Raw genomic sequence first — 903918 nt, forward strand, 5'->3', positions numbered from 1 at the left:
CAGCGCCGCCTACCACCCCACCGCCAACCCGGTCGGCGGCGGCAGCACCGACGTGACCCTGACCGTGCACAACACCGGCAACGTGCGGCTCAACCTGAGCCCCGAGGTCGCCGTGAAGGGCCTGTTCTGGCTGAAGGTCGCCGGCGTCACCGCGGCCACGCTGCCCAACCTGCTGCCGGGCGCCAGGGTGCAGTTCACCGTCCACCTCGACGGCGTCTTCCCGCTCGGCCCGATGACCGTGAAGGTCCGCGCGGTGCCGAGCCAGATCACCGCGCTCGGGCTGCCCAAGGCGCCGAACGAGCCGCAGGCGGTCGAGGCCGAGGCGTTCATGTGGGCCACGCCGTGGACCGTGCTCGCGATCCTGATCCTGCTCGTCGGCGGCTTCTTCGCGGTCCGCCAGATCCGCCGGATGCGCCGCGGCCGCCAGAGCCGCACGCTCGCCGACGCGGTGGCCAAGGCGCGCCAGGAGACGGTCGAGGAGCTGCGCCGCAAGGCGCTGGCGGCGAAGTCGGCGGAGGCGGCGGCCAAGGAGACGGCCGACACCGGGGCGTCCGGATGACCGCGACCGACGTGCTGCCGGCCCCCGGGCCGGCCGTCCCGCCGCCGCCCGCGTTCGGCCCGGTCGCGCCGCCGCCACCGCGCCCCAAGCGGGTGGCCCCGCCGGTCGTGCAGGTCCTCACGACCATGGTCACGATCCTGTCCCTGACGCTGCTCGGCTTCGGCCTCTACGCCGGCTTCATCTCGAAGCTGCACCACGACCGCGCCCAGCTGACCGAGTTCGCGAACTTCCGCACCGAGCTGGCCTTCGCCACCGCGCCGACCAGCCAGTGGCGGCCCGAGGAGGACTCGAAGCTGCTGCAGCTGGGCCGGCCGGTCGCCGTGCTCGAGATCCCCAAGCTGCACCTCAAGGAGGTCGTCTTCGAGGGGACGACCGGCGGCGTGCTGCAGAAGGGCCCGGGGCACCGGCGCGACACGCCGCTGCCGGGCCAGGCCGGGGTCAGCGTGATCATGGGCAAGGCGACCACGTACGGCGGGCCGTTCGGCAGCCTCGCCACGCTCGTGCCCGGGGACACCTTCGCCATCACGACCGGCCAGGGGCGCAACGAGTTCAAGGTGCTCGACGTGCGCCACGGCGGGATGCCGCAGCCGCCGCGGGTGGCCACGGGCGCCGGGCGGGTCACGCTGACCACGGCGTACGGCGGGATGTTCGTGCCCACGGACGCGCTGCGCGTGGACGCCGACCTGACCTCCAAGGTGCAGGAGACCCCGCAGCTCGTGCTGCGCAGCTCGCAGCTGCAGCCGGCCGAGCAGGTCATGGCCATCGACACCACGGTGTGGTTCCCGCTGGTCTTCATCGGCGAGGCGCTGCTGATCGCGGTCGTGCTGCTCTCCGCCGCGCGCGTGTACTGGGGCGTCTGGCAGACCTGGCTGGTGGGGGTGCCGGTCATCGCGTTCCTCGGCATGGCCACGGCCGACCAGGTCGCGAAGCTGCTGCCGAACCTGATCTGAACTTCGACGGACGTAGGGAACTCACGGTGACTCCAGCGAAAGACAACACCGCGGCCATGCCGACGCTCACCGACGCGGCCTGGGTCAGCTCGCAGGAGGCGCTCGTCGCCTACGACGACTACCTCGGCGTGCACCGGGACCTGCCCTCGCTGGCCGGCCTCGACGCGCGGGAGATCAGCGCGTGGTTCGGCGAGCGCCAGGTGCTCGACCGGGTCACGCTGTCCATGAAGGCCGGCAAGGTGACCGCGCTGATCGGCCCCTCGGGCTGCGGCAAGTCGACCTTCCTGCGGATCCTCAACCGGATGCACGAGCTGGTGCCCGGGGCCACGCTGGCCGGCGAGGTGATGCTGGACGGCCTGGACATCTACGACGCGTCCCGGCGCCTGACCGACGCCCGCCGGCAGGTCGGGATGGTGTTCCAGAAGCCCAACCCGTTCCCGGCGATGTCCATCTACGACAACGTCGTCGCCGGGCTGAAGCTCACCGGCCGGCGGCTGGCCCGCAGCGACAAGGACCGGCTGGTCGAGGAGTGCCTGACCAAGGCCGGCCTGTGGCGCGAGGTGGCCGACCGGCTGCGCCAGCCCGGCGGAGCGCTCTCCGGCGGGCAGCAGCAGCGGCTGTGCATCGCGCGGTCGCTGGCGGTGCGGCCCCGGGTCCTGCTCATGGACGAGCCCTGCTCGGCCCTGGACCCGACCTCGACCCGGGTCATCGAGGAGACCATCAAGGAACTGGTCGCCGAGGTGACGATCGTGATCGTCACGCACAACATGCAACAGGCCCAGCGGGTCAGCGACCACTGCGCGTTCTTCCTGGCCGAGCAGGGCCAGCCGGGGTACATCGTCGAGCACGGCCCGACCGAGGCGATGTTCCAGACCCCGCAGGACCCGCGCACCTCCGACTACGTCAACGGCCGATTCGGCTGAGCTCTGCTCAGCGCTCTCGACTCTTGCAGAAAGGTCCCCTCCCTCATGAAGAGCACGCGCTCGAAGCGGCTGGGTCTCGCCCTCGCGGCGGCCCTCGGAGCGATCGGGGTGAGCATGCTCATCCCGGCCATCGCCTCGCCCGCGGTGCCCGACCCGCTGCCCGACGGCATCGTCATGGGCGGCCTCCACCTGAACCCGACCTTCGGCACCGGCGAGACCACGCCGGACTGGTCGACGACCACGAAATGCGCGGCCGGCACCAACCTGGCCAACGTCAACACGATCGACCTGCTGCACGTCGAGCAGACCATCTCCGACAACGTGACCGCGCCGCTCATCCAGACGGCGGGCTTCGGCGGCCACTTCATCCAGGACATGGCCACGGTCCAGGTGATCGCCGGCAACGGCGGCGCGGAGTCGTTCCTGTTCATGGTCGACTGCCGCACCGGCGCCGGGACCGGCACCTACGTCGACGCCGTCCAGGTGGACTTCGCGGCCGACGGCAGCTGGGTGGTGCACGGCACCACGCCGGGCACGCCGACGCCCACGAACACGGTCACCCCGACGGCCACGGTGACGCCCACGGCCACCGCGACCCCCACGGCGACGGCCACCCCCACCGCGACGGCCACGCCGACGCCGACCGAGACCGGCACGCCCACGCCGGACGCGACGGACACGATCTCCCCGACGCCCGCGGCCAACGGGGGCAACCTGCCGGTCACCGGCACCGACATCGTCGCCCTGGCGGGCGGCGCGGTCGCGATGATCGCGATCGGGGTCGGGCTGCGCTACGGCGCGCGCAAACGCTCGCAATCCGGCTCCTGAGCCGTCGTGTATTGAAGCGGTCGTTCGCACTGTCAGGGTGCGGACGATCGCTTTCAGTGCGTTCACAGCGGGCATTCAGCCTCAAATCCGGCGCACAGACTCTCCTAAGGCACGCTAAAGGCAACCGTGGCTATCACCTGATCGGTCAGGTGTTACTGCTGAATGGTTTTTTCCTCGTTTCTTGATGTTCATCTCGTGCATGTCCGGCGTGTGGGCAGGAACGCGGAGCGCGTCATCGCCGATATCGAGGGTCAGCACGGTGGCCTGCGCGCCGTCAACGCTACGAGCGTTTCCGGAGCGCCGGTAACGAACATTCGGGGAGGAATGTCCACATGCTGCCGCCGAGGTTCATTTTCCTGGCGATCATCACACCCGACGATGACGAATCCGTTGTCGACCGGCAACAACGGACCGCATGGATGCTGTGCTCGCCCAACAATCGCATACTCGGCCGCGGGGAACGCCCCTTCGACACCGACGCGCAGTGCCGCGAGGCCGTTCTCGGCGTGGTGCACGCGGCCGACCGGCTCAACGCCGTGTCCACCGCCCTCGGCACCAGCGGCCACTGGGTCTGGCGGGTCGAGCTGGACGGGGTGCCGGTCGCCGTCTCGCACCGCTCCTACCTGCGGGCCCGCGAGTGCCAGTACAACGTCGGCCGGTTCCTGGCGGCGCTGCCCGACGCCCTGCTGACCGAGGGCCGGCGCCTGCTGCGGGAGGCCCCGCGCGCGGTCGACCGGCTGACCCGCGGCACCCAGGAGACCCCGGCGGGCCCGCGCCGCGACCGCGGGGATGCGGCCTGGCGCATCAAGACCGCATGAGGTTCTTCGACGGGCCCGGGAAATGCCGTCCCCGATTTGCACATGACGCCGGAACGGACCATTCATGAAATCAGCCGTGTTTCATCCGTACCTCCGCCTTGCCCTGCTTTTCGCGGCCGTGTGCACAATGCTCTCGGTAAGCGCCCCGGCGCGCGCCGAAGCGCCGGTCCGCGGTGACGGCGACGGCGGAATGCCCATCGTCGTCGTGGTGAGCGGAACGCCCGAGGAAACCCCCACCCCGACCCCCGGCGGCGGTAACGGCGGCAATGGCGGAAACGGCAACAACGGCGGCGGCGACGACCTCGCCAAGACCGGCCTGAACATCCTGCTGATCGCGGGCATCGGCGTCGGCCTGGTCGCGCTGGGCGCGGCCGTTCTCGTGGCCGCCCGCCGCCGCTCGGCGAGCCGCGCTTCCTGATCTTCTGCTTTTCTCGACCGTCGTCTATTCCACAACCGGGGCGGTGACGCGCCCGCGGTGCTGGCGGCGGTCGAGGACCAGCAGCAGCCCGGCCGCTCCCACGGCGGCCGCGGCCAGGATCGGCCACAGCGAGACCCCGCCCGCGACCACGAGCACCGCGATCGGCGGCCCGGCCGTGTTGCCGGCCTGGAACACCGCCCACGCCGCCCCGCTCGCCCGGCCCAGCGCGCCCGGCGGGGCGAGCCGCTCGACGAGCGTGTAGAAGGCCGGGCTGTACGCGCACTCGCCGAGCGCGAACCCCACGACGACGACCACGAGCAGCGCCGGCCGGGCCCGCTCGCCGGCGGCGCTCGCGACCAGCCCGAGCAGCCAGGCGCCCGCCCACGCCAGCGCCATCCCGGCCAGCGCGCGCGTCTTGTGCACCCGCTCCACCCAGCGCGCGACCGGCAGCTGCGCGACGAGCACGACGGCGGTGCCGAGCGCGAACAGCAGTCCCACCAGCCGCGTGGAGCCGTGCAGCTGCTCGCGGACGGCGAGCGGCACCCCGGACTCGACCTGCGCCAGCCCGAACGTCACGAGCAGCAGCTCGGCCGCGAACAGCAGCGCGAGGTCGAACCCGGGCCGGAACCGCGCGGGCACCTCGCCCGCCCCGCGCGCGGGTGCGGGGCCGACGGGCACGAGCAGCAGGACGATCGCGGCGTAGGCCAGGCAGCTCGCCCCGTTCGCGGCGAAGAGCCGGTGGTAGACGCCCGGGCCGGCCCCGTCGAGCAGCAGCCCGCCGATCGCACCGCCGGCGCCGAGGCCGAGGTTGAGCAGGAGGTACCGCAGCGACATGGTCCTGGCCCGGACCGCCTCGGACGGGCTCAGGGCGGCCACGACCGGCACGACGGCGGGCAGGAACAGGCCCGTCCCGGCGCCGATGACGACGAGCGCGGCCGCCTGCGCGACCGGGTGCGGGGCGGCGCCGAGGAGCAGCCAGCCCGCGGCCTGCGCCACCAGCGCGGCGAGCGCGACGGAGCGCGGGGAGCGGCGGTCGGCGAGGCCGCCGCCGTAGAGCGAGGCCGGCACCGCGACGCCGGCCAGGAGCAGCAGGAGGGCGGCGCTCGCGGTGGCCGGGAGGCCGCGGACGTCGTGCAGGTAGAGCGCGAGGTAGGGGTAGCACAGCCCGGTACCGACGGCCGAGATGCCGTAGCCGGCCACGAACCAGCGGGCGGGGCGGCTCAGCCGCCGTTCGTCGCGCACGCGGTGATGGTATTGGGCACCGGCCGTACCATGGGCGCGTGAATCCCGAGTCCCACCTGGACCTGGAGCTCGTCGCGGCGCGGTTGCGGCAGGGCGCCGACGATCTGTCGCTGTTCGGCGGGATGCTCATCGCCGTGCTGTCCGCCGCGCTCCCCGCGCACCTGGTCGAGGTGCGGCGGGAGGGGCGGCTCAAGGCGCGGCTCGGCGGCCGTGAGCCGGCCGTGCTCGCGGTGCACGTGGACCTGGACGGGCGGCGGTTCGAGATCGAGCGGGACGGCGTGGGCGCGCGGCCCGTCACCGTGATCCGGCACGTCTCGCGCGGGGTGGTGCTGTCCACCGAGGCGTGCAGCGCCGACGCGTGGTGCCGGGAGCTCACCGGCGAGCTGGTGCGCGTCGCCGGCGCCGACTCCGCCGCGGTCGAGGCCCTGCAGCGGCTCACGTCAACGGCATGACCATGGTCGGGTTCTCGGGCTGGGCGTCCGGGTGCAGGCGCGCCACCGCGGTACCCATGGCGAAGAACTCGATCGCGTGCTGCCCCCACTCCCAGGCGGACTCCTCCACGCTCACCCCCACGATGCCGTCGGCCTGCAGCAGCTGCCCCTCGTACTGCATCCGGTCCATCGCGATCTCGCGCGCGTCGTAGGCGGCCTGGGAGAAGTTCGTCAGCTCGACGTTCTGGCCCACGTTGGACAGCATCTGGCGGAACGTCATGTGCGCGATGTGATAGACGCACGTGCCCAGCACCAGGCCGCGCGGGAGCCAGCCGTGCCGGTGCAGGGTCCAGAAGTCCTGGCCGCTCAGGTGCGAGGTGAACGGGCGGCCCGCCGGGGTGCGGTAGGACTGGCCGCCGGTGGACTTGACCGCGGTGCCGACGGCGACGAACTCCAGCACGTCCGAGGCGAACGCGTAGTTGAGCGACCGGATGCGCACCCCGATCACGCCGTCGGCCCCGAGGGCGTCCGCCTCGCTCTCCATGCGGGCCATGGCCAGCTCGCGGCACTGGTACATCGCCTGGCTCAGCACCTGCAGCTCCTGGCTCACGCTCCAGCGCGAGGCCTGCAGCCCGACGTGGTAGATGCAGGTGCCCATCACCAGCCCGAGCGGCTGGAACCCGGTCTGCGTGGTCAGGACGAACTCGTTGACGGACAGGTCGGAGGTGAAGAACGGCTTGCCCTGCTGGGTCCGCCCCAGGCGCGCGCGGGCGCTCTCGGGGAGCTGCTGGGGCTGCTGGGATACCGGTTCGCTCATGTCTTCGCACGATAGGGCCGGTGGGGGCGGCAGAACTGTGTCGTTTGTCAGGGGTGCCCGCTGCTACGGTGACGCCCGTGAGTGGCCGCCTGCGGGAGATCGCGCGTCAGACCGTGGCGATCGCCGAGCGGGGCGACTACCTGAACGCCCGCGGGGCGACCGTCGACGTCGGCGCGTCCGTGCGCGCCGCGATGGCCGGCACCCGCCTGGTCGAGCCGGACGAGCCGGTCGCGGCGGGCACCCCGGCGGCCGCCGTCGCGATCGAGGTGACGCACGAGTCGACGCTGGTCGCCGCGCGCCGGGTGGGTGCCGGGGCGGCGACCCTGGTCTTCGCCTCGGCCAAGAACCCGGGCGGCGGCTTCCTCGGCGGCGCGGTCGCGCAGGAGGAGAGCCTGGCCCGCGCCTCGGCCCTCTACGCCTGCCAGCGCACCGCTCCGGCGTTCTACGAGTTCCACCGCCACCAGCGCGATCTGCGGTACAGCGACCGCGTCATCTACTCCCCGCGCGTCCCGTGCTTCCGGGACGACAAGGGCAACGTGCTGGACGAGCCCTTCGAGACCAGCTTCCTCACGGCCGCCGCCCCGAACCTGGGCGCGGTGCTGCGCAACCAGCGCGCGGACGCCGACGACGTGCCCGAGGTCCTGCGCCGCCGGGCCACCCGGGTGCTGGCGGTCGCGGCGGCGCACGGGCACCGGACACTCGTGCTCGGCGCCTGGGGCTGCGGCGTCTTCCGCAACGTCCCGGCCGAGGTGGCCCGGGCCTTCGCGGTGGCGCTGGAGCGGGTGCCGTGCTTCGACCGCGTCGTCTTCGCGATCTACGACCGCCTGCCGCGGACCCCGGTGCACGAGGCGTTCGCCGACGCGTTCCCGGGCCGCGCCGTCAGCGGGTGAACTTGGCGACGTTCGCCTGCTCGCGGGCCTGCATGATCTCGGCGGACTTGAGCATCGCGCCCTTGATCCCGTTGAGCAGCAGGTGCAGGTCCTGAGCGGCGGTGTCCCACTCGGCCTTGCGCTGCGCGAACGCCTGTTGCGCGTCGCTCTGCCAGCTCGCGGTCATCGGCGCCACCTGCTGGTTCACGGCGTCCAGCTCCGCCTGCATCGACGCCAGCGCGGCGCTGATGTCGGCCGCGGCCTGGTTCAGTGCGGCGAACTCGACGACGATCTCGTCCCCGGCCATGGTGATCCTCCCCGTTCCAGCTTCAGTTGATCATCAGGGCGCGGGTGATCTCGCCGGCGCCCGCTCCGGCCTGCTGCATCTCCGCGCGCATCTCGTCGTCGCTCAGGGTGTAGTCGCGCCCGGCGGTCGACACCGCCTGCGCGATGCTGCGCAGCGCGATGTTCAGCCCGGCCACGTCCGCGTCGAAGCGGTCCTTGACGCCCTGGAACGACGAGCCGGCCGCGCCGACCCAGGCCGACTGCAGCGGGGTGAGCTCGTGCATCAGCTTGCTGAACATGCTGGTGAGCCGGTCCGCGGCCCCGTCGATCTCCTGTGCCGTCCGCGCCATGACCGCGGCGTTGGTGGTCACGCCCTTGCCAGCCATCGTCAGACCCCCCTCCGTTCGGTACTGATGAATCTCACGGTATCGAAGTTTGCCCACATAGCGTAGTGGCAAGGTGTCAGCCAGTCAGTGGCCGCTGGGCCGCGCGCGGGTCGAGACCCGGTCCGGCGGGCACCCGGGCGACCACGAACGACGGCAGTTCGACCGGCTTGACCCCGCCGTATCCGAACCAGGCCAGCTGGGCCGGGCTCATCAGGGCGTACCGGCGGCCCTGGTCGGTGACGAGGAAGATCTGGCCCGCGTCGGCCCCGGTGGACTGGGCCGAGCGCACCACCGCCCCGCCGCCCGAGGGCACCACGACCCGCGTGGCGACCTGGTCGGCCGCGGTGCCGCCGGACGCGATGCCCGCCCCTTCCGGCCGCCGGTCGGCGTCGATCACGAACGTCGGGCCGCCCTGCCCGCCGGCCCACGTCGTGCACAGCGTCGCCGCCGGGTCGACGGCCGCCATCGAGGGCACCTGGGCGGGGGGATCGAGGTCGGAGCGCGCCCGGCTCGCCTTGGTCACGTTGGCCACGTCCGACGCCTGGATCGCCCGGGCCTGCGGACTTGCGCCGGGGTACGCCACTGAAGTGCCCGGATCCGCCAGGATCAGCGCCTGCTCGACCTGGGTCACCGGCAGGATGTCCCTGTCCCGCACCAGGTAGCCGGTGGTGGCGCCGCCGACCGTCACCGTGAGGACCTGCCCGATGAGGTTGTTCTTCATCGCGCTGGACGCCTTGCCGCGGTTGTCCACCTGCGGCTGCGCGATCGGCAGGCCCTGCGGCACGGTGCCGAGCCACGCCTCGTCGACGAGGACCCGCGGCTGGGCGTCGATGCCCATGGCGGCGAGGGTGCGCTGGGCCTCCACGCGGTACCGGTGCGCGTTCCAGATCAGGAAGGACGGCCCGCCGGCCGCCCGGACCAGGATCGCCGCGTCCCCGAGGCCCCGCCCGCCGGTCGGCGCGGTGCCGACCAGGATCTGGCTGGAGACGGTCGCGCCGCCGCTGGAGTCGCGCCCCGCGACCGCGCACATGGACCACGGCGCGCCGCTCATCCGGCCCGCCGGCGGCAGCGCGTCGGGCGCCCCCGCGATGCCGATCAGCGGCCCGCGGGTCGCGCCGGTCAGCGACTCCCGCGACACCGAGACGGTCGTAGCCGGCTGCCCGATCGCCAGCACCGCCGACGCGTAGTTGGCGACCGGGTAGAGCACGCCGTCGCGGTACACGTAGCGGGTCCCGGTCTCCTTCTCGATCACCACCGCGTTGCCGGCCTGCCAGCTGGTGTTGCCGCCGTGCCGGACCAGCCCGATCACCCCGACGACGGCGAGCACCAGCAGGGCGATCATGACGCTGGCGTACCCGGCCCCGGCCAGCCGCCGCGTCGGCGACTGCGCGGGATCGGCCTCCCCGGCCACGAACGCGTTCACGACGCGCCGCATCAGGTACTGGTACGACTGGATCTGTTCGCGTCGCGACGGCATGTCCGCTTGATCCCTCCCCGCTTCGCGCGGTGCCCGGCTGCATACGATAGGCCAGCAACCACGGAGGTGCGCATTGGTGACGCCTGATGAAGCCACCCGGATCGCCCGCCCCTGGGCCCTGGCCAGCCTCCCGGTCAGCGGCGGCGACGTGGGCCTCTACGAGTTCGAGCTCGGCTATGTCGCCTGGGCCAAGGTCCCGCCCTCCGACCCCGACCGCCCGCCGGCCGTCATCGGCGCCCCGCTGGCCGTGATCGACAAGCAGTCGGGCGAGCTGACCACCTGGCCCTCCCTCTCCCCGCGGGGCGTCGCGGAGCTCTACGAGCTGGAAATGTCCGCCCGGCGGCGTTTTCCGGATGATGTACGGCACGTGCTCACCGCCGCCGGCTGGCGCTCCGACCGCAACGTCGCCGCGTGGGTCTCGACCTGGCTCTCGGGCCTGGACGGCCGCCTCCCGATCTTCCCCGTCGCCCGCCGCCTGCTGGACGAGTTCGGCGGCCTGACCTTCCGCCAGCTCAAGCGGCCGGGCGTGGCGACGGGCGGCTTCGACGTGGAGTTCTGGCCGTCCGAGGGCCGCGTCATGGTCGACCTGTTCGTCGAGTTCGCCGGCGACCTCGGGCAGGCGGTGTTCCCGCTGGCCTGGTACGAGGACGGCCCGAGCGACCTCGTGGCGGCGGCGGACGGCCGGATCTTCCTGCTGCACGAGGCGGGCGAGTTCCTGGTCGGCGCGACCCCGGACGAGGCGCTGACCCGCCTGGTCCGCGGCGAGCCGTTCACCCCGGTCGACGACAGCGGCGAGGTCGTCGAGGCCTAGGGTCCTTGTTCTGAAAGCCCTAGCCGGCGAGGCCGCGGACCCAGGCGTAGGCGCCCAGGACCTGGCCGACGATCGGGATCGTGGCCAGCACCAGCAGCACGTCCAGCAGGTCCGCCGCCCGGCCCAGGTAGACCGACGGCGGCCGCGCGCTGTACCGCATCCCCGCGGCCACGGCCAGCGCCGCGACCAGCAGCAGCGCCACCACCGCGCCCAGCTGCACCGCCACGCCGGCGTCCGCCAGCCGGGCCAGCAGCAGGGCCACGCCGCCGAGGCCGGTCAGCAGCAGCGGGAGCCGGTGCCGCACGGTCGAGAAGAGCCGGGCCCGCAGCAGGCTCGCCGCGGCCACCACGCCGACCAGCAGAGCGGTCACGACGCCGGGGGACCGGCTGATCAGCCAGAACGAGACGACGTTGAGCACCGCGAAGGCCAGCAGCAGGCCCGTGAAGATCTCGTCCGCCCGCGCCACCGTCGCGTACGTCGCGGCGGCCGGTGCGGGCGGGTCCTGGTTGAGCAGGTCGTCGGAGGTGCGGGGGAGCTGCGGCAGCGGCACCCGGCCCAGCCGCACGGAAGCGAGGGGCAGGGCGGGCGCGAGCAGTACCAGCGAACCGACCAGGGCCGCCGCGCACTCCGGGGCGCCCAGGGAACTCAGCCCCAGCAGGCCCGCGAGGACGCCCAGGGCGCCGATGGCGATGCCGGCCACGAAGAGGCGGACGGCGGCGCCGATGGCGAGGTAGCCGATCACCGCCGCGACCAGCAGCGCGCCCGCGCCCGTGAGCAGGTGCGGGGCGCCGAGGCGGAGCAGCGGTTCGTCGCCGGCGAGCACGAGCAGGCCGCCGGTGAAGGCGTAGAGCAGGCCGACCGAGCCGAGCGTGGCGCCCGCGGTCGCGTCGGGCAGCGTGCGGGACACGGCGAAGCCCGCGGCCAGCAGGAAGGCGGCGACGACCAGGGCGGCGACGCCGAGGCGTTCCCCCAGGAGCAGCGCGAGGGTGCCCAGGAGCAGCAGCACCGCCGTCGCCAGGCCGGTGACGCGCGTCGCGGCCGGGGTCCACGGGGTGCCGTAGCGGCGGGCGCCGGCGGCGATGGCGTCGACCACGTCGTCGTACTCGAGCTCGGGCCACTCCTCGTAGCGCGGCGCGAGGTGCAGGATCTCGCCGTCGTGGACGTGCTGGGCGGCCAGGGTGCGGGCCATGTCCAGGGTGCTGCCGTCGGTGCGGCGCAGGACCCAGCCGCCGTGGTCGAGGCCGTCGTCGGCCAGGCCCTCACCGGCCCGGGGCAGGACCCCGGGCATGAGCATGGCCAGCGGGATCTGCACCGGCAGGGCGAGGTCGAGGCGGCGCTTCGGCGCGGCGAGGACGACCCGGGCCAGCCCGGCACCAACGTTCTCGGCCATCGATCCCCGTGCTCCCTGCGTCCGCCGCTCGATCGAAGGTGCCCAACGTAGCAGCCCGCCGTTTAGCATGGCTCGCGTGAGCACTGTCGTGCGCCGGCGACCCGCGCGGCGGGCCGAGCCCGAGTACCCGTCGGGGGAGGTGCTCCTGGAGCCGCCGCCCGAGGTGCCGGCGCCGACCGGGCGCGGCTGGGCGCAGCTGCTCATGGTGATCCCGATGCTGGCCGGCTCGGGCGCGATGGCGCTGATGTTCGCCGGGCAGCGCGGCGGGCCGCTGGCCTACCTGACCGGGGCGATGTTCGGGCTGTCGGCGATCGGGATGCTGGCCTCGCAGTTCGGCCAGAGCGCGGGGCCCGGCCGGCAGCAGATGCTGCTCGCCCGGCGCGACTACCTGCGCCACCTCGCGCAGCGGCGGCGCCAGGTGCGGCGGGCCGGGCAGAAGCAGAGGGCGACGCTGCTGTACCGCTACCCCGACCCCGATGCGCTCTGGTCCATTCCGGCCAGCCAGCGCCTGTGGGAGCGCCGGCCCGGGGACGCCGACTTCGGCATGGTGCGGATCGCGCGCGGGCCGCAGGAGCTCGCGACGCCGCTGGTGCCGCCGGCCAGCCGGCCGCTGGAGGACCTCGACCCGATGTGCGCGGTCGCGCTGCGCCGGTTCATGACCACGTACGCGACCGTCGACGACCTGCCGATCGTGATGGCCCTCGACGGGTTCGCGCGGGTGCACCTGCAGGGCGAGCCGGACCGCGTCCGCGCGCTGGCCCGCGCGATGCTCGCCCAGGCGGTCGCCTTCCACGCCCCGGACGACCTGCTCGTCGCCGTGTGCGCCGGGCCGGCCGGAGCGGCGCACTGGGAGTGGGCCAAGTGGCTGCCGCACGCGCTGCACCCCGGCCGCAACGACGCGCTGGGCCGGCTCCGGCTGATCTCGGGCAGCGTGCGGGGGCTGGAGGCGATGCTCGACGACGTGCTCGGCGCGCGGCCGCGGTTCAACCCGGTCAGCGGGGCCGAGCGGGTCGGCGGGCCGCACGTGATCGTCGTGCTCGACGGCGGCGACCCGCTCGGCTCCGACCATCTCATGACCGAGGGCGGGGTCGAGGGCGTCACGGTCCTCGACCTGTCCACCGCACCGCCGCGGCTGCTCGACCAGACCGCCCTGGTGCTGGGGATCGAGCCGGACGGGGCGCTGTCGAGCAGCACCTTCGAGGGCCGGGCCGAGGTCGGCCGGGCGGACGGGCTCAGCGCGGCCGAGATGGAGGGCCTGGCCCTGCAGCTGGCGCCGCTGCGGCTGGCCGCGTCCTCGCGCACCGAGCCGCGCACCGGCGGCACCGTCGACCTCGCCGAGCTGCTGGAGCTCGGCCCGCCCGACGACTGGGACCCGGCCCGGCACTGGGTCCCGCGGCCGCAGCGGGACCGGCTGCGCGTGCCGATCGGCTGGTCGCCCGACGGCATCGTGGTCGAGCTGGACCTCAAGGAGTCGGCCCAGGACGGCATGGGCCCGCACGGCCTGCTGATCGGGGCGACCGGCTCCGGCAAGTCGGAGCTGCTGCGCACGCTGGTGCTCGCGCTCGCGGTCACGCACAGCCCCGAGGTGCTCAACTTCGTGCTGGTCGACTTCAAGGGCGGCGCCACCTTCACGAAGCTCGACGTGCTCCCGCACACCAGCGCGGTGATCACCAACCTCGCGGACGAGCTGCCCCTCGTCGACCGGATGACCGACGCCATCAACGGCGAGCTGCTGCGCCGCCAGGAGCTGCTGCGCAAGGCCGGCAACTACGCGTCCCAGCGCGACTACGAGAAGGCCCGCACCGCCGGCGTGCCGCTCGCCCCGCTGCCCAGCCTGCTCATCATCTGCGACGAGTTCAGCGAGCTGCTCACTGCCAAGCCGGACTTCATCGACATGTTCGTGCAGATCGGCCGGGTCGGGCGATCCCTCGGCGCGCACCTGCTGCTCGCCTCGCAGCGGCTGGAGGAGGGGCGCCTCAGGGGCCTGGACACGCATCTCTCGTACCGCATGGGCCTGCGCACCTTCTCGGCCGTCGAGAGCCGCATCGTGCTGGGCGACGTGGCCGCGTTCGAGCTGCCCCGCTCGCCGGGCCACGGGTACCTGCGCTTCGGCACCGAGCCGCTGCGGCGCTTCCGCGCGGCGTACGTCTCCGGGGTGTACCGCCGCGACAGCGCCGTCGCCCTGGCCGCGGCGGGGCACGGGCCGGTGGTGCGGGACTACGTCGGCGGGTACGTCGCGCCGCCCGTCACCGAGGAGCCCGCCGACGGTTCCGAGGAGGAGGGCGCGGTCGGCGAGAGCCTGCTCGACCTCCTCGTCGAGCGGATGCGGGGCCAGGGCACACCGGCGCACCAGGTGTGGCTGCCGCCGTTCGACGAGTCGCCGACCCTCGACGCCCTGCTGCCCGAGCGCGTCGTGGATGACGAGCGAGGCTTGACGGTACAGGCGACGGCTCTTCGGGGTGGTTTGCGGGCGGTGCTCGGGATCGTCGACCGGCCGCTGGACCAGCGCCGCGACCCGCTGTGGTGGGAGCTCGCGGGGTCGGCCGGGCACGCGGTCGTCGTCGGCGGCCCGGGCAGCGGCAAGAGCACGGTCCTGCGCAGCCTGATCCTCAGCCTGGCCCTCGCGCACACCCCGCGCGAGGTGCAGCTCTACTGCCTCGACTTCGGCGGCGGGGCGCTCGGGGCGCTCCGCGAGCTGCCGCACGTCGGCGGGGTGGCCACCCGGCTCGACCCGGGCGCGGTGCGGCGCACGGTCGCGGAGCTCAACGTGCTGCTGGCCGAGCGCGAGCGGCGCTTCGCCGCGGCCGCGGTGGACTCGATGGCCGCCTACCGCCGGGCCCGCCGCGCCGGGCAGCACGCCGACGACCCGTTCGGCGACGTGTTCCTGGTGGTCGACGGGTGGTCGACGATCCGGTCCGACTTCGAGGACCTCGAGGGGACGATCAACGACCTGACCAACCGCGGCCTCACGTACGGCGTGCACGTCATCGCCGCCGCGACCCGCTGGAACGACGTCCGGCCGGCCATCCGGGACCTCTTCGGCAGCCGCCTGGAGCTGCGCCTCGGCGACCCCGGCGACTCCCAGCTCGACCGGCGCGCGGCGCAGAACGTGCCCGACCGCGCGCCCGGCCGCGGCGTGGTCCCCGGCGGCCTGCAGTTCCTCGGCGCGCTCCCGCGCGTGGACGGGCAGGCAAGCGCCGAGGACCTGGCCGACGGCGTGGAGAAGCTGGTCGGCGAGATCCGCCAGGCCTGGCCGGCCGCGGGGGCGCCGCCGGTGCGGCTGCTGCCGGCGATGCTGCCGTACGAGAGCCTGCCCGTCACGGATCGCGAGCGCGCCGGCATCCCGATCGGGATCGCCGAGGCCGACCTGAACCCGGTCTGGGTCGACTTCGACCAGGACCCGCACTTCCTGCTGTTCGGTGACTCGGCGGCGGGCAAGACCGCGTTCCTGCGGGCGTTCGGGCAGTCGATCATCGACCGGTACGAGCTGACCGAGGCCCGGATGATCGTGATCGACTACCGCCGGAGCCTGCTCGGCGCGTTCGACAGCCCGCACCTCATCGGCACCGGCACCTCCGCGCCGACCGCCCAGACGATCATGGCCGAGGTCACGGCGGTGCTCAAGGCGCGGCTGCCGGGCCCGGACGTGACGCTCGAGCAGCTGCGCACCCGCAGCTGGTGGAAGGGCCCGGAGCTGTACGTCCTGGTCGACGACTACGACCTGGTGGCCGGGGCGACCACCAACCCGATCACGCACCTGCTGGACTACCTCAGCCAGGCCCGCGACCTGGGACTGCACCTGATCATGACCCGGCGGACCGGCGGCGCCAGCCGCGCGCTGTACGAGCCGGTGCTCATGCGCCTGCGGGAGCTCGGCTCGCCCGGGGTGCTGCTGTCCGGCGAGCGGGACGAGGGCGCCCTGCTCGGCAACGTGCGCTCGGCCCACCAGCCGCCCGGGCGCGGGTACTACGTGACCCGCAAGGAGGGCGGCCGGCTGGTCCAGCTGGCGTGGCGACCGCCTCCGGCCTGAACGATGGTCACCGATCGTGCGTGGACCGGTATGATTGAGTGAGGTCGATCGGCTGGCGGGGAGGGGCGACATGGCCACGGACGAGTACGGGCCGAAACCGGGACACGACGCCTGGGCGCCGGTCGATCATTCGCCGATCAAGGTCAACGTGGCCAGCCTCGCCGACTACGTGCAGCTGGTCGGCAAGGAGATCGACGACTTCAACACCAACCTGCGCGACGGCGTGCTGCCGATGACGAAGGTGCAGTCGACGTTCGCCGGGTTCGGGGAAGCCAAGTTGTACCGCGGGGTGCACGCCAACGCGCTCGCGGCGACGGGCGAGATGCTGCAGGACGTCTCGTACAGCCTGCAGGCGATCGCGCAGGCGGCTCTGGGGATCTACTACGAGTACGTCGGCGGGGACGACGTCGGGCGGGCCAATGTCGACGACGTCTACGACGTGTTCTGGCCCGGCGACGGGCGCTCGACGGTGCAGTCCGCCACCTCCTCCAATTCCTCTTCGCCGGCACCGGTGGCCGGCTCGTACTTCAACTCGTGGGACGAGGGCTTCACGGTCGGCGAGGGCGGCAACGCGTACTCCGTGCCCGGCAACGAGAACGACATGATGGGCGCCCCCGAAGACCCGCTGCGGCAGCGCTGAGACGGGGGAATCCGATGGCCGACCAGTACTACGGGTACGTGCGCTACACGCTGCCCCCGAGCGTGTCGCACTACGACAACTACGACCCGTCGAAGCAGATCGTCGACTACACGCCGACCCCGTGGGACGCCGAGACGACGACCATCGAGCTGATGTGGCCGTGGATCCAGATCGACTCGGACGCGCGGGCGACGGCCCTGGCCGACATGTGGCGGCGGGTGCACACCCTGCTGGACAACACGGGCCGCAACCTGCGCCGGTACACCGACGAGCTGGCCGCGACCTGGAGCTCCGACGCGTCCCAGGTCTTCCTGCGGGAGATCGGCGCCTCGCTGTCCTCGATCGACGAGTGGAAAGAGGTCGCCCACACCAACGCCACGGGCTTGGACGTGCTGGCGAGCACGATCAAGTACAACCAGCGCCGGGCCCTCGCGGTCTGGAACGAGTACGTGGCGGCGATCAAGAACCCGGGCAGCGTGGCCGGCTCGGAGCAGAACCAGTCGAACGTCACGACGGGCAAGGCGGGCGGCTACTCGATCGTGGAGAGCGAGGAGGCGCGCAAGCAGCGGCTGGTGCAGCACTACACGGAGCAGATCAAGCCGTACGTGAAGGACCTCGCCGACACGTACCTCAACGTGTACTTCAACTTCCTGACGCACGGGTCGCGGTACAAGGGTCCGACGAACGCCGCTGTGGCGGTGCCGCCGTCGTTGTCGGGCGGTGGGGGGCCGGCCGGACACATTCCGCCGCCGCCGCTGTTGCGGCCGCCTTCGCTCGGCACGCCGCCGGGGGTTGTTCCTGGTGCGCCCGGCTTCCCGGATGATCACCTGATCTTGGCCGGGGGTGTGGTTGCTCCGCCGGTTCCGCCGGTCGTTCCTCCGATTGTTCCTCCGCCGGTGGCCGGTCCTGTCGTGCCGCCGGTGTTTGGCGTGCCGGTCGTGCCGGTCGTGCCGGTGTTTCCTGGCTCTCCCGGCGCTCCTGGTTCTCCTGGCGCTCCTGGCTCGCCTGGTTCTCCCGGGACTGGTACGCAGCGGCTTGGTCCTGGGGGTCTGCGCCCGAATCTCGCTGGCCTGCGGCCGGCGCCGCCCGAACCGGGTGCGCCGCGGCCGCCGATGCCGCCGGTGGGTGGGAACCCGAACCTGCGCGGCTCGAAGGGCCGGCGGCCGGGGGCGGTGCACGGTCCGAATGTCGCGGAGGAGATGCCGCGGCCCGGGGTACAGCGGACGCCACCGGCGCCTCGTCCTCCGGCGCCGCCGCGGCTGAGCGGCCGGCGGGGTTCCTCTGGCCCTGCTGGTCACGTCGGTCCTGAGGGCGAGCGGATGGGTGGGCGGGGGAATGGGCTGCCGCCCGGGGAGCGGCTCGCCGGGCGGCGGGCTGGTGGGTCGCCTTGGGGCGGTTCGGGGGCCCGTCCCGCTGTGCCGTTGCGGCGGCGGGATGAGGAGGACGAGGAGTTGTGGGCGGTGGAGCGGCCTCGCGGGGTGATTGATGCGCCGTCGGTGCCTGAGGGTGGGCGTGTTCCTCGGGTTTAGGCGAAATGTCGGCCGGCTCGTGGCCGAGCCAACCGACATTTCGGACTTATCGCCCGGCAGGGTATTTACGCAGATTGCATGGTATTCGCGCAGATTGGCGGCATCTGAAGCGGTCTTTTGGTGCGCTGGCGCGCATTGGCCGCGCGGCTGTCAGTCGTGGCGGTTCGGTAGGGCGTAGAAGACGTGCTCCGGCTCGATTTCCGGGTCTCGCTTTGTGTCTTGGTTGACTCTTGCCGCGCCTGGCCGCCAGTTGCGCGCCCGGCCTCGCCTTGCCGCCGCGCGCATGGTGCCGACGAGGAGTGCGGCGATCAGCAGCCCCAGTCCTGTCGCGGCGGCGATGCGGCCCGTGGCCTGCCAGCGATCGCTCCGGGCCGCGCCGGCCGGGTCCCGCAGCGCGGGTGGGATCGGCGCCGGGGTATCGGCCGTCTGGGGGCGCGGCGGGTGTTCGGCGAGGGCGCGGTAGGGGTCGATCAGGCCGTACCCGAACTCGGGGCTGCGGGCCGATCCCGCCATCCGGTCCGCGGTCGCCTCCAGCCGCCACGCCACGTCGGTGTTCGACAGGCCGGGCTCCGCGGACCACACCAGCGCCGCGGCCGCGCTGACGAGCGGGGCGGCGAAGCTGGTGCCTTTCCAGTACTGGTGGCCGCGCTGGCGTGTCGCCCCCAGCACGACATTGCCGGGCGCGGCAAGGTCGACATAGGTGCCGACCTGTGACTCGTCCAGCCGCGTGCCGTCCTGGTTGATGCCGCCGACGCCGAGGACGTCGGGGTAGTTCGCGGGGTACGACGGCGCATCGTCCACCGTCGCGGCGCGCCCCTCGCCGATCGGCGGAGGCGTCGCGCCCGCGTGGTGATTACCGACCGCGGCGACGACGAGCGCACCCTTGCCGTGGACGGCGTAGTCGACCGCGGCGGCCACGGCGGGATAATCCCGATCGAGGCTCAGCGAGAGGTTGATGATCCGCGCATCGTGATCCGCCGCGTACCGGATGGCCTTGGCAAACACCTCCGGACTGGCCGCCTCGCCGTCCGTGCCCTCCTCCCGGTCGGACACGCGGATCGGGAGGATCTTCGCGCCGGGGGCCAGCCCCGCGAAGCCGACGCCGGGGGTGGGCCGGGCGGCTATGAGGCTGGCTACGGCGGTACCGTGGGAAGTGCAGTCAAAATCCGCGCCGGCCGAGTCGCGCAGAAAGTCGAACCCGGCGAGGACCTGGCCGGCGAGCTGCGGATGGGCGCCGTCGACCCCGGAATCGACGACCGCGACCGTGATGCCCCTGCCGTCGCCGGCCGGCCCGATCCGGTCGGTCCCGAAGGTCCTTTGTGGCCAGGGCGTCTCCTTGACCACCTCGCCCGGCTCGGCCGGACGATCGCACACCCCGGCCGGCGGCGGCCCGGCAACCGCGGGTTGCGGCACGACGACCAGCACGCCGGCCGCCACAACCGCGGCGAGGGCACCCCAGCGCGGCACTCGGCGCCCCCTCACGACATCGATGAACACTGGTGGCGTGTCATCCGTGTCGTTTATCGTACGGTTGGACAGGCAGTGACGGGGAGGGCACTTTGGATAACCGTGCGCTCCGGGCCCGCGCCGACGAACTGCTCGGCGAGCTCGAGCGAATGCGCGGCGGCATGGGCGCGCTGCAGCAGCGGCTCCAGGCCATCACCGCGACCGCCACCTCGGACGACGGCCTGATCACCGCCGTCGTCGGCCCGCGCGGCCAGCTCATCAGCCTCGATATCGACCCGCGCGTCTACCGCCGCCCGGACTCCCGCCGGCTCGCCCAGTCGATCACCAGCACCGTCCAGGCGGCCGCCGCCGACGCCATGGCGCAGGTCAGCGCCGCGTGCCGCCCGTTCCTGGCCGAGTCCGACGTGCAGGCCCACCTTGCCTTCGACCTGCAGGGCATGACCCACCGGCTGGACACCGAGCTGGGGCCGCTCGCCGAGCACGAGGAGAAGCCATGAGCCTCCACGGTACCGCGGTCAGCCCCTCCCAGGCCCTCACCGCCGCCTCGCAGCTGACCACCATGGGCGAGGCGATGCTCGACCGGTGGCGCGCGGTACGAGGCCGAATCGAGCAGCTCAACGCCGCACGACCGTGGGGCGACGACGATCCGGGCCGCAACTTCAACGAGAACTACGCGGCGGGCGAGCACCCGCCCTGCACGAGCGTGCTCGAGGCCGGCGAAAGCATGGTGCTCGCCCTGGCGCGGCTGGGCGAACAGGTCCGCGAGGGCGTCCAGGGCGTGGTCGACCTGGACGACCTGACCGCCACCTGGTTCAAACCATGACCGCGTCCGGTTCGTTGGAACCAAGCGGGTGCCGCGTTGGCCATTGAGAAGCCGGACCTGCACCCCCTCGACTGGCTGTGGGACGCCGTCTGCATCATCGGGGGCGGTTCCGCCTGGCCGGACGGCAACGAGGACGAGTTGCGCGAGCTGGCCCAGGCCTGGCAGGACCTCGGCACCGACCTCAATGCCCTGCTGAACAACGCCGACACCGTGGCCATGCAGGTCACCCAGGCCTGGGGCGGCGACGCGGGGGCGGCCTTCAACGCGTACTGGTCCGCGCTGGCCGTCGGCCCCCAGCACGGCCTCCCGCAGATCGCCGACATAGCGCTGAACTACGCGACGGCGGCCGAGAACGCCGCCATGGAGATCGAGTACGCCAAGCTCGTCCTCGTCATCACGCTCGTCCTCACCGTCATCACGGTCCTGATCTGCCAGCTCCTGGCCCCGTTCACGCTGGGCGGCTCGGAGGCGGCAGCGGGCGCCGCGGTGGCCACGGCCCGCACCATCGCCGGGCGAGTGCTGCAGCGCCTGATCGCCGTCCTGGGCAAGGAGATCGTCCGCAAGCTGTTCGTACGGTTCGTCGTGCACGAGGTACAACAGATAGCGTTCTCGGTCGGAACAGACTGGCTGGCCCAGGAAATCCAGATCGCCGACGGCCGCCGCACGGACCTCGACACCCACTCCCTGCTGACCAGCCTGGTCTCGGGCGCCGTCACGGGCGCGCTGACCTTCCCCCTGAACTTCGTCGGCCTGCCCATCACCGGCCGCCTGCCTCGCATAGCCGCCAACGCGGGCGTGCACGGTGCCTCGAACGCCCTGATCATGCCCGCCTCGATGATGCTGACGACGGGCTTCACGACGGGGGACTGGAGCTGGAAGAACACCACCCGGGGCGTCACCTGGGAGACGTTCCTTTCAGGCGCCGCAATGGGCGGCGGCATGGGCGGAATCGGCGCCCTGCGCAGCCCGAAAGGCCACTCCGCCGAGCCCGGCGCCCTGGCTCACGATCAAGCCGGGGAAAGTGTCGTAGGGGCGGATTATGCTGCGGGGGACGGTCAACCGATCGTTCGGAGTACCTCGGAAAACCGGGCCGGTGGCTCGGGTACCGGCCTCGCGGACTCGAATCCCGGCACGGGTCCATGGGGGAACGGTGACCTGGTCACGACCCGGGCCGCCAACGCGACCGCTGACGGCGGCGGCGACCCGATGGCGCAACACGGCGTGGCGACGGGCAGCCACGTCAGCGAGGGCGCTGGCACCCACGTCGGAGACGGCCTGGGCAGCCGAACTGGCGGCGACCCGGGAACCCACCGCGGCGTGGCTTCGGTCGACCACGTCGGAGACCGTGTCGGCGGCCATGTCGGCCGCGATGTCGGCCGCGATGTCGGCCGCGATGTCGGCCGCGATGTCGGCCGCGATGTCGGCCGCGATGTCGGCCGCGATGTCGGCCGCGATGTCGGCCGCGATGTCGGCCGCGATGTCGGCCGCGATGTCGGCCGCGATGTCGGCCGCGATGTCGGCCGCGATGTCGGCCGCGATGTCGGCCGCGATGTCGGCCGCGATGTCGGCCGCGATGTCGGCCGCGATGTCGGCCGCGATGTCGGCCGCGATGTCGGCCGCGATGTCGGCCGCGATGTCGACGGGAGTTCGCGCACCCGCAGTGGCTGGGACCCGACCGCGCAACGGCACGGTGAATCCGAGATCAGCGCGGGTGGTGCCGAGGCGGGTTCAGACACTCTGAATCCCGCCGTCGGCCGGCACGCGGTCGCGGACTTGGGCGGCGCGGCCATCGGCCGACAGGGGCTGGCGGACACCGGCGCCTACCGGTCGAGCACTCACGCGGCGGACGTCGACGCCCGCACCACGGACGGTGGCGCGCACAGCTTGGACGGCGGCGCGCACTTTATCGACGGTGGCGCGCACGGCATGGACGGCGCCCGCACCATCGACGGTGGCCCGCACAGCTTGGACGACGCCCGCACCATCGACGGCAGCGCGCACGGCTTGGACGGCGCCCGCACCATCGACGGCGGTGCGCACTCTATCGACGGCGGTGCGCATGGCATGGACGGCGGTGGTCGCGGCGCTGAGGTTGGCCTGCGCGGCGCTGACGACGGGGCGCGTGGGGGCGAGGCCGGAGCTTGGACGACCGATGGTTCGCGGGCGGGCCATGGTGGGGAGCACTCGCGCACGATCGGACATGCGTCTGTGCACGAAGGCTCATCGCAGCACAGTGAAGGCGGGCGGCATCGGACGGTCGACGACATCGCGGCCGCGGGCGCTGCTGTCGCTGTTGGCCGGTTTGACGATGCGCCGGTTCGCGTCGGTGGAAGCGACAGCTCGGCGTCGCCAGTTCACGAGCGGGCTCGGACCTTTGAGGGGCCGTCGCGGCGGTTCGAGGGGGAGGCGGGCAGTTCCGAGGGGCGCGCTGCCGCCGATCGGTCCGCTCGCGATCTGGCCGATGTGGCCCGGGCGCGGATGGACGGTGAAGGGGCCGGCAGCAAGGGGCGGGTTCGGGTCGCCGGGGCGTTGTTGACGCCGGATGAGCAGGCCATCCGGAGTCATACGAGCATCCCGTCGGCGGGCGAGCACCGCATGCATCCGGAAGCGCGGCGGGTCCTCGACGAGATTCGGTCGGCGGCCGAGCGGGACCCGGGACGGCGGATCGGGCTGCATCACGGGCAGTGCGCCGAGGTGGTGCTCGTATCCGACAAGTTGTACGCGCTTGAGCGGCAGTGGGACGCGGATGGGCGGCCTGGGGAGTTTTCGGCCTACGCCCGTGCACAGCTTCGCGACGGGGTTGTGGCCACGCACTGGATCGGGGATGGGGCTCGGCAGGAGCACGGGGAGTTCGCGCCAGCCTGCTCCTCGTGCGAGCCGTTCGTGCGCGAGTTCGGTATTCGGTCGATCGATCCGTCGCACGCGGCCCATGAAAACGCTGCACCCGCGCACGCGCCGCACGATTCTGCGGCACCCGCGCACGCGCCGCACGATTCTGCGGCACCCGTGCACGCGCCGCACGATTCTGCGGCACCCGTGCACGCGCCGCACGATTCTGCGGCACCCGTGCACGCGCCGCACGATTCTGCGGCACCCGTGCACGCGCCGCACGATTCTGCGGCAGCGTTGCACCGGCCGGCGCACGAAACGTCGGCAGTGAACCGGCTGACGCACGAGACCTCGGCGCTGCACCGGTCGGCGGGCGAACCGGTGGCACCGCTGGATCGGCTGGCGCACGGCGCGGCGGCGCGAGGGCAGCAGGTGGCGCATGACGCGGCGGCGCGAGGGCAGCAGGTGGCGCATGACGCGGGGGCGCGGGTGCGGCAGGTGGGGCACGAAGCGGGCGCGGGGCAGCGCGTGGTGCGCGAAGCGGGGGAGCGGCCGCCGGAACTGGTGGGGCGGGTTGGGGAGCGCACGGTTGGGGAGACTCGGTCTGGCGAGGATATGTGGCAGCCCAGTGCGCGGGATGTGTTGGCGTTGGAGGAGCGGTTTCCTCGGGATGGCGAGGGGCGGCCGGTTATGCAGCCCGACGTTCGGGACGGGGAGTGGGCGCAGAAGGTCAACGATGGCGGGCATCGGGAGCCTGGGCGGAACAACAACTGTCCCGATGTGGCCATGGCCGTTCTTGCCAATCACTATGGCGAGCCGACCGTTGCCGGGGCCATGCGCGATCCGATTGTCGCGGGGGAGCATCGGGGGGCTGAGCGGATTGCTGAGTGGACCGGTGGGCAGTGGGAGATGCATGCGTTCGACCACTCCGGGTTTGAGCAGGTCGATCGGCAGCTGCGGGTGGCTGGGGCCGGGTCCGGGGCGATTGTGGTGCTCAAGTGGGGGGACACCGGGGAGGGGCACGCGTTCAATGCGCTGAATATTCGGGGGGACATCGTCTGGGCCGATCTGCAGCGGGGGATCGTGTCGGACCGCGGGCCGATGTATCGCGAGAACGTCACCGGCGTCTGGTCGATCACGCTCGATCCGCGTGGGGAGCCGCTCCATCCGTTGCCTGTCGAGCACCACGATGCTGCGACTGCTGAGCGTCACGTTGCGGCGGACACCGAGCAGCCAGTTGAGCGTCACGTTGCGGCGGACACCGAGCAGCCTGTTGAGCGCTACGCCGCGGCGCCGGTTGAGCAGCGTGCCGCGGCGCCGGTTGAGCAGCGTGCCGCGTCGCCGGTTGAGCAGCGTGCCGCGGCGCCGGTTGAGCAGCGTGCCGCGTCGCCGGTTGAGCAGCGTGCCGCGTCGCCGGTTGAGCAGCGTGCCGCGTCGCCGGTTGAGCAGCGTGCCGCGTCGCCGGTTGAGCAGCGTGCCGCGTCGCCGGTTGAGCAGCGTGCTGCGTCGCCGGTTGAGCAGCGTGCTGCGTCGCCGGTTGAGCAGCGTGCTGCGTCGCCGGTTGAGCAGCGTGCTGCGGCTTCGGGTGAGCACAACAGCGCGAGAGCCGAGTCGGGGCTGCGCATTTGGGACGTTGCCAGTCCGCTGCGTGAGGCCGCATTGGACGCGCGGGTGCAGCGGCACTTGGACGAGATGGCTCGGGGGGACGTGCTCGCGGCGTACGGCGGGGATCTGGAGCGGTTCCGGGCTGAGCATCCTGGTCAGGGGCCGCTGTATGAGGCGATTCCCGACTGGGTCAACACCGTCATTGTGGACGGGGTCGAGCACAGTCGGCTGGTGCGGTATGTCGACGAGGTCAACGCCGGGGATCCCGCGCGCGATGTGGGGCCGCATCCGAGTTTGGATGAGGTGAGGCTGGTGCGGGAGTACGCGGATCGGCTCGCGGGGGAGGTACGGGCTGAGGTTGATCGGACCGTGCGCGATGTCGTCGATCCGGTCAGGTACAGCAGCCGGGTCAAGGGTGCTGACGTGCTGCTCGATGAGGTTGCGCGGGGGGATGGGGCCAGGCGGGTCGGGGATGTCGTCGACGCTGTCGAGGCTCGGGTTGTCATGTCCGATACCGGGAGTTTGTTGCGCGCTTTGCATGACTGTGTTCGCGCGTTCGGGATTGGGGACGGGGGGCGGATTGTGGGGGTGGACAACATGTACGCCTCGCGGTCCGCGTTGGTTCCTGAGGTGCCGCTTCGCGTCGGGATTGAGGTCGGGGGGCATCGGTATGTGTTTGAGCTGCGGCTGAGTACCCTTCGCGCGGCTATCGCGGTCGACCTTGGGCGGTATCAGGCCGGTCTCGCCGCTGCTGATGCGCAGGCTGTTCGGGCGGGCGTTGATGGAGCCACTGATGTGCAGGAGGTCGGGGCGGCGCTCAACGCGGCAACCAACCACGCCGCGCTCAACGCGGCAACCAACCATTCCGCGCTCAACGCTGCAACCAACCATTCCGCGCTCAACGCTGCAACCAACCATTCCGCGCTCAACGCTGCAACCAACCACGCCGCGCTCAACGCGGCAACCAACCATGCGGCGCTCAACGCGGCAACCGAGAGCGCCGCGCTCAACGCGGCAACCGACAATGCGGCGCCGAGAGCGGCATCCGCGTATGCGGGGCTCAATGCGGCATCCGACGCGCAAGCTGTGCGTGCGGCGATCAATGAAGCCGCTGCGCTCGAGCAGCTCGAGGCGCGGCAGCTGTGACAAATCGGCAAGGAGGCGGCAAGAGTGCTGCGCACATTTGATGGATCCGTTGGCTGGGCGGCGCTTCGTGCGCGCTTCGCCGATCGGCTCGACGACGCCACGCTCGAACGGCTCGACGAAGCCGTGGCGTTCGCTGTTGAGCGGCATGGCGAGCAGCGGCGGCCCGCTGGGGAGCCCTATGTGGAGCATCTGCTCGAGGCGCTCGAAGTGCTCGTCGACGCCGTCGGGGTGCGCGATGTGGACACGTTGGTCGCGGCGGTTCTGCACGATGTCGTCGAGGACACCGCCACCACGATCGGGGAGGTGCGGGCGCGGTTCGGCGAGCGCGTCGCGGACCTCGTCGGGTGGGTCACCAAGAGCGAAGACCGGCAGCTGTACCTCCAGAGCCTCCGCAACGCGCCCGAAGCCGCTCTGGCCGTGAAGCTGGCCGATCGGCTCAGCAATGTGCAGCGGTTGCGCACGCACCCGCGGGCCGAGAAGCGGGGCTCGTACTACCGGGAGACCGTCGCCACCATTGTGCCGCTCGCGGCCGGGCGCGGGTGGTTCGAGGAGTGGTACCGCGACTGGCAGCGCGAGCACGCCGACCTCGACCCGAGCGGCGACAGGTAAACAGCCCGACAGGCAAACCTCAGTGCGGCAGCAGATCGGGGCGGTACCGGCGGAACCAGTCGCCGATGCGGTCCCTCGGCCAGCTCCGGTCGATCATCGCCAGGCTCATGTTCACTTTTTGCGGCTCGGCCAGCGGTACCCAGGCCGGGCCGTGCCGGCGTTGGGCCTCCACCTGGCGGTGGTCGAGGACCTCGCCGATGCCGGTGATGCCGGGGCCGCTGTTGGCGTCGGCGAACATGTCCACGCCGGACTGGGCGGCGGCTCGGCCTACGCCGTAGGGGGCGATGACGGTACCGGAGCGGCGGTTCATGACGACCACGCCCTGGATGTCCGGCCAGCGCATGCGCACGATCACGCCGTCGCGGCGGAGGAACTCGACGCCGGTGTCGGACAGGCGCAGGCCGTGGCCTCGGCTGGCCATGCGCTGGAAGAGGGTGATGGCGCCGACGCCGATGATGGGCGCGAGGACCATGCCGGCGTAGCCGCCGATCATCCAGCCGATCACGAACAGCAGGAGGGCCAGCAGGATGTTGGCGGCGAGGAACGGTTTGGCGTACGCGTGCCAGGTCTGGTTCCAGGTCGCGCGGAACTCCTCGGGCTCGTGCACGATGCCCCTTCCCCCGTGTCGACGTCGGACAGGTGCCGGTCGCCAGCTGCTCGCAGTACAAACGCGGCGGTTGGCATTATCGCAGGCAGCTCGTCGATGCGATGTCCCTCGATGGGTCGGCGACGGAGCCGGGGGCGGTTAGGCTGGGCGGCATGACCACCTGGCGGCCGTCGACCGAGGCCGAGGAGGCGATGGCGGCGGCGGTGGCGGCCGGGGATCGGGCGGGTTATCTGCGGGCGCTGTCCGCGGAGGCGCTGTATCTGCCGGTGACGGTGCGCGCGGCCGCGGGGCGGGAGCCGGTCAGCCTGGCCACGTCGACCCTGGACGGATTGACGTATGTGCCTGCCTGGACCTCCGGAACCGCGCTTCCGGCCGGGGTCGAGGCGGTGCGGCGGTGGCCGCTGTTCGAGCTCGTGGGCGCGATCGCGGGGCTCGGGTGGGGCATCGCCGTCGATCCGGGGCTGCCGGTGCAGGCGTACCTCACGCCCGACGCGGTGCGCACCCTGCCGCCGTGGGAGGCGGAGTGGTGGCCGCTGGACGACGCGCTGCGGCGGGCGGTGGCGGCAGGGGACCGCGAGGCGTACACAACGGCGCTGCTCGATGCCAGCCTGCTCCTGCCGCTGCCGGGGGACGTCGCGGCGCCCGGCGAGTATTGGACCGCGGTGCGCACGGACGTGTCCCGCGACGTCACCGACCCGGCGTTCGCGTGGTGGCGCACGCAGCGCGCGGACGGGCAGCCGATCGTGCTCGCCTTCACGTCGCCGGCGCACCTGCAGGCCGAGCTGGGCGATCGGGACTGGATCGCGGTGCCGTTCGTCGACATCGCCGTCGCGTGGCCGCGCGACGGGGCGGGGCTGCGGGTCAATCCGGGCAGCGGCAACGGGATCGAGGTTCCTGCCGAAATGCTCTCCCAATTGTACCGCCTGATCCTCGCCGCCCTCCACGAGCGCAACCGGGCCGCGTCCTAGCGTTGGGGCGGGCCGTGGAACTGCTGCTCGATGGGGGTCGGGGCGAGCCAGACGTACCGGTTGGCGCCACCGCCCAGCAGGGCCAGCATCTCCGGGGTCATCTCCTGCAGCCGGCTCGCGTCGCGCGGGCTGAGTTTCAGGGGAATGCCGGCCGCGGTCTGCGCGATGGTCGCCTCCGCGGCGGTGAGGCGCTGCAGCATCACGAGATCGGCGCCGAGGAGCGTGGGTGCGCGCTCCTGGGTCAGCTCGTGCACCACCGTGATCCGGGTCTGCCACGGGCCTAGCTCCGGTTGCGCGGCATCGGTGACGACGAGCAGCGGTTCGCGGGGGCCGGATGTCGCGGGCGGCCGGTGGTTGGGGGGCTTTTGGTCGGGGCCGAGCGGCTTTGGGTCGGGGCCGACCTGGACCCGGTCGGCGCGGCCGGGCGGCTGGGGGTCGGGGCCGAGCAGCTTTTGGTTGGCGCCGACCAGCACCCGGTCGGCTCGGCCGGTGGCCCATTCGCCGAGGCCCTGCCACGGGCGCTGGTCGGCCATGGTGACGAGCACGCGGGCGCCCAGCGCGAGGGCGCGGAACACCAGGATGCGCAGCGCCCAGACCCCGCCGACCAGGGTCACGCGGGTCGGTTCGGGGCGGAACAGCCGGATCGGCACCGGCTCGCGCTGGTAGTCCACGCCGAGCAGCAGCCCGGCCGGGCCCGTGCCGCCGCGGATCTGCCGCAGGGCTTCGGCGCTCACGTCGTGCCAGCCCACGTGCAGCGGGGTCATGTCGCGCCGCCGCCGGTCGGGGCGCACGCGTACATCGCGGGGCCGTGTTCGCCGTCGAGGGGTACCAGCTCCGCATGCGCGGCCGCGGCCGCCTCCGTGACCGTTCGCGCGGCCGCCTCCAGCGCCGGGGCGGGCGCCGACACCCGGATCAGTCCGCGCAGGCCGAGCCCGGCGCCGTCCCGGGTCAGGATCAGCGCCGAGGCCGTCGCCGCGGACGGCAGCGAGAGCAGGTGTTCCAGCAGCGCCGACGTGTGTTCCAGCCGGGGCCAGGACCGCATCCACAGTACGGCGTGGGCGAGCTTCCCCGACCGCCACGCCGTCCAGTCCTCCTGCGGCGCGGGCACCTCCAGTTCGCACGCGCGCGTCAGCGCCTGGGTGAGCTCGCTGCCGGTGAGGATGCGGTGCTCCAGGCCGGCGTCGCGGAGCAGGCGGCCGGCCTTGCGGATGAGCGAGCCGACGAGCGCGGGGGCGTGCTGCGCGTCGTACGCCGCGGCCATCCCCGCCTCCGCGCGGGCGCGCGCCCCGAGGCGGACCGCGACCCAGGTGGTGCGCTCGGCGGGCAGACCGGGGCGGAGGTGTTGCAGCTCGCGGTACGAGCGGGCGGCGATCTGGCCGGGGTCGAGCTGCGGGGCGGGGACGCTCAGGGTCGTGAGCTGGACGACGGCGCCGGGATGCCCGTCGTCGTCGAGGATGCGGGCGAGAAGATCCAGCGGTACACCCGGATCCGCATCGCCGCGCAGGGACGTCGCGTCGCCGAGGACGGCCGCGGCGTACCACCCGGCGGCGTCACATCCGATCCCGATGCGCGGGCCGTCCGCCATCGCCCCGGGCACCTCCTGGATCACCAGGCCGGGCGCGAGGGCGTGGAGCGCAGCCAGCGACGGCGCGGCGTGCGAAGGCGGCGTGTCGTGTGGCGGCGCGGCGTGCGGCGGTGGCGCGGCGTGTGGCGGTGGTGGCGCGGCGTGCGGTGGTGGCGCGGCGTGCGGTGGTGCGGCGTGCGGTGGTGCGGCGTGCGGTGGTGCGGCGTGTGGTGATGGCGGCGCGGCGTGCGGTGGTGGTGGCGCGGTGTGTGGCGGCGTGGCGTGCGGTGGTGCGGCGTTGGGTGACGGCGGCGCGGCGTGTGGCGGCGTGGCGTGCGGTGGTGGTGGCGCGGCGTGGGGTGGCGCGGCGGTCAGCGACGACGCGGTTCGGCGTCGGCGGTGGTGCTCTCGGGTCAGGGCTCGTTGCTCCAGCCACCAGCGGCCGCGGCTGCGCAGGACGGCGGCGAGCAGGACGGCGGCCCCGGCGGCGACGGCGATCCCCGTCGCGACCGGGCCGTGCGGGACCAGCGCGGCGATCGCGAGTACGACCGCCTCGGCCAGCACCAGGCGCCCGAGCGGGACGCCGCCGACGTGTCCGGGCCGGCGCCGCGGCTGTGGGCGGTCCGCCGCCTGTGTCATCGGGCCCCCGTCCCCGCCTCGGTCTCAGCACGCTCCGGCATCGCAGCTTACCGATCCCGTCACGACATCATCCCCCGCGCACGGCCGATCTGATCACCGGCGGACGACGCGGTGCACGATGCGCCAGCCGACCTCCAGCCGTTCGATCCTGTCGTCGTACGTCACGCTGCCCACGCCCCCGTCCCGCAGCACGCCGAGCCCCTTCGACCGCGCGCGCACCCGCCCGTCGCCGAGCTCGGTGAGCACGATGTTGGTGACGTGGTGCGCGACCGGCGCGGCGTCACCCATCGCCGCGGCGGCCGCGAGGCCCTCGGCCAGGCCGTGCAGCACGCCGCCGCCGAGCGCGGTCACGTCGTACGGCACGTCCTCCACGAACACCGCCCGCAACCCCTCGAGATCGCCGGCGTCGACCAGGTGCCCGTGCAGGTTGATGAGGTCCGTGATGGCGAACCGGTCCTCGGCACTGAGACTCATGCGCCCTCCTCGTCGACGGTGTACGGCCCCGCCCTCGCAGCGGCGCCGAGCGTAAGTGGGGAGCTCCCCGTTTCTGCCTCGGCTAGCATAACCGGGGATGTCCCCGGTTCGCCCGCGCGCGGACGCGTCCCGCAACGCCGCCCGCCTCCTGCAAGCCGCCCGCGCACTGATCGCGGAGGGCGGCAACGACGTCGCCCTCGACGAGGTCGCCCGGCGCGCCGGTGTCGGCAACGCGACCCTGTACCGCCACTTCCCGACCCGCGGCGACCTGCTCGTAGCCGTCTACGCCGACGAGGTCGCGGCCCTGTGCGAACGCGGCGAGCACCTGCTGACGGCCGCCGACCCGCTCGCGGCGCTGTTCGACTGGCTCGACGCGTTCGTGGAGCACGTCGCCACGAAGCGGCCGCTCGCCCTGGCCGCGACCGAGGGCCCCACCGGCCGCAGGACCGCCCGCTTCGACGAGTGGCACGCGGCGATCAACGCAACCGCGTCCGCCCTGGTCAAACGCGCGACGCCCCGGCTGCGGCCCGGCGTCACCGCATCGGACCTGCTCACCCTGGTCTCGGGCACCGCCATCACGACCGGCGACGCCGCGCGGGCGCGCCGCCTGACCCGCCTCATCCGAGACGGCGTCACCGCCCCGGGCTGACCGCCAACATCCGCGCCCGCGCAGGGCAGACGAGCCACGCCGCGGACGCGTGGTCGACGGGCCGCACCGGCCGCGTGGTCGCGTCCGCGCGGGGGAGAGCTGCCGCAGGGCGGGCGGCTGGTCAACGGCCGCGAACGGCCGCGTCCGCGCGGTGCGGAGGTGCCACGGCGCGGGACCGGGGTGCCACGGCACGGGCGGCTGGTCAACGGCCGCGAACGGCCGCGTCCGCGCGATGCGGAGGTGCCACGGCGCGGGACCGGGATGCCACGGCACGGGCGGCTGGTCAACGGCCGCAAACGGCCGCGTCCGCGCGGGGTAGGAGTGCCACGGCGCGGGTGGGTGGTCAACGGCGCGAACGGCGGCGTCCGCGCGAGAGCGGCGGAGTCACCGCGCCGGGCGGCGGCAAACCCGCGCCCGCGCGGGACGGCGCCCGCGCGGGACGGCGCCCGCGCGGGACGGCGGAGGTGCGGGACGGCGGAGGTGCGGGACGGCGGAGGTGCGGGACGGCGGAGGTGCGGGACGGCGGAGGTGCGGGACGGCGGAGGTGCGGGACGGCGGAGGTGCGGGACGGCGGAGGTGCGGGACGGCGGAGGTGCAGGACGGCGGTGGCACGGCACGGCGGTGGCACGGCACGGCGGTGGCACGGCACGGCGGTGGCACGGCACGGCGGTGGTACGGCACGGCGGTGGCACGGGACCGCGGTGGCAAGGAAAGCGATGGAGTCACCGCGCCGGGTGAGGGTTGAATCGCGCCGTTCGGGCACAGGGCGCGTCATGCCAGCCACCAAGAAGAAAGCCAGCCACACCTCCAGCCAGCCCTGGCTCCACCAGCAGGGGCACGAGATCCAGCGGTTCGGCCAGATGCGCCAGTTCCCGGTCGCGCTGTCGTTCGATGCGCGCCGGTACTCCTGTGAGCGGCTCAACCAGGTGCTCGCGGACAGTCAGATTCTCTACTCGCTGTACAAGAAGCATCACTGGCTCATGCGTGGGCCGACGTTCTATCAGCTGCACCTGCTGCTGGACAAGCACGCGGGGGAGCAGCTCGAAATGATCGACACCGTGGCCGAGCGGGTGCAGACGCTGGGGGGCATCGCGGTGGGGGACCCGCGGCACGTCGCCGAGCTGACGCGCGTGCCGCGGCCGCCGGACGGGGCCGAGGAGGTGCCGGCCATGCTGTCGCGGATGCTCGAGGCGCACGAGATGATCCTCACCGAGGCGCACGACGCGGCGGCCAAGGTCATGGAGATGGGCGACGACGGCACCAACGACCTGCTGGTCTCCGACATCATCCGGACCAACGAGCTGCAGGCCTGGTTCCTGGCCGAGCACCTGGTCGACACCCCGCTGGTGCGCACCGAGGAGGAGGCGAGGGCAGCCGCGAACGGACGGCGTTGAGCGGAGGCGCTACCGTGTCGGCGTGACGAGGCATATCGAGTCGCAGCTGGGCGTCGACCTGGGCACCACCCACACCGTCGCCGCACTGACCGCCGCCGACGGTCGTAGCCAGCCGCTGCTGTTCGACGCCAGCTTCCTGCTGCCGTCGTCGGTGTACGCCGAGGTCGACGGGCACCTGCTCGTCGGCAGGGACGCCGAGCGCAGTGCCCGGCTCGATCCGTCCCGTTTCGAGCCCAATCCGAAGCGTCGGATTGACGACGGTACGGTGCTGCTGGGCCAGCGCGAGTTCAACGTGTCGGACCTGCTCGCGGCCCTGCTGCGGCGCACCGCCGACGAGGCGTCCCGGGTGCTGGGGATCATGCCGGTGCGCACCGTGCTGACCTACCCGGCGAACTGGGCGACCCACCGCCGCTCGGTGCTGGCCGACGCGGCGGCCCGGGCCGGCATGCCGTCGCCGATCCTGGTGCCGGAGCCGATCGCGGCCGCCGCGTACTTCACCACCGTGCTGGGCCGCAACATCGCGCCCGGCGGCGTGCTCGTGGTCTACGACTTCGGCGGCGGTACGTTCGACACGACGATCCTGCGCCGCCGCCCCGACGGCGGCTGGGACGTGCTGGCCAGCGACGGCCTGCCCGACGTCGGCGGCGTCGACCTGGACGCGGCGATCATCGGCCACCTGGGCCAGACGATCACGGCGACCGACCCGGACCGCTGGCGGCAGCTGGTCGAGCCGTCCGACGACGCCGGTCGCCGCCGCACCCACCTGCTGCGCGAGGACGTGCGCTCGGCCAAGGAGCAGCTCTCCCGGTCCTCCACGGCGAGCATCCACCTGCCGCTGTTCGAGACCGACATCCATCTGACGCGCACCGAGTTCGAGCAGTTGTCGCGCTCGTACCTCCAGCGCACCGTCGACCTCACCGCCGGCACCTTGCAGCGGGCGGGTGTGCGTACCGATCAGATCGGCGGTTTGTTCCTGGTCGGCGGCTCCAGCCGGATCCCGATGGTCAGCACCCTGCTGCACCAGCGGCTCGGCGTCGCGCCCACGCTGATCGAGCAGCCCGAGCTGGTGGTGGCGCTCGGGAGCGTGCTGGCCGCGATGCCCGCCCGTCCGGCGCCGTTCCCGCAGGGCCCGCCGGCGCCTCCGGGCCCGCGCCCGCCGTCGATCGGCAACCGGGGCCCGATGGCGCCGGTCCCGATCCCGGTGCCGCCGAACGCGCCGGTGTCCAGCCCGGGCCCGACGATGCCGGTCTCGGGCGTGCCCGGGGTGCCCTCGTCCGGCCCGCCGGCCCCGGTCTCGGCCATGGCCTTCCAGTCGGCCTCGACGCCCCAGTCGCCGCCGACGAGCGCGCCGCCCAACCAGACCGCCGTGTTCGGGGCGGCCCCTCCGATGGCGCCGCAGGGCCCGGTCGCGCCGCCGTTCCGCCCGGTCCAGCCGCCGCCGCGGTCCGGCTCGGGGCTCAACGTCGGCGTCCTGGTCGGCATCATCGTCGCCGCCGTGCTGCTGCTCGGCGTGGGCGGCGTGGTCGCCTGGAACGCGGTCGGCAACGACAAGCCCGACACCACCAACACGGCCGGCAGCGGCAGCCGCGGCGGCACGGGCATCACCGGCAACGGGGGCGGCGGCAACGGCGGCGCGAACAGCACCGGCAACGCCAAGCCGGGCCCGGCCACCCAGACCGTCGACGTGAACAAGTCCGTCTGGCTCGGCCAGTTCAAGATCACCGTCGGCAAGGTCTCGTACGACGCCAAGGACGAGAACAAGCTGAAGCTGTGGACCGAGGTCGTGATCGAGAACCTCGGCACCGACAACGACCGCCCGTACCTCAGCGCGGTGCTGAACATCGGCGGCCAGCAGTACACGGGCCAGGTCCGCGAGAGCACCACGGTCGCCGGCGGCCAGAAGAGCAACTACAACCTGGACTTCAGCCTGTACGACCCGCTGAACGCCCCGCTCAACACCGGCGAGCTGATCTTCGGCGACGCCGACCGCGAGCAGCCCACGATCCCCCTGGGCGGCGGCGCGGTCACGTCCTACGAGCCGGTGAACCTGATCAAGGACAAGTCGGTGACCGTCCACGACCTCGTCGTCACGTTCACGACGTGCGACCTGCGCGGCGGCTTCTTCGACTACAACGGCCAGGCGAAGAAGGGCTACCGGGTCGTGTACTGCAAGGTCGACATCCAGTACAAGGGCAACTCGAGCGAGTACGTCGGCCAGGAGCACTTCCGCCTCGGCCAGCCCGACAGCTCCGAGCTCGGCCCCGACACCGCGCCCAACGAGGCCCTCAGCAGCGGCCAGAAGGCCGTCGGCACCGACCTCGCCTTCCAGGTCAAGAAGGACGCGACGGGCACGTTCAAGCTGCGGGTGGTCGACCTCGGCAACCACAAGGAGCGGCAGGCCGGCGATGTCGCCGAGGTCGACCTGGTGCTGAAGTGACGCGGTTCTAGCGGGCGCCGCCGTTGACGTAGAGGGTCTGGCCGGAGACGTAGGAGGCTTCGTCGCTGGCCAGGAACGCGATGACGGCGGCGACCTCCTCCGGCTGCCCCACCCGGCGCAGCGGCGTGCGGTCGGCCACGGCGGCCTGGTGCTCCTCCGCCGTGCTGCCGACCCGCTCGGCGGTGGCCGCGGTCATGGGCGTCGCGATATAGCCGGGCGCGACCGCGTTCACGGTGATGTTGTACGGCCCGAGCTCGATCGCCAGCGTCGCTGTGAGCCCCTGCACGCCCGCCTTGGCCGCGGCGTAGTTGGCCTGGCCCCGGTTGCCCAGCGCGGAGCGGCTGCTGAGGTTCACGATCCGGCCGTACTTCGCCGGGACCATCGCCTTCTGGGCCGCCTGGCAGCACAGGAACATGCTCGTCAGGTTGGTGTCGAGCACCGCCGACCACTCGTCGTACGGCATCTTGAACAGCAGGTTGTCCCGGGTGATGCCGGCGTTGTTGACCAGGATGTCGATCCGGCCGATGCCCGCGAACACCTCGTCCACGGCCGCCTTGTCGGTCACGTCGCAGGCCACGACGCCGTCGGCCGCCTTCAGGTCCAGCACGATCACCTCGGCGCCCTGGTCGCGCAGCAGCGCGGCGGTGGCCGCTCCGATGCCCTGGGCGCCACCCGTGACGACCGCCTTCTTGCCCTGGAAGCGCATGCTCAGTCCCTTTCCACCAGTACAGCCGAGCCTTGACCGACACCCACGCACATGGTCGCGAGGCCGCGGGAGTCGCCCGTGCGCCGCATGCGATGCAGCAACGTCGTGAGGATGCGCGCGCCCGAGCAGCCGAGCGGGTGCCCGATCGCGATCGCCCCGCCGTCCGGGTTGATCATCTCCGGGTCGAGCCCGAGCTGGTCCGCGCACGCGAGCACCTGCGCGGCGAACGCCTCGTTGAGCTCGGCCTGCCGCACGTCGCCGATCGCCCACCCGGCCCGGGCGAGCGCCTTGCGGGTGGCCGGCACCGGCCCGATGCCCATGACGTCGGGGTGCACGCCGGCGGAGGCCCCGGCCACGTACCGGCCCAGCGGCTCCAGCCCGAACTCGCGCAGCGCCGACTCGCTCACCAGCAGCAGCCCGGCGGCGCCGTCGTTGAGCGGCGAGGAGTTGCCCGCGGTCACCGTGCCGCCCTCGCGGAACACCGGCTTGAGCTTGGCCAGCTTCTCGAGGCTGGTGTCGGCCCGGATCCCCTCGTCGGCGCCCACCCCGTCGATCGGCAGCAGCTCGCCGGCGAAGTGCCCGTTCTTGGTCGCCTCCCCGGCCCGCTGGTGGCTGCGCAGCGCGAACGCGTCCTGCCGCGCGCGCGAGACGCCGAACCGCGCGGCGACCTCCTCGGCCGTCTCGCCCATGCTCAGCAGCCCGTGCAGCTCGCGCATCCGCGGGTTGATCAGCCGCCACCCGAGCCGCGTGTCGGCCACGGCCATGGTCTGCGGCAGCGCGTCGTCGGGCCGCGGCAGCACGAACGGCGCCCGGCTCATCGACTCCGACCCGCCGGCCACGACGACGTCCGCCTCGCCGGACGCGATGGCCCGCGCCCCGACGGTGACGGCCTCCATGCCCGAGGCGCACAGCCGGTTCACGGTCGCGCCGGGCACACTCTCGGGAAGCCCGGCCAGCAGCACGGCCATCCGCGCCACGTTCCGGTTGTCCTCGCCGGCCTGGTTGGCCGCGCCCCAGTAGACCTCGTCCACGCGCGCCGGGTCGATCCCCGACACCAGCTCCCTGACCACGGCCGCCGCGAGATCATCGGGCCGCACGTGGGAGATCGCCCCCCGCAGCTTCCCGATCGGCGTACGCCGAGCAGCGGCAAAGTATACGGTTCGCATAGCCCTAAAACTAACACTGTTAGTCAGCCCCGGGAACCGCAAGGCCCCCCGCCGCGTCCAACCGCCATGACCCTGTCCCGCCTGATCATGGCGACCGCGACCGCCGCCCTGCTCCTGACCGGCTGCGGCGCCGAAGTGGCCGGCAAGCCCCCGGCCACCTCCGCCCCGGACGACCTGATGCTGCAGGTCCGCACCTCCGGCGGCATGATCCCGGTGGACCTGGTCGCCACCGCGGTCCCAGAGCTCAGCGTGTACGGCGACGGCCGGGTCATCACCGCCGGCCCGGTCCGCGAGATCTACCCCGGCCCGGCCCTGCCGAACGTCCAGGTCCGCCACATCTCCGCGGACCGCCTGCGCGATCTGGTCGAGGACGCCCTGGAGGCCGGCGTGGGCAACGGCGAGGACCTGGGCGTCCCCCAGGTCATGGACGCGGGCTCGACGCGCATCACGGTCCGCACCGCGGCGGGCCTGGTCGCCTCGGACGCCCCGGCCCTGGGCATCGAGGACGGCACCCTGACCCAGTCCCAGCAAAGGGCACGAGGGCGGCTCGCGGACTTCGTGCAGAAGCTGCGCGACCTGGACCTGGGCGAACCCGCCGCGTACGAGCCGAGGACGATGGCCGCGGTGGCGCATCCCTGGGCGGACCGGCAGGACGGGCTGCCCTCGCCGCCACCGGCTGTTGCGTGGCCGGGCGCGACACCGCTCCCGGGCGACCCGATGCAGCACCTGTCGGGCGTGAACTGCCTGACGACGGAAGCGGCTCCGGTACTGGCGGCGGCCGCGAACGCCAACGCGCGCACCCCCTGGACGTCCGGGGATGCGCGCTGGGAGGTCGGCTTCCGGCCCCTGCTGCCGGACGAGGAGACGTGCGACGACCTGGTGCTCAGGTAGGTTCCGAGCCCTGGACGGCGCGCCAGAGCCACGCGCCCGAGCCGCGGCGGGACAGCAGGCCCGTGATGCGGTACGGGAATGGTTCGACGCCCTCGGCGGTGTGTTCGGTGCCGTCGGCCTCGGCGATGACGAAGGCGCCGCCCGGCAGGCTGTGGACGGTGACCGACGTTGCCTGCCAGGTGTACGCCGCGGGCCGTGCGAAGAGCCCCGCCAGGAGCTCTCGCACGGCGTCGCGGCCGGTGGCGCACTCGCCGGCCTCGGAGCCGACGTACGTGATGTCGTCGTCGGGGACGAAGCAGGCCAGGGCGCCCTCCACGTCGCGGGACAGGAAGGCCCGGCCCAGGCGGTCCACCACTTCCACTACGTCGTTCATGCCGCGAGCTCCAGTTGCTTGGGCGAGCGCATGCCCGGGAGGTAGAGGAAGGAGAGGGTCACCGCGGCCCCGAGGACACCCGCGCCGATGAGGGTGTTCTGGATGCCGATCGCGTTGGCGACGGGCGCGGCCATGGCGTAGCTGAGCGGTACCAGAGCGATGGAGATGAACCAGTCGACGGACGAGACGCGACCCATCAGCTCCTCCGGGACGAGCCGCTGCTTTGCGGTCGCCCAGGCGATCGTGCCGGCCGCCTCCAGGCCGTTGACCAGGGCGCAGGCGATGGCCAGGTGCCACGACGCGGTGGCCATTCCGTAGCCGGCCACGGCCAGGGTGGCCAGGGTCCAGGTGATGTAGATGAAGCGCATGTACTGCTGCGGCACCCCGCGCTGCCCCACGATCAGAGCGGCCGCGATGGCGCCGATGCCGCCGCTGGCCAGGACCAGGCCCAGGTCGCCCGCGGTGCCGTGCAGCTGCTGCTTGACCACGAGCGGCAGGAGGACCTCGGTGGGGCCGATGAACAGCAGGTACGCGAACGTGGCGGCGACGAAGGTGCCCCACAGCCAGACGTTCCCGCGCACGTAGTTCAGGCCGGCCTTGAACTCCTCCCACACCGAGGGCTCATCCGCGGCCGCGGCCACCGCCGACGCGGCCGGCCGGGAGCGCATGAGCAGCAGGCACGCCGCCGAGACCGCGAACGTCACGGCGTCGATGGCGAAGGCCAGCCCGCTCCCCGCGACGGCGATGAGGACGCCGCCGAGCGAGGGGCCGGCCATCTGCAGGGCCGCCGGGCGGACGAACTGGTCCAGGGCGTTCGCCTGCACCAGTTCCTCCTCGTCCACCAGGGTCGGCACCAGCCCGTCGAACGCCGGGCCGAAGAAGCCCGACGCCGCCCCGTACACCGCCACCAGCGCCACGATGTGCCACACCTGGATCGCGCCGGTGAGGCTGAGCACCGCGAGCACCGTCAGCACCGCGCCCCGCACCACGTCGGTGGCGAGCATGATCTTCCGCCGGTCGAACCGGTCGCTGACCACGCCGCCGAAGAGCAGCGTGGCGACCTGGGGCAGGGTCAGCGCGAACCCGACGACGGACATCGCCGCGGGGGCGTCCGACAGGGAGTACACCTGCCAGGCCATGGCGACGAGCAGGATCCCGTCGCCGATCAGCGAGCCGCTCATGCCCGTCCACAGCAGCCGGAAGTCCCGGTTGCGCAGCGGGATCAGCAGGCCCGGCAGCTGCCGCCGGGCCCGGTGCCTGGGCACAAATGCGTGGTTCAAGCCGCGTTCCCGAGACCGAATGCCTCCCGCCGCAGCTTGCCGGCCTGGGCCAGGGTCGTGAGCACGCCGTTGAGCTGGTCGATCTCGGCGTCGGTGTTGGCCGCGGTGACCTGGATGCGGAAGCCGACCTGGTCGCGCGGGACCAGCGGGTAGGCGGCCAGCGTCACGTAGGTCTCGTTGTCCCACAGGTACTGCCCGACCTTCGCGATGTCCTCGCCCGGGGCCAGCGGCAGCTCGATGATCGGCGTGGTGCCCGTGTTCGGGGTCCACACGCCGAGCGCGCGCACGTGGTCGAGGACGCGCATCGTCTTGCGGTACAGGTCGGCGCGGATCTCGTCGCCGCGCTTCTCGTTGACCTCCAGGCCGGCCATGACCGTCGCGAGCGAGGCGGTCGGGGACGGGCCGGAGTACAGGTACGGCGGGGCGGCGACCTTGAGGTGGTTCTTGAGCCAGGTGGGCAGGGCCAGGAAGGCCATGAGCGAGGAGTACGACTTCGAGAAGCCGCCGACGAGCACGATGTTGTCGTACGTCTCGCCCGCGTACTTCACGATCGCGTTGCCCCGCGAGCCGTACGGCGAGGTCTCGTCCGGCCGCCGCTCGCCGATGACGCCGAAGCCGTGCGCCTCGTCGACGTAGAGCAGCGCGTCGTACTGGCGGGCCACCTCGGCGAAGCGGGCCAGGTCGGGCGCGAGGCCGGTCATGCTGTTGACGCCGTCCATCGCGATGAGCTTGGCCTTGCCGGGCGGGGCCTGGGCGAGCAGCTCGGCCAGGTGCTCGGGGTCGCCCGCGCGGAAGCGCTGGACGGTGGCGCCGAGGCCCTTGGCGTACATGCAGCCGTCGTAGATGGTCTTGTGCGACTGCGAGTCGAGGAAGATCGTGCCGTCGCCGGCCAGGATCGGGATCACCGACATGTGGATGTGGGTGATCGTCGGCAGCAGCAGGGTGTCCGGGGCGCCGAGCAGCTCGGTGAGGCGCTCCTCGATGTCGATGTACGGCCGGGAGTTGCCCAGCAGCCGCGACCAGCTGGGGTGGGTGCCCCAGGTGCGCACGTACGGGTCGATGGCGTCCATGATCTCCGGCTCGAGGTCGAAGCCGAGGTAGTTGCACGAGGCCCAGTCGGTCAGCCAGTGGTTGCCCACGCGGATGCGGCGGCCGTCGAGCTCCTCGATCACGGCGTCGTACATCGGGCTGGTGTTGCGCAGGCGCTCGAGGTCGTCCCAGCGGCCGTCGCGGCGGACGTACGTGCCCTGGGTGCCCTGGGTGCTGTGCAGCGGGTGGACAGTCATGTGCGAACTACCTTCCATGGTTGAGAACAACATTCCGTTCACGCCATCGCGGCGAATGGCGCGGTCTTCGGGATGAGCGCGAATGCCTCCGGCTCGGAGAGGGGCCGGGCGAAGAGGTAGCCCTGGCCGTAGGGGCAGCCGATCTGGTGCAGCGCCTCGCGCTGGCCGGCCTCCTCCACGCCCTCGGCGACGACCGAGAGGTTGAAGGTCTGGGCCAGCTGCACGATCGCGGTGACGACCGCGCGCTGCTGGGTGGAGGACAACATGTCGTCGATGAACGACTTGTCGATCTTCAGTACGTCGATCGGCATGTGCTGCAGGTAGGACAGCGACGAGTAGCCGGTGCCGAAGTCGTCGATGGCGAGGCGGATGCCCATCGCCCGCAGCGCGTCGAGGTCGGCGCGCACGGTGTCGTCGTTGCGCAGCAGCAGGCTCTCGGTGATCTCCAGCAGCAGCGTGCCGGGCTCGACCCCCGAGGCGAGCAGCATCTGGCGCACTTCCTCGACGAAGCCGGGCGTGCGGAACTGGCGCGCGGAGACGTTGACGCTGATGTACCGCAGCGCGCCCGGCGCCGTGGAGCGCTGCCAGCGGCCGGCGGTGTTCAGCGCCTGCTGCAGCACCATCCGCCCCATGGGCACGATGAGCCCGCTCTCCTCGGCCACCTCGATGAAATGGCCGGGCGCGATCATGCCGCGGGTCGGGTGGTTCCAGCGGACGAGGGCCTCGAAGCCCAGCGGCACGCCGGATTCCAGATCCACGATCGGCTGGTACTGCAGGACGAACTGACTCTCCTTGACCGCCTGGTCGAGCGCGGCGCGCAGCTCCAGGCGCTCCAGCACGGCCGTGTGCAGGTCGGACTGGTACCGCCGCCACTGCCCCTTGCCGGCCCCCTTGGCCACGTACAGCGCCAGGTCGGCCTGGCGCAGCAGCTCCTCGGCCGAGCTCGCGTCGATCGTGGTGGACAGGCCGATGCTGCTGATGCCGTTGACCGACTCGCCGGCCACCGAGAAGGGCTCGGCGAGCGCGAGGTTGATGCGCTCGGCGGCGAGCTCGAGGTCGGCGATGGAGTCGGCCTCGATGAGCGCGGCGAACTCGTCGCCGCCGAGGCGGGCCACGGTGTCGGTCGGGCGCAGCTCGCCGGTGATCCGCTTGCCCACGGCCTGCAGCAGCTCGTCGCCGACGGCGTGGCCGAGCGTGTCGTTGACGATCTTGAAGTCGTCGAGGTCGATGAAGAGGACGCCGACCAGCGAGCCGTCGCGCTGGCCGCGGAAGACGGCCTGCTCGACGCGGTCGCCGAAGAGCACCCGGTTGGCCAGGCCCGTCAGCGAGTCGTGGAACGCCTGGCGGATGAGCTGCTCCTCCAGGCGGCGGCGCTCGGTCACGTCCCGCACGGTCAGCACCAGGCCGCCGACGGTGGTGTCGTCGCGCAGGTCGCGGCAGTCGACCTCGACCAGCAGGGCCGAGCCGTCGACGCGCTCGGCGCGCACGTCCAGCACGTCGTGGTCGTGCAGGCCGGAGCGGACCTGCCCGAGGCGCTCGGCGGTGCGGGCGCGCTCGTCGCCGGCCACGAACTCCCACAGCTCGTACCCGGCCAGGCGCTCGTCGCCGAAGACCGCGCCGGCCGAGGGGCTGGCGTACTGGATGACGTCGTTGTCGTCGACGATCAGGATCACGTCGGACGTGTTGTGGATCAGGGTGCGGAAGTACGCCTCGCTGTTGCGCCGGTTGACCTCGGCGGTCAGCGTGATCCGCTCCAGGGCCATGGTGGCCTGGGCGGCGAGCACCTCGAACGTCGGCTGGAGCAGCTGCAGCACCTCGGTCGGGGCGGCCAGGTACAGCACGTCGGCGGTCGCGCCGAGCGGGTGGCGCAGCGCCGAGCTGAACTCGCGCAGCGCGGCGCGCACGTCCGGGGCGAGCCCGGCCACGCGCACCAGGCCCGGGGCCGGCAGCTCCTCCTCGGCGCCGACGCGGACCAGCTTGACCACGTGCGGGGCGTCGGCGGGCAGCAGCCGCTCGAGCGTGCTCTGGACGGCGGCGAGCGCCTCGGCACTGTCGGCAGCGGCGACCAGGGTGGTGGTCGCCTCGCGCAGCTCCCGCTCGCGGGCCAGGGACTGGCGGTGGTTGCCCATCACGCCGGCCAGGCGGACCAGCACCAGGCCGAACATGACGCCGGAGCTGGCCGCGATGACGGCGGCGTCGCGGACGGTGCCGACGCTCGCCTCCACCAGCAGCACGCCGGGGGCGATCAGCGAGGCGGTGCCCAGCAGCGCGATGCGGCGCATGCCGAGGTCGGCGGCGCTCGAGCGGGTCGGCTCGGTCATCTGCTTCATCGAGGGGTGCAGTGCCGCCGCGGCCCACGCCGAGTAGCACAGGACCCAGCCGAGGTCGGTCGGGCCGCCGACGTGCCAGGAGCCGTTGAGCTGGATGAGGCCGTAGACCACGTCGGCCGCCAGCAGGCCGGCGGTGCCCAGGCCGAGCAGGTTGATCGAGCCGTTGGGGCGCACGCCGCCGGTGAGCAGGCGGGCGAAGACGGCCAGGGTCAGCACGTCGCCGAGCGGGTAGCCGATCGACACCAGCTTCTGCAGCAGCGTGAGCTCGGTGCTGCGCACGTACGGGTCGATCAGGAAGATCCAGGACAGCAGGGCCAGGCCGATGGTGAAGGTGGCCGCGTCGATCAGGCTGTCGCGGTTGTTGCGCCCGGTGCGGGAGCGGATGAAGCCGAGCAGGCCGCCGGCGAGCAGGGGGTACATCGCCAGGTACAGCACGTCGCTCGCCGACGGGAACGGGTTCTCGATGTGGAACACGTCGGTGAGCAGGTTGTAGAGGAAGTCGCCGGCGCCGAAGCAGGCGAGCGCGACGGCGAGCAGCAGCCACGGCCAGCGGCGGCTGGGCCTGTGCACGACGACCCCGACGACCACGCCGGCCACGCTGGACAGGCCGATCAGGCCCCACCAGAGCATGTGCTGGTCCGGCCAGCGGTAGAACGCCACGGTGAGCAGCGCCATCCAGACTGCGAACCAGGCGCTGAGCTTGTTCTTCAGCACGTTGTTTCGCCTCCTCACCTGCTCACCGACCGGGCGCTTGCGAAATCCCTGATCGGTCAGGCGGAGGGAGTCTGAACGAGAACCGGGGTGCGGCCTGGGTCGGCCGAGTTGCCGGTCGGGTCCCCCGAACGGGGGACCTTACGTGTTCAGGCGACTACAGAAAGTGTTACTGGCGAGTTCAGCGAGCGGGCCGGCGGGGGGCGCTGAAGGCCAGCCCCGGGGCCGAGGGCTCGCACTCCTCGGCGGTCTGGTGGTGGTGCTGCGGCTCGGCGTAGAAGCTCAGGCCGATCACGGCCGACAGGGTCACCACGAACCCCACCGCCACCAGCCACTCCCGGCCCGGCCAGACGCCGTCGCCGAGCACCAGCAGCCCGACCAGGGCGGCCGGCACCGCGCCCGCCGCGTCCATGGCGGCCACGGCGGCGGTCGTCGAGCCCCGCTGCATCGCCAGCCCCAGGAGCAACTGGCCGACCAGGGAATGGGCGATCAGGAGGTACGACAGCGGATCCGTGACGAACTGCCCGAACGAGTCGGCCGAGGCCAGCGGGCGGGATGCCACCGCCGCCGCGCCGAAGGCCACGCCGGACAGGGCGCCCAGCACCACGGAGCCGGGCGCGCCGTGCAGGCGGCCGGCGAAGAACCCGAGCACCGCCAGCAGCGCGAGCACCAGGATCAGGCCGATCACGCCGCCGGCGCCGAGCTGGCGGGAGGGCGCGGGCTTGGCCGCGAGGACCAGCGCCGCGATGCCCACGGTCAGGGCCAACAACAGCGCGATTTCGGTACGGGGCAGCTTCCACTTCAGGATCAGCACGCCCAGCAGGGTCGTGACGCCCAAGCCGGCCGCCATGGCCGACTGCACGAGGAAGAGCGGCAGGTCACGGCGGGCGAAGAAGGCCAGCGCGAACCCGGCGCACTGGCAGGCCACGCCGACCAGATAGGACTTGTGGCGGCCCAGGCGCAGCAGCAGCATCGGCTGGAAGCCCTGGTGCAGATCGGTGCGCGCGGCGGCGACGGACTGCAGCAGGTTGGCGACGCCATAGGCGGCGATCATCGCGCCGAGGAACAGCCAACTCCAAGATGCCACCCGGGCAGGATAGACCCCGCGCGGGTACTGAGCATACGGACCTTTCGGTTCAGCCGGACAAACCGGACAACCGGGTGTGGCCCAAACGGGTGAGCACGTCCTCGTGGAGCGGCCCGTTGGTGGCCACCGCGCTGCCGCCGCCCGGCCCGGAGTTGCCCTGCAGGTCGGTGAACGTGCCGCCGGCCTCGGTCACGATCGGCACCAGCGCGGCCAGGTCCCACAGCGAGAGCTCCGGCTCGATCATGATGTCCACGGCGCCCTCGGCCAGCAGCATGTACCCGTAGAAGTCCCCATAGGCCCGCTGCCGCCAGGTCCGCCGGCTGATGTCGAGGATCGCGCCCAGCCGCCCGGCCTCCTCCCAGCCGCCGAGCGACGAGTAGCAGAACGACGCGTCGGCCAGCCGCGACACCGACGAGACGCGGATCGGCGTGGCGGCGGCCGTGTGGCGTCCGGCGTACGCCCCGTGGCCGAGCGCGGCCCACCAGCGCCGCCCGAGCGCGGGCGCCGACACGAGGCCGACGACCGGCTGGTCGCCCTCCATCAGCGCGATGAGCGTGGCCCAGATCGGCACCCCGCGCACGAAGTTCTTGGTCCCGTCGATCGGGTCGATGACCCACTGCCGGCTGCCCGGGCCGGCGGCGGCCTCGGTCGCGCCGTACTCCTCGCCGAGCACCCCGTCGCGCGGGCGCGCCCGGCCCAGCGTGGCCCGCAGCGCCTTCTCCACCGCGGTGTCGGCGTCGGTGACGGGGGTCAGGTCCGGCTTCTCGGACACGTGCAGATCCTGGGCGCGGAAGCGCGGCACGGCGATCGCGTCCGCGGTGTCGGCGAGCATATGAGCGAGGGCCAGATCGTCCGCGTAGCGAGCCATGGGCGGAAACTTAGCCGACGATCGCCACCTTCTGGCAGTACTGTCGCCGTTTGTGACTCCCACAGCCCTGTGCGGCCTGCTCGCCGAGTCCGATCGTCTCCAGGTGTTCGCGGCGGTCGTCCTGGGCGCGCGCAGCCTTAGCGCCGTCGAGTCGGCCACCGGGCTGCCGGCCCGGGTCGTCGAGCCCGCCATCCGCCGCCTGCAGCAGGGCGGGCTGCTCGCGGTGGCCGAGGGCGAGCTGGCCACGTCGGCCGAGCTGTTCAAGGACGCGGTGCGCGCGGCCGCGACCCAGGCCGAGCCGCAGCCGCAGCTGGACCCGGACCGGCAGCGCGACCTCATCCTGCGCACGTTCATCACGGACGGCCGGCTGACCCAGATCCCGGCCGCGAACGCCAAGCGGATGGTGGTGCTGGAGCACATCGCGTCGTCGTTCGAGCCGGGCGTGCGCTATCCCGAGCGCGAGGTGAACGCGATCCTGCGGGCGTGGCACGACGACCACGCGGCGCTGCGGCGCTATCTCGTGGACGCGGACCTGTTGTCCCGGGACACCAACGAGTACTGGAGATCAGGCGGTCCCGTCGTCCTCTGACGGGAGCGCTCAGGCGGTCGCGTCCTCCTCGGTGGCGGTGCCTTCCTTGGAGGCCAGCAGGCGGCGGAACGAGGCCAGCCGGCGCGGGTCGGCGCCGCCCTCGGCCACCAGCTTGTCCAGGCCGCACTCGCCGCCCGCGCCCGTGTGGTCGCAGTTCGGTGGGCAGCGCGTCGAGGCCTCCACCAGGTCCGGGAAGCCGTGCAGCAGGCTGTCGGCCGACACGTGGGCCAGCCCGAACGAGCGGATGCCGGGCGTGTCGACGATCCAGCCGAGGTCCCCGGGCAGCTGCAGGGCGAGCGCGCTGGTCGAGGTGTGCCGGCCCTTGCCGACTGCGCTGACCGCGCCCACGGCCCGGTCGGTGCCGGGGACGAGCCGGTTGACGAGCGTGGACTTGCCGACGCCGGAGTGCCCGATCATGACCGAGACCCGGCCCCGCAGCTCGGCGAGCAGGTCGTCGAGGGGCCGGTCCGGGCGGCAGAGCACGTAGGGCAGGTCGAGCTCGGCGTAGTAGTCCAGCACCGCCTCCGGCCCGGCCAGGTCGCCCTTGGTCAGGCACAGCAGCGGGTCGATCTCGGCGTCGTACGCCGCGACCAGGCACCGGTCGATGAACCCGGTCCGCGGCGGCGGGTCCTGCAGCGAGTTGACGATGACCAGCTGCTCGGCGTTGGCCACCACGACCCGCTCGAAGCGGCCCTCGGTGCCGCCCTCCTCGTCGTCGGCGGTGCGCATGAGCACCGACGAGCGTTCGTCGATCCGCACGATCCGGGCCAGGGTGTCGGGCTTGCCGCTGACGTCGCCGACGATCTGCACGTGGTCGCCGACCACGACGCCGTGCCGGCCCAGCTCGCGGGCGCGCATGGCGGTGACGGTCGCGCCGGTGTCGGCGACGTGGCAGGTGTACCGGCCCCGGTCCACCGCGATCACCAGGCCCTCGACGGCGTCGCTGTGCTTGGGGCGGGTGCGCGTGCGCGGTCGCGAGGACCGGCCGGGGCGCACCCGCACGTCATCCTCGTCGTACTCACGCTTCCGAACCAGTCGAATCTCCCTATTGCCCGGACACCATGGTTGACCATAGCCGGGGGAAGTCGGGCAGTGTCTTCGCGGTGCATGCCACGTCGTCGAGGCGCAGGCCGGGCACGGCGAGCCCGAGCACCGCGCCGGCGTGGGCCAGCCGCCGGTCGCCGTGCGTGTGCAGGGTGCCGCCGCGCAACGGGCGCGGGCGGATCCGCAGGCCGTCGGGCTCCTGGGTGACGCCCGCGCCCAGTTCGGTGAGGGCCGAGGCCAGCCGCGCCAGGCGGTCGGGCGGCTCGGGGCCGCGCAGGTGCGAGGGGGAGTCGGCCAGCGCGAGCACGGCGGCCAGCACCGCCCACACGTCGGCCAGGCTGGACAGGTCGGCGGTGATGCCGCGGATCATCCCGGAGCCGCGCACCACGAGCCCGCGGGGCGTGAGGGCGGCCTCCCCGCCCATCTGGCGCAGCACGTCCAGCAGCCGCCGGGTCGGCTGGCTGCTCACGACCGGCCAGCCCTGCACGTTCACCGTGCCGCCGGCGACCAGCGCGGCGGCCAGGAACGGCACCGCGCTGGCCAGGTCGGGCTCGATGTCCCAGGCCCGTCCCTTGAGCCGGCCGGGCTCGACCGACCAGGTGTCGGGCCGGCTGTCGTCGACGCCCGCGCCGGCCGCGCGCAGCATCTGCACCGTCAGGTCCAGGTGCGGCTTGGGGACGGGGGCGCCGACGTGGCGTACGACCACCCCGCGCTCGTAGCCCGCCGCCGAGAGCAGCAGCCCGGAGACGAGCTGGCTGGAGGCGGAGGCGTCCATGGTCACCGCGCCGCCGGCGATGCGCCCGCGGCCGTGCACGGTGAACGGCAGGCCGTTGTCGGTGTCGATGCGGGCGCCCAGCGACCGCAGCGCGCCGATCAGCGGGGCCATCGGGCGGCGCCGGGCCGCGGGCAGGCCGTCGAAGGAGACGGCGCCGGTGGACATCGTCGCGACCGGCGGCAGGAAGCGCATCACGGTGCCGGCCAGCCCGACGTCGACCCGGGCGGGGCCCTCCAGCGGCCGCGAGCGCAGCAGCCACAGGTTGTCGTCGGCGGTCGACACGTGGCAGCCCATCGCCCGCAGCCCGGCCGCCATCAGCTCGGTGTCCCGGGCCCGCAGCGGGGCCCGCAGGGTGCTGGCGCCCTGGGACACGGCGCCGAGCACGAGCGCGCGGGCCGTCATCGACTTCGAGCCCGGCAGCCGCACCGAGGCGTCGAGCGGGCCGGCGGCGGTCGGAGCCGGCCACGGTAAGTGCGTATCCACGCGCTCAGTGTGCGGTCAGTTTCGATATGTAGCGACTGCTGGCCGCGAATGGCACGGGACGCGGCTACCGTGGCGGGCATGTGTGGCAGGTACGCGACCTCGCGCAGCAACGTCGACCTCAGCACGCTGTTCGAGGCGTCCGACGAGACCGACGGCCTCGAACCGGACTACAACGTGGCGCCCACCGACCCGGTGCCGGTGGTGCGGGTCTCCAAGTCGGCGGGCGGCCGCGTGCTGTCCACCGCCCGCTGGGGACTTGTCCCGGGCTGGGCCAAGGACCCGAAGGTCGGGGCCCGCATGATCAACGCCCGGGTCGAGACGGTGGAATCGTCGAACGCGTTCGCGCAATCGTTCGCGCGGCGCCGCTGCCTGGTGCCCGCCGACGGCTGGTACGAGTGGGTCCGGGGCGACGGAAAAGCCAAGCAGCCGTACTTCATGACGCTCGGCGACGCCGAACCGTGCGTATTCGCGGGGCTGTGGACCGTGTGGGGCAAAGGCGACGACCGGCTCCTCACGTGCAGCATCATCACCACGCCGGCCGTCGATGACTTGGCGCTCATCCACGACCGCATGCCGTTACTGTTGCCGGCGGAGCGATGGGCCGATTGGCTGACGGCGGAAGCGGATGCGAGCCTCCTGTTGCCCACGCCGTCGTCGCACGTCGCACGTCTCGAATTACGCCCCGTAGGCGCGCGGGTCGGCGATGTCCGCAACGACGGGCCCGATCTGGTGGCGAAAGTTCCGGCTCCGGCGCTGCGGCCGAGCGATGTCGAACCGATCGATCTGACCCTTTTTTAGGCTGTAAGTCCAGATAAAAATCCAGCCGATTTTGCAAATCGGCCGATGAACTCTTGTATTTGCACTCGTTAGTGCGATACAACACAGCGCCGGTGGGTCTATGTCGGATGGGGGCATCCCGACGTCTATCCACTTTGCGTTCGTTTGACCCACGGGGGAGGTGGGTGTATGACCCGGGCGAGGATGCCACGCCCTCATGAAGTCGCAGCCGCGCGGCGAGACCCGCGACTGCTCAGAGCCGTCAAGGAACAGCAGGGCGACGGAGCCTGGCGAATCCGCGGCGCATGTCAGGCCGTCGACCCAGAGACGTTCTTCCCGGCTCCGACGGAGCCGGCCGACGCCGCAGTGGCGCTGTGCCGCACCTGCGACGTGCAGGGAGCGTGTCTGGCGTGGGCGCTGGACGTCGGGGACTGCCACGGCGTCTGGGGAGCCACAACACCTCGCGAACGGCGTGCGATGCTCGTCGCATGGCGCAGCGAGGGGCAGCGGCCGGGGCTTCCCGGCCAATCCGATCCACGGTTCGGAGCGGTGGCGTGCCTGCCGATCCTGCCGTTGCAGCGAGCGAGCCGAAGCAGCGAGAAGCCCGACCCGGTCGGGGCGGGCGCGCCGCAGTAACAGCGCCCTCGACACCCACGAAACCCGCCGCCCGGTCCAGGCCGGGCGGCGGGCGGTCGGTGGCCACCCCCTTCGGGCCCGCGCGGTACCGCCTCGACGTGCCCGAGGACTTCGGCGGGACGCTGCTCGTGCTCGGCCACGGGGCGGGCGGCGACGTGGACGCGGCCGACCTGGTCGCGGTGCACGACGCGGCGCTCGCGCGCGGCGTGGCGGTGGCCCTGGTGACCCAGCCCTACCGGGTCGCCGGCCGGCGGGCCCCCGCGCCCGCCGCCCAGCTCGACGCCGCCTGGCTGGCGGTCATCGCGCGGCTGCGCAAGAACGTGGACTTCGCGACCCTCGTGGTCGGCGGGCGCTCCAGCGGGGCGCGGGTCGCGTGCCGCACCGCTGTGCGGGCCGGGGCGCAGCGCATCCTGGCGCTGGCGTTCCCGTTGCACCCGCCGGGCAAGCCGGACAAGTCCCGGGCCGACGAGCTGCTGACCGGTGTGCCGACGCTGGTCCTCAACGGCGACCGGGACGCCTTCGGCGTGCCGTCGCAGGCACCGGCGGTACACGTGACGGTTCTTCGGGGTGAAACCCACGCCCTGTCGCGCGATCCGGCGGCCGTGGCGGCCGCGGCCGTGGCCTTCGTCACCGGGAGCTAGGCCGGCTCGTTGGAGGCGATGTGGCCGGTGCGCACCGGTCACGCTGCCACAACTCCCAGGCCCTTCCTGCTCCCGGCGGTCGGTCCGGTCCCGATGCGACCGGCCGCCGGGGCAGGTAACGGCCGTCACGCGGAATGCCGGGACGGGTGCCGGCGTTACACGCTTCGTGCGGTGCTGCCGACGGCGCCGTCAGCGGAGGGAACCAGAGCGTGGCAACACTCGAGCGTGATGACCTGCGGATCCGCGAGCTGCTGTTCAGCCCGGCGTGGCCCGGGTCGACCGACGCGGAGCCGAACCCGTCGTGGCAGCCGATCGCCCGCGAGCGATTGACGGGCGCCACAAACACAGAACGCGCACAGGAACTCGGCGTATCCTCGACCGGACGTGTCTCGCGCGGTGCGCGGGAGCGCTCGAGGGTGGGGGTCGCACGAGTGGTGAGCAGCGAGAGCGCGGAGCAGCAGCGGGTCCGGTTCGAGCACGACGCGCTGCCCTTCATCGACCAGCTCTACGCCGCCGCGCTGCGGATGACGCGCAACCCGTCGGACGCCGAGGACCTGGTCCAGGAGACGTTCCTGAAGGCCTACGCGGCGTTCCACCAGTTCGAGACGGGCACGAACCTCAAGGCCTGGCTGTACCGCATCCTGACGAACACGTACATCAACTCGTACCGGCGCCGGCAGCGTCAGCCCGTCCAGGCGCCGACCGAGGAGATCACCGACTGGCAGCTGGCCGAGGCGGAGTCGCACACGTCCAGCGGGCTGCGCTCGGCCGAGACCGAGGCGCTGGACCGGCTGCCGGACTCCGACGTCAAGGAGGCCCTGCAGTCGCTGCCCGAGGAGTTCCGCCTCGCGGTCTACCTGGCCGACGTCGAGGGCTTCTCGTACAAGGAGATCGCGGACATCATGAACACGCCGATCGGCACCGTGATGTCCCGCCTGCACCGCGGACGGCGGAACCTGCGCCGGCAGCTGGAGAACTATGCTGCCGATCGTGGGTTCACCCGCAACCCGTCCGCTGAGCCGAGCGAGGTCTGAGATCCGATGAGCTGTGGAGACCCGCACGAGACCGACTGCAGTGACGTCCTCGCCGAGGTGTACCTCTACCTCGACCTGGAGTGCGCCGACGACCGGCGCACGCTGATCCGCGAGCACCTCGACGAGTGCTCGCCGTGCCTGCGGGAGTTCGGCATCGAGCAGGAGGTCAAGGCGCTCGTGGCCCGCTGCTGCGGGTCCGAGCTGGCCCCGGCCGAGCTCAAGGCGCGGCTGCGGGCGAAGCTCTCCGAGTTCGTGGTGAACGCCGACTCGCGCGAGTTGCGCCCCGAGTAGCTTTTGCACGTCGCACGCCCGGCCCACGCGGCCGGGCGTTTCGCGTTTCGATGGCTTGACGCCCGCGCGGCGGGCGTTGCGCGTTTCGGCCCGCGCGCGGCGGGCGTTGCGCGTTTCGGCCCGCGCGCGGCGGGCGTTGCGCGTTTCGGCCCGCGCGCGGCGGGCGTTGCGCGTTTCGGCCCGCGCGCGGGGGGCGTTGCGCGTTTCGGCCCGCGCGCGGCGGGCGTTGCGCGTTTCGGCCCGCGCGAGGCGGGCGGTTTCGTGTTCTTGGGCCCGCGCGGCGGAGGTGCGCCCCGATATGCTGCGAGGCGCACACGATGCAGCCGCGAGGGAGACCGGGATGTCCGACGAGATCCGTGCCGAGATGGTCGCCAACGTCTGGAAGATCACGACCGAGGTGGGCGCCGAGGTGGCCGAGGGCGACACCCTGGTCATCCTCGAGTCGATGAAGATGGAGATCCCGGTGGTCGCCGAGGCCGACGGCACCGTGAGCCAGATCGCCGTGCACGAGGGCGACGTGGTGCAGGAGGGCGACCTCATCGCCGTGATCGGGTGAGCCTCCTGGTCCGGCTGAGCACGCCGGCCGACCACGACGACGTGTCCCGGCTGACCGTCGAGGCCTACCGGGCCGACGGGCAGCTGGAGGCCTCCCCGGCGTACGCCACCGTCCTGGCCGACGTGGCCGCCCGCGCCGCGGGCGCCGACATCCTGGTCGCCGAGCTCGACGGCGCCGTGCGCGGCGCGGTGACGTTCACCCTGTCCGGCGGGCCGTTCGCCGAGGTGTCCCGGGACGGCGAGGCCGAGTTCCGCACCCTGGCCGTCGACCCGGCGGCGCAGCGCCGCGGGGTGGCCCGGGCCCTGGTGCGGGCCTGCCTCGACCGGGCCGCCGAGCTCGGCTGCACGGCCGTGGTCATCTGCGTGCGCGACGACAATCCGGCCGCCTTCGCGCTGTACCAGAGCTTCGGCTTCGAGCGCGACCCGTCCCTGGACTGGTCGCCCGTGCCGCGGATCAACCTGCTGGGTCTGCGTCTTCCCCTGCCGGCGCATCGGCCGACCTCAGCAGTTCACTAGCCACCTCGAGGGCCGCCGCCCGGCGCTCCTCCGGCGTGCCCGGGCGCTCGCGCAGCAGGAACCAGCTCGCGTGGATCGAGAACAGGGCGAGCGCCCGGCGCAGCTGCTGGGTCAGCGAGTCCGACGGGTCGGTCAGCAGGGCGAACACGCGCATCATCTGCTCGCGCATCCGCTTGCCCGCCGGCAGCGTGTTGATCAGCGTCTGGTTGCGCTCGAAGAAGCGGATCACGTTCTCGTGCACGAACTCGTCGTGCAGCACGGCGTAGCGCTCCAGGAACTCCCGCCGCGTGGCCGAGTCGCGCGGCTGCGCCTCGGCCCAGTCCAGCAGGGCGTCGACGGCCGCGATGCGCTGCTCGATCAGGCTGGAGACGATGTCGTCCTTGGTCGGGAAGTGGTAGTACAGCGCGGCCTTGGTGACCCCGAGCTTCTCGGCGATCTCCCGCAGCGAGGTCTTGTCGTAGCCGTCCTCGGTGAACATGTCGAGCGCCACGCGCTGGATGTGCGCCCGCGTGTCGGCGCCGTCGGTCTCGTCGGTGCGGATGCGGTTGCGGCCGCGGACGACCCGCGCCGCGCTGCTCTCCTCGTTCGGCCCCATCGCCACCAATCCTACTTGACGCTCGGCTAGTAACCAGCTTACCGTACGGCTAGTAAGTCAACTAGCCGGTCGACAAGTAAGTTCGGGGGTGCAGGTTCAGATGCCGGAGAAAAACGTGAAGGTCGTCCTTCCCGGCCTGCTGATGGCCATCATGCTGGCCATGCTCGACAACGTGATCGTGGGAACCGCGATGCCGCGCATCGTCGGCGACCTCGGCGGCGTCGACCACCTCTCGTGGGTGGTCACCGCGTACGTGCTCGGCACGACGGTCTCCACCCCGCTCTGGGGCAAGCTCGGCGACCTCTACGGCCGCAAGACCGTGTTCATGACCTCGATCGCGCTGTTCCTGCTCGGCTCGGCCCTGTGCGGGTTCGCGCAGAGCATGCCCGAGCTGATCGGCTTCCGCGCGTTCCAGGGCCTCGGGGCCGGCGGGCTCATGGTCGGGGCGATGTCCGTGCTCGGCGACCTGGTGTCGCCGCGGGAGCGCGGGAAGTACCAGGGCCAGTTCGCCGCGGTCATGGCCGTGGCCATGGTCGGCGGCCCGCTCGTCGGCGGCTTCATCACCGACCACGCCAACTGGCGCTGGGCGTTCTTCGTCAACCTGCCGCTGGGCGGGGCGGCCCTGATCCTGCTCGCGCTGACCCTGCACCTGCCCAAGCGGCGCACCGAGCACCGGATCGACTGGCTGGGCGCCCTGCTGCTGTCCGTCGGCGTCACCGCGCTCGTGCTCATCACCACGTGGGGCGGCTCGCAGTACGCCTGGGGCTCGGCCGAGATCCGCGGGCTCGGCGTCCTGGCGGTGCTCGCGCTCGTCGCGTTCGTGCTGGTCGAGCGGCGCCACCCGGAGCCGATCGTGCCGCTGTCGGTGTTCGCCAACCGCAACTTCACGCTGGTCGCGCTGCTCGGGTTCCTGGTCGGCTTCGCGATGTTCGGCGCGATCACGTTCCTGCCGCTGTACCAGCAGATCGTCCAGGGCGCCTCGGCCACCAACTCGGGCCTGCTCCTGCTGCCGATGATGGCCGGCATGCTGCTGACGTCGCTGGTGGTCGGGCGGGCGATCACCAAGACGGGGCGGTACCGGATCTTCCCGATCGCCGGCGGCGTGATCATGATCGGTGCGATGCTGCTGCTGGCCCAGCTCGGGCCGCACACCTCGAAGGTCACGTCGAGCCTGTACATGGCGGCGCTCGGGCTGGCCCTGGGCTTCCTGATGCAGACCACGATGCTCATCGCGCAGAACAGCGTCGAGGTCAAGGACCTCGGCGTGGCCAGCAGTACCGCCACGTTCGCCCGGTCCATCGGCGGGGCGTTCGGGGTGGCCGCCTTCGGCGCGATCTTCAACCACCGGCTGCACGCGATCCTCGGCGAGCGGCTCGGCACCGGGGCCGCGGATCAGCTGGCCAGCGGCGGCGGGGGCGCGCGGATCGACCCGCACACGCTCGCCCAGCTGCCGGCCCCGGTCCGCACCGCGGTGGTCGACGCGATCGCCGGCGCCACGTCGAGCGTGTTCCTGTGGTCGACCGCGGCGGCGGTGCTCGTGCCGGTGCTCGCCTTCTTCATCCGCGAGGTCGCGCTGCGCGGCGGGCCGGCCGAAGAGGGGGCGGAGCGCACGCTGATTGCGCAGGAAGGGTAGTTTCGAGCACGAGCTGCGCGAATATGCCCCTTGAACTAGCGATTGGTGCGCGAAACTGCCAGACTATGAGCAGTATCGCGCACCAATCGCTTGAAGGGACGCACCGTGACCGAACAGCCCGGCGCCGGGATGAAGGCCGACATCGCCGAACAGCCGGAGGTGTTCGCGCGCCTGATCGACGAGCGCGCCGGCCAGATCGCCGAGATCGCCACGAAGATCGCCGAGTGGAAGCCGCGCAGCGTGGTGTTCACCGCGCGCGGCACGTCCGACCACGCCGCCCTCTACGCCGCCTACCTGACCGAGATCCGCCTCGGCATCCCGGCCGGGCTGGCGAGTCCGTCGGCGATGACGCTCTACGGTGCGCGCCCGGACATGCGGGACACGCTCGTCGTCGGGGTCAGCCAGAGCGGCGGCTCGCCCGACCTGCGCGAGGTCCTGCGGATCGCGCGCGAGCAGGGCGCGCACACCCTGGCCGTGACCAACAACGCCGAGTCGCCGCTGGCTCAGGCGGCCGAGCTGCACGTCGACGTGGTCGCCGGGCACGAGGTCGCGGTGGCGGCCACCAAGACCTACACCGCCGAGCTGCTCGCCCTGCTCATGCTCGTGGAGAGCGTGCGCGACGGCGGCGCCCTGCCGGCCGAGGAGCTCGCCGCGCTGCGCGAGCTGCCCGGGCACGCGGCGGCGCTGCTGGCCGACGACACCGCGGTCGACCTCGCCGCGCGGTACCGCTTCGCCGGGCGCCTGGTCACGACCGGCCGCGGGTACGCCTACCCGACCGCCCGCGAGACCGCGCTCAAGCTCATGGAGACCTGCTACCTGGCGGGCCTCTCGTTCTCCGGCGCCGACCTGCTGCACGGGCCGCTGGCCATGACCGACCCCGACGTGCCGGTGCTGGCCGTCGTCGGCAACGGCCCGGCCGGGCAGTCGATGCGCGACGTGGTCACCCGCCTCGGCGAGCGGCGCGCGGACACGGTCGTGTTCGGCCCCGCCGCGGTCGAGGGCGCCTCCGGCTGGGTGCGCACCCCGGACGTCGACGAGCGCTACGCGCCGCTGCTGGACATCCTGCCGCTGCAGCGCCTGGCCCTGTCGCTGGCCCTGCTGCGCGGCGAGAACCCGGACGCGCCGCGCGGCCTCAAGAAGGTGACGTCGACGCTGTAGCGGCGGCGAGGATGCCCGCGGGCCGGCCTTCGGCCAGCGCGCGGGCTCAAGAAGGTGACGTCGACGCTGTAGCGGCGGCGAGGATGCCCGCGGGCCGGCCTTCGGCCAGCGCGCGGGCTCAAGAAGGTGACGTCGACGCTGTAGCGGCTGCGGCGGCCGTGGCCGCCGTGACCGGGATCACCGCGGGCCGGCCCTCGGCCAGGTCCTTGGTCTGGAACGTCAACGCCGGGCGGTCGCCCACCGAGAGCTGGTAGGCCGCCCGGCTGCCCGACACGTTGCGCTGCTCGAACGCGAAGTTGCAGTCGAAGCTCGTCCCGTCGGGCGCGAGCACCCCGGCACTGAGCTGGGCCGCGGCGATCGCATGCCCGCTGCCGTCCGCGATCCGCACGGTGCCGCCCTGGTACACGTCCGGCACCGTCGACGGCGCCAGGCACGCGCTGCCCGTGACCCCGGCGGCGGCGCCGGCGACGCTGACGTACCCCTGCAACAGGAAGCCGTCGGGCTTGGACTTCTCGTCGTGGCGACCGGCCCAGCCGCAGCCACCGAGGGAAAAGCCCAGCGAGAGCACCAACAGCAGGGGAACCAGCAAACGCCGCACCCGGCAACCTTAGTCTTGTTCTCGTGTCCACCCTGCGCGACCTCGTCGAGGAGCACACGAGCCTCGAGCCCGACGACATCGAGCACCTGCACCGGCTGGCCGGTGACTGGCAGATCGTGTCCGACCTCAGCTTCGCCGACCTGCTCATGTGGGTGCCGATCGAGGTGCGCGGCGAGTTCATCTGCGTCGCCCAGGTGCGCCCCACCACCGCGGGCACGGCCTACCAGGACGACCAGGTCGGCCGGATCGCCGGCGGCCCCGAGGTCGCGCACCTGGCCATCGTGCGCCAGCAGGGGCGCATCTGGCGGGAGGGCGACCCCGTCTGGTACGGCGACATGCCCGCCCGCCACGAGGCGATCCCCGTGCGCCGGCGCGGCCACCAGAAGGTCATCGCCGTGCTCGGGCGGGACACCAACCTGAGCACCGCGCGCACCCCGGCCCAGCTGGAGCTCAACTACCTGACCACGGCCGACGACCTGGCCCAGATGATCGCCGACGGCAGCTGGCCGCCGCCGCGGCACCCGGGGGAGACCACGAGCGCGCCGCGCATCGGCGACGGGCTGGTGCGCCTGGACGCGACCGGCAAGGTCACCTACGCCAGCCCGAACGCGCAGTCCGCGTACCGGCGGCTGGGACTCGCCGCCCACCTGGTGGGCGAGAGCCTGGCCGAGACGACCGGCCGGCTGGTCGACGACCCGCTGGAGGGCGCCGACGCGACCGACCGCATCCACCAGGCCCTGCACGGGGAGGCCCCGGCCCGCAAGGAGCTCGAGGCCCGCGGCGCCACCGTGCTCATGCGCGCGCTGCCGCTCATGCCGGCCGGGGTGCCGATCGGGGCGCTCGTGCTGGTCCGGGACATCACCGAGGTCCGGCGCCGGGACCGGCAGCTGATGACCAAGGACGCGACGATCCGGGAGATCCACCACCGGGTCAAGAACAACCTGCAGACCGTCGCCGCGCTGCTGCGCCTGCAGGCCCGGCGGGTGGGCGTCCCGGCCGCGCGGCACGCATTGGAGGAGTCGGTACGCCGGGTCGCCTCCATCGCCCTGGTGCACGAGACGCTGTCGATGTCGCCGGAATCCTCGGACGAGGCGGTCGAGTTCGACGGGATCGTGGACCGGGTGGCGGCGGCCGCGGTGGAGGTCGGCGCGACCGGGTTCAACGTGGCGGTACGCCGGGAGGGCGACTTCGGGGTGCTGCAGGCCGAGATCGCCACGCCGCTGGTCATGGTCCTCAACGAGCTGCTGCAGAACGCCGTCGAGCACGCCTTCGAGCCGGTCGCCCCGGACGCGCCCGAGGTGGTGGTCTCGGTGCACCGGTTCCGCAAGCAGCTGCACGTGACCGTGGCCGACAACGGCAAGGGGCTGCCCGAGGGCTTCGACCTGGACTCCAGCGAGCGGCTCGGGCTGCAGATCGTGCGCACCCTGGCGACGGGGGAGTTGCGCGGCACGATCGAGCTGCGGCGGCGGGCCGAGGGCGGCACCGAGGCGGTCATGGTGGTACCGCTGGCCAAGCGGTGAATCCAACCGCACTGTGGGACAGGCCGCGGGGCGCCGCGGCCGGACCGCAGTATGTTGACCCTCAATTCCTATCGGCTGAGTCTTATTCCGGTTACCCGCATGTCAAATCGCGTTGAGAGAACCCTCACGTGGGCGTGGCGTAAGGACCGCTCTCCGTGGAAGACTGCACCCTATGCACGCTGCTTCTCTGCGGCTCGTCAGCCGCCGACACGTTGACTACGGTCGCGTGCGCAGCGCCATCTGTCCGGCTTGCTGAACGCCGCCCGCAGAATTTTTCCCGGGTGCGCGACTTCGCGCCGGAATCGCAATGACATCGACGTCATTCGTTCCCCGTCTGTATGGGAACGGTCGGCGCTTGGTCGCGTGCTCTCAATCCTGAGAGGACGCCGACATGTCGGTGAACACTGTCCGCGGTCGTGGTGCGGCCGGAGGCCGTCCCCGCGGTGAGGGGCAGTGGGCCCTGGGGCACCGCGAGCCGCTCAATCCGAACGAGCGCAGCAAGAAGGACGACAACCCGCTCAACGTGCGGGCCCGCATCGAGAACATCTACGCGCACCGCGGCTTCGACTCGATCGACCCCGCCGACCTGCGCGGCCGGTTCCGCTGGTACGGGCTCTACACCCAGCGCCGACCCGGGATCGACGGCGGGCGCACCGCCGTGCTGGAGCCCGAGGAGCTCGACGACCGCTACTTCATGCTGCGCATCCGCAGCGACGGCGGCCAGCTCTCGCTCGCCCAGCTGCGCGCGATCGCCTCGATCTCGCAGCGCTTCGCCCGCGACACCGCCGACGTCACCGACCGGCAGAACATCCAGCTGCACTGGATCGAGATCGAGAACGTGCCGACCATCTGGCAGGAGCTCGAGGCGGTCGGCCTGTCCACCATGGAGGCCTGCGGCGACAGCCCGCGGGTGATCCTGGGCAGCCCCATCGCCGGCGTGGCCGAGGCCGAGGTGCTCGACCCGACCGAGGCGATCGCCGAGATCAACCGGCGCTTCATCGGCGACCCGGAGCTGTCCAACCTGCCGCGCAAGTTCAAGTCCTCGATCTCGTGGCTGCCCGACACCCCGTACGAGGCCAACGACATCTCGTTCGTGGGCGTGATCCACCCGGAGCACGGCCCCGGCTTCGACCTCTGGGTCGGCGGCGGGCTGTCCACCAACCCGATGCTCGCGGTGCGCCTCGGCGTGTGGGTGCCGCTGCACGAGCTGGCCGACGTCTGGCACGGCGTGATCAAGATCTTCCGCGACTACGGCTACCGCCGGCTGCGCAGCCGCGCCCGGCTGAAGTTCCTGGTGGCGGACTGGGGCGCGGACCAGTTCCGGCAGATCCTGGAGAACGAGTACCTCGGCCGCCGCCTGATCGACGGGCCGGCGCCCGACCTGCCGGAGAAGCCGGTCGACCACGTCGGCGTGCACAAGCAGTGGGACGGCAAGTTCTACGTCGGCGCCGCCCCGATCGCCGGGCGCAGTTCCGGCACCCAGTTGGCCGAGGTGGCCGGCCTGGCCGAGCAGCACGGCTCGGATCGGGTGCGGCTCACGCCGTACCAGAAGATCCTGGTCCTGGACATCGCCGAGGGCGACACCGACTCGCTGGTCGAGGGCCTGGCCAAGGTCGGCCTGGAGGCCCGCCCGTCGCCGTGGCGGCGCAGCACGATGGCCTGCACCGGCATCGAGTTCTGCAAGCTCGCGATCGTCGAGACCAAGGCCCGCGCGGCGGAGCTCATCGAGCACCTCGAGCACAAGGTCGCGGAGCTCGACGCCGACATCTCCATTCACCTCAACGGCTGCCCGAACGCGTGCGCCCGCACCCAGGTCGCCGACATCGGGCTCAAGGGCATGCTCGTCCGCGACGACAACGGCGACATGGTCGAGGGCTTCCAGATCCACCTCGGCGGCGGGCTGGGCATGGCGGCGGGGCAGACGGCCGGCTTCGGCCGGAAGCTGCGCGGCCTCAAGACCACCGCCGCCGGCCTGCCCGAGTACGTCGAGCGGGTCGCCAACCACTACCTGGCCGGGCGCGAGTCCGGCGAGTCCTTCGCCCGCTGGGTGATGCGCGCTCCGGAAGAGGAACTGCGATGAGCGAGCGCATGGCCCCGCTGCACTGCCCGTACTGCGGCGAAGAGGATCTCCGACCCCACGAGGACGCGCATGGCGCATGGGAGTGCCGCAGCTGCGCGCGCGTCTTCTCACTGAAGTTCCTGGGACTGGCGGCGAACGCTTTGGAGGCGAAGCGATGAGCAGCACGACCGTGGCCCGCACCGCGCAGGAGTCCATCGAGCTGGCGACCAGCGCGTCCGCGCAGCTGGAGGGCCAGACCGCCGAGAAGATCGTCGAGTGGGCGGCCGGCCAGTTCGGCGAGCGGTTCTGTGTGACCAGCTCGTTCGCCGACGCCGTGCTCGCGCACGTGGTGTCGAAGGTGGTGCCCGGCGTGCCGGTCATCTTCCTCGACACGGGCCTGCACTTCGCCGAGACGCTGCGGGTACGCGAGATCGTCCAGCGCACCCTGCCGGTGACCGTGCGCTCGATCCGGCCCCGCCAGACCGTCGCCGAGCAGGACGCCGAGTTCGGGCCGCGGCTCTACGCCCGCGACCCCGACGAGTGCTGCTTCCTGCGCAAGGTCGAGCCGCTGGAGCGGGCCCTGGAGGACTACGACGCGTGGGCCGCCGGCCTGCGCCGCGACGAGTCGCCGAGCCGCGCCAACACGCCGATCGTGAGCTTCGAGCGGGCCCGCGGCAAGTTCAAGGTCGCCCCGCTGGCGCTGTGGACGCAGGCCGACGTGGACCAGTACATCTCCCGCTACAACGTGCCCGTGAACGCGCTCATGCGGCAGGGGTACGCCTCGGTCGGCTGCTGGCCGTGCACGCGCCGCACGCCTCCGGGTGGCGACCCGCGCAGCGGGCGCTGGGCGGCGTTCGACAAGACCGAGTGCGGGCTGCACACCTCCGGATGACCGCTGTCCTGCTCGTGGCCCACGGGTCCGCGGACCCACGGGCGGCCGCGGCCACTCGCGCTCTGACGCGGGCGGTCGCGGCCCAACGGCCCGGCCTGGACGTGCGCTGCGCGTTCCTCGACCACGCCGGTCCGCGCCCCGGCGAGCAGCTGGCGGCGTTCGCGGCGCTCGGCCACCGGGCCGCCGCCGTCGTGCCGCTGCTGCTCACCAACGCCTTCCACGGCCGCTTCGACCTGCCCGCGGTGCTGGACCGGGCCCGGGCCGAGGGCCTGGACCTCGACGTCACCACGACCGACGTGCTCGGCGCCGGCGCGCCCGCGCTGCTGCTCTCGGCCCTGCGCCGGCTGCTGCCCCCGGTCCGCTTCGACGGCGTCGTGCTCGCCGCCGCCGGCACCCGCGACGACCTGGCCCGCCACTCCGTCGACCAGGCGGCCGCGGCCCTGGGGGCGGCGCTGGGCGTGCCGTGCACGCCCGCCTATGCCTCGGCCTCGCCGATCACCGGCGCCGTCGCGGTGGAGACCCTGCGCGCCCGCGGCTGCACGCGGATCGCCGTCTCCTCGTACTTCCTCGCCCCCGGCAAGCTGCACGAGCTCGTGGTCGCCTCGGCGGCCGGGGCCGGCGCGCTGGAGCCGGTCGCGCCGCCGCTGTGCGCGCACGTGGACGTCGCCCGTCTCGTGGTGTCCCGGATCGGGGATTTCGCGCTCGTACGGGCCGCCTAGACCGTCCAGTGGCGCGTTGCGGTTACCGTTGACGGATGATGACTTGCCCCAAGTGCCGTGGCGAGATGCGCCAGTTCGAGCGCAGCGGTGTCACCGTCGACCAATGCCTGGAGTGCCGGGGGATCTTCCTGGACCGCGGTGAGCTGGAGCGTCTCGTCGACGCCGAGCAGGCCTGGCAGGGCCGCCACCAGCCGCAGGCGTCGCACGGCGGCTATCCGCAGCAGCCCTATCAGCAGCAGCCTTATCAGCAGCAGCCGTACCCGCCGGCCCACGGCGGCTATGGGCATTACGGCCATCACAAGAAGCACCGCCGCCATCACCGTGAGAGTTTCTTCGGCGAGCTGTTCGACTGACGCATCGCTTTCGGCGGAATGCAACAACGCCCCGGCCGAATCGGCCGGGGCGTTCGCTGTCTAGGTGCGTATTGGGATTGAGGCTCAGGCAGAGTGAGCGCGGACCCGCAGGCCGCCGCGACGCTTCATCAGGCGACGCTCGTCTTCGCTCATTCCGCCCCAGACACCTGCGTCCTGACCGGAGTCGAGGGCCCACTGGAGGCACTCGGAGGTCACGGAGCAGCGCTGGCAGACCGCCTTCGCCTGCTCAACCTGCAGCAGCGCCGGACCGGAAGTCCCAATGGGGAAGAACAGCTCCGGGTCCTCGTCGCGGCAGAGGGCATGGTGGCGCCAGTCCGACATGGCGGCAACACTCCTTGTTTTTTTCGCGGATCGTTGTTGGTGATTCCCGTTATGCATCTCATGTAACGGTTCGGCTAGGCGGAGCCTGAAGATCCGTTGCATGTGTGCGGGCAACGCTCAGTGGTCGTTTCGCTTGTGAATGCTTTCACGAACTACCGCGATGTCAAGGGGTCCAAACCAAAAAAATCCAAGTCGGTGAGCAAGCTCACGCACTGTTTGTCCGATTTTATGGCGACTGGTAACCCTGGATCGCAACAGTCAGTGACCAATGTAGTACGGTTTGGTCAACGACCGGAGGGCTTTCGGAGATGCGGCCGCGGTGTCTCTGTCGCGACTCTCTGCAACTTTCTCCCCCTTCGGTGGTCGATCGCCGGGGGTGACTCAACACACTACGCGCAAGGCCCCCGGCACCGACGCGAAATCCAACTTGTCGACCTCGCCGAGGTACTCCCCGTCCACCTGATAGGCGATGGGTTTGGCGGCGGTCAGGGTGAAGCCCGGCAAATCGTGCAGCCGGAGCACCTGCTTGCCCTTCGGCACCCGGTTCTCCGACACCAGCTGCGCCACGGTGCGCGCGGTGCTGGCCACCTGGAGCTCCCGGAGGCCCAGCACGTCCAGCCCAGTGTCGAACGAGGCGCGCGGATTGGGACTGACGCGCCGCTCACCGATGAAGGTCCACGGTGCCGTGTTCTGCACCAGCATCCACGTTAGCCCGCTTGTGGCCGGTTCGCCCGGTAACTGCATCGTGAGGAGCGGCACGCGGCGATTCGTGGCCGCGAATTGCGCCATGAACGCGCGGAAATACAGCAGCGGCGTGGACGTCGAGCCCTTGTGCCGGGCCTGGTCGACGCGGCGGACGACCTCGGCGTCGATGCCGAGCCCGGCGCAGAAGGTGAAATAGCGGTCGTCGGCCCGGCCCAGCCCGATCAGCCGCTCGCGCCGGTCGCGCAGCGCCTCCAGGATCGCGCCGGTGCCCTCGGCCCAGTCGCTGGGCAGCCCGAGCGCGCGGGCGAAGACGTTGGTGGAGCCGCCGGGCACGACCGCGAGCGCCGGGCGGTCCTGGGCGCGGTTCGCGGCGGCGCCGCCGTCGAAGGTCATCAGGCCGTTGACGGCCTCGTTGACGGTGCCGTCGCCGCCGAGCGTGACGACGAGGTCCATCCCGTCCCGGGCCGCGTCGCGGGCGAGATCGACGGCGTGCCCCCGGCGGCGCGTGTAGGCCACATCGAGGTCGACCTGGCTGCGCAGGGCCCGCACCAGGATGTCCCGGCCGCGCTGGGTGGTGGTCGTCGCATTCGGGTTGACCACCAGGAGGGCTCGCACGGGTCGCACTGTACCCGCTTCCGTGCACGATAAGGTTGGGCCCGTGAGGATGTCGTGAGCAGGAGGGACACGCAGGTGAGCGGGGCCGAGACAGTTCCCGATCGAACCCCGGCGACGTTGCGCTGGGCGGTGCGGCTCCTGCTCGTCGAGGGGGCCGGCCTGCTGCTCGTGACGCTCTGGCTGGTGTATCTCGACCTCACCGCCGACGCCGCCTCGGCCCCCGGCGCGGTGGCGGTGACCGTGTATCTCGCCCTGATGACCGTGTGCTTCCTCGGCTTCGGCTACGCCCTGCACCGCCGCCGGCGCTGGGCCCGCGGCCCCGGGATCGTGGTCACGATGCTGCAGATGCCGCTCGGGCTGACGATGGCGCAGAGCGGGTTGCCGTACATCGGCGTGCCGCTCTTCGTGCTCGGGCTGACCGGCGCCGTGCTGCTGTTCGCGCCCGCCACGCGGATCGCTCTGGGTGTTCGTTAGATCAATTGCTGTGCGGCAAGCGCTCGTTCTCCGGACGCCTGATTCGTCTGGCGGACAGAAATTTGTATCGCACAGGTGGTCCGATATCTCAGAGTGACCGATCCGCAAACGGTTTCAGTGCTCTACGCTCGGTTGTCGTGACGGTCGCTCCCGCCTATCAGGTCCTTGCCGAGCGCATCCGCGACGACATCATGTCCGGGCAGCTGCGCCCTGGGGAGCGCCTGCCCACCGAGCCGCAGCTGTGTGAGAAGTCCGGACTGTCGCGCTCGACGGTGCGCGAGGCCCTGCGCCTGCTGAGCAGCCAGCACCTGATCGTGACCATGCGCGGGGTCAACGGCGGCAGCTTCGTGGCCGAGCCCGACGCGTCCGCCCTGGGCGAGACCCTCTCCGACGGGGTCGGCCTGCTGCTGGCCAGCGGGGCCGTGACCGGGGAGGACTTCCTCGAGGTACGCCGGATGCTCGAGGTCCCGGCCGCCGGCCTGGCCGCCGCCCGGCGCGAGCCGCACCACCTCGCCGAGCTCGAGCGCGCGATGTTCGACCCGGAGCACGACGACCTGGCCCGGCGCATCGAGGCGCACGCCGCCTTCCACCTCGCCGTCGCCGCCGCGACCGGAAACTCCCTGCTCGGGCTGGTCGTGCGGCCGTTGTACAGCCTGGCCAACCGCGAGGCGGTGGAGCGGGTGTCGCCGCCGCCGTTCTGGCGGGCGGTGGATCGCGATCACCGGGAGCTGCTGGAGGCGATCCGCGCCCAGGACGTGGCCCGCGCGATGGAGCTGGCCCGCGCGCACATCGACAACATCCGCCCGGCCGAGCACCTGGCCGACGTGGTCGCGCTCTAGGACGGGCTTCAGGTCGGGCGGCGCTTGGTCAGGCGGATGCCGGCCTGGTGCGCGTCGACCGTGGCCGAGACCTCGTCGGCCAGGGCGCTGAGCACCTGCCACGCGAAGGACTCGCCGCCGGGGAGGTGCTCGTCGGGCGAGCCCAGCGGCACGGTCGTGTACACCGTGAGCGCGTCACTCGTGACGGTGAAGCGGCAGGAGAGCTCGACGGTGTCGCCCAGCTGCGGGGTGTCGGCGGCGACCGCCAGCAGCATCGCGCAGGCCTCGTCGACCGCGATGCGCAGGTCCTCGATCTCGTCCAGGGTGAACTGCAGGCGCGCGGCCAGCCCGGCCGTCGCCGTGCGCAGGACGCCGAGGTATGCGGGCGATGCCGGCACGGCCAGCAGCACCACATCGTCGCCGTCGGCGCCGGACCTTTTACGAACGACCTGCGTCACGCTTGACCCCCTCGCCCGCGACTCTACGACGTCGGCGCACCCGCCGACGCGGCGAGTGCTTCCAGCGGCGCGCCGGACAGACGGTACGGCACCCATTCGGACTTCGGCTCGGCCCCGAGGTGCTCGTAGAACTGCCGCGCCGGGTTCCAGTCCAGCACGCCCCACTCCAGGCGGCGGTACCCGTGCGCGACGCAGACCGCGGCCAGGGCGGCCAGCAGGGCCTTCCCCGTTCCGCCGCCCCGCGCGGCCGGCCGCACGTAGAGGTCCTCGAGGTACACGCCGTGCACGCCCTCCCACGTGGAGTACGTGAGGAACCACAGCGCCATCCCGGCCGGTGCGCCGTCGACCACCGCGACGTGACAGAACACCGCGGGTGAAGGGCCGAAGAGCGCGGCCTGCAGTTGTACCTCGCTGAGGTGGCACAGGTCGCGCGCGCGCTCGAAGTCGGCGAGCTCGTACACCATCTCCACGAGCGCCGGAACGTCGGCCGGTTCGGCGGGGCGGATCATTCGTCTCCTTGAAAGCACGACCCCCACCCCGCGGGCGCGGGATGGGGGAGGGCCGATGGGTTGGGCTCAGGCCTGCTTGGTCTCCCAGAAGATCTTCGCGATCTCGTCGATCTTCCCGAGCAGCTGCTCGGCGACGGCCGGGTCGGTCTTGCCCTTGGCGCCGGAGGCGCCCGCGAGCTTCGTGGCCTCGTTGAACAGGCCGTGCAGCTGCGGGTACTTCTCGAAGTGGTTGGGCTTGAAGTAGTCGGTCCACAGCACCCACAGGTGGTGCTTCACGAGCTCGGCCCGCTGCTCCTTGATGATGAGGGCCCGGGTGCGGAACTCGGGGTCCTCGTTGGCCTGGTACTTCTCGGAGATTGCCTTGACGGACTCGGCCTCGATTCGGGCCTGCGCCGGGTCGTAGACACCACACGGCAGGTCGCAGTGGGCGCTCACCACAGTGCGCGGGGTGAAAAGCCGCGACAGTCGCATCGAACCCTCCAGGGTGATTTGCGATGATCCTCAGTAGCTGACCCTACTCCTATCCACGTTCGGGGATTTCATGCGCCTGCCGTGGTTTGCGGCACTCGTATCCGGCCCCTCGATGGTGCCGACGCTGCGCTCCGGGGACCGGATTCTGGTGCGGCGCACGGGATCCGCGCGCCCCGGCGACGTGGTGGTCGCGGCGTTCCGCAGCCGGCCCGGCCTGCTGGTGGTCAAGCGCGTGGAACGGGCCGACGGCGACGGGTGGTGGGTGGTCGGCGACAACCCGTTCGGCAGCGATGATTCCGCGCGGTACGGCCGCGCCGACATCGTCGGCCGTGTGACATTTCGCTGGTGGCCACAACCGGTGCGCCTGCGACGCGTCCCACGCTAAGGTGAGGCGGATACGGGCGACCCCCGGCCGCACAGCCGCACATTCTTTCGCGCTTTCACCCGCGCCGCGCGTCCTTCCTGTATCAAAGCCGTGGCAAAGGAGCCCCCGTGCTTACATCCGTGTCCAATTCCGTCTCAGATCCCGTCTTCGAGCTGCATACCGGCGGCAAGCTCGCGGTGCAGTCGACGGTCCCGCTGGCCACTCGCGAGGACCTCTCCCTGGCCTACACCCCCGGCGTGGCCCGCGTCTGCGAGGCGATCGCCGCGGACGAGTCGCTCGTGCACTCCCTCACCTGGGTCGGCAAGGCCGTGGCCGTCGTGACCGACGGCTCCGCGGTGCTCGGCCTGGGCAACATCGGCCCGCGCGCGGCGATGCCGGTGATGGAGGGCAAGGCGGTGCTGTTCAAGCAGTTCGGCGGCGTGGACGCGGTGCCGATCTGCCTCGACACCCAGGACCCGGACGAGATCGTGCGGATCGTGACCGCGCTGGCGCCGTCCTTCGGGGGGATCAACCTCGAGGACATCTCGGCGCCGCGCTGCTTCGACATCGAGCGGCGGCTGGAGGAGACGCTGCCGATCCCGGTCTTCCACGACGACCAGCACGGCACCGCGATCGTGGTGCTGGCCGCCCTGCGCAACGCGTGCAAGGTGCTCGGCCGCGGCCTGGGCGACCTGCGCATCGTGGTCAGCGGCGCGGGCGCGGCGGGCGTCGCGGTGACCCGCATGCTGATCAGCGGCGGCGCGGACGCGGGCGAGATCGTGGTGCTGGACTCGCGCGGCTGCCTGCACGGCGGGCGCGGCGACCTCAACCCGGCCAAGGCCGCGCTGGCCGCCGAGACCAACGCCGGCGGCGTGACCGGCGACATCGCCTCCGCCCTGCGCGGCGCCGACGTGCTCATCGGCGTCTCCGGCGGCACCATCGGCGAGGCCGCGCTGGCCGGGATGGCGCCCGACGGCGCGATCTTCGCCCTGGCCAACCCGACGCCCGAGGTGCACCCGGAGATCGCCGCGCGCTACGCCGGCGTGGTCGCCACCGGCCGCAGCGACTTCCCCAACCAGATCAACAACGTGCTGGCCTTCCCGGGCATCTTCCGCGGCGCGCTGGAGGCCGGCGCGACCCGGATCAGCGACGGCATGAAGGTGGCCGCGGCCGAGGCCATCGCGGCCGTGCTCAGCCCCGGCGAGCTCGCGCCCGACACCATCGTGCCGAGCGCCCTGGACCCGCGGGTGGCCCCGGCCGTGGCGGCCGCGGTCGCCGACGCCGCCCGCCGCGACGGCGTGCTCCGTTAACGATTATTAAGGTCGAGGAATAGGGTCACGGATATGCGTGCCGCATTCGCAACAGCGTTCAACGATGCCGACCCGCTCTCCGTGCTCGAGGTCGGCGATGCTCCGGAGCCGGCGCCCCAGGACGGCTGGGCCGTGGTGGAGGTGCGCGCGAGCGCCCTCAACCACCACGACCTCTGGTCGCTGCGCGGCGTCGGCCTCCGCGAGGAGCAGCTGCCGATGATCCTCGGCTGCGACGCCGCGGGCATCGGCCCGGACGGCTCCGAGGTCGTCGTGTACCCCGTGGTGTACACCGAGAAGGGCGACTTCACGATCCTGTCCGAGCACTTCCAGGGCACGGTCGCGGAGCGGGTCACGGTCCCGGCGTACAACCTGGTCCCGAAGCCCGCCGAGCTGACCTTCGCCGAGGCGGCCTGCCTGCCCACGGCCTGGCTGACCGCCTACCGCATGCTCACCACCAGGGGCCGCCTGGAGGCCGGCGGCGCGGTGCTGGTGCAGGGGGCGGGCGGGGGCGTGGCCACGGCGGCGGTGCTGCTCGGCCAGGCTCTGGGCGCCCGGGTGTACGCCACGAGCCGCGACGCCGCCAAGCGCGAGCGGATCGAGGCGCTGGGGGCCAAGGCGTTCGAGCCCGGCGCCCGCCTGCCGGAGCGCGTGGACGTGGTCGTCGAGACGGTCGGCGAGGCCACGTTCGACCACTCGATGAAGTCCGCCAAGATGGGCGGCCGGATCGTGGTCTCCGGCGCCACCAGCGGTCACCTGCCGCAGGTGAACCTGCGCCGGGTGTTCGCCCTGCAGCTGGAGATCCTGGGCACCAGCATGGGCACGCCGGAGGAGCTGGCCGACCTGATGGCCCTGCTCGCCCGCACCGGCATCCGCCCGGTCATCGACTCGGTGGTGCCGTTCTCGGAGGCGCGCAAGGCCTTCGAGCTGCTGCACTCCGGCGACGTCTTCGGCAAGGTCGTGCTCGACCACACCAGCTGAGCGCTCAGACCCCGGCCGTGTCCTGCACAGCCGGGGTCTCGGCGGTGGCGCGCCGGGTCAGCACCCGCCGCAGCGCCACCCCCAGGCCGATGAGGGCCAGGCCGAGCAGGAAGAACGCCACCGTGAACCCGAGCGACGTCTCGGTGACGCCGAGCGCGCCCAGCTTGTTGACGTCGATGAACGGGTACGGGTACTCGTGCACGAAGGCCCCGCGGACCATCGCGAAGACCAGGTAGGCCAGCGGGTACCCGAGCCACGCGGCCGCGTACCACCAGCGCACCCGCTCCCGCTCGACCAGCAGCCAGGTGACCGCGGCCAGGATCGGCACCGCCGAGTGCAGCAGCAGGTTGTGCACCGTGTGCGCGCCGTCGTCCTCCTGGAAGAACGGGCTGGACGGGTTGGCCAGCAGCGTGTGGTACACGATCCCGGTGATGCAGCTGTAGAGCGTCGCCGCGCCGCGAATCCACGCCGGGACTCCCCGGAACACCGCCACCGCCGACACCGCGGCGATGATGACGGCGCTCTGCACGGTGAAGTACACGAAGGACGAGGGGTCGCCGCCGTTCCACACGAGCAGCGCCACGATCCCGCCCACCGCGCACACGGCGGTCAGCGCCCGGAACACGACTGTCATGCGCGGAAGGTAGCCGGAATTCGCCCTTCTTGGAAGCGGTCGTTCGCGAGCTCCGCTCGTACCGTTGGTGCCATGCGCCCGCGCAAGCTCGCCGCCGCCGTGCTCGCCGCCGCCCTCGTGGCCGGCTGCACGACGGACCAGGCCCCGGCCCGCCGCGTCGCCGCCTCCCCCTCGGCGGCGCCGACGATGCAGGGCGCCCTGGCCGCGGTACAGCTGCCGCCGCCCTTGGCCCTTCCGCCCGCAGGGCTGGCGGTGTCGTCGCAGCAGGTGACGTACACCCGCCAAGGACGCACGATCCGGACGGTCGTCTGGGCCCCCGACCGGGCCGGCCGCTACCCCGCGGTCCTGTTCAGCCACGGCCTCAACGGCACGCCCGAGTCCTTCGCCCCGCTGCTGCAGACCTGGGCGGCGGCCGGCTTCGTGGTGATCGCCCCGGCGTACCCGAACACGACCAAGGGCGCCCCCAGCTTCGACGTGTACGACGTGCTGAACCAGCCCGACGACGCGAAGTACGTGCTCGGCCAGGTCCTGGCGGGCGCGCTGGGCAAGCGCATCGACGCCACCCGCCTGGCCGCGGCGGGCCACTCGGCCGGCGCGATCACGACGGTCGGCCTGTTCACGGCGGCCCGCGACCCCCGCCTGCGCGCCGGGGTGATCCTGGCCGGCAGCGGTTTGGGCGTCGGTACCGACTTCCAGGGCACCCCGGCCGCCCTGTTCTTCGTCCACGGCTCCGCGGACCCGCTGGTCACCTACGAGAGCGGCAAGGCCACGTACGACCAGGTCCCGTGGGCCAAGGCGATGCTGACCATCCCGGGCGGCAACCACAACGACCCGTACCTGCGCCCGTCGAGCGCCGCCTACCAGACGGTCGCGACGAGCACGCTGCAGTTCCTGCGCCTGGAGCTGTACGGCGACGCCAAGGCCCGCTCGTCGCTCGCCCCCACCACAGACCTGGACTCGCACCTGTAGCGAGCGGGCGAGCCGCTGGGCGCCCAACGGCGCGCCGAGGCCGTGCCGCGCGAGCCGCGGCGTGGGATGGGCGGGCCCATTGAACGGCTCGCGGCGATGCGGTCACGCGCCGGTGGCAGCGGCCGCCATGTGCAGGACGCCGGGCCGCGATGGCGTGCCGCGCGCCGAGGCCGCGCCCGTTGACGTTCGGTGCCTCGTCGGGGTGGGGTGGTTTTGAGGGGGTGTGGGTGGAGCTTGCTCCCCCACCGCTTTGGAGACACGGCCTAACCCGACCGGGGGAGAGTGCCCACGATCCGACACTCGACGGGCGCTGCTGGTCAGGGCGGCGTCGGTAATGTGTCCGCCATGCCCGATGAGCGCATTGACCCCAGTCAGAACACGCAGGCGTTTCAGGCCTGGGTGGACAACAACAATCAGCGCGCGCCCGAGCCGGCCAGGTCCAGGACCCCGCTCTGGGTCGGGCTCGGCGTGGCCGTTGCCGTGGTCGTCGTGGTGGTGCTGTTCGTCGCGCTGGGCTGAGCCCCGGTGTCGATGCCCGACGACTCGAAGTGGGTGTAGCCCGCCAGCGTGGCGTCGCTCGTGAGGCGCAGGCGGGAGACGTCGTCGCCGTTGAGGGCGAAGTCGAGGAAGTCCAGCAGCGTGGCCAGCACCTGCACGTGGCCGCGCTCGGGGTCGTTGGTGCCGGCGCCGTGTTCGCCGCCCTCGATGGTCAGGAAGGCCTTGGGCCACGGGTCCTTGCCGTACGACTCGCGGCCCTGGCTGTAGGCGACCACCGGGTCCTTGTCCCCGTGCACGAACAGCATCGGCACCGGTGAGCCCTTGTAGGCCGCGGTCGGCCGGCCCGCGAAGATGACGCCGACCTTGAGCCGCGGGTCGCGCTTGCCGGTGAAGAGCCAGTTCGTGGTGGTACCGCCGCCCGAGTGCCCGATCGCGCCGAGCCGGTCCGCGTCGATGCTGCCGGCCAGCGGGTTGCCCGCCTTCATCAGCTCGGTGATCACGTACGAGGCGTCGACGGCCTGGTTGGGCACGTCGGTCTTGTCGAACTTGGGCCCGTCCTTCTTGGTGAACGGGTAGGCCGGGGCGGCGACGATGTACCCGGACTCGGCCAGGAACTTCGTCATGCCCTCCTGCATCTCCGGGTTGCTGTAGAAGCCGTGGCTCCACAGGATCAGCGGAAACTCGCCCGGCAACGGCGTCGCGTCGACCTGCACGCGGCCGCGGGTCTGGCGGGCCGAGCCGCGCACCGGGTACCAGACCGTCGTCGGCAGCGGCCGGTTCTTGCCGCGGGCGAACGAGAAGTGCCGGACGCCGACGGCGTGCGGGGTCTTGGCGCTGGTGTCGACGGCGGCGGCGCCGGCCGGGGTGGTGAAGGGCGTCCCGCCGTCGTCACTGCCGGACGCGGCAAAAGCGCCGCCCAGGATCAGCAGGGCGGCGGTCAGGAGCGACACGGTTGCGGTTCGGGTGCGACGCGGGGGCACGGGAAAAATGTAAGGGCGAAGTGTGGTACCCCCATATCGCCCGACTGGGGACATTCGATTGGCTTGCCGGACTACACCAGGATGTCATTGGATGACCCATTTGGACGACATCGCTACCCTCACCTGCCCGAAGCCGGGGAATAGGTGAGGAGAAATGCGTAAATAGTCCGAAATACGGCTATTCGTCGTCACCCTCGTCGTCGAGCCGGGCCAGGTAGACGGCCAGCCGCTCGATCGGGGTCTCGAACTCCGGGTTGAGGTCGACGAAGTCGCGCAGGCGCTCGGCCAGCCACTCGATCGAGACCTCTTCCTCGCCGCGGCGCTGGGCGAGCTCCTCGATGCCGCGATCGGTGAAGTACATGGGGGACAGCCTCCAGGAAAGAGAGAACGGGGGCACGGCGGCGAACCGTCGTGCCCCCGCGAGGTACCAGAGCGATCTAGTGCTTCGGCAGCGCCGCCTCGATCAGCGCCTGCTGCTCGGCGTCGTGCAGCTTCGTCGAGCCGACGGCGGGGGCCGCGGCGGCCGGGCGGGAGATCCGGCGCAGGCCGACGCCCTGCAGCTGCTCGAGCAGGTTGAGCGCGATGAACGACCAGGCGCCCTGGTTGGCCGGCTCCTCCTGGACCCAGGCGAAGTCCTCGGCGTTGGGGTACTGCTCCAGTGCCGCCGTGAGCTCCTCGATCGGCATCGGGTAGAGCTGCTCGACGCGCAGGATCGCGGTGTCGGTGATGCCGCGGTCGGCGCGCGCCTGGAGCAGGTCGTAGAAGACCTTGCCCGAGCAGAGCAGGACCCGCTTGATGCCGGCCGGGTCGAGCGCGGTGCCCTTCACGCCCGGGTCGCCCAGGACCGTCTCGAACGTGCCGGTGGTGAAGTCCTCGACGCTCGACACGCACAGCCGGTGCCGCAGCAGCGACTTGGGCGTGAAGACCACGAGCGGCTTCTTCTTCGGCGAGAGGGCCTGGCGGCGCAGCAGGTGGAAGTGGTTGGCCGGGGTGGTCGGCACCGCCACGCGCATGTTGTCCTCGGCGCACAGCTGCAGGTAGCGCTCCAGGCGCCCGGACGTGTGGTCAGGCCCCTGGCCCTCGTGCGAGTGCGGCAGCAGCAGCGTGACCGAGGCCAGCTGGCCCCACTTGACCTCGCCGGAGGAGATGAACTCGTCCACGATCGACTGGGCGCCGTTGACGAAGTCGCCGAACTGCGCCTCCCACATGACCAGCGCGTCGGGGTTCTCCACGGAGTACCCGTATTCGAAGCCCATCGCCGCGAACTCCGACAGCAGCGAGTCGTAGACGAAGAGCTTCGCGTTGTCCTTCATCAGCGAGGACACCGGCAGGTAGTCGGTGCCGGTCTCGGCGTCGACGATCGCCGCGTGGCGCTGCACGAACGTGCCGCGCCGCGAGTCCTGGCCGGAGAGGCGGACCGTGACGCCGTCGTGGACCAGCGAGCCGAACGCGATGATCTCGCTGAAGCCCCAGTCGATGTCGCCCTCGGCGGCCATCTTGGCGCGCCGGTCGAGCAGCTGCTGGACGCGCTTGTGCGGGGTGAAGCCGTCGGGCAGCTTCACGTGCGCCTCGCCGATCGCGCGCAGCACCGACTCGTCGATCTTGGTCTCGACCACCGGCTCCGGCTCCGGCTCGCGCAGCCGGGTCAGCCGCGCCGCGGGCGAGGAGGACGCGTCGCGGGTCGCCTTGAACACCGTCTCGAGCTGCTCGTGGTAGTCCTTGAGCAGGGCCTCGGCCTCGGTGATCGGGATGTCGCCGCGGCCGATGAGCTCCTCGGTGTAGATCTTCCGGACCGAGCGCTTCTGGTCGATGATCGCGTACATCAGCGGGTTGGTCATCGAGGGGTCGTCGCCCTCGTTGTGGCCGCGCCGGCGGTAGCAGACCAGGTCGATCACGACGTCCTTGTTGAACGCCTGGCGGTACTCGAACGCGAGCCGCGCCACCCGCACGACGGCCTCGGGGTCGTCGCCGTTCACGTGGAAGATCGGCGCCTGGATCATGCGCGCCACGTCGGTCGAGTAGAGCGAGGAGCGCGAGTACTCCGGGGCGGTGGTGAAGCCGACCTGGTTGTTGACCACGACGTGGACCGTGCCGCCGGTGCGGTAGCCGCGCAGCTGCGAGAGGTTCAGCGTCTCGGCCACCACGCCCTGGCCCGCGAAGGCCGCGTCGCCGTGGATGAGCAGCGGCAGGACCGTGTAGCCCTCGAGCTTGAGGTCGATCTTGTCCTGCTTGGCCCGCACGATGCCCTCGAGGACCGGGTTCACGGCCTCCAGGTGCGACGGGTTCGCGACGACCGAGACGGTGGTCGCGTGCTCGCCGTCCGGGTGCGTGTACTTGCCGGTCATGCCCAGGTGGTACTTCACGTCGCCCGAGCCGTGCGCCGACTTGAGGTCCAGGTGCCCCTCGAACTCGGAGAAGATCTTCTCGTACGGCTTGCCGACGATGTTGGCCAGCACGTTGAGCCGGCCGCGGTGGGCCATGCCGATGACGACCTCGTCGAGCTCGCCCTCGGCGGAGTTCTGCAGGATCTCGTCGAGCAGCGGGATCAGCGACTCGCCGCCCTCCAGCGAGAACCGGCGCTGGCCGACGTACTTGGTCTGCAGGAAGGTCTCGAACGCCTCGGCCGCGTTGAGCCGGTTGAGGATGTGCTTCTGCTCCTCGGTGGTCGGCTTCTCGTACGGCTTCTCGACCCGCTCGGCGATCCAGCGCCGCTCCTCCGGGTCCATGATGTGCATGTACTCCACGCCGACCCGGCGGCAGTACGAGTCGCGCAGGACGCCGAGCACGGCCCGCAGCTTCATCTTCTGCTTGCCGGAGAACCCGCCGACCGGGAACATGCGGTCGAGGTCCCACAGGGTCAGCCCGTGCTCGAGGACGTCGAGGTCCGGGTGGCGGCGGATGCGGAACTCGAGCGGGTCGGTGTCGGCCATGAGGTGGCCGCGCACCCGGTAGGCGTGGATGAGCTCGACGACCCGGGCCGCCTTGTCGATCTGGCCCTCGGAGGTGCGGGCCACGTCGCGGACCCAGCGCACCGGCTCGTAGGGGATGCGCAGCGCGGTGAAGATCTGGTCGTAGAAGCCGTGCTCGCCGAGCAGCAGCTCGTGCATGACCTTCAGGAACTCGCCGGACTGCGCGCCCTGGATGATCCGGTGGTCGTAGGTGCTGGTCAGCGTGATGATCTTGCTGATGCCCAGCTCGGCGAGGGTCTCGTCGGACATGCCGGCGTACGGCGCGGGGTACTCCATCGCGCCCACGCCGACGATCGCGCCCTGGCCGGTCATCAGCCGCGGCATCGAGTGCACGGTGCCGATGCCGCCCGGGTTGGTCAGCGAGACCGTGGTGCCGGCGTAGTCGTCCATGGTCAGCTCGTTGCGCCGGGCGCGGCGCACGATGTCCTCGTAGGCGGACCAGAACTGCCGGAAGTCCATCGCCTCGGCGCCCTTGATGCTGGGCACCACCAGCGAGCGGGACCCGTCCGGCTTGGCCAGGTCGATCGCGATGCCGAGGTTGACGTGCTCGGGCTCGACGAGGGTCGGCTTGTTCTCGACCTCGGCGAAGCTGTTGTTCATCTCCGGGTGCGCGGCCAGCGCCCGGACCAGCGCGTATCCGATCAGGTGGGTGAACGACACCTTCCCGCCGCGGCCGCGGGCGAGGTGGTTGTTGATCACGATCCGGTTGTCGGAGAGCAGCTTGGCCGGGACGGCGCGCACGCTCGTGGCGGTCGGCACCTCCAGCGAGGCGTCCATGTTCTGCACGATGCGCGCGGCGACACCACGCAGCGTGACGTGCTTCGCGCCGCCGGCGGGGGCGGGGGTCTCCTTGGTCGGCGCGGGCTTGCTGGCCGGTACGGCCTTCTTCTCGACCTTCTCGACCGGCTTGGCCGCGGGCTTCGCGGCCGGCTTCTCCGCGGGCTTGGCCGGCGCGGCCTTCGCGGGCGCGGCGGCGGCCGGGGTGGTGGCCGCGGCGGCGGGGGCAGCGGTCTCGTCAGGCGCCGGCTTGTAGTCCGCGAAGAAGTCGTGCCACGCGGAGTCCACGCTGGCCGGGTCGGCGAGGTAGCGCTGGTACATGTCCTCGACGATCCACTCGTTCGGGCCAAATCCCGCCAGCGGATTCTCCTGCGAGTTGGTCGCTTGGGTCGACACGGCTCTTGATCGCCTCTTCCAAACGCGAGTTGCTAGGGGTTACGGATGTCCGGTCCTTTAGGCTACGCGCTGCCTAACGCTCGTTCGTCGCCGACGCCGCCGGAGTGACCATGTAGACGAGCGGTCCGGCTTCTCACCCTTACAACTGTGGCCGCCCGGAGGCGGCCACAGTTGTCCAAGATCTTGCAGTTGTGAACTTGCCGAACTCTTGAGCGAGTCCGGTGACGGTCCGGTTACGCGATGTCGCGCTTGCGGGTGATCAAGGTGCCGATGGTGCCGAGGACGACCGCCCAGCCGACGAGCACCACCACGCCGACCCAGCGGCCGGGCAGGTGGGTGTCGCCCATCTGGTCCTGCAGCGAGCCCACCACGTGCTCGGAGGCGAGCGGCGGGATGTACACCGCCGCCTGCAGGACCCAGTCCTCCTTGATCAGGTACTCGCGGACCAGCGCCAGCACGATCAGGGCCGCGTACGTACCGATGGTGTACACCACCGCGGCGGTGATGGTCGCGCCGATCTGGCTGCGCAGGAGCACCCCGATGCCGATGCCGAAGACCGCCCACAGCATGTACACGAGCAGGTTGAGCAGGATCGCCTGTTGCGCGTCCCAGTTGCCCAGGCTGTTGCCGACGCCCTCGCTCGAGAAGAAGATCGCGCCCACGATCAGGTTGATCGCGGTGGCGAGCAGCCAGAAGGCGAACGCCATGGCGGCGCCGGTGATCAGCTTGGCCACGATCACCTTGGTCCGCTTCGGCGTCGCCAGGAACGTCGCCGTCGCGGTCTGGTGGTAGAACTCGTTCGTGATCAGCAGGATCGCCAGCAGCATGACCATCATCAGGCCGAAGAACTGGCCCGACGTGTAGATGTTGGCCGCGATGCGGGCCAGGCCGGCCCCCGTGTGCGCGGCCGCGATCCGGTCCTTCTCGGCCTGGTTCTGGGCCAGGAAGTCGGCCTTCTGCTCGTCCGTCATGCCCGGCGGCGGGTCCTGGTTGAGGTAGTCCGGCGTGTGCAGCTGGGAGTCGGCCTGGGCGGCGTTGATCAGCAGCGCGAGCCCGACGAACACCAGCGAGCAGACCAGGAAGATCCACCACATGTTCGTGGTGCGCAGCTTGATCAGCTCGCTGCGGATGAGCCGGATCATCGGATGGCCGCCCTTCCCTGCGTGAGTTCGAGGAACACGTGCTCCAGGTCGGGGCGCTCGGCCATGAGCTCGTGCAGCTCGACGCCGGCCTGCAGGGCGAGCTTGCCCACCGCCGGGGCGTCGAGCCCGGTGACGAGGTGCGCGCCGTTGCCGTTGGGGTTGATCGCGCCGCCGGCCTCGCGCACCGCGGTGACCAGCTCCTGGATGTTGGGCGTGCGCACCCGGACGGCGCCCTGGGTCGAGCCCTGGCCGATGATCTTGTCGACCGGGCCCTGGGTGACCAGCTTGCCGGCGGCGATGATGACCACGTCGTCGGCGAGGATCTCCATCTCCGACAGCAGGTGGCTGGAGACGAGCACGGTGCGCCCCTGCTGGGCCAGGCCCTGCAGCAGCCCGCGCATCCAGCGGATGCCCTCGGGGTCCAGGCCGTTGGCCGGCTCGTCGAGGATCAGCACCTTCGGGTCGCCCAGCAGGGCTTGGGCGATGCCGAGGCGCTGCTTCATGCCCAGCGAGTAGCCGCGGAACTTGCGCTTGGCCGCGGTGGTGAGCCCGACCAGCTCCAGCACCTCGTCGACCCGCGACGTCGGGAAGCCGCCGGCCGCGGCCACGCAGCGCAGGTGGTTGCGCGCGGTGCGGCCCTTGTGGGCGGCCGAGGCCTCCAGGATCGCGCCGACCAGCTGCAGCGGCTCGGCTACGTCGGCGTAGCGGTGCCCGCTGATCGTCGCCGATCCCGCGGTCGGCGAGACGAGGTTGAGCACCATGCGCAGCGTTGTGGTCTTGCCGGCGCCGTTCGGGCCGAGGAACCCGGTCACGCGCCCCGGCTCGACCACGAACGACAAATTGTCGACGGCTCTGACGTTGCGGTACTGCTTCGTCAGGCCGGAGACGACGATCTGTCCGTCGGACAAGGCGCCGCTCCCTCCGTGAGAACAGGTGAAGGCGTCAATATGGCATGTCTGGACAAGTCCGCGCGATCTAGGGCCGCTCTGACACGCGGATGACATGCTTGAGCCCCGACCAGGTTTGGTCGATCGCGCACACCTTAACGTCGACTCGGCCGTTGGCCAGCGCATATTCGCGCACGACGTGCTCGTCGAGATCGGTCGGCAGGCCGGAGGCGCGCTTCGGCCAGGCCACCCAGAGCGCTCCGGCGGGCGGGGTGAGCCGGTGCAGAACCCGCCATCTGCGGCGCAACCGGGCCAGGTCGGGACAGAACACCACGATCACGTCGTACAGGCCGGGGGCGGGGCGGCGGTGCAGTACGACATCGGCCGGCAGTTCATCGAGGGTGAAGCCCGGCGGGGCGCCATCCAGCAGGATGCGATGCCCCGCATGGACGCCCAGCTTCTTGGGTAACGGTGTGCCTGAATATCCCGCCATGGCTGATCACGGTAACCACAGTTCACCCGCCCGCCATCAGGGAAACCTGTGAAGGTCAGCCATCCGCAGGGGTCGACGCTTACACCGAACGCATGACGATTCTCGCCGTCGCCACCGGCCCGCAAGAGCTGGGCGACTTGCAGCGTTACACCCTGCTGGTGGCCACGGACGGCGCCCAGGTCCGGGCCGCACAACGGCTCCGCCACGAGGTCTTCGCCGGTGAGCTGGGCGCCACCCTGCACAGCACCGAGTCGGGCCTCGACGTCGACCCGTTCGACGAGCACTGCGACCACCTGATCATCCGCGAGGAGCTCACGGGCCAGGTCGTGGGCACCTACCGGATGCTCCCGCCCGATAAGGCGGCGGCCGCCGGCGGCCTCTACGCCGACACCGAGTTCGACCTGTCCGGCCTCGCCCCGCTGCGCGGCGACCTGGTCGAGACCGGCCGCTCCTGCGTGCACCCCGACCACCGCAGCGGCGCCGTCATCAACCTGATGTGGGCCGGCATCGCGCGGTACATGCACCTGCACGGCCACCGCTGGCTCGGCGGCTGCGCGTCGGTCCCGCTGGCCGACGGCGGCGAGACGGCGGCGGGCGTCTGGGACCTCGCCCAGCGCAAGCACATGGTGCCCAGCGCCTGGCGGGTGCGCCCGCGCAACCCGTGGACCACGACGGCCGAGACGCCGGCCAAGGTCGCGGTGCCGCCGCTGCTCAAGGGCTACCTGCGGCTGGGCGCCTGGATCGCCGGCGCGCCGGCCCACGACCCGGACTTCGACTGCGCCGACTTCTACGTGCTGCTGTCGCTGGACCGGATCAACCCGCGGTACATGCGCCACTTCCTCGGACAGGAGTGACGGCCATGGCAGTCATGGACAGCCTCTGGCTGCCCCGTTCCACCTGCGGCGCGGACTGCCTCGCCGACCACCCGTCCCGGCACGTGTCCCACCTGGTCATGGCCAAGCGGGCGCTGGTCACGGGCTCGGTGCTGGTCTTCGCCGCGCTCTGCGTGCCGGTGCTGGCCCTGCTGCCCCAGCGGCAGCTGATCAAGGCCCAGCGGCGGCTGGCCCGCGCCGTGCTGGGCGGCCTCGGCATCCGGCACTCCTCGACGGGGAAGATCCCCCAGTCGAGCGCGCTGCTGGTGGCCAACCACGTGAGCTGGCTCGACGTGATCGTGATCCTCGCCCACGCGCCGGCCCGCCTGCTGGCCAAGCGCGAGGTCCGGTACTGGCCCCTGATCGGCCGCCTCGCCGCCACGCTGGGCACCGTGTTCGTGGACCGGTCCCGCCCGAAGAGCCTGCCGGCCACGGTCGCCGAGGTGAGCCGCAACCTCGCCGCGGGCGGCGTGGTGGCGGTCTTCCCCGAGGGCACGACCTGGTGCGGGCGCATGGGCGGCACCTTCCGCCCGGCGATGTTCCAGTCCGCGGTCGACGCCGGCGTGCCGGTGGTCCCGGTCCGCCTCACGTTCGCCCAGAACGGGGTGGTCACGACGGTGGCCGCGTTCATCGGCGACGAGTCGCTGGCCGCCTCGCTGAAGCGGGTGATCGCGGCCCGCGACCTGACCATCAGCCTGCGGGCGCACCCGAAGATCCACCCGGCCCCCTGCGAGCGGGACACCCACCCCCGCCGGGTGCTGGCCAAGGCGGCCGCCTCGGTGGTGGGCCCCGCCTGAGCTCCGTGCGGAAATTGGCCCGGTCGCGACCGGGCCAATTTTTATGTCGTGTCACACAGTCGCGATGTATCGCGTTTGCCGCTACGCTGAAGCCATGACCGAGTGGAAGATCAGCGAGCCGGAGCGGCTCGCGCTCGACGGGGAGGTCGTCGACCTCAACGTGTCGCTCGTCGCCGGGCGGCTCAACGTCGTCGGCTCCGACGAGGGCCCGGCCCGGGTCGAGGTGGCCGAGATCGCCGACCGGGCCGTGAACGTCTCGGTCGCGGGCGGGCGCCTCGACGTGTCCCAGGACTTCCCCAAGGGCTGGCCCGGGTTCCTGTGGTGGCTGTTCGGCTCCCGGTTCAAGGTCGACGTCTCCGTCGTCGTGCCGACCGGGGCCACCGTCAAGCTGCACGTCGCGTCGGGCACGGTCATCGCGTCCTCGCTGCGCAACGGCGCCGAGGTCGACGTGACCAGCGGCCGGATCACGCTGCTCGGCATCGACGGGCCGGTCAAGGGCCGGATCGTGTCCGGCTCCATCGAGGGCCTGACGCTCGGCGGCGAGGTCGCCCTGGAGACGGTGTCCGGCGAGATCGTGGTGGCCGACTCGACCGCGGCCAAGGTCAGCGCCCGTACCATCTCCGGCTCCGTCACCTGCGACCTGGACAACCCGCCGGACGGCACCGAGGTCCACCTGGACACCGTGTCGGGCGAGATCACGGCCCGGGTGCGGGAGGACAGCGACCTGCGGGTCAGCCTGCACGCCGTCTCCGGGCACGTCCTCAACGCGTTTCCCGAGCTCGACCAGCACGGCCGCAACAGCGTGACCGGGCGGCTCGGCAGCGGCACGGGCGGGCATCTGGCCGCCAGCGCGACGTCTGGCAGCATCTCGTTGTTGAGACGGCCGGTCGACGACGAGGAAGAGACGACAGCATGAGCGCGGTGTTCAGCCACGGAAGGCTGCGGCTGTACCTGCTGAAGCTGCTCAACGAGGGCCCGCGCCACGGCTACGAGCTGATCCGGCTCCTCGAGAACCGCTTCCACGGCCTCTACGCCCCGTCGGCCGGCACCATCTACCCCCGGCTGCAGCGCATGGAGGCGGACGGCCTCATCACGCACACGGCCGAGGGCGGGCGGAAGGTCTACGAGATCACGGACGCCGGCCGGGCCGAGCTGGAGCGCCGGGCCGCCGAGATCGAGGCGCTGGAGGCCGACATCAACGCCTCGCTCGCCGACCTCTCGAGCCTGGCCGACGAGGTCGAGCAGGGCGTGCGCGGCTCGGTCCGCGACCTCAAGCGCGAGCTCAAGGAGGCCAGCCGCCAGGTGCGCAACGCGCCGGGCGGGCCGACCTCGTTCGGGTGGGGGTACCCGCCGCGGCCGGGCTCGGCGAGCACCCGCCCGGCCGCTCCGCCGCCGTCCGACGTGGTGGCCGAGCTGGAGGACAAGGCCGCGCTGCTGCTGGCCGAGGTGCGCCGCCTCGCGCGGGCCGGGCGGGCCAGCCAGGAGACCATGCGGGCCACCCTCGTGGTGTTGGACGGCGCGATCGACCAGGTGAGACGCTTGCTGCGGTAGGTGGGACGGGTGCCCAGGAATTTCCCAGGCAACCACCAGCCCTACTTCAGCGGAGGGCGGAAAGATATGCGCATGGGGGTACGAGGCGGCGTCGCACAATCCGGGGGTGCATCGTCGCCAGGCGTGGCGCAGGCTGAGGCGAGGCTGCTCGTGGTCGAGGACGACCCGAATATCCGCGAGCTCCTCTCCGCCAGCCTGCGTTTCGCCGGTTTTGCGGTTGACGCCGTGACCACCGGCAGTGAGGCGGTCACGGCGGCCCGCGACTCCAAGCCCGATCTCGTCGTGCTCGACGTGATGCTCCCCGACCTCGACGGCTTCGAGGTCATCCGGCGCCTGCGCGAGGGCGGCGTCCGGCTTCCGGTCGTCTTCCTGACCGCCCGCGACGGCACCGAGGACAAGGTCCGCGGCCTCACGCTCGGCGGCGACGACTACGTGACCAAGCCGTTCAGCCTGGAGGAGCTCACCGCCCGCATCCGGGCCGTGCTGCGCCGCACCGCCGGCGACCCCGGGCCCAACCGGCTGGTCTTCCACGACCTGGAGCTGGACGAGGAGACGCACGAGGTGAGCCGGGCGGGGCAGACCATCGCGCTGTCCCCGACCGAGTTCAAGCTGCTGCGGTACCTCATGCTCAACGCCGGCCGGGTCCTGTCCAAGGCGCAGATCCTCGACTTCGTGTGGAACTACGACTTCCGCGGCGACGACAGCATCGTGGAGTCGTACATCTCGTACCTGCGCCGCAAGGTCGACATCACCGAGCCGCGGCTGATCCACACGCTGCGGGGCGTGGGCTACGTCCTGCGCCTGCCTGTCTGAGCCGCGCGCCGGTGCGCTTCATCGCGGACGTGCCGCTGCGGGTCAAGCTCGTCGCGGCCGTCCTGACCCTCGTCACCATGGCCCTGCTGGTCATCGGCGTCGCGAGCGCCCTGGTGATGCGCAGCTCCATGATCGACAAGGTCGACGGCCAGCTGCGCCAGCTGGCCGGTGCGGTGGACCTCAACCGGCTCCGCCCCGGCACCGAGACGCCGGTCGTGCAGAGCAACTACTTCTTCTTCTGGCTCGCCCGGGACGCCAACGACGACCTCGGCCTGGCCACCGCCGGCGGGCCCGACAAGGCCGACCGGCCGCCGCTGCCGACGTCCAGCGAAGACCTGGTCGATCACCTCGGCGAGCCCTACACGGTGACCGCCGAGAAGACCCACGAGCGCTGGCGGGTCCTGATCATCCAGCGGGCCGGCAACTCGTACGGCGTGAACGTCCTCGGCGTCGCCGAGAACCTCTCGATGATCGACAACGCGGTCGACGAGCTGGTCGCGGCCGAGCTGTTCATCGGCGCGGGCGTGCTCGTGGTCATCGCCGCGGTCGGGGTCACGATCGTGCGGACCAGCCTGCAGCCCCTGCGCGAGATCGAGCGCACCGCGGCCGCGATCGCCGCCGGCGACCTGACGAAACGCGTGCCCGAGAGCCCGCCCGAGACGGAGATGGGCCATCTCGCCGGCGCGCTGAACACGATGCTCGGCCAGATCGAGGGCGCCTTCCGCGTCCGCGCGGCCTCCGAGGAGCGCATGCGGCAGTTCATCGCCGACGCCTCCCACGAGCTGCGCACGCCGCTGACCACGATCCGGGGCTTCGCCGAGCTGTACCGCCAGGGCGCCGCCCGCGAGCCCGAGCAGACCGAGGGCCTGCTGCGGCGCATCGAGGACGAGGCGGCCCGGATGGGGCTCCTGGTCGAGGACCTCCTGCTGCTGGCCCGCCTGGACGAGGAGCGCCCGCTCAGCCTGGCCGACATGGACCTGCGCGTGATCGCCGGGGACGCGGTCGCGGCCGCCTCCGCCGTCGCCCCGGACCGCGAGATCAAGCTGGATTTCGAGGTCGACGAGCCGGTCGAGGTCAACGGGGACGAGGCCCGCCTGCGCCAGGTGGTCGGCAACCTCATGACGAACGCGCTGACCCACACCCCGCCCGGGTCGCCGGTCGAGCTCGCGCTGCGCCGCGACGGCGGCGACGCGCTGATCGAGATCGTGGACCACGGGCCGGGCCTGACCGACGAGCAGGCGGCCCGGGTGTTCGAGCGCTTCTACCGCGTCGACAAGGCGCGCACCCGCCAGCAGGCCGGCGGCTCGCACAGCGGCAGCGGGCTGGGGCTGGCGATCGTGGCCGCGCTCGTCGCCGTACACCAGGGAACGGTCTCGGTCTTCGTCACTCCGGGTGGTGGGGCCACCTTCCAGGTTCGCCTGCCGCTCACAGTCGCTTCCCAGGTCGCTCCCGGGGGTCAGTAAGCAATCCCGGCCAAGCTCAATGTATGAGCGAACAGCAGGGATGGGCACAGCAGCCGGCCTCCGAAGCACAGCAGCACATGCCGACCAACACGGTGCCGGCGCACGTCCCGCACATGCAGCACCCGCCGCAGTGGTACCCGCCACAGTCACCCTATGTGACGCCCGCCACGGCGGTTCCGGCGCCTCTGCAGCGCCGCCGGCTGGGCAAGGGCGTCGTCGCGGTGGTCGCCGCGGTCGCGCTCTCCATCACCGCGGCCTTCGGCGGCGGGGTGGCCGCCCTGGAGCTGCGCCCGGCGAGCACGACGAGCACCGTGATCAGCGCGCAGAACTCCAGCACCTCGTCGACGGGCACGTCCAGCCTGTCCGACGTGGCCGCCGCGGTCCTGCCGAGCGTGGTGTCGATCAACACCGGCTCCGCGATCGGCTCCGGCGTCATCATCACCACTGACGGCGCCATCCTCACCAACAACCACGTCGTCGCGACCGCCCGCGGCAACACGGTGCAGATCACCTTCTCCGACGGCAAGACCGGCACCGCGCAGATCGTCGGCACCGAGCCGGACAGCGACCTGGCCGTCGTCAAGATCACGGGCGGCGGCACCTACACGCCGCTGGCCTTCGCCGACAGCTCCTCCGTCAAGGTCGGCGACACGGTCCTGGCCATCGGCAGCCCGCTGGGCCTGGAGGCCACGGTGACCTCCGGCATCGTCAGCGCGCTCAACCGCACCATCGACGAGAGCGCCGAGTCGGGCCAGGGCAGCCGCGGCCAGCAGCAGACCTCGGGCGGCGCGAGCATCCCGGGCGCGATCCAGACCGACGCCGCGATCAACCCCGGCAACTCGGGCGGCGCGCTGGTGAACCTGTCGGGCCAGCTGATCGGGATCAACACCGCGATCGCCTCGACGAGCGAGACGGCCGGCAGCATCGGCGTCGGCTTCGCGATCTCCAGCAACACCGCCAAGACCGTCGCTCAGCAGCTCCTCGCGTAGAGCTGCACCACAGGCTGGTTTCCCCTCCAGAAAGGAAGAAGCGGCGCACTTGGTGGAGTGCGCCGCTTCTTTCTGGTCTTCGGTCAATCGGCCCAGCCGAACGAGCGCTCGACCGCCCGCAGCCACAGCGCATGGCCGCGGTCCCGCTGCTCGGCCGCCATCGACGGCTCCCAGCGCTTGTCGACGTGCCACTTCTCGCGCAGCGCGTCGGTGTCCGGCCAGAAGCCGACCGCCAGCCCGGCCGCGTAGGCAGCGCCCAGGGCCGTGGTCTCGGCGACCGTCGGGCGCACCACGGGCACGTCCAGCACATCGGCCTGGAAGCCCATCAGCAGGTCGCTCGCGGTCATGCCGCCGTCGACCTTGAGGGTTTCCAGCGGTACCGCGGATTCGGCCATCATCGCGTCCACGACGTCCTTCACCTGCCAGGCCGTCGCCTCCAGGGCCGCGCGGGCGAGGTGGCCCTTGGTGACGTAGCCGGTGAGCCCGGTGATGACGCCCCGCGCGTCCGGGCGCCAGTGCGGCGCGAACAGGCCCGCGAAGGCCGGGACGATGTAGCAGCCGCCGTTGTCGGAGACGGTCGCGGCCAGGTCGTTGATCTCCGGGGCGGAGGCGATCAGGCCGATGTTGTCGCGCAGCCACTGCACCAGCGAGCCGGTGATGGCGATCGAGCCCTCGAGGGCGTAGACGGGGTCGGCGTCGCCGATGCGGTACCCGACCGTCGTCACCAGCCCGCGCTCGCTCGCCACCGGCCGGGTGCCGGTGTTGAGCAGCAGGAACGAGCCGGTGCCGTAGGTGCACTTGGCCTCGCCGGGGGCGAAGCACGCCTGCCCGAACAGGGCCGCCTGCTGGTCCCCGAGCGCGCTGGCGACCGGCACGCCGTGCAGGAGCGTCTTGGCCTCGCCGTACACGTAGGACGAGGAGCCGATCTCCGGCAGCATGACCCGCGGGATGCCGAACGCCGCGAGCAGCTCCTCGTCCCAGTCCAGCGTGGTCAGGTTCATGAGCATGGTCCGGCTGGCGTTGGTCACGTCGGTGACGTGCCGGCCGGTCAGCTTCTCGATGAGCCAGGTGTCCACGGTGCCGAAGCGGATCTCGCCCGCCTCGGCCCGTTTCCGCAGGCCCGGGACGTTGTCGAGGAGCCAGACCACCTTCGGGGCGGCGAAGTAGGTGGCCAGCGGCAGGCCGCAGCGCTCGCGGAACCGGTCCGGCCCGGCGTCCCCGGCGAGCGTGCGGATCAGGGCGTCGGTGCGGGTGTCCTGCCAGACGATGGCGGGGTGCACCGGCTCGCCGGTGCGGGCGTCCCACAGGATCGTGGTCTCGCGCTGGTTGGTGATGCCGATGGCGGCGACATCGGCGCGGCTGAGCCCGGCCTGGTCCAGGGCGCGGGTCGACACCGCCTGGACGTTGTGCCAGATCTCGACCGGGTCGTGTTCGACCCAGCCGGGGCGGGGGAAGCTCTGACGGTGTTCGCGCTGGTCAAGCGCCACGATGGCGCCGTCGGCGTCGAACACGATCGCACGGGTGGAGGTCGTGCCCTGGTCGATGGCGAGGATGTACACAGTGCCATCTTCGCCGAAGGTCTGTCACGTTCGGGACGGAACCTTTGCCGCCTTCTCCCGCACGCCTAGAGTCCGTGCCCGGAACTGTGTCCGAACAGGAGATTCCGTGTCGGTCATCGAGACGCGCATCAGTGTCTGGGAGGCGCTCGCGGGGCGCGCCCCGGGGGTCCCGCTCGGCCCGTCCGACGTCGGCTTGTGGCACGCGGTCTCGGACCGGCTCAACCCGGCCCGGGCCCGGCCGGTGCTGCGCCCCGACGTCGAGGCGGTCGCGCTGACGTCCGCGCGCGGCGTCGAGTACGTCATGCTGCGCTCGCCCGACCACGGCGAGTCGAGCTATCTGCGGTTGACGCCGGAGGAGTACCGGCTGGCGCAGCAGATGGACGGCAGCAAGACCGTCGCCCGGCTGGTCGCCGAGTTCGCGCGCATCTCCGGCCGGCTCGCGCCCGAGCAGGTGACCCGGATCGTGGCCGACCTGGCCGGCAACCGGATGCTCGACGAGCTGCCCGTCGACGCGTTCAGCAAGCTGCAGCGGGTGCACCGGCGGCCGTGGCCGATCCGGCTGGGCAAGGGGCTGCTGGCCACCGCCCAGGGGCGCCGGGTCGTGCTCGCGCGCGTCGATCCGATCGTGACCTTCCTGTACAAGGCGGGCGGCCGGATCTTCTTCACCCGGATCATGGCCACGCTCTGCGGGCTCGTCGCGCTGGCCGGCCTGGCCGTGTTCGTGTGGAACTGGTTCCGGGCCGACCAGTCGGTGTTCCTCACCAACGACTCCTACTTCGCCGGCGCCCTGGTCCTGCTCGGCCTCAACGTGCTCGCGCTGGCCTGTCACGAGCTCGGGCACGCGCTGGGCGCCAAGCACGCCGGAAGACGGGTGCCGGTCGCGGGCTTCCTCGTGTACTTCGGGATCCCCTCGGTCTTCGTCGACACCACCGACGTGTGGATGGCCGGCCGCCGCGCGCGGCTCGTCACGACCATCGCCGGCCCGGCCACCGGCCTGGTGCTCGCCGGCGCCTGCCAGCTCGTCGGGGTGTTCTTCCCGGAGCTGCAGCCCTGGACGTTCAAGCTGGCCTTCGCGTGGTACCTCAACGCGCTGTTCAACCTCAACCCGTTCATGGCCCTCGACGGCTACTACCTGCTCATGGACTGGCTCGAGGTGCCCAACCTGCGGGCCCGCGGCCTGGCCTGGGTGATCGCCCGCCTGCGCCGCCGCCCCCCGCGCTTCGGCGACCTCGACCGCGAGGGGCGCCTCGTCGCGCTGTACGGCATGCTCGCCGTCATCTGGATCGCCATCGCGATCAACATCGTCTACCGCGTGTACACCGACCGCGTGGCCGGCGTCGTGACCGGCCTGTGGAACGCCGGCTGGCTCGCCCGCGCCCTGCTCGCCGTGATCGTGGTGGGGCTGCTCGCGCCGGTCGTGTACCTGTTCTTCGGGTGGCTGCGCCGCCGCGGCCGCCGCCTGCGGGACCGGCTGGGGGAGCGCAAGCTCGGCCGCGACGAGCCCCGCCGGTTCGCCGCGCTGAGCACCTCGGCGCTGTCCAACCTGCCGCCGGAGGCCCTGGCCCGGCTGGCCGCCGACGCCCGCTGGGTCCACCCGCGCACCGGCGACCAACTCGTCTTCGCCGGCGCCGCCCAGCCGTCGGTCTACGTCGTCGTCGACGGTGCCCTGGAGGCGCGCCGTCCGGGCGATCCCACCGGTACCGTCCGCGAGCGCGTCGGCCGCGGCGGCGTCGTCGGCCTGGCCAACGCCCTGACCGGCGCCCCGGCCGCGCTGGGCTGGATGACCGCGGGGACCACGCTGCTGGCCATCCCGTCCTCGACGGTCTCCTCGGCCGTCGGCCCGCTGCCCGGCCCGCCGCCGGTCGAGTGGGCCGAGCTGGAGCAGCTCATCGGCGAGACGCCGGCCCTGTCCGCGCTCGGCCCGGAGGACCGGCTCGGCCTGCTGACCCGCGCCCGGCCCATGCAGCTCGGCCCCGGCCAGCCGGTCGTCCTGCGCACCGGCAACGACGCCCTCGTCATCGAGTCGGGCTCGCTGCAGCTGCCGGAGGGGGTGGAGCTGCACCGGGGATCGATGATCGGGCCGTACGGCGACGGCTCGCCCGGCCAGGTCGCCACCGCCCGCACACCGGCCCGCGCCTGGCTGCTGCCCGCCGTGGCCGGCCTGCCGCTGCTGCTCGGCCGCACCGCCGACACCACCCCGTCGGGCGGCCGCCGTCCGACCGCCGGCGCGCACCCGCTGATCGGGTACCCGCCGCTGGCCGCCCCGCCCGGCCCGCCCGCCCCCGCCGACGACAGCGTGGACCGCCGCCTCGAGCGCCGCCTGTGGTGGCTGCTCGTGCTGCTCCTCCTGCTCGCTGTTTTCCTGACCGGCGCCAACCTCTTCACCGGCCCGGTCTGGGCCGAGATGCCCACCGACAGCGCCCTGGTCACGGTGACCCGCGGCGAGGCCACGGTCCGCGTCAACGGCACGGATCGCGTGCTGACCCGCAACGCCAAGGTGTACGTCCAGCAGAGCGACTCGGTCCGCGTGAACCCCAAGTCGACGGCGTCCCTGACCTTCCGCGGCGGCAGCGCCACGGTCCTCTGCGCCGGCGTCGACGTGCGGGTGGGCACGCTGGTCAGCGGCCAGCAGACGCCGATCGAGCCGACGGCCGCGCTGACCCTGAACGCGGGGCGCGTGCTCGTCGACACGACCAGCACGACGACGGCGTTCAAGCCCTTGCGTCTCACCGTGGGGCCTGTGACGAATGAGGGGTCGGCGCGGTTCGCCCTGACCGCCTCCGGCTCGCCTGAGGTGGGCCGCGGGGTGGTGACGTCGTCCGGGACCGTCGTGCCGCCGTCGTCCTCGGCCGATCTGACCTGCGGGGACGGGGTGGCGCTGCCGAAGCCCGGCGGGACGCCTACGGTGGTGCCGTCCGCTTCGGACACGCCGTCGGAGCTGCCGTCGCCGAGCGAGTCGCCGTCGGCTTCGGCGTCGGCCTCGGACACCCCGACTCCGACCGCGACCCCGACCCGCACGACCGCCGGTCCGACCCGCACGACCGCCGGTCCGACCCGCACCACCGCCGGGCCGCCGCCGACCACGGCCGGCCCGACGACCTCGCCGCCGCCGCCCTACCGGCCGCCGGTCGTGGTGACCATCAACCAGTCGACCGGCTCGATCGACCAGACCATGGCGACCGGCGGGACCTGCAACGGCGGCTCGATGACGTTCTCGATCAACGCCGCGGTGCAGGCCGGCGAGGCCCCGATCCGAGGCGTCACGGTGTCGTGGAGCGGGTTCGCGTCCGGCTCCCGCGCCATGTCCCGCGACGGCAACTACTACGGCACCATCGGACCGATCAACTACCCGGGCAAGCCCAACGCGGGCGGCACCCTCAGCATCACGGTCACCGCCATCGACACCAACGGCAAGACCGGTTCCAAGTCCGGGTCGCAGATCGGTGTTCTGAAGTGCTCCCCGCCAGTTATCTCATGAGGAGAAAGCGTGCTGTGTTGGTTCTGCGCGAAGGCGGCGCGGGGGTCGTGCCGGTTCTGCGGTCGTGGACTGTGTGAGGACCACGCGAAGTTCGGCCCCTACCTGCTGGAGGTGCACCGTTCGCAAAGCCGCGGGCGGGCCGAGGGGCTCGTGGTGGAGGACGCTGTGCAGTGCGGGACCTGCCGGCCGCGTCCGCAGCCGATACCGATGCCGGAGCTCGACTGAGCTTTGGCGGTACACGAAAACTGGGGGAAAGCGATGTCCGACTTCGATGAGGTGCTGGAGCGCCTGCTCGGCGACCCGGCGTTCAAGGCGCAGCTCGCGGCCGATCCGGCGGGGACGCTGGCCGGCTATCGGCTGAGCCCCGACGAGCTGGACATCCTGCAGTCCCAGGTCGGCGAGGCGGGCGGGCAGGCCCACGTGGAGCAGCGCACGAGCAAGGCGAGCATGTTCGGCGTGTTCTCGTCGATCGGCTCCGGGCTGGGCGACGTCCTGCACCACGGCGGCGGGATCAGCGGGCACGGGCTGGGCTCGAGCGGCGCCGACATGGGGCAGCGCATGCACGACGTGGTCGAGCAGCAGTCCGGGGGGCGGCACGCCGCGATCGAGCCGGCCGACCAGGGCGGCGGGTCCACCATCGGGCACGCCGTGCAGGACGCCGGTGCGGGGCGGCACTCCGTGGGGACGTCGCACCTGGAGTACCACTCGGAGACGCACTACTCGGAGTCGCACTCGTCGGGCACGGTGTACCACGCCAGCACCTACAGCGGGGCGACCGGCGGCACGCCGCACGAGCCCGACGGGGGTGCGGCGGGTGCGGCGGCGGGGCTGGCCGGATATCAGCCGGGGGACCAGGCCGGCGGCGGGATCGGGGCCGGGCTGTCGGACATCGGTCAGCACGCCGGGCCCACGGGCGGCGGCGGGGTCGGCGGCGGGCTGGCCGGGGTGGCGCAGCAGGCGGGGCACGCGCAGGTGCCCGGGCAGGCGCCCACCGACGGCTACCACACCCGGGTGGACTGGGACGGCGACGGGCGCTGGGACCAGCACACGTACGTCAACCGGGCCGACGGCGGGGTGGACATCGTGGTCGACAGCGACGGCGACGGGCGGCCCGAGTTCGTCGGGCACGACACCGACCGGGACGGCCTGATCAACTCCTCCGAGGTGGACACCAACCGCGACGGGGTCATGGACGCGCGCTACGAGGACCTCAACGGCGACGGGTGGCTGGACCGCCGCACGCGGTGAGTGGCACGTTTCCGGGAGCCGCCCGTTCCGCTCGCTCTCTACCGTTCTAGAGGTACCGCAGCAGCGGTACCAAAGGATTCCGGGAGCGGTTATGAGCGACTTTGACCTCGACTGGGGCATGGAGCACGAACTCCACGTCGACCACGACGGCGGAGTCGATCACGTTTCCGGCTTCAGCGACGACCACGGGCACGACACCTACAGCCACGACCACGAGCACGACCTGAGCTCCGACGGCGACCTCGACGGCGTGACCGACGCGCCGCACGACGAGCCGCTGAGCCTGGACGAACCGGACCTCGACCTGCCGGACTGGCAGCTGGACACCGACTTCCTGGACGGGCACTACGACCTGGTGGGCGCGGACCCGCACGAAAACGACATGTGGTCGCAGTTCATGACCGACATGCACGAAGAGGTCAATCCGTACGCCGCCAACTGATCCCCGGCCGGTGCGCTCCGGAGTGCACCGGCCGGCTCCAAACGCGCTTACAGCTTGATCGCGCTCGCCGGCCCGGAGCTGGCGTAGTACCAGCCCTGGGCTGTGTCGCAGCCCAGGTCGCGCAGCCGGGTCGCCTGCTCGGCCGTCTCGACACCCTCCGCCGTGACGCTCAGCTTCAGCGTGTGGGCCAGGCCGATGACCGCCGCCACGATCTCCTGGTCGACCGGGTCGGGCCCCTCCGGCGGGCGCAGGCCGGCCACGAAGGACCCCGCCAGCTTGAGGCTGTGCACGGGCAGGTTGCGCAGGTAGGCGAAGTTCGAGTACCCGGTGCCGAAGTCGTCGATCGCGATCCGCGGGCCGAGCGCGGCCAGCGCGTTGAGCGCCTCGATCGGATCGCCGCCGGTGCCCATGACCGCGCTCTCGGTCAGCTCCAGCTGCAGCCCCGCCGGCGGCAGGCCGGTCTGCTCCAGGATCGCGCGCACGTCGCGGACGATCGTGCGGTCCCGCATCTGGCGCACGGCCAGGTTGACGCTCATGATCGGCGCCCGGTCGCCGACCGCCTTGTGCCACTCCGCGGCCTGGCGGCAGGCCTCGTGCAGGACCCATCGCCCGAGCGGGACGATGAGCCCGGTCTCCTCGGCCATCCCGATGAACGCGTCCGGCCCCAGCACCCCGAAGCGGGGGTGCCGCCAGCGCACCAACGCCTCGACGCCGATGGTCACCCCGTCACTGAGACGGACCAGCGGCTGGTACTCCACGAAGAACTCGCGCCGCTCCAGCGCCGCCGGCATCGAGGCCGACAGCTCGTACCGCTTCACCTCGCGCGTGTGCCGCTCGGCGTCGAAGAGCGCGAGCCGGTTGCGCCCGTCGGCCTTGGCCCAGTACAGCGTGGTGTCGGCGGCCTTCATGAGCTCGCCGGTGCTCGTCCCGCGCAGCGGCTGCTCGACCACCCCGATGCTCGCCGAGATGCTGATCTCGTGGCCGCCGACGTGGACCGGTGCCCGTACCGTATCCAGGGCTTTTTCGGCCACCGCGACGACATCCTCGATGCCGCCGCACTGTTCGACCAGCACCACGAACTCGTCGCCGCCCATCCGGGCCACGAGCTGGTGCTCGCCGTTGATCGAGCGGGCCAGCCGGCGGGCCACGGTCTGCAGCAGCTGGTCGCCGACGTCGTGGCCGAGGGTGTCGTTGATGACCTTGAAGCCGTCGACGTCGAGGTAGCACACGCCGATGCGGGCCTCGTCGTCCTCGCCCTCGGCCTCCAGCAGGGCGCCCAGCCGCTCGAAGAACAGCGTGCGGTTGGGCAGCTGGGTGAGCGGGTCGTGCAGGGCCTGGTGGCGGAGGCGGACCTGCAGGAGGTACCGCTCGGTGATGTCCTCGAACATCGCCACCAGCCACCGCGGGCGGCCGTCCTCGTCGCGGATGATCGAGGCGACCAGGTCGGTCCAGACGCGGTGCCCGTCCTTGTGCACGTACGGCTTCTCGATGCGGAACTGGTCCCGCCCGCCGGAGAGCACCTCGTCGAACATCGCGCCGGCGGTCGGCGGGTCCTCGGGCAGCACGAAGTCGTCGAAGGACATCGCCCGGAGCTCCTCGGCGGTGTACCCGAGCATGTCGCACAGCGCCTGGTTGACCTCGATCACCTGGCCGTCGATGGTGCTCACGCTCATGCCGATGGCCGCCCCGGCGAAGATCGCCTGGAACCGGGCCTCGCTGACCCGCCGGCCCTCCTCGGCGCGGGCCCGGGCCCACAGCGCCGCGGTGCGGATCTCCTCCTGCTCGTCGAGCACCCGGTCGCGCAGCGCGAGCGCGTAGCCCGACGCGAGCGCGCCCTGGATCTGCGCGACCCGCTTCACCGGCGCGTTGCCGAACTGCTCGGCGAGCACCGCGAGGCTGCGCTCCAGCGTCGTCGGCTCGGTGAAGTGCGCGGCGACCAGCGTCGAGCCGACCTCGCGCATGTCGGTCGGGTCGAAGGTCTCGGCCGTGAGCGCGTGGATGATCCGCGTCGCGAGGCTGGTCAGGAAGTCCTGGACCTCGAGGCCGTTCATCGACACGTAGCTGGTCCCGGCGATGGCCAGCGACCAGGCGCGCGCCATCCGTTCGGCGGCGCGATGGGGGCGGTCCCACGAAGTCGGCGTGGGGCTGATGGCGGTCATGATCGGCGGCGTTAGTCCTTGCGTGCGACGGCCACGCAGCCGATCGCGTTGCCTTCGGGCGGGGGCTCCTCGTCGCCGGCCGGGCGCCACGCGTGCGGCGCGACGACCCCCGGCGGGAGCGCGGTCAGGTCCCCGAGGAGCGCCTCGACCTGCGTGTTGGTGCGCAGGATGAGCGGGGTGGGCGAGCGGCGGTACATCTCCCAGGCCTCTTCCTCGGCCGGCGTGAGCGGCCGGTCGAGCCCGGCGTGGGAGAGCACCACGTGGCTGCCGGGCACGCCGGCGGCGGCGTAGCCGGCCACGATGTCGGCCGGGCGCTGCTCGTCCGGGACGAAGTGCAGCACCGCGACGAGCAGGAAGGCGACCGGCTGGGTGAAGTCGATCAGGCCCTGCACCTGCGGCTGGGCCAGCACCTCGGCCGGGGAGCGCAGGTCGCCGGCGACGACCGCGGTGCCCGGCACGCCGGCCAGGATGGCCCGGCTGTGCGCGACCGCGACGGGGTCGTGGTCGACGTAGACGACCCGCCCGTCCGTCACGCCCGCGTCGGCGAGCACCTCGTGGACGTTGCCGACGGTCGGGATGCCGGAGCCGAGGTCGAGGTACTGCCGCACGCCCTGCGCGGCGAGCGCCCGCACCGCGCGGCGCAGGAAGGCCCGGTTGCTGCGGGCCAGCCCGGCGACGGCCGGCATGACCTTGAGGACCTGCTCGGCGAAGGCGCGGTCGGCGGCGAAGTTGTGCGATCCGCCGAGGTAGTAGTCGTAGACCCGGGCCACGCTCGGCCGGTCGAGATCGACGTCGGCCGGGGCCCAGCTGGGACGATCCACAGATCAACACTCCTCGACCTTGGTCGTTGTGCGCCGAGCATACGTGTGGGCGGGCGGCGAGAAAACCCGCCGCCCGCCCGGACGAGTATTGATCAGGCTCTTCGCTAGGCGATGAGGGTGTAGCGGTTGGCCGGGCCGGGAGCGATGGGTCCGGTGCCCAGGTAGGACGTGAGGGCGTCGACGTCGAAGCCGGGCGCGGTGACGCGGCCGGTGCCCTTCGCGAGGTTCAGGAACCCGTCGCCGCCGTTGGCCAGGAAGTCGTTCGTGGTCACCTTGTAGGTGGCCGCCGGGTCGATCGCCACGCCGTTGAGCTGGATGTTGCTGATCTTCGAACCAGCAGGAGCCGAAGCGCTGATCTGGTACGTGAAGCCGGCCGACACCTGCAGCATGCGCTGGACGGACTGGCCCTGGAAGCCGACGAACTGCTGCTCGAGGACGTCCTTGAGCTGCGCGCCGGTGAAGGACTGGGTGACGACCAGGTTGTTGAACGGCTGGACGGTGAACGCCTCGCCGTACGTGACCTGGCCGGGCGCCTCGCCGCCGGGGGAGTTGGCGTAGGTGAGCGAGGCCCGGATGCCGCCCGGGTTCATGAACGCGATCTGGGCGCCCGCCGAGGCCTTGGTGTAGGCCAGCTGGGCGTCGGCGATGACGTCGCCGAGCGGCGTCTCACCGGAGGGCACCTGGGTGGTGGTGATGTCGGCGGTGATGCTGCCGACGACCTTGTTCGCGAGCGGGGCGACCGCCGTGCGGTACTTGTCGGCGATCTTCTTGACCTTCGGGTCCACCATCGCCGGGTTGCGGACGAAGTTGCCGGCCGCGTCCTTCTGGTACGTCCCGTCGGCGTTCTTGACGCCGTTGTCCACGATCACGTTGGTGGCCGACGCGTCGACGAACTTGCGCGTCTTCTTGTCCAGCGTGATGCGGATGTCGCTGACCAGCACGCCGAACGAGCCCGCGCTCGTCACCAGCGAGTTCTGGCCCGAGGAGTTCGGCAGCTCGCAGCTGTAGAAGCGGTGGGTGTGGCCGGAGACGACGACGCCGTAGGCCGGGTTGAGGCCCTTGGTGATGTCGGTGATCGGGCCGGCGAAGTTGGCGCAGCCGGACGGGTCCAGCGGGGCCGGCGGGCTGCTCTGCAGACCGCCCTCGTGCACCACCAGGACCATCGACTTGATGCCGAGCCAGCCCAGGATGGTGGCGTACTTGTTCGCCGTCTCGACCTCGTCGTGGAAGTCGACGTTCTTGATGCCGGCCGGGTTGACGATGCCGGGGGTGCCCTCGAGCGTCATGCCGACGAACGCGACCGGCACGCCGTCGTAGAAGCGGATGGTGAACGGCAGCAGGATCGGCAGGCCGTTCGACTTCTGGGTGACGTTGGCGGCGAGGTACGGGAACTTGGCCCCCGCGAACCCGTCGCCGTCCTGGCAGCCGTCGGTCGGGTGGCAACCGCCGAACTGCATCCGGTAGAGCTCGGTGACGCCCTCGTCGAACTCGTGGTTGCCCACGGACGCGAAGTCGACGCCCATCGCGTTGAGGACCTCGATCGCCGGCTCGTCGTGGAACGCGGCGCTCACCAGCGGCGAGGCGCCGATGTTGTCACCGGCGACGACCGTGTCGCTGTTCTTGACGCCGGCCTTCTTGGCGTCGTTGCGCAGCTTGGTCAGGTAGGTGCTGAGGTACTCGGAGCCACCGGCGGGGACGCCGTTGACGAGCCCGCCACTGCCGGTCGGCGGGTCGATGTTGCCGTGGAAGTCGTTGAAGCCGAGCAGCTGCGCGGTCGTCGTCGGCCCGGTCTTCTGGGTGAACGAGACTTTGGCCGGGGTCAGTGGCGTCCACTGGTCCGCTGCCTGCGAGCCGCCCGTCTTGGCCAGGGGCAGCAGTGCGACGACCGCTAAGGCGAGTGCGGGCACCGCGAGGTGCTGCGCGATCCGCCAGCCGCGGGCGCTTGGCTGGGCCATGATCTCTCCTTGGAGAAGGGAAACATGCGTCGATCGACATCCTTGTCGAACGCATCGATCGGGCGCGAGCGGGACTTGCCGTCGGGTAAATGTCCTACGGGTAAAGGCGAGGGTTCGCCGGAACGGGCTGTCCGAACGGGCAATACACACTGCGCGACCGTGCGGTACCCGTAGGTATCTAGTACGTTCGGGCCCGGAAGGTACACCGCGCGTACGGAGGCGGTCACCATGATGAGGCGGTTCTCGGCCGTTCTGGTCGTCGTCGCATCGGCCGCGCTCGGTGGGTTGATCTTCCCCGAACGGGTGAACGCGGCCGATCCCGTCGGCTGGCGCCGGATCTTCTCCAACTCCTTCGACGACCCCGGCCGGCTGCCCACCGGCTGCTCGGCCTACGACGGCGCCCCGGAGGGTGCGCAGGCGAGCTACTTCCGCCCCGAGGCCGTCACGGTCGCCGACGGGCACCTGAGCCTGGCCCTGCACCGCCGCACGTACGGCGGCAAGCCCTTCGTCACCGGCGAGCTGCGCTGCGTCGGCTCCGCCCAGCAGTTCGGCCGCTACGAGTTCAAGGCGCGCGTCCCGGTCGGGGCGGGCATCGACTCGATGGCCCTGCTGCGCCCGGTGGACCGCGCGGCGGGCAAGCACGACTCCCAGCTGGAGATCATGGCCAAGCCGGGCGCGGAGCAGGCCGTGGTCACCAACGCCGACGGGACGTCCTCGAAGTCCGAGGTGCTCAAGGGTTCGTACCGCGACTGGCACACGTACCTCATCGAGTGGGACCCGTCCGGCTTCAGGCTCGCCGTCGACGGCGCGCCGGTCTGGCAGGACGCGGCCGCGTCGACCGAGCCGCGCTGGTTCGGCTTCGCGGTGACGACGGGGGACCGGGCGGGGACGCCGAGCTCGTCGACGCCACTGCCCGCCGAGTTCCAGATCGACTTCCTGCGGATCTGGGCCTTCGAACCGGTCGACGGGGCGTCGCCGGCGCCGGTCGAGCAGCCGTCCACAGTGGATGGTGCGATGCCCGCGGCGCCGCCTTCGGACCGGCACTGGTCGCTGTGGCTGGCGGTGGCCGCGGTGGTGACGGCGGCTTGCGCGCTCTTCGCGTTCGTGATTCACAAGACCCGGCCGCATCGACCGCCGTCTTCGCATCGCGCCTGAATCGCCGCCCTTCTGGGGATTTTCTGCCGTTCCGACTGAAACGCGCAGTTCTCCACACCGCCCACTGCCCGGTTCCCGGCATATCGCCTGTCGGGGTATAAGTCCGAAATGTCGGGCAAGCGAAGCGCCCGACATTTCGTCTCACAGCGGATCCGCCATCGGCGAAACGGGGTCGTCCACACCGCCGGAGCAGCGAATCATCGGCGGATGAGAATTCTCGTACTGGGTGGGACCGTGTTCCTCGGCCGGGCCGTGGCCCGGCAGGCGCTCGAAGCCGGCCACGACGTCGTCTGCGCCGCCCGTGGGGAGTCCGGAGAGCCCGTCGACGGCGTCGAGTTCGTCAAGGTCGATCGGGACCGGGCCGGGGGGCTGCACGGGCTTCAGGGGAGCTTTGACGCCGTTGTTGACGTGGCCCGGCATCCGCGGCACGTGCGGCACGCCGTCGACGAGCTGGCCGGGCGGGTCGGGCACTACACGCTCGTCTCCAGCTGCTCCGCCTATGCCGACGCGGTGACCCCGGGACAGACCCCGGCCACGGCGCCGTTGCTGCCGGCCGACTTCGAGGCGGACCCGTGGTCCGATGCCGAGGCGTACGGGCGGTGCAAGGTGGCGTGTGAGGAGCTGGCCGCCGCCGGGTTCGGCGCCGATCGGACGTTCCTGCTGCGGGCGGGCATGATCGTCGGGCCGGAGGACCCCACGTACCGGTTCGAGTACTGGGTGCGGCGCGCGGAGCGGGGTGGCGAGGTGCTGGCGCCCGGCGGGCCGGACGAGGCGGTGCAGCTGGTGGACGTGCGCGACCTGGCCGGCTGGATCATCGCCGCGGCGGGGAACGGGCTGGCCGGGGCGTACGACGGGATCGGGGCGCCGATGACGCGGGCCGAGTTCCACGCCGGGTTCGCCGAGGGGGTCGGGGTGCCGCAGGAACTCACCTGGGTCGCGCAGGATTTTCTGCTCGAGCACGGGGTAGCGCCGTGGAGCGGGCCGCGGTCGCTGCCGTTCTGGCTGCCGCTGCCGGAGTACGCCGGCCATATGAGCCGGGACGTGGGCCCTTCGGTGGAGGCGGGGCTCGCGACCAGGCCCCTCGCGGCGACCGTCCGGGCGACCCTGGAAGCAATTCGTGACGCATCCCACATCGATCCGAAGAACGGACTGGGTATCGACGAGGAAGCTCAGTTGTTGCGGGAATGGCATGAGCGGTGAGCATCACCCCCGCTCGCTTCCCGGAAAGCCTGTCGCACCGCCGACAGTTGCCGATGAACAACCGTGCCCAAGCGGCACCGAACGTCCCCGGCGCGGGCGTTCCCAGGGAACTCACAGCGAATTCAGGCGTCTGACGGGCAGGTAGAGCACGTATCACTTGTTGCAACCGAAGCGAACCGGAGCAGTCTCCCGAGCGTCTAGGTAAGTGGTGCAACTCTCAGGGGTCGTCACCGAATCGCCCCCGCGGGCGGAATTCGGAAGGCGCTTTGACTGTTGTGTAGGGGGCATACCCGGGGGGCACCCGTTTTAGCAGGGTGAAACGGGGAAGGCGAAGGATGGAGCGGGGAGGGGCCCGAAGGTGGAGAACGTGAAAGTGGAGATGCGACCCGACACAGGCGCCGAGGAGCGTGACCTGGTCGGCGTGTACCTGCATGAGATCTCCCGCACGCCGCTGCTCGACGCCGCTTCAGAGGTCGAGCTGTCCAAGGCGGTCGAGGCGGGGCTCTATGCGGAGCACCTGCTCGACAGCGACGAGATTCCCGATGGCGTGACGGCCGATGAGCTGCACCGGCTGGTGGCCGACGGCGAGCGGGCGAAGGACCGGTTCATCCGGGCCAACCTGCGGCTGGTCGTGTCGATCGCGCGGCGCTACGTGCGGTCCGGCATGCCGATGCTCGACCTCATCCAGGAGGGCAACACCGGCCTCGTGCGGGCGGTCGAGAAGTTCGACTACGTGCGTGGCTACAAGTTCTCGACGTACGCGACGTGGTGGATCCGCCAGGCGATCAGCCGGGCGATCGCGCAGCAGGAGCGCACGGTCCGGCTCCCGGTGCACCTCGTCGAGGACGTCAACCGCATGCGCAACGTCGCGCGGCAGCTCACCCGTGAGCTGGGCAACGAGCCGGAGCCGGAGCAGCTGGCCACGGCGCTCGGGGTGCCCGTCGAGCGGGTGCACGAGCTCATGCGCTGGTCGCAGGACACCGTGTCGCTCGACACCCCCGTGGGTGACGACGGCGACACCAACCTCGGCGACCTGGTCGCGGACTCCGACGCCCCGTCGCCGGAGGACGTGGTCCTGGCCGCGCTGGAGCGTCAGCGCATCGAGGGCCTGCTCAACCACCTCGACGACCGTTCGGCCGGCATCATGCGGGCCCGCTACGGCCTCGAGGACGGCCGCGAGCACTCGCTGACCGAGGTGGCGACCCGGTTCTCGCTCTCCCGCGAGCGCATCCGCCAGCTCGAGATCCAGGCGCTCGGCCGGCTCCGCGAGCTGGCCCGCGCGGAGGGCCTCCAGGCCGCATAACCAACCCCCACAACGACAAGAAGCCCCGGGTCGATGCCGACCCGGGGCTTTCGCATGCACCTGAAGCGTGGCCTAGTACGGGTCGCCGCACACCTTCCACGCGCCGCCTTCCTTCAGCATCTCGAAGGAGTGCTTGGCCTTGCCGCTCTTGAAGGTGACCTCGGCCGAGATCGATGCGGTCTCGGTACCGTTCTGGTTGCTGTAGGAGCCGCCCCAGCTGAAGTCGTGCGCGCTCGGCGGGTTCCGCTGCACATAGGCCTCGAACGTCTCCGGGCCGTACTGCGCCTGCGTGTCGCCGCAGAGCAGGTCGTACGCCGTCTGGGTCTTCCCGCCCTCCAGTGCGGTCAGGAAGTCACCGGCCGCGGCCTTGGGCGCCTTGGTGGACTTGTCGACGATGAAGAACAGCCCGGCCGCGCCGCCGCCGCAACAGAGGACGAGGACGCCGATCGCGCTGAAAAGAATGATCTTCCAGGTTTTGCTCACACGCGCCAGCCTAGGAATCGCGATCAAGCCGCGGTGTACACCACCCGACGCGGATCATGCCCGATGTGCGACCACGAACAGGCGCGGGAAGGGCAGGAGCGTGCCGAACGGCTCACGGGGGTACCGCTGCCGCAGTTCGCTCCTGACGTCGGCGGTGAACTCCTCGAGGTCGCTCCCGGACAGCGCGTCGAGGTAGGGCCGCAGGCCGGTGCCCTTGAACCACTCGAAGACCGGATCGTCGCCCGGCAGCACGTGGAAGTAGGTCGTCTGCCACGCGTCGACGGTGAGTCCGGCTGCGGAGAGTAACCGCACGTACTCCGCCCCGTCGAGCACCGGGCTGGCCGCCCGCGGCCCGGTCGAGCCCGCCGCGCCGGCCAGCAGCGGCGCCCACCGCTCCCGCGCGGCCACGCCGGCCAGGCCCGGGTCGAACGAGGGGACCGGCACCTGGAAGGCGAGCGTCCCGCCGTCGTCGAGGGCGGCCGCCCAGCGCGGCAGGAGCGTCTCGTGGTCGTCGACCCACTGCAGCGAGGCGTTGGCCACGATGACGTCCAGGGAGCCGCGCTGGGGGCGCCACTGGGCCGCGTCGGCGAGCTGGAAGGTGACCTGGGCGGTCCGGTGCTCGTTCGCCGCCGCGATCATCGACGGCGAGGAGTCCAGGCCCAGGACCGCCGCGTCGGGCCAGCGCTCGGCGAGCGTGGCGGTCATCGTGCCGGGGCCGCAGCCCAGGTCGACGACGGCGACCGCGGACGTGGTGGGGATGCGGGCGACGAGCTCGCGGAACGGCCGGGCGCGCTCCTCGGCGAAGCGCTCGTACTGCTGCGGGTCCCAGGAGGCCATGCCCCCAATGATGAAGGCCCGCGGATCGGTCTCGATCCGCGGGCCCTCGGGACGTGCCTGGGGGTCAGCCCTTGACGCGGCCGTACCCGTAGATGCTGTCGACGCTGACCGACGCGTACCGCACCACATCACCGGTGTGCGGCGCATGGATGATCGTGTCGTTGCCGACGTAGATGCCGACGTGGCCGAGGCCGTTGTAGAAGACGAGGTCGCCCGGCGCCAGCGAACTGCGCGGAATGTGGGCCACCTTGCTCCATTGGCTCGCGGCGTTGTGCGGCAGGCTCACGCCCGCGGCCGCCCATGCCGCCATCGTCAGGCCCGAGCAGTCGAACGAGTTGGGACCGCCGGCGCCGTACACGTAGGGCTTGCCGAGCTTGCTCTTGGCGTAGTTCACCGCGGCGCCGGCATTGCCCGAGACGGCGGGCAGGGTGCCCGGGTTGTAGTTCGCGCCGGTGACCTTGGTGCTCCCGGCGTTCTTGGCCTTCTTCTGCAGATCTTCGAGCTTCTTGACGTCGCCCTCGATCTTCTTGCGCTGGTTCTCGAAGTCGGCCTTCTGCGTGTTCTGGGCCGCGATCGTCTGGTCCAGCTGCGTCTTGGCGTTCTTGTAGTCGCTGATGCTCTTCTGCTGCGCCCGCGTGACCTGCTGCAGCATCGTCATCTGGTCCATCAGCGAGCCCGACGACGTGGCGGACAGCATGATGTTGATGTTGCGCATGCTGCCGTTGGTCTTGAAGGCCTCGATGGCGATCTGGGAGACGCCTTCGTTGGCCGCGGTTAGGTTCTTCTCGAGGTCGGCCGCCTTCGCCTGCGAGTCGGCCATGTCGATGTTGAGCTTGTTCCAGTTCTCGATCGTGGCCTCGAGGTCCTTGTTCTGCTTGTCGAGCTGGGCCTCGATCTCGGACAGCGACGGGTCGGCGTGTGCGACCGTGGCGGGTGCGAGCACCGCGAGCGAGATGAACCCGATCGCCAGAGTCCGCAGCACCGACCGGCGGGCACGATGTCCAGTGGACAAGGGAAGACCCTTCTGCACCTACCGCCTACCGGGTTAGCTGACGGGTTCGGGCGGGAAGAGATAGCGCCCTACCGCGGCGTCGCGGATTCACCCCAACGAAGTGGGTCCCCGGTTCGATGTGCGCGCCCGAGGGGTGGGCTCGCACGGCGTCGATTCGGCGGCGCTTGCCCGGCGCCATCCGGGGTGGACGGCGGACTGCCGAGCAGGCCAGCGCCTAACTTAACGTGATCACCGGCCGGGCGGAAGGCGCGCGCCCCGCTCGATATCTAATGTTCCGAATGTCCGGATTACTGCCGGTTGGAGCCTCGTGCCAATCCGTGACTTTGGTGCCGGACGGTTACGAATTCGGGACTTGATTTTGTACAGAGGCACGGTTAAATACACGTAACTTCATACACCGACGGTGCAAATAGTTCCGGGGGTCCGCACGTGCTACGGGTCCAGAACCTCGAAGTGGTCTACGACGATGTGATGCTGGTCTTACGGGGCGTCAGCCTCGCCGTCCCGGAAGGTCGGATCGTCGCCCTGCTCGGGGCGAACGGCGCCGGGAAGACCACCCTGCTGCGGGCGCTGTCCGGGCTGCTCGGCGTGCACGACGGCGCCGTCACCCGGGGTTCGGTGACCCTCGGCGACCGCCCGATCCACCGGCTGCGGCCCGCCGCCGTGGTCCGCCGCGGGATCAGCCAGGTCATGGAGGGCCGGCGCACGTTCGCCGAGCTGACCGTGGAGGAGAACCTGCGCCTCGGCGCGCACACCCGCCGCCGCGGGGTGGCCGAGGCCATGGAGCGCATGTACACGCTGTTCCCGGTGCTCAAGGAGCGGCGCGGCTCGATCGCGGGGTACCTGTCGGGGGGCGAGCAGCAGATGCTCGCGATGGGCCGGGCGCTCATGTCCGACCCGTCCTACCTGCTGCTCGACGAGCCGAGCCTGGGCCTGGCCCCGCGCCTGGTCGAGCAGGTGCGCGACCTGATCGTCGAGATCAACAAGGCCGGGACGGCGGTACTGCTGGTCGAGCAGAACGCGACCATGGCGCTGTCGGTGGCGGAGCACGGGTACGTGCTGGAGAACGGCAAGGTCGTGCTGGACAAGCCGGCCGCCGAGCTGCTCGCCGACGACGACATCCGCGAGTTCTACCTCGGCTCGCACGCCGCCCACTCCTTCCGCGACGTGAAGCACTACAAGCGCCGGAAGCGGTGGCTCTCATGAGCGATGTGCTGCGGTTCTCCGACGTGAAACTCAGCTTCGCGGGCGTCAAGGCGATCGACGGGGTCGACTTCACGGTCGGGGCCGACGAGCTGTTCGCGGTGATCGGGCCCAACGGCGCCGGCAAGACGTCCATCTTCAACGTCATTTCCGGGGTGTACCGCCCGCAGCAGGGCCGCGTCCTGCTCGACGACGTCGACATCACCGGGCTGCGGCCGGACAAGGTGGCCCGGCTGGGCGTCGCGCGGACCTTCCAGAACGTCGAGCTGTTCCGGCAGCTCACCGTCGTCGAGAACCTCATGCTCGGCCGGCACCACCACATGCGCTACGGCACGCTCGCCGCCATCGCCTGGCTCGGCCGGGCCCGGCGCGAGGAGCTTCAGAACCGGGCCCGGGTCGAGGAGATCGTCGACTTCCTCGAGCTGGCCCAGTGGCGCCGGATGCCGGTCGGGCTGCTGCCCTACGGCGTGCAGAAGCGGGTCGAGCTCGGCCGCGCCCTGGCCATGGAGCCGCGGCTGCTGCTGCTCGACGAGCCGGTGGCCGGGATGAACCTCGAGGAGACCGAGGACATGGCGCGGTACATCCTCGACATCCGCGAGGAGCTGGGCATCCCGATGATCCTCGTCGAGCACGACATGGGCCTGGTGATGGACCTCGCCGACCGGGTGCTGGTGGTCGACTTCGGCGTGCCGGTCGCCTGCGGCACGCCCGGCGAGGTCCAGCAGAACCCGGACGTGATCCGCGCCTACCTGGGCGAGACAGGCGTCGCCGAGGGGATGACCGCATGACCATCGCCACGCTGGTGCGCGACCGGGCGCACGACAACCCCGACGCCGTCGCGATGCGGGAGAAGCACCGCGGCATCTGGCGGGAGATCACCTGGCGGCAGTACTGGGACACCGCCCAGTCCGTCGCGCACGCCCTGCGCGGCCTCGGCGTCGGCCCCGGCGACCGGGTCGCGATCCTCTCCGAGAACCGGCCCGAGTGGCTGTTCGCCGACGTCGCCACGGTGGCGCTGCGGGCCGCGACCGTCGGGCTCTACCCGACCAGCCCGGCCGGCGACATCGGCTACCTGCTCGCGCACTCCGGCGCCAAGGTGCTCATCGCCGAGGACCAGGAGCAGGTGGACAAGGCCCTGGCGGTGCTGGGGGACTGCCCGCAGCTCCGGCGGATCGTGTACCTGGATCCCAAGGGCATTCGCAACCGGTACCAACACGAGGCTCTGCTGTCCTTCGACGAGATGCTCGTGGAGGCCAACCACGGCGACCGGCCCGAGCTGGAGCTCGCCGACGAGCCGGAGGACCTGGCGGCGCTCGTCTACACCTCCGGCACGACCGGGCGGCCCAAGGGCGCGATGCTGACGGTGTCCAATGTGGACTTCGCCATCGGCGTGCTGCGCGGCGACGGCGCGCTCACCGACCCGCCGCCGGGCCCGCGCGACTCGGCGCTGTCGTACCTGCCGCTGTGCCACGTGGCCGAGCGCGTGTTCACCGTCTGGCTGGGCGCGGCCAGCGGCGTGGTCGTGCACTTCGGCGAGTCGATCGCCACGGTGCAGGCCGATCTGCGCGAGGTACAGCCGACGATCCTGTTCGGCGTCCCGCGGATCTGGGAGAAGATGCTGGCCGGCGTCACCACGCGGATCGCCGGCGCGTCGCGGCTCAAGCGCGCCAACGGCCGCCTGTGGCTGCGGGTCGCCGACGGCATCGGGGCGACCCTCGCGGCCAACGGCGGGCGGCACACCCTCGGCAGCCGGCTGCGCTACGCCCTGGGCTGGCTGTGCTGCTACCGCGCGCTGCGGGAGCGGATCGGGCTGCGGCACGTGCGCTACGCGGCCAGCGGGGCGGCCCCGGTCGCGCCCGAGGTGCTGCGGTTCTTCATGGGCATCGGGGTGCCGATGCACGAGGTGTACGGCATGACGGAGAACGCCGCCATCGCCACCGGCAACCGGCCGGGGCGCATCCGGCTCGGCACCGTCGGCGAGGCCCAGCCCGGCGTCGAGGTGCGGGTGGCCGACGACGGCGAGATCCAGACCAGGCACGCGGGGACCTTCGCCGGGTATTTCCAGGACCCCGCGGCCACCGCCGAGGCGCTCACCGCCGACGGCTGGCTGCGCACCGGCGACGTCGGCGTGCTGGAGGGCACGTACCTGCGCATCACCGACCGCGCCAAGGACATCATCATCACCGCGGGCGGCAAGAACATCGCGCCCAGCGAGCTGGAGAACGCGCTCAAGGCCTCGCCGTACATCAAGGAGGCGGTGGTCGTCGGCGACCGCCGGGCGTACCTCACCGCGCTGGTCGGCATCGAGCTGGAGACCGTCGGCGACTGGGCCCAGCGCCGCGGCCTGGCCTACACCACCTACCGCGACCTGTCCGGCAAGGCGGAGGTGGTGGCCCTCGTGCGCGGCATCGTCGACGAGGTCAACGCCGGCCGCGCGCCGGTGGAGCAGCTCAAGACGTTCCGGATGCTGCCCAAGGAGCTCGACCACGAGACCGGAGAACTGACCGCCACGCAGAAGGTCCGCCGCGCCGCGGTCGCCGACGCCTTCCGCGCCGAGGTCGACGAGATGTACCGGAGTCCCGCGTGAAGGATCTGCTCGAGAGCGTGCTGCGGGGCATCGGCACCGGGAGCGTGTACGCGCTGCTGGGCCTCGGCTTCGTGATCATCTACAAGGCGACCCGGGTGATCTCCTTCGCCCAGCCGTCGTTCATGCTGGCCGGGGCGGTCCTGGTGACCTACCTCGTCGGCCCGCTCGGCTTCTTCCTCGCCCTCATCGTGGCGGCCGCGGCCACCGGCGGCCTGGCGCTGGGCGTCGAGCGGCTGGCGGTCCGCCCGATGATCGGCCGGCCGGTGTTCACCGTCGCCATCATCACGCTCGGCATCGACGTCGCCGTGCGGGTCGCCGACAACGCCTTCATCGGCCTCGACGTCCGCCACGTCGGCGACCCGTGGGGCCTGAAGGTGTTCAAGCTGCCCGGCGGGATCATCGTCGAGCAGCGGCACGTGGCCATGGTGCTCACCACCGCCGTGCTCATCGCGGGCCTGTTCGCGTTCTTCCGGTACACCCGCACGGGCCTGGCGATGCGGGCCGCCGCCTACGACCAGGAGGCGGCGCTCGCCCAGGGCGTCAGCGTCGGCTCGGTCTTCGCGATGTCGTGGGCCCTGGCCGGGGCCCTCGCGGCGGTGGCCGGCACGTTCGCGGCGGTCGGCGGCAGCGTGAGCGAGTCGCTGTGGCTGGTCGCGCTGACGGCCCTGCCGGTGATCATCCTCGGCGGGCTGGACTCACTGCCCGGCGCGGTCATCGGCGGGATCGTGGTCGGCGTGGTGCAGGAGGTCACCGCGACCTACCAGGGCCACCTCACCTGGCTCGGCGGCAACTTCTCGATCGTGACGCCGTACGTCGTCATGCTGCTCGTCCTGCTGGTGCGCCCCTATGGCCTGTTCGGGACCCGGGAGGTCACGCGCGTATGAGGAACCGTCCGCTGCTGCACACCGCCTACGGGCAGGATGTCGCGCTTTTTGGCAGTACCGTGCAGCGTTCCTTCGTCCTTCTGGGTCTGCTCGTGGCCCTCGCCATGCCGTTCCTGGTCCAGGACGACATCCTGCAGCTGCTCGCCCTGGCCTGCGTGACGGCGCTCGGCGCGCTCGGCCTCAACATCGTCACCGGCCTGGCCGGGCAGGTCTCGCTCGGCCACGCGTTCTTCCTGGCCATCGGGGCCTACACGGCGGCCGCGCTGGCCGGCGACCCGGACGGGCGCACGATCGGCTTCGGGATCACCGAGATCCTGGTCTGGCTGCCCGCCGCCGGCCTGGTCGCCGCGCTCGCCGGGATGCTGGTGGCGCCGCTGGCCACCCGGCTGCGCGGGCTCTACCTGGCCGTGGTCACGCTCGGGCTGGTCTTCATCGGCGGGCACATCATCAACGGCTGGTCCGAGCTGACCGGCGGGCCCGGCGTCGGCCGGCAGCCCCCGGCGCCCTCGCTGCTGGGCTACGACCTCAACACCTCGGACGCCTTTTTGACGAGGGACCAGAAGTTGTACCTCCTGATGCTGGTCCTGCTGCTGCTCGGCGCGCTGGCCGCCCGCAACCTGGCCCGCTCGCGGGTCGGCCGGGCGCTCACCGCCATCCGGGACCGCGACATCGCGGCCGGCGTGATCGGGGTGAACCTCGCCCGGTACAAGACGGTGGCCTTCGGGGTGTCGTCGTTCTACGCCGGCTGTGCCGGTGCGCTGCTCTACGTCGGGGCCGGCTACTTCGACCCGACCTCGTTCGACCTGCTGCTGTCGGTCCAGTACATCGCCATGATCCTCATCGGCGGCGCCGGCACCGTCAGCGGCGCGGTCCTGGGCGCCTTCCTGATCACGCTGCTGCCGCGGCTGACCCGGGAGCTCCCGTCGTTCCTGCCGTTCATCAGCTCGTCCCCGTCGGAGTCGCCGAACGCCTATCAACTCGAGACCGTGCTCTACGGCGTACTGATCATCGTCTTCCTGATCTTCGAGCCGCGAGGGTTGTTCGGCATTTGGATACGCCTTCGCAACTACTGGAAAGCCTGGCCGTTCTCGTATTAAGGAGCTTGCATGAAAAGGTTGGGTGCCCTCACCCTGGCCGCGGTGCTCGCGGTCGGGCTCACAGCCTGTCGCGGCGAGGACAACAGCGACGCCCAGAACGCCGGCGCCGGTGGGGTCAAGACCGACACCGGCATCACCAAGGAGCCGTGCCCGAAGTCCGAGCACAAGGACCGCGGCTGCATCTACCTCGGCATCATCTCCGACCTGACCGTCGGGCCGTTCCACGCGCTCGCCGTGCCGATCACCGAGTCCCAGAAGGCGTTCTGGAAGCGGGTCAACACGCAGGGCGGCATCGGCGGCTACGACGTGGACGCCGAGACCTACGTGCGGGACAACAAGTACAACCCGCAGACCCACAACGAGGTGTACCAGGAGATCAAGGGCAAGATCCTGGCCCTCGCGCAGTCGCTGGGCTCGCCGACCACGGCCGCCATCCTGCCCGACATGAAGCAGAACAACGTCCTGGCCGCACCGGCCGCGTGGACGTCGGCGTACGCGTTCGAGGACAACATCCTCGAGTCCGGCGCGAACTACTGCTTCGAGTCGATGAACGCCGTCGACTACGCCAAGGACGCCTTCAAGCCCAAGACCGTCATGGCCGTGCACCTGGCGGGTGACTACGGCGACGACGCCGCCGCCGGCGCCAAGATCGCCGCCGAGAAGAACGGCATGACGTTCATCGACGTGAAGACCGACTCCGGCACCGACAAGCAGGCCGGCGCGGTCACCGCGATCGTCACCCAGAAGCCCGACCTGGTCATCATCACCACCGGGCCGGCCGACACCGCCGCGGTCGTCGGCGGCGCCGCCCAGCGCGGCTTCACCGGCAAGTTCATCGGCACCAGCCCGTCGTGGAACCCGGGCCTGCTGCAGAGCCCGGCCGCCCCGGCGCTCAAGGCGCTGTACCTGCAGACCGGGCCGTGGAAGACGTTCTCCAGCGACACGCCCGGCCACAAGGCCATGCGTGAGGCGCTGGGCTCGTCGGTCACGCCGAACGACGGCTACACGTCCGGCTGGGTCTGGTCCTACCCGCTGCTCGCCGCGCTCAAGAAGGCGCAGGCCGACGGCGACCTCACCCGCGCCGGCCTGGTCAAGGCGGCCAAGTCCCTGACCAAGGTCGACTACGAGGGCATGCTGCCCGACGGCGCCGGCAACTACGCCGCCGGCGTCGACGGACAGTTCCGCCAGTCGCTGGTCTACAGCCCCGCCACCGGGAACGGCACCACCGATGTCCCGCTGGTCAAGGACTACTTCGTCGGGCCGACGGCCAAGGACTACAAGCTCGACAAGCCCTGCTACGAGAAGCTCTGACCGCTAGCCCGTCTTGAGTTCGTTGGCGATCTGTCGCAGGAGGTCGATCGTGGCCTCCTGCGACAGGGCGCGCTGGAGCAGGTGGTCGAACACGCCGCGATACGCCGAAATCAGCTCCGGCTCCTCCCACAGCAGGTGCTGGCGGTACAGCACCCCGTCGTCGGCCCCGAACTCCAGCAGCGTGAAGTCCCCGTCCCAGCCGGCGTGGTAGCCGGCACTCAGCGGGACCACCCGGATGTCGGCGTACGGGCGCTGCGCCACCTCGATCGTGTGCTCGAGCTGGTCGACCAGCAGCGCCTCGTCCCCCGGCACCGGCCCGCGGCGCAGCACCGACTCGTCCAGCAGCATCTGCAGCCGCGGCGGCTCGCTGCGGGCGAACAGCTCCTCCTGCCGGCGCAGGTGGAACTCGACCCGCCGCTCCGCGGCCGGGGACTCCGCATCGGTGGTGGCGTGCGCGTACCGCCGCGTCTGCAGCAGCGTCGGGAACATGATCGGTGCCCACTCACCGACCCGGGCCGCCTCCGCCTCGAAGCCCACGTAGGTGACCAGCTGTGCGGAGAGCGTCGGGCGGTACTCGTCCCACCACATCCGCCGCTTGGCCGCGCGGGCCAGCTCCAGCAGCTCGTCGACCGTCCGCGGGTCGTGGACCCGGTAGTAGGCCAGCAGGCTGCGCAGGTCGCTCACGGAGATGGCGACCGTGCCGTTCTCGATGCGGATGAGCTTGGACAGCGACCACTCCATCTCGGCGGCCACCAGGTCCTGGGTCAGCTCCCGCTCGCGCCGCAGCCGTCGCAGCTCGGCACGGAGGCGGCGCTTGCCCACGATAGGCCCGCTCATGGCCATCACCCCAATCGCAAACAGATGGCATCGCCCCGGTCGAGGGCTCCGCGTGTCTACCCGGATTGCGGCAGATGCACCTATCTGGGCGCGTGTGCTGCGAGAAAGATTTTGGCCATGGCGCTGGCCAGGTCCCCGGGGTCGTTGGAGGCCACCGCCTGACCCCCGGTGAGCTGCGCCATCTCCCGCAGCACGACCATGTCGGCGTCGCCGCCGTAGCCGATCGCGAACACCACCACCGGCTTGCCGGGGTCGCGCAGCCCGGTGAGCCGGGTCAGGAACTGGTCCTTGGGCATGGAGAACTTCGAGTCCTGGTCGCGGCCGTCGGTGAGCACCACGACGAGGGTGACCGCGTCGGAGGTGGACCGGTCCCGCATGTCGCCCACGCCCCGCAGCACGGTCTCGAACAGGGGCGTGCCCGCCTTGGGAAACGCCGTGTACTGCGCGGCGACCTGGCGCATCGCCTCCCGCCGCGGCACGCTGCCGACCTTCTCGTCCATCGGGCCGAACGGCAGCGCCACGGTGAAGGGCGGCGCCTCGGCACCCGGCGAGGCGAACATCCACACCCCGAGACTGGTCTCGTCGCCGAAGAGCTGGGCCGCTTGTACCCCGGCCGAGCGCAACAATCCCGCCTTCGTGGTCACGTTGCCGGAGCGGTCCCGGACCTCGTCGTTCATCGAGGCGCTGGCGTCGACGAGCAGCAGCGTGTGGTACGCCAGCCGCTTGTACTGCGCCCACGTGGCGGCCCACTCCGCGGCGTTGTCCGGCAGCCCGATCGGCGCCTGGTACTTGGCCACCAGCCCGTCCCCGCTCGGCGCCGCGTCGCCCACCGGCCGCAGCCCGCGGCTGGTCAGCTGCTCGGCGAACGCCTTGTCGTGCATCCGCGCGGCGAGCTTGGCCGCCAGCGCCTGCAGCTCCCCGTCGCCGGCCGCCTTGGGCGTCAGCAGCAGCGGAAAGTCCGCCTCGGCGATGGCGTCGGCCGGGTACAGCGCGGCCATCGCGACCGGGTGCCGCGTCTGCTGGTACTTCCAGAAGTCCTGCTCGGTGACGGTGAACAGCCCGACGTCGCGCAGCGCCTTGGCCGCGTCGGTCTGCTGGGCCATCCGCTCGAACAGCTTGGCCGGCTCCGCCTCCGCATCGGCCAGGCGCGCCCGCACCGACAGCGCGCGCATCTGGGCGATCCCGGGATCGGTCGTGGTCCGGGCCATCGCGCTCTGGATCTCCATGGTGCCGAGCAGCCCGGCGGTGTCGCGCAGCGGGCTGCCCATGCTGAACTTCGGGCCCTGGCCGTTGTTGAGGGCGGCCCCGAGCGCGGCCCAGGTGGGCTGCTTGTCGGGCCAGCCGTTGGCCTCGGCGTACGCCTTGGTCGCGGCGATCACGACCGGCGTGCGGGCCAGTGACACCGGCTCGGGCGCGTAGTCGAACTTGGCCAGCCGGGCCCAGGCCGCCGTGGTGGGAATCCAGGCCTCGCCGCCGGCGTAGGTGTCGGTCGCCGTGACGGCGATCAGCTGGCAGCCGCCCTGCTGGTTGGCGCCGATGTCGGCCGCGGCCCGCTCGACGACCGGGGCGAGCTCGGGGGTGACGGCGGTCCGCAGCACCCCGCGCCCGCCGCAGCTCGTGCCCGCGGCGCCGGCCTTGTTGTCGTCCTTGCTCTCACCGCTGCGCGAGGCCAGGTTGAGCCCGACCGCGACCCCGGCCGCCACGGCCAGCGCGACGATGACCACGCCCACCCCGACCCACCACTTCGTGCCCGACCCGCTCCTGGGTGCCGGCGGGGGAGGAGGGATCCGGGTCGGCGGCGGCGGTGGGGGCGCCGGCGGCGGCGCGATCCGGTCGCGGCGCTCGGGCGGCCACTCCTGCGGATACAGCGGCGGGAGCCAGTCTTCCTGTTTCGGGGCGGTCGCCGCGGTGTGGGACGCGACCGTATGCGCCGGCGGGGGCGGGGGGACGTCCTCCGCCGGCGCATACGGCTCTTCCTCTTCGTACTCCGCGGGGTGGTCGTCGGAGTACTCGTCGGCGTCGCCCGGCGCCCAGGGGGAGGAGCGCGCGGCTCGCGCCGACGATCGTGCATCGCTGGGGGGCTGCTCGGCATGCCCGCGACGGTTGCGTTCCGGTGGCGGCGCCGGTGGTGGGGGCGCCGTCGGGGGCCCGCCCGGTGCCGCGGGAGCCCACGGGGAGGGGGCGGCGGCGGGCGGTTCGGAGCGGGGCCGGGGCACCTCGCGCGGGGGCGGGACGTAGATCCCGTCGGCCGTGAGGTCGTCGTCGTCACGACGCCTGTGATGCCGGCCCTCCGTCATGGCATCCCTTTCTCTCTTCTGCGAGCCCGCTACGTTGCGCGAGGGTGAGGAAGCGCGATGCGGCCAACCTAGCACCGGTGGGCATCGATGTGTGACCACCTGACTACGTAGTGATCATGACTTGCCTTGCGGCATGTGAACCTTCGGGTCTTTCGCCGCCGAACCGGCAAAACGTGGCGATCGCCTCATCCCGGGCACTCAGGTGCGCACGATTCCCGCCGATTTGTTGCCAGGTGACATACGACGTTGTCGCCTAGGTGGCTCGCGGCGGGAGGGATCGACGGCGATGGCGCTCGACGTGCGGCTGCTGCGCTGGACGGCGGGCCTGACCGTGCTCAGCGTCGCCTGGGTGCTGGCCCAGTGGTCCGGCCCGATCGTGCACCCCGCCCTCGGCTGGCTCCCGGTCCCGGTCTGCCTGGTCCTGGGCACGATCGTCATGCTGCGCACCGCCCACGCCGCCCCCGACCGCCGCAGCGGCCGCTTCTGGCGCCACCTGGCCCTGATCCTGACCCTGATCATGGCCGCGATCATCAGCAGCGCCTACGACTCCCTGCTCGGCCCCGACGCCCCGACCCAGCGCTCCAGCCCGCTCACCATGGTGTTGTACCTCTCGGCGGTCGTCGTCCTGGTCTACGCCCTCCTGCGCCTGCCGATGGGCCGGCGCAGCAGCCGCGCCCTGCTCACCTTCGGCCTGGACATGGCGGTGGTGCTGGCCGCCGCCATGCTCGTGGCCTGGTACTTCGCCGCCCGCGCCTCGGTCAGCCTGGCCACCGTCACCGGCACCAACTGGACCCTCTTCGGCGTCCTGCTCATGCTCTTCGCCAGCATGTTCGCCCTGGCCAAGGTCGCCCTGGCCGGCATGGGCACCCTGGACCGCCGAGCACTCTGGATCATGGGTGGCACCCTGCTGGTGGCCGCCCTGGCCGGGGCCGCCGCGCCGTTGCTCCTGTCCCGCCAGTACCTCAACGACTGCCAGCTCTCGGTCCCCCCGAGCTGCGTGGGCCTGATCCTGGCCGCCCTCCGCCAGCACCGCGCCTTCACGGAGCCCGCGGTCACCAAGGCCAAGCGCCGAGCCCGCCCCTTCAGCCTGATCCCGTACGCCGCCATCGTCGCCGCCGACGCCTTCGTCCTGGCCGGCGTCGGCGACCGCCCACGGGACACCCGCATCCTGGTCGGCGGCTCGGTCCTGCTCACCCTCCTGGTCGTGGCCAGGCAGCTGGTCTCCCTGTACGACAACGGCCACCTGCTGGCCCGCGTGGACGCCAGCATGCTGGAACTCCGCCGCCACGAGCGCCGCTTCCGCTCCCTGGTCCAACACGCCTCGGACATGTTCGCCATCTGCGACGCGAGCTACCACGTCACCTTCGCCAGCCCCAGCCTCCTGCGCTTCACCGGCGAGCGCTCGGCGTCGGCCATCGACCTGCGCGGCATGGTCCACCCGGACGACCTGGAGCAGCTCCGCGAGGCCACCATGCGCCTCGCCACCCCCGGCAGCAACACCACCCTCCAGGTCCGCCTCCGCCACCCGGACACCACCTGGCGCTGGTTCGAGGTGGTGACCACGAACCTGTTGCATGACCCAAGCGTCCGAGGCGTGGTGGCCAACGCCAGAGACATCACCGAGTCCCGCCGCTACCAGGACCAGCTGACCTACCAGGCCTCCCACGACGGCCTGACCGGCCTGGCCAACCGGGCCCTCTTCAACGCCAAGACCGCCGAAGCCGTCTACAGCACGAACGACCTGGCCCTGGCCTTGATCGACCTGGACGACTTCAAGGCCATCAACGACCGCCTGGGCCACGCGGTGGGCGACGCCCTGCTGGTCGAGGTAGGCGAACGCCTGCGCAGCACGGTAGGCCCGGGCGACGTGGTGGCAAGACTGGGCGGCGACGAGTTCGCCGTCCTGCTCCCGGACGCCGACCGCAACAGAAGCGCCGCCATCGCCGAGGCCTTCATCGACGCCCTGTCCGCCCCGGTACGAGCCGCCGGCTACGAACTCCTGGTCCAGGCCAGCATCGGCGTAGCCAGACTGACTCCGGACTGCGACGCCAGCGACCTCCTGCGCCGAGCCGACATGGCCATGTACGCCGCGAAGGAGCTGGGCAAGAGCCGCTGGGTGGAGTACGGCCCCGAGCTCGACGCCCACCAGGTGGAGCACGCCCAACTGGCGGCCGAGCTGAGCCAGGCCCTGGACCGGGACGAACTGACGGTCGTCTACCAACCGATAGTCGGCCTACCAACAGGCGAAATCCGGGGCGTAGAGGCCTTGGTCCGCTGGAACCACCCGACCCGAGGCACGGTCTCCCCGGCGGTGTTCATCCCGGTAGCGGAGCGAACCGGCCTGATCGTCCAGATCGGCGCCTGGGTACTGCGCCAGGCCTGCCGCCAGGCAGCCGCCTGGACGGCGGAGCTGGGCGACGCTGCGCCGTGGAAAATCAGCGTCAACGCCTCGGCCCGCCAGTTGCTGGAACCGACGTTCGTGAACACGGTGGAATCAGTCCTACGCGAGACAAGCCTCCCGCCGGAACGCCTGAACATCGAAATCACCGAGACGGCAGTCTTCGGCGGCGGCCGAGCTTTGGACACGGTGAAAGCGCTCCACACTTTGGGCGTCAAAATCGCCCTGGACGACTTCGGAACGGGCCACTCTTCGCTCGGGCTGCTGCGGACCTGCCCGGTCGACGTCCTGAAGGTCGACAAGTCCTTCGTGGATGGCGTAACGGGCACGGTGGAGCAGGAAGCGATCGCCACGTCAATCAGCGAGATCGCCCAGGCCCTGCGGTTGGAGGCAGTGGCCGAGGGCGTAGAGACCCCAGCGCAGGCCGCACGCCTGCTGGAACTGGGCTACCACCTGGCCCAGGGCTTCCACTTCTCCAGGCCACTCCCTCCCGGCGAGATCGCCGGACTTTGCGGAAGCGGGCACGGCCACCGGGGGGTAGGCAAGCCGCGCCCGCTTCCGCTCCTTACGGGGGGCGAATAAAGCTTTGAGTTTTCACAGGCTCAGCACACGACGGCCTGGACCAGGAAGCGAGGTGTGTTGACATACCCCCGGCCCCCCCGGCCCCCCTGCTCTTAGTACGTCAAGCCACCCACATAGCCGAAAACGCCGCAGCCTCCCCAGCCAACCACCGCTCCACCTCATCCACCTTCACGCTTCCAGAAGCCCGCAACACATCCCCCCGCCGCAGATCCACCAGAACCGGAACCGCCTGAGGCAACACCAGATCCATATGCCGACCCATCAAGTGCAGAGTCGCCACCGCCGCCTCCGCCAGCGGCGCCTCCTCATCGAAGTGCAGCCGCACCGCCTCCCCCCGCCCATCCGGGAACCGGAGACCGAAGTGCGGGTTGATCTTCACCGGCAGCGTCCCGATCATGCACAGCGCGTCCCGGGTCGGCGTGACCTCCACCGGCGTCGGGATCGACTCCAGGTAACGGAGCGCCCCCGGCACCACCGCCTCGTACAGCGGCTTCCACCGCGGGTTGACCTGCTCGACGACGGCGTTCAGATACGTCCCGCCGGTCCGGAACTGAATGTCCGCTTTCAGGGCCTTGACGAGCTGCCCGTGCGGGTTGAAGCCATGCCCCGACTCGCGCTGCCGGCGCAGCCCGCCGACGAAGCTCGCCTTCCGCGGCCCGGTTCGGCCGACGTAGCGAGTGAAGCTGAGCAGGGTGGCATAGGGCACTGATCCGGTGGTGGTTACGGGCGCGGTCACGGGCGCTCTCCTCCCAGGTCAAGAGCGTCTTTCGTACATACATTCTAATGGATCCGCGCAAGGATGCCCACCCCGATTGGACGGTGGGACAGTGATCAGTGACGCTATGTGAGATCGACCGCTATCAGCCGATGAGGTCCTCGACCGGGCCGAGCATCAGGCGCACGCCGAAGGCCAGGCAGCCCAGCACCACGAGGACGAAGAACGCGATGTACACGAGCGCCGGCACGCGGGTCAGGCGCGCGATCTGGTCGGCGTCGGAGTTGGGGGCCTGCCGGCGGAAGCGCGACTGCTGCAGCTCGAAGACCGCCCGCACGCCGCCCAGCAGCATGAACCAGGCGAACGCGTAGGCGAACGCGCCCTGGATCTTGGGGTCGGCGAACCACGAGACGGCGAAGATGATCGCGCCGGCGACGACCACCGACACCACGCCGTAGAAGTTACGGATCATGATGAGCATGAGCACGAGCAGTACCAGCAGAAGCCACAACAGGATCGTGATGCGGCCGAACCCGAGCAGCGCCGCCGCGGCCAGGCCGAGCAGCGAGGGCGTGATGTAGCCGGCGAGCCCGGTGATCACCATGCCGGGGCCGGTGGGGCGGCCGCGCGAGAGGGTGAGGCCCGACGTGTCCGAGTGCAGGCGGATGCCCGACAGCCGGCGGCCGCTGAGCACCGCCGCCAGCGCGTGACCGCCCTCGTGCGCGATGGTCACGAAGTTGCGCATGACCTTCCACAGCGGGCGGATCAGCACCGCCAGCAGGGCGGCCGCGCAGGTCGCGATGACCACCTCGCGCGGCGGGGACGGCTGGCGGCTGAAGGCGTCCTGCAACACGTCGAACACGAATGCAGAGCCTGCCATCTCGCGTGTTGAATGAACAGCGTGGAGATCAGGCGCTTTGCGGACACCGACTGGCCGGGTGTGTGGGACGTGTGGCACGAGGTCGTGGCGGCCGGCGAGAGCTACGACAACGCCCCGGACTCGAGCGAGGCCGACGCGCGGGAGCACTGGCTGCTGGCGCCGCCCTGGGAGCAGTGGGTCGCGGTCGAGGGCGGCGAGGTGCTCGGCATGTACAAGGTGGGGCCGAACAAGAACCGGCTCGGCGCGCACGTGGCCAACGCGAGCTTCATGGTCTCGTCCCGGGCCCGCGGCCGCGGCCTCGGGCGAACCCTGGGGGAGCACTGCCTCGACCGGGCCCGCGACCTCGGCTACGCGGCCATGCAGTTCAACGCCGTCGTGTCAACGAACACGGTGGCCGTGCGGCTCTGGCGCTCGCTCGGCTTCATCATCGTCGGCACGATCCCGGACGGCTTCCAGAGCACGAAACACGGGTTGGTCGACTTCCATATCATGCATCGGTACCTGTGATGGTGTGCAACGGCGTGTGGGTCCCTCTTGGGGGGCGTAGTTCCTGGTACAGCTTGTGACCTTCATCTTGCATTCTGTACCAATAGCGCGATGCGTACTCCGCCCGAAGCGCGCTACGACACCGACGCCCACCACAGCGGTGACCTGACCGGTTACCGGATCGGTGACGCGTACGAGTTGGTCGAGCCGATCGGCGGCGGCGGCACTGGCACCGTGTGGCGGGCCCGCGCGCTGGCCGGTGACGAACAGGTCGCGGTGAAGCTGCTGCGCGAGGACCTCATGTCCGAGCCCAAGGCGGTCAACCGGTTCGTGCAGGAGCGCGCGATCCTGCTCATGCTGCGCCACCCGCACATCGTCCGGGTCCGCGACCTGGTCACCGTCGGCACCTCGCTGGGCCTGGTGATGGACCTGGTCGAGGGCGGCAGCCTGCGCGACTACCTGCACGAGCGCGGCACGGTGGCCCCGGCCGAGGCCGCCACCCTGCTGGCCCAGGTCGCCGAGGCCCTCTCCGCCGCCCACCGCCGCGGCGTCGTGCACCGCGACCTCAAGCCGGACAACATCCTGCTGGACCGCGTCGACGGCGGGCTGCACTGCCGGCTCACGGACTTCGGCATCGCCCGGGTCCTCGACACGCCGAGCATGACGACGCCGGGCGCGCTCGTGGGCACCGCGAACTACGTCGCCCCCGAGGCCGTGTACGGCGGCCGCCCCGCCCCCGCCGCCGACATCTACGCCCTGGGCGTCGTGCTGTTCGAGCTGACGACGGGCCGCCCGACCTACGCCGGCGGCCCGGCCTGGGCCATCCTGCGCCGCCACGTCGACGAGTCCCCCCGCCGCGTCCCCGGCATGCCCGACGCCGTGTGGCAGGTCGTGCTGGAGTGCATGGACAAGCGCCCCAGCCGCCGCCCCACCGCCCGCGAGCTCGCGATCTCCCTGCGCGCCGTGGCCCGCCGCACCGCCGACGAGCCCGCGCTCCCGCCGCAGTCGGTCGAGGAGCGGCTGACCACCATCCAGCCGCCGCTGCCCCAGCCGCGCACGTCCGCCGTGAGCTCCCGGACCGCGTTCCTGGCCGTGGTCGTGGCGGTGCTGATCCTGATCGCGGTGCCGGCCTGGCAGTACCTGCACCGCGGCGGCTCCAACGGCACCACCGAGGGCGCCCAGACCGCTCCGGCGCACGCCGCACCTCCGGCCGCCGCGCCCTCGCGCACGGCGGGCGCCCAGGCCGGCCCGAGCCGCAGCCCCGGCGCGCCGCGATCCGGCGACAAGGGCGCCGCCGCCCCGTCGCAGCAGCCCGGGCCGCAGGTCGAGGGCTCGGACGCGTACGGCCCGGAGATCTGCCCCGACCAGTACTCCTGGGACATCGGCCACCCCGCCCTGGCCCGCCCGTGCCACTTCATCGGCACCGACCGGGTCCGCTTCATCGGCCACATGCAGAGCATCCCGGCGGTCCAGGCCGACATCAGCATGTCCATCCTGGACGCGGAGACCCTCACGCCGGTGGAGGGCCCGCACACGTGCACCGGCCTCATGTTCACCGACTTCGCCCCGGACCACGACTGCGGCCCGTTCGAGGCCAGGCTGCCGCGCGGGCACCGCTACGTGGTGCAGGAGAAGTGGGTGTACACCAACCGCGCCCTCCTGCCCGGCGGCGAGGTCCGCGGCGTCGAGTTCGACTGGTAGCTGTTCCTCGTCCCGGTGGTCGGGAAATCGGGCCCGAAAATGTCGTACCTGTGTGGTGGGGTGTGGGCATGGCGGGGGAGGATTTGGACGAGTTGCTGGAAGAACACTGTGCGAGCATCGGCGCGCTGACCCGGCACCTGCGCGAGGTGATCCTGGCGGCGCGGCCGGAGTTGACGGAGCGGGTCTACCGGGGGTGGCACGGGCTGGGCTTCCACCACCCGTCGCGGGGGTACATCGCGGCGGTGTTTCCCGGGGCGGACTGTGTATCGGTCGGGTTCGAGCACGGGGCCGACCTGCCCGATCCGCACGGGCTGCTGGAGGGGACCGGGCGGCGGCTGCGCTATCTGCGGTTCAAGCCCGACGAGAGCGCTCCGACGCACGAGCATCTGATCGAATACCTGGATCTCGCGGTCGCCTGACCGAGTTCTCCGCTAGCTGGAGTCGGGCGAAATGTCGGGCGTCGTGCCTCCGCCCCGACATTTCGGATTTATACCCCGACAGGGGATTTGTCGGATTCCGGCTGTGTTGATCAAGCGAGCTTCGGGGGCACGACCGGGAGGCCGTCCGAGCGCAGCGCCCGCCCGTCCTCGGTGATGACCGCGCTCTCGTGGCCGGGCAGTGCGGCGAGCCAGTCGATGCCGGCCAGCCCCATGGCGAGCGCGGCGGTCGCGTACGCGTCGGCGGTACCGAGCTCGGGCCCCACCACCGTGACCGACCGCAGCTCGTCCACGGCCGCGCCGGTGAACGGGTTGAGGACGTGCAGGCCCCGCTCGTACGTGCCGGACGTCGCCACCGCGGTGTCGGTCACCTCCAGCACCCAGGCCACGGCCATCGCCTCCCACGGGTGGCGCACCCCGACCCGCCAGCGCTCCCGCCCGCGCGGTGCCCCGCGCACGAAGATGTCGCCGCCGGCGTTGAGGCAGTGGTTGGCCGACCCCTCCGCGAGCAGGCTGTCGCAGGCGCGCTGGACGGACCAGCCCTTCACGTACCCGGACGGGTCGAGCACCCCGCCGGCGTTGATGTCGAAGTACCCGCCGGTCTCGTCCCAGAGCTCCGCGCACCGGTCGAGCACCTCCCCGACGAGCGGCGAGCACTCCTCGCGGCGCAGCTCCCCGCGGGCGAGGCGGCTGATCTCGCTCTCCGGCTGGTACGTGCTGAAGATCCGGTCCACCACGCGCAGCCAGTCGAACACCCCGTCGGCGAGCCGCTCGAGCTCGTCCACCGGCAGGTCGTCGTCGAGGTCGAGGCTCACGGCCATGCCCATGACGTGCTCGACCCGCACGAGGCTGTGCGTCATCGCCGGGATCCTGCCGCCATGACCTCTTGATACCCCGGCGCCGGCCGGATCAGGCCTGGAACGCGCGGTCGATGGCGGACTGGAGCGAGAGTTTGTACCCGCTGCTGGTGTACGTCGCGCCCGAGACCGAGTCGATGTCGGCGCTCTGGGCGGAAAGGGCCTCGGAGCGCAGTTTCGGCAGCGCGGAGTTGTTGATCTGGACCGACCGCGAGTGCTCGCTCGGCGCGTCGAGGACCTTGACGTCGGTCATCTTGCCGCCGGAGACGACGATCGACAGCTCGACGTTGCCGTACTCCACGTAGATCGGATTCCCGTTGAAGGTCCCGTCCTTCATCGTGGTGCGCGGCGCCTTGGGGGCCGTCGTGGTCGGCTTCGAGGCCGGGGCGGTGGTCTTCGTGGTGCCCGCCGGGGCCGTCGTCGTCTTGGTGCCGGGGGCCGGCGTGTTGCCCGGGGCCGGCACGCCCGACGGGTTGGCGGCCGGCGGCGCGGCGGCGTCCGCCGGGGCCGGGGACGCGCCGGGGATCGGGCTCTCCGCCGCCCGTGGCTGCGGCGCGGCGTCGCTCGCCGGGCTGCTGAACCCCGCCTTGGTGCCGACGAGCAGCACGGTGCCCGCCGCGGTACCCATGAGGGCCATCAGGGCGCGTCGCATCTTGGGTCCTGCTCCTTGAACGTGGTGGCGAGGGAGGGTCAGAGCTCGAACGGGTCCAGGTGCACCTGGCGCCGGGGGACGCGCAGGCGGTTCAGCACGTGCAGGGACTGCTGGATCAGGCCGTCGGGGCCGCAGAGGTACACGTCGCGCTCGGAAATGTCCGGCACGAGCTCCCGCATGCCGCTCGGCGTGAACAGGCGCCGCGGGCCGGGGGCGCGCCGGTCGCCGACCACGAACCAGAGCTGGGCGTGCCGGAGCTCGGCCAGGTGCTCGAGCTCGTGGCGCAGGTGCAGGTCGTGCACGGCGCTCGCGCGGTAGATGACGATGGCGCCCGGCGGCAGCTCCTCCAGCAGGGCGCGGATCGGGCCGATGCCGCTGCCCGCCGCGATGAGCAGGGCGCGCTGCTTGACGCGGCGGCTCGCGGTGAAGTCGCCCCACGGGCCCTCGACGAAGATCCGGGTGCCCGGGCGCATGTCGCGCAGCTGCTGGGTGTGGTCGCCCACCGTCTTGACCGTCAGGCGCAGCCAGCGGCCGTTCGGGGCGGCCGAGAGGGAGAACGGGTGGGCCTGCCACCACAGGCCGCGGCCCAGGAAGCGCCAGCGGAAGAACTGGCCGGCCTGGGCGTCGAGGTCGTGCAGGCGGGCGCCGGTGATGTAGATCGAGACCATGTCCGGGCCCTCGGTCACCACGTCGGCGACGCGCAGGCGGTGGCGCAGGTTGAGCCAGAGCGGCCCGACGATCCGGCCCAGCACGACCCCGGCGATGGTGACGACGTAGAACCCGATCCACACCGTGCGGCCGAGGCCGGGGCGGAACAGCTCGGCGCCGTTGGAGAACTGGTGGGCGAAGCCGAGCAGCAGCGCGAGGTACGCGGTGAGATGCAGGAAGTACCACAGCTCGTAGGGCAGGGCGCGGCGCAGGGCCCGGATGCTCAGCAGCCCGATGCACACCAGCATGCCGGCGGCGATGAACGCCGTGACCATGTCGGAGTACTCGGTCAGCAGCGTCCCGAGCTCGCTGGTGAACGACACGTTGTCCGCGTACGAGTAGCCGATCGTGATCAGCGCCGCGTGCCCGAGGATCGTGATCAGGACCGAGCCGCCCAGCTCGCGGTGCCAGAGCCCGAGGTGGCGGGCGCCGATCCAGCGCTCCAGGAACCCCAGCCGGCTCATGAGGATGACCTGCATCAGCAGCAGGTAGCCCGCGACCAGCCCGGTCACCCGCCCGGCGGCCTGGAACAGCTCGGCCGTGGTGTCGATCGAGCCGGTCTTCGTGCCGAGCCACCAGGGCAGCACCGCGAGCGCGAGGCCGCCCCAGAAGAGGGTGCGAAGGAGGAACCGTCCGGCGTTGTTGTGCTCGACGGGCCGGGCCTGTGGTGCGGCGAGCTGCCCGGCCGGGCGCTGTCTCGGGACGGTCATCGTTGTCTCTGCGTACGGTGCATGGGGTTCCACTGCCATCGGTGATACCAGGGCCCTCGGCCAGCAGGCCACGGGCTTAATCGGGACTTCAGGTTGCCCACAAGCTGCGCGAGCGGTGCTCATGTTCGCACGCCGGTGTGACATTTTCGGGACCCGTAGACTGCTGCGATGCAGCGGCTCTGGCGAATTGTCCTGATCTCGGCGGCGGTGCTCGCCTCCGTCGCGGCCACCGGCTTCGGCATGGCCTACTCGCTGGGCGCGTTCGCCGAGGCCGGCCGCTTCAGCGCGGTGCCCGGCTGCGGGGTGCTCGAACCGGCCACGTTCGCCCCGGTCCTGGCGGCGGCCAAGGTCGACAGCGACGGCGACAGCTGCAGTGCGACGGACGGGCAGGTGCAGGTCAACGTGGGGTACACCCTCGTGACCAAGCGGGGAACCGTGGGCGGTCCGGAGCTGGCGTCCCGCTATCTGACCGCCGTCGGCGGCGGGGACACGGAGACCCTCAAGGGGGTCGGGGACCAGGCGATCCGGCAGCGCACCAAGGCGATCGGCGCGCCCCAGATCATCAGCATGCGCGTGAGCAACCTCATTGTCGTGCTGTCGGTGGTGAACCTGGCCGGCGGAGACCTGCCGGGCGGGGCCGAGGACGGGCTCGTCAAGGTCGCGACGGCGGTGGGAAACCGCCTGGCCGGCTGACCCGAAAAAAGCTCCGCTCGCACGAACTCACGTAACGGACAAAAGCCCCGTCAGGGGAGGCGCCGCTGGAACCGCCCAGCCGCGTCCGTGCGGTCCTGGTAGCCCAGCGCCCGGTAGAAGGCGTGCGCGCCCTCGCGCGTGCGCAGGCTGGTCGCCTCGACGCTGGCGCACCCGCGCAGCAGCCCGAACGTCTCCGCCGCCGCGACCAGGCTCGTGCCGATCCCGCGCCCGCGCGCCGACTCGGCCACCGCCAGCGCGACGATGCGCAGCCACGCCCCGTCGACCTCGAACGAGGGGATCACGTGCGCGGCGATGACACCCAGCAGGTGGCCGCGCTCGTCCCACACGAACGCGGCCCCGTCGGGGTGCTCGCACCAGCGCTGCAGCCGCTCCGCGACGTTCGTCTCGGCCTGCGGGTGGCCGTCGCTCTCCAGCAGCGCGGCGACCTGCTCGGTGTCGTCAGGCGAGAGCCTGCGCACCCCACGGGCGACCTGCATCCGGTAGCTGTGCAGAACATCAGCGGTCATGAGTGCAGCGTAGAACCGGAGGGCCGAAGCGTGCCTGCCGGAAACTAGTCATTCACATTCATGGCTGCGTACGCACAACTTGACGATTCGCCCGCGGGGCCTAAGATTGCGCGCCTCAGACGGCGCAGGAGTCGTCCGTGCACGCACCCGACGCGGCGTCGGCGGCCGGCGCCTTCAGCAGCGTCAGCGAGGACTGCGCCAGGGCCTGCTGGAACACCTCGAGCGGCTGCGCGCCGGAGACCCCGAGCCGCTGGTTGAAGACGAAGAACGGAACCCCGCTGATGCCGTACTCCCGAGCCTGCGCGATGTCCGCCTGCACCTCGTCCGCGTAGGACCCGTCGGCGAGCGCCTGCTTGGCCGCCACCTCATCGAGCCCGGCCGAAGCGGCGAGCGAGGCCAGCACGGTGTGGTCCCCGACGTCGGCCCCCTCGGTGAAGTACGCGTGCATGAGCCGCTCCTTCACCTCGCCCTGCCGCCCGTGCGCCTTGGCGAAGTGCAGCAGCCGATGCGCGTCGAGCGTGTTGGCGGTGCGGGCGCGATCGAAGTCGTACGCCAGCCCCTCCTCGGCGGCGATCCCCGTCACGTGCGCGAACATCCCCTTGACCTGGCTCATCGACATGCCCTTGCGCGCGGCGAGCGACTCGCCGACGGTACGCGAGTCCCCGGTCGGGGTCGACGGGTCGAGCTGGAAGCTGCGCCACTCCACGGACACCTCATCGCCCTTGAAGTTCGCCAGCGCCCGCTCCAGGCGCCGCTTCCCGATGTAGCACCACGGGCAGACGATGTCCGACCAGACCTCGACCTGGATCATGTGCACGCACTCCCTCTACCGAGCTCATTGACGCTTCAACAATACCCCTCCCATGGGATCACGTAATATCGTGAAATGTCCGGAATGTCGGGCTGGCGAAGCGCCCGACATTCCGTGACCCGACCGCAGCGCGCCGAGGACGACCAGAACCCCGGCGAACACGCCGCGCGCCGCCGAGTTGAGGCCCGAGCCGAGGCCGGCCTGCGCCGGAGGAAGGCCGCGCAGCGCGCCCGTGGTCAGAGCCGGCGCACACAGGCCCATGCCCGCGGCTGGTGCGGTCGGGGCGGCGGATGGTCCCACGCTGGACCGGACGTTCACGATGCTCGCCCGCGACGTCGCGGCGTCCGTGGCGGCGCCGATCATCGATCGCATCGCCGCGAAGGCGCCGAACGTGCGGCTGCGGTTTCTGAGCGAGACGTCGCGGCGGGGCAAGCTCACCGGGCCGATCGGCGAGATCCTGGCCGCCCACGGCGCCGAGCGGTTCAGGGCGGGCCACCGCGGCCCGCCGTGAACCTGGTTCCGCTGCGCGTGCCGGGCCTGGACCTGCCCGCGATCGAGCCGGCCCAGGCCCGGTAGGCCCGGTTCGACGCCGGCGGGGCAGCGCCGCCGGCGTCGAACCCGCAAAGGCCTACCAGTCGGCGTTGATGCCGCCCCAGGCCAGGAGCACCTGGTCGAACGTGTTGCCGTCGTTGTCGTCCGTGTACGCGACCGTGAACGCGCCCCAGTTGTCCACCGCGACCGCCGTCTGCTCCTGGCGTCCCGTCGTGGTCTGGGTGAGCACCTGGGTGGCCAGGCGGCCGGCGGTCGTGCCGTCCGGGTTGAAGCCGCGGCCGTACTGCTCCGTCGCCGACCAGGTGACGAAGGCGTTGGCCTGGCCGTCGATGCCGATGGCCGGGTTGCTGCCGCCGTTCGCCACCAGCACCTCGGTGGAGCGTGCCACCGCGCCCGGGGCGAACGAACGGGTCCACACGCCCGCCGTGCCGGTGTGGTCGGACTCCCACGCGACCGTGAAGTCGCCGGTGAAGTTCTCGGCGATCGCGGCGTGGCGCTGCTGGCCGTCGCCGAGGCTGTTGGCCGTACGGCGGGACAGGTTGACCGCGCCGTTGGACTTGGCCAGGCCGACCAGCCCGATGTTGTAGTAGCCGTTGGCGTCGGCGTCCTCGTCCCACACGACCAGCGCGTCGCCCGACGCCGAGACCGCGACGTCCGGGCGGTGGTGCTGGCCGGTCTGCTGCGACGCGAAGACCTCGTAGGCCTTCGTGGCCGGGCCGGTGTAGCCGGCCGCCTTCACCGTGTAGGTGCTGCCCTGGATGTCCTCCCAGGCCACCGTGAACGCGACCGCGCCGCTGGTCGGGGCGCCGTCCGGGTCGACCGCGACCTTGGGCAGGATCTGGTCGCCGGCGGTGTCGGCGTTGGCCCGCCCGGACGCGGTGACGGTGCCGGTCGGGGAGAGCACGCGGTACTGGATGTTGAACACCCCGTTCCCGTCGCCGTCCTCGGCCCAGACCACGACCGCATTGCCCTTGTCGTCGAGGCCGACGTCGGGCGACAGGTGGGTCCAGTTCGAGCTGCCGCCGGCGGACAGCTTGACCTCGTACTTGGACGCACCGTTGGTGAACATCCGGACCCAGATGTCGGAGTGGCTGTTGTTCTCCGGGGCCGTGCTGTCCCGGTCGTCCTCCCACACCACGGCGACCTGGCCGTTGCGGTTGGCCGCGATGGCCGAGGTGTCCTGATCGCCGGTGGCGGTGCTGTTCGCCGTCGTCCACGTCAACGACGCGGCGGCAAGAGCCAAAGCAACAAGAGCCTGCATCTGTACCCCTAGATCGCTTGCAGGCCGGGACGGCCGTCGAGGATGGCGAAGGACTTGAGCGTGCTGGCGGCCGCACCGTGCTCGGTCACCGTGGTCACGCCGCGGAAGTCGGCCGTCACCTGGGCCTGCGTGATCTTCGTGCGCACGTAGCCGCGCCGGTTGGAGTAGAACTTCAGGTGCGGGTTGGTGCCGGCGTTGGGGATGGCCGTGTCGGCCGTACCGTTGCCGCCCGACGTGATCGAGGTGCAGACCAGTTCGGTGCCGATGGTCGCCGAGTTCGCGTTCGCGTAGTCGGCCTTGAGGTTGTTCGCCCACGACGCGTGCACGTCGCCGGTGAGCACGAGCGGGTTGCGCACGGCGCGGTCGACCCAGCCCTGCTGGATGCGCGCCCGCGACGCGCGGTAGCCGTCCCAGGCGTCCATGTTGCTCGCGCCGGACGCGTCGAACTGGCGGGCGAAGAACACCTGCTGGCCGATGATGTCCCACTGGGCCAGGTGCTGGCCGAGGCCGTCGAGCAGCCACGACTCCTGCGCGGTGCCGGGCAGGCTGCGGCTGGCCAGGTCGGCGTCCGCGCACACCTTCCAGCCGTCGCCGCAGGCCTGGTCGTTGCGGAACTGCCGGGTGTCGAGCATGTGGAACACGGCGAGCTGGCCCCAGCGCACGCGGCGGTACAGCGCGATGCTGTTGCCGCTGTTGACGTTCGCCGGGCGCAGCGGCATGTTCTCGTAGTACGCCTGGTACGCGGCCGTGCGCCGGGCCGTCCACTGCGCCGTGGTCAGCGCCGGGCTGCTGTCCGCGCGCACCATGTTGGCGTAGTTGTTCTCGACCTCGTGGTCGTCCGGCACGACCAGCCACGGCGCGATGGCGTGCGCGGCCTGCAGATCGGGGTCGGACTTGTACTGCGCGTACCGCCGCCGGTAGTCCGCCAGCGTCACGATCTCGCTGCCGGCGTGCTGGCGCAGCGAGCCGGCGGTGGCGGCGTCCTCGTAGATGTAGTCGCCCAGGTGCAGGATCAGGTCCGGGCGGTCGTCGGCCATGCGGCGGTAGGCCGTGTAGTACCCGGACTCGTAGTGCGCGCACGAGGCGAACGCCATCACGAAGTCGCGGCCGACCGTGCTCAGCGCGGGCGCGGTGCGGGTCCGGCCGACCGGCGAGATGTGGCCCTGCGCGCGGAAGCGGTAGTAGTACTCCGCGTCGGGCTGCAGGCCGCCGGCGACGACGTGCACGGAGTGGGCCGCGGCGTACTTGGCGGTCACCGTGCCCGACGCCACGAGCGAGGCGAAGCTGCTGGTGGTCGAGACCTGCCAGTCGACGGCGACGTCGGCGTTGGCCATCCCGCCCTGCCCGTCGGCGTTGAGCGGGGAGGGGGCGAGTCGGGTCCACAGCACGACGCTGCTCGCGTCCGGATCGCCGGAGGCGACACCGAGCTGGAACGGGAACGGAACGGCGGCGCTGGCGCTCTGCAGGGGTGCTACCACGGCCCCGGCGACGGCAGCACCGCCGAGGACGAACGTGCGGCGGCTGAGCCTATTCATGGGGCACACGATCGAGTCCGCGCGTGAACGCCACGTGACCGCATGCTTGATAGACAGCTACGAATATGTACGCACCTGTTGCGGCGTCCGCCCGAACGCGCGGCGGAACGCGCGGTGGAAGCTCGCCACGTTCACGAAGCCCGCCTCGGTCGCGATGTCGATGACGCGCAGGTGCGCCAGGGACGGATCGCGCAGGTCCCGGGACGCCTTCTCCAGGCGCAATGTTCGCACGGTCGCGGCGTACGACTCGGGCTTCTGCGCGAACAGCCCATGCACGAACCGCACGGAGACACCGAGGCGCCGGGCCGTCGTGGCGGGACAAAGGTCGTCGTCGCCCAGATGCTCCTCGATGTCGGCGAGCGCGGCGGCGTGGGTGCGCGGGGACCGTACCGGCGGAAGAGTCTCCGGATCGAGGGCCACCGCGAGCAGCCCGGCCGCGTGCACCGCCAGCCGCTCCGGGCGCGCCACGCTCGGCACCGACTCGAGCGCCAGCCGCACCGCCGCGCCCACGCCCCCGCGCGTCGGCACCGCGGCCGCGGTCGGCACCGGGCCCGGCAGCAGCGTGGTGGGCACGAAGAAGGACAGCTGCTCGAAGTCCGCGCCGAACTCGAACCGGAACGGCCGGTCCGTGCCGACCAGTCCGAGCTCGCCCGGGCGCAGCAGCGTCACGCGGTCGTCCTGGGCCATCAGGCTCGTGCCGCGCACCTGGAGGTTGGCGTAGAAGCCGTGCACCGGCGAGCGGGCGATGTCGTCCTCGGTGCGGCGCACCGTCTGCCGCTGCGACGCGATCCGCGCCAGCGCGAGCCCGCCGAGCGGCCACTGCGTCACCTCGCCGGCGAACCCGCCGCGCAGGTCCGACTCCGGCGTCAGGGCGAGGAAGGCGGAGCAGATGAGCTCGCGCCAGTACGCGAACTGCTCGCCCACCGCCCGGTCCCCCGTCGACCAGCGCATGTCTTCCTCCTGTCGGGTAGGCGTCCCTGCACGCAATGCAACGTCCGCCTGCGCTGGAGGCAACATGGTTTCGACGGTCTTCCGACACGGTGATGGCATGAGAACTCGTTTCACCGAAGCGTTCGGCCTGACCACGCCGATCGCGCAGGCCGGCATGGCGTTCGTGGGCATGACGCCCGACCTCGCCGTGGCCGTGTGCAACGCCGGCGCGCTCGGCTCGCTCGGCGTGGGCCTGATGCCCGCGGACGCGCTGGCCCAGACGATCGAGGGCACCCGCGCCGGCACCTCCGGCCCGTTCAACGTCAACTTCATCACCGTGTTCACCACCGACGAGCAGATCGACGCGGTCTGCGCGGCCCGGGTCGCCGTCGCCTCCTTCCACTGGGGTCACCCCAAGCAGGACTGGATCGACCGGCTGCACGCGGCCGGCGTCCAGGTCTTCGAGCAGGTCGGCTCGGTCGCGGCCGCGCGGGCGGCGGTCGACGGCGGCGCGGACGCGGTGATCGCCCAGGGCGAGGAGGCGGGCGGCCACAACGCGTCCACGCTGCCGCTGTTCGCGCTCGTGCCGCTGGTCGCGGACGCGGTGGGGGAGCGGGCCCTGGTGCTCGCCGCGGGCGGCATCGCCGACGGCCGGGGCCTGGCCGCCGCGCTCATGCTCGGGGCGGACGGCGCCTGGGTCGGCACGCGGCTCGTGGCCACGGCGGAATCGGGGGCGCACGAGGGGTACAAGCGAAGGCTCCTGGAAGCTTCCGCCGAGGACACCGTGCGCACTTCGCTGTTCGGCCCGGAGACGCCGCAGTTCAACCCGATGCGCGTGTTGCGCAACCGCGTGGTGCGCGAATGGGCGGACCGCATCGGCGACATCCCCGACTCCCCGCTGCCGGTGATCGGCGAGACGGTGCTGGCCGGGCAGCGCATGCCGATGCACCGGTTCTCCAGCCTGGTGCCGATGCGCGAATGGACGACCGGCGACCTGGAGGAGATGGCGCTGCTGTCCGGGCAGGGCGTGGGCCTGGTGACCGAGATTTTGCCCGCCGCGGAGGTGATCGCGGCGATGACCAAGGAGGCGGAGAACCTGCTCGATCGTGCGCGATGACGCCGTTCACGCAGTTGTCAGATGCCCGTGGTCGCGCATCGCCGGGGAATCGACCAGAGTGCCATCCCTGTGGGCACCCGCCGCGTTTGGTTGATCGGCCTGCTGGCGTACTTCGCGATCGGCGCCGCGTGGGCGTTCGCGACCCCGTACAACGGCGCCTACGACGAGCATGACCACGTCGTGCGGGCGGCCGGAGTCGTGCGCGGGCAGCTGCTCGTCTCGCCGGCCCGGGGCGTGAACGACGGCGGCTTCCCGGTCGTCCCGCGCAGCCTCGTGCCGCCCGGCGTGACGTGCATGATGACCGCGAACCCGCCGGCCGCGACGTGCCTGGGCGCGGCGCCGGACGACCGGACCGCGGAACCGGTGCACAGCCGGGCCTCGCGCTACGACCCGGCCTACTACGCGCTGGTCGGGTGGCCCCTGCTGCCGTGGCCGAACATGGCCGGGGTGATCGGCGCGCGGCTGGTCAGCGCGCTGCTCTGCGCGGCGCTGCTGGCCACCGCGGCCGCCCTCGCCCTGCCCCTGCGCCGCCGCCGGTTCCTGCCGCTCGCGGTGCTGTTCGGGGCCTCGCCGATGCTGCTCGCGCTCAACGGCCTGGTCAATCCGAGCGGCCTGACCATCGACGCCGCCGTGCTGCTGTGGGTCGTGTTGCTGCGGCGGTACGGCGACGAGGCCGAGCCGGACGCGAGCGCGAAACGCCGCTTGGCTGTCCTCGGTTCGCTGGCTGCGGTCGCGGTCGTCCTGGCGCGGCCGGAGGGGTTCGTCCTCGTCGCCGGCATCGTCCTCGTCGTGCATGTGGCCCTGGGTGTACGGCCGAAGCTCCGTCCCCCGCGCGCCGCGCTGGTCGTGGCCGGGGCGACCGTCGCGGCGCTCGCGTGGGCGCTCCTCTCGCGGGTCGCGGAGTTCGGGGCGGCGCCGACGCCGGTGAGCAAGCCGTTCCTGGCGGTGTTGCGGGCGATCGTGCAGTACAACATCGATTATTGGCTCCGGCAGACGATCGGGCTGTTCGGCTACGGCAGCATCGGCATGCCGCAGTGGGCCTACCTGGCGTGGACCGCGGTCGCCGGCGGGCTGCTCGTGGCCGGTTTCGCGCGCGCGGGCCGGCGCACCGCCGCGGTCATCGTCGCCGTTCCGCTGCTGTGCGTGGCGGCCGGGATCGCGGCCGACCTCGTGATGTCCCGCATCGTCGGGTACTGGATGCAGGGCCGCTACTTCCTGCCCCTGTGGGTGGGCGCGTTCCTGCTGGCCGCCTGGGCGATCGGCGAGGTGGGCGACGCGCGCCTGGTGCGCCGCGCGTACCTGGCCGGCCTCGGCGTCTGGGCGCTGATCCAGACGGTGGCGCTCGGGGTCGCGCTGATCGGGTACTCGACCGGCAAGCAGGCCCACCCGCCGGGCTCGCCGATCTGGATTCCACCGGGCGGCTTCGTGCTGCCGTTCGTCCTGCTGGTGGTCGGGCTGGTCGCGGCGACATTCTTCCACCGGCAGGAGGCGCGCCTTGTCGCCCCTTGAGCCGCCGCGGCGGCGCTTCTGGGAGTACCTGACCGCGTTCTTCCTCGTCATCGCCGGCTGGGCGCTGGCCATGCCCGCCAACGGGACGTACGACGAGAAGGACCACATCGTCCGCGCGTACGCCGTCGTCACCGGCCAGTGGACGCCCGCGCACACCGTCGTCGACCGCCGCGACGACACCAAGCCCGCCTTCCTGGTCCCGGCCACCCTGCTGCCGCCCAACAGCAACGTCGACTGCGCCTGGTCGCCCCGCCCGGCCCGCTCGGCCGCGTGCCAGCGCTGGGTCGCGGACCCGGAGCGCCGGCTCACCCCGAGCGGCGCCGCGCGCTACAGCCCCGTGTACTACCTGATCGTCGGCGCGCCGCTGGCCGTGGCCCCGAACCTCACCGGCATCGTGCTGGCCCGGCTGCTCTCCGCCCTGGCCGCGGCCGCGCTGCTGGCCGGCGCGCTGAACGCGGCCCGGCGCCTGCGCGGCCGCCTGCTCCCGCTCGCCGTCGTGCTCACCGCGACCCCGACGGCCGCGAACCTGGCCGGCTCCATCAACCCCAACGGCCTGGAGATCGCGGCGGGCGCGGCCGCGTGCTGCGCGCTGCTCGCGTTGCTGCGCCTGCCGTGCGAGGAACTGGACGCGGTGGCGGTGCGGCGGTTGCTGTGGCTGCTCGGTACGGCGTCGTTCGTGCTGCTCACCGTGCGCCAGCTCGGGCCGCTGCTGTTGCTGTTGGTCCTGGCCGCGTGCGCCGCTCTGGCCCGCAAGGGCCGGCTGTCCACGCTGGCTCGCCGCCGCCCCGTCTGGGCGCTGCTGGGCTCGTGGCTGGCCGGGCTGGCGGTGTCGGTTTCCTGGATGGCCTATTCGCGCATCGCCGACGTCGCCACGGTCGCGCGCGACGCGCGGCATTTCTCGCTTTCGGTTCTGCTCAGGGAACTGCTCGCGCACCGCCTGCCGTTCTACGTCAACCAGTTCGTCGCGCAGTTCGGCTACGGCGAGACGCGCGCACCGGCATTCGTCATCGTCATCTGGTACCTCCTGCTGGCCGTCGTCGTCGCCGGCTGCCTGACCCGCGCGCCCCGGCGAACCGTGCTCGTCTGCGCCGGTCTCGGGGTCGCGTGCCTCGGCCTGCTGGTCGCGCTGGAGGTGCACTACCTGCCGCTGGTGGGCTGGTTCGCGCAGGGCCGCTACGCGATGCCGGCCGCGGTGGGCGTGGTGCTGTGCGCGGCGAGCGAGCCCGCGTTCGGCCAGTTCCTCTCCGCGCGCAGGCGGCTGCGCGTGTTCTGCGCGACTTCGGCGACGGTCGCGGCGGCGCTGCACCTGTACGCGCTCGCGTTCGTGATGACCCGCTTCCAGGGTTCTCTGGACCCCTTCAACGCGGCCTGGCACCCCTGGGCCGGATCGTTGCTGCCGCTGGTCTCGGCGGCGTGCGGGCTGACGCTGCTGACCGTGCTGGTCACCGGGATGGCGCCCGCGCGCATCGTGCTGTTCCGGAGCATCGTCGTGCTCAGACGCGCCGCTTGAGCTTCTCCACATCGGCCATGATGCTGTCCAGCGACTGCCGGAAGCCGGCCTCGATCTGCGCGATCTGCTCCTCCGCCGAGCGCCGCAGCTCGCCGGCGTCGGTGCTCGGCATGGCGTCGCCGAGCGCCTCGCGCATGACCTCCTCGATCTGCGCGCGCAGGTCGGCGTTGGCGGCGGCGACGGCCGCGATGACGTGCTCGGCGAGGGCCTCCGAGCCCTGCCGCAGCGCCCGCGGGTCGATCACCAGGCCGCTCAGGCCGCTCGCGCTGTCGACCCGGGCCCGGATCTGCCCGTCGGCCGCCGCACCGCTGCCGGCCAGCTCGCTGAGCCGCGACTCCAGCCCGTGCAGCTGCCGGATCCGCTCCTCGTTGAGGCTGCTGAGCCGCTCGAGATCGTCCACTTCTCCTACTCCTCTTTTTAGTGCTCGACCCTTCGGCCCGACCACGCTTCGAGCATTCGCAATGCCTCGTCGCGCGGCACGCTCGCGTGGGTGACGTCGCCCAGCCACACGGGATTCTTCTGCTTGAGTGGCCACGCGGCCACCAGCTCTCGGTTCTTGACGCCCGCGTGCCGGCTGAGCCGCGCGATGTCGCTCCAGGGCAGTGTCCGCCGGAACAGCTTGACGCCATCGGGCCCGGCCGACCGCCCGCTCGCCTCCATGGCCACCGCGGCCGCCCCGACCACCGCGAAGATTGTGCCGACCACGATCAGGCTCCACGACATCACGCGCCAGAACCGATCGGGCTCACCGACGGCCAGATACCCGCCGAACCCGAACACGACCAGGATGAACGGCGCGCACAGGAGCACGAATCGGGTCAGCAGCCGAGCCTCACCAGACGGCCCGAACCGCACCTCGCTCACGGCGTCACCGGCCCCGGCAGCTCCCGCTTCGGAATTACCCGGATCGCCGGCGCCGTGTAGTCGATCGTGATCTGCTCCAGATCCTCACGCCCGGTGGCGCCGCCGGTCGGCTCGGGCACCCCGAACCCCGCGAACCCGGCCGCCGCGCTGGTGAGCGCCAGCCCGCTGAGCGACGACAACAGCGCCGCGGACGCCTTGACCATGTAGTCGATGGCCCGAGCGGCGGTCGTCCCGATCCCCTCGGCGGCGGCCCGCGCGAACGGCCCGACGTACGGCACGAAGAACAGCGCGAACAACATGAGCAGAATCGACAACAGGGCCACGCTCATGGCGGTCAGGCTCGTCCACAGCACCTTGTACACGTCGTGCACCTTGTCCACCGCCTGCCCGGCGTTGGACATGTACGTCTTGAGATCGTCCAGCTCGGTCGTGTACCGGTCGACGGCGTGCAGGAAGGCCTCGCGGTCGTCCGCGATCCACCCTTCCTTCGCGTTGGCGACCGCGTTGCCGACGTCCTTCTTGACGAGCTCGACCTGATTGGCCAGCTCCTGCCACTTGGTGGCCGCATCGCGCATGCCCTCGACGTTCGCGACGCCGGCGGACGCGGAGATGATGGCCAGCGCGAGCGTGCGAGCGATGGCGGACGCCGCCGTGAGGTTTCCGAGCGCCAGCATGATGAGCAGCCGGACGGGTACGAACTCAGCCATCGCGGCTCACCGCACCTGAACCGTGTTGGCGCTCTCGGCCTGCTCCCACCCCTGGGCCACCTCATTGAGCTTGTCGGCGAACACGTCGAGCCGCTTGCCCGCCGCGTCGAGATAGTCCATGGCGTAGTCCTGCACCCGCTCGTGCGCGACCTGAAACCCGATCCCGATCAGCCCGAACGACGGGAAGGGCACCGCGGTGTCCGGCACCTCGTCCCGGATGCGTTGGAGGTCGGGCTTGGCGATGCTGACGAGCGCGGTGCCGGTGGCGCGAATCGCCTTCGAGGTCACATGCACGTCCTGTGCCACAGGTTCCCCTCCATCAGCACTTTTTCGGCTCGACGCAGCGGCATCCTAACTGACGACCGTCGACGTCATGTGCCCCTGAACAGCCCCGCCGCACACCCGGAGCCGAAGAGGGTGGCGGGTAGCTGACGCGGCAACTATCATGGGGAGCGAGACCGGCATCTTCCCCCGTGGATGCCGGTCTCCTTTTTAGTTCGACAGGGTGCCGGCGATGTCGGTGATGCGGCCCAGGTCGTCGTAGGCGATGGTCAGGACCGTGTTCGAGCCCGGGTCCCTGGCCTCCAGAGCATCCGGGGACTCCGTGAGCTGCCAGCCCTGCTGGGTGAAGAACGAGCTCGCCGTCACGCGGTGGTCCACCGGGAAGGCCGAGATGACCTGCTGCAGGACCGTCAGGGCGCGCTCCGGGCGGACCGGGGCCGTGACCTCCGGGGGCGTGTTCTCCAGGTGGAAGAAGACGGCGCCGCCGTCGTAAGGGCCTCGATAGTACGGGCGGCCGGTCAGGCTCGAAGCCACCAGCGCCAGTTTGTGGCCGTCGGCGACCGACAGGGGGAAGCTGGGCTCGGTGAAGGTGTCGACCCGATCCTCGGCGCCGTACTCGCGCAGCCACGTCGTCAGGTGCAGCAGGGCCGGCGGGATGTTGCTCGCCTCGTTCGCCCAGGCCCAGAGCCAGGTTTGGGCGGCCTCGCTCTCGGTGCCGAGGAGCTGGACGCCGAACGTGAGATCAGTGCCGAACGTGGCCTGGCCCGTGGTCAGGTCCAGCTGCCAGTCGCGGTCGCCCAGGAGGTCGGCCAGGGCCAGCTGGCGGGCCATCCCGGTGGCCACGTGCTGGGCGAAGAGCTGCTCGAAGGTGGGCATTCGGCCAGTCTGCCAGCACTTCGGCCCGGCTGCCGGGTTCGGGGACGGGCGGGGGAAGGGCGGGCACAGGGGGTACAACCGCGGCGTTTTTTGCTTCTGTTGGCAAACCGGGCGCCGATAGGGCGGGCATGGACGCGCTGCGGCGGACGCGAGTCGTCACGCGACTGGTGGTCGGGTTCCTCGTGGTTTCGCTGTGTGTGGTCGGCATCTGGGTGTCGGCGATCGCGGCCGCCGGCGGGACGCGGGACACGGCGGATCGGCTGTCGGCGTCGCAGGCGCAGGTCGACGCCGCGCAGCAGCTGAAGTTCCGCATCACCGACGTGTCGGGGTGGCAGGTCGGGTACGCGTTCGACATCGTGCGCGGCGTGGCCGGTGCGGCCGATGACACCGCCGAGACCCGGGCCGCGTATCTGCAGGCCATGCGGGACTTCAGTGCCGAGATCGACGCGATGGGGAAGCTGCCGCTGTCGGCGGGCGACCGGGCGTCGGTGGAGGCCATTCGCGCGGCGTACGCGCAGTACGTGGCCATGGACGACCGCGTGATCGCCGACTATCGCGCGGGTTCGGCCGCGCAGACGGACGCCGCGAACGATCTGATCACGGGTGCGGCGCTCGACGTGTACGCGCAGATGGCCGATCGGATCGATGCGCTCCTGGCCTCGGCGCAGCAGGCCGCGGCGGCCGCGCACCGGTCGGCCGGCTCGACCGCGAACGGCACCCGGCGGCTGGCGAACATCGTCGGTGCGATCGCGCTCGGGCTTTCGGTGCTGCTCGCGGTGGCGCTTTCGGTGTCCATTCTCCGGCCCTTGCGCGCGCTGCACGATCGGCTCGCGGACATCGCCGAGGGCGACGGGGACCTGACCAAGCGGCTCGTGGTCAGCGGGCACGACGAGTTCTCGGCCGTCAGCCGCGAGTTCAACACGTTTGTGGACAAGATCGCTTCGACGGTACGGGCGATCAGCGGTTCCGCCTCCACAGTCGCCGTCGCCAGTGAGCGGTTGACCGACACGTCCAAACGCATCATGGCGAGCGCGCAGGAGACGTCCGCGCAGTCCGGGCTGATCGTCGCGTCGGCCGACGAGGTGTCCGGCAATGTGCACACCGTCGCGAGCGGCGCCGAGCAGATGAGCGCCTCGATTCAGCAGATCGCCGGTACCGCGGCCGAGGCGGCCCGGGTCGGCGGGCAGACGACCGAGCTCACGCAGTCGGCGTTCGACCTGATCGGGCGGCTTTCCGGCTCCAGCCGGCAGATCGGCGACGTGGTCAAGGTGATCACCGACATCGCCGAGCAGACGAACCTGCTCGCGCTCAACGCGACCATCGAGGCGGCGCGCGCGGGCGAGGCGGGCAAGGGGTTCGCGGTGGTCGCCAACGAGGTCAAGGAGCTGGCCCAGGAGACCGGGCGGGCCACCGGGGACATCGCGGCCAAGGTGGCGAGCATCCAGAACGACACGAGCGCGGCGACGGACGCCATCAACCGGATCGTCGAGGTCACCGGCCGGCTCGGGGACTACCAGACCACGATCGCGGCGGCGGTGGAGGAGCAGACCGCGACGACCAACGAGATGACCCGCAACATCACGCAGGCGGCCGCCGGTTCGGCCGACATCGCGGCGAACATCTCCAGCATTTCCGCGAACGCCCGGGTCACGACCGACGGCGTGGAGGACACCCGCACCGCCGCCGAGGAGCTCTCCGCCATGAGCCGCGAGCTGCGCGGACTCGTCGGACAGTTCCGCGTCTGAGCCGGGGCGTTTAACAGATCGTCCATCGGTACGCCACCCCGTCCACAGGCACCCCGTTGTCCACAGATCCGGCGTCCGCGCCGAGCGGACGAACGGCCGTGGCGCGCAAGCTCTCTCCCGACACCGCAAGGACATCGTGGAGGGAGATCGACCGTGTTCGAGACCATGGTCACCATCACCGGGAACGTGCTCACGGCGCCGGAGAGCCGGCGGGTCGTGGACGGCCAGACGCTCGTCACCCACTTCAAGGTGGCGTCGACGTCGCGCCGCTTCGACCGGGCCGACACCCGGTGGGTGGACGGCGACAGCCTTCGGCTGCGGGTGAACTGCTGGCGGCAGCTCGCCGACAACGTGGCCCGCAGCGTGCAGCTGGGCGATCCGGTCATCGTGATCGGCCGGCTGTACAGCCGGGACTGGGAGACCGAGGACCACGTCCGGCGGGTGAGCTACGAGATCGACGCGCAGTCGGTCGGCCACGACCTCTCCCGCGGGCGGGCGAAGTTCGCCCGGGTCAGGGCGCTGACCGCGACCGACGCGCTCGACGACGACCTCAACGACGCGCGCCACGACGACCCGCGGACCGAGCCGGCCGACGAGCTCAACGGCCTGCCGCGGCGCAAGGCGTACGACCCGGACCTGGGCGGCGTGGTCACGCTCGTCGAGGACGGCGACCCGTTCGCCGAGGAGATCCTGGCCTCGCTGGCGTCGGATGGCGACCTGGCGTCGGTCTTCGAGACGCCGGTCTCCGCCTCGGTCCCGGGCTCCGTCCCGGGCTCCGCTTCGGGCTCCGTCGCGGCCTCCGTCGCGGCCTCCGTCGCGGCCTCCGTCGCGGCCTCCGTCTCGGCCTCCGCTTCGGCTGAGATCACCGAGGAGTCGGCGGACGAGGAGGTGGAGCCCGAGGAGGACGAGGTGGAGCCGGAGACTGGTCCCGGCCGCCCGAAGGCACGGCGGCAGCGTTCCCGCGTGCCGGCGGGCGTCTGAGGACCGGCGACGGGCCGGGTCACGGCTTCCCCGTCCGCGGTGCCCGGCCCGTCGCCAACCTGGTTGCCCCGAAGCGACGTGCATGCTGTTCTTAGGCAGGTCTTGAGCACGCTCCCGCGAAGTGGCGGTAGCCTGTGCGACGACATGCGCTCGTAGCTCAGTGGATAGAGCAGGGGACTTCTAATCCCAAGGTCGTAGGTTCGAGTCCTACCGGGCGCACCAAAGTCAGCGTCACGATCGATCCCGCAGCTGGCATCGCAATTGCATTGACAGCCCTTTTCCGAACCATCCGCGCCAGGCCGGCTCGAGCCGCCCCAGCAGGCCGTTCGCGCTCGGCAGTTTTCGCTGTGCGAAATCGGCGGGGTGTAAGCGTATCGATGCCCGTGCCACTTGCCGCACTCGTCATGCTGGGGGAATGTGCCCACGGGGGCGGGAACGGGCTGAGTCATGGGCGACTTTTCGCAGGTGTCGTTGGTCGCGGCGGCCGGGGTGGACCCTTGGAAGCTGCGCGACCAGTTCACCGCCGGCGATCCGGAGGAGAACTACGCCAGGGCGCACTACGGCAACGAGACGCGGTGGACGCGCCACGAGCCGGCGATGCGGCAAGGCAAGTATGCGGAGGCGCAGGTGCCGGACGGCAAGGGCAAGACCGAGACCCTGGCCCCCGTGGTCCCGGCCGCCGGATGAGTCCCTGCCGCCGAAGCCCGGCGAGGCACGCACCCGCCTCAACCCGCCGGGCGGCGCCGGCGGCTTCGCGATCGGCGCGGCGGGCCCGAGCTCGCCGTTGTAGGCCTCGACCGGCCGCGGCCCCGCCCTTGACCGGCGCGCCGGTTTTTAGCGAGGTCAGAGGCCGTGCCGGCGGTTCCAGCCGGAGATGTACCAGGCGTAGGCCAGGTTCCCCAGGCCGGCCGTGCACAGCAGCAGCACCACGTGCACGCCGAAGGACTGGCGGCGCCGGCGGGGTGCGCCGACGATCGCCGTCGCGCTGACCGTGTTGTTGATGAAGACCTGCGCCGCGGGCGGCAGGGGCGGGTACGGGTGACCCGGGGCCGGTGCGCTGAGCGGGATGGCCACCGGCGCCTGGTACGGCGCGGGCACGAACCCCGGCTGCGGCGGAGGAACGGTCATGGGTGTCTCCTATGGTGCGCAGCGTCGATCGGCGACGCCGCCGTCGTTCAGTTGATCACGGTGGCGGCACTCTATCGGCTTTATCTGCATCGATTTAGGGCGACCGCCGCGCACAGGCGGTGGATCAGTGCCCAGCGGTTCGGGGGCAGGCCCGGCCGGTGCACCACCGTCAAGGGACCGAAGCGGGTCGAGCGCGGGAAGCCGATCGGCAGCGGGCCGTCCAGGACGACGCCGTGCAGGTGGGGCCAGTCGGCGAGGACGCGGGACAGGCCGGTCGCCGCCGCGAGGTCCAGGCCCTCGAAGGCGCCGTCGTCCGTGAGCCAGACCCATGCCGCGGGGGCCGTTCGGGTCTGCTTCGCCTTCAGCTCGATCGCGCGGACCAGGCGACGTGAAGTACCACCGGAAGCCCTGTTGAGACCACGCAACTCCAGCAGCACGTCGTCCAGCACGAGGTCGCCCACCGGCGGCTCGAGGATGGGGCGGATGCCCAGGGACACGGCAACGGCGGCGAGGCGGGCTTGGAGCAGGCCGTGGCGGAGTTCGTCGCGGCTCGGGTTGCGGGACAGGTTGGCGCGCAGCTTGGCGATGCCCTGGACGTGGTGGTCGGCCAGCAGGGTCAGGGCGGCCAGGAGGGCGGGCGCGGACGTGGGGCGGCCGGCGCGGTCGTACCAGCCGGCGCCCAGGAGAGCGTCAAGGTCATCCATGAAAGGTTCGTCGCGATCGCGTTGACAAATGCCGACAAGACGGGCGCGTGCTTGCCCGGTGGGGCGGGGTGGACGGAGCTTCCGGGTCGAAGCGTTTCACACCCCGAGTGAGAGGTCCGCCGCCATGCCCCAGAGTTCAGTGCGCCGCGCCGCCGGTGCGCTCGCACTGTTCGTCGCGGCCGGTGCCCTGGGCGGCTTGCCGCTGTCCAGCGCGTATGCCGATCCCGCACCCGTCAACGTCACCGTCAACACGAAGCTGGGCCTGGCCACCGTGGCCGACACGGCGCTCGGCGCCAATCACGCGATCTGGGACAAGGAGCTCGGCACGCCCGCCGTGTCCGATCTGCTGGGCGCGGCCGGGGTCGGGATGCTGCGGTACCCCGGCGGCTCCTACGCCGACATCTACCACTGGCAGACGCACACCGCGCCCGGCGGGTACGTCGCGCCGAACACCGACTTCGACACGTTCATGGCCGGCGCGCAGCGGGTCGGGGCGCAGCCGATGATCATCGCGAACTACGGCACCGGGACCGCGCAGGAGGCGGCGGACTGGGTGCGGTACGCGAACATCACCAAGGGCTACCACGCCAACTGGTGGACGATCGGCAACGAGAACTACGGAAACGGCCACTACGGCACCGCGTGGGAGGCCGACGACCATGCCGACAAGAGCCCGAAGCAGTACGCCGAGGAGGTCGTGGCGTACTCGCAGGCGATGAAGGCGGTCGACCCGAACATCAAGGTCGGCGCGGTGCTCACCACGCCGGCCAACTGGCCCGACGGGCTGGTCGGGGCGGGCGACGCCGGCACATGGAACCAGGTCGTGCTGTCCATCGCCGGGCCGTCCATCGACTTCGTCGACCTGCACTGGTACCCGGGCGGCAACGGCGAGGCCGACTCGCTCACCAAGCCCGCACAGATCGACGACATCATGTACGTGGCGCGCGATCAGATCGCGCGTTTCGCCGGGCCGAACGCCGGCCGGATCGGGATCAGCCTCACCGAGACGAACGTCGGCGTCGGCCAGAACACGCAGCCCGGCGCGCTGTTCCTCGCCCAGACCTACAGCGGCATGCTCGAGAACGGCGTCTTCACCGTCGACTGGTGGGACGTGCACAACGGCATCGGCACCGTCTCGACCGTCGGCGGCCAGACCGACTACGGCGACTTCGGCATGCTGTCCAGCGGCAACTGCAACGCCGACGGTGTCTGCCAGCCGCCCCTGAACACGCCGTTCGCGCCCTACCACGCGCTCAAGCTCATGCACTCCTTCGTGCACCCGGGCGACCAGCTGATCCGCGCCGGTACCGACAACGCGCTCGTCGCCGCGCACGCCGCCCGCCGGTCCAACGGCGACCTCACGGTGCTGCTGGTGAACATGGACCCGGCGAACAGCCACGCGGTGAAGATCGCGTACGACGGCTACACCCCTTCGTCCGCCGCCCCCACCGTCGAGTCCTTCCTCAACGGCGCGAGCGGCATCACCAGCGCGCAGTCGGGCACGGCGGCGGCCCAGAACCTGGCGCCGTACTCGCTGACCGTGCTCACCTTGCACCCGGCGACGTCGCAGGCCGGCGCCCCGAAGGCTCCCGCGCGCCCGGTGGCGAGCGCGATCACCGACCGCACGGCCACGCTGACCTGGCCGGCCGTGCAGGCGGGGGTGAAGTACGAGGTGTACCGCCAGGTCGGTGCGCGCTCCGAGCAGCTCGGCGAGACGACCGGAACATCGTTCACCGCGCGCAATCTGACGGCCGGCACGCGGTACACCGTGAATGTCGTGGCTCGTGACGGCTCGGGCCGGGCGAGCTGGTCGTCGCCGCCGCTGACGTTCACGACCGGAGCCCCGGCCACGAGCACCTGCGGCATCCGCTTCACCGACGCGAACGACTGGGGCAACGGGTACGTCGGGAACATCGACATCACGAACACCGGTACCGCGGCCATCAACAACTGGACGCTCACGTTCACGTGGCCGACCGGCTACCAGAGCGTGGGCAGCGGCTGGAACGGCACCTGGACCCAGACGGGCGCGACCGTGCGCGTGACGCCGGCCGACTTCAACACCAACCTCGCCCCGGGCGCGACCACGAGCGTCGGGTTCGTGGCGTCGTACAACGGACCGAACATCCTGCCGATCGCGTTCACCTTGAACGGCAACCTCTGCTCGGTGAGCTGAACGAACACTGAGCGCCGCGGACCGGTCATGGTCCGCGGCGCTCGGTTGTGCTCAGCCCAGGAAGTGCAGGATTCGGACCTCGTCGCCGACCTGCACGCGCAGCGAGCGGCCGTCGCCCTCCTCGATGAGATCCAGCAGGGTCTCGTACGCCATGACTGCGCGGTTGAGGATGTCCGTGCGCGAATCGCCGGTCTTCTCGGCGACCCGGTCGAGGGCCGCCATGCCCCGCGGCGTGAAATTGGCGGTGACGCGCGTCAATGACCCACCGGTGTGCGCGGAATTCCGTTCCGGTGGCTGCGGCGGTTGCCCCGAGCGGCGCCGAGGAGTGTCAGGATCCCGACCGTTCGCATCGATCTGTGTTTGTTCCGACACGTTGTGCAGCACACTCATGATGTCTTGTCCTCGGCTTGATCGACGGACTGGACGAGAGCGGCGTCTCGGGCAGCGAGCGCCGCTCTCTTGCGTCACCGTGGGTGCTTCCCCCCTCACCTGAGGTAGAGCCTGCCATACCGGACACCCCCCAGCGACCGGTACGTCACGCCCAACCCGGTGGTTCAACCCAGATGCGCGTATTAGTCGCACCCCACGTGCGTCATGTGCGGGTAACGTTAGCCGTACGGGCGTCCTGCGTCCACGCCCGCCGGGCCTGGTTGTGCTTCCGAACAGCCAATTCACCCTCGCGATCGCCCTGACGGCCGCGCGTTGCCTCGCACTCTGCGTATATCGCGCACTACCAACTGGTGTCACCGTGCGTGGCGCAAGTTTGTGAATGGATCTCACCTGCGCACGCCTAGTCACGTCGTGGTCATGGACCGTGAGGTGCAGTTTTGTGACACCAAAACACATATTGAGATGTGCGCGAACATGTATGCATCATGATGCCGAGGGGCTAAGCTCTCCTCGCGAAATGTCACGCAGCGCGACGGCGAGGCCGTGCTGGATTGGCGTGTGCCAAATCCTGCGAATGGTCGTCGACCCGAGCCGCTCGATGAGGAGGGGCGCGAACGGTGACGACTTCCAGTGAGGGTGGCCAGCCGCAGCCGGAGGCTGACGATCAGCTGGATCTGTCGGCGGAAAGGCCGACCTGGAAAGGCCACGAGCCGCCGCTGCAGGGCCAGGACGAACTGCGCGGCGAGGCCGTGCTGACGCCGGGGAAGCTCGGCGTCTCGTGGGTGGCCAGGGTCCGGGGTGACCTCGGGCCGGTGGTGACGTACGCGATCATCGTCGGCCTCGCGCTGCTGGCCTTTCTCGCCGTCGCCATGCTCGGCCGCGGCGCCGGCGGTCCGAGCCTGCTCGTGCTCCTGATCGCCGTGGCCGTCGGGGCCGGCGTGCTCATCGCCGGCATCACGTCCTGCAAGCCGTCAACCAGTGGAAAGCGAGGATGAACCCATGCGCTGGACGCTCATCATCCGCCGGCATCCCGTCGACGTGCATTACGACAACGTGCCCGAGCACCTGCTCATGGGCCTGATCCAGGGGCACGTCCTGGAGGGCCGCGTCGTCGCCGTCGAGGCGGTCCCCGAGGTCGACGGCGCGGCCCGGCCGGACGGCGGACCGGAGCTCCCGCTCGCCGCGTGACCGTCCACACTGGACTCGGCGCGGGGCGAACGACGCGAGCGCAGCGCCTGACCGTCCGCGCTGGACCCGGCTCATTGCCGAGCTGCCGCCTCCCGGGTGAGCTCCTGCAGCCTGGTCCACGCGGGCGAGTTCAGCCCGGCGGTGTCCGCGACCAGCCGGGCCAGCGCCGGGTCCTGGGTCGTCTCCGGCTGTTCGCGGCCGGCCAGCCACGCGGCCGTGCGCGCGGCGAGGCCGGCCAGGCGCGGGTCGGCGGGTGTCCATTCGAACGCCGCGTCGTGCTCGCGGTAGATCGCCCGGAACTCCGGATCCGCGACCGACGCGACCTTGTCGGCCAGCCAGATCCGCGCCTCCTGCGGGGAGACGGACTGCAGGAGGATCCACACATCCCGCTCCATGTGTACCGTCCGTTCGCTCACCCCCAGCGCCCGCAGCGCCGCGAGGAAGTCCGCCGCGTCGTCCGAAACGAACAGCTGGTCACCGGCGCCGAGGCGGGCGATGCGCGCCCGCGCGCGCAGGAGCTCCTCGGCGCGCTCGCGCAGGCCGCGGTCGATCTCCGCGACGGCCGCCGCGAACTCCGCCGGGCCCGCGGCCAGCAGTTCTTTGATGCGCGCGAGCGGTACACCCGCCTCGGCCAGGGTCTTGATCTTCACCAGCTCGATCGCGTGCTCCGCGCCGTAGCGGCGGTAGCCGGAGGAGTCGCGCTCGGGCTCCTCCAGCAGGCCCCGCTCGTGGTAGTGGCGCACGGCCTTGATCGTCACGCCCGCGTACGCCGCGAGCTGCCCGATGGTGATCACGTGCCAGTTCTAGCGCTTCGTGGCCCTGCCATCCAGCCACAGGGTGTCCGACTCGTCGCGGTGGGCGCCCGTGGTGCCGACGTGCTTGCCCGGGATCGCCGGCCCGTTCTTGATCACGTGGACCAGCGCCATCGCGTGCCCGCGCCCCACGCCGTAGTCCTCCTTCAGCCACTCGATCACCGCGCCCGCCCTGACCTGCGGGCCCTCGAACCCACGGCTCGCGGCCACGGTGAGCAGCGCCCGCGGGGTCATCCCGGTCTTGGTCTCCAGCGCGTCGATGTAGGCCTGAAACGACATGTCCGTCTCCTTCGTCAGCGGGTGCCTTCACCCCTGCGTCGAACTCGCCTCGCGCTTTTCGACAAACCCTTCGCCCGTACTGTTGGTGCATGGATGCGCGCCGCGTGGACGACACCCGAAACGCCATCGGCGTGCTCACCCTGCTCTTTCAGGCGCCCCAGGACGCGGAGACGCGCAGCGGCTACCTGCAGCAGATGATCGGCGACGAGGACGCGGTGGCCGACATCGGGCGCGCGTTCACCGGCATGACCAACCTCGCCGCGCTGATCCTGCTCGACCACACGCGCCTGACCGGGGAGTCCGCGTCCGAGGTGCTGCGCAGGATCGCGCTAGTGCTGGACGCTTAGTCCTGCTCGAATCGCCATCACGGCCAGTTGCGCACGGTCGCGCGCGTTCACCTTGAGCATCGCGCGCCCGACGTGCGTGCGGACGGTGGCCGGGCTGACGTCCAGCTCGGCGGCGATCTCGTCGTTGGACCGCCCGGTGGCGACCCAGGCCGCGACCTCGCGCTCGCGTTCGGTGAGCCGGTCCAGGTCGACCGGCGGCCCGCTGTCCCGCCCGAACCGCGCGATCACCCGCCGGGTGACCGAGGGCGAGAGCAGCGCCTCGCCGCTCGCCACCACGCGGATGGCCCGGATGAGCTCGGCGGGCTCGGCGTCCTTGAGAATGAACCCGGCCGCGCCCGCCTGCAGCGCCGCGAACACGTTCTCGTCCGTCTCGAACGTGGTGACAACCACGACCCGCGGGCCGCTTCGGATTTCGTCGGCGCCGCCTTGGATCTCGCCGGCGCTGCTTTGGGTTTCCTTGGCGCCGTTTCGGGTTTCGCCGCCGCTGCTTCGGGTTTCGTTGGCGCTGCTTCGGGTTTCGTTCGCGTCGCTTCGGATCTTGTTGAGCACTGCTAGCCCGTCCAGGCCCGGCATGCGCAGGTCGAGCAGCACCACGTCGGGCCGGGTGGCCTCGATGACGCTGATCGCAGCCGCCCCGTCGCCCGCCTCGCCGACGAGTTCCAGGTCCGGTTCGCGCCCGATGAGCAGCCGCAGCCCACCGCGGATGAGCGCCTCGTCGTCCACCACGACCACGCGAATGTGCTCGATCATTGCGGAATCTTCGCTCGTACCGTGAATGCCTCGCCGCCCCGCACCTCGAACACCCCGCCGGCCGCCTCCACCCGCTCGCGCATGCCGCCGATCCCACGGTTCCCGACCGCGACCGCCACCTCGCCGTCGTGCATCTGCACCGTGACCGCGGCGCCACGTTCGGGTGCGTGCTTGACGACGTTCGTGAGCGATTCGCGCACCACTTCATATGCGATGCGGCGCTGCTGCTCACTTGCCCCGGGCAGCCCGTCGTACTCGAGCGCCACTGCGACACCGCCGGCCCGTACGCGCTCGACCAGCACCTCGATGTCCGCGGGCGAGTCGATGTTCTCGATCACCGCCCGAAGCTCGTCGAGCGCCTTGCGGCTGGTGTCACGGATGGCCCGCAGCGCCTCCCGGGCCTGCGCCGGCTGCTCGTCGAGCACGACCAGGGCGGCCCCGGCCTGCATCGCGACCACGGCAAACCCATGCCCGGCGACGTCATGCACCTCGCGCGACACCCTGATGCGCTCCTCGAGCAGCGCCCGCCGCACGAGCTCGTCGCGCTCGCGGTCGCGTGCGTGTTTCCGGACGTACACGAGCGCGCCGAGCGACCAGGGAACGATGAGCCAGCAGGCGCACCAGAGCAGCAGCCCGAACGCGAGCAGGTCGAGATGCTGCGCCATCCGGGGGAGGACGGCGCCGGTGGAGACCGCGGTGCCGATGGCGAGCGCGATGGCCGACTCGCGCAGGGGGCGCCGGCGCGCATACTCGAACATCGCCCAGACGATCGTCAGCAGGATGGGGCCGAAGGGGTACCCGATCAGGAGGTACGCGTCGGTGACCCCGACCGCGATACCGAACGCGAGCGGCGGCCTGCTGCGCAGCGCCAGTGCGAGCGCAGCGATGGCGATGAGCGCGAACCCGGCCGCGTCGAGGGGGCGGGGCGCGTCCTGCCCGAGCCCCGCGCGCCATCCGCCGATCGTGACCGCGACCGCGAACAGGCCCGCGACCAGCCAATCCCGCCGCACGCCTCGATCGTAGCCGTCTCCACCGCCGGCGCGTCTCCCGCCGACGGACGTCTCCGGCCGCTTGTTTCCGGCCGCCTGTTTCCGGCCGCTTGTTCCGCCGCTTGTTTCCTGCCGCGCTCGTTCCCGCCGTCGGACGCCGCTGGCGGGCGTCTCCGGCCGCTTGTTTCCGGCCGTGCTCGTTCCTGCCGTCGGACGTCTCCGGCTGCTTGTTTCCGGCTGCTTGTTTCCGGCCGTGCTCGTTCCGCCGTCGGACGTCTTCGGCTGCTTGTTTCCGGCCGCTTGTTTCCGGCGGTGCTCGTTCCCGCTGGCGGACGTCTCCGGCTGCTCGTCTCCGGCTTGGTCGTCTCCGGCCGTTCGTTTTCGCGTTGAGCGGGTCGGTTCGCGGGACGGTTGGCCTAGAACCCGGCGGTGTCGGAGTACGCGGCCTCGGGAGCGTGCGACTGGTTGGGCGCGAACTGTTCCCAGATGCCACGCCGCCGCACCAGCAGCTTGCGGGACAACAGATGCCGATCCCCGGCGAAGAACACCCGGTCGACGGCCCGCCGCACCTTGGCCAGCCCGGGCGGCGACTGCGACCCGGTCACGATGACGACGTCCCGCGCGGGTACGCCGACGACGAGTTCGCCGGGCACCGAGCGTTCGAGACTCGCCCACAAACCCTCGGCCAGCAACAGGCTGGAGGCGATGCCCTCAAAGTTGAGCATGAGGGCCGGCGGCTGACCATGAATGCCGACCGCGTCGAGTCGAGCATCGAGGTTGTACGCGGCCTGGCGGCGCAGCATGCGGCGGGGAAGCTCCATGCGTTGCAGGTCGGCCCACGTCACAAGACGCTGACCGAACGGTGGGCCGTAGCTGTAGCCGACTCCCAGACCACCCATGAACTCATCGAGCACAGGCGCATGCACGTCGTCGCGACGACCGTCACGAGGCGGCGCGAGAACGGGGAGGAGCACGAGCTGCACGAGTGCAAACTAAGACCGTGACGGATGCGAGACAAGCTCTTGTTTTTGCGCCATCTGCTTGCTAGGGACGCAGTTCACCCGCAGACCCCCTGCCAGCCCCACTCGTACGTGTCCATATTTACCTCCGTTTGTATGCATCAATTCGGTGACGGACAGCAACCGCACCCCGGATGTGCCCGCTCACGTAACCAAACGAACCGATGCGAACACACTCGGCTGCACTTATCGTCGGACTGTCGATGGCGTCGGCTAACCCACCGAGCTCAGCGATCCCGCGGGCCGACACAGAGCGAGTTGCGCCGGTCACCCATCCACCAGCGCCGTCGGCCAATCCATCGGGCTCAGCGGCACGGGCAGATGGAGGTGAAGCGGGCTGTCGTCGACTGCGGCGACCGGTAGTGGCGCCGCTGGGACCCGTTTGATTCACGCGCGGGCGGCACAGGGTGAGCCAGCACGACCCGGAGGTGCTGGTCGACCGGCTCGCCAGTCGCCTGCAGGCGGACGCGCTGCACCTGCGCCCGGAGCTGCGGGCGGTGCGGCGTGCGGGCGAGTCGGGGCGGGCCAGTGCGGTCCGGAGGTGCTGGTCGACCGGCTCGCCAGTGGCCTGCAGGCGGACGCGCTGCACCTGCGCCCGGAGTTGCGCGCGGTGCGGCGGGCGGCGTGCATGCGAGTCGGGGCGGGCCAGTGCGGTCCGCAGGCGCAGGTCGACCGGCTCGCCAGTGGCCTGCAGGCGGCCGCGCTGGACCTGCGCTCGGAGCTGCGCGGGGGGCGGGGTGGGTCGGCGTGCGGGCGGGTCGGCGTGCGGACGCATCAGGCGGGCCAGTGCGACCGAGAGGCGCTGGTCGACCGTCTCGCCGACGACCTGCAGGCGGCCGCCCTGCTCGTGCGCTCGGAACTGCGCTCGGAACTGCGCTCGGAGTCGCGCTTCGAACTGCGCTTCGAACTGCGCTTCGAACTGCGCTTCGAACTGCGCTTCGAACTGCGCTTCGAACTGCGCTTCGAACTGCGCTTCGAACTGCGCTTCGAACTGCGGCCGGCGGTGGGCGTGGGGCGGGTCAGCGGGGAGTGGGTTTTCGGCGGCGGCGTCTGGCTAGAGCCAGGCGGGTGACGGTGGCCAGTGCCACGGCTGCGGTGCCGACGGCGAGGGTGAGGGTGGCGGCTCGGCGTACGTCTGCCGGGCCTGGGGGGCGGCCGTCGCCCAGGTAAGGGCGGACCTCGACGCGGGTGCCGTAGACGTTGCGGCCGCCTAGACGTACGCCCAAGGCGCCCGCTGCGGCGGACTCGCATTGGCCTGAGTTGGGGCTGGGGTGGTGGGAGCCGTCCCGCAGCCAGGTGCGCAGGGTCTGGGCCGGGCTGCCGCCGACCAAGGGGGCGGCGGCGACGGTCAGGGCGGCGGTCAGGCGTGCTGGGGCGAGGTTGGCGGCGTCGTCGAGGCGGGCACTGGGGGTACCGAAGCGGGCGTATCGGTTTGAACGGTGACCCACCATGGCATCGAGGGTGTTCACGGCGCGGTAGCCGACGATGCCGGGGACTCCGGCGATCGCCGCCCAGAAGAGCGGGGCCACGATGGCGTCCGACGTGTTTTCGGCCAGCGACTCGACCGTCGCCCTTGCCAGGTCGGGGGTCTCCAGGGCGGAGGGGTCGCGGCCGCACAGGTTGGGGAGCTGGCCGCGGGCGGCTCGCAGGTCGCCGGCTTCCAGTTTGTCGGCCATGATGCGGCCCTCACGGGCGAGGCTGGTGCCGCCCAGGGCGGACCAGGTGGCGGCGGCGGTCAGGGCGGTGCGGGCCAGGGGGCGGTTTCGGGTGAGGTGGGCGGCTGCGGCTGCGGCCAGGACCGGGATGCCCACCGCCAGGGCCGTGAAGCGGACGCCGGCCTGGCGGGTGTCGGCGTAGAGGCGGCGTTCGAGGGCGGCGGCGAAGCGGCCGAAGCCGGCTACCGGGTGCCAGCGGCGGGGGTCGCCGAAGATCGCGTCGAGGAGCGCGCCCAGGGCTATGCCTGTCGCGTCCGCTCTTGCGCCTGCCTTGGAGGTCATGGGGGGAACGTACCGGGGAGGTGTGACAGTTTTGGGGTGGTGGGCGGATTTTGGCTGGTCAGTGGGGGCCTTCGAATTTCTGTCGTACCCGCGGTCCAGAATGGGCGGCGTGGAAGGCAAGGGTGGTCTGCTCGTCGCGGGAACTACGTCGGATGCGGGGAAGAGCCTGCTGACGGCGGGAATCTGCCGGTGGCTGCACCGGCGAGGGGTCAACGTCGCGCCCTTCAAGGCGCAGAACATGTCGAACAACTCGGCGGTGGCGATCGAGCCGGACGGGACGGGCGGTGAGATCGGGCGCGCGCAGGCGTTGCAGGCGGTGGCGTGCGGGCTGGCGCCGAGTGTGCGCTTCAATCCGGTACTGCTGAAGCCTGGATCGGATCGCCGCAGCCAGGTGATCGTGCTCGGGCAGGCGGTCGGGCACATCGGGGCGGCCAACTACGCGGAGATCAAGGACCGGCTGCGGGCGACGGTGCTGGAGACGCTGGAGGAGCTGCGGCGGCGGCACGACGTGGTGATCTGCGAGGGGGCGGGCAGCCCGGCGGAGATCAACCTGCGGGCGATGGACCTGGCCAACATGGGGCTGGCGCGGGCGGCGGACCTGCCGGTGATCGTGGTCGGGGACATCGATCGGGGCGGGGTGTTCGCGGCGCTGTTCGGGACGGTCGCGCTGCTGGACGCCGAGGACCAGGCGCTGGTGAGCGGGTTCGTGATCAACAAGTTCCGGGGTGATGCGGGGCTGTTGCGGCCGGGGGTGGAGTCGCTGACGGCGCTGACCGGGCGGCCGACGTTCGGGGTCGTGCCGTGGTCGTATGACTTGTGGCTGGATGCCGAGGATTCATTGGCGTACGACGGGCGGGTGCTGGGGCGGCCGGCGCCGGCGCGGGGGAGCCAGTGGTTGCGGGTGGCGGTGGTGCGGCTGCCGCGGCTGTCGAACGCGACGGACGCCGAGGCGCTGGCGTGCGAGCCCGGGGTGCAGGTGCGGCTGACGGTGGAGGCGGCGGACCTGGCCGATGTGGACCTGGTCGTCGTGCCCGGCAGCAAGTCCACTGTGGACGATCTGGCCTGGCTGCGGGAACGGGGGCTCGCGGACGCGATCGTGCGGCACGCCAAGGCGGGGCGGCCGGTGCTCGGGATCTGCGGCGGGTTTCAGATGCTGGCGGAGCGGATCGACGACGAGGTGGAGAGCGGGCGGGGGACCGTCGCGGGGCTGGGGCTGCTGCCCGTCGACATCGCGTTCGCGGAGCGGAAGACGCTGGCGCTGCCGAGCGGGACGGCGTTCGGCGGGGTGGCGGTGCGGGGGTACGAGATCCATCACGGGCAGGTCACCCGGGCCGCCTCGGAGCCGCTGATCCGGCTGGCGGACGGGACCGGGGAGGGGGCGGTGGCCGGGAACGTGTTCGGGACGCACTGGCACGGGGCGTTCGAGTCGGACGGGTTTCGGCGGGCGTTTCTGATGGAGGCGGCCCGGCTGGCGGGGCGGCACGGGTTCGAGGTATCGCCGGATACGTCGTTCGCGGCGCTGCGGGAGCGGACCGTGGATGTGCTCGGGGACCTGGTGGAGGAGCATCTCGACACCGAGGCGCTGTGGCGGCTGATCGAGGGGGGCGCGCCGAAGGGACGGCCGACGATCACTGTGGGGCTGCAGTAGGGGCCCGAGGGTTCAGGGAGAGGAGCGGGGGAGCGGTGAAGGGGACGTTTGCGGAGCTGGCGGAGACGGTGCTGGAGCGGCCGGCTCGGTTGGGGGCGGTGCGGCTCGTCGGGGTGGACGGGCGGGCCGGGGCCGGGAAGACGACGTTCGCGGGGCGGCTGGCTCGGGAGCTGGGGCGGTCGCGGCGCGTGACCGTGCTGCACACCGATGACTTTCTGGATGGGTGGAGCAAGTTGCTCATCTGGCAGCCGCGGATGCGGGAGTGGGTTCTCGAGCCGTTGCGGCGGGGACAGGCGGGGGCCTATCGGCGGTACGACTGGGAGGCCGAGCGGCTCGTCGACGAGTGGACGGCCGTCGAGGTGCCGGATGTGTTGATCGTGGAGGGGGTGGGCAGCGCGGCGGTGGGGATGCGGGGGGACCTGACGCTCGGGGTGCTGGTCGGGGCGCCGCGGGAGTTGCGGTTGCGGCGGGGGCTGGAGCGGGACGGGGAGCGGTTGCGGGGGGAATGGGAGCGGTGGATGGCGGCCGAGGACGGGCATTTCGCCGAGGACCGGCCCGAAACGGGCGTGGATGTGCTGGTCGACGGGGCGGCCGAGGAGGCGCATGATGCGGAAATTGAGTACATCATCGGCACGAGCGGGTGGACGGGTCGCGCAACACTGAGGGACGATCCGGAAAGCAGGCCGGACGGGGAGGAGCGGAGCGGATGAGCACTGACGAGGCGCAAGGCGGTAATCCTCCGGCGCGACGGCGGGTGGTGCTGACCGGGATCAGCTCCCGGGCCTGGGAACACCCGGCCGACCGGGGGGCCCTGGTGGCGCTGCGGGAGTTGCGCGGATTCGACGATGTGCTCAAGTCACTGCACGCGCTGTGGAATGAGCGGGCGTGGCGGCTGCAGTTCCTGGGGAATGCGATTCGGGTTGATCACCGGCAGTACCCGCGGGTGCATCGGCTGCTGGCCGAGGCGGCCGCCTCGCTGGACGTGGCCGAGCTGCCGGAGCTGTTCGTGCAGCAGGACCGGAACATCAACGGCATGTGCATCGGCATGTCGAAGCCGTTCATCGTGGTGAACTCCGGGGCCGTGGAGCTGCTCGACGACGACGAGCTGCGCTGCATGCTCGGGCATGAGCTCGGGCACTTGATCAGTGGGCACGCGGTGTACCGGACGATGGTCATGATTCTGACGGACTGGGCGATCCGGTTGGCCTGGCTGCCGGTCGGGTCGATGGTGCTCCGGGCGATCGTGGCCGCGCTCATGGAGTGGTGGCGCAAGGCCGAGCTGTCCGCCGATCGGGCCGGGCTGCTCGCCTGCCAGGACCCGGCGGCGTCGCTGCGGCTGGCCATGAAGCTGGCCGGGGGCGGGGACCTGTCCGAGGTCGACACGACGGCGTTCCTGGAGCAGGCGGCCGAGTTCGACCGGGCCGGCGACCTTCGCGACAGCCTGATCAAGATCCGGATGGTGACCGCGCGGTCGCACCCGATGCCGGTGGCGCGGGCGGCCGAGGTGCGGGCGTGGGTCGACAGCGGGGAGTACCAGCGGATCCTGTCCGGGGATTACCCGCGGCGGGATGACGATGGCAACGCGTCGGTGAGCGAGGAGATCAAGGCGGCGGCGAACTCGTACCGCGAGGCGTTCAGCCGGTCGCAGGACCCGCTCGTGTCGCTGCTGCGCAAGCTCGGGGACGGGGCGGCGGACGTCGGCGGCTGGGTCGGCGCCGGGGCCGGGCGGATGCGGGGCTGGATGCGCGGGGACGGGACCGACGGCGGGGGCGGGCGGACGGCGACGGAGCCGTAGGGGCTTGCTGCGACGGCGCGGCTCCGGGCTGAGAGGTCCGGGCCGCGCCTCGGCCGAGCGTTCCGAGATGGGGCGCTTCGAGGCGGGCGCTTCGAGGTGGGCGCTTCGAGGTGCGGCCCTTCGAGGTGGGGGCTTCGAGCTGGGGCGCTTCGAGGTGGGCTTCGAGGTGCGGCGCTTCGAGGTGGGGGCTTCGAGCTGGGGCGCTTCGAGGTGGGCTTCGAGGTGCGGCGCTTCGAGGTGGGGGCTTCGAGCTGGGGCGCTTCGAGGTGGGCTTCGAGGTGCGGCGCTTCGAGGTCGGCGCTTCGAGCTGGGGCGCGGGGTGAGTGTGGGCTGCAGTCATGGCGGCGTCCCGAGTCCACCAGGTGGGCTGCGGCTCGCATCGGCAGCGCCCGAGCCCACGGTGAGCTGCGGCGAGCTGCGGCGCGCGGCTGCGGGGTGCCTGAGAAGACCGGTGAAGGGCGCCGGGGTGGTGGGTGTGAGCGGGGCCGGCGAGAAACGGGGCGCCGAGCGCGGCGGCGTGGCGTGCGCAGTAAGTTCGGCGTATGACAGTGCGAACCGAGGAAGAACTTCGCGCCGCGATCCGGCGGGAGATGCCGGGCGTACGCGCCGATCTGGAAGCGCTTGTCCGGATTCCGGGCATCGCGTTCGCCGGGTTTGATCACAGCCACGTCGAGCGGTCGGCCGAAGCCGTGGCCGAGCTGCTGCGCGGGGCCGGGCTGCCCGATGTGAAGATCGTGCGCAAGGGCGGCCAGCCTGCGGTGATCGGGCGCAAGCCGGCCCCCGCCGGGGCGCCCACCGTGCTGTTGTACGCGCACCACGACGTGCAGCCCGTGGGCGATCTGCAGCAGTGGAAGAGCGACCCGTTCGAGCCGGTCGAGCGCGACGGGCGGCTGTACGGCCGCGGGGTCGCGGACGACAAGGCCGGCGTCATGGCCCACGTGGCGGCGCTGCGCGCGTTCGGCGACGACCTGCCCGTCGGCGTCGTGGTGTTCATCGAGGGCGAGGAGGAGTACGGCTCGGAGTCGCTCGAGGACCTGCTCCGGGAGTACCGGGACGAGATCGCCTCTGACGTGATCGTGATCGCCGACTCCGGCAACTGGGCCATCGGGCAGCCGGCGCTCACGACCGGGCTGCGCGGCATCGTGAACGGGTTCGTCGAGGTGAAGGTGCTGCAGAACGCGGTACACAGCGGGATGTTCGGCGGGGCGGTGCCGGATGCGCTGATCTCGCTGTCACGGCTGATCGCGAGCCTGCACGACGACAACGGGGACGTGGCGATCGAGGGGCTGCTGCGGAAGGAAGCGGCGCCGCTGGTGTACCCCGAGGACCGGTTCCGGCGCGAGGCGGGCATGCTGGAGGGGGTACAGCTGCTCGGTACCGGCAGCCTGGTCGAACGGGTCTGGACGCGCCCCTCGCTGTCGATTCTCGGCATCGACGCCCCGGCGACGCAGGGCGCTCCGAACGCGTTGATCCCGCGGGCCAAGGCGAAGTTCAGTGTGCGCATCGCACCCGGTGATTCAGCCCAGCGGGTGTACGAGGCGGTCAGCGCCCACCTCCGCAAGCACGCGCCGTGGGGGGTGCAGGTGGACATCGAGCTCGAACAGCTCGGGGAGCCGTGCACGATCGACGCGACCGGGCCGGCCTACGACGCGGCGCGCGCGGCGTTCACGGCCGCCTGGGACGGGGCGGAGCCGGTCGACATGGGCATCGGCGGGTCGATCCCGTTCATCGCGACGTTCCAGGAGATGTTCCCGAAGGCGGCGATCCTCGTGACCGGCGTCGAGGACCCGGACACGATCGCGCACGGACCGAACGAGAGCCTGCACCTCGCCGAGTTCGAGCGGGTGTGCATCGCCGAGGCCCTGCTGCTCGCCAAGGTCGCCCAGCTCACCGCCTGAAAAACCGCCCGAAACACCGCCTGAAATGTGAAGAATGCCCGGCAACAAAACCGGGCATTCCATTATGAAAGAACCAAATCCCCCGTCGGGGTATAAGTCCGAAATGTCGCGGCGCGCCAGCGCCCGACATTTCGTGACCAAATCACTGAGGCGTAGATTCCAGCCCATTCGCCGAGACCACAACGGCCTCCGCGGCGGCCAGCACCTGCAGAGCGGCCAGCGGCTCGACCGCCGCCAGCGTCTCCATGGCCGAGCGCTGCCGCCGAATCCGGATCGGCCGCACGACCGGCTTGCGCATCCGCGTGGCCAGCCCCAGCAACGGCGCCCCCGCCACGAAGAGCAGCGCCCCCGCGGCGACCAGCAGCAGCGGCAGCCACGACGACTCCGCCATCGCCTCGCCGCCGAAGTGGCCGAGCAGCGCGCCGTACGTGGCCCAGAGCATCGCCGCCACCACGTCGTACGTGGCGAACTTGCGCGTCGAGACCCCGTTGCGCCCCGCGTACAGCGCGGTGACCATGCGCCCCGCCGGGATGAAGCGGCAGAAGAGCACGGCGAGGAAGATGTGGCGCTGCATCGCCTCGTGCAGCCAGGCGGTGACCTTGGCGGCCCGGCGCGGCAGGGTCCGGGTGCGGCGTTCGCCGCGGCGGGCCAGGCGGCGGCCGACCAGGAAGGCCAGCAGGTCGCCGGCGACCACGCCCGCGGCGCCGGAGAGCACGAGCAGCAGCAGCTCGACGTGGCCGGAGGCGGACAGGATGCCGCCGCCGATCATGAGGGCCTGGGCGGGTACGACGGGGACGAAGGCGTCGACGGTGAGCAGGACGAGAACCGTGGCGTACAGGACGCTCGGCGTGGACACGAGGTCCAGCACGGTGCTCACCATCTTTGACTCGCCATGCCCCGGCCCCCTACCAGAAACGAACACTTCCCCCGTTGACCATGGCAACACGGTTGCACCCGAACGCATGCCCAACTGCAGACGATTGTGGCCCGCGTCTCCTTTGAAATGGCTGAGAACACGCATACCCGCAGGTGGGAACCACCGGTGAACTAACCCAGCGTCTCGTGCACGAAGCACCACCGCCAGAACTCGCCCGGTTCGATCGATTGCATCACCGGATGGTGACTGACGAGGAAATGCTGGGTGGCGTGGCGGCGCGGCGACGAGTCGCAGCAGGCCACATGGCCGCACGCCAGGCACTGGCGCAGGTGTACCCAATCGGTGAAGCCGCCCGCCACGCATTCCGGGCAGCCGTCCACCTCCGGCGGCTCGACCTTCTCCGCCGCCTCCAGATGCACGCAGGTCACAGGTCCCCCCGCTCGAGCAGTGACTCTTCCAGGTCCATGTCGCGCTGCGCCTGGCGCAGCGTCTCCTCCGGGATTCTCCCCGAGTCGCGCGCCTTGCGGAAAACATCCCGCTCCGCGCTCAGCATCTCGCGGCGCAGCCGGGCGTACGCGGCGGACGGCGTTTCCCGGTCCGAGCGGCCCAGCCGCTCCCAGGCCATGTTGGAACGGCTCAGGGCCATCTGCCGGAGGCGCTCGACGACGCCGTCGGGCGCGTCGCCCGCGATCTCCTCCAGGCGGGCCTTGCCGGCTCGGGTGGCCTCGTGCTGTACCGACGCCTCGGCCAACGCGTCCTCGGTCCGGTCGTCGCCGGGCACCTTGAGCCAGCGCGCGACCGTGGGGAGCGTCGCGCCCTGCAGGACCAGCGTGGCCACGATGACGCCGAAGGCCAGGATGACGAACAGGCCGCGCGGGTAGTCCAGGCCGTTCGCGAGCGTCGCGGGCAGCGAGAGCGCGGCGGCGAGCGTCACCGCGCCGCGCATGCCGGCCCAGGAGATGACGGCCGGCCCGGCCAGCGACGTCGTCCGGCCGTTCCGGCGGGCGCGGGGGAGCAGGCGGGCGAGGTACGCCGTGGGGAACAGCCACACGATCCGCGCCACGATCACCACGCCCACCACGGCGGCCAGGGCGCCGATGGTGAACGCGAACGAGCGCTCCACGTCGGCGACGAGCGCGCGCAGCTGGAGCCCGACGAGCAGGAAGACAGCCCCCTCCAGCAGGAACTTCACCATCCGCCAGAAGGCGTCCATCTGCAGCCGGGACGCGGCCGACATCAGGGTCGGCATGCGGTGGCCCAGCGACAGGCCGCAGACCACGACCGCGACCACCCCGGACGCGTGGATGGACTCGGCCGGCAGGAACACCACCCACGGGGTGAGCAGCGAGACCGCGTTGTCGATGAGCGGGTTGGTGACCCGCTTGTGCACGAAGCCGATGAGCAGCCCGCCCGCCACGCCGAGGGCGACGCCGCCGAGGACCGCGACCGAGGCCTCCCGCGTGATCGACCAGCCGTCCATCGCCGTGCCGACCGCGGCGGCCACCGCGACCCGCAGCGTGACCAGGGCGGTCGCGTCGTTGATCAGGCTCTCGCCCTCCAGGACGGTGACCACGTTGCGCGGCAGGCCGATGCGCCGGGCGACCGCCGTGGCCGCGACGGCATCGGGCGGTGCCACCACGGCGCCAAGGGCAAGACAAGCCGCCAGTGGTACTCCCGGCAGCAACATCTGCAGCGTGAACCCCACGGCCGCCGTGGTGAACAGCACGAGCCCGACCGCCAGCAGCAGGATCGGGCGCAGGTTGAACTTGAACGCCGGCACCGAGGTCTCCAGCGCCGCGACGTAGAGGATCGGCGGCAGGATGCCGATCAGCACCACCTCGGGATCGAGCTCGATCTCCAGAACCCCGGGGATGAACGAGATCACGATGCCGACGATCACCAGCAGGATCGGCGACAGCATGCCGATCCGGCGGGCCAGCACCGAGGTGGCGACCACGACCGCGATGAGTCCGACGATGTTTTCCAGCCCGTGCACGGGCGAAGCTTATCCACGGCGCCGTCCGCCACCGTGACGAGTGACCGGCGCCACACCGCACGTGGAAAACCGCGCGGGTGACCGGCGCGTGCAAGACCACGCCCGAGCCTGAGACACTTCATCCCGCACATGCAGCAGACCGCGTCGTAGGGGAGGATCGCCTCATGTATGTCGTGCGGCAAATACCTCGTCCCTCCGGGCGGCGGTGAGGCATGGCCGACGTCAGCACGACCGTGGACCTTCGCAACCGGCGGCTCGGACCCATCGCCGGCGAGCGGATCCGCGTGCTGCTCGTCGAGGACGACCCGGGCGACGCGTTCCTGGTCCGCGAGCTGCTCGCGGAGGCCGACGCGCCGTTCGACGTCGACGTCGCGCAGACGATGCGCGAGGCCCGCCCGCGCTTCCGCGAGGTGCACTGCATCCTGCTCGACCTGGGCCTGCCCGACGCCAGCGGCCTGGACGGGCTGCGCCAGGTGCTGCAGCACGTGGCCGGGGCCGCCGTCTGCGTGCTGACCGGGCTGGAGGACGAGCACCTCGGCACCGCCGCCGTCGCCGAGGGCGCGCAGGACTATCTGGTCAAGGGCTCGGTCGACGGGGCCGGGCTGGCCCGCGCCGTGCGCTACGCCGTCGAGCGCAAGCGCGCCGACGAGCAGGCCCGGCTGCTGCGCGAGTCCGAGCTGCGCCAGGCCGAGTCGGAGCGGCTGGAGTGGGGCCTGCTCCCGCAGCCGCTCATGCGCGACGTGCCGGCGAAGCTGTTCAACATCTACCGCCCCGGCCGCGACCGCGCGCTGCTCGGCGGCGACTTCTTCGACGCGATCGGGGTCGACGGCGGCAGCCGGCTGCACCTGCTCATCGGCGACGTCTGCGGGCACGGGGTCGACGAGGCCCCGCTCGGCGTCGCGCTGCGGGTCGCCTGGCGCGCCCTGGTGCTGGCCGGCGTGCCCGAGGAGCACATCCTCGACTCCCTCGAACAGGTGCTGGTGGCCGAGCGGCGCACCGACGAGCTGTTCGCGACCGTGGCGGTGGCGACCGTCGACTTCGGGTCCAACGTCGCGCGCATCCGGCTGGCGGGCCACCCGCCGCCGATCCTGATCTCCGGCGACCGCGCGGTGCCGTGCGATGTCGACCCGGGCCTGGTGCTGGGTGTCGTCCCCGGGATGCCCCGGCCGGCCGCCGAGATCCCGTTGGGCCCTCCGGGACAGTGGTCGCTGCTGCTGTACACCGATGGCCTGATCGAAGGTGCCGCGGAGCCCGACGCGAGGTCGGCCGACCGCCTCGGCATCGACGGCCTGTGCCGGGTGCTCGCCGGCCCGAACCGCGCCGAGCCCCGCGACCTGCCCGGCTGGCTCACGCTGCAGGCCGAGGCCCACAACGGCGGTCCCGTCCAGGACGACATCGCCGTGCTCGTCCTGACCCCCTCGAGGAGCTCATGAACCCCTCCACCTGGTCGTTGTGGCGGCGCATCACCGCACTGTGCGCCGTCGTCGCCGGTCTGCTCGTCGTGATCGCGGTCGGCGCCACGGTGGCGGCGGCGGCCAATCGCAGCGAGACCGGGCAGGTGATGGACCGCCTGACGCCCGCCCTCGTCAACACCGAGCGCCTGTACTCCCAGTTGCTGCGCCAGCAGTCCAGCGTCCGCACGTTCCTGCTGACCGGCAAGGACTCGGATCTGGACAACTACCGCGACGGGCAGGGCCAGGAAGCCGCGATCATCGCGGACACGAAGCGCATGGTCGCGGACGAGCCCCGGCTGCTGAGCGCGGTCGACGGGATCGCCGCCGCCACCGCACGGTACCGCCGCGAGATCACGGAACCGCTGATCGGCCAGACGCGGGCGAACGGGGTGAATCCGGACACCGCGGCGCCGACCGACCAGTCGCGGGCCGTCTACAACGACGCCGCCGGGCAGATCAACGCGCTGTCGCAGCTGCTGTCGGTCCGCCGCGACGAGGTGACCAGGCAGGTCCGCACCTCCGGCAACCTGGTCGTGCTGCTGCTCGTCTTCGCGGCCGTGGTGGTCGTGGTGGCCGGCGTCGTGCTGGCCTTCCTGCTGCGCCGGCTCGTCACGCGCCCCGTCACCGACCTGGCCGGCGAGGTCCGGCGGGTGGCCGGGGGCGACTACGAGTACGAGATCAGCAGCACGGGACCGCCTGAGCTCACGGCGCTCGCGGACGACGTCGACACCATGCGCCGCCGGATCAACGCCGACCTCACCGACGTGCAGGACTCGCGGCGGCTGGTCGAGGAGGCCAACCGCATGCTGGAGCAGCAGGCGGCCGAGCTGACCCGGTCCAACCGGGACCTGGAGCAGTTCGCCTACGTGGCCAGCCATGACCTTCAGGAGCCGCTGCGCAAGGTGGCGAGCTTCTGTCAACTGCTGCAGCGCCGGTACTCCGGGCAGCTCGACGAGCGCGCCGACCAGTACATCGGCTTCGCGGTCGACGGGGCTCAGCGGATGCAGCGGCTGATCAACGACCTGCTCGCCTTCTCGCGCATCGGGCGGCTCACCAGCGGGTTCACCGACGTCGACCTCAACAAGGTGGTCCTGGACGCGACCGCGCAGTTCGACGCCCAGCGCGAGGCGACCAACGCCGAGATCGTCTTCACCGACCTGCCGGTGGTGCACGGCGAGGAGCCGCTGCTGGGCGCGCTGTTCAGCAACCTCATCGGCAACGCGATCAAGTTCCGCCGGCCCGACGTGCCGCCGCGCATCGTGATCCAGGCGACGCCGGGCGAGGGCGAGCAGGAGTTCGAGATCAGCGTCGAGGACAACGGGATCGGCATCGAGCCCGAGTTCGCCGACAAGGTCTTCGTCATCTTCCAGCGGCTGCACGCCAAGGAGACCTACCCCGGCACGGGCATCGGCCTGGCCATCGCCAAGAAGATCGTCGAGTACCACGGTGGAAGGATCTGGATCGATCCGTCGCCGCGCGAAGGTACGCTGTTCCGGTTCACGTTGCCGGTACCTGTTCCCGCTCTTGCTGAGGAGTCCGCCTCATGACCGCACCCGCGGAATCGTCCCTCCCGATCGAGGTGCTGCTCGTCGAGGACGACCCGGGCGACGTGCTCATGACCCAGGAGGCGTTCGAGGAGCACAAGGTCCGCAACAAGCTCAACGTGGTGCAGGACGGCGAGGAGGCGCTGGCCTACCTGCGGCGCGAGGGCAGGTTCGCCGACGCGACCCGGCCCGACCTGATCCTGCTCGACCTCAACCTGCCGCGGGTCGACGGCCGCGAGGTGCTGCAGGTCATCAAGGAGGACCAGGACCTGCGCCGCATCCCGGTCGTGGTGCTGACCACCTCGCAGGCGGACGAGGACATCCTGCGCAGCTACTCGCTGCACGCCAACGCCTACGTCACGAAGCCGGTGGACTTCGACAGCTTCATCGCGGTGGTGCGGCAGATCGACGAGTTCTTCGTGAGTGTCGTCAAGCTGCCGCCGCGCAGCTGAGCGGCTACTGCTTGCCCGCGTGTACCTCGGGCGGGTTGTGGGCCGGCACCGGGAGCTCGATCTTGTGGACCCGGTCCCAGGCCTCGATGACCGCCGAGGTGACGTGGGCGCGGAAGTAGTCGTTCGCGCTCAAACGGTTGGTGACGGATTCCTCGTTCTCCGCGAGCAGCAGGCCCGGCACCAGATGGAAACCGTTCTGCACCGCGGCGCTGAGCCGGCGGTGCCCGTCGATCACGTAGTAGTCCTGCCCGCTGTGGCCGATCGTCAGCGGCTCCAGGTCGCCCGGGGCCGCGCCCGCCAGCTCCTGCGCGAGTGTCTCGTCGGCGAAGTCGATCTCGCGCGTGGGGTACACCCGCATCGGGTCGAGCAGCAGCAGCGGGGCGCGCTCGCGGAGGATCTCGGCGCCGAGGCGGCCCTCGAAGGCGGCCTGCACGGCGGAGACGACCTGGTCGGGGTTGGCCCGGGTGCTGTCCGCGACGAGGTCGTAGTTGCGCAGCCGGTACTTGTCCGCGCCGTACCGCGTCAGGAAGCGCATCCGCTCGCTCTCGCTGCGGCTGTGCAGCTCCCGCTTGGCCTCCGCCATGGAGGCGTAGTTCTCGACCTCGGAGTGCGGACGGGCCAGCACGCGACGGGCGGCCTCGTTCGGCTCGGTGATCAGGTGGACCTTGAACGCCTCGTGGAAGAAGAACCAGGCCAGCCGGCTGTCGACGATGAGCTGCTCGCCGGACTGCGCGATCTCGCTCTGCAGGTTGTCCACCGCGCTGTCGATCGCGTCGTCGAGCTCGGCGTGGAGGTTGAGCTGCAGGGCGGTCATGCCGCGGCGCTGGGCCATCTCCCGGTACATGTCGCCGACGCTGATGCGACGCAGCCCGAGGCGCTTGGAGAGCTCGACGGAGACGGTGGACTTGCCGCTGCCGAGGTCCCCGTTGATGACGACCGACCGGTGATTGCTCATGCGCCAACTCTCCAGGTAGTGAGGCGTCGCGAGCCTAACACGCTCCTGTTGCAGGCCATTTCTTCGTTCTACCCACGGAGTACGAAGCGGATTCACCCGAACGGGCTGCGCAGGGAGGTAATGCGGAGGAAACATCGGGGTGGCAGCATCCGGCCACCACGACCGACGGAGGTCACACGTTGTTCCTGACCCGCCATGAGCAGGAGCGCCTGCTGATCCACGTCGCCGCCGACGTGGCCCAGCGCCGCAAGGACCGCGGGCTGAAGCTCAACTACCCGGAGGCCGTCGCGATCATCACCGCCTTCCTGCTGGAGGGGGCGCGGGACGGCCGGACCGTGGTGGACCTGATGGAGGCCGGGCGGCACGTGCTCGGCCGCGCCGACGTCCTCGAGGGCGTCCCCGAGATGCTGGCGGAGGTGCAGGTGGAGGCGACGTTCCCGGACGGCACCAAGCTGGTGACCGTTCACCACCCGATTCCGTGATCCCCGGCGAGGTGCTCCCCGGCGACGGGCCGGTGGAGATCAACGCCGGCCGCGCCGAGCTGGCGCTCACGGTCCGCAACACGGGGGACCGGCCGGTGCAGGTCGGCTCGCACTACCACTTCGCCGAGGCCAACGACGCCCTGGAGTTCGACCGGGCGGCGGCGCTCGGGCACCGGCTGGGCGTACCGGCGGGAACGTCCGTCCGGTTCGAGCCCGGCGTGGCCCGCGAGGTCGTGCTGGTGCCGCTCGCCGGCCGTCAAACCGTCCCCGGGCTGCGGAAGAAGGCCTCATGAGACTCGACCGGGAGCGGTACCGCACCCTCTACGGCCCCACCGCCGGCGACCGCGTGCGGCTGGCCGACACCGACCTGTTCATCCAGGTGGAGCAGGACCACTGCGCGGGCGGCGACGAGGCCGTCTTCGGCGGCGGCAAGGTCATCCGGGAGTCGATGGGGCAGTCCCGCGCGACCCGCGCCGAGGGCACTCCCGACACGGTGATCACCGGCGCGCTCATCCTGGACCACTGGGGCATCGTCAAGGCCGACGTCGGCATCCGCGACGGCCGGATCGTCGGCATCGGCCGGGCCGGCAACCCGGACATCATGGACGGCGTCGACCCGGCCCTGGTCATCGGCCCGGCCACCGAGATCGTGGCCGGCAACGGGCGCATCCTCACCGCGGGCGCCATCGACTGCCACGTGCACCTCATCGCCCCGCTGATCCTGGAGGAGGCCCTGGCCAGCGGCATCACCACGATCGTCGGCGGCGGCACCGGCCCGGCGGAGGGCAGCAAGGCGACCACCGTCACCCCGGGCGCCTGGCACCTGGCCCGGATGCTCGAGGCGCTCGACCCGTGGCCGATCAACGTGCTGCTGCTCGGCAAGGGCAACACCGTCTCCGAGGAGGCGATGTGGGAGCAGCTGCGCGGCGGGGCCGGGGGCTTCAAGCTGCACGAGGACTGGGGCACCACCCCGGCCGCGATCGACGCCTGCCTGCGGGTCGCCGACGCCTCCGGCGTGCAGGTGAACATCCACACCGACACGCTCAACGAGGCCGGCTTCGTCGAGGAGACCCTGCGCGCGATCGCGGGGCGGAGCATCCACGCGTACCACACGGAGGGAGCCGGCGGCGGCCACGCGCCCGACATCATCACCGTCGCCTCGCACCCGAACGTGCTGCCGTCCTCGACCAACCCGACCCGCCCGTACACGCGCAACACGCTCAGCGAGCACCTCGACATGCTCATCGTCTGCCATCACCTGAACCCGAGCGTCCCCGAGGACCTGGCCTTCGCCGAGAGCCGCATCCGCCCGTCCACGATGGCCGCCGAGGACCTCCTGCACGACCTGGGCGCGATCTCGATCATCGGCTCCGACTCCCAGGCCATGGGCCGCGTCGGCGAGGTGGTCCTGCGCACCTGGCAGACCGCCCACGTGATGAAGCGCCGGCGGGGCTCCCTGGCCGGCGACGGGCCGGCGGACAACGAGCGGGCGAAGCGGTACGTCGCGAAGTACACCATCTGCCCGGCGGTTGCCTCCGGCATCGATCGCGAGGTCGGCTCGATCGCGGTCGGCAAGCTGGCCGACCTGGTCCTGTGGGACCCGGCGTTCTTCGGCGTGCGGCCCCACGTGGTGATCAAGGGCGGGGCGATCGCCTGGGGCGCGATGGGCGACGCGAACGCCTCCATCCCGACGCCCCAGCCGATCCTGTCGCGCCCGATGTTCGGCGCCTACGGTGCGGCGGCCCCGGCGACGAGCCTGGCCTTCGTGGCCCCGGCCGCGATCGAGGACGGCCTGGCCGAACGCCTCGGGTTGCGCCGCCGGCTGGCCCCGGTCGCGAACACGCGCTCGATCGGCAAGGCGGACCTGCCGCGCAACGACGCCCTGCCGCGCATCGAGGTCGAGCCGGACACCTTCACGGTGCGCATCGACGGCGAAGTGGTCGACCCGGACCCGGTCGAGGAACTTCCCATGGCGCAGCGGTACTTCCTGTTCTGACCATGAACACCGACCTGCTGATCCTGGCCGACGGGCGGTTCCCGTCGGGTGGGCACGCGCACTCCGGCGGCCTGGAGGCGGCGGTCGCGCGCGGTCGCGTCGCGGACCTCGACGGCGTGCGGGCGTTCCTGCGGGGGCGCCTGCGCACGGCGGGGCTGGTCGGGGCGGCGTTCGCGGCCGCCGCGTGTGCGCGGCCGGATGCGATCGAGGAGCTCGGCGCGGAGCTCGACGCGCGGACGCCCTCGCCCGCGCTGCGCCTGGCCGCTCAACGCCAGGGCCGCTCGCTGTGCCGGGCCGCGCTCGTGGTGTGGCCGGGGGAGCACGTCGAGCGGGCCGCGCGGGCGCGGGTCGCGCAGCCGATCGCGCTCGGGGTCGCCGCGCACGCCGCGGGGCTCACGCCGCTGGAGGCGGCCCAGATCGCCGCGTACCACGCGATCTCCGGGCCGGCCAGTGCGGCCGTGCGGCTGCTGGGGCTCGACCCGTACCGCGTGCACGCCGTGCTGGCCGAGCTCGGCGCCGAGTGTGACGACGTGGCCCGCGAGGCCGCTACATCCGCCCGTGGACCGATCGGGGACCTGCCGGCGGCATCGGCGCCGCTGCTCGACGTCTCCGCTGAGGACCACGCCGCATGGGAGGTACGACTCTTTGCATCCTGAACACGATCACGAACACGATCACGAACACGGTCCGGACGAGGTGCCGCACACGCATCCGCACCCCGACGTGGACCCGCATCACCCGCTGCCGCAGACCAGGCGCGCCGTGCGCATCGGGATCGGCGGTCCGGTCGGCTCGGGCAAGACGGCGCTCGTGGCCGCGCTCTGTCGCAGCCTGTCGGAGGATCTGCGGGTGGCGGTGGTGACCAACGACATCTACACCACCGAGGACGCCGACTTCCTCCTGCGCAACGGGGTGCTGCCCGCCGAGCGGATCCGTGCCGTGGAGACCGGCTGCTGCCCGCACACCGCGATCCGCGACGACATCTCGGCCAACCTCGACGCGATCGAGGAGCTGGAGGAGAGCCTCGGCGCGCTCGACGTGATCCTGGTCGAGAGCGGCGGGGACAACCTCACCGCGACGTTCAGCAAGGGGCTGATCGACCGGCAGATCTTCGTGGTCGACGTGGCCGGTGGGGACAAGGTGCCACGCAAGGGCGGGCCGGGCGTCACCTCGGCCGATCTGCTTGTGATCAACAAGACCGACCTCGCCCCGCTCGTCGGGGCCGATCTCGGGGTGATGGAGCGGGACGCGGCCGCGCGGCGGGGGGAGTTGCCGACCGTGTTCCTGTCGCTGGTCGAGGACCGGGCGGCCAAGCCGGTGCAGGAGTGGGTGCGCGGCCTGGTCGCCGGCGCATGAGGGCGGCGGCGCGCATCGTCGCCGAGCTCGAGGGGGCGCGTACGGTCCTGCGCGTCCTCAAGGGCGAGGCGCCGCTGCTGCCCCGGCGTACCGGCGCGCACAGCGTGCACCTCGTCGGCGGCGCGGCGGGGCCGCTCGGGGGCGACGAGCTGAGCCTGGAGCTGGAGGTGGGCCCGGGCGCCGAGCTCTGGGTCCGCACCGTCGCCGCGAGCATCGCCCTGCCCGGGCGCGACGGGGCCGAGTCGGTGCTGGCCGTGCACGCCACCGTGGGGGAGGGCGGCTTCCTGGCCTTCCTGCCCGAGCCCATCGTCGCGGCCGCGCGCTGCCGCCACCACAACGTGTCCACTGTGGACCTGGCCGAGGGCGCCCGGCTGCTTTGGCGCGAGGAGGCGGTCCTCGGCCGCTACGGCGAGGCGCCGGGTGACCTGCGCCTGTCCACCGCGATCCGCCGTGCGGGCCGCCCCTGGTACCGCAGCGACGTCACGCCCGCCGCCGGCCCGGCCGTCCTGGGTGGCGCGCGCGTCCTCGCGACCCTCGTCACGACCGGGACCGCGACGGCCTCGGCGACGGCCACCGCCGCGACCATGGCCCTGGTCGGCGGCGGGTCGGTGGTCACGGCGCTCGGCGACGACCTCGCCGAGACCCGCGCGATCACCGACCCGCTGACTACGCCGGCGCCCTGACCGGCCGGCGCCCGGCCAGGCGCAGCACCGTGCCGGCCCCCAGCGCGCCGAGGCCCGCCATCGCCATCGTGGTCAGGGCCAGGCCCGTCACCGGCAGCGCGGACGACGCCGCGGGCACCGTCACGGCCAGCGCCAGCGTGTGCGGCACCCCGTTCGCGTCCACGCCCAGCGCGACCAGCCGGTGCTCGCCCGCGGCCAGCCCGGCCGGCACGGTCACCGGCTGGCGCACGTCGCCGTTCGCGTCCGCGACCGCGGCGGCCAGCAGCTTCGCGGTGGAGTACAGCGCGATCGTCACCGTCGAGTGCGGCGCGAAGCCGTGGCCGAGCACCGTGATCCGCTCGCCCGGCGCGGCCGTGTCGATGTCGCCGCGGTCCGTGGTCAGGGCGGCGTTCGCGGCCGGGGCGGTGGCCGGCAGGCTCGGGGCCGTCGCGGTGACGCTCGGCGAGGTCGCGGCGGCCGAGTCGCGGCCGAAGGTGCCCTTGGCGATGACCGTGACCGTGACCGGGGTGCCCGCGACCGCGCCCAGCACGCAGCCGGTGCCCGTCGGGCCGGTCTCGCAGCCGGCCGGGCCGGGAGTGGCCGTCGCGACGTAGCCGGCGATGCCCGAGCCGGCCGCGCCCGCCGTCCAGTGCACCGCGATCGAGGCCGTGCCCGCGTCGACCGTCACCGTGGGCGCGGACGGGGCGATGCTCGGGGTGCCGGTGACCGCCGCGCTCGGGAGGGAGTCGACGGCGCCGCTCGCCACGACCGTGATCGTGTACTGCGTCCCGTTGTCCAGCCCCGCGATCGTGCACGAGAGCGCGGGCGCGGCGACCTGGCACTCGGGCCGCGGCGAGCTCGCGCCCACCGGGACGGCGGTCGCGTGGTACGTGATGCCGCCGCCGGCCGGGCTGCCCGCGGTCCAGGTGACCGTGGCCGTACCGTCGCCGGGCACGATCGACGCGATGGTCGGCGCGCCGGGGGCCTCGACCGCGCTCAGCGCCGCCGACGCGGACGAGGCCGGGCCGCTGCCGGCGCCGTTGGCCGCGGTGACCCGCACCTGGTAGGACGCGCCCACCTCCAGGCCGGACAGGGTGCACGGGCTCGCCGCCGGGGCCGCGCACGGGCCGCTCGCGACCACCGCGAAGGCGCCGCCGTCCTTCGCCACCTCGACGGTGAAGCCGGTCGCGGGCCGGTCGGTGCCGCCGGGGTACGTCCAGGCGACCTTGATCGCCCGGTCGCCCGCCAGGCTCAGGGCCGGCGCGCCCGCCGCGACCGGCGTGGTGACCGCCGTGGCCGTGGCCGTCGCGGCCGACTGGGGGCCCTCGACCGCGCCGGCCAGCGAGGCGATCTTGAACGTGTACGCGGTGCCCGGCGTCAGGCCGGTGACCGTGCACGGGCTCGTGGTGGGCGCGGCCGCGCAGGTGCCGGCGGCGACGGGCGTGTAGGCGGCGCCGTCCGAGCCGTACACCTTGACGGAAGCGGCGCTGCCGGTCCAGGCCACGGTGAGGGTCCCGGGCGCGGTCGCGGTGACCGTGCCCGGCGCCGGCGCGGGCGGTGCGGCCACGGCGGTCACCGCGGCCGAGGGCGAGGACGCGGCGCTGACCCCGGCCGCGTTGCCCGCCTGCACCTGGAAGCGGTAGGAGGCGCCCGCGGTCAGCCCGGTGACCGTGCAGGGGCTCGCGATCGGCGCGCCCGCGCAGGTGCCGGCCGCGGCCGGGGTGAACGTGCCGCCGTCGCGGGAGACGAGCACCTGGTGGTCGGGCGCGGGCGCGGCGGGCGTGGACGGGTCGGCGAAGGTGACGGTGAGCGTCAGGTCGCCGGTCGCCTCGGCCGACACGGTGCCCGGCGGCGCGGGCGGCTCGATCGCCGTCGCCGTGACCGGGTCCGACGGGTCGCCCTCGATGCCGCGCACCGAGGCGACCTTCCAGTGGTACTCCTGGCCCGGGGTCAGCCCCGTGAGGCCGCACGACGGGCCGGTGGGTGCGGCGCAGCCGCCGGTGGTGAGCTCGGTGTACGGGCCGCCGCTCGAGGTCGCCTGGTAGACCGTGTAGGCGTCGGCGCCGCCCGCCGGCGCGGTCCAGCCCAGGTCGACCGCGCCGGAGCCGGGCCCGACCTGCGCGGTGAGGCCGCCGGGCGCGGGCGGGCCGACCGGGGTGATCGCGATGGAGCCGGTCGCGTAGTTGTCGCCGGTGCCGAAGCTGGGCGTCTCGTCCTGCCGCGCCGGGTCCACGTAGCTCGACCCGCCGCCACCCGGCCCGCCCGGGCGCGAGGTGCTGGCGCCGCCGCCTCCGCCGCCGTAGTACCCGCCGCCGCCCCCGTGGCCCTCGTTGCCGCCGCAGCTGCACGAGCCGCCGTTGCCGCCGCTGCCCGCCGCGCCGGCCGTGCCGTCCAAGGCGGCCGGGCCGTCGAAGGCCGCGCCCCCGGCGCCGCCGGCGCTCTGGGTGCCCGGGCCGCCCTCGCGGCCGTACTCGTCGCCCGCGACCGTCATGTCGTAGCCGGGGGTGGCCGGCTTGCCGCCCGAGCCGCCGTCGTAGATGACGCCGCCGCCCCCGCCGCCCGCCACCACGGTCCGGTCGCCCAGGCCGCAGGTGCTCGTGGCCGCGCAGGTGCCCTGCCGAATGTCCGAGGCCCCGCCGCCCCCGACCCCGTCCGAGCCGCCGGCCGCGCCGCCCCCGTTCCAGCCGTCCCGGCCGCCGACCATCACCTGGATCTTGCCGCCGAGGGCGGGCGGCACGGAGATCAGCGCGGTGACCGCCCCGCCCGGGCCGCCGTTGTCGCCGCCGCCCTGCGCGCCCTTGGCGACGACCTTCAGCTGGGTGACCCCGGCCGGGATCGTGTACGTCTGGATCGCCCCCGTGGCGGCGAACGTCGTCGTCGTGGCGGCGGCCGCGGGCTGCTGGACGAGCGCGACGAGCGCACCGGAGCCGACCGCGGTGGCGAGGAGCGCCCCGACGGCGCGCAAGGTATTCACACGCTCAGTCGTAGTACAACAACTGTGCGTAATGTGGACATTTACCGCAGAAATAGTCCAGCGATCTTCGGCAGGTGCTTGCGGACCTCGGCGTCGTCATCGTCGTCCCAGTCGTCGTCGACGAGCGGGGCGACCTGGCCCGTGCGGGCGCGCAGGAGCATCGGGTAGTCGTCGGTCTCGCCGTACAACTCCTCGGCCAGGTCCTCGACCTCGCGCGGGGCGAGCTCGTGGGCGGCCAGCTCGCCCGCCGCCACCGCGCGCAGCACCGGGTCGTCGGCGAGCGCGTCCGGATCGGCGACCGCGCGCTCGTAGACGTCGCGCCCGCGGGCGATCAGCCCGTCCACGAACGCGTCGGCGTAGCGGGCCACCACGCGGCCGGTCGCCCACATGGCCGAGGAGTTGGCCCGGGCCTGCAGGCGGGTGCGGTGTGCGTCGAAGTCCAGCAGCTCGCCCTTGTCGAGCGTGGCCAGCCGCATGCGCAGGGCGGCGGTGAACCGCTCGGCGAACCCCGGCGTGACCTGCTCCCCGGCGGCGGAACGGGCACCGTCGACGATCGACCAGAAAGTATCGCTGTCCACGGCAACGCAGTCTTTCATCCCGACGCACCCTCCGGCCAACTTCCGCGCCCGAATTCGGGCGCGGAACGGCCCCCGAGGGCGTTGCCGTGGTGGCACGTTTCCGGGATTCGCGGCCCCCGCGGCGACCGTAACGTTCTTCATGCAAGGCCACACCACAACGAACTTCTCACCGAAGGAGCGCACCATGAGCGACATCGACAGCTACGACGGCGGCGACACCGGCCACGGCGACGTGGACTACGGCCACTACTCGGCCGGCCAGGAGCACGACGCCCTCGACCAGCTGCACCAGGCCCAGGGCTCGGAGCACGACGCGCAGTCGCAGTTCGGCGTGTACGAGAACGACCACCACGCGCAGGAGTCGACCGACTTCTCGACCGGCAACCACGTCGAGTACGACCAGCCGGCCGCGGTGCACTACGAGGCCGACAACTACACCAACTACAGCCACGACGCGTCCGAGGACGACCACGTCTTCGCCGCCGAGGGCTCGCAGTCGACCCACTCGGCCGAGTTCTCCGAGCTCGACGCCCTGCAGCAGCGCTTCGACGCCGCGTTCGCCGAGGGCACCGAGTACCACGCCGACGGTGGCGCCGGCGAGATCGCGGCCAAGTAAAGCAACCCCCCTCTCATGGTGTGGCTTCGGCCGGGCCGGCGGTTCAGCCCCGCCGGCCCGGCGCCTCACCCGACTGTTCAGCTCGATCGCGACGCACTCGGTTGTTCGACTTCGTCCGGGTGTCCGGGACTGTCCGGACATTCCCGGCCGCCCGCGCGAAGTCGGCCATCCGGGTGCGTTTTCGTGTGCGTCGCGCACCCCGGCAGTGTCGGAGCCGCGACGCTTCCTTGATCGTTGCTCTCCGGCAAGGTCACAATCGCCGCCATGGGAGTTGGCGAGTACGTCGGGATGTGGCGGGCGCGGCGGCGGCACCAGCGGATGCAGGACCAGCGCCGCAGGCGCCGCAACGACCGGGACTGCGGTCCGGACTGCGACTGCGACTTCTGCGACTGCAACCCGTTCATGCTCGGCTCGCTGCTGTCGCTCATGGCCATCTCCGCGCCCTCGCGCGCGCCGCGGCGGGACGCGACCGGGCCGGGGCGGGCGGGCATGGTGGCGATCCGCGGGTACCAGAAGTTCCTGAGCCCGCACCTGCCGTTCCACTGCCGCCAGACCCCGTCCTGCAGCAACTACGGCCTGCAGGCGGTCCAGCGCTACGGCCTGGTCGAGGGCTCCCGGCTGACCGCCGCGCGCATCAAGCGCTGCAACCCGTCGACCCCGCGCGGCACGGTCGACCCGGTGCCGTAGGCCGGATCACGACGCGCGGACGCAGCGCAGCCCGGAGTACGTCATCACGGCCGGCAGCACGACGGTGAGCGCCGAGGCGGCCATCGACAGGTCGGACGCGCTCGCCGTCTGGTGCGCGCTCCACGTCGGGCTGAACGCGGACAGCAGCGTGCCGCCGGCGACGAAGAAGGCGACGACGCCGATCGCGCCGATGCCCGTGGCGCGCACGAACCGGCGGCCGACGTCGACGTAGCGGCTGCCGATCCCGCAGGCGACGGCGGCCAGCAGAGCCCCCACGACCACCACGTACGTCGCGTAGTCGACCGCGTTGGCCAGGACCATGTAGGCCGGGCCGGGCTGCCAGTTCCAGCCGGTGGCCGCCTGCCGCCACGCGACCTCGGAGACCAGCGCCTGGGTGGCCACCGCCGCGCCGACGAGGATCGCGGTCCGGCGGCCCTGGGCCAGCGCCAGCTCCCGCTGATAGTCGGGCGCGAGCGCGCCGACCGGCCCGAAGTCCTCGACCGCGGCGCGCTCGGCCGCGGACCGGTCCAGGCCCTCGTCCTCGTACCGCTCGGCGGCGTCGATCAGCCCGTCGCGGGCCTCGGTGAGCAGGTCCGCCTTGGCCGCGCGGGGGCCGCGCAGGGAGCCGCGCAGCGCGGCGACGTAGGCGTCGATGGGGCCGGCAGTAACCACGTCCTCAGCATGCCCAAGGCCGGTCCGCGAGGCAGTCCGGGTTCTCCCTGAGCTTTCCCCGGGTTCGGCGGCCGGGCCTGGCTTTTGCCACGAAACCCGGGCCACCCTACCTGTAGCCGTTCTACATGTAGGGAGACTCGACGTGCGCAAGTGGCTGCTGGCGGGCCTGGCGGTGCTCCTCGTCCTGTGCGGGGGCGGCGTCGCCGCGCTCGTCTACTTCTTCGTCCGCCCGCCGCTGGACGTCCGCGCGGACTTCACCCGGCCGCTGCGGGTGCCGCCGCTGGCCGCCTCGACCGTCGACGCGCAGGGGCGCCGCATGTTCGACCTGCGGGCCCAGCCCGGCGACAGCGACTTCGGGCACGGCACGACGCGCACATGGGGGTACAACGGCAGCTTTTTGGGGCCGACCCTGCGCGCCAAGCGCGGCGAGCCGGTCGTCGTCAACGTCAGCAACGCGCTGGCCGAGTCCACCACGGTGCACTGGCACGGGATGCACCTGCCGGCCGCGATGGACGGCGGCCCGCACCGCCCGATCCCGACCGGCGGCTCGTTCCAGGCCGCGTGGACGATCGACCAGCCCGCGGCCACCCTCTGGTACCACCCGCACCCCGGCGAGCGCACCGCGACCCAGGTGTACCGCGGCCTGGCCGGGCTGTTCATCGTGGACGACGACGAGCCCGCCCAGCGCGCGCTCCCGCACGACTACGGCGTCGACGACATCCCGGTCCTGGTGCAGGACAAGGAGTTCGACGGCGGCGGCCAGCTGAGCACGGGCGGCCGCTTCGGCAGCGACATCGGCGTGCTCGGCGACGAGATCCTGGTCAACGGCACCCCCGGCCCGTACGTCGACGTGCACTCCCAGCTCGTCCGGCTCCGCCTGGTCAACGCCTCGACGGCCCGCATCTACAACTTCGCGCTGGCCGACGGCCGCCCGTTCGCGCTCGTCGGCACCGACGGCGGCCTGCTCGACAAGCCCGCCATGCTCGATCACGTGCGGCTCTCGGTCGGCGAGCGGGCCGAGATCGTGGTCGCGCTCAGCCCGGGGGAGCGGGTGGCGCTGCGCAGCGTGCGCGCGCTCGGCAGCGACCTGGAGAGCCGCTTCAACGGCGGCCAGGACGCGTTCGACATCCTGCAGCTGCGCGCGGCCGCGACGCTGCGCCCGGCCACGCTGCCCGCGACGCTCGTCGCGACGCCGCGCCTCGATCCGGCCCAGGCCGCGCAGACGCGAAACTTCCAGTTCTCCGGCCGCGAGATCAACGGCCGGAAGATGGACATGACCCGCCCGGACGCGGTCGTCGTCAAGGACACGACCGAGGTGTGGAACGTGTCCAACGGGCACGGCACCCCGCACAGCTTCCACATCCACGACGTGCAGTTCCAGGTGCTGACGGCGGGCGGCGCGGCGCCCCCGCCGGAGCTGTCGGGCTGGAAGGACACGCTGTTCCTGGAGCCGCACCGGGAGTACTCGGTCATCGCGCGGTTCGCCGACTATGCGGACCCGACCACGGCGTACATGTTCCACTGCCACGTCCTCAGGCACGAGGACGAGGGGATGATGGGCCAGTTCGTGGTCGTGGAGCGGGGACAGCAGCCGCAGCTGCGGCATTGAGAGGGTGCCGGGCCCCCCGTGGCGGCGCGGGGCCCGGCACGTCTCGCGCGCGTTCCGTCGTCCCCGTATGTGTCGTCGATGTGGCGCCAACACCCCAACGAGAACCGCTTGTGACCGGCATGACACATCGATCAACGCCCCCGTGTCAAGAGATCGTCACGCGGGGGTGTCGGGGATCACCGGGGCGCGCCGAGGCTTGCGCGGAGCGCGACCGGAAGATCTCCCTGGGTGCCCGTCCACGCCGTGTACCCGTCCGGCCGCACGAGCACGCAGCGCTCGTGCGCGGCGTGCACGAGGCGGTCGTCGTACCCCGCGGGGGCCTGCGGCGCGAGCAGCACGTGCCTCCCGGCCCGCAGCAGCTCGTAGAGCCGCACGCCGCCGAGCCCCACGTCCTCCTGGCGGGCCGCGTGCTCGTAGTCGATGCCCAGGCCGGACACGGTGCCGGTGAGCTTGCGCTGTACCGCCGGCACGTGCAGCGCCAGCCCCGCCAGCGCGTCGCGGCCGGTCCGGGCGGCCCGGGACTGCAGCAGCGCCAGCCGGATGAGCCCGCCGCTGGTGCGCAGCACGAGCTTGCCGACCGCGTGCCGCTCGGCGTGGTAGGAGTCGAGCAGCCCGTCCGGCGCCCAGCCGGCCCCGGCCGCGGCGAGCTTCCAGCCCAGGTTGGCCGCGTCCTGCAAGCCGGTGTTCATGCCCTGCCCGCCCGCCGGCGAGTGCACGTGGGCGGCGTCGCCGGCGAGGAAGACGCGGCCGGTGCGGTACCGCTCCACCTGCCGCTCGTCGCTGTGGAAGCGCGACAGCCAGCGGCACTCGCCCAGCCCGAAGTCGGTGCCGAAGGCCGCCTCGACCGTGCCGCGGACCTCCTCCACGTCGAGCGGGGCGCCGTCGGCCACCTGGTGGTCGCGGTTCCAGGCGAAGATCCGGTACCACCCGTCGCCGAACGGCGCCACGAACGCGAACGCCGAGCCGACCGCGCTGACCGAGATGGCGTCGGCGGGCGGCTCGGCCAGCCGCACGTCGGCCAGCATCAGCGAGCGGACCACAGCTCGGCCCGGGAAGTCGAGCCCGAGCGCCTGGCGCACGCCGCTGCGGGCGCCGTCGGCCCCGACGAGGTAGTCCGCCTCGTACGCGTCCCCGTCGGTCTGCACCGCGACGCCCTGCGCGTCCTGGGTGAGCCCGGTGACGGTGGTGCCGCGCACGATCCGCGCCCCGGCCTTCAGCGCGCGCTCCTCCAGGATGCGCTCGACGTTGTACTGCGGGGTGATCAGCACGTAGTTGAACCGCGAGCGCAGCGCGCCCAGGTTGACCGCGACGTCGCCGAACAGCCGCAGCCGGGCCACCTTGGTGCCGGTGGCGATCACGTCCTCGGCGATGCCCCGGGCGTCGAACTGCTCCAGCGTCCGCGCGTGCACGGCGAACGCGCGGGTCAGGTTCGACTCCCCGCCGCGGCGCTCCAGGACGGTGACGTCCGCGCCGGCGGCGGCCAGGTCCCCGGCGAGCAGCAGGCCGGTGGGGCCGGCCCCGGCGATGACGGTCTTCATGGCTCCTCCTCGTGTCACGCGATTGCCAACAAGTGTTGGCAAACAATTGTTGGCATACGGCCGAGCCGATGTCAACGCGTGGTGAAATCATGATCGGCTTGACCTGAACAGGGGTTGAGGTGCGAGGTTGTGCGCCGTGGAGAACAGACGCACGCTCACCGCCGGCCTCGTGACGCTGGTCACGCTGGTCGCCTTCGAGGCCGTCGCGGTCACCGCCGCGATGCCCTCGGTCGCCAAGGCCCTCGACGGCCTGTCGCTGTACGGCTTCGCCTTCGGCGGCGCGCTGGCCACCAGCGTGGTCGGGATGGTCCTGGCCGGCGCGTGGTGCGACCGCGCGGGCCCGGCCCGGCCGGCGGCGGTGGGCGTCGCGCTGTTCTGCGCCGGGCTGCTCGTGGCCGGGCTGGCGCCGCAGATGTGGGTGCTGGTGCTCGGGCGGCTGGTGCAGGGCTTCGGCGGCGGGATCGTGAACGTCGCGCTGTTCGTCGTCGTGGGGCGCGCCTACCCCACGGCGGAGCATCCACGCGTGTTCTCGTACATCTCGGCCGCGTGGGTGCTGCCGGCGATCGTGGGGCCGGCGGTGGCGGGGCTGATCGTGTCGTACGCGGGATGGCGGTGGGTCTTTCTGCTCGTGGCTGTTGCCGCCGTGCCGGTGCTGGCGTTGATCTGGCCGCGGATCAGCCGCGTCCGCCCGGACGATTCGGACATTTCGTCCAAGTCGCGGTTCTCGTGGTCGCTCGGTGCCGCCGCCGGCGCCCTCGTGCTCTACGTCGGCGGCCAGAAGAGCCTGATCCTGCTCGGCGCGGGCGTCGTGATCGTCGCCGTGTGCGGGATCAGGCTGCTGCCGCCCGGGACCCTCACCGTCGCCCGCGGCCTGCCCAGCGTCGTGCTCCTGCGCGGGCTCGCCGGGGCCGCGTTCATGCAGGCCGACGTGTTCATCCCGCTCATGCTTACCCGCGAGCGTGGCCTCAGCCCCACCCTGGCCGGGCTCAGCCTCACCGTCGGCGCGCTGTTCTGGTCCGGCGGCTCGTGGCTGCAGGCCCGGCCGGGGCTGCGGCTGTCGGAGACGGCGCGGCTGCGGCTGGGTGCGGCCGGGATCGCGGCCGGCGTCGCGTCCGTGATGACGCTCGCCATTTCGTCGGTACCGGTCGTGCTCGCCGTGGCCGGCTGGTGCCTCGCCGGCTTCGGCATGGGGCTGGTGTCCCCGGGCTCGGCCGCGCTCGTGCTGCGCCTGTCCCGCCCGGGCGAGCAGGGCGCGAACAGCTCCGCCCTGTCCGTCGCCGACGCGCTGCTGACCACCACCGCGCTGGCCGCGGGCGGCTCGCTGTTCGCGGCGCTGATCGGCACCGGCCCGGCCGCCTACCTGGCCGCGTTCGGGGTGGCGCTGCTCCCGGCCGCGCTCGGGATCCTCGTGGCCGGTCGTACTTTTGGCCGATCTGACGGTACGAGCGCGCCCGTAGCATTGGCCGGTGAGCGTGCGGGTGCTGGTCGCGGATGATCAGGAGATCGTCCGGACCGGGCTGACGATGATCCTCAACGCCCAGCCGGACATCGAGGTGGTGGCCGAGGCCGCCGACGGCCGCCGCGCCGTCGAGCTGGCCCGGCAGCTGCGGCCCGACGTCTGCCTCCTCGACGTGCGGATGCCGAACATGGACGGCCTCGAGGCGACCCGGCAGCTGGCCGGTCCGGCCGTCGCCGACCCGATCGCCGTCGTCGTCATCACCACGTTCGACCTGGACGAGTACGTCTACGCGGCCCTGCGCGCCGGCGCCCGCGGCTTCCTGCTCAAGGACGCGGGCCCGGCGCTGCTGGCCCAGGCCGTGCACGCGGCCGCGAACGGCGACGCCCTGATCGCGCCCAGCGTCACCACCCGGCTGCTGCGGGCCTTCGCCGACACCGGGCCGTCCGCCCCGCCCCGGCAGCCGATCGAGCCGCTGACCGAGCGGGAGGAGCAGGTGCTGGCCCGAGTGGCGCGGGGGCGCACCAACAACGAGATCGCCGACGAGCTGTTCATCACGCTGAGCACCGTCAAGTCGCACGTCACCGCGCTCATGCTCAAGCTCGGCGTGCGCAACCGGGTGGAGATCGCGATGTGGGCGTACGAGACGAACCGGGTACGACCCGGATCCTGAACTTTCGGCCGGTTTCCCGGTCGGTCCACGGACCGATGAATCGGCGCGCGCGGCGGCCCACCATCTACAGCCATGAAGACCCGCGACTGGACCGTCATCTCCGGACTGTGGTTGCTCGCCCTCGTCCCCTCGATCGCGGGCGGCCTCCGCGTCGCCCAGCTCACCGGCGGCGTGGAGCGCACCGCGGCCAACGCCCGCTTCGTCGACATGCCGGCCCCGGTCCTCGTGCACATCGTCGGCGCCGTCCTCTACGCGTTCCTCGGCGCCCTGCAGTTCGCCCCGAACTTCCGCCGCACCCACCGCCGCTGGCACCGCGTCACGGGCCGCGTGCTCGTCGTCTGCGGCCTCGCCGTGGCCCTCTCCGGCCTGTGGATGACCACCTTCTACGACCTGCCGGGCACGGACAACGCGGCGACCAACGCGGCCCGCTACGTCGTCGGCACGTTCATGCTCGTCGCGATCGCGCTGGGCTTCCGGGCCGTCCGGCGCCGCGACTTCCCCGCGCACCGGGCGTGGATGACGCGGGCGTACGCGGTCGCCATGGCCGCCGGCACCCAGGTCTTCACCAGCCTGCCGCTGATCCCGCTGGACGTGCACGGCCCGGACTACGCGGCCTGGCGCAGCGTCGCGCTGATCGGCGCCTGGGTGCTCAACCTGGCCGTGGCCGAGGCGGTCATTCGCCGGTCAGCCCCGCGTCGCGGGCGAGCACGATCGCCTGAGCCCGATCCGCGACCTGCAGTTTCGTGAAGATGTTCGAGACATGGTTGCGCACGGTCTTCTGGCTCACCCCGAGCCGCTCGGCGATCTGCGGGTTGGTCAGATGACGCGCGATGTGCCCGAGGATCTGCCGCTCGCGCTGGGTCAGCTCCGGGAACGGGTCCGGCGCGGTGCGGTCCAGGCCCGCGAAGAACCCCATCAGCCGGGTCGCGATCGCCGGCCCGAAGATCGCCTCGCCGTCCGCGACGACCCGGATCGAGCGGATGATCTCCACGCGGCGGGCGCCCTTGAGGACGTAGCCGCGCGCGCCCGCCCGTACCGCCGCGAACACGGAATCGTCGTCGTCGGCCATGCTCAGCACCAGGACCCGCACGTGCGGCATGGCCGCGGCGATCCGCTCGGTCGCGGCGATCCCGCCCATCCCCGGCATCACCAGGTCGAGCAGCACCACATCGGGCTGGAGCCGGGGCAGCGCCGCGAGGGCCTCCTCGCCGCTGGCCGCCTCCCCGCACACCTCGACCTCGTCGCTGGTGGCCAGCAGCGCCTTCAGCCCGGCCCGGAAATGCTCGTGGTCGTCGACGACCAGGACCCTCACCGCGGCAGCCATGCCCGCACCCGCGTTCCCTCGTCCGTGGACTCGACGACCAGTTCGCCGCCGAGCTCCGCCGCCCGCTCCCGCATCGAGTCCATCCCGACCCCGCCCTCCCGCGCCGTCGCCGTCCCGCGCCCGTCGTCGGCCACCAGCACCCGGAGCCGTTCGTCCTCCAGAACCAGCCCCAGGTGTACCGTCCGTGCCCCGGCGTGCCGCCGCGCGTTCGCGAGGGCCTCGATCGCGATCCGGTACGCCGCCACCTCGGTCGCCGCCGGCAGCCCGTCGATGGCCGCGGGCGCGTCGAGGCTGACCCGCGACCCGCCGGCCGGCTGCGTGGCCAGGTGCGCCCGCAGCGCCCCGACCAGCCCGAGCGTGTCGAGCGCGGGCGGCCGCAGCCCGTCCACGAGCCGCCGCACATCGGCGACCGCGGTCTGCGCGTCGCGCACGATCTCCTCCAGCAGCTGCCGCGACTCGCCCGGCCCGACCTCCTGCGCCGCCTCCGCGCGCATGGTGAGCCCGGCCAGCGTCGGCCCGAGCCCGTCGTGCAGGTCCCGCCGCAGCCGCCGGCGCTCCTCCTCCCGCGCGATGACGAGCTGCTCGCGGGAGCGCTGCAGGGCCGCGGAGAAGCGCACGGCCTGCACCGCCACCCCGATGTGCCGCGCCAGGTCGCCCAGCAGCCGCAGGTCCCGCGCCCCGAGCGCCGCCTCGCCCGCCCGGGCCCCGAGCCGCAGCGCCCCGACGGGCTCCCCGCCCGCGACGAGCGGCAGCACGACCAGGCCGCTCTGGCCGCTCTCGCTGCTCTGGTTGTGGCCTGCTTCGGCGGGTCGCGTCCCGAGCTCGTACAGGGGCCCGCCCGCCACCTCGATCCCGACGTACGTGAGCCGCAGCGCCTCGCGCACCGTCGCCGTGCTCGTGGCCAGGATCGCGCCGGGGTCCGGCACCGCCGCCAGCCGCTCCCCGAGGCGCGCGAGCACGGTGTACGGGTCGTCGCGTTCGCCGTACACGAGAAGGTTGACCCGGCGCTGCACGACCTGCCGAAGCCCCCCGAAGACGATCGCCCCCGCCACGGCCGCGAGCACGGAGGAGGCCCCGAGCACCCCGACCACGAGGAGGTAGGCGAGTGCCACGAGCCCGGACAGCACCGCGAAGGCGGCCGTCCGGCTGATGAGCACATCGATGTCGAACAGCCGGTGCCGCAGCACCGCGACCCCGATCCCGGCGGGCACGAGCGCGATGGCGAGCCCGCCCGCCACGTCCCACGGCGCGTCGGCATCGGGCCAGACGTCGTCGGGTCGCGCGTCCGCGAGCCCGACGGCGAGCCGCGCCAGGATCACGAGCGCCACGATCCCGCAGCTGTACCCGAGCCACCGCGCCTGCGCCCGCACGGTGCTGGACTCCGCCCGCGTCTTGCCGGCGACGACCGCCGCCCCGGCCACGAACACCAGCGCGGCCGCGACCGTGAACGCCACCGCGGCCACGGGCGCGACGCCGCTCATGGCTTCGACACCGAGCGGATTGGCGGGCGCCTGCGGCCGCACCTGATCGTTGACCCCCGGCCGCAGCGCACTGGTGACCGCCGCGATCCCGGCCAGCCCGCACAGGACGCCGACGGCCCAGCGCGGCGGCCGCTGATCGGGAAAGTACGCGGGCACGAGCGCGATCCCCAGGTTCGCCGGCACCCACAGCCAGGTCTGCGGCCAGGCCAGCGCCGCGCTCCCGGTGGCGACGGCCGCCTGCCCGAAGGATTCGAGCAACGCGAACGAAAGCCCCCCGCCGAGCAGCAGCGGCCCGACCGCGTTCCCCTTGCGGCCGCGGATGACGATCCCGCCGACCACGATGCAGGCGGCCACGGCGGGCAGGTAGGCGACCTCCCCGGCGGGCGCCCCGTTGCGCACGGCGAGCACCCCGGCCACCAGGACCAGCACGACGCCGACAGTCATCGCCCGAACCTTAGTTGACCGGCGCGTTCGCACGCCCCGATGTCAGGAACCCGATCCCGGCCACGACCACCCAGACCGCTCCGGGAAACAACGCCCCGTACTGCGCCGGGAACACCTGCGTGGCCACGACGAGCAGCGCGGCGAGCGCACTGACAACGGCGAGCCACGTGCTGGCCGACCCGTTCCGGAACCCGCCGACGGCGACGGCCGCGGCCGCGATCCCGGCCCCGCCCCAGAGCCAGGGCAGCGTGTTGTAGACCTCGACCAGCCCGGCAATGGTGTCCGGATCCCATTTCGCGGGCTCGCCGAGGGCCCAGTAGAGCTCGGTACACATGCCACCGCCGACGAGCAGCAGCACGGCGACGAGCCCCACCCCGCCGGCGGCCACCTGCGGCACGAGACTCCCGGCCGGCTCCTGCCGCGCGAGATGCCGCTTGAGCCCGGCCCCGAACACCACCAGCAGCGCCGCGGCGACGAAGCAGACGACCTGCGTGAGCCAGACGTACCAGCGCTGCTCGGCCACCGCGTCGACCACGAGCGCGCTGTCCTTGATGCCGTCCCCGACGTCGCCGGAGAAGCCGCTGCCGACGAAGAGCCCGACGAGCCCGACCAGGCCCCCGAGCAGCCCGGCGAGCGCCCACAAACGATTGTTCTTCATGCCGGCGATGTTGCCGCCGCCGCGACCCGCCCCGGACCTCCGTCAGGTCCCGGCCGCCCGGGAACGTTGTCCCGCCCAGTCAGGCGGTGGCACGGCCGAGGATCCACTGGGTGAGGCCGTCCGCGTGGGTCTGGTCCTGCAGCAGTGCCACGCCGGTCAAGGTGGCGGCCAGCTCCGCTTCCAGGTCGGCGCTCGCCCGGTCGTCCGGGAGGCGCGCGAAGAGCGCCATCTCGCCCGCGCCGAAGGGTTCGAAGGCGTCGGCCGCCGCGGTGGCGTCCGGCTCCGGCGCCGGGGTGGCGTCCGGCTCCGGCGCCGGGGTGCCGGCCGCGGCGGCCAGGGCGGACAACAGGTCCTCGCCTCCGGGAGCCGGCGGCACGCCCCACTCGCGCAGCCAGTGCCCGGTTACCGGATCCACGTCGTCGCGCTCGTGCGGGTCGCGGACAGGCGGGTGGCCACCTCGTCGTGCCAGGCGGCGTCCACCGGGTCGCCGGCCACGAGCACGAGGCGGCCGGGCGGCACGGTCACGGGCGGCCGGGTCGGCAGCGGGATCAGCGGGGCCCGCACCGGGCGGTCCGGGCGGCGCAGGGGACAGGGGCCGAGGGCGAACTCGGTGCCGATGGCGGTCAGGCCCACCACGGCGGCGTGCAGCAGGCCGAAGCGGGACCGGCGGCGGTGGGCCGGGAGGTGGACGTCGGCGGTCAGGCGCTTGCGGGAGCCGCCGATGCTCGCGACGGCCGTGACCGTCACGTCGGCGGCGAGCGTGGGGCGCAGGCGCAGGATCACCTCCCGCCCGGCCGGGAAGCGGGGGCGCAACCAGGACGGGCCGTCGAAGGCGCGGTCCACGGCGTCGGCCGCCCAGCGGTCGGCGAGGCCCTCGGCCGGCTCGAGGTCGAACCAGTACATCAGCCGCAGGCCTCGGCGCGGGTCAGCAGCATGGTGCGCTCGCGCTCGTTGCGGGTCATGGCGGCGGCGCGCTCGAACTCCGCCTTGGCCTCGGGCAGGCGGTCCAGGCGGAACAGGAAGTCGGCGCGGACCGAGGGCAGCAGGTGGTACCCGCGCAGGGCCGGGTCCTCCAGCAGCGGCTCCAGCACCGCCAGCCCGGCCGAAGGGCCGTCGGCCATCGAGACGGCGACCGCGCGGTTCAGTTCGACGATGGGCGACGGGGCCAGGGCGGCCAGGTCCGCGTAGCGGGCGGCGATCTGCGACCAGTCCGTGTCCGCGGCCGTGCGGGCGCGGGCGTGGCCGGCGGCGATCGCGGCCTGGAGGGTGTAGACGCCGCCGCCCAGGGACTCGGCGCGGGCCAGGGAGGCCAGGCCGCGGGTGATGAGCAGGCGGTCCCAGCGGCGGCGGTCCTGGTCCAGCAGGGTGATCGGCGAGCCGTCCGGGGCGGTGCGCGCGGCCGCGCGGGAGGCCTGGATCTCCAGCAGGGCGACCAGGCCGTGGACCTCGGGCTCGGCCGGCATCAGGCCGGCCAGGACGCGGCCCAGGCGCATGGCCTCCTCGCACAGGGCCGGGCGCATCCAGTCGTCGCCGGCCGTGGCCGAGTAGCCCTCGTTGAAGATCAGGTAGATGACCTCCAGGACGGAGGTCAGGCGCTCGGTGCGGGCCTCGCCGGTCGGCAGCTCGAATGGCACCTTGGCGTCCGCCAGGGCCTTCTTGGCGCGGCTGATGCGCTGGCCGACGGTCGGGTCGGGGACCAGGAAGGCGCGGGCGATCTCGTCCGTGGACAGGCCGCCCAGCATGCGCAGGGTCAGGGCCACGCGGGCCTCGGGCTTCAGGACCGGGTGGCAGGCGGTGAAGATGAGCCGGAGCAGGTCGTCCTCGATCGGTTCCTGCTCCAGGACGGCGGCCAGGGCCGGGTCGTCCGGGCGCTCGTCCAGGGCCAGGGCGGGCAGGTGCTTCTGCAGCACCTGCTGCCGCCGGATGGTGTCGATGGCGCGGCGCTTGGCCGTGGTCATCAGCCAGGCGCCGGGGTTGCGCGGGACGCCCTCGGACGGCCACTGTTCCAGGGCCGCGACCAGGGCGTCCTGCGCAAGCTCCTCGGCGAGCCCGACGTCGCCGACGAGCCGGGCGACGCCCGCGATGACGCGCGCCGCCTCGATCCGCCAGACCGCTTCGACCGCGGATTTCGCCTCGGTACCCCCAGAGCTCACCCGGCCAACATAACTACCCCTCGTACTCGGACACCCGGCGGACCTCGATCTCGATGTCGTGGTCGAAGAGCTCGGCGAAGCGGCGCGCCCACTCGACGGCCTCGGCCTGGTCGCGGACCTGGACGATGCCGAAGCCGCCGATGACCTCCTTGGCCTCGGCGAACGGGCCGTCGACGACCGTGGTCTCGCCGCTCTTCTTGGTGATCGTGGCGGCCCCGGCCGAGCTGGGCAGCAGGCCCTCGGCGGCGAGCAGGACGCCCGCCTTGGAGACCTCCTCCATGTAGGCGCCGAACCGCTCGATGAACCCGGGAGTGGGCTGCCAGAGCGCGGGGTTCGAGTCGTCCAGCTTGTGCATCATCATGTAGCGCATTTCGGGTTCCTCCTCGGTAGTGTTGCTCACCCTTTCACCAGCGCGTCGAAGAGCGCACGCCGTCTTCGACAGAACCCGGGGAGATTTTCCGATGAGATTTCTGTTCGCCTTCGCGGGCGGCAACGGCCACCTCCAGCCCCTGCTCCCGCTCGCTCGGGCGGCGGCCGCGCGCGGGCACGCCGTCGCGTTCACCGGGAGACCCGGGGTCCTGCCCAAGGAGTTCGAGGGCTTCCCCGCGGGCGCGGACGCGCCGAACGAGCGCCGGCCGCTGCTGCGGCTGGACCGCGAGCGGGAGGAGCGCGAGTTCCGGGACGGGTTCGCCGGCTGGATCGCGCGGGAGCGGGCGGCCACCACGCGCGCGGTCGCGCAGGCGTGGCGCCCGGACGTCGTCGTGTGCGACGAGGGCGACTTCGGCAGCATGATCGCCGCCGAGTCGCTGGGCCTCCCGCACGCCTCGGTGGTCGTGCTCGCGGCGGGCACGTTCGGCCGGCCCGGCGGGCTCGCGGAGCGGCTGGACGAGAACCGGGCCGCTCACGGGCTCGCGGCCGACCCGGACCTGGCCATGCTGGACCGGCACCTGGTGATCTCCCCGGTGCCGCCGTCGTTCCGTCCCGCCGCGTGCACCATGCAGCCCATGCCGCCGGTACCGCCGAAGCCCACCGACCCGCCCACGGTCTACCTCACCCTGGGCACGATCTTCAACACCGAGTCCGGGGACCTCTTCGCGCGGCTCCTCGCGGGCTTCCGCACGCTGCCGGTCCAGCTGATCGTGACCGTCGGCGCCGCGATCGACCCCGCCGAGCTGGGGGAGCAGCCGGGCAACGTGCGCGTCGAGCGGTACGTCCCGCAGGCCGACCTCCTGCCCCGCTGCTCCGCCGTGGTCTCGCACGCCGGCTCGGGCACCGTCATCGGCGCCCTCGCCCACGGCCTGCCGATGGTGCTCGTCCCGATGGGCGCCGACCAGCCCGACAACGCCGACCGCGCGGCCGCGCTCGGCCTCGGCGTGGTCCTCGACGCCGTGGACGCGACCCCGGCCGACGCCGCGGAGGCGCTGCGCACCGTGCTGACCGAGCCGTCGTACGCCGCGGCCGCCGCCACCATGCGCAAGGAGGTCGAGGCCATGCCCACGCCAGAGGAGACGCTCACACGACTCGAGGCCCTCTAGACCCAGCGGCGAAGAGGCGCTCTAGGCCCAGCGGCGCAGCTCGTCCGCGCCGTCGGCGATCTCGCGGCGGACCAGCGGGTCGAGGTCGGTGCGGGCCAGCATCGCCTCGGCCGGCGCGAGGGCGCGCGGGGACAGCAGCGGGAACGCGAGCTTCGCCACCTTCAGCGCGGCCAGCAGGTACCGGCCGGACAGCATCGCCGGCAGGTCCTCGAAGTACCGCTCGGCGTAGGCGTCGGTCAGCGCGCCCTGGCCCGGCTGCCAGAACGCCTCGGCGTTGGTGACCGCCACCCGCGGGTTCGGGTCGTGCACCAGCGCGTGCCAGGCCGCCGCCTTGGCCTGCGGGTCGGGGCTGGCGGCCCGGCACGCGACCGCGCGCTCGGCGCCCTTCGCGCTCGGGTCGCGGGCCTCCTCGGCGGCGAGCTCGTCCGGCGTCGCGGCGCCCAGCGCGGACAGCCGCAGCAGCAGCGCCCAGCGAAGATCGGCGTCGTCCACCCCGCCGCCGTCGAGCCAGGCGCGCAGCCGCGGCGCGCCGGCCACCGTGGACAGCACCCGCTCGGTCGCGAGCCGCCGCGGCGTGCCGGGCGCGGCCGCGGACAGCGCCGAGACGCACACGTCGGCCAGCACCTCGTAGGGGATCAGGCCGCGCCGGGCCAGCGAGTCCCGGGCGAACGCCATGACCTCGTCGAACACGCCCTCCTGGCGCTCGCCCGGCAGCGCCGCCACGAGCAGGGCCTGAAACTCCGAGGGGGCCAGCTCGCCGTCGCGCACCGCGTCGATGACGGCCGTCCAGATCACGGCGCGGGCCACCGGGTCGTCGAGGTCCGGCAGCACCGCCGGCAGCGCCGCGCGGCTGAACGGGTCGAACCGGATCTTCGCGTAGGTCTCGTCCTCGGCGTTGAGCAGCACGACGGTGCCCGCGGGGGCCGCCGCGACCCCGGGCACGGCGGTGGAGGAGCCTTCAAGCACAAAGGCCGTCCGCTGTACCGATCCGTCGGACGCGAACGCCGCCACCGTCAGCGCGTGCGGGCGCAGCGGCCGGCCCGTCTGCTCCACGAGCAGCCCGGCGGCCCCGCGCGACGCGACCGCGCGCAGCGTGTTGGCCCCGGTGCTGCGCAGCCACAGCTCGGCCCAGCCGGTCAGGTCCTGCCCGGCCGCGCCGCCGATGACGGCGAGGAAGTCGGCGAGGGAGGCGTTGGCGAAGCGGTAGCGCTCGAAGTACCGCCGCAGCCCGGCGAGGAACACGTCGTCGCCCAGGTGCACGGCGAGCTGGCGCAGGGCGGCGGCGCCCTTGGCGTACGAGATGCCGTCGAAGTTCTGGAAGGCGACCGCGGTGTTCGCCACGCCCTCGGGCGCCACGGGGTGCGTGGACGGCCGCTCGTCGGCGAGGTACCCCCACCGCTCCCGCCAGATCGCGAAGTCCGCGAGGGCCGTCGGGTGCCGCCCGGTCTCGGCCGCGACCCGCCAGCCCATCAGCTCGGCGAACGACTCGTTCAGCCACACGTCGTCCCACCAGCGCAGCGTGACGAGGTTGCCGAACCACATGTGGGCCATCTCGTGGGCCATCACCACGGCGCGGCGGTGCCGGTCGCTGTCGGTCGCGCCCGCGCGGAACAGGAACTCCTCGCGGTAGTTGACCAGCGCCGGGTTCTCCACCGCGCCGCCGGAGAACTCGGGGACGAACGCCTGGTCGTACTTCGCGAACGGGTACCGCACCCCGAACAGCGCGTGGTAGCGGTCGAACGCGGCCGCGGTCGCCCCGAACAGCTCCTCGGCGTCGGCGTCCAGCGCGGGGGCGAGGCTGCGCCGGCACAGCAGCGCCAGCGGGATCCCGTCGTGCTCGCGCTCCAGCAGGTGCCAGGGGCCGGCGACGAAGCTGAACAGGTACGTCGACAGCGGCGGCGTCTCCGCGAACTCCCACCGCCCGGGCGCGGACGCGGCCAGCGGCGCGTTCCCCCGCACCGTCCACTGTGGAGGGGCCGTGATCGTCAGCGTCATCGGCGCCTTGAGATCGGGCTGGTCGAAGCAGACGAACATGCGCTGCGCGTCGTCCAGCGGCGCCTGCCCGTAGAGGTACGTCGCGCCGTCCTCGGGGTCGACGAAGCGCAGGATGCCCTCGCCGCTGGGCGCATAGGCCGCGGTGAACTCGGCCTCGAGCCGGTTCTGCGCGGCCAGGCCGTCCAGCACGACGCGGCCGTCCACGACCGGCACCTCGGCGCCGTTGAGTTTCGCGTGTACCGCCGGTGCCCCCTTCACTTCCGCGAACGTCGACGCGCCCGGGGCGAGGCCGCGGAACTCGACCACCGTGCGCGACGTGAACGCGTCGTCGCGCAGGTCGAGGGAGATGGCGTAGGAGTCAACCGCGATGAGCCGCGCGCGCTCGATCGCCTCGCTGCGGGTCAGGCTCGACATGATCCAGACGCTACCCTTTCGCCCGGATGTCAACTCGGGCGGCTAGCTTTCGCGGGATGGACGGGTACTGCGAGCGCCTCGGCCCCGGCCTGTGGGCCGAGCCCCTCAACGCGGTCTCCAACGCCGCCTTCCTCGTCGCGTGCGCCGTGCTGCTGGTGCGGACCCGGCCGGGCAACCGGCACTGGACCCTGCCGGTCATCCTCGGCGTCGTCGGCCTGTGCAGCCTGTCCTTCCACACCTTCGCCAACGGCTTCACGGCGGCCCTGGACACCCTGTCCATCCTGGTGTTCGTGCTGGTCGGCGTGGTGCTGCTGGCCCGCTACGGGCTGAAGGTCCCGGCGAACCGGGCGTGGCTGGCGGCGCCCGCGTTCGTGGTGTTCGCCGCGTTCGTGGACGTGCTGCTCGGGCTGGCCGGCCGGCAGTACACCCTGGGCGGGTATCTTCCTGCTCTGCTGGGCCTGGCCGGTTTCGCCGTCGCGCTGCGCTCGCCCACGCTCGGCCTGGCCGCCGCGGTCTTCGCGGTGTCGCTGACCCTGCGCACGCTCGACGAGCCGCTGTGCGGATCGATCCCCGTCGGGCTGCACTGGGCCTGGCACTGCCTCAACGCGGTGGTGCTGTACCTGGTCGCCGTATCAGTCAACAAACTTCGATGGTTGTCCGACTCTTCGACACCGGAGCGTCAGATCGGGACATAACTGTCCGGGTCATGACTGAAGGGCACATCGGGCGCCGGACGCTGCTGCAGGCCGCCGTCGCCGTACCCGCGGCCGGGGCCGTCCTGGCCGCCACCGCCACGACAGCCGAGGCGACGCCGGAGTCGCGGATTCCGGGAGGCGGCAGCGACGCCGGCATCCCGCGGTTCGCGCTCGCGGTGCTGCCGGACACGCAGTACCTCTTCGACGAGGACAGCTCCCGCCCCGAGCCGCTGCGGGAGACCTTCGAGTACCTGCTGCGCGAGCGGGCCGACTCCAACATCGTGTTCATGGCCCACCTCGGCGACGTGACCGAGCACGGCAGCGAGCACGAGATCGGGCTGGCCTCCGACACGTTCAAGTCGCTCGACGGCCGGATGCCCTACAGCGTCCTGGCCGGCAACCACGACATCAACGGCGGCACCGACGACCAGCGCGGCGACTCCGCGTACCTGCGCGCGTTCGGGGCGTCGGCCAAGCGCTTCACGAAGATGCCGACGTTCGGCGGCGCCTCGCCCGACGGCTACAACTCCTTCCACACCATCAGGGCGGCCGGGCGGCAGTGGCTCGTGCTGGCCCTGGACTGGCGGGTCTCGGACAAGGGCCTGGCCTGGGCCCAGACCGTGCTCGACCAGCACCGGACGCTGCCGGTCATCCTCACCACCCACGAGCTCGCGTGGTCCGAGGACGACGGCCAGGCCCACCTGTCCGACTACGGCCAGCGGCTGTGGGACCGGTTCATCGCGAAGAACGACCAGATCTTCCTGACCCTCAACGGGCACTTCTGGCCGCCGGGGCGCACCGTGCTGCGCAACGACGCGGGCCGCGACGTCCACGTGCACATCACGAACTACCAGGACCGGTACTACGGCGGCGCCGGCATGATCCGCCTCTACCGCTTCGACCTGGCCCGCGGCGTCATCGACGTGGAGACGTTCTCGCCGTGGTTCCTGCAGCGCGACCCGCACCAGCGCAACCTGCTGGAGGCCGAGACGATCGAGCTGACCGGCCCGGCGGACCGGTTCAGCCTGGACGTCGACTTCGCGGCCCGCTTCGCCGGGTTCGCCCCGGTGACGCCGCCCGGCCCGCGGCCGCCCGCCGCCGTGATCGGCCGGGACACCGCCGCGTACTGGCGCTTCGACGTCAACGGGCTGCCGGGGGCGGGGGGCGCGCTGCCGGACGGTACCGTCGTCAAGGACCTCACGGGCAAGGGCAACGACCTCGTCGTGAAGCGCCTGCACGACAGCGCCGCGGGCGCGCTCACCTGGTCGGCCGAGCACCACGCGGGCGCCCCGGCGCACGCCAGCCTCCGCTTCGACGGCGGCAAGTCCCCGGACCGCGGCGCGATCCTGGAGGCGGTGGCCAAGGCCCCGATCAACGCCAACCGCTTCGAGCGCGGCTACACCATCGAGGCGTTCGTGAAGTTCCCCGACCCGTTCGAGGGCGACCACGCGTGGATGGGCATCCTGAGCTGGGAGGGGCGCAACGGCGACGCCGGCAAGACCAGCGGCTGGTCGCCCGAGGAGCCGACCTGCAGCCTGAACCTCTCCCCGGAGCGCTTCCTGCAGTTCGTCGTGTACCCCACCGACCGCGACGCCGACCCGACGTCCTGGAGCCACGCGCTGCCGGTCGGGCGCTGGATGCACCTCGCGGTCGTCAACGACGCGAAGCGAACCGTCGTGTACGTCGACGGCTCGCCGATCGTGCGCAACCCCACCCAGCCGTCGAAGGGCATCACGACCTTCGGCAAGCCGTTCGTGATCGGGGCCACCCAGTTCGCCGAGCAGTTCGGGCAGGGCTTCTACGGCTGGATCGGCGACGTGCGCATCACCGCCGCCGCCCTGCCGGTGCGCGACTTCCTGACCCGCTTCTGAGGTCTGTCCCGTACGTTCCGGCCAGCCTTGCCGCACCCAGGGCGGGGTCGGCCGCGGTGCCCACCGGGACGCCGCGCTCGTGCAGGCGGGCGAGCACGGCGCGGCGGACCGGGGTGGCGGCGACGAGCAGGCCGCCGCCGAGCACGACCGGCGCGTGCGGGGCCCCGAGCTCGTCCAGGGTGGCGACGAGCCGGGTCGCCGCCTCGGCCACGATCGCCTCGGCGTCCGGGTCGCCGGCGTCGGCCAGCTCGCACACGTCGGGCGCCAGGGCGCCGAACGGGGGCAGTGCCTGGGCCCAGTGCACGAGCTCGTCGGGGTCGGCGGCGCCGGAGTGCCGGGCGACGCGGCGCGCGAGGGGCGTGTCCCAGCGCCGCACCGCCCGCCGTACCGCCTGCAGCCCGAGCCACAGCCCCGAGCCCTCGTCGCCGAGCAGCCAGCCCAGCCCGTCCGCCACGCGGGTCGTCTCCAGGCCGTCGACCAGGGCCGCGACCGCGCCCGTACCGCAGATGAGCACCGCCCCGGCCGCCCAGTCCCCGCCGGCCGCGAACGCCGTCACCGCGTCGCCCACGACGGGCATCGGGCAGCGCAGGCCCAGCGCCGCCCACTCGTCCGCGAAGGCCCGGGCGATCGCCGGATCCGCGAGGGCGCTGACCCCCGCGACCCCGACGACGCCCGCCGCGACCGCCCCCGGATCGACGCCGCTGAGCGCCGACCGCAGCGCCGACCCGACAGCGCGTGCGGCCGGCGGTCCGCTGGCCGCCGGGTTGCCCGGGCCGCCCGCGCCGCGTCCGAGCACGGTGCCATCCTCGTCGAGAACCACCGCCTTCGATGCGGTGCCGCCGGCGTCCACGCCAACCACGACTGCCATGGCGTCGATGGAAACATAGAAAGTTCTTATTGACTAGAAGTTGAAGTGGTCGTAATTTTCATCGCCAAGGCAGAACGATGAAAAGGATGACCGACGGTGACGGGTGAGAGTGGCGGCCTGCTGGGCAGGCTTCGCATCGAGGGGCCGACCATGCCGGAGGCCCTGGCGAAGATCGCCGAGACGATCCTCGGGGACCCCGAGGAGGCGGCGCACGCCAGCATCGTCGACCTGGCCGAGCGCTCCGGCACCTCGACGGCGACCGTCACGCGGTTCAGCCGGACGCTGGGCTTCAAGGGGTACGCGAACCTGCGGGTGGCCATCGCGACCGAGACCGGCCGCGCGGAACAGGCCCGCTGGGAGACCGACATCTCCGGCGACATCGCGCCCGGCGACCCGCTCGCCGACGTGCTCGGCGTGATCACCGCGGCCGACACCCGGGCGATCCACACCACCGCGGCGTCGCTGGACGTCGCCGCCGTCGAGCGCGTCGCCGAGGCGATCGCGGGGGCCGGGCGGGTGGAGATCTTCGGGTTCGGCTCCAGCGGCACCGCGGGCCGGGAGATGGCCTTCCGCCTGGAGCGCATCCGGGTGCCCGTCTGGTACCGCTCCGACAGCCACACCGCGCTCACCAACGCGGCGCTGCTCGGCCCGGGCGACGTCGCGATCGGGCTGTCGCACTCCGGCCGCACCCGCGAGGTGATCGAGACCCTCGCCGAGGCCGCCGACCACGGGGCGACGACCGTCGCGGTCACGTCCTTCGGGCGCTCGCCGCTGGCCGAGGTGGCCGACGTCGTGTTCACCACCTCGGTCCACGAGACCACCTTCCGGGTGGCGGCCCTCTCCGCGCTGCACTCGCAGCTGCTGGTCCTGGACCTCATCTACGTCGCGGTGGCGCAGCGCACCTACGAGCGCACCGCCGAGGCCCTCGAGCTCACCGTGCGCGCCGTCGACGCGCACCGGTTGCCCGACACGACCAACACCCGCAAGCGACCACGGAGGGAAAAGCCGCTGTGACCATCAGAAGTGCCGACTACGTCGAGGTGATCCGGGCCGCCATCGAGCGCGTCGGGACCACGCAGGGCGACAGGGTGGCCCACGCCGCCGACCTGATGACCGCGACGGTGCAGGCGGGCGGGGTGATCCAGGCTTTCGGCTGCGGGCACTCCGAGGCGCTCGCCATGGAGATCGCGGGCCGGGCCGGCGGCCTGGTGCCGACGAACCGGATCGCGCTGCGCGACATCGTGCTGTACGGCGGCGAACCCCTCAGCGCGCTGGCCGATCCGCAGCTGGAGCGCACCGCCGCCGTCGCCCACAAGCTCTACGACCTGGCCCCCGTCAAGCCCGACGACACCTTCGTCATCGCCTCCAACTCCGGCGTCAACGGCGCCGTGGTGGAGATGGCGCAGCTGGTCAAGCAGCGGGGGCACGCCCTGATCGCGATCACGTCGCTGGAGCACTCCTCCCGCGTCGACTCGCGCCACCCGAGCGGGCAGAAGCTCGGCGACCTCGCCGACGTGGTGCTCGACAACGGCGCGCCCTACGGCGACGCGTCGCTGCCGCTGCCCGGCGGCGGCGCCGTCGGGGCGGTCTCCTCGATCACGGCGGCCCTGCTCGCCCAGCAGATCGTCACCGAGGTGGTGGCGCGGCTGCTGGCGCTCGGGGAGACCCCGCCGATCTACCTGTCCGACAACGTGCCGGGCGGACGGGAGCACAACGCCGCACTTGAAGCGCGGTACGCCGGGCGCATCCGGCGTACCGCATAAAGGAGAGAGAGCCTTGCCATGAACCCCTCACCTCTCAACCCAACTTATCCCAGCCGCCGCTCCCTGCTGAAGGGCGCCGCCGGCGTTGCCATCGCCGCGCCGCTGCTCAGCGCCTGTGTGACGAGCGGCGCCGGCGACGAGGACAAGCCGGCGGCCAACGCCGGGAACAAGAGCGCCGACAACCCGCTCGGGGTCAAGGACGACGCCCCGCTGGAGGTCGTCATCTTCAAGGGCGGCTACGGCGACGACTACGCCAAGCACGCCGAGGACCTCTACAAGGGCAAGCACGCGAAGGCGGCGATCGACCACAAGGGCATCCAGAAGGTCGGCGAGGCGCTGCAGCCGCGCTTCGTGGCCAACACGCCGCCGGACGTGGTCGACAACACCGGCGCCGGCCGGCTCGACCTGGCCACGCTCGTCGCGGCCAAGCAGCTCTCCGACCTCGCCGAGCTGCTCGACGCGCCCTCGTTCGACGACCCGAACACCAAGGTGCGCGACACGCTGCTGCCGGGCGTGATCGACGACGGCACCTTCGACAAGCAGGTCCTGACGCTGAACTTCACCTACACGGCGTGGGGTCTCTGGTACTCCAAGCCGCTGTTCGCGAGCAAGGGCTGGACGTACCCGAAGACGTGGGACGAGATGCTCACGCTGTGCGCGACCATCAAGGCCGCGGGCGTCGCGCCGTGGACGTACCAGGGCAAGTACCCGGAGTACATCAACGACCCGCTGCTCTCGATGGCCGCCAAGATCGGCGGCGAGGCGCTGCTCAAGTCGGTCGACAACCTGGAGCCCAACGCCTGGAAGGCCGACGGGCTCAAGGCGGCCGCGGAGGCGTTCGCCGAGCTGGCCGGCAAGGGCTACATCATGAGCGGCTCGGAGGCGCTGTCGCACACCGAGGCCCAGGCCGCCTGGTGCCAGGGCAAGGCCGCGTTCATCCCGTGCGGCTCGTGGCTGGAGAGCGAGCAGAAGGGCGTCGCCCCGGCCGGCTTCGACATGGTCATGGGCCCGGTGCCGTCCCGCACGAGCAGCGACAAGATGGCCGGCACCGCGGTGCAGGCGGCGAGCTCGGAGTCGTTCCTCGTACCGGCGAAGGCCAAGAACGTCGCCGGCGGCCTGGAGTACCTGCGGATCCTGTTCTCCAAGCAGTCGGCCAAGGCCTTCGCGCAGTCCGCGGGCACGCTGCCGGCCGTGGCCGGGGCGACCGACGGGCTGCAGCTCAGCAGCGGCCTCGGCTCGACCCGCGACGCCGTCACCGCGGCGGGCAAGGAGGCGTTCACCTTCCGGTTCCGCACGTGGTACGCCCCGCTGGCCAAGGCCGTCGACGACGCCACCGGCGAGCTGGTCAACAAGCGCGCCACGGCCGCCGAGTGGGCGGACCGGGTCCAGAAGGCGGCGGACGCGCTGGCGAAGGATTCCGGCGTCAAGAAGTACACCCGCTGATGAAACACGGCCGGATCGGGTTTCTCGTCGGCGCGCTCCTGCCCGCTCTGGCGCTGCACGCGTTGTTCGTGCTGTCGCCGTACGCGCAGGCGTTCTACCTTTCGCTGTTCGACTGGTCCGGCCTGAGCAGCAAGACGCGGTTCGTCGGGGCGGGCAACTACGCCCGCCTCGGCGGCGACTCCCTGTTTCTGGACGCGGTGCGCAACAACGCGGTCATGCTCGCCGTGGTACCGCTGGTCACCATCGCCCTCGGCCTGTTCCTGGCCAGCATGCTGCACCTCGGCGGGCGCGGCGGCCGCAAGGGGATCGCCGGCTCGCAGGTCTACCAGATCGTCTACTTCTTCCCGCAGCTGCTGTCGATGGTCGTCATCGCGGTGCTCTGGGGCTTCGTCTACAACCCGAACAACGGCCTGCTCAACGGGGTGCTGCGGGGAGTCGGCCTCGGCTCGCTGGCCCGCAGCTGGCTGGCCGAGCCGAGCCTGGCCCTGCCGGCCGTGATGGCGGTGCTGGTGTGGTCCTCGGTCGGGTTCTACATGGTCCTGTTCAGCGCCGCGATCGACTCGATCCCCAAGGAGCTGTTCGAGGCCGCGCTGCTGGACGGCGCGAGCGGGTGGGCGACGTTCCGCAAGGTGACGCTGCCGCTGGTGCGCGACACCGTGCAGGTCGCGTTCGTCTACCTCGGCATCGCCGCGCTCGACGGGTTCGCCGTCGTGCAGGTCATGACGGTCGGCCCGGGCGGTCCCGACGGCGCCACCGAGGTGATCGGGCTTTCGTTGTACCGCAACGCCTTCACCTACGCCCGCATGGGCTACGCGTCGGCCATGGGCGTCGCGCTGTTCTTCGCCACGCTGACGCTGGCCGTGCTCGCCCTGCGCGCGGGCCGCAAGGAGAGGATCGAGCTGTCGTGAAGCGCGTGCTGCCGCATCTGGCGATGCTGTGCTGGGGCGTGGTGACCGCGCTGCCCCTGCTGTGGGCGGTGATGAGCTCGTTCAAGACGGACAACGAGATTCTCAACGACCCCTGGTCGGTCCCGTCCACGCCGCACTTCGAGAACTGGTCGCGGGCCTGGACCCAGGCCGACATCGGCCGGTACTTCCTCAACAGCCTCATCGTCGTGGGCGGCGCGCTCGTGCTGACGATGCTGCTCGGCTCGCTGGTGGCGTACGCGCTCGCGCGGTACGAGTTCCCGGGCAACCGGATCGTCTACTACACGTTCGTCGCGGCCATGTTCTTCCCGGTGTTCCTGGCCATCGTGCCGCTGTTCTTCTTCATGCAGCAGACGCACCTCCTGGGCACGTACCACGGCCTGATCCTGGTCTACGCCGCGTACGCGATCCCGTTCACGGTCTTCTTCCTGCACTCGTTCTTCCGCACGCTGCCCAACGAGGTCGCCGAGGCCGCGTTCATGGACGGCTGCTCGCACACGGGGGTCTTCTTCCGGGTGATGCTGCCGCTGGCCCGGCCGGGCCTGGTCGCGGTCGGCATCTTCAATTTTCTCGGGCTGTGGAACCAGTACCTGCTCCCACTGGTGCTCAACCCGGACCCGGACCGGTACGTCCTGGCGCAGGGATTGGCCTCCCTGTCGGTCAGCCAGGGCTACCGAAGCGACTGGAGCGGACTGTTCGCCGGCCTGACGATCGCCATGCTGCCGGTGCTCATCGCCTATGTCGCGTTCCAACGGCACATCCGCGCCGGAATGACCGCCGGCGCGGTCAAGTAACCGTTCTGTTTTTCCGTATGGGGAGGACCCTGCCCATGTCAATCGGTACACGTCGATCTCTTGCGATCGCGTCCGGCATCGCGTTGGCCGGCGCGATCGGGGCGTTCGCGATCACCGCGGCGACCGTCGGCACCGCCAGTGCCGCCGCCAACAACTGCGGCTACCTGTTCGACGACTTCAACTACGGCTCGTCCTCCGACGCGTCGCTGACCGCGCACGGATGGGTGCCGCGCACCTACTCCGGCGGCCCGGGCGTGCCCGGCGCCACCTGGTCGGCCAACAGCATCACCTTCCCGACCAACGGCGGCCAGAAGGTCATGCAGCTCACCGCGTCGACGGACGGCACCAGCGGGGGCACCAACCAGGCCGAGCTGTACACCGCCCAGAAGCGGTACCTGGAAGGCACCTACGCCTCGCGGATCCGGTTCACCGACACGCCGACCGGCGGCAACGACGGCGACCACATCAACGAGACGTTCTTCACGATCAGCCCGCTCAACGGCGACCTCGACCCCACCTACAGCGAGCTGGACTTCTCGGAGTACCTGCCCAACGGCGGCTGGGGCGAGACGGGCCCGATCAACTACCAGACCACCTGGTACACGTACCGCAACGACCCGTGGTACGCCGACAACGTCCACTCGGAGGAGCGGCGCAGCTTCGACGGCTGGCACGACCTGGTCATCACCGTCTCCGGCGGGCACGTCATGTACTACATCGACGGCGCGCTGATGGGCGACCACTCCGGCAAGTTCTACCCGCGCCAGACGATGACCATCAACTGGAACCTGTGGTTCATCGACACCGCGGCGCACTCCGGGGGCCTCTCCACGTACATCCAGCAGGTCGACTGGGTGCTGTACGCGAAGAACCAGGTCCTCACCCCGAGCCAGGCGACGGCACAGGCGGCCGCCTACCGCAGCGCGGGCAACGCGTTCACCGACACCGTGGACGCCTCCGGCCCGTGCGTGACGCCGACCGGCTCGGCCACGCCGTCCGCCTCCGTCTCCCCCTCGAAGTCCCCGTCGGCGTCACCGTCGCCGTCGACCTCGACCCCGCCGGCCACGAACTGCTCGACCGCTCCGGAGTGGTCGATCAGCGGCGTCTACACGGCCGGCCAGACGGTCAAGCACGAGAAGAGCGCCAACGGCAACCCGAACGGCCCGGCTTCGGGCCAGGGCAAGCACCTGTGGCGCGCGAAGTGGTGGACGCAGGGCTCGGAGCCCGGCTGGACCGCCAACTGGGAAGACCTCGGGCACTGCTGAGTTTTGTCCGTTGCGTCGAACCTTCCATCCTCCGGCCACGGGCGTGCTGCCCGTGGCCGGAGGCCGCTTCGACTACGTTGTGTTCCGGCGGTGGTGTACGGAGCGAATCGATCAAGCGTCGCGAGCCCTCGGATTTTTTCGGGATGGCTAGGCTCAAGCAATTCGGAACAGCACGCGCGGGGGGCGGCGGCTGCTACCCATTGATGTGCCGCCACACCTCGTCCGGTACCTGATCGGGGGCAAAGTGTCCAGCACCGGCCAGAACCCCCGTGGTCACGTCCCTGATCCCGGCCGCACGCAGCCCGCGCGCGTACGCGGCGATGTCCCCGCCCTCGTGCTCGCCGCGCAGGTAGAGCAGCGGCGTGCGGACATCGACGGGCGCCTCGTTCGCTTTCGCGTCCTCGGCGAACGCCCGGTACCAGCGAAAGCCGGCTTCAAGGTTGTTCGCATACGCGGCGGCGTAGCGCTCGCGGGCCGCCGCGGGGACGGCGGACGGGTCGGGGGAGAGGATGTCGTAGAAGTAGTCGAAGTACTCGCGCTCGCGGCCCCGGACGAGCAGCTCGGGCAGGCCGGGTACGGCGTGGAACCCGAAGTGCCAGATGTACGGGTTGCGCAGCACCTCGTCCCAGGGCGCCACGCCGGGGACGACGGTGTTCATGATGACGGCGCGGCGCAGCTCTTCGCCGTAGGCACGGAGGTACGCGAACGCGACCATGCCCCCGCAGTCGTGCCCGACCAGCGTGACGTCCTTGAGCCCCAGCGGCTGGATGGTCTCGCGGACGGCGGCGGCGAGGGCGGTTTTCGTGCCGTCGGTGCCGTGGGTCCTGCCGGTGCTGCCCGTGCTGCCGGTGCCGTCGGTGCTGTCGGTGCTGTCGGTGCTGCCGGTGCTGCCGGTGCTGTCGGTGCTTAGGTCGAGCAGGTTCAGGGCGACCGCGAAGTTGCCGTCGGTGGCGGCTCGGTGCATGACCTCGCGCCAGCAGTCGGCGGTTTCGGGCCAGCCGTGCAGGAAGACGTACGCGGGTGCTTGGGGGTCGCCCTCTTGTATGACGCTCATGTGACTACACATACCCAGGTGTAGCGGCCAGTTGCTGGCCGCAATTCGCCGTAGCGTGCGTGGCGTGCGGATTTCATTGCGGACGCTGAATCGGACCTACTTGCGGCGGCAGCTGCTCGCGGGGGCTGGACGGCCTCGGCCTGATCTTGCCGACGCTGGCGCCGACGCCGTTGCCGGCGCCGTTCCTCGGGCTGTTTCCGCTGCTGGCGGCCCCGCGGTGGGGGTCGATCTTGCCGCCTCCGCCGGTGCCGGCGCTGACGCTCACGGCGGGTCGCGGGGTGTTCTCGGCGACGGCGGTGCCGGGCCGCGGAGGGTTCTCGACAGTGCCGGCGACGATCTTGGCGCTGTGTTCGGCGGTGGGTTCGGCGCTGGCTTTGACGCGGGCGCTGGCCTGGACGCTGGCGCTGGCGCGGACGCTGGCGCCGTTGCCGCGCCGGGGAGCGTTGAGGCCGTCGTGCGGCATCTTGTGGCGATTCAGGCCCAGGAAGTCGATGCCCCATATGTCAGCATTTGGACGCGTTTGAGGCAATTTGCGCATGGCGAACTCTCCAGCGCGCTGCAAGATCGGGGGCTCGTGCGCGGGGGGCTGCTCCGCGGGACGCAGCACATCACCGCCGGTACCGACTATCTCTGGTTGCGGCCGCTCGTCGCGCGGCGCCGCGGGAATGTCGGGCTTTCGCCCTTCCGGCAGCAGATCGAAGGGCTCACGCTCGACGAGATCGTCGCGGCGGCGCGGGAGATCATGGGTGGGCGGACCCTCACCCGGCCGCAGTTGGCCAAGGCGCTCGAAGAACGGTTCACCGGCCGGCAGGGCATCGCGCTCGCCTGGGCCGCGCAACACCAGTTGGCCATCATTCATCCGCCGCCGACCGGGACCTGGCGGCGGCGCGGGCATGTGCATTGTGCGCTCGCCGAGGAATGGATCGGCGCGCCGCTGCGCGAGGACGGGGAGGTGCGGGAACTGTTCCGGCGCTATCTCGCCGGGTGCGGTCCCGCCTCCGTTCAGGATTTTCAGGTCTGGTCCGGGCTGCGCAAAGTGCGCGAGGAAGTCGAAGGCATGCGCGGCGAACTTCGCGTGTACGTCGACGACAGCGGGCGGGAACTGTTCGACCTGCCCGAGCTCGATATCGCCGACGGGGACGAGGACGTGCCCGTACGGTTCATCCCCGAGTTCGACAATGCCGTGCTCAGTCACGAGGATCGATCGCGCATCATCGCGGGCGCGCAGGATCGGGCCGCAATCACGCCCGGGTACTCCGTCGTGCGGCCGACGTTTCTCGAGGACGGGTTCGTCGCCGGGACCTGGTCGGTCGAGGGCGGAAAACTCGACATCGCGCCGTTCCGGCCGTTGCGGGATGCGGCGGGGGTGTACGACGAGGCGGTACGACTGGCGGATTTTCTGCAGTTAGAACAGGGTCAGGGGACCGACCGGATTCGGCTCCGGTAGCGGCGGCAACTCCGGGACCAGCGCGCGCACGGCGGCGTGGAAGTCGCGGGCCAGCGACGGCGCGTCGGCGTTGTCCGGGGTGTGGATGAAGAATGTCGGGGAGCGGCCCTCGCGCAGCCATTCCGCGGCCTGCCGGACCCATCCCTGCCAGCCGTCGATCGTCGACTGTGGATCGTCGCGGCCGAGGTACCGCACAATCGGCCGCGAAGTCAGCGCCACCGTCCGCCGGGGCAGGCGCGGTTTCTTCGTCCACGCGTCGCGCTCGGCCTCGCTCGTCGGCGGCGCGGCGAAGAATGCGGTGGTGTCGAACGGCACCCACTCCGCGCCGGCCGCCGCCAGCACGTCCTCCAAAAGGCTCGCCGCGCCGTCGAAGAACGCGGGGTGGCGCACCTCGACGGCGCTGCGATATCCGGCGGGCAGGCGGCGCAGAAAAGCGGCGAGATGCGGGACTTCTTCGGGCCCGAAAGACCCTGGCAGTTGTACCCACAGTGCGTGCACCCGCGCCCCCAGCGGCTCGATCGCCGCGAGGAACTCGTGCAACTCCCCGTCCGCGCGCGGCGAGAGGCGGAACTCGTGCGTCACGGGCTTGGGCAGCTTGAGGACCATCCGGAAATCGGGTTCGGTCTGCTCGGCCCAGGTGCGCACGGTTTCGACCGTCGGCGTCGCGTAGAACGTGGTGTTGCCCTCGACCGCGTTGCACCATCCCGCGTACGCGCGCAGCCGCTCACCCGCCGGCAGCGGGTGCTCGACGAACCGGCCCTGCCACGCCTTCAGGCTCCACATGGCACAGCCGACGTGCAGCGCGGGCCGGGTCTCGTCCATGGTCGACTACTGTACCCACGTTGCTGTCAGAAGTATCTATGCCCCGTCAGGGTATAAATCCGGATATGTTCGGACACGGAGTGTTCGGACATATCACGCCAGCGACTCACGCCAGCGACTCACGCCAGCGACTCACGCCAGCGCCTCACGCCAGCGACTCACGCCAGCGCCTCACGCCAGCGACTCACGCCAGCGCCTCACGCCAGCGACTCACGCCAGCGCCTCACGCCAGCGACTCACGCCAGCGCCTCACGCCAGCGACTCACGCCAGCGACTCACGCCAGCGACTCACGCCAGCGCCTCGGGTCAGCGCCTCAGGCCAGCAGTGCCGCGAACTCGGCCCGCCCGTACGCCGTTCCCGCGATGCCCCAGCCGCCCTCGGCCGCCTCGGTGAGCAGTACCCACGTGCGCTGTGCCTGTGAGGGGTCCCCGCAGACCTCGGCGACGATCCGTGTCGCCTCCGCCACCAGTTCCTGCTGGCCGTCGCGCGACAGGACTCCGGGCGGGGTCACGACCTGCACGCGGACCGTACGCGCCGAGTCGGTCGCCGCGGTGTGCACAGTGGACGGTGGCATCCGGTGCAGGTAGGCGCCGGTGTTGTGGGTGTGGGCCGGGCCTGGATGCAGCACTCCCTCGGCGTGCAGCAGGGCCGTGGTCAGGCGGGCGGCCAGCTCGCGTTCGGAGCCGGCGGGGAAGAGGTCGTCGGCGGCGTACACGTCGATCATGGGCATGGTGCAGTGCTCCCAGTCGTCAGGGGATTATGATGACTGTCATAGACGCTAGATTATGACGACTGGCATAGTCAAGAGAGCTGAGGTCGGCAGTGGCGGGCGAAGTGCGCGGGAAGATGGTCGAGGGGGCGGCGCTGCTGCTGGCCAAGCAGGGGTTGCAGGCGACCTCGTTCTCCGAGGTACTCAAGGCCACCGGCGCGCCCCGGGGTTCGATCTACCACCACTTCCCGGAGGGCAAGGACCAGCTCGTCGACGCCGCGCTCGACCTGGTGGCGGAGCGGATGCTCGCGGGGCTGGCGCAGCAGCGGGGGAAGAGTGCCGAGGACGTGACGGCGTACGTCATCGGGGCCTGGCGCTACGTGCTCGAGCGCTCCGGGTTCGCGGCGGGCTGCGCGGTGCTCGCCGTGACCGTGGCGGCCGACTCGCCGGAGTTGTTGCAGCGCGCCGCCGGCATCTTCCGGGCGTGGCGGGTGCGGCTGGGCGAACTGTACGTACAAGCGGGATTCGATGAAACGCGGGCGGTGCGCTTCGCGGCGGCGGTGATCGCGGCCACCGAGGGCGCGGTCGTGATGTGCCGGGCCGAGCAGAGCCTCGAACCGCTGGAGCTGGTGGGTGAAACCCTGATGGCACAAGCAAAAGCGCCCACCGGCTGAAGCCGGCGGGCGCCTCTGGACGAACCGTCCTACTCGGCGGTGAACTGCACCCGGCGACGGCGGCGGAGCGTGAAGACCAGCGCCGCGCCACCCGCGACGAGGGCCGCGCCCGTGCCGACCATCGGCAGGGTGGTGTTCGAGCCGGTCACCGGCAGACCCGGGGTCGGCGAGGCCGACGGCGTGGCCGGCGGCACCGAGCGGGACGCCTCGGGCGTCGGGCTCGGGGACTTCGACGGCGACTTCGAGGGCGACGGCGTGGTCTTCGGCGCGCAGTTGCCCGGCAGCTTGACCGGGTTGCTCTTGAAGTTGGCCGGGTGACCGTTGGACGGCCACACCTTGCCCGGCCCGTCCTGCCAGAGGCCGTCGACGCTCAGCACCAGGTCGTTCTTGGCGTCACCCTTGTACGTCGTGGTGAACGTGTCGGTGCCGTTCGCCTGCAGCGCGATGTCGGCGTGGGTCTCGCCGGTCGGCAGGATCTTGATGTTGGTCAGGTTGACCGGCTTGCCGTAGTCGTTGTGGACCGTCCAGGTCACCGTGTAAGTGCCGTTGTCGTCACAACTCGCCTTGCCGGCGGGCCCTGCACTGTGCGCGCTCGCGGGCGTAACGAAGAGGGTCGATAGGCCGACGGCGGCGGCTGCGGCGAAACTGCCGACAGCCACCCTCCTGAACAGCGTGTTTTTCACGTCGTCTCCTACGGGGTGGAACTTAGCGACGACACAACATAGAGCGGATCGCCACCTGGGCGACAGTCAGAAGCGCATGGAAATTTGCAACTGGTCCGGGTATGTCCGGATCATCCGAAAAAATAATGGAGATCTATGCTCCTCTTAATCACCCGATGCGGTGAATCCGTTACACCATAAGCCCGAGCGCACCGCGGCGGTTCGGCCCATGTGGGCCTATGACGTGCGCAACCTCGCGCCGGACGGGCCACGGTCATCGATGCCAATCCGACGCTTCCGGGGCCCTCCGAATCGCCAAGGCATCGGAGTTTATTAATTGTTTACACAGTGACATGGAATCGGCTCTGCGTACAGATTGTGATTACGCAGAGTGACTGACGAGTCGGCCCGTTCTGAACCGAACGCTTGTCGGAATAGGATCGCGCCGGTGGAGACGGCGCAGATCCTTCAGCTCGCGTCGCTGCTCACGCTGCCGCAGTTACAGGTCGCCGAGGTGCTGTCGCTGCGCGCGGAGGGCACGCGGCAGCGGGATCTGGCGCGGGCGCTCGGCGTCGCCCCGGACGACCCGGCCCTCGTCGCCGCGCTCGGTGCGCTGCACGCCGCCGGGCTGGCCTGGCCGGACGAGCGGGAGCCGGAGTGGATCCGCACCGTACAGCTGCATCAGGTCCTGGCCAACAGCTACGGGTTCGGGCGCGCGGCCGAGCACGAGATGACGTACCTGCCGCTGGACCTGCTGCAGCGCGTCGCGTACGAGCTCGGGGCGCCCGTCGGCCGCGACCACCAGCGCCTCGTGCGCGAGATCGGCGCCGTGCTCGCCGACCCCGACCGCGTCCGCGAGCAGTTCCGCCAGGCCCCCGCGGCCGCCCAGGCCATCCTGCTGCGCCTGGCCGTCGGCGAGCCGTTCTACTCCGACGCGCAGGACCTGCTCGCGCTGCGCACCAGCCGCCGGGGCACGCCGCTGCGGTGGGCCGTGCACCGGGGACTGCTCGTCTTCAACGGGTACTACGGCAACGCCGTCGCCATGCCCAGTGAAGTCGGCGCGGCGCTACGTCCGGACTTCCGGGCCCCGTTCGACACCGCTCCACCTGCACCGCCGTCGATCGCGATCGGCGCCGAGCACATCGACCGCGCGGGCGCGGCCGCGGCCCGGGCGGCGCTGGCGTCGGTCGTGACGCTGCTCGAGGAGTGCGGCCGTACTCCGGTGCCGATTCTCAAGGCGGGCGGGATCGGGCTGCGGGAGGTACGAAAGCTGGCTCGTCTGATCGAATCGGACGAGGAGGGCGTGCGGTTCTGGCTGACCGTGGCCGGGATGAACGGGCTGATCGGCATCACCGGGGACCGCGTCGCGCCGTCGGCCGAGTTCGACGACTGGCTCAAGCTCGACCCGGCCGAGCAGTTCGGCCGCCTGCTCGACGGCTGGTTCCGGATGCCGGCCGCGCCGCTGCTGCTCGACGGCCGCCCGGCGCTCGTCGGCAGCGAGCACGACGAGAACAGCGCGACGCTGCGAGTGACCCTGGCCGCCGTCCTCGCGTCGTTGCGCGGCGGGCGCGGGGCGGCCGGGCCGGAGGGGCTGGCCGCGATGCTCGCGTACCTGCGCCCGCTCGTGGCCGGCGACGCCGCGGAGGCCGCGCCCATGACCCGGGCCCTGTGGCGCGAGTACGAGCTCATGGGCGTCGGCGCGCGCTACGCCCCCACGTCCCTGTGCCACGCGCTGGCCGCCGGCGACCACGCCCGGCTCGAGTCCACCCTGCGCGAGTTTTTACCCCCGGCCCAGGATTCGGTACTCCTACAGAGCGATCTGACCGCCATCGCCACCGGTACCCCGTCGGCCTCGCTCAGCGCCCTGCTGGATCTAGCGGCCGACCGCGAGTCGCGCGGGGGCGGCTCGACGTGGCGCTTCACGGAGTCCTCGGTGCGCCGCGCCTTCGACGCCGGCTCGACCGCCGACGAACTGCTCGCCCGCATCCGCGCGGCCGCGGCGGGCGGGCGGGTGCCGCAGCCGCTGGAGTACATGGTCGCCGACCTCGGGCGCAAGCACGGCGTCGTGCGCGTCCGCACGGTCGGCTCGGTGCTGCGCAGCGAGGACGTCGCGCTGCTGGGCGAGATCCGGCGGGTGCGCAGCCTGGCCCGGCTGGAACTGACCGAGCTCGCTCCGACGGTACTGTCCAGCGCCCTCACCCCCGCCGAAACCCTCGCCGCGCTGCGGGCCGCGGGGTACGCGCCCGCCGGCGAGAACCCGGACGGCACCATCGCGTTCGAGCGCCCCACCCGCCACCGCGCGCCGCACCGTGCGATCGAGGACCCGGACGACGACGAATAGCGCCACTGTCCCTCCGCCACCGCCGCGTTCGGTGCGGCCGCTCGCCCGCCACCCGCGCGCGACCGCGCGTTGCAGCGTGCGGTCGCGCGCACTTGAGCGGCTCATGCGCGACCGTGCATCGCCGCGCGCCGCCGCGCGTTGCTGCCCTTGGGTGCTCGTTTGAGCGGCCCGCGCGTCACCCGCGCCCACACCCCGCGCTGCCCGTCCGAGCGGCCTGACACGCGACCGCGCGTCACGACGTGCGGTGTTCGTCCGGGCGGGCCGAACGCGGCCGCGCGTCGCGGCGTGCGGTGTTCGTCCGGGCGGGCGGCACGCGGCCGTGCGTCACGGCGTGCGGTGTTCGTCCGGGCGGGCCTGACACGCGACCGCGCGTCACAGGGTGCGGTCGAGGAACTGGATGACGGCGCGGGTGAGGGCGACGCGGTGGTCGGAGAAGACGTGGTCGGCCGGCAGCGTCACCGCCTCGGCGTCGACGGCCGCCACCAGCGGGTCGTAGTGCAGCTCCGGCCACGCGACCGTGTCGTGCGCGGCCGCGACGAGCAGGACGGGGCGCCCCGCGAGCCGGGGGGCCAGGTTCTTCAGCTGCCACGCCGCGCCGTGCGTGCACATCTCCTCGTACAGTGCGTCTCCGCTGGTGCCGCGCAACGGCAGCGGGTCGCCGGCGAACATGGTGCGGGCTTCGTCGAGTACACCCTGAGGGGCTTGGGAAACGGCGCCGAGATCGTAGGCCGCCAGGGCCGCGACCGCGCGCACCGACGCGTCGCCCGCCGCGGTGTGCAGGGCCGCGAACCCGCCGATGCTGTGCCCGACGACCGCGACGCGCGCGGGGTCGAGCGCCGGGTCGAGCCCCGGTGCCAGCGCGACCGCGCGGGCCGCGTCGGCGAGCACGTTCGACCACGAATAGTCGCCGCCGACGCCCCACGACCCGCGGTAGTGGAACACCAGCGCCGCGTAACCGGCCCGGCGCAACGCCTGCGCGAGATCGAAGTTGCGCTCGTTGCCGGGGAAGCCGTGCAGCACCACGACGACCGGATGCGGCCCCGGACCGGCCGGAACGTGCAACACCCCCAGCAGCGGTACGCCACTGCTGTCGAACCGCACCTCCGGCGTACGGGCGCGCGGGTGGTCGTTCGGGTCCGGATCATGTTGCCAGCGGTCGTCCATGTGTCTTTTGTACAAGGCAGGATCGCGCGTCCGAGCGGACAATCGGGACATGACCGCGAAACCCGTGAACCTGACCGAGGCGCTGCAGTCGTTCACCGAGGTGTACAGCCCGCGGATCGTCGCGCGCATGAACGACTACGACGTGCGGGTCGCCCACGCCAAGGGCGAGCACGTCTGGCACACCCACGCCGACACCGACGAGTTCTTCCTCGTCCTGGACGGCCGCTTCGACATCGCGATCCGCGAGCCGGACGGCCACGAGCACACCGTCGTCCTGCACGCGGGTGACACGTGGGTGGTGCCGCGCGGTACCGAACACAAACCCTCGTCCCCGGGCGGCTCCATCCTCATGTTCGAACCGACCGGCACCCTGACGACCGGCGACGCCGCGTCGGGCGAGATCCCCGCCCACGTCGACAGCACCGCGGGCCACGACCTGGGCTGACCCGCCCCGCCGCGGCTCCACTGCCGAGACGTCGCGTCGTCGCTGCGTCGCGCCCTCCCAGTCGCAGGCGTCGCAGTGGCGTCGCGCCCCCAGGAGCAGGCGACGTCGTCGCGTCGCGCCCTCCAAAAGCAGGCGTCGTACTGGCGTCGCGCCCCCAGGAGCAGGCGTCGTCGTCGCGTTGCGCCCTCCAAGAGCAGGCGTCGTCGCTAGGACGCGCGCTCCACGGGCAGGCGCCGCAGGCTCGTGGCGGCGATGCCGGTCTCGGCGGCCATGGCGTGCCACGGGGTCCCGTCCGCGCGCCGCGCCGCGACGTACTCGGCGATCGACCCGAACCCCAGCCGCTCGGCCGCGCGCCGCGCGCGGTCCTGGGCGTCGTGGCGCTTGCTCGCGTGCGCGACCGGCTCGATCCCGTGGTGGCGCAGCGCCGCGAGCACCGTCCAGCGCGACACGCCCGCGGCCAGGGCGATGGCGGCGACGCTGCGGTGCCGGTCCACGTGCTCGCCCCTGAGAAAGGCCACGACGCTCTGGTACCCGAGGTGCCGCGCGACGGGCCCCAGCCGGAACTCGCCGGGCGGGGGTTTGGCGGGCGTCGGGGCGTACCGGTGGACCCAGTCCTTGTGCAGGCCGGCCTCGCGGCTGATCGCGGCCATGCTGAGCCCGTCGCCGGCCCGGGCCGCGACGTACTCCTCGAACGACGCGAACCCGAACCGCGCCGCGACGTCGCCCGCTATCCGCGCGCGGTGCCGCTCGCCGCGCCGCCGGTTCGCCTCCGCGCGCGCGGCCGGGTCGACCTCGGCCAGGGCGGCGAGCGTCTTGGCCCGGCGCTCGGCCGGATGCGCCCGCCCCGTGGCGGCCCGCGCGGCCGCGGCGGTGAGCGCCCCGCTGCCGGCCCGCTCCCGCGCGGCGACCCGGGCGAGGCGGATGGCGGGCTCGTTGTGCCGCGCCCCGAACGCGGAGGAGCGCCGCTTCCTCGTCGCCGGCCCGGTGAGCGGATTGCCCAGCTCCAGCCCGAACGCGGTCACGTAGTCGGTCTTCGTCCACCCGTGGTACCGCAGATGCGACGCCACGGAGAGAAACCACCGCCCGCACAGGTGGCAGCACACCCGGTCGCCGTCGACGGGAAGTTCGCCGATCGGGGCGTGGTACGGCGTCCCGTCGGCCAGCCGTCCGAGCACGCCGCCCACCCCCTGCCTCGGTAGTCACAATGAGACTACCGGCCGGGGCGGGTTTAGGCTCCCCTCCGTGTCCACCCCGACGCTCTCGCTGCCCGAGTGGATCGTGCTCACCCTGCTCGACGAGGAGCCCGCCCACGGCTTCGCGGTCGCGCAGCTGACCGCCGAGGACGGCGCGATCGGCCGCGTCTGGCACGTGCCGAGGCCCATCGTGTACCGCGCAGCCGACCGCCTCACCGCCGCCGGCCTGCTGCACGTGGCGGGCACCGAAGCCGGCGACCGCGGCCCGCAGCGCTCGATCCTCGGCGCCACCGACACCGGCGCGGACGCGGTGGCGGACTGGCTGGACCGCCCCGTCGCCCACGTCCGCGACCTGCGCTCGGAGTTCCTGGTCAAACTGGCCCTGCTGACCCGCCGCGACCGCGCGCTGGACCACCTCGTCGCGGCCCAGCGCGCGGTCATCGCCCCGATGGAGCCCGCCCTCGCCCGCCGCCGCGCGGCCGCGGAGGGCTTCGAGTTGATCCTGGCCGCCTGGCGCCACGAGAACGCCCGCGCCGCCCTGCGCTTCCTCGACGACCTCACCTGACACCCGCGGCGGGTTACTCCGCCAGGTGCCGCTCGACCGTGGCGATCTTCGCGTCGAGCCGGCGACCGGGCCGTCGCGCCACCTGACACCCGCGGCGGGTTACTCCGCCAGGTGCCGCTCGACCGTGGCGATCTTCGCGTCGAGCCGGCCGACCGGGCCGTCGCGCCAGTCGACCTTGATGACCGTGCTGGTGCGGGGAGCTTTCTCCTTGACCGCCGCCACCGCGGCCTGGACCACGCCCATGACCTCGTCCCACGTCGAGCCCTCGACCGTGGTGAACATCGCCTCGGTACGGTTGGGCAGGCCCGACGCGCGCACGACGCGCACCGCCTCGGCCACCAACGCACCGACATCCTCGCCGACGCCGAGCGGCGTCACACTGAACGCGACAAGCACTGACATGCCTGCGACGCTAGCCTGGGCAATCGTGCGACTGCTGATCACCAACGACGACGGCATCGAGGCGCCCGGGCTGCTCGCGCTCGCGAAGGCCGCGGCCGGGGCCGGGCACCAGGTGCTCGTGGCCGCCCCGCACCGCGAGGCCAGCGGGACCGGGGCCGCCCTCACCGCGATCACCGACAACGGGCGGCTGCTGCTGGACGCGGTGGATCTGGACGGCATCACGGCGTACTCGGTCGCGGCGTCGCCCGCGTACATCGCGGTGCTGGCCGCGCTGGGCGTCTTCGGCGAGCCGCCGGATCTGCTGCTGTCCGGCATCAACCGCGGCGCCAACGCCGGCCACGCGATCCTGCACTCCGGCACCGTCGGCGCCGCCCTGACCGCGGCCAACGAGGGCCTCCGCGCGCTGGCCGTCTCGCTCGACGTCCTCACCTCCCTGCCGGGCGCCGCGACGGTGCAGGAGGCCTTCCGGCAGCGCGCCGGCGAGGTGTTGCACTGGGAGGTGGCGGGGGCACTGGCGGTACAATTGCTGCCTTGGCTTGTGGAGGCTCCTCGTCGAACCGTGCTCAACCTGAACGTGCCCGACCGGCCCCGCGAGGCGATCCGCGGCCTGCGGCGGGCTGCTCCGGCCCCGTTCGGCCAGGTGCGCATGGCGGTGTCGGAGGCGGCGCGGGACTTCGCGCGGATCACGGTCGAGGTCGGCGAGGACGCGCCGCCGCCGGGGTCGGACCTGGCCCTGCTGACCGAGGGCTACGCGACGGTCACGGCCCTGCGCCCGCCCGCCGAGGACCCCTCCATCGCCCTGCCGTTCAGCTGAGCCAGTCCTGCAGGGCCTCGGCGCGGCGTCGCTCGGTGACACGATCTCGGCGACCAGCGCCACATCGGCGGCGGTCCACGGGCCGGGATGGTCGTACCACGCGATGCTCGGGTCGACCGGATCGAGTGCGCGCATGTCTATCAATATGGGGCCACCTGGACATGTGGCCTACTCGTTGTGGAGGACCTCGGCGATGGGCAGGCGCGCGGCCGCGCGTGACGGCAGCAGCGCCCCCAGGACGGCGATCCCCACCCCCGCCAGCGCCATCGACGCCAGCGCCCCGGGGTTCCAGACGTCGAAGAGCGTCGCCGGGAGGTCGACCTTCGCCACCCGGCCCACCATCGGCAGGATCAGCCGGTGCGCGGCCATGCCCAGCGGGATGCCGACCACCGCGCCGGCCAGGCCCAGCGCGGCCATCGACGTCACCATCATGGCCACCACCTGCCGCGGCGTCATGCCGATGGACTTGAGCATGCCGAGGTCGCGCCGGCGCTCGCGGACGTTGAGCAGGACGGTGTTGAACACGGCGAGCGCGGCCACGGTGCCGATCATCAGGGAGAACACGACCGACACGGTCACCACCGAGACGGTGTAGGAGTTGCCGAGGCCCGTCACGGCCGACCACGCGGTCAGGCCCGGGTCGGCCGCGCGCACGGACGCGAGGTACGACTCGACGCTCGTCCCCGGCGTGATCCGGACGTAGTACATGACCTCGTGGTTCACCAGGCGGTACTGCGGCGCCAGCGTCGTGAACAGGGACCAGTCGGCGAACATGGCGCCGCCGCCCACCGCGCCGTCCAGGGTGCGGCCGACGATGGTGACGGGGACGTCGCGGCCGTCGTACGTGAGGCGGATCCGGTCGCCGACGCGCAGGCCGAGGTCGTGCAGGCCCTTGGACGACGCGACGACCTCGTCCGGGGCGGCCATCCAGCGGCCCTCGGTGAGCTCCTCGCGGAAGCCGATCGTCGTCGCGTCGCCGCGCAGGAAGTCCACGCCGATCGGGGTGCTGTGGCCGGCCACGGCGAGCTCGAGGCTGAGGTCGGCGGTGACGTACACGGTGCCGGGCAGGCCCCGCAGCAGCGACTCCACCTGCGGGTCGGTCTTGGCGCTGGACACGCCGCCGAAGTCCGGATTGTTCGGTCTGACCTGGGCCTGTACCGCGTCCGCGCGGTCCACCGCCGCGCCGTAGCGGAGCACCGACGTGGTCAGGCCGCCGGCGAACGTGACCGTGACGACGCCGAGCAGCAGCGCCGCGAGGGTCAGGCCGGTGCGGCCCGGGCGGGCGAACGGCAGGCCGAGGCCGAGGCTCACCGCGCGCGGGAGCCGGGTGCCGGACAGCGCCCGCTGCACGCGCAGCCCGCGGCCCGCCCGCGGGGCCGAGCCGGCGCTGATCGCCTCGGCGGCCGAGAGCCGATGCGCGCGGAGGGCGGGCACGAGCGCGGTGAGGGCGACCAGCAGCGGTACCCCGGCGACGCCCGTCAGCGGCACCCACAGGCCCGTGTCGACCCGCGCGCCGAAGCCGAGGCCCAGGAACGCGTTGGCGAGCAACGGGCGCGCGGCGACCGTGCCGAGCGCGGTGCCGGCGAGGGCGCCGGCCACAGCCGGTACCGACACCATGAAGAGATAGACGAAGACCACTTGGCGGGGCGTGAACCCGATCGCCTTCAGCACGCCGATGTGCCGGAAGCCGGAGATGACCGCGCCGCTCACCACGTTGGCCACGATCAGCACGGCGACGACCAGGCCCAGCACGCCGAACACGACGAGGAACGGCAGCATGGTGCCGGGGCCGGCGGCGACCGCGTCCTTGCGCGTCAGGTACGACTGCGTCGCGACCAGCCCGTCGCGCGGGAGCGTGGCGATCGCCGCGTCGACCTCGGCTTTGTCCGCGGCGTGCCGGAACCGGTAGAGCACCTGCGAGCCGGTGGGGCCGAGCGCGCGCATCGTCGCGGGGGAGACCCACGCATCGGCGGTGTCCCCGAGGGTGTACGCGATGCCGACGATCGTCAGCGCCGGCCGCCCGGGCGCGCGGACGGTGCGGCCGATGACGTCGGCGCTGAAGTACTGCGCGTCCGCGCGGTCGGCCGGCGGCGTCGAGGTGATCACGATCTCGTTCGCACCTGTCGCCCAGCGCCCGGCCCACACGTCGACCCGGTCCACGGCCCCGCCCGGGTCGGCCCGCCCGACGACGGTCAGCGCCCCGGTCGCCCAGCCCGGCCCCCCGTCGGCCGGCACGTCGAGGACCAGCTCGGGGAAGGGCCCGGCGACCGCCTCCACGCCGGCGGCGCTCGTCGCGGGGTCCTGCGCGTCGTACGTCGCGACGACGTGCGCACCCCGCTGCTGCGCGAACGCCCGGTCGAACGGCCGCGCGGACGCGTCGAGCAGCCCCAGCGCGACGACGACCGTGGCCGTCGAGAACAGCACCACCAGCCCGACGACGACGGTCTGCAGCCGGCGCCGCCGGATCGCCGCCCGCGCGGCCCGCCACACGGCGCTCACGCCCGCACCCGCCCGTCGGCGAGCTCGACGACGCGGCCGGCGCACCGCTCGGCCAGCGCCGCGTCGTGGGTGACGAGCAGCAGCGTCTGGCCGAGCTGGTTGAGGTCCAGCAGCAGGTCCATCACCTGCTCGCCGGCCCTGCTGTCCAGCGCCCCCGTCGGCTCGTCGGCCAGCAGCAGCGCCGGCCGGTTCATCAGCGCCCGCGCGACCGCGACCCGCTGCCGCTCCCCGCCACTGAGCACGGCCGGATACGCGTTGCGCCGATCGGCGATCCCGAGCTCGTCGAACAGCTCCAGGGCCCGCCGCCGCGCCTGCCGCGCGCGGATGCCCATCAGCTGCGCGGCGAGCGCGACGTTGTCCAGCGCCGAAAGGTCATCGATGAGATTGAAAAACTGAAACACCATCCCGATCCGCCGCCGCCGAAACAGCGCCAGACCGGTCTCACTCAACTGCCCAAGATCCTCATCGTGTACCGCGATGTGCCCCGCCGTAGGCCTGTCCAACCCCGCGATCATGTTGAGCAGCGTCGACTTCCCGCAGCCGGAGGGCCCCATGACCGCGACCGCCTCGCCGGCCTCGACGCGCAGCGACACCCCGTCGAGGGCCGTGGTCCCCCCGAACTCCTTGCGCACCCCGTCCAGCCGCACCACCGTCGTCATGGTCCAAAAGCTATGGCTCCGGTACCCCACGCCGCGTCCGCTCCCCGATGCAACCCGCCGCCCGGGGTCATCCTGCGGATGTACGCCGCTGCTTCCAAGGCCCGATGCGCGCGGCCGCCCAGGTCTGGCATCGTGACCAGGGTGGCGGCGGTTCTGGCTTTCCCAGGCGCCCGCGCGCGACGTTCCCCCGGTCGCCGCGCGGCGCCGGCTCGTGCTCTGGCGGGCGTCCGTGCGCGACGTGTGCTTGATCACCGCGTGGCGGCTCTTGTTTTTGGGGGCGTCCGCGCGCGACGCCGGCTTGGCCCAGCGCCGGTTCCAGCCGCCCCGGCGGCGTCGTGAGCGGGTCGGGCGTCGTGGTCGGCGCGCTGGCCGCGGCGTTGCTGCTCGCGCTCGGTCTGGCGGCGTTCTTCGCCATCGCCGCCGCCCGCGCGCGGCGTCGCCACGACCAGGCGCTGGGGGAGCGCGGCTGGCTGCTGGAACGCGAGCGCCAGCAGGCGGCCAGCGGCGCCGTCGCGGCCGAGCGCGCCCGCATCGCCCGCGAGCTGCACGACATCGTCAGCCACAACGTGACCGTGATGGTCGTCCAGGCCGGCGCCGCCCGCGAGGTCCTGGCCCTGTCGCCCGCCGCCGTGCCGCCCGACGCCGCGGAGGCCCTGGCCGCCGTCGAGGGCGCCGGCCGCGACGCCCTCAAGGAGCTGCGCCACCTGCTCGGCCTGCTCGCCCCGGCCGCCGACGGCGCGGACGCGGCCGACGACGACTTCGCCCCGCAGCCGGGCCTCGACGGCCTGAGCCGCCTCGTGGACCGCATCGCCTTCGCCGGCCTGCCCGTCGACGTCCTCATCAGCGGCGAGCCGAGGCCCTTGCCGGCCGGGATCGACACCACGGCGTACCGCATCATCCAGGAGGCCCTCACCAACGCCCTCAAGCACGCCCAGGCGGCCCGGGCGGAGGTGTCGGTGCGGTACACGGAACGCTCCCTGCGCATCGAGATCCTCGACAGCGGCGGCCCCGACCGCCCCCGCCCACCCGCGGGCACCGGACGCGGCCTGCTCGGCCTCCACCAGCGCGTCACCGTCTACGGCGGCGACTTCGACGCCCGACGCCGCTTCGGCGGCGGCTTCCGCGTCCGCGCGCGCATCCCGCTGGACGCGGCATGAACTCCGCGCGGGTCCGCACCGCCGGCGCGCATCCCGCTGGACCCGGCGTGGAAGCGCCGCGTGACCAGATGGCCGACCGCCGCGTCCGCGCGCATCCCGCGGGACCCGGCCTTGAGGCGCCGCGCGCCCGCATCACCGACGCCCGCGTCCGCGCGCGCATCTCGCTGGACGCGGCATGAACTCGCCCCGGGTCCTCATCGCCGACGATCAGTCGCTGGTCCGCACCGGCTTCCACATGATCCTCAACGCGCGCGGCGTCGACGTCGTGGGCGAGGCCGCGGACGGTGCCGAGGCCGTGGCCGCCGCGATCCGCCTGCGCCCTGACGTCATCCTCATGGACATCCGCATGCCCAACCTCGACGGCCTGGCCGCCACGCGGCAGGTCGTCGCGCGGCTGCCCGACTGCCGCGTCATCATGCTGACGACCTTCGACCTGGACCGCTACGTGTACGCCGCGCTGGCCGCCGGTGCGAGCGGCTTCCTGCTCAAGGACGTGACCCCGGAGCACCTGGCGAACGCGGTACGCCTCGTCGGCACCGGCGACGCGCTCCTGGCCCCGTCGATCACCCGCCGCCTGGTCGAGCGCTTCGCCGCCGAGTCCGCCCCGTCGCCGCTGCACCGCGACCTGACCCCGCTCACGCCGCGCGAGCTGGAGGTCCTGACGCTGATGGGCCAGGGCCTGTCCAACGCGGAGCTCGCCGCGGCCCTGACCCTGAGCGAGGCCACCGTGAAGACCCACGTCGCCCGCATCTTCACCAAGCTCGAACTGCGCGACCGCGCGCAGGCGGTCGTCCTCGCGTACGAGACCGGCCTGGTCCGCCCGTCGACCCCCTGACGCCCGCACCGCTTCGCGCCCGCGCACCGGGTCGTCCCGCGCGCTTGAGACCAGCCCGCTCGCCCTCCAACCGGGGCTGGTCGCGCCCGCGCGCTGGGTGGGTCCTGCTGGGCGTACGAGAGCGGGCTTGTCCGTCCTTCGACCCCGGCCGCTTCGCGCCCGCGCGCGAAGTGGGTCCTGCTGGACGTACAAGAGCAGGCTTGTCGGTTCTTCAAACCCCTAGCCCTGCTCGGCCCGCAGCATCCGGGTCAGCGCCCGCAGCCCCTTGACCAGGTCCTGGTGGTCGCTGATCCCGTCGACCGCCGCCTCCAGCCGCCGCGCGGTCGCGTCGATCGTCGTCTGCAGCGCGTCGACCTGCCGTTGCATGGACGTCCCGAGCTCCTGCAACTCCGCCACGTCGCGCCGCAGCGTCACCACGTCCTCGCGCGGATGCGTGACCTCCCGGCTCATGGCGGCGATGCGCTGCCGATGGTGCGCGAAGTACGCCCCGGCCGGCCGCAGCAGCGTCGTGAGCAGGAAGAACCCGGCCACCCAGTACCCGGCGACGTTTCCGGTCACCAGCCCGGCCACGGCGGCGACGGCGGACGTCGCGACGTGCCCGCCGATCGCGAACCACAACATGCGGCGCGCGATCAGGCTCGCCTCGTCCTCGTACCCCTCCTTGACCGGAATCCCGCGCCCGCGCGACACCGCGGTGTCGAACACGACCCGCCGCGCCGCGAAGTACAGGTTCCACGGCGCCGACACGAGCACGACCGTCCACGTGAGCGCCGCGAACGCCGCCCCGACCGTCCACAGCAATTCGGGCGTGACCCCGGCGAGCCGCCCGAGCCACGCGAACACCAACACGGTCGCGGCCCCGACGACCACGACGAACCACCACTTGGTCCCACGCATACCGTTCAGCGTGGCCGCCCCGGGCCGTTTTGAAATCCGTCGCCGTACTCAGCTCGACGTGAGTACAGTCAACGCCCGTGGAAGAGCTGCCGATCGCCCAGTTCGGATTCCCCGGCCCGCTGCGGGACCGCCTCGTCGCCGCCATTCTCGACGGCACCAAAACGACCACGACGGGCCTCCTGCAGGACTACGAGCTCGACGAGGAGCCACTCCCGGAGATCGGCCGGCGCTCGGCCGTCATCGATTCCGACGACCAACGGGTGGCGGTCATCGAAGTGACGTCCGTCAAAATCGCGAAATTGGGCGACGTCGACGTCCAGCACGCGATCGACGAGGGCGAGGGCGACACCACGGTCGCCGAGTGGCGCGCCACCCACGAACGCTTCTGGCACGGCCCCGACTACCGCGCGTGGCTGGGCAACGAGGAGTTCACGGTGGACGATGACACTCCGGCCGTACTGCAACGCTTCCGCCGCGTCAGCTAGCGCAAGCGCCCTCCTCCACCGACACCGACGGAAACGACGGAGCATCGTCCAGCAGATCGATGTCGACCTCGACGGTCATGCACACGGGATAGTCGTCGTTGCGGTTCGTGAACTCATACAGGTCCCGCTTCTCGGAGTCCCGCCCCGCATCACGAACCCGGATGTTGTACGCCCCGCGCCCCGCCCCGTGCGCCAGCGCCTCCTGCACGTCGAAGATGTTCAGCCCGAGCCCGTGCACCGGCGTCCGCTCGAGCTCGTAGGCGGCATTTTGCGCGGCGGCGGTGACGTCACGCTGATCGGGCGTCATGCCGCGCCACGCAATCACGCAAATGAGCGCCACACCGACCACGGCAATCACAACGCCGGCGGTGCCGCGGGTCCTGACCTGTTCCACCCCATCGACGGTAGAAGATCCCGTCCACCTCAGACCCCGGCCGCGGCCCCCGTGTAGGTGATCGCCTCGGCGGCGGCGTCGGCCAATGCCGGTACGACATCCAGATCGAGCCCGGAAATGGTGATCCGCACCGCGGGCGGCGTGGCGATCCGATACAACGCGCCCGGCGCCACCGCGAATCCGGCCTCCCGCAACCGCGCCACCGCCGTCGTCTCATCGGGCACCGAGACCCACACATTCAACCCCGTCCGCCCGGTTACGGAGAGCCCCCGTTCCCGGAGCGCATGCACAAGAGCCGAACGCCGCCTCTCGTACTCCCCGCGAGCCCGCAACACCGCCTCTCCCACAACGGGATCGCCCCACAGATCGGCGACGACCCGCTGCAGAATGAGCGAAACCCACCCGGTCCCGAGCCGCTGCCGCCCCGTGAGCCGCCCGATACTGGTCGCATCTCCGGCGACAACGGCGAGCCGCAGATCGGGCCCGTACGGCTTGCTGACGGAGCGGACGAATCCCCAGGATCGGGTCGCGCCGGCGAGCGGGTGCAGCCCCTCGACCGACAATTCCGCAGCGTGATCGTCCTCGATGACGAGGACGTCGGCATGCCGTACAAGAACGGATTTGAGCTCCTCGGCCCGCTCGGCGGTGACGCTGGCCCCGGTCGGATTGTGCGCCCGGCTGGTCACCACGAACGCCCGGGCCCCGCCCTTCAGCGCCTCCTCGAGCCGCGCCGGATCGGGCCCGGCCTCGTCTACGGCCACCGGTACGGCCCGCAACCCGAGCGCCGCAACGAGATCGAGCAGGTTCGCCCACCCCGGGTCCTCGACGGCCACCCGATCGCCGGGCAGCACATGCGCGCCGAGCAGCCGCTCGACCCCGTCGAGCGCACCCCCGACGATCGCCAGCTCGCCGCCGTCGACCCCGTCGCGGGCGAACGAGGCCTGAGCGGCGGCGCGGAGCGGCGCGTACGCTTCAGCGGCGTACCCGGTGGGCCAGGAATCCGCCGCCGCCCGAGCCAGCGCCGGCCCGATGTCAGGCAGCAGCCGCGGATCGGGCCCGCCGGTAGCAAGATCGAGCACCCCGTCGGGCACCTGAATCCGGAACTGCCCCCGAGCCGGCGCGACAGCGGGCCGAGGCCGGATCCGCGTCCCCTGCCGCCCCGCCGACTCGGCAATCCCACGCTGCCGAAGCGCCTGATAGGCGGCGGCAACCGTGGCGGGACTGACACCGAGCTGTACCGCTGCGGCTCGAATCGGCGGAAGCGCATCTCCCGCCTGCAGCGCGCCGGACCGCACCGCCGCCTCCACGGCCGCGGAGATCTCGGTCGCGGTCCGCCCAGCCAACCCAAACCCGGTGCTCACGCCCCCGACTCTAGGCCGCGCTTGCATCCGGTACCCAGGTACAGCCTTACTGTCGTCTGGAAGGAAGGCGGCACCGTGAACCTACCCCTCAGAACCGGCGAACTGGCCGAACGAGCCGGCGTCAACATCCAGACTCTGCGGTACTACGAACGCCGCGGCCTGCTCGCGGAGCCGGACCGCTCGCTGGGCGGCCACCGCCTGTACCCGGCCGACACGGTAGCGGTGCTGCACGTCATCAAGGCGGCGCAACGCCTGGGCTTCACGCTCGACGAGGTCGCGGAGCTGCTGGACGCGGGCCGCCGCCGCCACCCAACCCCGGACCTGCGCGACCGCGCGATCGCCAAGATCGCCGAGGTGGACGCCAAGATCGCCGACCTGATGGCGATCCGGACCACGCTGACCGAGGTGGTAGACGCGCGCTGCGACAGCCTCACCAACTGCACCTGCGAGGACTGCCCACTGCCATTCCTGACGATCGGTGGACCGCCCGCATGAACCAGCCTTTGCCGACCACTTCAACTGCCCCGATGCGCAGCAAGGTCACGGGGGTTCTGGCCGCCGTCGCCTGCGCCGCGTGCTGCGCGTTGCCGTTGCTGATCGCTCTTGGAATCCTGACCACCGCGGGCGCCGCAGTAGCCCAGAAGACCTTGCTGGCCGTATCGGCGGGCTTGGCGTTAGCAGCCCTGACCATGTGGTGGCTCCACCGCCGCCGGACCGCCCCTGCTCCAACACGCGGCTGCGGCGGTTCGGGCTGCGGCTGCTGACCACTCCGGCGGCTTGCCGCTCAGTCCGTGTGCTGCGATGACCTCATGACGATCATCCGATCCATAGCGCTGTTCGTCCTGGCCGCCCTGGCCGAGATCGGCGGCGCCTGGCTGATCTGGCAGGGCGTACGCGAGCACAAAGGCCTACTGTGGATCGGCGCCGGCGTTGCGGCTCTGGGCGCATACGGCTTCGTGGCAACCCTCCAACCGGACGCCAACTTCGGCCGCATCCTCGCCGCTTACGGCGGCATCTTCGTAGCCGGCTCCCTGGCCTGGGCCATGGCCGTCGACAAGTTCCGCCCCGACCGCTACGACTACATAGGCGCCGCAATCTGCCTGGTGGGCGTAGCGGTCATCATGTACGCGCCGCGCTCCTGATTCTCCCGGACTTCGATCAGGCGTAACCGCCCGCCGGTTGGCCGCGCCTCGTGGAAGGCACGTCGCCAGTGCCGCCCCGTCGGGTCAGTTCAACTCCGACGGTGATCTCACCGGCCACGAGTCGTGGCCAAGGCACCGTATTCGGTCAGGATCAAATCATTGTTTTTCCTCCCTTAGAAATAAAAGCTTGTCGTTTTTCGCATTTTCGACTCACGCCCCGTGGGGCTGTCGGCCGCTGAGCGCGCTCGTCGCCTGACGCGTGCTCGGTGGGACCGCTGCCTGTCAGGCGCGGCACGGCGGAGCCACGGATCCGTCCGTAACTGTTCAGAAGTGTGCCGTCCAAGCGGGCGATGATCTTTTGAACAACCACGGCCGCCACGTTGTGCTTCGGGTTGCGGTCATTGCGCAGCAAGGCGCGTCGTGCCAAACAGTATTTCCCGCACACCCGACGTCTCGTTTGTGCTGGTCGTTGAGTGTGTTGGCATGCGCGGCCCGGCGGGACGCAAACCTTCGCTCCCGCCTTCGCCGGACAGAATGCTCATCGCAGCCGAACCGGTCGTGATTTCGGCAACGTCGCTCAGCGGGTGCGCTACTGATGAACTTGGTTCGGACCTAAGGTTACGATCTCCGCCACGCTGCAGTCTCAACCTGGCTAAATGCCGGCGTCTCAGCCCCTCTCGTAGCAGACTGGGCGGATATTCAGTTGAAGTACCTCTCCGAGTAGACGCAAAGAGCGTAGAAGGTGATGTTGGCCGATCAAAGAAGCGTGTAGAGGAAGCTCTTAGAACATGAATGTAAGATAGTCGCCCGTGCGAATCAGGCTGCGAAGTTCGATCCGCAGAGTAGGCAATAGATCGAGTCTCTGTTTGAGTCCGGTACCTTAATTGGCTCCCATGGGTGACAGGGGGGCTCGACCATCATCATGTCATCGGGTTCGTTGAGGCTGCTCGGAACCTCCGCGGAGCCCCCACTCCTGGAGGCTTTAAACTTCATATGCCGAGAGCCTCGCATTGCTCTTTCGAATCCTGCAGTCAACTCCTCCATGATCTGTGGAGCGGCGATATCACGGGCATACTCGAGCTGTTCGCTAGTCCACCAGGAGTCATGATTGGCCGATCGTCCGCACAATGGACAGTGATAAACAGGCGGGTCTACCGCATCCTCGGGTCGGCTTTCGGTTGGCCCGTGGTGCCATTTGAACTGTTGTTCGCAGTGGGGGCACTCGCGGCGTACGAACCCGTCGGCATCTAACGGGATCCGAACCGAGTAGCTACTCATCTTTACCCCATTGTGTCGATGAAGATTTCTTCTCGAATTTCTTCGCCAGCATCGGTGCGCCCTGTCACCGTTACATCGAAAGCGCTTTTCCTATCACCCATTGTGAGGCTAACCGGAAGCTGAAAACTCTTGCCGGCCGGCAGGCGTTTGACGGGTAGGTCGCCGGAATGCATCCACACGCCGCCCATTTCGGGCACCTCGACGTTGACATCATAAATGGTGACGCTGCCATGATTGATGATCTCAAGCCGACCGCCGTTGCCTCGATTGTGAAATTTTGCATCGATACTAACGCCCCGGGGTCCGGTCTTCGGCACAACCCGACCCATCGGCAGTCCGCGACCGGGCGGCGGGGGGACGACGAAAGTTCCTGCACTCAACCAATCTGCGCCGGTCATATCGACAGAACAGCCCGCGGTCAACAGGCGTTGCGCAAGGTCTTTGCGTCTTTCAGCACTATCGTTGATACGGACCGCGTGTCGTCCCCCAACGTCGCTGAAGGGTCGAACTTGTCCCAGTTCGACGAGCACCGTTCGCTTCACGTTGCGCCCCATTGCCATTCCGGCTTCGAACAGAACGTTCGGCCGGGCCTGTGCGGCGGCCTGGATTTCAGGGTCCAATTCGTCATGCGCATACTCGGGTCGCAGGTACGCAACTTCGTCCGGAGTCATTAGCACGACGACTGCTTGAGCACGGTCGAATGCAGTGTCTAGGACATCACCAATATACGGCGTGGCACTGCCCGTCCAGCCAATCGCAGTAGACCACTCGATCGGCGTCAAGCCCAACGCACGAAGGAACGCGAACATCGCGTCACGGGCTGGCAAGTTCCTGCCGTGCACGACGAAAACCCGGCGAGCTTGCTCAGCCGGGGGCGTAGCGGCGCTTCCGTCATCCGTCATGTGACCCAGCCTACGAGAACCGAGCTCGACGGGATGTTCCGTACGCTCCCACGAATGGCCCGAGCACGTCATCGTTCAGCGGATACATTCCGGATTTGGAGTGTGGCGGCCTCGGCACACATTCGGCACAGGTAGCCTTTAACCGCCGGTCAGCGTCGGCTGCAGCCGACACAACAGAGAGGCTCTGGACAGCGTCTACCACCGCTCCAGAACTCCGTTTGGCCAGCTAGACCGCTAGCTAACAAGTGTGCGCCCGGCAGGATTCGAACCTGCGCCCCCGCCTCCGGAGGGGACAGGCGCTTCTACGTCCGTCAACGCGCTGAGCTGCGGAAGTGCCGCAAGCCGCGAAGTACCCGGAGTTATTCTGCCGCGTATTTGCCGTACGGTGCGCTGGGCGTCCTGGTGGCGCCCCCGGGGGCAGGCCTCTTGCCCCCCAGGCCCCTGGCGTATTTGAGCCTAGACGGCAGTTGGTCCATGAGGTCGGAGGACCCCGGACGCATGAACGCTCCCATTGAGCAGCAGATGGGATCATTCCGTTGTCACACAGTGTCAACTGATCTACACTCTTCGTACTTACGCTTGAGGAGCTGGAGGATCGATGCGGGTCTCCGAGTTCTACGAACTTAATCGGACGCAAGCCGAGCTGGACTTTGTCGATGTCGACATCGAAAATGACGTCCGGCTTTACATCGATCCGAAGGCTATCGAGCAATTGAACTCTCCGTGGGCCGATAGTTGCGTATCCTCCATTCAGTCCTTCTTTCAAAGGTTGATCGACGCGATCGTCGCGAGGGATAACGAGCTAGCGCTCACAATGCTATCGGCCCTCCGTGAACCAAATGAGACTCATCTTGGCCTCTCAAGAGGAAGATCTCGCGGGAGCGGAGTGGGAGATGAGCTTGCGCGTGATGTCTGGGAGTCACTTTCTCGGAGCGAAGCCGTTCGCACGGGGCTAATCCGTGATCTGGAAGACACGGCGTTACTCGTCCCTAAGATCGATAAGGACCGAATCTCGGACGTTACTACGAACCTCATCAGAAAACAGCTAATAGAATACACGCAGTGGACAAGTGATTTTTACGGGATTCCACTCAAAGACGATATCGCTTCCGGCCCTATCTGGGACACTTCGCGAGCTGAGTGGAAAGAGGAGTATGTGCGACTGCCATCACCGGCCGACGCCAAATTACTGCTCGTCCCTAAAATTCTGGTACGTCGACAGTTGCATATGAATGCTCGAGAGTTCTATCGGCATCACGTGCTGGATTTTCTAGTTTCTACCGAAGGTGCTGCGCGATCGCTGGCTCAACTGGCAAGCGGCCGGCGGAGAACCAAGAAGGCAATCGAAGAGCAGCTGCGCGGACAGTTCGATGCTGGAAGGCACAATCCTGGGTTTGAAAAACGGGTCAACACGCACGTCAGCGAACACAATCCAGAATTGCTGAATTCGTATCGTCAGTTCAAGGAAGAAAACCCGGCCGACCTGCTAAACGGGGACGATCTTGCGGACGCGACCGGTGGGCCGTACGTAAATCTTGAGGAGTTGCTCGCAAAGGTGCTCGCTGTGATGCCGGGTGACGCCGAAGCGGACCTCTACGAGAAGCGAATTGAGGCGCTTCTCACAGCTGCATTCGATCAGAATCTGGTGTTCCCTCGCAGGCAGCACAAAATTCACGCAGGTCGCAAGCGGATCGACATCTCCTACACTAACCTAGCTAAGCACGGCTTTTTCTATTGGCTCGGTATACATTACCCGGCAGCAAACGTGGTTGTCGAATGTAAAAATTACACGCGTCCACTAGGCAATCCTGAACTCGATCAGATTTCGGGGAGATTTTCGAACTCCCGAGGACGATTTGGCTTGCTTGTGTACCGCGGGTACACCGACAAGGCGAAGATCTGGCAATCTTGTCTAGACACTGCCAATGACGGAAATGGCTTCGTGCTGCCGCTTGATGACGCCGATCTGAAGAAACTCGTCGACGAAAGATTGCAGCCGCCCTCTGACGAGGCATTCGGTTACCTTCATGAATTGTTCTCACGCCTGACAGGAAACCGTTGACTTCCCGTTCCCGGTGTTTTGAAGCGCGAGAGCTAGCAAGCGGGGCCCCCATCGAACGTAGAAGGCCCCGCTTGATGGAATGGGCTACGCCCGCTTCCTTGAACGTTAGTGCCAGTGATTGGTGATGGCGAGTACGAGTGTCACCAGCCGGAGCGCAACCTCAAAGGCTCGTCCGATCGCGCTCCGATTCATGTGGCACTCGCAGCATCCTCGCTGAGCCCTTCTCCGCACTCTCCGTTCGCGCTTTTCGCGCATACCTACTCCTTCTGTCCATCAACCCCCAAAGGAGAGATGAACCCGGTCCAACTAAGGTTGAACCGACCGCCTGGGGCTTTAGCGGACAGGAGATTGGCGCCCCGCTGGGAATTTAGCGGATTCGCGTGTCGGAAGCCGTCCGTCGATCAGCTCTAACCGATCGACGAACGGATGATTCGGCCGGAGGTCTGGAATGCTGCGGCTGCCCTCACGAAATGGCTCGACATGCTGTCTCCGCTACGATGTAACTCAAGGCTAATCGGGCGGCTGACGGACCGCTGGCGGTGATCATCACATCTCATGGAAATAGTTTCTGAATACACCGCTTCGCGAACCGATGGAAGTGCAAGTGAGGCGGTGGCCTGGAACTCCTCAGCTACGTGTGTCGCGACTCGTGGCCGATGCCGTACGGTACAAGTGATGACTCCGCATGCTGAGAATGACGACTTGCCCGCCGACTGGTGGACGGCGGAAGACTGTGCTCGCTTCCTGGGCGTCACTCGCAGCACCTGGGCGGCATACGTGGCGCGCCAGCAAGCACCTCAGGCGGAGAGGAAGTTCGGGCGATCACCCGTGTGGCGGCCGGCGACAGTAAAGGCGTGGGCGGAAATGAGGCCGCGTCGTCCAACTGCGTAGCAGTTAGCGAGTGGCGTCCGCAAGCACGTACAGCAGTGCGACTAGCGTGGTGCCGGTCACGATGTCGCCCTTGTCGATGAGGCGGCGGATATCTTCCAGCGGCACCCACTCGATGCGGTCCGACTCAAAGCCATCGACCGGTGGTCCGATGTAACTAGCTGCGTCTGCGCGGAAGATATGGTGCTCGGAGTTCATGAGGCCAGGCGACGGCTGGGTGTAGATGAGCGGGCGCAGTGTCCCTGGCCGCCAGCCCGTTTCCTCTTCAACTTCGCGAGCCGCTGCCGAAGCTGGCTCGTCGTCGCCGATGGCTCCAACCGGGATCTCATATGTCCATGTGTCGGTGATGAAGCGGTGGCGCCAGAGTAGAAGCACCTTGCCGTCCACCACGACAACGGCGCCGGCGCCAGGGGCGCTGCGGATGAGGCGGTGGTCGAGGTGCCGACCGTCCGGCAGTTCTACGTCGGCGGCCAGTACGTGCACCCATTGGTCCTGGTAGAGCGTCCGCTCGGAGTTGACCTGCCAGCGCACTAGAACCCCCTCAGCTGGGCGTCGGTGTCGGCCCGTTCCAGAAACTCCGCCACCGCTGGCACCCTAGCGTGTGGCCGTAGCGCGCCGGCGACCTGAGCAACCCGGTCGCGGATGCGGCCGGATTCCATGCCCTCGGCGTACTCGAGCATCTGGGTACCCACATGCACGGCCTGGTCCACGTCGCCGCGCTGGGCAACGATGAGCGCGAGGCCGGCGTAGCGGTGGACGCGGCCGCGTAGGTGCGTTCCGCCGGCCATCCGGACGGACTCTTCCGCGTATGTCTGCGCGGCGCTGAAGTCGCCCAGGCGCCGCAGCGCCTCGGCCACCTGCGTCTCCACCAGACCGGGTTGGACGTACGACGCTTCGGCCGGCTCGTCGCCAAGGACGATGCGGGCGGCCGCGAGCTCGGACTCGCGCATGTGCCGCTGGCATCCGTCGCTCTCGCCCATCCGCGCGTACGCCTTGCCGGCCAACGAGTGCAGGTCGGCGGCGAGCGCAGAACCGAGATGCCCCCGCGCCGCGCGGAGGGCCGCCTCGGCGTACTGCACGACCAGCCGCGGTTGGTTGCCGTGCAAGGCGTGCGTGCTCAACAGCGCCACGACGTACGCGCCGAATCGCTTGTCGTTGCTGGCTTTCGCCATGCGCAGGGCTCCGAAGAGGTATCGCTGGGCGAGGCCCTGCTGGTCCGCGTCGTACGCGCAGACGCCGGCGAGCGCGGCCAGGCCGCCGGCGGCGCGCAGGAGTTGGCGGCCCGTGCGGTTGTCGTACGTGTCGCGCAGCAGTGGTGCCGCGCGTTCGTTGAGCGCGGCGACCAGGCGCGGCCGGACCGGTACGCCGCCGACTCGGCGGTACATCTCCTGGTAGCGGTCGCGCAGCTGGCGTAGCCGGCGGACGTCGACCGGCTCGACCTGGCGGCGGCCGTCGTGGGCCACCTCGACGTCGTCCGGCGGGTTCTCCCACTCCCAGACCGGCGCCACGGCCTCGGCGCCCGCGGCCGGCGGGCCGGCGGCCTTGTCGCGCTGATCGCCGCGCCACAGGGCCGTCGCGCGCTCGACCAGCTGGGGCAGGGGCACGCTTGAGGTGGCCGGCTTCCGCTCCATGCCGATGTCCGCCCGCGTCACGGTGGTTCGCATCGCGTCGCCGATGACCTGGCAGATGAGATCCGGTCCGGGATCGCGGGGGACGGCACCGTCGCGGATCCAGCGCGCTACGGAGGCATGGTCGTACCGGAGTCGTTGCTCGGCGCCCAGCAGGTTCACCCGTCGCGCCAGACCGGCGTTCGACAGGCCGGCGCGCTCGATGAGCGCAGCAAGCAGCAGATTTGCCTCCCCCATTACCGCAGCGTAGGTGCGTCGTGACGCTGAGGGAAGGGATGGAGATCGATTCACACGGGGTGTGAACCGAGTGCCATGGTCGCACCGGTTCACACCCTGCACGCTGGCCGTTCGGCGCGGTTTGATGGTCTCAGGCGCCGATGAGGCGAGGCGCCGATCCACCAAGATCCTAAGTTCTGGCAGGTCAGGGCTGTTGCGAATACAGCACTGGCGCTGTACGGTCGTTCTCACGAATACAGCACCGGCGCTGTATTTAGCGCCACTCGAGATGGAGGTTTTCCAGTGATCGCAGAGACCGGCGCCAGCGTGGGCGTGGGGCATCTCACCCATGCCGACAGCGCATTCGCACACTTCGGCCCCGGCCATGTCCTGGCCGACGTCGCCGCGCGGCACTGCGTCGAGCACCGCCTGTCGTCCCGCATGGTCGCCTGCGGCGCCTGCTGGGAGCGCGCGATCCGCGACGACGAGCGGTTCGCGGTCGAGTGCGACTTGCCCCGCGAGATCACGCCCGACCCGAACTACGTGGACGAGATCGCCGTCGACCTCGCCGGCCAGGGCGAGCGGGTGGAGTTGACCCGTCCGGAGTTCGCCGCTGCCGTGCTGCGGCTGCACGGTCGCGGGATGACGCCGAGCGCCATCTCCAAGCGGCTCCACGCCTCGTTCCTCGCTGTTCTCGCCGCCCTTCCCGCTGAGCTGATTGGAGCTGCCGCATGACCACCATGACCGCACCGAGCGTGTACCCATTCGATCTCTCCGCTCTGCTGCCCCGCGCCCAGGAGATCGCCACGAACCTCGGCAAGCTCCCGTCGCGCAATCAGCTCATGAAGGAGTTGAAGGTGGGCGCGCCCAAGGCGACCGCGCTGCGGGAGGCGTTGCAGGCCGCAGAGTTCACCGCCGCGCCGGTCGCGCCGCCGGTCCTGCCCGACGCCGCGCCGGACCCGGAGCCGATGCCGGTCGAGCCGGAGGCCGAGGTGGTCGAGATGCCCTCGCCGGCCGACGTGGTGACCGAGGCGGTTGTGCTGGCCACGGGTCACGGACACCCGGGCGCCGACGCCGCGCCGGAGCCGGAGCACATCCCGCACTTCGCGACGACGCGCAAGGCCCGCAAGCCGCGCTCATGGCCGGTGGTCCTGCTGGCCCTGCCCGCGTTCGTGGCCATCTGGTCCGGCTGGGTTGGCCTCGGCGAGCTGACCGGGTTCGGCGTCGTGCACCCGCTGCCAGGCATCTGGAGTGACCTCGCGCTGAACACGGCGATCACCCTGCCCATCGGCGTCGAGACCTACGCCGCGTACGCCCTGGCCGTTTGGCTGACCGGGACCGCTCCGGCCGCCGCGCGCAGCTTCGCCCGGTGGTCCGCGATCGGCTCACTCATCTTCGGTGGCCTCGGACAGGTGGCGTACCACCTGCTGACCGCCGCCGGCGTTACGCACGCGCCCTGGCAGATCACCACCGCGGTCGCCTGCCTACCCGTCGCAGTGCTCGGCATGGGCGCCGCGCTGGCCCACCTCATCCACGCCAACCACGAGTAGCTACGCCCGGTGCGCGGCCTCACGGCCTAGGAAACCCGGCCGCGCACCGGTCCCATCCCTCCATCAGGAAGTCAGGAGACCTCCAGCATGACGACCAACGAGCCGGACCGGGAGCACCCGAACGGATTCGACTGGGACAAGTACGAGCACGAGGTCGCCGAGGTGGTCGACCTGGGCGCCGCCCGCGCCCGCCGCGACGGCACCGGCGCAACGGGGCACTTCGACGTGCCGCTCGATGACGAGCCGGAGCGCGGCGGCACCCTGGTCGACGCGCCGCCGGCCGACCCGAAGGGCCGTCGTCCGATCATCCCGGGCCGGCTGCTCGGCTGGCAGAACTTCAAGGCGACTGTCCGCGACATCGCGGAGGATGTGTTGCACCGCAGCGCTTACCACGCGGTGCGGGCGCCCTGGTACGGCGCACAGGCCGCGTTCTGGGCCACCGTGGGGCTGTTCAAGCTGATCGGGCGTCAGCTGCGGTGGTGGTGGCTGTCGGAGCAATACGGGCTGCGGCAGCGCGCGGCCGACGACAACGACCCGCAGACCTGGTACAAGCTGCACCGCGAGGTCAAGGCCACGCGCACATGGCGCGGCATCGTCCTCGCGGGCGAGCTCCTTGCGCTGGGCGTCGGCGGCCCGATCGCCTACGCCGTGGCCCCGTGGTGGATCGTCGGCCTGGCCGCCGCCGGCGCAGTCTGCGGCCTGGCCCGCCTCGGCCACCCGGAGGACAAGCCGATCCTTCGCCCCGCCGTGGTCGCTGGCCGGTACCGGCGGGTGAATCCCGACATCATCCTGCGCGCCTACTACGCGGCTGGGCTGGGGCATTCGGACAAGCCGAATCAGCAGATCGCGTTCGGGTCCACGATGTCCCGCGACACGACCGGTTCCGGGTCGCAGGTGCTCATCGACCTGCCCTACGGCAAGACGTTCGATGACGCGGTGAAGGCTCGCGGTGCGGTCGCGTCCGGGCTGGATGTGGCGGTGTCGCAGGTGTTCATCACCCGTGACCCGTCCTCGCACCGTCGGCACGTGCTGTGGGTCGCCGACCGTGACCCGCTCGCCATCGGCGCCGGCCGGACGCCGCTGTTGCGGTGCAAGCCCACGGACATCTGGCAGCCCGCGCCGTTCGGGCTGGACGAGCGGGGCAACAAGGTCGCCATCGACCTGATGTGGACGTCGATGCTGATCGGGGCGCAGCCGAGGCAGGGCAAGACGTTCGCCGCCCGCAGCCTCGCCCTGTTCGGGGCGCTGGACCCGTACGTGAAGCTCACCGTGTTCGACGGCGGCGGCAAGCCGGACTGGCGCAAGTTCGCCCTGGTCGCCGACCGGTGCGCGTTCGGGCTGGCGATGACCCGCGACGGCGACCCCGGCGAGATCGTGGTCGAGGCGCTGCGCGAGATCAAGGCCGACGTGCAGGACCGCTACGAGCGGCTGTCCGCGCTGCCGGTCGACGTGTGCCCGGAGGGCAAGCTGACGCGGGAGATCGCCCGCGATCCGAAGTACCGCATGCCGGTGCGGATGGTCATCCTGGACGAGTTTCAGGAGTACTTCGACCTCGGCGAGCTGTCCAAGGAGATCGCATCGCTGCTGGTCTACCTGGTGAAGGTGGCGCCGGCCGCCGGGGTCATCTTCGTCGACGCCACGCAGCGCCCGTCCGGGGTCGGCAGCGGCCAGGTCGCGCAGCAGTTCATCTCCTACCGCGACAACCACCAGGTGCGCTTCGCGCTGCGCACCGGCTCATGGCAGGTGTCCGACCTGGTCCTCGGCTCTGGCGCGTACTCCGAGGGCCACGACAGCTCGACGCTGCTACCCACCTACAAGGGCGTCGGCATCCTGCGCGGTGCTGCCGACGCGACGCCGGTGGTGCGCACCTACCTCGCCGACCAGGAAGACGCGGAGAAGATCCTCATCGCCGCGCGGAAGCTGCGTGAGGCGGCCGGCACGCTGACTGGCATGGCGGCCGGGGAGGACGTTGCCCGCGCCTCGCGGGACGTGCTCGCCGACGTGCGCGGCATGTTCGAGCCGTCCGAGCGTGGTTTGCAGTGGGAGGACATCGCCGAGCGGCTGGCCAGCCGGATGCCGGAGCACTACGCCGACATCACCGCCGAGTCGATCTCCGCTCAGGTCCGCGCGTTCGGTGTACCGAGCGTAGATGTGAAGCGGAACGGCAAGGCGCTCAAGGGCGCCAAGGCCGACGCGATCGACGCCGCCATCGGCCGCCGTAAGACCGCCTGAACGGTCGCGGCTTCCCCGCGACCGGTCGCGTCACCGCGACCCGACCCGCGACCGGCCTGGTCAGGCCATACACCGCCCGGTCGCGGGTCGCGCCGCCATCCCTCTACGCCCTGAAACAGCCCAGGAGGGCCACTCCATGCCTGCCCAAGCCGCAACCGCGACCGGCCACCCGGCCGCCGCCGCGCTGTTCATCCTCGCGCTGATCGTCGTGACACTCGGTTACCTGCTGGCCTGCTGGCTCTGGCCGTTCGTCGCCTGCCGCCGCTGCAAGGGCGACGGCAAGCGCCGCGCCCTGTTCGGCGGCCGAGCGTTCGGCATCTGCCGCCGCTGCGACGGCACCGGACGCCAGCTACGCCCCGGCCGCCGCGCCATCAACTACCTCCGCACGGTCCACGCCAACGACCGCAGTAACCGCAGGGACGGCACCCGATGACCCCGCACACCGGCTGGTGCGCCGGCGGCCACCGCTGCGCCCTCGGCGAGCACCGCGCCGATCCGATCGTCATCGCCGTCCCGCGGCTCGGCCGGATCGCCCTCACTCGCGTTCGCGCCGCCGACGGCCGCGAACACGCCGAGGTCCGGCTCACCGTCGCCCTCGCCCCGACTGAGCCGGCCGCGCGGCGGCAGCTGCTCGAGCTGACCGACCAACTGACCCGCGTCCTGCACCACGCCACCCGACACGGAGGGAGCATCCACAGTGGAACCGTTGCTGCGTAACGCCCTCGACTACGCCGGGCGCGGCTGGCCGGTGTTCCTGCTCGGCCGCACCAAGCGGCCGATGGCCAACTGCGACGACTGCCGCGCCGCCGGCCCGGACCACGCCCGCGACGCCTGCCCGTGCCTGTTCTGCCACGGCCTCTACGCCGCCACCATCGACTCGGACCGCATCGCCGCCATGGTGACCGCGCGGCCGGCCGGACTCCTCGCCATCCGCACCGGCGCGGTCGCCGGTCTGGTCGTGGTCGACATCGACCCCGGCCACGGCGGCGCCATCGACCCGGCACTCATGCCACAGACAGCCTGTGTCGTCACCGGAAGCGGTGGGTGGCACCTGTACTACCGCCACCCCGGAACGCCCGTCCTGAACAGCCAGAGCCGCCTTGGGGAAGGCATCGACGTGCGCGGCGACGGTGGCTACGTCGTGGCGCCGCCGTCCATCCATCCGCGCACACGGCGCCCGTACCGGTGGACGGGTGGTCGGCCGGTGGTTGAGATGCCCCCGGCCCTCGTCACCGCCTGCCAGCCCGCGCCGGCCGCCGAGCCGCCGTCGCGCACGGCCAGGGCGACGAGCTCGACGCCGGGCGGGGGCATCTCATCACCCGACGCGCTACTGCGCTCCCTGCTCGACACCGTCCGCCACGCGCCCAAGGGCCGCCGCCGCGCCACCCTCTACGGCTGCGCTCGAGGAGCCGCCCGCATGGTCGCCGCTGACGTGATCAGCCTTCGCGACGCTATGAACGCCTTGTACGACGCCGGGATGGGCGCCGGCCAGACCGACCGCGAGACCCGCGCCGCCATCGCCGGCGGGTTCCGAGACGAGGGAGTTGCCGCATGACTACGCTGCCGACTCGCCGCGCAGAACGGCTCCCCGGCCGTCCGCGTCTGCTGGACCTGTACTGCTGCGCTGGTGGGGCCGGGATGGGCTACCACCTGGCTGGGTTCGATGTCGTCGGCGTCGACATCAACCCGCAGCCGCGCTACCCGTTCGAGTTCCACCGTGCGGACGCCCTCGAATTCCTGGCCGCGCACGGCCACGAGTTTGATGCGGTGCACGCCTCGCCGCCCTGCCAGGCATACACCCTCGCGCAGCGCATTCAGGGCCGTAACCACCCGGACCTCATCACCGCGACCCGGGCGGCGCTTGTTGCCGCGGGTCGGCCCTGGGCCATTGAGAACGTTGAAGGCGCGCCACTCCACGACCCGATCATGTTGTGCGGAGCCATGTTTTCTGGCCTCGCCGTCTACCGACACCGCCTCTTTGAAACCTCAAGCGCCATCGGACAGCCGCAGCACCCGCTGCACGCGGCGCCGCTCCGCAAGATGGGTCGCCCGCCCCAGCCAGGGGACTTCATGCACGTCGTTGGCAACTTCTCCGGCGTCGCCCACGCCCGCAGGGCCATGGGCATCGACTGGATGGTCCGCGACGAGCTGCGCGAAGCCATCCCGCCCGCCTACACCACCTGGCTCGGCCAGCAGCTCCTAGCTGCCATGCCTCTCGCAGAAAGGGCTTCCGCATGAGCAACCAGGCGAACATCGGCGCCGACATCCTCGACGCCCTGCACCGCACCCTGACCCGCTACGTCGTGCTGCCCTCGGCCGAGGCCGTCGACGCGGTGGCCCTCTGGATCGCCGCCACCCACGCCCAGGCCGCGTGGGCGCACGCGCCCCGGCTGGTCATCCGGGCGCCGGAGAAGCGCTGCGGCAAGTCGCGGCTGCTCGACATCGTGGAGGGCACCAGCTGCAACCCGCTCATCACCGTCAACGCCTCGCCGGCCGCCGTGTACCGGGCGATCGGCACCGACGAGCCGCCGACGCTCCTGGTGGACGAGGCCGACACCATCTTCGGCGGCAAGAACGCCGACGCCAACGAGGACCTGCGCGGCCTGCTCAACGCCGGTCACCAGCGCAACCGGCCGGCCATCCGGTGGGACAACAACACGCACCGGCTGGAGAAGATCCCCACGTTCGCCATGGCCGCGCTGGCCGGCATCGGCGCCATGCCCGACACCATCGAAGACCGCGCCGTCGTGGTCCGCATGCGTCGGCGGATGGCCGGCGAGACCGTTGCCCCGTACCGCCATCGCCGCGACGGCCCCGCGCTGCGGCAGCTGGCCGCCGATCTCTTCCAGTGGTTGCGGGGGCATCTCGACACCCTCGAACGCGCGGAGCCGGCCATGCCGCTCGAGGATCGTGCCGCCGACACGTGGGAGCCGCTGATCGCCGTCGCCGATCTCGCCGACGGCAGCTGGCCGACGCGCGGCCGGACCGCGGCCGCGACGCTCGTGGCCGAGGCGGACGAGACCGGACCGGTGTCGAATCGCATTCAATTGTTGGCCGATATCCGTGCGGCTTTCACCACGCTCGGCGAGCCCGGCGCGGCCACGAGCGCCGAATTGCTCGAGGTGCTGAACGGCGACGCGGAAGGGCCTTGGCAGGGATTCGGCCCGGCCGGTCTGACGGGCAAGCGCCTCGGGGATCTGCTGCGCGAATTCGACATCAGTTCGGCGACCATCCGCTTCCCGGTGGGGCAAGCGAAGGGGTATCGCCGCAACGCATTCGAGGACGCTTGGGAGCGCTACTGCCCCGCTCTCACCGTCCCATCCGTACCAACGGTGTCTTCCCAGGTCACGCGCGGTACGGATGCCCGACGCGGTACGGATCGATCCGTACCGCCGACCCGATCCGTACCGGCACTGAGCTGCCAAGACACGCTTGGTACGGATGGTACGGGCAACCGGGGGAAACGCGGCGCAGCAGGCACCCGATGACCACCCGCGGACGGCACCTGACCATCGCAGAGGTCTGTGCCGATCTCGGTATCTCCCGCTCGACTTTCTACGACTGGCGTGCCAAGAGAAAGGCGCCGCCGTGCTTCAAGCTGCCCAATGGTGATTTGCGAATCCGGCGGGCCGACTACGAATCCTGGATTGCTCTGCTCGAGGACGAGGCCGCATAAATGGAAACGACGTACGACGTGCGGATTTGGAAGACGAGGGTTTACGAGGGCACGCGGGGGACCACGTACTACGTCCGCTGGAGCGTGGCCGGCCGGGAGCGGAAGGAGGCGTTCAAGGGCAAGGCGCTCTCCGAGGGCTTCCGCGCCGAGCTCGTCACCGCCGCGCGCAAGGGCGAGGCATTCGACGTGGAATCGGGCCTGCCGGTGTCGATGCGTCGCGCCAACCGGGACATGTCCTGGTACGAGTTGGCGTGTGCGTTCGCGGACATGAAATGGCCGCGGGTCGCTGCGACCACGCGGCGGACGCACGCCGAGGCGCTGACCGCGATGACCACGGCGTTGTTCACCACGGAGCGAGGAAAGCCCGACGCGCAACGGATTCGCGTCGCGCTGAGCCGGTGGGCGTTCAACACCGCGCACCGCGAGAGCAGCCCGGCCGACGTGAAAGCCGTACTGCGGTGGGTGGAGAAGAACACGCGGCCGGTATCCGCGCTCGCCAAGCCGGAAGTGCTCCGGCCGATGCTCGACGGGCTAACCGTGCGCCTCGACGGCAAGCCGGCTGCGCCGAGCGTGGTCAGCCGACGGCGAAAGATTCTCAATACGGCCGTGGAGTACGCGGTGGAGCGCAAGCTCCTCAACGCTAACCCGATTCCGGCGCTGAAGTGGACGCCGCCGAGAACCACGCACACGGTGGACCGGCGATCGGTGGCCAATCCCGTGCAGGTGCGATCACTGCTCGAGGCGGTCCGGAAGCTCCAGCGCAGCGGCCCCCGGCTCGTGGCGTTTTACGGGTGCCTGTACTTCGCGGCGATGCGGCCCGAGGAAGCCGTTGCGCTCGCCAAGCACCACCTGGTCCTCCCCGTCGACGGGTGGGGAGAGTTCAACTTGAGTACCGCCGAGCCGCACGCCGGCCGGGAATGGACCGACAGCGGCGAGAATCGCGACCGCCGCCAGCTGAAGCAGCGGGCACGCGGCGAAGTACGAACGGTGCCCTGCCCACCGGAGTTGACCGCGCTCCTGAACGCCCACATCGAGGAGTTCGGCACGGCGGCGGACGGCCGGCTGTTCTGCGGCGAGCGGAACGAGGGGGAGATGCCGAAGGGCACCATCAACCGGACGTGGCGGAAGGCACGCGAGAAGGTCTTCACGCCCGAGGTGGCGGCGTCACCGCTCGCGGCCACGCCGTACGACCTGAGGCACGCGGCGGTGTCGACGTGGCTAAACGGGGGAGTGCCTGCCACGCAGGCGGCCGAGTGGGCCGGCCACTCGGTAGAGGTCCTGCTCAAGATCTACGCCAAGTGCCTTGACGGGGGAGCGCAGCAGCTGCGCCAGCGCATCTCGGACGCGCTCGGATATTGACCGATTGGGTGAGGCCTTCAGCCAGATGCTCCTGGCCGAAGGCCTCAGCCCGGAAATAAAGCTCTGCAATGCTGACTGGAACGTCCGGATTGTCCAGCCGCACATTGCTACTGGCGTCCTCGCACGACATGTGTCATCCTTCGACAGACGACGCGGGTTGCGTCGCGGCGAGATCAGGGTTTGGACGCCGATCCGATCCCTGACAGGCAGGTCCAGGAAGAGCTTCGCCTCGTGAGGCGAGTCTCGGGAGACCTCGATCGCCGCGTTGGCATTCCCGAGCCGCTTGCGTAGATGGCGGACCCGATCCGGCCGGAAGCGCAGCGAGAGCTGGTCGGCGTCCGGCTCCCGTGTGAAGTGCCGCGGGAGAGGTCCCGCGGTTATGCGGGATCCGGAGGAGGAGCCCAATGACCAGCCCAGCTGTAATCGTGACGGGTGAGAAGACCGAAATGCCGCGGCCGCTCCGTCGGCTGCCTGATCTGCCTGACCCGTCGGACATCAGGACGCTGCGCGCGCAGGCCAAGAAGCTGCTCGGCATGAGCGATCGCGCGGCCGGCGCACTGTCGACGATGTGGGTGCACCCGGAGGAGGTGCTGCCGCAGATCGCCAATCCACGTCGGATGCGCATCCCCGGCGGCGACCTCCTGTACATCGAGGGCCGCGCGTGGACGCCCCGTCTCCTGGCCGACTTCGCGAACCCCCGCAACGCGGCGGACTATTCATACGCTCTCGCAGGCGCTGGTGGCGACGTCTTCAAGGCCGAGGTAGCGGCTGATGCGGCAGAACTCCAGATCACGGTCTCTGGCCGCGACGCGCTACTCGATGCACTCGAGATCGCCATGGACAAGACCCGGGGGAAGAACGAACCGTTCCCGCCGATCCGGGAACAGGGCATCATGGACGCCCCCTTCGGCGTCATGGCAGTGCTTAAGTTCGGTGACGGCGACACCGACATCGCCGTACCGCTTGTCAAGGAAGGCTCCAGCCGCATTAGTTGGGCGCACCACATCCTCGGTGTCATGCCAGAGGAAACGCTGGTACAGATGCCGTCGAGCTCCCGGCCGATCAAGGAATTTGTTGACGGCATCAATGAAATCGTCAGCAAGCCGATGGAGGACATCACTGGGGACGAGCGCGCGCGGGTGCGATGTGCCACCGTCAACTTCATTCTGATCGTGGGATTCGAGGCGGACGCCGGCAATGCTCCTAACCTCGCCGAGGCGATCAAGGTCAAGGTGGCGCAGGAGCACCTAAACGTCAAGGTCGATTGGACCGCCGCAGCGCAGAATTCGGTGATGGCCGACGATTGCCTGGCCGCGACATGGGCTGCCAATCTGCTGGACAGCCGCGACGAGTACAACTGGCTTCTAGGTCACCTCGACCGACAGGCTGCAAGTGACGCAGGCGTCGCCCAGTATCCCGATGACCGGTTCGCTCGGCTTCTGTGGCTGTTCACGACCAAAAAGAAGGCCGTGCACGATGCTATCCGCCGACCAATCGCCTTCGTGCTTCGCAAGGAGACCGGCCGCAAGAGCCAGGTTCGCAAGACCACCAAGCTTCCACTCGGCATCGAGCTGGTTGCTCGGGAGTTCCGCGGGACAAATCGATACTTGCCCTCGGTGATTGAACGAATTATCAAAGTGATGACCAGCGGTGCTGACATCACCAACATCGCCTCGAACCCGGAGTGGCAGCCGACACGTCAGCCCCTTAAGTCGCTGCTCAACGGGGCGCGCAAAGAGCAGCAGCATGGAAACCCAGGCCCTGCATCGATCGAACTCGCAGTCCGAGCGCTGTACTATGCGGCCATCTACGACGTGCTACGAATTCCGCGGAATGACCTGGGCGCCGGCAAAGACCGCAGGCCGATCGCTGAGCTGCTCGAAGACATGCTTGGCTCTCCTGCAGGCATTGAGCAGCTGGGTCACATCATCGAGGACGGCCGGGCGGAGCGAGCCCCCAGGCTCCGTGATGAGAACGGGAAAGCGACTGCGAGCGGCGATGGGGAGCCGGTCGTGCTGGACAACGATCTCCTGCGTGACAAGCTCTTCCCGAAGAACGGTAAGGATGAGCCGAGCGGCATCGGCGGCAAGGACCCGTTCCTTCTCGCTCAGCGCGACGTTGCAAAGGCGCTGACCGCTCTCCAAACAACGATGCAGGCCCTTGAGCAGATCGAAGACGCTTCACAGACCCGCATCGTCGAAATCCAGGGACTCGAGCCTCAGCAGGCCATGCGCTGGCGAAAGATCCTGGAGACTGAGCGTAGCAAGATCGACGAGTGGTTCGAGATCGGCGTGAGCTACGCCGCCGGCACTGGAAAGGCTCCTCAGTCTGTTGCCGACTTGGAGGAAGAAGCTGACGTAGCTGACGAGGAAGACTGACCTGGATTCGAAGGCCAACCGGTAGTCCGTAGGGCCACCGGTTGCCAGTTAGACCGCTACTGTCACACGCTGGCGGCCGGGCAACCCCGGCCGCCCCCGGCAGCGCCATACCGTGCGCTGCGATGTACGACGCGATCGCGCATCTAACCACCCTGCAGTCCGGACTCGATCCGGCAGCAGACGACGCCCCCAACCCGGCAGCAGAGTCCTGCCCTGAGGCGTCTGGTCGTTGGAATGGCGCTTTCGCGCCGCTCGGCCGAAGGCGGGCTAGATCCGTCCGGGGCCGCGCGTGGCGCCAGAACCTGGGCTCCGCGCACGCCGCTACGAGAAGGTCTCCAGCGGCCGTCGAGCTTAGGAGGTACTTGGTGTCGTTCCAGCCGATCTTTTCCACCTCTGCGCGCTCGCGGAGCGATGCACGATGAGGCCCTTGACCGTACATGCTGTTCAGCGTCTCATCGGCGAACGAGCCGTCGGAGAACCCAAGACTGCGACACACGGCGATATCAGTGTGCTCGTCGGCGGGACGGGGGTCTATGTGGCCGAGTCGGTCTCCGATACGATCCTGTACGTCGGGTCGGTCCATCGTCCGCGGGACCCCCACGGAATCCGCAGTCGGATGCGTGAGCATTTTCGGCGTACGGGCCGACGGCAGCGCTGGGTGAGGATTACGTTCTTCCCGATCGACGCCGACATCCCGCACGGCGAAATCCTCAGCATCGAGGGCCGGTTGAGCATCCTCCTGGCGCCAGCCGAAGGCCGCGCGTGGCCGCATGTTCGGCCCGCCGGCGAGCAGTAGTCACCTTGTTTCCCGCAGAACCGGTGCGCGTGCCGCAGGCGTGGCGGCGGTCCGGGGACTGGCCAACTCGGGCGCTACACCGACGAAAGTTGGCCGCGTATTTGCCGTGGGTGGCCGATCAAGGCCGGTGAACGCCGGTGACAGCCGGACAAACGAATGAAGCCCTGGGCCGCGTTTCCGCTCGTCCAGGGCTTCGTTTTGGCTGGTCAGAGCCGGAAATTAACTGGTGCCCCCGGCAGGATTCGAACCTGCGCCCCCGCCTCCGGAGGGCGGTGCTCTATCCCCTGAGCTACGGGGGCCAAACGAGATCCCCGGCGACCGGGGCTCCTTCGGACCTCGAACAGACTAGCAGAGCCCCCACCCGCCCCGCGCACTGGTTCCCCTGTGATCACTGGGGCGGGTGGAAACAAGCGAGCTAAGACGACAAGGGCTGCGCGCCCAAGTCCTTCAGCTTCTCGGAAAGCTGCGCAATGTCGTAAGACTGCGACTGCCGGATCTTCTCCGCCGCGTCCCGGACATCAGGGTCCGAGGCGGACTTCGCCGCGACCTCGGCCATGTGGATGCCGCCCAGGTGGTGGCGGAGCATGAGCTGGCACCACAGGATGTCGAAGTCCTTGCCCGTGGAGGACTTGAGCTTCTTCAGCTCGTCGTCCGAGGCCATCCCCGGCATGCGGCCGTCCGGCTGGAGGGTGTTCTGCCCGTCCGGCATCCAGGCCATGGCGCGCTTGGAGGACGTGGGGGAGAGGTGCCACTCGGTGAGCCAGGTCTGCATCTGGCCGATCTGCCACTGCTGGCTGGCGGCGATGTCGTAGCCCAGGTTGCGGATGTCGTCCGTGGTGCCCAGGCGGTACGCGAACATGCCCATCTCCACCGCCTGTGCGTGGTGGATGCTCATGTCGCGGGCGAAGCCGGCGTCGACCGAGTCGTCGCCGGGGCGGCTCAGGACGGGGATGAGGTAGCCGATGGCCACGCCCGTCACGAGGAGGAGGACCGCGGCGAGCACGCCGAAGGTGAGGCGTGCCCGCCCGGAGAGTTGCGCGAACACGGTGGCTAGTTGCCGCCCATCTGCGTCGTCGAACCGTCCTTGCCGAGGTCGCGCGGCGTGGTGCCGGTCTCGGTGATGATGTCGCCGCTGGAGCAGGGGGTGCCGGCCTCGAGGGTCGCGTTCTGGCGCAGGGCCTTGATGAACTCGTCGATGCGGCCGTCGCTGGCGTTGTCGACCTTGAGCTGGAAGCCCCACGCCTGCAGCGAGATGGGCTTGTCCAGGTTCGGGTACGGGCTCATCAGCATGTAGTCGTTGCCGCGGACCTTCTTCGCGAGGGTCTCGACCTGGTCGGCCGGGAGGCTCGGGTTGTAGGTGATCCAGACGGCGCCGTGCTCCATGCTGTGCAGGGCGTGCTCGCTGGCGATCTGGGACGTGTACACGTCGCCCAGGCAGCGCTGCCAGTTCGGGTTGTGGTTGCCGGCGACCGGGGGGCTCATCTTGTAGGTCTGCGGGCCCCACACGTGCTCGCGCTGGCCGACCATGGCCTTGTCGGTCTTGTAGTAGTCCTGGATGCCGCTGATCTGGTCGGCGCGGTCGTGCCAGCCCAGGCCGTTCTGCCAGACCTGGTACCCGGCGAAGCCCACGATGCCCAGCGCCAGCACGCCGACGGTGGTGAACAGCGCGATCGGGCCCCAGCTCATGCCCTGCTTGACCTTGACCGGGGCGATCTTCTTGGCCGCCGGGCGGGTCGCGGTGGCGGGCCGCTTGCCGGTGGGGGCCGTCTTGCGGGCGGTCGCCGACTTGCGCGGGTTCGCCTTGGGCTTGGCCGGGGTCGCCGGGGCGTCCTCCTCGACCGCGTCGGTCTCCTCGACGGAGTCGGCCTCCAAAGCCGAGTCCTCGACGACGTCCGGATCCTCGTCGCCGCCCTGCTTGGGCTTCGCGCCGGAGACGGCCTTGGTGGACGGCTTTCGGTTGCCGCCCCCGTGCTGGGTGCTCATGCTCATCTCGTCGCTCCGCAACGCTCAGCGTTGTGCTCGCTCATCGGGCCTCGTCTGGTCAACGGTCGGGGGTCACGGCGGGGAACTACCCTGGCGTGTGTCCATCCTGGGAAGAAGAACGTCCCGCATTGTGACCAGCACAACGGGCCGCCGCCAAGTACCGGAGTCTACCCCCGATAACATTTGTCGGTGACTCCCGCTGAACTCGCCGTAGCAGTCCTCGCCGCCGCCCGGGCGGCCATCACCGAGCGTGACCTCGACGCGTCCGTGCTCCCGGCGACGACCAGCGTGGAGCGACCGCGAAACCCGGAGCATGGTGACTATGCGTCGAATATCGCATTGCAACTGGGCAAGAAGGTCGGACTGAACCCGCGCGAGATGGCGGCGGCGGTCGCGAAAAACTTGCAGGAAACTCCCGGGATCGCCAGCGTCGAGATCGCCGGGCCCGGATTCTTGAACATCCGGCTCGCCGCGGGGGCCGTGGGCGAGCTCGCCGGGCTCATCGTGCAGGCCGGCCGGCAGTACGGGCGCAGCGAGACCCTCGCCAAGGAGAAGGTCAACCTGGAGTTCGTCTCGGCGAACCCCACCGGCCCGGTGCACCTCGGGCACACCCGCTGGGCGGCCGTGGGCGACGCGCTGGGCCGGATTCTCTCGGCGGCGGGCGCCGACGTGACCCGCGAGCACTACGTCAACGACGCCGGCGTGCAGATGAACCGGTTCGGCGAGTCGCTGACCGCGGCGGCCAACGAAAGGCCCACGCCGCCGGACGGATATCCCGGCGAGTACGTGCAAGATATCGCAAAAGCGCTAAAAGCTAAGAATCCAGACATTTTGCGGGCAAGCGAAGCCGAACAGCAGGCGTATTTCCTGCAAGCGGGCTACGAAGCCATGTTGCAAGAGATGAAGGACAGCCTCGAGCGGTTCGGCGTCCACTTCGACGTCTGGTTCTCCGAGAAGACCCTGCACGAGGGCGGCGCCGTCGAGCACGCCCTCGACGAGCTGCGCAAGCAGGGCCACATCTTCGAGCAGGACGGCGCCGTCTGGCTGCGCACCACCGAGTTCGGCGACGACAAGGACCGGGTCCTCATCCGTTCCAACGGCGAGAAGACCTACTTCGCCGCCGACGCCGCGTACTACATCAACAAGCGCGAGCGCGGCTTCGACCGCTGCATCTACATGCTCGGCGCCGACCACCACGGGTACATCGGCCGGCTGAAGGCCATCGCCGCCTGCGCCGGGGACGACCCCCAGCGCAACATCGAGGTGCTCATCGGCCAGCTGGTCAGCCTGCTGCGCGGCGGCGAGCCGGTCCGGCTCAGCAAGCGCGCCGGCACCCTGATCACCCTCGACGAGCTGATCGACGCCGTCGGCGTGGACGCGGCCCGCTACTCGCTGGCCCGCTCCTCGACGGACTCGCCGCTCACCCTCGACATCGAGGTCATCACGCGGCAGAAGAACGAGAACCCGGTCTTCTACGTGCAGTACGTGGGAGCGCGTACGGCCTCCATCGCGCGCAACGCCGCCGAGCTGGGGTACGAACTGCGGGCGGAGTACGACGCGGCACAGCTGGTACACGAGAAGGAACTTGATCTTCTGAAGGCGCTCGGGGACTTTCCCGGCGTCGTGGCCACCGCCGCCGAGCTGCGCGAGCCGCACCGCGTGGCACGCTATTTGGAGGACCTCGCCGGGACCTACCACCGGTTCTACGACAACTGCCTGGTGCTGCCCAAGGGCGACGACCCGTTCACGGCGACCCATCAGGCCCGGCTCTGGCTCAACGCCGCCACCCGGCAGGTCATCGTCAACGGCCTGGACCTGCTCGGCGTCTCGGCGCCGGAACGGATGTAGAAGATGCGCGCACACGAGGCTGGGGCGCTGCACGCGGACCTCGGCTCCAACGGACCCTCCTGGCTGCGCACGCCGGAGGATGTGAACGCATTGATCCCGATTTTGTGGCCCAAAACGGTCACACGCGGGCAAAGCGGGGCCATCACCGTCGGCGGTGTCGACGTGAAAGCCCTGCAAGAAGAGCACGGCACGCCCGCGTACATCTTTGACGAGGAAGACTTCCGCACCCGCTGCCGCACGTACAAGGCAGCGTTCGGTGGCGCCGAGGTCTACTACGCAGGCAAAGCCTTCATCGCCACGGCAATCGTCAAGATCCTCGTCGAAGAGGGCCTCAGCCTGGACGTCTGCACCGGCGGCGAGCTGGCCATCGCCCTGAGAGGCGGCATGCCGCCGGAGCGCATCGGCCTGCACGGCAACAACAAGTCGGTCGAGGAGCTCACGAAAGCCGTCGAGGCCGGCGTGGGCCGGATCATCGTCGACTCGTTCGACGAGATCGAGCGCCTGACCAAGATCGCGCTGAGCACGAACACCAGACCCAGCGTGATGGTGCGGGTGACCGTCGGGGTGGAAGCGCACACCCACGAGTTCATCGCGACCGCCCACGAGGACCAGAAGTTCGGCTTCTCGCTGTCCGGGGGCGCCGCGGCCGAGGCGGTCGACAAGATCCTCAAGGACGACGTCCTGGACCTGCGCGGCCTGCACTCGCACATCGGCTCGCAGATCTTCGACTCGTCCGGCTTCGAGGTGGCCGCCCGCCGCCTGCTCAAGCTCCAGGCCGAGATCGCCGCCAAGCACGGCCGCGAGCTGCCCGAGCTGGACCTGGGCGGGGGCTTCGGCATCGCGTACACCACGCAGGACGAACCCGCCGACCCGCACGTCCTGGCCGGCGACCTGGTGCGGATCGTCAAGCAGGAGTGTGCCGCCCTGCACCTGAGCGTGCCGCACCTGTCCGTCGAGCCCGGCCGCGCGATCGTCGGACCGGCCATGTTCACCCTCTACGAGGTGGGCACGGTCAAGGACGTCGACGGCATCCGCACGTACGTCTCCGTCGACGGCGGGATGAGCGACAACATCCGGACCGCGCTGTACGACGCCGCCTATTCGGCCACCGTGGCCGGCCGGGCATCCTCCGAACCGCCGATTCTCGCCCGCGTCGTGGGAAAACATTGCGAGTCCGGGGACATCGTCGTGAAAGATGAATTCCTGCCGGCCGACGTCAAGGCCGGAGATCTTCTTGCGGTCCCGGGCACCGGCGCCTATTGCCGCAGCATGGCGAGCAACTACAACCACGTGCCCCGCCCGCCCGTCGTGGCGGTGGCCGATGGTGCGTCGCGCGTCATCGTCCGCCGGGAGACCGTGGACGACCTGCTGAGACTGGACGTGGGGTGACATGCCACCAAACGGCGAGAAGCGCCCCGCCGGAAGCCGGCGTGCCGTGGACGACCTGCTGAGACTGGACGTGGGGTGACAGATGCCGCAAACCGTGAAGGTTGCGCTGCTGGGCTGCGGGACCGTCGGTTCCGAGGTGATCCGCCTGCTGCACGAGCAGGAGGACGACCTGACGGCCCGCATCGGCGCGCCGCTGGAGCTGGTGGGCGTCGCCGTCCGTCGGCCCAACAAGGCGCGTGAGCTGCCGATCGACTCGTCGCTGTTCACGACGGACGCCCTCGGTCTGGTGACGCGGGACGACGTGGACATCGTGGTCGAGGTGGTCGGCGGCATCGAGCCGGCCCGCACCTGGCTGCTCGAGGCCCTGCACGCCGGCAAGAGCGTGGTCACGGCGAACAAGGCCCTGCTCGGCGAGGACGGCGCCACCCTGCACAAGGCGGCCGCCGACTGCGGCGCGGACCTCTACTACGAGGCGTCCGTGGCCGGGGCCATCCCGCTGCTGCGCCCGCTGCGCGACTCGCTGCACGGCGACCGCATCACCCGGGTGACCGGCATCGTCAACGGCACCACGAACTTCATCCTGTCCTCGATGGACTCGACCGGGGCCGGCTTCGCCGAGGCGCTGGAGGAGGCGACCGCGCTCGGGTACGCCGAGGCCGACCCGACCGCCGACGTCGAGGGCTTCGACGCCGCCGCCAAGGCCGCCATCCTCGCCTCGATGGCCTTCCACAGCCGGGTCACCTCGGCCGACGTGCACCGCGAGGGCATCACCGAGGTCACCGCGGCCGACATGGCCAGCGCCAAGGCGATGGGCTGCACGATCAAGCTGCTGTGCATCGCCTCGAAGGCCAACGGGGCCGTCTCGGTGCGGGTGCACCCGGCGATGATCCCGCGCACCCACCCGCTGGCCGGCGTCGGCGACGCGTTCAACGCCGTCTTCGTCGAGGCCGAGGCGGCGGGCCAGCTCATGTTCTACGGTCGCGGTGCCGGCGGCGCCCCGACCGCCTCGGCGGTGCTCGGTGACGTCGTCGCCGTGGCCCGCAACCGTCTCGCGGGCGTCCACAGCGCCTCCGAGTCGGCGTACGCGGATCTGCCGGTCTCCCCGATCGGGGACGTGCTCACGCGGTACCACATCAGCCTGGACGTCTCCGACAAGGCGGGCGTGCTCGCCGCCGTCGCGGGCGTCTTCGCCAAGCACGGTGTCAGCATCGCGACGGTGAACCAGTCCGGCCGCGGCAACCAGGCGGTGCTCGTCATCGTCACGCACGCCGCGCCGGATCGGGCCCTGGCCGCGACCGTCGCCGAGCTGCGGGCTCTGGACATCGTTCGTGCCGTCGCAAGCGTCCTGCGGGTCGAAGGGGAGTAGAGCGCCATGTGGCGTGGATTGATCGAGGAATTCCGGGACCGCCTGCCGGTCGGGCCGCAGACCCCGGTGGTGACGCTGCAGGAGGGCAACACGCCGCTGCTGCCGGCGCCGGAGCTGTCCGCGCGCACCGGCTGCGACGTGTACCTCAAGGTCGAGGGGTCCAACCCCACGGGCTCGTTCAAGGACCGCGGCATGACGGTCGCGGTGTCCAAGGCCCTCGAGGACGGCGCCAAGGCGATCATCTGCGCGTCCACCGGCAACACGTCGGCGTCGGCGGCCGCGTACGCCGCGCGGGCCGGCATCACCTGCGCCGTCCTGGTGCCGACCGGCAAGATCGCGCTGGGCAAGCTCGCCCAGGCCCTCGTGCACGGCGCCCGCCTGCTGCAGGTCACCGGCAACTTCGACGACTGCCTGGCGCTGGCCAGCAAGCTCGCCCTGGACTACCCGGTCTCGCTGGTCAACTCGGTGAACCCGGACCGGCTCGAGGGCCAGAAGACCGCCGCCTTCGAGATCGTGCGCACCCTCGGCGACGCCCCGCACATCCACTGCCTGCCGGTCGGCAACGCGGGCAACATCAGCGCGTACTGGATGGGGTACAAGGAGGACCAGGCCGCCGGCAACGCCACCCGCCGCCCGCGGATGTTCGGCTTCCAGGCCTCCGGCGCCGCCCCGATCGTCAAGGGCGAGGTCGTGCGCGAGCCCAGCACCATCGCCACCGCGATCCGGATCGGCAACCCGGCCAGCTGGACCAAGGCGGTCGACGCCCGCGACGAGTCCGGCGGCCTGATCGACGCCGTGACCGACCGCGACATCCTGCAGGCCTACCGGCTCCTGGCCCGCTCGGTCGGCGTCTTCGTCGAGCTCGGCAGCGCGGCCAGCGTCGCCGGTCTGCTCCAGGCCAGCGCGCAGGGCCGCATCGACCCGGGCCAGACGATCGTGTGCACCGTGACGGGCCACGGCCTGAAGGACCCCGAGTGGGCGATCTCCACCGCGCCCGCGCCGACCACGATCCCGGCCGAGCCCCTCGCCGCGGCCAAGGCCCTCGATCTCGCTTAAAATCCAGAAGCCGCGGATTCGGTACCGCCTGTGCCTCGCACCCCCCTCTCGGTCCTACGGCGCAACCGGGACTTCCGCAACCTGTTCACCGCGGACCTGATCGGCCTCGGGGCCGACTGGTTCGTGATGATCCCGCTGCTCACCCTGCTGCCCGGGCTCACCGGCTCGGGCCTGTGGGGCGCGCTCGTGCTGGCCGTCGACACCGGCGTCACGGCGTTGCTGCTGCCGTACACGGGGACGATCGCCGACCGGGTGGACCGGCGGCGCATCGTCCTCGCGGCCGACCTCGCGATGGCCGCCTTCGCGCTGCTCCTGCTGCTGGTGCGCACGCCCGCCACGGCCTGGGTGGCGCTGGTGGCGGTCGGCGCGCTCGCGGTGGCGAAGGCGTTCTTCATCCCGGCCGCGCAGGCCGCGCTGCCCAACGTGGTCGACCCCGAGGACCTGCCGGCCGCCAACACCCTGGCCGGCTCCGCGTGGGGCACGATGCTGGTGATCGGGGCGTCGCTGGGCGGGATCGCGGCGCAGGCGTTCGGCGCCTACCCGTGCTTCGTGATCGCGTCGGTCCTGCTGCTCTTCGCCGCACTGCAGGTCTTCCGGGTACGCCGCCCGATGCAGGCCGCCCGCGCCGGCGCGCCCGCACCGGCGTTCGCGGCGATCGCGGAGGCGCTGCGGTACATCCGCGGCAACCCCCGCGTCGCCTCGCTCGTCACCGTGAAGTCGGCGGTCGGCCTGGGCAACGGCGTGCTGACCCTGTTTCCGCTGCTGGGGGCCGGCCCGCTCGGCACCGGCCTGCTCTTCGCGGCCCGCGGGCTGGGCGCGCTGACCGGGCCGATCCTGTTCCGCCGCGTGCTGACCCACCGGGCCTGGCTGCTGCCGGGGCTGGCGCTGTCGATGGCGGTCTACGGCCTGGCGTACCTCGGGGTCAGCCTGGTGACCTGGTTCCCGCTGATGGCGGCCGGGGTGACGGTGGCCCACCTGGCCGCCGGCGGGAACTTCGTGATGTCGAACTTCGTGCTGCAGGCCGAGGTGCCCGACGCGCTGCGGGGGCGGATCTTCGCGGCCGACTTCATGCTGGCCACGCTGACGGTCGCGGCCAGCCAGCTGGTGGTGGGCGCGTTCGTGGACCGGGCCTCGCCGCGGCTGCTGCTGGCCGCGTGCGGCGCGGTGACGCTGCTGTACGCGGCGGTCTGGTCGTTGATCGTCCTGCGGCGTTCCGTTCAGACGCAGCCGCCGGTGAACGCCGCGCCGCCGATCGTGGCGAGCCAGCCTGAGCAGAGCAGGCCCACCGCGGCCGCGCCGAAGAGCAGTCCCGCCGGCACCGCGGGCCAGCCGTAAGCCTCGCGCATCGCCCCGAACGCCAGCACGGTCGCCGCGAGCATGCCGAGCAGCGCCAGGAACGGCATGGGGCCGGTGCCCTCGGCCGAGCACCGACTCCCGACCGGTCCGTTCGCCGCGTACCACAACAGGGCGATCGACCCCGCCAGGAGCACCGCCGCCGCCGCAAACCTTCGCCAGTTCACCCCGTATCGACGCACGTGCACCCGCGGCGGTTGACGTCACATCGATGAAAGTTTCCGGGCTTGCGCTCGTGGGCTATCGTAGTGATATCACTTCGATAGCCCCTCCAGTTCGTTAGCCCCTCAAGGAGTAGTCATGGAGCGTCGGGCGTTTCGCGTTGCCGGGTTCTTGATGCTCGGCCTGCTGCTGATCGTCGCCGCGCTGGCGGTCGTGGCCGTCGGCACGCTGAGCGAGGGGGCCGCCTCCGGCGTCGTCGTCGTGGCGTCGCTGCTGGCGGTGCTCATCCTGACCGGGTTCACCGTGGTCAACCCCAACGAGGCCCGGGTGATCCAGTTCTTCGGCCGCTACGTCGGCACGGTCGCCGACGCCGGCTTCTACTGGACCGTCCCGCTGAGCGCCAAGCGCCGGCTGTCCCGCCGGGTGCGCAACTTCGAGACCGACCGGCTCAAGGTCTCCGACGCCGACGGCAACCCGGTGGAGATCGCCGCCGTGGTCGTCTGGCGCGTGGTCGACACGTTCAAGGCGTCCTTCGGGGTCGACGACCACATCTCGTACGTCGCGGTGCAGTCCGAGGCGGCGCTGCGGCATCTGGCCACGAGCTACCCGTACGAGACGCACGACGACGGCCGCTCCAGCCTGCGCGAGGGCAACGTGGTGAGCGAGGAGCTGACGGTCGAGCTGGGCGAGCGGATCGCGCTGGCCGGGGTCGAGGTGCTGGAGTCGCGCATCACCCACCTCGCGTACGCGCCGGAGATCGCCCAGGCCATGCTCGCCCGCCAGCAGGCCAGCGCGATCGTCGGGGCGCGGTACAAGATCGTGGAGGGCGCGGTCGGGATGGTGCAGAGCGCGCTGGAACGCCTCAGCGAGCTCGACGTCGTCGAACTGGACGAGGAGCGCAAGGCCCAGATGGTGGCCAACCTGCTCGTCGTGCTGTGCGGCGACCGCAACGTCCAGCCCGTGGTCAACACCGGCACGCTCTACGCCTAGCCCGTGCCCGAGCGGAAGAAGCTGCTGCTGCGGCTGGACCCCCAGGTCTACGACGCGGTCGCGCGCTGGGCGGGCGACGACCTGCGCAGCGTGAACGCGCAGATCGAGTTCGCGCTGCGCCTGGCCCTGCGCCAGGCGGGGCGCGAGCCCCGGCGCGACCAGCCGCCGCCCGGGGCCTCGCCCTCCGGCGACGCGGACGCCGACGACGCCGAGGACTGAATCGCCATCCCGGGAAATGGGCGCGCGGTCCTCATGGTGAGATTGTGGGCATGGCTTTCCTGTCCCGGCCGGTCACCGTGCGCGTGCCCGCGACCAGCGCCAACCTCGGCCCCGGCTTCGACGCGCTGGGGCTCGCGCTGACGCTGTACGACGAGGTCGAGGCCGCCGTCACGCCCGCCGGCACGACCGTGGAGGTGGCCGGCGAGGGCGCGGCCGACCTGCCCGGGGACGAGAGCCACCTGGTCGTCCGCGCGATGCGGCGGGCCTTCGGCGTCCTCGGCGAGCAGCCCCCGGGCCTGGCCCTGCGCTGCCGCAACGGCATCCCGCAGGCGCGCGGGCTCGGCTCGTCCTCGTCCGCCATCGTCGCCGGGATCGTGCTGGCCCGGGCCCTGACCGTCGGCGGCCCGGAGCAGCTGAGCGACGCCGCGGCGCTGGTGCTGGCCGACGAGATCGAGGGGCACCCCGACAACGTGGCGCCGTGCCTGCTGGGCGGCTTCACGATCGCGTGGACCGCGGACGACGGTGCCGCGGCGGTACGGCGGGAGCCCGCCCCCGGCATCCACCCCGTCGTCTTCGTCCCGGAGGAGCGCGGGCTCACCGAGGTCGCGCGGGCCGCCCTGCCCAAGACGGTGCCGCACGCCGACGCCGCCTTCAACGCCGGCCGGGCCGCGCTGCTGGTGCACGCGCTGACCGCCGACCCGCGGCGCCTGTTCGCCGCGACCGAGGACCGGCTCCACCAGGACTACCGCGCCGAGGGCATGCCGGGCACCGCCGCCCTGGTCGCGGGCCTGCGCTCGGAGGGCGTGGCGGCCGTCGTCTCCGGCGCGGGCCCGAGCGTGCTGGCCTTCGGCCTGGACGGCTGGACGCCCCGCCCGATGCCCGGCTGGCGCGTGCTGCCCCTCGACGTCGACCTGACCGGCGCGCGGCTGGGCGGCTGACCCTCCGGGAGCCGCGCCGGCGGACCGGGCGCGCGAATTGCGCAAAAAGGGGCATGCGGCATCCTGAACGGGCGATGAGGTACGCTGGAACACGCCGAGCGGGGCCCTGTTGCCGCTGGCTGGCGGAGTTGATTACTCTCTAGTCTTAAGCAGCCGCTCTGTGCGGCGATCTCATGCGGGGCGGCGTGCTCCGATTTCCGTGGCACCCCTTGCGCACGCCCGGCCGCCAACCCGCGTTTCCTGTGGTCGCGCGCGCACGGCCGGGCCCATCGACGCACATAACGGCGTCGTGGTCCTGCCGCTCAGCGCCTGCCACACCTCCCGCAAGGCCTTCCGCAGCGCTCGCCGAGGCGGCAGGATGCAAGATCACTGGATCGGCCGACCCAGTGCGGCAGCAAATCCCCGCGTCGAAGCGGGGACTCGGCACGACCCCCGCCAACGCTCTGCCGAAGCGGGGTACCAGCAGGACCTCCGCATCGCGGGGCGAAACGGGGAGCGGCACCTGACCCTCCCGGGCGACGCCTCCCGCGGCGCGGAGCGGGCACGACCTCCCGGATCGCACGTCGAGGCGGGAGCACCCGCGGGCCGCCCGGCCACCGCACATCGAAATCGGGCCCGGCCCCGGACCTAACGAGGGAAGGAATCCATTGAGCGACACCACCGACGTCACGTCGGATGTCTCCACCGACCGCACCGCGGTCGAGGCCGACGGCGCCGAGGCCGGCGCGACGCGTCGGCGGCGCTCTGGAACGGGGTTGGCCGGCATGCTGCTTCCCGAGCTGCAGAGCCTCGCGGCCTCGTTGGGCATCTCCGGCACGGCGCGCATGCGCAAGGGCGAGCTCGTCACCGCCATCCAGGAGCGCCAGGCGGGCGAGTCCCGTCCGGCCGCCGCCGAGGCCAAGGCCACCGCCCCGGCCCGGACCAGCCGTGCCCGCAGCACCGAGGCGCGCGCCGAGGCCCCCGAGGCGGAGTGGCCGTCGGCCACCGAGGTGAGCGAGACCCCGGCCCGCACCCCTCGTCGGGCCACCCGGGCCGCCGGGCCGCCGGAGCCGCGGGCCGCGCGTGAGGAGGCCGCCGCCGAGACGGCCGAGGCACCCGCCACCGAGCGGGCCGAGCGCCCCAGCCGTTCCGAGCGCGCCACCGAGCGGGCCGAGCGCGGCACGACCGAGCGCGCCGAGCGCGGCACCACCGAGCGGGCCGAGCGCGGGACCACCGAGCGCGCGGAGCGCGGCGACCGCGCCGAGCGGGCCGAGCGCACCGAGCGCACGGAGCGGGCCGAGCGCGGCGAGCGGGCCGAGCGCACCGAGCGGGGCGACCGCACGGAGCGCGCCGACCGCGGCGAGCGGGCCGAGCGCACCGAGCGCAACGACCGCGGGGACCGCGCCGAGCGGGGCGACCGCGCGGAGCGGGCCGAGCGCAACGGCGCCGACCGGGGCGACCGCACCGACCGGACCGACCGCGGCGACCGCAACCAGCGGGGCGGCGGCGGGTTCGAGGACGACGGCGACGACGACGGCACCGGCCGTCGCGGGCGGCGCAGCCGGTTCCGCGACCGCCGCCGGGGTCGCGACCGCGACGGCGCCGAGGCCACCGGCGGCGGCGGGCGGGGCGGCAACGAGCCGCAGGTCAACGAGGACGACGTCCTCGTGCCGGTCGCGGGCATCCTCGACGTGCTGGACAACTACGCGTTCGTGCGCACCACCGGCTACCTGTCCGGCTCCAACGACGTCTACGTCGCCATGTCGCAGGTCAAGCGGTACGGCCTGCGCCGCGGCGACGCGGTCACCGGCGCCGTGCGCCAGCCGCGCGACGGCGAGCAGCGGCGGGACAAGTACAACCCGCTGGTGCGCCTGGACACGGTCAACGGGATGGACCCGGAGGAGGCCAAGCGCCGCCCCGAGTTCTACAAGCTCACCCCGCTGTACCCGCAGGACCGCCTCCGCCTGGAGACCGAGCCGCACATCCTCACCACGCGCGTCATCGACCTGGTGATGCCGATCGGCAAGGGCCAGCGCGCGCTCGTCGTGTCGCCCCCGAAGGCCGGCAAGACCATGGTGCTGCAGGCGATCGCCAACGCGATCACCCGCAACAACCCCGAGTGCCACCTCATGGTCGTGCTGGTCGACGAGCGGCCCGAAGAGGTCACCGACATGCAGCGCTCGGTGAAGGGCGAGGTCATCGCCTCGACCTTCGACCGGCCGCCGACGGACCACACCACGGTCGCGGAGCTGTCCATCGAGCGCGCCAAGCGCCTGGTGGAGCTGGGCCACGACGTGGTCGTCCTGCTCGACTCGATCACCCGGCTCGGCCGCGCGTACAACAACGCGTCGCCGGCCTCCGGGCGCATCCTGTCCGGCGGTATCGACTCGACGGCGCTGTACCCGCCGAAGCGCTTCCTCGGCGCGGCCCGCAACATCGAGAACGGCGGGTCGCTGACCATCATCGCCACGGCGCTGGTCGAGACCGGCTCCACCGGTGACACGGTCATCTTCGAGGAGTTCAAGGGCACGGGCAACGCCGAGCTCAAGCTCGACCGGAAGATCGCCGACCGGCGCATCTTCCCGGCGATCGACATCGACCCGTCCAGCACGCGCAAGGAGGAGATCCTCCTCGCGCCGGACGAGCTCGCGATCGTCATCAAGCTGCGCAAGGTGCTGCACGCGCTCGACTCCCAGGAGGCGCTGAACCTCCTGCTGGACCGGCTCAAGAAGACCCGGACCAACGTCGAGTTCCTGATGCAGATCGCGCAGACGACGCCGGGCGAGTAAGTACGGATCGACCTTTGGACGCCCCCGGAGCGCTTGCTCCGGGGGCGTCCGGGTATCAGGACGACATGAGCCGCAGATCATTGAGGCGCGGGCAGAAGGTCCGCTGGAGCTCGCACGGCCAGACCGTCAAGGGCACCGTGAAGCGCAAGCTGAGCCGGCGCACCGAGGCGGCCGGGCGCACGGTGGCGGCGAGCCCCGGCGAGCCGCAGTACGTCGTGGCGAGCGACAAGACCGGCCGCGAGGCCGTGCACAAGCCGGAGGCGCTGAGCTGAGCCTCAGCCCCGGATCTCCGTCGAGGGGTCCGGCGGGTCGATGATCTCGAAGATCTCGACCAGGCCGCTGGTGCGCAGCAGCCGGTACACCCCCGGCCCCGGGCTGCCCAGCACGACCGGCACGCCGGCGCCCTTGGCGTACTTGTACCCGCTGATCAGCACCCCCAGCGCGCTGGAGTCCATGAAGGACACCGCGGCCAGGTCGATCACCACGCGGGCCGGGCGGCCGTCGACCGCGCGCACGATCGCCGCGCGCAGGGCGGGGGCGTTGGCCACGTCGACCTCGCCCTGGACGCCGAGCACCGCGTCGCCGTGGAGGTCGCGCACGACCCGGATAGATGGTTGCGCCACGTATCGAGTATCGGGCGTCCCGCCCGGACCGGCCATCGGGGCCATGAATCCGACCTTTCGCACGCAAGACCCGCCATGCTCATAGACAGGCGTACAAACCCCAACGCATGCGCGGGTTTTCAGTGACGCTTCTCTGGCGTACGGTCACACAGATCGGAGTGGACGCCCCAGCCGAGCCGGTCGGCCTCGGCGCCGCGGACGAAGGGTAGGCGCGGCCTTGAGCACGCTTGGCTGGTCCGTCCTGACGGCGATGGCCGGAGCGCTGGGGGGCGACGGCGGCCGTCAGGACCTGTCGTCGCTGCGTACCGCCCTGGAGTCCGAGCTCGGCCTGCCGCTTCCCGGGCCGGCCGCGACCGAACCCGAGACGTTCCTGCGCCAGTGCGAGACCGTGCCCGGCGCCCTGCACGTGCTCGCGGACCTGCTCGGCGATGAGGGCTTCCGGGCGCAGGTGCGGGCGGTGCCGGTACCACTGCTGCTTGCTCCGGAACGGCGAGCCCTGCTGGCGCTGCTGACCCGCGCCGCCCACCTGCCCGTCGCCGGTCCCTATCGCGCCGCGGTCGGCGGCGCCGGACCCGACCGGCCCGCCGCCGATCCCTATCGCGCGGCGGTCGGCGGCACCGGGCCCGACCGGCCGGCGGCGGGGACCGCGCGGGAGCTGCTGCCGTACCTCGAAGGCCTGCTCCGCCCGCCCGAGCGCCCGCCGCCGCTGCTGACCTTCGTGGCCGCGCTGGCCGCCGAGGCCGGGGCCGGGCTGCGGGCCGACCTGCGGACCTGGCTGGAGGCGCACCTGGCGCGGACCGCGGCGCCCGCGGACTGGCTGGCCGCGCTGACCCCCGGCGCGGCCGCGCGCGGCTCCCGCACCGTGCTCGTGCTGCGCGTCGAGCGGGACTGGCTCGGGGACGGGTACCTCGTCGCCGCCTGGTCGCAGGCCGAGGACGGCGCCCCGGGCATCGGGATCGCCGCCGCCGAGGCCGTGGTCGCCGAGCCGGACCTGCCCGCCGAGGCCGACCGCCTGCTCGCGGCCGTGTTCGCCGCCCACGCCTCCGACGCCAACGACGTGACCGTCGAGTGCATCCTGCCCAAGTCGCTGGGCAACCTGCCGGTCGACCAGTGGCCGGTCGGCGCCGCGTTCGGGGCCGAGCCGCTGCCGCTGGGCGCGCGGCACTCGGTCGTGCTGCGCTCGTGGGAGCGGGGCGTGACGCGGGCGCTGCGGCCGTACTGGACGCGCAAGTCCAAGCGCCTCCGCGCGCACGGGCACCTGAGCGACCCGAAGGCCGTGTTCTTCCTCGACCGGCCCGAGCCGAACCTGGCCGCCCTCGGCGCGCAGCTGTGGGAGGAGCCGCGGATCTGCTTCATGCAGGAGTTCCCGCCCGGCGAGGAGCCGACCCTGGCCGCCGACGAGCTCGGCGTGGCGCTGAGCATGGGGCTGCCGGTCGCGGTCTGGTGCCGGCCCGGCTTCGACCCGGACGCCGAGGGCCGCCTCGACGACCTGCTCGACGTGTCCAGCGTGGCCGAGCTGCCCGGCCTGGTGCTGCGCCTGCGCCGCGAGGCCGCGCGGGCCCTGGGCGGCGAGCCCCGGCCCGGCCGCCACCTCGCCCTGCTCTGGGACGAGGCCGGCCGCTGGCCCGAGGAGCCCGCGGCCCGCTGGCAGGCCCCCGACGCCGAGGACCGGGGATGAATCTCGAACACCTGCGACCACTGCTGCACGGCGGCGGCTTCGAGGAGCTCGCGCTGCTGGTCGACGCGGGCCCGTCGATGCCGCTGTGGGAGCCCACGCTGGCCGAGCTGCGCCGCGACCTGGCCGCGCTCGGCGGTCCGGCGGTCACCGAGTTCCCCCTCGGGCCCGACCTGCGCCTCCCGCCCGCGCGCCGGCTGGCCCTGATCGTCACCGACGGCGTCGGACCGCTGTGGGACGGCACGCTGGGCCCGCTGCTGGAGCGCCTGGGCCGCGAGGGTCCCACGGCGGTTTTCCAGCTTCTGCCGTACCGCATGTGGAGCCGCTCCCGCCCCGCCGTGCACCGCGTCCGCCTGAGCGCACCGGGCCCGCTGGCCGCCAACGCCGACCTGCGCGCGGAGGCGCCCGACGGCCGGTTCGACCCCGCCCGCGCGGGCGTCGCGATCCCGGTGCTCGAGCTGACCCCGCGCTGGCTCGCCCCGTGGGCGGCGCTGGTCGCCGGCACCGCGACCGGGCCCGTGCCCGGGGCCGCGCTGTTCACCGGGCGCCCGGTCGAGGACCCGGCCGACGACGAGCCCGCGCCGCGCACGCCCCCGAGCGCCGAGCGGCGGGTCCGGGTCTTCCGCGCCTCCGCCTCGCCGACCGCGTACCGGCTGGCCGGGCTGCTCGCCGCCGCGCCGCTCACCCTGCCGCTGATGCGCCTCGTCGCGGCCGAGCGGCTGCCGGAGGCGCGCCCCGAGCACCTGGCCGAGGTCTTCCTGGGCGGCCTGCTCCGGCAGCGCACCCACCGGGGCCACCCCGCCGAGCACCTCGCGGGCGACGACCGGCGCGCCGGCCGGCAGCGCGCGGTGGAGCACGCCACCGAGCGCACGGTGGAGCACGCCGCTGAACGCGCGGTGGAGCACGCCACCGAGCACGCCACCGGGCGCGCGGTGGAGCACGCCACAGAGCGCGCGGGGGAGCACGCCACCGGGCGCGCGGTGGAGCACGCCACTGAGCGCGCGGGCGAACACGCCGCCGAGCGCGCGGGCGAGCACGCCACAGAGCGCGCGGGGGAGCACGCCGCCGAGCGCGCGGGGGAACACGCCACAGAGCGCGCGGGGGAGCACGCCACTGAGCGCGCGGTGGAGCACGCCGCTGAACGCGCAGTGGAGCACGCCACCGAGCACGCCGCCGAGCGCGCGGGGGAACACGCCACAGAGCGCGCGGTGGAGCACTTCGCCGGTCGCGTCACCGAGCACGTCGCCGGGAACGTCGCGGACGTCGTGGGCGATGGGCCGCGCGCGGGCTTCGAGTTCCGGCCCGGGGTGCGGGAGGCGCTGCTGCCGTCGCTGCACGCCGCGGAGGCGCTGGGCGTGGTGCGGCTCGTGGCCGATCGCCTCGGCCCGGCCGATCTGGACGCGGCCGTCGTCTCGGGCGATCCCGCCGCGCTGCGGGCGCTGGGGGAGCAGTTCGTGGCGGCGACGGTACCGGTGCTGCGGTCCCTCGGCGGCGCGCACGCCGAGCTGGCCGAGGCCCTCGCCGCCCCGCCCGCGACATCTGGCCCTCTGGCCGGATCCGGCGCGGCGGACGGTAGCGGCAGTGTGACCGAAGTCGATGTTGTGGCCAGGTTCGCCGAGCGGGCCGCCGAGCGCGAGGGGGACGGTCCTACGGGTGGCGGGGGAACGGCCGGGGAGCGGGACGTGCATGTGAAGACGCCGCAGCAGGTGCGCAACGCCGTGCCGCAGCGCAACTCCGGGTTCGTCGGGCGCGACGGCGTGCTCGACGAGATCGGGCGGCGGCTCGACTCGGGGCTGGTCGCGCTGCTGCCGGACGCCCGGCACTCGCTCGGCGGCACGGGCAAGACGCAGCTCGCGCTGGAGTACGCGCACCGGTTCGCGGGGGAGTACGACCTCGTTTGGTGGGTGCCGGCCGAGCAGGTCGCGCCCATGCGGGTGGCCCTCGCCGGGCTGGCCCGCGCGCTCAAGGTGCGGGAGAGCAACGACCTCAACCGGACGCTGCAGGCGCTGCGCGAGACGCTCGAGCGCGGCTCGCAGTACCGACGCTGGCTCTTGATCTTCGACAACGCGAGCCGGCCCGAGGACATCGAGCCCTATCTGCCCCGCGGCATCGGCCACGTGCTCGTCACCTCGCGGAACCCGCGCTGGGCGGACATGGGCCACGCGATCGAGATCGGCGCCTTCACGCGGGCGGAGAGCGTGCTGCTGCTGCGCCGCCGCTCGCCCGCGATCAGCGGCTCGCAGGCCCACACGCTCGCCGCGCGGCTCGGGGACGTGCCGATGGCGATGGAGCAGGCCGCGGCGACCCAGAACGCGACCGGCTGGACGGCCGCGGAGTACGTCGAGCGCTACGACGTGCTGCGCCGGGAGATGGGCGGCACCTCGGAGCGGCCGGAGTACCCGAGCCCGATCGTCGTGACCTGGAACCTCGCCTACGCCGAGCTGGCCGAGCGCAACCCCGGCGCGGCCCGGCTGCTGGACGTGTGCGCGTTCCTGGCCGGCGAGCCGGTGTCGTGGAACGTGCTGTGGGAGAGCCGCGGCGCCGGGCTGCCCGCGCCGCTGGGCTCGCTGGTGCGGGTGGAGAAGGCGCTGCGCACCGCGCTGCGCGAGCTGGACCGGTTCGGGCTGGCCCAGGTCGACCCGGCGCTGCAGTCGGTCCAGGTGCACCGCCTCGGGCAGCTGCTCCTGCTGGAGCGGCTGGAGGTCAAGGAGTACCCGATCTACCAGCAGGCGGCGCACGACGTGCTGACCGCGGCCGATCCGGCGATCCCGGACGACCCGGCCTCGTGGCCGCGCTACGAGGAGCTCAGCGCCCACCTGCTCTACTCGGACCTGCTGGCCGGCGCGACCGACGAGTCCCGCCAGCTCATGCTGCACTACGTGCGGTTCCTGTTCGTGCGGGGCGACCACGACAGCAGCCGTACCGTCGCCCAGCACGCCTACGACCGCTGGCGCCTGAGCCTGTCGGACGAGCACGAGGACACCCTGGCCGCGGCGTACCACCTCGCCAACGCCATGCGCGCGGGCGGCGACGCGGCCGAGGCGGCCAAGCTCAACCAGCAGACCCTGGCCACCCTGCGGCGGGTCTTCGGCGACGACGACGAGTCGACGCTGATGACCGCCAACAGCGTCGGGGCCGACCTGCGCCTGCGCGGCGAGTTCGTGGCGGCCCGCAACGTCGACCTGGACAACCTCGACCGGTACCGCCGGCTCTTCGGCGAGGCCTACCCGCGCACCCTGCGCTGCGCCAACAACCTCGCCGTCGACATGCGGCTGCTCGGCGACTTCCGGCAGGCCCGCGTCATCGACGAGCAGACCCTGATGCACCGCCGCCGGGTCCTGCCGCACCCGCACCCGGAGACGCTCTGGTCGCTGATCAGCCTGGCCCACAACCGGTTCGGCCTGGGCGAGCACGAGGTCGCGATCGAGATCCTGACCGACGCGCTGCCGCTGCACGCGGACGCGTTCGGCGAGGACCACTCGGCCGTACTGACCGGCCGCCGCTACCTCGCGATGGCCCTGCGCCGCGGCGGCGCCTACGCGCGGGCGCGCAAGGAGGCCGAGGCCACGATGGCGCTCTGGCTGGAGAAGTACGGCGACCACAGCGCCGACACCCTCTCCGCCATCCTGACCTACGCCAACTGCGTCCGCGCGTGCGGCGAGTTCGCGACGTCGCGCGCGGCGGCCCAGCAGGCGGCCGACGGGTTCACCGCGATCCTGGGGGAGCGGCACCCGTTCACCCACGCGGCGCAGGCGGCCCTGGCGGCGGCGCTGCGCGCGGAGGGCGACCCGGGCGCGGCGGGCGACCTCGACCGGCACGCGCTCGTCGGGCTGGCCCACTCCGTCGGCGCGGAGCACCCGTTCTCGGTGGCCTGCGCCATCGGCTACGCGTCGGACCTGGCGCTGTCCGGGCAGAGCGCGGGGGCGGTGATCGCGTCGCGGGACACCGTGCGGGTCGCGCAGACCTACGGGGCGCAGCACCCGGCGCTGCTGGTCGCGGTGTTCAACCACGCGCTGGACGTGCGGTCGGCGCACCCGTCCGGCGACGACCGGGGCACCGTGGGCGCGGCGGCCGAGGCGCTGCGCCGGCGGCTGGGCGACACGCACCCGGCCACGCTGACCGCCTTCGCCGGGCGCCGGCTGGAGTTCGACATCGAGCTGCCGGCCACCTGATCAGACCGCGTGCGCGGCGCTTCGGGCGCCGCGCGGGCGTCGCTTTCAGACCGCGTGCGCCGCGCGGGCGTCGCTTTCAGACCGCGTGCGCCGCGCGGGCGTCGCTTTCAGACCGCGAGCGTCGCGCGGGCGTCGCTTTCAGACCGCGTGCGTCGCGCGGGCGCGGTGGTGGGCGGTCTGCGTCGCGCGGGCGGTGCTTCAGACCGCGTGCGTCGCGCGGGCGCGGTGGTGGGCGGTCTGCGTCGCGCGGGCGTCGCTTTCAGACCGCGTGCGTCGCGCGGGTGCGGCGGTGGGCGGTCTGCGTCGCGCGGGCGCGGCGGTGGGCGTCGTTCTCAGATCGCGTGCGCCGCGCGGTGGGCGTCGAGGGTCGCCAGGGCCTGGCGGCGGGCGTCGGCCGGGACGGAGTCCGGCAGCCAGGAGTCCAGGTGCGCCCGCATGCCGTCGACCAGGCGGCGCCCGGCCGGGCTCAGCGCGTCGGACGCGTGCAGCGTGTCCAACGTGGACGCCACCGCGACCCGCCAGCGGGTGAACTCCACGGCGGAGAGGTCGTCGGTGGTGCGCTGGTACTCGGTGCGCCAGAAGTCGGCGATCGCCAGGTGGGCGTAGCAGCCGTGCAGCAGCGCGCCCGCCGGGCGGGGGTCGGTGCGCCAGGGGGCGTAGTAGCGGCGCGCGGGCGCGTCCGGGCGCAGCATGTCGTGGAACAGCAGCAGGGCGTTGAGCTTGCCGTGCTGCTGCTCGTGGACCAGCCCCGCGGCCAGCCGGCGGGGGTCGGGCGGGCGGGCCAGCGCGGCCGCGCCGAACGCGTCGCGCGACGTGGCGCTGCGGCCCGCCGCCGCGAGCGGGACGACCGAGGTCAGGCAGCGGGCCATCGACCGCACGTGCCAGGGGTGGTGCTCGGCGAGCAGGGCGCCCGCCGCCGCCGCGTCCGCGCGCCACGCGGCGGCCTCGGCGGGGGAGAGCCGGTCGGCGAGCGGGAGGTCGTAGACGCCGCGGTACGGGTCCAGGTCGTCCAGCGCCAGCCGCAGCGGCCCCACGTCCAGGCGGCGCAGCCCCAGCCAGCCGGGGGCGTCCTGCGCGGGGTCGGCGGGGACGGCGACCGGGCCGACGGCGAGCCGGCCCGCGGCGACGGTCACCGTGGCGTCGGCGTCGGCGTCGGTCAGGGCGGTGCCCAGGGCCGGGATCGGCACGCGACCGCGCGGCGCCGGCCAGGTGGCGTCCAGGCCCGCGGCGACGGCGGCCGCCGCGGCCACGCCGTGCAGGTGGTGCAGGTCGGACCCGGCCGGCGCGCCGGTGAGGCAGTGCAGGGCCCAGGCCCCGACCTGCGGATGCGCCAGCAACGCCCGGGTCGCGGCCGGATCCCGGCGGTCCGCCTCCGCCAGCACGCGCGCGGCCTCGGGGGCCACGGCGCGGGCGCGGTGGGCGACCTCGCGGACCAGCAGCACGTGCTTGGTGACCTGGCCCCCGCGCAGGGTGTCCAGCACCCGGTCGCTCCCGCGCCCGGTGGCCAGGTCGTCCAGTTCCGCGGCCCCGATGGCCAGCGGAGCGGGGCCGTTCACAAGCTCGAGTTGAAGCCGGCGACCGTTTCGTGGGGCTCGTCGACCTCGCTCAGCACCCGGCGAATGGTGTGAGCCAGCACACCGTCGCCCAGCGCGCCCAGGCGGGCGGGGTCGCGGAACGCATCGAGGATCGACTCGTCACGCAGCGCATCCAGATTGGGTGAGCCGGGACCGGGAGGGCTGTCCGGATTGCCGGATAGGTCGGTCAAGACCGCATACAGCCGGTCCTGGTTGTCCGTTTTGCCGCCATCCCCCACAAGGCCTGCCTTCACTGGGTGTCACCCATGTCTATCATCCGCGGCGACCTTCCGCGCGCCCGCGCCGAGCGTCGCGGCGCGAGGATTGTGCATGAACGTCCGAGCCCGCGGCAATCGACAGGCGTCGCCGCGGGCGCTCCGTGCCAAATTTGATCCCCGGAAACCTTCAATGGCCAGCACTGAGCAGGGTTCTCCACGATGATTGGACGCGCCGGGACCCCGAAAGGGACCAACGCACCCGCGAATCAGAAGTCGCCCTCGGCCACCTGGAAGACGGTCAGGCCCAGGTCCCGCCACATCCGCACGACCTGCATGCGGTCGTCGAAGACGCCGATCACGTGGTACCGGCTGCGGATCTCCTTCTCGAAGATCTCGCCCTTGACCACCGAGTCGCGCCGCTGGTCGCCGAACTCGCGCATGAACAGCGCGCGGTAGGGGACGCCCACGTGCTCGGCCAGCCACACCTCTGTCGCCGCGCGGGCGTCGTCGCTGCGGCCCGAGCAGAAGACGATCTCGTGCCCGGACGCGTGCATGGCGCGCACGGCCGCGATGACCGGCTCGTTCGGGCGATCCTCGCAGACGCGGCCCATGTCGTACGGGCTGCGGCCGCTCATCAGCGCCACCGTCCCGTCGATGTCCACCAGGACCGCGCGCGGGGCGTCCGGCGGCGGCTCGTAGGCGGCGGCGTGGGTCTCGTCCAGCACCGGCAGGGGCAGCGGCAGCGGGCGGCCGGCCAGGTACCGCTGGTGCATGGTGCGGATCACCGCCTCCCCGACGTGCCCGTCGCCGGTGCGCAGGGCGTCGCGGCGCACGCACTCGTCCACCGGCACGTCGGTGAAGTCGCGCACCACGAAGTGCGCCTTGCACCGCGCGGCCAGCTCGGCGAACTCGCGCACCACGCGGCCGCGCAGGTTCGTGTCGTCGCAGACCACGTCCGCGCCCGCGCGCAGCAGGGCCTCGACCGCGGCGTGGTGCGCGGCCGTGACCTCGCGCTCGGCCCGGCCGCGCCGCTGCTCGTCGGCGACCAGGCCGCCGTGCATCATGCGGCGCAGGTCGTCGCGGTTGACCCGGGTCAGGTGGCGCTGCTCCTTGGCCCAGGTGGTCTTGCCCGACGCGGGCAGGCCCCGCGTGATCGTCAGCGTCGCCATCTACGCGACCTCCCCCTCGTCGTCCCGCGGCGTGGCGAGCGCCGGGCGCACCTGCTGCCACAGCAGGGCGCTGTAGTCCTTGTGGTCCAGGCGCAGGAACAGGCACCCGCGCCGCGGGCTGCGCGCCACCGCCAGCGCGAAGTCCTTGCGCGTCCAGCCGTCCGGCAGGCTGGTCACGACCTCGGCGTACTCCCGCTCCACATCGGCCGTCAGCGCCTGCACCGAAGCCGTCAGGCCCGCCGCGATGTCCATGGCCCACGCGTGGAACTCGTCCGGCAGCGGCTCCAGCAGCTCGTCGAGGCCGTCGGCCAGCATCGCCTCCCACACGACGCGGGCGTTGAGGCCGGTGACGATGCGGTGCAGCCGGACGTACTCGGAGTACTTGATCTTCACCCGCGTGTCGGGCCCGGTGAAGTGCACGACCAGCCCCTCGCGGTTGTCGCGCGGCGGGGCGGCGAGGGCCTCGGCCAGCGTGGCGAAGCCGAACGACTCCACCACCGGCCCCGGCCAGCCCGGCACCGCGGACGGCCCGTGGCTGCGCCCTGTCGCGATGTCCACCGCGCCCAGCAGGACGAGGTCGTCCAGGTCGCCGTAGTCCAGCACGATCCGGTTGCCGGGGTAGATGATCTCGAACAGCAGCGTCAGGCCGGCGGGCGGCTCGAAGCGGCCGGCGTACCGGCGGCTCCACAGCTTCGTCGCGTGCCGGGCCTGCTCGGAGTCGAACGAGCCGCGGGTGGCCAGCGCCCAGCCGTCCGGCGTCGGGAACAGGACACCCAGGGAGCCGTCGGCCTTGTCGGTGACCGCCACCGGGCCGTCCAGGTCGAGCGCGGGCGCGCCGGGCTGGCCGTGGTTGAAGAACTTCGCGAAGGGCCGCGCCAGCACCCGCCCGTCGCGGGACACGACGAGGCCGCGGCACGCCAGGGTGGCCGCGTTCCACACGTTCTCGTACTGCGCCTTCTCGGTGTAGTTGTGAATCACCAGCGGCAGCGAGGGGTGGGTCTGGGTGCGCACGTACCCGCCGGTGACCATGTCGGCCAGCAGCGCCGGATCGCAGAGTTCATCGATGTGGATGTTCATAGCGCGGTACAGCGTAGGTGAGCCGCGCACCCAGGAGCCATGGGAATACGACCGGTGGAGAGGGCGTTGAAGGGGCTGGTCGGGAACGCCAGGAACGCACATGGCAGACTTGACCGACGGCCATCACCGGTTCCGGTTCACGCCAGCGACACACGGCGACCCGGCGACCACCGACGAAAGGACCACGGCCATGAAGCCGGACATTCACCCGCAGTACGCGACCACCGAGGTCACCTGCTCCTGCGGCAACTCCTTCACCACCCGCAGCACCGCCAAGGGCGGTCAGATCCACGTGGAGACGTGCTCCGTCTGCCACCCGTTCTACACGGGCAAGCAGCGCGTGCTCGACACCGCGGGCCGGGTCGCGAAGTTCCAGCAGAAGTACGCGAAGGTCCAGGCCAAGAAGGCCGCCAAGTAGCTGCGTTTCCGGCGCCCGCTCCGCGTCCCCTCACCGGGGTCTGCGGGCGGGCGCCGATTCTGTGTCCAGGGACTTTCTCACCAGGAGGGGACATGACCGCCGACAACCGGCTCGCCACGCTGTTGGCGGAGTACCAGGAGCTCGAGCAGAAGCTCGCCGACCCGAGCATCCACGCCGACCAGGCGCAAGCCCGCAAGACCGGCCGCCGCTTCGCCGAGCTGTCCCCGATCGCCAAGACGGCCGGCGAGCTCACGCAGACCCGCGAGGACCTGGCTGCGGCGCGCGAGCTGGCCGCCGAGGACGCCGCGTTCGCCGCGGAGGCCGACGAGCTGGCCGAGCGCATCCCCACGCTGGAGGAGCGCCTCGCCGAGCTGCTCGCGCCGCGCGACCCCAACGACGCCAAGGACGTGATCCTGGAGGTCAAGGCGGGCGAGGGCGGCGAGGAGTCGGCCCTGTTCGCCGGCGACCTGCTGCGGATGTACCAGCGCTACGCCGAGCGGCACGGCTGGGTCACCGAGCTGCTCGACTCGCAGGAGTCGGACCTCGGCGGGTTCAAGGACGTGGCCATCTCGATCAAGACCCGCGGCATCCCCGAGGGCGGCAACGGCGTCTGGTCCCGGCTGAAGTGGGAGGGCGGCGTGCACCGCGTCCAGCGCGTGCCGGCCACCGAGTCGCAGGGCCGCATCCACACCTCCGCGGCCGGCGTGCTGGTCACCCCGGAGGCGGAGGAGACGGGCGACGTCGAGATCGACCAGAACGACCTGCGCATCGACGTCTTCCGGTCCTCGGGGCCGGGCGGGCAGAGCGTCAACACGACCGACTCGGCGGTGCGGATCACCCACCTGCCGACCGGGATCGTGGTCTCCTGCCAGAACGAGCGCTCGCAGCTGCAGAACAAGGACCGCGCGATGCGGATGCTGCACGCCAAGCTCGTGGCCCTGGCCGAGGAGCAGGCGGCCGCGGCGGCCGGGGACGCGCGGCGCTCCCAGGTTCGTACGGTCGACCGATCCGAGCGCATCCGAACGTACAACTTTCCGCAGAACCGGATCTCGGATCACCGCATCGGTTACACGGCGTACAACCTCGATCTGGCCCTCGGCGGAGACATCGACAGCGTTCTGGATGCGCTGGCCGAGGCCGACCGCAAGGCCCGCCTCGCCGGCGAGGACCAGCTCAGCCGAGGGTGACGGGGGTCTAACGCCGACGTCACATCCCGGAAACGGTGCCGGTGCACCCTGGTCTCGGGTAGCGTTCACGCGGAAACCGAACGGCACCCAGCGTGATCACCGCCACACCCCGGGAGGGATGCCATGCCGTCGTCATCGACCCCAGTCGACATCTCCGCGGCCCCGCGCGCCGTGGTGAGCACCGCCGCCGAGCTGATCTACCGCGTCGGCCGCTCGGTGCTCGGCGCCGACAAGGTCCCGACGGCCAAGGCGAACGCGTGGGCGGCCGTCTGCGCCGACCAGGAGCGAGCCCGCATCCGCGAGGAGAACGCGCGCATCGTCATGGCGCGCTGACCTCAGCAAAGCCGGCAACAGCATCCTCAGCAACAGCGAGCCAAAAGCGATCAGGACGCCGCGCGCGGGCGCGGCGTCTTCGCGCTCAGCATCGCGTGGTCGGCCGCCTCGAAGGCCTCCGACACCGTCTGGAAGTCCTCGCCGTTGAGCCCGGCCCAGCCGATGGTCACGCCGACGGGCGTCCCGGGCACCAGCGACTGCCAGTCCTCCCCGGCGACCGCGGACTCGATCCGGCGCGAGATCTCGTGGGCCTCGCCCGGTGAGGTGGTCGGCAGGACCACCACGAACTCGTCGCCGCCGTAGCGGGCCACGAAGTCGCCCTTGCGCATGACGCGGTTCAGCACGCCCGCCACCCGCTGCAGCACCAGGTCGCCCGACAGGTGGCCGTGCACCGTGTTCACCTGCTTGAAGCCGTCCAGGTCGCACACGCCGAGGGCCGCGTGGCCACCCGCCTCCACGAGCTTGGTGACGTGCTCCTCCAGGTACCGCCGGTTCGGCAGCCCGGTCAGCGGGTCGGTCTGCGCCTCGCCGCGGTGGAAGTCGACGGTGCGCACCAGGTCCTCGCGGTCGAGCAGGGCGGCGACGCCGTCCACGAACAGGTCGCGCATCAGCTCCAGTTGCGTGTTGGCGGCCTGGTAGGCGATCCGGTCCGCGTGGTACGCCGCGCGGTAGTCGCCCGCCCCCAGGTGCGCCAGGGCCCGCAGCCGCAGCAGCTCGGCCGGGCCCAGCGACTCCTCGCTGACGTTGGCCGTCTCCAGCCGGGCCACCGCCTCGATCGGGCGCCGCTCGGTGATCGCCTCGCAGGCCGCGGCGAACGTGCGGAAGTCCCGGGCGCGGGTGGACAGGCCGGCCGACTCCAGCAGCGGCCACGGGTCGACCGAGGGCGGGGCGGCGCCGAGGGTGCCCAGCCGTACCGCCGCATAGCCCAGGGCCCCGCGCGCGATCGGCCGCATCCGGGCCACCTCGTCGGCCGCGACCCGGCGCTCCAGGTCGGTGGCGATGTCGCGCAGGATGCGCAGGCAGCCCTCGCTGTCCCCGCGGTGGTCGAGGTCGACGGCGAGGCGCAGGCGGATCTGCGGTGCGGCGAAGTCAGTGCCCGCCGTCGGTACCCCCACCTCCACCGCGACCGCGCGCGCCTTCTCCATCGCGGAGAACGCGTGGCCGTGGAAGCCGGTGTAGGAGTACGCCATCGCGAGGTTGTACCAGCCCCAGGCCGTCGTCTCGTTGAGCAGCTCGACCGCGCCGAGCGCGCGGGAGGCGTGCACGAGCGCGCGGACGCAGTGGTCCAGCGAGCCGGCCCGCAGCGCCACGATCGCGGCCAGGGCCTCCAGCTCGCCGTACTGCCCCGGGTCCTGCAGGTGGCGCGCGGCGGCCAGGCCGGCGTCCAGCGCCGCGGCGTACTCCTCAGGCCGCCCCAGGTTGATCAGCGTGATGAGGCGCAGCTTCAGCGCCTCGACGCGCTCCGCCGGTGACTGGTCGCCCGCGAGCACCCGCTCCACGACCGTCATGGCCTCGCCGAGGCGATCGTCGAAGATGAGCCGCCGCGCGCGCGTCAGCTCCGACGAGCGGTCGCCCACCGCCATCCGGGCCCCCTTTCGGCGCGCCTCATGATTATGGGGTGCACCGCCTCGAAGATGACACGCCGGAACATGAGTTGCCCACGCTTCTTTCGTCCGCCACCGCCGCACTGGCCGCGGCCGGCGTCGCCTCGCCCCGGGTCGACGCCGAGCTCCTGGCCGCCCACGTGCTCGGCGTGCCCCGCTCCCGCCTGCTGACCGCCCGGATGAGCGCCGGGCAGGCCGCGGCGCTGGACGAGCTGGTGCGGCGGCGGGCGGGGCGGGAGCCGTTGCAGTACATCGTGGGGACCGCGCCCTTCTGGGGTCTGGAGCTGGCCGTCGGCCCGGGGGTGTTCGTGCCGCGCTTCGAGACCGAACTGCTGGTGGAGTGGGGCCTCAAGCAGCCCGGCTCCGTCGTCGTGGACCTGTGCAGCGGCTCGGGCGCGATCGCCGTGTCCTTCGCCACACTGCGCGCGGGCGCGTCCGTCGCCGCGGTCGAGCGCTCGCCGGCCGCCCTGGAGTGGCTGCGGCGCAACGTGGCCGCGCACGCGCCGGGCGTCCGGGTGGTGGTCGGCGACATCGCCGATCCGGCCGTGCTGGCCGACCTCGACGGGACGGCCGACCTGGTGCTGTGCAACCCGCCGTACGTGCCGGACGCCGCGCCGGTCGACGTCGAGGTGGCCGAGCACGACCCGCGCGAGGCGGTGTTCGCCGGCGCCGACGGGCTCGACCTGATGCCCGCGGTCGCGCGCACCGCCGCGCGGCTGCTGCGCCCGGGCGGCCGGCTCGGCATCGAGCACGACGACACCCAGGGCGAGTCGCTGCCGGCCCTGCTGCGCGCGACCGGGCTGTTCGAGGACTGCGTCGATCACCGCGACCTGGCAAGCAGGCCGCGCTTCACCACCGCGACGCGAGCAGCCTCGTAAAAAGCTACCGCGACGCGACGAGCGGGCTCGTACGAGAACTCAACGCGACGCGACGAGCGGGCTCGTACGAGAACTCAACGCGACGCGACGAGCGGGCTCCTACGAGAACTCAACGCGACGCGACGAGCGGGCTCGTACGAGAACTCAACGCGACGCGACGAGCAGGCTCGTACGAGAACTCAACGCGACGCGACGAGCAGGTTCGTGACGAAGGCGACCGTCGCGGCCGGGACCGGGGCGGTGCCCGCCAGGGTCTCGTCCAGCCACGCCTCGCGCACGATGCCGTTGCCCCGCAGCGGCGCAAGCACGTCCGGCGAAGCCCGCCAGTGCTCCACCACCAGGGCCGCCATCTCGCCCGCGCCCAGCTGCGCCTTGCTGCGCCCGCGCACCCGCTGACGGATCTTGCGGGCCAGCCGCCCGGCGGTCACCCGCGCGGCCGCCGCCCGGGTGCCCAGGCCGCCCTGGCCGAGCTTGGCCGGGATGAGCCCGGAGTCCAGCGGCACCGCGGCCAGGGCCGGGTCGAGCCGCTCGATGAGCTGGCCGGTGAGCCGCCCGCCGCGCTTGTCCTCCGGCGACACGGCGTGCGCGATCTGCACGAACCGGCGGTCGAACATCGGGTTGATGAAGAACCGGTTGTTCGCCGCCACCGAGCCGTGCGCGCCGGCCCAGCGCTGCATCCGCTGGTACAGGTAGAACTGGTCGGCCGCCCGCAGCCACTCCTTGGACGTGCCGTCGAAGCTGGCCCAGATGAGCTCCAGCGCGTCGGACTGCGCCCGGGTCAGGAAGTCCGGCTCCAGGGCCTGCGGCAGGACGCGCTCGTTCGCGTACAGCCGCCAGTTCGCCAGGTTGTGCACGAGCTTCTGCGACGTGGCCGCGTGGTGCGGCTGGCCGAAGTAGTAGAAACCGCGGCAGGTCTCGCCGCCCAGGCCGGAGAGCCGGTGCCCCTGCTCCAGGTTGCTCTCGGCGAGCAGGAGCGGGGCCAGGGCGAGCGGGCTGGCCATGCAGTCCAGCGCGGCCGCGGCCTCCAGCGACAGCGCGTAGGCGTGGGCCGGCGTGATCGGGTCCTGGTCGTCCATCCAGTAGATCTGGTGGTCCAGCCCGCACAGCTCGCTCAGCTTGGCCGCGTGCCGCGCGTCCGAGCCGCCGTGCACGTCGACGGTGAGCGCGCGCAGGCCCGGCCGCAGCTTGGCCGGCACCGCGCACAGCAGCACGCGGGTGTCCTGGCCGCCGGTGAGCTGCAGCACCGTGGTCGGGTGGTCGTTGAGATACGCCGTCTGGAAGTCCTCCAGCAGCTCGGCCATCTCGCCGACCGCCGTCGGAATGGTGGGCGTCGCGCCCTCGAGATCCAAGGACGTTCCGATGTACCGGCTGGTGCGCACCTTCCCGCCCGCCAGCACGGCGAGCGACCCGGCCTCCAGCTTCGTCACGTCGCCGAAGACGGTGCCCAGGCCGACCTGCCAGCCGACCAGGCTCTGCAGCCCGAGCGCGGCGAGGTTCAGCGGGGCGCCGGCGAGTTCGCGCAGGGCGAGCGCGCTCGTCGACACCGCGGCCACGCCGTCGCCCTGCCACCAGAAGATCTGGCGGAAGCCGAGCCAGTCGGTCGCGACCACGATCGGGGCGGCCGGGGACGAGCGGTGGGCGGCGGCGAAGGGGGGTACCAGAGCGGAGAGCGCCGTGCCGTCGACGTTGCCGCCGTCGCGGAGCAGCGCCGCCAGCCCGTCGGTGGAGACCTCGCCGGATCGGGTGCGGGCGGCCCGGCCGAGCCGGACGGTGAAGCCGCGGCCCTGGTCGTCGACGCGGTCGCCCGGGTCCTCCGGGCCGAGCGCGACCCAGCCGTCGTCGGCCGCGTGCACCGTGGCGTTGCCGAGAGCCTGAATTGCCGCGGGTGCCGGAGCAACCGCCGAAGCGCCGGGGGCGAAGGAGACCGCGAGGAAGGACCTCACCGCGACCACGCCCGGACAGCAAGCCGTAACAGCGCACGACGCGAACACATGGCGGCCATGCTAGTGCCCCCTCGAAGCGGCCGGTTGACGCACATTTGACAGCCCATCAGTCCCTCCATCAGCGGACCACCGCGGGCGACCAGGCGTCGGGAATCAGGATGTGCGAGGCGCCCGAGCCGTCGGCCGGCACCACCCACACGTCGCTGGCCGACGGGCCCTCGCCCGCGCGGGGCAGGCCGTAGACGACCTGGGCGTCGTCCAGCCATTCGATCTGGTCGTCCACGCTGCGCGGCTCGGCCAGCGGGGTGGCCTTGCCGGTGGCGATGTCGTACACCGCGATGCCCCACTGCCCGGCCGGGCGCCCGGCCCGCGTCTTGAACGCGATCCGCTTGCCGTCCGGCGAGATGGACGGGCACTCCGCGTCCTCGCGCAGCGACTCGAGCTTGGCCGTCGAGATGGTGCCGCGCACCAGCCACGTCTTGCTGCCCGAGGCGGCGGTCGCGTAGAAGTGGTCGTCGTCGGCGAAGGTGACGCCCCACATGTTGCGGTCCTTGGCCTCGATGGTCCTGCCGTCGACGGTCAGCGTGAACGACTCGATGTTCGTGGTCTGCTTCGTCGCGATCTTCGTGATCAGCGTCTCGGTCGAGAACTGGCCGGGCGCGGAGTAGTCGTGGCCGGACACGAACGTCGTGGTGGCCACCAGCGCGCCGTCGCGGGACAGCCGGGTGCGGCTGGGCACGCCGGACAGCGGGAGGTCCAATGTGGACTGCCAGTCCGGGCCGAGCACCCTGGCCGTGTACGTGGTGACGAGCGAGGGCTTGGCGGCCAGGCACACCGCCTGCCCCTCCCGCGCGTACACGCGGTCGCAGCTGGCCGGGGTCAGCGCGCGCGGGCCGGACGGGGCGCTCAGCGGCACCTCGGCCACCTTGCCGTAGTCGTTGCCCAGGGCGGTGCTGCGGAAGACGATGTGCGGCTCGCTCTGCACGGCCGCGAGGTCGTTGCGGGTGGCCAGCGGCGGCGCCTCCTCGGCCGCCTTGGTCTGGGCCCGCCGGGCGAACACGACGTAGCCCACGGAACTGAGCACGGCGAGGGCGACCACCACGCCAAGGGCGATCAGCTTGGCGCGCTGACTCACGCGGTTACCTCGGATTCCGACTCTTCAGCAGCGGGCGTGGCTTCGCTGCCGCGCAGCAGCCACACGGACAGCGCGAGGGTGGCCAGGAGCAGGCCGCCCACCAGGAACAGGGCGTGCGTGCTGCCCAGCAGCAGCCACAGGCTGCCGAAGGCGAGCGAGGACGCGAAGCGGGCCAGCACGACCACCGTCTGCGCGGCCGCGATGCCGCTGCCGCGCGCGTGCGCGTCGACCAGTGGGGTCACCAGCGCCGGCAGCACGCCGTCGGTGGCCGCGTAGTAGGTGCCGAGCAGGCCCAGGACCAGCACCGTGGACCAGGCGCCGCCGAACGGCCCGGCCGCGAACAGGTAGACGGCCAGCAGCGCGACGTGCCCGCCGAGGAAGACCCGGGTCCGCCCGATCCGGTCGGCGAGCCGGCCGAAGGGGATGGCCAGCAGCAGGTACGAGATGTTCGAGCCGACGTAGAGCAGCGGGAAGTACTTGGCCGCCATGTGGTCGCGCTGCTGCAGCGACAGGTAGAGGAAGCCGTCGCCGACGGTGAACAGGGCCAGCAGCCCGGCCGCGATCAGCGGGCGGCGCAGCCGCGGCCCGGTGACCTGGCGCAGCAGGTGCCGGAAGCTCTGCCCGGCGCGCACCGCCTTGGTCTTGCGGTTGGGCACGAACAGCACGATGACGGCCACGCCGACGAACGCGAACCCGGCCGAGACGACCCAGACCGAGTTGTAGTCGCCCGGCACGAGCAGGAGCATCGAGAACGCCACCATCGGCCCGATCGCCGCGCCGATGGTGTCCAGCGTGCGGTGCACCCCGAAGGACCGCCCGAGCGCCCGCGGGTCGGACGAGTCGGCGATCATCGCGTCCCGGGGCGCCGTGCGCAGGCCCTTGCCCAGCCGGTCCGCGGTCACCACGGCGCTGATCGCGGCCAGGTTGTGCGCGACCAGCATGCCGACCCGGCTCAGGGCGCTCAGCCCGTAGCCCACGGCCGCGACCCACTTGGGCCGGTTCGACCGGTCGCCGACGTAGCCGCCGCCGATCCGCAGCAGCGCGCTGACGCCCTGGTACAGGCCGTCCACGAAGCCGTACGCGAGCACCCCCAGCCCCACCTCGGCGGTGAGGTACAGGGGGAGCACCGCGTTGACCATCTCCGAGGAGATGTCGGTGAGCAGGCTGACGATGCCGAGCAGGACCACCGTGGTGGCAATCCGCGGGGCTGCACTCGATGCCGCGGACTTGCCGCCCGGACGATCCCGCAGGGTCAGGTACATCTGGTGCGTCTCACATTCGTGCGGCCCGCAGCGCCTGAACCACCTTGTCCTGCTGCTCGGGCGTGATCTGGGGGAACAACGGCAGGGTCAGGATCTCCACCGCGGCCTGTTCGGCGTGCGGGAAGCTGCCCTTGGCGTACCCCAGGTCGGCGAAGGCCGGCGTGAGGTGGATCGGGTAGGGGTAGTGGATGCCCGCGCCGACGCCGGCCGCGTTGAGCTTGGCCAGCACCTCGTCGCGGCGGGTGGACGAGCCGTCCGCACTCGCCTCGCGGACCACGTAAAGGTGCCACACGTGCTCATTGCCGTCCAGCGTCACCGGCCGGGTGACCTCGACGTCGGCGAGCAGTTCGTCGTAGCGCGCGGCCGCGGCCCGGCGGGCGGCGTTCCACGCGGCCAGGCGGGTCAGCTTGGCCCGCAGGACGACCGCCTGCAGCGCGTCCAGGCGGCTGTTGAACCCGACCACGTCGTGCACGTACTTGGTCAGGCCGCCGTGGCTGGAGATGGTGCGCACGGCCACGGCGAGGGCCTCGTCGGCGGTGACGACCGCGCCGGCGTCGCCGTACGCGCCGAGGTTCTTGCCGGGGTAGAAGCTCGTCGCGGCGATGCCCTCGACGCCCGCGCCCACGCCGAAGCGCGTCGCGCCCTGGCACTGCGCGGCGTCCTCGACGATGACCACGCCGGTGCCGGCCAGCCCGGCCCGCAGCCGCTCGACCGGCGCCAGCTGGCCGTAGAGGTGCACCGGCACGATCGCCCGGGTCTTCGGCCCGACCGCGGCCAGGGCCGCGTCGACGTCGATGAGGTACGTCACCGGGTCGCAGTCCACCAGCACGACCGCCGCGCCGACGCGGGCGACCGCCTCGGCCGTGGCGATGAACGTGTTGGCCGGGAGGATCACCTCGTCGCCCGGCTTGATGCCGACCGCCCGCAGCGCGAGCTCCAGCGCGTCGGTGCCGTTGGCCACGCCGACGCAGTGGTTCACGCCGGAGAACTCGGCGTACTCGCGCTCGAAGGCGGTGACCTCGGAGCCGCCGATGAACGCGGTGTTCTCGAGGATGCGCTTGAAGCCGAGGGCGACGTCTTCGGCGACCTCGGCGTGGGCCGCCTTCAGGTCGACAAGGGGGATCATGAAGCGGAACTCCCAACGAGCTTGGAGAGGATGCCGACGATGTGGTCCTGGTCGGCCTCGGTCAGCTTGTGGTGCAGCGGCAGGATGAGCGAGTCGCGGGTCAGCCGCTCCGTGTTGGGCAGCCCGACCGTCGGGGTGACGTCGTCGTACGCCGGCTCCAGGTGCGAGGCCATGATGCCGCGCCGCGCGGAGACGCCCGCCGCCGCCAGCTCGGCCAGCACCTGGTCGCGGGAGACGCCGAGGTCCGCGTCGAAGAGGACCCAGAACGACTGGAAGTTGCTGGTGCCGTACTCCGGGTCGCGCACCGCCCACACCCCGTCGACGCCGGCCAGCAGCTCCTGGTAGCGCGCCGCGAGCTCGCGGCGCTGGGCGACCAGGCCGGCCAGCCGGTTGAGCTGGACGAGTCCCACCGCGGCCTGGATGTCGGTCATCCGGAAGTTCCAGCCGGTCTCGAGGTAGGCCTCGAGGATCGGCTGGGCGCTCCTGTGCCGGTCGGCCGCGGAGACGTTCATGCCGTGCTCCCGCAGCCGGCGCAGCCGGGCCGCGCGGTCGGCGTCGTCGAGGGTGAGCATGCCGCCCTCGCCGGTCGTGATGACCTTGCGCGGGTGGAACGACCACGCCGACACCAGCGCGCCGGTGCCGACCGGGGCGCCGTAGGCGGTCGAGCCCGCCGCGCATGCCGCGTCCTCGACCAGCGGGAGGCCCCAGCCGGCCGCGGCCGCGCGCAGCGCGCGCACGTCGAACGGCACGCCGCCCTGGTGCACCGCGATGATCGCGGCGCTGCGCTCCGTGCGCACCTGGTCCACGGTCTGCGCCGTCAGGTTGCCGGTGGCGAGGTCCACGTCGGCGAAGACCGGCGTGGCGCCCACGTAGCGCACCGCGTTCGCGGTGGCGATGAACGACAGCGAGGGCACGATCACCTCGTCGCCCGGGCCGATGCCGAGCGCGATGAGGGCCAGGTGCAGCGCCGTGGTGCAGGAGCTGACCGCGACGCCGTGCTCGTGGCCGGCGAGCGCGCTGAACGAGCGCTCGAACTCGGCCACCCGCGGGCCCTGGGCGACCCAGCCGCTGCGGACGGCGTCGGCGGCGGCCTGCGCCTCCTCCTCGCCCAGCAGCGGGATCATCACCGGGATGGTGCTCATCGGCCGGCCTCGTCCGCCGGCTGGGCGACGCGCTCGGCCCGCCACCACTCGACGAGGCCCTGCAGGCCGTCGTCCATGGTGATCTCCCGGCGGAAGCCGATGCCCCGCTCCGCGTGCGAGGTGTCGGCCAGACGCCGGGTGACGCCGTTGACCGAGCGGGCCGGACCGTGCTCGGGGGCGAGGTCCGACTTCATCACCGCGCTCAGGGCGGCGGCCAGCTCCTTGAGGCTGGTCTCCTCGCCGCTGGCGATGTTGAACACGTCGTCGGTCACGTCCGCCTCGGCGGCCAGGATGTTGGCCCGCGCGATGTCGGCGACGTGCACGAAGTCCATCGTCTGCAGGCCGTCGCCGAGGATCAGCGGCGGGGTGCCCGACTCGATGCGCTCCATCCAGCGGATGAGGACCTCGGTGTACACGCCGTGCACGTCCATGCGCGGCCCGTACACGTTGAAGTAGCGCAGGGCGACGTAGTCCAGCCCGTACATGGCGTGGAAGCTGCGCAGCATGCCCTCGTTGAACGCCTTGGCCGCGCCGTAGAACGTGTCGTTGTTGTACGGGTGGTGCCGCTCGGTGGTCGGGAACTGCTCGGCCAGCCCGTAGACCGAGGCCGACGAGGACGCCACGACCTTGCGCACGCCGGCCGCCTGGGCCGCCTCGAGCACGTTGAACGTGCCGTCGACGAGCACCTCGTTGGCCAGGCGGGGCTCGCTGGCGCACTGGGTGATCCGGATCGCGGCGAGGTGGAAGACGATGTCGATGCCCTGGCTGAGCTCGTGCAGCAGCGCGGCGTCGCGGATGTCGCCCTCGACCACGCGGACCGGGCCGTTGGCGATGGCCCAGGCCAGGTTGGCCATCCGGCCGCGGACCAGGTTGTCCAGGACGATGACCTCGGCCGCCCCGCCCTGCACGAGCAGGTCGACCACGTGGGAGCCGATGGTGCCGGCGCCGCCGGTCACCAGGACGCGCGCGTCGCGAATCGGCACAGACGCATTGCCCATCAGTTCTCACCCTCCACCAGGGGAATCGCCACACCGCCGCCGGCGAGGCTACGCGACGCCGCTTCGAGGATCTCCAGGACCCGCAGCCCGGCCCGGCCGTCGGTGAGCGACGGCACACCGCTGTGGATGGCGCCGGCGAACGCCGCCACCATCTGCCCGAGGGCCTCCTTCTCCTGCAGCGCCGGGGCGAGCATGTCGCCGGAGCGGTAGGAGATCTGCATGTCGCGGCGCTGGTCCGGGGCCAGCTCCTCGGGGGCGGCGACCTCGACGCCCCGGTCGTAGATGGCGATGCGCTGGGTCGGGCTCATGTCGTCCCACACGAGCGTCCGCTTCGAGCCGCCGACCATGGTCGTGCGGACCTTGATCGGGGAGAGCCAGTTGACGTGCACGTGCGCGATGGCGCCGGTGTTGAGCTGCAGTGTGAGATAGCCGACGCAGGCGCGACCGGCCCCGATCGGGTCGGCGCCGTGCGCGCTGACCGAGACCGGGTGCACCCCGTCGGGCAGCACGTAGTCCAAAATGGACAGATCGTGCGGGGCCAGGTCCCAGATGACGTCGATGTCGCGCTGCACCAGGCCCAGGTTGATCCGCACCGAGTCCAGGTAGTGCAGCTCGCCCAGCTCGCCGCTGTGCAGCGCCTCGCGGATGCGGGTCACGGCCGGGGTGTAGCAGAAGGTGTGGTCGCACATGAGCGCGAGCCCGCGCTCCTCGGCCTCGGCCACCAGCCGGCGGCCCTCGGCGACCGTGGCGGCCAGCGGCTTCTCGACGAGCACGTGCTTGCCGGCCCGCAGCGCCTGCAGCGCCACGCCGAGGTGGGTGCCGGCGGGCGTGGCGATCGCGACCGCGTCCACGGCCGGGTTGGCCAGCACGGCGGTGAGGTCGGCGGTGGCTTCGACCGTGGAGTAGCCGCCCAGCACCTTGCGGGCGCGCGCGACGTCGAGGTCGACCAGCGCCTGCAGGCGGAAGGACGGCGATGCCATGAAGTTGCGCACGAGATTCGGCCCCCAGTAGCCGGCTCCCACGACGGCAACGCCGATCGGCTGAGGGTCGCCCTGGACGTTTGTTGAATTCACGGATACTCGATTCGGTCACGTCGACATGGGCCGAGAGGCGGACGATTTCTGGCACAACGTGTCAGCACGAGGCGCACACAGCACGGGCAAGCTACCGCCGCCGTCAAGCAATGCCACAGCACTGACGGAAATCTGGCACAGTGATCCTTTCTGTGCAACATCCGATGCGCTGATCATTCGCTGTGAGCTGCGCTGCGATCAAATCGACCCGTGAATGGACGTGGATTTCTGGTCGCATACACTGCGTCCTGCTCGCAGCTTGAGGTAGCCGAGGCTTACTTGCCATCCTTAGGGGGACATGGCCAATGGTGCACTCGATCAAAAGCGCATGGCTCGGCCGCAAAGGATTGATGTTGATCGCTGTGGCCGCGGTGCTTCTCGTCGCGGGCGCGGGCGCCTGGGTGCTGACCGGCAGCACCGCCCCGGCGGTCGCCTGCCCCGCTGGTCAGACGCCTGAGCAGTGCAAGGCGTCGGCCGGCGCCTCGGGCGCGGGCGGCGAGGCGCTGGCGCCGGGCGAGGTCGATCCCGGCAGCGCGGGCCTCGGCAGCGCCAAGCCGTCCGGCAGCGGCACCCGGCCGGCGAGCGCGCCGCCCGGTGCGGGCAGCGGCGGCAACGGGCGCGGCGGCAGTACCGGCGACGGAAAGTACCCGGCCCGCTACTCCGTGGGCGCGCCCGGCGTCGGCAAGTACAAGCAGTCGGACGCGAAGCTCCCGGTGCCACCCGGATATCAGGAAGTGGCCGCCAGCGAGAGCCAGAGCAAGGCGTACAACCTGTACACCTGCGGAAACATCACACTGGACCACAAGTACATCCACGGGTATATCTACATCGGCACCGACTGCCACGGCACGGTCACTATCACGAACTCAATCATCGCCCCGCCGCCCGGTTCCGCGAATCGCGCGATTCTGGTCAACGCGAATTCTTCGGGCAAACTCACGCTGAACATCTCGAACACCACGATTCGCCCGGAGCCGGTGGGACTCGGCCAGAAGGGCGCGGCGCTCAACGACCACGCAATCAATGATTGCGAGACATGCACCATTCACCTGAACAAGGTCGACGTGGCCAATACCGGTGGAATGTGCCTGTGCGGGCAGAACGTCACGATCGAGAACAGCTGGCTGCACGACAACTACATCGCCAACCTGACCGACATCGGGGCGGCGCACACGGGCGGCGTGTTCCCGTACGGCGGCAGCGGCCCGCTGGAGATCCGCAACAGCCGGCTCGAGCCGGGCGTGGACGCCTTCACCGGCCAGGAGATCCCGAACTACTGGAAGGCCATCACCGCGGTGCTGTTCACGCAGAGCGCCGGCGGCTCGACGCTGACCAACTACACCGTGCAGAACAACTTCATCTCGCTCGGCGCCTACGGCTTCTGGGCCCAGGACGGGCAGAACCTGCGGGTGCGCGGCAACGTCTTCGGCCCCACGCACTACGGCAGCACCGGCAACTGCACCGGCGGCTGCAAGGTGACCTACGCCGAGTGGAGCGACAACTCGGCGGGCGCCATCGACGGAACGCCATTGGCCCAGGCGGTGCAGAAGCCCGCGTGACAAATCGGTCCGAGTGGCATGGGTAACAAAACCCCGTCCGCGAGTCGCATTCACGACTTGTATGGACCGTTTTCTGAGCTCACGGCCGAGCCTTCCGAACCCGGGAGGCGGGTATGGTGGCCGCGTTCGGCCGCCGAGCACAATGCATCGCTCACGTTCTCGTGACAGCGCTGGGGAAGGAAAGCCCATGGTGTCGACGGCGTCCCCGCCGGCCCTGATCGCCCACGCCGGTCCCGGGGTGCAGACCCCGCGCCCCGGTCCGACCGACCTCGGTCCCGTCACCACCGACGAGCGGCTCACCGGCAAGGCGAGCGAGCCCGACGACCACCGGCTGTACCGCCGGATGCGCTTCATCCGCCGCTTCGAGGAGACGCTGCTCGCGCTCTTCGAGGAGGGCCTGCTCAACGGCACCACGCACGCCTGCATCGGGCAGGAGGCCGACGCGGTGGCCGTGATGGAGCACCTCGCGGACGGCGACCACGTGTTCAGCAACCACCGCTGCCACGGCCACTACCTGGCCCGCACCGGCGACGCCCTCGGCCTGATCGCCGAGATCATGGGCAAGGAAGCCGGCATGTGCCACGGCATCGGCGGCAGCCAGCACATCTGCGCGCCCGGCTTCAAGTCCAACGGCGTGCAGGGCGGCATCGTCCCGGCCGCCGCGGGCATCGCGATGGCCGGCCAGCTCGACGGCGCCGACATGGTGAGCGTGGTGTTCATCGGCGACGGCACCCTCGGTGAGGGCATGGTCTACGAGACCATGAACATGGCCTCCCTGTGGCAACTGCCGCTGCTGGTGGTGTGCGAGGACAACGCGTGGGCGCAGAGCACGCCGGTCGCGACCAACCTGGCCGGCGGCATGGCCGCGCGGTTCGAGGCGTTCGACGTGCCGGTGCGCGAGGTCGACAGCACCGACGTGGTCGAGCTGAGCGAGATCGCCAAGGCGGAGATCGACGCCGTGCGCTCCGGCGGCGGGCCGCGGGTGCTGCTCATCCACACGTACCGGCTGTGCCACCACTCCAAGAGCGACGACGAGCGGCCCGAGGAGGAGATCGCCGCGCGCTGGCTGGTCGAGCCGCTGGTCGTGCACGGCCGCCGGCTCAGTGAGGCCGACCGCCGCGCGATCGACGAGGAGGTCGAGACCGCGCTGGGCGAGGTCGTGGCGACGGCGAGGGCGCTGCCGTGATCTTCGCCAAGGAACTGGGCGACGCCCTGCGCGCGAGCCTCACCGACGATCCCCGCGTGGTCGTGCTCGGCGAGGACATCGCCGACCCGTACGGCGGCGCGTTCAAGGTGACCCGCGGGCTGTCCACGGACTTCCCGGCCCGGGTGCGCACCACCCCGATCAGCGAGGGCGCCGTCGCCGGGATCTCGGCCGGCCTGGCGCTGGCGGGCAAGCGGCCGATCGCCGAGATCATGTTCGGCGACTTCCTGACGCTCGTGTTCGACCAGGTCGTCAACCACATCGTGAAGTACCAGGCGATGTACGCCGGGCAGGCCACCTGCCCCGTGGTGATCCGGGCCCCCTCGGGCGGGCACCGCGGCTACGGGCCGACCCACAGCCAGAGCCTGGAGAAGCACTTCCTCGGCGTGCCGCACCTGCGGGTGGTGGCGGCGTCGCTGTACCACGACCCGAAGGACGCCTTCGCCGACTTCCTGGGCCAGGACAGCCCGGTGCTCTACATCGAGCACAAGCTGCTCTACCCGCAGCACCTCGCGCTGCCGGAGGGCGGCCTGGTGGGCAACCTGCTGGCGGCGCACGACGCGAGCCCGGGCGCGCTGCCGACCGTGCGGCTGTCCGCGGTGCCGCGCCACGACTGCACGATGACCGTGCTCGCCTACGGCTACCAGGCCATGCTCGCCGCCCGCGTGATCGAGCGGCTGGCGGTCGAGGAGGAGATCTTCGCCGAGCTGCTCGTGCCGGCCCAGATCGCCCCGATGGACTGGGCGCCGGTGGAGCGCTCGGTGCGGGCCACCGGGCGGCTCATCACCGTCGAGGAGGGCGTGAGCGGCTGGTCCTGGGGGACCGAGGCCGCCGCGGTCATCTCGCAGCGGCTGTTCGGCGAGCTGTGCCGGCCGGTCGACGTGGTCGCCAGCACGCCCACCGTCATCCCGTCCTCGAAGCAGCGGGAGAGCCGGATGCTGGTCGGCGAGGAGCAGATCGAGGCGGCCATCCGCGCCGCCGCCGCCTGATCGCAGTTCGCAGTTCGCAGTTCACTGGAGGAGACAGACCGTGAAGCCAGTCCTGGTGCCGACGAACGACGTCAACAGCGAGCACGGCATCGTGGTGACCTGGTTCGTCGACGACCGCGACAAGGTCGAGTCCGGCGCGCTGCTGGTGGAGGTCGAGACCAGCAAGGCGGTCCTGGAGGTGTACGCGCCGGAGGCCGGCATCGTGCTGCACCTGGCCCGCAAGGGCCAGGAGCTGGCGCTGACCGAGCCGGTGGCGATGCTCTTCGAGGGCGTGTCGGAGCTGCAGGCGTACTCCGACAAGCTGGCCGCCGCCGCCGAGGCCAGGGCGGCCGCCCCCACGCAGGTCCGGGCGTCGGTCAAGGCCATCGCGCGGGCCGAGGAGCTCGGCGTCGACCTGTCCACCTTCGACGGTTCCCGGCTGGTCACGGTCAAGGACGTCGAGGCGGCCGCGGCCGTGCCGGTCACCGTGGACTACTCCGCGATGCCGGCCCCGCTGGCCGCTGAGCCCGGCGTGGCCCGCATCCTGGTCATCGGCGGCGCCGGCGGCGCGACCCAGGTCATCGACATCTTCAGCAAGGTGCCGGACCAGCGGGCGGTGGCCGTCCTCGACGACGACTCCGGCCGCTGGGGCGGGGACGTGCACGGGGTGCCGGTCATCGGCGGCACGGACCGGCTGGCCGAGCTGTTCGCCGCGGGCGCGTACGAGGCGGCAATCATCGCGATCGGGACATCGGTGGACGTCCGGGCGCGATTCCGCAAGATCTGCGCGGAGGCGGGCATTCCGCTCGCCAATGCGATCGACCCGACCGCGAAGATCGCCACCGATGTGGAAATCGGTCAGGGCAACATCATCTGCGCGTTCTGCCATCTCGGCACCGGCGTGCGCATGGGGGACAACAATTTCCTGTCCGCGTACAACTCATTCGACCACCACAGCGTGGTCGGATCCGACAATGCGACCGGGCCGTCCTGCGTCGCGTCGGGCAAGGTGACCCTGCGGGACCGGATCCGGCTCGGCACCGGCATCTTCCTGGAGCCCGGCGTCGAGCTCGGGGACGGGGTCCAGGTGGCGTCGGGATCGGTGATCGTCACGTCGGTGCCCGCGAACCACGCCGTCAAGACGAAGATCGTCACCACCACCGTCGTGCCCCGCCGCACCTGACGCGAGCGTAAGGGCGCAACCACGGCCGGTCAGCGTCGAATGGGCCGTCCGGCTGTTTCTGTCGGACATTGATCTGGAAGATGCTGGACTGCAGGCCATCTGCTTTAATGCGATGAATTCTTGCCTTGTGGCACAGGGAACGTAAGCTCCCGAACGAGTCCTGGGATGCTGCGGTTGATGCTGACGTCGTTACGGAAATAGGGCGAAGACATGAAGTCTCGGTTCATAACCGGCATAGCGGCGGCGGTCATCGTCGCGGCAGTAGCGTGCGTACCGTCGGCGGGAAATGCAGCCACATTCGACCCTTGTGGGGCGGGCTCCAACCCGATCACCTGCGAGAACTCGAAGGCCGGGTCCCCGATCGAGGACTGGTACTCGGAGAACTCCTGGGGCGACATCGAGGGCTTCACCACCAAGGAGAGCATGCAGCCGGGTGAGACCCTGCAGGCCAAGGTGAACTCGCCGTCCTCGACGTTCCGGGTGTCGATCTACCGGCTCGGCTACTACGGCGGCCTCGGCGCCCGCAAGATGCCGACCTCGCCGACGACCATCTACGCCCAGAAGACCCAGGACCCGTGCCTGCACGACTCCGGCACCGGGCTGGTCGACTGCGGCAACTGGACCACCAACGTCACCTGGACCGTCCCGTCGGACGCGGTCTCGGGCGTCTACCTGCTCATGCTGGACCAGACGGACAACAACGGCTTCATGCCCTACCCGTTCGTCGTGACCAACAACTCGAGCCACTCCGACATCCTGGTGCAGACCTCGGACCAGACCTGGCAGGCCTACAACGACTGGGGCGGCCAGAACCTCTACCAGGGCGGCGGCCCGGCCCTCGACGGCCGTGCGTACAAGGTGAGCTACAACCGGCCCCTGCGCACCGCCGGCGACAACGGCGTCTTCTCCTCCGAGTTCCCGATGATCCAGTTCCTGGAGCGCAACGGGTACAACGTGAGCTACGCATCCTCCGTCGACGTGTCGAACAACGCCGCGATGCTGCTGCAGCACAAGGTCTTCATGTCCTCCGGGCACGACGAGTACTGGAACCAGAAGCAGTGGGACAACGTCACCGCGGCCAAGGCCGCCGGGGTCAACCTGGCGTTCTTCAGCGGTAACGAGGTCTTCTGGCGCACCCGCTTCGAGCCGTCCATCTCCACCGGCGCGGCCGCCGACCGGACGCTGGTCTGCTACAAGGAGACCAAGCTCAGCCAGTCGCCGCCGAACGGCACCGCCGACCCGAGCGGCCAGTGGACCGGCACCTGGGTCGACACCGACGGCGCGGGCAAGGGCGGCAACAAGCCGCCGAACCAGCTCACCGGCACCCTGTTCACGGTCAACGGCTACCGGCAGGACGCGATCACCGTCCCGGCGGCCTACAAGGACCTGCGGCTGTGGCGCGGCATCCCGGCCATCAACAACCTGCAGGCCGGTCAGGTCTCCACCCTCGCGGCCGGCTCGCTCGGCTACGAGTGGGACTCGGACAAGGAGAACGCCGTCCGCCCGGCGGGCGCCGTCGCGTTCTCCTCGACCACGCTGAACCTGACCGACGGCACGCTGCTGCTCGACCAGGACCACGGCAACAACTACGGCAACGGCGTCGAGACGCACAGCCTGATGATGTACCGCGACCCGACCTCCAAGGCCCTGGTCTTCGGGGCCGGCACGGTGCAGTGGGCGTGGGGCCTGGCCGCCTTCCACTCGGGGCCGACCAGCGTCGAGGACAAGAAGATGCAGCAGGCCACGGTCAACCTGCTGGCCGACATGAGCTCGCAGCCGCTGACCCTGATGGCCGGGCTCAACCTGGCCGCCAAGTCCACCGACACCACCGGCCCGAACGTGACCATCACGTCGCCGGCGTCCGGCGCCAACGTGCCGGCGGCGAGCCCGGTCAACATCACCGGCACGGCCGCCGAGGTCGGCGGCGGGCAGCTCGGCCGGGTCGAGATCTCCACCGACGGCGGCACCACCTGGGCCAAGGCCAACGGCCTGGGCACCTGGAGCTACACCTGGACGCCCGGTGCGCCGGGCGCGACCACCATCAAGGTGCGGGCCTCGGACGACAGCCTGAACCTCGGCGCGGTCGCGAGCCTCCCGGTGACCGTCGGCTCGCAGCAGTGCCCCTGCAGCACCTACACGGCCTCCACGGTGCCGACGAACGTCGACTCCTTCGACTCCGGTCCGAACGAGCTCGGCGTGAAGTTCCGGGTGCCGACGGCGAGCCAGGTGCTGGGCATCAAGTTCTACAAGTCCGCGGCCAACACCGGCACGCACCTGGGCAAGCTCTGGTCCTCCAGCGGCCAGCTGCTGGCGACGGGCGAGTTCAGCGGTGAGTCGGCCACGGGCTGGCAGACGATGACGTTCGCGAGCCCGGTGCCGATCGCGCCGAACACCACGTACATCGCGTCGTACTACACGCCGACCGGGCGCTACTCCTACGACAGCGCCTACTTCGCCACCAAGGGCGCCGGCCAGGCCGCGATCACGCAGCTGAAGTCCGGCGTGGACGGTCCGAACGGCGTGTACAAGTACGGCGGCGGCTTCCCGAACCAGAGCTGGAACGACACCAACTACTGGGTCGACGCCATCGTCACCACCGCCGGGGCGACCTCGAACCCGCCCACGGTCACGGCCCGCACGCCCGCCGTGAACGCCACGGACGCCGGCCTGAACACCGCCGTGACGGCGACGTTCAGCCAGGCCCTCAACCCGTCGGCGATCCAGTTCACGCTCACCACCGGCGGCAGCACCAACGTCCCGGGGGTGGTCAGCTACAACGCCACCACCAAGACGGCCACGCTGCAGCCGACGGGCGTGCTGTCGCCGTCGACGACCTACCAGGCCTCCGTGCAGGCGACCGACGCCTTCGGCAACGCGATGCTCGCGCCCTCGGTGTGGTCGTTCACCACGGGCGGCAGCGGCCAGGTGAGCTGCCCGTGCTCGCTGTGGAACGACACCACGGTGCCGGCCAACGCGAGCGCCAGCGAGGTCGCCTCGCTGGAGCTGGGCATGCGGTTCACCTCCGCGGTGAGCGGCAAGATCACCGGCGTCCGGTTCTACAAGAGCGCCGAGAACACCGGCCCGCACACCGGGACGCTGTGGTCGAACACCGGCCAGCAGCTCGCGACGGGCACGTTCGACAACGAGACCGCCTCCGGGTGGCAGACCATGACGTTCTCGACGCCGGTGTCGATCACCGCCAATACGCCGTACGTGGTCTCGTACCACACGACGGTCGGGCACTACGCCTACACCAGCGGTTTCTTCGGGCAGCCGACGCAGAACTACCCGCTGACCGGCGTGACCGACAACAACGGCCTGTTCCGGCAGAGCAACGACGTCGTGTTCCCGACGAACACCTGGAATGCGACCAACTACTGGGTTGATGTGATCTTCACGACCCCGTGAGACGATGAAATGGCCCGCATCCGCGAGGGTGCGGGCCATTTCTCGTGTAGAGACGGCAATTCACGCGGCATTAAGGTGGCAGATGAGTTCGGTCAGTGTGGTCATTCCGTGTTACAAATACGGCCATTACCTCGCCGACTGCGTGAGCAGCGTCCTGGACACCAACCCGGGCCTCGACATCCGGGTGCTGATCATCGATGACTGCTCCCCGGACGACTCGGCCGACAAGGCGCGCGCCATCGCGGCGGCCGACTCGCGGGTCGAGGTGCGGGTGCACGAGCAGAACATGCGGCACACGCGGACGTACAACGAGGGCCTGATGGACTGGGCCGACGGCGACTACTCGGTGCTGCTCTCGGCCGACGACATGCTGACGCCGGGCGCGCTCACCCGGGCCGTGGCCCTGCTGGACGCCAACCCGAACGTCGGCTTCGTCTACGGGCACCCGGTGCACTTCCAGCACCCCGGGCCGCCCCCGCCGGCCCGCACCGAGGACCGCGGCACCACCGTGTGGCCCGGCCACTGGTGGCTGGAGCGGCGCTTCCGCGAGGGCACCGGCTGCATCACCTCGCCCGAGGTGGTGGTCCGCACCTCGCTGCAGCACAAGGTCGGCGGCTACGACCTCGACCTGCCGGCCGCGGGCGACATCGAGATGTGGATGCGGCTGGCCGCCCACGCCGACGTCGGCTACGTGCGGGCGGACCAGGCCTTCTACCGGCTGCACGGCGACAACATGTCGCTGACGGACTACGCCGGGCAGCTCAACGACCTGCTCGAGCGCAAGGCGGCCTACGAGGCGGTCCTGACCAAGTGCGGCGACCTGCTGCCGAACAAGGCCGAGCTGGACGCCATGGTGCACCGGCGGCTGGCCCGCTACGCGCTGCGGCGGGTGGTGCGGGCCTACGACCGCGGCCGGACCACGACCGTGCCGATGGACGAGCTGCTCGCGTTCGCGGCCGACTGCTGGCCGGACTACAAGGAGCTGCCGGAGTACCGCGGGCTGAAGATCCGGCGGCAGATCGGGCCGCAGGCGATGCCGTACCTGCAGCCGCTGGTCCTGTCGGCCGTCGCGCACAAGGGCCGCGAGTGGCTGTGGTGGCAGTCCTGGAAGCGCCGCGGCATCTGAGCCTCATGCGAGAGAAGCGCCCCCTGCGTGCGGTACACAGGGGGCGCTTTTGGCTTTTGTCAGGAGGTCAGTTCCCAGGGGGTCCAGTAGCTGTCGGGGTTCACCACGTAGTCGACGGTCGGCTCCGGGATGTGCTCGACCCGGTTGCGCCGGCCGAAGCGGTAGATGAGCTCCCAGTCCTCCTTGGGGGCGACCGCCTTGTTGCGCCGCAGCCGGCTGTAGTGCAGGTCCGGGATGCGCCGGGCGACGAACGGGTTCGGGTCGAAGAAGCAGCGCTCCCAGGCGAGCTTGCGGTCGTACGGCACCGACAGGACGTCCCGCACGCTCCCGTCGGGCAGCAGCCGGCGCATGGCGGTGTAGACCGCGTCCGGCCGGGGTTCGCCGGTCTCCGGGCCGTCCAGCCGGTCCAGCGCCACCTGCAGGTGGTTGGGCTGCCAGGTGTTGTCGTCGTCCAGGAACGCGACGAACCGCGAGTCGGTGAGCCGGATGCCGATGTTGCGCCCGACGCCGGGGACGTTGATGTTGTGCCGGATGCTGACCGCGTGCAGGCGCGGGTCGGCCGGCAGCTCGGGCAGCCCGCCGCCGTCGTCGACCACGATGACGACCTGGTCGCGCACGGTCTGGGCGAGCACCGACCCGACCGCCAGCAGCAGCCGCTCGGGGCGCTTGTAGGTCAGCACCACGGTGGCCACCCGGGCCTTGGGGCGCTGCCCGCCCGGCAGCGTGGCCACCAGCCGGCGCACCTCGGCGTCCTCGAACCGGCGCAGGGCGAGGGCCGTGTGGCCCAGCACCACCTTGTTGCGCATCTCCTCCAGCGGCATCCACCCGAACCGGGCCCGCAGCCGTCGTTTGACCATACGGATCACTGTGGGGTCTCCCCTAGGGAACCTTGACCTCCGGCCCGGCGGCCGTGAGGATCAGCGGGTCGGAGGCCGGGGCCGGCTCCGTGGGCTGCTGGGGCTTGGCGCGCAGGCTGCGCACGAGGGGCCAGACGAACGGCAGGTAGACCGCGGTGCCCGCGATGCCGGCGAGGGCGAGGCCGAGGAAGCCGTTGCCGATCGCGTGGTGCACGCCCCACGCGGCCAGGCCCATGGCGATGCCGCCGAGGGCGGGCATGAGGCAGGCGCGCAGCACGCCGCCGGTGCGGATGCCCATCCGGTGCAGGACGAACAGGAACACCGGGGCGACCAGGACGCCCGCGACGAGCGCCTGGCCGGCGGCCACGCCGTCGATGCCCCACACGTGGGCGAACCAGATGAGGATCGGGATCAGCGCGAAGAGCCACCAGCCCTGCATGAGCATCAGCGTCTCGCGGCGGCGGGCGGCGATGCCGTCGTAGGCCAGCTCCACGGTCACGCGGACGAAGCCGAGCACCACCAGCCACTGCAGCGCCACCGCGGCGCCGCCCCACTGGTCGCCGTAGACGAACCGGATGACCGGGTCGGCGAGCACGCCGAGCAGCACGCACATCGGCACCGAGGCGGCCACGACCAGGGACAGGGCCCGGGTGAAGCCGGCCGCGAACGCGTCGGGGGAGTCGGCCAGGCGGGAGAAGCCGGCGAACGACACGCGCCGCGCCGTCTCCGAGACCATCCGCACCGGCCAGCTCGACATGTTGAAGGCCATCGCGTAGAGGCCGAGGGCGGCCGGGCCGAGGATCGAGCCCACGACGACCGAGTCGAGGTTCACGATGCCCAGCGTCAGCAGGCTGGCGGCGGCCAGGGGGAGGCCGAAGCGGTACAGCTTCCCGGCCAGCTGCCGGTCCCAGCCGAACTTCAGCATGCCCGGCGCGGCCAGCGAGAAGCCGACCAGCGCGACGATGTTGCCGGCCAGCGAGCCCCACGCGAAGGCGAGCGCGCCGACGTGCATCGCGGCGAGCACGATCGTCACGGCCGTGTTCACGACGAAGTTGAGGATGTCGACGAGCGTGCGCCAGAACTGCTCGAAGTCGCGGTTGAGCTTGGCCAGGGGCACGCAGGCGATGCCGTCGATGATGACGCTCAGGCACAGCAGGCGCAGCATCATCGTGGCGTCCGGCGAGCCGAGCAGGCGGGCGACGGTCGGCGCCGTGACGTACAGGAGGACATAGAAGGCCGTGCTGGAGGCGGTCGAGAGGGTCAGCACCGTCGGCGCGAACCGCTTGATGTCGCCTTCCCAGCGCACGAGCGCGAGGCTCACGCCCATCTCGTTGAGCGACAGCAGCATCGCCAGCACCAGCAGGCCGACGGCGTAGAGGCCCCACTCGGTCGGGCCGAAGAAGAGCCGCGCGAGCACCACGCCGCTGGCGAAGGTGCCGACGCGGCGGACGACTGTGTTGATCAGGCTCCAGCGGGTCGCCGCCGCGACCTTCCGGTTCAGCTCCGTCACAGCGACGGTTCTCCCCTCAGCATCTGGTCCTGGCGGGCCATGCCGAGGTATGCCCCGGAGAGTCCCATCATCAGGAATGACAGCCCGGCGACCATCGGGAAGCTGAGCGTGTCGAAGGTCGCGGTGACCACGAGCATGACGAGTCCGACGGCGACGAAGCCCTGCCCCGTCTCCCGCTTCGCCGGGTCGGCGAAGCGCCGGCGGCCCGCGCCGCCGCAATGGAAGCACACGATGTAGACGAGCACGACGGCGGCCACGCCCACGATGCCCATCTCCACCAGGGACAACAGGTACTCGTTGTCCGTATATCGGTACATCAGGGGCAGGAACGTGCCGTAGCCCCGGCCGGTCCACGGGCGCTCGTCGAAGTACTGCGAGACGACCGCCGACGTCGCCTCGCGCGAGTCCGTGCTGTTGTCGCCGCCGTTGAGGAACGCCGAGAAGAGCCCGATCAGCGTGCCCAGCAGGCCCGGCAGCGCGACACTGGCGCCGCCGATGCCGACGGTCAGCGCGGCCATCGTCGGCCCCAGCCGCTTGGCGGGCCAGGTCGGCAGCAGGGTCAGGAAGACGATGACGACGCCGATGACCGACGTGCGCGAGACCGTCATCACGGCCGAGAGCGCGATGATCGCGACCGGCAGCCAGTTGCGGATGACGCCCTTCTTGACCGGGTTGAACCCCTGCTGCAGGGCGAAGGGCAGGGCGATGGCCATGACCGTGGCCAGTTCCAGGGAGTGCGCCGCGGTCGCCGTCGGGCGCACGAAGTCGCCCCGGGTGACCAGCTCGCTGCCGCCGCCACCGCCGGAGAGGCCGGGCAGCACCATCCACGCGGTCAGGCTGGTCTTGGTCAGGAACTCGAGGATCGCCACGAGGCCGATCAGGGCCGCGCAGCGGACGAACAGGCGCAGCAGGCGGTCGAGGTCGGCGTACTCGCGCAGGGAGGTGGCCAGCAGCACGAGCGGGAACCAGGCCAGCAGCTGGATCAGGCCCCGGTCGCCCGCGCTGGACTCCAGGGCCGAGCTGTCCCGGCGGGCCGCGGCGATGTAGCTCAGCAGCACGGCCACCGCGAAGACGAACATCGCGATGCGCGGTAATCGGGTGTACTTCGCCGGCGTGATCCGCCGCATCAGCCAGCTGACGCCGTACCAGACCAGCGCGGCGAGGATGAAGACGTTGGCGATGGTGCCGGTGGCGCCCAGGCCGGGCAGCACGATCCGGGCCGGCAGGCACAGCAGCAGGACCAGGTAGATGGCGAGCGCGGCGGCCGGGCCGCGCCGGGGCGCCGCGCGCCGGGACGTGTAGATCGAGCCGAGGCGGCGCAGGACGGACGGCTGGGCGGCGCCGCGCGCGATGGGCGTCGAGCCCGGTTGGTTCGACGGCGGGACGACAGCGACCACTTCAGCGGGAGCCCCGGCGCCCGTTGGCCGAGCCCTTGTCGCCGGTGGGCTTGACGGGCATCTTGAGCACGACCGTCTGGTCGGTCTCCTCGACCCGCTCGATCAGCTCGGTCTTGCCGCCCTTGTCCATGTCCAGCACGACCGTCGAGTCGAGCGGCACCTCCGACCACACGACCTGAATCGGGGCGGGGCGCGAGGACGGCGGCGACAGCGTGGCCACGGAGGCGGAGGCCGAGGCGGGCAGCGCCGGGCGGGCCACGCGGTCGGGCTCGGTCAGGGTGCCCGTGCTCGACTTCGGCTCCCCGGACTGGCGGCGGGCCTTGTTGCGGCTCACGCTCTCCATGATGAAGGTCACCAGCAGCGTCAGCGCGATCATGCCGCCGGTCGCGGCCAGCACGATCTCGATCTTCTTCTTGGCCTTCGCCTCCGGCGTCTGCGGCGGGACGATCTCGGTCATCCGGATCATGTCCTGCGTCTTGACGCCGTTCTGCTGCTGGATCGAGGTCAGCCGCTCGTTGGCGAACCTGGCCAGCGTGGCCGTGGAGCGCAGCACGTGGGCCTTGTCGGAGCCGGTGACCGTGAAGGTCAGGAACGGGCCCTGGGCGCCGTCGGCCAGCGCGACCGTGTACTTCTCCGTGACGCCCTGGCGCTTGAGCTCCTCCACCGCGTCGGTGGACTGCAGGCTGCGGCCGAGGAAGTCGGCGGTCGCGATCAGTGAAGAGTCGAACGTCATGAAGGGGTTGTCGTTGCCCTTGGTGGCAATCTCCGTCTTCATGGACGAGCTCAGCAGGCTCACCGTCGTGTACGACTCGTAACTGTTCGGCACCACGAAGAACGCGGTCACGCCCAGTCCCAGTGCCAACACGAACATCGGCACGACGACCAGCCAGCGCTTGCGAAGTACCCGAAGGATCTCGCCGAGGTCCATGGCCCCTCCAAGTCCCTTCAGGACGCGTGGTGATGGGCGCAGTGGCCCCGAAGTCAAGACATGGGGTGGCGTCCCGCGCTCGCCCACACGCTATACGGCCCGTAGGCGCGTCGGCCACCCCACGATGAGTCGGGTTCTGTGCTCCTTGGCGCGCCGGGTCGCCATCATGTCACCATTGGCCGCACTTGGGTAGCGTTCGTGAGTCGCAGGAGGTGTCCGGGACGTGTACTTCAACGACATCCTCCGCGCGCTGGGCCGGCGGTGGCCGTTCGTGGTCCTGGGCTTCTTCCTGACCGCAGCGCTCGGATACCAGGCCGCCCACGTCGCCCCGACCTACCTGGCGTCGGAGATTCTCGTGGTGAAGTACCCGATTTCGGAGGATTCGCCCAACCCGCTGACCGGGCTGAACCCGTCCATCGCGGTCACCGCCGCGGCCGTCGCGACGAGCCTGCAGACTCCGGACTACGCGGAGGAGTTCCGCCGGGCCGGGGTGACGGGCAAGTACTCCTTCGAACCGCGCAACACCGGCACCAACCAGGAACCGCGCTACGTCATCGCGTCGCTGGCGGTCACCAACACCACCGACAGCGAGCAGGGCAGCCTGCGGGCGCTGGACATCCTGCGCGAGGCGTTCGTCGACAAGCTCACCGAGCTGCAGGACCGCTGGAACGTGCGGCAGGACCTGCGCTTCATCGTCGCGACGCTGGTGCCGGCGAGCACGACCGAGCTGTCCTACTCGTCCCAGCGCGCCCTGATCGGCTCGGCGCTGCTGGGCGGGCTGGGCACGCTCGCGGTGCCGCTGTGGATCGACGAGATCCTCCAGCGGCGCCGCCGCGGGAAGGGCGCGCCCGAACCGGCGCCGGAGCCCGCTCAGGCCTGAGCCTCGGCCAGCCGTCCGTCCGCCTCGACGTACTCCACCCCGGTCTGCGGGCACACGAAGCGCCCGTCGTCCTTGGCCTCCAGGCGCACCCCGGCCCGGCCGACCCAGCCGATGCGGCGGGCGGGCACCCCGGCCACGAGCGCGAAGTCGGGCACGTCGTGCACGACCACGGCCCCGGCCGCGACGAGCGCCCAGCGCCCGATCGTCACCGGCGCCACGCACACCGCACGGGCCCCGACGGCGGCGCCGTCGCCGATGACCACGCCGACCGCCTCCCAGTCCTCGCCCGTCTTGAGCCGGCCCTCGGGTGTGACCGCGCGCGGGTAGGTGTCGTTGGTCAGCACCGCCGCCGGGCCGAGGAAGACCCCGTCGCCCAGCACCGCCGGCTCGTAGGCCAGGGCGTAGTTCTGCAGCTTCACGTTGTCGCCCAGGCGCACGCCGGGGCCCACGTAGGCGCCGCGGCCGATGATGCAGTCGCGGCCGAGCCGGGCCTCCTCGCGGATCTGGGCCAGGTGCCACACGGTCGTCCCGGCGCCGATCTCGGCCCGCTCGTCGACGTCCGCGCTGTCCATCACCCGGACCGGCTTCGCGTTCTCGTCCATCAGGCCACCCTCGAATTCGGGAAATGGGGCATGGTACCGCCCGCGCCTTTCCGGCGGAGGTAAACATTCGATGGCGAGGGAGCGATGTAAGAAACGCGACACCTCGGCACCTGACCGGCCCATTGCCTTCGCCGTACGAGTCCGAAAGCGTACAGCCGTATTCTCATGTCTCAACGGCGGAACGAGGCGATCCGAATCATGGCAAGCGCGCGGCCACAGATCGCCATTCTCGTGGCCAATCTGCCCGCGGAGCGTGACCGTCGCGTCATCCGCGAATGTCTGAGTCTCGAAGCGAATGGTTTCGACGTGACCGTGATCGCCCCGAAGGGCGACCCGGCGCTGAAGATCCTGCCGGGCAGCCGGGGCACGCGCCTCAAGCCGTATCCGGTCAAGGTGTACGGCAGCGGCGTGGTCACCTTCGCGGTCGAGTTCGTGTGGTCGTTCCTGTGCATCGCGTGGCGGCTCCTGGGCGAGGTCCTCGCCGGGCGGGCGCACGCCGTGCAGGTCTGCAACCCGCCGGACATCTACTGGCCGCTGGCCCTGGTGTTCCGCGCGATGGGCCGGCCGTGGGTGTTCGACCACCACGACCTGTGCCCCGAGATCTACGCCACCCGCTCGGGGGCGCCCGTCGGCGCGGTGTACAAGACGCTCGTCGCCATGGAGTGGCTCACGCTGCGCACGGCGACCGCGGTCTTCGCCACCAACGAGTCGTACCGCGGCAACGCGCTCGCCCGCGGCGTGAAGCCGGAGAAGGTGACCGTGGTGCGCAACGGCCCGAGCGCCACCGAGATCAAGCCGGTCGACCCGGCCTCGGCGGCGGAGGCGCAGGACGAGCACACGATCGTCTACCTCGGCGTGCTCGGCCCGCAGGACAACGTGGAGGGTGCGGTCCTGGCCGCCGACGAGCTGACCCGGCTGCGCCCGCGCAACGACTGGCGGATGGTCATCGCCGGCGACGGCGAGAGCCTGCCCGCGCTGACCAAGCTCGCGGCCGACCGCGGGCTCGGCGGTGTGGTCGAGTTCACCGGCTGGCTCGAGGGCCCGGCGATCGACGCGCTGCTGCGCAGGGCGACCGTGGCCATCCAGCCCGACCTGCCGACGCGGATGAACAACCTCTCGACGATGGCCAAGACGGTGGAGTACCTCGGGCGCGGGGTCCCGGTCGTCGCGGCCGACCTCATCGAGACGCGGCGCAGCGCGGGGGAGGCGGCGGAGTACGTCGAGCACGGCACCGCGCACGAGTACGCGACGGCCATCAACGGGCTGCTCGACGACCCGGCCGGGCGGCAGAAGATGCGCGCGATCGGGCTGGCCCGCTTCGCCGACGAGCTGTCCTGGGAGCACCAGAGCCGCGCGTACGTCGCGGTGTGGAACCGGCTGCTGGCCAAGCGGCTGCGCCGGAGCGTGGCCGCGCATGGCTGAGGAAGTCCTGAACGTCCTGTTCCACGGGATCGGCAAGCCGGAGCGGGAGCTCGAGCCGGGCGAGGACGTCTACTGGGTCGACGAGGACACGTTCCTGCGCGTCCTGGACGACCTGGTGGCGGCCGAGGCGGCGGGCGCCCTCCCGGCGCTGCGGCTCAGCTTCGACGACAGCAACACCTCGGACCTCACGATCGGCCTGCCCGCGCTGCTGGAGCGCGGGCTGACCGCCGACTTCTTCGTGCTGGCCGGGCGGCTGCGCTCGGCCGGCAGCCTCGACGCGGACGCGGTGCGCGAGCTGCGGGACAAGGGCATGGGCATCGGCACCCACGGCATGCACCACCACCCGTGGCGCGGCCTGGGCGACGCCGCCCGCCGGGACGAGTTCGTGCACGCCCGCGAGCGGCTCGCCGAGGTGGTCGGGGCGCCGGTCGACCGGGCCGCGTGCCCGCTGGGCCAGTACGACCGCTCGACGCTCACGGAGCTGCGCGGGCTCGGCTACACCGAGGTGTTCACCAGCGACCGCCGCTACGCCCGCCGGGGCCGCTGGCTGCAGCCCCGGTTCAGCATCCGCAACGGCGACACCGTCGAGTCGTTCCGGGCCCAGATCGCGGCCAGCCGCACGCCGGCCCGGAGGACCCGCAACGCGCTGGCCGGGACGGTCAAGCGCCTTCGGTGACCACCGGGGCCGGCGGCAGTTCGCCCGGAGCCGGTTTCGAGGCCGCCGGGTGTACCGTCCAGGGCCCCGGCGTCTCCCGCAGCCGCGCGGGGCTGAGCAGGGCCCGGGTGGCCAGGCGGCTCTGCGGCTTGCCCGTCACGGCGCGGCTCATCTCGCGCACCAGCAGCACGGACCAGTAGGCGCCCGCGCTCACGGCCGAGTGCCGCCGCCGGTACAGCCGGACGCGGTTCGTCGTGAGCAGCGCCCACAGCCGCGGCGAGACCCGCGAGTCGCCCTCCAGGTGCACCGCCCGGGCCGCCGGGTTGTAGCGGGTGGCGAAGCCGGCGTCGCGGGCGCGCAGGGCGAAGTCGGTCTCCTCGGAGTAGAGGAAGTACGACTCGTCCCAGGGCGCGCACCGCTGCCAGCACTCGGCGCTGATGAGCAGCGTGGAGCCCTCGGCCCAGTCGGCCACGTTCTCCCGCTCGTACTCCCGCTCGTCGGTGACGACCTCGCCGAGCACCGGAATCTTGCCGGCCCGGCGGGCGCCCATGACGGCGTCGCCGAGGATGCGCGGGACGGACGGCTCGCGGCGCAGGGTCGGGATGAGCGTGCCGTCGCCGTTCTCCAGGCGCGGCACGGCCAGCCCGGTGCCGGGCGTGCGCAGCGTCTCCAGGAGCGTGCCGATGCAGCCCTTCTCGAGCCGCACGTCCGGGTTCAGCACCAGGATGGCGGTGTGCGGACGGGCCGCCGCCACCGCCGCGTTGATGCCCGCCGCGTAGCCCGCGTTGCGGTTCATCTGCACGACGGTCGCTTCGGGCGCGAGGGTTTTGAGGGCTTCGACGGTACCGTCGGCGCTCGCATTGTCGGCGACCGTCAGGTGCCACGCGACGCCGTCCAGCCCGGGCCCGAGCGACGCCAGCAGGTCCGGCAGCAGCCGCTCGCTGTTGTACGTCACCACGACGACCGCGACGGACTCCACATTGTCCTCCAGCATCATCGGCCGGCCAGCCGGGACTTCACCATGCGCAGCACCTTGCCGGTGCGGCCGCTGCGCAGGGCGTCGCCGACCTTGCCGGACTTCACGGACCGGGTCAGCGCCTCCTGCGCCTTGCGCGCCGAGGTGACCGACCAGGACCGGCCGACCCGGCCCGCGGCCACCGGCAGCTCGCTGTTGCGCAGCCGGTCCTTGTACTGCGCGTGCGACTTGCCCAGGTCGATGTGGCCGATGCCGTCCTTGGCCCCGGCCTCGGCCATGCGCAGGCAGAGCAGGATGCCGGCCGAGTACTTGTGCAGGTCGGTGTCGTAGGAGGGGAACCAGTAGGCGAGCACCGACTCGCTGCGCAGGCCGAGGTGGGCCGCGACCGGCCGGTCGCCCGCGTAGACGGTGGAGACGACGGCCCGGCAGCCCGGCGCGCCCGAGGTCATCAGGTCGTCGATGACGTCGCGGATCCACGGGGTGTTGAATCGGTCGTACTGCTGGGTCCGCTTGTACTGCGCCGACTTCCACTCCCGCAGCGCGTCGAACGCGGCCGGGCTCTCGTCCTGCCACTCGAAGCGCTCCTCGCCGAGGTCGCGCACCATGCCCCGCTGCTTGCGGTTGGCCTGGCGGACCACGTCGCCGGCCTTCATCCGGTCGGCCAGGTAGTCCTCGTAGCCGCCGGCCAGGTCCATGATCGGCGAACCGGTGGTTTCCGTGTGATACGGGGCGAACGGCGCCTGATCGCCCATCAGGTGGTCGAACTCCCAGACGGGCAGGCCGCACGCGCGCAGCAGCGCGATCGGGTCCCAGTCCAGGCCCTGGGCGTGCACCAGCCCCTGGCAGTCGGAGATGCCGTAGCCGATCGGCACGCCGATGACCCGCCGGCGCACCTCGTAGGGGAAGAAGCCGACGATCTCCTGGCCGTCCTCCAGCACCGCGACCCGCGCGGCGGGCCGCACCCGGGCCACCGCCAGCGTGAACTCGGGGGAGAGGAACGGGCTGTTCAGGCCCGGTTCGGCCTGCTGGAGGGCGCGCCATCGGCCGAGCTCCGCCGGGCCGAGCTCAGGCGCACGGACCACCGAGATCTTCACCAGTGTCTTCTCCCAACATCGCTTCGCGCGGCGCGTCGTCCGGGGCGCGTCCATCCTGCCGGTCCGGCGCGCGATGCCGAAACCGTCTCAGGTGTCGGCTATGCGCACCGGACGGCCACCGTTCGCCGTCATTGGACGGGTGGCAGACTAGCGTCTCGTGATGCTCTACGACTGCAGCGTGCTCGCCGAGCGCGAGCGCGGGATTGCCGCCGCGATCGAGGCCGTCGGCCGCGGGGACCTCGTCGTCATGCCGACCGACACCGTGTACGGCATCGGCGCGGACGCGTTCAAGACCTGGTCGGTCACCGCGCTCAACAACGCCAAGGGCCGCACGACGCCGGTCCCGGTGCTGGTCGGGTCCCGGCACACGCTCGACGGGCTGGTGTTCGGCCTGCCCCAGGCCGCCCGCGACCTGGTCGACGCGTTCTGGCCGGGCGCGCTGACCATCGTGGTCGAGCACGCCCCGAGCCTGCAGTGGGACCTGGGCAGCAACGACGGTACCGTCGCGGTCCGCATGCCCCTGCACCCCATCGCGCTCGAGGTGCTGCGCGAGACCGGCCCGATGGCCGTCTCCTCGGCCAACAAGCACGGGCAGCCGCCGGCCGAGACCGCCGCCGAGGCGCGCGACCAGCTCGGCTACTCGGTCAGCGTGTACCTCGAGGGCGGCCCCTGCCCCGAGCCGGTGGCCAGCACGATCATCTCCGTCGTCGGCGGCGAGCACCGGGTGCTGCGCGCGGGCGCGATCCCGCTGGAGAAGCTGCGCGAGGTCGTCCCCGACCTCATCGCCATCGAGGGCTGATGGCGCCGTTCAGCGTCCTGTGCGTCTGCATGGGCAACATCTGCCGGTCGCCGATGGCCGAGCGGCTGCTCGTGGCGGACGCGCTGGCGCTCGGGGGCGAGGCGGACGAGCTGTACGTGCACGGCGCCGGGACCGGCGGCTGGCACGCGGGCGAGCCGATGGACGCGCAGGCGGCCAGGCAGGTGCTGGCCCGGGGCGGGACGGTCGACGGGTTCAAGGCCCGCAGGCTGCTGGGCGAGCACGTCGACGGGTCCGACCTGGTGCTCACCGCGACGGTCGAGCAGGTCGAGTTCGTGGCCGCGCTGCGCCCGGACGCGGCCGCGCGCACGTTCGTCTTCGGCGAGTTCGGGCGGCTGATCCGCGACGTGCGGCTGCCGGAGGGGCTGACCGACGTGTACGAGCGCGGGGTGGCCCTGGTCGAGGCGGCCGACCGCGCCCGGGCGGGGGCGGCGGCGCTGGCCTCGGACGAGCTGGACGACCCGTGGGGCCGCGCGGACGCGTACTTCAGCCGGGTCGCCGACGAGATCCACGCTACGACGCTGCCGCTCGCGCGGGCGCTGTTCGCGGCTCGCTGACGGCCGCGCGGGCGATGTTGCGGGCCATCCGGCCGAACACCAGCCCGTGCAGCGGGGCGACCGAGCGCCAGTAGGCGTGCCCGGCCAGCCCGCGCGGGACGAACACGAGGACCTGCTCGTAGACGGTGCGGTCGTCCTCGTCGACGGCGGCCCGCAGCTCCAGCCACGCGCGCCCGGGCAGCTTCATCTCCGCCCGCAGCCGCAGCAGCTCGCCCGGGACGATCTCCTCGACCCGCCAGAAGTCGACGGCCTCCCCGGCGTACAGCCGGTGCTGGTCCCGCCGCCCCTTGCGCTGCCCGGCCCCGCCGAAGAGCCGGTCGACGCCGCCGCGCAGGGCCCAGGCCAGGCGGGAGGAGTGCCAGCCGCGCTCCCCGCCGATCGACTCGATGACCCGCCAGAGCTGCTCCGGGGTGGCGTCGGTGTAGTGCGCCCGCTCGTCGCGGTAGGCGCTGCCGCCGGACCAGGCCGGGTCGCTCGGGAGCGGGTCGCTCGGGGCGCCGTGCGCCGTCGCGCCCGACCAGCGGGTCTCCACGCCGGCGTCGCGGATGCGCCGCAGCGCGAGCGCGACGGCGGCGTCGAAGCCGGTGAGGCCGTCGTGCGGGTCGGGAACGTACTGCCCGATGTCGTGCTCGGTGCAGACCGCCTCGTGGATCAGGCTGTCCACGAGCGGCCGGGCGATCCGGTTCGGCACCGGGGTGACCAGGCCGACCCAGTACGAGGACAGCCGCGGCGACAGGGCGCGCACCGGGACCAGGAGCCGGCGGGGTAGGCGGGCGATCCGGGCGTACCGCTGCATCAGCTCGGCGTAGGTGAGCACGTCCGGCCCGCCGATGTCGAAGGCCCGGTTGACCGGCGGCGGGAAGACCGTGGCGGCGGCGACGAGGTAGCGCAGGACGTCGCGGATCGCGATCGGCTGGATGCGGTTGCGGACCCACTTCGGCGTGACCATGGCGGGCAGGCGCTCGGTGAGGTACCGCAGCATCTCGAACGACGCCGACCCCGAGCCGATGATGACGGCGGCCCGGAACACCGTCGCCGGCACCGCACAGCGCAGGAAGATGTCGCCGACCTCCGCGCGGGAGCGCAGGTGCGCGGAGGCCCGTCCGGGCGGGAGCGGGCCGCCGAGGTACACGATCCGCTCCACCCCGGCCCGCTCGCACGCGATCGCGAAGTTGAGCGCGCTGAGCCGGTCGAGGTCCTCGAAGGCCTCCTGGCCGAGGGCGTGCACGAGGTAGTAGGCCACCTCCACGCCCTCCATCGCGGCGGCCAGGCCCTCGTCCTGCGCGACGTCACCCTCCGCGACGTCGACCCGCGCCGCCCAGGGCACGTCGCGCAGCCGCCGGGCGTCCCGGGTCAGGCAGCGCACCTCGTGCCCGGCCGCCAGCAGGCGCGGCACCAGGCGGCCGCCGACGTATCCGGTCGCGCCGGTCACCAGACATCGCATGACTTCATGCTTACCCTGCGCAATCGGCCCCTAGACTCATTTCATGGGCGACACGTACTGGGGGCCCGACTTCGACGCGCTGCGGGGCACCGACCCCGAGATCGCCGACGTCGTCCTCGACGAGCTCGCACGCCTGCGCGGCGGGCTCCAGCTGATCGCAAGCGAGAACCTCACCTCGCCGGCCGTGCTCGCGGTGCTCGGCTCGACGCTCACCAACAAGTACGCCGAGGGCTACCCGGGCCGGCGCTACTACGGCGGCTGCGCGGAGGTCGACCGGGCCGAGGCCCTGGGCATCGAGCGCGCCAAGGCCCTCTTCGGCGCCGAGCACGCCAACCTCCAGCCGCACAGCGGGGCGGGCGCCAACCTGGCCGCGTACGCCGCGCTGCTGATGCCCGGCGACACGGTGCTTGCCATGGAGCTGCCGCACGGCGGGCACCTGACCCACGGCAGCAAGGTCAACTTCTCCGGCAAGTGGTTCGAGACGGTGGGCTACCCGGTGCGCAAGGAGGACGAGCTCATCGACTACGACGAGGTCCGCGACCTCGCGCTGGCCCACCGGCCGAAGCTGATCATCTGCGGCGCCACCGCGTACCCCCGCCTGATCGACTTCGCCCGCTTCCGCGAGATCGCCGACGAGGTCGGGGCGTACCTCATGGTCGACGCGGCCCACTTCATCGGCCTGGTCGCGGGCGGGGCGATCCCGTCGCCGGTGCCCTTCGCCGACGTCGTGTGCGCGACCACGCACAAGGTGCTGCGCGGCCCCCGCGGCGGCATGATCCTGTGCCGGGAGCGGCTGGCCCAGCGCATCGACAAGGCGGTGTTCCCGTTCACCCAGGGCGGCCCGCTCATGCACGCGGTCGCGGCCAAGGCGGTCGCGCTCAGGGAGGCGGCCCAGCCCGCGTACGCCGACTACGCCCGCCAGGTGGTGGCCAACGCGCGGGCGCTCGCCGCGGCGCTGGAGGGGGAGGGCATGCGCCCCGTCTCCGGCGGCACCGACACCCACCTGGCCCTCATCGACCTGCGCGGGCTGCAGATCACCGGCCGCGACGCGGAGGAGCGCTGCGACGCCAGCGGCATCACGCTGAACAAGAATGCCATCCCCTACGACCCGGAGAAGCCGATGACCGCCTCCGGCATCCGGGTCGGCACCGCGTCGGTCACCACGCAGGGCATGCAGGAGCCGGAGATGCTGGAGATCGCGGCGCTCATCTCGGCCGCGGTGCGCGGCAAGGCGGTGGGCGACCAGGTGCGGGAGCTCACCGCGGCGTTCCCCGCGTATCCTTCGTCTCGATGATGAAGCGGCTGAACCACCTCCCCGCCCAGTTCCTCGCGATGGCGATCGTGCTGGTCGTGACCGTGCCGATCGCGCTGTGGCGGGACGGCTGGACGGGCGTGGCCGGCGACGCGGCCGGGGTCGCGCTGGTCACCGTGAGCTACGTGGTCTCCAGCCTGGTCATCGCCTGGACCGACCTGAAGGCCCGGCACCTGCTGCTGCCGGTGGCGATGGCGACCTACGTCATCAAGTTCACGTTCATCGGCCTGGCCATGTGGGCGGCCCTGAACACGGAGTGGGCCGGGCTGCCCTGGATGGGCGTCGCGGTGATCGTGGCCGTCATCGCCTGGATGACCGCGCACGCGGTCTGGGTGTGGCGGGCCAAGATCCCCTACGTCGAGATCCAGTAGTCAGCGGCAGGGATTGCGGCGCTCGGCCCCGAGCGCCGCGCCGGTTCGGCCGCCGTTCACCGACCATTCCGCCGCTGTTCGATATGTGCCCGGCTGGCAGGCCGCGGTGACCTGACGGGTCCGCCGGTCCGCGGGCACGGAGCGCAATGTCTCGCCCTTGGTCGCGGCAAAGGACTGCTCAGCGACCGTTTTCCATCCCGCATCGGTACTGCGCTGCAGCCGGACCGTCAGCGCCAGGCGATCCGGGCCGGGTGAGTCGCAGTGGTACTGCGCGCCGGCGATCAGGTTTCCATCACGCAGCGTCACACGCTGTGGTGATATGGAGCACAGCGTCCCCGTGATCCCGCCCACGGGACGGGGTGTCTGGTCGCGGCCGGTCTTCGTCACCACGACGGCCGCGAGGATGAGCAGGAATGCGATGACGGCGTTGCGCAAGGTCACCACCCAGCCACGGAAGGTTATGCTGAGCTCTCAGCTAACCCTCAGGGGGTGACCGTGCGCAACATTCACTCACGCGTCAGTCGTGTAGATGACCCTCCGCGACGGCTATGAGTAGTAGCGTTGACGTCCGCCGGTTGATGGCCCCGGCCCGATGAGCGAACCCCCGCGCGAGAAGCACGCGGGGGTCGATGCACGGGTGCTCCCGGCAGGCTGATATGGTCCTCGCGTCATGGCGAGTAACCAGACACCCAAGCAGTCCGGTTCGGAAGGCGCCAACACGGGTTGGGCCGCCGTCGGATACCTCATCTCGGGCATCGCCGTATGGGGATTCGTCGGCTGGCTCGTCGATCGTTGGCTCGGCTGGGACGGATACGCAACCGGAGCGGGATGCGTGATGGGCGCCGCCCTCGGCATCTACCTCGTGGTCAAGAAGCTGGGCGCTTGAGGCCCCAGGTGCAGACATATACATCGAGAGGAACGTGGTGAGCGGTCAGGTTCTGGCGGAGGTGCCCTTCCCGCCCAGCGTGGACGACATCTACCCGCCCGCGCTGTTCGGCGGTCCGGAGTGGCTTACCAAGTTCAGCCTGTTCCTCTGGCTGGCGGCCGCGATCGTGATCGTCTTCTTCCTGATCGCCTACCGCAGCCCGAAGATCGTGCCGACGAAGGGCCAGTGGCTCGCCGAGAGCATCTACGGGTTCGTGCGCGAGGGCGTGGCCAAGGACGTCATCGGCCACCACGGCCTCAAGTTCGCGCCCTACCTGGCCAGCCTGTTCCTGTTCATCCTGGTCGGCAACGTCTTCTCGATCGTGCCGTTCATCCAGGTCTCGCCGATGGCCCACATCGCCTTCCCGCTGATGCTGGCGCTGTGCACCTACTTCCTGTACCTGTACCAGGGCTTCAAGAAGCACGGGTTCGTCGGCTATCTCAAGCACGCGACCGTCCTGCCCGCCCCGTGGTTCATGCAGCCCCTGCTGCTGCCCATCGAGGCCCTGCAGACGTTCATCCTGCAGCCGCTCACGCTGGCGCTGCGACTCTTCGCCAACATGTTCGCCGGCCACATGCTGCTGCTGGTGTTCACGCTCGGCGGCTTCGCACTGCTCAACGCGGACAGCCTGTTCCTCAAGCCGATCTCGGTGGTCTCCTGGGTGATGACGATCCTGCTCACGTTCTTCGAGCTGCTGATCGCCGCCCTGCAGGCCTACGTGTTCACGCTGCTGACGGCGAACTACCTCGCCGGCACCCTGGCCGACGAGCACTGAGCCGTCCCGATACTTCGTTTCAACCCCCGCTTCGGTCTTCGAAAGCGTTGTTGCTCCACCTTTTTCAGTTGTCCCGCGTGAAAGAAGTCACGCGAGATCCCAGGAGGATTCACACATGGCTGCTCTGGCAGAGATCACCGGTTCGATGGCCGCGGTCGGTTACGGCCTCGCCGCGATCGGCCCTGGCATCGGCGTCGGCATCGTCTTCGCGTCGTACATCCAGTCGACCGCGCGTCAGCCCGAGTCGGCCGGCCTGACCCGTACCTACATGTTCCTCGGCTTCGCCGTGGTCGAGGCGCTGGCCCTGCTGGGTATCGCCTTCGGCTTCGTGTTCGGCAAGTAACCTCCCCCTTCGATCTAGCCGGGAGGTTTCCCATGCTGATTTACGCAGCAGAAGGCGAGCACAACCCGATCATCCCGATCTGGCAGGAGATCGTCGTCGGCCTGATCGCCTTCGGCATCCTCTGCTTCGTGCTCATGAAGTTCGTCTTCCCGCGCATGGAGGAGACCTTCCGCGCCCGGGTCGACGCGATCGAGGGCGGCATCAAGCGCGCCGAGGAGGCGCAGGCCGAGGCGAACCAGCTGCTCCAGCAGTACAAGGAGCAGCTCGCCGAGGCCCGCACCGAGGCGGCCCGCATCCGGGACGAGGCGCGCGCCGACGCGACGGGCATCCGCGAGGACATCCTCGCCAAGGCCCGCGAGGAGAGCGACCGCATCATCGCGGCGGGCCGCGAGGCCCTGCAGACCGAGCGGCAGACCATCGTCCGCCAGCTGCGCGCCGAGATCGGCTCGCTCGCGGTCGACCTGGCCGGTCGCATCGTCGGTGAGTCCCTCGAGGAGGAGGCCCGCCGCCGTGGCACGGTCGAGCGGTTCCTCGAGGAGATCGGCGACGGCGACGCGGCGGCCGGTGCCGCCGGGCGGCGTTGATGGAAAACATCAACAAGGAGGCCTACGGGGCCGCGGCCGACAAGCTCGCCGAGTTCTCGGCGAGCGCTGACGTCGCCGCGATCTCGACGGTCGCCGACGAGATCCTCGCGGTCGCGGACCTGCTGCGGCGCGAGCCGCGGCTGCGCCGGGCGCTGGCCGACCCCGCCCGCCAGGGCGCGGACCGGTCCGAGCTGATCACCTCGCTGCTGTCGGGCAAGGTCGGCGGCCAGACCGTCGAGCTGCTCGCCGCGCTGGTCGCCGGGCGCTGGTCCGGGCCGGGCGCGCTGCTCGACGGCGTCGAGCAGCTCGGCGTCGAGGCCCTGCTCTCCGCGGCCGACCGCGGCGGGGACCTGGCCGACGTGGAGGACGAGCTCTTCCGCTTCAGCCAGATCGTCTCTGGCGACGTCCGCCTCGCGGGTGCGCTGGGCGACTCGACCGCCCCGGCCGCGGCCCGCACGGAGCTGGTCGCGAGCCTGCTCGAGGGCAAGTCCAAGCCGGCCACGCTGAGCCTGGCGCGGCTGGCGGTCGCCGGCTTCGGCGGCCGCGGCTACGACAGCTCGCTGACCCGCCTGGTCGAGCTGGCCGCCGCGAAGCGGGACCGGTCGGTGGCCTACGTCACCACCGCCGTCGCGCTGACCGACGCCGAGGAGCAGCGGCTCGCCGGCCGTCTGGCCGAGCTGTACGGTCGGAACGTATCCATCAAGGTGGACGTCGACCCGCGCATCATCGGAGGCGTGCGGGTCAAGGTCGGTTCCGACCTGTACGACGGCACGGTCGCCCGGCGTCTCGCCGAGGCGAAGACGGCGCTCTCGAAGTAATTACCCCGAAGCTTGATACTCCAGATAGAAGGTTGAGGATGGCCGAGCTGACCATCTCCTCGGACGACATTCGGGGCGCACTCGAGCGCTACGTCTCGTCCGTCGACGCAAAGGTCTCCCGCGAGGAGGTCGGCGTCGTTTCGTACGCCGGCGACGGTATCGCCCAGGTCGAGGGCCTTCCCTCGACGATGGCCAACGAACTGCTCGAGTTCGAGGACGGCACGCTCGGCGTCTCGCTCAACCTCGACGTCCGCGAGATCGGCGTCGTCGTCCTCGGCAAGTTCGAGGGCATCGAGGAGGGCCAGCAGGTCAAGCGGACCGGCCGGGTGCTCTCGGTCCCGGTCGGCGACGCCTTCCTGGGCCGCGTGGTCAACCCGCTGGGCCAGCCCATCGACGACCGCGGCGAGATCCCGAACGAGGGCTTCCGCGAGCTCGAGCTGCAGGCCCCGAACGTCATGGCCCGCCAGCCCGTCAAGGAGCCGCTGCAGACCGGCATCAAGGCGATCGACGCCATGACCGCCATCGGCCGCGGCCAGCGCCAGCTGATCATCGGCGACCGCAAGACCGGCAAGACCACGGTCGCGCTCGACACGATCATCAACCAGCGCGACAACTGGAAGTCGGGCGACCCGAAGCGGCAGGTGCGCTGCATCTACGTCGCCATCGGTCAGAAGGCGACCACCATCGCCGCGATCAAGGGCACCCTCGAAGAGCAGGGCGCGATGGAGTACACCACCATCGTGGCCTCCCCGGCGGACGACCCGGCCGGCTTCAAGTACCTCGCCCCCTACACCGGCTCGTCCATCGGGCAGCACTGGATGTACGGCGGCAAGCACGTCCTGATCGTGTTCGACGACCTCACCAAGCAGGCCGAGGCGTACCGCGCCGTGTCGCTGCTCCTGCGCCGCCCGCCGGGCCGCGAGGCGTACCCGGGCGACGTCTTCTACTTGCACTCGCGGCTGCTCGAGCGCTGCGCGAAGCTGTCCGAGGAGCTCGGCGGCGGCTCGATGACCGGTCTGCCGATCATCGAGACCAAGGCCAACGACATCTCGGCCTACATCCCGACCAACGTCATCTCGATCACCGACGGCCAGGTCTTCCTCGAGTCCGACCTGTTCAACCAGGGTGTGCGGCCGGCCATCAACGTCGGCACGTCGGTCTCCCGGGTGGGTGGCTCGGCCCAGGTCAAGGGCATGAAGGACGTCGCCGGCCGGCTGCGGCTGGACCTGGCGCAGTACCGCGAGCTCGAGGCGTTCTCCGCGTTCGCCTCGGACCTGGACAAGGCCTCCCGCGCCCAGCTGGACAAGGGTGCCCGCCTGGTCGAGCTGCTCAAGCAGCCGCAGTACTCGCCGTTCTCGGTCGAGGAGGAGATCGTCTCCGTGTGGGCCGGCACCACCGGCCAGCTGGACTCGATCGCCGTCGGCGACATCCGCCGCTTCGAGACCGAGTTCCTGCAGCACCTGCACTCCAGCCACAAGGAGCTGCTGGACGCGATCGCTTCGAGCAAGAAGCTCGAGCAGTCGACGATCGAGGGCCTGACCAAGGCCATCGACAACTTCAAGCAGGTCTTCTCGGGCAAGGGCGACGAGGTCACGGTGAACGACGCGCCGGCCAAGGCCCTCGAGGGGGAGCAGAAGCGCGAGACCGTGACCCGCCAGGTCCGGAAGTCGGGCTGACGCATGGCCGGTCAGGTACAGGCACTGCGCCGTCGGATCCGTACGGTCAAGTCGACCAAGAAGATCACGAAGGCGCAGGAGCTGGTCGCCACCAGCCGCATCGGCAAGGCGCAGGAGCGGGTCGCCGCCTCCCTGCCCTATGCCCAGGCGATCACGGACGTGCTGACGGCGCTGGCGAGCAACACCAACGTCGATCACCCGCTGCTGGTGCCGCGGGCCCAGGTGCGCCGCTCCGGCGTGCTGATCGTGACCAGCGACCGTGGCCTCTGCGGCGGGTACAACGCCAACGCCCTGCGCACCGCCGAGCAGCTGATCACCCGGCTGCGCCAGGACGGCAAGCAGGTCGCGCTGTACGTCGCCGGCCGCAAGGGCGTCGCGTACTACCGGTTCCGCGGCCGTGAGATCGCGGGCAGCTGGACGGGCTTCTCCGAGCAGCCGCGGTACGAGAACGCGGCCGACATCGGCGAGACGCTGATCCAGGCGTTCGTCAACGGGGCCGACGACTCGGTCGACGGCCCCGGCCCCGACGGCGTCCTCGGCATCGACGAGCTGTTCATGGTCCACACGGAGTTCCGCTCGCTGATGACCCAGACCCCGGTGGCGCGCATCGTCGCGCCCATGGAGGTCGAGGAGACCGAGGTCAGCGGCCCGCTGCCGGCGTACGAGTTCGAGCCGGACGCGGAGCAGCTGCTCGAGGCCCTGCTGCCGAAGTACATCAACACGCGGATCTTCGCGGCGTTGCTGGAGTCGGCGGCCAGTGAGTCGGCCGCCCGCCGGCGCGCCATGAAGAGCGCCTCCGACAACGCCGACGACCTGCTCAAGCGGTACACCCGCGAGATGAACTCCGCGCGGCAGGCGGCAATCACCCAGGAAATCAGCGAGATCGTCGGCGGCGCCAACGCGCTGGCGGCGGCGGGAAGAGACGTGTGATGACTGCACCCACAGACACCAAGACCGCGGTCGGCCGCGTGGTCCGGGTCATCGGCCCGGTCGTCGACGCCGAATTCCCGCGCGACGGCATGCCCGACATCTACAACGCGCTCCACGTCGACGTGACCCTCTCCGAGGGCACCAAGACGCTGACGCTCGAGGTCGCGCAGCACCTCGGCGACAACATGGTGCGCGCCATCTCCATGCAGCCCACCGACGGCCTCATCCGGGGCACCGAGGTGCGCGACACCGGCGCCGGCATCTCGGTGCCGGTCGGCGACGTGACCAAGGGCCACGTGTTCAACGCCCTCGGCCAGGTCCTCAACGCCGACGAGTCGACGCTGGAGATCAAGGACCGCTGGGAGATCCACCGCCCGGCCCCGAAGTTCGCCGAGCTCGAGCCGAAGACCGAGATGCTGGAGACCGGCATCAAGGTGCTCGACCTGCTCGCGCCGTACGTGCGCGGTGGCAAGATCGGCCTGTTCGGCGGCGCCGGCGTGGGCAAGACGGTGCTCATCCAGGAGATGATCACCCGTGTCGCCCGCAACTTCGGCGGTACGTCGGTGTTCGCCGGCGTGGGTGAGCGCACCCGCGAGGGCAACGACCTCATCCTGGAGATGGACGAGGGTGGCGTTCTGGACAAGACCGCGCTGGTCTTCGGCCAGATGGACGAGCCGCCGGGCACCCGCCTGCGGGTCGCCCTCTCGGCGCTGACCATGGCGGAGTACTTCCGTGACGTCCAGAACCAGGAGGTGCTGCTCTTCATCGACAACATCTTCCGGTTCACCCAGGCCGGTTCCGAGGTGTCGACGCTGCTCGGCCGCATGCCGAGCGCCGTGGGTTACCAGCCCACCCTGGCCGACGAGATGGGCCTCCTGCAGGAGCGCATCACCTCCGTCCGGGGCAAGGCCATCACCTCGCTCCAGGCGATCTACGTGCCCGCCGACGACTACACCGACCCGGCGCCGGCCACCACGTTCGCCCACCTGGACGCGACGACCAACCTCGAGCGGTCGATCTCGGACAAGGGCATCTACCCGGCCGTCGACCCGCTGGCGTCCTCCTCGCGCATCCTCGCGCCGGAGTTCGTCGGCGTCGAGCACTACACGGTCGCCCGCGAGGTGCAGCGGATCCTGCAGAAGTACAAGGACCTGCAGGACATCATCGCCATCCTCGGCATGGACGAGCTGTCCGAAGAGGACAAGGTCACGGTCAACCGGGCCCGGCGCATCGAGCGGTTCCTGTCGCAGAACACCTACGCCGCCGAGCAGTTCACCGGCGTCGCGGGCTCGACGGTGCCGCTCAAGGAGACCATCGAGTCGTTCAAGAAGATCTCCGAGGGTGAGTACGACCACTTCCCCGAGCAGGCGTTCTTCATGTGCGGCGGCCTCGAGGACCTCGAGAAGAAGGCCCACGAGCTGATGAAGGACTGACGACTTTCGTCGGTCTTTCGGAAGGGCGCGTCGCTCAGGGTGACGCGCCCTTCCTTCATTACGAACACTTGAAATTTTCGGCAAACTCGCTTCACGAGGCGGTGACGTGCGTCACGCTCTGAAGTGATCGGGCCGAGGTCGCGCGCGAGCCGTTATCGGGCCGTTCACCAGGTGTGCCAACGTGGTGAGGCCCACTGCTCGACACGGCCGATCATTGACTAGACTCCACCAAACCGAATCGCGCACACGAGGAGTAACTAGCGTGGCGAGGCAGCTGCACGTCGAGCTCGTAGCCGTCGAGGAGAAAGTGTGGTCCGGCGACGCGGACATGGTCATCGCGCGCACCACTGAGGGTGAGCTCGGTGTGCTGTACGGCCACGAGCAGCTGCTCGGTCAGCTCGCCGAGGAGGGCCAGGTGCGCATTAAGCAGGGCGGCCGGGAACTCGCGTACGACGTGGCCGGCGGGTTCATCTCCGTCACCGGCACCGGCGTGACGGTCCTCGCCGAGAGCTGCACCCCCGCCTCCTCCTCCGCAGCCCACTGACGACCGGGCGGCGCAGGTGAGGATCGTCGAGTACATCGGTATCGCGGTCCTGATCCTGCTCGTCGCCCTGGCGCTGCTGTTCCTGCGCCGGCTCGTGATCGCCCGGCAGGGTGGCACCATCGAGCTCGGGGTTCGCCTCAGCACGATGGTCCCCGGCCGCGGCTGGTCCGCCGGTCTCGCCCGCTTCTCGGGCGACGAACTGCGGTGGTACCGCATCTTCAGCTACTGGCCGGGCCCGCGTCGCGTGATCTCACGGCGCGGGCTCGTCGTCGAGCGCCGCCGCGCGCCGGACGCGGCCGAGCTGCTGGTCCTCGCGCCCGACTGGGTGATCGTGCGCTGCGTGAACCGCCAGGCCCCGGTCGAGATCGCGATGGCCGAGCGGGCGCTGACCGGCTTCCTGTCCTGGGTCGAGGCGGCGCCGCCGGGGGATCCGACCCCGGAGACGCGCCCCTACCGCTACAAGGCCGGTTGAGCCCGTTTACTGCCGCCGGCCGCCGGGCACCCACTTCACGTCGCCGCCCGGGTTGGCCGTGCGGCAGAGGATGAACAGCAAATCGGACAGGCGGTTGAGGTACTGCAGCGCGACCTCGTTGGTGCGGGCCTCATCGGCCTCCCAGAGCGCCCACCCGCTGCGCTCCGCCCGCCGGGCCACGGTCCGGGCCACGTGCAGCAGCGCGGCGCCCGGCGTCCCGCCCGGCAGGATGAACGAGTCCAGCTTCGGCAGCTCGGCATTGAATTCGTCACACCACTGCTCGAGCCGCTCGACCTGCTCGGCGGTGACGCGCAGCGGCGGGTGCGGCGGGTCCGCGGTCACCGGATTGCACAGGTCCGCACCCACATCGAACAGATCATTCTGTACGGCCCGCAGCACCGTCGCGATCCGCTCGTCCAGCGCACCCAGCGCCAGCGCGACCCCGACGGCCGCATTGGCCTCGTCGACGTCGGCGTATGCGACCAGGCGCGGATCCGTCTTCGAGACCCGCGAGAAATCGCCCAATCCAGTCGTACCGGTGTCGCCGGTCTTCGTGTAGATCCGCGTGAGGTGAATGGCCATGGTTTTCACGGTACGGAATCCCCCTACGATGACGGACGTGGACGTGATCCGTGTTGTGGGCGGGGCCAGGCTCTCCGGTGACGTATCCGTGGTCGGGGCGAAGAACTCGGCGCTCAAACTGATGGCGGCGGCGCTGCTGGCGACCGGCCGCAGCGTGCTGACCAACGTGCCGCGCATCACCGACATCGCCATCATGGCCGAGGTCCTGCGCCGGCTCGGCTGCGACGTCGAGCAGGACGAGGACCGCGTCGTCATCGACGTGCCCGAGGAGCTCGGCACCGAGGCCGACTACGACCTCGTGCGCCGGCTGCGGGCCTCGATCTGCGTGCTCGGCCCGCTGCTGGCCCGCCGCGGCCACGTGCGCGTCGCCCACCCCGGCGGCGACGCCATCGGCTCCCGCGGCCTCGACATGCACGTCGAGGGCCTGCGCCGGATGGGTGCGGACATCTCCGGCGAGCACGGCTTCGTCATCGCCACCGCCCCCAAGCTGCACGGCGCCACGATCTGGCTCGACTTCCCCAGCGTCGGCGCCACCGAGAACCTGCTGATGGCGGCGGTCCTGGCCAACGGCCGCACCGAGATCGACAACGCGGCCCGCGAGCCCGAGATCGTCGACATCTGCCGCATGCTGACCGACATGGGCGCCGACATCCAGGGCGCCGGCTCCTCCCGCCTCGTCGTGCAGGGCGTGCCGGAGCTGCGCCCGGTCGAGCACCGCACCGTCGGCGACCGCATCGTCGCCGGCACCTGGGCCTTCGCCGCCGCCATGACCCGCGGCGACGTGACCGTGCACGGCATCGACCCGGCGTTCCTGGAGATCGCCCTGGACAAGGTGGTGACCGCGGGCGGCGACGTGACCACGGCGCCCGACTCCTTCCGCGTGGTCATGCCGGCCCGCCCGAAGGCCGTCGACGTGGTCACCCTCCCGTTCCCGGGCTTCGCGACCGACCTGCTGCCGATGGCGGTCGGCCTGGCCGCGGTCTCGGAGGGCTCGTCGCTGGTGACCGAGAACATCTTCGACGGCCGTTTCATGTTCATCAACGAGATGTCCCGCCTGGGCGCCGACATCCGCACCGACGGCCACCATGCGGTCGTGCGCGGCAAGGACCGCCTCTCGGGCGCCCCGGTGACCGCGACCGACATCCGCGCGGGCGCGGGCCTGGCCATCGCGGGCCTGTGCGCCGACGGCGTGACGGAGATCCGGCACGTGCATCACATCGACCGGGGGTACCCGAGCTTCGAGTCCGACCTGCGCAACCTGGGCGTGCAGGTGGAGCGCTCGGTCGCCCCGCCGGATCAGTTCGACTTCTGATCTCCCAGTAACGCAGGCAGTTCTGCGAGCGACCCGATCGCTGGGACGCCGGTGTTCTCGACTCGGCCGCCGCGGTTGAGCCAGACGCCGCGCATCCCGGCGCGGGTGGCGGCGACCGCATCGGTCTCCAGCCGGTCGCCGACGTAGACGACCCGGTCCGGCGCCAGTCCCAGGCGCTGGGCGGCGTGGTGGAAGATGCGCGCGTCGGGCTTGGCCGCACCGACCTCGCTGGAGGCGACGACCTCGGTGAGGATCGCGGCCAGCCCGGTGCGGCGGAGCTTGTGGCGCTGCTGGTCGGCGTCGCCGTTGGTGATGACGCCGAGCCGGTGTCCGGCCCGGGTGAGGGCCTCCAGCGCGGGCCTGACGTCGCCGTAGGGGCGCCAGGCGGCCTCGTAGCGGCCGAGATAGCCGGCGAACCAGCGGTCGGCCGCCGCGTCGTCCCAGGCGCCGAAGCCCAGTTCGGCCGCGAGCCCCGCCGCGCGGACGCGGCGCTGCTCGGCGAAGGTCAGCTCCCCGGCGAAGTAGCGCGCCATGGCTGCGGTTTCGAGCTCCCGCCAGGCTCGCCGGGCCCGCGCCCGCGCGGGCGCGTCGAGGCCGGGCAGCGAGCGGTCGAGCGCCTCCGCCGCGGCGGCCTCGTGGTCGATGAGCGTGCCGTCGAGGTCGAACAGGACTGCGGGCAGGGGCACGCGGGGGAGCGTAGCGGGTCAGGAGCTGATGAGGCGGCGGGCGCGGTCGAGTTCGTCGGCGAAGACCAGGATGCGGACCATGCCGTCGGGGCCGGTGGCCAGGGTGGCGCGGACGCCGTTGTGGCGGAGGCGGTCGCGTACGTCGCGGGCGAAGGACAGGTCGCCGACCATCGAGACCGTGCGCAGGAGGCCGTAGTCGGGCCGCGGGGCGGGGGTGGGGCGGGCCGAGCTGCCGTACTTCAGCAGGCGGATGATGAGCAGCAGGGCGGCCAGCACGCCGGCCGAGGCGGCCCATCCCGCGAGGTACATGAGGGGCACCTTCACAGTCTGCCACCACGTGATCACGTGGCGGAGCGCGTTAGGCGTACTCGTGGACGTCCGCGGCGGCGGGGACGAGCGGGACCGCGGCCGGGATGGTGAAGCTGAAGCGGCTGCCGCCGCCGGGGTTGTCGGTGACGGTGATGGTGCCGCCGTGGCGGTCCACGATGCGGCGGCAGATGGCCAGGCCGAGGCCCGTGCCGCCGTAGGACTGGCCGGCGTGGGCGCGGTGGAAGGACTCGAAGACGTGGGGCTTGTCGGCGTCGGGGATGCCGATGCCGCGGTCGGCGACCTCGACGCGGATCCAGCCCGGGGCGGCCGGGTGGGCGCTGATGTCGATCTTCGGGGTGCGGCCGGGGTGGACGTACTTCAGCGCGTTGCCGACGAGGTTGTCCAGCACGTGGCGCAGCATGGCGGGGTCGGCGACGACGCGCGGGAGCGTGCCGACGTACAGGTCGGGCTGGACCCGCAGGTGGCCGACGCGCTCGGCGACCACGTCGGTGACGAGGAGGGCCAGGTCGACCTCGGTCGTCTTGAGGGCGGCGTCGCGCGCGGTCACGTACGCGAGCAGGTCGTCGATCAGGCGGCGCATCCGCACGACGCCCGCGCCGACGCGCTCCAGGCTCTCGACGGCGTGCTCGGGGCGGTCCGGCAGGGCGTCGCGGCCCATCTCCGCGTGGGCGCCGATGACGGTGAGCGGGTTCTTGAGGTCGTGCGCGACGATGCCGGCGAACGCGGCCAGGTCGGCCTCGCGCTCCCGCGCCTCGGTGATGTCGTGGAACACGGCGATCGCGGCGCGCTGGCCGTCCACCTCCAGCGGGCGGCCGCTCACGGACAGCAGGACGCCCTCGGGGCGGTCGGGGTCGCGGACCAGCATCTCGACGTTGTCGGTGGCGACGCCCGCGAGGGCGCGCACGATCGGCTGCTCGTCGGTCGGGAACGGGGTGGTGCCGTCGGGGCGGAAGATGCCCGAGTCCTGGGCGGCGTCGCCGAGCATGGCCTGCGCGGCCGGGTTGTGGACCAGGAACTCGCCGGTCTCGTCGACCACCCCGACGCCGTCGCTGATCCGCTCCAGGATGCCGTTGAGCAGCGCGACCTGGTTGTCGGCGACGCGCTGGGCGGCGCGCAGCCCGGCGGTGGCGGTCACCACCCGCTCCTCGGCCCGCCCCCGCGCGCCCGCCAGCGCCCACAGCATCGCGCACACGAGCAGCGTCAGGAGGGTGCCGCCCAGCCCGACGAACAGTGGCAGGATCGGCGCCGAGCCGCCCATCCGGGCCGAGTCGACCGAGACCACCAGCTGCCACTCCCGGTTGGCGATCGGCACGGGTGTCACGCGGCGCCGGTCGGGATGGTGCCCGGCCTGGTGCAGGCGGGCGACGCGGCTCTCCTGGCCGCCGCCGTTGCGCGCCCAGAGCTCGGCGTCGGCCTGGCCCTGGGTCGCGCGGTTGAGCACCCGGCCGATGAAGTCCTGGCCGCGCAGGCCGAGCACGACCCAGCCCTTGAACTCGCGGCGGCCGTCCGGGGTCGGGTCGCCGTACGCGGGCGAGGCGAGCAGGAACGACAGCTGCTGCTGGTCGGCCGGCAGGTTGCGGTCGCGCAGCAGGACGTACGTGTCGGACACCGCGGTCTCGCCCGACCGGCGCGACTCCCACAGCGCCGTGGTCGGTTCGGCCACCTGCGACAGGTCGGTGCCGGCCGGGAGCGTGGGCGTGTCGTCCAGCGGGCGGGTGAAGATGGTGAAGAGGTGCTCGCGGCCGGTGCCCTGCGGCTTGAGCTCCAGGTCGGGGACGCCGCGGCGGCGCCAGTAGTCCTGGACCGCCGGGACCTGGGCGTCGTCGGCCGCGACCAGGAAGACCAGCGAGGTCCCGCCGACCAGCCCGGCCTGGCGCAGCGGGGCGGTGGTGGCGGCGAAGTCGTCGTACGTGAGCTCGTTGTGCGAGCCGACGGCGGCCGCGACGGTGCGCAGCGTGTCGAGGTACCGGTGCACCTCCGACCCGACGGACGCGTCGGACAGGTCGGCCGCGCGGTCGAGGACGGCCTGCGCGCGCTCCTGCTGGCCCTGGTGGATGGCGTGGGCGGCCTGCCAGGAGGCGCCGAGGCCGAGCGCGAGCACGACCGCGATCGCCAGCGCCCCGGCCCAGCCGACCTGGCGGACCGCCTTGCCGAGCCGACCCGTCACCCAACGCTGATCGGCAGGGCCGGTTCGGTTCTGAGTAATCCGTTTTGAGCAGAATGTTCAGTCGCGCTCGGTCCACCGGAAGGTCAGCAGGCACAGCACCCCGGCCACGACGATCCAGGCGGTCAGGACCAGCGCGATCGTGCCGTGCTGCCAGGACCCCGCGGGCTCCCGGGCGGCGAACGAGTCGGGCAGGAACACCGAGCGCATGCCCTGCGTCATCCACTTGAGCGGGAACACCGAGGCGATCCCGCGCATCCATTCGGGCAGCTGGGTGTACTGGAAGAAGACCCCGGAGATGAACTGCAGGACGATCGCGACCGGGGTGACCACGGCCGGCCCGCTGCGCCCCGAGCGCGCGAGCGAGGAGAACGCGATCCCGCACAGCGTGCACGCGGTGATGCCCAGCAGCGAGACCCAGCCGAACGTGAGCCATTTCGCGCCGGTGGCCGGAAGGTCGACGTTGAAGAACAGCGTCGCGACCGTCACGAGCAGCACCGTCTCGACCACGCCGATGGCCAGGACCATGACCACCTTGCCGACGAAGTACGCCGCGCGGGGCATGGGCGTGCCGCGCAGCCGCTTCAGGATGCCCTTCTCGCGCTCGATCGGGATCTGGATGGCCAGGCTCTGGAACCCGGTCGAGAGCAGGCCGGCGGCGACCATGCCGGCCGCGAAGTACTGGGTGAACGTCACGCCGGGATCGATCTCGCCGCCGAAGACCGCGCCGAACACGCACAGCAGGATCAGCGGGAAGGCGAGGGTGAAGACCACCGACTCCCGGCTGCGCAGGAACTGCTTGATCTCCAGGCCGCCGCGCAGGAAGCCCAGCCGCAGGGTGTTCATTCGCCGGCCCCGATCATCCGCAGGTACACATCCTCGAGGCTGGGTCTGGTGACGGTCAGGCCCGGCACCTCGCCGCCGAACTGCTCGGCCAGGCGCGCGACCACCGCGGTGGGGGTGTCGGTGCGCTCGCTGCGCGGCCCGTCCGGGCTCTGCCAGGCGACGGTGGCCCCGCCGTCGCCGCGGCCGCCGAGGCTGGCGGGGGAGTCGACGGCGATCAGCTGGCCGCCCGCGAGGACGCCCACCCGGTCGGCCAGCGCCTCGGCCTCGTCCAGGTAGTGGGTGGTGAGCAGGATCGTGGTGCCGGCGCCCGCGAGGTCGCGGATCAGGCCCCAGAACTCGCGGCGGGCCTCGGGGTCGAACCCGGTCGTCGGCTCGTCCAGGAACAGCAGCTCGGGGCGGCCGACGATGCCCAGGGCGACGTCGAGCCGGCGCTTCTGGCCGCCACTGAGGGTACGAGTGCGGGCGCTTTGTTTTTCGGCGAGGCCGACCCGCGCGATGATCTCGTCGGGGTCCGCGGCGGACGGGTAGTAGTTGGCGAAGTGGTGCACCACCTCGCGCGCGGTCAGGTCGTCGAACTCGCCGGTGCTCTGCAGCACCACGCCGACCCGCGACCGCCAGGCCGCGTCGCCGTGCTGGGGGTCGATGCCGAGCACCGAGACCTCGCCCGACGTGCGCTTCCGGAAGCCCTCGAGGATCTCGACCGTCGTCGTCTTCCCGGCGCCGTTCGGGCCGAGCAGCGCGAAGACCTCGCCGTCGTGCACGTCGAGGTCGACACCGTCGACGGCGACCGCCTTGCCGTAGGCCTTGCGCAGGCCGCGCACCGTGATCGCATCCGCCACGGGCATCACTATAGGTGGGTGACATCTTTCATGGAGACCTCTTAGTTACCGTTCAGTAGGGTGCCCCCATGGGCATCGAGCGGCTTCCCGAACGCGATCGACCGTGGGTGATGCGCACCTATGCCGGCCACTCCTCGGCGGCCGCCTCCAACGCGCTGTTCCGGCGCAACCTCGCCAAGGGCCAGACCGGCCTGTCCGTGGCGTTCGACCTGCCCACGCAGACCGGCTACGACCCCGACGCCGAGCTCGCGCGGGGCGAGGTGGGCCGGGTCGGGGTGCCGGTCGCGCACCTGGGCGACATGCGCGCGCTGTTCGACGGCATCGATCTCGAGCGCGCCAACACCTCGATGACCATCAACGCCACCGCGATGTGGCTCCTCGCGCTGTACGTCACGTGCGCCCGCGAGCACGGCGTCGACCTCGCCAAGCTGGCCGGGACGACGCAGAACGACATCGTGAAGGAGTACCTGTCGCGCGGGACGCACATCTTCCCGCCCGGGCCGTCGCTGCGCCTGACGACGGACACGATCGCGTGGACGGTCGCGCATTGCCCGCGGTGGAACCCGGTGAACATCTGCTCGTACCACCTGCAGGAGGCCGGCGCGACGCCCGTGCAGGAGGTGGCCTTCGCCCTGGCCACCGCGATCGCCGTGCTCGACGCGGTGCGCGACTCGGGCCAGGTCGCGCCCGAGCGCTTCGGCGACGTGGTGGCCCGGATCTCGTTCTTCGTCAACGCGTCCGTGCGCTTCGTCGAGGAGACGGCGAAGATGCGGGCCTTCACCGCGATGTGGGACCGCCTGACGCGGGAGCGCTACGGCGTACAGGACGCGTCCGCGCGCCGGTTCCGCTACGGGGTGCAGGTCAACTCGCTCGGCCTGACGGAGGCCCAGCCGGAGAACAACGTCCAGCGGATCGTCCTGGAGATGCTGGGCGTGACGCTCTCACGGTCGGCGCGGGCTCGTGCGGTACAACTGCCGGCTTGGAATGAGGCGCTCGGTCTGCCGCGGCCGTGGGATCAGCAGTGGTCGCTCCGCATGCAGCAGGTGCTGGCGTTCGAGTCGGACCTGCTGGAGTATCCCGACCTGTTCGAGGGCTCGCACGTGATGGACGCGCTGGTCGGCGGCATCGTGGCGGGCGCCTCGGCCGAGCTGGAGCGGGTGCTGGAGATGGGCGGCGTGGTCGCGGCCGTCGAGTCCGGCTACCTCAAGAGCGCGCTGGTCGCCTCGCTGGCCGAGCGCCGCGCGCGGATGGAGCGCGGCGACGACGTGGTGGTGGGCGTCAATCGATTCACCGCGACCGAGCCCTCGCCCCTGAACGCTTTTTCCATTGAGCAGATCGACGCCGCGGTGGAGCAGACCGCGGTGGAGTCCGTCGCGCGGTGGCGGGCGGAGCGGGGCGACGTGAGCGCGGCTCTGGCTTCGCTGCGCGCGGCGGCGTCCCGTTCGGACAACCTGATGGACGCGACGTTGGCCTGCGTGGCCGCCGGGGTGACCACGGGGGAGTGGGCGGGGGCGCTGCGGGAGGTGTTCGGGGAGTACCGGGCGCCGACCGGCCTGGGCGCCGCGATCTCCTCGCAGGCCGGGAACATGGACGCCGTCCGCGCGCGGGTGCGGGCGACGGCGGCCGAGCTCGGGACCGGGCGGCTGCGCATGCTCGTGGGCAAGCCGGGGCTGGACGGGCACTCGAACGGGGCGGAGCAGATCGCCGTGCGGGCGCGCGACGCCGGGTTCGAGGTGGTGTACCAGGGGATCCGCCTCACCCCCGCGCAGATCGTGGCGGCCGCGGTGGAGGAGGACGTCGACCTCGTCGGGCTGTCCGTGCTGTCCGGCTCACACCTGGCCGCGGTGGCGTCGGTGCTGTCCGGGCTGCGGTCGGCGGGGCTCGGGGATCTGCCCGTGGTGGTGGGCGGGATCATTCCGCCCGACGACGCGGAGGCGCTGCGCTCGTCGGGCGTCGCGCGGGTGTTCACGCCGAAGGACTTCGCGATCACCGACGTGGTGGACGAGCTGGTGACCGTGGTTCGCGAGGCTCATCGCCTTCAGAACAGCGTCAGCTCGTCCTTCACCACGCCGCGGAGGGCGTTGTAGTCGAGCACGACGCAGCGGATGCCGCGGTCCTCGGCCAGGACGCGGGCCTGCGGCTTGATCTCCTGCGCGGCGAAGATGCCGGTCACCGGGGCGAGCAGCGGGTCGCGGCCGAGCAGCTCGAGGTAGCGGGTGAGCTGCTCCACCCCGTCGATCTCGCCGCGGCGCTTGATCTCGACGGCGACGGTCGCGCCCTCGCCGTTGCGGCAGAGCAGGTCGACGGGGCCGATCGCGGTCATGTACTCGCGGCGGACCAGCGTGAACCCGGCGCCCAGGGTCTGCGGGGCGGCGGCCAGCAGCTCCTGCAGGTGCGCCTCGACGCCGTCCTTGACCAGGCCCGGGTCGACGCCGAGCTCGTGCGAGCTGTCGTGCAGGATCTCCTCGATCGTGATCCGCAGCTCCTCGCCGCCCTTGTTGACCACGCGCCAGAGGCCCTCGGACTCCTCCAGCCGGCAGGGCGGGCTCATCCAGTTCAGCGGCTTGTACGCCCGGTCGTCGGCGTGGATCGAGATCGAGCCGTCGGCCTTGATCAGCAGCAGGCGGGTCGCGGGCGGGAGATGGGCCGTGAGCCGGCCGATGTAGTCGACCGAGCACTTGGCGATGACGAGACGCACGGCGGACAGCCTAACCCGCACGACGGGTGGGACTGGCATCGCAATGTCATGCTTCAGGGGTGTTGGAGTCATTGACGGGTCTCGGCCTCGCCACATCGGCCGGGCTCAACGCCTACATCCCGCTGATGGCGATCGGCCTGCTGGCGCGCTACACGGATCTCATCACGCTGCCGTCGAACTGGGCGTGGATGGAGAACGGGTGGACGCTCACGATCGTCGCGGTCCTGCTGGCCATCGAGTTCGTGGCCGACAAGATCCCGATGCTCGACCACGTCAACGACGTCATTCAGACCTTCATCCGCCCCACCGCGGGCGGGCTGGCCTTCGGCGCGGCGTCGAGCTCGGAGACGGTCACGGTGACCGATCCGGGGTCGTTCTTCACAAGCCATCAATGGGTACCGATAGTCGTCGGCGGTGCGATATCGCTCGGCGTACACGGCATGAAGGCGGCGTCGCGCCCGGTCATCAACGCCACCACGGTCGGCTTCGGGGCGCCGATCGTGAGCACGATCGAGGACTTCTTCAGCGCGTTCCTGTCGGTGATCGCGATCGTACTGCCGATCGTGGTGCTGCTGTTCATGCTGCTGCTCTTCCTGAGCTTCGGCTGGCTGCTGCGGCGCAGGAAGAAGCGCAAGGAGGAGAAGGCGGCGGCGAAGTGGGCGGCGTCGCAGGGGTACCGGCCCGCGCCGTAGCCGCTACTTGCTGCGGCCGTGCACCAGCTTCACGACGCGGACGATCTGGGCCAGGGTCTTGTCGGTGCGGTCGAAGGTCATCGCGGCCAGCACCGTCGGGCCCCGGCGCTTCACGATCGCCTTCGGCCGGGTGAACTCCCGCAGGCCGTCGGCGCCGTGGATGCGCCCGAAGCCGGAGTTGCCGACGCCGCCGAAGGGCAGCGTCGGCATCCCGGCGAAGGTCAGGGCCGAGTTGATCGAGGTCATGCCGGAGCGCACCTGGCGGGCCAGGGCCAGGCCCTGCGACTTGGAGAAGATCGCCCCGCCGAGGCCGTAGCCGGTGTTGTTGGCCAGCCGCACGCCCTCCGCGGCGTCGCGCACGCGGGTGACGGTCAGCGTCGGGCCGAACGTCTCCTCCTGCACCGCGGCCGCGTCCTCGGGCACGTCGACCAGGATCGTCGGGTTGACGAACGGCGGCTGGACCGCCTCCGCGCCGCCGAGGACCGCGCGGCCGCCGCGGGTCAGGGCGTCCTCGATGTGCCGGCGGATGATGTCGATCTGCGACGGCATGGTGATCGGGCCGATGTCCGCCGTCGGCTCGGCCCCGACCTGCAGCTTCGCCGCCCGCGCGACGACGCGGTTGAGGAAGTCGTCGTAGACGGGCTCGGCGACGTACACCCGCTCGATCCCGACGCAGGTCTGCCCGGCGTTGGTCAGCCCGCCCCAGACGCAGGACTCGGCCGCGGAGTCCAGGTCGGCGTCGGCGGCGACGATCATCGCGTCCTTGCCGCCGCACTCCAGCAGGACGGGGGTGAGCGACTCGGCCGCCGCGGCCATGACCTTCTTGCCGGTCGCGGTCGAGCCGGTGAAGGCGATCTTGTCCACGCCGCTGCGGCAGAGGGCCGCCCCCACGTCGCCGAGGCCGTGCGCGATCTGCAGGACGGGATGCTCCGGGACGACCTCGTTGAAGCGGTCCACGAACCACTGCCCGACCGCCGGGGTGTACTCGCTGGGCTTGAACACCACCGCGTTGCCCGCCGCCAGCGCGTAGGCGATCGAGCCCATCGGCGTGAGGATCGGGTAGTTCCACGGCCCGATGACGCCGACGACGCCGAACGGGAGGTACTCGAGGTACGAGGTGTGCTCCTTGAGCAGGATGGAGCTGCCGGTGCGGCGCCGGCCCAGCACCTTGCGCGCGTGCTGCGCCGCCCAGGCGATGTGGTCGATCGCCGCGATCGCCTCGACCAGCGCGTCCGCGCGCGGCTTGCCGCCCTCGCGGTTCATGAGCGCGGCGAGCTCCTCCAAGCGGTTGGTGAGCACGCTGCGGAACGCCAGCAGGCGCTGCTTGCGCCCGGAGAACCCGAGACCCGCCCACCACGCGGCCGCGTCACGCGCCCTGGCCACGGCGTCGGTGAGAGAATCGGCGGAGGCGACCGGGAACCGGCCGACCTCCTCACCCGTCGCGGGGTTGGTCGAGATCAGCGAGCCCTCGTCGATGGCGGGGACGCCGGGCGTTCGCGTGGCGGTCATGGCGCGAGTGTAAACCCGGAAATTACTCACGAGTAGGCCCGGAACGGCCTGTCGTCGCATGTCGAGAACCAGGTGCGGTGCTCCGACCGTTGGGTACCACAACCGCAGGAGGGAACGCACACATGGAACCCGTGAAGACCGACCAGCTCAAGGTGCCCGGCGCGACCCTGTATTACGAGGTGCGCGGCAGCGGCCCGGTGCTGCTGCTGATCTGCGGCGGCATCTACGACGCGGAGGGCTTCGCCGCGCTGGCCGACCAGCTCGCGGCCGAGCACACCGTGGTCACCTACGACCGCCGCGGCAACTCCCGCAGCGTGCTCGACGGGCCGCCGGCCGAGATCATCCTGGAGGAGCAGGCGGACGACGCGTACCGCGTCCTCGGCGCGGTCGGGGTCACCGAGGGCGAGCCGGCCGACGTGTTCGGCAACAGCTCGGGCGCGGTGATCGCGCTGGAGCTCGCGGCGCGGTACCCCGGCATGGTCCGCACCGTGATCGCGCACGAGCCGCCGGTGTTCGAGCTGCTGCCCGACTTCGAGCGCTTCCGCGCGCTGCTGGCCCAGGTCGGGGAGGCCTACCGGGACGGCGGCGCGGGCGCGGCGATGGGCGTCTTCGGGGCCGGGATGGACATGCACGGCGACGACGGCGCGCCGCAGACCCCGCCCGCGCCCGACTTCGCGCAGCGGATGCAGGCGAACCTGGAGATCTTCGTGGCGTACGAGGTCCCGCCCGTCGGCGCGTATGTCCCGGACCTCGACGGCCTGCGCTCCAGCCCGGTGCGGATCGTGCCGGCCGTGGGCGCGGCGAGCGCGGGGGAGCCGCCGAACCGGGCCGGCCGCGAGCTCGCCGCCCGCCTGGAGACCGCGGTGGTGGAGTTCCCCGGCGGGCACGGCGGCTTCGGCGACGCGGCCCCGTTCGCCGCGAAGCTGCGTGAGGTGCTCGCCGCTTAGTTCCAGGGCCTAGGAGGCGTGTTCCTTCAGGATGCGCTCGGCCACGGCGAGGGGGTCGGCGAGCCGGCCCTCCGCCGGGGCGTCGACCCAGCGCTGCTGGCCGGGGAAGTACGCGCCGGACGCGGCCGCGCGGCGGATGCTCTCCTGCATGCCGGTGTCCATCTGACCGGGGTCGACGTTCGCCACGCTGATCCGCTCGTCGTCGCGCACCTGTGAGGCCACGACGTCGAAGAACGTCTCGCCGGCGGCCTTCGTGGTGCAGTACAGGGCCCAGCCGTCGATGATCCGGTGCGCCGCGCCCGAGGAGACGAACAGCACGCGCACCCGCGCGTCGGACGGGGCGGCCCGCAGGAACGTGTTGGTGAGCACGAGCGGCGCGGTCAGGTTCACCGCGATCGCGTTGGTGATCGCCTCGGTGCTGAGCCTCCCGACGGCGCCGATGGGCTCGACGACGGCGGCGTTGTGGATCAGCACCACCTCGTCGGCGTCGCGCAGGAAGGCGCGCAGGGTGTCGTAGTCGGGCAGCCAGTGCGCGTCGGCGATGTCGGTCGAGAACAGCGTCACATCCGTGGGCCGGTCGTCGCGGAGCTGCTGCTGCTGAGGGCTGAAGTGCCGGCCGACCGCCAGGATCCGATCGCCGCGCGCGGTGGAGACGTCGAAGAGAGCGGCGCCCAGGCCGCGGGACACCCCGGTGATCACGACGGCACGCATGCGGTCACTCTATTACCCTCGCGTGGTCATTTATATGGCCCGTGCGCCGGGTACCGGTGGACCCTTCGGAGCGCCCGGGCACGAGTCGCCGAGCTTCTCCGCGACCGCGCCCAGGGCCTCGGCCAATGCGCTGGTCTGAGCCTCGTCGAGGTGGTCGAAGATGAGCCGGCGGACGTCGGCGAGGTGCGCGGGCGCGACGGTGCGCGCGAACTCGCGGCCGGCCGCGGTGACCCGGGCGATGCTGACCCGGCCGTCGCACGCGTCGCCGGAGATCTCGACGTACCCGAGGTCGACGAGCTTGCGCATCCGGTGGCTCAGCCGGCTGGCCGACATGTTCATCTGTCCCGCGAGGTCCGACAGGCGCAGGCCGTCGCCCGCGTCGCTGAGGGCGGCGAGCAGGCCGTACTCGACGTGGACCAGGCCGTGCGGGCGGAACGTGCGCTCGAGCTCGGGAAATCCGACGAGCACGATGGCCAGCAGCGACAGCCAAGCGCGGCGCTCGGTGTCGTCCAGCCATCGTGGCTCTTCGGTCATGGGTTCCATGGTGCCTGGATCTTGCACGGGGAGGCCAACGACGCGTCCGATACGCGTCAGAAGCGCCCGATCGCGATCACCACGGCGATGGCCCCGAGGAGCACGTTGAAGCCGATCATCGGGTACTCCTTGGCGCGGGCGTGGTCCACGATCGCCAGCACCATGATCAGCGCGAGGCCGACCGCGGCCAGCGGGGTCAGGATGGTCGCGATCCCGGTCGCCCAGGGCAGGATCAGCCCGAGGCCGCCCAGGATCTCCACGATGCCGATGAATCTGACGGTGCTCTTGCTGTACCGGTTGACCCAGGTCATGTTCGTCGCCAGCTTCTCGACGGGCTGGGTGGACTTCATCGCGCCGGCGCCGATGAAGGCGACGCCGAGCAGGATCTGCAGGACCCACAGAAAAATATTCATGGCGGGACCTTACTTGAAGCGTCAAGTGTCTCACCAGGACCCGATCATCGCCGCCGTCGGGTGATGGGGGCTCATCCGCGCGCGGCCCACCGTGTGCCCATGGAGACGTTGGAACGGCAGTCCCGCTGGGTCACCGGGTTCGCGGTGTTCGCCGGCAGCATGATGATCGTCGTCGGCATCTTCCAGGTCGTCGTCGGGCTCACGGCACTCTTCGAGCGGACCTTCTACATCCTGGCCGACAGCTACCTCTTCGGCTTCAACGTCGTGGCCTGGGGCTGGATCCACCTCGCGCTCGGCGTGCTGGTGGCGATCGGCGGCGGGGCGGTGCTCGCCGGGCAGCTGTGGGGGCGGGTGCTCGGCATCGTGCTGGCGTCGCTGAGCGCGATCGCCAACTTCCTGTTCCTGCCGTACTACCCGCTGTGGTCGATGCTGATCATCGCCGCCGACGTCGCGGTGATCTGGGCCCTGACGAGGTATGGCCGCGACGAGGCGGTGCTGCGCTAGCGATGTGTGGGCCGGCCACATGTGACCGGCCCCCATCCGGTGCGACCATGCGGTGATGCACGTCACCTCCCAAGGGCCGGAGGACGGCCCGATCGTCCTGCTCATTCACGGCAATTGCTCCGATTCGACATACTGGGAACCCCTCGTCCGCCACCTGCCGCTGCACTGGCGGCTGGTGCTGCCCGATCTGCGGGGGTACGGCCGCAGCCCCGCCCTCGGCATCGACGCGACCCGGGGCCTGCGCGACTTCGCCGACGACCTCGCGCCGCTGCTCGCCGAGCTGGCCGCCGCGTCCGGGCCGGTCACCGTGGTCGCCCACTCGATGGGCGGCGGCGTGGCCATGCAGCTGCTGCTGGACCACCCCGAGCACATCGGGGCGCTGGTGCTGGAGGCGCCGGTCTCGCCCTTCGGCTTCGGCGGCACCCGCGACCTGGAGGGCACGCCGACCACGCCCGACTTCGCCGGCACCGGCGGCGGATCGGTCAACCCGGACTTCGTGCGGCTGCTGGCGGCCGGCGACCGCGGCACCGAGGAGCAGGCCAGCCCGCGCAACGTCCTGCACGCCTTCTACGCCGCGCCCGGCTTCGACTTCGGCGCGGACGAGGAGCTGCTGCTCAGCTCGATGCTGTCCACGTCGATCGGCGAAGAGCAATACCCCGGCGACGGTACCGCGAGCGAGAACTGGCCCGGCATGGGTCCCGGCACCAAGGGCGTGCTGAACACCATGTCGCCCAAGTGGCTGAACCTCGCCGGCATCGTGGACGCGCCGGTGAAGCCGCCGATCACGTGGGTCCGCGGCGACCAGGACGCGATCGTCTCCGACGCCTCGATGTTCGACCTCGCGCTGCTGGGCAAGCTGGGGGCCGTCCCCGGTTGGCCGGGCGAGGAGGAGTGCCCGCCGCAGCCGATGGTGGGGCAGACGCGGGCGGTGTTCGAGCGGTACGGGCCGTACAAGGAGATCGTCTGGACCGGCGTCGGCCACAGCCCGCACGTCGAGCGGCCGGAGGAGTTCGCGGCCGTGCTGCGGGAGGTCGTCGGCTCCTGAGCGTCAGTGGATGCGGCCGGTCGCCGCGTGCCGCACAGTGTCTTCTGTGGATGTGACTGACAGCGGCGGCCTGGTCTCCCTCATCGCCCCGATCTGCGTGGTGGTCGGGATCGTCGGCGTGCTCGTGCCGATGGTCCCGGGCCTGGTGCTGTGCTGGGCGGGCGTGGCCGCGTGGTCGGTCTTCGGCGGCCACGGGGCGACCGGCTGGGTCGTCGGCATCGCGGCGACGGTGGTGCTGGCGCTCGGGTTCGTCGCGAAGTACCTGGTGCCGGGCCGCAACCTCAAGCGCGCCGGCGTGTCGAACCTGACGCTGTTCCTCGGCGGCGTGGGCGGCATCATCGGGTTCTTCCTGATCCCGGTGGTGGGGCTGGTGATCGGCTTCGTGCTGGCCATCTTCCTGGTCGAGCTGGCCCGGCAGAGCGACCGCTCGCGCGCGTGGCAGTCGACGAAGCACGCGCTCAAGGCGGCGGGGCTGTCGATGCTGATCGAGCTGGCGACGGCGCTGATCATCGCGGCCGTCTGGATCGCGGGTGTGCTCGTAGGGTGACGCGGCGCGGCGGCGGGTGTCCTCGTAGGGTCACGTGCACGGCAAAAATGTCGTACCTGTGTGGCACTGTGTCGGCATGGAGATCGGTCGGCATATCGACGCATTGGAGCGCGGTGGGCTGGATCTCGTCGATGCCGCGGAGAAGGCCGGCTTCGACGCCCCGGTTCCGACCTGCCCCGAGTGGAGCGTCCGGGAACTCGTGCAGCACGTCGGGTATGTGCATCGGTGGGCCGCGACCTATGTGCGCGACTGCCGGACCGCGATCCTGACCGACGACGAGGAGGCGGACGCGGTCGGGCCCTTCCCGGCGGACGACGCGCTGCTCGAGTGGTTCCAGGCGGGGCACGCGGCGTTGGTGGACCTGTTACGGGCGGCGCCGGCGGACACGGCGTGCTGGCATTTCCTGCCGGCCGATACGCCGCTGGCGTTCTGGGCCCGCCGCCAGGCCCACGAGACGACCATCCACCGGGCCGATCTGCAGGGCGCCGTGGGCGACATCGCCGGCGTCGAGGCCGATCTGGGGCTGGACGGGATCGACGAGCTGCTGATGGGGTTCTACGGATCCCGGGGGCGGCGGCTGCGGAGCGAGACGTCGTGCACGCTGGCGGTACACGCATTGGACGGCGCGGCCTCCGACGGGCCGCGGGCGTGGACCGTCTCGATGACCCCGGAGGGCGCTGTCATCACGCGGGGCGCTTCGGATACGGCGGATTGCACGCTCCGGGGTGCGGCTAGCTCGTTGTACTTGGCGCTGTGGAACCGGCGGAGTACTGCCGATCTGGATGTGAGCGGGGACGAGTCGGTGCTGACGCTCTGGCGGGAGCGGGCGACGATCCGCTGGACGTGAGCCGGCCGAGGGGAAAGGACAGGGGGGCCGGGGGGCGGGGGCAGGCAGGAAGACCGCGCAGCAGCGGTCCGGGCCGTCGGGGGCAAGGTTCTGCGGAAAACTTCGGCGTCGGCTGTCGGATCGGGGCAGGGTCGTTCGTAGGTGGGGTGACGGACGGCAGGACGACCGAACGGAGATGGGTTCGATGGCGCAGTACCTGATGAATGTGCTCAGTGACGGGGTCGATCTGGCCAACCCGGAGGAAGAGGCCGCGATCGACCTGTTCAACGAGCGGGAGCTGCAGGCCAAGGGGCACTGGGTGTTCGCGAACGGGCTCAGCGCGCCCAGCAACGCGACCGTCGTCGACGCGCGGGGGCAGGGCGAGCCGGTGATCACCGACGGGCCGTACCTGGAGTCGAAGGAGTACGTGATCGGGTTCTGGCTCATCGAGGCCGAGGACCTGGACGTGGCGTTGCGGCTGGCGACCATGGGGTCGAAGGCCTGCAACCGGAAGGTCGAGCTGCGGCCCGTCCTGTGAGCGACGTGCACGCGGCGATCGAGCGGGCCCACCGGGACGAGTGGGCCCAGGTCGTCGCCACCCTGGCCCGGCGGATCGGGGACCTCGACATCGCCGAGGAGATGGCGGCCGAGGCGTTCGCGGCGGCCGTGGAGCGGTGGCCGGTGGACGGGGTGCCGCCGAAGCCGGGGGCCTGGCTGACCACCACCGCGCACCGCAGGGCGATCGACCGGCTTCGGCGTGAGGTGCGGCGGGACGAGAAGCAGCGGGAGGCGCTCATGCTGGCCGACACGCCCGAGCCGCTCGGAGCGATCGACGACGACCGGCTGCGGCTCGTGTTCACGTGCTGCCACCCGGCGATCAACATGGAGGCGCGGGTCGCGCTGACGCTGCGGATGGTCGGCGGGCTCACGGTGGCCGAGATCGCGCGGGCGTTCCTCGTGCAGGAGACCGCGATGAGCCGGCGGATCACGCGGGCCAAGGAGAAGATCAAGGCGGCGCACATCCCGTACCGGGTGCCGGATCGCGAGGACCTGCCGGCCCGGGTCGCCGGGGTGCTGACCGTGCTCTTCCTGATCTTCAACGAGGGCTACCTGGGCTCGGAGCCGGGCGGGGAGACCGTGCGCGGGGAGCTGACCGGCGAGGCGATCCGGCTGGCCCGGCTGATCAAGGTGCTGCTGCCCGACGACGGGGAGGTCGCGGGGCTGCTGGCGCTGATGCTGCTGATCGAGGCGCGGCGCGCCGCGCGGGTCTCCGCCAGCGGCGAGCTCGTGCCGCTCGACGAGCAGGACCGCGCGGCGTGGGACCGGGCGCTGATCGCGGAGGGGCACGCGCTGGTGCGGGCGCGGCTGGCGGCGGGGGAGGCGCCGGGGCGGTACCAGATCCTGGCCGCCATCAACGCCGTGCACACCGACGCGCGGGACATCCGCGACACCGACTGGTGGCAGGTGGTGGCGCTCTACGACCAGCTGGCGCGGGTCGACCCGTCGCCGATCGTGCGGCTGAACCGGGCCATCGCGGTCGCCGAGGTGGACGGGGCGGAGGTGGCGCTGGCGCAGGTGGAGGGGCTGCCGCTGGACGGGTACCGCGCGTTTCACGCCACCCGGGCCGACCTGTTGCGGCGGGCCGGGCGCAGCGGGGACGCGCGGGCGGCGTACGAGCGGGCCATCGCGCTGGAGGGGAACTCGGCGGAGACGGCGTACCTGGTGCGGCGCCGTGACCAATTGGGCACCGGAGTGCAATAGGGGGATATGCCACACGACGGGGGATCGACGGGTGTGGGCATGGCAGACTCGCCGGTAACTTGAAGGAGCGTTAGGGAGGCCGGCGACATGGCGCGCTCGATTGCATCCGTTGGCGTGGTGGGGCTCGGGACGATGGGCGCCGGCATCGTCGAGGTCTTCGCCCGCAACGGGATCGACGTCCTGGCCGTCGAGGTCGGCGACGCCGCGCTCGAGCGGGGCCGGGAGACCCTGCGGGGCAGCGTCGACCGGGCCGTGCGCAAGGGCAAGCTGTCCGAGGACGAGCGGGCCGCGCTGCTGGAGCGGGTCACCTTCGCCGTCGGGCTCGACGCGCTGCACGCGGTGGACCTGGTGATCGAGGCGGTGCCGGAGAAGCTGGAGCTCAAGCAGCGGATCTTCGGCGAGCTGGACCGGGTCTGCAAGCGCGACGCCATCCTGGCCACCAACACGTCCAGCCTCTCGGTCACCGAGATCTCGGTCGCCACGAGCCGGCCCAACCAGGTCGTCGGGATGCACTTCTTCAACCCGGCGCCGGTCATGAAGCTGGTCGAGATCGTGCGGACCGTCGTCACCGACGAGGAGGTGGTCACCGGCATCGAGGCGCTGTGCAAGCGGCTGGGCAAGGTGGACGTGACCATCGGCGACCGGGCCGGGTTCATCGCCAACGCGCTGCTGTTCGGGTACCTCAACCAGGCCGTCTCGCTGCTCGAGGCCAAGTACGCGAGCCGGGAGGACCTCGACGCCGCGATGAAGCTGGGCTGCGGGCTGCCGATGGGGCCGCTCGCGCTCATGGACCTGATCGGCATCGACACCGCGTACGAGATCCTCGACACCATGTACCGGCGCGGCGGCCGCGACCGCCGGCACGCGCCGGTGCCGCTGATCAAGCAGATGGTCACGGCGGGGCTGCTCGGGCGGAAGTCGGGGCGGGGGTTCTACACGTACGAGAAGCCGGGCTCGCCGGTCGTCGTGCCCGACGAGGCCACGCCGGTGGGCGCGGCCGCGTCCGGGCTTGACACCGGTGCGGTCGAGAAGGTCGGCGTGGTCGGGTCCGGCACCATGGCCACCGGGATCATCGAGGTCTTCGCCCGGGCCGGCTTCGAGGTCGTCTCGGTGACCCGCGGCGCCGAGCAGTCGGGCCGCACCTGCGAGGCCCTCAAGACGTCGCTGAACAAGGCCGTGGTCCGGGGCCGGCTCGACGAGGCCGGCCGGGACGCCGCGCTGGGCCGGGTCACCTGGTCCGCCACGGTCGAGCACCTGGCCGACGTCGACCTGGTCGTCGAGGCGGTCGTCGAGGAGCTGTCGGTCAAGAAGGCGCTCTTCGCCTCGCTCGACGAGATCTGCAAGCCGGGCGTGGTGCTCGCGACCACCACGTCGAGCCTGCCGGTCATCGAGCTCGCGGTCGCGACCGAGCGCCCGGCCGACGTGGTCGGGCTGCACTTCTTCAACCCGGCCCCGGTGATGGGGCTGGTCGAGGTGGTGCGCACGATCCGCACCTCGGACGCGACGGTGGCCACCGCGACCGCGCTGTGCCGGGCGGTGCGCAAGCACCCGGTGGTGTGCGCGGACCGCTCGGGGTTCGTGGTCAACGCGCTGCTGTTCCCGTACCTCAACGACGCCGTCAAGATGGTCGAGGCCTCCTACTCGACGGCGGACGACATCGACCACGCGATGAAGCTGGGCTGCGGCTACCCGATGGGCCCGTTCGAGCTGCTCGACGTGATCGGGCTGGACGTCGCGCTGGCCATCCAGCGGGAGCTGTACCTGGAGCTGCGGGAACCCGGCTTCGCGCCCGCGCCGCTGCTGGAGCATCTCGTGACCGCCGGCTATCTGGGCCGCAAGGTCGGCCGCGGTTTCCGCGACTACTCGAAGCGCTGAAACCGGCCGGATAGGCTGGACGCGTGTCCCCCCGGCGCAACCACCCCAGCCGCGACGAAGAGCCGCCGCCGCTCGATCTCGACCGGATCAAGCGCGGCGTCGGCAGCGTGCAGCAGTGGAGCGACGGCGAGTGGCAGGTGCGCAACATCCCGGCGGGCGCGGCCACCAAGGCGTACCGCTGCCCCGGCTGCGACCAGGAGATCGGCCCGGGCGTGCCCCACCTCGTCGCCTGGCCGGCCGACGAGCGCGGCGACCTGACCGACCGCCGGCACTGGCACACCGGCTGCTGGCGCGCCCGCGACCGGCGCGGCCCCAACGTCCAGCGCAGCCGCAGCGCCCCGCGCTACGGCTGAGGCCCGCCGCCCCGCGCACGGCTGAGGCCCGCCCCGCGCACGGCGCCATCGCGCAGCGCCCCGCGCACGGCTGAGGGCCACCCCGCGCACGGCGCCATCGCGCAGCGCCCCGCGCACGGCTGAGGGCCACCCCACGCACGGCGTCAACGTGCGGTGCCCCGACGTGGCGCCCCTGCGTTACGGCTGAGGGGCCGGTCTCTGCGTGCGGCGCCGGCGTTCAGCGCCCCGCATCACGGCTGAGGGAGATCCGGGCCCCGGCCCACCAGTTCACGGCGCTGCGCAACAGCACGGCGCGGCAGCGGTACGAACGGCAGCGGCTCGGGCGTCGCCAGCCACTCGTCGCGGCGGCGCCAGATCGAGAGCCACGGTTCGCCGAAGCCCGAGCGCACCAGCGCGGCCGCAGTCAGGATCAGGCCCGTCGCCCGGGTGCGGCCGGGGGTGCTGTGCCGGTGTACGAAGGCCATGCGCTCGGTCAGCAGGGCCGTGCTCACCAGGCGGGCCGGCCGCCGGTCGGGCTCCGGGGCCGCGTGCCGTCCGGCCGGGCGCTCGGGCGGGATGGCGAGCATCTGCGCGTCGGGGACGAGGACGGGGCGGGCGCCGAGGGCCTGGGCGCGCAGCGACAGGTCGGCCGTGGGCAGGCGCTCGTCGAAGCCGTCCAGGCGCTCCCACAGCTCGCGCTCGATGAGCAGCATCCGCGGGGTCAGGGCCGGCACCGCGCCGCCGATGGCGCGGTCCAGGCGGGGCAGTCGTTCTGGCTCGAACGGCAGCCCGGCCGCCAGGCAGGCGGTGCCCAGCAGGGAGGGCGGGCCCTCGACGGTGCGGCCGTCGTCGGCGTGACCGCGCAGGGTGCGTCCGGTGTACAGCCTGTCGCCCGGATGCGACCCCGCGTGCTCGACCAGCGTGCGCACCGTGTCCCCGATCGGCGCCAGGCCGGGGTCCAGGAAGAGCAGCCACGGCGCCCGCGCGCTCGCGGCGCCCAGGTTGAGCGCGGCGGTGGCGGGCAGCGCCTCGTCGCGGCGGATCAGGGTCACGCCGCGGAAGGCGTGGCGGACGGCGGCGGCGCTGTTGTCGGTCGACGCGTTGTCCACGACGATCGTCTCGGCCGGGACCTCGGTGCCGGACTGCAGCGCGGCCAGGCCCTTGAGCAGAATCTCGCGGGCGTTGTGCGCGACAGTGACAATGCTGACGACCGGACCTGGCTGGCTCACGAGCGGCTCCCACGGCGAGGCTGAAGCTTCCCGGATAGTACCGGCGGTGGGGGTGAACGGGCCGAAAGTACCGGGGGATGTCCGCCGACAGGTTGGGTGAGAACCCGACGGACGGGCGCCGCGAGCAGCGAAAACGATCATTCCGGACACGAACTCGGCTCGGGTCCGGCTGCCGCCATGTCGCAGGTCGCTGCTACTCTCCCAACGGCGGCCCGGAAAGCTCTGCCGACTATTTGTGCTGATGCGTTGAAAACATTCCTTGAACCATTGCCAGCGGTGGCCGGAACGGGCCGCGACGGGTAAAACAAGGATGCGGGCAAAGCTCGTCGGTGACGCTCGGCTCGGTTTTTCGGGATGTAACGACTGTTGAACGGACGGTGATCATGCCTGCTGACGGGTTGATCATGCGTTCGGGCTGGTCGGGGTCGGTCGCTATATCGTCCGCGGTCGTTACGTCGTTCCTTAAGTCCGGCATAGAGCCCAATTAAGGCGACGCAGCGTGATTGTCCCGAAGTATGCCCGTCCGCGGTGCGTCGCAACCCGGTTTCCCGAGCTGTCGGCGGCATGTCCTTTTTTCCCTTATTGGTGGCCGGTATGGGCAAAGACGCAGCACCCGCGGTGTCAATAGCACCTTCAGCCACGTCGGGAATGCGGCACGACGGTACCGGCTGTGCGACTTCCTCGGTACCTTACCGCCGGGGTTCGGCCGGGTACCGCCTGTCGCGGCGAGGGCGAACGCCACCACAACCTTCGAGAAGTGGCTCTGAGTAGGTACGCAAAGGGGGTTGGGATGGTTCTGGCGGATTCGGCCACGGTCGAGACCGCGGTGATGGCGGCGTTCCCAGGAGTCCAGCGACGCCGACTCAGGTCGACCGGGCGCAACCTGCTCGTCGCCTTTCTCGGCGACACGCTGGCGGTCACGATCACCATCACGACCGTCGTACTGTTCATGGCCGCGAACCTGATGGGCGGAGCCTTCGTCGCACCGGGCGAGGGCGTGCCACCCGCGTATTCCGTCACGGCCTTCGGGCTGTTCTGGCTGCTGCTGCTGGCCGGCAGCCGGATGTACGACCGGTGGTTCCTCGAGAACCGCACCGGCATGATCTACCGGAGCCTGCGCGCCGCGGTCGTCGCAACCGCGATCCTCGCGCCGGTCTGCGTGCTGTTCGACATGCTGTACCTGCTCAAGCCGCTCATCGTCGCGGTGCCGGTCGCCACCGCACTCACGATCGCCGGTCGCTACACCACGCTGGCGGTGCTGCGCACGGTGCAGCGGGAGTACGTCCGGCAGCGCACCCTCGTCATCGGCCCGGCCGACTCGGTCGTCACGCTGCTCACCTCGCTGCAGCGGGACCGCTCCTACGGCCTTCGGGTCGCCGGCGCGTGCATCACCGACCTCGACCAGGCGCGCAAGATCACGGCCCATTCCATCCCCGTGTACGGCGATCTCAAGGACGTCGCGGACACCGCACTCAGCGCCGGCTGCACGGCCGTGCTGGTGGCGCTGCCGCTGGAGATGGACCCGTACAAGATGCGGCGTCTGGCTTGGGAACTTTCCGACAACGACATCGAGCTCCTCGTCGCGCCGGCCCTGCCCGAGGTCGCCCCCGAGCGCGTGGCGGTGCTGCCCAGCGGCGGCGGCCCGTTGCTGCACGTGCGCGCGCCCGTCCTCACCGGGCCGCAGCGGGCGGTGAAGAACGTGCTCGACCGGCTGCTGGCGACCGTCCTGCTGATCCTGGCCGGGCCGTTCATGATCGTCATGGCCATCATGATCCGGGCCACCAGCCCGGGGCCGGCCCTGTTCCGCCAGCCGCGCGCCGGGATCAACGGCAAGGAGTTCACCTGCTACAAGTTCCGCACCATGGTCAAGGACGCGGACAAGCTGCGGCAGAACATCGAACACCTCAACCAGCACAGCGAGGGCCTGCTGTTCAAGATGAAGCGGGACCCGCGGGTCACCAAGGTCGGCTCGATCCTGCGCCGCACCTCGCTGGATGAGCTCCCGCAGCTGCTCAACGTGATCAATGGCACGATGTCGATGGTCGGCCCGCGCCCGCCGTTGATGTCGGAGGTCGCCGGCTACGACGACGACGTCCGCCGCCGCCTGCTGGTCAAGCCCGGGATGACCGGGCTGTGGCAGGTCAGCGGGCGCTCGGAGCTGTCGTGGCAGGAGTCGGTGCGCCTCGACCTGAACTACGTCGACAACTGGTCGCCGCTGCTCGATCTGCGCATCCTGGCGCGCACCGCGAACGCTGTCGTCCGCGGCACCGGCGCCTACTGATCTTCGCTCTTCCCGAGTCTCCGGTGGGTCTTCCCGGCCGCCGGAGACTTTTTTCTGCCCTTTTCCTGCGCCGGTTGTACGGCCTGTCGCGCGCTCAGATCACCGCAGGCCCATTTCGGCGGGCGTCGCGGCGGTCGGGTGCTGAGGCCGCGGCGGGATTGTTCGGCGGGCGTCGCGGCGGCTGGGTGCTGAGGTCGCGGCGGGTTGTTCGTCGGACGCCGCGGCTCGGGTGCTGAGGTCGCGGCGGGGTTGTTCGGCGGGGCGTCGCGGCGGCTGGGTGCTGAGGTCGCGGCGGGTTGTTCGTCGGGCGCCGCGGCTCGGGTGCTGAGGTCGCGGCGGGGTTGTTCGGCGGGGCGTCGCGGCGGCCGGGTGCTGAGGTCGCGGGCGGGGTTATTCGGCGGGCGCCGCGGCTCGCGTGCTCAGGTCGCTGCCCCAGCTCGCCTTGTCGCGGCGGACGCGGCTGACGGCGCGGTCGAGGACCAGGACGCTCAGGTACGCGGCGGCGTCGATCGGGCTCACCTCGCGGCGGCGCACCAGGCCGGCCAGCGAGCCCAGCCCCGGACCGCCCGCGTGGGCGCGGTCGAGCGCGGCCAGCTGCCGGTTGCCGCGGCGCACCCGGACGCGGCGGTTGAGGTGGGCCTGCACGGTGCGGGCCGGGCGGACCACGGAGCGGGCCTCGGCCACGATGGCGCGCTCGTGCGGGGCGAAGCTCGTGTGCACCCAGCCGTCGTCGGCGATCACGTCGGGCATCGGGAAGACCCGCGCGTGGCCCGCCTCGGTGAGCACGTAGACGCCGACCCCGGCCAGCGCGCGCGAGGGCGCGATCATCCGGTCGTGGACGCGGTGTACCCGGCGCACGAGGCGGCCGACCTGGGCGAGGTCGAGCTCGGGGACCGGCGCGGCGGCCAGCACGCCGGGTCGGGCGCACGCGGCGACCAGGGCGCGGACCGAGTCGGCGGTCAGCTCGACGTCGGCGTCGAGGTACACGCGCGGGAAGCTCTTGCAGGCCTCGTCGCCCAGCCGCAGGGCCGGCACCTTGCCCGGGATCGACGTCTCGATGACGCGCACCCCCGGGACCTCGGCGGCCAGCTCGGCGGTGCGGTCGCGGCAGGCGTTCGGGACCACGATGACGTCGAACTCGCCGGGCTGGGTGCCGGCGAGCAGGCGGCGCAGGTTCGGCCCGATGACGGCCGCCTCGTTGTGCGCCGGGATGACGATGCTGACCACCGCATGCACCTCTCGTGGCGAAGCCGGCTCAGGCCTGCAGGATCTCCGCGGCCACGCCGAGCTCGCCGAGGGCCTTGGCGATCTCCTCGTGGTACGCCGGGTTGGTGATGATGACCGCCTTGGGCTGCAGCGCGGTCAGGGCCGACGGCGGGTCGACCCGGTGCCCGGTCACCGGCAGGAACCGGCCCCACTTGCGCGGGTTGAGGTCCACCACGGCGGCCAGGGCGAGCTCGCGGTCGGCGAGGGCGAGGAACTGCACGCCGCGCGATCCGGCGCCCCAGAGGACCGGCTTGGCCCCCTCGGCGTCCAGCCGCGCGATCGTGCTCCGCCAGTGCTCCCGCGCGCCGTGGTGCCGGTCGGCGAACCCGGCCACCGTCGCGAGCTGCTTGTCGCGGGCGCGCAGCGAGGGCAGCTCGCCGGTGTGCGCGACGTGCCCGCCCGCGCGGGGGCGGTTGGCCGAGACCTCGACGTAGCGGTACATGCCCGAGAAGAGCGTGCCGGTCGACTCGACGGTCCAGCCGGCCCGGCCCACGATGTTGGCCAGGGAGTAGGCGTCGAAGTAGGAGACCTGGGGGTACACCACCTGCCAGCCGGCGCTGCCCAGCTCGTAGGCGGCGTCGGGGATCTCGACGTACCCGAACACCTCGCGCCCGCCCGCCTGCTCGCGCAGGTCGACGAGGAAGTCGAACGGGTCGTCGAGGTGCTCGAACCAGTGCCGCAGGGTGAAGAAGTCGTACTCCGGCAGCCCGCCCCCGCGCGGCGCGTGCGCGCTGTGGAACGTGGTGTCGCCCTGCTCGCCCTCCTCGCCGGCGTAGCGCGCGTCGTAGCCGACCCCGCGCGCGCCGCCGACCCGGGTCAGCTCCTTGAGGAACTCGCCCTGCCCGCAGCCGATGTCCAGGACCAGCTTGCCCTGCAGGTCGTAGCGCTCGTTGAGGTTCTCGACCAGCTCGGAGGTGAAGCGCTGGAACGCCGGGGAGAAGTGCCGGCTGGTGTCCATCGCCGTGTCGTAGACCAGGCGGTCCGGCTCGAACTCGATGTTGCGCACGTACGCGCAGCGCGGGCACGCGGCCAGCGCCACCCGGCCGACCGGCGTGGCGACCGCGTCGCCGTGCGCCTCCCAGTGCACTCCGGACAGGACCGGCATGTCCCCGAGGTCCGCGAACGGGACGAGCTTGTCCTCGTCGCAGGCGTCGCAGATGCGGGCGATCGGTTCCGTGGTCACGCGCATGGCAAAGGGCCCCCGAACCATCTTCGACGGGTGGAGAGTTGCTGGGCCTTACTGGTTCGTCAGGGCAGCAGCCTAACGTCACCCGCCGCGCGCTCCGCGTGGGGGGATCAGCGCGTGCCGTTGGCCTCGACGGTGACCTTGCCGTTGGCGGGGAGGGCTTCCTCCGCGTCCGCGGCGGCCTTGGGCGCGGTCGCCTTCGGCTTGTTCCCGTTGGCGCTCGGCTTGACCTCGGCGATGGGCTCGGCCTTCGGCTCGCTCTTCGCCTCGGCCACCTCGGCCTCCAGCGTGGCGACGCGGGCCTTCAGCGTCTCGGCCTCGGCCGCGGCGGTGCGCAGGGAGTCGGCCTCGGCGGCGGTGGCCCGGAGCGTCTCGGCCTCGGCCGCGGCCGCGCGCAGCGCGTCGGTCTCGGACTCCAGGGCGGCGATGCGGGACTTGAACGTCTCGGCCTCGGTGTCGGCGGCCGCGCGGATCTCGGCGACCTCGGCCTCGGCGGCGGTGCGGGCGGCCTCGGCGGCGGCGCGGGCCTCCTCGGCCTTGGCGGCGGCCGCGGTGGCCTTCTCGGCGTCCGCGATCTCGGTGGCGGCCTTGGTGCGCAGGCCCTCGGCGTGGGTGGCGGCCTCGGCCTTGACCGTCTCCGCGTGGGTCGCGGCATCTGCGCGCAGCGAGTCGGCGTGGGTGGCGGCCTCCGCGCGCAGCGAGTCGGCCTCGGTCGCGGCGGCGGTGCGCAGGGCCTCGACCTCGGCGGCCGCGGCGGCGCGCTGCTCGGCGAGCTCGGCGTCGTGAGCGGCCCGCAGGTCGGCCAGCTGCTGCTGCAGGGTCTCGCGGTGGCCCGCGACCTCGACGTCGGCGGCCTGCTTGGCGGTGGCGGTGTCGGCCTCCAGCCGCAGGCGGGCCTGCTCGGCGGCCTCGGCGGCGGTCGCCTCGGCCTGCGCCGCGAGCGCGGCGGCAGACTCCTGGGCCTGCTTCGCGACCGTGGCCGCGTGCTCCTGGGCCTGCCGGGCGACGGCCTCGGCGGCCTCCTGGGCCTTGGCGGCCACGGCGGCGGCGGTCTGCTGGGCCTGCGCGGCGAGCGTGTCGGCCTCGTGCCTGGCCTGGGCGGCGACGGTGGCCGCCTGCTCCTGGGCCTGGGCGACGAGGGCGGCGGCGTGCGACTGGGCGCCGGCGGTCTCCTGCTCGGCCGCGGCCCGCACGGTGTGCGCGTGCTGGTCGGCCTCGGTCTTGACGGCGGCGGCGTGCTGCTCGGCGGCGGTGCGCACCTGGTGGGCGTGCGCCTCGGAGTCGGCCCGGAACTGCTCGAGCTGGGCGGAGGTGGCCTGGTGGACGCGCTGGGCCTCGGCCTGGGCGGCGGCGACGGTGCGCTCGGCCTCGCCGCGGGCGTGGGCGGTGCGCTCGTCGATGGCGCGGGCCTCGGCGTCCAGGGCGGAGCGGCGGTTGGCGACCGAGCGCTCCTCCTCGGAGCGGCGGGCGGCGAGGGCGAGCTCGAAGTCCTCGTTGGCCTTGGAGGCGCGGGAGCGGGCCTCGGCGAGCAGGCGCTCGGCCTCGGCGCGCAGGCCGGCGATCTCCTGCACGGCGCTGGCGCGAATGTCGGCGGCCTGGTCCTCGGCGAGCCCGAGGATCTGCTCGACGCGCGGACCGAGGTGGCGGAAGGAGAGGACCTCGCCGCGGCCGGGCGCGAGCCGGCGCAGCTCCGAGATCTCCATCTGCAGGTCCTGCACCTGGGACGCGAGCGCCTGGACCTGACCCCAGACCTCCTCGTTCTCCAGCTTCAGCGCGGCGATCTCGTTCTCGGACTGCGTCCAGTACTTGTCCACCTGGTCGCGCCGGTAGCCCCGGATCGCCGTCTCGAAGTCGGGCTCCGAGGACACACCTGTGCCCGCGTTGAAGAGGTCACCGCGATCTGACATAACACCCATCCTCACACGCAACGTCCCGCCACGCGCAATTACACACTGCGCGTGACGGGACGTGCGAACGAACTCCCCGTGAATGAACTGCGAGAAACTCGGCGTACACGCCGCGGATCTTGATGCTGCTAGGCGGTGACCTTCTCGCCGTCGCCCGACTTGCCCTTCTTGGCGTCGCCGCCGCCCTGCGCGGGCGCGACCGTCGGCATGATGCCGGCCAGGCCCGAGAGCATCTGCCCAAGCTGCGACGTAACCGCATCCTTCTGGCGGGTGAGGTCCTCGACCTCGCGGCGGGCGCGCTGCGTGGTGTCCTCGGCCTCGCCCCGGGCCTCGCTGAGCACCCGGTGGGCCTCGGCGCGCGCCTCGTTGACGGTCTTGTCGGCGAGGTTCTTCGCCTTGTCGATGGTCTCGGCGGAGGCCCGCTCCGACTCGACGCGGCGGGTCTCGGCGCGCTGCTCGATCTCCTTGGCCCGGTCCTCGGCCGCCCGGGCGCGCCCCTCGGCCTCGGTGACCAGCTTCTGGGTGGCGGCGACGGCGGAGGCGTGGCGCGCGGACTCGTCGCGCTCGGCCTTCTCCTGCCGCTCGGCGATCTCCAGCGCCAGGGACTGCAGGTCCTTGTCGCGCTTGTCGCGGGCGTCGGTGAGCAGCTTGGTCGCCTCGGCGCGCTTCTCCTCGGCCTCGCGGGCGGCCTTGGCGCGCAGCTGGGTGATCTCCCGCTCGGCGGTGGCCCGCAGCGTCGCGACCTCGCGCTCGACGGTCGCCTTGAGCTCGGCGACCTCGTGCGCGGTGGCCGTGCGCAGCTGCTTGGTCTCGCGCTCGGCGTCGGCCCGCAGCGTGTCGGCCTCGCGCCGGGCCTGCACCCGGACCTCGGCGGCCTCCCGCTCGGCGGCGGTGCGCAGGTTGCCCGCCTCGCGCTCCGCGGTCGCCTTCATGGCGGCGGACTCGGCCCGCGCCTTGTCGGTGATCTCGCGGGCCTCCAGCCGGGCCGCGGAGATGATGCCCTCGGACTCGCGCTTGGCCTCGCCCCGGTGGTCGTTGGCCTGCTCCTCGGCCAGCCGCAGGATCTGCTCGACCCGCGTGCCCAGCCCCGACAGCGTCGGCCGGTTGTTCTCTTCCAGCTGCTTGTTGGTGTCGCTGAGCTTCTGCTCCATCGTGCCGAGGCGCTGCTCGGCCTGACGGACCCGGCGCTGGGCCTCGGCGAGTCGGCCCTCGGCCTCTTCGCGGGCCTGATTGGCCTGCTGCATCTGCGCGTTGAGGCGCTGCAGCTTGCTGTCGACCTGCTGGCGGTCATATCCGCGCAGGACGACACTCAGCTCTTCGTGATCAGAGCCGTTCTGGAAGAAATCAACCGAGGACTGCTGCTGGGGCATTGGCACATACTTGCAGACCACCGGGGGGAGTTCGCAAGGGTGGAACGGGTAACTTCCGCACGGCACTCATGGTCAACTTTCCCAGGCCAGGACACGCCGCGTTTTTGTCACGCTTTATGGGCGTGTCGGCTGACCAACCGGGGCACCCGCGATGACCGAAAGGACCGGAACGCGGCGAAACAAGGTCAACGATCGCGGAACCGGTTGATCGCCGCCTCGTGCCGGGCGCGCATTTCCCGGTCGCGGACGCCGAGTCCCTCGGACGGGGCGAGGGCCAGGACGCCGACCTTGCCCTGATGGAGGTTGCGGTGCACGTCGTACGCGGCCTGGCCGGTCTGCTCCAGCGAGTACGTGCGCGACAGGGTCGGGTGGACGCGTCCGCGCGCGATCAGACGGTTGGCCTCCCACGCCTCGCGGTAGTTGGCGAAGTGGCTGCCGACGATGCGCTTGAGGTGCATCCAGAGATACCGGTTGTCGTACTGGTGCAGGTACCCCGAGGTCGAGGCGCACGTGACGATCGTGCCGCCGCGGCGCGCGACGAACACGCTCACGCCGAACGTCTCGCGGCCCGGGTGCTCGAAGACGATGTCGGGGTCCTCGCCGCCGGTGAGCGCGCGGATCTCGGCCCCGAACCGCTTCCACTCGTCGACGTCCTGGGTGTGCTCGTCCCGCCAGAACTGGTAGCCGGACCGGTCGATCACGAGCTCGGCGCCCATGGCCCGGCACAGCTCCGCCTTCTGCGGGCTGGACACCACGCACACCGGGGTGGCGCCGCCGTTGAGCGCCATCTGCACCGCGTAGGAGCCCAGCCCGCCCGAGGCGCCCCAGATGAGCACCGTGTCGCCCTGCTTCATCTGCGCGCCGTGGTGGGAGACGAGCTGGCGGTACGCGGTCGAGTTGACCAGCCCCGGGCAGGCCGCCTCCTCCCACGACAGGTGGGCCGGCTTCGGCATCAGCTGGTTGGCCTTGACCAGGGCCAGCTCGGCCAGCCCGCCGTAGTTGGTCTCGAAGCCCCAGATCCGCTGCTGTGGGTCGAGCATGGTGTCGTCGTGGCCGTCGGCGTCCTCGAGCTCGACGCTGAGGCAGTGCGCGACGACCTCGTCGCCGGGGCGCCACTTGCTGACCCCGGGCCCGACCTTGAGCACCACGCCCGCGGCGTCGGAGCCGACGACGTGGAAGGGCAGGTCGTGGCGGGCGGCGAGCGAGTTCAACCGGCCGTACCGGCGAAGGAACCCGAACGTCGAGACCGGTTCGAAGATCGAGGTCCACACGGTGTTGTAGTTGACCGCGCTGCCCATCACGGCGATGAGCGCCTCGCCGGGCCCGACCTCGGGGGTGGGCACCTCCTGGACGTGCAGGGACTTGCGGGGGTCCTTCTCGCGCGCCTCGAGCCCCTCGAACATGCCCGCCTCGTCGGCGCGCACCACGACGCCCCGGTAGCTGTCGGGCACGGGCAGCCCGGCGATCGCCCGCAGCTCGGCCGCGGGGTCGGCGGCCCCTTCGGCCTGCATGATCGCGTCGAGGATGTGCTGCATCACTGGCGCTCCTAACCTCCGGGGGACAGGGTCGCCGCGCGGACGCGCCGGCGACCATGGGGACCGCCAACACATCTCGATCCCTGAGGCCGGAGGTTACTGACCGGTAGCTTGGTCGGGAACGGGCTAGTGAAAAACTGCACTAGCGGGTTCGACCAGCTCCACGAGCACGCCCCCGGCATCCTTGGGGTGCACGAAGTTGATCCGGGATCCGGCGGTACCGCGCCGTGGCTCGTCGTACAGCAGCCGCACCCCGCGCTCGCGCAAGGACGCGCAGGCGGCATCGACATCCGTCACGGTGTAGGCCAGCTGTTGCATCCCCGGCCCGCTGCGGTCGAGGAACTTGGCGATCGTCGACTCCGGCGAGAGCGGGGCGAGCAGCTGCAGGCAGCCGCCGTCGGGGGTCGGGCCGACCGAGAGCATCGCCTCGCGCACCCCCTGCTCCTCGTTGGTCTCCTCGTGCACGCAGCGCATGCCGAAGACCCGGGCGTAGAACGCGATGGCCTCGTCGAGGTCGGCCACGGCGATGCCGACGTGGTCGATCCGCTGGATGCCGATGGGTGATATATCCAACTTCTGAGCCGGGCTGTCCATGGCGATAGTCTGAACTGATTCAACGTTCAGGTCGCGACGACGCGGTGTGAATCTTTCCACGGAGGCCAGCTGCCATGACTCAGTCGGTGATCGTCAACGGCGCGCGGACGCCGATGGGCCGCCTGCTCGGCGCGCTCAAGGACTTCCCGGCCACCAAGCTGGGCGAGGTCGCGATCCGGGCGGCGCTGGAGCGCTCCGGGGTGCGCCCGGAGCAGGTGCAGTACGTGATCATGGGGCAGGTCCTGCAGGCCGGCGCCGGGCAGATCCCGGCCCGCCAGGCCGCGATCGGAGCCGGCATCCCGATGGGCGTGCCGGCGCTGACGATCAACAAGGTCTGCCTGTCCGGCCTGGACGCCATCGCGCTGGCCGACCAGCTCATCCGGGCCGGCGAGTTCGACATCGTGGTGGCCGGCGGCATGGAGTCGATGACCAACGCCCCGCACCTGCTCATGGGGCAGCGGCAGGGGTACAAGTACGGCGACGTGACGATCAAGGACCACATGGCCCTCGACGGGCTGACCGACGCGTACGACCAGGTGTCGATGGGCGAGTCGACCGAGCGCCACGTGACCCGGCTCGGCATCAGCCGCGAGGCCCAGGACGCGTTCGGCGCCGCGAGCCACCAGAAGGCGGCCGCCGCGCAGAAGAACGGGCACTTCGCGGAGGAGATCGTTCCCGTGGAGATCCCGCAGCGCAAGGGCGACCCGCTGGTGGTGACCGACGACGAGCAGATTCGGCCCGAGACGACCGCGGAGAGCCTGGCCAAGCTGCGCCCGGCGTTCACCAAGGACGGCACCATCACCGCCGCGACCTCCTCGCCGATCTCCGACGGGGCCTGCGCCGTGGTCGTGATGAGCAAGGCCAAGGCCGAGGAGCTGGGCCTGGAGTGGCTGGCCGAGATCGGCGCGCACGGCAACGTGGCCGGCCCGGACAACTCGCTGACCAGCCAGCCGTCCAACGCGATCAAGCACGCGCTGGGCAAGGCCGGGCTGAGCGCCGCCGACCTCGACCTGGTCGAGATCAACGAGGCCTTCGCCGCGGTCGGCGTGCAGTCCACCGCCGACCTGGGCATCGACCCGGCGATCGTGAACGTCAACGGCGGCGCGATCGCGCTGGGCCACCCGATCGGCATGAGCGGCGCCCGGCTCGCCCTCACGCTGGCGCTGGAGCTGCGCCGGCGCGGCGGCGGCCTCGGCGCGGCGGCCCTGTGCGGCGGCGGCGGCCAGGGCGACGCGCTCCTGCTGCGCGTGCCCAAGCGGTGACCCTCGGCTCCTCCGGCGACGTGCCGGCTGACGCCGGAGCGCCGCGCGGGGGCGACCCGCGGGCCCAGGCGGCGCCCCTCGGCCGCTCCGGCGACGTGCCGGCGTCCGCCGGGGCCGCGGGCGAGGGCGATCCGCCGGCGTCCGCCGGGGCCGCGGGCGAGGGCGATCCGCCGGCGTCCGCCGGGGCCTCGCGCGGGGGCGATCCGCCGGCGTCCGGCGGGGCCTCGCGCGGGCGCGACGACGCGCGGGCCCGGGCGGTGACCATCCGCCGCTCCCGTGACGTGCCGGCGCTCGTCGGGGCCGCCCGCGAGGGCGATCCGCGGGCCGTGGCGCGCCTGATCAGCCTGGTCGAGGACGGTGACGAGGCGCTGCCGCGGATCGCGGCGGCGCTCGCCCCGCACACCGGCCAGGCCGCCGTCATCGGGCTGACCGGCTCGCCCGGCGTCGGCAAGTCCACCACCACCAACGAGCTCGTCGCGGCGTTCCGCAAGGCCGGGCGCCGCGTCGGCGTGCTCGCGGTCGACCCGTCCAGCCCGTTCACCGGCGGCGCCATCCTCGGCGACCGGGTGCGGATGCAGGACCACGCGACCGATCCCGGCGTGTACATCCGCTCCATGTCCAGCCGGGGCCACCTCGGCGGGCTGTCCGCGGCCACGCCCCAGGCCGCGCGGGTGCTCGACGGGGCCGGCTGCGACCCGGTCGTGGTCGAGACCGTCGGCGTCGGCCAGGCCGAGGTGGAGATCGCCGGGCTGGCCGACACCACCGTCGTGCTGCTGGCACCCGGCATGGGCGACTCCGTGCAGGCGGCCAAGGCGGGCGTGCTGGAGATCGCCGACGTGTTCGTGGTGAACAAGGCGGACCGTGACGGCGCGGACGCGACGTACCGCGACATCCAGGGCATGATCGGCCTCGGCGAGCGCGCGCCCGGGCAGTGGCGCCCGCGCGTCGTGCGCTGCGTGGCCGCGCGCGGGGAGGGCATCGACGAGCTGGTCGAGGCGATCGACGCGCACCGTGCGTACCTGCGCGACTCCGGCGAGCTCGCCACCCGCCGCGTGCGCCGCGCGGAGGCCGAGGTCGAGGCGATCGCGCTGGGCACCCTGCGGGCGCGCATGAAGGACCTGCGCCGCGGCGACGCCCTCGAAGCCCTGGCCAGGGACGTGGCCGAGGGCCGCACGGACCCCTACGCCGCGGCCGACGCACTCCTGGCCCAGCTCGGCTAGTGTCTGCGGGTCAACCACCCGCTAGATCAGCACTTGGGGGCACACGTGACGGCCTGGACCGTCATGTTGCGCGGCATCAGGTACCGGGCGGGCCGGTCGTTCGTGGTCTTTCTCCTCGCCGTCACGGCGACCACGGCGGCCGTGCTCACGCCCGCGTACAGCCGAGCCGCGCAGCAGTCCGTCCTCACCGACGGCCTGTCCGCCGCGTCCACCGACGCGACCGGGCTCACCGTCGGGGCGAAGGGCACGAAAGACAGCGCCGCGTACCTGGACCTGGCCGAGATCCGGCTGGCCGTGAACGCCGCGCTCGACCAGGACAGCCTGCTCGACCAGCGCCTCGACCGCCCGGTCGCGGCCATCGACACGGAGGTCACCTACGCCGAGGCGGGCGCCAAGCTCGCCTACCGCCAGGACGTCTGCGCGCAGCTCGCGCTCGACGGCGCCTGCCCGGACAACCCGGGCGAGGTCGCGGTCAGCAAGCGCACCGCCGACGCGCACCACCTCAAGCCGGGCGACACGATCAGCGTGCACCTCGGGCCCCCGGGCGCCGGCAAGGACAAAAGCTTCAAGATCAGTGGTTTGTACTCCCCGAAGGACGCCGACGCCGCGTACTGGGGCCGCACCGCCTACTTCAGCGCCGGCTCCGACGGCGACGGGGAGCGCGCCGACTCGCTGTTCAGCCTGACCGAGGACGACCTGCGGGCCGAGCCCTCGGCGACGCTGTCGACGCGGCTGGAGTACCCGCTGCGCGACGAGCGGGTCCGCCTGGACGACGTGGCGGGCCTGCGGGAGAGCCTGCGCACGCTGAGCGACAAGCTGCGCGGCCGCGAGCTCGAGGTCACCACCACGCTGCCCGCGGTGCTCGCCGACATCGACACCGACCAGACGGCCATCGCACGGACGGCGCCCGTCATCGCGGTACCGCTGCTGCTGTTGTGTTGGTTTGTGCTCTTTCTGCTGGTCGCGAGTCTGACCGAGGAGCGCGGTCCGGAGATCGCGCTGGCCAAGCTGCGCGGCTATCCGGCGTCGCGGGCGGCGCGCTTCGGCCTCGGGGAGGTGCTGCTGCTCATCGCGGCCGCCGTGCCCGTCGGCCTCCTCGCCGGCCTGGGCCTCGTCGAGCTGGCCGCGAGCGCGCTGCTGGCCCCCGGCGTGGACGTGGAGGTGCGCTGGCCGGTGTTCGCCGCGGCCGGAATCGCCCTCGCCGCGGGCGTCGTGGCCGCGCTGCTCGCCGCCCGCGCGACGCTCGCCCGCCCGGTGCTGGCCCTGCTGCGCCGCGTGCCCGAGCGCCGCGGCTGGCGGGCCGGGCTGGCCGAGGGCGTCGTCGTCGCGCTCGCCGCGGCCAGCCTCGTGGCCGCCGTGGGCGACCGCGCGTCGCCGCTGGCCCTGCTCGCCCCGCCGCTGCTGGCCCTGGTGCTCGGCATCGCCGCGGCCCGCCTGCTCGGCCTGTGGTCGGCCGCGCGGTTGCGCCTGGCGCGCCGCCGCGGCCGGATCGTGCCGCTGCTCTCCGCCGCCCAGCTGTCCCGGCGCCCGGGCGGGCAGCGGCTCGTCGTGGTGCTCACGGTGGCCGTCGCGCTGCTGTCCTTCGCCGCGACGGCCTGGGACGTGGCCGCGCGGGCGCGGGGCGACGTCGCAGAGGACGCCGTCGGGGCCGAGCGGGTCTACACGGTCAACGCCGCGCACCCCGACGCGCTGGAGGCGGCGGTGGCCAAGGCCGACCCCGGCAAGCACTCCATGGCCGTCGTACGGGCGAGCCAGCGCTTCGACAACGCCCCCATCGAGCTGCTGGGCGTGCAGACCGACCGGCTGGCCGACGTCGCCGTGTGGCGCGGGCACACCCGCGAGCAGGTCGGCGGCATGGCCGCGCGGCTGCACCCGGCGGCGGCCGAGCCGCTGCGGCTGGGCAAGGAGCTCACCGCCGAGGTGACCGCCGACGCGCTGCCGGCCCGGCCCGCGCTGCGCCTGGCCGCGATCGTGGCCAACCCGGGGCAGCCGCCGCGCACCGTCACGCTCGGCGCGCTGGCCAAGGGCACCCGCAGCTACCACGCGGCGCTCCCGGGCTGCACCGGCGACTGCCGGCTCATCGGCCTGGCGATCGGGCGCGCGGCCGGGGGCAGCGAGCCGTTCGCGGTCACCGTCGCCGTGCGCTCGCTCACCAGCGACGGCGGCCCGCTCGCGCCCGGCTTCGACCTCGCCGGGCGCTGGCAGGCCCGGCCCTCCACAGCCGGCGGCACGGTGACCGTGCGCGCGGGCGCGGCGCTCGGCGTCGACGTCTCCGGCAGCGACCCCGCGGACGCGGTGGTCGAGCACGTGGACACCCCGGACACGCTGCCCGCGGTGCTCGCCGGGGGCGCGCCCACCGACGACGCCCGCGCGGCCGCGTTCAGCCTGCCCGGCTTCAGCGACCAGCCGCAGCCGTTCACCGTCGCGGCGCGCGCCGACAGCCTGCCGCGGGCCGGCCACCGCGCGGTGATGTTCGACCTCGACTACGCCACGCGGATGGCCGAGCGGACGTCGAGCCTCGCCGACAACGGCAACCTGCGCTACGAGGTGTGGGCCGGCGCCGGCGCCCCCGCGGACCTCGCGGCCCGCCTCGGCGCCCAGGGCGTCCAGGTGCTCTCGACCGAGTCGATCGACGGCTACACCGGCCGGCTGGCCCGCCGCGCGCCCGCGCTCGGGCTGTGGCTGTACCTGCTGGCCGGCGGCGCGGCGATCGTGCTCGCGCTCGGGGTCGTGCTGCTGACCGCCTACGTCGGCGTCCGCGCGCGCCTCTACGAGCTGGCCGCGCTGCGGGTGGCCGGGGTGCGCTCGGGGCAGCTGCGGCGGGCGGTGTTCCGGGAGTACCGCGCGCTGCTCGGCCTGCCCCTCGTGGTCGGCCTGGCCGCCGGCGTCGTCGGCGCGCTGGTCATGCTGCCGGGGGTGCCGCTGGTGACGGTCGGCGAACCGGCCGGGTCGTTCTCCTACGAGCCGGCGCTGGGGGCGCTGCCGATCGCGCTCGGGCTGACCGTGCTCGGCCTGCTCGGGGCCGTCGCGCTGGTCCTGCGCCTGCTCGGCCGGGCGACGCCGCTGCGACTGAAGGACGGTGCCCAGTGAGCGGTCTCGGGGTCATGTGCCGGGGGCTCGTCTACATCTACCGGCTGGAGGGCTACGACGTCGTCGCGCTGTCCGGGGTCGATCTGGACATCTCGGCCGGCGAGTCGGTGGCGCTGCTCGGCCCCTCCGGCTCGGGCAAGTCCACGCTGCTGTCGCTGCTGGCCGGGCTTCTGCCGCCGTCGGCCGGGCGGCTCACGGTGGGCGAGCACGACCTGGTCCGGGCCACGCCGGCCGAGCTGCAGGCGATGCGCGCGGCCGACGTCGGCGTCGTGTTGCAGGGGGCGTCGCGGAACCTGCTGCCGTACCTGACGGCCGAGCAGAACGTCCGCTTCGCCCAGCGCGGCGCGGCCGCCGACCGGCGTCGCGGGCTGCCCGAGCCGCGCGAGGTGCTCTCGATGGTCGGCCTGACCGGGCGCGGACGCAACCGGCAGCGCCCGCAGCGACTCTCTCCTGGTGAGCGCCAGCGGTTGGCGCTCGCCGTGGGGCTGGCCGGACGGCCGGGCCTGCTGCTCGCGGACGAGCCGACCAGCCAGCTCGACACCCGGGCGCGCGACGAGGTCCTGATGGCCCTCGACGCCGTCCGCCGGGCGGGCACGACCGTGGTGGTCGTGACCCACGACCCGGACGTCGGGCGCCGCATGGGCCGGACGGTCACCATCCGCGACGGCCGGGTCGGCGCCGAGGGCCGGCGCGGAGAGGACTACGCGGTCGTGGGTCGCGACGGTACCGTGCATCTGCCGCAGGACGTGCTGCGCATGCTGCCGCCGGGAACGCTGGTGGGCGTCGAGCCCCAGCCCGACGGCACGGTGCTGCTGGTCCCCGCTCGAGCCAACGTGGAGGGTGTGCAGTGAAGACGCTGACGGTCGAGGGGGTCACGGTCGCGTACGAGCGGGACCACCCGGTCCTGCGCGACGTGTCCGTTGTGGTCTCGCCGGGCCAGATCCTGGCCGTGACCGGGCCGTCGGGCGCGGGCAAGACGACGCTGCTGTGGGCGATGGCGGGCCTGCTGCGCCCGGCCGAGGGGGTCGTGACGGTCGACGCCACGCCGCTGCGCGACCGCGACCACGCCGTGTCCGAGCGCGTGGTGCTGATCCCGCAGGACAACGGCCTCGCCGCGATCCTGACCGCCCAGGAGAACATCCAGGTCGCCATGATCGCGGGCGGCTCGGCCCCCGCGGACGCGCGGCGCGCCACGGTCTCCTCGCTGGAGCGGCTCGGCCTCGCCGGCCAGGCCGACCAGCTCGTCGAGGAGCTCTCCGGCGGCCAGCAGCAGCGCACGGCCATCGCGCGGGGGATCGCCCTGCACGGCGACGTGCTGCTCGCCGACGAGGTGACCAGCGAGCTGGACGCCACCAACCGGCAGAAGGTCATGGAGCTGCTGCAGGAGGAGGCCCGCCGCGGCGCGGCGGTCGTCTTCGCCACCCACGACCCGGAGGCGGCCGCGGCCTGCGACCGGGAGCTGCACCTCTCCGACGGGGCGGCCCAGCTGGTTCGCTGAGTTCCCCCGCATCGTGGCGCGGCCGGACCTCTTGCGGGCCGGCCGCGCTTCCGTCTGCGGCGCGCGGTTGCCGCGGCGTCAACGACGCGACCGTGCCCAGCCGCGCCGACGACGCGACCGTGCCCGGCGCGGCGTGGCTCGCGCGGCGCTGGCGGTTCGGCCCCTGCCCGGCGTGGCGCCGCGCGAGTACGCTCGCCTCGTTTTGAGACCTGGGGACGATGGGGAGAGCGACATGAGCGAGACCACGGCGGGGTTTCCCGCTCGCACCGACATTGACGATCCCGACATGACCGGTGACGCGATGTCGACCGTCGAGCCGGCCTCCGGCGCGGTCGTGCCGGCCCAGGCCGGGGCGCCCGAGCAGGAGCACTCGCGCTTCGACGAGGCGGCCGAGAAGGTCAGCACGTTCGCGGCCGGGGCGGCCGACAAGGTCGGGGAGTTCGCGGCGAACACGGCGGCCGCGTCCGGGCGGGTCGCCTCGCAGGTCGTCGACCGGCTGCGCAACAACGCGGAGCTGGCGGCCGAGCGGGGCAGCACGACGATCGCCGACGAGGTGGTCGAGAAGATCGCCGGGATCGCCGCGCGCAAGGTCGAGGGCGTGTACGACCTGGGCGGCGACGTCGCGCGGGTGTTCGCGGCCGTGCGGGACCGGATCGGGCTCGGCGACGACGAGCGGGAGAACGGCAACCGGGGCGTGTCCGTGCGCCTCGAGGGGCGCACCGCGACCGTGCGCGTGACGCTGGTGATCGAGTACGGGTACGTCGTGTACTCCGTGGCCGAGAAGGTCCGCGCCCAGGTGATCAGCTCGGTCGAGAACCTGCTCGGGCTCGAGGTCACCGCGGTGGACATCGTCGTCGACGACGTGCACGTGAGTGACGAGGACAAGGAGCCCAAGAGCGCGTAGCACCCGCGCGAGGCCCGCGCTCCGGCGCGGGCCTTAGCGATCGTTCAGGTGGGCCGCTAGCATCATGGTATGGACGCCCACGACATCGCCGACGGGCGCGCGCGCTGGCAGCGCCGTTACGACGAGGCCCGCAAGCGCGACGCCGATTTCAGCACGCTGTCCGGCTCGCCGGTCGAGCCCGTGTACGGCCCGCCCGAGGGCGCCGTCGTGCCCGGCTTCGAGCGTATCGGCTGGCCCGGCGAGTACCCGTACACCCGCGGCCTGCACCCGACGGGCTATCGCGGCCGGACGTGGACGATCCGCCAGTTCTCCGGGTTCGGCAACGCCCGGCAGACCAACGCGCGGTACAAGATGCTGCTCGAAGCGGGCGGCGGCGGGCTCAGCGTCGCCTTCGACATGCCCACGCTGATGGGCCGCGACTCCGACGAGCCGCAGTCGCTGGGCGAGGTCGGCCACTGCGGCGTCGCCATCGACTCCGCGGCCGACATGGACGTGCTCTTCGAGGGCATCCCGCTGGCCGACGTGACCACGAGCATGACGATCTCCGGGCCGGCGGTGCCGGTGTTCTGCATGTACCTCGTCGCGGCCGAGCGCCAGGGCGCGGACCTGTCGCGGCTGGACGGCACCCTGCAGACGGACATCTTCAAGGAGTACATCGCGCAGAAGGAGTGGCTCTTCCCGCCCGAGCCGCACCTGCGGCTGATCGGTGACCTCATGGAGTACACCGGGAAGCACATCCCGCGCTACAAGCCACTGTCCGTGTCCGGGTACCACATCCGGGAGGCCGGCTCGACCGCCGCGCAGGAGCTCGCGTTCACGCTCGCGGACGGCTTCGGCTACGTCGAGCTGGGCCAGTCGCGGGGGCTCGACGTCAACACGTTCGCGCCCGGGCTGAGCTTCTTCTTCGACGCGCACATCGACTTCTTCGAGGAGATCGCCAAGTTCCGCGCGGCGCGGCGGATCTGGGCCCGGTGGCTGCGCGACGTGTACGGCGCGACGAGCGAGAAGGCCCTGTGGCTGCGCTTCCACACGCAGACCGCGGGCGTGTCGCTGACGGCGCAGCAGCCGTACAACAACGTGGTGCGCACCGCCGTGGAGGCCCTGTCCGCCGTGCTCGGGGGCACCAACTCGCTGCACACCAACGCGCTGGACGAGACGCTCGCGCTGCCCACCGACGAGGCGGCCGAGATCGCGCTGCGCACCCAGCAGGTGCTCATGGAGGAGACCGGCATCACCAACGTCGCCGACCCGCTCGGCGGCTCCTGGTACGTCGAGGCGCTCACCGACCGCATCGAGGCCGAGGCCGAGGCGATCTTCCAGCGCATCCGCGACATGGGCGCGGACGGCACGATCACGTCGGGCATCCTGCGCGGGATCGAGGACGGCTGGTTCATGGCGGAGATCGCCGATGCCGCCTTCGTGTACCAGCAGGCGCTGGAGAAGGGCGACAAGCGCGTCGTCGGGGTCAACGTGCACACCGGCTCGCTCACCCGCGACCTGGACATCCTGCGCGTCTCCCACGAGGTCGAGGTCGAGCAGAAGCAGTTGCTCGGGCAGCGTCGCGCCGGGCGGGACAACGCGCTGGTCAAGGCCCGGCTGGAGGCCATGGTCGCGGCGGCCCGCGGCGGGGAGAACATGATCCCCGCGATGCTCGACGCCGCGCGCGCGGAGGCGACCCTCGGCGAGATCTGCGGCGCCCTCAAGGAGGAGTGGGGCATCTACCGGGAACCCGCCCGGTTCTGACGTCACGCCTGCGTTACCGAACCGCAATACAAGACCGCAACCGGCACCGTCCCCCGCTGGTCTTCCTACGACGACCTTGACCAACGGGGGAGGGGCCTTGCTGGCACTCGTGCTCGCTGCGCTGCGGGCCCGGCGCGTCCAGGCGCTGACGTTGGTGCTGCTCAGCACCCTTGCCGCAGCAGCCGCGGCGGCCGCGCCCTGGTACGTGCTGGCCTCGACGGAGCGGATCGCCACCCGGCACGTGGACAACGCCTCGATCCAGGAGCGGTCCCTGGAGACGATCGGCGAGGGTCCCGTCGAGGGTGGGTCGGTCGAGGCCCACATGGCCGCCCAGTCCGACCTGACGCAGCGCATCGTGGGGCTGTCGGGGTTCGTGACGTACACCGAGGCGTTCCTGGGCGGAACGGCGGGCACCGGCAGCGACCAGACGGCCAAGGGCGCCGGCAACGACGTGCGCACCACCGACTCCCAGCTCGCCGTGCGCGGCGGGGCGTGCGACCGCGCGACGTTCGAGGGGCGCTGCCCGAGCGCGGCCGACGAGGTCGCGGTCAGCTACCGCACCGCGCGCTGGCTGCGGGTCAAGGCGGGCGACACGCTCACCTACACCGCGCTGAACCTCACCAAGCCGCTGCAGCTCAAGGTCGTCGGCGTGTACCGCCCGGACGACCCGGCGGCCCCGTTCTGGAGCAGCAACGACCAGCTCGTGGCCAAGGACCTGCCGACCAGCGCGCCGCCGGAGATGACCGAGCCGGTCGACGACGCGCTGCTGGCCGCGCCCGCGCTGTTCGACAAGAGCCTGACCGGGATGACGATCCGCACGATCGTCGACATGGTGGCCCAGCCCTCGCTGCTCGTGGACAACGCGCCCGAGGACGTCAGCTCCAGCCTCTCGGGCGCGACCGTGGCGGCCGGCAACAACCGGCTCACGCTCAACACCCAGCTGCCCGCGACCATCGACAAGGTCGAGCGGGACCGGCAGCTCGTTTCCTTGGGTGTACCGGTGGGTGCCTTCCAACTGCTCGTGCTGTGCTGGTTCGCGCTCTACCTGGCCGTGAAGTACACCGGCGAGGAACGGCGCCCAGACATCGGCCTGGTCAAGCTGCGCGGCGCCACCCGCCTGCGCACCTGGGCCCTGGTCAGCGGGCAGAGCGCGCTGCCGATGCTGCTCGGCGCGCTGCTGGGCCTGCCGATCGGCTACCTCGCGGCGACCGCGGTCACCGGCGTCATCAAGGACTCGGCGGTCAACGCGCAGGCGGCCTCGCTGTCGGTCGGCGCGGCCGCGCTGGCCGTGGTCGGCGCGCTGTTCGCCGCGCTGCTGGCCGAGCGCCGCGCGCTGTCCTCCAGCGTCTCGGAGCTGCTGCGCCAGGCGTCCGCGCGCAGCCGCATCTGGCGCGACCTGTTCGACCTGCTGTTCGTGGTGCTCGCGGTGGTCGCGGTGTACCAGGTCAAGAGCCGCGCCTCGGGCGACGCCGCGGGCCTCGCGCTGCTCGCGCCCGGCCTGGCCGCACTGGCCTTCGCGCTCGTGGCCGCGCGCCTGATCACGTTCTCGGCGGGCCGGATGGTCGAGGGCGCGCTGCGCCACGGCCGCCCCGCCCGCGCGCTCACCGCGATCTACCTGGCCCGCCGGCCGGGCGTGCACCGCCTCGCCGCGCTGATGATCGCCACCGTGGCGCTGCTGGTCACCTCGGCGCTGACCTGGAACTCCGGGCGCACGGCGGGGGAGACCCGGGCGCAGCTCGAGGTCGGCGCGGACAAGGTGCTCACGGTGCGGGCCGAGAACCGTCTCCAGCTGCTCAACGCCGTCCGCGCGGCCGACCCCGGGGGCGAGCACGCGATGGCCGCCGTCGAGTCGGTGCGCTCGAACTCGGACCGGGTGCTGCTCGTCGACAGCACCCGGCTGGCCAAGGTCGCGACCTGGCGCCCGGAGTACGGCCTGAGCGCCGAGCGCACCGCCGAGATCCTGCACCCGCAGGCGCCCGCGCCGGTCACGATGACCGGCGGCGAGCTGGCGGTCGACTACACCGGCCACTTCACCGACGAGGACACGAACCGGGTCGCGTTCCTGGACGTGGTCTTCGCCAACGCGAAGGGCGTGCGGGTCGCGGCCCGCATCGGCCCGCTGGCCGAGGGCCGCCGGACGGTGCGCGCGGCGGTGCCCGAGTGCGCGGCCGCGCCCGGCTGCCGGCTCAGCTCGCTGCAGGTCCTGCAGACCACCACCGACCAGAAGATCTTCTTCGCCGCGCGCCCGGGCATCGACCTCGTCGTGCACGGCATGACCGCGGGCGGGCAGCCGGTGCTGAGCAAGGAGATGCTCAGCGACCGGACCCGGTGGCGCCTCGGGGTCAACGGCAACCCGCCCAACCTCATCGTCACGCCGGTCGACGACGGGCTGCACCTGACCGTCGCGCCCATCCGGTCCGGCGGCATCAGTGACCCCGGCGTGTACCCGCTGGACACCCCCGCCCCGCTCGCCAGCATCCGGGCCACCAAGCTGCAGCCCCGGCTCGTCGGCGACCAGCGGGTCAGCTACGGCTCCGTCTCCATCTCCGAGCAGATCGCCGGCACCGCGACCGCGCTGCCGCGGCTGGGGACCCGCGGCGTGCTGGTCGACCTGGAGTACGCCGACCGGCTCGGCGCCGACTTCGGGGCCGGGGAGTCGCTGCAGGTCTGGCTCAACGCGTCCGCGCCCGCGAGCATCACGAAGTCACTGCGGGACCAGGGCATCATCGTGCTCGGCGAGGAGTCGATCGACGGCACGGCCGAGCGCTACGCCTCCTTCGGCCCGCCGCTGACCCTGCAGTTCATGCTGCTGTCGGCGGTGGTCGGGCTGGCCCTGGCGATCGGCGCGGCGGTGGTGGTCGGGGCCGTCGAGCGCCGGCCGCGGGCCCGGGAGCTGGGCGCGCTGCGGCACCAGGGCGCGCCGGCCGCGCTGATCCGCCGCGTCGGCATCGAGGGGTACCTCGTGCTGGCCATCTCCTCGCTGCTGTTCGGCCTGATACTGGCCGCCGTCCTGCGCGCCTACATCGGCGACGTCCTGCCCTACTTCGCCGACGGATGGAGCGCACCATGAGCGGGCCGGAGCGGAGCGACGGAGCCGCTCATCAGGAGCACAGGTCAATCGCGCCGGTGCCGGAGCTTGCGGAGGTGGCGGCGTGATCGGGCTCGCGCTTGCGATGGTTCGGGCTCGGCCGGGGCAGGCCCTGACGGCCTTCCTGCTCGCCGTGTTCGCGATGGCCGCGGCGGTCAGTGCGCCGGTGTACTCCACCACCGCCGACCGGGCCGTCGTGCACAGCCAGGTCACGGCGGCGCCGATCTCCGAGCGCGTCGTGCAGGCCCGGCGCACCTCGCCCACGCCGCAGGACCACGACTTCGAGAACCTGCTGCCGCAGCTGTTCAACGGCAACGGGTTCGTGAGCGTGTTCAGCACCGAGTACGACATCCTGCTCACCCCGCGGGACATCAAGCAGTCGCACCCCGCGCCGCGCTTCGTGTACCGCGACGACGCGTGCGCCCACGTGCGCATCACCGCCGGGCGCTGCTACGTCAGCGAGACCGAGGTGATCCTGAGCGCCGGGCAGATGGAGACGCTCGGCCTGCGCGTCGGCGACACCGTCACGGCCGCCTACGCCAAGATCGACCCGCAGGCCGGGGAGTACTACGAGGCCGGCAAGCCCTCGCAGCTCACCGTCGTGGGCACGTTCGAGCCGCTGAACAAGGCCGACACGTACTGGTCCGACCTCGACTACTTCAATCCGCGGTCCAGCTCGCGGTACACCACCGAGCCCGTCTTCGCGTCCCGCCTGACCCTGGAGGCGCTGGAGCACGGCCCGGAGAAGCAGGCCCTCGACGTCGTCATCGACGACTCGGCGATCAACCGGGAGTCGCTGGACGCGATCAGCGCCCAGGTCGAGGCGGGCAAGAGCAAGCTCGAGGCGCTGCCCGGCCACGCGGTCGTGAGCACCGGCCTGCCCGTGCTGCTCAAGCGGATCGACGGCGACCGGAGCCTGGTCGCGCAGGTCGTGCCGGTGGCCGCGGTGCCCCTCGTGCTGCTGTGCTGGTTCGTGCTGTTCATCGCCGTGGCCTCGGCGACCCAGGAGCGCCGCCGCGAGCTCGGGCTGTTCTCGCTGCGCGGGCTGACGGCCCCGCGGCGCTGGTGGCTCGCGGCCGGCGAGAGCATCGTGCCGATCCTGGCCGGCGCCGTCGTCGGCTTCTTCCTCGGCCACTACGTGGTCCGCGCGGCCGCGTGGTTCCTGCTGAGCACCTCGGCCGACGTGCCGATCTCGGCCGGGTTCAACCGGTGGGCGGCCGTGTCGCTGCTCGGCGCGCTGCTGGCCGCCCTGCTCGCCCAGCGCGGCGAGCTGGCCAAGCGGACCGTCGACCTGCTGCGCAACGTGCCCAGCCGGATCTCCCGCTGGGGCGCGCCGATCTTCGAGGTCGTCGTGGTGGTGCTGGCCGCCGTCTCCGTCGTGCAGCTGCGCCGGGGTGGCAGCGGGCTCACCGGCTTCGCGCTCGTCGCCCCGTCCGCCGTCGTCATCGCGGTCGCCCTGCTCGCGGCCCGGGCCGTGCTGCCGATCGCCGAGCGCATCGGGCGCCGGGCGGCTCGCCAGGGCCGGATCGGGCCGATGCTGGCCGCGTACGCGCTCTCCCGCCGCCCCGGCACCCAGCGCATCCTCGCGCTGTTCGTGGTCGCCATCGGGCTGCTGGTCTTCGCGGCCACCGCGTCCAGCGCGGCCGGGGACGCCCGCGACCACCGCGCCAGCGTCCAGCTCGGCGCGGAGCGGGTGCTCACCGTCGACCCGCTCAGCCGGGCCGCCCTGCTGGCCAAGGTCCGCGCGGTCGACCCGAAGGGCGAGTTCGCGATGGCCACCACGATGCTGCCGGTATCCGAGGACTCGGTCGCCCCGATGCTCGCCGTGGACAGCCGGGCGCTGGCCGCCACCGCCGCCTGGGACGACGCGAGCCTCTCCGCCGAGGAGGCGGCCAAGCTGCTGCACCCGGCCGCGGAGCGGGACTCGATCGAGGTCGACAACAAGGACCTGTCCCTGGACGTCACCATCGACAGCCTCGTCGACGCGTTCCGGGTGCACTGGGTCGCGGTCGTGGTGCCCGAGGACGGCGGCGACGTCGGCCGGGTCGACCTGGGCAAGGTCACCACCGGCCGGCAGACGTACGTGCGGAACCTGCCGATGTGCGTCAACAAGTGCCGCCTGGCCGCGCTGGAGCTCGAGCAGCCCGAGGGGCGCGGCTTCGACGCCAACGTCGTGCTGCACAGCGTCAGCCAGCACGGCAAGGCCATCGTCGACGAGGCCGCGTTCGCGCTGGCCGACACCTGGCGGGTGCCGGACACGCCGGGGCCGAAGCTGCTCGTGCCGACGCTGTCCGCCGAGAAGGACGGGCTGCGGGCCGAGATCTCCGGCTACAAGGGCGCCGACACCGCGATGCGGGTCATGCCGACCGACGTGCCCTCGCCGCTGCCGGTGATCGCCTCGCGCAGCGCCGGGGTCGGCGACCACATGACCGGGCTGGACGAGTCCCGGCAGGCGATCACCGTCGTCGGCGAGGTGAACACCGTCCCGCGGCTGGGCTACAGCGGCGGGATCGTCGACCTGGACTACGCCGAGCGGATGGCGACGGACGGGGGCGACGCGGAGTACCCGCGGATCTTCCTGGGTCCGAAGGCGCCCGCGGACGTGGTCGAGCAGCTGCGCAAGCAGGGCCTGATCATCAGCGCCGACACCCGGCTCGGCCCGGTGCGCGACGCGCTCGACGAGCAGGGGCCGGCCGTCGCGCTGCGCTTCCACGAGCTCGCCGGGGTGCTGGCCGTCATCCTCGCCGTCGGCGCCCTGTGGCTGGTCGCCGGCCTCGACCGCAGCCGCCGGGTGGGGGAGCTGCGCGCGCTGCGGGCCCAGGGCGTGACCCGCCGCGACGCGGCCGCCAACGGCTACCTCGCGCTGGTCGGCACCGCGGTCGTGCTGGCACCGTTCGCCACCCTGGCCAGCTGGCTGCTGGTGCGCGAGTATCTACCGGTCTTCAGCGACGACGCGCAGGGATTCGAGGCCTCATACTGGCCGTCACCCCTCCCGGTCGCCGTCGCCTGGGGGGCCGCCGCGGTGCTGCTGGCCGTGGCGGCGCTGGTCGCCGGAGCCAGGCTGCGCGCGGCCGCGACGTTGAAGCGCTGATCGTGTACTGCGAGAGGATGGGGACGCGATGAACGGATTGGCGGTCGCCTGCCGGCGGGTCGTGCACATCTACCGGGCCGAGGCGGGCGACGTCGTGGCCCTGGCCGGCGTCGACCTGTCGATCGGGCCGGGCGAGACGCTGGCCCTCGTCGGGCCCTCCGGCTCCGGCAAGTCGACGCTGATCTCCCTGCTCGCGGGGCTGATGCGCCCGTCGGCCGGCCGGGTCAACATCGGCACGTACGACATGGGCAAGCTCTCCGACAGCGAGATCGCCCGGCTGCGCGGCACCGAGATCGGCGTCGTGCTGCAGGGCGCCGCGCGCAACCTGCTGCCGTACGCGTCGCTGCACCGCAACATCTGGCTGGCCCAGCGGCGCGCGGCCCGCACCGAGGGCATCAAGCTCGACGACCCGGACCGCATCCTCGACCTCGTCGGGCTGCCCGGGCTCGGGCGCGCCCGCATCGACGAGCTCGCCCCGGGCGCGCGGCAGCGGGCGGCGCTGGCCGTCGGCATCGCGGCCGGCCCCGGCCTGCTGCTCGTGGACGAGCCCACCAGCCAGCTCGACACGCACGGGCGCGACGAGGTCCTCGAGGCCCTGGAGACCGTCAACCGGGAGCGCAACACGACCATCGTGGTCGTCACCCACGACGGCGACGTCGGCACCCGGCTCGGCCGCGCGGTGACCATCCGCGACGGGCGGGTCGGCGCGGAAGGCCGCGACGGGCAGGACTTCGCGGTGGTGGCGGGCGACGGGACGGTACAGCTGCCGCCTGAGGTTCTTGGTGACTTCCCGCCGGGCACGCTCTTCACCGTGGAGCACATCGACGGCTCCGTGACGCTCGTGGCGGGTGGATCCGACCGATCACTTGCGGCAGACCACTAGGGCCACGTGCAAAACTAGGGCCATGACGGACCCACGCCAGTCTCAGTCGATCTTCACCCGCGGGGCGGTGGACCTCGGCGCCCTGGCCGCGCGCGGCAACGCGACGGCCGCGCCGCGGCCCGCCGCCGAGTCCACCCCGGGCACCCCGGCCGGCGCCAACGTGATCGAGGTCACGGAGGCGAGCTTCCAGCAGGACGTCATCCAGCGTTCGCTGACGGTGCCGGTGGTGATCGACTTCTACGTCGCCGGCAGCGCGCCGGACCAGCAGTTCTCACCGCTGCTGGCCCAGCTCGCGGCCGAGAGCGAGGGCACCTGGACGCTCGCCCGGGTCGACGTCGAGACCAACCCGCGCCTCGCGCAGATGTTCCGCATCCAGAGCATCCCGTTCGTCGCGGCCATCGTCGGCGGCCAGCCGGTCGACGCGTTCAACCAGCCGCTGCCCGAGCCGCACCTGCGCCAGTGGATCGACGCGGTGCTCAAGGCGGCCGGCGTCGAGGTCGAGCACCCCGAGGACCCGCGCCTGCTGCAGGCGGACGACGCGATGGCCGACGGCGACCTCGACGCCGCCGAGGCCGCGTACCGCAAGATCCTCGACGAGACCCCGAACGACGTCGTCGCCGAGTCCGGGCTGGCCCAGGTCGGCCTGCTGCGCCGGACCGACGGCCTGGACCTCGCGGCGGCCCTCAGCGCCGCCGAGCAGTCCCCGGACGACGTCGACGCGCAGCTGCTCGCGGCCGACGTCGAGGTCCTGACCGGCGAGGCCGACAAGGGCTACACGCGCCTGGTCGGCCTCATCCGCCGCACGGCGGGCGACGAGCGCGAGGCCGTGCGCAAGCACCTACTCGCGCTGTTCACCGTCGCCGGTCCCGACGACCCCGCGGTCGCCAAGGCCCGCCGGGCACTGGCGAGCGCGCTCTTCTGACGGGCCCGGCCGTGCGCCGCATCGCCGTCGTCGACGCGCCGAGCAACCTGGGGTTACGGCCACCGACCGCATCCTCGGTGCCCGGCTGCGCCAAGGCGCCCGGCGCGCTGCGCGACCACAACCTGCTGGCCCGCCTGGGCGCGCGCGACGCCGGCTGCATCACCCCGCCGCGGTACGACCCGGCGGGGTGGCAGCCCGGCGACGGCGTGGCCCAGTCGGCCGAGATCGCCGTGTTCGTCAAGCGCCTGGCCGACCGCATCGGCTCGGTCCTCGCCGCGGGTGACTTCCCGCTCGTGCTCGGCGGGGACTGCTCGATCCTGCTCGGAGCCGGCCTGGCCATGCGCCGCCACCAGAACGAGGCCGGCGGCCGCATCGGCCTGGTCTACGTCGACGGGCACTCCGACTTCCGCCACGACGGCAACGCGTCCTACGTCGGCGCCGCGGCGGGCGAGGCGCTGGCCCTCGCGACCGGCCGCGGGCAGGCCAACCTCGCCTCGATCGAGCAGCGCCGCCCGTACTTCCGCGACGTCGACGTGGCGCTGCTGGGCATTCGCACGCACGACGAGTACCGGCTGGACCTGCAGGCGGCGGGCATCGTCGCGCGGGCGGTGCCGGAGCTGCGCTCGGACGGGGCGGCGCGGTCGGCGCAGTGGGCGCGCGACCAGCTCCGCGACTGCGCCGGGTTCTGGGTGCACATCGACGTGGATGTCCTCGACCCCGCCGTGATGCCGGCGGTGGACGCGCCGGACGTGGGCGGGATCGCGTACCGGGAGCTGGAGATCCTGCTCAGCGGGCTGGTGTCCGATCCGCGCTGCCTGGGGGCGCAGGTCACGGTCTTCGATCCGGACTACGACCCGGACGGGCAGTACGCGGCCGAGGTGGCCGATGTGCTGGTGGCCGGGCTGGAGCCGTTGATCACGTCGTCGGCGCTGGTGGCCTCCTCGCCGGACCCGGTGATTTCGGCGCCGCCGTTCGCCGATCCGGTTTCGGCGCCGCCGATCTCCGCGCCGCCGGTTGCCACTCCGTTGCCGCCTGCCTTGGATCCGGGGCCGGAGGTGCCGGCGGAGCCTGTGGCGGGGGATCTCGACTTCTTCGCGGAGCCGGCGTCGGCGGATCTGGACTTCTATGCGGAGCCGGACGCGGAGGTTGCGGCGCCGACTTCTCCGGCGGAGCCCGTTTCACCTGCGGCGCTGGGCTTGGTCAACTTCGCCGCGGCCGCCCCTCCCTCGGCCGGCCCTTCCTCAGCCGGTTCCTCCTCGGCCGGCCCTTCCTCGGCCGCCGGTTCCTCAGCCGGCCCTTCTTCAGCCCGCCCTTCCTCAGCCGGCTCTTCCTCAATCCGTCCTTCCTCAGCCGCCGGTTCCTCAGCCGGCTCTTCCTTGGCCGGCCCCTCCTCAATCGGCCCTTCCTCAGCCGCCGGTTCTTTGCCCGACATTTCGGAAATGTCGGAAATGTCCGGTGAGGAGGTCACGCCGTCGGAGTTCGAGGGGGAGCGCGGCGTCTCGCCGCTCGGACGCGTGCAGGGGGCCAGCGAGCTCGGATCGGGTGTGCGGCGCGGGCTCGAGCGGCTGCGGCCAGGCCGGCAGCGTTCGGGCGGGCTGCTGCGGCGCGCGACCGCGCCGGACGACGCGGGCTCGGACGGACTCGCGCGCGGAAGCGACGCGGCCTCCGACGAGCCGCGCGTTGGTGGGTTGCTGCGCCGCGTGAGCCCCGTGGGCGATGACGACCCGGGCGCGGACGCGGAGGTGCGGGACGAGCCGCGCGTTGGTGGGTTGCTGCGCCGCGTGAGCCCCGTGGGCGATGACGACCCGGGCGCGGACGCGGAGGTGCCCGAGGAGCCGCGCGTGGGTGGGTTGCTGCGCCGCGTGGGTCCCGTGGATGAGGACGACGCGCGCGCGGACGCGGAGGTGACCGAGGAGCCGCGCGTGGGTGGGTTGCTGCGCCGTGTGAGCCCCGTGGGCGATGACGACGCACGCGCGGACGCGGAGGTGCCCGAGGAGCCGCGTGTGGGTGGCCTGCTGCGGCGTGTGGACGGCGAAACGCCGGAGGAGCCGCGCGCGGATGCGCTGCTGCGGCCCGTTGACGACGTGGAGGCGCCCGAAGCGGAGGACCTCGCGCGCGGCGAGGAGCTGGGTGAGGTCGAGCCGGCGGCGGTGGGCGAGAAGCCGGCGTGGTTGCTCGGACGGTACAGTCGCGCGGCTTCGTTGTCCTTGGACTCGCTGCCGCGGGACGACCTCGGGCCCGGCGGGCTCAAGCGCGGCCCCTTCGTGCCCAGTCAGGCCGCTCGGCGCGGGCCCGAGGAGTCGCCCGAGTCGCCGCTCACCGACGTCGTGCCGGCCGCGCGGACGCCCGTGGACGAGGAAGAGGCGCAGCGGCCGGGCTCCTGACGTCGCGGGGGCCTGGCCGCCACGAAAACTCAGGCGTCGTGCCGGCCGCGCGGACGCCCGTGGACGAGGAAGAGGCGCAGCGGCCGGGCTCCTGACGTCGCGGGGCCCGGCCGCCACGAAAACTCAGGCGTCGTGCCGGCCGCGCGGACGCCCGTGGGCGAGGAAGAGGCGCAGCGGCCGGGCTCCTGACGTCGCGGGGCCCGGCCGCCACGAAAACTCAGGCGTCGTGCCGGCCGCGCGGACGCCCGTGGACGAGGAAGAGGCGCAGCGGCCGGGCTCCTGAAGGGGCCCGGCCGGCGACGCGAAACCTCAGCCGATCGTCTGGAAGAACTTGCCCGCGATCGGGACCGCGGCGGCCGTCGACGCGCCGCCGTTCTCCACGAAGACGCAGAAGGCGATGTCCCCGCGGTAGCCCATGAACCAGGAGTGGGTGTGGGCCGGGTCGTTGTCGTACTCGGCGGTGCCGGTCTTCCCCCGCAGGTCGCCCGGCAGGTTCTTGAGCTGGTTGGCCGTGCCGTCGGTGACCACCTCGCGCATCATCTGGCGCAGCGGGTCGAGGGACGACTGCTTGAGCTGCGGGCCGTCCGCGGCCGGGCTCTTGGGGGCCGGGTCGAGGACGAGCTGCGGCTGCTTCCACTGGCCGCGGGCGATGCCGGCCGCGGCGGCGGCCATGACGACCGGGGAGACCAGGTTGGTGCCCTGGCCGAACGCGGCCGCGGCCTGCTCCGCCTTGGAGCCGTTCACCGAGATCTTGCCGGAGAAGACGTCGGCGCCGAGGTCCCACGGGATGCCCAGGCCGAGGGTCTGCGCGGTCTTGCCCAGGCCGTCGGGGGCGATCTGCGGGGCGAGCGAGGCGAACGCCGTGTTGCACGACTTCGAGAAGTCGGTGCGCAGCGGTACGTTGCCCAGCTCCTCGTCGTGCGAGTTCTTGAAGGTGCGGCCGTCGACCGTCAGGTTCTTCGGGCAGGCGACCACCGACTCGCCGGTCATGCCCTTGTCCAGCACCGCGAGCGCGGTGACGGTCTTGAGCATGGAGCCGGGCGGGGTCTGCCCGACGAGGGCGAAGTTGTTCGCGGCCGCGCCCGGGCCGTTGGCGACCGCGACGATCGAGTTGTCGCTGACGCGGATCGCGACCAGGGCCGAGCGCCGGGTCTCGCCGGCCAGGGCCTGCTCGGCCGCGTTCTGCATGTTCTGGTCGATGGTCAGCTTGATCCCGGCGCCGGTGGTCGGGTCGGCGCTGAAGAACTCCTTGTCCGGGGTGCCCTGCGGCATGGACACGATCACCTTGACGCCCGGCTTGCCCTGCAGCACGGCGTCGTAGCGCTGCTGCAGGCCGCTCAGCCCGACCACGTCCCCGACCTGGTACTTGCCGGGGTTCTTGTCCATGATCTCCTTCGTCACCTCGCCGGTGCTGCCCAGTAGGGCGCGGGCGAACTGGGCGGAGGGGGCCAGGGCCTGGGACGAGTTGCGGGTGATCACGCCCGGGGTCGAGTTCAGCTTGTTGGCGATGGGGTCGAAGACCTCCTTGCGCAGGGTGACAATCTGCACAAAGGCGTCGGGCGCGGCCTTCTTCACCTTGTCCGGCAGGCCGGACACGTCGACGTCGACGTTCGCCGCCTTGAAGGCGTCTGTCAGATTTCTGACCACGATGTTGATGTCGGTGATCGAGCGCGGCTGGACGCCGACGATCACGACCGGCTTGCTGCTCACGATCGGCTGGCCGGAGCCGTCGAGAATGCTGCCGCGCGACCCGGCGGTCTTGCGGATCGCCAGCTTGTCGGTGGACTCGAGCTTCGGGTTGATGGTCTTGGCGTCGAAGATCACAGTCCAGGCCTTGTCGACCCGCTTGGCGTCGACCGTCGTGTCGTACTCCCACGTGGAGTCGGCGACCGGCCACGCGACGTGCACCACGGCGCTGCTGTTGTCGTCCTTGACCACGGGCGCGCCCTTGAGCGTGAGCTTGGGCGGGTGGGCGGCCAGGTCGCCCGCGACGGTCGTCCACAGCTTCTGCGCCGCGTCGCCGGTCAGGGCTTTACCGTCCTGACCCAAGAACTTCAGGCCGGCGATGTTGCCCTGCTCCCAGGCCCCGAGGAAGGTCTTGAAGGAGTCGTCCGGCGGCTTGCTGGAGCACGCGGGCAGCGTGCCGAGCAGCGCCACGGCGGCGACGAGAGCGGTGACGCGACGGATCGAAACGGCCATGTGGGCGATTCTGCGCTATGAAAGCACGGATCTGCACGCCCCAAGATCGCATAAGTAGGACAATTCTGTACGCCGAGCGCCGCTTGATCGGGTACACGACGAAGGTGAACCGGACTGAGGCGAACCCTCCGCAGAGCTTTAGGCTGAGCGAGGACAACCCACAACGTGGTGGGCGAGGGGAGAACAACCGATGAATCGGCCTGGGGCCACCCCGGTGCAGGAGGGCGCCCGCGCATTACGCGGCGCGCGAGCCCCCGAACCGGCGGTCGAAGACGACGAGCTGGAGCAGTCAGTGCCCAACGCGGAGCACCTGGTGGCGGAGGCGGTCGTGCTGGCCACCGCACAGGATGCGGATCCGGAACTGGTCGCGGCCTATTGGCGCCTGGTGCCCGACGAGGAGCTGGCCGCCTGCAATGTCGCCAAGATGGTCGACGCCACCAAGTCGCACCTGGAGCTGGCCCAGCAGCGGACTCCCGGCGAGCTGAAGCTGCGACTCGGGCTCAGCGTGACCGGCGGCACCGCGGTGGAGATCGTCACCGACGACATGCCGTTCCTGGTCGACTCGGTCACCAGCGCGCTGTCGTCGCGCAACATCGACGTCAACCTGCTGGTGCACCCGCTGGTGGTGCTGCGCCGCGCCCCGCTGGGCGCGCTGGAGGACATCCGCGTCGGGGTCGAGCCCGAGGACGCGCTGCCCGGCGACATCGTCGAGAGCTGGATCCGCATCGAGGTCGACCGGATCCGCGACGAGGCCGAGCTCGAGGAGCTGCGCACCGACCTGGCCCGGGTGCTCAACGACGTGCGCGAGGCGGTCGAGGACTGGCCGAAGATGCGCACCCAGGCGCTGGCGCTCGCCGACGAGCTCGGCTCGGCCCAGCTGCCGGTCCCGGACAAGGACATCACGGACTCGGTCGAACTGCTCCGCTGGCTGGTGGACGACCACTTCACGTTCCTGGGCTTCCGGCAGTACAAGCTGATCAAGGGCGAGAACGGCGAGGAACTCCTGCAGGCGGTGCTGGGCAGCGGCCTGGGCATCCTGCGCGGGGACCAGGTCAAGCCGCGGGCACTGGCCTCCATGACCGCCGAGGCCTACGCCAAGGCGCTGGAGAAGCGGCTACTGATCATCACGAAGGCGAACTCGCGGGCCACGGTCCACCGCTCGGCCTACCTGGACTACATCGGCTTCAAGATGTTCGACGCCGACGGCAACGTGATCGGCGAGAAGCGCTTCCTGGGCCTGTTTTCCTCCGCGGCGTACCGCACGAGCGTCCGCGATCTGCCCGTCGTCAAGCGCAAGGTCGCCGAGGTGGTCGAGCGCTCCGGCCTGTCCCCGCGCTCCCACTCGGGCAAGGACCTGATGGAGACGCTCGAGACGTACCCGCGCGACGAGCTGTTCCAGATCGCCACCGGCGAGCTGTACAACGCCGTCATGGGGGTGCTGCGGCTGGCCGGCCGCCGCCAGCTCAAGGTGTTCCTGCGCCGCGACGCGTACGGCCGCTTCATCTCCTGCCTGGTCTACCTGCCCCGGGACCGGTTCACCACGGCCAACCGGCTGCGCATCCAGCAGATCCTGCTGGCCGAGCTCAACGGCGTCGGCGTGGACTACACGACCCGGGTGAGCGAGTCCAAGTTCGCCCGCGTGCACTTCATCGTGCGCACCGAGCCCGGCAACCCGCCCGGCTGGATCGACGTCGACGACCTCACCGAGCGGCTGTCCGAGGCGACCCGGCTGTGGGACGACGACTTCCGGCTGGTGCTGGAGCGCAAGCTCAACGACGAGCACCAGGCCAAGGTGCTGTACCAGCGCTACGGCGGGGCGATCTCGGACACGTACAAGGACGAGCACACGCCGTACGAGGCTGTGAAGGACGTCGCCAAGCTGGAGCTGCTCGACGAGCCGGGCCAGCTGGTCATGCACGTGTACCGGCGCCGCCAGGACGAGTCGGACATCCGGTTCAAGGTCTTCCGGGCCGGCGAGCCGATGCTGCTCTCGGCCGTCCTCCCGGTGCTGCACTCGCTCGGGGTCAAGGTCACCGACGAGCGGCCCTACGAGGTCGTGCGCGGGGACGGGACGATCTACCTGTACGACTTCGGGCTGCAACTGCCCCCCGACTCCCGCGCCATCGCCGACGTGCGCCCGCACCTGGAGAACGCGTTCTCGGCCACCTGGCGCGGCGAGGCCGAGGTGGACAACTTCAACAGCCTCGTGCTCAAGGCCGGCCTGACCTGGCGCGAGGTCGTGGTGCTGCGGGCCTACGCGAAGTACCTGCGCCAGGCGGGCACCGTCTTCTCGCAGGACTACATGGAGACGACGCTGCTGGCGTACCCGGCGGTCGCGTCCAAGCTGGTCGCGCTGTTCGCGGCGCGCTTCGACCCGCGGCTGCAGCTGTCCGAGGCGACCCGCACGGTGCAGTCCAAGGAGCTCGTCGCGGCGATCAACGCCGACCTCGACGAGGTGACGAGCCTCGACCAGGACCGCATCCTCCGGTCCTTCCTGCACCTGATCCAGGCCACCCTGCGCACGTCGTTCTTCCAGCGGGGTGATGGTGGGCGGCCGAAGTCCTACACGGCGTTCAAGTTGGATCCGCAGTCGATTCCGGATCTGCCGGCTCCGCGGCCGCGGTTCGAGATTTTCGTGTACTCCCCGCGCTTCGAGGGTGTCCACCTGCGCTTCGGTTCGGTGGCCCGGGGCGGGTTGCGCTGGTCGGACCGGCGGGAGGACTTCCGGACCGAGATCCTGGGGCTGGTCAAGGCGCAGATGGTGAAGAACGCCGTGATCGTGCCGACCGGGGCGAAGGGCGGGTTCGTGCTCAAGCAGAACCCGGGGGACCGGGACGAGGCGGTGGCCTGCTACCAGCTGTTCATCTCCGCCCTGCTCGACGTGACCGACAACCTCGACGGCGGCAAGGTGGTGGCGCCGCCGGACGTGGTGCGCCACGACCCGGACGATCCGTATCTGGTGGTGGCGGCGGACAAGGGCACGGCGACGTTCTCGGACATCGCGAACGAGATCTCGGTGCGGTACGGGTTCTGGCTCGGTGACGCGTTCGCGTCGGGCGGGTCGGCGGGGTATGACCACAAGAAGATGGGGATCACGGCCAAGGGCGCGTGGGAGTCGGTCAAGCGGCATTTCCGCGAGCTCGGCGTGGACACCCAGACGACCGGGTTCACGGTGGTCGGCGTGGGGGACATGTCCGGCGACGTGTTCGGCAACGGGATGCTGCTGTCGGAGCACATCCGGCTGGTCGCGGCGTTCGACCACCGGCACATCTTCATCGACCCCGCGCCCTCCGCCGCCGTGGGCTTCGAGGAGCGGACCCGCCTCTTCGCGCTGCCGCGGTCCTCGTGGGACGACTACGACCGGTCGAAGATCTCGGTCGGCGGCGGCGTCTTCTCCCGCGCGGCGAAGTCGATCAACCTGTCCGACGAGGCGCGGGAGGCGCTCGGGATCACCACGCCCGGCCCGCTCGCCCCGAACGACCTGATGCACGCCATCCTCGCCGCGCCGGTCGACCTGTTCTGGAACGGCGGCATCGGCACCTACGTCAAGGCGACCGGCGAGTCCCACGCCGAGGTGGGCGACAAGGCCAACGACTACATCCGGGTCAACGGCCGGGAGCTGCGGGCCAAGGTGGTCGGCGAGGGCGGCAACCTGGGCCTGACCCAGCGGGGCCGCATCGAGTACGCGCTCAACGGCGGCCGCATCGCCACCGACTTCATCGACAACTCGGCCGGCGTGGACTGCTCGGACCACGAGGTCAACATCAAGATCCTGCTCGACCGCGCGGTCGCGGCGGGGGAGCTGGACGCGGCGGACCGCAACCCGCTGCTGGCCGAGATGACCGACGAGGTCGGCGAGCTGGTCCTGCGCGACAACTACGACCAGGCGACCGCGCTGGGCAACGCGCGGGCGCAGTCGCGGTCGCTGCTGCCGGTACACAAGAGGCTCATTGCCGATCTTGAACGGCGCGGCCAGCTCGACCGCGCGCTGGAGGGCCTGCCGAACGACGAGCAGCTCGACGAGCGCGCGGCATCCGGGGTCGGGCTCACCTCGCCCGAGTTCGCGGTGCTGCTGTCGTACGTCAAGATCGTGCTGGAGCACGAGATCCTCGACTCGAACCTGCCGGACGAGGAGTGGACCACCGACGTGCTGGTCGGCTACTTCCCGACCGCGCTGCGCGAGCGGTTCGCCGAGGCGATGGCCGAGCACCCGCTGCGCCGCGAGATCGTCACCACGGCCGTGGTCAACGAGGCGGTCAACCGGGGCGGCACATCGTTCTTCCACCGCGCCTCGGAGGAGACGGGCGCGGGCGCGGCGGACGTGCTGCGGGCCTCAGTCGTGGTCAACGAGGTGTACGGCCTGAGCGAACTGCGCCGCGCCGTGGAGTCGCTCGACAACGAGATCCCGACCAAGTCGCAGACCGCGGTGTACCTGGAGATGCGGCGCCTGCTCGACCGGGCGGTGCGCTGGCTGGTCTCCAACCGCCGGCTCCCGATCGACGTCCCCGGCGAGATCGCGCGCCTGCGCCCCGGCATCTCCCGCCTCCTGCCGCAGCTGGACACCCTCTTCCGCGGCCGCGAGCGGGAGGCCCTGCACGCCAACGCCGAGGGGCTGCGCGAGCTCGGGCTGCCGGAGGAGATCGCGGACAGCACCACCCGCATCATGTACGGCTTCGGCCTGCTCGACATCGTCGAGGTCGCCTCCACCACGGGCCGCGACGTCAACGAGGTCGCGACGGTGTACTACCTGCTCAGCGAGCGGTTCCGGGTCGACGACCTGCTCTCGCGCATCTCCGCGCTCCCGCGCGAGGACCGCTGGCAGACCCTGGCCCGGATGGCGCTGCGCTACGACCTGTACGCGGCGCTGGCGGCCCTCACCGCCGAGGTCCTCAACGCGACCTCGCCGGAGGCCGACACCGAGGCGCGGGTGCACGAGTGGGAGCAGAGCAACGCGACGTCCATCGCGCGGACGCGCAACGCCATCGGCGAGTTCGGCGACTCGCCGGGCGACCTGGCGGCGCTGTCGGTGCTGCTGCGCCAGATCCGCACGCTGGTGCGGGCCTCGGCGGCTTGATCTGGGGCGGCCCCGGCGTCTTGCTGGCGCCGGGGCCGCTTCGTGCGCTGGACCGTTGCCACCCCGGCGCGCGGCGGCCCCGGCGTCGGTCCTCTGACGCCGGGGCCGTGCTGCGTTGCGGTGCGGTGCGGTGCGGCGGGACGCTACGCCGCGAGGCCCAGCGTCTCCGCGGCCGCGCGGCCGTTGGCGTGGCTGGCGCCCCAGGTGGTGATGAACGCGCGGGCGCCCGACGGCCGCCACGAGGACGGCCAGCCCATCTCCACGACCGTCACCGCGTGCGTCTCGGCCAGGGTCTCGACCAGCGCGCGGGCGCCCGGGAGGCGGTGGACGTTGCGGCCCACGACGACGATCGGGCGGTTGCCCGCGCGGGCGCGCAGCTCGGCCGGGTCGGCGGCGGCGGCCACGATGCGGACCTGCTCGGTGCCGTTCACGTGCGGGCCGAGGCCCCACGGCACGCGCCCGGCCGCGATGGACGACTCGGACTCCAGCTGGACGAGCAGCGGCGCGGACTCGCGGTCGTGGGTGCCCTCGATGCGCACGGCGCTCAGGGCCGCCGGATAGCCCAGGCCGGGCTCCTCGCGGTCCGTGCGGTCCCCGCTGCGCGTCCACGCGGACAGGTCGGCCACGCGGGCCGCGGCCTCCTCCAGGCGGGCAAGGGCAAGGCGCCCATCCTGTACCGCGGCCACGATCTCTTCCGCGCAGGCGCGCGTGATCTGCTCGTCGATGTCGGCCCCGATGCACAGCAGGTCGGCGCCCGCCGCGAGGGCCAGGACGGCGCCCTCGGGGATGCCGCCGGCGTAGCGGGCCGCGCCCAGCATCTCCAGCGCGTCGGTCACCACGACGCCGGTGAAGCCCAGCTCGCCGCGCAGCAGGTCGACCAGGACGGCGCGGCTGAAGGTGGCCGGGGCGTCGCCGGTGAGTGCGGGGACGCGGATGTGCGCGGACATGATCGACTTCGCGCCCGCCTCGATGGCGGCGACGAACGGGGGCAGCTCGCGCCCGCGCAGCAGCGACGCGTCGATGTCGACGGTCGGCAGCTCCCGGTGCGAGTCGGCGAGCGTCGCGCCGTGGCCGGGGAAGTGTTTGGCGCACGCCGCGACGCCCGCGCCCTGCAGGCCCAGGACGGCGGCGGCGGTGTGGGTGGCCACGGCGATCGGGTCGGCGCCGAAGCTGCGGGTACCGATGATCGGGTTGTCGTCGGCGGTGTTCACGTCGACGGTCGGCGCGAGGTTCAGGTTGATCCCGAGCCCGTCGAGCTCGGCGCCGATCGTGCGGTACACGCGGCGGGTGACGGCGGGGTCACCGAGCGCGCCCAGCGCGGCGTTGCCCGGGTAGGGGCTGCCCGCGCGGTGGGCCAGGCGGGTGACGTCGCCGCCCTCCTCGTCGATGGCGATGAGCACGCCCCCGCGCGCGGCGTGCAGGCTCGCGGTGAGCGCGGCGACCTGCTCCCGCTCGACGATGTTGAAGCCGAAGAGCAGGTGGCCGGCCATCCCCTCGGCGAGGAGGTCCACGGCCCACGCCGGGGCCTGCTCCCCCTTGAAGGCGCCGAGCAGCGTGCCCAGGGCCAGCCGGCGGAGTCCGGGATCGGTCGACACGATGTTCCCCCTTTGCGCGCGGACGCGGGTGCGGCGGCGGGGCCGCACTCGTCCGAGCACTGTCCAAATCGTAAGAGCTTCTTGACCGGTTGTGCGTAGGCCGACCGGTTGGTCCGGCCGTACGCTCTGCTAATAGGTTGCGAGTGGCACGCTAATAGGAAAGTTTCCTAAATACTAGGGGTCTTCGTCACGATGAGTTCCGCCCGACTGCCCGGCACGCCTCGGCTGCTGCGCGCCCTCAACGATCGTGCCGCCCTCGAGCTGCTGCTGAGCCGGGGACCGCTCACCCGCGCCCAGCTCGGCGAGCTCACGGGACTGTCCAAGGTCACCGCGTCGCAGCTGGTGGAGCGGCTGGAGGAGCGCGGGCTGGTGGCCCGGGTGGGCGAGCAGGCGGGGGGCCGCGGCCCCAACGCGCAGATGTACGCGGTGGTGCCCGCCACGGCGTACGTGGTCGCCGTCGATGCCGGTCCGGCGCACGTCGTGGCCGGCGTGGCGGACATCACGGGCAACATCGTCGGGCGCACCGACGTGGCGATCGGCGAGGGCGACGACCCGGTCAAGGTCGTGCACGCCGCGGTCGTGGAGGCCGCGCAGGCCGCCGGGGCGCCGATCGACCGGATCCGGCGCATCGTGCTCGGCACGCCCGGCCTGGTCGACCCCAAGAGCGGCGAGATCACCTTCGCCTGGGACCTGCCGCGCTGGCACCGCGGCCTGCTCACCGCGCTGCGCGAGGACCTCGGCCGGCCCGTCATGTTCGAGAACGACGTGAACCTGGCCGCGATCGCCGAGCAGCACTCCGGCGCGGCCGTGGGCGCCCAGGACTTCGTGCTGGTGTGGCTGGACCGCGGCGTCGGCACCGCGGTCGTGCTGGGCGGCCGCCTGCACCGCGGCAGCGCGGGCGCGGCGGGGGAGATCGGCTACCTCCCGGTCGCCGGCACCCAGATCAGCCGCGACGCGTCCCGGCGCTCCAAGAACGGCTTCCGCATGCTGGTCGACGCCGCGGCGGTACGCGCGATCGCCAAGACCCACGGCTTCAAGTCCGCGGGCGCGGCGGAGGCGGTGCGCGCCGCCATCGCCGCCGGTACCGCGGGCAGCCCCTTCCTCGACGAGCTGGCCCGGCGCATCTCGCTGGGCGTCGCCTCGGTCGGCCTCGTCCTCGACCCGGAGCTCGTGGTGCTGGCGGGCGACGTCGGGCAGGCCGGCGGCATGGACCTGGCCCAGCGGGTGCAGCACGAGGTGGCCGCGATCGCGGTCGTCTCACCCCGCGTGGTGGCGACCGAGGTGGCCGCCGAGCCGGTCCTGCACGGCGCGATCCTGACGGGCCTGGACGCGGTACGCGAGGAGGTCTTCGGCTCGACGGCCTGAAAGTTTCAGCGGGCGTCGCGGCGGTTCATCGACACGAACGCCGCCGCGGCGACCGCGAGCATCACGGCCAGCATCACCAGGCCGCCCTGCTCCCACGTCGCGTGGAAGGTCGACCTCGCGACGCCGGTCGCCGGGTTGGCCTCGGTGGCCTCGATGCCCTTCTGCAGCCAGGCGCGGGCCCAGCTCGACAGCCGGTACGGCTCGGCGTAGTCCTCGCTCCCCACCACGGTGAACACGACTGTGCTGCCGAACTCCCAGAGCAGCAGGTAGGTGATGCCGACGCCGAGCGCGGCCGACGTGTGCCGCCCGATCGAGGCGACGGAGAAGCCCAGGGCCGTCCCGGCCATCGCGACGAACACCACGCGCAGGGCCGTGAGCAGCACCGAGCCGAACTCGCCGGCGCTCATCTGGCTCACCGTGCCGTTGCCGGCCGAAATGACCATGAACGCGCCGGTCCACAGTGCGAGGTACACGATGGACAGCAGCCCGACGCCGGCCATCGCGGCCAGCAGCTTGGCCCCGAGCACCCGGCCGCGGCGGGGCGCCCACAGCAGCAGGCTCGCCATCCCGCCGGAGCTCCACTCGACCCCGACGAACGACGCCCCGAGCACGAATCCGGCCAGCGCGAACAGGACGGCGGCACCGTAGTACAACTTGGGCCATTGGCGGTGGAACGAGAAGCCGTAGTCCAGCAGTGAGTCCTGGGTCGGACGCGGCCCGTAGTCGCATCCGCGCGGGAGGTCCTCGCCCGGCTGGGCCTGCTCCAGGCCGCTCTGCACCCGGCCGCAGTGCTCGGTGCGCTCGTCCCACAGCTGCCCGAGCGAGACCGCGCGCTCCTTCGCGGTGGCGATCTCGTCGTCGGTCGGGGTGCTGCCGGACAGGGTGAAGCCGAAGGCCAGGAAGACCAGCATCGTGCCCACCAGCAGCGAGGTGACGAGCGTGATGCGGCGGCTGAACAGCCGGGACCACTCGGCGGCGAACAGGCGGCTCATGCCGGGTGCTCCTCGGTCTGCCAGTCGGAATTGTCCACCGGGCGGAACGCGCCGCGGGACCCGTTGCCGGTGATGGCCAGGAACGCGTCCTCGAGCTGCGCGACGGGGGCCAATTCCCGGACCCAGAGGTTGTGTACGCCCAGCGTGTACGACACCCAGGCCGGCTCGGCCAGGTCGTGCACGACGAGGTGGTCCCCGGCCAGGCTCACGTCCGCGCCCGCCTCGGTCAGGATCTCGGCGGCGCGCGGGAGCTCGTCGACGCGGACGCGGTACGAGCCCTTGTCGGCGACCGCGAGCACCTCCGAGACCGGCCCCGCCGCGACCGTGCGCCCGCGCGAGATGATCGTGACGGAGTCGCAGACCTGCGCGATCTCGGCCAGGATGTGGCTGGAGATGACGACCGTCTTGCCCTGGTCTGCGTGCCCGCGCAGCAGGTCGCGCATCTCGCGCACGCCCGCCGGGTCGAGCCCGTTGTTGGGCTCGTCGAGGATCAGCAGGTCGGGGTTCTTCAGCAGCGCGGACGCGACCGCGAGGCGCTGGCGCATGCCCATGGAGTAGCCCCGCACCATGTCCTCGGAGCGGTCCGACAGCCCCACCTGGTCGAGGACGACCCCGATCCGCTGCTTGGGCACCCCGCCGGCCTTCGCCAGCAAGGACAAGGTTTTGTACCCCGTGAGGTTGCCGAAGAACGCCGGCGCCTCGACGATCGCGCCCACGCGGTCGGCCACCTCGGCCTGCATCCGCGGGACGGGCTGCCCGAAGATCCGCATCTGCCCGCCGTCCGCGCGCAGCAGCCCCAGCAGCGTCTTGAGCGTCGTGGATTTCCCGGAGCCGTTCGGCCCGAGGAAGCCGTGGATCTGCCCGGGCTCGACCAGCATGTCGAGGCGGTCGAGGGCGGCGCGTGGCTTGCCGAACACGCTCTGATACGTCTTGACGAGTCCGTCGATTTCAAGTGCCGGTGTCATCGCAGCGCACAATACGGCCTCGCCCCCGCGCGCGGGGCCCCGGCAGCCATCGATATACGAGGCGTGGTTGGATTGGCACGTGTCAGATGACCTTGTCATCGCGGTGGAGAACGCCACGGTCACCCGCAACGGCAACCAGCTCATCCGATCGGTGAGCTGGCAGGTCGAGCTGGACGAGCGCTGGGTGATCCTGGGCCCGAACGGGGCCGGGAAGACCACGCTGCTCAATCTCGCGGGCGCGCGGATGCACCCGTCCGGGGGCACGGTCACCGTGCTCGGCGAGCAGCTCGGCCGGACGAACATCGCCGAGCTCAAGACCCGGATCGGCTTTTCCTCCAACGCGCTGCGGCTGCCCTTCGAGGAGACGGCGCGCGACGTCGTGCTGACCGCGTCGTGGGCCGTCGTCGGGCGCTACCGCGAGCGCTACGACGCGATGGACGAGGGGCGCGCCCTCGCGCTGCTGGACCAGCTCGGGGTCGCGGCGCTCGCCGACCGCGTGTACGGCACGCTGTCCGAGGGTGAGCGCAAGCGGGTACAGATCGCTCGGGCCCTGATGACCGACCCGGAGCTGCTGCTGCTCGACGAGCCGTCGGCCGGGCTGGACCTGGGCGCGCGGGAGGACCTGGTGCGCCGGCTGGGCGACCTCGCGGCCGACCCGGACGCGCCGGCGATCGTGCTCGTCACGCACCACGTGGAGGAGATCCCGCCGGACTTCACCCACGCGATGCTGATGCGCGACGGCGGTGTGGTCGCGCAGGGGCTCCTGCGCGACACGATCACCGCCGACAACCTGTCGAAGACGTTCGGCATGCCCTTGCGGCTCAGCACCCTGGACGGGCGCTTCCACGCGCAGGCGTCCTGAGTTCTACCGGCCCTTGAAGGACGGCTTGCGCTTCTCCACGAAGGCGGTCATCCCCTCGGCCTTGTCCTCGGTCGCGAACAGGGCCGCGAAGAGCTGGCTCTCCAGCCGCAGGCCCGAGGCGAGGTCCATGTCCAGGCCGCCGTCGACCGCCTGCTTGGCCGCGCGCAGCGCCATGGCCGGGCCGTCGACGTAGGGGCGCACGAGGTCGAGCGCGGCCGCGTAGACGTCCCCGCGCGGCACGACGCGGTCGACCAGCCCGATGGCGAGCGCCTCGGCCGCGGGCACGAAGCGGCCCGACATGATGAGGTCCTTGGCCCGCGCGGGGCCGACCAGCCGGGCCAGGCGCTGCGTGCCGCCCGCGCCCGGAATGATGCCCAGGGTGATCTCCGGCTGCCCGAGCTGGGCGTCCTCCGCGGCCACCCGCCAGTCGGCGGTCAGGGCCAGCTCGCAGCCGCCGCCGAGGGCGTACCCGGTGATCGCGGCGACCACGGGCTTGGGGATCCGCGCGACGGCGTCGAACGACGAGGTGAGCGCGCCCGCGCGGGCGGCCATCTCGGGGTAGCCCATGCCGGCCATTTCCTTGATGTCGGCGCCGGCCGCGAAGACCTTCTCGCCGCCGTAGAGGACCACCGCGCGCACGTCGTCGCGCGCGGTCGCCTCCTGCGCGGCCGCCCGCAGCTGCTCCTGCACGGCGATGTTCAGGGCGTTCATCGGCGGGCGGTCGAGCCGGATGGTGCCGATGCCGCCGTCGACCTCGAGCCGCACGAGCGGGGTTTCCGTGGTCACGTGTGTCTCCTCAACGTCGTTGTCGTTGCCCGGAGCGTATTCCGCTGTACCGTCAGTGGTGCCATGGCCACCACGTACTACCGCGACAACGTGGTGCACATCAGCTCCGGCGGTGTGCGCGTCGCTGAATCCTGGTATCCGCTGGACACCCTCACCTACATCTGGCACGAGCGCACGGGCCGGCTCCGGCACGGGGCGTACATGATCGGCACCCGCGGCGGCGCCGTGCTGCTCGTGATCGGGCTGCTCATCGCGGCCGGGATGGCCGCGCGCCGGCTCGACTTCAGCGGCGAGAAGCGCACGATGTACATCGCCGGGGGCATCCTCGCGGTGGTCGTCGTCGGCGGGATCGTCGCCTTCTGCCTGGAGGGGCTGCTCGACCTGCTCGACCGGGCCCACGACCACGGCAAGGGCGTGCACGAGATCTGGGTGCGCACCACCGGCGGCGACTCGATGATCTACTCGACGACCGATGCGCCCAAGTTCGGGCAGATCTACCGGGCGCTGCAGCGGGCGGTCGAGCAGTCCGCGTAGCCATTCTGTTCGATTGGTTGTCCTAGACTGCGCCGCATGGTCGCGCTGGGTGTGGACTTCGGCACGTCGCACACGGTGGCAGTGGCGCGGTGGCCCGACGGGCGGGCGCGGCCGCTGCTGTTCGACGGCTCGCCGCTGCTGCCCTCCGCCGTCACCCTGGAGGAGCAGGGCCTCGTGGTCGGCCGCGACGCGGTGCACGCCGCCCGCCGCGCGCCCGAGCGCTTCGAGCCCAACCCCAAGCGCCGCATCGACGACGGATCCGTGCTGCTCGGCGAGCGGACGGTGGCGGTGCCGGACATGGTGACCGCGGTGCTGCGGCGCGTCGTGGACGAGTTCGGCCGGACAGCCGGCGGGGCGCCCGACGCGGTCACCGTCACCCACCCGGCGGGCTGGGCCACGACGCGCCGCGCGACGCTGCAGGAGGCGGTCCGCCGGGCCGGGCTCCCGGGCGCCGTGCTGGTCCCCGAGCCGGTCGCCGCGGCCACGTACTTCGTGAGCGTGCTGCGCCACCTGGTCCCCGTCGGCTCGGGCGTCGTCGTGTACGACCTCGGGGCCGGCACCTTCGACGGCAGCGTGGTCGCCCGCACCGCCGCCGGCTTCGACGTGCGCGCCGTCGGCGGCCGCGACGACCTGGGCGGCCTCGACTTCGACGAGCTCGTGGTCGGCCTCGTGGCCAAGGCCCTGCCCGCGGAGGACTGGGCCCGGGTGACCGGCGACCCGCGCGCCGCCCGGCAGTTGCGCGACGAGGCGCGGGAGGCGAAGGAGCGGCTGTCGCGCGCGGCGTCGGTGACCATCATGGTGCCGGCGGTCGATGTGGACGTACCGGTGACGCGGGACGAGTTCGAAACGGCCGCTCGGCCCCTCGTCTCGCGCTCGGTCGCGTCGCTGGCGGAGACGCTGCGGCTGTCGCGGCTCACCCCCGACCGGGTCGCGGGGATCTTCCTGGTCGGCGGGGCCAGCCAGATGCCGCTGGTCGCGACGGAGCTGCATCGGGAGTTCGGGCGGGCGCCGGTGACGATCGAGCAGCCGGAGATGGTGGTGGCCGAGGGGAGCGTGCTGGTCGGGAAGGCGGTTCAGGCTCGGCGGCCTCGTTCGGAGCTCACTGCTTCTACTTCTGCTTCAGCGTCTGCGTCTGCTTCTGCGTCTGCTTCTGCCGGCGTTGCGCCCTCGGTCTCGGCTCCGCCGGTGTCACCTTCGCCGGTTTCGCCTCCTTCGGTTCGGCCGTCTTCGGTTCCGCCCTCGCCGGTTTCGCCTTTGCCGGTTTCGCCTTTGCCGGTTTCGCCTTTGCCGGTTTCGCCTGGGCCCTTTTCGCCGCCGCCGGTGCAGCGGCCGCCTTATGCGCCTTATTCGCCTTATCCGGTTCCGCCGCGGCCTGTGTACGCGCCCGCGCCTGTGTACGCGCCCGCGCCCGTGTTCTATCCGGTGATGCCGGTGATGCCGGTCCCGATCCGCCTGGGGCCGTGGTCGATCCGGTGGCCTGCCGGGTTCATGACGACCTATGGCATCCTGCTGTACCTGCTCACCGTCCCGCTCGTGCTGGCCGCCGTGCTGCCGCGGTTCCTCGACACCCCGCCCGAGGGGTGGGACCAGGCGCAGGTCGACCAGCTCACCTCCGACTCCCTGGAATGGTCGATCATCTGCGCGGTCGCGGCCACGTTGCTCATCAACGGGGCGATCCGGGCCAGGCGGCCGGCGAGCGGGCATCACTGGTACCCCCTGGCGCTCTGCCTGGTCGTGACCGTGGCCAACGCGGCGCTCACGCCGGAGGGCGGCGGGTACTGGACGGTTATCCCGGCGGGCGTGTTCGCGCTGTCCACCGCGATGCTCCTGCTGCCCGGCTCCCGGCGGTGGACGCGGCGCCCGCCCCGGCCACCTGTCGCGAAGCCGCCTACAACGCCCGGTTCGTAACCGCGGCCTAGACTTCGGGTCATGCCTACGCCAGGGATCCGGCTCGGGGTCGACTTCGGCACCTCGAACACCGTCGCCGTCGTACGGTGGCCGGACGGGCGCTCCCGGCCGCTCATCTTCGACGGCTCCCCGCTGCTGCCCTCGGCCGTCTACGTCGAGCCCGGCGGCACGATCATCGTCGGCCGCGACGCGGTGCACAGCGCGCGGCTCGAACCCGCGCGCTTCGAGCCCAACCCGAAGCGCCGCATCGACGACGGCACGGTGCTTCTCGGCGACCGCGAGGTCCCCGTCAACGACCTCATCGCGGCCGTACTGCGCCGCGTGCGCGACGAGTTCGCCCACACCGTCGGCGCGGACGCGGTGCCGGAGGTGACGGTCACCGTACCCGCCTCGTGGGGCGCGACCCGCCGCCTCGCGGTCGCCGACGCCGCCGCGTCCGCCGGCCTGGGCAAGGTGCGCCTGGTCCCCGAGCCGGTCGCCGCCGCCGCGTACTTCACCCAGGTCCTCGGCCACGAGGTCAAGGTCGGCTCGGTCGTGGTCGTGCACGACTTCGGCGCGGGCACGTTCGACGCCAGCGTGGTCGCCCGCACGGCGGATGGCTTCGAGGCGCTGGCGGTGGACGGCCGCGACGACATCGGCGGCATCGACGTGGACGCCGCGATCGTCAACCACATCGGCACCATCTGCGAACCGCGCGCCCCGCAGGAATGGGCCCGCCTGGTGAGCCCCCAGACCGTCGAGGACCGCCGCCACCGCCGCCTCCTGTGGGACGACGCGCGGGTGGCGAAGGAGCGCCTCTCCCGCCAGCCGGCGTCGGACCTGACCATCCCGTTGCTCAACTTCGACGTGCACCTGACGCGGGACGAACTTGAAACCCTCGCCCGCCCGATGATCGAGCAGACCGTACGCGTGACCCAGGGCGTCATGCGCTGGGCCCAACTGAGCGAGGGCGCGGTCGCGGGCGTCTTCCTGGTCGGCGGCTCCAGCCGGATCCCGCTCGTGGCGACGCTGCTGCACCGCATGCTGGGCACCGCGCCGACCGCCATCGAACAGCCGGAACTCGTCGTGGCCGAGGGCAGCATGCTGACCGGCTCGACCTCGACCCAGGCGACGGCGCAGCCCGCCCCGGGCCCGGCGACTGGCGTGATGCCGGAGGTGCCGGGCTTCCCGTGGGAGCAGTCGTCGCTGCCGCCCGTCTCTTCACCGCCGGTCTCTTCGTCGCCGGACTCCTGGTCGCAGGTCTCTTCTTCACAGGTCTCTTCTTCGCAGGTCTCCTCTTCGCAGGTCTCCGGGCAGCCGTTCTCCGGGCCACCTGTCGGCGGGTCGCAGGTCTCTGGGGCACCGGTCTCCGGGCCCTTGGACTCCGCGCCGTCCGGTTTCACGATGCCGCCGCCGAGCCGCTTCGGTGCTCCTGACTCGGGACCGCCCGTGAACCGCCCGATGTGGCCGGAGACGCCGCCGCCGCTCCCGCCGGTCTCGGTCCCACCGTCGGCCTCCCCGGTATCCTCGCCGCCGCCGTACCCGGTCTCGGGCCCGCCGGTCTCCGGCCAGCAGTCCGCGCACCCGGTCTCGACGCCGCCGGTCTCGGGGCCGCCGTCCGGCTATCCGGTCTCCGCACCGCCGGTCTCCGGTCACGCCGCCGCGTCCGCGCGTCCGGTCTCGACACCGCCGGTCTCCGGACCGCCCTCCGCTTATCAGGTCTCCACTCCGCCGGTCTCGGGCCGCCCGGTCTCCTCCGCGCCGCCGCCCGCGCGCCCGATTTCCGCCCCGCCGGTCTCGTCACCCCCGAACCGGCCGACCAGCTCAGGGCGGGTCTACGGCTCGGCCCCGAACGCCGGCGTGCCCGAGCCCGCGACCCGCTACGACGAGTACGGCCGCCCCTTCAAGTCCGACCAGCCCCAGCAGCGAGTCGCCCCCTCCCCGGCCCCGGTGCCACAGGGCCCGCCGCCACGCCAGGCAAACCAGGTCGCCGAGTACGCCAAGGTCTACAACGGCACCCGCCACCGCAGCCGAGCCGCCCGCACGATGCGCGTCCTGTTCGTCGTCGTGCTGATCGTCGCGGTCCCCTTGATCGCCGGCGTGATCTCGTACTACCTGACCACCGACCACCTCCCACCGCTCCTGCAGGACTGGTTCGGCTCCAACCCGTCCTGACGCGTCCGAGCGCCACGCCGCGCCATGACGTGGCGCCCGGTTGTGCCGCGTCCGCGCGTCACGACGCTTTCGTCCGCTGCATACTTCCGCGCGCCGCGACCCTTCCGAGCGTGACGACACGGCCGACCCGTTGCGCCGCGTCCGCGCGTCGTGCCGCGTCCGCGCGTCGTGCCGCGTCCGCGCGTCGTGCCGCGTCCGCGCGTCGTGCCGCGTCCGCGCGTCGTGCCGCGTCCGCGCGTGGTGCTCGCGTCGTGCCGCGTCCGCGCGTCATGACACTCCCCGTGTGCCGTGGCGCCTCCGGGCGTCATGATGAGGCGGTCATCGGGGCGCGTCCGTGCGTGGTGGGGGTGGCGGCTCGCCGTGGAGCTTTGGTCCGTCGGGAGGGTGAACGTGAGTAGGATTCGCGCATGACGACGATCGACGGGCACGGCGGGGATCTTGCGCTGGCGGCGCTTCGCGGCTTCGGGGTCAACGAGATGTTCACCCTGTCCGGCGGGCACGTCTTTCCGCTGTACGACGCGGCGAAGAAGGCCGGCGTGCGCGTCGTCGACGTGCGCCACGAGCAGTCCGCGGTGTTCGCCGCCGAGGCCGTGGCGAAGCTCCAGCGGCGCCCGGGCCTGGCCGTGCTCACCGCCGGCCCCGGCGTCACCAACGGCGTCTCCGGGCTGACCAGCGCCATGTTCAACGGCGCGCCGGTCGTCGTGCTGGGCGGGCGCGCGCCGCAGTTCCGGTGGGGCTCGGGCAGCCTGCAGGAGATGGACCACCTGCCGATCGTGCGGGCGGTCACCAAGCACGCCGAGACGATCTTCTCGACCGACGAGGTCTACGCGCGGATGCGTGCGGCCGCGCTCACCGCGCTGACGCCGCACCGGGGGCCGGTCTTCATCGACCTGCCGCTGGAGGTCGTGTTCTCCACCGCCGACGGCATTGAAGAGCAAAATCCCGCTTCGGTACCGTCCGAAGAAGCCGATCCCGACGAGGTGCACCGCGCCGTCAGTCTGCTGGCCGCGGCCGAGCGGCCGGTCATCGTGGCCGGGTCGGACGTCTGGGCCGGCGACGCGACCGCGGCGTTGCGCGAGGCGGCCGAGGCGCTGCGCATTCCGGTCTTCGCCAACGGCATGGGCCGCGGCTCGCTGCCGCCCGGGCACCCGCTGGCCTTCGCGCGGGCGCGCAAGCCCGCGTTCGGCGGGGCGGACGTCGTCGCGGTCATCGGCACCCCGCTGGACTTCCGGCTGAACTTCGGCGACTTCGGCGGGGCCCAGGTCGTGCACGTCACCGACGCGGCGTCGCAGAAGGCGGGCCACGTCACGCCGGCGGCGGCGCCGGTGGGGGATCTGCGGCTGGTGTTGTCGGCCTTCGCGGCGTACCCGGGAATGATTGCGGACCACGAGGAGTGGATCGGGACCCTGCGCGCCGCCGAGAACGCCGCGCGCGGGCGCGAGACCGAGGCGCTGGAGGCCGACACCGACCCGATCAAGCCGAGCCGGGTCTACGGCGAGCTGCGCAAGGTGCTGGCCGAGGACGCGGTGACCATCGGCGACGGCGGGGACTTCGTCTCCTACGCCGGCAAGTACCTCGAGCCCGCCCAGCCCGGCACGTGGCTCGACCCCGGCCCGTACGGCTGTCTCGGCACCGGCATGGGCTACGCGATGGGCGCGCGGGTGACGTACCCGGACCGCCAGATCTGCGTGCTCATGGGCGACGGCGCGGCCGGCTTCTCGCTCATGGACGTCGAGTCGCTCGTGCGCCAGCAGCTGCCGGTCGTGATCGTGGTCGGCAACAACGGCATCTGGGGGCTGGAGAAGCACCCGATGCGCCAGATCTACGGGTACGACATGGCCGCCGATCTGCAGCCGGGCCTGCGCTACGACGACGTGGTGAAGGCGCTCGGGGGCGCCGGCGAGACGGTCGAGAAGCCCGGGGATCTCGCCGGGGCGCTCGGACGCGCGTTCTCAGCCGGGGTGCCCTATCTCGTGAACGTCCTGACGGACCCCGAGGACGCCTACCCGCGTTCGTCCAACCTCGCCTGAGGCCGGACGTGAAGCCCTGCTCGAAGCCGAGCAGGCGGACGTGAAGCCCTGCTCGAAGCCGAGCAGGCCGGACGGTAAGCGGACCGAAAGCCCTACTCCAGCCCGAGCAGCCGGGGCAGCGACCCGATCGAGCCGATCACCTCGTGGGCGCCGGCGGCCTGCAGCGCCTGCCGGTCGCCCGCCCCGGTGAGCACGCCGACGAGCAGCCCCGCCCCCGCGCGCTGGCCGGCGATGAGGTCCAGCGGCGTGTCGCCCACGACGACCATGCGGCGCACGTCCTCGACGCCGAGCTTGAGCGCCGAGACGAGCATGAAGTCGGGGAACGGCCGGCCGCGGCCGGCGTCGGCGGGGGAGAGCACCAGGTCGACCTGGCCCCACCAGCCGAGCGCGTCGATGATCGCCTCCTGGGTGGCCCGGGCGAACCCGGTGGTGAGCGCCACCTTGATGCCGTTCGCGCGCAGCGTCTTGATCGCCTCGATGGCGCCCGGGATCGGCAGCACGGCGCCCTCGTCGACGAGCAGCCCGTACGCCTCCTCGAACGTCTCGTTGGCGGCCTGGGCCCGCTCCTCGTCCCCGTCGAGCAGGAGGCGGAACACCTCGATGCGGCTCTGCCCCATCGTCTTGCGGACTACGGCGAGCATGCGTTCGTGCTGCGGGGTTCCGGGAGCCACGCCCTCGCCGGCGAAGGCCACCGTGAAAGCCTGCTCGACCAGGCCGTCATCACGCACCGTAGTGCCTGCCATGTCGATGCAGGCGAGTTGCCACGCGGTCATCACGCGATATGAGCATGGCGAAGAGACCGGAGAGTGAACGGCACAAAACCGTCAGAAGGCACCCGGCCGCCGCAGCGCGCGCGGACGCCCGTCGGGGTCGTGCACGAAGCGGTAGAGCACGCCCGACCACTGCCGGGTCCACCAGGTCAGCCGGGGTGCGTCGTAGGCGAGGACGCGTCCGGGCGGGCGCTCGCCCCCGCGCCCCGCCTCGTACCACCGCTGCAGCCCCGCGGCCGCCTCCGCGAACGCCGCGATGAACGTTTCCGGTTGATCGTCGTCGATGTCAACCCCGAGGTGCTCGCGGGCCAGGCGACGGCGCAGTGACCGAGCGTACTGCCCGGTAGCGTCGGCGACCGCGCAGGTCAGCTCCGAGTCGTGGGTCCACGAGCGCATGCTCACGTTGTCGGAGCCGACGGTCGCCCACGCGTCGTCGACCACGCAGACCTTGGCGTGCACGTAGATGGGCGTGCCGTGGGCGTTCTCGGGGCTGAAGACGTGCACCCGGTCCCCGCCCGCGTCGTCGAGGATCGCCAGGGCGCGCTCCCGGCCGTACAGCTGCGGGGTCTTGGAGATGCGCCCGGGCGCGTCGGGGTGCCGCGGCACGACGGCGACGAGGTGCAGGTCGGGCGCGTTCCGCAGGGCCTCGGCGAAGCACTCCGCGACCTGGGGCGACCAGAGGTACTGATCCTCGATGTAGATGAGGCGGCGCGCCCGCCCGACGGCCTTGCGGTAGCCGCGCGCGACCGTGCGTTCCCCGTCCGGGGCGAACGGGTACGCGCCCGAGCGGCGGTGCGGGTACGTCCGCAGCACCTGCACCGCGAGCTCCCCGGCCGGCGGCGGGTCGGGCAGCTGCTCCGGCAGCGGGTCGGCGTGGGTGTCCTCGCGGTACAGGCGGTCGTGCAGGCGGAAGAACGGGTTGCGCGACAGGGGGGTCGGGTCGGTCCAGCGCTCCCGGAACGTCGCCTCGACCTGCCCGACGGCGGGACCCCGCAGCTCGAGCTGGACGTCGTGCCAGGGCGGGCGCGGGCCGTACACGGGAGCCATGGAAACCGCCTGCGGGTCGCCCTCGTGCTCGCCGGAGTCGGCGCGGCCGTGGCAGAGGTCGATCCCGCCGACCCAGGCGACGTCGAGCTCGGGGCGGCCCGGGTGGCGCAGCACGATGAACTTCTGGTGGTGCGAGCCGCCCGTGCGGACGCGCATGTCGCGCAGGCACTCCCCGCCGGCCGCCTCGATCTCGTCGCCGAGGTGCTGGTTCTCGTCCTCGCTGAACTGGAGGCGGTCGAAGTGCGAGCGCCAGACCAGGCCCTTGACGATCACGCCGCGCTCGGCCGCCTCGCACAGCACCCGGGAGATCTCGGTGCCCTCGCCGTCGAGGCGCTCGTCCGGGTCGCCGCGCCAGTCGGTGAACAGCAGCAGGTCGCCGCGGCGCATGCGGCGCACGGCGGGCAGCAGCGCGCCGTAGTACTCGTGGCCGTCGATGAGCGGGCGCGCGGCGTTGCCATCGGTCCACGCGGCCAGGTCCGAGTGCGGGTTGCCGCGCTCCTCGGCGCTCAAGAACCAGTCGCTCACGCCGTGGCCGCCTGCACCGACGGCCGCGCCCGCGCGGGGGCCGGCTCCTCCACCAGGTCGTGGTTGGGCCGCAGCAGCCACCACGCGGCGAACACCCACAGGGCGGCCAGCACGCAGCTGCCCAGGATGTCGGTGGGGTGGTGCATGCCGCGGTACATCCGGGAGACCGCCACCCACAGCGGCATGACCACGGCCGCGGCCACGAACAGCCAGCGCCACCACGCGCGGGTGCGCGGCATGACGAGCACGGCCGCGGTGGCCCAGATGCAGATGGTCGCCGCGACGTGCCCGGACGGGTAGCTGGAGGTGGGCATCGGGCCGTCCATGTTCTCCACGTCCGGCCGCGACCGCCCGACGATCGCGGCGCTGGCCAGGAACAGGCTCAGCTCCCCGAACATGACCGTGACCAGGAAGACCACCGGCCGCCAGCGGCGCACCAGGGCCAGCGCGACGGCGCCGACGACGAGGCCGATGGCCAGGATGGCGTGCGTGTTGCCGACCTCGCTGCCGACGAGCGTGATGCGGCCCAGCGCGTCCGCGCGGTGCTCGGCGAACCAGTGCGGGATCGCGCGGTCGCCCAGCAGGTTGCCGTTGCCGTCGCGGTAGTGGGCCAGTGGGATGCCGAGCGCGACGAGCGCGCCGAACGTCAGCACCCAGGCCACCCCGAGCCCGGCGACCACCCACGCGCGGCCGTGACCGGCCCGCTCGGGCTCGTGCTGATGCGGGGCGGTGGGATGCAGGTCCTCGGCCGCCTCGGGCTCCAGGCCCTCGCTGAGCGGCTCCGTGACACGGCGCCCGTGCTCGTACCGCCACAGCTCGAACGCGGCCGCGCACAGCCCCACCCAGGCCACGGCGAGGGACCAGCCGCCGACCACGTCGGAGAGGAAGTGCACGCCCAGCGCGAGGCGGCTGAAGCCGATCAGGGCCACGACCGCGCCGACGGCGATGAGCAGCGGGCGGCGCCACCGCGCCTCGAGGGCCGGCAGGAACACCAGGACCAGCGCGGCGTAGCAGATGAACGAGTTGAGCGAGTGGCCGCTGGGGAAGCTGTTGCCGCCCCCGTGCGCGACGGGCTGCTCGACGACCGGGCGCAGGCGGCCGACCGCCAGCTTGAGCGCCGGATCGAGGACGAGGCCCCCGAGCGCGGTCGCGAGCAGGAAGCCGGTCAGGCGGTATTGGCGGCGCACGAGCAGTACCGTCGCGGCAATCACGACCAACCAGGCGAGGACGCCGAAGCTGCCGAGCCGGCTGATGCCACCCATCAGGTTGACCAGGAACTCGCTGGGCGCGACCAGGCGATTCAGGCCGTCGGCGACCCCGCGGTCGACGGACTCCAGGGGCAGCCACCGCACCCGCACCGCGATCACGAGCACGCTGAAGAGCAGGGCTGCCGCCCCGAACCCGGTGATGCGCAGCAGAGCGGCCTTGTCACGTCTCACGTTTGGTCCCATGCCCAACCTGGGGATTGGCAGAACATGACGAACAACGATCTGTTGAAGTACCTCACGAGAGTCGGGTTCATCGGCTACGGTCTGTTGCACCTCGCGCTCGCCTGGGTGGCCGCGCAGATCGCGTTCGGGCAGGGCGGCGAGGAGGGCGACCAGTCCGGCGCCTTCCAGAAGCTCGCCGAGCAGCCGTTCGGCGAGGTGCTGCTGTGGTTCGTGCTCATCTGCCTGGTCGCGCTGGCCCTCTGGCAGGCCATCCTCGCCATCTGGGGCCACACCGACGTCGAGGGCAAGGAACGCGTCATGGAGCGCGTCTCGTCGGGCGCGCGGGTGGTCGTCTACGCCGTGCTGGCCTTCACGGCCGGCAAGGTCCTCTTCGGCGCCCCCTCGTCGAGCGCGCAGCAGCAGCAGGAGGCGGCCGCGGGCATCATGGCCAAGCCCGCCGGGGAGTGGCTGGTGGGGCTGGCCGGCGTCGTCGTGCTCGGCTTCGGCATCGGGATGCTCTGGTACGGCCTGAAGCGCAAGTTCGCCAAGAAGCTGCACTTCGCCGGGCCGCGCGGACACGAGGCGGCGACCCGCGCCGGTCAGATCGGCTACGCGGCGAAGGGCGTGGCGTTCGGCATCGTCGGGTACCTGCTGATCGAGGCGGCGGTCAAGAACGACCCGCAGAAGTCGCGCGGGCTGGACGCCGCGCTGCATACGCTGGCCGGGCAGCCGTACGGAAAGTTCCTGCTCCTGGCGGTGGCGCTCGGCGTCGTCGCGTTCGCCGTCTACTGCTTCTTCCAGGCCAAGTACCGCAAGGTGGGATCGTGACCGTCCAGGCGGCCGTCGTCATCAACCCGTCCAAGGTCCTCGATCTGGAGGAGCGCCGGCGCGAGCTGTGCGGCGCCCTCGCGGACGCGGGCTGGCCCGAGCCGATCTGGCTGGAGACCACGCCCGAGGACCCGGGCTGCGGCATGGCCCGCGAGGCCGCGGCGGCCGGCGCCGAGGTGGTGCTGGTCTGCGGCGGCGACGGCACCGTGATGGCGGTGGCCGGCGAGCTGGCCGGCACCGACGTCGCGGTCGCCCTCATCCCCTCCGGCACCGGGAACCTGCTCGCGACCAACCTGGGCATCCCGCTGGACGTCGCGGAGGCGGTCGCGGTGGCCATCACCGGCGAGCGGCGCCGCATCGACGTGGGCGAGGTCGAGGGGTGCGGCGTGTTCACGGTCATGGCCGGGATGGGCTTCGACGCCGCGATGGTCGGCGAGACGCCCGACTCGGCCAAGGCCCGCTTCGGCTGGGCCGCGTACGTCGCGACGGGGCTGCGCAATCTCACCCGCCACCGCGCGTCCGTGCGCATCCGGCTCGACGGCGGGGCGTGGATGCACCGCAAGGCCAGCACGGTGCTCGTGGCGAACGTGGGGCGGCTGCAGGGCGGCCTGCCGCTGCTGCCCGACGCGGAGCCCGACGACGGCTCGCTGGACGTCGCGGTCCTCACGCCGCGCCATCTGGCCGATTGGGTACGGCTGGCGGCCGGCGTGGTCCTGCGCCGCGGGCCGGACACCCACGGCCTGGAGACGTTCCGGGCGCGCTCGGTCGAGGTGCACGCCGCGCGGGACGAGCCGCGGGAGCTCGACGGGGACGTCATCGCGCCCGCGCGGCGGCTGGCCGCGCGTGTCAGGCCCGGCGCGCTGGTCGTCTGCGTGCCGGAGTCCTAGCTCGGGGTATTGATCAGGGATTGTCGTCTTCGCGCCGTTTGAGGTCTTCCTCCCAGCGGCGCAGCAGCTCGGCGTCCTTGCGGGACTGAGCCGTGTCGATGCCGCGCAGGAAGTCCGGGTCGTCGTCGGGAGCGGTGACCCGCTTCCGCGCGCGCCCGGCGACCACGCCGGCCCGCTGTTCCAGCGAGCGCGGCCGGCCGGCGACGAACCAGGCGATCGGCCCGATGACCGGCACGAGCAGGATCACGAGGAACCAGACGGGCCGGGGCAGCCCGCGGATGTCCCCGCGTTCCGAGGACAGGCAGTCGATCAACGCGTACAGCGTCACGACCAGCACGATCAAGAAGGGCAGTGCGCGTCCCATGGCGCCATCATGACTCGTCGAAGGGGGTCATGACATCAGCAACAGGGTGCCCATCGCGCAGTACAGCAGGATGAGCCCGACCAGCACCGGCAATTCCCGCCCGATCGGGGTGGCGACGGTGCGCATCCGGTGCCGCACGAGCCGCACCGCGGCGGCCCAGACGAGCCCGACGGCGGCGACCGCGCACGCCGCGGGCACGGGCGGCAGGTGTACCGCCACCAGCCGGGCCAGCAGCAGCGCGACCGCCGTCACGGAGACCAGCGTCCGCCGCCACGACAGCTGCGTGCGCTCGATCTGCGCGCCCGGGGGCGCCGGCCTGCTCATGCCGGTCCGCTCACAGCAGGGTCGCGATCAGGAGCACGCCCGCGCCGACGGTGATCACGATGGCCAGGATCGCGGGGAAGCGCGACGGGGGCAGCGCCTCGTTCTGGCGCATCGCCTTCTCGCTGCGGGCCCAGTGGTCCACCGACCGGATCGCGACGAGGCCCCCGAGCGCGAGCAGCGACACCGCGATCGCGACGCGCAGCCGGTGGTGGGGCAGGAACTGGGCGACCGCGAGGCCGCCGCCGATCAGCGCCAGAGCGGTGCGCATCCAGGCCAGGAACGTGCGTTCGTTGGCCAGTGAGAAGCGGTAGTCCGGGGTGGTGCCGACCGAGCGGACCTCGTCGGGATCGAACCAGAGGCGAACAGTCCGCCAGATCGACATGCTGACAACGTACTGGCTCTAGGAACGCTCGTTGAGCTGCCAGAGCTCGCGAATGGTGTCCGACACACAGGATTCGCGCGGCCGTCCGCACGTGCACAGGTGCTCGTCCGGCGCCTCGCGCCGACGGTGTGTGACCAATTCCGCAGCGTGCTGGGCGACGGCCGCCGACAGCGGGCGTTGTACCTCGAACTCGACGGATTTTTGCGACATTTCACCCACCCCCTCACCCCAGGGTGCGCCCGGTTCGTGATGCTTTTCACCGCCATCGTGAACCTACTGCCCAGTAACATTTGGGTGGCCGACCCGTTCCCGCTCGCCGTGAGCCGTAACGTGGGGCACAAGTCGCCAGCGACGGCGCGGTGACTGTCAAGCAGGAGGACCTCGGACCACGATGAAGATCGTCGTACTCGTCAAGCAGGTGCCGGACTCCGGCGCGGAGCGCAACCTGCGCAGTGACGACAACACCGTCGACCGCGCGTCGGCGAACAATGTGATCAACGAGATGGACGAGTACGCCATCGAGGAGGCGCTGCGCCTCCAGGAGGCGCACAGCGGCGAGGTCGTCGTCCTGACCGTCGGCCCGGACCGCGCCACGGAGTCGATCCGCAAGGCGCTGTCCATGGGCCCGGACTCGGCCGTCCACGTCGTCGACGACGCGCTGCACGGCTCCTGCGCGGTCGCGACGTCCAAGGTGCTCGCCGCCGCCATCGGCCAGCAGCAGGCCGACCTGGTCATCTGCGGCGCCGAGTCGACCGACGGCCGCGTCCAGGTCATGCCGCACATGATCGCCGAGCGGCTGGGCATCGCCGCGCTGACGGGCGCCCGCAAGGTCACCGTCGAGGGCTCCCAGCTGACCATCGAGCGCCAGACCGACGAGGGTTACGAGGTCGTCACCGCCGCGACCCCGGCGATTGTCTCCGTCTGGGACACGATCAACGACCCGCGGTACCCGTCCTTCAAGGGCATCATGGCCGCCAAGAAGAAGCCGCTGCAGACCCTGTCGCTGGCCGACCTGGGCATCGCGGCCGGCGAGGTCGGCTTCGACGGCGCGACCAGCTCCGTCGTCGAGCACAGCAAGCGCCCGCCGCGCCAGGCCGGCAACAAGGTCGACGCGGGGGACGACGGCGGCGTGAAGCTCGTCGAGTACCTCGCCTCCGAGAAGTTCGTGTAAGGGGAGACATCGCCATGGCTGAAGTTCTGGTCGTAGTAGAGGCCTCCTCGCAGGGCGTCCTCAAGAAGGTCACGCTCGAGATGCTGACCCTGGCCCGCACGCTCGGGGGCGATGTCGCCGCCGTCGTGTTCGGCGACCCCGCCGCGTTCGCCGACAAGCTGGGCGAGTACGGCGCCACGAAGATCTACGCCGCCTCGGGCGCGGACCTCGACGACTACCTGGTCGCCCCGAAGGCCACCGCCCTCGCCGGCCTGGTCCAGCGGGTCTCCCCGGCGGCCGTCCTCGTCGCGTCCTCGCAGGAGGGCAAGGAGATCGCGGCCCGCGTCGCGGTCAAGCTCGACAACGGCATCCTGACTGACGTGGTGGCCCTCGACGCCGACGGCACCGCCACGCAGGTCGCGTTCGCCGGCTCGACGATCGTCAAGTCCAAGGTCACCAAGGGCCTGCCGATCGTGACCGTGCGCCCGAACTCCCTCACGCCCGCCCCCGCGCCCGCGACCGCTTCGGTCGAGGCCGTCGAGGTCGCCGTCGAGGACAAGGACAAGCTCGCGAAGGTCGTCGAGCGCAAGGTCGAGGCCAAGGGCGCCCGCCCCGAGCTGGCCGAGGCCTCGATCGTCGTCTCCGGCGGCCGCGGCGTGGCCAGCGCGGACAACTTCAAGCTGGTCGAGGAGCTGGCCGACCTGCTCGGCGGCGCCGTGGGCGCCTCCCGCGCGGCCGTCGACTCCGGCTTCTACCCGCACCAGTTCCAGGTCGGGCAGACCGGCAAGACGGTGTCCCCGCAGCTCTACGTGGCCCTGGGCATCTCCGGCGCGATCCAGCACCGCGCGGGCATGCAGACCTCGAAGACGATCGTCGCGGTCAACAAGGACCCCGAGGCGCCGATCTTCGAGCTCGCCGACTTCGGCGTCGTGGGCGACCTGTTCAAGGTCGTCCCGCAGGCCGCGGAGGAGATCCGCAAGCGCAAGTAGGGTCTGTGTGTAGAAGAAGCGCCCGTCAGTGACGGGCGCTTCTTCTATCGCAAGGTCCCTCGGAGCATGCTGCGGCCGGAGTGCGCGGCGTTCCCGTCGTGTGGCTCCGCCGAGATGTCGATGATGTTGTACCGCGTGAGGTCCAGCGAGTCCGGCACGGCCAGCGCGGGTTCGGTCTTGCCCTGCGCGACCACGCCGAGCGCCTCCATGCGCACGGTCGGCTCGTCCCGGTCCAGCAGCCACGCCTCGTAGTCCCCGTCGGCCTGCGTGGGCATGCCCTCGGTGTGCACGATCAGGCGCCGCTGGCCGTCGACGACGCGCAGGCAGGCGTAGCCGGACGCGCCGCTGGGGGCGTCGGGGAGGGCCTCGAGCCGCACCCGCGCGTCCTGGGCCCGGCACTGGGGTCCGGCGTCGCCGCGGCCCAGCCAGAGCGCGGTGCCGGCGGCGGCGACGAGCGCGGCCGCGACGGCGACTGCTGCTGTTCGCAGCCACGTGGGCCGCTTGCGCTCCGTCCGGTTGGGCGGGCGTTGGTCCGTGCTCTTGAGCCTGTTGTACGGCCGGTGGTCCGCGTTGTTGCGCGGCCGCTGGTCCTCCGCGTCGTTGTACGGCTCCGTGTCCTCTGTGTTGTTGTACGGCTGCTGGTTCTCCGCGTTGTTGTACGGCTCCTGGTTCTCCGCGTCGTTGTGCGGCTGCTGGTCCTCCGCGTTGTACGGCTCCTGGTTCTCCGCGTTGTTGTGCGGCTGCTGGTTCGCCGCGTTGTTGTGCGGCTGGTGGTCGTTCGCGGCCGGGCGGGGTGGCGGAGGGTCGGTGTGCAGGGTGACCGCCGGCGGTGGCAGGGCGCGGTCCGACGCCGCGAGTTCCGCGCGGATGCGGTGCCAGACGTGCTCCGGCGGGGGCGGGAGGTCGCGCAGGCGGGAGGTCTGCCGGCCGAGCCCCGCGACGATACGCAGCGAGTCCATCTCCGCGCGGCACTGCTCGCACACGTCGAGGTGGCCGGTCTCATGCTGGTCGAGCATCTCTTCACCGAGCGCCAGGAGTACCAGCCGCTCGGGCTCCAAATGCGGCACCGTCCACCTCCCATCGGCTGCGCAGCCGGGCCATCCCACGCCGCAGGTGGCTCTTCACGGTGCCGAGCGGGAGCCCGGTCAACGCGGCGATCTGAGGATGGGTCAGGTCGTCGTAGAACGCCAACTCGAGCACGCGCCGCTGCTCGCCCGGCAGCCGCGCCATCTCGTCGGCGAGCACCAGCCGGTCCACGATCCGCTCCGGCGGCGCCTCTCCCGCCCCGTCGCGGGCCGGCCCGGCCATCCGCCGCGCCTCCTCGGCGATCCGCCCGTCCCGCGCGGACGCGCGGATCTGGTCGACCACCTTGCGCCGGGCGATGCCGAGCAGCCAGCCGAGCAGCGAGCCGCGGCCGGGGTCGAACCCCTCGCGCCCGAGCCAGGCGGCCACGAACACGGCCTGCGTCACGTCCTCGGCGTCGGTGACGCTGCCGACGCCGCGCACCGCGAGATGGAACACGGCCGGGCCGAACCGCTCGTACGCCTCGCGCAGCGCTCGCTCGTCGCCCGCCCGGAACAGCTCCAGGAACGCGTCGTCCTGGGCTTGGTGCGGCCCGGCTCCGTCGTGCGCTGCGTGTGGCCCTGGCCCGGCTGCGTCTCGCGCTGCGTGTGGTGCGGCTCCGTCGTGCGCTGCGTATGGCCCTGGCCCGGCACCGTCGTGGGCTGGGCTTGGCGCGGCGCCGTCCCGCGCTGCGGTTGGCCCTGGCCCGGCTCCGTCGTGGGCCGGGCTTGGCGCGGCGCCGTCCCGCGCTGCGGTTGGCCCTGGTCCGGTTCCGTTGTGTGCTGAGCTTGGACCGGCGCCGTCCCGCGCTGCGTGTGGCCCTGTGGCGTCGTGCGTTTTGTGTGGGTCGGTGTGGTTCCGCCCGTTCTGTGGGTCGGCGTCGTCGCCGTGCGGGCGCGCGGGAGTCACCGGGGTCCGCCCGGGTGCCGCGGTCGCCGCCATCGCACGGGGTACGTCCTTCTCGGGGATCGGGTCCGATCAAGCATTCGGTCTACACCTACCCAGCGGATGCGCCTACCGAGGAAAATTTCTTCAGATTGCGAGAGTGAAGACTTAGCGCTTCTAACCGATCACGCTGGGTGGGTAGGCGGTAGGGTGCTCGGGGCTGCGACCAGGATCGATGGCAGGGCCCGTTACCGGCGGTGCGCTCAGCGGGGGACGGCGCGCGGCGGCGGGGCGCGGGAGCGTGGCGAGCGCCGCCATACCGGAGGGGTGGTAAGGGGTGCCCGGCCGTTAGGCTTGGCCCCGATGCCGTACCTCGACCACGCCGCAACCACGCCGATGCTCCCGGAGGCGCTCGACGCCTACGTCGCCACCGCGCGCGAAGTCGGCAACGCCTCGTCGTTGCACGCCCCCGGCCGCCACGCCCGCCGCCGGGTCGAGGAGTCCCGCGAGCGGATCGCCGCCGCGCTGGTGGCACGCCCGTCGGAGGTGATCTTCACCGGCGGCGGCACCGAGAGCGACAACCTCGCGGTCAAGGGCATCTTCTGGGCCCGCCGCGCCGCCGACCCGCGCCGCAACCGCGTCGTCGCGAGCTCGGTCGAGCACCACGCCGTCCTCGACTCCGTGGCCTGGCTCGAGTCCCACGAGGGCGCCGCCGTCACCTGGCTGCCGGTCGACGCGTCCGGGCGCGTGCACCCCGAGGCGCTGGCCGAGGCCCTCGCGGCCGACGACGTCGCGGTCGTCACGTCCATGTGGGCCAACAACGAGGTCGGCACCATCCAGCCGGTCGCCGAGCTGGCAGCGATCTCTGCCCGCGCGGGCGTGCCGTTCCACACCGACGCCGTACAGGCCGTCGGTCAGGTCCCGGTCGACTTCGCCCATAGCGGCGCGGCCGCCCTCACCGTCAGCGGCCACAAGCTGGGCGGCCCGATCGGCGCGGGCGCCCTCCTGCTCGGCCGCGAGATCGACTGCACACCACTGGCCCACGGCGGCGGCCAGGAGCGCGACGTCCGCTCCGGCACCCTCGACGTCCCCGCCATCGTGGCCTTCGCGGTCGCCCTGGAGCTGTCGGTGAAAACCCAGCGCGAGTCGGCCGACCGAATCGGCCGGCTCCGCGACGCCCTCGTGGCACGCGTCCGCGCGGCGGTACCCGAGGCGATCCTCAACGGCGACCCGGCCGACCGCCTGCCGGGCAACGCGCACTTCTCCTTCCCGGGCTGCGAGGGCGACGCGCTGCTGCTGCTCCTCGACGCCCAGGACATCGCCTGCTCGACGGGCTCGGCCTGCTCGGCGGGCGTCGCGCAGCCTTCGCACGTGCTGCTGGCCATGGGCGCGGACGACGCGCGGGCGCGCTCGTCGCTGCGCTTCACCCTGGGACACACCTCGACCATGGCGGACGTGGACGCGCTGGTCGCCGCGCTCCCGGGCGCGGTGGAACGGGCCTACCGGGCGTCCACGAAGACCAAGAAGGGCTGACCCTCGCGAGCGCCCGAACCCGCGCCCGCGCGTCGTCCTGCCGCCACTCATGCCCGCGCGTGGCGGTCACGCGTTGCCATCCAGTGCCTCGTGCCCGCGCGGGGCGCCCACACCTTGCCGCCCGCGCCGTCGCCCGCGCGTTGTCGTCTGAGGCCTCGTGCCCGCGCCTCGTGCCCGCGCGTTGCCGCCCTCCGCCTCGTGCCCGTGCGTGGCGCCCACACGTTGCCGCCCGCGCCGCCCGCACGTTGCCGCCCGCGCCCCTCGCCGCCCGCACGTTGTCGTCCGCGGGGTCGCGGCCTCGTGCCCGCGCGCGTGCTCTCGCGTCCGCGCGTTGTCGTCCACGGTGTCGAGCCCGTGGCCTCGTGTCCGCGCGTGGTCTCGCGTCCGCGCCTCGTGTCCGCGCCTCGTCGTCCGTGGCGTCGGGTCCCGCGTCCGCGCCTCGCGGCCGTGCGTCGCCGTCCGTGGCGGCGCGGCCGCACGTGTCATCAATGGTCCCGCGCCCGCGCGTTGTCACCCGGGGCGCCTGTAAACAGCCTTAAATCCGGCCAAAGTCGGTCGGCGGAAGCTCCTTCGTCCGGCCTTCCACGGGCGCTGAACAGGCGGAACGGCCTCAACCGAACAGTCCGGAGCAGGGTGAGCTACCGGTGAGGAACGCCGGAAGCGGTCGGTCGACGGGGTGAAGCCGAATGGGTGAATTAGCGACGAGCGCTGCGAATATGTCCAGCTAGCGCGGCGATGGATTTGGTTACGGCCATTCTCTGACGTTTTTCCTGCGGCTTAAGTCGGCCGCTCACCCTATGTTTGCGCCGTGTCTGTCGAAACCCCTTCCATGGATGAAGCCACCGACATCATCGCCAAAGACGATCTTTCGTCGCCGGTATTCGTCGATGCGTCGGGTCGCCGGGGAAAGCGAATCCGAATTGTTTTCGGCGCGCTTGGCGCGGCGACGCTCGTCTATGGAGCGCTGGTGGCCACGAGCCTGGCCGGCGGCCCGCTGAAGCCGCAACAACTGCTGCCGTTCCCGGAGCTGGTGAACAACCTGCCCGTGCTCGACCAGGGACAGCCCGCGACGCAGCCGGGCGCGAAGAGCACGGCCGGGGCCAAGCAGGCCGCGGTCGCCACGGCCAAGAAGATCAACCCGTCGAACCGGCCGGCGCAGGGCGGCGCCATCGCGGTACCCACCGGCAGCGCCCCCGCCACGCCCGGCCCGGGCGCGACGGCGACCGTGCCGCCGCCCGCGGAGGCGACGGATGCTCCGCCGACGACCCAGCCGAGCACGCGTCCGAGCGCGTCGCCGACACCGACGAAGAGCGCGGAGCCGACCAAGGGTCCCACCGGCACGCCGACGCCGACCGCGACCGAGGGCACCGCGACCGCGCTTCCGGTCGAGACGGGCGGGTCGGGCCAGACGCCGGGCACGGTGCCGGTCAACGACGACGCCGCCGGGCTCCCGGGCGCGACGCCTGTCGCCACGAGCTCGGGCGGGAGTGATGGAGGCTCTGGGGGTACCAACGCGACCCCGAGCGCCACCGCGAGCCTGGGCCCGGCGTGAGCCGCAGGAGGAAGGCCGCGAAGAGCGGCAGCGGCGGCAGGAAGCGCTTCTCGTTCACCCGCCTCGTCTTCGGCATCGTGCTGCTGACCATGCTCGCGGGCGTCCTGTTCGTCGAGGCGTACGTCAACGCCGAGTTCCACCCCGACCACAGCGAGAGCGGCGGCAAGCAGGCCACGGTCCCGCAGGCGGTGATCGACGGCGGCCCGATCATCGACACCCGCAACAACCAGGTGCACTCGTACGCGCTGCCGGACAAGACCATCGCGCTCACCTTCGACGACGGCCCCGACCCCGAGTGGACGCCGCAGATCATGGAGGTGCTGCGCAAGCACAACGTGAACGCGACGTTCTTCGTCGTCGGCACCCAGGTGACCCGGCACGCCGACATCGTGGCCGAGCTTGCGCGCGGGGGCGACGAGATCGGCATCCACAGCTTCACGCACCCGCGCCTGGACCAGCTCACCCAGTGGCAGCGGGAACTGGAGTACTCCCAGACCCAGCTCGCCGTGGTCAAGGCGACCGGGCAGAAGTCGGCGCTGCTGCGGCTGCCGTACTCCTCCAGCGCCGACGCCATCGACGACGCGAACTGGCCGCTGATCAAGGACGCCGGTCGCCTCGGGTACCTGTCGATCATGACGGACACCGACAGCCGCGACTGGAGCCTCCCCGGCGTCGACAAGATCGTGGCCGGCGCGACGCCGGAGGGCGCCAAGGGCTCGATCGTGCTCATGCACGACGCCGGCGGCGACCGCAAGCAGACCGTCGAGGCGCTCGACAAGTTCATCCCGATGATGCAGCAGCGGGGGTACTCCTTCACGACCGTCTCCGGCGGCCTGACGAAGGCGCTGGCGGGTCAGAGCATCGCGCTGGAGGCCCCGGCCACCCCGACGGACCAGCGGCGCGCCTTCGCGCTCGTCACCGCGGTCACGGTGGCCGACTCGATCATGGAGCTCCTGCGCGTCCTGTTCCTGATCGTCGGCATCCTGACGATCGCCCGCACGGTCGCGCTGTTCCTGCTCGCCGGCCGGCACGCGCGGAGGCGCCGCGCCAAGACGTGGCAGTGGGGCCCGCCGGTCACCGAGCCGGTGTCGGTCATCGTGCCCGCCTACAACGAGAAGGAGGGCATCGAGGCCGCGGTGCGCTCCCTCGCGAGCGGCGACCATCCCGGCGGCATCGAGGTCGTGGTCGTCGACGACGGCTCGACCGACAACACCAGCGAGCTCGTCCAAGCGCTGCAGCTGCCCAACGTGCGCGTCGTGCGCATCCCCAACGGCGGCAAGCCCAACGCGCTCAACACCGGCGTCGCCCTGGCCAAGCACGACATCATCGTCATGGTCGACGGCGACACCGTTTTCGAGCCGGATTCGGTACGCCACCTGGTCCAGCCCTTCGCCGACCCCTCCGTGGGCGCGGTCGCGGGCAACGTCAAGGTCGGCAACCGGAAGTCGATCGTCGCGCGGTGGCAGCACATCGAGTACGTCATCGGCTTCAACCTGGACCGCCGGCTGTACGACATCCTGCAGGTCATGCCCACGATCCCGGGCGCCATCGGGGCGTTCCGGCGGCAGGCCCTGCGCGACATCGGCGGCATCAGCCACGACACGCTCGCCGAGGACACCGACGCCACCATGGCCCTGTGCCGGACCGGCTGGCGCGTCGTCTACGAGGAGCGCGCCCGCGCGTGGACCGAGGCCCCGAGCACCCTGCGCCAGCTCTGGCTGCAGCGGTACCGCTGGAGCTACGGCACGATGCAGGCGATGTGGAAGCACCGCCGGTCCATCGTGGACAGCGGTCCGTCCGGCCGCTTCGGACGCGTGGGGCTGCCGTTCATCGCGTTCTTCGGCATCGCCCTGCCGCTGCTCGCCCCGCTGATCGACATCCTGCTCGTCTACGGCCTGTTCTTCTCCAGCTGGAAGATCACCACGGCGGCGTGGCTGGCGATGTTCACGATGCAGCTGGTCACCGCGATCGTGGCGTTCCGCCTGGACAAGGAGAAGCTGCGGCCGCTGTGGGTGTTGCCACTGCAGCAGTTCGTGTACCGCCAGCTGATGTACATCGTCCTCATCCAGTCCATGGGCACGGCGCTGACGGGGGCGCGGCTGCGCTGGCACAAGCTGCACCGCGCGGGGTCGGCCGGGGCGAGCGCGCCGTTCCCGTCCCAGGCCGCGACGTCGCCCGCGGCGTCCGCGCCTGAGACGTCGCCACTTGGCGCTGCGTCGGCGCTTGGTGCTTCGCCGCTCGGCGCGTCGTCGGCCGCGGCGTCCGCCCCCGGGATGTCGCCACTTGGCGCTGCGTCGGCGTCGGCGCTTGGTGCTTCGCCGCTTGGTGCGTCGTCGGCCGCGGGGTCCGCGCCCGGGATGTCGCCACTTAGCACTGCGTCGGCGTCGCCGCTCGGTGCGTCCTCGCTTGCCGCGTCGTCGGCAGGCGCGTCGTCGCCGGCCTCGCGGCTTGATGCGTCGCCGATGGCCTCGTCCGCGGCTTCCCCGGCCGCCGCAGGGGTTGCAGCGCGCGCCGGCTCGCCGGTCGGTTCGCAGGACGTCGCGTCCTTCGGTTCGGGGGCCGGCTCGTCGGGCATGCCGCGCAACGCCGCGCCCTTCGGCTCGCGGACCGGTTCGCCGGGTGTGTCGCGCGACGGTGCGTCCTTCGGTTCACCGGGCGGCTTCGGTTCACCGGCCGGCTTGTCCGGGATTGCGCGTGACGCGGCGTCCGTCGCGTCGCGGGACGCCGTGCCGGTCGGTTCGCGCGGCGGCGCGTCGATCTACGGATCGGCTGCCCCGGCGGCGGACGAGGCTCCGATGGTGGGCGACGGGTTCGCCTCGGTGAGCCGCGACGTGACCGCGTCCGCGCGTGGCGACGAGCACAACGTGACCGCGTCCGCGCGTCGCGACGAGCACGACGTGACCGCGTCCGCGCGGGGCGACGAGCCCGACGTGACCGCGTCCGCGCGGGGCGACGAGCCCGACGTGCCGCACGGCCTCTACGGGCTCGGGGACGGCGACGGGGGCGGGTCGAGCCGCGGGGTGGCCAGGGTGCCCAACGCGTCCTCGCCCGGGCATCGGGTTTCCGAGCACACGGCCGTGCTGTACGCGGTGTCGCACTCGTCGGTGCTGCGCTCCACCGCGGCCGAGCGCGACGGGGGGGAGGACTGAGTGCCCCAGATCTCGGTGCGCCGGGGCCTTGGCGTCGCGGCGTTCGTCGTGGCCTCGCTGGCCCTGGCCTCGCTCGCGGTGCGCGCGCCCGAGCGGGGCGATGACGGGGCGGCGGACACCGCGGCGGCCGCGTCGCCGGCCGTGGGCCAGACGCCGGGCGACGCCGCAAGCGTGCCGCCCAGCCCCGACGGCCGCCGCTCCGTGCGCGTCGGCGCCAACCAGAAGGTCCGCGGCGATCTGTCGGACCCGCAGAAGAAGGACATCGCCATGCGCCTCGTGTCCAGCGCGGAGAACTCGACGCTGGACTGGACCGCGCAGTACGGCTACATCGAGGACATCCACGACGGCCGCGGGTACACGGCGGGCATCGTCGGCTTCTGCAGCGGCACGGGCGACATGCGCGCGGTCATCCAGCGCTACGCGGAGGCGGTGCCGGGCAACAAGCTGGCCGCGTACCTGCCGGCCCTGAAGCGCCTCAACGGCAGCGCCGCGCACACCGGGCTCGACCCGAACTTCACCGCCGACTGGAAGGCCGCCGCGGCCGACCCCGCGTTCCGGGCCGCCCAGGACGCCGAGCGCGACCGCATGTACTTCAACCCGGCCCTGAGCCAGGCCAAACAGGACGGCCTGCGCATCCTCGGCCAGTTCATCTACTACGACGCGATCGTCATGCACGGCGCGAACGGCCTGACGAAACTCCGCCGCGCCGCCGCCCAGGTCGCACCCCCGCCCGCGCGCGGGGGCGACGAGGCGGCGTACCTGGAGGCCTTCCTCGACGCCCGCGTGGCCCTCATGGAGGACGAGGAGGCCCACGACGACGAGAGCCGCGTGGAGGACGCCCAGCGCGTGTTCCTGGCGGCCCGCAACTTCGACCTCGATCCGCCGCTGCAATGGCGGGTCTACGGCGACGTGTACCAGATCGCCGTCTGACTCCTGCCCCACAGCGACTCCCGCGCCCGGACGCGCCGAACTCGGCCGCTTCCCGGGCGCGGCTGCGTTACGGGCGAACACGCCGAGGCACGAGACTCGGCCGCTCCCGGGCGCGGCTGCGTTACGGGCGAACACGCCGAGGCGCGAGACTCGGCCGCTCCCGGGCGCGGCTGCGTTACGGGCGAACACGCCGAGGCGCGAGACTCGGCCGCTCCCGGGCGCGGCTGCGTTACGGACGAGCACGCCGAGGCGCGAGTCACCCCGTCCTTGACGAGGGCGTCTTCTATCCGCCTTCGGCGACGAGACCGAGGGCCGGGCGCCGCCGTTCGCCGCGCCCGCGCCGTGGCCGTAGCGCGTTCGTCCCCGCGCCGAGGGCAACTGGTCGGAGCCACCGGTTCGTCGCGAGGGCAGCTGGTCGGTGCCGCGCGTTCGTCGCGAGGGCAACTGGTCGGAGCCACCGGTTCGTCGCGAGGGCAGCTGGTCGGTGCCGCGCGTTCGTCGCGAGGGCAACCGGTCGGAGCCGCCCGTTCGTCGCGAGGGCAACCCGTCGGAGCCGCGCGTTCGCCGCGTCCGCGCGTGGCGGCATCACATTCGTCCGTGCGCGGAGGCCGGCCAGTCGCGGCGCCCCGTTTGGCCGTGTCGGCGCGCCCACGGCTCGCCGATCAGCTCGACGGGCCGGATCATCGGCATGAGCGCCGGCGGCGTGGCCGGCAACGCGATCACGATCAGCACCGGCCTGATTACCGCGCGCCGCTGCCAGTCGGTGGAGGGCGCCACCCTCTTCCGCGGAAAACGCGATCCCGCGCGCCGGTAGGCTGGGGGTGTGAGAGTGCTAGCGGCGATGTCCGGCGGGGTCGACTCGGCGGTCGCGGCTGCTCGCGCCGTGGCGGCCGGGCATGACGTGACCGGGGTGCACCTTGCCCTCGCCCGGAACCCGCAGACCTACCGCACGGGCGCGCGCGGGTGCTGCACGCTCGAGGACTCGCGCGACGCGCGGCGGGCCGCGGACGTGATCGGGATCCCGTTCTACGTGTGGGACATGGCGGAGCAGTTCCACGAGGACGTGGTGGACGACTTCGTGGCGGAGTACGCGGCCGGGCGGACGCCGAACCCGTGCCTGCGCTGCAACGAGAAGATCAAGTTCGCGGCGGTGCTCGATCGCGCGGTCGCGCTGGGGTTCGACGCGGTCGTCACCGGGCATCATGCGCGGCTCGGGGGCGACGGGCTGCTGCGGCGCAGCGTGGACCTGGCCAAGGACCAGTCGTACGTGCTGGCCGTGCTGACCCGCGCGCAGCTCGACCGGGCGATGTTCCCGCTCGGCGACTCGACCAAGGCCCAGGTGCGCGCGGAGGCGGCCGAGCGCGGGCTCGCCGTGGCCGACAAGCCCGACAGCCACGACATCTGCTTCATCGCCGACGGCGACACCAAGCGCTTCCTCGCGGAGCGGCTCGGGCAGGCGCCGGGCGACATCGTCGACGCCACCACCGGGGCGGTCGTCGGGCGGCACGAGGGCGCCTACGCGTACACGGTGGGTCAGCGCCGCGGCCTCGACCTGCGCGTCTCCGCGCCCGACCGGCAGCCGCGCTACGTGTTGTCGATCACGCCCGTGACCAACACGGTGACCGTGGGGCCCGCGGCCGCGCTCGACGTGTCGTCGGTGGTCGGCGAGCGGCCCGTGTGGACGGTACCGGCGGCCGGCGCGGTCGCGTGCGAGGTACAGATGCGGGCTCATGGTGAGACGCACCCGGCGACCGTGCGGCTGGAGGAGGGGCGCCTCGTGGCCGCGCTCGGACGCCCGGCGCGCGGGATCGCGACCGGGCAGGCCATCGTGTGCTACGAACCGTCGCCGGACGGTGACATCGTGCTCGGCTCGGCCACCATCGCGCAGACCTCCTGATGACCTCCACGTCGCACGCCGCCTGAACTTCATGCCGCCCCGCCTGACCCGCACCTCCCGAACCCGCCGGACCATGACGCCACCGCGCCTGACGAAGCCGCAAACCCGCTGGGCCATACCGCGAACCCGCCGGACCATGCCGCAACCGCGCCTGACCAAGCCGCAGATCCGCCGGACCATGCCGCAACCGCGCCTGACCAAGCCGCAGATCCGCCGGACCATGCCGCAACCGCGCCTGACCAAGCCGCAGATCCGCCGGACCATGCCGCAACCGCGCCTGACCAAGCCGCAGATCCGCCGGACCACGCCGCAACCGCGCCCGACCAAGCCACAAACCCGCCGGACCATGCCGCAACCGCGCCCGACCAAGCCGCAAACCCGCTGGGCCAGACCGCGAACCCGGCCGATCGGATCGCAAGGCCGGCCGGGCGGTTCACGGGCCCGCCTGACTTCTGCCTCGTACACCCTCCTGACCTCGGAGTACATGCCGTGACGTCCTTTCCCTGGCCCGTCGGCAGCGCGACCGGCATCGGCTCCATGCCCGGCGTCGACATCGCGGAGGCGCAGCGCGTCGTGCTCGGCGAGCTGCCCGACCTGCCGCACCTGCCCGAGCTGCCCGCGCGGGGGCCCGGGGCGGACATGATCGGCCGCGGGGGCACGTTCCTGGCCGAGATTCCGATCGAGCTGTACGCCGCGCGGTGGCGCGTCGCCGCCCGCCCCGGGCATGACCTTCGCGTCGCGCGCGACCTGCTCGAACGCGACCTGGACACGATGACGGAGCAGGCCGAGGAGTACAGCGGCCTGTACAAGATCCAGGTGCCGGGGCCGTGGACGCTCGCGGCGTCGCTGGGGCTGCCGATCGGCGGGCAGGTGCTGCGCGACCACGGTGCCGCGCGCGACCTCGCGGACTCGCTCGCGGAGGGCGTCCGCGCGCACGTCGCCGAGGTCCGGGCCCGGCTTCCGCGCGCGAGCGTGCTGCTGCAGCTGGACGAGCCGTCGCTGCCGGCGGTGCTGGCCGGGCGTGTGCCGACCGAGAGCGGGTTCGGGACGCTGCGCTCCGTGGACCCGTCGGTCGCGCGGTCGGCGTTGTCGGCGGTCGTGTCCGCGGCCGGGGTGCCGGTCGTCGTGCATTGTTGTGCGCCGTCGGTACCGCTGAAGCTGCTGCGCGAGGCCGGAGCCATCGGGGTGGCGCTCGATCTGGCGCTGCTCCGCGACCTCGACCCGCTCGGCGAGCAGCTGGACACGGGCTGGGGGCTGCTGGCCGGGGTGTCCGGGCGCTCCGCCGCCGAGCAGGCCGATCAGGTCCGCGACCTGTGGCGCAAGCTGGGCTTTTCCAAGAAGTCCCTGCCCGAGCAGGTGGTCGTCACGCCGCCGTGCGGGCTGCCCGCCGACGCCAGGGTCCGCTCGACGCTGACCGCGGTGCGCGAGGCGGGCCGCCGCCTGACCGCTGACCTCGACTGACGCAGTTTTGTCGCACCCCCGGGGTAAGTTCCTAGCCATGACCGACGCTGAGTCCGAACCCACCGAAGAGGCGCGAGAGCGGCACGCGGAACTGGCCCGTGAACTGGACGAGCACCAGTACCGGTACTACGTGCTCCAGGCGCCCGCGGTGGACGACTCGGTGTACGACGGGCTCATGCGCGAGCTGGAGGCCATCGAGGCCCGGTTCCCGTCGCTGATCACCCCGGACTCGCCCAGCCAGCGGGTCGGCGGCACCTTCTCGACCGAGTTCGCCTCCGTCGATCACCGCGAGCGGATGCTGAGCCTCGACAACGCGCTCAACGAGCCCGCGCTGGAGGCGTGGGCGGAGCGGGTCGAGCGGGACGCCGGGTCGCCGCCGCGCTACCTGTGCGAGCTGAAGATCGACGGGCTGGCGCTGAACCTGACGTACGAGAAGGGGCGGCTCACCCGCGCGGCCACCCGCGGCGACGGGCGCACCGGCGAGGACATCACGCTCAACGCGCGGACGATCCGCGAGATCCCCGAGCACCTGGCCGGCGACAACGTGCCGGACCTGCTGGAAGTACGCGGCGAGGTGTTCTTCACGCTGGAGGGCTTCCAGGAGGTCAACGCGGCCCAGGTGGCGGCGGGGGAGCGGCCGTTCGCCAACCCGCGCAACGCGGCCAGCGGGAGCCTGCGCCAGAAGGACCCGCACATCACCGCGACCCGGCCGATGCGGATGCTGGTGCACGGGTTCGGCGCGCGTGAGGGGTTCAACCCGGCCAGCCAGTCCGAGGCCTACGAGCTCATGCACGCGTGGGGGCTGCCGACCTCGACCCGCTACCGGGTGTGCGCGGACATGGCGGGCGTGCAGGCCTACATCGAGGAGTTCGGCGAGCGCCGGCACAAGCTCGAGCACGAGATCGACGGCGTCGTCGTGAAGATCGACCAGATGTCGATCCAGCGGCGGCTCGGGTCGACGAGCAAGGCGCCGCGGTGGGCGATCGCGTTCAAGTACCCCCCGGAGGAGGCGATGACCAAGCTCCTCGACATCCAGGTCAACGTCGGGCGGACCGGGCGCGTCACCCCGTTCGCGGTGATGGCGCCGGTGTTCGTCGGCGGCGTCACGGTCGAGCAGGCGACGCTGCACAACGCGCAGGAGGTCGTGCGCAAGGGCGTGCTCATCGGCGACACCGTGGTCATCCGCCGCGCCGGCGAGGTGATCCCCGAGGTGCTCGGCCCGGTGGTGGACCGCCGCGACGGCAGCGAGCGCGCGTTCGTGATGCCGGAGCAGTGCCCGTCGTGCGGCACCACGCTCGCGCCCGGCAAGGAGGGCGACGTCGACATCCGCTGCCCCAACGCCCAGTTCTGCAAGGCGCAGCTGCACGAGCGGCTCTTCGGCCTGGCCGCCCGGGGCGCCCTCGACATCGAGGCGCTGGGCTGGCAGGCGGCCGCGGCGCTGCTGGAGTCGGTGATCCCCAACGAGAGCGAGCTGTTCGACGTCGACGCCGAGCGGCTCGCGCAGGCCCCGTTCTTCGTCAACCAGAACGGGGCGCTGGGCTCGAACGCGCTGAGCCTGCTGGCCAACCTCGAAGAGGTCAAGCAGCGGCCGCTCTGGCGGGTGCTCGTGGCTCTCTCGATCCGCCACGTCGGCCCGACGGCGGCCCAGGCCCTGGCCAACTCCCTCGGCTCGATGGAGGCGATCGCCGCCGCCACGACCGAGGAACTGGTCGCGGTGGAGGGCGTGGGCCCGACCATCGCCCGCGCCGTGCAGGAGTGGTTCGCCGTCGACTGGCACCGGGCGTGGGTGGACCGGTGGGCCGCGGCCGGCGTACGGATGGTGGAGGAGCGCACCGACACCGGCCCGCGCCCCCTGGAGGGCGTGACCGTGGTGGTGACCGGCTCCCTCGAGCGGTACTCGCGTGACGAGGCGACCGCGGCGGTGACCTCGCGCGGCGGCAAGGTGTCGGGCTCGGTGTCGAAGAAGACCGGGTTCGTGGTGGTCGGCGAGTCCCCGGGCTCGAAGGCCGAGAAGGCGGAGGCGCTGAAGGTGCCGATCCTGGACGAGGCCGGCTTCGAGCTGCTGCTGACCGAGGGGCCGGACGCGGCGCGCGCGTCGGTTCAGCCCGGGGGCGAGACCGCGGCGGCCGAGGAGGCGGAGGCGGTGGCCCAGGCCGACGCGGCGGCCGACGAGTAGGGGGGCGGCGCACAAAAGCTGAGGCGGGGCGGGGGGCCGAGGCAGAAGCGCACAGAAAAACCAAGGGCCCAGGCCGACCAGCACGGCCCGAGGAGCAAGGACCCGCGAGGGCCCGGCGAGGGCCGAAGCGTGCCCAACGCACGCGCCGCGAGAAACCCGCGCGGCATCAGTTAGGAAAGGCTTAGCGCAGCAACCCCCAAGAAGGCGCCGGAGCGTAGTCGAACCGGCATCTTCAGTAGCCATCCCACTAAGACGGCGGTCGATGGGAATGGACACGCAGCGTCCCGAAGGCGTTACGCTGCACGGATATTCAAGCTGATCTGTCCATTGTGGGATCGCCCGGTCGGTTGAATAGCGCGGCGGTTCTGCATCGATTCGGCATCCTTTCCCGAAATTTCCCGCGCTCAGGGTGCAGGCTCGCATGGCGTCAGCACCTCGTCAGCGGATCTTGAACCGCCCCTCGGTGAGAAAGCCGGGGCCGTCGGAAAGCGGGGAACGGATGGAGCAGAGCGCGCTGCGCAACGTCGCGCCGCCTCGGCATCGTCATCGGTTCTTCGCGTACGTCGCGGTGGTCGTCGGGCTCGCCGCGTTACTGCTGGTCGGAAGCCTGCTGCACGAGGGTCTGCGGGTCGACGCCGCGTTCTGGGTGTTCGCGGGGCTGGCCGTGCTGGCCGACACGCCGCCGTTCGTGCAGGGCTCGCGCGACGAGAACGTGCCGACGTTCCCGTCGGTGTGCTTCACGTTCGCCGTGCTGATCGCGTACGGGTGCGCGCCCGCGGTCGCGGTGCAGCTCGGGGCGGTCATCGTCGCCGCGGTGTGGCTCAAGCACACGTTCTGGCGGGCCGCGTTCAACGCCGCGCAGTACATGATCTCGTTCCTGGCCGCGGGGACGCTGCTGCCCAAGACCGGCATGGGCTCGATCCAGAGTGCGCGCGAACTGCTGAGCACGCCGAACATCCCGTGGGTGCTGGCCGCGGTCGTGACGTGGTTCGTGGTCAACAACCTGCTCGTCGCGACCGCGCTGTGGCTGCGCTTCGGCGGGCAGTGGCGCGCCGTGTTCACCCGCGCCGTGCGCAGCGACGCGCTGCCGAACGGGGCGCTGCTGCTCGCCGCGCCGGGGTTGGTGGCGGCGGCGTATGTGAATGCACTGCTGGTACCGCTGGCGCTTCTGACGCTTTTTGCGGTTCGGCGGATGACCAAGCTCGCGGCGCAGCGGGCGCAGGCCGGGCGGCTCGATCCGCTGACCGGGCTCGCGAACCGCAAGGCCCTGGAGCGCGAGGTCGCGGCCCGGCTGCAGGAGCACGCGGAGCGGGCCGAGGGCGGGGCGGCCGAGCGGCGCCTCGCCCTGCTGCTGCTCGATCTGGACGCCTTCAAACAGGTCAACGACGCGCTCGGGCACCGGGTCGGGGACCGGCTGCTGATCGAGGTCGGCGGACGGCTCACCGCGGCCGCGCGGGCGTCGAGCGAGGACAACCTCGTCGGGCGGCTCGGGGGCGACGAGTTCGCCGTCGTGGTACCGCACCTGCGCGACACCGCCGACGCCAGGCGCTGCGCCGCGGAGATCATGTGCGCGCTGGCCGAGCCGGTGCTGCTGGACGGCCTGCCGATCGACGTGGGCGCGTCGGTCGGCGTCGCCGTGTACCCCGAGCACGGCACCGACTTCGCCGAGCTGATGCAGCACGCGGACGTCGCGATGTACGACGCGAAGGGGCGCGGCGACAACCTGGCCGTCTACGCGCCCGAGAGCGACCACAACACGCCCGAGCGGCTCAGCCTGCTCGCGGACCTGCGCAAGGCGCTCGAGGCGGGGCCGGAGGGCGGCATCGAGCTGTACTACCAGCCCCAGGTCGAGCTGGCCACGGGCGCGGTCGTGGGCGTCGAGGCGCTGCTGCGGTGGCGGCATCCGCGCCGCGGCCCGATCGACCCCGAGGAGCTGATCAAGGTTGCCGAGCACAGCCCGGTCATGCGGCTGCTCACGCTGCGCGTCGTGGACGAGGCGATCGGGCAGCTCGCGGCGTGGCGGGAGACGGCGCCCGCGACCGAGGGGGTGCGCGTCGCGGTCAACGTGAGCGTGCGTGACCTGCACACGGGGGAGATCGCCGACCGGATCGCGGCCAAGCTCGCGCAGATGTCGGTCGACCCGTCGCGGCTGGAGCTGGAGATCACCGAGAGTGCGCTGATGGCCGACCCGCGCCGGGTGCTCAGCACGCTCGGACGCCTGAAGAAGCTGGGCGTCGCGATCGCGCTGGACGACTTCGGCACCGGGTACTCCTCGATGCTCCACCTGCGCCGCCTGCCCCTCGCCGAGGTCAAGATCGACCGCTCGTTCGTGTTCGGCGTCGCGACCGACCCGGACGACGCCGCGATCGTGCGTTCCATGATCGACCTGGCCCGGGCGCTGGGGCTGCGCGTCGTCGCGGAGGGCGTGGAGGACGAGCGCACGTGGCGGATGCTGGTGGCGGCCGGCTGCGACGTCGCGCAGGGCTGGTACTTCGCCCGGCCGATGCCTCCTGATCGCCTGCTGGACTGGCTGTCGAAGACTGCCGCACGGCCCGTCATCACCACGAAATAGACTCGTCGGGTTGACGCGGGCATGTAACGCTGCGTCCAAGCCGACGATCTGAAGGAGAAGCGCGCCGATGGCCACGATTTCCCGCGAGGAGGTGGCGCATCTCGCGCGCCTCGCGCGGCTTGCCGTCACCGATGAAGAGCTGGACACCTTCGCCGGGCAGCTCGACGTGATCCTGCAGGCCGTCGCCCAGGTGGGGGAGGTCGCCGCCGCCGATGTGCCGCCGACCTCGCACTCCGTGCCGCTGACGAACGTGTACCGCGACGACGTCGTCGTACCCGGCCTCGCGCGCGAGGACGCGCTGGCCGGCGCGCCCGACGCCGAGGAGAACCGCTTCCGCGTCCCGCGGATCCTGGACGAGGAGGCCTGAGCCATGAGTGACCTGATCAAGCTGTCCGCCGCCGAGCTCGGCCGCCGCCTGGACGCCAAGGAGGTCTCGGCCACCGAGGTCGCCTCCGCGCACCTGGACCGCATCGAGGCCGTCGAGGGCAAGATCCACGCATTCCTGCACGTCGACCGCGAGGGCGCGCTCGAGGCCGCCCGCGCCGCCGACGAGCGCCGCGCCAAGGGAGCCGCGCTCGGCCCGCTCGACGGAGTGCCGATCGCCGTCAAGGACGTCATCGCCACGCGCGGCGTCCCCACGACCGCGGGCTCGAAGATCCTGGAGAACTGGCGCCCGCCGTACGACGCGACCATCACCACGCGCCTGCGCGAGGCCGGGCTCGTCATGGTCGGCAAGACCAACATGGACGAGTTCGCGATGGGCTCCTCGACGGAGTACTCGGCCTACGGGCCGACGTTCAACCCCTGGGACACCTCGCGCATCCCCGGCGGCTCCGGCGGTGGCTCCGCGGCCGCGGTGGCCGCGTACGAGGCGCCGCTGGCCATCGGCACCGACACCGGTGGGTCGATCCGCCAGCCGGCCGCTGTGACCGGCACCGTGGGCGCCAAGCCGACCTATGGGGGCACGTCGCGGTACGGCCTCATCGCCTTCTCCTCGTCCCTGGACACCCCGGGCCCGTGCGCGCGCACCGTCGAGGACGCCGCGCTGCTGCACGCGGTCATGGGCGGCCACGACCCGCGCGACTCGACGTCGATCCCGCAGCCGGTGCCCGACGTCGTCGCGGCCGCGCGGCTGGGCGCGACGGGCGACCTGAGCGGCGTGCGCCTCGGCCTGGTCAAGGAGTTCGCGGGCGAGGGCGCGGAGCCCGGCGTCGCCGCGGCGTACCGCGAGTCGGTCGACGCCCTCGTCAAGCTCGGCGCGGAGATCGTCGAGGTGTCCTGCCCGAGCTTCAAGTTCGCGCTGCCGGCGTACTACCTGATCGCCCCGAGTGAGTGCTCGTCCAACCTCGCCCGCTTCGACGGCGTGCGCTACGGCCTGCGCTCCGGCGACGACGGCCGGCACTCGCTGGAAGAGGTCATGACGATCACGCGCGCGGAGGGCTTCGGCCCGGAGGTCAAGCGGCGCATCATCCTCGGCACCTACGCGCTCTCGGCCGGCTACTACGACGCGTACTACGGCCAGGCGCAGAAGGTCCGCACGCTGATCACCCGCGACTTCACCGCGGCGTTCGAGCACGCCGACGTGCTGATCGCGCCGACGACGCCGTTCGTGGCGTTCCCGCTGGGCTCGCGCACGTCGGACCCGTACCAGATGTACCTGGCCGACCTGTACACGATCCCGTCGAACCTCTACGGCGGCCCGGCGATCTCGGTGCCGGCCGGCCTGTCCGAGGGGCTGCCCGTCGGCCTGCAGATCATGGCGCCGACGATGGCCGACGACCGGATGTACCGGGTGGCGGCCGCGCTGGAGTCAGCGCTGCCGCCACTCACCCCGCCGTCACTGTGAGGCCGGGCGCCGGGGCCGGCTCAGCCCCGGCTGCCCTGCCGCCACGAGAACGGGCCGGGCAGGTCCACGCGGTTCTTCTTGCTCCGCGAGTTCCACGACCACGGGCCCAGCTTGAAGCTCCACGAGGAGAAACCCTCCTGCGTGAAGTGGAAGATGAACGGGCCGAACTTCTTGCTCTTTCGAAACTGCACCGGCATGACGTCGCTCCCTCCAGGTGTGCGATGGATACCCAATGTCGTGCGTGGATACACAAGGCTGAAAGCAGGCACTGACCATGAGCACCGTGACGCACATGTCGTACGAGGAGGCGGTGGCCGCGTTCGAGCCGGTCATCGGCCTGGAGACGCACGTCGAACTCGGCACCAACACCAAGATGTTCTGCGGCTGCCCGACCGCGTTCGGCGCCGAGCCGAACACCCAGGTCTGCCCGGTCTGCCTCGGCCTGCCCGGCGCGCTGCCGGTCGCCAACCGCGCCGCGATCGAGGCCACGATCCGCATCGGCCTGGCGCTGAACTGCTCGATCGCGCCGTGGGGCCGCTTCGCGCGCAAGAACTACTTCTACCCCGACATGCCCAAGAACTTCCAGATCAGCCAGTACGACGAGCCGCTGTGCGTGGACGGCTACCTCGACGTGGAGATCGACGGCGAGCTCGTGCGCATCGGCATCGAGCGAGTGCACCTCGAGGAGGACACCGGCAAGACGCTGCACGTCGGCGGCGCGACCGGGCGCATCCACGGCGCGACCGAGTCCCTCGTGGACTACAACCGCGCCGGTATCCCGCTCGTCGAGATCGTCACCAAGCCCGTCCCCGGCACCGGCGCGCGGGCGCCCGAGGTGGCCCGCGCGTACGTCACCGAGCTGCGCGACGTCATCCGCACCCTCGACGTGTCCGACGTGCGCATGGAGCAGGGCTCGATGCGCTGCGACGTGAACACCTCGCTCAACCGCCCGGGCGCGGAGTGGGGCACCCGCACGGAGACGAAGAACGTCAACTCGCTGCGCTCCGTCGAGCGCGCCGTCCGCTCCGAGATCATCCGCCAGGCCGGCGTGCTGACCGACGGCGGCAAGATCATCCAGGAGACGCGGCACTTCCACGAGGAGACCGGCGACACCACGTCCGGGCGCAGCAAGGAGACGGCGACGGACTACCGGTACTTCCCGGAGCCCGACCTCGTCCCCCTCGCCCCCGCGGCCGACTGGATCGCCGAGCTCAAGGCCGCGCTGCCGGAGCTCCCGCGCGTACGCCGCGGGCGCCTGCAGGCCGAGTGGGGCTTCTCCGACCTCGACATGCAGTCGGTGGTCAACGCCGGCGCCGTCGAGCTCATCTCGGCGACCGTCGAGGCGGGCGCGACCGCCGCGTCCGCGCGCAAGTGGTGGCTCGGCGAGCTGGCCCGCCGGGCCAACGAGACCGAGACCGAGCTCGATGCCCTGGGCGTCTCCCCGCGCGCGGTCGCGCAGCTGCAGGGCCTGGTCGACAGCGGCAAGATCAACGACAAGCTCGCGCGTGTCGTCCTCGAGGGCGTCATCGCCGGCGAGGGCACCCCGGCGGAGGTCGTGGCCGCGCGGGGCCTGGAGGTCGTGTCCGACGAGGGCGCGCTGACCAAGGCCGTCGACGAGGCGATCGCCGCCAACCCGGACATCGCCACCAAGGTCCGCGAGGGCAAGGTCGCGGCCGCGGGCGCGCTGGTCGGCGCGGTCATGAAGGCCACCGGCGGCAAGGCCGACGCCAAGACGGTGCGCGAGCTGATCATCTCGCGCCTTTCTTAAAACTGCCGCTCTTGTACCGCATGTGCCTCCCCCGCACCGTCCGTTCTATCGCGACGGTGCGGGGGACGCCGCGGGCGCGACCTCGCGCTGCCGTCCATCGCGACGGCGCGGGGACGAAGCGGGCGCGGACCCTGGACGGTCCGTCTAGCGCGACGGTGTGGGGGACGCCGCGGGCGCGACCTCGCGCTGCCGTCCATCGCGACGGCGCGGGGACGAAGCGGGCGCGGACCCTGGACGGTCCGTCTAGCGCGATGGTGTGGGGGACGCCGCGGGTGAGGACGCGGGCGCGGACGGCTCCGGCGTCGGGGCGGCCTTGGTGTCCGGCTGCACGATGTGGCGCTGGAGGGCCACCTCGGTGAGCCCGGTGCCGCCCACCTGGATGTCGTCGTAGGCGGACAGGTGGCGGTTCTGGTCGAAGTACAAAATCGAAAGCGCGAGCGGCAAGGGCTTCGTGCTCTCCAGTCCGCGCAGTCCCGCCCCGCCGGTCGAGCCCTCGACCATGAGCAGGGTGCGCTCCTGCAGCGCCTTGACCGCGGGCGACGCGGACGTCGACGGCGACGCCTGCGGCACGGGCGCGAGGACGCCCGGGTTGGGGTTGAGCCGCGCGACCGAGCGCTCGTGCTTGTGCCCGGCCAGCACCAGCGGGCACAGCCCGGCCAGCTCCTGCGCCGCGACGGGGTCGTGCACCATCGCGACGTCGACCGCCTTGCCGCTGGTGCGGATCTTCTCCGCGAGGGTGTCGCCCGACGCGACGACCTCCCGGTGCTGTTCCTCGTTCGACTCGTCGGTCGACTTGTCCGGGGTGAACCGCGGGTCGCCGATGCCGGCGAAGGTGATCCCCTTGACCGTGACGATCGTGTCGTCGAGCACGATGGCGTTGGGCTGGCGGCCGACCGCGGCCGCGGTGACGGCCGAGTCGTGGTTGCCGCGGATGTACAGGTACGGGACCTTCAGGTCGCCGATCGCGTTCACGTAGGACGCCTCGGGCTCGCTGCCCCAGTCGTTGATGTCACCCGTATCGACGATCATGTCGATGTCGAACTGGTCCGCGACCGAGCGCACGACGCCCCACGCCGCGGGGTTCAGGTGCATGTCGGAGATGTGCAGGACCTTGGTCGCGCTCGTGTCCGGCTCGTACACCGGCAGCGACGAGATCGTGCCGTACAGCTTGCTGACGTTGAGCACGAGTTTCTGCAGCTGGTCGCGGTACTCCTCGAAGCGGTCGGTGATCCGCCGCGCGTCACCGATGATGGCCGGGGCGTTGACGAGCAGGCCGCGGTACGTCGGCTCCTGGATCGCGGCCGGCTTGAACGTCAGCAGCGTGGCCGCGCCGGTCGAGGCGAGCACGCCGATCACCACGATGCCCGCGATCGCGGTCTCGCGCCGCTTCCGGAACACCAGGAAGACCAGGATCATGCCGCCGAGCAGGCCGCAGCCCGCCGTCTGCAGCGCCAGCCGCCGCACGCCGAGGTTGAGCTGGTCGACCGCGTCGTGGCTGATCTGCTCCAGGTTGCCGGACTTCGCCGCGAACGCGCGGGTGCGCGCCTCGTCCAGCGACTCCAGCCGGATGCGCAGGTGCGCCGGGCCGTCGTGGCTGTCCAGCTCCAGCGAGCCCAGCGGCGGGATCTCCACCGAGGTGTCGCCGTAGAACGACGGGGTGAGCGACAGCTGCGCGCGGAAGGGCCCGATGTCCTGCGTCGTGGACCCGCCGAGGGAGACCCCGATCAGCATGCCGACGACGGCCACCAGGCCCACGAGGAGCCCGCGCCCGAGCCGGCGCAGCCGGGGGTGCTTCGGGGGCCGCACGCGCCCGCTCGCCGGGCCGCCCGGGTGGTGGCGGCGCCCGGCGGCCATGACGATCGCCCGCCGCCGGGCCCTGCGGGCGGCCAGCGCGGCACGGCGGCGGAACGGCGAGGTCAACTCTTGCCGGCCTCGCCGACATCGCTGATCACCAGGCGCAGGATCTGGTCGTCGTCCGGCTTGGGCTCGCCCCGGCCGTCCTTGTTCGACGTCGAGATCCACAGACTGCCGTCCGGGGCGACCGCGGCCGCGCGCAACCGGCCGTACTTGTCCTGCAGCAGCGGCGCGGGCGCGCCGAGCAGCGTGCCGGTGTCGGTGACCTGCATGACGTACATCCGCTGGCCCTTGAGACAGGAGGTCACGAGGAAGCCGCTGAGATAGGCCAGCCCCGCGCACGACGCGTCGGCCGTCTTCCAGGTGTAGATCGGGTTCGTGTACTTGGGGTCGGTGCCCTTGCCCTCCACCGCGGGCCAGCCGTAGTTCTTGCCGGCCTCGATCACGTTGAGCTCATCGGCATCCGCCGCCCCGTACTCCATCGCGTACATGCGCTTGTTCTTGTCCCAGGCGAACCCTTGCACGTTGCGATGTCCGTAGCTGTACACGGCGGTTCCGAACGGGTTACCGGGCGCCGGCTTCCCGTCGGGCTGGACGCGCAGGATCTTGCCGCCGAGGCTGTTGAGGTCCTGTGCGGTCTCCTGCTTGTCGCCGTCGCCCGTCGCGACGTACAGGAACCCGTCCGGCCCGAACCGGATCTGCCCGCCGTTGTGCACCCCGCCCTTGGGGATGCCGGTCAGGATCGGCGCGGGCGCCTGGCCCAGCGTCAGCTTGGCCACGCGGTTGTCGTCCTGCGTGGTGTAGTACACAAAGATCGTCTTATCCGTGTCGTACTGCGGTGAAACAGCGATCCCGAGCAATCCGCCCTCGCCCCCGGGCACGGCCGCGTCGATCTTCTGCAGTTCGGCGACCAGCATCCCGTCGGAGGTGGTCTCCTTGCCGACCTTGAGCAGCCGCTTGCTGTCCCGCTCGGTCACCAGCCCGGACCCGTCCGGCAGGAACGCGATGCCCCACGGCACCGCCAGCCCCTTGGCCAGCACCGTCACCGAAACCTCGGCCCCGCCGTCCTCGTCGCTGCCACTTCCCGACCTGGTCGGCGAGGGATAGGGCGACATCTTCGGCGGCGACCCCAGCTCGTCCGGCGGGGGCGGCCCGAACGAGCAGGCCCCGAGGGCCATGGCGGCCGCGGCCGCGCAGACGGCGGCGAGGCTACGACCGGCTTTCCGGCCGGCGAAACGGTACGTCCGGGCGCTCACCCGCCCAAGCGTAGCGTTGCCCCCTGAGCGCGGCGTTTTCGAACCGCCCTTCCACCCTGCTGTCTTCCGCGCCTCCCCCCGCCCGCCACGTGCACGTATCGCGCGGGGTCATTGCGTGGTCACCCCGGCGCCATTTTGTTCGCGCATTTGTCTGTGCGCATTTGCGTTTGCGTCGTGCTTCCCGGCCGGCGCTTCGCGGCGCGTCCGCGTGGCTGTTTCATGCCGGAGCCGTACCGGCGCCTCATACCTGCCTCACGCCGCGTCCGCGCGCACGGACGTTGCGTCGTGGCCCGGTGATCGGGATGGCCGGGCCGGCGGCGCGCAGGTCTCGCTTGTGTATCGGTATGCCGGCGGCGTCGCGCCTGTCGGCCCGCGCGTCCGCGCGGCGGGGCGGCCTACTTGGCGGGCTGCGGGGTGTCCTCGTGGTCATCCTCGGTGTCGGCGGCCGTACCGTCCGTCGCGTCGTTGTCCGCCGTTTGGTCGGAATCGAGGGGCTGACCGCTGGCTTTGATCACGCGCGGCACGTCGCCCGGGCGCACGGCGTCCAGGGGGACCAGGTGGCCGTTGGCCAGGCGGGCGTACACCTTGCCGTCCGACGTCACGAGGCCGTCCACGGCGGCCCACTGGAACGAGCGGCTGCCGAACAGGGCGCGCACCGTGAAGCCGCGCTCGTTCACGTCCGTGCCCGCGCGCCAGGCCCACACGGCGACGGCCAGGGGAATCAGGAGTACCAGCAGGAACCAGAGGCTCTCGGCGGCCAGCGGAACGGCGCCGATCACGGTGATGCCCGCCGCCACGGCGAGGGCGGCGCTGCGCCGGAACTTGACCTTGACCTGGTTGCTCACCCAGCCATCCTCCCACCTTTCGAGGAACTGCCTCCGCGCGCCCGGGCGGGCATACTGAGCGCCGTGGGGGATCAGAACGGCCGCCCTTCGCCGACGCCGGTCGCCGGGGTTACGCTCGGTGCCGTGTTTGACGAGATCGCGACCGGCCGGGGGGCTCGTCGGGCGATCGGCGTCGATATGTCCGGCTTTGCGGGTGGGTGCCCGTGGGGGGAGGGCAGGACGTGACCACCACTTTCCGCCGCGATGCGCCCGCCGAATGGGCCGAGGGCATCAAGCGCAGCAAGCGGGTCGCGGTGCGGCCGACCGGGGCCGTCGCCACCGGGCTGCTCGGCGCCTCGGTACTGGTCGCGCTGGCCGTGGCCGGCTGGGGGATCAAGGAACTGAGCATCATCTGGGGCGTCGCGGCGATCGCCGCGCTCGCCGGTGTGGTGGTGCTCACGCTGCGCGGCTTCCCGCTCTTCGCGATCCTGACCATCGTGGCGGGCGCGGTCGCCTGGGGTGCGGCCACGCGCGGTCGCCTGCCGGACAGCTGGTTCGACATCCTCGGCGTTCTTGGCTTCATCGGCATCAATCTCGCTTATGTGGTACCGCTGGCCGGCTCGTTCCTTTCCGCCCTCCTCATGGACGCCCGCCGAGTATCACGCTTATCGATCGACGAGGCGGTGAGCGGGCGCCGTTGGTGGGGCAAGCCCGACGACACGCTCCCGCGCCTGAAAGAGCTCGAGGCGATTCCGAGCGCCCGATTCTTCGCGCTGGGCGAGGGCGGCTGCACGCATCTCGTCTCCGCCGGCCGCCGCGTCGCGCTGTTCCTGCCGACCGTCTGGCCCCACGGCGAGTTCACGATGGACGCCGCGGGCCAGGTCCTGCGCGGCGGCCGCCTGTTCGTGCCCGGCTCGGAGGACGTCGACGGCCTGGCCGCGGAGGTGCACACCTGGCGCGAGCAGCTGGCCAAGGTCGGCGGCTCCGTCCGCGGGTACCTCGTGGTCGCCCCCTCCCGCGGCGACGTCTCCGAGGACCTCGTCATCTCGGTGGCGCCCGGCGAGCACCTGCACCTCGTGCACTCCCACGAGATGGCGGACGCCGCGGGGCGCTGGCTGGCCGCGGAGCCGTACCGCGTCGACCTCCACGTCATGGAGCGCCTCCTCGTCCTCGCGGCGGGCAACGAGCTGCCGGAGCCCGGGCCGCTCCCGCGGACCTTCGCGCGCGAGGCCGCGTCGTCTGAGGAGCGCTCGCCCGCGACGTCCCCGACCGACGCCGCCTTCGCGGCCGCGGCGTCGACGCCCCCGGGCGCGGCCGGCGCCCTGCCGACGGTGCTGGGCGGCGCCATCGCGGAGCCGACCACCCCGGCCGCGACGTGGCGCCCCGGCAACGGCGTCATGCGGGCCAAACTCGGCCGCCTGGCCAGGAACGCGTCCGCGCGCGGCGAGGCGGGCGACGCCGCCTCGGACACGTCGCCTGAGGCCGGCGAGGACGCCGACGGCGCATTCGGGGCCGAGGCTGACCCGGACGTTTCCGGCGTCTCCGGCACCGGCACCGAACCGGGTGCCCGGTCGCGCTTAGGCCGCAAGAGTGATCCTGATGCCACGGGCCGGTTCGACAGCGACGCGGAATCCGGTTCGGCCGGCCGCCGTCGCCGGAGTGCCGAGTCCGGTTCCGGGGACCGCGATGCCGAGTTGGGTTCCGCGGATCGCGGAGAACATGACGGTTCCACGGGTCGCTCGGAGCGCGATTCCGACGCTGCAAACGCGTCGCGAGGCCGCGGTGACGGCTCGCGCGCTGATGGCAATTCGAACTTTGGTGCTGGTGCGCGTCCTGAACGTGATTCCGGCACCGGTGCCGGTTCCCGATCAGGCCGCGATTCGGACATTGGAGCTGGCTTGCGTTCTGAGCGGAACTCGGACTACAGCGTCGACGGGCGCTCCGATCGCGACCCGTCGTACGGCGGCGGACGCGATGGCGAGTTTGGCGCTCCCGCGCGCTTCGATCGCAATGGCGGTTCGCGCACCGACGGCGATTCCGCCTACGGCGCCGGTTCGCGGTTCGATCGCGATGGCGGTTCGCGCGACGACGGCGATTCCGGGTACGGCGCTGGCTCGCGCTTTGACCGCGATGGCGATGCCGCGTACGGCGCTGGTTCGCGCTTTGACCGTGATTTCGGTTCGCGCGGCGATGGCGATGCCGCGTACGGCGCCGGTTCGCGGTTCGATCGTGACGGCGGTTCGCGCGCGGAGGGCGACCCGCGGTTCGATGCTGGATCGCGCTCGGATCGTTTCGACCGTGGAAACGATGCCGACGACCGGTCGCGCTCGGACGCGTCGGCGAGCGCGGAATCGGACGAGGCCCGGGCCACCCGTGAACTCGTCGGGAACTGGGACAACGACTCGGCAAGCCAGCTGGCGGCCTGGGCGGCGGAGGACGGCACCGACTCCTCGGGGCGGCGCTCCTGGTCGCCGATGGGTGGGGAGACCCCCGCGCCCGGCGAGCGGTTCCGGTGGTCCAGCGAGGCCGATGACTTCCCGGTGAGCTACGAGCCCGGCACGTGGCCGGACTCCCCGGCGAACGGCCAGCCCGACCGCGCCTCCTCGTGGGGCGAGACGGACTACCGCGCTTCCGAGCCAGCCGCCGGCACGGGCCGCGAGTCGCGCGCGTCGGAGCCCGCCGCGGAGTCGTGGCGTGACAGCCGCGCGTCCGAGCCGCAGGCCGAGTCGTGGCGTGATGGCCGGGGCTCCGAGCCGGCCGCCGAGTCGTGGCGTGACAGCCGCGGGTCCGAGCCGGCCGCGGAGTCGTGGCGCGAGAGCCGTGCGTCCGAGCCAGTGGCCGAGGCGTCGTGGCGGGACGCGTCTGCGGCAGAGCAGTCGTGGCGGGACGCTCCCGCGCCGGAGCCGGTGGCCGAGCCGTCGTGGCGTGCGAACCAGGCTCCGGAGCCGGCCGTGGAGCCGTCGTGGCGCGATTCGCGTACGCCGGAGCCGATCGCCGAGCCGTCCTGGCGGGATTCGCGCGCGCCCGAGCCCATCGCCGAGCCGTCCTGGCGGGACAGTCGTGCGCCCGAGCCGGTGGCGGAGCCCTCGTGGCGTGATCAGCGTGCGCCCGAGCCCGTGGCCGAGCCCTCATGGCGTGATCAGCGCGCGCCGGAGCCGGTGGCCGAGCCCTCGTGGCGCGATCAGCGTGTTCCTGAGCCCGTGGCGGAGCCGTGGCGGGGGCAGCGCGCTCCCGAGCCCGTGGCGGAGCCGTCGTGGCGCGATCAGCGTGCGCCCGAGCCGGTGGGGGAGTCCTGGCGGGACAGCCGCGCGCCCGAGCCCGTTGCTGAGCCGTCGTGGCGTGACCAGCGTGCGCCGGAGCCGGTGGCCGAGTCCTGGCGGGATTCGCGCGCGCCCGAGCCGGTGGCTGAGCCGTCGTGGCGTGATCAGCGTGCGTCCGAGCCGGTGGCGGACGACCGGGCGGCTGGGCCGGGCGGTGATTGGCGCGGGGCGTTCGGAGCGGAGCCGGGCCGGGAGTCGTGGGGTCAGGCAGCTGACGGCGTACGAGGCGCGACCGAGCGGCCCGCCGCCGAGTGGCCGCCGCCCGCGGAGCCGGTGCAGCGCATGACCGAGCGGCCCTCCGTCGAGTGGCGGTCCGCCTCCGACGCGTCCGCGCGGCCGTCCATCGAATGGCAGCCCGGCAGTGAGCAGTCGCCGGGGGACTGGCGGTCGGGGGCGGAAGCGTCCGCCCGGCCGTCCATCGAATGGCAGCCCGGCAGTGAGCAGTCGCCGGGGGACTGGCGGCCGGGGGCGGAGGCCTCCGCGCGCCCGTCTGTTGAGTGGCGGTCCGGGGCTGAGCAGCCGCCGGCTGAGGATTGGCGGTCGCGGGCCGAGCAGTCCGCGCCCGAGCGGCCCTCGGTCGAGTGGCGGGCCGGGTCTGACGCGTCCGCGCGTCCGCCCGCGGCGTGGCCTCCGGCCGGGGAGTCCGGCGCGGCCGCGCGGCCTTCCGTCGAATGGCGGGCCGGGGCCGAGGCGCCGCAAGGACCCGAGCCGCGGCGTCGCCCCGAGCGGCAGGCGTTCACCGGGAACCTGTTCGACGGCGACGCGCCCGAGTTGGAGGCGAAGCCGCTGGAGTTGCGGCGTACCTGGGAGTCGGATCCCGCCTCGCGCTCCATTCGGCGGCGCGATCGGGTGCCGGGCGAGCCCGGGTACGCCGAGCCGAATGGCGCTCAAGAAACCTATCCGCAGGCCGACGAGAACGCGGACGCCAACCGGCCGTTCGAGCGCACCCAGGCATGGGCCGCCGACAATGCCGTGAGCGAGCAGGCCAATCAGCAGCCGAACCAGCCCGGCAACGAGCCGTGGGCGAGCCATCGGGCGCCGGCGGAGCCGTGGGGGAATCAGCCCGAGCCCCCGGTACGGGACCGCCGCCCCACCGATGCCTGGGAGCGGAACCCCGCGGAGCAGCGTCCGAACAACCAGGCCTGGACCGCCGCCCCCGCGCCCGAGCCGCAGCCGCAGTCGCCGCCGGCCACCCAGGCGTGGTCCGCTCAGCCCGCGCAGGGCGAGGAGGCCTGGTGGGACCCGGCCACCGCGCCGGCCGCCCAGGCGCCCGCGCCCGCGGAGGAGAAGGGCAAGAAGTCCCGCTGGGGCCGGAACAAGGACAAGGACGCCAAGAAGGAGCCCGAGGCCGCCGACGACTGGGCCGGCGAGGCGACCGCGCGCTGGGACCGCGGGGCGGCCAACAACGAAGCGCCCCGCAACGAACCTCGGAACGAACCTCGGAACGAGCCCCGGAACGACGACTGGGGCGGCCCGAAGCCGCAGCCGGAGCGCATTCCCGAGCAGCGCAAGCGGGAACTGTCCGCGTTCGAGGACCTCGCGCCCCTGGAGCTCAATCTCGACGAGGAGCCCAAGGAGAAGAAGTCCCGCCGTTTCCTGGGCCGGAAGTGAGTTTTCTGGGCCGGAAGTAAAGCGATCGGGGCGCCTCCAAGAAAGCCTCAGCAAGCAAGAGAGGCGCCCCGAAAAGCAATACCTCAGTCCCGGCCCGGCATCGGGTAGGCGGACAGCAGTTCCCGCACCTCGGCGGCGATCGCGTCCAGCGCCGCGTCGTCCGACTTCAGGGCGGCGTCCACGGCGCGGGAGATCCAGGTCGCGACCTGGGGCATCTCGGCCGGCGTGAGGCCGCGCGTGGTCAGGGCCGGGGTGCCGATGCGCAGGCCGGACGGGTCGAAGGGCTTGCGCGTGTCGTACGGCACCGTGTTGTAGTTCGTCTCGATGCCGGCGCGGTCCAGGGCCTTGGCGGCGGGCTTGCCGCCGATGGACTTGCCGGTGAGGTCGAGCAGGAGCAGGTGGTTGTCGGTACCGCCACTGACGAGATCGAAGCCGTGCTCGAGCAGCGCCGTCGCGAGGGCGCGGGCGTTGGCGACGACCTGCTGGGCGTACACCGGGAAGGAAGGCTGCGACGCCTCGCCCAGCGCGACCGCGATGCCCGCCGTGGTGTGGTTGTGCGGGCCGCCCTGCAGGCCCGGGAAGACCGCCTTGTCGATGGCCTTCGCGTGCCGTTCGTCGCACATGAGCATCGCGCCGCGCGGGCCGCGGAGGGTCTTGTGCGTGGTGGTGGAGATGACCTCGGCGTGGCCGACGGGGCTCGGGTGCGCGCCGCCGGCGATGAGGCCCGCGATGTGCGCGATGTCGGCCACCAGCACGGCGCCGACCTCCCGGGCGATCTCGGCGAAGCGCGGGAAGTCGATGGTGCGCGGGAGCGCGGTACCCCCGCAGAACATGATCTTCGGACGCTCGCGCAGGGCCAGGTCACGCACCTCGTCGAAGTCGACGCGGCCCGTGTCGCGGCGGACCCCGTACTGCACGGCGCGGAACCACGCGCCCGTCGCCGAGACCGGCCAGCCGTGCGTGAGGTGCCCGCCCATCGGCAGCGCCATGCCCATGACGGTGTCGCCCGGCTGCGCGAGGGCCAGGTACACGGCGAGGTTCGCGGGCGAGCCGGAGTACGGCTGGACGTTGGCGTGATCGACGCCGAACAGCGACCTGGCCCGGGCGATCGCCAGCTCCTCGAGCGGGTCGACGAAGCGCTGGCCCTCGTAGTAGCGCCGGCCGGGGTAGCCCTCGGAGTACTTGTTGGTCAGCACGGAGCCGGTCGCCTCGAGGACGGCCTGGGAGACGTAGTTCTCCGAGGCGATCATCCGCAGGGTGTCGTGCTGGCGCTCGGTCTCGGCCCGGATGAGGGCGGCGACCTGGGGATCCGCTTGTTCCAGAGCAACGCGCATGCGCAGCCTCCTGATACGCCGGGGCACCCAGGCGCGCGGTGCCCGCGATCGGAAGCTCCCCGGTGGTCGGTTCCACCTTGATGTGCGCCAGTCGCGGTAACTGGCGCACATCCTAGCGGAAACCTACGGCACGCGGCGGTACGCGCCGTCGCTGGCCGACGTGGCCATCGACGCGTACGCACGCAGCGCCGCCGACACCGGGCGCTCGCGGTCGAGCGGGGTGAACGGGCGCTCGCGCTTCTCCTGCGCGATGCGGCGCGCGGCCAGCTCCTCGTCGGGCACGGCGAGGTGGATGGAGCGGTTCGGGATGTCGATCTCGATGCGGTCGCCGTCCTCGACGAGCGCGATGAGCCCGCCGCCGGCCGCCTCCGGGCTGATGTGGCCGATGGAGAGGCCGGAGGTGCCGCCGGAGAAGCGGCCGTCCGTGATCAGCGCGCACGCGCGTCCGAGCCCGCGGCCCTTGAGGAAGCTCGTGGGGTACAACATCTCCTGCATCCCGGGACCGCCCTTGGGACCCTCGTAGCGGATCACCACGACGTCGCCCGGGACGATCTGCTTGGCGAGGATGGCGTCGACGGAGGCCTCCTGCGACTCGAAGACCTTCGCGGTGCCGGTGAAGGTCAGGTTCTCCTCGGGCACGCCCGCCGTCTTCACCACGGCGCCCTCGGGCGCGAGGTTGCCGAACAGGATCGCGAGGCCGCCGTCCTTGGTGTAGGCGTGCTCGACGCTGCGGATGCAGCCGTCCGCGCCGTCCGTGTCGAGGGAGTTCCAGCGGTTCTCGGTCGAGAACGGCTCCGTGGTCCGGACACCGCCCGGCGCGGCGTGGAACAGCGCGAGCGCCTGGTCCGTGGCCTTGCCGCCGCGGATGTCCCAATTGTCCAGCCATTCGCGGAACGACGCGGAGTGCACGGAGGACACCGACTCGTCGAGCAGGCCGCCGCGCGACAGCTCGCCCATGATGGCGGGGATGCCGCCGGCCCGGTGGACGTCCTCCATGTGGTACTTCTGCGTGTTCGGCGCGACCTTGGCCAGGCAGGGCACGCGGCGCGAGATCGCGTCGATGTCGGCCACCGAGAAGTCGAGCTCGGCCTCGCGCGCGGCCGCGAGCAGGTGCAGCACCGTGTTGGTGGAGCCGCCCATCGCGACGTCCAGCGCGACGGCGTTCTCGAACGCGGGGCGGGACGCGATCGCGCGCGGGAGCACGGACGCGTCGTCATCCGTGTAGTACCGGCGGCAGAGCTCGACGATCAGCGAGCCCGCCTTCTCGAACAGGGCCTTGCGCGCGGCGTGGGTGGCCAGCGTCGAGCCGTTGCCGGGCAGCGCCAGGCCGATCGCCTCGGTGAGGCAGTTCATCGAGTTGGCGGTGAACATGCCGGAGCAGGAGCCGCACGTCGGGCAGGCGGAGCGCTCGATCTGGTCGAGCTGCGCGTCCGAGACGGCCTCGTTGGCGGAGGCGATCATCGCGTCGATGAGGTCGAGCTTGGCGTCCTTCTCGTGGACGACGCCCTCGATGGCGACGGTCTTGCCGGCTTCCATGGGGCCGCCGGAGACGAAGACGGTGGGGATGTTGAGGCGGAGAGCGGCGAGCAGCATGCCGGGGGTGATCTTGTCGCAGTTGGAGATGCACACGAGGGCATCGGCGCAGTGGGCCTGCACCATGTACTCGACGGCGTCGGCGATGAGCTCGCGACTGGGCAGCGAGTAGAGCATCCCGCCGTGGCCCATGGCGATGCCGTCGTCGACGGCGATGGTGTTGAACTCCTTGGCGACCCCTCCCGCCTCCGCGACCGCGTCGGCGACGATCATGCCGAGGTTGCGAAGGTGGACGTGGCCCGGCACGAACTGCGTGAAACTGTTGGCGATGGCGACAATCGGCTTGCCGAAGTCGGAGTCGGTCATGCCGGTGGCGCGCCAGAGGGCGCGTGCGCCGGCCATGTTGCGACCAGAAGTGGAGGTCTTGGACCGCAGCTCGGGCATACCTGCGAGTCTGACACGTTCCGCATCCTGGGATAGGTTGACTCAGGCCATGAGATGCGCCAAAGTGGGCTCATGTCGTCGAGGTCGCTCCGAGTACTTATCATCTAGCGCGCCGACGCCTGCCGTCAGCGCGCTAGCCCCCCGTGCCGAGCACGTGGGGTTTTTTCATGTCCGGAGCCTTTGCCTAGACACCTTCGAGCGAAAGTGCGAACTGCGATGACGAGACCCACGCCAGAAGTCCTCGCCCACCGAGCGCATCCGACCCCGCCGGCGGCCGACCCGAAGAAGGCCGCGCAGCCGGTCTCCGCGGAACTGCTCACCGGCGCGCAGGTGCTCGTCCGCTCGCTCGAGGCCCTCGGGGCCGACGTCGTGTTCGGCATCCCCGGCGGCGCGATCCTCCCGGCGTACGACCCGCTGTTCGACTCGGAGACCGTCCGGCACATCCTCGTCCGCCACGAGCAGGGCGCCGGGCACGCCGCGACCGGCTACGCGCAGGCGACCGGCAAGGTCGGCGTCTGCATGGCGACGTCCGGCCCGGGCGCGACCAACCTGGTCACCCCGATCGCTGACGCCTACATGGACTCGGTCGCCATGGTCGCGATCACCGGGCAGGTCAGCTCGGCCTCGATCGGCACGGACGCCTTCCAGGAGGCGGACATCGCCGGCATCACGCTGCCGATCACGAAGCACAACTACCTGGTCCAGTCGGGCGAGGAGCTGCCGCGGGTGCTCGCCGAGGCGTTCCACCTGGCCGGCACCGGTCGCCCCGGTCCGGTTCTGGTCGACATCCCGAAGGACGTGCTGCAGAACAAGACGACGTTCAAGTGGCCGCCGACGATGGAGCTTCCGGGGTACCACCCGACGCTGCACCCGCACGGCAAGCAGATCCGCGAGGCGGCCCGCCTGATCGCCGGCGCGCGGCGCCCGGTGCTCTACGTGGGCGGCGGCGTCGTGAAGGCCCAGGCATCCGAGGTGCTGCTGAAGCTGGCCGAGCTGACCGGCGCCCCGGTCGTCACCACGCTGATGGCCCGCGGCGCGTTCCCCGACTCGCACCCCCAGCACATGGGCATGCCGGGCATGCACGGTTCGGTCGGCGCGGTGTACGCGCTGCAGAAGTCGGACCTGCTGATCACCCTCGGCGCCCGGTTCGACGACCGGGTCACCGGCGAGCTGTCGACCTTCGCGCCGAACGCGGCCGTCATCCACGCCGACATCGACCCGGCCGAGATCGGCAAGAACCGCACCGCGGACGTGCCGATCGTGGGCGACGCCAAGCACGTGATCGAGGAGCTCATCGCCGCCGTCTCGGCCGAGCACGCGGCCGGGCGTAAGCCGGTCCTCAAGGACTGGTGGGCGACGCTGGAAGACATCCGCGGCCGGTACCCGCTGGGCTACGAGGAGCCGTCCGACGGCACCCTCGCGCCGCAGTACGTGATCGAGCGCATCGGCAGCCTGGTGGGCCCGGACGCGATCTACACGGCCGGCGTCGGGCAGCACCAGATGTGGGCCGCGCAGTTCATCAAGTACGAGCACCCGGCCACCTGGCTCAACTCGGGCGGCCTGGGCACCATGGGCTACGCGGTGCCCGCGGCCATGGGCGCCAAGGTCGGCCGGCCGGACAAGGTGGTCTGGGCGATCGACGGCGACGGCTGCTTCCAGATGACCAACCAGGAGCTGGCCACCTGCGCGCTGGAGGGCATCCCGATCAAGGTCGCCGTGATCAACAACGGCAACCTGGGCATGGTCCGGCAGTGGCAGACGCTGTTCTACGACCAGCGCTACTCCAACACCGAACTCGGCACCCACAAGCACCGCATCCCGGACTTCGTGAAGCTGGCCGACGCGCTCGGATGCGTGGGGCTGCGCTGCGAGACCAAGCGCGACGTCGACGCGACGATCGAGGCCGCGATGAAGGTCACCGACCAGCCCGTGGTCATCGACTTCGTGGTCGGCAAGGACGCGATGGTGTGGCCCATGGTGGCCGCCGGCACCAGCAACGACGAGATCATGTTCGCGCGGGGCGTCCGTCCCGCGTTCGACCAGGACGACGTGTAGGGAGACCCCGCAGAGATGGCCAAGCACACGCTCTCCGTCCTGGTGGAGAACAAGCCCGGCATACTGGCCCGCGTCGCGGGGCTGTTCGCCCGCCGCGGCTTCAACATCGACTCCCTGGCCGTCGGCGAGACCGAGCACCCCGAGGTCTCCCGGATGACGATCGTGGTCAACGCGGACGAATCCCCGCTGGAACAGGTCACCAAGCAGCTCAACAAGCTCGTGCAGGTCCTGAAGATCGTCGAACTCGACACCACCGCCAGCGTGCAGCGCGAGCTGCTGCTGGTGAAGGTCCGCGCGGAACGCCCGGTGCGCTCGCAGGTCCTCGAGACCGTGAACCTGTTCCGGGCCCGTGTGGTCGACGTCGCAGCGGACGCCCTCACCATCGAGGCGACCGGCACGTCGGAAAAGCTGGACGCGCTGCTTCGTGACCTGGAGCCGTTCGGTATCAAGGAAATGGTCCAGTCGGGCGTCGTGGCCATCGGCCGCGGTTCGCGCTCCATCACGACCGGCCCGGCGCTCCGTGCCGCGGCCTGAGAACTTTCGCTCGTTGGTTTGATCGTTGACCGGTTTCGGTCGTTTTGAGAGGAAAGTCAATGCCCGCCGAGGTGTTTTACGACGACGACGCCGACCTGTCGTTGATTCAGGGCCGCAAGGTCGCGGTGCTGGGCTACGGCAGCCAGGGCCACGCCCACGCGCTGAGCCTGCGCGACTCCGGCGTCGACGTGCGCATCGGCCTGCCCGAGGGGTCCAAGAGCCGCGCCAAGGCCGAGGAGCAGGGCCTGCGCGTCCTCACCCCGGCCGAGGCGAGCGCCGAGGCGGACGTGATCATGATCCTCGCGCCCGACACGGTCCAGCGCTCCCTGTACTCCGAGCACGTCGCCCCGAACCTGACCGCCGGCAAGGCGCTCTTCTTCGGCCACGGCCTCAACATCCGCTTCGGCCTCATCACGCCGCCCGCGGACGTCGACGTGTGCATGGTCGCCCCGAAGGGCCCGGGCCACCTGGTCCGCCGCCAGTTCGTCGACGGCAAGGGCGTGCCCTGCCTCATCGCGATCGAGCAGGACGCCACCGGCAACGCGCAGCAGCTGGCGCTGGCCTACGCGGCCGGCATCGGCGGCACCCGCGCCGGCGTGATCAAGACCACGTTCAAGGAAGAGACCGAGACCGACCTCTTCGGCGAGCAGGCCGTGCTCTGCGGCGGCGCGTCGGCCCTGGTCCAGACCGGTTTCGAGGTGCTCACCGAGGCGGGCTACGCCCCGGAGATCGCTTACTTCGAGTGCCTGCACGAGCTCAAGCTCATCGTGGATCTCATGTACGAGGGCGGCATCGCGCGGATGCGCTACAGCGTCTCCGACACCGCCGAGTACGGCGACTACACCCGTGGCCCGCGCGTCATCGACGGCCGGGTCAAGGAGGAGATGAAGCGCATCCTGGGCGAGATCCAGTCGGGCGAGTTCGCCCGCGAGCTGATCGCCGAGGACGACGCGGGTCGCCCGAACTTCACGAAGTACCGCGAGCAGGGTGCGAACCACCCGATCGAGGAGACGGGGCGTCAGCTCCGCTCGATGATGAGCTGGGTCGACCGGCCGATCACCGAGACCGCCTGATCGTTCGTATGCGAGAGGCCCCTCCCGATTTCCGGGAGGGGCCTTTTTTCAGAGCTTTGCTCCGGTCCGCGTCAATAACTGACCGTTGCTCCCGTCAGACACCGGTCGGCCCCTGGGGGCCTCCCTTCCGCGTCCGCGGTTGGTTTCTGTTTTAACGCGCCGCGTTCGCCCGGATCGCGTCGCGGATGTACGCCGCCAGCCCCGGGTGGTCGGTGTCGTAGTTGGCGGTGAAGCGGGGGTCGGCCACGTACATGTCGCCGAGGCCCTGGTGGATCTCGGGCGAGCAGTCGTAGAACCACCGGCTGATGTGCTGCCGGTGCGCCTCGGCCAGGTCCATCGCCCGCGCGTCGGCGGCGGGCGTCCCGTCCTCGAACGCCGCGGCGAAGGCCTCGGTGTTCTCGGCCGCCTCCCGCTTGATCCGCTCCCAGTCGCTTTTCGTGTACCGCGCGGTGCGCCGAGCCGACTCCTGGTACGCATCCGTGGAGCCCCAGCGCTGCTCGGCCTCCTCGGCGTGCTGGTCGGGGTCGAACTCGCCGAACAGCTCGCGCTTCTCGTCGGGGGTCAGGTTCATCGTCATGCTCCCAGCGTGAAGTCTCCAGCCGCTGGAGAGTCAACCCCGTTGTTACGGTGATCCGGTGTTTCTCGCACCCAATGTGGACCGCTTGCTCGCACCCTACGTGGATCGCGGCGAACTTCCCGGCGCGGTAGCCGTCGTCGATCGCGGCGGCCGGACCGAGGTGACCGCCGTGGGCTCGGCGATCCTGGGCGGCGCCGCGATGACGCCCGACTCCATCTTCCGGATCGCCTCGGCCACCAAGCCCATCACGGCGGCGACACTGCTGACCCTGGTGGACGACGGCGCGGTACACCTGGACGCTCCCGCGCGCGAATGGCTCCCGGAGCTGTCGGCCCCGATGGTCGCCCGGACGCCGGACACCCTCGACCTGATCCCCGCGGCGCGCCCGATCACCGTCCGCGACCTGCTCACCTCCACGACGGGCTGGGGCTTCCCCTCCGACTTCGACCTGCCGGCCGTCCAGGCGCTGTTCCCCGTCCAGCACGACGGCCGCCGCGTCCGCGCGTTCCCGCCGCGCGACGTGTGGCTGGCGCAGCTGGCCGGCGTGCCGATGCTCTACCAGCCCGGTCAGGCCTGGTTGTACGACACGAGCTCCACCCTCCAGGGCGCGCTCATCGAACGCGCGACCGGCCGCACGCTGGGCGAGGTGATGGCGGAGCGCCTCTTCGGCCCCCTGGGCATGCGCGACGCCGCGTTCCACGTCCCGGCGGGGAGCATGGCCCGGTTCACCGCCTGCTACCAGCTGGGCCCGGCCGGCCTCGAGGTCTTCGACCCGCCCGAGGGCGACTTCGCGGCGCCGCCGGCGTTCGAGCTCGGCAACGGCGGCCTGGTCATGACCGCGGGCGACTGGGCGGCGTTCGGCCGCATGCTGCTGGCGGGCGGCGTCGCGCCGGACGGCCGGCGGCTGCTGTCGGAGTCCTCCGTACGGGCGATGCTCACCGACCAGACGACGCCCGACCAGCGCGCGTCCGGGCGGCTGTTCCTCGAGGAGGGCCAGGGCTGGAGCTTCGGCGGGTCGGTGGACCTGTCGGCTTCGGCGCAGGGCCTCGTGCCGGGCCGCTACGGGTGGGTCGGCGGCTCCGGCACCTCGGCGTTCGTGACGCCTTCCTCGGACACCGTCGCCGTGCTGTTCACGCAGGTCGCCATGGCCGGCCCGGGCACCCCGGAGTGGATGTACGACTTCTGGCGCCACGCCGCGGCGTGATCCTCTCGTGGCGCGAGCGTCGCGTCACGGTCGGCTTCAGGCCCGAACGACGCGGCGTGATCCTCTCCGGCCGCGAACGTCGCGTCACGGCCGGCTTCACGCCCGAACGACGCGGCGTGATGGTCGCGGCGCGGCGCCGCGGGCTTCTTGACGCTGCGCGGCGGGCTGATCGACGGCTGGCGTCGCGTCGTGGCGTGATCGACGAGAACGGCCCCGGCGGGCAGGGAGTTTCGCGCCGGGGCCGTTCGGTCTTTCCCGAGCTCGCGCGAGGTCAGGAGCGCACGTAGTCCTTGTCGTCGCCGTACGGCTGCTCGGCCGCGTAGTCCTTGTCCTCGGCGTACGCCTTGTCGTCGCCGTACGCGTGCTCGTCGGCGTAGCCCTTGTCCGCGTCGTAGCCCTTGTCCCCGTCGTAGGCCCGGTCGCCCTCGTACGCCTTCTCGCCCTCGTAGGCCTTCTCGCCCTCGTAGGCCTTGTCGCCGTCGTAGTGCTGCTCGCCGTCGTAGTGCTTGTCGGCGTCGTAGTCCTTCGGCTCGTGGTCGTCGGCGTAGTTCTTCTGCTCGTCGTACGCCGGCTCGTGACCCGCCTCGTAGCCGTGGACCCGCTCCTCGATGCGCTCGATGGCCTCGTGGATCTTCTCCTCGATGTCCCCGTGCGCGTCGTAGCCCGCCCCGTGGGCGTCGTAGTTCGCCTCGTGCGCGTCGTAGCCGGGCTTGTAGCCGGCCTCGTGCGCGTGGGCGTCGTAGCCGGGCTCGTGCCCCGCGTCGTAGCCCGCCTCGTACCCGTGCTCCTGTCCGGCGTCGTAGCCGCCGTCGTCGTAGTCGCTCATCTCGCTTCTCCTCGCCGGTACCGGGTGTCGCTGACGCCGATGGACACGTCCCCCACGCCGCCCCGGGTTCAGGCGCCGACGGTCAGGAGTGCGACACCACCGGCCGCATCGCGCGGACGCGCCGCCCCCTCCGCGCGGACGCGCCGCCCCCTCCGCGCGGGAGCGCCGCCCCCTCCGCGCGGGAGAGACCCCAGCGGGCAAGGCCATGAAGACGCGTCCGCGCGGCGCGACGACGCGCGGGTGCGTGCGAGTCGCCGGCGGACGCGTCCGCGCGAATGGGCGACGGCCGGGTTGGCCGGTCGCCGGAAAGCGCTTCGCCGGCCGCCGGTTGATTCGGGTCCGAAGGAGCCGGACCCGAGCGGAAAACCCCGGATACGTGAGCGTCCGGCTACCCAGCGGTGATCATTCCGGGGACTTCGCGCGAGCGGGCTGTGATCGCGCTCACTTGTTTGGGTACGTGGTGGGTGGGGCTGCGGGCCTACCATCGCGGGAAGAGGCCGTCCGCCCGGCCCCGTCGCGGTTCCCCCAGTGCGTGGCGGGCAGTGTCGCGCGCCCGCGCAGCCGACGCCGACCGAAGCCTGGAAGTCGAGGTCCCATGATCCTCCCTCCCGAACGCCCGGTGGTGCTCATCGCCGAGGAGCTGGCGCCCGCCGCTCTCGAGGTGCTCGCCGACGACTACGAGGTCCGTCACATCGACGGTACCGACCGCCCCGCCCTGCTGGCCGCGCTCGCCGACGCGAGTGCCGTGATCGTTCGCAGCGCCACGCGCATCGATGCGGAGGCCGTTGGCGCGGCGCCGCGGCTCAAGGTCGTCGCCCGGGCCGGGGTCGGCCTGGACAACGTCGACGTGCCGGCCGCGACCGCGCGTGGCGTGATGGTCGTCAACGCCCCCACGTCCAACATCGTCTCCGCGGCCGAGCAGGCCGTCGCGCTGCTGCTCGCCGTCGCGCGGAACACGGCCGCGGCGTCCGCGGCGTTGAAGGCGGGGGAGTGGAAGCGCTCGAAGTACACCGGTGTGGAGCTGTCGGGCAAGACCGTCGGCGTGGTCGGGCTCGGTCGCATCGGCGTGCTCTTCGCTCAGCGGATGGCCGCGTTCGGGGTCCGGCTGGTCGCCTACGACCCGTACATCCAGCCGGCGCGGGCCGCGGCACTGGGAGTACGACTGCTGGGGTTGGATGAATTGCTGCGGGAGAGCGACTTCATCTCGATCCACCTGCCCAAGACGCCGGAGACTGTCGGGCTGATCGGCGTGCGCGAGCTCGGCATCGTCAAGCCCGGCGTGCGGATCATCAACGCGGCGCGCGGGGGCCTCGTCGACGAGCAGGCGCTGGCCGACGCGATCGCCGACGGCCGGGTCGCGGGCGCGGGCATCGACGTGTTCAGCAAGGAGCCGTGCGTCGCCTCGCCGCTGTTCGCGTTCGACAGCGTCGTGGCCACGCCGCACCTGGGCGCCTCCACGGTGGAGGCCCAGGACAAGGCCGGTCTGGCCGTCGCGCGCTCCGTCAAGCTCGCGCTCGACGGCGAGTTCGTCCCCGACGCGGTGAACGTGCAGGTCGGCGGCGTGGTCGCGGAGGAGGTGCGGCCGCTGCTGCCGCTGGCGGAGAAGCTGGGCGCCGTGTTCACCGCGGTCGCGGGCGGCATCGCGGCGTCGGTGACGGTCGAGGTGCACGGCGAGGTGGCCAAGCACGACGTGTCGGTCCTCAAGCTGGCCGCCACGAAGGGCCTGTTCGGAAGCGTGGTGGCGGAGCAGGTCACGTACGTGAACGCGCCCCATCTGGCGGCCGACCGCGGCGTGGAAGTAGCACTCGCGGTCTTCACCGACTCCTCCGACCAGCCCAACCTGGTGACCGTGCGTGGAGCCCTGCCCGACGGGCGGGTAGCCTCGGTGTCCGGTACGTATGTCGCGGGCCCGCGCGAGGCGCTGAAGCTGACCGAGATCGACGGCTTCAGTCTCGAGCTGGCGGCCGACGGCGTGCTGCTGTTCTTCCGCTACGCCGACCGCCCCGGCGTGGTGGGCACGGTGGGGTCGATACTGGGTTCCGCGGGGGTCAACATCGCGGCGATGCAGGTCGCGCGGCGCGAGGCCGGCGGGGAGGCGCTCATGACGCTGACCGTCGACCAGGCGGTCGCGGCGGACCTGCTCGGCGAGGCCCAGCTGGCGATCGGCGCGACCGCGGCAAGCACGGCGGACCTGTCCGCCGATTGAGAGACTTTCCTCTTACGAGGGCGGGGAGCGTGGCGGCGCTCCCCGCCCTCATTCTCATTTCATGGGACGTGCGTCCACTGATTAGGACAGCGGCGTACGGTTGGGCGGTCTATCGAGAGGGGCGCGTGGTGGCGAAGATCGCGGTTGTGGCCGGTGACGGGATCGGCACGGAGGTGGTGGCGCAGGCGCTGAAGGTGCTTCGCGTGGTGCTGCCCGGCGTCGAGACGACCGACTACGACCTGGGCGCCGCCCGGTACAACCGCACCGGCGAGGTCCTGCCGGACAGCGTCCTGGAGGAGCTGCGCGGCCACGACGCCATCCTGCTCGGCGCGGTCGGCGACCCCAGCGTCCCGCCGGGCGTGCTGGAGCGCGGCCTGCTGCTGAAGCTGCGCTTCGACTTCGACCAGTACGTGAACCTGCGCCCCTCCCGCCTCTGGCCGGGCACCACGAGCCCGCTCGCCGGGGTCAAGCCGGGCGAGATCGACCTCGTCGTGGTCCGCGAGGGCACCGAGGGCCTGTACGTCGGGGCCGGCGGCAACCTGCACCCCGGCACTCCGGCCGAGGTCGCGACCGAGGAGAGCCTCAACACGTGGCACGGCGTCGAGCGCGTCATCCGCGACGCCTTCGCCCGCGCGGCCAAGCGCGCCCGCCGCAAGGTCACGCTGGTCCACAAGACCAACGTGCTCACCCACGCCGGCGGCCTGTGGGCGCGGACCTTCAACGCGGTGAAGGCCGAGTTCCCGGACATCGAGACCGAGTACCAGCACGTGGACGCGGCCGCGATGTTCCTGGTCAGCAACCCGCAGCGGTACGACGTCGTCGTCACCGACAACCTCTTCGGCGACATCCTGACCGACATCGCCGCCGCGGTCACCGGCGGCATCGGCCTGGCCGCCAGCGGCTCCATCAACCCGGAGCGGGCGTTCCCGTCGATGTTCGAGCCGGTACACGGATCGGCACCCGACATCGCGGGCAAGGGCGTCGCCGACCCGTCGGCCGCCGTGCTGTCCACCGCGCTGCTGCTGGACCACCTCGGCCACCCCGAGGCGGCCGCGCGCGTCACCGAGGCCGTCGGCAACGAGGTCGCCGCGCGGACGCCCGGCTCGGCGCTGTCGACCGACGCGATCGGCGACCGCCTGGCCGGCGCTGTCGCGTAGCAAGCGCTGCCGCTGTCAAGCGCCACCGCGAAGCAGAGCAAGCCCGCGTGCTGGCTGCGATTGAACGTCCGTTCGGGTAAGTTGGCGGCACGGCACGCGCAGTGAGCGTGCCGCCGCGACCTTTTGTGGAGGCATGCATGAACGGCGGTGAAACGCTCGATTTCGAGATTCGTCCGAACCCGCAGCCCGTAGCCGCCGCGGAGCGATCCGCGCTGATGGTCAACCCGGGGTTCGGCCGGATCTTCACCGACCACATGGTCACCGTGCGCTATGCCGACGGCAAGGGCTGGTACGACGCGCGCGTCGAGGCGCGCGCGCCCATCCCGATGGACCCGGCGAGCGCGGTGCTGCACTACGCGCAGGAGATCTTCGAGGGGCTCAAGGCCTACCGCGCGGCCGACGGCGGCGTGACGATGTTCCGCCCGGACGCGAACGCGGCCCGGTTCCGCAACTCGGCGCAGCGCCTGGCCATGGCGCCGGTGCCCGAAGGGCTGTTCCTGGACTCCCTGGAGCAGCTCATCCGGGCCGACCGGGACTGGGTGCCGACCGAGGCCGAGGGCAGCCTCTACCTGCGGCCCTTCCAGTACGCCAGCGAGGTCTTCCTGGGCGTGAAGCCGTCCTCGGAGTACCTCTTCGTGGTCATCGCCTCGCCGGTCGGCAGCTACTTCAAGGGCGGCGTGCAGCCGGTCAGCGTCTGGGTGACGCGCGACTACACGCGGGCGGCCCCCGGCGGCACGGGCGCGGCCAAGTGCGGCGGCAACTACGCGGCGAGCCTGGTGGCCCAGGCCGAGGCCATCGAGCACGGCTGTGACCAGGTCGTCTTCCTGGACGCGGTCGAGCAGAAGTACGTCGAGGAGCTCGGCGGCATGAACGTGTTCTACGTCTTCGAGGACGGTTCGATCACGACGCCGCCGCTGTCCGGCTCGATCCTGCCCGGCATCACGCGCGAGTCGATCATGCGACTCGCCGCGGACAAGGGGCATGCGGTGCGGGAGGAGCTGTACTCGTACGACCAATGGCGCGCGGACGCCGCGTCCGGGCGCCTGCGCGAGGCGTTCGCGTGCGGGACGGCCGCCGTCATCACGCCCATCGGTACCGTCCGCGACGCCGACGGCGAGTTCACGGTCGGCGACGGCAAGGCCGGCGACGTGACGATGGGGCTGCGTGAACAGCTCGTGTCGATCCAGCGCGGCACCGCCCCCGACCCGCACGGCTGGGTGCACCGCGTCTTGTAATGAACCGTTCACAAGGGCGGCGCCGGGATTCGCTCCCGGCGCCGCTTTTGCCTTTTCGGACATTTCGGAATGGTGCACGTACGGCCGTGATGCCGCGCACTTGACGGGTTCGCCGAGCGCGCATTGAAGATGCTCTACGCCGTCCAGCGCCCCAGATTCGAGTTCCGGCCGGCGCCCGGGCGCGTGCCGCGGGGCGACGGGCGGTCGTAGGCGAGCTGCAGCGCCTCCTTGGCGAGCTGCGCGTCCGCGCACGGCCAGAACGCCTTGCACTCGCAGAAGTTGTCGGTACGCGGACGGTGCGCGTCGTGCAGCGCCCGCGCGACGCGCCAGAGCATCGGATCGGCACAGCCGACGGGTGGATCGACCGGCGGCTCGGCGGCCGGTTCTCGCGGAACTCCGTCGATCATGTCGCGCCCCCAATTGCCCGAGACCACAATGCGCACCCGATGTGCCGATGAGCCACAACGGTAACGGCGATCCCGCCCCGAACGCAGACACGCTGTGCGCAAGTTGCACAGACGGGTTAAGCCGGACGTGGGGACAAAGCGGCAGAAATGCGTACGGGTGCCGGGGCCGCCACCCCGACACCCGTACAAGAGGAAAGCTCCTAGTAGGAAGCCGCCTCTGCATCGAGGGTTACCGCCAGCGCGTGAACAACCGCGGCGGCGCGCAACACCTCGTCGACCACTTCGCGGGACACCCCTGCACCACGAAGCGATCTTTCGTGCGATTCCAGGCACACCCCGCACCCGGTGATCGCGGATACTGCCACTGACCACGCCTCGACGTCGGCGGCGCCGACCCCGGGCGTGGAGGAGACCTGGCGGCGCAGACGCGCGGGCAGGCCCTGGTACGCCTCGTCACCGATCAGGTGCTTGGCGCGGAAGTAGACGTTGTGCAGGGCCATCCGCGACGCGACCGCCTTGGCGGCCTCGATCGCCTCCGGCTTGAGCCGGTCCGAGGCCTCGGCGGCGACCGCGCGGATCACCGGCACACTGCGGGTCGTCATCGCGCTCGCGAGCACGGCGCCCCACAGCTGCTGCTCGTCCAGCAGGTCCGTGGCGAGGACGGAGTCGAGGTTGATGAGCAGATCGCGCGCGTACGGCGGAATGGCCGCCCTCAGCGTCTCCAGACCCACGTTCCTCACCCCCTCACCAACGGTGATCGACGCCCCCGAGCGGGACGCCCTGCCGAACTGGGTTCAACAGTGACCGACGCTCGTTACGGGGACGTGACGAACAGGGTGAATCGTGAAGCAGATCACCCCGGTTCTCAAAATCCGGAATCACGTGTCACGGATGGCGCATGCGTGGCAAGCTACCGAACGTGACTCGGCTCATTATTGGCCCCTAGCGCGCCCGGCATCCATCCGCCGGACGCGCAGACCTCTCGCATTTGCGGGGGGTCTTTTTGTTGGCCCCGATCCGCCGAGCCCAAGGCCCCCCTCTTCCCGCCAAAGGAGCACAACCATGCAGGTGTACGACACGACGCTGCGCGACGGGGCCCAGCGTGAGGCGATCAGCTACTCCGTCGTCGACAAGCTCGCGGTCGCACGACTGCTCGACGAGTTCGGCGTCGGATTCATCGAGGGCGGCTGGCCCGGGGCCATGCCCAAGGACACCGAGTTCTTCCGCAGGGCACGCACGGAGCTCAACCTCAAGCACGCCGTGTTCGTCGCGTTCGGCGCCACCCGCAAGGCCGGCGTGCGCGTGCAGGACGACCCCCAGGTCCGCGCGCTGCTCGACGCCGAGACCCCCGCCGTCACGCTGGTGGCCAAGTCCGACATCCGCCACGTGGAGCGCGCGCTGCGGACCACCCGCGAGGAGAACCTCGCGATGGTGCGCGACACCGTCGAATACTTCGTCTCCGAGGGCCGCCGCGTCTTCCTCGACTGCGAGCATTTCTTCGACGGGTACCGTTTCGACCCCGACTACACCGCCAGTGTCGCCGCCGCCGCCCTCGCCGCGGGCGCGGAAGCGGCCGTCATGTGCGACACCAACGGCGGCATGCTGCCCTCCCTCATCAGCCGCACGATCGCCGAGGTCAAGGACCGTCTCGCGGTCGCCCTCGGGGTCAGCGCCGAGGAGGCCGTCGCGCGCCTGGGCATCCACTGCCAGAACGACACCTCCTGCGCGGTCGCGAACACCGTCGCCGCGGTCGAGGCCGGCGTACCGCACTTCCAGTGCACCGCCAACGGCTACGGCGAGCGCCCCGGCAACGCCGACCTCTTCGCCGTCGTCGGCAACCTGCAGCTCAAGCTCGGCATGCCCGTCCTACCGGAGGGCTGCATCGAGCAGATGGTGCGCGTCTCGCACTCCATCGCCGAGATCGCCAACATCGCACCCGACACCCACCAGGCCTATGTCGGGTCGTCAGCGTTCGCTCACAAGGCGGGCCTGCACGCGAGCGCGATCAAAGTGGATCCCGTGCTGTACAACCACATCGACCCCGTCGTCGTGGGCAACGACATGCGGATCCTGGTCACCGAGATGGCCGGCCGGGCCAGCATCGAGCTCAAGGCGCGCGAGCTCGGTGTCGACCTGGCCGGCAACCCGGAGGCGCTCTCCCGCGTCACGAACCGGGTGAAGGAGCTGGAGGCGCAGGGCTGGTCGTTCGAGGCCGCGGACGCGTCGTTCGAGCTGCTCGCACGCGCGGAGCTGGCCGAGGGCGCGGTGCCCAAGCCGTTCGCCCTGGAGTCGTACCGCGTGCTGGTCGAGCACCGCGAGGACGGCGCCGTGGTCTCCGAGGCGACCGTGAAGGTGCGCGTCCGCGGGGAGCGGGTCATCGCCACCGCCGAGGGCAACGGCCCCGTCAACGCGCTCGACGAGGCCCTGCGCGTGGCCCTGACCAGGCACTACCCGGAGCTCGGCCGCTTCCAGCTGGCCGACTACAAGGTCCGCATCCTCGAGGGCAGCCACGGCACGGGCGCGGTCACGCGGGTGCTCGTGGAGACCCACGCGACCGGGGACGACTGGACGACCGTCGGGGTGCACGAGAACGTGGTCGAGGCCAGCTGGCAGGCCCTGGTCGACGCGCTCACCTACGGCCTCTCGCACGCCGTGCGGGTCTGAACCACGCGCGCGGGGGCGGGCCCGTCTGGGACCGCCCCCTGTTCGCTACGGGCGCCCGCACGGTGTGCGGGTCTGCATCACGTGCGCGGGGGCGGCCCCGGGTGGGACCGCGCCCTGCTCGCTACGGGCACTTGTTCTGTTTATAAGCGGCAAGCGCGGCCGGGTCAGGAACAAACCGCCAAACGCCGCTCTGGTACTTCACTGTGTTCTGCCCCGTCGTCTGCCCGCTGCCGGCGACCGGGGTGTGCGTCCACTTGATCGTCGCCGTCGAGTCGTCGACCGGGGTCACGCCCGTGACCTGATACTGCCCCTGCTGTCCCGTGCAGGTGGCCACCAGCTCGATGTAGGCGTCCTTGCCGATCGATGCCTTGGCGTCATCGGTCCACAGGTCGTAGGCCCCGGCCCAGTCGCCCTCCGACAGGTTGTCGAACAGCTGCTCGGCCGCGACCTGCGCCGACTGCGCGTCCTGCGGCTGCGCGGTCACCTCCACCGTCGGCCGGTCGGACGGCGAGTCCGCCTCGTCGTCCTTGCTGTCCGAGCAGGCGGCCGCCGCACTCAGGATCAGCGGCACGGCGATGGCGAGCGCGAGGCCGCGAAACGTTCGTGTCACCCATCTGCTCCAACGTGGTTCCGTTCGGGCGGGGGCCCGATCCGTACGTGAAGGTACTCCCGGCCAACGAACCGCGTATAGCCGGAGGTACGCCTTCGGTACGTTCGGCCCGGTTTCTGGGTCTCTTTCGTTTTGCGGCGTTCGGCCGCTTTCCGCCGTGGGCAGCTTCTTTACTGCTTGGGCAGCACGAGTTCCGCGAACACGGCCTTGTGGTCGCTGTCCGGGATGCGGTGGACCGACACCTGCCGGACCCCCACGCGCTTGTCCGCCACCACGTGGTCCAGCACGACGCCGGGAATGAACCACCGTTCGTCGTACGGCCACGACGCCTCGAACCCCGCCCCCGCGACGTCCGCGGCGTCGCGGTAGCCCGTGTCGAGCAGCGCGCGGAACTTCTCGTGGTCCAGCGTCGCGTTGAAATCGCCGATGAGCAGGTTGACCGTTCCGTCCGGCGTCGCCGCGGGCTCCTGCGCGATGTCGCGCTCCCAGCATCCGGCCCCGTGCGCGGTCGCGGGGGCGCACGGATGCGCGGACTCGACCCGCAGGTCCTTCGCGCCCGGGACCGCCACGCCGGCCTGCGCCTGGCCGAAGGTCGAGGGGAACTGCCGGTACCCCAGGTCGGTCACCGGAAAGCGGCTGTACACGGCCGACCCCGTCACGCCCGGGCGCGGGTACGACACCGCGTTGGGCAGCATGTCGTCAAGGCCGGCCGAGTCCAGCGCGACCTTGGCCTCCGGCGTGTACTCCTGGAACGCCACCAGATCCACGTTCAGCCGCCGCACCAGCCCGACGATCGTCGCCGCGTCCGCGCCGCCCATGAGCATGTTGACGCTCAGGACCCGCAGCCCCGGCCCGTCCTGCGGCTCCGGCGACGTGTCCGAGATCCACCGCGGCAGCACACACGCCGCGAGCGCAACCGTCGCGATCGCCGTGACCAGCGCCGGCCAGATCCGCTTGGTCAGCAGCGCCACCAGCAACGGCACCAACGACGCGGCCGCGACATACGGTGTGAAAGCGATCAGTTGTACCGTCGGGAAGCCGCTGTCCAGCCCGAACACCCGGAACACGGCCCACACCACGAACGGGATCGCCATCAGCCACACCACGGCGCTCCACCACCGGCGCCGACGAGGCCGCACCGGCTTCTCGGGCAGCAACGGCAGGGTGTCCTCCGTGGTGACCATCCCGCCAGCCTAGGTGAGTCGTGCAACGAGCGGCCCGTTCGTCACAGGACCTTCACGTCGGCTTCGCGTCCGCGCCCGCTGTGTTCCCTATGGCCGCTTTCGCGGCCGCGCTTCGTGTCGTCCCGCGTCTTTTGCCGTCTTGCCGCGTCTCTTGCCGCATCCTTTGCCGCATCCGCGCGTGTCCGCTGTTCGCGTTTTGTCGCGTCCGCGCGTTGTTGCGGTGCGCGTCTGCCGCGTCCGCGCGTCGTTGTCGCACGCGTTTTGTCGCATCCGCGCGTTGTTGCGGTTCGCGCCCGCGCGGACGCGTGTGACCTGGGTGTAGCCGTTCGGGCAGCGCGGAAGAGCCGCCCGACGTCGCGCGGTGGCACTAGGCTCGTCATCCGTGCACCCGGTGTTGGCGCGGCTCGGCCCGGTGGCGATCCTGTCCCACGACGTCTTCGTCGCGCTCGGCGTCGGGGTCGCCGCCCTCGTGCTGCTCTGGGAGATCCGCCGGCGCGAGGCCCAGGACGAGCGCCTGTGGTACGTCCTGGCCGGTGCCCTCGTCGGCGGCGCGCTCCTCGCGCGGCTGGGCACCTGGGCGCAGCACCTCGACATGAGGGACAACGCGGGGCTGCTGGAGCAGTGGGCGTACGGCAACCGCAGCATCCTCTCCGGGCTCCTCGGCGCCTACCTGGGTGCCCTGCTGGGCAAGCGGATCGGGGGCTATCCCCACAAGACCGGCAACCTGTTCGCCCCCGCCGTCGCCGCGGGCATGGCGGTCGGCCGGATCGGCTGCCTCCTGGCCGAGCCGCCGGGCACCCCGACGAGCCTGCCGTGGGGCATCCGCCTCGACGACGCGCACGCCGCGGCCATGCACGTCCCCGCCAACGTGCCGCTGCACCCGTCGTTCGTCTACGAGATCCTGTTCCACCTGGCCGCGTTCGCCGCCCTGATCGCGCTGCGCGGACGCGTCACCGCGCCGGGGCGGCTGTTCACGTACTACCTCGCCGCGTACGCCGCGTTCCGCTTCGGCGTCGAGTTCGTGCGGGGCAACGAGGTCGTCTGGGCCGGGCTCACCCGGTCCCAGCTGTTCCTGCTGGCGTTGCTGCCGCTGACCGTCGCCCGATTCGCCTGGACGCGTACGCGCCCTGTGGAGGTCACATGAGCTGGACGGTTCCCCCTCCGCCACCGCCGCCCATGCCCGAGCGGCCGATCCGGACGCGGCAGGTCTTCCTCGGCATCGGCCTGGTCATGGCCGTCCAGCTCGTCGCCGTCCTGATCGGCGTCGGCGCGGTGGTGCTGGGCAACAACAGCTCCAACTCGGAAAACGGCCTGATCGGCGTGTGGCTCGAGCTTCTGCTGCAGTTCGCGATCTTCGTGGCCTGCCTCGCGACCGGCATCGTCTGGATCGTGCACAAGGACCGGGGCCTCGGTTTGGGCCTCCTCATCGGCTGGGGCGCCAGCGTGCTGATCTGCCCCGCCGTCGGCATCGGCGTCTGCCTTGCCATCGTCAGCAACCAGGGGCAGCTATGACCATCGGCACCGGCATGCAACTGCGGGGCGACCGCATCCATCGCTACGTCAACGCGTTCTGTCCGGCCTGCGCGGCCGACAACCCTCCACTGCAGACGGTGCAGCGGCTCTCGGGCTGGCTCGCCGAGCGCGACGGGCGGATCTGGCTCGAACGCGGGTGCCCGGTCCACGGCCTGGTCCGCACGCTCTACGACGAGAATCCCGAGATTCTGCGGTACCTCGAGCGCTGGACCGCCCCCACCAAGACGCACATCCCCGACGTCGCGGGCAACTTCGCCCCGGTCCCGTCCGCCTACCTGGCCGGGCTGCCCGAGATGCAGACCCAGCACACCTGCATCCTGCTCGCCGACCTCACCGACAGCTGCAACCTGCGCTGCCCGACCTGCTTCACCGACTCCTCGCCGGCCATCGAGGGCGCCGTACCGCTCGCCGACGTCCTCGCCGGCGTCGACGCCAAGCTGTCCCGCGAGAACGGCCGCATCGACGTGCTCATGCTCTCCGGCGGCGAGCCGACCCTGTACCCCTGGCTGGAGGAACTGCTCGCCGAGGTCAGCGCCCGCAACGTGGTCCGGGTCCTGATCAACTCCAACGGCGTGCGGATCGCGCGCGACGACGCGCTGCTCGACCTCCTCACCCGCCACCGCGAGCGCGTCGAGGTGTACCTGCAGTACGACGGCGTGTCCGAGCGCGCCGCCCGTCACCACCGCGGCGCCGACCTGCGCCGCCTCAAGGACCAGGCCGTCGACCGCCTCTCCGCGCGCGGCATCTTCACCACCCTCACCATGACCTGCGCCCTGGGCGTCAACGACGACGAGATCGGCGCGGTCGTGAAGCGCGCCCTGGACACCCCGTACGTCGGCGGCGTCTCCCTGCAGCCCCAGTTCGGCTCGGGCCGCTCGGGCGCGATCGACCCGCTCGACCGCCTCACCCACACCGGCGTCCTCGCCCGCCTCGGCCCGCAGACCGGCGACCTGGTCACCTGGCGCGACCTCACGGCCCTGCCCTGCTCCCACCCGCACTGCTGCTCGGTCGGCTACCTCCTGCGCGACGACGCGGGCGACTGGAAGTCGATGACCGCCCTGATCGGCCACGACCGCCTGCTGGAGTTCCTCGACCTCGCCCCCGACCTGGTCGCCAACCGCATCGCGGACGTCCAGCTGCCCGCGGCCCTGCGCACCGCCGTCAAGGACTCGCTGCTGGGCCTGCTGTCCGAGCAGTCGTCCCTGTCCCACCCCGACGTCGGCAACCTGTGGCGCGACATCTGCGAGAACTGCGACCTGGGCATCTCGACCCTCACCACGCTGGTCTCGGCCTCGCTCCCGGGCGGCCGCAACCGCCTGCGCAAGATGCTCGGCGAACGTGTCAAACGCATCACCGTCAAGCCGTTCATGGACATGCACACGATGATCGAGGAGCGGCTCCTGCAGTGCTGCGTCCACGTCGCCACCCGCCGCACGGACGCGGAGGGCACCCACGACCAGTGCGCCCCGTTCTGCGCGGTACAGGCCTGGCCCGAGCTGTCCGCCCAGCGCCTGCCCCGGGCGACGCGCCCGCTGCTTCCCCTGGCCCCGCGCGCGGGGGCGGCCGCGGAGGTGACCCCGTGACGCCGACGGCCTGCCGTTCCGCGCGTCCTCTGCCGACGCGGCCGCTGCTCCCGCTGGCCCCGCGCGCGGGGGCGGCCGCGGAGGTGACCCCGTGACGCCGACGGCCTGCCGTTCCGCGCGTCCTCTGCCGACGCGGCCGCTGCTCCCGCTGGCCCCGCGCGCGGGGGCGGCCGCGGAGGTGACCCCGTGACGCCGACGGCCTGCCGTTCCGCGCGTCCTCCGGCGACGCGGCCGCTGCTCCCGCTGGCCCCGCGCGCGGGGGCGGCCGCGGAGGCGACCCCATGACGCCGACAGCCTGCCGCGTCGCGCCGCGTTCTTCCGAGGTGTCGCTCCTGCTTCCTGTCGCCTCCGCCGGCGGCACGCGCGGGCGCGGCCTTGCCTCCTCGGAAGTGACGTCGTGACGAGCCCGCCGGCGACGAAGCCCTACGACCCGCTGCGGCTGTGCGTCTACGCCACGATCGCCGCCCTCGCCTGGCTGCTCGGCCCGATCGCGGTGGTCGGCTTCGCCCTGCTCGGATTCGCCGGCTACCTGCGCGCCCGCCGCCAGGGCCTCACCCGGTCGAAATGCGTCCTGCGCGACACCCGGCTCGTCCTGGCGTACCTCGCCATCCTGGCCCTGGCCGGCACCGCTGCGATCGGCTGGCGGGTGTACCAGCTGCTGTCCTGACGCCCCTTCCTCCCATCCGTTCTCCGCTTCCGCGGCGGTCCTGCTGGCCCCCGCGCGGACGCGGGTCTACGGTTGGCTGCCGTGAGTGATCTGCCGCCCGCGCTCGACACCGGCTCCAACGGCGCTCCCGAGCCGGCCAAGCCCGCCCTCCTGCCCGGCTGGCTGCGCCGCACGGAGGCGGAGCAGCGCTGGCCGGCCGCCCTCGTCATCGCGATCGCGATCGTGATCCACCTGGTCCTGCCCGCCGACCTCGCCCCGCGCCCGCGCTGGCTGCTGCCGAGCCTCGAGGGCGCCATGCTGCTCACGATCGTGGTGGTCAACCCCCTGCGCATCAACCGCGAGACCCGCGTCCTGCGCCCCCTCGCGCTGGCCCTGGTCACGCTGCTGACCCTGGTCACCGCCTGGTCCGTCTGGCTGCTCGTCCAGGCCCTGTTCGACAAGACCCAGGACGAGCTCCCACCGGCCCACCTGCTGCTCTGGGGCGCCGCCATCTGGCTGACGAACGTCATCGTGTTCGCCCTGTGGTTCTGGGAGACCGACCGCGGCGGCCCCGCCGCCCGCGCGGACGCGGACACCCCGCACCCCGACTTCCTGTTCACCCAGATGCAGGTGCCCGAGCTGGCCCACCACGACTGGGAACCGGCCTTCTTCGACTACTTCTACCTGGCCTTCACCAACGCCACCGCCTTCAGCCCGACCGACACCCTGCCCATGACGATGCGCGCCAAGATGCTCATGGTCGCCGAGTCCGTCATGTCCCTGGTGACAGTCCTGCTGGTGGTAGCCCGAGCCGTGAACGTCATCGGCGGCTGACATGCCCCAGCCGTACCTCCACGACCACCTCACCTGCGTAGCCGCCCCCGCCACCTGGCTGTCCCGCCCGTCCGGCCTCCTGACCGCCGGCGCCGACGGCCTGTACGTCGAGGACCGCCGCCTCCTGTCGCGCTGGCACCTGACCCTGAACGAAACCGAACCCACCACGCTGACCGCCCGCCGCACGGGCGCGTCGTCGGCGGTGTTCTCGGCGGTGTTCTCGGCCGTGTTCTCGGCCGTGGGCGAGGTGCCGGGCCTGACGGTTCAACGCCGCCGCCTGGCCGAACCGACGGGCGGGACGGAGACCATCACGCTGTCCAACGCCTCGAACGCCCCGATCGCGGTCACCGTCGCGGTGCGGGCGGCGACCGACTTCACCGCCCTGGGCGACGTACGCGCCGGCCGTGCGGAAGGTCCGGGCCCGGCACGCGATTCCTCCGACGTGGCCGACTCGGGCCTCGGAGGCGGCGTCCGCGCCACCGAGCTGGGCCTGGCGCGCGATTCCGCCGACGTGGCTGACCCGGGCCTCGGAGGCGGCGTCCGCGCCACCGAGCTGGGCCCGGCGCGCGATTCCGCCGACGTGGCTGACCCTGGCCACGCGGCTGGCTCGGGTTTTGCCGGCGCTGAGGGCACCATCGATTGGCTGTCCTCGGACGGCATGTCAGTTCGCATCCAAACGACTCCGCCGGCCGCCGTTGCAGCGCAGACGCCCCCGCGCGCCGAGACCATCGCCGGCCCTGCGGACGCCCCGCCGTCTCCGGCCCGCGCGGAGGCGTCCCTGACCTGGCAGGCGGTGGTACCCCCGCGCGGCAGTTGGTCCGCCGAACTCCGCATCACCCGCACCGACATTCCACCGATCGCAAGGCCCAAGCGCTTCAGCGCCCTGAGGGTCACCGCCGACGACCGCCGCCTCGACGCCCTCGTACGCTCCGGCGTCCAGGACCTCGACGCCCTCCGCCGCACCGACGGCGCGGACGCGTACTACGCCGCCGGCAGCCCCTGGTACCTGACCCTCTTCGGCCGCGACGCCCTCTGGACCGCCCGCCTTGCTCTTCCCCTGGGCCACGACGTCGCCGCGGGCACCCTCCGCGCCCTAGCGGCCCGCCAGGGCACCAAGCACGACCCGGTAACGGAGGAGGAGCCGGGCCGAATCCTCCACGAACTCCGCCGCGCGGACGCGGCCCCGAGCTTCCCCCCGGTCTACTACGGCACGATCGACGCCACCCCGCTGTTCGTAACCACCCTCACCGAGGCGTACCGCTGGGGCCTGCCCGCCGCAACCGTCCGCTCCCTGCTCCCGAACGTCCGCCGCGCCCTGGCGTGGCTCACCGCCCACGACGGCTTCGTCGCCCACCACACCGACGGCCCCGGCCTGACCAACCAGGGCTGGAAGGACTCGGACGAGGCCATCCAACACGCGGACGGCCGACCCGCGCGGGGCCCGATCGCCTTGAGCGAGGTGCAGGCGTACGCCTACCGAGCCGCCCTCGACGCCGCCTGGCTCCTCGAACAGTTCTCCGGCAATGCCGCCGAGCCCAACACCCCACCCGCCACATCCACTGCCTCACACGACGCACCCACCGCCCCGCACGACGTGTCCACCGCTTCACGCGACGCGTCGGTCGCCGCACATAACCCGTCCTCCGCCGCGCACGTCGCGTCCTCCGCCCCGCACGTCGCGTCCTCCGCCCTGCACGACGCGTTCGCCGCGACGCCCGACGGTTCCACTGCTTCACAAGACGCGTCGATCGACCCTCACAAAGCACTCGCGGACTTGCCCCCAGCAGACGCGAGTGGGCAGCGCGCGGACGCGATCGTCACCGGTGGTCCGGACACGCAGAGCCTGGCCGCCGGACTGCGCGGCCTGGACGCGTGGTTCTCGGAGACGGCTGGCGGCTCGGACGCGAGCACACCCGGCGCAACGCCGCGGCGCTCGGACGCGGCGGCGGGCCCAGAACCGGCAAACAGTGGCCTGGAGGAGGCGAAGCGCTGGCGAGCATGGGCCGACCAGCTCGCCGAACGCTTCCGAGCGGCGTTCTGGTGTCCCGACGGATATCCGGCGATCGCCCTCGACGGCGACGGAGCCCGAGTCGACCTGGTGGCGTCCAACATGGGGCACCTGCTCGGAACCGGCCTCCTCGCCCCGGATGAGAGCGCCGCCGTGGCCGCGCGGCTGGCGGGGTTGCGTTCACCGTTCGGCATCCGCACGGTGTCGCCGGCCTCGGCCGGATACGACTTCCTGTCCTACCACGTCGGCTCAGTCTGGCCGCACGACAACGCGATCGCACTGCTCGGGCTGGTACGCGACGGCCACCGCGCGGAGGCGGCGGCGGTCATCACCGCGCTGCTCGACGCGGCGGAGCGGTTCGAATACCGGCTGCCGGAGCTGTACGGCGGGGACGACCTCCCCACCCCGTACCCGTCCGCATGCCGCCCCCAGGCCTGGGCCGCAGCCGTCGCCCCGGCGATGCTGACCGCACTGCTCGGCCTGGACGTGGACGTGCCGGGCGGCCGTATCACGTTCGCCCCGCTGGCCCCGTCCCCCGTCGGCGCGTACCGCGTCCGCGGCCTCAAGGTCGCCGACGGCGAACTCGACGTGAGCGTGACCGCCGCGGGTGAACTCACGGTCCACAATGGACCACTCGGCGTGACCTTCCACAACGCCGACGGCAGCCCGGCCCGCATCGCCCCACCCATGCCAAGCGACCGACACGTCCCCTGACGCGCGGACGCGAGGCCTCAAATCCCCGAAGCGCGGACTTGAGGCCTCGCGTCCGATGACGTGCGTACGTGTATGAGCAGCGGCCGACGAGCAGAGGGTCAGCCGGCGCGCGGGGGCGTCAGGCGCAGGACGGTACCGCTGCCGTCGTCACTGATGAGGAGCGTCCCGTCGGTGTCGACCGCGGCGTCGACCGGGCGGCCCCACCACTTGCCGTCGGCGCCCACGAAGCCGGTCGCCAGGTCCACCGGGTCGCCCGGGCCGCTCGCCGTCCACGGGATGTAGAGGACCTTGTAGCCGGCGGGCTTCGTGCGGTTCCAGGAGCCGTGCAGCGGCACGATCGCCGCGCCGTTGAAGAAGGTCAGGCCGAGGGGTGCGCTGTGCGGGGGCAGGCCGAGATCGATCGGGTCGGCCTTGGTGCAGTCGGCCTTCGAGCCGTCGCGGTTGAGCTCGTAGTCGCGCAGGAAGCCCATGTTGCGCAGGCCGTTGTCGCTGTTCGGGTTGCAGAACGGCCAGCCGTAGAAGCCGCCGTCGCGGACCTTGATGAACTCCTCCGGCGGGTAGTCGTCGACGAACTCGGGCATGCGCTTGCCCTTGTCGGACTTGCCGTCGCCGTCGACGTCGCGGTCGTCCGGGACGAGGGTGTTGTCGCGGTTGTTGACCACGATCCACAGCTCGTCGGTGCCGGGGCGGAAGGCGAGGCCCTCGGCGTTGCGGATACCGCGCGCAAGCAGGTGCCGCGACGTGTTCTTCCCGCTCGCGGCGTACGTGTAGATCGTGGCGCGCTGCGGGTCGCTCTCGGTGTCGGAGACGCAGGCGTTGCAGGTGGAGGCGATCGAGACGTACAGCGTGTCACCGTGCACGGCGATGTTCTTGAGGACGTGCGCGTAGGCGCCGCGCAGCTCGGGCGTGCTGGTGTCGGGCAGCCCGTCCACGACGACCTGGCCGTCGTGCGCCTTTGTGTCGCCGTTGCTGTACGGGTACCGCACGACGCGGTTCGATTCGGCGATGAACAGGAACATCTGGCCGTTGACCGGCGCGAACACCATGTCGTGGGGCTGGCGCAGCCCGGTCGCGAACTCCGACACCGCGCCCGCGCGCACGAGCTGCACCTTTCCGGCGCCCGGCTGGGACACGAGCAGATCGCCGCTCGGCGTCAAGGCCATGAACCGGGCCTTGTCCACCCGCGCGTAGACGGACGCGGTCCAGCCGGCGGGCAGCTGGAGGTACCGGTCCTGGTTGAACGGCGCGGCCGCGAGGCCGGAGGGCACCTCGACCTTGACCCGGGTCGGCGCCCCGAGCCCCGGCGCGGCGGAGGAGCTGTTCGAGCCCGAAGGACCCGGCCGCGCGGGCGCGGGCTGCGCCGAGTCTCCGGGCGCGTTCGAGCAGGCGGCGAGGGGTAGCGTGCAGGCGAGCAGCAGAGCGGCGAGCTTGCGCATGGCACCGACGCTACCCCTCCGTAAACTTGTCCGGTGCAGCTCACCGTTCTCGACCGGCCGACCTGGGAGGCCCGCCGCGCCGCTCACGAGGCGCGCGTGGACGCGTGGATCCAGCCGCACCTCGCGCGCCGCCGGCTCGGGCGCAAGCATCCGGTCGAGGACTTCCTGTTCACGTACTACTCGTACCGGCCCGCGCAGCTGCGCCGCTGGCACCCGGGCGCGGGCGTCGAACTGGAGGGCTCGGGCGCGGAGGCGGCGACGGTGCCGGCCCGCCGCGCGGACGCGATCGCGTGGATCCGCGACCTGCTCGTGGCGACGGCCGCGCGGACGCCGCACCTGGGGTGCTTCGGGTTGCACGAGTGGGCCATGGTGTACCGCCAGACGCAGGACGAGCTGCGCCACAACGCCTGGCCACTGCGCCTGGGGCCGGCCGGGACCGACGCCGTGGTCGAGGCGAGCCGGATCCGGTGCAGCCACTTCGACGCGTTCCGGTTCTACACCGCGCCCGCGCGGCCGCTGAACCTGCTGCAGCCGACCCGGGAGAGCCAGACGGCCAACGAGCAGCCGGGCTGTCTGCACGCGAACATGGACCTGTACAAGCACGCGTACAAGCTGTCACCGCTCGTGCCCGCCGAGCTGATCGCCGACTGCTTCGAGCTCGCGCGCGACGTGCGGACGCTCGACATGCGGGCCTCGCCGTACGACCTGGCTGACCTCGGCTACGACCCGGTGCGCATCGAGACCCCCGAGGGCCGTGCCCGCTACATCGAGGCCCAGCGAGCCTTCGCCGAGCGGTCCGTCCCGCTGCGCGAGCGCCTGATCGCCGAGTGCGAGGGGCTCCTGGAGGCCGTCGCCGACTGACCGCCGGGAGGAACCCGGCCGAGCCCGGCTGGTGTATAAGTCGGGTTCATGTTCTGGCGGGAACTCTCCTGGGAGTGGCGATGAGCGAGGTACGGCGGCGTTTAGGGTCCCTGCTCGGCATGTGGGACACCGTCGCCACCGTGAACGGCAAGGTCACGATGCGCGGGTGGGCGAGCTTCGCGTGGGCGGACGACGGGGAGTTCCTCGTCCAGCGCGCGGACGCGGATCCGCCCGGCGAGGACGTGCCGCGTGAGTGGATCGACAACTCGCCCTTTCCGACGACATCCGTGATCGGCTTCGACGACGGCAGCCGGACCTTCACGATGCTGTACTCCGACCGCCGCGGCGTCCTGCGCGTGTACGGCATGGACGTCGACGGCGGCACGTGGCGCATCTGGCGGGCGGCCGAGGGCTTCAACCAGCGCTTCACCGGCGCCATCGCCCAGGACGGCAAGCGCATCGACGCGTACTGGGAGATGTCCAAGGACGGCCTCAAGTGGGCCAAGGACTTCGACCTGACGTACACCCGTGGCTGAGGGGCGTCACAGCTCCTCTTAGCCTCGCCACAGCAACATCGCCTTACCTTCGCTGCGACGGCGCGCCCGCGCGGGGGCGCCTCGGCTCGGACGCCGCGTCGGCGCCGGTCGTCCTGCCTGGACGACGCGACCGCGCGGACGCGCCCGAGCCAGTCGCAGCGGAGGGGACACATCATGATCGAGGCTGTCGGCCTCACGAAGCGGTACGGCGAGCGCGTGGCCGTCGACCGGCTGTCGTTCACGGTCCGGCCCGGCCAGGTCACGGGCTTCCTCGGCCCGAACGGAGCCGGCAAGTCGACCACGATGCGCATGATCCTGGGCCTGGACGCGCCGACCGAGGGCACCGTCACGGTCAACGGGCGCGCGTTCGCGGCCCTCGACAGCCCGATGCGCGAGGTCGGCGCGCTGCTGGACGCGAAGGCCATCCACGGCGGGCGCAGCGCGTACAACCACCTGCTCTGCCTGGCCCAGAGCAACAACCTGCCGCGGCGGCGCGTCGGCGAGGTGCTCGAGATGGTCGGGCTCACCGGCGTCGCGCGGAAGCGCTCGAAGGGCTTCTCGCTCGGCATGGGACAGCGGCTCGGCATCGCCACCGCCCTGCTCGGCGACCCGAAGGTGCTCATGTTCGACGAGCCGGTCAACGGCCTCGACCCCGAGGGCATCCTGTGGATCCGCAACCTGATGCGCTCCCTCGCGTCCGAGGGCCGCACGGTGCTCGTCTCCAGCCACCTCATGTCCGAGATGGAGCACACCGCGGACCACCTGCTCGTGATCGGCCGCGGCCGGCTCATCGCGGACTGCACGGTGCGGGAGTTCATCGACCGGAACTCGTCACTCGCGGTGCGCGCGCGGACGCCCGAACCCGCAAGGCTCGTCGAGCTCGTCACCGCCGCGGGCGGCAAGGTCGCGCCCGAGCCCGACGGTGCGCTGCTGATCACCGAGCTGCCGCTCCCGCGCGTGGGCGACCTCGCCTTCGACGGCGGCGTCCGGCTGCACGAACTCGCGCCGCTGCAGGCCTCCCTGGAGCAGGCGTTCATGGAACTGACCAAGGACAGCGTGGAGTACCACGCGGCCGTGCCGGGAGAGAAGCGATGACCGATCTTGTACTGCCACGCGCCGGACTGTCCGGCATGCTGCGCTCGGAGTGGACGAAGCTGCGCACGGTGCGCTCGACCGTGTGGTCGCTGGTGGCCATGGCGGGCATCGCGATCGGGCTCATGTCGATCATCGCGTGGGCGGTGATGCGCCAGTGGGACACGGCCGGCTCCGGCAGTCAGAGCTACCTGGCAGAGCACCCGCTCGATCTGATCCTGTCGCAGCCGCTGTTCATCGCGCAGCTCGTGGTCGCGGTGCTCGGGGTGATGGTGATCTCCGCGGAGTACACCACCGGCATGATCCGCTCCACCCTCCAGGCGCAACCGCGCCGCCTGACCGTGCTCGTCGCGAAGGTCCTGGTCTTCGCGGCGCTCATGCTGGGCGTCGGCGAGGTGCTGTCGTTCGGCGCGTTCTTCGCGGGCAAGTTGATCCTGTCCTCGCACGTCACGGTCTCCCTCGGCGATCCGGGCGTCGCGCGCGCCGTGATCGGCGCCGGGCTGTACACGGCGATGCTCGGGCTGTTCTCGCTCGCCCTGGGCGCGATCGTCCGGCACACCGCGGGCGCCATCACGGCCGTGCTCGGCCTCATCCTCATCGTGTCCCAGCTGACCTCGCTGCTGCCGGGGAGCTGGGGAGCCCACGTGAACGCGTGGATGCCGACCAACGCGGGACAGCTGGTCTTCGAGCAGACGGTGCCGGCGGACGCGCTGCTGTCGCCGTGGGAGGGGTACGCGGTCTTCTCGGGGTGGACGGTGTTGCTGCTGGCCGTCGCGGCGTTCCTGTTCAAGACCCGCGACGCCTGAGCCGCGCTACCGCACGAGGCTGGTGACCTCGTCGGCGCAGCCCCAGGACAGCGTGACGCCGGCCCCGCCGTGGCCGTAGCAGTGCACGACGCGAGTGCCGCGCGGGAGCGGCTCGGGGTCCGCCTCGAGCCGCGGCCCGCCCTCCCGCGCGGGGCGCAGTCCGGCCGCCTCCCGCAGCGGCCGCGCGCCCGCCAGCTCGGGCACCAGGTCCGCGCAGCGGCGCAGGATGGCCGCCGTCGTGGCCGGGTCGGGAGCCTCGTTCCAGTCGCCGGGCTGGAAGGTCCCGCCGAGCACCACGTCGCGTGCGCGCGGGTGGACGTACGTCATGCCGTCCGGGTGCTCCTCGTCCCGCACCGACGTCTCCAGGCCCGGGTTGGCCACGACCACGACCTGCCCTCGGGCCGGGAAGACGGTCGGGTCGCCGGCGAGGACGCGGGCGGCGAGCCCGGTCGCGTTGACCACCGTGCCGGCCCGCCCGTCCAGGTCGGCGAGCCGCTCGACGCGCCCGAGCGTGAGGTGGCCGCCGAGGGCGCGGACGCGTTCGGCGAGCCACGGAAGGTACGTCTCCATCTCGGCCGACGGCACGGTGAACCGCCACTCGCCGCGGCCCGGATCACGGTCCGGGTCAGAGTCGTGGCCGCCCGGATGCGCCGAGAAGCCGGGCACGGCGGCGGCCCACCACGGCGTCTCGGTCACGCCGTGGCGCACCACCATCCGGGTGGGACGGGCCGCCACGCCGGGCACACCGTTCACGGCCTGGGCCATCATTTCGTCGTACGTCCGGTGCGCCCACGCCAGCACCCGCGCATCGGCATCGGTGCGCGTCGGGTACCACACCGCCGCCGCCAGCCGGGACACGGAGCGGCCGGGCGCATCGGCCGAGACGACCCGCACCCGCGCGCCGGCCTCGAGCAGCCGCACCGCGCACGTGAGTCCGACAAACGCCGGCGCCGAGCACGATCACGTCATCCATGACGCCAGGCAACCAGCGCTCGGCCGGGTTGTCCAAGTCGCGCCCGCTCCCGCGCGACGGGTGCGGTCAGCGGAGCGACGATGCGGCCAAGCGGAACGACGGTGCGGCTGCGTGACGCGACGGTGCGGCCGGCGGAGACGGTGGATCGACTACGGCCGCGGCGCTTCGCGGTGCTGCACCTCACGCGCTCGGCCGCGCATCCAAGGATCGTCGGCGCCGAACGTGCTGAGGCCGGTGTCCCCAGCGTGCGGCCGGCGTCGCGTGCTCAGCCAGGCGATCCGAGGTCAGTCCTGGATGAACGCCAGCAGATCGGCGTTGAAGGCCGCCTCGTAGTCGCCGCTGATGCCGTGCGGCGCGCCCGGGTACAGCTTCAGGCTCGCGTTCTTGAGCAGTCGCACGGACTTGAGCGACGCCGCCTGGATCGGGACGATCTGGTCGTCGTCGCCCTGGGCCACGAACACCGGGATGTCGATGCGCTGCAGGTCCTCGGTGAAGTCGGTCTCGGAGAACACGCGGATGCAGTCGTACGCGGCCTTGAGCCCCACCTGCATGCTCAGCCGCCAGAACTGCTCGCGCAGGCCGTCGGAGATCTTGCTGCCGGGCCGGTTGGCGCCGTAGAACGGGCCGCTCAGGTCGCGGTAGAACTGCGCGCGGTCGGCGGCCAGGGCGGTGCGCATCTCGTCGAACACGGAGCGCGGGGTGCCCTCCGGGTTGGTCTCGGTCTTGAGCATCAGCGGCGGGATCGCGCCCACGAGCACCGCCTTGGAGACGCGCGACGTGCCGTGCCGCCCGAGGTACCGCGTGATCTCACCGCCCCCGGTGGAGTGGCCGATCACGACCGCGTCGGTGAGCCCGAGATGGTCCATCACCTCCGCGAGATCGTCGGCGTAGGTGTCCATGTCGTTGCCCTGCCACGTCTGCGTCGAGCGGCCGTGGCCGCGGCGGTCGTGCGCGACCGCGCGGTAGCCCCGCGACGCGAGCAGCATCATCTGGTTGTCCCAGGCGTCGGCGTTGAGCGGCCAGCCGTGGCTGAACACGACGGGGCGGCCCGAGCCCCAGTCCTTGTAGAAGATCTGGGTGCCGTCGGACGTGGTGATGAAGGGCATGACGTCTCCTCGCGGGTCCGGGTGCGAGCCGGGCGGGCTCGCCACCGGCTCTGACCGCGATGCGCGGAAGCAATCTCACCCGCCCGGGTGGGGGCCCGCGCGCGGACGCCTTAAGGAGCGCTGAACCCTACCTCAAGTGAGAGCGCTCCATTGACCGATATTCATAAAGGTTATTTACTGTTAACAATGCTTCCTTTACATTGAGCGGCATCACCCCCACCGCTGGAAGGAGCGATTGGATGCGTAAAGCGATCGCTGCGGTACCCCTGACGCTGGCCGCGACGGCCGCCGCCCTTGTGGGAACGGCGTCCTCCGCGTCCGCGCACGGGTACATCTCGTCACCACCGAGTCGTCAGGCGATGTGTGCGCAGGGCCGCGTGGCCAACTGCGGCGAAATCGTCTACGAGCCGCAGAGCGTCGAGGCGCCCAAGGGCTCGATGCTCTGCAGCGGCGGCAACAGCCGCTTCTCGCAGCTCGACGACCCGAACAAGGGTTGGCCGGCCACGTCGGTCGGCAACACCGTCACCTTCAACTGGGTGTTCACCGCCCGCCACGCCACGACGAACTTCGAGTACTTCGTGGGCGGCACCCGCATCGCCAACATCGACGGCGGAGGCCGTCAGCCCGACGCGACCGTCTCCCACACGGTCAACCTGGGCGGCCGCACCGGGCGCATTCTGGTGCTGGCCCGGTGGAACATCGCCGACACCGGCAACGCGTTCTACTCGTGCGTCGACCTGCAGGTCGGCAGCGGCGGAAACCCGACGCCGACGCCCACGCAGCCGTCGCCGACGCCGACGCGTCCGAGCCCGACGCCGACCACCAGCCCGACCACGCCGCCGCCGTCGGGCACCACCACCTGGGCCGCCGGCACCGCGTACAAGGTCGGCGACCGCGTCACCTACAACGGCGTGACGTACCAGTGCCGCCAGGCGCACACCGCCATTGCCGGCTGGGAGCCGCCCAACGTCCCGGCCCTGTGGCAGCGCGTCTGACCGTCCGGTACCGCTGAGAAAGGCGGCGTCCCGTCCCACCGGGGCGCCGCCCCCGCGCAGGGAGACCCATGAAACGCATCGCGTTCCTGCTCGCGGCGTTCCTGCTGGCGGGCTGCGCCGCCGTCCCGGCCCAGCCCGCCCCCGCAGGCACCCAGCAGCGCGTCTTCAACGACACCGACGTCATGTTCAGCCAGATGATGGTCGCCCACCACGGCCAGGCCCTGGAGATGGTGCGCCTGGCCCGGTCGAAGGCCGAGCGCGAGGACGTGCGCACCCTCGCGGCCGCGATCGACGTCACGGAGACCGACGAGCTCAAGACCATGCAGGTCTGGCTCGAGACGTGGGGGAGCCCGCCCGCCGCCGACGCGTCCGCGCACGCGGGTCACGGCGGCGCGCACGGCGCCAATCCGGACGACCTCAAGGCGCTGCAGTCCGCGTCCGGGCGCGACTTCGAGACCAAGTTCCTCAACCTGCTCATCGCCCACCAGCACAACGCCATCGAGATCGCACGGATGGAGACGGGCTCGGGCGTCAACCCGGGGGCCCTCGACCTGGCCAAGCGCATCGACGAGTCGCGGACCGCCGAGATCCAGCAGATGCTGCAGTTCCTCAACCGGTCCGCCTGATCGCGACGCGTCCGCGCGCTGCTCATCGGCGCCGGTCGGCGTTGCTGTCGGCGCGGGGCCGAGGAGGGTGAGCGTCTCGGCCGCCCGCGCCATCTCGCACGACCTGCCCCGGATGCGGGGCGACCTGCCCCGGGACGTACGGCGCGACCTGCCACGAACGTGGGGCGCGACCTGCCACGAACGTGGGGCGCGACCTGCCACGAACGTGGGGCGCGACCTGCCACGGAGGTAGCGCCGCCTGGCACGGCACGGCCGAGACGTAGGCGGCCGCTTGCCGCGGTGTGGCCAGGAGGTAGGGCGCCGCCTGGCACGGCCTGTACCGGTGATCCGCTGCCTGGCGCATTTCGGTCGCGGACTTGAGGCATTGCACGTGTGGCGCGGCACGGGCACAGCACCGCGCGGGAGCGGCGTTGGCGCGGCACTGTGCGGGAGCGGCACTGCGCGGGAGCGGCACGGGCACGGCACTGTGCGGGAGCGGCACGGCACGGCACCTGAGCGTCATGGGCACGGCACTGTGCGGGAGCGGCGTGGGCACGGCGTGCGGAGCCGGGCTGGGGCCTGACGCGCGGAGGCGCGGGGGAGCCGGGGTCGCTACCGTGGCGGGCAGTACCGGGCTCGTGAGGCTGGGAGGCGGCAAAGTGGGCGAGCGGCTGCGTAACTGGGCGGGGAACATCGAGTTCGGAGCGGCCCGGGTGCATCGCCCGCGCAGCGTGAAGCAGGTGCAGGAGGTCGTGGCCGGCGCGGAACGCGTCCGCGCGCTCGGGACCGGGCACTCGTTCAACACGATCGCGGACACGCCCGCCGATCTCGTCAGCGTGGCCGGGCTGCCCGCCGACATCCGGATCGACGCCGACGCGCGGACGGTCAGCGTCGCGGGCGGGGTGCGGTACGGGGAGCTGGCGCGCCGGTTGGACGCCGAGGGGTACGCGCTGCACAACCTCGGGTCGCTGCCGCACATCTCCGTCGCCGGCGCAGTCGCGACCGGGACGCACGGGTCGGGCGTCGGGCTGGGCAACCTCGCCACCGCGATCTCGGCCGTGGACATCGTCTCCGGCGGGGGTGAGCTCGTCTCGCTGCGGCGCGGGGACGCGGACTTCGACGGGGCCGTGGTCGCCCTCGGGGCGCTCGGCCTCGTCGTGCGGGTCGCGCTGGACATCCAGCCCGCCTACCGCGTGAGCCAGCACGTCTACGAGCGGCTCCCGCGCGCGGAGCTGGATGCGCACTGGGAGGAGATCGCGTCCGCGGGGTACAGCGTCAGCCTGTTCACCGGCTGGCACGGCGACACCGTGGACCAGGTGTGGATCAAGCGGCGGGACGAGGACGCGCCCGCGCCCGCGCCCGCGGAGCTGTTCGGGGCGGTGCCGGCGGGCGGGAAGCGGCACCCGATCGCCGTCATGTCGGCGGAGCACTGCACCGAGCAGGGCGGCGCGCCCGGGCCCTGGCACGAGCGGCTGCCCCACTTCAAGCTCGAGTTCACGCCGAGCAGCGGCGAGGAGCTGCAGACGGAGTACTTCGTGGCGCGCGCAGACGCGGTGGCGGCGTTCGCGGCCGTCGAGCAGGTCCGCGACGTGGTCGTGCCGGCGCTGCAGATCTCCGAGATCCGCACGATCGCGGCGGACCGGCTCTGGCTCAGCCCGCATTACGAGCGCGACAGTGTGGCGCTGCACTTCACGTGGGTACCAAATGATGATCTTGCTCTTCGGGCGGTTGACGCGCTCGAGGAGGTCCTCGCGCCGTTCGCGCCGCGCCCGCACTGGGGCAAGGTGTTCCGGAACGCTCCCGGGTATCCGCGCGGGGGCGACTTCGCCGCGCTCGCCGCGCGGCTGGACCCGGCAGGGACCTTCCGCAACGCCTTCGTCGAGCGCCACGTGTTCGGGGCGTAGCGCGCGGACGCGACCAGAGCGGTGCGGCACGCGTTCGTGGAGGCCGCGCGGGAGCGGGGGGTAGATTTCCTGGCGTGCGTATCGCTCGTTTCGCCCACAGCAGTGGCATGTCGTTCGGGGTCGTGGAGGGTGAGCCGTCGGCCGGAATGGCCGGGCTCACCGTCGCCGAGATCGACGGTCACCCCTTCGGGGAGCTCCGCTTCACCGGCCAGCGCTGGGCCGTCGCCGATGTGCGGCTGCTCTCGCCCATTCTGCCCAGCAAGGTGGTGTGCGTCGGGCGGAACTACGCCGACCACGCGGCCGAGCTCGGCAACGACGTCCCGAAGGAGCCGCTGCTCTTTCTCAAGCCCTCCACGTCCGTGATCGGTCCCAACGATGCGATCCGGATTCCGCCGCAGTCGCAGCAGGTCGAGCACGAGGCCGAGCTGGCCGTCGTCATCGGCGTCACCGGCGCCCGCCGCGTGGACCGCGCGGGCGCGGCGGCGGCGATCTTCGGGTACACCTGCGCGAACGACGTGACCGCGCGCGATCTGCAGCGCAAGGACGTCCAGTTCACCCGGGCCAAGGGCTTCGACTCGTTCTGCCCGATCGGGCCGTGGATCGTGACCGGCGTGGACGTCAGCGACGTCGAGGTGCGCTGCGAGGTCAACGAGGAGGTCCGCCAGCTCGGCCGGACCAAGGACATGGTGTTCGACGTGCCGACCCTTGTGTCGTATGTGTCACATGTGATGACGCTGCTGCCCGGTGACGTGATCCTCACCGGCACCCCGGCCGGCGTGTCCCCGATGGCCCACGGCGACGAGGTCGTGGTCTCGATCGAGGGAGTCGGCGCGCTCACCAACAAGGTTCTGACCTTGGAATAGGCGTGTTGGCGACAACCGATTTGGCGTGGAAGGGGACCTCCGGTAAAGTTCTCTTTCGGCGCGGTAAGCGCCAATGGGGTATGGGGTAATTGGCAGCCCGACTGATTCTGGCTCAGTTAGTCTAGGTTCGAGTCCTGGTACCCCAGCACCGCAGCAAGATCGCGGTGCTGTAGTGTTCCACCGCACGTCAGCACGCAAGGCAAGTACTGGGGCCCCGTCGTCTAGCGGCCCAGGACGCCGCCCTCTCAAGGCGGTAGCGCCGGTTCGAATCCGGTCGGGGCTACAGCGCATGTCCAGCCGCTTCGAGGCGCCAGACCTCGCAGCGGCTGTTTGCGTTTCCGGGCCCGATCGAGCCCGGCCGCCCCGCGCAACGCTCGTGGGATTCGACGCTTTCGTCCAGATCGGCGTCCCGGCTGTGAAGCACAGCGCCGGGCATCTGAGGCTGCGCGCGGTCGCGCGCCCGCGACGGGCCGGCGGCCGGAGCGCTGCCGCGGCGGTTGGCCGGCCGTGGCAGCGCGCGGTCGCGTCCGGGATGCCGCTACAGCTGCGTCGCGATGCCCAGGATCGCCGCGATGAACACGACGAGGGCCACGATCAGCGACATGCAGCCGCCGCGGCCGGTGCCGCCCGACGACGGGGCCGGGGCCGGCGGCGGAAGCTGAGGGTCCTGCGGCGTGGTGGGGGAGTCGGGCGCGTCCGGGCCGCCGGGGCCGCCTGAGCTCGGCGGGGACGACGGCGTGCCGGACGAGGGGGAGGCGTGGAGGCCCGCCGAGCCGTCCGGCTCGGGGCTCGCTGGCGTGGTCGAATCGGGCACTGGCGTTCCTTCCAGCTGAGGCGCTCCGGGACCGCGCCCCGGATTCGCCGATACAAGACGCGCCCGCGGCGGTACACCGGAAAACTCCGCGCGGCACGCCCCGCCGATCGTAGGCGCGTCCGCGCGGCGCGCAACCCTGCGACCGATCGGTCGGCGCCGGGGCCGAATCAGGCCAAGCGCCTGCGCGTGCCAGGTCCGGCCCGGCGCCCAAGCGTGCGGGGTCCAGCGAGGCGTCCGCGCGTCTCAGACCCCGGGCCTGCCTCCACACGCGTCAGGTCTGGCCCGGCGCCCAGGCACGCGAGGTCCGGGTCAGGCTGAGCGCCCGAGCGTCCCAGGTCCCGGCCAGGCGTCCGCGCGTGCCATGTCTGGCACGCCGCCCAGGCAGGCGGGTCCGGGTCAGGCTGGGCGCCCGAGCAACCCGCGTCCCGGCCAGGCGTCCGTGCGTGCCGGGTCCGGCTCGGCGCCCAGGCGTGCGGAGTCCGCGGCCGGCGCGGCGTCCGCGCGTGCCGGGTCCAGCTCGGTGCCCAGGCGTGCGTAGTCCAGTGCGGACCGGGCGCCCGCGTGTGCGGACCGGGCGCCCGCCTGCGCCACGTCGGGGTGGGCGCGCAACGGGCCGCGGGCCGCATGGGGTGGCGCCGCCGCAAACGCACAATCGGCCCGGCACCCCAGTGCCGAGCCGATCGCCGCGCAAATGGCCTCTAGAGCCCCGACAGCCGCTGTCCCGCCCGAACCACGGCCATCGCGTGCCGATCGCCCGGTCGCCGCCCCAGACGCTCTATGGGGCCGGAAACGCTGATCGCCGCGATGACCCGCCCCGTCCGGTCCCGGATCGGCGCGGACACGCTCGCCACGCCCGGCTCGCGCTCGGCCACGCTCTGGGCCCAGCCCCGCCGCCGCACCTCCGCGAGGGTGCGCCCGGTGAACTTGCACCGCGGCAGGAGCGGCATCACGGCCTCGGGCGGCTCCCACGCGAGGAGGACCTGCGCGGCCGAGCCCGCTGTCATCGGCAGCACGGCGCCGATCGGCACGGTGTCGCGCAGACCGCTGGCGCGCTCGGCCGCGGCCACGCACAGGCGCTCGTCGGCGCGACGGAGGTACAACTGCGCACTCTCACCCGTCGCGTCGCGCAGCGCGGTCAGCATCGGCTCCGCGGCGGTCAGCAGGACGTCGGGCGCGGCGTTGGCGAGCTCCCCGAGGCGTGGGCCCGGGCGCCAGCGTCCCTGGGCGTCGCGGACCAGCAAGCGGTGGATCTCCAATGCCTGGGCCAGACGGTGCGCGGTGGCGCGCGGAAGCTTCGTCCGCTCCACCAATTCCGCCAGGCTGGCGCCGTCGACGCAGGCCGCGAGGATGACGACCGCCTTGTCGAGCACGCCGACACCGCTCATACTGTGTCCCACAGACCGAAACATACCTCCCAAATTTTAGGATGTCCAGATGGTGGGAGAAGCACAACAGCAGCCGCGAACGCTGGCGGAGAAGGTGTGGGACGCGCACGTCGTGCGGTCCGCCGCCGGTGAGCCGGACCTGCTCTACATCGACCTGCATCTCGTGCACGAGGTCACCAGCCCGCAGGCGTTCGACGGCCTGCGCATGTCCGGCCGCCCGGTGCGCCGGCCGGAGCTGACCATCGCGACCGAGGACCACAACACGCCGACCGACAACCTGCTGACCATCAGCGACCCGGTCTCCCGCACGCAGATCGAGACGCTGCGGCGCAACACCGAGGAGTTCGGCATCCGCGTGCACTCGCTGGGCGACGCCCAGCAGGGTGTTGTCCACGTAATGGGACCGCAGCTGGGCCTGTCCCAGCCGGGCATGACGATCGTGTGCGGCGACTCGCACACCTCCACGCACGGCGCGTTCGGCGCCCTCGCGTTCGGCATCGGCACCTCCGAGGTCGAGCACGTCCTCGCCACCCAGACCCTGTCGCAGGCGCGTCCGCGCACCATGGCGGTCAACGTGGTCGGCGAACTCGGCCCCGGCGTGACCGCCAAGGACCTGGTGCTGGCGCTCATCAGCCAGGTGGGCACGGGCGGCGGGCGCGGGCACGTGGTGGAGTACCGCGGCTCCGCGATCGAGAAGCTGTCCATGGAGGGTCGGATGACCATCTCCAACATGTCGATCGAGTGGGGCGCCAAGGCCGGCATGATCGCGCCGGACGAGACGACGTTCGCCTACATCGAGGGCCGCGAGTACGCGCCGAAGGGTGCCGACTGGGACCGGGCCAAGGAGTACTGGGCGAGCCTGCGCACCGACGACGGCGCCAAGTTCGACACCGAGGTGACGCTGGACATCTCCCAGCTGACCCCGTTCGTCACCTGGGGCACCAACCCCGGCCAGGGCGCGCCGCTCGGCGGTTTCGTGCCCAGCCCGGACGACTTCACCGAGAACGCCGAGCGCGTCGCGGCGGAGAAGGCGCTGGAGTACATGGCGCTGACCCCCGGCACCGCGCTGCGCGACGTCGCGATCGACGTGGTCTTCCTCGGCTCGTGCACCAACGGCCGGCTCGAGGACCTGCGCGCCGCGGCCGACGTGCTGCGCGGCCGCCGGGTCTCCGAGAGCGTCCGCATGCTCGTGGTGCCCGGCTCCGCGTCCGTGCGCGCGGCCGCGGAGGAGGAGGGCCTCGACAAGGTCTTCACGGAGGCCGGTGCGGAGTGGCGCTTCGCGGGCTGCTCCATGTGTCTCGGTATGAATCCCGACACACTGAAGCCCGGCGAGCGCTCCGCCTCGACTTCCAACCGCAACTTCGAGGGCCGCCAGGGCCGCGGTGGCCGCACCCACCTGGTTTCGCCTCCGGTCGCCGCGGCGACCGCCGTCGCCGGTCATCTCGCCGCCCCTGCCGACCTGAACTAAAAGGGACACGGACACTCATGGAGAAGTTCACCGTCCACACCGGTACGGCAGTTCCGCTGCGCCGGTCCAACGTGGACACCGACCAGATCATCCCCGCCGTCTACCTCAAGCGCGTCACCCGCACCGGGTTCGCCGACGGACTGTTCAACGCCTGGCGCTCGGACCCGGAATTCGTGCTCAACAATCCCGTGTACGAGGGCGCCTCGATCCTCGTCACCGGCCCCGAGTTCGGCACCGGCTCATCGCGTGAGCACGCTGTTTGGGCTTTGCAGGACTACGGATTCCGCGCCGTCGTCGCGCCGCGTTTCGGCGACATCTTCCGGGGAAACGCGCTCAAGGGCGGCCTGCTCCCGGTCGAGCTCGGGAGCGAAAACATCGAAAAACTGTGGGCTGCGATCGAGGCCGACCCGAAGCTCGAGGTAACGGTCGACCTCCAGGCTCGCCAGTTGCGTGCGGGTGCCGACGAATGGGACTTCCCGCTGGACGATTTCAGTCGTTGGCGGTTGCTGGAAGGCCTCGATGACATCGGCCTCACCCTTCGCCATGCGGACGCTATCACCGCCTTCGAACAAGGCCGTCCGGAGTGGACACCCGTCGTTCACTAGCCCCCGCAGGGCGTCTCGATGAGCCTTCGGCCGAATCCGTTACTCCACAACGATTTCTTTTCCGTCATATGTTTGTATCCTGTGTGCGTTGGGATACCTTGCCCACAGGGACTTCATTTCTGGTACGGGAGGAAACGTGAACAAGGCCGAGCTCATCGAGGCGCTCAGCGCTCGCCTGGGCGACAAGAAGTCGGCGAACGCGGCGCTGGACGCGGTGCTGGCCGAGATCCAGGCCGCCGTGACCAAGGGCGACAAGGTTGCCATCACCGGCTTCGGCGTCTTCGAGAAGCGCATTCGCGGTGCGAGAACCGCCCGCAACCCGCGCACCGGCGAAGCGGTGAAGGTGAAGAAGACGTCGGTTCCCGCGTTCCGCGCGGGCGCCAGCTTCCGTGAGATGGTCGCCAGCGGCAAGGTGCCGAAGGTCGCCGCTGCCGCGAAGAAGACGACCGCCGCCAAGACGACCACGGCGAAGGCGACGACCGCAAAGGCCACCACGGCGAAGGCGACGACGGCGAAGGCCACTGCGGCCAAGGCCACCGCCACCAAGACCGCCCCGGCCAAGGCCGCCACCAAGACCGCTCCGGCGAAGAAGACGGCCGCCAAGACGACGCGCGCTGCGGCGTCCACCACGGCCCGCAAGACGACGACGGCCACCACGGCCGCCGCCAAGACCACCACCGCCGCGAAGAAGGCGCCGGCCAAGAAGGCCGCCGCCAAGTAACTCAGGCAAACGAAAAGGGCGGCCCCGCGATCGCGGGGCCGCCCTTTCACTGTTTGCGCGCTATCGCAGCGACACCGGCGCGATGCGATCCCGGCCGACGATTTGCCCGCCGGCGAAACACAGCACCCAACCGGCGCCTTTGCGGGTGTGGAAGTTGACGTCTCCCCGGTGGGTGAGCGCCGACAGCAGCGGCGGCATGAGTTTTCCCTGGCTGCAGACCACGGTTGTACCCCCACGACGCGCCATCACCGCCAGCGCCTCCGCGGCCGGGCCCGGCTCGGCCTCCTCGTCGAAGGCCGGCTCGAGTGCCACGGGCAGGCCCAGCGGCTCCACCGTCTGCCGGCAGCGCAGGGGGGTGGCCGAGACCACCCGGTCCGGCCGCAAGAGCGTCAGCAGGCCGCTGAGGGCCCGCGCGTCGCGTTCCCCGCTCGGTTCCAGGGGCCGCTGCCCGTCCGGGCCCTTCCACTCCTTGCGTTTGCCGGCCTTCGCGTGCCGTACCAGCGCGACGACCCCGGTCACCGGCGGCACGTCGAGAAACGCCCGCACGACGCCCCGGTCGTGCGCGTAGCTCAGCAGCGTGTGCGCGTCCGTCGCGGCGACCCACCGGGCCTCCTCGATCTCGTGGTCGGCCGGGCGCGGCGCCCACGCGACCGCGCGCATCGACCAGAAGTCCACGCCCTTCTCCACGCCCGGCTCGCCGGTCAGGTACCGCACGGACGGCAGCCGCACCTGCGGCACCGCCTCGACCGAGGTCTCCTCGAAGACCTCCCGCACCGCCGCGGTCAGCTCGTGCTCGCCCGGATCGAGTTTTCCCTTCGGCAGCGACCAGTCGTTGTACCGCGGCCGGTGCACCAGCACGATCTCCGTGACACCACCGGCGGACCGCCGCCACACCACCCCGCCCGCCGCGCGGACGACCGAGTTCACTTCAGCCATGCGATGTTCTTATCCTCCATGACGGCCGCCCACACAGCCGGGAAGTCCGCCCGGGCCTGCGTCACCGCGGCCCGCTCGCGCTCGAAGAGCCGGCCCGCCGTCACCGCGAGCTCATGGTCGCGCGGCTCGGCCGCGGCCGCCGCCAGCCACGCATCCGCGGCGATCGCCGCGTCCTGGTGCTCGCCGAGCACTCCCTGCGCCCGCCCGATCGCCTTGGCCAGCAGCCGCGCCTCCGGGCCGACGACCGCGGAGACCGCGTCGGCGGCGTAGCGGGCCCGCTTGGCCCGCTTGCGGACCTCGTGCCAGTCGTCGTCGGGCAGATCCGGGGTCAGCTCGCCGGCGCCGACGACGCCGCCACCGCCCTCCACCAGGCGCCGCCAGGGCCGCTGGACGATGCCCGGCAGCACGTCCTCGGCCCGCTCCCAGGCCGGCGGCGCGAGGCGGGGCTCCTCCACCGCGCCGACGAGGGCGTCGAGGAGCTTGACGTAGCGCCGCGAATGCAGCGCCTCGTCCAGCTCCCGCAGCGCCACGTCCTGCCGGGCGGCCAGCGCGGCGTCGATGCGCGCGACCGAGCGCGGGTCGGCCGGCACCAGCGGGTCGGCGGCGGCCGTGTCGTGCAGCCGCTCCCGCAGCACCTCCAGGTCGCGGGCGCCGCCGAGCGCGCCCGCCAGCCACGCCAGCTCCTCGCGCAGGCCGGCCGTCCAGTGCGGGTCCAGCAGCGCCTGGAAGGTCTGCAGGTCGCTGCGCAGGCGGCGGGTGCCGACCCGCATCTGGTGCACCGGGGTGTCGCCGTTGGGCATCGTCTCGCGCAGCCGCGCGAACGGGTCGTGCTTGAAGATCCGCGTCACGTCGCGGCGGATCGCCTCGGCGACCACGTCGCCCGCGTAGACGGTGCGCTTGCGCGCGGGCGCGGCCAGCACCGGCTCGTCCAGCGGCGCGTACGCCTCCATCGCGCGCACGTGCTTGGGCACGAACTCGCCCGCCCGGGCGCCCGCGTCCAGCAGCAGCTCCTCGATGCGGTCGAGCAGGTCACGGCTGCCCTCGGCCCGCTCCACCTCGATCTCGCGGAAGCGCAGCGCGACGTCGCGGCCCCAGTACACGCTCACCTCGTCGTCGGCGACCTCCGCCAGCAGGCGGCCGTCGGCGTCGGCCACCTCGTAGACGGTGCGCACGGTGCGCAGGATCGCGGCCGGGGCGAGCTTGCGCCCGCGCCGGTAGGCGGTGACGAGGTCGAGCAGCTGCGTGGGCACCACGCCGGAGCCCCGCGACGGCTGGGAGTACTCGTGGCGCACCCCCGCCCGCGAGGACGGCAGCTTCACCGTCCACTCCTTCGGGACGGCATCGCTCTTGCGGTACCGCAGCGAGACCCCGTGGCGGGCAAGCAGCCGCTCCGGAGTGTCGTAGTAGGTCGCCCGCAGCGTCTCCGGCTCCCGCGCGCTCACCCACCCGGCGGCGCCGAGGTCGGGCATCGTGAACCCGTCGTCGGCCAGATACTTGCGCTCTTCCTCCAGCATCCAGTCACCCTAAAGAGGTCAGCCGGGCTCACTCCACCCGGTCGACGATGCGGCGCAGCAGGGCCTCCTGCGGGTTCTTGCCCGGCCGGCGGTGCCACTGCCCATTCCCCGAGAGCTCGAACGCGCCCGTGTCCTCGCTCATCATCAGGCTCAGCACCCGGTGCAGCTCGTCCGTCGAGGCCGGATCGGTCACCTGCACCAGCGCCTCCACGCGGCGGTCGAGGTTGCGGTGCATGAGGTCGGCCGAGCCGATCCAGTACTCCGCGCGGGTGCCGTGGCCGAAGCGGAACACCCGCGAGTGCTCCAGGAACCGGCCCAGAACCGACCGAACCCGAATGTTCTCCGACAGGTCCGGCACGTCCGGGCGCAGCGCGCAGATGCCGCGCACGATCAGGTCGACCTGCGTCCCCGCGCGGCTGGCACGGTACAGCGCGTCGATGACCTCCTCGTCGACCAGCGAGTTCACCTTGATCTGGACGAGGCCGTCGGCGCCGTACGCGACCTCGCGCTCGATCCGCTCGATGATCCCGCGGCGCACGCCGTGCGGGGCGACGAGCAGCCGCCGGTACGACGTCTGCCGGCTGTACCCGGTGAGCACGTTGAACAGGTCGGTCAGGTCGGCGCCCACCTCGGGGTCGGCCGTCAGCAGGCCGTAGTCCTCGTAGAGCCGCGCCGTCTTCGGGTGGTAGTTGCCGGTGCCGATGTGGCAGTAGCGGCGGATGTGGTTGCCCTCCTGGCGCACCACCAGGGCCGTCTTCGTGTGCGTCTTGAGCCCGACCAGGCCGTAGACCACGTGACAGCCCGCGCGCTCCAGCGTCCGCGCCCAGCCGATGTTGGCCTTCTCGTCGAAGCGCGCCTTGACCTCGACCAGCACCACGACCTGCTTGCCGGCCTCGGCCGCGTCGACGAGCGCGTCGACGATCGGGGAGTCGCCGCTGGTGCGGTACAGCGTCAGCTTGATCGCCAGCACGTTCGGGTCGGCCGCGGCCTGCTCGATGAAGCGCTGCACGCTCGTGGAGAACGAGTGGTACGGGTGGTGCACGAGGATGTCGTGGTCCCGCAACCGCGCGAAGACGCTGCGCGGCGTCTCGCCTTCGGCGAAGTGCGGATGCGTCGCCGGTACGAACGGCGGGTCCTTGAGATCAGGCCGGTCGACGCCGTTGTACACCTCCCACAGCGCGGTCAGGTCGAGCCACCCGGGAACCCGCAGCACGTCGTGGGAGTCCATGTCGAGCTCGCGGACGAGCAGCTCCAGCACGTGGTCGGAGATCGACGCCGCGACCTCCAGGCGCACGGGCGGGCCGAAGCGCCTCCGCGCGAGCTCGCGCTCCAGCGCCTGCAGCAGATCCTCGTCGCGGTCCTCGTCGAGCTCGACCTCGGCGTTGCGGGTCACCCGGAACAGGTGGTGCTCGAGCACCTGCATGCCCGAGAACAGCTGCCCGAGGTGCGCCGCGATGAGCTCCTCGACCGGCAGGAACCGCATCACCCGCGCACCGTCGCGCGCGGAGTGCAGCGCGTAGAACCGCGGCACGTTGTTCGGCACCTTGATCCGTGCGAACAGCTCCGGCCCGCCGTCCTTCTCGCGGACGACGACGGCCAGGTTCAGCGAAAGCCCCGAGATGTACGGGAACGGGTGCGCCGGGTCGACGGCCAGCGGCGTGAGCACCGGGAAGATCTGCTCGCGGAACGCCGCGCGCATCCGCTCCCGCTCGGCCGGGTCCAACTCCGTCCAGCGAACGATGTGGATGTTCTCCTCGGCCATCGCCGGCGCGATCTCCTCGGCGAAGACCCGCGACTGGCGCGCCATCAGCCCGGTCGTGCGCTCGGCGATCTGCTCCAGCTGCTCGGTGGGCGGCAGGAAGCCCGGTGGGCGGCGCACCGGCAGACCGGTCTGCAGGCGCCGCTTCAGCCCGGCGACGCGCACCATGTAGAACTCGTCCAGGTTGCTGGCGAAGATCGCCAGGAACTTCGCCCGCTCCAGCAGCGGCGTCGTGGGGTCCTCGGCGAGGGTGAGCACCCGCGCGTTGAAGTCCAGCCACGACAGCTCGCGGTTGAGATAGCGGTCCTCGGGCAGCGGCTTCTCTTCGTCCGGTACCTGCACGTCGCTCCCTTCGGACCCGAACCACTCGTCCCGCTCGTCGCCGTCGCGCGCGGACGCGCCGTTTTCGATCGCTTCCGCGCCGGGGGCGGCCGCGGCTCCCTGGGGGTTACCCACGCCTGCGGCCGGGCTATCCAGTGCGGCAGTGACGGTCTCGACGGGCTTGGCGGGCGGCGTGGGGCGGCCGTTGGCCTCGGACGGCGCGGCTGCCCCGGGCGCTGCGGTCGCGGGCTTTACGGCCACCGGCTTGGTCGCCGGACGCGTCGTGGCAGGCGGCCTGGCTGCAGTCGGGGACTTTGCCGCAGGCGCGGTCGCGGCCGGCTTCGGCTCAGCGGGCGCGGCTGCCGTTGGCTCAGCGGGCGCGGCTGCATTCGGCTGGGCCGAGGTGGCCTTCGGCGAGGCGGCGGTGTTCGGCTGCGCGGACGCGGCAGGCTTCGCGGGTGCGCCAGGCTGCGTGGACCCGGCGGGCTGCGTGGACGCGGCGGCCTTCGGCTGCGCGGACGCGGCAGGCTTCGCGGACGCGCCAGGCTGCGTGGATGCGCCAGGCTGCGTGGACGCGGCGGGCTTCGCGGGCACAGACTCGGCAGGTTCAGTGGGCCTGGTTGCGGCGGGCTCGGCCGGATCAGGCTGCGCGGTCTCCTCCGGCTTGGCGGCCGGCTTCGTCGGGGACTTCTGGGCGGGCACCCGCTCGGACGCCTTCGCTGGTTCTGTCGTGGCCTCGTTCACCGTGACCTCGCTCACCGTGGCTTCGTCGGCCGGCGCCGTGGGCGCGGCCTTGGTGACTCGACGAGCCCGTGCCGGGGCCCCGTTCCCACCGGACCTCGTCGTCTTGGGCGGCTCACTCGCCGGTTCGGCTCGCTGGGCTGCGCTGCGCGGGCGGCCTCGACCGGTAGTGCTCTCGTCCACCGGATCATCATGGCCCGTTTGTGCCGGTCTGAACATGAACTTCCCGCTGCTTGGCCATTTACGGAAACGTGGGCAGCGTGACCTTCGTGATCGTTCCCACACCGTCGCGGTCCAGCCGGACCCGCTGACCCAGCCGCAGGTGGCGCAGTCCGGACGCGTCGAACGCCGCGGCCGGGAAGGCCACCTCGACCCCGTCGTCGAGCAGCACCGTCCCGGTGCGACTGTCGTCGTCGAATGTCGCCACCGTGCCCTGCATGCCGATCACGCTACCGTGCAGAGGACTTGTCCGGTATGTGTGCCGAGTCCCAGCCTTGCGGCGGCATCGAGATCGGCCGCCGTGTCCACGTCGCGGCGGAGGCTCGGCCAGGCACCGTCGAGCCGTACCGCGCCCGAGCGCTGGTGGGCCGCCGCCGACCCGGGTCCGAACTGCGGCGCCAGGGTCTCCCCGGCCGGCGCCGCGAGCAGCACCGTGCCCGTGCCCTCCAGATCCGGCACGAACGCCCGCCGCCCCGTCCGCGCGGCCGCGACGAGCGCCGCCTCGAGATCCTCGGGCCGCATCGCGGGCAGGTCAGCGGTGAGCGCGACCACGCCGGTGCGCTGCGCGTCCGCGTCGCGACCGCCGTCCACACGACCGCGCGCGGAGCCGTTCGGGGCGGCGGCATGCGTCGGGCCGGTGCCCAGCTCGACCCCACCACCCAGCTCGACTCCACCCTGCTCGACGTCGTCATGCCCGAGGGCGTGCCCCGCTGGTACACGGCCCGATGCGTGCGCCGCGGAGCCGTGGCCCGGGGTGTGCACCGGGGAGGCATGACCGGGGGCTTGCGCTGCGGAGATACGGTCCGGGACCTGTGCCGCGGAGGCGTGACCCGAGGCGTGTGCCGCAGGGACGTAGTCCGGGATCTGCGCTGCGGAGGCATGAGCCGAGGCGTGCGCTGCGGAGATACGGTCCGGGACCTGTGCCGCGGAGGCGTGACCCGAGGCGTGTGCCGCAGGGACGTAGTCCGGGACCTGTGCCGCGGAGGCATGACCCGAGGCGTGCGCCGCGGTGACCTGGTCCGCGACCTGCACTGCGGAGGCGTGGCCCGAGGTGTGCGCCGCCGCGGGACGGCCGGCTGTGTGCGACGCGGAGACGGGAACCGGAGTGTGACTGGCGGGGAGCTGGCGGGCGGCCTGTGCGCCGTATGCCAGGGCCGCGTTCAGCCCGGCCGCCGGAGCGTCAGGCAGGCACAATGCGCCCAGCTCAGCCAGCTCCGCGCACACCGCCGGGTCGTCGCAGATGACGACCACCCGGGCGACCGCGCGGCAGGCGAGGGCGGCAGCTACCGTGTCGCGTGCCATGGCAAGGACGAGATCGGGGTGTACGGCCTCGGGCACCGCGCCCCGCAGGCGTGTCTTGGCCGCGGGCAGCGGCTTGACCGGGACCACCGCCACCCAGGCGGCCGGCCGCTCGGACGCGGTCGGCTGGGTGGTCGACTGGCCGTGGCTGTGCATGAGCCATCCTGACACGGCCACCGGGCGCCTGGCAGTGGCATGATTCGCAGCAGAACCGTGAGGGGAGGGTGAGATGGTGCGCCGGAGGCTCGGCTTCTGGCGGCGTTTCGCCGTCGTGACCGTCAAGCCCATGATCCAGGTGCTGACCCGCCGCACCTGGCGCGGGATGGAGCACATCCCGGCCGAGGGCGGGGTGATCATTGTGGTGAACCACATCTCCCACGCCGACCCGCTGGCAGTGGCGCATTTCATCTACGACTCCGGGCGGTGGCCGTCGTTCCTGGCCAAGTCCAGCCTGTTCGAGGTGCCGGTGCTGGGTTACCTGCTCAAGGCCGTCCACCAGATCCCGGTACGACGCGGGACCACCGACGCCGTGAAGGCCCTCGAGGCCGCGCGGGAGGGTGTGCGGACCGGCGAGGCCGTGGTCATCTACCCCGAGGGCACCACGTCGCGGGAGCCGGACCTGTGGCCGATGCGCGGCAAGACCGGCGCGGCCCGCCTCTGGCTGGACACCGGCGCGCCGGTGATCCCGATCGTGATGTGGGGCCCGGAGCAGATCTACGACCCGCGGACGAAGAAGCTCAAGCTGCTCCCGCGCGCGAAGGTCACGATTGTCGCCGGTGACCCGCTCGACCTGTCGGCCTGGTCGGACGCGCAGCCGACGGCCCAGACGCTGAACGAGATCACCGACCACATCATGCTGCACCTGCGCGACATGCTGGCCGGCATCCGCGAGGGCACCCCGCCACCGCTGTGGACGCCGAAGCGGCCCGCCGCGCAGCAGCAGGCCACCGCGCAGCGGCCCGAAGAGCAGACGGCATGAGCATCCAGCGCGCGGCCGTCCTGGGGGCGGGTTCGTGGGGCACGGCGTTCGCGAAGGTCCTGGCCGACGCCGGGACGCCCGCGGTGACCGTCTGGTCCCGTCGGCCCGAGCTCGCGGCCGCCATCCGCGACGAGCATCACAACCCGGACTACCTGCCCACGACATGGCTGCCGGACACGGTCACCGCCACCTCCGACGCGTACGAGGCGATCGACGGGGCGGACCTGGTCGTGCTGGCGGTACCGTCGCAGACCCTGCGGGCGAATCTGAGCGCCTGGAGCGGCGGGATCCGCGCGGACGCGACGCTCGTGAGCCTCATGAAGGGCATCGAGCTCGACACGCTCAAGCGCATGAGCGAGGTGATCGTCGAGGTCGCCGGCGTGGAGCCCGAGCGCGTCGCCGTCGTCACCGGGCCCAACCTGGCGCCGGAGATCGCCGCCGAGCAGATCGCGGGCACGGTCGTGGCCTGCCGGGACATCCGTCGCGCCGAGCTCGTGCAGCGGGCGATCAGCACGCGCTACCTGCGGCCGTACACCAACGACGACGTCGTCGGCTGCGAGCTCGGCGGGGCCGTGAAGAACGCGATCGCCCTCGCCTACGGGATGGCCTCCGCGCTCGGCTTCGGCGACAACACCAAGGCCACCCTGATCACGCGGGGCCTGGCCGAGACCGCCCGGCTGGGCGCGGCGCTCGGGGCCAACCCGATGACGTTCGCGGGCCTGGCCGGCCTGGGCGACCTCATCGCGACGTGCTCGTCCCCGCTGTCGCGCAACCGCACGTTCGGTGAGCGCCTCGGCCGCGGCGAGACCCTCGAGCAAGCCCAGGCCGCGACGCGGCAGACCGCGGAGGGCGTCAAGAGCTGCCTGTCGATCCGCGACCTCGCGCACAGCGTCGGCGTGGAGATGCCCATCACCGAGCAGGTCGAGCAGGTGTGCCACGAGGGCGTGGACCCGCTGAGGGCCCTGGCGGCGCTGATGGCGCGCGAGACCAAGCCGGAGCGTCCGGGCGTGCCCTCGACCGGTCAGTGACCGTCGTACGACCCTGCCGCGGTCTCGCCACGCGGGTCGGCGCTGTCTCGCGCACGTCGACTGGCGCGGGTTCCCGAACGTCGGTCGGCGCGGGCCGCGCGAACGTCGCCCGGCGCGGCCCGCGGACGTCGGTCGGTCGGTCGGCGAGCGTCCGGGCACGCCGCGTCCGCGCGGACGCGGCGGATGCGGGGAACGCAGCAGACGCGGGAGCGCGGCGCATGCGGGGAACGCGGCAGACGCGGGAACGGGGCGCATGCGGGGAACGCGGCAGACGCGGGAACGGGGCGCATGCGGGGAACGCGGCGGACGCGGCGGACGCAGGGAACGCGGCGCATGCGGGAAACGCGGCGGGTGCGCGAACCCCAGACACGCGAGCGGCCGAACACGTGAACGGTCCAACACGTGAACGGTCCAACACGTGAGCGGCCAAAACACGTGAATGGCCGAAAGACGTGAACGGCCGAAACATGGGGACGGGATGATGCGCGGAGACGACGAGACGAAGGGGGACGGCGACGTGGACGCAGACGGTGCCGGAGCGCTCGGGCGCGGGGACGGGACGCGGGTCGTGCACGCCGGGGTCCCGGAGGCGGTCGCGGGGGAGCCCTTCCTGCCCTCGCCGGTGTTCGGGGCGCCGTATCACCTCGATCCGGTGGTGGGGCCGCAGGCCGGGGTGGACGGGTACGGGCGGTCGGACAACCGGACGTACCGGAACCTGGAGCGGGCGATCGGGGAGCTGGAGGGCGGCGAGTGCGTCGTCTTCGCCTCCGGGATGGCGGCGATCACCGCGGTGCTGCTCTCCACGCTGCGCGGGGGCGACGCGGTCGTGCTGCCGTCCGACGGGTACTTCCTGACCCGCGCCTTCGCGGGGGAGCACCTGCCCGCGCGCGGGGTCGAGGTGCGGACGATGCCGACGGCGGGACCGTACCCGGCGCTGGATGACGTGCGGCTGCTGCTGCTGGAGACGCCCTCCAACCCGGGCCTGGACGTGTGCGACATCACCGAGCTCGCCGCGCGGACGCACGCCGGGGGCGGGCTCGTAGCGGTCGACAACACCACGCCTACGCCGCTCGGGCAGCGGCCGCTGGACCTGGGCGCAGACTTCTCGGTCGCCTCGGCCACCAAGGCGCTGACCGGGCACTCGGACATGCTGCTCGGGTACGTCTGCGCGCGTGACCCGCGGCTCGTCGAGTCGATCCGCACCTGGCGCGGGCGGACGGGCGCGATTCCGGGCGCGTTCGAGGCGTGGCTCGCGCACCGGTCGCTCGGGACGCTCGACCTGCGCCTGGCCCGGCAGACGGCCAACGCGGCGGCCGTGGCGGAGCTGCTGGCCGGCCACCCGGCGGTCGCGTCCGTGCGGTGGCCCGGGCGCGCGGGCGACCCCTCCTACGAGGCCGCGGCCCGGCAGATGCGCCGCATCCCGGGCGTCGTGACGTTCGTGCTGGACGGCAAGGCGGCGGTGGACCGCTTCCTGGGCGCGTCCGAGCTGGTGTTCGCCGCGACGTCGTTCGGCGGCCTGCACTCGTCGGCGGACCGCCGGGCGCAGTGGGGCGACGACGCGCCCGAGGGGCTCGTGCGCTTCTCATGCGGCGTGGAGGACACCGACGACCTGGTGGCGGACGTGCTGCGGGCCCTCAACGCCGCCCAGGGCTGACGGCGACCGAGCGCGGTGCCGGGCTGACAAAGCGCAGGCCATCGCGGTGCCGGGCTGACAAAGCGCAGGCCATCGCGGTGCCGGGCTGACAAAGCGCAGGCCGTCGCGGTGCCGGGCTGACAAAGCGCAGGCCGTCGCGGTGCCGGGCTGACAAAGGTGCAGGCCGTCGCGATGCCGGGCTGAAAAGAGCAGGTCGCCGCGGTGCCGGGCTGACAAAGTGCCGATCGCGGTGCGGGGCTGACAAAGCACAGGCGGTACAAGGGAAGACGGCCGGTGCCAGGGAACCTCAGCAGCGCGACTGGCCCGCAGGCGCGGTCGGGATCGTGGCCGCGATGGCCGGTGAAAGATTCACCAGCCACGACCCGTCGGCGTCCTTGGGGACCACGACGCGCAGCGGCACCTGGCGGTCGACGCTGTGCCAGATCGTCTGCTTGGACTGCTCCTGTGTGAACCAGCACACCCCGGAGAGGCCCAGGAACTGCGCGTCCGGCGGAATCGCCGGGGCCGCGACGCCGCACGACAGCAGGATCGCCGGGTCGCCGAACGCGGCGTTCTGCTCACCGCCGGCCGTCACCGCGCGACGGTGCAGGCCGCCGAGGTCCTCCGGAAGCCGGGAGACCAGGGCGCGGCACATCGCGGCCGGGGACGGGTCGAGCTGTGGGGCCTCAGCCGGTACAACTGCGGAACTCGGCCCCGAAGGAAAGCCACCGAGCCCCCAGAAGGCGACGACCCCGGCCACCAGAGCGACGGGCAACGCCGCGATGGTGGCGACACGGGCCGGGCTCGGGGCCCGGCGCTCGGGTGCGTCCGCAGTCATGACGGGCATGACACTACAGGTGCACGACCGAGCACGTGACGGTGCGCGTGATGCCCGGCACCAGCTGCACCTTCGACACGATGAGCTGCCCCAGCTCGTCGATGTTGCGGGCCTCGGTGAGGACCACGACGTCGTACGGGCCGGTGACCGCGTCCACGCGTACCACACCGTTGAGGCCCTGAATGGCTGTGGCCACGTCGCGGGCCTTGCCGACCTCTGTTTGGATCAGGATGTATGCCTGTACCACGACACGACTCCCTCCCTGCGCCGTCCGCGCGCTGATCAGCCGTCAACCTACCGCAGGATGGAAGCGAAAACTCAACCGCCGTGCGTGATCATGCCATGACACGCGGCGTCGGCGACACTATCGAGCATCAGGTTGGAGGACGGGTGACCGTAGCAACCGCCGGAGAGTTCGGGCTCATCTCGAGGATCACGGCCCGGCTCGGGGCGGCGTCGCCCTCGGTACTGCTCGGACCCGGGGACGACGCGGCGATCGTCGCGGCCCCGGACGCGCGCGTCGTGGCGAGCACCGACGTGCTCGTCGACGGGCGCCATTTCCGCCGCGACTGGTCGACCGGGCGCGACGTGGGCCACCGCGCGGCCGCGGCCAACCTCGCCGACATCGCGGCCATGGGCGCCCGGCCCACGGCGCTGCTGGTGGCCCTGTGCACCCCGGCGAACCTGCAGATCTCGTGGGCCGAGGACCTCGCCGACGGCCTGGCCGCGGAGGCGGCGAAGACCGGCGCGACGGTCGTGGGCGGGGACACCTCGTCCAGCCCGACGCTGACGATCGCGGTCACGGCGCTGGGCGACCTGGAGGGGCGGGCGCCCGTGGTGCGCTCGGGCGCGCGTCCGGGCGACGTGGTGGCGGTGGCGGGCCGGATCGGGCACGCCGCGGCCGGGTACACCATCCTCTCCCGCGGCTTCCGCTCGCCGAAGCTGCTCGTCGATGCGCACCGGCGGCCGGACGTGCCGTACCACCTGGGGCCCGTCGCCGCGCGGATGGGCGCGACGTCCATGATCGACGTCTCCGACGGCCTGCTGGCCGATCTCGGGCACATCGCGACGGCCAGCAGCGTCGGCATCGATCTGCGCCGCGACGCGTTCACGGTGCCCGAGGCGATGCACGCCGCCGCGACCGCGCTGGGCGTGGACCCGTACGGCTGGCTGCTCGCCGGCGGCGACGACCACGCGCTCGCGGCCACCTTCCCGCCGGACGTGGAGCTGGGCGAGGAGTGGCTCGTGGTCGGCTCCGTGCTGCCGGCCAGTCTGTTCACGGCGGGTGACGGTGTGACTGTGGACGGTCGCCGCTACATGGGTGGCGCCCCAGGCTGGGACCACTTCCGGTAAGGCCCGGTACCCTCAACGCTCGTGACCGAGATCGACATCAGGATGACCCGCTACGGATCGCGGGTCGCCTCCGAGCTGACCATCGCCGCGCTCGCTGACCTGAGCCTGCGGTACGGCGGCGAGGGTGATTCCACGCCCATCGAGCCCGTCGAGTTCGACCCGCCCGAGGGCGCGTTCCTCGTCGCCTACGTCGACCGCGTGCCGGCCGGCTGCGCCGGCTACCGCACGCTCGCCGGGGACGACGCGACGGCGGAGCTCAAACGCATGTACGTCGCGCCGGAGTACCGCGGCCGCGGGGTCGCCAAGGCGCTGCTGCGCGCCGTGGAGGACGTCGCGCGGTCGGCGGGCCGGACGCGGATGTGGCTGGAGACCGGCACCGCACAGCCGGAGGCGATCGGCCTCTACGAGCGGTGCGGGTACGCGCGGATCGACGACTTCGGGCACTACAAGGGCTACCCCGACGTGCGCTCGTTCGGCCGCAGTCTCTGAAGCTCTTCGAGCACGACAAAAGGCCCCGTGACCGAGTCACGGGGCCTTTTCGGTGCCTGGGTCAGCCCCGGACGACCTTGCCGGCCTTGAGGCAGGAGGTGCAGACCTGCACCTTCCGCGTGGTGCCGCCACCGGCCGGGGTGCGCACCGTCTGAATGTTGGGGTTCCAACGGCGGTTGGTCCGCCGGTGCGAGTGGGACACGTTGTGGCCGAAGCCCGGTCCCTTGCCGCAGACGTCGCACACGCTAGCCACGGGGATCTCCTGGGTTGATTGCAGTCTGGATCGGAACGGACCCGCTTGCGCGGCTCTCGTTCCGGGCGTCACCGGCCGGGTGAACGGCGGGCAACCCAGCAAGGTTACCTGATCGGACCCCGCCACACCCAATCGGCCCGTCGGCGGCCGCTGCGGTGGGGAACGACGGGCTTCACCGTTAGGCTCTGGCGCGTGCCAGACAGTGTGGACGCCGCCGCCGTCCGCCGGTGGTGTGCCGCCGGCCTGGCCGCGCTGCGGCGCCATCAGGCCGAGATCGACGCGCTCAACGTGTACCCCGTGCCGGACGGTGACACCGGCACCAACCTGGTGCTGACGATGTCCTCGGCCGTCGCGGCGGCCGAGGGCGACACGGCCGCCGAGGTCGTGCGCGGCGCCGCCCGGGGCGCGCTGCTCGGTGCCCGCGGGAACTCCGGGATCATCCTGGCCCAGCTGTTCAAGGGGCTCGCGGCCGGGCTGGAGCGCGCGGGCGCGGCCCCGGTGACCGGCGAGGTGCTGGCCGGGGCGCTGAACGAGGCGGCCCGGGGCGCCTACGCCGCGGTCGCCGCGCCCGTCGAGGGCACCGTGCTGACCGTCGGCGTGGCCGCCGGGTCCGCCGCCGTCGCCGCCGCGGCCCACGGCGGCCTGGTCGCCGTGGCCCGCACCGCCGCCCAGGCCGCGCGGGAGGCGCTCGCGCGGACGCCCGAGCAGCTTCCGGCGCTGGCCAGGGCCGGGGTCGTCGACGCCGGCGGGCGCGGCCTCGTGGTGCTGCTCGACGCGCTGGTGGAGACCCTGACCGGGGAGGAGCCGCCGGACGAGCCGGTCATCGCGGCCCTGCCGCCCGGCGGCCGCCCCCGCATGACCGCCGAGCGGGAGACCGGGTCGGCCGAGTTCGCGTACGAGGTGCAGTTCCTGCTGGAGGCGCGCGCGGACGCGGTCGAGGCGCTGCGCGGCACCCTCGCCGCGCTCGGCGACTCGCTGGTCATCGTCGGCGACGAGCCCACCTGGCACGTCCACGTGCACGTCAACGACGTCGGGGCGGCGGTCGAGGCCGGCGTCGACGCGGGGCGCCCGAGCCGCATCACGGTGACCCGCTTCGAGGACCAGATCGCCGCGGCCGCGCGCGAGGTCGCCGCGGCCGCGCGCGCCGAGGAGGCCGCCGAGGCCGGGCCCCGCGACCGCGCGGTCGTGGTCGTGTGCAGCGGGCCCGGCCTCGCGGAGCTGCTCGAGGCCGAGGGCGCCGCGGTGCTGACCGGCAACCCCTCGACCCGCCAGCTGCTCGACGCGATCCTGCGCACGGGCGCGGAGCGCGTCGTGGTGCTGCCCAACGACGCGAACGTCCAGGCCGTGGCCACCGCCGCGGCGGGCGAGGCGCGCGCCGCGGGCGTCCGCGCGGGGGTCGTGCCGACCCGCTCGCCGGTGCAGGCGCTCGCCGCGATGGCCGTGCGCGACGGCACGCGGCGCTTCGAGGACGACGTGATCGCCATGGCCGAGGCGGCCGCGCGGTGCCGGTCGGCCGAGCTCACCATCGCCGGCCGGGAGGCGCTGACCGTCGCCGGGCGCTGCCAGCCGGGTGATGTCCTCGCGATCGTCGACGGCGAGGTGAACCTCATCGGGCAGGATCTGCCGGAGACGGCCTGCCTGCTGCTGGACCGGATGCTCGGGGGCGGCGGGGAGCTCGTCACCCTCATCGCCGGCCGCGACGCCCCCGCGGCGCTCGGGGCGGCCCTGCGCGCCCATGTCGAGCGCTCGTGGCCGTTCGTCGAGGTCCAGTGCTACGAAGGGGGCCAGCCGCACTACCCACTTCTGGTGGGCGTCGAGTAGAGGAAGCCTGAACGTGGCCGACATCGACCTGTCCACACCGCTGTCGAAGGTGCTCGGGGCCAACGGCGCGAAGCTGCTCGCCGAGCACCTCGACCTGCACACGGTGGGCGACCTCGTGTACCACTTCCCGCGCCGGTACGAGGAGCGCGGCGAGCACACGGACATCCGGGCGCTGGAGATCGACACCGATGTCACCGTGTTCGGCCAGGTCAAACGCGTGAACTCGCGGCAGTTCGAGCAGAAGCGGGGCAACACCCGGGGCAAGCGGGGCTCGCTGGTCGAGGCGGTCGTCGGCGACGACAGCGGCGGCGAGATCAGCGTCACGTTCTTCAACCAGCCGTGGCGGGAGAACCAGCTGCGCCCGGGCCGGTGGGGGCTCTTCTCCGGCAAGGTCGGCCGGTTCAACAACAAGCTGCAGCTCAACCAGCCCGACTATGTCCTGCTCGACGCCGGCGAGGGCGAGGAGGCGGTCGAGGAGTTCGCCGGGGCGATCATCCCGGTGTACCCCGCGACCGCGCGCGTCCCCACCTGGCGCATCGCCTCGGCGGTGCGCACCGTGCTCGACGTGCTGCCCCCGACGCCCGACCCGGTGCCGGCCACGACGCGGGCCAACCGGCGGCTGAGCTCACTGGACAAGGCGCTGCGGGAGATCCACCGGCCCGAGTCGCAGCAGTCCCTCGCCATCGCGCGGCGGCGCCTCAAGTGGGACGAGGCGTTCGCGCTGCAGCTGACCCTGGTCCAGCGCAAGAAGCGGGCCGAGGACTGGCCGGCGGTCCCGCGCCCGCGCCGCGCCGACGGGCTGCTGGCCGCCTTCGACGCCGGGCTGCCGTACGAGCTGACCCGGGGCCAGCGCGACGTCGGCGACGAGATCGCGGCCGACCTGGAGCGCGGCCACCCGATGCACCGCCTGCTGCAGGGCGAGGTCGGCTCCGGCAAGACGCTGTGCGCCCTCCGCGCGATGCTGCAGGTCGTCGACGCCGGCGGCCAGGCCTCGATGCTCGCCCCGACCGAGGTGCTCGCCGCCCAGCACCACCGCAACATCACTGACCTGCTGGGCGGCATGGGCCGGGCCGGGGAGCTGGACGCCGCGCCGGACGCCACCCGGGTGACGCTGCTCACCGGGTCCCTGGGCGCGGCCGCGCGGCGGAAGGTCCTGGAGGAGATCCGCAGCGGCACCGCGGGCGTCGTCGTCGGCACCCACGCCCTGCTCTACGAGGGCGTCGACTTCGCCGACCTGGGCCTCGTCGTGGTCGACGAGCAGCACCGCTTCGGCGTCGAGCAGCGCGACGCCCTGCGCACCAAGGCCGACCAGCCGCCGCACGTGCTGGTCATGACGGCCACCCCGATCCCGCGCACGGTCGCGATGACCGTCTTCGGCGACCTGGAGACCTCGGTGCTGAGCCAGCTGCCGCGCGGGCGCTCGCCGATCGCCTCGCACGTGGTGCCGGTCACCGAGAAGCCCGCGTTCCTGGACCGGGGCTGGCGGCGGCTGCGCGAGGAGGTCGCGAAGGGGCACCAGGCGTACATCGTGTGCCCGCGCATCGGCGACGCCGCCAAGTCCGAGGGCGAGGACGTGCCCCCGGCCGGCGACGACGGGCGGCGCCCGCCGGTCGCCGTGCTGGACGTGGCGCCGCAGCTGGAGGAGGGGCCGCTGCACGGCCTGCGCATCGGGGTCCTGCACGGGCGGCTGCCGGCCGACGAGAAGGACGCCGTCATGCGCACCTTCGCCGCGGGCAACCTGGACGTCCTCGTCGCCACCACGGTCATCGAGGTCGGCGTGGACGTGCCGAACTCGACGATGATGATGATCCTCGACGCGGACCGCTTCGGCGTCTCCCAGCTGCACCAGCTGCGCGGGCGCGTCGGGCGGGGCAGCGCGCCGGGGCTCTGCCTGCTCGTCACCGAGTCCGGCGAGGGGACGCCCGCGCGGACGCGCCTGGACGCGGTGGCCTCCACCACCGACGGGTTCAAGCTCGCCGAGCTGGATCTGGAGCAGCGGCGCGAGGGCGACGTGCTCGGGGCCTCGCAGTCCGGGCACCGCTCGCACCTGCGCCTGCTGTCGCTGCTGCGCGACGCCGAGCTGATCGGCGAGGCGCGCGCGGAGGCGGGGGAGCTGATCGCGGAGGACCGGGAGCTGGAGCGGCACCCGATGCTGGCCGCGACGATCGGGCGGCTGGTGGACGAGGAGCGGGCGGAGTACCTCGAAAAGGGGTGACGCTTCTCACACCCGGCTCCCGGCGGGCGTCCAGGGCCGGTGGCGGCACCGCCTAATGTGGACGCGTGACGCGGATCGTGGCCGGGGCGCTCGGCGGGCGCCGGCTGACCGTACCGGCCGGACAGGGCACGCGGCCCACGTCGGACCGGGTGCGCGAGGCACTGTTCAGCAGCCTCGACAACCTCCTGGACCTGGCCGGATCGCGGTTCGCCGACCTCTACGCGGGCTCGGGCGCGGTCGGGCTGGAGGCCTGCTCCCGCGGCGCCGCCCACGTGCTGCTGGCCGAGGCCGACGCCAAGGCGGCGCGCGTCATCCGCGGCAACATCGCGACGCTCGGCGTGGCCGCGCGGGTGCGGCTCGTCACCGACAAGGTCGAGCGGCTGCTCGCGGGGGAGCCGGACGAGGGGTACGACGCGGTGTTCATCGACCCGCCGTACGCGGTGACCGACGAGCGCGTCCGCGCGGTGCTGGAGGCGCTGGCCGGGCGCTGGCTGGCCCCGGATGCCGTCGTGGTGGTCGAGCGGTCGAGCCGGGGATCCGCCCTGGCCTGGCCGGGCGGGCTGAGCGCGGTCGCCGAGCGGCGCTACGGGGAGACCTCACTGTGGTACGCCCGACGCGATCAGGATGGCTCGCGCACGGCTTAAGCGATCCTTTGGTACGGTCCCCGCTCATGAGGCTTGGGCTGGTGCAATGAGGCGCGCGGTCTGTCCGGGTTCGTTCGATCCGGTCACCAACGGGCACCTGGACATCGTGGGTCGGGCATCGCAGATGTTCGATGAGGTCGTCGTCGCGGTGTTGATCAATCAGAGCAAGGCGGGGCTGTTCTCGGTCGACGAGCGGCTGGAGATGCTCGCGACGGTCAGCGCGCCGTACGCCAACGTCCGGGTCGACGCGTTCCAGGGGCTCCTGGTCGACTTCTGCCACTCGAACGACATCAGCGCGATCGTCAAGGGCGTGCGGGTGGCCGGCGACTTCGACTACGAGCTGCAGATGGCGCAGATGAACTACGGGCTCGGCGGCATCGAGACGCTGTTCATGCCGACCAACCCGAAATATTCGTTCGTCTCGTCGAGTCTCATCAAAGAGGTCGCGAAGTGGGGCGGCGACGTTTCCCCACATGTACCCGATCTCGTGGCAAATCGGCTGCGGGAGCGGTTCGCCAGCCTGCCGAAGGCTGTCTGAGACCGCGAAAGTCAGAGCAACACCCGAGTGGCGATGGAGCGGCTTCGGGGTCCGGGCCGCATGATGGTTACGTCGTTCGACGTTGTGAACAGGAGTGACCGCAGGTGGATCCGCTCGAGAGCATCGACCAGATCATTGCGCTGGTCGAGGGTGCGCGGTCGGCGCCGATGTCGCGGAGCAACTTCGTGTTCGACCGTGCCGACATGATCAATCTGCTCGACCAGCTGCGGGCCGACCTTCCCGGCGAGCTGCGGCGCGCGAGCGCCCTGCTCGACGAGCGGGACAAGATCGTCGACGCCGGCCGGCGCGAGGCGGAGCGGATCATCGCCGAGGCCGAGGCCGAGCACACGCGGCTGGTGTCGATCAACGAGATAGTGGTCTCGGCCGAGCACGAGGCGTCGCGGATGATCAACGAGGCCCGCGCGGAGACCCAGCGGCTGCGCGACGAGGTCGACGACTACGTCGACACGGCGCTGGCCAACTTCGAGCAGTTCCTGACCCGGTCCCTGGCCTCGATCGAGCGCGGGCGCGACAAGATGCACGCGTTGCGGGAGATCGGCTCGTTCACCCCGTCCGGTGAGGACGACCGGCCGCTGCCGTTCTGACGGGCGCGGTACCGTTGGAGCCGATTCGACGGAAGATCTGCCGCTCGGGTACCCTAGTCCGTCGGCCCTACCTGGCCGGAGTCTGAGAAGATGCCACACCAACCGCAGCACCCGCACCTGGATCCCCGGTCGCCGCTGGTCCTCGAGACGAGAGACCTTCCCCGCCGACCGGGCGCTCTGCATGCGGTACACCGGAAGGTGCCGGCGCCCAAGGACCTCGGCCTGGAGCTGATCGGCGTGCCCCAAGGCGCCGAGCTCGACCTCCAGCTGCGGATGGAGTCGGTGTCCGAAGGCGTTCTCGTCTCCGGCACCGTCACCGGACCACTGGTGGGAGAGTGCGGGCGCTGCCTACGCCCGGTCAGCGACACGCTGGACGTCCCGCTCCAAGAGTTCTATGCCTACGAGCACAGCACGACGGACGAGACGACCGACGAGGACGAGGTTGGACGGCTGCAGGGCGACCTGATCGACCTGGAGCCGGCACTGCGGGACGCGGTGGTGCTCTCCCTGGCCGCCAACCCCGTGTGCCGTGAAGATTGTCCGGGTCTGTGCCCCGAGTGCGGGACACCGATCGACGAACTGCCCGAGGGCCACACCCACGAGCAGATCGACCCGCGCTGGGCTGCCCTGTCCCAGATCAAGACGTCAGAGGAGTAGGACCAGTGGCTGTTCCCAAGCGGAAGATGTCGCGCAGCAACACCCGGTCGCGCCGGAGCCAGTGGAAAGCCGTCGCGGTTTCCACCCAGCCGTGCCCGCAGTGCCGCTCGCCCAAGCTGCCTCACGCGGCGTGCTCGGTCTGCGGCACGTACAACGGCCGCCAGGTCATCGAGGTCTGACAACCGGATCCGGGTGACGCGATCCGACCGATCGCCGCACGGCGGGGAGATCCCGTCCGGCGTCGCGCGGATCGCCGTCGACCTCCTCGGCGGGGACGGGGCTCCCGCCGTCGTGGTTGACGGCGCTCTGCGCGCATGCAGCGCCGATCCAGACCTCAATCTTCTCCTCGTAGGGCCGCGCGACGCGGCCGACGAGGTCATCGGCGCGCTCCCGGTCAGTGACCGTGGGCGCGTCGGCGTCATCGTCGTCGACGACGCGATCGCCATGGCCGACTCCCCGCTGCGCAACATCCGGCGGTCCACGTCGGTGCGCGCGGCCGCGGAATCGGTCTATGCCGGCCGCGCGGACGCGATGGTCTCCGCGGGCTCCAGCGGCGCCGCCGTCGCCGCGTCCGCGCACGTCCTCGGCCGCCTCCGAGGTGTGCGCCGCCCCGGGCTGGCCGCGCAGCTGCCCACCGCGCACGGGCCGGTGCTGCTGGTCGACGTCGGGGTGACCCTCGACGCGACCATGCTGGAGCTCGTCCAGCACGCCGTGCTCGGCACCGCCTACGCCTCGGTGGCCCTCGGCATCGCGCGCCCGCGCGTTGGGCTGCTGTCCATCGGCAGCGAGCCGGGCAAGGGCGACCGGCTGCGCCGGGCGGTCTCGATCGCGCTGTCGGACGTCCCGCTGCCCGCGGGCGGGCGCTACGTCGGGCTCGTGGAAGGGTTCGACGTGCCGCGCGGAGGCCCCGCCGACATCGTCGTGACCGATGGATTCACCGGAAACGTCCTGCTCAAGGGCCTCGAGGGCGCCATGAGCACGGCCCGGCCGAGCACCGGCGCGCCCGGGCCGGCCGGACAGTACGAGGCCGCGGCCGTCCTGCTCGGCGTGGCCGGCGACGTCGTGGTCTGTCACGGCTCGGCCGGCGGCGCGGAGATCGCCGACGGCATCGCCCTCGCCGCACGTCTTCACCGCGACCGCATCACCCCGGCGGTCGCGGGTCTCGCTGATGATCTGCTGGCCGAACTCTCCTCGGCCGGCGGGCTCACCATCCGTGACGCACTGGGAGAGCGCTCGTGAAGAACCAGAACAGCCTCGAGGCCGCGTTCGGCGTCGATTTCGACCCGGAGATGCTCAGGCGGGCACTGACCCACCGCTCGTACGCGTACGAGAACGGCGGCCTGCCCACCAATGAGCGGCTCGAGTTCCTCGGTGACGCGGTGCTGGGCGTGGTGATCACCACCGCCCTGTTCCAGAACCACCCCAAGCTCGCCGAGGGGCAACTGGCCAAGCTGCGCGCCAGCGTCGTGAACATGCGCGCCCTCGCGGACGTCGCGCGCCGGCTCGGACCCGGCGGCATCGGCCCGTTCCTGCTGCTCGGACGCGGCGAGGAGGCGACGGGCGGCCGCGACAAGGCCAGCATCCTCGCCGACACGCTGGAGGCGCTGATCGGCGCCATCTACCTGCAGTACGGGCTGGACATGACGGCCCAGGTGATCCACAAGCTGTTCGACAGCCTGATGGCCGAGGCCGCGATGCGCGGCGCCGGCCTGGACTGGAAGACCAGCCTGCAGGAGCTGACCGCCGGGCGCGGGCTGGGGGTGCCTGAGTACCGCATCGACGAGGAGGGCCCCGACCACGCCAAGCGGTTCACCGCCTGGGTGATCGTCGCCGGCAAGCGCTACGGCGGCTCGCAGGGCGGCAGCAAGAAGGAGGCCGAGCAGCGCGCGGCCGAGGCGGCCTGGCGCGAGCTGTCCGGCGTCCAGCCCGAGTCGGCGGCGTACGTGACCGAGGCCGACAATGACGCGATCCCCGGCAACGACGGCGGGCACTCCAGAAGATCCGGCAAGAGCGCGCGACGTAGCGCGGAGACCACCGACACCGACATCGCCGAGGAACCGCCATCCGATGACGACGATGACGCGCGCCAATGAGATCACCCAGCGCGCCCGCACCACGCTGATCGCATTCCCGCTGGGCATCTACGCGCTGAGCCGGCTCGTACAACTGGCGCTGTTGTGGTGGATGTCGCCCGACGACAAGATCCGCGACCGGCTGCTCGCCTGGGACGGCGGGCATTTCGTCCGCGTCGCGGAGGAGGACTACCCGGCCGGCTACACCTACGACGGCGAGGGGCACCTGACCGGCAACGGGCTGGCGTTCTTCCCCGGCTACCCGATGACGGTGCGCCTGGTGCACCTCGTGACCCGCCTCGACTACGGCACCGCGGCGATCACCGTCTCGTGGCTGGCGGGCGCGGTCGCGGCGGTGCTGCTGTGCGCGCTGGGCACCCGGCTCTACGACGAGCGGGTCGGCCTGTCGCTCACCGCGCTGTTCTGCCTGCAGCCGATGTCGATGGCGCTGTCCATGGGGTACTCGGAGGCGCTGTTCACCGCGCTGGTCGTCGGCATGCTGCTGTTCGCGCACCGCGGCGACTGGCTGCTCGCCGGCGCGTTCGGGCTCGCCGCCGGGCTGACCCGTCCGACGGGCGCGGCCGCGGCGATCGCGCTCGCGGTGGCGGCGGGGATGGCGATCTATCGGGATCGTAAGAGCACGGAAAGTACACCCGCGGGGATCTGGAAACCGATCCTGGGCGCCGCTGTGGCCCTCGCCGGGGTGCCGGCCTATCTGCTGTGGGTCGGGCTGCGCGTGGGCGATCTGGGCGCGTGGTTCGACATCCAGACGGCGGGCTGGGGAACGACGTTCGACTATGGCTCCTCGACGCTGTCGTTCCTGCACGACGCGTTCAAGGCGGGCGACGGCTGGATCCAGGTCAGCATCGCGTGGATGCTCGTCGGGGTCGTGATCCTGGCCGTGCTCGCGGTGGTGCGCCGCGTCTGGCCTCCGTTGACCGTGTACGGCCTGATCGTGCTGGTCCTCGTGCTCGGCCAGGCCGGGTACTTCCACTCCAAGCCGCGCCTGCTCGTGCCCGCGCTGCTGATCCTGGTGCCGCCGGCCATCGCGCTCGGTCGCGCGCGGCCGCGCACGGCGGCGCTAGTCTTGGCGGCCTGCGGCGTGTTCGGGCTGTGGTACGGCTCGTACCTGATCACCGTGTGGCACTACGCGATCTAGAGGAATTCCATGCCTGAGCTGCCCGAGGTCGAGACCGTCCGGCGCGGCCTGGACAAGTGGGTGTCCGGCCGGCGCATCGCCACCGTCGAGGTGCTGCACCCGCGCGCGGTGCGCCGCCACGTCGCGGGCGCCGAGCACTTCGCGGGCATCCTCGCGGGCCGGCGCGTGGGCGCGGTGATGCGCCGCGGCAAGTACCTCTGGCTTCCCCTGGACGACGAGGACGCCCTGATCGGGCACCTCGGCATGTCCGGGCAGCTGCTCATGCAGCCCGTGGACGCCGCGGCGGAGCTCCACCTGCGGGTGCGGCTGACGTTCGACGACGACGGGCCGGAGCTGCGCTTCGTCGATCAGCGCACGTTCGGCGGCCTCAGCGTCTCGCTCGGGGGCGCCGTACTGCCGGGCGAGCTCGCGCACATCGCGCTGGACCCGGTCGACCCGCTGTTCGTCGACGACGTGTTCGTGGACCGGCTGCGCAAGCGGCGCACCGAGGTCAAGCGGGCGCTGCTGGACCAGACGCTGATCTCCGGCGTCGGCAACATCTATGCGGACGAGGCGCTGTGGCGGGCCCGGCTGCACGGCGTGCGGGACACGTCGCAGCTGTCCCGCCCGGTGGCGCGGCGGCTGCTCGGGCACGTCCGCGACGTGCTCAACGAGGCGATCGGGCAGGGCGGGACGAGCTTCGACGCGCTGTACGTGAACGTCAACGGCGAGAGCGGGTACTTCGAGCGCTCGCTGAACGCCTACGGCCGCGAGGGCCTGCCGTGCAACCGCTGCGGCAGCCCGATCCGCCGGGAGGCGTTCATGAACCGGTCGTCGTTCTCGTGCCCGAAGTGCCAGCCGCGGCCGCGCCTCGCGCGGTAGCGCGTCCTGCGCCCCGGTCTTCGCCTGTGTGGCGGTAGCGCGTTTACGCACCGGTCTTCGCCCGGGTGGCGGTCGCGCGTTCTCAGGCCCCGGTCTTCGCCCGGGTGGCCGTCGCCCCGTCGCGTACCACGCTGAGCGCGCGGTAGGGGCGCGGGCGCCGCGGCGCCGGGGTCGGGCGGTCCCGCTCGGCGCCGAGCTCGGCCAGGCCCGGCACGAGGCCGCACCAGGCGGGCAGGTCCGCGTACGGGTCGGGGGCGCCGAGGTCGGTGACGAGCCCGAAGCCGGCCCCGCGTGCGACCTGCAGCTGCGCGGCCTCGTCGAGCTCCCACGGCGGCACCGCGTGCACGAGGTGCCCGTCGCCCGGGTACGCGCCCTCGCCGGACCAGCGCCGGTACTCCCGCCAGCTGCCGTCGAAGGCGCACACGGGCAGGCCGAGGTCGCGGTACGCCCCGTCCGGCGGCTCGCCGGGGTTCAGAACGACGTCGGGCAGGTCGGCGCGGGCGGCGGACTGGGCGACAACCGCGACCGGGCCGATGGCGTACGGGCTCACGGGCGTGTGGTCGAGGAAGACGCCGCGCACCGGGTAGCCGCTCCAGCGGTACACGTCGGCGCGGATCTGCGCGACCGGGCGCGTGCCGTAGTCCATGTCGACGTAGCCGAGCAGCCGGACGCCGGCGTCGGCCAGGCGGCTCATGGCCGCGGTCCAGAGCGGATCGCGGCCGCTGCCGGGCCCGCCCGCGACGTCGACGACGACGGTGAACGCCGGACCGTGTCCCGCGACGATCTCCCATGCGTGTGGCCGGGCCAGCGGATGCGCCCGCAGTGGCAGGAGCGTCGGAACCCGGTCCACGACCGGACTAACGATGCTGGGCCCCCTCAAGCACGGCCCGTGTCCACGGTCCAGTACGGCGTGCGGCCGCGCATGGCGGCCCCGACGCCGATCGATGTGATGTCGCAGTCGAGCAGCGCATCCTTGGCGTCGTCGTCGCGCATCCAGTGCTTCACGACGTCACCCGCGTCGCCGCCCTTGGCGGTCAGCTCGTCCGCGAAACCGCCGCTGAAGCCGGCCGCGGAGATGCGGTCCTGGGGGCTGCTGCCGTCAGTGCCCTTGGTGCCGGTGAAGTCGCGGGCCGCCATGTCGGCCGCGTGCCCGCGCGCGGCCGCGCGCAGCTTGCCCTCGACCTTGAGCGCCTCGCAGCGCTTCTTGCGCCGCTCGCTGTTGATCAGCTGGACGACGCGGTCCTCGTAGCTCGCGTTGAAGTTCGCCGCGACGAGCGTGGTCTGGGCCGTCGTGGGGGTGGCCGCGGGCTCCTCGGTGGCCGGGGGAGCACTGGACGGGGCCGGCTGGGGCTCGGCGGCCGACTGGACCGCGGCGGGAGCGGCGGCCGGGCTGTCGTCTCCGCCGCCGGTGAGGCCGGGGATGATTATGGCGCCGAAGCCGAACACGATCAGTACACCGGTGACTACAGCGGCGATACCGAGGGGGCCGAGTCTCGCGGTGAGACCCGTCATCGCACGCTCCCCGGTCCCGTCTGCCCCAGTTTTCCCGGCCATGACGCTACTTTGCGGTGGCGCCACGGGGCAACTGGTGGCACACTGCCACGATCGGCGCGGCGTGATGATCACGCACCCGGGTGAGTGAGAACACCCTGGCCAGGACGTTTGGCGTGCCTCTGCGCTTGACTAAGTCGCGCCCCGGAAGGAACATAGAGGGGTCGCCAGTCGCGCCCAATTATGCCCTTGTGCTTCGGTCGCGGGTGCTGGGCGCGCGTTTGCCGGAGTCGACCGGCTGCGCTTAACAAGGAGACGATATGGCTAAGGCCCTCTACGGCCACGTAGGCAGCGCGCCCGACCGGCGCCTTGTCGACGAGGTCACCCAACTGCGCGCCAAGGTTCGGGCGCTCGAGTTCGAGGTTGTTCGGCTCCGCGCCGAGAACGACCGGCTCGCCGCTGCGGCTTCGGAGACGGATCACCTGGTCCGGCTCGCCGAGCCGGCGATGGCCTGAAGATTTCAGGTCACCGCAGCCAGCGCAGAACTGCACAGTAAACCCGCGCGCCGACATCCTCTGGGTCTCGGCGCGCAGTCATGTAACGACCCGGTCGTCCGGTTGGTTGCGCAAGGGACGTAAGCGGCCCAAGTGGGCGGTGTGCCCACGACACGCGCATTATGGTGTGCGGGACTGCAGGGGAGCGTAGTGTCCCGGCGGTAGCCTGCCCGGTAACACACCTCGACCACCGTGGAGATCCGTGCACCTCAAGACCCTGACGGCCAAGGGCTTCAAGTCCTTCGCGTCGACCACCACGCTGAAGCTCGAGCCGGGCATCACCTGCGTCGTCGGGCCCAACGGCTCCGGCAAGTCCAACGTGGTCGACGCCATCGCCTGGGTGCTCGGTGAGCAGGGCGCGAAGGCACTGCGCGGCGGCAAGATGGAAGACGTCATCTTCGCCGGTACCGCCAACCGGGCCCCACTGGGACGCGCCGAGGTCACCCTCACGATCGACAACAACGACGGTGCGCTGCCCATCGACTACACCGAGGTGTCGATCACCCGCCGGATGTTCCGGTCGGGCGAGAGCGAGTACGAGATCAACGGTAACTCGTGCCGGCTGCTCGACATCCAGGAACTGCTCTCCGACTCCGGCATCGGCCGCGAGATGCACGTGATCGTCGGCCAGAACCGCCTCGACGGCGTCCTGCACGCCCGGCCCGAGGACCGCCGCGCCTTCATCGAGGAGGCCGCCGGCGTCCTCAAGCACCGCAAGCGCAAAGAGAAGGCCATCCGCAAGCTCGAGGCGATGGCGGTCAACCTCAACCGCCTCGGCGACCTGACCACCGAGCTGCGCCGCCAGCTCAAGCCGCTCGGACGCCAGGCCGAGGTGGCCCGGCGCGCCGCCGGCATCCAGGCCGACCTGCGCGACGCCCGGCTGCGGCTGCTCGCCGACGACCTGCACACGCTGCGCGAGACCCTCGACCGCGAGATCGCCGACGAGACGGCCCTGCGCGCGCGGCGCGAGGAGGTCGAGGCCGAGGTCGAGGCGATCAACGAGCGGCTCGCCGCCCTCGAGGCCGAGCACGCCGCCGACGCCCCCGTGCTGGCCGAGGCGCAGGACACCTGGTACCAGCTGTCGACCCTCCAGGAGCGCTACCGCTCGCTGCACCAGCTGGCCGCCGAGCGCCACCGCAACCTCTCCGCCGCCCCCGTCGACGAGCGGCCCGGGCGCGACCCCGACCAGCTCACGGCCGAGGCCGACAAGGTCCGCGAGCAGGAGGAGGAGCTGCGCGCCGCGCTGGAGGCCAGCCAGGAGCGCCTCGCCGAGGCCGTCGAGCGCCGCCAGGACCTCGAACGCCGCCTCGCCTTCGCCGAGAAGGCCATCGTCGCGGCCCACAAGGCCATCGCCGACCGCCGCGAGGGCCTGGCCAAGCTCACCGGCCAGGTCGAGTCCGCGCGGTCGCGGGCCAACGCCGCCGGCGACGAGATCGAACGGCTCGCCGTCCAGCTCGCCGAGGCGGAGGCGCGCGCGGAAGCGGCCCAGGGCCTCTGGGACGAGGCGAGCGCCGGTGCGACCGTCGCCGACCACACCAACGCCGACCTGGAGATGCGCCACCAGGAGGCGACCCGCGAGCTCGACACGATCAACAACGAGGTGCGCACCCACAACGACGCCGAGCGCGCCGCCGAGAAGGACGCCGCGCAGTGGAAGGCCCGCGAGGAGGCGCTCGCGATGGGCCTGCGCCGCAAGGACGGCGCCGGCACCCTGCTGGCCCGCTCCGACCGCGTTCCCGGCCTGCTCGGCAGCGTCGCCGCCCTGCTCTCCGTCGAGGCCGGCCACGAGGCCGCGCTCGCCGCCGCGCTGGGCTCCCTCGCCGACGCCGTGGCCGTCTCCGGCGTCGAGGGCGCCGTCGCCGCCGTGGAGATGCTCAAGCAGGACGACGCCGGCCGCGCCGCGCTGCTCATCGGCTCCGCGCCGATGCTCGACGCCCCGCCGGTGGAGCGGGTGCCGCTGCCCCCGGGCGCGTCGTGGGCCATGGACCTCGTGCGCGCCCCCGACGAGCTGCGCCCCGCCCTGGAGCGCGCCGTCGGCGACGTCGTCTTCGCCCCCGACCTCGCGACCGCGCGCCGCATCGTGTCCTACGCGCCCGCGCTGCGCGCCGTCACCCCCGAGGGTGACGTCATCGGCGCCTACGCCGCGGCCGGCGGCTCGGGCAAGCAGCACAGCTTCATCGAGGTCCAGGCGGCCGTCGAGGAGGCCCGCCAGCAGAAGGTCGACGCCGAGCACCGCGTCGCCGAGGCGCGGGAGCTGCTGGGCCTGGCCCGCGGCGCCGCGACGGCGGCCAAGCAGATCGTCGCCGAGACCGCCGCGGCCAAGAAGGAGGCCGACAGCGTCCGCAACGCGGCCGCACGCCGCCTCGCCGAGCTGGGCGCGGCCGCGAAGTCGGCGCGGGCCGAGGTCGAGCGGCACGCCGCGGCCAAGGCGAAGGCGGAGGCGGCCCGCGACTCCGGCCGCGCCAGCCTCGCCGAGCTCGAGGAGCGGCTGGTCCTGGCCCAGGACACCCCGATCGACGACGACCCCTCCACCCAGGAGCGCGACGACCTCGCCGGCGAGGTGCCGGTCGCGCGGCAGCAGGAGATGGAGGTGCGGCTGGCCGTGCGCACCGCGGAGGAGCGCGTCGGCGCCCTCGCCGGACGCGCGGACGCGCTGCTGCGCCAGGCCGCCGCCGAACGGGCCGCGCGGGAGCGCGCCGCCGCCCGCAAGGCCACCCGCGCCCGCGGGGCCCGCATCGCCGAGGCCGTCGCCGAGGGCGCCGCGTTCGCCCTGGAGCGCCTCGGTGAGTCGATCGCCGAGGCCCAGGAGACCCGCGACACCCTCGCCGCCACGCGCGCCGAGCGCGAGTCCGCCCTCACCGAGGTGCGCGGCCGCGCGAAGCACTTCACCACCGAGCTCGACAAGCTCACCAACGCCGTGCACCGCGACGAGGTCGCCCGGGCCGAGCAGCGCATGCGCATCGAGCAGCTGGAGGCCCGCTCGGCCGAGGAGTTCGGCCTCGACGCCGACACCCTCGTCGCCGAGTACGGGCCGCACCTGCCGGTCCCGCCGACCGCGCCCGAGCTCGCCGCGGCCGAGGCCGACGGGCGGCCCGCACCCGAGCCGGTGCCCTTCGACCGCGCGACCCAGGAGAAGCGCTCCGCCAAGGCCGAGCGCGAGCTGAACCTGCTGGGCAAGGTCAACCCGCTGGCGCTCGAGGAGTTCGCGGCGATGGAGGAGCGCTACAAGTTCCTCTCCGACCAGCTCGAGGACCTCAAGGCGACCCGCCGCGACCTGCTCACCGTGGTCAAGGACGTCGACGACCGCATCCTCGAGGTGTTCACCAGCGCCTACCACGACACCGCGCGGGAGTTCGAGCAGGTCTTCTCGGTGCTCTTCCCGGGCGGCGAGGGCCGCCTCGTGCTCACCGACCCTGAGGACATGCTCACCACCGGCATCGAGGTCGAGGCGCGGCCGCCCGGCAAGAAGATCAAGCGGCTGTCGCTGCTGTCCGGCGGCGAGCGCTCGCTGACCGCGGTGGCGCTGCTCTGCGCGATCTTCCGCGCCCGCCCCTCGCCGTTCTACATCATGGACGAGGTCGAGGCCGCGCTGGACGACGTCAACCTGGGCCGCCTCATCACCCTCTTCGAGCAGTTGCGCGAGCGCAGCCAGCTGATCATCATCACCCACCAGAAGCGCACGATGGAGGTCGCCGACGCCCTCTACGGCGTCACCATGCGCTCCGGCGTGACCGAGGTCATCTCCCAGCGCCTGCGGACGGAAGAGGCAGCGTGATCCAACGGCCCACGGCCCTGTTGATCGACTTCGACGGGGTCCTGCGCACGTTCGACCCCTCGACAAACGCCAAGATCGAGCAACGGTACGGCCTGGAGCCCGGCACGGTCCTCGCGACGGCCCTGCAGTGGGATCGCCTGCTGCCGGCCATCACGGGGCGCCAGACGCGCGCTGAGTGGCTGGCGACCGTCGCCGCAGACCTCGCCGACCAGGTCGGCGGTCCCGAGCGGGCCGCGGAGCTCATGGCCGAGTGGGAGGTCTATCCGGGCGTCATCGATCCGGTTGTACTCGCCTTCGTCCGCGACGCGCGCGCCGCCGGCCTGCCCGTGTGCCTGGCCACGAACTCGACGATCGAGTTCCGCGACGTCCTCGCGACGTTCGGCCTGACCGACGAGTTCGACGCGGTCGCGCTCTCGGCGGAGCTGGGCGTGCACAAGCCCGCCAAGGAGTACTTCCAGGCGGCGTGCGCCCTGATCGAGACCCCGCCCGCGCGCTGCCTGATGGTGGACGACACCGACCGGATGATCCGCGGCGCCCGCGCGGCGGGGCTGACCGCGTACCGCTACACGCCCGGCGACGATCTCTCGTACCCTCGCCGGGCGCTGGGTCTTTCGTAGCGGCCGTTCGCGAGGCTTTTAGAGGTTGGCTTCCACGGCCTGCACGACCTCGGCGGCCTTCGGCTCGGTGCGCGGCCCGAACCGGTTCGCGACCGTGCCGTCGGCGCTGACGAGGAACTTCTCGAAGTTCCAGCGGATGTCGCCGGTGTGCCCCTCGGCGTCCGGTACCGGCGTGAGCAGGTCGTACAGCGGGTGCCGGCCCTCGCCGTTGACCTCGACCTTCTCGGTCATCGGGAACGTCACACCGTAGGTGGTGCTGCAGAACTCGGCGATCTCCTCGGAGGTGCCCGGCTCCTGCCCGGCGAACTGGTTGCAGGGCACGCCGAGGACCGAGAAGCCGCGGCCCTCGTACTCCTTGTGCAGCGCCTCGAGATCGGCGTACTGCGGGGTCAGGCCGCAGCGGGACGCAACGTTGACCACGAGGACGGGCCGGCCGCGGAACTGGCCGAGATCGAGCGGCTTCCCCTGCAGGTCAGCGATTTCGACGTCGTAAAAGCTCATGGCATTGATCGTATGCCGCAGCTGGGTGACCGCGACTCCGCCGGTGCGCCCACGCCCCCACGCCTGCGCCCCCCGCGCCCTCGCCCCGTGCCCGCGCCCCCGCGCCCTCGCCCCGTGCCCGCGCCCTCCGCCCACGCCCCCGCGCCTGCGCCCCCGCGCCCTCGCCCACGCGCGCCCGCCCACGCGCCCGCGCCCCCGCGCCCTGTGCCCGCGCCCCGTGCCCGCGCCCACGCCCTGTGCCCGCGCCCCGAGCCCCGCGCCCTCCGCCCGCGCCCCGCGCCCCGTGCCCCGTGCCCCGTGCCCACGATCGCGCGCCCGTGCATGACCGTGCGCTCGCGCCTCCGCGTGCCCTCGGCCCCGTTGCGCGCCCGCCCCAGCGCGGCCGCGCCCGTCGTGCGCCGGCGCCCACGCGTGACCCGTGCGGTCCGTCGTGCGCCGGCACGTCACCGTGCCCGTGTGGTCCGTCGTGCGCCGCGCCCGCGCGTCTGCCCGGATCGGTGCGCGCGCCCTCGCGCGGTCGCGGCCCGTCGGGGGCGTCCGCGTCCGCGCCGTGCGCCCAGTCGGAGCGTGCGCCTCCGCGCGGCCTAGGGTGAGGCGTGACCGGTCACCAACTCGCCGTGGGCGCCGTGCTGCGCCGGGGCAAGGACGTCCTGCTGATCAGCGATCCCCCGGACTGGGCGCTCCCGGGCGGTGCCGTGGAGGCGGGCGAGCCCCTGCTGGGCAAGGTCGGCAAGGAGGCGGGCTACGCCTCCGTGCTGGCCGAGCGCCTCGTCTGGGTGGCGCGCTACCCCGCGGGAGGCATCGAGTACGAGATGCTGGGCTTCGAGGTGACCGGCGTGGGCCCGCACGACGGCTCGGGCGCGTGGGTGCCGATCGAGGAGGCCGTCGAGCGCCTCAGCCAGATGTGGTTCGCCCCGATCCGCGAGCCGGCTGTGGCCTTTCTCACCGGCCGCGCGCGGGTGGCCACCCTGTGGACCTGGACCGATCTCAACGAGCCGCCGGTGACCCACCCGCACGTCGCGCTCCGCTAAACGTCGCGCTCACCTGAACGTCGCGCTCACCTGAACGCTGCACTCAACCGAGCAGCAGCACGCCGCGCTCACCCGAACGCCGCGCTCACGTGAACGCCGCACTCAGCTGAGCAGCAGCACGCCGAGATCAGCTGGACGTCGCGCTCACGTGAACGCCACACTCAGCCGAGCAGCGGCACACCGAGATCAGCTGAGCGTCGCGCCCGGCTGAGCGTCCCGCCCAGCTAAGCGTCGCGCGCAGCGAGGGCGACCGCGCTCAACTGAGCTGCAGCGAAGCGACCTCGCCCAGCGTCTTGTCCGGCCGCGTCCCCTCGATCCGCACGTGCGCCGAGCGGCCCTCGAGCAGCAGCTGCCCGACCGCGTTGCCGAAATACGGCCCGGCCGTCTTGCGCCACCGCACGACCGGCTTGCGCAGCCCCAGCGACCGCGCGAGGGAGCGCATCATCTTGGCCGCCGGCGGGTTCCAGCCGAACTTCATCGCCGGCCGGACGAGTTTCGGCATGTCGTTGTGCACGGGGGAGCACGTCAGCTGGTGGACCTCGCTCACCGCCTCCGGCCCGAGGTCGGCGCGCGCGGCGTAGGAGTGGTGAACATCACCCGACAGGACGTTGATCGTGGCGGGGGCCGGCGAGACGCCGCCCTGCCCGGCCGCGATCTGGGTGAGCAGCGCGCTCAGCGCGTCGAAGGACCGCCCGAAGGCGGCCCAGTGCTCGAGGTCCACGGCCTGGCGCAGCTTCTCGCCGAAGCGGCCCACCCAGCCCCGCGGCGACTCCGCGAGGCGCTCGGTCGCGGCCTCCAGGTGATGGATGGCGGGCGGCAGCAGCCACGGCAGCGAGGAGCCGATCAGCAGGTGGTCGTAGTCGCCCGGCAGCTGCTTGGCGAACCAGGCCCACTCGCTGTCGGGCAGCATCGCGCGCTTGCCCTGCTCGAGCTCGCGGGCGGCGCGGTTGTCCACCATCACCAGGCGGGTGCGGTCGATGTCGACGGTGTAGCTCCAGCGGTACGCCTGCGCGCGGTCGCGGTCGGCGCGGGTGCCGAAGTCGTCCAGGAGCTCAGTCGCGTCGCCGGCCGAGCTCACGGCCGCGTAGATCGGGCACTCGGCCAGAGCGCTCGGGGCCAGGTTGCCCATGTGCTGGTACACCCAGTACGACGCGAGCCCGGCCTGGATGCGCTGCGGCCACCAGCTCAGCGTGTCCATCTGCTCACGCCAGCGCTGCGAGGTGTTCCAGTCGTCGATGATCTCGTGGTCGTCGAAGATCATCACGCTCGGCACGGTGGAGAGCAGCCAGCGGATCTCCGGGTCGCCCCACGAGTCCAGGTACAGCTTCGTGTACTCGTGGAAGTCCACCACCTGCGTCGTCGGCGCGTCCGCGCGGCGCTGCTTGCGGCGCCGCTTGAGCCAGCGCTGGATCTTCTCCGGCGTCTCGTCGGCGTAGACCTGGTCGCCGAGCAGGATCATGAGGTCGGGCCACTGGGTCGGCGCGTCCGCGCGGATGGAGGCCACCAGCCGGTCCGCGTAGGCGTCCAGCGCGTCCGGGGGATACCGGGTGACGCTGAGCGGGCTCGCCTCGCGGCACGAGCCGAACAGCAGCCGCACGGGTGCGCCCGCGCGCCGGGTGCGGATCGCCGGGGCCGGGAACGGGTCGTCCGGGCGCGGCCAGACCTCGGCGCCGTCGATCCGGACCCGGTACGGCGTGACGGCGTCCTCGGGCAGCCCCGTGACCACGACCAGGGCGTAGTGGTGCCCGTGCACGGTGAACGTGCGGGCCGCCCCGCCCGCGGGCGCGGCGTCGACCTCGACCGTGCCCGGCTGCGCCGTCTCGACCCAGATCGTGGCCCGGTCGCCCTCGACGCGCCGCAGGACGGGGCCGAGCACCAGGGGGCCGCGGTCGTGGTCGAGTTCGGTTTCCGACATGGCGATGCGACCTCCGGGGGCGGGTCGAGGGGTGGCGGGTTGCTTCCCGAATGATCCTGCCCGGCCCGTCTCGGCGCCACTGCAGGCCGTCGGGCGCAACGTCTGGGAGTATTCCTGCCATGGAGTCGTACATCGTCTTCGGCCTGGTGCTGCTCGTTGTGGTGATCGGGGCCACACTTGCGCTGATCGCGCCCCGTTTCCGCAAGCCTCCGACGCTCCCGCCGACCCGGCCGGAGGTCAAGCCGGAGGAGAAGCCCCAGCCGCCGGCGGTGACCGAGGCGCCCGCGCCCGTCGCGGAGGCGCCCCCGGCCCCGGTCGTGGAGGCGCCGCCCGTGGAGCGGCCGGCCCCGCCGGTCGAAAAGAAGCCGGAGCTGGAGACCCCCGAGCCGACGGCCGGCCGCCTCGTCCGCCTCCGCGCGCGCCTGAGCCGCTCGCAGAACGTGTTCGGCAAGGGCCTGCTCGCCCTGCTCTCCCGTGACAAGCTCGACGACGACACCTGGGACGAGGTCGAGGAGACGCTGATCGGCGCCGACGTGGGGGTACAGGCGACAACCGAGATCGTCGAAAAACTGCGCGAGCGCGCACGCATCCACGGCACCGCCAGCGCCGCCGATCTGCGCGGCATGCTTGCCGACGAGCTCGTCTCGGCCCTGCAGCCGGACCTGGACCGCTCCCTGGCGGCCACCCAGCGTGACGGCCGCCCCGCGGTGCTGCTCGTGGTCGGCGTCAACGGCGCCGGCAAGACCACGACCTGCGGCAAGATCGCCCGGGTGCTGGTCGCCGACGGGCACACGGTGGTCCTCGGCGCCGCCGACACCTTCCGCGCGGCCGCGGCCGAGCAGCTGGCCACGTGGGCCGGGCGGGTCGGCGCCGACGTCGTGCGGGGCCCCGAAGGAGCGGATCCCGCCTCGGTGGCGTTCGACGCGGTCAAACGGGGTATTGACGCGGGTGTGGACACGGTGCTCATCGACACGGCGGGCCGGCTGCAGAACAAGGTCGGCCTGATGGACGAGCTCGGCAAGGTCAAGCGGGTCGTGGAGAAGCACGGCCCGGTCGACGAGACGCTGCTCATCCTCGACGCCACCACCGGCCAGAACGGACTCGAGCAGGCGCGGGTGTTCACCGAGGTGGTGGACGTCACCGGCGTCGTGCTCACCAAGCTCGACGGCACCGCGAAGGGCGGCATCGTCATCGCGGTCCAGCGCAAACTGGGCATTCCGGTCAAGCTCGTCGGCCTCGGCGAGGGCCCGGATGACCTTGCTCCGTTCGATGCCCGACAGTTCGTCGACGCCCTCGTTGGCGCGGACGCGTAACCTCGGACGGTACCTTGGGACGGTAAGGCCCGGCCGCGCGATCTGAGCGGCCGGGAAGCGGTACAGCAAGGCTCCCCCCGGTCGGGTCAGCGAAGGACGACAGACGTGACGCAGCAGGAGATCCCGCTCCACGGTGGGAACACCTCCGTCGTGGTGCGCTCGGGCGACACCGTGCGCCGCAACGCGGGCCCGTGGACGCCGGCGGTGCACGCGCTGCTGCGCCACCTGGAGTACGTCGGCTTCACCGGCGCACCGCGCGCGTTCGGCATCGACGAGCGCGGGCGCGAGGTGCTGCAGTACCTCGAGGGGGAGTGCGGCGAATACCCCCTGGCCCCGCACTGGGTGACCGACGAGGCGATGGTCACCGTGGCGACCATGCTGCGGATGTTCCACGACGCCCAGGCGGGCTTCCGGCCGGCACCGAACGCCGTCTGGCGCTCGTTCGGCCCCCCGCCGCCGGACACCGAGGTCATCTGCCACCACGACGCGGCGCCGCACAACGTCATCTGGCGCCCGGACGGCACGCTGTCGCTGATCGACTTCGACCTGGCCTCGCCCGGGGCGCGGATCTACGACGTCGCGTACGCCGCGTGGACGTGGGTGCCGCTGTTCTCCGACCGCGACTCCTACACGCTGGGCTGGAAGCGGCCGAACCGCCCGCGCCGCCTGCGCATGTTCGCCGACGCCTACGGGCTGACCCCGCGCGACCGGCACCGCCTCGTGCGCGTCATCCGCAAGCGCATCGTCGACCACATCGAGGGCATCCGGCGGATGGCGGCCGCGGGCGACCCCGCATTCGTCCGCATCGTGCACAAGGGCCACCTCCGCCGGCCCGTGCGTGACCTGCGGCTCATCGACTACGAGCGGCACACGCTGGAGTACGCTCTTCGATAGGAAGTTTTCAATGTGTGAGCGCTTCTTCACACGCTGGAAACATGACGTGACGCGGTAGAAACCGCGCAGCGCCGGTGCGCGAAACCTGAGCCCGCCAAGCTCTCGCGCAACCGGCTGGAGGGCAACGCTGCCTCGAAGGTCGGGAGGGAGGATCTCGACTACTAGGAGGCCAGCGTGCCTGAAGCGACTATCGACACCGGCAACACCGCATGGTTGCTCGTGTCGACCGCTCTTGTGCTGCTCATGACGCCGGCTCTGGCACTGTTTTACGGTGGCCTGAACCGTTCCAAGGGCGTCCTCAACATGATGATGATGAGCTTCTCGACGATCGGGCTCGTCAGCGTCCTCTGGTTGTTCTACGGCTTCAGCGCCGCGTTCGGCACCGACTCGGCCGGCGGCCTCTTCGGTGACCTCGGCCAGTACTTCGGCAGCAAGACCTACCTCGATCAGATGTGGGGCGCCACCACCGACAACCCGAGCGGCATCGGCATCCCGACGTACGTCTTCATGGTCTTCCAGATGACGTTCGCCGTGATCACCGTCGCCCTCATCAGCGGCGCGATCTCCGACCGCGCCAAGTTCGGCGGCTGGCTGCTGTTCGCGTTCGGCTGGGCCACCCTGGTGTACTTCCCGGTCGCCCACAACGTGTGGGGCGGCGGCTGGATCTTCCAGCACCTGCACCCGCTCGACTTCGCCGGTGGTACCGCCGTGCACATCAACGCCGGTGCGGCCGCGCTCGGCATCGCCCTGGTCCTCGGCAAGCGCGTCGGCTGGCCGCGGGAGAGCATGAAGCCGCACAACGTGCCCTTCGTCGCGATCGGCGCCGGTCTGCTGTGGTTCGGCTGGTTCGGCTTCAACGCCGGCTCCGAGCTGACCGTCGACGGCGTCACCGGCCTCGCGTTCGTCAACACCCAGGTCGCCACCGCCGCCGCCGTCCTCGGCTGGGTCATCGTCGAGTGGATCCGCGACCGCAAGCCCACCCTCGTCGGCGCGTCCTCGGGCGCGGTCGCGGGCCTCGTCGCCATCACCCCCGCCTGTGGCTTCATCGACTCGTGGGCTGCGGTTCTGCTCGGCCTCGTCGCCGGCCTCGCGTGCGCCCTCGCGGTCAGCCTGAAGTACCGCTTCGGCTTCGACGACTCGCTCGACGTGGTCGGCGTCCACTTCGTCGGCGGGTGGATCGGCTCCCTGTGGCTCGGCTTCTTCGCCAACGACAAGCTCAACTCGGCCATCAGCGGCGCCCTCGGCGCCAAGAGCGGCCTGTTCATGGGCGGCGGCGCGGGCCAGCTGGGCTCCCAGGCGGCCGCGAGCGCTATTGTCACGGTCTACTCGTTCGCCATCGCCTTCGCGCTCGCCTTCATCATCGAGAAGACGGTCGGCTTCCGGGTCAGCACCGAGGCCGAGGTCGAGGGCATCGACATCGCGGAGCACGCGGAGAGCGCCTACGACCTCACCCCGGGGACCGGCAGCAGCGGCGCTGGCGCGTTCGCCCTCGCGGGTGTTGGCACAAGCAAGACCCCTGCGCCGGCGGCGGAAGCCCCGGCGTCGGAAAAGGTAGCCGGATAGCGTCGAGGGATGTCGGAGGGAATGGGCATGAAGCTGGTGACCGCGGTCATCAAGCCGTATCAGCTCGACGCGGTGAAGGAGGCGCTCCACGCGCTCGGCGTGGCGGGCCTCACCGTGAGCGAGGTTCAGGGCTACGGCCGTCAGAAGGGCCACACCGAGGTGTACCGCGGTGCGGAGTACACGGTGGAGTTCGTCCCCAAGATCCGGGTCGAGATCGTCACCGACGAGCTGGACTTCGAGAAGGTCGTGGACGCCATCGTGACCGCCGCCCGCACCGGCAAGATCGGTGACGGCAAGGTGTGGGTCACCTCGGTCGACGAGGTGGTTCGCGTCCGCACCGGCGAGCGCGGGCTCGACGCCCTCTAAGCCGCCTGAATTCAGTCAGATGACGCAACCGTCGGCGCCCGCTCCGGTCCTCTCGTCCGGGGCGGGCGCCGACGCGCGTGCCGAGCGCTCGGAAGCGATCGACGAGTGGCTCAAAAAGATCTTTTCAAGTGCCGGCGGTGGTACCACCAGTGCTGCCCTGGTCGCGGTGGGCGGGCTCGGGCGCCGGGAATGTGCCCCGCGCAGCGATCTCGACCTGGTGCTGCTGCACCCGGGCGGCCCCGGTGACGAGGCCGCGGCCGACGAGCTGGGCAGCCGCATCTGGTACGAGGTGTGGGACGCCAAGTTCGCGCTCGACCACTCCACCCGCAGCCCCGGCCAGGCCCTCGACGTCGCCCGTCAGGACCTCAAGGTGGCCCTCGGCCTGCTCGACGCCCGCCTCGTGGCCGGCAACGCCGAGCTCCTCGCCGCCCTGCACGCCGACGCCGTCGCCCAGTGGCGCCGCGAGGCCCGCCACCTGCTCCCGGCGCTGCGTACGCTCACCCAGGACCGCTGGAAGGCCCACGGCGAGCTCGCCTTCCTCCTCGAGGGCGACGTCAAGGAGTCCCGCGGCGGCCTGCGCGACTTCGGCGTCCTGCGCGGCATCGGCTTCGCGGGCGTCGCCGACGGCCCCCGCCCCGCCGTGCGCGGGGCCCACCGCACCCTGCTCGACGTGCGCGACGCGCTGCACGCGGTGCGCGGACGCCGCGTCGACCGCCTCCTCGCCCAGGACCGCGACGAGGTCGCCGAGCTGCTCGACCTCGGCGACCGCGACGAGGTGCTGCGGCGCATCGCCGAGTCCGCGCGCACCATCGCGTACGCCAGCGACGACGCCTGGCGCGCCGTCGAGCGCTGGGCCGCCCCGACCACGCGCGGCCACAGCGACCGCCGCCCCCTCGCCCGCGACGTGGTCGAGCAGCGCGGCGAGGTCGTCCTGGCCCGCGCGGCCGTGACCCCGCGCCCGGACCCGTCGCTGCCCCTGCGCGTCGCCGCGGCCGCCGCCCGGGCCGACCTGCCCATCTCGCACGCCACCCTGGAGTGGCTCGGCGGGTTCACCGGCCCGATGCCGCACCCGTGGCCCGCCCCCGCGCGCGACGCGCTGCTCACCCTGCTGGGCAGCGGCCCGGCGATGATCGCGGTGTGGGAGGCCTGCGACCGGTACGGCCTGGTGGTCAACTGGCTGCCCGAGTGGGCGCGGGTGCGCAGCCTGCCGCAGCACAACCCGGTCCACCTGTTCACCGTCGACCGCCACCTGGTCGAGACCGCCCGCCAGGCCGCGCGCCTCACCCGCGACGTCGACCGGCCCGACCTGCTCGTGCTCTGCGGCCTGCTGCACGACATCGGCAAGGGGCTCCCGGGCGACCACAGCATCGTCGGCGCCCCGATCGCGGCCGCGGCCGCCGCCCGCCTCGGCCTCAGCGACGCGGACGTGGCCCAGGTCGAGAAGGTGGTACGCCTGCACCTGCTCGTCCCCGACACCGCGACCCGCCGCGACCTGTCCGACCCGCAGACGATCGCCACGGTCGCCGGCGCGGTCGGGGACGCCTCGACGCTCTCGCTGCTGCACGCCCTGGCCCGCGCGGACGCGGCCGCGACCGGGCCGGCCGCCTGGTCGGACTGGAAGGGCCGGCTCATCGCCGAGCTGGTCCGCCACGTGGAGCGCGCCCTGGACACCGGCGTGGTGGCGGCCCCGCCGTCCCCGGCCGCGGCGCTCGCGGTGCCGGCCAGGCTCCCGGCGGTACTGCTGGACACCGACTCCGTCTCCGTGACCGCGCCCGACCGGCGGGGCCTGCTGGCGGCCGTGGCCGGCTGCCTCTCCCTGCACCGGCTCGACGTCGTGACGGCCGACACGGTCACGGTGGACGGGCTCGCGCGGATGGTGTGCGCCGTCCAGCCCCGCTACGGCGGGGAGATCGACCACGACGCCGTCGTCGCCGACCTGCGCCGAGCGGTGACCGGGGACCTGCCGGTGGCCGAACGCCTGGCGGCGCGGGAGCGCTCGACCCGCAGGTCCGGCACGGTGACCGCGCCGCCGCGCGTGGTGTGGCAGCCGCCGACCGCGGCCACCGACGCGACGGTCCTGGAACTGCGCGCGACCGACACCGCCGGCCTGCTGTTCCGGGTGGCCAGCGCGCTGGAGGACGCGGGCGCGGACGTGCGCTCGACGCGCATCTCGACGCTCGGTGGCGAGGTGGTGGACGCGTTCTACCTGGCCGGCGAGTGGGACGGGGACGCCCGCGCGGGCGTGGAGGCGGCCGTCCTGCGGGCCGCGACCCCCGCCTGACCACGCTTTCCTCCGTTTTGCACGGTTTCGCTGGGTCGGTGACCGCGCGGACGCGGCGACGCCGCAGGCCGCGACGCACTGTTCGCGGTCGCGTACCCTTCAAGGGACTCCTACACCGAGGACGGATTCGTCGTGTTTGACACCCTGAGTGACCGGCTTTCCGGCATCTTCTCGAAGCTGCGGAGCAAGGGACGGCTGACCGACGCCGACGTCGACGCGACCGCGCGCGAGATCCGCCTGGCCCTGCTCGAGGCCGATGTCGCCCTGCCCGTGGTCAAGGCCTTCATCGCCCGGCTCAAGGAGCGGGCGCGCGGCTCCGAGGTGTCGCAGGCACTCAACCCGGCCCAGCAGGTCATCAAGATCGTCCACGAGGAGCTCGTGGCGACGCTCGGTGGCGAGGCGCGCCGCCTGCAGTTCGCCAAGAACCCGCCGACCGTGATCATGCTCGCCGGCCTGCAGGGTTCCGGTAAGACCACCCTCGCCGGCAAGCTCGCCCGCTGGCTCAAGGGCCAGGGCCACCAGCCGCTGCTCGTCGCGGCCGACCTCCAGCGGCCCAACGCCGTCAACCAGCTGCAGGTGCTGGGCGGCCGCGCGGGCGTCGAGGTCTACGCGCCCGAGCCCGGCAACGGCGTCGGCAACCCCGTCCAGGTCGCCCGCGAGTCGATCGAGCACGCCAAGCGCCAGATGCGCGACATCGTCATCGTCGACACCGCCGGCCGCCTCGGTATCGACACCGAGATGATGCAGCAGGCCGCCGACATCCGCGACGCGGTCGACCCCGACGAGGTCCTGTTCGTCATCGACGCCATGGTCGGCCAGGACGCGGTCACCACCGCCGAGGCCTTCCGCGACGGCGTCGGCATCAGCGGCGTCGTGCTCTCCAAGCTCGACGGCGACGCGCGCGGTGGCGCCGCGCTGTCCGTACGCCACGTCACCGGCCAGCCGATCATGTTCGCCTCCACCGGTGAGAAGCTCGAGGACTTCGACGTCTTCCACCCCGACCGGATGGCCTCGCGCATCCTCGGCATGGGCGACGTGCTCACCCTCATCGAGCAGGCCGAGCAGGCCTTCGCCGATGACGAGAAGGAGCGGATGGCCGCCAAGCTCATGGGCGGCCAGGAGTTCACCCTCGAGGACTTCCTGGAGCAGCTGCAGGCCGTGCGCCGGATGGGCCCCATCGCCAACGTGCTCGCCATGATGCCGGGCATGAACCAGATGAAGGACCAGCTCGCCGAGATCGACGACAAGCACTTCGACCGGGTCACCGCGATCATCCGCTCGATGACCCCGAAGGAGCGCTCCAACCCGAAGATCCTCAACGCCTCCCGCCGTGTGCGCATCGCCAACGGCTCGGGCGTCTCGGTCACCGACGTCAACCAGCTGCTCACCCGCTTCGCCGACGCGCAGAAGATGATGAAGCAGATGGGCGGCATGATGGGCCTGCCCGGCGGCCGCCGCAAGGCGACCAAGTCGCCGAAGAACAAGCGCAAGGGCACCAAGAGCGGCAACTCCGGCGGCATGCGCCAGCCGCGCCTCGGTGGCGGCATGCCGCAGCTCCCGCCGGGCTTCGACCCGGCCGCCATGGACCCGAACGCGGCCGGCATGCCCCCGGGCTTCCGCCTCCCGAAGATCGACTTCTCGAAGCTGCAGAAGCGTGACAAGGACAGCTGAGCCGCCGGTACCGCTGCACGTCCGGGGCACGATCCTGCCCTCCGGTGAGCGGCGCGACCTCTGGCTGGTCGGCGACCGGGTGACATTCTCACCGGTCGCCGGGGCGATGACGGTCGCCGACGAGGGCTTCGTCCTCCCGGGCCTCGTCGACGCCCACTGCCACCTCGGCATCCAGCCCGGCGGCCGCCCCTCTGCCGGCGTCGACCAGGCGCGGTCGCTCGCCGTGGTGGACCGCGACGCCGGCGTCCTCGCGATCCGCGACGCCGGGTCGCCCATCCCGTACGCGTCGCTCGACGACGACCCCGACGTGCCCCGCCTGGTGCGCGCGGGCCGCCATGTGGCGCCGCCGAAGCGGTACCTGCGCGACATCGGCGTGGAGGTCGGCGAGGCGGACCTGGCCGGCGAGATCACCCGCCAGGCCGGCCTCGGCAGCGGCTGGGTCAAGCTCGTCGGCGACTGGATCGACCGCGGCGTCGGCGACCTCGCCCCCGCGTGGGACGTGACCGCGATGGCCGGCGCGATCGAGGCCGCCCACGCCGCCGGCGCGCGGGTGGCGGTCCACACCTTCGCCGAGGAGTCCGTCGCCGCCCTGGTCCGCGCGGGCGTCGACTCCGTCGAGCACGGCACCGGCCTCAACGAGTCCGACATCGACGAAATGGCCCGCCGCGGCACCGCCCTGGTTCCCACAATGATCAATATCGCGACGTTCGGCGGGATCGCGGCGCAGGCGGAGGAGAAGTTCCCGGCGTACGCCCGGCACATGCTCGCTCTGCGCGACCGCTTCCCGTCCCTCGTGCGCGCCGCCCACGAGGCCGGCGTCCCGATCTACGTGGGCAGCGACGCGGGCGGCGGCATCGACCACGGCCTGGCCGCCGAGGAGATGCTGCTGCTGCACCGCGAGGCGGGCCTGCCGGCGGAGGCGGTCCTGCACGCGGGCTCCTGGGGCGCGCGGGAGTGGCTGGGCTTCCCGGGCCTGGTCGAGGGCGGCCTGGCCGACCTCGTCGTGTACGGCGAAGACCCCCGCTCCGACCTCACCACCCTGCTCCGCCCCCGCCGCATCGTCCTGCGCGGCCGCGTCGTGCGCTGAGGTCCCCCGGTGCCCGCTCGCCTCGCGGCAAACCGTGGTGCGCTGATCCTGCTCCCGCCGCGTCGTTCGCTCCGCGTGGTGCGCTGGCGTCCCGTTGCGGCCGCGTCGCATCACACGGCGCCGCCGATGTTCCGCTCGATGGTCCGCCCGGGCCTACGTCGTCTCGCGCGGTCGCGTGGTGCGCTGGTGTCCTGATGCGGCCGCGTCGCATCACACAGCGCCGCCAATGCTGACGTTCCGCTCGATGGTCCGCCCGGCCAACGTCGTCTCGCGCGGTCGCGTAATGCGCGGACGTTCGGCCCCGGCTCGATCGTCTCGCGCGGTCGGACGGAGCCGTGCGTTACGCCACGGCCGACGTCGTCACGCGCGGTCGGGCAGTGCCTGGTGTCTCGCCCGGCCCTCGGCCGTCTCGCGCGGTCGCGCGAGGCGGTGCTGATTCGCCCCGGCGGTGAACCGCGCGCGGCGGTGGGCCGGGTGTGAATGAGGGCACACGGTCGGCTGGCACGCGGCTGTCGGGGCCGGGCGCGGGAGCGCCGGGCCGATACAATCGGCGGGTGCCGTTGCGTCCCGGAAGACCGGTCCTGCACCGGCACTTCACCCATGACACGCTGGTCTGGGCCCCGTTGACGCGCGTGGTCTCCGACGACGAGCAGGGCACCCGCCTCTGGCTCGCGACCGGCAGCCCCGTGATCCGCCAGGTCAGCGACGACGGTCAGGGCCCGCGCGGCATGCCGTTCGCAAAGTGGATCGAGCAGCCGAAGAAGGTCATCCACGACGTGTACCGCGGGCCGAACACGCTGAAGTTCCATCCGCGCGGGGCCGCCTACTCCGTCTGGTGGCTGTTCGACCCCGAGGGCCACTTCCGCGCGTGGTACGTCAACCTCGAAGAGTCGGGGATCACCTGGGACGACGGCGACGTCGCCGGGATCGACCTGACCGACCAGGACCTCGACATGTGGGTCTGGCCCGACCGGCGCTGGGGCTGGAAGGACGAGGACGAGCTCGAGGAGCGCCTGGCCTACCCGGACGCGTACTGGGTGAGCGACCCCGACGCCGTCTGGGCCCAGGGCCGCGCGGTCGTACCGGCGATCGAGGCAGGCGCGTGGCCGTTCGACGGCACGTGGACCGACTTCCGTCCGCCGGCCGAGTGGACCATCCCGGAGCCCGTGACCGAGGGCTGGGACCGGCCCCGGCAGCGTTCGTGAACGGCAAACCCGCCGGCCGCGCGGTAACGCACGCGATCGACCCCGCAGGCCGCGCGGTAACGCACGCGATCGACCCCGCCGGCCGCGCGGTAGCGCACGCGATCGACCCCGCCGGCCGCGCCGTAGCGCCCTCGGGCGGGCGAGTGATCGGCGACGGGTTGAGCCCGGCCACGGCGGAGCGCGCGGTCGGCAACGCCGCGGGCCGTGCGCAAACGTTCTCGGCGGCCCGGGCGATCGGCAATGCGGCCGGACGCGCGGGAGCGGGTGAGAGCCGTGCCGATCGAGGGCGGCGGCCAGTCAGAGCAGCGGACATCGACCAAGGGAGCGCGGGTTGAGCATCGTCTTCACGCCCGGTCAGGTGATCATGCATCGGAACACGCGGCGCGGGCGGATCGGGTGGGTGCGGCCCGCGCGGGTCGTGTCCGACGACGAGCGTGGGCTCCTGCTGTGGATCGCGCGGCACACGCCCGTCGTCAACGAGGTGTCCGGGGACGGGCGCGGGATGCGCACGATGCCGTTCGCCGAGTTCGTCACGCTGGGAACCTCGCTCAAGCACGGGACGTGGGACGGGCCCGGGGTGCTGAAGCTGCACCGGCCCGGCGACCCCGCGCACTCGGTGTGGTGGTTCCGCAACGCCGCCGACGAGTTCACCGGCTGGTACGTCAACCTGGAGCGCCCGGCGATCCGCTGGAGCGACCCGGGCGGCGCGTCCGGGGTCGACGTGACCGACGAGGACCTCGACATCATCGTCGCGCCCGACCGCAGCTGGCAGTGGAAGGACGAGGAGGAGTTCGCCGAGCGGCTCGCCATCCCGGAGCACTACTGGGTGGACGACGAGGTGGCCGTGCGCGAGGAGGGCCTGCGCGTCGCCAAGGAGATCGAGGCCGGCGCGTTCCCGTTCGACGGCACCTGGACGGACTTCGTGCCGCCGCCCGAGTGGGAGGTGCCCGACCTCGCCCCCGGGTGGGACCGCCCCGCGCTTCGCTGAGACCACGGCAGACGCGTCCGCGCGCTGAGGTCGACGGCAGACGCGTCCGCGCGCTGAGGCCCACGGCTGACGCGTCCGTGCGTGGAGACCCACGGCAGACGCTCCCGCGCGCGGAGACCTAAGGCCGACACGTCCGCACGCTGCGGCCGACGGCAGACGCGTCCGCGCCCTGAGGCCCACGCCAGACGCGTCCGCGCGTGGAGGCCCACGCCAGACGCGTCCGCGCGCGGAGACGTACGGCCGACACGTCCGCGCCCTGAGGCCGACGGCAGACGCGCCTGCGGCGATGAGGCCCACGCCAGACGCGCCCGCGCGCGGGGGACTTCGGCGGTGCGGGTGAGGTGTGGGGTGACTGCACTGGAGGTACCGGCGAAATCGGCTGAAAAGGGAGAACCTTCCGCTTTCCCGGGGGACGATGGCAGGTGCGGCGGGGTCGTTTTTGCGCACGGTAGCGGGTCTGGCACAATGGTCTGCTGGTATCCGGTGTGCGTCCGAGCCCTCTAACCCGGCGTAGCGCCAGTCCAACAGAGCAGCCGACGGCACCATCCCCACGGTGTCCGGGCGGTCGCTCGGCTTCCAACAGATCCAGGAGCGAGCAACCAAGTGGCCGTCAAGATCCGGCTCCTGCGGATGGGCAAGATCCGCAACCCGCAGTACCGCATCGTCATTGCCGACTCGCGCACCAAGCGCGATGGTCGGGCGATCGAGTTCGTCGGGCTGTACCACCCGAAGGAGGAGCCCTCGCGCATCGAGGTCAACTCCGAGCGTGTCCAGCACTGGCTCTCCGTCGGCGCGCAGCCGAGCGAGGCCGTGCAGGCCATCCTGTCCAAGACCGGCGACTGGCAGAAGTTCAAGGGCCTGCCCGCGCCGGCCGAGCCGCTGAAGGTGCGCGCCGCGGCACCTGACCGCAAGGCCGCCTACGAGGCGGAGGCCCAGGCCGCCGCCGGCCTGGCCGACGCGCCGAAGGCCAAGAAGGCCGCCGAACCGAAGAAGAAGGCCGAGGCGGAGGCTCCGGCGAAGGCCGAGGCCGAGGCTCCGGCCGCGCAGGCGGAGGAGCAGTCCGGTGCCGGCGCCGGCGCGGAGGCCTGACGTGCTGCGCCCCGCGCTCGAGCACCTGGTCAAGGGCATCGTCGACAACCCTGACGATGTCCGCGTGCGGATGGTCGACTCCCGTCGCGGTCAGCGGCTGGAGGTCCGGGTCAACCCGGAGGACCTCGGCACCGTGATCGGGCGTGGCGGCCGGACGGCCAAGGCGCTGCGGCAGGTCATCACGTCGATCGGCGGTCGCGGCGTGCGCGTCGAGATCGTCGACGCGTACTGACGCATGCTGCTCGTCGTCGGTCAGATCATCCGCGCGCACGGCGTCCGGGGCGAGGTCGTCGTGGACGTGCGCACGGATGCGCCGGCTGAGCGTTTCGCCGTCGGGTCGGTCCTGGAGACCGACTCGACGGCGGTGCGGCATCTGCAGTCCGTGCCCGCGGGCGCGTGGAAGCCGCCGCCGACCCTCACCATCGAGTCGCTCCGCCCGCATCAGGGCCGCCTCCTGATGGTTTTCGAGGGCCTCTACGACCGCAACCTCGCCGAGGACATGCGCGGCGTCCTGCTGTGCGTGGACAGCGCCGCGATCCCGGCCAGCGACGACCCGGACGAGTTCAACGACCACGAGCTCATCGGGCTCGACGTCGTGGACGCCGCGGGGGAGAAGGTCGGGGAGCTGCAGCGCATCGATCACGCGCCCGCGCACGACCTGCTCGTCGTGCGGCTCGCCGACGGGCGCACCGGTCTCGTGCCGTTCGTGCGTGAGATCGTCCCCGAGGTCGACGTGCCCGGGCGGCGCATCGTGATCACCCCGCCGGAAGGCCTGTTCGACCTATGAGGGTCGACGTCGTCACGATCTTTCCGGAGTACCTCGCGCCGCTCGACCTGTCGCTGATCGGCAAGGCGCGCGCGAACGGGACGCTGCGGCTCGCGGTACACGATCTGCGGCAGTGGACCCATGACGTGCACCGGACGGTGGACGACTCGCCGTACGGCGGCGGCCCGGGCATGGTGATGCGGCCCGAGCCGTGGGGGCAGGCCCTCGACGCCCTCGCCGGCCCCGAGACGCACCTGATCGTGCCGAGCCCGGCCGGTGATCCGTTCACCCAGGCGACCGCGCGCGCCCTCGCGGAGGACGAGCACCTGCTGTTCGCGTGCGGGCGGTACGAGGGCATCGATCAGCGCGTCTTCGATCACGCCGCCGCGCGGATGCGGGTGAGCGAGGTCTCGCTCGGCGACTATGTGCTTTTCGGGGGCGAGGTCGCGGTCCTGGTCGTGCTCGAGGCGATCACCCGGCTGCTCCCGGGCGTGCTGGGCAACGCCGACTCGCTGCTGGACGAGTCCCACGCCGACGGGGTGCTCGAGGCCCCGATGTACACCAAGCCGCCGAGCTGGCGCGGCCTGGACGTACCCGAGATCCTGCGCTCCGGCGATCACGGCCGCATCGCGCGGTGGCGCCGCGAGCAGGCCCTGCAGCGCACCGCCGAGCGCCGCCCGGACCTCATCGCCGCCCTCGAACGGCGCACCGCCGAACGCGATCAAGGAGCCTGATTTCAGGTTCGGCGCGTCTATGTGGCAAAGTAGTGAGGTTGCCGCGGCCAGCCGTGCCCGGCGGCCATGATCACAAACCCTCGCGCGCCGCGGAGATCGGGCGTGCCTTGAGTGACGAGGAACAGCCGCGATGAACACGCTGGACGCGCTGGACGCACAGTCGCAGCGGACCGATATCCCGAGCTTCCGCGCCGGCGACACCGTCAAGGTGCACGCCCGGGTTGTCGAGGGCAACCGGTCCCGGGTCCAGGTCTTCCAGGGCGTCGTGATCCGTCGCCAGGGCGCGGGCCTGCGGGAGACCTTCTCCGTCCGGAAGGTGAGCTTCGGCGTCGGCGTCGAGCGCACCTACCCGGTCAACAGCCCGGCCGTCGACCGGATCGAGGTCGTGACGCGCGGTGACGTGCGCCGCGCCAAGCTGTACTACCTGCGCGACCTGCGGGGCAAGAAGGCCAAGATCAAGGAGAAGCGCGAGACCAAGGTCAGCAGCTGACCGTGCGTTTCGCCGGATCGTCGAGGGGGAGGGGCGCGTTGCGCACCCTCCCTGCGTCGTGTCCGGGATCGGGTCTTTCGGTCATCTGGAGCCGGTCTCCCCAAAGTGGTCTTGTGCATCTAGGCTGACGCCGATGGCAAGTGACCCCTACGGCCGCGATGGTTACGACGATCGCGCCGACGACCAACACCCGCGCGATCCCCGCCTGGACCAGGGGGACGGACGGCGCGGCCAGCAGCAACCCTTCGGCGGTGTCAGCTACCCGGGCCATGACTACTGGGCCACGACGGGGCGACCGGACGCCGAAGGGGCGCAGCGTGCCTACGACGGCGGCTGGTCCCGCGACGACGACCGCGATGCCCAGGGGCGCAACGAGGCCCCGCCAGGCCGCGACGTGGTGCCCGGCCGTCGGGAGGTGGCCCGCCGCGACCCCGCGCCGGGCCAGGGTGGCTATCAGCGCGACGACGACTGGACGTCGGGCGGCCGGGGCGACTGGGGACGCGAGCCCGAGCGCGGCTGGAGCCGCGGCGACGAGCGCGAGGACTGGAACCGCGGGCGCGGCTACGACGACGACCCGTACGGCTCCCGGCGCGGCCAGTGGGGCCGCGACGAGCCGCCGATGGTGCGCGACCGCGGGTTCGAGCGCGAACGCGAGCAGGAGCGGGAGCGCGGCAGCGGCTACGAGGACCTCGGCTACGACGACCCGCGGGACCGGCGCGACCGGGAGCGCGGGGACCGGTACGAACGCAGCTATGACCGCGGTGAGCGCTCGATCGGCTCGGGTTCGGGATCGCGCCGCGGTGGCGCCTACGACGAGGACGACTCGGTGTCGACGTGGCGCAGCAAGGTCCGCCGCAAGCGCAAGAACATGCCGCTGTGGCAGGAGCTGCCGCTGCTGCTGATCGTCGCGTTCTGCCTGGCCGTGCTCATCCGCACGTTCCTGGTGCAGGCGTTCTTCATCCCCTCGGGGTCGATGGAGAACACCCTGCTGGTCGGCGACCGGGTGCTGGTCAACAAGGTGCTGTACGACGTGCGGGAGCCCGAGCGCGGCGAGGTCGTCGTGTTCACCGGCCCGGACACGTGGGCGCCGGAGAATCAGGTCGACAAGGACGCCGGCTTCTTCGCCGAGCTCGGCCGCACCGTCGGCGACCTCGTCGGGTTCTCCCAACCGGGTGAAAAAGACTTCATCAAACGGGTGATCGGGCTGCCCGGCGACAAGGTCGCGTGCTGCGACGTCGACGGGCGTGTCACGGTCAACGGCTATCCGCTCGACGAGTCCTCGTACCTCTACGACAACTCGCCGCTGGACGCCGCCCCGAACCCGAAGCAGTGCACTGCGCGGCGGTTCGGCCCGATCCAGGTCCAGGCCGGCCAGATGTTCGTGATGGGCGACCATCGCGGCGTCTCTCAGGATTCGCGCTGCCAGGGCCAGGTGCCCATCGACAACGTGATCGGCCGCGCGTTCGTGATCCTGTGGCCCAGCGACCGCTGGGGCTGGCTACCGGTGCCCGATACGTTCAAGAACGTACCGAAACCACAGGCTTTGCCCCCGCTCGGTCCGCACGTCACGCGTGCGCCGAACGCACCGTTGGTCCCGGATATGGTACTTGTGCCGATCGCTGTCACGTTCTCGCTTTCGACCCGTTCGGCGCGTCAAGAACGGTTGAGGCGTCGCGATAGTTGACGAACACGTACCCTTCAGGGCGTGATTGACGAGCAGACCAAAAAGTCCAGTAGCTTCTGGCGCGAACTGCCGGTGTTGCTGGGCGTGGCGATCATCGTCGCCGTCGTCGTACGCGCCTTCGTCCTGCAGACGTTCTTCATCCCGTCGGAGTCGATGGAGAACACGCTGCTCATCAAGGACCGTGTGCTCGTCAACAAGCTGGTGTACGACTTCCGCTCCCCGCACCGCGGCGAGGTCATCGTCTTCACCGCTCCCGACTCGTGGCGCAACGACCCGTCCGAGGAGGACTTCATCAAGCGGGTCATCGCCGTCGGCGGCGACCACATCGTGTGCTGTGACGACAAGCAGCGCATCACGGTCAACGGCACGCCGCTGGACGAGACCTACATCTACGCCAACGCCGACGGGCTGCAGGACCTGCCGAGCGAGGAGCAGTTCGACGTCACGGTGCCCAAGGGCCGCCTGTGGGTCATGGGGGACCACCGTTCGCGGTCGGGCGACTCGCGGTACAACTTCATTCGCACGAAGGACCCGAATCAGGCGACCATCAACGAGGACGACGTGATCGGCCGCGCGTTCGTGGTCTTCTGGCCCTTCAACCGCGCCAAGTGGCTCAGCGTCCCGGACACCTTCGACAAGGTGCCGGATCCGACGTCGAAGTGATTGCGTCGTAGTCTCGTCGGTATGACGGAGGCTGCGGCAGACATCGACCGCCGGGCGGCGCGGGTACTGCTGCTCGACCCGTCCGGCCGCGTCCTGCTGCTGCGCGGATGCGACCCGGCCCGGCCCGAGCACCGCTACTGGTTCACGGTCGGCGGCGGCCTCGAACCGGGCGAGTCGCTCATCGACGCGGCCGTACGCGAGGTCTACGAGGAGACCGGGCTGCGCATCACGCGGGCCGACCTGGTCGGACCGGTCCGCACGGATCAGGTCCAATTCCCGTTCGATGGCCGCTGGTACTCCCAGGAGCAGTCGTTCTTCGTCGTGCGCTCGGATGCGTTCACGGCCGACCTGTCCCACCTCGACGACTACGAGATCACCAGCGTGGACGCCACGCGCTGGTGGTCGGCCGAGGAACTGGACGCGACGCCGGATCGCTTCTACCCGGCCGATCTCGCGCTGCTCGTGCGGGAGGTGGCGGCCTGATGCTCGCGCCTCCGCGCACCGTCGTGCACCGCGCCGCGGGCCTGTGGGCCCTCGAGCGGGCCCTGCAGCGCCGCGGGTTCAACCGGGTCGCCGGCGCCGACGAGGCGGGCCGTGGGGCCTGTGCGGGGCCGCTCGTGGTGGCCGCCGTCATCCTGCCTCAGGGCCGCCGCGGCGAGATCGACGAACTCAACGACTCCAAGCTGCTGACCGCGGCCGCGCGGGAGCGCATCTACGAACAGGTGGTGCGGCGCGCGGAAGCGTGGACCGCGGTCGTCATCCCGCCGGGTGACATCGACCGCCGCGGCCTGCACGTGTGCAACCTCGCCGGCATGCGGCGCGCCCTCGCGGGACTCTCGGTGCGGCCGGAATACGCGCTCACGGACGGCTTCAAGGTCGACGGCCTGGGCATTCCCGGCCTGGCCGTCTGGAAGGGCGACCAGGTCGCGGCGTGCGTCGCGGCCGCGAGCGTCGTGGCGAAGGTCACGCGGGACCGCATCATGGAACAACTGCACGAGTCGTACCCGCAGTACGGCTTCGACGAGCACAAAGGTTATGTGACTCCGGACCACGGCGCGGCCCTCACCGCCCACGGCCCGTGCCCCGAGCACCGTTTCTCCTACGCGAACGTCGCGGCGGTGGGGCGGCCGGGCGCACGGCGCGGTAACGTCGGCGTGGCGCCCGGCGAGGCCGCACGGGTTCCGGCGCAAGTGGGCGACAATGTGGCTATGGAAGGCGGACCGCGATGAGCGCCGAAGATCTCGAGAAGTACGAAACCGAGATGGAGCTCCAGCTCTACCGGGAGTACCGCGACATCGTCCGCCAGTTCTCCTACGTGGTGGAGACCGAGCGCCGGTTCTACCTGGCCAACCAGGTCGACCTGCACGTGCGCAACTCCGACGGCGAGGTCTACTTCGAGGTCGAGATGCACGACGCCTGGGTGTGGGACATGTACCGGCCGGCCCGGTTCGTGAAGAACGTCCGGGTCATGACGTTCAAGGACGTCAACGTCGAGGAGCTCGAGAAGCCGGACATCTCGCTGCCCGACAACGGCTTCGGCGGCTGATCCTTTCCGCTCGGCACATTTCGCCGACCAGTTCGACGCATCGTGACCCCGGCCTGTCACTCCGTGTGCGGGCCGGGGTTCTTTTGTACCGCTTTGCCGGTTATCGCCGATCATGGGTTGCCCCAAGCCGGCGGCTTCGGCCAATCTCGCCGCCATGTTCAAGACACTGGCCCGAGTCGGCCTTCTCGTCCTTGCCGCCACCGCCATCGCCGCCGCCTCCTCGGTCATCGCGGCCGCCTCGGCGGCCTTCTCCGCCCCGGCGCCGTCCGCCGGTTTTGAGGCCCCTCAGGACCCCGCTGAGGCCCCGCCGGTCCCCGGTCAGTTCGAAGCCCCGCTGGACGGTCCGGTGACGGTCACACGGGGTTTCGAGCCGCCGTCGGACCGCTATGCCGCCGGCCACCGCGGGGTGGATCTGGCGGGGGTTCCCGGGCAGATCGTGCGCAGCGCCGGTGAGGGCACCGTCGTCTTCGCCGGCATGGTGGGCGGGCGGCCGGTGGTCAGCGTCGAACATCCGGGCGGGGTGCGGACGACCTATGAACCGGTCGCCTGGACGGTGGTGCGCGGGCAGGCGGTCTCGCCGGGGACGCCCCTCGGCACCCTGAGACCCGGGCATCCGGGCTGTCCGGTGGCGGCTTGCCTGCATTGGGGGCTGAGAACCGACGACAAGGTGTACCTGGATCCGCTGTCACTGCTGCGCCGGACTCGGGTGCGGCTGCTCGCGATGGCCTGATCGCCTGCGCCGCGGTGCTCTACTTCGCGACTGCGTGCTCCGGGTGTTTCGGCATCGCCGCGTTGCTCGTCTTCGCGGCCGCGTGCTCCGGGTGTTTCGCCATCGCCGCGTTGCTCGTCTTCGCGGCCGCGGCCTAGGGGCGTTCCAGGAGCTTCGGCAGGCCTGCTGCCAGGCGCTGGTAGTCCTCGGGCCGGTTGTAGATCTGGGCCGACAGCCGCAGATATCCGCGCCCGCGCCATGCCGCCATGCCCACCTCCGCCGACAGTTCGTCCGAGATCCGCCGGCGCAGTGCCGCCGCCGCTGACGGGTCGTCCGCCAGGCCCGGGCGCAGCGGGATCAGCGTCATCGGAAGCCCGGTCGCCGGCGGGATCTCGGCGCCGATCGCCTCCGCGACGATGCGCTGCCCGTACTCGGCCAGCGCCGTGTTGTGCCGCCGCACCGCCTCGATGCCCAGCGAGCGCAGCACGAACACCCCGGTCGGCGCGGCCAGCCAGGGCGTGTAGTCGTGCGACCCGAGCCACTCCAGGCTCGCGGGGAAGCCGGCCTCGGCCGACCACGACAGCACCAGCGGCCGGATCCGCTCCCGGCGCGCGGGCGCGACGGCCAGCAGCGCCGTGCCCCGCGGCGCGAACGCCCACTTGTGCAGGTTGCCGACCCAGAAGTCCGCGCCGAGCTCGCCCACCCGCGGGTCGAGGATGCCGGGCACGTGCGCGGCGTCGACGTGTACCGCCGCGCGGCCGCCCCACCGCTCGCGGACCGCCTCGACGATGCGCCGCACCGGAAACACGCGCGCGGTCGCGGCGGTGATGTGATCGACGATCACCAGCCGGGTCCGGGACGTGGTCGCCTCGAGGACCGCCGCGGTCACCGCCGCGTCGTCCGCCTCCAGCGGCACCCGCGCGACCCGGTGCACCGCCCCGGTGCGCCGGCAGGTGGCGGCCACGGCGAGGTCGACGGCACCGTACCCGTGGTCGGTCGTCACGATCTCGTCCTCGGCGCTCAGATCGAGGCTCCCGAGCACGATCGAGGTGCCCGTGGACGCGTTCTCGACGAGCGCCGTGCCGTCGGGGTCGGCGCCCACGAACCCGGCGAGGTGCCGCCGAACGTGCGCGATGCGTTCCTCGAGCCCGACGGCGAAGAAGCGGTGCGGGTTGGCTTCCATCTCCTCGCGTACCCGCTGCTGCGCCCGCTGGACCGCGGCCGGCACCATCCCGAACGCCCCGTGGTTCAGGTGCGCGACGGCTGCGTCATGCGAGAACAGCAGCCGAGCGCCGGGAATGGGCTCGGGAGCGGACACATCCACGATCTTAGGGCCCTCGGGCGGCGTGGCGCTTCCAGTTGGCGGGTGCCCACCCCGCTTCCTCGCCCTCGGCGTTCTGCCGGCTCCGCACCGCGCCGCCGCCGCTGCGCGGTCCTGCTGCGCACGACGCCGCCGCTGCGCGGTCTTGCTGCGCGCGACGGCAAACCCGCAGCACGCCGCGGCGCCGCGGTGGTCAACAGATCATGGCCCGCTTGGACGGCAAGCTCCGGAACCGTTACGGGCGGATCCGTGGCCCCCGCTGAGCCTCGCCGGCAGCGAGCAGTTCCACCGAGCCCGCGCCGGGCCGCGAGCGCGCGGCCGCTGACGGTCCCACTGCGCGCGAGCCGAACAGCGAAAAGCCTTTATCTCCAAGGGAGGAAGGACAATGATTTGATCCTGGCCGCACGCGGTGCCTTGGCCACGACTGCTTGCCGGTGAGATCACCGCCGGGGTTGCCTGCCCTCGCCGGCGGCACCGGCAGCGTGCCTCACACGATGCACGGGCAGGAGCGGGGCTTGCCGCGAGGTCGGCGCCCTAGGCGCGCGGGTGCGCCTGCTCGTACGCCTTGCGCAGCCGCTCGATCGACACGTGGGTGTAGATCTGCGTGCTGGACAGCGAGGCGTGCCCGAGCAGTTCCTGGACGGACCGCAGGTCGGCGCCGCCCTCCAGCAGGTGCGTGGCCGCGGAGTGCCGCAGGTCGTGCGGCGACGTGTGCGGCAGCCCGGCCGCCCGCGCGTACGCGTCCACGATCCGTCGCGCCGCTCCGGCCTGCAGCCGGCCCCCGCGCGCGCCGAGCAGCAGCGCCGGGCCGCTCTGCGGCGTCTCCAGGGCCGGGCGGCCGTGCCGGAGCCAGGCGGTCAGCGCGCCGTCGGCGGGCAGGCCGTACGGCACCGAACGCTCCTTGTCGCCCTTGCCGACGACGCGCACGACGCGCCGCATGCGGTCGACGTCGCCGAGGTCGAGGCCGCACAGCTCGCTGACGCGGATTCCCGTGCCGTACAGCAGCTCCAGCACCAGCCGGTCCCGCAGCCCGAGCGCGTCCGCGCGGCCCGCCGGCTGGGTCACGAGCGTCTCCGCCTGGTCGGCGCGCAGCACCGCCGGGAGATCGCGGTGCGCCTTCGGGCTGGCCAGGCGCTGGCCCGGGTCGGTTTCGACGAGGCCCTCGCGCTTCGCCCAGGCGGTGAACGTCCGCGCGGCAGCGGCATGGCGGGCCAGGCTGGTCCGGGCGTCGCCGGCCGCGCGCCTCCGCGCGAGCCAGCCGCGCAGCTCGGCGAGGGTCAAGCCGGCAGGGGCGTCCGTGCCGCCGGCCGCGGCGTGGTCGAGCAGGGACACGACGTCGCCGACGTAAGCGCGGACCGTGTGGGCCGACCGGTTCCGCTCCGCGGCGAGGTAGCGGGCGAAGTCGTCCACCGCGTCGCGCATGGCTGCCGGCAGGCGTTCGTGCATCTCGGCGGTTCCCGGCGCGGGCGCACCGGCCCGCCCACGTCCACCGCGACCTTGCCCGGACCGCGCGGCCGGGCCAGCCCGCGTCACCGGGGTGCGACCGGGGGCGGCCGGCTCCGCGGGATCGGAGGCACTCGCGCCGACCGGGCCGGGCTCGCGCGGGTTTCCGCGATCGCCGCGGCGGGCTTCACGGTCGGGCTCAGCGCTCGGACGCGCAGCCGCCGCGATGTCGCGGAGTCGGTCGGGCATGCCGGCGGGCTCCGGGTCGTGCGGCGTCAACGGCGCTGCTGCTCTTCGAGGAACCGCTCGATCAGCCCGCGCACCACGGCCGCCATCGTGAAGCCGTGCTCGGTGCACCAGGCGCGCAGCTCGGCGTGCCGTTCGGCCGGCAGGCGGAACGTGACCAGCTGGCTCTCCTCGCCGGGCGGCAGCGAGCCGCCCAGCGCGCCGTGCGAGGCCGTCTCCTGGCCGAGGTCCGGCGGGCCGATGAGGTTGCGCCCGCGCAGTGCCGTGGTGGCGAACAGCGCGCTGCGGTCCACGGGCACGGTGCGCCCGAGCAGCCAGGCGGTGATCTCCTGACGGGTCGCGGACGGGAGCGTCTCGAGCAGCTCCACGAGCTTGTCGACCGGAGCAGTCATACCGCCACGATAGCGCCCGCTATCCCGCTATCGCTATCCATTGCCTCGATCGACCGGACGCGTACGCCCTGAATTTCCTCGAGCAGTTCCGGCAGGGTCCGGTCGATCACCGGGCCCGGCACGCTCACCAGGAACTCGTCGGTCGCCACGGCGCCGTCGCGGTTGAGGACGCGCATCTGGCGGATGTCGACCCCGAGGCGGCCGAGCAGAGTGGTCACCTGGCCGAGTGAGCCGGGCCGGTCGGGGAGTTCGACGATCACGTGACGTAGCGACATGGGGCAAGCCTGACGACGCTGCGTTTCCCATCCGTTACGACGCCACGTCGGTGCGCTTTCCCGTGATTCGTTGACAACGTCAAGGAATTTTATGACGATGTCAACTATGACTATCGAACCGGTGGCCGCGTTCCGGCGGTTCAATCGCTTCTACACGAATCTGATCGGCGTGCTGCGGGCCGGCCTGCTCGACTCGCCGTACTCGCTGGCCGAGGCGCGAGTGCTGTACGAGCTCGCCGCCGCGCCCGCGCGTGTGCTGGACGTGGCCGACCTGCGGCAGGGGCTCGACATGGACGCCGGGTACCTGAGCCGCATCCTCGGCAAGTTCGAGGGGGAGGGCCTCGTCGTGCGGGAACGCTCGGACGCCGACGCCCGCAAGCAGCGCATCCGGCTGACCGACGCCGGGCGTACCGGGCAGGCCGAACTCGACCAGCGCTCGGACGCGCAGGCGGCGGCGCTGCTCGGCGCCGTGACGGAGACGGACCGCCGTCGTCTGATCGGTGCCATGGACGCCATCGAGACGATCCTCGGCGGCGGTACCGCGGCCGCGCCGACGGTCGTGCTGCGCCCGCCGGGACCGGGTGACCTCGGCTGGGTCGTGCAGCGCCACGGCGCGCTCTACGCCGCGGAGTACGGCTGGAACGACGAGTTCGAGGCGATGGTCGCGCGCATCGTCGCGGACTACGCCGAGTCGCACGATCCACGCTGGGACCGCGGCTGGATTGCCGAAGTCGACGGCGAGCCCGTCGGCTCGATCTTCTGCGTCCGCGCCGACGGCCAGACCGCGAAGCTCCGGCTGCTGCTCGTCGAGCCGAAGGCCCGTGGGCTGGGTGTCGGGGCCCGCCTGGTCGACGAGTGCGTGCGGTTCGCCCGCAGCGCCGGCTACCGGGAGATGGTCCTGTTCACGCACGACATCCTCGGTGCGGCCCGGCGGCTGTACGAGCGTGCCGGGTTCGAGCTGGATCACGAGGAACGGGCGCCGGCGTACGGCCATGATCTCGTCCATCAGCACTGGCGGAAAATTTTCTGACGCGGACCCGGTAATGGCCCCACGCCGCCCGACCTGGGCCGCGGCCCGCGCCCATACCAACATCACGTGACGTGCCCGAAGTTGTCCACAAGCACCCCGTTGTCCACAGGCCGGCCCTCGTCGCCCCGCGTTGATCGGCCAAATCGGCCACAGTCGCCGCATGACGAACCGCAACCAGCTCGTCGGCGGCCTCGGGGAACGAGTGGCCTGCCGGTACCTCGTGTCACAGGGCCTCGTGCTGCTCGACCGCAACTGGCGCAGCCGGGCGGGAGAGCTCGACGTCGTCGCCCGCGACGGCGCCGACCTGGTGTTCGTCGAGGTCAAGACCCGTAGCAGCGTCCGCTACGGCCAGCCGGTCGAGGCGATCGTGCCCGCCAAGATCCGCCGGATGCGCACGCTCGCCCGGATGTGGCTGGCCGACCACGACGTGCGCTGCGAACGCATCCGATTCGACGTGATCAGCGTGCTCGTCGGCCAGTCGGTGGCGCTGCAGCACCTGCGCGGAGCGTTCTGATGGGGTACGCCCAGGTGTACTCCGTCGCGCTGCACGGCGTGGCCGGCGAGGTGATCGTCGTCGAGGCAGACGTGAGCTTCGGGCTTCCTAACTTCGTCGTCTCAGGGCTGCCCGACGCGGCGCTGAGCGAAGCCCGGGACCGGGTCCGGTCGGCCGTGACCAATTCCGGCGGCAAGTGGCCGCTGGAACGGATCATCGTCAACCTGCTGCCGGCACACGTCCGCAAACACGGCTCCGGTTTCGATACGGCGGTCGCCCTCGCCATTCTCGCGGCCAGCTCCAACCTGCCCGTAGCCCGGCTCAACGAAGCCGTCGTCCTCGGTGAGCTTGGCCTGGACGGCACGGTCCGCCCGGTGCGCGGGGTGCTGCCGGCGGTCCTCGCCGCGAGCCGGGCCGGCAAGGCCATGGCATTGGTACCGCTGGCCAACGTCACCGAGGCCCGCCTGGTGCCCGACATCGAGGTCAGGGCCACCGACAGTCTCGGCCGGATCATCGGGTACCTGCACGGCCTGGAGACGCTGCTCGACCCGACCGCGCAGCCGCCACCGGAGGAGGCCTCGCCGCTCGATCTGGCCGACGTGCTCGGCCAGGAACGCGGCCGCCGAGTCATCGAGCTTGCCGCCGCCGGCCGTCACCACGTCGCGATGTTCGGCCCGCCCGGCACCGGCAAGACGATGCTCGCCGCCCGCCTGCCCGGAGTCCTGCCGCCCCTCGACGACCAGGAGGCGATCGAGGTCACCGCGCTCCATTCGATCGCCGGCACGCTCCCGCCGACCGGCGCGCTGATCCGCCGTGCACCGTTGCAGGCCCCGCATCACACGGCGTCGGTCGCGGCCCTGGTCGGCGGCGGGTCAGGCCTCGCCAAGCCCGGCGCGGTCAGCCTCGCCCACAACGGCGTGCTCTTCCTCGACGAGTGTGCCGAGTTCTCCTCGGGAGTCCTCGACGCCCTGCGCCAGCCCTTGGAGGACGGGGAGGTCAGGCTCCGGCGGACGTACGGCGAGACCACCTACCCGGCGCGAGCCCAGCTGGTCATGGCCGCCAACCCGTGTCCGTGCGCGAAACCGGGAGGCCGCCCGACATGCCAATGCCCGTCGATCGTGCGCCGGCGATATCAGTCCCGGTTGTCCGGTCCGTTGATGGATCGCGTGGATCTGCAGGTCGACCTCGACCCGGTGCGCTCCGCCGCGTTGCTGACCACCGAGCACGTCGAGCCTTCCGTGGTCATCGCCAAGCGGGTGCTGGGTGCCAGGGAGATCGCGTCGGAGCGCTGGGGGCCGCAGGCGAGGACGAACAGCGACGTTCCGGCCTCGGTACTGCGCGGCAAGAAGTACCGGCTCCCGAGGGCGGTGCTCCATCCACTGACGGTCGAGATCGATCGTGGCCGCATCTCGGCGCGCGGATTCGAACGCTCGATGCGGGTGGCGTGGACGATCGCGGACCTCGATGGGCGGGAGCGGCCCGACGCCGCCGATGTGCGTGAGGCGCTCGAGCTGCGGTCGAGGAGCGTGCTGTGAGGACGGGCGAGCAGCGGGCCGCTTGGGCGATCGCGGACCTTGACGGGCGGGGTCGGACCGATGCCGTTGACGTGCGTGAGGCGCTTGAGCTGCGGTCGAGGAGCGTGCTGTGAGCGCGGGCGAGGGGTGCGTCGCGGGGGTGACCGCGGGCCGCGACGGGCGCAGGCGGTCCGGCGCCGCCGAGGTGCTTGAGGTGCGTTCGAGGACCGTCGGATGAAGTCGGGGGAGGAACTGATGGCGGGGACGATCGCGGATCTTCACGGGCGGGAGCGGCCCGACGCCGCCGATGTGCGCGAGGCGCTCGAGTTGCGGTCGAGGACTGTCCGATGAGCCCGGATGAGGAGCGGGCGGCGCGGATGGCGCTCGGGATGCTCGTCGAGCCCGGCTCCCGTGAGCTGGGGATCCTGGTGCGGTCCGTGGGCGCGCAGGAGGCGCTGGTTCGGGTGATCGGCGGGTTCGGGATCTCGACTGGGTTGGCGGGTGCGGTACAGGCGAGGATGCGGAAAGCGGGCGTGGACGGCGACGCCGACGTGGCGGCCACGCTTGCCGGGCGGATGGGCGAGTTCGCGGAGCGGCTCGGGGCGCGGATCGTCACCGCCGCGGACGAGGAGTGGCCGCCGGCACTCGACGACCTGGTCCGGGCCAGTCGTCCCGGGAACATTCTGCGGCGGGACACCGATCCGCCGATGTGCCTCTGGCTGCGGGGGCCGCTGCGGCTCGGGGAGACGTTGGAGCGGTCCGTGGCGGTGGTCGGGGCGCGGGCGGTCACCGGGTACGGCGCGTTCGTCGCCTCGGAGTTCGGGTACGGGCTCGCGGAGTGCGGGTGGACGGTCGTGTCGGGTGGGGCGCTCGGGGTGGACGTCACGGCGCACCGGGGCGCGCTGGCAGGGGGAGGGGCGACGGTCGCGGTGCTGGCGTGCGGGATCGACAAGGCGTACCCGGCGGCGAACGCGGCGGCGCTCGAGCAGATCGGGGTCGAGGGGCTGCTGCTGACCGAGTGGCCGCCCGGCACGCAGCCGCACAAGACGCGGTTCCTGACCCGCAACCGGGTCATCGCCGGGGCGACCAGGGGCACGGTGATGGTCGAGGCCGGGTCGCGCAGCGGGGCGCGGAGCACGCTCGGGTACGCCAGGCTGCTGCAACGCTCGGCGATGGTCGTGCCGGGGCCGATTAACTCGCCGATGTCGGTCGGGTGCCACATCGAGCTGCGGCAGCCGGGCACGGTGCTGGTGACCCGGGTGGAGGAGATCGTCGAGGAGGTCGGCAGCGTCGGTGAGCTGGCCACGCCGATCCAGGGGGCCGGGCGGCCGGAGGACACGCTCGATCCGCTGCAGGCGCGCATTCTCGACGCGGTGCGGCCGCGGCGGGCGACGACGGCGGAGCAGATCGCCGCGACGGCCGGGGTCAGCGGGCGTGATGCGCGGCGGAACCTGCCGCTGCTGGAGGAGCTGGGGTTCGTGGTGTCGGCGCCGGACGGGTACCGGCTGAGCAACGTGCCTCGCGCCGCGATCGGGGAGGAGGGGGAGCGGTGAACGGGTCCGTGGGGCCGGGCCGGGATCGGCGGCGGTGGGGAGCGGTGAACGGTTCAGAGCCACATCGGCCCGTGGAGGACGTCGTCGGGTCTCGGCGGCGAGGACCGGGAATGCTGAACGGGTCGGGGCCGCCGCTGCCCGGGCGCGACCGACGGCGAGCGGTGGACGGCTTGTGGCCGATACAACCGGTGCCGCTGGACGCCGCCGGGATCGAGATCCGTCCAGGGCGCGGTCGGCGAGGAGCAGCGGTGAACGATTCCGAGGCGCTGCAGCCTGGAGCGGATCGGCGACGTGCGGCGGTGGACGATTCCGAGGCGCTGCGGCCGGGGCGTGGTCGGCAGTGGGCAGCGCTGGACGGTTCAGAGCCGCTGGAGCCGGGCCACCGCCTCGTCGAGGACCTCGTCGCGCTTGCAGAACGCGAACCGGACGAGGTGCCGGCCGGCCTCGACGTTGTCGTAGAAGACCTGGGTCGGGACGGCGACGACGCCGCAGCGCTCCGGCAGCGACAGGCAGAAGTCGACGCCGTCGGTGCCGCCCAGCGGGGTGATGTCGGCGGTGACGAAGTAGGTGCCCTCGGGCTGCAGTACCGCGAATCCGGCCTCGGTCAGGCCCTTGCACAGGCGGTCGCGCTTGCGCTGCAGGTCGTCGCGGAACTCCTGGTAGTAGGACGGCGGCGACTCCAGGGCCACGGCGATCGCGGGCTGGAGCGGGCCGGCGTTGACGTACGTGAGGAACTGCTTCACGCGGGTCACGGCCGACACCAGGGTGCGGGTGGCGCAGACCCAGCCGATCTTCCAGCCGGTGCACGAGAAGGTCTTGCCGGCCGAGGAGATCTGGACCGTACGGTCGCGCATGCCCGGCAGGCCGGCGAGCGGGACGTGCGGGGCGGACGCGTCGGTGAAGACCAGGTGCTCGTACACCTCGTCGGTGATGGCGAGGACGTCGTGCTCGATGCACAGCTCGGCGATCATGGCGAGCTCGGCGGCGGTGAAGACCTTGCCGGTCGGGTTGTGCGGGGAGTTGAGCAGCACCAGGCGGGTCTTCGGGCCGAAGGCGGCGCGCAGCTCGGCGGGGTCGAAGGCGTAGCGGCCGTCGACGGCGCGCAGGGTCACCGGGCGGCGGACGGCGCCGGCGAGGGCGATCGAGGCCGCGTACGAGTCGTAGTAGGGCTCGAAGCAGACGACCTCGTCGCCGGGCTCGCACAGGGCGAGGATGCTCGCGGCGATCGCCTCGGTGGCGCCGGCGGTGACGAGGATCTCGCCGTCCGGGTCGTACTCGAGGCCCCAGAACGTCCGCTGGTGAGCCGAGATCGCGGCGCGCAGCTCCGGGATGCCGGGGCCCGGCGGGTACTGGTTGCGCCCGCCGTGGATCGCCGCCGCCGCCGCGTCGAGCATCGCCGCCGGTCCGTCGGTGTCGGGGAAGCCCTGCCCGAGGTTGACGGAGCCGGTGCGTACGGCCAGCGCCGACATCTCCGCGAAGATCGTGGTGCCGAACGGGCGCATGCGGGCGATGAGCGGATCACGCGGAGCGTCAGTCACCCACCGAGTATGGGGCCGGGCAGGCCGATCCGGGCCGGGCGGTTCGGTGGAAGGCGAGGGTGCCGGGCCGGTGGGATCGGGACCGGGCGGTCGCCGCGGGCCGTGTGGGCCGATGGGAGCCTGCGGCGGCCGCGGGTGCCGCCCGGGTTGGCGATGCCGGCCCGGTGGTGGAGGTCGCTGCGGTCGAGGGTGCTCGCCTGGCCGCGGGTGTGGCCCAAGGCCAGTGCGAGGGCGCAGGCACCGCAGGAACTGGAGGCACAAGAGCCGCGGACACGGGAACCGCAGGATCCGCCGCCGCAGCAGCGCTGGGACCGGGCGCTGCCACCCGAGCTCCGATTGCCGACCCGCAAGGACCAGCCGACCCGCAAGGACCAGCCGAGCCCCGAGCGCCAGCCGAGCCCCGAGCGCCAGCCGAGCCCCGAGGGCCAGCCGACCCGCAACGGCAGCGGCTGGCGCTGTCAGGAATCCGCCAGACGCGGAAGCCCTGGCCAGGAGCGAAGCCACAAGAGAACCCAGGAGGAAAAGCCGCAGGACCACGCCCGCGAATGAGGAACGCGCGCGGTCCCAAATGCCCGGATCGCGGATGGAAAGGCGGTCGATGTCCGGGAGCGACGCAGATTACAAGCACCTTCGCCGGGTGGCGAGGATCATGTGGAGGGCCTACCGTGACGCACCGTGGATGGACGCCGGAACTTCCCCCCGGACCCGGATGCGGATTCCCGCTGGTACCCGGACGGCCGTGGATACGACGATCGCGGGTACGACGACCGCGCCCCCAGCGATCGAGGGCGCCGCCGCGACGACGCCGACCGCGGGTACGGCGACGACGATCGCACCTACGGCGAGGCGGACCGAGACCGCGACCGCGCCTACGGCGAAGCGGACCGCGACCGCGCCTACGGCGAAGCCGACCGCGACCGCGCCTACGGCGAAGCAGACCGCGGCTACACCCCAACCAGATACGCCGACGAACGCGAATACGACGACCCCGGCTACCGAGTCCCAGAACCCCGAGCCGCAAGCGGCCCGAGCGGCCCGAGCGGTCAGAGCGGCCCGAGCGGACCAGCCCGCACCTACGGCGACACCCCCAGCGGCCAGTTCCCCCCGTCCGCCCTCCCCAGCCGCGCGGCCGGCGACTCAGGCGAGTTCTCCGGCGAGTACACCAGCCGCTCCCGCCGCTCCGAAGCGATCGACCGCGGCGCCCTCCAGCGCCCCGTCTCCGGCGGCGCCGCCCCGAACGGCCTCGCCGGAGCCCAGATCCCCGGCCTGACCACCTCCGGCTCCCCGATCCAGGGCCTCCCCACGATCACCCCGTCCGGCACCGGCCCGCTCGGCGCGATCCCCACAGCGCCGGTATCGGCCGCCCCAGGATCCGGCGCACCCCATGGAGCCGGATCCAGCGCCTTCGCCGCCCCCACCGCGCTGACCGCGGCCGTCCCGGCGCCTCAGCCCCAGCAGTACGGCGGCGACCCGGGCGGAGCGGTCTACCGCAGCAAGCGCCCCGGCCTCGCCGTCGCCCTCGTGCTGGTCACCGTGCTGTTCGAGATCCCGGTCCTGCGGCTGTTCATCGACGCCATGACCGCCGATCAGATCCCCGCCGGCGGCACCCTGGCCGGGATCTTCATGATTCCGGCGCTGCCCATGTTCTCCCTCGGCCTGTACGGCCTGATCGGCGGAGCAGCCGCCGCCGCCCCCGGCATCCGGCCGTGGCTGCGGGCCCCGCTCTGCTATCTGCCGGTCGCCCTGCTGCTGTTCATGGCGGCGGGAATGGCGGCTTAACGAGCTGGACAAAAGCGGGCGAACTACACGCCAGTGGGGGGATTCGTAGAAGCCCGGCCCCGGCGCGTACACTTTGCCCCGGCGACCGCACACCGTGCGGTCGACCTCGCGCGCCCTCCCTAGCCCGCCGGATGCATTCCCGCGACGGGTCAGCTACCACAGGGCGGCGGCCGCCCTGGTCCCAAGAGAACATGCGGTGCACCACCGCGTGTGCGAAGGGTGAGACGGCCGACGACCGGGCGCCAGGCACGGCAGGCCACCCGGTCCGCCGTGGGACAACCAGGAAGGTTCACCAAGAACATGGCCGTGACCATGCGCCAGCTGCTCGAGAGTGGCGTCCACTTCGGGCACCAGACCCGCCGCTGGAACCCGAAGATGAAGCGCTTCATCTTCACCGAGCGCAACGGCATCTACATCATCGACCTGCGCCAGACGCTCGACTACATCGAGAAGGCGTACGACTACATCCGCAACACCGTGGCCGAGGGCGGCTCGGTGCTGTTCGTCGGCACCAAGAAGCAGGCCCAGGAGGCGATCGCCGAGCAGGCGACGCGCGTCGGCCAGCCGTACGTCAACCACCGCTGGCTCGGCGGCATGCTGACCAACTTCCAGACGGTGTACAAGCGCCTTCAGCGGATGAAGGAGCTGGAGAGCCTGGACCTCACGGGTACCGCGCAGGGGTACACCAAGAAGGAGACCCTGCAGCTGTCCCGCGAGCAGACCAAGCTGAGCCGGACCCTGGGCGGTCTGCGCGACATGCAGAAGCTCCCGTCGGCGATCTGGGTCATCGACACCAAGAAGGAGCACATCGCGGTCGACGAGGCCCGCAAGCTGGGCATCCCGGTGATCGCCGTGCTCGACACGAACTGCGACCCCGACGAGGTCGACTTCCCGATCCCCGGCAACGACGACGCCATCCGCTCCGCGGCGCTGCTGACCCGCGTGGTCGCCGACGCGGTGGCCGACGGCCTGATCGCTCGTTCCGGGCGCGCCACCCGTGCCGACCAGAAGCCCGAGCCGGGCGTCGTGGCCGGTGACGAGCCGCTCGCCGAGTGGGAGCGCGAGCTGCTCGAGGGCGGTGCCAAGGCCGGCGAGGCTCCCGCAGCCGCCCCGGCGGCTCCGGCCGCTCCGGCCGCCGAAGAGACCAACCAGGCGTAACCCACAGAGCGAGAGAGAGTCATGTCCAACTTCACCGCCGCGGACGTCAAGCGGCTCCGCGAACTGACCGGTTCCGGCATGATGGACTGCAAGAAGGCGCTCGAGGAGTCCGAGGGCGACTTCGACAAGGCCGTCGAGCTGCTGCGCATCAAGGGTGCCAAGGACGTCGGCAAGCGTGCCGGGCGCACCACGGCCAACGGCCTCGTCGCGCACTCGGGCTCGGGCCTGGTCGAGATCAACTGCGAGACCGACTTCGTGGCCAAGAACGACGCGTTCGTCGAGCTGGGCCAGAAGCTGGCGGCCCACGTCGACGCGACCAAGCCGGCCGACGTCGACGCGCTGCTCGCCTCCAAGCTCGGCGACACCACCGTGGCCGACCTGATCCAGGCCGAGTCGGCCCGGATCGGCGAGAAGCTCGTGATCAACCGCATCGCGGTGCTCAACGAGCCGGTCGCGATCTACATGCACCGCAAGAGCCCCGACCTCCCGCCGCAGGTCGGCGTGGCGGTCGAGTTCAACGGCAAGACCGACGAGGCGGCGGTGGCCGACGCCCGCGGCGTGGCGATGCAGATCGCCGCCATGCGGCCGAAGTACCTCACCCGCGACGAGGTCCCCGCCGACGTGGTCGACTCCGAGCGGCGCATCGCCGAGGAGACCGCCCGCGAGGAGGGCAAGCCCGAGCAGGCCCTGCCGAAGATCATCGAGGGCCGCGTCAACGCCTTCTTCAAGGACTTCGTCCTGATCGAGCAGCCCTCGGTCGGCGACAACAAGAAGACGGTCAAGCAGGTGCTGGCAGAGGCCGGCATCGAAGTGACGCGGTTCGTACGCTTCGAGGTCGGCCAGGCCTGACCGGCGGTACAACAGCAGTGAGGGGGTCACGGTCAACCGGATGGCGACCGTGACCCCCTTTCCACACGAGGACAGAGGACAGAAGGGTGCCCACATGACGAACACCGCCGTCGAAGCGGCCAGGCAGCCCCTGACCCCCGCCCCGATCGGGGCGCGGCGCGTCGTGCTGAAGCTCTCCGGTGAGGTGTTCGGGGGCGGCGCCGTCGGCGTCGACCCCAACGTGGTGCGCGGCATGGCGCGCCAGATCGCCACGGTCGTGCGCCGCGGCGTGCAGGTCGCCGTCGTCGTCGGCGGCGGCAACTTCTTCCGCGGCGCCGAGCTCTCCCGGGCCGGGATGGACCGCTCGCGCGCGGACTACATGGGCATGCTCGGCACGGTCATGAACAGCCTCGCGCTGCAGGACTTCGTGGAGAAGGAGGGCATCGAGACGCGCGTGCAGAGCGCGATCACGATGGCCCAGGTCGCCGAGCCCTACATCCCCCGGCGGGCGATCCGCCACCTGGAGAAGGGCCGCGTCGTGATCTTCGGCGCGGGCGCCGGCCTGCCGTACTTCTCCACCGACACCGTCGCCGCCCAGCGCGCGCTGGAGATCCACGCGCACACCGTGCTGATGAGCAAGAACGGCGTCGACGGCGTGTACACCGCCGACCCGCGCACCGATCCGACCGCCCGCAAGCTGGAAAGCCTCACGTTCGCCGAGGCGCTGCTGCAGGGGCTGCGGGTGGTGGACCAGACGGCGTTCAGCCTCTGCCAGGAGAACGCGCTGCCGATGCTGGTCTTCGGCGCGGAGGGGGAGGACAACGTCGCTCGCGCGTTGAGTGGTGAGAGGATCGGGACGCTCATCACCGCCGAACCCGCCCCGGATCGAGGAGGACAGACCCCGTGATCGAAGAGACACTCTTCGAGGCCGAAGAGAAGATGGATCGTGCGATCGAGCACGCCAAGGAGGAGTTCGCGGTCATTCGCACCGGCCGCGCCACTCCGGCGATGTTCGGCAAGGTGATGGTCGACTACTACGGCAGCCCGACCCCGCTGCCGCAGATGTCCTCGATCGCGATCCCCGAGCCCCGCATGGCGATCATCAAGCCCTACGACGCGTCGGTGATCGGCCTGATGGAGAAGGCGATCCGCGACTCCGACCTGGGCGTGAACCCCAACAACGAGGGCACCCAGATCCGCATCCTCCTGCCGCAGATGACGGAGGAGCGCCGCCGCGACATGATCAAGGTGGCGCGCAACAAGGCCGAGGACTCCCGCGTGGCGATCCGCAACGTGCGCCGCAAGGCCAAGGAGGAGCTCGACCGCATCGTCAAGGACGGCGAGGCCGGCGAGGACGAGGTGCGCCGCGCGGAGAAGGAGCTCGAGGACCTGACGCACAAGTACGTCGCGCAGGTCGACGAGCTGCTCAAGCACAAGGAAGCCGAGCTACTCGAGGTCTGATGGCCCACCTCAAGCGGGCTCAGCAGGGCCCCGACCCGTCGAAGACACGGGCGCGGCAAGAGCATGCCGCGCCCGAGTCGTTTGCAGAAGAGCAAAAAGCAGAAGAGCCGGATTTGGTACCCCCACCGCTCCCACTGCCCACCGCTCCTCCCTCCACGGGTACCCCCGTCCGCCGTAACGTCCAACTGGACCACGGCGACAACGCCGCGCCCCCGAACGGCACCGCCGCGTCCACCGGCGCCGCGCCGAACGACGCCGCGCCCCCGAACGGCACCGCAGCGCCGGACGCCACCGTGCCGAACGACACCACGTCCCAGAACGGCACCGCCGCGTCCACCGGCGCCGCGCCGAACGACGCCGCGTCCCCCAACGGCACCGCGACGTCCACCGGCACCAGGCCGAGCGACGCCACCCCCGCGCTCACCGGCACCGAGGCGAGCGAGATCGCCGCCGCGGCGACCGGCGCTCTCGAGCCGGAGAAGCGCAAGAGCCGCGCGGGCCGCAACCTGCCCGCCGCCATCGGTGTCGGCGCCGGCCTGGGCGGCCTCGTCGTCGTCTCCCTCTTCGTGTGGAAGACGCTCTTCCTCTTCCTGGTGATCGCCGCCGTGACCATCGGCGTCTGGGAGATGGTCCGCGCCGTCAGCGTCCAGAAGGCCCGCCCGCCGCTGGTCCCGCTGCTGCTCGGCGCCCCGCTCATGGTCTGCCTGGCCTGGTTCGGCGGGGCCGAGCGGCTGCCGCTGGGCCTGGTCGCCACCCTGCTGCTGGTCTTCGTCTGGCGCTTCGCCGACGGCGTCCCGCACTACCAGCGCGACGTCACCGCCGGCGCCCTCATCGCGGTGTACGTCCCGTTCCTCGGCTCCTTCGCCGCCCTCCTCGCCTATCCGGCCCACGACGGGGCCGTGCGGGTCCTGGTGACGATTCTCGCCGTGGTGTTGTCGGACACCGGGGGGTACGCGACAGGTGTCTTCCTCGGCAAGCACCCCATGGCGCCCTCGGTCAGCCCCGCGAAGTCCTGGGAGGGGTTCGCCGGCTCGATCTTCTGGACCGGTGCGGGGAGCGCGGTCGCCCTGCCGCTGCTGCTCGACGACGCGATCTGGTGGCACGGCGCGATCTTCGGCGTCGCGGTGTCGATCGCCTCGGTGCTGGGCGATCTGGGGGAGTCGCTGATCAAGCGGGACCTCGGCGTCAAGGACATGAGCAACCTGCTGCCCGGCCACGGTGGACTCATGGACCGCCTCGACTCGGTCCTGCTGGCCCTGCCGACCGCGTACGCCGTGCTCGCCTTCCTGGTGCCGTGGACCCGATAAGCGTGCCCGTGGACTCGATGAGCGTGCCGTGGACCCGGATGGGCGTGCCGTGGACCCGATGAGCGTCGCCCGGAGCGGATATACAGCCCCCCTGAGTCGATGAGGACCAGGGAAAACGTCGCCCAGCCGCGCTGGCCAGCGGTCTTACAGATCATGAGGCCGGGCATGGGACACTGGATGAGTCATGACGCAGCTGCCCGTACTGAACCTGTCCCCCGCCGCGGCCGGCACCACCCCCGACGGCCGTCGCGCCTCCCTGCCCCCGCGCCACCTCGCCGACCTCGATCTCGCGGGCCGGCGCGCCGCCGTCACCGAGCTCGGTGAGCCAGGCTTCCGCGCGCAGCAGATCTCCACGCACTACTTCGGCCGGCTGGTGCGCGAGCCGCAGGAGATGACCGACCTGCCCGCGCGGACGCGGGAGGCGATCACCGGCACGCTGCTGCCGAAGCTGCTCTCGCCCGTGAGCGAGCTCGCCACCGACAACGGCACCACCCGCAAGACGCTCTGGCGGCTGCACGACGGCTCGCTCGTGGAGAGCGTGCTGATGGGGTACCCCGACCGCGTGACCGTCTGCATCTCCAGCCAGGCCGGCTGCGGCATGGCCTGCCCGTTCTGCGCCACCGGCCAGGCCGGGCTGACCCGCAACCTGTCCACGGCCGAGATCGTCGACCAGGTCGTGTGGTTCGCGGGGCTGGCCGCGCGCGGGGCGCTGCCCGGCTGCCCGGACCGGCTCTCGCGGGTGGTGTTCATGGGCATGGGCGAGCCGCTGGCCAACTACAACCGGGTCATCGCGGCGGTACGGCGGCTGACCGAGCCCGCGCCGGAGGGCCTCGGGCTCTCCCAGCGGCACATCACGGTGTCGACCGTCGGGCTGGTCCCCGCCATGCGCCGGTTGACGCAGGAGGGGCTGTCGGTGACGCTTGCGCTGTCGCTGCACGCGCCCGATGATGATCTGCGCGACACGCTCGTACCGGTCAACCAACGTTGGAAGGTCGCCGAAGTGCTTGATGCCGCGTTCGAGTATGCGGCTCGCACCGGTCGGCGCGTGTCCATTGAGTACGCAATGATCCGGGATGTGAACGACCATCCGTGGCGGGCGGATCTGCTCGGTCGGCTCTTGTCCGGCCGTCTCGCACATGTCAATCTCATCCCGCTCAATCCGACACCCGGGAGTCAATGGGACGCGAGCCCCAAGCCGGTCGAGCGGGAGTTCGTCCGGCGCCTCCGGGCCGCCGGTGTGCCCACTACGGTGCGTGACACCAGGGGTCGGGAGATTGACGGAGCCTGCGGGCAGCTTGCGGCCTCCGGAGGTGGCAAGGTGGGAGAGCGTGAGGACGGCTTGCTAGCACGGCGAGCGAACGAGGAGACACAGTGAGTCAGGGTCAGCGGTTCCGGCGCCGTGCGATGCGGCGGGGATACAAGGTCGACGAGGTCGACTCGTTCCTCGACCGGGTGGAGGCAACCCTCTCCGGAGACTCCATGGGCGCTCCCGTCAGCGCGCAGGAGGTCCACGACGTGGTCTTCCGCGTCCGCTTCGGCGGCTACGACGAATGGCAGGTCGACCTGCACCTCGACCGCGTGGAGCGCCAGCTGGCCGAGCTGGAGGAGCGCGGCAGCGGAAGCGGCGGCGGCTTCGGCCGGGCCCTGGACTCCCGCAGCGGCGAGCTGCGGATGGCTCCGGAGCGCATGGAGCCCCAGCGCATGCCGGACCGCATGGAGCCGCAGCGCATGCCCGACCGGATGGAACCGCAGCGGATGCCCGACCGGGTCGGCATGACGCCGCCGCCCGACCGCATGGGCCCCGGGCCGGACCGGATGGGGCCGCCGCCCGGCGCCGACCGCATGGGCCCCGGGCCGGACCGCATGGGACCGCCCGGACCCGACCGCATGGGACCGCCCGGCATGGACCGCATGGGCCCGCCGATGGACCGGCCGGCCGATCGGACCATGGGCATGGACCGGCCTGCCGACCGTACGATGGGCATGGACCGCCCGGTCGATCGCACCATGGGCATGGACCGCCCCGTCGACCGGACGATGGGGATGGACCGGCCGGTGGATCGCACCATGGAGCGGCCCGCGCCGCCGCCGCCCGGCGCGCCGCTGCCGACCCGTCCCGGCCAGGCCCCGTCCGGCCCGCCGCCCGGTGGACCCGGGTACGGCGGCCGCTACGACGAGCCCACCTACGGCGGCGCCTTCGACGACGACCGCGGCTACGACCAGGGCCCCCGGGCCCCGCGCGCCGACATGACGGCCGAGATCCGCATGGAGCGCCCCGAGCCCCCGACCTATGGCGGCGGCGCGCCCGGACCGGACCGCGACCCGTACGGCGCCCCGCCCGAGCGCGACCCCTACGGCGCGCCGCAGGACCGCGACCCGTACGGCGGGCCCCAGGGCGACCCGTACGGCGGCCCGCCGCCGGCCCAGCAGCACCAGTCCACCGAGGTGGCCCGGATCGACCAGCTGCGGCGCACGTTCCAGCTGCGGCGCTTCGGCAGCGGCTACGACCGGGCCCAGGTCGACCGGCTCTTCGAGGGCGTCATGGCCTCGCTGACCGGCCGCGGCGGCCCGCTGAGCGACGGCGACCTCGACCCCTCGCACTTCAACCTCGTGCCCGGCGGGTACTTCGAGGCCGAGGTCGACGCGGCGCTCAAGGAGGTCCGCGACATCGTCACGCGGCGTCGCTGACCTGAAGCAGAACGTCGAGAGGGCGCGTCCGGCCGGTGCCGGGCGCGCCCTCTCGTTTGTGCACAGTTCGAAACATGACAGTGGCTCGTCATTGTCTGACGATCACGGAGCGTGACGAAAAACCGACAAAGCGCCCACATCCCCTGTCGGGGTATAAGTCCGATATGTCGTGGCGCGCCAGCGCCCGACATATCGTCAGACCGCGGCGACCGTCAGCGCAGGCCGTTGCGGCGCAGCACCCAGTCGCCGACGAGGGCGAGCACCAGCAGGCCGGCGCTGACGATGAGGAAGATGTCCTCGATGCGGCCGTGGTGGTTGCCGATGAGCATGGTCAGCAGAAACAGGGCCGACACGGCCGCGCCGATGCGGGCCGCGCGCGGGTGACCCGGCTTGAGCTGGTCGGGTGAGGTCACTGGCTCGTGCTCGGACACGGCTCGTCCTTTCGGGCATGCGACAGGCTTCTGGGAAAGTCTGGCATGCGGCACCGGCCAGGACGGTTGCGGGTCGGTCGGGTAGCGTCGAGCGCGCAATCTGCGGTACCGATCGAGGAGGAAAAGCGGTGCGGATCACCGGGACCGGCCACGCCAGCCTGCGCATCGACACGCCGGCCGGGAGCATTCTGTGCGACCCGTGGGTCAATCCCGCCTACTTCGCGTCGTGGTTCCCCTTCCCGGACAACTCGCTGCTGGACTGGGAGGCGCTCGGCGACTGCGACTACCTCTACGTCTCGCACCTGCACCGCGACCACTTCGACGCCGAGCACCTCAAGCGCTTCGTGTCGAAGAAGGCGACCGTCCTGCTGCCCGAGTTCCCGACCAGCGAGATGCGCGACGAGCTCGAGGCGCTGGGCTTCACGCGGTTCCTGGAGACGAAGACCGAGCAGGTGCACGAGCTCGACGGCGGCCTGAAGATCATGATCCAGGCCCTGACCTCGCCGACCGACGGGCCCATCGGCGACAGTGCGCTGTGGGTGGAGTACGACGGCATCCGGGTCCTGAATCAGAACGACGCGCGTCCGACCGATCTGACGACGTTCAACGCGCTCGGCCACGTGCACGCGCACCTGCTGCAGTTCTCGGGCGCCATCTGGTATCCGATGGTCTACGAGCTGCCCGAGGCGGCCAAGCGCGCGTTCGGCAAGCAGAAGCGGGACCGGCAGTTCGACCGGACGTTCCGCTACATCGACGACCTGAAGGCCTCCAACGTCGTGCCGATCGCCGGCCCGCCGTGCTTCCTCGACGACGAGCTGTGGCAGTTCAACGACATCTTCGGCGACGAGGGCAACATCTTCCCGGACCAGTGGGTGTTCCAGCAGGAGTACGCGAAGGTCGGCGGGACCAACTCGACGGTCCTGCTGCCCGGCTCGGTGATGGAGCTCACCGCCGACTCCGCGACCACCACGCACCCGACCGACGTCGCGGACTTCTTCGCGCACAAGCGGGAGCACCTCGAGGAGATGCGCACCCGCAAGCTGCCGATGATCGACGCGGCCAAGGCGACCTGGCGGCACCCCGAGATCGACGTGCTCAAGGGCATGAAGGAGCGCATCGAGCCGCTGCTGGACGAGTCCGTGTACCTCGCGAAGGGCGTCGGCGGCCCCGTGCGCTTCGACCTGGTGGGCTACGACGGCGAGTCGGTCGAGTCGATCGTGGTGGACTTCCCCGGCAAGCAGGTGCGGGCGTACGACGACGAGAAGGTGCGGTACCGCTTCCGGACCGAGCGCGCGCTGATCGAGCACCTCCTGTTCATCGAGGAGGTCGACTGGGTGAACTCGCTCTTCCTGTCCTGCCGGTTCTCCGCGGCGCGCATCGGGCAGTACAACGAGTTCGTCTACTCGTTCTTCAAGTGCCTCTCGGAGGAGCGGCTGCAGTACGCCGAGGGCTGGTTCGCCGAGCAGAAGCCCGACGCCGAGGACATCAAGCTGGGCGACTGGATCGTGCAGCGGCGGTGCCCGCACCTCAAGGCCGACCTCACCCGCTTCGGCATCGTCGACGGCAAGACGCTGACCTGCCAGCTGCACGGCTGGAAGTTCGACCTGCCCAGCGGGCGCTGCCTGACCAGCGTCGGGCACGAGCTGCGCTCCCGGCCGGCGGGCACGCCGGCGCCCGGCTCGGTCGCCACGGACACCGTCGCCACCGCCCAGGCCGCGGGCGAGTAGAGGTTGCTCGACAAGGTTCGCAAGCTGCTGGCCAAGGCCGAGGACCCGGCCTGCACGCCGCAGGAGGCCGAGGCGCTGACCGCCAAGGCGATGGCGCTGATCGCGAAGTACGGCATCGACCAGGCCCTGCTCGACGCCCGCGCGGAGCGCCGCCAGGCGGTGGGCAACCGGCTGGTCGAGCTGGCCGCGCCGTACCTGCGCGAGAAGGCGTACCTGCTGCACGTCGTGGCGGCCGCGCTGCGGTGCCGGTCGATCCGGCTGGAGCGGCGTACCGCGGACGGGCTGCGCGTCTCGGTGCACCTGTTCGGCTTCGAGTCCGACGTGGCCGGGGTGGAGCTGCTGTTCGCCTCGCTGCTCGTGCAGGCCGCGCGGGGGATGCTGCGCGAGGCGGTCCCGGACGGCCAGCAGGCGGCCGCGTGGCGCCGCTCGTGGCTGATCGGCTTCGGCTCGGCCGTCCAGCAGCGCTTCGCCGCCGCTGCCGCGCAGGCCGAGGAGCCCGCCGCGCCCGGCACCGCGCTGGTGCTGGCCGACCGGGAGCGGGCGGTGGATCTCGCGGTCGAGGCCGAGTACCCGAACGTGCGCGCCGGACGCCGCCGGCGGCTCAGCGGCGGCGGCTTCGAGGCGGGCAGCGCGGCCGGGCAGCGGGCCGACCTGGGCGCGGTGCGCGTCGGCACGACCAGTAAGGCCGAGGTCACGGCTCGGTCGTGACCGTCTCCGGGCGGCGGTCACCGCTCGGTCTTGACCCCCGGCGGGGCCCACTGGTCGGGCACGATCGGCCCGGGGACGCCGACCCGGTACGCCTCGAGCTGGGCACCGAAGGCGATGCCGAGGAACAGCACGACGCCGGTCGCGTTCGCCCACAGCAGCAGCGCCATGATCCCGGTCAGTGCGCCGTACGTGGCGCCGAACGCCCCGCTGCCCTGGACGTAGAGGGCCAGCAGGGCGCTGATGCCCCACCACAGGGCCGTGGACAGCGCCGCGCCGAACAGCAGCCAGGAGAAGGCCGGCTGGCGGCGCCGCGGCGCGAACCGGAAGATCGCCGCGACGGCCGTGACGACGAGCAGGAGGCTGGCCGGCCAGCGCACCACCGCCCAGACGGCCGCGAACGGCGCGCCGAACGCGGGGTAGCGCACCCGCAGCGACTCGCCCAGCGCGTCCCCGGCGACCAGCATCAGGAACCCGGCCAGGGCGGGCACGCCGGCCACCGCGGCCAGGACCGCCGCCCGCGCGTACTTCAGCAGCGCCGGCCGGTCCCGCTCGACGCCGTAGATCCGGTTGGCCCCGCGCTCGATCTGGGCCATCGCCGTGGTGAGCGCGAGCATCCCGGTGACCAGCCCGAGCAGCAGCGCGAGCTCGCCCGCCTCCTCGGAGTCGCCCGGCGTGAGCAGATCGTGCACCACCTGCTCGCTGGCCCCGGGGGTGAGCGCGAGCACGGTGTCGGCCACCACGTCGCCGCCCTCCTCGACGCCGAGCTTGCCCGCCAGCCCGGACAGCGCGATCAGGAACGGCACGATGGCCAGGCACAGCTGCAGCCCGAGCGCGCGGGAGTGACTGAACCCGTCGCCGTACCGGAAGCGCAGAAACGCCTCCCGCACCAGCGTCCACCCGCCGTGGTGGCGCAGCGCCTGCCACGCGTCGTCCGCGGACAGCTCGTCCCGCGACATGCTGCGCGTCTCCGGCACCTGCCTCGTACTGCTCACGCCGACCGCGTTCCCTGCGCGCCCGAAAGAGAAACCCGGTCGCGCCCGCGCGGGTCAGGCGCGATCATCGAGGTGCGGGGCGGGCGCCTGACGAACGCCGATGAACGTCCCGCCGTGCGGTCCGGCGTCAACGGGCCAGAGGCCGCGGCAGGTCCGCCGCGGTGAAGGTGTGGTGGCACCGCGACCGGCCCCATCGCCCACGCCTCCGGGGAGCGTCCCGTTCCAGGAGGTGTTTCATGTCGTACCGCGTGCTGTCCGACGAGCTCCACGAGCACGTCGGCGAATCAGTCAGGATCGCCGGCTGGGTGCATCGCCGCCGCGTCCTCGCGCGCGTCACGTTTCTCGTCGTGCGCGACCGCGCGGGGCTGGCCCAGGTCGTGGTGCCCGCCGGCGTGCCGGTGCCGCCCGAGGAGTCCGTGGTGGAGATCACGGGCACCGTGGTGGCCAACGAGGTCGCGCCGGGCGGCCACGAGGTCGCGCACGGGGCGATCGAGGTGCTCAGCGAGGCCGAGGCGCCGCCGGTGGAGCTGTTCCGGCCCGAGCTCGACGCGGGGCTCCCCGCGCTGCTCGACCACGCCGCGGTCAGCCTGCGCCATCCGGGGCGGCGGGCGGTGTTCCGCGCGGGCGCGGCCGCCGTCGGGGCGTTCCGGGCCACCCTCGACGGGCTCGGGTTCACCGAGATCTTCACCCCGAAGATCGTCGGCGGCGCGACCGAGAGCGGCGCGAACGTGTTCCCGCTGGACTACTTCGGCCGCCGCGCGTACCTCGCGCAGTCACCGCAGTTCTACAAGCAGACGATGGTCGGGGTGTTCGAGCGCGTCTACGAGGTGGGGCCGGTCTTCCGGGCCGAGCCGCACGACACGTCGCGGCATCTCGCGCAGTACACGTCGCTCGACGCCGAGCTTGCGTTCGTGCGCGACCATCGGGACGTGATGGCGGTCCTGACCCGTGTCGTGCGCGCGATGGTGTCGGCGGCCGGCCTCAGTACGGTACAAATGCCGCCTGAATTTCCGGTTCTGCACTTCACCACGGCCCTGGAGATCGCCGGGGCCGACCCGGACGAGCCCGACCTCGCGCCCGAGCACGAGCGCGCGCTGGGGGCGTGGGCGCTCAAGGAGCACGGTTCGGACTTCGTGTACGTCGAGGGCTACCCGATGGCCAAGCGCCCGTTCTACACGCACCCGCAGCCGTCCGACCCGCGCTGGTCCAACTCCTTCGACCTGCTGTTCCGGGGCCTGGAGCTGGTCACCGGCGGGCAGCGGCGGCACCGCTACGCCGACTACCTGGCCGTGCTGGGCGACGAGGCGGCGGCGCTGGAGGGCTACCTGGCCGCGTTCAAGCACGGGATGCCGCCGCACGGCGGGTTCGCCATCGGGCTGGAGCGCTTCCTCGCCCGGCTCAGCGGGGCCGGCAACGTGCGGGAGACGACGCTGTTCCCGCGCGATCTGCACCGGCTCACTCCGTAGTAATTCGGTTGTCGGGAACTTAATGATGATCTATAATTAAAACATGCGTACGAACGGGGACGGCATCTGGGATTCACCGCGGTAACTCACGGGGGCACGCGCTGCGTGCTGCGTATCGGCCCAGCTCAAGCCGCTGTGGAGGATGACCGGCGGGAGCAGTCGAGGCCATGAGGGAAAGCGGCCGGCGGGGGGAAACTGCCGGCCGCTTTCCGCTGGAGATCCACAAAGGACGGACAATTCCGGTGTCCTGATCGTGAACGTTTGTGGCGGGCCTGATGGAGTCACCGCGCAGGCTCCGGCCGCGCCCGCGCGGGGCCTGACACAATGGGGGCGTGACCCCCCGCGAGATCGTGCTGCTCGGCTCCACCGGATCCATCGGGACACAGGCCATCGACATCGTGCGGCGCAATCCGGACCGGTTCCGGGTGGTGGCGCTCGGCGCCGGCGGCGGCAACGTCGCCCTGCTCGCCGCCCAGGCGCTCGAGCTCGGCGTCGAGGCCGTCGGGGTGGCCCGGGCCAGCGTCGCCCAGGACCTGCAGCTCGCCTTCTACGCCGAGGCGCAGCGCCGCGGCTGGGCCACCGGCGACTTCAAGCTGCCGAAGATCCTCGCCGGGCCCGACGCGATGACCGAGCTCGCCCAGTGGCCGTGCGACACCGTGCTCAACGGCGTCGTGGGCTCCCTCGGGCTCGCCCCGACCCTCGCCGCCCTGCGCGCCGGGCGCGTCCTCGCGCTGGCCAACAAGGAGTCGCTGGTCGCCGGCGGGCCCCTGGTGCGGGCCGTCGCCAAGCCCGGCCAGATCGTGCCGGTCGACTCCGAGCACTCCGCGCTCGCCCAGTGCCTGCGCGGGGGCGCCCGCGGCGAGGTGCGCCGGCTGGTGCTGACCGCCTCCGGCGGTGCCTTCCGCGGCCGCACCCGCGACGAGCTGCGCGACGTCACCGTGGCCGACGCGCTGGCCCACCCGACGTGGAACATGGGCCCGGTCGTCACGATCAACACCGCCACCCTGGTGAACAAGGGGCTGGAGGTGATCGAGGCGCACGAGTTGTTCGCCGTGCCCTACGCCGACATCAGCGTCATGGTCCACCCGCAGTCCGTGATCCACTCCATGGTCGAGTTCGACGACGGCTCGACGCTCGCCCAGTGCAGCCCGCCCGACATGCGCATCCCGATCGCCCTCGCGCTCGGCTGGCCCGACCGGGTCGCCGACGCCGCGCCCGCGGTCGACTGGAGCAAGGCACACACCTGGGAGCTGCGGCCGCTGGACGAGGAGGCGTTCCCCGCCGTCGCCCTGGCCAAGGCGGCCGGGGAGGCCGGCCGGTGCCGCCCGGCGATCTTCAACGCCGCCAACGAGGAGTGTGTGGCCGCGTTCACAGCCGGTGATCTGCCTTTCCTCGGCATCGTCGAGACGCTCGAACGGACCCTGGCCGAGGCTCCGGATTTCGCGGAACCAGGTACCGTCGATGACGTGCTCGCCGCCGAGAACTGGGCGCGGGCCCACGCCCGTGCGCTCATCGCCGCGGGTGCCGACCGGAGAGGGGCCGAATGACCTTCGTGCTGGGGATCGTCCTGTTCGCGCTGGGCATCCTGATCGCCGTCGCGATCCACGAGGCCGGACACTTCTGGTCCGCCCGCTGGTTCGGCATGAAGGCGACCCGCTACTTCATCGGCTTCGGCCCGACGATCTTCGCGTTCAAGCGCAACGGCGTCGAGTACGGCCTCAAGGCGCTCCCCTTCGGCGCGTTCGTGAAGATCGTCGGGATGACGCCGCAGGAAGAGGACATCGACCCCGAGACGGGCAAGTCCGGGGCCGACGACCCGAAGGCCATGTGGCGATTCCCCGTGTGGAAGCGCACCATCGTGATGGCCGCGGGCTCGATCACGCACTTCGCGCTGGCCCTGATCACACTGTGGATCCTGTTCTCCTTCGTCGGCGTCCCGGACGTGGCCAGGGCCAACGAGGTCCCGGTGCGCGTCGGCACGGTCGCGCCGTGCGTCAGCCCGACGTACCAGTACGACCCGGCGACGAAGACCCAGAAGGCCTGCGACCCGGCCACCGACCCGAAGAGCCCGGGCGCCCAGCTCGGCCTGAAGCCCGGCGACATCATCCTGGCCATCGACGGGCACGCGATCGGCGGCAACCAGGCGCTGCGCGACGAGCTCAAGAACGATGTCGGCAAGACGGTGACAGTGCAGTACAAGCGAGGGGAAGAGACCCTCAGCGGGACTGCCACGATCCCTGAAGCCCAGCGGGTCAAGTCGACCGTGACCAAGACGGCGGACCAGATCACCGCGGACGACCTCGAGCGCGGGGGCATGCTCGGCATCACCGTCGACATCCGCAGCAGCGACCTGCCGGTCCTGCGCTACGGCGCGCTCGACGGCGCCGGCCAGACCGCCTCGGCCACCGCCACGCTCGTCGAGCGCACGTTCGAGTCGTTCAAGGCCATCCCGCAGCGCATCCCGAACCTGTGGAACGCGATCTTCGGGGCCGAGCGCGACCCCGACACCCCGGTCAGCGTCGTCGGCGCGAGCCGGATCGGCGGCGAGCTGTTCGAGCTCGGCGACTGGGCCTCGCTGCTGTCGCTGTTCGCCACCCTGAACCTGTTCTTCGGCATCTTCAACCTGTTCCCGCTGCTGCCCATGGACGGCGGGCACATCGCGATCGCCTGGTTCGAGCGGGTGCGCTCCTGGATCGCGGCCCGGCTCGGCAAGCCCGACCCCGGTCGCGTCGACTACTACAAGCTGGCGCCGCTCACGCTCGCCGTGATCGGTGTCCTCGGGGTCTTCGTCCTGCTGACGGTGACCGCCGACTTCGTCAACCCGATCACGCTGAAGTAAGGGCCTTCACATGACCGCTGTCAGCCTCGGCCTGCCCGCCGTGCCGCCGCCTCCGCTGGCGCCCCGGCGCAAGTCCCGTCAGATCATGGTCGGCGCTGTCCCCGTCGGCGGCGGCGCCCCGGTGTCGGTGCAGTCCATGTGCACCACGCTCACCGCGGACGTCAACTCCACGCTGCAGCAGATCGCCGAGCTGACCGCGTCCGGCTGCCAGATCGTCCGGGTCGCGGTGCCCAGCCAGGACGACGTCGAGGCGCTGCCCGCGATCGCCAGGAAGTCGCAGATCCCGGTCATCGCCGACATCCACTTCCAGCCGAAGTACGTGTTCGCCGCGATCGACGCCGGCTGCGCCGCGGTCCGCGTCAACCCGGGCAACATCCGCCAGTTCGACGACAAGGTCAAGGAGATCGCCAAGGCGGCCTCCGACGCCGGCGTGCCGATCCGCATCGGCGTCAACGCGGGCTCCCTGGACAAGCGGCTGCTGGAGAAGCACGGCAAGGCGACCGCCGAGGCGCTGGTCGAGTCCGCGCTGTGGGAGTGCTCGCTGTTCGAGGAGCACGGCTTCCGCGACATCAAGATCTCGGTCAAGCACAACGACCCGGTCGTCATGATTCGCGCGTACCGGCAGCTTGCCGAGCAGTGCGAGTACCCCCTGCACCTCGGCGTGACCGAGGCCGGCCCGGCGTTCCAGGGCACGATCAAGTCGTCCGTGGCGTTCGGCGCGCTGCTCGCCGAGGGCATCGGCGACACGATCCGGGTCTCGCTCTCCGCGCCGCCGGTCGAGGAGATCAAGGTCGGCCAGGCCATCCTCGAGTCCCTCGGCCTGCGCGAGCGCGGCCTGGAGATCGTCTCCTGCCCGTCGTGCGGCCGGGCCCAGGTGGACGTGTACACGCTCGCCGACCAGGTCAGCGCCGCGCTGGACGGGTTCCCGGCGCCGCTGCGGGTCGCCGTCATGGGCTGCGTCGTCAACGGCCCCGGCGAGGCCCGCGAGGCCGACCTGGGTGTCGCCTCCGGCAACGGCAAGGGCCAGATCTTCGTCAAGGGCCAGGTCATCAAGACGGTGCCGGAGTCGCAGATCGTCGAGACGCTCGTCGAGGAGGCGCTGCGGCTGGCCGAGGCGCAGGGCGTGGAGCTCCCGGAGGAGCTGCGCGGCCTGGTCGGACCCACGGTGACCGTGCACTGACGCCTGTCTTCACCACGGCGAGGGGTTCGTGCAGCCATATTCGGCGAGATCTGGCAGGCTGGTAAACATGCTGACGGTGGCTGCGCGCCTGCTCGGTGACGCCGAGCGGGGATCGGTCGAACGCCTGCTCGACCGGGACCCGTTCGCGGGCGCCCAGGTCGCCGAGCGGGTCTCCATGGCCGGGCTGGCCTGGTGGCGGCAGGACGCGCGGATCTTCGGCTACGGCTCGCGGCGCAACCTGGAGTCGCTGTGCTGGGTCGGGGCGAACCTGATCCCCGTGCACGCCTCGTCGGCCGCCGTGGCCGCCTTCGCCGAGATGGTGGCCGGCGAGCCCCGCGGCTGCTCCTCGATCGTCGGCGCGTCGGACGCGGTCCTCGGCCTGTGGTCGCACCTGGCGCCGACCTGGGGCCCGTCCCGCGACGTGCGGCCCAACCAGCCGCTGATGGCCATCTCCAACCCGTCGCCGATCGCCCCCGACCCGAACGTGCGCCTGGTGCGCCCGGACGAGATCGACCTGCTCTTCCCGGCCGCCGTGGCCATGTACACCGAGGAGGTCGGCGTCTCGCCGACCGCCGACGGCGGCGAGCGCTCCTACCGCGAGCGCATCGGCGAGCTCGTCCGCGCCCGCCGGGCGTACGCGCGCTTCCACCACGGCAAGGTCGTCTTCAAGGCCGAGCTGGCCGTGGTGACCCGGCACACCGCCCAGATCCAGGGCGTCTGGACCGACCCCGAGCTGCGCGGGCACGGCCTGGCCACGGCCGGCATCGCCGCCGTCGTCCGCGATGCGTTGCGCCGCGTCGCACCATCGGTCAGCCTGTATGTGAACGACTACAACCTGCCGGCCCGCCGGGTGTACGAACGGTGTGGTTTCCAGCAGGTCGGGACGTTCGCGACGGTACTGTTCTGATATCGGATCCGTCCCTTTTCGGGTGCAGCTAGGAGCGGTCGCATGGGTCAGATGATCCGGCAGATCGGGCCGAACACGACGCGCTACTACTGGTACCCCGGCGACAGGAAAGAGTGGCTGCGCGCCCTCCTCGCGGTGGGCACGGGCGGGGCGGTGCTCGGGCTGACGTACTTCCTGACCCGCAGCTGGCTCGCCGCCACCACGCTGGGCCTGACCGTCGCGTCCGGGGTCGCCGGCTTCAACTTCGGCCGCCGCGACCTGGCCGCCGCCGACGCCCTCAACGCTCGGACGCCCCGGCGCGACGCCGCCTCGGCCGTGGGGCGCGCCTCGTGGCGGGGCTTCGCGCAGGGCGCCGTGGTCGCGCTCGGCACGCTGATCGTCGTGCACCTGCCGGCCACCGGGTTCGCGGCCGACTGGCTGCTGCCGCTGGCCCCCGGGGTCGCCTTCGGGCTGGCCTGGCAGGCGTCGCTGGTGGCGGGGCGGCTCTCGCACGAGTCGAGCAAGGCCACCGAGTTCGCCGGCCCGGACGCGACGCGGCGCCCCGATCCGGACGCGACGCGGCGCCTCGACCCGGACCAGACGCGCAGCGTCGATGCGGATCGGACGCGGCGCGCGGATTCGGACGAGACGCTGTCACACACGGGCCCCCTCGCGGAGGCCACAGAGGACGTCCGCCGTTCGTGAGCCGGGCGCGGCCGTGTAGAACACGACCCGCTGCCCGCTGTCGTCGGCGTGCAGCACCTGGCATTCGAGGTGCAGCTCGCCGTACTCGGGGTGGGTGAGCACCTTGAGCGTCGTACGCCGCACGCAGACCCGGTGCTGGTCCCAGCGCCGCGTGAACTCGGGACTCCCGGCGTGCAGCCGCGCGATCAGGCCGCGGATCCCCTCGTCGTCCGGGTACCGCGCGGACGCGGCCCGCAGATCGGCCACCGACTCCTGGGCGAACGTCTGCACCTCGCCGGGCGAGTCGGCGGTGATCGGCATCGGCCCGCAGAACGCGTTCCAGATCATGTTCCGCTCGGCCGGAGGCTCGCCCATGAGCCGGACCGCCATCCGGTTCCAGGCCAGGATGTCGTACTTCGCATCGATCACGAACGCCGGCGTGTCATCGAGCCGCTCGAGGAGATGCAGGATCCCGGCCGGCACCACCTGACTCGGCCCGGCGGGCGGCCCGGGCTGCTCCCCGGCGAGCTGGAACAGGTAGGCCCGCTCGTCCTCGAACAGCCGCAGCGCGCGCCCGAGCGCCCCGAGCACCTGTCGCGACGGCCGCGGCCCCCGCGCCTGTTCGAGCCGCGCGTAGTAGTCCACGGATATCCCGGCCAGCCGGGCCACCTCTTCACGCCGGAGCCCGGGCGTGCGGCGGCGTGTTCCCGCGGGAAGGCCGGCGTCGGCGGGCCGCACCCGAGCACGGCGGTCTTTGAGGAACTCGGCCAGCTGTACCCGGTTCATGCCCTCATCCTGCGCGCCCGCGCCCCGCCGAACCAGGGATCGCCGGTCCGTGGTTCAAGGCGTCTCTCCCGCCGCGCGGTCGCGGCGGCCACGGTGGAGCGCATGACGACCAAGACCGCCCTCGTCACGGGGGCCAACAAGGGCATCGGCCTGGAGATCGCCCGGCAGCTGCGCGCCCTCGGGCTGCACGTGCTGGTCGGCGCCCGCGACCCGCTGCGGGGCAAGGAGGCGGCCGCGGCCATCGGCGCCGAGTTCCTGCAGCTGGACGTGACCGACCCGGACTCGATCGCCGCCGCGGCCGCGCAGGTCGAGGTGCTCGACGTGCTGGTCAACAACGCCGGCGTCCTGCTCGAACGCGGCGCGCTCCCGAGCGCGACCCCGGTGGCCATGCTGCGCGAGACGTACGAGGTCAACGTCCTCGGCGTGGTGGCCGTGACCAACGCGTTCCTGCCGGCGCTGCGTCGCGCCCCGGCCGGGCGCATCGTGAACCTGGGCAGCGGGCTGGGCTCGCTGGCCTTCACCGCGGACCCGTCGCACGTGTACGCGCAGAATCCGCTGCTCGCCTACAACTCCTCGAAGACGGCGCTGGCCGCGGTGACCCTGTCGTACGCCAACGAGCTGCGGTCGACGCCGATCAAGGTGAACCTGGCCGACCCCGGGTACTGCGCGACGGACCTGAACTTCCACTCCGGCCCCCGCACGCCCACCCAGGGCGCGACGGCCGCGGTCCGCCTCGCGACGCTGCACGACGACGGGCCGACGGGCGCCTTCCACGACGAGGACGGTGTCGTGCCCTGGTAGCGCGCGGGCCTACAGGTAGCCGCGGGCGTGGTTGAGCCAGGCCGCGGCGGCCGGGCTGGTCGGGCCGACGGGCGCCTTCCACGACGAGGACGGCGTCGTGCCCTGGTAGCGCGCGGGCCTACAGGTAGCCGCGGGCGTGGTTGAGCCACGCCGCCGCGGCCGGGCTGGTCGGGCCGTTGCTGCGCCAGGCCAGCCCGAGGCGCCCGCGCAGGTCCGGCTCGACGATGCGCAGCGGGTGGAGGCCGTCGCGGTGGCGGGCGATCGACTCGGGCAGGATGGCGATGCCCAGCCGGCGGGCGGCCAGCTGTTCGATGACCGCGGGGGAGCCGGCCTCGAACGCGACCCGTGGGGCGAAGCCCGCCCCCGCGCACGCGGTGTCCAGGATCGCGCGGATGCCGCCGCCGCGCGGGAGGCAGATCAGCGCGCGGTCGCGCAGTTCCCGCAGCGGCACCGTGTCGCGGGTGGCCAGCTCGTGGCCGGGCCAGACGGCGGCGTCGACGGCCTCGTCCGTCACCACGTGGACGTCCAGGCCGTCGGGGACGGTGGCGTAGGCGACGATCGCGGCGTCCAGGGTGCCGTCGCGCACGGCGTCGGTCAGGCGGTCGGAGGCGTCCTCGACGAGGGTGATCTCGACGTCGGGCCACCGGGTGTTGAAGTCGGCGAGGATGGCGGCCAGGTCGACGGTGTGCGAGGTGACGGTACCGACGGCCACGCGACCGCGCGTCAGGCCCGCCAGTTCGTCGACGGCCTGGCGGGTGGCGGACACCGCCGCCAGCGCCGCGCGGGCGTGGGGGACGACGGCCTCGCCGGCCGCGGTCAGCCGGACCGAGCGGGTGGTGCGGTCCAGCAGGGGCAGGCCCAGCTCGCGCTCCAGCTTGCGGATCTGGGCGCTCACGCCGGGCTGGGCGACGCGCAGGCGCGCGGCCGCGCGGGTGAAGCCGGCCTCCTCGACGACGGCCAGGAAGTACTCCAGCTGGTGCAGTTCCATAAGCGCTGATTCTAAGTCCGGTCGGCGATGCGTCTTGGTCTTCTGGATCGACGGAAGGACGGTGGAGGCATGACTGCGAAGACTCCGGAAGACCTGTCCCGCCTGTTCGTGGAGCGCGCCAACGCCGGTGACGCCGCCGGCCTGGCCGCGCTGTACGAGCCCGACGCCGTGCTGGCCTACCCGCCGGGCGGCACGACGGTCGGGCGCGCGGCGATCGAGGCGGTGTGCGCGGAGATGCTCAAGCACGTTCCGCACTTCGAGGTGGAGGAGGCGCTGCCCACCATCCACCACGGGGACCTGGCGCTGACCTCGACGAAGCCCAAGGACGGTACCGGCGGCAGGGTCCAGGTCGTGCGCCGCCAGCCCGACGGGACGTGGCTGCGGGTGATCGACCGCCCCGAGCAATAACCCCCGTGGAAACGCCGGAAAAGGTCTGGAGTTGTGCCAACTGTTTCCGGTTCGTAAACGTGAGGATCGCTCTTGACGAGTGGCTTACGGCGGCGTTAACTCGGTTCACCATGACGCCGGTCACACGGGAGTCGCCGGGTTAAAGGCCTGGCTTCGCCCGAATTCGGCCGGCGGATGGCGGCGAAGGGGCCGGATGCCATGAGTGCGGTGCCATCCATTGCGGACCTGCTGGAGCGGGTCCCGTCGTGGGTGGGCCGCGCGGTCGAGTGGCAGCGGCTCGCGGGCGGGCTGTCGCACCACGTGTACCGGGTCGACGTCGACCGGGTGCCGTACGTGCTCCGGGTGCTCGAGCCGAAGGTCTCGGCGGCCGGGCTCGGCGTGGCGCCCGCGGTCGAGATCGCCAACACGCTGGCGGCCGCGGCGTCGGTGGGGGCGCAGGTGTACGCCACGCTGCCCGACGTCCCCGCGATCGTCCTGGAGTTCCTGCCCGGGCGCACGCTCGGGCCGGCCGAGGTGCGCCGCCCGGAGGTCATCCCGGCGCTCGCCGAGGCCTGCCGGCGGCTGCACGCGGGGCCCGCGTTCGGCAACGACTTCGACATCTTCGCCAAGCGCGCGGAGCTGCTGGAGGTGTGCCGGCGCAACGGCCTGCCGCTGCCCGACGGCTACCTGGACGGGGAGTCCACAGTGGACGTCCTGCGGCGGGCGCTGCTCGAGCGGCCGCTGCCGAAAGTACCGTGCCACAACGATCTGCTCGCCGAGAACTTCATCGCGACGTCCAGCGGCGTGCGGATCATCGATTATCAGCTCTCCGGCAACAACGACCCGGCGTTCGAGCTCGGCGACATCGCCGCCGAGGCGGACTTCGACCCGGACCTCACCGGCCGGCTGGCCGAGGCGTACTTCGGCGCCGAACTCAGCCCGGCGCTGCTCGCGCGGGTCCGGCTGTTCCACATCGCGTCCAACGTGACCTGGGCCCTGTGGTTCACCGTCCACCATGGCATGCTCGCCGCCGCCCGCGGCGAGGACCGGGTGGGCTTCGACTACGAGGCGGAGGCGGCCGACAAGTGGGGTCAGGCGCGCAGTGCGCTCGACGACCCCGCGCTCGGACGCCTGCTGGGCGCGGCGACCGGAAGGAATTCCATCACCCCCAACCCCTGAACAGGGAGGTGCCATGTCGGCATCGCCGACCCAGGCCGGCCTACCGCTCGAGGACGACGACGAGAAGCGGCTCGCCGAACTGGGCTACAAGCAGGAACTGCGGCGCAAGTGGAGCGGGTTCTCCAACTTCGCCATCTCCTTCTCCATCATCTCGATCCTCGCCGGCTGTTTCACGACCTTCGGCCAGGCCTGGATGAACGGCGGCCCGATCGCGATCTCGTGGGGCTGGCCGATCATCTCGATCTTCATCCTGATCATCGGCTTCTGCATGTCGGAGCTGGTCTCGGCGTACCCGACGGCCGGCGGCATCTACTGGTGGGCCGCCAAGATGGGCAAGCCGGTGCACGGCTGGTTCACCGGCTGGCTCAACCTCGTCGGCCTGGTCGCGGTGACCGCGTCGGTCGACTACGGCTGCGCGACGTTCCTCAGCCTGGTCCTGGACGCCTACAGCGGCTGGGACAGCACCAACCTCAACCTGACGTTCCTGCTGTTCGTCGTGATCCTGGCCGCGCACGTGGCCATCAACATCTGGGGTCACAACATCATCGACGTGCTCCAGAACGTCTCGGTGTGGTGGCACGTGGCGGGGTCGGCGGTCATCGTGCTGATCCTCATCTTCGTGCCCGAGAAGCACCAGAGCCTGTCGTTCGTGTTCACCGAGCGCTTCAACAACTCCGGGTACTCCGACGCGACCTACTGGTTCCTGGTCCTGCCGTTCGGGTTCCTGCTCACGCAGTACACGATCACGGGCTTCGATGCCTGTGCCCATGTGTCCGAGGAGACGAAGGGCGCGTCGAAGGCGGCCGCGCGCGGGCTGTGGCAGTCCATCTTCTACTCGGCGATCGGCGGCTGGATCCTGCTGCTGTCGTTCCTGTTCGCCGCGACGCACGTGGACGAGATCACGGCCGCGGCCGGGTTCTCCGGCGCCATCTTCCAGACCGCGCTGAGCCCCGGCTTCTTCAAGGCGGTCATCCTCATCTCCACCATCGGGCAGTTCTTCTGCGGCATGAGCTGCGTGACGAGCATGTCCCGGATGACGTACGCGTTCAGCCGCGACCGCGCGGTGCCGGGCTGGCGGCTGTGGTCCAAAGTGGACCGCAACGGCACCCCGGTCAACGCGATCATCGGCGCGGCCTTCGCCGGCCTGGTGCTGACGCTGCCCGCGCTGTACAAGAGCCCGACCGGCGCGCCGACCGCGTTCTACGCCGTCGTCTCCGTCGCCGTCATCGGCCTCTACGTCGCGTTCCTCATCCCGATCTACCTGCGGCTGCGGATGGGCGACCGGTTCGTCCCCGGGCCGTGGACGCTGGGCAGCAAGTACAAGGTGCTCGGCTGGATCGCGGTGGTGGAGATCGTCGTCGTGTCGATCTACTTCATCATGCCCTTCACGCCGACCGCGATCCCGGGCCACGAAGGCTTCACGTGGACCGCGGTCAACTATGCCCCGATCGCGATGATCATCGTGATCGGCGGGGCGGCCCTGTGGTGGGTGCTCTCGGCCCGCAACTGGTTCAACGGCCCGATCCGGACCATCGATCAGGCCCTGGCCGAGGACACGGCCGCCGCTCAGGATTAGGGGATGATGGTCTCCGGGCCGGTCGCCGCGATGGCCGGCCCGGAGACCGATTCGGGGGAGGCCGGATGCCGGTGTCGACCGAGCCGCTGTCCGGGGTGCCGATGTGGCGCCCCGTGCGCGGCGGCAACGCGTTCGAGATCACCGTCGCCCGGCTGGCCCAGGCGATCCGGCTCGGCCTCGTGGCGGTCGGCGAGCGGCTCCCGCCCGAGCGGGAGCTCGCCGAGCGGCTGCAGGTCAGCCGGGTCACGCTGCGGGAGGCGATCGCGGCGCTGCGCGAGGCGGGATTCCTCGAGTCGCGCCGCGGCCGCTCCGGCGGCACGTTCGTGGTCCGGGCGACCGGCGACGGGGCCGAGCCCGGGCACGGCGCGGACTCCGCGCAGGACGCCGCGGCGCTGGCCCGGGAGATGGGCGACGCGCTGCACGACGCGCTGGACTTCCGCCGGGTGCTGGAACCGGGGGCGGCCGCGCTCGCCGCGACCCGCGCGCTGTCCGCGCCCGACCGCGCGCACCTGGTGGCCTGCCTGGCCGCCGCGCGGACGCGGGACCCGCTGACCCGCCGGGTCAACGACTCGCGGCTGCACCTGGCGATCGCGGCGGCCGGCGGCTCGACCTCGGTGGCGGCGGCGATCGCCGACGTGCAGTTGCGCCTGGACCGGCTGCTGGCCGCGATCCCGGTCCTGCGGCGCAACCTCGACCACTCCGACACCCAGCACGAGCGGGTGGTCGAGGCGATTCTCGCGGGCGACCCGGCGGTGGCCCGCAGCGCGATGGAGGAGCACTGCGACGCCACCGCGGCGTTGTTGCGCGGCCTGTTGGGTTGAGTTTATGGTTTGGTTCTAGACCTTAGGGGAAGCCGATGTTGACCGTCGAGCAGCTGCGCATCGCCGTGGACGAGGGCGAGATCGACACCGTCATCGTGGCCATCACGGACATGCAGGGCCGGCTGCAGGGCAAACGCTTCCACGCCGCGCACTTCCTGGCCGACGTCGTCGCGCACGGCACCGAGGGCTGCAACTACCTGCTCGCCGTGGACGTCGACATGAACACCGTCGACGGCTACGCGATGTCGAGCTGGGCGGGCGGCTACGGCGACTTCGCGATGATCCCGGACTTCACCACGCTGCGGCGCATCCCGTGGCACCCCGGCACCGCCCTCGTCCTGGCCGACCTCCAGCTGCTCTCCGGCGGCCCGGTCACCGCCTCGCCCCGCCAGGTGCTGCAGGCCCAGCTGGGCGCCCTGCGCGAGGCCGGCTACGGCGCGTGGACCGGCACCGAGCTGGAGTTCGTCGCGTTCCGGGAGTCCTACGAGGACGCGTTCCGGCAGTCGTACCGCGAGCTGACCCCGGTGACCCTGTTCAACTCCGACTACTCGCTGCTGCAGACGGCGCGGGTCGAGCCGCTGCTGCGCCGCATCCGCAACGAGATGGCCGGCGCCGGGCTGACCCCGGAGAGCGCCAAGGGCGAGTGCAACCTCGGGCAGCTGGAGATCGCGTTCCGCTACGACGCCGCGCTGCCGAACGCGGACGGCCACGTGCTGTACAAGAACGGGGCCAAGGAGATCGCCGCGCAGGAGGGCGTCTCCATCACGTTCATGGCCAAGCCGAACGCGCGGGAGGGCAACTCCTGCCACATCCACTTCTCGCTGCGCGGGGCCGACGGGCGCTCCGCGGTCGCGGGCGACGGCGCGCACGGCGTGTCGCCGATGTTCGCGAGCGCGATGGCGGGCATCCTCGCGACGCTGCGCGAGTTCACCCTGCTGTACGCGCCGAACATCAACTCGTACAAGCGCTTCCAGGCGGGCTCGTTCGCGCCGACCGCGGTGCGCTGGGGCCTGGACAACCGCACCTGCGCGCTGCGCCTCGTCGGGCACGGGCAGTCGATGCGGGTGGAGAACCGGGTGCCGGGCGCCGACGTGAACCCGTACCTCGCCATCGCCGCCCTGTGCGCGGGCGCGCTGCACGGCATCCGCAACGGCCTCGAGCTCGAGGACGCCTACACCGGCAACGCCTACCAGGACGCCGACGCCGAGCGGGTGCCCGCGACGCTGCGCGAGGCGCTGGCGCTGTGGGAGGCCAGCGACCTGGCGCGGGCGGCCTTCGGCGAGGACGTCGTCGCGCATTACGCCAACATGGCGCGGATCGAGCTGGCAGCGTTTGACGCGGCGGTCACGGACTGGGAGCTCATGCGGGGCTTCGAGCGGCTGTAACTCAAGCGGTTTGTAAGGGGTCTGAGGAAATGCACGACGTCATCTCGCCGGTCGACGAACAGGTCGTGGCGACGGTCCCGTCCCTCTCCGAGGCGGAGACCGACGCCGCGATCGAGCGCGCCCACGCGGCGTTCGCGGCGTGGCGGGCGGTCTCGCCGGGCGACCGCGCGCGGCTGCTGCGCCGCTTCGCGGCCGTGGTCGACGCGCACAACGAGGAGCTCGCCCAGCTCGAGGTGCGCAACGCCGGGCACACGATCGGCAACGCGCGCTGGGAGGCGGGCAACGTCCGCGACGTCCTGGACTACTACGCGGGCGCGCCCGAGCGGCTCAGCGGCCGCCAGATCCCGGTCGCCGGCGGCCTGGACGTCACCTTCTACGAGCCGCTCGGCGTCGTGGGCGTCATCGTGCCCTGGAACTTCCCGATGCCGATCGCCGGCTGGGGCTTCGCGCCCGCGCTGGCCGCCGGGAACACCGTGGTCCTCAAGCCGGCCGAGCTCACCCCGCTCACCGCGATCCGGCTGGGCGAGCTGGCGCTGGAGGCGGGCCTGCCGGAGGGCGTTTTCACGGTACTGCCGGGCAAGGGCTCCATCGTCGGCCAGCGCTTCGTCACGCATCCGCTGGTGCGCAAGGTCTGCTTCACGGGTTCCACGGAGGTCGGCAAGCGCATCATGGCCGGCTGCGCCGAGCAGGTGAAGCGGGTGACCCTGGAGCTGGGCGGCAAGAGCGCCAACATCGTGTTCGCCGACGCCGACCTGGACCGGGCGGCCGCGTCCGCGCCCGGCTCCGTGTTCGACAACGCCGGCCAGGACTGCTGCGCGCGGTCGCGGCTGCTGGTGCAGGCGAGCGTCTACGACGAGTTCATGGCCCGGCTCGAGGAGTCGGTGAAGGCGTTCCGCTGCGAGGACCCGGCCCTGGAGTCGGCCCAGATGGGCCCGCTGATCTCGGCCGGGCAGCGCGCCAGCGTCCGGTCCTATGTGGACGACGACGCGGTCGCCTTCCGCGGCAGCGCGCCGGACGGCCCCGGCTACTGGATGGCGCCGACCGTCCTCACCGCGCGGTCGGCCGAGGACCGGCACTGGCGCGAGGAGATCTTCGGCCCGGTCCTGTCCGTGCTGCGCTTCGAGGACGAGGACGAGGCGGTACGGCTGGCCAACGACACCGAGTACGGCCTGTCCGGCTCGATCTGGACCCGCGACCTCGGCCGCGGCATCCGCGTCGCGCGCGGCGTGGAGACGGGCGCCCTCAGCGTGAACTCGCACTCCTCGGTGCGGTACTGGACCCCGTTCGGCGGGGTCAAGCAGAGCGGCCTCGGCCGCGAGCTCGGCCCGGACGCGGTCGCCGCGTTCTGTGAAGTCAAGAACGTCTTCTTCAGCACGGAGGTATAGGTGCAGCCACGTCTGCAGGACCGCGTCGCGGTCATCACCGGGGCCGGCAGCGGCATCGGGCTCGCGACCGCGCGCCGCTTCGCGTCCGAGGGCGCGAAGGTGATCGCGGTGGACCTCAACGAGGAGGCCGGCAAGGCGGCCGCGGCCGAGGTGGGTGGCGAGTTCGTGGCCGTCGACGTCGCCGACGAGGCGGCCGTGAAGGCGCTCTTCGACGGCGTCGCCGAGCGGCACGGGCGGGTCGACATCGCCTTCAACAACGCCGGCATCTCGCCGCCGGACGACGACTCGATCCTCGACACCGGCGTCGAGGCCTGGGAGCGGGTGCTCAAGGTCAACACGACCAGCGTGTACTACTGCTGCAAGTACGCGCTGCCGCACATGCTCGCCCAGGGCAAGGGCTCGATCATCAACACGGCGAGCTTCGTGGCCCTGCTCGGGGCGGCGACGTCGCAGATCGCGTACACCGCGTCCAAGGGCGCCGTGCTGTCGATGACCCGCGAGCTCGGGGTGCAGTTCGCGCGGCAGGGGGTGCGGGTCAACGCGCTGTGCCCGGGACCGATCGCGACCCCGCTGCTCATGGAGCTGTTCGCCAAGGACCCCGAGCGGGCGCAGCGGCGGCTCGTGCACGTACCCATGGGGCGGTTCGGAACCCCCGAGGAGATCGCGGGCGCGGTGGCGTTCCTGGCCAGCGACGACGCCTCCTTCATCACCGCCTCGACGTTCCTCGTGGACGGCGGCATCACCGGCGCCTACGTCACCCCGCTGTAGGGCTGATCATGAACCGACCGATCGTGGGGATCAGCGCGTACGTCGAGACGGCGCGCTGGGGCGTGTGGGACACCCGCGCGGTGCTGGTGCCGGAGGCGTACGTGCGGATGGTGCGCGCGGCCGGCGCGCGGCCCGTCGTCATCCCGCCGGATGATCTCGACGATGCGGCCGCGCTGATCGGGCGCCTCGACGGCCTCGTCCTCGCCGGTGGGGCCGACATCGAGCCCGGGCGGTACGGCGCGGAGGCGCACCCGACCACCAAGACCCGCCCGGACCGCGACGCGGGGGAGCTCACCCTGCTCGCGGCCGCGCTGGAGGCCGACCTGCCGGTGCTCGGGGTGTGCCGGGGCATGGAGCTGCTCGCGGTCGCGTACGGCGGCTCGCTGCTGCAGCACCTGCCCGACGTGCTCGGCAACGGGCGGCATCAGCCGGCGCCGGGGGTGTACGGCGTGCACCCGGTCCACTTCGCGCCCGGCTCCCGCGCGGAGGAGATCTTCGGCGGGGCGGCCGAGGTGAACTCCTACCACCACCAGGGCATCGACTCACCCGGCAAGCTCAGCGTCACGGGGTGGGCCGACGACGACGTGATCGAGGCGCTCGAGGACCCGGACCGGCGCTTCGTGCTCGGCGTGCAGTGGCACCCGGAGGAGATGGGCGACACGCGCCCGTTCGAGGCACTCGTGGCGGCGGTGGGAATGCGCGCCACTGGGTAGGTTGACTGACATGCGAATCGGGTTCGGGCTGCCGGTGTCGGGCACGTGGGCCACACCGGAGCGGCTGGGTCGGGTGGCGGTGGCGGCGGAGCACCAGGGGTACGACTCCCTCTGGACCTTCCAGCGCCTGTTCGTCGGCGTCGACCAGCAGGTCGACCCGGTCTACCGCAGCGTGCTCGACCCGGTCGTCGCGCTGGCCTTCGCCGCCGCGCGGACGCAGACGGTGCGCCTCGGCGTCGCCGTGATCAACGTGCCGTTCGTGCATCCGGTGTACCTCGCGAAGCAGATCGCCAGCCTCGACGTCCTCAGCGGCGGGCGGATCGATCTCGGCCTGGGCACCGGATGGTCGGACGCCGAGTTCACCGCCGTCGGCGCCGACGCCGAGCGACGGCCCGCGCGGACGCGTGAGTTCGTGTCGGTACTGCGCACCCTCTGGCGCGACGACGTCAGCGAGTTCGACGGCGAGTTCTACACCGTGCCCGCCGGCCGGATGCACCCCAAGCCGGTTCAGGAGGACGGCGTCCCCATCCTGCTGGGCGGCACCGTGCCGGCCGCCCTGCGCCGGGCCGGCGAGATCGCCGACGGCTGGGTGTCGCGCAGCGCCCACGACCTGTCCCAGATCGCCAAGGACATCGAGCTCGTGCGCGCGGGCGCGGAGAAGGCCGGCCGCGACCCGGAGGACGTGCGCGTCGTGTGCCGCGGTTCGCTGTTCCGGCCCGGACGCGACTTCCTGTCCGGTTCGTGGGAGAAGATCCGCGAGGACGTCGCGTGGCTCGCCACCCAGGGGGTCACCGAGATCTTCTACGACCTCAACTTCGACCCCACCGTGGCGGGCCCTGACCTGGACCCGGAGGCGGCCGAGGCGCGGGCCATGGACATCCTGCACAACCTCACCCCGCGGGGGCTAAGTTGAGGTCATGTCGCGACCGGTCATCGGCCTGACCACGTACGCCGAGGAAACCCGCTTCGGGCTCAACGACACCTTCTCCGCGGTCCTGCCGCTCTCGTACGTGCACGCGGTGCACGCCTCGGGCGGCCGGGCGGTTCTCGTCACCCCGGACGACCCGGACGCCGACGTGCTCGACGGGCTGCACGGCATCATGTTCACCGGCGGTTCCGACGTGAACCCCGACCTGTACGGCGAGCCCCCGCACGCCACCACCAAGGTCAAACCGGAACGCGACGCCGCCGAGCTGCTGCTCATGCGGGCCGCGCTCGACGCCGACCTGCCGCTGTTCGGCATCTGCCGCGGCATGCAGCTCATGTGCGTCGCCTACGGCGGGCGGCTCCACCAGCACCTCCCCGACGTGCTGGGCCACCACAACCACCGGCCGGTGAGCGGGCCGAAGTTCGGCGAGCATCCGGTACGGCTGGCGCGCGGCTCCCGCACCGCGGCGATCCTGGGCGACGCGGTGATCGTGAACTCGTTCCACCACCAGGGCTGCGCCGACCCGGGCCGCCTCGTGCCGACGGGCTGGTGCCCGGAGGACGACCTCATCGAGGTGGTGGAGGACCCGTCGAAGTCGTTCGCGGTGGGCGTGCAGTGGCACCCGGAGGACACCACGGACTTCCGCCTCTTCGAAGCCTTCGTCGCGGCCGCAAGGGCCCACCGCGACCAAGTGGCCACACGGCAGCGCTAGGAGGCGGCCTCGTCGGAGGTGCGGTGTTCGATGCGCAGGTCGGGCGCGGTCTCGCGGTAGTCCTCGCGGTCGTCGGAGTCCTGCAGGACGGCTTCGGCCTGGGCCTCGGGGTCGTCGGAGCCCGCGGCGAGCTCCTCCGGCAGCAGGTCGGCCCGTTCGCGGATGCGTTCGTCGTCGATCATGCCTGGGTGGTTACCCGGACAAGCGGGAGTTGATGCGCGTTAGGCTTCTGGCCATGAAGGTTCGCGCCCCGCTCGCCCCCGGCACGCAGACGCCGCGGCGTCAGGTTCCCGCTGACATCGTGCGGCCCGAGTACGTCGGCAAGCGGGCGCCGGCCAAGCACCGGGGCTCCGACGTGCAGCCGCCGGAGATCATCGAGCGGATGCGGGTGGCGTCGCGGCTGGCGGCGCAGGCGACCGAGCTGGCCGGGAAGCACGCCGAGCCGGGTGTGACGACCGATGAGATCGACCGGGTCGTTCATGAATTCTTGTGTGACAACGGGGCGTACCCGTCGACGCTCGGCTACAAGGGGTTCCCGAAGTCCTGCTGCACCTCGCTGAACGAGGTGATCTGCCACGGCATCCCCGACTCGACGGTGATCGAGGACGGCGACATCCTCAACGTCGACGTCACCGCGTTCATCGGCGGCGTGCACGGCGACACCAACGCGACGTTCTGCGTCGGGGACGTCGCCGAGGACGACCGGCTGCTGGTCGAGCGGACCAGGGAAGCGATGATGCGCGGAATTCGCGCGGTCGCGCCCGGGCGCCCGCTCAACGCGATCGGGCGGGTCATCGAGGCCTACGCCAAGCGCTTCCACTACGGCGTCGTGCGCGACTTCACCGGGCACGGGATCAACGAGGTCTTCCACACCGGGCTCTACGTGCCCCACTACGACAACCCCCGGCTCACCACGGTCATGGAGCCGGGGATGACCTTCACCATCGAGCCGATGATCACGCTGGGGACGCACGAGTACGACATGTGGCGGGACGGCTGGACGGTGGTGACGAAGGATCGCAAGTGGACGGCCCAGTTCGAGCACACGATCGTCGTCACCGAGGACGGGTACGAAATTCTGACCTTGCCCTAAAAGCAAACGTTGCCATGGAAGGAACCTGGGCCGTCTCGGGAGGGTGGAATCCCCGAGACGGCAGGTTCACGAGACGGCGTACTGATTAACGACGCGGCTGCATCGTCGGACCGGCCCACGCGGTGCGGCGCATGTCTGGCCCTCCTCTCGTCTAGACGCTCGTGGCGTGATGCAACGATCGTCGCGGAGTGGACAGCCCGATGGAGTGACGCGGCCTTGCTGTGGCACAAGTTCGGGAGTAGAAGGGCTTCAGTCGGTTTTGCCCGGGAATGCGAGCACCAGCGGGGTCATGCCGGCCGCCTTGCGGAACGCCACCGCGCGCGTGGTGCAGTCGACGAGCGCGTCCAGGACGATCTTGCGTACGTCGCCGTCGGTGACCGGCAGCGCCAGGCGCCACTGGGCCGCGGTGCGGTCCTCCAGCTGGACGGCGAGCTTCAGCGCGGCCGCGCGGTCGGTGACGGCGAACGGCAGCTGGTAGGAGGGCGCGGTGGGCGGCGGGGTGACCCCGTCGCTGGTCAGCCGGACCAGCAGCGCGTCGCGGCGGCCGCGGTGGGCCGTGTCGGCCGCCCGGGCCAGGGCGATCGTCGCGGCGTCGAGTTTGGGACCCAGCACGCCGTACCCGTAGATGGCGGCGTGTTCGGCCTGCAGCGCGGCCACGAGGCGTTCGTCGGCCGGCGTCACTTCAGGACCTCCTGGTGCCCGGCGCGGCAGGCGGCGATCGAGCCGAGCAGGGCGGCCCGGTAGGACGGCGCGGCCAGGCAGGCGCCCTCCGCGTCCTCGCGGGCGTCCTGCTCCAGCTTCTGCAGCTCCGTGAGCACCGCCGCCTGGTCGCCCGGCACCGGGCCGGCCGAGGCCGTCACGGCCGGGGAGCCGCTCGGCGCCGGGAACGGGCCCTGCTCGGGCAGCCCGATCTCCCGGGCGAGCGCGATCACGTGCTGGTCGTGGTCGTCCTTGAGCGGGCCGAGCCGGTCCTGCAGGGCCGGGAAGGCGGTCAGGACCTCGCCGTAGCGCTCGCGCAGCGCGACGGTGCGGCTCAGCATCGGCATGAGGGCGTCGCTCGTCGGGTCGTACGGCGGGTCCTTGGGATCGCCGCCAAGATCACAGCCCGCCAGCGACGCGGTTGCGGCCGCCGCGGCGGCGGCGAGCAGGGCGCGTCGACGGAGTGGCACGCGCAACAGTGAACACCATCGGCGCCCCCCGCCGCGCACCCGCCCTCTGAACGTGCTGGTGGATGGCGCTGCCGGGTGGCGTTCGGAGCGCCGGGGGGACGGCGCCCGGCACGCCGCGTTACGCTCTGCACGAGCCGCCCGCGCGCTTCGTCGCAGGCGGCATTGAGCCGTGCGCCCGTCCGGGCGCCTTCGGGAGGGGTGTCGATCTATGGCGCAGCAGCATCGACAGCGCCTCCTCGCGGTGGTCGAACCGGTCGTGGCGGCCGGTGGTTTCGACCTCGAGGACCTCACCGTCACCCGGGTCGGGCGGCGGCACCTGCTGCGCATCGCGGTCGACAGCGACAGCGGCGTCGACCTCGACGCCGTGGCCGAGCTGTCCCGCGGCATCTCCACCGCGCTGGACAAGGCCGAGGCCGAGGGCGACGAGCTGATCGCGGGGGAGTACGAGCTGGAGGTCGGCTCGCCGGGTGTCGAGCGGCCGCTGAGCCTGCCGCGGCACTGGCGGCGCAACCGGGGCCGGCTGGTGAAGGTGCAGGTGGCCGGCCGCGAGGTGACCGGGCGCATCACGGCCGCCAGTGAGACGGACGTGACGCTCGACGTGGACGGGGCGAGGACCGCGCACCCGTACGCCGAGCTGGGCCCCGGCCGGGTGGAGGTGGAGCTCAAGCGCCTCGCGGAGCTGCCCGACCCCGAGGACGAAGAGCTCGGCGAGGACGACGAAGAGCACGACGAAGACGCAGACGACGACGAGGAAGGGGAGGACGGGAAATGAACATCGACCTTGCGGCCCTCCGGGCACTGGAGCGCGAGCGCGAGATCCCGTTCGAGACCATCCTCGCGGCGATCGAGACGGCGTTGCTGACCGCCTACCGGCACACGGACGGGGCCAACCCGCACGCCCGGGTCGAGATCGACCGGCGCACGGGCGCGGCCTCGGTGCTCGCCCAGGACGTCGACGAGGACGGGTCGATCGTGCGCGAGTACGACGACACCCCGCACGACTTCGGGCGCATCGCCGCGATGACGGCCAAGCAGGTGATCCTGCAGCGGCTGCGCGAGGCGACCGACGAGGCCCACTTCGGCGAGTACGTCGGGCGCGACGGCGACCTGGTCACCGGCGTGATCCAGGCGCACGAGGCGCGGGCCGAGAAGGGCATCGTGACGATCGACCTCGGCAAGATCGAGGGGATGCTGCCGGCGGCCGAGCAGGTGCCCGGCGAGCGTTACGAGCACGGTCAGCGGATCAAGGCGATCGTGGTGCACGTGGCCAAGGGCTTCCGCGGCCCGCAGGTGACGCTGTCGCGCTCCCACCCGAATCTGGTGAAGCGCCTCTTCGCGCTGGAAGTGCCGGAAATCGCCGACGGTACCGTCGAAATCGCCGCCATCGCCCGCGAGGCCGGTCACCGCACCAAGATCGCGGTCCGCTCGACGGTCGCGGGGGTGAACGCGAAGGGGGCCTGCATCGGGCCGATGGGGCAGCGCGTCCGCGCGGTCATGAGCGAGCTGCACGGTGAGAAGATCGACATTATCGACTGGTCCGAGGATCCTGCGCAGTTCGTCGGAAATGCCCTTTCTCCCGCGAAAGCGCTCAACGTGGAGGTCGTCGACCCGGCCAACCGGGCCGCCCGGGTGACCGTCCCCGACTTCCAACTTTCCCTGGCCATCGGCAGAGAGGGCCAGAACGCGCGGCTCGCCGCGCGGCTCACCGGATGGCGGATCGATATCAGACCGGACAACGCTCCGGAGGGCAACGTCGATCACGTCACCGGACCGGGCGCGGCACGCGCCGAAAGTGCAGGGTAGACTTCTTGACGGTACGTCGCACGCCCCCGGCTGGCATGCCCGCGATTCCGGCTGCACCCGATTCAGTTCAGGCTGATCGAGGAGAACCGGTTCGCACCTGCATCGGATGCCGGAAGCGTGCGTCATCCTCCGAGTTGCTGCGATTTGTCGCGATCGAGACCGGCCCCGACCAGTTCGAGGCTGTCCCCGATCCGGCTCGCAGACGGCCGGGCCGGGGCGCGCACCTGCATCCCGATCCGGCTTGCCTCGCGCTAGCGGAGCGCCGGCGCGCCTTCGGGCGGGCTCTGCGCATCGCCGGGGTCTTCGACGCCGGACCGCTGGCCGAAGCCGTCGCCTCGGCGGCGGTGACGGAGCCGGAGCATACGCAGTGATCGGAACCGCCGATGGTGGGAGCGCGACGCCCCACCCGGACCCGCAAGGTAGGACGACGGACATGAGCACACGATGAAGTCCCTGAGATGACCAGGCTTCAAGTGCACGAGTGAGGTCGGAGCGGAACTTGCCGCCCGGCCTCGAGGTGAGGAGTGTAGTGGCAGGCAAGGCCCGCGTACACGAGCTTGCAAAAGAGCTCGGGGTCGAAAGCAAGACCGTGCTCGCGAAGCTGCAGGAGCTTGGCGAGTACGTGAAGTCCGCATCCAGCACGGTCGAGGCGCCGGTGGCGCGCCGTCTGCGTGCGAGCTTCGAAAACGGTGGAGGGTCCGCTCCGGCGCCCTCGGCACCCCCTGCGCCGTCCGCGTCGGCCCCGTCGTCGACGCCAGTTCCGGCGGCCCCACGTCCAACGCCGTCTCCAGCGGCGAAACCCTTCGCGCCCCCGAAGCGGCCCCAGCCGCCTGCGGGTGGCGGATCCAGCGGCTCAGATGGAAAGGGCGGGGGCGGCCGTGGCCCCGTGCCCGGGCCGCCGCGTCCGACCCCGCCGGCCGTCAAGCCGACGAGCGCGCACGACATCGAGGTTCAGGCGGCCGAGCAGCGCGCCGCCGCGCTGAAGGCCGAGCAGGAAGCGACCATGAAGGCCGCCCAGCAGGCCCGTCAGCGGGAGCGGGAGAACCCGCGCCGGGACACCCCGGCGCCGTCCGGCGGTGCGCCCAACGCGCCCTCGCCGGGCCCGCGTCCCGGCCCCGCACAGGGTCCGTCGGGTGGCGCTCCGGCTCCGGGCGGTCCGCGTCCGGGCCAGGGCCCGCGTCCCGGTCAGGGCAACCGCCCGCCGGCGCGCTCGCCCGGCAACAACCCGTTCGGCGTGTCCGGCGGCGCTTCGCCGCGCCCGCCGACACCCGGCAACATTCCCCGGCCCAACCCGTCGTCCATGCCTCCGCGGCCCAACCCGTCGCAGATGGGCGGCCCGCGGCCCAACCCGTCGCAGATGCCGAGCCAGCGGCCCGGTCGTCCCGGCGGCGGCCCCGGCGGTGACCGTCCCGGTCGTCCCGGTGGCGGTGGCGGCGGTGGCTTCCGCGGCGGCCCCGGTGGCGGCGGCGGTGGCGCCGGTCGTCCCGGCGGTCCGGGCGGCGGCGGTGGCGGTGGCTTCCGCGGCGGTCCCGGTGGGGGCGGCGGCGGTGGCGGCGGCTTCCGCGGCGGTCCCGGTGGCGGCGGCGGTGCCGGCGGTGGCGGTGGCTACCGCGGCGGCCCCGGTGGCGGCGGCGGAGCGCCCGCGGGCGCCGGTGCCGGTCGTCCCGGCGGTGGCGCCGGTGGCCGTGGCCGTGGCGGCGGTGCCGCGGGTGCCTTCGGGCGTCCGGGTGGCCGTCCGACGCGTGGCCGCAAGTCGAAGAAGCAGCGCAGACAGGAGTTCGACAACCTCTCCGCGCCCACCATGGGCTCGGGCGCCCCGCGGGGTCAGGGTCAGACGATCCGCCTCCCGCAGGGTGCGTCGCTGTCGGACTTCGCCGACCGGATCAACGCCAACCCGGGCTCGCTCGTCCAGGAGATGTTCAACCTGGGTGAGATGGTGACCGCGACTCAGTCGTGCACCAACGAGACCCTGCAGCTGCTCGGCGAGCACCTCGGCTTCGACGTGCAGATCGTCAGCCCCGAGGACGAGGACCGCGAGCTGCTGGCCCGCTTCGACATCGACCTCGATGCCGACGTGGACGAGGAGCGCCTGGTCGTCCGTCCGCCGGTCGTGACCGTCATGGGTCACGTCGACCACGGTAAGACGAAGCTGCTCGACGCGATCCGCCAGACGAACGTCGCGGCGGGCGAGGCCGGCGGCATCACCCAGCACATCGGCGCGTACCAGGTCCACGTCCAGCACGAGGACGAGGACCGCGCGGTCACCTTCATCGACACCCCGGGTCACGAGGCGTTCACCGCCATGCGTGCCCGTGGTGCGCAGGCCACGGACATCGTGGTCCTGGTGGTCGCGGCCGACGACGGCGTGATGCCCCAGACGATCGAGGCGCTCAACCACGCCCAGGCGGCCGAGGTGCCGATCGTGGTCGCGGTGAACAAGATCGACAAGCCCGAGGCCAACCCGGCCAAGGTGCGGCAGGAGCTCACGCAGTACGGCCTGGTGGCCGAGGAGTACGGCGGCGAGACCATGTTCGTCGACATCTCGGCCAAGAGCCGGATCAACATCGACGGGCTGCTCGAGGCCATCCTGCTGACCGCCGACGCCGCGCTCGACCTGCGCGCGCCGATCGACGGCCAGGCCCAGGGCATCGCGATCGAGTCGCACCTCGACCGCGGCCGTGGCCCGGTCGCCACCGTCCTGGTGGAGAAGGGCACGCTCAACGTCGGTGACTCGATCGTCGCCGGCCGCGCCTACGGACGCGTCCGCGCGATGCTCGACGAGAACGGCAAGCCCGTGCCGCACGCGGGTCCGGCCCGTCCGGTCCTCGTGCTCGGCCTGACCTCGGTGCCCGGCGCCGGCGACACGTTCCTCGCCGCCGACGACGACCGCACCGCGCGCCAGATCGCCGAGCAGCGGCAGGCCCGCCGGCGCGCGGCCGAGATGGCCGCCCGTACCGGCCGGGTCACCTTGGAGACGCTGTTCGACCAGCTCAAGCAGGGCGAGAAGACCACGCTCAACCTCATCCTCAAGGGTGACGGCTCGGGCTCGGTCGAGGCGCTCGAGGACGCGCTGGTCAAGATCGTCGTCTCGGACGAGGTCCAGCTGCGGATCATCCACCGCGGTGTCGGTGCGGTCACGCAGGACGACGTCAACCTGGCCAGCGCCTCGGACGCGATCATCATCGGGTTCAACGTGCGGGCCGAGGGCCGCACGCGCGACCTGGCCGACCGCGAGGGCGTGGAGATCCGGTACTACACCGTCATCTACCAGGCCATCGAGGACATCGAGTCGTCGCTCAAGGGCCTGCTCAAGCCGGTCTACGAGGAGGTCGAGCTCGGCACGGCGGAGATCCGCGAGGTCTTCCGCTCGTCCAAGTTCGGCAACATCGCGGGCTGCATCGTCCGCACCGGCCTGATCCGGCGCAACACCAAGGCGCGCCTGATGCGGGACGGGGCGGTGGTGGCCGACAACCTGACGATCGCCGGTCTGCGCCGCTTCAAGGACGACGCGACCGAGGTCCGCGAGGGCTTCGAGTGCGGTATCACGCTCGGGTCGTACAACGACATTCAGGTCGGGGACGTCGTCGAGACGTGGGAGCTTCGGGAGAAGCCCCGCACCTGATGCCGGCATGACGAGAAGGGGGCCGCGGTTCGCCGCGGCCCCCTTTGGCTTCTCAGGTAGGCGGCGTAACCTGAATCACATTATGGATCTGACGTGGTGGTCGATCGAGGTGCGCGACGGGGAGTACCCGGCGCGCGCGTGGCGTGACGCGTACAGCCCGGCCCTGATCGAGGCCGCGCTGACCCACGGGGCCCGGGACTGGGCCTTCCGCTCCGAGGACTTCGGGGTGGTCTTCGAGCTCGGATTCGCCGACGAGGCCGGCTGGCAGCGGTTCCGGCAGTTGCCCGCGGTCGTCGCGGCGCTGGACGCGGTGGCTCCCGAGTCCCTTTACGTGTACCGCGGGCGCGGTGGCTCCGCCGGCGCCGTGCACCCGCGCCGCAGGGGGCCGCTGCCGGCGGCGGGGGCCGCGGCGGTGCCGATCGAGCCGGAGCCGCCGATCGTGGCGCGGCCGCCGCTCGAACCGCCCCTGCGCGACGCCGACGAACCGCCGCTGCTCGTCGCCTAGCCGGGCGCCCGTGCCAACCGCTCACGGCGGCGGCGGGCCTCTGCGGCTGGTCGCTGGGCGCCGCTTGGCCACGACGCGCGAGGAACCGCGGCCGGGCGTCCGGCCGGTCGCACAACACCGCTCGCACGTCGGATTTTTCCGCCTGTTCGGGCAGGCACATGCAGTACAAGAGACGGCTCGTAATCCGGACGCGAAAAGGACCTTCTCCGGTTAGGATCTTGCGCCGTGTACACCGGAACCGCGGTCTTTGACCTTCTCCTGCCCGGGGACTCGCGCTCGCTGAAGGCCAAGCGCTCGTATGTGCGGCCGCTCGTGGCGTTTCTGCGCAAGTTCGAGGTGTCCGTCGCCGAGGTCGGGGCGCTCGATCTCACCGGGCGGGCCGAGGTCGGCATCGCCGTCGTGGCCGCCGAGGCGGCGCACGTGCGGGAGGTGCTCGACACGTGCGAGCGGGCCGTGGCCGGGCGCCCGGAGTTCGAACTGCTCTCCGTGCGCCGTCGGTTGCACGGTGACGACGACGAGTAATCCTGGCTTCTGGAAGCGGCCCCACGGGCGGGTCGCGGGTACTGTCAAGGCGTTGGTCAGATCTTCAGGTCCGGCGGGCCGGTCCCAGGGCCGGCGGTCGGCCGTTTGGCTGCGGAGGTGTTCGAGATGACGGATCCGGCGAAGGTGCGGCGGCACGCGGAGCGCGTGCGGGAACTGGTCGCATCGGTGGTGCGGACGCAGATCAAGGACCCGCGGCTGGGCATGATCACGATCACCGACGCGCGGATCACGGCCGATCTGCGCGAGGCGACGGTGTTCTACACGGTGCTCGGCGACGCGGCGGCCCAGGCGGGCACCGCGGCCGCCCTGGAGAGCGCCAAGGGCCTGCTGCGCTCGACCGTCGGCAAGGCGCTCGGGCTGCGGCACTCGCCCAGCCTCGCGTTCGTCCACGACGACGTGTCCGACCAGGTCAAGCACATCGACGAGCTGCTGGCCAGCGCCCGCACCGCCGACGCCGAGGTGCAGCGCCTCGCGGCCGGCGCGCACTACGCGGGCGACCCGCAGCCGTACAAGGTGGACGAGCCCGACGCGGAGGACCTCGAGGCCGAGGACGAGGTCGTCGTCGGCCGGGACCGGGGATGAGCGCCGCGGCCGCGGGGGACGACCCCGCGGCCGCCGCTGACTGGGCGGCGGCCGTCGCGGCGGTGCGCGGGCTGCCGCCCGGTGCGCGGGTGCTGCTCGCCTGCCACATGAACCCCGACGGCGACGCGCTCGGGAGCATGCTGGGGGTCGCGCTCGGGCTGCGCACGCTCGGGTTCGACCGGCTCGCCGCGACGTTCCCGGGCCCGCTGCAGGTGCCCGCGCCGTTCGACACGCTGCCCGGTCTCGAGCTGCTCGTGGCCGAGGAGGACGCCGATCCCGCCCCGGACGCGATGCTCGTGTTCGACGTGGCGAGCATCGAACGGCTCGGCGGCCTGGCCGACCGGCTGCGCGCGGCGCCCGTGGGCATCGTGCTCGACCACCACGCCTCCAACCCGCGCTTCGGCGCGATCAATCTCGTCGACCCGGCGGCCGCCGCGACGTCCGTGTTGTCCGACGGGCTGTTGCGCCGTCTGGGCGTACCGCTCACCGCCGACATCGCCGAATGCCTGTACGTCGCGCTGGCGACCGACACCGGGTCCTTCAAGTTCGCCTCCACCACGGCCGCGGTGCACGAGCTGGCGGCGCGCCTGATCGCCACCGGCATCCCGGTCGGGGAGATCTCGCGGCGCCTGTTCGACACGCGGCCCGTCGGGGCGCTGCGGCTGTTCGGGGTCGCGCTGTCGCGGATGGTGCTCGAGCCTTCGGGCGCGGGCGGGCTGGGGTTCGCGTGGACGTACCTCACGGTCGAGGACCTCGCGGCGCATGCGCAGCCGCCGGCGGCCGTGGAGGCGCTCATCGACAGCGTGCGTCCCGTCGCCGAGGCCGACGTCGCGTGCGTGGTGAAGCCGGTGCGGGCGGGGGAGTGGTCGGTCTCGCTGCGCAGCAAGGGCGGCGTGGACGTCGCCTCGGTGGCGGTGGCCCTGGGCGGGGGCGGGCATCGCTTCGCGGCGGGCTTCAGCGCCTCCGGAACCGTCTCCGACGTCATCGACGCCATCCGGGATCTGCTGCCGGCTCCTTCGACGCCCGACGGCGTCAGGGTGGGCTGACGGGCTGGCCGCCACCGGCTCCTTCGACGCCCGGCGGCGTCAGGGTGGGCTGACGGGCTGGCCGCCACCGGCTCCTTCGACGCCCGGCGGCGTCAGGGTGGGCTGACGGGCTGGCCGCCACCGGCTCCTTCGACGCCCGGCGGCGTCAGGGTGGGCTGACGGGCCGGCTGCTGCCGGCTCCTTCGGCGCCCGGCGGCGTCAGGGTGGGCTGACGCGGCGGCTGCCGACGGCTCCGGGCCCGGCCGCGTCTGCGGGCGTCAGGGTGAACTCCGGGAGAATCTCCGGGCTATAACGGCTGGATCGAAGGCATCCATTGCGGTGACAATCGATCCATGGACCGACCGGAGCTCGCCGCGGAGGTCGACCGGGCCTGGGCCCGGCCGGTTGTGCTCACGCCCGTCTTCGCGCTGATCGCGCTGGTCGGGGGCGCCTCACCGTCGTTCGGGCTGCGGGCCAACCTGCTCGTCCTGACCACCGGCGGAGCGCTGTTCTGGCTCGGCACGTCGGCCACGGTGCCGCGCAAGGCCTCGCCGCCCCGGCTGACCCGCGGCGCCGCCTGGTGGCTGGTGCCGCTGCTGCTCTTCGGCGTGGTCGAGGGCGTGACGTTTCTGGGCGGCTCGCACGCGTACCCCACGCTGTCCCGCCTGGCCGATCCGGTCCTCGAGCACTACTGGGCCCGCGCGGCGGCGTACTTCGGCTGGCTGTGGGCCTTCTGGGCGCTGGTGCGGCGATGAGCGCGGGCCAGGTCCTCGTCGCGGTGCTGTTCACGGTGTCGCTCGGGATGGTCGCGGCGGTCGAGATCACGTCGCGGCGCGAGGGGTCGCGGGTGCCGGGCCTCGGCGACGTGTGCGGGGTCGTCATGCGCTACCGGGTGGGGCCGCTGCCCGTCGGGCGGATCGCGATGTTCGGGTTCTGGTGGTGGCTCGGGTGGCACTTCCTGGCCCGCTGAGCTGCGGTATTGATCATTCGGCCGCTCGACACGCCGGTTTCATATCGCGGGATAACGTCGCACATGCTGGAACTGAACGATAACTTAGTCGTATGCGCACAGTACGAATTCTTCGCTGCCCGCCCCGGGCGCACCGCTCGTAGCAGCGGAATCCGGCGGCGGGTGACACGGCCCGATCCATTTCGCCGGGAGCGAGGAACAACGTGCGCAGCAACCAGTGTCAACAGGCCGACAACACCCACGTCGGTCTCCTTGGCGTGTGCCGCACGTGTCTCCCGGTGACCCCGGCGCGACCGAGCAAGCACCGACCATCAGCACCATGCCACAGAGGAGACCAGCGTCATGCCTGACCAGCAGAAGCCCCAGCCGAAGCCGCAGGAGCCGGCGACCGACACCCGCGAGCGCGCCCGCGCCGCCCTGCAGATGTCGATGGACCGCCGGGGCTGAGCCCAGCTGACACAAGCTCCGGGAAGCCGGGACGCCCTGTGCGACGTCACGGTTTCCCGGAGGTTGTGCCACGTCACTTTGTAAGTGCCGTCTGTGGGGTCTGACCTTACGATGACCGGGTGACGGTCGATCAGGCTCCGACGATGCGCCGGGTGGCCGCGCTGGCCATTCCGGCGCTCGTGGTACTCGCCGCCGAACCCCTCTACGTCCTCGTCGACACCGCCGTCGTCGGCCACCTCGGGCGCTCCCAGCTCGCCGGCCTGGCCATCGGCGGCTCCGTCATGTCGTTCGCGGTGTGGCTGGGCACGGTGCTGGCGTACGGCACCACCGGCCGCGCCGCCCGCCGCTTCGGCGCCGGCCAGCGCGCGGAGGCGGTGGAGGAGGGCGTCCAGGCGTCCTGGCTCGCCCTCGGCGGCGGCGTGGTCATCCTGCTCGTCCTCGAGGCCGCCGCCGGCCCGCTGACCCGCGCCCTCGCGGGCGGGGCGGGCGTCGTCGCGTCCAACGCCGAGAGCTGGCTGCGCATCGCCGCGCTCGGCGCCCCGGGCCTCATGCTCGGCACCGCGGGCAACGGCTGGATGCGCGGCGTGCAGGACACCCGCCGCCCGCTGTACTACGTGCTCGCCGCGAACGCGCTGTCGGCGGCGCTGTGCCCGCTGCTGGTGTACCCGGCGGGCCTCGGGCTGGTCGGCTCCGCCGTCGCCAACGTGACCGCGCAGACCGTCGTCGGGCTGTTGTTCGTGCGCGCCCTCGTCTCCGAGCGGGTGCCGCTGCGCCCGCAGCTCGCGGTGATCGGGCGGCAGCTCGCGCTCGGACGCGACCTGCTCCTCCGCGGCGCCGCGTTCCAGGCCTGCTTCCTCTCCGCGTCGGCGGTCGCGGCGCGCTTCGGCGACGCCGCGCTGGCCGCGCATCAGATCGCGATTCAGCTGTTCTTCTTCACCGCGCTGGCGCTCGACGCACTGGCGATCGCGGCGCAGTCCCTCGTCGGCGCGGCGCTCGGGGGCGAGCGGGTGGCCGAGGCCCGCCACCTGGCGCGGCGCATCTCGGCCGCGGGCCTGGTCGCCGGCGGCGTGTTCGCGCTGCTGGTGGCGGCCGCGCTGCTCGCGGTGCGGCCGTGGTTCGGGGCCGATCCGGAGGTCTACGCGCAGGCGCGCCACGCGTGGTGGTTCTTCGTGGCGATGATGCCGGCGGCGGGGGTCGTGTTCGCGCTGGACGGGGTGTTCCTGGGCGCGGGGGACGTCGGGTACCTGCGCAATCTCACGCTGGTCAGCGCCCTCGGCGGATTCCTGCCCGGGATCTGGCTGGCCTACTTCCTCGATGCCGGGCTGCGCGGGGTGTGGATGGCGCTGACGCTGTTCATCGCGCTGCGGCTGGTCGGGCTGCTCTGGCGCCTCGCGGGCGACCGGTGGGCGGTGGCGGGCGCCGTCCGCTGAACGCGCTTGAAAAGCGCGCGCCCGCGCGGAAGCACGCGCCCGCGCGGAAGCACGCGCCCGCGCGGAAGCGTGCGTGAAAAGCGCGCGCCCGCGCGGAAGCGTGCGTGAAAAGCGCGCGCCCGCGCGGAAGCGTGCGTGAAAAGCGCGCGCCCGCGCGGAGGCGGAACCGTACGCTGGCGCGGTGCTGACCGAGGCTCAATCAGCCGCGCTCGATCACGTCCGCCGGCGGGGCAGCGCGCGGACGCCGCTCGGCAGCGCGGCGGTGATCACGATCAACTTCCACCCCGACCGGAGCGTGGGCGGGCGCACCGTCCTGCAGGGGCTCGCGGCCGACGGGCGGTTCCGCAGCCAGTTCGAGACCGGCATCTCCAACGGCGGGCTGACCGCGTACCCGGGCGGCGACCGCGACCGCTGGGAGGAGCGCATGTTCGGCGGCGCCTACCAGCGGCCGGGCGTCCGCGCGGGCGACCGGCCCAAGTACGGCGCGCTCAACCTCCTGCACCACGACGACGGGGCGGCGCCGCGCTTCGGGTCCGCCCATCTGCGGCTGCGCCCGCACGTCAACGCGTGGGCGACGTTCACCTTCGGGGACAGCGCGCGGGAGCCCACCGAGGCCGGCACCGCGGACGCGTTCGACGCGGTGCTCGCGGCGCTGCACGCACATCACGGCGCGGACGCGCTGCACCGGCCGCGGCTCGCCGGGCCCGGACGCGCGCTGGACGACTACGTCGAGGCCCAGATCCACGGGCCGGTGCGACTGGCCGACGACGCCGAGGCGCTCGTCCTGGACAGCAGTTTCAAGGGCTCCGGATGTGGTACCGCCGAAGCCTCCGCCCTTCTCGCCCAGCGCTATGGGCTGACCGTGGAATGGCGGACCGGCTTCCGCCTCGCGCCCGCGGACATTCCCGATGTGTTCCGCGGGCCCGAGGTGCCGGTCCTGGCCCGCGAGCTGTGTGCGCGCCTCGGGGTCGACGCCGTGGACCCGGCGCTGATCGGCGTGGCCGCGCGGGCGCCGCAGGAGTGGGCGGGCCACGGGACGCCGGCCGAGGTGCTGCAGTTGCTCAAGTACCTGTGGCACTGCCTGGTCCAGTACGGCTGAAACGCTAGGGTGTCGCGCATGGCTTCGAAGGCGGCGACCGCGGGCGGCCTTGTCGTCGTCGACAAGCCGGGCGGCATGACCTCGCACGACGTGGTGTCCCGGATGCGCCGCCTCGCGCGGACGCGGCGGGTCGGGCACGGCGGCACCCTGGACCCGATGGCGACCGGCGTGCTGATCATCGGCGTGGAGAAGGCGACCCGCCTGCTGACGTACGTGATCGGCAGCACCAAGGAGTACGCCGCGACCATCCGCCTCGGCGAGGCCACGATCACCGACGACGCCGAGGGCGAGGTGGTCGCGCGCACGGACGCGTCGACCGTCGGGGACGCCGAGATCGAGGCGGCGCTGGCCCCGTTGCGCGGCGCGATCCTGCAGGTGCCCAGCTCCGTCTCGGCGATCAAGGTCAACGGCGTCCGCTCGTACCACCGGGTCCGCCAGGGCGAGGAGGTCGCGCTCGCCGCGCGGCCGGTCACCGTGTCCCGCCTGGACGTGCTGGCCGTGCGGCGCGCGGGCGCGCACGTGGACCTGGACGTGGACGTGGCCTGCTCGTCGGGCACGTACATCCGCGCCCTTGCGCGCGACCTGGGCGGGGCGCTGGGCGTCGGCGGCCACCTGACCGCGCTGCGGCGCACGGCCGTGGGCGCGTTCACCCTCGCGGAGGCGGCGACCCTGGACGAGCTGGCCGAGCGCGCGGACCCGGTGACGATGCCCCTGCCGGCGGCCGCCGACCGCTGCTTCGCCCGCCGCGACGCCAACGACGAGGAGGCGAAGATCCTCTCCCACGGCGGGCCGCTGGCGCCGATCGGGCTCGCGGACCCGTACGCGGTGTTCGCCCCGGACGGCACCGTGCTCGCGATCGTGCAGGAGCGCGACGGCAAGGCCCGCCCCGAGATCGTCCTGGTTCCGTAGCTGTTCCGTAGCCGGCTGCGCCCATAGGGCCATCGGTCTGCCAAGAAACGGGCAAATACCCCGTCGGGCGATAAGTCCGTTATGTCGCGGCGCGCCAGCGCCCGACATAACGTCCCACACAGGGCACCCGGCGAGCGCCAAGTACGCTCAAGCACATGCAGCGGTGGCGGGGAACGCAGGCAGCGCCCGGCGGTTGGGGACGCGCGGTCACGACGATCGGGGTCTTCGACGGGGTCCATCGCGGCCACCAGCAGATCATCGGCCACGCCGTGAAGCGGGCCGGGGAGCTCGGCGTGCAGTCCGTCGTCGTCACGTTCGACCCGCACCCGGCCGAGGTCGTGCGGCCCGGGTCGCACCCCGCCGTGCTGACCGAGCCCGCGCGCAAGGCCGAGCTCATCGAGGCGCTCGGGGTCGACGTGCTGTGCGTCATCCCGTTCACCGCGGAGTACTCGCGGCTCTCGCCCGAGGAGTTCGTGCACGACGCGCTCGTCGAGCACCTGCACACCGCGCTGGTCGTGGTGGGGGAGAACTTCCGGTTCGGGCACAAGCAGGCCGGCGACGTGGAGCTGCTGACGCGGCTCGGGCGGACGTTCGGGTTCGCCGTCGAGGGGGCGCCGCTCGTCGCCGACGAGGGGACCGTCTTCTCCTCGACCTACATCCGCAGCTGCGTCGACGCGGGGGACGTCGTGGCCGCGGCGCGGGCGCTCGGGCGGCCGCACCGGCTCGAGGGCGTCGTGGTGCGCGGCGACCAGCGGGGGCGGGAGCTCGGGTACCCGACCGCCAACCTGCTCGTCCCGGCCCGCGCGGCGGTGCCCGCGGACGGCATCTACGCCGCCTGGCTCATCCGGGAGCGCGACGGGGTGCGGCTGCCGGCCGCGGTGTCGATCGGCACCAACCCGACGTTCTCCGGCAAGGAGCGGCGGGTCGAGGCCTTCGTGCTCGACTTCGAGGGCGACCTGTACGGCGAGCGGGTCAGCCTGGACTTCGCCGACCGCCTCCGGGAGCAGCGGACGTACCAGGGCATCGAGCCGCTGATCGCGCAGATCGGCGAGGACGTCGAGCAGACCCGCGAGGTGCTGCGCAACGGTCCGATTCGGGACTGAACCGGCCCGTCTGTTAGCCTTGGGTTGACGCCGGGTGACTGGCGGGGGTCAGGCTGCCTGCACGACGCCGCGGGAGCCGGCCGACGAATCCACGGTAAAGGGAGAACATGGCGCTCGACTCTGCGCAGAAGACCGAGATCATGGGCAAGTACGCCACCGCCGAGGGTGACACCGGTTCGCCGGAGGTCCAGGTGGCGATGCTGACCAAGCGGATCGCGGATCTGACCGAACACCTCAAGCAGCACAAGCACGACCACCACAGCCGGCGCGGCCTGCTGCTGCTGGTCGGCCGTCGCCGCCGCCTGCTCAACTACCTGCAGCGCAGCGACATCGCCCGCTACCGGTCGCTCATCGAGCGGCTCGGCCTGCGGCGATAACACGACACGCTTGGACGGGGGAGAGGCCGAAACCACCCAGCCAGGTCGGCAGCGCTACGCGGCGGCCGACCCGGCCGGGGCCGGTTAATGCGGCCCTCCCCCGTCGAGTAGTGACACACTGGAATGGCAGCGCCCCGCCGAGCGGGTCGGCGCACCGGTCCTCGGTAGTGGCTTCCGGGTGAAGGACACACCCCGTGAGCTTCGATCGAAGACCGGCCGCAGACAGCTCCGCCAGGGCGAACCAACGACCCAAAGGGAGCTACACCACACATGACCGAGCCAAGCACTCTCGGTACTCACACCAGCAAGGCCGTCATCGACAACGGCTCGTTCGGCACCCGGGAGATCACGTTCTCCACCGGGCGCCTCGCGCGCCAGGCGGCCGGTTCGGCGCTCGCGCAGCTCGGCGAGACCGTCGTCATGTCGGCCACCACCGCCGGCAAGCAGCCCAAGGACCAGTTCGACTTCTTCCCGCTGACGGTGGACGTCGAGGAGCGGATGTACGCGGCCGGGCGCATCCCCGGCTCGTTCTTCCGCCGCGAGGGCCGGCCCAGCGAGGACGCGATCCTCACCTGCCGCCTCATCGACCGCCCGCTGCGACCGTCCTTCGTCAAGGGCCTGCGCAACGAGGTCCAGGTCGTCGAGACGGTGCTGGCGCTCGACCCGGCCCACCCGTACGACGTCGTGGCGATCAACGCCGCCTCGCTGTCGACCAAGCTCTCGGGCCTGCCGTTCTCCGGCCCGATCGGCGCGACCCGCATGGCCCACATCGACGGGCAGTGGATCGCGTTCCCGACCGTCGAGGAGCTGGCCCGCGCCACCTTCGACATGGTCGTGGCCGGCCGGGTCCTGCCCGACGGTGACGTCGCCATCATGATGGTCGAGGCCGAGGCCACCGAGCACACCGTCGCCCTCGTGGCCGGCGGCGCGCCCGCGCCGACCGAGGAGGTCGTCGCCGGCGGTCTCGAGGCGTCCAAGCCCGCCATCCGCGAGCTGTGCCGCGCCCAGGCCGAGCTGGCCGACGTCGCGGCCAAGCCGGTGCAGGAGTTCCCGACCTTCCTCGACTACCAGCCCGACGCCTACGAGGCCGTCGCCGGCGCGGTGAAGGACGAGGTCGCCGAGGCCCTGCGCATCGCCGGCAAGGCGGAGCGCGAGGAGGCCCTCGACCGGATCAAGGAGGCCGCCTTCGAGCGGGTCGGCGGCCAGCTCGAGGGGCGCGAGAAGGAGATCGGCGCCGCGCTGCGGTCGCTGACCAAGAACGAGGTCCGCGCCCGCGTGCTGCGCGAGCAGGTCCGCATCGACGGCCGCGGCCCGCGCGACATCCGGCCGCTGACCGCCGAGGTGCAGGTCCTGCCCCGCGTGCACGGCTCGGCGCTGTTCGAGCGCGGCGAGACCCAGATCCTGGGCGTCACCACGCTGAACATGCTGCGCATGGAGCAGACGCTGGACACCCTCGCGCCCGAGAAGTCCAAGCGCTACATGCACAACTACAACTTCCCGCCGTACTCGACCGGTGAGACGGGCCGCGTCGGCGCCCCCAAGCGCCGCGAGATCGGCCACGGCGCGCTGGCCGAGCGGGCGCTGATCCCGGTCCTGCCGACCCGCGAGGAGTTCCCCTACGCGATCCGGCAGGTCTCCGAGGCGCTGGGCTCCAACGGCTCGACGTCGATGGGCTCGGTCTGCGCCTCCACGATGGCCCTGCTGTCGGCCGGTGTGCCGCTGAAGGCGCCGGTCGCGGGCATCGCGATGGGCCTCATCTCCGACGAGGTCGACGGCAAGACGTCCTACGTCACGCTGACCGACATCCTCGGCGCCGAGGACGCGTTCGGCGACATGGACTTCAAGGTCGCCGGCACCCGCGAGTTCGTCACCGCGCTGCAGCTGGACACCAAGCTCGACGGCATCCCGTCGGACGTGCTGGCCGGCGCCCTGCAGCAGGCCCACGACGCGCGGCACGTCATCCTCGACGTGATGGCCGAGGCCATCGAGTCGCCGGCGGGCATGAGCCAGTACGCGCCGCGGGTCACCACGGTGCGCATCCCGGTCGACAAGATCGGCATGGTGATCGGGCCCAAGGGTCAGACCATCAACGCGATCCAGGACGAGACCGGCGCCGAGATCAGCATCGAGGACGACGGCACGATCTACGTCGGCGCGACCGACGGCCCGTCGGCCGAGGCCGCGGTGGAGCGGATCAACGCGATCGCCAACCCGACCATGCCGAAGGTCGGCGACAAGTTCCTGGGCACCGTGGTGAAGACGGCCGCGTTCGGCGCCTTCATCTCGCTGCTGCCCGGCCGCGACGGCCTGCTGCACATCTCCAAGGTGGGCAACGGCAAGCGGGTCGACAAGGTCGAGGACTTCCTCAACGTCGGCGACAAGGTCGAGGTGCAGATCGCGGACATCGACAACCGCGGCAAGATCTACCTCGACAAGGTCCTGGCCGAGGGCGAGCAGCCGCCGGCGCCCGCCGAGGGCGGCGACCGTCCGGCCCGCGAGCCCCGCGGTGACCGTGGCGACCGTGGCGACCGCGGCCCGCGCCGTGACCGCGGCGACCGTGGTGGCGACCGCGGCGACCGCGGCGGCGACCGCGCCCCGCGTGCGGCCTCCGCGGAGGGCGGCGAGGGCGGCGAGGGCGGCGAAGGTGCGCCGTCCGGCGAGGGCGCGCCGTCCGGCGATGACGGCGAGTTCCGCCGCCGGCGCAGCCGGCGCGACTGATCCATGACGAGCCGAGCACAGACCCAGACGCTGTCCGACGACCCGCTGGGGGGCACGGTGCGCCGCACCGTGCTGCCCAACGGGCTCCGGATCCTGACCGAGGCGATTCCCGCGATGCGGAGCGTCTCGTTCGGGGTCTGGGTCGGCATCGGCTCACGGGACGAGACGCCCGCACTGTCGGGCGTCTCGCACTTCCTCGAGCACCTGCTGTTCAAGGGCACCAAGCGGCGCAGCGCGCTGGACATCTCCGCGCAGATCGAGGCGGTCGGCGGGGAGACCAACGCGTTCACCGCCAAGGAGTACACGTGCTACTACGCGCGGGTGCTCGACGCGGACCTGCCGCTGGCCATCGACGTCGTCTGTGACCTGGTCACCGACTCGGTGCTGACCGAGGCGGACGTGGAGACCGAGCGTGGCGTGATCCTCGAGGAGATCGCCATGCACGACGACGAGCCCGGTGACGAGGTCCACGACGTCTTCACCGAGGCCGTCTACGGCAACCACCCGCTCGGCCGGCAGATCTCGGGCACGGTGCCGAGCATCTCCGCGCTGACCCGCAAGCAGATCGACGGCTTCTACCGCCGCCGGTACCGCCCGGAGACCATGGTCATCGCGGCCGCCGGCAACCTCGACCACAACAAGGTCGTCCGGGCCGTGCGCGCCGCGTTCGAGCGGGCCGGCTGGGGCGACCCGGCGGTGCCGGCCCCGCGGCGCGCGCGCACCACCCGGGTGCCCACCCGCTCCGGGCAGGTCGTGGTGCGCAACAAGGACACCGAGCAGGCGCACCTGGTGCTCGGCTGCACCGGGTACCCGCGCCAGCACGCGGACCGCTTCGCCCTCGGCGCACTGAACAACGTGCTCGGCGGCGGCATGTCCAGCCGGCTGTTCCAGCAGATCCGCGAGCAGCGCGGACTGGCGTACTCGGTGTACTCGTTCACCTCGCAGTACAGCGATGCCGGGCTCTTCGGCGTCTATGCCGGGTGCGCGCCGGGCAAGGTCGAGGAGGTCCTCGCCATCACCCGCGAGGAGCTGGCCCGCGTGGCGTCCGACGGCCTCACCGAGGCCGAGGTCGAGCGGGGCAAGGGGATGCTCAAGGGCGCGGTCGTGCTCGGCCTGGAGGACACCGGGTCGCGGATGAGCCGGCTGGGCAAGGGCGAGCTGCTCTACGACGACCTGCTCTCGGTCGACGACATCCTCCGCCGCGTCGACGAGGTCACCCCGGAACAGGTCCGCAAGGTGACCGAGGAACTGCTGGCCCGGCCGATGTCGCTCGCCGTCATCGGCGACTTCGACGAAGGGGCGTTCTCCGACGCCCTGAGCTGACCCGATAGGTTGTCAGCGTGAGCGAGACGATCCGGGTCGGGGTGCTGGGCGCGCGCGGCCGCATGGGCACCGAGGTGTGCAAGGCCGTGAGCGGCGCGGACGACCTGGAGCTGGTCGCCACCGTCGACGAGGACGAGAGCCTCGAGGCGCTGGCGACGGCCCAGGTGGTGGTGGACTTCACCACGCCCGACGCCGTGCTCGGCAACATCGACTGGTGCCTCGAGCACGGCGTCAACGTCGTCGTCGGCACCTCCGGCTTCACCACCGAGCGGATCGAGCTGGTCCGGGACCGGCTCGCCGCGAAGCCCGGCCTCGGCATCGTGATCGCCCCGAACTTCGCCATCGGCGCCGTCCTGCTGATGGAGTTCGCGGCCCGGGCCGCCCGGCACTTCGAGTCGGTCGAAATCGTCGAGATGCACCACCCGAAGAAGATCGACGCCCCCAGTGGTACCGCACTGCGGACCGCCCAGATCATCGCCGAGGCGCGCGCCGAGGCAGGGCTGGGCCCGGTCCCGGACGCCACCAAGGAGGAGATGGCCGGCGCCCGCGGCAGCGAGGTCGAGGGCATCCGGGTGCACGCGCTGCGGGCCACCGGACTCGTCGCCCACCAGGAGGTGCTCTTCGGCACGGCGGGGGAGACCCTCACCCTCCGGCACGACTCCTACGACCGGGTTTCCTTCATGCCGGGTGTACTGCTGGCAGTGCGCTCCGTCATCGCCCGCCCCGGCCTCACCGTGGGCCTCGGCGAACTGCTGGGCTGAAAGTCCCACGATCTGGACAAGTCAGGGCACCGTTGGGCGGCAACCGCATCACGCCCCGGTAACGGCATCCTGATCGAGTGACACGTGCCACCGCACCTGCGGGATCAGCATGTCATCGACGTCGAGCGATCGGCCGGCCCCGTCCGGCGCCCACCCGGTGCTCTCCAGAAATCGACGCGTAACACCGTCGTCCATGAACGTCCACGCAAGTGCTGTCGTGAATCCGTCAGAACGCCACAAATCCACGCTTGCCGCCAGCAATCGGGACCCGTGGCCGCGGCGGCCCCACCGGGGCTCGACCAGCACGTCCGTGATGGCCGCGGCAGAGGCAAATGCCTTGTCAAGGGCGGTGTGATCTTCGTCCGGGGCCAGGGCGGTGTCGTCTGCCGGACCTGACGCGGCAAATCCCACGACGTATGCTGACTCTGGTTGCGAGCCGGGCGAATCGACCTGTTCGACCGCCACCAGCACCCGGTGGGCCGCACTCGGCGGCTCCGCGATTGCGTCTCGCCACCTGCGGGTAATCCAATCCTCGTCCAGCCGGTCGAGGATGTGTTTGGGCAACAGTCGCCGATAGGCGACGCGCCAGGTCGTGAGTTGGATACGCGCGATCTCGACGACGTCGTCGAGTCGCGCCGGACGGACGAACCCGAGCGTCATGATGCAGCAGCCTACGGATTTTGTGTCAAGCACAACTCGGCGGGGTAGCGCTCGCACGTCACAGTTCGACCCACGGGACCGTTGAGTCCTCTGTGAGGGAACTCTGAGGCTCTGATGACAGTCTGGGCGTTGATGGCACAGCGGAAGGCAGCGATGACCGGGAGGGCAGATCAGGTGGCGGAGCGAGGACGGGTCGCCGAAACGAGCGCCGTCCGGCCCAAGCTGCGGCCCGGCATGAGAAAGACGCTCATCGTGCTGGCCGTCTGGGCCGTCGTGTGGGCATTCCTGCTGGTGGCGGCCGCGCACAACGGCTTCTTCGACCTCAAGGTCTACTACGGCGCGATGGACTACTGGGTCAACCGCGGCGGGGACATCTACGACTACCTCACGCCCGGCACCCCGTACGGCTTCACCTACCCGCCGTTCGCCGCCGCGCTCATGACGCCGATGTCGCTGATCAGCTGGAACGTCGCGATCGTCATCAGCGTCACCATGAACATCCTGTGCATGCTCGCGATCCTCACCTGGCTGCTCGGCCCGATCATCAAGCGCCAGGGCTGGTCGTACTGGTACGCGATGGGCATCGCGATGGCGCTCGCCGCCGCGTTCGAGCCGATCCGCGAGACGGTGAACTTCGGCCAGGTCAACATCCTGCTGGTGTTCCTGATCGTCGCCGACGTGATGCTGCTGATCCGCAACGGGCACAAGCTCGGCGGCATCGGCATCGGCCTGGCCACCGCGATCAAGCTCACCCCCGGCGTCTTCATCATCTACCTGCTGATCACCCGCCGCTGGCGCGCCGCCGCCGTCTCGGCCGCGACCGCCACCGCCGCGACCTGGCTCGCCGCGACGTTCGCGCCGGACGCCTCCCGGGTGTTCTGGACCGACGCGGTGTGGAACACCGACCGGGTCGGCTCGCCCACGTTCGTCTCCAACCAGGCCCTCACCGGCCTCGTCGGGCGGATCTTCAACCCCGACCCGATGAAGCCGCTGTGGCTGCTGCTCGTGCTGATCACGCTCGCGGTCTGGTACTGGCGCTCGCGCCGGGCCATCCGGCACCGCGACGAGGTCGCCGGCCTGGCGCTGACCGGCCTGGTGGGCTGCATGGTCAGCCCGATCACCTGGATCCACCACCTGGTGTGGACCGTCCCGGCGATCATCGTGCTCTTCGACTACGCGACGGACCGCTCGATCGACCCGCGGCGCCGGCGCAACCTCGCGATCGCCTTCGGGTTCTCCTTCGCCCTGCTGTGCAGCCGCACCCCGTGGGCCTTCCACGCCAAGTTCGACGGGCTCGGGCTGATCGGCAGCAACGCGTACATCCTGCTGATGATCGGCCTGCTGTTCGGCCTGCCGATCCGCGAGCCCGCCGACACGGGCGCGAGCCGGCTGGCCAAGGGTGAGCCGGGGGAGGCGCCCGACCCGAGCGTCGAGGAGGTCCCGGACCCCGACCTGGTCGAGATCGACCGGAAGGTCACCGAGGCCTTTCACGCCCAGGAGCAGCCCCGGCGCCCGCTCGTCGGCGCCTGACACCACCGGTTCCTAGACGCCCGGCGGCCCCCTCGCGGTCGCCGGGCGTTTTTTGTCGTACCCCCGGGTTAGCCTCCTGGCGATGACCGAATTGCTGACCCAGACCCAGGCCCGCCGGATCGCCCTCGCCGCGTCGGGCTTCGCCGACCGGGCGCCCGGGGGCACGCCGGAGCGCCGGCACCTGCGCCGGGTGCTGGAGCGGACCGGCCTGCTCCAGATCGACTCGGTCAACATCGTCCAGCGCGCCCACTACCTGCCCGCCTACAGCCGCCTCGGCCCCTACGACCCGGCCCTGCTCGACCGCCTGGCCTACCGGCGGCCGCGCGAGCTGTTCGAGTACTGGGCGCATGAGGCGTCGCTCGTGCCGGTACAGCTGCAGCCGTTCCTGCGGTGGAGGATGCGCTCGGGCGCCGCGTGGGGCCGGATGGTCCGCATCGCCCGCGAGCAGCCGGACCTGGTCCGCTGGGTGCTGGAGGAGATCCGCGCCAAGGGCCCGATCAGCGCGGCGGAGGTCGAGGGCGACCTGGTCCAGCCGCGGCGCAAGGATCACTGGGGCTGGAACTGGTCGGACACCAAGACCGCGATCGAGTGGCTGTTCTACACCGGCGAGGTGAGCGTGGCCCGGCGCAACTCCGCCTTCGCCCGGGTCTACGACGTGCCGGACCGCATCCTGCCGCCCGAGGTCGTGAACGCGCCGACCCCGAGCGACGAGGACGCCTTCCGGGAGCTGGTCCGGGTGGCCGCCCGCGGGCTGGGCGTGGCCGCCGAGGCGGAGCTGCGCGACTACTTCCGGCTGCCGCTGGCCGGGGCCCGCCAGGCCATCGCCGAGCTGGTCGAGGCCGGGGAGCTGCTGCCGGTCGAGGTCGAGGGGTGGGCGCCGCGGGCCTACCTGCACGCCGAGGCCCGCACGCCGCGCCGGATCGCGGCCGCCGCGCTGGTGAGCCCGTTCGACCCGCTGATGTGGGAGCGCGCCCGGGTCGAGCGGCTGTTCGGGTTCAACTACCGGATCGAGATCTACGTGCCGCCGGCCCAGCGGCTGTACGGCTACTACGTGCTCCCGTTCCTGCTCGGCGACCGGCTGGTGGCCCGCGTCGACCTCAAGGCGGACCGGAAGGCCGGCGTCCTGCAGATCCCGGCGGCGTGGGTCGAGCCACTGCGGGGCCGCGGCGCGCCGTCCCAGCCGGAGATCGCGAGCGCGCTGGCCGCGGAGCTGCAGCGGTTCGCGGGCTGGCTCGGCCTGGAGGAGGTGGACCTGCCGCAGCGGGGCGACTTCGCGGAGGCGCTCGCGAAGGAGCTCCAGTAGACCTTCGGACGATCGATCGCTGGCCCGGCCCGTGTAACTTGGGGGAGTGACGTCGCCCATGCCGGCCCCTGTGCCCGGGTCACTCGAAGGAGTGCTCCCTGACGTGCCCCACCTGGGCGCGCCTGTCACGCCGGAGAGCGTGAACCTGCCGCCGGTGTACCAGTACGCCTACCAGCCGCCGAAGGGCCGCTTGCAGCGCCTGGTCGAGCGGCTGCCCGCCTGGGCCGGACCCGCGGGCGTGGGCGCGCTGATCTCGGGCGGCGTGGCGTACACGCTGCTCATGAAGCCCACCTCGGCCGGCGCCAGCGACCCGCCGACGTGCCTGGTCAAGCTCCTGACCGGGTTCGACTGCCCGGGCTGCGGCGGCACCCGCGCGGCCTGGTACATGCTGCACGGCGACATCCCGGCCGCCGCCCACCACCACGCGATGCTGGTGTTCGCGGCGCCGTTCCTGGCCTACCTGTACGTGGCCTGGACGGTGAACAAGCTGAACCTGCCGTTCAAGCTGCCCATGCTGCGGATCTCCAACGGCGCCCTGATCGGCTTCCTGGTCGCGTGGCTGGCCTTCAGTGTGCTGCGCAACCTACCCTGGGCCCCGTTCACCTACTTCTTCGTCTAGCGCAGGTACGCTCTGCGAATGCTCTCCGTCAAAGCCATCGCCTGGACGCATTTCGAACCTCCCGCCGACGTGGCGTGGGAGACCGATGCGGACGGTGGCGAGGCGCTCGCGGAGTTCGCCGGCCGCGCCTGCTACCAGTCGTGGAGCAAGCCCAACCCGGCCACCGCCACCAACGCCGGCTACCTGCGGCACATCCTCGAGGTCGGGCACCTGAGCGTCCTCGAGCACGGCACCGTGACGTTCTACATGACCGGCGTGTCGCGCTCGTTCACCCACGAGCTGGTGCGGCACCGGCACTTCTCGTACTCGCAGCTGTCCCAGCGCTACGTGCCCGGCCGCGAGCAGGTCATGGTCGAGCCGGCCGTGATCGCCGAGGACCCGGCGCTGCACAAGACGTTCGTCGAGGCGAGTGAGGCGGCGCTGCGGGCCTACAACGAGCTGCTCGAGGGGCTCGAGGCGAAGTTCTCCGACGTGGAGAACAAGACCTCGCGGCGCAAGCAGGCCCGCCAGGCCGCCCGCGCCGTGCTGCCCAACGCGGCCGAGACGCGGATCGTCGTCACCGGCAACTACCGGGCCTGGCGGCACTTCGTGACCATGCGCGCCAGCGAGGGCGCGGACGTGGAGATCCGCGAGGTGGCCGTCGCCTGCCTGCGCGAATTGCAGCGGATCGCCCCGAGTGTCTTCGGCGATTTCGCAGTCACCGAACTTTCGGACGGGACCGAGGTGGCGTCGCCGCAGTACACCTGGGAATCTTGAAGAATGCTCGGCACAGGCGTCCGCTAGGTTGTGCGTATGACACGCACCGGTTCCGTCCCCGGTCGGCCGTTCGGCCGGCTGCTCAGCGCGATGGTCACGCCGTTCGGGCCTGACGGGTCGCTCGACGCCGACGGCGCCGCCCGCCTCGCCACCTACCTGGTCGACGAGCAGGAGCACGACGGCCTGGTGGTCAACGGCACCACCGGCGAGTCGGCGACCACCACCGACGCGGAGAAGGAACGGGTGCTCAGGGCGGTCGTGGAGGCCGTCGGCGACCGGGCGACCGTGATCGCCGGCGTCGGCACCAACGACACCGCGCACTCGGTCGAGCTGACCCGGGCCGCCGAGAAGGCCGGCGCCGACGGGCTGCTCGTCGTCACGCCGTACTACAACAAGCCGCCCCAGGCCGGCCTGATCCAGCATTTCAGGACCGTCGCCGACGCGGCGGGGCTGCCGGTCATGCTGTACGACATCCCGGGCCGCTCCGGCGTGGCGATCGAGACCGAGACCCTGTGCCGGCTCGCCGAGCACGAGCGCATCGTCGCGGTGAAGGACGCCAAGGGCGACCTCGGCGAGACCGCCTGGGTGATCAAGCGTACCGGCCTCGCGTACTACTCGGGCGAGGACAAGCTGACCCTGCCGCTGGTCTCCGTGGGGGCGGTCGGCGTCGTCGGCGTGCCGACCCACGTCTTCGGGCCGCAGACCAAGGCGATGATCACGGCGTACGAAGCCGGCGACGTGACCCGGGCCCGCGAGCTGCACCTGCAGCTGCTCCCGGCGTTCTGTGGATTCTTCCGCACTCAGGGTGTCATCCTGACCAAGGCCGCCCTGACGCTGCTCGGCCTGCCCGCCGGCCCGGTTCGCCCGCCGCTGGTGGGGGCGAACGCGGCGGAACTCGGGCGGCTGCGGGAGGATTGCGCGGAAGCGGGCCGCACGATCGGCACCGCGGACCAGATGGCGCACCACAACGAACTCGGAGTGGCCCTATGACGGTGGCGCATATCGAGCTCGATCCGCCGCCCCCTCCGGGGCCCGACACCCTGCGGGTGACCCCGCTGGGCGGGCTGGGCGCGATCGGCCGAAACATGACGCTGCTGGAGTTCGACGGCAAGCTGCTTGTCATCGACTGCGGTGTGCTGTTCCCCGACGTGGAGCAGCCGGGTGTCGACCTCATCCTGCCCGACTTCTCCTCGCTCCTCGACCGTCTGGACCAGGTTCAGGCGATCGTGCTCACGCACGGGCACGAGGACCACATCGGCGCGGTGCCGTACCTGCTGGCCCACAAGCCGGACATCCCGCTGGTCGGCTCCAAGTTCACGCTCGCCCTGGTCGAGGCCAAGCTGGCCGAGCGGCGCATCGAGCCCTACTCGCTGACCGTACGAGAGGGCCAGACCGAGCGGCTCGGGCCGTTCGAGTGCGAGTTCTTCGCGGTCAACCACTCGATCCCGGACGCGCTGGCGGTCGCGGTGACCACGAGCGCCGGCACGCTGCTGCACACCGGCGACTTCAAGATGGACCAGCTGCCGCTGGACGGGCGGATCACCGACCTGGCCGGGTTCGCGCGGCTCGGCGCCGAGGGCGTCGACCTGCTGCTGTCGGACTCGACCAACGCCGAGATCCCCGGCTTCGTCACCCCCGAGCGCGAGATCGGGCCGGTGCTGGAGCGGATCTTCGGCCGCGCGACCGGGCGCATCATCGTCGCGTCGTTCGCCTCCCACGTGCACCGCGTGCAGCAGGTCTTCGACGCCGCGCACGCGCACGGGCGCAAGGTGGCCCTGATCGGCCGCTCGATGGTGCGCAACATGGGCATCGCGCGCGACCTGGGCCTGCTGCGCATCCCGCAAGGCCTGGTGGTCGCGATCGACGAGGCGATGAGCCTGCCCGCCGAGCGCGTCGTGCTCATGTCGACCGGGTCGCAGGGCGAGCCGATGAGCGCGCTCGGCCGCATGGCCAACGGCGACCACCGGCACATCGTGATCGGCGAGGGCGACACCATCGTGCTCGCGTCGTCGCTCGTGCCGGGCAACGAGACCGCCGTGTACCGCGTGATCAACCAGCTGTCCCGCGCGGGCGCGACCGTCGTGCACAAGGACGTGGCCAAGGTGCACGTCTCCGGGCACGCGCCCGCGGGCGAGCTGCTGTACCTGCTGAACGTGGTCAAGCCGCGCAACTTCATGCCGGTGCACGGCGAGTGGCGGCACCTGCGCGCCCACGCGCAACTGGCGCGGGAGGCCGGCGTGCCCCACGAGCGCGTCGTGCTGTGCGAGGACGGCGACGTGGTCGACCTCGTCGGCGGCGAGGCGCGCCTGGTGGGCCACATCCGCTCGCGGTACGTCTACGTCGACGGCCTGGCCATCGGCGACGTCGGCGAGTCGCTGCTGACCGAGCGGCGCATCCTGGGCGACGGCGGGTTCATCGCGGCCACGGTCGTGATCGACTCCGTCACCGGCAAGGTGGTGGCCGGCCCGACCGTCTCGGCCAAGGGCTTCTCCGACGACCCGGCGGTCTTCAACGCCGTCCTGCCGCTGGTCACCGATGCCCTGAACAAGGCCGCGGCGGACGGCATCACCGACCCGCACCAGCTGCAGCAGATCGTCCGGCGCACCGTCGGGCGGTGGGTCAACGAGGCCTACCGGCGCCGCCCGATGATCGTGCCGACGGTGGTCGAGGTCTGACGTGTACGCGGCGCTGGCGACGACGTTCCTGGCGCTGCACTTCGTGTTCATCGCGTACGTGGTCGTCGGCGGGTTCCTCGTCTGGCGGTGGCCCAAGGCCTTCTGGCCGCACCTGGCCGCCGCCGCGTGGGGACTCGCCGTCGTCACGGTCCCGCTGACCTGCCCGCTCACCGTGGCCGAGCACTGGGCGCGGCGGCGGGCCGGGCAGGCGGTGGGGGAGCGCGGCTTCATCGACACGTACATCGAGAACGTGATCTATCCCGAGCGCTACACCCACCTCGCGCAGGTCCTCGTGGGTGTCGTGGTGGTCTTCTCCTACGCGGTCGCGCTCGCGAAGCTGCGCCACCGGCGTGCCGAGAGAACAATGTCGTAGCCGCCCGATACGGTGTGACACATGGCGGGCCGCACCTCCCAGGCCGGCCGCGGCGGAGGCACGGCCAACGCGCGCGGCGGTTCGAACACGCGTGCTACCCCGCAGAAGCGAGCGAACCCCCGCTCGCCCGCGAAGGCGGCCACGCCGACCAAGACCACCCGCGGCCGGGCCACGCCCGCGCGCGGCACCACCCGCGCCGCGACCCCGGTCCGCCGGCGCCGCACCGGGGCCATGGTCGCCACGCCGCTGGGCCTGTTCGGGCGGGGCATGATCGCGGTCTGGATGGGCCTCGCGCACAGCGTCGGCTGGGGCGCCCGCGCCATCGGCCGGCAGGCGGCGACCGCCCGCGACCTCGATCCGGAGCACCGCCGCGACGGCGCCGGGCTGGCCATGATCGGGGCGGCCGTCCTGCTCACCGCGGCCCTGTGGTTCCAGGCGGCCGGGCCGGTCGGGCGCTGGCTGGCGAGCATCTGTCACACGTTCATCGGGGCTGCCTCCGCGGTACTTCCCGTGCTGCTCCTGATCGGCGGGATCAGGGTCATGCGCTCGAACGACGACGCCGACGAGCACCGCGGGCGCGGCCTGGTCGGCTGGGGCGCGCTGTTCATCGGCGGCACCGGCCTGATGCACCTGGCCGCGGGCGCCCCGACGCTGCCCGCGCGGATGGACCGGGCCGGGGGCCTGCTCGGGCGGGGCGGCGGCGGCCTGCTGGAGATGGCGGTCACGTCCTGGGTCGCGGTACCGCTGCTGCTCCTGCTGTCGGCCTTCGGCCTTCTGGTCGTGACGTCGACCCCGATCAGCCGCCTGCCGCACCGGTGGCGCCAGCTGCGCGACCTCGCGCTCGGGCGGGTCGAGGACCCGACGCTCGTCGACGAGGACGAATACGAGGAGCTCTACGACGAGCCGGAGGAGCGCCCCGCGCGCCGCGCCCCGGCCCGTCGCCGCCAGAGTGCCCGCGCGGGCGACGAGCCCGAGCCGCTGCCGCACCCGCTGGGCCTGGACCCCGACGAGTTCGACGCGGCCGCGCCCGACCTCGACCCGGAGCTGGTCCACGACACCGTGGTGCTGCAGCGGATGCCGGCCGGGCGCAAGAAGAAGGAGCCCAAGGCGGCGCCCGAGAAGGAGCCGCCGGAGCACTCGCCGATGCCGACGCGGGCCGAGCAGCTCGCGCTCACCGACGCCGACTACAAGCTGCCGCCGCCGACCCTGCTGGGCACCGGCGACGCGCCGCGCGGCCGGACCCGGGCCAACGACGAGGTCACCAACGCGCTGCAGGGCGTCTTCGAGCAGTTCGGCGTGGACGCGCTGGTCACCGGCTTCACCCGGGGCCCGACGGTGACCCGCTACGAGGTCGAGATCGGCCACGGCGTGAAGGTCGAGCGGATCACGGCGCTGTCCAAGAACATCGCGTACGCGGTGAAGTCGGCCGACGTGCGCATCCAGAGCCCGATCCCCGGCAAGAGCGCGGTCGGCGTCGAGATCCCCAACTCCGACCGGGAGAACGTGGCCCTCGGCGACGTGCTGCGCTCCCGCGTGGCCACCTCCGACCACCACCCGCTGATGGTGGCGCTGGGCAAGGACATCGAGGGCGGCTACGTCGTGGCCAACCTGGCCAAGATGCCGCACATCCTGATCGCCGGCGCGACCGGCGCGGGCAAGTCCAGCTGCCTCAACAGCCTGCTCGTGTCGCTGCTGACCCGGGCCACGCCGGACGAGGTCCGGCTGCTGCTGGTCGACCCCAAGCGGGTCGAGATGACCAGCTACGAGGGCATCCCGCACCTGGTCACGCCGATCGTGACGAACCCGAAGAAGGCGGCCGACGCCCTCGACTGGGTGGTCGGCGAGATGGACATGCGCTACGACGACCTCGCCGCCGCCGGGGTCCGCCACATCGACGACTACAACCGCAAGGTGCGCGCGGGGCAGATCACGGCGCCGCCGGGCAGCGAGCGGCAGATCCGGCCCTACCCGTACCTGCTGGTGATCGTCGACGAGCTCGCCGACCTGATGATGGTCGCGCCGCGCGACGTCGAGGACTCGGTGGTGCGGATCACCCAGCTGGCCCGCGCGGCCGGCATCCACCTGGTGCTGGCCACCCAGCGCCCCAGCGTCGACGTGGTGACCGGCCTGATCAAGGCCAACGTGCCGTCCCGGCTGGCCTTCGCCACCTCCAGCCTGGCCGACTCCCGGGTCATCCTCGACCAGCCCGGCGCCGAGAAGCTCATCGGCCGCGGCGACGCCCTGTTCCTGCCGATGGGCGCCTCCAAGCCGGTCCGCATCCAGGGCGCCTGGGTCAGCGAGACCGAGATCGCCGACGTCGTCAAGTTCTGCAAGGACCAGCGCGAGCCCGAGTTCCGCGAGGGCGTGACCCAGAAGCGCGACGAGGGCAAGAAGAAGATCGACGAGGAGATCGGCGACGACCTCGAGCTGCTCGTGCAGGCCATCGAGCTGGTCGTGACCAGCCAGTTCGGCTCGACGAGCATGCTGCAGCGCAAGCTGCGGGTCGGCTTCGCCAAGGCCGGGCGGCTCATGGACCTCATGGAGTCGCGCGGCATCGTCGGCCCGTCGGAGGGCTCCAAGGCCCGCGACGTGCTGATCAAGCCCGACTCGCTGGCCGAGGTGCTGGGCGGCCTGAAGGCCGACGGGGACGACGACTAGCGTCTGGGCGTGCTGGCCGCGTTCGTTCCGATCTGGGCGCTCACTGCCGTCGGGTTCCTGGCCGGGCGCAGCGGGGTGCTCGGGGCAGCCGCGGTCGACGTGCTCGGGCGGTTCGTGTTCTACGTGGCGATGCCCGCGGCGCTGCTCAACACGCTCACCCGGCAGCCGATCGGGGGCACCGCCGGGCGGGCCGTGGCGGCGTTCTCGGTGGCCACGCTGATCGTCGGAGCGGTCGGGTTCTGCGCCGCGCGGTGGGTGTTCCGGCGGCCGCTGGCCGAGCAGACGATCGCCGCGATGGCCTCCGGGTACGTCAACGCCGGCAACCTCGGCATTCCGGTCATGGTGCAGGTGCTGGGCGACGCGAGCTTCATCGCCGTGGTGCTGCTGATCCAGACGAGCATCCTGACGCCGATCATCCTCGGGACGCTGGACGTCGCGCAGAGCGATCGCGCGGCCGGGCGGTGGCGGCGGCTGCTGACGGTGCCGCTGCGCAGTCCGGTGATGCTCGCCTGTCTGGCCGGCGTGATTCTCGGGGCACTGCACGTACACCTGCCGCGGCTGCTGGGCGATGCGGTGGCGCTGCTCGGGGACGCCGCCGTGCCCTCGGCGCTCGTCGCGCTGGGGCTCTCGCTGGTGCCGCGGCGGGACGGGGAGGGCGAGGCGCGGCGGCCGGTGGAGGTGGCGCTGGCGGTACTGCTGAAATCCCTCGTGCAGCCGCTGCTGTGCCTGCTGCTGGCGCGGTTCGTGTTCGGGGTCACCGGACCGGCGCTGCTGGCCGCGGTGCTGTGCTCCGCGCTGCCGACGGCGCAGAACACGTTCGTCTACGGCCGCGCGTACGGCGTCGACGGCACCTTCGCGCGGGACGTGATCGTGGCGTCCACCGGGCTGTCGATGGCGACCCTGACGCTCGTGGCGACGCTGCTGGGATAGTTGAGCGCGTGAGCGACCAGGGGATCGGAGCCGTCGCGGCGCTGGGGGACGCGCGGCGGCGGGCGGTGTACGAGTTCGTCGCGTCCGCGCGCGAGGCGGTCAGCCGGGACCAGGTCGCCGAGGCGCTCGCGATCGGGCGCACCCTCGCCGCGCATCACCTGGACAAGCTGGTCGAGGCGGGGCTCCTCGACGCGACCTTCGCGCGGCTCGGCGGGCGCAGCGGGCCCGGGGCCGGAAGACCCGCCAAGGTGTACCGCCGCAGCTCCGTCGAGCACGCCGTGAACCTTCCGCCGCGGGGGTACCGCGTGCTGGCCGAGGTCTTCGCCGAGGCCGTCTCCGAGGCCGGGGTGGAGCCGGCGCTCTACGCGGCCGCGCGGCGGACGGGGGAGCGGCTCGCGAGCGGCGACATCGAGGCGACGCTGCGCGGGATGGGCTACGAGCCGTTCGCCGACGGGGCGGTCTGGCGGCTGCGCAACTGCCCGTTCGACGCCGTCGCGCGGACGCACCCGGGGGTGGTCTGCGGGGCGAACCTCGCGCTGCTGCAGGGGGCGCTGGGCGAGCGCGGCGTACGGATCGATCCCCGGCCGGACGGGTGCTGCGTGGTGGTGGATCGAGACACAACGGGTACTAAAAACAATGAAAGTTTGTCTTAGACTGCCGTCATGACGCCTCAACTCGCTCAGCTCAACGTCGGTGTGCCGGTCGGGCCGCGCGACGACCCGCGGATGGCGGACTTCTACGCCGAGCTCGACCGGATCAACGCCCTCGCCGACGGGTGGCCGGGCTTCGTGTGGCGGCTCGTGGACGACACCGGCGCGGATGCCACCTCGCTGCGCCCGTTCGGCGGCGATCTGATGGTGAACATGTCGGTCTGGGCGTCGCTGGAGGCGCTGCGGGAGTACACCTTCCGTAGTGGGCACCTCGACGTGCTGCGACGGCGGCGGGAGTGGTTCGTGCCGCTCGGCGAGCCGCACATGGTCATGTGGTGGGTCCCGTCCGGGCACCGGCCGGCCCTCACCGAGGCGCGGGAGCGGCTTGACCTGCTGCGCGCGGCCGGGCCCAGCGAGAAGGCGTTCACCTTCCGGGACACCTTCCCGGCCCCCTGAGGGCGGATCCGCTCCGCAAAATGTCAGTCCCGGTCGGTACCCTCGACAGCATGTCCACCAACGCTGACCGCCGCGTAGCCCTGCTCACCCTGGGCTGTGCCCGCAACGAGGTGGACTCCGAGGAGCTCGCCGCGCGACTGGCCGACGGCGGGTGGTCGGTGACCACCGACGGCACCGACGCCGACGTCGTGGTCGTCAACACCTGCGGCTTCGTCGCCAAGGCCAAGCAGGACTCGATCGACACCCTGCTGGCGGCGGCCGACACCGGGGCCAAGGTCGTCGCCACCGGCTGCCTCGCCGAGCGCTACGGCGAGCAGCTGGCCGGGGAGCTGCCCGAGGCCGACGCGGTGCTCGGCTTCGACCACTATCCAGACATGGCCGCGCGCCTCGACGCCATCCTGGCCGGGGAAACCATCCCATCGCACACCCCGCGCGACCGGCGCACCCTCCTGCCGCTCACCCCGGTCGCCCGCCGCGAGGCGGCGGTCGTCACACCGGGGCACCTGCCGGCCCACCTGCGCGGGGTGATGCGCCAGCGGCTCGACAAGGGCCCGGTCGCGCCGCTCAAGCTGGCCAGCGGCTGCGACCGGCGGTGCGCGTTCTGCGCCATCCCGGCCTTCCGCGGCGCGTTCGTCTCCCGCACGCCCGACGAGATCCTGGCCGAGGCCGAGTGGCTGGGCCAGAACGGCGTGCGCGAGCTGGTCCTGGTCAGCGAGAACTCGACCTCCTACGGCAAGGACCTCGGCGACCCCCGGATGCTGGAGAAGCTGCTGCCCCAGCTGGCCGCGACCGCCGGCATCGTGCGGGTGCGCGTCTCCTACCTGCAGCCGGCCGAGACCCGGCCCGGGCTGATCGAGGCGATCGCGACCACGCCGGGCGTCGCGCCCTACTTCGACCTGTCCTTCCAGCACTCCAGCGAGCCCGTCCTGCGCCGGATGCGCCGTTTCGGCTCCACCGAGCGGTTCCTGGACCTGCTCAAGGCGGCCCGCAAGCTCGACCCGGACGCCGGCGCCCGCAGCAACGTGATCGTCGGCTTCCCCGGCGAGACCCGCGAGGACGTCGACGAGCTCGCCCGCTTCCTCACCGAGGCGCGGCTCGACGCGATCGGCGTGTTCGACTACAGCGACGAGGACGGCACCGAGGCCGCCGGGCTGCCCGACAAGGTGCCGGCCGGGACGGTCAAGAAGCGGTACGACTGGATGAGCGCCCTCGCCGAGGAACTCTGCGCGCAGCGGGCCGGCGACCGGGTCGGCTCGATCGTGGAGGTGCTCGTCGACACCGTCGAGCGCGACCAGGACGGCGTGGACGTCGAGGGCCGCGGTGCGCACCAGGCGCCCGAGGTCGACGGCTCCACGACGCTCGTGGGCGGCGGAAACCTCGACCCCGCGTCCCTGCGCCCCGGCGACCTCGTGCGCGCCAAGGTCGTCGAGAGCGTCGGCGTCGACCTGGTCGCCGCCCCCATCGAACTCATCAGCCCGGCGGCGCCGTGAGCCAGGTCAAGTCCCCGCCGCTGCTCAACCCGGCGAACGTCCTCACGGTCGTCCGCATCGTGCTCGTGCCCGTCTTCGTGCTGTGCGCCGTCGCCAGCGGGATGAGCCACGACGGTTGGCAGCTCGCGGCGGGCCTGACCTTCATCGTGGCCTCGGCCACCGACTACGTCGACGGCTGGCTCGCGCGCGCCCTGGACCTCGTCACCGCCTTCGGCAAGGTCGCCGACCCGATCGCCGACAAGGCGCTGACCGGCGCGGCCCTCGTGCTGCTGTCGTTCTACGACGAGCTGCCCTGGTGGGTGACGGCGGTCATCCTGATCCGCGAGTGGGGCGTGACCGCGCTGCGCTTCTGGGTCATCCGGCACGGGGTCATCCCGGCCAGCCGGGGCGGGAAGGCGAAGACGGCGCTGCAGATCCTCGCCATCGGGTGGTACCTCACGCCGCTCCCGCACGGCCTCGCGCTGATCGGGCCGTGGCTGATGGCGGCCGCGGTCGTGGTCACCGTGGTGACCGGGGCCGACTACGTGCTGCGGGCGATCCGGATCCGGCGCGAGTCACTGGCCGCGCGGGCGGCCGGGGGCGGAGTGCTGCCGGGACCGGGCGCGGCGCCGGCCGTGGCGCCGCAGGCGGATGAGCCGGTCGCTTGAAGAGCTTCCTGGAGTGCGGTGCGAGTCCGATATGTCGGGCGCTGACGCGCCGCGACATATCGGATTTTTCGTATATGCCGGGTTTTGCGCGATGTGAGATGCCCTAGGGAGGGCTCGGGTGGGAACCGATCGGGCGGACGCGATTCTGACGGCCCTCAGGGCGCGGGGCGAGACCCTGGCCGTGGCCGAGTCACTGACCGGCGGGCTGCTCGCCGCGGCCTTCGTCGAGGTGCCGGGTGCGAGCCGGGTGTTCCGCGGCGGGATCGTGGCGTACGCAACAGAATTGAAGGCGAAGCTCCTCGGCGTCCCGCCGCCGCTGCTGTCCTCGCACGGGCCGGTCGACCCGGCGGTGGCCGCGGCGCTGGCGGCCGGGGCCCGGGAGCGGTGCGGCGCGGACTGGGCGGCGTCCACGACGGGGGTCGCCGGACCGGACCCGCAGGCTGGTCAGCCGGTCGGCCGGGTCTACGTGGCCGTGGTCGGGCCGCCGGCCGGGGCGGGTCAGCCGGACCGCGTCGAGGTGCGGGAACTCACCCTGGAGGGGGATCGGGCGGCCATCCGGACCGGTGCCGTCGCGGCCGCCCTCGGGTTGCTGGCCGAGACCCTCGCCGTCCCATAACGGCGGGGCAGGGTGTCGATCGGCTTCTCACCAGGTACCGTGGCGGGTACCAGTTTTTCCGCGGCCCTGCCAGCTGCGTCGAAGGGGGTGCCACCGTGCTGCTTCGTCGGGTGATCGGTGACGCGCTGCGAGCGCGACGGCAGGCCCAGCATCGGACTCTCCGCGAGGTGTCGACCGCGGCGAACGTGAGCCTCGGCTACCTGTCGGAGATCGAGCGCGGCCAGAAGGAGGCGTCCAGCGAGCTGCTGGCCGCGATCTGCGAGGCCCTGGGCGCGGCGCTGTCCGAGGTGCTGCGCGATGTGAGCGACACCCTGGCCCTGGCCGAGGATCTGCCGCCGGTGCTCGTGCCGGTCGGCGCGCCCGCGCCGGACTCCGGTTCGGGCGAGGCCGCCCAGCCCGCCCCCGCGCCCGCCGCGGAACCCGTGCCGGCCGCGAGCGCCATCGTGCGGGGCGCGCCCCGCTCGAAGCTGGACGCGAAGCTCTCGGTGGCCGTGCATCACGACGGGCCGCTGCGCACGACCCTGCGCGCCACGCGCGACCGCGACCGCGACGTCGTGCTCGTCGCCTGACGCTGCCGTTCTGCAAGCCGGTTCGACGCCACCTGACACACTGGTGCCGCGCCCGTGCGGGGGCGCAGGACCCAGCGCGGAGGCGAACGAACCGTGAGCTACCCGGCACCCAACCGGCGGCGGAACCCCTTACCGATCATCATCGCCGCGGTGATCGGCGTGCTCGCGATCTGCGGCGTCTACTTCTTCCTGGCCAACCGGGGCGGCGACGACGGCGGCACGCAGGCCGACACGCCGCGCCGCGAGGGCTGCGTCACCCTCAACGTCACCGCGTCCAGCGAGAAGGCCGCGCTGATGACGGAGTTCGCCAAGGCCTACATCAAGTCCGACCGGCGCTTCGACGGCAAGTGCGCCGACCCGGTGGTGCAGACCAAGGCCTCCGGCGCCGCCCTCGACGCGCTCGCGGCCGGGTGGGACACGAAGAAGGACGGCCCGCAGCCGACCGTCTGGACGCCGGCCGCGTCGTCGTGGGTCTCGCTGCTCAAGCAGCGCCTGGCCAGCGGGGACAAGGGGGGCCTGGTCCCGGACGGCAAGCTCCCGATGATCGCGCAGTCTCCCCTGGTACTGGCGATGCCCAAACCGATGGCCGAAGCGCTCGGCTGGCCGGACAAGGCGATCGGCTGGGGCGACGTCTTCGGGCTGATCAACGATCCGAACGGCTGGGGCTCCAAGGGTCACCCGGAGTGGGGCAAGTTCCGGCTCGGCAAGACCAACCCGCACTTCTCCACGTCGGGCCTCAACGCGACCGTGGGCGCGTACTTCGCCGCCACCGGGCGCTCGACCGACCTCGTGGACAAGGACCTCGCCGACCCGAAGGTGCTGCAGTACGTCAAGTCGGTCGAGTCCAGCGTGGTGCACTACGGCGACACGACGCTGACCTTCCTGTCCAACCAGCTCGCCGCCGACCAGGGCGGGCGCGGGCTCAACTACGTCAGCGCGGTCGCGGTCGAGGAGAAGTCGGTCTACGACTACAACACCGGCAACCCGACCGGCGACCCGGCGCTGGCCGGCAAGGGCACCAAGCCGCGGGTGCCGCTGGTCGCGATCTACCCCAAGGAGGGGACGCTGGTCAGCGACCACCCGTACGTGGTGCTGAGCAACGCCTCCGACGAGCAGAAGGCCGCCGCGGCCGACTTCCTCGCCTACGTACGCGACGGCGCACAGCAGAAGCGCTTCACCGACCTGGCCTTCCGCACCTACGAGGGGAAGGTCGGCGCGGGCGCCACGAAGGACAACGGGCTGCTGCCGGACGCGAAGTACACCGTGATCGACCCGCCCTCGCCCCAGGTGCTGGAGAAGGCGCTGACGACGTGGGACGCGCAGCGCAAGCGGGCCAAGGTGCTGCTCGTGCTCGACGTGTCGGGGTCGATGAACAACGACGCGGGCAACGGGCAGACCCGCATGCAGCTCGCGAAGCAGGCCGCGCTGCAGTCGCTGACGCTGCTCGCCCCGGACGACGAGGTCGGGCTGTGGACGTTCTCGACCGAGGTGGACGGGGCCAGCACGCCGTACACCGAACAGGTCCCGGTGGCGGGGCTGGCGGGCAACAAGGCGAAGCTCGAACAGGTCATCAACTCGTTGAGCGCCGAGGGCGGCACGGCCCTGTACGCCACGACGCGCGCCGCCCAGCGCAAGATGGCCGAGCTGAGCGATCCGAGCCGGATCAACGCCGTGGTGGTGCTCACGGACGGCAAGAACGAGTACCCCAAGGACAGCGACCTCGACGCGCTCGTGCGCGACGTCGACACGTCGGACAAGGAGATCCCGGTCCGCGTGTTCACGATCGCGTACGGCGGGCAGGCCGACCTCGGCGTCCTGCAGAAGATCTCCTCCGCCTCGCGCGCGGCCGCGTACGACGCCAGTGACCCCACGACGATCAACAACGTGCTCGTAAACGTGCTCAGCAACTTCTGATTCCCGCATTGAAGGGGGCACACTTACCGTCGTGGGCGTCAAGGAGCAGCTGACCGAGCCGTGGGGCCTCGTCGCGGCCGGCGTGCTGGGCGGGATGGGCGGCGCGGTCGCGGCCGCGCTCGCCCCGGCCGGCCTGCTCGTCGGCGTGCCGGTCGGCCTCGCGGTCGCCGGCGCGGTGTACGGGATCCGGGTCGGCCTCGGCGCGCTCACCGACCGCGGCGGCTCGCCCCGGGCGATCGACGCCGCACCCCCGCCCAGCCTGCCCACGCCCCCGCGCGGGAGCGACGCCGAGCGGTTCCTGCGCCGGGCCGAGAAGGCGGTGCGCACGCTGCGCCGCCAGGCCGAGGGCACCGGCGACCCGATCCTGCGGGGCCAGGTCTCCGAGGTCGACGACTCGGCCGCCGGCGCGCTGAGCGACCTGGCCCGATTCGCCGGCCAGGTGACGCTCATCGAGCAGACCGCGTCGGGGATCAACACGCAGGGGTTGCGCCAGGAGTACAACCAGATCCAGCGGAGCCTCTCCGGCCTCGCGCCCGGGCCGCTGCGCGACGAGCGGGAGCGGGCCCGGCGCGCGGTCGCCGACCAGCTGGACGTCGGCCAGCGGCTGCGCGAAGCCCGCGAGATGCTGCTGGCCCGGATGCAGTCCGCCGTGCTGGGCCTGGAGGGCCTGGTCGCGCGGATGGCGGAGCTGGTCGCGCTGCACGCGACCACGGTCGGTGGCGCGCCGCTGACCGCGTCCAAGGTGGCGGAGCTCACGAACGACCTCGAGGGCCTGCGCGCGGGCCTGGCCGAAGCCGAGCGGCTGAGTCGCTCGGCGCTCAGTGGCGGGGATGTCCCGGGCCCTCAGCCCTGAGATCCCCCTGACTTGTGTCCGCAATGTACGGGTTTCGCGGGAATTTTCGCCCGGTTGGCCTCCAACCGGGCGTGACGCTCTAGCGCTGGCCTGACACGATAGAAGCCGCACGTCCCTGTGCTGGCCGAGAGAGGACCGCGAAATGGCGAATCCGTTCGCTAAGGGCTGGAACTACCTTATGGCGCTGTTCGGTGCCAAGATCGACGAGCACGCCGATCCCAAGGTGCAGATCCAGCAGGCGATCGAGGACGCGCAGCGTCAGCACCAGGCGCTCGTGCAGCAGGCCGCGGCCGTGATCGGCAACCAGCGGCAGCTCGAGATGCGGCTGTCCCGGCAGATGGGTGAGGTCGAGAAGCTGCAGGGCTCGGCCCGCCAGGCCCTGACGCTCGCCGACAAGTCGCGCGCCGAGGGCGACGAGGCCAAGGCGCAGCAGTACGAGCAGACCGCGCAGGTCTTCGCGACCCAGCTCGTCGCGGCCGAGCAGGGCATGGAGGACCTCAAGACCCTGCACGACCAGTCGCTCAACGCCGCCGCCCAGGCGCGCAAGGCGGTCGAGAACAACGCGATGATGCTGCAGCAGAAGCTCGCCGAGCGCACCAAGCTGCTCAGCCAGCTCGAGCAGGCCAAGATGCAGGAGACCGTCGCCAAGTCGCTCGAGTCGATGAGCGGCCTCGCCGCCCCCGGCAACACCCCGTCGCTGGACGAGGTGCGGGAGAAGATCGAGCGCCGGTACGCCAACGCGATGGGCCGCGCCGAGCTCGCCTCCAACTCGGTGGAGGGCCGCATGCTCGAGGTGCAGCGCTCGACCCTCGACATGGCCGGCAGCTCCCGGCTCGACCAGATCCGCGCGAGCATGGCCGGCGAGAAGCTCGGCGCCGCGCCCGAGTCGCCCGCGGTCGCCTCGCCGGGCCAGAAGGACGCCAGCATCTCCCGGCTCGACGAGATCCGGGCCAGCATGAAGGACAAGCAGCAGGGAGACTCGGCCAGCGCCGGCTGACCGGGATCGGGGGGCGGTCATGGCCAGCGATCGGGACAAGCACCTCAAGCGGCTGCGCAAGCTGCACCGCTCGGCTCGGGGCTGGTCCGTGCGCGCGGGCCTGCTCACCGGCGCGACCGCCGTCCTCGTGCCCTACGCCGGCCTCGGCCTGCCCGACGCGTTCTGGGCGGCCGCGGCCGGCGGCTCCATCGCCATCACCTGGTGGCGGTGGGTCGATTTCAGAGCCTTCAAAGCTTTACCGGTACCCCCGGAGCCCGATCCCGCCCTCGCCGGCGCCGCCGCCCGCGAGAAGCTGGTGAACCTCGTCCAGCGCCTGCCCGCCGGCCGCACGGCGGTGGCCGAGTTCGACCGCCAGCGCGAGTCCTTCAAGCTGCGCGGCCTGACGGTGGCCGAACCCTGGCGCCGCCTGGACCGCGCCGCGCTCATGCTCAGCGGCCTCGTCGGCCGGCTGGGCCCGCACGCGGAGAGCGCGGTCCTGGACGCGGCAGTGGCCGAGCGCCAGCTGCGCGACCTCGCCCAGCGCTGTGCCTCCGTGGAGCGCACGATGCGGATCGGCCCGTCGGGCGACGCGCTGCGGCCGGCCCACCAGATGCTGGCCCAGCAGCTGGAGCAGGGCGTGGCGGCGTACGAGCAGTTCGTCACGGCGGCGGCGGGGTGCGTCGCGGAGGACAACGTGGCGGTGGGGAACCTGACGGACGCGACGGCGTTCCTGCGCGGGGTTGCCGAGGGGCTGGCCGACCTGCGCAACCCGCAGGCGGCGCCGCGGCCACAGACCGCCTGAATCGCTGCTCGCCTCCCTGCGGGCCGACTGCTGTTATTCGCCCTTTTGCCCGGTATGTCCAGCTCTCGTTGCTCGCCCTTTTGCCCGATATGTCCAACACTCCGTGATCGGACATATCGCATTTATCGCCCGACGGGGGATTCGCGAGGTCCCGGCGGCCTTCAGTTGGCGCGCATCACGACATGCCGCCTGTCGGGGTATAAGTCCGAAATGTCGGGCTAGCGAAGCGCCCGACATTTCGTGATCAGCAACGTCACTCGTTCGGCAGCAGGTAGCGCCAGCTCGCGCGGACCACCGTGCCGTCGGTCATCCGGTACGACGGCCAGGCGCCCCGCTGGTCCAGGTCCCGCGTCAGCATCCGCACGGCCGCGCGGGCCGCGTCGCCGTCCAGGTCGGTGCGGCGCAGGCCCTCGGCGTCCGGGGAGGGCAGGGAGATGTCCGCCGGCCACGGGGTCTCGGTCGCCGACGGGCTCGGGTCCGGGACGACGGGTGAGCCGGTGCCGGCCTGGCCGATCAGGGCCGGAACGGCCACGACGCGGACCCGGGTCGCCAGGTACGGCTGCGCCGTCTGGGACACCGCCTTGTGCACGGTCGCGAGGCGGTCGCGGGCGTCGTAGAGGACGTCGGCGTACACGTGATCGGGTTTGAGCTCGTCCATCCCCTCGGCCGTGAAGGTCAGCCGGCCCGTCGGGGACCAGACCGTCACCTTGGTGACCGGCGCGTCGACGATCGTCGGGGTCGGGGTCGGCTTCTTCTGGGAGGCGCTCGCCCGCAGGTCGTCCGCCAGGCTGTTGGCCAGGGCGCGCAGCTGGTCGGGGTCGAGGCGGGAGCGGTACGTGGCGTCCGCGATCGCGTCGCCGTCGCCGTAGACGACCAGGCGGGGCGGGCGGAGGGCGGTGATGCCGGCGGCGGTCAGACCGCCGGTGAGCTCCCAGGTGGCCAGCGGCTGGTCCTGTGGCGGATCGAAGGAGTCGGTGGGGGTCGGCGTCACGCCGGGGGCGTCGTCGCACGCGGCCAGCGCCGCCGCCGCGAGCAATCCGGTGAGCAGGCCGCGGCGGGTCAGGCGGTGATCCATCGCCCCTCCCCATGAGACGTCCGGCCCGTCATCCCCGGCCAGCACCCTACCCCGTGCCCGCCAACCCGCCGTGCCCCGGTCACGGGGAGTACAACCGTCGAACGGTCGCGATGGATACGTTGCCAATAAGCAAGCTTCAAATCTGGCTTAGGGCGCGGGGCTTTTGGCGACGGGGGGCCTAGCGTTCCGAGGGTGCACATGCCGTACGACAACCAGGGCTTCTGGCTTGTCGACCTCGACGCCGAGGGCGATCTCGTCCTCGTGCGCCCGCGCGGTCACGTGCGCTCCGGAGGTCCGTTCCCGGCTTGGCAGTGCGGGCACCAGTACGTGATGCGGTCATGGTCGCCGCCCGTCCACCGGCGGATGGTGGTGCGGCACCGGCGGCACGGCTGACCGGAGCGCTCGAACACCCAGTTGGTCTCGCCCCGGCGCAGCGAGCCCGTCGTGGTCTGCGTGAAGCGGCCGCGGTTGGAGTTGAGCAGCGCGTGCGCCTTCGCCACCAGCGCGGCCGGGTCCGCCACCGCGCCGACGGGCGTCCATGGCGAGATGCCGCGCAGGAACAGGGTCTCGGCCTTGTACAGGTTGCCGATGCCCGCGAGATTGCGCTGGTCGAGCAGCGCGTCGGCGACCCAGCGGTCCGGCTTGGCCAGCAGCCGGCGCACCGCCTCGTCCGCGTCCCAGTCCTCGCCCATCAGGTCGGGGCCGAGGTGGCCGACGAGCCGCGCCTCCTCGCGCGTGGGCACGATCGCGAGCTCGTGCAGGTGGAAGCCCACGGCGACGGCGGCGGGAGTGTGCAGCGCCACGCGGATCAGGTGGGCCGGGCGGCCCGTCCAGCGCTCGCCCGGCTTGTACGTGCGCCACGCCCCGTCCATGCGCAGGTGCGAGTGCAGGGTGAGCGGCTCCCGGTCCTCCCGGGTGAGCCGCAGCAGCAGGTGCTTGCCCCGGCACGCGGACTCGGCGATCGTCCAGCCCGACAGGTCGGCCGCGGCCAGCTGCGGGACCCGGAAGTCGCTGCGCGTGACCGTCTGGCCGGTGATCGCCTGGCCGAGGATCCGAGCGGTGTTCCAGACGGTGTCGCCCTCGGGCACGCTACGAGCCCGCCGGCGCGACGGAGTACCGCTGCAGGTGCCCGCGGGTCTCCAGCGCGGCCACCACGGCGTCCGCGTCCGCGCGCGACTCGAGCCGGGCGACCTCGTACCGCCCGCCGTCGTCGGCCTCGCGCAGCACCAGCCACAGCCCGGCCTCGACCCGGGCCTGGACCTTCCGGGCGCTGTGCTCGGCCTCCCGCAGGTGCGCGGCCGCCTGCTCCTCGGCCAGCCGCAGGATCTGCTCGACGCGGGTGCCGAGGCCGGGCAGCCCCGCGCGGGGCTCCGCGCCGTCGGCGGCCTCCTCGGGCGGCGTCGGCCCGCTCGCGGCGAACATGACCAGCCCGACGACCGTCGCGGCCACGCCGGTCCACAGCGCGGTCGCCTGCGCCCGGGACGCGGCGAGCTGCGACCCGGCGAACAGTCCCACGCCGAGCCCGATCAGCACCAACGCCCAACGCCTCATACCGGTTCCGAGGCTAACCCATGCGCTCCAGTTGCATGATCCCGTCACCCCCGGCGAGCGTCGATGTCCGGCCGGTCGGGTGATACCCGGCCTTCTCGTACAGCCGCCGCGCCCGCGCGTTGCTCGTGCGCGTCCACAGGGTCGTGCGCCGCCATCCGGGCGCGTGCAGCGCGTCGAGAACCAGCCCGCCCAGGCCGGCGCCCTGGCGCGCGGGCGCGACGAAGACCATGGAGACGTGGCCGTACCCCGCGATGGGCGCGCCCGCACCGTCGTCCGCCCGGCCCGGCTCGGCCAGCCCCATCGCGACCGTCTCGGCACCGTCGACCGCCACCACGACCAGCGCGTCGGCCTCGCGCAGCTTTTCCCACACCCGGTCCACCCGGGCGGGCGCGGGCGCGTGGCCGCGCGCCTCGTTGGCGGCCCGCCACACGGCCACTGCGCGGTCGAGGTCGTCGGGAGCCGCTGGTCGTACCGTCACAGGCATCTAGGCATTGAGCACCTGGCGACCCATCGGCGTCAATGCCTGGCAGTGCGCCGGCGGCGGCCACGTGACGCTGCGCAGCTCGTCCTCGTAGGTCATCCAGTAGTGCCCGCTGCCGTCGTGGTCGAAGTAGGCGTGCGACTCGTAGGCGACCCGGTGCGCGGGGTCCTTGATCCAGGCGACCGGGTGCATCTCGCCCCACGAGGGCGGCCCCATCGGGATGTACCCGCTCACCAGGATCGCCCGCTCGTCGCCCGTCGCGCGGATGGCGTCGACCGCCTCCTGGGCCGCCTGCTGCCAGATCAGCGCGCCCGCGCGGCCGTCGGCGGCCAGCCGGGTCGGCTCGTTCAGCAGCCCGAGCCCGATCACCGACGGGTCGTCGGCGGCGACGCTCATCCGGCGCCAGAAGTCGGCCAGGGCGGTCGTCGGCAGCCGGAACTCGCCCAGCCGCAGCATCGTCACCGGGCCTGCCTGGCCGCCCCCGAGCGCGTAGTCGCCGTAGTTGTGCAGGTCGATGATGACCGCCAGCCCGGCGTCGTCCGCGTGGCGCAGCGCATCGCGCACCCGCGCGAGCTCGGTCTGGTCCAGCGGCCCGAACGGCCGGGGCTGCAGCCGCTCCCAGTTCACCGCCAGCCGCACGAGGCGCACGCCGCGCCCGGCCAGGAACGCGTAGCTCGACGGCGTCTCGTAGGTGTAGTCCTGCCCGTAGCGGCCCGGGTTCGTGGTGCCGAAGCCGCCGTTGCTGTCCGACGCCGCGAAGCTGCCCGCGGCCAGGTTCACCCCGCGCAGATACCCCGGCGTACTGCCGTGCCGCTCCACGATGTGCGCCTGCGGCCCGGCCACGTCGACCTTGAGGCCCTGCGCGACCGGGCGGTACACGGCCATCGGGTAGTTCGCCGGCCAGGTCCCCGCGGCCCAGGCGGTGACCGGGAGCCCGACCGCGTCGGCCGCCTCGTACCAGGCCTCGGCGACCTTGCTCCACTGCGCCGCGTCCTTGTCGCCGGGCCACCCGATCTCGCCGATGAACCCCGTCGCGTGGTTGCGCCGGAGCCAGGCCGAGAAGTTGGCGAGCCCGGCGACCGCACGGGCCTGCACGTCGTCCTCGACGCACAGCACTTTCACCGGTCTTGGTTCCTGCAGCGGTACCGCCAGTGCCGCCACCAACAGCAGCAGCACGCCGACGAGCGCCAGGGCCTTGTGAAGCCGGTGCACGCCGAACGTCTGCCCGGATCTTGGGGCTTTAGCCCTTCGCTACAGCAGCGGCGCCAGTTCTGTGGCGAGCAGCTCCAGGTGGTCGAGGTCGCGCAGGTCCATGAGCTGCAGGAAGGCGCGGGAGGCGCCGGCCTTCACGAAGCCGCTGATCTGCTCGGCGAGTTGGTCCGGCGTGCCGTACAGCTGGCCGGGCTGTGGCTTTTTGGGGTCGAGGCCGAGCGCCTCCGCGCGGCGGCGCACCTCGGCCTCGTCGCGGCCGCACACGATCGTCTGCGCGAACGAGAACACGATCGGGGCCCGCCCGTCGCGGCCCTCCTGCTCGATCGCCTCGACCACCCGCCGGTACTGCGCGTCGGTGTCGTCCAGCGATGAGAACGGCACGTTGAACTCGTCGGCGTAGCGCGCGGCGATGCGCGGGGTCCGCTTCGGCCCCTTGCCCCCGATGATGATCGGCGGCCCGGCGGGCTGGGCCGGCTTCGGCAGCGCGGGCGAGTCGACGACGTCGTAGTGGCGCCCCTCGAAGCTGAAGGTCTGCCCGGCGGGGGTGGTCCAGAACCCGCGCAGGATCTCCAGCTGCTCGGTGAGCCGGTCGAAGCGCTCGGGCGCGGGCGGGAACGGGATGCCGTACGCGGTGTGCTCCCGCTCGAACCACCCCGTCCCCAGCCCGAGCTCGACCCGGCCGCCGCTCATGGCGTCGACCTGCGCGACGGCGATCGCGAGCGGGCCGGGGAGCCGGAACGTGGCGGAGGTGACGAGCGTGCCGAGCCGGATCGTGGACGTCTCGCGGGCGAGGGCGCCGAGCGTCACCCAGGAGTCGGTCGGGCCGGGCAGCCCGTCGCCGGACATGGTCAGGTAGTGGTCGGACCGGAAGAACGCCTCGAACCCGAGCTCCTCGGCCCGCTTGGCGATGGCAAGCTGGTCCTCGTATGACGCGCCGAGCTGAGGCTCGGTGAACACGCAAAGCCGCATGGACCGGACACTATCGCGATGATCTCCTTCACAACGGACTACGGGCTGTCCGACGGCTTCGTGGCGGCCTGCCACGGCGTCCTGGCCCGGCTGGCGCCTGCGGCGCGCGTCATCGACGTCACCCACCTGGTTCCCCCGGGCGACGTCCGGCGGGGCGCGGCGGTGCTGGCCCAGACGGTGCCGTCGCTGCCGCGCGGCGTGCACCTGGCGGTCGTGGATCCCGGCGTGGGCACGGCCCGGCGCCCGGTCGCGCTGGCCACGGGCGACGGGAGCTTGCTCGTCGGCCCGGACAACGGCCTGCTGCTTCCGGCCGCGGCCGCACTGGGCGGCGTGGCGACCGCCGTGCACCTCACCAACCGCGTGTGGTTCGCGGCTTCGGTCTCGTCGACGTTCCACGGGCGGGACATCTTCGCTCCGGTGGCCGCCCGGCTGTTCTCGGGCGCGCCGCTGTCGGAGGGCGGGCCGGAGATCACCGACCTGGTCGCGCTGCCGGACCCGTACGTCGAGCAGCGCCCCGGCCTGCTGGCGTCCGATGTGCTGACGGTGGACCACTTCGGCAACGTGCAGCTGGCTGTCCCTGCTTCGGCCCTGGCTTCACTCCCGGCCGCGGTCCTGGTCGACGGCGCGCCGGCCGTGCACGCCGCGACCTTCGGCGACGCCGGGCCGGACGAGCTGGTGCTCTTCGCCGACTCGGCGGGTTACGCGGCGGTCGCCGTGAACGGCGGCAGTGCCGCTGATCGCCTCTCGCTCACCCCCGACTCCAGAGTGACCATCACCTACTAGCCGCGCAGGACACAGCCGTTGCCCAGCCGCGCAGGACGCAGCCGTTTTCTAGCCGCGCAGGCGCAGCGTTGCCCAGCCGCGCAGGACGCAGCCGTTTTCCAGCCGCGCAGGCGCAGCCGTTGTCTAGCCGCGCAGGCGCAACCCCCGCGGCGTGCTGCGGAACCCGGCCCCGGCGAGGGCGTCCCGCAGTGGCGACTGCAGGATCGACTCCCCGTCGGCCCGTTCGACGGAGAGCGCGCCCAGCGCCCCGCCGTGCACCGCGTCCGCCAGCGCCTTCGCGGCCAGGGCCAGCAGCTCCGCGTCGTCGGCGTAGGACAGCAGGGTCCGCCCGCCGCGCTCGACGTACAGGATCAGGTCGCCGCCGACGGTCACGACGAGCGATCCGGCCTTGCGCCCGGCGCGGTGCCCGGACCGCTCGCCGTCGCCCGCGTCCACGACCCGCTCCGGCCAGGGCAGCGCCGCGCCGTACGGGTTCGCGGGATCGGTCGCCGCCAGCACCAGCGCGTCGCGGTGCTCGGACCCGCCGCGCAGCCGGTCGACCGCCCCCGGCAGCGCGAACTGGGCGGCGCCGAGACCCTCGACGAAGTACCCGCGGCGGGCCGCCCCGCGCTCCTCCATGGCCGCCAGCACCGGGTAGACGCCGGCGAACGCGCCCGGCAGGTCCTCGGACATCACCGCGCCGCGGGTCACCACGCCGTGCCGGTCCAGCAGCAGCTCGGCGTTGGCCGTGGCCCGCCGGGTCGGGTCGAGGTCCCGCTCGGGCAGCCGGTACCACCGGCCGGCCGCGGTCGGCGGGCCCGTCCGTGCCACCGCGAGCGAGGCCCGGCCCATGGCCAGCGCACTCGCCCGCCGGTACCGCGACTTCGGCGCCGACGGCCGCGACCGGTGCGCCCCGCCGCCGCCGAGCTTCGCGCGCAGCGGGGCGATCGTGTCGTTGGACAGGTGCCCGGCCCAGACCAGGTCCCAGAGCGCGCCGATGAGCTCGTCCTCCGGCGCGTGGATGGTCTCCGCGAGCCCTCGGAAGAACAGCGCCTGCCCGCCGGCCAGCGCCTCCAGGACCGCCTCGTGCAGCGGCCCGCCCACCTCGGCCGGCGGCGGCAGGAGCAGTGGGGCGGCGTCGGCGAAGGCGAGCGTGACCCAGCCGTCGTGCTCGCCGATCGAGCCGGTGCCGGCCCACAGCAGGTCGCCTGAGGCGGTGAGCTCGTCGAGATACGCCTGGCTGTAGTCGCCGACCCGGGCCGGCAGGATGAGCCGCTCCAGCGCCGAGGCCGGCATCGCGATGCCCTGCAGCTGCTCGATCGCGGAGGCCACCGCCTCGACGCCGCGGGAGCGGGAGCCGCCGATGTGGTGCCACTGCGGCAGGAAGCGGGCCAGCTGGCGGGGCGGCACCGGTTCGATCTCGCGGCGCAGCGCGGCCAGCGAGCGGCGCCGCAGCAGGCGCAGGATCTCGGCGTCGCACCACTCGGTGCCCGCGCCGTCGGGGGAGAACTCGCCGGAGACGGCCGAGGGCAGCCGGCGCAGCGCCTGCTCGACGACGAACACCCCGAGCCCGAACCGCGCCGCGCACGCCGCGGCCGTGAACGGGGCGTGGGTGCGCGCGTAGCGGCTCACCAGGTCGCCCAGCGGATCGGCGACCGGCTCCAGGTACGCCGTGGGCAGCCCCACCGGCAGCGCCACCCCCAGCGCGTCGCGGTAGCGCCCGGCGTCCTCGACGGTGATCCAGCGCGCCTCGCCGGCCACCCGGATCTCGATCGCCCGCCGCCGCTCGGCCAGCTCCCGGGCCCAGGCCGGGTCGGCCCCGCGGGCCGCGAGCCCCTCGTCGCCGAGGTCGCCGAGCACCCGCAGCATCTCCGCGACGTCCTCGGCGTCGCGCGGGGTGCGCTGCTCGCCGAGCCACTGCAGCGAGGCCTCGGTCTCGGCGACGACCGCCGGGTCGAGCAGCTCCCGCAGCTCCACCCGGCCGAGCAGCTCGGCGAGCAGGGTCGGGTCGAGCGCGAGGGCGGCGGCGCGGCGCTCGGCCAGCGGCGCGTCGCCCTCGTAGAGGAAGGCCCCGACGTAGCCGAACAGCAGCGACCGCGCGAACGGCGAGGGCCGCTCGGTCTCCACCTCGACCAGCCGCAGCTTGCGCCCGGCGACGTCGCGCATCACGCCGACCAGCCCGGCCACGTCGAACACGTCCTGCAGACACTCCCGCGCGGCCTCGAGCGTGATCGGGAAGTCGGCGTAGTCGCGGGCCACGTCGAGCAGCTGGGCCGAGCGCTGCCGCTGCTGCCACAGCGGCTGCCGCCGGCGCGGGTCGCGGCGGGGCAGGAGCAGGGCCCGGGCCGCGCACTCGCGGAACCGGGCGGCGAACATCGCCGACGTGCCGACCGTCTCCTCGACGATCCCGGCGATCTCGTCGGGGTCGAACGCGACCAGCTCGGCGCCCGGCGGCTCGTCGGCCACGTCGGGCAGCCGGACCACGATCCCGTCGTCGCTGGGCATGACCTGGGCGTCCACGCCGTACCGCTCCTGCAGCCGGCGCCCGATCGCCAGCGCCCACGGGGCGTTGACGCGCGCGCCGAGCACACAGTGGACGGTCATCCGCCAGTCGCCGAGCTCGTCGCGGAACCGCTCGACGAGCACCGTGCGGTCGTCGGGCAGGTGCCGGGTCGCCTCGCGCTGCTCGCGCAGGTAGGCCAGCAGGTTGTCGGCCGCCCACTCGTCCAGCCCGCCGGCCCGCAGGTGGGCCCGGGCCGCGTCGTCGCCGGACTTCACGAACCCGCGCAGCCGCGCCCCGATCGCCCGGCCCAGCTCGACCGGCCGGCCCGGCGAGTCGCCCTTCCAGAACGGCATCTTGGCCGCGGCGCCGGGCGCGGGGGTGACCAGCACCCGGTCGGGGGTGATGTCCTCGATCCGCCACGAGGTCGAGCCGAGCAGGAACACGTCGCCGACCCGCGACTCGTAGACCATCTCCTCGTCGAGCTCGCCGACCCGGGCCGCCTTCTCCGCGCCGGCCAGGAACACTCCGAACATGCCCCGGTCGGGGATCGTGCCGCCGCTGGTGACGGCGAGCCGCTGGGCGCCGGGCCGGCCCGAGAGCATCCCCTCGGTGCGGTCCCACACCACCCGCGGGCGCAGCTCGGCGAAGGCCGTGGACGGGTACCGCCCGGCGAGCATGTCCAGCACCGCATACAGCGCCGAGTCGGGCAGGTCGGCGTAGACCGCGGCCCGCCGGACCAGCTTGGCCAGGTCGTCGACGGACCAGGCCTCCATCGACACCATCGCCACGACCTGCTGGGCCAGCACGTCGAGCGGGTTGCGGGGGTAGCGCAGTTCCTCGATGCCGCCCTCGACCATCCGCTCGGCCACGACGGCGCAGGAGACCAGGTCGCCGCGGTGCTTGGGGAACACCACGCCCCGGGAGACGGCCCCGACCTGGTGCCCGGCCCGGCCGACCCGCTGCAGCCCGGCCGCCACGCTCGGCGGCGCCTCGATCTGCACCACCAGGTCGACGGCGCCCATGTCGATGCCCAGCTCCAGGCTGGAGGTGGCGACCACGGCCGGCAGCTGCCCGGACTTGAGCGCCTCCTCGATGTGCTTGCGCTCCTCGCGCGAGACGCTGCCGTGGTGGGCGCGGGCCACCACCGGCGGCGCGCCCCCGGCCATGCCGGCCTGGGCCATCATCTCGGCCGGGGTGCGGCCCGGCTCGGCCTGCGGTACCCCGGCGCGGGCCCCGGCCAGCTCGTTGATCCGCGCGCAGAGCCGCTCCGCTCCGCGCCGCGAGTTGGTGAACACGATCGTCGAGCGGTGCTCCTGGATCAGGTCGAGCACCCGCTCCTCGACCGCGGGCCAGATGGACGCCTGCCGGGGCGCCCCGTCGTCGTCCTCGCCGGGCGTCGTCTCGCCCAGCGCCGTCATGTCCTCGACCGGCACCTGGACCTCGACCTCGATGGTCTTGGCGCTGGGCGGCTGGACGATCTCCACCGCGGCCGCCCCGCCCAGGAACCGCGCGGTCTCGTCGATCGGCCGCACCGTCGCCGACAGCCCGATCCGCTGCGCCGGGCGCTCCAGCAGCGCGTCGAGCCGCTCCAGCGACAGGGCCAGGTGCGCCCCGCGCTTGGTGGCACACACCGCGTGCACCTCGTCGATGATCACCGTGTCGACCCCGCGCAGGGACTCCCGCGCCTGCGAGGTGAGCAGCAGGAACAGCGACTCGGGGGTGGTGATCAGGATGTCGGGCGGGGTGCGGGTGAAGGCCCGGCGCTCGTCGGCCGGGGTGTCGCCGGTGCGCATGCCCACCTTGATGTCCGGCGGCGCCTGGCCGAGCCGGGCGGCGGCCTGCCGGATGCCGGCCAGGGGGGCCCGCAGGTTGCGCTCGACGTCGACGGCCAGGGCCTTGAGCGGGCTGACGTACAGCACCCGGCAGCGGCGGGCCGGGTCCTCCGCCGGGTGCGCGGCCAGCTGATCGAGGGACCACAGGAACGCGGCCAGGGTCTTGCCGGAGCCGGTCGGCGCCACGACCAGCGCGTGCCGGCCGGCGCTGATCGCCTGCCACGCTCCGGCCTGGGCCTTCGTCGGCGCCGCGAACGCCGCGCGGAACCACTCGCGGGTCGCGGCTCCGAATCCATCCAGCTCTTTCATGCCCCCAATCCTGCACCGGGGGTACGACACTTTTTCAAGGGTGGAGCGATTTGCCCGATTTGGTCCGATTGGCCTACTGTGTGCAGCACCCCTGGACACCCGTACTTGCCTGGCCGGGCAGCGAAGGGGTCCCCCGTCCGGTCGGGCGGGGGACCCCCATGCGGCCTGCTCAGGACAGGCTGGACGTCGCCAGCTTCACGCTGAACGCCAGGAACGCGCCGCCGACCAGCGTGGTCAGGCCCTTGGCGAGGGTGCGCCGGGCCCGGAACCGGTCGGCCAGGAAGCGGCCGCCGAAGATCAGCGCGGTCAGGTACAGCGCGCTGAGCACCTCCGCGACCGCGCCGAGGATCAGGAAGCTGACGGCCGGGTGCGGGTACGCCGGGTCCACGAACTGGATGAAGAACGAGACGAAGAACAGGATCGCCTTCGGGTTGAGCAGGCTGATCACCAGCGCGCGGCGGAACGGCCGGTCGGCGGGCGCGGGCGCGGCCTCCTCCTGCTGCACCGCCTCCGCGCGCCGGCGCCGCAGCGTGCTCACGACCAGCCGGATGCCGACGAACGCCAGGTACGCCGCGCCGAGGTACTTCACGATCCCGAACAGCCACCCGTACGCGTGCAGCAGCGACGCGACGCCGCCCGCCGACAACGCCATGAGCACGGCGTCGCCGAGCCACACCCCGGCCGCTGCGCGGTAGCCGTCGCGCACGCCGCGGCGGGCGCCCACCGACAGCACATAGAGCGAGTTCGGGCCCGGCAGCAGCACGATCGCGAGTGTGCCGAGGACATAGGTCAGTGGGTTGGTGATGCCGAGCACGTGACGCCTCCGGATTCCAGTGCCGCGGCCAGCCGGTCCCGTGCGGCGGGCCATTCGTCGGCGATCATGGAGTACAGCACGGTATCGCGCTGGGTTCCATCGGCCCGTTGGCGATGGTTGCGCAGAACACCCTCGCGCTGCGCCCCGAGCCGCTCGATCGCGCGCTGCGACCGCTCGTTGCGCACGTCGGTGTGCCACTCGACGCGCAGCGCGCCCAGCGTGTCGAACGCATGGGCCAGCATGAGCAGCTTCGCCTCGGTGTTGACGCCGGTGCGCCACCAGGGCCGGCCGATCATGGTGTGGCCGATCGCGACGCCGCGCTGCACCGGGCTCACCGCGTAGAACGAGGTGCTGCCCACGATGCGCCCCGTCGCGACCTCGCGCTGCACGAACGGCACCCGGTCGGGGTCGGCCAGCGCGGCCGCGACGACGCCCGCCATGTCCTCCGCGGACCGCGGGCGCGGGATGGTCAGGTGCGCCCACACCTCGGCGTCGTCGAGCGCGGCGAACAGCTCGGGCGCGTGCGCATGATCCAGTGGCTCGAGCACCAGGTCGCGACCGCGCAGCGGGACGGGGCGCCGCCAGACGTCGCGCTCCGATTGCAGATAAGCCGGCGTCGGTACTGCCTGTGCCTCCACCGGCACCGGCCGGCCCCGCGTGAGCTGGAGCGGTACCACACCGGACCAATGCGGCAGGTCGAGGTCCTCGGCATCGTCGCTGGGCCCGCCGCTGCGCACCTTGGCGGAAACCTCGACGAGGGGCAGCGCCAGCAGCGAGGTCTGCGCGAGCTCCCGGCGGTTGGGGCGGCGGCTGTCGGCGTCGCGCCCGGGCGCGACCTTGTCCACGAGCGCGGCGAAGGCCCGCGTGCGCTCCTCCTCGCCGGTGACGACGCGCGCGGTGCCGTGCACGATCACCGACCGGTAGTTGGCGCTGTGGTGGAACTGCGAGCGGGCCAGCACGAGCCCGTCGATGATCGTCACCGCGACGCAGACGGGCAGGCCCTCCTCCCGCGCGGCGAGCATGGGGCGGCTGCCGGTGGAGCCGTGCAGGTACAGCGTGTCGCCCACCCGCGCGTGCAGCGTCGGCAGCACCCGCGGCTCCCCGCCGGCCACGTAGCTGACGTGGCAGACGTACGCCTCGTCCAGGACCGCGTGCACCAGCGCGGCGTCGTAGGAGGCCCGCTCGGCCAGCCGCCGCGGCGTACTGCGAGCCGTCTGCTGATACGTGTCCACGGTGCGCTCCTTTGTACTAGTACAAAAGCTGTTATGTGGCAGTACAATAGCAGCCGACCCCTGAGCAGCGGCAACCGAAAAATGTCGGACCCTGCCGCTAACGTCCGCATCGCTCGGAGCACCGCCCGCGAAAAACGGGGGCGGGCGGTGCTCGCTTTGCCCTGCACGAACTTGACCAATCGACGCACCCACAACGGCCTGTCGACTGTTGAACGGGGAGTAGGCGGCACCGCCGCAGGGATCCGGCCGGTCTTCGGGCCGCGCCGGACGCTCATTCAGGGAGGAAGAGCATGCGTCCCGACCACCCCCACGCGACGACTTCGACGCCGTCGGCCGGGCTGGCCTTGCCGACGGTTCCGCTCCTGCTCCGCCCGGACCAACCGTCCGGGGCGGGCCTGTCGGCGCGCAGCGCATGCTCGCTCTCGGTCGCGGCCCCGGCGCCGGAGTGCCCGCCGGCGACCTGGGGCATCCGGGCCACCTGCCTGGTCCTGGCGGCGCCCGCGGCGACGGCGCCTGCTGTGGCGGCGCCTGCTGTGGCGGCGCCTGCGGTGGCGGTGCCTGCGGTGGCCGGGCCTGCGCTGCGTGGGGCCAGGGCCGAGCTGCCGGCGCGGACCTCGTGCGACCGCATTCCACCGGCGCTTCCGATCGACGCCCGGATTCGGGTGGTGGTGTCGGTGGCCTCGGCTCCCGATGCTTCGGTCGTCGTGCCGGCCCCGCGCATTCCGACCGCCATGGCCGCCGTTCCCGCTGCGGTCGTCGCTGTTCCCGCCGCGGTCGCCGGCGTTCCGGCCGCCGTCGTCGCTGTTCCCCCCGCCGTCGTCGCTGTTCCCGCCGCGGTCGCTGCTGTTCCCGCCGCCGTGGCTGCCGTTCCCGCAGGAGGGCCCGCGGCGGGCCGGCGGGCCGGGCGGCGGGGTTCGGGGTCGTGGTGGCGGTTCGGCGGGCGGGGCAAGGTGGTCGCCGAGGTCGTCGTGGCGGTGCTGGTGCTGCTCGGGCTGGCCGGCTGCGGGGGAGGGGCCGACCGGGACAAGTCGACCTCGGCCGCGGCGTCGGCCGACCCGGCGGTCAAGGCCGGCAAGGACGCGCTGGCGGCGGCGGTCAAGTCGCTGCAGACGGCGACGTACGGCTACACGATGAAGATCGACAACGGCACGGTCACCGGCGTCGTGGACCCGGCCGGGAAGCGGCAGGCGCGGCTGGACTCGGTCGCGTCGGGGGTGAAGTTCTCGCTGGAGGGGATCGTGCTCGGGGGCGGCGAGCGGTACTTCCGCACGAGCATCCCGGCGACGGGGGTGAGCGCGAAGAAGTGGTACCGGTTCGACCGGACCAAGGTGACGCACACCGAGATCATCGGGCTGTTCGAGACCAACGACCCGACCAGCAGCCAGGACTTCGCGGCCCGGGTCGGCCAGGCGCGGCTGGAGGACGGCGGGACGATCACCGGCACGTACGACCTCACGCGCGGGGGCGATCTCGGGCTCGCCGACCAGGCCGGCCTGGCGACGCTCGGCGAACGGGCCAAGGCGGTGCCGTTCGTGGTGACGCTGGACGCGCAGGGGCGGCTGGCCTCGGTGCGGGTGACGGTCCCCGCGTACGGGGCGACGGCCGAGCGCACCCTCGCCGTGGACTACCGCGACCAGGGCAAGCCGGTGCAGGTCACGGTCCCGAAGACGGCGGACGTGGCCCCGGCCAACGCCGCTGTGTACAACCTGTTGAACAACTGAACTTTCGCTTTCGCGCCGCGCCGGCGGCGGACCCCGCCCGGTACGCTCCGCCGCGTGACGAGGACCAGCCCGTCGACCCGCCCGCGACCGTCCAGCTTCCGGGCCCCTGCCCGGCGAGACCGCGGATCACTGAACCGCGCCCCGTATGACGGCGACTCGCGTGAGGGCGCGAAGAACAGCGGCCCGCTCGGGCGTGCGACGGCGACGAGCGACGGTCGAGGGCGGCTGCTGCGGCGGCGCTTCGTGGCGGCGGTGGGGGCCGTGCTCGCCCTGGTGGCCGCGGCGGGGTGCACGCACAAGGCGCCCGCGCCGGCGCCGACGGTCAGCGTCAAGCCGTCGCCGACCGGGCTGGCGGCCGGGGTCTGGCATCTCGGGTTCAGCAGCTACCGGTTCAAGGTGACGGCCAAGGAAGGCAGCTACACCGGCGGCATCGACCCCCTGGCCGATCTGCTCGACGCGACCGTCGCCGTCAGCTCCAGCGGGGCCTCGCTCACCATCGACACCCGCGAGGTGCGCGGGACCGCGTACACGCGGCTGACCGGGTTGCCGCTGCCGGGCTTCGACGGGCAGGCCTGGTACAAGGTGGACACGGCCAAGGTCACCAAGCCGGGGGCGCTCGGGCTGAGCGCGACCAAGGACCCCACCGGCGTGCAGGCCTTGATCGCCGCCACGCACGACGTGCGGCGGGATGGGCGGAAGTACAGCGGGACCGTCGACATGACGCGGGTCGCGGCGTGGGGGCCGGTCAACGTCGGGCAGGTCATGCAGCTCGGGGACGCCGCCAAGGCGGTGCCGTTCGAGGCCACCGTCGATGAGCAGGAACGGCTGGTCGGCGTCACGGTGAAGATCCCGGACAACACCGTCGAGGCCGCGTACACCGACTTCGGGACCGCCCTGGACGTCGTCGAGCCCAAGGACGCGCAGCCGTTGCCGGACCATCTGTACGGGATGCTCGGGCTCTAGGCGAGACCGTGTCTCGCCCAGCACACTGGCCGCATGGAGCAGCACCTGTACGAGGCCGAGCACGAGGCGTTCCGCGACCTGTGCCGGGAGTTTCTCGCGCGTGAGGCCGTGCCGCACAACGACGAGTGGGACAAGGCCGGGATCGTCGATCGGGAGATCTGGCGGAAGGCCGGCGCGGCGGGGCTGCTCGGCATGGACGTCGACGAGGAGTACGGCGGGGGCGGGCAGCGGGACTTCCGGTTCAATGCGGTGCTCGTCGAGGAGATCATCGCGGCCGGGGCGTCCGGGCTCGGGTTCGGGCTGCACAACGACGTCGTCGCGCCGTACCTGACCGAGCTGACCTCCGAGGAGCAGAAGAAGCGGTGGCTGCCCGGGTTCTGCTCCGGCGACATCGTGACCGCCATCGCGATGAGCGAGCCCGGGGCCGGGAGCGACCTGGCCGGCATCCGCACCACCGCGGTGCGCGACGGGGACTCGTGGGTGCTCAACGGGCAGAAGACGTTCATCACCAACGGGGAGATGGCCGACCTGGTCGTCGTCGTGGCCAAGACCGACGGGGCCAAGGGGGCGCACGGGATCAGCCTGTTCGGGGTGGAGACCGGGACGCCGGGGTTCACCCGCGGGCGGCGGCTGGAGAAGGTCGGGCTCAAGGCGAACGACACCGCCGAGCTGTTCTTCGACGACTGCCGGATTCCCGCCGACCACCTGATCGGGCAGGAGGACGCGGGCTTCTACCACCTGATGGCGAACCTGCCGCGGGAGCGGCTCGGGATCGCGGTGGCGGCGGTCGCGGCGGCCGAGACGGTCCTCGCCATGACGCTGGAGTACGTCCGCAGCCGGGAGGCGTTCGGCCGGCCCATCGGGAAGTTCCAGCACAACCGGTTCCTGCTGGCCGAGCTCGACACCGAGGTCACGATCGCGCGGACGTTCCTGAACCACTGCATCGTGGAGCAGAACGCGGGGCGGCTCAGCGTCGCCGACGCGGCCAAGGCCAAGTGGTGGACGACCGAGCTGCAGAACAAGGTGGCCGACCGCTGCGTGCAGCTGCACGGCGGGTACGGGTTCATGATGGAGTACCCGGTGGCCAAGGCCTGGCTGAACAGCCGGGTGCAGACGATCTACGGCGGGACGACCGAGATCATGAAGGAGATCATCGGGCGGTCGCTGGGGCTGTGAAGCCCGCGATCACGAGGAGGCCTCGGCGGTGACGCGCGCGAGGGCCTCCAGGATGAGGGCGGTCGACGTGGCGCCGGGGTCGGGGTGGCCGGCGCTGCGTTCGCCCAGGTACGACGCGCGGCCTTTGCGAGCCACCAGCGGTACCGTCGAAGCCGCTCCTGTTTTTGCCGCTTCTGCGGCGGCCCGGGCCGCTTCGGGCGCTCCTTCGGCCGAGGCGTAGGCCGCGACCGCGGGGGCCAGGGCGTCGACCATGGTCTTGTCGCCGAACTCGGCCTTCCCGAGCTTCTGGACGCCGTCCAGCGCCGCCTGCAGGCCCTCGGCGAACGTGCCGCCGTCGCGCAGGGTCTTGCCCAGCGCGCGGAAGACGGTGCCATAGAGCGGGCCCGATGCGCCGCCGACCTTGGACAGCAGCGTGGTGCCGGTCTTGCCCAGGACGTCGCCGGCCGAGCCGGGCTGCAGGGTGGCCAGGGCGGCGGTCACCGCGTCGAAGCCGCGGCGCAGGTTGACGCCGTGGTCGCCGTCGCCGATCGCCGTGTCGAGATCCGTCAGGTGCTGCGCCTCCGCGCGGACGGAATCCGCCACGGCGGCGATCCAGGCCCTGGCCAGAGCCTCGTCCACGGTCACACCCCCCAGCGCAGCGCGGGCGTGCGCACGGGCGCGTCCCACAGCCGCAGCAGCTCGTCGTCGGCGCGGCACACCGTGAGCGACATGCCGGCCATGTCGAGGCTGGTCACGTAGCTGCCGACCAGGGAGCGCGCGACGGTCGCCCCGGCGGCGGCGAGGAGGCGGGAGATCTCGGCGAACATGACGTACAACTCGATCTGGGGTGTGCCGCCCATGCCGTTGACCAGCACGATCAGCGGCTCGCCGGCCACCGGTTTCGCGCTCAGCACGGCGTCGACGATCAGCGCGGCCAGCTCCCGCGCGGGGCGCATCGGCTCGCGGCTGCGGCCCGGCTCGCCGTGGATGCCGACGCCGACCTCGATCTCGTCGTCGGCGAGCTCGAATCCCGGCTTTCCGGAAGCGGGCGTCGTACCCGCGGCGAGCGCGACGGCGAACGAGGCCGACCGCTCGTTGACGGCCCGGCCGATCGCGGCGACGGCGGCGAGGTCCGCGCCCTCCTCGGCGAGTGCCCCGGCGATCTTCTCGACCAGCAGGGTGGCCCCGGTGCCGCGGCGGCCGGCGGTCCACGTGGAGTCCTCGACCGCGACGTCGTCGTCGACGAGCACCGTCTCGACGCGCAGGCCCTCCTCGTCGGCGAGCTCGGCGGCCAGCTGGAAGTTCATCACGTCGCCCGTGTAGTTCTTCACCACGTGGACCACCCCGGCGCCGCCGTCCGCGGCCTTGGTGGCGGCCAGGATCTGGTCCGGCACGGGTGAGGTGAAGATCTCGCCGGGGCAGGCGGCGTCGAGCATGCCGGGGCCGACGAAGCCGGCGTGCAGCGGCTCGTGCCCGGAGCCGCCGCCGGAGATCAGGCCGACCTTGCCCGGGCGGGGCGCGTCCGCGCGCGCGACGTACTGCTCCTCGAGGTCCACCCGCAGCTCGGGATGGGCGGCGGCGAGCCCGGCGAGCGCCTCCCGGACGACGTCGGCCGGGTCGTTGATGAACTTTTTCATGCACATAGCATGCCTGGTATGGCGCAACTGGTGGGGATCGTGTTGGTGTCGCACAGCGAGCGGCTGGCCCACGGCCTGCGGGACATGCTCGTGCAGGTCGCGGGGGAGGAGGTGCCGATCGAGGCGGCGGGGGGCACCGACGACGGCGGGCTGGGCACCAGCTACGACCGCATCCTGGTGGCGATCGACCGGGCCGACCGCGGGGCCGGCGTGCTCGTGCTGACGGACCTGGGCAGCGCCGTGCTCACCGCGCGCACCGTGCTCGAGGACCGCGTCGCCAACGATGCGGTGCTCGTGGACGCGCCGTTCGTGGAGGGTGCCGTGGCGGCGGCGGTGCTGGCCGGGACCGGGGCGACGCTGGACGCGGTCACCCAGACGGCCGTGGAGGCCCGCGATGTCCGCAAGCTCTGAGCGCACCGTGGTGCTGCCGGAGGACCTGCACGCCCGGCCGGCGGGGGCGCTGGTGCGGGTGGCGGCGCGATTTCGCAGTACCGTCGAAGTGGTTTTCGGGGAAAAGAAAGCGAACGCCCGCAGTGTACTGGCGGTGATGGCACTCAATGCCACCGCCGGCTCGACGGTGCTGGTGCGGGCCGATGGCGAGGACGCCGCCGAGGCCGCGGAGGCGATAGTCTCGGTCCTTGCTCACTGAGGAACCGACCGCGCTCGACGTCGCGGCGCTGCAGCGGCGCACGCTGAGCCTGCTGGTCGGCACACAGATCATCGGCGGCCTGGGCGTCGCCAGCGGGGTGTCGGTCGGGGCGCTGCTGGCCTCCTCCCTGGCCGGGCCGTGGGCGGCGGGCATCGCCGGCAGCTGCGCGGTCGTGGGCGGCGCGGTGATCGCGATCCCGGCGACCCGCCTGATGCGCACCGGCGGGCGGCGGCCGGGCCTGGTCTTCGCGCTGACCGTCGGGGCGATCGGCGCGCTGCTGGTCGTGCTGGCCGCGCGGATCTCCTCGGTGCCGCTGATGTTCCTGGGCACGCTGCTCTTCGGCGGCTCCAGCGCGGCGAACCTGCAGTCCCGCTACGCCGCCGTCGACCTCGCCGCGCCCGACCGGCGGGCCCGCCACCTGTCGATCGTCGTGTGGGCCACCACGGTCGGGGCGGTCGCCGGGCCGAACCTCGCCCCGTACACCGACCGGCTGCTGGGGCGGTGGGGCGTGCCGGAGTACGGCGGGCCGTACCTGTTCAGCGTGCTCGCCTTCGTCATCGGCGCGACCGTGATCTTCGTGGCGCTGCGCCCGGACCCGCTGCTCACCGCCGGCGGGGCGCGGCCGGGCGCGAAGGGCGTCTGGCGACAGGCCGCGCGGACCATCCGGGCCAGTCCCGGGGCGCGCACCGGGGTCGCGGCCGTCGCGGTCGGGCACGTGGTGATGGTCGGCGTGATGTCGATGACGCCCGTGCACATCGGCGAGTACGTGCACGACCACGGCGACCTGCTGCGCGTCGTCGGGCTGGTGATCAGCATCCACATCACCGGGATGTACGCCTTCGCGCCCGTGGTCGGCCTGCTCACCGACCGCCTGGGGCGCCGTCCGGTGATCGCCGGGGGCATCGTGGTGCTGCTGGCCGCGTGCGCGCTGGCCGGGACGGCGGGGCACGACACCTGGCGGCTGTCGATCGGGCTGGCGCTGCTCGGGCTCGGCTGGAACGGCACGATGGTGGCCGGGTCGACGCTGCTGTCGGAATCGGTGCCGGTGCAGGAGCGGGCCGGCGTCCAGGGGCTCTCCGACGTCGTCATGGGGGTCGCGGGCGCCTCGGCGGGCGCATTGTCCGGGGTGGTCGTCGATTTCTTCGGGTACCCCGTGCTGGCCCTCCTCGCCGCAGTGACCGCGGTCCCTTTGCTTGCCCGGGTACTCCGTTAGGTTGGGTTCGTGCGTCTGACGGATTTCTGGCAGCGGCTCGAGGAGGTCTTCGGGTCCGCGTATGCCCACAGCATCGCCCACGACCAGGTGTTGTCGCAGCTCGGCGGCCTGACGATCGAGGAGGCCCTGGCCGGGCGCTTCGACACCGCCGAAGTTTGGCGCGCTGTAGTCGCGGCGTATCCGGAGCGTGTTCCTGCCCGCTTGAGGTGAGGTTTTTCGGCGTGTCGGCGTGCTGATCGTACAGATGTACGGGTACTCTTCTCGCTCGTTGGGCGTCGCTTCGAATTTTTTGTCATACCCGGCGCTTAACGTGTCAGCGTGACCAAGCGAACGCCGACGAAGACCGCGAACCCAGGGGTGACGGACATGGCAGTGCAACCTGACCGGGAGAAGGCGCTGGGACTCGCCCTCTCGCAGATCGACAAGCAGTTCGGCAAGGGCTCCGTGATGCGGCTGGGCGAGCGCGTCATCGCCCCCATGGCCGTGATCCCGACCGGCTCCATCGCCCTCGACGTGGCGCTGGGCATCGGCGGCCTTCCCCGCGGCCGGGTGATCGAGGTCTACGGCCCGGAGTCCAGCGGCAAGACCACCGTCGCGCTGCACGCCATCGCCAACGCGCAGGCCCAGGGCGGCATCGCGGCGTTCATCGACGCCGAGCACGCCCTCGACCCCGACTACGCCAAGGCCCTCGGCGTCGACACCGACGCGCTGCTCGTCTCCCAGCCGGACACCGGTGAGCAGGCGCTCGAGATCGTCGACATGCTGGTGCGCTCCGGCGCCCTCGACATCATCGTCATCGACTCCGTCGCCGCCCTGGTGCCGCGGGCCGAGATCGAGGGCGAGATGGGCGACAGCCACGTCGGCCTCCAGGCCCGCCTCATGAGCCAGGCGCTGCGGAAGATCACCGGTGCCCTCAACAACTCCGGCACCACGGCGATCTTCATCAACCAGCTCCGCGAGAAGATCGGCGTCATGTTCGGCAGCCCGGAGACCACGACCGGTGGCCGCGCGCTGAAGTTCTACGCCTCGGTCCGCCTCGACGTCCGGCGCATCGAGAGCCTCAAGGACGGCACCGACGTGGTGGGCAACCGCACCCGCGTCAAGGTCGTCAAGAACAAGGTGGCCTCGCCGTTCAAGCAGGCCGAGTTCGACATCATGTACGGCAAGGGCATCTCCCGCGAGGGCTCCCTCATCGACGTCGGTGTCGAGCAGACGATCATCCGCAAGTCGGGCGCCTGGTACACGTACGACGGCGACCAGCTCGGCCAGGGCAAGGAGAACTCGCGCAAGTTCCTGCGCGACAACCCCGACGTGGCCGCCGAGATCGAGAAGAAGATCAAGGAGAAGCTGGGCGTCGGGGTCGGCCAGTCGACCGACGCGGCCGGCGGCCCGGAGACGGCGCCGGTCGACTTCTGACGCTTCCTGCTCGTTTCGCGCGCCGCTGCTTTGCTCGGCGCGTCGCTTGGGACCCCCGGTGCCGGCCTCAGCGGGCCAAGCCGCTCGGGGCGGCACCGGGTCTCTTGCGAGCTTGTTGGTACTGGTGGAGGTAGCGCATGTCCGGCGGGGGCGAGGAGAATCCCTGGCTCGCGGCGGAGGGCGACGGGTCTTCTGCCGGGCGGCGGCGGTCTGAACGGGGCGGGGCGGCTTCGCCGGCGGTGGCGCCCTGGGCCGATCCCGGGGGCGAGAATCCTTGGGCGGCTTCTGAGGGCGCGCCGGCTTCGGCTTCAGTGGCGGGTTCTGAGCCGACCGCGGGTTCTGCTGCCGTGGCGACTTCGACTTCGGCGGCGGGTTCCGCTTCGGCGGGGTCTGTGTCGCCCGCGGGTTCTGTGTCGCCCACGGGTTCGGCCTCCGTGGCGGGTTCTGCGTCGGCTGCGGCTTCTGGTTCGGGTGCCGTTCCGGGTGCCGCTTCTGGTTCGGGTTCTGCTTCGGCTTCTGCTTCGGCTTCAGATGGGGTGGAGCGGCCCGCTTGGGAGCTTGAGCCGGGCAATCCCTGGGCGGAGGGGGCTGCTGCTTCGAGCGCGCCTCGTCCTGTCTTTGAGCCCGGGCCGGGGAATCCGTGGGCTGATCCCTCGTCGGCGCCGGCTCGGCTTCCTGACTCCGCGCTTTCGGGTCGCGAGGGTGGCGCGCGAGCCTTTGGCCAGGACACGGAATCGTCCACCCGGGCTGCTCGCCGCGGCTCCTCCAGCTCCGGCGATTTCAGCGATTCCGGCGACCTCGGCGACTTCGGCCTTTCCGGTGACCGCGATGAGCCCGCGGATGGGCGTGCGGGCTCCTCGGCAAGGCGGAAATCGGCGCGTTCGCCCTGGTCGGATGCCGATTCCCGGACTTCGACCGACCCGGCACCCGTGGAGAGGGGCCGGAAGCGCGCGGCGCCGTCATCGCCGTGGAGCGACGCCGGCCCTGCTGCGTCGACCGACCCGGCACCCGCAGGGAGGGGCCGGAAGCGTGCGGCGCCGTCATCGCCGTGGGGCGACGCCGGCTCTGCTGCGTCGACCGATTCGGCACCCGCAGGGAGGGGCCCGACGCGCGCGGCGCCGTCATCGCCGTGGAGCGACGCCGGCTCTGCTGCGTCGACCGACTCGGCACCTGCGGAGAGTGGCCGGAAGCGCGCGGCGCGGTCGCTGCCGTGGAGCGATCCGGACTCTGCCGAGTCGACTGGATCTGCGCCGTCGGACGGCGGGCGGAGGCGGGCGCGGTCGCTGCCGTGGAGCGATGACGACTCTCCAAGCTTGTCCGGCGGGGCGGCCACTTCGGACATTTCCGAAATTTCTGAAACAGCGGGTGAATCCTCCGACCGGCGCGACCGGCGTGGTGGGCGCGAGCGTGGGCAGGGACGCGGGAAGCGGGATGCGCCGCCGGCGAAGCCGATGGACCCGCGCGAGGCGGCTCGGGAGATCTGTCTGCGACAGCTCGCCGTGCGGCCCCGGACGCGGGCCGAACTCGCGACCGCGATGCGCAAGCGCGGCGTGGAGGACGAGATCGCGGCGGAGATTCTCGATCGGTACGACGAGGTCGGGATCATCGACGACGCGGCGTTTGCGCGGGCCTGGGTCAGCAGCCGGCATCAGGGGCGGGGGCTGTCCAAGCGGGCCCTGGCCGGGGAGCTTCGGCGCAAGGGAGTCTCCTCCGACGAGATGGGGGAGGCGCTGGAGGAGCTGACGCCGGAGATGGAGGAGGAGACGGCGAAGGCACTGGTCGTACGGCGGCTGCGCACCGAGACTCGCGGCACGCCCGAGGCCGTGTTTCGGCGGTTGGTCGGGATGCTGGGGCGCAAGGGGTACCCGCCCGGGTTGGCGATCCGGCTCGTCAAAGAGGCGCTGGCCGAGCGGGAGGACGCGGCCGAGTTTGCCGACTCCATCGATGCCGACGCGCTGGCCGATGCCGCCGTCGATCCTGACGCTCAGTAACCCGCCCGCCGGCCGTCGCTGCCGGGATTGACCCGACCTTTGTGGCCGCCGTGCTGCAAAGGGCCGCATGGCCCGCCGGCCTGGTCCGCTGGTTGCGGTGCGTGGCCGGAGTGCGGTCGCAGGGTGATGAGCATCGATGGTGCGGTTGGCCGTCGACACGGGCTGTGGTTGGATGGTCGCTGGCGTCGGGGTGGCCGTGAACGCGGTCGGCGTTCCAATGGCTACCCAGCGTGGAGATTTCTGGCGTTTGTCGACCGACATGCCGGAAAGATCCGTGCAAAAGTTGCCGGTGGGGTGTTTCGGCTGGCGGGGGTACTTGACGGACTTACGTGCCGTATGGTGCCCGATCATCAGTCCTTGACCGAAGCGCCCCTCACGACCTAGCCTCGGCGTTACCAAATGGAGACCGCCCAACCACCGCGGGTTTACCGCACAACATAGATCGCGTCACAGATCAGCATCACTTGCGACTTTTATAGCGGATATGAGCGCCACGCCTTGCGGGAGGTGTCGGCGCTAGTTGCGACCCAGCAGCGGGGGCTTCTAGCCCTCGATATTGATGTACCTTGATGCGCAGTGGTCGGGCGTCTCCTCCCCCATACCCGCCGTCGCGTGTGCGCGGCGCTGAGCGGAGCGAGGTGACGTCGTGACGGAGCGCGCCCGTGTCATCCTCTGCGACCCCGCAAGCCCCGACGGCCTGACGGCCCCGGGACCGAACGCCGAACCCGAAACCGGTGGTGAAGTCGCCGGGCGAACCGTGCGCTTCGGGCGTGAGCGGCGAATCCGGGCCGCCGGCCCAAGTAGGGTGGCAACCGGGGGCGGGACCGCCCAAGGTGACGGGGCGGTGGGTGTGAGCGGGACGGCGGGCTCGGGCCGGCACGGGCAGGTGGCGGCGTGACCGGGGTGCAGATCGCGCTGACGGTGGCGCTGGCGGTGCTCGTGGTCGTCGTCGTGGCCGTGCTGATCGTCGCGCTGAAGGTGGTGCGGCGGCTCGGCGGCAGCGCGCCCGCGGTGCTGCAGACCACCGATGATCCCGCGTTCCTGGCCGAGAAGGACCGGCAGGAGAACTCGCTCGCCTCGTTGCGCACCGCGGCCGAGGACGCCACGGCGGCCGTGGATGAGGCGCGGGCGGCGGCGGCTGCCGCGCGTACCGAGGCGGCTGCGGCGAAGGCCGAGGCGAGCGCCGCGCGCTCGGAGGCCCGGCGGATTCTCGACGCGGCCCGGGCCGAGGCCGACTCGCTGCTCGAGCGGGCGCACCGGCAGGCCGAGACCGACGCCGAGCAGGCCCGGGCGGCCGCGCGGCGGGCGGGGGAGCGCGAGGTCAACCAGCTCACCGCGGTCGCGAAGGAGCAGTCGCAGGACGCCGAGCGCAGGCAGCGCCGGCTCGACGAGCGGGAGCGGCTGCTGGCCGAGGAGGCCGAGCGGCTGGCGGAGCGGGACCGGCGCATCAGCGGTACCGAAGCGGATCTTTTGGAACGGGAAGGCTCGATCGCCCGGCGCGACACCGAGCTCGCCGAGGGCGAGGAGCGGCACCGCCAGGAGCTGGAGCGGATCGCCGGGCTGACCGCCGACGCCGCGCGGGTCGAGGTCGTGGAGACGATCGAGGCGCAGGCCAAGCGCGAGGCGGCGCTGCTCGTGCGGGACATCGAGAGCGACGCGCGGAACACGGCCGAGCAGCGCGCGCGGCACATCGTGGTCGACGCGATCCAGCGGGTGGCCAGTGAGCAGACCGCCGAGAGCGTGGTCAGCGTCCTGCACCTGCCCAGCGACGAGATGAAGGGCCGGATCATCGGCCGCGAGGGGCGCAACATCCGCGCGTTCGAGTCGACGACCGGGGTGAACCTGATCATCGACGACACGCCGGAGGCCGTGCTGCTGTCGTGCTTCGATCCGGTACGCCGCGAGATCGGCCGCCTCACGCTCGAGAAGCTGGTGCTCGACGGGCGGATCCACCCGCACCGCATCGAGGAGGTCTTCGAGCAGGCCAAGCACGAGGTCGAGCGGCTCTGCCACCGCGCGGCCGAGGACGCGCTGGTCGAGGTCGGCATCACCGACCTGCACCCGGAGCTCATGACGCTGCTGGGGCGGCTGCGCTACCGCACCTCGTACGGCCAGAACGTGCTCAAGCACCTCGTCGAGACCGCCCACATCGCCGGGATCATGGCCTCCGAGCTGCGCCTGGACCCGTCGATCATCAAGCGGGCGGCGTTCCTGCACGACATCGGCAAGGCGCTCACCCACGAGGTCGAGGGCAGCCACGCGCTGATCGGGGCGGACGTCGCGCGCAAGTACGGCGAGCACGACGAGGTCGTCCACGCGATCGAGGCGCACCACAACGAGGTGCTGCCGCAGACCATCGAGGCCGTGCTCACCCAGGCCTCGGACGCCTGCTCCGGCGGGCGGCCGGGCGCGCGGCGGGAGAGCCTGGAGGCGTACGTCAAGCGGCTCGAGCGGATCGAGGAGATCGCCGGCGGCAAGTCGGGCGTGGAGAAGGTCTTCGCGATGCAGGCCGGGCGCGAGATCCGGGTCATGGTGCGGCCGGACGACGTCGACGACATCGGCGCCGCCGTGCTGGCCCGGGACGTGGCCAAGCAGATCGAGGAGGAGCTGACCTACCCCGGTCAGATCCGCGTGACCGTCGTGCGCGAGTCCCGGGTCACCGAGATCGCGCGCTGAGCGCTACGCCGGGGCGATCACCGAGTCGGTCACGACGAACTTGCCCTTGACCTTGTAGGACCAGACGACCTTGTCGGCCGTGTCGAGGTTGCCGCGGGCGTCGAACTTGATCTCGCGGTTCGTCGCCACGCCCTTGCCCTTGTAGGTCGCCATCCAGGTCAGCATGTCCTCGCGGCTGCCCTTGCCGGCCAGGAAGCCGGCCAGGAAGACCCCGGTCGCGTCGTACGCCTCGGGCCCGTAGTAGCTGGCCTGCGCGCCGAACGTGCCCTGGTACTTCGAGGAGAAGTCGGCCCCCGCGTCCTTCGACGGCACGCACGGGCAGGTGATGGTCACGCCCTCCGCCTTGCCCTCGGTCTTGTCGACGAAGCTCTGCGTGAACAGCTTGTCCGAGCCCACGATCGGCAGGTCCGGCTTGGCCGCGCGCAGGGCCTTCACGAAGTTGATCCCGTCGGCGGAGAGGCCGGCGAAGTACACCGCGTCGGCGCCCGAGTCGGTGACGGACTTGACCGCCGAGGCGAAGTCGGTGTCGGTCTGGCGGATCGCCACCGACACGCCCGTCGCGCTGCCGAGCGCGGTGGTGAGCTCGGTGCGGCCGAGCGTGCCGAAGTCGGAGTCGTCGTACACGATCGCCGTCTTCTTGGCCTTGAGCGTGTTCTTGAGGTAGACGGCGGCCGCGCGGACCTGGTCGCCGTCGGTGCCGATCAGGCGGTGGAACGTGGCCCAGCCGCGCTGCGCGAGCTTCTCGTCCGGCGCGAACGGCGTGATCATCGCCAGCTTGTTGGCCTCCAGGATCGGGCCGGCGGCGAGGATCTCGTTGTCGTAGATCGGGCCGACCACGCCGATCACCTCGGGGTCGTCCACCGCCAGCTGGGCCTTGGTCTTGGCGCCGTCGTCGGTGCCGGTGGTGTCGAACTCCTTGAACTCGACCTTGCAGCCGGCGTGCGCGGCGTTGAAGTCGTCGATGGCGAGCCGGACGCTGTTGCGCATCATGACGCCGTCGTCGGAGTTGTCGCCGCTGGACATGCCGAGGAAGGCGATCTTGTGCCCGCAGGCCGGGGAGGCCGCTGCGGCGTTCGCGCTGCTGGACGGGCCGACCGGGCCGACCGGATCGTCGTTGCGGTTGACCGCCCAGACGATCCCGCCGATGAGCAGCAGGATGACGAGCGCACCGCCTCCGACGGCCGCGAGCTGTCCTCCCCTGCGCTTTTTCGGCGGTTGTACCGCCTGATAGCCCCCCTGCCACGCCGGAGCCGGGCTCGCCGGCATCGCGGTGACGGGCTGCTGCGGCATCGGAGGCTGGTGATAAACCGTCGGCGGCGCGGAAACAACCCGAGGCGGCGTCGAAACAGGCTGCACCGGCGGCATTGCAACAGGACGAGGCGGCTGTACGGGCGGCATCGCCCCGGTCGGCATCACCGGCGGCATGTGCGGGGTGTTCGACGGCATGCTGAACCCGGGCGACACCGGCTGCGCCGACACCGGCGCGGCCGCCACGTCGCCGCTGAGCTCCGGGGCCCGGCCGCCCGACGTCGGCGCGCCGGAGATCGGCGGCGCCGAGATCGGGGACGAGATGCCGCCGCCGGCGCCCGAGACCGGAGCGCGGCCCGTCGGCGGGGCCAGGTGCAGCGCACCCTCGGCCACCACCAGCTCGGGCTGCTCGATCGCCGTCGGGGCCAGGCCGAACGCGCGGTGCAGCAGCGTCGCCGCGAGCGGGATGCGGCTGGACCCGCCGACCAGGAAGAGCGCGGAGACCGGCCGGTCGCCGAGCGCGGCCGCGCTGACCGCGATCTGGGTGGCCGTGACCGTGCGGTTCAGGATCGGGCGGGCCAGCTCCTCGAGCTGCTCGCGGCCGATCGGGACGCTCTCGTCGTAGAGGGGCACGTGCACGTAGGTGGTCGCGGCGCGGCTGAGCATCTCCTTGGCCAGCCGGGCGTCCTCCCACAGCTGCCACGCGGCCCGCCGGTCGGCCTCGGTCTCCGGGTTGGTGAGCCGCCGCCACTGGTCGCCCTCGCGGCCGGCGAAGTTGCGCCCGAGGTAGGCCACCACGGCCGCGTCGACGTCGAGGCCGCCCGCGTCCGGCAGGCCCTCGCTGGCCAGCACGTCGAAGCCGCCGCCCTGGTTGCGGCGCACCACGCTGGCGTCGAACGTGCCGGCGCCGAAGTCGTAGACCACCGCGATGCCGCCGACGGGGACGTGGGTGCCGACGGTGCCGACGAAGTACGAGGCCGCGGCGACCGGCTCGGAGGACAGCAGCGGCGCGGCGAGCCCGGCGGCGAGCGCGGCCTGGGTGAGCGTCTGGCGGCGCTGCGGGGGCCAGGTGGCGGGGTGGGTCATCATCACGGCGGACGGCTTGGCCCCGGCGACCCGCTCGGCCTCGGCCGCCACCCGGCGCAGGACGCTGGTGACGAGCTCGGCGACGGGCACCTCGCGCTCGCCGAGCCAGACGGTGCCCTCCTCGACGCGGCGCTTCGGGTAGGGCTCGAACCGGTGTGGCTGCAGCCGCGCGGAGTGCACGGCGTCGCGTCCGGTCAGGACGCTGCCGTCGGCGTTGACGTAGACCGCCGACGGCAGCAGGGGAGAGCCGTCGAAGAGCAGAGGCTTGGTGCGCCCGTCCGGCCAGCGCAGGACCGCGACCGTGTTCGATGTGCCGAAGTCGATGCCCAACCGGAAGCCAGTGTCCGCCACTCGCGCAGCGTACGCATCGGGCGCAACCTTGCCAATCCGCATGCTTACGCGGGGATCCCCGCCCCGGTGTCGTTGGTCAGCGGCACCGGCTTGGCGGTCGTCTTGCGCCGCCGGCCGCCCATGAGCCGCCGCTGCAGATAGAACGCCAGCGCCGAGAGCAGGCCGCAGGTGCCGATGTAGATGACCGCGGTGACGAGGTACGCCTGCACGTACGGCAGGCCGAAGGGCAGGCGGCCGCCGATCTGCTTGGCCGCGTACAGCAGCTCGGGCAGCTGGATGATGAAGCCCAGCGCGGTGTCCTTGAGCAGCACCACGAGCTGGCTGACGATGGCCGGCAGCATGGCCCGGATCGCCTGCGGCAGCAGGATCGACATCATGACCTGGGTCTTGCGCATGCCCAGCGCGTACGCCGCCTCGGACTGGCCCTTGGCCACGGCCAGGATGCCGGCCCGGAAGATCTCCGAGAGCACGGCGCCGTTGTACAGCGTGAGGCCGATCACCAGCGGCCAGAACGGGCCGACCTTGTAGCCGAGCTGGATCGGGCCGTAGTACGCGAAGAAGATGAGCACCAGCAGCGGGATGGCCCGGAACAGCTCGACCATCAGCGTGGCCGGCGCCCGGAAGAACCAGTGGTCGCTGATCCGCCCGGCGGCCAGCAGCGCACCCCAGACGAGCGCGAGCACCGCCGCCGCCCCGGCCGCCTGCAGCGTGGTGATGTACCCGTCGACGAGCTGCTGCTGGATCGACGCGTACTCGAACTGCTGCCACTTGAGCGAGTCGAACTGCCCGGTGTCGTTGAAGCGCAGCACGATGAACGTCAGCAGGCCGATGATCGCGAAGGCGCCGACGACGCTGAGGATGCGGTTGCGCAGCCGGGCCTTGGGGCCGGGCAGGTCGTAGAGAACGTTGCTCATCGGGCCATCCCCCACCGGCGTTCGAGCGAGCGCTGCAGGGCGATCAGCGGGATCACCAGGATCAGGAAGCCGACCGTGACCCAGAGCAGCGTGTAGATCTGGTTCTCGCCGCGCTCGTTGAGGTAATAGAGAATCCCGCCGGCCTCGGCGACGGAGAAGCCGGCCGCGATCGTGGTGTTCTTCAGCATGGCGTTGAGCACGCTGACCATGGGCGGCACCACGGTGCGGAACGCCTGGGGCAGCACGACGAGCGTGAGCACCTGGCCGAAGGTCATGCCCAGGGCGCGGGCGGCCTCGGCCTGCCCGACCGGCACCGTGTTGATGCCGGAGCGCAGCGCCTCGCAGACGAAGGCGCTGGTGTAGGCGATGAGCGCGATGCAGGCGCTCTCGAAGTAGCCGATGGTCACGTCGAGCTTGGGCACCGCGAAGATCAGCAGCGCGAAGACCAGCGTCAGCGGGCAGTTGCGCAGCAGCAGCACGTAGCCGGTGCCGAAGCCGCGCAGGGTGGGCACCGGCGACACGCGCATCGCGGCCAGCAGGGTGCCCAGGACCAGTGAACCGACCGCGGCGATCAGGAACAGCTCGATCGTGCTCAGGAAGTGGGACCCGATGATGTCCCAGTTGTCGGTGAGGACGTGTAGAAACTCGTTCATCCGCTGCCCATCGGAGGGGAATGAGGGCGGGACGCCGCCCCGTGGAAGGGGCGGCGTCCCGGTGTCAGGATCAGTACTTCTCGAGCGGCGGGATCGTGGCGGTCGAGCCGGACTTGCCCAGCGTGCCGTCGTAGATCTTCTGCCAGGTGCCGTCCTTCTCCGCCGCCTCCAGCGAGGCGTTCACGAAGTCGCGCAGCGCCTTGTCGTCGTGCGCGAGGCCGATGCCGTACTTCTCGGGGTACGGCTTGCCGGTCGCCGGGTCGGTGAACGGCTTGCCGACGACCTTGAGCATGCTCGGGTTCTGCGCCGCGTAGCCCTTGAGGATCGCGTCGTCGGTGGTGACCGCGTCGACCTTCTTGTCGATCAGCTGCGACACGCACTCGGAGTACGTCTTGAACTCGACGATCTTGTCGGTGAGCTTCTGGTCGCGCACCCGCTGGATCGGCGTGGAGCCGGTGGCGGAGCAGACCGTCTTGCCCTTGAGCGAGTCCGAGCCGGTGATGGACGTGTCGTCCTTGCGCACCAGCAGGTCCTGCGCGGCGATGAAGTACGGGCCGGCGAAGGAGACGTCGGCCTTGCGCTTGTCGGTGATCGAGTAGGTGCCGACGTAGTAGTCGACCTCGCCACCCTTGATCGACGTCTCGCGGTTCGCGGACGCGACCTCCTTGTACTCGATCTTCGACGGGTCGACGCCGAGCTTGGAGGCGATCAGCTGGGCGATCTCGATGTCGAAGCCGCAGCGCTTGCCGGAGGCGTCCTTGTAGCCCAGGTTCGGCTGGTCGAACTTGATGCCGATGACGACCTTGCCGGCCGACTTGATCCGGGCGAAGGTCGGGCTGCCCGCGATGTCGACGCCGGTGGCCGGCGTGAACGAGGCGCCCGACGAGGTGCAGGCGTCGCTCTGGGCCTGCGGGGCGCCGGACTGGCCCGCCGGGGTCTCCGGGGTGGGCGTGCCCTCCTTGCCGCAGGCGGCAAGGCCGAGCGAAAGCGTGGCGACGGCGGCGAAGGCCGCGATGCGCGTGATTCGCATGTTCTTGTGTGCTCCTTCCATAACCTCAAGGGCCGTCCGGGCGAGCCGGGCGGCCATGGCGCAACCGGGGGTGGTGCGCCGCAACGGTGGTACCGAGGTGTCCGAATACGTCAGTGGGTGAGGATCTTCGACAGGAAGTCCTTGGCGCGGTCGCTGCGCGGGTTGGCGAAGAACTCGGTCGGCGTGGCCTCCTCGACCAGCTGACCATCGGCCATGAACACGACCCGGTTCGCCGCGTGCCGGGCGAAACCCATCTCGTGGGTGACGACGACCATCGTCATGCCCTCGCCGGCCAGCGTGGTCATCACGTCGAGCACCTCGCCGACCATCTCCGGGTCGAGCGCGCTCGTCGGCTCGTCGAACAGCATCGCCTTGGGCTGCATGGCCAGGGCGCGGGCGATCGCCGCGCGCTGCTGCTGGCCGCCGGAGAGCTGGGCCGGGTACTTGTCCGCCTGAGCCTCGATGCCGACGCGCTGCAGCAGGCCCATCGCCCGCTCGCGCACGACCGCGGTCTTCTCCTTGCGCACCTTGACCGGCCCGAGCATGACGTTCTCGAGGATCGTCTTGTGGGCGAAGAGGTTGAACGACTGGAAGACCATGCCGACCTCGCTGCGCAGCTTGGCCAGCGGCTTGCCCTCCGCGGGCAGGCTCGTGCCGTCGAACACGATCTCGCCGTTGTTGATCGGCTCGAGCCGGTTGATCGCCCGGCACAGCGTCGACTTGCCCGACCCCGAGGGCCCGATGACCACGACGACCTCGCCGCGCCCGATCGACAGGTTGACGTCCTTCAACACGTGCAGGTCGCCGAACCACTTGTTCACGCCACTGAGCACGATCAAAGGCTCTGCCGTCATGTCCCGCCCCACTGGTAGCGACGCTCGTCGCGCTGTCTGGTGCGAATGACGTTAGCGGGGCAAAGGCCCTTGATCCGCGACACAAGGGTCACGGGCCGATAACGACGTCCGTTTTGCGTCACGTGTCCCTGACCAGTTCCTTACAGCCTCGGTTTGATCACAACGAGCAACCCGGCGATGCTGTGTGGCATGCGCATCCTCGTGACCAACGACGACGGGATCGACAGCCCCGGCCTGCACGCCCTCGCCGCGTGGACGGCCCGGGCCGGGCACGCGGTGGTGGTGGCCGCGCCGGTCGAGGAGTCCTCCGGCTCCAGTGCGGCCCTGCTCGCGGTCGAGGACGGCGAGGGCATCCAAATGCAAGAACGAGGCATCGACGGTACCGTCGCCGCTTTCGCAGTTTCGGCCACGCCCGCGTTCATCGTCCTGCTCGCCACGCGCGGTGCCTTCGGGCCGCCGCCCGACGTCGTGCTGGCCGGCGTGAACCGGGGCCCCAACACCGGCGCCGCGGTGCTGCATTCGGGCACCGTCGGGGCGGCCCTCACCGCGGTGGCCAACGGCTGCCCGGCGATGGCGGTCTCGCTCGACGTCGCCCCGGACGCGCTGGAGGCCAACTGGGACACCGCGGCCGAGGTCGCCGTCGACCTGTTGCCGCTGCTCACCGGCCTGTTCGCGCTGAACATCAACGTGCCCGACGTGGAGGCCGGCGCGCTGCGCGGCATCCGCCGGGCCCACCTGGCCGAGTTCGGCATGGTGCAGATGACGCTGCGCGAACAGGGCGAGGGCTTCGTGCGCATGTCCCTCGAGCAGGTGGGCGAGGTCGCCGAGCCGGGCAGCGACGACGGGTGGCTGCTGGACGGGTACGCCGCCGTCACCCCGCTCTTCCCGCCCGGCGAGGCGGCCGACCTGGAGCTGCCGGGCCTCGTGGATACGGCCGGTGAGCACATCGGGGGCTAGTATTTCCGGTGCCATGACTGAGACCCGTACCTTCCGCGTGATCACCTACGGCTGCCAGATGAACGCGCACGACTCCGAGCGCATCTCCGGCCTGCTGGAGGACGCCGGCTACGTGCCGGCCGCCGGCGACGGCGATCCCGACGTCGTCGTGTTCAACACGTGCGCGGTGCGGGAGAACGCGGACAACCGGCTCTACGGCAACCTCGGCCACCTGCGCCCCACCAAGCTCGCCCACCCCGGCATGCAGATCGCCGTCGGCGGCTGCCTGGCCCAGAAGGACCGCGGCGACATCGTGAAGAAGGCGCCCTGGGTGGACGTCGTCTTCGGCACGCACAACATCGGCTCGCTGCCGGTGCTGCTGGAGCGGGCCCGGCACAACGCGGCCGCCGAGGTGGAGATCCTCGAGTCGCTCGAGGTCTTCCCGTCGACCCTGCCGACCCGCCGCGAGTCCACCTACGCCGGCTGGGTGTCGATCTCGGTCGGGTGCAACAACACGTGCACCTTCTGCATCGTGCCGGCGCTGCGCGGCAAGGAGAAGGACCGCCGCCCGGGCGACATCCTCAACGAGGTCCGGGCGCTGGCCGCCGAGGGCGTCCTCGAGGTGACCCTGCTGGGCCAGAACGTGAACTCCTACGGGGTCGAGTTCGGCGACCGCTTCGCGTTCGGCAAGCTGCTGCGCGCCTGCGGGGACATCGAGGGCCTGGAGCGCGTGCGCTTCACCTCGCCGCATCCGAAGGACTTCACCGACGACGTCATCGCGGCCATGGCGGAGACGCCGAACGTGTGCCACTCGCTGCACATGCCGCTGCAGTCGGGCTCGGACTCGGTGCTGCGGGCGATGCGCCGCTCGTACCGGTCGGACAAGTACCTCGGGATCATCGACAAGGTCCGCGCGGCCATGCCGGACGCGGCGATCACGACCGACATCATCGTCGGCTTCCCGGGCGAGACGGACGAGGACTTCGAGCACACGCTGGACGTCGTGCGGGCGGCCCGCTACTCCAGCGCCTTCACGTTCCAGTACTCCAAGCGCCCCGGCACCCCCGCCGCGACCATGGAGTCGCAGGTGCCGAAGGCGGTCGTCCAGGAGCGCTACGACCGGCTGATCTCGGCGCTGGAGACGATCTCCTGGGACGAGAACAAGAAGCTGGTCGGCTCGACGCTCGAGGTGCTGGTCGCCGTGGGCGAGGGGCGCAAGGACACCGCGACGGGCCGGATGTCGGGCCGGGCCCGGGACGGGCGGCTGGTGCACTTCACCGCCGCCCCGGACGCCTCGATTCGGCCGGGCGACATCGTGCGGGCGACCGTGACGTACGCGGCGCCGCACCACCTGAACTCCGACGCCGCGCTGGTCTCGCACCGGCGCACCCGCGCCGGCGACGCCTGGGAGGCCGGGCGGGTCACCCGCACGCCGGGGGTCTCCCTCGGCATGCCCACCGTCGGCGCCCCGCCTCTGTAAGGCTTATCCGGCGACGTGCGCCGTGTTGTCCAGCCAGTGCTGGATCAGGGCGGCGTCGCCGTCCACGGTGACGGCGGTCAGCGGGAGGCGCCGGGTCAGGGTCAGCAACAGCTCGCCGGCCGGGCCGGACACCGTCACGTCGGCCTCGTGCGCGCCGGGCTGCCAGGCGGCCCCGTCGGGGCGGCGCTCGATGAGCCAGGCGTCGTCGGCGTCGGTGGCCCGCAGCGCCAGGGTCTGCCCCGTGCCCTGGATGGCCTGGGCCGACTCGGCGCGGAACATCGCCCACGTCGGGGAGGTCAGCATCTTCAGGTGGTTGGTGATCAGCGCCGCCGCGACGTCCGGGGCGACCTGGGGCGGGCGGCCGGCCGCGTTCTCCCCGTCGAAGCCGTGCACGACCGCCTCGTTGAGCATGCTGGACATCCAGAAGCGGCCGCCGGTCCGCTCGTCGCCGGAGGCGTTGAACACCGGCGCCTCCAGCGCCTCCTCCGTGCAGGCGTCCGCGAACCGCTGAGCCGATCCGGCCAGCCAGGCCGGCCACGCGCCCGGGTCGGCGGGCAGTTCGGCCATCTCCGCCGGCAGCTGCGCCGGGTCGGTGATCCGCCGCTCGATGATCTCCGCCGCCCAGTGCTGGGTCTGGCCCAGGTGCTCCACGAGCTCGGTGACGGTCCACCCCGGGGCGGTCGGCACGGGCGCTTCGGGTCCGGCCGCCGCGGCCGCGTCCGCCAGGCGGCGGGTGTGCTCGACGATGGCCAGTCTCGGATCGGTCATGCGATATCCCCTCTGAAAAGCGTTGACCACTACACGCACGCGGCGTGTAGTGGTCAACTTTCTATGTCGGACGGGGCTCCGCCCGTCACCGGGTAAGTCGTCAGCCGGTGTGTTCGGCCATGGCCAGGAACTTGCGCTTGGACTCGAGGGCCTTCTCGGCCTCCTTGATGCGCCGCTGGTCGCCCGCGGCCTGGGCGCTGGCCAGCTGCTGCTCGGCCCGCGCGACCTGCTCGCGCATCTGCGCGAGGAGCGGGCTCGCCTCCGGCGGGGTCCGCCGCCACGCGGCGTCCATGGCCTGCTTGACCTTGTCCTCGACGTTGCGCAGGCGGCGGTCCAGGCCGGCCTGGGCCTCGCGCGGGACGCGGCCGACCTCGTGCCACGTGCCCTGGATCTCGCGCAGCTTGTTCTGCGCACCCTTCGGGTCACCGTCGATGTCGAGCCCCTCGGCCTGGGCCAGCAGCTCCTGCTTGCGGTCCAGGTTGCCCTTGAACTCGGCGTCCCGAGCCGAGAATACCTCGCTGCGGCGCTTGAAGAAGGCGTCCTGGGCGGCGCGGAACCGTTCCCAGAGCTTCTGCTCCGTGTCCTTGGCCGCGCGCGGGGCGGTCTTCCACTCGGTCATGAGCTCCTTGAGCCGGGCCGCCGTCGCGTTCCACTCGGTCGACTCGGCCATCCCCTCGGCCTCGATGACCAGCTCTTCCTTGCGGCCCTGGGCCTGCTTGCGGGAGGCGTCCAGGGTCGCGAAGTGCGCGCCCCGGCGGCGGGTGAAGGCGTCGCGGGCGGCGGCGTAGCGCTTCCAGAGCTCGCTCTCGGCCTTCTTCTCCACGCCGTGGATGGACTTCCACTCGTCGAGGATCTCCTTGAGCCGGTCCCCGGCGGCCTTCCAGCCGGTCGCCTCGGCCGCGATGACCTCGGCCTCCTCGACCAGGCCGGTCTTGCGGGCGAGCGACTCGGCCCGGGCGGCGTCGCGGGCGGCCCGCGCGGCTCCGGCCTTCTCCTCGGCGATCGAGGTGAGCTTGTCCAGCCGGGCGGCGAGGCCGTCGATGTCGCCGACGACGTGAGCCTCGTCGAGGCCGCTGCGCAGGCGTCGGATGGTGGACAGCGACTGGCCGGCGTCGGCGGCGCCGCTGCCGAGTCGCGCCTCGATCAGGTCGACCTCGGTCACCAGATCGGCGAACCGGCGGGCGAAGTGGGCCAGGCCCTCCTCGGGTGTCCCGGCCTGCCAGGACCCGATGGGGCGCTCACCGGCGGCCGTCTTCACGAAGACGTTCCCGTCGGTGTCGATCCGTCCAAACTCCGTAGGCTCGCTCATCTGCCCATCCTCGCTCCCGGCGCCCGCAGGATCGGGTATCCCACCGTCACGCCGCCATCGCACAGCAAAGTTCCCCAGGGCATTCTCACAGGTGTGCCCCGGGGCCGGTCGAGGGCCTGCGGCCGAACCGTGACCATTCCGGTGCCATTCACAGGCCGCAGCGTTCCATAGCGACCGTCCCCGATAACGTTAGGTCGTGTCACTCGTCGCCGCCGCGGTCTGCCCACATCCGCCACTGCTCGTGCCGGAGCTGGCCGCCGGGGCGGCGTCCGAGCTCGACGACCTGCGGGCGGCCTGCCGCGCCGCGGTGGCGCACCTGGCGAATGCCTCGGTCGACTCGCTCATCGTCCTCGGTTCCGATACCACGACGGTACGCCGTGACGCCCCGTTCGGGGGGACCCTGTCTCCGTGGGGCATTGATCTGACTGTCGGCGACCCAGGTGGCGCCCAGTTGCCGCTGAGCCTGCTGATCGGAGCCTGGCTGATACCAGTGGCCCGAAACTTCCAGAGCGTGGCGGCCGACGCCGACCCCGCCGAGTGCGCGCGCCTCGGCCGGAAGCTCGCCGGCGAGGCCGAGCGGGTCGGGCTGCTGGTGCTGGGCGACGGGTCTGCATGCCGTACCGACAAGGCGCCTGGCTTCTTCGACCCGCGCGCGGAGGCCTTCGACGCCGCGGTGGCCGGCGCCCTGGCCCGGGCCGACGCCGGTGCGCTGGCGGCGATCGACCCGGGGGAGGCGGCCGAGCTGCTGGCCGCCGGGCGCGCGCCGTGGCAGGTGCTGGCCGGGGCCAAGGACGGCGACATGCGCGGGGAGTTGCTGTACGACTCCGCTCCGTACGGCGTCGCGTACTTCGTGGCCACATGGGCATGACCCGCGTCGTCGCGATCGTCGGCCCCACGGCCGCGGGCAAGTCGGCGCTGAGCCTGCGCCTCGCGGACGCGCTGGGCGGAGAGGTCGTCAACGCCGACTCCATGCAGCTGTACCGCGGCATGGACATCGGCACCGCCAAGCTCACCGCGGCCGAGCGCGCCGGCGTGCCGCACCACGTGCTGGACATCTGGGACGTCACCGAGCCGGCCAGCGTCGCGGTCTATCAGCGGCTGGCCCGCGCGGCGATCGACGACATCGCCGCGCGCGGACGCGTGCCGCTGCTGGTCGGCGGATCCGGCCTCTATATCCGCGCCGTCCTGGAGGACTTCGAGTTCCCCGGCACCGACCCCGAGCTGCGGGCCGAGCTGGAGCGGGAGCTGGAGGAGGCCGGGCCGGCGCCGCTGCACGCCCGGCTGCAGGCGGCCGACCCGGTCGCGGCCGCGCGCATCCTGCCCAGCAACGGGCGGCGCATCGTGCGGGCGCTGGAGGTCAACGCCCTCACCGGCACGACGTTCACCGCGCAGCTGCCGCAGCCGCGCCCCGTGTACGACGCGCTGCAGCTCGGCGTGGACGTCGACACCGCGGTCCTCGACGCGCGCATCGACGCGCGGGTCGAGCAGATGTGGGCCGCCGGCTTCGTCGACGAGGTGCGCGGGCTGCTCGGCCGCGGGCTGCGGGACGGGCGGACGGCGGGGGGCGCGCTCGGGTACCGGCAGATCATGAACCTGCTCGACGGGCTGTGCACCGCCGACGAGGCCCGCGCGGAGACCGCCCGCGCCACCCGGCGGTTCGTGCGGCGGCAGCGCTCCTGGTTCCGCCGCGACGAGCGGATCGCCTGGCTCGACGGGGCGGCGGCGGACATCACTGCGGCGGCCCTGGGGGTCGTGCGGCAAGATTGACGCCATGCGCTTCGCGAAAGGCCACGGCACGGGCAACGACTTCGTCATCCTGCCCGACCCCGACGGCACCCTGCCCCTGACCCCGGCCTTCGTCGCCGCCCTGTGCGACCGGCGCCGCGGCATCGGGGCCGACGGCGTGCTGCGGGTCGTGCGCAGCGCCGCCCACCCGGACGCGGAGGCCTCGGCGGCGGGGGCCGAGTGGTTCATGGACTACTGGAACGCGGACGGGTCGCAGTCGGAGATGTGCGGCAATGGCGTCCGCGTGTATGCGCGCTACCTGGCCGAGGCGGGGTTGGTCGACCCCGAGGGCACGTTCGATCTCGTGACGCGTGCGGGCGTGGTCCCCGTCACGATGGGCGAGGAGATCACGGCGGGGATGCCGGTGCCTCGGGTGTATGTCTCGAGCTCGGCTACGGTTTCTTCAACCGACTTTACCGGTACAGCGGTCGACGTGGGCAATCCACATCTCGTCTGTGCGGTCGACATGCCGACCCTTGAGGGGCTGGAGTTGCTGAAGGCCCCCGAGATCGACCCGCTGATCTTCCCGGCCGGGGTGAACGTCGAGTTCGCCGCGGTGGGCCCCGCCCCGGACGGCGCCGACCTCTACCGGCGGATGCGGGTCTACGAGCGCGGCTCGGGCGAGACCCAGTCCTGCGGCTCGGGCGCCTGCGCGGTCGCGGCCGTCGCGGTGCACCACGCGGGCCTCGAGAGCGGGACCGTCGTGGTCGACGTGCTCGGCGGGCGGCTGACGGTGACCGTGTCGCCGACCGAGTGCCTGCTGCGGGGGCCTGCGGTCATCGTCGCGCACGGCGACGTCGACGCGCAGGCCGTCCGGCAGCTGGTCTTCTCCTAGGCCTCGTTCGTCTCGCCGTCGGGCATCGAGTCGAGCTGCGGGCCCTTCGCCGCGGCCCGCACGGCGGCGGCCACGGCGGGTGAGACGCGCGAGTCGAACACGCTCGGCACGATCACGGTCGGGTTGAGCTTGTCCTCGCCGACCGTGTCCGCGATCGCCCGCGCGGCGGCCAGGGCCATCGCGTCGGTGAACTCGCGGGCCTGCGCGTCGAGCATGCCCCGGAACACGCCCGGGAACGCGAGCACGTTGTTGATCTGGTTCGGCTGGTCGGAGCGGCCGGTGGCGACGATCGCGGCGTGCTCGCGGGCCTCCCGCGGGTCGACCTCCGGGTCGGGGTTGGCCAGGGCGAAGACGATCGAGTCCTTGGCCATCGTGGCGATGTCGTCGCCGGTGAGCAGGTTCGGCGCGCTCACCCCGATGAACACGTCGGCGCCGCGGATCGCCCCGCGCAGGTCGCCCGCGTAGTTCGCCTTGTTCGTGTTGTTCACCAGCCACTGCCAGGCGGGGGAGAGGCCGGTCATGCCGCGGTGCAGCGCGCCGGGCCGGTCGGTGGCGATCACGTCGCCGACGCCCTGGCGGAGCAGGAGCTTCATGATGGCGGTACCGGCGGCGCCCGCACCGCTGACCACGACCTTCACCTGGCCGATCGACTTGCCGACCACGCGCAGGGCGTTGGTGAGCGCGGCCAGGACGCAGATGGCCGTACCGTGCTGGTCGTCGTGGAACACCGGAATGTCCAGCTGCGCGCGCAGCCGCTCCTCGATCTCGAAGCAGCGCGGCGCGGCGATGTCCTCGAGGTTGATCCCGCCGTAGGCCGGCGCGATCGCCTTCACGATGTTGATGATCTCGTCGGTGTCCTGGGTGTCGAGCACCACCGGCCAGGCGTCGACCCCGCCGAAGCGCTTGAACAGCGCGGCCTTGCCCTCCATGACGGGCATCGCGGCGTACGGCCCGATGTTGCCCAGGCCCAGCACGGCCGAGCCGTCGGTGACCACGGCGACCGTGTTGCGCTTGATGGTCAGCCGGCGCGCGTCCTCGGGGTTCTCGGCGATGGCCAGGCACACCCGGGCCACGCCCGGCGTGTACGCGCGGGAGAGCTCGTCGCGGTTGCGCAGGGCGACCTTCGGGGCGACCTCGATCTTGCCGCCGAGGTGCAGGAGGAAGGTGCGGTCGGAGACCTTGCGCACGTCGACGCCGTCGAGCTTCTCCAGGTCGGCGACGACCTGCTCGGCGTGGGAGGAGTCGGCGGTGTCGCAGGTGAGGTCGACCACGACGTTCTGGTTGTCGGAGTCGACGACGTCCACGGCGGTGACGATGCCGCCGGACCCGCCGACCGAGGTGGTCAGGCGGCCGATGGCGGAGGCGTCGGCGATGACGGAGACGCGGATCGTGATACTGAACCCGGCGCTGGGCAGTCTGTGTGTGGCAGGTGTCACCGGCCCATTCTCACCCCGCGCATCCCCCGGTCACGACCGGGTGTGTATATGGCGTGCCTTCTCACCCTGATCAGTGTCAGGATTGGTGGGTTGAGTGCCGTTTACCGAGGAGATTGCTTTGCGCGCACGAACGAGCTTTTCCGCCGACGCCTACGACGCGGACGCCGAGGAGTTCGAGGACTTCGTTGACGACGGCGATCTCGAACTCGAGGAGCGGCACGCCCTGCGGCGCGTCGCCGGACTGTCCACCGAACTCGCCGACGTCACCGAGGTCGAGTACCGCCAGCTGCGCCTCGAGCGCGTCGTGCTGGTCGGCGTCTGGACCGAGGGCACCGTCACCGATGCCGAGAACTCCCTCACCGAGCTGGCCGCGCTCGCCGAGACGGCCGGTTCCGAGGTGCTCGAGGGCCTCATCCAGCGGCGCAGCCGGCCCGACTCGGCCACGTTCATCGGCCGCGGCAAGGTCGACGAGGTGCGGGCCGTGGTCGTCAGCACCGGCGCCGACACCGTGATCTGCGACGGCGAGCTGTCCCCGTCGCAGCTGCGGCAGCTGGAGTCGCGGGTCAACGTGAAGGTCATCGACCGTACCGCGCTGATCCTGGACATCTTCGCCCAGCACGCCAAGAGCAAGGAGGGCAAGGCGCAGGTCGAGCTGGCGCAGCTGCAGTACTTCCTGCCGCGGCTGCGCGGCTGGGGTGAGGCGCTCAGCCGGCAGGCCGGTGGCTCGGCCAGCGGCAACGGCGGCGTGGGCCTGCGCGGTCCCGGTGAGACCAAGCTGGAGATCGACCGGCGGCGCATCCGCACCCGCATCTCGCGGCTCAAGCGCGAGATCGCGGCGATGGCGACGATCCGCGACACCAAGCGGGCGACGCGGCGGCGCAACCGGGTGCCGGCCGTGGCGATCGCCGGCTACACCAACGCGGGCAAGTCCAGCCTGCTCAACCGCCTGACCGGGGCGGGCGTGCTGGTGGAGGACGCGCTGTTCGCCACCCTGGACACCACGACCCGCCGCGCCCGGGCGGCCGACGGGCGGATCTACACGCTGTCGGACACGGTCGGGTTCGTCCGCCACCTCCCGCACCAACTGGTCGAGGCGTTCCGCTCCACGCTTGAAGAAGTTGCCGAAGCCGATCTGGTACTGCATGTGGTCGACGGATCCCACCCCGACCCCGAGGCGCAGGTTCGCGCGGTGCGCGAGGTGCTGGCCGAGGTGGGCGCGGACGCGGTCCCCGAGCTGCTGGTGATCAACAAGATCGACGCCGCGGACGAGGAGACCCAGCTGCGGCTGAAGGGCCTGTGGCCGACGGCCGTCTTCGCCTCCGCCCGCACCGGCATGGGCATCGACGACGTCCGGGCCGCGATCGAGCAGGGGCTGCCGTGGCCGGCGATCGAGCTGACGGCCGTCGTGCCGTACGAGCGCGGCGACCTGGTGGCCCGGGTGCACTCGATCGGCGAGGTGCTGGAGACGTCCCACCTGGCCGAGGGCACGCGGCTGCGGGCGCGGGTCACGGAGGGTCTGGCGGCGGAGCTCGCGCCGTACGCCGTTTCGTCCTGATGTTTTTGGATAATTCGCTTATGGTTACGCTCTGTTGGGCCTAGCCGTTACCTGGAGTGACAGCCGGACCGGGCAACCCCAAAGCCGGTCCGGCTCTGCCAGACTTGCGGGATGCGACGACGGGTGGTGCTCAGTTCGGCTGCGGTGTTGTGTCTGTCGGCCGGAGTCTCAGCACCGGCCGCGGCCGCACCCTCGCCCACGGCGGCGGCCGGGGCGGGAGCCACGGTCTGCACCCCCAGCTCGAAGGACGTCAACGAGATCTCGGGCCTCGTGGCCAAGCCGGACGGCGGCTACTACGCCATCCAGGACAGCCAGCTCGAACCGGCCCGCGCCAAGATCTACGTGCTCGACGACGCCTGCAAGCTGACGAAGACGATCAAGTACGACCCGGGCCGCGCGCTTGACCCCGAGGACGCCGCGCTCGACAAGAACGGCACGCTGTATGTCGCGGACATCGGCGACAACGACGAGTCCTCCGGCGGCTCGAAGACCCCGCGCCCGACGGTGGCGGTCTGGACCCTGACCGCGGGCGCGACGACGCCGGTGATCAACCGGCTGGTGTACCCGGACGGCAAGAAGCACGACGCCGAGGCCATGCTGCTGGGCGGCGACGGGCTGCCGGTCATCATCACGAAGGCCGCGCCGAACGAGATCTACGTGCCCGAGGGCCCGCTCGTGCCGAACACCAAGGACGGCGTGAAGCTGCGCAAGGCCGGCGACTTCAAGGCCCTGGTCGACACCAAGACGTCCAACCCGCTGGCGCTGCTCGGCTGGAAGCTCGTGACGGGCGCGGCCTCCTCGCCGGACGGCTCCAAGGTCGTCGTGCGCACCATGTCGGACGCCTACGAGTTCGACGTGGCCGGCGGCGACGTGGTCAAGGCGCTCACCACCGGCAAGCCGCGCATCACCCCGCTGCCGAACGAACTGCAGGGCGAGGCGATCACCTACACGCCGGACGGCAAGAACTACGTGACCGCCTCCGACGTGGAATCGTCGAAGAAGGCGCCGCTGCTGAAGTACGCGCCGACGGACATTTCGGCCTCGCTGGGCGGCGGGACGGCGAACGTGCCCTCGCCGAAGGCCAAGGACCAGTCGTTCCTGCAGGCGCTGACGCTCGAGGACATCACGTACGCGGTGGCGGCGATCGGCATCCTCGGCCTCGCCCTGGTCATCGCCGGCGTGGTCGGCATCCGCCGCTCCCGGGCGGCCCGGCGCGCGGCGGGCGGCAACACGGGCAACATCCGCGGCGGCGACGGCCCGGGCGACGACGACTTCGCGATGCCGGCCGCGGTGGGCGGCGGCGCCGCAGGCGTCTACGGCGCCGGCCGAGGCGGCCCTGGCGGCGGCAACGTCTATGGCGCGGGCGGCCCCGGCGGCGGTGGCGGCCGTGACGGCGGCCCCGGCGGTGGCGGTGGCAACGTCTATGGCGGCGGCCCTGGTGGCGGCCCCGGTGGCGGCGGGCGCGATGGTGGCGGCAACGTCTACGGCGGCGGCCCTGGCGGCCCTGGCGGCGGCGGTGGAGGCGGCCGGCAGGGCGGCGGCGTTTATGGCGGCGGTCCCGGCGGCGGCTCTGGCAGCGGCGCTGGCGGCGGCGGTGGTCGCGGGCCGGGCGGCGGCGGCGGTCAGGGCGGCGGCGGTGGCAACGTCTATGGCGCGGGCGGTCCTGGTGGCGGCTCAGGCGGCGGTTCCGGCGGCGGCATGTACGGCGGTGGCCAGAGCGGCTACGGCGACCAGCAGGGCTTCGCGCAGGGCCCGCCTCCGCGCGACGGCCGGGGTGGCGGCTACGGGGACCAGGGCGGCTACGACCGCGGCTACGCCCCGCACCGCTGACGCCCCCACCCGGCCGCGTGGCTCGCCCAGGCGTGGTTCTCGCATTGCCGCGTTGCTCGCCCGGCGTGATTCTTGCCCGGCCTCACTTGGGATGCAGCGCCGTTTGGCGGCTTTCGTCCGGCCGTGTTTCGCCCGGGTGCAGGTCTCGCACGGCCGCGTTGCTCGCCCGCGTCTCGCACGGCCGTTTTTCGCCCGCGCGTGGTTCTCGCCCGGCCCGGCTTGGGATGCGGCGGCGTTTGACGGCTCTCGCCCGGCGGCGTTCGACGGCTGACGCCCGGCCGTGTTTCGCCCGGGCGTGGTTCTTGCCCGGCCCCGGCTTGGCATGCGGCGGCGTTGGTGCGCGGCGCTTCCCTGCCGGGCGGCGCGGATGGTGCCGCCGCCCGACTTTGAGGGGTGCGGGCGGCGGCGAATTCGTAGCTCGTGTGCGCGTCTGACTGAGGCGCGCCTGCCCCGGTCTCGCGATCGGGGCTTGGGCGTCAGATGCGGCGGACGACGGTGACGACGCGGCCCAGGATCGTGGCGTGGTCGCCCTGGATGGGGTCGAAGGCGGCGTTCTGCGGCATGAGCCACACGTGGCCGTCGCGGTTGCGGTACGTCTTCACCGTGGCCTCGCCGTCGAGCATGGCGGCCACGATGTCGCCGTTGTTGGCGTTGGGCTGCTGGCGTACGACGACCCAGTCGCCGTCGCAGATCGCGGCGTCGAGCATCGAGTCGCCCTTGACCTGAAGCATGAAGAGGGTGCCCTCGCCGACCAGTTCGCGGGGGAGGGGGAAGACGTCCTCGACGGCCTGCTCGGCCAGGATCGGACCACCGGCGGCGATGCGGCCCAGTACCGGCACGTACGCGGGCGCCGGACGCGCGGCCCGCGCCGCCTCCTCGTCGACCGCGACGAGCTCGCTCGGCGGGCGCACGTCGACGGCGCGCGGGCGGTTGGGGTCGCGGCGGAGGTAGCCCTTCCGCTCGAGCTCCTTGAGCTGGTACGCCACGCTCGACGGCGAGACCAGGCCCACCGCCTCGCCGATCTCGCGGACCGACGGCGGGTACCCGTTGCGCTCGACCGCGGCGCGGATGGACTCCAGGATGCGGCGCTGGCGGACGGTCAGGTCGGCCGCGAAGAGGTCGGGGAAGGCGCTGACCACGGCGGTGACCGCGCGCATCTCCGGCTCGCCGCCGCGGCGGCGGGTGGCGCGCTTGGCGCTCGCGCGGCCGCCGATGGCGGTGACCTCGGCGCCGGGCCCGTCGATGAGTTCGTCCGGCTCGCTCGCGGGTGCGTCGGTGCGGTCGTCGGCTGACACGTCGTCCTCCCTCGTGTTGGCAGTCGCGGGGCGTTTGCCGCGCCTGCTGACGGGCCGTGGGGTGGCCCGTCTCCCGGCTCCCGCGCGGGTGCGGGCTCCGGTCGTCGCATCGGTGGCTCCCGCGTTTGCAAGGCGCCGGTGTCACTCGGCTCCCGCGTCCTGCGAGGCGCCGGTGGCACCTGGCTCCCGCGACTGCGAGGCACCGGGTGTCACTCGGCTCCCGCACGCGCGCGAGAACCGTTGTTCGCGGTGGTTGGCAGCCGGCCGTGGGATGCGGCCGGTCGCCTGGGCTCCGCGGTTGCGGGGCCCGATGGTGCGTCGTGCTGGCGGCCGGCCGTGGGATGCGACCGGTCACCTGGACTCCGCGGTGCGGCGCCCGATGGTGCAGGTGGCAGCCGGCCGTGGGATCCGGCCGGTCGCCTGGACTCCGCGGTTGCGGGGCCCGATGGTGCGTCGTGCTGGCGGCCGACCGTGGGATGCGGCCGGTCGCCTGGGCTCCGCGGTTGCGGGGCCCGATGGTGCCGGGGTGGCGGCGGCCATGGCTTGACCGTTCGCCGGGGCTTCCGCGCGACACGGAAGTCCATCGCCGGGTTCCCGCGGGGGCGGGCGCCCGGATGTCACATAGGTCCGGTAATCCCGATCAAAAGCTGATCGTGTGTGGATCACCGTATCGCCGAGGTACGACAGTTTCAAACATCTGTACTACGTGGCGCGCCGAAATTTCGGCGAGTTGGCTCGACATGGGTCTTCTCGCTCTGGTAGACCATCGTACGACTGTTCTATCGAACGGGTGTACGCAAAAGGGGGCCGACATGGGACGGCGAGCCGAAAACGGGCACGAAACGGCGCCGCTCCGCCTGACGCGGCGGGGCCGGATCGTGGTGCTCGGATTTCTCGTGTCGGTGGTCGCGGGACTCGCGGCACTTGTGTCAGCTCCCGGACAGGCCGCCGACCCGCCGGGCCCGGCGCCGACCGTGATCGTGCAGCCGGGCGACACGCTGTGGGACATCGCGACCCGCAACAAGGGCCGCGAGGGGCGCGACGCCACGGTGGAGGAGATCCGGCGGCTCAACAACCTGGCCGGCTACAACATCGACGCCGGACAGCGACTCGTCCTCCCGCGCCGCCGCTGACCTCGCCGACCGGGGAACGGCGCCGCCGACTTCGCCGACCGGGGAGGGGCTCGAGCCGGCCGCGGGGAGCCACCGCCGATCGCAGCGGGCCAGGGAAGCGAAGCGGGCGACACCGCGAAGCGGGCGACACCGCGAAGCGGGCGACACCGCGAAGCGGGCGACACCGCGAAGCGGGCGACACCACGAAGCGGGCGACACCACGAAGCGGGCGACACCACGAAGCGGGCGTGGAAAACCCGGCCGGCCACTGAAGCGCTCGGCCCGCGGAAGCGGTGACGGCGACGGAAGCGGGCGGCACCACGACATGGGCGGTGCCACGAAGCGGGCGCGGAGGAACCCGGCTGGCCACGGAAGCGCGCGGCACTGCGGAGGCGGTGGCGGCCACGGAAGCGCGCGGCACTACGAAGCGGGCGTGGAAGAACTCGGCCGGCCACGGAACTGCACCGGCCACCGAAGCGGTGGCGGCCATGAAGCGCGCGGCGCCACGAAGCAGGCAGGGGAAGGGGCGGGCTGAGCCACAGAAGCGGGCGGCCCACGGGCGGCAAGCGACGGCCAAGGCAGTCGGGCGGCCGCCGAAGCAGGGGGCCGGTCGCGGGAAGGTTCCATCGGCGCTGATCGAGCGGGCCGCGCGACTGCGGCGCGTTACCGGTGAGGCGCCTGCAACGAGTGTGGCGTGACCAGAAGGCATGCCGGAAAAGCCGTGCAAGGAGAACGTGCATGAACGGGAGCTTCGAACCCCCATGAACCGGATATTTCGCCCGTCGGGGTATAAATCGGATAAGAGAGACCGTCAGTAGGTGTTATTGCAGTCGTCGTGTTGTCGGCATGCCGGTCCATCGGTAGTGGGTTCGGGCGCGGCGGATGAGGGCACGCAGGGTCACGATGGCGGCGGCGAGGTAGTGGTAGAAGTCGATGACGGCTGGATGGCGGTCGGTGTGGCGGCGCAGTTTGCCGAATCCGTTCATCCAGGCGTGGTCGGCTTCCACTACCCAGCGTCGGCCGGCCTGGACCGGTGCCGGCCGGCCACGGCGGGAGATCCGGCCGGTCCAGCCCCGTCCGGCCAGCAGGTGCCGGGTCGGGATCGAGTCGTAGCCCGCGTCCAGATGCACCGTAACCAGGTCCGGCCAGCGCGGTCCGACCTGGTCGATCGCAGCGTCGAGGGTCGGGCCGAGCAGTGGTCCGTCGTGCCGGTTCGCTCCGGCCGCGACGACGCCGAGCGGGACCCCGCCGCCGTCAGTGACCACGGAGCGTTTCCGGCCGCCTTTGCCCCGGTCGACCGGCGAACGGCCGACATGCGCACCACCGGACACCGCCTTGGTGATACACCCGTCGACGGCCAGGTCGGTCAGCTGCAGGCCGATCATCCGGTCGAACGCCGCCAGGACCAGGGCGTGCACCCGCTCGCCCAGCCCGGCCGCAGCCCACGACCGCAACCGGCGGCGGATCGTCGAGTCCGAGCAGCCCGGCCCCGCGATGCGCTCGTACCCGGACCCGTGCACCAGAGCCGCGATGACATGCTCGAACACCACTCGGTCCGGCACCCGCCGCCGATGACAGCCCAGCGGGTGCGTCGGGTCGTACTCGCCTCGTTCGGGCAACAGCGCGGCGAACTCGATCCAGATCGGTTCCAGCAGCGATGATGGAAGCACGGGCACGGGACATCCTGTCGGTCACGGAGCGTAGAGAACTCCCATGATCGATGGAACCCGTGCCCGTGCCCTACATTTCGCCTCGAACGTCCCGATTCCACCCTATTGACGGTCTCCCTAAGTCGCGGCACGGAGTGCCCGACTTATCGCAAAAGTCCAGGTGGCGACGAGAGCCGCGACACAAAAGAGTCGGGATCCTCGTTTGACTTGCGTCGGCGTAGGCATCGGCATAGCGTCTACCCCTAGATGTAGTAGTTACAGGGCTGTAAGTCCTCCACAGGTTGTGGAATCGGCAGCCACTCTTCACTGACCGTAGTTGACCGGCGAGTAGGCCTCACGAGGGCGCTCGCCCGGTTTGGTGTGCCCTTTGTCCGGTTCGTCCGGCGTATCGTTGAGAGAGGTCCATCGACATGCGGTGCCCGTACTGCCGGCACGCCGACTCGCGAGTGGTGGACTCGCGAGAGGCCGAGGATGGGCAGATCATCCGGCGGCGCCGGTCCTGCCCGGAGTGCGGGCGTCGGTTCACCACCGTCGAGGAGGCGGTGCTCGCCGTGGTCAAGCGCAGCGGGGTCACCGAGCCGTTCAGCCGGACGAAGATCATTGCCGGGGTGCGCAAGGCGTGCCAGGGGCGCCCGGTCGACGAGGACTCGATCGCGCTGCTCGCGCAGAAGGTCGAGGAGACCGTCCGGGCGCGCGGGGCGGCGGAGCTGCCCAGCCACGAGGTGGGGCTGGCCATCCTCGCGCCGCTGCGGGAGCTCGACGAGGTGGCCTACCTGCGGTTCGCCAGCGTGTACCGGTCGTTCGACTCGCTCGGGGACTTCGAGCGCGAGATCGCCGCGCTGCGGGCCGGGGCGGAGGCGCCGGTCAAGGAAGAGCCGGGAGACGGCCCGGCCGTGCCGACGGCGCGCGTGGGCTGAGCGACCGGACCGGCGGCACGGGGACGGTCCGCGGGGGACCAGCCCGAGGAAGCGGACAAACCGCACCAAAAAGCTTGCGGTGGGGTCGGTACGCACATGCGGTACCGGCGAAACCTGACACAGAACGAAAACACAAAACGCTGACTGAGGGGGCCGCGGATGGCGGGGGAGACGAAGACGAAGGCATCGGCACGCAAGGACACGCGGGAGGGGCTGCGGGTCGAGCGCGTCTGGACGACCGAGGGTGTACACCCGTACGACGAGGTGACGTGGGAGCGTCGCGACGTCGTGATGACCAACTGGCGGGACGGCTCGATCAACTTCGAGCAGCGGGGGGTCGAGTTCCCGACGACGTGGAGCGTCAACGCGGCCAACATCGTCACCACCAAGTACTTCCGCGGGGCCGTCGGCACGCCGCAGCGCGAGCAGTCGCTGCGCCAGCTGATCGACCGCGTCGTGTCCACCTACACCAAGGCGGGCCTGCAGTACGGGTACTTCGCGACCGAGGCCGACGCCGAGGTCTTCGGCCACGAGCTGACCTGGATGCTGCTGCACCAGGTGTTCAGCTTCAACTCGCCGGTCTGGTTCAACGTCGGCACGCCGTCGCCGCAGCAGGTCAGCGCCTGCTTCATCCTCGCCGTCGACGACTCGATGGACTCGATCCTCGACTGGTACAAGGAGGAGGGGCTGATCTTCAAGGGCGGCTCTGGCTCCGGCGTCAACCTGTCCCGGATCCGCTCGTCCAAGGAGCTGCTCACCAGCGGCGGCACGGCCAGCGGCCCGGTGTCGTTCATGCGCGGCGCGGACGCGTCGGCCGGGACGATCAAGAGCGGCGGCGCCACCCGGCGCGCGGCCAAGATGGTCATCCTCGACGTCGATCACCCCGACGTGGAGGAGTTCATCGAGACCAAGGCCCGCGAAGAGGACAAGATCCGGGCCCTGCGCGACGCCGGCTTCGACATGGACCTGGGCGGCAAGGACATCGTCAGCGTTCAGTACCAGAACGCCAACAACTCGGTGCGCGTGAACGCCGAGTTCATGCGCTCGGTCGAGGACGACACCGAGTTCGCGCTCAAGTCGCGGCTCGACAACAGCCCCATCACCTCGGTCAAGGGCAAGGAGCTGTTCCGCAAGCTCGCCCAGGCCGCGTGGGAGTGCGCCGACCCGGGCATCCAGTACGACGACACGATCAACGACTGGCACACCTGCCCCGAGACCGGGCGGATCACCGCGTCGAACCCGTGCAGCGAGTACATGCACCTGGACAACTCCAGCTGCAACCTGGCGTCGCTGAACCTGCTGAAGTACCTCAACGCCGACGGCACCTTCGCCGTCGAGAAGTTCGTGAAGTCGGTCGAGCTGGTCATCACCGCGATGGACATCTCGATCTCCTTCGCCGACTTCCCGACCGAGAAGATCGGCGAGACCAGCCGCGCGTACCGCCAGCTCGGCATCGGCTACGCGAACCTGGGCGCGCTGCTCATGGCCAGCGGCCTCGCGTACGACTCGGAGGGCGGCCGGGCCGTAGCCGCGTCGATCAGCAGCCTCATGACCGGCACCGCCTACCGCCGCTCGGCCGAGCTGGCCGGCGTCGTGGGTGCCTACGACGGCTACGCCCGCAACGCCAGCGCGCACGCCCGCGTGATGGACAAGCATCAAGCCGCAAACGCCGTCATCGGTACCGTCGGTGCCGTCGACGCCGCGATCAAGGAAGCGGCCACGGCGCAGTGGGCGCTGGGCAACGAGATCGGCGCGAAGAACGGCTGGCGCAACTCGCAGGCCAGCGTGCTCGCCCCGACCGGCACCATCGGCCTGATGATGGACTGCGACACCACCGGCGTCGAGCCCGACCTGGCCCTGGTCAAGTTCAAGAAGCTCGTCGGCGGCGGTTCGATGCAGATCGTCAACCAGACCGTGCCGCGGGCGCTGCGCACCCTGGGGTACCAGGAGGAGCAGGTCGAGGCGATCGTCGAGCACATCTCGGCGCACGGCCACGTGGTCGACGCGCCCGGCCTCAAGCTCGAGCACTACAGCGTCTTCGACTGCGCCATGGGCGAGCGGACCATCGCGCCGATGGGCCACGTCCGCATGATGGCGGCCATCCAGCCGTTCATCTCCGGCGCCATCTCCAAGACGGTCAACATGCCGGAGTCGGCGACCGTCGAGGACGTCGAGGAGATCTACTACCAGGGCTGGAAGCTCGGCCTCAAGGCGCTGGCGATCTACCGCGACAACTGCAAGGTCGGCCAGCCGCTCTCGGCGGTCAGCTCCTCCAAGAAGGCCGAGCCGGAGCCGGTCGTCCAGGAGGTCGTGAAGACCGAGAAGGTCATCGAGTACCGCCCGGTGCGCAAGCGGCTGCCGAAGAAGCGCCCGAGCTCGACGGTGTCGTTCTCCGTGGCCGGCGCCGAGGGCTACCTCACCGCGTCGTCCTACCCGGACGACGGCCTCGGCGAGGTCTTCCTCAAGATGTCCAAGCAGGGCTCGACCCTCGCCGGCGTCATGGACGCGTTCTCGGTGGCGATCTCGATCGGCCTGCAGTACGGGGTGCCGCTGGAGACGTACGTCTCGAAGTTCGTGAACATGCGCTTCGAGCCGGCCGGCATGACCGACGACCCGGACATCCGCCTGGCCACGTCGATCGTCGACTACGTCTTCCGCCGCCTGGCCCTGGACTTCCTGGACTTCGACACCCGCTCGGAGCTGGGCATCCTGACCTCGGGCGAGCGCGCCGCCCAGCTGCGCGCCGAGGCGGGCGAGTCCGACGTCGACCTGACCGAGATGCGCAACTCGGCCCCGGTCGAGAAGCCCTCGGCGGACAAGGCCAAGCCGGCCGAGGTCGAGGCCCCGCGCCGCATCGGCTCCTCGACCGAGCTGCTCGAACTGGTCCAGGGCAAGGCCGCCGACGCGCCGCTGTGCTTCACCTGCGGCACCAAGATGCGCCCCGCGGGCAGCTGCTACGTCTGCGAGGGCTGCGGCTCCACCAGCGGCTGCAGCTGATTGTTGTTTGCAGTGAACGGCCCGGCCACCTCGGCCGGGCCGTTTCGCTGTTCCTAGGACCAGGCGTTCGCGAGGCGGTTCAGGTCGTCCTTGTACTCGATCCGCTCGTACCAGTCCGCCGGCCAGTCGGTGTCGGGGTGGGCGGCGCCGACGAAGGCGCCCGCCAGGCAGGCGATCGAGTCCGAGTCGCCCGACGAGGCGGCGCCGCGGGCGATGGCGTCGACGGGGGAGCCGGGGAAGAGCAGGACGCAGTAGACCGCCGTCGCGAGGGCCTCCTCGGCGACCCAGCCCGCGCCGCCGGCCGCGCACGGGTCGGCGTCCGGGCCCAGGTAGCGGACCTGGTCCTCCAGGCCCGTGAGGGCGGCCTTGCACTCCTCCCAGCCGCGGGCGATGAAGGCCTCGGGGGAGGCGGTCGCGGGCCGGCGCCAGAGGTCGTCGCCGAGCCAGTCGCCGCGGTACACCGTGTGCTGCGAGTCGCACCGCGCGCGCAGCGCGGCCGGGAGCTCGGCCACCGGCAGGCCGTCGAGGAGCCAGCGGACGGCGAGGGCGGTCAGCTCGGACGCGGCCAGGCCGGTCGGGTGGCCGTGGGTGAGGGCGGCCTGCAGCTGGGCCGCGCCCGCGCGCTCGTCCTCGCTCAGGCCCGGGACGAGGCCGACCGGCGTGACGCGCATGTTGGCGCCGCAGCCCTTCGACTCGCGCACGGTCGCCTCCCACCACGGCAGGCCGCGGTCGAGCTGCTCGCACGCGGCGAGGCAGGTGTTGCCGGGGGCGCGGTTGTTCTCCGGATCGTGCAGCCACTTGACGAACAGGCGGTTCAGGTGCGGCTCGAGCCGCTCGGCGGTCAGGGGGCCGTCGACCAGGGTCAGGGCCGCGCCGACGGCCAGGGCCATCTGGGTGTCGTCGGTGACCAGCGCGCCCGGGGGCAGGTCGCGGGGGCCGCGCGGGCCGAACGTCGCCACGATCTGTTCGTACGTGCGGAACTCGGTGGGCTTGCCGAGCGCGTCGCCGAACGCCAGACCGAACAGGGAGGCCTTCACAGACATGATCGAAAGTTATACCCGTACAACTTCCACCCGTGACGCAGGGTGGCGGGCGCGGACGGCCTCGGCGCGGCGCGCGGACGCGTCGGAGAGGGCGAGGAGCCGCACCGGGCCCTGCATCGTGGCGATCGAGGCGTCGAGGCGGTCCGGGTTGGTCACGGGCAGGTGGTTGTAGATGGCGCCCGCGGTCGCCCCGGAGGTGCGCTGGATGGCGGAGAGGAAGAGCGTCAGGCGGTACGACTCGTAGCCCGTGTCGTCGCCGACCACCAGCACGGGCGCGTCGTCCGGCAGCCGCGCGGCCGCGACCAGGAGGAGGTCGGCCTGGGCGAGGCGCGCCGCGTCCGGGCCCCGCACCCAGGAACGACCCCAGAACCCGCCGGTGTACGGCGTGTCGCCCCGGCCCGCCCCGCTGAGCGCGACGATCGCGATCAGGGCCGGTACCGCGACCGGCAGCGAGCGGTGCCGCCGCGACACGGCGGGCGGCGGGAGGTGCAGCGCCAGCGCGCCCGCGCCCACGAGCAGCAGGGCGAAGACGAGGTACAGCGCCTTGTTCGCGTAGTACCCGCTGCCGACCCCGAACAGCCGTTGCCCCACCAGCAGCACCCCGGCGAACGCGGCGGCGGGGACGAAGCCCAGCGCGTACCGCCGCCAGATCCGGCTGTGCCGCCCGCGCCGCGAGAGCAGGCCGGTGAGAACCAGCGCGGCGAGGGCGGCGAGCGCGTCGCGGCTCAGCACGAGGTACCCGATCACGAACAGCGCGCTGGCCTGGTCGGCGTAGAGCAGCCCGTAGGCCATCGGCGCGGCCGCGGCCAGCCCGCACGCCGCGGCGAGGGCGAGCGCGCCCGGGCGCCGGGCCACGCGCCGCCACTGCGTGCCCAGCCAGATCAGCGCGGCCAGGCCGACGGGCGGCAGGTACAGGTAGTAGGTGAACCCGACCGCGGCCAGCAGCGCGGCGACGAGCAGCAGCTGGTCCCGGGTGCGCGCGACCGGGCGGGCCAGCAGGGCCATGAGCAGCACCGCCTCGGCCAGGCCCAGCACCTGGCTCGGATAGCCGAAGCTCAGCAGCTCCAGCATCTCCCCGGCCGCGCAGACGGCGGCGATCAGCGCGGCGAGGGGCACGCACCGCGCCGGGGTCAGCGCGCCCGCGGCGATCCACTGGGCCGACCAGACAAGAGCCAGGGCCAGGAAGGTGTACCCCACGATCGTGAACCAGAGATAGTGGGTCAGCATTGCGGTACCGACGCCGAAATCGTCCGCCGAGGACCGGACGAACCCGTCGAGCAGGCCTTCCAGCAGGTGCGAACCCTGCGGATAGTCGATCATCCCGCCGTAGACGTAGCGCTCGGCGCGCGCGTGATCGGCGAAGAGGTAGCCGCCGGTGCGCCGGATCGCGTCGAAGACCGCCGCGTGCCGGCCGAGGTCCTCGCCGTCGAGCATGATCGCCAGTTTGGCCTGTTGGCTCGTGTGCCAGGCCGGCCACGCCGCGACCAGCCCGACGACGCCCGCCGCGGCCAGGGCGACGGCGTCGGACCAGCGCGGCCGCGGGAGGCTCGGGCGCCGGCCCGACCACGCGGCCAGCAGGATCAGCACGGTGGCCGCCGTCCCGGCCACGGGGACCGGGTGCAGGCCCCAGGGCCAATACGCGAACCCGAGCCCGGCGACGCAGGTGGCGCCGAGCAGCAGCGCGGCGGCGAGCATCACCCGGTCGAGCAGGCCGCGGCCCCCGCGCAGGAGGGACGCGGTGGCGAGCAGGAGCAGGGGCGGCAGGACGAGGGCGCAGTGGGCCGCGTACAGGGCCGTGACCAGCAGCCACGCGGCCGCGACCAGGGCGAGGATGCGCAGTTGAACACGCCAGGGGGAGGGGACCGGCACGTACAGGTAACGATTTATCGGGAAACTTCGTGTCTGTCCGGTTCGTTGGTCCTTGCGTGACGACGCTGCGTGACCGGTACGACCCGAAGGCCAACGGACTCGGCCTGATCCGCCTCATCCTGGCCCTGTCGGTGCTGGTCGCGCACTCGTGGCCGCTCGGGCTGGGCCGGCCGAACCCGGGGCAGAGCCTGACCCGCGGCCAGGTCGACCTCGGGACGCTCGCCGTCGACGGGTTCTTCGTGCTGTCCGGGTTCCTCGTCGCCGCGTCCGCGCGCCGGACCGGGCCGCTGCGCTTCGCCTGGCACCGCTTCCTGCGCATCTTCCCCGGCCTGTGGGTGTGCCTGGCCGCGACCGCGCTCGCCGCCGCCGTGACCGGGCACGCGGGCGGCTTCGGGTTCGTGCGGTCCAACGTCTTCGGCGCGATCCACCAGTGGGGGATCGGCACGCTGTTCCTCGACACGCCCTATGGGCAGCTCGTGCAGACCAGCGTGGCCAACGGGTCGCTGTGGAGCCTCGTGTACGAGCTGCTGTGCTACTGCGGCCTGACCGTGCTCATCGCGGCCGGGCTGCCGCGCCGCGCGCCGTGGGCGGTGCCGGTGCTGGCTTGCGTGGCGTACGCCGTGCTCGTGATCGATGCGGTGCATGATCCGGTGGCCCCGCGGTACCGTGGCGGCCTTGGTCCCTTGCCTTTGTGGGGCTATGTCGATCTACAGCTCGCCGTCTATCTCGGATTCCTGTTCCTGCTCGGCGCGAGCGTGCAGTTGTATGCCCACCGGGTGCCACTACATCCGTTGTTGGCGATCTTCGCGGCCCTGGTCATGACGGCGAGTCTCGTCTACGGGGGCTTCTTCGTGCTCGGTTACCCGGCTTTTGCCTACCTTCTCCTGTACGCCGCGTGCGCCGTTCCGCCCCGCCTGCACGCGGTCGGCCGGTCGCACGACTACTCGTACGGGATCTACATTTACGCATTCCCGATTCAGCAGACCGTGGCGCATTTCGGCGGCGCGGCGTGGGGCGTGCTGCCGTACCTCGCGCTGTGCGTGCCCGCCGTCCTGCTCGTGGCGGCGGCGTCGTGGCATCTCGTGGAGCGGCCGGCGCTGGCCCTCAAGCACTGGACGGTGCCGGCGCCTCTAACCTTGGCGCGATGAACCTCGCCTGGCGCGCCCCGTTCACCTCGGCCGAGCTTTCCGCGCTGCATCACGCGTGCTTCGGCTCGTTGTCGCCCGTTGATTGGTGGACGCGCGTCAATGCGCACAGCCTCGGCTGGGTCGTGGCCCGGGACGGCGACGTCCTCGCCGGCTTCGTCAACGTCGCGTGGGACGGCGGCGAACACGCGTTCATCCTGGACACGATGGTGGCCGAGGGGTACCGGCGGGGCGGCGTCGCGACGCGGCTGGTGGCCCGGGCCGCCGAGGAGGCCCGGGCCACCGGATGCCGCTGGCTCCACGTCGACTTCGAACCCCACCTCACGAGGTTCTACCTGGAGTCCTGCGGCTTCAGCCCGACGCCGGCCGGGCTGATCTCACTTGGTCTTGCGTAGCGCCTTCAGGTCGGTGTGCGCGGTCTTGGCGGCCTGCCGGATCGGGGCGACCGCGCCCTTGATGGCGTCGCCGTCCTTGCCGGGCTTGAGGGCCAGCAGCGCGGTCGTCTTGCCGTCGAGGTGCTGCTTGACCGCGTCGGCCTTGAGCTTCGTGGCCACCGCGAGCTCGGTGTCGATGGCGGCGGTCAGGCGCACCTTCGGCCCGGTGAGCATGAAGACGCGGTAGTCGAAGACCATGCTCTGCGCGTCGGCCTTGAGCGCCTCGGCCGTCGTCTCGCCCTGGACCTTGGTCTTGAGGGCGGTGAGCCCGCTGCGCTGGTCGGCCACGAGCTTGGTGAGCGTGTCCTTGTGCGCCGCGGTGAGCTGATCGGCCTTCGCGATCACGGCGTCGTCCTTCTTGAGCGCCTCGAGCCGCTTGTCGATGCGCGCGGCCACGGCCTGCTTGGCCTTGTCGAGGTCGGCCCCCTTGCCCTTGACCGTCTCGGCGATGGCGACGGTCGTGATCTCGTCGTCCGCGGCCTGGGCGTCATCGACGGTCAGATCGTCGGCGGTCAGGGTGAGCATGGTGTCCACGGCCGTGCTCGGGTCCTGCTGCGGGAGTGCCCGGCTGCAGCCGCCCACGAAGAGCACACCGGCGGCGAGGGCGATGGCGAGCGTTCGTCTCATGGCGGCCATCGTGCGGTGCATGGGTAAGCGTTCCGCGCGTCCGAACGTAAGGATTCGGTCAACGGGGTACGGCGGCGGTCACCTCGACCTCCAGCAGCGCGCCCGCGCGGAACAGCTTCGAGATCTCGACCGTGGTGCTGGCGGGCGGCGTGCCCGGGAAGAGCTCGCGCCGCACGGTCCCGTACTCCGGCAGCAGCCCCAGATCGGTGACGAACGTCCGGATGTGCGCGACGTGCTCGAACCCGCCCCCGTGCGCGGCGAGGATGCCGCGGACGACCTCGAAGACGTACCGCGCCTGGGCCGCCATGTCGCCCTCCCCGACGATGTCGCCGTCGTCGCCGACCGCGATCTGCCCGGCGAGGAACAGCAGCGCGACGTTGCCGGTGTCCACGCGCGCGACGTGCGAGTACGGCCCGGCGGGCGGCGTCACGCCCGCGGGGCTGTCGAGGATCATCATGCGGTCGACGCTATGAGCCTCGGACGCATGCGACCAGCAAATGTCTGGCATGGCCGCGATGCGCCGTGGGAATGTCACTTCGTGCAGACGGAGATGCTCGAGGTCTTTCGCGAGGTGGCGCGGCAGCGGTCGATCACGGGGGCGGCGGCGACGCTGCGCTACACCCAGTCGGCGGTCTCGCGGCAGATGGCCGCGCTGGAGGCCGAGTTCGGCGCGCGGCTCTTCGACCGGCTGCCGCGCGGGGTGGCGCTGACGGCGGAGGGGCGGTGCCTGCTGGAGCATGCTTCGGCGGTACTGGACCGGCTGTCCTCGGCACGGCGAGACGTGCGGGCGGTGCGGGACGCGCTGATCGGGCGGCTGCGGGTGGGAGCCTTCGCCACGGCGGATGCGGCGGTGGTGCCGCGGGCGCTGGCCCGGTTCCGCGCGTCGCATCCGGGGGTGGAGATCTCGCTGGTGGAGGGGCTGACCTCGCGGCTGCTGGGGGCGCTGCTGGTGGGGGACGCGGATGTGGTGCTGGTGAACGCGAGCGCGGACCGGCCGTTCGCGGACGAGCGGTTCCGGCTGCACCACCTGGTGGACGAGCCGCTGCTGCTCGCGGTCGCGGCGGGGCACCCGCTGGCGCGCCCCGGTCGGGTGGTGCGGCTCGCCGGGGTGGCCGACGAGGCGTGGATCGCCGGGTCGGCGCGGGCGGAGGACACCCTGCTGGCGGCGAGCGCGCGGCGGGGTTTCACGCCACGGATCGAGTTCGTGGTGCAGGAGTGGACGGCCAAGTTCGGGTTCGTGGCCGCCGGGCTCGGCGTGACGCTCGTGCCGGGCCTCGCCGCGCGGACGGCACCCGCCGGCGTGGTGCTGCTGCCGCTCGACCCCGAGGAGGTGCCGCACCGGACGGTGATGGCCGCGACGCTGGCGGGGCGCACGGTGCCGGCGGTGGTCGAGGCCTTCCTCGCAACACTCCGCGCGGCCGCGGTCAGCGAAGTGACACCCGGCGATGCCATGCTCGGCGAGGCGGGGTCGCACGGGGCCGCGCTGGACGAGACGACGCTGCGCGAGGACGCGTCCGGCGAGGCTGACGACGCTTAGGGAAGGGGGACGGGCAGGTGGACGGGACGATTCTGGTGACCGGCGCGACGGGGAAGCTCGGCCGGGTACTGATGACGGAGCTCGAACGGCAGGGCCTGCCTGCGCGCGGGATGAGCCGCTCGGCGCCCGGGATGGCGCGGGCCGACCTGCTGACGGGGGAGGGCCTGCCGGCCGCGCTCGACGGGGCCGCGCTCGTCATCCACGCCGCGACCGACGGGCGGCGCGACGTGCGCGCGGCCGAGCGGTTGCTGGGGGCGCTCAGGCCCGAACAGCACCTGTTGTACGTCTCGATCGTCGGCGTCGACCGCGTGCCCCTGCCGTACTACCGCCAGAAGCTCGCCGTCGAGCACCTCGTGCGGGCGCGCGGCGGCTCCATCTTCCGCGCGACCCAGTTCCACGACCTGGTCTTCACCCTGGCCCACGCGGCCGCGCGGCTGCCGGTCGTGCTCTACCCCGCCTTCGACCTCCAGCCGGTCGACACCCGCGACGTCGCGCGGCGGCTCGGGTCACTCGCCGCCTCCCTCGGCCCGGGCACCGCCCCCGTCGAGGAGGACTTCGGCGGCCCCGAGGTGCGGCCGGTCAGGGACCTGTTCCGCTCGTTCCTCCAGGTGTACGGCAAGCGCCGCCCCCTCGCCCCGCTCCGCCTCCCGGGGAAGACGTTCCGGGGCTACCGCGCGGGCGGGCACCTGGCGCCGGACCACGCCCTGGGCGCGGTGACCTGGGAGGACTACCTGCAGCACCGCGCGGCGGCGTAGCTCAGCCCGCGACGTCCGGCTCCGGCTCCTGCTGGGCCGGTGGTGCCGAGTGCCGAATCCGCCGCAGCCCCACCGCCGCCGAGACGCCGGCCGCCGCCACGTCCGCCAGGGTGAACAGCAGGCGCGAGACCAGCGTCAGCGCCCAAGCGGTCGGCCACGGTACGCCCAGGCCGGCCAGCGCGATCGCCATCAGGAACTCGCGCGCGCCCAGGCCGGACGGGGCGACGATGACGAAGGTGCTGATGCTCATCGCGAGCGCCATGGCGAAGATCGAGCCGATGATCCCGTGCACGCCGGGCAGGTGGGAGCGGACCAGGAAGAAGATGTGCAGGCCCGCCGCGAGGTAGCCGACCGCGCACCAGGCGCTGCTCACCAGGACCGGGCGCCAGGTGATCGGGCGGTCCAGGGCCGGGCGGCGCAGGATGCGCATCGCGCGGCCGACCAGGTACGTCAGCAGCGGCGGGTAACAGCAGGCCAGGCCGAACGGCAGCAGGATGACCGCGCACCAGACGGCCAGCTGGGCGAAGGTGCGGTGCTCGCTCGCGTCCGCGCCGTCGAAGGCCACGCCGAAGCCGGGGGCGGTCAACACCAGGCCCACCGTGACGCCGAGGCCGGTCACGACGGCCGAGCCGATGAAGACCTTGGCGCGGGAGACGCCAACGCGGCGGCCGAGCTCCATCTGGACGACGTACGCCCAGACGGTACCCGGAAGGTATTTTCCTAGGGCTCCGATGAGCTGGATCGGCGCGGCGTCGCGCACGCGCAGGGGGTGGTCGAGGTTGCCGACCATCGCGCGCCAGGCCATCATCGTGGCCCACAGGCACGCGACCGCGCACGCCAGCGAGGCGCCCAGGGACGGCCACGAGAGGCTTCGGAAGGTCGCCGAGACCGAGGACCACTGCTGGACCGTGGTGGCGACGATGAAGTACGCGATCGCCAGCGCCGCGAGGATGCGGACCACCTGGATCGCTCGGGCGCGCCAGGGGCGGGCCGGTTGCTTCGTCACCGCCGGGGCCTGCGTCCCGTCGTCCATTGCCACCCCACTCACGGTCGGTCACGCTAGCACGCCATCTTCAGACCCCTAAGATGGCGCGATCCGAGGTGAATGGAGTCGGCCCGTGCGGTACATCGTCATCGGTGGGGGCATCGTCGGGCTGGCGACGGCCCAGCGGCTCGTCCAGGACCGGCCCGACGCCCGGGTCACGGTCGTGGAGAAGGAGGCCGGGTGGGGTGTCCACCAGACCGGGCACAACTCCGGGGTCATCCACGCCGGGGTGTACTACAAGCCCGGTAGCCTCAAGGCCACACTGTGCAAGGCCGGCAGCGCGTCGATGGTCGAGTTCTGTGCCGAGCACGGGATCGCCCACAAGGTCACCGGGAAGCTCATCGTCGCGACCGCGCCGGAGGAGCTGCCGCGGCTCCGCGCGCTGTACGAGCGGGCGGCGGCCAACGGGCTGCCGGTGCGCATGGTGAGCCAGGGCGAGGCGCGCGAGTACGAGCCGGAGGTCGCCTGCGTCGAGGGCATCCACGTCGCGTCGACCGGGATCGCCGACTACAAGGCGGTCTGCGTCAAGCTCGCCGAGCTGGCCGAGAAGGCGGGCGCGACGCTGCGGCTCAACACCGCCGTGGTGGGCATCCGCGCGTCCGAGCGCGAGGTCGTGGTGCGCACGACGACGGGGGACCTGACCGCCGACGCCGTCGTCAACTGCGCGGGCCTGCACGCCGACCGGGTGGCCCGGATGGCCGGCATCAGCCCGCCCGCGCGCATCATCCCGTTCCGCGGCGAGTACTACGAGCTGCGCCCCGACCGCCGCCACCTCGTCAACGGCCTCATCTACCCGGTGCCCGACCCGCAGTTCCCGTTCCTCGGCGTGCACCTCACGAAGATGGTCGACGGCAGCGTGCACGCCGGGCCGAACGCGGTGCTCGCGATGGCGCGCGAGGGCTACACGTGGGGCAAGGTGCGGCCGCGCGACGTCGCCGACGCCGCGACCTACCGCGGTCTGTGGGCGCTCGGCCGCAAGCACCTGCGCTACGGCCTGACCGAGGTGCGCCGCTCCCTGTCCAAGCGCCGATTCGCGGAAAGCCTGGCCCGTCTGGTGCCTTCAATCACAACCGCGGATCTGGTACCGGCTGAGGCGGGCGTCCGCGCGCAAGCGATCACGCCGGCCGGCGACCTGGTCGACGACTTCCTCATCGTCACGGAGGGCCGGCAGGTGCACGTGCTCAACGCGCCCTCGCCGGCCGCGACGAGTTCACTGGAGATCGCCAAGTACATCACCGCCCGGTTGCCGGTATAGGGTGCGCGTCGTGCGAAGGGTGCTGCTCGCCGTCGTTGCCCTGTCCGCGACGCTCGCCGCCGGGTGCGACGATGCCGGCGCGAGCCCGGCCGCCCAGGCCTCGACCGCTCCGGCGGCCGCCGCCGGGGGAGCCTGCCAGCTGCTCGACTTCGGCATGGTCAATGCCAAGCTGGGGCTGAACCTGTCGATCGCCGCGGGCGCCTCGATGGACAACACGTTCTCCTGCGTGCTGCAGGCGGCCGGCGGCTCCTATCCGGACCTGGTGCTCTCCGTCAGCACGACGAGCATCGGGGCGGACGTGTTCGGCTCGGACGTACAGCCGAAGGACGCCCAGACGGTCGACGGGCTCGGCCTGGTGGGCTACCAGATGCAGACCCCCGCCGCGGAAAAGGCCGGCCCGGGCGTGGAGGTCGGCTGGCTGGCCGGCAACAAGCGGATCATCAAGCTGTCGCTGCGGCTGGCCCCCGGCAACGCCGACGACAAGGCCGCCGAGGCGATGCCGAAGATGATCGAGCTCGCCAAGTTGATCGACCTGAGCAGCCTTTAGAGCCCTGCCGCGGTACGGGCGGCAGCGAACAACTCCTCCGGCTCGCCGAAGTAGCGCCAGGGCCAGACCGCGGCCCGCTCGCCGCCCAGTTCGAGGTGCACCTTGGCCCGGTCCGGCTCGCCGGCCTGGTGATACAGCGCCGCGAACGCCTGGTGCGCGCTCATCGTCCAGGGATTGCTCGCGAAGTCGTCGTACCCGGCGAGCAGGCGCTCGGCCGCGGCGTCGGTCTCGCGGCGGACCGCGGAGTCGGCGAAGTACCGCCAGGCGCGCCAGAACCGGCCGACCACGGTGCCGCGCAGCAGCCCGTCGACGTAGCCTTCGATGTGCGCCAGCGCGACGAGGGCGTGCAGGGGGTGACCGTCCGGCCGCTGCTCCGTGCGGGTGCGGGCGAAGGCGATGACCTTGTCCTGGCTGCCGTACCAGCGGCGGGTGAGGCCGGTGAGGTGCCTGGTGTGCGCCCCGTAGAGGTCGGGGCCCAGGATGCAGGCCCGCTTGAACACGTCGGCCGCCTCGGTGCGGTGCAGCGGCGCGCAGACCACCGCCCCGGCGAGCTCGCTCCACGGCACCGGGTCGTCCCGCGAGAGCGCGGCGGCCTGGCGCAGGGCCGTGCGCGCCTCGGACACGAGCGCCTGCTGCTCCTGCACCAGCCGCTCGGTCACGACCGGCTTGGCGTGGTTGTCCTCGCGCACCGACCAGGCCGCGGCCGCGAGCGAGGCGCCGAGCAGGAGCCACCGCTCGGGCAGGTACGCCTGCTGCGCCGTCAGCTCCCGCAGCGCCTCGATCCGCAGCGCCCCGCCGGCCCCGAGGATGGCCACCGCGTGCTCCCGGTGCACCGGGTCGTCGGCGGCGGCGATGAGCTCGAGCGCGGCGGAGGGGTCGCCGTCGTCGGCCAGGGCCCAGAGCGCCTTGTCGAGCGGCTCATCGGAGAAGGCGCGGTCGAATCCCACCAACTCAGGCTAAGTGCCGAAATTTCCCTTACCGGCGGGTTGCCGGACCAGTCATGCCCTCGGGGTGGCCGCGAGCTCATCCCGCGCCCGCCCGGGACCGCCGGCGTCGGCTGGGCGACAAATCGTGAAATGTCGGGTTGTGCAGGTGGCGCGAATTTCCGCGGCCAGCCCCACGTCGATCTCCAGGGCGCGCTCGTAGTGCTCGCGCGCGTCGGCGGAGATCGGCCCGCGGGACCTGGGAGGTCGCAGGGCCGGTTACGGCGCGCGGTCGTCGTAGCGGGCGCGCGATTCGGCGACGTCGGTCTGGTGGCGGCGGGCCCAGGTGGTGAGCGCGACGAGGGCGGCCTGGAGTTCGAGGGCCATCGGCGTGAGCGAGTACTCGACGCGCGGCGGCACCGTCGGGTAGCTCGTGCGCACCACGAGCCCGTCGCGTTCCAGGTTGCGCAGGGTCAGGGTCAGCATGCGCCGGCTGATGCCCGGGATGGTCCGCTCCAGGGCGGAGAACCGGATCGGCCCCGGGGAGGCGGCGACCAGGATGCACACGCTCCACTTGGACCCGATCCGATCCAGCACGTCCTCGACCGAACACGACGGCGCCCCGTCACACGCCGCCGACGCGGATTCCGGCGGGCCCGCGCACGTGTCGGGTGGACCGGGTGGGGTGGGCGCCGCGTGCGACCCGCGCGCCTGCTGTTGAGCCGCGTTCGATCCGCGGGCGTCGTTCAGGGCCGTGGTGGGGCCAGCCGTGGTGGGGCCAGCCGTGGTGGGGCCAGCCGTGGTCGGGCCGTGGGCGGTCGGGCGGGCCAGGCCGTGGTCGGGTGGGCCGGCGGGGCCGCTCACGGTCGGGCTGGTCGCGGTCGGGCCGTGGGCGGTCGGGCGGGCCGGGCCGTGGTCGGGTGGGCCGGCGAGGTCGCTCACGGTCGGGCTGGTCGCGGTCGAACCGTAGGCGGTCGGGCGGACCGGGCCGTGGTCGGGCGGGCCGGCCTGGCTGCGCACGGTCGGGCCAGTCGCGGTCGGGCCGTGGGCGGTCGGGCGGGCGGGGCCGTCGGTGGTGGGGCTCGCGGTGGTGGGGCTCGCGGTGGTGGGGCTCGCGGTGGTGGGGCTCGCGGTGGTGGGGCTCGCGGTGGTGGGGCTCGCGGTGGTGGGGCTCGCGGTGGTGGGGCCGGGGGTGGTCGGACCGTGGGTGGTCGCGCTGGCCGTAGTTGCGCTGGCCGTGGCCGGACCGTGGGCGGCGGGGCCGGCGGGGCCGCCGTGCGTGGTCGGCGCCGTGTCGTTGGCGGGCCCGGGCGGTGGTGGCTCGGGAGCGGCGGACACGGCGACGACCAGGAAGCGCTAGGCCGCGGCCACGAAGACGCGCGACGCGACCTCGCGGGGCAGGCGGATGCGCTCGCCCTCGCGGTCGATCGAGACGCCGTCGCGCTCCTGGGCCACGGTGACGGTGGCGCCGGGGTCGATGCCCGCGGTGTGGAGCTGGCGCAGGACGTCGGCGTCGGTCTGGACGGACTCGCAGATGCGGCTCACGACCACGGCGCCGGCCAGGCCCGGGAAGGCCAGGTTGCGCTCGGGGTCGGGGTCCTCGTCCGGGGCGTCGCCGCGCAGGCCGTCGAGGCCGGGGATCGGGTTGCCGTACGGCGAGCGCGTCGGCCGCCCCAGCAGCTCGTAGACCCGCTGCTCGACGGCGTCGCTCATGACGTGCTCCCAGCGGCACGCCTCCTCGTGGGCCTCCTCGTAGGGCAGGCCGATCACGTTCACGAGCAGCAGCTCGGCGAGGCGGTGCTTGCGCATGACCGCGACCGCGTGCTCGCGGCCCAGGTCGGTCAGTGCCAGGTGGCGGTCGCCCTCGACGATGAGCAGGCCGTCGCGCTCCATGCGGGCCACGGTCTGGCTGACGGTGGGGCCGCTCTGGTGCAGGCGCTCCGCGATTCGGGCGCGCTTGGGGACGACGCCCTCCTCTTCGAGTTCGAGGATCGTCTTCAGGTACATCTCGGTGGTGTCGACCAAGTCGTTCACTGCCCATGCCCTCCCGGTACGCGATGGTACTCGCTGCGTACGACAAGATTGGAGCGTGACAGCCAACCGGGCGATCTTGAACGTCGCCGCTCTCGCCGAGCTGGTGCGGTCCGCCCAACCGCCGACTCTTCTCGATGTGCGCTGGACCCTCGCGAAGGACGGCCGGGTCGCGTACGACGCCGGTCATCTGCCTGGCGCGGTCTTCGCCGATCTCGACGAAGACCTCTGTGGGCCGCCGGGCGCCGGTGGGCGCCATCCGCTGCCCGATCCCGCGGCGCTGGAGGACGCGCTGCGGAGACTTGGGGTCCGCGCCGGGCACCCGGTGGTGGTGTACGACGCAGGCGGGCCCAATCCTACCGGGGCCGCGGCGCGCGCCTGGTGGACGCTGCGCTGGGCGGGCATCGAGAACGTGAGAGTCCTCGATGGCGGTTACGCGGCGTGGATCAAGGCTGGACATTCCGTGACGACCGAGGCGGTCGAACCGGACGAAGGCGACGTAACGGTCGTGACCGGGGGCATGCCGGTCTGGACCGCGGCCGACGCGAGCGACGCAGCTAACACGCTGCTCGATGCGCGCGTGGCCGCCCGGTACCGCGGGGAGACCGAGCCCGTCGATCCCGTCGCCGGCCACATCCCGGGCGCGCTCAACCTTCCGGCGGCGGAGACGGTTGACGCGGATGGCCTTCTGCAGACGGTACCGACGCAGAAAACCGGAACCGTGGGAGCGTATTGCGGATCCGGAGTGACCGCGGCCCAGCTGGTGCTCGCGTTGCATGAGCAGGGCGTGGACGCCGCGCTCTACGTGGGATCCTGGAGCCACTGGATCACCGATCCGAGCCGTCCGATCGAAACGGAGGCCGCATGAGCACGTTGGTGGTGTGGGACGAGCGGCTCCTGAAGTACGACATGGGGGATCATCCCCTCGACCCGGTGCGCGTCGAGCTGACCATGGACCTGGCCCGCCGCCTCGGCGTGCTGGACCGTGCCGGGGTCAGGCTGGAGCGGGCGGAGCCGGCCACCGACGCGATGCTGGAGACCGTGCACGATCCCGACTACATCGCGGTCGTCAAGGCGGCCTCGACGGGCCGGCGGATCAACATCATGGGCCTCGGTACCACCGACAACCCGACCTTCGTCGGCATGCACGACGCCAGCGCGCTCATCACCGGGGCGACGCGGCGCGCGGCCGAGGCCGTCTGGAGCGGGGAGGCGGACCGCGCGGTCAGCATCTCCGGCGGGCTGCACCACGCGATGCCGGCCCGGGCCGCGGGCTTCTGCGTGTACAACGATCCGGCCGTCGCGATCAAGCGCGTGCTGGAGCTGGGGGCGGAGCGCGTGGCGTACGTCGACATCGACGTGCACCACGGCGACGGCGTGCAGACGGTGTTCTGGAACGACCCGCGCGTGCTCACCGTCAGCCTGCACGAGTCGCCGCGCACGCTGTTCCCCGGCACCGGCTTCCCCGACGAGACCGGCGGCCCGGACGCGCCCGGCTCGGCGGTCAACGTCGCGCTGCCGCCCGGCACCGACGACGCGGGCTGGCTGCGCGCCTTCCACGCGGTGGTGCCCGGCGTCCTGCGCGCGTTCCGGCCCCAGCTGCTGTTCACGCAGTGCGGCGCGGACACGTACCACCACGACCCCCTGGCCAACCTCCGGCTCACCGTCGACGGCCAGCGCGCGGCGTACCTCGCGCTGCGCGACCTCGCGCAGGAGGTCGCCGGCGGCAAGTGGGTGGCGAGCGGGGGCGGCGGCTACGCGCTGGTCGAGTGCGTGCCCCGGGCCTGGACGCACCTGCTCGCGGTGGTGACGGGGGAGGAGCTTGACCCGGCCCTGGAACTGCCCGAGGAGTGGCGCTCACTCGCGTCCGCGCGCCGGCCCGGCGCCCCGCTGCCGCGGACGATGACCGACGGCGGCGGTACGAGCTACGTCCCCTGGGTCCCGGGCGAGTCCCCGGACGCGATCGACCGGACCATCATGGCCACGAGGCGGATCTCGTTCCCGTTCTTCGGCCTGGACCCCCACGACCCCCGCGACTAATGGCGGACCGCGGCCTCGAGGCGCGACAGGCGCTGCTTGATGCGGTCGAGCTCGGCGAGCATCTCGGTCTCGGCCGCGGGCGACGTGCCGAAGGACGCGTCGGGCGCCGCGCTCAGCCGCAGGTTGGCCAGCTCGTCCTGCAGCGCGACGAGGGTCTGCGCGACGTCGTCGAGGAACTGGTCGACCTGCTCCTCGTCGTAGCCGCGCTTGCCGAACGGCGCCTTGGCGAACCGCACCGCCTGCACATCCGCCGGGGTCAGCATCATGGCAGACACCGTAACCCAGACGGGTGGAAACTATGCGGGTGAACGACGTTTCGGCCACGCGGGCCGCGGATGTGCTGCTATCGGACGGCACCACCGTCCACTTGCGACCGATCCGGCCCGGCGACGCCGACCGCATCGTGGCGCTGCACTCGCGGTTCTCGGAGCGCACGCGATATCTGCGGTACTTCTCGGCGTACCCCCGGATCCCGCAGCGCGACCTGGACCGCTTCGTGAACGTCGACCATCACGATCGCGAGGCGTTCGTCGTCGAGCACGCGGGCGAACTGATCGCGGTCGGCCGGTACGACCGGCTGGGCACCGGCTCCCACCAGGCCGAGGTCGCGTTCGTGGTCGAGGACGCCCACCAGGGCCGCGGGATCGGCTCGGTGCTCATCGAGCACCTCGCCGCCGCCGCGAGTACCGAGGGCATCACCGAGTTCGAGGCCGACGTCCTGCCCGTCAACCAGCCCATGCTGCGCGTCTTCATGGCCGCCGGCTTCCACATCGAGCGCCAGTTCGCCGACGGCGTCGTGCACCTGTGGTTCCCGATCAAGACCACCCCCGACTCCCTGCGCGTGCAGCAGACCCGCGAGCAGCGCGCGGAGGCCCGCTCGATCGCGCGGCTGCTCAACCCGCGCGGCGTCGCCGTCTACGGGGCCCGCTCGGGCGGCTCGGGCATCGGCGCCGCGCTCCTGGCCCACCTCAAGGGCGCCGGCTTCGCCGGGCAGATCGTGCCGGTCCATCCATCGGCGCCAGTGGTCGGCGGGCTTCCGGCGGTTTCGAGCCTCTCTGGTACTGCCGATGTCGACCTCGCCGTGATCGCCGTCCCCGCCGACGCGGTCCCGACGGTGGTCGCCGACTGCGCCGCGGCGGGCGTGCACGGCCTCGTCATCGTGTCCGCGGGCTTCGCGGAGTCCGGCCCCGCGGGCGCGGACGCGCAGGCGGCCCTGCTGCGGGCGGTGCGCGACCACGGGATGCGCCTCGTCGGCCCGAACTGCCTGGGTGTGGCGAACACCGATCCGGGCGTACGGCTCAACGCCACCCTCGCCCCGCTGCTCCCGCGCGCGGGCCGGGTGGGCTTCTTCAGCCAGTCCGCCGCGCTCGGAACAGCGCTGCTGGCCGAGGCCGACCGGCGCGGCCTGGGCCTGTCGACGTTCATCTCGGCCGGCAACCGCGCGGACGTGTCGGGCAACGACGCGCTGCAGTACTGGCGGGAGGACCCGCACACCGACGCGGTACTGCTGTACCTGGAGACCTTCGGCAACCCGCGCAAGTTCGCCCGCATCGCCCGCGAGCTGGCCCGCCGCAAGCCGGTCGCGGCCGTGGCGAGCCCGGTCCGCCCGCCGGCCCTGGACGCGGTCACGGTGGGCCCGGACGCGCGCGGCGTCGCGGCGCTGTTCGCCAGCTCCGGTGTCATCCGCGTCGACACCGTGGCCGAGCTGTTCGACGTCGGCCTGCTGATCGCCGGGCGCCCGCTGCCGACCGGCGACCGCATCGCCGTCGTCACCAACGCGGCCGCGCTGGGCGTTCTGACCGTGGCCAAGGCACCGGCGGCGGGATTGCGGATAGCTGAGGGGTACCCACGGGATCTGGGTCCTGAGGTCAATGATGTGGACTTCGTGCGGGCCGTGCACGCCGCCCTGGACGACGAGTCCGTGGACGCGGTGGTGGCGGCGTATGCCCCGGCCCTGGCCGAACGCGACCAGCTGGGTGTGGCCGAGCTCCTGCGGGTCTCGACGGCGGGCGCGCCACGGCCCCTCGCGGTGGTCATGCCGGCCGACCCGTCCTTCACGGTCGCGCCCGCCTACGGCGACGAGGACCCGATCGCCCTGCCCATGTTCCCGGCCATCGAGGAGGCGGTCCGCGCCCTCGGCCGCGTGGCCCGCTACGCGTCGTGGCGCCGCGAACCGGTCGGCTCCGTCCCTGATCTCCCCGGCGTGAATGCCGCGCTGGGCGTGGAGATCGCGACCCGCCTGGCCGTCTCGGGCCTGGGCGACCGCGGCGAGGCGGATGCGCTGCTCGCCGCCTATGGGATTCCGGTCGTACCGAGCACGTGGGCCTCCGGCCCGCACGTCGTGGACGTCGCGTCGTCCCTGGGGCTGCCGGTGGCGCTGAAGGTGGCGACGAAGCCCTGGCGGCATCGGATCGACTTGGGGGCGGTACGGCTGAACCTGACCTCACCGTCGGCGGTGGCGGAGGCCTACCAGGAGCTGGAACGCCTCTTCGGCCTTGGCGTCGAGGTCGTGGTGCAGCCGATGGTGGCCCCGGGCGTCGCGTGCGTCGTGGAAGTGGTCGACGACCCGTCCTTCGGGCCCGTGGTGGGATTCGGGCTCGGGGGCGAGGCGGCCGACCTCCTCGGCGACCGCGCCTGGCGGCCGGTGCCACTGACGGACCGCGACGCGGCGGCGTTGGTGCTGGCACCCCGGGCGGCGCCGCTGCTGACCGGCTATCGGGGGGCCGACCCCGTCGACCTCGACGCGCTGGCCGACCTGTTGCTGCGGGTGGGACGGCTGGTGGACGAGCAGCCGGGGTTGTCCTCGCTGACGCTGAACCCGGTGCTGGCGCGGCCTTCGGGGTTGGCGGTGCTGCACGCGAGCGCGGAGTTCGCACCGCACCAGCCCCGCCCGGACAGCGGCCCGCGCCGCCTCTGACTTACTCGTCGATTCGGCGTTCGCTCTCCTGGGTGGCGCGGGCCGGCTCGACTTCCCGCCTGGCCGCCGCATACGCCGCCTCGGCGCCCGGTTCGGCCAGGCGCCGGTCGCGCAGCTCGTTCCAGTCGCTGTGACCGCTCATGAGGGCTACTGCGCCTTGGCGGCTTTGGCTTCGGCCTTGATCTGCTTCTTGTACTCGCGCACCTTCGCCAGGGACGGGGCGTCCACGATGTCGGCGACCGACTTGTGGGAGCCCTCCTCGCCATAGTGGCCCGCGGCCGTGCGCCAGCCCTCGGGCTGGACGCCGTACTGCTTGCCGAGGAGGGCGACGAAGATCTGGGCCTTCTGCTTGCCGAAGCCCGGCAGCCCCTGCACGCGGCGGAGCAGTTCGTTGCCGTCCGCGACGCCGGTCCACAGGCCGGCCGGGTCGCCGTCGTAGTTGTCGGCCAGGGCGCGGCACACCTCCTGGACGCGGGCGGCCATGGCCTTCGGGAAGCGGTGCAGCGCCGGCGGGGTGGCGAAGATGGGCAGCAGCGCCTCGGGGTCGAACTCGGCCAGCTCGTGGGCGGTCGGCTCGTGGCCGAGCCGCTGGGCCAGCACGTACGGGGAGGAGAACGCCTTCTCGAGCGGGATCTGCTGGTCGAGCGTCATCCCGATGAGCAGCGCCAGCGGACTGCGGGTGAGGTACTCGTTCGCAGCGTCATCGATCGGCAGCGTGATGGCCATGCCGACATCCTGCCTCATCGGGGGGTTGGCGGGCGGGTGAAGCGCGCCCGGGCCCAGAAGTAGCCCAGCAGGGCGATCGCGACCGACCAGCCGGTCGCCCACAGCAGGTTCGCGTCGTTCGGGGCGCCGTTCAAAGCGGCCCGCAGCGACTCGATGATCGGGGTGAACGGCTGGTGCTCCGTGAACGCCCGCACCGCCGGGGACATGCGCGAGGCCGGGGCGAAGGCGCTGCTCAGAATGGGCAGCAGGGTCACCGGCAACGCCGCGTACGAAGCGGCCACGACAGTGCGCACGGAAAGGCCCATGGCGGTCGTCAGCCAGGCCGCGGCGAATGCGGCCAGCGCCACGATGCCCGCGACCGTGAGCCAGCCCAGGAACGATGCGTGTGGGCGGTACCCCATCAGGATCGTCAATCCCAGAATGAGCGCCACGCACAGAAGCGTGCGCAGGACCGTGCCGAGGACGCGGCCGGTGAGGACCGCGGCGCGGGAGATGCCCATCGTGCGGAAGCGGTTGATGATGCCCTCGTTCATGTCCGTGGCCACCGCGACCGCGGTCTGGCCGACGCTGTAGCCGATGCAGAGCACGAGGATGCCGGGGGTGACGTAGGCGAGGTACGCGGCGGTGCCGACGTCGGTCGCGGCGCCGAAGATGTAGACGAACATGAGCAGCATCAGGATGGGCGCGATCAGGGCGCCGAACATCGTGGACGGGTTGCGGCGGTTGTGCAGCAGGTCGCGCCGCAGCATGGTCAGGGCGTCGGTCATGCCACGCGCTCCTCGGTGAGGTGGCCGGTCAGGGCGAAGAAGACGTCGTCGAGGTCCGGGGTGTGGACGGTGAGCGTGTCGGGCGCGACGCCGGCCGATTCCAGGCGGTCGAGCAGGATCCGAAGGGCTGCGACGGTACCGTCACCAGGGACCCGCAGCGCCAGATCCTCCTCGTCGGCTGTCGCGCCCGGCAGCAGGGCGGCCGCCGCGGCGAGCGCCTCGGGCGTGGTGAAGGCGAGCCGGACGTGCGCGCCGGGGACGCGGCGCTTCAGCTCGGCCGGGGTGCCCTCCGCGACGATGCGGCCGCGGTCCAGCACGGCGACGCGGCGGGCGAGTTCGTCGGCCTCGTCGAGGTACTGCGTGGTCAGGAAGATCGTCACGCCGCCCGCCGCGAGCTCCCGGACGATGTCCCAGACGGTGCGGCGGCTGCGCGGGTCGAGGCCGGTCGTCGGCTCGTCGAGGAAGATCACGCGCGGGTCGCCGACGAGGGTCATGGCGAGGTCGAGGCGGCGCTTCATGCCGCCGGAGTACGTCGCGGGGGTGCGCCGGGCCGCGTCGGTGAGCTCGAAGCGCTCGAGCAGTTCGGCGGCGCGGCGCCGGCCCGCGCGCCGGCCCAGGTGCAGCAGGTCGGCCATGAGCAGCAGGTTCTCCTCGCCGGTGAGGAGGTTGTCGACGGCGGAGAACTGGCCGGTGACGCCAATGGCGCCACGCACCTTGGCCGGGTCCCGCAGCAGGTCGTGGCCCGCCACCGTGGCGGTGCCGCCGTCGGCGGGCAGCAGCGTGGCCAGGATGTGCACCATCGTGGTCTTGCCGGCGCCGTTGGGGCCGAGCAGGGAGAAGATCGCGCCGGCGGGGACGTCCAGGTCGATGCTGTCGAGGACGACGCTGTCGCCGTAGGACTTGCGCAGCCCGGAAACCGTGATGCCCGAGTCGGTCATGGCACCACTATGGCACCACAAGTGGCGCCATTCAAGCGCCATCTCCGAGGGTGCGGATGCACCATGTGCACAACCGACTAAATACCCCGTCAGGCGAAAAGTCCGATATGTCGCGGCGCGCCAGCGCCCGACATATCGTTACAAAAGCGTGGAGTGATAAGCCTCCATCCATTCCCTCTGGTACCGCACGAGCTCCGTCTCCTCGTTCAAGACATGCGCGAACATCTCGCCGACCACGGGGTCCGGCATGGACAGACAGGCGGCCCGCGTCTCGGCCGCCACCGCGTCCGACTCCGCCGCCAGTGCGGCGAAGTACGCGTCGTCGGCCCACCCGCGCGTGCGGACCAGCAACTCGAGGCGGGCGATCGGGTCGCGGTGGCGCCAGGCCTCGACCTCCGCGTCCGAGCGGTACCGGCGGGGGTCGTCCGAGGTGCTGTGGCCCGCCATCCGGTAGGTCATCGCCTCGATCAGGACCGGCGGCCCGCCGGCGCGCACCGACTCCGCCGCCCGCGCCGTGACCGCGTGCACGGCCAGGACGTCGTTGCCGTCCACGTGGTACGACTCCAGGCCGAAGCCGACCGCCCGGCGGTGCAGCGGCGCGGCCATCTGGCGGCTGGTCGAGGTCGAGATGGCCCACTGGTTGTTCTGGCAGAAGAACACGATCGGGGCGTTGGCGACCGCGGCCCAGTTCAGCGCCTCGTTCACGTCGCCCTGGCTGCTGGCGCCGTCGCCGAAGTAGGTCAGGACGACCTCGTCGGCGCCGTCGAGGCGGACGCCGACCGCGTACCCGGTCGCGTGCAGCGCCTGGGTGCCCAGGACCAGGCTGTAGATGTGGAAGCGGTAGCGGGCCGGATCCCAGCCCGAGTGCGTGACGCCGCGCCACTGGGCCATGAGCTCGGCCGGGCCGATGCCCCGGCAGCGCGCGGCGGCCTGTTCGCGGTAGCTGGGGAACACGTAGTCGCGCGGGTCCAGCGCGCGCATGGAGCCGACCTGGGCCGCCTCCTGCCCGAGCGCCATCAGCCACAGCCCGAGCTCGCCCTGGCGCTGTAACGCGTGGGCCTCCTCGTCGAAGCGGCGCGCGAGCACCATGTCCCGCAGTAGATCCCGGCACAGCTCAGGGGTCACCTCGAGCGGTGCGTCCTCGTCCGGGCGCAGGGTTCCGTCCGGTCCCAGCAACTGGATCATGTGCATCTCCCGTGTGGGTCACCTGCCTGCATCATCATCCTGCCGCCGGGGCCCGATCAATGGCGCCGCTGGCGCCATGCAATTCGCCATACTTGCGCGATACTGGCCGCATGGACCTGACCCGCTACGTCGAGGGCCTGCGCGCCGAACTGCTCGCGGCGGCGGGTCCCGAGGACGCCGCGCTGGCCGAGCGCCTCGCCGGGGCGGTCGCCTCCGCGACCCGGCTGGCCATGTTCGACGTGCTGTCGGACGCGGCCGACGAGATCACCCGCGACCTGGCCCCGGGCTCGGTCGAGATCCGCGTGCGCGACCGCAACCCGTACTTCGTGGTCACCACCCCGGACGGCGAGCCCGCCGCGCCGCCGGCCCCGGTGCCCCACGCCGAGGTCGCGGCCGAGGGGCCGGTCGGCCGGATCAACTTCCGCCCGCCGGAGCAGCTCAAGCAGCGCATCGAGGAGGCGGCCGCGCGCGAGGGGCTGTCGGTCAACGCCTGGCTGACCCGCACCCTGGCCGGGGTCGTCGCCGCCGAGCCGGCCCCGCCCCCGCGCGCGACCGGCAAGGGCACCTTCGTCGGCTGGGTGGGCTAGCGCACGGTCCCTACGCTGGGCCGATGTCGCAGCGGATGCGGGTGGTCGGGGTCTGGTCGGTCTTCGGGATCGCCGCGGTCGTCTCCGCCGTGCTCGTCTGGCTGCGGCCCGCCTCCGACCGCCTCTCCGACCTGCACATCTACTACGGCGCGGCGCGGGCCGTGAACGACGGCCGGCCGCTGTACGAGTACGTCGCGGAGAACGGCGGCCCGTTCACGTACCCGCCGTTCGCGGTGCTGTTCTTCCGCCCCCTCGCGCTGCTGCCGGAGCCCGCGCTGCAGGTCGCGTGGCTGGCCCTCACCTGCGCCGCCGTCGCGGCCCTGGCGGTCGCGGTGGGCCGCGGGCTGTCCGCGTCGCGCCTCGCCGTCGCCGCGATCGCCTGTGGCCTGCTGGTGTCCGCGCCCGTGCAGAGCAACCTGCGCTTCGGGCAGGTGAGCATCTTCATCGTGCTGCTGGCGCTCGTCGATGCGATGGGTTTCCTGCCGCAGCGGTACCGCGGAATCCTCGTCGGCCTCGCCGCCGCCATCAAGCTCACCCCGCTGCTCTTCGTGGTCTACTTCCTCGCGGCCAGGCGCTACCGGGACGCGGCCCGCGCGGGCGCGGCGTTCGCGGCGGCGGCGCTGCTCGGGGCGCTGGTGCTGCCGGCGGACAGCCTGCGGTACTGGACGGGCACCATGCTGCAGACCAGCCGCATCGGCGACCTGGCCTCCCTCGGCAACCAGTCCGTGCAGGGCATGCTGATGCGCGCCGGCCTGTCCCCGGCCACGCTGCCGGTCGTCTGGGCGCTGCTCATCGCCGCGGTGTGCGCGGTCGCGCTGCGGCGGGCGCGGGCCCTGGACCAGCACGGCGCACGCGTCCGCGCGGCGGTGCTGGTGGGCTGCGCGACGGTGGCCGCCTCGCCGGTGTCGTGGACGCACCATCAGGTCTGGACGGTGCTGGCCGCGATGCTGCTCGTGGCGGCCGAGGGTGCGTGGCGCCGCGCGGCCGGAGTCGTCCTGCTGGTCACCATGACGCTGTCGCTGGGGGTGGTCCTGCGCGGGCTCTCGCAGTACCAGAGCTGGCAGTTCGTTCTTGAGAACGCGCGCAGTCTGGGCGTCGTGGCCGTCTGCCTCGCGGGCTTCGGCGGCGCGGTGGCGACCGTGCGGCGGCGGGCGTGGCTGCGGCCGGTCGTGGCCGTCGTGGCGGGCCTGGTGGTGCTGGCGCTGACGCCGCTGCCGGCCGGGGCGGACCCGACGTTCAAGGCGTACACCGCGGCCGACCTCGCCAACCCGCGCTACTTCTACTTCGCCCCCGCGCCCGGGCTCGCGCCGGTCAGCTTCGAGGTGCGCCGCGAGAAGACGAAGACCCGCGTCAACGGCGTGGTGGGGGAGTCCGTGGCCGGGCTGCGATACACCTCGGCGCCCGGGGGCGCGGCGCGCGCGATCCCGCTGCTGTCCCCGGCCGCGGGGGTGCGCACGTTCTCGTTCCGCAGCGCCAGCCTGGCCCACGGCCGCCTGGACGCGCTGACCGCCGGCGGCGCCGTGCTGGCCAGCTACACCGAGTTCAGCTGACCAGCGGCGCGCCGGTCTCCAGGACGGTCTTGAGGCCGCTCACGACGCGGGACCAGGCCTCGTCGCGCTCCGGGTCGGGGCCGGGCTCCAGGTCGTCGACGTGCAGGGCGACGCGCGTCAACCCCGGCTGGACCTCGGCGATCTCCCAGCTCAGCCAGCAGTGCGCGGCCAGGAGGCTGTGTATCAGCAGCTCCTGGGGTATGGCGTGGACGATTTCGCCGTACAGCACGTCGTGGATCGGGCCGCGCCGGGCGTGGAACAGGATCGGGGCGGCCGGCTGCCAGGTGGACTCGACGGCCAGGCCGAGGTAGTAGCGGCGGGTCAGCTCGGGCTCGGTGAGCGCCTGCCAGACGCGCCCGGGAGTCGCGGCGATGTACAGCGTGAAGGTCCGGGTCCTCATGCCCGTCAATCATCCCCGCGGCGCGGGCGCGGGGCGGCGGCCCAGGCTGGTACAAGACAGTCGGGTTTTGGAAGGATGAGCCCTGTGGACGACTTGATCAAGGAGCTGGAGGCCCAGGAGGCCCGGCTGCTGTTCGACCGGTTCGACAACGACGACGCGTGGGCGCTGGGGTGCCTGCTCGTGGAGACGGCCAAGGAGCGCGGGCTCGGCATCACCATCGACATCCGGCGCGGGGGGCAGCAGCTCTTCCACGCGGCGCTGCCGGGCACCGCGCCCGACAACGACCGGTGGATCGAGCGGAAGATCCGGGTGGTCGAGCGGCTGCACAACTCCTCCTACCTCGTGGGGCGGCGGCTGGACGCGCGCGGCAAGACGTTCGACGCCGGGTACGGGGTCGACCCCGCCGACTACGCCACCCACGGCGGCGCGTTTCCGGTCCGTGTCCGCAATGTGGGCGTCGTGGGCGTCGTGACGGTCTCGGGGCTGCCGCAGGCCGACGATCACGCGCTGGTCGTCGAGGTGCTGGAGCAGTTCCTCGGCCAGGTGTCGTAAAGACGACTCGCCCCCGGCGCGCGGAGGCCCCACCATCCTCCGCGTGAATATTCGATTCGCACTCCCGGTTGCCGCATTGGCCGCGGCAACCGCATTGGCCGGTTGCGCCGACGACGACGCGACCGGCACTGCCGCCCCGCCCACCTCGCGCGCGCCCATCGTGCCCGCCAGCGAGGCGGCGGTGGTGCCCAGTTCGGCGCCGAGCAGCAAGGCCCCGGTCGCGAGCGGCGCGGCGTCGGGCTGCCCGGTCACCGTGGCCGCGCTGGAGAAGGCGTTCAAGGCGAACAGGGAGATCGCCGACAACATCCTGCTCGGCAAGGGGCTGAAGGACGCCAGCTGCTACGGCGGCTGGGCCACCGCGGTCGCCCAGCCGGTGAACATGGACGCGGCGACGGTGCTGTTCAAGTACGACGCCGCGAAGAAGACGTGGGCCGCGGTCTCCGGGGGCACCGACGGCATCTGCCGGGACACCGTGCCCGAGGATGTCGCGACACACCTCAAGGGTTGCCAGAACTAACCCGATCGAGTGTCGTAAATTGCCGGGGTGAGATACACACTCCTCGCTGTCTTCGCCGGGGCGGCCGCCACCCTCGCGGCCTGCTCCGGCGGGTCACCCCAGGCCTCGTCCACCCCCTACCTGCCGACGCCCGACCAGACGTCCCTGCTGCCGCAGACCGGTCCGGCGCCCGTGAAGCCCGGCGCCAGTCCCCAGGCCGGCTGCCCGGTCGACGCCGCGACCCTCGAGAAGGCGCTCCTCGCCGACCCCAAGCTCTCCTCGTCCGTGCAGCTCGGCAAGGGGCTCACCGACATCAGCTGCGCCACCGACTACGCGACCGCGCACACCGAGGGCGACCGCGCGACCGTGCTGTTCCACTACGACGGCAACCAGAAGATGTGGGTCGCGGTCAACGGCGGCCTCAAGATCGGCTGCGACGAGGCGCCCGCCGACGTCCGCAAACAGCTCAAGAACTGCGTCTAGGAACCTGGTCAAATTCCATGGTTTATGGTCAAATCGCTCATGGAGCGTGAAGCACTGCTCCGGCTTCTCGCCGAGGAGCCGGGGGCAGCCTTCCAAGCGTGCCGCGCCGCGATCCGGGCCGGCGCCGAGTACGTTGTCTGGGACCACACCCTGCCCGCCGATCAGCTCGCGCGCAGCTACCTGCGCCGGGCTCAGCACATGGCGAAAATCGGCAACCCGATGCTCGGCAGCGCCGAGGCGATCGACGTGCTGCAGACCTCCGGCGACCGCCCGCTGCGGGTCGGCGAAGCCAAGATTGAGAACCCGCCCACCCACTTCCAGCTGTTCCTGACCGAGGACGCGTCCCGGGTTGTGGCCTGCATAAGCATCGATCAACGCTGACGTACCAGGATGGGCGGTGTGGACGCACTGCTGGACATTCCCGACCTGGGGCGCCTGCGCGAGGCGCTGGGCACCGCGGGGTACACGTCGGACGGCATCAGAAACCATCTCGGCGAGGACGCCGCCGCGGCGTGCGCGCGCAACGACTTCCGCGCCGCGCTGCGCATCACCGAGGCGGGCGGGCGGCTCGACACCCTGATCCGGCTCTTCATCTGCGGGCAGACCGAGCCACTGGACCGCGTCGCGGCCGCGCTCGCGCCGCTGTCCCTGGAGGCGGCGGCGCCGCTGCTGGAGGCCGCTCCGGGTTCGGACGGCGTGCGGGCGGGGGTGGAGCTGGAGCCGTACGGCGACTGGTGGGTCGTGGCCGACCTCTCCGCCGGCATGCGCCCCGGCCGTCCGCTGCCCGGCGACCACGTGCTCGGGATCGGCGGCGCGTCGACCACCCTGGCCGCCGCGACCCTGCGCCGCCCGGTCGCGAGCGCGCTGGATCTCGGCACCGGCTGTGGAGTACAGGCGCTGCACCTCTCGACGCACGCCGAGCGCGTGACGGCGACCGACGTCCTGCCGCGGGCCCTGCGCTTCGCGGCCACCACCGCGGCGCTCAACGGGCTCGACTGGGAGCTGCTGCGGGGTGACATGACGCGCCCGGTCGAGGGGCGCCGCTTCGACCTGGTGGTGTCGAACCCGCCGTTCGTGGCCGGCCCCGGCTCGACCGCGCACACGTATCGCGACTCCGGCCGCCCCGGCGACGCCGTCTGCGCCGAGCTGGTCGCGGCCGCGCCCGGGCTGCTGGCCGACGGCGGGCACATGCAGTTCCTGGCCAACTGGCTGCACGTGTCCGGCGAGGACTGGCGCGACCGGGTGAACGACTGGCTGGCCGGCACCGGGCTGGACGCGTGGGTGATCCAGCGGGAGGTGTCGGATCCGCTGGCGTACGTCAATCTGTGGCTCGCCGACGCCTCCGAGGACCCCGCGCGGCAGCCCGCGCTGGCCGCGGCGTGGCTCGACTGGTTCGACGCGCAGAAGGTGGACGCGGTCGGGTTCGGGCTGATCACGCTGCGGGCGGCCGGGCACGACGACCCGACGGTGCGGATCGAGGACCTGCGGCACACGGTCGGGGGCGACCTCGGGCCGCTGATCGGCGACTGGTTCTCCCGCCAGGATTTCCTGCGCAATTCGGACCTGATGCGCAGCCGCCTCGTCGCCGCGCCCGACCTGCGCCTGCGCCAGGACGCCGAACTCGGTCCTGACGGCTGGGAGGTGGGGAAGCAGATGCTTGTTCTCACTGACGGCCTGCGGTGGATCGAGGAGGTCGATCCGGTCGCGCTGGCGCTCGTCGGCGCGTGCGACGGCTCGGTCACCCTGCAGGATCAGGTCGACATTCTCGCTGCTGCCCATGGTGTACCGGCTGAGGTGCTCGCATCCGTCGCTGTGCCGCTGGTGTCGCACCTCGTGGAGCGGGGGATCCTGCTGTGCGCGCCCTAGTGCAGACGGTGAGCCGGGCGTCGGTCACGGTCGACGGTGCCGTGGTCGGCTCGATCGCGGACGGGTTGCTGGTTTTGGTGGGAGTCACGCATTCCGACAACTCGGAAATTTCCGAAACGCTTGCTCGAAAGGTGCACGAGCTGCGGATCTTGGACGACGAGAAATCGGCCGCCGACACCGGGGCGCCACTCCTCGTTGTCTCGCAGTTCACCTTGTACGGCGACGCCCGCAAGGGCCGCCGCCCGACCTGGATCGCCGCCGCCCGCCCCGAGGCCGCCGAGCCCCTGATCGAGGCGTTCTGCACCGCCCTGCGGAACCGGGGCGCAATCGTGGAAACCGGGCGATTCCGCACCCACATGCTCGTCGAAAGTGTGAACGTCGGACCGCGGACCGTATTGCTGGAGGTCTAAGACTCACGGATTCGTGCCACGGGTCGGTCGCCTCACCGTCACTTCACGCCCGCTCAGCGAAGCTACTTCTCGCAGGAATGATCGCGCCACTTGTCAATCCACACGGGAGGCGAGCGAAGTGGCCCAGCCGCTGAGTGAGAACACGGATTTCAGTGCCGTCGACGTTGAGGCCGACGAGCAGCACGAGCAGGAGCACGCGCTCGACAACACGGGCGTCTCAGCGGATCTGGTTCGCGCGTACCTCAACACGATCGGCCGCACCAAGCTCCTCACCGCCGAGCAGGAGGTCGATCTCTCCAAGAAGATCGAGGCCGGCCTGTACGCCGAGGAGAAGCTCGCGACCGGCATGGTCCACCCCGCCTGGATGAACACGTACGACGTGGTCGTCCGCGAGGGCCGCGCGGCCAAGGCCCACCTCCTGGAGGCGAACCTGCGCCTGGTCGTGAGCATCGCCAAGCGGTACACCGGACGCGGCATGGCCTTCCTGGACCTGATTCAGGAAGGCAACCTGGGCCTCATCCGCGCCGTCGAGAAGTTCGACTACACCAAGGGCTACAAGTTCTCGACCTACGCGACGTGGTGGATTCGCCAGGCGATCACCCGCGCCATGGCCGACCAGGCCCGCACCATCCGCATCCCGGTGCACATGGTCGAGCAGGTCAACCGCATGGTCCGGGTCCGCCGCGACCTCGCCGCCTCCCTCGGCCGCGAGCCGGTGGTGGCCGAGGTCGCCGCCGCCCTGGGCGTCGAGGAGTACCAGGTCATCGAGCTCATCTCGTACGACCGCGAGCCGGTCAGCCTGGACCAGGCCGTGGGCGAGGACGGCGAGAGCGCCCTGGGCGACTTCGTGGCCCGCATCGACCCGCGCGAGGAGCCGGCGGACAGCGTGTCGCAGGGCATGCTCCGCTCCGAGGTCGAGATCGTGCTCTCCACCCTCTCGCAGCGCGAGCAGGCGGTGATCCGGCTGCGCTTCGGCCTGGACGACGGCCGCCAGCGCACGCTGGACGAGGTCGGGCGCGAGTTCGGGCTCTCGCGGGAGCGCATCCGGCAGATCGAGAAGGTCACCCTGCTGAAGCTGCGCCACCCGTCGCGCGCGAAGCGCCTCGAGGCGTACGCCTCTTAAGCCACATCACCAAGGAAGGGCCGTCCTGGCGGGGGCGGCCCTTCCGCATGTCCGCGAGTCGCACTCGGCTCAGGCCCGGCGGTCGGCCGGCGAGGTGGGCTCAGGCGAGGTCGCGCCACGCCGGGTCGGTGGCGAAGAAGCGGAGCAGCCCCAGCAACCGGCTCGCCGGGGGAGCGGACCAGTGCCGGTCGTGCGACGGCGCCGGGTCTCGCAGCCGGGCCAGCGCCCAGACCAGGTGGTGCCAGAGCACGCGGGGCTCCATGTTGATCCCGCCGTACCCGCGCAGCGCGAACGGCACGACCACCAGCGGCAGCTTCGCGAACTCCGTCGCCGGGTCGGCCAGCATCGCGTCGCCCCAGTCGATCAGGCCGGTCAGGGTCGACCCCGCGACCATGATGTTCTGCGGCGCGACGTCGCCGTGGATGGGCACGCGCAGCGGCGCGATCGGCACCCGCGGCGCCAGGCGGTCGAACCAGCCGGCCAGCCACTCGGCGCCGTCCTGGTCCAGCCGCCCCTCCGCGCGCAGGTCCGACACCAGGGCCCACGGATCGGGCGCCGGCCTGTCGACGGGCAGGTCCGGCGGGGGCGGGACACGGTGCAGCTTCGCCAGTTCCCGGCCCACGTTTTCATACAACCGCGCATCTTGTACCCCCTGTGCCTCCACCCCCCGCACGCGCTCCGTCACGAGGTAGGGCACCGTGGCGTCGAACTCGACGACGGCGGGGGTGAGGACGCCTCCCCGGCGGGCGAGCGGGATGATGGCCGCCTCGGTGAACAGGCGCGGCGCGTCCGCGCGGGCGCGGGGGAAGCGCAGGATGAGATCGTCGCCCAGGAGGTACACCTGGTTGGCGCCTCCGACCGGAGCTGGGTGCACCTTCTCCGGCGGCACGCCATGGCGCGCCGCGACCGCCTCCGGTAAGCCGTCCACGCTTCGAGACCCTGTCACGCTGACAGGTAGAACGGCAACGGATGCGCGGGGACCCGACCGGTCGTAAGGTGCCTCTGTGCTGAAGGGATTCCGGGATTTCATCTCCCGTGGCAACGTCATCGAGCTCGCGGTCGCCGTCGTCATCGGCGCCGCGTTCACCAAAGTCGTCAACGCGTTCACCGACGGGTTCCTCACCCCGCTGATCAACTTGAGCGGCGGCATCGGGATCAACGACGCGCAGGGCGTACACATCGGAAGTCAGGTCCTCGATTGGCCCGGCTTCGTCAACGCCATCATCACCTTCCTGCTGACGGCGGCCACGGTGTACTTCCTCGTCGTCATGCCGATGAACAAGCTCGCCGAGCGCCGCAAGCGCGGCGAGGCACCGGAGCCCGCCGCGCCCAGCGACGAGATCCGCTTGCTCACCGAGATCCGCGACCTGCTCGCCACCGGTACCACCGAGCGCGACCGCGGCCCCGCCGGCGGCGGCCCCGGACCGAACGCTCCGGTCAAGCCCACCGACACCTGAGTCACCACATGCCACGTTCGCGTGGCAGACTCGAAGCAATGGCCCGCAGGGATCGCCCACAGCTGATCACCGACGCGGCGCGAAGCCCCGAACAGGAGCTTCGCGCCCGCGAGATCCGCTACGTGCTCATGATGCTCCTGCGCGCCGCCTGCGTGGTGGTCGCCGCCATCCTGGTGGCGACCCGCCCGCCCCTCCTGTGGCTGTGGCTCTCACTGTGCGTCGCGGGCGCGGTCTTCCTGCCGATGATCGCGGTCCTGCTGGCCAACGACGCCCCGGTACGCCCCGAGGCCCGCTTCCGCAACATGTTCCGCCGCCGCGAAACCTCCCACCCGGACCCGGGCCACGCCATCCCCGACCGCGAACACAAAGTCATCGACGCCGACTAACCCCGCGCGCCCGTACGCCGCGCCCGTTCGTCCCGGCTGTTCCGCGCCCGCACGCCGCGTCCTTCCCGCACCCGCACGCCGCCAGTGTCGCGTGTCGCCCCCGCCCTGCGCCCCGCACGTCGCGTCCGCGCGTCGCACCTGCTCGCCTGGTCCGCGCGTCGCCTCCATCCCGCGTCCGCACGCTGCGCGTGTCGCCCTGCCCCCGCCCCGCACGTCGCGCCCGCACGCTGCGCCCGCACGCTGCGCCCGCACGCTGCGCCCGCACGCTGCGCCCGCACGCTGCGCGTGTCGCCCTGCCCCCGCCCCGCATGTCGCGCCCGCACGTCGCGGCTGTCTCGCGTCCGCGCGCCGCGTCTGCATGCCCCCGAGGCGCCGCGTCCGCATGCCGCGTCCGCATGCCGCGTCCGCATGCCGCGTCCGCATGCCGCGTCCGTCCGCGTCCGCGTGCCGCGTCCGTCCGCGTCCGCGTGCCGCGCCCGCATGCCGCGTCCGCGTGCCGCGCCCGCATGCCGCGTCCGCGTGCCGCGCCCGCATGCCGCGTCCGCGCGACTCGCCCGCATGCCGCGTCCGCGCGACTCGCCCGCATGCCGCGTCCGCGCGTCGCGCCCGCATGCCGCGTCCGCGCGTCGCGTCCGTCCGCGTCCGCGCGCCGCGCCCGCATGCCGCGTCCGCGCGTCGCGCCTGTCCTGCGGTCGTGTGTGTCGCGCTCGCGCCGCCCGGACGTGCCGGTCGCGGCCGATCGCGGGGCCGGGCGTGCTGCGGCTTTTACGGGCGGCCGCCGAGTTTGGCCACCGCTCGGGCGCCCAGGTCGTTGCCCGCTTCCAGCGCTGCCTGCGGGGTTCCGCCGGCCAGCCAGGCCGTGAGGAAACCGGCGGCGAAGGCATCTCCGGCGCCGGTCGGGTCCACGATCGCCGCGAGGCGTCGGCCGGGCGCGGACGCGGTGTCGTTCGCGCCGGCCCAGGACGCGCCGGCCGCGCCTGACTTCACGATCACTCCGTCGGCGAGGTGGCGCAGGTCCGCCGGGTCGGCCGAGCCCAGGACGCGGGCCTCGTCGAGGTTGGCGAAGAGGAGGCTCGGGCGCGGTACCGATGACAGGAAGTCGGCACCCCCCAACTGCTCCAACGGCGCCGCCGACGCCGCGTCCAGGCTGGTCGTGAACCCCCGCCGCCGCGCCTCGGCCAGCGCGAACCGGCCCGCGGGCGCGCAGTCGGGGTCGAAGAGCACGTAGGCCGAGAGGTGCAGGTGGCGCAGGCCGGGCAGGTCCAGCGCCCGCTCCACGTCGGCGCGGGCGAGCAGGCGGTTGGCGCCCCGGTCGGTGAACATGGTCCGCTCGGCGTCCGAGGTCAGCACCACCACCGTGCCGGTCGCGACGCCGGGCACCCGGCGCACGCTGGTGGTCACCCCGGCCTGGTGCAGCTCGGCGAGGCGCGCGTCGCCCGGCTCGTCCTCGCCCGCGACCCCGGCGAACGCGACCGCCGACCCGGCCGCGGCCAGCCAGACCGCGGTGTTCGCGGCCGACCCCCCACCGGCGATCCGTACCGCCGCGATCGTGTCCGAGCCGATGGCGAGCGGCCCCTCGTGCACGGTGAGGATGTCGGTGACCACGTCACCAATCACGAGGACGCTCACCGCATCGAGCCCGGCGTGCGAATTTCCGCGGCGCTGCGTGTCAGCCGCGTTGGTGTGTGCGGCACGGGTCGGGGTCCCGGGGCGCGGGCGATCACGGTGCGGGGCTCAGATGGCCGCGGCGATGCGGGCGGCCAGGTCGGCGTTGCGCAGGATGATGCGCACGTTGACGTCCAGGCTCTTGCCCTCGGTGGCGGTGTGGAAGTGCGACAGGAGGTACGGCGTGACGTCCTTGCCTGTAATGCCCTCCCGCTCGAGCCCGGCCAGGCCCTCGTGCAGCACGCGGTCGTGCAGGGCCGGGTCCAGCTGCTCGTCGACCGGGAGCGGGTTGGCCACCACCAGGGCGCCGTGGTGCAGGTCGTGGCCCTGGGCGGCGCGGATGATCTCGGCGACCGCGGCCGGGCCGTCGGCGGACCAGTCGAGGTCGAAGCCGGCGTCGGTGAGATAGAAGCCGGGGAAGCGGCGGGTCCCATAGCCGACGACGCCGACGCCCAGGGTCTCGAGTCGTTCCAGCGTCGCGTGTACGTCCAGAATCGACTTCACGCCCGCGCACACGATCGCGATCGGCAGGCGGGACAGGGCGGTCAGGTCGGCGGACTCGTCGAAGGTGGTGGCGGCGCCGCGGTGTACTCCGCCGAGGCCGCCCGTCGCGAACACCGCGATGCCCGCCCGCACCGCGATCGCGGAGGTGGCGGCGACCGTCGTGGCGCCGTCGACGCGGGCGGCCGCGGCGGGGGCGAGGTCGCGTACGGACAGCTTGACCACGTCGTCCCGCTCGGCCAGGTGCTTGATCTCGTCGCCGGACAGGCCGACCACGATCTCGCCGGCGATCATGCCGATGGTGGCGGGCACGGCTCCGGCCGCGCGCACGGTCGCCTCGATCTCCTGGGCGACCCGCAGGTTGGCCGGGCGGGGGAGGCCGTGGGAGATGATGGTGCTCTCGAGCGCGACGATGGGGGCACCGCTGTTGCGGGCGGCCTCGACGTCGGCGCCGTACCGGATGACGTGGTTGATCACCAGCTCACGATAGCCGCCGGTGCCTGCCGGGCCGGGAGCGCGAGCATGGTTCGTCGCCTTGCCCACACCGCGCTTGTGGCCCGACACAGGTCGCCGCCGGTTCGCCCCGCATGCTCGCGCCGGTTCGCCCCGCATGCTCGCGCCGGTTCGCCCCGCATGCTCGCGCCGGTTCGCCCCGCATGCGCGCGCCGGGTCGCCACACATGCTTACGCCGGATCGTGCACATTCTCCGCGCGGGGGTTCCCCGCATGCTCGCGCGGAGTTGTGCACGTGCTCGCGCCGAGATGTGCACATGCTCGCGCGGAGTTGCGCACCTGCTCGCGCAGAGTTGTGCACGTGCTCGCGCCGAGTTGTGCACGTGCTCGCGCGGAGTTGCGCACCTGCTCGCGCGGAGTTGCGCACCTGCTCGCGCGGAGTTGTGCACATGCTCGCGCCGAGATGTGCACATGTGTGCGCCAGGTTGTCCACAGGGCGAAGGCGATGCGGGCCAATTTGGGCTGGGCCTGGCAGACTGGGGGGCGTGACGACCACTCCCGAGAACGGTGGCGGGACTCTCACCGACGAGCGCGTCGACGAGCAGACCAGCACCGATTACCGCTACGACGCCGGCGACCACGAGAAGTTCTCGCACTACGCGCCGAAGGACAAGATCATGCAGGCCATGATCGAGGGCACGCCGGTGCGGGCGCTGTGCGGGAAGCTCTGGGTGCCTTCGCGCGACCCGAGCCGGTTCCCCGTGTGCCCGGTGTGCAAGGACCTGTACGAGAACGTCGTCCAGAACGACGACCCGACTTCGTGACGTTCGGCTCGGTTCGGCGCATGGCCGGCCGATGCCCGCTAGGCTGTCAACGCCTTCGCGGTCCGCGCTGACGCGAGGGCGTTTTCATGCGTCTGCCCGGCCGAGATCATCCGCGCCGGGTCTTGCAGAACTGCAGCGCGCGCGGAGGGGCTCGCGCCGCCGGGTTCCGTGCGTGGCGCAGCGGTTCGCGCGGTGGGGTCCGCGCGTGATTCGAGGCCGCACGCCGCGAGTTCGGTGTGCGCGGATGAGGGACGGCGCGGTCCGGGAGTGGTTGCCGGGGCGTGGGAGACGTATCGGGGAGGGGTGCCGCATGCCGCCGCGTCCGGTGGTTCTGCAGCAAGGTCAGACGCTTCGGTTGTGGCAGCGCAAGGCCCTCATGGAGTATCTGCGCGGCAAGCGGGAGGACTTTCTCGCGGTCGCGACGCCCGGCGCCGGGAAGACCACGTTCGCGCTGCGGGTGGCGCTCGAGCTGTTCGGCGACGGGACCATTGACAACCTGACGGTGGTCACGCCGACCGAGCACCTCAAGACGCAGTGGGCCGAGGCGGCCGCTCGGGTCGGGATCGACCTGGATGCCGGGTTCCGGAACGCCGACGTGCACACGTCCACGGACTTCCACGGGACCGTGGTGACGTATGCGCAGGTGGGGATCGCACCGGCGGTACACAAGAGGCGAACGGTCACCCGGAGAACCCTCGTGGTGCTGGACGAGATCCACCACGCCGGGGACTCGAAGTCCTGGGGCGACGGGGTGAAGGCGGCGTTCGAGCCGGCCGTGCGGCGGCTGATGCTCACGGGGACGCCGTTCCGGTCCGACGAGAATCCGATTCCGTTCGTCGAGTACGAGCGGGGGGCCGACGGGATTCAGCGGTCGCGGTCGGACACCGTGTATGGCTACTCCGAGGCGCTGCGGGACGGCGTCGTGCGGCCGGTGATCTTCCTGGCGTACTCCGGGGAGACGCGTTGGCGCACGTCGGCCGGGGATGAGCTGTCGGCGCGGCTGGGTGAGCCGATGACGCAGGACCTCATCGCGCAGGCCTGGCGGACCGCGCTGGACCCCAAGGGCGACTGGATGCCGCAGGTGCTGCGGGCGGCCGACGCGCGGCTCAACAAGCTCCGCGCGGGTGGGATGCCCGATGCGGCCGGGCTGGTGATCGCGAGCGACCAGCAGAACGCGCGGGCGTACGCCAAAGCGATCCACGAGATCACCGGCGAGAAGGCCGTCGTCGTGCTCTCCGACGACGTGGGGGCGTCGGGGCGCATCGCCGCGTTCTCGGCGTCGCAGGAGAAGTGGATGGTCGCGGTGCGCATGGTGTCGGAGGGGGTGGACATTCCGCGGCTCGCCGTCGGGGTGTACGCCACGAGCGCCTCCACTCCGTTGTTCTTCGCGCAGGCCATCGGGCGGTTCGTGCGGTCCCGCCGGCCCGGCGAGACGGCCACGGTCTTCGTGCCGAGCGTCCCGCACCTGCTGGAGTTGGCCAGCGAGATGGAGGCCCAGCGCAACCACGTCCTCGGCGAGCCCAAGACGAAAGAGGGCTACGACGACGACGAGATGGACCGGGCCAACCGCGAGGAGAAGGCCAGCGGCGAGCTGGAGGGCACCTTCGAGGCCCTCGGCGCCACGGCCGAGCTGGACCAGATCATCTTCGACGGGGCGACCTTCGGCATGCCGGCGGCGACGGGTACGGCCGAGGAGGAGGAGTACCTCGGGCTGCCCGGCCTGCTCACCGCCGACCAGGTGACCGCGCTGCTGAACAAGCGCCAGGCCGAGCAGATGGCGGCCGAGAAGCGGCGCGCCCCGGCGGCGGCCCAGGCGGCGCCGGAGATCCCGCCGCAGCCGCGGACGGCGGGGGAGCGGCGCATCGAGCTGCGCCGGCAGCTCAACACCCTCGTCGCGGCCCATCATCACCGCACCGGGCTGCCGCACGGAAAGATTCACGCGGAGCTGCGCCGGCTGTGCGGGGGGCCGCCGAGCGCGCAGGCGACGATCGAGCAGCTCGAAGAGCGGATCGCCACCATTCAGACGCTCTGAGCCGAGCGCCTTTTGCCCGTTTTGTCCAACGGAGATCGCTGCGCAATTACGCGAAACGGAAATTTCGCCTGTCGGGGTATAAGTCCGATATGTCGCGGCGCGTCAGCGCCCGACATATCGCCCCCCGAGCACAAAGAAGCCCCCAAGGAGCACAGAGAGGCCCCAAGGGAGCAGCAAGAAGACCCAGGGGAGCAGCAAGAAGACCCCAGGGAGCACAAAAAAGCCCCAAGGGAGCACAAAAAAAAGACCGCAGGGGACCCCGAAGGGCCGCCCTGCGGTCGGCGTATTGGTCTCAGCCGGCCGAGAGTTCGGTGCCGCGCCAGGCGAAATCCGGGCTCACGGCGTACTCGACAGCAATCTTGACCAGCTGGTCGGCGTACTTGTTGGCGTGATGTCCACAGAAGATCAGATCGCCACCTTCGGCGAGCCGAACTCGAAGTTTCCCTGCCGCGTTGCAGCGGTCGCACCGTTCCTCGGCGGCGGGGGGCGCCGCCGTCTCCGGCGGCGGCGTGAGGGTCGGGGTCATCGCCTTCCTCCTCTGATCGTCACCGACGAACGCTTCCTTGCGTCGTTCACAGATGGTTCAACACCGTGGTGCCCGACATCGTTCCCACTGGCTGCGAGAGTGCGATGTCACATTTCTGTCGTGCCCGGCGGGGCGCCGGTCCCAACAGCCACCGAATACCCGCCACATGCTTCCTATCGCGCCAGGCTTGCGATCACAAGTGGGTTGGCGCGCCGCCACGGGTCTGTAATGCCCGCGGTGACCCGAAACACACCGAGCCGCCCCAAATGAGGCGGCCCGGGTTCGCGCAGAGCGAAAAACGATCGTTCAGTCAGAGAGGTCAGTCAGAGGTCAGTCAGAGGTCAGTCCAAGTAGTCCCGCAGCACCTGGGAACGCGACGGGTGACGCAGCTTCGACATCGTCTTGGACTCGATCTGGCGGATGCGCTCACGGGTGACGCCGTACACCTGGCCGATCTCGTCCAGGGTGCGCGGCTGGCCGTCGGTGAGGCCGAACCGCAGCCGCACGACGCCCGCCTCGCGCTCCGACAGCGTCTGCAGCACCTGCTGGAGCTGGTCCTGCAGCAGCGAGAAGGAGACCGCGTCGACGGCCACGACCGCCTCGGAGTCCTCGATGAAGTCGCCGAGCTGGCTGTCGCCCTCGTCGCCGATGGTCTGGTCGAGGGAGATGGGCTCGCGCGCGTACTGCTGGATCTCCAGCACCTTCTCCGGCGTGATGTCCATCTCCTTGGCCAGCTCCTCCGGGGTGGGCTCGCGGCCCAGGTCCTGGAGCAGCTCGCGCTGGATGCGGCCGAGCTTGTTGATGACCTCGACCATGTGCACCGGGATGCGGATGGTGCGGGCCTGGTCGGCCATGGCGCGGGTGATCGCCTGCCGGATCCACCAGGTGGCGTAGGTCGAGAACTTGTAGCCCTTGGTGTAGTCGAACTTCTCGACGGCGCGGATGAGGCCGAGGTTGCCCTCCTGGATGAGGTCCAGGAAGGCCATGCCGCGTCCGGTGTACCGCTTGGCAAGTGAGACGACCAGCCGCAGGTTGGCCTCGAGCAGGTGGTTCTTGGCCCGCTCGCCGTCGCGCGAGATCCACAGGAAGTCGCGGCGGCCCGGCATCTGCATCGGCTCGCCGGCGTCCTCGGCCGCGCGGAGGCGCTCGGCCGCGTACAGCCCGGCCTCGATGCGCTTGGCCAGCTCGACCTCCTGCTCGGCGTTGAGCAGCGGGACCTTGCCGATCTGCTTGAGGTAGGCGCGGACCGAGTCGGCCGAGGCGGTGAGCTCGGCGTCGCGCCGGGCCTGCTTGAGCGCCTCGGACTCGTCGTCGTCCCACGCGAAGTCGTCGTCGGTGGCCGTGGCCTCCGCGTCGGCCTCCGCGGCCTGGGTCTCCTCGACCGGCTCGTCGACGACGACGTCCTCGATCTCGGCGGCCAGGGCGGCGTCGTCGATCTCCTCGAGCTCCGGCTCGTCGCCGGTGGCGGCGGCCGGGTTCGCCGGGTCGCCGGCCTGAGCCGGCGACGCCTTGCCCGCCCCGGCGGGCGCGGCCTTCGCCGGGGCGGCCTTCTTCGCCGCCTTCTTGGCCGGCGCGGCCTTCTTCGCCGCCGCTGCGGCCGGAGCCGCGGCAGCGGGCGCGGCGGCAGCCGCGGCGGATGCGGTGGGCGCCGAGGGCGCGGCCTTCTTCACGGGCACCTTCTTCGCCGCCGCCGGTTCCGGTGCGGACTCGACGGCTGTGAGCGGCTTGGCGGCGGGGACCTTGCGGGCCGGAGCGGCCTTGGCCGTCGCCGCCTTGGACGCGGGAGTGGCGGAGCGGGCCGCGGCGACCCTGCGCCGGCTGTGAGCGGAGTCGTCGACCACGACGGTCACGCCCGCCTCGGCCAGGCTCCTCAGCAGCTTCTTGGCGTGCGCCGGGGTTACGTCTGCGGTGTCGACCGCCTGCGCGACCTCCGCCGACGTCAGGTGCCCGCCATTGTTGGCGGCACGCGCGATCAGCGTGTCGGCGAGGGAACGTACGTCAACGCTGGGCTGGTGAGCTGCTGTCACGAACGACCTTCCGGTGCGATGAGCGAGCGACGGCCGGTGCGGCCGGGTTCGCGCACGGCGCGGCCGTGCTGAGTGGCCGGGTTGCTTGTGGTGTGGCGCCCGCTTGTGCCGTGACTCCGGGCGGATTCACGAACGACAGCGGGCAGCGCGTGAATTGTAACGCTCTCTCGCCCCAACATCCCCTCTTGAGGGGGCGGGACGCGCGTCTTGTGACCGAACGGATGGGCTGTCGGGGTCTTTCCCGGCCTTTGCCAGGATGGTGACCATGGAAAGTCAGGCCGAACTCCTGGCCCTTGCCGTCTCCGTCGCCCGTTCCGCGGGCGACCTGGCCAATCGCATGCGAGCCGAGGGCGTCGACCCCGTCGCGACCAAGTCGACGGCGACCGATGTGGTCACCGCGGCCGACCGCGCGGTCGAACAACATGTGCGAGACACCCTGCAACACGTGCGTCCAGATGACACGGTACTGGGGGAGGAGTACGGCGGCGGCCAGGGCCACGCCGCCGTGCGCTGGATCCTCGACCCGATCGACGGGACCGTGAACTACCTCTACGGCCTGCCCCAGTACGCGGTCTCGCTGGCCGCCGAGGTGGACGGTGTCGTCGTGGCCGGAGTGGTGCGCAACGCCGCCACCGGCCGCGAGTGGACCGCGACCCTGGGCGGCGGGGCGTTCGCCGACGGCCGGCCGATCCGCGCCTCGGGCGAGACCGACCTCGGGCAGGCGCTGGTGGGGACCGGTTTCGGCTACGCCGCCGAGCGCCGGCTGCACCAGGCCCGCGTGGTGGCCGGCCTGATCGGGCACATCCGCGACATCCGCCGGTTCGGCGCCGCCTCGATCGACCTGTGCCTGGTCGCCGAGGGGAGCCTGGACGCGTACTACGAGAAGGGCCTCAACCCGTGGGACCACTCGGCCGGCGGCCTGATCGCGGCCGAGGCGGGCGCGCTGGTCACCGGGCTGGACGGCAACCCGCCCGGCGTCGACATGGTGATCGCCGCCCCGCCGGCCCTCCACGCCCACCTCCACGACCTGCTCAGCAAGCTGGACGCCGCCGGCGGCCCCTGAGCGCCCCTACCGGGCTAACCCTCGTCCTTGGCGCACGTGCCTTCAGGCAGTTCGGGGTTGCCCAGCTGGGCGATCGCCTGGTTCACCTCGGTCGTCGTCGGCAGCTGCTTGAACTTGCCGCCGAGGATGATCTCGACCTTGTCGTCCTGGCGGGCCTTGTCGAACTCCGGCCGGGCCTGGTCCAGGAAGTAGGCGCGCACGAGCCACGCCGCGCCGACCGTCGACGGGCCGAACCGGATGACCGCGACCACGTCGTTGATCTTGTTGGCCGGCGGGTTGGGGGCGGCGGTGACCACCTTCGCCTCCTTGAACCGGCGGCTCATGAAGTCGTTGGCCACGTCCGAGGCCACGCCCGCGCGGTTCGTGGCGTTGAAGATGGTGACCTTGACGTCCTCCTGCGTGGGCAGCTTCGCGTCGGCCATGACGGAGCCCTCGGCGCACTTGCTGGCGTCGGTGGACGGTCCGCCCTGCCGGTCCTTGATGACGGCGACGCCGACGACGATCGCCGCGGCGACAATGAGGACGCCTACCACCACGAGTGCCCTCACCCGCGCAAAACTCATGGTTCGCTCCCCGCGCCACGCTCAGATCGTGCTCTGTCACCAGAGAAGACGCTCTGGCTGCCGGAGAGGTTAGCGCCTGGCCGGGAGAACCGCTGAAGTCCCCACCGGCGATACCACAAAGTTCCCACTCGCCGTTGCGCTGGGACTCCCCACGGAATTCCTTGCCGGAGGGTATCGTTCCATCGCCGCAGGGCGGGGCCGGCGAGCGTGTGCGGGCCCGGCCGAGGCATGATCATTGTGTCGCCTCGGTCACAGTGGGAACAACTTTCCGCGTGCGGGCGTACAACAAACGCACGAGGGCGGTAAGGTACGCCGCCTTTGGACGTTGAAGACGACGTTGCTTCGGGCGCCCAACCTGACCGGCGACATGAAATTGGGAGTGTGAACACCGATGGCCACCGACTACGACGCGCCACGTCGCGACGAGGTCGACCTCGGGGAGGACAGCCTCGAGGAGCTCAAGTCCCGGCGTACCGACGCGCAGTCCGCGACCGTCGACGTCGACGACACCGAGATCTCCGAGAATTTCGAACTCCCGGGTGCCGACCTCGCCGACGAGGACATGACGGTCAAGGTCCTGCCGATGCAGTCCGACGAGTTCCGGTGCTCGCGGTGCTTCCTGGTGCACCACCGCAGCCAGCTGGCGGCGGAGCGCAACGGCGAGCTCATCTGCCGCGAGTGTGCCTGACCCTCCGGGTGACGGTCGTCACGCATGTGTACGGCGTGAAAAGGGCATCAGCAACGGCGGGTTCGCGCGGCACGAGTTGATCGCGCGGAACTGGCGCCGGCGTGCTTCAGTGTGAAGCGGCGACCGAAACCACTGCGGAGGTTCGAGATGGCCGAGCCGGTGCCCGCCGACGAGGCGGCCGAGAACGCGCCCGTCCAGCCGGAAGGGCAGGCCGGACCAGGAACACTGGCCGGCCCGGCGGACGAGGCGGAACTGTCCGAGGCGGTGGTCGCGCTGACCGGCGACGACGTGCCGGCCAAGGACCGCCGCCGCCTGCTGGGGCGCCTGGTGCGCCTCGAGATCGGCGAGCGCGGCGTGAAGGACCTGTTCCGGCCGCGCAAGGCGATCGGCTGGGTCACCGACTCGGTGACGCGGGTCGCCCCGCACATCCCGGTGCGCGACCTGGATACCCTGCGCGCGCATTACCCCGGCCTGGAGGGCGACGCCCTGGCCGAGCGGCTCATCCGCAACGCCTCGCGGGTCACGGCCGGCATCGGCGCGGCCGGCGGCGGGGTGGCCGCCGTGGAGTGGGTCGCGACACCGTCCCTGCTGTCCGCGCCCGTCCTGCTGGCGGCCGAGACCGTCGCGGTGGTCGCGGTGGAGATGAAGCTGATCGGCGAGCTGCACTCGGTGTACGGCCGACCGATCCCCGGCACCGGCAGCCAGCGCGCGATGGCGCTCGTGCAGGCCTGGGCCGAGCGGCGGGGCATCAACCCGCTGCGCGTCGGCGGCAGCGTGGCGGCCGCGATGGGCACCGCCCTGCGCAAGGAGCTGCGGGACCGGCTGCTCAAGCGCTTCGGGCGCAACCTGTCCACCATGGGGCCGTTCCTGACCGGCGCGGCCGTCGGGGGCTTCCTGAACCGCCGGGCGACGCTCTCGCTGGGCCAGGAGATCCGCAAGGACCTCCAGAGCGGCGATCAGCGCGTGATCGAGGCCTGAGCGGCTTCCCGGATCGCCGCCGCCAGGTCTTCCGGGTGGCGGCTGCTGATCAGCCAGTACGGCGTGGGGTCCGCCTCGTCGCGCACCTCGACCCGCACGGCGGGGCCGATCCAGGGCCGCTGCACGACGAATGCCTCGGGATCCATGTACGGACCGAGCAGGTCGCTCTTGTCCGCCGGGGTCACCGTGGTCACCTCACCGACGTACCGCAGCGGGATGTGCGCGTCGTCGACCCGCAGCTCCCCGTTGGACACCTCGATGCGGATGCGGCCCAGCGACCAGAGCCCGGCGACGGTCAGCGGCAGCAGCACCAGGTAGGCGATCCACGTCGCCGCACCGGGGGCGCCCAGCTTGACCTCGGCGGCCAGCGCCGCGGCGACGGCCACGGCGGGCAGCCACAGCCACCACGGCAGGCTGAGCCGCTCGCGGTAAGGGTTCGGCTGTGCCACACAGGCGAGGGTACGTGAACGCGCCCCGGGCGGAGGCGGCAGGATGGAGGGCATGGGGATGGACGTACTCGTGCGGCAGCTCGACCCGGGCCTGCCGCTGCCCGCGTACTCGCACCCGGGCGACGCCGGCGCCGACCTGTACGCGGCCCAGGACGTCGAGCTGGCGCCGGGTGCGCGGGCGCTGGTGCGGACCGGGATCGCGATCGCGCTGCCCGAGGGGTACGTCGGCCTCGTGCACCCGCGCTCCGGGCTCGCCGCGAAGATGGGCGTGACGGTCGTCAACGCCCCCGGCACGGTCGACGCGGGGTACCGGGGCGAAATCCTGGTGAACCTCATCAATCACGATCGAGTGATATCGGCGAAGATATCCCGGGGTGACCGAATTGCCCAGCTTGTGATCCAGCGCGTGGAGCGGGCACACTTCCACGTCGTCGAGGACCTTCCCGATACTGTGCGCGGAGCCGGTGGCCATGGGTCCACCGGCGGGCATGCCGGGCTCGTCCCGGCAGCGAACTTGGAGGCAGAGCAGTGATCTTCTCGCGCAACCGCGGGAGCGGCCGGCACGCCAAGTCGGACCCGCGCGGCTCGCAGGACCGGGAGAATCTCGAGCGCGACGACGACCTCGACGCGCTCGGGGACGACGAGCCGCACGCCGGCAAGTCGGAGCGGCCCCGCGGCCCGTACGACATCAGCGAGGCGCCCGAGGGCATCGCCCAGCTCGACCTCGGCTCGCTCAAGGTGCCCGCGGTCGAGAACGTCGAGGTGCGGGTCCAGGCCGACAACGAGGGCAAGATCCAGCAGATCCTCCTGGTCTTCGAGCAGAGCGCGCTGCAGCTGGGCGTGTTCGCCGCGCCGCGCAGCGAGGGCATCTGGGACGAGGTCCGCGCGGAGATCCGCAAGACGCTGTTCGACGACGGCGTGGCGGCGGAAGAGGTGACCGGGGAGTACGGCACCGAGCTGCGCGGCCGCGTGCGCGGTCCCGAGGGGCTGACCGACATCCGCTTCGTCGGCGTCGACGGCCCCCGCTGGCTCGTGCGCGCCGTCTTCCAGGGCCCGGCCGCGGTCGACCCGCAGGTCGCCCCACCGCTGCTGGAGTGCCTGCACAACCTGGTCGTCGAGCGTGGCCACGAGGCCATGCCGGTCCGCGAGGGCCTGCCGCTGCACCTGCCCAAGGAGGTCGCCGAGGCGGCCGAGGCCGGTCAGCAGCCCGGAGCCGAACCGGAGCCCGCCGGCGCGAACGGCACGAACGGTACGAACGGCACCGACGGTACGGGTGAGGCGCGCCGCCGCCCCTCGCCCCGCCCACGCCGCAAGTAGCCCGACCGAGCACCGGAACAGACCATGGCAAGGTGGCGGCGGATGGTAGCGCGTGCGCGCGTCCAAAGCCGTCACCAACGCCATATCGCATGCTGCGAAAAAGCGCGTACCGTTTTTCATGAGGGTGTCATGACAGCCGAGCGGGAGGGTGGCACCATTCATGGCCACGGACAGTGAGAACGCGGTCGAAGAGGGTCGTGGCCTGCGAAAGTTTCTTCGCCGGTTCACCGCGAGCGACTCCGAGCTCGAAGCCGAGGAGCTGCGCCACGACGCCAGGCAGTGCGGCAGCATGCAGGCGCTGAAGTGCCAGCGCGGGCAGATCGTGAGCCTCAAGGGCCGGCTCCGCACGGTGGTCTACACCCCGCGGACCAACCTGCCTACCCTGGAGGCGGAGCTGTTCGACGGATCCGACCTGGTCACGCTGGTGTGGCTGGGCCGTCGGCACATCGCGGGGATCGAGCCGGGTCGAGCGATCACGGCGAAGGGGCGCATCGCCGTACGGGATGGCCGTAAGGTGCTCTACAACCCGTACTACGAGCTCGACACGCCCCGCTGAGCGGGCTCGACACACCACGATGAGGGCGGATGCAGCCAGGAAACCCAGGTAGCCGGACCACCCCCGCCGAAAAGGGCGAGGAGGAGGAGCCGCTTCCCCCGTTCTCCGTGCAGATGGCCCAGCAGCTCGGCGGCGTGCGCGGACTGGTCGAGTCCAGCATCCCGATCACGCTGTTCATCGTGGTCAACTTCCTGGGCGACCACTTCGAGTGGTGGTCCCTGCAGACCTCGCTGATCATCGCCGTGGGCGCCGCCCTGTCGCTGGCCGTGTACCGCCTCGCCCGCCGCGAGTCGATCCGCCACGCGCTCAACGGCGTCTTCGGCATCGCCCTCGGCGCCTACATCGCCTGGAAGAGCGGCGACGCCAAGGACGTGTACCTGCCGGGCATGCTGCTCACCGTCGGCTACGTGGTCGGCATGCTCGTCTCGGTGGTCATCCGCCGGCCGCTGGTGGGCTGGCTCTGGTCGGTCACCCTGGACGGCGGCGGCACCCGCTGGTACGACAACCAGCGCCTGCGCGGGGCCTTCATGTGGCTGACCGCGCTGTGGGCGTTCGTCTACGCGCTCAAGCTCGGCGTGCAGATCCTCATCTACCGGGACACCAGCGCGGACTCCGACGACCTGCTGGGCATCGCCCGGCTGGCCCTGGGCTGGCCGCCGTACGCGCTGCTGGCCGCTCTGACCGTGTGGCGGGCCCGCCGCATCCTGCGCGACGAGCCCACCCCGGAAGCCGAGTCCCTCGAAACCAAGCCGCTTTAAGAACGGTTGCCGCGGGTCTTCTCGACGCTGTCCTCGCCGAGGATGACCTCGCGGACCGTGTCCTCCATCTCGGACGTGACCACGAACACCAGCTCGTCGCCGGCCTCCAGCGGGTCGTCCGGGGTGGGCACCAGCACCCGCCGGCCGCGCAGGACCGCGACCAGGGCCGCGTCGTGCGGGAGCGGGACGTCGCGGACCGGGTGCCCGACGTAGGGCGCGTGCTCCGGCAGGGTGATCTCGACCAGGTTGGCCTCGGACTGCCGGAAGGTCATCAGCCGGACCAGGTCGCCGACCGACACCGCCTCCTCGACGAGCGCCGCCATGAGCCGCGGCTTGCTGACCGAGACGTCGACGCCCCACTGCTCGTTGAAGAGCCACTCGTTCTCGGCGCGGTTGATGCGGGCGACCACACGCGGTACCGCGAACTCGGTCTTGGCAAGGAGCGAGACGACCAGGTTGACCTTGTCGTCGCCGGTGGCCGCCACGACCACGTCGCAGGAGGACAGGTCGGCCTCCTGCAGGCTCGACAGCTCGCAGGCGTCGGCGAGGATCCACTCGGCGGCGGGCACCCGCTCGGGGCGCACCATCCGCGGGACGCGCTCGATCAGCATGACGTGGTGGCCGTTGTCGACGAGCTCCTTGGCGATGGAGCGGCCCACGTTGCCGGCCCCGGCGATCGCGATGCGCATGGTCAGTGTCCCCCTTCGGGCGCCGCGCCGGTGACCTTCGTCACGGAGGCCGCGAGCTCGTCCGTCAGCAGCATGAACGCCAGGTCGCCGTCCTGGATCACGGTCGACTCGGTGGGCAGCATGGCCAGGCCGAAGCGCATCAGGTAGGCCAGCCGGGCGCCGCTGCGGGCCTCCAGCTGGGCGACGGTGTGGCCGATCCAGTCCGGGTGCATCGGCACCTCGACGATCGACACGGTGCTCGTCGGGTCGCGCCAGACCTCGACGTTGCCCTCGGGCACCAGGTGGCGCAGCATCCGGTCCGCGGTCCAGCGCACGGTCGCCACGGTCGGTATGCCGAGGCGCTCGTAGACCTCCGCGCGCTTCGGGTCGTAGATGCGGGCCACGACCCGCTCGACGCCGAAGGTCTCCCGGGCCACGCGGGCCGAGATGATGTTGGAGTTGTCGCCGGACGAGACGGCGGCGAACGCGTCGGCCCGCTCGATGCCCGCCTGCAGCAGGACGTCGCGGTCGAAGCCGACCCCGGTGACGGTCGTGCCGTGGAACTCCCCGCCGAGCCGGCGGAACGCGTCCGCGTCGACGTCGATCACCGCGACCGTGTGTCCGCGCTGCTCGAGACTCTGCGCCAGCGTGGAGCCCACGCGGCCGCAGCCCATGATCACGACGTGCACGTCCCCGCCCTTCGTGTCCTTCGTTGTTCGCGGTCGGTTCGTCACGAGGATGTCATGCGGGGGCCCGACCGGTGCAACGGGAGGCGGCCCTGCCCGTACGCTTACACGTCGTGGCCAGTCCCACCTCCCTCATGAAGCGGCTGCTCCTGGGCCGACCGTTCCGCTCGGACCGGCTGAAACACACGCTGCTGCCCAAGCGCATCGCGCTGCCCGTGTTCGCCTCGGACGCGCTGTCGTCGGTCGCCTACGCGCCCGACGAGATCCTGCTGACGCTGTCCATCGCGGGCGCCACCGCGCTGACGATCTCCCCGTGGATCGGCCTCGCCGTCGCGGTGGTGATGCTCACAGTCGTCGCGAGCTACCGGCAGAACGTGCACGCGTACCCGTCCGGCGGCGGCGACTACGAGGTGGCCACGGTCAACCTGGGTCCGCGCTTCGGCGTGGCGGTGGCCAGCGCCCTGCTCGTCGACTACGTGCTGACCGTCGCCGTGTCGACCGCCTCCGGGGTGGCCAACCTGGGCTCGGTCGTGCCGTGGGTGGCGACCCACAAGGTGGCCATCTCGATCATCGCGATCGCCATCCTGACCGCGATGAACCTGCGCGGCATCCGGGAGAGCGGGGCGGCGTTCGCGATCCCGACGTACGGCTTCATGATCGTCATGATCGGGATGGTCATCACCGGCTTCTTCAAGATCTTCGTGCTCGGCGACGACCTCAAGGCGCCCAGCGCCGACCTGGTCATCCACGCCGAGCACACGAACATGAGCCAGCTCGCGATGGGGTTCCTGCTGCTGCGGACGTTCTCCTCGGGCTGTGCGGCGCTCACCGGCGTCGAGGCCATCTCCAACGGCGTGCCCGCGTTCAAGGAGCCCAAGAGCCGCAACGCCGCCACCACGCTGCTGCTGCTCGGTGCGATCTCGATCACCATGCTGCTCGGCATCATCCTGCTGGCCAACAAGACCGGCCTGCAGTTCGTCGAGGACCCGAGCCAGATCGCGAGCGGCCCGGCCAACTACGTGCAGAAGACGGTCACCACCCAGCTCGGGCAGACGGTGTTCGGGGCGGGTTCGATCATGCTGTACATCGTCGGCATCATCACCGCGCTCATCCTGTTCCTGGCGGCGAACACCGCGTTCAACGGCTTCCCGGTGCTCGGCTCGATCCTCGCCCAGGACCGCTACCTGCCCCGCCAGCTGCACACCCGCGGCGACCGGCTGGCCTTCTCCAACGGCATCATCCTGCTGGCCCTGGCCGCGATGGTGCTGATCATCGGGTTCAACGGCGAGGTCACACGGCTGATTCAGCTGTACATCGTGGGCGTCTTCGTGTCCTTCACGCTCTCCCAGGCCGGCATGATCCGGCACTGGAACCGCCTGCTGCGAACCGTTCGCGACCGGCAGGCCCGCAACCGGATGATCCGGTCCCGCACGATCAACATGGTCGGCCTCACCCTCACCGGCGCCGTGCTGATCGTCGTGCTCATCACCAAGTTCCTGCTCGGCGCGTACATCGCCATCATCGCGATGATCGTCATCTACTTCCTGATGGTCGGCATCAAGAAGCACTACGACACGGTCGCCCGGGAGCTGGAGCCCTCCGAGGTGCGCCCGGTGCTGCCGGCCCGCAACCACGCCGTCGTGCTCGTCTCGAAGGTGCACCGCCCGACGCTGCGGGCCGTCGCGTACGCGCAGGCGACCCGCCCGGACTCGCTGACCGCCCTCACCGTGAACGTGGACGACCACGACACCCGGGCGCTGCAGGAGGACTGGGAGCGGCGCGGCATTCCGGTGCCGCTGACCGTGGTGGACAGCCCGTTCCGGGAGATCAACCGGCCGATCCTGGACTTCGTGCGCAGCAAGCGCCACGACTCGCCGCGCGATGTGGTGACGGTGTTCATCCCGGAGTACGTCGTGGGCAAGTGGTGGGAGCACCTGCTGCACAACCAGAGCGCGCTGCGGCTCAAGGGGCGGCTGCTGTTCGAGCCGGGGGTGATGGTGACGTCGGTGCCGTGGCAGCTCTCCTCGATCGGCGACGTGGACATCGACCGGCTGGACGCGACGCTGAGCCGCGGCCCGAAGCGCGGCCCCCGGTCGTCGGCGACCCCGGACGCGTGATCTTGGAACAGCTCGAGTTGGAGATCGGCTCGGTCGCGCACGGCGGGTTCTGCGTCGCCCGCCACGAGGGGCAGGTCGTGTTCGTGCGGCACGCCCTGCCGGGGGAGCGGGTCCGCGCCGTGGTCACCGAGCGGCGCAAGGGCTTCCTGCGCGCGGACGCGGTGGAGGTGCTGCTGCCCTCGCCGGATCGCGTGATCCCGCCGTGCCCGTTCTCCGGGCCGGGCGCCTGCGGTGGCTGTGACTGGCAGCACGTGGCCTGGCCGGCGCAGCGGGCGCTCAAGTCGCAGGTGTTGATCGAGCAGCTGACGCGGCTCGCCGGCATTTCGGATTTCTCGGAAATATCCGATCTGGTGGAGCCGCTCCCCGGCGGTCCGCTGTCGTGGCGCACGCGGGTGCAGTACGCGGTCGACGGCGAGGGCCGGGCCGGCTTCCACCGCGCCCGCTCGTCGGACGTGATCCCCGTCGACCGCTGCCGCATCGCCCACCCCGCGATCCAGGCCCTGCCGATCCTGGACGAGGCCTGGCCGGCGGGGTCGACGGTGGAGGCGACGGCCACGTCGGCCGGCGACACCGCGGTGGTCACCCGCGCGTCGCGCACCGGCCCGCCGACCGGGGCCGTGCCGCAGGTCCGCGAGCAGGCCGCCGGCCACGAGTGGCGGCTCGACGCGGGCGGCTTCTGGCAGGTGCACCCGCACGCGGTCGCGGCGTTCACCGAGGCGGTACTCGAACAGCTCGCGCCCGAGCCCGGCGAGCGGGCCTGGGACCTGTACGGCGGCGCGGGCGTGTTCGCGGCCGCCCTCGCGCCGCTGTGCGGGCCGGTCACCGTCGTCGAGTCCGACCGGCGCGCGGTCGCGGCCGGGCGCCGGGCGCTGCGGGACCTGACCAACGTGACCTTCGCCCGCGGGGACGTCGCGCAGGTGCTGGCCAACCCCGGCTGGCGGCGGGTCGACCTGGTCGTGCTCGACCCGCCGCGCTCGGGCGCCGGCCGCGCCGTGGTGGAGGCGATCGTGGCCCGCACGCCGCGGGCCGTGTCGTACGTCGCCTGCGACCCCGCCGCGTTCGCCCGCGATGTGCGGACGTTCGGCGAGCTGGGCTACGAGCTGACCGGGCTGCGCGCCTTCGACAGCTTCCCGATGACCCAGCACTTCGAGACGATCGGTCGCCTCACCCCGGCGCGCTAACGGCGCTTGAGCCCCGGCGCTAACGGCGCTTGAGCCCCGGCGCTAGCGTCGCTTGAGCGTCCGCGCGTAGTCCTGGAAGCGGGCCTTGGCGATCACCTTGCGGTCCGGGGAGCGGAACACGATGCCCTCCGCCCGGCCGCCCGCGCGCTCGTCCAGTGCGACCAGCGTGGCCGGCAGCCGCTCGGCCAGCAGCGCCTGCATGTCAGCGATCGACTCCGGGAGGGCGTCGGTGCGAAACAGCCTGGGTGCGAGCTCGAGACCGGCCTCCGCGGCCAGCGTGGCCAGCTGCTCCTCGGTGGCGTACGGCTGGCCGGCCGCCTCCCGCCAGGCCGAGATCTGGGCCTGCGGCCAGGTCAGCGCCTGCTCCCAGTCCGCCAGCAGCATCACGTCGAACAGGCGCCAGCCGAAGCGGGCCGGGTCCGTCGTGTACTGCTTCGCGGCGCCGCCGACCTTGCCGCCGTACAGCTCCAGGAAGTAGACGTGCACGCCGCCCGGGTGGCCCGCGACCAGGCGGTCGGCGACCGGGCGGAGCTGCTCGACGATGCCCTGGGCCGGGTTGCCGATCAGGTCGCCGCGGGCGAGGAGGAGCTCCTCGCGGGAGCCGATCAGGTAGTTGCCGTCCGGGAGCAGGACGAGGCGGCTGTTGGTGCCGTCGACCTTCTCGGTGGCGATGACGTCGCCGGGGAACGCGGCCGCGGACTCGAGCAGGCCGCCGTTGCGCGGGTCCAGCTCGTGGTACGTCGGGATCGACGGGTACTTCGTCAGCGAGTTCACTGCCCGGAGGTCCGCCGCGCGCAGGTCGAAGCGAGTCATCGGGCCAGCATGCGGCAGCGAAAACCGGTCGGGCACCCCATTTACGAAGTCCTACGGTCCTCGGCATGGCAAAGCTCAACGTCCGGAAGGTACGCGCCGCGATCGGCCTGGGCCCGATCGCCGGCCCGAGCCGCGTGGCCGGGCCGACCCACGAGGGCGGCGCCGGATATGCCCGGGACCTCAAGTCGGAGCTGTTCCTGCTGGCCGTGACCAACATGGTCGGCGAGCAGACGTTCTACGAGCCGGCGGCGGACCGCGACGCCCGCTACGCCGGGCTGGTGCGCGCGGCCGCGCTCGCCGATCCCGCGTGGACGGCGCGCTTCCTCGCGTGGCTGCGGACCGGCGCGAACATGCGCACGGCGGCGGTCGTCGGGGCGGCCGAGTTCGTCCACGGCCGGCTGGCCGCGAAGGCGCCCTCGACCGGCGAGAACCGGCGGGTGATCGCCGGCGTGCTGCAGCGGGCGGACGAGCCGGGGGAGCTGCTGGCGTACTGGATGTCGCGCCACGGCCGCGCCGTGCCCAAGCCCGTCAAGCGCGGCATCGCCGACGCGGTGCAGCGGCTCTACACGGAGCGGAACCTGCTCAAGTACGACACCGCGAGCCACGCCTTCCGCTTCGGCGACGTCGTCGACCTCACCCACCCGGCGCCGGTCGCGCCGTGGCAGGGTGACCTGTTCGCGTACGCGCTCGGGCGCCGCCACGGCCGCGAGGACCTGGCGGTGCCGGCGTCGCTGCCCGTGCTCGCGGCGAACGAGCGGCTGCGCGCGGACGCGGCGGCCGACCCGGGCGTGCTGCTCGACGCCGAGCGGCTCAAGGCGGCCGGGATGACGTGGGAGGACGCGCTGTCGATGAGCGGCGGCACGGGCCTGTCCAAGGCGGCGCTGTGGACGGCGCTGCTGCCGTCGATGGGGTACATGGCGCGGCTGCGCAACCTGCGCAACCTCGACCAGGCCGGGGTGGCCGACGACGTCGCGGCCCAGGTCGCGGCCCGGCTGGCGGACCCGGGGGAGGTCGCGCGGTCGCGGCAGCTGCCGATGCGCTTCCTCTCGGCGTACCGGGCGGCACCGTCGCTGCGCTGGTCGTACGCGCTGGAGCAGGCCCTGACCCAGAGCCTGGCCAACGTGCCGGCGCTGCGCGGGCGCACGCTCGTGCTCGTCGACACGTCGGGCTCGATGCACGCCGGGTTCTCGCGCGACGGCACGCTGATGCGCTGGGACGCCGCGGTCGTGTTCGGCATCGCGCTCGCCACGCGGTGCGCGGACGCGGACGTGGTCTCGTTCTCGACCGGCTCGACCGTGTTCAAGCTGCGCACGGGCGAGTCGGTGCTCAAGGCCATCGAGCGCTTCCGCGCGGAGGGGCACTTCCACGGCGGCGGCACCAACACCGCCACCGCCGTGCGCAAGCACTTCAAGCGGCACGACCGGGTCGTCATCCTCACCGACGAGCAGGCGTCCTACGACGGTTCGGTTTCGTCGTCGGTACCCCCAGAGGTTCCGATCTTCACGTGGAACCTCGCGGGCTACCGCTTCGGCCACACGCCCGCGACGGCCGGCCGCTGGACCTTCGGCGGCCTGTCCGACGCCGGCTTCGGGATGATCCCGCTGCTGGAGGCCGGGCGCGACGGCACCTGGCCGTTCTGATGGCCGTAGACTCCCCCTGTCCGAGCGGCCCTGTCCGATCGGCAGGGGGAGTCTTCAGTGCCAACGCAGACGCTGCGCGAGCGGCTGACCGGCGGTCCGCCGCTGGTCGCGGTGAGCTTCGGCGACGAGGACGCCGCCGGCCACGCGGCCCGCGCCCGCGCGCTCGGCGTCGACCTGGCCGAGCTGCGCATCGACTGGCACCGCAGCGCCGACCCGGCCGACGTGCTGGCCGCGATCGCGCCGTTCCGCGCCGCGGGCCTGCCGACGCTGGCCACGATCCGCTCCAAGGCCGAGGGCGGGTACTGGTCCGGCGACGACCCCGCCCGCCTGGCCCTCTTCGAGGCCGTCCTGCCCGAGGTGGACGCGGTCGACATCGAGCTCTCCTCGGCCGAGATCCTGCCGGGCGTGGTCGCGGCCGCGCGCGCCGCCGGCCGCCCGGTCATCGTGTCGCACCACGACTTCGAGAAGACCCCCGGCGACGACCGCCTCGCCGCCACCGCCGAGGCCGCCCGCGCCGCCGGGGCCGACCTCGTCAAGATCAGCACCATGGCCCACGACGCCGGCGACCTGAAGCGGCTGGCCGGCCTGCTGCTGCGGTACGACTCGATGATCGTCATCGCCATGGGCCACGAGGGCGCCGCGTCGCGCGTGTTCTTCCCGCTGCTCGGCTCGCGCATCACGTACTCGGCGATGGGCGGCCGCCCCGCACCCGGCCAGCTGCCGTTCGAGGAGACCGCGCGGCTGCTGACGGCCTTCTCCCCGACCTACGCGGGGAAGCGCTCATGACCGACGAGGAGACCGAGCCGCGCCGCCGCGACCCGCTGCGCGCCCTGCGCCGCACGATCGCCCAGACCACGGTCGTCTTCACGATCCCGTTCGTCGTCGCGATCGGCCGCGCCGCGTTCGGCGCCACCAGGCTGAAGATCGACCGCACCCCGGCCGACTGGACCGTCTGGGGCATCGGCGTCGCGCTGATGGTCGCCGCCTCGGCCCTGGCCATCCAGTCCCTGCGCGGCAAGGCCCCGGCGTCCCTCGGCGACCGCGCGGCCTGGCTGGCCGGCGCCCTGTGGCTCCTGGGCCTCGTCTTCGCCATCGTGTACTCCCAGATGGTCCCCGCCCCCACCCGCTGAGCCGGCACTCCGGCCGGCGTGGTCCGCCGCGGCGGCCGGACGTTCGCCACGCCCGGCGCGGCGGCCGGACGTTCGCCACGCCCGGCGCGGCGGGCGGACGTTCGCCACGCCCGGCGCGCGGTCGCGGCGGTGACGGCGGGTGGGTGCGGGCCGGGCAGTGGCAACGCCGCGCCCGCCCGCTGAGCCGGCACTCCGGCCGGCGTGGTCCGCCGCGGCGGCCGAGCGTTCGCTACGCCCGGCGCGGCGGCCGGACGTTCGCCACGCCCGGCGCGCGGTCGCGGCGGTGACGGCGGGTGGGTGCGGGCCGGGCAGTGGCAACGCCGCGCCCGCCCGAGCAAGCGCGCGGGCGCGAGGGGGCGGGCAGCGGAACTGGCGGGCGGGCCCTATCTTCTGTGTCGTGCGGCAGCGCGCGGATCGCGATACGGAGGCGAAATGACCCACCCCCCGACCACACCGGGACCCGACGAGCCGGCGGGCCACCCGCTGCGCCCGGCCGCGCCGGGTGGGAACGAGGACAGCCAGGCGCCCACGTCCGGCGCGTCGCCGCAGGAGCCCTCGCCCTACGCGCGGCCGGCCGCTGAGCAGGGCTCGGGCGCGTCGCCGTTCGATCCGCAGGCGCCGTACGACCCGTACTCGCCGTTCGCACAGCCGCAGCAGTTCGACGTGCAGCCACCCGCCGGCCCGGCGGCGGGCGGGGCTTCGCAGCCGCCCGTGGACCCGGCCTCGGGCGGGGCTCCGCGGCCGCCCGCCGACCCGACGGCGAGCGGGGCGCAGCCGCCCGGGTATCCGGCGTCCGGTGGGGCGCAGCCGCCCGTCGATCCGGCGTCCGGTTCGCCGGCGTACCCGGCCTCGGGCGCGTCGCCGTGGGACCCGGCGTCGACGTACCGCGAGCAGTCGACCTACGGGGCCCAGTCCGGCTTCGGGGCCGCCCAGCCGCCCGGTGGGCAGCCGCCGGTGCCGCAGTACCCGCCGGGTGCGTCGTACGACCCGTCGCAGGCGTACGTGGTGTACCAGGCGGCGCCCGGGTACCAGGGGATCCCCAGCGGCGGCTACGGCATCCCGGCCGCGGGGCAGCAGGCCGGGTTCGACCCGATGATCAGCCCGGACTACGCCGGCTGGTGGCAGCGCAGCATCGCGATCTTCAAGGGCGCCTGGAAGCAGCTGGCGATCCTGCAGTTCATCGGGTTCCTGCTCACGCTGGTCGTGGTGATCCCGGAGGGGATCTGGTTCCTGACCGCGTTCACCGACGTGCTCAGCACCGCGGGGCCCGAGAACGAGCCCTCGCTCACCCCGCTGATCGCGCCGCTCGCGCTGCTGTTCGTCGGGGCGGTGCTGGCCGGGATGGTCGGGTCGCTGATCACGGTGGCCGGCAACCAGATCGCGGTGACCGTGGCGACCGGGCAGCGGCCGCGGCTCGGGCCGGCGTTCGCGGTGGCCATGCGGCGGTTCCTGCCGCTGTGGGGCTGGCAGATCCTGGCCGCGCTGATCATGGTCGTCGGGCTGTGCCTGTGCGTGCTGCCGGGCATCTACCTGTACGCCGTGTTCATCATCCTCCCCGCCGTGGTCACCTTCGAGCGGGGCGGCTCGGCGATCTCGCGCTGCTTCCAGCTGGTGCACAAGGACTTCGGCAGCGCGATCGCCCGCATCGCGACGATCGTCGGGCTGGGGGTGCTGGTCGGCGTCATCACGTACTTCATCGGGCAGATCATCGAGGTGGCGATCAGCGGCGTCCAGCAGGCCACCTTCGACCCGGCGGCGGACTCGGCGAACCGGGTGGTGCTCAGCTCGACCGTGATCGCGTCGGTCGTGGTCAGCCGGCTCGTCACGTCGCTGCTGGAGGCGGCGATGAAGCTGTTCACCGACGTGCTCACGGTGACCGCGTACGCCGACATGCGCGCCCGCAACGAGCCGCTCTCCACCGCCCAGCTGGCCGCCGAGATCGGCGTGGAGCCGGCCCAGGGCTCGGAGTGGATGGCGCCGCCGACCGCGCACGCGTAGCCAGGGTTTTGCCCGTACCACCCCAATGGTCCCAATTGCCGGTCAATACTGACAGGCATGGGAGTGAGCCGGCGGGGCCTGCTCGCCGCCGGGCTGGCGGCGCTGGCCCTGCCCGGCTGCGGGGACGGGGAGCAGACCCGGACCGATCCCGATCGCAAGGTCGAGGTCTTCTCCTGGTGGGCCGGGCCGGGGGAGAAGGAGGGCCTGGAGGCGCTGGTCGCCGACTTCAGCCGCAACAACCCCGGCGTCGAGTTCGGCAACGCGGCGGTGGCGGGCGGTGCCGGTACCGTGGCCAAATCCATCCTGGCCACCCGCCTGCAGAACGACGACCCGCCCGACTCCTACCAGGCCCACGCCGGGCTGGAGCTGGCCGCGGACATCGAGGCCGGCTACGTCGAGGACGTGCGCGACCTCTACCAGGAGCAGGGGTGGCTGGACAAGCTGCCCACGGGACTGGTGCAGGCCATCACGGTCGACGGGGCGATCTACTGCGTTCCCGTCAACATCCACCGGTCCAACCTCATGTGGTACAACCCGAAAATCCTGGCGGGAATGCAGCTCACGCCGCCCGTGAGCTGGGCCGACTTCCTGAGTCAGGCGGACGTGATCGCCGGGCGGGGGCTGACGCCGCTGTCGATCGGGCCGGCCTGGACCCAGAAGCACCTGCTCGAGAACGTGCTGCTCGGGCAGCTGGGCGCGCAGACCTACGCGGAGCTGTGGACCGGCGGCACCAACTGGGAAGGTCCGGCGGTGCTGGCGGCGCTCAGGCTGTACACCGGCGTGCTGGCTCGTTCTGATCTTGCGGCGCCGGCCTGGGACTGGCAGCCGGCGCTGGACAAGGTGGTGGCGGGCACCGCGGCGTACAACGTGATGGGCGATTGGGCCGACGCCTACCTGCGCACCAAGGGCCTGACGTTCACGGAGGGTTACGGCGTGGTCGCGAGTCCCGGCTCGGACCGCGTCTACAACTTCCTGTCGGACTCCTTCACGCTGCCCAGGGGCGCACCCCACCCCGGCGCGGCCCGCAAGTGGCTGGTCGAGTGCGGATCGGTGGGCGGGCAGGACGCCTTCAACCCGCAAAAGGGTTCGGTACCCGCACGCACCGACACCGACCGGTCGAAGTACACGGGCTACCTGGCGGCGGCGGTCGCCGAATGGGCCGACGACGGCACCCGCGTGGTCGGCTCCCTGACCCACGGGGTGGTCGCGAACACCGCCTGGAGCGCCGCGATCGACACCGCGCTGGCCGCGTTCGTGCAGGACAGGGACGCGGCGAAGTTCGCCCGCGCGGTGGCTGTGTCGCGCACGTGACGTGGATGTGTGGAACCTGTCAAGATTCGATCGGCCAAGGTGCGCTGCTGCGCGCCCGCACTAGACTCGGCGGGCATGAGCACAGAAGAGAACGAGGCCGCGTCGTTGCTGAGCACGGTCCGGGCCCCGGGTGATCTTCGTAATCTGACCGCCGAGCAGCTCGACGTGCTCGCCGCGGAGATTCGCGACTTCCTCATCGCGAAGGTCTCGCGCACCGGCGGTCATTTGGGTCCGAACCTCGGGGTCGTCGAGCTGACGCTCGCGCTGCACCGCGTCTTCGACTCGCCGAAGGACCGCATCCTGTTCGACACGGGCCACCAGGCCTACGTCCACAAGATCGTCACCGGCCGCCAGGACGGCTTCGATCTGCTGCGCCGCCGCGGCGGGCTCACGGGCTACCCGAGCCAGGCCGAGAGCGAGCACGACATCATCGAGAACTCGCACGCCTCCACCGCGCTCTCCTACGCCGACGGCCTCTCCAAGGCCTTCGCGCTGCGCGGCGAGCCCCGCCACGTGGTCGCGGTCGTCGGCGACGGCGCCCTCACCGGCGGCATGTGCTGGGAGGCCCTGAACAACATCGCGGCGGCCAAGAACCCCCTGGTCATCGTGGTCAACGACAACGGCCGCTCCTACTCGCCGACGATCGGCGGGCTGGCCGACCACCTGTCCAACCTGCGCCTCAACCCCGGCTACGAGAAGGTCCTCGACCTGGTCAAGGACTCCCTGGGCCGCACCCCGCTGGTCGGCGCGCCGCTCTACGAGGTGCTGCACGCGGTCAAGAAGGGCATCAAGGACGCCGTCGCGCCGCAGGCCATGTTCGAGGACCTGGGCATCAAGTACGTCGGCCCGGTCGACGGCCACGACCGCGCGGCCGTCGAGTCCGCCCTGCGCAAGGCCAAGAACTTCGGCGAGCCGGTGATCGTGCACGCGGTGACCCGCAAGGGCTTCGGCTACCGCCCGGCCCTGGAGGACGAGGCCGACTGCCTGCACGGCCCCGGCGCCTTCGACATCGAGACCGGCAAGCTGCTCGCCCCCGCCTCGGTGAAGTGGACCGGCGTCTTCGCCGACGAACTGGTCGAGATCGCCGACGAGCGCGCCGACATCGTGGGCATCACCGCCGCCATGGCCGAGCCGACCGGCATCGCCAAGCTCATGGCCAAGTACCCCGAGCGCGCCTACGACGTCGGCATCGCCGAGCAGCACGCGATCACCTCCGCGGCCGGCCTCGCGATCGGCGGCCTGCACCCGGTCGTCGCCGTCTACGCCACGTTCCTCAACCGCGCCTTCGACCAGGTCCTGCTCGACGTGGCCATGCACCGCCTCCCGGTCACGATCGTCCTCGACCGCGCGGGCATCACCGGCCCCGACGGCCCCTCGCACTACGGCATCTGGGACATGTCGGTGTTCGGCGTCGTACCGGGCCTGCGCCTGGCCGCCCCGCGCGACGCCCAGACGGTCCGTGAGGAGCTCCGCGAGGCCGTCGGCATCGAGGACGGCCCGACGATCCTCCGCTTCCCCACCGGCTCCGTCCCGGCCGACCTCCCGGCCCTGCGCCGCGTGGGCGGCGTGGACGGCTTCGGCGGCGTGGACGTGCTCGCCGAGCACGAGCGCAAGGACGTCCTCCTGGTCAGCGTGGGCGCCTTCGCCCACATGGCCGTCGACGTGGCCGGCCGCCTGGCCGAGCAGGGCTACGGCGTGACGGTCGTCGACCCGCGCTGGGTCCGCCCGGTCCCGGTCGAGCTGGTCGCACTGGCCCGTGACCACCGCCTGGTGGTCACGCTGGAGGACGGCGTCCGCACCGGCGGCGTGGGCGACGCGATCGCGAAGACCCTCCGCGACGCGGACGTCTGGGTCCCGCTGCGCGACCTGGGCGTGGCGCAGGGCTTCCACCCCCACGGCACCCGCAACGAAATCCTGGCCGACCTGGGCCTGACGGCGCAGGACGTGGCCCGCCAGGTAACCGAGTGGGTGTCGAGGATCGAGGAGCCCCTCCCCGTCACCCCGCCGGCGACCCGGGCACGAGCCCCCCGCCGCTAAAAACAAACGAAAAACCCCTGACCACGGGCATTTCGCTCGTGGCCAGGGGTTTTTGTGCCGCTAGCAAACTCCCTCTCGCTTCTTTCCAAATTCTCCTCCTGGACCACCGAACGTCGACCACCGCGAATCCGGCTCCCTCATGTACGGTCTGGACCACCGAACGGTGACCAAAGTTGGTACCGGGACCACGCTAATACATTCCGGTCGCCCTGGCGGCCGGGGACCATCGGCCGAGGGCACATATGTGGTGACCATCGGGCGGGTGGAAAAACCCCGCGCCGGACCGATGGGCACCGCAGCAGTGCACTCGGCCGATGGTTCGGCCCGCCTGTCGGCGGCCCACAGGGTTAAGTGGGCGCGGTTCGACGCTGCTTACGGGGAGGTGGGCCAGGCCGTTGGGGACCGCCGGGTTCGTCGTGGTCGACGATCGGTGGTACAACTCAGGAATTTGCTTCATATGGAATTGTCTGGGGTTTGTGCGGGCTTGGTGGGACAATTGTTTTGTGGGGCAGATGTCGTTGTTCGGTCGGGCGGAATTGGCTTCTATGCGGGATACGACTCGGCGGCGGAATTACTCGCCGGTCAATGAAGAATTCCGGCGCGAGCACAAGCGGCATCGGGATTGGGGGCTTGCTCGGCGGCATGCTGAGAAGTTGCGGCTGTTGGCGTTGGAGCGTGAGGCCGCCAAAGCCGAGCCTGAGCCCGAGCCGGTCGCGGTCGAGCCCGAGCCGGTCGAGCCCGAGCCGGTCGCGGTCGAGCCCGAGCCGGTCGAGCCCGAGCCGGTCGCGGTCGAGCCCGAGCCGGTCGAGCCCGAGCCGGTCGCGGTCGAGCCCGAGCCGGTCGAGCCCGAGCCGGTCGCGGTCGAGCCTGAGCCTGTCGCCGCCGAGCCTGCTCCGGGTCCGGAAGAGCCGGCGGTTGAGCGGTGCAACCCGGGCGGGGGGCGTGGGACTCTCTTCTTGCGACGAGAGGACGTCCGTTGCCCGACGCGATCATTGAGCTCGATGTCAGTGTGCCCTGGGAGCCGCCTGAGGGGCCCGGGCCCGGTGGTGCGCGGCGGCGGGGGGCCGGGCAGCGGATCGTGTTCGTCGCGGTGGTGCTGGTGGGGGTGTTGCTGGCGGGGGGCTCGGACCGGCGGCCGGGGCTCGAGCCGCTGTGGACCGCGGAGTTTCAGGTGCTGGCCATCGATGCGGCCGGCGGGCGGCTCATCGTGCATCGGTATCAGCGGGCCGGGGCCGATCCCGTCACCGAGGCGCTCGATGCTCGGACGGGGGCCATGTTGTGGCGGCGGCCCGGGTTGGCCAATGAGTCGTATGGCGCGCTCACCGACCGGGTGGCGGTCGTGCAGCTGGAGCAGTCGGATGAGCACGGGCGGTACACGGGGAGGGTTGTTGCTCGTGATGCGCGCAATGGGGAGGAGCTCTGGCAGCGGGAGCTCGTGACGTTTGCCGGGCTGGCCGGGGACCTCGTCGTGGTGAGCGAGCATGCCTGGCCGGACGAGGTGGATGAGTTCGACGACTCCTACGGGAGCCCGGAGGACCCGGGCGTGGCGCTGCCGCCGCGGGGGCATCATGAGCGGTACCTGGGGCTGGATCAGGTGTCCGGGGCCGTGAAGTGGAGCGTGGAGCTGGCGCCGGGGACGTTGCCGGGGTTCGGGATGGGGGAGTATCCGAATCTCAGCGGGTTCAGTGAGCTCGGCGCGGACGGGGTGCTGCGGGTGCGGGACCTGCGGACGGGGGCGGTCAGCGGGCAGTACCAGCTGGCATTTGGGGGCGTGTTGTCGCGGCATTCGCCTGGGTTGCCGGGGCAGGAGGTCGTGCTGGCGGCCGGGCGGGGTGGGTCGGAGGTGTTCGATCTGGCGTCGGGGCGGCGGTTGTGGCGGTGGACCGGGGACTCGGCGGCGTGGAACGTGCCGGTGCCGTGTCTGCGGGTGCATTACTGCGTGTACGGGGAGACCGGCACCGAGGTGCTCGATGCCGCTACCGGAGCCGTGGTGTGGCGGGCCCGGGGGTACTCGGCGGTGCTGGGGGACACCGGGGAGCGGCTGCTCATGTATCGGCAGATCGGCGACGACTACCAGCCCGACGACGTAGCGGCGTTCGCGGTCGGTGGGGCCGGCGCGGTGGCGTGGGAGCGGGCGGGGTGGTTCGTGGCGGGCGGGTACTACCAGGCGGTCGGGGCGCGCGGGATGTTCGTGTGGCGGCCGGTCAGCAACACCGACGCGATCGTGGGGCGGCTCGATCCTGACGACGGGACGGTGCACGTGTTCGGGCGGGCGCACGACTTCTACGGCACGGTGCAGTGCACGGCCACCGGTGACCGGGTCGCCTGCCTGGCGATCGGGGTCCTGTTCGTCTGGCCGCTGCGGTGAGCGTCATCGACCTCGGGGCGGCCGAGCCGTGGTCGCCGCCGGACGGGCCGCCGCGGGGGTCGCGGCGGGGGCGGGCGTGGCGGCGGGTGGCGGCGGTGGCGGTGGCCGTGCTCGCCGCGGGGCTGCTCGTCTCGGCGGGGGCGGCGGGGCTCGAGGCGCCGCTGTTCAGCCTGGAGGACCGGGTGCTCGACGCGCGGCTCGCGGGCGGGATGGTGTTCGTGACGCGGTACCAGGTGAACACGCTCGGGCAGTTCGAGGGGCGCAGCGTGACCGGGCAGGTGCTGTGGACGCGGCCGCGGGCCCGCGACACCGAGGACCTGCAGCTGCTGGCGGGCGGGGTGGTGGTGATCTCCTCCGTGTACGGCGACCTCGCCGCCCAGGACGGCGCGGTCACGGTCCTCGACGCCCGCACCGGGGCGGAGCTGTGGCGGCGGCCGGCGGTGGCGGCGTACGGGCGGGCGGGGGACCGGCTCGTGCTGCAGGACGTGCGAGGGTGGACGGAGCGGTGGGCCGGGTCCGGGCGCGAGCGCGAGAAGCACCTGCTCGGCGTGGACCTGCGCACGGGCGCGACGCGGTGGGAGAGGACGCTGCCCGGCCGGTCGCTGGTCTCGCTCGGCTACCGCGCGGGCACGGACGACATCGGCTCCATCGACGAGCTCACCGCCGACGGGAAGGTCGTGCGCCGCGATCCGGGCAGCGGGGCGGAGACGGCGCGGTGGCCGCTGGGCGTGCCCGCCGACGAAGTGAACTGGTTCGACGTGTACGGCGACCGCGCCGTCGTCAGCCGCATCGGTGTCGTCGGCGTCGAGGTGTACGACGGGGCCACCGGCCTGGTGCAGTGGCGCTACGGCGGGGTGGAGTTCGCGTCGGTGTACCCGTGCACCGCCGGGCACTGGTGCGCCGTGGACGGCGGCGGCATCCACGCGCTCGACGCGGCGAGCGGGCGGGAGGTGTGGGGGGTCGGGATGTACAACACGGTCTTCGGCGCCGACGACGACATCGTGGTCGCCGGTGGGCTCGGCACGTCCGCCTCGCCGTCGCACGAGACCGTGGTGTTCCCGATCGACGCGCGGACGGGGAAGGTCGGCCGGCGGCTCGACGGCTGGGTCGGCGCCTACGGGCGGGTCGGGCGGCGGCAGATCGTCGCGCACACCGACCCCGGGCAGTGGTACGGCGTCGTCGGGCTCTACGACCCGCGCACGGGTGGCGTGCAGGTGGTCGGCCGCGGGCAGATCGGGCCCACGCCGCGCTGCACGGCCGCGGACGGCGTCGTGCTGTGCAGCGGCAACGGGCTCAACGTGTGGCGGCTGCCGTGAGCGTGACCATCGACCTGGGCGAGGCGCAGCCGTGGATCCCGCCGGACGAGCCGCGGCCGCGCCGGCGGCGGTTCGGGGCGACGGGGCGGTGGGTTGCCGCGGCGCTGGTGGCCGTGCTGGCCGCCGCGGTGCCGCCCGCGCGCGCCGCGACCGCGCCGCCGGTGCTGTTCATCGAGGAGGCCGCGCAGTACGTCACGATCGGCGGCGGCCGGGTGCTCGTCGTGCGGTACACCGGCGAGGGGCCGCACCGGCTGGAGGCGTACTCGACCGCGGGGGCGCGGCTGTGGTCGGCCGACCTCGGCGACGGGGAGCAGCTCGTGCACGCCGACGCCGGCATCGTGCTGCTCGCCCGGCAGCTGGGCGACGCCTTCGACCTGGCGACCGTGTCCGCGCTCGACGCGCGGACGGGGACGCCGCGCTGGGAGCGCAGCGGCGTGCTGCTCGCCGGGCTGGCCGGGCCCCTGGTCGTGCTCGGCGACACCCACAACGACCTGGTGGCCGTCGACCCGCACGGGGTGGAGGTCTGGAAGCTGGACCTGCCGGCCGGGGACGTGCTGGCGCTGGAGTGGGGGGCCGGCGCGACGTACGAGCTGACCTCGCTGAGCGTCCTGGACCGCTCCGGGGAGCTGCGCGACCACGACCTCGCCACCGGCGCGGTGAACCACACCGACCACCTGGACCTGACCGGGCTCGACCCGACCTGGATCCAGGTGGGCGGGGACGGGCGGCAGCTCGCGATCCGCTCCGGGACGACCGCGGACTGGGTCTTCGACCGGGCGAGCGGGCGGCCGCTGTGGCAGGTCCCGGCGAACGAGCACGGGATCCTGCGCGACTGCGGGCCCGGGCGGTGGTGCCGCGCGGACGAGTCGGGCCTGACCGCGTACGACGCCCGTACCGGCGACGCGGCGTGGCGGGTCGACGAGCTCGGCCTGATCCTGGGGCGGGGGCCGGCCACGATGGCGCTGGGCGCGCTGAACTGGACCGGGGAGGCGCCGCCGATCGCGGCGGTCGTGGACGCGGCCACCGGCGCGGTGCGGGCCCGGATCGACGGCTGGCACCCGGCGGCCGCGCGGGGCGACCGGATCGTCGTGTGGCACCGCGCGGACGGCGAGCCGATCGCCACCGTCGGGCTGCTGAATCCGCGCACCGGCCGGATCGCGGTGCTGGGCAGCGGCGCGTTCTGGGGCGGCACGCCGTCGTGCTCGACCGAGGACGACCTGGTCGCCTGCACGATGGCCGGAGACCTGACCGTCTGGCGCGTACCGCCGGGGACGCCCGGCTAGCACAATGGGGGCGTGCCGCCGAGCACGTTGCCCTCCGCCGACGGCGTTGCCGCAGCCGCCGTCATTGACCTCGGTGACGCCGGGGCCCCGTGGGTCGCCGACGCCGACGGAGGGCCTGTGGGGCTGCCCCGGGGCTGGGGGCTGCTGCTGGCGCTCGGGCTGACGATGTCGCTGGTGTCGGCCGTGCCGCTGCCGCCCGCGCCCGCCGAGATCGTCCGCCAGCCGCTGCGCAACGGGGCGTTTCAGCTGGCCGGGGACGTGCTGCTGGTGCTGGAGAACGACCGGACGCCGACGCCCGTGGAGGCCTTCGACGCCGGTGACGGGCATTCGCGGTGGACGTACACGCCCGACGGGCTCACGACGCTGTCCTACGCCGCGTCCGCGCCCGGGGCGGGCGACGTGGTGGTGCTCTGGCCCGACCTGTGCCGCTCGGGCGTGACCGGCACGACGGTGGCGGTCGACCGGCGCACCGGGCGGGAGGTCTGGCACGCGCCGGGCGTTCCCGTCCGTACCGCACCGGGCGTGCCCGGGACCGTCGTGCTGCGCAGCCTGTGGTCCGACGGGTGCGGCGCCCTGGCCGCGAACGCGCCGATCGGCGGCGGGCTGCGCTGGCAGGCCCTCGGGCCCGGCGGGGAGCCGCGCTGGGAGCTGCCCGTCGACGCCGGCACCCGGGTCGCGGTCGACTCGGCCGAGGCCGGGGCGAGCTGGGCGGCGCTGGCCGACCGGCACGGCGCGCTCGGGGTGGCCGACTTCGTGACCGGGCGGCGCGAGACCGCGGGGGACCTCGTGGCCGCGTCCGGGGACATCGTGGCGGCCGCCGGGGACCTGCTGATCGTCGCCGCGGCCGGGGCCGGGTCGCCGCGCGGGGTGACGACGCTGACCGCGTACCGGCGCGGGGCGTGGTCCGCGCCGCTGTGGCGGACCGACGTGCCGACGGTGCCCGCGTCCGGGCGCTCCGACCGGTTCACGGTCCGGGCCTGCGGGGCGATGCTGTGCGCGACCGGGCAGCTGACGTTCGTGCTCGACCCGGCGACCGGGGTGGTGCGCTGGGCCGTCGGCGGATACGCGCAGCTCGCGGCGGTCCCCGGCGGGCTGCTGACCGAGCCGGGGGCGAGCATCGTGCACCTCTACGACCCCGCGACCGGGGCCGAGGCGCCCCGGCTCGACGGCTGGCAGCGCCTCGGGGCCGACGACGACCGCCTGCTGCTCGGGGCGCCGGACGGCGAGGAGGCGACCCTGCTGGGCTTCCGCCAGGGGGATCGGGTGCTGCCCATCGGTACCGTCGACGCCCGCATCATCGCCTGCGAGCTGGACGGCGCCCGGGTGGCCTGCTCGACCGCCGACGGCGACGTGGTGCTGTTTCGATTGGCGACCTAGCGGATGAGCGGGGACGCTGGAGGTGTGGGCGAACTGATCGATCTCGGTGAATCGCATGGCATGGTCGACGGGGAGGAACTGCTGGAGTGGCCGCCACCGCGCGGGGCGGGGCGGCGGCAGTGGCCGATCGTGCTGATGCTGACCCTGGTGGTGCTCTTCGCGACCGGCTCGCGGCCCGGGACCGGGATCGAGGAGGCCGGCACCCTCGCCGAGCACGCCTCCGCCATGGTCGCCGACCGCGGCCTCGTCTACGCCATGCGCGACGAGCCGGCGCTCACCGCCTTCGACTGGACCACCGGCAAGCCCCGCTGGACCCGCTCCCTCGCGGGCGACGGCGGCGGGCAGGCGTATCTGACCGCGGACCGGGCGTACGTGCGGCACCGGCCCTGCACCGCCACCGTCGGCTGGAGCCTGGAGCGGCTCGACCCGGCCACCGGCAAGCAGCTGTGGTCGCGCGCGGGCGCGCCGATCGCGGTCGTCGCCGGGCCCGCCGGGGCCGCGCCCGGGCTGCTCACCGTGGACGACCGGACCGCCTCCTGCCCGCCGGTGGTGCCGGCGCGCGGCGCCGCGCCGTCGCCGGTACACCTGGGCGGGCTGGACGCGGAGACGGGGGAGATCCGGTGGTCGTTCGACCTGCCCGGCGGGGCCCGCGTCGTCGCGCCGGACGTGCCCGGCAGCAGCTGGTTCGCCGCCTGGTACCCGGGCGGGCGGGCCGAGATCCGCAGCGCCGCCACCGGGGCCATCACCGCGGCGGCCGACGTGCCGGAGCTCGCCGACACCCCGCCCACCAGCGTGCGGATCGTCGGCGGCCTGCTCGTGATCGTCCAGGTGCGGGGCGACGGGGCGCTGATCACGGCGTACCGCAGCGACACCCTGCGGTACCAGTGGCACATGCTCTTCTCCTCCTCGGACCAGGCGCCGATCGCCGAGATGGCCTACGGCCCCGTGGTGGTCGCCTGCGGCCCGATGATCTGCGTGCCGAACTGGCGCGACATCGCCGTGCTGGACCCGGAGACGGGCGCGGAGGCGTGGCGGCGGCCGCTGCAGCTGGACGCGGCCGGGCCCGGGGTGCTCGTGGGCCGCGACCGCGACGACTTCACCCGGGTGCGGGTCGTGGACTGGCAGACCGGCCAGGACCGCGCCGACCTGGCGGGCTGGGCCGTGGTCCCGACGGCCAGCGACGGCACGGACGACGACGACATCGGCTTCGCCCCGGCCGGCTCCCAGCTGGTGCAGCGGCCCGAGGACGACGGCTCCCGGATCGCCCGCATCGACCTGCGCACCGGCACCATCACGCCGCTCGGCCTGGTCAGCCCGATCCCGTCGCGCTGCTCGATGCGCCACCACCGGCTGGCCTGCATCGCGGGCGGCGACTCGGTCCGGCTCTGGAGGTTGCCCGGGTAGCTACATTGGCACCCAGGGCTTTCACGGGGACTTCACGCCCCGTGAACCACACTGGCCCGGATCGGGTGGGGGTGCGAAGGGCGTGCGCGTGCTGGTGATCGAGGACGAGACGAATCTCGCCGACGCGATCGTCCGGGGGCTGCGGCGGCAGGGCATGGCGGTCGACGTCGCCTACGAGGGGACCAGCGGCCACGAGATGGCCATGGTCACCCGGTACGACGTCGTGGTCCTGGATCGCGACCTGCCCGGCGTGCACGGCGACGAGATCTGTGCCGACCTGGTCGCCTCGGGCGCGCTGACCCGGGTGCTGATGCTGACCGCCAGCGGCAGCGTCGCCGACCGGGTCGAGGGGCTGCAGATCGGGGCCGACGACTACCTGCCCAAGCCGTTCGCCTTCGACGAGCTGGTGGCCAGGGTGCAGGCGCTGGGCCGGCGGGCCACCCCGGCCGCGCCGCCGGTGCTCACCATCGGCGACCTGATCCTCGACCAGGCCAAGCGGGTCGCGACCCGGGCCGGGCAGCCGCTGGACCTGACCCGCAAGGAGTTCGGGCTGCTGGAGGAGCTGCTCAAGGCCCGCGGCGCGGTGGTCTCCAGCGAGGAGCTGCTCGAACGGGTCTGGGACGCCAACGCCGACCCGTTCACCACGACGGTGCGGGTGACGATGATGACGCTGCGCAAGAAGCTCGGCGAGCCCGCGCTCATCGAGACCGTGGTCGGCGCCGGCTACCGGACCAGGCCCCCGCAATGACCATCTACGACGCCCGCCGCACCGCCGTCTTCCGCCCGACCCTGCGGCTGCGGCTCACCCTGCTCAACGGCATCCTGCTCGTCGGGGCCGGGCTGGTGCTCGTGGTGCTGGCCTACCTGCTCGTCGACGGCGCCCTCAAGCCCGCCGACCAGCTGCAGCCCGGCACCCGGGTGGTGCTCGCCGACGGCAGCGAGGTCGACGCGCGCACCTGGCAGACCGACCTCGTCGACGCGGCCGAGTGGGAGCTGCTGACCCGGGGCAGCCTGGCGCTGCTGCTCATCGGCGCGGTCGGGGTGGCCGGGGCCTACGTGGTGGCCGGCCGCTCGCTGCGGCCGCTGCAGCGGGTCACCTCCACCGCCCAGCGGCTCTCCGGCGAGTCGATGGACGCCCGGATCAACTACGACGGGGCCGACGACGAGGTCGCGGAGCTCGCGAAGACCTTCGACGCCATGCTCGACCGAATAGCCGCGGCCTTCGAGACCCAGAAGCGCTTCGTGGCCAACGCCTCCCACGAGCTGCGCACGCCGCTGGCGGTGATGCGCACCGAGGTCGACGTGACCCTGGACGACCCGGAGGCCGACGTCGAGGAGTTCCGGCGGATGGGCAGCGTCGTGCGCGACGCCTCGACGCGGGCCAACGCGCTGGTCGAGTCGCTGCTGCTGCTCGCGCGCACGGAGGCGCAGGCCGGCCGGCGGCTGGGCCGCAAGGTGAGCACCGACCTGGCCACCGGGGTCACGGTCGCGCTGTCGGCGATGAGCCACGAGGTCAAGCGGATCAAGCTCGACGTCAGCACCGACCTGGCGCCGGCCAACGTCGTCGGCGACCCGGGGCTGCTCGAACGCCTGGCGGGCAATCTCATCGAGAACGCGGTGCGGTACAACCATCTCGGCGGCCGGATCTGGGTGCGCACCGGCACCGACGAGACCCTGGCCTGGCTCGTGGTCGGCAACACCGGCTTCGAGGTCGAGCCGGCCGACCTGCCCGCGCTGTTCGAGCCGTTCCGCCGCGGCGGGCGGGAGCGCACCGGGGCCCGCGGCACCGGGCTGGGCCTGTCGATCGTGCGGGCCATCTGCGAGGCGCACGGCGGCGGGGTCTCCGCGGCCGCCCTCGACGGCGGCGGCCTCGAGGTCACCGTCTCCCTGCCGGCCGCCGCGGTCACGCCGGTGCTGAGCGGCACGGCGGCGGTCCGCCCGGCCGCCTGAGGTGTGACGCAAGGCACTTCTGCTCAGAATCGCCCCGCGCGGCGCCGATCGGTCTTATGTTTCCCGCCGGCCATCGTGACCGGCGTGTCGGGCGATGGGGGCGGGTCGGATGCGGCTGCGCAGCTGGCTGGTGGTCGGCGTCAGCATCGCGCTGCTGCTCGCCATCGGTGCCGTCGGCATCTCGGTGAACCGCTCCGCGCTGCGGGCGGCCGAGACCGTGCACCGCGCCGACTCCCTGGCCCTGGTCACCAACAACGGCGGCCTGGCCGAGCAGGTGCTGATGGTCGCGGTCAAGGAGCTCAACGACTTCGTGACCAGCCACCCGCTGTCGATGACGGCCGGGGACGCGGGCGACGTGGCGGCGCTGCAGGAGTACCAGAAGAAGTCCGCGAACTTCACCTACGGCCTGGTGATGACCGACCTGACCGGGAACCTGCTCAGCGCGACCGGGCCGGCGGGCATGTTCCCCGACCCGCAGTCCGCGGCGTTCAAGCCGCTGATCTCCGACCTCGCGCTCGGCAAGCCCGGCTTCTCGTCGATCATGACGGTGGGCAGCACGCTGATCCAGGCCGCGGCCCTGCCCATCGTGGTCGGCAGCCAACCCGAGGCCATCGTGTACGGGTTCATCCCGCTCACCAAGAGCCAGCTGCAGGAGTACATCGTCAAACTGCAGGACGACTCGCACGTCTCGATGCTGGTGGACGCCTCCGGGATGGTCGGCGCGTCCAGCGATCCGGGGCTGCTCGGCACGCACGTCGACCCGGCGATCGCGGCCAAGGTCGCCACGACGGAGTCACAGTTCGTCACCTACACCGACAACGGCCACGCGATGATCGCGGCGCTGCACGGCGGGCTGCCCGGCGGCTGGGCCTACGTGCGCACGCAGTCCGAGGCGACCTTCGACGGCCCGGTGCGCAACCGCAGCCTGACGATCAACCTGGCGCTGCTGACGATGCTGCTGGTCGGGGTGGCCGGGCTGGCGATTCTGGGGTACCGCTCGCAGCTGGTCCGCCGCCGCGCCGAGGAGCGCTTCTCGGCGCTGGTCGAGCACGCCCCGGACGTGGTGACCGTGCTCGACGACCGGGGGAACGTGGTGTACGCGAGCCCGAGCGGGCAGCGCATCCTCGGCGTGACCCGGGTCGGCACCCCGGTGTTCGAGAGCATCCACCCGGAGGAGCGCGACCTCGTGCGGGAGCGCTTCGCCGCGCTGGTCGGCGAGCGGGGCGGGCTGGAGCGCATGCAGGTCCGGGTCCGCCAGGCCGACGGCGACCACCGCTGGTTCGACCTCACCGCCTCCAACCAGCTGCACAACCCGGCCCTGGACGGCATCGTGATCAACGCGCGGGACATCACCGACAGCCGCGAGATGCAGGACCGGCTGGCCCACGACGCCCACCACGACCCGCTGACCGGCCTGCCGAACCGGCGCCGGCTGCAGCAGCGGCTGGCCGACTCGCTGCGGGCCGAGCCGGTCGCGGTGCTCTTCGTCGACCTCGACGGGTTCAAGCCGGTCAACGACGAGCTCGGGCACGAGGCCGGCGACGAGCTGCTGCGCCAGGTGGGCGCGCGGCTGAGCGCGTGCCTGCGCCCGGTCGACGTGCTGGCCCGGGTCGGCGGCGACGAGTTCGTGCTGCTCCTGCCGGGGGTGGGCACGGCCGCGGAGACCACCGGGGTGATCGAGCGGCTGCGGGCGTGCGCGGACGCGCCGTTCGCCATCGACGGGCACGAGGTGCGCATCGGGGCGAGCATCGGGGTGCACCTGGCGGCGCCGGGCGAGCAGCCGGACGCCGTGCTGCGCACCGCCGACCAGGCGATGTACGCGGTCAAGCACCGCCCCGACCGGCCGGGCCGGCACCGCGCGTAGTGCTGCCGGGGCGGACGGTCAGCGTGATGCGGACGGCGCCGTGCTGCACGAGCTCGATCTTCAGTACCGGGACGCGTATGGGTGTCACCTGATCCCCTTCGGTGCCGGGCCCGCCGCCGCCCACCTGTCTACCCGCTCCCGTCCCGCGTGCGCACCGTAGTCGGAGAAGTCGGGCGAACCCGAGGCGTTCCATCACTCGGCGTAGAGTGGCTCGTTCCCTACCCTCGGTGGAACGGGCACGGAAGCGTTCCTCTCGCGAAGGTCGACATCACGGAGCGTCACGGCCACTTCGGTAGGTCAAGTAACCGACGGTCACGAACGCAAGGGGGTATGGGCGGTTTTTGCCCATACGGCGAAAATCCGGTTTCCGGCTATCCCCGGTGCCCACGCAACTCCTAGGTTCTCGGGACATGGCTGCCGTCAGCGACGACGTCGCGCCCGACGAGTGGGAGTGCCGCGTCTTCCTCGCCGTCGCCGAGCACCGCCAGCACACCAAGGCCGCCGAGGCGCTGTCCCCGACGCGGCCGATGCACCTGCGCGACAAGCCCTACGCGCGGCAGCTGGTCGGCAAGACCATCGCGCGGATCGAGCGCTGGTGCGGTGAGCCGCTGTTCGAGGGCAACCGCGGCCAGTTGCGGCTGACCGAGCGCGGGCGGGAGTTCGAGCGGGCGGCGCGCAGCGTGGTGGGCGAGTACGAGTTGATGCGCAAGCCGAACCCGGGCGACGGGCTGCCGCGGCTGGCCTGCCTGCCGCACCACGCCGCGTTCGTCGCGCCCGCGCAGGCCCGCCTCATCGAGCGCTTCGGCCGGCCCCGGGTGGCGGTCGACTACCTCGAGCCGCACCGGCACGCCGCGCCCGACCTGCACCGGCACGCCCTGCTCATCGGGGCGCCGCCGCCGCTTGGGAGCCGGTCGGTCCGCCTCTACACCGCGCGCCTGGAGGCGATGGTGCCGGCGGCGCACTTCCCGGGCGTGCGGCTGGCGTTGCCGGAGCTGCTGCGGCGGTACCGTGTGATCCCGCACCTCACCGGCGTCCCCGACGACCGCCGCGCGGCGTGGGGGCTGGACCGCCACCCCGGCGCCCAGGTGGGCCGGCCGGCCGGGGACACCGCCGCCGCCGTGCTGCGCCTGCGCCACGAGACCGCCGCGCGCTGGGACGGCCGCGTGCTCGTCGCCCCGTCGGACGTGGCGCTGCCGTTCAAGGCCGGGATGGAGTTCGGCGGGCGGTACGCGGACCGGTTCAAGTGGGTCCCGATCGTCGCCGACGCGCCGCTGACCTACGAGGTGCACCTGACCGTCCGCCCGGCCGGCCCGGACGAGGCGATCGACGCCGCGGTCGCCGCCGTCCAGACCGCCGCCCGCGCGCTCCCGCACCTCGGCGGAAGCTAGCGCCCCCGGCCGCGGACCAGGGGCAGGAAGACCTCGTCGACGATCTCGACCAGGACCTCGTCGGGGGCCGCGGGGACGCCGCGCATCGCGTACTCGGCGCGCAGCAGCATCATCGGCGTGCTCGCCACGCGCGGGTGCACGGCCCCGGGCGGCGCCTCGCCCCGGGCCGCGGCCCGCTCCAGCATGGCCAGCCAGGCGCGGTCCATGGTGTCCGCGCCCGAGCGCTCCCGCACGAGGGCGAGCAGTTCGGGCTCCTCGGCCGCGGCCGCGAGCAGGCCGCGCAGGATCGCGCCGTAGGGCGACGACCAGGTCTCGTTGGCCTTGCGCAGCATCTCCAGGGCGTCGCCGCGCAGGGTGCCGGTGTCCGGGGACGGCATCGCCGCGTCGGTGATCCGGCGGTACGCCGCGATGCCCAGCGCCGCCCGGTGCGGCCAGCGGCGGTAGATGGCGTTCTTGTTGGTCCCGGCGCGGGCGGCGACCCGGTCCATGGTCATGCCGGCGTACCCGGACTCGCGCAGCTCCGCGGCCGCGGCGTCCAGGATCGCCCGCTCGAGCTCCTCGCCCCGCCGTCGCGTGCTCATCGGCTGTAGGGTACTGCCCGTACCCTATTTCGCGGAGGAGCGGGCATGCGCGTGTTCGGCATGAACTACGACACCGGGTTCACCAGCGGCGGGTCGACCACGCACGAGCCGTTCGACCCCGAGGTGGTGCGGCGCGACCTGCGGGTCATCCGCGAGGAGCTGCACTGCGACGCGGTGCGGATCAGCGGCGGGGTGCAGGACCGGCTGGAACTGGCCGCCGGGCTCGCCGCCGAGGCCGGGCTCGAGGTCTGGTACTGCCCGTTCACCAACGGCCTCGATCGCGCCGGACTGCGCGCGTTCCTGCTCGACGGGGCGGAGCGGGCCGAGAAGCTGCGCGCGTCGGGGGCGGCCGTGGTGTACCTCACCGGCTCCGAGATCAGCCTGTTCACCGACGGCTTCGTGCCCGGCGGCAGGCCCGACTTCACCGATCTGGCGGCGCTGCGGGCGGCCATCCCCGCCGCGCAGGCGGCGGTGCGCGCGTTCTTCGCGGAGCTCGTGCCGGAGGTGCGGGCCCGGTTCGGCGGGCCGGTCGGCTACGCGTCGGTGCCGCTGGAGGCCGTGGACTGGGCGCCGTTCGACATCGTGGCGAGCGACGCCGGATACCGGGACGCCGCGAACGACCTGCGGGTGCCCGAGACACACGGCAAGCCCTACGCGGCGACCGAGTTCGGCTGCTGCACCTTCCGCGGCGCCGGTGCGGTGGCATCGGCGGTCGAGCCGGTGACGTACGGGCCGGACGGGCGCGCGGTCGCGCTCACCTCCGGCCTGGATCGCGACGAGGAGGGCCAGGCGAGGTACCTCCTGGACATGCTGCGCGACTTGGAGGCGGCCGGGGTGGAGGCGGTCTTCGTGTACACCTTCGCGAACCGGCACCTGCCCACCACCGGCGATCCGGCGCTCGACTTCGACCTGGCCGCGCGCGGGATCGTGCGGGTGCTGCCGGACGGGTCGTGGACGCCGAAGGCCGCCTTCCACGCCCTGGCCGGCTACGGCGCCGAGAGGGCCGCGAAGTAGGCCCGCGGATCGCCCCCGAGCGCGACCATCAGGGCGACGAACGCCTTGCTGGGCGGCAGGTCGGTGAGGATCGCGCCGACCTGGGCCGCGAGGCCGTCCGGGAGCCGCGGGGGGCCGGCCGTGCGGGCGCGGGAGGCGACGACGACGGGGATGCCGGCGGCGGTCAGGTCGGCGATGGCGCCGAGCACCGAGACGGGGACGTTGTGGGCGCCGGTGCCCTCCAGCACGATGCCGGTCGCCCCGGCGTCGGAGGCGGCGGTGAGGAGGTGGGCCTCGATTCCGGGGTACACCTTGATCAGCGCCACGTTCGTGTCCGGCTCGCCGGGCGGGGCCGGGTGGGGGCGCAGCGCCGCGCGGCCGCGCCCGAGCGGCTCGTGCGGGGCCGAGGTGAACGTGCCGGCGGTGTCCTGGTGGAGCCGGCGGGCGGCGTGCAGTTCGCCGGCGAGGCACGCGACCGCGCCCAGGCCGCGCAGGGCCGGGTCGGCGGCGGCGGCGAACGCGGCCGCGAGGTTGGCCGGGCCGTCGGAGGGGTGCGCGGCGGCGGTGTAGACGATGCTGCCCCGGGCCGCGGCCGCGCCGGCCATCAGGTCGGTGAGGTAGGCGGCCTCCTCCAGGGTGTCGGTGCCGTGCGTGACGACGACGCCCTGGAAGCCGTCCTCGCCCAGGGCCCTGCGGACCCGCCGCGCGGTCGCGGCCATGGCGCCCGGGGTGGTGTCGAAGCCGGGGGCGCCCTCGACGTCCTCGGCCTCGATGTCCAGCGGCCGGACGAGGTCCCGGCCCGTGGCGAAGGCGCCGTCCCGGTACGCGATGGTGTCCTTGGTGGCCAGGAGGAGCAGTCTCATTCGAGCCGGGACTCCAGCCGCTCGATGCGCTCCACCAGCGGCTTGAGGGCGGCCTCGATGGTGGGCGTCTGGGCCTGCAGGTGCACGTACCCGGCGAGGGCGGCCGACACCGCGCGGCGGGTCAGCTTCAGGTCGGCCCCCAGCGAGCGCAGCACCTGGCCGGCCGCGCCGTCGGGCTCGGCGATCAGGCCGAGCAGTAGGTGCTCGCAGCCGACGTAGTTGTGCCCGAGCGCCGTGGCCTCGCTGACCGCGAGTTCGAGCGCGGTGGTGGCCTCGGTCGCCTCCGGCTGCCTCGGCTGCGTGGCCAGCGCCTGGGTGACTCGCGCCGGGTCGATCTCGATGGCCCGCAGGACGTGCAGGGCCAGATTGGCGCCCTCGTCGACGATCGCGCCGAGGAGCTCAGCGGTCCCGGCCGGGCGGTCGTGCGCGCCCGCCAGCCGCAACACGGTCCGGGCGCGGGCGGTCAGGTGGGGCAGGCGGGCGGCGAGGGCGGCGTCGTCGAGGTCGCCGAGGACGGTCTCGCGGATCGCGGTGACCCGGCGTACCGCCTGCTCCAGGGCCCGCTGGCAGATCGCGGAGACCGGGATGCCGGCCGCCTTCACCGCCTCCGCGAGCTCGTCGGGCAGGTAGACGTTGATTTTCGGCACGCGAGCAAGCGTATACCCCCAGCGGGGTTACATGGTTCAGCCGATCGGGGCGCCGTGCGTGCGCATGAAGGGCAGCGGGTCGATCGCGTTGCCGGGCGAGGTCGGCGGGGCGTGGACGTGGACCTCGAAGTGCAGGTGCGGGGCGGAGGAGTTGCCCGAGCTGCCGACGTAGCCGATGACCTGGCCGGCCGCCACCTTCTGGCCGGGCTTGACGACGCCGCGGCGGACCATGTGGCAGTACAGCGTGGAGACGCCGCCGGCGTGCTGGATCTTGACGTACCAGCCGCAGCCGCCGACCGAGGCGCTGCCGGTCTGGTCGCAGCTGTGGCCGGCCTCGATGTTGCACACCACCTCGAGGACGGTCCCGGCCGCGGCGGCGTGGATCGGGGTGCCGACGAACGACATGATGTCGACGCCCACGTGGTTCGGGTTGGTCGGGGTGCGGAAGCCGGGGCGGGCCGAGAAGCCGGGCAGCGGGCTCACCCAGCGACCCGCCTCGACAACGGGCACAGGCTGGGGTTGTGCAGGGGCCGGGGCGGCGGCGGTGGCGGCGCAGGCCGGGGGCTCCGCGGTGCGCTTGACGTAGGCGTCCGAGACGTAGGCGCCGGAGTCGAGGCGGTCCCAGGCCGCCGTGGCGCGCACGGTGCCGGTGATCGGCTCGCCCTGGACCTGGCAGGCGATGTTCAGCGCGGTGCCGTTGGGCAGGCCGCTGTAGAGGAACGCGGCGCGGGCCGGGCCGCTGCGGGCCTTCAGCGGGATGGCGCCCGAGGCCACGGTGCCGGCGGTGGTCGCGCCCGCGGCCGCGGCGGCCGCCGTCGGGGCGGCGGTCTGCTGGGCCGGCGCGCACGCCGGGGCGGCCTGGCCGCGGCGGACCCAGGCGTCGCTGATGAAGGTGCCGTCGGTGAGCCGGTCCCACTGGTCGGTGACGCGGACCGGGCCCTGGTCGATCAGCTGGCCCTTGACCTGGCACTCGATCTGCACCGCGGCGCCGTTGGGCAGGGTGCGCAGGGAGCGGGTCCAGACCGCGGCGCCCTCGCGCACGTTCAGGGGGCGCTTGGGGGAGACGACGGTCGCGGCGGTCGCGGCCTGGGCGGCGGCGGGGGAGATCGCCACGGACGCGACCAGGACGCCTAGCGCGGCGCCGATCTTGAACAAGGACATGGTGCACCCCCGGGGTTTGAGATGGAGTCCTGCTCCGGCCGGGGGGACCGCGAACCCCGCCAACGCTAGGCGTTGACGGGGTCCGAAATGCGGTATTTCACGAAACGATCACCCGTTAGGGGCGTTTGCCACGCCTTCCGCGAGGAAACGCGCGCCCGTCACCTTCTCGGAGATGCCCTCGCGGTCCAGGTACGGGGTCACGCCGCCCAGGTGGAACGGCCAGCCCGCGCCGAGGATCATGCACAGGTCGATGTCCCGGGCGTCGGCGACCACGCCCTCGTCCAGCATCAGCCGGATCTCCTGGGCCAGGGCCGAGGTGGCCTGCTCGCGCAGCTCCTCCGCGGTGGACGGGGAGTCGCCGACCTCCAGCAGGGCGAGCACCTCGGGGTCGGGGTTGCCCTCCTTGTCGGTGAAGCCGCGCTTGCCGGCCCCGACGACCTTGGCCAGGTTGGCGGAGACGCCGAAGCGGTCCGGGAACGCGTGGTGCAGGGTCTCGGCCACGTGGTGCGCGACCGCCGGGCCGACCATGGTGAGCAGGGCCATCGGGCGCATCGGCAGGCCGAGCGGGTCGAGGGCCGAGTCGGCGACGTCGATCGGGGTGCCGTTGTCGACCGCGCCGGTCACCACGCCCAGGAAGCGGGTCAGCAGCCGGTTGACCACGAACGCCGGGGCGTCCTTGACCAGCACCGAGGACTTCTTGAGCGCCTTGCCCACGGCGAACGCGGTGGCCAGGGTGGCGTCGTCGGTCCGGTCCGCCCGCACGATCTCCAGCAGCGGCATCATCGCGACCGGGTTGAAGAAGTGCAGGCCGACGACCCGCTCCGGGTGGGCGAGGTCGGCCGCCATCTCGGTGACCGACAGCGAGGAGGTGTTGGTGGCCAGCACGCAGTCGTCGCGGACGATCGCCTCGACCTCGGCCCAGACCTGCTTCTTGACCTTGAGGTCCTCGAAGACCGCCTCCAGCACGAGGTCGGCGTCGGCGAACGCGGCCTTGTCGACCGAGCCGCCGATCAGGCCCTTGTACTTCGCGGCCCGGCCGGCGTCGAGGCGGCCCTTGCTGACCAGCTTCTCGATCTCGGCGTGGACGTAGCCGACGCCCTTGTCGACGCGCTCCCGATCCAGGTCCGTCAGGACGACCGGTACCTCCAGCCGGCGCACGAACAGCAGCGCCAGCTGGGAGGCCATCAGGCCGGCGCCGACGATGCCGACCTTGGTGACGTCGCGGGCCAGGTTCTTGTCCGGCGCGCCCGCGGGCCGCTTGGCCCGGCGCTGCACCAGGTCGAACGCGTAGAGGCTGGCCCGCGCCTGGTCCCCCATGATCAGGTCGGCGAGGGCCTCGTCCTCCGCGGCGGTCCCGGCCTCGAACGACGAGTCCTTGGCCAGAGCCAGCAGCTGGAGTGCCTGGTTCGCCGAGTTGACGGCCCCGTGGAGGCGCTCGTCGAGCTGGGCCTTGGCGAAGTACAGCACGCCGTCCCACATGTCCCGGTCGATCTCCGGGCGGGTCACCGTGACCGTGCCGTCGACCACCGACGAGGCCCACTCCAGCGAGCGCTCGAGGTAGTCGGCCGGCTCGAAGATGGCGTCGGCGATGCCGAACTCGTGCGCCTGGGCCGGCTTGAGCTGCTTCTGGGTCAGCGGGTTCTGCAGGATGACCTGCGCCGCCGGGGCGATGCCGATGAGGTTCGGCAGCAGCTGGGTGCCGCCCCAGCCGGGGACCAGGCCGATCGCGACCTCGGGCAGGGCCAGGGCGGCCGCGCCGGAGGAGACCGTCCGGTAGTGGCAGTGCAGCGCGACCTCGAGGCCGCCGCCCATCGCCGCGCCGTTGATGAAGGCGAAGGTCGGTACCGGCGAATCCTTGAACTTCTTGAAGACCCGGTGGCCGAAGCGGCCCAGCTCGACCGCCTGCTCGCGCGCGGTCAGCAGCGGCATGCCGGTGATGTCGGCGCCGACGCAGAAGATGTAGGGCTTGCCGGTCAGCGCGATGAACTTGGGCTGCGCCGCCACGGCCTCGTCGATCGCCGCCTCCAGGGAGGCCAGGCCGCCCGGGCCGAACGAGTTCGGCTTGGTGTGGTCGAAGCCGTTGTCCAGCGTGATGATCGCGGCCCGCTCGCGGCTGGGCAGGGTGACGAAGCGCAGCAGGGCCTTCGTCACGACCTCGTTCGGGTTGGTCAGCGCGGCGGTCACTTGTCGCCCTTCCAGTTCGGGTTCTCCCAGATCACGGACGCGCCCATGCCGATGCCGACGCACATGGCGGTCAGGCCGTAGCGCACGTCGGGCCGCTCGGCGAACTGCCGGGACAGCTGGGTCATGAGCCGCACGCCCGAGGAGGCCAGCGGGTGCCCGACGGCGATCGCGCCGCCCCACGGGTTGACCCGCGGGTCGTCGTCGGCGATGCCGAAGTGATCCAGAAATGCCAGCACCTGTACCGCGAACGCCTCGTTCAGCTCGAACAGGCCGATGTCCTCGATGGTGAGGCCGGCCAGGCGCAGCGCCTTCTCGGTCGCCGGGACCGGGCCGTAGCCCATGACCTCGGGCTCGACGCCGACGAAGCCGTAGGAGACCAGCCGCATGCCGACCGGCAGGCCGAGCTCGCGGGCCACGTCCTCGGCGGCGATGATCGAGGCGGTCGCCCCGTCGTTCAGGCCGGCCGCGTTGCCCGCGGTGACCCGGCCGTGCGGGCGGAACGGCGTCTTGAGCGTCGCGAGCTTCTCCAGGCTGGTCTCGCGCGGCGCCTCGTCGACGGTCGCGAGGGCCCAGCCGGCCTCGGGGTCGCGGGTGGCCACGCTGACCAGGTCGGGCTGCAGCTTGCCGGCGGCGTACGCGGCGGCCGTCTTCACCTGCGAGGCGTAGCCGAACTTGTCGGCCCGCTCCTTGGTGATCCCCGGCAGCCGGTCGTGCAGGTTCTCCGCGGTGGAGCCCATGACCAGCGCGGACGGGTCGACGAGCTTCTCGGCGAGGATGCGCGGGTTCGGGTCGACGCCCTCGCCCATCGGGTGGCGCCCCATGTGCTCGACGCCGCCGGCGATCGCCACGTCGTAGGCGCCGAACGCGATGCCGCCGGCCACGGTGGTCACCGCGGTCAGGGCGCCCGCGCACATGCGGTCGATGGCGTAGCCGGGCACGGTCTTGGGCAGGCCGGAGAGCAGCGCGGCGGTCCGGCCGATGGTCAGGCCCTGGTCGCCGGTCTGCGTGGTGGCCGCGATGGCCACCTCGTCGACGCGCTCCGGCGGCAGCTGCGGGTTGCGCCGCAGCAGCTCGCGGATGCAGCGGATGACCAGGTCATCGGCGCGGGTGTTGGCATACATCCCACCGGCCTTGCCGAACGGGGTGCGCACGCCGTCGACGAAGACGACGTCGCGGACAGCACGGGGCACGGGTGTCCTCCTAGCGACTAAGTACCGGCTATGTTACTCGCCAGTAAGTCGCCAGGAGCTGTGAACCCCTTCACTCGGGCGGAGCCCGGGCTCACTCCGGGATCTTGAGCGCCTCCGTGAGGCCGGGGGAGACCAGGCCCACCTGCCACGGGCGCGCGCCGAACCCGGCCAGGACCGAGGCCACCGCCTCGTCCGTGAGCTCCTCGGGGGGCGACCAGGCCAGCCGCCGTACCGAATCCGGGGTGATCAGGTTCTCCGGCGGCAGGTGGTGGGTCCCGGCGAGACCGGTCACCAGCTCCCGGCACCGGGCCAGGCGGGCCGCCGCGACCGGATCGCGCTCGGCCCACCGGTGCGGCGGGGGCGGCCCCTCCGACGGCGGGGTGGTCGGCAGCTCCTTGTCCGACAGCGCCCGGGCGTCCGACAGCGCGGTGAGCCAGGTCGGGGCCAGCCGGCGCACCGAGCGCCCGCCGAACCCGGCCAGGGCCAGCAGCGAGCGCTCGTCCTTCGGGTCGTTCTCGGCCGCGGCGATGATGGCCGCGTCGGCCAGCACCCGGCCGGGGCTCGCGTCGCGGCGCTGGGCGATCTCGTCGCGGGCGGTCCACAGGGCGCGCACCCGGGCCAGGGCGCGGGCGCCGCGGACCCGGTGGATGCCGGAGGTGCGCCGCCACGGGTCGGCCCGCACGCGCGGCGGGTCGCCGGCCGAGGCCACCAGCGCGGCGAACTCCTGCGCGGCCCACTCGGTCTTGCCCTGCTTGGCCAGCTCCTCGGCGAGCGTGTCGCGCAGCGGCAGCAGCAGCTCGACGTCGAGGGCGGCATAGGTCAGCCACGAGGCGGGCAGCGGGCGCGTGGACCAGTCGGCGGCCGAGTGGTGCTTCTCCAGCGTGTACCCGAGCAGGGACTCGGTCAGCGCGGCCAGCCCGACCCGCTCGAACCCGCACAGGCGGGCCGCGAGCTCGGTGTCGAACAGCCGGGTGGGCCGCAGCCCGAGCTCGGTCAGGCAGGGCAGGTCCTGGCTGGCGGCGTGCAGGATCCACTCGGTCGGCGAGATGACCTCGTCGAGCTCCGGCAGCTGGCCGAACGGCAGCGGATCGATCAGCACCGTGCCCGAGCCGGCCCGGCGCAGCTGCACCAGGTAGGCGCGGTGGGTGTACCGGTAGCCGGAGGCGCGCTCGGCGTCCACGGCGACCGGGCCGGTGCCCTGGGCGAAGCGCTCGACGGCGCGCGCCAGCTCGGCTCGATCCGCGATCGGCTCGGGGGTCCCGTCTCGGGGGGCGGTCAGCAGGACGGGCTCGGTTGTTGGGTCCGGATTGCCCGGACTGTCTGGCTCCTCGTCCCGACGCCGCGCGGGGGGTTCGTCGGTCACGCGACAACCGTACGTTGCGCCATAGGTCCCTGTGTGCAGCCGGTCCGGCGCGTCGGCGTTCTTGACTGTCCGGAGCCCTCTCCAATGCCCTCTCCCAGGCCCGCGCGAACAGTGTGGGGGACCACTGGAAACGGGACGGACAGGGTGCGCTCCTTGCCGGTACGGTTCGTCAGCGCGGGCGGTCCGGTTCTGTACACAGGCTGCATCGGAGGTCGCGGCACTTGTGCCCGCCGTCTAGATTGAGGGCCGACCGCGGTATCGCCGGTGGCCTCACGCCGAGGCCGGGCATCCGGCGAAAACGGGTGGAACCGTGACAGGAAGGAAACGAGAAGCATGACGGCCGGGTATGACCCCTCCAACCCGGTGGCTTCCGGCAGTTCCGATGGATACGACGAGCGCCCGCGGCACGCCGCACCGGGCGACGACTCGGAACGACTCGGTCCACTTCCCCCGAGGATCACCCAGACCGGGTCGATCCCCACGCACCCCGTCCCGCCGCAGCCCACCAGCTCCTGGCCGGTCTCCGGCCCCGCGCCGGCCCCGCAGAGCGCGCCGCCGCTCAGTGCCCCTCCGCACAGCGTCGCCCCGCACAGCGTGCCGCCGCTGCCGGCCGGCCCCAAGCGCAGCCCGCTGGCCGCGATCGCCCTGGTCATCGCCGTGCTGCTGCTGATCGTGGTCGGCCTGCAGACGGCGTTCATCGTCGACCTGGAGAAGAAGGTCGACAAGGCCGACGCCGCCGCCCAGGCCGCCGCGACCGGCGACGCGTCCCGCCTGAAGGCCCTGGAGGACCGGGCCGACAAGCTGGAGCAGAAGACCGGCGGCAGCCTGGACGCGCCCGAGGTGGCCGCGACCGTGCGCCCGAGCGTCTTCCGGGTCACCACCAAGTACGCGATCGGCACCGGGTTCGCGGTCGGCAAGGCCCCGCAGGGCGGCGGCACGAACCTGATCACGAACTACCACGTGGTCGCCGACGCGTACGAGAAGGGCGAGAAGGACGTCAGCCTCGAGCGCACCGACCAGCGCTTCCCGGGCAAGATCATCGAGGTGCACCCGGACAAGGACCTCGCCGTGCTGCACACCGACGAGGACTTCGCGAAGCTCTCGGCGGCCGCCACCGTGCCGAAGGTCGGCGAGCCCGTGCTCGTCATCGGCTCGCCGATGGGCCTCGAGGACACCGTCACCACGGGTGTCGTGAGCGCCTTCCGGACCCTCAACGGCGAGCAGCTGATGCAGTTCGACGCGGCCATCAACCCGGGCAACTCCGGGGGTCCCGTGTTCAACGCCAAGAAGGAGGTGGTCGGCGTCGCGACGCTGAAGGCTCAGCAGGCCGAGGGCATCGGCCTGGCCATTCCGATCTCCGTGGTGTGCGACACCGTGCCGTCCGTCTGCTGACCCGATCCGTCTGCTGAACCCCGCTTCACCGCCGGCGCTCCCGGACGCGCCGGTAGTACGACTCCCGCCGGGGCGCTGCCCGGCGGGGCCACCAGGAGGAAGAGACCATGACATACCCCGGAAGCCCCCAGGGGAACCCGAACGAGGGATACGGCTACCCCGACCCCAACGCCCCGGCCGGCGCCTACCCGCCGCCGCCCCAGCAGGCCCCGACCAGCGGTTACCCCTCCGCCGCGCCGTACGGTGAGCAGCCGGCCCAGCCGCAGTACGGCCAGCCGCCGGCCCAGCCGCAGTATGGCCAGCCCGCCGAGCCGCAGTACGGGCAGCCGCCGGCCCAGCCGCAGTACGGGCAGCCCGCCGAGCCGCAGTACGGCCAGCCGGCCCCGCAGTACGGCCAGCCCGTGCCGGCGCAGCCGCAGCCGACCCATGACCAGGGCACCTCGCAGCTGCCGGCGTACGGCGGGGAGGCCTCCTACAGCCTCGACCCGTCGGTCTCGGCCCCGCCGACCGCCCCGATGCAGCAGCCGGCCCCGCCGATGTCCGCGCCGCCCATGTCGGGCCCGCCGATGTCCGGCCCGCCGGTCGCCTACGGCCCGGTCTCCGGCCCGCCCACCACCGGCTTCCCGGGCCAGCCGGTCGGCTTCCCGCCGGCCGAGCCCGCGAAGAAGCGCGGCATCGCGGTGCCGCTGCTGGCGAGCCTCCTGGCCCTGGCGGTCATCGCCGCGGGCGTGTTCGTCGGCCTGTACGTCGACAAGTCCAGCAAGCTCGACAAGTCCGAGACCACCTCGTCGCAGCGTCAGGCCTCGCTCGACCAGACGAACAAGGACCTCGACTCGACCAAGAAGGACCTGCAGGCCAAGGCCGACGAGCTGACCAAGTCGCAGCAGGACCTGCGCGGCACCCAGGCCGACAGCACCGAGGCCAAGCGCCAGCGCGACGTCATCGGCCAGTGCCTGAAGCTGCTGCTGGAGGCCCTCGACGCCTCGGCCGCCGGCGACAAGACGACCACCCAGAACAAGATCAACGAGATGGACAAGCCCTGCAACGAGGCGCAGGTCATCCTCGGGATCTGATCAAGCCCCGAACCAAGCGATGACGAAAAAACGGGCCTCCTGGAAAGGAGGCCCGTTTTTCATGCGTGCAGGGCGGTCACGCCGGGTGGCGGCAGGCCCGCCGTGGAGGCCAGCAGCGCGCACCACGCGTGCACGTGGGACTGCATGTCCTCGTCCGTCGGCGTCCAGGAGGCCCGGATCTCCAGGTCGGCCGCGGCCGGCGGACCGGCCAGGTCGCCGAACCGGGTCGACATCGTCTGCGTGACCGTGCCGCCGATCGCCGTGTAGGCCGCGTTGTGCCCGTCCAGGGCGTCCACCAGCCAGCTCCAGCCGACCCCGGGCAACAGCGGGTCGGTGGCCAGCTCGGCCTCCAGCTCGGCGGTCACGTAGGTCACCAGCCGCATCGTGCCGTCCCAGGCGTCGTGCCCGGCCGGGTCGTGCAGCAGGATCAGCCGCCCCGTGGCCACCTCGTCGCCGTGGCGCAGCACGGTGCCGCCGATCGCATGGGCGAAGGGAGCCAGCCGCTGCGGCGCCGGGACCTCCTCGAGGGTGATCTCCGGCCTGGTGGTCACGGCGCGCAAATCCTCCACCGCCCGGGTGAACGTGGGGGGAGTCGCGGTCGATGGCGCCATAACGGAAGACTAAGACCGAAACGTGCGCAGGGGGTGCCGCCGCGCCGCCGGTGCACACTGAGTGAAACGATGGACCCGATGACGAAACTGTTGTTGCGCGCCGCCCGGGGCGAGGCCGTGCCCCACGTTCCCGTCTGGTTCATGCGGCAGGCCGGCCGGTCGCTGCCCGAATATCACGAGGTGCGGGCCGGCATCGGCATGCTCGACGCGTGCCGCCGGCCCGACCTGGTCTGCGAGATCACGCTCCAGCCGGTGCGCCGGCACAAGGTGGACGCCGCGGTCCTCTACAGCGACATCGTGGTCCCGCTGCAGGCCGCCGGCATCGACCTCGACATCGTGGCCGGCACCGGCCCCGTGGTGGCCGCGCCGGTGCGCACGATGGCCGACGTCGAGGCGATCGGCGCGCTCGAGCCGGAAGCGGTCGGGTTCGTGGCCGAGTCGGTCCGGCTGCTGCTGGCCGAGCTGGGCGACACCGCGCTGGTCGGCTTCGCCGGCGCCCCGTTCACGCTGGCCAGCTACCTCGTCGAGGGCGGGCCGTCGCGCCACCACGCCAAGACCAAGGCGCTCATGTACGGCGCACCCGACGTCTGGCACGCACTCTGTTCCCGCCTGGCCGCCATCACCCGGACGTTCCTCGAGGTGCAGATCGCGGCGGGCGCCGACGCGGTCCAGCTGTTCGACTCCTGGGCCGGCGCGCTGTCCGAGGCCGACTACCGCCGCTACGTGCTGCCCCATTCCCAGGCCGTGCTCGCCGACCTGGGCGTTCCCCGGATCCACTTCGGCGTCGGCACGGGCGAGCTGCTCCCGGCCATGGCCGAGGCGGGCGCGGACGTGGTGGGCGTCGACTGGCGCACGCCGCTGGACGTGGCCGCGAGCCGGGTCCCCGGCAAGGCGCTGCAGGGCAACCTCGACCCGTGCACGCTGCTCGCCCCGTGGGAGGTCGTCGCCACCGAGGCCCGCCGCGTGCTGGCCGAGGGCGCCAAGGCACCCGGCCACATTTTCAACCTCGGCCACGGTGTACTGCCAGAGACCGACCCCGACGCGCTCACCCGCCTGGTCGACCTGGTGCACACCGAGGGCTAGTAGTTCGGCCTCCAGCGCGGCCAGCCGTGGTCGCCGGCCAGCTGGGACAGGCGCGAGCCGAGCATCAGCCCGGTGGCCGGCTCGGCCGACTGCAGGCGGTAGTGCACCTGCTCGGCGATCTCGGGCGCCCGGTACTCGGCGTGTTCGAGCAGCTGCAGCGTCACCGACCACCAGTAGCGGTCGTCGTCGGTGGCGTGCGGCGCGCCGGCCCGGAACCAGTCGGCCAGGCCGTCGAGCAGGTCGTCGCCGACGCCGTCGGGGTCGGTGAGGCGCAGCGCCGCGCAGACCCGGGCCACCACGTCGTCGTCCCAGCCGGACAGGTGCCCGCGGACGAGGGTGTGCAGCGAGGCGTGGCCGAGCGCGCCGGCCGCGTCGATCTCCAGCGAGAACACGTTGTCGCGGGCCAGCCGCTCGCGCAGGACCGGCAGCACTCGGGTGTCGCGGCGGCGGGCCAGGCCCAGCAGCGCCTCGCAGCGGGTGTCGTCGTGCGGGTCCTCCAGCCGCGCGGCCAGCGCGCCGCGCACGGTGGCCGAGTCGATCTCCGACAGCTGGGTGCCCAGCGCGAAGCAGGCCCAGTCGCGCACGTCGTCGTCGCGGTCGGCGCTGAGCAGGATCAGGGCGTGCACGGTGTCGTCGGCCGTGGCCTCGCCCAGCACGCTCGGCAGGGCCTGGGCCACCGCCCGGCGCACGCCCGCGTCGGGGTGGCGGGCCAGCGGCAGCAGCAGGGGCAGCGCGGTGTCGTCGTAGCACCAGGCGACCGCGTCCGCGAGCTCGGCCGGGCTGGTCGCCGGGGAGCTCAGCAGCGCGGCGATGCTCACGGCGGTGGGCTCGGCGTCGTCCGGGGCGACCTGCTCGGTGCGCAGGTCGGCCAGGTCGGCGATCACCTCGGCCAGCGGGCTCAGCGCCAGCTCGTCCAGGTCCGAAGGCTCCCGGGCGGCCGGCACGTACATCTCCGAGGCGCTCGGGAACAGCCCGGACACGTCGGAGGGACCACCGGGGCGCGGGTCCGGCGGCTCGTCGGGCACTGGTCGGGAGGACGCGAGGTCGCTCATCCCCGAGAGTGTGCGCCCCGCAGCGGCGATCTTCCAGAGGGGTTCAACCCTCAGAAGGACAAGGAGGGACGGACGATCACCCTACTCACTGACATATCGACACACCTTTGGAGATCAACGGGACCGGCTGTCGAGGCGCAGTGACTGCCAGGAGCCGTCGGCCGCCCAGCCGCCGTCGACGGACAGCGCGGCGCCGTTGACGAAGCCGCTGCGGGCCGGGTCGGCCAGGAACGCGACGGCCTTGGCGATGTCGTCCGGCTGGGCGAACCGGGCCATCGGCACGTGCTCGGTGATGTCGGTGTCGACGTAGGCGCCCTCGGCCTGGGAGGCGTCGTCCATCTCGGTCTTGACCCAGCCCGGGCAGACCGCGTTGACCCGCACGCCGCGCCCGCCCCACTCGACCGCCAGGGTGCGGGTCAGCCCGATCAGGCCGTGCTTGCTGGCGTTGTAGGCGACCCGGTCGGCCACCCCCATCAGCCCGGCCACCGAGGCGATGTTCACGATCGAGCCGGCCCCCCGCACCAGCATCCGGCGGCCGAACGCCTGGCTGAGCAGGAACGGGCCGGTCAGGTTGACCTCCAGCACCCGGCGCCAGGTGGCCGCCGCGGTCTCCTCGGCCGGCCCGATCGAGGCGATGCCCGCGTTGTTGACCAGCACGTCGGCCCGGCCGTAGCGGGCCTCCACCAGCTCCACGAAGCGCTGCACGTCCTCCTCGTCGGAGACGTCGCCGACGAACGAGAGCGCGTCGAAGGCCGAGACGGGCTCGCGGTCGATGACGGCCAGCAGGTAGCCCTCCTCGGCCAGCACCTCGGCGGTACGCCGGCCGATGCCGTGAGCCGCGCCCGTGATCACTGCCACCCGCTCGTCATCCATGCCGCGACAATAGACTCCAGGTATGACAAAGCGCGTCGTGGTCGTCGGCGGCGGCATCGCCGGGCTGGCCGCGGCCCACCGGCTCCACACGCTGCGGCCGGACCTCGACGTGACCCTGCTCGACCAGCGGGAGCGCCCCGGCGGCAAGCTGTCCACCGGCTCCCTGGCCGGCCTCCCGGTCGAGCGCGGGGCCGAGTCGTTCCTGGTCGGCGGCCCGTCCGCGGCGGTCAAGCTGGCCGGCGAGGTCGGCCTCGGCGACGCCATCGTGCACCCGGGCCCGGCGCGGGCCGCGGTCGCCATCGGCGGCCACCTCCAGGACCTGCCCGCCGGAACCCTCATGGGCATCCCGATCGAAGGCGGCGACCCGCCGGCAGAAGGCCCCCTCCTGGAAGAGCACGCCGACGTCTCGGTCGGCGCGTTCATCCGGCCACGCCGCGGTGACGAGGTCGTCGACCACTACGTCGAGCCGCTGCTGGGCGGGGTCTACGCAGGTCGCGCCGACAAGCTTTCGCTGCGCATGGCGATCCCGAACCTGGCCGCCGCGGCCGAGCGGCACGACACCCTGACCGCCGCACTGCAAGCCGCCATGGGAAACCGGGAGCCCGGCGCACCGGTCTTCGGCGCCATCGCCGACGGCGGGATGGGCCGGTTCGTCGAGGCCATCGTCAAGACCCTGCCCGACGTGCGCAGCGGCACCACCGTCCGCGAGCTTCAGCAGACGGCAAGGGGCTGGCGGCTCGTCCTGGGCTCGACCCGGGACGCCGAGACGCTCGACGCCGACGCGGTCGTGCTCGCCGTCCCGGCCCCGAACGCGAGCCGGCTGCTCGCCGACGTGGGGGCCCTGGAGCTGGAGTACGCCAGCATCGCCCTCGTCGCGCTGGCGCTGCCGAGCACCGAGCTGCCCGAGCTGTCCGGCTTCCTGGTCCCGGCCACCGAGGGGCTCGCGGTCAAGGCGGTCACGTTCTTCGACCGCAAGTGGCCGCACCTGCGCCGGCCCGGGGTCACGATCCTGCGCGCGTCGGTCGGGCGGCACGGCGACGAGGCCCAGCTCCAGCGCACCGACGACGGGCTGGCCGACGTGGTCCGGGCCGAGGTCGCGCGGCTGATCGGCGTCGACGCGCTGCCCGAGGAGCTCGACCGCGGGGTGTACCGCTGGGGCGGCGCCCTGCCGCAGTACGCGCCCGGGCACCGGGACCGGGTCGCCGGCCTGAGAGGCACCATCGAGACCTGTCCGCCGCTCGCGGTCGCGGGCGCGGCCTACGACGGCGTCGGCATCCCGGCGTGCATCACGTCCGGGCGCACCGCCGCCGAGGCGGTCCTCGCGAAGCTGGGAGAATCGAGCACATGACGAGCACGAACGCGGCCCGCATCAGGGAGATCAACGACAGCATCCGGTACACCATGTGGTCGGTGTTCCGCCTGGCCCAGCCCTACGGCGCGGACAGCCGCGACGCCACCCAGGCCTCGGCGTTCTTCACCGACCTGGCGGCCAAGGACGTCACCGTGCGCGGCACGTACGACGTCGCCGGGCTGCGCGCCGACGCCGACCTGATGATCTGGTGGCACGCGCCGAGCGCCGAGGCCCTGCAGGAGGCGTACTCCGGGTTCCGCCGCACCAGCGTCGGCCAGCGGATGGCCCCGGTGTGGTCGCAGATGGCGCTGCACCGGCCGGCCGAGTTCAACAAGAGCCACATCCCGGCGTTCCTGGGCGAGGAGCAGCCCAAGGAGTGGGTGTGCGTGTACCCGTTCGTGCGCTCCTACGAGTGGTACCTGCTGCCGGACGAGGAGCGCCGCTCGATGCTCGCCGAGCACGGGCAGCAGGCCCGCGGCTTCCCGGACGTGCGGGCCAACACGGTGGCCAGCTTCGCCCTCGGCGACTACGAGTGGATGCTCGCCTTCGAGGCCGACGAGCTGCACCGCATCGTCGACCTGATGCGCGAGCTGCGCGCGTCGCGGGCCCGCCGGCACGTCCGCGAGGAGGTCCCGTTCTACACCGGGCGGCGCCGCGAGATCCAGGATCTTGTAGCAAACCTTCCGTAGATGCCTTGAGGAAAATATTGACAGAACCCACGGGCTCCCGCAGCCTGTCGATATGCATCGATGGGGTGGCAGGGCGCTCATGGTCGCGGTCCTCGCCGCGGGGTTGCTGACGTTCATCGGCACCCCCGCGCACGCCGCGGGACCGGACACGTTCAGCACCTCGTTCGAGGCCGGCGACCCGCAGCCGACGTGGACCGACAGCGTCGAGCGCAGCGCGGGCGTCGGCGGCTACTGCTGCGGCCTGACCGGTATGGAGAGCGGGGTGCGCAACGAGACCGCGCACACCGGCACCGCCGCCCTGATGTACTCCGGCGCCGACACGAGCGCCACGTCGAGCTACTCGTACAACCGGGTCTTCGACGTCGACATCCCCGTCTCCGCCGGCACGACGCTGTCGTACTGGGTGTTCCCGCAGAGCGGCGGCAACCTCGACGTCGCCGTGGACCTGGCCTTCACCGACGGCACGTACCTGCGCGACTCCGGGGCCGTGGACCAGCACGGGGTCCGGGTGCACCCGCAGTACCAGGGCAGCGGTTCGGTTCTGTCCTTCAACACCTGGAACGTGGTCACCTCGAACATCGGCGCGAACACGGCCGGCAAGACGATCGACCGCATCCTGATCGGCTACGACCAGCCGGCCGGCACCGCCACGTTCCGCGGGTACTTCGACGACATCTCCATCACGCCGGGCACCCTGGCCAACTACGTGGACACCCGGCGCGGCTCGAACTCGGACTTCAGCTACTCGCGCGGCAACACGTTCCCGGGCGCGACGGTGCCCAACGGCTTCAACTTCTGGACGCCGGTCACGAACGGCAACAGCGACGGCTGGCTGTACCACTGGAGCGCGGCCACCGTGCAGGGCTTCGCGATCAGCCACGAGCCCAGCCCCTGGATCGGCGACTACGGGCAGCTGCAGGTGATGCCGATGACCGGCGGGGTGAAGGCCTCCCCGGACGCCCGGAAATCCACGTTCAGCCACGGCAACGAGGTCGCGCGGGCGCACTACTACGCGACCCGGCTCGACACCTACGGCATCACGGCCGAGATGACGCCGACCGACCACGCGGGCGTCATGCGCTTCACGTTCCCGGCCGCGGCCGATTCGGCGATCCTGTTCGACGTCATCGACAGCGCCGGCGGCTCGTTCAGCGTCGACCCGGGGTCGCGCACGATCAGCGGGTACTCGGACCACCGCGGCCAGAAGCTGTACTTCTCGGCCACCGTCGACACCGCGATCGCCGCCTCCGGCACCCCGGGCGGGGTCACCTTCGCGACCGGCAACGGCCAGCGGGTCACGCTGCGGATCGGCACCTCGTGGATCAGCGTGCCCCAGGCCGCGGCCAACCTGGCCCAGGAGGTCGGCGGCAAGGACTTCGAGACGGTGCGGGCCGAGGCCCAGGCCCAGTGGGACGCGGTGCTGGGCAAGGTGCGGCTGGAGGGCGCGAGCAACGCGCAGCTGGTGACGTTCTACTCGAACCTGTACCGGGCCAACATGTACCCCAACAACCGCGCCGAGATGGTGAACGGGGTGCGGCGCTTCCTCAGCCCGTACGACAACCAGCTCCACGACGGCCAGATGTACGTCAACAACGGCTTCTGGGACACCTCCCGCGCCGAGTGGCCGCTCATGACGCTGCTCAGTCCCACCCACACCGGCGAGATGCTCGACGGGTTCGTCAACGCCTACAAGGAGGTCGGCTGGACCCCGCGCTGGTCCGGCCCGTGGAACGTCGGCGCGATGGTCGGCTCGAACCAGGACCTGGCGTTCGCCGACGCCTACGTGAAGGGCGTGCGGAACTTCGACTACGCCGCCGCCTACGCCTCCATGGTGAAGAACGCCACGGTGTACGCCGGGTCGGATCAGAACGGCCGCCAGGGCATCGAGGTCTCGACGTTCAAGGGGTACGTGCCCACCGACGTGCGGGGCGAGTCGGCGTCGTGGACGCTCGAGGACGCCAACAACGACTTCGGCGTCTTCCAGCTGGCGTCGGCCCTGGGCAAGACCGAGGACGCGGCGTACTTCCGCAACCGCGCGCTGGACTACGTGAACCTGTACTCCCCAACAGTAGGAATGTTCCGCGGGAGACAGAGCAACGGGAACTGGCGCACCAGCGACGCCGACTTCAAGCCGAACCTGTGGGGCTGCGAGTTCACCGAGGGCGCGCCGTGGCACTACGCGATGGGCGCCCCGCAGGACCCGCAGGGCATGGCCGGGCTCTACGGCGGCCGCGCGCAGCTGTCGGCGAAGATCGACGCCGTGCTGGCCGCGCCCCGGGACTACCTGCCGGGCTGCTACGGCGGGGTCATCCACGAGATGCGCGAGGCCTACGACGGCAACCTGGGCCAGTACGCGCACGCCAACGAGCCCATTCACCACATGCTCTACATGTACAACTACGCCGGCACCCCCGCGAAGACCCAGAACCAGGTCCGCCGGGTGCTGACCCAGCTCTACGACTCGGGCGCCGGGACCGGCAACGGCTATCTCGGCGACGAGGACAACGGCGAGATGTCGGCCTGGTACGTCTTCTCCGCGCTGGGCTTCTACCCGGCCCGTATGGGCAGCACCGACTACACCATCGGCGCGCCGCTGCACCCGAAGGCCACCATCGCGCTGGAGAACGGCAAGTCGTTCACGGTGAGCGCGCCGGGGGTCAGCGACGCCAACCGGTACATCCAGAGCGCGACGCTCAACGGCGTGCCGTACACCCGGAACTATCTGACGCACGCGGACCTGCTGGCCGGCGGCACGCTCGCGTTCGTGATGGGGCCGAACCCGTCGTCGTGGGGGACCGGCTCGGCCGACATCCCGCCGTCGCTGACCTCCGGGGCCGCCGCGCCCGCCCGGCTCGCCGACCGCGCGACCGGCGGGACGCTGACCGCCAGCGGCGAGAACGGCCCCGGCGAGGCCCGGGACAAGCTGACTGACGACACCTCGATGACGAAGTGGCTGACGTTCGCGAACACGGCCACGCTCACCGACCAGCTCACGGCGTCGGTGGCGGTCAAGCAGTACACGCTGACCTCGGCCGACGACGTGCCCGGCCGCGACCCGCGGAATTGGACCCTGCAGGGCTCGAACGACGGCGTGACCTGGACGACCGTCGACACCCGCAGCAACATCGACTTCGCCGACCGGCGGCAGACGCGGGCGTTCGTGGTCACCGGCAGCGCCTCGTACTCGCGGTACCGGCTGCAGATCACCGCCAATCACGGCGCGGCGGAGACCCAGCTGGCCGAGTGGCAGCTCATTGCATGAGGTTCGACCAGCCGGTCCACGTGGACTGGTCGCGCAGCCACAGCTGGGTCACGAGGTTGCCGCCGGAGACGGCGTAGATCTCGGTGTTGCCCGTCCACGGATTGAGCACCACGGCGGGGTCCGTGTCGAGCGCGACCCCGCCGATGCTGGTCCACGGCGTCCACGAGCCAAAGGGCATGACCAGGGTGTACTTGAGGGTGCCGGCGTCGTTCGCGTAGATCTCGGTCGACCGGTACCGCGGGTTGTAGAACACCGCCGGATCGCCCGAGAGCGCGCCGCCGAGGTCCGTCCAGCCCGTCCACCGTGTGCCGGTGTACACCTGCTGGGCGAGCCGGCCGCTGGACGAGCGGGCGTAGAGCTCGGTCGTGCCGTACAGCGGGCTGCGGAACGCCACCGGGTCGCCGCGCAGGTCGCCGCCGAGGTCCTGCCAGCCCGACCAGCCGGCGCCGTAGTACAGCTGCACCAGGTGGCCGGTCGCGGCCCGCGCGTAGATCTCGGTCGTCCTGTAGACCGGGTTGTAGAGCACCTCGGCCGGGTCGCCCGCCAGGTCGCCGCCGAGATCGTTCCAGGCTGACCAGCCGCCGTTGTAGAAGCGCTGCATGAGGTGGCCGTTCGCGCCGCGGGCGTAGACCTCCGTCGTCCTGTACCGCGGGCTCCAGAACACCACCGGGTCGCCGGCCAGGTCCCCGCCCAGGTCCGTCCAGTCCGACCAGCGCCCGCCCAGCCAGTACTTCTGGGCCAGCCGGCCGTCCCGGGTGCGCGCGTAGACCTCGACCGTGCGGGCCGCCGGGTTCTGCAGCACGTGCGGGGTGCCCGCGATGCCGCCGCCGAAGTTGCTCCAGCTCGACCAGCCGTAGCCCGGGCTCCAGTACCGCTGGGACAGCCCGTGGGTGGCGTCGGTGTACACCTGCAGCTGCGTGGTCGCCGGGTGGGCGACCGCGACCGGCTTGGCGATCAGCGGCTCCGGCGGGTCGATCCCGGCCAGCCGGCGCAGCTGGTCGAGGCTGCCGTTGAAGACGTCCTTGTCGTAGTTGCCCTGCTGGTCGTTCTCGCCGGCCGCATACTGCCACAGCGTCCACGAGCTCCAGCCGCCCGGCAGCTTCGGCGCGGTGCCGCTGTAGCTGGCCACGTCCAGCGGGTACGCGCTGAACTGGCTCGTGCTGCCCACGCACTGGTTCCACCAGCTCGCCGCGGTGTAGATCATCGCCTTGCGCCCGATGCGGACCTGGATCTGGTCGAGGAACGCCTGGATCCAGGCGCGCATCGCGGTCTGGTCGAGGTTGTAGCAGGCGCCGACCGTGTTGAAGTACGGCCACTCCAGGTCGACGAAGGGCACCAGGGTCTTCGAGTCGTTCGCCCAGGCCGCGTTGTCGATGAAGATGTTCGCGTCGCCGACCGGGTCGCCGTGGTCGGGGCGGGCGAAGGTGTACGCGCCGGCCAGCAGCCCGGCCCGCTTCGCGTCGGCGAGGTCCCGGGCGAAGTACGGGTTGATGTAGTTGTTCGTCTCGGTCGCCTTGACGTAGGCGAACTGCACGCCCTGCGCGGCCTGGCCGGCCCAGTCGATCGTGTTGTAGACGCTGTGGTCGTGGCTGGAGACGTCGATGCCCTTCACCGTGTACCGCGGGCCGGGCGTCGCCCCGGTGGCCTCCTCGTGCCGTCCCGCCTGGGCGTGCCCGTTGTCCTGCCCGGTGTTCCCGTCCGGTGGCGGGACGGGATTGGCGAGCGTGGCGAGCATGACGACGGCGAGGAGGCTCCGCATTGGGGCACGCTATATGCAATTCGTGGCTTATGTCCGAGTTTTCGCGCGGAAGAGCAGCGCGGCCGCGATCACCGAGACGACCATGATGCCGGCGCACCAGGCGACCGCCCGCCACGGCGCGCCGCCGACCGGCTGGTCCAGCAGCAGCCCGCGCAGGCTCTCGGTGATCGGGGTGACCGGCTGGTTGCCGGCGAACCCGCGCAGCCACGCCGGCATCGTGTCGATCGGGACGAAGGCGCTGCTGGCGTACGGCAGGAACGTGATGACGAACGTGTAGCCGCTGGCCGCCTCGGGGGAGCCGGCGAGCAGGCCCAGGCCGGCCGACAGCCACGAGACGGCGGCGATGGTCAGCAGCAGGATGCCCAGCGCGGCGAACCACTGCCCGGTGTCGGCGTGCGGGCGGAACCCGAGCGCGAACGCCACCCCGAGCACCAGCGCGCTGGAGACCACGTTGCGGGCCAGGCTCGCGAAGACGTGCCCGGACAGGACCGCCGCGCCGCCGATGTCGAGCGTGCGGAGCCGGTCGACGATCCCCTCCTTGAGGTCGTTGGCCACCGAGACCGCGGTCATCGCCGAGCCGAACGCCACGCACAGCAGCATGACGCCGGGCACGACGTAGGTGACGTACTCGGTGCCGGTCTGGATTGCCCCGCCGAACAGGTACACGAAGACGACCATGAGCAGCACCGGCAGCATGATCGACATGAGCAGGGCCTCGACGTTGCGCCGGCCGAGGCGCAGCGAGCGGCCGCCGAGGACCGTCCACTGGGTGAGGGCGGGGCTAGACATTCGCGAGCTCCTTGCGCGAGGTGAGGGCCAGGAAGACGTCGTCGAGGGTGGCGCTGTGCAGGGAGAACCGGCGGACCCCCGAACCGCCAGTGGTTTGCATCGAGTCGATCTCGTCCAGGACCGAGCGCACGTGGGCCGCGCTGCCGTCCGTGGTGACGCCGAGGGTCAGCGCGGCGTCGTCGCGCTGGACGACCCGGGCGCCCAGGACGGCCGCCGCGGACTCGTAGGCGCCGCGGTCGGCCAGGTCGAGGTCGAGGCGCTGGTCGCCGAAGCGCCGCTTGAGCTCGGCCGGGGTGCCCTCGGCGACGACGCGGCCGTGGTCGACGACCGCGATGCGGGCGGCGAGGCGGTCGGCCTCCTCGAGGTACTGCGTGGTCAGGAACACCGTCCGCCCGGCCTCGACCAGCCCGTCCACCACCTCCCACATGCCCTGCCGGCTGGTCAGGTCCAGGCCGGTGGTCGGCTCGTCCAGGAAGATGATCTGCGCGGTGCCGGTGAGCCCGGCCGCGAGGTCGAGGCGGCGCCGCATGCCGCCGGAGTAGTGCCCGACCCGCCGGTGCGCGGCCGCGGTCAGGTCGAAGCGCTCGAGCAGCTCGTCGGCGCGCCGGTGGGCGTCGCGCTTGGACAGCCCGGAGAGCCGGCCCATCATGCGCAGGTTCTCGGCCCCGGTCTGCAGCTCGTCGACCGAGGCGTACTGCCCCGTGAGGCTGATCGCCCGGCGCACCCCGGCGCGGTCGCGGACCACGTCGTGGCCGGCCACCCGGGCGCTGCCGCCGTCCGGGCGGGTCAGCGTGGTGAGGATGCGCACCGTGGTGGTCTTGCCCGCCCCGTTGGGGCCGAGCAGGCAGAACACCGTGCCGGCGGGCACCCGCAGGTCGACGCCGGTGAGCACGCCGACCTTGCCGTAGGACTTCGTGAGGCCGGTCGCCTCGATCGCGTATGCGGTACGCTCTTCTGCGTATGCCGTACGGTTCATGCGTACGTTATACGCAGAAGTAGAATCCGGAGTCAATGAGCGCAGACGAAAACGGCATTCCGAAGTCCCTCGCGGCCGCGTGGGGGCTGCGCGAGCGCCCGGGGAAGGGCCCCAGGCCGGGGCTGACGCTGGACCGGATCGTGGCCGCCGGCGTGAAGGTCGCCGCGACCGAGGGGCTGGGCGCGGTGTCGATGGCGCGCGTCGCGAGCGAGCTGGGCGCGGCCACGATGTCGCTGTACCGCTACGTGTCGGCCAAGAACGAGCTGCTCGACCTGATGGTCGACGTGGCCATCGGCGCGCCGCCCGAGCCGGACCCGGGCCTGGGCTGGCGGGAGGGGCTGCGCGGGTTCGCCGACGCCTACCTCGGGCTGCTGCGCCGCCAGTCGTGGGTGGTGCGGGTGCCGATCAACTCCCCGCCGATCACCCCGAACCAGATCGGCTGGATGAACCACGGCCTGTCGGTCATGCGCGGCACCCCGCTGCGCCACGACGAGCGGCTCTCCACGATCATGATGGTCAGCGGCATGGCCCGGAACTGGGCGCTGCTCACGTCCGACATCGACGCCGCCGCGCAGGCCGCGGGCGGGACGACGGAGCAGGCGATGTTCGAGTACGGGCGGCTGCTCGTCCTGCTCGCCGACCCGGTCCGCTTCCCGGCGGTCGGCGAGCTGATCGCGTCCCGGGTGCTGGAGACCTCCAACACCCGGCCCGACGACGACTTCGACTTCGGCATCGAGCGCCTGCTCGACGGCCTGGAGGCGCTGATGCGCTCCCGTCAGTCGTAGCTCTCAGTCGATTTCGTAGATCGCCACGTGCCCGAACTTGTACCGCAGCTTCGCGAAGTGCCGGAGGTCCTCGGAGACCGGCACCTCGCCGCCGCTGGGCGGGTCGTTCCAGCTCCAGTTGTAGACGTCCTCGGTCCACAGCCAGCGGACGTGGTAGTGGTCGCGCAGCCGGCCGATCGTCGCCGCCGACGGGGTGGTGAACGCCGCGTCGTTGTCGATGAGCACCGGCGGCCTCCAGTACATCGTGTTCTCCTGCGGCACCCCCTGCACCAGCTCCTGGTTGTGCGCCTCGGCCGTGTAGGCCCAGGACTCGACCAGCACCCGGCGCTCGGTGTAGCCCGCGATGCCCAGGTGCCGGCGGTCGCAGACCCCGCCGCCGGCCACGTACACGCAGTGCGCGTTGGTGGCGATCAGGTCGTCGGGTGAGGAGTGCCCGCGCAGCCAGCGCCCGGCCTCGCGGGTGCCCTCGGTGACGACCGGCCACAGCTCGCCGCGCTCCTTCCAGCCGTGCTGGGCCCCGTCGGTCACCGCGTAGGTGAACTGGCGGAAGGCGGTCGGCACGGAGAAGCCGAGCATCAGCGCGACGACGAGGGCGGCGGACATGCCCCGGGCCATCCGGTACCGCCGCCGCAGCGCGAACCCGGCCGCCAGCGCGACGGCGGCCAGGATCGCGTACGGATAGATGAGCTGGACGGTCACCAGGATCGCGTTGTAGTGCCGGGTGTGCACCGGCACCCGGCCCGTGTCGACCAGCCGCAGCAGGCCGACCACGGCCATCCCCGCGACGACGGCGGCCACCAGCGGACGGAGGCCGCGCCGGGTGAGCCGGGGCAGCAGCAGGACCAGGCCCCAGGTGGCCGCGGCGGCCACGTACGGCCGGGCGCCCATCAGGAAGTACGTCTCGGAGCCGCCGACCTGGCCGCCGATGACCAGCGCGGCGGTGCCGGCGATGCCGAGCCCGGCCAGCAGCAGCACCTCGGGGGCGGCCCACCGGCGGCGCAGGCCGGCCACGCCGCCCCAGATCATGACCCAGCACATGACCGTCATCGCCAGCAGCACGACCAGCCGCCACGGCTGCGGGTCGGAGATCAGGGCGGTGGTCGCGCCGGCCGCGTTGCGCCGCATCGCCAGCAGCGGGCTCACCATCAGCCCCTGGCTCTGCCCGCCGAACAGGACGACCTGCGCGAACACCATCCAGAACAGCACCACGCCGAGCGCCTTGAGGGCGACCCGGTTGAGCCGGCGCTTGAAGACCAGCTGGACGGCCAGCAGGAGCAGCAGCCCGCAGAACAGGGTCGGCAGGAACGTCGCCTTGGCGCCCATGACCGCGGCCGGCAGCAGCGCGAACAGCGCCCAGCGGCGCCGGTCGGAGCCGTGCCCGCGCAGCAGGTCCAGCAGGACGAGCATCAGCGGCACGAACAGCAGGCTGCCGAACGTCTGGGTCGGGCTGGTCCACAGGTACAGCCGCAGGTTGGAGCCGTCGTCGACCACGTTGAACGCGTACGCGCGGTAGAACGAGCGCAGCGGCCAGCCGTACGGGTCCGGGGCGAGCACGAAGAACGCGGCGATCGCGGTCAGCGCGCCGCCCCACCAGGAGCCGATCAGCCGCCTGCCGAACGCGGCCACCAGCACCGCGTAGGCGACGATCATCGGCAGCAGCGTGAGCCGGGTGATGAGCACCCACGGCTCGATGCCGGTGGCCCAGCTGGTCGAGGCCATCTCGGCGTAGACGAACCAGTGGTAGTAGACCGGCTCGCTGATCACCCACGGCGTGACGAAGTCCATGTGGTGCTTGAACTCGCCGGTGAGCGCGAGGTGGAACGGCAGGTCGATGTCGGTGCGGCCGTAGCTGGGCCAGGTCCGGCCGATGAGCCGGAAGTACTTGGTGGACCAGCCGAGCAGCAGCAGCGCGACGACGGCCATGGTCCACGCGAAGGCCAGCGGGGCGCGCCCGTCCGGGCCGGGTCCGCGCCAGAACCGCCGCAGCCCCGGTACGGCGGCGAAGGTGGCGATGACCGCCAGCGGTACCAGCTGGGTGGCCAGCGGCAGGCCGAGCGCCCGGGCCGGGATGTAGGTGAGCACCTCGACCGCGTAGCCGATCGCCGTGCCCGCCGCGAGGTCCTCCGGGACGGACCGGGACCCGCGGTGCACCAGCCGCCAGAGCAGCGTGCCGGGCAGCGTGATGCCGAGCGCGATGTAGGCCGCGAAGATGGCGGACTTGCCCAGCGACACGTCGTAGCAGCGCAGCACGGCGACGCTCGCGACCAGGACCACCGCCGCCGGGAGCCACGGCGAGCGCCAGAACCGCCCGCGCGGCCGCCGGTCCGGGGCGTCGAGCGCAATCCGGACGTCGTCGTGCTCCGCCCGTTGAGTGAGAACCATCGCGTCGCTTTCTGAGGGGGTCACGCCGCCTTGCGGATCTCGATCGCGAACCCGCTGGCCACCTGGGCCGCCATCGGGTGGTGCACGAGCAGCAGGTCGAGCAGCTTCAACGGGGACAGCAGCCAGGTGAGCGGGAGCACCGCGCGGTAGAGGCGGCGGCTGCCGAAGGAGAGCACCATGGCGAGCCACTCCTGCAGCACCCAGACCATGCCGGACGTGGGCCCGGCGCCGACCTTGACGCCGAGGACCTCGAACCGGCCGAACTGCTCGCGCAGGCCGACCTCCGTGTAGCGCTGGAAGTCGTACGGCGAGGCGTGGAAGGGCTGCATGAACGGCACGAAGACCAGCATCCGGCCACCGGGGCGCAGCACGCGGTGCATTTCGGCAATATGGGCATCCGGATCCGGCACGTGCTCGAGGACCGCGATGCTCACGCCGCCGGCCAGGCTGCCGTCGGCCAGGGGCAGGCGGCGCAGGTCGGTGACGATGTCGACGTTGCCGTACGAGCCGCCGTCCATGCAGATGATCCGCTCGTCGCGCCGGTGCGTGCCGCAGCCGAAGTCGGCCACCAGGTCCCGGTCGAGGTCGAAGCCGCGCAGGAAGCCGCTGATCAGGCCCGGCCGGTCGTGCACCGGGGAGAGCACCTTGATCGCGGTCGGGTAGAGCCGGTGGAAGCGGGTCTTCACCAGCTCCTTGATCCGGTTCAGCGCGTCGGCCTTGAGCTCCTCGTCCCCGAAGCCGCCGAAGCGCAGCTGCGGCCCGCGCCGCTCGCCGGCCTGCCCGCACACCGCGCAGGCGACGGTGCCGCGCAGCGGGGCACGGCAGGCCGGGCAGGCGAGCACCTCCGCGAGGCGGGCCTGCCGCGCGGCCGCGGCGGGCGAGGACATGGGGGTGTCGGTCACGGTGTCGGTCATGGCCCTCAGCGCTCGATTTCGTAGACGGCGATCTGCCCCGCGCGGTAGCGCAAGGTCGCGAACCGGGCCAGGTCGGGCCCGGGCTCGCCGGTGGACTCGGCCACGAACAGCCAGCGGACGTGGTACTCGTCGCGCAGCCGGCCCACGGTCGCCGCCGACGGGCGGGCGAACGCCGCGTCGTTGGCGGCGAGCCGGGCCGGGTCCCAGTACGGCGCGACGATCGGGTTGACCCCCAGCCGGTTCGCGTCGGTGTGGTTGCGGTCGGTGAAGCCCCAGCTCTCGACCAGGAACCGGCGCTCGGTGAACGCGGCGAAGGCGAAGTGCCGGTTGTCGCAGCCGAGGTTCTGGTTGAACGGCAGGCAGTGGGCGTTGGTCGCGACCAGGTCCGCGGGGGAGGAGTGGTCCCGCAGCCAGCGGCCGGCCTGCGCGGTGCCGGGGGCGAACAGCGCGGGCGGCCGCGCGACCTCGCGGTAGCCGGTGGCGTCGGCCTGCCGCACCGCCGCGGCGAGGTGCACGGCGCTGGTCGCCAGGCCCGCGCCCGCGAGCAGCGCACAGGCGAGCGTGCGCCTGTCGGCGCGGCTCAGGCGGTACACGACGAGGAACACGACGGCCAGCAGACCGAACGCCAGCAGGTAGGGCCAGGCCAGCTGCCACGCGGCCCGGGGACCGCCCAGGCCGGTCAGGCGGGGGACGGTGGCCGGGGTCAGCGCGCGGACGCCGAGCAGGACGAGCCCGCCGGCGCCCAGCGCGGCCCCGGCGGCCCAGGTGATGCGGCGCGGCGCGATCAGGGCGAGGCCGGCGACCGCGGCCAGCGAGAGGTAGGGGCGCGCGGAGACCATGAACCAGTCCTCGGCGCCGTCCTGGTTGCCGAGGACCGCCAGCGCGGCGACGCCGGACAGGCCGATGCCGAGGCAGAGGATCGCCGGCTCCACCGCGACGCGGACGTCGGGGCGGCGGTGCCGGACCAGCCGGGCCAGGCCGAGCAGCCCGGGCCAGATGCAGGCCCAGCAGGCGAGCGTGACGAGCGCGGTGAACACCGCCCGCCACAGCTGGGGGGACTGCGGGGACTGGAACCTCGTCGTGTACGCCGCGCCGGAGACCTCGGTGAAGTGCAGCGGGTCGACGCTCATGCCCTGCGAGGCGCCGCCGAACAGCACGAACTGCGCGAACAGCACGGCGGCGACGGCCAGCCCGCAGCCGAAGAGCAGCCCGGCGGGGACGCGGCGGCGGGTCACCAGGCGCGCGGCCACGACGAGCAGCAGGCCGGCCAGCAGCATCGGGGCGTACGTCGCCTTGGCCCCGGTCACGGCCGCGGTCAGCAGCGCCGCCAGCGCCCAGCGGGCCCGGCCGCCCTCGGTCATCGCCGCCGCCACGACCAGGACCAGCCCGGCGACGAGGCAGGCGCCGAACGTCTGGGTCGGGCTGGTCCAGAGCTGGACGCGCAGCGAGGAGCCGTCCTCGTACGGGTTGGTGTTGTAGTCGGCGAACCACTGGCTCAGCGGCCACCGGTACGGGGAGGGGGCCAGGACGAACAGCGTCAGCACGGGAGCGGCGAGGCCGGCCCACCAGGTGCCGGTGAGCCGCCGGCCGAGCACGCCGACGAGGGTGAGGAAGCCCAGCAGCATCGGCAGCGGGGCGAGGCGCACGAGCAGGGTGTGCGGCTCGATCCCCGTCGTCCACGAGGTGGCGGCCATCTCGGCGTAGACGAACCAGTGGTACAGCACCGGCTGGTCGGCGACCCACGGGGACATCAGCGGCACGTGGTGCTTGGCCTCGCCGAGCAGCGCCAGGTGGAACGGCGAGTCCGGGTCGGGGCCGAGCATGCCGGGCTCGACGAGGTCGTGGACGCGGTAGAAGCGCAGGCAGCTCCAGCCGACGACGACGGCCCCGACGGCGGTCATGCCGAGCGACCACCAGCGCGGGGTACGGTCCGCCGGCTCGCCGCCGCCGCGCCAGTGCCGGCGCAGGCGGGGGACGGCGAGGAAGACCGCGACGGTGCCGGCGGCCCAGGCCACGGTGGCGGCGGGCACGCCGAGCGCGCGGCAGGCGATGTAGGCGAGCACCTCGCCCGCGTAGCCCACCGTCAGCCCGGCGGCGAGGTCCTCGACCAGCCAGCCGGAGCGGCCGCGGACGGCGCGCCAGATGAGGGTGCCGGGCAGGACGATGCCGAGCGCGACGTACGCCGCGAACGTGGCGGTGGTCGGGACCGGCACGCGGTAGTAGGCGAGGGCGGCGGTGGTCAGGACCGCGAGCGCGGCCGGGGGCGCCCAGGCCGGCGGCAGTCCCCGGGCCGGACTCGGGGCGACGGCCCGCACCTCCGGCTGTTCGACCGCCAACGTCACGCAGACCTAACGAGCGCGCATTTGCCCGGATACGGAGGCGGGTCCGTCCTGGCCGGGTTGCCGGGTTGGTAGAACTGTCCTATGGAAGACCTGCGCGCACAGCGGATGTTCGGCGGTTCGCCGGGCGACATCGCCGCCAGTCCCTACCGGGCCGACCGCGACCGGATCGTGGCCTCGCCGTTCTTCGCGCGCCTGGCCGGGGTCACGCAGGTCATCAGCCCGGGCGGCTCGGGCCTGCTGGTGCACAACCGGCTCACGCACAGCCTGAAGGTGGCCTCGGTCGCGCGCGGCATCGTCGAGCAGCTCGGCGACGACCCGCTGCTGGAGAAGCTCGGGGGGTGCGACGCCGACGTCGTCGAGGCGGCGGCGCTCGCCCACGACCTCGGCCATCCGCCGTTCGGGCACCTGGGCGAGGCGGTGCTGGACCGGCTCGCGCGGGAGCGGCTCGGGCTGCCGGACGGGTTCGAGGGCAATGCCCAGTCGTACCGGATCGTCACCAGCACCCTGGTCCGCGGCACCACCATCGGGCTCGACCTCACCGCGGCGGTGCGGGCGGCGCTGCTGAAATACCCGTGGACCCGGCGGACGTACCCGAACCCGCACCCGATGCATATGAGCCCGACGCCCCGCGGCGCCGGCGGCGATCCGGCGGTGGGGTCGAGCAAGTTCGGGGCGTACGTCACCGAGCTCGCCGACGTCCGCCAGGCCCGCGCCCCGTTCGCCGGCCGGCTCGCCGACTGGCAGCAGACCGCGGAGGCGTCCGTGATGGACACCGCCGACGACATCGCCTACGCCATCCACGACCTGGAGGACTTCCACCGCGTCGGGGTGCTGCAGCAGGGCGCGGTCGCGGCCGAGCTGGTGGCCTGGCTGCGCGACGCCGACGCGCTGCGGGTCCTGGGCGACACGCAGCTGCGCGCGGCCGGGCGCCGGCCGGGCCGCTCGGTCGAGGCGCTGCGCCGCCAGCTGCACGCCAAGGACGACTGGATGTGCGACGACGACGCGTTCGCGGCGGCGGTCGCGCACGTGCGCACCGAGCTGGCCGACGGGCTGCTGGCGCTGCCGTTCGACGGCTCGATCGAGGCCGAGCAGGCGGTGGCCCGGTTCTCGGCGCGCTGGACGCGGCGGCTCATCGACGCGGTGTACGTGCGGCCGGACCCGCCGGTGCGCTCCGGGCACGTGCTGCTCGCGTCCGCGCAGTGGCACGAGGTGCAGGTGCTGAAGTTCATCCACCACCGGTTCGTGCTGGAGCGGCCCGACCTGGCCCTGCACCAGCGGGGCCAGGCGCGGCTGCTGGCCGGGCTGGTGGAGGCGCTGCACGCGTGGCTGACCGACCCGGGCGAGGAGGCGCGGCTGCCGCGGCGGCTGCACGACCTGGTGGAGCTGGCCGAGAACGAGACGGCGGAGCTGGAGCCGTCGGACTACGGCCTGGAGCGCCTCGACGTGGTGGCGATGGCGCGGGGGCGGGCGATCGTCGACTTCGTGGCGGCGCTGACCGACGGGCAGGCGGCGGGGCTGCTGGAGGCGCTGTCGGGTCGTTCGCGGCAGCTGTGGACGGACGCCTTCGTATTGTGAGTCCCATGACCGAGCGGCTGGTGGTGATCGGCGGGGACGCGGCTGGGATGAGTGCCGCTTCCCAGGCGCGGAAGCGGCGTGCCTCGTCTGATCTGTCGATTGTGGCCTTCGAACGTGGGCAGCACGTGTCCTACTCCGCGTGTGGCATTCCCTACCTGGTGGCCGGGGACGTCACCGATCCGGATCATCTGGTGGCGCGCCATCCTGCGCAGTTCGTCGCGTTAGATATTGATGTGCGCCTATCTTCAGAGGTTGTTGGCATCTCGGACGGCTTCGTTACCGTCCGGTCTCCGGACGGTGAGTATCGGGAGCCCTTCGACCAGCTCGTGATCGCCACCGGGGGTGTGCCGGCGCGGCCCAACGTGCCGGGGGCGCTGTCGGTCGGCATCCACGGGGTGCAGACGCTCGAGGACGGGATTCGCCTGCTCGGGTACCTCGACCGGCACGCGCCCAAGCGGGCCGTGGTGGTCGGCGGCGGGTACATCGGGCTGGAGATGGCCGAGGCGATGATCCGGCACGGGCTCGACGTGACCCTCGTCGACGCGGCCGACCAGCCGATGCGCACCCTCGACCCCGACATGGCCGGGCTGATCGCGGACGCCTTGCGGCGCGAGGGGGTGACGCTGCGGCTCGGCGAGCGGCTGGAGGGCTTCGCCTCGCACGCGGGGCGGGTCACGGCGGTGCACACCACGGGCGGCGAGATTCCGGCGGACATCGTGATTCTGGGGCTCGGTACGCGGCCGAACAGCGACCTGGCCAAGGCCGCGGGCATCGCGATCGGCGAGACCGGCGGCATCCGCACCGACCGCCGGATGCGCACCTCGCGGGACGGGGTCTGGGCGGCCGGGGACTGCGTGGAGACGTTCCACCTCGTGTCGCAGCGGCCGGTCGCCATCGCACTGGGGACGCACGCCAACAAGCAGGGCCGCGCGGTGGGCATCAACATCGGCGGGGGTTACGCCACGTTCCCAGGCGTCGTCGGTACCGCCGTGTCGAAACTCTGCGACACCGAGGTCGCCCGCACCGGACTGTCGACGGCCGAGGCCGAGGCCGCGGGGTTCCGGCCCTACAGCGTGGTGACGGAGTCCACGACCCGCGCCGGCTACTTCCCGGGCGCCCGCAAGATCAAAACCAAGATCATCGCCGAGCGTACGACGGGCCGGTTGCTCGGCGCGCAGATCGTGGGGGAGGAGGGCGCGGCCAAGCGCATCGACGCCCTCGCCGTGGCGCTGTGGCACGGGATGACGGTGGAGGAGATGACGTCGCTCGACCTGTCCTACGCCCCGCCGTTCGCGCCGGTCTGGGACCCGGTCCTCATCGCGGCGCGCAAGGCGGCCGAGGCGCTAGGTTCGTTCTCGTGAGGATCTCGGACTTCGCCTCGTTGTCGGCGGCTGACCTGTACCGCATCCTGAAGCTGCGGTGCGACGTGTTCGTGGTGGAGCAGCATTGCCCGTACCCGGAGCTGGACGGGCGCGACACCGAGCCGGGGACGCTGCACTTGTGGCTGGACGCCCCGGACGGCTCGGTCGCGGCATATCTACGGGTGCTGACGGATGGTGCTGGTTTCAGGATCGGCCGCGTCGTCACGGCTCCCTCCGCCCGGGGCCGCGGCCTGGCGGGTTCGCTGCTGAGCTCGGCGTTGTCCTCTGTCGGTGCTTCCGCTGACGTGGTCCTGGACGCCCAGACCGTCGCCACGGGGTTGTACGAGCGCTATGGCTTCGTGGTCGACGGGCCCGCTTTTGACGACGACGGCATCGAGCACGTGCCGATGCGCCTCAGTCGGTCTTCGGCTCCAGCTTGATCGACAGCGAGTTCACGCAGTGGCGCGTGTTCTTGGCGGTCATCCGCTCGCCCCGGAACACGTGCCCCAGGTGCGAGTCGCAGCGCGCGCAGCGAATCTCGGTCCGCACCATGCCGTGGCTGCGGTCCTCGATCTCCCGCACGGTGCCGGGGATCGCGTCGTCGAAGCTCGGCCAGCCACAGTGCGAGTCGAACTTGGTGTCACTGTCGAACAGCTGGGCCCCGCAGGCGCGACAGTGGTAGGTACCTTCGGTCTTGGTGTTCACGTACTCCCCGCTGAATGCCGCCTCGGTTCCGGCGAGCCGCAGCACCCGGAACTCGTCCGGGGAAAGCCGCGCCCGCCACTCGGCGTCGCTCGTGGGCAGGGTGACGAGTGGCTCAGTCATGCCTCAACGGTAGGCCCAGCTCCGCGGTACGACCATTACGGCCTACGAACACCGTTCCCCCACCCGTGACGTTTATTTTGCCTTGCGCTGTCTGCGGCTGTTTGTGACGAGATGCCCGAATCGTTCGTCCTGTCCGGCTCGTTGCCCCTCGCGAAAGCCACGATTCGGACTTTTGCCGTTTTTCACCTGGGGGTTGGGACGACGATGAGGCTGCTGTACAAGGCTGTCGCACTGGGCGCAGTGGGCGCCGCGGGCGTGACACCGCTGGCGACCGCCGCCCACGCCGCCGAGGCTCAGGACCTGCGCTTCACGGACGCCGCGACGGGGGCCCTGGAACTGCTGACCACGGAGACCTCTGTGGCCCACACCCCGAGCGACACCCCGACCACGACGAACACGGCCTGGCACGGCGCCGCCACCTCGTCGTACGGCAATGCGGCGGCGGCCAACAACGCCCCTGGCTACGGCGACGCAGCGGCGGACAACGCCCCGGGCTACGGCGACGCGGGCGCGGACAGCGCTCCCGGCTACGGCGCCGCGGCGGCCGACAATGCGGCGGGCTATGGCGACGCGGGCGCGGACAACGCTCCTGGCTACGGCGCCGCGGCGGCCGACAATGCGGCGGGCTATGGCGACGCGGGCGCGGACAACGCTCCTGGCTACGGCGCCGCGGCGGCCGACAACGCCGCGGGCTATGGCGGTTCGGCCCACTCCCGGGGCTGGAACGGCAACACCCCGACCCACGGCTCCACAAACGGCGGCTGGGGCAACGGCGCTGGCAACGGCGGCTCGGACAACGGCTACGGCTCAGGCCACGACAACGGCGGTTCCGGCCACGGCAACGGCGGTGCGGGCCACGGACACCATGGCGGTTCGGGCAACGGCGGCTGGAGCAACGGCGGTTCGGGCAACGGCGGCTGGAGCAACGGCGGCTGGGGCAACGGCGGCTGGGGCAACGGCGCTGGTAACGGCGGTTCGGACAACGGCTACGGCTCAGGCCACGGCAACGGCGGTTCCGGCCACGGACACCATGGCGGTTCGGGCAACGGCGGCTGGGGCAACGGCGCCGGACAGGGCAACGGTGGCTGGGGCAACGACCACGGTCACGGCGGCCACGGTCACGGAAACGGCGGCGGCGGAAACGGCAACGCCAACGGCGGCAGCGGGTACGGCGGTGGCCCCGGCGGCACCAACACCGGAGGCGGCGGCCACGGCCAGGGCGCCGGCACCGACACCCCCGGCGGCGGCCAGAGCCCGACCACTCCCGGCGGCGGCGCCGGGCAGGGCAACGGCGGTCCCACTACGAGCGGTAACGGCGGACCCGGCGGCGCCGGCCAGAGCAACGGCGGCCCGACCACCGGCGGCGGCACCGGCACTGGCACCGGCACCGGGGTCAGCCCCGGCTCCGGCAGCGTCGCGGGCGGCGGCGCCGGCGACGTGACCGGCACCCCCGCCGGCGCGGCCGCGGTCGGCGAGCTTCCGGTCACCGGACCCTCGTCGTCGATGATGACCACGATCGGGTTCGCCTTCATCATCGGCGGGGCCGGCGTGCTGTACCTGACCCGCCTCGGGCGCGATCCCGAGGAGGAGCCGGGCGCCACCCGCGTCCCTGGTCCGCGCAACCGTCGCCGCGCCCTCGACGACGACTTCGACGCTCCTCGGCCACGCCCGCAGCCCTCGCGCCGGATGCGCTGACGAACACCACCTTCGAGGGCGCGGCGGGCCATGGTGCCTGCCGCGCCCTCGTCGTCAGCCCCTGCAAAGTCGGCCGCCGCGATTTCTGTCGCGCCCTCGTCGTCGGCGCGGCGGGCCGTGTTTCCTGCTGCGCCTCGTTGTTGGCTCCAGGCGCGGTGCGGGTGAGCGGCGGCGGTGGGTGGGCGCGGGGTGTGGGATTCGCGGTGTTGATTGGGCGCGCAGGGGTGGGGTACGGCAGTAAGGTCCTTGGCATGGCCGGTGCGCTGGAGGTTGAGGTCGCGGGGCGGGCCGTTCGGCTCTCGAGTCCCGAGCGGGTGGTCTTTCCGGAGCGGGGGTTCACGAAGCAGGACGTCTTCGAGTACTACCTCGCCGTCGGGGACGGGATCATGCGGGCGCTGGGGAGTCGGCCTACTACGTTGCAGCGGTTCCCCGAGGGGATCGGCGGGGAGGCGTTCTTTCAGAAGAGGGTGCCCACGCGTGGGGTACCGACGTGGATTGAAACGGCGCAGATCGCCTTTCCCAGCGGGCGCAAGGCCGACGAGCTCTGCCCCGCCGATCTCGCGCACGTCGCGTGGGCGGCGCAGATGGGGACGATCGTGTTTCACCCCTGGCCGGTGCGGAAGGGGCACGTCGATCAGCCGGACGAGCTGCGCATCGACCTCGATCCGCAGCCCGGCACCGACTTCGCCGACGCGGCCAAGGTCGCCCTGGTGCTGAAGGGGGTGCTCGACGAGCTCGGGTTCATCGGCTGGCCGAAGACCTCCGGGGGGCGGGGCCTGCACGTGTACGTCCGCATCAAGCCGCAGTGGACCTTCGTCGAGGCTCGCCGGGCGGTGATCGCCCTGGCCCGCGAGGTCGAGCGGCGCGCGCCGGAGCTGGCTACCACCAAGTGGTGGAAGGAGGAGCGGGGGGAGCGGGTGTTCATCGACTTCAACCAGATGGCGCGCGACCGGACGATCGCCTGTGCGTACTCCCTGCGCGCCAACCCCCGCGCCACCGCCTCGACGCCGCTGCGGTGGGACGAGGTCGGGTCGGTCGAGCCGGACGACTTCGACCTGCGTACGGTGCCGGCGCGCATCGCCGAGATCGGTGACCCGCACGCCGGGATCGACGAGGTGGCGCACGACATCTCGGAGCTGCTCGCCTGGTCGGCCCGGGACGCGGAGCACGGCGAGGGCGACATGCCCTACCCGCCGGAGTACCCGAAGATGGAGGGCGAGCCCATGCGCGTCCAACCGAGCCGGGCCCGCAAGCAGGACTCCTGACCCACCGCGCTTCGTCCTCCCCAGCACAAGCGGCGATTTGAGGCCGTCTGGTCCGCTGTTTCCGGCAAACCATACTTGTCGCCCGTCGGGGTATAAATCCGAAAAGTCGCGGCGCGGCAGCGCCCGACTTTTCGTGACAAAACCCCCACGCCGGCGGAGGGCAAAGGGCAGCACGCGAACCGCCCCGCCTTCCGTAGGGAGGGCGGGGCGGCAAAGCCAAAGAGCAAAGCTACTTTTCGCAGGTCGTCCCGGCAGCGGGGACCTTCAGGTCGATGAAGTAGCGGTTCACGGCGTCGATGATGCAGCCCGTCTGGGGGTAGGCCGTGTGGCCCTCGCCCTTCCAGGTGACCAAGGTGCCGACGCCCAGCATTTTGGCCAGCGCCGGAGCCTGCTCGTACGGCGTTGCCGGGTCGCCTACCGTGCCGATGACCACGATCGGGGCCGAGCCCGTGGCCGGGCCGGTCGGGTACGGGTCGCGCTTGCCCGGCCATTGGGCGCAGATCAGGTTCAGCGCCAGCGGGCCGCCGAACAGCGGGTACTTCTGGCGCCATTGGCCCTGCAGGGTGCGGTCCTGCTCGATGGTCGGGGTGTCGTCCGAGTCGGCGCAGTTCACGGCCGAGTTGGCGTCGAACATGTTCGAATAGTGGCCGTTCTGGTCGCGTTCGGCGTAGGCGTCGGCGAGCTGGAACATCTTGGTCGGCTTGCCGTTGCGCAGGTCCTCCATGGCCTGGGCGAGCAGGCGCCAGGAGGACTCGCTGTACAAGGACGAGACGACCGCTGTGAAGACCCAGCCTGACGTGGCCTTGCGGCCGCCTGCGCCGGTCACCGGGTTGGTTCTCGCGTCGGCGATGGCCTTCATGACCACCGCTCGTGCGTCCGGGCCGATGGGGCAGGAGGACGCGTTGCTCTGGCACCACTTGCTGAAGTTGGTGAAGGCCAGCTCGAAGCCCGCCGCCTGCTTCTCGGCCGAGACCTGCATGGACTGGGTCGGGTCGACCGCGCCGTCCAGGACCAGGGCTCGGACGTTCTTGGGGAACAGCTGGGCGTACACCGCGCCCAGCAGGGTGCCGTAGCTGTAGCCCAGGTACGTGAGCTGGGGCTCGCCCACCGAGGCGCGCAGGGCGTCCAGGTCGCGGGCGGTCTGCTCGGTCGAGAACAGGGGGAGCTGGTCGCCGTACTTGTCGCCGCAGCTCTGGGCCATCCGGCGGGTCACGGTGACGAAGGTCTGGAAGCCCTCGTCGGACGTGGGGTCGGGGTCGATGCCGAAGTTCTGGTCCAGGTCGGCGTCCGCGAAGCACTTCACCGGGGAGGAGCGGCCCACGCCGCGCGGGTCGAAGCCGATGATGTCGAAGCGGCGGACGATCTCCGCGGGGAGGTACACCGAGCGGTACACCCCGTAGTCGAAGCCCGAGCCGCCCGGGCCGCCGGGGTTGATGAACAGGGAGCCGACCCGGTCGCGCTGGGAGGAGGAGCGGCCGCGGACCATGGCGATGTCGTACGTGCCCGAGTCCTTCGGGTTGTTCCAGTCCTTCGGGACCTTCACGGTGGCGCAGGTGAACTGGACGTTCTGCGGCGGGGTGGGGAACACGCCCTTGTAGGCGTCGGGGCACGGCTGCCAGTCCGCGGCCGGGATGTCCAGGCCGCCCGACTTGTTCGCCGCGCCGCCCGCACCGGACGGCGCGGTCGAGGGCTTGCCCAGCGGCCGGCCCGACGTCGGCGTGGTGAACTGCGAGCCGGACGTGCACCCGGCGGCGAGCGCGACGACCAGCAGAAGCGCGGTCGTCACCTTCCCGCGGCGACCAAGAACGGCACGACCGGGAACCGAGCGGCCCGAAAACAAGCGGCTCACGGGCGGCCCGCCAGGACGGACTCGACGTCGAAGCGGATCGGGCGGTCCAGCTGCTCGTACGTGCACGAGTGCGGGTCGCGGTCCGGGCGCCAGCGCTTGAACTGGGCGGTGTGCCGGAACCGGTCGCCCTCCATGGCGTCGTAGCCGACCTCGACCACCAGCTCGGGGCGGAGCGGTACGAACGACAGGTCCTTCTTCCCGGTCCAGCGGCTCACCCCGCCGGGAAGCCTGGTGCCCGCCTCGGCCGGAGCGGACTCGAGGCTGTCGGCGGCGCTGCCCGGAGCCAGGCCGGCCCAGTTCCACGGGTGATCGACGACGTTCTCGCGGTACTGCGCCAGCTCCTCCACCAGCTCCGCCCGCCGCTCGCGGGTGAAGGAGGCGGCCACCCCGACGTGGTGCAGGCGGCCCTCCTCGTCGTAGAGCCCGAGCAGCAGCGAGCCGACGATCGGGCCGTCCTTGTGCCAGCGGAACCCGGCCACGACCGCGTCGGCGGTGCGGGAGTGCTTGATCTTGAACATGGTGCGCTTGCCCGGCTCGTACGCCCCGTCGGCGGGCTTGGCGATCACCCCGTCGAGGCCGGCGCCCTCGAAGCGCTCGAACCAGTCCTGCGCGACGGCGATGTCGGTGGTCACGGGCGTGACGTGCATGGGGGGCTCGACGCCGCCCAGGGCCTCGGCGAGGCGGGCCCGGCGCGTCGAATAGCCCTGCTCGACCAGCGACTCATCACCCAGGGCGAGCAGGTCGAAGGCGACGAACGAGGCCGGGGTCTGCTCGGCGAGCAGCTTCACCCGGGAGGCGGCCGGGTGGATGCGCTGGCCGAGCAGCTCGAAGTCGAGCTTGGGCTCGCCCGTGTCGCGGCGGATGACGATGATCTCGCCGTCGACCACGCAGCGCGCCGGCAGCTGGGCGCGGACCTGCTCCACGACCTCCGGGAAGTACCGGGTCAGCGTCTTCCCGCCGCGGCTGGCCAGCTCGACCTCGTCGCCGTCGCGGAAGACGATGCAGCGGAACCCGTCCCACTTCGGCTCGTAACTCATCCCGGGCGCGCTGGGCAGGCTGGGAATACTCTTCGCGAGCATCGGCTCAACTGGCGGCAGGACAGGCAGCTCCACGAGCCCAAGTCAACCACACGGGTACGACAACTTTCCGTCCCGCAAAAGACTCATAAGATCAAGCAAAGACTCAGAAACTCGCGAACGAGCGCAGCGCCATCCGGTGCCCGAACCGAGGCGCCGCGATCCCGGCCCGCGCCAGCAGCGCACACACCCGCCCCCGGTGCGGCGCGAACGGCGCCAGCAGCTCCAGCATGTGCTCGTCCGTCCCGCGCGCGGCCCCGGTCAGCGCGAACGCCACCGTGTTCTTGATGTTGTAGTCGCCGACGGAGACCACGTCCACGTCGCCGTACGCCGCGCGGGTCACCTCCGCCGCCGTCCACGGACCGATCCCGGCGATGCTCACCATCCGCGCCGTGCAGCTCACCGCGTCCGCGCAGCGCTCCAGGGCGGCCGCCTGCGCCGCGGCCCGCCGCAGGGTGTCGGCCCGCTTCTGCTCGACGCCCAGCGGGTGGAACGCCCAGTACGGCGTCGCCGCGATCACCTCGGGCTCCGGCGGCAGATAGAGCCCCGCGCACGGCCCCGGGGCGGGCTCGGAGAACTTGCGCAGGATGCGCACGTACCCGTGGGCCGCCTCCTTGCCCGACACCTTCTGCCCCAGGATCGTCGGCACCAGGTGGTGGAAGACCCGCCCGGTCGTGGCCATCCGCAGCCCGGCGTGCTCCCGCGCGAGGCGGTGCACGAGCGGGTGGGCCCGGGCCAGCTCGGCGAAGCCGGTGAGGTCGTCGCGCAGCCCCGCGATCGCGTCCGGGCGCTCGAGCAGCCAGTCCGCGCCCGGCCCGAAGGCCTCCCAGGTCAGCTCGTCGCCCGTGAGGTCGAAGCGGATCGAGCCGGGCCCGTCCGGGGTCCGGGTGGCGAACCAGGACGTGCGGGCGCCGACGGACAGGGTGGGGTCGCCGCCGACGAGGGCGAGGCCGCGCATCGTGCCGGCGAGGTCGTACCGCTCGGGAACCTTCATACCGCCGCCCGCGACAGGGCCCGGTGCAGGAGCCGCGCATCGCCGAGCATGGCGCGCAGCTTACGCTCCAGCCCCGCGATCGGCACCAGGTTCTGCGGCGCCCGCGGGTCCTTGTACGCCTGCGACGCGAACCGCGGCAGCGTGACCGCCGACAGGTGGGCGAGGGCGACCGCGTCCGCGTACGTCAGGTCGGCCGAGCACTCCGCCCGCACGATCCCTGACCAGGGCGCGCCGGCGGGTCCGGGCAGCCGCAGGTACCAGGCGAAACGGTTCCAGGAGGTGCCCAGCAGGAACACCGGCGTCCGCTGCCCGCCCCGCAGCGACGTGACCACGGTCGTCAGCTCCGGCGGCAGGTACTCCACCCGGTGCGTCTTGATGTAGCCCAGCGCCCGCGGCAGGTGGGCCCGCTCCTGCAGCGGCCCGTCCACGATCAGCAGGTCGCCGTCGGTGCGCTCCTCGCCGGAGACGCCCACCTCCAGGGCCCGCATGTGCCGCTGCACCCCGAGCGCCAGGTCCTTGGGCTCACCCCGCGAAACACGCCGCCACGTGTACCGGATGTTCCCCGCCCCCACCGCCGGCAGGTTCTCGGCCGGCGTGAACAGCCCGCGGTCGATCCGCGCGGTGGCGATCTGCGCCGAGCCCCGGTCGAGCTCGCAGCGGACCACGCCGGCCGCGTACGAGGCGGCGACCCCGGGGTGGGTGACCCCCGCGTCGTCGGTGATCCAGACCCGCGCGTCGATGCGCTGCACCCCGTCGACGATCAGCACCGTGTCCGGCGGCGCCAGCCCGGCCGGCGGGTCGACCGCCCGCCACGCGTCCGCGCGCAGCTCCACGTCGGTCTGCACCTGCGCCGTGCTCTGCCCGGGCGGCCCGGACTCGGCCGCGTCGAAGGACTGCCCGTACCCGGGATCCCAGGCGTCGACGTGCAGCTTCACGGCAGCACCATCACAAGCCGGCCCGCTCGATCCGGGCCGAGCGCGCATCCCGGTGTACCTCGAAGCGCACCGGAATCCGCTCGGCCAGCGCCCCCACGTGCGTGACGACCCCGACCATCCGGTCCCCGCGCGCGGCCAGGTTCTCCAGCGTCACCGCGACCGTGTCCAGCGTGGCCGTGTCCAGCGTGCCGAAGCCCTCGTCCAGCACGATCGACTCCAGCGAGGCCGACGCCGCCGACAGCCCGGCCAGCTGCTCCGACAGTGCCAGCGCGAGCGCCAGCGAGGCCTGGAACGTCTCGCCGCCGGACAGCGTCCGCACGGCCCGGCGCAGCCCCGCGTCGTGGTGGTCGACGACGTAGAACTCGCCCTTCTCGTGGCCGAGGTCGTACTGCCCGGAGGAGAGCTCCCGCAGCGTGCGCGACGCCCCCTCGACCAGGGTGTCGAGCGCCTCGGCCAGCAGCCAGCGCTCGAACCGGTCGGCCCGCAGGTGCTGGGCGAGCGCCTTGGCGACGTGCGCCTCGCGGGCCAGGTCGTCGCGCTGCTCGCGCATCTTCGCCGCGTCCGCGCGCCGCTCCTCGATCCGGCGCCGCGCCGCGTCCGCGCGTTCGAGGGCCACCGCGGCGTCGCGGGCCGGGTCGCCCCCGGGCGCGGCCAGGCCCGCCTCGGTGAACCGGGCGGCGAGCTCGTCGCGCACGTCGGCCACCTTGCGCTGGGCCGCGCTCACCTCGTCCTGCGCGGCCGGGCGCCCGGCCCGGCGGCGGCCCGCCTCGCCGGTGGCCCACCCGTGCAGCGTCGACCAGGCGTCGGCGAGGTCGTCCCGGTTGGCCGGCGGCGGCGCGAACTGGGCCAGCCCGTCGCGCGTCGTGTCGAACGCCCGCCAGGCGCTGCGCAGCCGCTCCTCGGCCCGGTCCGCGGCCCCCGCGGCGTTGCGGTGCCCCTCCCGGGCCTTGCGCACCTCGGCCCCGGCCTGCTCGAGGCGCCGGGTCAGCGCGCCGATCCCGTCCAGGTCCCGCTGCAGCGCCTCGGCCGGCGGCGCCCCGTCCAGCGCCCGCTCCAGCTCGGCCAGCTGCCGCTCCAGCTGCTGGGCATGCGCCCTTGCCGTGGCGAGCGCGCGGTCGAGGTCGCGCGCCGACCGGTCCCGCTCCTCCACCGCCTTGTCCGCCGCAGTGCTGCGTTTGCGGGCGACTTCACCGGCCTTCTTCGCCTTGATCACCGCGGGTTCGTGTGGCATGTCGGGCAGCGCGTGGACCGTCTGCTCGCACACGGGGCAGGCCTCGCCCTCCCGCAACCCGGGCCGCAGCGCCACCGCCTGGTCCGTGGCCATCGCCGCGTTGTAGGCCTCGAACGCGGCCTCGAGGGCGAGCCGGGCCGCCGACGCGTCCGCGCGGGCGGCCTCCAGCGCGTCTGCGGCCTTACCGTGCTGGGCCTCCGCGGACGCGAGCGTTGCACGCACGGAGGTAGCCTCGGAAACCAGCCGCGCGCGGGAGGCGTGGTGGTCGAGCAGCCGCCGCAGCGCCGTCGCATCGCCCGCCGCCGCCAGCTCGCCCCGCAGCTTCTCCTCCCGCTCCTCCGCCGCGCGCACGGCATCCTGCGCGCCCGCGACGGCCGCCCGCGCGGTCGCGGCGGTGGCGGCGAGGTTCGCGGCCTCAGGCGGTACCGAAACGGCGGAAAGACGATCGATCTCGGCATCGAGGGTGGCCAGCGCGCTCGCGGCCTGCCCCGCCAGCCGGTCGGCGTCGCCCAGCCGGGGCACGATCGCGTCCACCGCCGCCGCGACCGCGCGCAACGCCTCGACCCGGGACACGGCCGCGGCCAGCGCGGCGTCGTCGATGTCGGAGAAGCCGTGCAGCTGGTCGTCGAGCACCTTGAGCTTGGTCTCGGCGGTGCCGGCCTCGGTCTGGGCCTTCTCCCGGATCTTGCCGTACACCTCCAGCCCCAGCAGGTTGACCAGGATCTTCTGCCGCTCGGCCGGCTTGGCGTGCAGGAACGCCGCGAACTCGCCCTGCGGCAGGACCACGCACTTGGTGAACTGCTCGTACGGCAGCCCGACGACCGTCAGCACCGCCGTGTCGACCTCGCTCGGCGTGCCCGCGAGCACCTCGGCGATGTCCGACTGCTCCAGGCCGAACTCCAGCTTGGCCAGGTCCAGGCCGGGCGCCAGCAGCTCCATGCCGGCGGCCTTCGTGGTCACCGCGCCCTTGCCGTCGCGGCGCACGACGCGCGTGACCACGTAGCGCTTGCCGGCCGACTCGAAGATCAGCCGCACCCGCGCCTCCGCGGCCGAGGGGGCCAGGGCGTTGGCGATGGCGCGCCGGTCGCCCCAGCGGGGCACAGTGCCGTACAACGCGAAACAGATCGCGTCGAGGACCGTCGACTTGCCCGAGCCGGTCGGCCCGACCAGCGCGAAGAAGTCCGTGTCGGTGAAGTCGACGGTGGTGGGGTCGCGGAACACGGTGAAGCCGTCGAGATCCAGGCGGACGGGCCTCATGAGTGCGTCACCTCGTCGTGCAGCCGGTGGAACAGGGCCACGGTCGCCTCGTCGGCGTGCCCGCGCTGGTCGAGGTAGTCCGAGAAGAGCTCGCCGGCCGAGCGCCCGGCCTGTGCGCTGGAGGCCCGGCCCGAGCCCGGCGCGGGCAGCAGTTTCGGGTCGATGCGCACCTCGATCGCCTTCGGCAGCAGCGCCTGCACCTCCTCGCGCAGGCCGGCCCGGGGCGCCTCCTGGACGTACACGCGAAGGAGGGCCTCACCGGTGTCCAGGGTGGCCAGCTGGGCGAGCGTCCCGCGCACGGTGCGCAGCGGGGTCAGGACGGGCAGGGGCAGCTCGCGCACCCGCGCGGCGCTGACCGGCGACACGTCCACGATCGCGACCGAGGCGAAGTTCTCCTCCTCGCCGAAGTCGATGGGCAGCGGGCTGCCGCTGTAGCGGATCGGGCAGGGGCCGTTGACCGACTGCGCGCGGTGCAGGTGGCCCAGCGCCGCGTAGTGCAGCGAGGACGGGAAGACGCTGGCCGGCACCGCGTACCCCATGATCGTGTGCGCCTCCCGCTCCCCGCCGCCCATCGTGGCCCCGATGACGGTGAGGTGGGCGGTCAAAAGGTTCACGGTGTTCGCGCCGAAGCCCTGGGCCAGCCGCGCGATGAGGTCGCCGACGTAGCCGGCGTAGGACTGGGTGATCTCGGCCGCCGACAGGTCGAACATCTCGCTGGCGCGCACGGCGTAGCGCTGGGACAGGAACGGCAGCGCGATGAGCCGCCACTCCTCGCCGCCCGCCGTCGTGCCCTCCAGCAGGTGCTCCTCCGGCCGGCCGATCGCGCCGCGAATCGTGATGCCCGCCGCGTCGGCCCACGGGCGCAGGGCGTCGAGGGCCTTGCCGTTGTCGTGGTTGCCGCCGATCACCACGACCTCGGCGCCCGTCTTGCGCAGCGCCGACAGCCCGCGGGTGACGATCTTCGTCGACTCGGCGGTCGGGGTGGCCGTGTCGTACAGGTCGCCGGCGACCACGATGAGATCCGGCCGCTCGGTCTTCGCGACGTCGACGAGCCCGTTGATCGCCGCGATGTGGTCGGCCGAGCGGGACTGTCCCTTGAGGACCTTCCCCACGTGCCAGTCCGAGGTGTGCAGGATGCGCAACGTGGCTCCTAGAAGGGGATGTCGTCGTCGGAGACGCCGCCGGCGCCGACGTGGGCCACGACGGCGAAGGGGTCGGTGGCGTGCTGGGCGATCGAGCGCAGCGTCGCGGCGGGCGGGGGACCGGCCTCCGCGGGCCGGGTCGCCCACGACGGGAACGGGAACTCGATGCACAGCGGCACCGGGATCTCCGGCTGCGACACGAACATGGTGCCGGGCTTGGCCAGCAGGGCGCGCTGGCGCTGGGCGGGGGGCAGGAAGCCGTACTCCGGACGGGACGCCTCGGCCGGGTCCAGCCGCCCGACGACGCGGATCGCCGAGTTGGCCACGATGCGCCGCTCGACCTCGCTCGCCGTCTGCTGCGCGCCGATGAGCACGACGCCGAGGGAGCGCCCGCGCTCGGCGATGTCGAGCAGCACCTCCTTGATCGGGCTGGTGCCCTCGCGCGGCGCGTACTTGTTGAGCTCGTCGAGCACCACGAACAGCAGCGGCTTGGCCGAGCCGGCCTTCTCCTTGCGCTCGAACTCGGTGCGCAGCGTCACGCCGACCACGAAGCGCTGCGCGCGGTCGGGCAGGTTGTGCAGGTCGACCACGGTCACCTGGGCCGACTCGGCGGTGTTGATCTGGTGCGGCTTGCGCTGGGCCAGGTCGCCGCGGATGAGCCGGGACAGGTCCTTCTTGCTGCCGATGAGCCGCCGCGCAAACGCGTTGACGGTGCCCAGGCCGATCGCGTTGCCGGCCCACTGCCCGCGGGTGGCGTCGTCGTTGAGCTGCTCGACGAGGTAGTCCACGAGGTCGGCATAGGAGTTGAGCCGGGTGCCGTCGACCGCCACGCCGCCCTCGGCCGGCACCGCCACGCGGGCCAGGTGGGCGGTGACGGAATGGACCACCATCGTGTACTGCTGCCGCTCGTCGTCGGCATCCGCGAAGACGTACGGGAGCAGGCGGTCGGCGCAGAACTCGGCCAGCGTCCAGTAGAACGCGTCGACGCCGGAGAGCCGGCTGCTCACGTCCGGGGTGCCCGACGAGTCGCCGGCCCGCGGCGGGGCGTAGACCCGCACGTCCGGGAACGGTCCGGCGACCAGCCCGAGCCGCGCGTACGCGTCCTCGGTGGCCTGGTCCAGCCGGCTGTTCGGGTGGTCGAGGAACAGCAGGTCCTCGCCCTTGACGTTGAAGATGAGCGCGCGGGTGTTCGCGGTCTCGCCCGCGCCGCCGAGCACGCCCGAGCGGAAGACCGAGTACAGCAGGAAGGTCGCGAAGCTCGTCTTGGTCGCCACGCCGGAGATGCCGGAGATCGACACGTGCGCGCCGCGGCTGCCGTCGAGGAAGTCGGCGTTGAGGAACATCGCGGCGCCGTCGCGGCCGAAGCCCATCGGGATCGTGCGGTCCATCCGGTCGAAGTACAGCGCCCCGGCCCGCGCGTCGCCCTGCGCCCGGTGGACGAGCGCGCCCGGGGTCGGCGGGACGTACACCTCGGGATCGACGCGGGTCGTGGTGATCTCCGCGGCCTCCTGGACGGTGGCCGGCAGCGTGCCGTCGGCGACGAGGAAGACGTCGGAGTCGAACACGACCCCCTCGTGCCGGGCCCGCACCGCGGTCACCACGCCGGCGATGGTCACCGGGTCGTGCTCGGGAACGTCACGCTGCGTGACGACGACGTCGTCGAGCTGGAGGTAGGCGCCGTCCTCCACGGCGACCCAGAACGTCAGCGGCGTGGCGTCGGCGGTGCCGAGCACGCGCCCGACGACCGGCCCGCTGCTCGCGGCCCCGGCTTCGTCCTCCATGGCTGTCGACCCCCAGTACAAGTGTTCGCCTGTGCATCGTGCCCCACGCGGGCGGGCAGGGCGAAGGCACCACGCCACGGTGGATGGATGAGTGTCCGATTCACTTGGACAAACGGGGACAAACCCGGTCGCGACACACCTTTGTCCACAGGGTGTTGCCGCGTTGTCCACAGGCCTGTGGACGGCCCTGTGGGTTAACGAGCGTGTCGCAGGAAGAGCAACCCGTCGTCGTACAGCACGTGACGCAGCGTGAGCCGCTCGGGCTCCGGCAGCTGCGGGCCGCCGATGATCCGCCCCGCGCCGGCCCCGGCCAGCAGCGGCGAGACGGTCAGGCAGAGCTCGTCGACGAGCCCGGCCGCGGCCAGCGAGCCGAACAGCATCGGCCCGCCCTCGCTGAGCAGGTGCGCGAACCCGCGCTCGCGCAGGGCGGCCACCCCGGCGACGAGGTCCACCGCGTCGTCACCGACGGTGATCAGATCCGCGACCTCGCCCAGCTTCCCGGGGTCGGCGCCGGTGCGCGTGAGCACGATCGGCCGGACCGGGGCGCCGGCCAGGGCGTCGAGCGCGGGATCGAGGTCCAGCCGCTTCGACACGATCACGAGGGTGGGGTACTCCGCGAGCCCGTGCTCCACCCGCCACGCCCGCCGGCCGGCGTCGAGGCGCAGCGCGTGGTACCCCTCGTCGCGCACCGTCCCCGCCCCCACCACGAGCGCGTCGCACAGCATCCGCAGCACCCCGAAGACGCGCTTGTCGGCCGGCCCGGACAGCGGCGCGCTCCTCCCGTCCACCGTCCCCGCCCCATCGAGGCTGGCGACGAAGTTCAGCCGCAGCCAAGGCCCGGGCGGAGTTCGATACAGGTCGATGAGCTGGGGATCTTCGACGGCGCTCGGCCACAGCTGCTGCACCTGAAAACCCTACTCGGTGGGAGATCGGATCGAAGGGCTGCGGCGCGGGGGTTGCGCACCCGACAATGGCTGCACCATGGCTCGCATGATCTACCAGCTGCGCATCGCGCTCGACGGCGTCGAACCGCCGGTCTGGCGGCGCGTCCTCGTGCCCGGCGGGTACACCCTGGATCGGCTGCACCGGGTGATCCAGCTGGCCATGGGCTGGGGCGACCGTCACCTGCACGTCTTCGACATCGAGGGCGTGCAGTACGGGGTGCCCGACCCGGACGGGCTGCTCGAGGTCCGCGACGAGCTGGAGCACCGCCTCGACGCGCTGGCCGCCAAGGGCTCGAAGCTGCGGTACACCTACGACTTCGGCGACTGGTGGGAGCACGAGGTCGCGGTCGAGGACGTGGTCCCGGCCGACCTCGAGACCCGCTATCCGATGTGCACCGGCGGGGAGCGCGCGTGCCCGCCGGACGACGTCGGCGGGCCCTCCGGCTATCGCGAGTTCCTGGCCGCCTACGCGGACCCCGCGCACGCCGATCACGAGGCCATGCGGGCCTGGCTCGGGCGCGCCTTCGACCCCGTGGACTTCGCGCCGGGGCCGTCGAGCACGTTGCTGCGGCGGATGACCTGAGTAACTTTCAGTACACGTAGGGCCCTTTCTTCCCGCTGTCACGTTCCGTGATGGTCAACAGGCCTCCAGTACCGGACAAATCGGGCGAAATGCTGCCTTAGAAATCTTGCGGTAACGAAATGGGAACGCTCCCATTGCCCCATTGACACACGGCGGCTCGCCCTGCAATCTCATGGGAGCGCTCCCGCGGCTGTGGCCGGTGCCACACCCCGCAGCCGTGGGAGACATCAACTCGCATGTCCGCCAGACCGCGCCGGCGGGGCTTCCGCGTGCCCGCCGCCGTGCGCATCAACACCCCACACCACCCACACCCATCACGACCTGAGAGAGGGGTCAGGATGAGCTTCACCTCGCGCCGCATGCGATCCGTCGCCGCGGCCGCGCTGACCGTCGGGCTCGCCCTCGGCGTTGGCGCCTGCAGTGCCAAGGACGACAACGCCGGATCTGACAACAGCACGGCCGGTGGGCCGGTCACGATCTCGCTGTCCTACTTCGGCACGCCCGGGTTCACCCAGGCCGTCAAGGACTTCGAGGCGGCGAACCCGAACATCAAGGTCGACGTCAAGAACGAGGGCCAGACCAAGGACTTCGTGCCGAAGCTGGCCCAGCAGCTCTCCGCGGGCAGCGGCGCGAGTGACGTGGTCATGCTCGAAGAGGGCATGCTGCTGCAGTACCTGAAGGACAACAAGCCCTTCGCGAACCTGCTCGACCTCGGCGCCTCGTCGCTGGAGAGCGAGTACCTGCCGTTCAAGTGGAAGAACGCGTTCACCGCGGACGGCAAGAAGCTCGTCGGCCTCGGCACGGACGTCGGCCCGCTGGCCATGTGCTACCGCACCGACCTGTTCCAGAAGGCCGGCCTGCCGACCGACCGCGACGCCGTGAGCAAGCTCTGGCCGACCTGGGCGGACTACGTCAAGCAGGGCGAGACCTTCAAGTCGAAGAACACCGGCGCGACCTGGCTGGACTCGGCCACCTCGGTCATGCAGCCGTACATCATGCAGAACAGCGACACCTGGTTCTACGACAAGAGCGACAAGTACATCGGTGACAGCAACCCGGTCGTGCGCAAGGCCTACGACCTGGGCATCGACATGGCCTCGAAGGGCCTGACGGCGAAGCTGGCCCGCTGGTCGACGGACTGGGACGCCGCGTTCAAGAACGCCGCGTTCGCGACCGTGCCGTGCCCGCCGTGGTACACGGGTGTCATCAAGGAGCGCGCCGGCGACGCCGGCAAGAACAAGTGGGACATCGCGTCGATCCCCGGCGGCGGCGGCAACTGGGGCGGCTCCTACCTCGCGATCCCGGAGCAGAGCAAGAACAAGAAGGCCGCGTTCGAGCTCATCAAGTTCCTGACCGGCAAGCAGGGTGGCATCGACTCCTTCAAGGAGGCCGGCCCGCTGCCGTCGTCGGTCAACGCGCTCTCCGACCCGCAGATCGCCGGCGCGACGAACGACTACTTCAACAACGCGCCGGTCGGCAAGATCTACGTCGACGCCGCGAAGACCCTCAAGCCGATCTACCTGGGCCCGAAGCACCAGGCCCTCTGGGAGAACGCTTTCGAGCCGGCCATGCAGGCCGCTGAGCAGGGCAAGCTGAGCGCTCAGGCGGGCTGGGACAAGGCCATCAAGGACAGCAAGGCGCTGGCCGAAGGCTGATCGGGACCCCGATCGACACCGGGCGGAGGTGGCGGCAACTCGCCACCTCCGCTCGCCAGCGACCGGGCTTAGGACGAAGGACCACACCATGACCACCAATGTCGAGGTCGCCGGGCCTCGTCACGGGCGGCGGGACCCGGAGACGCCGCCGCGGCGGCGCACCTCGCGGTTCGGCCGGCTGGACATCAAGTACTCGCCGTATGTGTTCGTCGCCCCGTTCTTCCTGCTCTTCGCGGTGTTCGGCGCGTACCCGCTCATCTACACCGCCGTCCTGTCGCTGCGCAAGAACACGCTGACCGGCGGCGACCAGGGCTTCGTCGGCTTCGAGAACTACAGCAAGGTGCTCGCCGACGAGCACTTCTGGACGGTCATCGGCAACACGTTCGGCCTCTTCATCGTGGCCACGGTGCCGCAGCTCATCCTGGCGCTGATGATCGCGAGCTGGCTGAACAAGAAGATGCGCGCCCGCACCGCGATCCGCATGGGCGTGCTCATCCCGAACATCACGTCCGTGGCCGCCGTCGGCATCGTCTTCGGCCTGATCTTCGCCGACCGCTACGGCCTGGCGAACTGGCTGCTGCAGACCGTCGGCTTCGACCCGGTCGAGTGGCGCAACCACCGCTGGTCGTCGTGGACCGCGATCGCCTTCATGGTCGACTGGCGCTGGACGGGCTACAACGCCCTGATCTACCTCGCCGCGATGCAGGCGATCCCGAAGGAGCTCTACGAGTCGGCCTCGCTCGACGGGGCCTCGGCCATGCGCCGCTTCTGGCGGATCACCGTGCCGCTCATCCAGCCGACGATCCTGTTCACGGTCATCATCTCCACGATCGGCGGCATGCAGCTGTTCACCGAGCCGCTGCTGTTCAACTACGGCCGCATCCAGGGTGGCTCGCTCAACGAGTTCCAGACCGTCGCGATGTACATCTACGAGACCACGTTCACGAACAACTTCAACGTGGGCCGTGGCGCCGCGATCTCCTGGCTGCTGTTCCTGATCATCCTGATCTTCGCTCTGATCAACTTCCTGCTGGTGCGCCGCTCGGTGAGGGGGCAGACGCAATGAGCACCATGACCCCCGCCCGGCCCAGCCGGACCACGCCGGCCCCGGCGCCCAAGCGCTCCGGCCGCATCCGCAGCGCGTCCGCGTCGCTGTGGGAGGCCAGCCCGCTGACCTACCTGGCGCTGATCATCACGATCGTCCTGTCGGTCTTCCCGATCGTCTGGTCGTTCATCGTGGCCTCCCGGGACAACAGCGCGGTGACGGACATCCCGCCGCCGCTCACCCCGGGTGGGAACTTCTTCTCCAACGCCCAGCGGGTGCTGGAGAACACGGACGCCAACTTCGTCTACGGCCTGATCAACTCGGCCATCGTGTCGGGCTGCGTCACGCTGTCCGTGGTGTTCTTCTCGACCCTGGCCGGCTTCGCGTTCGCCAAGCTCAAGTTCCGCGGCAAGAACGCGCTGCTGCTCATCATCATCATGACGATGATGATCCCGACGCAGGTCAACATCATTCCGTTGTACCTGCTGATGGTGAAGCTGGACTGGCTGCACACGCTGCCCGCGGTGATCGTGCCGTTCCTGGTCAAGGGCTTCGGCGTCTTCATGATCCGGCAGTACGCGGAGTCGGCGATCAGCGACGAGCTGATCGAGGCGGCGCGCGTGGACGGGGCCTCGACCTGGCGGACGTACTGGAGCGTCGTGCTCCCGGCGCTGCGCCCGGCCGCGGCGGTCCTCGGTCTGCTCACGTTCATGGAGACGTGGAACGACTTCCTCTGGCCCTACGTGGTGCTCGACGGGGACACCCCGACCGTCCAGGTCTCGCTGAACATCTTGGCGACCGGTTACTACAAGACGGACTACGTGCAAGTCTTTACCGGGACAGCGCTGGCGATCATTCCGCTGCTTCTCGTGTTCATCGCATTCGGTCGCCAGATCATCGGCGGCATCATGGAAGGTTCGGTCAAGGCGTGACCAGTATCGACCCGCTGACGTTCCCACCCGGATTCCTGTGGGGGGCGGCGACCGCGTCGTACCAGATCGAAGGGGCGGCGGCCGAGGACGGCCGTACCCCGTCGATCTGGGACACGTTCAGCCACACCCCCGGCATGACCAAGGGCGGGCACACCGGCGACGAGGCGTGCGACCACTATCACCGCTACCGCGAGGACGTCGCGCTGATGGCCGACCTGGGGCTGAGCTCCTATCGGTTCTCCATCGCGTGGCCCCGCGTGCAGCCGGGCGGCCGCGGGTCGATGAACGAACAGGGGCTCGACTTCTACCGGCGGCTCGTGGACGAGCTGCTCGGGCACGGGATCACCCCCTGGGTCACGCTGTACCACTGGGACCTTCCGCAGGAGCTCGAGGACGCCGGCGGCTGGCCGGTCCGCGACACCGCACACCGGTTCGCCGAGTACGCCGCGCAGGTGCACGGCGCGCTCGGCGACCGGGTCAAGCACTGGACCACGCTCAACGAGCCCTGGTGCTCGGCGTTTCTCGGGTACGCGTCGGGTGCGCACGCCCCGGGCCGCAAGCACGCCCCGGACGCGCTCGCCGCGACGCACCACCTGCTGCTCGGCCACGGCGAGGCGGTGCGGGCGATCCGCGCCGCCGACCCGGCCGCGCAGCTGGGCATCACGCTGAACCTCTACGCGATCTCGCCGGCCGACCCGGCGTCGGAGGCCGACCACGAGGCCGTGCGGCGCATCGACGGGCTGGCCAACCGCATCTTCCTGGATCCGGTACTGCTCGGTGCCTACCCCCAGGACGTCCGCGCGGACCTGGCCGGGGTCACCGACTTCGGCTTCGTCCAGGACGGCGACCTGGAGGTCGTCTCCACGCCGCTGGACCTGCTCGGCATCAACTACTACAGCCGGCACGTGGTCGGCGCGCCCGACCCGGACGTGCCCGCCGAGCCCTACTGGCGGGCGCCCACGTCCTGGCCCGGCAGCGAGCACGTGCGCTTCCACAAGCGCCCCGGCGTGCCCGTGACCGACATGAACTGGGAGGTCGACGCGCCCGGGCTCACCGAGACCCTGGTGCGGGTCGCGCGCGACTACCCGGCCATCCCGCTGTACATCACCGAGAACGGGGCGGCCTACGTCGACACCACGGGGGCCGACGGACAGATCGACGACGTCGAGCGGGCCGCGTACTTCGACGCCCACTTCCGCGCCTGCCTGGACGCGATCGCGCAGGGTGCCCCGCTCGAGGGGTACTTCGCCTGGTCGCTGCTGGACAACTTCGAGTGGGCGTGGGGCTACACCAAGCGGTTCGGCCTCGTCGGCATCGACTACGACACGCAGGCGCGCACGATGAAGACCAGCGGGCACCGGTACCGCGAGGTCATCAAGCGCAACGGCCTGGCCGAGTAGCGTGCACCGCCCGACACTCGACGAGGTCGCGGCCCTGGCCGGTGTCGGGCGCGGCACCGTCTCCCGGGTCATCAACGGCTCGCCCCAGGTGAGCCCGGAGGCGCGGGCGGCGGTGCAGAAGGCGATCGACGAACTCGGGTACGTGCCCAACCGGGCGGCCCGGGCGCTGGTGACCCGCCGCACGGACTCGGTGGCGCTCGTCGTCTCCGAGTCCGAGGAGCGGGTCTTCGGCGAGCCGTTCTTCGCCGGCATCGTCCGCGGGGTCAGCTCGCACCTGGCCGACACCCAGATGCAGCTGTGGCTCGCGATGGCACAGTCGGTCTCCGAGCGCGTGCTGGTCGAGCGGCACCTCTCCGATCAGCACGTCGACGGCGTCCTGCTGCTGTCACTGCACGACGACGACCCGCTGCCCGGCCTGCTGGCCGGGCGGGGGCTGCCGACCGTCCTGGGCGGGCGCACCGCGCACATGCTCGAGACGGGCCTGATCCACGGGGAATCGGGCGGACAGCTCAACGGGCACACGGTCTCGTTCGTCGACAACGACAACGAGGGCGGCGCCCGGCTGGCCGTCGAGCACCTGCTCAACCTGGGGCGCCGCTGCGTCGCGGCGATCGCCGGCCCGCAGGACATGGGGGTCGGCAAGGCCCGCCTGCGCGGCTACCGCGTGGCCCTGCGCAACGCGTCCCACCCGTTCGACGACCGTCTCGTCGCATACGGCGACTTCAGCGAGGCGAGCGGCGCCGAAGCGATGTACCGCCTGCTGCATCTCAACCCGGGGCTCGACGCCGTCTTCGCCGCCTCCGACCTGATGGCCGCCGGTGCCATCCGAGCCCTGCGCGAGCGGGGCCGGACCGTGCCCGCGGACGTCGCCGTGGTCGGGTTCGAGGACTCCGCCGTGGCCCGGCAGACCCTGCCGCCGCTCACCACCGTGCACCAGTCGGTGGAGGGGATGGGTCGCGAGATGGCCAGGCTCCTGCTGGCCCGCATCGCCGGCGGGCCGGCCCACTCGACTGTGCTGGACACGCACCTGGTCGTGCGTGAGTCGGCCTAACTGACCACCCCGCAGGAGGCAACCGTGCGCTTCGGCCACTTCGACGACAACAGTCGCGAGTACGTGATCGAACGGCCCGACACCCCGCTGCCCTGGATCAACTACCTGGGCACCGAGGCGTACTTCGGCATCATCTCCAACACCGCCGGCGGCTACTCGTTCTATCGCGACGCGCGGCTGCGCCGCCTCACCCGCTACCGGTACAACAACGCGCCCTTCGACTTCGGCGGCCGCTACCTCTACCTGCGCGACGCCGCCGACGGCACGTTCTGGTCGCCGACCTGGCAGCCCACCCAGACCGAGCTCGACGACTACGAGTGCCGGCACGGGCTGTCCTACACCCGGATCTCCTCCGGCTACCGCGGGATCAAGGCGCAGACGTCGTACTTCGTGCCGCTCGGCGAGACCCTGGAGGTCTGGCGGCTGCGGCTGACCAACGAGCGCGAGACCACCGCCGAGCTCTCGGTCTTCTCGTCGGTCGAGTTCTGCCTCTGGGACGCCCAGGACGACGCGACCAACTTCCAGCGCAACTTCAGCACCGGCCAGGTCGAGGTCGTCGACGGGGTCATCTACCACAAGACGGAGTACCGCGAGCGGCGCGACCACTTCGCGTACTTCGCCTGCTCCGAGCCGCTCGCCGGGTTCGAGACCAGCCGGGAGGCGTTCCTCGGGCCGTACCGGTCGTGGGACCGCCCGGTCGCCGTCGAGCGGGGCACCGCCTCGGACTCGATCGCCCACGGCTGGCAGCCGCACGGCTCCCACCACGTGAAGGTGACGCTGGAGCCGGGGGAGACCCGCGAGATCGGCTTCGTGCTCGGCTACTGGGAGAACCCCCGGGACGCCAAGTTCGACCCGCCGGGCTCGCAGACCGTCAACAAGCAGACGGTACGGCCGGTCATCGAGCGCTGGCTCCAGCAGGAGACCGTGGACGCGGGGTTCGCCGCGCTGCGCGAGAACTGGGACACGCTCCTCGGCGGGCTGCAGGTCAGCACGCCCGACGGGGACACGGACCGGATGGTGAACATCTGGAACGCGTACCAGAACATGGTCACGTTCAACATGAGCCGCTCGACGTCGTTCTACGAGTCGGGCATCGGCCGCGGCATGGGCTTCCGCGACTCGAACCAGGACCTGCTCGGCTTCGTGCACATGATCCCGGAGCGGGCCCGCGAGCGGATCCTCGACATCGCGGCGACCCAGCTGGCGACCGGTGGCGCGTACCACCAGTACCAGCCGCTGACCAAGCGCGGGAACAACGACATCGGCTCCGGCTTCAACGACGACCCGCTCTGGCTGATCCTGGGCGTCGCGGCGTACCTCAAGGAGAGCGGCGACCGGTCGATCCTCGACGCGCTGGTGCCCTACGACAACGCGCCCGGCACCGAGGTCCCGCTCTACGACCATTTGCAGCGCTCGTTGCGGTACACCCTGGACCGCCTCGGACCGCACGGGCTGCCGCTGATCGGGCGGGCCGACTGGAACGACTGCCTGAACCTGAACTGCTTCTCCGACACGCCCGGCGAGCCGTTCCAGACCACCGAGAACGCCACCGGCGGGGTCGCCGAGTCGGTCTTCATCGCCGGGCAGTTCGTGCTGGCCGCCCGCGAGCTCGCCGGGATCGCCGCGCTCGTGGGCCAGCCGGGCCAGGAGTACCTCGACGCGGCCGAGAAGATGGCCGGCACGATCGCCGAGCACGGCTGGGACGGGGCGTGGTTCCGCCGCGCGTACGACTTCTACGGCAACGTGATCGGCTCGGCCTCCAACGACGAGGGGCAGATCTTCATCGAGCCGCAGGGCATGTGCGTGATGGGCGGCGTCGGCGTCGAGGACGGCACCGCGGCCACCGCCCTGGCCAGCGTGCGCGACCGGCTCGCCACCCCGCACGGCGTGGTCCTGCAGCAGCCGGCCTACAGCTCCTACCGGCTGGAGCTCGGCGAGATCTCCTCGTACCCGCCGGGGTACAAGGAGAACGCCGGGATCTTCTGCCACACCAACCCGTGGATCATGATCGCCGAGGCCATCGTCGGCAACGGCGACGCCGCGTTCGACTACTACAAGCGCATCCTGCCGGCCGCCCGCGAGGCGATCAGCGAGGTGCACAAGTGCGAGCCGTACGTGTACGCCCAGATGATCGCCGGCCGCGACGCCCCGACCCACGGCGAGGCCAAGAACTCCTGGCTCACCGGCACGGCGGCGTGGAACTACGCGGCGATCACCCAGTGGATCCTCGGCATCCGGCCCGAGCTCACCGGGCTGCGGATCGACCCGGTGATTCCGGCCGATTGGCCCGGGTTCACCGCGGTTCGCCGGTTCCGGGGCGCGACGTACCGGATCACCGTGCGGCGCGGCGAATCCCGCTCGCTCACCGTGAACGGCGAGACCGCCGACCCGGGCGCGGTCATCCCCGCGGCCCCCGCGGGCTCCGACGTTGAGGTGAACTTGACGATTTCTTGAAAAAGATCGTCGCCCTCTCGGGTGGCCCGGTGACGGGATGTGCGCACAATGAGGCGTGAACATCCCGTCCCCGGGCCGCCCCCGTTCCGCCGGCCGGCCCACCCTCGACGAGGTCGCCCTGCGCGCCGGTGTCGGCCGCGGCACCGTGTCGCGGGTGGTCAACGGCTCGCCCCAGGTGAGCCCCGAGGCCCGCGCGGCGGTGCAGAAGGCGATCGACGAGCTGGGGTACGTGCCCAACCGCGCCGCCCGCGCGCTCGTCACGCAGCGTACCGACTCCGTCGCCCTGGTCGTCTCGGAGTCCGAGGAGCGCGTCTTCGGCGAACCCTTCTTCGCCGGCATCGTCCGCGGCATCAGCTCCGCCCTGGCCGACACCCAGCTGCAGCTCTGGCTGGCGATGGCCCAGTCCCCGGCCGAGCGCGAGCGGGTCGAGCACCACCTGACCAACCAGCACGTCGACGGCGTGATGCTGCTCTCCCTGCACGACGCCGACCCGCTGCCCCTGCTCCTCGAACGGCGCGGCCTGCCCGTGGTCCTCGGCGGCCGCCCGGCCCAGATGCTCGCCGACGACGAGCAGCTCAACTTCACCGCCCAGCTGTCCCAGCTGTCCTACGTGGACGCCGACAACGAGGGCGGCGCCCGCATCGCCGTCGGCCACCTGCTCGACCGCCAGCGCCGCCGGGTTGCCGCGGTCGCCGGCCCCCAGGACATGGCCGTGGGCGTCTCGCGCCTGACCGGCTACCGGGAGGCCCTGGAGCGCGCCGGCCTTCCGGTCGACGAGCGCCTGATCGCGTACGGCGACTTCTCCGAGGCCAGCGGCGAGCGCGCGGTCCACGAGCTGCTGTCGTCCGACCCCGCGATCGACGCCGTGTTCGCCGCCTCGGACCTCATGGCGGTGGGCGCCCTGCGCGCGCTGCGCTCCCTCGGCAAGAAGGTCCCGGACGACGTGGCCCTGGTCGGCTTCGACGACGTGGCCATCGCCCGGCAGACCGACCCGCCGCTGACCACGGTCCACCAGCCGGTCGAGGCGATGGGCCGGGAGATGGCCCGCCTGCTCATCGCCCGCATCGGCGGCGCCGCATCCTCCTCCGTGATGGTCGAGACCCATCTCGTGCGTCGGGAATCTGCGTAAAGTTTGCCGAACCTCCTGCTGGGGCACCCGGACATCGGAGGAGGTGGCGATTTCGATGAGCAATGACTGGAAGAAGCGTAAGCGCCGCGCGGAGAGTGTGGCCGAGGACGCCTGGGACTACCTGACCTCGGCGCTGGACAGCGCCCGTTCGTTCGGCGGCACCGTGAAGGACCGCGCGGGCGACTTCGCCAGCGAGGCCTCGGACCGGTACGGCACCGCGTCCGACCGCGTCGGCTCGGTCTCCAACGAGGCGTGGAAGCGGGCCAACCTGGCGCTGGACGCCCTGTCCGGCCGCCGCTCGCGCACCCCGTGGGGCTGGATCGCGGTGGCGGCGCTGGGCGGCGTGGCGGTGGGCTGGGCGGTGGCGGCCTCGGCGCCGAAGGCCATCCAGGCCGCTTCGGACCGGTTCACGGACGACCCGGACGAGCTCCCGCCGTCGGTGGAGCCGGCCGCGCCCTACGAGCGGGCAGTTCCCCCGGTCACCCCGTAGACCCCTCTGTTCCGGGAGGTGAGAGGGCCGGCGCCGTGCGGGGCGCCGGCCCTCTCGTGTCTGTATCCCCTTCCGTGGGGGAGCTCCGCTCCACCCACACCCCCTCAAAACCGGCGCGCGGCACCCGGCAGGAAACAGTCCCAGCCCCGCTGCCACCCGACCGGGCGAGCGGATCAATCATGCGATGCGATGGGCAACGCACAGGGCGGCGAAGCGCCCCGTGCTTGGCGCCGAATTACCTCTTGCGCCATATGGCTGGCCAGATGCGGTGCAATCCCCGCACGATGGCAGCAGTGAATCCGGTTCGACCGTAGGCCAGCCGCTCGGCTCGTTAGCGCGCACGCAGGTGCGGGGTGGCCGAAGGTGGTGTCCGACGGGGCCGGCCGGCGTGTCCTGGCGACAGCCGAAAGCGCCCCTTCGCAAGGAAGGGGCGCTTCGCGGTTCGTCAGGGGGTGGTGCGTCTCGATGCGACGCGGGCCAGTTCGACCAGGGCCTGGGCCCTTGCGTACTCGGCCGGGGTGAAGGACGGCTCCGCGCGGCCGACGTACAGGGTGCCGCCCGCCGGGTCGCGCAACTGCATGCCGGTGGCCGTGAAGCCGCCGGCGCCTGTCGACGTCTCGGCGCGCCAGGAGATGTCGCAGTCGCCGAGCAGGAGTGACAGGGACTCCTCCAGCGTTGCGGCGCCCTCCAGGACCTTGGTGGCCAGGGCCAGGACCCTCGTCGGCTCGTCGATCAGGCCCCTGGCGTGGGCCGGGGCGATCCACGGATCGCGTCCGCGGCCTCGGCGTACTGCGTCGGCCAGGTCGTCGCGCGTCAACGAGTCAGGGGCGTCGACCAGGAAGTCGTCCACCGCGCCCGACTCCGTGGTGTGGACCTGGACGGAGAGGATGTTGACCTGGCGCAGGGCCAGGCTTGCGGTCAGGACCGAGAGGAAACCTGGGCGGTCGTCCACCGTGGCGCGGATACGCCACAGCATCAGAAGGTCCAGGTGGAGGTTGTGCCGGCGGGAGCGGGGGTTCCGGTCACGGAACGCCCCGCCTCACCCGGATCCGCCAATCCGGGCCCCGCCAGCCGTTCCCCCAGCACAGATGCGGTTGCACCGACCAACTGCGCCAGGCGTTCCACTTCGGAGCCGTGGAACGGTGGTGCTCCAGCGTCGCCGTCCGCCCCGCCGCGTCCGACAACAAGGACCAGGCCTCCGCGCTGGAAAGGCGCGACAGCGAGATGGACGCCGTCAGCTGCACTCAACGCACGGGGCCGGAGTGGTGCGATGTCCACCTGTGGGGGGACATCCGGAGCGCGCCAGCTCGCGCTGACCACCGAGGTGCCGGACCATGCCTGGGCGCGCGCGCCGCCGCCCGCCCAGTTCGATCCGACTCTGATCGCAACCGCCCAGTCCGCGCCGAACAGTGCGGGTGCCGCGTCCACGACCGTCGCCAGGCCGTGTTCCGGGTTTGCCGCCACCTGTCCGATCAGCGCGACCTCGCGGCCGCTGCTCGGCTCCGACAGCTCGGTGCCGCGCCATACACCGTCCAGGCGGACGCCTGGGATCGCCGCGAGGCCGGTGAGTACGCGATCAACCGGGGCCGAGGCCGGCCATACCACGGTGAAGTCGTCCACCGCACGACCGCCGACTCGTTCCAGTACTACGACCGAAACGATGTCCGCGCCGACCACGCCCAGCGTCCGGGCAACCTGCCCGAGAGAGCCGGGACGGTCGGGCAATGCAACTCGCAGCCTGAGCAGCATGTGAGTCGACCTCCCGTTCGTCCTTGGCTGAGGTGCACGCCGCCGTTGGTGTACGCCTTGCTTTCCGGTACTGCGAACAGGTTGCCTACCGCGAGTTTCCAAGCCGTTTCGCAGCGGTGTCGGCCCCGGAACATTGACGGGCGTCCCAAGATCCGGCATAACGGTACAAAATCCGCCTGAAGCCCTTGACAGAGAACGTGTCTCAACCCTGGACTGATCCGATGACCACCCCGCCCGGTCTCGATCTGACCCGCCTGCAGGACTATCTGGACGCGAAGGCCCCCGGCCTGGTCGGCGCGCCGCTGAGCGCCGAGCTGGTGGCCGGCGGCCGGTCGAACCTGACGTACGTCCTCAACGAGGTCTTCGTCCTGCGCCGCCCGCCGCTCGGCCATGTGCTGGCCACCGCGCACGACATGAGCCGCGAGTTCCGGGTGATCTCGGCGCTGGGGTCGACGGCGGTGCCGGTACCAGAGGCGCTGTTGTTGTGTGAGGACGACGCGGTGCTCGGGGCGCCGTTCTATCTCATGGCGCGCGTCCCCGGGGCCGTGCTGCGCCACCGCGAGCAGACCGACCCGCTCGGCGAGGACAACCGCCGCAAGATCGCCTTCGCGATGATGGACACCCTCGCCGAGTTGCACCTGGTCGATCCGGCCGAGGTCGGGCTGGCGGAGTTCGGCCGGCCGGAGGGCTTCCTGGAGCGGCAGGTGCGCCGGTGGAGCAAGCAGCTGGAGCACTCCCGCAGCCGCGACCTGCCGGCCGCCGACACGCTGCGCGAGCGGCTCGCGGCGACCATCCCGGCCAGCCCGCGGCCCGCCATCGTGCACGGCGACTACCGGCTGGACAACCTCATCGTCGACCCGGAGACCCTGCGCGTGGCCGCCGTCCTGGACTGGGAGATGGCCACGATCGGCGACCCGCAGACGGACCTGGGGCTGCTGCTGGCGTACTGGAACGTGCTGGACCGCATCAAGATCGGCAAGAACCCGATCGCGGACGGCCTCGGGGCCGCGGCCGGGTTCCCCAGCGGCGACGAGCTGCTCGCACGGTACGCGCGCAGCGCCCCGCTCAGCGACGACCTGCACTGGTACGTCGGCCTGGCCTGTTACAAGCTGGCCATCGTGCTCGAGGGGATCCACTACCGGTACACACACGGGCAGACGGTCGGGAAGGGCTTCGACGAGATCGGCGCCCTCGTCCCGCCCCTGCTCGAAGAGGGCATCGCGGCGATCAACGGAGAGAGCTGATGGACTTCGGATTCGACCAGCGCACGGCTGAGCTGCACGAGAAGCTCACGGACTTCATGGACGAGGAGGTGTACCGCGCCGAGCCCGTCCTGGAGGAGCAGCTCGCGGCGGCCGCCGACCCGTGGGCGCGCACGCCCGTCATCGAGGACCTCAAGCGCTCGGCCCGCGAGCGGGGCCTGTGGAACCTGTTCCTGCCCGACGCCGTACACGGGGCGGGGCTCACGAACCTGCAGTACGCGCCGCTGGCCGAGATCACCGGCCGCAGCCCGCACCTGGCCCCGGAGGCGCTCAACTGCGCCGCCCCCGACACCGGCAACATGGAGGTGCTGGCCCAATTCGGCTCGCCCGAGCAGCAGGACCGGTGGCTCAAGCCGCTCCTGGAGGGCCAGATCCGGTCCGCGTTCTGCATGACCGAGCCGGACGTGGCCTCCTCCGACGCCACGAACATCGCCACCCGCATCGAGCGCGACGGCGACAGCTACGTCATCAACGGGCGCAAGTGGTGGTCGTCGGGCGCGATGAACCCGAACTGCCAGATCCTCATCGTGATGGGCAAGACCGATCCGGACGCCGAGCGGCACCGGCAGCAGAGCATGATTCTGGTACCGCGGGACACCCCGGGCATCACGGTCAAGCGGGGGATGCACGTGTTCGGGTACACCGACGCGGGGCACGGCGGGCACGCCGAGGTGCTCTTCGAGGACGTGCGGGTGCCGGCCGACGCGCTCATCGCCGGCGAGGGGCAGGGCTTCGCGATCGCCCAGGCCCGGCTCGGCCCCGGCCGCATCCACCACTGCATGCGGCTCATCGGGATGGCGGAGCGGGCGTTGGAGCTGCTGTGCACCCGGGTCAACGCGCGGGTCGCCTTCGGGCGGCCGCTCGCGGAGCAAGGGGTCATCCAGGAGTGGATCGCCGAGTCGCGGGTGCGGATCGAGCAGGCGCGGCTGCTGGTGCTGAAGACCGCCTGGCTGATGGACACCGTGGGCAACAAGGGCGCGCATACCGAGATCCAGTCCATCAAGATCGCGGTGCCGTCGATGGCCGAGTGGGTGATCGACAAGGCGATTCAGGGGTACGGGGCGGCCGGCGTCAGCCAGGACACGCCGCTGGCGGCGCTGTGGTCGAGTGCTCGCACCTTGCGCCTCGCCGATGGGCCGGACGAGGTGCATCGGGCTTCGCTGGCTCGGCGGGAGCTGCGGAAGTACAACTGAGCTGAGAGCCACCTGAGAAGCGCCCCCTCCACCGCGAGGGGGCGCTTCTTTGTGCGCCGCCTTACATGTAGTGTGACGACATGTTGGTCGGGTACATGTCGGGGGGCGACGCATGAGTGCGCTCGAGTACGCGCGGCTGCAGTTCGGGCTCACCGCCTCGCTGCACTTCACGTTCGTGGCGATCACGCTCGGGCTGGTGTTCCTCGTCGCGGTGATGCAGACGCGGTTCACCACCACCGGCCGGGAGGTGTACGGCCGGATGGCCCGCTTCTGGGGCCGCCTGTACGTGATCAACTACGCGGTCGGCATCGCCACCGGGCTGGTGATGGAGTTCGAGATCGGCCTCAACTGGGCCGGCCTCTCGAAACTGACCGGTGACGTGTTCGGCGCCCCGCTCGCGTTGGAGACGCTCGTCGCGTTCGTGCTCGAGTCGACGCTCCTCGGGCTGTGGATCTTCGGGTGGGGGCGGCTCGGGAAGCGGCTCCACCTCGGGCTGATCTGGGGCGTGGCCGTCACCGCGCTGCTGTCGGCGTTCTGGGTGATGGTGAGCAATGCGTTCCTCCAGCACCCCGTCGGGTACCGCATCGACGACACCGGCACCGTCCGGCTCGCGAGCTTCGGGGCGCTGCTGACCAACAGCGCGCTGTGGTTCGCGCTCACGCATGTGGTCGCGGCCACCCTCGTCGCGGGTGGGGTCCTGGTTGCCGGGGTCTCGGCCTGGCGGCTGCGGCGACGAAGCCTGGCGGAAGAGGACCACGAACTGTTCCGGCGGTCGCTGCGGCTGGGGATCCGGGTCGGGCTGGTCGGGACGTTCCTCGTGATCGGGTTCGGCTACGCGCAGTTCGGCTGGATCGACGAGAACCAGCCGATGAAGATGGCCGGTCGCCAGGCCGCGGTCGAGCGGCAGGCGGAGATGATCCAGCGGTGGGGGCCGGGGGACTACATCGTCAGCGACCACGTCCGGACGGCGCTCGACTCGATGATCGGGGTGGCCAACCTGCTGTTCCTGGTGCTGTTCGTCGCGTGGGTGCTCACCTATCGCGACGCGTTGATTCGCAAGCGGTGGGCTCGGCCCATGTCGTGGCTGCTCACGCTGCTGATTCCGGTGCCGGTGCTGACCGCCGTCCTGGGGTGGTTCGTGCGCGAGGAGGGGCGGCAACCCTGGGCCGTGTACGGCCTGCTGCGCACCGCCGACGCCGTGTCGCCGATGAGCGCCGGCGCGCTGCGCGGGTCCACGTTCGGCTTCTCCGTGCTGATCGTCGGGCTGGTGCTCGTCGACTGGTGGCTGCTGGCCCGCGCCGCCGCGAGAAAACCCGGCGGCGAGTTCGGCCAGGAGGACGAGCCCGTCCGTATCGATCGGCAGGAGGTCTCCGTATGAGCACCGTGTGGTACGGCATCCTGGGCCTGGTCTTTGTGCTGTATTTCGCGCTCGGCGGGCTCGACCAGGGCGTGGCCATGCTGCTGCCCACGATGCGCGGGGACGGCGAGCGGCGGGCCGCGCTCAACGCGATCGGGCCGATGTTCCTGGGCAACGAGGTGTGGGTGGTCGGGGCGGCCGGGGTGCTCATCGCGGCGTTCCCGCGGCTGGAGGGCGAGCTGTTCGGGGCCGCGTATCCGGCGGTCGTGGCGGCGGTGCTCGGGCTGGCCGGGCTCGTCGCCGGCGTGCAGCTGCGCGGGCGCGGGACGCGGCGGGGCGGCTTCGACGTGCTGATCGCGGGGTCCGGGCTCACGCTCGCCGCCGCGTGGGGGCTCGTGTTCGGGGTGCTGCTGCACGGGGCGCCGATCGGGGCGGACGGGCACGTGCACGGGCTGGCGCCGTTCGCCGATCCGATGGTCTGGCTCACCGCGCTCGCCAACGTGCTGCTGGTGCTCGCGCACGGATCGACGTTTCTGCGCCGGCGGGCGGTCCGGCTGCACCTGGTCGCGGGCGCGGTCGCGGCGGTGACGGTGGCCGGCTGGTGGGTGGCGGCGCCCGAGGGCATCCGCAATCCGCTGGCCGGGACGGTGCTCGGGCTCGCCTGCGCCGCCGCCGTCGTCGCGGGCGGGTTCCTGCGGCGGCCGGGCGCGGCGTTCGCGGCCACGGCTGTGGCGTGCGCCCTACCCGTCGTCGCGGCGGCGTCGGCGCTGTTCCCGGCCGTGCTAGCGTCCACGCTGGACCCGGGCGCGACGGTGACCGTCGACGGGGCGGCCGCCGGCGATGACGCCCTGCGGCTGCTCACACTCGGCGCGGCCCCGCTGCTCCCGGTGCTCGTCGCCGTCCAGGCCGCCGGTTGGTGGCTGTTCCGGCGCCGGACGTCTCTGTACTGGTAGGGCGGGCGCGACACGTGGACAGAAGACTGCTGCGGCTCGGCCCGGTGCGCCGCTACGCGATGGTGCTGGCCGGGTCGGCACTGCTCGCCGCCGTGCTGGTGGTGGCCCAGGCGGTGAGCCTCGCGACCCTGCTGGCCGCGGCCGTGGACGGGCGGCTCGATCGGGGTGCGCTGGTCGTCGGCGTCGTGACGGTACTGCTGCGGGGTCTGCACTCCGGTGCGCTCGCCGCGCTGTCCGGGCGGGCGGCGGCCGGGGTCAAGGCCCACCTGCGCGAGCAGCTGCTCGACGCGGCCGCGCGGCGGGGGCCCGCGTGGCTGACCGGCAAGCGGGCCGGCGAGCTCGCCACGCTGGCCGGGCGCGGGGTGGACGGGCTCGACGGGTACCTCACCGGCTACCTGCCGCAGGTCTTCCTGGCCGCGTTCGTGCCGCTGGCCACTCTGGGCTGGCTCGCGCTCACCGACTTCTGGTCGGCCGTCGTGGTCGCCCTCACCCTGCCGCTCATCCCCGTCTTCGGCATCCTGGTCGGCAAGTCCACCGGGGCCGCCACGCAGCGCCAGTGGCAGCAGCTCAGCCGGCTCGGCGGGCACTTCCTCGACACCGTGCGCGGGCTGGCCACGCTGCGCACGTTCGGGCGCGAGGCGGCGTACGTGCGGCGGGTGCGGGAGAACGCGGAGGGGTACCGCCGCGCGACGATGCGCACGCTGCGCCTGGCCTTCCTGTCGGCGCTGGTGCTGGAGCTGGTCGCGACCGTCTCCGTCGCGCTGGTGGCCGTGCCGGTCGGGCTGCGGCTGCTGGACGGGCGGCTGACGCTCGGCGCCGCGCTGGCCGTGCTGCTGCTCGCGCCCGAGGCCTATCTGCCGCTGCGCGCGCTGGGCACGAAGTTCCACGCCAGCCAGGAGGGTCTTGCGGCATCCGCGGAGATTCATCTGGTACTGGATGATGCCCCGAAAACCACCACGGAGGCCCGACTGCCGCCGGCCGATGCCGCGCTGGTCCTCGAGCGGGTGGAGGTGCGCTACGGCGACGTGGTGGCGCTGCGCGACGCGAGCCTGACCGTCGAGCCGGGGGACCGGGTGGCGCTGGTCGGCCCGAGCGGCGGCGGCAAGTCCACGCTGCTGTCGCTGGTGCTCGGCTTCACCGCGCCGTCGGCGGGCCGGGTGCTGGTCGGCGGGGTCGACCTGGCCCACCTCGACCTGGCCGCCTGGCGCGCCCGGCTGGCCTGGCTGCCGCAGCGGCCGCACCTGTTCGCCGGGACCGTGGCCGACAACGTGCGCCTGGGCCGCGCGGACGCCTCGCTGGACGAGGTCGTCGCGGCCGCGCGGGCGGCGGAGGCGGACGGGTTCGTGCGGGCCTTGCCCTCCGGCTACGACACCGACCTCTCCCTGCACGGACTCTCCAGCGGGCAGCGGCAGCGGCTCGCCATGGCGCGGGCGTGGCTGCGCGCGGACGCGTCGGTGCTGCTGTTCGACGAGCCGACCGCGCGCCTGGACGCGGCCAGCGAGGCGGCGGTCGTCGCGTCCGCGGCGCGCCTGGCGGCCGGGCGCACCGCGCTGCTCGTCGCGCACCGCCCGGCGCTGCTGTCGATCGCCACCCGCACGGTGACCGTCGACGGGCGGCTCACCGAGGCCCGGCGCCCGGTGGTGGCCGCGTGATCGCGCTGCGGCTGGCCTTCGCGGGGCTGCTCGGCGTGCTCGCCGAGGCGGCCGGGATCGGGCTCATCGGGACCGCGACCTGGATGATCGTGCGCGCCGCCGACCAGCCGCCGCTCGCCGCGCTCGCCGTCGCCATCGCCGCGGTCCGGGCGTTCGCCTTGCTCAAGGGCGGGATCCGGTACGCCGAGCGGCTCGCCGGCCACGACGTCGTCCTGCGGGTGCTGGCGACGCTGCGCGCCCGGTCGTTCGCGGCCCTCGCGGCGCGGCGCGCGCTGCGGTCCGGCGACGCGCTCAGCCGCGTGGTGTCCGATGTGGACGCCGTCCAGGACCTGCTGCTGCGGGCGGTGCTGCCGGCGGCGGTGGCCGCGCTCGTCGGCGTGGCGGCCGTCATCGGCTTCCTGTTCGTCTCCGTCCCGGCCGGGCTGGTGCTGGCGGCGGCGCTGCTGGTGGCCGGGCTGCTGCTGCCGCTGCTGGGCCGGGTGCTGTCGCGGCAGGGCGCCGCGCTCGCGTCCGCGCGGGCCGACGTCGTGCAGTCCACTGTGGACATCTCGCACGGGGCGGCCGAGCTGCTCGCGTTCGGGGCCATGCCCGCCGCGCTCGGCACCGCGGCCGCGCGGGGGCGGCGGCTGGCCCGGCTGGAGGGGCGCACGGCGACCGCCGGGGCTGTCGTTTCAGGGGCGGCTTCCCTGGTACCGGCGGCAAGTGCGCTGCTCATCGCCGTGCTCGTGGCCGGCGCGGCGGCGCCGGTGCTCGCGCTCGTCGCGCTCGCGGCCGGCGAGGTGGTGGTGCCGCTCGCGGCGGCCGCGGCCCGGCAGACCGAGGTGCGGGCGGCGGTCGACCGCGTCCGCGCGCTCGTGGACGGGACCGTCGAGCCCGCGGTGGAGGACCGGAAGGCCTGGCGGGGGCCGGTGAGCGTGCGGCTGCGCGGGGTGACGGTGCGCTACCCGCACGGCGCGCGCGACGCACTGTCCGATGTGGACCTCGACCTGCCGGCCGGGCGCCGGGTGGCCGTGGTCGGGCCGAGCGGGGCCGGCAAGTCGACGCTGCTGTCCGCGATCGCCGGGCGGGTCGACGCGACCGGGCGCATCGAGGGGCGGCCGGACGGCGCCGAGCCGTGGCAGGTGGCCGGCGGGGTGTTCGCCGACGCGCACGTGTTCCACGCCACCGTGCGGGAGAACCTGCTGCTGGACCGGACCGGCCACACCGACGCCGCGCTCCGGGCGGCGCTGGTCGCGGCCGGGCTGGGGGACTTCGGCGACCGCCTCGACGAGCTCGTCGGCGAGGACGGCGGGCAGCTGTCGGGCGGCCAGCGGCAGCGGCTGCTGCTGGCCCGGGCGCTGGTCGACGCGCCGCCGGTGCTGCTGCTGGACGAGCCGACCGAGGGCCTCGACCCGGCGGCGGCCGACGCGGTGCTCGCCACGGCGCTGCGGGCGGCGGGCGAGCGGACCGTGGTGGTGGTCACCCACCGGCGGGCCGACCTGGCGGCGTTCGACGAGGTGGTGACGGTCGCCGACGGCCGCATCGCCGGTTGAGGAAGGTCCCGGCCGGGGCGGGCCTTCTGGCCTTGCGGTGGGGGCTGTGGGATTCTTGACGGCGTGGAGGCTGCTGCGCCACCCCTTGCCGGCCCGATCGACGGCTACGTCGACGGCCTGACCGCCTGTCTGCGCGGCCCCCGCCGGACCCGCGCGGAGATGATCACCGAGGCCCGGCACAGCCTCGAGGACGCGGCCTGCGCCTACGAGGACGCCGGGCTGTCCCCGCTGGAGGCCGAGCGGCGCGCGGTCGCCGAGTTCGGCACGCTGCGCGAGGTGGCGCCGGCGTACCAGGCCGAGCTCGCCGCCCAGCAGGGCCGCCGCGCCGCGACCTGGATCGCCGTGGCGCTGCCGGTGATCAACGTGCTGGCCCCGCTGATGTGGTGGGACAGCCCGTGGAGCGTCACCGACCACGCGTCGCACCTCTACTGGGTGCTGGTCGACCACTTCATGTACACGTCGTTCCTGGCCGCCGGGATCGCCGCGCTGGTCGTGCTGGGCTTCACGTGGGGCAGCCGCTACCTGCGCGACGGGGTGCGCTTCGCCCGGTACGTCGGGCTGGGCGCGGTGACCTTCCTGGGCCTGCACGGGCTGGTGGGCGCGGCGGTGTTCGGGCTGAGCCTGTACCAGTGGCCGGCCGCGGCGACCTGGCCGCCGCTGATCGCGGGCATGACGGTCAACCTGGGCGCGTTCGCGTACGCGGGGCTGCTGTCCGTGCGGTGCGTGCGGTTCGCTTCGCTTACGACGCCGGCGTCGCCGGTGGGGGCATGAGCACCGCGCCGATCGTGGTGGTGAACTCCTGCCAGGCCGAGCGCTCCTCGGAGAGCACCTTGCGGCCGGCGCCGGTCAGGCGGTAGGTCCGCCGCTCCCGGCCGCCCACCGTGGACCAGGCGCTCTCCACGTAGCCGGCGCGCTCGAGGCGGCGCAGGGCCGGGTAGACGGTGCCGGTCGGCAGCGTCAGGGTGCCGCCGCTGCGGGCCTGGAGCGCCTCGATGATCGCGTAGCCGTGGCGGGGTTCGCCGTCCAGCACCGCGAGCAGGAGTGCGTCGAGATGCCCCCGGAGCGCGTCCGCCTTCATGTGTAGCGAGTCTACGGGTTCCCGCTCGGGCGCGCCATGGCAGGGGTTTAGCGTCCCCGCGCCTGGGCAGGACCGGGGCACGAAAACGTTTCCTGGGGGGATCTGGGGGAGCTGGGGAATGAGGCGGCGGGCCGAGACCGCGCGCGATATCGAGCTGCGGTGGCCGACCGGGCTGGGGATTGCGTTGGCGATGGCGTCGGGGCGGGTGCTGGCCTATCGGCGCGGGGTACCCCGGCCGGTGGTCGCACCGCCCCGCTGGAACACCGGCGGGCAGGCGGCCACCGTGACGAAGACGGCCGTCGACGCCGCGTCCGTGGCGGGCTGGCTCACCGGGCAGTTGCCGACGGGGCGGTACCACGGGCTGGTCATCGGTTCCCCGCACGGCGCGGGACTGCATCTGGCGGCGGCACTGGGGGTGCCGTGGCTGCCGGCGAGCTTCGAGCTGGCGACGCCGGACGTGGCGGTGCGGGATCAGAGCGTGGGCAGTACCACCGCGGACAACACGGCCGCGGCGGAAGCGGGCGAGCGCGGCGCGCAGGCGATCCTCGCCACCAATCCCGACGTCGCGGTGCGGCAGGTCTACGACCCCGTCTGGCGCGGCTGGTCGGCCTCGTCCGCGGCGTACGCGGTGGTGCGCTGGCAACGGCTCCCCGGCGCCTACAAGGACTGGATCGCCGAGCGGCTGCGCCCGGGCGCGCCCATCATCGTGACCCGCGACGTGGGCCGCTGGCTGACCGTGGCCGGCCCGGACGGCTACGCGTTCCAGCTGGGCAGCCGCGCCTCCGGGCTCGCCCCCGACGACTACCTCGACAACCGCGACGCCGCGGTGCTGGGGGAGCGCCCGGCGGACAGCGACGGGGAGCGCAGCGTCGACCGCGGGCTCGTCGAGGACCTGCGGCGTTTCGCGGCCGCCCATGGCCATCCGGTACGGCAGGTGCTCTACCGCCACCCCGACGTCCTCAGCGGCGCGGTGGCCGACCTGTACCGCGACTGGCTGCGCGCCGGATCGCGGACCGGCAACCGCCTCGTCGTCGAGTGCGGCCGCCTGCTCGACCCGTGGCACGTGATGCGGGCGGGCCTGGTGCCGTACTGGTGCGAGCACCCGCTGCGCTCCGCCGTCCGCGCCGCCTCCTGGTGGGTGGCGGGCAGCGAGCCGTTCACCGCGATCGACGTGCTGCCCGAGCCGCCGGGCGTGACGCTGCCGACGACCGCGCCGCTCGCCGAGTGGGAGGCCCTGGCCGGTTTCGCGACGCGGCACGTGCTGGTCGATCCGCGGTGCGCCCGCGCGTACCCGACCGGCGCCGTGCCCGCCCACCACGCGACGCAGGTCCTGCGCGCGCAGCCGCCGGACCTGCCGTACCTGCCGTTCCTGGACGCCCAGTCCGCGCTCGCCGGCCTGGCCGAGCGCGGCCAGCGAGACGGGCTCCTGGTCCTCTAGGCCGCGGTCGCGTCCTCGGACTTCTCCTTGTTCTTCTGCACCTTGCTGATGACGTCGTGCAGGGGCTTCGTGCCGCTGCCGACGACGACGCCGGTGATGATGGCGTCGATCCAGACCGGGATGCCCTGCCAGCCGTCGCCGGCGATGGAGTGCAGCAGGTACAGGCCGCCGGAGGCCGAGGCGACGGTGGCCAGGGCGACCGCGATGCCCCACGAGATCAGGCCCCGGTCGGCGCGGCCGCGGTCCACCATGGACTTCGCGTGCGCGACCTGGACCAGGTCGTCGAGGGTGGCGTCGTGGTACTTGTTCGCCATGTTCGCCACCGCCTTCTCCAGCTCGCCCTTGGCGTGCTGGCCGGGCATGAACCGGGCGAACGGCTCGAGCACCCGCTCGACCGCGGTGGCGAAGGCGAACAGCACGCCGAAGAGCGCGGTCGCGTCCGGCAGGTGGATCTCGTCGGCGTTGACGCCGAAGTGGTACAGCGCCCACGACCCTGCCCCGCCCGCCGCGACGAGCAGGAAGGCGGCGATGAGCGAGCCGACGCTGGCGGGCTGGGTGGTGACCGCGGCCGCCTCGCTGCCGGGCGCGGGCGGGGGCGTGTCCGGGCCGACGGTGACGGCCGCGCCGGCGACCTCGCCGAGCGGTGCTCCGGGCGCCACGCCTGGAACCGCGCCGGTCGCGTCGGGCGCGAGGCCCGCGTTGGGCTGAGCCGGGATGCGCTGGGTGACGTCCTGGTCCGGGGGAACGGCCAGGTTCTGCGGTGCGACCGTGGCGGCGGCCACGACCCGGTTGCTGGAGGTGCCGAGGACGGAGGTGCGCCGGACCAAAGCCATGCGCGAGAGGCTAGCGCCCGTCGATGGCTCCGATCATCGAGGGATCGGGCAGCCGACAGAGCCGATCATCGGCCTCGCAGAATCGGGGTCAAAGCGACATATCCGGGGTCAGGCGATAAGTCCGATATGTCGCGGCGCGCCAGCGCCCGACATATCGCCCTCACCAGCGGGCTCCCGGTAACGGGTCAGCGCGAACGGCCCGAGGTCGACCGCCGCGTGGATGAGTACGGGCAGCAGCAGGCTGCCGGTCGCCACGTACAGGGCCGTCGCGCACAGGCCGAACAGCGTGGTGCCGATGACCCCGAACGCGCCCTGGTACAGGTGGCCCAGGCCGAAGAACAGGCTGACCAGGATGCCCGCCACGATGATGGGCAGGTGCAGCAGGCCGACCGCGCCGGCCAGCAGGGCGCCGCGGAAGACCAGCTCCTCGCAGATGCCGGCGGTGAACGCGGTCGCCACGCCCCAGCGCTGCTCGCGGGCCGTGCGGGGGAGCAGGAACGCGACCTTCGGAGGTACCGCGGCCAGGCGGTGGCGCAGGAAGCGGTCGCGGGCCCACACGATGGCGACGAACAGGACGAAGACCCCGAACGAGAACGCGATCCAGATGGGGGCCGGCAGCACGAGGCCGTAGTCGCGCGGGACCAGAGCGGCGTCGGTGAGCAGCGGGATCAAGGCGACCAGCGCGAGCAGCCACCAGGTCAGGACGTAGCGCCGATGGAACCGGACCCGCCCGTCGGGGCGCGACTCGATCTCGGCCCGGCGGCGGGCCACGGTGCCGGGCGACCTGGCGATGCGCACCACGAACCAGACGGCGAGCAGGCCCAGGACGGCCGCGCCGGCCGGGCCGAACTGTGGCTGGGGCCAAGGGATCACGGCGACCATGATGCGACAGAAAAGGGGCCGCCGTACATGACGGCGGCCCCCTTTGCGAATGCTGGTGCTACGCCGAGGCCGAGGGGTTCGCGGAGGCCGGCGCCGAGGCGCTCGGGCTCGCGGTGGTGTCGGCCGGCGGCGGGAGCGCGCTGCCCTTGACGTACTCGTCCCAGGACTTGTCCCAGTCGGTCCAGCCGTTGCCCCAGGCGAGCTTGCGGGTCGTGTTCTTCACGATCACGACGTCGCCGATCTTGGTGAGGTTGTACAGGTACTTCGCGTTCGTCTCGGAGACGTTGGTGCAGCCGTGCGACACGTTGCGCTTGCCCTGGTCGCCGACCGACCACGGAGCGGAGTGGATGTACTCCCCGCCGCTGGTCATGCGCTGCGTCCAGTACACGGTCTCGCGGTACGGGTCGTCCGGGTCGGTGCCGACGAACAGCTCCGACTGGTTCTTGTCCATGACCACCATGTTCCCGGAGGACGAGGGGGTCTTGGCCTTGCCCAGGCTGACCGGCATCGTCTTGATGACCTGACCGTTCTGCTCCACCGTCATCTGGTGGGTCTTGTCGTCGGTCGTCATGACGATTCTGTCGCCGATGCTGAACGTGCTCGTGACGTCCTTGCTGCCCCAGCCGGTCTTGGTCAGCTGCAGGCCGCCGACGGCGAGCCGAACGTTGATCTTGGTGCCGGACTGCCAGTAGTCCTTCGGGCGGTAGTGCACCTCGCCGCCGTTGAACCAGTACCAGGTGCCGACCTGCGGCGGGTTGGACGTGACGATCAGCCGCTTCTCGACCGCCGCGCGCATCTCCTGCGGGACGCTCGAGCCGAACCGCACGACGATGGGCATGCCCACGCCGTACGTCTTGTTGTCGGCGACCGCGGTCGAGACGTTCACCGTCTTGCCGGGCTTCGCCATGGTGGAGAACGTGACCTTCTTCCCGGCGGTGTCGCCGGCCGAGGTCACGGTCGCGGTGTACTGCGTGCCGTATTTGAGCTGCGTGCTGGGCACCCAGGCCTTGCCATCGGCGCTGAGCCCGCCGCTGACCGCGGCGCCGGCGGTGTCCATCAGCGTCACCTGGGCGTTGGAGCCCGGCTCGGCCTGCAGGGACAGCTCGGTCGCGGTCGAGACGTTGCTCGATCCGTCGGTGGGCGCGGCGAAGGCCGCCTTGGGCAGCTCGGCGGCGGACGCGGAAGCCGAGGGGCCGCCGGCACTGGGTTCAGCGCCGGACCACTTCGGCTTGCCCGAGTCGTCGCCGCTGCATCCCGCAGCGAGAACGACGACGCTGGTGAGAGCGGCGATCGTGGCCAGTGCGCGTGCGGAGACTCCCATGTCCACACCTCCTTCGTTGGGCTAGAGCATGCACCGGTTGTCAGACCGGTGTATCCCGTGTTAGTGCCACCAGTTCAAACTTGCCCGAACCTCGTGGTGGCGAGCGATCTTGCCGTGCATCATCGTAGGAAGAGACGGATGGCGCGAGCCACCCGCTGGTTGGACGTCTTCCGGACTGTCGAAGGTTGCGTGACAGTTCTGTAACGGGGGTTCGAACCGGGGTCTACCTGCCCGCCCGTGGGATTTGTCACGATCTCGCGCGGTAGGTAAGGACCTGGTAGGCACGGTACGTTGTCTGGCAACATACGCGGCGGGCGCGCTCGGCATCTGGTACTGACTCGAGTACTAGCCATGCAACTAGCGCCCGCTCTTCGCGTACACTGGCTAGACCGCTCCTTCTGGGCCGACGTTGTCCCGACTCGCAATCGATGACGTCAGGAGGCCCGATGGTTTACCCCGGACCGCAGCAGCAGGGTCTGTACGACCCGGCCTACGAGCACGACGCCTGCGGGGTCGCCTTCGTCGCCGACATTCACGGCCGCAGGTCCCATGACGTCGTGTTCAAGGGACTGTCGGCGCTGCGCCGGATGGACCACCGTGGCGCCCGCGGAGCCGAGCCGAACACCGGCGACGGCGCGGGCATCATGATCCAGATCCCGGACACGTTCCTCCGCGAGGTCGTGCCGTTCGACCTGCCCCCCGCCGGGCAGTACGCGACCGGCCTCGCGTTCCTTCCGACCGACGACGCCGCGGCCGCGCGCGCCCAGCGGGTGCTGGAGAAGTACGCGCTGGTCGAGGGGGCCCAGGTGCTCGGCTGGCGCGACGTGCCGACCGACGCCACCGACCTCGGCGCGACCGCGCTGGTCGCGATGCCCCGCATCCGCCAGGTCTTCGTCAGCGCGGAGAAGCTGGGCTCGCCCGGCACCGTGCTGTCCGGCCTGGACCTGGACCGCGTCGTGTACTGCGTGCGCAAGCAGACCGAGCGCGAGACGCGGGAGCGCGGCATCCAGCTGTACCTGCCGTCGCTGTCGTCGCGCACGATCACGTACAAGGGCATGCTGACCCCGGACCAGGTCGTGTCGTTCTTCCCCGACCTGTCCGACCCCCGGGTCGCCTCGGCGATCGCGCTGGTGCACTCGCGCTTCTCGACGAACACGTTCCCGAGCTGGGAGCTCTCCCACCCGTACCGGATCATCGCCCACAACGGCGAGATCAACACGATCCGCGGCAACCGGAACTGGATGGCCGCCCGCGAGGCGCTGCTGGCCAGCGAGAACCTGCCGGGCAACATCCGCCGGCTGTTCCCCGTCTGCACGCCCGAGGCGTCGGACTCGGCGAACTTCGACGAGGTCCTCGAGCTGCTGCACCTGGCGGGGCGCAGCCTGCCGCACGCGGTCCTGATGATGATTCCCGAGGCGTGGGAGAACGACCCGCGCATGGAGGCCCAGCGCCGGGCCTTCTACCGCTTCCACGCGTGCCTCATGGAGCCCTGGGACGGCCCGGCCAGCGTGGCGTTCACCGACGGCACCGTCGTGGGCGCCGTGCTCGACCGCAACGGCCTGCGCCCGGGCCGCTGGTGGCAGACCAGCGACGGCCTGGTCGTGCTGGCCAGCGAGGCCGGCGTGCTGGACCTGGACCCGGCCACCATCGTGGCCAAGGGCCGCTCGGCGCCCGGCAAGATGCTGCTCGTCGACACGGCGGCCGGCCGCATCCGGACCGACGACGAGGTCAAGGCCGAGCTGGCCGCGGCCGAGCCCTATGAGGAGTGGCTGCACGCCGGCCTCATGGACCTCGAGCAACTGCCCGAGCGCGAGCACATCGTGTACACGCACGACTCCGTGCAGCGCCGCCAGCAGACGTTCGGGTACACCGAGGAGGAGCTCAAGATCCTCATCGGCCCCATGGCCCGGGCCGGCGCCGAGCCGCTCGGTTCGATGGGCACCGACACCCCGGTGGCGGTCCTCTCGACCCGCCCGCGGCTGATGTACGACTACTTCACCCAGCTGTTCGCGCAGGTCACCAACCCGCCGCTGGACGCCATCCGGGAGGAGCTGGTCACCAGCGTCGCGGCCACCATCGGCCCCGAGGGCAACCTGCTGCGGCCGGGACCGGCGTCGTGCCGGCAGATCGCGCTGCCGTACCCGGTCATCGACAACGACGACCTGGCCAAGCTCCTGCACATCGACGAGGACGGCGACCTGCCGGGCTTCAAGGCGGTGCGGGTGTCGGGCCTGTACCCGGTGCGCGACGGCGCCACCGGCATCAAGCGCCGGCTCGTCGAGATCATGCGCGGCGTCTCCGAGGCGATCGAGGACGGCGTGCGCATCCTGGTGCTCTCCGACCGGGACTCGACCGTCGACCTGGCCCCGATCCCGTCGCTGCTGCTCACCGCGGCGGTGCACCAGCACCTGGTCCGCGAGCAGACCCGCACCCAGGTCTCGCTGGTCGTCGAGTCCGGCGACTGCCGCGAGGTGCACCACGTCGCCCTGCTGTCGGGCTTCGGCGCCTCCGCGGTCAACCCGTACCTGGCCTTCGAGAGCGTCGAGGACCTCATCGCGACCGGCGCGCTGGCCGGCGTCGACGCGGACAAGGCGATCCACAACTACGTCAAGGCGCTCGGCAAGGGCGTCCTGAAGATCATGTCCAAGATGGGCATCTCGACCGTCTCCTCGTACTGCGGCGCCCAGGTCTTCGAGGCCGTCGGGCTCGACCCGCGCTTCGTGGAGCGGTACTTCACCGGCACCCCGAGCAAGATCGGCGGGATCGGCCTGGCCGAGGTGCACGCCGAGATCCTCGCCCGGCACTCCCGCGCGTACCCGTCCAACGAGGCCGAGCGCGCGCACCGGCGGCTCGAGGTCGGCGGCGAGTACCAGTGGCGCCGCGAGGGCGAGCTGCACCTGTTCAACCCGGAGACGGTGTTCCTCCTGCAGCACGCGACGCGCTCGCGGCAGTACGACGTCTTCCAGCGGTACACCGCGAAGGTCGACGAGCTGGCCGGCCGGGCGGGGTCCCTGCGCGGGCTCTTCGAGCTGCGCACGGGTGTGCGTCCGGCGGTGCCGCTGGACGAGGTGGAGCCGGCCGTCGAGATCGTCAAGCGGTTCGCGACGGGCGCCATGTCGTACGGCTCGATCTCGATGGAGGCGCACGAGACGCTCGCCATCGCCATGAACAACATCGGTGGCAAGTCGAACACCGGCGAGGGCGGCGAGGACGCGGAGCGGCTGCACGACCCGCGCCGGCGCTCCGCCATCAAGCAGATCGCCAGCGGCCGGTTCGGCGTCACCACCGAGTACCTGGTCAACGCGGACGACCTGCAGATCAAGATGGCGCAGGGGGCCAAGCCGGGCGAGGGCGGGCAGCTGCCGGGCAACAAGGTCTGGCCCTGGATCGCCAAGACCCGGCACGCGACCCCGGGCGTCGGGCTCATCTCCCCGCCGCCGCACCACGACATCTACTCCATCGAGGACCTCGCGCAGCTGGTCTTCGACCTCAAGAACGTCAACCCGTCGGCCCGCGTGCACGTCAAGCTGGTGTCCGAGGTCGGCGTGGGCACCGTGGCGGCCGGCGTGGCCAAGACGAAGGCCGACGTCATCCTGATCTCCGGGCACGACGGCGGTACCGGTGCATCGCCCTTGAACTCGCTCAAGCACGCGGGCACCCCGTGGGAGCTGGGGCTGGCCGAGACGCAGCAGACGCTGCTGCTGTCGGGGCTGCGCGACCGGGTCAGCGTGCAGGTGGACGGGCAGCTCAAGACCGGCCGCGACGTGATCATCGCGGCGCTGCTGGGCGCCGAGGAGTACGGCTTCGCGACGTCGCCGCTCATCGTCTCCGGCTGCATCATGATGCGCGTCTGCCACCTGGACACCTGCCCGGTCGGCATCGCCACCCAGAACCCGGCGCTGCGCAAGAAGTTCACCGGCTCGCCGGAGTTCGTCGAGAACTTCTTCTGGTTCATGGCCGAGGAGGTCCGGGCGTACCTGGCCGAGCTGGGCTTCCGCACCCTGGACGAGGCGATCGGCCACACCGAGCTGCTCGACGTGCGCCCGGCCGTGGACCACTGGAAGGCGGGCGGGCTCGACCTGTCCCCGCTGCTGCACGTGCCGCCGCTGGCCGACGACGCCGCCCGGCGCCAGACCACCAAGCAGGACCACCGGCTGGAGCGGGCGCTGGACAACCAGCTCATCGCCGCGGTCTCGCCGGCCCTGGACGCGGGCGAGACGATCGCCCTCGAGGTGGCCGTGCGCAACGAGCACCGCTCGGTCGGCGCGATGCTCGGCGGCGAGGTCGTGCGCCGGGTCGGCGGGGCCGGCCTGCCCGACGACACCGTGCAGATCACGCTGCGCGGCGTGGCCGGGCAGTCCTTCGGCGCCTTCGTGCCCCGCGGCGTGACGCTGCGGCTGCTGGGCGAGGCCAACGACTACGTCGGCAAGGGCCTGTCCGGCGGGCGGCTCATCGTCCGCCCCGACGAGGCGGCGACGTTCGTGGCCGAGCAGCAGACGATCGGCGGCAACACCGTCCTCTACGGCGCGACCGGCGGCAAGCTGTTCATGCGCGGCCGCGCCGGCGAGCGCTTCGCCGTGCGCAACTCGGGCGCGCTCGCCGTCGTCGAGGGCGTGGGCGATCACGGGTGCGAGTACATGACCGGCGGCACCGTCGTCGTGCTCGGCAGCACGGGCCGCAACTTCGCCGCGGGCATGTCCGGCGGCGTGGCGTACGTGTGGAACCTCGACCGCAACCTGGTCAACGCCGAGCTCGTCGACCTGCGCCCGGTCACCGACTCGGAGCAGCTGCGCGCGTACGTCGCGGAGCACCACGCCGAGACCGGCTCGGCCGTCGCCGCCCGCTTGCTGGCCGACTGGGGCGCCGCCCTGGCGGAGTTCACCGAGGTCATGCCCCGCGACTACGAGCGTGCGATGGAGGCGATGCGGGCCGCCGAGGCTGCCGGCCGCGATGTCGATGCGGCTGTCATGGAGGTTTCCCGTGCCTGACCCGAACGGTTTCATGCGGTACGAGCGGCGGCTTCCGGCCCGCCGCCCCGTACCGGTGCGGCTGCAGGACTGGCGGGAGGTCTACCCGCCGGCCGCCGACGAGCTGATCCGCGAGCAGGCCAGCCGCTGCATGGACTGCGGCATCCCGTTCTGCCACGACGGCTGCCCGCTGGGCAACCGCATCCCGGACTGGAACGACCTGGTCCGCGGCGGCGACTGGGACTTCGCGATCGAGGCCCTGCACGCGACGAACAACTTCCCGGAGTTCACCGGGCGGCTGTGCCCGGCCCCGTGCGAGGCGGCCTGCGTGCTGTCCATCGCCGGCGGCCAGGCGGTCACGATCAAGCAGGTCGAGGTCGAGATCATCAACCGCGCGGTGGAGGCCGGCCGGATCGTCCCGCGCCCGGCCCCCGAGCGCTCCGGCAAGAGCGTCGGGGTCGTCGGCTCCGGCCCGGCCGGGCTCGCCGCCGCCCAGCAGCTGGCCCGCGCGGGCCACGACGTGGTGGTGTACGAGCGCGACGATGCTCTTGGCGGGCTGCTGCGGTACGGGATCCCGGACTTCAAGCTCGAAAAGGAGCACATCGACCGGCGCCTCGCCCAGCTGCGCGGCGAGGGCGTGGTCTTCAAGACCGGCGTCAACGTCGGCGTGACCGTCTCCGTGGAGGAGCTGCGGGCCTCGCACGACGCCCTGCTGCTGGCCTGCGGCGCGCTCGCCGCCCGGGACGTGGCCGACACGCCCGGCCGCTCGCTGCGCGGCATCCACCTGGCCATGGAGCACCTCGTCGAGTCCAACCGCGTGGTGGCCGGCCGGCAGCCGTCGCCCGCGATCACCGCCGAGGGCAAGAACGTCATCATCATCGGCGGCGGCGACACGGCGGCGGACTGCCTCGGCGTCGCGCACCGCCAGGGTGCGCGGTCGGTTTTGCAGCTCGACCAGTACCCGACCCCGCCCAACGAGCGCGACGAGTCCCGCGACCCGTGGCCGACCTGGCCCTGGATTCTCCGGAACTACCCGGCCCACGAGGAGGGCGGCGAGCGCGCCTTCGCCGTGGCCGTCACGTCCTTCGAGGGCGACGAGGCCGGCAACCTGCGCGCCGTGCGCATCGCCGAGGTCTCGGTGTCCAGGGTGGACGGCCGCCGGCTCGTCCAGGTCGTGGAAGGAACTGAGCGGGAGTACCCCGCGGAGCTCGTGCTCCTCGCGATCGGCTTCGAGGGCACGGAGGAGGGCCCGCTGCTGTCGAACCTGGGCCTGACCCGCAACCGCCGCGGCGGCATCGACACCGACGGCGCCTGGCAGAGCCGGGCGAACGGCGTCTTCGTGGCGGGCGACATGCACCGCGGCGCCTCCCTCATCGTCTGGGCGATCGCCGAGGGCCGCGCGGCCGCCGCATCGATCCACGCCTACCTGGGCGGCGACGGCGAACTCCCGTCCCCGGTCGACCCCTCCGCAGTGGCCCTATCCGCCTGAGGTGCTGTTCGGGTGCGGACTTCTTCCGGAGGTCCGCGCCCGGGTACCCCTCGGCCATGAAACGACCCCCTCGCCTGTCGCTCCTTATCCTCCTGGCCGTTTTGTACTGGCTCCCCGCCCGCTCGGCGCACGCCGACTCCTACGGCGGCTTCACCACGGACCTGAACATCGCCATCCGCGTGGCGGAGCACTACTGGGGCGCGAAGATCGTGGGTTTCCACCCCATCTCGAAGATCATCCCGTACGTCGTGGACGGCCAGATCTCCTGCGGGACCCAGCCCATTCCGGCGCAGAACGCGGCCTACTGCCCGATCGGCGACTTCATCGCCTACGACCGCAACTGGTCGGAGCAGGTCTACAACGACATGGGCGACGCTTTCGTGTTCTATCTGCTGGGCCACGAGTACGGCCACGGAATCCAGCAGCGCCTGGGGATCCAGTACCAGTTCACGATCTACCAGGAACTGCAGGCGGACTGCTTCTCGGGCGCCATGATCGGCGACTCCATCAAGACGGGCGACCTGACGCTCGACACGGGCGACGTGGAGGAACTGAAGGCCGGCCTGGTTTCCGTGGGGGATCCGCCGGACGAGCCCTGGTTCCAGGAGGGGGCGCACGGGTCGCCGGAGCAGCGGGAGTCTTCGTTCTTCGGGGGGTACGACAACAGCCTGGACGCTTGTGACATGCCGGCGGGGCACGGTTCTGTGGCTGCGCCGGCCGCTCCCGGGTTCCCCGCGCCGACGCCCACGGACTCGGCGAACCCGTTCCCGGGCACGCGAAACCCCTTCCCGGGCTGGACCAACCCACTCCCGCAACCGACCACGCCGATGTGGCCTTGGTGACCGATTTGCGCGTACTTTCGCCTGCGCACTTCGGGGCGGCCGGCTTGGGGCCGGCTCGGCTACGGTCGGCGTGTCCGATGCACTTCGTGGCGGGGAGGCCGCGATGGGTGATCAGCACGGCTTCGTGGTCGACCCGAGGGCGGTTCACACCTTCGGCCTCGACTTCCAGCACGACCTGGACGTCCACCTCTCCGCGGAGACGGTGCAGACCCTCGATCTCTTCGCCGCGACGCCGGTGTTCGGCACCCGTGCGGTGAACGAGGACGTCCGGCGGGCGGCGAGCGACTACTTCACGCGGCTGCAGGAGATCTTCGCGGTCATGGAGACGCTGCTGTACAACGGCGCGGTCATGGCGAAGGCGGCCCACAGCATTGCCGAGGCGTACGAGTCGGCGGACGTCCTGAGCGCCGACCAGGTCGGCGTCGCACTGGGCGACGGGCGTGCCGATGTGGCCGCGGATCTCCATGCCGTCGACCGCCGGACGGGCCGGGCGATCTGACGGTGGAGACGTACAAGGACTTCAGGCTCCCGGAACTCTGGCAGATCGTGCAGGGCGAGAATCCGGAGGACGGGTTCACCCACATCACCACGTTGAACCGGCTGCGGACCGCGTTGGAGCAGGAGTGTGTCAACCTCCGGGTGCACCGTGACCGCCTGATCGCGGGCTGGCCACCGGACCGCAGCGAGGCGGCGTGGGCCTTCGTCGGCCGCATCAACGACATGATCGACGTGATGACGCAGACGGCCGACGCGGCGCGCCGGATCTCCATCGGCGTCGACGAGACCTACGCCGCGATCCGCGTGGTCCGCGGCCGGCTCGAGTCGCTGCTGGCGAGGTATCCGTTGCGGCAGGGCCAGAACCTGGTCACGGACGACCTGAAGAACGCCGAACTCGACCAGCGGGGCCGCGACGCGCTGATCGCCGCCGACGCGCGGATCGTCGGCGCGGCCGAGCAGATCAATGTGTCCCCGCCGGCGTACCAGCGCTTCGACGAGCAGGGGTCGGCGATCCAAGTCGAACAGGCGCCCGGCGCCGGCGGCCCCGGCCGTCCCTCCGGCTTCCCGAGAGCGGGCCGGGGCCGGTCGGCGGTGCTGCAGGCGCCGGTGTTCGACCCGCCGTCGCCCTCACCCGGAAACGGCCCGCGCGACGGGGTCGACCTGGGCGACGGGCTGACGCTGACGCGGGAGCCGGGTGTCTCCACAAGCGTTGCGAACGTCGGTGCGCCACCGGGCCCGCCCCTCGCTCCGTTCGGGAGCGTCGGAGGCCACGGGTCCACGGTTCTGCCGCCGGCCACACCCGGCGGCGTTGGCGTTCGTCCCGGCGTCCTCGGGCCCGGAGGCGTGATCAGTGCCCCGCGCCCGGGCGCCGCGACCGCCGGGCCGCCCACGGCGGTGCCGATGACGGGCGGGGTCCCGCGATCGGGTGCTGCGGCCCCGCAGAGCGTGCGGCGCGGGACGGCGGCCGGTGCCGGCGGCTACCGCGATCGTTCCTATGAGCAGTACGCCGACCGCCGACGCGCGCGGCGCAACGAGTCGGACGGCAACGAAGTGTGGGCGGTGCGCGAGGGAGTGCCTCCCATCATCGAGGCGCCGGCCGAACCATTACGCCACGACCCCGGGCCGGGCGTGCTGGGGATCGACCGTTGATCGCCTGGCTCGGCCGGGCGGGCGCCTGCCTCGCCGCGATCGTCGCGGTGCTGGTGACCGGTGCCTCGCCCGCCCGGGCCGACACCGTCCGGGATCAGGAGTGGCATCTGGCGGCGCTTCGGATCGCCGAGGCGCACGAGGTCAGTCAGGGCGAGGGCGTCGTGGTGGCGCTGCCCGACACCGGGGTCGACACCAAGCACGCCGAACTGGCCGGGGCGCTGCTGCCGGGGAAGGGCTTCGGGGAGGGCAACGAGCAGTCCGACGGGACCGGCGACTTCATCGGCCACGGGACCGCCATGGCCGGGCTCATCGCTGGGCGGGGGCTTCCCGGCGGTGGCGGGATTCTCGGTATCGCGCCGAAGGCGATGATCCTGCCGCTGCAGACGCTTCGGAACGAGGACGGCAACGGGAACCCGGCCTTTCTCGCGGCCGGGATCGACTGGGCGGTCGGGCACGGTGCCAAGGTCGTCTGCGTCGCCGGCGGCGCGGGGGCGAGCGCGCAGCTGCGAGAGGCCGTCGAGCGGGCGCTGCGGGCGGACGTCGTGGTGGTCGCCGCGGTCGGCAATGCCCCGGCGGCGAAGGCGGTGGCGTTTCCGGCGAACCTTCCCGGGGTGCTGGCCGTCGCCGGAACGGATCGCGACGGGAATCATGCCGCGATCTCGGTGTCCGGGCCGGAGGTGGTGATCGCCGCGCCCGCTGTCGACATCGCGTCGACCCGGCTGGGCGGCAAGTACATGACCGCCACCGGGACGAGTGATGCCACGGCGATTGTGGCTGGGGTTGTGGCGCTCGTCCGGGCGAAGTATCCCGCGCTGTCCGGTCCCGAGGTCGTGCGGCGGATCACGGCGACCGCGATCGACAAAGGAAAGCCCGGCCGCGACGACGAGTTCGGGTTCGGGATCGTCGACCCCGTCGGTGCGCTCACCATGGAAATCGCCCCCGAGTCGCCCTCGGTAAGTGTGGGGTCCGGCGGGGCTGCAGCGCCTCGGAAAACGGGCGGGGTTTGGTGGATTGTCGCTGGTGGCGTGGTGCTTGGGGGCGTCGTGGTGGGGGTGGCGTTGCGGCGGAGGGCGTCGCGATTTTGATCACCTTGCCTGGTGGTGTGGGGATCACCCGTCGCGGGTAAGGCGCGCAGAATGCGGGATACGGTCTTTGACACGCTCATGCCGCTGGCCATTGCGCTCGGGGCCGCGCTCCTGGCGTTGCTCGCGGTACACATTGTGCACAAGGTGCTGCTGCGCGTGGGGCGGCAGGGCTCGCTGGTCACGGAATTGGCGGGGAAGGCGCATCGGCCCACCCAATGGGTGCTGGTGCTGTGTGCCGTCTACTTCGCGGTGCGGGCCAGCGCCGACGAGGCCTCGTGGCGGCATACGTTTCTGCACGCCGATCAACTGATCATCATCGGTACCGCGGCCTGGCTGCTCGCCGCGTTGCTCGTGGTGGCCGAGGATGCGGCGCTTTCGCGGTTCCGGACCGATGTGCCGGACAACCGGACGGCTCGGCGGGTGCATACGCAGGTCGTGATGATTCGGCGGGTGACCGTCGCCATCGTCGCGGTGCTTGCCGGGGCCGTGATGCTCATGACGTTTCCGCAGGCCCGGCTGGTCGGGACGTCCGTGCTGGCCAGTGCCGGGTTCGCCGGGATCATCGCCGGTCTGGCGGCGCAGAGCGTGCTGCGGAACGTGTTCGCGGGGTTGCAGCTTGCCTTCAGCGATGCCGTACGGCTGGGGGACGTGATCATCGTGGAGAAGGAGTGGGGGCGGGTTCAGGAGATCACGCTGTCCTACGTGGTCGTGCACGTGTGGGACGACCGCCGGCTGATCCTGCCCACGTCGTACTTCACCGAGAAGCCGTTCGAGAACTGGACCCGGACCGATTCCGCGTTGCTGGGCGCGGTGATGTTCGATGTCGACTGGTGGCTGCCGGTGCCCGAGATGCGGGAGGAGCTGCGGCGGGCGCTGGAGTCCACCGACCTGTGGGACGGGCGGGTCTCCGTGCTCCAGGTGATCGAGGCCACCGGCAGTGCCATGCAGCTGCGGGCGCTCGTGAGTGCCACCGACGCGCCGAAGTTGTGGGACCTGCGGTGCTTCGTGCGCGAGCATCTCGTCACCTGGCTGCGTGACACCCATCCGGGGGCGCTGCCGAAGGTACGGGCGGAGATGACCTCGCAGATGCCGCTGCACGCGACGCTGACCGGGCAGACGCTCACCACCGACGGTGACTCGCGGGTGTTCAGCCACAGCGTGGACGGGCGGGCGCGCGCCGAGGCGTTCACCGGTCCTGAACAGTAACCGCTCGGAAAGGAGCGGGAACGGGGAGATGGACGCCGTCTCAACTGATGGAGGTGGGCTGGGGCAGCGATAACGCGCCGTGGTGGAGGGGCTAGCCTCAGGGGTGTGACTCGACGCGCCAAAATCGTCTGTACGCTCGGCCCGGCCACGTCGTCGGCTGAGCGGCTCCGTGGCCTAGTCGACGCCGGTATGGACGTCGCGCGGCTCAACTTCAGCCACGGTAGCCACGAGGACCACGCCTCGGTGTACAACCTTGTTCGGGAGGCCGCCATCGGCGCCGGCCGCCCCGTGGGCATCCTCGCGGACCTGCAGGGTCCGAAGATCCGTCTCGGCCGCTTCGCAGACGGACCGCACGAGTGGGCGGCCGGTAAGACGGCCGTCATCACCAGCGACGACATCATCGGCACCGCCGACCGGGTGTCCTGCACCTACAAGAAGCTTCCGCAGGAAGTGAAGGCCGGCGACCGGCTGCTCATCGACGACGGCAAGGTCGCCGTCGAGGTGACCGCGGTCACTGGCAACGACATCACCGTCCTCGTCACCGAGGGCGGCATGGTCTCCAACAACAAGGGCGTCTCGCTGCCGAACGTGGCCGTGAGCGTGCCCGCGCTGTCGGAGAAGGACGCCGAGGACCTGCGCTTCGCGCTGCGCCTGGGCGCCGACTGGATCGCGCTGTCCTTCGTGCGCTCGCCGGACGACATCAAGCTCGTCCACGAGATCATGGAGGAGGAGGGCATCCGCCGGCCCGTCATCGCCAAGGTCGAGAAGCCCGAGGCGGTCGCCGCCCTCGAGGCCATCGTCAACGCGTTCGACGGCGTCATGGTCGCCCGGGGTGACCTGGGCGTGGAGATGCCGCTCGAGCAGGTGCCGCTGGTGCAGAAGCGCGCCGTGCAGCTCTGCCGCGAGCAGGCCAAGCCGGTCATCGTGGCGACGCAGATGCTCGACTCGATGATCGAGAACGCGCGGCCGACCCGGGCCGAGGCGTCCGACGTGGCCAACGCGGTGCTCGACGGCGCCGACGCGGTCATGCTGTCGGGGGAGACGAGCGTCGGGAAGTACCCCATCCTGACGGTCTCCACCATGGCCCGCATCGTCGCCACGACCGAGGGCGGCGCGCTCACCGTGCCGCGCCTGCAGCACGACCCCCGCACCCGCGGCGGCGCGCTCACCTCGGCCGCGTCCAACATCGCGCGCAACATCGGCGCGAAGGCGCTCGTGGCGTTCTCCCAGACCGGCGACACCGTGCGCCGCCTGGCCCGCCTGCACTGCGAGCTGCCGCTGCTGGCCTTCACCCCGGAGCCGACGGTGCGCAACCAGCTCACGCTGAGCTGGGGCGTGCAGACCTTCGACGTGCCGTTCGTGGAGCACACGGACGAGATGTTCAAGCAGGTGGACCTGGCCCTCGTCGGCCTGCCGTGGCTCGCGCCCGGCGACGACGTGGTCATCGTGGCGGGCTCCCCGCCCGGGACGCCCGGCTCCACGAACACCCTGCGTGTCCACCAGCTCGGAGTGCTCTCACAATAAGAGCGTGACCGAACTGGCTGGTGGGCAGGAAGCAGTGGACGATCTCGTCCGGCTGCTGGATCTCGAGGCGCTGGGGGACGACCGGTTCAAGGGCATCAGCCCGCCGGACGGCCCCCAGCGCGTTTACGGCGGCCAGGTGGCCGCTCAGGCCCTGGTCGCCGCCGGACGCACCGTCGATCGCGAGCGCACAGTGCATTCCCTCCATGGGTACTTCGTCCGCCCCGGCGACCCCGACGTGCCCATCACCTACGCGGTGGAGAACATCCGCGACGGCCGCTCGTTCTCGGTGCGCCGCTCGGTCGCGGAGCAGCACGGCAAGGTGATCTTCTTCATGTCGGCCTCCTTCCACCGGCCGGAGGAGGGGCTGGACCACGCCGAGCCGGCGCCGCCGGACGTGCCGGGGCCCGACGAGGTACCGACGATGGCCGAGCGCCTCGCCGGTTACGAGGACCGGGCCGGCGTGTGGGCCGTCATGCCCCGCCCGATCGACGTGCGCTACGTGGGCGAGCCCGGCTGGGTGGCCCCCGGCGACCGTCCCGCCGAGCCGCGCCAGCGCGTGTGGATGCGCCTGGACGGCAAGCTGCCCGACGATCCGGTGCTGCACACGTGTGTACTCGCCTTCGCCTCCGACCTGACGCTGCTCGACTCGGTGCTCTCGGCCCACGGGGCGGTCTGGGGACCGGGCGGCTTCATCGGCGCGAGCCTGGACCACGCCATGTGGTTCCACCGGCCCTTCCGCGCCGACGAGTGGTTCCTCTACGACAGCTCCAGCCCGTCGGCGTCCGGCGCCCGCGGCCTCGCGACGGGGCGGATGTTCACCAGGGACGGCCGGCACATCGCGACCACGGTGCAAGAAGGCCTGTTGCGCCGCGTGGGAGGATGAGCTCATGCGGCTTTCGGCCCGAGTTGACTATGCGCTTCGCGCGGTGGCGGAGCTGGCGGCGACGTCGGCCGACGGCAAGCTGGTGACGGCCGACCGCCTCGCCTCCGCGCAGCAGATTCCCCCGAAGTTCCTGGAGAGCATCCTGCTGCAGCTGCGCCGCGGCGGGATCGTGGTGGCCCAGCGCGGCCCGGAGGGCGGCTACCGGCTGGCCCGCCCGGCGGCCGAGATCTCCCTGGCCGAGATCATCCGCGTGATCGACGGCCCGCTGGCCAACGTGCGCGGGCAGCGTCCGGAGGAGCTCGGGTACCACGGCGCCGCCCAGTCCCTGCAGGACGTCTGGATCGCGCTGCGGGCCAACGAGCGCCTGATCCTGGAGACCGTGACGATCGAGGACGTGGTGACCGGCGAGCTGCCCGAGCGGGTGCGCGACCTGGTCGCCGACCCGCGCGCCTGGGTCTAAAAGCCGCTATTTCCTATCGGTTGAGTAGCCGATAGGATCGGCCGGTGATCGTCGTCGTCTCCGGAAACCCCCGCCCGCACTCGCGCACCCTGCACCTGGCCGAGGAGGTCGGCGGCGCGCTCGCCACCCGGCTCGGGCTGGCCGCGCCCCGCACGATCGACGTCAGCGAGCTCGGCCCGCGACTGCTGCAACCCGGCGACGGTACCGTGGCCGGCGCCGTCGCCACGCTGCAGCGGGCGAGCGTGCTGGTGGTGGCGACCCCGACGTACAAGGGAAGCTTCACGGGCGTGTTGAAGGTGCTGCTGGACCAGCTGCCGGCGGCCGGGCTCAAGGACATCACCGCCGTCACGGTGGTCACCGCGGGCGTTCAGCCCCAGGCCGACGCGGCCACCCGGCACCTGCGCGAGCTGCTGACCGAGCTCGCCGCCGCCCCGGTCGACCCGGGCCTCGCCGTGGTCGACGCCGACCTCGCCGACGCCGGCAGGACCGCCGCCGAGTACGTGAGCGGGCTAGCCGTGGAGCGCCGCGGCTGAGGCCAGCAGCGGGTCGTGGTCGCCGAAGGCACCGCGCTCGCTCAGCTCGTTCAGGGAGCGGGCGATGCTCACCAGGGCGTACGTCTGGGTGACCCGCAGCGTCCGGTCCATCTCCAGGTCGTCGGCCATGTCCAGCTCGGCCCGGATGCTGTGCAGGAAACCCTCGGCCGCCTGCAGGTAGGGATCGTGCGCCTTCGTCGACATAAGCCGAGCGTAGGGCGCCCGCCGCGCGGGGTGACGGCAAACGGGAAGATCAGCGGGGCTGCCAGGCGGCCGGCGGGGTGGTCAGGCGGCGCACGTGGGCGGGCATCCGGCCGCGGACCACGTCGGCCAGGCTGACCTCGTCGAGGACGTTGCGCACGGCGGCGCGTACCGCGACCCAGAGCTGCTGCAGGTGCTCGGCGGTGCCGGAGTACATGGCCTCCTCGGGGCGCACCCCGCGCACCTCGGCCAGCGGGCCGTCGACCGCGCGCAGCACGTCGCCGACCATGATCTCCGAGGGCTGGCGGGTGAGCACGTAGCCGCCGTCGACGCCGCGCTGGCCGCGGACCAGGCCGGCCCGGCGCAGGTCGCCCAGGACGGCCTCGAGGAACTTGCGGGGCATGTCCTGCTCGTCGGCCAGGCCCGCGGCCGAGACCACCGCGGGGTAGGCCGCCGCGAGCCCGAGGGAGGCGCGAACCGCGTAGTCCCCGCGCGCCGAGATGTGCATCGAAAGGCTGCCTTTCCGGCCGGGCTGGTGGCATTGCATGTCCGCTACCAATGTAGGGCGCCCGCCCGCGGGTGATCGCCGGGGTAGCGTTGTCGGATTATGCGAACCGATGAGCCGCGGCGGGGCGCCGACCACAACGTCATGCGCGAGGTCAACCGCTCGCTCGTGCTCGCGCTGGTCAAGGAGGGCGGGCCGGTGTCGCGGGCGAGCATCGCGCGCTCCACGACATTGGCCAAGCCCACCGTGTCGGCGATCGTCGACGAGCTCATCGCCGAGGGGCTCGTGCGCGAGATCGGGCCCGGCTCGACCGCGGTCAGCGGCGGGCGGCCGCCGATCCTGCTCGAGTTCAACGCCCGCTCGCTGCTCGTCGTCGGGGTGCACATCGGGGCCCGGCGCACCACGATCGCGATCGGCGACGCGACCGGCGAGGAGGTCGCCCGCCGCGAGCTGCCGACGCCGGACCGCACCACCGCGCCGGCCGAGGTGCTGCACACCGTCGCCGCCGAGGCCAGGGACGCCATCGCGAAGGCCGACATCCCCGGGGCGAAGATCGCGGCGGTGGGCGCGGTGCTGCCGGGGCTCACCGACTTCCACACCGGCGTCTGCCTGCTGGCCCCGAACCTGGGCTGGCGGGACGTGCCGGTCCGGGACCTGCTCGCGGCCGAGCTCGGCAATGCGCCGGTGTACGTGCACAACGCGGGACAGGCCGCCGCCGTCGCCGAGAACCTGGAGGGTGCGGGGGAGCGGGTGGGGGACCTCGCGTTGCTGTACAGCGGAACCGGTCTCTCGGCGGGCATCCTGACGGACGGGCGGGTGTTCCACGGGGTCGGCGGGACCGCGGGCGAGATCGGGCACAACGCGGTGCCGGGCAACACCGAGCCCTGCAACTGCGGCAAGGTCGGCTGCCTGGAGACCCTGGCGTCGGGTCCGGCGATCGTGCGCGCGGCGCAGCGGGCGGGGCTGGACGGCCTCGACGCCCGCGAGGTGACCGCGGCCGCGCTCGCCGGGGACGCGACCGCGCGGCGGGTCATCGAGGAGGTCGGCGAGTACCTGGGGCTGGCGGCGTCGTGGCTCATCAACGCGTACAACCCGGCGCTCGTCGTGGTCGGGGGCGGGCTGGCCGCGATCGGCGACCTGCTGCTGGAGCCGCTGCGCGCGGCCGCGGCCCGGCACACGCTCGCGCCGGCGCTGCGCGGGGTCGAGATCCGCGCGTCGAAGCTCGGCCCGGACGCGGAGGTGCGCGGCGCGGTGCTGCTGGCCCTGCAGCACTCCGAGACCTACTACCGGGTCGTGTTCCGGGCCTGATTCGAGGTTAGTTCTTATCTTGAACAAACCGGTTGGCGCGGCGTAACGTGGGCCCCGCATCCGCCAACACCCCGCCCTCGAAGAGGTACCTCATGAACGATTACCAGCCCACCCGCGAGGACAAGTTCAGCTTCGGGCTGTGGACCGTCGGCTGGCAGGCCCAGGACGTGTTCGGCGGGCCGACCCGCGCGCCGCTCGACTCGGTCGAGGCCGTGCACCGCCTGTCGGACCTCGGTGCCGCCGCCGTCACGTTCCACGACGACGACCTGTTCCCGTTCGGCAGCGACGACGCCACCCGCGACAAGCTCATCGGGCGCTTCAAGGACGCGCTCGGCGAGACCGGCGTCCGCGTCGAGATGGTCACCACGAACCTGTTCAGCCACCCGATCTTCAAGGACGGCGGGTTCACCTCGAACGACCGCGCGGTGCGGCGCTTCGCCATCAAGAAGGTGCTGCGCAACATCGACCTCGCCGCCGAGCTGGGCGCGGAGACCTACGTGCTCTGGGGTGGCCGCGAGGGCGCCGAGTCCGGTGGGGCCAAGGACGTGGCGGCCGCCCTCGACCGGTACCGCGAGGGCCTCAACCTGCTGTGCCAGTACGTGCGCGAGCAGGGGTACGACATCCGCTTCGCCCTGGAACCCAAGCCGAACGAGCCCCGGGGCGACATCCTGCTCCCGACCATCGGCCACGCCCTCGCGCTCATCGCGACGCTGGACGAGCCCGACCGCGTGGGCCTGAACCCCGAGGTCGGCCACGAGGAGATGGCCGGGCTGAACTTCGCCCACGGCATCGCCCAGGCGCTGTGGCACGGCAAGCTGTTCCACATCGACCTCAACGGCCAGCACGGCCCGCGCTTCGACCAGGACCTGCGCTTCGGCGCCGGCAACCTGCGCGGCGCGTTCTGGACGGTGGACGTGCTCGAGACCGGCGGGTACACCGGCTACCGGCACTTCGACTACAAGCCCCCGCGCACCGAGGACTACGACGGCGTGTGGGAGACGGCCCGCGCCTGCATGCGCAACTACCTCATCCTGCGCGACCGGGTCCGCTCCTTCCGCGCCGACCCCGAGGTGGCCGCGGCCCTGGAGGCGGCGCGCGTCGAGGAGCTGCGCCAGCCGACCCTGGCCGAGGGCGAGACCATCGCGTCGCTGCGCGAGGAGGAGTTCGACGTCGACAAGCTCGCCGCCCGCGGCGGTGCCTTCGAGGTGCTCGACCAGCTCGCCATGGAGCACCTGCTCGGCGTGCGTTCATGACCCTCGTCGCGGGGGTGGACACGTCGACCCAGTCGACGAAGGTTCTCGTCTGCGACGCCGACACCGGGGCCGTCGTCCGGGAGGGCCGCGCCGCCCACCCGGACGGCACCGAGGTCGCGCCCGCGCACTGGTGGACCGCGTTTCGGGAGGCGACCGCGGGCGGCCTGCTCGACGGGGTCGCGGCCATCGGTGTCGGGGGCCAGCAGCACGGCATGGTGCTGCTGGACGAGGCCGGGAACGTGGTCCGCGACGCGCTGCTGTGGAACGACACCCGCTCCGCCGGCGCGGCCGAGGACCTCATCGCCGAGCTGCCGGACGGCGCGGCGGGCTGGGCCGCGGCCGTCGGGCTGGTGCCGGTCGCGAGCTTCACCGTCACCAAGCTGCGCTGGGTCGCGCGGCACGAGCCTTCCGTGGCGGCGCGCGCGGCCGCCGTCGTGCTGCCCCACGACTGGATCACCTCGCTGCTCAACGTCGGTGGGGAACTCACCACCGACCGAGGCGACGCGTCCGGTACCGGCTACTGGTCGCCCACCACCGGCGAGTACCGGACCGACCTGGTCCGGCTGGCGTTCGGCCGCGACCTCGCGCTGCCCCGCGTGGCCGGGCCGGCCGAGGTGGTCGGCGAGACCGCGGACGGGGCACTGCTCGCGCCGGGCACCGGGGACAACATGGCCGCCGCGCTCGGGCTGGGCCTGCGGCCGGGGGACCTCGTGGTGTCGCTGGGCACCTCGGGCACGGTGTTCGGGGTCAGCGCGGCGCCGGTGGCCGATGCCAGCGGTACCGTCGCCGGGTTCGCCGACGCCAGCGGGCGGCACCTGCCGCTGGTCGCGACGCTGAACGCGGCCCGGGTGCTCACGGCCGCCGCGAACCTGCTCGGGGTGTCACTGTCCACGTTGGACGAGCTCGCGCTGTCGGCCGAGCCGGGGGCGGGCGGGCTGACGCTGCTGCCGTACCTCGACGGGGAGCGGACGCCCAACCTGCCCGGCGCGCGCGGCCTGCTCAACGGGCTCACCCGGGCGAACGCCGGGCCGGCCAACCTGGCCCGCGCGGCGTACGAGGGCATGCTCTGCGGCCTGGCCGACGGGCTCGACGCCGTCCGCGCGCTCGGCGTGCCGGTCGAGCGGGTGCTGCTCATCGGCGGCGCGGCCGCGTCGGCGGCGGTCCGCTCGATCGCGCCGGGGCTGCTCGGGGTGCCGGTCAGCGTGCCGGCGCCGGGGGAGTACGTGGCCCTCGGCGCGGCCCGCCAGGCCGCCTGGGCGCTCAAGGGCTCGGCCGAGGCGCCGGAGTGGCCGGTGTCCGCGACCGAGGCGACGGCGATTCCCGCCGAGGGCGTCCGGAAGGTGTACGGCGACGTGCGCGACCGCGCGCAGTCGCTGCTGAAGTAGCGGAGTCGCTCAGCCGCCGGACGCGATGTTCGGCGGCTGGGACAGGCACACGAACGGGCCGCGGACGCCGGCGCTGAACCGCTCCGCGGCCCGTAACGCCGTTTCGACCCGCCGCTGCGGCGCCATGCGGGACTGCGCGGTGGCGAACAGGGCGCCGAGCGCGATCTCGTCGCCGACGCCGACCGCGGCGTACCCGTCGGCCGCCTCGGCCACCTGGTAGTCGTCGTGCACCGTGAACAGCCGGCCCTTCACGCCCACCAGGAAGGTGCCGCCCTCCTCGCGCTCGCTGTCCCGCCGCGCCCAGCCGCCCGCCTTCAGGCAGTCCCGGACGGTGTCGATGAACCGCGTCGCCATGAAGCGCTCGATGTCACCGACGGGTTTCGGGGGCTTGAGGGAGTACCGGATGAGCTGCCCCATCCGGAAGGACGTGGTGAAGCCGAAGAGGTAGCCGTTGTTGTGGAACACCTTGGAGTCGGCGCGGACCGTCAGGCTCCAGCCCGAGGCGCCCGCGCTGTCCCCGCCGATGTAGACGGTCCCCTGGTGGACCAGGCCGACGATCGCGGTCACGCGGCACCACCCGCCGGGCGGGCGTAGCGGGCCAGGCCGTCGAGCATCACGTCGAGCGCGAACGCGAACCGCTCGTCGCCGCTGCCCTCGATCATCGCCGGCGCGATGGCGACCAGGTTCGGGAACTCGTCGGCGGGCAGCGAGGCGAGGTAGTCGCGGACCTGGTTGAGGTACGGCGCCGCGTCCGCCTCCGTGCGCCGGCCCAGCTCGACGTGGATCGCCGTCTCGATCGCGTCCGCGATGATGACCATGGACATCTGGTCCATCGCCCAGGCGCAGATGTGGTCCGGGATCCCGGCGCCGCGCAGCACGGCGAGGAGCGCCTCGGTGTACCGCAGCGAGTTGGGCCCGGTCGGGATGTTGGCCCGGGCCACCTTGGCGATGTCGCGGTGCGCGCAGAACACGTTGCGGCTGGCGAAGCAGCTGCGCTTCACCTCGGCCTGCCAGTCGGGCGCGTCCGCGCGCGGGAGCGGGGCCTCGCCGACCACCCGGTCGAGCAGCTGCTCGAGCAGCTCGTCCTTGTTGGCGAAGTACGCGTAGAGCGACGCCGCGCCGGTGCCCAGCTCCTGCGCCACCCGCCGCATGCTCAGGGCGTCGAGCCCGTCCTTGTCGACGAGGCGCAGGGCCGTGCTCAGCACCGCCTCCGCGCTCAGGGGCTGGCGGGCGGCCGGGGTCTTCTTCGGCGCCCGCCACGGTGGGGCGGGAATGGCGGCAGACGGCACCCGGCAATCGTACTTGACACGAACAGTGTTCCAAAGTAGAACGGTGTTCGTGAACTACGAACAGCGTTCGTCCCCTTGGCTCGTCCTCGCGGTGGTGCTCGCCGCCGAGGTGATGGACCTCCTCGACGCCACCGTGATCGCCATCGCCGGCCCGTCCGTCCGCGCCGACCTCGGCGGCGGCACGGCGTTCCTGCAGTGGCTCGCCGCGGGGTACACCCTCGCCTTCGCCGTCGGCCTCGTCACCGGCGGCCGCCTCGGCGACATCTTCGGCCGCCGCCGCATGTTCCTGGTGGGCGCGGCCGGCTTCACCCTCATGTCCCTGCTCTGCGCGGTCGCGCCGGGCCCGGCCTGGCTGGTCGCCTTCCGGGTGCTGCAGGGCCTGTCCGGCGCGGTGCTCATCCCGCAGGGCCTGGGCCTGATCAAGGCCGCGTTCCCGCCCGAGAAGGTCGGCGCCGCGTTCGCCGCCTTCGGCCCGGTGATGGGCCTGTCCGCGGTCTGCGGCCCGATCCTGGCCGGCGTCCTCGTCGACGCCGACCTGTTCGGCACCGGCTGGCGGATGATCTTCCTGATCAACGTCCCGGTCGGCCTGGCCGCGCTGCTCGGCGCGGTGTTCGTGCTCCCGCGCACGGCCGAGCGGGACCGGTCCCTGCGCCTCGACCTGCCCGGCACCGCGCTGCTCGGCGGCGCCCTGCTGTTGCTGGTGTTCCCGCTGGTGCAGGGGCGCGAGCTGGGCTGGCCGTGGTGGTGCTGGGCGGCGCTGGCGGCGGCCGCGCCCGCGCTGTGGGCGTTCGGCCGCTACGAGCGCCGCCGGGTCCGCGCCGGGCGGACTCCGCTGGTCGAGCCCTCCCTGCTGGCCAAGCGGCGCTTCAACGCGGGCCTGGTCGTCGGGCTGATCTTCTTCGCCGGCGTCATGGGGCTGTCGCTCATCCTCAGCGTGTACCTCCAGATCGGCCTCGGCTACGGCCCGCTCAGGGCAGGATTGACCCAGGCGCCGTGGGCCTTCGGCACCGCGTTGGGCGCGATCGCGGCGCAGGGCCTGACCGCGCGCTTCGGCGGGCGGAGGGTGCTTGTCGGCGGTACCGGCGTGGTGGCCCTTGGCGTTGTCTGGCTCTTCTTCGGGCCGTCGCTGGGGGTGCTGCTGCCGGCGTTGCTGGTGCTCGGGATCGGGATGGGGGCCTCGATGGCGCCGTACTTCGACATCGTGCTCGCCGCCGTGGACCCGCACGAGGTCGGCTCCGCGTCCGGCACCCTGACGGCCGCGCAGCAGGTGGGCGGGGCGATCGGGGTGGCGGTACTGGGGACGGCGTACTTCTCCTGGGAATCGCTCGACGGGGTGCTGTGGCTGGAGCTCGGGCTGCTCGCTGTGGCCGGGGCGCTGTGCTTCCTCCTGCCCGCGCGGGCCCGGGATGTTTCCGAGGAGGGTTCTGCGGTACCGGTCGCGGTCGCGGGTTAGCCCCGCTCCGGGCTGGGCATCAACTTGATACGGGCGAGAGGAGAAATCATGACGTCCACATTGAACCGCCCGGCCGTGGCGCCGCGACTGCAGGAACCGACGGCCGATCGTTCGACCGCCGAGCTCGTGAAGCTCGCCGCCGAGCAGGTCTCCACGCTGGTACGCGACGAGCTGAAGCTGGCCCAGATCGAGCTCACCGAGAAGGGCAAGCGGGCCGGGCTCGGCGTCGGGATGTTCGGCGGGGCCGGGGTCGTCGCGCTGTACGGCGTCGGCGCCCTGCTGGCCGCGCTCATCATCGGCCTGGCCGCCGTGATGCCGGCCTGGCTGGCCGCGCTGATCGTCGGCGTCGCGCTGTTCCTCGTCGCCGGCGTGCTCGCGCTGGTCGGCAAGGGCCAGGTCAAGCGGGCCGTGCCGCCGATGCCGGAGGAGACCGTGGCCGGAGTGAAGGCCGACATCGACACCATCACGACCTCGGTGAAGCACGGAGGCCACCGATGACCTCGACCGGCCACAGCACCAACGGGCACAGCCCGGCCGCCGACCCCGAGGCGCTGCGGGCGGAGATCGCCCGCACGCGCGCCGGGCTGGGCGAGACGGTCGAGGCCCTGGCGGCCAAGGCCGACGTGAAGGCCCGCGCCCAGGAGGCCGTGCACTCCACGGTCGAGACGGCCAAGCTGCGCATGCGCGAGGGCGTGGAGCAGGTGACGGTCAACGCCGCCTACGCCACGCGCGAGCTGCGCACGCATCCGCGCCAGTCGCTGCAGGCCGGGATGCGCCGCCTGCTCGACTCGGCCCGCGAGCGCCCGGCCCCGTGGGTGGTGGCCTCGGCCCTGCTCGTGGTGGCCGCGCTGGTCGGGTTCCGCAGCCGGCGGGAGGCCTGATGAACAAGGTGCTGTACAAGCCGTTCAGCATCGCCTTCAGCGTGGCCGGCGGCGTGGCGGCGGGCATCGTCTTCAAGCAGGTGTGGAGGCGCCTCTCCGGCGAGGACGAGGCGCCCGCGGCGACCTCGCGCGAGTACGGCTGGGGCGAGGTCCTGGCGGCGGCCGCCCTGCAGGGCGCGATCTTCGCCGTGGTGAAGGCCGCCATCGACCGGGGCGGCGCGGCGGGGGTGCGGCGCCTGACGGGCGAGTGGCCGGACGACTGAAGCTTTGAGCTCTTGGCGCGCGGCCGCGACTGCTGGGGCGGCCGCGCGGTGTTGATCTCCGTTATGTCGGGCGCTGACGCGCCGCGACATAACGGATTTTTCGCCTGCCAGGGTATAAGTCCGAAATGTCGTGGCCGAGGCACGAGGCTCGACATTTCGTTGCTCAGCAACAATATTGCCGCCGTGAAGGATTGCCGTACGGTGGGCGGCATGACGTTCTCGATCGTCGGGCGGTCGGCTGACGGGCAGACCCTCGGCATCGCCGTGGCCAGCAAGTTTCTCGCCGTCGGGGCGGCCGTGCCGGCGGCCGAGGCCGGGATCGGGGCGCTCGCCACCCAGGCGTTCGCGAACCTCGCCTATCGGGTGCAGGGCCTGGCGTTGCTGCGGACGGGTACCGCCGCCGCAGACGTCATCGCGGGGCTCACCGCGGCCGACTCCGGGCGCGCGCACCGGCAGCTCGGGGTGGTCGGGCCGAGCGGGGACGGGGCCACGTACACCGGCGGGGAGTGCTTCGACTGGGCCGGGGGAGTCGCCGGCGACGGGTACGCCATCCAGGGCAACATCCTTGCCGGGCCCCAGGTCGTCGCCGAGATGGAGCGGGCCTGGCTGGCCTCCGGCGACCTCTCGCTGCCGCGCCGGTTGCACGCCGCGCTCGCCGCCGGGGACGCGGCCGGTGGGGATCGGCGCGGGCGGCAGAGTGCGGCGCTGCTGACGGTGCGGCACGGGGCCGGGTACGGCGGGATGAGTGACGTCGAGGTCGATCTCCGCGTGGACGACGATGCCGATCCCGTGACGCGGATGGGCGGGCTCATCGAGCTCTGGGAGCTGTACTTCGGCAAGCCCGACCCCGCCACGCTGCTGCCCCTCGACGGCGAGCTGGCGGGCGAGGTCGACGCGAAGCTCAAGGCGCTCGGGTACGAGTCGCTGGACGCCTGGGCCGGCGTCGAGAACCTCGAGGAGCGCCTTGTCGCGGGCGCTATCGACCCGCTGGTGCTGGAGCAGTTGCGGGCGGCGCAGCGGCCGACCGGAGCGTAGCGAGGGCGGCGGCGATCGCGGGGCGGGTCGCCGACGACGCGCGTACGGCCGCCGTGATGTGGCGTTCGAGCGGGTCGCGGAGTGGGTGCGCGGTCACGTCGTAGCGCGCGTCGACCGCCAGTTCCGGCAGCAGCGTGACCGACAGGCCGGCCTCGACGTGGGCGAGCAGCGGGCCGTACGAGGCGAAATGGGCATTGAAGTCGGGCTCGAAGCCCGCTCGGCGGCAGGCGCGGGTGATGAGGTCGTGGGTCCACGAGTCCGGGCGTTCGGCCGACCACAGGGCGTCGCGATAGTCGCCGAGGCTCGCCGTGGTGCGCGCGGTCGCGGCGGTGACCAGGACGATCGGGTCGGCCGTGAGCGGGGTGTGCAGGATCTCGTCGTCGATCGGGGCGGTGCCGTCGAACTGGTCGGCGGTCACGGCGATGTCGCACGCGCCGCGGCGCAGGGCCGGGATGGTCTCGGTCGGGTCGAGCTCGCGGATGTCGATGCGCAGGCGCGGTACCTCCGCGCGGAGGCGCTGGATCGCGGTCAGGACGAACGTGTTGGCCGCGCTCGTGAAGGCGCCGATGGTCAGGCGGCCGGCGGGAGTGGCGTCGTCGAGCGTCGCGAGCTCGGCGCGGGCGGTCTCCATCTGGTCCAGGATGGTGCGGGCGTGCCGGGCCAGGGTCAGGCCCGCGTCGGTCAGGCGCAGGCGGCGGCCCGACCGCTCGAACAGGCGCGCGCCGGCCTCCCGCTCCAGCACGGCGAGCTGCTGGGACACGGTCGACGGGCTCAGGTGCGCCGCCTGCGCGACCGCGCGGACGGTGCCCAGGGCGGCCAGATCGCCGAGGAGTTTCAGGCGCCAGGGGTCGAGCATTGTTCGGTACCGCCGTACAAGCTGTATGGAAACGCGTACTGGAAGTGAACATAGCGCGGCCGTAGCGTCGGCACCATGGCGGACTTCTGGAGCGATGTCGAGCGGCATGTCGTGCGGTACGGCGGGGCGTTCACCCCGGAGATCGTGGTCCGGGCCGAGGGCAGCCACGTGTTCACCGAGGACGGGCGGCGCATCCTCGACTTCACGTCGGGGCAGATGAGCGCGATCCTGGGGCACTCGCACCCGGAGATCGTGGCGACGGTACGCCGGCAGATCGGCGAGCTCGACCACGTCTTCAGCGGCATGCTGACCAAGCCGGTGGTGGAGCTGTCGCGCCGGCTCGCCGAGTCGCTGGCCCAGGCGCAGGCGCCGTTCGACGGGGCCCCGCTGGAGAAGGTGCTGCTGCTGACGACCGGCGCGGAGTCGAATGAGGCGGCGGTACGGATGGCCAAGCTCGTCACCGGCGGCCACGAGATCGTCTCGTTCGCCCGGTCGTGGCACGGGATGACCCAGGCGGCCGCGGGCGCGACGTACAGCGCCGGGCGCCGCGGCTACGGGCCCGCCGCGCCGGGGAACTTCGCGATCCCGGCGCCGGACTCGTACCGGCCGGACTTCACCAACGCCGACGGGACCCTGGACTGGCAGCGCCAGCTCGACTTCGCGTTCACGATGTTCGACGCGCAGTCGGTCGGGGCGCCGGCCGCGTGCCTGGTCGAGCCGATCCTGAGCTCCGGCGGCGTCATCGAACCGCCGCCCGGGTACTTCGCGGCGCTGCAGCGCAAGTGCAAGGAACGCGGCATGCTGCTGATCCTGGACGAGGCCCAGACGGGACTGTGCCGGACCGGCACCTGGTACGCGTTCGAGCGCGACGGCGTCGTGCCGGACATCATCACGCTGTCCAAGACGCTGGGCGCCGGCCTCCCGCTGGCGGCGGTGGTGACGAGCGAGGAGATCGAGCAGAGGGCGTACGAGCGAGGCTTCCTGTTCTTCACGACCCACGTCAGCGACCCACTGCCGGCGGCCGTGGGCAACACCGTCCTCGACATCCTCGAGCGCGACGGCCTCGATCGGCGCGCGGCCGAGCTGGGGGAGCGGCTGCGGCGGGGGCTGCTGGAGCTGCAGGCGCGCCACGAGGTCGTCGGCGACGTGCGCGGGCGCGGGCTGCTGCAGGGCCTGGAGCTGGTCACCGACCGGGCCACGAAGGCGGGCGCGGACACGCTCGGCGCCGAGGTCACGCGGCGCTGCCTGAAGCTGGGGCTGCACATGAACGTGGTGCAGCTCAAGGGTATGGGCGGCACGTTCCGCATCGCCCCGCCCCTGACCAGCACCGACGAGGAGCTCGACCGCGGCCTAGCGATCTTGGACGAGGCTCTGGGTATCTAAATAATGATAAGTCCGAAATGTCGGGCGCGCCAGCGCCCGACATTTCGTTGACTACGTCAGGTCGTTGCGGACCGCATAGAGCGCCGCCTGCGTCCGGTCCTGCACCCCCAGCTTGGTGAGGATCGCGCTCATGTGCGTCTTCACCGTCTTCTCGGCGAGGCCCAACGTCCGGGCGATCTCGCGGTTCGAGCGCCCCCGCGCCACCTCCGCCAGGACCTCGCGCTCCCGCGCGGTCAGGTGGGCCGCGTCCTGGGCCGGGGCGCCGTCGGCCAAGAGGCGCGCGACGTCCGGATGCAACAGCACATGCCCCGCGTGTACCGCACGAATCGCCGCCGCCAGTGCCGGTGGGTCGACGTCCTTGTAGACGTAGCCGGCGGCGCCCGCGCGTACGGCGGGGAGGACCGCGGCGGGCTCCGTGAAGCTCGTGATGACCAGCACGCGCGCGCGGGTGCCGGTCAGGGCGTGCAGGGCCGTCACGCCGTCGCCGCCCGGCATGCGCAGGTCCAGGAGGATCACGTCGGGGTCGGTCCGCGCCGCCGCGGCCACGCAGGAGTCGGCGTCGGAGGCCTCGCCGACCACCTCGATGTCGTCCTGCAGGTCGAGGAAGGTGCGCAGGCCTTGGCGTACCACGGGATGGTCGTCGACGACGAGGACGCGGATCGGGTCAGGCACCCGGCACCTCCATCGTGACCACGGTGCCCTCGCCCGGGGCGGAGCGGATCAGCAGCCGGCCGCCCGCCGCGCGGGCGCGTTCGCGCATCGAGGCCAGGCCCAGGCGCGGGCGGGCCGGGGCGGCCGTGTCGCCGGCGGAGAAGCCGCGGCCGTCGTCCGTGACCGTCAGCGTGACGCCCGGCGGGGTGCGGCGCAGCTCCACCGTGATGTGCGTGGCGGCCGCGTGGCGGAGGGCGTTGTGCAGGGCCTCCTGGGCGACGCGGTACGCGGCCTCCTCGCGCGCGGTCGGCAGCCTGGGCACCGGGTCCTCCGCGAACGTCACCGTCGCGTCGTGCACGCGGTCCAGCAGCTCCGCCTGCCGGCGCAGGGCCGCGGCCAGGCCGTCGCCGGCCAGGTCGATCGGGCGCAGGCCGACCACAATGGACTTCAGCTCGGCGGTGGCCTCGGCGGCCAGGCGGCGCACCACGTCCAGCTCGGCGGCGGCCCGGGCCGGGTCCCGCTCGACCAGCGCGGCCGCGGCCTCGGCGGTGAGCCGCAGGCTGAACAGCTTCTGCGTCACCGCGTCGTGCAGCTCGCGCGCGATCCGCTGCCGTTCCTCCACAATGGACAGCTCGCGGCCCCGCTCGTACAGTCGGGCGTTGACGATCGCGATGGCGGCGTGGGCCGCGAGGAGCTTCAGCAGTTCCTCGTCGCCCGCATCGAAGGCGCCGCCGCGCTTGTTGGCCAGGAACAGCTCGCCGAGGATCTCTTCGCCGTCCACAATGGGCATGCCCAGGAAGTCGGCCATCTCCGGGTGGGCGGCCGGCCAGCCCTCGAAGCGCGGGTGCGTGCGGATGTCGGCCGAGCGGACCGGGCTCGGGTCGCGCAGCATCGCGCCGAGCAGGCCGTGCTGGCGCGGGATCGGGCCGATGCGGCGCCACTGCTCGGCGGTGAGGCCGTCGGCCAGGAACTCGCGGAACGAGCCGTTGCCGTCCGGGATGCCCAGCGCGGCGTACTCCGCACCCAGCAGCCTCCGCGCGGCCGCGACGATCGTCTGCAGGACCTCGCGGACCGAGAGGTGTGCGGTGACGGCCAGCACCGCGGCACTCACCTCGCGCAGTTCCTCGCGATCGCATTCGCCCACGTATGCACGGTACCGATGCGGCGGTCGGCTTTTGCAAGGCTTAGGACCAAGGACCTAGGCGCGGCCCCGTCCGCGGCCCGATGCCGCGCGCCCGCGCGCTCCATAGCGTCGAGGGCATGCAGAAGCGAACAGCCATCGTCACCGGCATCTCCCGTGGACTGGGCCGCGCCCTCGCCGAGGCGCTCACCGGGGCCGGCTGGACCGTGATCGGCGACGGGCGGACGCTGCCCCCGGACCGCCCGGGCCACGTGCCCGGCGACGTCACCGACTCCTGGCACCGCGCCCGGCTGGTCGAGGCCGCGCGCGCGACCGGGCGGCTCGACCTGCTCGTGAACAACGCGGGCATCCTGGGGCCGAGCCCGCAGCCGTACCTCGCCGACTACCCCGACGACGCGCTGCGGGCCGTGCTCGAGGTGAACCTCGTGGCGCCGCTGGCCCTCACCCAGCTCGCCCTCCCGGCCCTGCGCGACCACGGCGGCGCCGTCGTGAACATCAGCTCGGACGCGGCCGTGGGCGCGTACCCGGGCTGGGGCGGGTACGGCGCCGCCAAGGCCGCGGTCGAGCAGCTCAGCAACGTCCTCGCCGCGGAGGAGCCGAAGCTGCGGGTCTGGTGGGTCGACCCCGGCGACCTGCGCACCCAGATGCACCAGGAGGCGTTCCCGGGCGAGGACATCGGCGACCGCCCGCCGCCCGAGTCCGTCGCGCCCGCGTTCCTGCGCCTGCTGGCCGAGCGCCCGGCGTCGGGGCGGGTGAAGCTGTGACGGTCGCCCTGGACTTCGAGCTGCCCGCGGCGCTGGAGGCCCGCGAGCCGCCCGAGGCCCGCGGCCTGGCCCGCGACGAGGTCCGGCTGCTGCTGGCCTCCCCGGCGGGCGTGGCCCACCACCGGTTCACCGACCTCCCGGCCCTGCTGCGGCCGGGCGACGTGCTGGTGGTCAACACGTCGGGCACGCTCGCGGCGTCTGTTCCGCTTCCGGGTGTACCGCTGGAGCTCCATTTCTCGACCCGCCTCCCCGACGGCCGCTGGGCCGTGGAGCTCCGCGGCCGGGACCGGCTCCCGCGCGCCGGCGAGCCGGGCGAGCTGCGGCTGCCCGGCGGGGCGAGCGCCACGCTGGAGGAGCCCTACACGCGGGGCCGGCTGTGGGCCGCGACCGTGCGCACGCCGGTCCCCGTGCCGGAGTACCTGCGCCGCCACGGCGAGCCGATCCGCTACAGGTACGTGCGGCGCCGGTGGCCGCTGGCGGCGTACCAGACGGTGTTCGCGCGGGAGCCCGGCAGCGCCGAGATGCCCAGCGCCGCCCGCCCCTTCAGCGACCGCGTCGTCACCCGCCTCGTCGCGGCCGGCGTGCAGTTCGCCCCGCTGCTGCTGCACACGGGCGTCGCCTCGCCGGAGGCCCACGAGCGCCCCTACCCCGAGTGGTACTCCGTCCCGCCCACCACCGCCCGCCTCATCAACGACGCTCGGGCGGCGGGCGGCCGGATCATCGCCGTCGGCACCACGGCGGTACGCGCCCTGGAGACCGCCGCCACGCCCGCGGGTCTGGTGACGGCGCGCGAGGGGTACACCGACCTCATCGTCACCCCCGACCGCGGCGTCACGGCGGTGGACGGCCTGCTGACCGGCTTCCACGAGCCGCGCGCCTCGCACCTGGACCTGCTGGCCGCCGTGGCCGCCCCGGAGGTCCTGTGCGCGGCGTACGACGCGGCGGTACGCGAGCGCTACCTGTGGCACGAGTTCGGCGACGTGAACCTGCTCCTGCCGTGACATAGGGTTCTGGCATGAACGATGTGGTCGCGAAGGCGCTGCGAGAGTTCAACGAGCGCCTGGACGTGTTCGACCCCGCCCCGGCGCCCCCGGTGGCCGAGGTGCGGGTCGGCGACGCGACGATCGCGCTGCGGGCCCCGGTGGTGCGGGCGTTGACGGAGGCGCTGCTGCGGTACCAGGACCCCCGCGACCGCGGTACGTGCGACCACTGCGGCGGCCCGCGCCTGGACGACAACTTCGTCTGCGCCGACTGCGGCCGCCCGAGCGGGGTGTTCGGCCAGCTGCTCGCGGAGCGGGTGGCCCGCTACGACCCCCCGGCCGAACTGTCCTGACCTAGATCGGCAGGTGGAGCTGGAACGCCACCGCGGTGTAGTGGATCGCCGGCGGGGGTAGCGCCTGCAATTGCCGCTCCAGCACCACCAGCAGCTCCCGCGGCGGGGCGATCGGCCGCGCCATGATGCGCACCGACACGGGCTTGTTCGGGGCCAGATGGAACTCCACCATCAGCTCCTCCGTGTGGTGGCGCACGCCCGCGAACAGCCCCTCCACCACCCGCCGCGCCCGGTCCAGGAAGTCGCTCAGCTCCGCCGGCGTCGTGGCCTGCCGCAACTGCTCCTCGCTCGTCAGCAGCACGATCCGCCCCGGCGGCCGCGGCGCCGCGGCGGTCCCCGGCGATGCCGCCATCGTCGTCGCCGCCGGTACCCCGTTCAACAACTCCGGCGGCAAGGTGTTGACCTCGGAAGCGGGCCCGTCGGACCCGGTCGAGACCTTGAAGGCCAGCGACCGCACCGCACCCCCGGGCAGGCCGATCTCCACGGGCCGGCCGGACTCCACGGACTGCAGCAGACGGGCGTGCATGGCGCCGGTCAGCAGTACCGCGAAACCGTCCTCGACCTGGCGAGCGGTCGGTGGCCGGTCCGGGTCGCCCGCCGCGCCGCGGATGATGAGCAGGAAGTTGCAGGCGAGCCGCGTGGCCCGCTCCCCGCCCGGGGCCACGATCGCGGCGGGTCCGGACTGCCCCGGCGACCACACATAGGTCTTGGGCGTGCCGGCCAAGCCCGGGAGGTACGCGCAAACCTCCGGCGCCTCCCGCATGGCCTCGCGCAGGGCGGGCAGGTCCTCCGCCGCCACCGACAGCTCCAGCCGGTCCCCGTCGTGGACCACGTGCAGGAACGGCAGGTTGTAGGCCGGCGCCCGGGACAGCATGGTGGCCGCGCGGAACTCGGCGTCGTCCAGGACCGGGGCGCGGCCGGGGCGGAACCACCACGGGTGCGGGTAGTACCGCTCCTGCGCCCCCAGCAACGCCAGCACCCGCGCGTGGCCGAAGCGCTGGACCACCGCCGTCTCGCCGCCCAGCAGCGGCAGGGCGACCAGCGGCGGGCGGTCCAGGTCCACTGTGGACGGGAGGGCGGCCGGCGGGTCGGCGTAGACGAAGCCGGTGACGCGCTCGTCCACGTCGACGCCGGGGCGGCCGAAGACGCTCACGTCGCCCGCGTCCACCAGGCGGCCCTCGGCGGCGAAGCGGTGGACGGTGCGGGCCATGGTGAGCGGGAAGCCGGGGGCGGGGGCGCCGGTGCGGGTCACGGCGAAGACCATCTCGCGCTGGCCGTGGCGGGCCAGGCCGTCGGTCGTGTACAGCAGGGCGGGCAGCATGCCGGAAGCCGTGCGGATGCCACCCTCGTCGATGGCGACCGACAGCTCGCCGGGGATGAGGATCTCCCGGCCCACTGGTAACGCGGAGCCCACGGGGCCGATCATCGCACCCGCGCGCCACACAACTGTATTTCCAAAATCGTGACCTCGGCGTCACCATGAACGCATGCGCGTTGGGCCGATGCGTATGACCTCGGAGCCGCCGCCGGGTTACGTCGCGTTCGTCACGCGGCACCTGGAGCCGCTGCGCCGCGATGCCGCGCAGGTCGTCGGGGGCGAGGAGGACGCCGACACGCTGTACGTCGACGTGCTGACCGACGTCGCCACCCGCTGGCCGTGGCTGGAGCTCGAGCGCACCCGGCTGGGGCACCCGAAGGCGGCCGACGACTTCCTGGGCCGGGTCTGGAAGCGCCGCAGCGAGCGCTTCTTCGCCGGGCCGGAGGAGCCCGAAGACCGCCAGATAACCGTCACGCCCGAGCAAAAGCCGCAAAAACCGACCCGACGCGTGTACGTCAGCACCGCCGTCCGCCTGGCGCCCGTCGTCGTGCCCAAGCGGCGCAGCAGCAAGGCGTTCATCGCCGGCCCGGTGTCGGAGGCCGCGATCGCCTGGTGGCACGCGTACGAGAACATCCGCCGCCGCCGGCTGGTCTACGCCGGTTTCGCCGTGCTGGTCCTGCTCCTGGCCCTCGCCCAGGTGAGCGGGCCCCGGGAAATGTAGGCACGGAACGTGTAGCCATCCTACGCGTAGAAAACGGAAAAAGGCACTGAACGTGTTCAACGCCGCTTTCACGCGGACCGGCGGGCGCGCTCACCCTGCGTGGGGATAGAACGGGCATGTGGAAACGTTGACGGTTCTCGCCGAGGCGGCCACCCCGGCCGACTTCGCCGCCGCACGCACCCAGATGGCCCTCAGCCTGGGCTGGCACATCATCATCGCGAGCTTCGGCGTGGCGATGCCCGCGATCACGCTGTTCATGGAGTGGCGGGGTTACCGGACGGGCCAGGTGGAGTACCGCCTGCTGGCCCGCCGCTGGGCCCGCGCCATGGGCGTCCTCTTCGCGGTCGGCGCGGTCTCCGGCACCATCCTGAGCTTCGAGATGGGGCTCCTGTGGCCGGGCCTGATGGGCACGTACGGCCAGGTCATCGGCCTCCCGTTCACGCTCGAGGGCTTCGCGTTCTTCGTCGAGGCGATCTTCCTGGGCATCTACCTGTACGGCTGGGACCGTCTCCCGGCCAAGGTGCACCTCTGGTCGGCGGTCCCGATCCTGCTCGCCGGCATCGTCGGCACCTTCTGCGTGGTCAGCGCCAACGCCTGGATGAACCAGCCCAAGGGTTTCGACCTCGTGGCCGGCAAGATCACCGGGGTCGACCCGCTGGGCGCGATGTTCAACCAGGCGACCGGGCCGCAGGCCACGCACATGCTGGTCGCCGCGTTCATGGTCACCGGCTTCTGCATGGCCTCCGTGTACGCGGTCGGCATGCTGCGCGGCCGCACCGACCGCTACCACCGGCTCGGCTTCCTGGTGCCGTTCACCGTCGCCGCCGTCATGGCGCCGGTGCAGGTCGGCGTGGGCGACTGGGCCGCGCACTACGTCGCCGACTACCAGCCGGTCAAGCTGGCCGCGATGGAGGGGCTCTACCCGACCGAGCGCGGCGCGCCGCTGCACCTCGGCGGGATCGCGGTGGACGGGGAGCTGCGGTACGCCATCGAGATCCCCAACGCCTTGTCGCTGCTGGCCCACTGGGACCCGAACGCCGAGATCACCGGGCTGAACACGGTGCCGCAGGACCAGCGGCCGCCGGTCAACGTCGTGCATATCTCGTTCCAGCTCATGGTCGGGGCCGGGTTCGCCATGCTGGGCGTGGCCGCGCTGTTCGCGTTCATCTGGAAGTGGCGGCGGGGCTGGCTGACCAACAAGTGGTTCCTGCGCGCGGCCGCGCTGTGCGGACCCGCCGCCGTGCTCGCCCTGGAAGCGGGCTGGACGACCACCGAGACCGGCCGGCAGCCGTGGGTCGTCTATGGCATCCTGCGCACCCACGACGCCGTCAACACCGCGCCGGGCCTGCGGACCGGGCTCATCGTGCTGACCGTCGTGTACACGCTGCTCACCATCGCCACCGTGTACGTGCTGCGGCGGCTGGCCAGAGATCGTCCGGTACCGGCGGCGCCCCAGGAATCCGACGTCGAGACCTTCCCGGTGCCGTGATGACCTCCGCCGACGCGCTTCTCGGCGTGCTGTTCGCCGCCGTCACCGCCTATGCCCTCTTCGGCGGCGCCGACTTCGGGGCCGGGTTCTGGGACCTCTTCGCCGGCGGCGCCAAGCGCGGCAACCGCCAGCGCAAGCTGATCGAGCACGCGATCGGGCCGGTGTGGGAGGCCAACCACGTCTGGCTGATCTTCGCCGTGGTCCTGCTGTGGACCGGCTTCCCGGCGGTGTTCGCGGGCGTGGCCGCCACCATGTACATCCCGCTGACCTGCGCCGCCCTCGGCATCATCGGCCGCGGGGCCGGCTTCGCGTTCCGCAAGACCAGCGACACGGTCGGCCGGGCCCGGATCTTCGGCGCGCTGTTCGCGTTCTCGTCGGTCGTCACGCCGTTCTTCTTCGGCGCCGTGGCGGGCGGCATCGCGTCCGGGCGGGTGCCGCCGTGGACCGCGGGCCGGGGCGACCTGCTCACCGCCTGGTGGAACCCGCTCTCCGTGGTCACCGGCGCGCTGGCGGTCGCGGTGTGTGCCTATCTCGCCGCCGTCTTCCTCTGCCAGGATGCCAAGAACCATGAGCCTGCTCTGGTACCGCACGTGCGTCGCCGGGCGCTCTGGGCCGGAGCCGGCACCGGCGTGCTGGCGGTGGCGGGACTGTTCGCCGTGCGGCTGGACGCCGCCTGGCTGGCCGACCGGCTCCTGCGGCCGGTGCCGGCCGCGCTGATCGTGGTCTCGGCGCTGGCCGGGCTGGCCTCGATCGGGCTGCTGGCGGCCGGGCGCTACGTGGCCGTCCGGATCACCGCCGGGCTGGCCGTGGCGGCCGTGCTGTGGGGCTGGGCGGCGGCGCAGTACCCGTACCTGCTCCCGCCGGCCACGACCGTCGCCGGGACCGCCGCGACCCCGTCCGTGATGCGCGCCACCCTGTGGGCCGTCCTCGCCGGTGCCGTGATGTTGACACCGTCGCTGTGGTGGCTGTTTCGCCTGTTTCAGACACCTGTACGGCATTCGTCCGGCCAACCGGTGGACGGCGATCGTTGACGAATCCTGCTATCGTCCGCCAAAGCTATGGGTGAATCGAGGATGCGACGCTGGAGCGTGGCGGCCGGGGCCGCCGCGGTGCTTGGCGTCGGCATGATCGCTGTGGCCGCGACGCCCGCCTGGGCCGCCGACCCGCTCGAGATCAAGGTCGACAACAGCGTCCAGGGCAAGGTCGGCGACAAGGTCCAGGTCCGCTTCACCATCAAGAACAACACCAAGCAGCCGATCGCGAACGTGACGGTGGTCGTGCAGGCCCCCGGCAACGCGGTCATGGAGGCGGGCGACAACCCCGGCTGCCAGATCGGCTCGGCCGGGCGCGGCGCCTCCTGCAAGGGCGGCACCCTGGCGGCCGACAAGTCGGGCAACGGCGCGATCACGCTCACCGTGAAGACGGCCGGCCAGGCGACCGGCCGGATCGCGGTCGAGCACGGCAACGCCGGCAACTTCGCGCTGCGCGCCACCGGCGGCCCGACCCCGTCGGCGACCAAGACCTCGGCCAAGCCGACCAAGACCTCCACCCTGAACGCCAGCGACAGCCCGACCCTGTCCGGCGACGAGACGTTCGCCCCGCCGGAGGCCGGCAACGGGGTGGCCATCCAGGCCACCAGCGACCAGGCCGCCCGCAACACCAGCGGCTCCGGCGGCGGGCTGGGCTTCGGCCTGTGGGTCGGCATCATCGCGATCGTCGGCGCGCTGGGCCTGATCGGCAGCCTCTTCTACTTCCGGCGCAAGGACCGCGACGAGCCCGACACCGGCATGCACCCGGTCGTCCCCGGCCCGCACGGCTACCCGGGCGGCCCCGGTGCCTACGCCCCGCCGCCGCAGCCGACGACCTACGGCAGCCCGCAGCCGGCCACGTACGGCAACCCCGGCGCCGCCACCCAGATGATCCAGCCGAACTTCGGCGCGCAGCCGGGTCCGCAGTCCGGCCCGACCCAGGTCATCCGGCCGGCCGCCGACCAGACCGTCGTCTTCCACCGGCCCGACGACCTGTAGCCCGGTGATCCGGCCCGCGCTGGGCACGGCCCTCGTCTTCACGGCCAGCGGCGCGGTGGTCGGCGGCTGGGTCGCCCGCATCCCCGCCGTCGTCGAGCGGCTCGGCATCGGCCCCGGCGAGCTCGGCCGGGCGCTGCTCGCCCTCGGCATCGGCTCGCTGGTCTCCATGCCGGTCACCGGCCGCGCCTGCCGCCGGTTCGGCAGCCGCGCCTGGGTGGCCGGCACCTCGATCGTCGCGACCGCCGCGCTCGCCGCCGCCGGGTTCGCGGGCACCCTGTGGGCGCTGTCCGGGGCGCTGTTCGTGCTCGGCCTCGCGTACGGCTCGTGGGACGTCGCCATGAACGTCCAGGGCAGCTTCGTCGACCGGTGCGCGGGCAAGGAGTGGATGCCGCGGTACCACGCCTGCTGGAGCCTCGGCTCGATCGGCGGGGCGGCCGCGGGCTCCCTCGCCGCCCGGACCGGCATGGGCGCCGGGACCCATCTCGCGATCGCGGCGGCCGTCTCGCTCGCCGTGACGTACGCCGGCCTCGCCCTCTATCTCGACGAGCGCGCGGGCGCGGAGGAGGCGTCCGGCGGCCCGCGGGCGCGGTTCCGGGTCAGCCGCGTCATCCTGCTCATCGGCCTGGTCACGTTCTGCGCGACGGTGGCCGAGGGCGCGGCCGGCGACTGGCTCGCCCTGTACCTGCACACCGGGCGCGGGCTGTCGCAGGCCGACGCGGCCCTCGGGTACACGATGTTCGCCGTCGCCATGACCGCCGGTCGGTTCGCCGGCAGCACCGCCGTGGCCCGCCTCGGCCGCGCGGGGGCCGTCCGCCTCGGGGCGCTGCTCGGGGTGGCCGGGATCGCCGCGGCCGTCCTCGCCCCGGGCACCCCGCCGGTGTACGCCGGCGCGCTGCTCTGGGGCCTCGGCATCTGCCTGGTGTTCCCGGCGGCGGTCAGCGCGGCCGGCGAGACCGACCGCCCCGCGGACGCGATCGCGCTCGTCACCAGCATCGGGTACGGCTCGATCCTGGTCGGGCCGCCCCTCATCGGCGCCCTGGCGGAGGTGATCGGCCTCGGCCGCGCGCTGCTGGGCCTGACCGCGCTGTCCGCCGCGATCGCGCTGCTGGCCCCCGTGCTGACCACCCGCGCGCCGGAGCGCCGGGATCAGGAGGGCAGCGCGTCCATCGCCCGGTAGATGCGGACGTCCGAGATCGGGTAGGCGGTGCCGAGGGCCTGGGCGAACAGCCCGACCCGCAGCTCCTCGATCATCCAGCGGATCTCGCGCAGCTGCGGGGTCATCGGCATCGAGGCGAGGAGCTGGTCGTACTCCTTCTGGACCTCCTGCACGGTGAGCATCCGCTCGCGGTCGCGCCCCGTGTCGGTCGGCACCTTCTCCAGCCGGCGCTCGATGCCGCGCAGGTACCGCTCCAGGTCCGGCAGGCGCTGCCAGCCGGTGTCGGTGACGAACCCGCGGTACACGAGACGGCCGAGTTGCCCGCGCATGTCCGTCAGCGCGGGCAGCAGCAGCGGGTTCTTCGTGCGGGCCAGGCGCTGTTCGACGTCGTAGGAGGCGGCGAGGATCTTGCGGACGCTGCCGACCACGTCGAGGGTGAGGTCGACCAGGTCGGCCCGCACCTTGTCGCGCAGGGCGGCGAACCCGGCCTCGTCCCAGGCCGGGCCGCCCGCGTCGGTCATGAGCTGGTCGACGGCGCAGGCCGCGCAGTCCTCCAGCAGGTCGACGGCGTTGCGGTGCGGGTTGCGGCTCAGCGCCAGCTTGTCCGCATTGGACAGCCGGCCCTGCACGAACCGGGCCGGGGGCGGGAGGGTGAGCTGGAGCAGGCGGCGGGTGCCGCGCCACATCTCGTACTCCTGGCGGGCCGGGATGTCGAACGCCTGCACCGCGACCGATTCGCCCTCGTCGACCAGGGCCGGATAGACGGTGAGGGTGTGCCCGGCGACGGTGCGGTTCAGGGTGCGCGGCAGGGTGCCGAACTCCCAGGTCGTGGCGCCCTTGCGGGTCACGTCCACGGCCGCCTGCGCGACGGTCGCCTTCACCTTCGGGGCGAGACGCACCCGCAGTACACCCAGATCCTTGCCCTCACCGAGGACCTTGCCGGCGTCGTCGACGATGCGGAAGGTCATTTTGAGGTGCTCGGGGACCTTGGTCCAGTCCCACTCGGCCCGCGGCACGGAGACGCCGGTCATCCGGCGCAGCGCCAGCTCCAGCGCGTCGAGCAGGTCACCGTCGCGCGGGACCATCTCGATGAGCGCGTCGTGGGCGGTGTCCGGGGCCGGGACGAAGTTGCGCCGGGTCGCCTTGGGCAGCGACTTGATGAGCGCCGTGACGAGGTCCTCGCGCAGCCCGGGCACCTGCCAGGCGAAGTCGCCGTCGCGCACCGAGCCGAGCAGCGGTAGTCCGATGTGGACGGTGACGCCGTCGGCCTCCTGGCCCGGCTCGAACTGGTACGTCAGCGCGAACCGGCGGCCGTCCTGGTCCCACGCGTCGGGGTACTGCTCCTGCCGCACCGCGTCCGCGCCCGCGTTGACGAGCATGGCCGGGTCGAACGTGAGCAGGTCCGGCGACTCCCGCCGGGTCTTCTTCCACCAGCTGTCGAAGTGCCGGCCGGAGACGACCTCGGCCGGGAGCCGGTTGTCGTAGAAGTCGAACAGCGTCTCGTCGTCGACGAGCAGGTCGCGCCGCCGGGCCCGGGCCTCGAGCTCCTCGACCTCGCCGAGCAGCCGCCGGTTCTCCTCGAAGAACGCGTGCTGGGTCTCCCAGTCGCCCTCCACCAGCGCGTGGCGGATGAACAGCTCGCGGCAGAGCGCCGGGTCGATCCGGCCGTAGTTCACCTTGCGGCCGGTGACGATCGGCACGCCGTACAGCGTGACGCGTTCCACCGCCATCACGGCGGCCTGCTTGCGCTCCCAGTGCGGCTCGCTGTACTGCCGCTTCACGAGGTGCTGGGCGAGCGGCTCGATCCACTCGGGCTCGATCTTCGCCGCCACCCGGGCCCACAGCCGGGTCGTCTCGACCAGCTCGGCCGCCATCACCCAGCGGGGCGTCTTGCGGAACAGCGCCGAGCCGGGGAAGACGGCGAACTTGGCGCTGCGGGCACCCAGGTACTCGTTCTTGTCCGTGTCCTTGAGCCCGATGTGCGACAGCAGCCCGGCGAGCAGGGAGACGTGGATCGGGTACGGCGCCGCGGGCTCCTCGTTCGGCGTCACGTCCATGGTCTTGAGCACCTGGCGGAGCTGGCTGAAGATGTCCTGCCACTCGCGCACCCGCAGGTAGTTGAGGTACTCGGCCCGGCACAGCTTGCGGAACTGGTTGCTGGAGAGCTCCTGCTGCTTCTCCTGCAGGTAGTTCCACAGGTTCAGGTAGCCGACGAAGTCGGAGTCCTTGTCGGCGAACCGGGCGTGCGACTGCTGGGCCTGCGCCTGCTTGTCGGCCGGGCGCTCCCGCGGGTCCTGAATGGACAGTGCCGCGGTGATCACCATGACCTCGCGGACGCAGCCGTTCTTCTCGGCCTCCAGCACCATCCGGGCCAGCCGCGGGTCGACCGGCAGCTGCGAGAGGCGGCGGCCGAGCGGGGTCAGCGCCCGCTTGTCGTCCAGCGCGCCGAGCTCCTCCAGCAGCTGGACGCCGGCGGTGACGTTGCGCTTGTCCGGCGGGTCGATGAACGGGAACGCGCCGAGGTCGCCCAGCCCCAGCGAGATCATCTGCAGGATGACCGAGGCGAGGTTGGTGCGCAGGATCTCCGGGTCGGTGAACTCCGGGCGGGCGTTGAAATCCTCTTCGCTGTACAGCCTGATGCAGATGCCGTCGCTCGTCCGCCCGCAGCGGCCCTTGCGCTGGTTCGCCGAGGCCTGCGAGACGGGCTCGATCGGCAGGCGCTGCACCTTCAGGCGGTGGCTGTAGCGGGAGATGCGGGCGGTGCCCGGGTCGACCACGTACTTGATGCCGGGCACGGTCAGCGAGGTCTCGGCCACGTTGGTCGCCAGCACCACCCGGCGCCCGGTGTGCGCCTGGAACACCCGGTGCTGCTCGGCGAACGAGAGCCGGGCGAACAGCGGCAGGATCTCGGTGTTCGGCAGGTCCAGCTTGGTCAGCGCGTCGGCGGCGTCGCGGATCTCCCGCTCGCCGGACAGGAACACCAGCACGTCGCCGGGGCCCTCGTCCTGCAGCTCCATGACGGCCATGGCGATCGCGTCGAACTGGTCGACCTCGTCCTGGCCCTCGTCGGGCGCCTCGATGGGCCGGTAGCGGACCTCCACCGGGTACGTGCGTCCGCTGACCTCGACGATGGGCGCGTCGCCGAAGTGCCGCGAGAACCGTTCGGGGTCGATGGTGGCCGAGGTGATGATGATCTTCAGGTCGGGGCGGCGGGGCAGGAGTTGCTTGAGGTACCCGAGGATGAAGTCGATGTTGAGGCTGCGCTCGTGGGCCTCGTCGATGATGAGGGTGTCGTAGCGGCGCAGCAGCCGGTCCTGCTGAATCTCGGCCAGCAGGATGCCGTCGGTCATCACCTTCACCATCGTCTGCTCGGACGACTGGTCGGTGAAGCGCACCTTGAAGCCGACGGTCGCGCCGAGGTCGGTGCCGAGCTCCTCGGCCACCCGCTCGGCGACGGTCCGGGCCGCGATCCGCCGGGGCTGGGTGTGCCCGATCTGGCCGGTCACCCCGCGGCCGAGCTCCAGGCAGATCTTCGGCAGCTGGGTCGTCTTGCCCGACCCGGTCTCGCCCGCCACGATCACCACCTGGTGGTCGCGGATCTTCTCCAGGATCTCGTCCTTGCGCTGGCTGACCGGCAGCTGCTCGGGATAGTTGATGGCGGGGCGCGCGGCCCGGCGGGCGGCGACGCGCTGCTCGGCCCGCTCGACGTCGGCCTTGATGGCCTCGGCGATGCCGTCGGCGTTGCGGGAGCGTTTCGCGCCGTCGATCCGGCGCCGCAGCCGATGCTGGTCCTGGGGCATCAACCCGGCGAGGCGAGCGCGCAGCTCACTCAGGCTGGTCGGCTGGGGCGTTTCAGACATGACGTTGGCAAGAATAGGCACACGTCCCCGCGATTGCCCGTCATTTTTGCCCGGCAGGTGGCCGCCCGCTGTGACGCATTGTCACACCAGTCACTAATGTCACACGTATGGCCCTGCCCGCCGTCCCCTCGCAGCCGTCACCGTCCGGAACCGGCGCCCCCCGCCACGCGGCCACCGCGGCGCGGACCTTCTCCGCCGGCACCTTCGCCACCGGCGCGTTCCCGACGGTCTCGGCGGCCCGCCCGGGCCCGGCCCGCCCCCGCCCGCCCAGGGCGCTCACGCTGGGCACGGTCGACGAGGACGACCTCCGCGACGACGCCGCGTACCAGGCCATCGGCTTCTACGACCTGGCCCTGACCGGCCGCAGCGCCAAGTCCGCCCAGTTCGTGCAGTGCCGCTTCAACCGCGCGGACCTGACCGGCACCGCGCTGTCCGGCGCGATCCTGACCGACTGCCTGCTGGAGCGCACCGCCCTGGACCACGTCCACGCCGACCACTCCGTGCTGCACCGCGTCACCCTGCGCGACTGCGGCCTGGCCGACCTGCAGTGGCTGGGCGGCACGCTGCGGGACGTGACGGTCCGCGACTGCCGGGCCGAACGCAGCGTGTTCCGCGACGCCCAGCTGCACTCGGTGTTCTTCACCTCAACGGACCTGACCGGCGCGGACTTCACCGACGCCGACCTGACCGGGGCCACCTTCAGCGGCTGCGACCTGTCCGGCGCGGTGTTCTCGGGCGCCGCCGCGGCCGGTGCCCGCTTCGAGTCCTGCACCCTGGCCGGCGCCACGGGCATCGAGGGCCTGGCCGGCGCCACCCTGGTCGGCGCGGACGGGGACGAGCTCCTGAGCCTCTTCGCGGCGGCCTTATCGATCACCCTGACGGATGACTGACGGGAATCCGACTGTTCTTGTGTGCGGTGACCTCAATTTCGATCCGCATGCGCGGGTCGGACAGCCCGCACACCTGCATCGTGGCCGCCGGCCGCACCTCGCCCAGCCACCGCCGCAGCACCGGAAAACAGGGTTCGAAGTCGGCCGCGTCCGGCAGCAGGTACCGCACCCGCACGATGTCGGCGGTGGACGCCCCGGCCTCCGTGAGCGCCGCGTCGATGTTCCGCCAGCACTGCTCGGCCTGCTCCACCACGTCCTCGGTGATCGTCATGGCCGCGTAGTCGAAGCCGGTCGTACCCGACACGTGCACCCAGTCCCCGTCGACGACGGCCCGGGAGTACCCGATCTCCCGCTCGAACGTCGACCCGCTGGAAATCAACCGCCGCTCGCTCATAGGCTCAGACGCTAGACGGCAACCTGTCCAACTGCCGCAGCAGGTCGGCATCGTCACGCATCACCCAGATGTCGACGATCAGCCCGTCGCGCACCGTCAGGATGTCGTTGACCCGGATGCGCAGCTGCCGCTCGGTCGCCTCCACCCGCCCGAACGCCGTCTCGTACGGCCCGACGTGCCGCACGTGCATGTAGAACCCGATGACGACCTTGTCGCCCGCCTCGACGCGATGCACGAGCTCGGTCCGCCGCTCGGCGAACGCGACCTGCAACGCCCTGGCCCGCTGCACCAACTGCTCGGCGGTGGCCGGCACCCCGTTCACGGTCACCGGATCGGCGTAGCACCGCCGGAAGTCCGCCACGGGATCGTCCCGCTGCTCGATGGGTTGATCCCACAGCGCCAGTACCGCATCCAGATCCATGCTTTTCACTCTGCGCTGCGTCCACGGCGTTCCTGGCATGCTTGTCGGCATGCCGTCCGCGCGCTTCACCCGGGCCGACCTGCTGGCGGCGGCCGACAAACTGCTGCCGGACGTCATCGCCCCGGGCTTGAACGTCCTGCTGTGCGGCATCAACCCGGGCCTGTGGTCGGCGGCGTCGGGCCACCACTTCGCGAGGCCCGGCAACCGCTTCTGGCCCGCCTTGCATCTGTCGGGCTTCACGCCGCGGCAGCTGCGCCCGGACGAGCAGCACCTGCTGCCGGGCTGGGGCTTGGGCATCACCAACCTCGCCGCTCGGGCGTCGGCTCGCGCTGACGAGCTGACGCGCTCCGAACTCACCGCGGGCGCCGACATCCTGAAGGCCAAGGTGACGCGGTTCGCGCCGCGGTGGCTGGCGGTGCTGGGCGTGACGGCCTATCGGACGGCGTTCGGGGTGGTGGGGGCCAAGGTCGGGCCGCAGGAGCTGGACGCGCTGGCGCCGACTCGGCTGTGGATCCTGCCGAACCCGAGCGGGCTGAACGCGCACTACCAGCTGCCCGACCTGGCGCACGAGTTCACCCGCCTCCGCACAGCGGTGCTGGCGCAGTGATCCCGCCGCCCGAGTCGGATTGTTTCCTGCGCCCTGACGTGGTTGCGGGGCCGTCGGGGATTGCGGGGCGGGGGTTGTTCGCGCGGGCGCCGATCGCGGCCGGGACCGTCGTGTCGCGGCTCGGCGGGCGGCTGGTGTCGTGGGCGGAACTGCGGCGGCTCATCGACACGGCCACCGCCTACGTCGACACGATCGCCGTGGCCGAGGACGTCCATCTCGTGCTGCCGCCGGGGCGGGCGAACGGGCTGGGCAACCACGCGTGCGACCCGAACCTGTGGTGGTCCGGGCCGTACACGCTCGTCGCACGCCGGGACATCGCCGAGGGCGAGGAACTCACCAACGACTACGCCACCAGCACCGCCGATCCGGACTTCCGCATGTCCTGTGCCTGCGGGACACGCCTGTGCCGCGGCGTGGTGAGCGGCGACGACTGGCGGCGGCCCGAGCTTCAGGCCCGGTACGCCGGTCACTGGGTGCCGATGCTGCTGCAGCGCATCGGGCGTTAGCGGCGGGCGGCTCGCAGGGCCCACCACACCAGCGGTACCTGCAACGGCAGCCGTCCCCATGCGATGGCTCGCTTGGCGGGGGAGGCGTGGCGCCAGTCGACGGCCATCTGCACGTTCGCGGGGAGGACGGCCACGAAGAACCCCGCCGCGGCCAGCCCTGCGGCGCGGCGGGTGCGGGGGTGGGCAAGGCCGGCCGCCAGCAGAAGTTCGCACGCGCCGCTGGCATACGTGTACGCCCGCGCGGGGCCGGGCAGCGAGCGCGGGACGATGGCGTCGTAGGGCCTGGGCCTCGCGAAGTGGGTGATGCCGGCGGCCCCCAGGAGGGCCGCCAGCGTCAGGGCCGCCCTCATGAGAGGCGGACGACCATCTTGCCCAGGTTGTCGCCCTTGAGCATGCCCAGGAAGGCGGCCACCGCGTTGTCGATGCCGTCCACGAACGTCTCGGCGACCTTCAGTTTGTCCTCGCGGAGCCAGGCCGTGACCTCCTCGACGAAGGCCTCGCGGCGCGACCAGTGGTCCAGGACCAGGAAGCCCTGCATGGTCAGCCGCTTGCTGATCAGCAGGCTCAGGTTGCGGATGCCCTTGGCGTCCGGGGTGTTGTACTGCGAGATCGCCCCGCACACCGCGATGCGGCCGTGCAGGTTCATCCGGAACAGGGCCTCTTCGAGCTGTTCGCCGCCGACGTTGTCGAAGTACACGTCGATGCCGTCGGGCGCGAGGCGCTTGAGCTGGGCCCGGATGTCGCCGTCGCGGTAGTTGAAGGCGGCGTCGAAGCCCAGCTCCTCCGTGAGGTAGCGGACCTTCTCCGCGGAGCCGGCCGAGCCGATGACCAGGCGGGCGCCGCGCAGGCGGGCGATCTGGCCCACCAGGGTGCCCACCGCGCCCGCGGCGCCCGAGACGAAGACGGTCTCCTCGGGGCGCATGCGGGCGACGTCCAGCAGGCCCGCGTACGCGGTGAGGCCCGGCATGCCCAGGACGCCCAGGTACGCCGAGGACGGGGCGGCCGCGGTGTCGACCACGCGGACGTGCGCGCCGTCCAGCAGGGCGTAGGAGCGCCAGCCGAGGCCGTGCAGGACGCTGTCGCCGACCTTGACGTTCGGGTGCTCGGAGGCGACCACGGTGCCGACCGCGCCGCCGTCCAGGGGCTCGCCGAGCTGGAAGGGGGCGACGTAGGACTTCACGTCGTTCATGCGGCCGCGCATGGCCGGGTCCACCGACATGACGTCGTTGCGGACGACCACCTGGCCCTGACCCGGCGCCGGGATCGGGGACTCGCGCAGGTCGAAGTCGGACGCCGAGGGGAAGCCGGTCGGGCGGTTGGCGAGGTGCCAGACCTTGTTGACGTCGCTCACTGGGCGACCTCGATGTGGACGTCGATGTTGCCGCGGGTGGCGTTGGAGTACGGGCAGACCTGGTGCGCCGCGTCCGCGAGGGCCTGGGCGGTGGCGGTGTCGGAGGCGGGGAGGTTCACCGTCAGCCAGACCTCCAGGCCGAAGCCGCCGGCGCCGTTCGGGCCGATGCCGACGCGGGCCTGGACCTGCGAGCCCTCGACGGCGGGGAGGGCGTTCTGGCGGCGGGCGACGCTGCGCAGGGCGCTGTGGTAGCAGGCGGCGTACCCGGCCGCGAAGAGCTGCTCGGGGTTGGTCGCCTCGCCGGCGCCGCCCATCTCCTTGGGGGTGCGCACGTCGAAGTCGAGCAAGCCGTCGGAGCTGGTGACGTGGCCGTTGCGGCCGTCGCCGGAGGCGTTGACCTCAGCGGTGTACAGGACCTGCATCGATTTCTCCCTGTCGCTGGAGTGCGGCGGTGAGCCGCACGAGGGTGTCGCGGAGCTCCTCGAGCTCGCCGAGGTCGAGGCCGCCGTCGCAGACCAGGCGGGCCGGGACGCCGGCCGCCTGGGTGCGCAGGGCCGTGCCCTCGGAGGTGAGGCGGACGGTGACGGAGCGCTCGTCGTCGCTGCGCCGCTCGCGGGCCACGAGACCGGCCGTCTCGAGGCGCTTCAGCAGCGGGGACAGCGTGCTGGACTCCAGCCGCAGCGCCGCGCCGAGGTCCTTGACGGACCGCTCGTCCTGCTCCCAGAGGGCGAGTAGGACGAGGTACTGCGGGTACGTCAGGCCCAGTTCGTCGAGCAGCGGCCGGTAGCGCGCCGTGACCGCGCGGGTGGCGGTGTACAGCGCGAAGCAGACCTGCCGGTCAAGTGGGAGGACGTCCACGCCGAGAACCATAGCGCACGATTCAGTCGCGCGCGACTTAAAGCAAGCGACCAAGCGCCAACCGCCATACTCGGGAGCGTGCCCCTGCCCCGGTACACCCTGTGGTCCTCCGCCCTCGCCCCCGTGCTGCTCATCGGCGGCTGGACGCTCGCCGCGGCCCTGCAGCGCGGCGGCTTCGACTCCCTGCACGAGACCATCAGCGCCCTGGCCGCGCGCGACGCCGACCAGCGGTGGGTGATGACCCTGGCCCTGGCCGGCGTGGGGGTGTGCCATCTCGTCACCGCGCGGGGCCTGCGCCCGCTCGCGCTGCCGGCCCGGGTGATGCTCGGCGTGGGCGGCGCCGCGACGGTGCTCGTGGCGGCGTTTCCGATGCCCGCCGGCGGTACCTCGGCCCCGCACCAGTCCGCCGCCACCATCGCGTTCGCCTGCCTGGCGCTGTGGCCGGCCCTGTGGCGCCAGGCGGGCAGCGAGCCGGTGCGCCCGCCCGCGCGCGTGATGATCCCGGCCGCGCTCGTGCTGGCGGCGCTGGTGCTGGTGTTCACCGTCGCGCTCGGCACCGGCGTGCTGGTCGGGATCGCCGAGCGGATGGCGGCCGGCGCCCAGGCCGTCTGGCCCCTGGCCACCGTGCTGATGCTCAGGCGTTCAGCAAGGTAGCGGCCTTCTCCGCGATCATGTAGACCGGCGCCATCGTGTGGCCGCGGTTGATCCGCGGCATGACCGAGGCGTCGACGACCCGCAGCCCGGTCAGGCCCCGCACCCGCAGCTCCGGGTCGACCACCGAGCCGGGGTCGTTGCCCATCCGGCAGGTGCCGACCGGGTGGTAGAGCGTCTCGGCGTGCCGGCGGATCTCGTCGGCCAGGCCCTCGTCGTCGCGCAGGCCCGCGTACGGCGCCATCGGCTCGCCGACGAACGGCCGCAGCGCCGCCGTGCCCGCGAGCCGCTCGGCCTGCCGGAAGCCCCACATGAGGGTGTCCAGGTCGCGGGCGTCGGTGAGGTAGCCCGGCTCGATGACCGGCGGCTCGGCCGGGTTGCCGCTGGCCGCGCTGACCGTGCCGCGGCTCTCCGGCTGCAGCAGCACGACGCCGATGGTCAGGCCGTGCCCGGGCGGGTCGACCAGGCCGTGCTCGATGAACGGCACCGGCGCGAAGATCACCTCGATCTCCGGCATCCGGTTGTCCCGCGCGATGAAGGCGACCGCCTCGGCGACGTTGGAGGAGAGCATGCCGCTGCGGCCGACGAGGTACCGCGCCACGCTCCCGAGCGACTCCGCGGCGACCAGGGTGATCGGCTGCGGGCAGGCGACCACGACACCGGCGCTGAGGTGGTCCTGCAGTCCGGTACCGACGGAAGGAAGCTCGTGCAGGGGCGCGATGCCGGCCGCGCGGAGGCGGTCCGGGTCGCCGATGCCGGAGAGCTGCAGGATGTGCGGGGAGCCGACCGCCCCCGCGCACAGCAGGACCTCGCGCTGGGCGGTGATCTCCCGGACGGTACCGTCGACGGCCCTGTAGACAACGCCCGTCACCCGCTTGGACGCGCCCGGTCCGGACAGCCGCAGCCGGTCCACCGAGGCGCCGGTGACGACGGTCAGGTTGGCGCGGCGCATGGCCGGTCGCAGGTAGGCGTCGGCGGCGCTGTGCCGGGCCCCGCGGTGCTGAGTGACCGGGGTGGGGAAGCAGCCGGTGTTGTCGGGCCCGTCGCGGTCCGCCCGCGCGGGGATGCCGGTCTCGGCGCACGCGGCCAGGAACGCCGCCGTGATCGGGGACGGGCTGCGCAGCTCGGCGATGCGCAACGGGCCGTCGGGGTGCTCGATGCGCTTGAAGTACGGCTGGACCTCCTCGTACGACCAGCCGGGCACGTCCCAGCCGTCGTAGTCGGCCGCGCAGCCGCGGATCCACATCTGCGCGTTGATCGACGTCGAGCCGCCGAGGGTCTTGCCGCGCGGCCAGTACAGCTCGCGCCCGGCCAGCCCGGCCTGCGGCGCGGTGCGGAAGTTCCAGTCGTACGCGGTCGTGAACAGCTTGCTGAACGCGGCCGGGATGCGGATCTCGCGGGCCTTGTCGGGGCCGCCCGCCTCCAGCAGCACCACCCGGTTGCCGGGCGACGCGGACAGGCGGTTGGCCAGCACGCATCCGGCCGGACCCGCTCCGATGACGACGTAGTCCGCGCTGTCGGGCGCGACGGTTGCAGCAGGCATGGCGGCGCCTCCTCGCTCACCGACCCTACGCCGTTACCCGTGCCCGTCAATGCCTGCGAGCTTCTCCGGGTTGGCCACCAGGAAGACGTCCGCGATGCGACCGGCGACGACCGAAATGCTCACGGTGTACCGCATGCGGCTGTCGACGATCTTCGCCGGTTCCCCGTTGAGCCGGGCCGGCCGGTCGTCGCGCACGTGGCGGGACACGTTGACGAAGAACCGGACCGCCTTGATCCGCCCGAGGATCGGGTTGCGGGCGGCCCGCGCCCGGCCGCCGCCGTCGCTCCACACCACCACGTCCTCGTGCAGCAGCCGCTCGAGCCGCGCGACGTCGCCGCCGCGGGCCGCGGCCAGGAACCCGTCGAGCAGGCGGGCGATCTCGGCCGGGTCGGTGCTGAAGCGCGCCCGTCCCTCCAGCGCCGCGGCCGCGCGGTGGTGCAGCTGGCGGCAGTCGTCCGCCGAGCGCTCCAGGATCACCCCGATTTCCGGGTACGGCACGCCGAACGCCGTATGCAGCACGTACACCGCGCGCTGGGGCGGCGTCAGGCGCTCCATCAGGTGCAGCACCGCGATCGACAGGTCGGACGCGTCGACGGCACCGAACGGCGACGCCTCGGTCGACACCGGCTCCGGCAGCCAGGTGCCGACGTACTCCTCGCGCCGCGCCTGCCGGGCCCGCAGCGCGTCGATCGCGAGCCGCGCCACCACCCGCGTGAGGTAGCGGCGCGGCTGCGCGACGTCGCCCCGGTCGGCCCCGGTCCACCGCAGGTAGGCGTCCTGCAGCACGTCCTCGGCGTCGTGGACGCTCCCGAGCATGCGGTACGCGAGGCCGAGGAGCATCGGGCGGTGCTCGACGAACTCGCGGTCGGTCACACGCCCGGAGGCTGCGACCGCGTCGTGATGGCGATCCGGTTCCACACGTTGATCGTCGCAATCGCCACCAGGATGTTGCCGGTGCCCTCCTCGCCGAACTGCGCGACGGCCTCGTCCCAGACCGCGTCGGGCACCCCGTCGCGGCCGAGGTGGGTGACGTCGTCGGTGAGGGCCAGCGCGGCCCGCTCCCGCGCGTCGAAGAACGGCCCCTCGCGCCAGGCCGCGAGCGCGAACAGCTTCCGGCCGTCGATGCCGTCCTTCAGGGCCTCGGTGCTGTGCATGTCGACGCAGTACGAGCAGCCGTTGACCATCGACGCGCGCAGCTTGATGAGGTGCAGCAGGGTCGCGTCGACGTGCCCGCGGACGTACTGCTCGAGGCCGAGCACCGCTTTGTAGGCCTCGGGGGCCACCTGGTTGACGCTGATCCGCGCCCGGCTGTGGTTCTGGTCCATACCGTGACGACGGGAAGACGGCGCCCGGACGTGACAATGCGGGCTGTGGCCTGGGCCACGCTAGGGTTTTCGCATGAGCACCTGGCGCCATCTTCCGCCCGCCGCCCGCGCGATCGCCGTGGCCTCCGTCGACGCGGTGGAGGCGGCGCGGGCGAAGGACGACGTGGCGTACACCGAGGCGGCCGAGAAGCTCGGCGGGCTGGACCCGGAGCAGACCGGGCGGGTGCTGGGCGCCGTGGTGCGGATGCTGCTGGAGGAGCGGCACCCGGACGGGCTCGACGGCGACGACATCCGGGCGGCGCTGGAGCACGCGGTGCGGGCGGCCGGCGCGTGGCGGGACGTCGATCCGCAGGTGATGGTGGTGCTGCTGGTCGGGGCGCTCGGGATTCACGAGACCGACGAGGACGCCCCGGTGCCGCCGCGGGCCCTGGCCACGCACGCGCCGCTGCTCATCGACGACCTGCTGGGCGATCGGAGCTTCGCGTCGTTGCTCACCCGCGCGCTCGCCGAGATCGAACGCGGCGAACTGCAGGACTCCTAGCGGAAGCCGCCGCGGAACCGCCTGAAGAAGCCACCCTCCTGGGGGAGGGGTGCGGCCGCGGGGGGAGCCGTCGTGCGCTGGCGGGCGATCGGCCGGTCGTAGTCGGTGCGGGCGATCGCGTCGACGATCTCGGCCTCCGTGAAGGACTCCGAGCCCTCGATCATCGGGACGAAGCCCACCAGGATGCCGTCGCGCATCACCTGGGCCTCCAGGCCGGCGGTGCCGTCGGTGTCCCAGACCGCGACCCGGCCGTCGAACAGTTGCACCCGGACGCCGAACTGCGACAGCCCGGCCTTCGCCATCTCCACGTGGGCCGGCACGCCGCGCTGACGCAGCGCGTCGACGACCCTGCGCGCCTCGAACTCATCCATCCCGGAACGTTAGCTCCGAATGCTGTGAGACGGCTGAACGCGAGGCGCGAGGATCATGGACGTACGCTCGTCACTTGGACGGCTGCGGCAGCTCACAGTTGATCTTCGGGTTGACCCCGAGGTAGTTCAGCGGACCCGCGATGACCGTGACCACGATGGTGCCGGCCTTGGCGCAGTTGGCTTCGTCGCTGTTGAAGTAGCCGCGCTGGCCCGCGGCGATGACACCGATGATCAGCCAGATGACGATGATGACGCCACCGATCGATGAACCCCGGCCCACTGCTGCCTCCTTCTGAAGAGATCGTTCGATTGATACCCCGGGGCCACCGCGCACCAAACCAGTTTCTCGACCGACCTCGACGGCAGCGGGACCGACGACCCGCCCGGTGCTTGCTCCGTTGCACCGGGCGGCCGTTATACATGATCCCTGTGACCTCGCTCAGCCCTCTGCTCGTGGCCGACCTCGTCGGCATCGCCGTGTTCGCGGCCTCCGGCGCCGTCGCCGGCGTGGCCAAGCGGCTCGACCTCTTCGGCGTCGTGTTCGTCGGCTTCACCGCCGCGCTCGGCGGCGGGATCATGCGCGACGTCTTCATCAACGTGCAGCCCAACGCGTTCGTGGACTGGCGCTACGCGGTGGTGGCGGCGGTCTGCGCGGCGGCCACGTTCTGGCTCCACCCGGCGGTGAGCCGGCTGCGCTGGACGGTGCTCGTGCTGGACGCGGCCGGGCTCGGGCTGTTCGTGGTCACCGGCACGCTCAAGGCGCTCGACGCGGGGGTGCCGCCGATCGGGGCCTGCATCATCGGCATGATCACCGGGATCGGCGGCGGGCTGGCCCGCGACCTGCTCACCGGCGAGATCCCGACCGTGCTGCGCCGCGAGATCTACGCGGTGGCCGGGCTGCTGGGGTGCGCCTCCGTCGCGGCGCTGGACGCGACGCACGTGCAGCGGCCGGTCGCCATCGCGCTGGCTGCCACACTGACGTTCGTGCTGCGCATGGTGGCGATCCGCCGCAACTGGTCAGCGCCGGTGCCCGGCGTCGACGGCCGCGCTCCGGGTGGGCGCGGGCGTGACGCCGACGACCGTGCGCCGGGCGCGCGCGGGCGTGACGCCGACGGCCGCGCTCCGAGTGGGCGCGGGCGTGACGCCGACGACCGTGCGCCGGGCGCGCGCGGGCGTGACGCCGACGGCCGCGCTCCGGGTGGGCGCGGGCGTGACGCCGACGAACGGCGTCCGCGCGATTCCACGGACGTGCCGGACGCGTGAGCCTATTCCTGACACAAGGTGGCAGGAATAGGCGCGAGGATCGGTGCATGACTGGATTTGCGAGCCTCATCATGGTCAACATCGACTGCGCCGAGCCGCCGGTGCTGGCCACCTTCTACAGCGAGGTCCTGGGCTGGGACGTGACGCACTCGCAGGACGAGTACGCCATGGTCAGCGACGGCACGAACTCGATCGGCTTCGGGCAGATCGCGGACTACGAGGCGCCGACGTGGCCGGAGGGGGCGACGCCGAAGCAGTTCCACCTGGACTTCTACGTCGACGACCTGGCCGGCGCGGAGAAGCGGGCGCTGGACCTGGGGGCGACGAAGCCGGAGTTCCAGCCGGGCGGCGAGCGGTACACGGTGCTGCTCGACCCGGCCGGCCACCCGTTCTGCGCCTGCCTGCGTTCGTAGTTACTTCGTCAGCGTCGATCCCGAGACGGACGGCGGCCGCGCGCCCAGGAAGAAGATGCCGGGGAAGCCGTCCGTCTCGAAGCCGGCGCTGGGGTTCTTGCGCAGCGTCGAGCTCTCGATGGACATGGTGCCGGTGCGGTCGTTGCTCACGAAGAACACCGCGCCGCCGCCCTCGTTGGCCTTGTTCTGCTCGATCAGCGTGCCGGCCAGCTTGACGACGAAGTTGTCGCCGTCGCAGTAGATCGCGCCGCCGCTGCCGCCGCCCGGGGTGCCGCCGCGGGCCGGGTTCGCGCCCTTGCCGATCGCCGAGTTGTACGAGAACAGGCTGTTGATCACGGTCCAGGAGACCTGGATGCTGCTCAGCGCGCCGCCGTTCGAGCAGATGCCGCCCTGGCCGGACGCGCCGCCGAAGGTGCTGCCGACGATGTAGACGGGCTGGTTGTGGTACTGGCTGAGCGCCCGGATCGCCGCCCCGCCCAGGTCCGGCCCGGTGTCGTCGCACCGGTTGCGCACGAACTTGGCGTTGACGACCTTCAGCCGCCCGCCGCGCACGAAGATCGCGCCCCCGCCGCCGCCCTCCGTCTTGTCGCCGGTCGAGTTGCCGTCGGCGAAGACGATGTTCTGGACCGTCAGCGCGGGGGTGGCCTGGTCCTGGCAGTGGTCGGTGGTCCACTCGAGGGACTTGTCGCACGTGTTCTGGTACAAGATGCGGCGTTTGCCCTCACCGCTCAGCGTGACCTTGCCGCCGCCGTCGATGACGACCTTGGCCGAGCGGTTGCGGACCTTCGCGGTCTGCTTGACCACGATGGTCACCTGGTCGGGGCCGCAGTTGAAGGTGATCACGCCGCCGGTGGAGACCGCGGCCACGAACTTCTCCGAGGTGCAGCTGGCCGCGCTGCCGTCGCCGACGACCGTGGTGGGCGACGCGGTGCTCTCCGCCTTGGCCTCGGCGGGGACGGCCGCCTTGCCGCCGGGGTTGCCGAACGCGAACGTCTGGGCGTGGGCCGCCTGCCCGGTCTTGGACGCGGCGGGCGCGGCCCCGAGTGCGGCGGCGCCGTCCGCCCCCTGTGGCGCGGCGCCTTCGTCAGCGGCGGCGGCCGAGCCACTGGGCCCGTCGGCCGGCGCCGGTTTCTCCTCGCTCCCGCACGCCGTCAGCGCGAGTGCCGCCACGAGCAGCATTGCCCCGAGCTTTCGCATTCGGCGAACCTAGCACTACCGGCGGCGCCTGAGTTCGCGCTCCCAATCGACCGCGGCCGCTTCCAGGGCCTCCGTGGTGAGATCGAGCGTGACCGGGTAGTCGAACGTCATCGACTGTTCGTCTCCCAGCCACGCGGGAGCGGTCGTGCGGGAGAACCCGACGACGAGCCGCGGCTGGCCGACCTCGTGCTCGTCGAACGTGAACGACAGATCCGCGAACGCGAGGCGCTCCTGCGGCTCGATGCGCCCCTTGGCCGCCTTGAGCAGCCAGTTCCCGAGGTCCTTGGCCTCCTCCGGGCTCAGGGCGGGCGCGCGGAAACTCCAGGCCCGCCCGTCGAGCGCGTCGACGACCCCCTCCACGAACAGCGGCTGGTCGGCCGATTTCACGGCTCGCAGCTCGACGAAGGCCCCGGTGCGCGTCTGCAGTCTCACGCGCCCAGCATGGCAAACCCGAGGACGCCTCACACCAGGCGAAAGGGCGGATACGGTACCCCCATGAGACCGCATCTGGCCGAGCAGCTCGACATGCAGCCGCACCCCGAGGGCGGCTGGTTCCGCGAGACGTGGCGCTCTGCGGTGAGCTTCTCCCCGCCGGGGTACGACGGCCCGCGCAGCGCCGCGACGGCCATCTACTTCCTGCTCAACCCGGGCGAGGAGTCGGCCTGGCACGTGGTGCGCTCGGACGAGCTGTGGTTCTGGCACTCGGGCGGCCCGCTGACACTCCGCCTGGGCGGCGCGGGCGACCAGCCGGGCCCCGGACCGTCGGCGGTGCTGGGCAGCGACGTGGCGGCGGGCCAGCGGCCGCAGGTCCTGATCCCGGCGGGCGAGTGGCAGTCGGCGGTGCCGGCTTCCGACCAGCCGGTACTGGTCAGCTGCGTGGTGGCGCCGGGGTTCGACTACGCCGACTTCCGGCTGGCCTGACCTGCGCTTTTTGACGGACTTCGATAAGTAGCGGAGGCGGCGGGAGGCGGCGGCTGCGCGGGCGGCGGCGCTGCCGGTGGTGGTGTCGGCCTGGTTCTTGTCTGTTGATGAGCGGGTCGTGATCGGTGACCGGTTGCGGGCGGGGGTGGCGCAGGCGGCGATCGCGGCGGAGTTGGGCCGGCCGCGGTGCACGGTCAGCCGGGAGATCGCCCGTAACCGTGACCCCGACGGCGGCTATCAGCCGTTCGCGGCGCAGCAGCGGGTCGAGGCGTGCTGCGCCGTGAACTCGCGGCGGCGTTACGGACCGGGCGGGCGGTGCGCCGGCCCCGCACCGCCAAGACCCGCACGTCGCGGTTCACCGCGCCGATGCTCATGATCAGCGACCGGCCCGCCGAGGCCGACGACCGCGCGGTGCCCGGCCATCGGGAAGGCGACCTGATCATCGGCAGAGACGGCCTGTCCGCGATCACCCTCGCCGCCGGCATGCCCGTCTACTGCTGCGCCAATACTTCCCGAACGGCACCGACCTCACCGGCCACCGCCGCGAACACCTCGCCACGGTCACGGCCGAACTCAACCGCCGGCCCCGGCAGACCTTCGGCCGGCAAACCCCAGCCGAACGCCTCGCCGAAACCCCTCACCGTTACCGTTTGACCACGTGTTGCAACGACCGCTGGAAACCACCGGCGGGGTATAAATCCGACATGTCGCCTCAAGGCCCCCAGTGGCGCACCTCAGTTGAGGACCCGCCGCGCGAACCGGAAGGCGTAGATCCCCGACACCTTCACCCCGTCGCGCTCCGTCGAGGCATGCACGATCCGCCCGCCGCCGATGTAGATCCCCACGTGGCCCGAGGTCGGGAAGACCAGGTCGCCGGGCTGCAACTCGCCGCGGGACACCGGCCGGCCCATGTGCGCCAGGCCGCCCGTCGAGCGCGGCAGGGAGATGCCGAGGCGGCGGTACGCGGCGTAGACCAGGCCCGAGCAGTCGTACACGTCCGGGCCGACGGAGCCGAAGACGTAGCCCTTGCCGACCTGGGCCATCGCGAAGCCCACCACGCCGCCCGAGTCCGCCGACCACCTGGCGCCGTTCGCGGCCGGCCGGCGCGTCGGGGGGCGGCTCGACCTGGGGCGGGTGGTGGCTCGTGAGGCCCGGGATTCGGTCGTGCGCGCCGACTCGGGCACCGGCTTCGCCGCGGCCACCGGCGGCGCCGATGCGACGACGGGCGGCCTCGGAATGGCCCGGGTGGCCCCGCGCAGCTCGGCCAGGCGGTCCGGGACGGCGATCGAGGCGGCGGCCGCGGCAACAGGGGCCGGAGCGGCGTGGGTGGTGGTGTGGCTGCTCATCAGGGCGCCGGCCAGAACGGCACAGGCGATGGAGCAGGCGGTCGTGGCCGCGGTGAGGTCGCTGCGGCGTACGTGGTGTCTGGACAGGTGTGGCTCCCCGCTCGGCCCGGGGCACGCGTGCGCTCCTCCGAGAACGTGCGGCCGGTGCGGCGGCGGGGGAATGCGAACCGCCGCCGCGCCGAATCGGAAGACCCGGGCAATGATCACTTGCCGAGAGACAAACTAAAACCGTCTCATCCGATATGCCGGGCATTTGCTGAAAAATCCCCACATCGGCGGGTCTCATTGCAAGCGCAAAAAACGGTCAATCGGTCGGATCCGAGATGTCGGCGACGGTGGCCTGAAGGGTCTCGATCGCGGCGTCGGCGCCGACCGACAGGGCCACCCCGTGCGCCCCGCCGCCCAGGCTGATCGCCCGGCCGCGAATCCGGGCGTCCGCGATCACCGGCCACGCCGTGGTCGCGCCGAACGGGGTGATCGTGCCGCGCTCGTACCCGGTGACCGCCTTCGCCGTCGCCGCGTCCGGCATGGACATCCGGGCCACGCCGAGCAGGGCGCGCAGCTTCGGCCAGGAGATGACCCGGTCGCCGGGGACGAGCACGAAGCGGTAGTCGTCGTCCGCCAGGCGCACCACGATCGTCTTGACGACGTCGGCCACCTCGACGCCCCGGGCCGCGGCCGCCTCCGCGAGGCTGCCGACGGGTCCGTGCTCGACGACCCGGTACTCGATGCCGCTCGCGGCCGCCGCCTCCACAGCGCGGTTCACTTGACGAGCGGGCGGACTTGGCGTGCCACAAACCGTACGAAACCCTCTGGATCTGGATCGTCGGGCGTGGGCTGCAGGATCACCTTGTCGGCGCCGGCCTCGGCCCAGCGTTGAACACCCGCCGCGACCGCGTGCTCGTCGCCCGCGACCAGCACGTCGGCGTCGGCGGTGTAACCCCAGCGGGCCCGCTCCGCCTCCAGGCGCTCCCGCGCGCCCTCGCCCGTCGCGCAGTGCAGGTAGACGACCAGCTCGTGGGGGTCGGTGCGGCCGGCGGCGGTGCGGCCCTCGTCGATCAGGGCGCGGGCGCGGCGTACCGCGGCCACGTCGCTGCCCGCCGTGAGCAGTGTGCCGTCGGCGACCTCGCCGGACAGCCGGATCGACTTGGGGCCCATGGCGCCGATGAGGATCGGCGCGGGCGCCGGCGGCGGCCAGTCCAGGGCGACCTGGTCCAGCCGGACGTACCGCCCCTGCGTCGACACCCGCTCGCCCGCCAGCAGCGCCCGGAGCGCCACGGTGTACTCGCGCAGCAGCGTCATCGGGGACTCGGCCCGGGCGCCGACCTGGCCCATCCAGTCCTGCACCCCGTGCCCGACCGTGATGACCGGGCGGCCCGGGAACATCCGGAACAGCGTCGCCGTCTCCATCGCGGCCAGCGCGACATTGCGCAGCGGGACCGGCAGCAGCCCGACCCCGACCCGCAGCCGGCTCGTCATGCCCAGGGCCGCGGCCGCCGTGGTGAGCCCGCCCTCCAGGAAGCAGTCCTCCCACAGCCACAGCTCCTCGAGCCCGGCCTCGTCGGCGGCGGTCGCGACGGACCGCAGCCGCTCGGGCGGGAGTTGCGGCAGAAACACGGCACCCAGCGTCGTCATATGGATCAGTCTTCCACCCGACACCTGAGGCCGATGGCACGGAATGGAACGCCGGAGGAGACATGACGCATGGACACGCCGTCGTCCTCGGCGGGAGCATGGCCGGCCTGCTCACCGCGCGGGTGCTGACCGGGCACTTCGACCGGGTCACCATCGTGGACCGCGACGAGCTGGCCGGGGGCTGGAGCGGCGACCCGGACGCCGATCCCCGCGAGCGGGCCGTCCGTCGCGGGGTGCCGCAGGGCCGGCACGCCCACGGGCTGCTCGCGGCCGGGCTCAACGTGATCGAGGAGCTGTTCCCGGGCGCGACCGGGGAGCTGGCCGCGGCCGGGATGCCGACCGGCGACGTGCTGGGCAACGTGCGGTTCTGCGCGAACGGGCACCGGCTCAAGCAGGTCCCGACGGGCATGGCGGCGGTGTCGTTCAGCCGGCCGTACCTGGAGACGTGGGTGCGCGCGAAGGTGTTCGCGCTCCCGGGCGTCGAGGTGCGCGGCGGGCACGACGTCGTGGGCATCGAGACCGACGCCGCGCGGACGCGGGTCGTCGGCGCGCGCATCCAGGCCGCGGACGGGCCGGCGGAGACGCTCGCGGCGGATCTCGTGGTCGACGCGACCGGCAAGGGCTCCCGCGCGCCGCGCTGGCTCGAGGAGCTGGGCTACGAGCGCCCGCGGGAGGAGCGGCTGCAGGTCGATCTCGCGTACGTCTCCCGCCCCTACCGCGTCGCGCCGGCCCTGCTCGACGGGGACATCGCGATCATCATCGGCCCGTCGGCGGCCGCGCCGCGCGGGGGCGCGGTGATGCTGCAGGAGGGCGGCCGCGCGGTCATCACGCTGTTCGGCATCCTCGGCGACCACGCACCGCTGGACGACGCCGGCTTCCGCGCGTACGCCAAGCGGCTGCCGCTGCCGTACGTGTCGGACATCATCGAGGCGTCCGAGCCGCTGGCCGACGAGGCGGTCAAGTACCGGTTCCCGGGCAGCACGCGGCACCGGTACGACCGCCTGCGCCGCTTCCCGCAGGGCTTCGTGGTGGTCGGGGACGCGCTGTGCTCCTTCAACCCGATGTACGGGCAGGGCATGTCGGTCGCCGGCGTCGAGGCGCTCAAGCTCGGCTCGCACCTGAAGCATGACCATTTCGACGCCCTGCGGTTCTTCCGCGCCGTGCGGCCGGTCGTCGACATCCCGTGGCAGATCGCCACCGGCGGCGACGCGGCGCTCCCGGGCGTCGACGGACCGCGGGACCTGGGCACGCGCATGGTCAACCGGTACCTCGACCGCCTCTACGCCGCCGCCGCGCACGACGAGGTCGTCTCCCGCGCGTTCAGCCGCGTCACGAACCTGCTCGACCCGCCGGCCGCCCTGCTGCGCCCCGGCATCGCGCGGCGGGTGTTGGGCAGGCGACGCTCCGCTACGGTCTAGGTGCTGACGTGGGACGATGGGGGACGTGCCGTACCGCCGGATCGCCGACATCGACTTCGCCGCGCTCACCCGGGGGCCGTTCCACCCGTCCCCGGAGGACTGGGCCGACGAGGTCCTGTACTTCCTGATGGTCGACCGCTTCTCCGACGGCGGCGAGCGGGGCTACCGCGGCAACGACGGCGAGACCGTCACCACCGGGGCCACGCCGCCGCTGACGGAGGCCGGGCACGGCAACGCGGTCACCACCCCCGAGGACGCCGAGCGGTGGCGGGACGCCGGCATCGACTGGGTCGGCGGCACGTTGAACGGCCTGCGCTCCAAGCTGGGCTACCTGCGCCGCCTCGGCGTGACCGCGATCTGGGTGAGCCCCGTGCTCAAGCAGGTGGCGGGACAGCCGTCCTACCACGGGTACGGCATCCAGGATTTTCTGCGTGTCGACCCGCACTTCGGCAGCGGCGACGACCTCCGCGCGCTCGTCGCCGAGGCGCACGCCCAGGGGCTGCGGGTGATCCTCGACGTGGTGCTCAACCACGCCGGCGACGTCTTCGGCTACGAGGGCGACACGCAGCCGCTCTGGACCGGGCAGCGCTTTGCCGTCAAGGGTTTCCGCGACGAGGACGGCGCCGCCGTGCTCCCGGTCGGCCCGGTGCCGCAGTCGTACCCCGACGGCGCCGTCTGGCCCGCCGAGTTGCAGAGCACCGCCACCTTCACGGGCAAGGGGCGGATCGTGGACTGGGACCGCTTCCCGGAGTACCTCGAGGGCGACTTCGAGGGCCTCAAGGACATCGCGCTCGGGGAGGGGCCGGCCGGTGACTACCGCCCGTCCGCGGCGCTGGTGGCGTTGGTGCGCGCGTACCAGTACTGGATGGCCTTCGCCGACCTCGACGGCTTCCGCGTCGACACGGTCAAGCACATGGACCCCGGCGCCGCGCGGTTCTTCGCCTCCGCGATCCACGAGTTCGCGCAGTCGATCGGCAAGGAGCGCTTCTACCTCATCGCCGAGATCACCGGGAGCCGCGCCTTCGCCTACGACACGCTCGACGCGACCGGCATGGACGCCGCGCTCGGCCTGGCCGAGGTGCAGGACCGCCTCGAGCGGGTGGTCAAGGGCGGCGCCGACCCGGCCGAGTACTTCGCGCTGTTCCGCAACTCGATCCAGGTCGGCCAGGACACCCACGCCTGGTTCCGCAACAAGGTCGTGACCAGCTACGACGACCACGACCAGGTCCGCAAGGGGCCGTGGAAGGCGCGGTTCGCGGCCGACGGCGCGGGCCGCCGCCTCGCCCTGGTGGCGCTCGCGTTCAATGCCGTCACGCTCGGCATCCCGTGCATCTACTACGGCTCCGAGCAGGAGTTCGACGGCGAGGGCGGGCACGACCGGTACATCCGCGAGGCCATGTTCGGCGGCGCGTTCGGCCCGTTCCGCAGCCGCGGCGGGCACGCGTTCGACGAGGAGCACGCGACGTACCGGGAGCTCAAGCAGATCCTCGCGGTCCGGCGGCGGATTCCGGCGCTGCGCCGCGGCCGGCAGTACCTGCGCCCGGTCTCGGCCGACGGCGTCGTGTTCGCCCCGCCCGCGCCGCGCGGTGTGCTGCCCTGGTCGCGGATCTTCGCCGACCACGAGGTGCTCGTCGCGGTCAACACCGATCCGGACCGCGTTCGTACCGTCTGGGTCACCGTCGACAACGACCTGCACTCCGAGGGCGAGCTGCTGACCTGCCGGTACTCCACGGAGCCGGCCTTCGCGGGCGGCAAGGTCTCGGTCTCGGCCCGCAACGGCAAGGCGGTCCAGCTGACCGTGCCCCCGGCGGGGATCGTCATTTACGAATAGCCTGATGCGCCATGGACGGTGCCATCGGCCGGGATCTCGCGCATGCGCTGCGCACCGGGCCCTTCTCGGCCGCGCTGCACCTGGCCATCGAGGACCGCGGCGTGCGCCTCGACGAGCTGCAGGAGCGGCTCGCGGCCGAGGGCGTGCACGTCAGCCTCACCACGCTGAGCCACTGGCGGCGCGGGCGGTCGCGGCCCGAGCGGCCCGATTCGCTGCGGGCGGTACGGCTGCTGGAGGGCATCCTGGCCCTGCCCGAGGGGTCGCTGACGGTGCAGCTGGGGCCGCGCCGGCCGCGCGGGCGGTGGCTCGGGCGGCCGCCGGGGACCATCGAGATCGACCGGCTGTTCACCGACGGCACGAGCGTCACGAAGATGCTCGGCGACCTCGACCGCTGGATGTATCACGAGCTGACCCGGCTCAGCCTGCACGACCTGTACCGCGTCGGCCCGCACCGGGAGGAGGTCGGGCTGGCCGTGCGCCAGGTGCTGCGGGCCAACATCGACCGCGTCTCCCGTACCGTGGCCATCTTCGCCAGCGACGACCCGGCCGCGGACGTGGCGGTGCGGGCGGTGCGCAACTGCCGGCTCGGGCGGGTGCGCACCGAGGACGCGACGGGGCTGGTCGCGGCCGAGATCATCTTCGATCGCATGCTGGGCCAGGGCGAGACCGTCGTGCTCGAGTACGAGTACCGCAGCACCTCCCTCCGGCCCCCGCCGACCAGGCACTACTACCGCGGGTTCGCCGTGCCCGTGGTCGAGTACGTGATGCAGGTCCAGTTCGACGCGGCGGCGGTGCCGGCCAGGTGTCACCGGTTCGAGCGGCGCGCGCTGGAGGCACCCGAGCAGGGCGTGGGGGAGGCCTGGATCGGTTCCACCGGCGGGGCACACCTGATCGCGTCGGATGTGCCCCCCGGAATCGTGGGGATGCGCTGGGAGTGGGAGTGATCAGGTCGTGATCGTCACGTCGTCGATGACGAAGCTGGTCTGCAGCGACCAGTCCTCGACGCCGGTGAACTTCAGCGCCACGCTCCGTCCGGCGTAGGCGTTGAGGTTCACCGTCTTCTCGACGTACCCGCTGGTCTTGTCGAGGTTCGACCACGACCCGACGGTGGTGCCGTCGGCGGTCAAGGTCAGCCGGTCGTAGACGGTGTTCTCGTACTCGGCGGTGGTGATGCGCACCCAGAAGTGCAGGGTTGCGGACGAGCCGGCCGGGATCGCCACCTGCTGGGCCAGGGTGTCGGTCTGCACCTTGCCGCCCCCGTTGAGCCAGGCGTTGCGGGTGCCGGTCCGGGCCGGGTACTGCGACCACGTGCCGATCACGTTCGCGGTCGCCGTCCACGGCGAGGTGCCGTTCTCGAAGCCCGGGTTCGCGACCGGCTGGCCCGGCTCCGGGTCCGGCGGGGGCGTCGTCCCGCCGTTGAGGAACCCGACGTTCAGCAGGACGTTGGGCGATCCGCTCCCCGCCCCGCTGATCTTGCCGGTGCTGCCGTTCGACACCAGCGCGGAGCGGACCTGGGCCGGGGTCGCCGACGGGTTCGCGCCGAGGTAGAGGGCCGCCGCGCCGGTCACGTGCGGGGAGGCCATCGAGGTGCCGGTCATGGTGGCGCTGCCGGTGTTGCTGGAGTACGACGCCGACACGATGCTCGTGCCCGGCGCGAACAGGTCCAGGCAGCTGCCGTAGTTGCTGCTCGAGTTGCGCGCGTCGGCGCTGGTGCTGTTGCCGACGGTCAGCGCGGCCGCGACCCCCTGCGGGCTGTAGTAGCAGGCGTCGTCGCCGTTGTTGCCTGCCGCCTGCACGAACTGCACCCCGGAGTCGATCAGCCGCTGCACCGCCGAGTCCATGGCCTGGCTGCTGCACCGGCTGCCGCAGCCGATGCTGTAGTTGGCCACGGCCGGCTTCTGGGCGTTGGTGCGCACCCAGTCGATGCCGGCGATCAGGTCGTCGTTGGTGCCGGTGCCCTGGCAGTTGAGCACCCGCACGGAGACCAGGTTCGCCTTCTTGGCCACGCCGTACGAGCTGCCGACCGCCGTGCCCGCGACGTGCGTGCCGTGGCCGTGGCAGTCGGCCGGGTTGCTGTCCCCGTCGACGATGTCGATGCCCTGGCGGACCCGGCCGCTGAAGTCGACGTGGCTCGCGTTCAGGCCGGTGTCGAGCACGTACACGGTGACGCCCTGGCCCGCGCTCGCCGGGTACTCGTAGCGCTGGTTCAGCGGCAGCGAGGCCTGGTCGATGCGGTCGTCGCCCCAGTTCGGCGGGCTGCTCTGGACGTCCTGCACGGTGATGCGCTGGACCGCCTCGACCGCCGCCACGCCCGGGTCGGCGGCGAGCCGCCTGGCCTGGCTCGCCGACATCGCCGTCGAGTAGCCGCCGGCGAAGGTGTGCCGGACCTGGCCGCCGTACTGCTGGATGAGCGTGTCTCTCTTGCCCGTATCGCTTTCGCCGGTGTCGCGGAGGGTGACGATGTATCGGCCGGCGACCGCGTTCGCCGAGCCCTCGTTCTGGATGGTGCCGCTGGGCTCGGCGTACGCCGGCGCCCCGATCAGCACTGTGGTGAGCGCCGCGAGTGCGGCCGCCGCTCTCTTCATGGGGCAGGACCGTAAAGTCCTTCGACGATGGCCGATATCCCGCGAAACTTCCCGCGCCGGATCGCACTTGCCAAAACAGTTTATGAACTGTCGAAGATAACGGCCCGAAGCGATAGGATCACCGGTCGTGACATCGATCGGCGGGAGTGTGCACATGGTGCGAACGCGCGAGGTGCCAGACCACATCTTCGAGAAGCTGATCGGCGCGCTGATCTGCGAGTCCGCGGCCGCGCTGCTCGCCCAGCGGGCCCGGGGCGCGACCCTGCACGCGGGCGAGGCGTTCGGGCGGGTGCTCGCCTGGCTCTGGGAAAGTGCGAGTGACGATGTCGTACCGTATGTGGCCGATCTGACCGCGCAGGTGCGCTACCACGCGGCCGGGGCGGACGCCTCGGTCACGCTCGAGGACGTGCTCGCCGCCGTGGGCCGCGCCGCCGCCCCGATGCCGCCGGCCGAGAGCGCGGCCATGCTGGCCTGCCTGCGCGCGGGGCTGCCCGCGTACTTGTGAGCGTTCGCGCCGCGTCGCTCGCGCGCTTGCGCGCGCTCTGGCTGCGCGCATGTGACGGGTGTGTCACAAACGGGGAGCGCCGATTCAACAGTTTCCAACAGGTTCTACCAAAGACGATCGCAGTTACGCATAATGAAGCATCGATCGCCATGGTCGCCGCCAATCGGCCGTGGTGAGCGCTCCCGCGGTACGCGCGGAAAAACCCCGAAGAAAGAGGTCCTCCCGTGGTCGATCGATCACGACCGGGCCGGCGGTGGAGATTGCTGCTCTCCAGCGCCGCGAGCCTGGCCCTCACCGCCGGTGTCATCGTCGGGCTCAGCGGGACGGCGCAGGCCGCCGGACCCCTGCCCTGTGACATCTACGCCTCGAACGGCACGGCGTGCGTCGCCGCGCACAGCACGACCCGGGCGCTGTTCGCGGCGTACAACGGGCCGCTCTACACCGTGCAGCGCGCGGACAACGGTGCCACGCACAACGTCGGGCTGCTCGCCGCGGGCGGCTACGCCAACGCCGGCGACCAGGACGCGTTCTGCAACGGGACCACGTGCCGGATCACGCGCATCTTCGACCAGACGAGCAACCACAGCGACCTGACGATCGCGCCGGACGGCGGGGCCGGGTCGGGTGACCGCGGCGCGGACGCGAGCGAGATCGCCGTGACCGCCGGCGGGCACAAGGTCTACGGCCTGTGGGTCTCGCCCGGCGTCGGGTACCGCTTCAACGGCCGGGCCCCGGGCGTCGCCGTGAACGGCCAGCCCGAGGGCGTCTACATGGTCGCCAGCGGCACGCACGTCGGCTCGGACTGCTGCTTCGACTACGGCAACGCCGAGGCCACGCCGTTCGACATCGGCAACGGGCACATGGACGCCATCAGCATCGCCACCACGTGCTTCTTCCCGCCGTGCCAGGGCTCCGGCCCGTGGATCGAGGCGGACATGGAGAACGGCATGTTCCAGGGCGGCAACGGCTCCAACCCGAACCCGGGCAACAACTCGGCGTACGTGACGGCCGTGCTGAAGAACAACGGCCAGACCACCTACGCGCTCAAGGGCGGCAACTCGCAGTCCGGCGGGCTCACGACGTGGTGGAACGGCGCGCTGCCGACCGACAAGCCGGGGTACCGCCCGATGCACCAGGAAGGCGGCATCATCCTGGGCATCGGCGGCGACAACTCCAACCGCAACCGGGGCACCTGGTTCGAGGGCGCCATGGTCTACGGCTACCCCTCCGACGCCGCCGAGAACGCCGTGCAGGCCAACGTGGTCAGCGTCGGGTACGGCGGCCAGACCAACGTCCCGAACGGCCCGGCGGGCACCGTCGCCGGACCGGGCGGGAAGTGCGTCGACGTGGCCGCCGACGACACCGGATCCAACGGTACGGGCGTGCAGCTCTGGGACTGCCAGAACTACGCCGAGGACCAGCGCTGGACGCACTTCGCGGACAACTCGCTGCGCACGATCAACCGGTGCCTGGACATCAACGGCAACGGCACGGCCAACGGCACGCAGGTCGAACTCTGGGACTGCAACGGCGTCGGCGGGCAGAAGTGGATCCAGCAGGCCGACGGCTCCCTGCGCAACCCGCAGTCCGGCCGCTGCCTCGACTCGCCCAACGGCAACACCGGCAACGGCACGCGCCTGCAGATCTGGGACTGCAACGGTTCGGCCGCGCAGAAGTTCGCGGTGAACGGCGGCGGGACGAACGTCGGCCCCGGCGGCAAGTGCGTCGACGTGGCCGCGGACGATTCGGGCACGAACGGCACGGCCGTGCAGCTGTGGGACTGCCAGTCCTACGCCGTGGACCAGCACTGGTTCCACCAGTCCAACGGCGCCCTGCGCACGCTCGGCCGCTGCCTGGACATCGTCGGCAACGGCACGGCCAACGGCGCCCAGGTCGAGCTCTGGGACTGCAACGGCGTCGGCGGCCAGGTCTTCCAGCAGCAGGCCGACGGCTCCCTGCGCAACCCGCAGTCGGGCCGCTGCCTCGACTCCCCGAACGGCGCGACCGGCAACGGCACGCGCCTGCAGATCTGGGACTGCAACGGATCCGCCGCGCAGAAGTTCGCGCTCAACTAGTTCTCAAGAACCACAAGGCGCGGCGGGTGTACTGCACCCGCCGCGCCTTTCCGCTCGCCGCACGCCGGCTCACGGGATCGGCGCGTGGCGAAACCCACGAGGACTTGCATGATTATGCAGTCCGTCGTATATGCTTGTACCCGTGTCCAAGGTTCTGAACTCCCTGCCTGTCGGTGAGCGCGTCGGCATCGCCTTCTCCGGTGGTCTCGACACCTCGGTAGCCGTTGCCTGGATGCGCGAAAAGGGCGCCATCCCGTGCACGTACACGGCCGACATCGGCCAGTACGACGAGCCCGACATCGCCTCGGTGCCGAGTCGCGCCACCGCGTACGGCGCGGAGATCGCCCGCCTCGTCGACTGCCGCGCCAGCCTGGTCGAGGAGGGGTTCGCGGCGCTCGCGTGCGGCGCGTTCCACATCCGCTCCGGCGGCCGCGCCTACTTCAACACGACGCCGCTCGGCCGGGCCGTGGCCGGCACGCTGCTCGTGCGCGCGATGCTCGAGGACAACGTGCAGATCTGGGGCGACGGATCCACGTTCAAGGGCAACGACATCGAGCGTTTCTACCGGTACGGTCTGCTCGCCAACCCCGCCCTGCGCATCTACAAGCCGTGGCTCGACGCCGCGTTCGTCGGCGAGCTCGGCGGCCGCAAGGAGATGTCCGAGTGGCTGCTGGCCCACCAGCTGCCCTACCGCGACAGCACCGAGAAGGCGTACTCGACCGACGCCAACATCTGGGGCGCCACGCACGAGGCCAAGTCGCTCGAGCACCTCGACGCGCACCTGGAGATCGTCGACCCGATCATGGGCGTCCGCTTCTGGGACCCGGCGGTCGAGATCCCGGCCGAGGACGTGACCGTCGGCTTCGCACAGGGCCGCCCGGTCAGCATCAACGGCAAGGAGTTCGCGAGCGCCGTCGACCTGGTCCTGGAGGCCAACGTGATCGGCGGGCGGCACGGCCTGGGCATGTCCGACCAGATCGAGAACCGCATCATCGAGGCCAAGAGCCGCGGCATCTACGAGGCGCCGGGCATGGCCCTGTTGCACACCGCCTACGAGCGCCTCGTGAACGCGATCCACAACGAGGACACCGTCGCGGCGTACCACAACGAGGGCCGCAAGCTCGGCCGCCTGCTGTACGAGGGCCGCTGGCTCGACCCCCAGGCCCTCATGCTGCGCGAGGCCCTGCAGCGCTGGGTCGGCTCGGCCGTGACCGGCGAGGTGACCCTCCGCCTGCGCCGCGGCGAGGACTACTCGGTCCTCGACACGACCGGCCCGTCCCTGTCGTACCACCCGGACAAGCTGTCGATGGAGCGCACCGAGGACGCCGCGTTCGGCCCGGTCGACCGCATCGGCCAGCTGACCATGCGCAACCTGGACATCGCCGACTCGCGCGCGAAACTGGAGCAGTACGTCACGCTCAACGTGATCGGCAGCCCGCACCCGATGCTCATCGGCGCCAACCAGACCCCGTCGGCCGACCTGCTGGGCGCCATGCCGGCGGGCGGCGCGGCCGCGATCACCGCCCGCGGCCCGGCCCCGTCCGACGCCGACGACGAGCTCCTCGACAGCGCCGCCATGGAGTTCGGCACCGACTGACCCCACCCGTGTGACGCGCCTCGGCGCCGTGTCCGTCCGCGAGGACGCGCGCGGCGCCGCGCGTGTGTCGTGATATGAACACGCCGGTGGAGCTTTGGACGGTGCTCGAGACGCACGCGCGCGACATGGACAGTCTCGTCGCGTGGTTGCGCACTGCGCCGCGGGATGAGGTCGTGGCGTTTCAGAGTGCCTACGAGGAAGCGGCTGAGGAGTTGGCCGACTACTGGGACGGGCCGGTGGTCGACGGCGTGCAGTACTCCGAGGACGACACCGAGGACCTGTGCCTGTGGATCGTCGCGCAGGGGCGGGCCGCGTGGGAGGCGGCGCGGGTGGACTTCGGGGCGGCGGTGCGGCGCTACGTCGAGCGGGACGTGGACGATGCCTGGGTGCCGGGCGGCGTGGCGTACGAAATCTTCTTTGCGCGGTTCGGCTCGTCGTTGCTCGGGTAGCGCCGTTCGGTGACTCTGGTGGTTGATGTCGACGGGGCGTTCGACGAGGTGGTCGCGCAGTATGAGGCGGCCGTGCCCGAGTATCCGGCTGCGCGCTTCGAGCAGTTGATCGCCGAGCGGGCGACGTGGGAGGATGTGGTCGGGCTGACCGAGCGGATCGCGATCAACGGGTTCCTCATCTACTTCAAGTTTCCGGCCGATCCGCTCATGGGGCTGGCGGGGAACAAGGCGCGCTGCCGGGTGTACCTGATGGGCAATCACCTGCTCGCCGAGCGCATGTATCGGCATGATCCGGCGGTCATGCTGTACGCGCCGCTGCGCACGGTCATCACGCAGATGAACGGTGGGACTGTTCGCTTTGCGATCGATCGGCCGAGTGCGCAGTTCGCGCAGTTCGGGGTGCCCGAGATCGACGCGGTCGGGGCCGAGCTGGATCGCAAGCTCGCGGCGCTGCTCACGGGGCTGGGCTGGCCGGTGCCGGCGGAGCTCGCGGCCGGGGGTGTCACGCCGCGCGGGTGATCAGATCGTGCATGGTCTGCCGCGCGAGCGCCATGCGGATGCGGCGGTCGCTGCGCGGATCGGTCATGGTCGGCACGATCGGTTCGCCGATGACGATGACCATCGTCGGCTTGCGGCGGAACAGGCGGCTCAGGCCGGTCGGCGGCCGGAAGCGGATGGACAGCGGGATCACCGGCACGCGCGCCTGCGCGGCCAGATGGAACGCGCCCTGCTTGAAATCGCGCAGGCCCGTGTCGTACGGCCGCAGTTCGCCCTCCGGGAAGAAGTGCACGATCCGGCCCTGCGCGAGGAACAGCTGCAGCTCGGAGAAGAACCCCGGCAGGCCCGCCGGGGTGCGCGGCACCGCGACGCCGCCGAGGATCCGGACCAGGCCGCCGTACAGCCGGTTGTCCAGGTTCATCGGCGCGGCCGTGAACACCGGGCGGCGCGGGAAGACGGCCAGGCCGACGAGCACGCTGTCCAGCAGGTGTACGTGGTTGCAAATGGTCAGAGCGCCGCCCGTGCGCGGGAGCCTGGCGTCGCCCTCGGTGCGCACTCCCAGGATCACGCGCGTCCATATGAACAGCAGCGGGATGGCGATCGCGTAGTAGAAGGCGTTCGAGAGCAGGCGGTACAGGCGGCCGACGTAGCCCGCCGGTTGCTCGGGTGCGCGGTTCGCGCGGTCGTACACGCGCTCGATCGCCTGAACGCTGCGCTCGACCGTGTACAACTCGGCGAACCGCGCATAGCCGGCCGACGCGGCGGCGCGGGCGTCCGGATCCTCGATCCAGGCGTCGATGCGTTCGGCCAGATCCTGCGCGTCGCCGGCCCGGAACAGGTTGCCCGGCGCGAGCGCGAACTGCCCGGTGGCCGACCGGCGGCTGTCGGAGATCACCGGCACCAGCCCGCACGAGAATGCCTCCATGCACGAGAGCCCCTCGATCTCGACGTCCGAGGCGTGCACGTACAGGTCGCTCGTTCGCATCAGGTCGATGAGCGCTTCCTGGGAGTACCAGCCGAAATGGACGGGACCGGGCAACTTCGCGGCCATCCGTCGCAGCCGCTTCTCCCACGGCCCGTGCCCGGCGAAATGCAGCTCGATCCGCCCGGCGTGCCGCGACCGGCGCACTGCGCGAATGAGCACATCCTGTCGCTTCTCGGGGGACAGCCGCCCGACCATCAGGACGCGAAACGGCGCACCGGGCTGTCGCTTCGTGTTCGTTCCGGGCCGAAACGCGCTCCCGACCCCGTTCGAAATAACGTGCAACCGGCTCCGGTACCCGTAGTGCCGCAACTGCGCCGCAATGAACGTCGACGGACAGTGGATGTCGGTGAACCGCCGATAGAACAGCACCCGCAGCAGCACGTAGACGAGCCGCGCGGCGGGCGGGAACCAGCCCAGCCCGATGTTGTACGTGATGTTCTCAGGCTGAATGTGGAACGCCGCGATGGCCGGCACCCCGAGCCGCTCGGCGATGTTCTGCGCCGCCCGCCCGAGCGGCCACGGCTGATAGATGTGCACAACGTCGGCCCCGGTGATCGCCTCGACGAGCGTCGCGCGCACCGGTTTCGCGAACACGGTGTTCTGCCGATGCGCGAACGTGCTCGCGATGGGCACGACGAGCTCCGGCACCCAGTACATCTGAGGCCCTTCGGGGTTTTCCGCCCCGGGTTTTCCGCACGCGACAACGCGAACCGTGTGGCCCCGCTTCATGAGGCCCGCGGCGAACCGCGTCGCCGAGATCGTGGTGCCGTTGTTGCCCACATTGAACGTGTCGATGACCAGCGTGATGACCATTTGCCGCCCCGCGACCAAACCAATTGATCAGCACGTTGTGCAACGCCACCCGCCCGGTCAATCTTCCCGGGGTCGATGGATGTGTGATCTATCAGCCTCACCCGCGGCGGCACTCACGGTGCGCCGACCCCGCATCACGCGCTGTACGCAGGGAAGATCGCCAAAGTTGCCGATAGCGGCGCCGGGGTTCCTGAGTACGCTGATTGCGTCGGACGTCCACCGATGATGATCGGGAGATCCGCGTCATGGAGTTGGCCGATCAGGGGCGCCCCAGCTTCTTCATCAGCTATGTGCACGACTCCAGTGAAGAAGACAATTATGTGTACCGATTCCATGACGACCTGGTCCGCGAGGTCCGGGTGCACGGCGGCCCGCAGTCGTTCGGCTTCAGCGACAAGCTGCTGAGCCTCGGCGATCGATGGTCGCCGAGACTCATCGAGGCGATCAGCACCTGCAGCGTGTTCATCGCCCTGTGCAGCGCCAACTACTTCGACAGCCCGCCCTGCGGCCGGGAGTGGGCATTCTTCATGCGCCGGCTCGGCTCGCTCCCGCGGTTGTCGGTGCCGATCCTGCCGCTGATCTGGGTTCCGATGCGGACGGTCCCGGACATCATGGAGCCGTATCAGTACTCCGAACCCGGCCTGGGCGACCTGTATCGCGAGCACGGGCTGCGCCACCTGCTGCACATCAGGCGGCACGACGACGACTACAAGCAGTTCGTCACCGCGCTCGCCCGGCGCATTCTCCGGCTGCAGGACTCGGCCCTTCCGCCGAGCGCGGAACGGCCCGATTTCGACAGCCTGGAATCCGCCTTCGCCGGGCCCGCCGCCCGGGTCGCTCCCGCGCCGTTGCCGTCGGAGCCGCGGTTCGAATCGCCTGCGCCCCGGCCCCGCCGACCCGTCCCGGGGACCACCGTTGGCGGCGCCCGGCCGGCGCCCAGCTCTGGGAAGACCGCCAAGGCCGCCGCGAGCGCCGCGCCGGTTTCCGACGAGGGCGGGCGGGTCGTCACCTTCTACTCGTACAAGGGCGGCACCGGCCGGACGATGGCCCTGGCCAACGTCGCCTGGCTGTTGGCCGGCAACGGCTTCCGGGTCCTCACGGTCGACTGGGATCTGGAGTCGCCGGGCCTGCACCGCTACTTCCACCCCTTCCTGCGCGACAAGGAGCTGCGGCACACCGACGGCGTCCTGGACCTGATGCGCAACTACGCCGATCACGTGTCGAACGGCCGGCCTGACGCCCGCGACGACCTCGCCCGCATCCAGGAATGGGCGGTCTCACTCGACTGGGAGTTCCCGCGCGGCGGCGTGCTGGACTTCGTCGCGGCCGGGCGGCAGGACAACAGCTACGCCACCAAGGTCAGCACCTTCGACTGGGACACCCTGTGGACCCGGCTGGGCGGGGGCCCGTTCATCGAACGGCTGCGCCAGGACATGCGGGATCACTACGACTTCGTGCTCATCGACAGCCGGACCGGCACCAGTGACACGGCCGGCATCTGCACGATCCAGTTGCCGCACGTCGTCGTCAACTGCTTCACGCTCAACAAACAGAGCATCGACGGTGCGGCCGCGATCACCAACGTGGTGCTGCACCAGTCGGCCGACACCGTGACGGTCTACCCGATCCCGACCCGGATCGAGGACGGCGAGAAGGCGAAGCTCGAACGCGGCCGCTCGTACTCCCGGCGCCGCTTCGACCCGTACCTGAAATTCCTCGGCGACGAACAGGCCGCCGACTACTGGAACTCGGTCGAGATTCCGTACATCCCGTACTACGCCTACGAGGAGATCCTCGCCTCCTTCGGGGATCAGCCGGGAGTGGAGAACTCGCTGCTGAGCCGCTACGAGCGGCTGGCCGGACGGATATCCGGCGGGGCCTGCCCCGCGCCGCGGTTCACGGAGGCGCAGCGCAACCGCGTCCGGCGGCTGTTCGAGCAGGCGGCGCCCGCCGCGCCCGCGGCCGTGATCGTCGCCTACGCGCCGCTCGACCGGATCTGGGCCGAGTGGCTGCGCGACCGGCTGACCGGCCCGGCGTACCACGTCAGCCTCTATTGCGTGGACCAGCCGCTGCCGTCGCTCGAGGAGGCCGACCGCCTCGTCGTCATCCACTCGCGCGCGTACGCCGGCACCGGCGCGGGGACCCGGCTGCTGCGCCGGGCCGCGGAGCAGATCAGCGCCGGCGACGGGCAGTTCGCCGCCATCCTGCGGGTGGACGGGATGCCCGTCGGCGACAACGCGCCCGCGCGCTCGGTCATCGACGTGATGGGCGTGGCCGAGGACCGTGCACTGGCGGCGCTGGGCAGCGTCCTGGAACTCGAGCCGATCGAGCCGGCCGGCGGCGATCGGCCCGGCGCCATCCGGTACCCGGCGGCTCCGGCGCCCCAGTGGAACGTCCCGCTCGTGCGCAACCCGCGGTTCTCGGGCCGCGGGGAGCTCCTCGAGCACCTCCGGGATGCGCTGCTCGGCGCCGGGCCCGAGGGCGGCCGGGTCGCGCTCACCGGCCTGGCGGGCGTCGGCAAGACGCAGGTGGCGGTGGAGTACGCCTACCGATTCGCGTCCGCCTACGACCTCGTCCAATGGGTTTCGGCGCGGCCACCCGGCGCGGCCCGGCAGGCATTCGCCGACCTCGGGGACGACCTGGGCCTGTCGCCGCGCGCCGACCTCGACGCCCAGCTGGCCGCCGTTCGCGCGGAGCTCGGGCGGGGGGCCCGGCGCTGGCTGCTCATCTACGACAACACCGACGACATCGACCAGCTCGAGGCGCTGGTTCCCGGCGAGGCCGGGCACGTCCTGGTCACGTCCCGCAATCCACGTGCCGCCGACCGCTTCCCGGCCATCGAGGTCGGCGTGATGAGCCGGGCGGAGAGCATCGAGCTGCTCGGCCGGCGGGTCGCGGGCATCTCCCCGGCGGACGCCGATCGGCTCGCCGCGCGGCTCGGCGACCTCCCGGTCGCCCTGGAACAGGCCGGCGGCTGGCTGGCCAGCACCGGCATGCAGGTCGAGGACTACCTCGCCCTGTTCGATCGCAGCGCGGCCGACGTCGCGGCCGCGATGAACGAGAACGCCCCGCCCGACTACCCGGGCGCCATCACGTCCACGGTGCAGCTCGCCTACGGGGAACTGCGGGAGCGCCATCCGGCCGCCGCCCGGCTGCTGGAGCTGATGGCGTTCCTGGCACCGGAGGCGATTCCGTTCCGGCTGCTGTCGAACCGCCGGCTCACCGAGGTCCTCACGTTGTTCGATCCGACCATGCGGGACTGGATGCACCACGCGACCGTCAACCGGGAGATCGGCCGCTACGGGCTGGCCCGCGTCGACGCGGGCAGCGGCGGCGTCGTCGTGCACCGGCTCACCCAGGACATCGTGCGCTCGCGGCTGTCCGCCGAGGAGCAGCGGCAGCGGCGGGACGAGCTGCTCGCCGTGCTGGCCGAGGCCAATCCGGGTGATCCCGGCGACCGCCGCCACTGGCGGGCCTACGAGGCGCTGCGACCGCACGTGGAGTCGTCCGGGGCCCCGGAGTCGGAGCGGGCCGACGTCCGGCAGCTGATCGTCGACATGGTGTCGTACCTCTGGCAGCGCGGCGACCTCGCCGGCGGCGAGGACCTGGCCCGCCGCGCACTCCGCGAGTGGCGGGGCCGGTCGGGAGAGGACGACGACTGGACGCTGCAGCTCATGTACCACCTCGCCATCCTCGTGCGGGATCAGGGCCGTGAGCGCGAGGCGTACGAGATCAACCGCGACGGCTACGAGCGGCTGGCCCGGAGCCTGGGCAAGAGCGACGCGTACACCCTGCGCATGGCCGTCAGCCTCGCCGTGGACCTACGTGCGCGAGGCGACTACCACGAGGCGCTCGAACTCGCCGAGGAGGCCGTGCGCGGTCTGCGGAGCGCGCTCGGCGACGAGGATCCGCTGACGCTCATCGCCGTGGAGAACCTCGGTACGTCACGCCGGCTGCAGGGCGACTTCGAGGCCGCCGCCGCGCTGGATCGGGACACCCTCGAGCGGCGCAGCCGGCTGCTCGGCGCCCTGGCCCCGGACACCCTCGGCTCCGGCGAACACTATGGCGTCGACCTGCGAGAGCTCGGCGACCTGGAGGGCGCACAACGCCGGCTCGACGACACCTACGTCAAGATGCGCGAGGTGCTCGGCGAGGACCACCCCCGCACGATCCGGACCGGGAAGGCGTACGCCGTCACGCTGCGCCGGCTCGGGCTGCTCGACGCGGCCGCCGCGGTGATGGAGAACGTCGAGCGCGGCGCGACGACCGTGCTCGGCGCCACGAACGCCGTGACGCTGTCGGTGCAGCTCGAGCGGGCCTGCCTGGACTGGGCCCACGGCGACCATGCGCGCGCCGTGACCGCCGGCCGCACCGTGGAGGCCGACTGCCGGCGGCGATTCGGCGAGCATCACCCGTACACCTCGGCGGTTTGGAACGATCTGAGCATCTTCTTGCGAGCCGGCGGTGACGTCGGCGCGGCCCGGCGGCTGGCCGAACGGGCCGCCGACCGGTTCGGGACGCTGCTCGGACCCAGGCATCCGCACACCCTCGCGGCGCAGGTGACGCTGGCGAATGCGATCAACGCCGCCGAGCCGGGCAGCGACGAGGCGCTCCGTCTGGACGCGTCCGCCCTGGAGCGCCTGGAGTCCGTGCTGCCGGGGGACCATCCCTCGGTTCTCGCCGCCGCGGTCAACTTCGTGCTGAGTCACGGCGGCACCGACCCGGCCGCGGCGCGGCGGATACGCGCCCGGACGGTCGATCAGATCCCCGTCGGCTATCCCTACGCGGAGGCGGTCCGCGCCGGACGGCGGATCGACCTCGACATCGAGCTGCCGTTCGTCTGAGGCCTCGGCCGTACCGACCGGGTCAGTGCCTCGGCATCGCCGGTGACCAGCGGACCGGCAGGGTTCCGGCCGCGGCCAGCGCGGCGTTGATGCGGCTGAACGGACGGCTGCCCAGGAAGCCCGTCTGGTTCATCGGGCTGGGGTGGCCTGCTCGCAGTACGACATGGTGGTTGTTCGTGATGAAAGGCGCTTTGGCCTTCGCGGCGGCGCCCCACAGGACGAAGACGACGCGCTCGGGCTTGTCATTGAGGGCGCGGATCGTGGCGTCGGTGATGTTCTCCCAGCCCTGGCCCTTGTGGGAGTTGGGCGTGCCGGCGCGGACGGTCAGGACGGCGTTGAGCAGCATGACGCCCTGCCGCGTCCAGGCGGTCAGGTCGCCGGACGGCGGGGGGTCGACGCCGAGGTCGTCGCGCATCTCCTGGTACACATTGCGCAGCGACGGCGGGACCGCGACGCCGGGCGGGACGCTGAAGCTGAGGCCGTGCGCCTGGCCCGGCTTGATGTACGGGTCCTGGCCGAGGATCAGGACGCGGGTGCTTGCGAGCGGGCTGAGCTTGTACGCGGCGTAGATGTCCTGCTTGCGCGGGTAGACGACGCCCGAGTTGTACTGCTCGACCACGAACGAGGAGAGCGCCGCGACGGTCGTGGGGTCGACGTACGGGGTGACCGCCTCGCGCCAGTCTTCGGGCATGAAGTCCAGGAGATAGACGGGCATGGCCCGGAAAGCTACCACCCGCCGGATCAGGCGGGCTGGATGCCCAGGTCTTCGATCTTCTCGGCGGTCGCGGCACGGCGAACCCAGGTCTTGATCTGGTCCATGTCGGTGCAGTTGGCGATCTCGGCCCGGATGGTCTCGGGCACCTCCACACCGCGGACATCGAGCATGGTCAGCAAGGCCTCGACCCCGCCTTCAGCCTTACCTTTGGCCTCGCCCTCGGCGAAGTTGCGGAGAGCGAACTCACTCTGGAATCGATATCCGGCGATGGTCACGAGTTCCTCCAGACACTTCCGCGCCGCCGCTGGCAGCGTGGAGAGAACCAGGTCAGTGTACAGGTTGGCGTGTTCCTGATCGACCGCGTCAAGTGCGTTGACCAGGGCTTCCAGCACCGCCCGGGGCTCCTCCGAAGCGCCATGGGCGAGGGCGGACAGGACGGCCAGTTCGGGCATGGAACGCGCAGCGGCGATGTCGGTGACCGCGGGCACCTGGCGCGGACCGAGGGCCACCGGGGTCAGCACCGAGCCGGGCGGCCCGATCGTGACCGGGGCGGCGCACCAGTCCGCCACGGCCTGGTCGGGGCACATCACCAGGAGCGCGATCGGGCAGCCCAGCCGGGCGCGCAGCGTGCCGACGTACGCCGGCCAGCTGTGCCGTTTGCGCGCGTCCTTGCGCAGTTGCACCTCGACCACGACCCCCATCACCTGCGATGTGCTGTCGTGCAGGGTGACGACGGCGTCGGCCCGGTACTCGGTCGGGGCGATGTCGGTGAGATCGGCGGAGGACAGCTGGGCCCTGGCGTACTTCGGCAAGGTGACGCGCAGCGGGCCGCCGAGGATCTCGGCCGCCAGTGCCGGGCGTTCCCGGAACATCTCGATCAGAATCTCGTGCAACTGCGATGGCACACCGCGAAGCCTATGAACGACCCTCACGATCTGCCAAGCGTTGTATCACGCAGCGTGAACCAAGTGGGCGGTCACCAGCCGCGGGTGCGCCATTCGTCGAGGGAGGGGCGTTCGGCGCCGATGGTCGAGGCCTTGCCGTGGCCCGGGTAGAAGGTGACCCCGTCCGGCAGGACGTCGAAGAGCTTCGTCGTCACGTCGTGGAAGAGGGAGTCGAAGTCGGCCTTGTTGCCGTGGGTGTTGCCGACGCCGCCAGGGAAAAGAGCGTCGCCGGTGAAGAGGTGGCCGCCCTCCTCCGGGTAGTACAGCGCGATCGAACCCGGCGTGTGCCCCACCAGGTGGATGACCGACAGGGCGCAGTCGCCCACCGTCAGTGTGTCGCCCTCGTTCAGGTGGGCGGTGACGACCGGGATCTCGGGGGCGTCGGCGGGGTGGGCCAGGGACTCGGCGCCGGTCGCGTCCACGACGTCCTGCAGGGCCATCCAGTGGTCCGGGTGGCGGTGGGTGGTGACGACGGCGCGGATGCCGGCCGGTTCGACGAGCTGCAGCAGCCGGGAGGCGTCGTTGGCCGCGTCGATGAGCACGGCGTCGCCGGTGGAGCGGCAGCGCAGCAGGTACGCGTTGTTGTCCATCGGGCCGACCGACAGGGACGTGATGTCGAGTCCGGTGCTCATTTCCAGGCCTCCAGGTTGGGCAGGTCGCCGGTCAGGGCGGTGCCGTCGCCGCGGCCGGTGAGCCAGGCGGCCAGGGCGTGCACCGGGCCGCTGACGGTCGGGGCGTTCTCGACGGTGAGCAGGACGGTACCGTCCGGGTCGACCAGGGTGGCCGCGTGCGGGGTGGCCGGGTCGTGCAGCAGGCGCAGCGGGAAGGCGTCGGGCCAGTCGGCCGGCGTGTACCCGGCGCAGAGGTCGACGTGGTGCAGCTCGACCTCGCAGATGCGGGACCAGACCACGCGGGCGGCGGGGATGGGCGTGCCGGAGGGCAGGGCGACCGTCACGGACCAGGCCTCGGGGGGCATGGCGTCGATCGCGGTGGCCAGGCGGGTCGAGGCGGCGGCCATGTCGGCCAGCTGCGCGGCGAGCGGGCGGGCGGCGCCGGCCTGGATGCCCTCGTCGCGGGCCTCGGGCGACTCGTACGCCGGGGTACGGACGCCGGTGCGGGCCCAGGTGAGCAGGTTGACGTACGCGTCGGCGTTGCGGGCCAGGTGGCTGAGCATGTGGCCGCGCGTCCAGCCGGCGCACAGGGTCGGTTCGGCTAGGTCGGGGTCGCTGAAGGAGGCGATGGTCGCGAGCAGGCGGGAGGTGGCGCGCTCCAGCTCGGGATTGAGGACCAGCGGATCGGCCGTCACCGGTCCAGGTTATCGCTGCCGCACGCCCACCGCGGGCGGGAGGTCGCCGGCCGCCCAGTGCAGCTCATCCTCCCAGTCGGCCACGCTGAGGTCGACGGTCTCGAAGCAGAGGCGGGCGCCGATGGGCTTGCCGAGGTACCCCGCGAAGAGATCATGCACCACGACCAGCCGCTGGCCGACCGCGAACGCCGCGGGGTCGGCCCCGGCCGCCGGTCGGACCTCCAGGCGGCCGTAGACGCCCATCTCGGCGTCGGTGCCGCGCTCCTCGACGATCACGTCCAGGATCTCGTCCTCGGCGCCGACGTGGAATCCGTAGCACGTGGTGCCGAACGTCAGCCAGAACCGCATGAGCGAGTCGTCCTGCCCGACGGACACGTGCCACTGCACGTCGGCCCGGTCGAGGCGGAGTCCGACGGCGCCGGCCAGCACACGCGAGGGAAGCACCGTCCGACGATAGCCCCGATATTCGGTTTCGCGTTGCTGCCGCGCTACCTACCGTGGGTTTCCGAACGCCAGTTCGGATTGGAAGGACTACAGTGAGTATCGACCTGTCGGCCCTCGGTTGGGACGACGGCTTCGCCGAGGTCTTCGGGCGCTTCGACGTGCCCGGGCAGCGACCCGCGCGGGTGAGCCGCGTGGACCGGGGCGTCTGCACCGCGCTCACGGCCGGCGGACCCGTGCGCGCCAGCGTGGCCGGTGGGCTGCTGGCCCGGGCCGCGCAGGACCCGGGCGCGCTGCCGTGTGCGGGGGACTGGCTGGTCGTGCGCGACTGGCCCGACGACCGGATTACCGCTGAGGTTGTACTGCCCAGACGCACCGCGATCGTCCGCGCGACCGCCGGCGAGGAGTCGTTCGGCCAGGTGCTGGCGGCCAACATCGACGCCGTCGCCGTCGTGGAGCCGGTGGACCCCTCGCCGGATCTGGGGCGGATCGAGCGCCTGCTGGCGCTGGCGTGGGAGTCCGGGGCAAAGCCTCATCTGGTACTGACAAAAGCCGATCTCGCCGCTGACCCCGAGGCGCTGGCGGCGCAGATGCCGGGGCATGCGTCCGGCGTGACGGTCCACGCGGTGAGTGCGCGGACCGGGCTCGGCCTGGACGGACTGCGGCCGCTCGTCGCGCACGGGCGCACGCTCGGCCTGCTCGGACAGTCCGGGGCGGGCAAGTCCAGCCTGGTCAACGCGCTCGCGGGGGCGCCGGTCATGCAGACGCGGGCGCTGCGCTCGGACGGACGCGGGCGCCATACGACCACATACCGGGCGCTGATCCCGATGCCGGACGGCGGTGCGGTGCTGGACACACCTGGCGTGCGGCTGGTCGGCATGTTCGACACGGTGACCGGCCTCGACCGGGCCTTCGCCGATGTGACGCTGCTCGCCGGGGCCTGCCGGTTCGACGACTGCGGACACGGTGACGAGCCCGGATGCGCCGTGCGCGCGGCCGTCGAGGAGGGCGAGCTGAGCCCGCGCCGCTACGCGAGTTGGCAGAAACTGCAAAAAGAGCAGAAGCTGGCTTCGGTACGTCGTCAGCGTCGCGAGAACCGCGAGCGCCGCCGGCCGGCCCGGGGCTGATCAGGCCCGCTTCCCCCGTTCGAGGTCCCCTCGCGCGGGCGGCGGCCAAAAAATGTCATACCCCCTGGCTAGAGTTGTCGGCTGGCACCAGGACGGTGTTCCAACCGGACGAATACTGCCAAGGGGAAGCATGTCCGACCGCTTGATCATCCGTGGCGCACGGGAGCACAACCTCCGCGACGTCAGTCTTGACCTGCCGCGCGACGCGATGATCGTGTTCACCGGGCTCTCCGGCTCCGGCAAGTCGAGCCTGGCGTTCGACACGATCTTCGCCGAGGGCCAGCGGCGATACGTCGAGTCGCTCTCGTCGTACGCGCGGCAGTTCCTCGGCCAGATGGACAAGCCCGACGTGGACTTCATCGAGGGCCTGTCCCCGGCGGTCTCGATCGACCAGAAGTCGACCTCGCGCAACCCGCGCTCGACGGTCGGCACCATCACCGAGGTCTACGACTACCTGCGGCTGCTCTACGCGCGCGTCGGCGAGCCGCACTGCCCGGTCTGCGGCGAGGCGATCACCAAGCAGACGCCCCAGCAGATCGTCGACCGCGTGCTGGCGATGGACGAGGGCACCCGCTTCCAGGTGCTCGCGCCGGTCGTGCGCGGGCGCAAGGGGGAATACGTCGACCTGTTCGCCGAGCTGCAGTCCAAGGGCTACGCGCGGGCCCGGGTCGACGGCGTGGTGCACCCGCTGACCGAGCCGCCGAAGCTCAAGAAGCAGGAGAAGCACACCATCGAGGTGGTCGTCGACCGGCTCGCGGTGAAGCGCAGCGCCAAGCAGCGGCTCACCGACTCGGTGGAGACCGCGCTGAAGCTCGCGGCCGGCATCGTGATCCTCGAGTTCGTCGACCTGCCCGAGGACGACGAGCACCGCGAGCGGCTGTTCTCCGAGCACCTCGCGTGCCCCAACGAGCACCCGCTGTCGATCGAGGACCTGGAGCCGCGGTCGTTCTCCTTCAACGCGCCGTACGGTGCCTGCCCCGACTGCACCGGCATCGGCACCAAGAAGGAGGTCGACCCGGAGCTGATCATCCCGGACCCCGACCGCACGCTGCGGGACGGCGCCATCGCGCCGTGGGCCACCGGGCACACGCTGGACTACTTCCTGCGGCTGCTGGAGGCGCTCGGCGACGAGGAGGGGTTCAACCTCGACACCCCGTGGCAGGGGATCTCCTCGCGCGGGCAGAAGGCGATCCTGCACGGCAGCGAGGACCAGGTCCACGTCCGGTACCGCAACAAGTACGGCCGCGAGCGCTCCTACTACACCGGCTTCGAGGGCGTGGTGCAGTGGATCGAGCGGCGGCACGCCGACACCGACAGCGACTGGTCGCGGGACAAGTACGAGGGGTACATGCGCGACGTGCCCTGCGGCACCTGCGGCGGCACCCGGCTCAAGCCCGAGATCCTGGCCGTGACGATCGCCGGGCGCAGCATCGCCGACGTCTGCAACCTCTCGGTCGGCGACGCCGCCGAGCTGCTCGGGGCGATGGAGCTCACCGACCGGCAGAAGATGATCGCCGAGCGGGTGCTCAAGGAGATCAACGCCCGGCTGCGCTTCCTGGTCGACGTCGGCCTGGACTACCTCTCCCTGGACCGGGCCTCCGGCACGCTGTCCGGCGGCGAGGCCCAGCGGATCCGGCTCGCCACGCAGATCGGCTCCGGCCTGGTCGGCGTCCTGTACGTGCTCGACGAGCCCAGCATCGGCCTGCACCAGCGGGACAACCACCGGCTCATCGAGACGCTGGTGCGGCTGAAGAAGCTCGGCAACACGCTGATCGTGGTCGAGCACGACGAGGACACCATCCGCACCGCCGACTGGATCGTCGACATCGGGCCCGGTGCCGGCGAGCTGGGCGGCAAGGTGGTGCACAGCGGGCCGTACGAGCAGCTGATCAAGACCGAGGAGTCGGTGACCGGGGCGTACCTGTCCGGCAAGCGCAGCATCCCGACGCCGGAGATCCGCCGGCCGCGCACGCCGGGCCGCGAGCTCGTGGTGGTCGGCGCGCGCGAGCACAACCTGCACAACCTGACCGTGCCGTTCCCGCTCGGGCAGCTCACGGCGGTCACCGGAGTCTCCGGTTCCGGCAAGTCGACGCTGGTCAACGACATCCTGCACGCGGTACTGGCGAACACGGTCAACGGAGCCCGGCTGGTACCGGGGAGGCACACCCGCATCTCGGGGCTCGACCTGGTCGACAAGGTGGTCGGCGTCGACCAGTCGCCGATCGGGCGGACGCCGAGGTCGAACCCGGCGACGTACACCGGCGTCTTCGACAACATCCGCAAGCTCTTCGCGGAGACGACGGAGGCCAAGGTACGCGGGTACGGGCCGGGCCGTTTCTCCTTCAACGTCAAGGGCGGCCGCTGCGAGGCGTGCGCGGGCGACGGCACGATCAAGATCGAGATGAACTTCCTCCCCGACGTGTACGTCCCGTGCGAGGTGTGCAAGGGCGCGCGGTACAACCGCGAGACCCTCGAGGTGCACTACAAGAGCCGGACGATCGCCGAGGTGCTCGACATGCCGATCGCCGAGGCGGAGGGCTTCTTCGAGGCCATCCCGGCGATCCACCGCCACCTCAAGACGCTGGTCGACGTCGGCCTGGGCTACGTGCGGCTGGGCCAGCCGGCGCCGACCCTCTCCGGCGGCGAGGCGCAGCGCGTCAAGCTGGCCTCGGAGCTGCAGAAGCGCTCGACCGGGCGGACGGTGTACGTGCTCGACGAGCCCACCACCGGCCTGCACTTCGAGGACATCCGCAAGCTCCTGCTGGTGCTGCAGGGCCTGGTGGACAAGGGCAACACGGTGATCGTCATCGAGCACAACCTCGACGTCATCAAGGCCGCTGACTGGATCATCGACATGGGTCCGGAGGGCGGCCACAAGGGCGGCACGGTGGTCGCGGCCGGGACGCCGGAGGAGGTGGCGGAGCTGCCGGAGAGCTACACCGGGCAGTTCCTGCGGCCGGTGCTGGGGCTGAAGGGCGAGCCGTCGGGTTCCCCGGAGGCGCGGGACCGGGCGGCCCAGGCCAACGGCGCGAAGCCGGCCGCGACGCCGCGCAAGACCGCGGCCAAGGTGGCTCCCGCGAAGGCCACCAAGGCGGCGGCGCCGGCCAAGAAGACGGCGGCGCCGCGGAAGACCGCGGCGAAGAAGGCTCCGGCCAAGCGCTGATTGCCTGTTCTGAACGGCGGCCCGGGACTGCTTGGTCCCGGGCCGCCTGCTGTCTGTTTGCTGTGGATGTTGATCGATAAGTCGGGCGCTTCGCGCCGCGACTTATCGGACTTATACCCCGCCGGTAGATAAATAGGTTTTCGCCCGATTTCGAGCCTGCTCCGGGTTGTCATGATCGTCAGGTTGCGCTGCTACCGTGGCCGCTGGCGAGGCTGACCTCAGGAGGAAACGCGTGCCACAAGAGGACGTCTTCAACCTTTGCGCCGCGCGGCGCTCGCTGCTGCTCGGCGCGGGCGCGCTCGGCGTCGCCGTGCTGGCCGGCTGTGGCGGCGGGGACGAACCCGCGCCGAGTGCCGGGGGCGCTTCCAGTGCACCCGCCGCGGCGCCGACCACCGGCAACCCGTTCGACGACAACGGCACCGGCGGCGGGGGCGGCGACCAGGTGCCGTCCAACGCGCTCGTGGCCGCTGGCGAGGTACCGGTCGGCGGCGGCGTGATCGTCAAGGACACGGTGCTGGTGCTGCAGCCGACGAAGGGCGCGTTCAAGGCGTACGACGCGGCGTGCCCGCACGAGGGCGCGATCGTCGACCCGCCGTTCGACGGCAACCCGGTGATCATGTGCCCGCGGCACAACTCGAAGTTCAAGGTGGCCGACGGCGGCAAGATCAGCGGGCCGGCGCCGCGCGGGCTGAAGGGGATCAAGGTCAGCGTCAAGAACGGGTATGTTGTTCAAGGCTGACCCTTACGTTACGTAAGCCCAAGATTGCGGTTCGGGTGCCGAACTCACAGTTTTTGTTGAGCATTGAACCGTATCCTCCAAGATCTGTGTATGGCCGCAGCCTGCGGGCACACGACCATTGGAGGAGCTAGATGAGTGAGACGACCCGCCGCGCGGTGCTTGCCGGGGCGGTCGGCGTGACGGCCGTGACGGTGCTGGCCGCCTGCGGCGACGACGACAGCGGATCGGACAGCACCGGCTCCGGCTCGACCCCTGGCGGCCCGATCGCCAAGAAGGCCGACATTCCGGTGGGTGGCGGCAAGATCGTCTCCGACGACGGCGGCACGGTCATCACCCAGCCGGAGTCGGGGACCTTCAAGGCGTTCACGGCCATCTGCACCCACCAGCAGTGCATCGTGACCGACGTGGCGAACAACAACATCAACTGCAAGTGCCACGGCAGCACGTTCTCGGCCACGGACGGCAGCGTGACCAACCCGCCGGCGAGCCAGCCGCTGAAGGAGAAGACGCTCCGGTTCGAGGGCGACGACATCTACGTCACGTCCTGACGCAGCCACGAAGGCCGGTCGCTCCGAACGGGCGACCGGCCTTCGATTTTCTGTCGTACCCCCCGGATAGTCTCGAAGCGTGCCAGACCCGTCCACGTATCGACCAGCACCCGGAACCATTCCCGACACACCCGGCGTGTACCGCTTCTACGACCCCTCCGGGCGGGTCATCTACGTGGGCAAGGCCAAGAGCCTCCGGCAGCGGCTCAGCAGCTACTTCGCCGACCTGTGGACCCTGCACTCGCGCACGCAGCAGATGGTCACGACCGCCGCGCGGGTCGACTGGGTGACGGTCGGCACCGAGGTCGAGGCCCTCCAGCTGGAGTACAACTGGATCAAGGCCTACGACCCGCGGTTCAACGTCCGCTACCGCGACGACAAGAGCTACCCGTATCTCGCCGTCACGCTCGACGAGGCCTACCCGCGGCTGCAGGTGATGCGCGGGGCCAAGCGCAAGGGCGTGCGCTACTTCGGGCCGTATGCACACGCGTGGGCCATCCGCGAGGTGCTGGACCTGCTGCTCAGGGTCTTTCCGGCCCGCACGTGCTCCGCGGGCGTCTTCAAGCGTGCCGGGCAGATCGGCCGGCCGTGCCTGCTCGGGTACATCGGGAAGTGCTCGGCCCCGTGCGTCGATCGGGTGAGCGAGGACGAGCACCGCCGGATCGTCGAGGACTTCTGCGACTTCATGGCCGGCAAGACCGACGTGATGGTCAAGCAGCTCGAGCGCGAGATGTACCAGGCCTCCGACGAGCTGGACTTCGAGCGCGCGGCGCGGCTGCGGGACGATCTCGGGGCGCTGCGGCGGGCGATGGAGAAGCAGGCTGTTGTGCTTGGGGACGGTACCGATGCGGATGTTGTCGCTTTTGCCGACGACCCGCTGGAGGCCGCCGTGCAGGTGTTCCACGTGCGCGGGGGGCGGGTGCGGGGCCAGCGCGGGTGGATCGTGGAGAAGACCGAGGACCTGACCCCCGGCGACCTGGTGCACCACTTCTGCACGCAGATCTACGGCAGCGAGGCCGGGGCCGAGGCCGCCGATCTCCCGCGCGAGCTGCTGGTGCCCGAGCTGCCGGCCGACGTCGACGCGCTCGCCGACTGGCTCAGCAAACTGCGCGGCAGTCGGGTTTCCATTCGTGTACCGCAACGAGGCGACAAGAAAACGCTCGCCGAAACCGTCGCCCGCAACGCCGAGCAGGCTCTCCAGCAGCACAAACTCCGCCGCGCCGGGGACCTGAGCACGCGCAGCAAGGCGCTGGAGGAGATCTCCGAGGGGCTCGGGATGGCCGCCGCGCCGCTGCGCATCGAGTGCTACGACATCTCGCAGATCCAGGGCACCGACGTCGTCGCCAGCATGGTGGTCTTCGAGGACGGACTGTCGCGCAAGAGCGAATACCGCCGGTTCGCGATCAACGGCGCCACCGACGACGTCTCCGCGATCTCCGAGGTGCTGCGCCGCCGCTTCGCCCGCTACCTCGACGCCAAGGTCGAGATCGACGAGGCGGCCGAGATCGACCCCTCGCGCCCCGGCATCGACCCGACGACCGGGCGGCCGCGCAAGTTCGCGTACCCGCCGCAGCTGGTCGTCGTCGACGGCGGCCAGCCTCAGGTCAACGCGGCCGCGCAGGTCCTGCTCGACCTGGGCATCGACGACATCACGGTCTGCGGCCTGGCCAAGCGCCTCGAGGAGGTGTGGCTGCCGGACGACGAGTTCCCGGTGATCCTGCCGCGCGCCTCCGAGGGCCTGTACCTCCTGCAGCGCGTCCGCGACGAGGCGCACCGGTTCGCGATCACGTACCACCGGCAGAAGCGCTCGAAGCGGATGACGGCCTCGGCGCTCGACTCGATCCCGGGCCTGGGCGAGATCCGGCGCAAGGCGCTGCTGCGGCACTTCGGGTCGCTGAAGCGGTTGAAGGCGGCGAGCCTGGACGAGATCGCGGAGGTGCCGGGCATCGGGCGGCGGACTGCGGAGGCCATTCAGGCGGCTCTGAACGCGGATCCGCTGGCTTCAGCTCGTCCGCCGGCGGACCGAGCGGCAACGGTGGACGCATCCGATCCGGATTCGGGCGTGGATGCGCAATCGGACGACGCGAATTCGGTGAATACGGGCGTGGACGAGCCGGAGTCGGACGAGGGCTCCGACGACGCGGCTTCGATCGAGACTGTCGGTTCGCCGCGCGATGCGGATTCGGACCGGGGCTCGGGTGCGCAATCGGACCGGGGCTCGGGTGCGCAATCGGACGTGGGCTCGGATGCGCACATCCGCTCGGATGCGCAGTCGAACGGAACGGCTTCGAGCGCGGCGCTGGATTCGGAGCGGGAGTTGAAGGCGGACTCGGCTGAATCCTTCGCGTCGGGCTCGGTCAATCCGTCGCGATCCGGCTGAGCGTTCCGGCTGAGCGTTCCGGCTGAGCGTTCCGGGCTGAGCGTTCCGGGCTGAGCGTTCCGGGCTGAGCGTTCCGGGCTGAGCGTCCGGGCCGGAGATCGGCGTCGGTGCCGCTGTCGCTGGTCAGTGATCGGTCGAGGGGCCCGCATCTGCCCACCACGGCCGCCTGCGAGTGTCGACCAGAGTCGCCCCGCGGCCCCCCGCCTGCCGACCGCGCGCTGTTGCCCGTGATGGCCGGCCGGGGCGCGATCCGGCGGCGGCGAGCGGGTCGGGGTGCGGCGTGTTGGGCTGGCGTGTCGGTGCGCGTGTCCGGTTTGGGGTGCCGAGCGGGCCAGCATGCCGCGAGGCGGTTCTGTTGGCGGGGCCCAAGTGGTGTGGGGTGTGACACGGATGGGGGACATCCGTGGCGGTGGTTTTCGCGGCCGCGACACGCCCGGGTGCGGGTCTGGAGCGGGGGAAACCGTGGACAGGGGCCGCGAACCGGGTGTGCGCAGGTAGGTTGCTGGAGATACCGCGAACTAGTGCAAACCGACCGACCGTCCGTTGGCGGGGGCGGTACGACATAAACTCGTCGACGTGTCGAGAGAAGGCGACGTGCCGAGAGACGCCGCGGGGCCCGGTGGCGGGGATCAACCGCCTGGTGGGGCGGTGGGGGACGAAGGTGTGTTCCTGAGTGCCGAGGAGCGGGCCGAGCTCAGTGCCGGGTTCGGTGAAGTGGACCCCGACGAGGGGATGCTGCCCGGGCGCAACACCACCGACCTCGTGATCGTGACGGGGGTGTCCGGGGGCGGGCGCAGCACCGTGGCGCGGGCGCTGGAGAACGTCGGGTACTACGTCGTGGACAACCTGCCGCAGGCGCTGCTGCTCGACATGGCCGAGCTGGCGCATGCGGCGCAGGGGGCGGTCCGGCGTACGGCCATGGTGCTGGACGTGCGCAGCCACGCGTTCTCGACGGATCTGCCCGGTGCGATGAAGTCGCTGCGCGAGCGGGGGTTCAACCCGCGCATGGTGTTCGTCGACGCCGATGACGAGGTGCTGATCCGGCGGTTCGAGAGCGTGCGGCGCTCCCATCCGCTGCAGGGGGCCGGGCGGCTGTCCGACGGCATCGCGGCCGAGCGGAAGCTGCTGCAGGAGGCGCGCGAGCAGGCCGACGTCCTGATCGACACGAGCCACCTGAACGTGAACCAGCTGCGCGGGCGCGTCGAGGAGATGTTCGGCGAGGAGGACACGACCCAGATCAGGGTCACCGTGCTGTCCTTCGGCTTCAAGTACGGCCTGCCGCCCGACGCCGACTTCGTGCTCGACGCGCGGTTCCTGCCCAACCCGTACTGGGTGCCGGAGCTGCGGGAACACACCGGGCGGGAGACCGACGTCAGCCGGTACGTGCTGGGGCAGCGCGGGGCGATCACGTTCGTCGAGACGTATGCGCGGCTGATCAATGCGACCGCGCCGGGATTCGAGCGCGAGGGCAAGCGGTACCTCACGATCGCCGTCGGGTGCACGGGCGGCAAGCACCGCAGTGTCGCCATCGCCGAGGAGCTGGCGCGGCGCCTGCGTGAGATGCGGCTCTCGGCCTCGCCGCAGCACCGCGACCTGGGACGCGAATGACGAGCCGAACCACCCGCGGCAATGACGCCGCGCGCAACCCGAGCGTGAGCAACACCGCGCGCCCGGGCGAAACGAGCACGCCGAAAACAGCCGGGGCAACCACGCCCGAGAACCCCGAACAGGTGGTCAAGGTCGTGGCGTTCGGGGGCGGGCACGGACTGTCCGCCACGCTGCGGGCGCTGCGCGTCGTCCAGCGTGGACGGCCGCTCGACATCACCGCCGTCGTGACAGTGGCGGATGACGGGGGCTCGAGCGGGAGACTTCGCCGTACCCGAGACATATTGCCGCCGGGTGATCTGCGGCAGGCCCTCGCCGCGCTGGCCGACGAGGCCGCGATCGCCGAACTGTTTCAACACCGGTTCACCGGCGAGGACGACATCGCCGGGCATCCGGTCGGGAATCTGGTGCTCGTGGCGCTCATGGAGCAGGCCGGCGACCCGGTGGCGGCGCTCGATCGGGCCGCGGCCATGCTGCGGTGCGGCGGGCGGGTGTTGCCGATGTCGCGCGACCCGCTGCACATCGAGGCAGAGCTCTCGGAGGGTGGCGAGGTCGTCACGGTGCGCGGGCAGCACGAGGTCGCGGTGACCACCAAGACCATCGACCGCGTGCGGTTGACGCCGGCCGCGCCCGAGGCGTGTGCCGAGGCGGTGCGCGCGGTACGAGAGGCGGACTGGCTGTTGTTCGGGCCCGGATCGTGGTTCACCAGCGTGATTCCGCACCTGCTGGTGCCGGGGCTGGCCGACGCGATCCGGGAGAGCGGCGCGCGGCGGCTGGTCACGCTGAACCTGGCCGCCGACAGCGAGACCGCGGGGCTGACGCTGCCGGAACACCTGGCCGCTCTGCCTCGTTACCTACCTGGATTGCACGTCGATGTAGTTCTTGCCGACGGGAAAGCGGTAGGCGACCCCGAACCGGTCCATCGTGCGGCAGAATCGCTTGGTGCGCGGCTGGTGCTGGCCCCGGTCGCCGTCGGGGACGGCGCGCCCCGGCACGACCCGCAGGCGCTGGCGGCGGCGCTCGAGCCGCTGTTGCAGACCCACCGCAAGGCCCGGCCCACCGGTACGACGACGAGCGGCGCGAACCGCTCGGGCGGCGCGGCGGGCACCGGTGCACGGAACGAGAACGGTGCGCGAGCCCACGCCGGCAACGGGGGCCGGGCGCGCGCCGGTACGGACGAGGACATGACCGCGAACACGAAAACCGCGAGGTGACGACAGAATGGCGATGACCGCTGCGGTCAAGGACGAGCTGAGCCGGGTGGACGTGGCCAAGCCCTGCTGCCGGCGCGCCGAGATGGCCGCACTGTTGCGCTTTGCGGGAGGGCTCCACATCGTCTCCGGCCGCGTGGTCGTCGAGGCCGAGCTCGACACCAATGCCGCCGCGCGCCGGCTGCGGCGGGAGGTGTCGGAGGTGTACGGGTACGGCAGCGAGATCCACGTCCTCGCGTCCGGCGGGCTGCGCAAGGCCAGCCACTTCATCGTCCGCGTGGTCAAGGACGGCGAGGCCCTCGCGCGCCAGACCGGCCTGCTCGATGTGCGCGGCCGTCCGGTGCGCGGTCTCCCGCCGCATGTCGTTTCGGCCAACATGTGCTGCGCGGTTGCGGCGTGGCGCGGTGCCTTCCTGGCCCACGGCTCGCTGACCGAACCCGGCCGCAGCTGTGCGCTGGAGATCACGTGCCCGGGTCCCGAGGCGGCGCTCGCGCTGGTCGGGGCGGCCCGGCGGATCGGGATCACCGCGAAGGCCCGCGAGGTGCGCGGGGTCGACCGGGTCGTGGTCAAGGACGGCGACGCGATCGCCGCGCTGCTCACCCGCATCGGCGCCCACCAGAGCGTGCTGACCTGGGAGGAGCGCCGGGTGCGGCGCGAGGTGCGGGCCACCGCCAACCGGCTGGCCAACTTCGACGACGCCAACCTGCGCCGCTCGGCCCGGGCCGCCGTGGCCGCCGCCGCGCGGGTCGCCCGCGCCATGGAGATCCTCGCGGACACCGCGCCGGACCACCTCAGCAGCGCCGGTACCCTGCGCCTCGAGCACCGTCAGGCCTCGCTCGAGGAGCTCGGCGCCCTGGCCGACCCGCCGTTGACGAAGGATGCGATCGCCGGCCGTATAAGGCGTCTGCTCGCCCTCGCCGACAAGCGCGCCCGTGACCTGGGCATTCCCGACACCGAGTCGGCCGTGACGCCGGAGATGCTGGTCGGCTGAAGATCGACAAGCCACAAGCAAAACGCCAGATCCCCGCTTGTACCGTATAAATCGCCTGTCGGGGGATAAGTCCGATAAGTCGCGGCGCGCCAGCGCCCGACTTATCGTGACCAAACGCGCCTAAGCGGGCGGGCGATAACGTGCACGAAGCGAGCGGCCGGAATGCGCACAATAAGCGCAGTGTGAGCCAGAGCCGTGAGCCGGACGGCAGCCCGGCAAGAGGTCCGAGCGGCCGCGTCCGCCGTACTCTCGAACGTGGGCTCCGACACCCCCGCGCAGTCGTGACCGGTTCGAGACGATAGGGTTTGCCGTGTTCGGCGATGAGGCCGACTCGGGTCGCTCCTCGCTGTTCGATCGCCGCCGCGACACGCGGCCGGGCCCAGCACCACTGGGTGGGACCGGACCGGCGGGACCAGGGTGGGCGAGCCAATAACACTCATCTGGCGCACGGCATCGGAAATCATTGCGAGCCGGGGCGCGAAGAGACGAGGAGATGTGTCGAAGTGACCATCCGGGTTGGCATCAACGGCTTCGGCCGTATCGGGCGCAACTTCTTCCGTGCGGCGCTGGCCAAGGGCGCGGACATCGAGGTTGTCGGGGTCAACGACCTGACCGACAACGCGACGCTGGCGCACCTGCTCAAGTACGACAGCATCCTCGGCCGGCTGGGCGAGGAGGTGAAGGCGAGCGCGGACGAGATCTCGGTCGCGGGCAAGTCCTTCAAGGCCCTCGCCGAGCGCGACCCGTCGAAGCTGCCCTGGGGCGACCTGGGCGCGGACGTCGTCATCGAGTCGACCGGCATCTTCACCGACGCGGAGAAGGCCAAGGTCCACGTCGCGGGCGGCGCCAAGAAGGTCATCATCTCGGCCCCGGCCAAGAACGAGGACCTCACGATCGTCTTCGGTGTGAACGAGCACCAGTACGACCCGGCCAAGCACACGATCATCTCCAACGCGTCGTGCACCACGAACTGCCTGGCCCCGATGGCGAAGGTCATCAACGACACGTTCGGCATCGAGCGTGGCCTCATGACCACGATCCACGCGTACACGCAGGACCAGAACCTGCAGGACGGCCCGCACAAGGACCTCCGTCGCGCCCGCGCCGCGGCCCTGAACATCGTGCCGACCTCGACCGGTGCGGCCAAGGCGATCAGCCTGGTCATCCCCGAGCTCAAGGGCAAGCTCGACGGCTACGCGCTGCGCGTGCCGGTCCCGACCGGCTCGGCGACCGACCTCACGGTCACCGTCGGCCGCGAGACCAGCGTCGAGGAGGTCAACGCCGCGCTCAAGGCCGCGGCCGAGGGCCCGCTCGCCGGCATCCTGGTCTACACCGAGGACCCGATCGTCTCCACCGACATCGTGACCGACCCGGCGTCGTGCATCTTCGACGCGGGCCTGACCAAGGTCATCGGCAACCAGGTCAAGGTCGTCGGCTGGTACGACAACGAGTGGGGCTACAGCAACCGTCTCGTCGACGCCGTCACCCTGGTCGGCACCGGCCTGTGAAGACGCTCGACGACCTCCTGAGCGAGGGCGTCGCCGGTCGGCGCGTGCTGGTGCGCGCCGACCTGAACGTCCCGCTGGACGGCGACAAGATCACCGACGACGGCCGCATCCGGGCCGTCCTGCCGACCCTCAACGCCCTGCGCGAGGCCGGTGCGGCGAAGATCACCGTCATGTCCCACCTCGGCCGCCCGAAGGGTGCGCCGGACCCGAAGTACACCCTGGCGCCCGTGGCCGCCCGCCTCAGCGAGCTGCTCGGCACCCCCGTCGCGTTCGGGGACGACACCGACGGTGACGTCGTGCTGCTGGAGAACCTGCGCTTCAACGCGGGGGAGACCAGCAAGGACGAGGGCGAGCGCCAGGCGTTCGCGCAGGAGCTGGCCGCGCACGGCGACGTCTACGTCGACGACGCGTTCGGCGCCGTGCACCGCAAGCACGCCAGTGTGTACGACACGGCCGCCCTCCTCCCGCGCTACGCGGGCTACCTGGTGGCCAAGGAGCTCGAGGTCCTCAGCAAGCTGACGGGCCAGGCCGAGCGGCCGTACATCGTCGTGCTCGGCGGCTCGAAGGTCTCGGACAAGCTCGCCGTCATCGAGGCGCTGCTGCCCAAGGTCGACAAGCTGCTGATCGGCGGCGGCATGTGCTTCACCTTCCTCAAGGCCCAGGGCCACGAGGTCGGCAAGAGCCTGCTGCAGGACGAGATGGTCGGCACCTGCAAGGACCTGCTCGAGCGGGGCGGCGACAAGATCGTGCTGCCGACCGACGTGGTGACCGCGGACAAGTTCGCGGCCGACGCGGCCACGCAGACCGTCTCCGTCGACGCGATCCCCGCCGACGAGCTGGGCCTGGACATCGGCCCCGACTCGGTGGCGGCCTTCGCGGCCGCCCTCGACGGCGCGAAGACCGTCTTCTGGAACGGCCCGATGGGCGTGTTCGAGCTGGCGCCGTTCGCGGCCGGCACCCGGGGCGTCGCCGAGGCGATCACCAAGGTCGACGGCTTCACGGTCGTCGGCGGCGGCGACTCGGCCGCGGCGGTCCGCGCGCTGGGCATCCCCGAGGACGGGTTCAGCCACATCTCCACCGGCGGCGGCGCCTCCCTCGAGTTCCTCGAGGGCAAGGCCCTGCCGGGCATCACGGCACTGGAGGCCTGAGTCCATGGCTGAGGTCACCGGACGCCGCCCGCTCATGGCCGGCAACTGGAAGATGAACCTGAACCACCTCGAGGCCATCGCGCTGGTGCAGAAGCTGGCCTTCACGCTCACCGAGCAGCAGCTCAACGACGTGGAGGCGGTGGTGCTCCCGCCGTTCGTCGACATCCGCAGCATCCAGACGCTGGTCGACGGCGACAAGCTGCTCATCGGGTACGGCGCGCAGGACATCTCCGCGCACGTCTCCGGCGCCTACACCGGTGAGGTCTCCGGGGCGATGCTGGCCAAGCTCGGCTGCCAGTACGCCGTGGTCGGGCACTCCGAGCGCCGCCAGTACCACAACGAGGACGACGCGCTGGTCAACGCCAAGGTGAAGGCGGCGCTGGCCAACGGCATCGCGCCGATCCTCTGCGTGGGCGAGGGCCTCGAGGTCCGCGAGTCGGGCGAGCACGTGGGCTACACCCTCGCGCAGCTCGACGCCGGCCTGGAGAAGGTCAAGACCGACGAGGTCGAGAAGATCGTCATCGCGTACGAGCCGGTCTGGGCGATCGGCACCGGCAAGGTGGCCACGCCGCAGGACGCGCAGGAGGTCATCGGGGCGATCCGCACCCGGCTGGCCGAGAAGTACACCGGCGGCACGGCCGACCGGGTGCGCATCCTGTACGGCGGCTCGGTGAAGCACGACAACGTCGCGGCGATCATCGAGCAGCCCGACATCGACGGCGCGCTCGTCGGCGGGGCGAGCATCGACGCCGAGGGTTTCGCGAGGATTGTCCGCCTCGGGAAGTAATCTCGGTACACGCACAAACACCCAGCGTCGCGCGGTCCGCACAGGGCCGCGCGACGCTGTGTTGTGTAACCCACCCGTTGTACCGCGCGGGCTGAATGACGCTTAAAGTGGCTGCGTCCACCACCCCTTGACCTGGCGTCAAGCCACCGGGCCAGGGTTCACCCGCCACGAACGGGTGAACCGGGACCGCCGGCGCGCCGTGAAGGACCAGTGCATGCACCGTCGTCGTACCACCGTTGCGACCATCGCCGGACTGGCGCTGCTGGCCACCGCCGGGTGCAGTGACGCCGACGCCAAGAACGGCCCCCAGCCGCCGAAGACCGGCGGCACCGTGCACGTGGTGGTGAGCGCCAAGCCGGCCCACCTCGACCCGCAGCGGGTCGCCACGGCCACCGACGCCAACCTCAGCCGCCTGGTCTCGCGGACGCTCACCACGTTCAAGTCGGAGCCGGGCGCGGCCTCCAGCGAGATCGTGGGCGACCTGGCCACCGACGCCGGCCGCCCGAGCGAGGGCAACCGGGTCTGGGACTTCCAGCTCAAGGACGACGTGCGCTGGGAGGACGGCACCCCGATCACGTGCGCCGACGTGAAGTACGGCGTCGAGCGCAGCTTCTCCACGCTGTTCTCCGTCGCCCAGCCCTACGCCAAGACCTACCTGGCCGACGCGGACAACTACGCGGGCCCGTTCGTCGGCGGCAACAACGGCGGCAAGGGCCTCACGTCCGTGCAGTGCGTCGACACCCGCAACATCCGGTTCACGCTGAACCAGCCGATCGGCGACTTCGGGTACACGGTGGCCATGTCGGTCTTCGCCCCCGTGCCGGCCAAGCAGGACACCAAGAACGACTACGACAAGAAGCCGTTCTCGTCCGGGCCCTACAAGCTGCAGGAGAACACCGACCAGCACCTGGTCTACGTGCGCAACTCCTACTGGGACCGCAAGACCGACAGCGTCCGCAAGGCCTACCCGGACAAGATCGTCGTCGAGGCCAACGGCGACCTGCCGACCGTCACCTCGAACCTGATCACCAGCGACGGGGACAACGCCGACACGATCGACCTGGACAAGAACGTCGCGCCCAACTTCGTGCAGCAGGTCATCAACGACCCCGACCTGTCGGCCCGGTCCGTCCAGGGCAGTTACGGCGGGATCCGGTACCTCGCGATCAACAGCAAGCGCATCCCGAACCTCGCCTGCCGGCAGGCCCTGGTGTACGCGTTCGACAAGCGCAAGTTCCGGGCCGCGGCCGGCGGGTCCGTCTACGGCGACTACGCCACGACGATGATCGCGCCGCAGCTGAAGGCCCACAAGGACTTCGACGTGTACGACAGCGCCAACAACGTCGAGGGCAAGCCCGACGTGGCCCTGAAGCTGATCGACGAGCAGCAGAAGGCGGGCAAGGCCTGCCCGAACACGCTGACGCTGTCGATCCCGGACCAGAAGGACATCCGGCGCCTGGCCACCACGATCGTCGAGACGTACCAGCAGGTCGGCATCCAGATCAAGATCAACGGGATCGACCCGGAGACGTACTTCGACGTCATCGGCAACCCGGCGAACACCAACGACCTGCTGTGGGCGGGCTGGATCCCGGACTGGGCGAACGGCTCGGCGGTCATCCCGCCGCTGTTCGACGGGCGGCTCATCCCGACCAAGGCGGGCGCCACCAACAACCAGAACTACGCGCTGCTCAACAGCCCCGACATCAACGACCAGATCTCCGCCGCGCTGGCGGAATCGGTGCCGGACCGGCAGTACAAGCTGTGGGGCGAACTGGACCAGAAGATCGCCGAGCAGGCGGTGGTGATCCCCATCGTCTACATGAAGGCGCTGCGCATGGCGGGCACCAACATCCGCGGCGGCTTCATCCACCCGCAGTTCGGCCAGCCCGATCTGTGCGCGATCGGGCTCGCCTAGTAAGCTGGCACCCGCTGTGCCCGAGACCGTGTTCCTGACCGCCATCTGAGAGGACGACCGCGCCATGACGGCGTTCGCCTACACCCTGATCGTGCTGCTGGTCATCACCAGCGTGCTGCTGACCCTTCTCGTGCTGCTGCACCGCGGCAAGGGCGGCGGCATGTCCAGCATGTTCGGCGGCGGCGTGTCCTCCAGCCTGGCCGGCTCCTCGGTGGCGGAGAAGAACCTCGACCGCTACACCCTGCTGGTCGGGATCATCTGGTTCGCCTGCATCGTCGGCCTCGGCCTCTGGCTGAAGATCGTGCAGAACGGCGGCGCCTGATCGCCCGTTCCGAGCAGGCGACGTGAATCCTGCTCGTCCCAAGTACTAGACTCCTGTGCGCGGCTCCGTGAATCTGCGGGCCGCGCGCAGGTGTTTACGCCCACACTCCTGCACTCCGTAAGACGTCGTACCCCCCGACGAACAGGAGCGAGCAGCCGTGGCAGCTGGCAATGCCATCCGCGGAACACGAGTCGGCTCCGGCCCGGTGCGCTGGGCGGAGCGTGGTGAACAGGCCCCCAGGCGCAGCGTGGCCTACTGGTGCGCCAACGGGCATCTGACCCAGCCGGCGTTCGCCGCCGAGATCGAGCCCCCGGACACGTGGGACTGCCCTCGGTGCGGCCTTCCGGCCGGACAGAACGAGCAGGCCCCGCCGGAACGCCCGCGGGCCGAGCCGTACAAAACCCACCTGGCCTACGTGAAGGAGCGGCGCACCGACGCCGACGGCGAGGCCATCCTCCAGGAGGCGCTCGCGCGTCTCCGCAAACGCACCGGACGATAAGGAAAGGGCGCCGGGTGAAAACCCGGCGCCCCTTTTTCACACCAGGCTTCGGAACCGTTGCGGGAGATCGCGCGCCGCGGCCGAGTCCAGCAGCCACAGCGTCAGTTCCCGCCCGTGTACCCCGGCCGCCGGGATCTGCCGCGGCCCGGCCGACGCGAGGGCCAGGCCCACCGCCTGCGCCTTGCCGTCCCCGGAGGCGATCAGCCACACCTCGTCGGCGGTGTTGATCGCCGGAAGGGTCAGCGTCGTGCGGACCGGCGGCGGCTTGGGGCTGCCCCGCACCGCCGAGACCGGCCGCGCCTCGAGGGTCACCGGGTGCTCCGGGAACACCGAGGCCACGTGGCCGTCCTCGCCGACGCCGAGCAGCACCACGTCGAGGTGCGGGAGCTCGGCGTGGCCGGGGCGGGAGGCGTTGGCGAGCTCGGTGGCGTACCGTGCGGCGGCCGCCTCGGCGTCCTCCCCGTCCGGACCGTCGGAGGCCGGCATCGGGTGGACCCGCGCCGGGTCCAGCTTCAGCGCGTCGAGCAGGGCCGCGCGGGCCTGGGTCTCGTTGCGCTCCGGGTCGCCGGAGGGCAGGAACCGCTCGTCGCCCCACCAGACGTTGACCCGCGACCAGTCCACCGCGTCGCGGGCCGGGCTCTCCCGGATCGCCTGGTAGATCTGGGCGGCGATCCGGCCGCCGGTCAGCACGACCGTGGCCTCGCCCCGCTCGGCCTGGGCGTCGGTGAGCCGCACGACGAGCCGGGCCGCGGCCGCCTCCGCGAGCAGCCGGGGCTCGGTGTGTACGACAACCTTGCTCTGGGTCATGAAGGCACGGCCTCCTGCAGCGGTGCCGTCGCGGCCGCCTCCGGCTTCTCGGCCAGCGCGGGGTCCTTCCAGATGTGCACGCGGGGCGTGCCGCGCTCGTCCAGCCGGCGCTTGCCGGTGCCGGCGGCCAGGGCGGCCGCGTAGGGCTGGTCCGGGTCGAGCCGGCGCAGCTCCTCGGCCAGCTCGTCGCCGAGCGGGCGGCGGCTGAGCGGCAGGATGCGGTCCGGCTGGCCGGTGCGCTGCAGCGTGGCCACGCCCGCGTTGAGGTCGCGGATGAGGTTCATGGAGTTGCCGTCCTCGAGCTCCAGCTCGACGGCCTCCATGATCTTGCCGCTGCCGGAGCGGCGGCTCGGGTGCACGCCGAGGCGGGCCTCCAGCCAGCCGCCGAGCAGCAGCCCGGTGGGGTCGTGCTCGGGCGCCACGATCGTCGCCGAGCGCACGGCGACCTGGTTGGCGTCGAACGCCCCGGCCAGCAGGGTGCGCCACGGGGTGATCCGCGACCAGGCCAGGTCGGTGTCGCCGGGCACGTAGTCGTCCGAGCGCACCCGCAGCGCGGCCACCGGGTCCTCGGCCTGCGCGCTGTCGGTGATGCGGCGGTCGGCCACGACGCCCAGCGGGTCGTACGCGATCCGCTCCGGCGGCGCGCACTGCCACCACGTCACCACCGGCACGTCCGGCGCGAGCAGCGGCATGACGACCGACTCGGCGTGCAGCGCCAGCCGGCCCTGCATGCGCATGACGACCGCCTCGCACGGCCCGAGCCGGCCGCCGACCACGATCTCGGCGTCGAGCCGGGACCGCTGCTGGGTGACGTCGGCGCGCACGATGATGAGCAGCCGGCACGGGTGCGCGGAGGCGGCGATGGTGGCGGCCGCCTCGGCCTCGCGGACCTGCCGCTCGTCGACCACCGCGATCAGCGTCAGGGCCAGGCCGCTGGTCAGCCCGCCGGCGCTGCGCCGCTCGTTGGCCAGGGCCTTGACCACCTCGATGCCGGTGGTGTCCCACAAACCGATCATGTCTATGTCTCCCTCTCGGCCCCGGTCAGGCCCGGCGCCAGGCGCGGCCCTCGCGGGCCAGCATCTCGTCGGCGGCGCGCGGTCCCCACTCGCCCGCGCGGTACGGCTCGGGGGTGGAACCGGCCCAGGCCTCCTCCAGCGGGTCGACCACGTTCCAGCTCGCCTCGACCTCGGCCGAGTCGGGGAACAGCGTCTTGTCGCCGACCAGGACGTCGAGGATGAGCCGCTCGTAGGCCTCGGGGCTGGCGTCGGTGAACGCCTCGCCGTACTGGAAGTCCATCGCGATGTCGCGGACCTCCATCGTCGTGCCCGGGACCTTCGAGCCGAACTTCAGCATCACGCCCTCGTCCGGCTGGACCCGGATGACGAGCTGGTTGTTGCCGAGCATCTCCACGTCGGCGTCGTTGAACGGCAGGTGCGGCGCCTTCTTGAACAGCACCGCGAGCTCGGTGACGCGGCGGGGGAGGCGCTTGCCGGCCCGGATGTAGAACGGCACCCCGGCCCACCGGCGGTTCTGGATGCCCAGCCGGGTCGCCACGTACGTCTCCGTCTTGGAGTCCGACGGCACGTCCTTCTCCTCCAGGTACCCCGGCACGCGCTCCCCGGCGACCCAGCCCGTCAGGTACTGCCCCCGGGTCGTGTTCGTGAACACGTCGGTCGGCACCTTGATGGCGTTGAGGACCTTGAGCTTCTCGGTCCGGATGGCATCCGCGTCGAACGCCGTCGGCTCCTCCATCGCGACCAGCGCCAGCAGCTGCAGCAGGTGGTTCTGCAGCACGTCGCGGGCGGTGCCGACCTTGTCGTAGAAGCCGGCCCGGGTGCCGATGCCGACGTCCTCGGCCATGGTGATCTGCACCGAGTCGACGTAGTTGGAGTTCCACACCGGCTCGAACAGGTTGTTGGCGAACCGCAGCGCCATGATGTTCTGGACGGTCTCCTTGCCCAGGTAATGGTCGATGCGGAACACGTCCTGGGCGGTGAAGGCGTCGTCGACGAGGTCGTTGAGCTGCTTGGCCGAGCCCAGGTCGTACCCGAACGGCTTCTCCACCACGACCCGCCGCCACCCGCCGGACTTCGCGTTGTCCGACATGCCGGTGCGCTCGAGCTGCTTGAGCACGACCGGGAACGCCGAGGGCGGGATCGACAGGTAGAAGGCGGCGTTGCCCGGGATGCCGGACTCCTCGTGGAGGTCGTCGAGCGTCTGCGCCAGGTGGTCGAAGGCCTGGTCGTCCTCGAAGGAGCCGGGTACGAACTTGATGTTGCCGGCCAGCCGCGACCACACCTCCTCCCGCCACGCGGTGCGGGCGCCGTTCTGGGCCGCCTTGCGCGCCAGGTCCTCGAAGTCGCCGTCGCCCCAGTCGCGCCGGGCGAAGCCGAGCACGGCGAAGCTGGGCGGCAGCAGACCCCGGTTGGCCAGGTCGTAGACGGCCGGGATGAGCTTCTTGCGGGCCAGGTCACCCGTGACGCCGAAGATGACCAGCGCGCACGGCTCGGGAATCCGAGGCAGTCGCCGGTCCTGCGGGTCCCGCAGCGGATTGGTCATCAGTTCTCACCCTCCGAGGGCGGCCAACAGTTCCTCAATACCGGTTGCCCGGTCGGTCAGATGCAAACGCAGCCACGGCCCGTCACCCGGGGCGGTTTCCGCGGCCGCGGCGCCGGCGGCCTGCAGCTCGCCGAACGTGTACGGCCGGCCGGGCACCCGCACGTCGCTGCTCACCGCGCCGGTGATCAGCAGCGTGGCGCCCGTGCCGGGGGCCGAGCGCGGTCCCCAGCCGAAGGTGACGGCCCGGGCGACCCGGCCGCCGAGGGTGTCGCGCACCCCGGCCGCCGCGACGTCGCCGCGCGGGTCGAGATGCGCCTCGATCGCGATCCGGCCGCCGGGCGGGACGGCCGCGGCCAGCGCGTCGATCGCGCCGATGAGGGTCGTGGCGCCCGTCTGGCCGTACACCTGGATGCTGCCCTCGACCAGGGACGGGGCGCGCTCCGGGCGGCCGCTCTCCAGCACGCGCAGGAGGCGGTCGTCGGCCTCGGGTGCGAGTCGCGGCTCGGCCCCGGCGACCATCGCGGCCTGCTCCCAGGCGAGCAGGTGCGCGCCGAGCGGGCCGTTGACGGACAGGTCGGGGCGGATGCCGCCGCCGGGCATGATCGCGCGGCCGAGGACGCCGCCGACGGTCACGCCGAGCACGTCGGGGCCCTCGTGGCCCCAGGACGACGGGTTCTCCAGGGCCACGGTGACGGCGGCCGGGCCGAACAGCTGCTCGATCCACGGGCCGAGGCCGTCGATGCCGGTGCCGTCGGGGGCCACGGCGAGCTTGTCCCGGCCGCTGCGAACGGCCTTGGCGATGGCCTCGCCGAGTGCGACGCCGGGCAAAACGGACGAATCGTGCGAATCGGCCTGGCGTGGGGCGGGCGCGGCGAACCCCACGGCCGTTCGGGGCGGCGGTGGTGCTTGAAACGCAGCGGCTTCGGCCAGCAGGGCGACGGGGTCGGCGCCGGCCAGCCCGGCCGGCACCAGCGAATAGGCACTCAGCGCGGAAGCGGTGGGCGGCGCGAGGAACAGCGGCGCACCCAGCTCGCGCGCGAACGTGGCCAGGGGGGAATCGGGGGCCGTCACGACGACGAAACGCCGGCCCGCATCATGCAGGCCGGCGTCCTCGAACGCTTGCAGGAACGCCCGCCGATGGGCGTCCACCACGGCGGTCGGCACCGGGGAGGCCAGCACGACCACCGTCCGCTCCAGCCGGTCGGACAGCGCCGCGTGCACCAGGTGCGGATCGGCCGTGTCCAGCACGGTGAGGTCGAGTCCCAGGGTGGCGGCGATCGCCGCGGCCCCGGTGCCCGGCCCGCAGAGCACCACCCGGTCCAGCCCGCGCGCGCGGATCGCGGCGATCTGGTCGGTCAGCTCGGGGCCGGGGAGTAAGGGAAAGGGGGCGGGTGCGTCGGCCGGACGCGTGCTCGCGGCGACCCCGAACACCGTGAGTCCGGCCGCCGCCACGACGTCGTCGAGCAGATCAGACACCCGCCACCCCCTGCATGCCATCATCTTGGCGCCCGCATGCGTCGCGCGCGCCAAGTTCCCGCGAACGTCAGGACGCGGAGTCCAGCGCCTTCTGCACGGTCTCGATCATTTCCTTGCCGCTGACGCCGAACTTCTCCACGCCCTCGCGCTCGAGCACCTCGACGACGTCGTCGTAGTCGATGCCCAGCGCGGCGAGGGAGTCCATGACCTGCTTGGCCTCGGCGTAGCCGCCGGTCACCGCGTCCAGGCGCACCTCGCCGTGGTCGGCGAAGGCGTGGATCACCGCCTCCGGCATGGTGTTGACCGTGCCCGGGGCGACGAGCTCCTCGACGTAGATCACGTCGCGGTACTCCGGGTTCTTGGTCGAGGTCGAGGCCCACAGCGGCCGCTGCGGCTGGGCGCCCGCGTTGGCCAGCGCCTGCCAGCGCTCCGAGGAGAACTGCTGCTCGTAGAGCTGGTAGGCGAGCTTCGCGTTGGCGATCGCCGCCTTGCCCTTGAGCGCCTTGGCCTCGTCGGTGCCGATCTTGTCGAGGCGCTTGTCGTACTCGGTGTCCACCCGGGACACGAAGAACGACGCCACCGAACCGATCTTGGCAAGGTCGTGGCCGTTCTCCTTGGCCTGCTCGAGGCCGGCGAAGAAGGCGTTGATGACCGCCTCGTAGCGCTCCAGCGAGAAGATCAGGGTCACGTTGACGCTGATGCCCTGGGCCAGCGTGGCGGTGATCGCCGGCAGGCCCTCCTTGGTCGCCGGGATCTTGATGAACAGGTTGTCGCGGTCGACCAGCCACCAAAGCTCCTTGGCCTCGGCGGTGGTGCGGGCCGTCTCGGCGGCGAGCGCCGGGTCGACCTCGATCGAGACGCGGCCGTCGACGCCGCGGCTGGCGTCGGCCGCCGGCTTGAGCACGTCGCAGGCCCAGCGCACGTCGTGCGCCATGATCGAGCGCATCGCCTCGGGCACCGAGGTCTCCCGCAGGGCGAGGTCGTTGACCTGCTCGGCGTAGTCCTCGGCCGCGGTGACGGCCTTGGCGAAGATCGTCGGGTTGGTGGTCACGCCGACCACGTGCTGCTCGCGGCGGAGCTTGTCCAGCCCGCCGCTCGTCAGCCGCTGCCGGGAGAGGTCGTCGAGCCAGATCGCCACACCAGCGGCGGCGAGCTCGGCCAGCCGATCGGAACTCATCGCGTTCTCCTTTTACTCAGTTGCCGGTGGTGGAGCCGGTGATCTCGCCGACCTTGGCGAGGGAGGCGTGCGCGGCCGCGACGACGTGGTCCACGGTGAAGCCGAACTGCTCGAACAGCACCGTGTAGGGGGCGCTCGCGCCGTAGTGCTCGATGCTCACGGCCTCGCCGCAGTCGCCGAGGTACTTCTGCCACGACATGGCGATGCCGGCCTCCACGCTGACGCGGGCCTTCACGCCGGTCGGGATGACCTGCTGGCGGTACGCCGCGTCCTGCTCCTCGAACCACTCCTGGCACGGCATCGACACGACCCGGGTCGGCGTGCCGTCGGCCTCGAGGCGCTCCTGGGCCTTGACCGCGAGCTGCAGCTCGGAGCCGGTGGCGACGAGAATCACCTGGGGCTGGCCGTTGGACGCGTCCTTGAGGATGTAGCCGCCCTTGGCCACGTTCTCGGCCGGGGCGTAGACGGTGCGGTCCAGGGTCGGCAGGTTCTGCCGGGTGAGCGCGAGCGCCACCGGCTGGTCCTTGCGCTCCAGGGCCGCCTTCCAGGCCTGCGCGGTCTCGTTGGCGTCGCCGGGGCGGACCACCGCGAGGCCGGGGATCGCCCGCAGCGCCGAGAGGTGCTCGACCGGCTGGTGCGTCGGGCCGTCCTCGCCGAGGCCGACCGAGTCGTGCGTCCACACGTAGACGACCGGCTGCTTCATGATCGAGGCGAGCCGGACCGCCGGGCGCATGTAGTCGGAGAAGACGAGGAACGTGCCGCCGTACGGGCGGGTCGGCCCGTGCAGCTTGATGCCGTTGAGGATCGCGCCCATGCCGTGCTCGCGGATGCCGAAGTGCAGGGTGCGCCCGTACTCGTTGCCGGGGAACGCCTTGGTCGCGTACTCCGACGGCAGGAACGAGGGCTCGCCCTCCATCGTCGTGTTGTTGCTCTCCGCCAGGTCGGCCGAGCCGCCCCACAGCTCCGGCAGCACCCCGGCGAGGGCGCCGAGCGTGTCGCCGGACGCCTTGCGGGTGGCCACGCCCTTCTCGCTGGCCGGGAACTCCGGCAGCGCCTTCTCCCAGCCGTCCGGCAGGGCGCCGGCGAGCAGGCGGTCGAGCAGCGCGCCGCGCTCGCCCGCGCCCTCGCGCCACTGCGCGAAGCCCTTGTCCCACTCGGCGTGCTGGGCCTTGCCGCGCTCGATGGCGCCGCGGGCGTGCGCGAGCACGTCGTCGGCGACCTCGAAGGAGAGCGCCGGGTCGAAGCCGAGCACCTCCTTGGTCGCCTTGACCTCGTCGGCGCCGAGGGCCGAGCCGTGGATCTTGCCGGTGTTCTGCTTCTTCGGGGCCGGCC

820 protein-coding genes, 4 tRNA genes, 7 pseudogenes and 2 riboswitches (2 of these 833 cut by a window edge) are annotated in these 903918 nt (G+C 72.1%); of the genes and pseudogenes, 515 read left to right on the top strand and 316 right to left on the bottom strand.

The window, feature by feature from the left end; genetic code table 11:
- From ACQPZ4_RS05200 to ACQPZ4_RS05225, 6 genes are all read left to right on the top strand, one after another.
- Positions 1–559, top strand: partial view of a WxL protein peptidoglycan domain-containing protein gene (locus ACQPZ4_RS05200; protein WP_433056651.1) — the end only. 581 nt of this gene lie to the left of the window's left edge; 559 of the gene's 1140 nt are visible here — the last part of the coding sequence; its start codon lies off the left edge, out of view; its stop codon occupies positions 557–559.
- Positions 556–1509: a sortase gene (locus tag ACQPZ4_RS05205; protein WP_433056653.1), complete on the top strand. Its 954-nt coding sequence runs from the start codon at positions 556–558 to the stop codon at positions 1507–1509. The genes ACQPZ4_RS05200 and ACQPZ4_RS05205 overlap by 4 nt, the downstream gene beginning before the upstream one ends.
- A 26-nt stretch (positions 1510–1535) precedes the next feature.
- Positions 1536–2432, top strand: a complete 897-nt coding sequence (locus tag ACQPZ4_RS05210; protein WP_433056655.1) for a phosphate ABC transporter ATP-binding protein — start codon at positions 1536–1538, stop codon at positions 2430–2432.
- A gap of 45 nt (positions 2433–2477) precedes the next feature.
- The gene (locus tag ACQPZ4_RS05215) at positions 2478–3260 is read left to right on the top strand and encodes a hypothetical protein (protein ID WP_433056657.1); all 783 of its coding nucleotides are present in this window, start codon (positions 2478–2480) and stop codon (positions 3258–3260) included.
- 332 nt (positions 3261–3592) lie between these two features.
- The gene (locus ACQPZ4_RS05220) at positions 3593–4078 is read left to right on the top strand and encodes a hypothetical protein (RefSeq protein WP_433056659.1); all 486 of its coding nucleotides are present in this window, start codon (positions 3593–3595) and stop codon (positions 4076–4078) included.
- A gap of 64 nt (positions 4079–4142) precedes the next feature.
- On the top strand, positions 4143–4496 hold the full coding sequence (locus ACQPZ4_RS05225) for a hypothetical protein (protein ID WP_433056661.1): 354 nt from the start codon (positions 4143–4145) through the stop codon (positions 4494–4496).
- 24 nt (positions 4497–4520) lie between these two features.
- Here the strand turns inward: ACQPZ4_RS05225 and ACQPZ4_RS05230 are convergent, their stop codons facing one another.
- Positions 4521–5738: an MFS transporter gene (locus ACQPZ4_RS05230; protein WP_433056663.1), complete on the bottom strand. Its 1218-nt coding sequence runs from the start codon at positions 5736–5738 to the stop codon at positions 4521–4523.
- Positions 5739–5776: 38 nt separating this feature from the next.
- Between ACQPZ4_RS05230 and ACQPZ4_RS05235 the strand changes: the two genes are divergently transcribed.
- On the top strand, positions 5777–6190 hold the full coding sequence (locus ACQPZ4_RS05235) for a hypothetical protein (RefSeq protein WP_433056665.1): 414 nt from the start codon (positions 5777–5779) through the stop codon (positions 6188–6190).
- Here ACQPZ4_RS05235 and ACQPZ4_RS05240 read toward each other — a convergent pair.
- Complete coding sequence (locus ACQPZ4_RS05240) at positions 6174–6986, bottom strand: heavy metal-binding domain-containing protein (RefSeq protein WP_433056667.1); 813 nt, start codon at positions 6984–6986, stop codon at positions 6174–6176. The genes ACQPZ4_RS05235 and ACQPZ4_RS05240 overlap by 17 nt on opposite strands.
- 77 nt (positions 6987–7063) lie before the next feature.
- On the opposite strand from ACQPZ4_RS05240, the gene ACQPZ4_RS05245 reads away from it, so the two are divergent.
- Entirely contained in the window at positions 7064–7876 is an 813-nt protein-coding gene (locus ACQPZ4_RS05245; protein ID WP_433056669.1) for a TIGR02452 family protein, read from the top strand.
- On the opposite strand, the gene ACQPZ4_RS05250 is transcribed toward ACQPZ4_RS05245, so the two are convergent.
- The 3 genes from ACQPZ4_RS05250 to eccB all read right to left on the bottom strand — a co-directional run bounded on the left by ACQPZ4_RS05250 (position 7866) and on the right by eccB (position 10003).
- Positions 7866–8162, bottom strand: coding sequence for a WXG100 family type VII secretion target (locus tag ACQPZ4_RS05250; RefSeq protein ID WP_433056671.1), 297 nt, complete (start codon positions 8160–8162; stop codon positions 7866–7868). The two genes, ACQPZ4_RS05245 and ACQPZ4_RS05250, sit on opposite strands and share 11 nt — an antisense overlap.
- A 22-nt stretch (positions 8163–8184) precedes the next feature.
- Complete coding sequence (locus ACQPZ4_RS05255; RefSeq protein ID WP_433056673.1) at positions 8185–8526, bottom strand: WXG100 family type VII secretion target; 342 nt, start codon at positions 8524–8526, stop codon at positions 8185–8187.
- A gap of 76 nt (positions 8527–8602) precedes the next feature.
- The gene (gene eccB / locus ACQPZ4_RS05260) at positions 8603–10003 is read right to left on the bottom strand and encodes a type VII secretion protein EccB (RefSeq protein ID WP_433056675.1); all 1401 of its coding nucleotides are present in this window, start codon (positions 10001–10003) and stop codon (positions 8603–8605) included.
- 76 nt (positions 10004–10079) lie between these two features.
- On the opposite strand from eccB, the gene ACQPZ4_RS05265 reads away from it, so the two are divergent.
- Positions 10080–10814 carry an SUKH-3 domain-containing protein gene (locus ACQPZ4_RS05265; protein WP_433056677.1) on the top strand — a complete coding sequence of 245 codons (735 nt, stop codon included), beginning with the start codon at positions 10080–10082 and terminating at the stop codon, positions 10812–10814.
- Positions 10815–10833: 19 nt separating this feature from the next.
- On the opposite strand, the gene eccD is transcribed toward ACQPZ4_RS05265, so the two are convergent.
- Positions 10834–12204, bottom strand: a complete 1371-nt coding sequence (eccD, locus tag ACQPZ4_RS05270; RefSeq protein ID WP_433056679.1) for a type VII secretion integral membrane protein EccD — start codon at positions 12202–12204, stop codon at positions 10834–10836.
- Positions 12205–12280: 76 nt separating this feature from the next.
- Between eccD and eccCa the strand changes: the two genes are divergently transcribed.
- The 3 genes from eccCa to ACQPZ4_RS05285 all read left to right on the top strand — a co-directional run bounded on the left by eccCa (position 12281) and on the right by ACQPZ4_RS05285 (position 18403).
- Complete coding sequence (gene eccCa / locus ACQPZ4_RS05275) at positions 12281–16234, top strand: type VII secretion protein EccCa (RefSeq protein ID WP_433056683.1); 3954 nt, start codon at positions 12281–12283, stop codon at positions 16232–16234.
- 70 nt (positions 16235–16304) lie between these two features.
- Positions 16305–16874, top strand: coding sequence for a hypothetical protein (locus ACQPZ4_RS05280; protein ID WP_433056685.1), 570 nt, complete (start codon positions 16305–16307; stop codon positions 16872–16874).
- Positions 16875–16888: 14 nt separating this feature from the next.
- A complete protein-coding gene (locus ACQPZ4_RS05285; protein ID WP_433056687.1) occupies positions 16889–18403 on the top strand; it encodes a WXG100 family type VII secretion target in 1515 nt (504 codons plus the stop codon).
- A 150-nt stretch (positions 18404–18553) separates the two neighbouring features.
- Here the strand turns inward: ACQPZ4_RS05285 and mycP are convergent, their stop codons facing one another.
- Positions 18554–19672, bottom strand: a complete 1119-nt coding sequence (gene mycP / locus ACQPZ4_RS05290; protein ID WP_433066270.1) for a type VII secretion-associated serine protease mycosin — start codon at positions 19670–19672, stop codon at positions 18554–18556.
- 290 nt (positions 19673–19962) lie between these two features.
- On the opposite strand from mycP, the gene ACQPZ4_RS05295 reads away from it, so the two are divergent.
- The 4 genes from ACQPZ4_RS05295 to ACQPZ4_RS05310 are packed head-to-tail and all read left to right on the top strand — an operon-like array spanning position 19963 to position 26882.
- A complete protein-coding gene (locus ACQPZ4_RS05295) occupies positions 19963–20367 on the top strand; it encodes a YbaB/EbfC family nucleoid-associated protein (protein ID WP_433056689.1) in 405 nt (134 codons plus the stop codon).
- Positions 20364–20693: a hypothetical protein gene (locus ACQPZ4_RS05300; protein WP_433056691.1), complete on the top strand. Its 330-nt coding sequence runs from the start codon at positions 20364–20366 to the stop codon at positions 20691–20693. Before ACQPZ4_RS05295 ends, ACQPZ4_RS05300 begins: the two co-directional genes overlap by 4 nt.
- Positions 20694–20729: 36 nt before the next feature.
- A complete protein-coding gene (locus ACQPZ4_RS05305; protein WP_433056693.1) occupies positions 20730–26273 on the top strand; it encodes a toxin glutamine deamidase domain-containing protein in 5544 nt (1847 codons plus the stop codon).
- A gap of 24 nt (positions 26274–26297) precedes the next feature.
- Positions 26298–26882 (top strand): HD domain-containing protein, encoded by a 585-nt coding sequence (locus ACQPZ4_RS05310; RefSeq protein WP_433056695.1) that lies wholly within the window; start codon positions 26298–26300, stop codon positions 26880–26882.
- Positions 26883–26901: 19 nt separating this feature from the next.
- Here ACQPZ4_RS05310 and ACQPZ4_RS05315 read toward each other — a convergent pair whose 3' ends face one another.
- Positions 26902–27489: a hypothetical protein gene (locus ACQPZ4_RS05315; protein WP_433056697.1), complete on the bottom strand. Its 588-nt coding sequence runs from the start codon at positions 27487–27489 to the stop codon at positions 26902–26904.
- Positions 27490–27641: 152 nt separating this feature from the next.
- Here ACQPZ4_RS05315 and ACQPZ4_RS05320 point away from each other — a divergent pair, with 152 nt between their 5' ends.
- Positions 27642–28457, top strand: a complete 816-nt coding sequence (locus ACQPZ4_RS05320; RefSeq protein ID WP_433056699.1) for an SseB family protein — start codon at positions 27642–27644, stop codon at positions 28455–28457.
- On the opposite strand, the gene ACQPZ4_RS05325 is transcribed toward ACQPZ4_RS05320, so the two are convergent.
- The 3 genes from ACQPZ4_RS05325 to ACQPZ4_RS05335 all read right to left on the bottom strand — a co-directional run bounded on the left by ACQPZ4_RS05325 (position 28454) and on the right by ACQPZ4_RS05335 (position 31134).
- Positions 28454–29248: a hypothetical protein gene (locus tag ACQPZ4_RS05325; protein ID WP_433056701.1), complete on the bottom strand. Its 795-nt coding sequence runs from the start codon at positions 29246–29248 to the stop codon at positions 28454–28456. The two genes, ACQPZ4_RS05320 and ACQPZ4_RS05325, sit on opposite strands and share 4 nt — an antisense overlap.
- Positions 29218–30660, bottom strand: coding sequence for a type VII secretion protein EccE (locus ACQPZ4_RS05330; protein ID WP_433056703.1), 1443 nt, complete (start codon positions 30658–30660; stop codon positions 29218–29220). The genes ACQPZ4_RS05325 and ACQPZ4_RS05330 overlap by 31 nt, the downstream gene beginning before the upstream one ends.
- 93 nt (positions 30661–30753) lie before the next feature.
- Positions 30754–31134 (bottom strand): nuclear transport factor 2 family protein, encoded by a 381-nt coding sequence (locus tag ACQPZ4_RS05335; RefSeq protein WP_433056705.1) that lies wholly within the window; start codon positions 31132–31134, stop codon positions 30754–30756.
- Between the two features lie 97 nt (positions 31135–31231).
- Here ACQPZ4_RS05335 and ACQPZ4_RS05340 point away from each other — a divergent pair, with 97 nt between their 5' ends.
- From ACQPZ4_RS05340 to ACQPZ4_RS05350, 3 genes are all read left to right on the top strand, one after another.
- Positions 31232–31783 (top strand): TetR/AcrR family transcriptional regulator, encoded by a 552-nt coding sequence (locus tag ACQPZ4_RS05340; protein ID WP_433056707.1) that lies wholly within the window; start codon positions 31232–31234, stop codon positions 31781–31783.
- 773 nt (positions 31784–32556) lie between these two features.
- Entirely contained in the window at positions 32557–33177 is a 621-nt protein-coding gene (locus ACQPZ4_RS05345) for a Dps family protein (protein ID WP_433056709.1), read from the top strand.
- Between the two features lie 22 nt (positions 33178–33199).
- Positions 33200–35614 carry an Hsp70 family protein gene (locus ACQPZ4_RS05350; protein ID WP_433056711.1) on the top strand — a complete coding sequence of 805 codons (2415 nt, stop codon included), beginning with the start codon at positions 33200–33202 and terminating at the stop codon, positions 35612–35614.
- A 7-nt stretch (positions 35615–35621) separates the two neighbouring features.
- On the opposite strand, the gene fabG is transcribed toward ACQPZ4_RS05350, so the two are convergent.
- Both fabG and ACQPZ4_RS05360 read right to left on the bottom strand, forming a co-directional pair.
- On the bottom strand, positions 35622–36320 hold the full coding sequence (fabG, locus tag ACQPZ4_RS05355) for a 3-oxoacyl-ACP reductase FabG (RefSeq protein WP_433056713.1): 699 nt from the start codon (positions 36318–36320) through the stop codon (positions 35622–35624).
- 2 nt (positions 36321–36322) lie between these two features.
- Positions 36323–37486, bottom strand: a complete 1164-nt coding sequence (locus ACQPZ4_RS05360) for a thiolase family protein (protein WP_433056715.1) — start codon at positions 37484–37486, stop codon at positions 36323–36325.
- Between the two features lie 66 nt (positions 37487–37552).
- Between ACQPZ4_RS05360 and ACQPZ4_RS05365 the strand changes: the two genes are divergently transcribed.
- Positions 37553–38377 (top strand): hypothetical protein, encoded by an 825-nt coding sequence (locus ACQPZ4_RS05365; protein WP_433056717.1) that lies wholly within the window; start codon positions 37553–37555, stop codon positions 38375–38377.
- Here ACQPZ4_RS05365 and ACQPZ4_RS05370 read toward each other — a convergent pair.
- The 6 genes from ACQPZ4_RS05370 to hisN all read right to left on the bottom strand — a co-directional run bounded on the left by ACQPZ4_RS05370 (position 38370) and on the right by hisN (position 46312).
- Positions 38370–38750, bottom strand: coding sequence for a YybH family protein (locus ACQPZ4_RS05370; RefSeq protein WP_433056719.1), 381 nt, complete (start codon positions 38748–38750; stop codon positions 38370–38372). The two genes, ACQPZ4_RS05365 and ACQPZ4_RS05370, sit on opposite strands and share 8 nt — an antisense overlap.
- Positions 38747–40030, bottom strand: a complete 1284-nt coding sequence (locus tag ACQPZ4_RS05375) for an MFS transporter (RefSeq protein ID WP_433056721.1) — start codon at positions 40028–40030, stop codon at positions 38747–38749. Before ACQPZ4_RS05375 ends, ACQPZ4_RS05370 begins: the two co-directional genes overlap by 4 nt.
- Positions 40027–41316 carry an aminotransferase class I/II-fold pyridoxal phosphate-dependent enzyme gene (locus ACQPZ4_RS05380; protein WP_433056723.1) on the bottom strand — a complete coding sequence of 430 codons (1290 nt, stop codon included), beginning with the start codon at positions 41314–41316 and terminating at the stop codon, positions 40027–40029. The genes ACQPZ4_RS05375 and ACQPZ4_RS05380 overlap by 4 nt, the downstream gene beginning before the upstream one ends.
- A gap of 38 nt (positions 41317–41354) precedes the next feature.
- Positions 41355–44378, bottom strand: coding sequence for a putative bifunctional diguanylate cyclase/phosphodiesterase (locus ACQPZ4_RS05385; protein ID WP_433056725.1), 3024 nt, complete (start codon positions 44376–44378; stop codon positions 41355–41357).
- Between the two features lie 160 nt (positions 44379–44538).
- Complete coding sequence (locus ACQPZ4_RS05390; RefSeq protein WP_433066272.1) at positions 44539–45411, bottom strand: hypothetical protein; 873 nt, start codon at positions 45409–45411, stop codon at positions 44539–44541.
- An 82-nt stretch (positions 45412–45493) separates the two neighbouring features.
- The gene (gene hisN, locus ACQPZ4_RS05395; RefSeq protein ID WP_433056727.1) at positions 45494–46312 is read right to left on the bottom strand and encodes a histidinol-phosphatase; all 819 of its coding nucleotides are present in this window, start codon (positions 46310–46312) and stop codon (positions 45494–45496) included.
- A gap of 52 nt (positions 46313–46364) precedes the next feature.
- Here hisN and ACQPZ4_RS05400 point away from each other — a divergent pair, with 52 nt between their 5' ends.
- Positions 46365–46901: a DUF2087 domain-containing protein gene (locus tag ACQPZ4_RS05400; protein ID WP_433056729.1), complete on the top strand. Its 537-nt coding sequence runs from the start codon at positions 46365–46367 to the stop codon at positions 46899–46901.
- 9 nt (positions 46902–46910) lie between these two features.
- Here ACQPZ4_RS05400 and rsgA (ACQPZ4_RS05405) read toward each other — a convergent pair whose 3' ends face one another.
- Together rsgA (ACQPZ4_RS05405) and aroA are read right to left on the bottom strand one after the other, a co-directional pair.
- Complete coding sequence (gene rsgA / locus ACQPZ4_RS05405; RefSeq protein WP_433066275.1) at positions 46911–47897, bottom strand: ribosome small subunit-dependent GTPase A; 987 nt, start codon at positions 47895–47897, stop codon at positions 46911–46913.
- Positions 47898–47946: 49 nt separating this feature from the next.
- Entirely contained in the window at positions 47947–49203 is a 1257-nt protein-coding gene (gene aroA / locus ACQPZ4_RS05410; protein WP_433056731.1) for a 3-phosphoshikimate 1-carboxyvinyltransferase, read from the bottom strand.
- 78 nt (positions 49204–49281) lie between these two features.
- Here aroA and ACQPZ4_RS05415 point away from each other — a divergent pair, with 78 nt between their 5' ends.
- The 7 genes from ACQPZ4_RS05415 (at position 49282) to ACQPZ4_RS05445 (ending at position 53653) form a co-directional block, all read left to right on the top strand.
- Positions 49282–50001 carry an SOS response-associated peptidase gene (locus ACQPZ4_RS05415; RefSeq protein ID WP_433056733.1) on the top strand — a complete coding sequence of 240 codons (720 nt, stop codon included), beginning with the start codon at positions 49282–49284 and terminating at the stop codon, positions 49999–50001.
- A 168-nt stretch (positions 50002–50169) separates the two neighbouring features.
- Positions 50170–50616, top strand: a complete 447-nt coding sequence (locus ACQPZ4_RS05420; RefSeq protein ID WP_433056735.1) for a WhiB family transcriptional regulator — start codon at positions 50170–50172, stop codon at positions 50614–50616.
- A gap of 59 nt (positions 50617–50675) precedes the next feature.
- Positions 50676–51257: an alpha/beta hydrolase family protein gene (locus ACQPZ4_RS05425; protein WP_433056737.1), complete on the top strand. Its 582-nt coding sequence runs from the start codon at positions 50676–50678 to the stop codon at positions 51255–51257.
- A gap of 134 nt (positions 51258–51391) precedes the next feature.
- A complete protein-coding gene (locus tag ACQPZ4_RS05430) occupies positions 51392–52291 on the top strand; it encodes a sigma-70 family RNA polymerase sigma factor (RefSeq protein WP_433056739.1) in 900 nt (299 codons plus the stop codon).
- A 6-nt stretch (positions 52292–52297) separates the two neighbouring features.
- Positions 52298–52582, top strand: coding sequence for a mycothiol system anti-sigma-R factor (gene rsrA / locus ACQPZ4_RS05435; protein ID WP_433056741.1), 285 nt, complete (start codon positions 52298–52300; stop codon positions 52580–52582).
- A 340-nt stretch (positions 52583–52922) separates the two neighbouring features.
- Positions 52923–53138 (top strand): biotin/lipoyl-binding carrier protein, encoded by a 216-nt coding sequence (locus ACQPZ4_RS05440; RefSeq protein WP_433056743.1) that lies wholly within the window; start codon positions 52923–52925, stop codon positions 53136–53138.
- Positions 53135–53653, top strand: a complete 519-nt coding sequence (locus ACQPZ4_RS05445) for a GNAT family N-acetyltransferase (RefSeq protein WP_433056745.1) — start codon at positions 53135–53137, stop codon at positions 53651–53653. Before ACQPZ4_RS05440 ends, ACQPZ4_RS05445 begins: the two co-directional genes overlap by 4 nt.
- Here the strand turns inward: ACQPZ4_RS05445 and ACQPZ4_RS05450 are convergent.
- Entirely contained in the window at positions 53592–54131 is a 540-nt protein-coding gene (locus tag ACQPZ4_RS05450) for a TetR/AcrR family transcriptional regulator (protein ID WP_433066277.1), read from the bottom strand. The genes ACQPZ4_RS05445 and ACQPZ4_RS05450 overlap by 62 nt on opposite strands.
- Before the next feature lie 217 nt (positions 54132–54348).
- On the opposite strand from ACQPZ4_RS05450, the gene ACQPZ4_RS05455 reads away from it, so the two are divergent.
- Together ACQPZ4_RS05455 and ACQPZ4_RS05460 are read left to right on the top strand one after the other, a co-directional pair.
- Positions 54349–55881, top strand: coding sequence for a DHA2 family efflux MFS transporter permease subunit (locus ACQPZ4_RS05455; protein WP_433056747.1), 1533 nt, complete (start codon positions 54349–54351; stop codon positions 55879–55881).
- A 129-nt stretch (positions 55882–56010) separates the two neighbouring features.
- Positions 56011–57039, top strand: a complete 1029-nt coding sequence (locus ACQPZ4_RS05460; protein WP_433066279.1) for an SIS domain-containing protein — start codon at positions 56011–56013, stop codon at positions 57037–57039.
- Between the two features lie 118 nt (positions 57040–57157).
- Here the strand turns inward: ACQPZ4_RS05460 and ACQPZ4_RS05465 are convergent, their stop codons facing one another.
- On the bottom strand, positions 57158–57637 hold the full coding sequence (locus ACQPZ4_RS05465) for a hypothetical protein (RefSeq protein WP_433056749.1): 480 nt from the start codon (positions 57635–57637) through the stop codon (positions 57158–57160).
- Between the two features lie 23 nt (positions 57638–57660).
- On the opposite strand from ACQPZ4_RS05465, the gene ACQPZ4_RS05470 reads away from it, so the two are divergent.
- The 5 genes from ACQPZ4_RS05470 (at position 57661) to ACQPZ4_RS05490 (ending at position 63180) form a co-directional block, all read left to right on the top strand.
- Entirely contained in the window at positions 57661–59157 is a 1497-nt protein-coding gene (locus ACQPZ4_RS05470) for a sensor histidine kinase (RefSeq protein ID WP_433056751.1), read from the top strand.
- Between the two features lie 391 nt (positions 59158–59548).
- Positions 59549–61237, top strand: a complete 1689-nt coding sequence (locus tag ACQPZ4_RS05475) for a nitrite/sulfite reductase (protein ID WP_433056753.1) — start codon at positions 59549–59551, stop codon at positions 61235–61237.
- 154 nt (positions 61238–61391) lie between these two features.
- Positions 61392–62108 (top strand): phosphoadenylyl-sulfate reductase, encoded by a 717-nt coding sequence (locus tag ACQPZ4_RS05480; protein ID WP_433056755.1) that lies wholly within the window; start codon positions 61392–61394, stop codon positions 62106–62108.
- Positions 62105–62827 carry a sirohydrochlorin chelatase gene (locus ACQPZ4_RS05485; protein WP_433056757.1) on the top strand — a complete coding sequence of 241 codons (723 nt, stop codon included), beginning with the start codon at positions 62105–62107 and terminating at the stop codon, positions 62825–62827. The genes ACQPZ4_RS05480 and ACQPZ4_RS05485 overlap by 4 nt, the downstream gene beginning before the upstream one ends.
- Before the next feature lie 38 nt (positions 62828–62865).
- Positions 62866–63180 (top strand): zf-TFIIB domain-containing protein, encoded by a 315-nt coding sequence (locus ACQPZ4_RS05490; protein ID WP_433066282.1) that lies wholly within the window; start codon positions 62866–62868, stop codon positions 63178–63180.
- Between the two features lie 84 nt (positions 63181–63264).
- Here the strand turns inward: ACQPZ4_RS05490 and ACQPZ4_RS05495 are convergent, their stop codons facing one another.
- Entirely contained in the window at positions 63265–63522 is a 258-nt protein-coding gene (locus ACQPZ4_RS05495; RefSeq protein ID WP_190257048.1) for a WhiB family transcriptional regulator, read from the bottom strand.
- A 381-nt stretch (positions 63523–63903) separates the two neighbouring features.
- Entirely contained in the window at positions 63904–64842 is a 939-nt protein-coding gene (locus tag ACQPZ4_RS05500; RefSeq protein ID WP_433056759.1) for a diacylglycerol/lipid kinase family protein, read from the bottom strand.
- A gap of 75 nt (positions 64843–64917) precedes the next feature.
- Here ACQPZ4_RS05500 and ACQPZ4_RS05505 point away from each other — a divergent pair, with 75 nt between their 5' ends.
- Both ACQPZ4_RS05505 and ACQPZ4_RS05510 read left to right on the top strand, forming a co-directional pair.
- Entirely contained in the window at positions 64918–65316 is a 399-nt protein-coding gene (locus tag ACQPZ4_RS05505; protein WP_433056761.1) for a hypothetical protein, read from the top strand.
- Between the two features lie 137 nt (positions 65317–65453).
- A complete protein-coding gene (locus ACQPZ4_RS05510; RefSeq protein WP_433056763.1) occupies positions 65454–66155 on the top strand; it encodes a FadR/GntR family transcriptional regulator in 702 nt (233 codons plus the stop codon).
- Between the two features lie 8 nt (positions 66156–66163).
- Here ACQPZ4_RS05510 and ACQPZ4_RS05515 read toward each other — a convergent pair whose 3' ends face one another.
- From ACQPZ4_RS05515 to sodN, 3 genes are all read right to left on the bottom strand, one after another.
- Positions 66164–66592, bottom strand: coding sequence for an ATP-binding protein (locus tag ACQPZ4_RS05515; protein ID WP_433056765.1), 429 nt, complete (start codon positions 66590–66592; stop codon positions 66164–66166).
- Positions 66593–66615: 23 nt separating this feature from the next.
- Positions 66616–67101, bottom strand: coding sequence for an N-acetyltransferase family protein (locus tag ACQPZ4_RS05520; protein WP_433056767.1), 486 nt, complete (start codon positions 67099–67101; stop codon positions 66616–66618).
- Positions 67102–67167: 66 nt separating this feature from the next.
- Entirely contained in the window at positions 67168–67572 is a 405-nt protein-coding gene (gene sodN / locus ACQPZ4_RS05525) for a superoxide dismutase, Ni (protein ID WP_433056769.1), read from the bottom strand.
- Between the two features lie 70 nt (positions 67573–67642).
- Here sodN and ACQPZ4_RS05530 point away from each other — a divergent pair, with 70 nt between their 5' ends.
- From ACQPZ4_RS05530 to ACQPZ4_RS05540, 3 genes are all read left to right on the top strand, one after another.
- Complete coding sequence (locus ACQPZ4_RS05530) at positions 67643–67957, top strand: S24/S26 family peptidase (protein WP_433056771.1); 315 nt, start codon at positions 67643–67645, stop codon at positions 67955–67957.
- 107 nt (positions 67958–68064) lie between these two features.
- Positions 68065–69246, top strand: coding sequence for an NAD(P)-dependent malic enzyme (locus ACQPZ4_RS05535; protein WP_433056773.1), 1182 nt, complete (start codon positions 68065–68067; stop codon positions 69244–69246).
- Positions 69247–69279: 33 nt separating this feature from the next.
- Positions 69280–70224 (top strand): zinc-binding dehydrogenase, encoded by a 945-nt coding sequence (locus tag ACQPZ4_RS05540; protein ID WP_433056775.1) that lies wholly within the window; start codon positions 69280–69282, stop codon positions 70222–70224.
- Positions 70225–70228: 4 nt separating this feature from the next.
- Here ACQPZ4_RS05540 and ACQPZ4_RS05545 read toward each other — a convergent pair whose 3' ends face one another.
- Entirely contained in the window at positions 70229–70858 is a 630-nt protein-coding gene (locus tag ACQPZ4_RS05545; RefSeq protein WP_433056777.1) for a Pr6Pr family membrane protein, read from the bottom strand.
- A 72-nt stretch (positions 70859–70930) separates the two neighbouring features.
- Between ACQPZ4_RS05545 and ACQPZ4_RS05550 the strand changes: the two genes are divergently transcribed.
- Complete coding sequence (locus tag ACQPZ4_RS05550; RefSeq protein ID WP_433056779.1) at positions 70931–71827, top strand: alpha/beta hydrolase family protein; 897 nt, start codon at positions 70931–70933, stop codon at positions 71825–71827.
- Between the two features lie 413 nt (positions 71828–72240).
- Here ACQPZ4_RS05550 and ACQPZ4_RS05555 read toward each other — a convergent pair whose 3' ends face one another.
- The 6 genes from ACQPZ4_RS05555 to ACQPZ4_RS05580 all read right to left on the bottom strand — a co-directional run bounded on the left by ACQPZ4_RS05555 (position 72241) and on the right by ACQPZ4_RS05580 (position 79969).
- Complete coding sequence (locus ACQPZ4_RS05555) at positions 72241–73305, bottom strand: alpha/beta hydrolase family protein (protein ID WP_433056781.1); 1065 nt, start codon at positions 73303–73305, stop codon at positions 72241–72243.
- A gap of 178 nt (positions 73306–73483) precedes the next feature.
- A complete protein-coding gene (locus ACQPZ4_RS05560) occupies positions 73484–73666 on the bottom strand; it encodes a DUF6104 family protein (protein WP_433056783.1) in 183 nt (60 codons plus the stop codon).
- 76 nt (positions 73667–73742) lie between these two features.
- Entirely contained in the window at positions 73743–77447 is a 3705-nt protein-coding gene (locus ACQPZ4_RS05565) for a multifunctional oxoglutarate decarboxylase/oxoglutarate dehydrogenase thiamine pyrophosphate-binding subunit/dihydrolipoyllysine-residue succinyltransferase subunit (RefSeq protein ID WP_433056785.1), read from the bottom strand.
- A gap of 233 nt (positions 77448–77680) precedes the next feature.
- Entirely contained in the window at positions 77681–78589 is a 909-nt protein-coding gene (locus ACQPZ4_RS05570; protein WP_433056787.1) for an ABC transporter permease, read from the bottom strand.
- Positions 78586–79536, bottom strand: a complete 951-nt coding sequence (locus tag ACQPZ4_RS05575) for an ABC transporter ATP-binding protein (RefSeq protein ID WP_433066284.1) — start codon at positions 79534–79536, stop codon at positions 78586–78588. Before ACQPZ4_RS05575 ends, ACQPZ4_RS05570 begins: the two co-directional genes overlap by 4 nt.
- 28 nt (positions 79537–79564) lie before the next feature.
- On the bottom strand, positions 79565–79969 hold the full coding sequence (locus tag ACQPZ4_RS05580) for a DUF3052 domain-containing protein (protein WP_433056789.1): 405 nt from the start codon (positions 79967–79969) through the stop codon (positions 79565–79567).
- A 92-nt stretch (positions 79970–80061) separates the two neighbouring features.
- Between ACQPZ4_RS05580 and ACQPZ4_RS05585 the strand changes: the two genes are divergently transcribed.
- The 7 genes from ACQPZ4_RS05585 (at position 80062) to ACQPZ4_RS05615 (ending at position 86454) form a co-directional block, all read left to right on the top strand.
- A complete protein-coding gene (locus tag ACQPZ4_RS05585) occupies positions 80062–80823 on the top strand; it encodes a GNAT family N-acetyltransferase (protein WP_433056791.1) in 762 nt (253 codons plus the stop codon).
- A 5-nt stretch (positions 80824–80828) separates the two neighbouring features.
- The gene (locus tag ACQPZ4_RS05590; RefSeq protein WP_433056793.1) at positions 80829–81638 is read left to right on the top strand and encodes a lysophospholipid acyltransferase family protein; all 810 of its coding nucleotides are present in this window, start codon (positions 80829–80831) and stop codon (positions 81636–81638) included.
- Positions 81639–81732: 94 nt separating this feature from the next.
- Positions 81733–82554, top strand: a complete 822-nt coding sequence (locus ACQPZ4_RS05595) for a DUF4097 family beta strand repeat-containing protein (protein WP_433056795.1) — start codon at positions 81733–81735, stop codon at positions 82552–82554.
- On the top strand, positions 82551–83189 hold the full coding sequence (locus ACQPZ4_RS05600; RefSeq protein ID WP_433056797.1) for a PadR family transcriptional regulator: 639 nt from the start codon (positions 82551–82553) through the stop codon (positions 83187–83189). The genes ACQPZ4_RS05595 and ACQPZ4_RS05600 overlap by 4 nt, the downstream gene beginning before the upstream one ends.
- A gap of 123 nt (positions 83190–83312) precedes the next feature.
- The gene (locus ACQPZ4_RS05605) at positions 83313–84002 is read left to right on the top strand and encodes a response regulator transcription factor (protein ID WP_433056799.1); all 690 of its coding nucleotides are present in this window, start codon (positions 83313–83315) and stop codon (positions 84000–84002) included.
- An 11-nt stretch (positions 84003–84013) separates the two neighbouring features.
- Positions 84014–85465, top strand: a complete 1452-nt coding sequence (locus ACQPZ4_RS05610) for a sensor histidine kinase (protein ID WP_433056801.1) — start codon at positions 84014–84016, stop codon at positions 85463–85465.
- A 23-nt stretch (positions 85466–85488) separates the two neighbouring features.
- Positions 85489–86454 carry a S1C family serine protease gene (locus tag ACQPZ4_RS05615; RefSeq protein WP_433056803.1) on the top strand — a complete coding sequence of 322 codons (966 nt, stop codon included), beginning with the start codon at positions 85489–85491 and terminating at the stop codon, positions 86452–86454.
- Between the two features lie 83 nt (positions 86455–86537).
- Here ACQPZ4_RS05615 and glpK read toward each other — a convergent pair whose 3' ends face one another.
- Positions 86538–88013 carry a glycerol kinase GlpK gene (glpK, locus tag ACQPZ4_RS05620; protein WP_433056805.1) on the bottom strand — a complete coding sequence of 492 codons (1476 nt, stop codon included), beginning with the start codon at positions 88011–88013 and terminating at the stop codon, positions 86538–86540.
- 106 nt (positions 88014–88119) lie between these two features.
- Here glpK and ACQPZ4_RS05625 point away from each other — a divergent pair, with 106 nt between their 5' ends.
- The 3 genes from ACQPZ4_RS05625 (at position 88120) to ACQPZ4_RS05635 (ending at position 93181) form a co-directional block, all read left to right on the top strand.
- A complete protein-coding gene (locus ACQPZ4_RS05625; protein WP_433056807.1) occupies positions 88120–91491 on the top strand; it encodes a metalloprotease in 3372 nt (1123 codons plus the stop codon).
- 258 nt (positions 91492–91749) lie between these two features.
- A complete protein-coding gene (locus tag ACQPZ4_RS05630; RefSeq protein ID WP_433056809.1) occupies positions 91750–92739 on the top strand; it encodes a hypothetical protein in 990 nt (329 codons plus the stop codon).
- A gap of 91 nt (positions 92740–92830) precedes the next feature.
- A complete protein-coding gene (locus tag ACQPZ4_RS05635) occupies positions 92831–93181 on the top strand; it encodes a hypothetical protein (protein ID WP_433056811.1) in 351 nt (116 codons plus the stop codon).
- Between the two features lie 47 nt (positions 93182–93228).
- Here ACQPZ4_RS05635 and ACQPZ4_RS05640 read toward each other — a convergent pair whose 3' ends face one another.
- From ACQPZ4_RS05640 to ACQPZ4_RS05650, 3 genes are all read right to left on the bottom strand, one after another.
- A complete protein-coding gene (locus tag ACQPZ4_RS05640; RefSeq protein ID WP_433056813.1) occupies positions 93229–95340 on the bottom strand; it encodes a putative bifunctional diguanylate cyclase/phosphodiesterase in 2112 nt (703 codons plus the stop codon).
- Between the two features lie 11 nt (positions 95341–95351).
- Positions 95352–96161: an SAM-dependent methyltransferase gene (locus tag ACQPZ4_RS05645; protein ID WP_433056815.1), complete on the bottom strand. Its 810-nt coding sequence runs from the start codon at positions 96159–96161 to the stop codon at positions 95352–95354.
- 104 nt (positions 96162–96265) lie between these two features.
- The gene (locus tag ACQPZ4_RS05650) at positions 96266–98116 is read right to left on the bottom strand and encodes a bifunctional metallophosphatase/5'-nucleotidase (protein ID WP_433056817.1); all 1851 of its coding nucleotides are present in this window, start codon (positions 98114–98116) and stop codon (positions 96266–96268) included.
- A 228-nt stretch (positions 98117–98344) separates the two neighbouring features.
- Between ACQPZ4_RS05650 and ACQPZ4_RS05655 the strand changes: the two genes are divergently transcribed.
- From ACQPZ4_RS05655 to ACQPZ4_RS05665, 3 genes are all read left to right on the top strand, one after another.
- Positions 98345–99271 (top strand): glycoside hydrolase family 16 protein, encoded by a 927-nt coding sequence (locus ACQPZ4_RS05655; protein ID WP_433056819.1) that lies wholly within the window; start codon positions 98345–98347, stop codon positions 99269–99271.
- A gap of 207 nt (positions 99272–99478) precedes the next feature.
- A complete protein-coding gene (locus tag ACQPZ4_RS05660; protein WP_433056821.1) occupies positions 99479–100471 on the top strand; it encodes an NAD-dependent epimerase/dehydratase family protein in 993 nt (330 codons plus the stop codon).
- A 379-nt stretch (positions 100472–100850) separates the two neighbouring features.
- Positions 100851–101774, top strand: coding sequence for a sigma-70 family RNA polymerase sigma factor (locus ACQPZ4_RS05665; protein WP_433056823.1), 924 nt, complete (start codon positions 100851–100853; stop codon positions 101772–101774).
- A 72-nt stretch (positions 101775–101846) separates the two neighbouring features.
- Here ACQPZ4_RS05665 and ACQPZ4_RS05670 read toward each other — a convergent pair whose 3' ends face one another.
- From ACQPZ4_RS05670 to ACQPZ4_RS05680, 3 genes are all read right to left on the bottom strand, one after another.
- A complete protein-coding gene (locus tag ACQPZ4_RS05670) occupies positions 101847–102257 on the bottom strand; it encodes an Rv0361 family membrane protein (protein ID WP_433056825.1) in 411 nt (136 codons plus the stop codon).
- 54 nt (positions 102258–102311) lie between these two features.
- On the bottom strand, positions 102312–103094 hold the full coding sequence (locus ACQPZ4_RS05675) for a methyltransferase domain-containing protein (protein ID WP_433056827.1): 783 nt from the start codon (positions 103092–103094) through the stop codon (positions 102312–102314).
- Positions 103095–103158: 64 nt separating this feature from the next.
- Complete coding sequence (locus ACQPZ4_RS05680; protein ID WP_433056829.1) at positions 103159–104076, bottom strand: NlpC/P60 family protein; 918 nt, start codon at positions 104074–104076, stop codon at positions 103159–103161.
- Positions 104077–104113: 37 nt separating this feature from the next.
- A riboswitch (cyclic di-AMP (ydaO/yuaA leader) is annotated at positions 104114–104272 on the bottom strand.
- Between the two features lie 305 nt (positions 104273–104577).
- Here ACQPZ4_RS05680 and ACQPZ4_RS05685 point away from each other — a divergent pair.
- The 6 genes from ACQPZ4_RS05685 to ACQPZ4_RS05710 are packed head-to-tail and all read left to right on the top strand — an operon-like array spanning position 104578 to position 111188.
- A complete protein-coding gene (locus ACQPZ4_RS05685) occupies positions 104578–105312 on the top strand; it encodes an ABC transporter ATP-binding protein (protein ID WP_433056831.1) in 735 nt (244 codons plus the stop codon).
- Entirely contained in the window at positions 105309–106097 is a 789-nt protein-coding gene (locus ACQPZ4_RS05690; RefSeq protein ID WP_433056833.1) for an ABC transporter ATP-binding protein, read from the top strand. The genes ACQPZ4_RS05685 and ACQPZ4_RS05690 overlap by 4 nt, the downstream gene beginning before the upstream one ends.
- Positions 106094–107896 carry an AMP-dependent synthetase/ligase gene (locus tag ACQPZ4_RS05695; RefSeq protein ID WP_433056835.1) on the top strand — a complete coding sequence of 601 codons (1803 nt, stop codon included), beginning with the start codon at positions 106094–106096 and terminating at the stop codon, positions 107894–107896. The genes ACQPZ4_RS05690 and ACQPZ4_RS05695 overlap by 4 nt, the downstream gene beginning before the upstream one ends.
- Entirely contained in the window at positions 107893–108780 is an 888-nt protein-coding gene (locus ACQPZ4_RS05700; protein WP_433056837.1) for a branched-chain amino acid ABC transporter permease, read from the top strand. Before ACQPZ4_RS05695 ends, ACQPZ4_RS05700 begins: the two co-directional genes overlap by 4 nt.
- On the top strand, positions 108777–109877 hold the full coding sequence (locus tag ACQPZ4_RS05705; RefSeq protein ID WP_433056839.1) for a branched-chain amino acid ABC transporter permease: 1101 nt from the start codon (positions 108777–108779) through the stop codon (positions 109875–109877). The genes ACQPZ4_RS05700 and ACQPZ4_RS05705 overlap by 4 nt, the downstream gene beginning before the upstream one ends.
- A gap of 9 nt (positions 109878–109886) precedes the next feature.
- Entirely contained in the window at positions 109887–111188 is a 1302-nt protein-coding gene (locus ACQPZ4_RS05710; RefSeq protein WP_433056841.1) for an ABC transporter substrate-binding protein, read from the top strand.
- Between the two features lie 3 nt (positions 111189–111191).
- On the opposite strand, the gene ACQPZ4_RS05715 is transcribed toward ACQPZ4_RS05710, so the two are convergent.
- Complete coding sequence (locus ACQPZ4_RS05715) at positions 111192–112025, bottom strand: DUF5753 domain-containing protein (RefSeq protein ID WP_433056843.1); 834 nt, start codon at positions 112023–112025, stop codon at positions 111192–111194.
- A gap of 80 nt (positions 112026–112105) precedes the next feature.
- Complete coding sequence (locus ACQPZ4_RS05720; protein ID WP_433056845.1) at positions 112106–113755, bottom strand: hypothetical protein; 1650 nt, start codon at positions 113753–113755, stop codon at positions 112106–112108.
- Between the two features lie 853 nt (positions 113756–114608).
- Between ACQPZ4_RS05720 and ACQPZ4_RS05725 the strand changes: the two genes are divergently transcribed.
- Positions 114609–117302 (top strand): EAL domain-containing protein, encoded by a 2694-nt coding sequence (locus ACQPZ4_RS05725; RefSeq protein WP_433056847.1) that lies wholly within the window; start codon positions 114609–114611, stop codon positions 117300–117302.
- 100 nt (positions 117303–117402) lie between these two features.
- Here the strand turns inward: ACQPZ4_RS05725 and ACQPZ4_RS05730 are convergent, their stop codons facing one another.
- Positions 117403–118038, bottom strand: a complete 636-nt coding sequence (locus ACQPZ4_RS05730; RefSeq protein ID WP_433056849.1) for a hypothetical protein — start codon at positions 118036–118038, stop codon at positions 117403–117405.
- Positions 118039–118162: 124 nt separating this feature from the next.
- Positions 118163–118897 (bottom strand): M50 family metallopeptidase, encoded by a 735-nt coding sequence (locus ACQPZ4_RS05735; RefSeq protein WP_433056851.1) that lies wholly within the window; start codon positions 118895–118897, stop codon positions 118163–118165.
- 12 nt (positions 118898–118909) lie between these two features.
- Between ACQPZ4_RS05735 and ACQPZ4_RS05740 the strand changes: the two genes are divergently transcribed.
- From ACQPZ4_RS05740 to ACQPZ4_RS05750, 3 genes are all read left to right on the top strand, one after another.
- A complete protein-coding gene (locus ACQPZ4_RS05740) occupies positions 118910–119404 on the top strand; it encodes an N-acetyltransferase family protein (protein ID WP_433056853.1) in 495 nt (164 codons plus the stop codon).
- Between the two features lie 90 nt (positions 119405–119494).
- Positions 119495–121084 carry a serine/threonine-protein kinase gene (locus ACQPZ4_RS05745; protein ID WP_433056855.1) on the top strand — a complete coding sequence of 530 codons (1590 nt, stop codon included), beginning with the start codon at positions 119495–119497 and terminating at the stop codon, positions 121082–121084.
- Between the two features lie 68 nt (positions 121085–121152).
- Entirely contained in the window at positions 121153–121503 is a 351-nt protein-coding gene (locus ACQPZ4_RS05750) for a DUF1801 domain-containing protein (protein WP_433056857.1), read from the top strand.
- 110 nt (positions 121504–121613) lie between these two features.
- Here the strand turns inward: ACQPZ4_RS05750 and ACQPZ4_RS05755 are convergent, their stop codons facing one another.
- The 3 genes from ACQPZ4_RS05755 to ACQPZ4_RS05765 are packed head-to-tail and all read right to left on the bottom strand — an operon-like array spanning position 121614 to position 124448.
- Complete coding sequence (locus ACQPZ4_RS05755) at positions 121614–122381, bottom strand: FAD:protein FMN transferase (RefSeq protein ID WP_433056859.1); 768 nt, start codon at positions 122379–122381, stop codon at positions 121614–121616.
- Between the two features lie 49 nt (positions 122382–122430).
- The gene (locus ACQPZ4_RS05760; protein ID WP_433056861.1) at positions 122431–123030 is read right to left on the bottom strand and encodes an FMN-binding protein; all 600 of its coding nucleotides are present in this window, start codon (positions 123028–123030) and stop codon (positions 122431–122433) included.
- A gap of 38 nt (positions 123031–123068) precedes the next feature.
- Complete coding sequence (locus ACQPZ4_RS05765) at positions 123069–124448, bottom strand: ferredoxin reductase family protein (RefSeq protein ID WP_433056863.1); 1380 nt, start codon at positions 124446–124448, stop codon at positions 123069–123071.
- A 168-nt stretch (positions 124449–124616) separates the two neighbouring features.
- Between ACQPZ4_RS05765 and ACQPZ4_RS05770 the strand changes: the two genes are divergently transcribed.
- Complete coding sequence (locus ACQPZ4_RS05770) at positions 124617–125141, top strand: hypothetical protein (protein ID WP_433056865.1); 525 nt, start codon at positions 124617–124619, stop codon at positions 125139–125141.
- Positions 125142–125191: 50 nt separating this feature from the next.
- On the opposite strand, the gene ACQPZ4_RS05775 is transcribed toward ACQPZ4_RS05770, so the two are convergent.
- Positions 125192–125668, bottom strand: a complete 477-nt coding sequence (locus ACQPZ4_RS05775) for a GNAT family N-acetyltransferase (protein ID WP_433056867.1) — start codon at positions 125666–125668, stop codon at positions 125192–125194.
- Positions 125669–125783: 115 nt separating this feature from the next.
- Positions 125784–126479 carry a DsbA family oxidoreductase gene (locus ACQPZ4_RS05780; protein ID WP_433056869.1) on the bottom strand — a complete coding sequence of 232 codons (696 nt, stop codon included), beginning with the start codon at positions 126477–126479 and terminating at the stop codon, positions 125784–125786.
- A gap of 259 nt (positions 126480–126738) precedes the next feature.
- Between ACQPZ4_RS05780 and ACQPZ4_RS05785 the strand changes: the two genes are divergently transcribed.
- Positions 126739–126990, top strand: a complete 252-nt coding sequence (locus ACQPZ4_RS05785; protein WP_433056871.1) for a hypothetical protein — start codon at positions 126739–126741, stop codon at positions 126988–126990.
- 117 nt (positions 126991–127107) lie between these two features.
- Here ACQPZ4_RS05785 and ACQPZ4_RS05790 read toward each other — a convergent pair whose 3' ends face one another.
- Genes ACQPZ4_RS05790 through ACQPZ4_RS05800 form a run of 3 tightly spaced genes read right to left on the bottom strand, consistent with a single transcriptional unit; the run spans position 127108 to position 130778 of the window.
- Positions 127108–128292, bottom strand: a complete 1185-nt coding sequence (locus tag ACQPZ4_RS05790; protein WP_433056873.1) for a hypothetical protein — start codon at positions 128290–128292, stop codon at positions 127108–127110.
- A gap of 8 nt (positions 128293–128300) precedes the next feature.
- Entirely contained in the window at positions 128301–129827 is a 1527-nt protein-coding gene (locus ACQPZ4_RS05795; protein WP_433056875.1) for an alkaline phosphatase D family protein, read from the bottom strand.
- Between the two features lie 57 nt (positions 129828–129884).
- Positions 129885–130778, bottom strand: coding sequence for a helix-turn-helix domain-containing protein (locus ACQPZ4_RS05800; protein WP_433056877.1), 894 nt, complete (start codon positions 130776–130778; stop codon positions 129885–129887).
- A 97-nt stretch (positions 130779–130875) separates the two neighbouring features.
- On the opposite strand from ACQPZ4_RS05800, the gene ACQPZ4_RS05805 reads away from it, so the two are divergent.
- Genes ACQPZ4_RS05805 through ACQPZ4_RS05815 form a run of 3 tightly spaced genes read left to right on the top strand, consistent with a single transcriptional unit; the run spans position 130876 to position 134893 of the window.
- Entirely contained in the window at positions 130876–131874 is a 999-nt protein-coding gene (locus ACQPZ4_RS05805) for an NAD(P)H-dependent flavin oxidoreductase (RefSeq protein ID WP_433056879.1), read from the top strand.
- 21 nt (positions 131875–131895) lie between these two features.
- The gene (locus ACQPZ4_RS05810) at positions 131896–133383 is read left to right on the top strand and encodes a DUF2142 domain-containing protein (protein WP_433056881.1); all 1488 of its coding nucleotides are present in this window, start codon (positions 131896–131898) and stop codon (positions 133381–133383) included.
- Positions 133370–134893: a DUF2142 domain-containing protein gene (locus ACQPZ4_RS05815; RefSeq protein ID WP_433056883.1), complete on the top strand. Its 1524-nt coding sequence runs from the start codon at positions 133370–133372 to the stop codon at positions 134891–134893. The genes ACQPZ4_RS05810 and ACQPZ4_RS05815 overlap by 14 nt, the downstream gene beginning before the upstream one ends.
- Here the strand turns inward: ACQPZ4_RS05815 and ACQPZ4_RS05820 are convergent.
- The 5 genes from ACQPZ4_RS05820 to ACQPZ4_RS05840 all read right to left on the bottom strand — a co-directional run bounded on the left by ACQPZ4_RS05820 (position 134877) and on the right by ACQPZ4_RS05840 (position 137622).
- Complete coding sequence (locus ACQPZ4_RS05820; protein ID WP_433056885.1) at positions 134877–135293, bottom strand: YbaB/EbfC family nucleoid-associated protein; 417 nt, start codon at positions 135291–135293, stop codon at positions 134877–134879. The genes ACQPZ4_RS05815 and ACQPZ4_RS05820 overlap by 17 nt on opposite strands.
- Before the next feature lie 17 nt (positions 135294–135310).
- The gene (locus ACQPZ4_RS05825; RefSeq protein WP_433056887.1) at positions 135311–135757 is read right to left on the bottom strand and encodes a hypothetical protein; all 447 of its coding nucleotides are present in this window, start codon (positions 135755–135757) and stop codon (positions 135311–135313) included.
- The gene (locus ACQPZ4_RS05830; protein WP_433056889.1) at positions 135754–136464 is read right to left on the bottom strand and encodes a WXG100 family type VII secretion target; all 711 of its coding nucleotides are present in this window, start codon (positions 136462–136464) and stop codon (positions 135754–135756) included. Before ACQPZ4_RS05830 ends, ACQPZ4_RS05825 begins: the two co-directional genes overlap by 4 nt.
- Before the next feature lie 6 nt (positions 136465–136470).
- Positions 136471–136770 (bottom strand): hypothetical protein, encoded by a 300-nt coding sequence (locus ACQPZ4_RS05835; RefSeq protein ID WP_433056891.1) that lies wholly within the window; start codon positions 136768–136770, stop codon positions 136471–136473.
- A gap of 186 nt (positions 136771–136956) precedes the next feature.
- Complete coding sequence (locus ACQPZ4_RS05840; protein WP_433056893.1) at positions 136957–137622, bottom strand: DUF6882 domain-containing protein; 666 nt, start codon at positions 137620–137622, stop codon at positions 136957–136959.
- Positions 137623–137750: 128 nt separating this feature from the next.
- Between ACQPZ4_RS05840 and ACQPZ4_RS05845 the strand changes: the two genes are divergently transcribed.
- The 4 genes from ACQPZ4_RS05845 to ACQPZ4_RS05860 all read left to right on the top strand — a co-directional run bounded on the left by ACQPZ4_RS05845 (position 137751) and on the right by ACQPZ4_RS05860 (position 141035).
- Positions 137751–139367 (top strand): methyl-accepting chemotaxis protein, encoded by a 1617-nt coding sequence (locus ACQPZ4_RS05845; protein WP_433056895.1) that lies wholly within the window; start codon positions 137751–137753, stop codon positions 139365–139367.
- A gap of 153 nt (positions 139368–139520) precedes the next feature.
- Entirely contained in the window at positions 139521–140348 is an 828-nt protein-coding gene (locus tag ACQPZ4_RS05850) for a single-stranded DNA-binding protein (RefSeq protein ID WP_433056897.1), read from the top strand.
- Between the two features lie 146 nt (positions 140349–140494).
- A tRNA-Arg gene (locus ACQPZ4_RS05855) sits at positions 140495–140570 on the top strand.
- Between the two features lie 225 nt (positions 140571–140795).
- Positions 140796–141035, top strand: a complete 240-nt coding sequence (locus ACQPZ4_RS05860) for a hypothetical protein (RefSeq protein WP_433056899.1) — start codon at positions 140796–140798, stop codon at positions 141033–141035.
- Positions 141036–141191: 156 nt separating this feature from the next.
- Here ACQPZ4_RS05860 and ACQPZ4_RS05865 read toward each other — a convergent pair whose 3' ends face one another.
- Complete coding sequence (locus ACQPZ4_RS05865) at positions 141192–141476, bottom strand: hypothetical protein (protein ID WP_433056901.1); 285 nt, start codon at positions 141474–141476, stop codon at positions 141192–141194.
- Between the two features lie 80 nt (positions 141477–141556).
- Complete coding sequence (locus ACQPZ4_RS05870; RefSeq protein WP_433056903.1) at positions 141557–142180, bottom strand: hypothetical protein; 624 nt, start codon at positions 142178–142180, stop codon at positions 141557–141559.
- A 124-nt stretch (positions 142181–142304) separates the two neighbouring features.
- On the opposite strand from ACQPZ4_RS05870, the gene ACQPZ4_RS05875 reads away from it, so the two are divergent.
- Positions 142305–144356 (top strand): cellulose binding domain-containing protein, encoded by a 2052-nt coding sequence (locus ACQPZ4_RS05875; protein ID WP_433056905.1) that lies wholly within the window; start codon positions 142305–142307, stop codon positions 144354–144356.
- Positions 144357–144407: 51 nt separating this feature from the next.
- Here ACQPZ4_RS05875 and ACQPZ4_RS05880 read toward each other — a convergent pair whose 3' ends face one another.
- On the bottom strand, positions 144408–144746 hold the full coding sequence (locus ACQPZ4_RS05880; RefSeq protein ID WP_433056907.1) for a hypothetical protein: 339 nt from the start codon (positions 144744–144746) through the stop codon (positions 144408–144410).
- A 617-nt stretch (positions 144747–145363) separates the two neighbouring features.
- Between ACQPZ4_RS05880 and ACQPZ4_RS05885 the strand changes: the two genes are divergently transcribed.
- Positions 145364–145741: a hypothetical protein gene (locus ACQPZ4_RS05885; RefSeq protein WP_433056909.1), complete on the top strand. Its 378-nt coding sequence runs from the start codon at positions 145364–145366 to the stop codon at positions 145739–145741.
- A 4-nt stretch (positions 145742–145745) separates the two neighbouring features.
- Positions 145746–145934, top strand: coding sequence for a hypothetical protein (locus ACQPZ4_RS05890; protein WP_433056911.1), 189 nt, complete (start codon positions 145746–145748; stop codon positions 145932–145934).
- Positions 145935–146005: 71 nt separating this feature from the next.
- On the opposite strand, the gene ACQPZ4_RS05895 is transcribed toward ACQPZ4_RS05890, so the two are convergent.
- Together ACQPZ4_RS05895 and ACQPZ4_RS05900 are read right to left on the bottom strand one after the other, a co-directional pair.
- The gene (locus tag ACQPZ4_RS05895) at positions 146006–146728 is read right to left on the bottom strand and encodes a MerR family transcriptional regulator (RefSeq protein WP_433056913.1); all 723 of its coding nucleotides are present in this window, start codon (positions 146726–146728) and stop codon (positions 146006–146008) included.
- A gap of 9 nt (positions 146729–146737) precedes the next feature.
- Complete coding sequence (locus ACQPZ4_RS05900; RefSeq protein WP_433056915.1) at positions 146738–147025, bottom strand: DUF4287 domain-containing protein; 288 nt, start codon at positions 147023–147025, stop codon at positions 146738–146740.
- A gap of 89 nt (positions 147026–147114) precedes the next feature.
- Here ACQPZ4_RS05900 and ACQPZ4_RS05905 point away from each other — a divergent pair, with 89 nt between their 5' ends.
- The gene (locus ACQPZ4_RS05905) at positions 147115–147372 is read left to right on the top strand and encodes a hypothetical protein (protein WP_433056917.1); all 258 of its coding nucleotides are present in this window, start codon (positions 147115–147117) and stop codon (positions 147370–147372) included.
- Here the strand turns inward: ACQPZ4_RS05905 and ACQPZ4_RS05910 are convergent.
- The 3 genes from ACQPZ4_RS05910 to ACQPZ4_RS05920 form a co-directional block, all read right to left on the bottom strand.
- Entirely contained in the window at positions 147355–148122 is a 768-nt protein-coding gene (locus ACQPZ4_RS05910) for a response regulator (RefSeq protein WP_433056919.1), read from the bottom strand. The genes ACQPZ4_RS05905 and ACQPZ4_RS05910 overlap by 18 nt on opposite strands.
- Complete coding sequence (locus ACQPZ4_RS05915) at positions 148119–149132, bottom strand: sensor histidine kinase (protein ID WP_433056921.1); 1014 nt, start codon at positions 149130–149132, stop codon at positions 148119–148121. The genes ACQPZ4_RS05910 and ACQPZ4_RS05915 overlap by 4 nt, the downstream gene beginning before the upstream one ends.
- A gap of 395 nt (positions 149133–149527) precedes the next feature.
- The gene (locus ACQPZ4_RS05920) at positions 149528–150094 is read right to left on the bottom strand and encodes a hypothetical protein (RefSeq protein ID WP_433056923.1); all 567 of its coding nucleotides are present in this window, start codon (positions 150092–150094) and stop codon (positions 149528–149530) included.
- Positions 150095–150671: 577 nt separating this feature from the next.
- Between ACQPZ4_RS05920 and ACQPZ4_RS05925 the strand changes: the two genes are divergently transcribed.
- On the top strand, positions 150672–151202 hold the full coding sequence (locus ACQPZ4_RS05925) for a hypothetical protein (RefSeq protein ID WP_433056925.1): 531 nt from the start codon (positions 150672–150674) through the stop codon (positions 151200–151202).
- On the opposite strand, the gene ACQPZ4_RS05930 is transcribed toward ACQPZ4_RS05925, so the two are convergent.
- Positions 151150–152127, bottom strand: coding sequence for a cobalamin biosynthesis protein (locus tag ACQPZ4_RS05930; RefSeq protein ID WP_433056927.1), 978 nt, complete (start codon positions 152125–152127; stop codon positions 151150–151152). The two genes, ACQPZ4_RS05925 and ACQPZ4_RS05930, sit on opposite strands and share 53 nt — an antisense overlap.
- A gap of 109 nt (positions 152128–152236) precedes the next feature.
- Between ACQPZ4_RS05930 and ACQPZ4_RS05935 the strand changes: the two genes are divergently transcribed.
- The 4 genes from ACQPZ4_RS05935 (at position 152237) to ACQPZ4_RS05950 (ending at position 157468) form a co-directional block, all read left to right on the top strand.
- Positions 152237–153775 carry a cobyric acid synthase gene (locus ACQPZ4_RS05935; protein ID WP_433056929.1) on the top strand — a complete coding sequence of 513 codons (1539 nt, stop codon included), beginning with the start codon at positions 152237–152239 and terminating at the stop codon, positions 153773–153775.
- A gap of 35 nt (positions 153776–153810) precedes the next feature.
- Positions 153811–154485, top strand: a complete 675-nt coding sequence (locus tag ACQPZ4_RS05940) for a uridine kinase family protein (protein ID WP_433056931.1) — start codon at positions 153811–153813, stop codon at positions 154483–154485.
- On the top strand, positions 154482–155570 hold the full coding sequence (locus ACQPZ4_RS05945) for a M48 family metallopeptidase (RefSeq protein ID WP_433056933.1): 1089 nt from the start codon (positions 154482–154484) through the stop codon (positions 155568–155570). The genes ACQPZ4_RS05940 and ACQPZ4_RS05945 overlap by 4 nt, the downstream gene beginning before the upstream one ends.
- A 542-nt stretch (positions 155571–156112) precedes the next feature.
- A complete protein-coding gene (locus tag ACQPZ4_RS05950; protein ID WP_433056935.1) occupies positions 156113–157468 on the top strand; it encodes a dipeptidase in 1356 nt (451 codons plus the stop codon).
- A 142-nt stretch (positions 157469–157610) separates the two neighbouring features.
- On the opposite strand, the gene ACQPZ4_RS05955 is transcribed toward ACQPZ4_RS05950, so the two are convergent.
- The 3 genes from ACQPZ4_RS05955 to ACQPZ4_RS05965 form a co-directional block, all read right to left on the bottom strand.
- Positions 157611–158348 (bottom strand): DedA family protein, encoded by a 738-nt coding sequence (locus tag ACQPZ4_RS05955; RefSeq protein WP_433056937.1) that lies wholly within the window; start codon positions 158346–158348, stop codon positions 157611–157613.
- Positions 158349–158515: 167 nt separating this feature from the next.
- Positions 158516–158773: a UBP-type zinc finger domain-containing protein gene (locus ACQPZ4_RS05960; RefSeq protein WP_433056939.1), complete on the bottom strand. Its 258-nt coding sequence runs from the start codon at positions 158771–158773 to the stop codon at positions 158516–158518.
- Entirely contained in the window at positions 158770–160341 is a 1572-nt protein-coding gene (locus tag ACQPZ4_RS05965; protein ID WP_433056941.1) for a Na+/H+ antiporter, read from the bottom strand. Before ACQPZ4_RS05965 ends, ACQPZ4_RS05960 begins: the two co-directional genes overlap by 4 nt.
- A gap of 212 nt (positions 160342–160553) precedes the next feature.
- Here ACQPZ4_RS05965 and ACQPZ4_RS05970 point away from each other — a divergent pair, with 212 nt between their 5' ends.
- Genes ACQPZ4_RS05970 through ACQPZ4_RS05980 form a run of 3 tightly spaced genes read left to right on the top strand, consistent with a single transcriptional unit; the run spans position 160554 to position 163791 of the window.
- Positions 160554–161774 carry a PP2C family protein-serine/threonine phosphatase gene (locus ACQPZ4_RS05970; RefSeq protein ID WP_433056943.1) on the top strand — a complete coding sequence of 407 codons (1221 nt, stop codon included), beginning with the start codon at positions 160554–160556 and terminating at the stop codon, positions 161772–161774.
- Positions 161771–163342, top strand: a complete 1572-nt coding sequence (locus ACQPZ4_RS05975) for a sensor histidine kinase (protein WP_433056945.1) — start codon at positions 161771–161773, stop codon at positions 163340–163342. The genes ACQPZ4_RS05970 and ACQPZ4_RS05975 overlap by 4 nt, the downstream gene beginning before the upstream one ends.
- Positions 163339–163791: a response regulator gene (locus tag ACQPZ4_RS05980; RefSeq protein WP_433056947.1), complete on the top strand. Its 453-nt coding sequence runs from the start codon at positions 163339–163341 to the stop codon at positions 163789–163791. Before ACQPZ4_RS05975 ends, ACQPZ4_RS05980 begins: the two co-directional genes overlap by 4 nt.
- A 4-nt stretch (positions 163792–163795) precedes the next feature.
- Here ACQPZ4_RS05980 and ACQPZ4_RS05985 read toward each other — a convergent pair whose 3' ends face one another.
- Complete coding sequence (locus tag ACQPZ4_RS05985) at positions 163796–164746, bottom strand: AAA family ATPase (protein WP_433056949.1); 951 nt, start codon at positions 164744–164746, stop codon at positions 163796–163798.
- 179 nt (positions 164747–164925) lie between these two features.
- On the opposite strand from ACQPZ4_RS05985, the gene ACQPZ4_RS05990 reads away from it, so the two are divergent.
- From ACQPZ4_RS05990 to ACQPZ4_RS06015, 6 genes are read left to right on the top strand one after another with little or no spacing between them, the layout of a single operon-like run.
- Complete coding sequence (locus ACQPZ4_RS05990) at positions 164926–165228, top strand: urease subunit gamma (RefSeq protein ID WP_433056951.1); 303 nt, start codon at positions 164926–164928, stop codon at positions 165226–165228.
- Entirely contained in the window at positions 165225–165521 is a 297-nt protein-coding gene (locus ACQPZ4_RS05995; protein WP_433056953.1) for an urease subunit beta, read from the top strand. Before ACQPZ4_RS05990 ends, ACQPZ4_RS05995 begins: the two co-directional genes overlap by 4 nt.
- A complete protein-coding gene (locus ACQPZ4_RS06000) occupies positions 165518–167224 on the top strand; it encodes an urease subunit alpha (protein ID WP_433056955.1) in 1707 nt (568 codons plus the stop codon). Before ACQPZ4_RS05995 ends, ACQPZ4_RS06000 begins: the two co-directional genes overlap by 4 nt.
- Positions 167225–167226: 2 nt before the next feature.
- Positions 167227–167880: an urease accessory protein UreF gene (locus ACQPZ4_RS06005; RefSeq protein WP_433056957.1), complete on the top strand. Its 654-nt coding sequence runs from the start codon at positions 167227–167229 to the stop codon at positions 167878–167880.
- A gap of 40 nt (positions 167881–167920) precedes the next feature.
- Complete coding sequence (ureG, locus tag ACQPZ4_RS06010) at positions 167921–168580, top strand: urease accessory protein UreG (protein WP_433056959.1); 660 nt, start codon at positions 167921–167923, stop codon at positions 168578–168580.
- Positions 168577–169263: an urease accessory protein UreD gene (locus tag ACQPZ4_RS06015; protein ID WP_433056961.1), complete on the top strand. Its 687-nt coding sequence runs from the start codon at positions 168577–168579 to the stop codon at positions 169261–169263. The genes ureG and ACQPZ4_RS06015 overlap by 4 nt, the downstream gene beginning before the upstream one ends.
- On the opposite strand, the gene ACQPZ4_RS06020 is transcribed toward ACQPZ4_RS06015, so the two are convergent.
- Together ACQPZ4_RS06020 and ACQPZ4_RS06025 are read right to left on the bottom strand one after the other, a co-directional pair.
- Positions 169247–172216 carry a fibronectin type III domain-containing protein gene (locus ACQPZ4_RS06020; RefSeq protein WP_433056963.1) on the bottom strand — a complete coding sequence of 990 codons (2970 nt, stop codon included), beginning with the start codon at positions 172214–172216 and terminating at the stop codon, positions 169247–169249. The genes ACQPZ4_RS06015 and ACQPZ4_RS06020 overlap by 17 nt on opposite strands.
- 41 nt (positions 172217–172257) lie before the next feature.
- Positions 172258–172794: a DUF4240 domain-containing protein gene (locus ACQPZ4_RS06025; RefSeq protein ID WP_433056965.1), complete on the bottom strand. Its 537-nt coding sequence runs from the start codon at positions 172792–172794 to the stop codon at positions 172258–172260.
- Positions 172795–172978: 184 nt separating this feature from the next.
- Here ACQPZ4_RS06025 and ACQPZ4_RS06030 point away from each other — a divergent pair, with 184 nt between their 5' ends.
- Together ACQPZ4_RS06030 and yidD are read left to right on the top strand one after the other, a co-directional pair.
- A complete protein-coding gene (locus ACQPZ4_RS06030) occupies positions 172979–173410 on the top strand; it encodes a hypothetical protein (protein ID WP_433056967.1) in 432 nt (143 codons plus the stop codon).
- A gap of 264 nt (positions 173411–173674) precedes the next feature.
- Positions 173675–174097 (top strand): membrane protein insertion efficiency factor YidD, encoded by a 423-nt coding sequence (gene yidD, locus ACQPZ4_RS06035; protein ID WP_433056969.1) that lies wholly within the window; start codon positions 173675–173677, stop codon positions 174095–174097.
- A gap of 6 nt (positions 174098–174103) precedes the next feature.
- On the opposite strand, the gene ACQPZ4_RS06040 is transcribed toward yidD, so the two are convergent.
- Positions 174104–174769 (bottom strand): permease prefix domain 1-containing protein, encoded by a 666-nt coding sequence (locus ACQPZ4_RS06040; RefSeq protein WP_433056971.1) that lies wholly within the window; start codon positions 174767–174769, stop codon positions 174104–174106.
- A 142-nt stretch (positions 174770–174911) separates the two neighbouring features.
- Here ACQPZ4_RS06040 and ACQPZ4_RS06045 point away from each other — a divergent pair, with 142 nt between their 5' ends.
- Positions 174912–176378 carry a multicopper oxidase family protein gene (locus tag ACQPZ4_RS06045; RefSeq protein WP_433056973.1) on the top strand — a complete coding sequence of 489 codons (1467 nt, stop codon included), beginning with the start codon at positions 174912–174914 and terminating at the stop codon, positions 176376–176378.
- A 176-nt stretch (positions 176379–176554) separates the two neighbouring features.
- Here the strand turns inward: ACQPZ4_RS06045 and ACQPZ4_RS06050 are convergent, their stop codons facing one another.
- Positions 176555–177916 carry an FAD-dependent monooxygenase gene (locus ACQPZ4_RS06050; protein ID WP_433056975.1) on the bottom strand — a complete coding sequence of 454 codons (1362 nt, stop codon included), beginning with the start codon at positions 177914–177916 and terminating at the stop codon, positions 176555–176557.
- A 136-nt stretch (positions 177917–178052) separates the two neighbouring features.
- Between ACQPZ4_RS06050 and ACQPZ4_RS06055 the strand changes: the two genes are divergently transcribed.
- The 3 genes from ACQPZ4_RS06055 to ACQPZ4_RS06065 all read left to right on the top strand — a co-directional run bounded on the left by ACQPZ4_RS06055 (position 178053) and on the right by ACQPZ4_RS06065 (position 180792).
- Positions 178053–179411 carry an MFS transporter gene (locus tag ACQPZ4_RS06055; RefSeq protein ID WP_433056977.1) on the top strand — a complete coding sequence of 453 codons (1359 nt, stop codon included), beginning with the start codon at positions 178053–178055 and terminating at the stop codon, positions 179409–179411.
- On the top strand, positions 179383–180045 hold the full coding sequence (locus ACQPZ4_RS06060; protein WP_433056979.1) for a response regulator: 663 nt from the start codon (positions 179383–179385) through the stop codon (positions 180043–180045). The genes ACQPZ4_RS06055 and ACQPZ4_RS06060 overlap by 29 nt, the downstream gene beginning before the upstream one ends.
- Positions 180046–180117: 72 nt before the next feature.
- Positions 180118–180792 carry a DUF2306 domain-containing protein gene (locus ACQPZ4_RS06065; protein WP_433056981.1) on the top strand — a complete coding sequence of 225 codons (675 nt, stop codon included), beginning with the start codon at positions 180118–180120 and terminating at the stop codon, positions 180790–180792.
- Here ACQPZ4_RS06065 and ACQPZ4_RS06070 read toward each other — a convergent pair.
- The 7 genes from ACQPZ4_RS06070 to ACQPZ4_RS06100 all read right to left on the bottom strand — a co-directional run bounded on the left by ACQPZ4_RS06070 (position 180719) and on the right by ACQPZ4_RS06100 (position 186505).
- Positions 180719–181369: a response regulator gene (locus ACQPZ4_RS06070; RefSeq protein WP_433056983.1), complete on the bottom strand. Its 651-nt coding sequence runs from the start codon at positions 181367–181369 to the stop codon at positions 180719–180721. The two genes, ACQPZ4_RS06065 and ACQPZ4_RS06070, sit on opposite strands and share 74 nt — an antisense overlap.
- Entirely contained in the window at positions 181354–183294 is a 1941-nt protein-coding gene (locus ACQPZ4_RS06075; RefSeq protein ID WP_433056985.1) for a sensor histidine kinase, read from the bottom strand. Before ACQPZ4_RS06075 ends, ACQPZ4_RS06070 begins: the two co-directional genes overlap by 16 nt.
- A gap of 10 nt (positions 183295–183304) precedes the next feature.
- Positions 183305–183952 carry a hypothetical protein gene (locus ACQPZ4_RS06080; protein ID WP_433056987.1) on the bottom strand — a complete coding sequence of 216 codons (648 nt, stop codon included), beginning with the start codon at positions 183950–183952 and terminating at the stop codon, positions 183305–183307.
- A gap of 79 nt (positions 183953–184031) precedes the next feature.
- A complete protein-coding gene (locus ACQPZ4_RS06085; RefSeq protein WP_433056989.1) occupies positions 184032–184367 on the bottom strand; it encodes a hypothetical protein in 336 nt (111 codons plus the stop codon).
- Positions 184355–184855, bottom strand: coding sequence for a hypothetical protein (locus ACQPZ4_RS06090; protein ID WP_433056991.1), 501 nt, complete (start codon positions 184853–184855; stop codon positions 184355–184357). The genes ACQPZ4_RS06085 and ACQPZ4_RS06090 overlap by 13 nt, the downstream gene beginning before the upstream one ends.
- Positions 184855–186105 (bottom strand): RNA polymerase sigma factor, encoded by a 1251-nt coding sequence (locus ACQPZ4_RS06095; protein ID WP_433056993.1) that lies wholly within the window; start codon positions 186103–186105, stop codon positions 184855–184857. Before ACQPZ4_RS06095 ends, ACQPZ4_RS06090 begins: the two co-directional genes overlap by 1 nt.
- A 13-nt stretch (positions 186106–186118) precedes the next feature.
- Positions 186119–186505 (bottom strand): YciI family protein, encoded by a 387-nt coding sequence (locus ACQPZ4_RS06100; protein WP_433056995.1) that lies wholly within the window; start codon positions 186503–186505, stop codon positions 186119–186121.
- 61 nt (positions 186506–186566) lie between these two features.
- On the opposite strand from ACQPZ4_RS06100, the gene ACQPZ4_RS06105 reads away from it, so the two are divergent.
- Entirely contained in the window at positions 186567–187640 is a 1074-nt protein-coding gene (locus ACQPZ4_RS06105; RefSeq protein WP_433056997.1) for a glycosyltransferase, read from the top strand.
- A 21-nt stretch (positions 187641–187661) separates the two neighbouring features.
- Here the strand turns inward: ACQPZ4_RS06105 and pepN are convergent, their stop codons facing one another.
- Positions 187662–190049 (bottom strand): aminopeptidase N, encoded by a 2388-nt coding sequence (gene pepN, locus ACQPZ4_RS06110; protein WP_433056999.1) that lies wholly within the window; start codon positions 190047–190049, stop codon positions 187662–187664.
- A gap of 56 nt (positions 190050–190105) precedes the next feature.
- Between pepN and ACQPZ4_RS06115 the strand changes: the two genes are divergently transcribed.
- A complete protein-coding gene (locus ACQPZ4_RS06115) occupies positions 190106–190744 on the top strand; it encodes a hypothetical protein (RefSeq protein ID WP_433057001.1) in 639 nt (212 codons plus the stop codon).
- An 11-nt stretch (positions 190745–190755) separates the two neighbouring features.
- A complete protein-coding gene (locus tag ACQPZ4_RS06120; RefSeq protein WP_433057003.1) occupies positions 190756–192615 on the top strand; it encodes a LamG-like jellyroll fold domain-containing protein in 1860 nt (619 codons plus the stop codon).
- On the opposite strand, the gene ACQPZ4_RS06125 is transcribed toward ACQPZ4_RS06120, so the two are convergent.
- Positions 192569–193483 (bottom strand): N-acetylglucosamine kinase, encoded by a 915-nt coding sequence (locus ACQPZ4_RS06125; protein WP_433057005.1) that lies wholly within the window; start codon positions 193481–193483, stop codon positions 192569–192571. The genes ACQPZ4_RS06120 and ACQPZ4_RS06125 overlap by 47 nt on opposite strands.
- Positions 193484–193579: 96 nt before the next feature.
- Here ACQPZ4_RS06125 and ACQPZ4_RS06130 point away from each other — a divergent pair, with 96 nt between their 5' ends.
- Genes ACQPZ4_RS06130 through ACQPZ4_RS06155 form a run of 6 tightly spaced genes read left to right on the top strand, consistent with a single transcriptional unit; the run spans position 193580 to position 199674 of the window.
- Positions 193580–194497: a MurR/RpiR family transcriptional regulator gene (locus ACQPZ4_RS06130; protein ID WP_433057007.1), complete on the top strand. Its 918-nt coding sequence runs from the start codon at positions 193580–193582 to the stop codon at positions 194495–194497.
- A gap of 2 nt (positions 194498–194499) precedes the next feature.
- Positions 194500–195246 carry a sugar isomerase domain-containing protein gene (locus ACQPZ4_RS06135; protein ID WP_433066287.1) on the top strand — a complete coding sequence of 249 codons (747 nt, stop codon included), beginning with the start codon at positions 194500–194502 and terminating at the stop codon, positions 195244–195246.
- 18 nt (positions 195247–195264) lie between these two features.
- Positions 195265–196689, top strand: coding sequence for an N-acetylglucosamine/diacetylchitobiose ABC transporter substrate-binding protein (gene ngcE, locus ACQPZ4_RS06140; RefSeq protein ID WP_433057009.1), 1425 nt, complete (start codon positions 195265–195267; stop codon positions 196687–196689).
- Complete coding sequence (locus ACQPZ4_RS06145; protein ID WP_433057011.1) at positions 196689–197597, top strand: carbohydrate ABC transporter permease; 909 nt, start codon at positions 196689–196691, stop codon at positions 197595–197597. The genes ngcE and ACQPZ4_RS06145 overlap by 1 nt, the downstream gene beginning before the upstream one ends.
- Positions 197598–197620: 23 nt before the next feature.
- The gene (locus tag ACQPZ4_RS06150) at positions 197621–198409 is read left to right on the top strand and encodes a carbohydrate ABC transporter permease (RefSeq protein WP_433066290.1); all 789 of its coding nucleotides are present in this window, start codon (positions 197621–197623) and stop codon (positions 198407–198409) included.
- A gap of 35 nt (positions 198410–198444) precedes the next feature.
- A complete protein-coding gene (locus ACQPZ4_RS06155) occupies positions 198445–199674 on the top strand; it encodes a glycosyl hydrolase (protein ID WP_433057013.1) in 1230 nt (409 codons plus the stop codon).
- A 193-nt stretch (positions 199675–199867) separates the two neighbouring features.
- On the opposite strand, the gene ACQPZ4_RS06160 is transcribed toward ACQPZ4_RS06155, so the two are convergent.
- Together ACQPZ4_RS06160 and ACQPZ4_RS06165 are read right to left on the bottom strand one after the other, a co-directional pair.
- The gene (locus tag ACQPZ4_RS06160) at positions 199868–200728 is read right to left on the bottom strand and encodes an alpha/beta fold hydrolase (RefSeq protein WP_433057015.1); all 861 of its coding nucleotides are present in this window, start codon (positions 200726–200728) and stop codon (positions 199868–199870) included.
- 73 nt (positions 200729–200801) lie between these two features.
- Entirely contained in the window at positions 200802–201266 is a 465-nt protein-coding gene (locus ACQPZ4_RS06165) for a hypothetical protein (protein ID WP_433067161.1), read from the bottom strand.
- Here ACQPZ4_RS06165 and ACQPZ4_RS06170 point away from each other — a divergent pair.
- The gene (locus tag ACQPZ4_RS06170; protein ID WP_433066293.1) at positions 201195–202175 is read left to right on the top strand and encodes a winged helix DNA-binding domain-containing protein; all 981 of its coding nucleotides are present in this window, start codon (positions 201195–201197) and stop codon (positions 202173–202175) included. The genes ACQPZ4_RS06165 and ACQPZ4_RS06170 overlap by 72 nt on opposite strands.
- Here ACQPZ4_RS06170 and ACQPZ4_RS06175 read toward each other — a convergent pair.
- The gene (locus ACQPZ4_RS06175; RefSeq protein WP_433066296.1) at positions 202134–202958 is read right to left on the bottom strand and encodes a DUF72 domain-containing protein; all 825 of its coding nucleotides are present in this window, start codon (positions 202956–202958) and stop codon (positions 202134–202136) included. The genes ACQPZ4_RS06170 and ACQPZ4_RS06175 overlap by 42 nt on opposite strands.
- Before the next feature lie 353 nt (positions 202959–203311).
- Entirely contained in the window at positions 203312–203728 is a 417-nt protein-coding gene (locus ACQPZ4_RS06180; RefSeq protein ID WP_433057016.1) for a tautomerase family protein, read from the bottom strand.
- Between the two features lie 92 nt (positions 203729–203820).
- Between ACQPZ4_RS06180 and ACQPZ4_RS06185 the strand changes: the two genes are divergently transcribed.
- A complete protein-coding gene (locus tag ACQPZ4_RS06185) occupies positions 203821–204381 on the top strand; it encodes a TetR/AcrR family transcriptional regulator (RefSeq protein ID WP_433057017.1) in 561 nt (186 codons plus the stop codon).
- 29 nt (positions 204382–204410) lie between these two features.
- Here the strand turns inward: ACQPZ4_RS06185 and ACQPZ4_RS06190 are convergent, their stop codons facing one another.
- The gene (locus ACQPZ4_RS06190) at positions 204411–204914 is read right to left on the bottom strand and encodes an LPXTG cell wall anchor domain-containing protein (RefSeq protein WP_433057019.1); all 504 of its coding nucleotides are present in this window, start codon (positions 204912–204914) and stop codon (positions 204411–204413) included.
- Between the two features lie 577 nt (positions 204915–205491).
- Between ACQPZ4_RS06190 and ACQPZ4_RS06195 the strand changes: the two genes are divergently transcribed.
- Complete coding sequence (locus ACQPZ4_RS06195) at positions 205492–207384, top strand: helicase-associated domain-containing protein (RefSeq protein ID WP_433057021.1); 1893 nt, start codon at positions 205492–205494, stop codon at positions 207382–207384.
- Between the two features lie 372 nt (positions 207385–207756).
- On the opposite strand, the gene ACQPZ4_RS06200 is transcribed toward ACQPZ4_RS06195, so the two are convergent.
- Positions 207757–208548 (bottom strand): alpha/beta hydrolase family protein, encoded by a 792-nt coding sequence (locus ACQPZ4_RS06200; RefSeq protein WP_433057023.1) that lies wholly within the window; start codon positions 208546–208548, stop codon positions 207757–207759.
- A gap of 49 nt (positions 208549–208597) precedes the next feature.
- Here ACQPZ4_RS06200 and ACQPZ4_RS06205 point away from each other — a divergent pair, with 49 nt between their 5' ends.
- Positions 208598–208993, top strand: coding sequence for a cupin domain-containing protein (locus ACQPZ4_RS06205; protein ID WP_433057025.1), 396 nt, complete (start codon positions 208598–208600; stop codon positions 208991–208993).
- A 206-nt stretch (positions 208994–209199) separates the two neighbouring features.
- Here ACQPZ4_RS06205 and ACQPZ4_RS06210 read toward each other — a convergent pair whose 3' ends face one another.
- Entirely contained in the window at positions 209200–210168 is a 969-nt protein-coding gene (locus ACQPZ4_RS06210; protein ID WP_433057026.1) for a hypothetical protein, read from the bottom strand.
- A gap of 67 nt (positions 210169–210235) precedes the next feature.
- Between ACQPZ4_RS06210 and ACQPZ4_RS06215 the strand changes: the two genes are divergently transcribed.
- Complete coding sequence (locus ACQPZ4_RS06215) at positions 210236–210751, top strand: PadR family transcriptional regulator (RefSeq protein ID WP_433057028.1); 516 nt, start codon at positions 210236–210238, stop codon at positions 210749–210751.
- Between the two features lie 99 nt (positions 210752–210850).
- Here the strand turns inward: ACQPZ4_RS06215 and ACQPZ4_RS06220 are convergent, their stop codons facing one another.
- Positions 210851–211153: an MTH1187 family thiamine-binding protein gene (locus ACQPZ4_RS06220; protein ID WP_433057030.1), complete on the bottom strand. Its 303-nt coding sequence runs from the start codon at positions 211151–211153 to the stop codon at positions 210851–210853.
- A 25-nt stretch (positions 211154–211178) separates the two neighbouring features.
- Between ACQPZ4_RS06220 and surE (ACQPZ4_RS06225) the strand changes: the two genes are divergently transcribed.
- The gene (surE, locus tag ACQPZ4_RS06225; protein WP_433057032.1) at positions 211179–211967 is read left to right on the top strand and encodes a 5'/3'-nucleotidase SurE; all 789 of its coding nucleotides are present in this window, start codon (positions 211179–211181) and stop codon (positions 211965–211967) included.
- 168 nt (positions 211968–212135) lie between these two features.
- Here the strand turns inward: surE (ACQPZ4_RS06225) and ACQPZ4_RS06230 are convergent, their stop codons facing one another.
- Positions 212136–214466: an ABC transporter permease gene (locus tag ACQPZ4_RS06230; RefSeq protein ID WP_433057034.1), complete on the bottom strand. Its 2331-nt coding sequence runs from the start codon at positions 214464–214466 to the stop codon at positions 212136–212138.
- Positions 214463–215125, bottom strand: a complete 663-nt coding sequence (locus tag ACQPZ4_RS06235; RefSeq protein ID WP_433057036.1) for an ABC transporter ATP-binding protein — start codon at positions 215123–215125, stop codon at positions 214463–214465. Before ACQPZ4_RS06235 ends, ACQPZ4_RS06230 begins: the two co-directional genes overlap by 4 nt.
- 380 nt (positions 215126–215505) lie before the next feature.
- Between ACQPZ4_RS06235 and ACQPZ4_RS06240 the strand changes: the two genes are divergently transcribed.
- The 3 genes from ACQPZ4_RS06240 to ACQPZ4_RS06250 are packed head-to-tail and all read left to right on the top strand — an operon-like array spanning position 215506 to position 217117.
- Positions 215506–216282 (top strand): sensor histidine kinase, encoded by a 777-nt coding sequence (locus ACQPZ4_RS06240; protein ID WP_433066298.1) that lies wholly within the window; start codon positions 215506–215508, stop codon positions 216280–216282.
- The gene (locus ACQPZ4_RS06245) at positions 216279–216461 is read left to right on the top strand and encodes a hypothetical protein (RefSeq protein WP_433057038.1); all 183 of its coding nucleotides are present in this window, start codon (positions 216279–216281) and stop codon (positions 216459–216461) included. Before ACQPZ4_RS06240 ends, ACQPZ4_RS06245 begins: the two co-directional genes overlap by 4 nt.
- Positions 216458–217117, top strand: a complete 660-nt coding sequence (locus tag ACQPZ4_RS06250; protein WP_433057040.1) for a response regulator — start codon at positions 216458–216460, stop codon at positions 217115–217117. The genes ACQPZ4_RS06245 and ACQPZ4_RS06250 overlap by 4 nt, the downstream gene beginning before the upstream one ends.
- A 219-nt stretch (positions 217118–217336) precedes the next feature.
- Here the strand turns inward: ACQPZ4_RS06250 and ACQPZ4_RS06255 are convergent, their stop codons facing one another.
- A complete protein-coding gene (locus ACQPZ4_RS06255; protein WP_433057042.1) occupies positions 217337–218014 on the bottom strand; it encodes a hypothetical protein in 678 nt (225 codons plus the stop codon).
- Positions 218015–218091: 77 nt separating this feature from the next.
- Between ACQPZ4_RS06255 and ACQPZ4_RS06260 the strand changes: the two genes are divergently transcribed.
- Entirely contained in the window at positions 218092–218499 is a 408-nt protein-coding gene (locus ACQPZ4_RS06260) for an ASCH domain-containing protein (RefSeq protein WP_433057044.1), read from the top strand.
- On the opposite strand, the gene ACQPZ4_RS06265 is transcribed toward ACQPZ4_RS06260, so the two are convergent.
- Positions 218492–218893 carry a hypothetical protein gene (locus ACQPZ4_RS06265; protein WP_433057046.1) on the bottom strand — a complete coding sequence of 134 codons (402 nt, stop codon included), beginning with the start codon at positions 218891–218893 and terminating at the stop codon, positions 218492–218494. The two genes, ACQPZ4_RS06260 and ACQPZ4_RS06265, sit on opposite strands and share 8 nt — an antisense overlap.
- A 29-nt stretch (positions 218894–218922) precedes the next feature.
- Positions 218923–220200: an aminotransferase class I/II-fold pyridoxal phosphate-dependent enzyme gene (locus tag ACQPZ4_RS06270; RefSeq protein ID WP_433057048.1), complete on the bottom strand. Its 1278-nt coding sequence runs from the start codon at positions 220198–220200 to the stop codon at positions 218923–218925.
- A gap of 129 nt (positions 220201–220329) precedes the next feature.
- On the opposite strand from ACQPZ4_RS06270, the gene ACQPZ4_RS06275 reads away from it, so the two are divergent.
- On the top strand, positions 220330–220749 hold the full coding sequence (locus ACQPZ4_RS06275) for a MerR family transcriptional regulator (protein ID WP_433057050.1): 420 nt from the start codon (positions 220330–220332) through the stop codon (positions 220747–220749).
- A gap of 314 nt (positions 220750–221063) precedes the next feature.
- On the top strand, positions 221064–221396 hold the full coding sequence (locus ACQPZ4_RS06280) for a YnfA family protein (RefSeq protein WP_433057052.1): 333 nt from the start codon (positions 221064–221066) through the stop codon (positions 221394–221396).
- 1280 nt (positions 221397–222676) lie between these two features.
- Here the strand turns inward: ACQPZ4_RS06280 and ACQPZ4_RS06285 are convergent.
- Positions 222677–223576 (bottom strand): TIR domain-containing protein, encoded by a 900-nt coding sequence (locus ACQPZ4_RS06285; RefSeq protein WP_433057054.1) that lies wholly within the window; start codon positions 223574–223576, stop codon positions 222677–222679.
- Between the two features lie 598 nt (positions 223577–224174).
- On the opposite strand from ACQPZ4_RS06285, the gene ACQPZ4_RS06290 reads away from it, so the two are divergent.
- A complete protein-coding gene (locus ACQPZ4_RS06290; RefSeq protein ID WP_433057056.1) occupies positions 224175–225638 on the top strand; it encodes a hypothetical protein in 1464 nt (487 codons plus the stop codon).
- An 894-nt stretch (positions 225639–226532) separates the two neighbouring features.
- Here ACQPZ4_RS06290 and ACQPZ4_RS06295 read toward each other — a convergent pair.
- Both ACQPZ4_RS06295 and ACQPZ4_RS06300 read right to left on the bottom strand, forming a co-directional pair.
- Entirely contained in the window at positions 226533–227057 is a 525-nt protein-coding gene (locus ACQPZ4_RS06295) for an NUDIX hydrolase (RefSeq protein WP_433057058.1), read from the bottom strand.
- Positions 227057–228391, bottom strand: coding sequence for a hypothetical protein (locus ACQPZ4_RS06300; protein ID WP_433057060.1), 1335 nt, complete (start codon positions 228389–228391; stop codon positions 227057–227059). The genes ACQPZ4_RS06295 and ACQPZ4_RS06300 overlap by 1 nt, the downstream gene beginning before the upstream one ends.
- 282 nt (positions 228392–228673) lie before the next feature.
- Between ACQPZ4_RS06300 and ACQPZ4_RS06305 the strand changes: the two genes are divergently transcribed.
- The 12 genes from ACQPZ4_RS06305 to ACQPZ4_RS06360 all read left to right on the top strand — a co-directional run bounded on the left by ACQPZ4_RS06305 (position 228674) and on the right by ACQPZ4_RS06360 (position 240361).
- Positions 228674–229105 (top strand): hypothetical protein, encoded by a 432-nt coding sequence (locus tag ACQPZ4_RS06305; protein ID WP_433057062.1) that lies wholly within the window; start codon positions 228674–228676, stop codon positions 229103–229105.
- A 5-nt stretch (positions 229106–229110) separates the two neighbouring features.
- A complete protein-coding gene (locus ACQPZ4_RS06310; protein ID WP_433066301.1) occupies positions 229111–229920 on the top strand; it encodes an ABC transporter permease in 810 nt (269 codons plus the stop codon).
- A gap of 87 nt (positions 229921–230007) precedes the next feature.
- Entirely contained in the window at positions 230008–232152 is a 2145-nt protein-coding gene (locus tag ACQPZ4_RS06315) for a cell division protein FtsK (protein ID WP_433057064.1), read from the top strand.
- 136 nt (positions 232153–232288) lie between these two features.
- A complete protein-coding gene (locus ACQPZ4_RS06320; RefSeq protein WP_433057066.1) occupies positions 232289–232585 on the top strand; it encodes a hypothetical protein in 297 nt (98 codons plus the stop codon).
- Positions 232582–232869 carry a hypothetical protein gene (locus ACQPZ4_RS06325; protein WP_433057068.1) on the top strand — a complete coding sequence of 96 codons (288 nt, stop codon included), beginning with the start codon at positions 232582–232584 and terminating at the stop codon, positions 232867–232869. Before ACQPZ4_RS06320 ends, ACQPZ4_RS06325 begins: the two co-directional genes overlap by 4 nt.
- Entirely contained in the window at positions 232850–233707 is an 858-nt protein-coding gene (locus ACQPZ4_RS06330; protein WP_433057070.1) for a bifunctional DNA primase/polymerase, read from the top strand. The genes ACQPZ4_RS06325 and ACQPZ4_RS06330 overlap by 20 nt, the downstream gene beginning before the upstream one ends.
- Entirely contained in the window at positions 233704–234390 is a 687-nt protein-coding gene (locus ACQPZ4_RS06335; RefSeq protein ID WP_433057072.1) for a hypothetical protein, read from the top strand. Before ACQPZ4_RS06330 ends, ACQPZ4_RS06335 begins: the two co-directional genes overlap by 4 nt.
- Positions 234387–235640, top strand: coding sequence for a DUF3631 domain-containing protein (locus ACQPZ4_RS06340; RefSeq protein WP_433057074.1), 1254 nt, complete (start codon positions 234387–234389; stop codon positions 235638–235640). Before ACQPZ4_RS06335 ends, ACQPZ4_RS06340 begins: the two co-directional genes overlap by 4 nt.
- On the top strand, positions 235637–235828 hold the full coding sequence (locus tag ACQPZ4_RS06345; RefSeq protein ID WP_433057076.1) for a helix-turn-helix transcriptional regulator: 192 nt from the start codon (positions 235637–235639) through the stop codon (positions 235826–235828). Before ACQPZ4_RS06340 ends, ACQPZ4_RS06345 begins: the two co-directional genes overlap by 4 nt.
- Positions 235829–237187, top strand: coding sequence for a tyrosine-type recombinase/integrase (locus tag ACQPZ4_RS06350; protein ID WP_433057078.1), 1359 nt, complete (start codon positions 235829–235831; stop codon positions 237185–237187).
- Between the two features lie 425 nt (positions 237188–237612).
- Positions 237613–239565, top strand: coding sequence for a hypothetical protein (locus tag ACQPZ4_RS06355; protein WP_433057080.1), 1953 nt, complete (start codon positions 237613–237615; stop codon positions 239563–239565).
- Between the two features lie 427 nt (positions 239566–239992).
- The gene (locus ACQPZ4_RS06360; protein WP_433057082.1) at positions 239993–240361 is read left to right on the top strand and encodes a hypothetical protein; all 369 of its coding nucleotides are present in this window, start codon (positions 239993–239995) and stop codon (positions 240359–240361) included.
- Positions 240362–240585: 224 nt separating this feature from the next.
- Here ACQPZ4_RS06360 and ACQPZ4_RS06365 read toward each other — a convergent pair.
- The 3 genes from ACQPZ4_RS06365 to ACQPZ4_RS06375 all read right to left on the bottom strand — a co-directional run bounded on the left by ACQPZ4_RS06365 (position 240586) and on the right by ACQPZ4_RS06375 (position 242344).
- Positions 240586–240660: transfer RNA gene (locus ACQPZ4_RS06365), tRNA-Arg, on the bottom strand.
- Positions 240661–240776: 116 nt separating this feature from the next.
- A complete protein-coding gene (locus tag ACQPZ4_RS06370) occupies positions 240777–241406 on the bottom strand; it encodes a DUF305 domain-containing protein (RefSeq protein ID WP_433057084.1) in 630 nt (209 codons plus the stop codon).
- Between the two features lie 5 nt (positions 241407–241411).
- Positions 241412–242344, bottom strand: a complete 933-nt coding sequence (locus ACQPZ4_RS06375) for a DUF3105 domain-containing protein (protein WP_433057086.1) — start codon at positions 242342–242344, stop codon at positions 241412–241414.
- Positions 242345–242533: 189 nt separating this feature from the next.
- Here ACQPZ4_RS06375 and argS point away from each other — a divergent pair, with 189 nt between their 5' ends.
- The 10 genes from argS to ACQPZ4_RS06425 all read left to right on the top strand — a co-directional run bounded on the left by argS (position 242534) and on the right by ACQPZ4_RS06425 (position 254705).
- Positions 242534–244192 carry an arginine--tRNA ligase gene (gene argS / locus ACQPZ4_RS06380; RefSeq protein WP_433057088.1) on the top strand — a complete coding sequence of 553 codons (1659 nt, stop codon included), beginning with the start codon at positions 242534–242536 and terminating at the stop codon, positions 244190–244192.
- 3 nt (positions 244193–244195) lie between these two features.
- Positions 244196–245581 (top strand): diaminopimelate decarboxylase, encoded by a 1386-nt coding sequence (gene lysA, locus ACQPZ4_RS06385; protein WP_433057090.1) that lies wholly within the window; start codon positions 244196–244198, stop codon positions 245579–245581.
- Between the two features lie 94 nt (positions 245582–245675).
- Positions 245676–246947, top strand: a complete 1272-nt coding sequence (locus ACQPZ4_RS06390) for a homoserine dehydrogenase (RefSeq protein ID WP_433066304.1) — start codon at positions 245676–245678, stop codon at positions 246945–246947.
- 6 nt (positions 246948–246953) lie between these two features.
- The gene (gene thrC, locus ACQPZ4_RS06395) at positions 246954–248003 is read left to right on the top strand and encodes a threonine synthase (protein WP_433057092.1); all 1050 of its coding nucleotides are present in this window, start codon (positions 246954–246956) and stop codon (positions 248001–248003) included.
- Between the two features lie 30 nt (positions 248004–248033).
- Positions 248034–249338, top strand: coding sequence for an MFS transporter (locus tag ACQPZ4_RS06400; RefSeq protein ID WP_433057094.1), 1305 nt, complete (start codon positions 248034–248036; stop codon positions 249336–249338).
- Between the two features lie 318 nt (positions 249339–249656).
- On the top strand, positions 249657–250508 hold the full coding sequence (locus ACQPZ4_RS06405) for an SPFH domain-containing protein (protein WP_433057096.1): 852 nt from the start codon (positions 249657–249659) through the stop codon (positions 250506–250508).
- A 3-nt stretch (positions 250509–250511) separates the two neighbouring features.
- Complete coding sequence (locus ACQPZ4_RS06410) at positions 250512–250727, top strand: hypothetical protein (protein WP_433057098.1); 216 nt, start codon at positions 250512–250514, stop codon at positions 250725–250727.
- A gap of 44 nt (positions 250728–250771) precedes the next feature.
- Positions 250772–251665 carry a homoserine kinase gene (thrB, locus tag ACQPZ4_RS06415; RefSeq protein WP_433057100.1) on the top strand — a complete coding sequence of 298 codons (894 nt, stop codon included), beginning with the start codon at positions 250772–250774 and terminating at the stop codon, positions 251663–251665.
- 647 nt (positions 251666–252312) lie between these two features.
- The gene (rho, locus tag ACQPZ4_RS06420; RefSeq protein ID WP_433057102.1) at positions 252313–254433 is read left to right on the top strand and encodes a transcription termination factor Rho; all 2121 of its coding nucleotides are present in this window, start codon (positions 252313–252315) and stop codon (positions 254431–254433) included.
- Positions 254434–254498: 65 nt separating this feature from the next.
- On the top strand, positions 254499–254705 hold the full coding sequence (locus tag ACQPZ4_RS06425; protein WP_433057104.1) for a DUF2945 domain-containing protein: 207 nt from the start codon (positions 254499–254501) through the stop codon (positions 254703–254705).
- Positions 254706–254708: 3 nt separating this feature from the next.
- Here the strand turns inward: ACQPZ4_RS06425 and ACQPZ4_RS06430 are convergent, their stop codons facing one another.
- Positions 254709–255056, bottom strand: coding sequence for an STAS domain-containing protein (locus ACQPZ4_RS06430; protein ID WP_433057106.1), 348 nt, complete (start codon positions 255054–255056; stop codon positions 254709–254711).
- 217 nt (positions 255057–255273) lie between these two features.
- Here ACQPZ4_RS06430 and ACQPZ4_RS06435 point away from each other — a divergent pair, with 217 nt between their 5' ends.
- Together ACQPZ4_RS06435 and fxsT (ACQPZ4_RS06440) are read left to right on the top strand one after the other, a co-directional pair.
- Positions 255274–256734 carry a hypothetical protein gene (locus ACQPZ4_RS06435; protein ID WP_433057108.1) on the top strand — a complete coding sequence of 487 codons (1461 nt, stop codon included), beginning with the start codon at positions 255274–255276 and terminating at the stop codon, positions 256732–256734.
- Positions 256731–260903, top strand: coding sequence for an FxSxx-COOH system tetratricopeptide repeat protein (gene fxsT, locus ACQPZ4_RS06440; RefSeq protein ID WP_433057110.1), 4173 nt, complete (start codon positions 256731–256733; stop codon positions 260901–260903). The genes ACQPZ4_RS06435 and fxsT (ACQPZ4_RS06440) overlap by 4 nt, the downstream gene beginning before the upstream one ends.
- 332 nt (positions 260904–261235) lie before the next feature.
- Here fxsT (ACQPZ4_RS06440) and ACQPZ4_RS06445 read toward each other — a convergent pair whose 3' ends face one another.
- The 4 genes from ACQPZ4_RS06445 to ACQPZ4_RS06460 form a co-directional block, all read right to left on the bottom strand.
- On the bottom strand, positions 261236–262459 hold the full coding sequence (locus tag ACQPZ4_RS06445; protein WP_433057112.1) for an aKG-HExxH-type peptide beta-hydroxylase: 1224 nt from the start codon (positions 262457–262459) through the stop codon (positions 261236–261238).
- Positions 262456–262731 carry an FxSxx-COOH cyclophane-containing RiPP peptide gene (fxsA, locus tag ACQPZ4_RS06450; protein ID WP_433057114.1) on the bottom strand — a complete coding sequence of 92 codons (276 nt, stop codon included), beginning with the start codon at positions 262729–262731 and terminating at the stop codon, positions 262456–262458. The genes ACQPZ4_RS06445 and fxsA overlap by 4 nt, the downstream gene beginning before the upstream one ends.
- Before the next feature lie 230 nt (positions 262732–262961).
- Entirely contained in the window at positions 262962–263864 is a 903-nt protein-coding gene (locus ACQPZ4_RS06455) for an AAA family ATPase (protein WP_433057116.1), read from the bottom strand.
- On the bottom strand, positions 263865–264941 hold the full coding sequence (locus ACQPZ4_RS06460) for an RNA ligase (protein WP_433057118.1): 1077 nt from the start codon (positions 264939–264941) through the stop codon (positions 263865–263867).
- Positions 264942–265131: 190 nt separating this feature from the next.
- Between ACQPZ4_RS06460 and rpmE the strand changes: the two genes are divergently transcribed.
- From rpmE to ACQPZ4_RS06475, 3 genes are all read left to right on the top strand, one after another.
- Positions 265132–265359, top strand: a complete 228-nt coding sequence (rpmE, locus tag ACQPZ4_RS06465; RefSeq protein WP_433057120.1) for a 50S ribosomal protein L31 — start codon at positions 265132–265134, stop codon at positions 265357–265359.
- Positions 265360–265451: 92 nt separating this feature from the next.
- The gene (prfA, locus tag ACQPZ4_RS06470) at positions 265452–266546 is read left to right on the top strand and encodes a peptide chain release factor 1 (RefSeq protein ID WP_433057122.1); all 1095 of its coding nucleotides are present in this window, start codon (positions 265452–265454) and stop codon (positions 266544–266546) included.
- 123 nt (positions 266547–266669) lie between these two features.
- Positions 266670–266879 carry a hypothetical protein gene (locus ACQPZ4_RS06475; RefSeq protein ID WP_433057124.1) on the top strand — a complete coding sequence of 70 codons (210 nt, stop codon included), beginning with the start codon at positions 266670–266672 and terminating at the stop codon, positions 266877–266879.
- A gap of 50 nt (positions 266880–266929) precedes the next feature.
- On the opposite strand, the gene ACQPZ4_RS06480 is transcribed toward ACQPZ4_RS06475, so the two are convergent.
- Positions 266930–268462, bottom strand: coding sequence for a diguanylate cyclase domain-containing protein (locus ACQPZ4_RS06480; RefSeq protein WP_433057126.1), 1533 nt, complete (start codon positions 268460–268462; stop codon positions 266930–266932).
- Positions 268463–268497: 35 nt separating this feature from the next.
- Between ACQPZ4_RS06480 and prmC the strand changes: the two genes are divergently transcribed.
- Positions 268498–269361 (top strand): peptide chain release factor N(5)-glutamine methyltransferase, encoded by an 864-nt coding sequence (prmC, locus tag ACQPZ4_RS06485; protein WP_433057129.1) that lies wholly within the window; start codon positions 268498–268500, stop codon positions 269359–269361.
- 179 nt (positions 269362–269540) lie between these two features.
- Here prmC and ACQPZ4_RS06490 read toward each other — a convergent pair whose 3' ends face one another.
- The 7 genes from ACQPZ4_RS06490 to ACQPZ4_RS06520 form a co-directional block, all read right to left on the bottom strand.
- The gene (locus ACQPZ4_RS06490; RefSeq protein WP_433057131.1) at positions 269541–271304 is read right to left on the bottom strand and encodes a hypothetical protein; all 1764 of its coding nucleotides are present in this window, start codon (positions 271302–271304) and stop codon (positions 269541–269543) included.
- Positions 271305–271422: 118 nt separating this feature from the next.
- The gene (locus tag ACQPZ4_RS06495; RefSeq protein ID WP_433057133.1) at positions 271423–272439 is read right to left on the bottom strand and encodes a hypothetical protein; all 1017 of its coding nucleotides are present in this window, start codon (positions 272437–272439) and stop codon (positions 271423–271425) included.
- Positions 272436–273701 (bottom strand): MFS transporter, encoded by a 1266-nt coding sequence (locus ACQPZ4_RS06500; RefSeq protein ID WP_433057135.1) that lies wholly within the window; start codon positions 273699–273701, stop codon positions 272436–272438. Before ACQPZ4_RS06500 ends, ACQPZ4_RS06495 begins: the two co-directional genes overlap by 4 nt.
- A gap of 10 nt (positions 273702–273711) precedes the next feature.
- Positions 273712–274827, bottom strand: coding sequence for a DegT/DnrJ/EryC1/StrS family aminotransferase (locus ACQPZ4_RS06505; RefSeq protein ID WP_433057136.1), 1116 nt, complete (start codon positions 274825–274827; stop codon positions 273712–273714).
- Positions 274824–275969, bottom strand: coding sequence for a DegT/DnrJ/EryC1/StrS family aminotransferase (locus tag ACQPZ4_RS06510; protein ID WP_433057138.1), 1146 nt, complete (start codon positions 275967–275969; stop codon positions 274824–274826). The genes ACQPZ4_RS06505 and ACQPZ4_RS06510 overlap by 4 nt, the downstream gene beginning before the upstream one ends.
- A complete protein-coding gene (locus ACQPZ4_RS06515; RefSeq protein WP_433057140.1) occupies positions 275966–276967 on the bottom strand; it encodes an NAD-dependent epimerase/dehydratase family protein in 1002 nt (333 codons plus the stop codon). Before ACQPZ4_RS06515 ends, ACQPZ4_RS06510 begins: the two co-directional genes overlap by 4 nt.
- Complete coding sequence (locus ACQPZ4_RS06520; protein WP_433057142.1) at positions 276967–278040, bottom strand: Gfo/Idh/MocA family protein; 1074 nt, start codon at positions 278038–278040, stop codon at positions 276967–276969. Before ACQPZ4_RS06520 ends, ACQPZ4_RS06515 begins: the two co-directional genes overlap by 1 nt.
- A gap of 305 nt (positions 278041–278345) precedes the next feature.
- On the opposite strand from ACQPZ4_RS06520, the gene ACQPZ4_RS06525 reads away from it, so the two are divergent.
- The 6 genes from ACQPZ4_RS06525 (at position 278346) to ACQPZ4_RS06550 (ending at position 287488) form a co-directional block, all read left to right on the top strand.
- On the top strand, positions 278346–279599 hold the full coding sequence (locus ACQPZ4_RS06525; RefSeq protein ID WP_433057144.1) for a hypothetical protein: 1254 nt from the start codon (positions 278346–278348) through the stop codon (positions 279597–279599).
- 187 nt (positions 279600–279786) lie between these two features.
- Positions 279787–280785 (top strand): thiamine pyrophosphate-dependent dehydrogenase E1 component subunit alpha, encoded by a 999-nt coding sequence (locus ACQPZ4_RS06530; RefSeq protein ID WP_433057146.1) that lies wholly within the window; start codon positions 279787–279789, stop codon positions 280783–280785.
- The gene (locus ACQPZ4_RS06535; RefSeq protein ID WP_433057148.1) at positions 280782–281792 is read left to right on the top strand and encodes an alpha-ketoacid dehydrogenase subunit beta; all 1011 of its coding nucleotides are present in this window, start codon (positions 280782–280784) and stop codon (positions 281790–281792) included. The genes ACQPZ4_RS06530 and ACQPZ4_RS06535 overlap by 4 nt, the downstream gene beginning before the upstream one ends.
- Positions 281793–281832: 40 nt before the next feature.
- Complete coding sequence (locus ACQPZ4_RS06540; protein ID WP_433057150.1) at positions 281833–282954, top strand: biotin/lipoyl-containing protein; 1122 nt, start codon at positions 281833–281835, stop codon at positions 282952–282954.
- A gap of 210 nt (positions 282955–283164) precedes the next feature.
- Complete coding sequence (locus ACQPZ4_RS06545) at positions 283165–286362, top strand: DUF4082 domain-containing protein (RefSeq protein ID WP_433057152.1); 3198 nt, start codon at positions 283165–283167, stop codon at positions 286360–286362.
- Positions 286363–286444: 82 nt separating this feature from the next.
- Positions 286445–287488 carry a glycosyltransferase family 2 protein gene (locus tag ACQPZ4_RS06550; RefSeq protein WP_433057154.1) on the top strand — a complete coding sequence of 348 codons (1044 nt, stop codon included), beginning with the start codon at positions 286445–286447 and terminating at the stop codon, positions 287486–287488.
- Between the two features lie 59 nt (positions 287489–287547).
- Here the strand turns inward: ACQPZ4_RS06550 and ACQPZ4_RS06555 are convergent, their stop codons facing one another.
- From ACQPZ4_RS06555 to ACQPZ4_RS06570, 4 genes are read right to left on the bottom strand one after another with little or no spacing between them, the layout of a single operon-like run.
- Positions 287548–288345, bottom strand: coding sequence for a glycosyltransferase family 2 protein (locus tag ACQPZ4_RS06555; protein ID WP_433057156.1), 798 nt, complete (start codon positions 288343–288345; stop codon positions 287548–287550).
- Between the two features lie 22 nt (positions 288346–288367).
- Entirely contained in the window at positions 288368–289855 is a 1488-nt protein-coding gene (locus ACQPZ4_RS06560) for a lipopolysaccharide biosynthesis protein (RefSeq protein ID WP_433057158.1), read from the bottom strand.
- The gene (locus tag ACQPZ4_RS06565) at positions 289852–291252 is read right to left on the bottom strand and encodes an O-antigen ligase family protein (protein WP_433057160.1); all 1401 of its coding nucleotides are present in this window, start codon (positions 291250–291252) and stop codon (positions 289852–289854) included. Before ACQPZ4_RS06565 ends, ACQPZ4_RS06560 begins: the two co-directional genes overlap by 4 nt.
- Position 291253: 1 nt before the next feature.
- A complete protein-coding gene (locus ACQPZ4_RS06570; protein ID WP_433057162.1) occupies positions 291254–292180 on the bottom strand; it encodes a Wzz/FepE/Etk N-terminal domain-containing protein in 927 nt (308 codons plus the stop codon).
- Positions 292181–292403: 223 nt separating this feature from the next.
- On the opposite strand from ACQPZ4_RS06570, the gene ACQPZ4_RS06575 reads away from it, so the two are divergent.
- Complete coding sequence (locus tag ACQPZ4_RS06575) at positions 292404–293060, top strand: hypothetical protein (RefSeq protein ID WP_433057164.1); 657 nt, start codon at positions 292404–292406, stop codon at positions 293058–293060.
- Here the strand turns inward: ACQPZ4_RS06575 and ACQPZ4_RS06580 are convergent.
- Positions 293051–293662, bottom strand: coding sequence for an acyltransferase (locus tag ACQPZ4_RS06580; RefSeq protein WP_433057166.1), 612 nt, complete (start codon positions 293660–293662; stop codon positions 293051–293053). The genes ACQPZ4_RS06575 and ACQPZ4_RS06580 overlap by 10 nt on opposite strands.
- 306 nt (positions 293663–293968) lie before the next feature.
- Between ACQPZ4_RS06580 and ACQPZ4_RS06585 the strand changes: the two genes are divergently transcribed.
- The gene (locus ACQPZ4_RS06585; RefSeq protein WP_433057168.1) at positions 293969–295084 is read left to right on the top strand and encodes a glycosyltransferase family 4 protein; all 1116 of its coding nucleotides are present in this window, start codon (positions 293969–293971) and stop codon (positions 295082–295084) included.
- Positions 295077–295760 carry a polysaccharide deacetylase family protein gene (locus tag ACQPZ4_RS06590; protein WP_433057170.1) on the top strand — a complete coding sequence of 228 codons (684 nt, stop codon included), beginning with the start codon at positions 295077–295079 and terminating at the stop codon, positions 295758–295760. The genes ACQPZ4_RS06585 and ACQPZ4_RS06590 overlap by 8 nt, the downstream gene beginning before the upstream one ends.
- Here ACQPZ4_RS06590 and ACQPZ4_RS06595 read toward each other — a convergent pair.
- Together ACQPZ4_RS06595 and ACQPZ4_RS06600 are read right to left on the bottom strand one after the other, a co-directional pair.
- The gene (locus ACQPZ4_RS06595) at positions 295744–296736 is read right to left on the bottom strand and encodes a glycosyltransferase (protein ID WP_433057172.1); all 993 of its coding nucleotides are present in this window, start codon (positions 296734–296736) and stop codon (positions 295744–295746) included. The genes ACQPZ4_RS06590 and ACQPZ4_RS06595 overlap by 17 nt on opposite strands.
- The gene (locus ACQPZ4_RS06600) at positions 296733–297809 is read right to left on the bottom strand and encodes a GNAT family N-acetyltransferase (RefSeq protein ID WP_433057174.1); all 1077 of its coding nucleotides are present in this window, start codon (positions 297807–297809) and stop codon (positions 296733–296735) included. The genes ACQPZ4_RS06595 and ACQPZ4_RS06600 overlap by 4 nt, the downstream gene beginning before the upstream one ends.
- A 160-nt stretch (positions 297810–297969) precedes the next feature.
- Between ACQPZ4_RS06600 and ACQPZ4_RS06605 the strand changes: the two genes are divergently transcribed.
- Together ACQPZ4_RS06605 and ACQPZ4_RS06610 are read left to right on the top strand one after the other, a co-directional pair.
- Complete coding sequence (locus ACQPZ4_RS06605) at positions 297970–298608, top strand: L-threonylcarbamoyladenylate synthase (RefSeq protein ID WP_433057176.1); 639 nt, start codon at positions 297970–297972, stop codon at positions 298606–298608.
- Positions 298608–299183: a phosphotyrosine protein phosphatase gene (locus ACQPZ4_RS06610; protein ID WP_433057178.1), complete on the top strand. Its 576-nt coding sequence runs from the start codon at positions 298608–298610 to the stop codon at positions 299181–299183. The genes ACQPZ4_RS06605 and ACQPZ4_RS06610 overlap by 1 nt, the downstream gene beginning before the upstream one ends.
- Here the strand turns inward: ACQPZ4_RS06610 and ACQPZ4_RS06615 are convergent.
- Entirely contained in the window at positions 299140–300627 is a 1488-nt protein-coding gene (locus ACQPZ4_RS06615) for an SDR family oxidoreductase (protein WP_433057180.1), read from the bottom strand. The two genes, ACQPZ4_RS06610 and ACQPZ4_RS06615, sit on opposite strands and share 44 nt — an antisense overlap.
- 43 nt (positions 300628–300670) lie before the next feature.
- On the opposite strand from ACQPZ4_RS06615, the gene glyA (ACQPZ4_RS06620) reads away from it, so the two are divergent.
- Positions 300671–301921, top strand: coding sequence for a serine hydroxymethyltransferase (gene glyA / locus ACQPZ4_RS06620; protein ID WP_433057182.1), 1251 nt, complete (start codon positions 300671–300673; stop codon positions 301919–301921).
- Positions 301918–302310 carry a hypothetical protein gene (locus tag ACQPZ4_RS06625; RefSeq protein ID WP_433057184.1) on the top strand — a complete coding sequence of 131 codons (393 nt, stop codon included), beginning with the start codon at positions 301918–301920 and terminating at the stop codon, positions 302308–302310. Before glyA (ACQPZ4_RS06620) ends, ACQPZ4_RS06625 begins: the two co-directional genes overlap by 4 nt.
- On the opposite strand, the gene ACQPZ4_RS06630 is transcribed toward ACQPZ4_RS06625, so the two are convergent.
- On the bottom strand, positions 302311–302754 hold the full coding sequence (locus ACQPZ4_RS06630) for a hypothetical protein (protein ID WP_433057186.1): 444 nt from the start codon (positions 302752–302754) through the stop codon (positions 302311–302313).
- A gap of 226 nt (positions 302755–302980) precedes the next feature.
- On the opposite strand from ACQPZ4_RS06630, the gene ACQPZ4_RS06635 reads away from it, so the two are divergent.
- The 10 genes from ACQPZ4_RS06635 to ACQPZ4_RS06680 all read left to right on the top strand — a co-directional run bounded on the left by ACQPZ4_RS06635 (position 302981) and on the right by ACQPZ4_RS06680 (position 310810).
- A complete protein-coding gene (locus tag ACQPZ4_RS06635) occupies positions 302981–303196 on the top strand; it encodes an AtpZ/AtpI family protein (protein WP_433057188.1) in 216 nt (71 codons plus the stop codon).
- A gap of 16 nt (positions 303197–303212) precedes the next feature.
- Positions 303213–304010 (top strand): F0F1 ATP synthase subunit A, encoded by a 798-nt coding sequence (gene atpB, locus ACQPZ4_RS06640; RefSeq protein ID WP_433066307.1) that lies wholly within the window; start codon positions 303213–303215, stop codon positions 304008–304010.
- Between the two features lie 115 nt (positions 304011–304125).
- Entirely contained in the window at positions 304126–304353 is a 228-nt protein-coding gene (gene atpE, locus ACQPZ4_RS06645; RefSeq protein WP_433057190.1) for an ATP synthase F0 subunit C, read from the top strand.
- Between the two features lie 32 nt (positions 304354–304385).
- Entirely contained in the window at positions 304386–304937 is a 552-nt protein-coding gene (locus ACQPZ4_RS06650; RefSeq protein WP_433057192.1) for a F0F1 ATP synthase subunit B, read from the top strand.
- On the top strand, positions 304934–305755 hold the full coding sequence (locus ACQPZ4_RS06655) for a F0F1 ATP synthase subunit delta (protein ID WP_433057194.1): 822 nt from the start codon (positions 304934–304936) through the stop codon (positions 305753–305755). Before ACQPZ4_RS06650 ends, ACQPZ4_RS06655 begins: the two co-directional genes overlap by 4 nt.
- 38 nt (positions 305756–305793) lie before the next feature.
- Positions 305794–307431: a F0F1 ATP synthase subunit alpha gene (gene atpA / locus ACQPZ4_RS06660; protein ID WP_433057196.1), complete on the top strand. Its 1638-nt coding sequence runs from the start codon at positions 305794–305796 to the stop codon at positions 307429–307431.
- A gap of 3 nt (positions 307432–307434) precedes the next feature.
- Positions 307435–308361 carry a F0F1 ATP synthase subunit gamma gene (locus ACQPZ4_RS06665; protein ID WP_433057198.1) on the top strand — a complete coding sequence of 309 codons (927 nt, stop codon included), beginning with the start codon at positions 307435–307437 and terminating at the stop codon, positions 308359–308361.
- Positions 308361–309794, top strand: a complete 1434-nt coding sequence (gene atpD, locus ACQPZ4_RS06670; protein ID WP_433057200.1) for a F0F1 ATP synthase subunit beta — start codon at positions 308361–308363, stop codon at positions 309792–309794. Before ACQPZ4_RS06665 ends, atpD begins: the two co-directional genes overlap by 1 nt.
- Before the next feature lie 262 nt (positions 309795–310056).
- Positions 310057–310338, top strand: a complete 282-nt coding sequence (locus ACQPZ4_RS06675) for a F0F1 ATP synthase subunit epsilon (protein WP_433057202.1) — start codon at positions 310057–310059, stop codon at positions 310336–310338.
- Positions 310339–310354: 16 nt separating this feature from the next.
- Positions 310355–310810: a DUF2550 domain-containing protein gene (locus tag ACQPZ4_RS06680; RefSeq protein WP_433057204.1), complete on the top strand. Its 456-nt coding sequence runs from the start codon at positions 310355–310357 to the stop codon at positions 310808–310810.
- 6 nt (positions 310811–310816) lie between these two features.
- On the opposite strand, the gene ACQPZ4_RS06685 is transcribed toward ACQPZ4_RS06680, so the two are convergent.
- Complete coding sequence (locus tag ACQPZ4_RS06685; protein ID WP_433057206.1) at positions 310817–311392, bottom strand: cob(I)yrinic acid a,c-diamide adenosyltransferase; 576 nt, start codon at positions 311390–311392, stop codon at positions 310817–310819.
- 28 nt (positions 311393–311420) lie between these two features.
- On the opposite strand from ACQPZ4_RS06685, the gene murA reads away from it, so the two are divergent.
- On the top strand, positions 311421–312704 hold the full coding sequence (gene murA / locus ACQPZ4_RS06690; protein ID WP_433057208.1) for a UDP-N-acetylglucosamine 1-carboxyvinyltransferase: 1284 nt from the start codon (positions 311421–311423) through the stop codon (positions 312702–312704).
- Here the strand turns inward: murA and ACQPZ4_RS06695 are convergent.
- Genes ACQPZ4_RS06695 through ACQPZ4_RS06715 form a run of 5 tightly spaced genes read right to left on the bottom strand, consistent with a single transcriptional unit; the run spans position 312689 to position 317569 of the window.
- Positions 312689–313390, bottom strand: a complete 702-nt coding sequence (locus ACQPZ4_RS06695) for an HAD family hydrolase (protein WP_433057210.1) — start codon at positions 313388–313390, stop codon at positions 312689–312691. The genes murA and ACQPZ4_RS06695 overlap by 16 nt on opposite strands.
- An 18-nt stretch (positions 313391–313408) precedes the next feature.
- Entirely contained in the window at positions 313409–313699 is a 291-nt protein-coding gene (locus ACQPZ4_RS06700; RefSeq protein ID WP_433057212.1) for a hypothetical protein, read from the bottom strand.
- A 49-nt stretch (positions 313700–313748) separates the two neighbouring features.
- A complete protein-coding gene (locus ACQPZ4_RS06705; RefSeq protein WP_433057214.1) occupies positions 313749–315887 on the bottom strand; it encodes an ATP-binding protein in 2139 nt (712 codons plus the stop codon).
- Between the two features lie 57 nt (positions 315888–315944).
- Positions 315945–316730 (bottom strand): ABC transporter permease, encoded by a 786-nt coding sequence (locus ACQPZ4_RS06710; RefSeq protein ID WP_433057216.1) that lies wholly within the window; start codon positions 316728–316730, stop codon positions 315945–315947.
- Positions 316727–317569, bottom strand: a complete 843-nt coding sequence (locus ACQPZ4_RS06715; protein ID WP_433057218.1) for an ABC transporter ATP-binding protein — start codon at positions 317567–317569, stop codon at positions 316727–316729. Before ACQPZ4_RS06715 ends, ACQPZ4_RS06710 begins: the two co-directional genes overlap by 4 nt.
- Before the next feature lie 68 nt (positions 317570–317637).
- Here ACQPZ4_RS06715 and ACQPZ4_RS06720 point away from each other — a divergent pair, with 68 nt between their 5' ends.
- The gene (locus ACQPZ4_RS06720) at positions 317638–319656 is read left to right on the top strand and encodes a protein meaA (RefSeq protein ID WP_433057220.1); all 2019 of its coding nucleotides are present in this window, start codon (positions 317638–317640) and stop codon (positions 319654–319656) included.
- Here the strand turns inward: ACQPZ4_RS06720 and nucS are convergent.
- Entirely contained in the window at positions 319608–320267 is a 660-nt protein-coding gene (gene nucS, locus ACQPZ4_RS06725) for an endonuclease NucS (RefSeq protein WP_433057222.1), read from the bottom strand. The two genes, ACQPZ4_RS06720 and nucS, sit on opposite strands and share 49 nt — an antisense overlap.
- A gap of 59 nt (positions 320268–320326) precedes the next feature.
- Between nucS and ACQPZ4_RS06730 the strand changes: the two genes are divergently transcribed.
- Positions 320327–320959: a DUF4126 domain-containing protein gene (locus ACQPZ4_RS06730; protein ID WP_433057224.1), complete on the top strand. Its 633-nt coding sequence runs from the start codon at positions 320327–320329 to the stop codon at positions 320957–320959.
- Between the two features lie 3 nt (positions 320960–320962).
- Here ACQPZ4_RS06730 and ACQPZ4_RS06735 read toward each other — a convergent pair whose 3' ends face one another.
- Positions 320963–322468, bottom strand: coding sequence for an aldehyde dehydrogenase family protein (locus ACQPZ4_RS06735; protein WP_433057226.1), 1506 nt, complete (start codon positions 322466–322468; stop codon positions 320963–320965).
- 122 nt (positions 322469–322590) lie between these two features.
- Here ACQPZ4_RS06735 and ACQPZ4_RS06740 point away from each other — a divergent pair, with 122 nt between their 5' ends.
- Positions 322591–323415, top strand: a complete 825-nt coding sequence (locus tag ACQPZ4_RS06740) for an alpha/beta fold hydrolase (protein WP_433057228.1) — start codon at positions 322591–322593, stop codon at positions 323413–323415.
- Positions 323416–323424: 9 nt separating this feature from the next.
- Here the strand turns inward: ACQPZ4_RS06740 and ACQPZ4_RS06745 are convergent, their stop codons facing one another.
- Genes ACQPZ4_RS06745 through ACQPZ4_RS06755 form a run of 3 tightly spaced genes read right to left on the bottom strand, consistent with a single transcriptional unit; the run spans position 323425 to position 325073 of the window.
- Positions 323425–324126, bottom strand: a complete 702-nt coding sequence (locus tag ACQPZ4_RS06745) for an SDR family NAD(P)-dependent oxidoreductase (protein ID WP_433057230.1) — start codon at positions 324124–324126, stop codon at positions 323425–323427.
- A gap of 30 nt (positions 324127–324156) precedes the next feature.
- Complete coding sequence (locus ACQPZ4_RS06750) at positions 324157–324660, bottom strand: MarR family winged helix-turn-helix transcriptional regulator (RefSeq protein ID WP_433057232.1); 504 nt, start codon at positions 324658–324660, stop codon at positions 324157–324159.
- Positions 324661–324716: 56 nt separating this feature from the next.
- Positions 324717–325073 carry a DoxX family protein gene (locus tag ACQPZ4_RS06755; protein ID WP_433057234.1) on the bottom strand — a complete coding sequence of 119 codons (357 nt, stop codon included), beginning with the start codon at positions 325071–325073 and terminating at the stop codon, positions 324717–324719.
- Between the two features lie 99 nt (positions 325074–325172).
- Between ACQPZ4_RS06755 and ACQPZ4_RS06760 the strand changes: the two genes are divergently transcribed.
- The 8 genes from ACQPZ4_RS06760 to ACQPZ4_RS06795 all read left to right on the top strand — a co-directional run bounded on the left by ACQPZ4_RS06760 (position 325173) and on the right by ACQPZ4_RS06795 (position 331984).
- On the top strand, positions 325173–325577 hold the full coding sequence (locus tag ACQPZ4_RS06760; RefSeq protein WP_433057236.1) for a DUF7144 family membrane protein: 405 nt from the start codon (positions 325173–325175) through the stop codon (positions 325575–325577).
- A 55-nt stretch (positions 325578–325632) separates the two neighbouring features.
- Entirely contained in the window at positions 325633–326622 is a 990-nt protein-coding gene (locus tag ACQPZ4_RS06765; protein ID WP_433057238.1) for an alpha/beta fold hydrolase, read from the top strand.
- A 46-nt stretch (positions 326623–326668) separates the two neighbouring features.
- Positions 326669–327169 (top strand): DUF456 domain-containing protein, encoded by a 501-nt coding sequence (locus ACQPZ4_RS06770; protein WP_433057240.1) that lies wholly within the window; start codon positions 326669–326671, stop codon positions 327167–327169.
- Between the two features lie 76 nt (positions 327170–327245).
- Complete coding sequence (locus ACQPZ4_RS06775) at positions 327246–328016, top strand: maleylpyruvate isomerase family mycothiol-dependent enzyme (protein ID WP_433057242.1); 771 nt, start codon at positions 327246–327248, stop codon at positions 328014–328016.
- Between the two features lie 184 nt (positions 328017–328200).
- A complete protein-coding gene (locus tag ACQPZ4_RS06780) occupies positions 328201–328533 on the top strand; it encodes a YciI family protein (protein ID WP_433057244.1) in 333 nt (110 codons plus the stop codon).
- On the top strand, positions 328530–329756 hold the full coding sequence (locus ACQPZ4_RS06785) for an RNA polymerase sigma factor (protein ID WP_433057246.1): 1227 nt from the start codon (positions 328530–328532) through the stop codon (positions 329754–329756). The genes ACQPZ4_RS06780 and ACQPZ4_RS06785 overlap by 4 nt, the downstream gene beginning before the upstream one ends.
- Positions 329757–329843: 87 nt before the next feature.
- Positions 329844–331631, top strand: a complete 1788-nt coding sequence (locus tag ACQPZ4_RS06790; protein WP_433057248.1) for a 3-hydroxyacyl-CoA dehydrogenase family protein — start codon at positions 329844–329846, stop codon at positions 331629–331631.
- 86 nt (positions 331632–331717) lie between these two features.
- On the top strand, positions 331718–331984 hold the full coding sequence (locus ACQPZ4_RS06795; RefSeq protein ID WP_433066310.1) for a hypothetical protein: 267 nt from the start codon (positions 331718–331720) through the stop codon (positions 331982–331984).
- A 230-nt stretch (positions 331985–332214) separates the two neighbouring features.
- Here ACQPZ4_RS06795 and ACQPZ4_RS06800 read toward each other — a convergent pair whose 3' ends face one another.
- Complete coding sequence (locus tag ACQPZ4_RS06800; protein WP_433057250.1) at positions 332215–333192, bottom strand: glycosyltransferase family 2 protein; 978 nt, start codon at positions 333190–333192, stop codon at positions 332215–332217.
- Positions 333193–333982: 790 nt separating this feature from the next.
- Between ACQPZ4_RS06800 and ACQPZ4_RS06805 the strand changes: the two genes are divergently transcribed.
- Entirely contained in the window at positions 333983–335473 is a 1491-nt protein-coding gene (locus ACQPZ4_RS06805; RefSeq protein WP_433057252.1) for a sugar transferase, read from the top strand.
- A 390-nt stretch (positions 335474–335863) separates the two neighbouring features.
- Here the strand turns inward: ACQPZ4_RS06805 and ACQPZ4_RS06810 are convergent, their stop codons facing one another.
- From ACQPZ4_RS06810 to mce, 6 genes are all read right to left on the bottom strand, one after another.
- Positions 335864–336700 (bottom strand): glycosyltransferase, encoded by an 837-nt coding sequence (locus ACQPZ4_RS06810; RefSeq protein WP_433057254.1) that lies wholly within the window; start codon positions 336698–336700, stop codon positions 335864–335866.
- Positions 336701–336728: 28 nt separating this feature from the next.
- Positions 336729–337922 carry a methyltransferase domain-containing protein gene (locus ACQPZ4_RS06815; protein ID WP_433057256.1) on the bottom strand — a complete coding sequence of 398 codons (1194 nt, stop codon included), beginning with the start codon at positions 337920–337922 and terminating at the stop codon, positions 336729–336731.
- Between the two features lie 113 nt (positions 337923–338035).
- Positions 338036–339832 (bottom strand): hypothetical protein, encoded by a 1797-nt coding sequence (locus ACQPZ4_RS06820; RefSeq protein ID WP_433057258.1) that lies wholly within the window; start codon positions 339830–339832, stop codon positions 338036–338038.
- A gap of 128 nt (positions 339833–339960) precedes the next feature.
- Entirely contained in the window at positions 339961–341202 is a 1242-nt protein-coding gene (locus tag ACQPZ4_RS06825) for a cell division protein DivIVA (protein ID WP_433057260.1), read from the bottom strand.
- A 185-nt stretch (positions 341203–341387) separates the two neighbouring features.
- The gene (gene ccrA, locus ACQPZ4_RS06830) at positions 341388–342737 is read right to left on the bottom strand and encodes a crotonyl-CoA carboxylase/reductase (RefSeq protein WP_433066312.1); all 1350 of its coding nucleotides are present in this window, start codon (positions 342735–342737) and stop codon (positions 341388–341390) included.
- Between the two features lie 126 nt (positions 342738–342863).
- Entirely contained in the window at positions 342864–343331 is a 468-nt protein-coding gene (mce, locus tag ACQPZ4_RS06835) for a methylmalonyl-CoA epimerase (RefSeq protein ID WP_433057262.1), read from the bottom strand.
- Positions 343332–343405: 74 nt separating this feature from the next.
- Between mce and ACQPZ4_RS06840 the strand changes: the two genes are divergently transcribed.
- The 12 genes and pseudogenes from ACQPZ4_RS06840 to ACQPZ4_RS06895 form a co-directional block, all read left to right on the top strand.
- On the top strand, positions 343406–344593 hold the full coding sequence (locus ACQPZ4_RS06840) for an acetyl-CoA C-acetyltransferase (protein ID WP_433057264.1): 1188 nt from the start codon (positions 343406–343408) through the stop codon (positions 344591–344593).
- A gap of 257 nt (positions 344594–344850) precedes the next feature.
- Entirely contained in the window at positions 344851–345813 is a 963-nt protein-coding gene (meaB, locus tag ACQPZ4_RS06845; protein WP_433066315.1) for a methylmalonyl Co-A mutase-associated GTPase MeaB, read from the top strand.
- 45 nt (positions 345814–345858) lie between these two features.
- The gene (locus ACQPZ4_RS06850; RefSeq protein ID WP_433057266.1) at positions 345859–348903 is read left to right on the top strand and encodes an FtsX-like permease family protein; all 3045 of its coding nucleotides are present in this window, start codon (positions 345859–345861) and stop codon (positions 348901–348903) included.
- On the top strand, positions 348900–349754 hold the full coding sequence (locus ACQPZ4_RS06855) for an ABC transporter ATP-binding protein (protein WP_433057268.1): 855 nt from the start codon (positions 348900–348902) through the stop codon (positions 349752–349754). Before ACQPZ4_RS06850 ends, ACQPZ4_RS06855 begins: the two co-directional genes overlap by 4 nt.
- Positions 349751–350401, top strand: a complete 651-nt coding sequence (locus ACQPZ4_RS06860; RefSeq protein ID WP_433057270.1) for an ATP-binding cassette domain-containing protein — start codon at positions 349751–349753, stop codon at positions 350399–350401. Before ACQPZ4_RS06855 ends, ACQPZ4_RS06860 begins: the two co-directional genes overlap by 4 nt.
- A 232-nt stretch (positions 350402–350633) precedes the next feature.
- Entirely contained in the window at positions 350634–351305 is a 672-nt protein-coding gene (locus tag ACQPZ4_RS06865; RefSeq protein WP_433057272.1) for an Asp23/Gls24 family envelope stress response protein, read from the top strand.
- Positions 351306–351374: 69 nt separating this feature from the next.
- Positions 351375–353048 carry an acyl-CoA mutase large subunit family protein gene (locus ACQPZ4_RS06870; protein WP_433057274.1) on the top strand — a complete coding sequence of 558 codons (1674 nt, stop codon included), beginning with the start codon at positions 351375–351377 and terminating at the stop codon, positions 353046–353048.
- A gap of 97 nt (positions 353049–353145) precedes the next feature.
- On the top strand, positions 353146–356118 hold the full coding sequence (locus ACQPZ4_RS06875) for an FtsX-like permease family protein (protein WP_433057276.1): 2973 nt from the start codon (positions 353146–353148) through the stop codon (positions 356116–356118).
- 82 nt (positions 356119–356200) lie between these two features.
- Positions 356201–359227 carry an ABC transporter permease gene (locus ACQPZ4_RS06880; protein WP_433057278.1) on the top strand — a complete coding sequence of 1009 codons (3027 nt, stop codon included), beginning with the start codon at positions 356201–356203 and terminating at the stop codon, positions 359225–359227.
- Between the two features lie 28 nt (positions 359228–359255).
- A complete protein-coding gene (locus tag ACQPZ4_RS06885; RefSeq protein WP_433057280.1) occupies positions 359256–360110 on the top strand; it encodes an ABC transporter ATP-binding protein in 855 nt (284 codons plus the stop codon).
- A 22-nt stretch (positions 360111–360132) separates the two neighbouring features.
- Complete coding sequence (locus ACQPZ4_RS06890; protein WP_433057282.1) at positions 360133–361032, top strand: tetratricopeptide repeat protein; 900 nt, start codon at positions 360133–360135, stop codon at positions 361030–361032.
- A gap of 11 nt (positions 361033–361043) precedes the next feature.
- Positions 361044–362120 (top strand): annotated as a pseudogene (locus ACQPZ4_RS06895) (arginase family protein); the annotation flags it as partial.
- A 1605-nt stretch (positions 362121–363725) separates the two neighbouring features.
- Here ACQPZ4_RS06895 and ACQPZ4_RS06900 read toward each other — a convergent pair.
- On the bottom strand, positions 363726–365615 hold the full coding sequence (locus tag ACQPZ4_RS06900) for a penicillin-binding transpeptidase domain-containing protein (protein ID WP_433057284.1): 1890 nt from the start codon (positions 365613–365615) through the stop codon (positions 363726–363728).
- A 190-nt stretch (positions 365616–365805) separates the two neighbouring features.
- On the opposite strand from ACQPZ4_RS06900, the gene ACQPZ4_RS06905 reads away from it, so the two are divergent.
- Positions 365806–370689, top strand: coding sequence for an NAD-glutamate dehydrogenase (locus ACQPZ4_RS06905; RefSeq protein ID WP_433057286.1), 4884 nt, complete (start codon positions 365806–365808; stop codon positions 370687–370689).
- A 143-nt stretch (positions 370690–370832) separates the two neighbouring features.
- On the opposite strand, the gene ACQPZ4_RS06910 is transcribed toward ACQPZ4_RS06905, so the two are convergent.
- Positions 370833–372284, bottom strand: coding sequence for a glycoside hydrolase family 3 N-terminal domain-containing protein (locus tag ACQPZ4_RS06910; protein WP_433057288.1), 1452 nt, complete (start codon positions 372282–372284; stop codon positions 370833–370835).
- Between the two features lie 192 nt (positions 372285–372476).
- Here ACQPZ4_RS06910 and ACQPZ4_RS06915 point away from each other — a divergent pair, with 192 nt between their 5' ends.
- Positions 372477–373649: an ROK family transcriptional regulator gene (locus ACQPZ4_RS06915; RefSeq protein WP_433057290.1), complete on the top strand. Its 1173-nt coding sequence runs from the start codon at positions 372477–372479 to the stop codon at positions 373647–373649.
- 5 nt (positions 373650–373654) lie between these two features.
- Here the strand turns inward: ACQPZ4_RS06915 and ACQPZ4_RS06920 are convergent, their stop codons facing one another.
- Positions 373655–374641: an ABC transporter permease subunit gene (locus ACQPZ4_RS06920; RefSeq protein WP_433057292.1), complete on the bottom strand. Its 987-nt coding sequence runs from the start codon at positions 374639–374641 to the stop codon at positions 373655–373657.
- Entirely contained in the window at positions 374638–375606 is a 969-nt protein-coding gene (locus ACQPZ4_RS06925; RefSeq protein ID WP_433057294.1) for an ATP-binding cassette domain-containing protein, read from the bottom strand. The genes ACQPZ4_RS06920 and ACQPZ4_RS06925 overlap by 4 nt, the downstream gene beginning before the upstream one ends.
- Positions 375607–375685: 79 nt before the next feature.
- Here ACQPZ4_RS06925 and ACQPZ4_RS06930 point away from each other — a divergent pair, with 79 nt between their 5' ends.
- Positions 375686–376468, top strand: a complete 783-nt coding sequence (locus ACQPZ4_RS06930) for an ABC transporter ATP-binding protein (protein WP_433057296.1) — start codon at positions 375686–375688, stop codon at positions 376466–376468.
- A gap of 3 nt (positions 376469–376471) precedes the next feature.
- Here the strand turns inward: ACQPZ4_RS06930 and ACQPZ4_RS06935 are convergent, their stop codons facing one another.
- Positions 376472–377254 (bottom strand): enoyl-CoA hydratase/isomerase family protein, encoded by a 783-nt coding sequence (locus ACQPZ4_RS06935; protein WP_433057298.1) that lies wholly within the window; start codon positions 377252–377254, stop codon positions 376472–376474.
- 63 nt (positions 377255–377317) lie between these two features.
- Here ACQPZ4_RS06935 and ACQPZ4_RS06940 point away from each other — a divergent pair, with 63 nt between their 5' ends.
- The 4 genes from ACQPZ4_RS06940 to ACQPZ4_RS06955 all read left to right on the top strand — a co-directional run bounded on the left by ACQPZ4_RS06940 (position 377318) and on the right by ACQPZ4_RS06955 (position 383880).
- A complete protein-coding gene (locus tag ACQPZ4_RS06940) occupies positions 377318–377788 on the top strand; it encodes a DUF6232 family protein (protein WP_433057300.1) in 471 nt (156 codons plus the stop codon).
- Positions 377789–377824: 36 nt separating this feature from the next.
- The gene (locus tag ACQPZ4_RS06945; RefSeq protein ID WP_433057302.1) at positions 377825–379696 is read left to right on the top strand and encodes an Hsp70 family protein; all 1872 of its coding nucleotides are present in this window, start codon (positions 377825–377827) and stop codon (positions 379694–379696) included.
- 21 nt (positions 379697–379717) lie between these two features.
- A complete protein-coding gene (locus ACQPZ4_RS06950; protein WP_433057304.1) occupies positions 379718–381850 on the top strand; it encodes an Hsp70 family protein in 2133 nt (710 codons plus the stop codon).
- Positions 381851–382257: 407 nt separating this feature from the next.
- Entirely contained in the window at positions 382258–383880 is a 1623-nt protein-coding gene (locus ACQPZ4_RS06955; RefSeq protein WP_433057306.1) for an acetolactate synthase, read from the top strand.
- 92 nt (positions 383881–383972) lie between these two features.
- Here ACQPZ4_RS06955 and ACQPZ4_RS06960 read toward each other — a convergent pair whose 3' ends face one another.
- The 3 genes from ACQPZ4_RS06960 to ACQPZ4_RS06970 all read right to left on the bottom strand — a co-directional run bounded on the left by ACQPZ4_RS06960 (position 383973) and on the right by ACQPZ4_RS06970 (position 387661).
- Positions 383973–384623 carry a phosphonatase-like hydrolase gene (locus ACQPZ4_RS06960; protein WP_433057308.1) on the bottom strand — a complete coding sequence of 217 codons (651 nt, stop codon included), beginning with the start codon at positions 384621–384623 and terminating at the stop codon, positions 383973–383975.
- Positions 384624–384704: 81 nt separating this feature from the next.
- Positions 384705–386222: a phospholipase D family protein gene (locus ACQPZ4_RS06965; protein WP_433057310.1), complete on the bottom strand. Its 1518-nt coding sequence runs from the start codon at positions 386220–386222 to the stop codon at positions 384705–384707.
- Positions 386219–387661: a phosphatase PAP2 family protein gene (locus tag ACQPZ4_RS06970; RefSeq protein ID WP_433057312.1), complete on the bottom strand. Its 1443-nt coding sequence runs from the start codon at positions 387659–387661 to the stop codon at positions 386219–386221. Before ACQPZ4_RS06970 ends, ACQPZ4_RS06965 begins: the two co-directional genes overlap by 4 nt.
- 36 nt (positions 387662–387697) lie before the next feature.
- Between ACQPZ4_RS06970 and ACQPZ4_RS06975 the strand changes: the two genes are divergently transcribed.
- Positions 387698–388480, top strand: a complete 783-nt coding sequence (locus tag ACQPZ4_RS06975) for a DUF1206 domain-containing protein (protein ID WP_433057314.1) — start codon at positions 387698–387700, stop codon at positions 388478–388480.
- A complete protein-coding gene (locus ACQPZ4_RS06980; RefSeq protein ID WP_433057316.1) occupies positions 388477–389367 on the top strand; it encodes a diacylglycerol/lipid kinase family protein in 891 nt (296 codons plus the stop codon). The genes ACQPZ4_RS06975 and ACQPZ4_RS06980 overlap by 4 nt, the downstream gene beginning before the upstream one ends.
- Before the next feature lie 13 nt (positions 389368–389380).
- Here the strand turns inward: ACQPZ4_RS06980 and ACQPZ4_RS06985 are convergent, their stop codons facing one another.
- The 4 genes from ACQPZ4_RS06985 to ACQPZ4_RS07000 are packed head-to-tail and all read right to left on the bottom strand — an operon-like array spanning position 389381 to position 390656.
- A complete protein-coding gene (locus ACQPZ4_RS06985; RefSeq protein WP_433057318.1) occupies positions 389381–389731 on the bottom strand; it encodes a PLD nuclease N-terminal domain-containing protein in 351 nt (116 codons plus the stop codon).
- A 27-nt stretch (positions 389732–389758) separates the two neighbouring features.
- Positions 389759–390055, bottom strand: a complete 297-nt coding sequence (locus ACQPZ4_RS06990; protein WP_433057320.1) for a DUF202 domain-containing protein — start codon at positions 390053–390055, stop codon at positions 389759–389761.
- 10 nt (positions 390056–390065) lie between these two features.
- Complete coding sequence (locus ACQPZ4_RS06995; RefSeq protein WP_433066317.1) at positions 390066–390431, bottom strand: YidH family protein; 366 nt, start codon at positions 390429–390431, stop codon at positions 390066–390068.
- A gap of 24 nt (positions 390432–390455) precedes the next feature.
- A complete protein-coding gene (locus ACQPZ4_RS07000) occupies positions 390456–390656 on the bottom strand; it encodes a hypothetical protein (protein ID WP_433057322.1) in 201 nt (66 codons plus the stop codon).
- Between the two features lie 172 nt (positions 390657–390828).
- Here ACQPZ4_RS07000 and ACQPZ4_RS07005 point away from each other — a divergent pair, with 172 nt between their 5' ends.
- Together ACQPZ4_RS07005 and ACQPZ4_RS07010 are read left to right on the top strand one after the other, a co-directional pair.
- Positions 390829–391608 carry an electron transfer flavoprotein subunit beta/FixA family protein gene (locus ACQPZ4_RS07005; protein ID WP_433057324.1) on the top strand — a complete coding sequence of 260 codons (780 nt, stop codon included), beginning with the start codon at positions 390829–390831 and terminating at the stop codon, positions 391606–391608.
- 14 nt (positions 391609–391622) lie between these two features.
- Positions 391623–392576 carry an electron transfer flavoprotein subunit alpha/FixB family protein gene (locus ACQPZ4_RS07010; RefSeq protein WP_433057326.1) on the top strand — a complete coding sequence of 318 codons (954 nt, stop codon included), beginning with the start codon at positions 391623–391625 and terminating at the stop codon, positions 392574–392576.
- 44 nt (positions 392577–392620) lie between these two features.
- Here the strand turns inward: ACQPZ4_RS07010 and ACQPZ4_RS07015 are convergent, their stop codons facing one another.
- Both ACQPZ4_RS07015 and ACQPZ4_RS07020 read right to left on the bottom strand, forming a co-directional pair.
- Positions 392621–393643: an anti-sigma factor domain-containing protein gene (locus ACQPZ4_RS07015; RefSeq protein WP_433057328.1), complete on the bottom strand. Its 1023-nt coding sequence runs from the start codon at positions 393641–393643 to the stop codon at positions 392621–392623.
- Positions 393597–394163: an RNA polymerase sigma factor gene (locus tag ACQPZ4_RS07020; protein ID WP_433066320.1), complete on the bottom strand. Its 567-nt coding sequence runs from the start codon at positions 394161–394163 to the stop codon at positions 393597–393599. The genes ACQPZ4_RS07015 and ACQPZ4_RS07020 overlap by 47 nt, the downstream gene beginning before the upstream one ends.
- A 723-nt stretch (positions 394164–394886) precedes the next feature.
- Here ACQPZ4_RS07020 and ACQPZ4_RS07025 point away from each other — a divergent pair.
- The 4 genes from ACQPZ4_RS07025 to ACQPZ4_RS07040 all read left to right on the top strand — a co-directional run bounded on the left by ACQPZ4_RS07025 (position 394887) and on the right by ACQPZ4_RS07040 (position 401687).
- Positions 394887–396056, top strand: coding sequence for a cysteine desulfurase family protein (locus tag ACQPZ4_RS07025; protein ID WP_433057330.1), 1170 nt, complete (start codon positions 394887–394889; stop codon positions 396054–396056).
- A gap of 967 nt (positions 396057–397023) precedes the next feature.
- Positions 397024–397608: a hypothetical protein gene (locus ACQPZ4_RS07030; RefSeq protein WP_433057331.1), complete on the top strand. Its 585-nt coding sequence runs from the start codon at positions 397024–397026 to the stop codon at positions 397606–397608.
- An 89-nt stretch (positions 397609–397697) separates the two neighbouring features.
- Positions 397698–400757, top strand: coding sequence for a bifunctional polysaccharide deacetylase/glycosyltransferase family 2 protein (locus ACQPZ4_RS07035; protein ID WP_433066322.1), 3060 nt, complete (start codon positions 397698–397700; stop codon positions 400755–400757).
- Positions 400758–401687, top strand: a complete 930-nt coding sequence (locus ACQPZ4_RS07040; RefSeq protein WP_433057332.1) for a chitosanase — start codon at positions 400758–400760, stop codon at positions 401685–401687. It begins immediately after the preceding gene.
- 585 nt (positions 401688–402272) lie between these two features.
- Here the strand turns inward: ACQPZ4_RS07040 and ACQPZ4_RS07045 are convergent.
- A complete protein-coding gene (locus ACQPZ4_RS07045) occupies positions 402273–402419 on the bottom strand; it encodes a hypothetical protein (RefSeq protein ID WP_433057333.1) in 147 nt (48 codons plus the stop codon).
- 91 nt (positions 402420–402510) lie between these two features.
- On the opposite strand from ACQPZ4_RS07045, the gene mnmA reads away from it, so the two are divergent.
- The 7 genes from mnmA to gatA all read left to right on the top strand — a co-directional run bounded on the left by mnmA (position 402511) and on the right by gatA (position 411639).
- Entirely contained in the window at positions 402511–403584 is a 1074-nt protein-coding gene (gene mnmA / locus ACQPZ4_RS07050; RefSeq protein WP_433057334.1) for a tRNA 2-thiouridine(34) synthase MnmA, read from the top strand.
- A gap of 73 nt (positions 403585–403657) precedes the next feature.
- On the top strand, positions 403658–404077 hold the full coding sequence (locus tag ACQPZ4_RS07055) for a hypothetical protein (protein WP_433057335.1): 420 nt from the start codon (positions 403658–403660) through the stop codon (positions 404075–404077).
- Between the two features lie 44 nt (positions 404078–404121).
- Entirely contained in the window at positions 404122–405045 is a 924-nt protein-coding gene (locus tag ACQPZ4_RS07060) for a methionine synthase (RefSeq protein ID WP_433066325.1), read from the top strand.
- Between the two features lie 37 nt (positions 405046–405082).
- Positions 405083–407221, top strand: a complete 2139-nt coding sequence (ligA, locus tag ACQPZ4_RS07065; protein WP_433057336.1) for an NAD-dependent DNA ligase LigA — start codon at positions 405083–405085, stop codon at positions 407219–407221.
- 499 nt (positions 407222–407720) lie between these two features.
- Positions 407721–409793, top strand: a complete 2073-nt coding sequence (locus ACQPZ4_RS07070; protein WP_433057337.1) for a putative bifunctional diguanylate cyclase/phosphodiesterase — start codon at positions 407721–407723, stop codon at positions 409791–409793.
- A 67-nt stretch (positions 409794–409860) separates the two neighbouring features.
- Positions 409861–410160, top strand: a complete 300-nt coding sequence (gene gatC / locus ACQPZ4_RS07075; protein WP_433057338.1) for an Asp-tRNA(Asn)/Glu-tRNA(Gln) amidotransferase subunit GatC — start codon at positions 409861–409863, stop codon at positions 410158–410160.
- Positions 410161–410163: 3 nt separating this feature from the next.
- Positions 410164–411639 carry an Asp-tRNA(Asn)/Glu-tRNA(Gln) amidotransferase subunit GatA gene (gene gatA, locus ACQPZ4_RS07080; protein ID WP_433057339.1) on the top strand — a complete coding sequence of 492 codons (1476 nt, stop codon included), beginning with the start codon at positions 410164–410166 and terminating at the stop codon, positions 411637–411639.
- A gap of 20 nt (positions 411640–411659) precedes the next feature.
- On the opposite strand, the gene ACQPZ4_RS07085 is transcribed toward gatA, so the two are convergent.
- Positions 411660–411836, bottom strand: coding sequence for a DUF4236 domain-containing protein (locus ACQPZ4_RS07085; RefSeq protein WP_327005912.1), 177 nt, complete (start codon positions 411834–411836; stop codon positions 411660–411662).
- A gap of 95 nt (positions 411837–411931) precedes the next feature.
- Between ACQPZ4_RS07085 and gatB the strand changes: the two genes are divergently transcribed.
- Positions 411932–413407, top strand: a complete 1476-nt coding sequence (gatB, locus tag ACQPZ4_RS07090; protein WP_433066328.1) for an Asp-tRNA(Asn)/Glu-tRNA(Gln) amidotransferase subunit GatB — start codon at positions 411932–411934, stop codon at positions 413405–413407.
- A 243-nt stretch (positions 413408–413650) separates the two neighbouring features.
- Here gatB and ACQPZ4_RS07095 read toward each other — a convergent pair whose 3' ends face one another.
- The 3 genes from ACQPZ4_RS07095 to ACQPZ4_RS07105 all read right to left on the bottom strand — a co-directional run bounded on the left by ACQPZ4_RS07095 (position 413651) and on the right by ACQPZ4_RS07105 (position 417362).
- Positions 413651–415261: a metallophosphoesterase family protein gene (locus ACQPZ4_RS07095; protein ID WP_433066330.1), complete on the bottom strand. Its 1611-nt coding sequence runs from the start codon at positions 415259–415261 to the stop codon at positions 413651–413653.
- Positions 415262–415323: 62 nt separating this feature from the next.
- On the bottom strand, positions 415324–416517 hold the full coding sequence (locus ACQPZ4_RS07100) for a PQQ-dependent sugar dehydrogenase (RefSeq protein WP_433057340.1): 1194 nt from the start codon (positions 416515–416517) through the stop codon (positions 415324–415326).
- 395 nt (positions 416518–416912) lie between these two features.
- Positions 416913–417362 (bottom strand): PH domain-containing protein, encoded by a 450-nt coding sequence (locus ACQPZ4_RS07105; protein WP_433057341.1) that lies wholly within the window; start codon positions 417360–417362, stop codon positions 416913–416915.
- 221 nt (positions 417363–417583) lie between these two features.
- Here ACQPZ4_RS07105 and ACQPZ4_RS07110 point away from each other — a divergent pair, with 221 nt between their 5' ends.
- Complete coding sequence (locus ACQPZ4_RS07110) at positions 417584–422272, top strand: hypothetical protein (RefSeq protein ID WP_433057342.1); 4689 nt, start codon at positions 417584–417586, stop codon at positions 422270–422272.
- 83 nt (positions 422273–422355) lie between these two features.
- Here ACQPZ4_RS07110 and glyA (ACQPZ4_RS07115) read toward each other — a convergent pair whose 3' ends face one another.
- Entirely contained in the window at positions 422356–423606 is a 1251-nt protein-coding gene (glyA, locus tag ACQPZ4_RS07115; RefSeq protein ID WP_433057343.1) for a serine hydroxymethyltransferase, read from the bottom strand.
- Between the two features lie 18 nt (positions 423607–423624).
- Positions 423625–423711, bottom strand: a riboswitch (ZMP/ZTP riboswitch).
- An 18-nt stretch (positions 423712–423729) separates the two neighbouring features.
- Positions 423730–425583 (bottom strand): dihydroxy-acid dehydratase, encoded by a 1854-nt coding sequence (ilvD, locus tag ACQPZ4_RS07120; protein ID WP_433057344.1) that lies wholly within the window; start codon positions 425581–425583, stop codon positions 423730–423732.
- Positions 425584–425799: 216 nt separating this feature from the next.
- Between ilvD and ACQPZ4_RS07125 the strand changes: the two genes are divergently transcribed.
- Genes ACQPZ4_RS07125 through ilvC form a run of 3 tightly spaced genes read left to right on the top strand, consistent with a single transcriptional unit; the run spans position 425800 to position 429245 of the window.
- Positions 425800–427638 carry an acetolactate synthase large subunit gene (locus ACQPZ4_RS07125; protein WP_433057345.1) on the top strand — a complete coding sequence of 613 codons (1839 nt, stop codon included), beginning with the start codon at positions 425800–425802 and terminating at the stop codon, positions 427636–427638.
- A gap of 15 nt (positions 427639–427653) precedes the next feature.
- A complete protein-coding gene (gene ilvN / locus ACQPZ4_RS07130) occupies positions 427654–428172 on the top strand; it encodes an acetolactate synthase small subunit (RefSeq protein WP_223101686.1) in 519 nt (172 codons plus the stop codon).
- A gap of 59 nt (positions 428173–428231) precedes the next feature.
- Entirely contained in the window at positions 428232–429245 is a 1014-nt protein-coding gene (ilvC, locus tag ACQPZ4_RS07135; RefSeq protein ID WP_433057346.1) for a ketol-acid reductoisomerase, read from the top strand.
- A 151-nt stretch (positions 429246–429396) separates the two neighbouring features.
- Here ilvC and ACQPZ4_RS07140 read toward each other — a convergent pair whose 3' ends face one another.
- Positions 429397–429822: a TipAS antibiotic-recognition domain-containing protein gene (locus tag ACQPZ4_RS07140; RefSeq protein WP_433057347.1), complete on the bottom strand. Its 426-nt coding sequence runs from the start codon at positions 429820–429822 to the stop codon at positions 429397–429399.
- Between the two features lie 85 nt (positions 429823–429907).
- On the opposite strand from ACQPZ4_RS07140, the gene ACQPZ4_RS07145 reads away from it, so the two are divergent.
- Positions 429908–431026, top strand: coding sequence for a serine hydrolase domain-containing protein (locus ACQPZ4_RS07145; RefSeq protein ID WP_433057348.1), 1119 nt, complete (start codon positions 429908–429910; stop codon positions 431024–431026).
- 56 nt (positions 431027–431082) lie between these two features.
- The gene (locus ACQPZ4_RS07150) at positions 431083–431313 is read left to right on the top strand and encodes a hypothetical protein (protein WP_433057349.1); all 231 of its coding nucleotides are present in this window, start codon (positions 431083–431085) and stop codon (positions 431311–431313) included.
- Here the strand turns inward: ACQPZ4_RS07150 and ACQPZ4_RS07155 are convergent.
- Positions 431298–431852: a hypothetical protein gene (locus ACQPZ4_RS07155; RefSeq protein ID WP_433057350.1), complete on the bottom strand. Its 555-nt coding sequence runs from the start codon at positions 431850–431852 to the stop codon at positions 431298–431300. The two genes, ACQPZ4_RS07150 and ACQPZ4_RS07155, sit on opposite strands and share 16 nt — an antisense overlap.
- A 595-nt stretch (positions 431853–432447) precedes the next feature.
- Between ACQPZ4_RS07155 and serA the strand changes: the two genes are divergently transcribed.
- The 3 genes from serA (at position 432448) to ACQPZ4_RS07170 (ending at position 436450) form a co-directional block, all read left to right on the top strand.
- Positions 432448–434058 (top strand): phosphoglycerate dehydrogenase, encoded by a 1611-nt coding sequence (serA, locus tag ACQPZ4_RS07160; RefSeq protein ID WP_433057351.1) that lies wholly within the window; start codon positions 432448–432450, stop codon positions 434056–434058.
- A 128-nt stretch (positions 434059–434186) separates the two neighbouring features.
- The gene (locus ACQPZ4_RS07165) at positions 434187–435215 is read left to right on the top strand and encodes a 3-isopropylmalate dehydrogenase (RefSeq protein ID WP_433066334.1); all 1029 of its coding nucleotides are present in this window, start codon (positions 434187–434189) and stop codon (positions 435213–435215) included.
- Between the two features lie 137 nt (positions 435216–435352).
- Positions 435353–436450, top strand: coding sequence for a branched-chain amino acid aminotransferase (locus ACQPZ4_RS07170; protein ID WP_433057352.1), 1098 nt, complete (start codon positions 435353–435355; stop codon positions 436448–436450).
- A 134-nt stretch (positions 436451–436584) separates the two neighbouring features.
- Here the strand turns inward: ACQPZ4_RS07170 and ACQPZ4_RS07175 are convergent, their stop codons facing one another.
- Positions 436585–436857, bottom strand: a complete 273-nt coding sequence (locus ACQPZ4_RS07175) for a hypothetical protein (protein WP_433057353.1) — start codon at positions 436855–436857, stop codon at positions 436585–436587.
- A 200-nt stretch (positions 436858–437057) separates the two neighbouring features.
- Positions 437058–437597, bottom strand: a complete 540-nt coding sequence (locus tag ACQPZ4_RS07180) for a carboxymuconolactone decarboxylase family protein (protein WP_433057354.1) — start codon at positions 437595–437597, stop codon at positions 437058–437060.
- Positions 437598–437919: 322 nt separating this feature from the next.
- Between ACQPZ4_RS07180 and cimA the strand changes: the two genes are divergently transcribed.
- Complete coding sequence (gene cimA / locus ACQPZ4_RS07185) at positions 437920–439521, top strand: citramalate synthase (RefSeq protein WP_433057355.1); 1602 nt, start codon at positions 437920–437922, stop codon at positions 439519–439521.
- A 121-nt stretch (positions 439522–439642) separates the two neighbouring features.
- On the opposite strand, the gene ACQPZ4_RS07190 is transcribed toward cimA, so the two are convergent.
- A complete protein-coding gene (locus ACQPZ4_RS07190) occupies positions 439643–440131 on the bottom strand; it encodes a hypothetical protein (RefSeq protein WP_433057356.1) in 489 nt (162 codons plus the stop codon).
- 170 nt (positions 440132–440301) lie between these two features.
- The gene (locus ACQPZ4_RS07195) at positions 440302–441315 is read right to left on the bottom strand and encodes an endonuclease/exonuclease/phosphatase family protein (RefSeq protein ID WP_433057357.1); all 1014 of its coding nucleotides are present in this window, start codon (positions 441313–441315) and stop codon (positions 440302–440304) included.
- A 382-nt stretch (positions 441316–441697) separates the two neighbouring features.
- Here ACQPZ4_RS07195 and ACQPZ4_RS07200 point away from each other — a divergent pair, with 382 nt between their 5' ends.
- From ACQPZ4_RS07200 to ACQPZ4_RS07225, 6 genes are all read left to right on the top strand, one after another.
- On the top strand, positions 441698–442459 hold the full coding sequence (locus ACQPZ4_RS07200) for a prolipoprotein diacylglyceryl transferase (protein ID WP_433057358.1): 762 nt from the start codon (positions 441698–441700) through the stop codon (positions 442457–442459).
- Positions 442456–442827: a hypothetical protein gene (locus tag ACQPZ4_RS07205; protein ID WP_433057359.1), complete on the top strand. Its 372-nt coding sequence runs from the start codon at positions 442456–442458 to the stop codon at positions 442825–442827. The genes ACQPZ4_RS07200 and ACQPZ4_RS07205 overlap by 4 nt, the downstream gene beginning before the upstream one ends.
- Positions 442824–444431: a radical SAM protein gene (locus tag ACQPZ4_RS07210; protein WP_433057360.1), complete on the top strand. Its 1608-nt coding sequence runs from the start codon at positions 442824–442826 to the stop codon at positions 444429–444431. The genes ACQPZ4_RS07205 and ACQPZ4_RS07210 overlap by 4 nt, the downstream gene beginning before the upstream one ends.
- 397 nt (positions 444432–444828) lie before the next feature.
- On the top strand, positions 444829–445098 hold the full coding sequence (locus ACQPZ4_RS07215) for a hypothetical protein (protein WP_433057361.1): 270 nt from the start codon (positions 444829–444831) through the stop codon (positions 445096–445098).
- Between the two features lie 81 nt (positions 445099–445179).
- Positions 445180–445911 carry a hypothetical protein gene (locus ACQPZ4_RS07220; RefSeq protein WP_433057362.1) on the top strand — a complete coding sequence of 244 codons (732 nt, stop codon included), beginning with the start codon at positions 445180–445182 and terminating at the stop codon, positions 445909–445911.
- A 1-nt stretch (position 445912) separates the two neighbouring features.
- Positions 445913–448633, top strand: a complete 2721-nt coding sequence (locus ACQPZ4_RS07225; RefSeq protein ID WP_433057363.1) for a glycogen debranching N-terminal domain-containing protein — start codon at positions 445913–445915, stop codon at positions 448631–448633.
- Between the two features lie 98 nt (positions 448634–448731).
- Here ACQPZ4_RS07225 and ACQPZ4_RS07230 read toward each other — a convergent pair whose 3' ends face one another.
- Positions 448732–450069: a PQQ-dependent sugar dehydrogenase gene (locus ACQPZ4_RS07230; protein ID WP_433057364.1), complete on the bottom strand. Its 1338-nt coding sequence runs from the start codon at positions 450067–450069 to the stop codon at positions 448732–448734.
- A gap of 33 nt (positions 450070–450102) precedes the next feature.
- Between ACQPZ4_RS07230 and ACQPZ4_RS07235 the strand changes: the two genes are divergently transcribed.
- From ACQPZ4_RS07235 to ACQPZ4_RS07250, 4 genes are all read left to right on the top strand, one after another.
- Positions 450103–450930 (top strand): 3-methyladenine DNA glycosylase, encoded by an 828-nt coding sequence (locus ACQPZ4_RS07235; protein ID WP_433057365.1) that lies wholly within the window; start codon positions 450103–450105, stop codon positions 450928–450930.
- 119 nt (positions 450931–451049) lie between these two features.
- Positions 451050–451466: a hypothetical protein gene (locus ACQPZ4_RS07240; RefSeq protein WP_433057366.1), complete on the top strand. Its 417-nt coding sequence runs from the start codon at positions 451050–451052 to the stop codon at positions 451464–451466.
- A gap of 174 nt (positions 451467–451640) precedes the next feature.
- Positions 451641–452561: an ABC transporter ATP-binding protein gene (locus ACQPZ4_RS07245; RefSeq protein ID WP_433057367.1), complete on the top strand. Its 921-nt coding sequence runs from the start codon at positions 451641–451643 to the stop codon at positions 452559–452561.
- Positions 452558–453364 carry an ABC transporter permease gene (locus ACQPZ4_RS07250; protein WP_433057368.1) on the top strand — a complete coding sequence of 269 codons (807 nt, stop codon included), beginning with the start codon at positions 452558–452560 and terminating at the stop codon, positions 453362–453364. Before ACQPZ4_RS07245 ends, ACQPZ4_RS07250 begins: the two co-directional genes overlap by 4 nt.
- A gap of 6 nt (positions 453365–453370) precedes the next feature.
- Here ACQPZ4_RS07250 and ACQPZ4_RS07255 read toward each other — a convergent pair whose 3' ends face one another.
- Both ACQPZ4_RS07255 and ACQPZ4_RS07260 read right to left on the bottom strand, forming a co-directional pair.
- A complete protein-coding gene (locus ACQPZ4_RS07255; RefSeq protein ID WP_433057369.1) occupies positions 453371–454285 on the bottom strand; it encodes an FAD-dependent oxidoreductase in 915 nt (304 codons plus the stop codon).
- Positions 454286–454621: 336 nt separating this feature from the next.
- The gene (locus ACQPZ4_RS07260; RefSeq protein WP_433057370.1) at positions 454622–455443 is read right to left on the bottom strand and encodes an alpha/beta fold hydrolase; all 822 of its coding nucleotides are present in this window, start codon (positions 455441–455443) and stop codon (positions 454622–454624) included.
- 239 nt (positions 455444–455682) lie between these two features.
- Between ACQPZ4_RS07260 and ACQPZ4_RS07265 the strand changes: the two genes are divergently transcribed.
- The 6 genes from ACQPZ4_RS07265 to ACQPZ4_RS07290 all read left to right on the top strand — a co-directional run bounded on the left by ACQPZ4_RS07265 (position 455683) and on the right by ACQPZ4_RS07290 (position 460093).
- A complete protein-coding gene (locus ACQPZ4_RS07265) occupies positions 455683–456438 on the top strand; it encodes a lytic polysaccharide monooxygenase (RefSeq protein ID WP_433057371.1) in 756 nt (251 codons plus the stop codon).
- Positions 456439–456506: 68 nt separating this feature from the next.
- A complete protein-coding gene (locus ACQPZ4_RS07270; protein ID WP_433057372.1) occupies positions 456507–457064 on the top strand; it encodes a DUF305 domain-containing protein in 558 nt (185 codons plus the stop codon).
- Between the two features lie 638 nt (positions 457065–457702).
- Positions 457703–458947: an FAD-binding protein gene (locus ACQPZ4_RS07275; RefSeq protein WP_433066336.1), complete on the top strand. Its 1245-nt coding sequence runs from the start codon at positions 457703–457705 to the stop codon at positions 458945–458947.
- A gap of 74 nt (positions 458948–459021) precedes the next feature.
- Positions 459022–459810 (top strand): fumarylacetoacetate hydrolase family protein, encoded by a 789-nt coding sequence (locus tag ACQPZ4_RS07280; protein ID WP_433057373.1) that lies wholly within the window; start codon positions 459022–459024, stop codon positions 459808–459810.
- A gap of 74 nt (positions 459811–459884) precedes the next feature.
- Positions 459885–459956 (top strand) — tRNA-Gln (locus ACQPZ4_RS07285).
- Between the two features lie 64 nt (positions 459957–460020).
- Positions 460021–460093: transfer RNA gene (locus tag ACQPZ4_RS07290), tRNA-Glu, on the top strand.
- Between the two features lie 255 nt (positions 460094–460348).
- Here the strand turns inward: ACQPZ4_RS07290 and ACQPZ4_RS07295 are convergent.
- Positions 460349–460624, bottom strand: coding sequence for a hypothetical protein (locus ACQPZ4_RS07295; protein ID WP_433057374.1), 276 nt, complete (start codon positions 460622–460624; stop codon positions 460349–460351).
- A gap of 698 nt (positions 460625–461322) precedes the next feature.
- Entirely contained in the window at positions 461323–462009 is a 687-nt protein-coding gene (locus ACQPZ4_RS07300) for an IclR family transcriptional regulator (protein WP_223101757.1), read from the bottom strand.
- Between the two features lie 49 nt (positions 462010–462058).
- Here ACQPZ4_RS07300 and leuC point away from each other — a divergent pair, with 49 nt between their 5' ends.
- The 3 genes from leuC (at position 462059) to ACQPZ4_RS07315 (ending at position 464803) form a co-directional block, all read left to right on the top strand.
- Entirely contained in the window at positions 462059–463477 is a 1419-nt protein-coding gene (leuC, locus tag ACQPZ4_RS07305; RefSeq protein ID WP_433057375.1) for a 3-isopropylmalate dehydratase large subunit, read from the top strand.
- 17 nt (positions 463478–463494) lie between these two features.
- On the top strand, positions 463495–464082 hold the full coding sequence (leuD, locus tag ACQPZ4_RS07310; protein WP_433057376.1) for a 3-isopropylmalate dehydratase small subunit: 588 nt from the start codon (positions 463495–463497) through the stop codon (positions 464080–464082).
- Between the two features lie 136 nt (positions 464083–464218).
- Positions 464219–464803: an HU family DNA-binding protein gene (locus ACQPZ4_RS07315; RefSeq protein ID WP_433057377.1), complete on the top strand. Its 585-nt coding sequence runs from the start codon at positions 464219–464221 to the stop codon at positions 464801–464803.
- A 60-nt stretch (positions 464804–464863) separates the two neighbouring features.
- On the opposite strand, the gene ACQPZ4_RS07320 is transcribed toward ACQPZ4_RS07315, so the two are convergent.
- The 5 genes and pseudogenes from ACQPZ4_RS07320 to ACQPZ4_RS07340 form a co-directional block, all read right to left on the bottom strand.
- Entirely contained in the window at positions 464864–465739 is an 876-nt protein-coding gene (locus tag ACQPZ4_RS07320; protein ID WP_433057378.1) for an NUDIX hydrolase, read from the bottom strand.
- Entirely contained in the window at positions 465727–467253 is a 1527-nt protein-coding gene (locus ACQPZ4_RS07325) for a CHAD domain-containing protein (RefSeq protein ID WP_433057379.1), read from the bottom strand. The genes ACQPZ4_RS07320 and ACQPZ4_RS07325 overlap by 13 nt, the downstream gene beginning before the upstream one ends.
- A gap of 28 nt (positions 467254–467281) precedes the next feature.
- A pseudogene (locus ACQPZ4_RS07330) lies at positions 467282–469333 on the bottom strand (RNA degradosome polyphosphate kinase); the annotation flags it as partial.
- A gap of 982 nt (positions 469334–470315) precedes the next feature.
- The gene (locus ACQPZ4_RS07335; protein ID WP_433066339.1) at positions 470316–470513 is read right to left on the bottom strand and encodes a cold-shock protein; all 198 of its coding nucleotides are present in this window, start codon (positions 470511–470513) and stop codon (positions 470316–470318) included.
- Positions 470514–470521: 8 nt separating this feature from the next.
- Positions 470522–470845 (bottom strand): annotated as a pseudogene (locus tag ACQPZ4_RS07340) (2-phospho-L-lactate guanylyltransferase); the annotation flags it as partial.
- 976 nt (positions 470846–471821) lie between these two features.
- Between ACQPZ4_RS07340 and ACQPZ4_RS07345 the strand changes: the two are divergent.
- From ACQPZ4_RS07345 to ACQPZ4_RS07355, 3 genes are all read left to right on the top strand, one after another.
- Positions 471822–472571: a lysophospholipid acyltransferase family protein gene (locus ACQPZ4_RS07345; RefSeq protein WP_433057380.1), complete on the top strand. Its 750-nt coding sequence runs from the start codon at positions 471822–471824 to the stop codon at positions 472569–472571.
- Positions 472568–473599: an NAD(P)H-dependent glycerol-3-phosphate dehydrogenase gene (locus tag ACQPZ4_RS07350; RefSeq protein ID WP_433057381.1), complete on the top strand. Its 1032-nt coding sequence runs from the start codon at positions 472568–472570 to the stop codon at positions 473597–473599. The genes ACQPZ4_RS07345 and ACQPZ4_RS07350 overlap by 4 nt, the downstream gene beginning before the upstream one ends.
- Positions 473600–474077: 478 nt before the next feature.
- On the top strand, positions 474078–475253 hold the full coding sequence (locus tag ACQPZ4_RS07355; protein WP_433057382.1) for a cystathionine gamma-lyase: 1176 nt from the start codon (positions 474078–474080) through the stop codon (positions 475251–475253).
- 286 nt (positions 475254–475539) lie between these two features.
- Here the strand turns inward: ACQPZ4_RS07355 and ACQPZ4_RS07360 are convergent, their stop codons facing one another.
- Both ACQPZ4_RS07360 and ACQPZ4_RS07365 read right to left on the bottom strand, forming a co-directional pair.
- Positions 475540–476070 carry a DUF3515 domain-containing protein gene (locus ACQPZ4_RS07360; RefSeq protein WP_433057383.1) on the bottom strand — a complete coding sequence of 177 codons (531 nt, stop codon included), beginning with the start codon at positions 476068–476070 and terminating at the stop codon, positions 475540–475542.
- Positions 476071–476083: 13 nt separating this feature from the next.
- Positions 476084–476317, bottom strand: a complete 234-nt coding sequence (locus tag ACQPZ4_RS07365) for an Lrp/AsnC family transcriptional regulator (protein ID WP_433057384.1) — start codon at positions 476315–476317, stop codon at positions 476084–476086.
- 143 nt (positions 476318–476460) lie between these two features.
- Here ACQPZ4_RS07365 and ACQPZ4_RS07370 point away from each other — a divergent pair, with 143 nt between their 5' ends.
- Entirely contained in the window at positions 476461–477423 is a 963-nt protein-coding gene (locus ACQPZ4_RS07370) for a thiamine-phosphate kinase (RefSeq protein WP_433057385.1), read from the top strand.
- A 21-nt stretch (positions 477424–477444) separates the two neighbouring features.
- The gene (locus ACQPZ4_RS07375) at positions 477445–477912 is read left to right on the top strand and encodes a GNAT family N-acetyltransferase (RefSeq protein ID WP_433057386.1); all 468 of its coding nucleotides are present in this window, start codon (positions 477445–477447) and stop codon (positions 477910–477912) included.
- A gap of 61 nt (positions 477913–477973) precedes the next feature.
- On the opposite strand, the gene rpmB is transcribed toward ACQPZ4_RS07375, so the two are convergent.
- The gene (gene rpmB / locus ACQPZ4_RS07380) at positions 477974–478165 is read right to left on the bottom strand and encodes a 50S ribosomal protein L28 (RefSeq protein WP_190249618.1); all 192 of its coding nucleotides are present in this window, start codon (positions 478163–478165) and stop codon (positions 477974–477976) included.
- A 192-nt stretch (positions 478166–478357) separates the two neighbouring features.
- Between rpmB and ACQPZ4_RS07385 the strand changes: the two genes are divergently transcribed.
- The 11 genes from ACQPZ4_RS07385 (at position 478358) to mutM (ending at position 488737) form a co-directional block, all read left to right on the top strand.
- The gene (locus ACQPZ4_RS07385) at positions 478358–479986 is read left to right on the top strand and encodes a DAK2 domain-containing protein (protein ID WP_433057387.1); all 1629 of its coding nucleotides are present in this window, start codon (positions 478358–478360) and stop codon (positions 479984–479986) included.
- A 13-nt stretch (positions 479987–479999) separates the two neighbouring features.
- Positions 480000–482201 (top strand): ATP-dependent DNA helicase RecG, encoded by a 2202-nt coding sequence (gene recG / locus ACQPZ4_RS07390; protein WP_433057388.1) that lies wholly within the window; start codon positions 480000–480002, stop codon positions 482199–482201.
- A 65-nt stretch (positions 482202–482266) separates the two neighbouring features.
- Positions 482267–482845 carry a 16S rRNA (guanine(966)-N(2))-methyltransferase RsmD gene (gene rsmD, locus ACQPZ4_RS07395; RefSeq protein ID WP_433057389.1) on the top strand — a complete coding sequence of 193 codons (579 nt, stop codon included), beginning with the start codon at positions 482267–482269 and terminating at the stop codon, positions 482843–482845.
- A 46-nt stretch (positions 482846–482891) separates the two neighbouring features.
- Positions 482892–483383, top strand: a complete 492-nt coding sequence (gene coaD, locus ACQPZ4_RS07400) for a pantetheine-phosphate adenylyltransferase (RefSeq protein ID WP_433057390.1) — start codon at positions 482892–482894, stop codon at positions 483381–483383.
- A 104-nt stretch (positions 483384–483487) separates the two neighbouring features.
- Positions 483488–483988, top strand: coding sequence for a hypothetical protein (locus ACQPZ4_RS07405; RefSeq protein ID WP_344611398.1), 501 nt, complete (start codon positions 483488–483490; stop codon positions 483986–483988).
- Between the two features lie 90 nt (positions 483989–484078).
- Positions 484079–484645, top strand: coding sequence for a YceD family protein (locus tag ACQPZ4_RS07410; RefSeq protein ID WP_433057391.1), 567 nt, complete (start codon positions 484079–484081; stop codon positions 484643–484645).
- Between the two features lie 5 nt (positions 484646–484650).
- The gene (gene rpmF / locus ACQPZ4_RS07415; protein ID WP_259861936.1) at positions 484651–484824 is read left to right on the top strand and encodes a 50S ribosomal protein L32; all 174 of its coding nucleotides are present in this window, start codon (positions 484651–484653) and stop codon (positions 484822–484824) included.
- 49 nt (positions 484825–484873) lie between these two features.
- On the top strand, positions 484874–485884 hold the full coding sequence (locus ACQPZ4_RS07420) for a phosphate acyltransferase PlsX (RefSeq protein WP_433066342.1): 1011 nt from the start codon (positions 484874–484876) through the stop codon (positions 485882–485884).
- A 50-nt stretch (positions 485885–485934) separates the two neighbouring features.
- Positions 485935–486738, top strand: a complete 804-nt coding sequence (gene rnc, locus ACQPZ4_RS07425) for a ribonuclease III (protein ID WP_433066345.1) — start codon at positions 485935–485937, stop codon at positions 486736–486738.
- Positions 486722–487876, top strand: a complete 1155-nt coding sequence (locus tag ACQPZ4_RS07430; protein ID WP_433057392.1) for a mannosyltransferase family protein — start codon at positions 486722–486724, stop codon at positions 487874–487876. The genes rnc and ACQPZ4_RS07430 overlap by 17 nt, the downstream gene beginning before the upstream one ends.
- 9 nt (positions 487877–487885) lie before the next feature.
- A complete protein-coding gene (mutM, locus tag ACQPZ4_RS07435; RefSeq protein WP_433057393.1) occupies positions 487886–488737 on the top strand; it encodes a bifunctional DNA-formamidopyrimidine glycosylase/DNA-(apurinic or apyrimidinic site) lyase in 852 nt (283 codons plus the stop codon).
- 82 nt (positions 488738–488819) lie between these two features.
- Here the strand turns inward: mutM and ACQPZ4_RS07440 are convergent, their stop codons facing one another.
- Both ACQPZ4_RS07440 and ACQPZ4_RS07445 read right to left on the bottom strand, forming a co-directional pair.
- Positions 488820–489587 carry a spherulation-specific family 4 protein gene (locus ACQPZ4_RS07440; RefSeq protein ID WP_433057394.1) on the bottom strand — a complete coding sequence of 256 codons (768 nt, stop codon included), beginning with the start codon at positions 489585–489587 and terminating at the stop codon, positions 488820–488822.
- 26 nt (positions 489588–489613) lie between these two features.
- Positions 489614–490249 carry a CAP domain-containing protein gene (locus ACQPZ4_RS07445; RefSeq protein WP_433057395.1) on the bottom strand — a complete coding sequence of 212 codons (636 nt, stop codon included), beginning with the start codon at positions 490247–490249 and terminating at the stop codon, positions 489614–489616.
- Positions 490250–490548: 299 nt separating this feature from the next.
- Between ACQPZ4_RS07445 and ACQPZ4_RS07450 the strand changes: the two genes are divergently transcribed.
- The 3 genes from ACQPZ4_RS07450 to ACQPZ4_RS07460 all read left to right on the top strand — a co-directional run bounded on the left by ACQPZ4_RS07450 (position 490549) and on the right by ACQPZ4_RS07460 (position 495174).
- Positions 490549–490743: a hypothetical protein gene (locus ACQPZ4_RS07450; RefSeq protein ID WP_426510601.1), complete on the top strand. Its 195-nt coding sequence runs from the start codon at positions 490549–490551 to the stop codon at positions 490741–490743.
- A 241-nt stretch (positions 490744–490984) separates the two neighbouring features.
- Complete coding sequence (smc, locus tag ACQPZ4_RS07455) at positions 490985–494557, top strand: chromosome segregation protein SMC (RefSeq protein ID WP_433057396.1); 3573 nt, start codon at positions 490985–490987, stop codon at positions 494555–494557.
- Positions 494554–495174: an HAD family hydrolase gene (locus ACQPZ4_RS07460; RefSeq protein WP_433057397.1), complete on the top strand. Its 621-nt coding sequence runs from the start codon at positions 494554–494556 to the stop codon at positions 495172–495174. The genes smc and ACQPZ4_RS07460 overlap by 4 nt, the downstream gene beginning before the upstream one ends.
- Before the next feature lie 18 nt (positions 495175–495192).
- Here the strand turns inward: ACQPZ4_RS07460 and ACQPZ4_RS07465 are convergent, their stop codons facing one another.
- On the bottom strand, positions 495193–495675 hold the full coding sequence (locus ACQPZ4_RS07465; RefSeq protein WP_433057398.1) for a glutathione peroxidase: 483 nt from the start codon (positions 495673–495675) through the stop codon (positions 495193–495195).
- A gap of 596 nt (positions 495676–496271) precedes the next feature.
- On the opposite strand from ACQPZ4_RS07465, the gene ACQPZ4_RS07470 reads away from it, so the two are divergent.
- A complete protein-coding gene (locus tag ACQPZ4_RS07470) occupies positions 496272–496706 on the top strand; it encodes an NUDIX hydrolase (protein ID WP_433057399.1) in 435 nt (144 codons plus the stop codon).
- A gap of 256 nt (positions 496707–496962) precedes the next feature.
- Here the strand turns inward: ACQPZ4_RS07470 and ACQPZ4_RS07475 are convergent, their stop codons facing one another.
- Entirely contained in the window at positions 496963–498621 is a 1659-nt protein-coding gene (locus ACQPZ4_RS07475) for an alkaline phosphatase D family protein (RefSeq protein WP_433057400.1), read from the bottom strand.
- 119 nt (positions 498622–498740) lie between these two features.
- On the opposite strand from ACQPZ4_RS07475, the gene ftsY reads away from it, so the two are divergent.
- The 21 genes from ftsY (at position 498741) to ACQPZ4_RS07580 (ending at position 517828) form a co-directional block, all read left to right on the top strand.
- Positions 498741–499934 (top strand): signal recognition particle-docking protein FtsY, encoded by a 1194-nt coding sequence (gene ftsY / locus ACQPZ4_RS07480; RefSeq protein ID WP_433057401.1) that lies wholly within the window; start codon positions 498741–498743, stop codon positions 499932–499934.
- Between the two features lie 105 nt (positions 499935–500039).
- Complete coding sequence (locus tag ACQPZ4_RS07485; RefSeq protein WP_433057402.1) at positions 500040–500828, top strand: phosphotransferase; 789 nt, start codon at positions 500040–500042, stop codon at positions 500826–500828.
- Between the two features lie 174 nt (positions 500829–501002).
- On the top strand, positions 501003–502391 hold the full coding sequence (locus ACQPZ4_RS07490) for an ammonium transporter (protein WP_433057403.1): 1389 nt from the start codon (positions 501003–501005) through the stop codon (positions 502389–502391).
- A 27-nt stretch (positions 502392–502418) separates the two neighbouring features.
- Complete coding sequence (locus ACQPZ4_RS07495) at positions 502419–502757, top strand: P-II family nitrogen regulator (RefSeq protein ID WP_190249674.1); 339 nt, start codon at positions 502419–502421, stop codon at positions 502755–502757.
- A gap of 19 nt (positions 502758–502776) precedes the next feature.
- Positions 502777–505038: a [protein-PII] uridylyltransferase gene (locus ACQPZ4_RS07500; RefSeq protein WP_433057404.1), complete on the top strand. Its 2262-nt coding sequence runs from the start codon at positions 502777–502779 to the stop codon at positions 505036–505038.
- A 132-nt stretch (positions 505039–505170) separates the two neighbouring features.
- Positions 505171–506709, top strand: a complete 1539-nt coding sequence (ffh, locus tag ACQPZ4_RS07505; RefSeq protein ID WP_433057405.1) for a signal recognition particle protein — start codon at positions 505171–505173, stop codon at positions 506707–506709.
- Entirely contained in the window at positions 506693–507796 is a 1104-nt protein-coding gene (locus ACQPZ4_RS07510; protein WP_433057406.1) for an amidohydrolase family protein, read from the top strand. Before ffh ends, ACQPZ4_RS07510 begins: the two co-directional genes overlap by 17 nt.
- Before the next feature lie 554 nt (positions 507797–508350).
- The gene (locus ACQPZ4_RS07515; protein WP_433057407.1) at positions 508351–509001 is read left to right on the top strand and encodes a DUF402 domain-containing protein; all 651 of its coding nucleotides are present in this window, start codon (positions 508351–508353) and stop codon (positions 508999–509001) included.
- A 337-nt stretch (positions 509002–509338) separates the two neighbouring features.
- Positions 509339–509989 (top strand): DUF402 domain-containing protein, encoded by a 651-nt coding sequence (locus ACQPZ4_RS07520; protein ID WP_433066348.1) that lies wholly within the window; start codon positions 509339–509341, stop codon positions 509987–509989.
- A 603-nt stretch (positions 509990–510592) separates the two neighbouring features.
- Positions 510593–511078, top strand: coding sequence for a 30S ribosomal protein S16 (rpsP, locus tag ACQPZ4_RS07525; RefSeq protein WP_433057408.1), 486 nt, complete (start codon positions 510593–510595; stop codon positions 511076–511078).
- Positions 511053–511310, top strand: a complete 258-nt coding sequence (locus ACQPZ4_RS07530; RefSeq protein WP_033357826.1) for an RNA-binding protein — start codon at positions 511053–511055, stop codon at positions 511308–511310. Before rpsP ends, ACQPZ4_RS07530 begins: the two co-directional genes overlap by 26 nt.
- Before the next feature lie 6 nt (positions 511311–511316).
- Complete coding sequence (gene rimM, locus ACQPZ4_RS07535; protein ID WP_433066350.1) at positions 511317–511865, top strand: ribosome maturation factor RimM; 549 nt, start codon at positions 511317–511319, stop codon at positions 511863–511865.
- Positions 511862–512578: a tRNA (guanosine(37)-N1)-methyltransferase TrmD gene (gene trmD, locus ACQPZ4_RS07540; RefSeq protein WP_433057409.1), complete on the top strand. Its 717-nt coding sequence runs from the start codon at positions 511862–511864 to the stop codon at positions 512576–512578. Before rimM ends, trmD begins: the two co-directional genes overlap by 4 nt.
- 130 nt (positions 512579–512708) lie before the next feature.
- The gene (gene rplS / locus ACQPZ4_RS07545) at positions 512709–513068 is read left to right on the top strand and encodes a 50S ribosomal protein L19 (RefSeq protein WP_350621052.1); all 360 of its coding nucleotides are present in this window, start codon (positions 512709–512711) and stop codon (positions 513066–513068) included.
- A 772-nt stretch (positions 513069–513840) separates the two neighbouring features.
- Positions 513841–514752, top strand: a complete 912-nt coding sequence (gene lepB, locus ACQPZ4_RS07550; protein WP_433066353.1) for a signal peptidase I — start codon at positions 513841–513843, stop codon at positions 514750–514752.
- 21 nt (positions 514753–514773) lie between these two features.
- Entirely contained in the window at positions 514774–515415 is a 642-nt protein-coding gene (lepB, locus tag ACQPZ4_RS07555; RefSeq protein WP_433057410.1) for a signal peptidase I, read from the top strand.
- Between the two features lie 21 nt (positions 515416–515436).
- The gene (locus ACQPZ4_RS07560) at positions 515437–515898 is read left to right on the top strand and encodes an NUDIX hydrolase (protein WP_433057411.1); all 462 of its coding nucleotides are present in this window, start codon (positions 515437–515439) and stop codon (positions 515896–515898) included.
- Positions 515898–516644: a ribonuclease HII gene (locus ACQPZ4_RS07565; RefSeq protein WP_433057412.1), complete on the top strand. Its 747-nt coding sequence runs from the start codon at positions 515898–515900 to the stop codon at positions 516642–516644. Before ACQPZ4_RS07560 ends, ACQPZ4_RS07565 begins: the two co-directional genes overlap by 1 nt.
- Positions 516641–516961: a DUF2469 domain-containing protein gene (locus ACQPZ4_RS07570; RefSeq protein WP_033357832.1), complete on the top strand. Its 321-nt coding sequence runs from the start codon at positions 516641–516643 to the stop codon at positions 516959–516961. The genes ACQPZ4_RS07565 and ACQPZ4_RS07570 overlap by 4 nt, the downstream gene beginning before the upstream one ends.
- A 154-nt stretch (positions 516962–517115) precedes the next feature.
- Positions 517116–517691, top strand: coding sequence for a M23 family metallopeptidase (locus ACQPZ4_RS07575; protein WP_433057413.1), 576 nt, complete (start codon positions 517116–517118; stop codon positions 517689–517691).
- A 14-nt stretch (positions 517692–517705) separates the two neighbouring features.
- Positions 517706–517828, top strand: a complete 123-nt coding sequence (locus ACQPZ4_RS07580; RefSeq protein WP_433057414.1) for a hypothetical protein — start codon at positions 517706–517708, stop codon at positions 517826–517828.
- On the opposite strand, the gene ACQPZ4_RS07585 is transcribed toward ACQPZ4_RS07580, so the two are convergent.
- From ACQPZ4_RS07585 to ACQPZ4_RS07600, 4 genes are all read right to left on the bottom strand, one after another.
- On the bottom strand, positions 517825–518988 hold the full coding sequence (locus ACQPZ4_RS07585) for an aminotransferase class V-fold PLP-dependent enzyme (RefSeq protein ID WP_433057415.1): 1164 nt from the start codon (positions 518986–518988) through the stop codon (positions 517825–517827). The genes ACQPZ4_RS07580 and ACQPZ4_RS07585 overlap by 4 nt on opposite strands.
- Positions 518989–519525: 537 nt before the next feature.
- Complete coding sequence (locus ACQPZ4_RS07590; RefSeq protein ID WP_433057416.1) at positions 519526–520437, bottom strand: tyrosine recombinase XerC; 912 nt, start codon at positions 520435–520437, stop codon at positions 519526–519528.
- A gap of 272 nt (positions 520438–520709) precedes the next feature.
- The gene (locus ACQPZ4_RS07595; protein WP_433057417.1) at positions 520710–521072 is read right to left on the bottom strand and encodes a hypothetical protein; all 363 of its coding nucleotides are present in this window, start codon (positions 521070–521072) and stop codon (positions 520710–520712) included.
- A complete protein-coding gene (locus tag ACQPZ4_RS07600; protein WP_433057418.1) occupies positions 521069–521332 on the bottom strand; it encodes an ACT domain-containing protein in 264 nt (87 codons plus the stop codon). The genes ACQPZ4_RS07595 and ACQPZ4_RS07600 overlap by 4 nt, the downstream gene beginning before the upstream one ends.
- Positions 521333–521453: 121 nt before the next feature.
- On the opposite strand from ACQPZ4_RS07600, the gene ACQPZ4_RS07605 reads away from it, so the two are divergent.
- The 4 genes from ACQPZ4_RS07605 (at position 521454) to dprA (ending at position 525937) form a co-directional block, all read left to right on the top strand.
- A complete protein-coding gene (locus ACQPZ4_RS07605) occupies positions 521454–522377 on the top strand; it encodes a bifunctional helix-turn-helix transcriptional regulator/GNAT family N-acetyltransferase (protein ID WP_433057419.1) in 924 nt (307 codons plus the stop codon).
- Positions 522378–522537: 160 nt separating this feature from the next.
- The gene (locus ACQPZ4_RS07610; RefSeq protein ID WP_433057420.1) at positions 522538–522891 is read left to right on the top strand and encodes a YraN family protein; all 354 of its coding nucleotides are present in this window, start codon (positions 522538–522540) and stop codon (positions 522889–522891) included.
- Entirely contained in the window at positions 522891–524405 is a 1515-nt protein-coding gene (locus tag ACQPZ4_RS07615; RefSeq protein WP_433057421.1) for a YifB family Mg chelatase-like AAA ATPase, read from the top strand. The genes ACQPZ4_RS07610 and ACQPZ4_RS07615 overlap by 1 nt, the downstream gene beginning before the upstream one ends.
- A gap of 326 nt (positions 524406–524731) precedes the next feature.
- Positions 524732–525937: a DNA-processing protein DprA gene (gene dprA / locus ACQPZ4_RS07620; RefSeq protein ID WP_433057422.1), complete on the top strand. Its 1206-nt coding sequence runs from the start codon at positions 524732–524734 to the stop codon at positions 525935–525937.
- A 359-nt stretch (positions 525938–526296) separates the two neighbouring features.
- Here the strand turns inward: dprA and ACQPZ4_RS07625 are convergent, their stop codons facing one another.
- Complete coding sequence (locus tag ACQPZ4_RS07625; protein WP_433066356.1) at positions 526297–527439, bottom strand: pyridoxal phosphate-dependent aminotransferase; 1143 nt, start codon at positions 527437–527439, stop codon at positions 526297–526299.
- Between the two features lie 711 nt (positions 527440–528150).
- Between ACQPZ4_RS07625 and ACQPZ4_RS07630 the strand changes: the two genes are divergently transcribed.
- The 8 genes from ACQPZ4_RS07630 to ACQPZ4_RS07665 all read left to right on the top strand — a co-directional run bounded on the left by ACQPZ4_RS07630 (position 528151) and on the right by ACQPZ4_RS07665 (position 536696).
- Positions 528151–529254: a hypothetical protein gene (locus ACQPZ4_RS07630; protein WP_433057423.1), complete on the top strand. Its 1104-nt coding sequence runs from the start codon at positions 528151–528153 to the stop codon at positions 529252–529254.
- A gap of 300 nt (positions 529255–529554) precedes the next feature.
- A complete protein-coding gene (gene rpsB, locus ACQPZ4_RS07635) occupies positions 529555–530412 on the top strand; it encodes a 30S ribosomal protein S2 (RefSeq protein ID WP_433057424.1) in 858 nt (285 codons plus the stop codon).
- A gap of 21 nt (positions 530413–530433) precedes the next feature.
- Positions 530434–531261, top strand: coding sequence for a translation elongation factor Ts (tsf, locus tag ACQPZ4_RS07640; protein WP_433057425.1), 828 nt, complete (start codon positions 530434–530436; stop codon positions 531259–531261).
- Between the two features lie 94 nt (positions 531262–531355).
- Positions 531356–532147: a UMP kinase gene (pyrH, locus tag ACQPZ4_RS07645; protein WP_433057426.1), complete on the top strand. Its 792-nt coding sequence runs from the start codon at positions 531356–531358 to the stop codon at positions 532145–532147.
- On the top strand, positions 532144–532701 hold the full coding sequence (frr, locus tag ACQPZ4_RS07650; RefSeq protein ID WP_433057427.1) for a ribosome recycling factor: 558 nt from the start codon (positions 532144–532146) through the stop codon (positions 532699–532701). The genes pyrH and frr overlap by 4 nt, the downstream gene beginning before the upstream one ends.
- Positions 532702–532814: 113 nt before the next feature.
- Positions 532815–534008, top strand: a complete 1194-nt coding sequence (locus tag ACQPZ4_RS07655; protein ID WP_433057428.1) for a phosphatidate cytidylyltransferase — start codon at positions 532815–532817, stop codon at positions 534006–534008.
- A gap of 184 nt (positions 534009–534192) precedes the next feature.
- Entirely contained in the window at positions 534193–535383 is a 1191-nt protein-coding gene (gene rlmN, locus ACQPZ4_RS07660) for a 23S rRNA (adenine(2503)-C(2))-methyltransferase RlmN (RefSeq protein WP_433057429.1), read from the top strand.
- The gene (locus ACQPZ4_RS07665) at positions 535380–536696 is read left to right on the top strand and encodes a DivIVA domain-containing protein (RefSeq protein WP_433057430.1); all 1317 of its coding nucleotides are present in this window, start codon (positions 535380–535382) and stop codon (positions 536694–536696) included. The genes rlmN and ACQPZ4_RS07665 overlap by 4 nt, the downstream gene beginning before the upstream one ends.
- Positions 536697–536908: 212 nt before the next feature.
- Here the strand turns inward: ACQPZ4_RS07665 and ACQPZ4_RS07670 are convergent, their stop codons facing one another.
- Positions 536909–537127, bottom strand: a complete 219-nt coding sequence (locus ACQPZ4_RS07670) for a DUF2631 domain-containing protein (RefSeq protein WP_433057431.1) — start codon at positions 537125–537127, stop codon at positions 536909–536911.
- 134 nt (positions 537128–537261) lie between these two features.
- Here ACQPZ4_RS07670 and ACQPZ4_RS07675 point away from each other — a divergent pair, with 134 nt between their 5' ends.
- Positions 537262–538854: a Rieske 2Fe-2S domain-containing protein gene (locus ACQPZ4_RS07675; RefSeq protein ID WP_433066359.1), complete on the top strand. Its 1593-nt coding sequence runs from the start codon at positions 537262–537264 to the stop codon at positions 538852–538854.
- A 3-nt stretch (positions 538855–538857) separates the two neighbouring features.
- Entirely contained in the window at positions 538858–539562 is a 705-nt protein-coding gene (locus tag ACQPZ4_RS07680) for a DUF2786 domain-containing protein (protein WP_433057432.1), read from the top strand.
- Positions 539563–539579: 17 nt separating this feature from the next.
- Here ACQPZ4_RS07680 and ACQPZ4_RS07685 read toward each other — a convergent pair whose 3' ends face one another.
- Entirely contained in the window at positions 539580–540554 is a 975-nt protein-coding gene (locus tag ACQPZ4_RS07685) for a YihY/virulence factor BrkB family protein (protein ID WP_433057433.1), read from the bottom strand.
- Between the two features lie 236 nt (positions 540555–540790).
- Here ACQPZ4_RS07685 and aspS point away from each other — a divergent pair, with 236 nt between their 5' ends.
- The 6 genes from aspS to ACQPZ4_RS07715 all read left to right on the top strand — a co-directional run bounded on the left by aspS (position 540791) and on the right by ACQPZ4_RS07715 (position 547630).
- Entirely contained in the window at positions 540791–542020 is a 1230-nt protein-coding gene (aspS, locus tag ACQPZ4_RS07690) for an aspartate--tRNA(Asn) ligase (protein WP_433057434.1), read from the top strand.
- A 350-nt stretch (positions 542021–542370) separates the two neighbouring features.
- On the top strand, positions 542371–543567 hold the full coding sequence (gene dxr, locus ACQPZ4_RS07695) for a 1-deoxy-D-xylulose-5-phosphate reductoisomerase (protein ID WP_433066362.1): 1197 nt from the start codon (positions 542371–542373) through the stop codon (positions 543565–543567).
- Positions 543564–544859 (top strand): M50 family metallopeptidase, encoded by a 1296-nt coding sequence (locus ACQPZ4_RS07700; protein ID WP_433057435.1) that lies wholly within the window; start codon positions 543564–543566, stop codon positions 544857–544859. The genes dxr and ACQPZ4_RS07700 overlap by 4 nt, the downstream gene beginning before the upstream one ends.
- A 10-nt stretch (positions 544860–544869) precedes the next feature.
- On the top strand, positions 544870–546039 hold the full coding sequence (ispG, locus tag ACQPZ4_RS07705; protein ID WP_433057436.1) for a flavodoxin-dependent (E)-4-hydroxy-3-methylbut-2-enyl-diphosphate synthase: 1170 nt from the start codon (positions 544870–544872) through the stop codon (positions 546037–546039).
- 67 nt (positions 546040–546106) lie between these two features.
- Positions 546107–546946, top strand: coding sequence for a GNAT family N-acetyltransferase (locus tag ACQPZ4_RS07710; protein ID WP_433057437.1), 840 nt, complete (start codon positions 546107–546109; stop codon positions 546944–546946).
- A 42-nt stretch (positions 546947–546988) separates the two neighbouring features.
- Positions 546989–547630 (top strand): hypothetical protein, encoded by a 642-nt coding sequence (locus ACQPZ4_RS07715; RefSeq protein ID WP_433057438.1) that lies wholly within the window; start codon positions 546989–546991, stop codon positions 547628–547630.
- Here the strand turns inward: ACQPZ4_RS07715 and ACQPZ4_RS07720 are convergent.
- Positions 547580–548395 carry a helix-turn-helix transcriptional regulator gene (locus tag ACQPZ4_RS07720; protein WP_433057439.1) on the bottom strand — a complete coding sequence of 272 codons (816 nt, stop codon included), beginning with the start codon at positions 548393–548395 and terminating at the stop codon, positions 547580–547582. The two genes, ACQPZ4_RS07715 and ACQPZ4_RS07720, sit on opposite strands and share 51 nt — an antisense overlap.
- Before the next feature lie 102 nt (positions 548396–548497).
- Here ACQPZ4_RS07720 and ACQPZ4_RS07725 point away from each other — a divergent pair, with 102 nt between their 5' ends.
- Complete coding sequence (locus ACQPZ4_RS07725) at positions 548498–549196, top strand: SDR family oxidoreductase (RefSeq protein WP_433057440.1); 699 nt, start codon at positions 548498–548500, stop codon at positions 549194–549196.
- A gap of 118 nt (positions 549197–549314) precedes the next feature.
- Here the strand turns inward: ACQPZ4_RS07725 and ACQPZ4_RS07730 are convergent, their stop codons facing one another.
- The gene (locus ACQPZ4_RS07730; RefSeq protein WP_433057441.1) at positions 549315–550184 is read right to left on the bottom strand and encodes a LysR family transcriptional regulator; all 870 of its coding nucleotides are present in this window, start codon (positions 550182–550184) and stop codon (positions 549315–549317) included.
- 69 nt (positions 550185–550253) lie between these two features.
- On the opposite strand from ACQPZ4_RS07730, the gene ACQPZ4_RS07735 reads away from it, so the two are divergent.
- From ACQPZ4_RS07735 to ACQPZ4_RS07780, 10 genes are all read left to right on the top strand, one after another.
- Positions 550254–550592, top strand: a complete 339-nt coding sequence (locus ACQPZ4_RS07735; protein ID WP_433057442.1) for a YybH family protein — start codon at positions 550254–550256, stop codon at positions 550590–550592.
- A 207-nt stretch (positions 550593–550799) separates the two neighbouring features.
- Entirely contained in the window at positions 550800–551750 is a 951-nt protein-coding gene (locus ACQPZ4_RS07740; protein WP_433057443.1) for a phosphotransferase, read from the top strand.
- A 13-nt stretch (positions 551751–551763) separates the two neighbouring features.
- A complete protein-coding gene (locus tag ACQPZ4_RS07745) occupies positions 551764–553326 on the top strand; it encodes an amino acid permease (protein WP_433057444.1) in 1563 nt (520 codons plus the stop codon).
- A 65-nt stretch (positions 553327–553391) separates the two neighbouring features.
- The gene (locus tag ACQPZ4_RS07750; protein WP_433057445.1) at positions 553392–554147 is read left to right on the top strand and encodes a FadR/GntR family transcriptional regulator; all 756 of its coding nucleotides are present in this window, start codon (positions 553392–553394) and stop codon (positions 554145–554147) included.
- Positions 554148–554182: 35 nt separating this feature from the next.
- On the top strand, positions 554183–555532 hold the full coding sequence (locus ACQPZ4_RS07755; protein ID WP_433057446.1) for a glutamine synthetase family protein: 1350 nt from the start codon (positions 554183–554185) through the stop codon (positions 555530–555532).
- 29 nt (positions 555533–555561) lie between these two features.
- Entirely contained in the window at positions 555562–556917 is a 1356-nt protein-coding gene (locus ACQPZ4_RS07760) for an aldehyde dehydrogenase family protein (RefSeq protein ID WP_433057447.1), read from the top strand.
- Positions 556918–557685: a 3-oxoacyl-ACP reductase gene (locus ACQPZ4_RS07765; RefSeq protein ID WP_433057448.1), complete on the top strand. Its 768-nt coding sequence runs from the start codon at positions 556918–556920 to the stop codon at positions 557683–557685.
- Between the two features lie 8 nt (positions 557686–557693).
- Positions 557694–558398, top strand: coding sequence for a gamma-glutamyl-gamma-aminobutyrate hydrolase family protein (locus ACQPZ4_RS07770; RefSeq protein ID WP_433057449.1), 705 nt, complete (start codon positions 557694–557696; stop codon positions 558396–558398).
- A gap of 10 nt (positions 558399–558408) precedes the next feature.
- The gene (locus ACQPZ4_RS07775) at positions 558409–559311 is read left to right on the top strand and encodes an LLM class flavin-dependent oxidoreductase (protein ID WP_433057450.1); all 903 of its coding nucleotides are present in this window, start codon (positions 558409–558411) and stop codon (positions 559309–559311) included.
- A 4-nt stretch (positions 559312–559315) separates the two neighbouring features.
- Positions 559316–560038 carry a gamma-glutamyl-gamma-aminobutyrate hydrolase family protein gene (locus tag ACQPZ4_RS07780; protein ID WP_433057451.1) on the top strand — a complete coding sequence of 241 codons (723 nt, stop codon included), beginning with the start codon at positions 559316–559318 and terminating at the stop codon, positions 560036–560038.
- Here the strand turns inward: ACQPZ4_RS07780 and ACQPZ4_RS07785 are convergent.
- Positions 560035–560220 carry a hypothetical protein gene (locus ACQPZ4_RS07785; RefSeq protein WP_433057452.1) on the bottom strand — a complete coding sequence of 62 codons (186 nt, stop codon included), beginning with the start codon at positions 560218–560220 and terminating at the stop codon, positions 560035–560037. The genes ACQPZ4_RS07780 and ACQPZ4_RS07785 overlap by 4 nt on opposite strands.
- A 53-nt stretch (positions 560221–560273) precedes the next feature.
- Between ACQPZ4_RS07785 and map the strand changes: the two genes are divergently transcribed.
- Positions 560274–561131, top strand: coding sequence for a type I methionyl aminopeptidase (gene map, locus ACQPZ4_RS07790; RefSeq protein WP_433057453.1), 858 nt, complete (start codon positions 560274–560276; stop codon positions 561129–561131).
- 249 nt (positions 561132–561380) lie between these two features.
- Here map and ACQPZ4_RS07795 read toward each other — a convergent pair whose 3' ends face one another.
- Together ACQPZ4_RS07795 and ACQPZ4_RS07800 are read right to left on the bottom strand one after the other, a co-directional pair.
- Positions 561381–561812, bottom strand: a complete 432-nt coding sequence (locus ACQPZ4_RS07795; protein ID WP_433057454.1) for a ferritin-like domain-containing protein — start codon at positions 561810–561812, stop codon at positions 561381–561383.
- Positions 561809–562300 carry a hypothetical protein gene (locus ACQPZ4_RS07800; RefSeq protein ID WP_433057455.1) on the bottom strand — a complete coding sequence of 164 codons (492 nt, stop codon included), beginning with the start codon at positions 562298–562300 and terminating at the stop codon, positions 561809–561811. The genes ACQPZ4_RS07795 and ACQPZ4_RS07800 overlap by 4 nt, the downstream gene beginning before the upstream one ends.
- A gap of 208 nt (positions 562301–562508) precedes the next feature.
- Between ACQPZ4_RS07800 and rimP the strand changes: the two genes are divergently transcribed.
- The 18 genes from rimP to dapB all read left to right on the top strand — a co-directional run bounded on the left by rimP (position 562509) and on the right by dapB (position 581517).
- Positions 562509–563072: a ribosome maturation factor RimP gene (rimP, locus tag ACQPZ4_RS07805; RefSeq protein ID WP_433057456.1), complete on the top strand. Its 564-nt coding sequence runs from the start codon at positions 562509–562511 to the stop codon at positions 563070–563072.
- Complete coding sequence (nusA, locus tag ACQPZ4_RS07810) at positions 563069–564103, top strand: transcription termination factor NusA (protein WP_433057457.1); 1035 nt, start codon at positions 563069–563071, stop codon at positions 564101–564103. The genes rimP and nusA overlap by 4 nt, the downstream gene beginning before the upstream one ends.
- Positions 564104–564138: 35 nt before the next feature.
- Positions 564139–564474: a YlxR family protein gene (locus ACQPZ4_RS07815; protein ID WP_433066365.1), complete on the top strand. Its 336-nt coding sequence runs from the start codon at positions 564139–564141 to the stop codon at positions 564472–564474.
- Between the two features lie 158 nt (positions 564475–564632).
- A complete protein-coding gene (gene infB, locus ACQPZ4_RS07820; RefSeq protein WP_433066368.1) occupies positions 564633–567725 on the top strand; it encodes a translation initiation factor IF-2 in 3093 nt (1030 codons plus the stop codon).
- 82 nt (positions 567726–567807) lie between these two features.
- Complete coding sequence (locus ACQPZ4_RS07825; RefSeq protein ID WP_433057458.1) at positions 567808–568230, top strand: hypothetical protein; 423 nt, start codon at positions 567808–567810, stop codon at positions 568228–568230.
- Between the two features lie 225 nt (positions 568231–568455).
- Entirely contained in the window at positions 568456–568752 is a 297-nt protein-coding gene (locus ACQPZ4_RS07830) for a DUF503 domain-containing protein (protein WP_433057459.1), read from the top strand.
- A 126-nt stretch (positions 568753–568878) separates the two neighbouring features.
- The gene (rbfA, locus tag ACQPZ4_RS07835; protein WP_433057460.1) at positions 568879–569355 is read left to right on the top strand and encodes a 30S ribosome-binding factor RbfA; all 477 of its coding nucleotides are present in this window, start codon (positions 568879–568881) and stop codon (positions 569353–569355) included.
- On the top strand, positions 569352–570401 hold the full coding sequence (locus tag ACQPZ4_RS07840) for a DHH family phosphoesterase (RefSeq protein ID WP_433057461.1): 1050 nt from the start codon (positions 569352–569354) through the stop codon (positions 570399–570401). The genes rbfA and ACQPZ4_RS07840 overlap by 4 nt, the downstream gene beginning before the upstream one ends.
- Before the next feature lie 332 nt (positions 570402–570733).
- A complete protein-coding gene (locus tag ACQPZ4_RS07845) occupies positions 570734–571135 on the top strand; it encodes a hypothetical protein (RefSeq protein WP_433057462.1) in 402 nt (133 codons plus the stop codon).
- 47 nt (positions 571136–571182) lie between these two features.
- A complete protein-coding gene (locus tag ACQPZ4_RS07850) occupies positions 571183–571350 on the top strand; it encodes a DUF6186 family protein (protein ID WP_433066371.1) in 168 nt (55 codons plus the stop codon).
- Between the two features lie 590 nt (positions 571351–571940).
- Positions 571941–573227 (top strand): MATE family efflux transporter, encoded by a 1287-nt coding sequence (locus ACQPZ4_RS07855; RefSeq protein ID WP_433066373.1) that lies wholly within the window; start codon positions 571941–571943, stop codon positions 573225–573227.
- Between the two features lie 181 nt (positions 573228–573408).
- Positions 573409–574326, top strand: coding sequence for a DUF3626 domain-containing protein (locus tag ACQPZ4_RS07860; RefSeq protein WP_433057463.1), 918 nt, complete (start codon positions 573409–573411; stop codon positions 574324–574326).
- A gap of 18 nt (positions 574327–574344) precedes the next feature.
- The gene (truB, locus tag ACQPZ4_RS07865) at positions 574345–575235 is read left to right on the top strand and encodes a tRNA pseudouridine(55) synthase TruB (RefSeq protein WP_433057464.1); all 891 of its coding nucleotides are present in this window, start codon (positions 574345–574347) and stop codon (positions 575233–575235) included.
- A 155-nt stretch (positions 575236–575390) separates the two neighbouring features.
- Entirely contained in the window at positions 575391–576338 is a 948-nt protein-coding gene (locus ACQPZ4_RS07870) for a bifunctional riboflavin kinase/FAD synthetase (protein ID WP_433057465.1), read from the top strand.
- A 107-nt stretch (positions 576339–576445) separates the two neighbouring features.
- Positions 576446–576715, top strand: coding sequence for a 30S ribosomal protein S15 (rpsO, locus tag ACQPZ4_RS07875; protein WP_350620940.1), 270 nt, complete (start codon positions 576446–576448; stop codon positions 576713–576715).
- 270 nt (positions 576716–576985) lie between these two features.
- On the top strand, positions 576986–579433 hold the full coding sequence (locus ACQPZ4_RS07880; protein WP_433057466.1) for a polyribonucleotide nucleotidyltransferase: 2448 nt from the start codon (positions 576986–576988) through the stop codon (positions 579431–579433).
- Positions 579434–579436: 3 nt separating this feature from the next.
- Positions 579437–580756 carry a M16 family metallopeptidase gene (locus tag ACQPZ4_RS07885; RefSeq protein ID WP_433057467.1) on the top strand — a complete coding sequence of 440 codons (1320 nt, stop codon included), beginning with the start codon at positions 579437–579439 and terminating at the stop codon, positions 580754–580756.
- A gap of 17 nt (positions 580757–580773) precedes the next feature.
- Positions 580774–581517 (top strand): 4-hydroxy-tetrahydrodipicolinate reductase, encoded by a 744-nt coding sequence (gene dapB, locus ACQPZ4_RS07890; RefSeq protein ID WP_433057468.1) that lies wholly within the window; start codon positions 580774–580776, stop codon positions 581515–581517.
- A gap of 48 nt (positions 581518–581565) precedes the next feature.
- Here the strand turns inward: dapB and ACQPZ4_RS07895 are convergent, their stop codons facing one another.
- A complete protein-coding gene (locus tag ACQPZ4_RS07895; RefSeq protein ID WP_433057469.1) occupies positions 581566–582177 on the bottom strand; it encodes an N-acetyltransferase family protein in 612 nt (203 codons plus the stop codon).
- Positions 582178–582411: 234 nt separating this feature from the next.
- On the opposite strand from ACQPZ4_RS07895, the gene ACQPZ4_RS07900 reads away from it, so the two are divergent.
- The 19 genes from ACQPZ4_RS07900 (at position 582412) to pspM (ending at position 601994) form a co-directional block, all read left to right on the top strand.
- Entirely contained in the window at positions 582412–583707 is a 1296-nt protein-coding gene (locus tag ACQPZ4_RS07900) for a glycosyltransferase 87 family protein (protein WP_433057470.1), read from the top strand.
- Between the two features lie 82 nt (positions 583708–583789).
- Entirely contained in the window at positions 583790–585010 is a 1221-nt protein-coding gene (locus ACQPZ4_RS07905; protein ID WP_433057471.1) for a winged helix-turn-helix domain-containing protein, read from the top strand.
- A 103-nt stretch (positions 585011–585113) separates the two neighbouring features.
- Positions 585114–585629, top strand: a complete 516-nt coding sequence (locus ACQPZ4_RS07910) for a DUF2752 domain-containing protein (RefSeq protein WP_433057472.1) — start codon at positions 585114–585116, stop codon at positions 585627–585629.
- A gap of 18 nt (positions 585630–585647) precedes the next feature.
- Positions 585648–586385: an FAD-dependent thymidylate synthase gene (gene thyX, locus ACQPZ4_RS07915; protein ID WP_433057473.1), complete on the top strand. Its 738-nt coding sequence runs from the start codon at positions 585648–585650 to the stop codon at positions 586383–586385.
- Between the two features lie 36 nt (positions 586386–586421).
- A complete protein-coding gene (gene dapA / locus ACQPZ4_RS07920; protein WP_433057474.1) occupies positions 586422–587375 on the top strand; it encodes a 4-hydroxy-tetrahydrodipicolinate synthase in 954 nt (317 codons plus the stop codon).
- Positions 587372–589060, top strand: a complete 1689-nt coding sequence (locus tag ACQPZ4_RS07925; RefSeq protein ID WP_433057475.1) for a ribonuclease J — start codon at positions 587372–587374, stop codon at positions 589058–589060. Before dapA ends, ACQPZ4_RS07925 begins: the two co-directional genes overlap by 4 nt.
- A gap of 1 nt (position 589061) precedes the next feature.
- Complete coding sequence (locus tag ACQPZ4_RS07930; RefSeq protein ID WP_433057476.1) at positions 589062–589433, top strand: DUF2784 domain-containing protein; 372 nt, start codon at positions 589062–589064, stop codon at positions 589431–589433.
- A 21-nt stretch (positions 589434–589454) separates the two neighbouring features.
- Entirely contained in the window at positions 589455–592091 is a 2637-nt protein-coding gene (locus ACQPZ4_RS07935) for a DNA translocase FtsK 4TM domain-containing protein (RefSeq protein ID WP_433057477.1), read from the top strand.
- A 9-nt stretch (positions 592092–592100) separates the two neighbouring features.
- Entirely contained in the window at positions 592101–593021 is a 921-nt protein-coding gene (locus ACQPZ4_RS07940) for an AEC family transporter (RefSeq protein ID WP_433057478.1), read from the top strand.
- Between the two features lie 8 nt (positions 593022–593029).
- Positions 593030–593674 carry a helix-turn-helix transcriptional regulator gene (locus ACQPZ4_RS07945; RefSeq protein ID WP_433057479.1) on the top strand — a complete coding sequence of 215 codons (645 nt, stop codon included), beginning with the start codon at positions 593030–593032 and terminating at the stop codon, positions 593672–593674.
- Between the two features lie 9 nt (positions 593675–593683).
- Positions 593684–594127, top strand: a complete 444-nt coding sequence (locus ACQPZ4_RS07950; protein WP_433057480.1) for a DUF3291 domain-containing protein — start codon at positions 593684–593686, stop codon at positions 594125–594127.
- Positions 594128–594177: 50 nt separating this feature from the next.
- Entirely contained in the window at positions 594178–595617 is a 1440-nt protein-coding gene (rimO, locus tag ACQPZ4_RS07955) for a 30S ribosomal protein S12 methylthiotransferase RimO (RefSeq protein ID WP_433057481.1), read from the top strand.
- Positions 595614–596264 (top strand): CDP-diacylglycerol--glycerol-3-phosphate 3-phosphatidyltransferase, encoded by a 651-nt coding sequence (pgsA, locus tag ACQPZ4_RS07960; RefSeq protein ID WP_433057482.1) that lies wholly within the window; start codon positions 595614–595616, stop codon positions 596262–596264. The genes rimO and pgsA overlap by 4 nt, the downstream gene beginning before the upstream one ends.
- A 118-nt stretch (positions 596265–596382) precedes the next feature.
- Positions 596383–596880 (top strand): CinA family protein, encoded by a 498-nt coding sequence (locus ACQPZ4_RS07965; RefSeq protein WP_433057483.1) that lies wholly within the window; start codon positions 596383–596385, stop codon positions 596878–596880.
- A 95-nt stretch (positions 596881–596975) separates the two neighbouring features.
- Positions 596976–597449 carry a helix-turn-helix domain-containing protein gene (locus tag ACQPZ4_RS07970; RefSeq protein WP_433057484.1) on the top strand — a complete coding sequence of 158 codons (474 nt, stop codon included), beginning with the start codon at positions 596976–596978 and terminating at the stop codon, positions 597447–597449.
- Positions 597450–597542: 93 nt separating this feature from the next.
- Positions 597543–599363, top strand: coding sequence for a substrate-binding domain-containing protein (locus tag ACQPZ4_RS07975; protein ID WP_433057485.1), 1821 nt, complete (start codon positions 597543–597545; stop codon positions 599361–599363).
- Positions 599364–599394: 31 nt separating this feature from the next.
- Complete coding sequence (locus tag ACQPZ4_RS07980; RefSeq protein ID WP_433057486.1) at positions 599395–600216, top strand: hypothetical protein; 822 nt, start codon at positions 599395–599397, stop codon at positions 600214–600216.
- A 142-nt stretch (positions 600217–600358) separates the two neighbouring features.
- Complete coding sequence (locus ACQPZ4_RS07985; protein WP_433057487.1) at positions 600359–601213, top strand: PspA/IM30 family protein; 855 nt, start codon at positions 600359–600361, stop codon at positions 601211–601213.
- A 19-nt stretch (positions 601214–601232) separates the two neighbouring features.
- Entirely contained in the window at positions 601233–601994 is a 762-nt protein-coding gene (pspM, locus tag ACQPZ4_RS07990; protein WP_433057488.1) for a phage shock envelope stress response protein PspM, read from the top strand.
- A gap of 253 nt (positions 601995–602247) precedes the next feature.
- On the opposite strand, the gene ACQPZ4_RS07995 is transcribed toward pspM, so the two are convergent.
- The 6 genes from ACQPZ4_RS07995 to ACQPZ4_RS08020 all read right to left on the bottom strand — a co-directional run bounded on the left by ACQPZ4_RS07995 (position 602248) and on the right by ACQPZ4_RS08020 (position 607282).
- Complete coding sequence (locus ACQPZ4_RS07995; RefSeq protein WP_433057489.1) at positions 602248–603069, bottom strand: hypothetical protein; 822 nt, start codon at positions 603067–603069, stop codon at positions 602248–602250.
- A 275-nt stretch (positions 603070–603344) separates the two neighbouring features.
- Complete coding sequence (locus ACQPZ4_RS08000) at positions 603345–604157, bottom strand: DNA-formamidopyrimidine glycosylase family protein (protein ID WP_433057490.1); 813 nt, start codon at positions 604155–604157, stop codon at positions 603345–603347.
- Between the two features lies 1 nt (position 604158).
- The gene (locus tag ACQPZ4_RS08005) at positions 604159–604620 is read right to left on the bottom strand and encodes a hypothetical protein (RefSeq protein ID WP_433057491.1); all 462 of its coding nucleotides are present in this window, start codon (positions 604618–604620) and stop codon (positions 604159–604161) included.
- A gap of 13 nt (positions 604621–604633) precedes the next feature.
- Positions 604634–605104, bottom strand: coding sequence for an N-acetyltransferase family protein (locus ACQPZ4_RS08010; protein WP_433057492.1), 471 nt, complete (start codon positions 605102–605104; stop codon positions 604634–604636).
- Positions 605105–606313 (bottom strand): glycoside hydrolase family 5 protein, encoded by a 1209-nt coding sequence (locus tag ACQPZ4_RS08015; RefSeq protein ID WP_433057493.1) that lies wholly within the window; start codon positions 606311–606313, stop codon positions 605105–605107.
- A gap of 39 nt (positions 606314–606352) precedes the next feature.
- Complete coding sequence (locus ACQPZ4_RS08020) at positions 606353–607282, bottom strand: LLM class F420-dependent oxidoreductase (RefSeq protein WP_433057494.1); 930 nt, start codon at positions 607280–607282, stop codon at positions 606353–606355.
- A gap of 18 nt (positions 607283–607300) precedes the next feature.
- Between ACQPZ4_RS08020 and ACQPZ4_RS08025 the strand changes: the two genes are divergently transcribed.
- On the top strand, positions 607301–608065 hold the full coding sequence (locus ACQPZ4_RS08025; protein WP_433057495.1) for an SAM hydrolase/SAM-dependent halogenase family protein: 765 nt from the start codon (positions 607301–607303) through the stop codon (positions 608063–608065).
- Between the two features lie 123 nt (positions 608066–608188).
- On the opposite strand, the gene ACQPZ4_RS08030 is transcribed toward ACQPZ4_RS08025, so the two are convergent.
- From ACQPZ4_RS08030 to ACQPZ4_RS08040, 3 genes are all read right to left on the bottom strand, one after another.
- The gene (locus ACQPZ4_RS08030; RefSeq protein ID WP_433057496.1) at positions 608189–612688 is read right to left on the bottom strand and encodes an ATP-dependent helicase; all 4500 of its coding nucleotides are present in this window, start codon (positions 612686–612688) and stop codon (positions 608189–608191) included.
- Positions 612689–612857: 169 nt separating this feature from the next.
- Positions 612858–613556 carry a leucine efflux protein LeuE gene (gene leuE / locus ACQPZ4_RS08035; RefSeq protein ID WP_433057497.1) on the bottom strand — a complete coding sequence of 233 codons (699 nt, stop codon included), beginning with the start codon at positions 613554–613556 and terminating at the stop codon, positions 612858–612860.
- Entirely contained in the window at positions 613478–614734 is a 1257-nt protein-coding gene (locus tag ACQPZ4_RS08040) for a bifunctional pyridoxamine 5'-phosphate oxidase family protein/GNAT family N-acetyltransferase (protein WP_433057498.1), read from the bottom strand. Before ACQPZ4_RS08040 ends, leuE begins: the two co-directional genes overlap by 79 nt.
- A 290-nt stretch (positions 614735–615024) precedes the next feature.
- Between ACQPZ4_RS08040 and ACQPZ4_RS08045 the strand changes: the two genes are divergently transcribed.
- Genes ACQPZ4_RS08045 through ACQPZ4_RS08055 form a run of 3 tightly spaced genes read left to right on the top strand, consistent with a single transcriptional unit; the run spans position 615025 to position 618594 of the window.
- Positions 615025–616455, top strand: a complete 1431-nt coding sequence (locus ACQPZ4_RS08045) for a hypothetical protein (protein WP_433057499.1) — start codon at positions 615025–615027, stop codon at positions 616453–616455.
- Positions 616456–616509: 54 nt separating this feature from the next.
- Complete coding sequence (locus tag ACQPZ4_RS08050) at positions 616510–617418, top strand: hypothetical protein (RefSeq protein WP_433057500.1); 909 nt, start codon at positions 616510–616512, stop codon at positions 617416–617418.
- A 33-nt stretch (positions 617419–617451) separates the two neighbouring features.
- Positions 617452–618594: an acyl-CoA dehydrogenase family protein gene (locus ACQPZ4_RS08055; protein WP_433057501.1), complete on the top strand. Its 1143-nt coding sequence runs from the start codon at positions 617452–617454 to the stop codon at positions 618592–618594.
- A gap of 9 nt (positions 618595–618603) precedes the next feature.
- Here the strand turns inward: ACQPZ4_RS08055 and dhaL are convergent, their stop codons facing one another.
- Both dhaL and dhaK read right to left on the bottom strand, forming a co-directional pair.
- Positions 618604–619212: a dihydroxyacetone kinase subunit DhaL gene (gene dhaL, locus ACQPZ4_RS08060; RefSeq protein ID WP_433057502.1), complete on the bottom strand. Its 609-nt coding sequence runs from the start codon at positions 619210–619212 to the stop codon at positions 618604–618606.
- Positions 619213–619214: 2 nt separating this feature from the next.
- The gene (gene dhaK, locus ACQPZ4_RS08065; protein ID WP_433057503.1) at positions 619215–620210 is read right to left on the bottom strand and encodes a dihydroxyacetone kinase subunit DhaK; all 996 of its coding nucleotides are present in this window, start codon (positions 620208–620210) and stop codon (positions 619215–619217) included.
- Positions 620211–620228: 18 nt separating this feature from the next.
- On the opposite strand from dhaK, the gene dhaM reads away from it, so the two are divergent.
- The 7 genes from dhaM (at position 620229) to rny (ending at position 628155) form a co-directional block, all read left to right on the top strand.
- Entirely contained in the window at positions 620229–620621 is a 393-nt protein-coding gene (gene dhaM, locus ACQPZ4_RS08070) for a dihydroxyacetone kinase phosphoryl donor subunit DhaM (protein WP_433057504.1), read from the top strand.
- Positions 620622–620628: 7 nt separating this feature from the next.
- Positions 620629–620859 carry an HPr family phosphocarrier protein gene (locus ACQPZ4_RS08075; RefSeq protein WP_433057505.1) on the top strand — a complete coding sequence of 77 codons (231 nt, stop codon included), beginning with the start codon at positions 620629–620631 and terminating at the stop codon, positions 620857–620859.
- Entirely contained in the window at positions 620849–622072 is a 1224-nt protein-coding gene (locus tag ACQPZ4_RS08080; protein ID WP_433057506.1) for an MFS transporter, read from the top strand. The genes ACQPZ4_RS08075 and ACQPZ4_RS08080 overlap by 11 nt, the downstream gene beginning before the upstream one ends.
- Before the next feature lie 9 nt (positions 622073–622081).
- Positions 622082–622282: a DUF3046 domain-containing protein gene (locus tag ACQPZ4_RS08085; protein WP_433057507.1), complete on the top strand. Its 201-nt coding sequence runs from the start codon at positions 622082–622084 to the stop codon at positions 622280–622282.
- A gap of 156 nt (positions 622283–622438) precedes the next feature.
- Positions 622439–623488 carry a recombinase RecA gene (gene recA, locus ACQPZ4_RS08090; protein WP_433057508.1) on the top strand — a complete coding sequence of 350 codons (1050 nt, stop codon included), beginning with the start codon at positions 622439–622441 and terminating at the stop codon, positions 623486–623488.
- A gap of 1313 nt (positions 623489–624801) precedes the next feature.
- Complete coding sequence (locus ACQPZ4_RS08095; protein ID WP_433057509.1) at positions 624802–625479, top strand: regulatory protein RecX; 678 nt, start codon at positions 624802–624804, stop codon at positions 625477–625479.
- Between the two features lie 972 nt (positions 625480–626451).
- Positions 626452–628155, top strand: a complete 1704-nt coding sequence (gene rny / locus ACQPZ4_RS08100) for a ribonuclease Y (protein WP_433066376.1) — start codon at positions 626452–626454, stop codon at positions 628153–628155.
- A gap of 3 nt (positions 628156–628158) precedes the next feature.
- On the opposite strand, the gene ACQPZ4_RS08105 is transcribed toward rny, so the two are convergent.
- From ACQPZ4_RS08105 to ACQPZ4_RS08125, 5 genes are all read right to left on the bottom strand, one after another.
- Positions 628159–630840 carry an ABC transporter substrate-binding protein gene (locus tag ACQPZ4_RS08105; protein WP_433057510.1) on the bottom strand — a complete coding sequence of 894 codons (2682 nt, stop codon included), beginning with the start codon at positions 630838–630840 and terminating at the stop codon, positions 628159–628161.
- 44 nt (positions 630841–630884) lie between these two features.
- A complete protein-coding gene (locus tag ACQPZ4_RS08110) occupies positions 630885–631754 on the bottom strand; it encodes an amino acid ABC transporter permease (protein ID WP_433057511.1) in 870 nt (289 codons plus the stop codon).
- Positions 631751–632407, bottom strand: coding sequence for an amino acid ABC transporter permease (locus ACQPZ4_RS08115; protein ID WP_433057512.1), 657 nt, complete (start codon positions 632405–632407; stop codon positions 631751–631753). The genes ACQPZ4_RS08110 and ACQPZ4_RS08115 overlap by 4 nt, the downstream gene beginning before the upstream one ends.
- 70 nt (positions 632408–632477) lie before the next feature.
- The gene (locus ACQPZ4_RS08120) at positions 632478–633437 is read right to left on the bottom strand and encodes a transporter substrate-binding domain-containing protein (RefSeq protein WP_433057513.1); all 960 of its coding nucleotides are present in this window, start codon (positions 633435–633437) and stop codon (positions 632478–632480) included.
- Positions 633438–633547: 110 nt separating this feature from the next.
- Positions 633548–634291 carry an amino acid ABC transporter ATP-binding protein gene (locus ACQPZ4_RS08125; RefSeq protein ID WP_433057514.1) on the bottom strand — a complete coding sequence of 248 codons (744 nt, stop codon included), beginning with the start codon at positions 634289–634291 and terminating at the stop codon, positions 633548–633550.
- A gap of 189 nt (positions 634292–634480) precedes the next feature.
- Between ACQPZ4_RS08125 and surE (ACQPZ4_RS08130) the strand changes: the two genes are divergently transcribed.
- Positions 634481–635248, top strand: coding sequence for a 5'/3'-nucleotidase SurE (surE, locus tag ACQPZ4_RS08130; RefSeq protein WP_433057515.1), 768 nt, complete (start codon positions 634481–634483; stop codon positions 635246–635248).
- 13 nt (positions 635249–635261) lie between these two features.
- The gene (gene miaB / locus ACQPZ4_RS08135) at positions 635262–636707 is read left to right on the top strand and encodes a tRNA (N6-isopentenyl adenosine(37)-C2)-methylthiotransferase MiaB (protein ID WP_433057516.1); all 1446 of its coding nucleotides are present in this window, start codon (positions 635262–635264) and stop codon (positions 636705–636707) included.
- Between the two features lie 3 nt (positions 636708–636710).
- Here miaB and ACQPZ4_RS08140 read toward each other — a convergent pair whose 3' ends face one another.
- Positions 636711–637475, bottom strand: a complete 765-nt coding sequence (locus ACQPZ4_RS08140; RefSeq protein ID WP_433057517.1) for a maleylpyruvate isomerase family mycothiol-dependent enzyme — start codon at positions 637473–637475, stop codon at positions 636711–636713.
- Between the two features lie 100 nt (positions 637476–637575).
- Positions 637576–638784 carry a DUF349 domain-containing protein gene (locus ACQPZ4_RS08145; protein ID WP_433057518.1) on the bottom strand — a complete coding sequence of 403 codons (1209 nt, stop codon included), beginning with the start codon at positions 638782–638784 and terminating at the stop codon, positions 637576–637578.
- A gap of 196 nt (positions 638785–638980) precedes the next feature.
- Between ACQPZ4_RS08145 and ACQPZ4_RS08150 the strand changes: the two genes are divergently transcribed.
- Genes ACQPZ4_RS08150 through dapF form a run of 3 tightly spaced genes read left to right on the top strand, consistent with a single transcriptional unit; the run spans position 638981 to position 641404 of the window.
- On the top strand, positions 638981–639652 hold the full coding sequence (locus ACQPZ4_RS08150) for a class III extradiol dioxygenase subunit B-like domain-containing protein (protein WP_433057519.1): 672 nt from the start codon (positions 638981–638983) through the stop codon (positions 639650–639652).
- Entirely contained in the window at positions 639643–640551 is a 909-nt protein-coding gene (miaA, locus tag ACQPZ4_RS08155) for a tRNA (adenosine(37)-N6)-dimethylallyltransferase MiaA (RefSeq protein ID WP_433057520.1), read from the top strand. Before ACQPZ4_RS08150 ends, miaA begins: the two co-directional genes overlap by 10 nt.
- A 4-nt stretch (positions 640552–640555) precedes the next feature.
- A complete protein-coding gene (dapF, locus tag ACQPZ4_RS08160; protein ID WP_433057521.1) occupies positions 640556–641404 on the top strand; it encodes a diaminopimelate epimerase in 849 nt (282 codons plus the stop codon).
- Here dapF and ACQPZ4_RS08165 read toward each other — a convergent pair.
- Positions 641401–642840 (bottom strand): NAD-dependent malic enzyme, encoded by a 1440-nt coding sequence (locus tag ACQPZ4_RS08165; RefSeq protein WP_433057522.1) that lies wholly within the window; start codon positions 642838–642840, stop codon positions 641401–641403. The genes dapF and ACQPZ4_RS08165 overlap by 4 nt on opposite strands.
- A gap of 94 nt (positions 642841–642934) precedes the next feature.
- On the opposite strand from ACQPZ4_RS08165, the gene hflX reads away from it, so the two are divergent.
- Together hflX and ACQPZ4_RS08175 are read left to right on the top strand one after the other, a co-directional pair.
- Positions 642935–644395 (top strand): GTPase HflX, encoded by a 1461-nt coding sequence (gene hflX, locus ACQPZ4_RS08170; protein WP_433057524.1) that lies wholly within the window; start codon positions 642935–642937, stop codon positions 644393–644395.
- A gap of 111 nt (positions 644396–644506) precedes the next feature.
- Complete coding sequence (locus ACQPZ4_RS08175) at positions 644507–646225, top strand: hypothetical protein (protein WP_433057526.1); 1719 nt, start codon at positions 644507–644509, stop codon at positions 646223–646225.
- 476 nt (positions 646226–646701) lie between these two features.
- On the opposite strand, the gene lexA is transcribed toward ACQPZ4_RS08175, so the two are convergent.
- On the bottom strand, positions 646702–647382 hold the full coding sequence (lexA, locus tag ACQPZ4_RS08180; RefSeq protein ID WP_433066378.1) for a transcriptional repressor LexA: 681 nt from the start codon (positions 647380–647382) through the stop codon (positions 646702–646704).
- Positions 647383–648332: 950 nt separating this feature from the next.
- Here lexA and ACQPZ4_RS08185 point away from each other — a divergent pair.
- Positions 648333–648653, top strand: a complete 321-nt coding sequence (locus ACQPZ4_RS08185) for a LysM peptidoglycan-binding domain-containing protein (RefSeq protein ID WP_433057528.1) — start codon at positions 648333–648335, stop codon at positions 648651–648653.
- Between the two features lie 800 nt (positions 648654–649453).
- On the opposite strand, the gene ACQPZ4_RS08190 is transcribed toward ACQPZ4_RS08185, so the two are convergent.
- On the bottom strand, positions 649454–650308 hold the full coding sequence (locus tag ACQPZ4_RS08190) for an IS5 family transposase (RefSeq protein ID WP_433052285.1): 855 nt from the start codon (positions 650306–650308) through the stop codon (positions 649454–649456).
- Between the two features lie 404 nt (positions 650309–650712).
- On the opposite strand from ACQPZ4_RS08190, the gene nrdR reads away from it, so the two are divergent.
- Complete coding sequence (gene nrdR, locus ACQPZ4_RS08195) at positions 650713–651219, top strand: transcriptional regulator NrdR (protein ID WP_433057530.1); 507 nt, start codon at positions 650713–650715, stop codon at positions 651217–651219.
- 159 nt (positions 651220–651378) lie between these two features.
- On the top strand, positions 651379–654216 hold the full coding sequence (locus ACQPZ4_RS08200) for a vitamin B12-dependent ribonucleotide reductase (RefSeq protein ID WP_433057532.1): 2838 nt from the start codon (positions 651379–651381) through the stop codon (positions 654214–654216).
- A gap of 53 nt (positions 654217–654269) precedes the next feature.
- Here ACQPZ4_RS08200 and ACQPZ4_RS08205 read toward each other — a convergent pair whose 3' ends face one another.
- Together ACQPZ4_RS08205 and ACQPZ4_RS08210 are read right to left on the bottom strand one after the other, a co-directional pair.
- A complete protein-coding gene (locus ACQPZ4_RS08205) occupies positions 654270–655259 on the bottom strand; it encodes an ADP-ribosylglycohydrolase family protein (protein ID WP_433057534.1) in 990 nt (329 codons plus the stop codon).
- 9 nt (positions 655260–655268) lie between these two features.
- Complete coding sequence (locus ACQPZ4_RS08210; protein ID WP_433057536.1) at positions 655269–657128, bottom strand: hypothetical protein; 1860 nt, start codon at positions 657126–657128, stop codon at positions 655269–655271.
- Positions 657129–657184: 56 nt separating this feature from the next.
- Between ACQPZ4_RS08210 and ACQPZ4_RS08215 the strand changes: the two genes are divergently transcribed.
- Both ACQPZ4_RS08215 and ACQPZ4_RS08220 read left to right on the top strand, forming a co-directional pair.
- Positions 657185–658276 carry an acyltransferase family protein gene (locus tag ACQPZ4_RS08215; protein WP_433057538.1) on the top strand — a complete coding sequence of 364 codons (1092 nt, stop codon included), beginning with the start codon at positions 657185–657187 and terminating at the stop codon, positions 658274–658276.
- Entirely contained in the window at positions 658273–658668 is a 396-nt protein-coding gene (locus ACQPZ4_RS08220; RefSeq protein WP_433057540.1) for a GNAT family N-acetyltransferase, read from the top strand. The genes ACQPZ4_RS08215 and ACQPZ4_RS08220 overlap by 4 nt, the downstream gene beginning before the upstream one ends.
- Here the strand turns inward: ACQPZ4_RS08220 and ACQPZ4_RS08225 are convergent.
- Positions 658651–659334 (bottom strand): hypothetical protein, encoded by a 684-nt coding sequence (locus ACQPZ4_RS08225; RefSeq protein ID WP_433057542.1) that lies wholly within the window; start codon positions 659332–659334, stop codon positions 658651–658653. The two genes, ACQPZ4_RS08220 and ACQPZ4_RS08225, sit on opposite strands and share 18 nt — an antisense overlap.
- A gap of 58 nt (positions 659335–659392) precedes the next feature.
- Positions 659393–659791, bottom strand: coding sequence for a RidA family protein (locus ACQPZ4_RS08230; protein WP_433057544.1), 399 nt, complete (start codon positions 659789–659791; stop codon positions 659393–659395).
- Positions 659792–659872: 81 nt separating this feature from the next.
- Between ACQPZ4_RS08230 and ACQPZ4_RS08235 the strand changes: the two genes are divergently transcribed.
- Together ACQPZ4_RS08235 and ACQPZ4_RS08240 are read left to right on the top strand one after the other, a co-directional pair.
- Entirely contained in the window at positions 659873–660871 is a 999-nt protein-coding gene (locus ACQPZ4_RS08235; protein WP_433057546.1) for a LysR family transcriptional regulator, read from the top strand.
- Positions 660872–660888: 17 nt separating this feature from the next.
- Complete coding sequence (locus tag ACQPZ4_RS08240) at positions 660889–661626, top strand: SDR family oxidoreductase (RefSeq protein WP_433057548.1); 738 nt, start codon at positions 660889–660891, stop codon at positions 661624–661626.
- 1 nt (position 661627) lies between these two features.
- Here ACQPZ4_RS08240 and ACQPZ4_RS08245 read toward each other — a convergent pair whose 3' ends face one another.
- The gene (locus ACQPZ4_RS08245) at positions 661628–662674 is read right to left on the bottom strand and encodes a lysylphosphatidylglycerol synthase transmembrane domain-containing protein (RefSeq protein WP_433057550.1); all 1047 of its coding nucleotides are present in this window, start codon (positions 662672–662674) and stop codon (positions 661628–661630) included.
- 70 nt (positions 662675–662744) lie between these two features.
- On the opposite strand from ACQPZ4_RS08245, the gene lhgO reads away from it, so the two are divergent.
- Together lhgO and ACQPZ4_RS08255 are read left to right on the top strand one after the other, a co-directional pair.
- Positions 662745–663926, top strand: coding sequence for an L-2-hydroxyglutarate oxidase (gene lhgO / locus ACQPZ4_RS08250; RefSeq protein ID WP_433057552.1), 1182 nt, complete (start codon positions 662745–662747; stop codon positions 663924–663926).
- A 10-nt stretch (positions 663927–663936) separates the two neighbouring features.
- Positions 663937–664473, top strand: a complete 537-nt coding sequence (locus tag ACQPZ4_RS08255) for a hypothetical protein (RefSeq protein ID WP_433057554.1) — start codon at positions 663937–663939, stop codon at positions 664471–664473.
- On the opposite strand, the gene ACQPZ4_RS08260 is transcribed toward ACQPZ4_RS08255, so the two are convergent.
- The 3 genes from ACQPZ4_RS08260 to ACQPZ4_RS08270 form a co-directional block, all read right to left on the bottom strand.
- Positions 664470–665420, bottom strand: a complete 951-nt coding sequence (locus ACQPZ4_RS08260; RefSeq protein ID WP_433057556.1) for a hypothetical protein — start codon at positions 665418–665420, stop codon at positions 664470–664472. The two genes, ACQPZ4_RS08255 and ACQPZ4_RS08260, sit on opposite strands and share 4 nt — an antisense overlap.
- Positions 665421–665675: 255 nt before the next feature.
- Complete coding sequence (locus ACQPZ4_RS08265; protein WP_433066380.1) at positions 665676–665993, bottom strand: winged helix-turn-helix transcriptional regulator; 318 nt, start codon at positions 665991–665993, stop codon at positions 665676–665678.
- A 759-nt stretch (positions 665994–666752) separates the two neighbouring features.
- Positions 666753–667403, bottom strand: a complete 651-nt coding sequence (locus ACQPZ4_RS08270; protein WP_433066383.1) for a metal-dependent transcriptional regulator — start codon at positions 667401–667403, stop codon at positions 666753–666755.
- An 82-nt stretch (positions 667404–667485) separates the two neighbouring features.
- On the opposite strand from ACQPZ4_RS08270, the gene ACQPZ4_RS08275 reads away from it, so the two are divergent.
- Entirely contained in the window at positions 667486–668295 is an 810-nt protein-coding gene (locus ACQPZ4_RS08275) for a sulfurtransferase (protein ID WP_433057558.1), read from the top strand.
- A complete protein-coding gene (locus tag ACQPZ4_RS08280; protein WP_433057560.1) occupies positions 668292–669467 on the top strand; it encodes an acetoin utilization protein AcuC in 1176 nt (391 codons plus the stop codon). Before ACQPZ4_RS08275 ends, ACQPZ4_RS08280 begins: the two co-directional genes overlap by 4 nt.
- Here ACQPZ4_RS08280 and ACQPZ4_RS08285 read toward each other — a convergent pair.
- On the bottom strand, positions 669464–669733 hold the full coding sequence (locus ACQPZ4_RS08285) for a DivIVA domain-containing protein (protein WP_433057562.1): 270 nt from the start codon (positions 669731–669733) through the stop codon (positions 669464–669466). The genes ACQPZ4_RS08280 and ACQPZ4_RS08285 overlap by 4 nt on opposite strands.
- Positions 669734–669771: 38 nt before the next feature.
- Between ACQPZ4_RS08285 and ACQPZ4_RS08290 the strand changes: the two genes are divergently transcribed.
- Positions 669772–672384 carry a GNAT family N-acetyltransferase gene (locus ACQPZ4_RS08290; protein WP_433057564.1) on the top strand — a complete coding sequence of 871 codons (2613 nt, stop codon included), beginning with the start codon at positions 669772–669774 and terminating at the stop codon, positions 672382–672384.
- Position 672385: 1 nt separating this feature from the next.
- Here ACQPZ4_RS08290 and ACQPZ4_RS08295 read toward each other — a convergent pair whose 3' ends face one another.
- From ACQPZ4_RS08295 to ACQPZ4_RS08315, 5 genes are all read right to left on the bottom strand, one after another.
- The gene (locus tag ACQPZ4_RS08295; RefSeq protein ID WP_433057566.1) at positions 672386–672526 is read right to left on the bottom strand and encodes a hypothetical protein; all 141 of its coding nucleotides are present in this window, start codon (positions 672524–672526) and stop codon (positions 672386–672388) included.
- A gap of 5 nt (positions 672527–672531) precedes the next feature.
- Positions 672532–673110 (bottom strand): HhH-GPD-type base excision DNA repair protein, encoded by a 579-nt coding sequence (locus ACQPZ4_RS08300; protein WP_433057568.1) that lies wholly within the window; start codon positions 673108–673110, stop codon positions 672532–672534.
- 14 nt (positions 673111–673124) lie between these two features.
- Positions 673125–673877: an ABC transporter permease gene (locus ACQPZ4_RS08305; RefSeq protein ID WP_433057570.1), complete on the bottom strand. Its 753-nt coding sequence runs from the start codon at positions 673875–673877 to the stop codon at positions 673125–673127.
- Positions 673874–674815, bottom strand: a complete 942-nt coding sequence (locus ACQPZ4_RS08310; RefSeq protein WP_433057572.1) for an ATP-binding cassette domain-containing protein — start codon at positions 674813–674815, stop codon at positions 673874–673876. Before ACQPZ4_RS08310 ends, ACQPZ4_RS08305 begins: the two co-directional genes overlap by 4 nt.
- Positions 674816–674953: 138 nt before the next feature.
- Positions 674954–676000 carry a thiamine pyrophosphate-dependent dehydrogenase E1 component subunit alpha gene (locus tag ACQPZ4_RS08315; RefSeq protein ID WP_433057574.1) on the bottom strand — a complete coding sequence of 349 codons (1047 nt, stop codon included), beginning with the start codon at positions 675998–676000 and terminating at the stop codon, positions 674954–674956.
- A gap of 110 nt (positions 676001–676110) precedes the next feature.
- Here ACQPZ4_RS08315 and ACQPZ4_RS08320 point away from each other — a divergent pair, with 110 nt between their 5' ends.
- Positions 676111–676587: a toxin-antitoxin system HicB family antitoxin gene (locus ACQPZ4_RS08320; protein WP_433057576.1), complete on the top strand. Its 477-nt coding sequence runs from the start codon at positions 676111–676113 to the stop codon at positions 676585–676587.
- A 23-nt stretch (positions 676588–676610) separates the two neighbouring features.
- Positions 676611–678137: a glycosyltransferase 87 family protein gene (locus ACQPZ4_RS08325; RefSeq protein ID WP_433057578.1), complete on the top strand. Its 1527-nt coding sequence runs from the start codon at positions 676611–676613 to the stop codon at positions 678135–678137.
- On the opposite strand, the gene ACQPZ4_RS08330 is transcribed toward ACQPZ4_RS08325, so the two are convergent.
- Positions 678130–678537 (bottom strand): SRPBCC domain-containing protein, encoded by a 408-nt coding sequence (locus ACQPZ4_RS08330; protein ID WP_433057580.1) that lies wholly within the window; start codon positions 678535–678537, stop codon positions 678130–678132. The two genes, ACQPZ4_RS08325 and ACQPZ4_RS08330, sit on opposite strands and share 8 nt — an antisense overlap.
- Positions 678538–678621: 84 nt before the next feature.
- Here ACQPZ4_RS08330 and ACQPZ4_RS08335 point away from each other — a divergent pair, with 84 nt between their 5' ends.
- The 7 genes from ACQPZ4_RS08335 (at position 678622) to sigB (ending at position 683467) form a co-directional block, all read left to right on the top strand.
- Positions 678622–679089 carry a heme-degrading domain-containing protein gene (locus ACQPZ4_RS08335; RefSeq protein ID WP_433057582.1) on the top strand — a complete coding sequence of 156 codons (468 nt, stop codon included), beginning with the start codon at positions 678622–678624 and terminating at the stop codon, positions 679087–679089.
- 43 nt (positions 679090–679132) lie between these two features.
- Positions 679133–679606: a hypothetical protein gene (locus ACQPZ4_RS08340; protein WP_433057584.1), complete on the top strand. Its 474-nt coding sequence runs from the start codon at positions 679133–679135 to the stop codon at positions 679604–679606.
- A gap of 27 nt (positions 679607–679633) precedes the next feature.
- Positions 679634–680068, top strand: a complete 435-nt coding sequence (locus ACQPZ4_RS08345; protein ID WP_433057586.1) for a hypothetical protein — start codon at positions 679634–679636, stop codon at positions 680066–680068.
- Positions 680069–680107: 39 nt separating this feature from the next.
- Positions 680108–680449, top strand: a complete 342-nt coding sequence (locus ACQPZ4_RS08350) for a hypothetical protein (protein WP_433057588.1) — start codon at positions 680108–680110, stop codon at positions 680447–680449.
- Between the two features lie 9 nt (positions 680450–680458).
- Positions 680459–681934 (top strand): DUF7059 domain-containing protein, encoded by a 1476-nt coding sequence (locus ACQPZ4_RS08355; RefSeq protein ID WP_433057590.1) that lies wholly within the window; start codon positions 680459–680461, stop codon positions 681932–681934.
- On the top strand, positions 681922–682344 hold the full coding sequence (gene dtd, locus ACQPZ4_RS08360) for a D-aminoacyl-tRNA deacylase (RefSeq protein WP_433057592.1): 423 nt from the start codon (positions 681922–681924) through the stop codon (positions 682342–682344). The genes ACQPZ4_RS08355 and dtd overlap by 13 nt, the downstream gene beginning before the upstream one ends.
- Before the next feature lie 118 nt (positions 682345–682462).
- Complete coding sequence (gene sigB, locus ACQPZ4_RS08365; protein ID WP_433057594.1) at positions 682463–683467, top strand: RNA polymerase sigma factor SigB; 1005 nt, start codon at positions 682463–682465, stop codon at positions 683465–683467.
- A gap of 100 nt (positions 683468–683567) precedes the next feature.
- Here the strand turns inward: sigB and ACQPZ4_RS08370 are convergent, their stop codons facing one another.
- Positions 683568–684395 carry a phosphotransferase family protein gene (locus tag ACQPZ4_RS08370; RefSeq protein WP_433057595.1) on the bottom strand — a complete coding sequence of 276 codons (828 nt, stop codon included), beginning with the start codon at positions 684393–684395 and terminating at the stop codon, positions 683568–683570.
- A gap of 76 nt (positions 684396–684471) precedes the next feature.
- Between ACQPZ4_RS08370 and mscL the strand changes: the two genes are divergently transcribed.
- Positions 684472–684924 (top strand): large conductance mechanosensitive channel protein MscL, encoded by a 453-nt coding sequence (gene mscL / locus ACQPZ4_RS08375; protein WP_433057597.1) that lies wholly within the window; start codon positions 684472–684474, stop codon positions 684922–684924.
- A 38-nt stretch (positions 684925–684962) separates the two neighbouring features.
- Complete coding sequence (locus tag ACQPZ4_RS08380) at positions 684963–685310, top strand: DUF3099 domain-containing protein (RefSeq protein ID WP_433057599.1); 348 nt, start codon at positions 684963–684965, stop codon at positions 685308–685310.
- Between the two features lie 765 nt (positions 685311–686075).
- Here the strand turns inward: ACQPZ4_RS08380 and ACQPZ4_RS08385 are convergent.
- Positions 686076–686939 (bottom strand): carbohydrate kinase family protein, encoded by an 864-nt coding sequence (locus tag ACQPZ4_RS08385; protein ID WP_433057601.1) that lies wholly within the window; start codon positions 686937–686939, stop codon positions 686076–686078.
- Positions 686940–687044: 105 nt separating this feature from the next.
- The gene (locus ACQPZ4_RS08390; protein ID WP_433057603.1) at positions 687045–687953 is read right to left on the bottom strand and encodes a pseudouridine-5'-phosphate glycosidase; all 909 of its coding nucleotides are present in this window, start codon (positions 687951–687953) and stop codon (positions 687045–687047) included.
- Between the two features lie 520 nt (positions 687954–688473).
- Here ACQPZ4_RS08390 and ACQPZ4_RS08395 point away from each other — a divergent pair.
- Together ACQPZ4_RS08395 and ACQPZ4_RS08400 are read left to right on the top strand one after the other, a co-directional pair.
- Positions 688474–688752: a DUF3039 domain-containing protein gene (locus tag ACQPZ4_RS08395; RefSeq protein ID WP_433057605.1), complete on the top strand. Its 279-nt coding sequence runs from the start codon at positions 688474–688476 to the stop codon at positions 688750–688752.
- A 310-nt stretch (positions 688753–689062) separates the two neighbouring features.
- Complete coding sequence (locus tag ACQPZ4_RS08400; protein WP_433057607.1) at positions 689063–690784, top strand: DEAD/DEAH box helicase; 1722 nt, start codon at positions 689063–689065, stop codon at positions 690782–690784.
- Positions 690785–691076: 292 nt separating this feature from the next.
- On the opposite strand, the gene ACQPZ4_RS08405 is transcribed toward ACQPZ4_RS08400, so the two are convergent.
- Positions 691077–691310: a DUF7455 domain-containing protein gene (locus ACQPZ4_RS08405; protein ID WP_433057609.1), complete on the bottom strand. Its 234-nt coding sequence runs from the start codon at positions 691308–691310 to the stop codon at positions 691077–691079.
- Positions 691311–691651: 341 nt separating this feature from the next.
- Entirely contained in the window at positions 691652–693337 is a 1686-nt protein-coding gene (locus tag ACQPZ4_RS08410; protein ID WP_433057611.1) for an RNA polymerase sigma factor, read from the bottom strand.
- Between the two features lie 265 nt (positions 693338–693602).
- Here ACQPZ4_RS08410 and ACQPZ4_RS08415 point away from each other — a divergent pair, with 265 nt between their 5' ends.
- Complete coding sequence (locus tag ACQPZ4_RS08415) at positions 693603–694400, top strand: inositol monophosphatase family protein (RefSeq protein WP_433057613.1); 798 nt, start codon at positions 693603–693605, stop codon at positions 694398–694400.
- A 14-nt stretch (positions 694401–694414) separates the two neighbouring features.
- On the opposite strand, the gene ACQPZ4_RS08420 is transcribed toward ACQPZ4_RS08415, so the two are convergent.
- Positions 694415–694963, bottom strand: coding sequence for a LytR C-terminal domain-containing protein (locus ACQPZ4_RS08420; RefSeq protein ID WP_433057615.1), 549 nt, complete (start codon positions 694961–694963; stop codon positions 694415–694417).
- A gap of 391 nt (positions 694964–695354) precedes the next feature.
- Here ACQPZ4_RS08420 and ACQPZ4_RS08425 point away from each other — a divergent pair, with 391 nt between their 5' ends.
- Positions 695355–695651, top strand: a complete 297-nt coding sequence (locus ACQPZ4_RS08425) for a DUF4193 domain-containing protein (protein WP_433057617.1) — start codon at positions 695355–695357, stop codon at positions 695649–695651.
- A gap of 147 nt (positions 695652–695798) precedes the next feature.
- A complete protein-coding gene (locus tag ACQPZ4_RS08430) occupies positions 695799–696629 on the top strand; it encodes a hypothetical protein (protein ID WP_433057619.1) in 831 nt (276 codons plus the stop codon).
- Here the strand turns inward: ACQPZ4_RS08430 and ACQPZ4_RS08435 are convergent.
- Positions 696608–697078 carry a DUF3093 domain-containing protein gene (locus ACQPZ4_RS08435; RefSeq protein ID WP_433057621.1) on the bottom strand — a complete coding sequence of 157 codons (471 nt, stop codon included), beginning with the start codon at positions 697076–697078 and terminating at the stop codon, positions 696608–696610. The two genes, ACQPZ4_RS08430 and ACQPZ4_RS08435, sit on opposite strands and share 22 nt — an antisense overlap.
- Before the next feature lie 58 nt (positions 697079–697136).
- On the opposite strand from ACQPZ4_RS08435, the gene dut reads away from it, so the two are divergent.
- The 4 genes from dut to ACQPZ4_RS08455 all read left to right on the top strand — a co-directional run bounded on the left by dut (position 697137) and on the right by ACQPZ4_RS08455 (position 699709).
- Positions 697137–697610: a dUTP diphosphatase gene (gene dut, locus ACQPZ4_RS08440; RefSeq protein WP_433057622.1), complete on the top strand. Its 474-nt coding sequence runs from the start codon at positions 697137–697139 to the stop codon at positions 697608–697610.
- Complete coding sequence (locus ACQPZ4_RS08445; protein WP_433057624.1) at positions 697607–698395, top strand: DUF3710 domain-containing protein; 789 nt, start codon at positions 697607–697609, stop codon at positions 698393–698395. The genes dut and ACQPZ4_RS08445 overlap by 4 nt, the downstream gene beginning before the upstream one ends.
- A gap of 160 nt (positions 698396–698555) precedes the next feature.
- Entirely contained in the window at positions 698556–698951 is a 396-nt protein-coding gene (locus ACQPZ4_RS08450; RefSeq protein ID WP_433057626.1) for an OB-fold nucleic acid binding domain-containing protein, read from the top strand.
- A gap of 29 nt (positions 698952–698980) precedes the next feature.
- Positions 698981–699709 carry a DUF3159 domain-containing protein gene (locus ACQPZ4_RS08455; RefSeq protein ID WP_433057628.1) on the top strand — a complete coding sequence of 243 codons (729 nt, stop codon included), beginning with the start codon at positions 698981–698983 and terminating at the stop codon, positions 699707–699709.
- On the opposite strand, the gene ACQPZ4_RS08460 is transcribed toward ACQPZ4_RS08455, so the two are convergent.
- Together ACQPZ4_RS08460 and ACQPZ4_RS08465 are read right to left on the bottom strand one after the other, a co-directional pair.
- Positions 699706–700404 carry a potassium channel family protein gene (locus ACQPZ4_RS08460; RefSeq protein WP_433066385.1) on the bottom strand — a complete coding sequence of 233 codons (699 nt, stop codon included), beginning with the start codon at positions 700402–700404 and terminating at the stop codon, positions 699706–699708. The two genes, ACQPZ4_RS08455 and ACQPZ4_RS08460, sit on opposite strands and share 4 nt — an antisense overlap.
- Positions 700401–701066 carry a potassium channel family protein gene (locus ACQPZ4_RS08465; RefSeq protein ID WP_433057629.1) on the bottom strand — a complete coding sequence of 222 codons (666 nt, stop codon included), beginning with the start codon at positions 701064–701066 and terminating at the stop codon, positions 700401–700403. Before ACQPZ4_RS08465 ends, ACQPZ4_RS08460 begins: the two co-directional genes overlap by 4 nt.
- A 110-nt stretch (positions 701067–701176) precedes the next feature.
- Here ACQPZ4_RS08465 and ACQPZ4_RS08470 point away from each other — a divergent pair, with 110 nt between their 5' ends.
- Together ACQPZ4_RS08470 and ACQPZ4_RS08475 are read left to right on the top strand one after the other, a co-directional pair.
- Complete coding sequence (locus tag ACQPZ4_RS08470; protein WP_433057631.1) at positions 701177–703180, top strand: APC family permease; 2004 nt, start codon at positions 701177–701179, stop codon at positions 703178–703180.
- The gene (locus tag ACQPZ4_RS08475; RefSeq protein WP_433057633.1) at positions 703177–704361 is read left to right on the top strand and encodes a class I SAM-dependent RNA methyltransferase; all 1185 of its coding nucleotides are present in this window, start codon (positions 703177–703179) and stop codon (positions 704359–704361) included. Before ACQPZ4_RS08470 ends, ACQPZ4_RS08475 begins: the two co-directional genes overlap by 4 nt.
- 42 nt (positions 704362–704403) lie before the next feature.
- On the opposite strand, the gene ACQPZ4_RS08480 is transcribed toward ACQPZ4_RS08475, so the two are convergent.
- Positions 704404–705174, bottom strand: coding sequence for an RNA ligase family protein (locus ACQPZ4_RS08480; RefSeq protein WP_433057635.1), 771 nt, complete (start codon positions 705172–705174; stop codon positions 704404–704406).
- A gap of 65 nt (positions 705175–705239) precedes the next feature.
- On the opposite strand from ACQPZ4_RS08480, the gene ACQPZ4_RS08485 reads away from it, so the two are divergent.
- The 15 genes from ACQPZ4_RS08485 (at position 705240) to ACQPZ4_RS08555 (ending at position 726240) form a co-directional block, all read left to right on the top strand.
- Positions 705240–706814 (top strand): TROVE domain-containing protein, encoded by a 1575-nt coding sequence (locus ACQPZ4_RS08485; protein ID WP_433057637.1) that lies wholly within the window; start codon positions 705240–705242, stop codon positions 706812–706814.
- Between the two features lie 57 nt (positions 706815–706871).
- Positions 706872–707600, top strand: coding sequence for a type I 3-dehydroquinate dehydratase (locus ACQPZ4_RS08490; RefSeq protein WP_433057639.1), 729 nt, complete (start codon positions 706872–706874; stop codon positions 707598–707600).
- A complete protein-coding gene (locus ACQPZ4_RS08495) occupies positions 707597–707944 on the top strand; it encodes a hypothetical protein (protein WP_433057641.1) in 348 nt (115 codons plus the stop codon). Before ACQPZ4_RS08490 ends, ACQPZ4_RS08495 begins: the two co-directional genes overlap by 4 nt.
- 432 nt (positions 707945–708376) lie before the next feature.
- On the top strand, positions 708377–709942 hold the full coding sequence (locus ACQPZ4_RS08500) for a hypothetical protein (RefSeq protein ID WP_433057643.1): 1566 nt from the start codon (positions 708377–708379) through the stop codon (positions 709940–709942).
- Between the two features lie 57 nt (positions 709943–709999).
- Positions 710000–711253, top strand: coding sequence for an ABC transporter substrate-binding protein (locus tag ACQPZ4_RS08505; protein ID WP_433057645.1), 1254 nt, complete (start codon positions 710000–710002; stop codon positions 711251–711253).
- Between the two features lie 75 nt (positions 711254–711328).
- A complete protein-coding gene (dxs, locus tag ACQPZ4_RS08510) occupies positions 711329–713290 on the top strand; it encodes a 1-deoxy-D-xylulose-5-phosphate synthase (RefSeq protein ID WP_433057647.1) in 1962 nt (653 codons plus the stop codon).
- 976 nt (positions 713291–714266) lie between these two features.
- Positions 714267–715658: a PQQ-binding-like beta-propeller repeat protein gene (locus tag ACQPZ4_RS08515; RefSeq protein ID WP_433057649.1), complete on the top strand. Its 1392-nt coding sequence runs from the start codon at positions 714267–714269 to the stop codon at positions 715656–715658.
- On the top strand, positions 715655–716974 hold the full coding sequence (locus ACQPZ4_RS08520) for a PQQ-binding-like beta-propeller repeat protein (RefSeq protein WP_433057651.1): 1320 nt from the start codon (positions 715655–715657) through the stop codon (positions 716972–716974). Before ACQPZ4_RS08515 ends, ACQPZ4_RS08520 begins: the two co-directional genes overlap by 4 nt.
- Positions 716971–718257, top strand: coding sequence for a PQQ-binding-like beta-propeller repeat protein (locus ACQPZ4_RS08525; RefSeq protein ID WP_433057653.1), 1287 nt, complete (start codon positions 716971–716973; stop codon positions 718255–718257). Before ACQPZ4_RS08520 ends, ACQPZ4_RS08525 begins: the two co-directional genes overlap by 4 nt.
- A 117-nt stretch (positions 718258–718374) precedes the next feature.
- The gene (locus tag ACQPZ4_RS08530) at positions 718375–719634 is read left to right on the top strand and encodes a hypothetical protein (RefSeq protein WP_433057655.1); all 1260 of its coding nucleotides are present in this window, start codon (positions 718375–718377) and stop codon (positions 719632–719634) included.
- Between the two features lie 24 nt (positions 719635–719658).
- Positions 719659–721038: a PQQ-binding-like beta-propeller repeat protein gene (locus ACQPZ4_RS08535; RefSeq protein WP_433057657.1), complete on the top strand. Its 1380-nt coding sequence runs from the start codon at positions 719659–719661 to the stop codon at positions 721036–721038.
- A gap of 82 nt (positions 721039–721120) precedes the next feature.
- A complete protein-coding gene (locus tag ACQPZ4_RS08540; RefSeq protein WP_433057659.1) occupies positions 721121–721786 on the top strand; it encodes a response regulator transcription factor in 666 nt (221 codons plus the stop codon).
- Positions 721783–722988 carry a sensor histidine kinase gene (locus ACQPZ4_RS08545; RefSeq protein ID WP_433057660.1) on the top strand — a complete coding sequence of 402 codons (1206 nt, stop codon included), beginning with the start codon at positions 721783–721785 and terminating at the stop codon, positions 722986–722988. Before ACQPZ4_RS08540 ends, ACQPZ4_RS08545 begins: the two co-directional genes overlap by 4 nt.
- 94 nt (positions 722989–723082) lie before the next feature.
- Positions 723083–724852, top strand: a complete 1770-nt coding sequence (locus ACQPZ4_RS08550) for a diguanylate cyclase domain-containing protein (RefSeq protein WP_433057662.1) — start codon at positions 723083–723085, stop codon at positions 724850–724852.
- 410 nt (positions 724853–725262) lie between these two features.
- Positions 725263–726240, top strand: a complete 978-nt coding sequence (locus ACQPZ4_RS08555; protein ID WP_433057664.1) for a hypothetical protein — start codon at positions 725263–725265, stop codon at positions 726238–726240.
- On the opposite strand, the gene ACQPZ4_RS08560 is transcribed toward ACQPZ4_RS08555, so the two are convergent.
- Positions 726237–726821 (bottom strand): TetR/AcrR family transcriptional regulator, encoded by a 585-nt coding sequence (locus tag ACQPZ4_RS08560; protein ID WP_433057666.1) that lies wholly within the window; start codon positions 726819–726821, stop codon positions 726237–726239. The two genes, ACQPZ4_RS08555 and ACQPZ4_RS08560, sit on opposite strands and share 4 nt — an antisense overlap.
- Positions 726822–726866: 45 nt before the next feature.
- On the opposite strand from ACQPZ4_RS08560, the gene ACQPZ4_RS08565 reads away from it, so the two are divergent.
- Entirely contained in the window at positions 726867–727835 is a 969-nt protein-coding gene (locus ACQPZ4_RS08565; RefSeq protein WP_433057668.1) for a hypothetical protein, read from the top strand.
- Here ACQPZ4_RS08565 and ACQPZ4_RS08570 read toward each other — a convergent pair.
- From ACQPZ4_RS08570 to ACQPZ4_RS08595, 6 genes are all read right to left on the bottom strand, one after another.
- Positions 727808–728677, bottom strand: coding sequence for an asparaginase domain-containing protein (locus ACQPZ4_RS08570; RefSeq protein ID WP_433057670.1), 870 nt, complete (start codon positions 728675–728677; stop codon positions 727808–727810). The genes ACQPZ4_RS08565 and ACQPZ4_RS08570 overlap by 28 nt on opposite strands.
- On the bottom strand, positions 728674–729324 hold the full coding sequence (locus tag ACQPZ4_RS08575; RefSeq protein ID WP_433057672.1) for a Clp protease N-terminal domain-containing protein: 651 nt from the start codon (positions 729322–729324) through the stop codon (positions 728674–728676). The genes ACQPZ4_RS08570 and ACQPZ4_RS08575 overlap by 4 nt, the downstream gene beginning before the upstream one ends.
- Before the next feature lie 36 nt (positions 729325–729360).
- Positions 729361–730485 carry a peptidoglycan DD-metalloendopeptidase family protein gene (locus ACQPZ4_RS08580; protein WP_433057674.1) on the bottom strand — a complete coding sequence of 375 codons (1125 nt, stop codon included), beginning with the start codon at positions 730483–730485 and terminating at the stop codon, positions 729361–729363.
- A 108-nt stretch (positions 730486–730593) separates the two neighbouring features.
- Positions 730594–732669 (bottom strand): 3-hydroxyacyl-CoA dehydrogenase NAD-binding domain-containing protein, encoded by a 2076-nt coding sequence (locus ACQPZ4_RS08585; RefSeq protein ID WP_433057676.1) that lies wholly within the window; start codon positions 732667–732669, stop codon positions 730594–730596.
- Positions 732666–733859: a thiolase family protein gene (locus ACQPZ4_RS08590; protein ID WP_433057678.1), complete on the bottom strand. Its 1194-nt coding sequence runs from the start codon at positions 733857–733859 to the stop codon at positions 732666–732668. Before ACQPZ4_RS08590 ends, ACQPZ4_RS08585 begins: the two co-directional genes overlap by 4 nt.
- Before the next feature lie 91 nt (positions 733860–733950).
- Positions 733951–735222 (bottom strand): HRDC domain-containing protein, encoded by a 1272-nt coding sequence (locus ACQPZ4_RS08595; RefSeq protein ID WP_433057680.1) that lies wholly within the window; start codon positions 735220–735222, stop codon positions 733951–733953.
- A gap of 333 nt (positions 735223–735555) precedes the next feature.
- Here ACQPZ4_RS08595 and ACQPZ4_RS08600 point away from each other — a divergent pair, with 333 nt between their 5' ends.
- Positions 735556–736614: a S1C family serine protease gene (locus ACQPZ4_RS08600; RefSeq protein WP_433057683.1), complete on the top strand. Its 1059-nt coding sequence runs from the start codon at positions 735556–735558 to the stop codon at positions 736612–736614.
- 107 nt (positions 736615–736721) lie between these two features.
- Positions 736722–737687, top strand: a complete 966-nt coding sequence (locus ACQPZ4_RS08605; protein WP_433057685.1) for a hypothetical protein — start codon at positions 736722–736724, stop codon at positions 737685–737687.
- A 59-nt stretch (positions 737688–737746) separates the two neighbouring features.
- On the opposite strand, the gene ACQPZ4_RS08610 is transcribed toward ACQPZ4_RS08605, so the two are convergent.
- Positions 737747–738298, bottom strand: a complete 552-nt coding sequence (locus ACQPZ4_RS08610) for a DUF3000 domain-containing protein (RefSeq protein ID WP_433057686.1) — start codon at positions 738296–738298, stop codon at positions 737747–737749.
- Between the two features lie 69 nt (positions 738299–738367).
- On the opposite strand from ACQPZ4_RS08610, the gene hemE reads away from it, so the two are divergent.
- The gene (gene hemE / locus ACQPZ4_RS08615) at positions 738368–739381 is read left to right on the top strand and encodes a uroporphyrinogen decarboxylase (RefSeq protein ID WP_433057688.1); all 1014 of its coding nucleotides are present in this window, start codon (positions 738368–738370) and stop codon (positions 739379–739381) included.
- Here the strand turns inward: hemE and ACQPZ4_RS08620 are convergent.
- Both ACQPZ4_RS08620 and ACQPZ4_RS08625 read right to left on the bottom strand, forming a co-directional pair.
- Positions 739378–740433: a HEAT repeat domain-containing protein gene (locus ACQPZ4_RS08620; RefSeq protein WP_433057690.1), complete on the bottom strand. Its 1056-nt coding sequence runs from the start codon at positions 740431–740433 to the stop codon at positions 739378–739380. The genes hemE and ACQPZ4_RS08620 overlap by 4 nt on opposite strands.
- Before the next feature lie 114 nt (positions 740434–740547).
- A complete protein-coding gene (locus ACQPZ4_RS08625) occupies positions 740548–741306 on the bottom strand; it encodes an SDR family NAD(P)-dependent oxidoreductase (protein ID WP_433057692.1) in 759 nt (252 codons plus the stop codon).
- Between the two features lie 22 nt (positions 741307–741328).
- Between ACQPZ4_RS08625 and hemG the strand changes: the two genes are divergently transcribed.
- The 3 genes from hemG to ACQPZ4_RS08640 are packed head-to-tail and all read left to right on the top strand — an operon-like array spanning position 741329 to position 746608.
- Complete coding sequence (hemG, locus tag ACQPZ4_RS08630) at positions 741329–742654, top strand: protoporphyrinogen oxidase (RefSeq protein WP_433057694.1); 1326 nt, start codon at positions 741329–741331, stop codon at positions 742652–742654.
- A complete protein-coding gene (gene hemQ, locus ACQPZ4_RS08635; RefSeq protein ID WP_433057696.1) occupies positions 742651–743346 on the top strand; it encodes a hydrogen peroxide-dependent heme synthase in 696 nt (231 codons plus the stop codon). The genes hemG and hemQ overlap by 4 nt, the downstream gene beginning before the upstream one ends.
- 52 nt (positions 743347–743398) lie before the next feature.
- Positions 743399–746608, top strand: coding sequence for a GH92 family glycosyl hydrolase (locus ACQPZ4_RS08640; protein ID WP_433057698.1), 3210 nt, complete (start codon positions 743399–743401; stop codon positions 746606–746608).
- On the opposite strand, the gene ACQPZ4_RS08645 is transcribed toward ACQPZ4_RS08640, so the two are convergent.
- The 3 genes from ACQPZ4_RS08645 to ACQPZ4_RS08655 are packed head-to-tail and all read right to left on the bottom strand — an operon-like array spanning position 746598 to position 750132.
- Positions 746598–748367, bottom strand: a complete 1770-nt coding sequence (locus ACQPZ4_RS08645) for a GH25 family lysozyme (protein ID WP_433057700.1) — start codon at positions 748365–748367, stop codon at positions 746598–746600. The two genes, ACQPZ4_RS08640 and ACQPZ4_RS08645, sit on opposite strands and share 11 nt — an antisense overlap.
- Positions 748368–748394: 27 nt before the next feature.
- Positions 748395–749156 carry an ABC transporter permease gene (locus ACQPZ4_RS08650; RefSeq protein WP_433057702.1) on the bottom strand — a complete coding sequence of 254 codons (762 nt, stop codon included), beginning with the start codon at positions 749154–749156 and terminating at the stop codon, positions 748395–748397.
- Positions 749149–750132: an ATP-binding cassette domain-containing protein gene (locus ACQPZ4_RS08655; protein ID WP_433057704.1), complete on the bottom strand. Its 984-nt coding sequence runs from the start codon at positions 750130–750132 to the stop codon at positions 749149–749151. Before ACQPZ4_RS08655 ends, ACQPZ4_RS08650 begins: the two co-directional genes overlap by 8 nt.
- Before the next feature lie 35 nt (positions 750133–750167).
- On the opposite strand from ACQPZ4_RS08655, the gene ACQPZ4_RS08660 reads away from it, so the two are divergent.
- Positions 750168–750917: a TetR/AcrR family transcriptional regulator gene (locus ACQPZ4_RS08660; RefSeq protein ID WP_433057706.1), complete on the top strand. Its 750-nt coding sequence runs from the start codon at positions 750168–750170 to the stop codon at positions 750915–750917.
- Between the two features lie 3 nt (positions 750918–750920).
- Here the strand turns inward: ACQPZ4_RS08660 and ACQPZ4_RS08665 are convergent, their stop codons facing one another.
- Genes ACQPZ4_RS08665 through ACQPZ4_RS08675 form a run of 3 tightly spaced genes read right to left on the bottom strand, consistent with a single transcriptional unit; the run spans position 750921 to position 756555 of the window.
- Entirely contained in the window at positions 750921–753299 is a 2379-nt protein-coding gene (locus ACQPZ4_RS08665; protein WP_433057708.1) for a hypothetical protein, read from the bottom strand.
- 20 nt (positions 753300–753319) lie between these two features.
- Complete coding sequence (locus ACQPZ4_RS08670) at positions 753320–754213, bottom strand: class I SAM-dependent methyltransferase (protein ID WP_433057710.1); 894 nt, start codon at positions 754211–754213, stop codon at positions 753320–753322.
- 5 nt (positions 754214–754218) lie between these two features.
- Positions 754219–756555, bottom strand: coding sequence for a hypothetical protein (locus tag ACQPZ4_RS08675; RefSeq protein WP_433057712.1), 2337 nt, complete (start codon positions 756553–756555; stop codon positions 754219–754221).
- A gap of 81 nt (positions 756556–756636) precedes the next feature.
- On the opposite strand from ACQPZ4_RS08675, the gene ACQPZ4_RS08680 reads away from it, so the two are divergent.
- Genes ACQPZ4_RS08680 through ACQPZ4_RS08690 form a run of 3 tightly spaced genes read left to right on the top strand, consistent with a single transcriptional unit; the run spans position 756637 to position 759931 of the window.
- Positions 756637–758130 carry a deoxyguanosinetriphosphate triphosphohydrolase family protein gene (locus ACQPZ4_RS08680; protein ID WP_433057714.1) on the top strand — a complete coding sequence of 498 codons (1494 nt, stop codon included), beginning with the start codon at positions 756637–756639 and terminating at the stop codon, positions 758128–758130.
- 5 nt (positions 758131–758135) lie between these two features.
- Positions 758136–759491, top strand: coding sequence for an FAD-dependent oxidoreductase (locus ACQPZ4_RS08685; RefSeq protein ID WP_433057716.1), 1356 nt, complete (start codon positions 758136–758138; stop codon positions 759489–759491).
- The gene (locus tag ACQPZ4_RS08690; RefSeq protein ID WP_433057718.1) at positions 759488–759931 is read left to right on the top strand and encodes a GNAT family N-acetyltransferase; all 444 of its coding nucleotides are present in this window, start codon (positions 759488–759490) and stop codon (positions 759929–759931) included. The genes ACQPZ4_RS08685 and ACQPZ4_RS08690 overlap by 4 nt, the downstream gene beginning before the upstream one ends.
- Here the strand turns inward: ACQPZ4_RS08690 and msrB are convergent.
- A complete protein-coding gene (gene msrB, locus ACQPZ4_RS08695) occupies positions 759906–760316 on the bottom strand; it encodes a peptide-methionine (R)-S-oxide reductase MsrB (RefSeq protein WP_433057719.1) in 411 nt (136 codons plus the stop codon). The genes ACQPZ4_RS08690 and msrB overlap by 26 nt on opposite strands.
- Positions 760317–760520: 204 nt before the next feature.
- Here msrB and ACQPZ4_RS08700 point away from each other — a divergent pair, with 204 nt between their 5' ends.
- Both ACQPZ4_RS08700 and ligD read left to right on the top strand, forming a co-directional pair.
- Positions 760521–762011 (top strand): hypothetical protein, encoded by a 1491-nt coding sequence (locus ACQPZ4_RS08700; RefSeq protein ID WP_433057721.1) that lies wholly within the window; start codon positions 760521–760523, stop codon positions 762009–762011.
- 251 nt (positions 762012–762262) lie between these two features.
- Positions 762263–763276 carry a non-homologous end-joining DNA ligase gene (gene ligD, locus ACQPZ4_RS08705; RefSeq protein ID WP_433057723.1) on the top strand — a complete coding sequence of 338 codons (1014 nt, stop codon included), beginning with the start codon at positions 762263–762265 and terminating at the stop codon, positions 763274–763276.
- Between the two features lie 229 nt (positions 763277–763505).
- Here ligD and ACQPZ4_RS08710 read toward each other — a convergent pair whose 3' ends face one another.
- The 8 genes from ACQPZ4_RS08710 to ACQPZ4_RS08745 form a co-directional block, all read right to left on the bottom strand.
- On the bottom strand, positions 763506–765062 hold the full coding sequence (locus ACQPZ4_RS08710) for an alpha/beta hydrolase (protein ID WP_433057725.1): 1557 nt from the start codon (positions 765060–765062) through the stop codon (positions 763506–763508).
- A 59-nt stretch (positions 765063–765121) separates the two neighbouring features.
- On the bottom strand, positions 765122–766237 hold the full coding sequence (locus ACQPZ4_RS08715; protein WP_433057727.1) for an ATP-dependent DNA ligase: 1116 nt from the start codon (positions 766235–766237) through the stop codon (positions 765122–765124).
- Positions 766238–766307: 70 nt separating this feature from the next.
- Positions 766308–767195 carry a DNA-3-methyladenine glycosylase family protein gene (locus tag ACQPZ4_RS08720; protein WP_433057729.1) on the bottom strand — a complete coding sequence of 296 codons (888 nt, stop codon included), beginning with the start codon at positions 767193–767195 and terminating at the stop codon, positions 766308–766310.
- Entirely contained in the window at positions 767192–768178 is a 987-nt protein-coding gene (locus ACQPZ4_RS08725) for a hypothetical protein (RefSeq protein ID WP_433057731.1), read from the bottom strand. Before ACQPZ4_RS08725 ends, ACQPZ4_RS08720 begins: the two co-directional genes overlap by 4 nt.
- Positions 768141–770618: an AAA family ATPase gene (locus tag ACQPZ4_RS08730; RefSeq protein ID WP_433057732.1), complete on the bottom strand. Its 2478-nt coding sequence runs from the start codon at positions 770616–770618 to the stop codon at positions 768141–768143. The genes ACQPZ4_RS08725 and ACQPZ4_RS08730 overlap by 38 nt, the downstream gene beginning before the upstream one ends.
- Complete coding sequence (locus ACQPZ4_RS08735; protein ID WP_433057734.1) at positions 770615–771760, bottom strand: exonuclease SbcCD subunit D; 1146 nt, start codon at positions 771758–771760, stop codon at positions 770615–770617. The genes ACQPZ4_RS08730 and ACQPZ4_RS08735 overlap by 4 nt, the downstream gene beginning before the upstream one ends.
- An 8-nt stretch (positions 771761–771768) precedes the next feature.
- Positions 771769–773541 (bottom strand): ATP-binding protein, encoded by a 1773-nt coding sequence (locus tag ACQPZ4_RS08740; RefSeq protein ID WP_433057736.1) that lies wholly within the window; start codon positions 773539–773541, stop codon positions 771769–771771.
- A gap of 194 nt (positions 773542–773735) precedes the next feature.
- Positions 773736–774437: a pyrimidine reductase family protein gene (locus ACQPZ4_RS08745; RefSeq protein ID WP_433066388.1), complete on the bottom strand. Its 702-nt coding sequence runs from the start codon at positions 774435–774437 to the stop codon at positions 773736–773738.
- A gap of 85 nt (positions 774438–774522) precedes the next feature.
- On the opposite strand from ACQPZ4_RS08745, the gene ACQPZ4_RS08750 reads away from it, so the two are divergent.
- From ACQPZ4_RS08750 to ACQPZ4_RS08790, 9 genes are all read left to right on the top strand, one after another.
- A complete protein-coding gene (locus ACQPZ4_RS08750; protein ID WP_433057738.1) occupies positions 774523–775068 on the top strand; it encodes a plasmid pRiA4b ORF-3 family protein in 546 nt (181 codons plus the stop codon).
- 338 nt (positions 775069–775406) lie between these two features.
- Positions 775407–776723, top strand: a complete 1317-nt coding sequence (locus ACQPZ4_RS08755; RefSeq protein ID WP_433057740.1) for an ABC transporter substrate-binding protein — start codon at positions 775407–775409, stop codon at positions 776721–776723.
- Between the two features lie 88 nt (positions 776724–776811).
- Positions 776812–777789, top strand: coding sequence for a carbohydrate ABC transporter permease (locus ACQPZ4_RS08760; RefSeq protein ID WP_433057742.1), 978 nt, complete (start codon positions 776812–776814; stop codon positions 777787–777789).
- 65 nt (positions 777790–777854) lie between these two features.
- A complete protein-coding gene (locus ACQPZ4_RS08765; protein ID WP_433066391.1) occupies positions 777855–778700 on the top strand; it encodes a carbohydrate ABC transporter permease in 846 nt (281 codons plus the stop codon).
- On the top strand, positions 778697–780100 hold the full coding sequence (locus ACQPZ4_RS08770; RefSeq protein ID WP_433057743.1) for a GH1 family beta-glucosidase: 1404 nt from the start codon (positions 778697–778699) through the stop codon (positions 780098–780100). Before ACQPZ4_RS08765 ends, ACQPZ4_RS08770 begins: the two co-directional genes overlap by 4 nt.
- Before the next feature lies 1 nt (position 780101).
- Complete coding sequence (locus ACQPZ4_RS08775; protein WP_433057745.1) at positions 780102–781151, top strand: LacI family DNA-binding transcriptional regulator; 1050 nt, start codon at positions 780102–780104, stop codon at positions 781149–781151.
- A gap of 24 nt (positions 781152–781175) precedes the next feature.
- The gene (locus tag ACQPZ4_RS08780) at positions 781176–783605 is read left to right on the top strand and encodes a GH36-type glycosyl hydrolase domain-containing protein (protein ID WP_433057746.1); all 2430 of its coding nucleotides are present in this window, start codon (positions 781176–781178) and stop codon (positions 783603–783605) included.
- Between the two features lie 61 nt (positions 783606–783666).
- Complete coding sequence (locus ACQPZ4_RS08785) at positions 783667–784734, top strand: LacI family DNA-binding transcriptional regulator (protein WP_433066393.1); 1068 nt, start codon at positions 783667–783669, stop codon at positions 784732–784734.
- A 55-nt stretch (positions 784735–784789) separates the two neighbouring features.
- Complete coding sequence (locus ACQPZ4_RS08790) at positions 784790–785224, top strand: hypothetical protein (protein WP_433057748.1); 435 nt, start codon at positions 784790–784792, stop codon at positions 785222–785224.
- A 445-nt stretch (positions 785225–785669) separates the two neighbouring features.
- Here ACQPZ4_RS08790 and ACQPZ4_RS08795 read toward each other — a convergent pair whose 3' ends face one another.
- Complete coding sequence (locus ACQPZ4_RS08795; RefSeq protein ID WP_433057750.1) at positions 785670–786200, bottom strand: ACT domain-containing protein; 531 nt, start codon at positions 786198–786200, stop codon at positions 785670–785672.
- Positions 786200–786973: an amino acid-binding protein gene (locus ACQPZ4_RS08800; protein ID WP_433057752.1), complete on the bottom strand. Its 774-nt coding sequence runs from the start codon at positions 786971–786973 to the stop codon at positions 786200–786202. Before ACQPZ4_RS08800 ends, ACQPZ4_RS08795 begins: the two co-directional genes overlap by 1 nt.
- A gap of 197 nt (positions 786974–787170) precedes the next feature.
- Between ACQPZ4_RS08800 and ACQPZ4_RS08805 the strand changes: the two genes are divergently transcribed.
- The 7 genes from ACQPZ4_RS08805 (at position 787171) to ACQPZ4_RS08835 (ending at position 795693) form a co-directional block, all read left to right on the top strand.
- Positions 787171–788217, top strand: a complete 1047-nt coding sequence (locus tag ACQPZ4_RS08805) for a phosphotransferase family protein (protein ID WP_433057754.1) — start codon at positions 787171–787173, stop codon at positions 788215–788217.
- On the top strand, positions 788217–789428 hold the full coding sequence (locus tag ACQPZ4_RS08810) for an acyl-CoA dehydrogenase family protein (RefSeq protein ID WP_433057756.1): 1212 nt from the start codon (positions 788217–788219) through the stop codon (positions 789426–789428). The genes ACQPZ4_RS08805 and ACQPZ4_RS08810 overlap by 1 nt, the downstream gene beginning before the upstream one ends.
- 112 nt (positions 789429–789540) lie before the next feature.
- Complete coding sequence (locus ACQPZ4_RS08815) at positions 789541–790806, top strand: cytochrome ubiquinol oxidase subunit I (protein ID WP_433057758.1); 1266 nt, start codon at positions 789541–789543, stop codon at positions 790804–790806.
- On the top strand, positions 790803–791738 hold the full coding sequence (locus ACQPZ4_RS08820) for a cytochrome d ubiquinol oxidase subunit II (protein WP_433057759.1): 936 nt from the start codon (positions 790803–790805) through the stop codon (positions 791736–791738). The genes ACQPZ4_RS08815 and ACQPZ4_RS08820 overlap by 4 nt, the downstream gene beginning before the upstream one ends.
- A gap of 59 nt (positions 791739–791797) precedes the next feature.
- Complete coding sequence (gene cydD, locus ACQPZ4_RS08825) at positions 791798–793390, top strand: thiol reductant ABC exporter subunit CydD (RefSeq protein ID WP_433066396.1); 1593 nt, start codon at positions 791798–791800, stop codon at positions 793388–793390.
- Positions 793387–794922, top strand: a complete 1536-nt coding sequence (cydC, locus tag ACQPZ4_RS08830) for a thiol reductant ABC exporter subunit CydC (protein WP_433057761.1) — start codon at positions 793387–793389, stop codon at positions 794920–794922. Before cydD ends, cydC begins: the two co-directional genes overlap by 4 nt.
- Positions 794923–794985: 63 nt before the next feature.
- Positions 794986–795693 carry a permease prefix domain 1-containing protein gene (locus ACQPZ4_RS08835; RefSeq protein ID WP_433057763.1) on the top strand — a complete coding sequence of 236 codons (708 nt, stop codon included), beginning with the start codon at positions 794986–794988 and terminating at the stop codon, positions 795691–795693.
- Here the strand turns inward: ACQPZ4_RS08835 and ACQPZ4_RS08840 are convergent.
- Positions 795662–796000 (bottom strand): PadR family transcriptional regulator, encoded by a 339-nt coding sequence (locus ACQPZ4_RS08840; RefSeq protein WP_433057765.1) that lies wholly within the window; start codon positions 795998–796000, stop codon positions 795662–795664. The genes ACQPZ4_RS08835 and ACQPZ4_RS08840 overlap by 32 nt on opposite strands.
- 118 nt (positions 796001–796118) lie before the next feature.
- Between ACQPZ4_RS08840 and ACQPZ4_RS08845 the strand changes: the two genes are divergently transcribed.
- Positions 796119–797438, top strand: a complete 1320-nt coding sequence (locus tag ACQPZ4_RS08845) for a hypothetical protein (protein ID WP_433057767.1) — start codon at positions 796119–796121, stop codon at positions 797436–797438.
- Here the strand turns inward: ACQPZ4_RS08845 and ACQPZ4_RS08850 are convergent.
- From ACQPZ4_RS08850 to ACQPZ4_RS08860, 3 genes are all read right to left on the bottom strand, one after another.
- Positions 797435–798271, bottom strand: a complete 837-nt coding sequence (locus ACQPZ4_RS08850) for a hypothetical protein (protein WP_433057769.1) — start codon at positions 798269–798271, stop codon at positions 797435–797437. The genes ACQPZ4_RS08845 and ACQPZ4_RS08850 overlap by 4 nt on opposite strands.
- 108 nt (positions 798272–798379) lie before the next feature.
- Positions 798380–799144 carry a CPBP family intramembrane glutamic endopeptidase gene (locus ACQPZ4_RS08855; protein WP_433057771.1) on the bottom strand — a complete coding sequence of 255 codons (765 nt, stop codon included), beginning with the start codon at positions 799142–799144 and terminating at the stop codon, positions 798380–798382.
- A 67-nt stretch (positions 799145–799211) separates the two neighbouring features.
- Complete coding sequence (locus ACQPZ4_RS08860) at positions 799212–800474, bottom strand: Ig-like domain-containing protein (RefSeq protein ID WP_433057772.1); 1263 nt, start codon at positions 800472–800474, stop codon at positions 799212–799214.
- 446 nt (positions 800475–800920) lie between these two features.
- Here ACQPZ4_RS08860 and gltB point away from each other — a divergent pair, with 446 nt between their 5' ends.
- The 11 genes from gltB to ACQPZ4_RS08915 all read left to right on the top strand — a co-directional run bounded on the left by gltB (position 800921) and on the right by ACQPZ4_RS08915 (position 815110).
- Positions 800921–805462, top strand: a complete 4542-nt coding sequence (gltB, locus tag ACQPZ4_RS08865) for a glutamate synthase large subunit (RefSeq protein ID WP_433057774.1) — start codon at positions 800921–800923, stop codon at positions 805460–805462.
- Positions 805455–806930: a glutamate synthase subunit beta gene (locus ACQPZ4_RS08870; protein ID WP_433057776.1), complete on the top strand. Its 1476-nt coding sequence runs from the start codon at positions 805455–805457 to the stop codon at positions 806928–806930. Before gltB ends, ACQPZ4_RS08870 begins: the two co-directional genes overlap by 8 nt.
- A gap of 56 nt (positions 806931–806986) precedes the next feature.
- Complete coding sequence (locus tag ACQPZ4_RS08875; protein ID WP_433057778.1) at positions 806987–807772, top strand: neutral zinc metallopeptidase; 786 nt, start codon at positions 806987–806989, stop codon at positions 807770–807772.
- 103 nt (positions 807773–807875) lie between these two features.
- Positions 807876–808271, top strand: coding sequence for a hypothetical protein (locus ACQPZ4_RS08880; RefSeq protein WP_433057780.1), 396 nt, complete (start codon positions 807876–807878; stop codon positions 808269–808271).
- Between the two features lie 2 nt (positions 808272–808273).
- Positions 808274–809419, top strand: coding sequence for a hypothetical protein (locus tag ACQPZ4_RS08885; protein WP_433057782.1), 1146 nt, complete (start codon positions 808274–808276; stop codon positions 809417–809419).
- Positions 809416–810504, top strand: coding sequence for a S8 family serine peptidase (locus ACQPZ4_RS08890; protein ID WP_433057784.1), 1089 nt, complete (start codon positions 809416–809418; stop codon positions 810502–810504). Before ACQPZ4_RS08885 ends, ACQPZ4_RS08890 begins: the two co-directional genes overlap by 4 nt.
- 78 nt (positions 810505–810582) lie before the next feature.
- Positions 810583–811710 carry a mechanosensitive ion channel family protein gene (locus ACQPZ4_RS08895; RefSeq protein WP_433057785.1) on the top strand — a complete coding sequence of 376 codons (1128 nt, stop codon included), beginning with the start codon at positions 810583–810585 and terminating at the stop codon, positions 811708–811710.
- 69 nt (positions 811711–811779) lie between these two features.
- Complete coding sequence (pyk, locus tag ACQPZ4_RS08900; protein WP_433066399.1) at positions 811780–813234, top strand: pyruvate kinase; 1455 nt, start codon at positions 811780–811782, stop codon at positions 813232–813234.
- Positions 813235–813247: 13 nt separating this feature from the next.
- Positions 813248–814117, top strand: a complete 870-nt coding sequence (locus ACQPZ4_RS08905) for an acyl-CoA thioesterase (protein WP_433066402.1) — start codon at positions 813248–813250, stop codon at positions 814115–814117.
- Between the two features lie 4 nt (positions 814118–814121).
- Positions 814122–814577: an RrF2 family transcriptional regulator gene (locus ACQPZ4_RS08910; RefSeq protein WP_433057787.1), complete on the top strand. Its 456-nt coding sequence runs from the start codon at positions 814122–814124 to the stop codon at positions 814575–814577.
- A 44-nt stretch (positions 814578–814621) separates the two neighbouring features.
- Positions 814622–815110 carry an NADPH-dependent FMN reductase gene (locus tag ACQPZ4_RS08915; RefSeq protein ID WP_433057789.1) on the top strand — a complete coding sequence of 163 codons (489 nt, stop codon included), beginning with the start codon at positions 814622–814624 and terminating at the stop codon, positions 815108–815110.
- Here ACQPZ4_RS08915 and ACQPZ4_RS08920 read toward each other — a convergent pair.
- The gene (locus ACQPZ4_RS08920) at positions 815087–815314 is read right to left on the bottom strand and encodes a hypothetical protein (protein WP_433057791.1); all 228 of its coding nucleotides are present in this window, start codon (positions 815312–815314) and stop codon (positions 815087–815089) included. The genes ACQPZ4_RS08915 and ACQPZ4_RS08920 overlap by 24 nt on opposite strands.
- A 49-nt stretch (positions 815315–815363) precedes the next feature.
- Complete coding sequence (locus ACQPZ4_RS08925) at positions 815364–815819, bottom strand: RrF2 family transcriptional regulator (protein WP_223102116.1); 456 nt, start codon at positions 815817–815819, stop codon at positions 815364–815366.
- Positions 815820–815918: 99 nt separating this feature from the next.
- Here ACQPZ4_RS08925 and ACQPZ4_RS08930 point away from each other — a divergent pair, with 99 nt between their 5' ends.
- The 3 genes from ACQPZ4_RS08930 (at position 815919) to xylB (ending at position 819762) form a co-directional block, all read left to right on the top strand.
- Positions 815919–817124: an ROK family protein gene (locus ACQPZ4_RS08930; RefSeq protein WP_433057792.1), complete on the top strand. Its 1206-nt coding sequence runs from the start codon at positions 815919–815921 to the stop codon at positions 817122–817124.
- A 92-nt stretch (positions 817125–817216) separates the two neighbouring features.
- Positions 817217–818377, top strand: coding sequence for a xylose isomerase (xylA, locus tag ACQPZ4_RS08935; protein WP_433057794.1), 1161 nt, complete (start codon positions 817217–817219; stop codon positions 818375–818377).
- Positions 818374–819762 (top strand): xylulokinase, encoded by a 1389-nt coding sequence (gene xylB / locus ACQPZ4_RS08940; protein WP_433057796.1) that lies wholly within the window; start codon positions 818374–818376, stop codon positions 819760–819762. Before xylA ends, xylB begins: the two co-directional genes overlap by 4 nt.
- A gap of 9 nt (positions 819763–819771) precedes the next feature.
- On the opposite strand, the gene ACQPZ4_RS08945 is transcribed toward xylB, so the two are convergent.
- Together ACQPZ4_RS08945 and ACQPZ4_RS08950 are read right to left on the bottom strand one after the other, a co-directional pair.
- Entirely contained in the window at positions 819772–820329 is a 558-nt protein-coding gene (locus ACQPZ4_RS08945; RefSeq protein ID WP_433057797.1) for a hypothetical protein, read from the bottom strand.
- On the bottom strand, positions 820326–821051 hold the full coding sequence (locus tag ACQPZ4_RS08950; RefSeq protein WP_433057799.1) for a TetR/AcrR family transcriptional regulator: 726 nt from the start codon (positions 821049–821051) through the stop codon (positions 820326–820328). Before ACQPZ4_RS08950 ends, ACQPZ4_RS08945 begins: the two co-directional genes overlap by 4 nt.
- 49 nt (positions 821052–821100) lie before the next feature.
- Between ACQPZ4_RS08950 and ACQPZ4_RS08955 the strand changes: the two genes are divergently transcribed.
- The 5 genes from ACQPZ4_RS08955 to ACQPZ4_RS08975 all read left to right on the top strand — a co-directional run bounded on the left by ACQPZ4_RS08955 (position 821101) and on the right by ACQPZ4_RS08975 (position 824683).
- Entirely contained in the window at positions 821101–822504 is a 1404-nt protein-coding gene (locus ACQPZ4_RS08955) for an MFS transporter (RefSeq protein WP_433057801.1), read from the top strand.
- Between the two features lie 48 nt (positions 822505–822552).
- Positions 822553–823002, top strand: coding sequence for a phage holin family protein (locus ACQPZ4_RS08960; RefSeq protein ID WP_433057803.1), 450 nt, complete (start codon positions 822553–822555; stop codon positions 823000–823002).
- Positions 822999–823385, top strand: coding sequence for a DUF3618 domain-containing protein (locus ACQPZ4_RS08965; RefSeq protein WP_433057805.1), 387 nt, complete (start codon positions 822999–823001; stop codon positions 823383–823385). The genes ACQPZ4_RS08960 and ACQPZ4_RS08965 overlap by 4 nt, the downstream gene beginning before the upstream one ends.
- Positions 823385–823648, top strand: a complete 264-nt coding sequence (locus ACQPZ4_RS08970; RefSeq protein WP_433057807.1) for a DUF4235 domain-containing protein — start codon at positions 823385–823387, stop codon at positions 823646–823648. The genes ACQPZ4_RS08965 and ACQPZ4_RS08970 overlap by 1 nt, the downstream gene beginning before the upstream one ends.
- A 210-nt stretch (positions 823649–823858) precedes the next feature.
- On the top strand, positions 823859–824683 hold the full coding sequence (locus ACQPZ4_RS08975; protein ID WP_433057809.1) for a DUF1028 domain-containing protein: 825 nt from the start codon (positions 823859–823861) through the stop codon (positions 824681–824683).
- Here ACQPZ4_RS08975 and ACQPZ4_RS08980 read toward each other — a convergent pair.
- Positions 824625–825539: a LysR family transcriptional regulator gene (locus tag ACQPZ4_RS08980; protein ID WP_433057810.1), complete on the bottom strand. Its 915-nt coding sequence runs from the start codon at positions 825537–825539 to the stop codon at positions 824625–824627. The genes ACQPZ4_RS08975 and ACQPZ4_RS08980 overlap by 59 nt on opposite strands.
- Before the next feature lie 75 nt (positions 825540–825614).
- On the opposite strand from ACQPZ4_RS08980, the gene ACQPZ4_RS08985 reads away from it, so the two are divergent.
- The gene (locus ACQPZ4_RS08985; RefSeq protein ID WP_433057812.1) at positions 825615–826922 is read left to right on the top strand and encodes an aspartate aminotransferase family protein; all 1308 of its coding nucleotides are present in this window, start codon (positions 825615–825617) and stop codon (positions 826920–826922) included.
- Between the two features lie 51 nt (positions 826923–826973).
- Here ACQPZ4_RS08985 and ACQPZ4_RS08990 read toward each other — a convergent pair whose 3' ends face one another.
- Entirely contained in the window at positions 826974–827594 is a 621-nt protein-coding gene (locus ACQPZ4_RS08990; RefSeq protein WP_433057814.1) for a response regulator, read from the bottom strand.
- Complete coding sequence (locus ACQPZ4_RS08995; RefSeq protein WP_433057816.1) at positions 827587–828717, bottom strand: GAF domain-containing sensor histidine kinase; 1131 nt, start codon at positions 828715–828717, stop codon at positions 827587–827589. The genes ACQPZ4_RS08990 and ACQPZ4_RS08995 overlap by 8 nt, the downstream gene beginning before the upstream one ends.
- 116 nt (positions 828718–828833) lie before the next feature.
- Here ACQPZ4_RS08995 and ACQPZ4_RS09000 point away from each other — a divergent pair, with 116 nt between their 5' ends.
- From ACQPZ4_RS09000 to ACQPZ4_RS09010, 3 genes are read left to right on the top strand one after another with little or no spacing between them, the layout of a single operon-like run.
- Positions 828834–829478 (top strand): SDR family oxidoreductase, encoded by a 645-nt coding sequence (locus ACQPZ4_RS09000; protein ID WP_433057818.1) that lies wholly within the window; start codon positions 828834–828836, stop codon positions 829476–829478.
- Positions 829475–830479: an S-adenosylmethionine:tRNA ribosyltransferase-isomerase gene (locus ACQPZ4_RS09005; protein WP_433057820.1), complete on the top strand. Its 1005-nt coding sequence runs from the start codon at positions 829475–829477 to the stop codon at positions 830477–830479. The genes ACQPZ4_RS09000 and ACQPZ4_RS09005 overlap by 4 nt, the downstream gene beginning before the upstream one ends.
- A 14-nt stretch (positions 830480–830493) precedes the next feature.
- Positions 830494–830811 (top strand): hypothetical protein, encoded by a 318-nt coding sequence (locus tag ACQPZ4_RS09010; protein WP_433057822.1) that lies wholly within the window; start codon positions 830494–830496, stop codon positions 830809–830811.
- A gap of 1 nt (position 830812) precedes the next feature.
- Here the strand turns inward: ACQPZ4_RS09010 and ACQPZ4_RS09015 are convergent, their stop codons facing one another.
- On the bottom strand, positions 830813–832225 hold the full coding sequence (locus tag ACQPZ4_RS09015) for a hypothetical protein (RefSeq protein ID WP_433057823.1): 1413 nt from the start codon (positions 832223–832225) through the stop codon (positions 830813–830815).
- Positions 832226–832313: 88 nt separating this feature from the next.
- On the opposite strand from ACQPZ4_RS09015, the gene ACQPZ4_RS09020 reads away from it, so the two are divergent.
- The 5 genes from ACQPZ4_RS09020 (at position 832314) to ACQPZ4_RS09040 (ending at position 837543) form a co-directional block, all read left to right on the top strand.
- On the top strand, positions 832314–832850 hold the full coding sequence (locus tag ACQPZ4_RS09020) for a hypothetical protein (protein ID WP_433057825.1): 537 nt from the start codon (positions 832314–832316) through the stop codon (positions 832848–832850).
- Positions 832851–832968: 118 nt separating this feature from the next.
- Positions 832969–834339, top strand: a complete 1371-nt coding sequence (locus ACQPZ4_RS09025) for a cytochrome ubiquinol oxidase subunit I (protein WP_433057826.1) — start codon at positions 832969–832971, stop codon at positions 834337–834339.
- Positions 834339–835370: a cytochrome d ubiquinol oxidase subunit II gene (locus ACQPZ4_RS09030; protein WP_433057828.1), complete on the top strand. Its 1032-nt coding sequence runs from the start codon at positions 834339–834341 to the stop codon at positions 835368–835370. The genes ACQPZ4_RS09025 and ACQPZ4_RS09030 overlap by 1 nt, the downstream gene beginning before the upstream one ends.
- Before the next feature lie 42 nt (positions 835371–835412).
- Positions 835413–836366, top strand: a complete 954-nt coding sequence (locus tag ACQPZ4_RS09035; protein ID WP_433057830.1) for a hypothetical protein — start codon at positions 835413–835415, stop codon at positions 836364–836366.
- A gap of 4 nt (positions 836367–836370) precedes the next feature.
- On the top strand, positions 836371–837543 hold the full coding sequence (locus tag ACQPZ4_RS09040; protein ID WP_433057832.1) for an MFS transporter: 1173 nt from the start codon (positions 836371–836373) through the stop codon (positions 837541–837543).
- On the opposite strand, the gene hrpA is transcribed toward ACQPZ4_RS09040, so the two are convergent.
- On the bottom strand, positions 837513–841382 hold the full coding sequence (gene hrpA, locus ACQPZ4_RS09045; protein ID WP_433057834.1) for an ATP-dependent RNA helicase HrpA: 3870 nt from the start codon (positions 841380–841382) through the stop codon (positions 837513–837515). The two genes, ACQPZ4_RS09040 and hrpA, sit on opposite strands and share 31 nt — an antisense overlap.
- A 107-nt stretch (positions 841383–841489) precedes the next feature.
- On the opposite strand from hrpA, the gene ACQPZ4_RS09050 reads away from it, so the two are divergent.
- Positions 841490–842272, top strand: a complete 783-nt coding sequence (locus tag ACQPZ4_RS09050; protein WP_433057836.1) for a pentapeptide repeat-containing protein — start codon at positions 841490–841492, stop codon at positions 842270–842272.
- On the opposite strand, the gene ACQPZ4_RS09055 is transcribed toward ACQPZ4_RS09050, so the two are convergent.
- Positions 842253–842666 (bottom strand): RidA family protein, encoded by a 414-nt coding sequence (locus tag ACQPZ4_RS09055; protein ID WP_433057838.1) that lies wholly within the window; start codon positions 842664–842666, stop codon positions 842253–842255. The two genes, ACQPZ4_RS09050 and ACQPZ4_RS09055, sit on opposite strands and share 20 nt — an antisense overlap.
- Positions 842667–842670: 4 nt before the next feature.
- Positions 842671–843087 (bottom strand): ester cyclase, encoded by a 417-nt coding sequence (locus tag ACQPZ4_RS09060; RefSeq protein WP_433057840.1) that lies wholly within the window; start codon positions 843085–843087, stop codon positions 842671–842673.
- A gap of 49 nt (positions 843088–843136) precedes the next feature.
- On the opposite strand from ACQPZ4_RS09060, the gene mug reads away from it, so the two are divergent.
- Positions 843137–843694: a G/U mismatch-specific DNA glycosylase gene (gene mug, locus ACQPZ4_RS09065; RefSeq protein WP_433057841.1), complete on the top strand. Its 558-nt coding sequence runs from the start codon at positions 843137–843139 to the stop codon at positions 843692–843694.
- A 74-nt stretch (positions 843695–843768) separates the two neighbouring features.
- Complete coding sequence (locus ACQPZ4_RS09070; RefSeq protein WP_433057843.1) at positions 843769–844200, top strand: SET domain-containing protein; 432 nt, start codon at positions 843769–843771, stop codon at positions 844198–844200.
- On the opposite strand, the gene ACQPZ4_RS09075 is transcribed toward ACQPZ4_RS09070, so the two are convergent.
- The 4 genes from ACQPZ4_RS09075 to ACQPZ4_RS09090 are packed head-to-tail and all read right to left on the bottom strand — an operon-like array spanning position 844197 to position 846421.
- On the bottom strand, positions 844197–844550 hold the full coding sequence (locus ACQPZ4_RS09075) for a DoxX family protein (RefSeq protein WP_433057845.1): 354 nt from the start codon (positions 844548–844550) through the stop codon (positions 844197–844199). The two genes, ACQPZ4_RS09070 and ACQPZ4_RS09075, sit on opposite strands and share 4 nt — an antisense overlap.
- Complete coding sequence (locus tag ACQPZ4_RS09080) at positions 844547–845551, bottom strand: NADP-dependent oxidoreductase (protein WP_433057847.1); 1005 nt, start codon at positions 845549–845551, stop codon at positions 844547–844549. Before ACQPZ4_RS09080 ends, ACQPZ4_RS09075 begins: the two co-directional genes overlap by 4 nt.
- On the bottom strand, positions 845548–845973 hold the full coding sequence (locus ACQPZ4_RS09085) for an organic hydroperoxide resistance protein (RefSeq protein WP_433057849.1): 426 nt from the start codon (positions 845971–845973) through the stop codon (positions 845548–845550). Before ACQPZ4_RS09085 ends, ACQPZ4_RS09080 begins: the two co-directional genes overlap by 4 nt.
- Positions 845951–846421: a MarR family winged helix-turn-helix transcriptional regulator gene (locus ACQPZ4_RS09090; RefSeq protein WP_433057850.1), complete on the bottom strand. Its 471-nt coding sequence runs from the start codon at positions 846419–846421 to the stop codon at positions 845951–845953. Before ACQPZ4_RS09090 ends, ACQPZ4_RS09085 begins: the two co-directional genes overlap by 23 nt.
- Positions 846422–846487: 66 nt before the next feature.
- Between ACQPZ4_RS09090 and ACQPZ4_RS09095 the strand changes: the two genes are divergently transcribed.
- Complete coding sequence (locus ACQPZ4_RS09095; protein ID WP_433057852.1) at positions 846488–847063, top strand: DUF998 domain-containing protein; 576 nt, start codon at positions 846488–846490, stop codon at positions 847061–847063.
- Here the strand turns inward: ACQPZ4_RS09095 and ACQPZ4_RS09100 are convergent.
- The 3 genes from ACQPZ4_RS09100 to ACQPZ4_RS09110 are packed head-to-tail and all read right to left on the bottom strand — an operon-like array spanning position 847044 to position 849928.
- The gene (locus ACQPZ4_RS09100) at positions 847044–848603 is read right to left on the bottom strand and encodes a GMC family oxidoreductase (protein WP_433057854.1); all 1560 of its coding nucleotides are present in this window, start codon (positions 848601–848603) and stop codon (positions 847044–847046) included. The genes ACQPZ4_RS09095 and ACQPZ4_RS09100 overlap by 20 nt on opposite strands.
- A gap of 33 nt (positions 848604–848636) precedes the next feature.
- Positions 848637–849476: an RNA polymerase sigma factor SigJ gene (gene sigJ, locus ACQPZ4_RS09105; RefSeq protein ID WP_433057856.1), complete on the bottom strand. Its 840-nt coding sequence runs from the start codon at positions 849474–849476 to the stop codon at positions 848637–848639.
- Positions 849473–849928, bottom strand: coding sequence for a carboxymuconolactone decarboxylase family protein (locus tag ACQPZ4_RS09110; RefSeq protein WP_433057858.1), 456 nt, complete (start codon positions 849926–849928; stop codon positions 849473–849475). Before ACQPZ4_RS09110 ends, sigJ begins: the two co-directional genes overlap by 4 nt.
- Positions 849929–850001: 73 nt before the next feature.
- Between ACQPZ4_RS09110 and ACQPZ4_RS09115 the strand changes: the two genes are divergently transcribed.
- Positions 850002–850469, top strand: coding sequence for a hypothetical protein (locus ACQPZ4_RS09115; protein ID WP_433057860.1), 468 nt, complete (start codon positions 850002–850004; stop codon positions 850467–850469).
- Here the strand turns inward: ACQPZ4_RS09115 and ACQPZ4_RS09120 are convergent.
- A complete protein-coding gene (locus ACQPZ4_RS09120) occupies positions 850466–850840 on the bottom strand; it encodes a hypothetical protein (RefSeq protein ID WP_433057862.1) in 375 nt (124 codons plus the stop codon). The two genes, ACQPZ4_RS09115 and ACQPZ4_RS09120, sit on opposite strands and share 4 nt — an antisense overlap.
- Before the next feature lie 70 nt (positions 850841–850910).
- Entirely contained in the window at positions 850911–851120 is a 210-nt protein-coding gene (locus ACQPZ4_RS09125; protein WP_433057864.1) for a hypothetical protein, read from the bottom strand.
- 149 nt (positions 851121–851269) lie between these two features.
- Here ACQPZ4_RS09125 and ACQPZ4_RS09130 point away from each other — a divergent pair.
- A pseudogene (locus ACQPZ4_RS09130) lies at positions 851270–851747 on the top strand (trimeric intracellular cation channel family protein); the annotation flags it as partial.
- A gap of 403 nt (positions 851748–852150) precedes the next feature.
- Positions 852151–852516: a VOC family protein gene (locus ACQPZ4_RS09135; protein ID WP_433057866.1), complete on the top strand. Its 366-nt coding sequence runs from the start codon at positions 852151–852153 to the stop codon at positions 852514–852516.
- Here the strand turns inward: ACQPZ4_RS09135 and ACQPZ4_RS09140 are convergent, their stop codons facing one another.
- On the bottom strand, positions 852517–853713 hold the full coding sequence (locus tag ACQPZ4_RS09140) for a hypothetical protein (RefSeq protein ID WP_433057868.1): 1197 nt from the start codon (positions 853711–853713) through the stop codon (positions 852517–852519).
- 15 nt (positions 853714–853728) lie between these two features.
- On the bottom strand, positions 853729–854145 hold the full coding sequence (locus ACQPZ4_RS09145) for a WapI family immunity protein (RefSeq protein WP_433057870.1): 417 nt from the start codon (positions 854143–854145) through the stop codon (positions 853729–853731).
- Positions 854146–854208: 63 nt separating this feature from the next.
- On the opposite strand from ACQPZ4_RS09145, the gene ACQPZ4_RS09150 reads away from it, so the two are divergent.
- Together ACQPZ4_RS09150 and ACQPZ4_RS09155 are read left to right on the top strand one after the other, a co-directional pair.
- Positions 854209–854634 carry a cupin domain-containing protein gene (locus ACQPZ4_RS09150; protein WP_433057872.1) on the top strand — a complete coding sequence of 142 codons (426 nt, stop codon included), beginning with the start codon at positions 854209–854211 and terminating at the stop codon, positions 854632–854634.
- A 94-nt stretch (positions 854635–854728) separates the two neighbouring features.
- Positions 854729–855272 (top strand): annotated as a pseudogene (locus tag ACQPZ4_RS09155) (transposase); the annotation flags it as partial.
- 96 nt (positions 855273–855368) lie between these two features.
- Here the strand turns inward: ACQPZ4_RS09155 and ACQPZ4_RS09160 are convergent.
- From ACQPZ4_RS09160 to ACQPZ4_RS09170, 3 genes are all read right to left on the bottom strand, one after another.
- Positions 855369–855980 (bottom strand): C40 family peptidase, encoded by a 612-nt coding sequence (locus ACQPZ4_RS09160; RefSeq protein ID WP_433057874.1) that lies wholly within the window; start codon positions 855978–855980, stop codon positions 855369–855371.
- Between the two features lie 304 nt (positions 855981–856284).
- Positions 856285–856746 carry an aminoacyl-tRNA deacylase gene (locus ACQPZ4_RS09165; protein WP_433057875.1) on the bottom strand — a complete coding sequence of 154 codons (462 nt, stop codon included), beginning with the start codon at positions 856744–856746 and terminating at the stop codon, positions 856285–856287.
- Positions 856743–857615 (bottom strand): LLM class flavin-dependent oxidoreductase, encoded by an 873-nt coding sequence (locus tag ACQPZ4_RS09170; protein ID WP_433057877.1) that lies wholly within the window; start codon positions 857613–857615, stop codon positions 856743–856745. Before ACQPZ4_RS09170 ends, ACQPZ4_RS09165 begins: the two co-directional genes overlap by 4 nt.
- Positions 857616–857677: 62 nt before the next feature.
- On the opposite strand from ACQPZ4_RS09170, the gene ACQPZ4_RS09175 reads away from it, so the two are divergent.
- The 3 genes from ACQPZ4_RS09175 to ACQPZ4_RS09185 are packed head-to-tail and all read left to right on the top strand — an operon-like array spanning position 857678 to position 861808.
- Positions 857678–859033: an FAD-dependent oxidoreductase gene (locus ACQPZ4_RS09175; RefSeq protein ID WP_433057879.1), complete on the top strand. Its 1356-nt coding sequence runs from the start codon at positions 857678–857680 to the stop codon at positions 859031–859033.
- A gap of 16 nt (positions 859034–859049) precedes the next feature.
- On the top strand, positions 859050–860864 hold the full coding sequence (locus tag ACQPZ4_RS09180) for an alpha-amylase family glycosyl hydrolase (RefSeq protein WP_433057881.1): 1815 nt from the start codon (positions 859050–859052) through the stop codon (positions 860862–860864).
- Positions 860865–860875: 11 nt separating this feature from the next.
- Positions 860876–861808 (top strand): hypothetical protein, encoded by a 933-nt coding sequence (locus ACQPZ4_RS09185; RefSeq protein ID WP_433057883.1) that lies wholly within the window; start codon positions 860876–860878, stop codon positions 861806–861808.
- Here the strand turns inward: ACQPZ4_RS09185 and ACQPZ4_RS09190 are convergent, their stop codons facing one another.
- Complete coding sequence (locus ACQPZ4_RS09190; RefSeq protein ID WP_433057885.1) at positions 861809–863449, bottom strand: S8 family serine peptidase; 1641 nt, start codon at positions 863447–863449, stop codon at positions 861809–861811.
- A 154-nt stretch (positions 863450–863603) separates the two neighbouring features.
- On the opposite strand from ACQPZ4_RS09190, the gene ACQPZ4_RS09195 reads away from it, so the two are divergent.
- The 5 genes from ACQPZ4_RS09195 to ACQPZ4_RS09215 all read left to right on the top strand — a co-directional run bounded on the left by ACQPZ4_RS09195 (position 863604) and on the right by ACQPZ4_RS09215 (position 868594).
- The gene (locus tag ACQPZ4_RS09195) at positions 863604–863954 is read left to right on the top strand and encodes a hypothetical protein (protein ID WP_433057887.1); all 351 of its coding nucleotides are present in this window, start codon (positions 863604–863606) and stop codon (positions 863952–863954) included.
- A gap of 224 nt (positions 863955–864178) precedes the next feature.
- Positions 864179–866029, top strand: coding sequence for an arabinofuranosidase catalytic domain-containing protein (locus ACQPZ4_RS09200; protein ID WP_433057889.1), 1851 nt, complete (start codon positions 864179–864181; stop codon positions 866027–866029).
- Positions 866030–866171: 142 nt separating this feature from the next.
- Complete coding sequence (gene argG / locus ACQPZ4_RS09205) at positions 866172–867626, top strand: argininosuccinate synthase (RefSeq protein ID WP_433057891.1); 1455 nt, start codon at positions 866172–866174, stop codon at positions 867624–867626.
- 86 nt (positions 867627–867712) lie between these two features.
- Entirely contained in the window at positions 867713–868075 is a 363-nt protein-coding gene (locus tag ACQPZ4_RS09210; protein WP_433057892.1) for a DUF4240 domain-containing protein, read from the top strand.
- Between the two features lie 18 nt (positions 868076–868093).
- On the top strand, positions 868094–868594 hold the full coding sequence (locus ACQPZ4_RS09215) for a DUF302 domain-containing protein (RefSeq protein ID WP_433057894.1): 501 nt from the start codon (positions 868094–868096) through the stop codon (positions 868592–868594).
- On the opposite strand, the gene ACQPZ4_RS09220 is transcribed toward ACQPZ4_RS09215, so the two are convergent.
- Positions 868578–870371, bottom strand: a complete 1794-nt coding sequence (locus ACQPZ4_RS09220; protein WP_433057896.1) for a glycosyltransferase — start codon at positions 870369–870371, stop codon at positions 868578–868580. The genes ACQPZ4_RS09215 and ACQPZ4_RS09220 overlap by 17 nt on opposite strands.
- 245 nt (positions 870372–870616) lie before the next feature.
- Here ACQPZ4_RS09220 and fxsT (ACQPZ4_RS09225) point away from each other — a divergent pair, with 245 nt between their 5' ends.
- Positions 870617–875215: an FxSxx-COOH system tetratricopeptide repeat protein gene (fxsT, locus tag ACQPZ4_RS09225; protein ID WP_433057898.1), complete on the top strand. Its 4599-nt coding sequence runs from the start codon at positions 870617–870619 to the stop codon at positions 875213–875215.
- Positions 875216–875237: 22 nt separating this feature from the next.
- On the opposite strand, the gene ACQPZ4_RS09230 is transcribed toward fxsT (ACQPZ4_RS09225), so the two are convergent.
- The 5 genes from ACQPZ4_RS09230 to ACQPZ4_RS09250 form a co-directional block, all read right to left on the bottom strand.
- The gene (locus tag ACQPZ4_RS09230) at positions 875238–875930 is read right to left on the bottom strand and encodes a uracil-DNA glycosylase (RefSeq protein ID WP_433057900.1); all 693 of its coding nucleotides are present in this window, start codon (positions 875928–875930) and stop codon (positions 875238–875240) included.
- Between the two features lie 26 nt (positions 875931–875956).
- A complete protein-coding gene (locus ACQPZ4_RS09235) occupies positions 875957–876835 on the bottom strand; it encodes a hypothetical protein (protein ID WP_433057902.1) in 879 nt (292 codons plus the stop codon).
- A 71-nt stretch (positions 876836–876906) separates the two neighbouring features.
- Positions 876907–877506, bottom strand: coding sequence for an MBL fold metallo-hydrolase (locus ACQPZ4_RS09240; RefSeq protein WP_433057903.1), 600 nt, complete (start codon positions 877504–877506; stop codon positions 876907–876909).
- On the bottom strand, positions 877503–878180 hold the full coding sequence (locus ACQPZ4_RS09245; protein WP_433057905.1) for a maleylpyruvate isomerase family mycothiol-dependent enzyme: 678 nt from the start codon (positions 878178–878180) through the stop codon (positions 877503–877505). Before ACQPZ4_RS09245 ends, ACQPZ4_RS09240 begins: the two co-directional genes overlap by 4 nt.
- Before the next feature lie 9 nt (positions 878181–878189).
- Complete coding sequence (locus tag ACQPZ4_RS09250; RefSeq protein WP_433057907.1) at positions 878190–878624, bottom strand: hypothetical protein; 435 nt, start codon at positions 878622–878624, stop codon at positions 878190–878192.
- A gap of 92 nt (positions 878625–878716) precedes the next feature.
- Here ACQPZ4_RS09250 and rsgA (ACQPZ4_RS09255) point away from each other — a divergent pair, with 92 nt between their 5' ends.
- The 14 genes and pseudogenes from rsgA (ACQPZ4_RS09255) to ACQPZ4_RS09320 all read left to right on the top strand — a co-directional run bounded on the left by rsgA (ACQPZ4_RS09255) (position 878717) and on the right by ACQPZ4_RS09320 (position 896567).
- A complete protein-coding gene (gene rsgA / locus ACQPZ4_RS09255; RefSeq protein ID WP_433057909.1) occupies positions 878717–879748 on the top strand; it encodes a ribosome small subunit-dependent GTPase A in 1032 nt (343 codons plus the stop codon).
- 130 nt (positions 879749–879878) lie between these two features.
- A complete protein-coding gene (gene uvrA / locus ACQPZ4_RS09260; RefSeq protein WP_433057911.1) occupies positions 879879–882911 on the top strand; it encodes an excinuclease ABC subunit UvrA in 3033 nt (1010 codons plus the stop codon).
- A gap of 232 nt (positions 882912–883143) precedes the next feature.
- Positions 883144–883650 (top strand): Rieske (2Fe-2S) protein, encoded by a 507-nt coding sequence (locus ACQPZ4_RS09265; RefSeq protein ID WP_433057913.1) that lies wholly within the window; start codon positions 883144–883146, stop codon positions 883648–883650.
- A gap of 131 nt (positions 883651–883781) precedes the next feature.
- On the top strand, positions 883782–884198 hold the full coding sequence (locus tag ACQPZ4_RS09270) for a ubiquinol-cytochrome c reductase iron-sulfur subunit (protein WP_433057915.1): 417 nt from the start codon (positions 883782–883784) through the stop codon (positions 884196–884198).
- A 79-nt stretch (positions 884199–884277) separates the two neighbouring features.
- Positions 884278–886218: pseudogene (gene uvrC / locus ACQPZ4_RS09275) on the top strand (excinuclease ABC subunit UvrC); the annotation flags it as partial.
- A 1092-nt stretch (positions 886219–887310) separates the two neighbouring features.
- On the top strand, positions 887311–888186 hold the full coding sequence (gene rapZ / locus ACQPZ4_RS09280; protein WP_433066404.1) for an RNase adapter RapZ: 876 nt from the start codon (positions 887311–887313) through the stop codon (positions 888184–888186).
- 122 nt (positions 888187–888308) lie between these two features.
- Positions 888309–889229 (top strand): annotated as a pseudogene (locus ACQPZ4_RS09285) (gluconeogenesis factor YvcK family protein); the annotation flags it as partial.
- A 175-nt stretch (positions 889230–889404) separates the two neighbouring features.
- Positions 889405–890385: a DNA-binding protein WhiA gene (whiA, locus tag ACQPZ4_RS09290; RefSeq protein ID WP_223102186.1), complete on the top strand. Its 981-nt coding sequence runs from the start codon at positions 889405–889407 to the stop codon at positions 890383–890385.
- 503 nt (positions 890386–890888) lie between these two features.
- Complete coding sequence (gap, locus tag ACQPZ4_RS09295; RefSeq protein ID WP_433057918.1) at positions 890889–891893, top strand: type I glyceraldehyde-3-phosphate dehydrogenase; 1005 nt, start codon at positions 890889–890891, stop codon at positions 891891–891893.
- Positions 891890–893041, top strand: a complete 1152-nt coding sequence (locus ACQPZ4_RS09300; RefSeq protein WP_433057920.1) for a phosphoglycerate kinase — start codon at positions 891890–891892, stop codon at positions 893039–893041. Before gap ends, ACQPZ4_RS09300 begins: the two co-directional genes overlap by 4 nt.
- Before the next feature lie 4 nt (positions 893042–893045).
- Positions 893046–893828 carry a triose-phosphate isomerase gene (gene tpiA / locus ACQPZ4_RS09305; RefSeq protein WP_433057922.1) on the top strand — a complete coding sequence of 261 codons (783 nt, stop codon included), beginning with the start codon at positions 893046–893048 and terminating at the stop codon, positions 893826–893828.
- Between the two features lie 214 nt (positions 893829–894042).
- On the top strand, positions 894043–895746 hold the full coding sequence (locus tag ACQPZ4_RS09310; protein ID WP_433057924.1) for an ABC transporter substrate-binding protein: 1704 nt from the start codon (positions 894043–894045) through the stop codon (positions 895744–895746).
- A 64-nt stretch (positions 895747–895810) separates the two neighbouring features.
- Complete coding sequence (gene secG / locus ACQPZ4_RS09315) at positions 895811–896068, top strand: preprotein translocase subunit SecG (protein WP_344614412.1); 258 nt, start codon at positions 895811–895813, stop codon at positions 896066–896068.
- 157 nt (positions 896069–896225) lie between these two features.
- Positions 896226–896567 carry an RNA polymerase-binding protein RbpA gene (locus ACQPZ4_RS09320; protein ID WP_433057925.1) on the top strand — a complete coding sequence of 114 codons (342 nt, stop codon included), beginning with the start codon at positions 896226–896228 and terminating at the stop codon, positions 896565–896567.
- Positions 896568–896603: 36 nt separating this feature from the next.
- On the opposite strand, the gene pgl is transcribed toward ACQPZ4_RS09320, so the two are convergent.
- From pgl to tkt, 6 genes are all read right to left on the bottom strand, one after another.
- Positions 896604–897374, bottom strand: coding sequence for a 6-phosphogluconolactonase (pgl, locus tag ACQPZ4_RS09325; protein ID WP_433057927.1), 771 nt, complete (start codon positions 897372–897374; stop codon positions 896604–896606).
- Positions 897371–898390 carry a glucose-6-phosphate dehydrogenase assembly protein OpcA gene (locus tag ACQPZ4_RS09330; RefSeq protein WP_433057929.1) on the bottom strand — a complete coding sequence of 340 codons (1020 nt, stop codon included), beginning with the start codon at positions 898388–898390 and terminating at the stop codon, positions 897371–897373. The genes pgl and ACQPZ4_RS09330 overlap by 4 nt, the downstream gene beginning before the upstream one ends.
- Positions 898391–898415: 25 nt before the next feature.
- On the bottom strand, positions 898416–899933 hold the full coding sequence (gene zwf / locus ACQPZ4_RS09335; protein WP_433057931.1) for a glucose-6-phosphate dehydrogenase: 1518 nt from the start codon (positions 899931–899933) through the stop codon (positions 898416–898418).
- 6 nt (positions 899934–899939) lie between these two features.
- Positions 899940–901409 (bottom strand): glucose-6-phosphate isomerase, encoded by a 1470-nt coding sequence (locus ACQPZ4_RS09340; protein ID WP_433057933.1) that lies wholly within the window; start codon positions 901407–901409, stop codon positions 899940–899942.
- 67 nt (positions 901410–901476) lie between these two features.
- On the bottom strand, positions 901477–902586 hold the full coding sequence (gene tal, locus ACQPZ4_RS09345) for a transaldolase (protein ID WP_433057935.1): 1110 nt from the start codon (positions 902584–902586) through the stop codon (positions 901477–901479).
- Positions 902587–902602: 16 nt separating this feature from the next.
- Positions 902603–903918 carry the 3' portion of a transketolase gene (tkt, locus tag ACQPZ4_RS09350; protein ID WP_433066407.1) on the bottom strand. The gene runs 742 nt beyond the window's last position, so the window shows 1316 of its 2058 coding nt (coding positions 743–2058); the start codon falls outside the window, past its right edge; its stop codon occupies positions 902603–902605.

It is taken from the genome of Dactylosporangium sp. CS-033363, assembly GCF_050942475.1.
Lineage (GTDB): Bacteria > Actinomycetota > Actinomycetes > Mycobacteriales > Micromonosporaceae > Dactylosporangium.

Bases quoted from the DNA above. Each gene is read 5' to 3' on its own strand.
- ACQPZ4_RS05205 (WP_433056653.1), top strand. From the start codon at position 556: ATGACCGCGACCGACGTGCTGCCGGCCCCCGGGCCGGCCGTCCCGCCG.
- ACQPZ4_RS05215 (WP_433056657.1), top strand. From the start codon at position 2,478: ATGAAGAGCACGCGCTCGAAGCGGCTGGGTCTCGCCCTCGCGGCGGCC.
- ACQPZ4_RS05220 (WP_433056659.1), top strand. From the start codon at position 3,593: ATGCTGCCGCCGAGGTTCATTTTCCTGGCGATCATCACACCCGACGAT.
- ACQPZ4_RS05225 (WP_433056661.1), top strand. From the start codon at position 4,143: ATGAAATCAGCCGTGTTTCATCCGTACCTCCGCCTTGCCCTGCTTTTC.
- ACQPZ4_RS05240 (WP_433056667.1), bottom strand. From the start codon at position 6,986: ATGAGCGAACCGGTATCCCAGCAGCCCCAGCAGCTCCCCGAGAGCGCC.
- ACQPZ4_RS05250 (WP_433056671.1), bottom strand. From the start codon at position 8,162: ATGGCCGGGGACGAGATCGTCGTCGAGTTCGCCGCACTGAACCAGGCC.
- ACQPZ4_RS05255 (WP_433056673.1), bottom strand. From the start codon at position 8,526: ATGGCTGGCAAGGGCGTGACCACCAACGCCGCGGTCATGGCGCGGACG.
- eccB (WP_433056675.1), bottom strand. From the start codon at position 10,003: ATGCCGTCGCGACGCGAACAGATCCAGTCGTACCAGTACCTGATGCGG.
- eccD (WP_433056679.1), bottom strand. From the start codon at position 12,204: ATGGCCGAGAACGTTGGTGCCGGGCTGGCCCGGGTCGTCCTCGCCGCG.
- ACQPZ4_RS05280 (WP_433056685.1), top strand. From the start codon at position 16,305: ATGGCCACGGACGAGTACGGGCCGAAACCGGGACACGACGCCTGGGCG.
- ACQPZ4_RS05285 (WP_433056687.1), top strand. From the start codon at position 16,889: ATGGCCGACCAGTACTACGGGTACGTGCGCTACACGCTGCCCCCGAGC.
- ACQPZ4_RS05300 (WP_433056691.1), top strand. From the start codon at position 20,364: ATGAGCCTCCACGGTACCGCGGTCAGCCCCTCCCAGGCCCTCACCGCC.
- ACQPZ4_RS05320 (WP_433056699.1), top strand. From the start codon at position 27,642: ATGACCACCTGGCGGCCGTCGACCGAGGCCGAGGAGGCGATGGCGGCG.
- ACQPZ4_RS05330 (WP_433056703.1), bottom strand. From the start codon at position 30,660: ATGACACAGGCGGCGGACCGCCCACAGCCGCGGCGCCGGCCCGGACAC.
- ACQPZ4_RS05335 (WP_433056705.1), bottom strand. From the start codon at position 31,134: ATGAGTCTCAGTGCCGAGGACCGGTTCGCCATCACGGACCTCATCAAC.
- ACQPZ4_RS05340 (WP_433056707.1), top strand. From the start codon at position 31,232: ATGTCCCCGGTTCGCCCGCGCGCGGACGCGTCCCGCAACGCCGCCCGC.
- ACQPZ4_RS05345 (WP_433056709.1), top strand. From the start codon at position 32,557: ATGCCAGCCACCAAGAAGAAAGCCAGCCACACCTCCAGCCAGCCCTGG.
- fabG (WP_433056713.1), bottom strand. From the start codon at position 36,320: ATGCGCTTCCAGGGCAAGAAGGCGGTCGTCACGGGTGGCGCCCAGGGC.
- ACQPZ4_RS05360 (WP_433056715.1), bottom strand. From the start codon at position 37,486: ATGCGAACCGTATACTTTGCCGCTGCTCGGCGTACGCCGATCGGGAAG.
- ACQPZ4_RS05365 (WP_433056717.1), top strand. From the start codon at position 37,553: ATGACCCTGTCCCGCCTGATCATGGCGACCGCGACCGCCGCCCTGCTC.
- ACQPZ4_RS05370 (WP_433056719.1), bottom strand. From the start codon at position 38,750: ATGAACGACGTAGTGGAAGTGGTGGACCGCCTGGGCCGGGCCTTCCTG.
- ACQPZ4_RS05380 (WP_433056723.1), bottom strand. From the start codon at position 41,316: ATGACTGTCCACCCGCTGCACAGCACCCAGGGCACCCAGGGCACGTAC.
- ACQPZ4_RS05390 (WP_433066272.1), bottom strand. From the start codon at position 45,411: ATGATCGCCGCCTATGGCGTCGCCAACCTGCTGCAGTCCGTCGCCGCC.
- hisN (WP_433056727.1), bottom strand. From the start codon at position 46,312: ATGGCTCGCTACGCGGACGATCTGGCCCTCGCTCATATGCTCGCCGAC.
- ACQPZ4_RS05415 (WP_433056733.1), top strand. From the start codon at position 49,282: ATGTGTGGCAGGTACGCGACCTCGCGCAGCAACGTCGACCTCAGCACG.
- ACQPZ4_RS05420 (WP_433056735.1), top strand. From the start codon at position 50,170: ATGACCCGGGCGAGGATGCCACGCCCTCATGAAGTCGCAGCCGCGCGG.
- ACQPZ4_RS05430 (WP_433056739.1), top strand. From the start codon at position 51,392: ATGCCGGGACGGGTGCCGGCGTTACACGCTTCGTGCGGTGCTGCCGAC.
- rsrA (WP_433056741.1), top strand. From the start codon at position 52,298: ATGAGCTGTGGAGACCCGCACGAGACCGACTGCAGTGACGTCCTCGCC.
- ACQPZ4_RS05440 (WP_433056743.1), top strand. From the start codon at position 52,923: ATGTCCGACGAGATCCGTGCCGAGATGGTCGCCAACGTCTGGAAGATC.
- ACQPZ4_RS05450 (WP_433066277.1), bottom strand. From the start codon at position 54,131: ATGTTCACCGAGGACGGCTACGACAAGACCTCGCTGCGGGAGATCGCC.
- ACQPZ4_RS05455 (WP_433056747.1), top strand. From the start codon at position 54,349: ATGCCGGAGAAAAACGTGAAGGTCGTCCTTCCCGGCCTGCTGATGGCC.
- ACQPZ4_RS05460 (WP_433066279.1), top strand. From the start codon at position 56,011: ATGAAGGCCGACATCGCCGAACAGCCGGAGGTGTTCGCGCGCCTGATC.
- ACQPZ4_RS05475 (WP_433056753.1), top strand. From the start codon at position 59,549: ATGTCGGTGAACACTGTCCGCGGTCGTGGTGCGGCCGGAGGCCGTCCC.
- ACQPZ4_RS05480 (WP_433056755.1), top strand. From the start codon at position 61,392: ATGAGCAGCACGACCGTGGCCCGCACCGCGCAGGAGTCCATCGAGCTG.
- ACQPZ4_RS05485 (WP_433056757.1), top strand. From the start codon at position 62,105: ATGACCGCTGTCCTGCTCGTGGCCCACGGGTCCGCGGACCCACGGGCG.
- ACQPZ4_RS05490 (WP_433066282.1), top strand. From the start codon at position 62,866: ATGACTTGCCCCAAGTGCCGTGGCGAGATGCGCCAGTTCGAGCGCAGC.
- ACQPZ4_RS05495 (WP_190257048.1), bottom strand. From the start codon at position 63,522: ATGTCGGACTGGCGCCACCATGCCCTCTGCCGCGACGAGGACCCGGAG.
- ACQPZ4_RS05520 (WP_433056767.1), bottom strand. From the start codon at position 67,101: ATGATCCGCCCCGCCGAACCGGCCGACGTTCCGGCGCTCGTGGAGATG.
- sodN (WP_433056769.1), bottom strand. From the start codon at position 67,572: ATGCGACTGTCGCGGCTTTTCACCCCGCGCACTGTGGTGAGCGCCCAC.
- ACQPZ4_RS05530 (WP_433056771.1), top strand. From the start codon at position 67,643: ATGCGCCTGCCGTGGTTTGCGGCACTCGTATCCGGCCCCTCGATGGTG.
- ACQPZ4_RS05540 (WP_433056775.1), top strand. From the start codon at position 69,280: ATGCGTGCCGCATTCGCAACAGCGTTCAACGATGCCGACCCGCTCTCC.
- ACQPZ4_RS05545 (WP_433056777.1), bottom strand. From the start codon at position 70,858: ATGACAGTCGTGTTCCGGGCGCTGACCGCCGTGTGCGCGGTGGGCGGG.
- ACQPZ4_RS05550 (WP_433056779.1), top strand. From the start codon at position 70,931: ATGCGCCCGCGCAAGCTCGCCGCCGCCGTGCTCGCCGCCGCCCTCGTG.
- ACQPZ4_RS05560 (WP_433056783.1), bottom strand. From the start codon at position 73,666: ATGTACTTCACCGATCGCGGCATCGAGGAGCTCGCCCAGCGCCGCGGC.
- ACQPZ4_RS05570 (WP_433056787.1), bottom strand. From the start codon at position 78,589: ATGATCCGGCTCATCCGCAGCGAGCTGATCAAGCTGCGCACCACGAAC.
- ACQPZ4_RS05580 (WP_433056789.1), bottom strand. From the start codon at position 79,969: ATGGCGGGATATTCAGGCACACCGTTACCCAAGAAGCTGGGCGTCCAT.
- ACQPZ4_RS05585 (WP_433056791.1), top strand. From the start codon at position 80,062: ATGACGATTCTCGCCGTCGCCACCGGCCCGCAAGAGCTGGGCGACTTG.
- ACQPZ4_RS05590 (WP_433056793.1), top strand. From the start codon at position 80,829: ATGGCAGTCATGGACAGCCTCTGGCTGCCCCGTTCCACCTGCGGCGCG.
- ACQPZ4_RS05595 (WP_433056795.1), top strand. From the start codon at position 81,733: ATGACCGAGTGGAAGATCAGCGAGCCGGAGCGGCTCGCGCTCGACGGG.
- ACQPZ4_RS05600 (WP_433056797.1), top strand. From the start codon at position 82,551: ATGAGCGCGGTGTTCAGCCACGGAAGGCTGCGGCTGTACCTGCTGAAG.
- ACQPZ4_RS05615 (WP_433056803.1), top strand. From the start codon at position 85,489: ATGAGCGAACAGCAGGGATGGGCACAGCAGCCGGCCTCCGAAGCACAG.
- ACQPZ4_RS05630 (WP_433056809.1), top strand. From the start codon at position 91,750: ATGTCCGACTTCGATGAGGTGCTGGAGCGCCTGCTCGGCGACCCGGCG.
- ACQPZ4_RS05635 (WP_433056811.1), top strand. From the start codon at position 92,831: ATGAGCGACTTTGACCTCGACTGGGGCATGGAGCACGAACTCCACGTC.
- ACQPZ4_RS05640 (WP_433056813.1), bottom strand. From the start codon at position 95,340: ATGACCGCCATCAGCCCCACGCCGACTTCGTGGGACCGCCCCCATCGC.
- ACQPZ4_RS05650 (WP_433056817.1), bottom strand. From the start codon at position 98,116: ATGGCCCAGCCAAGCGCCCGCGGCTGGCGGATCGCGCAGCACCTCGCG.
- ACQPZ4_RS05655 (WP_433056819.1), top strand. From the start codon at position 98,345: ATGATGAGGCGGTTCTCGGCCGTTCTGGTCGTCGTCGCATCGGCCGCG.
- ACQPZ4_RS05660 (WP_433056821.1), top strand. From the start codon at position 99,479: ATGAGAATTCTCGTACTGGGTGGGACCGTGTTCCTCGGCCGGGCCGTG.
- ACQPZ4_RS05665 (WP_433056823.1), top strand. From the start codon at position 100,851: ATGCGACCCGACACAGGCGCCGAGGAGCGTGACCTGGTCGGCGTGTAC.
- ACQPZ4_RS05675 (WP_433056827.1), bottom strand. From the start codon at position 103,094: ATGGCCTCCTGGGACCCGCAGCAGTACGAGCGCTTCGCCGAGGAGCGC.
- ACQPZ4_RS05685 (WP_433056831.1), top strand. From the start codon at position 104,578: ATGCTGGTCTTACGGGGCGTCAGCCTCGCCGTCCCGGAAGGTCGGATC.
- ACQPZ4_RS05690 (WP_433056833.1), top strand. From the start codon at position 105,309: ATGAGCGATGTGCTGCGGTTCTCCGACGTGAAACTCAGCTTCGCGGGC.
- ACQPZ4_RS05695 (WP_433056835.1), top strand. From the start codon at position 106,094: ATGACCATCGCCACGCTGGTGCGCGACCGGGCGCACGACAACCCCGAC.
- ACQPZ4_RS05705 (WP_433056839.1), top strand. From the start codon at position 108,777: ATGAGGAACCGTCCGCTGCTGCACACCGCCTACGGGCAGGATGTCGCG.
- ACQPZ4_RS05710 (WP_433056841.1), top strand. From the start codon at position 109,887: ATGAAAAGGTTGGGTGCCCTCACCCTGGCCGCGGTGCTCGCGGTCGGG.
- ACQPZ4_RS05715 (WP_433056843.1), bottom strand. From the start codon at position 112,025: ATGAGCGGGCCTATCGTGGGCAAGCGCCGCCTCCGTGCCGAGCTGCGA.
- ACQPZ4_RS05725 (WP_433056847.1), top strand. From the start codon at position 114,609: ATGGCGCTCGACGTGCGGCTGCTGCGCTGGACGGCGGGCCTGACCGTG.
- ACQPZ4_RS05735 (WP_433056851.1), bottom strand. From the start codon at position 118,897: ATGGCAGGCTCTGCATTCGTGTTCGACGTGTTGCAGGACGCCTTCAGC.
- ACQPZ4_RS05740 (WP_433056853.1), top strand. From the start codon at position 118,910: ATGAACAGCGTGGAGATCAGGCGCTTTGCGGACACCGACTGGCCGGGT.
- ACQPZ4_RS05745 (WP_433056855.1), top strand. From the start codon at position 119,495: ATGCGTACTCCGCCCGAAGCGCGCTACGACACCGACGCCCACCACAGC.
- ACQPZ4_RS05750 (WP_433056857.1), top strand. From the start codon at position 121,153: ATGGCGGGGGAGGATTTGGACGAGTTGCTGGAAGAACACTGTGCGAGC.
- ACQPZ4_RS05755 (WP_433056859.1), bottom strand. From the start codon at position 122,381: ATGACGCACAGCCTCGTGCGGGTCGAGCACGTCATGGGCATGGCCGTG.
- ACQPZ4_RS05760 (WP_433056861.1), bottom strand. From the start codon at position 123,030: ATGCGACGCGCCCTGATGGCCCTCATGGGTACCGCGGCGGGCACCGTG.
- ACQPZ4_RS05765 (WP_433056863.1), bottom strand. From the start codon at position 124,448: ATGACCGTCCCGAGACAGCGCCCGGCCGGGCAGCTCGCCGCACCACAG.
- ACQPZ4_RS05770 (WP_433056865.1), top strand. From the start codon at position 124,617: ATGCAGCGGCTCTGGCGAATTGTCCTGATCTCGGCGGCGGTGCTCGCC.
- ACQPZ4_RS05775 (WP_433056867.1), bottom strand. From the start codon at position 125,668: ATGACCGCTGATGTTCTGCACAGCTACCGGATGCAGGTCGCCCGTGGG.
- ACQPZ4_RS05780 (WP_433056869.1), bottom strand. From the start codon at position 126,479: ATGATCCAGGTCGAGGTCTGGTCGGACATCGTCTGCCCGTGGTGCTAC.
- ACQPZ4_RS05785 (WP_433056871.1), top strand. From the start codon at position 126,739: ATGCCCGCGGCTGGTGCGGTCGGGGCGGCGGATGGTCCCACGCTGGAC.
- ACQPZ4_RS05790 (WP_433056873.1), bottom strand. From the start codon at position 128,292: ATGCAGGCTCTTGTTGCTTTGGCTCTTGCCGCCGCGTCGTTGACGTGG.
- ACQPZ4_RS05795 (WP_433056875.1), bottom strand. From the start codon at position 129,827: ATGAATAGGCTCAGCCGCCGCACGTTCGTCCTCGGCGGTGCTGCCGTC.
- ACQPZ4_RS05800 (WP_433056877.1), bottom strand. From the start codon at position 130,778: ATGCGCTGGTCGACGGGGGACCGGGCGGTGGGCGAGCAGTTCGCGTAC.
- ACQPZ4_RS05805 (WP_433056879.1), top strand. From the start codon at position 130,876: ATGAGAACTCGTTTCACCGAAGCGTTCGGCCTGACCACGCCGATCGCG.
- ACQPZ4_RS05810 (WP_433056881.1), top strand. From the start codon at position 131,896: ATGCCCGTGGTCGCGCATCGCCGGGGAATCGACCAGAGTGCCATCCCT.
- ACQPZ4_RS05830 (WP_433056889.1), bottom strand. From the start codon at position 136,464: ATGGCTGAGTTCGTACCCGTCCGGCTGCTCATCATGCTGGCGCTCGGA.
- ACQPZ4_RS05840 (WP_433056893.1), bottom strand. From the start codon at position 137,622: ATGCCCACCTTCGAGCAGCTCTTCGCCCAGCACGTGGCCACCGGGATG.
- ACQPZ4_RS05845 (WP_433056895.1), top strand. From the start codon at position 137,751: ATGGACGCGCTGCGGCGGACGCGAGTCGTCACGCGACTGGTGGTCGGG.
- ACQPZ4_RS05860 (WP_433056899.1), top strand. From the start codon at position 140,796: ATGGGCGACTTTTCGCAGGTGTCGTTGGTCGCGGCGGCCGGGGTGGAC.
- ACQPZ4_RS05865 (WP_433056901.1), bottom strand. From the start codon at position 141,476: ATGACCGTTCCTCCGCCGCAGCCGGGGTTCGTGCCCGCGCCGTACCAG.
- ACQPZ4_RS05870 (WP_433056903.1), bottom strand. From the start codon at position 142,180: ATGGATGACCTTGACGCTCTCCTGGGCGCCGGCTGGTACGACCGCGCC.
- ACQPZ4_RS05875 (WP_433056905.1), top strand. From the start codon at position 142,305: ATGCCCCAGAGTTCAGTGCGCCGCGCCGCCGGTGCGCTCGCACTGTTC.
- ACQPZ4_RS05880 (WP_433056907.1), bottom strand. From the start codon at position 144,746: ATGAGTGTGCTGCACAACGTGTCGGAACAAACACAGATCGATGCGAAC.
- ACQPZ4_RS05890 (WP_433056911.1), top strand. From the start codon at position 145,746: ATGCGCTGGACGCTCATCATCCGCCGGCATCCCGTCGACGTGCATTAC.
- ACQPZ4_RS05900 (WP_433056915.1), bottom strand. From the start codon at position 147,025: ATGTCGTTTCAGGCCTACATCGACGCGCTGGAGACCAAGACCGGGATG.
- ACQPZ4_RS05905 (WP_433056917.1), top strand. From the start codon at position 147,115: ATGGATGCGCGCCGCGTGGACGACACCCGAAACGCCATCGGCGTGCTC.
- ACQPZ4_RS05910 (WP_433056919.1), bottom strand. From the start codon at position 148,122: ATGATCGAGCACATTCGCGTGGTCGTGGTGGACGACGAGGCGCTCATC.
- ACQPZ4_RS05930 (WP_433056927.1), bottom strand. From the start codon at position 152,127: ATGACCTCCAAGGCAGGCGCAAGAGCGGACGCGACAGGCATAGCCCTG.
- ACQPZ4_RS05945 (WP_433056933.1), top strand. From the start codon at position 154,482: ATGAGCACTGACGAGGCGCAAGGCGGTAATCCTCCGGCGCGACGGCGG.
- ACQPZ4_RS05950 (WP_433056935.1), top strand. From the start codon at position 156,113: ATGACAGTGCGAACCGAGGAAGAACTTCGCGCCGCGATCCGGCGGGAG.
- ACQPZ4_RS05955 (WP_433056937.1), bottom strand. From the start codon at position 158,348: ATGGTGAGCACCGTGCTGGACCTCGTGTCCACGCCGAGCGTCCTGTAC.
- ACQPZ4_RS05970 (WP_433056943.1), top strand. From the start codon at position 160,554: ATGGCCGACGTCAGCACGACCGTGGACCTTCGCAACCGGCGGCTCGGA.
- ACQPZ4_RS05975 (WP_433056945.1), top strand. From the start codon at position 161,771: ATGAACCCCTCCACCTGGTCGTTGTGGCGGCGCATCACCGCACTGTGC.
- ACQPZ4_RS05980 (WP_433056947.1), top strand. From the start codon at position 163,339: ATGACCGCACCCGCGGAATCGTCCCTCCCGATCGAGGTGCTGCTCGTC.
- ACQPZ4_RS05985 (WP_433056949.1), bottom strand. From the start codon at position 164,746: ATGAGCAATCACCGGTCGGTCGTCATCAACGGGGACCTCGGCAGCGGC.
- ACQPZ4_RS06000 (WP_433056955.1), top strand. From the start codon at position 165,518: ATGAGACTCGACCGGGAGCGGTACCGCACCCTCTACGGCCCCACCGCC.
- ACQPZ4_RS06005 (WP_433056957.1), top strand. From the start codon at position 167,227: ATGAACACCGACCTGCTGATCCTGGCCGACGGGCGGTTCCCGTCGGGT.
- ACQPZ4_RS06015 (WP_433056961.1), top strand. From the start codon at position 168,577: ATGAGGGCGGCGGCGCGCATCGTCGCCGAGCTCGAGGGGGCGCGTACG.
- ACQPZ4_RS06030 (WP_433056967.1), top strand. From the start codon at position 172,979: ATGAGCGACATCGACAGCTACGACGGCGGCGACACCGGCCACGGCGAC.
- yidD (WP_433056969.1), top strand. From the start codon at position 173,675: ATGGGAGTTGGCGAGTACGTCGGGATGTGGCGGGCGCGGCGGCGGCAC.
- ACQPZ4_RS06050 (WP_433056975.1), bottom strand. From the start codon at position 177,916: ATGAAGACCGTCATCGCCGGGGCCGGCCCCACCGGCCTGCTGCTCGCC.
- ACQPZ4_RS06065 (WP_433056981.1), top strand. From the start codon at position 180,118: ATGAAGACCCGCGACTGGACCGTCATCTCCGGACTGTGGTTGCTCGCC.
- ACQPZ4_RS06070 (WP_433056983.1), bottom strand. From the start codon at position 181,369: ATGGCTGCCGCGGTGAGGGTCCTGGTCGTCGACGACCACGAGCATTTC.
- ACQPZ4_RS06075 (WP_433056985.1), bottom strand. From the start codon at position 183,294: ATGACTGTCGGCGTCGTGCTGGTCCTGGTGGCCGGGGTGCTCGCCGTG.
- ACQPZ4_RS06080 (WP_433056987.1), bottom strand. From the start codon at position 183,952: ATGAAGAACAATCGTTTGTGGGCGCTCGCCGGGCTGCTCGGGGGCCTG.
- ACQPZ4_RS06090 (WP_433056991.1), bottom strand. From the start codon at position 184,855: ATGTACTGGTTCGACCTCGAGCCGGCCGAGGGCCTCGCCGACCGCTGG.
- ACQPZ4_RS06105 (WP_433056997.1), top strand. From the start codon at position 186,567: ATGAGATTTCTGTTCGCCTTCGCGGGCGGCAACGGCCACCTCCAGCCC.
- pepN (WP_433056999.1), bottom strand. From the start codon at position 190,049: ATGTCGAGCCTGACCCGCAGCGAGGCGATCGAGCGCGCGCGGCTCATC.
- ACQPZ4_RS06115 (WP_433057001.1), top strand. From the start codon at position 190,106: ATGGACGGGTACTGCGAGCGCCTCGGCCCCGGCCTGTGGGCCGAGCCC.
- ACQPZ4_RS06120 (WP_433057003.1), top strand. From the start codon at position 190,756: ATGACTGAAGGGCACATCGGGCGCCGGACGCTGCTGCAGGCCGCCGTC.
- ACQPZ4_RS06125 (WP_433057005.1), bottom strand. From the start codon at position 193,483: ATGGCAGTCGTGGTTGGCGTGGACGCCGGCGGCACCGCATCGAAGGCG.
- ngcE (WP_433057009.1), top strand. From the start codon at position 195,265: ATGAACCCCTCACCTCTCAACCCAACTTATCCCAGCCGCCGCTCCCTG.
- ACQPZ4_RS06145 (WP_433057011.1), top strand. From the start codon at position 196,689: ATGAAACACGGCCGGATCGGGTTTCTCGTCGGCGCGCTCCTGCCCGCT.
- ACQPZ4_RS06150 (WP_433066290.1), top strand. From the start codon at position 197,621: ATGCTGTGCTGGGGCGTGGTGACCGCGCTGCCCCTGCTGTGGGCGGTG.
- ACQPZ4_RS06155 (WP_433057013.1), top strand. From the start codon at position 198,445: ATGTCAATCGGTACACGTCGATCTCTTGCGATCGCGTCCGGCATCGCG.
- ACQPZ4_RS06160 (WP_433057015.1), bottom strand. From the start codon at position 200,728: ATGAGCGTCATACAAGAGGGCGACCCCCAAGCACCCGCGTACGTCTTC.
- ACQPZ4_RS06165 (WP_433067161.1), bottom strand. From the start codon at position 201,266: ATGCGCAAATTGCCTCAAACGCGTCCAAATGCTGACATATGGGGCATC.
- ACQPZ4_RS06175 (WP_433066296.1), bottom strand. From the start codon at position 202,958: ATGTGGAGCCTGAAGGCGTGGCAGGGCCGGTTCGTCGAGCACCCGCTG.
- ACQPZ4_RS06180 (WP_433057016.1), bottom strand. From the start codon at position 203,728: ATGCCCATGATCGACGTGTACGCCGCCGACGACCTCTTCCCCGCCGGC.
- ACQPZ4_RS06200 (WP_433057023.1), bottom strand. From the start codon at position 208,548: ATGGACGACCGCTGGCAACATGATCCGGACCCGAACGACCACCCGCGC.
- ACQPZ4_RS06205 (WP_433057025.1), top strand. From the start codon at position 208,598: ATGACCGCGAAACCCGTGAACCTGACCGAGGCGCTGCAGTCGTTCACC.
- ACQPZ4_RS06220 (WP_433057030.1), bottom strand. From the start codon at position 211,153: ATGTCAGTGCTTGTCGCGTTCAGTGTGACGCCGCTCGGCGTCGGCGAG.
- ACQPZ4_RS06235 (WP_433057036.1), bottom strand. From the start codon at position 215,125: ATGACGACGGTGGTGCGGCTGGACGGGGTGCGCAAGGAGTTCGGGGGG.
- ACQPZ4_RS06245 (WP_433057038.1), top strand. From the start codon at position 216,279: ATGAACTCCGCGCGGGTCCGCACCGCCGGCGCGCATCCCGCTGGACCC.
- ACQPZ4_RS06250 (WP_433057040.1), top strand. From the start codon at position 216,458: ATGAACTCGCCCCGGGTCCTCATCGCCGACGATCAGTCGCTGGTCCGC.
- ACQPZ4_RS06255 (WP_433057042.1), bottom strand. From the start codon at position 218,014: ATGCGTGGGACCAAGTGGTGGTTCGTCGTGGTCGTCGGGGCCGCGACC.
- ACQPZ4_RS06280 (WP_433057052.1), top strand. From the start codon at position 221,064: ATGACGATCATCCGATCCATAGCGCTGTTCGTCCTGGCCGCCCTGGCC.
- ACQPZ4_RS06285 (WP_433057054.1), bottom strand. From the start codon at position 223,576: ATGACGGATGACGGAAGCGCCGCTACGCCCCCGGCTGAGCAAGCTCGC.
- ACQPZ4_RS06290 (WP_433057056.1), top strand. From the start codon at position 224,175: ATGCGGGTCTCCGAGTTCTACGAACTTAATCGGACGCAAGCCGAGCTG.
- ACQPZ4_RS06300 (WP_433057060.1), bottom strand. From the start codon at position 228,391: ATGGGGGAGGCAAATCTGCTGCTTGCTGCGCTCATCGAGCGCGCCGGC.
- ACQPZ4_RS06310 (WP_433066301.1), top strand. From the start codon at position 229,111: ATGACCGCACCGAGCGTGTACCCATTCGATCTCTCCGCTCTGCTGCCC.
- ACQPZ4_RS06315 (WP_433057064.1), top strand. From the start codon at position 230,008: ATGACGACCAACGAGCCGGACCGGGAGCACCCGAACGGATTCGACTGG.
- ACQPZ4_RS06320 (WP_433057066.1), top strand. From the start codon at position 232,289: ATGCCTGCCCAAGCCGCAACCGCGACCGGCCACCCGGCCGCCGCCGCG.
- ACQPZ4_RS06325 (WP_433057068.1), top strand. From the start codon at position 232,582: ATGACCCCGCACACCGGCTGGTGCGCCGGCGGCCACCGCTGCGCCCTC.
- ACQPZ4_RS06335 (WP_433057072.1), top strand. From the start codon at position 233,704: ATGACTACGCTGCCGACTCGCCGCGCAGAACGGCTCCCCGGCCGTCCG.
- ACQPZ4_RS06340 (WP_433057074.1), top strand. From the start codon at position 234,387: ATGAGCAACCAGGCGAACATCGGCGCCGACATCCTCGACGCCCTGCAC.
- ACQPZ4_RS06345 (WP_433057076.1), top strand. From the start codon at position 235,637: ATGACCACCCGCGGACGGCACCTGACCATCGCAGAGGTCTGTGCCGAT.
- ACQPZ4_RS06350 (WP_433057078.1), top strand. From the start codon at position 235,829: ATGGAAACGACGTACGACGTGCGGATTTGGAAGACGAGGGTTTACGAG.
- ACQPZ4_RS06375 (WP_433057086.1), bottom strand. From the start codon at position 242,344: ATGAGCACCCAGCACGGGGGCGGCAACCGAAAGCCGTCCACCAAGGCC.
- lysA (WP_433057090.1), top strand. From the start codon at position 244,196: ATGCGCGCACACGAGGCTGGGGCGCTGCACGCGGACCTCGGCTCCAAC.
- thrC (WP_433057092.1), top strand. From the start codon at position 246,954: ATGTGGCGTGGATTGATCGAGGAATTCCGGGACCGCCTGCCGGTCGGG.
- ACQPZ4_RS06405 (WP_433057096.1), top strand. From the start codon at position 249,657: ATGGAGCGTCGGGCGTTTCGCGTTGCCGGGTTCTTGATGCTCGGCCTG.
- ACQPZ4_RS06425 (WP_433057104.1), top strand. From the start codon at position 254,499: ATGAGCCGCAGATCATTGAGGCGCGGGCAGAAGGTCCGCTGGAGCTCG.
- fxsT (WP_433057110.1), top strand. From the start codon at position 256,731: ATGAATCTCGAACACCTGCGACCACTGCTGCACGGCGGCGGCTTCGAG.
- ACQPZ4_RS06455 (WP_433057116.1), bottom strand. From the start codon at position 263,864: ATGGCGACGCTGACGATCACGCGGGGCCTGCCCGCGTCGGGCAAGACC.
- ACQPZ4_RS06460 (WP_433057118.1), bottom strand. From the start codon at position 264,941: ATGAACATCCACATCGATGAACTCTGCGATCCGGCGCTGCTGGCCGAC.
- rpmE (WP_433057120.1), top strand. From the start codon at position 265,132: ATGAAGCCGGACATTCACCCGCAGTACGCGACCACCGAGGTCACCTGC.
- prfA (WP_433057122.1), top strand. From the start codon at position 265,452: ATGACCGCCGACAACCGGCTCGCCACGCTGTTGGCGGAGTACCAGGAG.
- ACQPZ4_RS06475 (WP_433057124.1), top strand. From the start codon at position 266,670: ATGCCGTCGTCATCGACCCCAGTCGACATCTCCGCGGCCCCGCGCGCC.
- ACQPZ4_RS06480 (WP_433057126.1), bottom strand. From the start codon at position 268,462: ATGGCGGTGGGCGACCGCTCGTCGGAGCTGACGCGCGCGCGGCGGCTC.
- ACQPZ4_RS06500 (WP_433057135.1), bottom strand. From the start codon at position 273,701: ATGTACCTGACCCTGCGGGATCGTCCGGGCGGCAAGTCCGCGGCATCG.
- ACQPZ4_RS06505 (WP_433057136.1), bottom strand. From the start codon at position 274,827: ATGATCCCCCTTGTCGACCTGAAGGCGGCCCACGCCGAGGTCGCCGAA.
- ACQPZ4_RS06510 (WP_433057138.1), bottom strand. From the start codon at position 275,969: ATGAGCACCATCCCGGTGATGATCCCGCTGCTGGGCGAGGAGGAGGCG.
- ACQPZ4_RS06515 (WP_433057140.1), bottom strand. From the start codon at position 276,967: ATGGGCAATGCGTCTGTGCCGATTCGCGACGCGCGCGTCCTGGTGACC.
- ACQPZ4_RS06525 (WP_433057144.1), top strand. From the start codon at position 278,346: ATGGTGCACTCGATCAAAAGCGCATGGCTCGGCCGCAAAGGATTGATG.
- ACQPZ4_RS06530 (WP_433057146.1), top strand. From the start codon at position 279,787: ATGGTGTCGACGGCGTCCCCGCCGGCCCTGATCGCCCACGCCGGTCCC.
- ACQPZ4_RS06545 (WP_433057152.1), top strand. From the start codon at position 283,165: ATGAAGTCTCGGTTCATAACCGGCATAGCGGCGGCGGTCATCGTCGCG.
- ACQPZ4_RS06550 (WP_433057154.1), top strand. From the start codon at position 286,445: ATGAGTTCGGTCAGTGTGGTCATTCCGTGTTACAAATACGGCCATTAC.
- ACQPZ4_RS06555 (WP_433057156.1), bottom strand. From the start codon at position 288,345: ATGGTCAAACGACGGCTGCGGGCCCGGTTCGGGTGGATGCCGCTGGAG.
- ACQPZ4_RS06570 (WP_433057162.1), bottom strand. From the start codon at position 292,180: ATGGACCTCGGCGAGATCCTTCGGGTACTTCGCAAGCGCTGGCTGGTC.
- ACQPZ4_RS06580 (WP_433057166.1), bottom strand. From the start codon at position 293,662: ATGGACGAGAACGCGAAGCCGGTCCGGGTGATGGACAGCGCGGACGTC.
- ACQPZ4_RS06590 (WP_433057170.1), top strand. From the start codon at position 295,077: ATGGCTGAGGAAGTCCTGAACGTCCTGTTCCACGGGATCGGCAAGCCG.
- ACQPZ4_RS06595 (WP_433057172.1), bottom strand. From the start codon at position 296,736: ATGATGCTGGAGGACAATGTGGAGTCCGTCGCGGTCGTCGTGGTGACG.
- ACQPZ4_RS06605 (WP_433057176.1), top strand. From the start codon at position 297,970: ATGCTCTACGACTGCAGCGTGCTCGCCGAGCGCGAGCGCGGGATTGCC.
- ACQPZ4_RS06610 (WP_433057178.1), top strand. From the start codon at position 298,608: ATGGCGCCGTTCAGCGTCCTGTGCGTCTGCATGGGCAACATCTGCCGG.
- ACQPZ4_RS06615 (WP_433057180.1), bottom strand. From the start codon at position 300,627: ATGCGATGTCTGGTGACCGGCGCGACCGGATACGTCGGCGGCCGCCTG.
- glyA (WP_433057182.1), top strand. From the start codon at position 300,671: ATGGGCGACACGTACTGGGGGCCCGACTTCGACGCGCTGCGGGGCACC.
- ACQPZ4_RS06625 (WP_433057184.1), top strand. From the start codon at position 301,918: ATGATGAAGCGGCTGAACCACCTCCCCGCCCAGTTCCTCGCGATGGCG.
- ACQPZ4_RS06635 (WP_433057188.1), top strand. From the start codon at position 302,981: ATGGCGAGTAACCAGACACCCAAGCAGTCCGGTTCGGAAGGCGCCAAC.
- atpE (WP_433057190.1), top strand. From the start codon at position 304,126: ATGGCTGCTCTGGCAGAGATCACCGGTTCGATGGCCGCGGTCGGTTAC.
- ACQPZ4_RS06650 (WP_433057192.1), top strand. From the start codon at position 304,386: ATGCTGATTTACGCAGCAGAAGGCGAGCACAACCCGATCATCCCGATC.
- atpA (WP_433057196.1), top strand. From the start codon at position 305,794: ATGGCCGAGCTGACCATCTCCTCGGACGACATTCGGGGCGCACTCGAG.
- ACQPZ4_RS06665 (WP_433057198.1), top strand. From the start codon at position 307,435: ATGGCCGGTCAGGTACAGGCACTGCGCCGTCGGATCCGTACGGTCAAG.
- atpD (WP_433057200.1), top strand. From the start codon at position 308,361: ATGACTGCACCCACAGACACCAAGACCGCGGTCGGCCGCGTGGTCCGG.
- ACQPZ4_RS06685 (WP_433057206.1), bottom strand. From the start codon at position 311,392: ATGGCCATTCACCTCACGCGGATCTACACGAAGACCGGCGACACCGGT.
- murA (WP_433057208.1), top strand. From the start codon at position 311,421: ATGACGGACGTGGACGTGATCCGTGTTGTGGGCGGGGCCAGGCTCTCC.
- ACQPZ4_RS06700 (WP_433057212.1), bottom strand. From the start codon at position 313,699: ATGTACCTCGCGGGATGGGCCGCCTCGGCCGGCGTGCTGGCCGCCCTG.
- ACQPZ4_RS06710 (WP_433057216.1), bottom strand. From the start codon at position 316,730: ATGAACACCCTGCGGCTGGGCTTCCTGCGCGGCGGCCTGGAGATCAAG.
- ACQPZ4_RS06720 (WP_433057220.1), top strand. From the start codon at position 317,638: ATGGGCATCGAGCGGCTTCCCGAACGCGATCGACCGTGGGTGATGCGC.
- ACQPZ4_RS06735 (WP_433057226.1), bottom strand. From the start codon at position 322,468: ATGACCGCCACGCGAACGCCCGGCGTCCCCGCCATCGACGAGGGCTCG.
- ACQPZ4_RS06740 (WP_433057228.1), top strand. From the start codon at position 322,591: ATGGAACCCGTGAAGACCGACCAGCTCAAGGTGCCCGGCGCGACCCTG.
- ACQPZ4_RS06745 (WP_433057230.1), bottom strand. From the start codon at position 324,126: ATGCGTGCCGTCGTGATCACCGGGGTGTCCCGCGGCCTGGGCGCCGCT.
- ACQPZ4_RS06750 (WP_433057232.1), bottom strand. From the start codon at position 324,660: ATGACCGAAGAGCCACGATGGCTGGACGACACCGAGCGCCGCGCTTGG.
- ACQPZ4_RS06755 (WP_433057234.1), bottom strand. From the start codon at position 325,073: ATGAATATTTTTCTGTGGGTCCTGCAGATCCTGCTCGGCGTCGCCTTC.
- ACQPZ4_RS06760 (WP_433057236.1), top strand. From the start codon at position 325,173: ATGGAGACGTTGGAACGGCAGTCCCGCTGGGTCACCGGGTTCGCGGTG.
- ACQPZ4_RS06765 (WP_433057238.1), top strand. From the start codon at position 325,633: ATGCACGTCACCTCCCAAGGGCCGGAGGACGGCCCGATCGTCCTGCTC.
- ACQPZ4_RS06775 (WP_433057242.1), top strand. From the start codon at position 327,246: ATGGAGATCGGTCGGCATATCGACGCATTGGAGCGCGGTGGGCTGGAT.
- ACQPZ4_RS06780 (WP_433057244.1), top strand. From the start codon at position 328,201: ATGGCGCAGTACCTGATGAATGTGCTCAGTGACGGGGTCGATCTGGCC.
- ACQPZ4_RS06790 (WP_433057248.1), top strand. From the start codon at position 329,844: ATGGCGCGCTCGATTGCATCCGTTGGCGTGGTGGGGCTCGGGACGATG.
- ACQPZ4_RS06805 (WP_433057252.1), top strand. From the start codon at position 333,983: ATGGTTCTGGCGGATTCGGCCACGGTCGAGACCGCGGTGATGGCGGCG.
- ACQPZ4_RS06820 (WP_433057258.1), bottom strand. From the start codon at position 339,832: ATGTCAGATCGCGGTGACCTCTTCAACGCGGGCACAGGTGTGTCCTCG.
- ACQPZ4_RS06825 (WP_433057260.1), bottom strand. From the start codon at position 341,202: ATGCCCCAGCAGCAGTCCTCGGTTGATTTCTTCCAGAACGGCTCTGAT.
- ccrA (WP_433066312.1), bottom strand. From the start codon at position 342,737: ATGCAGCACATCCTCGACGCGATCATGCAGGCCGAAGGGGCCGCCGAC.
- mce (WP_433057262.1), bottom strand. From the start codon at position 343,331: ATGGACAGCCCGGCTCAGAAGTTGGATATATCACCCATCGGCATCCAG.
- ACQPZ4_RS06840 (WP_433057264.1), top strand. From the start codon at position 343,406: ATGACTCAGTCGGTGATCGTCAACGGCGCGCGGACGCCGATGGGCCGC.
- ACQPZ4_RS06865 (WP_433057272.1), top strand. From the start codon at position 350,634: ATGAGCGAGACCACGGCGGGGTTTCCCGCTCGCACCGACATTGACGAT.
- ACQPZ4_RS06870 (WP_433057274.1), top strand. From the start codon at position 351,375: ATGGACGCCCACGACATCGCCGACGGGCGCGCGCGCTGGCAGCGCCGT.
- ACQPZ4_RS06885 (WP_433057280.1), top strand. From the start codon at position 359,256: ATGAACGGATTGGCGGTCGCCTGCCGGCGGGTCGTGCACATCTACCGG.
- ACQPZ4_RS06890 (WP_433057282.1), top strand. From the start codon at position 360,133: ATGACGGACCCACGCCAGTCTCAGTCGATCTTCACCCGCGGGGCGGTG.
- ACQPZ4_RS06900 (WP_433057284.1), bottom strand. From the start codon at position 365,615: ATGGCCGTTTCGATCCGTCGCGTCACCGCTCTCGTCGCCGCCGTGGCG.
- ACQPZ4_RS06905 (WP_433057286.1), top strand. From the start codon at position 365,806: ATGAATCGGCCTGGGGCCACCCCGGTGCAGGAGGGCGCCCGCGCATTA.
- ACQPZ4_RS06915 (WP_433057290.1), top strand. From the start codon at position 372,477: ATGAGTTCCGCCCGACTGCCCGGCACGCCTCGGCTGCTGCGCGCCCTC.
- ACQPZ4_RS06920 (WP_433057292.1), bottom strand. From the start codon at position 374,641: ATGAGCCGCCTGTTCGCCGCCGAGTGGTCCCGGCTGTTCAGCCGCCGC.
- ACQPZ4_RS06925 (WP_433057294.1), bottom strand. From the start codon at position 375,606: ATGACACCGGCACTTGAAATCGACGGACTCGTCAAGACGTATCAGAGC.
- ACQPZ4_RS06940 (WP_433057300.1), top strand. From the start codon at position 377,318: ATGGCCACCACGTACTACCGCGACAACGTGGTGCACATCAGCTCCGGC.
- ACQPZ4_RS06945 (WP_433057302.1), top strand. From the start codon at position 377,825: ATGGTCGCGCTGGGTGTGGACTTCGGCACGTCGCACACGGTGGCAGTG.
- ACQPZ4_RS06950 (WP_433057304.1), top strand. From the start codon at position 379,718: ATGCCTACGCCAGGGATCCGGCTCGGGGTCGACTTCGGCACCTCGAAC.
- ACQPZ4_RS06955 (WP_433057306.1), top strand. From the start codon at position 382,258: ATGACGACGATCGACGGGCACGGCGGGGATCTTGCGCTGGCGGCGCTT.
- ACQPZ4_RS06960 (WP_433057308.1), bottom strand. From the start codon at position 384,623: ATGGCAGGCACTACGGTGCGTGATGACGGCCTGGTCGAGCAGGCTTTC.
- ACQPZ4_RS06975 (WP_433057314.1), top strand. From the start codon at position 387,698: ATGACGAACAACGATCTGTTGAAGTACCTCACGAGAGTCGGGTTCATC.
- ACQPZ4_RS06985 (WP_433057318.1), bottom strand. From the start codon at position 389,731: ATGGGACGCGCACTGCCCTTCTTGATCGTGCTGGTCGTGACGCTGTAC.
- ACQPZ4_RS06990 (WP_433057320.1), bottom strand. From the start codon at position 390,055: ATGAGCAGGCCGGCGCCCCCGGGCGCGCAGATCGAGCGCACGCAGCTG.
- ACQPZ4_RS07005 (WP_433057324.1), top strand. From the start codon at position 390,829: ATGAAGATCGTCGTACTCGTCAAGCAGGTGCCGGACTCCGGCGCGGAG.
- ACQPZ4_RS07010 (WP_433057326.1), top strand. From the start codon at position 391,623: ATGGCTGAAGTTCTGGTCGTAGTAGAGGCCTCCTCGCAGGGCGTCCTC.
- ACQPZ4_RS07025 (WP_433057330.1), top strand. From the start codon at position 394,887: ATGCCGTACCTCGACCACGCCGCAACCACGCCGATGCTCCCGGAGGCG.
- ACQPZ4_RS07035 (WP_433066322.1), top strand. From the start codon at position 397,698: ATGCTCGCGGGCGTCCTGTTCGTCGAGGCGTACGTCAACGCCGAGTTC.
- ACQPZ4_RS07055 (WP_433057335.1), top strand. From the start codon at position 403,658: ATGACGCCACCGCGCCTGACGAAGCCGCAAACCCGCTGGGCCATACCG.
- ACQPZ4_RS07060 (WP_433066325.1), top strand. From the start codon at position 404,122: ATGCCCGGCGTCGACATCGCGGAGGCGCAGCGCGTCGTGCTCGGCGAG.
- ligA (WP_433057336.1), top strand. From the start codon at position 405,083: ATGACCGACGCTGAGTCCGAACCCACCGAAGAGGCGCGAGAGCGGCAC.
- ACQPZ4_RS07070 (WP_433057337.1), top strand. From the start codon at position 407,721: ATGGAGCAGAGCGCGCTGCGCAACGTCGCGCCGCCTCGGCATCGTCAT.
- gatC (WP_433057338.1), top strand. From the start codon at position 409,861: ATGGCCACGATTTCCCGCGAGGAGGTGGCGCATCTCGCGCGCCTCGCG.
- gatA (WP_433057339.1), top strand. From the start codon at position 410,164: ATGAGTGACCTGATCAAGCTGTCCGCCGCCGAGCTCGGCCGCCGCCTG.
- ACQPZ4_RS07085 (WP_327005912.1), bottom strand. From the start codon at position 411,836: ATGCCGGTGCAGTTTCGAAAGAGCAAGAAGTTCGGCCCGTTCATCTTC.
- gatB (WP_433066328.1), top strand. From the start codon at position 411,932: ATGTCGTACGAGGAGGCGGTGGCCGCGTTCGAGCCGGTCATCGGCCTG.
- ACQPZ4_RS07095 (WP_433066330.1), bottom strand. From the start codon at position 415,261: ATGGCCGCCGGGCGCCGCCACCACCCGGGCGGCCCGGCGAGCGGGCGC.
- glyA (WP_433057343.1), bottom strand. From the start codon at position 423,606: ATGCGCGTTGCTCTGGAACAAGCGGATCCCCAGGTCGCCGCCCTCATC.
- ilvD (WP_433057344.1), bottom strand. From the start codon at position 425,583: ATGCCCGAGCTGCGGTCCAAGACCTCCACTTCTGGTCGCAACATGGCC.
- ACQPZ4_RS07125 (WP_433057345.1), top strand. From the start codon at position 425,800: ATGACGAGACCCACGCCAGAAGTCCTCGCCCACCGAGCGCATCCGACC.
- ilvN (WP_223101686.1), top strand. From the start codon at position 427,654: ATGGCCAAGCACACGCTCTCCGTCCTGGTGGAGAACAAGCCCGGCATA.
- ilvC (WP_433057346.1), top strand. From the start codon at position 428,232: ATGCCCGCCGAGGTGTTTTACGACGACGACGCCGACCTGTCGTTGATT.
- ACQPZ4_RS07140 (WP_433057347.1), bottom strand. From the start codon at position 429,822: ATGACGATGAACCTGACCCCCGACGAGAAGCGCGAGCTGTTCGGCGAG.
- ACQPZ4_RS07155 (WP_433057350.1), bottom strand. From the start codon at position 431,852: ATGAGCGACTACGACGACGGCGGCTACGACGCCGGACAGGAGCACGGG.
- serA (WP_433057351.1), top strand. From the start codon at position 432,448: ATGATCCTCCCTCCCGAACGCCCGGTGGTGCTCATCGCCGAGGAGCTG.
- ACQPZ4_RS07170 (WP_433057352.1), top strand. From the start codon at position 435,353: ATGAACGGCGGTGAAACGCTCGATTTCGAGATTCGTCCGAACCCGCAG.
- ACQPZ4_RS07175 (WP_433057353.1), bottom strand. From the start codon at position 436,857: ATGATCGACGGAGTTCCGCGAGAACCGGCCGCCGAGCCGCCGGTCGAT.
- cimA (WP_433057355.1), top strand. From the start codon at position 437,920: ATGCAGGTGTACGACACGACGCTGCGCGACGGGGCCCAGCGTGAGGCG.
- ACQPZ4_RS07195 (WP_433057357.1), bottom strand. From the start codon at position 441,315: ATGGTCACCACGGAGGACACCCTGCCGTTGCTGCCCGAGAAGCCGGTG.
- ACQPZ4_RS07205 (WP_433057359.1), top strand. From the start codon at position 442,456: ATGAGCTGGACGGTTCCCCCTCCGCCACCGCCGCCCATGCCCGAGCGG.
- ACQPZ4_RS07210 (WP_433057360.1), top strand. From the start codon at position 442,824: ATGACCATCGGCACCGGCATGCAACTGCGGGGCGACCGCATCCATCGC.
- ACQPZ4_RS07225 (WP_433057363.1), top strand. From the start codon at position 445,913: ATGCCCCAGCCGTACCTCCACGACCACCTCACCTGCGTAGCCGCCCCC.
- ACQPZ4_RS07230 (WP_433057364.1), bottom strand. From the start codon at position 450,069: ATGCGCAAGCTCGCCGCTCTGCTGCTCGCCTGCACGCTACCCCTCGCC.
- ACQPZ4_RS07240 (WP_433057366.1), top strand. From the start codon at position 451,050: ATGTGGGACACCGTCGCCACCGTGAACGGCAAGGTCACGATGCGCGGG.
- ACQPZ4_RS07245 (WP_433057367.1), top strand. From the start codon at position 451,641: ATGATCGAGGCTGTCGGCCTCACGAAGCGGTACGGCGAGCGCGTGGCC.
- ACQPZ4_RS07250 (WP_433057368.1), top strand. From the start codon at position 452,558: ATGACCGATCTTGTACTGCCACGCGCCGGACTGTCCGGCATGCTGCGC.
- ACQPZ4_RS07260 (WP_433057370.1), bottom strand. From the start codon at position 455,443: ATGCCCTTCATCACCACGTCCGACGGCACCCAGATCTTCTACAAGGAC.
- ACQPZ4_RS07265 (WP_433057371.1), top strand. From the start codon at position 455,683: ATGCGTAAAGCGATCGCTGCGGTACCCCTGACGCTGGCCGCGACGGCC.
- ACQPZ4_RS07270 (WP_433057372.1), top strand. From the start codon at position 456,507: ATGAAACGCATCGCGTTCCTGCTCGCGGCGTTCCTGCTGGCGGGCTGC.
- ACQPZ4_RS07300 (WP_223101757.1), bottom strand. From the start codon at position 462,009: ATGAGCGGTGTCGGCGTGCTCGACAAGGCGGTCGTCATCCTCGCGGCC.
- leuC (WP_433057375.1), top strand. From the start codon at position 462,059: ATGGTGGGAGAAGCACAACAGCAGCCGCGAACGCTGGCGGAGAAGGTG.
- leuD (WP_433057376.1), top strand. From the start codon at position 463,495: ATGGAGAAGTTCACCGTCCACACCGGTACGGCAGTTCCGCTGCGCCGG.
- ACQPZ4_RS07320 (WP_433057378.1), bottom strand. From the start codon at position 465,739: ATGGCTGAAGTGAACTCGGTCGTCCGCGCGGCGGGCGGGGTGGTGTGG.
- ACQPZ4_RS07325 (WP_433057379.1), bottom strand. From the start codon at position 467,253: ATGCTGGAGGAAGAGCGCAAGTATCTGGCCGACGACGGGTTCACGATG.
- ACQPZ4_RS07335 (WP_433066339.1), bottom strand. From the start codon at position 470,513: ATGCAGGGCACGGTGGCGACATTCGACGACGACAGTCGCACCGGGACG.
- ACQPZ4_RS07345 (WP_433057380.1), top strand. From the start codon at position 471,822: ATGGTGCGCCGGAGGCTCGGCTTCTGGCGGCGTTTCGCCGTCGTGACC.
- ACQPZ4_RS07350 (WP_433057381.1), top strand. From the start codon at position 472,568: ATGAGCATCCAGCGCGCGGCCGTCCTGGGGGCGGGTTCGTGGGGCACG.
- ACQPZ4_RS07355 (WP_433057382.1), top strand. From the start codon at position 474,078: ATGATGCGCGGAGACGACGAGACGAAGGGGGACGGCGACGTGGACGCA.
- ACQPZ4_RS07360 (WP_433057383.1), bottom strand. From the start codon at position 476,070: ATGACTGCGGACGCACCCGAGCGCCGGGCCCCGAGCCCGGCCCGTGTC.
- coaD (WP_433057390.1), top strand. From the start codon at position 482,892: ATGAGGCGCGCGGTCTGTCCGGGTTCGTTCGATCCGGTCACCAACGGG.
- ACQPZ4_RS07410 (WP_433057391.1), top strand. From the start codon at position 484,079: ATGCCACACCAACCGCAGCACCCGCACCTGGATCCCCGGTCGCCGCTG.
- rnc (WP_433066345.1), top strand. From the start codon at position 485,935: ATGCTCAGGCGGGCACTGACCCACCGCTCGTACGCGTACGAGAACGGC.
- ACQPZ4_RS07430 (WP_433057392.1), top strand. From the start codon at position 486,722: ATGACGCGCGCCAATGAGATCACCCAGCGCGCCCGCACCACGCTGATC.
- mutM (WP_433057393.1), top strand. From the start codon at position 487,886: ATGCCTGAGCTGCCCGAGGTCGAGACCGTCCGGCGCGGCCTGGACAAG.
- ACQPZ4_RS07445 (WP_433057395.1), bottom strand. From the start codon at position 490,249: ATGACGGGTCTCACCGCGAGACTCGGCCCCCTCGGTATCGCCGCTGTA.
- ACQPZ4_RS07450 (WP_426510601.1), top strand. From the start codon at position 490,549: ATGGCTAAGGCCCTCTACGGCCACGTAGGCAGCGCGCCCGACCGGCGC.
- ACQPZ4_RS07465 (WP_433057398.1), bottom strand. From the start codon at position 495,675: ATGAGCTTTTACGACGTCGAAATCGCTGACCTGCAGGGGAAGCCGCTC.
- ACQPZ4_RS07475 (WP_433057400.1), bottom strand. From the start codon at position 498,621: ATGTCGGAAACCGAACTCGACCACGACCGCGGCCCCCTGGTGCTCGGC.
- ftsY (WP_433057401.1), top strand. From the start codon at position 498,741: ATGGAGTCGTACATCGTCTTCGGCCTGGTGCTGCTCGTTGTGGTGATC.
- ACQPZ4_RS07495 (WP_190249674.1), top strand. From the start codon at position 502,419: ATGAAGCTGGTGACCGCGGTCATCAAGCCGTATCAGCTCGACGCGGTG.
- ACQPZ4_RS07500 (WP_433057404.1), top strand. From the start codon at position 502,777: ATGACGCAACCGTCGGCGCCCGCTCCGGTCCTCTCGTCCGGGGCGGGC.
- trmD (WP_433057409.1), top strand. From the start codon at position 511,862: ATGAGGGTCGACGTCGTCACGATCTTTCCGGAGTACCTCGCGCCGCTC.
- rplS (WP_350621052.1), top strand. From the start codon at position 512,709: ATGAACACGCTGGACGCGCTGGACGCACAGTCGCAGCGGACCGATATC.
- ACQPZ4_RS07560 (WP_433057411.1), top strand. From the start codon at position 515,437: ATGACGGAGGCTGCGGCAGACATCGACCGCCGGGCGGCGCGGGTACTG.
- ACQPZ4_RS07565 (WP_433057412.1), top strand. From the start codon at position 515,898: ATGCTCGCGCCTCCGCGCACCGTCGTGCACCGCGCCGCGGGCCTGTGG.
- ACQPZ4_RS07570 (WP_033357832.1), top strand. From the start codon at position 516,641: ATGAGCGCCGAAGATCTCGAGAAGTACGAAACCGAGATGGAGCTCCAG.
- ACQPZ4_RS07575 (WP_433057413.1), top strand. From the start codon at position 517,116: ATGTTCAAGACACTGGCCCGAGTCGGCCTTCTCGTCCTTGCCGCCACC.
- ACQPZ4_RS07590 (WP_433057416.1), bottom strand. From the start codon at position 520,437: ATGCACGAACGCCTGCCGGCAGCCATGCGCGACGCGGTGGACGACTTC.
- ACQPZ4_RS07595 (WP_433057417.1), bottom strand. From the start codon at position 521,072: ATGACTGCTCCGGTCGACAAGCTCGTGGAGCTGCTCGAGACGCTCCCG.
- ACQPZ4_RS07605 (WP_433057419.1), top strand. From the start codon at position 521,454: ATGACTATCGAACCGGTGGCCGCGTTCCGGCGGTTCAATCGCTTCTAC.
- ACQPZ4_RS07610 (WP_433057420.1), top strand. From the start codon at position 522,538: ATGACGAACCGCAACCAGCTCGTCGGCGGCCTCGGGGAACGAGTGGCC.
- ACQPZ4_RS07615 (WP_433057421.1), top strand. From the start codon at position 522,891: ATGGGGTACGCCCAGGTGTACTCCGTCGCGCTGCACGGCGTGGCCGGC.
- dprA (WP_433057422.1), top strand. From the start codon at position 524,732: ATGAGCCCGGATGAGGAGCGGGCGGCGCGGATGGCGCTCGGGATGCTC.
- ACQPZ4_RS07625 (WP_433066356.1), bottom strand. From the start codon at position 527,439: ATGCGCCCGTTCGGCACCACGATCTTCGCGGAGATGTCGGCGCTGGCC.
- rpsB (WP_433057424.1), top strand. From the start codon at position 529,555: ATGGCCGTGACCATGCGCCAGCTGCTCGAGAGTGGCGTCCACTTCGGG.
- tsf (WP_433057425.1), top strand. From the start codon at position 530,434: ATGTCCAACTTCACCGCCGCGGACGTCAAGCGGCTCCGCGAACTGACC.
- pyrH (WP_433057426.1), top strand. From the start codon at position 531,356: ATGACGAACACCGCCGTCGAAGCGGCCAGGCAGCCCCTGACCCCCGCC.
- rlmN (WP_433057429.1), top strand. From the start codon at position 534,193: ATGACGCAGCTGCCCGTACTGAACCTGTCCCCCGCCGCGGCCGGCACC.
- aspS (WP_433057434.1), top strand. From the start codon at position 540,791: ATGTCGTACCGCGTGCTGTCCGACGAGCTCCACGAGCACGTCGGCGAA.
- ACQPZ4_RS07700 (WP_433057435.1), top strand. From the start codon at position 543,564: ATGACCTTCGTGCTGGGGATCGTCCTGTTCGCGCTGGGCATCCTGATC.
- ispG (WP_433057436.1), top strand. From the start codon at position 544,870: ATGACCGCTGTCAGCCTCGGCCTGCCCGCCGTGCCGCCGCCTCCGCTG.
- ACQPZ4_RS07710 (WP_433057437.1), top strand. From the start codon at position 546,107: ATGCTGACGGTGGCTGCGCGCCTGCTCGGTGACGCCGAGCGGGGATCG.
- ACQPZ4_RS07715 (WP_433057438.1), top strand. From the start codon at position 546,989: ATGGGTCAGATGATCCGGCAGATCGGGCCGAACACGACGCGCTACTAC.
- ACQPZ4_RS07720 (WP_433057439.1), bottom strand. From the start codon at position 548,395: ATGAACCGGGTACAGCTGGCCGAGTTCCTCAAAGACCGCCGTGCTCGG.
- ACQPZ4_RS07725 (WP_433057440.1), top strand. From the start codon at position 548,498: ATGACGACCAAGACCGCCCTCGTCACGGGGGCCAACAAGGGCATCGGC.
- ACQPZ4_RS07730 (WP_433057441.1), bottom strand. From the start codon at position 550,184: ATGGAACTGCACCAGCTGGAGTACTTCCTGGCCGTCGTCGAGGAGGCC.
- ACQPZ4_RS07735 (WP_433057442.1), top strand. From the start codon at position 550,254: ATGACTGCGAAGACTCCGGAAGACCTGTCCCGCCTGTTCGTGGAGCGC.
- ACQPZ4_RS07745 (WP_433057444.1), top strand. From the start codon at position 551,764: ATGTCGGCATCGCCGACCCAGGCCGGCCTACCGCTCGAGGACGACGAC.
- ACQPZ4_RS07750 (WP_433057445.1), top strand. From the start codon at position 553,392: ATGCCGGTGTCGACCGAGCCGCTGTCCGGGGTGCCGATGTGGCGCCCC.
- ACQPZ4_RS07755 (WP_433057446.1), top strand. From the start codon at position 554,183: ATGTTGACCGTCGAGCAGCTGCGCATCGCCGTGGACGAGGGCGAGATC.
- ACQPZ4_RS07760 (WP_433057447.1), top strand. From the start codon at position 555,562: ATGCACGACGTCATCTCGCCGGTCGACGAACAGGTCGTGGCGACGGTC.
- ACQPZ4_RS07770 (WP_433057449.1), top strand. From the start codon at position 557,694: ATGAACCGACCGATCGTGGGGATCAGCGCGTACGTCGAGACGGCGCGC.
- ACQPZ4_RS07775 (WP_433057450.1), top strand. From the start codon at position 558,409: ATGCGAATCGGGTTCGGGCTGCCGGTGTCGGGCACGTGGGCCACACCG.
- ACQPZ4_RS07780 (WP_433057451.1), top strand. From the start codon at position 559,316: ATGTCGCGACCGGTCATCGGCCTGACCACGTACGCCGAGGAAACCCGC.
- ACQPZ4_RS07785 (WP_433057452.1), bottom strand. From the start codon at position 560,220: ATGATCGACGACGAACGCATCCGCGAACGGGCCGACCTGCTGCCGGAG.
- map (WP_433057453.1), top strand. From the start codon at position 560,274: ATGAAGGTTCGCGCCCCGCTCGCCCCCGGCACGCAGACGCCGCGGCGT.
- rimP (WP_433057456.1), top strand. From the start codon at position 562,509: ATGGCGCAGCAGCATCGACAGCGCCTCCTCGCGGTGGTCGAACCGGTC.
- nusA (WP_433057457.1), top strand. From the start codon at position 563,069: ATGAACATCGACCTTGCGGCCCTCCGGGCACTGGAGCGCGAGCGCGAG.
- ACQPZ4_RS07815 (WP_433066365.1), top strand. From the start codon at position 564,139: ATGCCCGCGATTCCGGCTGCACCCGATTCAGTTCAGGCTGATCGAGGA.
- ACQPZ4_RS07825 (WP_433057458.1), top strand. From the start codon at position 567,808: ATGGATCTGACGTGGTGGTCGATCGAGGTGCGCGACGGGGAGTACCCG.
- rbfA (WP_433057460.1), top strand. From the start codon at position 568,879: ATGACGGATCCGGCGAAGGTGCGGCGGCACGCGGAGCGCGTGCGGGAA.
- ACQPZ4_RS07840 (WP_433057461.1), top strand. From the start codon at position 569,352: ATGAGCGCCGCGGCCGCGGGGGACGACCCCGCGGCCGCCGCTGACTGG.
- ACQPZ4_RS07845 (WP_433057462.1), top strand. From the start codon at position 570,734: ATGGACCGACCGGAGCTCGCCGCGGAGGTCGACCGGGCCTGGGCCCGG.
- ACQPZ4_RS07850 (WP_433066371.1), top strand. From the start codon at position 571,183: ATGGTCGCGGCGGTCGAGATCACGTCGCGGCGCGAGGGGTCGCGGGTG.
- ACQPZ4_RS07855 (WP_433066373.1), top strand. From the start codon at position 571,941: ATGCGCCGGGTGGCCGCGCTGGCCATTCCGGCGCTCGTGGTACTCGCC.
- truB (WP_433057464.1), top strand. From the start codon at position 574,345: ATGGCTTCGAAGGCGGCGACCGCGGGCGGCCTTGTCGTCGTCGACAAG.
- ACQPZ4_RS07870 (WP_433057465.1), top strand. From the start codon at position 575,391: ATGCAGCGGTGGCGGGGAACGCAGGCAGCGCCCGGCGGTTGGGGACGC.
- rpsO (WP_350620940.1), top strand. From the start codon at position 576,446: ATGGCGCTCGACTCTGCGCAGAAGACCGAGATCATGGGCAAGTACGCC.
- ACQPZ4_RS07880 (WP_433057466.1), top strand. From the start codon at position 576,986: ATGACCGAGCCAAGCACTCTCGGTACTCACACCAGCAAGGCCGTCATC.
- ACQPZ4_RS07885 (WP_433057467.1), top strand. From the start codon at position 579,437: ATGACGAGCCGAGCACAGACCCAGACGCTGTCCGACGACCCGCTGGGG.
- ACQPZ4_RS07895 (WP_433057469.1), bottom strand. From the start codon at position 582,177: ATGACGCTCGGGTTCGTCCGTCCGGCGCGACTCGACGACGTCGTCGAG.
- ACQPZ4_RS07900 (WP_433057470.1), top strand. From the start codon at position 582,412: ATGAGAAAGACGCTCATCGTGCTGGCCGTCTGGGCCGTCGTGTGGGCA.
- ACQPZ4_RS07905 (WP_433057471.1), top strand. From the start codon at position 583,790: ATGACCGAATTGCTGACCCAGACCCAGGCCCGCCGGATCGCCCTCGCC.
- thyX (WP_433057473.1), top strand. From the start codon at position 585,648: ATGCTCTCCGTCAAAGCCATCGCCTGGACGCATTTCGAACCTCCCGCC.
- dapA (WP_433057474.1), top strand. From the start codon at position 586,422: ATGACACGCACCGGTTCCGTCCCCGGTCGGCCGTTCGGCCGGCTGCTC.
- ACQPZ4_RS07925 (WP_433057475.1), top strand. From the start codon at position 587,372: ATGACGGTGGCGCATATCGAGCTCGATCCGCCGCCCCCTCCGGGGCCC.
- ACQPZ4_RS07935 (WP_433057477.1), top strand. From the start codon at position 589,455: ATGGCGGGCCGCACCTCCCAGGCCGGCCGCGGCGGAGGCACGGCCAAC.
- ACQPZ4_RS07950 (WP_433057480.1), top strand. From the start codon at position 593,684: ATGACGCCTCAACTCGCTCAGCTCAACGTCGGTGTGCCGGTCGGGCCG.
- rimO (WP_433057481.1), top strand. From the start codon at position 594,178: ATGTCCACCAACGCTGACCGCCGCGTAGCCCTGCTCACCCTGGGCTGT.
- ACQPZ4_RS07985 (WP_433057487.1), top strand. From the start codon at position 600,359: ATGGCGAATCCGTTCGCTAAGGGCTGGAACTACCTTATGGCGCTGTTC.
- pspM (WP_433057488.1), top strand. From the start codon at position 601,233: ATGGCCAGCGATCGGGACAAGCACCTCAAGCGGCTGCGCAAGCTGCAC.
- ACQPZ4_RS07995 (WP_433057489.1), bottom strand. From the start codon at position 603,069: ATGGATCACCGCCTGACCCGCCGCGGCCTGCTCACCGGATTGCTCGCG.
- ACQPZ4_RS08005 (WP_433057491.1), bottom strand. From the start codon at position 604,620: ATGAGGCGTTGGGCGTTGGTGCTGATCGGGCTCGGCGTGGGACTGTTC.
- ACQPZ4_RS08010 (WP_433057492.1), bottom strand. From the start codon at position 605,104: ATGCCTGTGACGGTACGACCAGCGGCTCCCGACGACCTCGACCGCGCA.
- ACQPZ4_RS08020 (WP_433057494.1), bottom strand. From the start codon at position 607,282: ATGCGGCTTTGCGTGTTCACCGAGCCTCAGCTCGGCGCGTCATACGAG.
- ACQPZ4_RS08025 (WP_433057495.1), top strand. From the start codon at position 607,301: ATGATCTCCTTCACAACGGACTACGGGCTGTCCGACGGCTTCGTGGCG.
- ACQPZ4_RS08030 (WP_433057496.1), bottom strand. From the start codon at position 612,688: ATGAAAGAGCTGGATGGATTCGGAGCCGCGACCCGCGAGTGGTTCCGC.
- leuE (WP_433057497.1), bottom strand. From the start codon at position 613,556: ATGGCCCGCCGCACGGGACCGGCTGGCCGCGGCACTGGAATCCGGAGG.
- ACQPZ4_RS08045 (WP_433057499.1), top strand. From the start codon at position 615,025: ATGCGTCCCGACCACCCCCACGCGACGACTTCGACGCCGTCGGCCGGG.
- ACQPZ4_RS08055 (WP_433057501.1), top strand. From the start codon at position 617,452: ATGGAGCAGCACCTGTACGAGGCCGAGCACGAGGCGTTCCGCGACCTG.
- dhaK (WP_433057503.1), bottom strand. From the start codon at position 620,210: ATGAAAAAGTTCATCAACGACCCGGCCGACGTCGTCCGGGAGGCGCTC.
- dhaM (WP_433057504.1), top strand. From the start codon at position 620,229: ATGGCGCAACTGGTGGGGATCGTGTTGGTGTCGCACAGCGAGCGGCTG.
- recA (WP_433057508.1), top strand. From the start codon at position 622,439: ATGGCAGTGCAACCTGACCGGGAGAAGGCGCTGGGACTCGCCCTCTCG.
- ACQPZ4_RS08110 (WP_433057511.1), bottom strand. From the start codon at position 631,754: ATGAGCAACGTTCTCTACGACCTGCCCGGCCCCAAGGCCCGGCTGCGC.
- ACQPZ4_RS08115 (WP_433057512.1), bottom strand. From the start codon at position 632,407: ATGAACGAGTTTCTACACGTCCTCACCGACAACTGGGACATCATCGGG.
- ACQPZ4_RS08120 (WP_433057513.1), bottom strand. From the start codon at position 633,437: ATGCGAATCACGCGCATCGCGGCCTTCGCCGCCGTCGCCACGCTTTCG.
- ACQPZ4_RS08125 (WP_433057514.1), bottom strand. From the start codon at position 634,291: ATGACGGCAGAGCCTTTGATCGTGCTCAGTGGCGTGAACAAGTGGTTC.
- surE (WP_433057515.1), top strand. From the start codon at position 634,481: ATGCGCATCCTCGTGACCAACGACGACGGGATCGACAGCCCCGGCCTG.
- miaB (WP_433057516.1), top strand. From the start codon at position 635,262: ATGACTGAGACCCGTACCTTCCGCGTGATCACCTACGGCTGCCAGATG.
- ACQPZ4_RS08140 (WP_433057517.1), bottom strand. From the start codon at position 637,475: ATGACCGATCCGAGACTGGCCATCGTCGAGCACACCCGCCGCCTGGCG.
- ACQPZ4_RS08145 (WP_433057518.1), bottom strand. From the start codon at position 638,784: ATGAGCGAGCCTACGGAGTTTGGACGGATCGACACCGACGGGAACGTC.
- miaA (WP_433057520.1), top strand. From the start codon at position 639,643: ATGGGCATGACCCGCGTCGTCGCGATCGTCGGCCCCACGGCCGCGGGC.
- dapF (WP_433057521.1), top strand. From the start codon at position 640,556: ATGCGCTTCGCGAAAGGCCACGGCACGGGCAACGACTTCGTCATCCTG.
- ACQPZ4_RS08175 (WP_433057526.1), top strand. From the start codon at position 644,507: ATGCGACGACGGGTGGTGCTCAGTTCGGCTGCGGTGTTGTGTCTGTCG.
- lexA (WP_433066378.1), bottom strand. From the start codon at position 647,382: ATGCGCGCGGTCACCGCCGTGGTCAGCGCCTTCCCCGACCTCTTCGCG.
- ACQPZ4_RS08185 (WP_433057528.1), top strand. From the start codon at position 648,333: ATGGGACGGCGAGCCGAAAACGGGCACGAAACGGCGCCGCTCCGCCTG.
- nrdR (WP_433057530.1), top strand. From the start codon at position 650,713: ATGCGGTGCCCGTACTGCCGGCACGCCGACTCGCGAGTGGTGGACTCG.
- ACQPZ4_RS08200 (WP_433057532.1), top strand. From the start codon at position 651,379: ATGGCGGGGGAGACGAAGACGAAGGCATCGGCACGCAAGGACACGCGG.
- ACQPZ4_RS08205 (WP_433057534.1), bottom strand. From the start codon at position 655,259: ATGTCTGTGAAGGCCTCCCTGTTCGGTCTGGCGTTCGGCGACGCGCTC.
- ACQPZ4_RS08220 (WP_433057540.1), top strand. From the start codon at position 658,273: ATGAACCTCGCCTGGCGCGCCCCGTTCACCTCGGCCGAGCTTTCCGCG.
- ACQPZ4_RS08225 (WP_433057542.1), bottom strand. From the start codon at position 659,334: ATGAGACGAACGCTCGCCATCGCCCTCGCCGCCGGTGTGCTCTTCGTG.
- ACQPZ4_RS08230 (WP_433057544.1), bottom strand. From the start codon at position 659,791: ATGATGATCCTCGACAGCCCCGCGGGCGTGACGCCGCCCGCCGGGCCG.
- ACQPZ4_RS08270 (WP_433066383.1), bottom strand. From the start codon at position 667,403: ATGTACCTGAAGACGATCCTCGAACTCGAAGAGGAGGGCGTCGTCCCC.
- ACQPZ4_RS08280 (WP_433057560.1), top strand. From the start codon at position 668,292: ATGAGCACGTTGGTGGTGTGGGACGAGCGGCTCCTGAAGTACGACATG.
- ACQPZ4_RS08285 (WP_433057562.1), bottom strand. From the start codon at position 669,733: ATGATGCTGACCCCGGCGGATGTGCAGGCGGTGCGGTTCGCCAAGGCG.
- ACQPZ4_RS08295 (WP_433057566.1), bottom strand. From the start codon at position 672,526: ATGAGCGGTCACAGCGACTGGAACGAGCTGCGCGACCGGCGCCTGGCC.
- ACQPZ4_RS08300 (WP_433057568.1), bottom strand. From the start codon at position 673,110: ATGGCCATCACGCTGCCGATCGATGACGCTGCGAACGAGTACCTCACC.
- ACQPZ4_RS08305 (WP_433057570.1), bottom strand. From the start codon at position 673,877: ATGACCGACGCCCTGACCATGCTGCGGCGCGACCTGCTGCACAACCGC.
- ACQPZ4_RS08310 (WP_433057572.1), bottom strand. From the start codon at position 674,815: ATGACCGACTCGGGCATCACGGTTTCCGGGCTGCGCAAGTCCTACGGC.
- ACQPZ4_RS08315 (WP_433057574.1), bottom strand. From the start codon at position 676,000: ATGATCCAGTTGCTGGGACCGGACGGAACCCTGCGCCCGGACGAGGAC.
- ACQPZ4_RS08320 (WP_433057576.1), top strand. From the start codon at position 676,111: ATGGACCTGACCCGCTACGTCGAGGGCCTGCGCGCCGAACTGCTCGCG.
- ACQPZ4_RS08325 (WP_433057578.1), top strand. From the start codon at position 676,611: ATGTCGCAGCGGATGCGGGTGGTCGGGGTCTGGTCGGTCTTCGGGATC.
- ACQPZ4_RS08330 (WP_433057580.1), bottom strand. From the start codon at position 678,537: ATGAGGACCCGGACCTTCACGCTGTACATCGCCGCGACTCCCGGGCGC.
- ACQPZ4_RS08350 (WP_433057588.1), top strand. From the start codon at position 680,108: ATGGAGCGTGAAGCACTGCTCCGGCTTCTCGCCGAGGAGCCGGGGGCA.
- ACQPZ4_RS08355 (WP_433057590.1), top strand. From the start codon at position 680,459: ATGGGCGGTGTGGACGCACTGCTGGACATTCCCGACCTGGGGCGCCTG.
- ACQPZ4_RS08380 (WP_433057599.1), top strand. From the start codon at position 684,963: ATGGCCCGCAGGGATCGCCCACAGCTGATCACCGACGCGGCGCGAAGC.
- ACQPZ4_RS08400 (WP_433057607.1), top strand. From the start codon at position 689,063: ATGCCGCCGCGTCCGGTGGTTCTGCAGCAAGGTCAGACGCTTCGGTTG.
- ACQPZ4_RS08405 (WP_433057609.1), bottom strand. From the start codon at position 691,310: ATGACCCCGACCCTCACGCCGCCGCCGGAGACGGCGGCGCCCCCCGCC.
- ACQPZ4_RS08415 (WP_433057613.1), top strand. From the start codon at position 693,603: ATGGAAAGTCAGGCCGAACTCCTGGCCCTTGCCGTCTCCGTCGCCCGT.
- ACQPZ4_RS08420 (WP_433057615.1), bottom strand. From the start codon at position 694,963: ATGAGTTTTGCGCGGGTGAGGGCACTCGTGGTGGTAGGCGTCCTCATT.
- ACQPZ4_RS08425 (WP_433057617.1), top strand. From the start codon at position 695,355: ATGGCCACCGACTACGACGCGCCACGTCGCGACGAGGTCGACCTCGGG.
- ACQPZ4_RS08430 (WP_433057619.1), top strand. From the start codon at position 695,799: ATGGCCGAGCCGGTGCCCGCCGACGAGGCGGCCGAGAACGCGCCCGTC.
- dut (WP_433057622.1), top strand. From the start codon at position 697,137: ATGGACGTACTCGTGCGGCAGCTCGACCCGGGCCTGCCGCTGCCCGCG.
- ACQPZ4_RS08450 (WP_433057626.1), top strand. From the start codon at position 698,556: ATGGCCACGGACAGTGAGAACGCGGTCGAAGAGGGTCGTGGCCTGCGA.
- ACQPZ4_RS08455 (WP_433057628.1), top strand. From the start codon at position 698,981: ATGCAGCCAGGAAACCCAGGTAGCCGGACCACCCCCGCCGAAAAGGGC.
- ACQPZ4_RS08480 (WP_433057635.1), bottom strand. From the start codon at position 705,174: ATGACTCGCTTCGACCTGCGCGCGGCGGACCTCCGGGCAGTGAACTCG.
- ACQPZ4_RS08485 (WP_433057637.1), top strand. From the start codon at position 705,240: ATGGCAAAGCTCAACGTCCGGAAGGTACGCGCCGCGATCGGCCTGGGC.
- ACQPZ4_RS08495 (WP_433057641.1), top strand. From the start codon at position 707,597: ATGACCGACGAGGAGACCGAGCCGCGCCGCCGCGACCCGCTGCGCGCC.
- ACQPZ4_RS08500 (WP_433057643.1), top strand. From the start codon at position 708,377: ATGACCCACCCCCCGACCACACCGGGACCCGACGAGCCGGCGGGCCAC.
- ACQPZ4_RS08505 (WP_433057645.1), top strand. From the start codon at position 710,000: ATGGGAGTGAGCCGGCGGGGCCTGCTCGCCGCCGGGCTGGCGGCGCTG.
- dxs (WP_433057647.1), top strand. From the start codon at position 711,329: ATGAGCACAGAAGAGAACGAGGCCGCGTCGTTGCTGAGCACGGTCCGG.
- ACQPZ4_RS08545 (WP_433057660.1), top strand. From the start codon at position 721,783: ATGACCATCTACGACGCCCGCCGCACCGCCGTCTTCCGCCCGACCCTG.
- ACQPZ4_RS08550 (WP_433057662.1), top strand. From the start codon at position 723,083: ATGGGGGCGGGTCGGATGCGGCTGCGCAGCTGGCTGGTGGTCGGCGTC.
- ACQPZ4_RS08555 (WP_433057664.1), top strand. From the start codon at position 725,263: ATGGCTGCCGTCAGCGACGACGTCGCGCCCGACGAGTGGGAGTGCCGC.
- ACQPZ4_RS08560 (WP_433057666.1), bottom strand. From the start codon at position 726,821: ATGAGCACGCGACGGCGGGGCGAGGAGCTCGAGCGGGCGATCCTGGAC.
- ACQPZ4_RS08565 (WP_433057668.1), top strand. From the start codon at position 726,867: ATGCGCGTGTTCGGCATGAACTACGACACCGGGTTCACCAGCGGCGGG.
- ACQPZ4_RS08570 (WP_433057670.1), bottom strand. From the start codon at position 728,677: ATGAGACTGCTCCTCCTGGCCACCAAGGACACCATCGCGTACCGGGAC.
- ACQPZ4_RS08580 (WP_433057674.1), bottom strand. From the start codon at position 730,485: ATGTCCTTGTTCAAGATCGGCGCCGCGCTAGGCGTCCTGGTCGCGTCC.
- ACQPZ4_RS08600 (WP_433057683.1), top strand. From the start codon at position 735,556: ATGACGGCCGGGTATGACCCCTCCAACCCGGTGGCTTCCGGCAGTTCC.
- ACQPZ4_RS08605 (WP_433057685.1), top strand. From the start codon at position 736,722: ATGACATACCCCGGAAGCCCCCAGGGGAACCCGAACGAGGGATACGGC.
- ACQPZ4_RS08610 (WP_433057686.1), bottom strand. From the start codon at position 738,298: ATGGCGCCATCGACCGCGACTCCCCCCACGTTCACCCGGGCGGTGGAG.
- hemE (WP_433057688.1), top strand. From the start codon at position 738,368: ATGGACCCGATGACGAAACTGTTGTTGCGCGCCGCCCGGGGCGAGGCC.
- ACQPZ4_RS08620 (WP_433057690.1), bottom strand. From the start codon at position 740,433: ATGAGCGACCTCGCGTCCTCCCGACCAGTGCCCGACGAGCCGCCGGAC.
- ACQPZ4_RS08625 (WP_433057692.1), bottom strand. From the start codon at position 741,306: ATGGATGACGAGCGGGTGGCAGTGATCACGGGCGCGGCTCACGGCATC.
- hemG (WP_433057694.1), top strand. From the start codon at position 741,329: ATGACAAAGCGCGTCGTGGTCGTCGGCGGCGGCATCGCCGGGCTGGCC.
- hemQ (WP_433057696.1), top strand. From the start codon at position 742,651: ATGACGAGCACGAACGCGGCCCGCATCAGGGAGATCAACGACAGCATC.
- ACQPZ4_RS08640 (WP_433057698.1), top strand. From the start codon at position 743,399: ATGCATCGATGGGGTGGCAGGGCGCTCATGGTCGCGGTCCTCGCCGCG.
- ACQPZ4_RS08645 (WP_433057700.1), bottom strand. From the start codon at position 748,367: ATGCGGAGCCTCCTCGCCGTCGTCATGCTCGCCACGCTCGCCAATCCC.
- ACQPZ4_RS08650 (WP_433057702.1), bottom strand. From the start codon at position 749,156: ATGTCTAGCCCCGCCCTCACCCAGTGGACGGTCCTCGGCGGCCGCTCG.
- ACQPZ4_RS08655 (WP_433057704.1), bottom strand. From the start codon at position 750,132: ATGAACCGTACGGCATACGCAGAAGAGCGTACCGCATACGCGATCGAG.
- ACQPZ4_RS08660 (WP_433057706.1), top strand. From the start codon at position 750,168: ATGAGCGCAGACGAAAACGGCATTCCGAAGTCCCTCGCGGCCGCGTGG.
- ACQPZ4_RS08665 (WP_433057708.1), bottom strand. From the start codon at position 753,299: ATGGTTCTCACTCAACGGGCGGAGCACGACGACGTCCGGATTGCGCTC.
- ACQPZ4_RS08670 (WP_433057710.1), bottom strand. From the start codon at position 754,213: ATGACCGACACCGTGACCGACACCCCCATGTCCTCGCCCGCCGCGGCC.
- ACQPZ4_RS08680 (WP_433057714.1), top strand. From the start codon at position 756,637: ATGGAAGACCTGCGCGCACAGCGGATGTTCGGCGGTTCGCCGGGCGAC.
- ACQPZ4_RS08685 (WP_433057716.1), top strand. From the start codon at position 758,136: ATGACCGAGCGGCTGGTGGTGATCGGCGGGGACGCGGCTGGGATGAGT.
- msrB (WP_433057719.1), bottom strand. From the start codon at position 760,316: ATGACTGAGCCACTCGTCACCCTGCCCACGAGCGACGCCGAGTGGCGG.
- ACQPZ4_RS08700 (WP_433057721.1), top strand. From the start codon at position 760,521: ATGAGGCTGCTGTACAAGGCTGTCGCACTGGGCGCAGTGGGCGCCGCG.
- ligD (WP_433057723.1), top strand. From the start codon at position 762,263: ATGGCCGGTGCGCTGGAGGTTGAGGTCGCGGGGCGGGCCGTTCGGCTC.
- ACQPZ4_RS08720 (WP_433057729.1), bottom strand. From the start codon at position 767,195: ATGAAGGTTCCCGAGCGGTACGACCTCGCCGGCACGATGCGCGGCCTC.
- ACQPZ4_RS08725 (WP_433057731.1), bottom strand. From the start codon at position 768,178: ATGCGCGCTCGGCCCGGATCGAGCGGGCCGGCTTGTGATGGTGCTGCC.
- ACQPZ4_RS08730 (WP_433057732.1), bottom strand. From the start codon at position 770,618: ATGAGGCCCGTCCGCCTGGATCTCGACGGCTTCACCGTGTTCCGCGAC.
- ACQPZ4_RS08740 (WP_433057736.1), bottom strand. From the start codon at position 773,541: ATGGAGGACGAAGCCGGGGCCGCGAGCAGCGGGCCGGTCGTCGGGCGC.
- ACQPZ4_RS08750 (WP_433057738.1), top strand. From the start codon at position 774,523: ATGGCTCGCATGATCTACCAGCTGCGCATCGCGCTCGACGGCGTCGAA.
- ACQPZ4_RS08755 (WP_433057740.1), top strand. From the start codon at position 775,407: ATGAGCTTCACCTCGCGCCGCATGCGATCCGTCGCCGCGGCCGCGCTG.
- ACQPZ4_RS08760 (WP_433057742.1), top strand. From the start codon at position 776,812: ATGACCACCAATGTCGAGGTCGCCGGGCCTCGTCACGGGCGGCGGGAC.
- ACQPZ4_RS08790 (WP_433057748.1), top strand. From the start codon at position 784,790: ATGAGCAATGACTGGAAGAAGCGTAAGCGCCGCGCGGAGAGTGTGGCC.
- ACQPZ4_RS08795 (WP_433057750.1), bottom strand. From the start codon at position 786,200: ATGCTGTGGCGTATCCGCGCCACGGTGGACGACCGCCCAGGTTTCCTC.
- ACQPZ4_RS08800 (WP_433057752.1), bottom strand. From the start codon at position 786,973: ATGCTGCTCAGGCTGCGAGTTGCATTGCCCGACCGTCCCGGCTCTCTC.
- ACQPZ4_RS08810 (WP_433057756.1), top strand. From the start codon at position 788,217: ATGGACTTCGGATTCGACCAGCGCACGGCTGAGCTGCACGAGAAGCTC.
- ACQPZ4_RS08815 (WP_433057758.1), top strand. From the start codon at position 789,541: ATGAGTGCGCTCGAGTACGCGCGGCTGCAGTTCGGGCTCACCGCCTCG.
- ACQPZ4_RS08820 (WP_433057759.1), top strand. From the start codon at position 790,803: ATGAGCACCGTGTGGTACGGCATCCTGGGCCTGGTCTTTGTGCTGTAT.
- cydD (WP_433066396.1), top strand. From the start codon at position 791,798: ATGGTGCTGGCCGGGTCGGCACTGCTCGCCGCCGTGCTGGTGGTGGCC.
- ACQPZ4_RS08840 (WP_433057765.1), bottom strand. From the start codon at position 796,000: ATGAAGGCGGACGCGCTCCGGGGGCATCTCGACGCACTCCTGCTCGCG.
- ACQPZ4_RS08845 (WP_433057767.1), top strand. From the start codon at position 796,119: ATGAGGCGGCGGGCCGAGACCGCGCGCGATATCGAGCTGCGGTGGCCG.
- ACQPZ4_RS08850 (WP_433057769.1), bottom strand. From the start codon at position 798,271: ATGGCTTTGGTCCGGCGCACCTCCGTCCTCGGCACCTCCAGCAACCGG.
- ACQPZ4_RS08860 (WP_433057772.1), bottom strand. From the start codon at position 800,474: ATGGGAGTCTCCGCACGCGCACTGGCCACGATCGCCGCTCTCACCAGC.
- gltB (WP_433057774.1), top strand. From the start codon at position 800,921: ATGGTTTACCCCGGACCGCAGCAGCAGGGTCTGTACGACCCGGCCTAC.
- ACQPZ4_RS08875 (WP_433057778.1), top strand. From the start codon at position 806,987: ATGAAACGACCCCCTCGCCTGTCGCTCCTTATCCTCCTGGCCGTTTTG.
- ACQPZ4_RS08880 (WP_433057780.1), top strand. From the start codon at position 807,876: ATGGGTGATCAGCACGGCTTCGTGGTCGACCCGAGGGCGGTTCACACC.
- ACQPZ4_RS08895 (WP_433057785.1), top strand. From the start codon at position 810,583: ATGCCGCTGGCCATTGCGCTCGGGGCCGCGCTCCTGGCGTTGCTCGCG.
- ACQPZ4_RS08910 (WP_433057787.1), top strand. From the start codon at position 814,122: ATGCGGCTTTCGGCCCGAGTTGACTATGCGCTTCGCGCGGTGGCGGAG.
- ACQPZ4_RS08920 (WP_433057791.1), bottom strand. From the start codon at position 815,314: ATGTCGACGAAGGCGCACGATCCCTACCTGCAGGCGGCCGAGGGTTTC.
- ACQPZ4_RS08925 (WP_223102116.1), bottom strand. From the start codon at position 815,819: ATGCACATCTCGGCGCGCGGGGACTACGCGGTTCGCGCCTCCCTCGGG.
- ACQPZ4_RS08930 (WP_433057792.1), top strand. From the start codon at position 815,919: ATGCGAACCGATGAGCCGCGGCGGGGCGCCGACCACAACGTCATGCGC.
- xylA (WP_433057794.1), top strand. From the start codon at position 817,217: ATGAACGATTACCAGCCCACCCGCGAGGACAAGTTCAGCTTCGGGCTG.
- xylB (WP_433057796.1), top strand. From the start codon at position 818,374: ATGACCCTCGTCGCGGGGGTGGACACGTCGACCCAGTCGACGAAGGTT.
- ACQPZ4_RS08960 (WP_433057803.1), top strand. From the start codon at position 822,553: ATGACGTCCACATTGAACCGCCCGGCCGTGGCGCCGCGACTGCAGGAA.
- ACQPZ4_RS08965 (WP_433057805.1), top strand. From the start codon at position 822,999: ATGACCTCGACCGGCCACAGCACCAACGGGCACAGCCCGGCCGCCGAC.
- ACQPZ4_RS08970 (WP_433057807.1), top strand. From the start codon at position 823,385: ATGAACAAGGTGCTGTACAAGCCGTTCAGCATCGCCTTCAGCGTGGCC.
- ACQPZ4_RS08975 (WP_433057809.1), top strand. From the start codon at position 823,859: ATGACGTTCTCGATCGTCGGGCGGTCGGCTGACGGGCAGACCCTCGGC.
- ACQPZ4_RS08980 (WP_433057810.1), bottom strand. From the start codon at position 825,539: ATGCTCGACCCCTGGCGCCTGAAACTCCTCGGCGATCTGGCCGCCCTG.
- ACQPZ4_RS08985 (WP_433057812.1), top strand. From the start codon at position 825,615: ATGGCGGACTTCTGGAGCGATGTCGAGCGGCATGTCGTGCGGTACGGC.
- ACQPZ4_RS09000 (WP_433057818.1), top strand. From the start codon at position 828,834: ATGCAGAAGCGAACAGCCATCGTCACCGGCATCTCCCGTGGACTGGGC.
- ACQPZ4_RS09010 (WP_433057822.1), top strand. From the start codon at position 830,494: ATGAACGATGTGGTCGCGAAGGCGCTGCGAGAGTTCAACGAGCGCCTG.
- ACQPZ4_RS09020 (WP_433057825.1), top strand. From the start codon at position 832,314: ATGCGTATGACCTCGGAGCCGCCGCCGGGTTACGTCGCGTTCGTCACG.
- ACQPZ4_RS09030 (WP_433057828.1), top strand. From the start codon at position 834,339: ATGACCTCCGCCGACGCGCTTCTCGGCGTGCTGTTCGCCGCCGTCACC.
- ACQPZ4_RS09035 (WP_433057830.1), top strand. From the start codon at position 835,413: ATGCGACGCTGGAGCGTGGCGGCCGGGGCCGCCGCGGTGCTTGGCGTC.
- hrpA (WP_433057834.1), bottom strand. From the start codon at position 841,382: ATGTCTGAAACGCCCCAGCCGACCAGCCTGAGTGAGCTGCGCGCTCGC.
- ACQPZ4_RS09050 (WP_433057836.1), top strand. From the start codon at position 841,490: ATGGCCCTGCCCGCCGTCCCCTCGCAGCCGTCACCGTCCGGAACCGGC.
- ACQPZ4_RS09055 (WP_433057838.1), bottom strand. From the start codon at position 842,666: ATGAGCGAGCGGCGGTTGATTTCCAGCGGGTCGACGTTCGAGCGGGAG.
- ACQPZ4_RS09060 (WP_433057840.1), bottom strand. From the start codon at position 843,087: ATGGATCTGGATGCGGTACTGGCGCTGTGGGATCAACCCATCGAGCAG.
- mug (WP_433057841.1), top strand. From the start codon at position 843,137: ATGCCGTCCGCGCGCTTCACCCGGGCCGACCTGCTGGCGGCGGCCGAC.
- ACQPZ4_RS09075 (WP_433057845.1), bottom strand. From the start codon at position 844,550: ATGAGGGCGGCCCTGACGCTGGCGGCCCTCCTGGGGGCCGCCGGCATC.
- ACQPZ4_RS09085 (WP_433057849.1), bottom strand. From the start codon at position 845,973: ATGCAGGTCCTGTACACCGCTGAGGTCAACGCCTCCGGCGACGGCCGC.
- ACQPZ4_RS09090 (WP_433057850.1), bottom strand. From the start codon at position 846,421: ATGGTTCTCGGCGTGGACGTCCTCCCACTTGACCGGCAGGTCTGCTTC.
- ACQPZ4_RS09100 (WP_433057854.1), bottom strand. From the start codon at position 848,603: ATGCCTGCTGCAACCGTCGCGCCCGACAGCGCGGACTACGTCGTCATC.
- ACQPZ4_RS09110 (WP_433057858.1), bottom strand. From the start codon at position 849,928: ATGGACCAGAACCACAGCCGGGCGCGGATCAGCGTCAACCAGGTGGCC.
- ACQPZ4_RS09115 (WP_433057860.1), top strand. From the start codon at position 850,002: ATGAGCACCTGGCGCCATCTTCCGCCCGCCGCCCGCGCGATCGCCGTG.
- ACQPZ4_RS09120 (WP_433057862.1), bottom strand. From the start codon at position 850,840: ATGGATGAGTTCGAGGCGCGCAGGGTCGTCGACGCGCTGCGTCAGCGC.
- ACQPZ4_RS09135 (WP_433057866.1), top strand. From the start codon at position 852,151: ATGACTGGATTTGCGAGCCTCATCATGGTCAACATCGACTGCGCCGAG.
- ACQPZ4_RS09140 (WP_433057868.1), bottom strand. From the start codon at position 853,713: ATGCGAAAGCTCGGGGCAATGCTGCTCGTGGCGGCACTCGCGCTGACG.
- ACQPZ4_RS09150 (WP_433057872.1), top strand. From the start codon at position 854,209: ATGAGACCGCATCTGGCCGAGCAGCTCGACATGCAGCCGCACCCCGAG.
- ACQPZ4_RS09160 (WP_433057874.1), bottom strand. From the start codon at position 855,980: ATGAGCAGCCACACCACCACCCACGCCGCTCCGGCCCCTGTTGCCGCG.
- ACQPZ4_RS09170 (WP_433057877.1), bottom strand. From the start codon at position 857,615: ATGACGACGCTGGGTGCCGTGTTTCTGCCGCAACTCCCGCCCGAGCGG.
- ACQPZ4_RS09175 (WP_433057879.1), top strand. From the start codon at position 857,678: ATGACGCATGGACACGCCGTCGTCCTCGGCGGGAGCATGGCCGGCCTG.
- ACQPZ4_RS09180 (WP_433057881.1), top strand. From the start codon at position 859,050: ATGGGGGACGTGCCGTACCGCCGGATCGCCGACATCGACTTCGCCGCG.
- ACQPZ4_RS09185 (WP_433057883.1), top strand. From the start codon at position 860,876: ATGGACGGTGCCATCGGCCGGGATCTCGCGCATGCGCTGCGCACCGGG.
- ACQPZ4_RS09190 (WP_433057885.1), bottom strand. From the start codon at position 863,449: ATGAAGAGAGCGGCGGCCGCACTCGCGGCGCTCACCACAGTGCTGATC.
- ACQPZ4_RS09195 (WP_433057887.1), top strand. From the start codon at position 863,604: ATGGTGCGAACGCGCGAGGTGCCAGACCACATCTTCGAGAAGCTGATC.
- ACQPZ4_RS09220 (WP_433057896.1), bottom strand. From the start codon at position 870,371: ATGGTCATCACGCTGGTCATCGACACGTTCAATGTGGGCAACAACGGC.
- fxsT (WP_433057898.1), top strand. From the start codon at position 870,617: ATGGAGTTGGCCGATCAGGGGCGCCCCAGCTTCTTCATCAGCTATGTG.
- ACQPZ4_RS09230 (WP_433057900.1), bottom strand. From the start codon at position 875,930: ATGCCCGTCTATCTCCTGGACTTCATGCCCGAAGACTGGCGCGAGGCG.
- ACQPZ4_RS09240 (WP_433057903.1), bottom strand. From the start codon at position 877,506: ATGAGCACCGGACTCGACATCACGTCCCTGTCGGTCGGCCCGATGGAC.
- uvrA (WP_433057911.1), top strand. From the start codon at position 879,879: ATGTCCGACCGCTTGATCATCCGTGGCGCACGGGAGCACAACCTCCGC.
- ACQPZ4_RS09270 (WP_433057915.1), top strand. From the start codon at position 883,782: ATGAGTGAGACGACCCGCCGCGCGGTGCTTGCCGGGGCGGTCGGCGTG.
- rapZ (WP_433066404.1), top strand. From the start codon at position 887,311: ATGCTGCCCGGGCGCAACACCACCGACCTCGTGATCGTGACGGGGGTG.
- whiA (WP_223102186.1), top strand. From the start codon at position 889,405: ATGGCGATGACCGCTGCGGTCAAGGACGAGCTGAGCCGGGTGGACGTG.
- tpiA (WP_433057922.1), top strand. From the start codon at position 893,046: ATGGCTGAGGTCACCGGACGCCGCCCGCTCATGGCCGGCAACTGGAAG.
- ACQPZ4_RS09310 (WP_433057924.1), top strand. From the start codon at position 894,043: ATGCACCGTCGTCGTACCACCGTTGCGACCATCGCCGGACTGGCGCTG.
- secG (WP_344614412.1), top strand. From the start codon at position 895,811: ATGACGGCGTTCGCCTACACCCTGATCGTGCTGCTGGTCATCACCAGC.
- pgl (WP_433057927.1), bottom strand. From the start codon at position 897,374: ATGACCCAGAGCAAGGTTGTCGTACACACCGAGCCCCGGCTGCTCGCG.
- ACQPZ4_RS09330 (WP_433057929.1), bottom strand. From the start codon at position 898,390: ATGATCGGTTTGTGGGACACCACCGGCATCGAGGTGGTCAAGGCCCTG.
- zwf (WP_433057931.1), bottom strand. From the start codon at position 899,933: ATGACCAATCCGCTGCGGGACCCGCAGGACCGGCGACTGCCTCGGATT.
- tal (WP_433057935.1), bottom strand. From the start codon at position 902,586: ATGAGTTCCGATCGGCTGGCCGAGCTCGCCGCCGCTGGTGTGGCGATC.